Origin of the sequence: Corynebacterium bovis DSM 20582 = CIP 54.80 (assembly GCF_030408615.1) — a bacterium.
GTDB classification, from domain to species: domain Bacteria; phylum Actinomycetota; class Actinomycetes; order Mycobacteriales; family Mycobacteriaceae; genus Corynebacterium; species Corynebacterium bovis.
In genome coordinates, this window is the sequence record NZ_CP047187.1 from 748934 (window position 1) to 1671679 (window position 922746).

743 protein-coding genes, 18 tRNA genes, 3 rRNA genes, 9 pseudogenes and 1 riboswitch (2 of these 774 only partly in view) are annotated in these 922746 nt (G+C 72.9%); of the genes and pseudogenes, 446 read left to right on the top strand and 327 right to left on the bottom strand.

Annotated elements, in window-relative coordinates; genetic code table 11:
* Nucleotides 1-280: the final stretch of a M48 metallopeptidase family protein gene (locus CBOVI_RS02915; RefSeq protein ID WP_050798252.1), read on the top strand. Its footprint begins 284 nt before the window's first position; the window shows 280 of its 564 coding nt (coding positions 285-564); its start codon lies off the left edge, out of view; it ends in the stop codon at nt 278-280.
* Between the two features lie 230 nt (nt 281-510).
* Nucleotides 511-1815, top strand: a complete 1305-nt coding sequence (locus CBOVI_RS02920) for a YkvI family membrane protein (RefSeq protein WP_232625832.1) — start codon at nt 511-513, stop codon at nt 1813-1815.
* A 52-nt stretch (nt 1816-1867) separates the two neighbouring features.
* On the opposite strand, the gene CBOVI_RS02925 is transcribed toward CBOVI_RS02920, so the two are convergent.
* The 3 genes from CBOVI_RS02925 to CBOVI_RS02935 form a co-directional block, all read right to left on the bottom strand.
* Nucleotides 1868-2554 carry a trypsin-like serine protease gene (locus CBOVI_RS02925; RefSeq protein ID WP_010271663.1) on the bottom strand — a complete coding sequence of 229 codons (687 nt, stop codon included), beginning with the start codon at nt 2552-2554 and terminating at the stop codon, nt 1868-1870.
* Between the two features lie 105 nt (nt 2555-2659).
* Complete coding sequence (locus CBOVI_RS02930; protein ID WP_183273650.1) at nt 2660-3355, bottom strand: trypsin-like serine protease; 696 nt, start codon at nt 3353-3355, stop codon at nt 2660-2662.
* A gap of 335 nt (nt 3356-3690) precedes the next feature.
* Nucleotides 3691-5250, bottom strand: a complete 1560-nt coding sequence (locus tag CBOVI_RS02935; protein WP_010271668.1) for a zinc-dependent metalloprotease — start codon at nt 5248-5250, stop codon at nt 3691-3693.
* 272 nt (nt 5251-5522) lie between these two features.
* Between CBOVI_RS02935 and CBOVI_RS02940 the strand changes: the two genes are divergently transcribed.
* On the top strand, nt 5523-6602 hold the full coding sequence (locus CBOVI_RS02940; RefSeq protein WP_010267341.1) for a YlbL family protein: 1080 nt from the start codon (nt 5523-5525) through the stop codon (nt 6600-6602).
* Between the two features lie 61 nt (nt 6603-6663).
* Here CBOVI_RS02940 and CBOVI_RS02945 read toward each other — a convergent pair whose 3' ends face one another.
* Nucleotides 6664-7230, bottom strand: a complete 567-nt coding sequence (locus tag CBOVI_RS02945; RefSeq protein ID WP_010267342.1) for a PPA1309 family protein — start codon at nt 7228-7230, stop codon at nt 6664-6666.
* Between the two features lie 239 nt (nt 7231-7469).
* Here CBOVI_RS02945 and CBOVI_RS02950 point away from each other — a divergent pair, with 239 nt between their 5' ends.
* Both CBOVI_RS02950 and CBOVI_RS02955 read left to right on the top strand, forming a co-directional pair.
* Nucleotides 7470-10523 carry a UPF0182 family protein gene (locus CBOVI_RS02950; protein ID WP_010267343.1) on the top strand — a complete coding sequence of 1018 codons (3054 nt, stop codon included), beginning with the start codon at nt 7470-7472 and terminating at the stop codon, nt 10521-10523.
* A gap of 590 nt (nt 10524-11113) precedes the next feature.
* A tRNA-Met gene (locus CBOVI_RS02955) sits at nt 11114-11187 on the top strand.
* Nucleotides 11188-11894: 707 nt separating this feature from the next.
* Here CBOVI_RS02955 and CBOVI_RS02960 read toward each other — a convergent pair.
* Nucleotides 11895-12524, bottom strand: coding sequence for a CGNR zinc finger domain-containing protein (locus CBOVI_RS02960; protein WP_010267344.1), 630 nt, complete (start codon nt 12522-12524; stop codon nt 11895-11897).
* Nucleotides 12525-12653: 129 nt separating this feature from the next.
* Between CBOVI_RS02960 and CBOVI_RS02965 the strand changes: the two genes are divergently transcribed.
* Both CBOVI_RS02965 and CBOVI_RS02970 read left to right on the top strand, forming a co-directional pair.
* Nucleotides 12654-13832, top strand: a complete 1179-nt coding sequence (locus CBOVI_RS02965; RefSeq protein ID WP_125186672.1) for an MFS transporter — start codon at nt 12654-12656, stop codon at nt 13830-13832.
* Nucleotides 13833-14232: 400 nt separating this feature from the next.
* Nucleotides 14233-15501 carry an acid phosphatase gene (locus CBOVI_RS02970; RefSeq protein WP_010267346.1) on the top strand — a complete coding sequence of 423 codons (1269 nt, stop codon included), beginning with the start codon at nt 14233-14235 and terminating at the stop codon, nt 15499-15501.
* 101 nt (nt 15502-15602) lie between these two features.
* Here CBOVI_RS02970 and CBOVI_RS02975 read toward each other — a convergent pair whose 3' ends face one another.
* The 5 genes from CBOVI_RS02975 to CBOVI_RS02995 form a co-directional block, all read right to left on the bottom strand.
* Nucleotides 15603-17975 carry a PTS fructose transporter subunit IIABC gene (locus CBOVI_RS02975; RefSeq protein ID WP_232625835.1) on the bottom strand — a complete coding sequence of 791 codons (2373 nt, stop codon included), beginning with the start codon at nt 17973-17975 and terminating at the stop codon, nt 15603-15605.
* Nucleotides 17976-18073: 98 nt separating this feature from the next.
* Nucleotides 18074-19075, bottom strand: a complete 1002-nt coding sequence (locus tag CBOVI_RS02980) for a 1-phosphofructokinase family hexose kinase (RefSeq protein WP_010264525.1) — start codon at nt 19073-19075, stop codon at nt 18074-18076.
* Complete coding sequence (locus tag CBOVI_RS02985; RefSeq protein WP_010264528.1) at nt 19072-19839, bottom strand: DeoR/GlpR family DNA-binding transcription regulator; 768 nt, start codon at nt 19837-19839, stop codon at nt 19072-19074. The genes CBOVI_RS02980 and CBOVI_RS02985 overlap by 4 nt, the downstream gene beginning before the upstream one ends.
* 192 nt (nt 19840-20031) lie before the next feature.
* Nucleotides 20032-20373, bottom strand: coding sequence for a hypothetical protein (locus CBOVI_RS02990; RefSeq protein ID WP_183273651.1), 342 nt, complete (start codon nt 20371-20373; stop codon nt 20032-20034).
* Nucleotides 20370-21266, bottom strand: a complete 897-nt coding sequence (locus tag CBOVI_RS02995; RefSeq protein ID WP_125187134.1) for a hypothetical protein — start codon at nt 21264-21266, stop codon at nt 20370-20372. Before CBOVI_RS02995 ends, CBOVI_RS02990 begins: the two co-directional genes overlap by 4 nt.
* A 197-nt stretch (nt 21267-21463) precedes the next feature.
* On the opposite strand from CBOVI_RS02995, the gene CBOVI_RS03000 reads away from it, so the two are divergent.
* Nucleotides 21464-22402 (top strand): chymotrypsin family serine protease, encoded by a 939-nt coding sequence (locus CBOVI_RS03000; protein WP_183273652.1) that lies wholly within the window; start codon nt 21464-21466, stop codon nt 22400-22402.
* 43 nt (nt 22403-22445) lie between these two features.
* Here the strand turns inward: CBOVI_RS03000 and CBOVI_RS03005 are convergent, their stop codons facing one another.
* Nucleotides 22446-22733: a chorismate mutase gene (locus CBOVI_RS03005; RefSeq protein ID WP_010269239.1), complete on the bottom strand. Its 288-nt coding sequence runs from the start codon at nt 22731-22733 to the stop codon at nt 22446-22448.
* Nucleotides 22734-23009: 276 nt separating this feature from the next.
* On the opposite strand from CBOVI_RS03005, the gene CBOVI_RS03010 reads away from it, so the two are divergent.
* Nucleotides 23010-25886 (top strand): UvrD-helicase domain-containing protein, encoded by a 2877-nt coding sequence (locus tag CBOVI_RS03010; RefSeq protein ID WP_125196844.1) that lies wholly within the window; start codon nt 23010-23012, stop codon nt 25884-25886.
* Between the two features lie 105 nt (nt 25887-25991).
* On the opposite strand, the gene CBOVI_RS03015 is transcribed toward CBOVI_RS03010, so the two are convergent.
* On the bottom strand, nt 25992-26759 hold the full coding sequence (locus tag CBOVI_RS03015) for a M23 family metallopeptidase (RefSeq protein ID WP_029158095.1): 768 nt from the start codon (nt 26757-26759) through the stop codon (nt 25992-25994).
* A gap of 579 nt (nt 26760-27338) precedes the next feature.
* On the opposite strand from CBOVI_RS03015, the gene CBOVI_RS03020 reads away from it, so the two are divergent.
* The 3 genes from CBOVI_RS03020 to purH all read left to right on the top strand — a co-directional run bounded on the left by CBOVI_RS03020 (nt 27339) and on the right by purH (nt 31927).
* The gene (locus tag CBOVI_RS03020) at nt 27339-29474 is read left to right on the top strand and encodes a cell division protein PerM (protein ID WP_125187132.1); all 2136 of its coding nucleotides are present in this window, start codon (nt 27339-27341) and stop codon (nt 29472-29474) included.
* A 133-nt stretch (nt 29475-29607) separates the two neighbouring features.
* Nucleotides 29608-30243 carry a phosphoribosylglycinamide formyltransferase gene (purN, locus tag CBOVI_RS03025; RefSeq protein ID WP_010267740.1) on the top strand — a complete coding sequence of 212 codons (636 nt, stop codon included), beginning with the start codon at nt 29608-29610 and terminating at the stop codon, nt 30241-30243.
* The gene (gene purH, locus CBOVI_RS03030) at nt 30236-31927 is read left to right on the top strand and encodes a bifunctional phosphoribosylaminoimidazolecarboxamide formyltransferase/IMP cyclohydrolase (protein ID WP_010267739.1); all 1692 of its coding nucleotides are present in this window, start codon (nt 30236-30238) and stop codon (nt 31925-31927) included. The genes purN and purH overlap by 8 nt, the downstream gene beginning before the upstream one ends.
* A gap of 106 nt (nt 31928-32033) precedes the next feature.
* Here purH and CBOVI_RS03035 read toward each other — a convergent pair whose 3' ends face one another.
* A complete protein-coding gene (locus CBOVI_RS03035) occupies nt 32034-33515 on the bottom strand; it encodes a phytoene desaturase family protein (protein WP_010267738.1) in 1482 nt (493 codons plus the stop codon).
* Between the two features lie 328 nt (nt 33516-33843).
* Between CBOVI_RS03035 and CBOVI_RS03040 the strand changes: the two genes are divergently transcribed.
* Nucleotides 33844-35046, top strand: a complete 1203-nt coding sequence (locus tag CBOVI_RS03040; RefSeq protein WP_010267737.1) for an acetyl-CoA C-acetyltransferase — start codon at nt 33844-33846, stop codon at nt 35044-35046.
* A 99-nt stretch (nt 35047-35145) separates the two neighbouring features.
* Here the strand turns inward: CBOVI_RS03040 and CBOVI_RS03045 are convergent, their stop codons facing one another.
* From CBOVI_RS03045 to rpmB, 8 genes are all read right to left on the bottom strand, one after another.
* Nucleotides 35146-36573 carry an MFS transporter gene (locus CBOVI_RS03045; protein WP_010264304.1) on the bottom strand — a complete coding sequence of 476 codons (1428 nt, stop codon included), beginning with the start codon at nt 36571-36573 and terminating at the stop codon, nt 35146-35148.
* Between the two features lie 166 nt (nt 36574-36739).
* Nucleotides 36740-39853 (bottom strand): glycoside hydrolase family 2 TIM barrel-domain containing protein, encoded by a 3114-nt coding sequence (locus CBOVI_RS03050; protein WP_010264308.1) that lies wholly within the window; start codon nt 39851-39853, stop codon nt 36740-36742.
* 316 nt (nt 39854-40169) lie between these two features.
* Nucleotides 40170-41123, bottom strand: a complete 954-nt coding sequence (locus CBOVI_RS03055; RefSeq protein ID WP_010264311.1) for an AEC family transporter — start codon at nt 41121-41123, stop codon at nt 40170-40172.
* Between the two features lie 209 nt (nt 41124-41332).
* Entirely contained in the window at nt 41333-42010 is a 678-nt protein-coding gene (locus tag CBOVI_RS03060; RefSeq protein WP_010268550.1) for an RDD family protein, read from the bottom strand.
* A gap of 320 nt (nt 42011-42330) precedes the next feature.
* Nucleotides 42331-42579: a 30S ribosomal protein S18 gene (gene rpsR, locus CBOVI_RS03065; RefSeq protein ID WP_010268546.1), complete on the bottom strand. Its 249-nt coding sequence runs from the start codon at nt 42577-42579 to the stop codon at nt 42331-42333.
* Between the two features lie 12 nt (nt 42580-42591).
* Nucleotides 42592-42897: a 30S ribosomal protein S14 gene (gene rpsN / locus CBOVI_RS03070; RefSeq protein ID WP_010268541.1), complete on the bottom strand. Its 306-nt coding sequence runs from the start codon at nt 42895-42897 to the stop codon at nt 42592-42594.
* Between the two features lie 3 nt (nt 42898-42900).
* Nucleotides 42901-43065 carry a 50S ribosomal protein L33 gene (rpmG, locus tag CBOVI_RS03075; RefSeq protein WP_010268536.1) on the bottom strand — a complete coding sequence of 55 codons (165 nt, stop codon included), beginning with the start codon at nt 43063-43065 and terminating at the stop codon, nt 42901-42903.
* A complete protein-coding gene (gene rpmB, locus CBOVI_RS03080; protein ID WP_010268532.1) occupies nt 43065-43301 on the bottom strand; it encodes a 50S ribosomal protein L28 in 237 nt (78 codons plus the stop codon). Before rpmB ends, rpmG begins: the two co-directional genes overlap by 1 nt.
* 509 nt (nt 43302-43810) lie before the next feature.
* Between rpmB and CBOVI_RS03085 the strand changes: the two genes are divergently transcribed.
* The 7 genes and pseudogenes from CBOVI_RS03085 to CBOVI_RS03115 all read left to right on the top strand — a co-directional run bounded on the left by CBOVI_RS03085 (nt 43811) and on the right by CBOVI_RS03115 (nt 50078).
* Nucleotides 43811-44080 (top strand): type B 50S ribosomal protein L31, encoded by a 270-nt coding sequence (locus tag CBOVI_RS03085; RefSeq protein ID WP_010268529.1) that lies wholly within the window; start codon nt 43811-43813, stop codon nt 44078-44080.
* Nucleotides 44081-44097: 17 nt separating this feature from the next.
* Nucleotides 44098-44265 carry a 50S ribosomal protein L32 gene (gene rpmF, locus CBOVI_RS03090; protein WP_010268526.1) on the top strand — a complete coding sequence of 56 codons (168 nt, stop codon included), beginning with the start codon at nt 44098-44100 and terminating at the stop codon, nt 44263-44265.
* A gap of 293 nt (nt 44266-44558) precedes the next feature.
* Nucleotides 44559-45254, top strand: a complete 696-nt coding sequence (locus CBOVI_RS03095) for a response regulator transcription factor (protein WP_010268522.1) — start codon at nt 44559-44561, stop codon at nt 45252-45254.
* A 41-nt stretch (nt 45255-45295) separates the two neighbouring features.
* Nucleotides 45296-46960: a HAMP domain-containing sensor histidine kinase gene (locus CBOVI_RS03100; protein WP_232625837.1), complete on the top strand. Its 1665-nt coding sequence runs from the start codon at nt 45296-45298 to the stop codon at nt 46958-46960.
* 260 nt (nt 46961-47220) lie between these two features.
* The gene (locus tag CBOVI_RS03105) at nt 47221-48918 is read left to right on the top strand and encodes a S1C family serine protease (RefSeq protein WP_198485170.1); all 1698 of its coding nucleotides are present in this window, start codon (nt 47221-47223) and stop codon (nt 48916-48918) included.
* Between the two features lie 295 nt (nt 48919-49213).
* Nucleotides 49214-49803, top strand: a pseudogene (locus CBOVI_RS03110) (MogA/MoaB family molybdenum cofactor biosynthesis protein).
* Nucleotides 49800-50078, top strand: coding sequence for a hypothetical protein (locus CBOVI_RS03115; protein WP_125186248.1), 279 nt, complete (start codon nt 49800-49802; stop codon nt 50076-50078). Before CBOVI_RS03110 ends, CBOVI_RS03115 begins: the two are co-directional and overlap by 4 nt.
* A 111-nt stretch (nt 50079-50189) precedes the next feature.
* Here the strand turns inward: CBOVI_RS03115 and mscL are convergent, their stop codons facing one another.
* On the bottom strand, nt 50190-50708 hold the full coding sequence (mscL, locus tag CBOVI_RS03120) for a large conductance mechanosensitive channel protein MscL (RefSeq protein WP_010272085.1): 519 nt from the start codon (nt 50706-50708) through the stop codon (nt 50190-50192).
* Between the two features lie 45 nt (nt 50709-50753).
* Nucleotides 50754-51425 (bottom strand): 5-formyltetrahydrofolate cyclo-ligase, encoded by a 672-nt coding sequence (locus CBOVI_RS03125; RefSeq protein WP_010272088.1) that lies wholly within the window; start codon nt 51423-51425, stop codon nt 50754-50756.
* 95 nt (nt 51426-51520) lie between these two features.
* Between CBOVI_RS03125 and CBOVI_RS03130 the strand changes: the two genes are divergently transcribed.
* The 6 genes from CBOVI_RS03130 (at nt 51521) to CBOVI_RS03155 (ending at nt 57702) form a co-directional block, all read left to right on the top strand.
* Nucleotides 51521-52456: a UTP--glucose-1-phosphate uridylyltransferase gene (locus CBOVI_RS03130; protein WP_050798255.1), complete on the top strand. Its 936-nt coding sequence runs from the start codon at nt 51521-51523 to the stop codon at nt 52454-52456.
* A gap of 35 nt (nt 52457-52491) precedes the next feature.
* Nucleotides 52492-53742: a molybdotransferase-like divisome protein Glp gene (gene glp, locus CBOVI_RS03135; protein WP_010272093.1), complete on the top strand. Its 1251-nt coding sequence runs from the start codon at nt 52492-52494 to the stop codon at nt 53740-53742.
* A 10-nt stretch (nt 53743-53752) separates the two neighbouring features.
* Entirely contained in the window at nt 53753-54481 is a 729-nt protein-coding gene (locus CBOVI_RS03140) for a GNAT family N-acetyltransferase (protein WP_010272096.1), read from the top strand.
* Between the two features lie 119 nt (nt 54482-54600).
* Complete coding sequence (gene sepX, locus CBOVI_RS03145; protein WP_125186731.1) at nt 54601-56241, top strand: divisome protein SepX/GlpR; 1641 nt, start codon at nt 54601-54603, stop codon at nt 56239-56241.
* Between the two features lie 8 nt (nt 56242-56249).
* A complete protein-coding gene (locus CBOVI_RS03150; protein ID WP_029157843.1) occupies nt 56250-56660 on the top strand; it encodes a DoxX family protein in 411 nt (136 codons plus the stop codon).
* 184 nt (nt 56661-56844) lie between these two features.
* Complete coding sequence (locus CBOVI_RS03155) at nt 56845-57702, top strand: zf-HC2 domain-containing protein (protein ID WP_125173084.1); 858 nt, start codon at nt 56845-56847, stop codon at nt 57700-57702.
* Nucleotides 57703-57792: 90 nt separating this feature from the next.
* Here the strand turns inward: CBOVI_RS03155 and CBOVI_RS03160 are convergent, their stop codons facing one another.
* Complete coding sequence (locus CBOVI_RS03160; RefSeq protein ID WP_125174452.1) at nt 57793-59355, bottom strand: dolichyl-phosphate-mannose--protein mannosyltransferase; 1563 nt, start codon at nt 59353-59355, stop codon at nt 57793-57795.
* A gap of 409 nt (nt 59356-59764) precedes the next feature.
* Here CBOVI_RS03160 and rsmI point away from each other — a divergent pair, with 409 nt between their 5' ends.
* Complete coding sequence (gene rsmI, locus CBOVI_RS03165) at nt 59765-60763, top strand: 16S rRNA (cytidine(1402)-2'-O)-methyltransferase (RefSeq protein ID WP_125187127.1); 999 nt, start codon at nt 59765-59767, stop codon at nt 60761-60763.
* Between the two features lie 335 nt (nt 60764-61098).
* On the top strand, nt 61099-62961 hold the full coding sequence (locus CBOVI_RS03170) for a BCCT family transporter (RefSeq protein ID WP_010274683.1): 1863 nt from the start codon (nt 61099-61101) through the stop codon (nt 62959-62961).
* An 11-nt stretch (nt 62962-62972) separates the two neighbouring features.
* On the opposite strand, the gene CBOVI_RS03175 is transcribed toward CBOVI_RS03170, so the two are convergent.
* On the bottom strand, nt 62973-63620 hold the full coding sequence (locus CBOVI_RS03175; RefSeq protein WP_010274688.1) for an RrF2 family transcriptional regulator: 648 nt from the start codon (nt 63618-63620) through the stop codon (nt 62973-62975).
* Between the two features lie 396 nt (nt 63621-64016).
* Nucleotides 64017-65552: a chorismate-binding protein gene (locus CBOVI_RS03180; protein ID WP_221190468.1), complete on the bottom strand. Its 1536-nt coding sequence runs from the start codon at nt 65550-65552 to the stop codon at nt 64017-64019.
* A gap of 69 nt (nt 65553-65621) precedes the next feature.
* Here CBOVI_RS03180 and metG point away from each other — a divergent pair, with 69 nt between their 5' ends.
* Entirely contained in the window at nt 65622-67463 is a 1842-nt protein-coding gene (gene metG / locus CBOVI_RS03185; RefSeq protein ID WP_125173908.1) for a methionine--tRNA ligase, read from the top strand.
* A gap of 128 nt (nt 67464-67591) precedes the next feature.
* Here metG and CBOVI_RS03190 read toward each other — a convergent pair whose 3' ends face one another.
* Nucleotides 67592-68260, bottom strand: a complete 669-nt coding sequence (locus CBOVI_RS03190; protein WP_010273497.1) for an HAD family hydrolase — start codon at nt 68258-68260, stop codon at nt 67592-67594.
* Between the two features lie 257 nt (nt 68261-68517).
* Here CBOVI_RS03190 and CBOVI_RS03195 point away from each other — a divergent pair, with 257 nt between their 5' ends.
* The 3 genes from CBOVI_RS03195 to CBOVI_RS03205 all read left to right on the top strand — a co-directional run bounded on the left by CBOVI_RS03195 (nt 68518) and on the right by CBOVI_RS03205 (nt 71792).
* Entirely contained in the window at nt 68518-69390 is an 873-nt protein-coding gene (locus CBOVI_RS03195) for a TatD family hydrolase (RefSeq protein WP_010273500.1), read from the top strand.
* Nucleotides 69391-69823: 433 nt separating this feature from the next.
* Entirely contained in the window at nt 69824-71008 is a 1185-nt protein-coding gene (locus CBOVI_RS03200) for a resuscitation-promoting factor (protein WP_010273502.1), read from the top strand.
* A gap of 220 nt (nt 71009-71228) precedes the next feature.
* Nucleotides 71229-71792, top strand: a complete 564-nt coding sequence (locus CBOVI_RS03205; protein ID WP_029158046.1) for a 1-acyl-sn-glycerol-3-phosphate acyltransferase — start codon at nt 71229-71231, stop codon at nt 71790-71792.
* Between the two features lie 59 nt (nt 71793-71851).
* Here CBOVI_RS03205 and CBOVI_RS03210 read toward each other — a convergent pair whose 3' ends face one another.
* Nucleotides 71852-73687, bottom strand: coding sequence for a cytochrome c biogenesis protein CcdA (locus CBOVI_RS03210; protein ID WP_029158047.1), 1836 nt, complete (start codon nt 73685-73687; stop codon nt 71852-71854).
* Between the two features lie 346 nt (nt 73688-74033).
* Here CBOVI_RS03210 and CBOVI_RS03215 point away from each other — a divergent pair, with 346 nt between their 5' ends.
* The 12 genes from CBOVI_RS03215 to CBOVI_RS03270 all read left to right on the top strand — a co-directional run bounded on the left by CBOVI_RS03215 (nt 74034) and on the right by CBOVI_RS03270 (nt 88811).
* A complete protein-coding gene (locus CBOVI_RS03215) occupies nt 74034-74597 on the top strand; it encodes a collagen-like domain-containing protein (RefSeq protein ID WP_183273653.1) in 564 nt (187 codons plus the stop codon).
* Nucleotides 74598-74636: 39 nt separating this feature from the next.
* Nucleotides 74637-75245, top strand: a complete 609-nt coding sequence (locus CBOVI_RS03220; protein ID WP_010268922.1) for a sigma-70 family RNA polymerase sigma factor — start codon at nt 74637-74639, stop codon at nt 75243-75245.
* Entirely contained in the window at nt 75232-76101 is an 870-nt protein-coding gene (locus CBOVI_RS03225; RefSeq protein ID WP_183273654.1) for an anti-sigma factor, read from the top strand. The genes CBOVI_RS03220 and CBOVI_RS03225 overlap by 14 nt, the downstream gene beginning before the upstream one ends.
* A gap of 207 nt (nt 76102-76308) precedes the next feature.
* Nucleotides 76309-77205 carry a 16S rRNA (adenine(1518)-N(6)/adenine(1519)-N(6))-dimethyltransferase RsmA gene (gene rsmA, locus CBOVI_RS03230; RefSeq protein WP_050798284.1) on the top strand — a complete coding sequence of 299 codons (897 nt, stop codon included), beginning with the start codon at nt 76309-76311 and terminating at the stop codon, nt 77203-77205.
* On the top strand, nt 77202-78314 hold the full coding sequence (locus CBOVI_RS03235; RefSeq protein WP_010274211.1) for a 4-(cytidine 5'-diphospho)-2-C-methyl-D-erythritol kinase: 1113 nt from the start codon (nt 77202-77204) through the stop codon (nt 78312-78314). The genes rsmA and CBOVI_RS03235 overlap by 4 nt, the downstream gene beginning before the upstream one ends.
* Nucleotides 78315-78410: 96 nt before the next feature.
* Nucleotides 78411-80330 (top strand): ABC-F family ATP-binding cassette domain-containing protein, encoded by a 1920-nt coding sequence (locus CBOVI_RS03240; RefSeq protein WP_125186323.1) that lies wholly within the window; start codon nt 78411-78413, stop codon nt 80328-80330.
* Nucleotides 80323-82419 (top strand): alpha/beta hydrolase, encoded by a 2097-nt coding sequence (locus CBOVI_RS03245; protein ID WP_125187122.1) that lies wholly within the window; start codon nt 80323-80325, stop codon nt 82417-82419. Before CBOVI_RS03240 ends, CBOVI_RS03245 begins: the two co-directional genes overlap by 8 nt.
* 134 nt (nt 82420-82553) lie before the next feature.
* Nucleotides 82554-82877, top strand: a complete 324-nt coding sequence (locus tag CBOVI_RS03250) for a putative quinol monooxygenase (RefSeq protein WP_010270423.1) — start codon at nt 82554-82556, stop codon at nt 82875-82877.
* A gap of 187 nt (nt 82878-83064) precedes the next feature.
* Nucleotides 83065-84639, top strand: coding sequence for an L-serine ammonia-lyase (locus CBOVI_RS03255; protein WP_010270424.1), 1575 nt, complete (start codon nt 83065-83067; stop codon nt 84637-84639).
* A gap of 117 nt (nt 84640-84756) precedes the next feature.
* Nucleotides 84757-85839: a polyphosphate kinase 2 gene (ppk2, locus tag CBOVI_RS03260; RefSeq protein ID WP_010270427.1), complete on the top strand. Its 1083-nt coding sequence runs from the start codon at nt 84757-84759 to the stop codon at nt 85837-85839.
* A 169-nt stretch (nt 85840-86008) separates the two neighbouring features.
* Complete coding sequence (locus tag CBOVI_RS03265) at nt 86009-87136, top strand: 3-hydroxyisobutyryl-CoA hydrolase (RefSeq protein ID WP_010270678.1); 1128 nt, start codon at nt 86009-86011, stop codon at nt 87134-87136.
* Nucleotides 87137-87425: 289 nt separating this feature from the next.
* On the top strand, nt 87426-88811 hold the full coding sequence (locus tag CBOVI_RS03270; RefSeq protein WP_125185932.1) for a sodium/glutamate symporter: 1386 nt from the start codon (nt 87426-87428) through the stop codon (nt 88809-88811).
* 134 nt (nt 88812-88945) lie between these two features.
* On the opposite strand, the gene CBOVI_RS03275 is transcribed toward CBOVI_RS03270, so the two are convergent.
* The 3 genes from CBOVI_RS03275 to CBOVI_RS03285 form a co-directional block, all read right to left on the bottom strand.
* Complete coding sequence (locus CBOVI_RS03275) at nt 88946-89692, bottom strand: nicotinamide mononucleotide transporter family protein (RefSeq protein WP_010272792.1); 747 nt, start codon at nt 89690-89692, stop codon at nt 88946-88948.
* Nucleotides 89693-89919: 227 nt separating this feature from the next.
* Nucleotides 89920-90092: riboswitch (FMN riboswitch) on the bottom strand.
* An 89-nt stretch (nt 90093-90181) separates the two neighbouring features.
* The gene (locus CBOVI_RS03280) at nt 90182-90910 is read right to left on the bottom strand and encodes a TetR/AcrR family transcriptional regulator (RefSeq protein WP_010272794.1); all 729 of its coding nucleotides are present in this window, start codon (nt 90908-90910) and stop codon (nt 90182-90184) included.
* Between the two features lie 12 nt (nt 90911-90922).
* Nucleotides 90923-93385 carry an MMPL family transporter gene (locus tag CBOVI_RS03285; protein ID WP_010272796.1) on the bottom strand — a complete coding sequence of 821 codons (2463 nt, stop codon included), beginning with the start codon at nt 93383-93385 and terminating at the stop codon, nt 90923-90925.
* Nucleotides 93386-93729: 344 nt separating this feature from the next.
* On the opposite strand from CBOVI_RS03285, the gene CBOVI_RS03290 reads away from it, so the two are divergent.
* Complete coding sequence (locus CBOVI_RS03290; RefSeq protein ID WP_010272798.1) at nt 93730-94395, top strand: hypothetical protein; 666 nt, start codon at nt 93730-93732, stop codon at nt 94393-94395.
* A gap of 31 nt (nt 94396-94426) precedes the next feature.
* Here CBOVI_RS03290 and CBOVI_RS03295 read toward each other — a convergent pair whose 3' ends face one another.
* A complete protein-coding gene (locus CBOVI_RS03295; RefSeq protein WP_010272800.1) occupies nt 94427-96076 on the bottom strand; it encodes a peptide chain release factor 3 in 1650 nt (549 codons plus the stop codon).
* Nucleotides 96077-96257: 181 nt separating this feature from the next.
* On the opposite strand from CBOVI_RS03295, the gene CBOVI_RS03300 reads away from it, so the two are divergent.
* Together CBOVI_RS03300 and CBOVI_RS03305 are read left to right on the top strand one after the other, a co-directional pair.
* Nucleotides 96258-96644, top strand: coding sequence for a GntR family transcriptional regulator (locus CBOVI_RS03300; protein WP_010272802.1), 387 nt, complete (start codon nt 96258-96260; stop codon nt 96642-96644).
* Nucleotides 96645-96768: 124 nt separating this feature from the next.
* Nucleotides 96769-97938, top strand: coding sequence for a DUF5808 domain-containing protein (locus CBOVI_RS03305; protein ID WP_010272804.1), 1170 nt, complete (start codon nt 96769-96771; stop codon nt 97936-97938).
* A 9-nt stretch (nt 97939-97947) separates the two neighbouring features.
* Here CBOVI_RS03305 and CBOVI_RS03310 read toward each other — a convergent pair whose 3' ends face one another.
* Nucleotides 97948-99732 carry a dihydroxyacetone kinase family protein gene (locus CBOVI_RS03310; RefSeq protein WP_083826104.1) on the bottom strand — a complete coding sequence of 595 codons (1785 nt, stop codon included), beginning with the start codon at nt 99730-99732 and terminating at the stop codon, nt 97948-97950.
* 299 nt (nt 99733-100031) lie between these two features.
* Between CBOVI_RS03310 and CBOVI_RS03315 the strand changes: the two genes are divergently transcribed.
* On the top strand, nt 100032-101159 hold the full coding sequence (locus CBOVI_RS03315; RefSeq protein WP_010272808.1) for a glycerol dehydrogenase: 1128 nt from the start codon (nt 100032-100034) through the stop codon (nt 101157-101159).
* Between the two features lie 186 nt (nt 101160-101345).
* Here the strand turns inward: CBOVI_RS03315 and pth are convergent, their stop codons facing one another.
* The 5 genes from pth to CBOVI_RS03340 form a co-directional block, all read right to left on the bottom strand.
* Nucleotides 101346-102002 (bottom strand): aminoacyl-tRNA hydrolase, encoded by a 657-nt coding sequence (gene pth, locus CBOVI_RS03320; protein WP_010272810.1) that lies wholly within the window; start codon nt 102000-102002, stop codon nt 101346-101348.
* Between the two features lie 234 nt (nt 102003-102236).
* Nucleotides 102237-102902 (bottom strand): 50S ribosomal protein L25/general stress protein Ctc, encoded by a 666-nt coding sequence (locus CBOVI_RS03325; protein ID WP_010272812.1) that lies wholly within the window; start codon nt 102900-102902, stop codon nt 102237-102239.
* A gap of 338 nt (nt 102903-103240) precedes the next feature.
* A complete protein-coding gene (locus tag CBOVI_RS03330) occupies nt 103241-104212 on the bottom strand; it encodes a ribose-phosphate diphosphokinase (protein WP_010272816.1) in 972 nt (323 codons plus the stop codon).
* A gap of 184 nt (nt 104213-104396) precedes the next feature.
* Nucleotides 104397-106058, bottom strand: a complete 1662-nt coding sequence (gene glmU / locus CBOVI_RS03335; protein WP_276528015.1) for a bifunctional UDP-N-acetylglucosamine diphosphorylase/glucosamine-1-phosphate N-acetyltransferase GlmU — start codon at nt 106056-106058, stop codon at nt 104397-104399.
* A 267-nt stretch (nt 106059-106325) separates the two neighbouring features.
* A tRNA-Gln gene (locus CBOVI_RS03340) sits at nt 106326-106397 on the bottom strand.
* A 170-nt stretch (nt 106398-106567) separates the two neighbouring features.
* On the opposite strand from CBOVI_RS03340, the gene mfd reads away from it, so the two are divergent.
* Together mfd and CBOVI_RS03350 are read left to right on the top strand one after the other, a co-directional pair.
* Nucleotides 106568-110356: a transcription-repair coupling factor gene (mfd, locus tag CBOVI_RS03345; protein WP_010268743.1), complete on the top strand. Its 3789-nt coding sequence runs from the start codon at nt 106568-106570 to the stop codon at nt 110354-110356.
* A gap of 30 nt (nt 110357-110386) precedes the next feature.
* Nucleotides 110387-111643 carry a MazG nucleotide pyrophosphohydrolase domain-containing protein gene (locus CBOVI_RS03350; RefSeq protein WP_183273655.1) on the top strand — a complete coding sequence of 419 codons (1257 nt, stop codon included), beginning with the start codon at nt 110387-110389 and terminating at the stop codon, nt 111641-111643.
* A 12-nt stretch (nt 111644-111655) separates the two neighbouring features.
* Here CBOVI_RS03350 and CBOVI_RS03355 read toward each other — a convergent pair whose 3' ends face one another.
* Genes CBOVI_RS03355 through CBOVI_RS03365 form a run of 3 tightly spaced genes read right to left on the bottom strand, consistent with a single transcriptional unit; the run spans nt 111656 to nt 114506 of the window.
* On the bottom strand, nt 111656-112522 hold the full coding sequence (locus CBOVI_RS03355; protein ID WP_125187195.1) for a metal ABC transporter permease: 867 nt from the start codon (nt 112520-112522) through the stop codon (nt 111656-111658).
* 56 nt (nt 112523-112578) lie between these two features.
* The gene (locus CBOVI_RS03360; protein ID WP_183273664.1) at nt 112579-113430 is read right to left on the bottom strand and encodes a metal ABC transporter ATP-binding protein; all 852 of its coding nucleotides are present in this window, start codon (nt 113428-113430) and stop codon (nt 112579-112581) included.
* Between the two features lie 47 nt (nt 113431-113477).
* Entirely contained in the window at nt 113478-114506 is a 1029-nt protein-coding gene (locus CBOVI_RS03365; RefSeq protein WP_125187116.1) for a metal ABC transporter substrate-binding protein, read from the bottom strand.
* Nucleotides 114507-114641: 135 nt separating this feature from the next.
* Here CBOVI_RS03365 and CBOVI_RS03370 point away from each other — a divergent pair, with 135 nt between their 5' ends.
* The 7 genes from CBOVI_RS03370 (at nt 114642) to CBOVI_RS03400 (ending at nt 120454) form a co-directional block, all read left to right on the top strand.
* The gene (locus CBOVI_RS03370) at nt 114642-115382 is read left to right on the top strand and encodes a metal-dependent transcriptional regulator (RefSeq protein ID WP_010267291.1); all 741 of its coding nucleotides are present in this window, start codon (nt 114642-114644) and stop codon (nt 115380-115382) included.
* Nucleotides 115379-116203: a lytic transglycosylase domain-containing protein gene (locus CBOVI_RS03375; protein WP_010267293.1), complete on the top strand. Its 825-nt coding sequence runs from the start codon at nt 115379-115381 to the stop codon at nt 116201-116203. The genes CBOVI_RS03370 and CBOVI_RS03375 overlap by 4 nt, the downstream gene beginning before the upstream one ends.
* 157 nt (nt 116204-116360) lie before the next feature.
* A complete protein-coding gene (gene eno, locus CBOVI_RS03380) occupies nt 116361-117638 on the top strand; it encodes a phosphopyruvate hydratase (protein WP_010267294.1) in 1278 nt (425 codons plus the stop codon).
* 33 nt (nt 117639-117671) lie between these two features.
* Complete coding sequence (locus CBOVI_RS03385) at nt 117672-118427, top strand: FtsB family cell division protein (protein WP_010267297.1); 756 nt, start codon at nt 117672-117674, stop codon at nt 118425-118427.
* Nucleotides 118414-118962, top strand: a complete 549-nt coding sequence (locus CBOVI_RS03390) for a DUF501 domain-containing protein (protein WP_010267299.1) — start codon at nt 118414-118416, stop codon at nt 118960-118962. The genes CBOVI_RS03385 and CBOVI_RS03390 overlap by 14 nt, the downstream gene beginning before the upstream one ends.
* A 138-nt stretch (nt 118963-119100) precedes the next feature.
* Nucleotides 119101-120063 carry a Ppx/GppA phosphatase family protein gene (locus CBOVI_RS03395; protein ID WP_010267304.1) on the top strand — a complete coding sequence of 321 codons (963 nt, stop codon included), beginning with the start codon at nt 119101-119103 and terminating at the stop codon, nt 120061-120063.
* A gap of 314 nt (nt 120064-120377) precedes the next feature.
* Nucleotides 120378-120454, top strand: a tRNA-Leu gene (locus tag CBOVI_RS03400).
* 62 nt (nt 120455-120516) lie between these two features.
* On the opposite strand, the gene CBOVI_RS03405 is transcribed toward CBOVI_RS03400, so the two are convergent.
* The gene (locus CBOVI_RS03405) at nt 120517-121089 is read right to left on the bottom strand and encodes an aldehyde dehydrogenase family protein (protein ID WP_232625999.1); all 573 of its coding nucleotides are present in this window, start codon (nt 121087-121089) and stop codon (nt 120517-120519) included.
* An 18-nt stretch (nt 121090-121107) separates the two neighbouring features.
* A pseudogene (locus CBOVI_RS03410) lies at nt 121108-121660 on the bottom strand (IS110 family transposase); the annotation flags it as partial.
* 497 nt (nt 121661-122157) lie between these two features.
* Here CBOVI_RS03410 and CBOVI_RS03415 point away from each other — a divergent pair.
* The 3 genes from CBOVI_RS03415 to CBOVI_RS03425 are packed head-to-tail and all read left to right on the top strand — an operon-like array spanning nt 122158 to nt 126346.
* On the top strand, nt 122158-122841 hold the full coding sequence (locus CBOVI_RS03415) for a class I SAM-dependent methyltransferase (protein WP_010267311.1): 684 nt from the start codon (nt 122158-122160) through the stop codon (nt 122839-122841).
* Nucleotides 122838-124616, top strand: coding sequence for an ABC transporter ATP-binding protein (locus tag CBOVI_RS03420; RefSeq protein WP_010267313.1), 1779 nt, complete (start codon nt 122838-122840; stop codon nt 124614-124616). Before CBOVI_RS03415 ends, CBOVI_RS03420 begins: the two co-directional genes overlap by 4 nt.
* Nucleotides 124613-126346 (top strand): ABC transporter ATP-binding protein, encoded by a 1734-nt coding sequence (locus tag CBOVI_RS03425; protein WP_010267314.1) that lies wholly within the window; start codon nt 124613-124615, stop codon nt 126344-126346. The genes CBOVI_RS03420 and CBOVI_RS03425 overlap by 4 nt, the downstream gene beginning before the upstream one ends.
* A 226-nt stretch (nt 126347-126572) precedes the next feature.
* Here the strand turns inward: CBOVI_RS03425 and CBOVI_RS03430 are convergent, their stop codons facing one another.
* Nucleotides 126573-126776 (bottom strand): aminoacyl-tRNA hydrolase, encoded by a 204-nt coding sequence (locus CBOVI_RS03430; protein ID WP_308726326.1) that lies wholly within the window; start codon nt 126774-126776, stop codon nt 126573-126575.
* A 30-nt stretch (nt 126777-126806) separates the two neighbouring features.
* On the opposite strand from CBOVI_RS03430, the pseudogene CBOVI_RS03435 reads away from it, so the two are divergent.
* The 5 genes and pseudogenes from CBOVI_RS03435 to CBOVI_RS03455 form a co-directional block, all read left to right on the top strand.
* Nucleotides 126807-126920 (top strand): annotated as a pseudogene (locus CBOVI_RS03435) (DUF501 domain-containing protein); the annotation flags it as partial.
* A gap of 108 nt (nt 126921-127028) precedes the next feature.
* A complete protein-coding gene (locus CBOVI_RS03440) occupies nt 127029-127889 on the top strand; it encodes a Ppx/GppA phosphatase family protein (RefSeq protein WP_269780436.1) in 861 nt (286 codons plus the stop codon).
* A gap of 31 nt (nt 127890-127920) precedes the next feature.
* A tRNA-Leu gene (locus tag CBOVI_RS03445) sits at nt 127921-127994 on the top strand.
* A gap of 141 nt (nt 127995-128135) precedes the next feature.
* Nucleotides 128136-128960, top strand: a complete 825-nt coding sequence (locus CBOVI_RS03450) for an SDR family oxidoreductase (protein WP_010267320.1) — start codon at nt 128136-128138, stop codon at nt 128958-128960.
* Nucleotides 128961-129231: 271 nt separating this feature from the next.
* A complete protein-coding gene (locus CBOVI_RS03455) occupies nt 129232-129369 on the top strand; it encodes a hypothetical protein (protein WP_010267323.1) in 138 nt (45 codons plus the stop codon).
* Between the two features lie 84 nt (nt 129370-129453).
* On the opposite strand, the gene CBOVI_RS03460 is transcribed toward CBOVI_RS03455, so the two are convergent.
* Both CBOVI_RS03460 and CBOVI_RS03465 read right to left on the bottom strand, forming a co-directional pair.
* The gene (locus CBOVI_RS03460) at nt 129454-130293 is read right to left on the bottom strand and encodes a class I SAM-dependent methyltransferase (RefSeq protein ID WP_125185866.1); all 840 of its coding nucleotides are present in this window, start codon (nt 130291-130293) and stop codon (nt 129454-129456) included.
* Nucleotides 130290-131873, bottom strand: coding sequence for a succinic semialdehyde dehydrogenase (locus CBOVI_RS03465; protein WP_029157828.1), 1584 nt, complete (start codon nt 131871-131873; stop codon nt 130290-130292). Before CBOVI_RS03465 ends, CBOVI_RS03460 begins: the two co-directional genes overlap by 4 nt.
* Before the next feature lie 47 nt (nt 131874-131920).
* On the opposite strand from CBOVI_RS03465, the gene CBOVI_RS03470 reads away from it, so the two are divergent.
* Together CBOVI_RS03470 and CBOVI_RS03475 are read left to right on the top strand one after the other, a co-directional pair.
* The gene (locus CBOVI_RS03470; protein WP_010267725.1) at nt 131921-132703 is read left to right on the top strand and encodes an SDR family oxidoreductase; all 783 of its coding nucleotides are present in this window, start codon (nt 131921-131923) and stop codon (nt 132701-132703) included.
* Nucleotides 132704-133102: 399 nt separating this feature from the next.
* Nucleotides 133103-133984: a Bax inhibitor-1/YccA family protein gene (locus CBOVI_RS03475; protein WP_010267722.1), complete on the top strand. Its 882-nt coding sequence runs from the start codon at nt 133103-133105 to the stop codon at nt 133982-133984.
* A 176-nt stretch (nt 133985-134160) separates the two neighbouring features.
* Here CBOVI_RS03475 and greA read toward each other — a convergent pair whose 3' ends face one another.
* Together greA and CBOVI_RS03485 are read right to left on the bottom strand one after the other, a co-directional pair.
* Nucleotides 134161-134688, bottom strand: coding sequence for a transcription elongation factor GreA (gene greA / locus CBOVI_RS03480; protein ID WP_010267718.1), 528 nt, complete (start codon nt 134686-134688; stop codon nt 134161-134163).
* Between the two features lie 130 nt (nt 134689-134818).
* Nucleotides 134819-135262, bottom strand: coding sequence for a DUF4307 domain-containing protein (locus CBOVI_RS03485; protein ID WP_043361246.1), 444 nt, complete (start codon nt 135260-135262; stop codon nt 134819-134821).
* Between the two features lie 257 nt (nt 135263-135519).
* On the opposite strand from CBOVI_RS03485, the gene mca reads away from it, so the two are divergent.
* The 3 genes from mca (at nt 135520) to CBOVI_RS03500 (ending at nt 137874) form a co-directional block, all read left to right on the top strand.
* Nucleotides 135520-136542, top strand: a complete 1023-nt coding sequence (gene mca / locus CBOVI_RS03490; protein WP_010267712.1) for a mycothiol conjugate amidase Mca — start codon at nt 135520-135522, stop codon at nt 136540-136542.
* 18 nt (nt 136543-136560) lie between these two features.
* Nucleotides 136561-137013, top strand: a complete 453-nt coding sequence (locus CBOVI_RS03495) for a hypothetical protein (RefSeq protein WP_183273751.1) — start codon at nt 136561-136563, stop codon at nt 137011-137013.
* Nucleotides 137014-137100: 87 nt separating this feature from the next.
* Complete coding sequence (locus CBOVI_RS03500) at nt 137101-137874, top strand: isoprenyl transferase (RefSeq protein ID WP_125172634.1); 774 nt, start codon at nt 137101-137103, stop codon at nt 137872-137874.
* 71 nt (nt 137875-137945) lie between these two features.
* On the opposite strand, the gene coaA is transcribed toward CBOVI_RS03500, so the two are convergent.
* On the bottom strand, nt 137946-138875 hold the full coding sequence (coaA, locus tag CBOVI_RS03505; protein ID WP_010267703.1) for a type I pantothenate kinase: 930 nt from the start codon (nt 138873-138875) through the stop codon (nt 137946-137948).
* Nucleotides 138876-139038: 163 nt separating this feature from the next.
* Here coaA and glyA point away from each other — a divergent pair, with 163 nt between their 5' ends.
* The 3 genes from glyA to CBOVI_RS03520 are packed head-to-tail and all read left to right on the top strand — an operon-like array spanning nt 139039 to nt 141835.
* A complete protein-coding gene (gene glyA, locus CBOVI_RS03510; protein WP_010267700.1) occupies nt 139039-140331 on the top strand; it encodes a serine hydroxymethyltransferase in 1293 nt (430 codons plus the stop codon).
* Nucleotides 140331-141032, top strand: coding sequence for an isochorismatase family protein (locus CBOVI_RS03515; RefSeq protein WP_010267698.1), 702 nt, complete (start codon nt 140331-140333; stop codon nt 141030-141032). Before glyA ends, CBOVI_RS03515 begins: the two co-directional genes overlap by 1 nt.
* Before the next feature lie 11 nt (nt 141033-141043).
* The gene (locus tag CBOVI_RS03520) at nt 141044-141835 is read left to right on the top strand and encodes an enoyl-CoA hydratase/isomerase family protein (protein ID WP_029157826.1); all 792 of its coding nucleotides are present in this window, start codon (nt 141044-141046) and stop codon (nt 141833-141835) included.
* A 250-nt stretch (nt 141836-142085) separates the two neighbouring features.
* On the opposite strand, the gene CBOVI_RS03525 is transcribed toward CBOVI_RS03520, so the two are convergent.
* Together CBOVI_RS03525 and CBOVI_RS03530 are read right to left on the bottom strand one after the other, a co-directional pair.
* Nucleotides 142086-143258, bottom strand: a complete 1173-nt coding sequence (locus tag CBOVI_RS03525) for an acyl-CoA dehydrogenase family protein (RefSeq protein WP_010267693.1) — start codon at nt 143256-143258, stop codon at nt 142086-142088.
* Between the two features lie 836 nt (nt 143259-144094).
* A complete protein-coding gene (locus CBOVI_RS03530; RefSeq protein WP_010267691.1) occupies nt 144095-144535 on the bottom strand; it encodes a DUF5997 family protein in 441 nt (146 codons plus the stop codon).
* A gap of 86 nt (nt 144536-144621) precedes the next feature.
* Between CBOVI_RS03530 and CBOVI_RS03535 the strand changes: the two genes are divergently transcribed.
* The 4 genes from CBOVI_RS03535 (at nt 144622) to CBOVI_RS03550 (ending at nt 149130) form a co-directional block, all read left to right on the top strand.
* Complete coding sequence (locus tag CBOVI_RS03535) at nt 144622-145461, top strand: LysR substrate-binding domain-containing protein (protein ID WP_010267689.1); 840 nt, start codon at nt 144622-144624, stop codon at nt 145459-145461.
* A 448-nt stretch (nt 145462-145909) separates the two neighbouring features.
* Entirely contained in the window at nt 145910-146602 is a 693-nt protein-coding gene (locus CBOVI_RS03540) for an LGFP repeat-containing protein (protein WP_010267687.1), read from the top strand.
* 354 nt (nt 146603-146956) lie between these two features.
* The gene (phoH2, locus tag CBOVI_RS03545; RefSeq protein ID WP_010267685.1) at nt 146957-148423 is read left to right on the top strand and encodes an RNA 5'-3' helicase PhoH2; all 1467 of its coding nucleotides are present in this window, start codon (nt 146957-146959) and stop codon (nt 148421-148423) included.
* A gap of 92 nt (nt 148424-148515) precedes the next feature.
* Nucleotides 148516-149130 (top strand): GNAT family N-acetyltransferase, encoded by a 615-nt coding sequence (locus tag CBOVI_RS03550; RefSeq protein ID WP_083826021.1) that lies wholly within the window; start codon nt 148516-148518, stop codon nt 149128-149130.
* 39 nt (nt 149131-149169) lie between these two features.
* On the opposite strand, the gene CBOVI_RS03555 is transcribed toward CBOVI_RS03550, so the two are convergent.
* From CBOVI_RS03555 to glpX, 4 genes are all read right to left on the bottom strand, one after another.
* Nucleotides 149170-150939 (bottom strand): MDR family MFS transporter, encoded by a 1770-nt coding sequence (locus CBOVI_RS03555; protein WP_010267683.1) that lies wholly within the window; start codon nt 150937-150939, stop codon nt 149170-149172.
* A gap of 146 nt (nt 150940-151085) precedes the next feature.
* Complete coding sequence (locus CBOVI_RS03560; protein ID WP_010267682.1) at nt 151086-151808, bottom strand: TetR/AcrR family transcriptional regulator; 723 nt, start codon at nt 151806-151808, stop codon at nt 151086-151088.
* Between the two features lie 267 nt (nt 151809-152075).
* Nucleotides 152076-153476 carry a class II fumarate hydratase gene (locus CBOVI_RS03565; RefSeq protein WP_010267679.1) on the bottom strand — a complete coding sequence of 467 codons (1401 nt, stop codon included), beginning with the start codon at nt 153474-153476 and terminating at the stop codon, nt 152076-152078.
* Nucleotides 153477-153773: 297 nt separating this feature from the next.
* Nucleotides 153774-154793: a class II fructose-bisphosphatase gene (gene glpX / locus CBOVI_RS03570; RefSeq protein WP_010267676.1), complete on the bottom strand. Its 1020-nt coding sequence runs from the start codon at nt 154791-154793 to the stop codon at nt 153774-153776.
* A gap of 165 nt (nt 154794-154958) precedes the next feature.
* Between glpX and CBOVI_RS03575 the strand changes: the two genes are divergently transcribed.
* Together CBOVI_RS03575 and CBOVI_RS03580 are read left to right on the top strand one after the other, a co-directional pair.
* Nucleotides 154959-155588 (top strand): DUF4245 domain-containing protein, encoded by a 630-nt coding sequence (locus CBOVI_RS03575; protein ID WP_232625853.1) that lies wholly within the window; start codon nt 154959-154961, stop codon nt 155586-155588.
* A 326-nt stretch (nt 155589-155914) separates the two neighbouring features.
* A complete protein-coding gene (locus CBOVI_RS03580) occupies nt 155915-156631 on the top strand; it encodes a hypothetical protein (protein WP_010267671.1) in 717 nt (238 codons plus the stop codon).
* Between the two features lie 108 nt (nt 156632-156739).
* Here the strand turns inward: CBOVI_RS03580 and CBOVI_RS03585 are convergent, their stop codons facing one another.
* Both CBOVI_RS03585 and xseA read right to left on the bottom strand, forming a co-directional pair.
* Nucleotides 156740-157093 (bottom strand): exodeoxyribonuclease VII small subunit, encoded by a 354-nt coding sequence (locus CBOVI_RS03585; protein WP_125187113.1) that lies wholly within the window; start codon nt 157091-157093, stop codon nt 156740-156742.
* Between the two features lie 198 nt (nt 157094-157291).
* Entirely contained in the window at nt 157292-158665 is a 1374-nt protein-coding gene (gene xseA, locus CBOVI_RS03590) for an exodeoxyribonuclease VII large subunit (protein WP_010268675.1), read from the bottom strand.
* A gap of 48 nt (nt 158666-158713) precedes the next feature.
* On the opposite strand from xseA, the gene CBOVI_RS03595 reads away from it, so the two are divergent.
* Entirely contained in the window at nt 158714-159715 is a 1002-nt protein-coding gene (locus CBOVI_RS03595) for a 4-hydroxy-3-methylbut-2-enyl diphosphate reductase (protein WP_043361497.1), read from the top strand.
* Between the two features lie 151 nt (nt 159716-159866).
* Here the strand turns inward: CBOVI_RS03595 and CBOVI_RS03600 are convergent, their stop codons facing one another.
* The 4 genes from CBOVI_RS03600 to CBOVI_RS03615 form a co-directional block, all read right to left on the bottom strand.
* Nucleotides 159867-160562: a DUF6542 domain-containing protein gene (locus CBOVI_RS03600; protein WP_125186054.1), complete on the bottom strand. Its 696-nt coding sequence runs from the start codon at nt 160560-160562 to the stop codon at nt 159867-159869.
* A 57-nt stretch (nt 160563-160619) separates the two neighbouring features.
* Nucleotides 160620-162269: an AI-2E family transporter gene (locus CBOVI_RS03605; RefSeq protein WP_010268684.1), complete on the bottom strand. Its 1650-nt coding sequence runs from the start codon at nt 162267-162269 to the stop codon at nt 160620-160622.
* Between the two features lie 143 nt (nt 162270-162412).
* Nucleotides 162413-162568 (bottom strand): methionine/alanine import NSS transporter subunit MetS, encoded by a 156-nt coding sequence (gene metS, locus CBOVI_RS03610; RefSeq protein ID WP_010268687.1) that lies wholly within the window; start codon nt 162566-162568, stop codon nt 162413-162415.
* Nucleotides 162569-162571: 3 nt separating this feature from the next.
* Nucleotides 162572-164173 (bottom strand): sodium-dependent transporter, encoded by a 1602-nt coding sequence (locus CBOVI_RS03615; protein WP_010268690.1) that lies wholly within the window; start codon nt 164171-164173, stop codon nt 162572-162574.
* A gap of 499 nt (nt 164174-164672) precedes the next feature.
* Here CBOVI_RS03615 and ychF point away from each other — a divergent pair, with 499 nt between their 5' ends.
* Nucleotides 164673-165758, top strand: a complete 1086-nt coding sequence (gene ychF / locus CBOVI_RS03620; RefSeq protein ID WP_010268695.1) for a redox-regulated ATPase YchF — start codon at nt 164673-164675, stop codon at nt 165756-165758.
* Nucleotides 165759-165858: 100 nt separating this feature from the next.
* Here the strand turns inward: ychF and CBOVI_RS03625 are convergent, their stop codons facing one another.
* Entirely contained in the window at nt 165859-166047 is a 189-nt protein-coding gene (locus CBOVI_RS03625) for a hypothetical protein (RefSeq protein WP_125187111.1), read from the bottom strand.
* A 361-nt stretch (nt 166048-166408) separates the two neighbouring features.
* Here CBOVI_RS03625 and CBOVI_RS03630 point away from each other — a divergent pair, with 361 nt between their 5' ends.
* Together CBOVI_RS03630 and CBOVI_RS03635 are read left to right on the top strand one after the other, a co-directional pair.
* Entirely contained in the window at nt 166409-167242 is an 834-nt protein-coding gene (locus tag CBOVI_RS03630; RefSeq protein ID WP_043361502.1) for a TIGR02391 family protein, read from the top strand.
* Nucleotides 167239-168360, top strand: a complete 1122-nt coding sequence (locus CBOVI_RS03635) for a hypothetical protein (protein WP_010268706.1) — start codon at nt 167239-167241, stop codon at nt 168358-168360. Before CBOVI_RS03630 ends, CBOVI_RS03635 begins: the two co-directional genes overlap by 4 nt.
* 494 nt (nt 168361-168854) lie before the next feature.
* Here the strand turns inward: CBOVI_RS03635 and CBOVI_RS03640 are convergent, their stop codons facing one another.
* Complete coding sequence (locus CBOVI_RS03640; RefSeq protein ID WP_010268708.1) at nt 168855-169031, bottom strand: hypothetical protein; 177 nt, start codon at nt 169029-169031, stop codon at nt 168855-168857.
* 452 nt (nt 169032-169483) lie between these two features.
* Here CBOVI_RS03640 and CBOVI_RS03645 point away from each other — a divergent pair, with 452 nt between their 5' ends.
* Nucleotides 169484-171946 carry a carbon starvation CstA family protein gene (locus CBOVI_RS03645; protein ID WP_125186057.1) on the top strand — a complete coding sequence of 821 codons (2463 nt, stop codon included), beginning with the start codon at nt 169484-169486 and terminating at the stop codon, nt 171944-171946.
* Nucleotides 171943-172167 carry a CstA-like transporter-associated (seleno)protein gene (locus tag CBOVI_RS03650; RefSeq protein WP_125186051.1) on the top strand — a complete coding sequence of 75 codons (225 nt, stop codon included), beginning with the start codon at nt 171943-171945 and terminating at the stop codon, nt 172165-172167. Before CBOVI_RS03645 ends, CBOVI_RS03650 begins: the two co-directional genes overlap by 4 nt.
* A gap of 7 nt (nt 172168-172174) precedes the next feature.
* Here CBOVI_RS03650 and CBOVI_RS03655 read toward each other — a convergent pair whose 3' ends face one another.
* Both CBOVI_RS03655 and CBOVI_RS03660 read right to left on the bottom strand, forming a co-directional pair.
* Nucleotides 172175-173200: a DUF808 domain-containing protein gene (locus tag CBOVI_RS03655; RefSeq protein ID WP_125186050.1), complete on the bottom strand. Its 1026-nt coding sequence runs from the start codon at nt 173198-173200 to the stop codon at nt 172175-172177.
* A 79-nt stretch (nt 173201-173279) separates the two neighbouring features.
* On the bottom strand, nt 173280-174164 hold the full coding sequence (locus CBOVI_RS03660; protein WP_010268729.1) for a patatin-like phospholipase family protein: 885 nt from the start codon (nt 174162-174164) through the stop codon (nt 173280-173282).
* 315 nt (nt 174165-174479) lie between these two features.
* Between CBOVI_RS03660 and CBOVI_RS03665 the strand changes: the two genes are divergently transcribed.
* A complete protein-coding gene (locus tag CBOVI_RS03665; RefSeq protein ID WP_183273750.1) occupies nt 174480-176117 on the top strand; it encodes an alpha/beta hydrolase in 1638 nt (545 codons plus the stop codon).
* Nucleotides 176118-176380: 263 nt separating this feature from the next.
* Nucleotides 176381-177271: a cutinase family protein gene (locus CBOVI_RS03670; protein WP_010274561.1), complete on the top strand. Its 891-nt coding sequence runs from the start codon at nt 176381-176383 to the stop codon at nt 177269-177271.
* A 38-nt stretch (nt 177272-177309) separates the two neighbouring features.
* On the opposite strand, the gene CBOVI_RS03675 is transcribed toward CBOVI_RS03670, so the two are convergent.
* The gene (locus tag CBOVI_RS03675; protein WP_010274563.1) at nt 177310-178185 is read right to left on the bottom strand and encodes a DUF4232 domain-containing protein; all 876 of its coding nucleotides are present in this window, start codon (nt 178183-178185) and stop codon (nt 177310-177312) included.
* Between the two features lie 233 nt (nt 178186-178418).
* On the opposite strand from CBOVI_RS03675, the gene CBOVI_RS03680 reads away from it, so the two are divergent.
* From CBOVI_RS03680 to dapC, 7 genes are all read left to right on the top strand, one after another.
* On the top strand, nt 178419-179588 hold the full coding sequence (locus tag CBOVI_RS03680) for an acyl-CoA dehydrogenase family protein (protein WP_029158079.1): 1170 nt from the start codon (nt 178419-178421) through the stop codon (nt 179586-179588).
* 202 nt (nt 179589-179790) lie between these two features.
* Entirely contained in the window at nt 179791-181704 is a 1914-nt protein-coding gene (gene typA, locus CBOVI_RS03685) for a translational GTPase TypA (RefSeq protein WP_010274569.1), read from the top strand.
* Between the two features lie 30 nt (nt 181705-181734).
* The gene (locus CBOVI_RS03690) at nt 181735-183759 is read left to right on the top strand and encodes an ABC transporter family substrate-binding protein (protein ID WP_010274572.1); all 2025 of its coding nucleotides are present in this window, start codon (nt 181735-181737) and stop codon (nt 183757-183759) included.
* Nucleotides 183737-184792, top strand: coding sequence for an N-acetyl-1-D-myo-inositol-2-amino-2-deoxy-alpha-D-glucopyranoside deacetylase (gene mshB, locus CBOVI_RS03695; RefSeq protein WP_010274574.1), 1056 nt, complete (start codon nt 183737-183739; stop codon nt 184790-184792). The genes CBOVI_RS03690 and mshB overlap by 23 nt, the downstream gene beginning before the upstream one ends.
* Complete coding sequence (locus tag CBOVI_RS03700) at nt 184789-185298, top strand: hypothetical protein (RefSeq protein ID WP_010274577.1); 510 nt, start codon at nt 184789-184791, stop codon at nt 185296-185298. Before mshB ends, CBOVI_RS03700 begins: the two co-directional genes overlap by 4 nt.
* 46 nt (nt 185299-185344) lie before the next feature.
* The gene (fdxA, locus tag CBOVI_RS03705) at nt 185345-185668 is read left to right on the top strand and encodes a ferredoxin (protein WP_010274579.1); all 324 of its coding nucleotides are present in this window, start codon (nt 185345-185347) and stop codon (nt 185666-185668) included.
* Nucleotides 185669-185786: 118 nt separating this feature from the next.
* Nucleotides 185787-186959: a succinyldiaminopimelate transaminase gene (gene dapC, locus CBOVI_RS03710; protein ID WP_010274582.1), complete on the top strand. Its 1173-nt coding sequence runs from the start codon at nt 185787-185789 to the stop codon at nt 186957-186959.
* Nucleotides 186960-187031: 72 nt separating this feature from the next.
* Here dapC and dapD read toward each other — a convergent pair whose 3' ends face one another.
* Nucleotides 187032-188033 carry a 2,3,4,5-tetrahydropyridine-2,6-dicarboxylate N-succinyltransferase gene (gene dapD, locus CBOVI_RS03715; protein ID WP_029158080.1) on the bottom strand — a complete coding sequence of 334 codons (1002 nt, stop codon included), beginning with the start codon at nt 188031-188033 and terminating at the stop codon, nt 187032-187034.
* 28 nt (nt 188034-188061) lie between these two features.
* Nucleotides 188062-189381, bottom strand: a complete 1320-nt coding sequence (locus CBOVI_RS03720; protein ID WP_010274588.1) for an amino acid permease — start codon at nt 189379-189381, stop codon at nt 188062-188064.
* Between the two features lie 248 nt (nt 189382-189629).
* Between CBOVI_RS03720 and dapE the strand changes: the two genes are divergently transcribed.
* From dapE to CBOVI_RS03745, 5 genes are all read left to right on the top strand, one after another.
* Nucleotides 189630-190877: a succinyl-diaminopimelate desuccinylase gene (gene dapE / locus CBOVI_RS03725; RefSeq protein ID WP_010274590.1), complete on the top strand. Its 1248-nt coding sequence runs from the start codon at nt 189630-189632 to the stop codon at nt 190875-190877.
* The gene (locus CBOVI_RS03730) at nt 190874-191719 is read left to right on the top strand and encodes an LOG family protein (RefSeq protein WP_010274593.1); all 846 of its coding nucleotides are present in this window, start codon (nt 190874-190876) and stop codon (nt 191717-191719) included. Before dapE ends, CBOVI_RS03730 begins: the two co-directional genes overlap by 4 nt.
* Nucleotides 191720-191822: 103 nt before the next feature.
* Entirely contained in the window at nt 191823-192272 is a 450-nt protein-coding gene (locus CBOVI_RS03735) for a DivIVA domain-containing protein (protein ID WP_010274596.1), read from the top strand.
* Nucleotides 192273-192322: 50 nt separating this feature from the next.
* Entirely contained in the window at nt 192323-194113 is a 1791-nt protein-coding gene (locus tag CBOVI_RS03740) for a M17 family metallopeptidase (protein ID WP_125196837.1), read from the top strand.
* A gap of 103 nt (nt 194114-194216) precedes the next feature.
* Nucleotides 194217-195098 carry a methyltransferase domain-containing protein gene (locus CBOVI_RS03745; protein WP_010271420.1) on the top strand — a complete coding sequence of 294 codons (882 nt, stop codon included), beginning with the start codon at nt 194217-194219 and terminating at the stop codon, nt 195096-195098.
* 160 nt (nt 195099-195258) lie between these two features.
* Here the strand turns inward: CBOVI_RS03745 and CBOVI_RS03750 are convergent, their stop codons facing one another.
* Entirely contained in the window at nt 195259-196779 is a 1521-nt protein-coding gene (locus CBOVI_RS03750) for a GH32 C-terminal domain-containing protein (protein ID WP_010267076.1), read from the bottom strand.
* 194 nt (nt 196780-196973) lie between these two features.
* Complete coding sequence (locus CBOVI_RS03755) at nt 196974-197690, bottom strand: O-methyltransferase (protein WP_010267079.1); 717 nt, start codon at nt 197688-197690, stop codon at nt 196974-196976.
* A gap of 227 nt (nt 197691-197917) precedes the next feature.
* Between CBOVI_RS03755 and sigE the strand changes: the two genes are divergently transcribed.
* The 3 genes from sigE (at nt 197918) to tatB (ending at nt 199807) form a co-directional block, all read left to right on the top strand.
* On the top strand, nt 197918-198595 hold the full coding sequence (gene sigE, locus CBOVI_RS03760; RefSeq protein ID WP_010267081.1) for an RNA polymerase sigma factor SigE: 678 nt from the start codon (nt 197918-197920) through the stop codon (nt 198593-198595).
* A gap of 134 nt (nt 198596-198729) precedes the next feature.
* Nucleotides 198730-199134, top strand: a complete 405-nt coding sequence (locus CBOVI_RS03765) for an anti-sigma factor (RefSeq protein WP_010267082.1) — start codon at nt 198730-198732, stop codon at nt 199132-199134.
* 79 nt (nt 199135-199213) lie between these two features.
* Nucleotides 199214-199807 (top strand): Sec-independent protein translocase protein TatB, encoded by a 594-nt coding sequence (gene tatB, locus CBOVI_RS10820; protein WP_010267083.1) that lies wholly within the window; start codon nt 199214-199216, stop codon nt 199805-199807.
* A gap of 139 nt (nt 199808-199946) precedes the next feature.
* Here tatB and CBOVI_RS03775 read toward each other — a convergent pair whose 3' ends face one another.
* From CBOVI_RS03775 to CBOVI_RS03785, 3 genes are all read right to left on the bottom strand, one after another.
* Nucleotides 199947-201077, bottom strand: coding sequence for an Mrp/NBP35 family ATP-binding protein (locus CBOVI_RS03775; protein ID WP_029157788.1), 1131 nt, complete (start codon nt 201075-201077; stop codon nt 199947-199949).
* A gap of 152 nt (nt 201078-201229) precedes the next feature.
* The gene (locus tag CBOVI_RS03780; protein ID WP_010267087.1) at nt 201230-201796 is read right to left on the bottom strand and encodes a DUF1003 domain-containing protein; all 567 of its coding nucleotides are present in this window, start codon (nt 201794-201796) and stop codon (nt 201230-201232) included.
* Nucleotides 201797-201845: 49 nt separating this feature from the next.
* Nucleotides 201846-203111 (bottom strand): magnesium transporter MgtE N-terminal domain-containing protein, encoded by a 1266-nt coding sequence (locus CBOVI_RS03785; RefSeq protein ID WP_029157789.1) that lies wholly within the window; start codon nt 203109-203111, stop codon nt 201846-201848.
* Between the two features lie 353 nt (nt 203112-203464).
* Here CBOVI_RS03785 and CBOVI_RS03790 point away from each other — a divergent pair, with 353 nt between their 5' ends.
* Complete coding sequence (locus CBOVI_RS03790; protein WP_232625855.1) at nt 203465-203701, top strand: hypothetical protein; 237 nt, start codon at nt 203465-203467, stop codon at nt 203699-203701.
* Entirely contained in the window at nt 203701-204408 is a 708-nt protein-coding gene (locus CBOVI_RS03795; RefSeq protein ID WP_010264897.1) for a hypothetical protein, read from the top strand. Before CBOVI_RS03790 ends, CBOVI_RS03795 begins: the two co-directional genes overlap by 1 nt.
* 258 nt (nt 204409-204666) lie before the next feature.
* Here the strand turns inward: CBOVI_RS03795 and CBOVI_RS03800 are convergent, their stop codons facing one another.
* The 3 genes from CBOVI_RS03800 to CBOVI_RS03810 form a co-directional block, all read right to left on the bottom strand.
* The gene (locus CBOVI_RS03800; protein WP_010264900.1) at nt 204667-208461 is read right to left on the bottom strand and encodes a multifunctional oxoglutarate decarboxylase/oxoglutarate dehydrogenase thiamine pyrophosphate-binding subunit/dihydrolipoyllysine-residue succinyltransferase subunit; all 3795 of its coding nucleotides are present in this window, start codon (nt 208459-208461) and stop codon (nt 204667-204669) included.
* A gap of 358 nt (nt 208462-208819) precedes the next feature.
* Nucleotides 208820-212377: an ABC transporter ATP-binding protein gene (locus CBOVI_RS03805; protein ID WP_010264903.1), complete on the bottom strand. Its 3558-nt coding sequence runs from the start codon at nt 212375-212377 to the stop codon at nt 208820-208822.
* A complete protein-coding gene (locus tag CBOVI_RS03810; protein WP_010264908.1) occupies nt 212374-213156 on the bottom strand; it encodes a hypothetical protein in 783 nt (260 codons plus the stop codon). Before CBOVI_RS03810 ends, CBOVI_RS03805 begins: the two co-directional genes overlap by 4 nt.
* 339 nt (nt 213157-213495) lie before the next feature.
* Here CBOVI_RS03810 and CBOVI_RS03815 point away from each other — a divergent pair, with 339 nt between their 5' ends.
* Nucleotides 213496-214401: a hypothetical protein gene (locus CBOVI_RS03815; protein WP_010264912.1), complete on the top strand. Its 906-nt coding sequence runs from the start codon at nt 213496-213498 to the stop codon at nt 214399-214401.
* A gap of 19 nt (nt 214402-214420) precedes the next feature.
* Here CBOVI_RS03815 and CBOVI_RS03820 read toward each other — a convergent pair whose 3' ends face one another.
* Nucleotides 214421-215068 carry a hypothetical protein gene (locus CBOVI_RS03820; RefSeq protein ID WP_125186126.1) on the bottom strand — a complete coding sequence of 216 codons (648 nt, stop codon included), beginning with the start codon at nt 215066-215068 and terminating at the stop codon, nt 214421-214423.
* A 202-nt stretch (nt 215069-215270) separates the two neighbouring features.
* Here CBOVI_RS03820 and CBOVI_RS03825 point away from each other — a divergent pair, with 202 nt between their 5' ends.
* Complete coding sequence (locus tag CBOVI_RS03825) at nt 215271-216638, top strand: FAD-dependent oxidoreductase (RefSeq protein WP_029157693.1); 1368 nt, start codon at nt 215271-215273, stop codon at nt 216636-216638.
* 10 nt (nt 216639-216648) lie between these two features.
* On the opposite strand, the gene CBOVI_RS03830 is transcribed toward CBOVI_RS03825, so the two are convergent.
* Nucleotides 216649-218109 (bottom strand): amino acid permease, encoded by a 1461-nt coding sequence (locus CBOVI_RS03830; protein ID WP_010264922.1) that lies wholly within the window; start codon nt 218107-218109, stop codon nt 216649-216651.
* 205 nt (nt 218110-218314) lie between these two features.
* On the opposite strand from CBOVI_RS03830, the gene CBOVI_RS03835 reads away from it, so the two are divergent.
* Nucleotides 218315-220672 carry a DEAD/DEAH box helicase gene (locus CBOVI_RS03835; RefSeq protein WP_010264925.1) on the top strand — a complete coding sequence of 786 codons (2358 nt, stop codon included), beginning with the start codon at nt 218315-218317 and terminating at the stop codon, nt 220670-220672.
* Between the two features lie 43 nt (nt 220673-220715).
* Here the strand turns inward: CBOVI_RS03835 and CBOVI_RS03840 are convergent, their stop codons facing one another.
* Entirely contained in the window at nt 220716-221408 is a 693-nt protein-coding gene (locus CBOVI_RS03840; protein ID WP_010264928.1) for an HNH endonuclease family protein, read from the bottom strand.
* Nucleotides 221409-221534: 126 nt separating this feature from the next.
* Between CBOVI_RS03840 and CBOVI_RS03845 the strand changes: the two genes are divergently transcribed.
* The 5 genes from CBOVI_RS03845 (at nt 221535) to CBOVI_RS03865 (ending at nt 230773) form a co-directional block, all read left to right on the top strand.
* Complete coding sequence (locus CBOVI_RS03845; protein ID WP_183273716.1) at nt 221535-225050, top strand: DEAD/DEAH box helicase; 3516 nt, start codon at nt 221535-221537, stop codon at nt 225048-225050.
* 74 nt (nt 225051-225124) lie between these two features.
* On the top strand, nt 225125-226270 hold the full coding sequence (locus CBOVI_RS03850; protein ID WP_010265001.1) for an SWIM zinc finger family protein: 1146 nt from the start codon (nt 225125-225127) through the stop codon (nt 226268-226270).
* A 94-nt stretch (nt 226271-226364) separates the two neighbouring features.
* Complete coding sequence (locus CBOVI_RS03855) at nt 226365-227678, top strand: metallophosphoesterase family protein (protein WP_125185773.1); 1314 nt, start codon at nt 226365-226367, stop codon at nt 227676-227678.
* Between the two features lie 3 nt (nt 227679-227681).
* Nucleotides 227682-228584 (top strand): AAA family ATPase, encoded by a 903-nt coding sequence (locus CBOVI_RS03860; RefSeq protein WP_010270709.1) that lies wholly within the window; start codon nt 227682-227684, stop codon nt 228582-228584.
* Nucleotides 228581-230773, top strand: a complete 2193-nt coding sequence (locus CBOVI_RS03865; RefSeq protein WP_183273715.1) for an ATP-binding protein — start codon at nt 228581-228583, stop codon at nt 230771-230773. Before CBOVI_RS03860 ends, CBOVI_RS03865 begins: the two co-directional genes overlap by 4 nt.
* Before the next feature lie 181 nt (nt 230774-230954).
* Here CBOVI_RS03865 and CBOVI_RS03870 read toward each other — a convergent pair.
* Nucleotides 230955-231027 (bottom strand) — tRNA-Arg (locus CBOVI_RS03870).
* Between the two features lie 111 nt (nt 231028-231138).
* Here CBOVI_RS03870 and argS point away from each other — a divergent pair.
* The 7 genes from argS to CBOVI_RS03905 all read left to right on the top strand — a co-directional run bounded on the left by argS (nt 231139) and on the right by CBOVI_RS03905 (nt 241648).
* Nucleotides 231139-232809, top strand: coding sequence for an arginine--tRNA ligase (gene argS / locus CBOVI_RS03875; protein ID WP_029157781.1), 1671 nt, complete (start codon nt 231139-231141; stop codon nt 232807-232809).
* A gap of 1 nt (nt 232810) precedes the next feature.
* Nucleotides 232811-234235, top strand: coding sequence for a diaminopimelate decarboxylase (gene lysA / locus CBOVI_RS03880; protein ID WP_010267037.1), 1425 nt, complete (start codon nt 232811-232813; stop codon nt 234233-234235).
* A 222-nt stretch (nt 234236-234457) separates the two neighbouring features.
* On the top strand, nt 234458-235792 hold the full coding sequence (locus CBOVI_RS03885) for a homoserine dehydrogenase (protein WP_010267035.1): 1335 nt from the start codon (nt 234458-234460) through the stop codon (nt 235790-235792).
* An 8-nt stretch (nt 235793-235800) separates the two neighbouring features.
* Nucleotides 235801-236871 carry a threonine synthase gene (gene thrC / locus CBOVI_RS03890; RefSeq protein WP_010267032.1) on the top strand — a complete coding sequence of 357 codons (1071 nt, stop codon included), beginning with the start codon at nt 235801-235803 and terminating at the stop codon, nt 236869-236871.
* The gene (thrB, locus tag CBOVI_RS03895; RefSeq protein ID WP_010267029.1) at nt 236872-237801 is read left to right on the top strand and encodes a homoserine kinase; all 930 of its coding nucleotides are present in this window, start codon (nt 236872-236874) and stop codon (nt 237799-237801) included.
* Between the two features lie 1613 nt (nt 237802-239414).
* A complete protein-coding gene (gene pgsB, locus CBOVI_RS03900; protein WP_232625857.1) occupies nt 239415-240644 on the top strand; it encodes a poly-gamma-glutamate synthase PgsB in 1230 nt (409 codons plus the stop codon).
* Nucleotides 240641-241648, top strand: coding sequence for a poly-gamma-glutamate biosynthesis protein PgsC/CapC (locus CBOVI_RS03905; RefSeq protein WP_010267025.1), 1008 nt, complete (start codon nt 240641-240643; stop codon nt 241646-241648). The genes pgsB and CBOVI_RS03905 overlap by 4 nt, the downstream gene beginning before the upstream one ends.
* Here the strand turns inward: CBOVI_RS03905 and CBOVI_RS03910 are convergent.
* Nucleotides 241635-243464 carry an AMP-binding protein gene (locus CBOVI_RS03910; protein ID WP_183273714.1) on the bottom strand — a complete coding sequence of 610 codons (1830 nt, stop codon included), beginning with the start codon at nt 243462-243464 and terminating at the stop codon, nt 241635-241637. The two genes, CBOVI_RS03905 and CBOVI_RS03910, sit on opposite strands and share 14 nt — an antisense overlap.
* Nucleotides 243465-243919: 455 nt before the next feature.
* Here CBOVI_RS03910 and rho point away from each other — a divergent pair, with 455 nt between their 5' ends.
* The 28 genes from rho to CBOVI_RS04050 all read left to right on the top strand — a co-directional run bounded on the left by rho (nt 243920) and on the right by CBOVI_RS04050 (nt 272860).
* Nucleotides 243920-245869: a transcription termination factor Rho gene (gene rho, locus CBOVI_RS03915; RefSeq protein ID WP_010272895.1), complete on the top strand. Its 1950-nt coding sequence runs from the start codon at nt 243920-243922 to the stop codon at nt 245867-245869.
* Nucleotides 245870-246070: 201 nt separating this feature from the next.
* Nucleotides 246071-247129 carry a peptide chain release factor 1 gene (gene prfA / locus CBOVI_RS03920; RefSeq protein ID WP_043362918.1) on the top strand — a complete coding sequence of 353 codons (1059 nt, stop codon included), beginning with the start codon at nt 246071-246073 and terminating at the stop codon, nt 247127-247129.
* Between the two features lie 20 nt (nt 247130-247149).
* Nucleotides 247150-248247: a N5-glutamine methyltransferase family protein gene (locus CBOVI_RS03925; protein ID WP_125186564.1), complete on the top strand. Its 1098-nt coding sequence runs from the start codon at nt 247150-247152 to the stop codon at nt 248245-248247.
* 25 nt (nt 248248-248272) lie between these two features.
* Nucleotides 248273-248932, top strand: a complete 660-nt coding sequence (locus tag CBOVI_RS03930) for an L-threonylcarbamoyladenylate synthase (RefSeq protein WP_010267194.1) — start codon at nt 248273-248275, stop codon at nt 248930-248932.
* The gene (locus tag CBOVI_RS03935; RefSeq protein WP_010267192.1) at nt 248929-250179 is read left to right on the top strand and encodes an MraY family glycosyltransferase; all 1251 of its coding nucleotides are present in this window, start codon (nt 248929-248931) and stop codon (nt 250177-250179) included. The genes CBOVI_RS03930 and CBOVI_RS03935 overlap by 4 nt, the downstream gene beginning before the upstream one ends.
* A gap of 105 nt (nt 250180-250284) precedes the next feature.
* Entirely contained in the window at nt 250285-250716 is a 432-nt protein-coding gene (locus CBOVI_RS03940; protein ID WP_050798214.1) for a Cg1360 family ATP-synthase-associated protein, read from the top strand.
* 545 nt (nt 250717-251261) lie between these two features.
* Nucleotides 251262-252062 (top strand): F0F1 ATP synthase subunit A, encoded by an 801-nt coding sequence (atpB, locus tag CBOVI_RS03945; protein WP_010267185.1) that lies wholly within the window; start codon nt 251262-251264, stop codon nt 252060-252062.
* A 75-nt stretch (nt 252063-252137) separates the two neighbouring features.
* A complete protein-coding gene (locus tag CBOVI_RS03950; RefSeq protein WP_010267183.1) occupies nt 252138-252380 on the top strand; it encodes an ATP synthase F0 subunit C in 243 nt (80 codons plus the stop codon).
* 174 nt (nt 252381-252554) lie between these two features.
* Nucleotides 252555-253115 (top strand): F0F1 ATP synthase subunit B, encoded by a 561-nt coding sequence (locus CBOVI_RS03955; protein WP_029157800.1) that lies wholly within the window; start codon nt 252555-252557, stop codon nt 253113-253115.
* A gap of 5 nt (nt 253116-253120) precedes the next feature.
* The gene (locus CBOVI_RS03960) at nt 253121-253939 is read left to right on the top strand and encodes a F0F1 ATP synthase subunit delta (protein WP_010267178.1); all 819 of its coding nucleotides are present in this window, start codon (nt 253121-253123) and stop codon (nt 253937-253939) included.
* A 62-nt stretch (nt 253940-254001) separates the two neighbouring features.
* Nucleotides 254002-255645 (top strand): F0F1 ATP synthase subunit alpha, encoded by a 1644-nt coding sequence (gene atpA / locus CBOVI_RS03965; protein WP_010267177.1) that lies wholly within the window; start codon nt 254002-254004, stop codon nt 255643-255645.
* Between the two features lie 54 nt (nt 255646-255699).
* Nucleotides 255700-256680 (top strand): F0F1 ATP synthase subunit gamma, encoded by a 981-nt coding sequence (locus CBOVI_RS03970; protein WP_010267176.1) that lies wholly within the window; start codon nt 255700-255702, stop codon nt 256678-256680.
* A gap of 3 nt (nt 256681-256683) precedes the next feature.
* Nucleotides 256684-258138: a F0F1 ATP synthase subunit beta gene (gene atpD / locus CBOVI_RS03975; protein WP_010267175.1), complete on the top strand. Its 1455-nt coding sequence runs from the start codon at nt 256684-256686 to the stop codon at nt 258136-258138.
* A gap of 12 nt (nt 258139-258150) precedes the next feature.
* Entirely contained in the window at nt 258151-258522 is a 372-nt protein-coding gene (locus tag CBOVI_RS03980; protein WP_010267173.1) for a F0F1 ATP synthase subunit epsilon, read from the top strand.
* A gap of 415 nt (nt 258523-258937) precedes the next feature.
* Entirely contained in the window at nt 258938-259378 is a 441-nt protein-coding gene (locus CBOVI_RS03985; RefSeq protein WP_029157799.1) for a DUF2550 domain-containing protein, read from the top strand.
* 89 nt (nt 259379-259467) lie between these two features.
* The gene (gene nucS, locus CBOVI_RS03990) at nt 259468-260286 is read left to right on the top strand and encodes an endonuclease NucS (RefSeq protein WP_125185767.1); all 819 of its coding nucleotides are present in this window, start codon (nt 259468-259470) and stop codon (nt 260284-260286) included.
* A gap of 16 nt (nt 260287-260302) precedes the next feature.
* Nucleotides 260303-260602 carry an Rv1322 family protein gene (locus tag CBOVI_RS03995; RefSeq protein WP_010266632.1) on the top strand — a complete coding sequence of 100 codons (300 nt, stop codon included), beginning with the start codon at nt 260303-260305 and terminating at the stop codon, nt 260600-260602.
* Nucleotides 260603-260732: 130 nt separating this feature from the next.
* Complete coding sequence (locus CBOVI_RS04000; protein ID WP_010266628.1) at nt 260733-261077, top strand: thiamine-binding protein; 345 nt, start codon at nt 260733-260735, stop codon at nt 261075-261077.
* A 9-nt stretch (nt 261078-261086) separates the two neighbouring features.
* Nucleotides 261087-261977, top strand: a complete 891-nt coding sequence (locus tag CBOVI_RS04005) for a tetratricopeptide repeat protein (RefSeq protein ID WP_010266626.1) — start codon at nt 261087-261089, stop codon at nt 261975-261977.
* A 121-nt stretch (nt 261978-262098) separates the two neighbouring features.
* Nucleotides 262099-263073: an ABC transporter ATP-binding protein gene (locus CBOVI_RS04010; protein ID WP_010266622.1), complete on the top strand. Its 975-nt coding sequence runs from the start codon at nt 262099-262101 to the stop codon at nt 263071-263073.
* A 53-nt stretch (nt 263074-263126) separates the two neighbouring features.
* On the top strand, nt 263127-264161 hold the full coding sequence (locus CBOVI_RS04015) for an NUDIX hydrolase (RefSeq protein WP_010266618.1): 1035 nt from the start codon (nt 263127-263129) through the stop codon (nt 264159-264161).
* Nucleotides 264162-264226: 65 nt separating this feature from the next.
* Nucleotides 264227-265423 carry a class I SAM-dependent methyltransferase gene (locus tag CBOVI_RS04020; RefSeq protein ID WP_010266612.1) on the top strand — a complete coding sequence of 399 codons (1197 nt, stop codon included), beginning with the start codon at nt 264227-264229 and terminating at the stop codon, nt 265421-265423.
* A gap of 235 nt (nt 265424-265658) precedes the next feature.
* Nucleotides 265659-266447, top strand: coding sequence for an electron transfer flavoprotein subunit beta/FixA family protein (locus tag CBOVI_RS04025; RefSeq protein WP_010266609.1), 789 nt, complete (start codon nt 265659-265661; stop codon nt 266445-266447).
* 77 nt (nt 266448-266524) lie between these two features.
* Nucleotides 266525-267478 carry an electron transfer flavoprotein subunit alpha/FixB family protein gene (locus CBOVI_RS04030; protein ID WP_010266604.1) on the top strand — a complete coding sequence of 318 codons (954 nt, stop codon included), beginning with the start codon at nt 266525-266527 and terminating at the stop codon, nt 267476-267478.
* 145 nt (nt 267479-267623) lie between these two features.
* A complete protein-coding gene (locus tag CBOVI_RS04035) occupies nt 267624-269261 on the top strand; it encodes a cation:proton antiporter (protein WP_010266601.1) in 1638 nt (545 codons plus the stop codon).
* Between the two features lie 55 nt (nt 269262-269316).
* Nucleotides 269317-270486 (top strand): cysteine desulfurase family protein, encoded by a 1170-nt coding sequence (locus tag CBOVI_RS04040; protein ID WP_125185763.1) that lies wholly within the window; start codon nt 269317-269319, stop codon nt 270484-270486.
* Between the two features lie 110 nt (nt 270487-270596).
* A complete protein-coding gene (mnmA, locus tag CBOVI_RS04045; protein WP_029157997.1) occupies nt 270597-271796 on the top strand; it encodes a tRNA 2-thiouridine(34) synthase MnmA in 1200 nt (399 codons plus the stop codon).
* Nucleotides 271793-272860 carry a uroporphyrinogen decarboxylase/cobalamine-independent methonine synthase family protein gene (locus tag CBOVI_RS04050; RefSeq protein WP_125187096.1) on the top strand — a complete coding sequence of 356 codons (1068 nt, stop codon included), beginning with the start codon at nt 271793-271795 and terminating at the stop codon, nt 272858-272860. Before mnmA ends, CBOVI_RS04050 begins: the two co-directional genes overlap by 4 nt.
* 126 nt (nt 272861-272986) lie before the next feature.
* Here CBOVI_RS04050 and ligA read toward each other — a convergent pair whose 3' ends face one another.
* A complete protein-coding gene (ligA, locus tag CBOVI_RS04055; RefSeq protein WP_010269270.1) occupies nt 272987-275146 on the bottom strand; it encodes an NAD-dependent DNA ligase LigA in 2160 nt (719 codons plus the stop codon).
* A gap of 59 nt (nt 275147-275205) precedes the next feature.
* Here ligA and CBOVI_RS04060 point away from each other — a divergent pair, with 59 nt between their 5' ends.
* Nucleotides 275206-275883, top strand: a complete 678-nt coding sequence (locus CBOVI_RS04060; RefSeq protein WP_010269273.1) for a 3'-5' exonuclease — start codon at nt 275206-275208, stop codon at nt 275881-275883.
* 115 nt (nt 275884-275998) lie between these two features.
* On the top strand, nt 275999-277537 hold the full coding sequence (gene ilvA / locus CBOVI_RS04065; RefSeq protein ID WP_010269277.1) for a threonine ammonia-lyase, biosynthetic: 1539 nt from the start codon (nt 275999-276001) through the stop codon (nt 277535-277537).
* A 119-nt stretch (nt 277538-277656) separates the two neighbouring features.
* Here the strand turns inward: ilvA and CBOVI_RS04070 are convergent, their stop codons facing one another.
* On the bottom strand, nt 277657-278334 hold the full coding sequence (locus tag CBOVI_RS04070; RefSeq protein WP_010269279.1) for an ACT domain-containing protein: 678 nt from the start codon (nt 278332-278334) through the stop codon (nt 277657-277659).
* A 219-nt stretch (nt 278335-278553) separates the two neighbouring features.
* On the opposite strand from CBOVI_RS04070, the gene gatC reads away from it, so the two are divergent.
* From gatC to CBOVI_RS04105, 7 genes are all read left to right on the top strand, one after another.
* Nucleotides 278554-278859 carry an Asp-tRNA(Asn)/Glu-tRNA(Gln) amidotransferase subunit GatC gene (gatC, locus tag CBOVI_RS04075; protein WP_010269281.1) on the top strand — a complete coding sequence of 102 codons (306 nt, stop codon included), beginning with the start codon at nt 278554-278556 and terminating at the stop codon, nt 278857-278859.
* A gap of 22 nt (nt 278860-278881) precedes the next feature.
* A complete protein-coding gene (gatA, locus tag CBOVI_RS04080; RefSeq protein WP_010269283.1) occupies nt 278882-280384 on the top strand; it encodes an Asp-tRNA(Asn)/Glu-tRNA(Gln) amidotransferase subunit GatA in 1503 nt (500 codons plus the stop codon).
* Nucleotides 280385-280525: 141 nt separating this feature from the next.
* Nucleotides 280526-281188, top strand: coding sequence for an NUDIX domain-containing protein (locus CBOVI_RS04085; RefSeq protein WP_029157750.1), 663 nt, complete (start codon nt 280526-280528; stop codon nt 281186-281188).
* 154 nt (nt 281189-281342) lie between these two features.
* Complete coding sequence (locus CBOVI_RS04090) at nt 281343-282815, top strand: DHA2 family efflux MFS transporter permease subunit (RefSeq protein WP_010266181.1); 1473 nt, start codon at nt 281343-281345, stop codon at nt 282813-282815.
* A gap of 89 nt (nt 282816-282904) precedes the next feature.
* Complete coding sequence (locus CBOVI_RS04095) at nt 282905-283933, top strand: ATP-dependent 6-phosphofructokinase (protein ID WP_010266180.1); 1029 nt, start codon at nt 282905-282907, stop codon at nt 283931-283933.
* A 51-nt stretch (nt 283934-283984) separates the two neighbouring features.
* Nucleotides 283985-285502 (top strand): Asp-tRNA(Asn)/Glu-tRNA(Gln) amidotransferase subunit GatB, encoded by a 1518-nt coding sequence (gene gatB, locus CBOVI_RS04100; protein ID WP_010266179.1) that lies wholly within the window; start codon nt 283985-283987, stop codon nt 285500-285502.
* A gap of 446 nt (nt 285503-285948) precedes the next feature.
* Nucleotides 285949-287397: a lipase family protein gene (locus CBOVI_RS04105; protein ID WP_232625858.1), complete on the top strand. Its 1449-nt coding sequence runs from the start codon at nt 285949-285951 to the stop codon at nt 287395-287397.
* 147 nt (nt 287398-287544) lie between these two features.
* Here the strand turns inward: CBOVI_RS04105 and CBOVI_RS04110 are convergent, their stop codons facing one another.
* Entirely contained in the window at nt 287545-288612 is a 1068-nt protein-coding gene (locus CBOVI_RS04110; RefSeq protein ID WP_010266176.1) for a glutathione S-transferase family protein, read from the bottom strand.
* Nucleotides 288613-288768: 156 nt separating this feature from the next.
* Between CBOVI_RS04110 and CBOVI_RS04115 the strand changes: the two genes are divergently transcribed.
* Nucleotides 288769-290451 (top strand): DoxX family membrane protein, encoded by a 1683-nt coding sequence (locus CBOVI_RS04115; protein WP_183273713.1) that lies wholly within the window; start codon nt 288769-288771, stop codon nt 290449-290451.
* Between the two features lie 205 nt (nt 290452-290656).
* On the opposite strand, the gene CBOVI_RS04120 is transcribed toward CBOVI_RS04115, so the two are convergent.
* Complete coding sequence (locus CBOVI_RS04120; protein ID WP_183273712.1) at nt 290657-291556, bottom strand: LysE/ArgO family amino acid transporter; 900 nt, start codon at nt 291554-291556, stop codon at nt 290657-290659.
* A gap of 70 nt (nt 291557-291626) precedes the next feature.
* Here CBOVI_RS04120 and CBOVI_RS04125 point away from each other — a divergent pair, with 70 nt between their 5' ends.
* Complete coding sequence (locus CBOVI_RS04125) at nt 291627-292502, top strand: ArgP/LysG family DNA-binding transcriptional regulator (RefSeq protein WP_010271616.1); 876 nt, start codon at nt 291627-291629, stop codon at nt 292500-292502.
* Nucleotides 292503-292546: 44 nt separating this feature from the next.
* On the opposite strand, the gene CBOVI_RS04130 is transcribed toward CBOVI_RS04125, so the two are convergent.
* From CBOVI_RS04130 to CBOVI_RS04145, 4 genes are all read right to left on the bottom strand, one after another.
* Nucleotides 292547-295033 (bottom strand): excinuclease ABC subunit UvrA, encoded by a 2487-nt coding sequence (locus tag CBOVI_RS04130; protein ID WP_010271618.1) that lies wholly within the window; start codon nt 295031-295033, stop codon nt 292547-292549.
* A 144-nt stretch (nt 295034-295177) separates the two neighbouring features.
* Nucleotides 295178-297070, bottom strand: coding sequence for a dihydroxy-acid dehydratase (gene ilvD / locus CBOVI_RS04135; protein ID WP_010271619.1), 1893 nt, complete (start codon nt 297068-297070; stop codon nt 295178-295180).
* A gap of 248 nt (nt 297071-297318) precedes the next feature.
* Entirely contained in the window at nt 297319-297981 is a 663-nt protein-coding gene (locus CBOVI_RS04140; protein ID WP_183273711.1) for a PH domain-containing protein, read from the bottom strand.
* An 82-nt stretch (nt 297982-298063) separates the two neighbouring features.
* A complete protein-coding gene (locus CBOVI_RS04145; RefSeq protein ID WP_221190539.1) occupies nt 298064-300112 on the bottom strand; it encodes a mechanosensitive ion channel family protein in 2049 nt (682 codons plus the stop codon).
* 541 nt (nt 300113-300653) lie between these two features.
* Here CBOVI_RS04145 and CBOVI_RS04150 point away from each other — a divergent pair.
* The 3 genes from CBOVI_RS04150 to ilvC all read left to right on the top strand — a co-directional run bounded on the left by CBOVI_RS04150 (nt 300654) and on the right by ilvC (nt 304132).
* A complete protein-coding gene (locus tag CBOVI_RS04150; RefSeq protein ID WP_010274990.1) occupies nt 300654-302516 on the top strand; it encodes an acetolactate synthase large subunit in 1863 nt (620 codons plus the stop codon).
* Entirely contained in the window at nt 302516-303022 is a 507-nt protein-coding gene (gene ilvN / locus CBOVI_RS04155) for an acetolactate synthase small subunit (RefSeq protein WP_010274987.1), read from the top strand. Before CBOVI_RS04150 ends, ilvN begins: the two co-directional genes overlap by 1 nt.
* A gap of 96 nt (nt 303023-303118) precedes the next feature.
* On the top strand, nt 303119-304132 hold the full coding sequence (ilvC, locus tag CBOVI_RS04160) for a ketol-acid reductoisomerase (protein ID WP_010274983.1): 1014 nt from the start codon (nt 303119-303121) through the stop codon (nt 304130-304132).
* A 158-nt stretch (nt 304133-304290) separates the two neighbouring features.
* On the opposite strand, the gene CBOVI_RS04165 is transcribed toward ilvC, so the two are convergent.
* The 3 genes from CBOVI_RS04165 to CBOVI_RS04175 are packed head-to-tail and all read right to left on the bottom strand — an operon-like array spanning nt 304291 to nt 307044.
* A complete protein-coding gene (locus CBOVI_RS04165; protein WP_125174178.1) occupies nt 304291-305091 on the bottom strand; it encodes an ABC transporter ATP-binding protein in 801 nt (266 codons plus the stop codon).
* A complete protein-coding gene (locus tag CBOVI_RS04170) occupies nt 305084-305869 on the bottom strand; it encodes an ABC transporter permease (RefSeq protein ID WP_010268000.1) in 786 nt (261 codons plus the stop codon). The genes CBOVI_RS04165 and CBOVI_RS04170 overlap by 8 nt, the downstream gene beginning before the upstream one ends.
* Nucleotides 305866-307044: an ABC transporter substrate-binding protein gene (locus CBOVI_RS04175; protein ID WP_010268004.1), complete on the bottom strand. Its 1179-nt coding sequence runs from the start codon at nt 307042-307044 to the stop codon at nt 305866-305868. Before CBOVI_RS04175 ends, CBOVI_RS04170 begins: the two co-directional genes overlap by 4 nt.
* A gap of 462 nt (nt 307045-307506) precedes the next feature.
* Between CBOVI_RS04175 and CBOVI_RS04180 the strand changes: the two genes are divergently transcribed.
* From CBOVI_RS04180 to serA, 5 genes are all read left to right on the top strand, one after another.
* Nucleotides 307507-308055, top strand: coding sequence for an OsmC family protein (locus CBOVI_RS04180; RefSeq protein WP_010268006.1), 549 nt, complete (start codon nt 307507-307509; stop codon nt 308053-308055).
* Nucleotides 308056-308102: 47 nt separating this feature from the next.
* Nucleotides 308103-309215 carry an acyl-CoA dehydrogenase family protein gene (locus CBOVI_RS04185; RefSeq protein WP_010268007.1) on the top strand — a complete coding sequence of 371 codons (1113 nt, stop codon included), beginning with the start codon at nt 308103-308105 and terminating at the stop codon, nt 309213-309215.
* A gap of 235 nt (nt 309216-309450) precedes the next feature.
* Nucleotides 309451-310575, top strand: coding sequence for a cation diffusion facilitator family transporter (locus CBOVI_RS04190; RefSeq protein ID WP_010268008.1), 1125 nt, complete (start codon nt 309451-309453; stop codon nt 310573-310575).
* A gap of 47 nt (nt 310576-310622) precedes the next feature.
* Nucleotides 310623-311702, top strand: a complete 1080-nt coding sequence (locus CBOVI_RS04195; protein WP_010268009.1) for a GTP-binding protein — start codon at nt 310623-310625, stop codon at nt 311700-311702.
* A gap of 275 nt (nt 311703-311977) precedes the next feature.
* Nucleotides 311978-313573 (top strand): phosphoglycerate dehydrogenase, encoded by a 1596-nt coding sequence (serA, locus tag CBOVI_RS04200; RefSeq protein WP_010268010.1) that lies wholly within the window; start codon nt 311978-311980, stop codon nt 313571-313573.
* Between the two features lie 143 nt (nt 313574-313716).
* On the opposite strand, the gene CBOVI_RS04205 is transcribed toward serA, so the two are convergent.
* The 4 genes from CBOVI_RS04205 to efeU form a co-directional block, all read right to left on the bottom strand.
* Nucleotides 313717-314760, bottom strand: a complete 1044-nt coding sequence (locus CBOVI_RS04205; protein WP_125186656.1) for a HoxN/HupN/NixA family nickel/cobalt transporter — start codon at nt 314758-314760, stop codon at nt 313717-313719.
* Nucleotides 314761-314915: 155 nt separating this feature from the next.
* Nucleotides 314916-316334, bottom strand: a complete 1419-nt coding sequence (gene efeB / locus CBOVI_RS04210; protein WP_010267878.1) for an iron uptake transporter deferrochelatase/peroxidase subunit — start codon at nt 316332-316334, stop codon at nt 314916-314918.
* Nucleotides 316335-316517: 183 nt separating this feature from the next.
* The gene (efeO, locus tag CBOVI_RS04215) at nt 316518-317672 is read right to left on the bottom strand and encodes an iron uptake system protein EfeO (RefSeq protein ID WP_010267882.1); all 1155 of its coding nucleotides are present in this window, start codon (nt 317670-317672) and stop codon (nt 316518-316520) included.
* A 54-nt stretch (nt 317673-317726) separates the two neighbouring features.
* Nucleotides 317727-318587 (bottom strand): iron uptake transporter permease EfeU, encoded by an 861-nt coding sequence (gene efeU, locus CBOVI_RS04220; RefSeq protein ID WP_010267887.1) that lies wholly within the window; start codon nt 318585-318587, stop codon nt 317727-317729.
* A 395-nt stretch (nt 318588-318982) separates the two neighbouring features.
* Between efeU and CBOVI_RS04225 the strand changes: the two genes are divergently transcribed.
* Complete coding sequence (locus CBOVI_RS04225; RefSeq protein WP_010273769.1) at nt 318983-320035, top strand: 3-isopropylmalate dehydrogenase; 1053 nt, start codon at nt 318983-318985, stop codon at nt 320033-320035.
* A 126-nt stretch (nt 320036-320161) separates the two neighbouring features.
* On the opposite strand, the gene CBOVI_RS04230 is transcribed toward CBOVI_RS04225, so the two are convergent.
* From CBOVI_RS04230 to CBOVI_RS04240, 3 genes are all read right to left on the bottom strand, one after another.
* Complete coding sequence (locus CBOVI_RS04230; RefSeq protein ID WP_043363257.1) at nt 320162-321667, bottom strand: hypothetical protein; 1506 nt, start codon at nt 321665-321667, stop codon at nt 320162-320164.
* A 317-nt stretch (nt 321668-321984) separates the two neighbouring features.
* Entirely contained in the window at nt 321985-324129 is a 2145-nt protein-coding gene (locus tag CBOVI_RS04235; protein ID WP_125187190.1) for an oxidoreductase, read from the bottom strand.
* Nucleotides 324130-324423: 294 nt separating this feature from the next.
* Nucleotides 324424-326223: an alkaline phosphatase D family protein gene (locus CBOVI_RS04240; RefSeq protein ID WP_010273772.1), complete on the bottom strand. Its 1800-nt coding sequence runs from the start codon at nt 326221-326223 to the stop codon at nt 324424-324426.
* A gap of 231 nt (nt 326224-326454) precedes the next feature.
* On the opposite strand from CBOVI_RS04240, the gene CBOVI_RS04245 reads away from it, so the two are divergent.
* Nucleotides 326455-327261, top strand: coding sequence for a fumarylacetoacetate hydrolase family protein (locus CBOVI_RS04245; RefSeq protein ID WP_029158055.1), 807 nt, complete (start codon nt 326455-326457; stop codon nt 327259-327261).
* A 171-nt stretch (nt 327262-327432) separates the two neighbouring features.
* Here the strand turns inward: CBOVI_RS04245 and CBOVI_RS04250 are convergent, their stop codons facing one another.
* Nucleotides 327433-328575, bottom strand: coding sequence for an isochorismate synthase (locus tag CBOVI_RS04250; RefSeq protein ID WP_010273776.1), 1143 nt, complete (start codon nt 328573-328575; stop codon nt 327433-327435).
* A 248-nt stretch (nt 328576-328823) separates the two neighbouring features.
* On the opposite strand from CBOVI_RS04250, the gene gltX reads away from it, so the two are divergent.
* From gltX to CBOVI_RS04275, 5 genes are all read left to right on the top strand, one after another.
* A complete protein-coding gene (gene gltX / locus CBOVI_RS04255) occupies nt 328824-330314 on the top strand; it encodes a glutamate--tRNA ligase (protein WP_010273779.1) in 1491 nt (496 codons plus the stop codon).
* A 216-nt stretch (nt 330315-330530) separates the two neighbouring features.
* A tRNA-Gln gene (locus CBOVI_RS04260) sits at nt 330531-330602 on the top strand.
* A gap of 63 nt (nt 330603-330665) precedes the next feature.
* Nucleotides 330666-330738: transfer RNA gene (locus CBOVI_RS04265), tRNA-Glu, on the top strand.
* Between the two features lie 347 nt (nt 330739-331085).
* Entirely contained in the window at nt 331086-331787 is a 702-nt protein-coding gene (locus CBOVI_RS04270; RefSeq protein ID WP_083826125.1) for a YdhK family protein, read from the top strand.
* A 104-nt stretch (nt 331788-331891) separates the two neighbouring features.
* A tRNA-Glu gene (locus tag CBOVI_RS04275) sits at nt 331892-331964 on the top strand.
* Between the two features lie 198 nt (nt 331965-332162).
* Here CBOVI_RS04275 and CBOVI_RS04280 read toward each other — a convergent pair.
* Both CBOVI_RS04280 and CBOVI_RS04285 read right to left on the bottom strand, forming a co-directional pair.
* On the bottom strand, nt 332163-333563 hold the full coding sequence (locus CBOVI_RS04280) for a ClC family H(+)/Cl(-) exchange transporter (RefSeq protein WP_232625860.1): 1401 nt from the start codon (nt 333561-333563) through the stop codon (nt 332163-332165).
* 262 nt (nt 333564-333825) lie between these two features.
* Nucleotides 333826-334704, bottom strand: a complete 879-nt coding sequence (locus CBOVI_RS04285; RefSeq protein ID WP_010272439.1) for an IclR family transcriptional regulator — start codon at nt 334702-334704, stop codon at nt 333826-333828.
* Nucleotides 334705-335100: 396 nt separating this feature from the next.
* On the opposite strand from CBOVI_RS04285, the gene leuC reads away from it, so the two are divergent.
* Both leuC and leuD read left to right on the top strand, forming a co-directional pair.
* Nucleotides 335101-336612: a 3-isopropylmalate dehydratase large subunit gene (leuC, locus tag CBOVI_RS04290; protein WP_221190554.1), complete on the top strand. Its 1512-nt coding sequence runs from the start codon at nt 335101-335103 to the stop codon at nt 336610-336612.
* Nucleotides 336613-336621: 9 nt separating this feature from the next.
* Nucleotides 336622-337209 carry a 3-isopropylmalate dehydratase small subunit gene (gene leuD, locus CBOVI_RS04295; protein ID WP_010272444.1) on the top strand — a complete coding sequence of 196 codons (588 nt, stop codon included), beginning with the start codon at nt 336622-336624 and terminating at the stop codon, nt 337207-337209.
* Between the two features lie 112 nt (nt 337210-337321).
* On the opposite strand, the gene CBOVI_RS04300 is transcribed toward leuD, so the two are convergent.
* Nucleotides 337322-338497: an NUDIX hydrolase gene (locus CBOVI_RS04300; RefSeq protein WP_125185913.1), complete on the bottom strand. Its 1176-nt coding sequence runs from the start codon at nt 338495-338497 to the stop codon at nt 337322-337324.
* A 314-nt stretch (nt 338498-338811) separates the two neighbouring features.
* Here CBOVI_RS04300 and CBOVI_RS04305 point away from each other — a divergent pair, with 314 nt between their 5' ends.
* Both CBOVI_RS04305 and CBOVI_RS04310 read left to right on the top strand, forming a co-directional pair.
* Entirely contained in the window at nt 338812-339810 is a 999-nt protein-coding gene (locus tag CBOVI_RS04305) for an NAD(P)H-dependent glycerol-3-phosphate dehydrogenase (RefSeq protein WP_010264396.1), read from the top strand.
* Between the two features lie 91 nt (nt 339811-339901).
* Nucleotides 339902-341053, top strand: coding sequence for a D-alanine--D-alanine ligase family protein (locus CBOVI_RS04310; RefSeq protein ID WP_010264392.1), 1152 nt, complete (start codon nt 339902-339904; stop codon nt 341051-341053).
* A 99-nt stretch (nt 341054-341152) separates the two neighbouring features.
* Here the strand turns inward: CBOVI_RS04310 and CBOVI_RS04315 are convergent, their stop codons facing one another.
* Complete coding sequence (locus tag CBOVI_RS04315; RefSeq protein WP_083825960.1) at nt 341153-342121, bottom strand: DUF3515 domain-containing protein; 969 nt, start codon at nt 342119-342121, stop codon at nt 341153-341155.
* 48 nt (nt 342122-342169) lie between these two features.
* Here CBOVI_RS04315 and CBOVI_RS04320 point away from each other — a divergent pair, with 48 nt between their 5' ends.
* The 4 genes from CBOVI_RS04320 to CBOVI_RS04335 all read left to right on the top strand — a co-directional run bounded on the left by CBOVI_RS04320 (nt 342170) and on the right by CBOVI_RS04335 (nt 348267).
* The gene (locus CBOVI_RS04320) at nt 342170-343174 is read left to right on the top strand and encodes a thiamine-phosphate kinase (protein WP_010264386.1); all 1005 of its coding nucleotides are present in this window, start codon (nt 342170-342172) and stop codon (nt 343172-343174) included.
* A 179-nt stretch (nt 343175-343353) separates the two neighbouring features.
* Entirely contained in the window at nt 343354-344040 is a 687-nt protein-coding gene (locus CBOVI_RS04325) for a uracil-DNA glycosylase (RefSeq protein WP_373419188.1), read from the top strand.
* Nucleotides 344041-344067: 27 nt separating this feature from the next.
* A complete protein-coding gene (locus tag CBOVI_RS04330; RefSeq protein WP_083825959.1) occupies nt 344068-345909 on the top strand; it encodes a DAK2 domain-containing protein in 1842 nt (613 codons plus the stop codon).
* Between the two features lie 126 nt (nt 345910-346035).
* A complete protein-coding gene (locus CBOVI_RS04335) occupies nt 346036-348267 on the top strand; it encodes an ATP-dependent DNA helicase RecG (RefSeq protein ID WP_029157668.1) in 2232 nt (743 codons plus the stop codon).
* Between the two features lie 217 nt (nt 348268-348484).
* Here the strand turns inward: CBOVI_RS04335 and CBOVI_RS04340 are convergent, their stop codons facing one another.
* Nucleotides 348485-350470 carry a DUF222 domain-containing protein gene (locus CBOVI_RS04340; RefSeq protein ID WP_010264371.1) on the bottom strand — a complete coding sequence of 662 codons (1986 nt, stop codon included), beginning with the start codon at nt 350468-350470 and terminating at the stop codon, nt 348485-348487.
* Between the two features lie 492 nt (nt 350471-350962).
* Between CBOVI_RS04340 and CBOVI_RS04345 the strand changes: the two genes are divergently transcribed.
* The 12 genes from CBOVI_RS04345 (at nt 350963) to lysX (ending at nt 368606) form a co-directional block, all read left to right on the top strand.
* Nucleotides 350963-351175 carry a biotin/lipoyl-containing protein gene (locus CBOVI_RS04345; RefSeq protein WP_010264369.1) on the top strand — a complete coding sequence of 71 codons (213 nt, stop codon included), beginning with the start codon at nt 350963-350965 and terminating at the stop codon, nt 351173-351175.
* Nucleotides 351172-351753, top strand: a complete 582-nt coding sequence (rsmD, locus tag CBOVI_RS04350) for a 16S rRNA (guanine(966)-N(2))-methyltransferase RsmD (RefSeq protein WP_010264365.1) — start codon at nt 351172-351174, stop codon at nt 351751-351753. Before CBOVI_RS04345 ends, rsmD begins: the two co-directional genes overlap by 4 nt.
* A gap of 270 nt (nt 351754-352023) precedes the next feature.
* Nucleotides 352024-352590 (top strand): pantetheine-phosphate adenylyltransferase, encoded by a 567-nt coding sequence (locus CBOVI_RS04355; protein ID WP_010264361.1) that lies wholly within the window; start codon nt 352024-352026, stop codon nt 352588-352590.
* A 101-nt stretch (nt 352591-352691) separates the two neighbouring features.
* Nucleotides 352692-353486 (top strand): SPFH domain-containing protein, encoded by a 795-nt coding sequence (locus CBOVI_RS04360; protein WP_083825961.1) that lies wholly within the window; start codon nt 352692-352694, stop codon nt 353484-353486.
* A gap of 27 nt (nt 353487-353513) precedes the next feature.
* The gene (locus CBOVI_RS04365) at nt 353514-354062 is read left to right on the top strand and encodes a YceD family protein (RefSeq protein ID WP_010264357.1); all 549 of its coding nucleotides are present in this window, start codon (nt 353514-353516) and stop codon (nt 354060-354062) included.
* Between the two features lie 3 nt (nt 354063-354065).
* Entirely contained in the window at nt 354066-354806 is a 741-nt protein-coding gene (rnc, locus tag CBOVI_RS04370) for a ribonuclease III (RefSeq protein ID WP_010264355.1), read from the top strand.
* 81 nt (nt 354807-354887) lie between these two features.
* Complete coding sequence (locus CBOVI_RS04375) at nt 354888-355916, top strand: Fpg/Nei family DNA glycosylase (RefSeq protein ID WP_010264353.1); 1029 nt, start codon at nt 354888-354890, stop codon at nt 355914-355916.
* Nucleotides 355917-355985: 69 nt separating this feature from the next.
* On the top strand, nt 355986-357437 hold the full coding sequence (locus CBOVI_RS04380; RefSeq protein ID WP_029157667.1) for an alanine/glycine:cation symporter family protein: 1452 nt from the start codon (nt 355986-355988) through the stop codon (nt 357435-357437).
* A 137-nt stretch (nt 357438-357574) separates the two neighbouring features.
* Nucleotides 357575-357841, top strand: a complete 267-nt coding sequence (locus CBOVI_RS04385) for an acylphosphatase (protein WP_029157666.1) — start codon at nt 357575-357577, stop codon at nt 357839-357841.
* Nucleotides 357842-357993: 152 nt separating this feature from the next.
* Nucleotides 357994-361476: a chromosome segregation protein SMC gene (gene smc, locus CBOVI_RS04390; RefSeq protein WP_183273710.1), complete on the top strand. Its 3483-nt coding sequence runs from the start codon at nt 357994-357996 to the stop codon at nt 361474-361476.
* A 107-nt stretch (nt 361477-361583) separates the two neighbouring features.
* Nucleotides 361584-365270: a hypothetical protein gene (locus CBOVI_RS04395; RefSeq protein WP_125187083.1), complete on the top strand. Its 3687-nt coding sequence runs from the start codon at nt 361584-361586 to the stop codon at nt 365268-365270.
* 63 nt (nt 365271-365333) lie between these two features.
* Nucleotides 365334-368606: a bifunctional lysylphosphatidylglycerol synthetase/lysine--tRNA ligase LysX gene (lysX, locus tag CBOVI_RS04400; RefSeq protein ID WP_010266579.1), complete on the top strand. Its 3273-nt coding sequence runs from the start codon at nt 365334-365336 to the stop codon at nt 368604-368606.
* Between the two features lie 36 nt (nt 368607-368642).
* Here the strand turns inward: lysX and CBOVI_RS04405 are convergent, their stop codons facing one another.
* Nucleotides 368643-369929, bottom strand: a complete 1287-nt coding sequence (locus CBOVI_RS04405; protein ID WP_010266576.1) for an alpha/beta hydrolase — start codon at nt 369927-369929, stop codon at nt 368643-368645.
* 64 nt (nt 369930-369993) lie between these two features.
* On the opposite strand from CBOVI_RS04405, the gene ftsY reads away from it, so the two are divergent.
* From ftsY to betT (CBOVI_RS04445), 8 genes are all read left to right on the top strand, one after another.
* Nucleotides 369994-371790, top strand: coding sequence for a signal recognition particle-docking protein FtsY (gene ftsY / locus CBOVI_RS04410; protein ID WP_183273709.1), 1797 nt, complete (start codon nt 369994-369996; stop codon nt 371788-371790).
* A gap of 233 nt (nt 371791-372023) precedes the next feature.
* Complete coding sequence (locus CBOVI_RS04415; protein WP_010267577.1) at nt 372024-373394, top strand: ammonium transporter; 1371 nt, start codon at nt 372024-372026, stop codon at nt 373392-373394.
* Between the two features lie 63 nt (nt 373395-373457).
* Entirely contained in the window at nt 373458-375083 is a 1626-nt protein-coding gene (ffh, locus tag CBOVI_RS04420; protein ID WP_010267579.1) for a signal recognition particle protein, read from the top strand.
* 218 nt (nt 375084-375301) lie between these two features.
* A complete protein-coding gene (rpsP, locus tag CBOVI_RS04425; RefSeq protein ID WP_010267582.1) occupies nt 375302-375841 on the top strand; it encodes a 30S ribosomal protein S16 in 540 nt (179 codons plus the stop codon).
* 182 nt (nt 375842-376023) lie between these two features.
* Nucleotides 376024-377367: an NADP-specific glutamate dehydrogenase gene (gdhA, locus tag CBOVI_RS04430; protein WP_010267586.1), complete on the top strand. Its 1344-nt coding sequence runs from the start codon at nt 376024-376026 to the stop codon at nt 377365-377367.
* A gap of 199 nt (nt 377368-377566) precedes the next feature.
* Nucleotides 377567-378139 (top strand): ribosome maturation factor RimM, encoded by a 573-nt coding sequence (locus CBOVI_RS04435; RefSeq protein ID WP_029157821.1) that lies wholly within the window; start codon nt 377567-377569, stop codon nt 378137-378139.
* 1 nt (nt 378140) lies between these two features.
* Nucleotides 378141-379124: a tRNA (guanine(37)-N(1))-methyltransferase gene (trmD, locus tag CBOVI_RS04440; RefSeq protein WP_010267591.1), complete on the top strand. Its 984-nt coding sequence runs from the start codon at nt 378141-378143 to the stop codon at nt 379122-379124.
* A gap of 572 nt (nt 379125-379696) precedes the next feature.
* Nucleotides 379697-381832 (top strand): choline BCCT transporter BetT, encoded by a 2136-nt coding sequence (gene betT / locus CBOVI_RS04445; RefSeq protein WP_125187187.1) that lies wholly within the window; start codon nt 379697-379699, stop codon nt 381830-381832.
* Nucleotides 381833-381990: 158 nt separating this feature from the next.
* On the opposite strand, the gene betA is transcribed toward betT (CBOVI_RS04445), so the two are convergent.
* Nucleotides 381991-383763: a choline dehydrogenase gene (betA, locus tag CBOVI_RS04450; RefSeq protein ID WP_029158078.1), complete on the bottom strand. Its 1773-nt coding sequence runs from the start codon at nt 383761-383763 to the stop codon at nt 381991-381993.
* Between the two features lie 687 nt (nt 383764-384450).
* On the opposite strand from betA, the gene betT (CBOVI_RS04455) reads away from it, so the two are divergent.
* The 11 genes from betT (CBOVI_RS04455) (at nt 384451) to CBOVI_RS04505 (ending at nt 397920) form a co-directional block, all read left to right on the top strand.
* Entirely contained in the window at nt 384451-386610 is a 2160-nt protein-coding gene (gene betT / locus CBOVI_RS04455; protein WP_125187186.1) for a choline BCCT transporter BetT, read from the top strand.
* Nucleotides 386611-386750: 140 nt separating this feature from the next.
* Nucleotides 386751-388325, top strand: a complete 1575-nt coding sequence (locus tag CBOVI_RS04460; RefSeq protein ID WP_125174151.1) for an aldehyde dehydrogenase family protein — start codon at nt 386751-386753, stop codon at nt 388323-388325.
* A gap of 24 nt (nt 388326-388349) precedes the next feature.
* Complete coding sequence (locus CBOVI_RS04465) at nt 388350-390788, top strand: Tex family protein (RefSeq protein ID WP_183273708.1); 2439 nt, start codon at nt 388350-388352, stop codon at nt 390786-390788.
* A 238-nt stretch (nt 390789-391026) separates the two neighbouring features.
* Nucleotides 391027-391368: a 50S ribosomal protein L19 gene (gene rplS / locus CBOVI_RS04470; RefSeq protein WP_010267002.1), complete on the top strand. Its 342-nt coding sequence runs from the start codon at nt 391027-391029 to the stop codon at nt 391366-391368.
* 97 nt (nt 391369-391465) lie between these two features.
* Complete coding sequence (gene lepB, locus CBOVI_RS04475; protein ID WP_010267000.1) at nt 391466-392293, top strand: signal peptidase I; 828 nt, start codon at nt 391466-391468, stop codon at nt 392291-392293.
* A gap of 13 nt (nt 392294-392306) precedes the next feature.
* A complete protein-coding gene (locus CBOVI_RS04480; protein WP_010266998.1) occupies nt 392307-393053 on the top strand; it encodes a ribonuclease HII in 747 nt (248 codons plus the stop codon).
* Nucleotides 393050-393358, top strand: a complete 309-nt coding sequence (locus CBOVI_RS04485; RefSeq protein ID WP_010266996.1) for a DUF2469 domain-containing protein — start codon at nt 393050-393052, stop codon at nt 393356-393358. Before CBOVI_RS04480 ends, CBOVI_RS04485 begins: the two co-directional genes overlap by 4 nt.
* Before the next feature lie 171 nt (nt 393359-393529).
* A complete protein-coding gene (locus CBOVI_RS04490; RefSeq protein WP_010266993.1) occupies nt 393530-393913 on the top strand; it encodes a YraN family protein in 384 nt (127 codons plus the stop codon).
* A complete protein-coding gene (locus CBOVI_RS04495) occupies nt 393910-395523 on the top strand; it encodes a YifB family Mg chelatase-like AAA ATPase (RefSeq protein ID WP_010266991.1) in 1614 nt (537 codons plus the stop codon). Before CBOVI_RS04490 ends, CBOVI_RS04495 begins: the two co-directional genes overlap by 4 nt.
* The gene (locus CBOVI_RS04500; RefSeq protein WP_232625862.1) at nt 395504-396850 is read left to right on the top strand and encodes a DNA-processing protein DprA; all 1347 of its coding nucleotides are present in this window, start codon (nt 395504-395506) and stop codon (nt 396848-396850) included. Before CBOVI_RS04495 ends, CBOVI_RS04500 begins: the two co-directional genes overlap by 20 nt.
* A gap of 149 nt (nt 396851-396999) precedes the next feature.
* Nucleotides 397000-397920: a tyrosine recombinase XerC gene (locus CBOVI_RS04505; RefSeq protein WP_010264454.1), complete on the top strand. Its 921-nt coding sequence runs from the start codon at nt 397000-397002 to the stop codon at nt 397918-397920.
* A gap of 100 nt (nt 397921-398020) precedes the next feature.
* On the opposite strand, the gene CBOVI_RS04510 is transcribed toward CBOVI_RS04505, so the two are convergent.
* On the bottom strand, nt 398021-398578 hold the full coding sequence (locus tag CBOVI_RS04510) for a murein hydrolase activator EnvC family protein (RefSeq protein WP_244925651.1): 558 nt from the start codon (nt 398576-398578) through the stop codon (nt 398021-398023).
* A gap of 840 nt (nt 398579-399418) precedes the next feature.
* Here CBOVI_RS04510 and rpsB point away from each other — a divergent pair.
* From rpsB to CBOVI_RS04535, 5 genes are all read left to right on the top strand, one after another.
* The gene (gene rpsB, locus CBOVI_RS04515) at nt 399419-400297 is read left to right on the top strand and encodes a 30S ribosomal protein S2 (protein WP_029157952.1); all 879 of its coding nucleotides are present in this window, start codon (nt 399419-399421) and stop codon (nt 400295-400297) included.
* A 120-nt stretch (nt 400298-400417) separates the two neighbouring features.
* A complete protein-coding gene (tsf, locus tag CBOVI_RS04520) occupies nt 400418-401236 on the top strand; it encodes a translation elongation factor Ts (protein WP_010271362.1) in 819 nt (272 codons plus the stop codon).
* A 406-nt stretch (nt 401237-401642) separates the two neighbouring features.
* Nucleotides 401643-402329, top strand: coding sequence for a UMP kinase (gene pyrH, locus CBOVI_RS04525; RefSeq protein WP_050798249.1), 687 nt, complete (start codon nt 401643-401645; stop codon nt 402327-402329).
* Nucleotides 402330-402534: 205 nt separating this feature from the next.
* On the top strand, nt 402535-403092 hold the full coding sequence (frr, locus tag CBOVI_RS04530) for a ribosome recycling factor (RefSeq protein WP_010271367.1): 558 nt from the start codon (nt 402535-402537) through the stop codon (nt 403090-403092).
* 133 nt (nt 403093-403225) lie between these two features.
* Complete coding sequence (locus CBOVI_RS04535; protein ID WP_029157953.1) at nt 403226-404083, top strand: phosphatidate cytidylyltransferase; 858 nt, start codon at nt 403226-403228, stop codon at nt 404081-404083.
* Nucleotides 404084-404111: 28 nt separating this feature from the next.
* Here the strand turns inward: CBOVI_RS04535 and CBOVI_RS04540 are convergent, their stop codons facing one another.
* Nucleotides 404112-404537 carry a LapA family protein gene (locus tag CBOVI_RS04540; RefSeq protein ID WP_232625863.1) on the bottom strand — a complete coding sequence of 142 codons (426 nt, stop codon included), beginning with the start codon at nt 404535-404537 and terminating at the stop codon, nt 404112-404114.
* A gap of 257 nt (nt 404538-404794) precedes the next feature.
* On the opposite strand from CBOVI_RS04540, the gene rlmN reads away from it, so the two are divergent.
* The gene (gene rlmN / locus CBOVI_RS04545) at nt 404795-405913 is read left to right on the top strand and encodes a dual-specificity RNA methyltransferase RlmN (protein ID WP_010271882.1); all 1119 of its coding nucleotides are present in this window, start codon (nt 404795-404797) and stop codon (nt 405911-405913) included.
* A gap of 192 nt (nt 405914-406105) precedes the next feature.
* On the opposite strand, the gene CBOVI_RS04550 is transcribed toward rlmN, so the two are convergent.
* Nucleotides 406106-406564: a DUF2631 domain-containing protein gene (locus CBOVI_RS04550; protein WP_029157972.1), complete on the bottom strand. Its 459-nt coding sequence runs from the start codon at nt 406562-406564 to the stop codon at nt 406106-406108.
* Nucleotides 406565-406953: 389 nt separating this feature from the next.
* Between CBOVI_RS04550 and dxr the strand changes: the two genes are divergently transcribed.
* From dxr to map, 5 genes are all read left to right on the top strand, one after another.
* A complete protein-coding gene (gene dxr / locus CBOVI_RS04555; RefSeq protein WP_029157686.1) occupies nt 406954-408129 on the top strand; it encodes a 1-deoxy-D-xylulose-5-phosphate reductoisomerase in 1176 nt (391 codons plus the stop codon).
* Nucleotides 408114-409409: a M50 family metallopeptidase gene (locus CBOVI_RS04560; protein ID WP_010264776.1), complete on the top strand. Its 1296-nt coding sequence runs from the start codon at nt 408114-408116 to the stop codon at nt 409407-409409. Before dxr ends, CBOVI_RS04560 begins: the two co-directional genes overlap by 16 nt.
* Nucleotides 409410-409564: 155 nt before the next feature.
* The gene (ispG, locus tag CBOVI_RS04565; RefSeq protein WP_125173213.1) at nt 409565-410728 is read left to right on the top strand and encodes a flavodoxin-dependent (E)-4-hydroxy-3-methylbut-2-enyl-diphosphate synthase; all 1164 of its coding nucleotides are present in this window, start codon (nt 409565-409567) and stop codon (nt 410726-410728) included.
* Between the two features lie 191 nt (nt 410729-410919).
* Complete coding sequence (locus CBOVI_RS04570; RefSeq protein WP_029157687.1) at nt 410920-412794, top strand: penicillin-binding transpeptidase domain-containing protein; 1875 nt, start codon at nt 410920-410922, stop codon at nt 412792-412794.
* A gap of 168 nt (nt 412795-412962) precedes the next feature.
* Nucleotides 412963-413829, top strand: a complete 867-nt coding sequence (gene map, locus CBOVI_RS04575) for a type I methionyl aminopeptidase (RefSeq protein WP_029157685.1) — start codon at nt 412963-412965, stop codon at nt 413827-413829.
* A gap of 156 nt (nt 413830-413985) precedes the next feature.
* Here the strand turns inward: map and mtr are convergent, their stop codons facing one another.
* Nucleotides 413986-415371, bottom strand: coding sequence for a mycothione reductase (gene mtr / locus CBOVI_RS04580; RefSeq protein WP_010264765.1), 1386 nt, complete (start codon nt 415369-415371; stop codon nt 413986-413988).
* A 220-nt stretch (nt 415372-415591) separates the two neighbouring features.
* Nucleotides 415592-416758, bottom strand: a complete 1167-nt coding sequence (locus CBOVI_RS04585; protein ID WP_010264761.1) for an alpha/beta hydrolase — start codon at nt 416756-416758, stop codon at nt 415592-415594.
* Nucleotides 416759-416964: 206 nt separating this feature from the next.
* On the opposite strand from CBOVI_RS04585, the gene mqo reads away from it, so the two are divergent.
* Nucleotides 416965-418461, top strand: coding sequence for a malate dehydrogenase (quinone) (mqo, locus tag CBOVI_RS04590; protein WP_029157684.1), 1497 nt, complete (start codon nt 416965-416967; stop codon nt 418459-418461).
* 60 nt (nt 418462-418521) lie between these two features.
* On the opposite strand, the gene CBOVI_RS04595 is transcribed toward mqo, so the two are convergent.
* Together CBOVI_RS04595 and CBOVI_RS04600 are read right to left on the bottom strand one after the other, a co-directional pair.
* Nucleotides 418522-419301 (bottom strand): ABC transporter ATP-binding protein, encoded by a 780-nt coding sequence (locus CBOVI_RS04595; RefSeq protein ID WP_010264755.1) that lies wholly within the window; start codon nt 419299-419301, stop codon nt 418522-418524.
* Nucleotides 419302-419454: 153 nt separating this feature from the next.
* A complete protein-coding gene (locus CBOVI_RS04600) occupies nt 419455-420507 on the bottom strand; it encodes an FtsX-like permease family protein (protein ID WP_010264752.1) in 1053 nt (350 codons plus the stop codon).
* Between the two features lie 190 nt (nt 420508-420697).
* On the opposite strand from CBOVI_RS04600, the gene cobA reads away from it, so the two are divergent.
* Nucleotides 420698-421771: a uroporphyrinogen-III C-methyltransferase gene (cobA, locus tag CBOVI_RS04605; RefSeq protein WP_125187075.1), complete on the top strand. Its 1074-nt coding sequence runs from the start codon at nt 420698-420700 to the stop codon at nt 421769-421771.
* Here cobA and CBOVI_RS04610 read toward each other — a convergent pair.
* A pseudogene (locus CBOVI_RS04610) lies at nt 421752-422633 on the bottom strand (YaaA family protein). The gene cobA and the pseudogene CBOVI_RS04610 overlap by 20 nt on opposite strands.
* A 47-nt stretch (nt 422634-422680) precedes the next feature.
* Here CBOVI_RS04610 and CBOVI_RS04615 point away from each other — a divergent pair.
* The gene (locus CBOVI_RS04615; RefSeq protein WP_010266009.1) at nt 422681-424453 is read left to right on the top strand and encodes a proline--tRNA ligase; all 1773 of its coding nucleotides are present in this window, start codon (nt 422681-422683) and stop codon (nt 424451-424453) included.
* A 103-nt stretch (nt 424454-424556) separates the two neighbouring features.
* Here the strand turns inward: CBOVI_RS04615 and CBOVI_RS04620 are convergent, their stop codons facing one another.
* Nucleotides 424557-425705: a hypothetical protein gene (locus tag CBOVI_RS04620; RefSeq protein ID WP_125187074.1), complete on the bottom strand. Its 1149-nt coding sequence runs from the start codon at nt 425703-425705 to the stop codon at nt 424557-424559.
* A gap of 41 nt (nt 425706-425746) precedes the next feature.
* Here CBOVI_RS04620 and rimP point away from each other — a divergent pair, with 41 nt between their 5' ends.
* The 8 genes from rimP (at nt 425747) to CBOVI_RS04660 (ending at nt 434834) form a co-directional block, all read left to right on the top strand.
* Nucleotides 425747-426307 carry a ribosome maturation factor RimP gene (gene rimP, locus CBOVI_RS04625; protein ID WP_010269884.1) on the top strand — a complete coding sequence of 187 codons (561 nt, stop codon included), beginning with the start codon at nt 425747-425749 and terminating at the stop codon, nt 426305-426307.
* Entirely contained in the window at nt 426304-427359 is a 1056-nt protein-coding gene (gene nusA / locus CBOVI_RS04630; protein ID WP_010269888.1) for a transcription termination factor NusA, read from the top strand. The genes rimP and nusA overlap by 4 nt, the downstream gene beginning before the upstream one ends.
* 144 nt (nt 427360-427503) lie before the next feature.
* Nucleotides 427504-427797 (top strand): YlxR family protein, encoded by a 294-nt coding sequence (locus CBOVI_RS04635; RefSeq protein WP_083826050.1) that lies wholly within the window; start codon nt 427504-427506, stop codon nt 427795-427797.
* Between the two features lie 105 nt (nt 427798-427902).
* A complete protein-coding gene (infB, locus tag CBOVI_RS04640; protein WP_125187073.1) occupies nt 427903-430851 on the top strand; it encodes a translation initiation factor IF-2 in 2949 nt (982 codons plus the stop codon).
* Between the two features lie 306 nt (nt 430852-431157).
* Nucleotides 431158-431655, top strand: a complete 498-nt coding sequence (gene rbfA / locus CBOVI_RS04645) for a 30S ribosome-binding factor RbfA (RefSeq protein ID WP_010265439.1) — start codon at nt 431158-431160, stop codon at nt 431653-431655.
* Nucleotides 431655-433106 carry an MATE family efflux transporter gene (locus tag CBOVI_RS04650; protein WP_010265440.1) on the top strand — a complete coding sequence of 484 codons (1452 nt, stop codon included), beginning with the start codon at nt 431655-431657 and terminating at the stop codon, nt 433104-433106. Before rbfA ends, CBOVI_RS04650 begins: the two co-directional genes overlap by 1 nt.
* Nucleotides 433103-433951, top strand: coding sequence for a metallophosphoesterase family protein (locus CBOVI_RS04655; RefSeq protein WP_010265441.1), 849 nt, complete (start codon nt 433103-433105; stop codon nt 433949-433951). Before CBOVI_RS04650 ends, CBOVI_RS04655 begins: the two co-directional genes overlap by 4 nt.
* A gap of 136 nt (nt 433952-434087) precedes the next feature.
* Nucleotides 434088-434834: a 4'-phosphopantetheinyl transferase family protein gene (locus CBOVI_RS04660; RefSeq protein ID WP_010265443.1), complete on the top strand. Its 747-nt coding sequence runs from the start codon at nt 434088-434090 to the stop codon at nt 434832-434834.
* Here CBOVI_RS04660 and CBOVI_RS04665 read toward each other — a convergent pair.
* Nucleotides 434828-435604 carry an L-threonylcarbamoyladenylate synthase gene (locus CBOVI_RS04665; RefSeq protein ID WP_010265444.1) on the bottom strand — a complete coding sequence of 259 codons (777 nt, stop codon included), beginning with the start codon at nt 435602-435604 and terminating at the stop codon, nt 434828-434830. The genes CBOVI_RS04660 and CBOVI_RS04665 overlap by 7 nt on opposite strands.
* Before the next feature lie 185 nt (nt 435605-435789).
* The gene (gene truB, locus CBOVI_RS04670; protein WP_232626003.1) at nt 435790-436728 is read right to left on the bottom strand and encodes a tRNA pseudouridine(55) synthase TruB; all 939 of its coding nucleotides are present in this window, start codon (nt 436726-436728) and stop codon (nt 435790-435792) included.
* 175 nt (nt 436729-436903) lie between these two features.
* On the opposite strand from truB, the gene CBOVI_RS04675 reads away from it, so the two are divergent.
* The 14 genes and pseudogenes from CBOVI_RS04675 (at nt 436904) to CBOVI_RS04740 (ending at nt 454517) form a co-directional block, all read left to right on the top strand.
* On the top strand, nt 436904-438007 hold the full coding sequence (locus tag CBOVI_RS04675) for a bifunctional riboflavin kinase/FAD synthetase (RefSeq protein WP_010265446.1): 1104 nt from the start codon (nt 436904-436906) through the stop codon (nt 438005-438007).
* A 235-nt stretch (nt 438008-438242) separates the two neighbouring features.
* Nucleotides 438243-438512 (top strand): 30S ribosomal protein S15, encoded by a 270-nt coding sequence (rpsO, locus tag CBOVI_RS04680; protein WP_029157712.1) that lies wholly within the window; start codon nt 438243-438245, stop codon nt 438510-438512.
* A gap of 322 nt (nt 438513-438834) precedes the next feature.
* Nucleotides 438835-441093, top strand: a complete 2259-nt coding sequence (locus CBOVI_RS04685; RefSeq protein WP_010265448.1) for a polyribonucleotide nucleotidyltransferase — start codon at nt 438835-438837, stop codon at nt 441091-441093.
* Between the two features lie 122 nt (nt 441094-441215).
* Complete coding sequence (dapB, locus tag CBOVI_RS04690) at nt 441216-441965, top strand: 4-hydroxy-tetrahydrodipicolinate reductase (protein WP_029157713.1); 750 nt, start codon at nt 441216-441218, stop codon at nt 441963-441965.
* Between the two features lie 8 nt (nt 441966-441973).
* Nucleotides 441974-442750 (top strand): FAD-dependent thymidylate synthase, encoded by a 777-nt coding sequence (thyX, locus tag CBOVI_RS04695; RefSeq protein ID WP_010265450.1) that lies wholly within the window; start codon nt 441974-441976, stop codon nt 442748-442750.
* Nucleotides 442751-442825: 75 nt separating this feature from the next.
* Nucleotides 442826-443728, top strand: a complete 903-nt coding sequence (gene dapA / locus CBOVI_RS04700) for a 4-hydroxy-tetrahydrodipicolinate synthase (protein WP_010265452.1) — start codon at nt 442826-442828, stop codon at nt 443726-443728.
* 7 nt (nt 443729-443735) lie between these two features.
* Nucleotides 443736-446021 (top strand): ribonuclease J, encoded by a 2286-nt coding sequence (locus CBOVI_RS04705; protein ID WP_232625866.1) that lies wholly within the window; start codon nt 443736-443738, stop codon nt 446019-446021.
* Between the two features lie 185 nt (nt 446022-446206).
* On the top strand, nt 446207-446866 hold the full coding sequence (locus CBOVI_RS04710) for a TIGR03085 family metal-binding protein (protein WP_125187069.1): 660 nt from the start codon (nt 446207-446209) through the stop codon (nt 446864-446866).
* A gap of 2052 nt (nt 446867-448918) precedes the next feature.
* Nucleotides 448919-450556 (top strand): annotated as a pseudogene (locus CBOVI_RS10865) (DNA translocase FtsK); the annotation flags it as partial.
* A gap of 215 nt (nt 450557-450771) precedes the next feature.
* Nucleotides 450772-451794 carry a TerC family protein gene (locus CBOVI_RS04720; protein ID WP_010265517.1) on the top strand — a complete coding sequence of 341 codons (1023 nt, stop codon included), beginning with the start codon at nt 450772-450774 and terminating at the stop codon, nt 451792-451794.
* A 5-nt stretch (nt 451795-451799) separates the two neighbouring features.
* Entirely contained in the window at nt 451800-452426 is a 627-nt protein-coding gene (pgsA, locus tag CBOVI_RS04725; RefSeq protein WP_010265522.1) for a CDP-diacylglycerol--glycerol-3-phosphate 3-phosphatidyltransferase, read from the top strand.
* Nucleotides 452423-453109: a nicotinamide-nucleotide amidohydrolase family protein gene (locus tag CBOVI_RS04730; RefSeq protein WP_010265523.1), complete on the top strand. Its 687-nt coding sequence runs from the start codon at nt 452423-452425 to the stop codon at nt 453107-453109. Before pgsA (CBOVI_RS04725) ends, CBOVI_RS04730 begins: the two co-directional genes overlap by 4 nt.
* Complete coding sequence (locus CBOVI_RS04735) at nt 453102-453470, top strand: helix-turn-helix domain-containing protein (protein ID WP_010265525.1); 369 nt, start codon at nt 453102-453104, stop codon at nt 453468-453470. The genes CBOVI_RS04730 and CBOVI_RS04735 overlap by 8 nt, the downstream gene beginning before the upstream one ends.
* 198 nt (nt 453471-453668) lie before the next feature.
* Nucleotides 453669-454517, top strand: a complete 849-nt coding sequence (locus tag CBOVI_RS04740; protein WP_010265527.1) for a PspA/IM30 family protein — start codon at nt 453669-453671, stop codon at nt 454515-454517.
* 177 nt (nt 454518-454694) lie between these two features.
* Here CBOVI_RS04740 and CBOVI_RS04745 read toward each other — a convergent pair whose 3' ends face one another.
* The 3 genes from CBOVI_RS04745 to CBOVI_RS04755 are packed head-to-tail and all read right to left on the bottom strand — an operon-like array spanning nt 454695 to nt 456697.
* Nucleotides 454695-455330, bottom strand: coding sequence for a CbiQ family ECF transporter T component (locus CBOVI_RS04745; RefSeq protein WP_010264118.1), 636 nt, complete (start codon nt 455328-455330; stop codon nt 454695-454697).
* 16 nt (nt 455331-455346) lie between these two features.
* Entirely contained in the window at nt 455347-456036 is a 690-nt protein-coding gene (locus tag CBOVI_RS04750; RefSeq protein ID WP_010264122.1) for an energy-coupling factor ABC transporter ATP-binding protein, read from the bottom strand.
* Nucleotides 456023-456697: a biotin transporter BioY gene (locus tag CBOVI_RS04755; protein ID WP_010264125.1), complete on the bottom strand. Its 675-nt coding sequence runs from the start codon at nt 456695-456697 to the stop codon at nt 456023-456025. Before CBOVI_RS04755 ends, CBOVI_RS04750 begins: the two co-directional genes overlap by 14 nt.
* 144 nt (nt 456698-456841) lie before the next feature.
* Between CBOVI_RS04755 and CBOVI_RS04760 the strand changes: the two genes are divergently transcribed.
* The 3 genes from CBOVI_RS04760 to CBOVI_RS04770 all read left to right on the top strand — a co-directional run bounded on the left by CBOVI_RS04760 (nt 456842) and on the right by CBOVI_RS04770 (nt 459086).
* The gene (locus CBOVI_RS04760) at nt 456842-457048 is read left to right on the top strand and encodes a DUF3046 domain-containing protein (protein WP_010264129.1); all 207 of its coding nucleotides are present in this window, start codon (nt 456842-456844) and stop codon (nt 457046-457048) included.
* A 251-nt stretch (nt 457049-457299) separates the two neighbouring features.
* Nucleotides 457300-458454 (top strand): recombinase RecA, encoded by a 1155-nt coding sequence (recA, locus tag CBOVI_RS04765; RefSeq protein WP_010264132.1) that lies wholly within the window; start codon nt 457300-457302, stop codon nt 458452-458454.
* 5 nt (nt 458455-458459) lie between these two features.
* Nucleotides 458460-459086: a regulatory protein RecX gene (locus tag CBOVI_RS04770; RefSeq protein ID WP_010264137.1), complete on the top strand. Its 627-nt coding sequence runs from the start codon at nt 458460-458462 to the stop codon at nt 459084-459086.
* Between the two features lie 149 nt (nt 459087-459235).
* Here CBOVI_RS04770 and CBOVI_RS04775 read toward each other — a convergent pair whose 3' ends face one another.
* The 4 genes from CBOVI_RS04775 to CBOVI_RS04790 all read right to left on the bottom strand — a co-directional run bounded on the left by CBOVI_RS04775 (nt 459236) and on the right by CBOVI_RS04790 (nt 462664).
* Entirely contained in the window at nt 459236-460177 is a 942-nt protein-coding gene (locus tag CBOVI_RS04775) for an amino acid ABC transporter permease (protein ID WP_029157662.1), read from the bottom strand.
* Nucleotides 460177-460863, bottom strand: coding sequence for an amino acid ABC transporter permease (locus tag CBOVI_RS04780; protein ID WP_010264145.1), 687 nt, complete (start codon nt 460861-460863; stop codon nt 460177-460179). Before CBOVI_RS04780 ends, CBOVI_RS04775 begins: the two co-directional genes overlap by 1 nt.
* Nucleotides 460864-460953: 90 nt before the next feature.
* The gene (locus CBOVI_RS04785) at nt 460954-461817 is read right to left on the bottom strand and encodes a glutamate ABC transporter substrate-binding protein (protein ID WP_010264149.1); all 864 of its coding nucleotides are present in this window, start codon (nt 461815-461817) and stop codon (nt 460954-460956) included.
* Between the two features lie 118 nt (nt 461818-461935).
* A complete protein-coding gene (locus CBOVI_RS04790) occupies nt 461936-462664 on the bottom strand; it encodes an amino acid ABC transporter ATP-binding protein (RefSeq protein ID WP_010264154.1) in 729 nt (242 codons plus the stop codon).
* Between the two features lie 311 nt (nt 462665-462975).
* Here CBOVI_RS04790 and miaB point away from each other — a divergent pair, with 311 nt between their 5' ends.
* Together miaB and CBOVI_RS04800 are read left to right on the top strand one after the other, a co-directional pair.
* On the top strand, nt 462976-464559 hold the full coding sequence (miaB, locus tag CBOVI_RS04795; RefSeq protein WP_010264157.1) for a tRNA (N6-isopentenyl adenosine(37)-C2)-methylthiotransferase MiaB: 1584 nt from the start codon (nt 462976-462978) through the stop codon (nt 464557-464559).
* Nucleotides 464552-465295, top strand: coding sequence for an Rv2732c family membrane protein (locus tag CBOVI_RS04800; RefSeq protein ID WP_010264161.1), 744 nt, complete (start codon nt 464552-464554; stop codon nt 465293-465295). The genes miaB and CBOVI_RS04800 overlap by 8 nt, the downstream gene beginning before the upstream one ends.
* Before the next feature lie 7 nt (nt 465296-465302).
* On the opposite strand, the gene CBOVI_RS04805 is transcribed toward CBOVI_RS04800, so the two are convergent.
* Nucleotides 465303-466610, bottom strand: a complete 1308-nt coding sequence (locus tag CBOVI_RS04805) for a DUF349 domain-containing protein (RefSeq protein ID WP_029157663.1) — start codon at nt 466608-466610, stop codon at nt 465303-465305.
* Nucleotides 466611-467207: 597 nt separating this feature from the next.
* Here CBOVI_RS04805 and miaA point away from each other — a divergent pair.
* Together miaA and dapF are read left to right on the top strand one after the other, a co-directional pair.
* Nucleotides 467208-468254, top strand: a complete 1047-nt coding sequence (gene miaA, locus CBOVI_RS04810) for a tRNA (adenosine(37)-N6)-dimethylallyltransferase MiaA (RefSeq protein ID WP_083826122.1) — start codon at nt 467208-467210, stop codon at nt 468252-468254.
* A gap of 10 nt (nt 468255-468264) precedes the next feature.
* On the top strand, nt 468265-469245 hold the full coding sequence (gene dapF / locus CBOVI_RS04815) for a diaminopimelate epimerase (protein ID WP_010273731.1): 981 nt from the start codon (nt 468265-468267) through the stop codon (nt 469243-469245).
* A 68-nt stretch (nt 469246-469313) separates the two neighbouring features.
* Here dapF and CBOVI_RS04820 read toward each other — a convergent pair whose 3' ends face one another.
* Nucleotides 469314-469871, bottom strand: a complete 558-nt coding sequence (locus tag CBOVI_RS04820) for a hypothetical protein (protein WP_010273734.1) — start codon at nt 469869-469871, stop codon at nt 469314-469316.
* On the bottom strand, nt 469864-470640 hold the full coding sequence (locus tag CBOVI_RS04825; RefSeq protein WP_010273737.1) for a hypothetical protein: 777 nt from the start codon (nt 470638-470640) through the stop codon (nt 469864-469866). The genes CBOVI_RS04820 and CBOVI_RS04825 overlap by 8 nt, the downstream gene beginning before the upstream one ends.
* Before the next feature lie 250 nt (nt 470641-470890).
* Between CBOVI_RS04825 and hflX the strand changes: the two genes are divergently transcribed.
* Nucleotides 470891-472339 (top strand): GTPase HflX, encoded by a 1449-nt coding sequence (gene hflX / locus CBOVI_RS04830; protein ID WP_050798281.1) that lies wholly within the window; start codon nt 470891-470893, stop codon nt 472337-472339.
* 75 nt (nt 472340-472414) lie between these two features.
* Here the strand turns inward: hflX and CBOVI_RS04835 are convergent, their stop codons facing one another.
* Nucleotides 472415-472684: an HPr family phosphocarrier protein gene (locus tag CBOVI_RS04835; protein ID WP_010273744.1), complete on the bottom strand. Its 270-nt coding sequence runs from the start codon at nt 472682-472684 to the stop codon at nt 472415-472417.
* A gap of 94 nt (nt 472685-472778) precedes the next feature.
* Nucleotides 472779-473555 (bottom strand): DeoR/GlpR family DNA-binding transcription regulator, encoded by a 777-nt coding sequence (locus CBOVI_RS04840; RefSeq protein ID WP_010273747.1) that lies wholly within the window; start codon nt 473553-473555, stop codon nt 472779-472781.
* A gap of 725 nt (nt 473556-474280) precedes the next feature.
* On the opposite strand from CBOVI_RS04840, the gene CBOVI_RS04845 reads away from it, so the two are divergent.
* Entirely contained in the window at nt 474281-475981 is a 1701-nt protein-coding gene (locus CBOVI_RS04845) for a phosphoenolpyruvate--protein phosphotransferase (protein ID WP_010273750.1), read from the top strand.
* A gap of 141 nt (nt 475982-476122) precedes the next feature.
* Here the strand turns inward: CBOVI_RS04845 and lexA are convergent, their stop codons facing one another.
* Nucleotides 476123-476872, bottom strand: a complete 750-nt coding sequence (gene lexA / locus CBOVI_RS04850) for a transcriptional repressor LexA (RefSeq protein WP_010273752.1) — start codon at nt 476870-476872, stop codon at nt 476123-476125.
* A gap of 391 nt (nt 476873-477263) precedes the next feature.
* Here lexA and CBOVI_RS04855 point away from each other — a divergent pair, with 391 nt between their 5' ends.
* On the top strand, nt 477264-477851 hold the full coding sequence (locus CBOVI_RS04855; RefSeq protein ID WP_125187065.1) for a LysM peptidoglycan-binding domain-containing protein: 588 nt from the start codon (nt 477264-477266) through the stop codon (nt 477849-477851).
* Nucleotides 477852-478219: 368 nt separating this feature from the next.
* A complete protein-coding gene (nrdR, locus tag CBOVI_RS04860) occupies nt 478220-478729 on the top strand; it encodes a transcriptional regulator NrdR (protein ID WP_050798280.1) in 510 nt (169 codons plus the stop codon).
* Nucleotides 478730-478945: 216 nt separating this feature from the next.
* Here nrdR and hrpA read toward each other — a convergent pair whose 3' ends face one another.
* On the bottom strand, nt 478946-483190 hold the full coding sequence (gene hrpA / locus CBOVI_RS04865) for an ATP-dependent RNA helicase HrpA (RefSeq protein WP_260159994.1): 4245 nt from the start codon (nt 483188-483190) through the stop codon (nt 478946-478948).
* Nucleotides 483191-483283: 93 nt separating this feature from the next.
* On the opposite strand from hrpA, the gene CBOVI_RS04870 reads away from it, so the two are divergent.
* A complete protein-coding gene (locus CBOVI_RS04870) occupies nt 483284-485458 on the top strand; it encodes a neutral/alkaline non-lysosomal ceramidase N-terminal domain-containing protein (RefSeq protein ID WP_232625874.1) in 2175 nt (724 codons plus the stop codon).
* Between the two features lie 220 nt (nt 485459-485678).
* Here the strand turns inward: CBOVI_RS04870 and ahpD are convergent, their stop codons facing one another.
* Nucleotides 485679-486203, bottom strand: a complete 525-nt coding sequence (gene ahpD, locus CBOVI_RS04875) for an alkylhydroperoxidase, AhpD family (RefSeq protein ID WP_010267838.1) — start codon at nt 486201-486203, stop codon at nt 485679-485681.
* A 3-nt stretch (nt 486204-486206) separates the two neighbouring features.
* Nucleotides 486207-486803, bottom strand: a complete 597-nt coding sequence (locus tag CBOVI_RS04880; protein ID WP_010267837.1) for a peroxiredoxin — start codon at nt 486801-486803, stop codon at nt 486207-486209.
* Between the two features lie 121 nt (nt 486804-486924).
* Between CBOVI_RS04880 and CBOVI_RS04885 the strand changes: the two genes are divergently transcribed.
* Nucleotides 486925-487899, top strand: a complete 975-nt coding sequence (locus tag CBOVI_RS04885; protein WP_010267836.1) for a hydrogen peroxide-inducible genes activator — start codon at nt 486925-486927, stop codon at nt 487897-487899.
* Between the two features lie 13 nt (nt 487900-487912).
* Here CBOVI_RS04885 and CBOVI_RS04890 read toward each other — a convergent pair whose 3' ends face one another.
* Entirely contained in the window at nt 487913-490450 is a 2538-nt protein-coding gene (locus CBOVI_RS04890) for a DEAD/DEAH box helicase (protein WP_010267835.1), read from the bottom strand.
* Between the two features lie 132 nt (nt 490451-490582).
* On the bottom strand, nt 490583-491689 hold the full coding sequence (locus tag CBOVI_RS04895) for a PAC2 family protein (protein WP_010267834.1): 1107 nt from the start codon (nt 491687-491689) through the stop codon (nt 490583-490585).
* A gap of 202 nt (nt 491690-491891) precedes the next feature.
* Between CBOVI_RS04895 and CBOVI_RS04900 the strand changes: the two genes are divergently transcribed.
* Nucleotides 491892-493334, top strand: a complete 1443-nt coding sequence (locus CBOVI_RS04900) for a DUF4192 family protein (protein ID WP_157998194.1) — start codon at nt 491892-491894, stop codon at nt 493332-493334.
* Here CBOVI_RS04900 and galE read toward each other — a convergent pair.
* The 6 genes from galE to CBOVI_RS04930 all read right to left on the bottom strand — a co-directional run bounded on the left by galE (nt 493291) and on the right by CBOVI_RS04930 (nt 499450).
* Complete coding sequence (galE, locus tag CBOVI_RS04905) at nt 493291-494289, bottom strand: UDP-glucose 4-epimerase GalE (RefSeq protein WP_010267832.1); 999 nt, start codon at nt 494287-494289, stop codon at nt 493291-493293. The two genes, CBOVI_RS04900 and galE, sit on opposite strands and share 44 nt — an antisense overlap.
* A 5-nt stretch (nt 494290-494294) precedes the next feature.
* A complete protein-coding gene (locus tag CBOVI_RS04910) occupies nt 494295-494984 on the bottom strand; it encodes an iron-dependent transcriptional repressor DtxR (RefSeq protein ID WP_029157834.1) in 690 nt (229 codons plus the stop codon).
* Nucleotides 494985-495228: 244 nt separating this feature from the next.
* Nucleotides 495229-496227 (bottom strand): sigma-70 family RNA polymerase sigma factor, encoded by a 999-nt coding sequence (locus CBOVI_RS04915; RefSeq protein WP_010267828.1) that lies wholly within the window; start codon nt 496225-496227, stop codon nt 495229-495231.
* A 339-nt stretch (nt 496228-496566) separates the two neighbouring features.
* A complete protein-coding gene (dtd, locus tag CBOVI_RS04920; protein WP_010267827.1) occupies nt 496567-497028 on the bottom strand; it encodes a D-aminoacyl-tRNA deacylase in 462 nt (153 codons plus the stop codon).
* Nucleotides 497025-498869 carry a DUF7782 domain-containing protein gene (locus CBOVI_RS04925; protein ID WP_083826027.1) on the bottom strand — a complete coding sequence of 615 codons (1845 nt, stop codon included), beginning with the start codon at nt 498867-498869 and terminating at the stop codon, nt 497025-497027. Before CBOVI_RS04925 ends, dtd begins: the two co-directional genes overlap by 4 nt.
* An 89-nt stretch (nt 498870-498958) precedes the next feature.
* Nucleotides 498959-499450, bottom strand: a complete 492-nt coding sequence (locus tag CBOVI_RS04930; protein WP_083826026.1) for a DUF3099 domain-containing protein — start codon at nt 499448-499450, stop codon at nt 498959-498961.
* Between the two features lie 124 nt (nt 499451-499574).
* On the opposite strand from CBOVI_RS04930, the gene CBOVI_RS04935 reads away from it, so the two are divergent.
* The 3 genes from CBOVI_RS04935 to CBOVI_RS04945 all read left to right on the top strand — a co-directional run bounded on the left by CBOVI_RS04935 (nt 499575) and on the right by CBOVI_RS04945 (nt 502089).
* Nucleotides 499575-499817 (top strand): DUF3039 domain-containing protein, encoded by a 243-nt coding sequence (locus CBOVI_RS04935; RefSeq protein ID WP_010267823.1) that lies wholly within the window; start codon nt 499575-499577, stop codon nt 499815-499817.
* Nucleotides 499814-501526 carry a DEAD/DEAH box helicase gene (locus tag CBOVI_RS04940; protein WP_183273721.1) on the top strand — a complete coding sequence of 571 codons (1713 nt, stop codon included), beginning with the start codon at nt 499814-499816 and terminating at the stop codon, nt 501524-501526. The genes CBOVI_RS04935 and CBOVI_RS04940 overlap by 4 nt, the downstream gene beginning before the upstream one ends.
* Before the next feature lie 116 nt (nt 501527-501642).
* Nucleotides 501643-502089: a hypothetical protein gene (locus CBOVI_RS04945; RefSeq protein WP_010272517.1), complete on the top strand. Its 447-nt coding sequence runs from the start codon at nt 501643-501645 to the stop codon at nt 502087-502089.
* 190 nt (nt 502090-502279) lie between these two features.
* On the opposite strand, the gene CBOVI_RS04950 is transcribed toward CBOVI_RS04945, so the two are convergent.
* Nucleotides 502280-504091, bottom strand: a complete 1812-nt coding sequence (locus tag CBOVI_RS04950) for an RNA polymerase sigma factor (protein ID WP_232625876.1) — start codon at nt 504089-504091, stop codon at nt 502280-502282.
* Nucleotides 504092-504293: 202 nt separating this feature from the next.
* Nucleotides 504294-505073, bottom strand: coding sequence for a polyphosphate--glucose phosphotransferase (ppgK, locus tag CBOVI_RS04955; RefSeq protein WP_010272521.1), 780 nt, complete (start codon nt 505071-505073; stop codon nt 504294-504296).
* Nucleotides 505074-505365: 292 nt separating this feature from the next.
* On the opposite strand from ppgK, the gene CBOVI_RS04960 reads away from it, so the two are divergent.
* Entirely contained in the window at nt 505366-505665 is a 300-nt protein-coding gene (locus tag CBOVI_RS04960) for a DUF4193 domain-containing protein (RefSeq protein WP_010272523.1), read from the top strand.
* An 85-nt stretch (nt 505666-505750) separates the two neighbouring features.
* Here the strand turns inward: CBOVI_RS04960 and CBOVI_RS04965 are convergent, their stop codons facing one another.
* Nucleotides 505751-506290, bottom strand: coding sequence for a DUF3093 domain-containing protein (locus tag CBOVI_RS04965; protein ID WP_010272525.1), 540 nt, complete (start codon nt 506288-506290; stop codon nt 505751-505753).
* 137 nt (nt 506291-506427) lie between these two features.
* Between CBOVI_RS04965 and dut the strand changes: the two genes are divergently transcribed.
* The 5 genes from dut to dxs all read left to right on the top strand — a co-directional run bounded on the left by dut (nt 506428) and on the right by dxs (nt 512285).
* Entirely contained in the window at nt 506428-506976 is a 549-nt protein-coding gene (dut, locus tag CBOVI_RS04970) for a dUTP diphosphatase (RefSeq protein ID WP_010272527.1), read from the top strand.
* Between the two features lie 130 nt (nt 506977-507106).
* The gene (locus tag CBOVI_RS04975) at nt 507107-508066 is read left to right on the top strand and encodes a DUF3710 domain-containing protein (protein WP_125187063.1); all 960 of its coding nucleotides are present in this window, start codon (nt 507107-507109) and stop codon (nt 508064-508066) included.
* Complete coding sequence (locus tag CBOVI_RS04980) at nt 508063-508785, top strand: DUF3159 domain-containing protein (RefSeq protein ID WP_083826057.1); 723 nt, start codon at nt 508063-508065, stop codon at nt 508783-508785. The genes CBOVI_RS04975 and CBOVI_RS04980 overlap by 4 nt, the downstream gene beginning before the upstream one ends.
* The gene (locus tag CBOVI_RS04985) at nt 508782-510122 is read left to right on the top strand and encodes a class I SAM-dependent RNA methyltransferase (RefSeq protein WP_125186695.1); all 1341 of its coding nucleotides are present in this window, start codon (nt 508782-508784) and stop codon (nt 510120-510122) included. The genes CBOVI_RS04980 and CBOVI_RS04985 overlap by 4 nt, the downstream gene beginning before the upstream one ends.
* Nucleotides 510123-510368: 246 nt before the next feature.
* Nucleotides 510369-512285: a 1-deoxy-D-xylulose-5-phosphate synthase gene (gene dxs / locus CBOVI_RS04990; RefSeq protein ID WP_010274710.1), complete on the top strand. Its 1917-nt coding sequence runs from the start codon at nt 510369-510371 to the stop codon at nt 512283-512285.
* Nucleotides 512286-512348: 63 nt separating this feature from the next.
* Here the strand turns inward: dxs and CBOVI_RS04995 are convergent, their stop codons facing one another.
* Complete coding sequence (locus CBOVI_RS04995) at nt 512349-513677, bottom strand: ribonuclease D (protein WP_010274707.1); 1329 nt, start codon at nt 513675-513677, stop codon at nt 512349-512351.
* 15 nt (nt 513678-513692) lie between these two features.
* Entirely contained in the window at nt 513693-514343 is a 651-nt protein-coding gene (locus tag CBOVI_RS05000) for a DUF3000 domain-containing protein (protein ID WP_010274704.1), read from the bottom strand.
* A 94-nt stretch (nt 514344-514437) separates the two neighbouring features.
* Here CBOVI_RS05000 and hemE point away from each other — a divergent pair, with 94 nt between their 5' ends.
* The 3 genes from hemE (at nt 514438) to hemQ (ending at nt 518207) form a co-directional block, all read left to right on the top strand.
* Nucleotides 514438-515649: a uroporphyrinogen decarboxylase gene (hemE, locus tag CBOVI_RS05005; protein WP_183273720.1), complete on the top strand. Its 1212-nt coding sequence runs from the start codon at nt 514438-514440 to the stop codon at nt 515647-515649.
* A gap of 138 nt (nt 515650-515787) precedes the next feature.
* Nucleotides 515788-517239, top strand: a complete 1452-nt coding sequence (gene hemG / locus CBOVI_RS05010) for a protoporphyrinogen oxidase (RefSeq protein WP_237698735.1) — start codon at nt 515788-515790, stop codon at nt 517237-517239.
* A 266-nt stretch (nt 517240-517505) separates the two neighbouring features.
* A complete protein-coding gene (gene hemQ, locus CBOVI_RS05015) occupies nt 517506-518207 on the top strand; it encodes a hydrogen peroxide-dependent heme synthase (RefSeq protein WP_010272623.1) in 702 nt (233 codons plus the stop codon).
* Between the two features lie 99 nt (nt 518208-518306).
* Here hemQ and msrB read toward each other — a convergent pair whose 3' ends face one another.
* The 8 genes from msrB to CBOVI_RS05055 form a co-directional block, all read right to left on the bottom strand.
* Nucleotides 518307-518786, bottom strand: a complete 480-nt coding sequence (gene msrB, locus CBOVI_RS05020) for a peptide-methionine (R)-S-oxide reductase MsrB (protein ID WP_083826099.1) — start codon at nt 518784-518786, stop codon at nt 518307-518309.
* A complete protein-coding gene (locus CBOVI_RS05025; protein ID WP_244925647.1) occupies nt 518783-520057 on the bottom strand; it encodes a glycosyltransferase family 87 protein in 1275 nt (424 codons plus the stop codon). Before CBOVI_RS05025 ends, msrB begins: the two co-directional genes overlap by 4 nt.
* Before the next feature lie 117 nt (nt 520058-520174).
* Nucleotides 520175-520250 (bottom strand) — tRNA-Gly (locus CBOVI_RS05030).
* 34 nt (nt 520251-520284) lie between these two features.
* Nucleotides 520285-520356 (bottom strand) — tRNA-Val (locus tag CBOVI_RS05035).
* A gap of 23 nt (nt 520357-520379) precedes the next feature.
* A tRNA-Gly gene (locus tag CBOVI_RS05040) sits at nt 520380-520455 on the bottom strand.
* A 29-nt stretch (nt 520456-520484) separates the two neighbouring features.
* Nucleotides 520485-520556 (bottom strand) — tRNA-Val (locus CBOVI_RS05045).
* Between the two features lie 8 nt (nt 520557-520564).
* A tRNA-Cys gene (locus CBOVI_RS05050) sits at nt 520565-520636 on the bottom strand.
* 70 nt (nt 520637-520706) lie between these two features.
* A tRNA-Gly gene (locus tag CBOVI_RS05055) sits at nt 520707-520779 on the bottom strand.
* Nucleotides 520780-521109: 330 nt separating this feature from the next.
* Between CBOVI_RS05055 and CBOVI_RS05060 the strand changes: the two genes are divergently transcribed.
* The 15 genes from CBOVI_RS05060 to CBOVI_RS05130 all read left to right on the top strand — a co-directional run bounded on the left by CBOVI_RS05060 (nt 521110) and on the right by CBOVI_RS05130 (nt 535742).
* Nucleotides 521110-521181: transfer RNA gene (locus CBOVI_RS05060), tRNA-Val, on the top strand.
* A gap of 987 nt (nt 521182-522168) precedes the next feature.
* Entirely contained in the window at nt 522169-522513 is a 345-nt protein-coding gene (locus CBOVI_RS05065) for a transglycosylase family protein (protein ID WP_043362757.1), read from the top strand.
* A 573-nt stretch (nt 522514-523086) separates the two neighbouring features.
* The gene (locus CBOVI_RS05070) at nt 523087-523827 is read left to right on the top strand and encodes a copper resistance CopC family protein (protein ID WP_010272615.1); all 741 of its coding nucleotides are present in this window, start codon (nt 523087-523089) and stop codon (nt 523825-523827) included.
* Nucleotides 523828-523989: 162 nt separating this feature from the next.
* Nucleotides 523990-524658: a copper chaperone PCu(A)C gene (locus CBOVI_RS05075; protein ID WP_010272613.1), complete on the top strand. Its 669-nt coding sequence runs from the start codon at nt 523990-523992 to the stop codon at nt 524656-524658.
* A gap of 23 nt (nt 524659-524681) precedes the next feature.
* Nucleotides 524682-526004, top strand: coding sequence for a Dyp-type peroxidase (locus tag CBOVI_RS05080; protein ID WP_232625878.1), 1323 nt, complete (start codon nt 524682-524684; stop codon nt 526002-526004).
* 202 nt (nt 526005-526206) lie between these two features.
* The gene (thrS, locus tag CBOVI_RS05085) at nt 526207-528195 is read left to right on the top strand and encodes a threonine--tRNA ligase (RefSeq protein ID WP_083826101.1); all 1989 of its coding nucleotides are present in this window, start codon (nt 526207-526209) and stop codon (nt 528193-528195) included.
* The gene (locus CBOVI_RS05090; protein WP_010272607.1) at nt 528179-528766 is read left to right on the top strand and encodes an HIT family protein; all 588 of its coding nucleotides are present in this window, start codon (nt 528179-528181) and stop codon (nt 528764-528766) included. The genes thrS and CBOVI_RS05090 overlap by 17 nt, the downstream gene beginning before the upstream one ends.
* Nucleotides 528767-529519 carry a phosphatidylinositol phosphate synthase gene (gene pgsA, locus CBOVI_RS05095; protein WP_010272605.1) on the top strand — a complete coding sequence of 251 codons (753 nt, stop codon included), beginning with the start codon at nt 528767-528769 and terminating at the stop codon, nt 529517-529519.
* Entirely contained in the window at nt 529516-530478 is a 963-nt protein-coding gene (locus CBOVI_RS05100) for a phosphatidylinositol mannoside acyltransferase (RefSeq protein ID WP_010272603.1), read from the top strand. The genes pgsA (CBOVI_RS05095) and CBOVI_RS05100 overlap by 4 nt, the downstream gene beginning before the upstream one ends.
* Nucleotides 530475-531644: a glycosyltransferase family 4 protein gene (locus CBOVI_RS05105; RefSeq protein ID WP_010272600.1), complete on the top strand. Its 1170-nt coding sequence runs from the start codon at nt 530475-530477 to the stop codon at nt 531642-531644. Before CBOVI_RS05100 ends, CBOVI_RS05105 begins: the two co-directional genes overlap by 4 nt.
* Nucleotides 531641-532123, top strand: coding sequence for a hypothetical protein (locus CBOVI_RS05110; protein WP_010272599.1), 483 nt, complete (start codon nt 531641-531643; stop codon nt 532121-532123). Before CBOVI_RS05105 ends, CBOVI_RS05110 begins: the two co-directional genes overlap by 4 nt.
* Before the next feature lie 159 nt (nt 532124-532282).
* On the top strand, nt 532283-533182 hold the full coding sequence (gene pdxS, locus CBOVI_RS05115; protein ID WP_010272597.1) for a pyridoxal 5'-phosphate synthase lyase subunit PdxS: 900 nt from the start codon (nt 532283-532285) through the stop codon (nt 533180-533182).
* A 91-nt stretch (nt 533183-533273) separates the two neighbouring features.
* Complete coding sequence (locus CBOVI_RS05120) at nt 533274-534185, top strand: acyl-CoA thioesterase (protein ID WP_010272596.1); 912 nt, start codon at nt 533274-533276, stop codon at nt 534183-534185.
* Entirely contained in the window at nt 534182-534784 is a 603-nt protein-coding gene (pdxT, locus tag CBOVI_RS05125; protein WP_010272594.1) for a pyridoxal 5'-phosphate synthase glutaminase subunit PdxT, read from the top strand. The genes CBOVI_RS05120 and pdxT overlap by 4 nt, the downstream gene beginning before the upstream one ends.
* A gap of 208 nt (nt 534785-534992) precedes the next feature.
* Nucleotides 534993-535742 (top strand): YebC/PmpR family DNA-binding transcriptional regulator, encoded by a 750-nt coding sequence (locus tag CBOVI_RS05130; protein ID WP_010272592.1) that lies wholly within the window; start codon nt 534993-534995, stop codon nt 535740-535742.
* Between the two features lie 67 nt (nt 535743-535809).
* On the opposite strand, the gene CBOVI_RS05135 is transcribed toward CBOVI_RS05130, so the two are convergent.
* Nucleotides 535810-536367, bottom strand: a complete 558-nt coding sequence (locus tag CBOVI_RS05135; protein WP_010272590.1) for a methylated-DNA--[protein]-cysteine S-methyltransferase — start codon at nt 536365-536367, stop codon at nt 535810-535812.
* A gap of 164 nt (nt 536368-536531) precedes the next feature.
* Nucleotides 536532-537071: a DUF3817 domain-containing protein gene (locus CBOVI_RS05140; RefSeq protein ID WP_010272588.1), complete on the bottom strand. Its 540-nt coding sequence runs from the start codon at nt 537069-537071 to the stop codon at nt 536532-536534.
* Nucleotides 537072-537441: 370 nt separating this feature from the next.
* Between CBOVI_RS05140 and ruvC the strand changes: the two genes are divergently transcribed.
* The 9 genes from ruvC to CBOVI_RS05185 all read left to right on the top strand — a co-directional run bounded on the left by ruvC (nt 537442) and on the right by CBOVI_RS05185 (nt 548638).
* Complete coding sequence (gene ruvC, locus CBOVI_RS05145) at nt 537442-537933, top strand: crossover junction endodeoxyribonuclease RuvC (protein ID WP_043362763.1); 492 nt, start codon at nt 537442-537444, stop codon at nt 537931-537933.
* The gene (gene ruvA, locus CBOVI_RS05150) at nt 537930-538553 is read left to right on the top strand and encodes a Holliday junction branch migration protein RuvA (RefSeq protein WP_029158008.1); all 624 of its coding nucleotides are present in this window, start codon (nt 537930-537932) and stop codon (nt 538551-538553) included. Before ruvC ends, ruvA begins: the two co-directional genes overlap by 4 nt.
* Nucleotides 538550-539659: a Holliday junction branch migration DNA helicase RuvB gene (gene ruvB, locus CBOVI_RS05155; protein WP_010272583.1), complete on the top strand. Its 1110-nt coding sequence runs from the start codon at nt 538550-538552 to the stop codon at nt 539657-539659. The genes ruvA and ruvB overlap by 4 nt, the downstream gene beginning before the upstream one ends.
* Before the next feature lie 65 nt (nt 539660-539724).
* A complete protein-coding gene (gene yajC, locus CBOVI_RS05160; protein ID WP_010272581.1) occupies nt 539725-540231 on the top strand; it encodes a preprotein translocase subunit YajC in 507 nt (168 codons plus the stop codon).
* Between the two features lie 248 nt (nt 540232-540479).
* The gene (secD, locus tag CBOVI_RS05165) at nt 540480-542471 is read left to right on the top strand and encodes a protein translocase subunit SecD (RefSeq protein ID WP_125187061.1); all 1992 of its coding nucleotides are present in this window, start codon (nt 540480-540482) and stop codon (nt 542469-542471) included.
* A 161-nt stretch (nt 542472-542632) separates the two neighbouring features.
* On the top strand, nt 542633-543931 hold the full coding sequence (secF, locus tag CBOVI_RS05170; protein ID WP_221190578.1) for a protein translocase subunit SecF: 1299 nt from the start codon (nt 542633-542635) through the stop codon (nt 543929-543931).
* A 5-nt stretch (nt 543932-543936) separates the two neighbouring features.
* Entirely contained in the window at nt 543937-545691 is a 1755-nt protein-coding gene (locus tag CBOVI_RS05175; RefSeq protein WP_010264008.1) for an ABC transporter substrate-binding protein, read from the top strand.
* A 62-nt stretch (nt 545692-545753) separates the two neighbouring features.
* Nucleotides 545754-546377 carry an adenine phosphoribosyltransferase gene (locus tag CBOVI_RS05180; RefSeq protein ID WP_010264012.1) on the top strand — a complete coding sequence of 208 codons (624 nt, stop codon included), beginning with the start codon at nt 545754-545756 and terminating at the stop codon, nt 546375-546377.
* Between the two features lie 23 nt (nt 546378-546400).
* Entirely contained in the window at nt 546401-548638 is a 2238-nt protein-coding gene (locus CBOVI_RS05185; protein WP_221190577.1) for a RelA/SpoT family protein, read from the top strand.
* Between the two features lie 73 nt (nt 548639-548711).
* Here CBOVI_RS05185 and CBOVI_RS05190 read toward each other — a convergent pair whose 3' ends face one another.
* Complete coding sequence (locus CBOVI_RS05190) at nt 548712-549602, bottom strand: peptidylprolyl isomerase (protein WP_010264021.1); 891 nt, start codon at nt 549600-549602, stop codon at nt 548712-548714.
* A gap of 174 nt (nt 549603-549776) precedes the next feature.
* On the opposite strand from CBOVI_RS05190, the gene CBOVI_RS05195 reads away from it, so the two are divergent.
* From CBOVI_RS05195 to CBOVI_RS05205, 3 genes are all read left to right on the top strand, one after another.
* A complete protein-coding gene (locus CBOVI_RS05195) occupies nt 549777-550466 on the top strand; it encodes an MBL fold metallo-hydrolase (RefSeq protein WP_010264026.1) in 690 nt (229 codons plus the stop codon).
* A gap of 111 nt (nt 550467-550577) precedes the next feature.
* Nucleotides 550578-551819, top strand: coding sequence for a histidine--tRNA ligase (hisS, locus tag CBOVI_RS05200; protein WP_050798170.1), 1242 nt, complete (start codon nt 550578-550580; stop codon nt 551817-551819).
* A 226-nt stretch (nt 551820-552045) separates the two neighbouring features.
* Nucleotides 552046-554763: an ExeM/NucH family extracellular endonuclease gene (locus tag CBOVI_RS05205; RefSeq protein ID WP_010264337.1), complete on the top strand. Its 2718-nt coding sequence runs from the start codon at nt 552046-552048 to the stop codon at nt 554761-554763.
* A 64-nt stretch (nt 554764-554827) separates the two neighbouring features.
* On the opposite strand, the gene CBOVI_RS05210 is transcribed toward CBOVI_RS05205, so the two are convergent.
* The 7 genes from CBOVI_RS05210 to ypfJ all read right to left on the bottom strand — a co-directional run bounded on the left by CBOVI_RS05210 (nt 554828) and on the right by ypfJ (nt 563759).
* Nucleotides 554828-555667 carry an ABC transporter ATP-binding protein gene (locus CBOVI_RS05210; protein WP_010264334.1) on the bottom strand — a complete coding sequence of 280 codons (840 nt, stop codon included), beginning with the start codon at nt 555665-555667 and terminating at the stop codon, nt 554828-554830.
* 22 nt (nt 555668-555689) lie between these two features.
* A complete protein-coding gene (locus tag CBOVI_RS05215; protein WP_010264331.1) occupies nt 555690-556697 on the bottom strand; it encodes a FecCD family ABC transporter permease in 1008 nt (335 codons plus the stop codon).
* A 62-nt stretch (nt 556698-556759) separates the two neighbouring features.
* Nucleotides 556760-557764 (bottom strand): FecCD family ABC transporter permease, encoded by a 1005-nt coding sequence (locus tag CBOVI_RS05220; protein ID WP_010264327.1) that lies wholly within the window; start codon nt 557762-557764, stop codon nt 556760-556762.
* Nucleotides 557761-558948 (bottom strand): hypothetical protein, encoded by a 1188-nt coding sequence (locus tag CBOVI_RS05225; RefSeq protein ID WP_183273719.1) that lies wholly within the window; start codon nt 558946-558948, stop codon nt 557761-557763. The genes CBOVI_RS05220 and CBOVI_RS05225 overlap by 4 nt, the downstream gene beginning before the upstream one ends.
* A 49-nt stretch (nt 558949-558997) precedes the next feature.
* Nucleotides 558998-561397 (bottom strand): hypothetical protein, encoded by a 2400-nt coding sequence (locus CBOVI_RS05230; RefSeq protein WP_183273718.1) that lies wholly within the window; start codon nt 561395-561397, stop codon nt 558998-559000.
* Nucleotides 561398-561464: 67 nt separating this feature from the next.
* Nucleotides 561465-562538: an ABC transporter substrate-binding protein gene (locus CBOVI_RS05235; protein ID WP_010274496.1), complete on the bottom strand. Its 1074-nt coding sequence runs from the start codon at nt 562536-562538 to the stop codon at nt 561465-561467.
* Between the two features lie 294 nt (nt 562539-562832).
* Nucleotides 562833-563759: a KPN_02809 family neutral zinc metallopeptidase gene (gene ypfJ, locus CBOVI_RS05240; RefSeq protein WP_029158077.1), complete on the bottom strand. Its 927-nt coding sequence runs from the start codon at nt 563757-563759 to the stop codon at nt 562833-562835.
* Nucleotides 563760-563954: 195 nt separating this feature from the next.
* Between ypfJ and aspS the strand changes: the two genes are divergently transcribed.
* The 45 genes and pseudogenes from aspS to secG all read left to right on the top strand — a co-directional run bounded on the left by aspS (nt 563955) and on the right by secG (nt 617201).
* Complete coding sequence (aspS, locus tag CBOVI_RS05245; protein WP_010274492.1) at nt 563955-565784, top strand: aspartate--tRNA ligase; 1830 nt, start codon at nt 563955-563957, stop codon at nt 565782-565784.
* A 106-nt stretch (nt 565785-565890) separates the two neighbouring features.
* The gene (locus CBOVI_RS05250; RefSeq protein ID WP_010274490.1) at nt 565891-567081 is read left to right on the top strand and encodes a phosphotransferase family protein; all 1191 of its coding nucleotides are present in this window, start codon (nt 565891-565893) and stop codon (nt 567079-567081) included.
* Between the two features lie 14 nt (nt 567082-567095).
* Entirely contained in the window at nt 567096-568550 is a 1455-nt protein-coding gene (locus CBOVI_RS05255) for a replication-associated recombination protein A (RefSeq protein ID WP_083826133.1), read from the top strand.
* A gap of 172 nt (nt 568551-568722) precedes the next feature.
* Entirely contained in the window at nt 568723-571389 is a 2667-nt protein-coding gene (gene alaS / locus CBOVI_RS05260) for an alanine--tRNA ligase (RefSeq protein ID WP_010274486.1), read from the top strand.
* Entirely contained in the window at nt 571386-571886 is a 501-nt protein-coding gene (gene ruvX, locus CBOVI_RS05265; RefSeq protein WP_010274484.1) for a Holliday junction resolvase RuvX, read from the top strand. The genes alaS and ruvX overlap by 4 nt, the downstream gene beginning before the upstream one ends.
* A gap of 149 nt (nt 571887-572035) precedes the next feature.
* Nucleotides 572036-573220 carry an endolytic transglycosylase MltG gene (mltG, locus tag CBOVI_RS05270; RefSeq protein ID WP_029158076.1) on the top strand — a complete coding sequence of 395 codons (1185 nt, stop codon included), beginning with the start codon at nt 572036-572038 and terminating at the stop codon, nt 573218-573220.
* On the top strand, nt 573217-574140 hold the full coding sequence (locus CBOVI_RS05275; RefSeq protein ID WP_010274477.1) for a shikimate dehydrogenase: 924 nt from the start codon (nt 573217-573219) through the stop codon (nt 574138-574140). Before mltG ends, CBOVI_RS05275 begins: the two co-directional genes overlap by 4 nt.
* 132 nt (nt 574141-574272) lie before the next feature.
* Nucleotides 574273-574752: a prepilin peptidase gene (locus tag CBOVI_RS05280; protein WP_010274474.1), complete on the top strand. Its 480-nt coding sequence runs from the start codon at nt 574273-574275 to the stop codon at nt 574750-574752.
* A 54-nt stretch (nt 574753-574806) separates the two neighbouring features.
* Nucleotides 574807-576021, top strand: coding sequence for a chorismate synthase (aroC, locus tag CBOVI_RS05285; protein WP_010274471.1), 1215 nt, complete (start codon nt 574807-574809; stop codon nt 576019-576021).
* Complete coding sequence (locus CBOVI_RS05290) at nt 576018-576557, top strand: shikimate kinase (protein WP_010274468.1); 540 nt, start codon at nt 576018-576020, stop codon at nt 576555-576557. Before aroC ends, CBOVI_RS05290 begins: the two co-directional genes overlap by 4 nt.
* A complete protein-coding gene (gene aroB / locus CBOVI_RS05295; protein ID WP_125187397.1) occupies nt 576554-577741 on the top strand; it encodes a 3-dehydroquinate synthase in 1188 nt (395 codons plus the stop codon). Before CBOVI_RS05290 ends, aroB begins: the two co-directional genes overlap by 4 nt.
* Nucleotides 577741-578220 (top strand): type II 3-dehydroquinate dehydratase, encoded by a 480-nt coding sequence (gene aroQ / locus CBOVI_RS05300; RefSeq protein WP_010266086.1) that lies wholly within the window; start codon nt 577741-577743, stop codon nt 578218-578220. The genes aroB and aroQ overlap by 1 nt, the downstream gene beginning before the upstream one ends.
* A gap of 67 nt (nt 578221-578287) precedes the next feature.
* On the top strand, nt 578288-579382 hold the full coding sequence (locus CBOVI_RS05305; RefSeq protein ID WP_010266090.1) for a M24 family metallopeptidase: 1095 nt from the start codon (nt 578288-578290) through the stop codon (nt 579380-579382).
* A 60-nt stretch (nt 579383-579442) separates the two neighbouring features.
* Nucleotides 579443-580006, top strand: a complete 564-nt coding sequence (gene efp, locus CBOVI_RS05310) for an elongation factor P (protein ID WP_010266093.1) — start codon at nt 579443-579445, stop codon at nt 580004-580006.
* Nucleotides 580007-580020: 14 nt separating this feature from the next.
* Nucleotides 580021-580527: pseudogene (nusB, locus tag CBOVI_RS05315) on the top strand (transcription antitermination factor NusB); the annotation flags it as partial.
* A 324-nt stretch (nt 580528-580851) separates the two neighbouring features.
* On the top strand, nt 580852-581481 hold the full coding sequence (gene pyrR / locus CBOVI_RS05320) for a bifunctional pyr operon transcriptional regulator/uracil phosphoribosyltransferase PyrR (protein ID WP_010266099.1): 630 nt from the start codon (nt 580852-580854) through the stop codon (nt 581479-581481).
* Nucleotides 581478-582431 carry an aspartate carbamoyltransferase catalytic subunit gene (locus CBOVI_RS05325; protein WP_010266102.1) on the top strand — a complete coding sequence of 318 codons (954 nt, stop codon included), beginning with the start codon at nt 581478-581480 and terminating at the stop codon, nt 582429-582431. Before pyrR ends, CBOVI_RS05325 begins: the two co-directional genes overlap by 4 nt.
* Before the next feature lie 179 nt (nt 582432-582610).
* A complete protein-coding gene (locus CBOVI_RS05330) occupies nt 582611-584008 on the top strand; it encodes a dihydroorotase (protein WP_010266106.1) in 1398 nt (465 codons plus the stop codon).
* An 82-nt stretch (nt 584009-584090) separates the two neighbouring features.
* Complete coding sequence (carA, locus tag CBOVI_RS05335) at nt 584091-585299, top strand: glutamine-hydrolyzing carbamoyl-phosphate synthase small subunit (protein WP_010266110.1); 1209 nt, start codon at nt 584091-584093, stop codon at nt 585297-585299.
* On the top strand, nt 585300-588662 hold the full coding sequence (gene carB, locus CBOVI_RS05340) for a carbamoyl-phosphate synthase large subunit (RefSeq protein WP_010266113.1): 3363 nt from the start codon (nt 585300-585302) through the stop codon (nt 588660-588662).
* Nucleotides 588663-588739: 77 nt separating this feature from the next.
* A complete protein-coding gene (gene pyrF / locus CBOVI_RS05345; RefSeq protein ID WP_029157747.1) occupies nt 588740-589561 on the top strand; it encodes an orotidine-5'-phosphate decarboxylase in 822 nt (273 codons plus the stop codon).
* A 302-nt stretch (nt 589562-589863) separates the two neighbouring features.
* The gene (gene mihF, locus CBOVI_RS05350) at nt 589864-590184 is read left to right on the top strand and encodes an integration host factor, actinobacterial type (protein WP_029157748.1); all 321 of its coding nucleotides are present in this window, start codon (nt 589864-589866) and stop codon (nt 590182-590184) included.
* A 2-nt stretch (nt 590185-590186) separates the two neighbouring features.
* Nucleotides 590187-590759, top strand: a complete 573-nt coding sequence (gene gmk, locus CBOVI_RS05355) for a guanylate kinase (protein ID WP_029157749.1) — start codon at nt 590187-590189, stop codon at nt 590757-590759.
* A gap of 121 nt (nt 590760-590880) precedes the next feature.
* A complete protein-coding gene (gene rpoZ, locus CBOVI_RS05360; protein WP_010266123.1) occupies nt 590881-591162 on the top strand; it encodes a DNA-directed RNA polymerase subunit omega in 282 nt (93 codons plus the stop codon).
* A 257-nt stretch (nt 591163-591419) separates the two neighbouring features.
* Nucleotides 591420-592757 carry a bifunctional phosphopantothenoylcysteine decarboxylase/phosphopantothenate--cysteine ligase CoaBC gene (gene coaBC, locus CBOVI_RS05365; RefSeq protein ID WP_050798211.1) on the top strand — a complete coding sequence of 446 codons (1338 nt, stop codon included), beginning with the start codon at nt 591420-591422 and terminating at the stop codon, nt 592755-592757.
* A gap of 130 nt (nt 592758-592887) precedes the next feature.
* Complete coding sequence (metK, locus tag CBOVI_RS05370; RefSeq protein ID WP_010267108.1) at nt 592888-594111, top strand: methionine adenosyltransferase; 1224 nt, start codon at nt 592888-592890, stop codon at nt 594109-594111.
* A gap of 124 nt (nt 594112-594235) precedes the next feature.
* Nucleotides 594236-596311 (top strand): primosomal protein N', encoded by a 2076-nt coding sequence (locus CBOVI_RS05375; RefSeq protein WP_010267106.1) that lies wholly within the window; start codon nt 594236-594238, stop codon nt 596309-596311.
* Between the two features lie 76 nt (nt 596312-596387).
* Nucleotides 596388-596924, top strand: a complete 537-nt coding sequence (gene def / locus CBOVI_RS05380; RefSeq protein WP_029157790.1) for a peptide deformylase — start codon at nt 596388-596390, stop codon at nt 596922-596924.
* Entirely contained in the window at nt 596921-597907 is a 987-nt protein-coding gene (gene fmt, locus CBOVI_RS05385) for a methionyl-tRNA formyltransferase (protein ID WP_125185924.1), read from the top strand. The genes def and fmt overlap by 4 nt, the downstream gene beginning before the upstream one ends.
* A 3-nt stretch (nt 597908-597910) precedes the next feature.
* Entirely contained in the window at nt 597911-599578 is a 1668-nt protein-coding gene (locus CBOVI_RS05390) for an RsmB/NOP family class I SAM-dependent RNA methyltransferase (protein WP_125187401.1), read from the top strand.
* A gap of 10 nt (nt 599579-599588) precedes the next feature.
* Nucleotides 599589-600410, top strand: coding sequence for a ribulose-phosphate 3-epimerase (rpe, locus tag CBOVI_RS05395; RefSeq protein WP_125185922.1), 822 nt, complete (start codon nt 599589-599591; stop codon nt 600408-600410).
* Nucleotides 600411-600547: 137 nt separating this feature from the next.
* Nucleotides 600548-601639, top strand: coding sequence for a bifunctional diaminohydroxyphosphoribosylaminopyrimidine deaminase/5-amino-6-(5-phosphoribosylamino)uracil reductase RibD (ribD, locus tag CBOVI_RS05400; protein ID WP_221623003.1), 1092 nt, complete (start codon nt 600548-600550; stop codon nt 601637-601639).
* Nucleotides 601640-601703: 64 nt separating this feature from the next.
* Complete coding sequence (locus tag CBOVI_RS05405) at nt 601704-602336, top strand: riboflavin synthase (RefSeq protein ID WP_010265115.1); 633 nt, start codon at nt 601704-601706, stop codon at nt 602334-602336.
* 139 nt (nt 602337-602475) lie between these two features.
* Nucleotides 602476-603777: a bifunctional 3,4-dihydroxy-2-butanone-4-phosphate synthase/GTP cyclohydrolase II gene (locus CBOVI_RS05410; RefSeq protein WP_010265111.1), complete on the top strand. Its 1302-nt coding sequence runs from the start codon at nt 602476-602478 to the stop codon at nt 603775-603777.
* A gap of 100 nt (nt 603778-603877) precedes the next feature.
* The gene (gene ribH / locus CBOVI_RS05415; RefSeq protein ID WP_029157701.1) at nt 603878-604363 is read left to right on the top strand and encodes a 6,7-dimethyl-8-ribityllumazine synthase; all 486 of its coding nucleotides are present in this window, start codon (nt 603878-603880) and stop codon (nt 604361-604363) included.
* A gap of 173 nt (nt 604364-604536) precedes the next feature.
* A complete protein-coding gene (locus tag CBOVI_RS05420; protein WP_050798178.1) occupies nt 604537-605031 on the top strand; it encodes a PH domain-containing protein in 495 nt (164 codons plus the stop codon).
* A 3-nt stretch (nt 605032-605034) separates the two neighbouring features.
* Nucleotides 605035-607200, top strand: a complete 2166-nt coding sequence (gene uvrC, locus CBOVI_RS05425) for an excinuclease ABC subunit UvrC (protein ID WP_010265100.1) — start codon at nt 605035-605037, stop codon at nt 607198-607200.
* 74 nt (nt 607201-607274) lie between these two features.
* Nucleotides 607275-608225 (top strand): RNase adapter RapZ, encoded by a 951-nt coding sequence (gene rapZ, locus CBOVI_RS05430; protein ID WP_010265096.1) that lies wholly within the window; start codon nt 607275-607277, stop codon nt 608223-608225.
* A complete protein-coding gene (locus CBOVI_RS05435) occupies nt 608222-609289 on the top strand; it encodes a gluconeogenesis factor YvcK family protein (protein WP_010265093.1) in 1068 nt (355 codons plus the stop codon). The genes rapZ and CBOVI_RS05435 overlap by 4 nt, the downstream gene beginning before the upstream one ends.
* Before the next feature lie 122 nt (nt 609290-609411).
* Complete coding sequence (whiA, locus tag CBOVI_RS05440; protein WP_010265090.1) at nt 609412-610407, top strand: DNA-binding protein WhiA; 996 nt, start codon at nt 609412-609414, stop codon at nt 610405-610407.
* Between the two features lie 221 nt (nt 610408-610628).
* Complete coding sequence (gap, locus tag CBOVI_RS05445) at nt 610629-611636, top strand: type I glyceraldehyde-3-phosphate dehydrogenase (RefSeq protein WP_010265085.1); 1008 nt, start codon at nt 610629-610631, stop codon at nt 611634-611636.
* Nucleotides 611637-611828: 192 nt separating this feature from the next.
* On the top strand, nt 611829-613049 hold the full coding sequence (locus tag CBOVI_RS05450; protein ID WP_010265081.1) for a phosphoglycerate kinase: 1221 nt from the start codon (nt 611829-611831) through the stop codon (nt 613047-613049).
* A gap of 59 nt (nt 613050-613108) precedes the next feature.
* Nucleotides 613109-613894: a triose-phosphate isomerase gene (gene tpiA, locus CBOVI_RS05455; protein WP_010265078.1), complete on the top strand. Its 786-nt coding sequence runs from the start codon at nt 613109-613111 to the stop codon at nt 613892-613894.
* Between the two features lie 178 nt (nt 613895-614072).
* A complete protein-coding gene (gene ppc, locus CBOVI_RS05460; RefSeq protein ID WP_029157700.1) occupies nt 614073-616829 on the top strand; it encodes a phosphoenolpyruvate carboxylase in 2757 nt (918 codons plus the stop codon).
* Nucleotides 616830-616964: 135 nt separating this feature from the next.
* Nucleotides 616965-617201, top strand: coding sequence for a preprotein translocase subunit SecG (gene secG / locus CBOVI_RS05465; RefSeq protein WP_010265071.1), 237 nt, complete (start codon nt 616965-616967; stop codon nt 617199-617201).
* 330 nt (nt 617202-617531) lie between these two features.
* Here secG and pgl read toward each other — a convergent pair whose 3' ends face one another.
* The 5 genes from pgl to tkt all read right to left on the bottom strand — a co-directional run bounded on the left by pgl (nt 617532) and on the right by tkt (nt 624521).
* Nucleotides 617532-618347 carry a 6-phosphogluconolactonase gene (gene pgl, locus CBOVI_RS05470; RefSeq protein ID WP_010265067.1) on the bottom strand — a complete coding sequence of 272 codons (816 nt, stop codon included), beginning with the start codon at nt 618345-618347 and terminating at the stop codon, nt 617532-617534.
* Entirely contained in the window at nt 618344-619480 is a 1137-nt protein-coding gene (locus CBOVI_RS05475; protein ID WP_010265064.1) for a glucose-6-phosphate dehydrogenase assembly protein OpcA, read from the bottom strand. The genes pgl and CBOVI_RS05475 overlap by 4 nt, the downstream gene beginning before the upstream one ends.
* A gap of 39 nt (nt 619481-619519) precedes the next feature.
* Complete coding sequence (zwf, locus tag CBOVI_RS05480; RefSeq protein ID WP_125187417.1) at nt 619520-620998, bottom strand: glucose-6-phosphate dehydrogenase; 1479 nt, start codon at nt 620996-620998, stop codon at nt 619520-619522.
* Between the two features lie 161 nt (nt 620999-621159).
* Nucleotides 621160-622293, bottom strand: a complete 1134-nt coding sequence (gene tal / locus CBOVI_RS05485) for a transaldolase (RefSeq protein WP_010265057.1) — start codon at nt 622291-622293, stop codon at nt 621160-621162.
* Nucleotides 622294-622430: 137 nt separating this feature from the next.
* Nucleotides 622431-624521, bottom strand: a complete 2091-nt coding sequence (gene tkt, locus CBOVI_RS05490) for a transketolase (protein ID WP_010265053.1) — start codon at nt 624519-624521, stop codon at nt 622431-622433.
* Between the two features lie 492 nt (nt 624522-625013).
* Between tkt and CBOVI_RS05495 the strand changes: the two genes are divergently transcribed.
* Complete coding sequence (locus CBOVI_RS05495; RefSeq protein ID WP_260159948.1) at nt 625014-626012, top strand: heme o synthase; 999 nt, start codon at nt 625014-625016, stop codon at nt 626010-626012.
* Between the two features lie 435 nt (nt 626013-626447).
* On the opposite strand, the gene CBOVI_RS05500 is transcribed toward CBOVI_RS05495, so the two are convergent.
* The 4 genes from CBOVI_RS05500 to mptB form a co-directional block, all read right to left on the bottom strand.
* On the bottom strand, nt 626448-627512 hold the full coding sequence (locus tag CBOVI_RS05500) for a COX15/CtaA family protein (RefSeq protein WP_029157698.1): 1065 nt from the start codon (nt 627510-627512) through the stop codon (nt 626448-626450).
* A 73-nt stretch (nt 627513-627585) separates the two neighbouring features.
* Nucleotides 627586-628419 (bottom strand): ABC transporter permease, encoded by an 834-nt coding sequence (locus tag CBOVI_RS05505; protein ID WP_010265042.1) that lies wholly within the window; start codon nt 628417-628419, stop codon nt 627586-627588.
* The gene (locus CBOVI_RS05510) at nt 628416-629348 is read right to left on the bottom strand and encodes an ABC transporter ATP-binding protein (RefSeq protein WP_029157696.1); all 933 of its coding nucleotides are present in this window, start codon (nt 629346-629348) and stop codon (nt 628416-628418) included. Before CBOVI_RS05510 ends, CBOVI_RS05505 begins: the two co-directional genes overlap by 4 nt.
* 11 nt (nt 629349-629359) lie before the next feature.
* The gene (gene mptB, locus CBOVI_RS05515; protein ID WP_010265036.1) at nt 629360-631084 is read right to left on the bottom strand and encodes a polyprenol phosphomannose-dependent alpha 1,6 mannosyltransferase MptB; all 1725 of its coding nucleotides are present in this window, start codon (nt 631082-631084) and stop codon (nt 629360-629362) included.
* Nucleotides 631085-631581: 497 nt separating this feature from the next.
* Between mptB and CBOVI_RS05520 the strand changes: the two genes are divergently transcribed.
* From CBOVI_RS05520 to CBOVI_RS05550, 7 genes are all read left to right on the top strand, one after another.
* The gene (locus tag CBOVI_RS05520) at nt 631582-632274 is read left to right on the top strand and encodes a helix-turn-helix transcriptional regulator (protein WP_010265033.1); all 693 of its coding nucleotides are present in this window, start codon (nt 631582-631584) and stop codon (nt 632272-632274) included.
* A complete protein-coding gene (gene sufB, locus CBOVI_RS05525; protein ID WP_010265030.1) occupies nt 632271-633722 on the top strand; it encodes a Fe-S cluster assembly protein SufB in 1452 nt (483 codons plus the stop codon). Before CBOVI_RS05520 ends, sufB begins: the two co-directional genes overlap by 4 nt.
* Before the next feature lie 5 nt (nt 633723-633727).
* Entirely contained in the window at nt 633728-634987 is a 1260-nt protein-coding gene (gene sufD / locus CBOVI_RS05530) for a Fe-S cluster assembly protein SufD (RefSeq protein ID WP_010265027.1), read from the top strand.
* A gap of 141 nt (nt 634988-635128) precedes the next feature.
* Nucleotides 635129-635887, top strand: a complete 759-nt coding sequence (sufC, locus tag CBOVI_RS05535) for a Fe-S cluster assembly ATPase SufC (protein ID WP_010265024.1) — start codon at nt 635129-635131, stop codon at nt 635885-635887.
* A 57-nt stretch (nt 635888-635944) separates the two neighbouring features.
* Nucleotides 635945-637189 carry a cysteine desulfurase gene (locus CBOVI_RS05540; protein WP_010265021.1) on the top strand — a complete coding sequence of 415 codons (1245 nt, stop codon included), beginning with the start codon at nt 635945-635947 and terminating at the stop codon, nt 637187-637189.
* A gap of 27 nt (nt 637190-637216) precedes the next feature.
* Nucleotides 637217-637771: a Fe-S cluster assembly sulfur transfer protein SufU gene (gene sufU / locus CBOVI_RS05545; RefSeq protein WP_010265019.1), complete on the top strand. Its 555-nt coding sequence runs from the start codon at nt 637217-637219 to the stop codon at nt 637769-637771.
* Between the two features lie 164 nt (nt 637772-637935).
* The gene (locus CBOVI_RS05550; RefSeq protein ID WP_043360529.1) at nt 637936-638316 is read left to right on the top strand and encodes a metal-sulfur cluster assembly factor; all 381 of its coding nucleotides are present in this window, start codon (nt 637936-637938) and stop codon (nt 638314-638316) included.
* A gap of 57 nt (nt 638317-638373) precedes the next feature.
* Here CBOVI_RS05550 and CBOVI_RS05555 read toward each other — a convergent pair whose 3' ends face one another.
* On the bottom strand, nt 638374-639777 hold the full coding sequence (locus CBOVI_RS05555) for a lycopene cyclase family protein (RefSeq protein WP_183273624.1): 1404 nt from the start codon (nt 639775-639777) through the stop codon (nt 638374-638376).
* A gap of 590 nt (nt 639778-640367) precedes the next feature.
* Here CBOVI_RS05555 and CBOVI_RS05560 point away from each other — a divergent pair.
* Nucleotides 640368-641996: an ABC-F family ATP-binding cassette domain-containing protein gene (locus CBOVI_RS05560; RefSeq protein WP_010271064.1), complete on the top strand. Its 1629-nt coding sequence runs from the start codon at nt 640368-640370 to the stop codon at nt 641994-641996.
* Here the strand turns inward: CBOVI_RS05560 and CBOVI_RS05565 are convergent.
* The 5 genes from CBOVI_RS05565 to CBOVI_RS05585 all read right to left on the bottom strand — a co-directional run bounded on the left by CBOVI_RS05565 (nt 641969) and on the right by CBOVI_RS05585 (nt 648328).
* Nucleotides 641969-642745, bottom strand: a complete 777-nt coding sequence (locus tag CBOVI_RS05565) for a glutamine amidotransferase (protein WP_010271061.1) — start codon at nt 642743-642745, stop codon at nt 641969-641971. The two genes, CBOVI_RS05560 and CBOVI_RS05565, sit on opposite strands and share 28 nt — an antisense overlap.
* Nucleotides 642746-643033: 288 nt before the next feature.
* Entirely contained in the window at nt 643034-644419 is a 1386-nt protein-coding gene (locus tag CBOVI_RS05570) for a PFL family protein (RefSeq protein ID WP_010271058.1), read from the bottom strand.
* Between the two features lie 5 nt (nt 644420-644424).
* Nucleotides 644425-644703 (bottom strand): ACT domain-containing protein, encoded by a 279-nt coding sequence (locus CBOVI_RS05575; RefSeq protein WP_010271056.1) that lies wholly within the window; start codon nt 644701-644703, stop codon nt 644425-644427.
* 108 nt (nt 644704-644811) lie between these two features.
* The gene (locus CBOVI_RS05580; RefSeq protein ID WP_010271053.1) at nt 644812-645390 is read right to left on the bottom strand and encodes a TetR/AcrR family transcriptional regulator; all 579 of its coding nucleotides are present in this window, start codon (nt 645388-645390) and stop codon (nt 644812-644814) included.
* 115 nt (nt 645391-645505) lie between these two features.
* On the bottom strand, nt 645506-648328 hold the full coding sequence (locus CBOVI_RS05585; protein ID WP_010271049.1) for an aconitate hydratase: 2823 nt from the start codon (nt 648326-648328) through the stop codon (nt 645506-645508).
* Between the two features lie 307 nt (nt 648329-648635).
* On the opposite strand from CBOVI_RS05585, the gene CBOVI_RS05590 reads away from it, so the two are divergent.
* On the top strand, nt 648636-649193 hold the full coding sequence (locus CBOVI_RS05590) for an Rv1476 family membrane protein (RefSeq protein ID WP_010271046.1): 558 nt from the start codon (nt 648636-648638) through the stop codon (nt 649191-649193).
* Between the two features lie 830 nt (nt 649194-650023).
* The gene (locus CBOVI_RS05595) at nt 650024-652162 is read left to right on the top strand and encodes a DIP1281 family NlpC/P60 protein (RefSeq protein WP_010271044.1); all 2139 of its coding nucleotides are present in this window, start codon (nt 650024-650026) and stop codon (nt 652160-652162) included.
* A 90-nt stretch (nt 652163-652252) separates the two neighbouring features.
* Here CBOVI_RS05595 and CBOVI_RS05600 read toward each other — a convergent pair whose 3' ends face one another.
* Entirely contained in the window at nt 652253-653113 is an 861-nt protein-coding gene (locus CBOVI_RS05600) for an Rv1486c family protein (protein WP_029157939.1), read from the bottom strand.
* A 25-nt stretch (nt 653114-653138) separates the two neighbouring features.
* Here CBOVI_RS05600 and CBOVI_RS05605 point away from each other — a divergent pair, with 25 nt between their 5' ends.
* From CBOVI_RS05605 to CBOVI_RS05615, 3 genes are all read left to right on the top strand, one after another.
* Nucleotides 653139-653981, top strand: a complete 843-nt coding sequence (locus tag CBOVI_RS05605; protein WP_010271039.1) for a DUF3097 domain-containing protein — start codon at nt 653139-653141, stop codon at nt 653979-653981.
* 175 nt (nt 653982-654156) lie between these two features.
* Nucleotides 654157-654597 carry an NfeD family protein gene (locus CBOVI_RS05610; RefSeq protein ID WP_010271036.1) on the top strand — a complete coding sequence of 147 codons (441 nt, stop codon included), beginning with the start codon at nt 654157-654159 and terminating at the stop codon, nt 654595-654597.
* A 3-nt stretch (nt 654598-654600) separates the two neighbouring features.
* The gene (locus CBOVI_RS05615; protein ID WP_010271034.1) at nt 654601-655863 is read left to right on the top strand and encodes an SPFH domain-containing protein; all 1263 of its coding nucleotides are present in this window, start codon (nt 654601-654603) and stop codon (nt 655861-655863) included.
* Between the two features lie 46 nt (nt 655864-655909).
* Here CBOVI_RS05615 and CBOVI_RS05620 read toward each other — a convergent pair whose 3' ends face one another.
* The 3 genes from CBOVI_RS05620 to CBOVI_RS05630 form a co-directional block, all read right to left on the bottom strand.
* A complete protein-coding gene (locus tag CBOVI_RS05620) occupies nt 655910-656524 on the bottom strand; it encodes a hypothetical protein (RefSeq protein ID WP_010271032.1) in 615 nt (204 codons plus the stop codon).
* 98 nt (nt 656525-656622) lie between these two features.
* Nucleotides 656623-657420, bottom strand: coding sequence for a TVP38/TMEM64 family protein (locus tag CBOVI_RS05625; protein ID WP_010271029.1), 798 nt, complete (start codon nt 657418-657420; stop codon nt 656623-656625).
* Nucleotides 657421-657636: 216 nt separating this feature from the next.
* A tRNA-Leu gene (locus CBOVI_RS05630) sits at nt 657637-657722 on the bottom strand.
* A gap of 234 nt (nt 657723-657956) precedes the next feature.
* Between CBOVI_RS05630 and CBOVI_RS05635 the strand changes: the two genes are divergently transcribed.
* Nucleotides 657957-658523 carry a YbhB/YbcL family Raf kinase inhibitor-like protein gene (locus CBOVI_RS05635; RefSeq protein WP_010271027.1) on the top strand — a complete coding sequence of 189 codons (567 nt, stop codon included), beginning with the start codon at nt 657957-657959 and terminating at the stop codon, nt 658521-658523.
* Between the two features lie 138 nt (nt 658524-658661).
* Here CBOVI_RS05635 and CBOVI_RS05640 read toward each other — a convergent pair whose 3' ends face one another.
* Both CBOVI_RS05640 and CBOVI_RS05645 read right to left on the bottom strand, forming a co-directional pair.
* Nucleotides 658662-659954 carry a quinone-dependent dihydroorotate dehydrogenase gene (locus CBOVI_RS05640; protein WP_010271014.1) on the bottom strand — a complete coding sequence of 431 codons (1293 nt, stop codon included), beginning with the start codon at nt 659952-659954 and terminating at the stop codon, nt 658662-658664.
* A 162-nt stretch (nt 659955-660116) separates the two neighbouring features.
* The gene (locus tag CBOVI_RS05645) at nt 660117-661259 is read right to left on the bottom strand and encodes a hypothetical protein (RefSeq protein ID WP_125187408.1); all 1143 of its coding nucleotides are present in this window, start codon (nt 661257-661259) and stop codon (nt 660117-660119) included.
* A 168-nt stretch (nt 661260-661427) separates the two neighbouring features.
* Between CBOVI_RS05645 and CBOVI_RS05650 the strand changes: the two genes are divergently transcribed.
* The 8 genes from CBOVI_RS05650 to CBOVI_RS05685 all read left to right on the top strand — a co-directional run bounded on the left by CBOVI_RS05650 (nt 661428) and on the right by CBOVI_RS05685 (nt 670639).
* A complete protein-coding gene (locus CBOVI_RS05650) occupies nt 661428-662288 on the top strand; it encodes an undecaprenyl-diphosphate phosphatase (protein ID WP_010271008.1) in 861 nt (286 codons plus the stop codon).
* Nucleotides 662289-662432: 144 nt separating this feature from the next.
* A complete protein-coding gene (mshC, locus tag CBOVI_RS05655) occupies nt 662433-663749 on the top strand; it encodes a cysteine--1-D-myo-inosityl 2-amino-2-deoxy-alpha-D-glucopyranoside ligase (protein ID WP_043362136.1) in 1317 nt (438 codons plus the stop codon).
* On the top strand, nt 663746-664249 hold the full coding sequence (locus CBOVI_RS05660) for a hypothetical protein (RefSeq protein ID WP_010271004.1): 504 nt from the start codon (nt 663746-663748) through the stop codon (nt 664247-664249). Before mshC ends, CBOVI_RS05660 begins: the two co-directional genes overlap by 4 nt.
* A 171-nt stretch (nt 664250-664420) precedes the next feature.
* Complete coding sequence (locus tag CBOVI_RS05665) at nt 664421-665389, top strand: phosphoribosyl-ATP diphosphatase (protein ID WP_029157938.1); 969 nt, start codon at nt 664421-664423, stop codon at nt 665387-665389.
* 113 nt (nt 665390-665502) lie between these two features.
* Nucleotides 665503-666348 carry an ATP phosphoribosyltransferase gene (hisG, locus tag CBOVI_RS05670; RefSeq protein WP_010270999.1) on the top strand — a complete coding sequence of 282 codons (846 nt, stop codon included), beginning with the start codon at nt 665503-665505 and terminating at the stop codon, nt 666346-666348.
* Between the two features lie 41 nt (nt 666349-666389).
* Entirely contained in the window at nt 666390-668222 is a 1833-nt protein-coding gene (gene aspA / locus CBOVI_RS05675; RefSeq protein ID WP_010270995.1) for an aspartate ammonia-lyase, read from the top strand.
* 186 nt (nt 668223-668408) lie between these two features.
* Nucleotides 668409-669713, top strand: coding sequence for an anaerobic C4-dicarboxylate transporter (locus tag CBOVI_RS05680; protein WP_029157937.1), 1305 nt, complete (start codon nt 668409-668411; stop codon nt 669711-669713).
* Nucleotides 669710-670639 carry a Sir2 family NAD-dependent protein deacetylase gene (locus CBOVI_RS05685; protein WP_010270986.1) on the top strand — a complete coding sequence of 310 codons (930 nt, stop codon included), beginning with the start codon at nt 669710-669712 and terminating at the stop codon, nt 670637-670639. The genes CBOVI_RS05680 and CBOVI_RS05685 overlap by 4 nt, the downstream gene beginning before the upstream one ends.
* 86 nt (nt 670640-670725) lie before the next feature.
* Here CBOVI_RS05685 and CBOVI_RS05690 read toward each other — a convergent pair whose 3' ends face one another.
* Both CBOVI_RS05690 and CBOVI_RS05695 read right to left on the bottom strand, forming a co-directional pair.
* A complete protein-coding gene (locus CBOVI_RS05690) occupies nt 670726-671658 on the bottom strand; it encodes a RecB family exonuclease (protein WP_010270983.1) in 933 nt (310 codons plus the stop codon).
* Nucleotides 671659-671780: 122 nt separating this feature from the next.
* Nucleotides 671781-673238, bottom strand: a complete 1458-nt coding sequence (locus CBOVI_RS05695; protein WP_010270979.1) for an FAD-binding oxidoreductase — start codon at nt 673236-673238, stop codon at nt 671781-671783.
* Nucleotides 673239-673555: 317 nt separating this feature from the next.
* Here CBOVI_RS05695 and CBOVI_RS05700 point away from each other — a divergent pair, with 317 nt between their 5' ends.
* From CBOVI_RS05700 to CBOVI_RS05780, 17 genes and pseudogenes are all read left to right on the top strand, one after another.
* Nucleotides 673556-676195, top strand: coding sequence for an ABC transporter ATP-binding protein/permease (locus CBOVI_RS05700; RefSeq protein WP_125187409.1), 2640 nt, complete (start codon nt 673556-673558; stop codon nt 676193-676195).
* Nucleotides 676195-677904, top strand: a complete 1710-nt coding sequence (locus CBOVI_RS05705) for an ABC transporter ATP-binding protein (RefSeq protein ID WP_010265571.1) — start codon at nt 676195-676197, stop codon at nt 677902-677904. Before CBOVI_RS05700 ends, CBOVI_RS05705 begins: the two co-directional genes overlap by 1 nt.
* 142 nt (nt 677905-678046) lie before the next feature.
* Nucleotides 678047-678880 (top strand): tRNA (adenine-N1)-methyltransferase, encoded by an 834-nt coding sequence (locus CBOVI_RS05710; protein ID WP_010265570.1) that lies wholly within the window; start codon nt 678047-678049, stop codon nt 678878-678880.
* 62 nt (nt 678881-678942) lie between these two features.
* Entirely contained in the window at nt 678943-680592 is a 1650-nt protein-coding gene (gene arc / locus CBOVI_RS05715; protein ID WP_083825982.1) for a proteasome ATPase, read from the top strand.
* A 59-nt stretch (nt 680593-680651) separates the two neighbouring features.
* Complete coding sequence (gene dop / locus CBOVI_RS05720) at nt 680652-682217, top strand: depupylase/deamidase Dop (protein ID WP_010265568.1); 1566 nt, start codon at nt 680652-680654, stop codon at nt 682215-682217.
* Nucleotides 682218-682334: 117 nt separating this feature from the next.
* On the top strand, nt 682335-682523 hold the full coding sequence (locus CBOVI_RS05725) for a ubiquitin-like protein Pup (protein WP_010265566.1): 189 nt from the start codon (nt 682335-682337) through the stop codon (nt 682521-682523).
* The gene (pafA, locus tag CBOVI_RS05730) at nt 682520-683947 is read left to right on the top strand and encodes a Pup--protein ligase (protein ID WP_010265564.1); all 1428 of its coding nucleotides are present in this window, start codon (nt 682520-682522) and stop codon (nt 683945-683947) included. Before CBOVI_RS05725 ends, pafA begins: the two co-directional genes overlap by 4 nt.
* A complete protein-coding gene (locus CBOVI_RS05735) occupies nt 683947-685014 on the top strand; it encodes a helix-turn-helix transcriptional regulator (RefSeq protein ID WP_183273623.1) in 1068 nt (355 codons plus the stop codon). The genes pafA and CBOVI_RS05735 overlap by 1 nt, the downstream gene beginning before the upstream one ends.
* Nucleotides 685011-686189, top strand: a complete 1179-nt coding sequence (locus tag CBOVI_RS05740) for a WYL domain-containing transcriptional regulator (protein WP_125196930.1) — start codon at nt 685011-685013, stop codon at nt 686187-686189. The genes CBOVI_RS05735 and CBOVI_RS05740 overlap by 4 nt, the downstream gene beginning before the upstream one ends.
* 50 nt (nt 686190-686239) lie before the next feature.
* A pseudogene (gene tatA, locus CBOVI_RS10870) lies at nt 686240-686461 on the top strand (Sec-independent protein translocase subunit TatA); the annotation flags it as partial.
* Between the two features lie 227 nt (nt 686462-686688).
* Entirely contained in the window at nt 686689-687714 is a 1026-nt protein-coding gene (gene tatC, locus CBOVI_RS05750) for a twin-arginine translocase subunit TatC (RefSeq protein WP_373419190.1), read from the top strand.
* Nucleotides 687704-690478 (top strand): DEAD/DEAH box helicase, encoded by a 2775-nt coding sequence (locus CBOVI_RS05755; RefSeq protein ID WP_010267414.1) that lies wholly within the window; start codon nt 687704-687706, stop codon nt 690476-690478. The genes tatC and CBOVI_RS05755 overlap by 11 nt, the downstream gene beginning before the upstream one ends.
* A 26-nt stretch (nt 690479-690504) precedes the next feature.
* The gene (locus CBOVI_RS05760; RefSeq protein WP_010267411.1) at nt 690505-691638 is read left to right on the top strand and encodes a M24 family metallopeptidase; all 1134 of its coding nucleotides are present in this window, start codon (nt 690505-690507) and stop codon (nt 691636-691638) included.
* Entirely contained in the window at nt 691635-692393 is a 759-nt protein-coding gene (locus CBOVI_RS05765) for an SDR family NAD(P)-dependent oxidoreductase (RefSeq protein WP_010267409.1), read from the top strand. Before CBOVI_RS05760 ends, CBOVI_RS05765 begins: the two co-directional genes overlap by 4 nt.
* Before the next feature lie 162 nt (nt 692394-692555).
* Nucleotides 692556-693110 (top strand): FxsA family protein, encoded by a 555-nt coding sequence (locus tag CBOVI_RS05770; protein ID WP_125187411.1) that lies wholly within the window; start codon nt 692556-692558, stop codon nt 693108-693110.
* Nucleotides 693107-694780 (top strand): apolipoprotein N-acyltransferase, encoded by a 1674-nt coding sequence (gene lnt, locus CBOVI_RS05775; RefSeq protein WP_010265463.1) that lies wholly within the window; start codon nt 693107-693109, stop codon nt 694778-694780. The genes CBOVI_RS05770 and lnt overlap by 4 nt, the downstream gene beginning before the upstream one ends.
* Nucleotides 694781-694792: 12 nt before the next feature.
* Entirely contained in the window at nt 694793-695599 is an 807-nt protein-coding gene (locus CBOVI_RS05780) for a polyprenol monophosphomannose synthase (protein WP_010265461.1), read from the top strand.
* 97 nt (nt 695600-695696) lie between these two features.
* Here CBOVI_RS05780 and CBOVI_RS05785 read toward each other — a convergent pair whose 3' ends face one another.
* Together CBOVI_RS05785 and CBOVI_RS05790 are read right to left on the bottom strand one after the other, a co-directional pair.
* Nucleotides 695697-697037, bottom strand: coding sequence for an MFS transporter (locus tag CBOVI_RS05785; RefSeq protein ID WP_125186358.1), 1341 nt, complete (start codon nt 697035-697037; stop codon nt 695697-695699).
* Entirely contained in the window at nt 697034-698041 is a 1008-nt protein-coding gene (locus CBOVI_RS05790) for an MBL fold metallo-hydrolase (RefSeq protein WP_010270474.1), read from the bottom strand. Before CBOVI_RS05790 ends, CBOVI_RS05785 begins: the two co-directional genes overlap by 4 nt.
* A gap of 128 nt (nt 698042-698169) precedes the next feature.
* Here CBOVI_RS05790 and CBOVI_RS05795 point away from each other — a divergent pair, with 128 nt between their 5' ends.
* On the top strand, nt 698170-699084 hold the full coding sequence (locus tag CBOVI_RS05795) for a LysR family transcriptional regulator (protein ID WP_010270478.1): 915 nt from the start codon (nt 698170-698172) through the stop codon (nt 699082-699084).
* 105 nt (nt 699085-699189) lie between these two features.
* Here CBOVI_RS05795 and CBOVI_RS05800 read toward each other — a convergent pair whose 3' ends face one another.
* The 3 genes from CBOVI_RS05800 to CBOVI_RS05810 form a co-directional block, all read right to left on the bottom strand.
* Nucleotides 699190-699594, bottom strand: coding sequence for a DUF202 domain-containing protein (locus tag CBOVI_RS05800; protein WP_010270480.1), 405 nt, complete (start codon nt 699592-699594; stop codon nt 699190-699192).
* Between the two features lie 9 nt (nt 699595-699603).
* Nucleotides 699604-700011, bottom strand: a complete 408-nt coding sequence (locus tag CBOVI_RS05805; RefSeq protein ID WP_010270483.1) for a YidH family protein — start codon at nt 700009-700011, stop codon at nt 699604-699606.
* Between the two features lie 108 nt (nt 700012-700119).
* Nucleotides 700120-700500, bottom strand: coding sequence for an RNA polymerase-binding protein RbpA (locus CBOVI_RS05810; RefSeq protein ID WP_083826058.1), 381 nt, complete (start codon nt 700498-700500; stop codon nt 700120-700122).
* 177 nt (nt 700501-700677) lie between these two features.
* Between CBOVI_RS05810 and CBOVI_RS05815 the strand changes: the two genes are divergently transcribed.
* The 4 genes from CBOVI_RS05815 (at nt 700678) to mgtE (ending at nt 703679) form a co-directional block, all read left to right on the top strand.
* On the top strand, nt 700678-701112 hold the full coding sequence (locus CBOVI_RS05815) for a hypothetical protein (protein ID WP_308726327.1): 435 nt from the start codon (nt 700678-700680) through the stop codon (nt 701110-701112).
* Between the two features lie 29 nt (nt 701113-701141).
* A complete protein-coding gene (locus CBOVI_RS05820) occupies nt 701142-701849 on the top strand; it encodes a YceI family protein (protein WP_010270494.1) in 708 nt (235 codons plus the stop codon).
* Between the two features lie 83 nt (nt 701850-701932).
* A complete protein-coding gene (locus tag CBOVI_RS05825; RefSeq protein WP_157998199.1) occupies nt 701933-702109 on the top strand; it encodes a hypothetical protein in 177 nt (58 codons plus the stop codon).
* A gap of 184 nt (nt 702110-702293) precedes the next feature.
* Nucleotides 702294-703679, top strand: a complete 1386-nt coding sequence (gene mgtE, locus CBOVI_RS05830) for a magnesium transporter (RefSeq protein ID WP_010270500.1) — start codon at nt 702294-702296, stop codon at nt 703677-703679.
* A gap of 74 nt (nt 703680-703753) precedes the next feature.
* Here mgtE and arsB read toward each other — a convergent pair whose 3' ends face one another.
* On the bottom strand, nt 703754-704800 hold the full coding sequence (gene arsB / locus CBOVI_RS05835; protein WP_029157917.1) for an ACR3 family arsenite efflux transporter: 1047 nt from the start codon (nt 704798-704800) through the stop codon (nt 703754-703756).
* Between the two features lie 421 nt (nt 704801-705221).
* Between arsB and CBOVI_RS05840 the strand changes: the two genes are divergently transcribed.
* On the top strand, nt 705222-705593 hold the full coding sequence (locus CBOVI_RS05840) for an ArsR/SmtB family transcription factor (protein WP_010270506.1): 372 nt from the start codon (nt 705222-705224) through the stop codon (nt 705591-705593).
* Nucleotides 705594-707150: 1557 nt separating this feature from the next.
* Here the strand turns inward: CBOVI_RS05840 and CBOVI_RS05845 are convergent.
* Nucleotides 707151-707306: a hypothetical protein gene (locus CBOVI_RS05845; protein WP_010270511.1), complete on the bottom strand. Its 156-nt coding sequence runs from the start codon at nt 707304-707306 to the stop codon at nt 707151-707153.
* Between the two features lie 820 nt (nt 707307-708126).
* On the opposite strand from CBOVI_RS05845, the gene CBOVI_RS05850 reads away from it, so the two are divergent.
* Entirely contained in the window at nt 708127-708324 is a 198-nt protein-coding gene (locus CBOVI_RS05850; RefSeq protein ID WP_125185893.1) for a hypothetical protein, read from the top strand.
* Between the two features lie 33 nt (nt 708325-708357).
* Here the strand turns inward: CBOVI_RS05850 and CBOVI_RS05855 are convergent, their stop codons facing one another.
* On the bottom strand, nt 708358-708540 hold the full coding sequence (locus tag CBOVI_RS05855) for a hypothetical protein (RefSeq protein ID WP_029157918.1): 183 nt from the start codon (nt 708538-708540) through the stop codon (nt 708358-708360).
* 800 nt (nt 708541-709340) lie between these two features.
* Nucleotides 709341-709568, bottom strand: a complete 228-nt coding sequence (locus CBOVI_RS05860; RefSeq protein WP_010270520.1) for a hypothetical protein — start codon at nt 709566-709568, stop codon at nt 709341-709343.
* 359 nt (nt 709569-709927) lie between these two features.
* Here CBOVI_RS05860 and CBOVI_RS05865 point away from each other — a divergent pair, with 359 nt between their 5' ends.
* The gene (locus CBOVI_RS05865; protein WP_029157920.1) at nt 709928-710266 is read left to right on the top strand and encodes a hypothetical protein; all 339 of its coding nucleotides are present in this window, start codon (nt 709928-709930) and stop codon (nt 710264-710266) included.
* Nucleotides 710267-711631: 1365 nt separating this feature from the next.
* On the opposite strand, the gene CBOVI_RS05870 is transcribed toward CBOVI_RS05865, so the two are convergent.
* Nucleotides 711632-712282, bottom strand: a complete 651-nt coding sequence (locus CBOVI_RS05870) for a response regulator transcription factor (protein ID WP_010270533.1) — start codon at nt 712280-712282, stop codon at nt 711632-711634.
* A gap of 1 nt (nt 712283) precedes the next feature.
* Nucleotides 712284-713777 (bottom strand): sensor histidine kinase, encoded by a 1494-nt coding sequence (locus tag CBOVI_RS05875; RefSeq protein ID WP_125185891.1) that lies wholly within the window; start codon nt 713775-713777, stop codon nt 712284-712286.
* Between the two features lie 109 nt (nt 713778-713886).
* On the opposite strand from CBOVI_RS05875, the gene CBOVI_RS05880 reads away from it, so the two are divergent.
* The 4 genes from CBOVI_RS05880 to CBOVI_RS05895 all read left to right on the top strand — a co-directional run bounded on the left by CBOVI_RS05880 (nt 713887) and on the right by CBOVI_RS05895 (nt 717811).
* Nucleotides 713887-714657 carry an ABC transporter ATP-binding protein gene (locus CBOVI_RS05880; RefSeq protein WP_010270539.1) on the top strand — a complete coding sequence of 257 codons (771 nt, stop codon included), beginning with the start codon at nt 713887-713889 and terminating at the stop codon, nt 714655-714657.
* Nucleotides 714654-715952, top strand: coding sequence for an ABC transporter permease family protein (locus CBOVI_RS05885; protein WP_010270545.1), 1299 nt, complete (start codon nt 714654-714656; stop codon nt 715950-715952). Before CBOVI_RS05880 ends, CBOVI_RS05885 begins: the two co-directional genes overlap by 4 nt.
* Before the next feature lie 189 nt (nt 715953-716141).
* The gene (locus tag CBOVI_RS05890; RefSeq protein ID WP_010270549.1) at nt 716142-717044 is read left to right on the top strand and encodes a class I SAM-dependent methyltransferase; all 903 of its coding nucleotides are present in this window, start codon (nt 716142-716144) and stop codon (nt 717042-717044) included.
* Nucleotides 717041-717811 (top strand): class I SAM-dependent methyltransferase, encoded by a 771-nt coding sequence (locus CBOVI_RS05895; RefSeq protein WP_010270553.1) that lies wholly within the window; start codon nt 717041-717043, stop codon nt 717809-717811. Before CBOVI_RS05890 ends, CBOVI_RS05895 begins: the two co-directional genes overlap by 4 nt.
* A 42-nt stretch (nt 717812-717853) precedes the next feature.
* Here CBOVI_RS05895 and CBOVI_RS05900 read toward each other — a convergent pair whose 3' ends face one another.
* Nucleotides 717854-718531 (bottom strand): YoaK family protein, encoded by a 678-nt coding sequence (locus CBOVI_RS05900; protein WP_010270557.1) that lies wholly within the window; start codon nt 718529-718531, stop codon nt 717854-717856.
* A gap of 411 nt (nt 718532-718942) precedes the next feature.
* Here CBOVI_RS05900 and CBOVI_RS05905 point away from each other — a divergent pair, with 411 nt between their 5' ends.
* Complete coding sequence (locus CBOVI_RS05905; protein WP_010270560.1) at nt 718943-719575, top strand: NAD(P)-dependent oxidoreductase; 633 nt, start codon at nt 718943-718945, stop codon at nt 719573-719575.
* A 48-nt stretch (nt 719576-719623) separates the two neighbouring features.
* The gene (locus tag CBOVI_RS05910; protein ID WP_010270563.1) at nt 719624-720097 is read left to right on the top strand and encodes a phosphoribosyltransferase; all 474 of its coding nucleotides are present in this window, start codon (nt 719624-719626) and stop codon (nt 720095-720097) included.
* Between the two features lie 79 nt (nt 720098-720176).
* On the opposite strand, the gene CBOVI_RS05915 is transcribed toward CBOVI_RS05910, so the two are convergent.
* Nucleotides 720177-721970 (bottom strand): FAD-binding dehydrogenase, encoded by a 1794-nt coding sequence (locus tag CBOVI_RS05915; RefSeq protein WP_010270566.1) that lies wholly within the window; start codon nt 721968-721970, stop codon nt 720177-720179.
* A gap of 252 nt (nt 721971-722222) precedes the next feature.
* Here CBOVI_RS05915 and CBOVI_RS05920 point away from each other — a divergent pair, with 252 nt between their 5' ends.
* Together CBOVI_RS05920 and CBOVI_RS05925 are read left to right on the top strand one after the other, a co-directional pair.
* Nucleotides 722223-723638: an MFS transporter gene (locus CBOVI_RS05920; protein WP_010270569.1), complete on the top strand. Its 1416-nt coding sequence runs from the start codon at nt 722223-722225 to the stop codon at nt 723636-723638.
* Nucleotides 723639-723802: 164 nt separating this feature from the next.
* On the top strand, nt 723803-724429 hold the full coding sequence (locus CBOVI_RS05925) for a DedA family protein (protein ID WP_010270572.1): 627 nt from the start codon (nt 723803-723805) through the stop codon (nt 724427-724429).
* A 138-nt stretch (nt 724430-724567) separates the two neighbouring features.
* On the opposite strand, the gene CBOVI_RS05930 is transcribed toward CBOVI_RS05925, so the two are convergent.
* A complete protein-coding gene (locus CBOVI_RS05930; RefSeq protein WP_010270575.1) occupies nt 724568-725836 on the bottom strand; it encodes a class I SAM-dependent methyltransferase in 1269 nt (422 codons plus the stop codon).
* A gap of 382 nt (nt 725837-726218) precedes the next feature.
* On the opposite strand from CBOVI_RS05930, the gene CBOVI_RS05935 reads away from it, so the two are divergent.
* Nucleotides 726219-727646, top strand: coding sequence for an NAD(P)/FAD-dependent oxidoreductase (locus tag CBOVI_RS05935; protein WP_010270577.1), 1428 nt, complete (start codon nt 726219-726221; stop codon nt 727644-727646).
* A gap of 341 nt (nt 727647-727987) precedes the next feature.
* On the opposite strand, the gene CBOVI_RS05940 is transcribed toward CBOVI_RS05935, so the two are convergent.
* Nucleotides 727988-728578, bottom strand: a complete 591-nt coding sequence (locus CBOVI_RS05940; RefSeq protein WP_010270579.1) for a PaaI family thioesterase — start codon at nt 728576-728578, stop codon at nt 727988-727990.
* Between the two features lie 298 nt (nt 728579-728876).
* Between CBOVI_RS05940 and gnd the strand changes: the two genes are divergently transcribed.
* The 6 genes from gnd to CBOVI_RS05970 all read left to right on the top strand — a co-directional run bounded on the left by gnd (nt 728877) and on the right by CBOVI_RS05970 (nt 737583).
* Nucleotides 728877-730349 (top strand): NADP-dependent phosphogluconate dehydrogenase, encoded by a 1473-nt coding sequence (gene gnd, locus CBOVI_RS05945; RefSeq protein WP_010270583.1) that lies wholly within the window; start codon nt 728877-728879, stop codon nt 730347-730349.
* Between the two features lie 528 nt (nt 730350-730877).
* Nucleotides 730878-732008, top strand: a complete 1131-nt coding sequence (locus CBOVI_RS05950; RefSeq protein WP_050798202.1) for a DEAD/DEAH box helicase — start codon at nt 730878-730880, stop codon at nt 732006-732008.
* A gap of 165 nt (nt 732009-732173) precedes the next feature.
* A complete protein-coding gene (locus CBOVI_RS05955; RefSeq protein ID WP_010266313.1) occupies nt 732174-733592 on the top strand; it encodes a hemolysin family protein in 1419 nt (472 codons plus the stop codon).
* Nucleotides 733585-734643: a hemolysin family protein gene (locus tag CBOVI_RS05960; protein ID WP_010266311.1), complete on the top strand. Its 1059-nt coding sequence runs from the start codon at nt 733585-733587 to the stop codon at nt 734641-734643. The genes CBOVI_RS05955 and CBOVI_RS05960 overlap by 8 nt, the downstream gene beginning before the upstream one ends.
* Nucleotides 734644-734713: 70 nt before the next feature.
* Nucleotides 734714-735781 (top strand): hypothetical protein, encoded by a 1068-nt coding sequence (locus CBOVI_RS05965; protein ID WP_010266309.1) that lies wholly within the window; start codon nt 734714-734716, stop codon nt 735779-735781.
* A 215-nt stretch (nt 735782-735996) separates the two neighbouring features.
* Nucleotides 735997-737583 carry a VWA domain-containing protein gene (locus CBOVI_RS05970; RefSeq protein WP_183273622.1) on the top strand — a complete coding sequence of 529 codons (1587 nt, stop codon included), beginning with the start codon at nt 735997-735999 and terminating at the stop codon, nt 737581-737583.
* Nucleotides 737584-737670: 87 nt separating this feature from the next.
* On the opposite strand, the gene CBOVI_RS05975 is transcribed toward CBOVI_RS05970, so the two are convergent.
* The 5 genes from CBOVI_RS05975 to secA2 all read right to left on the bottom strand — a co-directional run bounded on the left by CBOVI_RS05975 (nt 737671) and on the right by secA2 (nt 743183).
* Nucleotides 737671-738258 carry a MerR family transcriptional regulator gene (locus CBOVI_RS05975; RefSeq protein ID WP_010269863.1) on the bottom strand — a complete coding sequence of 196 codons (588 nt, stop codon included), beginning with the start codon at nt 738256-738258 and terminating at the stop codon, nt 737671-737673.
* Between the two features lie 260 nt (nt 738259-738518).
* Nucleotides 738519-739115 (bottom strand): bifunctional nuclease family protein, encoded by a 597-nt coding sequence (locus CBOVI_RS05980; RefSeq protein ID WP_010269858.1) that lies wholly within the window; start codon nt 739113-739115, stop codon nt 738519-738521.
* Between the two features lie 13 nt (nt 739116-739128).
* Entirely contained in the window at nt 739129-739872 is a 744-nt protein-coding gene (gene ftsR, locus CBOVI_RS05985) for a transcriptional regulator FtsR (RefSeq protein WP_029157902.1), read from the bottom strand.
* A 177-nt stretch (nt 739873-740049) separates the two neighbouring features.
* Nucleotides 740050-740484, bottom strand: coding sequence for an oxoglutarate dehydrogenase inhibitor Odhl (odhI, locus tag CBOVI_RS05990; RefSeq protein ID WP_010269849.1), 435 nt, complete (start codon nt 740482-740484; stop codon nt 740050-740052).
* A 236-nt stretch (nt 740485-740720) separates the two neighbouring features.
* Nucleotides 740721-743183 (bottom strand): accessory Sec system translocase SecA2, encoded by a 2463-nt coding sequence (gene secA2, locus CBOVI_RS05995; protein WP_010269846.1) that lies wholly within the window; start codon nt 743181-743183, stop codon nt 740721-740723.
* Nucleotides 743184-743434: 251 nt separating this feature from the next.
* On the opposite strand from secA2, the gene CBOVI_RS06000 reads away from it, so the two are divergent.
* The 4 genes from CBOVI_RS06000 to trhA all read left to right on the top strand — a co-directional run bounded on the left by CBOVI_RS06000 (nt 743435) and on the right by trhA (nt 745783).
* Nucleotides 743435-744220, top strand: coding sequence for an alpha/beta hydrolase family protein (locus tag CBOVI_RS06000; RefSeq protein ID WP_010269842.1), 786 nt, complete (start codon nt 743435-743437; stop codon nt 744218-744220).
* Nucleotides 744221-744241: 21 nt separating this feature from the next.
* Nucleotides 744242-744787, top strand: a complete 546-nt coding sequence (gene rraA, locus CBOVI_RS06005) for a ribonuclease E activity regulator RraA (protein ID WP_010269839.1) — start codon at nt 744242-744244, stop codon at nt 744785-744787.
* 119 nt (nt 744788-744906) lie between these two features.
* A tRNA-Pro gene (locus CBOVI_RS06010) sits at nt 744907-744983 on the top strand.
* A gap of 77 nt (nt 744984-745060) precedes the next feature.
* Nucleotides 745061-745783 carry a PAQR family membrane homeostasis protein TrhA gene (gene trhA / locus CBOVI_RS06015; RefSeq protein WP_010269836.1) on the top strand — a complete coding sequence of 241 codons (723 nt, stop codon included), beginning with the start codon at nt 745061-745063 and terminating at the stop codon, nt 745781-745783.
* A gap of 165 nt (nt 745784-745948) precedes the next feature.
* Here the strand turns inward: trhA and CBOVI_RS06020 are convergent, their stop codons facing one another.
* From CBOVI_RS06020 to uvrA, 44 genes are all read right to left on the bottom strand, one after another.
* Nucleotides 745949-747628 (bottom strand): AMP-binding protein, encoded by a 1680-nt coding sequence (locus CBOVI_RS06020; protein ID WP_010267955.1) that lies wholly within the window; start codon nt 747626-747628, stop codon nt 745949-745951.
* A 277-nt stretch (nt 747629-747905) separates the two neighbouring features.
* Nucleotides 747906-749627, bottom strand: a complete 1722-nt coding sequence (gene der, locus CBOVI_RS06025; RefSeq protein ID WP_232625884.1) for a ribosome biogenesis GTPase Der — start codon at nt 749625-749627, stop codon at nt 747906-747908.
* Nucleotides 749624-750451 carry a (d)CMP kinase gene (gene cmk / locus CBOVI_RS06030; protein WP_083826029.1) on the bottom strand — a complete coding sequence of 276 codons (828 nt, stop codon included), beginning with the start codon at nt 750449-750451 and terminating at the stop codon, nt 749624-749626. The genes der and cmk overlap by 4 nt, the downstream gene beginning before the upstream one ends.
* A gap of 62 nt (nt 750452-750513) precedes the next feature.
* Entirely contained in the window at nt 750514-751509 is a 996-nt protein-coding gene (locus CBOVI_RS06035; protein WP_010267960.1) for a pseudouridine synthase, read from the bottom strand.
* A 135-nt stretch (nt 751510-751644) separates the two neighbouring features.
* Nucleotides 751645-752208, bottom strand: coding sequence for an SMC-Scp complex subunit ScpB (gene scpB, locus CBOVI_RS06040; RefSeq protein WP_029157839.1), 564 nt, complete (start codon nt 752206-752208; stop codon nt 751645-751647).
* A gap of 167 nt (nt 752209-752375) precedes the next feature.
* Entirely contained in the window at nt 752376-753218 is an 843-nt protein-coding gene (locus CBOVI_RS06045; RefSeq protein ID WP_010267967.1) for a segregation and condensation protein A, read from the bottom strand.
* Nucleotides 753215-754132: a ParA family protein gene (locus CBOVI_RS06050; RefSeq protein WP_010267972.1), complete on the bottom strand. Its 918-nt coding sequence runs from the start codon at nt 754130-754132 to the stop codon at nt 753215-753217. Before CBOVI_RS06050 ends, CBOVI_RS06045 begins: the two co-directional genes overlap by 4 nt.
* Nucleotides 754133-754235: 103 nt before the next feature.
* Nucleotides 754236-755174, bottom strand: coding sequence for a site-specific tyrosine recombinase XerD (locus tag CBOVI_RS06055; RefSeq protein WP_010267975.1), 939 nt, complete (start codon nt 755172-755174; stop codon nt 754236-754238).
* A complete protein-coding gene (locus CBOVI_RS06060) occupies nt 755164-755865 on the bottom strand; it encodes an NUDIX domain-containing protein (RefSeq protein WP_010267977.1) in 702 nt (233 codons plus the stop codon). The genes CBOVI_RS06055 and CBOVI_RS06060 overlap by 11 nt, the downstream gene beginning before the upstream one ends.
* A 124-nt stretch (nt 755866-755989) precedes the next feature.
* Nucleotides 755990-757675: a CTP synthase gene (gene pyrG / locus CBOVI_RS06065; RefSeq protein ID WP_029157766.1), complete on the bottom strand. Its 1686-nt coding sequence runs from the start codon at nt 757673-757675 to the stop codon at nt 755990-755992.
* Between the two features lie 197 nt (nt 757676-757872).
* Nucleotides 757873-758802: a copper transporter gene (locus CBOVI_RS06070; protein ID WP_010266811.1), complete on the bottom strand. Its 930-nt coding sequence runs from the start codon at nt 758800-758802 to the stop codon at nt 757873-757875.
* Nucleotides 758803-758822: 20 nt separating this feature from the next.
* Nucleotides 758823-760004, bottom strand: coding sequence for a putative cytokinetic ring protein SteA (gene steA / locus CBOVI_RS06075; RefSeq protein WP_029157765.1), 1182 nt, complete (start codon nt 760002-760004; stop codon nt 758823-758825).
* 149 nt (nt 760005-760153) lie between these two features.
* Nucleotides 760154-761914, bottom strand: a complete 1761-nt coding sequence (gene recN, locus CBOVI_RS06080; RefSeq protein ID WP_010266805.1) for a DNA repair protein RecN — start codon at nt 761912-761914, stop codon at nt 760154-760156.
* 93 nt (nt 761915-762007) lie between these two features.
* Nucleotides 762008-763036, bottom strand: a complete 1029-nt coding sequence (locus CBOVI_RS06085; RefSeq protein WP_010266803.1) for an NAD kinase — start codon at nt 763034-763036, stop codon at nt 762008-762010.
* Complete coding sequence (locus tag CBOVI_RS06090) at nt 763033-763872, bottom strand: TlyA family RNA methyltransferase (RefSeq protein WP_010266798.1); 840 nt, start codon at nt 763870-763872, stop codon at nt 763033-763035. The genes CBOVI_RS06085 and CBOVI_RS06090 overlap by 4 nt, the downstream gene beginning before the upstream one ends.
* Nucleotides 763872-764198 (bottom strand): hypothetical protein, encoded by a 327-nt coding sequence (locus CBOVI_RS06095; protein WP_125186025.1) that lies wholly within the window; start codon nt 764196-764198, stop codon nt 763872-763874. Before CBOVI_RS06095 ends, CBOVI_RS06090 begins: the two co-directional genes overlap by 1 nt.
* Nucleotides 764195-765391, bottom strand: coding sequence for an HAD-IIA family hydrolase (locus CBOVI_RS06100; protein ID WP_260428900.1), 1197 nt, complete (start codon nt 765389-765391; stop codon nt 764195-764197). The genes CBOVI_RS06095 and CBOVI_RS06100 overlap by 4 nt, the downstream gene beginning before the upstream one ends.
* Entirely contained in the window at nt 765388-766062 is a 675-nt protein-coding gene (locus CBOVI_RS06105; RefSeq protein ID WP_010264986.1) for a hypothetical protein, read from the bottom strand. The genes CBOVI_RS06100 and CBOVI_RS06105 overlap by 4 nt, the downstream gene beginning before the upstream one ends.
* A 1185-nt stretch (nt 766063-767247) precedes the next feature.
* Nucleotides 767248-767364, bottom strand: a 5S ribosomal RNA gene (rrf, locus tag CBOVI_RS06110).
* 179 nt (nt 767365-767543) lie between these two features.
* Nucleotides 767544-770617 (bottom strand): 23S ribosomal RNA (locus tag CBOVI_RS06115).
* A 339-nt stretch (nt 770618-770956) separates the two neighbouring features.
* Nucleotides 770957-772475 (bottom strand): 16S ribosomal RNA (locus CBOVI_RS06120).
* The 16S, 23S and 5S rRNA genes sit together here, the layout of an rRNA operon.
* 853 nt (nt 772476-773328) lie before the next feature.
* Complete coding sequence (galK, locus tag CBOVI_RS06125) at nt 773329-774615, bottom strand: galactokinase (protein WP_029158064.1); 1287 nt, start codon at nt 774613-774615, stop codon at nt 773329-773331.
* Complete coding sequence (galT, locus tag CBOVI_RS06130; protein WP_029158065.1) at nt 774609-775712, bottom strand: galactose-1-phosphate uridylyltransferase; 1104 nt, start codon at nt 775710-775712, stop codon at nt 774609-774611. Before galT ends, galK begins: the two co-directional genes overlap by 7 nt.
* A 50-nt stretch (nt 775713-775762) precedes the next feature.
* Nucleotides 775763-776095: a hypothetical protein gene (locus tag CBOVI_RS06135; protein ID WP_050798286.1), complete on the bottom strand. Its 333-nt coding sequence runs from the start codon at nt 776093-776095 to the stop codon at nt 775763-775765.
* A 135-nt stretch (nt 776096-776230) separates the two neighbouring features.
* Complete coding sequence (locus tag CBOVI_RS06140; RefSeq protein ID WP_010274372.1) at nt 776231-777883, bottom strand: sodium:solute symporter family protein; 1653 nt, start codon at nt 777881-777883, stop codon at nt 776231-776233.
* Between the two features lie 136 nt (nt 777884-778019).
* Nucleotides 778020-778973, bottom strand: a complete 954-nt coding sequence (locus CBOVI_RS06145; RefSeq protein WP_010274374.1) for an aldose epimerase family protein — start codon at nt 778971-778973, stop codon at nt 778020-778022.
* A 206-nt stretch (nt 778974-779179) separates the two neighbouring features.
* Nucleotides 779180-780499, bottom strand: a complete 1320-nt coding sequence (gene tyrS / locus CBOVI_RS06150; protein WP_010274376.1) for a tyrosine--tRNA ligase — start codon at nt 780497-780499, stop codon at nt 779180-779182.
* 44 nt (nt 780500-780543) lie between these two features.
* Entirely contained in the window at nt 780544-780711 is a 168-nt protein-coding gene (locus CBOVI_RS06155; RefSeq protein ID WP_010274379.1) for a Trm112 family protein, read from the bottom strand.
* A gap of 36 nt (nt 780712-780747) precedes the next feature.
* Nucleotides 780748-782232, bottom strand: a complete 1485-nt coding sequence (argH, locus tag CBOVI_RS06160) for an argininosuccinate lyase (protein WP_010274381.1) — start codon at nt 782230-782232, stop codon at nt 780748-780750.
* Between the two features lie 110 nt (nt 782233-782342).
* Nucleotides 782343-783545: an argininosuccinate synthase gene (locus tag CBOVI_RS06165; RefSeq protein WP_010274384.1), complete on the bottom strand. Its 1203-nt coding sequence runs from the start codon at nt 783543-783545 to the stop codon at nt 782343-782345.
* A gap of 111 nt (nt 783546-783656) precedes the next feature.
* On the bottom strand, nt 783657-784121 hold the full coding sequence (locus CBOVI_RS06170; RefSeq protein ID WP_029158068.1) for an arginine repressor: 465 nt from the start codon (nt 784119-784121) through the stop codon (nt 783657-783659).
* Nucleotides 784106-784996 (bottom strand): ornithine carbamoyltransferase, encoded by an 891-nt coding sequence (gene argF, locus CBOVI_RS06175; protein WP_010274390.1) that lies wholly within the window; start codon nt 784994-784996, stop codon nt 784106-784108. Before argF ends, CBOVI_RS06170 begins: the two co-directional genes overlap by 16 nt.
* Nucleotides 784993-786159 carry an acetylornithine transaminase gene (locus CBOVI_RS06180; protein ID WP_010274393.1) on the bottom strand — a complete coding sequence of 389 codons (1167 nt, stop codon included), beginning with the start codon at nt 786157-786159 and terminating at the stop codon, nt 784993-784995. The genes argF and CBOVI_RS06180 overlap by 4 nt, the downstream gene beginning before the upstream one ends.
* A complete protein-coding gene (gene argB, locus CBOVI_RS06185) occupies nt 786149-787192 on the bottom strand; it encodes an acetylglutamate kinase (protein ID WP_010274396.1) in 1044 nt (347 codons plus the stop codon). Before argB ends, CBOVI_RS06180 begins: the two co-directional genes overlap by 11 nt.
* A gap of 78 nt (nt 787193-787270) precedes the next feature.
* The gene (gene argJ, locus CBOVI_RS06190) at nt 787271-788521 is read right to left on the bottom strand and encodes a bifunctional glutamate N-acetyltransferase/amino-acid acetyltransferase ArgJ (protein ID WP_010274399.1); all 1251 of its coding nucleotides are present in this window, start codon (nt 788519-788521) and stop codon (nt 787271-787273) included.
* 4 nt (nt 788522-788525) lie between these two features.
* Nucleotides 788526-789545 carry an N-acetyl-gamma-glutamyl-phosphate reductase gene (gene argC, locus CBOVI_RS06195; protein ID WP_010274401.1) on the bottom strand — a complete coding sequence of 340 codons (1020 nt, stop codon included), beginning with the start codon at nt 789543-789545 and terminating at the stop codon, nt 788526-788528.
* Between the two features lie 77 nt (nt 789546-789622).
* Entirely contained in the window at nt 789623-790660 is a 1038-nt protein-coding gene (locus CBOVI_RS06200) for a hypothetical protein (protein ID WP_010274402.1), read from the bottom strand.
* Between the two features lie 281 nt (nt 790661-790941).
* Entirely contained in the window at nt 790942-793506 is a 2565-nt protein-coding gene (pheT, locus tag CBOVI_RS06205; RefSeq protein WP_010274405.1) for a phenylalanine--tRNA ligase subunit beta, read from the bottom strand.
* Between the two features lie 106 nt (nt 793507-793612).
* Nucleotides 793613-794635 (bottom strand): phenylalanine--tRNA ligase subunit alpha, encoded by a 1023-nt coding sequence (gene pheS / locus CBOVI_RS06210; protein WP_029158070.1) that lies wholly within the window; start codon nt 794633-794635, stop codon nt 793613-793615.
* A 147-nt stretch (nt 794636-794782) separates the two neighbouring features.
* The gene (locus CBOVI_RS06215) at nt 794783-795775 is read right to left on the bottom strand and encodes a TrmH family RNA methyltransferase (RefSeq protein ID WP_010274411.1); all 993 of its coding nucleotides are present in this window, start codon (nt 795773-795775) and stop codon (nt 794783-794785) included.
* Nucleotides 795776-795909: 134 nt separating this feature from the next.
* Complete coding sequence (gene rplT / locus CBOVI_RS06220) at nt 795910-796290, bottom strand: 50S ribosomal protein L20 (protein ID WP_010274415.1); 381 nt, start codon at nt 796288-796290, stop codon at nt 795910-795912.
* A gap of 55 nt (nt 796291-796345) precedes the next feature.
* Nucleotides 796346-796540 carry a 50S ribosomal protein L35 gene (gene rpmI, locus CBOVI_RS06225; protein ID WP_010274418.1) on the bottom strand — a complete coding sequence of 65 codons (195 nt, stop codon included), beginning with the start codon at nt 796538-796540 and terminating at the stop codon, nt 796346-796348.
* 38 nt (nt 796541-796578) lie between these two features.
* Nucleotides 796579-797100, bottom strand: coding sequence for a translation initiation factor IF-3 (infC, locus tag CBOVI_RS06230; protein ID WP_083826132.1), 522 nt, complete (start codon nt 797098-797100; stop codon nt 796579-796581).
* A gap of 345 nt (nt 797101-797445) precedes the next feature.
* Nucleotides 797446-800298, bottom strand: coding sequence for an excinuclease ABC subunit UvrA (gene uvrA / locus CBOVI_RS06235; RefSeq protein ID WP_010274424.1), 2853 nt, complete (start codon nt 800296-800298; stop codon nt 797446-797448).
* A gap of 283 nt (nt 800299-800581) precedes the next feature.
* Here uvrA and CBOVI_RS06240 point away from each other — a divergent pair, with 283 nt between their 5' ends.
* From CBOVI_RS06240 to CBOVI_RS06250, 3 genes are all read left to right on the top strand, one after another.
* Nucleotides 800582-801436 (top strand): MBL fold metallo-hydrolase, encoded by an 855-nt coding sequence (locus CBOVI_RS06240; protein ID WP_125185947.1) that lies wholly within the window; start codon nt 800582-800584, stop codon nt 801434-801436.
* A 226-nt stretch (nt 801437-801662) separates the two neighbouring features.
* A complete protein-coding gene (locus CBOVI_RS06245; RefSeq protein WP_029157913.1) occupies nt 801663-802433 on the top strand; it encodes a DoxX family protein in 771 nt (256 codons plus the stop codon).
* Nucleotides 802433-804916, top strand: coding sequence for a HelD family protein (locus CBOVI_RS06250; protein ID WP_125187465.1), 2484 nt, complete (start codon nt 802433-802435; stop codon nt 804914-804916). The genes CBOVI_RS06245 and CBOVI_RS06250 overlap by 1 nt, the downstream gene beginning before the upstream one ends.
* Before the next feature lie 3 nt (nt 804917-804919).
* On the opposite strand, the gene CBOVI_RS06255 is transcribed toward CBOVI_RS06250, so the two are convergent.
* The 4 genes from CBOVI_RS06255 to CBOVI_RS06270 all read right to left on the bottom strand — a co-directional run bounded on the left by CBOVI_RS06255 (nt 804920) and on the right by CBOVI_RS06270 (nt 809777).
* Entirely contained in the window at nt 804920-805363 is a 444-nt protein-coding gene (locus CBOVI_RS06255) for a universal stress protein (RefSeq protein ID WP_029157811.1), read from the bottom strand.
* A 141-nt stretch (nt 805364-805504) separates the two neighbouring features.
* A complete protein-coding gene (gene uvrB / locus CBOVI_RS06260; RefSeq protein ID WP_010267383.1) occupies nt 805505-807643 on the bottom strand; it encodes an excinuclease ABC subunit UvrB in 2139 nt (712 codons plus the stop codon).
* Between the two features lie 73 nt (nt 807644-807716).
* Complete coding sequence (gene coaE, locus CBOVI_RS06265; protein WP_010267385.1) at nt 807717-808307, bottom strand: dephospho-CoA kinase; 591 nt, start codon at nt 808305-808307, stop codon at nt 807717-807719.
* 153 nt (nt 808308-808460) lie between these two features.
* Nucleotides 808461-809777, bottom strand: coding sequence for an acetyl-CoA C-acetyltransferase (locus CBOVI_RS06270; protein WP_010267387.1), 1317 nt, complete (start codon nt 809775-809777; stop codon nt 808461-808463).
* Between the two features lie 334 nt (nt 809778-810111).
* On the opposite strand from CBOVI_RS06270, the gene CBOVI_RS06275 reads away from it, so the two are divergent.
* Together CBOVI_RS06275 and CBOVI_RS06280 are read left to right on the top strand one after the other, a co-directional pair.
* Nucleotides 810112-811443 carry a 3-oxoacyl-ACP reductase gene (locus tag CBOVI_RS06275; protein WP_010267390.1) on the top strand — a complete coding sequence of 444 codons (1332 nt, stop codon included), beginning with the start codon at nt 810112-810114 and terminating at the stop codon, nt 811441-811443.
* Nucleotides 811444-811453: 10 nt separating this feature from the next.
* Nucleotides 811454-812404: a MaoC/PaaZ C-terminal domain-containing protein gene (locus CBOVI_RS06280; protein ID WP_050798220.1), complete on the top strand. Its 951-nt coding sequence runs from the start codon at nt 811454-811456 to the stop codon at nt 812402-812404.
* 311 nt (nt 812405-812715) lie between these two features.
* On the opposite strand, the gene rpsA is transcribed toward CBOVI_RS06280, so the two are convergent.
* Nucleotides 812716-814182 carry a 30S ribosomal protein S1 gene (gene rpsA, locus CBOVI_RS06285; protein ID WP_010267394.1) on the bottom strand — a complete coding sequence of 489 codons (1467 nt, stop codon included), beginning with the start codon at nt 814180-814182 and terminating at the stop codon, nt 812716-812718.
* A 270-nt stretch (nt 814183-814452) separates the two neighbouring features.
* Between rpsA and CBOVI_RS06290 the strand changes: the two genes are divergently transcribed.
* Nucleotides 814453-815457, top strand: a complete 1005-nt coding sequence (locus tag CBOVI_RS06290) for a DUF368 domain-containing protein (RefSeq protein ID WP_010267397.1) — start codon at nt 814453-814455, stop codon at nt 815455-815457.
* 15 nt (nt 815458-815472) lie between these two features.
* Here the strand turns inward: CBOVI_RS06290 and polA are convergent, their stop codons facing one another.
* Nucleotides 815473-818208, bottom strand: coding sequence for a DNA polymerase I (polA, locus tag CBOVI_RS06295; RefSeq protein ID WP_183273621.1), 2736 nt, complete (start codon nt 818206-818208; stop codon nt 815473-815475).
* Between the two features lie 166 nt (nt 818209-818374).
* Here polA and CBOVI_RS06300 point away from each other — a divergent pair, with 166 nt between their 5' ends.
* The 3 genes from CBOVI_RS06300 to CBOVI_RS06310 all read left to right on the top strand — a co-directional run bounded on the left by CBOVI_RS06300 (nt 818375) and on the right by CBOVI_RS06310 (nt 820991).
* Nucleotides 818375-819031, top strand: coding sequence for a TetR/AcrR family transcriptional regulator (locus CBOVI_RS06300; RefSeq protein WP_010271809.1), 657 nt, complete (start codon nt 818375-818377; stop codon nt 819029-819031).
* Between the two features lie 132 nt (nt 819032-819163).
* Nucleotides 819164-819237, top strand: a tRNA-Leu gene (locus tag CBOVI_RS06305).
* Between the two features lie 515 nt (nt 819238-819752).
* The gene (locus CBOVI_RS06310; RefSeq protein WP_010264879.1) at nt 819753-820991 is read left to right on the top strand and encodes an alpha/beta fold hydrolase; all 1239 of its coding nucleotides are present in this window, start codon (nt 819753-819755) and stop codon (nt 820989-820991) included.
* Between the two features lie 34 nt (nt 820992-821025).
* Here CBOVI_RS06310 and CBOVI_RS06315 read toward each other — a convergent pair whose 3' ends face one another.
* A complete protein-coding gene (locus CBOVI_RS06315; RefSeq protein ID WP_010264876.1) occupies nt 821026-822273 on the bottom strand; it encodes a glutaminase in 1248 nt (415 codons plus the stop codon).
* 183 nt (nt 822274-822456) lie between these two features.
* Between CBOVI_RS06315 and CBOVI_RS06320 the strand changes: the two genes are divergently transcribed.
* From CBOVI_RS06320 to CBOVI_RS06330, 3 genes are read left to right on the top strand one after another with little or no spacing between them, the layout of a single operon-like run.
* Nucleotides 822457-823425 carry an ABC transporter substrate-binding protein gene (locus CBOVI_RS06320; RefSeq protein ID WP_083825968.1) on the top strand — a complete coding sequence of 323 codons (969 nt, stop codon included), beginning with the start codon at nt 822457-822459 and terminating at the stop codon, nt 823423-823425.
* Nucleotides 823425-824405, top strand: coding sequence for an amino acid ABC transporter permease (locus CBOVI_RS06325; protein ID WP_010264868.1), 981 nt, complete (start codon nt 823425-823427; stop codon nt 824403-824405). The genes CBOVI_RS06320 and CBOVI_RS06325 overlap by 1 nt, the downstream gene beginning before the upstream one ends.
* Nucleotides 824402-825172, top strand: a complete 771-nt coding sequence (locus CBOVI_RS06330; RefSeq protein WP_010264864.1) for an amino acid ABC transporter ATP-binding protein — start codon at nt 824402-824404, stop codon at nt 825170-825172. The genes CBOVI_RS06325 and CBOVI_RS06330 overlap by 4 nt, the downstream gene beginning before the upstream one ends.
* Before the next feature lie 12 nt (nt 825173-825184).
* Here the strand turns inward: CBOVI_RS06330 and CBOVI_RS06335 are convergent, their stop codons facing one another.
* Nucleotides 825185-825565 carry a hypothetical protein gene (locus CBOVI_RS06335; protein WP_029157691.1) on the bottom strand — a complete coding sequence of 127 codons (381 nt, stop codon included), beginning with the start codon at nt 825563-825565 and terminating at the stop codon, nt 825185-825187.
* A 41-nt stretch (nt 825566-825606) separates the two neighbouring features.
* Between CBOVI_RS06335 and CBOVI_RS06340 the strand changes: the two genes are divergently transcribed.
* Both CBOVI_RS06340 and CBOVI_RS06345 read left to right on the top strand, forming a co-directional pair.
* Nucleotides 825607-826971 (top strand): DUF4921 family protein, encoded by a 1365-nt coding sequence (locus CBOVI_RS06340; RefSeq protein ID WP_043360480.1) that lies wholly within the window; start codon nt 825607-825609, stop codon nt 826969-826971.
* A gap of 54 nt (nt 826972-827025) precedes the next feature.
* Nucleotides 827026-828273 carry an amidohydrolase gene (locus CBOVI_RS06345; RefSeq protein ID WP_083825967.1) on the top strand — a complete coding sequence of 416 codons (1248 nt, stop codon included), beginning with the start codon at nt 827026-827028 and terminating at the stop codon, nt 828271-828273.
* Nucleotides 828274-828331: 58 nt separating this feature from the next.
* Here the strand turns inward: CBOVI_RS06345 and pyk are convergent, their stop codons facing one another.
* From pyk to hisD, 16 genes are read right to left on the bottom strand one after another with little or no spacing between them, the layout of a single operon-like run.
* A complete protein-coding gene (gene pyk / locus CBOVI_RS06350; protein WP_029157690.1) occupies nt 828332-829765 on the bottom strand; it encodes a pyruvate kinase in 1434 nt (477 codons plus the stop codon).
* Between the two features lie 15 nt (nt 829766-829780).
* Nucleotides 829781-830668, bottom strand: coding sequence for a prolipoprotein diacylglyceryl transferase (gene lgt, locus CBOVI_RS06355; RefSeq protein ID WP_010264847.1), 888 nt, complete (start codon nt 830666-830668; stop codon nt 829781-829783).
* Nucleotides 830669-830670: 2 nt separating this feature from the next.
* A complete protein-coding gene (gene trpA / locus CBOVI_RS06360) occupies nt 830671-831480 on the bottom strand; it encodes a tryptophan synthase subunit alpha (protein ID WP_010264843.1) in 810 nt (269 codons plus the stop codon).
* Complete coding sequence (gene trpB / locus CBOVI_RS06365; RefSeq protein WP_010264839.1) at nt 831480-832757, bottom strand: tryptophan synthase subunit beta; 1278 nt, start codon at nt 832755-832757, stop codon at nt 831480-831482. Before trpB ends, trpA begins: the two co-directional genes overlap by 1 nt.
* A gap of 11 nt (nt 832758-832768) precedes the next feature.
* On the bottom strand, nt 832769-833587 hold the full coding sequence (trpC, locus tag CBOVI_RS06370) for an indole-3-glycerol phosphate synthase TrpC (protein WP_010264835.1): 819 nt from the start codon (nt 833585-833587) through the stop codon (nt 832769-832771).
* 57 nt (nt 833588-833644) lie between these two features.
* Nucleotides 833645-834391, bottom strand: coding sequence for a TIGR02234 family membrane protein (locus CBOVI_RS06375; RefSeq protein WP_010264831.1), 747 nt, complete (start codon nt 834389-834391; stop codon nt 833645-833647).
* Nucleotides 834388-836001 (bottom strand): anthranilate synthase component I, encoded by a 1614-nt coding sequence (locus CBOVI_RS06380; RefSeq protein ID WP_010264827.1) that lies wholly within the window; start codon nt 835999-836001, stop codon nt 834388-834390. Before CBOVI_RS06380 ends, CBOVI_RS06375 begins: the two co-directional genes overlap by 4 nt.
* 37 nt (nt 836002-836038) lie before the next feature.
* Nucleotides 836039-836401 carry a phosphoribosyl-AMP cyclohydrolase gene (gene hisI / locus CBOVI_RS06385; RefSeq protein WP_010264822.1) on the bottom strand — a complete coding sequence of 121 codons (363 nt, stop codon included), beginning with the start codon at nt 836399-836401 and terminating at the stop codon, nt 836039-836041.
* On the bottom strand, nt 836398-837174 hold the full coding sequence (gene hisF, locus CBOVI_RS06390; protein ID WP_010264819.1) for an imidazole glycerol phosphate synthase subunit HisF: 777 nt from the start codon (nt 837172-837174) through the stop codon (nt 836398-836400). Before hisF ends, hisI begins: the two co-directional genes overlap by 4 nt.
* A complete protein-coding gene (locus CBOVI_RS06395) occupies nt 837171-838112 on the bottom strand; it encodes an inositol monophosphatase family protein (RefSeq protein WP_010264816.1) in 942 nt (313 codons plus the stop codon). Before CBOVI_RS06395 ends, hisF begins: the two co-directional genes overlap by 4 nt.
* Nucleotides 838109-838861: a bifunctional 1-(5-phosphoribosyl)-5-((5-phosphoribosylamino)methylideneamino)imidazole-4-carboxamide isomerase/phosphoribosylanthranilate isomerase PriA gene (gene priA, locus CBOVI_RS06400; RefSeq protein WP_010264812.1), complete on the bottom strand. Its 753-nt coding sequence runs from the start codon at nt 838859-838861 to the stop codon at nt 838109-838111. The genes CBOVI_RS06395 and priA overlap by 4 nt, the downstream gene beginning before the upstream one ends.
* A 36-nt stretch (nt 838862-838897) precedes the next feature.
* Entirely contained in the window at nt 838898-839569 is a 672-nt protein-coding gene (gene hisH / locus CBOVI_RS06405) for an imidazole glycerol phosphate synthase subunit HisH (RefSeq protein ID WP_010264809.1), read from the bottom strand.
* A 10-nt stretch (nt 839570-839579) separates the two neighbouring features.
* Nucleotides 839580-840851, bottom strand: coding sequence for an MFS transporter (locus CBOVI_RS06410; RefSeq protein WP_232625895.1), 1272 nt, complete (start codon nt 840849-840851; stop codon nt 839580-839582).
* Nucleotides 840852-840886: 35 nt separating this feature from the next.
* Nucleotides 840887-841507 carry an imidazoleglycerol-phosphate dehydratase HisB gene (hisB, locus tag CBOVI_RS06415; protein ID WP_010264804.1) on the bottom strand — a complete coding sequence of 207 codons (621 nt, stop codon included), beginning with the start codon at nt 841505-841507 and terminating at the stop codon, nt 840887-840889.
* The gene (locus tag CBOVI_RS06420; protein ID WP_010264800.1) at nt 841504-842652 is read right to left on the bottom strand and encodes a histidinol-phosphate transaminase; all 1149 of its coding nucleotides are present in this window, start codon (nt 842650-842652) and stop codon (nt 841504-841506) included. Before CBOVI_RS06420 ends, hisB begins: the two co-directional genes overlap by 4 nt.
* The gene (gene hisD, locus CBOVI_RS06425; RefSeq protein WP_029157688.1) at nt 842649-843989 is read right to left on the bottom strand and encodes a histidinol dehydrogenase; all 1341 of its coding nucleotides are present in this window, start codon (nt 843987-843989) and stop codon (nt 842649-842651) included. The genes CBOVI_RS06420 and hisD overlap by 4 nt, the downstream gene beginning before the upstream one ends.
* Before the next feature lie 232 nt (nt 843990-844221).
* On the opposite strand from hisD, the gene CBOVI_RS06430 reads away from it, so the two are divergent.
* Nucleotides 844222-845790 carry a hypothetical protein gene (locus tag CBOVI_RS06430; protein ID WP_183273620.1) on the top strand — a complete coding sequence of 523 codons (1569 nt, stop codon included), beginning with the start codon at nt 844222-844224 and terminating at the stop codon, nt 845788-845790.
* Here CBOVI_RS06430 and nadC read toward each other — a convergent pair.
* The 4 genes from nadC to CBOVI_RS06450 are packed head-to-tail and all read right to left on the bottom strand — an operon-like array spanning nt 845782 to nt 849077.
* Nucleotides 845782-846705, bottom strand: a complete 924-nt coding sequence (nadC, locus tag CBOVI_RS06435; RefSeq protein ID WP_010270337.1) for a carboxylating nicotinate-nucleotide diphosphorylase — start codon at nt 846703-846705, stop codon at nt 845782-845784. The genes CBOVI_RS06430 and nadC overlap by 9 nt on opposite strands.
* The gene (nadA, locus tag CBOVI_RS06440; protein ID WP_010270339.1) at nt 846705-847769 is read right to left on the bottom strand and encodes a quinolinate synthase NadA; all 1065 of its coding nucleotides are present in this window, start codon (nt 847767-847769) and stop codon (nt 846705-846707) included. The genes nadC and nadA overlap by 1 nt, the downstream gene beginning before the upstream one ends.
* On the bottom strand, nt 847766-848377 hold the full coding sequence (locus tag CBOVI_RS06445; protein ID WP_125174499.1) for a hypothetical protein: 612 nt from the start codon (nt 848375-848377) through the stop codon (nt 847766-847768). The genes nadA and CBOVI_RS06445 overlap by 4 nt, the downstream gene beginning before the upstream one ends.
* Nucleotides 848378-848414: 37 nt before the next feature.
* Nucleotides 848415-849077 carry an Rv0361 family membrane protein gene (locus CBOVI_RS06450; protein WP_232625896.1) on the bottom strand — a complete coding sequence of 221 codons (663 nt, stop codon included), beginning with the start codon at nt 849075-849077 and terminating at the stop codon, nt 848415-848417.
* 178 nt (nt 849078-849255) lie between these two features.
* Between CBOVI_RS06450 and CBOVI_RS06455 the strand changes: the two genes are divergently transcribed.
* The 4 genes from CBOVI_RS06455 to CBOVI_RS06470 are packed head-to-tail and all read left to right on the top strand — an operon-like array spanning nt 849256 to nt 852335.
* Nucleotides 849256-849870 carry a TetR family transcriptional regulator gene (locus CBOVI_RS06455; RefSeq protein WP_276330660.1) on the top strand — a complete coding sequence of 205 codons (615 nt, stop codon included), beginning with the start codon at nt 849256-849258 and terminating at the stop codon, nt 849868-849870.
* A 49-nt stretch (nt 849871-849919) separates the two neighbouring features.
* Nucleotides 849920-850732 carry a BRCT domain-containing protein gene (locus CBOVI_RS06460; RefSeq protein ID WP_185741573.1) on the top strand — a complete coding sequence of 271 codons (813 nt, stop codon included), beginning with the start codon at nt 849920-849922 and terminating at the stop codon, nt 850730-850732.
* Nucleotides 850733-850747: 15 nt separating this feature from the next.
* The gene (locus CBOVI_RS06465) at nt 850748-851314 is read left to right on the top strand and encodes a hypothetical protein (protein WP_125187456.1); all 567 of its coding nucleotides are present in this window, start codon (nt 850748-850750) and stop codon (nt 851312-851314) included.
* Nucleotides 851315-851324: 10 nt separating this feature from the next.
* Nucleotides 851325-852335: a GTP pyrophosphokinase gene (locus CBOVI_RS06470; RefSeq protein ID WP_010272131.1), complete on the top strand. Its 1011-nt coding sequence runs from the start codon at nt 851325-851327 to the stop codon at nt 852333-852335.
* Here CBOVI_RS06470 and CBOVI_RS06475 read toward each other — a convergent pair.
* Both CBOVI_RS06475 and CBOVI_RS06480 read right to left on the bottom strand, forming a co-directional pair.
* Nucleotides 852320-852706: an RNA-binding S4 domain-containing protein gene (locus tag CBOVI_RS06475; RefSeq protein WP_043362568.1), complete on the bottom strand. Its 387-nt coding sequence runs from the start codon at nt 852704-852706 to the stop codon at nt 852320-852322. The genes CBOVI_RS06470 and CBOVI_RS06475 overlap by 16 nt on opposite strands.
* On the bottom strand, nt 852688-853341 hold the full coding sequence (locus CBOVI_RS06480; RefSeq protein WP_010272136.1) for an IMPACT family protein: 654 nt from the start codon (nt 853339-853341) through the stop codon (nt 852688-852690). Before CBOVI_RS06480 ends, CBOVI_RS06475 begins: the two co-directional genes overlap by 19 nt.
* A gap of 42 nt (nt 853342-853383) precedes the next feature.
* Here CBOVI_RS06480 and CBOVI_RS06485 point away from each other — a divergent pair, with 42 nt between their 5' ends.
* Nucleotides 853384-853605: a hypothetical protein gene (locus CBOVI_RS06485; protein WP_010272139.1), complete on the top strand. Its 222-nt coding sequence runs from the start codon at nt 853384-853386 to the stop codon at nt 853603-853605.
* Between the two features lie 458 nt (nt 853606-854063).
* Nucleotides 854064-855245, top strand: a complete 1182-nt coding sequence (locus CBOVI_RS06490) for an HNH endonuclease signature motif containing protein (RefSeq protein ID WP_010272141.1) — start codon at nt 854064-854066, stop codon at nt 855243-855245.
* A 12-nt stretch (nt 855246-855257) separates the two neighbouring features.
* Here CBOVI_RS06490 and CBOVI_RS06495 read toward each other — a convergent pair whose 3' ends face one another.
* Complete coding sequence (locus CBOVI_RS06495) at nt 855258-856673, bottom strand: MFS transporter (RefSeq protein ID WP_029157981.1); 1416 nt, start codon at nt 856671-856673, stop codon at nt 855258-855260.
* A gap of 1 nt (nt 856674) precedes the next feature.
* Nucleotides 856675-860244 carry a DNA polymerase III subunit alpha gene (gene dnaE, locus CBOVI_RS06500; RefSeq protein WP_010272146.1) on the bottom strand — a complete coding sequence of 1190 codons (3570 nt, stop codon included), beginning with the start codon at nt 860242-860244 and terminating at the stop codon, nt 856675-856677.
* Nucleotides 860245-860318: 74 nt separating this feature from the next.
* On the opposite strand from dnaE, the gene CBOVI_RS06505 reads away from it, so the two are divergent.
* Entirely contained in the window at nt 860319-861515 is a 1197-nt protein-coding gene (locus tag CBOVI_RS06505) for an alanine racemase (protein ID WP_010272149.1), read from the top strand.
* The gene (locus CBOVI_RS06510; RefSeq protein ID WP_010272152.1) at nt 861512-862843 is read left to right on the top strand and encodes a D-arabinono-1,4-lactone oxidase; all 1332 of its coding nucleotides are present in this window, start codon (nt 861512-861514) and stop codon (nt 862841-862843) included. The genes CBOVI_RS06505 and CBOVI_RS06510 overlap by 4 nt, the downstream gene beginning before the upstream one ends.
* Here the strand turns inward: CBOVI_RS06510 and CBOVI_RS06515 are convergent.
* Genes CBOVI_RS06515 through lspA form a run of 3 tightly spaced genes read right to left on the bottom strand, consistent with a single transcriptional unit; the run spans nt 862840 to nt 864973 of the window.
* Entirely contained in the window at nt 862840-863499 is a 660-nt protein-coding gene (locus CBOVI_RS06515; RefSeq protein WP_010272153.1) for a hypothetical protein, read from the bottom strand. The genes CBOVI_RS06510 and CBOVI_RS06515 overlap by 4 nt on opposite strands.
* Entirely contained in the window at nt 863499-864410 is a 912-nt protein-coding gene (locus tag CBOVI_RS06520) for an RluA family pseudouridine synthase (protein WP_043362574.1), read from the bottom strand. Before CBOVI_RS06520 ends, CBOVI_RS06515 begins: the two co-directional genes overlap by 1 nt.
* Before the next feature lie 17 nt (nt 864411-864427).
* A complete protein-coding gene (gene lspA / locus CBOVI_RS06525) occupies nt 864428-864973 on the bottom strand; it encodes a signal peptidase II (RefSeq protein ID WP_010272159.1) in 546 nt (181 codons plus the stop codon).
* Between the two features lie 49 nt (nt 864974-865022).
* Here lspA and CBOVI_RS06530 point away from each other — a divergent pair, with 49 nt between their 5' ends.
* On the top strand, nt 865023-865964 hold the full coding sequence (locus CBOVI_RS06530; RefSeq protein ID WP_232625900.1) for a hypothetical protein: 942 nt from the start codon (nt 865023-865025) through the stop codon (nt 865962-865964).
* Nucleotides 865965-865972: 8 nt separating this feature from the next.
* On the opposite strand, the gene CBOVI_RS06535 is transcribed toward CBOVI_RS06530, so the two are convergent.
* Nucleotides 865973-866611, bottom strand: a complete 639-nt coding sequence (locus CBOVI_RS06535) for a WKL family lipoprotein (protein ID WP_010272164.1) — start codon at nt 866609-866611, stop codon at nt 865973-865975.
* A gap of 143 nt (nt 866612-866754) precedes the next feature.
* Here CBOVI_RS06535 and CBOVI_RS06540 point away from each other — a divergent pair, with 143 nt between their 5' ends.
* The gene (locus CBOVI_RS06540; RefSeq protein WP_125187454.1) at nt 866755-867678 is read left to right on the top strand and encodes an asparaginase domain-containing protein; all 924 of its coding nucleotides are present in this window, start codon (nt 866755-866757) and stop codon (nt 867676-867678) included.
* Here CBOVI_RS06540 and CBOVI_RS06545 read toward each other — a convergent pair.
* The 23 genes and pseudogenes from CBOVI_RS06545 to CBOVI_RS06655 all read right to left on the bottom strand — a co-directional run bounded on the left by CBOVI_RS06545 (nt 867675) and on the right by CBOVI_RS06655 (nt 895119).
* Nucleotides 867675-868971: pseudogene (locus tag CBOVI_RS06545) on the bottom strand (DNA polymerase IV). The gene CBOVI_RS06540 and the pseudogene CBOVI_RS06545 sit on opposite strands and share 4 nt — an antisense overlap.
* A 42-nt stretch (nt 868972-869013) precedes the next feature.
* A complete protein-coding gene (gene ileS, locus CBOVI_RS06550; RefSeq protein WP_010265505.1) occupies nt 869014-872175 on the bottom strand; it encodes an isoleucine--tRNA ligase in 3162 nt (1053 codons plus the stop codon).
* 277 nt (nt 872176-872452) lie between these two features.
* Nucleotides 872453-872623: a hypothetical protein gene (locus CBOVI_RS06555; RefSeq protein ID WP_010265504.1), complete on the bottom strand. Its 171-nt coding sequence runs from the start codon at nt 872621-872623 to the stop codon at nt 872453-872455.
* A 96-nt stretch (nt 872624-872719) separates the two neighbouring features.
* Nucleotides 872720-873757: a DivIVA domain-containing protein gene (locus CBOVI_RS06560; RefSeq protein ID WP_029157716.1), complete on the bottom strand. Its 1038-nt coding sequence runs from the start codon at nt 873755-873757 to the stop codon at nt 872720-872722.
* A 388-nt stretch (nt 873758-874145) separates the two neighbouring features.
* The gene (locus tag CBOVI_RS06565) at nt 874146-874433 is read right to left on the bottom strand and encodes a YggT family protein (protein ID WP_010265502.1); all 288 of its coding nucleotides are present in this window, start codon (nt 874431-874433) and stop codon (nt 874146-874148) included.
* Between the two features lie 18 nt (nt 874434-874451).
* Nucleotides 874452-875036 carry a cell division protein SepF gene (locus CBOVI_RS06570; RefSeq protein WP_010265501.1) on the bottom strand — a complete coding sequence of 195 codons (585 nt, stop codon included), beginning with the start codon at nt 875034-875036 and terminating at the stop codon, nt 874452-874454.
* 28 nt (nt 875037-875064) lie between these two features.
* Nucleotides 875065-875787, bottom strand: coding sequence for an alanine racemase (locus CBOVI_RS06575; protein ID WP_183273618.1), 723 nt, complete (start codon nt 875785-875787; stop codon nt 875065-875067).
* Nucleotides 875784-876551: a peptidoglycan editing factor PgeF gene (gene pgeF / locus CBOVI_RS06580; protein ID WP_050798219.1), complete on the bottom strand. Its 768-nt coding sequence runs from the start codon at nt 876549-876551 to the stop codon at nt 875784-875786. The genes CBOVI_RS06575 and pgeF overlap by 4 nt, the downstream gene beginning before the upstream one ends.
* Nucleotides 876523-877743 carry a cell division protein FtsZ gene (gene ftsZ / locus CBOVI_RS06585; protein WP_029157810.1) on the bottom strand — a complete coding sequence of 407 codons (1221 nt, stop codon included), beginning with the start codon at nt 877741-877743 and terminating at the stop codon, nt 876523-876525. Before ftsZ ends, pgeF begins: the two co-directional genes overlap by 29 nt.
* A gap of 130 nt (nt 877744-877873) precedes the next feature.
* Nucleotides 877874-878581 (bottom strand): cell division protein FtsQ/DivIB, encoded by a 708-nt coding sequence (locus CBOVI_RS06590; protein WP_010267359.1) that lies wholly within the window; start codon nt 878579-878581, stop codon nt 877874-877876.
* Nucleotides 878568-880082: a UDP-N-acetylmuramate--L-alanine ligase gene (gene murC, locus CBOVI_RS06595; protein ID WP_010267357.1), complete on the bottom strand. Its 1515-nt coding sequence runs from the start codon at nt 880080-880082 to the stop codon at nt 878568-878570. Before murC ends, CBOVI_RS06590 begins: the two co-directional genes overlap by 14 nt.
* Before the next feature lies 1 nt (nt 880083).
* The gene (murG, locus tag CBOVI_RS06600; protein WP_125186115.1) at nt 880084-881262 is read right to left on the bottom strand and encodes an undecaprenyldiphospho-muramoylpentapeptide beta-N-acetylglucosaminyltransferase; all 1179 of its coding nucleotides are present in this window, start codon (nt 881260-881262) and stop codon (nt 880084-880086) included.
* 3 nt (nt 881263-881265) lie between these two features.
* Nucleotides 881266-882735, bottom strand: coding sequence for an FtsW/RodA/SpoVE family cell cycle protein (locus CBOVI_RS06605; protein WP_125186918.1), 1470 nt, complete (start codon nt 882733-882735; stop codon nt 881266-881268).
* Nucleotides 882732-884252: pseudogene (gene murD / locus CBOVI_RS06610) on the bottom strand (UDP-N-acetylmuramoyl-L-alanine--D-glutamate ligase); the annotation flags it as partial. The gene CBOVI_RS06605 and the pseudogene murD, both read right to left, overlap by 4 nt.
* Nucleotides 884253-884313: 61 nt before the next feature.
* A complete protein-coding gene (mraY, locus tag CBOVI_RS06615) occupies nt 884314-885411 on the bottom strand; it encodes a phospho-N-acetylmuramoyl-pentapeptide-transferase (RefSeq protein ID WP_010268063.1) in 1098 nt (365 codons plus the stop codon).
* Nucleotides 885412-885456: 45 nt separating this feature from the next.
* On the bottom strand, nt 885457-886998 hold the full coding sequence (locus CBOVI_RS06620; RefSeq protein WP_010268067.1) for a UDP-N-acetylmuramoyl-tripeptide--D-alanyl-D-alanine ligase: 1542 nt from the start codon (nt 886996-886998) through the stop codon (nt 885457-885459).
* Nucleotides 886995-888641 carry a UDP-N-acetylmuramoyl-L-alanyl-D-glutamate--2,6-diaminopimelate ligase gene (locus tag CBOVI_RS06625; RefSeq protein ID WP_010268071.1) on the bottom strand — a complete coding sequence of 549 codons (1647 nt, stop codon included), beginning with the start codon at nt 888639-888641 and terminating at the stop codon, nt 886995-886997. Before CBOVI_RS06625 ends, CBOVI_RS06620 begins: the two co-directional genes overlap by 4 nt.
* Nucleotides 888642-888644: 3 nt before the next feature.
* On the bottom strand, nt 888645-890480 hold the full coding sequence (locus CBOVI_RS06630) for a peptidoglycan D,D-transpeptidase FtsI family protein (protein ID WP_010268075.1): 1836 nt from the start codon (nt 890478-890480) through the stop codon (nt 888645-888647).
* A gap of 275 nt (nt 890481-890755) precedes the next feature.
* Nucleotides 890756-891628: a cell division protein FtsL gene (ftsL, locus tag CBOVI_RS06635; RefSeq protein ID WP_125187451.1), complete on the bottom strand. Its 873-nt coding sequence runs from the start codon at nt 891626-891628 to the stop codon at nt 890756-890758.
* Nucleotides 891629-891732: 104 nt separating this feature from the next.
* Complete coding sequence (rsmH, locus tag CBOVI_RS06640) at nt 891733-892803, bottom strand: 16S rRNA (cytosine(1402)-N(4))-methyltransferase RsmH (protein ID WP_010267062.1); 1071 nt, start codon at nt 892801-892803, stop codon at nt 891733-891735.
* 200 nt (nt 892804-893003) lie between these two features.
* Nucleotides 893004-893435 carry a division/cell wall cluster transcriptional repressor MraZ gene (gene mraZ, locus CBOVI_RS06645; protein WP_010267061.1) on the bottom strand — a complete coding sequence of 144 codons (432 nt, stop codon included), beginning with the start codon at nt 893433-893435 and terminating at the stop codon, nt 893004-893006.
* Nucleotides 893436-894111: 676 nt separating this feature from the next.
* Complete coding sequence (locus CBOVI_RS06650; protein WP_029157785.1) at nt 894112-894519, bottom strand: DUF3040 domain-containing protein; 408 nt, start codon at nt 894517-894519, stop codon at nt 894112-894114.
* 189 nt (nt 894520-894708) lie between these two features.
* On the bottom strand, nt 894709-895119 hold the full coding sequence (locus CBOVI_RS06655) for an SAV_6107 family HEPN domain-containing protein (protein WP_029157784.1): 411 nt from the start codon (nt 895117-895119) through the stop codon (nt 894709-894711).
* A 223-nt stretch (nt 895120-895342) separates the two neighbouring features.
* On the opposite strand from CBOVI_RS06655, the gene CBOVI_RS06660 reads away from it, so the two are divergent.
* Nucleotides 895343-895996 (top strand): GNAT family N-acetyltransferase, encoded by a 654-nt coding sequence (locus CBOVI_RS06660; protein ID WP_050798210.1) that lies wholly within the window; start codon nt 895343-895345, stop codon nt 895994-895996.
* A 56-nt stretch (nt 895997-896052) separates the two neighbouring features.
* On the opposite strand, the gene metF is transcribed toward CBOVI_RS06660, so the two are convergent.
* The gene (gene metF, locus CBOVI_RS06665) at nt 896053-897048 is read right to left on the bottom strand and encodes a methylenetetrahydrofolate reductase [NAD(P)H] (protein ID WP_043360953.1); all 996 of its coding nucleotides are present in this window, start codon (nt 897046-897048) and stop codon (nt 896053-896055) included.
* A 202-nt stretch (nt 897049-897250) separates the two neighbouring features.
* On the opposite strand from metF, the gene CBOVI_RS06670 reads away from it, so the two are divergent.
* Entirely contained in the window at nt 897251-898393 is a 1143-nt protein-coding gene (locus CBOVI_RS06670; protein WP_010267054.1) for a polyprenyl synthetase family protein, read from the top strand.
* A 3-nt stretch (nt 898394-898396) separates the two neighbouring features.
* A complete protein-coding gene (locus CBOVI_RS06675) occupies nt 898397-900163 on the top strand; it encodes an alpha-(1->6)-mannopyranosyltransferase A (RefSeq protein ID WP_232625904.1) in 1767 nt (588 codons plus the stop codon).
* Here CBOVI_RS06675 and CBOVI_RS06680 read toward each other — a convergent pair.
* Nucleotides 900077-900529 (bottom strand): Rv2175c family DNA-binding protein, encoded by a 453-nt coding sequence (locus CBOVI_RS06680; protein WP_010266847.1) that lies wholly within the window; start codon nt 900527-900529, stop codon nt 900077-900079. The two genes, CBOVI_RS06675 and CBOVI_RS06680, sit on opposite strands and share 87 nt — an antisense overlap.
* Nucleotides 900530-900660: 131 nt before the next feature.
* Between CBOVI_RS06680 and CBOVI_RS06685 the strand changes: the two genes are divergently transcribed.
* Nucleotides 900661-902970 carry a PASTA domain-containing protein gene (locus CBOVI_RS06685; protein ID WP_183273617.1) on the top strand — a complete coding sequence of 770 codons (2310 nt, stop codon included), beginning with the start codon at nt 900661-900663 and terminating at the stop codon, nt 902968-902970.
* 141 nt (nt 902971-903111) lie between these two features.
* Here CBOVI_RS06685 and CBOVI_RS06690 read toward each other — a convergent pair whose 3' ends face one another.
* From CBOVI_RS06690 to CBOVI_RS06700, 3 genes are read right to left on the bottom strand one after another with little or no spacing between them, the layout of a single operon-like run.
* Nucleotides 903112-904500 carry a class II 3-deoxy-7-phosphoheptulonate synthase gene (locus CBOVI_RS06690; RefSeq protein WP_010265655.1) on the bottom strand — a complete coding sequence of 463 codons (1389 nt, stop codon included), beginning with the start codon at nt 904498-904500 and terminating at the stop codon, nt 903112-903114.
* Between the two features lie 45 nt (nt 904501-904545).
* On the bottom strand, nt 904546-905058 hold the full coding sequence (locus CBOVI_RS06695) for a polyadenylate-specific 3'-exoribonuclease AS (RefSeq protein ID WP_010265642.1): 513 nt from the start codon (nt 905056-905058) through the stop codon (nt 904546-904548).
* Nucleotides 905059-905068: 10 nt separating this feature from the next.
* A complete protein-coding gene (locus CBOVI_RS06700; protein WP_157998189.1) occupies nt 905069-906256 on the bottom strand; it encodes an acyltransferase family protein in 1188 nt (395 codons plus the stop codon).
* Nucleotides 906257-906352: 96 nt separating this feature from the next.
* Between CBOVI_RS06700 and CBOVI_RS06705 the strand changes: the two genes are divergently transcribed.
* A complete protein-coding gene (locus tag CBOVI_RS06705; RefSeq protein WP_010265636.1) occupies nt 906353-907747 on the top strand; it encodes a glycosyltransferase 87 family protein in 1395 nt (464 codons plus the stop codon).
* On the opposite strand, the gene CBOVI_RS06710 is transcribed toward CBOVI_RS06705, so the two are convergent.
* From CBOVI_RS06710 to CBOVI_RS06730, 5 genes are all read right to left on the bottom strand, one after another.
* Complete coding sequence (locus tag CBOVI_RS06710; protein WP_050798189.1) at nt 907685-908470, bottom strand: lysophospholipid acyltransferase family protein; 786 nt, start codon at nt 908468-908470, stop codon at nt 907685-907687. The two genes, CBOVI_RS06705 and CBOVI_RS06710, sit on opposite strands and share 63 nt — an antisense overlap.
* A gap of 28 nt (nt 908471-908498) precedes the next feature.
* On the bottom strand, nt 908499-909491 hold the full coding sequence (locus tag CBOVI_RS06715) for an ROK family protein (protein ID WP_029157724.1): 993 nt from the start codon (nt 909489-909491) through the stop codon (nt 908499-908501).
* A gap of 78 nt (nt 909492-909569) precedes the next feature.
* Nucleotides 909570-910781: a glycosyltransferase family 4 protein gene (locus CBOVI_RS06720; protein WP_010265627.1), complete on the bottom strand. Its 1212-nt coding sequence runs from the start codon at nt 910779-910781 to the stop codon at nt 909570-909572.
* Nucleotides 910781-911977, bottom strand: coding sequence for an NlpC/P60 family protein (locus CBOVI_RS06725; protein WP_232625906.1), 1197 nt, complete (start codon nt 911975-911977; stop codon nt 910781-910783). Before CBOVI_RS06725 ends, CBOVI_RS06720 begins: the two co-directional genes overlap by 1 nt.
* Before the next feature lie 88 nt (nt 911978-912065).
* Nucleotides 912066-912683, bottom strand: coding sequence for a C40 family peptidase (locus tag CBOVI_RS06730; RefSeq protein WP_010265623.1), 618 nt, complete (start codon nt 912681-912683; stop codon nt 912066-912068).
* Nucleotides 912684-913241: 558 nt separating this feature from the next.
* On the opposite strand from CBOVI_RS06730, the gene CBOVI_RS06735 reads away from it, so the two are divergent.
* On the top strand, nt 913242-914108 hold the full coding sequence (locus CBOVI_RS06735; RefSeq protein ID WP_010265621.1) for a 3'-5' exonuclease: 867 nt from the start codon (nt 913242-913244) through the stop codon (nt 914106-914108).
* A gap of 169 nt (nt 914109-914277) precedes the next feature.
* On the opposite strand, the gene qcrB is transcribed toward CBOVI_RS06735, so the two are convergent.
* The 4 genes from qcrB to ctaE all read right to left on the bottom strand — a co-directional run bounded on the left by qcrB (nt 914278) and on the right by ctaE (nt 918714).
* Entirely contained in the window at nt 914278-915927 is a 1650-nt protein-coding gene (gene qcrB, locus CBOVI_RS06740) for a cytochrome bc1 complex cytochrome b subunit (RefSeq protein WP_029157723.1), read from the bottom strand.
* Entirely contained in the window at nt 915924-917129 is a 1206-nt protein-coding gene (gene qcrA, locus CBOVI_RS06745) for a cytochrome bc1 complex Rieske iron-sulfur subunit (RefSeq protein ID WP_010265613.1), read from the bottom strand. The genes qcrB and qcrA overlap by 4 nt, the downstream gene beginning before the upstream one ends.
* Nucleotides 917126-918031, bottom strand: coding sequence for a cytochrome bc1 complex diheme cytochrome c subunit (gene qcrC, locus CBOVI_RS06750; RefSeq protein WP_029157722.1), 906 nt, complete (start codon nt 918029-918031; stop codon nt 917126-917128). The genes qcrA and qcrC overlap by 4 nt, the downstream gene beginning before the upstream one ends.
* Before the next feature lie 71 nt (nt 918032-918102).
* On the bottom strand, nt 918103-918714 hold the full coding sequence (gene ctaE, locus CBOVI_RS06755) for an aa3-type cytochrome oxidase subunit III (protein WP_010265606.1): 612 nt from the start codon (nt 918712-918714) through the stop codon (nt 918103-918105).
* 522 nt (nt 918715-919236) lie between these two features.
* Here ctaE and trpD point away from each other — a divergent pair.
* Nucleotides 919237-920406 (top strand): anthranilate phosphoribosyltransferase, encoded by a 1170-nt coding sequence (gene trpD, locus CBOVI_RS06760; RefSeq protein ID WP_010265603.1) that lies wholly within the window; start codon nt 919237-919239, stop codon nt 920404-920406.
* A 217-nt stretch (nt 920407-920623) separates the two neighbouring features.
* Here trpD and ctaF read toward each other — a convergent pair whose 3' ends face one another.
* Together ctaF and ctaC are read right to left on the bottom strand one after the other, a co-directional pair.
* Complete coding sequence (ctaF, locus tag CBOVI_RS06765) at nt 920624-921055, bottom strand: aa3-type cytochrome oxidase subunit IV (protein WP_010265600.1); 432 nt, start codon at nt 921053-921055, stop codon at nt 920624-920626.
* Between the two features lie 29 nt (nt 921056-921084).
* Nucleotides 921085-922179, bottom strand: coding sequence for an aa3-type cytochrome oxidase subunit II (gene ctaC, locus CBOVI_RS06770; RefSeq protein ID WP_043360647.1), 1095 nt, complete (start codon nt 922177-922179; stop codon nt 921085-921087).
* A 410-nt stretch (nt 922180-922589) separates the two neighbouring features.
* On the opposite strand from ctaC, the gene asnB reads away from it, so the two are divergent.
* Nucleotides 922590-922746, top strand: partial view of an asparagine synthase (glutamine-hydrolyzing) gene (asnB, locus tag CBOVI_RS06775; protein WP_010265581.1) — the start only. 1781 nt of this gene lie beyond the right edge of the window; the window shows 157 of its 1938 coding nt (coding positions 1-157); its start codon is at nt 922590-922592; the stop codon falls past the right edge of the window.

Below are 922746 nucleotides of genomic sequence, written 5' to 3' on the forward strand. Positions count from 1 at the left end.
GATGACCACCCGGTGGGGCAGCTGCTCCACGAGGGACAACAGCATCAGGCTGTCCGACCGGTTGCGGGCGGCCCCGCAGTACGTCGTCGACCAGGTGCTCATCCATGAGCTGGTCCACACGTGGATCCCGGACCACGGGGCGGAGTTCCGGCGGTGGGCGTCCCGCGCCCCGCGGTACGAGCGGGCGCAGGGGTACCTCGAGGCGTTGAGTCACGGCCACGGCGGTGCTCCGGGGAGCACGCCGGTGGGCGCGGACGGGACCGCCGGAGGGGAGGGGTGAGGCCGGCCGGGGAGCGCGCCGGGGAGCGCCGCGGCGGACCTGCCGTCAGTGGCACGGAAGTGATAGAAAGCGTCGTCACCATTGATAATAATGCCCTGTGAACAGGGGGAATGCTGTAAACGGCCGGGGCGTCGGATACACTGGCCCGGCGATCCGGCCGCGCGGCGGGGACGTCGTGGGGCGGGGCGTGGTCCACATTCCCGAGACGTGCAGAGGGTGTTCACACAGTGGTGAAACGGTCACTGGCCATCGCGATGGCCTTCGTCGGACTCGTCGTCGGAGCGGGCTTCGCCTCCGGCCAGGAGATCATGCAGTACTTCGGGGCGTTCGGCCTGTGGGGGATCGTCGGCGCCGCCGCGGCGTCCGTCCTCATGGTCGTCAGCGGCATCGCCGTCCTCCAGATGGGAAGCTTCCTCCAGGCCAGGGAGCACACGGCCGTGTTCACCTGGATGACCAACCGGGTGCTCGCGACGATCCTCGACTGGTCGGTCATCGTCACGCTCTTCGCCACCGGCTTCGTCATGTTCGCCGGCGGTGGCTCGAACCTCAACCAGCAGTTCGGCCTGCCGATCTGGATCGGCGCGGTCATCATGCTCGTCCTCGTCCTCGGGGCCGGGATGCTCGACGTCGACAAGGTCAGCGACATCATCAGCCTCATCACCCCGTTCGCGATCGTGCTGCTCGCCGTGGGGAGCATCTACGCGCTCGTCACGATGCCCGCCGACCTGACCCCCCTCACCGAGGCGGCCCGCAGCGTCGAGACCCCCATGCCGAACTGGCCGGTCGGCGCGCTGAACTACGTCGGCCTGTGCCTCATGGTCGGGGTGTCCATTGCGCTCGTCATCGGCGGGGACAACCTCAACCCGCGCGAGGCCGGCATCGGCGGCGCGATCGGCGGGGTCATCTACTGCATCATGCTCACGCTCTGCGCCGCGGGGCTGTTCATGAAGGTGGACGTCGTCGGTAACGACGACATGCCGATGCTCACCCTCATGAGCGACCTCCACCCGTGGTTCGGCGTGGCCATGGCCGTCGCGGCGTACGGCATGATCTTCAACACGGCCATCGGCATGTTCTACGCCCTGGCCCGGCGCCTGACGAAGGGGCACCCGGAGAAGTTCCGCGTCGTCTTCGTCGTCAGCGTCCTCGTCGGGTTCGCGATCAGCTTCCTCGGGTTCAAGCTGCTGGTCTCGACGGTGTACCCGGTGCTGGGGTACCTCGGCATCCTCCTCATCGCCACCGTGTCCGTCGCCTGGTTCCGGCACCGCCGGCAGATCGCGAAGGAGTCCACCCGGCGTGAGGACGCCCGCGAGCTCCAGATCCGCAAGATGGACCCGGAGCAGGACTTCTCCACGACCGACGAGGACCGGCTGCAGCGGCTGACCCGGAAGTCGAACGTCGACGACGACCAGCTGCGGGCGGCGCTGGAGTCCGAGGCGGTCGACGAGATCGACGGGCTCGACGAGAGCGACCTGCCCGACCACGGTGAGGACGCCGACGCCGCGACGGACGCCGGCACCGCCGGGGGACGCTAGGCACGCCAGCGGCGCCGGGGGCGGGGGGCCGCGCCGGCACCGCCGGGCGACGCTAGGGGCGGAGGGCGTCGAGAGCCTCGCGGAGCGGGGTCACGGTCGTGGTCTCCGTGCCGTGACCGCCCTTGAGGATGCCGACGACCTTGCCGTTGTGGCTGACCGGCGACCCGGAGTCGCCCCGCGCGCTGAGCAGGTTCGCCTCCCAGGTGGACACGGGGAACGTCTCGCCGTCGAGGGCGGCGTGGACGCTCTCGCTGGCCTCGTTGGGGGACAGCTCGGCGGTCTTCACGGTGCCCTCGGTGTGGCCGGAGACGGAGCCGTCCTTCGACACCGGGTCGCCGACGGTGGGCCGGTAGGCGAGGTCGGCGGCGGTGGGGGACGTCCGGACGAGCGGCTTCAGCGTGAACTCCAGGATGTCGTAGCCCTGGCGCAGGCCGCTGCGGGTCGCGGTGGCGATGGTGTCGCCGTGGAACTCGGCCGTCGCACCGACGGAACCGCAGTGGCCGGCGGTGTAGAACCGCTTCCGGTCGATGACGGTCGCGGTGCACCGGCCGACGTACCCGCCGTCCTTGACGACCCAGAACTGGGAGCCGTTGTGCAGCGGCTGCGCGGCGGAGGCGGGGGCGGCGGTGCCGACGCCGACGCCGAGCACGGTCAGGGTCAGGGCGGACACGGCGGCGGCGATGCGGGCCGTGGGCCGGCGCCCGGCGGTGGCCGGGCGGGGGGTGACGGTGGTGGTCACTGATTCTCCTCTGTAGGGGGCGGGCCCCGGTCGGGGTCCGGTGGGGTCACGCGACGAAGCCCGGGCCGCGCGGGTGCGGCCCGGGCCGGGGTAGGGGGGTGGGCCCTAGGGCTTGAGCGCGGCGACGGCCTCGCCCAGCGGGGTGACCGTCGTGTCGTCGTCGTCGGCCCCGCCCTTGACGATCCCGACGACCTTGCCGTCGTGGATGACCGGCGAGCCGGAGTCGCCGCGGACGCTGTGCAGGTCGGCGTCCCACGTCGAGACCGGGAACTTCTCGCCGTCGAAGGGGTAGTGGACGCTCTCGTGCGTCGAACCGGGGCGGAGCTCGGGGTCGCGGACGGTGCCCTCGGAGTGGCCGGAGATCGACCCGTCCTTGGAGACCGCGTCGCCGACCTTCGGCTTGTAGTCGAGGTCGGCGGGGGTCGGGGTGCTCGGGGTGACGAGGCGGAGCTTGATCTCCAGCAGGTCGTAGCCCTGGCGCAGGCTGCTGCGGGTCGCGGTGCCGATCGGCTTGCCGCCGATCTCGGCGGTGGCCCCGACGCTGCCGCAGTGCCCGGCGGTGTACATCGTGCGCTTGTCGACGACGGTCGCGGTGCAGCGGCCGATGTGGATGCCGTCCTTGACCATGGTGATCTGGGTGCCGCCGGCGACGGGCGTCGCGGCGGTCGCCGTGGCGGCGCCGCCGGTGGCGACGCTGGCCAGCGCGACGGCGGTCGCGGCGGTGATGATGCGCGACATGCGGTGGCGGGGGGGGGTGGTGCGGGCGGTGGGCCCGGATGTACGGCGGGTGATGACTGTCACTCGTTCTCCTCTGACTCTCGGTGTGTCGTCCCCGGCGTCCTGTCTGCGCCGGGGCGGGTGTGGGTGGTCGGCGCGCGGACGGGCGCCGTCACACGGACCACGTCCCCGTCGTGGAAACCGACGGGGACGGAGAGTGAAAGGAATTCACGCTGAACTCCTGCGGGTACGTGCCGTGCTATCGTGACAGACCCTCACGACCCATGCAATAGCGGAAGTAATAATCCCGCATTTCGTATCAATCGGGTCGCCGGGAATCGCGACCGCCGGTCATCCGGCGGACTGCGCACGTGCCTTATGAGCAGCGGAAAGAGTGGACCGCCGGGGGGCGGATCCGCTCAGGGGTTGTCGTCGCGGTCGTCGCCCCCGGATGTGTCACCCGAGTCGTCGCGACGCGAATCGTCGGCTTCGCCCTTGCCGTCATTCGCGCTCTCGCCCTTGCCGTCGCCGTCGCCCTCGCCGCGGCCGGTGCGCTCCCGCTCCAACTTCTCGATCTCGCTGATGGGGTCGAACCGCTCGACGTCGTCGTTCTCCGCGAGGACCGAGTCGATGAACTCGGCCGGATTGTCCAGGTCGCCGTCGACCGGCAGGAAGTCGGGGTGGTCCCACACCGCGTCCCGGCGGGACGCGCCGACGGCCACGGTGAGACGCCGCCACAGTTCCGCGGCCTCGCTCGCCTTCGGCGCGGTGAGGCTGATACCCACGGCCTTCGCCAGCGACTCCATGGCGGGCTGCCCGGTGTCGCGGTACGCCGACCACGCCGCGGCGATGGACGCGGTCTCCGGCAGGCGCTCCCCGAGGGCGTCGCCGACGACGACGTCGACCCACCCCTCGACGAGCGACAGGCTCGTCTCCATGCGGACCCGCGCCTGCTGGTTGCTCGACACGACCGCCGGCGCGAGGTCCTCGCCCTGGAGCCGGCCCATCATCTCCTGGAGGGCCTCGGGGTCGTTCATCATCTCCGGGTTGAACTCGCGGGTCGCCTCCTCCATCGCGGAGTAGTCGAGGCTGAGCCCGGCGGCGAACTCCTCGACGTCGAGGACGAGCCGCTCGACGAGCCACGGCACATGCTGGAACAGGCGGTGGTGCGCGGCCTCGCGCGCCGCGAGGTAGATGAGGGTCTCCCGACGCTCCGCGCCGAGCTTGCGTGCCAGGTCGGCGAGCCGCCCGGTCGCCACCGCGGCGACGGGCCGCTCCGCCAGCGGCATCCCCCACTGGGTGGAGGTGCTGACGTCCTTGGCGATCTCGCCGAGCGTCCGGCCGAGCTGCATGCCGAAGTTCATGCCGTTGACCTGGTTCATGATGCCCATCATCGGGCCGGCCTGCTGGCGGGCCTCCTCGGGCAGCCCGTTGAGGGCGGCGTCGCCGAGCTTCTCGGCGAGGGGGTTGACCAGCCGCTTCCAGCGGGGCAGCGTCTCCTCGAGCCACTGGACCGGCCCGAAGGAGACGGAGCCGGTGGCCCCGGCGGGCAGGTCCGTCGACTCGTCGAGCCACAGCTCCACGAGCCGCACCGACTCGGCGACGGCCTCGGAGTCCCGCTGGGACGGGCTCGACGTGCCGCTGAGCTGCTGGCGGGCGATCCGCTCCGCGAGCGCGTAGTTCATGGGCCCGGCGGCGTCCGGCGAGTTCATGTCCTGGCCGAAGCCGCTGAGCATCGCCCCGAACTGGTTGAGGATGTCCCCGAGGTTCCCGGCCTGGCCGGACGCGCCGGCGCCGGGCGTCCCGCCGAAGAGGAAGGAGAACGGGTTGCCGTCGCCGAAGGGCTGGCCGCCCTGGCCGCCCGACCCGTCGCCGGACCCGCCGCCGGGGCGGCCGGAGCCGTTCCCGCGGTTCCCGTCGCCGTCGCGGTCGTCGTCGTTGTCACCCGGGTTGGGGAAGCCGAATCCGAAGTTGCTCATGCGGTCGAGCGTACCTGCGGCCGCGGACGGCACTCCACCGCCGGCTGTGCGCTGACAGCGAACACCCCGCACGCGGCCGCGCCGACCCCCGCCCGACCGCGCGACCCCCGCGGCCCCGCACCCGCACCGGCGGGGGCGTCGACCCCCGGGCCCCGCACACGCACCGGCACGGGGGGCGTCGGACCCCGCCCGATCGCGGGACCCCCGGACCCCGCACACGCACCGGCACGGGGGGCGTCGGACCCCGGACCCCGACGCGTAAGATGTGCCGGGTGAATGTCTGGAACCGCCGTACAGCAACCGTCGTCGCCGGCGCGCTCCCCGTCGTGGTGCTCGTCTCCCTCGTGGGGCTGCCCACGGTCCCGGGCACGGACATCGACCTCACCGTGCCGTACGCGGCGGAGGGGGAGGGGCCCACGTTCAACACGCTCGGCGACGTCGACGGCACGCCCGTCGTCGACGTCACCGGCGCGCAGACGGACGAGACCAGCGGGAACCTCAACATGACGACCGTCTCGGTCCGCACCCGCCTGAGCCTCAGCCAGGCCCTCGGCCGCTGGATCACGAGCGACGACACGATCGTCCCGCTCGAGCAGGTCATCCCGTCGAACACCTCCCCGGAGGACGTGCAGCGGCAGAACGCGGCGGCCTTCGCGGCGTCGGAGTCGAACGCCACGGTCGCGGCGATGAACCACCTGGGCAAGCCCCTGGAGACGATGGTCGCCGGGGTCAACGACGACTCGCCGGCGTCGGGGGCGGTCAAGGAGAACGACATCATCACCGCCGTCGACGGCCAGCAGGTCCGCGTGCCGGGCGACGTCGCCGACAAGATCGCCGACCGGTCCCCGGGCGACCGGGTGACCCTGTCCGTCCGGCGCCAGGGGCACGACGAGAAGGTCGAGGTCACCCTCGGCGAGGTGCCGGAGTCCCTGCGGTCGGACAGCGGGGCCTCGGCGTTCCTCGGCGTGACGATGGTCGCGCAGCCCGCCGGCGACCTGCGCGTCGAGTACAACCTCAAGGACATCGGCGGCCCGTCGGCCGGCCTCATGTTCTCCCTCGCGGTCGTGGACAAGCTCTCCCCGGGGGAGCTCAGCGGCGGCCGCTTCATCGCGGGCACCGGCACCATCGACGCCGACGGGAGCGTCGGGCCGATCGGGGGCATCACGCACAAGATCGCCGCCGCCGCGCACGCCGGGGCCGAGGCCTTCCTCGTGCCCGAGGGCAACTGCGCGGAGGCGACGTCGAGGGGGTACGACGGCGACCTCACACTCATCAAGGTCTCCAGCCTCGACCAGGCCGTCGACGAACTCGACACCTTCACCTCGGGAGGGTCCCCGACGACCTGCGGCTGACCGCCGGGTCGGGGGGTGGGGTCAGGGGACGACGGCCACCGCCCGGGCGACGGCCGGCCGGTCAGTCCCCGAACGTCGCGCGGAGCGCGGCGATGACCCCGGGGGCGAGGTCCTCCCCGCCGAGCAGCTGCACCCGGTCCTGGGCGAACGGGTCCGCCTCGAGCTCCTCCGGGGTGGGGCGGAGCTGGACGAGGGTGTTGTCCGCGCCCCCGTCGAGGACCCCGGAGAAGAGGCGGGCCTGCCGGGGCGTGGCGTCGTCCCCCTCGGCCGCGTTCCGGAAGACGATCTCCTGGGCGAGGACGGCGCCGACCACCGGCTCCGGCCACCGCACGGTCGCGATGAACTCGCCGAGCTCCTCAGACCCGGGGCGGACGTGCTCGGGCACGCCGTCCTGGACGACGAGGGCGAGCGGCCGGTCGTCGTCGATGCCCCCGGCGAGGGCGTCCGCGACGAGCGCCGACGGCACGAGCGCGAAGAGCGTCGCCGGACGGTCCCAGCCCTCGGCGTGGACGAAGTCGACGGCCTCGCGCAGGGCGGCGTTGAGCGGCCGGACGTCGGAGGGGTCGAACCGGGTGGGGGCGGTGCCGTCGGCGTCGGGGTGGCGGTCGTTGTCCGGTGTCGGTGTCATGGTCTCGGTCTGCTCCGTCCGCGGTGGGCGCGGCGCCCGTGCACACGTGCCGTGCACCGGGCCGCGCGGGGGTGTCCACAGGTGCCCGCGCAGGTATTTCACCCGCGCACGCACAGTACGTAGTCTGGTGTCACGCACAGTCTGGTGTAGCGCACACTATCACCGCGTCACAGCGCGGATCCCGCGCGTGTCCCGCTCACCGTCCCACCAACCCGCCAGGAGCGTCGCCCGCGTTGTCCATGTCAGACACCATCCCCGCACCCGGCCGCACGTCGAAGATCGTCGGCCTCGTCGCCGCGGTCGTGGCGGTCCTCTTCTTCGTCGTCCCGGTCGTCGTGTCGAACTACACCGACTTCCTCTGGTTCGGTTCCGTCGACCTCCGGGGGGTGTTCACCACCGTCCTGGTCTCCCGGGTCCTGCTGTTCCTGCTGTTCGGCGTCGTCGCCGGCGCCCTCGTGTGGGGTGCGGCGTACGCGGCCTTCCGGGTCCGCCCGGACGAGTACTCGACGCTGGGCTCCGCGTCCCCGCTCGCGGAGTACCGCCCGGTGATCCGGCGGGCCCTCCGCCCGTTCCTCGTCATCGTCCCCGTCGTCGTCGGCGTCGTCGCCGGGCTGGTGGGGCAGGGGTCCTGGCGGACGGCGCTCATGGCGGTCAACGCCCGGGAGTTCGGGCGGCAGGACCCGCAGTTCCACCACGACCTCGGCTTCTACGCCTTCATCCTGCCGGCCCTCCAGCTGGTCCTCACGACGCTGGTGACGGTGGTCGTGGTGGGCTTCGTCGTGAACCTCGCGGCGCACTACCTGCTCGGGTCGATCACGACGGGTAATCCGCGGGTCGGCGAGAAGGCGTCGGTGTCCGTCGCGGCCCGCCGGCAGCTCGCGGTCATCGCCGGTGTGTTCATGCTGCTCAAGGCGGTGGACTACTGGTTCCAGCGCTACTCCCTGCTCAACAACGAGCACGGGACGTTCACCGGCGGGTCGTACACGGACATCAACGCGGTCCTGCCCGCCCGGATCCTGCTGCTCATCGTGTCCGTGTTCGTCGCGGCGATGTTCTTCGCCTCCATCGTGCTGCGGGACCTGCGCATCCCGGGGCTCGCGGTGGTGCTCATGATCGTCGCCGGCGTGGTGCTCGGCATCGGCTGGCCCGCGATCATGGAGCAGTTCTCCGTCGGCCCGAACCGTGCGGTGAAGGAGCGGGAGTACATCGCCCGGAACATGGAGGCGACCCGCGAGGCGTACGGCATCGGCCCGGACAAGGTCACGTACGAGGAGAACTGGGGCGGCGGGAACCCGGGTGACAGTGCCGAGCGGCGCTCCATCGGGGACGACAAGGCCACCCTGTCGAACATCCGCCTGCTCGACCCGGAGGTCGTCGCCCCGACGTTCACCCAGCAGCAGCAGCTGCGGAACTTCTACGGGTTCTCCGACGACCTCGCCGTCGACCGCTACCAGGTCGACGGGCAGATGCGGGAGTTCGTCGTCGCCGCCCGCGAGATCAACCCGAACAACCTCTCCGGCAACCAGACGGACTGGATCAACCGCCACACCGTGTACACCCACGGCAACGGCTTCATCGCCGCGCCGGCGAACAAGGTCGACGAGGTCGCGCGGGACGTCGGCTCCGCCCGTGGCGGGTTCCCCGTCTACACCGTCGCCGACCTGCAGAACATGGACGGCAACCAGGGCGGCGAGCTCAAGGTGGACATGAAGCAGCCGCGGATCTACTACGGGCCGCTCATCGGGTCCTCGCGGGACGCGCGGGAGGACTACGCGATCGTCGGCGACAACGGCGAGGGCCGGGACCGGGAGTACGACACGGACAGCCGGAACACGACCTACGACGGCCGGGGCGGCGTCAACGTCTCCAACCCGGTCAACCGGCTGGCCTTCGCCGCGAAGTACGAGTCGATGAACATCCTGCTGTCCGACGTCATCGGCGACAACTCGAAGATCCTCCAGGACCGTGACCCGCGGGAGCGCGTGCACAAGGTCGCGCCGTGGCTGACGACGGACTCGAAGACGTACCCGGTCGTCATCGACGGGCGCATCAAGTGGATCGTCGACGGCTACACGACGCTCACCGACCTGCCCTACTCCGAGCGCACGAGCCTGAACAGCTCCACCCAGGACGCGCAGACCGCCGACCCGTCGGCGCAGCAGCGCGTGGTGGACAACGACGTCAGCTACATCCGCAACTCCGTCAAGGGCGTCGTGGACGCCTACGACGGGTCGGTGGACCTCTACGCCTTCGACGAGTCCGACCCCGTGCTGCAGACGTGGCAGGGGGCGTTCCCCGGCGTCGTCAAGCCGAAGAGCGAGATCTCGAAGGACCTCATGGACCACCTCCGCTACCCGGAGGACATCTTCAAGGTCCAGCGTGAGCTCATGGCCAGGTACCACGTCCAGGATCCCGGGGTGTTCTTCACCAACGACGCCTTCTGGTCCGTGCCCTCCGACCCGACGCTGCCCGACGGGGCACGCGAGCTGGCCCAGCCGCCGTACCAGGTCGTCGCCGCGGACCCCGAGACCGGGAAGCCGAGCTTCCAGCTCATCACCCCGTTCCGTGGTCTGCGCCGCGAGTTCCTCGCCGCCCACATGTCGGTGAGCTCGGACCCGAAGACCTACGGCCGGATCTACGTCCGTGAGCTGCCGACGGACACGCAGACCCAGGGTCCCCGGCAGGCCCAGGACACGATGATGTCCTCCGACGAGACGGCCCGGGAGCGCACCCTGCTCGAGGGCTCGAACAAGCTCACCAACGGCAACCTGCTCACCCTGCCGGTCGGCGACGGGCAGATCCTCTACGTGGAGCCGGTGTACTCGCAGCGGAAGGACCAGGACTCCGCGTTCCCGAAGCTCCTGCGCGTGCTCGTGAGCTACAACGGGCAGGTCGGGTACGCCCCGACGATCACGGAGGCGCTGTCCCAGGTCGGGATCTCGACGGACGTCTCCACGGCCGCCGACGACAAGCCGTCCGCCGGCGGGGCCGCGACGAACGGTGCGAACGGCGCGAACGGCGGGGCCGGGAAGTCCGGCAACGACGGGGCCGGCGGTGCCAACGGCACGAACGGCGCGAACGACGCGAAGTCCGGGAACGACGGGAAGGACGGGAAGGACGCCGCCAGGAGTGGGGCCGCGGGTGCCGCGACGTCGGACGCCGACCTCAAGGCGATCCGCGACGCGATGGACAAGGTCAACCGTGCGCGGACGAACGGCAGCTTCGAGGAGTTCGGGCGGGCGCTCGACGAGCTCGACGACGCCGTGAAGAAGGCGCAGGGCGGGCAGCGCTGACCTGCCGCGATGCGCGCTGCGCTGAGCTGACCAGCCGCGATGCGCGCTGCGCTGACCTGCCGCGATGGGCGCTGTGCTGGGCGCTGGGCTGGGCTGACCTGCGCTGCGCCGGCCGCGCTGGGCGCTGACCTGCACTGCGCCGGCCGGCGGCATTCACGTCCGGTGTCCACCGTCCGTGACGGCGGGGTCATGCGCGCTACTGGCAGTGCGGGGTCAGAATTCGGCCGTTTTCTGACCTGACGCTGCCAGTTGCTGACATCAGGGGATGCGCGCTGACCCGGCGCTGCCAGTTGCTGACATCAGGGGATGCGCGCTGACCCGGCGCTGCCAGTCGCTGACGCGATGGGGGGGAGTGGGTCCCCAAGGGGGGGCGTTGGTGACGCGTGGGGAGCGGCGCAGAGAGCGAGGGGCGCGTACGCGATGTGCGCTGCAGGCGCGGGGCCGAGGTGTCATGCACGCGACCGGTGGTCCGTGGACCAAAAAGGGGCGCTCACCTGCCGATTTCACATCAGGATGGGTCTGCGTTACGCTGTAGAGGTCGCTGACGGCGAGGGGCTGGAATTCCGGCCCCAATGCTGATCGGCACGCGGCGCGGGGTGGAGCAGCTCGGTAGCTCGCTGGGCTCATAACCCAGAGGTCGTAGGTTCGAATCCTGCCCCCGCTACTATTAACCCCCTCCCAACTGTGTAGATGCAGTCGGGAGGGGGTTCTCTCTTGTTTGATCTCGAGAATGTCGCTTGAGTATGGGGAATCTGTCAGGCTCGCCCGCGAGCCAGGAGCCGCGCCGGGGAAAGGTGCGGGCTCCCGGGGCGGTCCACGTGCCCGACGCCAGGAGTTTCTCCGATCCGAACCCCAGTCGCCGCATAGACCATCCCGGGCATGTGAGAATGCCGCCAGTCGGCGCGTCCCAGCCAACCGCCGGGTACCACGTCTGTTCCCCCGCGTGCGCGTCCACAGCTCACCCATGGCTTCCCGGATTCCCACCATCCCGAACGCGCCGTCGAACGCCGAGCCGGGACTACCATCGCTCCCGACGCAACCACGGTGGTGACAAGCGCCCGCGCTGCCAGACGCACTGCACCAGCTGTGCGATGATCGATCCCTCTACCAGCGCCTGGTGGCGGTCCAGGGAGTCATCTACCCAATCGAGGCGCCTGTCCGACCAAGGTCGTGCGGTGAGACGTGGACTCCCCACCCGCGTGCCGGGCGGGACATGTCACGGCAATGCCAGGGCTATGCCTGGAGCCGAGATCGGGATTCAAGGGGAGGAGGGTGGGGCAGGGCACCGCGAACCGCACACGATGCCAATACCGCCGGTAGCAGAATCGACGTCTGGGCGGATTTTTTGGACAGGCTCCCGGACGGCACACGTCACCGCTTGGAGAATCTCTCAGCCTTTGAAACGTTACCGCACTTGCGCATCGAGCACCACTGTCGCTTGAGCCCGTTGGAGCGATCTTCGAATAACACTCCACACCGATCGTGGGCACATTCCTTCACTCGAATAAGGTCACGTCCACCGAGGAGACCAATGGCGTCATTTGCGATTCTTCCTAAGAGCTCAGTCTCTGTGAGCGTGTTATCTATTTCAAGACGACCTGCAGCGGACGCTGTCAACGTGTAACGAACAGTCACATCGGCGTACGCGTTGACGATCGCGATGTTGGACAGCATCCGCTCCTCTTTGGATGCGTCATCGCGAGGACTTCCTGTCGCCGGGTGCAGGGCGGCCAACTCGTCGGTGAAGAGTTCGTAAATTGCCTCGCGTAGCTCCTGCGGACCGTGATGGGGAGGCGGACCAGCCGTGGCGGGCCGGCCGTTCCAGTGGGGGAGTCCGGTCGCCCATGAGGTGTGCCTTCGTGCTGCGGCCAGCCATTCGTGCATGCCGTGTTCCTGCAGGGCATCGACGCTCTCCGTGAACGGATCCTTCCGCTTGCGGAGGGTGTTGACGAAGTCGAGACAGGGGCGCCCTCCGTCGAAGATGAAGCTGGAAGCTGACATGGCCGCCATCTTACGCTGCCTGAACTTTCCTCCCTGAAGGGCTGTCGAGGTGATCTCTCCGATCTCACGAGGCGGGCGCGGTGTTTCGTGGTGTTGACCTAACCCCCTCAGGGGGTTAGCATGACGCACATGCTCTCCTCGAAGCGGCTTCCGCTGGCCGCCTACGCTCTACCACTGGTCGCAGCGTTCATGCTTCCGAACCTCGTCACCCCGTTGATGGAATTGTGGCGCAGTAAGATCGGCTTTTCCTCGGGCGTCCTGACCTTGATCTTCGTCGCCTACATCACCGGACTCGCGCCAGCGTTTCTGCTCGCCCCGGCTTTGGCCAAAAAGTTCGGTCGTCGACGGGTGATGGTCGTAGCCTTGCTGTTGGGGATCGGCTCGTGCGTGTTTTACGTGACTGCGGGAAGTGTGGTCGTTCTTCTTGTCGCTCGACTGTTGACGGGACTGTGCTCAGGGATCATGCTTGTCCTGGGCACCGTTGCGGTGAAGGAGGAGGCCAAGGAAAGCGAGCTCAGGTATGCGACTCTGCTCGCGACGACCGGAGTTGCAATCGGTTTGGCGGGAGGTCCGCTCGTTGCAGGAGCTGCTGCATGGGGACTGCCGGCCCCCACTCAGACGGTATTCGTGCTCGAAGCGGTGCTACTGGCGTTGTGTGTACTCATCGTTCTCACTCAGCAGGAGACCGCAGTAGGGCGACCCGAGTCGTGGCTTCCGTTTCGTGCGATCAATTTCACGACGAAGAAGACTGTTCTTGCCGGTTTGGGGGCTTTCGGACCGGGCATGACGGCCGCAGCGATCGTGTTGGCCTTGGCACCGACGATTCTCCACGGGATGGGTGGCGTTCAGGGGCCGTTGGCGGCCGGCGTCCTGGCAGGAGGAATGTACGCTGTTAGTCCCATCGCTCAAGCGCTCTTGCGAGGTAAACCGAGCCCGACGCTGATACGTCTGTCAATCTTGGGCATAGCCATATCGATGATTGTCATGTCCGTCGCGTTGGTGTTCAACAACATCATCGTCCTGGCGTTGGCGGCGGCATTGATCGGGGCTGGGCAGGGCGTAAGCAATCTCGGGAGCTTTGGTCTCATCCATGAACGGGTCGACAATTCTGAGGTGGCGGCGGCTACATCGCTCTTGAGTCTCGGGACCTACGCGAGCGCGACAGTCGTTCCCATACTGGGAGGGGTGCTGCTCGATGTTTCAGGCCTGGAGGTTGCAGGGCTGGTCATGGCCGCTGGAGTGCTCGTCATGTGTGGTGTGGGCATTGCCGTTGGTTCCGGACCGGATAGTGCCGAAACGGAAGGGTAACAGAGGTGAGTATAGCGGTCATCGGCCCCGGTGTATTGCGGCCTACTGTGGAAACTCCACTATCAAGCAATGGGAATATAGTGAAACTATGTGATAGTGCACAGGAGTTGGAACCGGTTGGGGCTGGGTTGTCCCTCCAGTCAGAGGGGCTTCGCTAATCAAGGAGCTCGGTCCACCTTCGCAGAGTAATTGAGATACCTCTTTAGGGGATTGATGCTGCACGATGTGCAGGGCAGTGCGGCGGCCACCCGCGCGACCACACCCGACCACACCCCGCCACACCCGGCAGCACAAGTGGTCACGTCCGGTTCACGCACCGTTCACCACCCCGGGTTATCCTTCTCAGGATCCGTCCGGGGTGCCGCATGCCCGGACACTGACCGTGACCAGAGGTGTAGCTGTGTTCCTGACCCGATCAACGTCCTCGCCCGCCCGCCGGCGCGTCTCCACCGTGGCTCTCGCCGCCGCGCTCACCGCCGGTGTCGCAGCGACCGGCAGCCTCACGGCCGCTCCGGCGGAGGCGGCGGGCAGCGTCGACCTCCCGGCCCTGCGACCCGCCGTCCAGCACCCGGGCGCGCCCGTGCCCGTCCCCTTCGGACCGGATAGGTACGTGGGGTACATCTCGGACATCAGCTCCCACGGCTTCGGCATCTACTACGACGTCGTCGCGGGGTTCAACGACATCACCCGCCTGCACCGGGACATCCTCGACCAGAACCTGGACACCGTCGTGCGCGTGAACACCTCCGCCACCCCGGAGCAGGTCGCCCGGGCCCAGGTCGACGCCGCCGCGGACGACGGCGGGCTGCTCAGTGCCCTGTCGGACGCGTTCGGCGCGGACCTCGGCCAGGCCCTGCGCGACGGGCTCGCGGAGGGGCGGCTGCCGAAGACCCAGGCGCTCCTCGACAGCGGGTGGCTGTCCCGCGCCGGCGGGCTCGCGAGCTCGACCTTCGCGGAGAAGGCGATCTTCAACTACGACCGGCCGTTCGTCGTCGCCCCGGACCGCATCGTCCGCCACGAGGACGGCGTGCACCGCTTCTACCAGCCGGAGTCCAAGGCCTTCCCCTCCGGCCACACGAACCAGGCGACGTGGGTGACGACGCTGCTCGCCGTCATGCTCCCCGAGCTCGGCCCGCAGATCCTCGCCCGTGGATCCGAGTCCGGGTACAACCGCATGGTCATGGGCGTGCACTACCCGCTCGACGTCATCGGGGGCCGGATGACCGGCACCGCGGCCGCCGCCGACCGGTGGAACGACCCGAGGATGCGGGACGCCCTCACGCAGGCGTCGCAGGAGCTCCGCGCGGAACTGGAGTGGCGGACCGGGCGGCCGCTCGCGGAGACCGTCGCGCAGCAGGCGCCGTACCGTGACACCGCCACCGCCGTGCGCGAGTACACCGACCGGATGCACTACGACTTCCCGCAGATCGGGGCGACGCAGCAGCCGATGATCGTGCCGCAGGCCGCCCCCGACCTGCTCATCACCCGCTTCCCCGAGCTCAGCTACGAGCAGCGCGCCGAGGTGCTGCGGCGGACGGCGATCCCGTCCGGGTACCCGCTGGACGACCAGTCGCCGGCCGGGTCCTGGCAGCGGCTCGACCTCGCCGCGGCGATGGCGGCGGACGTGCAGGTCGCGCCCGACGGGGGCATGACGGTCAACGGGGCCTAGGGGCCTGGGGCCGGGGCGGAGCCCCGGGGGAGGGGGACGGGGCCCGGGACCAGGCCCGACGTACCCCGCCACACCCCGCAGCCCCGCCCCCCCCTGCGCGGTCACGCGCCGGCGGGCACCGCCACGCCGTTCCCCCCGGCGGCGTCCGCCGCCTGCTCGGCCGCCTGCTCGGCCTCCTCGGCGGCGGCCCGCCGCCCGGTGAACTCCTTGACCAGGATCACGCACACGGCGGACACGACCGTCCCGGCGAGGACGGCCAGCACGAACCCCCAGCCGTGGTGGATGATGAGCGCCACCCAGATGCCCCCGTGCGGCGCGGGCGACGCCGCTCCCAGCGCCATGGACAGCGCACCGGTCACGGCGCCGCCGACCATCATGGAGGGGATGACGCGCAGCGGGTCGGACGCCGCGAACGGGATCGCCCCCTCGGAGATGAAGGACGCGCCGAGGAGCCAGGAGGACTTGCCGTTCTCCCGCTCGGCCGGGGTGAACAGGCGCGAGCGCACGGTCGTCGCGAGCGCGAGGGCGAGCGGCGGGACCATGCCCGCGGCCATGACGGCCGCCATGATCTTCATGGAGGACTCGTCCCCGGTGGACAGCCCGGCGGTGGCGAAGAGGTACGCGGCCTTGTTCACGGGTCCGCCGAGGTCGAAGCACATCATGAGCCCGAGGATGATGCCGAGCAGCACGGCGGAAGACCCGGACATCGTGGTGAGCCAGTTCTGCAGCCCGGTCATCGCGGCCTCCAGGGGCCGCCCGAGCACGAGGTACATCGCGGCGGCGGTGACGAACGTCGCGAGGAGCGGGATGACGACCACGGGCATCATGCCCGCGAGCCACCGGGGTGCGCGGAAGGAGCCGATCGCCAGGGCGACGAGCCCGGCGACGATGCCGGTGACGAGCCCGCCGAGGAAGCCGGCGCCGATGCCCACGGAGATCGCCCCGCCGACGAACCCGGGGGCGATGCCGGGTCGCCCGGCGAGGGCGTAGGCGATGTACCCGGACAGGGCGGGCACGAGGAAGCTCATGGCGAGGTGCCCGCCGCCGAACATCACGGCGCCGAGGTAGAGCAGCAGCCCGTCCCGGTCGGTGAGGGTCGCGCCGTCGGGTCCGGTGTAGCCGACGTGCCCGGGGAGGTTCCACAGGGAGCTGTCCTTGACGACCTGCTCCCACACGTTCGCGACGTCGTACCCGCCGACGACGAAGGCGATGGCGGTGAGCAGGCCGCCGGCGGCGACGAAGGGGATCATGTAGGACACGCCGGTCATGACGGCCTGCTGGATGCGGCGGCCCCAGCCGGGCGCGCCGTCGCCGTCGCCTGCACCCGCCCCGGCGCCGGCACCGCCCCCGGCCCCGTCGCCGCCCTCGACGCGGCGCGGGTTGTCGCTGGTCGCGGCGGTCTTCGCGGCGTCGAGGAGCCCGTCGGGGTCGGAGATGCCGCGCTTGACGGGCACCTCGACGACGGGCTTCCCGGCGAACCGGCCGCGGTCGCGCACGCCGACGTCGGTGGCGAAGATCACGGCGTCGGCGGCGTCGATCTGGTCCTGGGTGAGGGTGGTGCCGCCGGAGGAGCCCTGCGGTTCGATGACGATGTCGACGTCGTCACGCGCGTCGGCGGCCTGGGTGAGGCTGTCGGCGGCCATGTAGGTGTGGGCGATGCCGGTCGGGCACGCGGTCACGCCGACGACGTGCACGACCGCCGGTGCCGTGGTCGCCGCCGCGTCACCGGTGCCGCTGCCGGTGGTCGCCGCGTCACCCGCGTCACCGGTGCCGCCGGTGGTCGTGCCGCTGCCGCTGGTCGCCGTCGTGCCGTCGCGGTCGCCGTCGCCGCCGGGTGCGCCCGTCGAGGGGGACGACGCCGCGCCCCCGCCCACCGGCGTGCCCGCGGAGGGGGCCGTCGACCCCCCGGAGTCCCCCTGGCCTCCGGCCCCGGCCCCGGCCCGGCGTGCCTTCTTCTTCTCCAGCACCTCCGTGATGAGCGCCACGGCCTCCTCGGCCGAGCCTGCGTCGCGGAGGGACTGCACGAAGTCCTTCCGCACGAGGGACCGCGCGAGGGTGCTGAGCACCTTCATGTGCGTGTTCCCGCCGCCCTCGGGCGCGAGGATCATGAACACGAGGTCCGTGCCCGTGTCCTCCGCGCCGAAGTCCGCGGGGACGGCGAGGCGGGCGAAGCCGAGGGACGGTTCGCTCACGGCCGACGTGCGGCAGTGGGGGATGGCGATGCCGCCCGGCAGGCCGGTCGCGGCCTTGGCCTCGCGCGCGTGGATGTCCGCGAGGAGCTGCGCGGTGTCGTCGGTGCGGCCCGCGGCCTGCTGGAGCCGGGCGAGTTCCTCGAGGACGGCGTCCTTGGTCGGCGGGGTGGTCGCGTCGGGGCCGAGGGGGGCGTCGAGGGAGACGAGGTCCGTGGTGATGAGGGGGGTCGACGCCCCCTCCGCGCCGGGGGACCCGGTGGGTGGGGTGGGGGTGCTGGTCATGGTGTGCTCCGATCGTGCACGGGGGAGGGGCGGTGTGGCCGCCCCGCGGACGGGACAGGGTGCGGGGTCGGTCCCGCGGACGGGACAGGGTGCGGGGGTCAGTCCCCGGGGGTGTCGTCGACGGCACGCACCGCCGGGGTGTCGGCCGGCAGGTCCCCGGGTGTGGGCAGCGTCGTCCCCGGGAGGGTGACCGCGGCGGACCCGTGGGCGACGGCGGTGCCGAGCCGTTCGGGTGAGCTCCCGCCCCGGACGGCGGCGAGGACGTACCCGGCGAGGGAGGAGTCGCCGGCACCGACGGTGGACACGGCCCGGACGCGGGGGCTCGGGCAGTACCAGGCGCCGTCGGTGTCGACGAGCACGGCCCCGGCCGCGCCGAGGCTGACCATCGCCGCGCCGAAGCCGGTGTCGACGAGCGAGCGGGCGGCGTCGACGACGGGCCGGAGGTTGCCGTCGGCCGCGTCGTCCTCGAGGACAGCGCCGTCGCCGCCGGTGATCTCCGCGAGTTCGTGGGCGTTCGGCTTGATGACGTCGGGCGCGGACGCCGGGTTGTGGTGGGCGGAGTCGACGAGCGCCCGGAGGGCCGGGCCGGAGGTGTCGACGGCGACGCGGTAGCCGAGCTCGTGCGCCGTCGCGGTCGTCCGGGCGTACCAGTCCTCGGGGTAGCCCGGGGGGAGGGACCCGGCGAGCACGACCCACGGGGCGGGGCCGCCGGCGTCCGGCGACTCGTGGCCGCGGAGCAGGGTGACGAGGGCGCCGGTGAGGTCCGTGCCGTCGGTCCCGGTCGGGCCGGGGGAGTTGATCTTCGTCGTGACGCCGTCGCCGTCGGTGAGGGTGATGTTCGTGCGCACCGGGGCGTCGCCGACGAACTGCGCCGGGACCCCGGAGGAGCGGACGAGCGCGGCGAAGTCCGAGCTGTCCGCGGCGGGGACGACGGCCACGACGTCCTCACCCGCGGTGTGGCACACCGTGGCGACGTTGACGCCCTTGCCGCCGGCCTGGACGTCGTCCGTGACGGTCCGGTTGACCTCGCCGGGGACGAGCGGGCCGTCGAGGGACTGGGTGCGGTCGATGCTGGGGTTCGGGGTGACGGTGATGATCACGGGTGCACCACCTCCAGGCCCTGGGCGCGGAGTTCCTGGACGACGGGGTGCCCGGCCTTCGCGTCGGTGATGAGCAGGTCCACGTCCTCCGGGGAGGCGAAGCGGCAGAGGAGGTCCTCGCCGAGCTTCGTGGAGTCCGCGAGGACGATCCGGGACCGGGCGGCGCGGACCATCGCCTCCTTCGTCCGGGCCTCGGACGGGTCGAGGGTGGAGAAGCCGAAGTCGGCGGTGACGCCGTTCGCCCCGAGGAAGGCGATGTCCGCGCGGAGTCCCCGCAGGTCCTCGACCGCCTGGGTGCCGACGATCGCCTGGGTCACGCCGCGGACGCGGCCGCCGATGACGCGGAGGTCGTGGTGTCCGTGGCGGGAGAGGCGGTGGGCGAAGAGGAGGGAGTTCGTGACGACGCTGACGTTGTCCGTCTGGGCGACCCGCTCGGCGAGCAGGGCGGTGGTCGTCCCGGAGTCGACGATGACGGAGCCCCGGGCCGTGGGGAGGTACGCGGCGGCGAGCTCGGCGATGACGGTCTTCGCGTCCGCCTCCTGCGACTGGCGGTCGTCGATGGGGTCCTCGTTCGTGGCGCGGTCGCGGTAGGCGACGGCACCGCCGTGGACCCGGGTGACCCGGTTGTCCTTCTCGAGGACGGCGAGGTCGCGGCGGATCGTCTCCGTGGAGACCCCGAAGCGTTCCGCGAGGTCGGTGACGGACATGCCGCCGTTCTCCCGGATGTCCTCGGCGATGGTGTCCTGCCGTTGGGGAGCGTACATGCGTGACTTCCTGAGGTCGGTGGCGTGGTCCCCGGTCGGGGTACGACCCTCAGTATGTGTGGGATTGTGTGGGAATGTCAACGGTGGGGATGTGGAGGTGTGTGGATTTTCCGACGGCCCCCTCCGCCGGCCGGCCACGGGGCGAGGGATCGCGCGGTCGGCCGCGGAACGGGGGCGGGCGGCGCGGCAGCGTCAGAGGGGCACGGTGACGTGGTCGGTGCGCGCCGCCCGGGACAGCGCGTCCGGCGCGTGGACGGGGGCCGCGCCCACGGCCGGTGCCCCGGGTGCGACCGGCTGCGCGTCCCACCGCGTCGGCCCGCCGGCGGCGGCGGGGAGGGCCGGCGGCCGCCCGTCGGAGCGGGCCGTCGTCACCCCTCCGGCGACACCCCCGGACCCGCCGCGACCGGCGTCGGGGTGGTCGTCCGGGGCGGCGTCGGCGACCCCGTGACCGCCGAGCGCGAGGGTCGTGACCAGCGCGAGTGCCGTCGCGCACCGGTTGACCGCGCGGAGCCCGGGGGCCGGCCGGGGGGTCACGCGACCCACCCCGCGCGGACCGCCGCGGCCCCACGCGCCGCGCCCACCGTGCCGGGGGTCTCACCGGCACCCGCGGCGGGCGCCGGGTCCGTCGGCGCCGGCTCCGGCCAGCCGCCGAGGCGGGCGACGCGCGACCCCCAGTCGAACCGGCAGACCAGCCCCGCCTCCACCGCCGTGCGCTCCGGGTCGCTGCCCGACCCCTGCACGGACATCGCCGCGAGCGCCTGCGCGGACCGCGTCGCGGCGAGGCACGTCGACGACGCCACCGTGACGAACGGGCGCGTGGCCCCCACCCGGCCGCGGCCACCCGCCGGCGACGGGCGGCGCCGCACCGGCCGGGCCGCCGCCCGGTCCCGCCGCGACCGCGCCGGCGGGGGAGTGACGGGCCCGGGGTGCGTCGTCGCCATGGCCGCCGGGGACGGGCCGAGGGCGACGACCTCGCCGCCGACGTCGACGGTCCAGCCGCCCGCCGGCGCCGGTCCCCGGGCGGCGAGGAACGGTCCGGCGGCGACGAGCACACCCGCGCCCAGGGTGTGGAACACGGTGTCCGCGGCGGCGTCGACGGCCGCCGCGATATCGACGACGGGCGGGGGCCCGGCGGGGTCGATCCGCCCGTCCACCCGGCCGGCGACCCGCCCGGCGACCGGGGACGCACCGTCGGCCGCGCCGGTGTGCGCGTCGATGACCGCCCGCGCGAGCTCCGCCGCCTCCCGGGCGACGGCGGGGGCGTGCACGGTCGCCGAGACGACCGTCCCCCACCGCGGCCAGCGGACCGCCACGGCCGCGCTGTGCCCCGGGACGCCGGTGAGCTCGGTGACGGTGAGCTCGGCGGCGGACCCCGGGCCCGTCGCCGGACCGGACACTGGTGCGTTCGTGCTGCTGGTGCTGTCCATGTCCGACGACGCTAGGCCCCTCCACTGGAGCGACGGTCGGGACATCCTGGCAGGACTGTGGGAGTACCCGTGACATTCCGTGGGTGATACGGTCGACCGGTGCTGATCCGGTGATGCTCCGGGTTGCCGTCCACACCGCCGGACCCGCCCGGGACACCCCCGGGCCCGGTCCGCCCGTCCCCCGGGGAGCACCGCCCATGGTCCGTCCGTCCACCCGTCCCACCCGCGTGACCGCCGCCGTCGCGGCCGTGGCCCTCGCCGTCGTCGCCGGGGCCGCGGGCGCCGCCTCCGCGCCGCGCGCCGCCGCTGCCGCCGCGCCCGCCGTGCCTGACGCGCCTGCCGCGTCCACCACGCCCGACGCGCCCGCCGCGTCCACGGACCTCCCGGTCGGCCCGGTGCCGGTCCCGGGGCTCGACGACGTCCTCGGCGGGCCACTCGGGGACGCCGTCGACCGGGTCCTCACCGCCACGGGCGCGCCCGGGCCGCACCGCGTGCCCGGGCACTATTACACGTCGCCCGGTGTGCCGCGGGAGGTCGCCGAGTCGCCCACCCCGGTCGTCGGCCCGTCCACGCCGCTCGTCGTCGGGCGGGAGCTGTGCACGGCCACGGTCGCCGGGTTCGACGCCGCGGGCCGCCGGGTCGCCGTCACCGCCGGGCACTGCGGCACCCCCGGTGACCCCGTGACCAGTGCGGATGCGCCGGAGCGCGGGCAGGTGGGCGTCGTGGCCCGGGTCGGTGACCTCGACCAGGCCGTGATCCTCCTCGACCCCACCGTGACCGTCACCGCGACCTACGGCGACGTGACGGTCACCGGGCTCGGCGGGCCGACCCCGGCCCCCATGACACAGGTGTGCAAGACGGGGATCACGACGGGACGGACGTGCGGGCCGGTCCTCGAGGCCACCCCGGACTACATCACGGCGCACTACTGCGGGTCCGAGGGGGACTCCGGCGCGCCCGTGCTCGACGGCGGCCGGCTGGTGGGGATGGTCAACGGGTCGTCGACGCTGCTGCCGTCCTGCGTCACCCCGTTGCAGGGGGACATGCACTCGCCGACGGTCGGGGCGACGTGGACCGCGGTCGCCGAGGACCTCGACGCCACCGGGGGCGTCGGCGCCGGGTTCCGGCTGCCCTGAGCGGGCCGCGCGTCAGCCGGGCCGCGCCCGGGGGAACCGCGCGTCAGCCGAGCCGGCCGCGGCCGAGCTGGAGCAGCGCGTTGGCGATCGCCACGCCCTCGTAGCCCAGCTCCTCGCGGAACATGTTGAGGATCGCGGTCTCGCGCCCGTAGACCAGCTTCGTCCCCCCGGAGCCCATGCGGGTCCGCCCGATGGCGCGGGAGATCTCGCTGCGGCGCTTCGCGTCGGCGATGATGCGCCGGTCGATCTCGTCGATCTCGGTGCGGTACCGCTGGATCTCGGCGTCGGAGAGGGGGTCGTCTGTGCCGGTGACGTGGCGGCTGTCGCTCATGGGGGCGATTCTAGCGGGAGGCCCGGACACCCGCGTCGACGTGGACGCGCGTACCCGTGCCGACGGGGCCACGCACACCCGTGCGGACGGGCCACGCGCGCCGGCCGGGACCGTCCGTCCGACGCCCCGGCGGAGGCTGTCCGGGGGCGCATGTAGGGTGAGGGAGACCGTTCGACACGCCGACCGGGACGGCCGGCGACGGCCACGGTGACGTCGTCGCCGCCGGGCGGTCGGCGTCGGGAAACATCATGCCGAGAGGGGACCGGGTACAGAAGAATGGGCACGTCAGACCCCTTCCAGAGTGAGCGCGACGGGAGCCGGGCGCGCCGGTCCGCCGGTGGCCGCGGTGCAGCCGGTGCCGGGGGTGCCGACGCCGGCGCCCTGCCGCCCGAGCCGCAGGAGTGGGACGCCCCGCCTCCGCCGGAGGACGAGCGTCCCCCCGAGGGGGTCGACGGTCTGTTCGATGACCTCATCGCCACGGGTGCCGGGGCCCCCGACCCCGCGACCCCCGACCCCGGGACCCCCGACGTCGGTGTGCGTCACGCCCCGACCGGCGGACGGACCGCGGGCCCCCGCCCGACGGGCCCGACCCCCGAGCGCGCCGCCGCGATCCTCGACGGGCTCAACCCGCAGCAGCGGGAGGCCGTCACGCACACCGGCGGGCCGCTGCTCATCGTCGCCGGGGCCGGCTCGGGCAAGACCAGCGTCCTCACCCGGCGCATCGCGTGGCTGCTCGCCGCGGGCGCCGCGCCGTGGCAGATCCTCGCGATCACCTTCACCAACAAGGCGGCGGCGGAGATGCGGGAGCGGGTGTCCGCGATCGTCGGACCTCAGGCCGAGCACATGTGGGTCTCGACGTTCCACTCCATGTGCGTGCGCATCCTCCGGGCGAACGCCGGGCTCGTCGACGGGCTCAACACGAACTTCACGATCTACGACTCCGACGACTCGAAGCGGCTCATGACCATGATCCTCAAGGACCGGTCGCTCGACCTCAAGGAGTTCGCGCCGCGGGCGGTCCTGTCGGTGATCTCGAACTGGAAGAACGAGCTGCTCGACCCGGCCGGCGCCGCCGCCGACGCGCGCGGGAACACCCACCGGGAGACGATCGCCGAGGTCTACCGGGACTACCAGGGGCGGCTGCGCCAGGCCAACGCCGTCGACTTCGACGACCTCATCGGGCTCGTCGTCGGGATCCTCCGCGACAACCCCGCCGTCGCCGAGCACTACCGGTCGCGGTTCCGGCACGTGCTCGTCGACGAGTACCAGGACACGAACCACGCCCAGTACGTGCTGGTGTCCCTGCTGGCGGAGCGGGCGGAGCTGTGCGTCGTCGGTGACGCGGACCAGTCCATCTACGCCTTCCGTGGGGCGACGATCCGCAACATCGAGGAGTTCGAGCGGGACTACCCGCAGGCCCGCACGATCCTCCTGGAGCAGAACTACCGGTCCACGCAGAACATCCTCACCGCGGCGAACGCCGTCATCGCCCGCAACGAGGGGCGGCGGGCGAAGAACCTGTGGACGGACACCGGCTCCGGGGAGCTCATCGGCGGGTACGTCGCCGACAACGAGCACGACGAGGCCCGCTTCATCGCCGAGCAGATCGACGACCTCGTCGACCGGGGGGAGGCCGACTACGGGGACATCGCCGTGATGTACCGCACGAACAACGCCTCCCGCGTCATCGAGGACGTCCTCGTGCGCAGCGGGCTGCCGTACCGGGTCGTCGGCGGGACCCGGTTCTACGAGCGCCGCGAGGTGCGCGACATCGTGGCGTACCTCAAGGTGCTGGACAACCCCGATGACACGGTCGCCCTGCGGCGGATCATCAACACCCCGCGGCGGGGGATCGGTGACCGGGCGCTCGCCCAGGTCACCGTCCACGCGGAGAACCACGGCCGGACGTTCGCCGAGGGGCTGCGCGACGCCGCCGCCGGGGAGGTCGCCGGTCTCAGCGGCCGGGGGCGCAACGGGATCCACGGGTTCCTCGAGCTCATGGACGGCCTCCGGGACGAGGTCCGGGACGCGGTGATGGAGACGTCCGACGGCGCGAGCCTGGGCATCCCGGACATCGGCAGGATCGTGTCCGCGGTGCTGGACCGGACGGGCTACCGCGAGGAACTGGAGAAGTCCAACGACCCGCAGGACGGGGCGCGCCTGGACAACCTCAACGAGCTGGTGTCCGTCGGCCACGAGTTCTCGCAGGAGGCGGCGAACGTCGCCGCGTACGAGGCGATGCCGTCCGGGCCGGGGCGCGCGGACGCCGGTGACACGGACGGAGCCGGCCCGGGAGACGCGGACGCTGCCGGCACGGACGACGCGCCGACCGCGGGCGGGATGAGCACGGACGAGGCCGCCGCCGGGGAGGCGCAGCTGCGGGAGGGCGAGCCGGAACCGGGTAGCCTCCAGGCGTTCCTCGAGCGGGTGAGCCTCGTCGCGGACGCCGACCAGATCCCGGGTGAGGAGCAGGAACTCATCACCCTCATGACGCTGCACACGGCGAAGGGCCTGGAGTTCCCGGTCGTCTTCCTCCCGGGGTGGGAGGACGGGCAGTTCCCGCACATGCGGGCGCTCGGTGACCCGACGGAACTCGCGGAGGAGCGCCGCCTGGCGTACGTGGGCATCACCCGCGCGCGGAAGCGGCTCTTCGTCTCCCGGGCGATGACCCGGTCGGCGTGGGGGACCCCGCAGACGAACCCGCCGTCGCGGTTCATCGGCGAGGTCCCGGACGAGTTGTGGGAGTGGATCCGCGAGGAGCCGACCCCCGCCGGGTCCTGGGGCGCCGGGGACTGGGCCGACGGCACCAGTGTCGGCGGCGGCTGGTCCGGCGGGTACGGGTCCAGCGGTGGGCCGGGGGCGACCGGTGGTGGCCGCGGCCACGGGGCCGGCGCGTCCGGGGGCGGGTCCGGCCGGGGCCGTGGCCCGGGGCGTGGGTCCCGGCCGTCGCCGCGCACCTCCGGTGCGGCGGCGTCCCGCGCCGCGGACCTCCAGCTCGAGGTCGGTGACAGGGTGAACCACGACAAGTACGGCCTCGGTACCGTCAAGAGCGTCGACGGCACCGGGACCCGGGCGACGGTCATGATCGACTTCGGCGCCAGCGGGACCGTGCGCCTCATGCTCATCGGCGGTGTGCCGATGGAGAAGCTCTGACGGTCCCCCGGGCCGTCAGAGCGTGTCCCCCCCGTCCCGTCGGAGCGGGGCCCCGTCCCCCGGACGGAGCAGTCGGACCGCGCCGGTGCCGGCGCGGGAGCGGTGTCAGAGCGAGATGCCGCGCGCCGCGAGCCACGGCAGCGGGTCGATCGCGTCGCCGCCGTTCGGGTGGACCTCGAAGTGGAGGTGCGTGCCGGTGGAGAACCCGCGGGAGCCCATGCCGGCGATCTTCTGCCCGGCGGTGACGTGCTGGCCCACGCTCACGTCGATGGTCTCCATGTGGCCGTACACGGTGACGGTGCCGTCGTCGTGCCGGATGCGCACCCACTGACCGAAACCGGAGGCGGGGCCGGCGTCGATGACCTCGCCGTCCTCGACCGCGAGGATCGGGGTGCCGGTGGAGTTCGCGATGTCGACGCCCTTGTGCATCGTCCCCCAGCGGATCTCGAAGCCGGAGGTGAACGCGCCCTCGGCGGGCTTGATGATGAGCGGCGCGCGGGACGCGAGGTCCGCGGCGGCGCGGGCGGCGTTGAACTGGAGCGCGCTGGAGAGCTGGTCGGACAGGCCGGTGACGGGCTTCGCCTGCGGGACCTCGAGGATCTGCGGGGCGGAGTCCGAGCTGCCGAGGCTGCCGGTGACGTCGCCGGCCGGCGACCCGGTGTCGTCCCCCTGGGCGAGCACGGTGTTGTCGGAGGCCAGGGCGATGCCGCCGGAGCGGTTGTCCTGACCCTGGGAGTTCCCCGCGGTGGCACCGGCGGCGCCGGCCGTGGTCACGGCACTGGCGGCGACGGCGAACAACGCGACGCGACGCTTGGCGGTGGTGTCCTGCTTGCGGTGCGTGCCGACGTACCGCACTCCGGTGGAACTCTGCACTCTCGTTACCCTATCGTCATCTTCGTTGTGGATCGGCCGCGCTTCGTGACCGGATCGTTATCATCGCGGGTAACACTATCGGCCATGTCGACAGGTGGCAAGCGGTTCGCGGCAAAGATCACGGTTTGATATCCCCCAGCGAGGGGGAGCCCGCCCGGGACCGCTCCGGACACCCCCGAAAACCACCCCGTGACCTGCGTCGATGAGCTCCCGTCACAGGAGTCACACCGGGGGTGTCGGGACCCCGTCGCGGAGCCCGGGACGCGGTCCGAGGGGGTCGGAGGAGGGGTCCGACGCGCACCTCAGCGGGTCTGCAGCCCCCGTCGGCGGGCCCGTGGCGGCGTCACGGCCGCAGCCGGACGCGTCATGTTCCCGTCACCTTTCTGTGACTCAACCGTGACACTGGGGCTGTCGTCGCGTCCGCCGCGCCCCGGCGTGCCTGTGTCCGTCCGCCGCCGTCCGCCGTGCACAATGGGACGGGTGAGCAGAGAATCCTCGTCCCAGCGACCCGGCAACCGGAACCGGCAGGTCCGCCGCGGTGAATCCGCTCGCCCACGTCCGCGTCCGCCGCGTCGTGCCGTGGAGCGCACCGACCGCCGCGCGGACCCCGCCCGGCCCGACGACGCCGCCACCGGCACCGGCACCGCCCGCCCGGCCGGCACGCCCCGGCCCGACGACACCGGCACCGGCGCCACCCGCCCGGCGGACGACCGGGACCCCCGCCCGCGCCGCGGGCGTCGGTCCCGCACCCCGGAGCCCCGCGACGCGGAACCCCGCGCGACCCGCCGGTCCCGCGCCTCCCGCGGACCGGCCTCGCCGGGCACACGCCCCGCCGGCGGCCCCCCGCCGCGCAGCTCGGAGCGCTTCGTCGAACCCCCGGGAGGCACGGACCCCCGCGCGCGGCCCGGCGACGCCGCCCCCGCACCGACCCGCACCGGCCGCTTCGCCGGGTGGTGGGACGTGTGGGGGCCGCACATCCGCCGGTTCGCGCCGACGGTCCTCGTCAACCACGCGGTGACGGTGGCGCTCATCGTCGTCGTCGCGGTGGTCATCGGCATCGGGGTGTCCTTCTCCGTCGTCCCGGCGGCGATCGGCGCGATGTGGATGCTGTCCACGCTCGCGCCGGTCGGGTTCTCCGGGCAGACGCTGGGGGTCGCACCCTTCCTTCCCGCGGCGCTCATCGCCCTGGGCCACGCGCACCGGGTGCGGGCGGCGTGCGGGTCGACGGTCACGGTGCGCAACCTCCGGGTCTTCGGGGCGTTGTCGGTGCTCGTGCCGGTGGTGTTGACGCTCGTCGCGTGGTTCATGCTGTGGGACGCCTCGTCGGTGTACCCGGTGGAGCCGCCGAACCTCGCGGTGGCGGAGCTGCGCACGGTGGTCCTGCACGGCCTGGTGTTCGTCGCGGGGCTGGGCCCGCGGATCTGGCGGGCGTTGCTCATCCGCCGGGGGCTGCCGGCGTGGCCGGTGGAGTCGGTGCGCCTGGCGGGGTCGTTCCTGTCGTGGATGGCGGTCGCCGGCCTGGTGGTCGTCGTCGTGCGCCTGGTGGCGAACCTGTCGTCGGCGGGGGCGGCGTACGGGGTGGCGGCGGGTGCCGTCGGGGCGACGGGGCTGACGGTCCTGTCCCTTCTCTATCTGCCGACGCTCGTCATCGGTGCCGTGGCGGTGCTCATGGGCGGGGAGTTCCACATCGGCCAGGGGGTGACCACGCTGTTCGGCGTGACGAACGTGAACCTGCCGCCGTTGCCGGTGCTCGCGGCGGTGCCGAACGAGGATGTGCCGCTGGGCCCGGCGTGGCTGGCGGTGACGGCGGCCGTCGCGATCGCGGTGGTGTACCGCTTCATCCGGGGCCGGGAGTTCCTCGAGGCCCCGGTGGCGACGGCGGTGGGCGCCGGGGTGGTGTCGGGTGTCGTCGCGCTGGTCGTGAGCTGGCTCGCGGGCGGGCAGCTCGGGGTGTACGGCCACACCGGTGCGCTGGTGTGGATGGTCGGCGCCGAGGCGGCCGGGTGGCTGCTGGTGCCGGCGGTGGTGCTCATGCTGTTCATGGTCCGCCAGGGCACGCGGGTGACGGAGGAGATCGCCGACGCCCCCGCCGCCGGGGTCGCCCCTGCTCCGGGGGAGGGGGACGACGCCGACCTCCCCGCCGCCCCCGCCTCCGCCGGGGATGACGCGGATGCCGGTGCCGACGGTGCGGGCGCGGACGGTGACGTGGACGCGGAGGCGGATGCGGAGGCGGACGCCGACGCCGACGCTCGCGGCGACAGTGCTGCGGACGTCGATGCGGATGCAGATGCCGACGCGGACACCGACGCCGGCAGTGACGTGGACGCAGATGTGAATGGAGACGCGGACACCGACGCTGATGCGGACACCGACGCCGGCAGTGACGTGGACGCCGAGGCTGGGAGCGACGCGGACGCAGATGTGAATGGAGACGTGGACGCGGACGCCGAGGCCGACAGTGACGCGGACGCGGATGTGAATGGAGACGCGGACGCCGACGGTGGCATTCACGCCGTCGCCGGGGCGGACGTCGACGGCGACGCCGCCACGGGTGGCGGGCCGGAGGATGAGGCGCAGGGCGGCGTCGGGACCCCTCCCGGCACCGCCGTGCCCCTGAGTGCGGTGAGCGACCCGGACGCCGTCGCCCCCGGGGACACCGGGGACACCGGGGACACCGAGGCCGACCCCGACAGCGACCCCGACCCCCGGGCCTGAGCCGCCACCGCCGCCCCGGACCCGCCCCCGGCAGCCGCCCCGGACCGGCCCCCGGCGCCACCCCGGCCCGGCCCCCGCAGCCCGGCCCGGGCCCGTCACGGAGGCTGTCCGGCCGGCCCGTACAGTGGACCCCGTGACCGAGATTTCCACGCCTTCCGCACCACTCCGCGTCGTCGTCCTCGCCTCGGGGACGGGGTCGCTGCTCCAGTCCATGCTCGACAGCCTGGACGGGACCGTCGAGATCGTCGCCGTGGGGGCGGACCGCCCGTGCCGCGCGCTGACCCGGGCGGAGGACGCCGGCCTGACGACGTTCCTCGAGGAGTACGCGCCCGCCGGCACCCCGGGGCACGACCGGGCCGCATGGAACCACCGCCTCGCCGAGCGGATCGCGGGCCACCGCCCGGACCTCGTCGTCAGCGCGGGGTTCATGCGCATCCTCGGCGAGGAGGTCGTCGACCGGTTCCGCGGCCGCATCATCAACACCCACCCGGCGCTGCTCCCGGCGTTCCCCGGGGCGCACGCGGTGGCGGACGCGCTGAATTACGGCGTCGCGGTGACCGGGTCTACAGTGCATGTCGTGGACACCGGCGTGGACACCGGCCCGATCCTCGCCCAACGGGCCGTCGACGTGCGCCACGACGACACCGTGGACACCCTCCACGAACGGATCAAGACGGTGGAGCGGCAGCTCATCGTCGACGTGCTCCACGCGATCTCGCGAACGGGCTACAGCATCGACGGACGAAAGGCCTGGATCAACCATGACTGACACCCCGACCGGCACACCCACCGGCTCCGCCGCAGACGCCGACCACCGCCCGGACCACCTCTCCGACGGCGACCGCCGGCCGATCCGCCGCGCACTCATCAGCGTCTACGACAAGTCCGGGCTGGAGGACCTCGCCACCGGGCTGCACGCCGCCGGGGTGGAGATCGTCTCGACCGGCTCCACGGCCACCCGCATCGCCGACGCCGGGGTGCCCGTCACCCGCGTCGAGGAGCTCACGGGCTTCCCCGAGTGCCTCGAGGGCCGCGTGAAGACCCTCCACCCGCGCGTCCACGCGGGCATCCTCGCGGACACGCGCAAGCAGGACCACCTCGACCAGCTCGCCGAGCTGGAGGTCGAGCCGTTCCAGCTCGTCGTCGTGAACCTCTACCCGTTCACGGACACGGTCGCGTCCGGGGCGGACTTCGACGCCTGCGTCGAGCAGATCGACATCGGCGGCCCGTCGATGGTCCGGGCGGCGGCGAAGAACCACCCGTCCGTCGCGGTCGTCACGGACCCGGCCCGGTACGCCGACGTCGTCACCGCCGCGCAGGGGGGCGGGTTCTCCCGCGGGGAGCGCACGCGCCTCGCGCTGGACGCCTTCCGGCACACCGCCGCGTACGACGTCGCCGTCGCCACGTGGCTGGGGGAGCAGGTCACGGCCGGTGCGGGGTCCGGGGAGGGGGACGACGCCGCCACCTCCGCGGCCGACGCGCTGTTCCCGGAGTGGATCGGCTCCGCCCTCGAGCGTTCCCGCACGCTGCGGTACGGCGAGAACCCGCACCAGGCGGCGGCGGTGTACGTCGCGCCGGGGCAGTCCGGCGGGCTGGCGCAGGCGGAGCAGTTCCACGGCAAGGAGATGAGCTACAACAACTACACGGACGCCGACGCCGCGTGGCGCGCCGCGTGGGACCACGACCGGCCGTGCGTGGCGGTCATCAAGCACGCGAACCCGTGCGGCATCGCCGTCGCGGACGACGTCGCCGCCGCGCACCGCGCGGCGCACGCGTGTGACCCGGTGTCCGCGTACGGCGGGGTCATCGCCGTGAACCGGCCCGTGTCCGTCGCGATGGCGGAGCAGGTCGCGGGCATCTTCACGGAGGTCATCGTCGCCCCGGCGTACGAGGACGGCGCCGTGGACGTGCTGAGCCGGAAGAAGAACATCCGCATCCTCCGCGCGGACGAGCCGCGGCGCTCCGGCGTCGTCGAGCACCGGGAGATCACCGGCGGGCTGCTCGCCCAGCAGCGCGACCTCATCGACGCCGCCGGCGACGACCCGGCGAACTGGACCCTCGCCGCCGGCGAGGCGGCGGACGCGGAGACCCTCGCGGAGCTGGAGTTCGCGTGGCGGACCGTGCGCGCGGTGAAGTCCAACGCGATCCTGCTCACCCGCGACGGCGCGACGGTCGGTGTGGGCATGGGCCAGGTCAACCGCGTGGACGCCGCGAAGCTCGCGGTGCAGCGCGCGAACGCGCTGGCGGAGGACGGTGCCGAGCGGGCCCGCGGTGCCGTCGCGGCGTCCGACGCCTTCTTCCCCTTCGCCGACGGGTTCGAGGTGCTCGCCGAGGCGGGCGTCCGCGCCGTCGTCCAGCCCGGCGGGTCGGTGCGTGACCAGGAGGTCATCGACGCCGCCACCGCCGCCGGGGTGACGATGTACCTCACCGGCGAGCGCCACTTCGCCCACTGACGGCCGGCGGCCGGGGCACCTGACCGTCGACAGGGTGGGGCCGAGGGGGCGGGGACGGAGCGGGGAGGCGCCGGGCCGCCCGGCCGGTGGCGTCGTCCCCCCCCGGTCAGAGCTCCCGTAGGGCCCGGTGCGCGGCGAACCACCCGCACAACCCGTGGACGCCGCCGCCCGGGGGCGTCGACGCCGAACACAGGAACACCCCGGGCACGCCCGTGCTGTACGGGTCCCGCACCGTCGGCCGCCGCAGCAGCTGCACCGCGTCCGACGCCCCACCGGCGATGTCGCCGCCGGTGAGGTTCGGGTTCTCCCGCTCCAGGTCACGCGGGGTGCGCACCCGGAGGTCGACGACGACGTCCCGGAACCCCGGGGCGAACTCCTCGATCCGGCGGATCACCGGCCCGGCCACGGCCAGCGGGTCCGCGCCCGCCGGCGGCTCCCACCCGTGCGGCACGTGCGCGTACGCCCACAGCGGGTGCAGGTCACCCGCACTCCGGCCCGGGTCCGCGAGATGCTGCTGGCCGACCAGCACGAACGGGGCGTCCGGCATCCGCCCGCGCACACAGTCCCGCTCCGCGGCGGCGATCTCCCGCGCCGTGCCGCCGAGGTGGACGGTCCCCGCGCGGCGGCAGGCGGCGTCGGACCACGGGACCCCACCCCGGACCACACAATCGACCTTCAGCACCCCCGGGCCGTGCCGGAACCGCCGGTACGCGCGGTCCCGGCCGGCGGGCACCGGCGTCCCCGACCGGCTGAGCAGCGCGGACGCCGCCGCGGGGGAGGTGTCGAGCAGGACGAGGTCGGCGTCGAGCCCCCGGAGATCCCGCACCGGCGACCCGGTGACGACCCGGCCCCCGAGCGACTCCAGGCGACGCACCATCGCCGCCGTCACCGCCCCCGACCCACCGACCGCCACCGGCCACCCGGCCGCGTGCCCCGCGCCCGTGAGCAGCACCCCCGGCGCGGCCGACAACGGCCGGTCGAGCCGCGTGAACGCGTGCGCCGCGATGCCCGCGACCAGCGCCCGGGCCTGCGGGGACCGCCACAGGTGCGTCAGGGACGCCGCCGGGAGGGACGCGCGGAGACCGAACCGGAGGGTCGACGCCCACGCCGCCGGGGCCAGGGGACCCGACGGGGGACACCCGGTCGGCGACACCCCCGGGGAGCCCGGCGGGGCGAGGACATCCGACACGATGCGGTCCATCCGGTCCGCCACCGGGCCGAACGCGGCACGCCACCGGCGGCCGTCACCGGGGTGGAGGTCGTCGAGCCGGTCCGCCGTCGCGGCGATGTCGCGGAGCAGCACGCCCGCCGGCCCGCCGTGCACCGGGTGGGCGAGGTCGACCTCCGGCCACGCGAACCGCAGGCCGAACCGGTCCAGCCCCGCGAGCGCGGGGGACAGGACAGCCAGCGGGTGCACCGCCGAGCCGAGGTCGTGGACCACCCCCGGGACCATGAGCTCCGCGCTGCGGGCCGCGCCGCCCGGCGTCGGGGCGGCCTCGTGGACCGTGACGTCCACCCCCGCCGCGGCGAGCACGGTGGCGGCGGCGAGGCCGTTCGGTCCACTGCCGACGACGGCTGCTGTGGTCATGGGGCCAGGATAGGGGGTTCCGGCGGGGGGCGGGACGCGGGGTGGGAGGTGACACGGCGCACGGCTGCACCGTTCGCCGTCGCGCCGGGACTTGCACCGCACCCTCCCGCGGTGTGAATTCCGCCGGCTGTCCGGGATAATGGTGGTCTGCGTCATAGATCGCCCGGCGCGCGGCTCCGCCGACGCCACCCGGCCCCGGTCAGCCCGGGCGTGACTCTCCACAACCGACACAGCTGGCGCAGCTGGCGCGCCGGGGCAGTCGCCCCGGGACCGGCTGATACACCAGAGACATCAGACCCAACTGACACATTCGACCGGAAGGTGCACCATGACCTCGAACACGCCGACCGCCTCGCCCGACGACGTCGTCATCGTCGGAGCCGCCCGCACCGCCCAGGGCCGGCTGCTGGGCAGCCTCGCCTCGAAGACCGCCCCGGAGCTCGGCGCGGCCGCGGTCTCCGCCGCCCTCGACCGGTCGGGGATCGCGCCCGCCGACGTGGAGTACGTCCTCATGGGCCAGGTCGTCCAGGCCGGTGCGGGGCAGAACCCGGCGAAGCAGACGGCCGTCGCCGCGGGCCTGCCGATGACCGTGCCCGCCATGACGGTGAACAAGGTCTGCCTGTCCGGCCTGGACGCGGTGATCTCCGGTGGACGGATGCTCCGCGCGGGGGACGTGGACGTCGTCGTCGCCGGCGGCCAGGAGTCCATGTCCTCCGCCCCGCACCTCGCGGCGGGGGTGCGCGCGGGGAAGGGCTACGGCAGCCTGGCCCTGCAGGACTCCCTCGAGCGGGACGGCCTGTCGGACGCCGTCCACGGCACCGTCATGGGGGCGGAGACGGAGGAGGGCAACACCGACCGGGGCATCACCCGCGAGGAGCAGGACCATGTCGCCGCGCTGAGCCAGCAGCGGGCGGAGAAGGCCCGTGACGAGGGGATCTTTGCCGACGAGATCGTCCCCGTGGAGGTCCGTCGGCGCAAGGAGACCGTGACGGTGGACTCCGACGAGGGGATCCGCCCGGGGACGACGGAGGAGGGGCTCGCGGGCCTCCGCCCGGCGTTCGCGAAGGACGGGACGATCACGGCGGCGTCCGCGTCGCAGATCTCGGACGGCGCGGCGGCGGTCGTGCTCGTCCGGCGGTCGTACGCGGAGGAGCACGGTCTCACCGTGCTCGCGACGCTCGGCGACTACGGCCAGACCGCCGGCCCGGACACGAAGCTGCACTCGCAGCCGTCCCAGGCGCTGCTCGCCGCGTTGGCGAAGGCCGGGCGGGACGTGTCCGACCTGGACTTCCTGGAGATCAACGAGGCGTTCGCCGCGGTGGTCGTCCAGTCCCTCCGGGACCTGGACTACCCGCTGGAGAAGACGAACATCCACGGTGGCGGCATCTCCCTGGGGCACCCGATCGGCTGCTCCGGCGCGCGTCTCGTCGTGCACGCGGCGTACGAGCTGCAGCGGCGCGACGGTGGCCTGGCCGGCGTCTCGCTGTGCGGCGGGGGAGGCCAGGGCGACGCGCTGCTGCTCTGGCGCTGACCTGCGCCGCGCCCGGGTGCTGCTCTGGCGCTGACCTGCGCCGCGCCCGGGTGCTGACCTGGCGCTGACCCGCGCCGCCCCCCCCGGGCGGCCGCGGCGTCACGTCGCGGGGACGCCCTCCGTCGGGGGCTGCTTCGCCTCCAGCGCCTCGCGGAGCGCGGCGTTCGCCCGCTCGACGCGCAACGCCCGGACGATGCCGAGGAGCACGACGGTCAGCGCGGCGGGGATCCACAGGTACATGGCGTGGAGCATCGTCACCGCGGAGTCGGGCTGCTGCTGCGCGTTGGCCACGTACCCGCTGGCGGACAGCATCCACCCGGCGAGGGCGGTCGCGACACCGCCACCGATCTTGATGCCCAGTGACGTGCAGGAGAACATCGCGCCGTCGATCCGGCGGCCGTCGCGGAGGAACGTGTACTCCGAGGCCTCGGCGATGAGCGCGTTGAGCGCCCCCTGCATCGGGCTGACCCCGAACTGCGCCACGGCGGTGAACACGAGCATGAGGGGCACGCTCCCCATCCCCGCGGCGACGATGACGAGCACGCGCGCGACGAGGGTGATCGTGTACCCGGCGAGGTTCAGCCGGTACATGCCGATCTCCGTCTTCGCGAGGTACGCCGTGAGGACGAGCCCGACGATCATCGGGATGTTGCCCGCCCACGCGAACGGGGTGACGAGGGTCTTGTCCCCGAGGATGTACGTGAAGTAGTAGATCGCCATCCCCATCATCGTGGACAGCACCTGGTTGACCACGAGGAAGCCGAGGATGAGCAGGTAGTACCGGTTCCGCACGAGCAGCACGGCGGTCTCCGCGAAGCCGGGCGCGTGCTCCGCCGTGCCGGTGCCGTCACCGGTGGGGGAGGCGCCGGTCGCGGGGGCGTCGGCGTCGAGCTCCTCCTCCGGCAGCTCCTTCACCGAGAACACGGACAGGGAGTTCACCGCGAGCCCGATGACCGCGTAGATGATCGCGATCATCCGCCACCCCTCCGCGCCGCCGCCGAGGGCGTCCACGCTCTGCACGGTGACGGACTGGATCGCGAGGCTCGTGGCGAAGGCGAAGATGAACCGGGCGGACCCCATCTGCACCCGCTCGCCCGCGTTGCGCGTCACCAGCGCGGTGAGGGCGGAGTAGGCGATGTTGTTCGCCGTGTAGAACACGGCGTTGAGCAGCGTGTAGGCGATGAAGAACCAGGCGTACTTCGCCGTGTCCCCCATGCTCTCCGGGATGGCGAAGCACCCGACCAGGGTCAACGCCACCCCGAAGTACCCCCAGAACATCCACGGTCGTGCCTTGCCCATCCGCGAGTGCGTGCGGTCGATGAGCACGCCGAAGAACAGGTCGGACAGCCCGTCGAAGAGCTTCGACAGGAGGATGAGGGTACCGATGATCCCCGGGTTCATCCCGGCGGTGTCGGTGAGGTAGATCATGATGAAGGCGGTGAGGAACGCGTAGACCACGTTCCCTGCGACGTCGCCGGAACCGTAGCCGGCGATGTTCCACCACTTCAGGTACTTCTGCTCGGTCATGGGGTACTTCTTCTCTCGGGGACCGGTCGGAGGCGGGGCCTCGGTCGGTGGACCGGTCCGGGGTGGGTGGTGAGGGTGCGGTGACGACGGCCACCGGGACGCCGCGCCGACGCCCGGGGTGGTGGGGTGACACCCGGGGCGGTGCGACGTCCCGGCGGCCGCCGGGTCAGCGCCGCCCGTGGGGCACGAGCGTGACGGTGAACGTGAACTCCTCCGGGTCGAGGCGGTACCGGGTCAGCAGCTCCGGCCCGCAGCTCGCCGACCCGATCCCGGCCTGGGCGGCGTCGAGGCACAGCACCGTCGACCCGCACGGGGTGAGGTCCGCGGCGTGGGCCGTGCGGGTGAGATCCTCCTGCGTGTACGGGGAGACGTTGACGGAGAACGGGGTGTGCGAGCACGCGGTGAGGCCCACCCCGCCGCCGGTGAGGGTGACGAGGGAGCAGTCGTCGTGGCTGCCGTTCTCCTGCGGGCGCAGGTAGTCCTCGTGCTGGGCCGCGACCGTGGACGTGAACCGGCTGTGGTGGCTCGCCCGGTGCTTGTCGACGTAACTCTCCAGCGGGCCACGCCCGTACCAGGTCACGGCGTCGAGCGACCGGTCGAGGAAGAGCCGCAGCCCGAACCGGGGCAGCGGCGGGAACTCCGGGTCCTTCCGCACGACCGTCGTCGCCGTGAGCCGGCCCTGCGGGTCGATCCGCCAGGTCGCGTCGACGTCGAGGACACGCTGCACGGACACCCCCGCGACGGACATCACCGCGTGGACGAGGACGTCCCCGCCGTCCCGGTCGACGTCGACGCTGTACGCGCGGGACGTCGCGTCGTCGTAGTGGGCCTCGGCACAGTCGAGGCGGATCTTGCGGTCGTTGTCCGTCGGCGCCCGCCACACGTTGAGGTCCACGGGCCGGTCGGTGAGGCACGTCCCGCCGACGCGGATCCCCGCGACGAGCCCCCGGACGGTGTCGACCGTGTACGTCACGTCGCCGGCGGTGACCGTGGTCCACCGGCCGTCGGCCGTGACCGTCGGGGCGGGCCGGCGGACGGTCCCCGGGGAGAGGAGCCGGACGACCTCGCCGTGCCGGTCGTCGCCGGTCCGCAGGGCGACCTCGTCCGTCCCGACCGCGTGGCCGGCGGGCAGGGTGCGCAGGGCGGCGGTGAGGACGGTCGTCACCCGCAGGTGGCTCCGGCCCCGCTCGGGGACGGTGAGGGGGACGCGCACCGTGACGACCTCACCCGGAGGGAACGGTCCCGGGACCTCGACGGTCCCGGAGCCGACGACGTCCCCGTCGACGTCGCATTCCCAGCGCAGTTCGATCCGCCCGCCGAGGTCGGTGTGGTCCAGGTGGTTGCGCACGCTGAGGGCGCCGGTGGCCTGGTCGAACCGGGTGACGCGCACGGGCCGGTGGACGGCGCGGAGCTCCGCGAGGCCGGTGTGCGGCCGGCGGTCGGGGTAGACGAGGCCGTCGACGCAGAAGTTGCCGTCGTGCAGGGTCTCCCCGTGGTCGCCGCCGTAGAGGTAGCGCACCCGGCCGTCGGGCAGCGGCTCGGCGACGGCGTGGTCGCACCACTCCCACACGAAGCCGCCGCAGAGGGAGGGGTAGGCGTCGATGACGGCCTGGTAGTCCTCCAGGTCACCGGGGCTGTTGCCCATCGCGTGGCTGTACTCCACGAGGAGCAGCGGTCGCGTCGGCGCACCGGTGGTGTACCGCTGGACCTCGTCGAGCGTCGGGTACATGCGGCTGTCGATGTCGATGTGCGAGTGGTCGTAGTCCCGCCGGCCGTCCTCGTACACCGCCCCCTCGTAGTGGGTGAGGCGCGTCGGGTCGTAGACCTTCGTCCAGCGCAGGGCCTCCTCGATGGTGCAGCCGAACCCGCACTCGTTGCCCATCGACCAGGCGACGATGCTCGGGCGGTTGCGTTCCCGCCGGACGCACCGCTCGACCCGGTCGAGGGTCGCGGGGATGACGTCGGGGTTGTCGGCGATGAGCTCGCTCCAGTGCCGCACCCGGTTCTCCCACGACCCGTCGCGCAGGTAGCGGGCCTGCGTGCCGTGGCTCTCGTTGTCCGCCTCCGACATGACCATGAGGCCGTACTCGTCGCAGAGCTGGTAGAACACCGGGGCGTTCGGGTAGTGGCTGCTGCGCACCGCGTTGATGTTGTGCCCGACCATGAGGTCGAGGTCGCGGATCATGTGGTCGAGGTCGACGACGGGCCCCGTCACCGGGTCGGAGTCGTGCCGGTTCACGCCCCGGAACGTCACCGGGGACCCGTTGAGCAGGACCTGCGGCGAGCCGGCGTCCCCGGCGGACACCGCCACGTCGCGGATCCCCACCCGGTCGACGACGACCTCCTCCGCCTGCGTGAACGTCAGCGTGTACAGCTGCGGGTCCTCCGGCGTCCACAGCCGGGCGTTGCGGACGATGAGGGCGGTCGTCCACGGGAGGGTGTCGTCGTACCCCCGGTCCCGGACCTCCCCGGACCGTTCGAGGCTGCCCTCGGCGACGACTGTCCCGTCCGGGTCCCGCAACGTCACCCGGGTCGGGGCGAGGGGCTCGTCCAGCGACGTCGCGGAGACCGTGACCAGGCCGGCGCCGCCCGCGGCGGGCCCGGCGGTCACCGTGTAGTCGTACAGCGCGTCCGCGGGGCGGTCGGTGAGGTAGACGTCCCGGATGATGCCGCTGGTGCGGAACTTGTCCTGGTCCTCGAGGTAGCTGCCGTCGCACCAGGTGATGACGAGCACGCACAGCGTGTTCACGCCGTCGACGAGGTGGTCCGTGACGTCGAACTCGCTGCTGCAGTGCGTGACCTGGCTGTACCCGACGTACGCGCCGTTGACCCACACGTGGAGGCAGGAGTCCACGCCCTCGAACGTCAGGTGCGTGCGCGGCGCGGCCGGGTTCCGGTGGTGCTCGAAGGTCCGGGCGTAGCACCCGCACGGGTTCTCCTGCGGGACGTACGGCGGGTCGAGGGGGAACGGGTAGCGGACGTTGGTGTACTGGTGCGACCCGTGGCCGTGGAACTGCCAGGCGGCGGGGACCGGGATCGTCGTGCCGTCGGCGAAGAGCGGGGAGTCCGGGCCGTCCTCCCAGAACGGGACCGTGAGGTCGTGCACGGAGTCCACGTGGGCGAAGGACCACGTGCCGTTGAGGAGGGTCAGCCGGTCCGACGCCTCCCGGTCCCGGACGAGCGGGCCCATGTCGCGGGAGGCCGGGACGTGGTAGGCGCGGGGCGGGAGGGTGTTGACGTGGAGGACGGCCGGGTCCTCGTGGTGCGCTGGGACGATCATCCGGCGGGGCGTCCTTCCTGGGGGTCGGCGGCACGGGGCCGCGTGGGGGGCCGGGGATGTCCAGGGAGGTCTGCTGCACCGGGTGTCCGGACCGGGGATCCGGGTGGGGGTCCGGGCGGGGCCGCGTCCCTGGCGCCCCCGGAGATGAGAAGAGGATAAGAGAACAATAAGCGCCGGGGATGTGGATTTGAATGGGCACCTGGGTGCGGGGGGTGGGGGGACGCGGGAGATCGAGGTCAGCGCCGGCCGCGATACCCCCGGTCACGCGCGCGGGGGCGCCGGGGTGCGGCGGTGCGGGGAGGGGCGCGCCGCCCGGTCAGCCGAGAAGGGCCGCGACGACGGCGATCGAGACGAGGGACAGCCCCGTGCTCACGACACCGGTGTCCCGGGCGAGGACCGTGCCCACCCGGAACCGGTGCGCGTAGGTGAACACGTTCTGCGCCGTCGGCAGCGCCCCGACGACCGTGACCGTGAGCAGCGCCGGGCCGGACAGCCCGAAGACGAACGCCCCGAGGGCCGCGGCGACGACCGGATGGACGACGGACTTCAGCACCGCCGCGGCGAGGACGCTCCGGCGCGGGCTCGTCGCGCGGTCGAGGACGGTGACGTCCGCCATCGACATGCCGAACGCGAGCAGCGCCACGGGCACCGCCGCGCCGGCGAGGAGGCTGACCGGCTCCGCGACGACCTGGGGGAGGGTGAACCCCGTCCGGTCGTGGAGCAGGGCGACGGCCACGCCGACGACCGCCGCGATGATGAGCGGGTTGCGCACGATCCCGCTCAGCAGCTCCCGGACCAGCGAGGACGTGCGGTCCGGGGAGGTGCGCCGGGTCGCGAGGTCCAGCGCGAGGACGACCAGCGGCCCGTACACGGCGACCTGGAAGATGATGACGGGGAGCACGGCCGCCGGGTTCCCGAGGACGTGCGCGGCGATGGGGACGCCCAGGTTGGAGCCGTTGCAGTACGACGCCGCCAGCATGGTGACGAGGCTGTCCGGCACCGGTCGGCGCGCGAGGAGGCGCTGGCCCGCGAACGCGAGCGCCCCGACGAGGAGGGAACCGGCGACCGCGACCGCCAGGTTCACGCCGAAGACCTGGCCGAGGTCGGCGTGGGCGAGGACGTCGACGAGCAGCGCCGGGGTCGCGACGGAGAAGACGAAGAGGGTCAGCGTGTGCACCGCACCGGGGCCGAGGACCCGCATCCGCCCGACGGTGAACCCCACCACGATGAGCACGACGACCACGAGGAAACCGGTGAGGACGTCAAGCATGACGTCCAGTGAATCATGCCGCGGACACGGCGACACCCCCGGCCCGTGGGGGTCCGGGGGTGTGCGACGGCGGCCGTGCTGGCCGCCGGGGACGCCGTGGCCAGCCGGCGCTGCGGGGCACCCGGGCGGTGCGTGGCCTGCCGGCGCCGGGGTGGCCAGCCACCGCTGCGTGGCCTGCCGGCGCTGCGGGGCGCCCGGGGCCGGCGGGGCTACTTCTTGACGACCTGCGCCTTGGCCCACTTGTCCGAGAAGGACTGCTTGAGCGGGCTGCGGGCGATGGTCACACCGACCACGATGGGCACGAGGAGCGAAACGTACAACCCGACGAACGGGATGAGGGTCACGATGCCGTTGATGAGGTACCAGCTGTTCCGGATCAGGGAGGCCCCGAAGGAGACCTTCCCGCCCTCGAGGGTGACGACCCGCTGGCCCGTGATGAACCGGCCGAGCGAACCACCGACGCCGGCCTCCATGCCCGCCCGGTAGAGGAACCAGACGACGTACATGACGACCCCGGCGCCGTAGAGGATGCTCGCGGGGATCCCGGGCGCGGGGGTTCCGGCGTCGGTGGCCTCGCGGAGCTGGTCGGTCCACTCGGAGTACTGGGACCCGAAGAGGAAGTAGTCGATGATCAGGCTGATGGCGCTGACGATGATGGTGTCGATGAAGTAGGCGAGGAAGCGCATCCAGGCGCCGGGTCGCTCGGGGGCCCCGGCGGTCGGGTCATCATCGACGCCACCGGGGAACTGCTGGTAACCGCCGGGGTACGGCTGCTGGGCGCCGGCCTCGGGGGTGGACTGGGACTGCTGCGGGTAGGAGGAGAAGCCGGGCTCGTCGCCGGCTCCTGAGGCTCCGCCTGAGGGGGTCTGGCCGTACGGGTTCGACATGACACACTTTCTGTATCGGATACAGGATCATGGGGAATGGTACTGGCTGGGTGTCCCGGGAGACAGGGCAAGGAGGATCTCAGGGGCCGTTCAGGGGTGGGGGACGGGGGGAGGGGAGGCACGCCCGGGTCGTCGGCGGGGGTGGACCGAGGGGGTACGACGACGACCGCTCCGCGGACACCACGCCGCGAACGACGACCACCGCCCCGCGGACACCACGCCGCGAACGACGACGACCCCGCACCGTGAGGGTGCGGGGTCGTCGGTCTGTCTGAGAAACGTCGGGAGAGTGCTGTCGTCCCCGAGTGTCCCGGAGCCGGTCAGCGGCTGTGGAACGGGAGCAGCGCCATCTCGCGCGCGTTCTTGATCGCGGTGGCGACCTGGCGCTGCTGCTGCGGCGTCAGGCCGGTGACGCGGCGGCTGCGGATCTTCCCGCGGTCGGAGATGAACTTCCGCAGGAGAGCGTGGTTCTTGTAGTCGACCGTCTCAATGCCTTCAGCCTTGAGCGGGTTCTTCTTCGGGCGGCGGGACTGCTCCAGCCGGGCCTTCTTGATGTTGGTGCGCTTCATGAGAGCTCCCCCTTACCAGCTGGACTTACGGACGCCCGGGAGCTCACCACGGTGGGCCATCTCACGGACGCGGACACGGGACAGGCCGAACTTGCGGAGGTAGCCGCGGGGACGGCCGTCAGCGGCGTCGCGGTTACGGACCCGCACCGGGGAGGCGTCGCGCGGCTGACGGTTGAGCTCGTACTGCGCGTCGAGACGCTCCTCGTCGGAGGAGTTCGGGTTCTTGATGATCTTCTTGAGCTCGGCGCGACGCTCGGCGTAGCGGGCGACGATTTCCTTGCGCTGCTCATTCTTGGCGATCATGGACTTCTTGGCCATAGATTATCGCTCCTCGCGGAATTCGACGTGCTTGCGGGCGATCGGGTCGAACTTCTTCAGGGTCATCCGGTCCGGGTTGTTCCGCTTGTTCTTGCGCGTCACGTACGTGTAACCGGTGCCTGCCGTCGACTTCAGCTTGATGATCGGGCGGATGTCGTTACGTGCCATCAGATCTTCTCCCCACGTGCGCGGAGCTTGGCGACGACGGACTCGATGCCGTCACGGTCGATGGTCTTCAGCCCCTTGGTGGACACGTTCAGCGTGATGGAACGGCCCTCGGAGGGGAGGTAGAACGACCGGCGCTGGATGTTCGGGTTCCACCGGCGGTTCGTGCGGCGGTGCGAGTGCGAGACGGACTTGCCGAAACCCGGCTTCCGACCCGTGACCTGGCAATGTGCCGACATGGGTATCTTTCTCCTTCCGCCCTCACGGACCGTCTGCGCCACACCGGCTCGCCCGTGACTAGACGGGAAACGGGCATGTCGGGGCGCACAAGTGGCGGTGATCGCGGGGCGATGACGTTTACTTAGACAACAGCGTTCGCCGACATTACCGGAGCAGGGGCGCGATCTCCTAATCACGGCCGTCGCCGGTGGGGAGGGGCCCCGGGCCGGTGTGCCTCGGGGCGGGATTTCCGTCCGGGGGTGTGGAGCATATAGGGTGATCGGTTGTGTCTGCGTCGCCGCGGGGTTGTCCCGTGGGAGCGCAGCCGGACCTTGAACCCGACCCGGGCACGACCCGTCGTCGAGCGTCACCGACCGGGTCCCGTGCGTGTGCCGCGCGGGCCCGCGACCGGTCCCCGTCGTCCCGCGACGCCCTCGCCGGGTGGGCCTGCGCCCACCGGCCGGGCCGGGACGGGGCCGCGGTGGCGACCGGCGGGACCGACCCGCGGCACCAACCTGAGGGATTGAGTATGAAGAACGACATCCACCCCGACTACCACGAGGTAGTCTTCAAGGACGCGAGCACGGGACACCAGTTCCTGACCCGGTCCACCGCGACCTCCTCCCGCACCGTCGAGTGGGAGGACGGCAACGAGTACCCGCTGATCGTCGTCGACGTCACCAGCGAGTCCCACCCGTTCTGGACCGGTGCCCAGCGTGTCATGGACACCGCCGGCCGCGTCGAGAAGTTCCAGCGCCGGTACGGTAACCGCATCCGCCGCCAGAAGAAGACCCAGTAGAAGGAGGGTAGAAGACCATGGCAGTTCCGAAGCGCCGCATGTCCCGTGCGAACACGCACGCCCGTCGTTCGCAGTGGAAGGCAGACAATGTCGCCCTCCAGCACGTCAAGATCCAGGGCCAGGACGTCCAGATCCCGCGCCGGCTCGTGAAGGCCGCTCAGCTCGGTCTCATCGAGTTCGACTGACCGGCCCACGCCGCCGAGACCGCCGGGACCCGTCCCGGGCGGTCGTCTGATGAGCCGCCTGCTCCCCGCGCAGGCGGCTTCTTCTGTTCGTGGGGTCGGCCCGGGAGGGCCGGGAGATCCGTGGGCCGTCCTGTGAGGGGTGCGCCCCGACGCGGGGCCGGTGTCCGCCGCCCGCGCACCCGGGCCCAGCCGAGCCACCGACGGGGACCGTCCCCGAAGTGGCACCATCGTATTATCTGAGCAGGAGGTAGGTGTGTGGACCCCGGGACCGGGGTTCGTGCACAATAGTCCACATGAAAATACTTGTTGTCGACGACGATCAGGCGGTACGCGAGTCCCTCCGGCGGTCACTGACCTTCAACGGTTATACAGTTGTACTAGCTGTCGACGGGGAGGACGGACTGGAGAAGATCCGTTCCGAGCGTCCCGATCTCGCCGTCCTCGACGTCATGATGCCGCGCCTCGACGGCCTCGAGGTGTGCCGCGAGCTGCGCAGCCACGGGGACGACGTCCCGATTCTTCTCCTCACCGCCCGTGACAGCGTCTCGGAGCGGGTCGCCGGCCTCGACGCCGGCGCGGACGACTACCTCCCGAAGCCCTTCGCGCTCGAGGAGCTGCTCGCGCGTGTCCGGTCGCTGTTCCGCCGCGCCGCCCGCCCGGCCGTCGTCGAGGGGGAGCGCACCGAGCCGCTGACCTTCGAGGACCTCACCCTCAACCCGGAGACCCGGGACGTCACCCGCGGCGAGCGGGCGATCAGCCTCACCCGCACGGAGTTCTCGCTGCTCGAGCTCCTCATGCGCAACCAGCGCAAGGTCCTGTCGCGCAACGCGATCCTCGAGGAGGTGTGGGGCTACGACTTCCCGACGTCGGGCAACGCGCTCGAGGTCTACATCGGCTACCTCCGCCGCAAGACCGAGGCCGACGGTGAGAGCCGCCTCATCCACACCGTCCGTGGCGTCGGGTACGTCCTGCGCGAGACGGCGCCGTGAAGCGACGTCGCCCGCCCACCGGCGCAGGGAGGGCGACGGGCGTGACGGAGGGGTCGGCCGGGACGCCGCCGCCCGGCGACGGGGACCGGGGGACGGCCCGCCGCGCCGGTGACGTCGGTGGCGGCGAGGGGGCCGCCGGGGTGGCCGGGACCGCCGGCCGCGTCGACGAGACGCGGGACAACGGGGGCCGGCCGCTCACGCTGCCGGGGGTGGAGACCCCGCGGTCGAACCCGGCCCGGGCGCGGCTGTCCCTCCGGGGGAGGTTGACCGCCCTGACGGCGGCCGTCGTCATCGTCGCCATCGCCGTCGTCAGCCTGTCGGCGTACGCGACCGTGCGGTACGTCTCCGACCAGGAGATCAGCCGGAACCTCCAGTGGCAGGCGCAGGCGATCTTCGACTCGCCGACGCCGCCCGGCCTCTCCGGCGCCGGCGCACCGTCCGGGCCGGACTGGGACAGCGGCACGCACCCCGGCCACCGCCCGGACGAGGGGCAGAGCGCGGGTCCGGCCGACCCGGCGCCGCACTTCGTGCAGGTCACGCCGTCCGTGCGGGCGCTCGTCGTCACCCGTCGGTGGTCGGGGCACCAGGCCGGTGTCACGTGGACGGCCGACGGCCTCGGGGACGCGGAGTACGCGGTGCTCCGCGGGGACGAGACCTACTCCTACCGGACCGCGAACCGGCAGCGGATCCTCGCGACGATGGACGGCACGGGCCGCGCGGTGGTGCTGACCCAGGACATCTCCTCGACGCGGCAGATGCTCGGCGCACTCGTCTTCGTGCTCGTGCTCGTCGGGATCGCGGGGTCGCTCACCGCCGTCATCGCCGGCATGGCCGTGGCGACGGCGGGGCTCGGCCCGGTCGCCCGGCTGCGGCGGGCCGTGGACCGGGTGTCGAAGACCGACGAGCTGTGGCCCGTGCCGGTGCAGGGGGTCGACGAGTTCGCCTACCTCACGGAGAGCTTCAACGAGATGCTCCGCGCGCTCCAGGCGTCGCGGGACAAGCAGGCCGAGCTCGTCGCCGACGCGTCGCACGAGCTGAAGACCCCGCTGACCTCGCTGCGGACGAACATCGAGCTGCTCATGCTCGCGTCGCGCCCGGACACCCCGGACGTGTCGGACGCGGACCGGCGGGAGATCGAGCGGGACGTCGTCGCCCAGATCGACGAGATGGCCTCCCTCGTCGGCGACCTCGTCGACCTCGCCCGGGCGGACGCGATGGACCCGGTGTACGAGGACGTCGACGTCGTCGGCACCCTCCGGGAGGCCCTGGACCGGGTGAGCCGCCGCCGGCCCGACGTCACCTTCGAGTCCCACCTCACGACGTGGCACCTCTGCGGCGACTCCTTCGGGCTGGGCCGGGCGTTCCTCAACCTCCTCGACAACGCGGCGAAGTGGTCGCCCGCGGGCGGGGTCGTGCGGGTGTACATGGACAGGATCGACGACCGGAGCGTGGAGATCCGCGTCGCCGACTCGGGCCCGGGCATCCCCGCGGAGGACCGCACGAAGGTCTTCGACCGGTTCTACCGCTCGATCAGCTCCCGGTCGATGCCCGGCTCCGGACTGGGGCTGGCCATCGTCAAGCAGGTCGTGGAGACGCACGGCGGCGTCGTCATGGCCGACGAGTCCGACGACGGTGGTGCCCTCATCCGCCTCGTCCTGCCGGGGGCGACGACGGCGCACGGGAGCTGCCCCGCCACCGGCGGGTGAGTCAGCGGGGGGCCGGCCGGGCGCATCGCGCGGGGCGGGGGACCGCCCGGGGCCGGGTGTCGGGGGTGGGGCCGGCCGGGCGTCGGCGGGGGTGGGGCCGGCCGGGGCGCAGCGCGCGGACGGCGTATCCTGGCGGCGGACCCTGCACGTTCCCTGGCAGTCTGCTGAGCGCGGTCACGCCGCGGTCGCGGGGCTATTCGGTGGGACCTGCCAGGTTCCCGGAAGGCCTCACGCAGTGCCACGATGCACAATCGGAGACCATGAACGAGAACCCGAACATCAGCCCCGACGGTCACGACGGCTATGACGGTCCGGGCGCCCGGGACCCCCGCGAGGGGCACGGACGCTGGGACGCGGCGTCGGAGTCGACCCCTCCCACCTCCGGGACCGGCCCCGGATCCGAGCAGTCCCGTGACGCGGGCGCGTGGGGGAGCACCTCCCGGCCCGGCGCCGGGGAGAGTGGCGCAGGCCAGGCCGGCGACGGTGCCGGTCAGCCCGCGTACGGCGCAGGCCAGGCCGGCGGCGGCGCAGGTCAGCCCGTGTACGGTGCCGGCCAGCCCGCGTACGGTGCCGGTCAGCCCGCGTACGGTGCGGGCGACCCCCTCAACCCCTACGGTGCGGCGCAGGCCGGCTACGGAGCCGGTCAGCCCGGCTACGGCGCGGCCCAGCCCACGTACGGCGCGGCCCAGCCCGGCGCGTCCGACACCGGCGACGCCGGCGACACCGCCGCCCACCGCTACCCGTACGCCTCCGCCGGCCCCGCGCCGGCCGGGCTGGCGGGCGACGGCGACGCGACGGCGCCGGGGCAGCCGGTCGTCGGTGGGCCGGTCCCGGTGGCCGCGGGCCGCGGGCAGCGCCGGTTCTCGACGCCGGTCGTCGGCGGGCTCCTCGTCGCCGTGGCGGTGGCGGCGAGTGCGCTGACGGCGGTCGTCGTCGACAACTCCGACTCCGGTGACAGCGGCGTCATCAGCTCCTTCCGGGACACGACGGCGAACACGAAGCAGACCTCGACCCGCACCTCCGAGCCCGGGTCCACCGAGGACGTCGCGAGCCGCGTGCTCCCGAGCGTCGTGTCGATCCAGGTCCAGACCCCCACCGGCGGCGGCGAGGGCTCCGGCTCCGTCTTCACCAGCGACGGCCTCATCGTGACGAACAACCACGTCGTCGCCGGGGCGGAGAAGGGGCAGGCGAAGATCCAGGTCACCCTCAACGACGGCCGGGTGCTGCAGGCCAACGTCGTCGCGACGGACCCGCAGACGGACATCGCCGTCGTCAAGGCCGAGGGGGCGAAGGACCTCCAGCCGATCTCGGTCGGCAACTCCGACGACCTCAAGGTCGGCCAGGACGTCGTCGCCGTCGGGTCGCCCCTCGGGCTGTCCTCGACGGTGACCAGCGGCATCGTCTCGGCGATGAACCGTCCCGTCCAGGCCACCGGCGAGGGCGGCGGCGAGGCGTCGCTCATCGACGCCATCCAGACCGACGCCGCGATCAACCCCGGCAACTCCGGCGGCGCGCTCGTCAACATGAACGGCGAGCTCGTCGGCATCCCGTCCGTCATCGCCTCCCTCGGGGCCGAGTCCGGGCAGCAGTCCGGCTCCATCGGCCTGGGCTTCGCCATCCCCGCGAACCAGGCGGTGCGCATCGCCCGGCAGCTCATCGACGACGGCCACGCCCAGCACGCCATCATCGGCGCGCAGGTCAACACCCGGTCGCAGGTCAACGGCGCCGAGATCGTCAGCGTCCAGCCGGGCAGCCCGGCGGACTCCGCCGGCCTCAAGGCCGGGGACGTCGTCCACAAGGTCGTCGACCGGCTCGTCGACAACGGCGTCGGGCTCATCGCGGCGATCCGGTCCCACACCGTCGGCGACAAGGTCACCCTCACGGTCACCGACGGCCAGGGCGGGAACGAGCACCAGGTGTCGATGACGCTCACGGCCGAGGGCGAGACCGCGAGCTGACCCGGGCCGGGGGAGGGGCGCCCGCCCCGGGCCACCCGGTCCGGGGCCGACGGGCGCCGGACGTGCCCGGTCGGGCGTCCGGGCTGCACCCGGGTGTCCCTCGCATGGGTTGGTGTCCTGCGGACGACCCCCCGGGAGGGTTACGGTGGTACGGCGTTCACCGTCGCCCCCGGGCGGGCAGCCGCCGCGCCGGGGCCGACCCCACCGATGCACCAGGATCCCGGCCGGGCGACCGACCACACCACCCACGAAAGGCTTGCCGGTGACACACTCAGCCGATACCGCGCCAGAGCACCTGCTCCCCACCCTCGACGACGTCGACCAGGCGTCGATCGCCCGGCTCGACGAGCAGGTCACCGAACCGGGCGACGAGGTGTTCCGGTCCCTCGACGCGCGCGTCGAGCCGGAGGCGGAGACGGGGACGTCGATCATGCACGCGCTCGTCGTCATCGTCACCGACGGCGAGGGCAACGCCGGGACGGGTGAACTCGTCGCGGAACTCCTCGCCGAGGAGAACTTCCTCGTCGACGCGGTCCTCGAGGTCGAGCCGCGGAAGACCGCCGTGCGGACCGCCCTGGAGACGGCCGTGGTCGGCGGGGCGGACCTCGTCATCACCGTCGGCGGCACCGGCGCCGGCCCCGCGACCGCACGCCCGAGGCGACGAAGACGGTGCTGGACAAGCGGCTCCCCGGGCTCTCCCAGGCGCTGCGCGCCTCCGCGCTCGCGTGCAACGCGCTCGACGGCGGGCTGTCGCGCGGCGTGGCCGGCGTGTCCGGCTCGACGGTCGTCGTGAACCTCGCGTCGTCCCGGGCGGCGATCCGCGACGGCATGGCGACCCTGTGCCCCCTCGCCCGCTGGGTCATCAACGACATGACCCGCGGATGACCGATGACCCGCGGATGACCGACGACGCGCGCGACGATCCGCGCGCCCGCCGTGGCGCACGCCGCCCGCGCCGGGTGACCGGTCGGGTCGGCCGCGCCGCGGACGGTGGGGGCCCGCCGGTGGGGCGGTGGGAGCGTGGCGTCGTCACCGGGACCGGTCGGGGACGGTCCGCGCGGGGGACGTCGGCGGCCGGGGACCTCGGGGCCGGGACCCCGGGTGACAGGGGGTTCGACGAGAACTACTGGCGTGACCAGCGCCCCCCGCACTGGTCCTGACCTGCCCCCTCAGGGTGCGGGGTGCCCCCTCAGCGAGCGGGATGCCGCTCAGCCGGCGGTGCGACCCGCTCAGGTGCCCGAGCAACCCGCTCAGGTGGCCGTGCGACCCGCTCAGTTGGCGGAGTGCCGCCCGGTGCCGGTCGACGGGTCCGCCACGTCGGCGGCGTCGGAGGTCTGCTGGACGTCCCCGACGTCGCGGGCGACGCGGGACTCCACGCCGACCTCGGCGCGGTTCTGCTCGATGAGCAGGTCGCGGATCTGCTCCAGCAGCTCCGTCTCGGTCGCCGCGGCCTCGGTCGGGTCGATGCCCTTGCGGCGGTTCTGGATCTCCTTGAGCTTGTTCATCGGGGCGATGAGGATGAAGTAGACGACGGCCGCGATGATGAGGAAGTTGATCGCGGCGGTGATGACGCTGCCGAAGTCGACGATCGCGTCCGCCCGGTCGTGGCCGCGCAGCGGGACCGTGAGGCCGCTCGCGTCGACGTTGCCGTTGATGGCGTTGATCAGCGGGTTGATGATGCCCTTCGTGAAGGCGGTGACGATGGCGGTGAACGCCGAGCCGATGACGACGGCGACGGCGAGTTCGATGACGTTGCCGCGAAGAATGAAATCCTTGAATCCCTTGAGCATCAGGTCTCCTGTGGTGTGTCGGTGCACGGAACATGCACGGAAGAATCAGTGATGGTGTGGTGCCCGCCCGCGGTGCCGGCGGCCCGCGAACGTCGTGACTCCCCGGTCCGTGACGACGCCGTCCACCCGCAGGTCGAGGGGGGTCGCCGGGACGTCGGTGAGGAACTCCTCGTGGTCCACAACGGCCCATACTGTGCCACGGCCGTCGCGGTCCGCAAGAGTCCTGTCATAGTACCCGCCGCCCTGACCGAGCCGTGCACCGTCCGCGCCGACCGCGAGGGCGGGCACGAGAACGACGTCCACCTCGGACGACACGTCGACGCGGGTGGTCGCCAGGGGCTCCCGGATCCCGAAGGCCCCCCGGGTCAGCCCCTCGGGTCCGGTGTAGGTGTACCACTCCAGCGGGGTGCCGGCGGCGCGGACGCGGGGCAGCACCACCCGCGCCCCGAGGCCGTGGAGCACCTCCGGGAGGTCGTGCCCCCCGGGTTCGCCGGGCAGGGGGCAGAAGGCGGCGACGGTCGGCGGGGTCCGGCGGGAGGGGAGGGGCCCGGCCCCGGGGACGACGCCGCGCGCCAGCCGGTCGGCGAGGTGGTGGTGGATGAGGCGGTCGCGGCGGAGGCGTTCGTCGTCCCCCCTGGTGCGGCGACCGGCGCGGACCTCCCGCCGGAGGTCGGCCTTGCGCCCGTCGACGGCGGTGCGGTCGTTCACGGCGTTCACGGGCGCGAGCCTACCCGGCGCCCCGCCCGCCCGGGGGCACACCTGGGAGCCCGAGTTCCAGCGCCGTGTGCCACCGGACCTGTACGATCTTCTGCATGGCTTCTACACAACCAGCACCCCGACCTGGTACGGACGGCAGCGGATCTGACACCCTGCGGACCGTCGTCGTCCCGGCCGCCGGCCTGGGGACGCGCTTCCTGCCGGCCACGAAGACCGTGCCGAAGGAACTGCTGCCGGTCGTGGACACCCCGGGTATCGAGCTCATCGCCCGGGAGGCCGCGGAGACCGGTGCGCGTCGCCTCGCCGTCATCACCGCCCCGAAGAAGCAGGGGGTGATGGCGCACTTCCGCACCGACGAGGAGCTGGAGCGGACCCTCGAGGAGCGCGGCAAGGACGACCAGCTCCGCAAGGTGCGGGCGATCGACGGGCTCATCCACCCGGTGGCCGTCGAACAGGAGAAGCCCCTGGGCCTGGGCCACGCCATCGGCCTCGCCGAGAGCGTCCTCGACGACGACGAGGACTGCTTCGGCGTCATGCTGCCCGACGACCTCGTCCTCCCCTCCGGCGTCATGGACGCCATGCTGGAGGTCCGCCGGACCTACGGCGGCACGGTCCTGTGCGGCCTCGACGTGCCCCGCGAGGACGTGTCGAAGTACGGCGTGTTCGAGATCGAGGACGCCGGGCTCGAGGACGTGCAGAAGGTCACCGGCATGGTCGAGAAGCCGGACGTCGACGAGGCCCCGTCGACCATCGTCGCCACCGGCCGGTACCTCCTCGACCGCGCCGTGTTCGACGCCCTGCGCCGCATCAAGCCGGGCAAGGGCGGGGAAATCCAGATCACCGACGCCATTGAGCTTATGATCACTGAGGGCCACCCGGTGCACGTGGTGATCCACCGCGGTCCGCGGCACGACCTCGGCAACCCCGGCGGGTACATCCGCGCCTGCGTGGATTTCGCGCTGCGTGACGAGACCTACGGGCCGTCGCTGGAGCGCTGGCTCCGCGAGCGGGTGGGCACGCAGGACGCCTGACAGCTCCGCCCACACGACGAAAGGAAGCCGACGACGTGCGAACGGTCGAGGAACAGCTGGCGATCGTCTCCGCTGCCGCCGTGACCCCGGAACCGGTGCGCACCGCCGTCTCCGAGGCGCTGGGGTTGCGCTGCGCGGAGCAGGTCGAGGCCGAGCGGTCGGTCCCCGGCTTCGACCAGGCGGCGATCGACGGCTTCGCCGTCCGCTCCGTCGACATCCGGCACGCCGGGAGCGCCGACCCGGACGTGCCCTCGGCCCGCCTCCCCGTCGTCGGTGAGATCACCGCCGGCTCCCACCGCCCGGTGCGGCTCCAGCCGCGCCAGGCCGTGCGCGTCGAGACCGGGGCACCGATCCCCACCCTCGCCGACGCCGTCGTCCCCCTCGACTGGACCGAGACCCGCGGCCGCCGCATGGAGGCCCTGCGCCCCGTGCCCTCGGGCGGGTTCGTCCACCGGGCCGGGTCGGACGTCCAGCCCGGTGACGTCGTCGTCGACCAGGGCGCGGTCATCGGGGCGGCGCAGGTGGGGCTCCTCGCCGCCGTCGGGCGGTCCAAGGTCCTCGTCTACCCGCGGCCGCGGATGTCCGTCATCAGCTTCGGCCCGGAACTCGTCGACATCGACCGCGACCCGGGACTCGGGCAGGTCTACGACGTGAACTCCTACGCCCTCGCCGCCGCCGGGCGGGAGGCGGGGGCCGACGTCCACCGCATCGGCATCGTCTCCGGCGAACCGCGCCGGATCCGCGACGCCGTCGAGGGCCAGCTCATCCGCTCCGAGATCGTCGTCATCGCCGGCGCCGTGGGCGGCGCGGCGAGCGACCGGCTGCGGTCCGTCCTCGCCACCCTCGGCGACATCGACACGACCCGCGTCGCCATGCACCCCGGGTCGGTCCAGGGCTTCGGCACCCTCGGGGCGGACCGGGTGCCGACGTTCCTCCTCCCGGCGAACCCGAGTGCGGCGCTCGTCGCCTTCGAGGTCATGGTCCGCCCGCTCGTGCAGGTCATCCGGGGACGACGCCAGGCTGCGCGGAGGGTCGTCCAGGCGCGGACCGTCGCGGGGCTGGAGTCCGCCCCGGGCCGGCGCGGGTTCATCCGCGGCCAGCTCATGCGGGACCGGGAGACGCGCGAGTTCCTCGTCGACCCGCTGGGGGCCGGGGGCGGCGGCGAGCCGACGCACCTGCTCGGCAGCCACGGGCAGTCGAACTGCCTCATCGTCGTGCCCGCGGAGGAGACGCACATCGCCCCCGGGCAGGTTGTCGACGTCATGTTCATGACGAACCGGTCCTGACGGGCGCCGGGTGTACCTCCGCGACCGCCTGTTCCGGCGTCCCGTCGCCCTCGCCGGCCCCCACCCGGGCTGGCCGCTGTGGACCCCGGCCGTCGACGTCCCCGCCGGGCGGGTGCGGCTCCGCCCGCTGACCCCGGCCGACGGGCCGCTGTGGTCCGCCTACCGGGTCGCCGACGAGCACGTCCTCCGGCCGGTGGAGCCGACCGTCGACGGGTCGTGGGCGGAGGCGCACAGCCACCGGGCATGGCGGGCGACCGTCGGCAGCCTCCGCCGGATGGCGCTCGCCGGGGTCGCGCTCTCGGCGGCGATCGACCTCGACGGCCGGTTCATCGGCCAGCTCACCCTCGGCAACGTCCAGCACGGGGCGGTGGGCTCCTGCTGGATCGGCTACTGGGTCCACTCCGCCGCGTGGAACGGCGGGGTCGCGACGGCCGCCGTGGCCCTCGGCGTCGACCACGCGGTCCGGGACGTCGGCCTGCACCGGGTGGAGGCCACGGTCATGGAGTCGAACGCGGCCTCCCGGCGGGTCCTCGCGACGTGCGGGTTCCGGGAGGAGGGGCGGCTGGAGCGCAACCTCCACATCGACGGGCGGTGGACCGACCACCTGCTCGTCGGGGTGACGGCCGAGGAGCTGCCGGAGGGGGCGGTCGGCCGCCTGCACCGGGCGGGGCGGGTCCGCGCCACCGGGGAGGCCGGCGACGCGGCGTGGCACCGCCGTCGCCCGGGCGGGGAAACGTAGGCTGGGGTCCTGACCAACCCCGCCCGGGGGGTGGCCGTGCCCGCCACGCACCACGTGGCCCGGGCCGCCACCGCGCCCGTCGACCTCCCGTCCCGTCCCCGTGAGGAGGACCACCGCCCGTGTTCGGTTCGCTGATCCTGATCGCCCTGGTGTGTTTGCTGTTCCTGTCCATCCTCCTGTTCCGCAGCCAGTCCCCGGTGCGCCGGACCTCCCAGGCGCTGAAGGAGACCCGGGTCCTCCACGAGGGGGGCACCGAGCCGCCGCAGCGTCGGCGTCGGCTGCGCCCGGCCCCGGCCGCCGCGCCGGTCGACGGGGTCAGCGGCGACGCCGTGACCGCCGACGGTGGTGACGGTGCGCGGTCGGCGGGGTCCGCCGGGCGGGTGTCGACGGGACGCCCGTGGGGTCCGGGCCGGGGGATCGACGACGACATCGAGTTCGTCGAGGCGGAGCCGGTGCAGGTCGTCATCGACGACACTCGGCGCCCCGGGCACGTCCCGGGGATCATCGACGGCGAGGTCGTGCCCTACCGTTCCCAGGACGAGGAGGACACCGGCGAGTTCGAGCCGGTGCGGCCGGACACGCCCGTGGCGACGGGGCGTGCGGTGCGGGTGACCGACGCCATGCCGGTCGTCGGGAGCGACGAGGACATTGACGCTGACGCCGCCGCCGCTGACGCCGGCCGTGACTCCGCCGACGCCGACGTCGACAGTGACGCCACCGACACCGCCGACGCCGCGGGCAGCGGGCGCGACGCCGCCCGCCGCGGGGGTCCGGTCGGGACGGGAACGGCCGTGCCGCTGTCCCGGTTCCCCGCCGACGAGCTCCCCGGCGCCGACCGTGACGCTGATCCCACCGCGGATCTCGACGACGGTGACATGGTCGGTGCCGCAGCGGGGGCGGGCGTCGACCCGGAGACCACCGGGGGAGCGGCGACGCTGCCCGCGGCGTACGTGCGCGGGGCGGACGTCGTCGTCGACCTCGAGGACCTCGACGACCCGGACCACACCGACGACCTCGGCGACACCGACGGCACCCGGGACCTCGACGACAGTGAGGACCTCGCCGGGGCCGACGCCGCCGGGGTCGACGACACGGACCGGGACGCCGCCGGGGTCGACGACGCGGACTTCGCCGCCGACCACGCCGACGCGGACTTCGCCGCCGACCACGCCGACGACGCCGACGCGCGGCCGGTGCCGGACATCCTCGACGACTCCGACGAGCTGTCGGAGGACGACATCGCCTACGTCGCCGCGCACCGCGGCCGGGGCTTCTACGACCCGGTCGCCTCGCAGGCCGTCGCGCAGCGCCGCCTGCGCCGCCGCAAGCAGACCCTGATGTTCCTCGTCGCCCTGTGCCTCATCGCGCTGGCCAGCGGGGTCGTCATGCAGGGGCTCGCCTGGCTCGGCCTCGCGGTGGCCGTCGTCGTCACCGTCCTCTACCTCTTCTTCCTGCGGCGGCAGGCGATCGAGGAACAGGACCTCCGCCGTCGCCGGCTCGCCCGGATGCGGCGGGCGCGGCTCGGGGTGCGCAACACCGCCGACGACGAGCTCGGCGTGCCCGACCGGCTCCTCCGGCCCGGGGCGGTCGTCCTCGAGGTCGACGACGCCGACCCCGCGTTCGACCACCTGCCCGACGCGGACGTCACGGTCCTGCTGCCGCGGGCGGCCGAGGACCCGTACCGCCCGTCCGGCACCGTCGCGCACGGTGACGCGGGCCGGCGCTCCGCCTACGGGACGGGCACCCGGGCGGTCTCGTGAACTCGCTGATGGACCGTCCCGGCGTCCGGGACGCGGGACTGCTGCTGCTCCGGGTCGTCACCGGGGTCATCATGGTCGCCCACGGGTGGAAGAAGCTCGTCGTCGACGGCATCGACGCCACGACCCGCGCCTTCGAGGCCGCCGGGGTGCCGCAGCCGGGGATGAGCGCGTGGGGGGTGTCGATCGTCGAGATGCTCGGCGGCGCGCTCGTCGTCGTCGGGCTGCTCACCCCCGCCGCGGCCGGGGTCCTCGCCCTGGACATGCTCGCCGCGCTGTACCTCGTGCACCTGCACAACGGGCTGTTCGTCGCCGACGGCGGGATGGAGCTGGTGCTCCTGCTCGCGACGGCGTTCGTCGTGCTCGTCGTGTTCGGGGCGGGGCGGGCGAGCCTCGACCGGGCACTGTCCCGCTTCGGCTGAGCCGGGGCGGTGCCGGGGGCGGGGTCGCTCCGGGCCCGTCCCGGTGACCGTGTCCCGGTGACGGAGGCCGCACCCGGCGCTCACCCGGGGTGTGTCCGCGCGGGGGCGCGGCCGTGCGATAATCGGGTGCGACACTCCCGGCCGACGACCGGGCCCCGACCCACCGGAAGTAGGCGACTGCGCCGTGGAATGCCACGAGGTCCGGGCCGTGCTCTCCGCCCGCCTGGACGGGGAGCCGGTCCCTGCGGACACGGACGACGACGTCGTCGACGCCCACCTCGACTCCTGCCCCGACTGCCGGGAGTGGTACGGGCGCGCCGGCGACATCGGCCGGGTGCTCCGCCTCGCCCCCGTCCCCGACACCCCCCGCCCGCTGGTCCTCCCGGGCCTCACGGGGGACGACGGGCCGACCGGCGACGCGGCGTCCGCGCCGCCGCCGGCGTCCGACCTCGCCGGGCAGCTCCTCGCCGCGGGTGGCGTGGCGGGCGTCGGGCGGGGCCGGGCCCTGTCCGTCGCGCTGTCCCGCGTCCTCCTCGGCGTCCTCGCCCTCGTGTACCTCGCGTGGGGGGTCGTGCTGCTCGCCGGGCCGATCAGCGGGGCCGGCGCGGTGCCGGGGGAGGGGGCGGCCCCGGTCGGCGGGGCGGTGGCGAACGCCGCGGACCCGGGGGTGGCGCGGATGGCCGTCGACGCCGCGACCGTGCGCTTCGCCTTCGGGGCGGGTCTCGTGTGGGCGGCGCTGCGGCCGCGCGGGGCGGCCGGGCTGCTGCCCGTCTTCCTCGCGATGTGGGCGTTCGGGGCGGGGTTCGCGACGCGCGACATCGTCCTCGGCTACATCGACGCGGTGACCGTCGCCGGGCTGCTCGTCCACCTCGCGGCGGTCGGGGCGATCGTGTGGAACTGGCTCGCCCGGCACCACGCCGTCGCCCCGTTGCGCCAGTCCTGGCGGGTCATCACCGCCCGGCCCGTGAGCTACAGCGTCGGCGACGTCAGCCGGAACTCGTCCTACCGTCCCGGCGACCCCGGGCCCGGCCCCGACCTGTGACGACGCGGTGCGGGCCGGCCGGGCCTGTGCCGGCGGTGCCGTGGTGCGCCGGTGCCGGGCCGGCCGGGCGGCCCCGGCCGCGCCCCGGCGCTACCGCCAGCTCGGCAGCCACATGCGGGACTCCCACTCGCCCGTCGTGAGCGGCAACGCGGTGTACAGCGGCAGGAAGTACAGGAAGTTCCACACGACGACCGCCGTGTAGACGCACGCGAGCACCGCGCCGGTGCGGGTCAGCCACATCATGCGCAGCCACGCCACGAGCCGGCCGCCCGTCCCCGGGCGCACCTCCGCGCCGGACGCCGGGGCGCCCGCCGCCGTCGCCGTCGCCGGCCCGTCGGAGGCGGCGTCGTCCCCCGCGGGGCGCAGTGACCACCGGGACAGCTGGCCGAGCGCGAGGGCGAGGGCGATGACGAGGAACGGCGCGAGGTTCACCGCGTAGAACAGGTACATCTGGCGGTCGATGTCCGCGAGCCACGGGAGGAACCCCGCGGCGAACCCGACGACCGGCACGGCCCACCGTAGGTCCCGGCGCACGACGAGGCACCACAGCCCCCACAGCATGACCGGCACGGTGAGCCACCAGACCGCGGGCGTGCCGACGAGCAGCTCGGTGCGCCGCGCGCCGTCGTCCGTGGTGCTGCTGTAGTAGAGCAGGGAGCGGGTCGTCGCCAACCAGCTCCACGGCTTCGACTCCCACGCGTGGTAGTGGCCGTTGGAGTTCGTGAGGGAGGCGTGGAAGTCCAGCACCGACACGTGGTACCAGAGGAACCCGACGACGCTGTCCGGCAGCCACCCCAGGTGCCAGTCGGTGACGCGCTGCTCCACCCCGGACGAGGCGATGTGCCGGTACACGCCCGTCTCCGAGGCGAACCACGCCCGCCAGCTGAACAGGTACACCATGACGGGGACGAGGACGATCGACGCGGCGGCCGGCACGGCGTCGCGCATGAGCGCCCCGGCCCACGGCCGGGCGACGCCCCACCGGCGGCGGCGCCACACGTCGAGCCCGACGACCGCGAGCCCGAAGAACGCCATGTAGTACAGGCCGGACCACTTCACCGCGAGGGCGCAGCCGAGGCACACCCCGGCGGCGAACCGCCACCACCGGTAGCCCATCCGGGGCCCGAGCGGGCTGTCCGCCATCCGCTGCTCCGCCCACACCCGGGCGAAGCGGGCGTTCATCTGCCCGTGGTCCCGGACGAGCAGGTACACCGCCGCGGTGACGAAGACGGTCTGGATGTGGTCGAGCATCGCCGACCGGCCGGTGACGAAGAGGATCCCGTCGCACACGGCGATGAGCCCGGCGAGGAGTCCGACGAGGTCGGAGCGGGAGATCCGGCGGGCGATGCCCATGATGAGGAGGATGACCGCGACGGCCGCGACGGCGCTGGCGATCCGCCACCCCCAGGGGGTGTAGCCGAACAGCGCCATGCCGACGGCCTCCAGCTGCTTGGCCAGCGGCGGGTGCACGACGAGCCCGTAGCCGGGGTTGTCCTCGATCCCGCCGACGAGGGGGTTCGCCGCCGAGCGGAGGATCTGCCACGACTGCGGCACGTAGTGCTTCTCGTCGAACACGGGGGTGCCGCCGTCGGTGGGGGTGCCGAGGTTCGCGAGGCGGGAGGCGACGGCGATGACCGCGACGCTGACGAGCATGACCGGCCAGCGGAGGTCACGGGTGCGGCCGTGCGCGGGGCGGCCGGTGGTGGGCTGCGTCGAGGGGGCCGCCGGGCCGGGGCGGCCACGACGCCGGGCGTGGGCCCGGGTCCGCGCGGTGCGGGGGCCGCCGGTGGTCCCGGGGTCGCCGGTGCCGTCCCGGCCGTCGTCCGTCCTGGGGCGCTTCGTCGTCGGAGGTGTCACAGGCAGTCATCCTATGGCACCGCGGTCGGCAAGGGGAGCGGGACGGGTGGGGCTGTGTGCGGCCGGTGCGCGGCCCGGTGGGAGCCCGGTGCGCGGCCCGGTGGGAGCCCGGTGCGCGGCCCGGTGCGCGGCCCGCGTGCGTCCGGCACGCGACCCGCGCGCGGCCGGTGGGACGGCCGGCGGGGGACTCTGACATCCTGGGTCCATGAGTCACGAGGACCCCACCGCCGCCGGCACGCCGGACCCGACCGCGACCCCGGACCCCGCCGGGACCCCGGACCCCGCCGGCACGACCGACCCGACCGCGACCCCGGCCGTCGCCACCGGGCCGCTCCTCGAACGCGCCGCGGCCGACCGCCCCTGCCCCGCGGGCGGCGTCATCCTCGCCGCGACGCCGCTCGGCGACCCGCTCGACGCCTCGGTGCGCCTCCTCGACGCCCTCGCCACGGCGGATGTCGTCGCGGCGGAGGACACCCGCCGCACCCGGGCGCTCGCGGACGCGCTCGGGGTCACCCTGCGCGGCCGCGTCGTCTCCAACTTCGACCACAACGAGCAGGACCGGGCCGCCGGCCTCGTGCGGGAGGCCGCGCACGGGGCGCGCGTGCTCGTCGTCACGGACGCGGGGATGCCCTCGGTGTCCGACCCCGGCTTCCCGCTCGTCCAGGCCGCGCACGAGGCGGGGGTGCCGGTGACGTGCCTGCCGGGACCGTCGGCGGTGCCGACCGCCCTGGCCCTGTCCGGGGTGGGGGTGGGGACCTTCGCCTTCGACGGTTTCGCGCCGCGCAAGGACGGGGCCCGCCGCACGTGGCTGGAGGAGGTGCGGACGTCGCGCCGGGCGGTGTGCTTCTTCGAGTCGCCGCACCGGCTCGCCGCGACGCTCGCGCTGGCGGCGGAGGTCGTCGGACCGGACCGCCGGGCGGCGGTGTGCCGGGAACTGACGAAGACCTACGAGGAGGTCCGGCGCGGGGGCCTCGGGGAGCTCGCCGCGTGGGCCGCGGACGGGGTGCGGGGGGAGGTCACCGTCGTCATCGAGGGGAGCGACGGATCGCCCCGGGCCGCACCCGAGGACCTCGTCGGGGACGTCGAGGCGAAGGTGGCCGGGGGGCGGCGGCTGAAGGACGCGTGCGGTGACGTCGCCGCGGCGACCGGGGTGTCGAAGCGGGAGCTGTACGAGGCGGTGCTCGCCGCCCGGCAGCGGGACTGAGCCGGGCGTCGGGCGCGGTCGCGGGGTACCTCCCGTGGCACCCGGTCCCCGTCCGCGGGGTACCTCTGGTGGAGTCCGGTCCGCGTTCTGAAATACTTCGCGACCCCCTCGGTGCCGGCCGGTCGGAACGGCTGGGAGTTTCGGCACCGTACGGGTTGTTTATGACTATCACAGTCGGCTGCGAATAACTGCTCAACTGTGGCACTGTGGTGGGCATGACTGTTTCAGACAAGCCATCGAAGGGGACCCCGGAGTCCGACTCCGGGCATCTCCCGGGCGGTGGTCCGGAACCGGAACTTACCGCGCGGAAAAACTCCCCTGTCGCATTCGAGGACATGCCGCCGCCCCCGGCGGACGACGCCGACGCCCCGGTCGACTGGATCATCACCGGGGTCGTCGCCGTCGTGACGCTGGCGATCGTCGTGTGGGGGCTGCTGGCACCGGACAACTTCGCCTCCTTCGCCACGAACGCGCTCGACTTCGTCGTGACGGACTTCGGCTGGCTCTTCGTCGTCGCCGGCACCGTGTTCGTGTTCTTCGCCCTCGCCGTGGCGTTCAGCCGGTTCGGGCGGATCAAGCTCGGGCAGAACAACGAACAGCCGGAGTTCCACACGCTGAGCTGGATCGCCATGATGTTCGCCGCGGGCATGGGCATCGGCCTCATGTTCTACGGCGTCGCGGAACCGTTGAACTTCTTCCGCGGGGGCGTCCCCGGCCACGGTGACCACGAGGTGGAGTCCGCCTTCGCCTCGACGCTGTTCCACTGGACGCTCCACCCGTGGTCGATCTACGCCATCGTCGGTCTGAGCATCGCCTACGGCACCTTCCGGCTCGGCCGGAAGCAGCTGCTGAGCTCCGCGTTCATCCCCCTCATCGGCGTGAAGGGCGCGGAGGGGCCCGTCGGGAAGATCGTCGACATCCTCGCGATCATCGCGACCGTCTTCGGCACCGCCGCGTCGCTCGGGCTCGGCGCGCTCCAGATCGGGTCCGGCCTGGACTCGACGGGCATCGTCCACAACCCGGGGACCCCGGTGCTCCTCGGCGTCATCGTCGTCCTCGGCGTGGCGTACCTCGCCTCCGCCGCCTCCGGCGTGGGCAAGGGCATCCAGTGGCTGTCGAACTTCAACATGGTCCTCGCCGGGCTGCTGGCGCTGTTCGTGCTCGTCGTCGGCCCGACCGTCGTGAGCCTCAACACGATCCCCACGGCCGTCGGCAGCTACTTCGACCAGTTCTTCGAGATGGCCGGCCGGACCGCGGACTCGGACGGGACGCCGACGAAGACCGCGGCCGAGTGGCTGTCCGGCAACACGATCTTCTACTGGGCCTGGTGGATCTCCTGGTCGCCGTTCGTCGGCATGTTCGTCGCCCGGATCTCCCGGGGCCGGACGATCCGCGAGTTCATCCTCGTCGTGCTCCTCGTGCCGAGCGCGGTGACCGTCGTGTGGTTCTCCGTCTTCGGCGGCAGCGCGGTCGAGGCGGAGAAGGCCGGGCACTCGGTCTTCGGTGACGGCAACGCGGAGAAGCAGCTGTTCTCGCTGCTCGACTCCTTCCCGGCGGGCACCGTGACCTCGGTCATCGCGATGATCCTCCTGGCGACGTTCTTCATCACCTCCGCGGACTCCGCGTCGACGGTGATGGGGACGATGAGCCAGAACGGGCGGCTCATCGCCGACCGGCGCGTGACCGTGCTGTGGGGCGCGCTCACCGGCCTCATCGCGGCCGTGCTGCTCATCAGCGGCAAGGACGAGGCGCTGACGAACCTGCAGAACGTGACGATCATCGCGGCGAGCCCGTTCGTCGTCATCATCATCGCGCTCATGGTGTCGCTGGTGAAGGGCCTGTCGAACGACCCGATGTACCTCGACGAGAAGGAGCAGCGCCGGTTCGGGCTCCGGCTCGCGCGGGAGCGTCGCCTCCAGGCGGAGGACGACGCCCGCGAGCAGCGGCGTCGCCAGCGTGACGAGCGGCGGCGACACGCGGCCGGTGGGTCGGGTGACGTCGACATGGTCGTCAGCCCGCTCCCGGTCGGCGCGTCCGGTGGGGAGGCCGGGCACCCCGCGGTCGAGGAGGCCGTCGAGGCCGCCGCGGCGAGTGCGGAGGCCGCCGCGACCTCGGCCGAGGAGGCCCGGACCTCCGCGGAGCAGGCCCAGCAGTGGGCGGAGCGTCCCGCGCGGCGCGGGTTCCTCCGCCGCCGCTGAGCAGGGGGGATTCAGTGCCCGGCGTCGAGGGGGACCGTCGGGCCCGGTCCGCGGACGGGGGAGGGGGTCGACGCCGACGTCCCCGGCGGCCGGACGCCGGCGATGTCGCGGACGCGGATCGTGTCGAGCGCCGCGAAGAACGCGGACTGCGCCTCGACGAGGGCGGTGCTCAGTTTGTCGCAGTGCTCGCGCCACGCCGCCGGGGGCTCCCCGCCGGCGTCCGCGGGGGTGCCGTCGGGACCGGTGACCACGGTGTGGACGGGCGGTTCGGCGTCGGGGGTGCGGGCCGGCGTGGTGGTGGGCGCGCCGGTCCCGTCCGCCGTGGCGGGGGCCGCGGCGTCGTCGTGGTCGGGGGTGCGGAAGCTGTCGAGCAGGCGGCTGTCGCCCTCGAGCTGCCGGATCAGGGTGCCGATGCGGAAGTCCAGGCCCCCCTCGGCGAGGCGGACACCGCCGGTGCGGCCCCGGGTCGAGCGGATGACGCCGATCTCGGCGAGGCGGGAGACGACCTTCGCGACGTGTGTAGCCGAGGCGTCGATGGCCTTCGCGACGCTGGAGGAGGTGTGCCGGCGGCGGGGCCGGGTGCCGTCGTCGGTGAGCTGGTCGGCGGCGAGATAGATGATGACGCGCAACCCAAGGTCCGTGAATCTCGTCAGCTGCATGGTGGGTGATGTCCTGTGGGAGACGTTCGTGGTGTTCTTAAAAACTGAATATCTCTGCCGTTTTATATTAGTTCCGGCCAAGATGAAGATGAGAATAACATGACGGAAAGATTTTTGGCGGATTGTCGAGACGCAATTCCGTCACCGGGGTCGGTGGGCCCGTCCGTACCATGTCCGACCACCCCCGACCGTGCCGGACCGTGACCGGGAACACGGGTGGAGGGCGGCGGGGCAGTGGTCGTGAAGCACAACTGGGGGTGGCCGTTTTCTCAGGGTGCTGTCCCGGTCCGGCGTCCGTCGTCCCCCGTCCCGGCCCCGGCCCCGGCGGGCGACCCGCACCCGGCCTGTCCGCACCTGACCCGCCCCCCGGCCCCGTCGCACCCGCCCCGCCCGGGCTCAGCGGTGCCGGACCGCCCCGCCGGTGATCGTGGAGCTCTTCGCGGTGACCTCGTCCCACTCCGCCGCCGGCGTGGAGTCCGCCGTGATCCCGCCGCCGACCCCGAGGCGGACCCGGCCGCCGCCGGTCCACTCGCACGTCCGGATCGCCACGGCGAGTTCGAGGACCCCGCCGGCGGAGAACCCCGCGCAGCCGCAGAACACCCCCCGGCTCTCCGGCTCCCACTCCCGGAGGAACCGCCGGGCGGCGAGCTTCGGGGTGCCCGTCACCGACGCCGGGGGGAAGGTGGTCTCGACGAGCCGCGCGTGCGTGACCTCCCGCGGGAGCGTCGCCCGGACCGTGGAGACGAGGTGCCACACGCCCGGGGCGGGGACGACGGTGAGGAGGTCGGGCACCGTCACCCCGCCGGTGACCGCGACCGTGCCGAGGTCGTGGCGGACGAGGTCGACGATCATGATGTTCTCCGCGACGTCCTTGACGCTCGCCAGGAGGTCGGCCGGGTCCCGGTCGCGGGGGAGCGTGCCCTTGATCGGCATCTCCACGACCTCGTCGCCGTGGCGGGACAGGTAGACCTCGGGGCTGAACGACGTCACGGCGACCGCGCACCCGGTCGTCCCGTGCCCGGCGAGGAAGACCGCGCGGGCGGGGCGGTGGTGGGCGACGGTGTCCGCGAACACCGCCGCGGCGGCGGCGTGGTCGTCCGCGCCGTCGTCGACCCGGCCGTGGAAGAACCCGGCGACGCACGCCTGGTAGACCTCGCCGGCGGCGATGGCCTCGAGGCAGTCCGTCACGCCCCGGGTGTGGCGGTCCCGGTCGGGGCCGCGCCAGCGGACCGTCGGGACGGGCGGGAAGCCGGGGGTCGGGGCCGTGGCGTCGGCGGGGGAGCCCCCGGGGTCGGTGGGGGAGCTGCCACCGGTCGCGCCCCCGGCGTCGGCGGTGCCGGCGACGGCGGCGTCCAGGGCCGCGTCGAAGGCTGCGTCGGGGGCAGCGTCCAGGGCCGCGTCGACGGTGGAGGGGTCGTCGTCGACCCCGGGGGTGTCCGTCGTCCGCAGCCACCACACCCCGTCTCCGTCGAGCCACAGGCTCGCCCGGGCGGCCCCGCCCCAGTGTGCGGCGAGGGGCGCCCCCGCCGCGTCACGGACCCCGCCGTCGTCCGCCGCGGCGTCCGGGTAGCGTCGCACCCCGAACCAGAGCGGCGCCGACCCGGCACCCGACCCGGCACCCGACCCGGCACCGTCACCGCCCCCCGGGAACGCCCCGTCCGGCCCGGCGGCCGCGGCGTCCCGGGCGTCGAGCGCCGGGACGAGGACCGCCGCGTGCCCGGCCCACGCCCCGACGGCGAGGGCCGGCAGCGGCGCACCGACGCGGAGCGCCCGGGCGGTGAGCACCCGGAACACCCGCAGCGCCTCGTCCACCGGGTCGGGTCGCCCCGCCGCCGCGGCGTCGGGACCGGTCGGTCGCCCGGTCAGACGACGGAAGGACCCGCCCGCGAGACGGCGGACGGGGGCGGGACCGGGTGAGAGCTCCGACGGCATGGTGGAGACAGTACCGCGCACCCCACGGCCGTTTAGCACTCGATGTGGACGTGCAATAGGCTGGACCGCATGTCGCAACACGTGCTCACGTCCGTGGCCTGGCCCTACGCCAACGGCCCCCGCCACATCGGTCACGTCGCGGGATTCGGCGTCCCCTCCGACGTCTTCGCCCGCTACCAGCGGATGATCGGCAACAACGTGCTCATGGTGTCGGGGACGGACGAGCACGGCACCCCGCTGCTCGTCCAGGCGGAGAAGGAGGGCATCCCGGTCCAGGAGCTCTGCGACCGGTACAACCGGATCATCGTCGAGGACCTCGTCGGCCTCGGCCTGTCCTACGACCTGTTCACCCGGACGACGACGCGCAACCACTACGCCGTCGTCCAGGAGCTCTTCCGCGGGCTCAACGACAACGGCTACATGATCCGTCAGACCACCACCGGCGCGATCAGCCCGACGACCGGCCGCACCCTGCCGGACCGGTACATCGAGGGCACGTGCCCCATCTGCGGTGCGACGGACGCGCGTGGCGACCAGTGCGACACGTGCGGCAACCAGCTGGATCCGTCGGACCTCATCGACCCCCGGTCGAAGATCAACGGCGAGACCCCCGAGTTCGTCGAGACCGAGCACTTCATGCTCGACCTCCCGGCCCTCGCGGACGCCCTCGGCGAGTGGCTCCACGGCCGCGAGGACTGGCGGCCGAACGTCCTCAAGTTCTCCCTCAACCTGCTCAAGGACCTGCGCCCCCGCGCGATGAGCCGGGACATCGACTGGGGGGTGCCGATCCCGATCGAGGGCTGGCAGGACAACAACGCGAAGAAGCTCTACGTGTGGTTCGACGCGGTCGTCGGCTACCTCTCCGCCTCCATCGAGTGGGCGTGGCGCTCCGGCGACCCCGAGGCGTGGCGCGCGTGGTGGACGGACCCCGACGCCGTGTCCTACTACTTCATGGGCAAGGACAACATCACGTTCCACTCCCAGATCTGGCCCGGTGAGCTGCTCGGCTACCGCGGGCTCGGCGCGCACGGCGGCGAGGCCGGCGAGTTCGGCGAGCTCGACCTGCCGACCGAGGTCGTCTCCTCCGAGTTCCTCACGATGTCCGGGTCGAAGTTCTCCTCCTCCAAGGGCGTCGTCATCTACGTGCGGGACTTCCTCGAGGAGTTCGGCCCGGACGCGCTGCGCTACTTCATCTCCGTCGCCGGCCCCGAGACGACGGACACGGACTTCACGTGGGACGAGTTCGTCCGCCGCGTCAACCAGGAGCTCGCCAACGAGTGGGGCAACCTCGTCAACCGCACCGTGTCGATGGCCCACAAGAACTTCGGGGAGATCCCGCAGCCGGGGGCGTTCACGGACGGGGACCGGGAGCTTCTCGACGCCGCCCTCGCCGCGTACGACACGGTCGGCACGTGCCTCGGGGAGTGCAGGTTCAAGGCCGGCATGACCGAGGCGATGCGGCTCGTCGCGCGCGCGAACCAGTACATCGCCGCCGAGGAGCCGTGGAAGCTGGCGAAGGACCCGGACCGGCGCGAGCGGCTGGCGACCGTGCTCTACGTCGCCCTCCAGGTCGTCGCCGACGCGAACACCATGCTCACCCCGTACCTGCCGTTCAGTGCGCAGACGGTCTTCGAGACCCTCGGCGGGACCGGCGAGTGGGCCGCCCAGCCGACCGTCCGGGAGGTCACCGACGACTCGCCGCGGACGCCGGTGGGCGTCGGCGTCCCCGAGGCCGGGCGGAGCTACCCGATCATCACCGGGGACTACACGCGCCAGCAGGCCCGGTGGGGGCGCACGGAGCTCGTGCCCGGCACCGCGCTGACGAAGCCGTCGCCGCTGTTCCGCAAGCTCGACCCGGAGCTCGCCGAGACCGGGCCGTCCTGGGCGCCCGTCACGCCCGCCGGGGAGTGACCGGGCGGCGGTGACGCGGGGGGCACGGGGGCGCACGCGGCGGCTGCCGCGACGGCGGGGGACGTGACCCGGCGGGGGCCGGGGCCCGGCGGGGGCCGGGGCCGGGGAGGGTCAGGGGCCGGGGAGGGTCAGGGGACCTGCCGGAGTCCCGCCGGCGGGGTGAGGACGCGGTGGGCGGCGTCGACCCCCTCCCACCGGTGGGCGTCCCAGCCGCGCCGGGCGGCGACGGTGAGCGCGGCCTCGTCCGACCCGAAGTACACGACCGCCGCCGGGTCGAAGCCGGCGAGGGCGACCTGCCGGTCGAACCGGCGGAACGCGCCCTGGTGCGGCGTGGTGAAGCGCAGCTCCACGGAGAACGACGTCACGGCCGCCGCCCGGCCCCAGTCCGCCGCCCGGACCCGGTCGACGACCGGCTGCGGGGCGTCGGCGAGGACCGCGTACGGGCGGCCCGTCGCGCGGAGGTGCATGAGCAGGCGCAGCGTCGCGGGGTCCGGGGTGGAGCACCGGGCGGTGTCGTCGGCGATGAGGTCCTCGACGAGCGCCGGGTCCGGCTCGACGCCGGCGGAGCGCAGGACCGCCGTCGCGAAGTCCCGCGGCCCCATCGACAGGCAGTAGCTCTCCCGGTAGCGGGCGTACGACGCGGCGAGGGCGGCGGCCGTCGCGGCGTCCGGCCCGGGCCGGTGGCGGGCGACGACCGTGGCCAGCGTCACCGCCGGGTCCGGGGCCGGGACGAGGACCCCCGGCAGGTCGAAGACGATGAGGGGGGTGGCGGACGGGCTGACGGGTGACGGTCCCATGGGTTCTCCTCGACCGGGTCGGCCGGTGTGCGGGGTGGTGCGGTGCAGGTGTGCAGGTGTGCGCGGCGTGCGCGGCGTGCGCGGCGTGCGCCGGGCGGCGCCGGTGCCGGGGTGTGCGGGGGTCGACGGATGCGGTCGGGGCCAGTGTGGTGCACCCGGGTGGCGGGGGCGTGACCGGGGCGGTGCGGCGTCGTGACGGCTCGGTGACGGGACGGTGAACGCGGGGGAGTGTCCGGTGCCCCGGTTAGGGTGGGGGCATGTCACGGAAGAAACCGCGCCCGACCCCCGTCCCGCCCGAGCCGCTCGGCAGCCTCTTCGACGCGCACACGCACCTCGCCGCGACGGGGGCGACGGACCCCGCGTCGGTGACGGCGGTCATGGACCGCGCGGCCGCCGTCGGGGTGCGGGGCGTGTGCACCGTCGGGGACGGGATGGAGGAGACGGAGGCCGCCGTCCGGGCGGCGCACAGTGACGACCGGGTGTGGGCGGCGTGCGCGGTCCACCCGACGCGCGTCGGGGAGCTCGACGCCGCCGCGCGGGCGCGCCTGACGGAGCTCGCCGCGGACCCGCGGTGCGTGGCGGTGGGGGAGACGGGCCTCGACCGGTACTGGCTGGAGCACGACCCGGGGTGTCCGTCGCTGGAGGTGCAGGAGGAGGCGTTGCGGTGGCACGTCGACCTCGCGGTGCAGGTGGGCAAGCCGCTCATGATCCACAACCGGGAGGCGGACGCGGACCTGCTCCGGATTCTCGACGACGCGCCCCGGCCGCCGGTCGTCATCCTCCACTGCTTCTCCTCCCCGTTCGCGGTCGCCGAGCAGGCGCTCGAGCGGGGGTGGGTGCTGTCCTTCGCCGGCAACGTCACGTTCCGGCGGAACGAGGAGATGCGGCGGGCGGCGGCGGTGGCGCCCGCCGGCCAGATCCTCGTCGAGACCGACGCCCCCTACATGACCCCGGAGCCGTTCCGCGGGGCGCGGAACGAGCCGGCCTTCGTCGGGTACACCGCGCGGTGCATCGCCGGGGTGCGGGACGAGGACCCGGAGGAGTTCGGCGCGACGGTGACAGAGAATGCCCGTCGGTGTTATGGAATCGAGACTCTTCCGGCTGCCGGGAATGCCGGCGTGACGGAGTAACGGTTATTTACCTCATGTATTCATCGTGACGAAAGTGATCGCGTGTGACGCAACGGGACTCCTGATCTTCCAGTGACGTGCAGGTCGCGGGCCTGGTCGGGCTGCGGCGCCCGAAAATGTGGGCTGCGTGACATTTCTGCGCGGACAGCTGGACGTCACGGCATCGTTATCGTATTGTGATGGAACATCCAGCGCCCGCCCCTCCACGGCGTCCGCATTCCCCGTCCCCGACGGTCCTGTCGCGGGGTGACCGGTTCCCGGCCGCCCCGCACGCCACACCACGTCCACCCCGGGCGTGTGCACCAGCCGGTTCCACCGGAGGTGCCGCGCCCACCCGGGAGGGACACGGTACGGCCGGTCCGCGACCGGCCACCGGGCCGTCACCCCCACAGGGGACGGGGGACCACGTCACCGAGAACGAGAAGAGTACTGCGTGTCCCCGAAGAAGAAGTCGCATCTCCACCGCATCAACACGACCACGTCCGTCCCGCTGCGCGTCGCCACCGGCGGCATGCTCGCCACGCTCGTCGTCGGCGGTGTCGTCGTCGCGAACAACCAGAAGGACGTCACGCTCGACGTCAACGGCCGGGTGACCCGGGCGAGCACGATGTCCGGCGACGTCCGGAAGGTCCTCGAGGACGCCGGTGTCCAGGTCGGTGACCGGGACGTCGTCACGCCCGGGCTCGGCGAGTCCGTCGGTGACAACGGCACCATCACGGTCCGCTCCACCCGCCAGGTCAGCCTCACGGTCGACGGCCAGTCCACGCAGGTCGACACCACCGCCATGACGGTCGACGACCTGCTGCGGCAGCTCGGCTACGAGGGCAGCGGCCGGATCATGTCCTCCAGCGGCTCCGCGGCCATCCCGGTCGACGGCATGAACCTCGACATCTCCTCCCTCAAGCACTTCACGCTGTCCGACGGCGGCAAGGACGCCGTCCTCTCCATGGCCGCGCGCACCGTCGGCGACGTCCTGCGGATGCGGGGCGCCGACCTCGGCCCGGACGACGTCGTCACCCCGTCCGCCGACACCCCCGTGACGGACGACATGCACATCGACGTCCAGCGGGTCACCACCGAGCAGGTCCAGGAGGACCGCGAGGTCGCCCCGTCCGAGCGCGTCGTCGAGGACCCCGAGCTCGCCTCCGGTGAGGAGCAGGTCGTCGAGGCCGGCACCCCGGGCAAGGAGCAGGTCACCTACGAGGTGAAGAAGGAGAACGGCCGCGAGGTCGGTCGCCGCGAGGTCGGCGTCCGCCCGGTCGACGCCCCGGCCGACCGCGTCGTCAAGCGCGGCACGAAGGCCGCCGCCGTCACCGCGACGACCACGACCGGCGGCGGCAACACCGGCGCGGCCGCCCCGGCCGTCGCCGACGGGGGCGTGTGGGACTCCATCGCCCAGTGCGAGTCCGGCGGCAACTGGGCCATCAACACCGGCAACGGCTTCAACGGCGGCCTGCAGTTCACCCCGTCCACGTGGGCCGCATTCGGCGGCACCGCCTACGCGCCGCAGGCGTACATGGCCACCCGCGAGCAGCAGATCGCCGTCGCGGAGAAGGTCCAGGCCGCCCAGGGCTGGGGTGCCTGGCCCGCCTGCACGTCGAAGCTCGGCATCCGCTGACCCGACCTCCCCGGGGTGACCGCCCCGGGGAGGGCTCCGCACCGGGGGGACATCGCATCGGGGGTGCGCCGGGGACATCACGCCGGAAGCCACTGCATCGGGGGCACACCGCGCCGGGGGCGACGGTGCCGGGGGCGTGACGTCGCTGAGAGGCGCGTCGAACCCCCACCCCCGCCGGGTCCGTGTGCCCCGCGCAGCCCGGGTGCTCTACGGTGAGACCATGATCCGTCGCCTCGTGGCCCGTGTCTTCGGGCGCTGCAGCCGGTGGACCCTCAGCACCCGCCCCGCCCCCGACGGCGCGTGCGTGCTGGTGGGGGCACCGCACACGTCGAACTGGGACTTCATCCTCATGCTCGCCATCGCCTGGCGGCTGGACATCCACGTCCACTGGATGGGCAAGGACAGCCTGTTCCGGGGCTGGATGCGGCCCCTCATGCTCGCCCTCGGCGGCATCCCCGTCGACCGCGACAACCCCGGTGGTCTCATCGACGACGTCCTCGGGCGCATCCGCACCGACGACCACTTCGCCCTCGTCATCACCCCCGACGGCACCCGGTCCGGCCACAGCCGCTGGAAGTCCGGCTTCTACCGGATCGCCCGCGAGGCCGACCTGCCGGTCATCCTCGGGTACGTCGACCGCACGACGATGACCACCGGCCTCGGCCCGACCCTCCGCCTCACCGGGGACGTCGCCGCCGACATGGACCGCATCCGCGACTTCTACTCCGACAAGGCCGGGTTCACCCCCGCCCACCGGGTCGAGCCGCGCCTCCGGGAGGAGTGACGCGCCTCCGGGAGGAGTGACGCGCGGGGCGCCGGGGGAGGGGGACCGCCCGGCGCCGCTCAGCCGAAGGTGAACGAGTACAGTGTCACGCCCTCGGGGACGTCGAGGCGCAGCGTCCCCTCCGTCACCGTCGGCCCGGAGACGAGGTCCACGCTCCCGGGCGTCGACGGGACCGGGATGTTCCGCGTGGAGCCGTCGGGCAGCGTCGTCCGCAGGGTCCCGGACCCGGACGCGACGACCTGCACGATCCGACCCCGGACCCCGAGCAGCAGCCCGGCGGGGCCGGTGGGCGTCACCGACTGCCCGTCGATCCTCCAGTCCCCGGTGAGGGTGTACCGGGGTCGACGCGGTTCGGGCACGTCGGTGGGGAAGCTGTGCGTGCCTGCGGTGTGCCCGTGGTCGGTGTGGAACCGGGACCGCTCCGCGCCGAGGTAGGTCTCCGGGTTGCGGCCCCCGGTCAGGCGGTCCGCGCCGCCGGTGCCGGCCGTGCCGGATGTGCCGGCCCCGGCCTCGGATGTGCCGGTCGCCCCGCCGCGGGCGGCGTCGTCACCGTCGGCACCCCCGGGTTCGACGGGCGCGGGCAGCCGCGCCCCCGGGTCCGCCTCCCGGATCAGCGCCCGGACCAGGCGTTCCGTCTCCGCGTACGCGCCCTCGCCCTCGTGGACCTGGCGGACCGTGCCGGCGTGGTCGACGAGGTAGTGGGCCGGCCAGTACCGGTTGCCGTACGCCCGCCACGTCGCGAAGCTGTTGTCCTGGGCGACCGGGTAGGTGATCCCGGCGTCCCGGGCGGCCGCGCGGACGTTCCCCGCCTCCTGCTCGAAGGGGTACTCCGGGGCGTGGACGCCGACGACCGTCAGCCCGTGGGCCCGGTACCGGTCGCTGAGGGCGGTGAGGTGGGTGTTCGCCCGCTGGCAGTTGATGCACGCGTACGCCCAGAAGTCGACGAGGGTCACGTGCGCCGGCCCCGTGCCGGGGGTGCCGCCGCCCGGGGAGCGCGGGTCGACGGGGGCGTCGGTGTTGAACCAGCCCTCGAGGCCGCGGAACGCGGGCGCGGGGCCGCAGTCACGCAGTTCATCGGGGGAGGCGCTGCGGCAGGCGTCGAGCGATCCCCCCTCCGCTCCACCCTGCCCGGGGTCCCCGTCCGCACCGTGACCGCCGGTGACCCGGCCGAGCGCGCGACGGACGCCGGCGTCGTCGGTGAAGGCCCGCTGCACCCCGGCGGTCCAGTCCGGGAGTGCCCGCTGGAGCCGGGCGGGGGCGTCCGCGGCGAGCGCGACGGCGAGGAGCAGGACGACCGCCCCGGCGACCCGCGTCACCGCGGTCCGGTGCCGGCGCACGACCGCCGCCCGCTGGCCGATGCGGTTGCCGGCCAGGGCGAAGAACAGCAGCGGGGAGCAGGCGCCGACGGCGAAGGCCACGGTGAGTGCCACCGTCCCCCACCCGATGTCGCCGGTCGCCCCGGCGACGGTCACGGCGGCGAGGACGGGCCCGGCGCACGGCACGTACACCGCGCCGAGGGCGAGGCCGACGCCGAAGCCGCCCGCGCCGCCGCCGGTGCGGGTGCGGCGGTCGATCCACCCGGGCATCCGCAGCCGGCTGAACGGCCGTTCGAGCAGCTCACCGACGGCCGGGACGATCATGCCCACGCCGACGGCGACGAGCAGGGCGATGCCCACCCACCGCAGGACCCCGCCGGGCAGGCCGAGCGCGGAGAGGACGACGGTGCCGAGGAGGGTGATCGCCGCGAAACTCACCGCGATGCCGAGGGCCACGGCGAAGGGGCGGCGTCGGTCACCGCCGGAGACGACGAGCACCACCGGGAGGACCGGGAGGATGCAGGGGGAGACGCCGGTGACGGCGCCGCCGATGAGGCCGATGAGCACAAGTTCCCACATGGGGGTCCTTTCGTCGGGGGGGGGGCAGGTGGCGGGGCCCGGTGCGTCCGGGCTCATGAGGTCCTCCGGGGCGGGGGCGCACCCGGATTGGCCGCCGCGGACCGGGGGCGGGGGACGGGGGAGGGGCACGGGGCCCGGGTGGAGGGCCCGGGGAGGGCCAGGACGGAGGGCCCGGGACAGGGGACGACGCCGCCTCCCCGCCGCGCGACGCCCCCGCACTCCGCCGGCGTGTCCGCCCCCGTCCGGGGGTGGCTCCGTGATCCCCGGCAATCCGCCCGCCCCGTGGGTCCGGAGGACAGGGTGAGGCGCGCCGACGGGGCGTCGCCCACGAACGAAGGAGTAGCCCATGCGTGTTCCCCAGATCCGTCGCGGTGCGTCCACCCCCGGAACCCGGCCCGCCGGCGGAGGTGACGCCGGGGCGGGCGCGTCCCGCACCGGCCGGTCGTCGGTGCGGCGGAGCGCGGCGGTCGCCGGCGTCGTCCTCCTCGGGTCCGCGGTGCTCGCGGCGTGCGGGGACGACGGGACCAGCCCGGCGTCCGTCACGGAGCCGGTGACGTCGACGTCGACCCCGGCCCCGGCCCCGGCGAAGTCGTCGGCGTCGACCCCGGCCCCGGCGGGCATGACCGGCATGGACCACATGGACGGGAAGGACCACATGGACGGCATGACCGGGATGGACGGCAAGGACCACATGGATCACATGGACGGCATGACCGGCATGGACGGCAAGGACCACATGGACGGCATGACGGGCAAGGACGGCAAGGACCACATGGACGGCATGACGGGCAAGGACGGCAAGAACGGCATGGATCACATGGACGGCATGGACCACGGCGACCACATGAGCGGCACGGACCACATGAACGGCATGCCCGCGGGGGATCCGGCCGCGGCCGATTCGCACTAGGGTTCCCCTGTGCGCCGCGGTGCCATAGGATCGGCCGGTGTGCTGACTCCCGAGCGTCCTGCCGTCGACGCGCTGCTCACGCGGGTCGCCTCGGGCGACCGGGCGGCCTTCGCGGACCTCTACGACGCCCTGGCCCCCCAGGCGAACGGCGTCGCCTGCACCGTCCTGCGTGACCGCACCCTCGCGGAGGAGGTCGTGCAGGAGGTCTTCATCGAGGTGTGGCGCACCGCCCCGCGGTACGACGCCGGCCGGGGCGGCGCCCGCGGCTGGGTCCTCCGCCTGACCCGGCTCCGGGCGATCGACCGCCTCCGGTCCCACCTCGCGACGCTCGACCGCGACGACCGGGAGGCCGCCCTCCAGCGGGTCGCGTCACCCCTGTCCGTCGAGGACGAGGTCGTCCGCGACATCGACGGCGCGCACGTCCGTGACGCGCTCGACGCGCTCGGCGAACCGCACCGGACCGCCGTCCGCCTCGCGTTCTTCGCCGGCCTCACCCACAGCGAACTGGCCGCGGCGACCGGCGTCCCCCTCGGCACCGCGAAGACCCGGGTCCGGGACGGTCTCCGTAAACTGAGGGCCGTCATCGGCACCGGTGAGCCGGCATCCCGCCCGACCCCCGGAAAGGAGGGCACCCGTGGCACGCTCTGACAGCACCCGCCCCGACGAGGGCGCGTACGACGCCGCCGTCGACGCCGACCCCGCGCTCGCGGACGTCGAGATCCCCCTGCTCACCACCGTCACCCCCGTCCCGGTGCGCCCCGGGGCGCGGGAGGAGCTGCTCGCGGCCGTCGCCGACGTCGACCGGGACGCGCCGGTCGCGGGGTCCGGGGAGGGGGACGACGGCACCCTCCCCCCGGCCGTGACGCCGGGGGAGACGACGGCCGGGGACCCGGTCGCACGTCCCGGGGAGGCGACGGTCCACCCTCTCGTCCGCCCGCGGCGCGGGTCCGGTCGCGCGGGCCGGCCCCGGTGGGGCGCGCTCGCGGCGGCGGTCGTGCTGCTCGCCGCCGTCGGTGGGGCGGGTGCGCTCGTCGTCGGCGGCGGTGACCGGGCGCCGGGGGAGGGGGACGTCGTCGCCCGCCCGTCGGGCACCCCGTCGCCGGCCACCGCGGTCGACGCCGCACCCGGTGCCGGGGAGCACGCCGGTCACCCCGCCGGCGGGCAGGGCCCGGAGGAGATGCACGCCATCATGGGTGCGACGGACGCGCGCAGCGCGGAGCTCGACGCCTCGGGCGCGGAGCTCGACGTCGTCGTGTCCGGGGCGATGGGCAAGGGCGGGGCGATGGTCGACGGCCGGCCCGCCCTCGACGACGGCATGGGCGCCCAGGTGTGGTCGGTGGGGTCCGACGGACGGGCCCGCTCCGCCGGCGTCATCGACCAGGCGCCGCACGACGGGGTGTGGATGCCCCTGCCCGGGGACACCGTGCAGGTCGTCCTCACCGTCGAGCCGGCCGCCGGTAGTCCCGCGCCGACGGGGCCGGTCCTCGCCCGCGCGACACTCTGACCCCGTCGGTGGGGCGGGCCGGGCCACCGTGACCCCGGCGGCGGGGCGGGCCGGCGTCCCGCGCGGGGTTAGGGGGCTGTCCGGCGCACCCTGTATCCTCGACACGTGACAGATTCCGCGACCGCCGACCAGGGGCACCCGGACCACCCGGAGGGACGTGACGGCCGCCACGGACGCCGCCCGGTCCGTCTCCTCGGACCCGCGGAGATCCGGGCCCTCGCCACCGAGCTCGACGTGACACCGACGAAGAAGCTGGGGCAGAACTTCGTCGTCGACCCGAACACCGTCCGCCGCATCGTCGCCGCGGCCGGCGTCGGCCCGGACGACCACGTGATGGAGGTCGGCCCGGGCCTCGGCTCCCTCACCCTCGCCGTGCTCGACGTCGGCGCGGACGTGACGGCCGTCGAGATCGACGAGCGCCTCGCCGGCCGCCTGCCCGCGACCGTCGCCGACCGCGCCCCCGACCACGTCGGGAACCTCCGTACGGTCGTGGCGGACGCCCTCCGCGTCACCCGCGCGGACCTCGCGGCCGCCGGGGCCCCCGCCCCGACGGCCCTCGTCGCGAACCTCCCGTACAACGTGTCCGTGCCCGTGCTGCTCCACATCCTCGAGGAGTTCCCGACGGTCACCCGCGTGCTCGTCATGGTCCAGCTCGAGGTCGCCGACCGGCTCGCCGCCGCGCCGGGCTCGAAGATCTACGGGGTGCCGAGCGTCAAGGCCGGGTTCCACGGCGCCGTGTCCAAGGCCGGGACCGTGGGGACGAACGTGTTCTGGCCGGCGCCGAAGGTCGACTCCGGGCTCGTGCGTATCGACCGGTACACCGACGACGACCGCCCGTGGCCGGACGACGCCCGGCTGCGGCGGACGGTCTTCGACCTCACCGACGCCGCCTTCCTCCAGCGCCGGAAGACCCTCCGCGCGGCGTTGAGCCGGTACTTCGGGTCCGGCCCCGCCGCGGAGGCCGCGCTGACCGCCGCGGGCATCGCCCCCGGTGAACGCGGGGAGCGGCTGTCCACGCGCGACTTCGTGCGCCTCGCCACCGCCGTCAACGACACCGTGGCGGCCGGCGGGACGCTCCCCCCGGGGTCGGAGGGGACCCGGTGAGCGGCGGCGGGAGCGGGCACGCGGCCCGGGGGACCGGGGCGACCGGCGGCCCGGCGTCCGGTGTGAGCGCCCTCGCCCAGGGCAAGGTCAACCTCCACCTCGGCGTCGGGGACGTCCGCCCGGACGGGTACCACGACCTCGTCACCGTCTTCCAGGCCGTCGACCTCACCGAACGGGTCACCGTCACCCCGGTCGCCCCCGCGCCGGCGGGTGGGGCGTCGGCCGCCCCGGACGCGTCCGTCGTCGAGGAGGTCACCGTGTCCGGGCCGGACGCGCACCTCGTCCCGCGCGACGCGTCGAACCTCGCCGTCCGCGCCGTCGACCTGCTGGTCCGGCACTGGCTCACCCACGGCGGGGTCGCCGACGTCCCGCGGGTCGCCGTCCACATCGACAAGGGCGTGCCCGTCGCCGGCGGCATGGCCGGCGGATCCGCCGACGCGGCGGCGGCGCTCGTCGCCACCCGTGAACTCCTCCGCCTCGTGACGCCGCCGGCGGACCGGGACCGGGCCCCCGACCTCGACGGGGAGATGCTGCGCACCCTCGGCGCGGAGCTCGGCGCGGACGTGCCGTTCTGCCTGCTCGGGGGGACGGCGCTCGGCACCGGCCGGGGCGAGCAGCTCATCCCGCTGATGTCCCGGGGCACCGCGCACTGGGCCCTCGCCTTCGACTCGACGGGCCTGTCCACGGCCGAGGTCTTCGCCCGGCTCGACCGGTTGCGGGCCGACGCCGCCACCGGGGTGCGCCCCGACGTCCGCGCCGGGGACCCGCACGACCTCGAACGGGCGCTGCTCACGGGTGACCCGGCGGCGCTCGCCCCGACACTCGTCAACGACCTGCAGCCCGCGGCGGTGAGCATGATGCCGGGGCTGCGGCGCACCCTCCTCGCCGCCGACGAGGCCGGGGCCCTCGCCGCGCTCGTCTCCGGGTCCGGGCCGACGGTCGCGATGCTGTGCCGCGACCACGCCCACGCCGTCGAGGTCGCGACGGCCACCGCCGCGGCCGGGCACGTCGGGTCGACGACGGTCACCGCGTCGTCCCCCCACGGTGCCCGGCTCGACCGCGGCGGTGGGTGGACGGCGCCGGGCCGCGTCGTCCCCCCGCAGCCCTGACCCCGCCCCGACCCCGGCCGGACCCCCGACCCTGACCCCGGGCCCGACCCTGATCCCGACCCCCGCCCCCTGACGACCGAGAGGACCCCCTCCACGATGGTGAACCTGCTGAACCTCGAGAACGTGTCGAAGAGCCACGGGCTGAAGACCCTCCTCGACGGGGTGAGCCTCGGCGTCGGCAGCGGCGACCGGATCGGCGTCGTCGGCCTCAACGGCGGCGGCAAGTCGACGCTGCTCAGCATCCTCTCCGGCGCGGACACCCCGGACTCCGGGCGGGTGTCCCACAACAACGAGCTGCGCATGGCGACCGTCGCCCAGGACAGCGAGATGACCGGGTCGACCGTCGGCGGGGTCATCCTCACCCCGCTCGGGCTGGAGACGTACGAGTGGGCGTCGAACCCCCGCACCCGCAGCGTCCTCCACGGCCTCGGGATCGACGACCTCGGCCTGGAGACCCCCGTCACCGACCTGTCCGGCGGGGAACGACGCCGCGTGGGCCTCGCCACCGCCCTCGTCCGCGACGTCGACCTGCTCATCCTCGACGAGCCGACGAACCACCTCGACGTCGAGGGCGTGCAGTGGCTCGCCGACCACCTCCTCGCCCGGCGCTGCGCCCTCGTCGTCGTCACCCACGACCGGTGGTTCCTCGACACCGTCGCGACGACGACGTGGGAGGTCCACGACGGCGCCGTCGACGTCTACGACGGCGGCTACAACGACTGGACCTTCGCCCGGGCCGAACGCTCCCGCCAGGCCGACGCGGTCGAACAGCGCCGCCGCAACCTCGCCCGGAAGGAACTGGCCTGGCTGCGCCGCGGCGCCCCGGCGCGCACCTCCAAGCCCCGGTACCGCATCGAGGCCGCCGAGGCGGTCATCTCCGACGTCCCGCCCGTGCGCGACAGCGTGGAGCTCATGCGGTTCTCCGCCCGCCGCCAGGGCAAGAAGGTCGTCGACCTCGAGGACGCGACGATCTCCGCCCCGGACGGGCGCGAACTCGTCCACGACCTCACGTGGCGGCTCGGCCCCGGGGAGCGCATCGGCCTCGTCGGCGTCAACGGGTCCGGCAAGACCACCCTGCTGCGCACCCTCGCCGGGGAGCACCCGCTCGACGCCGGCCGGCGGATCGAGGGCCGGACCGTGCGGCTCGGCTGGTTGCGCCAGGAGCTCGACGACCTCGACCCGGAACGGCGGCTCATCGACGCCGTCGAGGACGTCGCCGGCCGGGTGACCCTCGGCGACCGGGACCTCACCGCCTCCCAGCTCGCCGAACGCCTCGGGTTCTCCCCGAAGCGCCAGCGCACCCGCGTCGGCGACCTCTCCGGCGGGGAACGCCGGCGCCTCCAGCTCACGCGCGTGCTCATGGCCGAGCCGAACCTGCTGCTCCTCGACGAGCCGACGAACGACCTCGACATCGACACCCTCCAGGAGCTCGAGGACCTCCTCGACGGCTGGCCGGGCACGCTCGTCGTCATCTCCCACGACCGCTACCTCATCGAACGGGTCTGCGACTCCACGTGGGCGCTGTTCGGCGACGGCCGCGTGACGAACCTGCCCGGCGGCATCACCCAGTACCTCGACCGGCGGCGCGCCGTCGCCGAGGCGGAGGGCCGGGGCGGCACCGGGGGCGGCAACACGATGGCCATCGGGAACGACGACCCCACCGGGGCGGAACGCCCGGCCGCCGGTGGTGCGGGGGCCGGGTCGGGTGCCGGGGCCGCCGGCGACGGTGGCGGTGCCGGCTCCGGGTCGGGGTCCGGGTCCGGGGGCCTGAGCGCCCGGGAGGACCGGGAGCTGCAGAAGGAGCTCAACGCCGTCGAACGGCGCATGACGAAGACCGCGGCGGCCGTCGACACCGTCACCGCGGAGATGGCCGAGGTCGCCCAGGCGGCGGAGGGCGTGGACACCGCGCGCCTCGCTGAGCTCGACGCCCGGCTGAAGGACCTCCGCTCCGAACACGACGAGCTGGAGACCCGCTGGCTGGAGATCGCGGAGCGGAAGGAGAGCGCCCGTGGATGACAGGACGCCCGTCGGGGCCGGCCGGGGTGCCGGGGCCGCCGGGACCGCAGGGGCCGCCGCGCCGGCGGCCGGGCGGGGGGCGGCCCGGGGCACGACCCGTGGGTCCGCCCGGGGCACCGCCCGCCCCGTCCGTGGCCGGCGCGGCGTCGTCGACCGGCTGGAGTCCACGTGGGAGCGGTTCCGCCTCGACCCGTGGGGCCTCATCCTCGGCGGCCTCGGGTTCGCCCTGGCCCTCACGCCGTCGCTGCTGCCCCGCGACTGGCTGTTCCAGGGCGTGGCCTGCGGTCTCACCGCGGCGACGTGGTACGGCGTCGGCGTGCTCGTGCACGTGCAGTGGGACCTGTGGCTCGGCCGGATCGTCCTCGGGGCGGTGAGCCCGTGGCTGGCCGACACCCGCGGGGCGGCGGACCGGTGGATCGGCTCGTTCCTCACGACCCCGGTGTCCGGCAGCGGCCGCGTCGGCGCCGCCGCGGCGACGGGTGGCTCCGGGGGGAGCGCCGGTGAGCGTGCCGGTGGGAGCCCCGGTGACGCCGCCGGTGGACGCTCCGGCCGGCGCCGACCGGGCCTGCCGCGTCGACCGCACCTGTCCCGCCGCTGGCGGATGTGGGCGGAGGGCGCGCTCGGCGGGGTCATCGTCGTCGCGCTGCTCGTGTGGGTGCTCTACGCGGTGCGTTGGCAGCGGGAGCTCGCCGGGATCATGGGCGCGCGGGCGTACACCCCGGCGCAGTTCCTCCTCGTGCTGCCCGTCGGGCTCGTCATCTGGGCGGTGCTCGTCGTCGTCGGCCGGCTGTTCATCTGGCTCGGGTCGAAGGCGGCCGACGCTGTCCCCGGCACGGCGAAGCACACGTCGACGCGCCTCCTCGTGTCGTGGGGCACGGCGGCCGTCCTCGCGGTGCTCGTCGTGGACCAGGTCATCCCCGGCACGGTGGTGCGGGTCTCGGAGCGGGTGTTCTCGGTGAGGAACGACGAGGTCCGCCCCGATCTCGTCCGCCCCCACGTCACGGAACGCTCCGGCGGCCCGGGCTCCCCGAACGAGTGGACGGGGCTCGGCGCGTACGGCACCCGGTTCACGGCCCTCGGGTTGTACCGGGACGAGCTCGAGGAGCTCACGGGCCGGCCCGCGAAGGAGCCGATCCGGGTCTACGCGGGGCTCGACGACGGGGACGACGACACCGAACGGGCGGACTCCGTCGTCCGTGAACTCGTGCGGACCCACGCGGCCGACCGGAAGGCCCTCATGGTCGTGCCGACGACCGGCACCGGCTGGGTCAACCCGACCGCCGCGCAGGCCTTCGAGCTCATGCACGACGGCGACACGGCCATCGCCGCGGCCCAGTACTCGTACCTGCCGTCGGCGGTGCAGTTCCTCTCCGACAAGGAGGAGATCCGCGAGGCCGGCCGCGCGCTCGTCACCGCCGTCGTCGACTGGTGGCACACCCTCCCCGCCGACCACCGGCCCCGGATCTACGTCTACGGCGAGTCACTGGGGACCACGGCCGGGGAGGGGGCGTTCTCCGGGCTGCGGGACATCGCCTCCTCGGTCGACGGGGTGCTGTGGATGGGCCCGCCGAACTTCAACCAGCTGCACAGCGAGCTCGTCGAACGCCGCGACCCCGGGTCGCCGGAGGTGCAGCCGGAGTACTCCGGCGGGCTGACCGTGCGGTTCGCCCAGAACCGGGACGTCATCGACCGGTGGTTGCGGCGCCGGAGCGACCCGTCGATCCTGCCGTGGAGCGGGGCGCGGGTGCTGTACGTCCAGCACCCGTCCGACCCCGTGGTGTGGTGGTCGCCGTCGCTGCTCGTCGAACGGCCGGACTGGCTGCGCGAACCGGCGGGCTTCGACCGCTCCCCGTCGATGCGGTGGATGCCCTTCGTCACGTTCTGGCAGGTCAGCCTCGACCTGCCGATGGCGGCGAACGTGCCGAACGGCCACGGCCACAACTACGGGTCGACGGTCATCGACGGCCTGGCGGCGATCGACCGGGACGACGCCGTGTCCGTCGACGACCTCGACCGGCTGCGCGACGAACTGGACCGGGCGATGGCGACGCAGGGCCCGGAGAAGGAGCTCGGCGTCGACAACGGGTGACCCGCCCGGCCCGTTCGGCGTCCCCGGGCCCGGCGGCCTGTCCGCCCGGCCCGCCCGCCCCGGCTTGCCCCGGCCCTGAAGGTGCCCGTGAGCTGCGCTGATCGAGCAGCGGGTCCGCGAGTACACTGGCCCCCATGATTCTCATCAACGTGAAGTTCAAGCCGCTGCCGGAGTACGTCGAGACCTTCCGTGAGAAGGTCGCGGAGTTCACCGACGCCACGCGCTCCGAGCCCGGCTGCCTCTGGTTCGAGTGGTTCCGCAACACCGACAACCCCGCGGAGTACTTCCTCGTCGAGGCCTTCGAGGAGGACGCCGCCGAGGCGCACGTCAACGGCGAGCACTTCAAGAAGGCCTGCGAGATGTTCCCCACGCTCCTCACGGAGACCCCGGAGATCATCAACACCACCATCGAGGGCAAGACCGGCTGGGACCGCATGTCGGAGTTCTCCGTCGAGTGACCTGCCCGGCCGGCACCGCCGGCACCACCGGGTGACCGGTGGAGGGGGGCTGTCCCGGCCACGTCGCCCGACCAGGGCACCGGGTGGCCGGCAGGGGGGACCTGTCCCGGCCGCGTCGCCCGACCCGGGCGGCGGGGGCCGCATCCAGTCGTGAAACCGTACCGACGTCCGTCACAGGGAGTTCAGCATGACCGTCAGTGTCTTCGACATGTTCAAGATCGGGGTGGGGCCGTCGAGCTCGCACACCGTCGGTCCGATGCTCGCGGGCCTCACCTTCGCCCGTGAGTACCGGGAGGTCCTGCGGTCGGGTGCGACGCCGAACCGCGGGGACGGCGCGGACGGCACGGACGGCATGGAAGGCACGGACGGCACGGCCGGTGACACCTCCGGTGGCGGCGACGGCACCGGCACCGGCGGGAACGGCGACAGCACCAGCACGCCCACCGGCACCGGCGAGGGGGAGGTGACGCCGGGGACGGGCCGCGTCGCCGGCGTCGTCACCCGCGGCCCCGGGGTGAGCGTCATCCTGTACGGTTCGCTCGCCGCGACGGGCGCCGGTCACGGCACCCTCGGGGCGTGCCTGCTGGGGCTCGACGGGGCCGATCCGCAGACCGTCGACCCCGACATCATGGACGACCGCCTCCGGGAGATCCGCTCCAGCCGCGAGATCCGCCTCGCCGGCGACGCGGACACGCCCGTGACCTGCGGTTTCGAGGACATCATCCTGCGTCCGGCCGTCGTGCGGACCATTCACACCAACGCGGTGACGTTCGTCGGCGCCACCCGCGACGGCGGCGAGTTCAAGCGGACCTACTACTCCATCGGCGGCGGGTTCATCCGCACCGAGGACGAGGTGCCCGCGCTCGACGAGCTCCACGGGGAGTGGCTGTTCTCCTCCGGGGAGGAGCTCATCACCCGTGCCGAGGAGAACGACGCCGCGATCTCCGCGGTGCAGCGCGCCTGCGAACGGTCCGTCCGGGACGACGCGGCGATCGACCACGCGCTCGACGAGATCGCCCAGGCGATGGACGACTGCACGAAGCGCGGGGTGAGCAGCGACGGCGTCCTCCCCGGCGGCCTGCTCGTCCGGCGCCGGGCGAAGCGCTGGTACGACCAGCTCATGGAGGAGGACCCGCACCGCACCGCGGAGTTCTCGGAGGACTGGGTGAACCTCGTCGCCCTCGCCGTGAACGAGGAGAACGCCGCCGGCGGGCGCGTGGTCACCGCGCCGACGAACGGGGCGGCCGGGATCATCCCCGCCGTGATGTTCTACGCCCGGGAGTTCACCCCCGCCGGCCGCGCCGACCCCCGCGAGGTGACCCGCCGGTTCCTCCTCGCCGCGGGCGCGGTGGGCTCGCTGTACAAGGAGCGGGCGAGCATCTCCGGCGCGGAGGTCGGCTGCCAGGGGGAGGTCGGGTCGGCGGCGTCGATGGCGGCCGCCGGGCTCGCCGAGGTGCTCGGCGGGACGCCCCGGCAGGTGTGCAACGCCGCGGAGATCGCGATGGAGCACTCGCTCGGCCTGACGTGCGATCCGATCAGCGGCCTGGTCCAGGTGCCGTGCATCGAGCGCAACGCGATCTCCGCCGGGAAGGCGATCAACGCCGCGAAGATGGCGTTGCGGGGTGACGGCACGCACCGGGTGTCCCTCGACGAGGTCATCGAGACGATGCGGCAGACCGGGGCGGACATGTCCGACCGGTACAAGGAGACCGCGGGCGGCGGCCTGGCGAAGAACGTCGCCGTCAACGTCCCGGAGTGCTGACCCGCCCCGACCGGGCGTGACGCCGCCGGTCCCACCGGCCCCCGACCGGGCGTGACGTGCAGCACAGCTGCGTGTCCGGGTGCCGGCCCGCGGCGGGCCGCCGCCTACGATGAGGGGATGTCCCCACAGCACACGTCGCCCACGCCCCCCGCCCCGGACGCGGACGGGGCCTCCACGCCGGACAAGCGCACCGCCGCAGGTCCGGGCCCGTCGACCGCCCCGTCGCCCACGGCGGGGACCCGCCCGCCGAAGCTGCGGAAGGCCGCCTACGAGAAGGAGCTCCGCCGCCTCCAGGCGGAGCTCGTCGAGATGCAGCAGTGGGTCCGGGAGACCGGCGCGCGGGTCGTCGTCATCATGGAGGGCCGTGACGCCGCCGGCAAGGGCTCGGCGATCAAGCGGATCACCCAGTACCTCAACCCCCGGTACTGCCGGGTCGAGGCGCTGCCGGCACCGAACTCGCGGGAGCAGGGGCAGTGGTACTTCCAGCGGTACATCGAGAAGCTGCCGACCGCCGGCGAGATCGTCATCTTCGACCGCTCCTGGTACAACCGCGCGGGTGTCGAACGGGTGATGGGGTTCTGCACGTCCCAGGAGTACCGCCGTTTCCTCCACCAGGCGCCGATCGTGGAGCGGCTGCTCGTCGAGGACGGCATCCTCCTGCGCAAGTACTGGTTCTCCGTGTCCGACGAGGAGCAGATCCGCCGGTTCACCTCGCGCCGGGACGACCCGCTGCGGCAGTGGAAGCTCTCGCCGATGGACCTCCAGTCGATCACCCGGTGGGAGGACTACTCCCGGGCGAAGGACGAGATGTTCGTCCACACCGACACCCCGTCCGCGCCGTGGTTCACGGTGGAGAGCGAGGACAAGAAGCGCTCCCGGATCAACGTCATCACGCACCTGCTCGCGTCGATCCCGTGGGAACGGGTGGAGCACACCCCGCCGGAGATCCCCGAGCGGCCGGAGGAGACGTCCACGTACCAGCGCCCGCCGCGGACGGATTTCAGGTACGTGCCGGACGTCGCCGCCGCGCTGGAGAAGCACCCGTCCGGCGGCGGCAGGGCCGGGAAGACGAGCGCCGAGGCCGGGAAGAGTGCCAAGGCGGGCGGGAACGGCAAGAACGCCAAGGCCGGCAAGAACGGCAAGAACGGCAAGGCCGGGAAGAACGGCAAGAGCGGGAAGAACGGGAAGAACGGGAAGTAGGCCCCGCCCGCCCGCGCCACCCCGCCCGCCCGCGCCACCCCGCCCGCCCGCGCCACCCCGTCCGCCCGCGCCACCCCGCCCGCCCGCCGACCGTGCCCCCACACCCGCCCCCCGGCGCCCGGCCCGGTTCCGTGGCGGGCGGCGTCGTTCCGGTGACAGACTGGACGGCATGACCCACCGCACCGACATCACCACACCGACCGACGACCTCACCGTGTACACCGAGGGGGTCGCCGGCGTCATCGACCTCGACCGGCCCCGGGCCCTCAACTCCCTGACGCACCCGATGGTCACCGGCATCGCCGACGCGCTCGCCGCGTGGCGGGACGACCCGGCCGTGACGACGGTCCTCATCCGGTCGACGTCCCCGAAGGCCTTCTGCGCCGGGGGCGACGTCCGCTGGGCCGCCGGCCGCGACGCCGACGACGACCACGCCACCCCGGACTCCTTCTTCCGCGAGGAGTACGACCTCAACGCCACCCTCGCGGAGTACCCGAAGCCGGTCGTCGCCCTCATCGACGGCCTCGTCATGGGCGGTGGCCTGGGCATCGCCGCCCACGGCTCGCACCGCGTCGTCACCCCGTCGGCGTGGGCGTCCATGCCGGAGATGGCCATCGGCTTCGTCACCGACGTCGGCATGACCCACGTCCTGTCCCACCTGCGGCACGCGGGCGGGGACGGCGTCGCGCCGGGGCCGTCGCCGGCGCTGGCGCTGTTCCTGGCGGTCACGGGGTACCGGCAGTCGGCGGAGGAGATGCTGTGGTCCGGCCTGGCGACGCACCTCGTCCCCGAGGGCACGGCGGAGCAGGTCGCCGACCGGGTCATCGCCGAGGGGGTCGACGCCGCCCTCGCCGACGCGCGCACGGTCGCCGGTGCCGGGGCGGGGTCCGGGAGCGGGTCCGGGTCGGGGTCCGGACCGGGTGTCGGTACAGGGGACGTTCCGCTCGCCGCGCACCTGGGGTGGATCGGGGAGACCTTCGGGTCCGGGGAGTGGGCCGAGGTCGCCGCGCGGATCGACGCCGCCACCGGGCCGTTCGCCGACGAGGTCCGGTCGCTCCTCGCCCCGGCGAACCCGACGTCCCTCGTCGCGACGACCGAGCTCGTCCGCCGGTCCGCCCGGTCGACGCTGCGCGGGGCGCTCGACGCCGAGTACGCGGTGGGCTGCGCGCTGCGCCGGCAGCCGAACTTCGTCGAGGGGGTGCGGGCGGTGCTCGTGGACAAGGACCACGAGCCGTCGTTCCGGCCGGCGGACGTCGCGGACGTTGACCCGGCCGTGTGGCGGGACCTCCTCGCCTGACCGGGGGACGGGGGACAGCGGGCGCGGGCGCGGGGCGGCGTCGACCTCCCCCGACCCCGACGGGGGACCGGGCGGGACCTCCTCGCCTGAGCGGGGGACGGGCGCGGGGACGGGGGGCCGGGGGTGCCCGGCCGGGAGTGGCGCGCATGAGTCACGCGGCTGACATGGGGTGACAGCCGCCACATGTCGTCGCGGGACGAGGGATGAGGCACACCCGTATCAAAACGGTTACCATCATCCGGTCGAGTTCCCGGACCCGGGAACGGAGAAGAAAAGAGGTTGTGGTCAGGTGGGAGACACATTCACCCCGTACAGCATTCTCGTCGACGTCGGCTGGATCTCCGCGTTGCTCGTCGTCGGGAACCTCCTGCGCCGGTTCATTCCGCTGTTCCAGACGCTCATGATCCCGGCCCCGATCACCGCCGGGCTCCTCGGCCTGGCCCTCGGCCCCGAGGGGCTCGGACTGATCCACTTCAGTGACCAGCTGGGGACCTACTCGTCGATCCTCATCGCCGTCGTCTTCGGGGCCATGCCCTACTCCATGGAGTTCAACCCCCGCGTCCGGCGGGGCGCGCGGACGATGTGGTCGTACTCGGTCGGCATGTACGTCGGCCAGTGGGGCATCTTCACGCTCTTCGGCATCATCGTCCTCGGGTCGGTGTGGGGCACGCCCGACTGGTTCGGCATGATGCTGCCCGTCGGCTTCGTCGGCGGGTTCGGCACGGCCGCCGCGGTCGGCGGCTCCCTCCAGCAGGCCGGCGGCGACGCCGCGATGACCCTCGGCTTCACCTCCGCGACGGTGGGCACGCTCGCCGCGATCGTCGGCGGGATCATCTTCGCGAAGTGGGGGTCGGCGACGGGGCGCACGGCCCAGCTGCCGGAGTTCTCCCGGCTGCCCCGGGACCTGCGCACCGGCCTGATCTCCCTGCCGGGGCAGCGGCCGAGCGTCGGGAAGGCGACGACGAACCCGTCGTCGATCGAACCGGTCGCCCTCCACGTCTCGGTCATCGCGGTGACCGTCTTCGTGGCCTACCTCGTGTGCCAGGGGATCAACTCCCTGTTCCCGTCGGTCTCGATCCCGCTGTTCGCGATGGCCTTCGTCATCGGGCTCATCGGCCTCGGTGTCCTCCACCTCGTGAAGAACCCCGGCTACATCGACCGGGACCTCATGGGGTCGCTGTCGGGCGGGTCGACGGACTACCTCGTCGCGTTCGGCGTGGCCTCGATCGTCCCGACGGTCGTCGCCGCCTACGCGGTGCCGCTGCTCATCCTCTTCATCGTCGGCGTCGTCTACTGCCTGCTGCTGTTCTTCCTCGTCGCCCCGAAGATGTTCGGGCACCAGTGGATCGAGCGGGCGATCTTCGGCTGGGGCTGGGCGACCGCGTCGGTCGCGACGGCCATCGCGATCCTCAAGATCGTCGACCCGCGCATGAAGTCCGGCACCCTCGAGGAGTTCGGCGTGGCCTACGTCGGCTACGCCCCCTTCGAGATCGGGCTGACGATCCTCGCCCCGATCGCCGTCATCGCCGGGGTGACGACGGGCTTCGGCATCGCCGCGACCATCGTCGCGGTCGTCGTCCTCGCGCTGGCCTTCGTGCTGAAGTGGCCGCAGCTCGCCGAGGTGGACGCGGTCGGGGAGCCCGCCGCGGGGGACGCGGCGTCCGGCGGGAGCTGAGCCGGCCGGCCCGGGGGAGCAGGGGGAGCGGCGCCGGCCGCGGGGACGGGGACCGGTGCCACCGGGGGAGGCCGACCGGCGGGGGAGCGGCGCCGGCCCGGGGGTGCGGCGCCGGCCGCGGGGACGGGGGCCGCTCAGGCGGGCGTCGTCGTCCCCTCCCCGGCACCCTCCCCGGCCCTGGCCCCGGCGGACCGCTGGATCCGCAGCCACGTCGCGAACCCCCAGAGCACGAACGCCGCGTAGACGACGTACAGCACCGCACTCGGGTAGTACCCCGCGCGGAGCAGCAGCGGCACCCCGACGAGGTCGACGGCGATCCACAGCAGCCAGAACTCCGTCCACCCCTTCGCCATGCCGAACGTCGCCAGCAGCGAGCCGGTGAAGATCCAGGCGTCCGCCCACGGCCCCCACGAGCCCAGCGCGGAGAACACGGCGGCGAACCCGACCGTGCCCACGACGGCCGTCACGGCCATCCCCACCCGCGCGCGCGTGCCCGCCCAGTGCGGTTGCACGGCGGCGCTGCTGGCGGCCGGTTCGGAGATGATCGAGCGGCTCGGGTCCGTCTCGGTGGGTTCGCGCAGCCCGGCGGTGCGGGCCGCCCGCCACGTCCACCAGCCGTACACGCTGACGACGAGGAACATGACCTGGCGTCCCGCCTGGCCGTAGAGGTCGAGGTTCTGCGGCGTGTGGAACACCCCGCCGAGGAACACGGTGAACAGCAGCACGTTGCCGACGATCCCCACGGGCCACGCCCACACGACCCGTCTCATGCCCCCGACGGCCGAGGCGAGGCCGAAGGCGTTGCCGATGATCTCCCGCCACAGCACGGCGGAGTCGCCGATGGTGAGCTGGGCGTCGAGGAGTCTGGTGAGGATCGTCATGAGCTGCTCCGAGGGTGTGTCCGTGGGGCCGGGGCCGGGGGCCGCCGGTGCTGTCGGTCACCGGGTGTGCTCAGGGCGAGATCGTGCCACGGGGGCGTGCCCACGGGGGCGTGGGTCGGGGGAGGGGTCCCCGGGGAGGGGGACGACGTACCCCGCCGCACCGCCGGCGGGCGCCCGTGGGGAGGGGGTGGGGCGCCGGCGTGGCGCGGCCGCCCTCCACGCGGGAGGTGTGTTCTCTTCCGTCCGGACTGTGACCGTCGGCTCCGGGTTCGCACCGGAATCTGCTGGACCCACCGGCACGTCGGTGCCGGTGGCGCTCGCGGGCTCGCGCGGTCGGCCTGGTGGGGGCCGGTCCGCGTCCACCGCCGGTGGGGACTTCCACCCCGCCCTGAGAACGCGACTTCCGACTATACGCCGCGGGGCGGCGCGGGCTCCACGGCGGCGGACGCCGCGGGCTCCACGCCGCCGGGCGGCGGGGGTTGCACGCGGCTAGACGCCGCGGGCGACGATGTCGAGGGCCTCGTCGAGGAGGTCCGTGAACGACCTCGGGCCGGCCGGGCCGGAGGCGTCGGCCGCACCGCCGGCCGCCCCGTCAGCCGCACCGTCGGCGTGCTCGAGGACGAACGTCTCGAGCGTCGCCCCGGCGGCGGCGAGGCACATCGCGAGGAGGACCCGCGCCCGGAACGGCGAGAGTGCGCCGTCCGACCGCCGGTGGATGAGGTCGGCGAGCGTGCGGAAGAGGTCCTTCGCCCGCTCCTTGTCCTCCGGGCCGAGGGCGACGGCGATGTGGTCGCCGAGGCCCATGAGCTGGTACGGCGGGATGCCGTCGCTCGGGCCGGGGCCGTCGCCGAAGGGCTGTGCCCCGGAACCCGGGCCACCGACGTCCGCGCTGAGCGCCGCCTGCCCCTCCACGGTGTGGAGGAACACCCGGCGGAACGTGCACACGGGCGGCTCGTCCCGGGGTGCGGCGAGGAACTCAGCCTGCCACTCGTCGAGGATCGTCTCGATGAAGTGGAAGAACGCCTCCTCGCGGCGGGCGAAGTAGTTGTGGAACGTGCGGGGGGAGACGCCGGCGCGCTCGGCGATGGCGGCGACGGTCGTGCGGTCGTCACCCTCCGTGGTCAGGAGGGAGACGGCGGCCAGCGAGAGCTGACGCCGGGTCTCCTCCTTCTTCTGTTCGCGCAGGGTCTTCCGCCCGTCGGGGATCTTCGTCGTCACGGGGGCACTGGCCTATTCCCCGCCCGCGGGGCGGGCGGTTCCGGAGGGGGCGTCGGGAGTGTGCCCGTCGGTGTCCCCGGAGGTCGCGGACGTCGCGGCGTGCGCCGTGGCGGTGTCGTCGGCGCCGGCGGCGGACCCGGTCGTCGCGGCGTCACCGGTGGCGAGCTTCTCGCCCTCGATGTCGACGGACGGCAGGATCCGGTCCAGCCACCGGGGCAGCGCCCACGCACGGTCGCCGAGGAGGAACATCACCGCCGGGATCACGGTCATGCGGATGATGAACGCGTCGAACAGCACGGCCGTGGCGAGGGCGAAGCCCATGACCTTGATGAACGGCTGGTCCATGAACATGAACGCCGCGAAGACGCTCATCATGATGAGCGCGGCCGAGGTCACGACGCGCGCGCCGTGCTTGAACCCGTTGGCGACCGCGTTGCCCGCGGTCTTGCCGTGGACGTAGCCCTCCCGCATGCGGGTCACGAGGAAGACCTGGTAGTCCATCGCCAGGCCGAAGACGAGACCGATGAGCATGATCGGCAGGAAGGAGATGATCGGCTGCGGGTCGGAGATGATCCCGGCCCAGCCCTGCTGCCACAGCGCCACGGTCACACCGAACGTCGCGGCGACGGACAGGGCGAAACCGAGGGCGGCGACGAGCGGCACCCAGATCGAGCGGAACACGACCATGAGCAGCAGGAACGCGAGCACGAGGACGATGGCGACGTACGGCAGCAGCGCGCTCGACAGCCGGTGGGAGATGTCCTCGAAGATCGGCGTCGCCCCGGTGACGGAGTACGTGCCGCCGGTCTCGTCGTGGAACCCGTCCTGGCCGTCACGGATCCGGCCGAGGATCTCCGACGCCTGCTCGTCGGTCGCGCCGACGGTCGGCGTGACGAGGACCATCGCGGCGGAGCCGTCCTCGGACAGCTTCGTGATCTGGGCGTTCTCCACGCCCTCGGTGGACTGGAGGTCCCGGACGGCGGCGGCGTAGGTCGCCTGGGACTGCTTCTGATCCGCGCCGTCGGAGGGTTCGACGAGCGCGATCATCGGTGCGTTGCGCCCGGGGCCGAAGGCCTCGGAGGTGATGTCGTACGCGACGCGGTTCGGGCTGCCCGGGCTCATGCTGCCGTCGGTCGGCATCGCGAGCCGCAGGTTGAGGGCGGGCAGGGCGAGGAGGATGAGTACGATGACGCTCGCGGCGGCGAAGAGCACCGGCCGGCCGCGGACGAGGCGGATCCACCGCAGGCCCGTCGTCGGCTTCTCGTCCTCCGGGTCCGGCGCGCGGACGACCGGGGCGCGCAGGGCGAAGACCTTCGTCCCGGCGAGCCCGAGGATCGCGGGGAGGAGGGTGATCGCGATGAGCACCGCGATGGCGACCGTCGCGGCGGCTGCGAGGGCCATCGCCGTGAGGAAGGGCACGTTGATGATCGACAGCGCCGCGAGGGCGATGAGGACGGTCAGGCCGGCGAAGACGACGGCGGAGCCGGCCTTGCCGACGGCGAGTCCGGCGAGGTGGGCCCGCCGGGACCGGTCCATGCCGCGGATCCGCCCGGAGAGCTCCTTCGGGCTGATGTTGTTGCCCCCGATGTCCGCCACGATCTCGTTGCGGAACCGGGAGGTGATGAACAGCGCGTAGTCGATGCCGACGGCGAGGCCGATCATCGACGCGAGCGTCGGGGTCATGTCGTTGATCGTGTCGGTCAGCGAGGTCGCGGCGGTGATGCCCATGATCCCGATCGCGATGCCGATGACGCCGGTGAGCAGCGGCAGGCCGGCGGCGACGAACGAGCCGAAGGTGATGATGAGGACGACGGCGGCGACGATGATGCCGATGATCTCGGCGGTGCCGCCCGGCTCGGCGGCCTGGAAGGCGTTGCCGGAGTAGGCGACGGTGAGACCGTCACCGTTGTACTTCTCCACGGCGTCCTTGAACGCGGTGAGCTGGTCCTTCGGGATGTCCGCGCTGGTCTTCGCGTCGAAGGTGACGCTGATCGAGCCGGTGCGGTGGTCCGCGCTGAGCGGCGTCAGCGCCGCGAGATCGGCGGCGATCTGCTCGGGCGGGAGGCCCTGCTGCTGCTTGGCGGCCGTGACCTGCTTCTCCATCCCCGCGGCGGCGGTCACCGGGTCGACGACGGACTGCGGGTCCGTCACGGCCTCCTGGTGCCGGATCTCGGAGACGAGGCCGTCGACCTTCTCCTTGACCTGCGGGTCGGTGAGCGTCGAGCCCTCCGGGGCCTGGACGATGACGGTGCCGGTCGGGGCCTCCGTCTGGTTGCCCTCCTCGGGGAACTTCTCCTTGAGCTCGTCCTGGGTGGTGACGGACTCGAGCCCGGGGATGGTGAAACTCTGCGTGGTGGGCTTGCTGAGGGTCGCGGCGCCGATGCCGACCGCGATGATGATGAGCAGCCAGGCGGCGATGAACCGCCAACGGTGCGTGTAGGCGGTTCTACCGATGCGGTAGAGGAGAGTCGCCATGGTGTGTTCTCCTTGAGTAGGGTGCCCGTCCTGCGACCCGGTCGGGGACCGGGGGATCGGGCGTCTGCGAGTGACGGGGCCAGTATTGCACAGCACGTGCAAACTTGCACAGACTCTGCAACAGCGGGGGTCGACGGGGGCGGCCGACGCCGTCACGGGACCCCGTCGCCCCCGGGGGAGCTCCCCGCGGGCGCCCGGCGCCGGTGTATCATCGCAGGTCTGCGACCCGGGGCGACCGCTGTCCCGGCCTCACCCGCCCTGCACCCGGCGGCTCCCGTCGGCCGTCCGTCCGGCCGCCGTCGCGGCCGTCGTCACCTGTCCCGCCCACCGCCCGGAGGTCCACGTTGTTCCACGCCCTCGCCCTGGCGTTCCTGGATTCGGTGAACATCCTGCTCATCGGGGTCATCGCCGCGCTGGGCATCGGGCTGCCCCGCGGGGCGCGCTACGGCCGGGTCGTCGGGCTGCTCGTGGCCGGGGACTGGCTCGGCGTGCTCCTGCTCGCCCTCGTGTGCCTGCTCATCTTCGACGGGCTCGGCGACGTCATGACCGCGTTCGTCACCTCCCCGGCCTTCGGTGTCGTCCTCGTGGCCACGGCCGTCCTCGTCGCGGTGCTCACCTGGCGCGGCGGCGACGGCGGAGGGTCGGGGGCGGTCCTCGGCCGCGTCGGGGGTGCCCTGCGCTCCCCGTCGGTGGCGACGCTGCTCACCGGCTCCGTCCTGGGTGTCGTCCAGTCCGCCACGTCGGTGCCGTTCTACACCGGTCTCATCGTCATGAGCGCCGGCGGCTTCAGCCCGGTCGTGCGCGGCCTGGGGCTCCTCGGGTACGCGACGGTCGCGCTGAGCCTGCCGTTCCTCAGCGCGGTCGTCATGGGCGTCGTCCGGGCGTACCCGGACAGCTGGTGCGGCCGGGTCGTCGACGCCCTCCGGCGCCGGCCGGTGGCCGCGGCGAAGACCTGCGGGTACGTCGTCGCGGTGCTCCTCCTCGCGCTCGGGGTCACCCACCTGGTGTGACGGGGGAGCGCGGCGTCGGCACCCTCCCGGGTCAGTCCGCGACGAGCGGCTCCATCGTGAGCTCCGGATGCTCCTTCTGCACGAACGCGAGCTTCCACTTGTCACCGAACAACGCGATGAGCTCGCCGTCCGTGCGGGTGAAGATCTCCACCCCGCGCTGCCGGCCGAGCTCCGCCGCCGACGCCGCGTCCGTCCGGCGCGCGACCTGGTAGGGCACGTTCTCCGTGACCGTCTCGACGTTGTACTCGTTGAGCATCCGGGCCTGCATGACCTCGAACTGCATCGGGCCGACGGCCGCCATGACCGGGGCGGCGTCGCCACGCAGGTCGTTGCGCAGCACCTGGACCACACCCTCCGAATCCAGCTGGTCGAGGGCCTTGCGGAACTGCTTGTACGAGCCCAGCGACTTCGCCCGCAGGGTTCGGAAGTGCTCCGGGGCGAACTGCGGCATCGGCGTGAACTGGACCTTCCGGCCGGAGTAGATCGTGTCACCCGGGGCCAGGGCACCCGCGTTGACGAGGCCGACGATGTCGCCCGGGTACGCCGCCTCGACCGTGCTGCGCGTGCGGCCGAAGACCGTCAGCGCGTACTTCGTGGAGAATGACCGGCCGGACTGCGCGTGCGTGACCTGCATACCGCGCGTGAACTCGCCCGAGACGACGCGCATGAACGCCAACTTGTCGCGGTGGTTGCGGTCCATGCCGGCCTGGACCTTGAACACGACGCCGGAGAAGTCGTCCGCCGGCTCCCGGACCTCGTCGACGGCACCCGACGCGCCCGACGCCGCCTCGAGGACCGCCGGGTCCGACCGCCGGGGGCCGGGGGACGGGGCGAGCGCGCACAACGTGTCGAGGATCTGGTGCACGCCGAAGTTCAGCATCGCCGAGGCGAAGATCAGCGGCGACGTCGTGCACTCCAGGAACAGGTCCTCGTCGTGCACCGCGCCGTCGGCGGCGAGCAGCTCGGCCTCCTCGACCGCCGTCTCCCAGACGTCACCCTCCTTGTCCGCGGCGGCGTCGGGGTCGTAGTGCTCCTCGGGGGCGATCGTCGAGCCGCCGGCGGTGCGGAGGAAGTGGATGTACTCCGCGACCTCACCGTCGTCGACGAGCCGCGCGAGGCCCCGGAAGTCTCCGGCCTCGCCGACGGGCCAGTACAGCGGCGTCGGCTGGAGGCCGATCTCCCGGACGATCTCGTCCACCAGCTCGAGCGGGGTGCGGCCCGGGCGGTCCCATTTGTTCACCACCGTGATGATCGGCAGGCCGCGGGCCTTGCACACGCGGAACAGCTTGAGGGTCTGCGGCTCCAGGCCTTTCGCGCCGTCGATGAGCATCACCGCGGCGTCGACCGCCGTGAGCACCCGGTACGTGTCCTCGGAGAAGTCCGCGTGGCCGGGCGTGTCCACGAGGTTGATCATGTACGGCTCGCCCTCGTGGCCCTCCGGGGCGTACTCGAACTGCAGGGCCGAGGAGGCGACCGAGATCCCGCGGTCCTTCTCCATCTCCATCCAGTCCGAGACCGTCGCCTTCCGCCCGGCCTTGCCGTGCACCGCCCCGGCCTCCGCGATGACGTGCGCGTGGAGCGCGAGGGCCTCCGTGAGCGTGGACTTTCCCGCGTCCGGGTGCGCGATGACCGCGAACGTGCGGCGACGCTGCGCCTCGGTGGTCGTGGCGGTCTCGCTCATGGTGTCCCTTCTGCGTCGTGGGGTGGGGTGCGGTCGGCCGTGTCACGACAGGCTCAACCACGCAAGAGTAACGCACCGGCGTGCGCCGCCCGTCCCCGTGGGCGTCCGTGCGGGGGCACCTCTGTATGTGCTGTGTTACTGTAAGTGATACAAGGCGTACATCTGACAGGAAGGCTCCCCGATGACGGTCGTCATTGACCCGCATTCCCCGGTCCCGATCTTCCGGCAGCTCCACGACCGCATCGTGGAGGCCATCGCGCGCGGCGACATCCCCGACGGCACCCGTCTCGACCCGGTGCGCAGCGTCGCCACCGAGTTCGCCGTGAACCCCGCGACGGTGAAGAAGGCCTACGACCTGCTCCAGTCCGACGGTGTCGTGCGGACCAGCCGACGGGAGGGGAGCGTGGTCACCCTGCGCGACCGGCCGACGGACGACGCCCGCGCGCGCATCACCGCGGAGCTCACGACGATGCTCGCCCGCGCCCGGTGCCAGGGGATGAGCGCCGACGACCTCGCCGGGATCACGCGGGAGGTCATCGCCGGGTTCACGGCGTCGCCGGCGGTGTGACCGGCGCCACGGTCCGGCCCCGGAGTCCGGCCCCGGGTGCCGCGGGCCTGCGCGGTGCCCCCGCGCCGTCGCGAATCACCCGGTACGCACCCCGCCCACGAACGACACACGAAGGAGAACTCTCATGAACGTCCTGTCCGCGATGACCGCTGTCGCCGGCGTCCTCCCGATCGGGGTGGTGATGTGGCTGCTCCCCACCCTCTCTCAGCCGACCGTGCCACTCGGGGTGTCCGTCCCCGCCGCGCGCGCCGACGACCCCGCGGTGCGGTCCGCGACCGGGCGGTACCGGCAGCGGGTCCTCACCGCCACGGCGGTGGCGGTGGTCTGCGTGTTCCTGCTGGCCGTCCCCGACGGCGAGGTGTGGTCGTGGCTCACCCCGCTCGTCCCGACCCTCGGGTTGATCGCCGTGGGGACCGCGGCCTGGCTCGCCGGACGCGCGCAGCTCCGGCGGGTGCGGGACCGCGATGACTGGTACGGCGATGTCAGAACCGGGGTGGTCGGCTCCGTCGTCGGTGGCGCGGGCAGCTCGGTGACCCGCATCGTCACCCCCGGGGTCCCGTGGATCTGGTACGTCGCGTCGTTGGCGGTGACCGTGGCGGCGACGGTCACGCTGGCCGGGCGGTGGGGCTCGATCCCGGAGACGGTCGTCACGCACCTCGACAGGTTCGGGCGGCCCGACGGGTGGGGGTCCCGGTCGATCGGTGACGTCTTCCTCGCCCAGTGGTTCGCGCTGGGTGTCACGGTCGTGATGATCGGGGTCGCTGTCGCGCTGTCGCGGATCGACGTCCGGGCCCGGTCCGCCGTGAGCGCGCCCGCCCGCGCCCGCACGGCTGTGTCACTCTCGGTGGTGCAGGAGGGGCTCGCGGTCCTCACGCTCCTCCTGTCGCTCGGGTTCGCCGCCGTCGGGCTGACCACGGCCCTCCCCGAACTGCAGGCGTGGACGACCGCGGCGGTCGCCCTGATGACGGTGGGGTCGGTGGTCGCGGTGCTGGGAATGCTGGTGGCGGTCGTCGTCCGGGTGCGGACGGTGGACGACGCCGCCCGCCGCGGCGCCGTCGCGGACGCCGGGGTGCGCACGCCGGGTGGTGACGTCGTCGAACCCCTCGACCACGGGGCGTACTACAAGGCCGGGATGATCTACCACAACCCCGACGACCCGGCGGTGTTCGTGGACAGGCGGCACGGGGTCGGTGTGACGGTGAACACCGCGACGTGGCAGGGCAAGGCCCTCCTCGCGGCGCTGGTGGCGCTGGTCGTGGTCGTGGTCGCGGTGGTGCTCGCGGCCGCGGTGTGACCGGGGCCGCTACGACGTGAAGTCGCTGACCTTCCCGGACCCGCCGAAGATCCACGCCACGACGATCGCGCCCGGGTCGACGACGCCCTTCGACGCATCGCCCAGGTAGGACGCGCGGCCCTTCTTGGCGACCATCTCGCGGGTCGACAGCGCGCCCTTCTCCGCGGCGGAGTACCCGGCGGCGAGCGCACCCTCCATGTCGTCGGGCGCGTTCTTCGCGGCACCGTTGACGGCCTCGGCGGCGGGGATGAGCGCGTCGACGAGCGTGTTGTCGCCCTGCTTCGCCCCGCCGAGCTCGGTGATCGCCTCGTGCGCGCGGGTGAGGCCGGTGGCCAGGCGCTGCGCGGGCGTGGCGTCGGCGTCGGCGGTGTCGCCGCGCATGGCGGCGGCGAGCTCGCGGAAGAGGGTGCCGAGCACGGCGCCGGACGTGCCGCCGGCGCGGATGAACAGCCGGTGGGAGAGGGCCTGGAGGACCTCGGCGTCGTCACCCTTGACCGGCACGGACACCTCGCCGAAGGCGGCGTCCATGTTCGTGCCGAAGTCGCCGTCGCCGGCGAGGCGGTCGAGCTCGGTGAGGTCGTCGGTCGCCCCCTTGACGCGCTCGACGACGCCGCTCAGCCACTCGTTCGTGCCCCCGGAGGTGGGCATGTCGTCGTCGAAGCTCATCGACGCCGGCGCGTACTCCGCCTCGGTGCCGAGGACGCGCGGCCACGCGGGGGCGTCCGTCGTCGCGTCGAGAAGGTCGACGACCTCGTCGGTGGCCCGGGTGAGGGTGAGGGACACCCCGGCCATGTTCACGGACGTCACGAGGGTGCCGACGATGCCCCGGCGCACGGTGATCCCGTGGTCGGCGAGCCACCGCAGCGCGGACCCGTAGACGAGGCTGAGCTCGAGCGGCGTCGTGCCGCCGAGGCCGTTGACGAGGCAGATGACCTCGTCGCGGCTGCCGGTGCCGGCCGCGCCCTCGGCGGTGCCGATCGCGAGGGCCTCCGTGACGGCGCTGAGGAGCCGGTCGACGATCGTGTCGGCCCGGGCGACGCCCTCACGGGAGACGCCGCGTTCGCCGTGGATGCCCACGCCGACCTCCATGGCGCCCTCGTTGAGGTCGAAGGTGTCGCGGCCGCTGGTGGGCAGGTGGCCGGGGGCGAGGGCGACGGCCATGCTGCGGGAGTTGTCGGCGACCCACTGGCCGATCCGGGCGACGTCGTCGAGGGAGTCGCCGCGGTGGGCGGCGGCCCCGGCGACCTTCTCGACGATGATCGTCGCGCCGGTGCCGCGGCGGCCGGGCCCCTCGCTGTCCCCGTCGTCGCCGGTCGCGTCGTCGGCGTGGACGGCCGGGTCGGTGGCGACGTCGTCGTCGACGAGGACGACGCGGGTGTCGACGTCCTCGACCGCCTGGCGGGCGACGGTGAAGTTCATGACGTCACCGGTGTAGTTCTTCACGACGTGGAGCACGCCGGCGCCCTGGTCGGCCCACCGGGTGGCCTCGGTGATCTGCACCGCGTTCGGGGAGGTGAACATGAGGCCCGGGCACACGGCCGAGAGCATGCCCGCCCCGAGGAAGCCGGCGTGCATCGGCTCGTGGCCGGAGCCTCCGCCGGAGATGACGGACACGGCCGGGTCGCCTGCGAGCGTGACGACGGGGGACCGGCGGGCGATGAACCCGCTGTCGTGCCACTCCGCGTCGGGGTGCGAGGCGACGAACCCGCCGAGGGCCTCGGGGAGGAAGTCCGCCGGGTCGTTGCGGAACGATCGGATGGGCTGTCGGGTGCTGTGCGCGTCTTCGGTCGGCATGTCGCCGAGGGTAGTGCACCGGAGGAGTGTGCGGAACTCCGGCACGCACGTAATAGTTTGCGGGGGACGACGCTGCCTCCCCGACTCGGGGGGAGCGGGCGCGTGGACGTGAACGACGCCACACCGCGCAGGAGCAGCGTACGTGACGTAGGTATTTGCGTTATCACATCCGTGCCATGTACAGCGGGACTGCTGCCGTCGTCGTCGCCTAGGCTGGACCCCGTGGCGGCCGGACCCGACCCGGGCCCACCGCCGCCGCCAGTCCCGCAGACACCAATGGACCAATGGAAGGACCCCCGATGTCCAACACCATCCCCACCGTCGACAAGATGTACACGAGCCCGGCACGGTACGTGCAGGGCGTCGACCTCATCGACCGCGCCGCCTCCTACCTCAAGCCGCTCGGGTCGACCCCGCTCATCATCGCCGACGAGGTCGTGTGGGGCATCGCCGGTGAGAAGCTCCAGGAGTCCCTGAAGAAGGACGGCATGGAGGCGAGCCACGAGATCTTCGCCGGCGAGGCCTCGATGAACGAGATCGACCGCATCACCGGCATCGCCAAGGAGTCCGGCTCCGACGTCATCATCGGCCTCGGCGGTGGCAAGACGATCGACACCGCCCGCGCGGTCGCCGACCACTCCGGCCACCCGGTCGCCATCTTCCCGACGGCCGTCTCCGCCGACGCCCCGACCGCCCGCGTGTCCGTCATCTACACCGACGACGGCGTCTTCGACTCCTACCTCTTCTACAACCGCAACCCGGAGCTCGTCGCCATCGACACCCGTGTCATCGCGAACGCCCCGGTGCGCACCCTCCGGTCCGGCATCGGCGACGCCCTCGCGACGTCCGTCGAGGCCCGCGCCGTCAACCGCGCGAACTCCCGCCGCATGGACGACACGGCCCGCCCGACGCTCGCCGGCCTCGCCCTCGCCGAGAAGTGCGAGGAGACCCTCTTCGCGTACGCCCACCAGGCGCTCCGCGACAACGAGGAGCACATCGTCAGCCACGCGCTGGAGAACATCTGCGAGGCGAATACCCTCCTGTCCGGCCTGGGCTTCGAGAACGGCGGCCTCGCCGCCGTCCACGCGATCCACAACGGCTTCACCGCCCTCGACGGGGACATCCACCACATGACCCACGGCGAGAAGGTCGCCTTCGGCATCGGCGTGCAGCTCATGCTCGAGGGCGCCCCGGAGGAGGAGGCGGACCGCTACATCGGCTTCCTCCAGTCCGTGGGCCTGCCGACGACCCTCGAGGAGATCCACCTCAAGGACGCCTCCGACGAGGACCTCATGAAGATCGCGGAGCTCGCCTGCTCCGAGGGTGAGACCCTCAAGCAGATGCCGGGGCAGTACACCCCGGGCGACGTCGTCGAGGCCATCAAGGCCGCCGACGCCTACGCCCGCGCCCTGCACGCGCGCTCCTAGGTCGCTGCCGGGTCGCTCCGGGACCGCTCCCGGCAGGATCCGGGACCGCTCCCGGGTGACCGCCGCGGGGCGACGGCCGGGAGAGCCGGGGGGGGGAGCCTCCGGCCCTGGTCAGGGGGCTGTCCAGGGCGCTGCCGAGGGGGACGTTCAGGGGCTGCCCAGGGGGGACACGTTCAGGGGAGGAACTCAGTGCCGCGCGTGGATCTCGTTCTGCGCGGCCTCCACGCCGCGGGTGACGACGAGCCGCACGGCGTCCGCGGCGTCGGCCACCGTGACCGGGAGGTCGTCGAGCTCCGCCCGGGTGAAGGGCTTGAGCACGTACGCCGCCGGGTCCATGCGCCCCGGGGGCCGGCCGATGCCGACGCGCACCCGCACGTAGTCGCGGGTGCCCAGGGCCTGGGTCGTCGACTTCAGGCCGTTGTGCCCGTTCTCCCCGCCGCCGAGTTTCACCCGCACGACGCCGGGGTCGAGGTCGAGCTCGTCGTGGACGACGACGACCTGCGCCGGTGGCACCCGGAAGAACGACGCCAACGCCCCCACGGCCCCGCCCGAGAGGTTCATGTAGCCCCGGCTGCGGGCGAGGACCACGGGGACCCCGTCCCCGGCGGACGCGGCGGACCCGGCGGCCCGCCCGGACGCGGACGCGGTCACCCGCGTCTCACAGATGAGACTGTTGGTCCGCTTGTGCTGCTTGAGGGAGCCGGGCACGGGCAGGATGTCGCCGAGGATCTCGTCGACGACCATGTACCCGACGTTGTGCCGCGTCGCCGCGTACTTCTCACCCGGGTTCCCCAGCCCGACGATGAGCCACGGGCGGTCCCCGCCGGGGGCTGACTGTGCCACTGTGTGTTCCCTTTCCCTCGTCTCGCCTCGTCGTCCCGCGTCGTCCCCGGCCAGGGGCCCCGCGGCCACGGTCCGCGGACCGGCCGGGTCACCGGGGCGTCCCGTCGAGCACCGGAACCCATCCTGCCACAGGCCCCGGACACCGCCCCCGCAGACGGGGACACCCCGGCCCCGACCGTCGGCTGACGGTGGGACCGGGGTGCGCCCGGGTGGGGGAGTGACCCCGACGGTGTCCTAGGACTCGTCGGACTCGGGGGCCTCGGTGGCCTCCGGCTCCTCCGGGTCGGCCGGGGCGGACTCGACCTCGCCGTCCTCGCCGAGGGCCTCCTCGGTGTCCTCCGGGAGCTCCTCCTCCTGCGGCTCGACGATGTTGACGATGAGCGTCTCCGGGTCGGAGACGAGGGTGCAGTTGCCCGGCATCTGCAGGTCGGAGGCGACGATCTGGTCGCCGATCTCCTTGCCCTCGATGGAGACGACGATCTCCTCGGGGATGTTGAGGACGTCGGCCTCGACGGTGACGACGTCGGCGTCCTGGGTGACGAGCGCGCCCGGGGCGGCCTCACCGGTGGTGACGACCGGCACGTCGACCTCGACCTTCTCGCCGCGCTTCACGGAGAGGAGGTCGGCGTGGTCGACGTCCATCGTGAGGACGTTCTGGTCGACGGCCTTGATCATCGCGAGGTGCTTCTCGCCCTCGACCTCGACCTCGACGACGGCGTTCGCGCCCTGGTGGCGGAGAATGCTGTGGAACTCGAGGATGTTGAGGCTGACGTGGATCGGCTCGTGGAACGATCCGTAGATGACGGCCGGGATGCGGAAGTCACGGCGCAGGCGACGTGCGGCGCCCTTGCCGAACTCGGTGCGAGGCTGTGCCTGGAGCACGGTGATGTCGTGAGCCACGGTGCAACTCCTTCAGTGTTGTCGGGATGAGCGGGGTACGGCCATAAAAAAGGCCGCGGTTCTCGCGGCGGTGGGCGTCCCACGTCGTCCCTGCCCCTCATGACGGACATGAAGGAGACCAGGCCGATGGAACTGATGCGCGCCGATAACGGTCAGCAGGTGCCGACCCTCGCCGAGACAGGGGGCACGTTACCAGGGTGGGGGAGCCGCCCGGAAATCCGGTGCCCCCCGGCGCGGGCCTGGTGCGGGCGCGGCCCCCGGATGCGACCTCCCGGCGCGGCGGGTGGCGCGGGCCCCGACCTGTCACGGGGACGGGGACGGGGACGGGGCCGGCCGTGCTACTCGAACAGCGTCGTGACGGAGCCGTTCTCGAAGATCTCGTGGATCGTCTTCGCCAGCAGCGGGGCGATGGACAGCACCGTGAGGTTGTCCCAGCCCTCGGTGGACTGCGGGAGCGTGTCCGTCGTGATGACCTCCCGGGCACCGCAGGCCGTCAGGCGCTCGCGGGCCGGGTCGGAGAACACGCCGTGCGTGGTGGCGATGATGACGTCGCCCGCACCGGCCTCCCGGAGCACCCGGACGGCGCCGGCGATCGTGCCGCCGGTGTCGATCATGTCGTCGAGGAGCACGCACGTGCGGCCGTTGACGTCACCGACGACCCGGTTGGCCTTGACCTGGTTGGCGACGTCGATGTCGCGGGTCTTGTGGATGAACGCCAGCGGGGCGCCGCCGAGGACGTACGCCCACTTCTCGGCGACCTTCACCCGGCCGGCGTCGGGGGAGACGACGCAGATGTTGTCGAGGTCGTACTTGTCCTTGACGTAGTCCGTGAGGATCGGCATGGCGTGCATGTGGTCGACCGGGCCGTCGAAGAAGCCCTGGATCTGGTCGGTGTGGAGGTCCACCGAGACGATGCGGTCCGCGCCGGCGGCCTTGAGCAGGTCGGCGATGAGGCGGGCGGAGATCGGCTCACGCCCGCGGTGCTTCTTGTCCTGCCGGGCGTAGGGGTAGAACGGCAGGACGGCGGTGATGCGCTTGGCGGACCCGCGCTTGAGCGCGTCGATCATGATGAGCTGTTCCATGACCCACTTGTTCAGCGGCTGCGGGTGGGACTGCAGCACGAAGGCGTCGGAGCCGCGGACGGATTCCTCGAAGCGGACGAAGATCTCGCCGTTGGCGAAGTCACGCGCGGTCGTCGGTGTCACCTCGATCCCCAGTTCCTTGGCCACGGCGTCACCCAGGGCGGGGTGAGCGCGACCGGAGAACAGCATGAGGTTCTTCTGGTTGTCGATCCAATGCGTGGTGGACACGTGTAGGGCCCTTCCGGCTATGCGTGCAGTTGCGGTCTTCGGTGGGGTCGCGCCGCCACGTCGCCGCCGTGGACCGGGGTGCAGCCCGGCGTCGGCGGGTGGCGACCGGGGACCATGTTATGCGCCGCAGCGGTTCCCCGACAAAGAGCAGGGGACCCCGCGCACGGCGGGCGGCGCCGGCCGGTCAGCGGTCGCCGGCCGCCGTGTCGTCGTCGCCGGGCGTGCCGGCGGCCGGGTCGTCGTCGCCGGTACCGGCTCCGGCACCGTCCCCCCGGGCGGCGAGCGCGGCCGCGGCGGCCTCGGCCGGGGGCGTGCCCGGGCGGCGGCGCTGCACCCACCCCTCGATGGTGCGCTGCCGGCCCCCGGACACGGCGAGCGCCCCCGGCGGGACGTCGTCCTTGATGACCGTCCCGGCCCCGGAGTACGCGCCGTCGCCGACGGTGACGGGGGCGATGAACATCGTGTCCGACCCGGTGCGGACGTGGTTGCCGACGGTCGTGTGGTGCTTGGTCACGCCGTCGTAGTTGACGAAGACGCTCGACGCCCCGATGTTCGAGTACTCGCCGATCGTCGCGTCGCCGACGTAGGTGAGGTGCGGGACCTTCGACCCGCGCCCGATCTCGGCGTTCTTCGTCTCGACGAACCCGCCGAGCTTGCCCTCGTCGTGGAGGACCGTGCCGGGCCGCAGGTACGTGTAGGGGCCGACCTGCGCGCGCTCGCCGATCCGGGCGCCGTGCGCGTGGACCCGCACGACACTGGAGTCCGCGCCGACGGTGACGTCGAGCAGCGTCGTGTCCGGGCCGATCTCGCACCGGTCACCGACGGTCGTCGACCCCCGCAACTGGGTGCCGGGGTGGACGGTGACGTCCTGCCCGACGGTGACGTCGACGTCGATCCACGTCGTCGCGGGGTCGACGACGGTCGCCCCGCCCCGCATGACGGCCTCGACCGTGCGCCGGTTGAGCTCCGCCCCGGCCGAGGCGAGCTGCACCCGGTCGTTGACCCCGGCGAGTTCCCGGTGGTCGTCCGCCCGGTGCGCGCGGACGGGGTGGCCGTCGCCGCGGGCGATCGCGAGCACGTCGGTGAGGTACAGCTCGCCCTGCGCGTTGTCCGTGCGCAGCCGGCCCAGCGCGGCGCGGAGGAGCGTCGCGTCGAAGGCGAAGACGCCGGAGTTGACCTCGTCGACCTCGCGCTGCTCCGGCGTGGCGTCCTTCTCCTCGACGATGGCGGTGACCTCGCCCTCGACGTTGCGGATGATGCGGCCGTAGCCCGTCGGGTCCGGGATGCGGGTGGTGAGGACGGTCACCGCGGTGGGGATCGCGGTGTGCGCCCGGTGGAGGTCGGCGAGGGTCTCCGACGTGAGCAGCGGCACGTCGGCGTTCGTGACGATGACGGTGCCCTCGAAGCCCTCGAGGGCGGTCATGCCGCACTGCACCGCGTGGCCCGTGCCGTTCTGCTCCTCCTGGACGGCGACGGCGACCGGGCAGGCGAGGGTGCCGGCGACGGCGTGCACGGCGGGTTCAACCTGGTCACGGCCGTGGCCGACGACCGCGACGACGGTCTCCGGGTGCAGGCCCGCCGCGGCGTGGAGGCTGTGGGACAGCAGGCTCCGCCCGCCGATCTCGTGGAGCGTCTTCTGGGTGGCGGACCTCATGCGGGTGCCGGCACCGGCGGCGAGGACGACGACCGCGACCGGGCCGGGCGGGGTGTCCGTCGGGTCCGTCGGGTCCGGGGCCCCCGGGGTCGCCGGGGAGGTCGGGGTGGTCGCTGCGGTGCCTGCGGTGGTGCCGGGACCGTCCGTCCGGGTGGTCTCGGGGTCGCCGGTGCTGTCGGTGCTGCTGGTCACGGGTTACTGCTCTTTTCTTCTCGACGCTGTCGTGGACGCGGTGGCCCGGGACACGGCTCCGGGGTCCGGCCCGGACGCCGCGCCCTGCCGGGCGGGCCGCCGCCGGTCCGGCCGTTCCCGACCACTCTAATCCCCGTCGCGGATTCCCCGGCGGTGGTGACCCGCCCCGCGCGTCCCGGCCGCCGCGCCCGGCCGGCGGCCTGTCACGGTCCCCGCGCCGGCCCCCGCCGCGACCCCGCCGCAACCTCGCGTGCCCCCGTGCGTGAGCTCCCCCACCAGGACTCGAACCTGGAATGACGGTACCAAAAACCGGAGTGTTGCCAATTACACCATGGGGGACCGCGGAGCCCGGGGCGTCGAGCCCCGTCCCGGCGGCGCCGGACGGGTCCGGGCGCGGCGGGCGGTTCCGCGCGGGACACATTACCTCACCCCGTGACCCCGGCCGACCCCCGTCGCCCGGCGGTCACCCCGCCGGGTCACCGTCCGGCCCGTCGTTAGACTGTGCACCCATGAGCTCCGCCAGCCCCTCACGCACCCCGGGACCGCAGACCCCGGACCCGCAGACCCCGTCCGCCCCGGCCGACCCCGGTCCGGCCGCGCCCCCGCTGTCCGGGGTCCTCGCCGCGGCGGCGAAGGACACGAAGCTCCGCGGCCTCGTCACGCACGTCGGGGAGAGCCGGCTGGCGCTCCGCGGCCCGGACGGCGTCGGACCCTTCGCCCTGGGGGTGCTGGCGCAGCACGCCCCGGTGCTCGTCGTCACGGCGACCGGGCGGCAGGCGGAGGACCTCACCGCCGAGCTGCGGTCGATGCTCGGGGACACGGTGGACATGTTCCCCTCGTGGGAGACCCTGCCGCACGAGAAGCTGTCGCCCGGCGTGGAGACCGTGTCCCGGCGGATGCGGGTCCTGCGGCGGCTCGCCGGCGCGCGGTCCGGCGCGGCGGCGGGGCCGCGGGTCGTCGTCGCCCCCACGCGGTCGGTCGTGCAGCCGGTCATGGAGGGCCTCGGCGACGTCGAACCGGTGCACCTCGCCGAGGGGGCGGAGGTCGACTTCGCGGGGCTGCGGGAGCGCCTCGTCGAGATCGGGTACACGCACGTCGACGTCGTCGGGAAGCGGGGCGAGTTCGCCACCCGCGGCGGGATCATCGACGTCTTCCCCGGCACCGCGGAGATGCCGGTGCGCGTCGACTTCTGGGGCGACGAGGTCAGCGAGATCCGCGTGTTCTCCGTCGGGGACCAGCGGACGGTGCCGGACGTCACGCCGGGGACCGTCGACATCTACCCGTGCCGGGAACTGCTGCTCGGCGAGGACGTCGCCCGCCGCGCCGGGGAGCTCGCGCGGGAGCACGCGGGCAACCCGGAGCTCGCGGACATGCTCCACGCGATCAGCCAGCGGCAGGCGGTCCAGGGCATGGAGTCCCTCATCCCGGTGCTGTTCCGGGGGCGGATGGTGACGCTGCCGGAACTCATGCCGGAGGGCACGCACACCGTCGTCGTCGCGCCGGCGGCCGTGGCGCGCCGGGCGGAGGACCTGCGGGCGACCGGGGCGGAGTTCCTCCGCGCCGGGTGGGAGGTCGCCGCGATGGGAGGGTCGGCGCCGGTCGACGTCGCCGCCCTCGACGCGGACGGGGAGAACGTCGACACGTCGGCGTACCGCACGGTCGACGCGCTCCGGGCGACCCAGGACCGGCTCGGCCGCCCGTGGTGGACCCTGTCGCCGACCGGCGTGTCCGACGCGGAGGAGGGCTTCGACGCCGAGGCCCTCGAACTGGACTACGCTCCGGCGCCCCGGCCGCACGGCGACCTCGAGGCCATCGGGGCGATGATGGGGACGGTCCGGGAGCGGGTCGCCGCCGGCGGGCGCGTCGCCTACGTCGCGCCGACGCCGACGGTGGTGGCGCGCATGTACCGCCGGTTCGCCGAGGCGGGGATCCCGGTCGAGGTTGTCGACGTCGACCTCAGCGGGCTGCGCGGGGAGGGCCGTCACCGCCACGCGCGGGGCACCGCCGCGGACGCCCCGGCGGCGGGGACGGTGAGCCTGTACCGGGCGGTCGTCCACGCGGGCCTGGACTTCCCCCGCCGCGGCGAGGACGGTGACCTGCTCGTCATCACGGAGACGGACGTCACGGGCAACCGGGTGGACGCGCAGGCCACGGGGCGGAAGCGTCCCGCGCGCAAGCGGAACCGCGTCGACCCCCTCGACCTCAGCCCGGGCGACCTCGTCGTCCACGACTCGCACGGCATCGGCCGGTTCGTCCGGATGACCGAGCGGACGGTCGGCAAGGGGCCGGACGCCTCCCGCCGGGAGTACCTCGTCCTCGAGTACGCGCCGTCGAAGCGGGGCGGGCCGGGCGACCAGCTCTACGTGCCGATGGACCAGCTCGACATGCTGTCGCGGTACGTCGGCGGGGAGAAGCCCGCGCTGTCGAAGATGGGTGGGGCGGACTGGAAGAACGCCAAGCGCAAGGCCCGGGGCGCGGTGCGGGAGATCGCCGGCGAACTCGTCCAGCTCTACGCGGCGCGGCAGGCGGCCCCCGGGTACGCCTTCGCCCCGGACAGCCCGTGGCAGCGGCAGATGGAGGAGGCCTTCCCGTTCACCGAGACGGAGGACCAGTACAACGCCATCGAGGCGGTGAAGGCCGACATGGAGAAGCCGGTGCCGATGGACCGGGTCATCGTCGGTGACGTCGGCTACGGCAAGACCGAGGTCGCGGTGCGGGCGGCGTTCAAGGCCGTGCAGTCGGGGAAGCAGGTCGCCGTCCTTGCGCCGACGACGCTGCTGGCCCAGCAGCACTTCCGCACGTTCACCGAGCGGATGCAGGACTTCCCGACGACGATCCGGGAGCTGTCCCGGTTCACGACCCCGGCGGAGTCGAAGGAGGTCATCCGCGGGCTCGCGGACGGCACGGTCGACATCGTCATCGGCACCCACCGGCTGCTCCAGACGGGGGTGAGCTGGAAGAACCTGGGGCTCGTCGTCGTCGACGAGGAGCAGCGCTTCGGCGTCGAGCACAAGGAGCACATCACGTCGCTGCGGACGCACGTCGACGTCCTCACGATGTCCGCGACGCCCATCCCGCGCACCCTGGAGATGTCGATGGCCGGCATCCGGGAGATGTCGACGATCCTCACCCCGCCGGAGGACCGCCACCCGGTGCTCACCTACGTCGGGCCGAAGGACGACCGGCACGTCGCCGCGGCGATCCGGCGCGAGCTGCTCCGCGACGGCCAGGTCTTCTACGTGCACAACAAGGTGCGCACGATCGAGGACACCGCCGCGTCCCTGCGGGAACTCGTCCCGGAGGCCCGGGTGGTCGTCGCCCACGGCCAGATGAGTGAGGAGCAGCTCGAGACGACGGTCCAGGGGTTCTGGGACCGGGAGTTCGACGTCCTCGTGTGCACGACGATCGTCGAGACCGGTCTGGACATCGCCAACGCGAACACCCTCATCGTCGAGAACGCTCACCACATGGGCCTGTCCCAGCTGCACCAGCTGCGGGGTCGGGTGGGGCGGTCCCGTGAGCGCGGGTACGCCTACTTCCTCTACCCGAAGGGGGAGACGCTGACGGAGACGTCCTACGACCGGTTGACGACCATCGCGGAGAACAACGACCTCGGCGCGGGCATGGCCGTGGCGATGAAGGACCTCGAGATGCGCGGTGCCGGCAACGTCCTCGGCGCGGAGCAGTCGGGGCACATCGCCGGCGTCGGCTTCGACCTGTACGTCCGCCTCGTCGGCGAGGCGGTGGAGGCGTTCCGGGCCCTCGCCGACGGCGAGCCCGTCGACGGGACGGAGGACGAGAAGAAGGAGATCCGCATCGACCTGCCCGTCGACGCGCACATCCCGGTGGAGTACGTCGCGAGTGAACGGCTCCGCCTGGAGGCGTACCGGAAGCTCGCCGAGGCGGAGGACGACGACGCCGTGGAGCAGGTCATGGCCGAGCTGCGGGACCGGTACGGCGAGCCGCCGGAGCAGGTGCACCGGCTGACGGTCATCGCCCGGTTGCGGATGCTGTGCCGGGACCTCGGGGTCCACGAGCTCGTCGCGACGGGGTCGAAGATCAGCGTGAGCCCGGTGGACCTGCAGGATTCGGGGCAGGTGCGGCTCAAGCGGCTGTTCCCCGCCGGGGTGTACCGGGCGACGACGAAGGTCGTGCTCGTCCCGGCGCCGCGGAAGGGGCAGGGGATGCGGGTGGTGCCGTTGCGGGACGACGAGCTGGTCCAGTGGTGCGCGGACATGCTCACGGACCTCGCGGGGCTGCCGCGACGGCAGGTCGCGGGGGCTCCCGCCGACCGGTGACGCGGGGGGCCACCGGGTAGACTGCCTCCCATGTCTGTCGTTCTGCTCGATCCCCGGTTCCCCGCGATGATCCCCGTCGACGCCGTGCAGCTCCTCGGCGGCGACGTCTCCTACACGGAGGAGGTCCCGGTCCGGGTGCGGTGGATCATCGCCGATCTCGGCGGCCACACGGTCGAGGAGTCCGACGTCCTCGTGACGACGGATCTCGAGCACGAACTCGTCGAGGAGCGCCTGGAGCGGGGCGACGACCTCGTCACGGCCCCGTCGCTGCTCGTCCACCTGGAGCCGGACTGGGAGCTCGAGGCCCCGGCGGGGTCGTCCGACCCGGTGACGGTGTCCGGGGGCGGGGTCGTCGACGGCCAGATCGTCGGCACGGACGAGCACACGGTCGCCGTCGCCGGGCTGCGGCGGACGACGCGCACGGACGTCCCGGCGTCCGTCATGGACGAGATCGAGGACGCGGTGGCGCTCATGGCCCGGGCGCTCCGGCAGGGGGAGTGGGAGCAGTCGATGTCCCACGGTGACCTCGTCCGTCACCTCCGGGAGGAGACGGAGGAGTTCGCCGAGGTCGTCGCCCTGTGGGAGGCTGCGGCGGGGGACGACGCCGCCCCGCGCGGTGAGCACGGCGGGCAGGTGCGCGTCGACCGGTGGCTCGAGCAGGAGCTCTGCACGGAACTGGCGGACGTCCTGCTCCAGGTGCTGTTCCACGCGGAGATCGCGAACCGGCGCGGCGCCTTCGACATCGGCCATGTCGCGGGGGCGTTCGTCGCGAAGCTGCGGTCGCGGGCACCGTACCTGTTCGAGGACGTCGAGCGCCCCGTCACCGCGGCGGAGCAGAACGACCTGTGGGCGCGGGGGAAGGAGCGGGAGGCGCGCGAGCGGGCGTCCCGCGCCGGTGGCCTCGGGGTCGACGGCGACGACGGGGAGCCGGGGGCCGCCGCGGCCGCCCGCGACGCCCTGCGGGAGCAGGTCGGGGTCGACGGCGACCGGGAGGAGTCGGCGCTCGCGGCCGCGGAGCAGGTCATCCGCGAGGCGCGCGGCCTCGGGCTCAGTGACGGGGACATCCCCGGGGAGATCCGCTTCCCGGCGGTGGGCTTCGAGCGGGACCGCGTCGGTGACGCGGACCGGCGGCTCGTCGCGGCGGTCGAGGAGTTCCGCACGGTGCTCCGGGACCGGGCGGGGAGCGCGGCGGACACGGCCGGCACCACCGGCGCACACGGCACCACCGGCACCGAGGGCACACCCGGCCCGGCCGGTACAGCGGGCACCGCCGGCGCGGGGAGCTGAGCGGCCGCCCGCTCAGGCCGGGTCGGGGACCCCGCCGGAGGCGGCCGGGACCGCCGCCCCCGGCCGGCGCGCGGCCCGTCGCCGGCGCCGCACGGCGGTGGGGACCAGCCCCTCGCGCGGGCCGAGGGTCCACACGACGGTGAACACCGCCGCCTGGACGAGGACGATCGTCCCGCCCGTCGAGACGTCGAGCCGGAAACTCAGCCATATCCCGGCGACGGAACTCACCCACGCCACGAGCGGCGCGATGACGAGCATCCGCCCGATCCGCTGCGTGAGCAGGTAGGCCGTCGCGCCGGGGGTGATGAGCATGGCGACGACGAGGATGACGCCCACTGCCTGCATCGACGCGACGACGACGAGCGCGAGGGCGAGGAGCACCGTCCACCGGACGGCCCCCGTGCGGACGCCGACGGACCGCGCATGGGCGGCGTCGAACGCCCAGAGGGTGATGTCCCGCCGCCGCAGGAGCATGACGACGAGCGCGACACCCCCGAACACCGCGACCTGCACGACGGCCGCGCGGGAGCTGCCGAGCAGGTTGCCGAAGAGGATCTCCTGGAGGTTCGTCCCGGAGGGGGTGACGGACACGAGGACGAGGCCGAGGGCGAACAGCGCGGTGAAGACGATGCCGATCGACGTGTCGCCGCGCAGCGTCGTCCGCTCCCGCACCGTCCCGACGAGCCCGACGGCGACGACCGCGGCGACGAGCGCGCCCACGGCGAAGGGCACGCCGACGATGTAGGCGACGACGACCCCCGGCAGCACCGCGTGCGACACCGCGTCGCCGAGCAGCGCCCAGCCGATGAGGATCAGCCAGCACGACAGGACCCCGGCGACGACGGCGGTGACGGACGCGACGAGCAGGGCCCGCTGCATGAAGCCGAAGGTGAACGGTTCCGTGAGCCAGGTCAGGGCTCCGGTGAGGGTGTCGGTCACGGGGTCTCCTCCGGGGTCGGCGGAACGGTGGGGGTCGCGGTGCGGGGGTGCGGTGCCGGGGTCGGGTCGGCGGGTCCGGCGGGCTCGTCAGGGTCGGCGGGCACGTCAGGCACCGTGGGGTCCATGCCGAAGGTGCGCACGAGGGTCTCCGGGGTGAGGACCTCGGCGGGCGCCCCGTGGGCGACGACGCTGCGGTGCAGCATCGTGACGGTGTCGCAGAGGGCGGGCACGGAGGGCAGGTCGTGCGTGGCGATGAGGATGCAGCGGCCCTCGTCGGCCAGTTCGCGCAGCAGCGCGCTGACGTCGCGCTGGCTCGCGGCGTCGACCCCGGCGAAGGGTTCGTCGAGAAGGATGACCTCCGCCTCCTGCGCGATCCCGCGGGCGACGAACGCGCGCCGCCGCTGCCCGCCGGACAGCCGGCCGATCTGGCGGCCGGCGAGGTCGGTGAGGCCGGTGCGGGCGAGGGCGGCGTCGACGGCGGCGCGGTCGCGGGCCCGCGGTCGGCCGAGGATCCCGGTGTGCCCGCGGCGGCCCATGGTGACGACGTCGCGGACGCTCACGGGGAAGGTCCAGTCGACGTGCTCGGACTGGGGGACGTACGCGGGCCGGTCGACGTCGACGGTGCCGGTGACGGTCGCGTGGTCGAGGTCCGCGGCGTTCGTGAGGGCCTTGAACAGCGTCGACTTGCCGGAGCCGTTCATGCCGACGAGGCCGTGGACGCGCCCCGGGGCGAGCCGGAGCGAGACGTCGACGAGGGCGCGGACGTCGCCGTAGCTCACGGAGAGGTCGGTGACGGTCACGGCCGCGGGCGGGGTCGGGGTGGTCGCCGGTCCCGGTTCCGGGGGGATCGACGCCGCGCGTCCGCGTCCGGCCGTCCCCGCGGAGGGGTGCGCGGTCACCGCCGGGCCTCCGCCGGCCGGCCGGTGAGCCCGTCGACGATCGTCGTCGTGTCGTGGTGCACGAGGTCGAGGTACGTCGGGGCCGCGCCGTCGGCCTCGGTGAGGGAGTCGACGTACAGGGTGCCGCCGTCCCGCGCACCGGTCTCGCGCATGAGCTGCTGCTTCGGGCCCTGGTCGACGGTGGACTCGCAGAACACCGCCGGGACGTGGTTGTCCCGCACGATGTCGGCGGCGCGGCGGATCTGGTCGGGGGTGATCTCGCCGTCGGCGTTGACGGGCCAGATGTAGCCCTCGCGGAGGCCGGCGTCGCGGGCGAGGTAGGAGAACGCCCCCTCGCAGCTCACGAGCACCCGTTCGGTGCGGGGGAGCGCGGACAGCCCCGTCTCCATGTCGGCCTGGAGGGTGTCGAGCCGCCGGGCGTACGCCTCGCCGCGCTGCCGGAAGCCGTCGGCGCCGGAGGGGATGTGCTCGGACAGGCCGCGGACGATGTTGTCGACGTAGGTCCGCGCGGTGCGCGGGCTCATCCATGCGTGGGGGTTGGGGTCGTCGGACCCCTCGATGGGGATCGGGGTGACGCCGTCGCTCGCGGTGACGCGGGGCGCGTCGGAGTCCGCGGTGAGGGTGTCGAGCCAGTGTTCGAGGCCGAGGCCGTTGGCGACGATGACGTCGGCGTCGTGGGCGGCGGCGATGTCGTGCGGGCTCGGGTCGTAGCCGTGGACCTCGGCCCCGGGTCGGGTGAGCGAGGTGACCTCGACGTCGTCGCCGGCGATCTCGCGGGTCATGTCGGCGAGGATCGTGAAGGTCGCGAGGACCGTGGGCCGGTCGCCGGCCCTGGGCGTCGACCCGTCGCCGGTGCCGCAGGCGACGAGGGTGCCGGCGGCGAGGGCGGCGGCGAGGGTGCCGGCGAGGACCCGGGTGCCCGCCCGGCGGCCGCGGCGGCCGCCGGCGGTGCGGGGGCCGTCGGTGGCGGGGGAGCGGGAGCCGTGGACCCCGAGCGGGGACCGGGCGTGGGTGTGGTCGGCCATGATGTACCTCCGGTATGAAACGTCAGTTTCGGACGATTGAAAATCATGTCCAGTCATATCAGAACATTCCCGGTGGCAGGCAACGGCCCAGCTGGTGCATAGGCTTCGGGCCGTCGATTCCGTACAATGTCCCGCATGCACGTCTCCGACCTCCCTGATCGCTCGCAGGACTACCTCAAGAAGATCTACGACCTTCAGGAGTGGGGGAGCGCCGGTGCCTCACTCACCGACCTCGCGCGGGAGCTGGGTCAGCGACCGTCCACCGCCTCCGAAGCCGTCAAGCGCCTCGTGTCACTCGGCCTCGTCGTCCACGCCCCGTACGGGGACATCACCCTCAGTGACGACGGGCGTCGGCTCGCGCTCATGATGGTCCGTCGCCACCGGCTCCTCGAGACCTACCTGCTGCGCGAGCTCGGCTACGCGGTCGACGAGGTCCACGACGAGGCCGAGGTCCTCGAACACGCCGTGTCCGACCTGTTCATCGAGCGGATCGACGCCGCGATGGGCCGCCCGGCCCGCGACCCGCACGGCGACCCGATCCCCGACGCCGACGGCGTCGTCACCGCCCCGTCCGTCGTCCCCCTCACCGACGCCGCGACGGGGGACCGGCTCGTCGTCGACCGGGTGTCCGACCGGGACCCCGCGCTCCTGCGCTACCTCCAGCAGCAGGGGATCCTCCCCGGGGCGGTCATCGAGGTGCTCGAGCGGCCGTACCCGGACATGGCCCAGCTGCGGATCATCGGGGCCGGGGAGGGTGACGCCGCCGGTGACGGTGGGGAGGTCGCCGGGGGGTCCGACGCCACCCGTCCGCTGACCGTGCAGCTCAGCGTCGCCTCCCTCGACGCGGTCCTCTGCCGGGAGAACGGGCCCGCGTGACGGACCGGAGACCCGCGCGGCGCGGGGCACGGGACCGCCCGGGCGGGCTGTCGGCGGCCGTCGGCACCGTCTCCGTCGTCCTCGTCCTGCTCGCGGTCATCGTCCTCGTCGGCGCGCTCGTCGTCGGCACGGGCGTGAAGCGGGAGTCGACGCCGCGCATCCTCGTCCCCCGGGACGTCCCCCCGGCGCCGGGGGCCGTCGCCCCGGCCATCGACGTCCACGCCCCGGGGCGTACCGCCCTCCAGCTGCGCGACTGGGCGGAGGGGCAGTCGGAGCTCACGGGCATCCCCGTCGAGGCCCTCATGGCCTACGGCAACGCCGACGTCATCGCCCGCGGCTCCCGCCCGCAGTGCCACCTGCAGTGGAACACGCTCGCCGGCCTCGGCTACGTCGAGACCCGCCACGGCACCTACGACGGCGTGACCTTCGGGGCGGCCGAGCTCGGGGACGACGGCGTCGTCCGCCCCCCGATCGTGGGCCCCGCCCTCGACGGCTCCGCCGGCTTCGCGGAGATCCGGGACACCGACGGCGGCCGCCTCGACGGTGACCCGGAGTACGACCGCGCCGTCGGGCCGCTGCAGTTCATCCCCGAATCGTGGGCCCGGTACGGGATCGACGCCTCGGGGGACGACGTCGCGGACCCGCAGAACATCGAGGACGCGGCGGCGTCCGCCGTCCGGCTGCTGTGCGCCGACGGCCGGGACCTCGCGACGCCCGAGGGCTGGACCGACGCCGTGGCCTCGTACAACCGGTCGGGCGTGTACATCGGCGACGTCCGCGACGCCGCGGCGCACTACGCCGTCGGCCAGCCGCCGTCCTGACCCCGGGGGCACCGGGACCCCCGCGGGGGTCGCGTGCCCGGGTGTGCCCCCGGAGAGGCGGGGTGGCGACGTGCCGCTGCGGATCATGCCAGAATGGGCACCGACAATGGGCAGGGACAGCCCGCCCGACACCGTCGTTAGCCGAGGAGGCCCCAGCATGGCTGAAATCATGCAGATCATCGCCCGTGAGATCCTGGATTCGCGGGGAAACCCGACCGTCGAGGTCGAGGTCGCCCTGGACGACGGCAGCATCGGCCGCGCGGCCGTCCCCTCCGGTGCGTCGACCGGTGTCCACGAGGCCCACGAGCTGCGTGACGGCGGCGACCGCTACCTGGGCAAGGGCGTGCTCACCGCGGTGCGGAACGTCATCGAGGACATCGACGACGAACTGGTCGGCCTCGAGGCGGACGACCAGCGCATCATCGACAACGCGATGATCGCGCTCGACGGCACGGACAACAAGTCGAAGCTCGGCGCGAACGCCGTCCTCGGTGTCTCGATGGCCGTCGCCAAGGCCGCCGCCGAGTCGGCCGGGCTCCAGCTCTTCCGCTACATCGGCGGCCCGAACGCCCACGTGCTCCCGGTGCCGATGATGAACATCCTCAACGGCGGCGCGCACGCGGACTCCGGGGTCGACGTCCAGGAGTTCATGATCGCCCCGATCGGCGCGGAGAGCTTCAGCGAGGCGCTGCGCACCGGCGCGGAGGTCTACCACACGCTGAAGAAGGTCATCAAGGGCAAGGGGCTGTCGACCGGCCTCGGCGACGAGGGCGGGTTCGCCCCCTCCGTCGAGTCCACGACGGCGGCCCTCGACCTCATCAACGAGGCGATCACCGAGGCGGGCTACACCCTGGGCAAGGACGTCGCCCTCGCCCTCGACGTCGCGGCGAGCGAGTTCTACAAGGACGGCGTGTACCACTTCGAGGGCGGGACGCACTCCGCCGAGGAGATGGCCGCGGTCTACCGCGACCTCGTCGACCGTTACGCCCTCGTCTCCATCGAGGACCCGCTGCACGAGGACGACTGGGAGGGCTGGGCGAAGCTCACCGCCGAGATCGGCGACAAGGTGCAGCTCGTCGGCGACGACCTCTTCGTCACGAACCCGGAGCGGCTGCGCGAGGGCATCGACAAGGGCGTCGCCAACGCCCTGCTCGTGAAGGTCAACCAGATCGGCACCCTCACCGAGACGTTCGACGCCGTCTCCCTCGCCCACAACAACGGCTACCGGACGATGATGTCCCACCGCTCCGGCGAGACCGAGGACACGACGATCGCCGACCTCGCCGTCGCGCTGAACTGCGGCCAGATCAAGACGGGTGCCCCCGCCCGGTCGGAGCGCGTCGCCAAGTACAACCAGCTGCTCCGCATCGAGCAGTACCTCGAGGGGGCGGCGACGTACGCCGGGGCGTCCGCCTTCCCGCGTTTCGAGGTCTAGGATTCCGGGCCGACAGGTCTAGAATCACCCTCTATGGCTGACAACGACCGCGCACGGACAGACCGGCGGGCCCGCCGGACCCGTGACACGGGCTCACGGGGGCTGCCCCGCCCGCGGTCGACGGAACGCCGCGCGCGCCTGGGCGACCGGGCGAAGGCGGCCCCGGGCCGCGCGGCGCGCCAGTTCATCGCGCTGCCCCGCCGGGTCAACCCGCTCGCCGCGGTCGTCGTCTTCCTCGTCGTCGCCTTCCTCGCGCTGTCCGTCGCGACGCCGCTGCGGAACTACTTCCAGCAGCGGGCCGAGCTCCAGCACATCAACGAGCAGATCACCGACCAGCTGCAGCGTCGTGACGAGCTGCGCAGCGAGCTCGACCGGTACCGCAACGAGGACTACGTCCGCGAGCAGGCCCGGACCCGCCTCGGGCTCATCGAGCCGGGGGAGTCCTCCTTCCGGCTGCTCGACCCCCGGATCTCGTCCGGGGGGACCGACGCCGACGGCCAGGCGCCGGGGGAGGCCGAGCTGCCCTCGGAGAAGAACAAGCCCTGGTACACCCGCCTCTGGGACTCCGTCGCCGTGCCCGCCGAGGCCGGCGGGGACGCCCCTCCCGGTGACGGCAGCCACGGGCCCGGCCACGTCCTGCCGGTCCCCACCGTCCCGCAACCCGGTGAGGACGACGGCACGGCCGCCGAGTCGGACCCCGGGGGACAGGACACCCCGGCCCGCGACACCCCGCGCCGGGGAGCCGACACGCAGACCGCCGACAGGAGACCCGACGATGCCCGTCAGTGACGCCGACCTCGAGACCATGCGCTCCCAGCTGGGCCGCCCGCCGCGGGGGGCCCTGGAGGTGTCCTACCGCACCCCCGACGGCCAGCCCGCCGTCGTGAAGACCGCCCCGACGCTGCCGGACGGCACCCCGTTCCCCACGCTGTACTACCTCACCGACCAGCGGCTCACCGCCGAGGCGTCGCGGCTGGAGGTCGCCGGCGTGATGCGGACGATGCAGGCCCGGCTCGGTGAGGACGCGGAGCTCGCCGCCGACTACCGGGCGGCCCACGAGCACTACCTCGCCGAGCGCAACGCCATCGACGACCTCGGCACGGACTTCTCCGGCGGGGGGATGCCCGACCGGGTGAAGTGCCTCCACGTGCTCATCGCCTACGCCCTCGCCGAGGGGCCGGACCGCGTGCGGCTCGGCACCGAGGCGGTGGCCCTCGCGGTCGAGAACAACCCGGGCCTGTCGGGGACGGCGATCCCCGCGGACTGGCCGACGTCCGCCTCCCTCGGCACGTCCGTGGCGGCGGCGTCGTCCCCCCGGGAGTGACCCCGCACCCGCCGCGACACCGGCAGTGACATCCGGGCGTCGTCCCCCCCCGGGAGTGACCCCGCACCCGCCGCGACACCGGCAGTGACATCCCGGCCGCCTGACGCGACCGGACCCACCAGTGAGAGGAAGTGTCCCGTGACCGCACCCCGCGTCCTCGCCGCCATCGACTGCGGCACCAACTCCATCCGCCTCCTCGTCAGCGAGGTCCGGGCCGACGGCACCCTCCGCGAACTCACCCGCGAGAACACGATCGTCCGCCTCGGCCAGGGTGTCGACGCGACCGGCCGGTTCGCCCCCGAGGCCCTCGAACGCGTCGACGCCGCCCTCGGCACGTACACCGACCGCATGGTCGACCTCGGCGTGAGCGACGTCATGATGGGGGCGACGTCCGCCACCCGGGACGCGGCGAACCGGGAGGACTTCTTCGCCCTCACCCGCCGTCACCTCGGCCGGATCCGCGAGGGCGCGGTCGCCGAGGTCGTGTCCGGGACGGAGGAGGCGCAGTTCTCCTTCGCCGGGGCCGTCGCCGACCTCGGGGACCTCACGGACGAGACGGTGTGCGTCATCGACCTCGGCGGGGGGTCGACGGAGTTCGTCGTCGACGGCGACCGGTCCTGGTCGGCGGACATGGGCTGCGTGCGGCTCACCGAGCGTTTCCTCCGCACGGTGCCGCCGACGGACGCCGAGGTCGACGCGGCGCGGGCGTACGTCGACGGGCTGCTCGCGACGGTCAACCGGGAGGTCGACCTCCGGTCGGTCACCCGGGTCGTCGGGGTCGCCGGGACGATGACGACGCTGGCCGCCATCGAGCTCGGGCTCGACCACTACGACGCCGCGGCGATCCACCGCAGCCGGCTGCCACTCGGCCACCTGCGGGAGACGGCGCGGACGCTGCTCCACCAGACGGTCGAGGAGCGGCGCGCCCACCCGGTCATGCACCCCGGGCGCGCGGACGTCATCGGCGGCGGGGCGGTCGTCGTCGACGCCGTCGCCTCCCAGTTCCTCGCCCAGGGGATCGACGAGATCACGGTCAGTGAGAAGGACATTCTCGACGGAATGCTCTCCGCGGTCGTGACGCGCACGGCCACGGCCGGCTGATTCCCGGGTGGACCGGCCGCACCCGTCCGCGGACCGGTCGGGGAGGCCGTGATCCACCGCGGTCCTTTTTTGCGTCGGGGGCCGTTTCCGTGCATTCTGTGATCCAGGAAGTCCATTCCCGGTAGTGCACCCGTGACCGCGTGACCCGCGGTTCCCCGGGTCGCCGGGCATGATCCGTGAGTGCCCACCCACGCACGTCACGGGTGGTGCCACGTCCATCCCCGCCACCCGGCGCCCGTGTGCCGGGCGCCGTTCCGCGACCACTGTCACCGCGTGCGGGGACGTCGTGTGTCACTCGGAGTGGTCGCAGGCAGGCCCCTATAGCCCAATTGGCAGAGGCAGCGGACTTAAAATCCGTTCAGTGTGGGTTCGAGTCCCACTGGGGGCACCAAAAGGCCAGGTCAGAGAGTTTTCTGACCTGGCCTTTTGCTATCTGTACGCGCTACGCACGTATTACGGCAGGACGTTGAACTTCTTGCCGAGAACAAGTGCCATGTTGAACACCTTCGAGTACAGCTCACGCGGCATCTGCGGCATCGACACCGGGGAAAGGCGCTGCACAGTCACTGTCTGCTCATCGGTGTACTTCAGCAGGCCGCCCGCTGCTTGACGACGGCCCACACCCGAATCCTTGAAACCACCCATCGGGGCATCGACAGACGCGAAGGCCGCAGCAAAACCATCGTTGACATTGACGGTACCGGCCTCAAGCTGTGGAGCCAGCTCCTTTGCGCGACGCGGGGAGGTCCACAGTGAAGCGTTGAGGCCATAACGGGAATCGTTGGACTTGGCGATAGCCTCGTGGACATCCGAGACGCGCTGGAGGACTACCACCGGGCCGAATACCTCTTTTGTCAGCAGGGCGACGCCCTCCGGGACGTCGGTAAGCACGGTCGGCTCGTAGAACAGCGGCCCCAGATCCGGGCGAGGACGACCACCGGTCAGCACGGTGGCGCCGGACTCGATGGCCTCGTCGACCATGGACTTGACGATGTCGAACTGGCCCTGCGACTGCAGGCAGCCCATTTCGGTTTCGTAGTGGATGAGCGAGTCCAGCACCAGCGTGCGCGAGAGAATCTCGCCTGCAACGACGCGCTCGAGTGCGGGGTGAATCTGTGTGAGCACGCTGCGAAGGCGGTTTTTCGTTCGCGTGGCGTCTTTGGCGATGTCGTCATGGAATCCGGCGAGCATCTTCAGCGCTGCTAGTGTCTCGTCGTCGCGGTCGACTGCCCGCAGTGTGTGCGGCATGGTGCGGGCGGTGTCGGCGATGATGAATGCATCCCGGCCGTCGGTTTTTGATCGTCCAGGGTAGAGATCGGCTGCTTTTCGCATGGCTAGGTCGGGGAGGTCTCCGACCGTGCAACCGCAGTCGCGGGCCACGGCGATGGGCAGGGCGCCGATCGTGTTGGGTTGATCGACGACCATGAGAACGCTGCCGTGGGCCTGCATGGACGCGAAGATTTCGCGCCGTGCGGCTTCGTCTTGGGGGCAGTGATTTGTCGTAAATTCTCTCGCCGGTGTTGGTCGGCGCGCAGGCATGGTGGCCGGTTTTGCCGACGTCGAGGCCGATGACTTCGGGTGTTGTGGACGGTTCCATGGTGGTGTCCTTCTGTTGCGGCTGGTCGCCGGTGTCTTGGACATCCGTTGCAGGCACCCACGTTACGACGAGACCTCTGTTTGGTCCGTGTCCCTATTAGCTGTCAGCGGTTGTCCCCGGTGTCCGGTGGCAACACCCCCGGATTATGGAAATGTTCACGCAGATAAGCCATGCCGGGCCCGGTGACCGCGCCCCGTGAGGGGGGGCACCATCACGGTAACGGGGGGGCGGGGGTAAGGTTAGTAAACTGAGCCTGGCCTAAGTCGATAAGCATTGCTTAACCTGATGTTGTTTCAGGTGGTGTTCCCGATCGGGAATCGGCAACGGAAGCGAGGCGGCGACGATGAACGGAAAACGTGGGTCGACCGGAGAACCCCTCTCCGGAGGGGGAGCCGGGGACCCACGGGGGCGGCGCCGCCGACGACGGCCCGCGAACCCGAGCACCTAACCCGAAACCGCCGCGTGGACGCGGCCCACACACCAGGAGACAGAACCAGATGAAGTCGATTGCCCAGATCGTCCAGAACAACCGCAGACTCCTCGCGGCCTACGAGGACAAGGTCCAGCCGAGGTTCCTCAGCCGCTATGCGCGTGAACCGATGGACGCCGCCGCCGTGTATCGGAAGCTCCGTGCGCTGGATCCCGGGCCGGATGCGCCGGCCCGGGTTCTCGACCTCGGTTGCGGAACCGGGTGGCTCGCCCGCATGCTCGCCGCCGAGCCTCGCTATCGCAGGGCGAACATCGTCGGCTACGACCTGTCGCCCAATGCGATCCGCATCGCCCGCGAACGCGCCGCCGTCGAAGGGCTTGGGGCCCGGACAAAATTCCACGTCGCCGACGTCCTCGCGCCGCTCGCGGGAGAGCCCGGCGGGACCGATGAAATCGGGGTGTGCGGCGCGCTCCACCAAATGAAGGATGCGGGTGCCGCGCTCGGCAGGGTCGCCGGGCTGCTCGCCGACGGCGGCATCGCTTACGTGCAGACGTTCGCCGAGGATCCCGACGTGAACGAGCGGGTCGACATGGCCGTCATGGCGAAGATGGGCCACCGGGTGTTCCGGGGCAGCGAGCTCGAGGACCTCGCCGAAGCCAACGGGCTGAAGCTGGGCGGAGCCTCACACGCCGGCATGGTGTACTTCTGCACTCTCACGAAGAAAAGCGCAATCGGGGAGGCGGGCAAGTGAGCGCCGTGGACGGGACCGTAGGCCCGTGGTCGCTGCTCGCCCCGATCCGGACCCGGATGCGTGCGGTGGTCGCGTTATCCGTCCTGTCGTCGGTGGCTACCGTCGCTTCGCTGGTCGGCATCATCGACATCGCGATGACGTACCCGGAGGCCCCGGAGCATCGGACGTGGTTGGCCGTGGCTGTCATCGTCGTCGCCGCAACGGTGCGCATGGCCGCGGACGGCGCCGCCGGCATGCTCTCGCACCGGGCGGATAACGACCTGCAGCTCCACCTCCGGCGCCGGCTGGTCGCCCAAATCCGGAAGTTGCCGCTGGGCTGGCTGGACGCCCGGCGCTCGTCGGGAATCATCGGGTCGGTTGAGAAGGACGTCGCGGCTGTCCACCAGCTCATGGGCCACACCGTCGGTGAGACCGTGGTGGCGGTGCTGGTTCCCCTGCTTTCCCTCATCGCGCTCGTCGCGGTGGATTGGCGGATCGCGGCGGTGGCGGTCGTCCCGGTGCTGGTCACCTTCGCCCTGATGGGCGTGATGATTTCGCGCGGAGCCGGTCTTCAGCGCGAGTACGAGCGAGCCTCCGAAGGAGTGACGGCCGCGGTCATCGAGTTGGTGCGCGGTATCCCGGTGATGAAGTCCTTCGGACGCGCCAACCAGGGCGCGGGTCGCTACGATGCCGCGGCGTTGTCGTTCGTCCGCGCGTGGTCTGCCTGGTCCCGGCAGTCGAACATCTATCTCGGGCTCATCGACGTGGTGACGTCCCCGATCACAGTCCTCGCAGTGGTGTGCGGGGCCGGCCTCGCTCTGAGGGACGCCGCGGGCGGCATACCGGAGGGTCTCGTCGCCGGGCTGGTTCTCAGCCTTGGACTCTCCGCGGCGATCGTGCGGGTGGCCATGAACTCCGAACCCATCATCGCGGGGATCGCCGCCCTGAAGTCCATCGCGGAGGTGCTGGGCACGCCGCCGATCGTCGAGCCCGCCGATCCGGTGCCCGCGCGCGGAGGCGCGCTCGAGGTCCGGAACCTAGTCTTCTCCTACGGCGATGGGCCGCGGGTCCTCGACGGGATGTCCGCGACGTTCGAACCGGGGACCCTCACTGCGCTGGTGGGGTCCTCCGGTTCCGGAAAGTCCACCGTCGCCCGGCTGTTGGCGCGTTTCCACGACCCCGTTGAAGGCTCGGTGCTGCTGGGCGGCGCCGATCTTCGCGACATCGCCGTGCGCGACGTGCACCGCTCGGTGTCGGTGGTGTTCCAAGATCCGCAGTTGCTCACGCTGCCGTTGCGGGAGAACATCCGGCTGGCCAGGAGAGACGCCACCGACGGCGAAATCATGGCGGCCGCAAAGCTCGCGAACCTCGATGCGGTCATCGCGGCGCTGCCGAAGGGCCTGGATTCGGTGGTCAACGTCGACGTGACCTTTTCCGGTGGTGAGGCGCAGCGCGTGGTCATTGCGAGGTCGATCGTCACGGACGCGCCGGTGCTCATCTTCGACGAGGCAACCGCTTACGCGGATCCGGCTTCCGAGGCCCTCATCCAGTCCGCAATCGAGCGTTTGGCCCGTTCGCGGACGGTGATTGTGATCGCGCACAGGTTGAGCACGATCCGCAACGCCGACCGCATCCTCGTTCTCGATGGGGGAGCGGTCGCGGAGGCGGGTACCCACGACGAGTTGCTTGCGCGCGGTGGCCGCTACCGGGATTTGTGGCGCGCGTTCGCGCTCGACGACGAACCATCCGCCCCGCGGGGCACTGAATCAGACGATGAAAAGGCGGGGAACCGATGATTCGGGACTTGTGGTCGATGACGGATCGGCGCTCGAGAATGACGCTGGCGTGGCTCATTGCGTTGGCCGCGCTTGCCGCGCTGGCCCAGGGAGCGGCGTTCGTCGCGCTGCTGCCGCTGCTGTCGGCTCTGGCCGAGGGAGATGATGCGACGGCGTGGCGTTTCACCGGCGTCATCGCCGGCCTCGCGGCCGCCCATGCGGTGCTGTCCCTCGCCGCGGGGACGGTCGGCAGGGCGAATTCCGCAGCGGTGCTGTCGTCCCTGCTGCGTTCCCTGGGCGAACGCGTGCTGACGTTGCCACTCGGGTACGTCACCAAGTCCACGGCCGGCCGCTTTTCGGAGATGGCGTCGTCGGGTATCGCGTTCGCGGCGTCCGTGCCGCACGTGATCCTGCGGCCCGTCATCGCCGCGGTGGTTGCGCCGACCGTCATCGCCTTCGGAATTCTGGCGGTGGATTGGCGCGTCGGTTTGGTTCTCGTCGCGTCGGCGCCGGTGCTCTTCTTCGCCTACCGGGCCATTGGCCGGGTCGGCGGGGAGTCGGACGAAGCGCATGCTGACGCCGTCGCTGCCGTCTCCGGCAGGCTGATCGAGTTCACCCGCTGCCAGCAGGCGATTCGCGCCGCGAGCGACGGTTCGGCGGCGGACGCGATGGTGGATGAGGCGATTCGGGCCCAACACGATGCGTTCGCGAAGGCGACGTCGACGCAGGGGGCGGCCATCGGACGGTTGGGTTCGTTCGTCCATGCGGTGTTCACGGCGGCGGTGATCGTCGCCGTGGCAGTCGCCGCGACGGGCGGGATGGCGCCGGTGCATTTGGCGCCGATGCTCATCGTGGTCGTCCAGTTCACCGGACCGATCACCACGGCGGGAGCGTTGTCCGGCGGTTTCGGTGCGGGCCGCAACACGTTGGCTGCGTTGCGTGACCTGCGGGCAATCCCCGCCCTTCCCGAACCTGCCGCACCGGAGCTGCCCGACGGGCATGACGTGGAGTTCCGCGGCGTGAGCTTCGGGTACGGGGATAAGAAGGTGCTCGACGGCGTCAGCTTCCGTGCACCTCAGGGAGCGCTGGTTGCCGTAGTGGGACCGTCGGGGGCGGGCAAGACGACGGTCATGCGGCTGCTGTCGCGTTTTCATGATCCGGACTCGGGGGAGATCCTCATAGGCGGGGTGCCCTTGCCTCGGATCGGCACCGACGGCGTGAACTCGCTGGTGACCCCGGTGTTCCAGGAGACGTTCCTTTTCGACGCGTCCGTGCGGGACAACGTGGTCTTCGCCGACCCTGGATTCGGTTCCGGGCCCGGTGACGGGGACCGCTTGCGAGAGGCCGCCCGGCGTTCCGGGGTGGACCGCATCGTGGAGCTGCTGCCTTCCGGGTGGGATACCCCGGTGGGGGAGGAGGGGACGCTGCTGTCGGGAGGCGAGCGGCAGCGCCTCGCCATCGCCCGGGCGCTTCTGAAGGATTCCCCGGTGGTGCTTCTCGACGAGCCGACGTCCTCGCTGGATGCGGTCACTGAGCGGGCGATCGTCGGCACGATGGAGGCGTTGCGCGGCGATCGCACCGTGATCGTCGTCGCCCATCGCCTGCACACCGTCCGCGATGCCGACCTCATCGTCGTGCTTTCGGAGGACGGGACGGTCGCAGAACGGGGCACGCACGATGAATTGCTGGCGAAGGGCGGCCGCTACGCCGAGTCGTGGGAGTGCCGGACGGGGAGCTCCCCGGGCGCCTGATCCTCATCACCTGGTCGATGCCCTCACGGGCGCCCTGCCGCAGCTTCCCGAATCCCACCGCCAGGCGCTCGGTGGACAGAGCGAAACCGCCGACGAAAACGCCGAGCAGCACGAACACCGACGAGCTGTAAAGACTGAAGCTCCCGGGAACGTGAAAATAGCCCCCTTCCTCATCCCGATGAAAAGCTGAGGGGAAGGGGGCTATTTGCTGCCTTTGCCGCTACAGCTACCGCCCGTGAATCTGGTTCTGCGCAATCTCCAGCCCGTGGCTGGCGATAAGCTCCACTGCCTCCGCCGCAGTGGGCAGAGTGAAAGCGAGCTCCTCGCGTTCCTTGGCATTGAAGTTACGCAGCACGTAATCCGCCGGATCTTGGCGGCCCGGAGGGCGGCCAATGCCAACGCGCACCCGCATGTAGTCCTTCGTGCCCAACGACTTCGTGGTCGAGCGCAGGCCATTGTTACTGAGTCGGTGGCGCTGGCGGCGGAGAACGAGAAGCTGCGCGGCACCGCGATTCCCGCAGATTGGCCCACGATTGCCGAGCTCGGTATTGCGTATCCGGGGGTGGAGGGATAAATGACGACCCTCGCTGCCGTCGACTGCGGCACTAATTCGCTTCGCCTGCTTATCAGCCGGGTCGAGGTCGTCGATGGAGTTCTCGAAATCACAGAACTGCACCGACTGATGGAAATCGTTCGCCTTGGCCAGGGCGTGGATGCCACTGGCATGCTGGCCCCGGAGGCACTGGAGCGCGTGCGGGAGGCTCTGACGAAGTATGCGGAGCTTATGCAGGTCGAGAAAGTGCAAGCAGTCCGAATGGTGGCGACATCGGCGACGCGCGACGCAAGCAACCGTGACGATTTCTTCGCCATGACCCGCGAGATTCTCGCTCCGTGGGGTGCAGAGGCCGAGGTTATTTCCGGCGACGAGGAAGCCGCGCTGTCCTTCCGCGGTGCAGTCGATGACTTGGAGCCCGAGCTCGGTCCGTATTGCGTCATTGACGTCGGCGGCGGCTCCACCGAGGTTATTGTCGGTGACCACGATGGTACGGTAGCCGGCTCTGATTCCGTGGCCATGGGCAGTGTGCGCTTGACCGAACGGTTCCTGCAGGCCTCGCCACCGACAGCGGAACAGGTCCAGGAGGCGCGTTCGTATGTTGCGGAACTGACAGACGAGATTGTTGCGAAGGTGCCTGTCGACAAGGCTCGCACCATCGTCGGCTGCGCCGGGACCTTCACCACCCTGTCGGCGCTGGCACAGGGCCTTGAAACCTACGACCCAGAGTCAATCCACCTGTCGCAGCTGCGCTTTGCGGCGTTGCGTGCGCTGACAGCATCCGTCGTTGAGACCGATGCGGAATCCCTTGCTGCGAATCCGGTCATGCACCCGAAGCGCGCGGATGTCTTTGCCGGCGGTTCCATCATTGTGGACGGTCTGATGGACATGTTTGAGGCGCTGCCGCTTTCCGAGGCAGCGAAGGAAGAGCAGCGCTTTTTCAAATCAGCGAGAAGGATATCCTCGACGGAATTCTGGCGAGTTTGGTAGACACCCATATCGCCCATTAATCTTTCTTAGGGCCCCTATAGCCCAATTGGCAGAGGCAGCGGACTTAAAATCCTTTCAGTGTGGGTTCGAGTCCCACTGGGGGCACGATTGTCGCCGTGGCCGTGGTGCGTGCAGTGATGCGTGCAGTGGTGCACGAATTGACTCCGGGTTGCGTCTGCGGAGCGGCATGGTCGTGGCCGGTCGCCGCAGGACCGCAGCGTCACTCCGCGGGGGAGGACGGTTACGGTGGGGGACATGGCTGACACACACCCCACCTCCCCGGACCACCGACCGGCCCCGTCCCCCGCCGCGGGGGACCGGCCCGACGACGGCGGCACCCGCGACACCCGGCCCGTCGGCCTCGTCACAGGCGGCAGCCGGGGGATCGGCCGGGCGGTCGCCGCCGACCTGCTCCGCGACCACCGCGTCATCGTCGGCGCCTCGTCGCGGGGGTCGGCGACGGCCGCGGCCCTCGAGCTCGCCGACGCGGCGGGCGTGGCGGGGGAGGAGGTGCCGGAGGTGTTCGCCGCGGACCTCACCGACCCGGACGCGATCCGGGCGGAGGTCGACCGGCTCGTCGACGGGGGACTGGACCGGCTCGACGTCCTCGTCCACTCGGCCGGCGTCGCCCCGATGGAGACCGTCGGGGACGCGACGTGGGCGCAGTGGCAGCACGTGTTCACCGTCAACGTCGTCGCCGTCGCCGAGCTCACCCGGCTGCTGCTCCCGGCGCTGCGGGCGGCGGGAGGGACCGTCGTCGCCGTGAACTCGGGCAGCGGCTACACCTCGGGCGTGGCGCAGGGCCTGTACTCCGGCTCGAAGTTCGCGTTGCGGGCGCTGACGGACGCGCTGCGGGAGGAGGAGCGCGGGCGCGTGCGCGTGAGCTCCGTCCACCCGGGCAAGGTGGACACGGACATGCAGGTCGACCTGCAGCGACGCAAGGGCAACCGGGACTACGACGGCTCCGTCTACGTCCGCCCGGAGTCCGTCGCCCGGGCCGTCCGTCTCGCCGTGGAGACGACGGACGAGGCCATGATCGACGAGGTCCACGTGCGTCCCGTCGTCCGCTGACGGCGGTCGGCGGGGACGGTGGTCCGGGTGCTGACCGCGGTCGGCCGGCGGGCGGTCCGGGTGCTGACGGCGGCCGGGGAGCGCGGCGGCGGGTAACGGCCGGCGTCCCCGGGCCGTTGGGAGGGGTGGTGCCGCCCGCGCTGTCCGCACTGTCCGCACCGTCCGCACTGCGTGTCATCCGCACTGTGCGTCGCCCGCACCGCGTGTCACCGGCACCGCGCACCACCCGCACCCCACACGTGCGGTCCGTCCGTGAGAAAGGCTGTTCCCCGTGACCCCTGACGTCTCCGCTGTCGCCTCTGTCCTCGTCACCGCCGTGACGTCGCTGTCGAGCTTTGTGCTCGTCCCGCTCATGATCGTCGCCGACGTCCTCACCGGCGTGTTCGGCCCGGTCGCCCGGATGTTCTGACCGGCCCCGGCCCACCCGGCCCGGCCCTCACAGCCCGGCCCCACGTGCCTCCCGCCGACCGGCCCGGCCCCGCCCCCGCGCGACCTAGCCCTGCGCGACCCACACGGCCGTGCCGGGGAACACCGCCCCGCGGAGGGGCGACCACTGGCCCCACTCGGGGGTGCCTTCGGGCCACCGCGGTTCGACGACGTCGAGGAGCGTGAGCCCGGCCGCGGCGAAGCCCCGCACCCAGTCGCCGACGGTGTGGTGGTACTCGACGTACTCCAGGGTGCCGTCCTCCGCGCGTTCCTCGTACGCCCGCTGGTGGTACGGGACGCAGGCCAGGAGACCCAGCTCGCCGGGGTCGTCGGGGAACACCCACGCCATGGGGTGGTTCGCCGCGACGACGACGCGCCCGCCGGGTCGCAGGACACGCCGGACCTCGCGGAGGGCGTCGTCGAGCCCCCCGATGAAGGGGAACGCGCCGAAGGAGGAGAACACGATGTCCGCGCAGGCGTCCCGCAGCGGCAGCCGGGCGGCGTCGGCCTGGACGGGGGCGAGGCCGTCGACGGCCGGGGCGTGCGCGAGCATCTCCCGGGAGATGTCGATCCCGACGACGAACGCGCCGTGCCGCGCCACCCACGCCCCGCACGGGGCGGAGCCGCAGCCGATCTCGACGACCGTCCGCCCGCGGAGGTCCGCCGGGTCGCCGAGGAGCCGGGCCTCGTCCTCCGTGAGCCGCTCGGGGCACCAGTGGAAGGTCTCCAGGTAGTCGCCGTGCTCGGTGAGGTAGCGCGCCGCGTCCCGGTCCCAGTGCCGACGCTGCGCCCGCGCGTCGGCGGCGGCGCCGGCGGGACCCGGGGCCGCGTCGGGGTGGTCGGACGCACCCGCGTCGGCGGCGTCGGCGGGATCCGGGGCGGCGTCGGGGTGGTCGGCCGGGGTCAGCGCAGGATCCCGGTCGTCTTGCCGGCCTGCAGCGCGACCGACACGATCGTCGCGTAGGCCTTGCGACCCAGGGCGGACGGGCCCTGGATGGGCATGATCCGCTGCTCGGAGATGTTCTGGGTCTCGGTGTACTTCAGCAGGCCCTCCCGGCCGTGCCGGCGCGACATCCCGGACTCCTTGACCCCGCCGAGCGGGATGTCCACGGAGCCCCACGACGCCGTGTAGCCGTCGTTGATGTTCACGGACCCGGCCTCGATCCGGGGCGCGACCTCCCAGGCGGTGCGGGGGTCGCCGAAGATGCACGCGTTGAGGCCGTACGTCGTGTCGTTGGCGAGGCGGAGGGCCTCCTCGACGTCGCGGACCTTCTGGACGTAGATCACCGGGCCGAAGACCTCCTCGCGGCGGAGGCGGGCGTCGTCCGGCACGTCCGTGAGGACGGTCGGCTCGTAGAAGTACGGTCCGAGGTCGGGCCGGGCGCGGCCACCGGTGACGACGGTCGCCCCCTTCGCGCGGGCGTCCTCGACGAACTCGGTGACCGTGTCGAGCTGCTGGCGGCTGGCGAGCGATCCCATGTCGACGGACCAGTCGAGGCCCGGGCCGATGGACATCGCCGAGACCGCGGCGGTGAGCTCGCGGAGGTAGTCGTCGTAGATCCCCTCCTCGACGTAGATGCGCTCGACCGAGACGCACAGCTGGCCCGAGTTGGAGAAGCAGCCGTGGACCGAGCCCTCGACGGCGCGCCGCAGGTCGGCGTCCGCCTGGACGATCATGGGGTTCTTGCCGCCGAGCTCGGCGGAGAAGCCGACGAGCCGGCGTCCGACCTGCTCACCGAGGGTCTTGCCCGTCGCGGTCGAGCCGGTGAACATGAGGTAGTCGCAGCGGTCGGCGATGGCGTTGCCGACGACCCGGCCGGGGCCGGTGACGACCTGCATGACGTTCTCCGGCAGGCCGGCCTCGAGCAGCAGCTTGAGGGCGAGCAGGGTGCAGAAGGGGGTCGAGGAGTCCGGCTTCGCGACGACGGTGTTGCCCGCCGCGAGGGCCGCGAGCGCGTCGGAGATCCCGAGGGTGAGGGGGTAGTTCCACGGGCTGATCTGGCCGACGACGCCCTTCGGGTAGTGGTACTCCCGCGACCGGGTGAGCACCGGCAGGGCGCCGGGGTGGCGGGAGGGCCGGAGGAACGACGCGAGGTGGTTGCCGTAGTAGCGGGCGTTGATCGCCACGTCCATGACCTCGTCGAAGGCGGAGGCGCGGTTCTTGCCCATCTCGAGCTGGATCATGTCGAGCAGGAGCTCGCGGTTCTTCAGCACGAGGTCGTGGAACCGGAGGAGGATGCGCTTGCGGTCGGCGAACGTCGAGGCCCGCCACGACGTCTGGACCCGGCGGGCGACGGTGAAGGCGTCTTCGACGTCCTCCTCCGTCCCCTTACCCACCCATCCGAAGGCCGTCCCGTCGAAGGGGGCCTCGATGTCGAGCGTGTCACCGGACCGCAGGTTCCCGGTGCGGGCGTTGACGGACAGACCCCGGAGGGTTTCCGCGAGATCCTCCGGGAGAGGACCGAGGGACAATCTCTTGTGATTCATGGTGCGAGTGTATGACATTGACTCTGATGGCGCGGTAGGTTGGCTCCATGACAAACACTCACGGCAAGAGCATCTTCATTTCCGGCGGTGCCGCAGGCATCGGTCGTCAGGTTGCACTCAGGTTCCTCTCGGCCGGCTGGACCGTCGGCGCGTACGACATCGACGACGCCGCGCTGGCGTCCCTGAAGGAGGAGTACCCCGAGATCATCACGGGTCGGCTCGACGTCACCGACGCCGACCAGTGGGAGGAGGCCCTGGCCGACTTCACCTCGCACACCGGCGGCACGCTCGACGTCCTCGACAACAACGCCGGCATCATCGGTGACGGTGACATCGTCAACCAGTCCACGGGAATCATCGCGAAGCAGATCGAGGTCAACTGCACCGGTGTCGTCCTCGGTGCCCGGGCGGCCCACAAATATCTCAAGCGGACCAAGAACGCCCACATGGTCACGATGGGGTCGGCGTCCGGAATTTACGGTCAGCCGCACATCGCCCCCTACTCCGCCTCGAAGTTCTTCGTCCTCGGGTTCACCCAGGCGATGGACCTGGAGTGGCGGAAGGACGACATCCGGGTCGTGAGCCTCATGCCGCTGTGGGCGAAGACGAAGCTCGCCGCCGTCGAGGCCAAGTCGACGAAGCGCCTCGGCGTGAACATCCGCCCGGAGGATGTCGCGGCGGCGGTGTGGAAGGCCGTCCACCCGGCGAACTTCCTCGAGCGTCAGCGGCACATGTACTCCGTGTCCACGGCCGACCTCATCCTGCGCTACCTCGGGCGGCTCGGGCCGGCCCCGATCTCCCGCTTCGTCAACGGCGTCATCGCGGGCTGACCGCTCCGTCGCGGGACCCCGGGGCCCGGCCCCGGGCCCGCGGTCCCGGGGAGGGGACGGGGAGGGTGCGCGGCGGTGACCTGACGGGATCCTGACGCGGACCTGAAGGGGCGCCGGCGGGGGCCCGTGCCGGGGGGACCGGGGAGGCGGTGGGGGTGCAACGCATTCACCGGCCGTCCGGGCGCGGGAACAATTCCCCGTCCCGGTCCGTTACCCTCGTGGGACGCTCCGGCGTCACCGCGGTTGTCGCGTCCTGACGCGGACCGTGACCGTCGACCCCGTCGGGGTCGATCACCCGGCGTCAATCTCCCCGGCGGGCGGGCCCGCGCAGTGCAGACCCGCACGGCGCGTCCGTCCGAGGGGTCACACGACACACTCAGAAAGGAACGGTGGAGACTCGTGCAGAGTTCGAACCCGTACATGGGGTCGCTCACCAGGGCGGCCAAGGGGAACGCCCCCCACCGGACCGGCGGTCCGGACCAGGACCAGTCCGGTTACCAGGACTACGCCCGCATGTCCCAGGGCGTGCAGACCGCTGCGACGACCCAGGCGATGCCCGACGCCGCGAACTACGGCCGGGCGGGCTCCTCCGACCGCCCGATGACGGTCGACGACGTCGTGGCGAAGACCGGCATCACCCTCGCCGTCCTCGTCGTCTTCGCGGCGGTCAACTTCGCCCTGGGGACGTCGAACCCCGGCCTGTCGTCGGTCCTCACCCTCGTCGGTGCGATCGGCGGCCTCATCGCCGTCCTCGTGTCCAGCTTCGGCAACAAGTACGGCTCCGCCACCGTCACGCTCGTCTACGCGGCCTTCGAGGGCCTGTTCGTCGGCGGCATCAGCCTCATGCTGTCCGGCTGGATGGTCGGTGACGCCGACGCCGGTGCCCTCATCGGCCAGGCGGTGCTCGGGACGATCGGCGTGTTCGTCGGCATGCTCGTCGTCTACCGCACCGGGGCGATCCGGGTCACCCCGAAGTTCACCCGGATGCTCGTCGGCGGGATGATCGGCGTGCTCGTCCTCGTGCTGGGCAACCTCGTGTACGGGCTCGTCACCGGCGGTGCCGGTCCGCTGCGCGACGGCGGTGTCATCGCGATCCTCTTCTCGCTCGTGTGCATCGCCCTCGGTGCGATGAGCTTCCTCGTCGACTTCGACCAGGCGGACAGCCTCGTCCGCGCGGGCGCGCCGTCGAAGATGGCCTGGGGTGTCGCCCTCGGCCTCGCGGTCACGCTGGTCTGGCTCTACACGGAGATCCTGCGCCTGCTGTCCTACTTCAGGGACTGACCCCGCGGGGCCCGGGGAGCCCGCCCACCGGCGGCACCGGGCCCGCGCGGGGCGCACGGCGCAGGCCCGTGGGGCGCGCAGCACGCGCCCCACGTCACCCGCACAGCACGCGGCCCCCGGTCACGGTGATCACACCGTGGCCGGGGGCCGTCGTCGTGCTGTGGGCCGGGGCGGGCTCAGTTCTTCTGCTCGGAGCGCGGCCGGTCGAGGTCGGGGTCGTACGGCTCCGCCTGCGTGACGGTGACCGTGACCGTGTCCCCGTTCGGGGTGGAGTACTCGCGGGTCTCGCCGACCTTCGCGCCGACGATCGCCGCGCCGAGCGGGGCGTCCGTCGAGTACGTCTCGAGGTCGGGGTTCGACGACTCGAGGCCGCGGGTGCCGATGAGGAAGGTCTCCTTGTCGTCCTCGTCGCCGTCGTAGTAGACGTGCACGACCGAGCCGACCAGGGCGACACCCGACTCCTGCGGGGCCTCGCCGATCGTGGCGGAGTCCAGCAGCTCCTCCAGGTAGGCGATGCGGGCCTCCTCCTGCCCCTGCTGCTCGCGGGCGGCGTGGTAGCCGCCGTTCTCCTTGAGGTCACCCTCCTCGCGGCGCTCGTTGATCTCCGCCGCGAGGGCGGGGCGGTTGGCCTTGAGGGCGGTCAGCTCGTCGTTGAGCCGGTCGAAGGACTCCTGGGTGAGCCAAGTGGTCTGGTTGTCAGCCATGTGTAGCCGCAGCCTCCTGCATGAAGAGAGGGGGGAAAAGGTCCGGGCCAGTCTATCACCGGCGACGATCCGCCGGACCGGCGTGCGCGGAGCCGTCCGGGCCGGGGTCGGCCCGCCGGCCCCCGGGGGGTCAGGCCACCGACTCCGTCGTGCGGTCCGGCAGGTAGGAGGGCAGCACCGAGGAGCATCCGTAGACCTGCCCGGCGACCGGCTCCCCGTGGGTCGGGATGTCGATGATGAGGCGCGTCGTCGAGTCCCCACCGGAGGCGACGACCGCCTCTCGGCGACCGACCTCGTTCTTGCCGTAGTCGAGGGCGGTGACGACGCAGTACCCGGGCTGGGAGGGGTCGTCACGGGTGATGTCGAGCGTCAGCCGGAGGCTGTCGCCCCCGTCGGGCCGGGTCCAGCCGGCGGCCGTGCCGTTGACGTCGGCCGCGGTGGAGTTGCGGTACTGCGCGGCGACGTACACGCCGACGGCGATGACGAGGACGACGACCCCGATGACGACGAACTTGCCGCTCACCCCGCGGCTGCGGCGGGACCCGTAGCGCGCCTGAGGCGCCGAAGTGCTCATGTCGGTCATGGTAGGCGCGCCCGGGGGAAGTTGGAACTCGGGGGCGGCAGACGGTTGAATGGACGGGTATGCCGTGGCCGGGGCACGCACCGGCACGCACCGGCACAGTCCGGCACAGTCCGGCAGGAACCGGCCGAACCCGGCGGACTCCGGCGGAGACCGGCAGGACCCGGCCGGACCCGGCAGACTCCGGCGGAGCCTGCGGCGACCCGGCCGGACCCGCTCCGCGCGACGGGGCACCGACGCCGACACACGTGATGAAGGTGAGGGACGACAAGGTGCAGACACCGAAGACAGGATTCCGGCTGCTCGCGATCCACGCCCACCCCGACGACGAGGCGAGCAAGGGGGCGGCGACGATGGCCCGCTACGCCGCCGAGGGGGCGGAGGTCACCGTCGTCACCTGCACGGGCGGCGAGCGGGGCAGCATCCTCAACCCGGCGATGGACCGGCCCGGCGTCGTCGACCGCATGGCCGACGTCCGGCGTGAGGAGATGGCGGCCGCCGCCGCGGCCCTCGGCGTCCGCCACCGGTGGCTGGGGTACGTCGACTCGGGCCTGCCCGAGGGGGACCCGACCCCGCCGCTGCCGGACGGCTGCTTCGCGCTCCAGGACGTCGACGAGGTCGCGGCGCGCGTCGTCGCCCTCATCCGTGAGCTGCGCCCCCACGTCCTCGTGACCTACGACGAGAACGGGGGCTACCCGCACCCGGACCACGTCATGGTCCACGAGGTGTCGGTGCGGGCCTGGGACCGGGCCGCCGACCCGGGGTACCGCCCGGAGCTCGGGGAGCCGTGGGCGGTGTCGAAGATGTACTACAGCCACGGTTTCGTCCGCCGCCGGTTCGAGGCCCTCACCCGCGCGATGGAGGAGCGGGGCCTCGGCGGCGACGCGCCGCTGTTCAGCCGGTGGCGGTCCATGCCGGACATCTACGAGCGGGTGACGACCCGGGTGGAGTGCGGGGACTGGTTCCCCGCGCGGGACGACGCGCTGCGCGCCCACGCCACCCAGATCGACCCGGCGGGCGCGTTCTTCGCGGTCCCGACCGAGCTCCAGCAGGAGGTGTGGCCGACGGAGGAGTTCGAGCTCGCGGCCTCCCGGGTGGGGCCGACGCTGCCCGCCGACGGCATGGAGACGGACCTGTTCGAGGGGGTCTCCGCCGACGGACAGCCGGACCGTGCGACGATGGAGGGTGACGACCTGGTCCGCGCCGCGGACGGGCGGTCCCAGGGGGACCGGAGCCAGCACGAGCAGAGCACGGACCACGGGTCCGGGGAGTAGGCGGATCACATGATGCCCATGTCCACCCTGTCGGCGACGGTCGCCGGGACGGTCCACGACGTGACTGTCCCGCTCGTCCTCGCCCAGGCGGAGCGCCCGAAGCCCCAGGGCCCGGAGTTCGGCAAGGCCTCGCCCGTCGGTCTGTTCGTCATCATCGCCCTGCTCATCGTCGTCCTGACGATCGGGGTGCTCATGAACCGGCGCATCCGTCGCCTCGAGCGGCGCCGGGCGTTCGCCGAGCGGCACGGGGTGGACCTGTTCGACACCGAGACCCTCGACCGCCTCATGAAGGAGGAGGGGTTCGACGAGCGCGTCAAGGGCTCGGACGCCCTTCCCGCCCGCACCGAGGTTCCCGACGGGGCCACCAGCCGGTTCACCTTCTCCGACGACGCCGCGGACACCGCCCCCGGTGCCACGCCGTCGGGGGAGGGGCGGCCCGCCGCCGGTCCGGGGGACCGCCCCGGCGCGTGACCCTGCGGTCCGCCACCGCCGCGCCGCACGGGCGCGGCACGGACCGGACCCGTCAGCTCCCCGCCACCGTCAACTAGGATCGCACCCGTGACCTTCCGCGGCCCCCGCATCATCTACCCGCTCTACGAAGCCCGGCTCGCCCGGCGTCTCCGTGGCCTGCCCGTGCCCAAGCACGTGGCGATCATGTGCGACGGCAACCGGAGGTGGGCCCGGGAGAGCGGGTTCACCGACGTCTCCCACGGGCACCGCGTCGGCGCGCAGAAGCTCGTCGAGGTCGTCAACTGGTGTGACGAGCTCGGGGTGGACACCGTCACCGTGTGGCTGCTGAGCACGGAGAACCTCAAGCGGTCGAAGGACGAGATCGACCTGCTCTGCGACATCATCGGTGACGTCACCGACGAGCTCGCGCGGGCGCGCGGGCGGTTCCGCCTCCACGTCGTCGGGCACCTCGACCTGCTGCCGGAGGCGCTGCGCGGCCGGCTCGCCGAGGCCGAGGCGCGGACGGCCGGGCACACGGGGGTCCGCGTCAACGTCGCGGTGGGCTACGGGGGGCACCAGGAGATCGTCGACGGCGTGCAGAACCTCGTCCGCGAGCTCGCGGAGGAGGGCGTGCCGGCCGGGGAGCTCGCGGGGAGGATCACCGCGGAGGCCATCGGCGACCACCTCTACACGTCGGGCCAGCCGGACCCGGACCTCGTCATCCGCACCTCGGGGGAGCAGCGCCTCTCCGGGTTCCTGCTGTGGCAGTCCGCGTACTCGGAGATCTGGTTCACGGACACGTACTGGCCCGCCTTCCGCCGGATCGACCTGCTGCGCGCGTTGAGGGACTACTCGAAGCGCCACCGCCGCTTCGGGCGGTGAACCCCGCCCCGCGGTGAACCCCGGCCCGCGGTGAGCCCCGCCCCGCCCGCGGTGAACCCCGCCCTGCGGGCTCAGATCTTCCGCAGCCGCACGGTCTCCACGAGGTGGTCGGAACCCTTGCGGAGGACGAGCGACGCGCGGACCCGCGTCGGGAGGATGTTCTCCATGAGGTTCGGCAGGTTGACGGTCTGCCAGATCTCCCGGGCGATCATCGTCGCGTCCTCGTCGGAGATCGAGGCGTAGTGGTGGAAGTAGGCGTCCGGGTCCTGGAACGCCGTGTTCTTGAGCTTGAGGAAGCGGTTGATGTACCAGTCCTCGATGTCCTCGCGTCCGGCGTCGACGTACACCGAGAAGTCGAACAGGTCGGACACCATGAGGGTGGGCCCGGTCTGGAGGACGTTGAGGCCCTCGACGATGAGGATGTCCGGGCGGTCGACGATGATCTGCTCGCCGGTGCGGTCGTAGGCCTCGTGGGAGTACACGGGGGCGGCGACCTCGGCGGCCCCGGACTTCACCGCGGTGACGAACCGCAGGAGGGCGCGCTGGTCGTAGCTCTCGGGGAAGCCCTTGCGGCCCATGATGCGGCGGCGGCGGAGTTCCTCGGCGGGGTAGAGGAAGCCGTCCGTCGTCACGAGGTCGACGCGGGGTTTGGACTCCCACCGCTGGAGCAGGACCTGGAGGAGACGTGCCGTCGTCGACTTCCCGACGGCGACCGACCCGCACACCCCGATGATGAACGGGACCCGGGGCATGGGCTCGCCGAGGAACGTGGCGGTGGCCTCGTTGAGGCGGCGGTGGGCCTGGACGCGCAGGTCGATGAGGCGTGACAGCGGGAGGTAGACCTCGCTGACCTCGTCGAGGTCGATCTCCTCGCCGATGCCCCGGAGTTCGTCGAGCTCGCGTTCGCTGAGCACCTGCGGCATGGACTGCCGGAGGGCCTGCCACTGGTTGCGGTTGAGTTCGACGTACGGACTCGGGTCGGTCGGCGACATGCGCCCCATTGTGCTCCCGGTCACCGCAGAACCGAAATTCCCGGGTCACCGTGCGCGGGGATAGGATGTCAGGGGACTGCCGTCCCCGTCCGACGCGGCGTGCCCGCCGACCGTCGGGCTCCGACAGCCGGGCGACGGCCCGACCGCCGACACCAACCGTGAGAGAGGCCCCATGACTTCACAGGACCAGCACAACCAGCCCCTGGGGGAGTTCGACCCGGAGGTGGCCCAGGCCATCGCCGGCGAGCTGTCCCGGCAGCGCGACACCCTGGAGATGATCGCCAGCGAGAACTTCGTCCCTCGTGCCGTGCTCCAGGCGCAGGGCTCGGTCCTGACGAACAAGTACGCCGAAGGCTACCCCGGCCGCCGCTACTACGGCGGCTGCGAGCACGTCGACGTCATCGAGGACCTCGCCCGTGACCGGGCGAAGGCCGTCTTCGGCGCGGAGTTCGCGAACGTCCAGCCGCACTCCGGCGCGCAGGCGAACGCGGCCGTGCTCATGGCGCTGGCGAACCCGGGGGACAAGATCATGGGTCTGTCCCTCGCCCACGGCGGGCACCTCACCCACGGGATGCACCTGAACTTCTCCGGCAAGCTCTACGAGGTCGCCGCCTACGAGGTCGACCCGGAGACGATGCGCCTCGACATGGACAAGGTCCGTGAGCAGGCCCTCGCGGAGCGGCCGCAGGTGCTCATCGGCGGCTGGTCCGCCTACCCGCGCCACCAGGACTTCGAGGCCTTCCGCTCCATCGCCGACGAGGTCGGCGCGAAGCTGTGGGTGGACATGGCCCACTTCGCGGGTCTCGTCGCCGCCGGCCTGCACCCGAGCCCGGTGCCGTTCGCCGACGTGACGTCGACGACGGTCCACAAGACCCTCGGCGGGCCGCGGTCCGGTCTCATCCTCGCCCGCCAGGAGTGGGCGAAGAAGATCAACTCCGCCGTCTTCCCCGGCCAGCAGGGCGGGCCGCTCATGCACGTCGTCGCGGCGAAGGCGGTGGCGATGAAGGTCGCCCAGACCGACGAGTTCCGGGACCGCCAGGCCCGGACGATCGAGGGCGCGCAGATCCTCGCCGAGCGGCTCGGCGGCACGGACACGGCCGAGGCCGGGGTCCGGGTGCTCACGGGCGGCACGGACGTCCACCTCGTCCTCGTCGACCTGCGGAACTCGGAGATGAACGGCCAGGAGGCGGAGGACCTGCTCCACGAGGTCGGCATCACCGTCAACCGCAACGCGGTGCCCTTCGACCCGCGTCCGCCGATGGTCACGTCGGGCCTGCGCATCGGCACGTCCGCCCTCGCGTCCCGGGGTCTCGACGCCGCGGCGTTCACCGAGGTCGCTGACGTCATCGCGACGGCGCTGGCGCAGGGGACGAACGCCGACACGGCCGCGCTGCGCAGCCGCGTCGACGCCGTCGCCGCCCGGTTCCCGCTGTACCCGGGCCTCGAGGACTGGAAGCTGGCCTGATGGACGCCCCCCGTGGCCGGTCCGGGCGCCGGGCCCTGCTTGTCGTCGACGTGCAGAACGACTTCTGCGCGGGAGGGTCCCTCGGGACCGCACGTGGCGCGGACGTCGCCGCGGACATCAGCCGGTACCTCGCCGATCACGGGGACGAGTACGACGTCATCGCCGGCACCCTCGACTGGCACATCCGCCCGGAGGGGCACTTCGCCCCGCCGGGGGAGGAGCCGGACTTCCAGGTGACGTGGCCGCCGCACTGTGTCGTCGGCACGTGGGGGGCCCGGACGCACCCGGCGCTCGACACCTCCCGGATCACCGCCTGGTTCCGGAAGGGGGAGTTCACGGCCTCCTACTCCGGGTTCGAGGGGCATCTCGCCCCCGGCGACGGGGGTGAGGCCGTGGGGGTCGACGCCGCCGACGGGGCGGGGGTCACCGCCGCCGGTGCGGCCGGGGCCGCCGCCGGGGGTGAGGTCGTGGGGGACGACGCCGCCCCCGTGGCGCTGGCCGACTGGCTGCGGCGGGCGGGGGTCACGGACGTGACCGTCGTCGGGATCGCCACGGACTTCTGCGTCCGGGCCACGGCCGTCGACGCCCGTGACGAGGGGTTCTCCACGACGGTCATCGGCCGGCTCTGTGCGCCCGTGACGGAGGACGGCGGCCGGGGGGCCCTCGCTGAACTGGAGCGGGCCGGGGTCACCGTCAGGTAACGTTGGGGGCCATGAGCCTTGTGACGACCGACACGACCGAGGGCGTCCGCACCATCACGATCACACGTGCGGACGCCCACAACTCCCTCAACTCCGAGCTCCGCCGGGAGCTCCGCGCGGCCTTCGAGTCCGCGGCGGCGGACTGCTCGACGGACGTCCCGGTCGCCGACCGCGTCCGCGCCGTCGTCCTCACCGCCGACGGCGCGGCGTTCTGCACGGGGCAGGACCTCCGCGAACAGCTCGCCGACATGAAGGCGGGCACGGGCCAGGACAAGGTCACCGGCGAGTACAACCCGATGGTCAAGGCCCTGCTGAGCATCCCCGTCCCGGTCATCGCCGCCGTCAACGGCCCCGCCGCGGGTGCCGGCTGGGCGATCGCGATGGCGTGCGACTTCCGCATCGTCGCGGACACCGCCTCGTTCAAGGGGGCGTTCACCGGCGTCGGCCTCGCCTCGGACTGCGGCCTGTCGCGCTCCCTCGCGGACACCGTCGGCGCCACCCGGGCGCTGGAGATGCTGCTCACCGACGAGAAGATCCCCGCCGCGGAGGCCACGGACTTCGTGACCGAGGTCGTCCCGGCCGGTGAGCTCGCCGAGCGGGTGGGCGGGCTGGCCCGCCGCCTCGCCGCCGGGCCGACGGCGTCCTACCGGGAGATCAAGGCCCTCGTGAAGGACCCGGAGGCGGTCCTCGCCGCCGCGGACCGGGAGGCGGCCGCCCAGGAGCGGCTCTCCCGCACCGCCGACCACCGCGAGGCGATCGAGGCCTTCCTCGCCAAGCGCGCGCCGCAGTTCACCGGGGAGTGACCGGCCCCGCCCGACCGCCGGCGACCGGGGTGACCGTGCCCTGACGCCGGCCCCGCGCCGCCGGCGCACGCCGTGACCGCACGGCGACCGGGGTGACCGTGCCCTGACGCCGGCCCCGCGCCGCCGGCGCACGCCGTGACCGCACGGCGACGGCCCCCTCCCGGACGTGTGTCCGTGGAGGGGGCCGTCGTCGTCTCCGGGGGTCACCCCCCGCGACCGGGCCGCGGGGGACCCGGCCGGGGGACGGAGCCTACTTCCCGCCCTTGGCGAGGCGGCGGGAGATGATCTCCAGCATGATCTCGTTCGGGCCGCCGTAGATCGGCTGGACCCGGGTGTCGAGGTAGTGGGTGGCGATCGGGTACTCGAGCATGAAGCCGTAGCCGCCGTGCAGCTGGACCGCACGGTTGACGACCTCCACCTGGAGCTCGGTCGTGTGGTACTTGGCCATCGCGCCGGCGACCTCGTCGAGGGTGCCCTCGACCTTCGCGGCGATCGCGGCGTCGACGAAGCACTGCGCCGACTGGATGGACGCGGCCATCTTCGCCAGCTCCCAGCCGTAGCCCTGGTGGTCGATGAGCCGCTCACCGAAGGTCTTGCGGTCCTGGGAGTGCTGGTAGACGAGGTCGAAGGCCCGCCGGGACGTCGCGAGGGAGCCGACGGCGATGGACAGCCGCTCCTGCGCGAGGTTCGTGCGCAGGTAGCCGAAGCCGGCGCCGCGCTCGCCGAGGAGGTTCTCCGGCGGGACGGTGACGTTCTCGAAGGAGAGCTCGGCGGTGTCCTGGGACTTCAGGCCGACCTTCTTCAGCGGGCCGGTCTTGGTGTAGCCCTCCATGCCGTCCTCGACGATGAGGAGGGACACACCCGCGCGGCCCTTCTCCGGGTCGGTGATGGCGACGACGATGGTGAAGTCCGCCTGGACACCGTTGGAGATGAAGGTCTTCGCGCCGTTGAGGATGAAGTTGCCGTCCGCGTCCTCCTTGGCGACGGAGCGGATCCCCGCGAGGTCGGCGCCCGCACCGGGCTCCGTCATCGCGATGGCCGCGATCTTCTCGCCGGCGCACAGCGGGCGGAGGAACCGCTCCTTCTGCTCGTCGTTCGCGAAGCGCTCGAGGTAGGGTACGACGAGGTCGTTGATCGTCTGGATGCCGACGATGATCGACCCGGAGTCCGCCTGGGCGAGCTCCTCGGTGAGAACCGCGTTGAAGCGGTAGTCCGGCATCCCGCCGCCACCGAACTCCTCCGGTGCGGTGATGCCGAGGAGTCCGAGCTGGCCGGCCTTCTGGAACATCTCCCGGTCGCAGTATCCCTGCTCGTGCCAGCGGTCGACGTTCGGCTTGATCTCCGACTCGACGAAACCGCGGCACGTGTCGCGGAACATCTCGTGCTCGTCCTCGAAGATGGTGCGGGGCAGGTAGTTCTTCATGGCGTCCTTCCGGTGTGTCGGCCGGGACCGTGATCCGACGGTCGCGGCTACGGTGCCTCGACGAGACCGCGTGCGGTGCGGAACCGCGCAGGTAGTGCGGTGCGGAACCGTGCGTTATGAGGAATGCCCTCCATGACGGGGGACTGTGACCCACGTCTCGCCAATTGCTATGAACATATTAGCTTGAAGGGTGCGGGGGTGCGACGTCGGGGGACCGTCCGCGGGCCGGTGGCCGCCGGTCGCCCCGGGGTGCTCCCGTGGGGTCGGGGGTCGACGGAACGCTATGGGGTAGCGGACGGGGGTGGCTTCGGAATGGCTGCACGGCGGGTATCCGTGCAGGTCGGAGCGGTCGGAGGGAATTTAGGCAACATGAGTGTGCGCTAATTGTTGACACCCCGGTTGAGGCTTGGCTAACCTCTGTGGTGTGTCGAAGGCTAGTCACCTCGATGCACTGCAGTTGTGGATCAGCCGCGTTGCGGCTGGTGCCCAGGGTTTGCAGGTTCAGCAGACGTCACTCGGCTTCCTCTTCTCACCGGGTGACCCGCGCCGTACCTGTGGCACACCTCCAACGCGCTCCCTGGGCGCACCAGCCGGCCGCGATGTGGCACCGGGGATCCTCTGCCCGGCGGACTCGTCACCCGCCGGGACACGGTCCCACCGATCCGGACCACCGGGCTCGTCACCCGGCCCGGATCAGGCGCGAGGCCCCGCCACCGTCCCCCGGGACAGTGGCGGGGCCTCCGTCGTGTGTCCGCCCGTGGGGCGGCCGTCGCCGCCGTGCGGGACCCGGGGGTGCGCTCCCGTGGGCGGGTCCGTGCAGGTCCCGGGCGGTGGACTCAGCGTCCGGCCGCGGCGCCGGGCCCGTCGTCCGGGTTCGTGTCGCCGGTGCCGGCGTCGTCCGCGGCGGCCGCGCCCTTCTGCTCCGCGAACTGCCGGCGCTCCGCGGTGAGCCACTCCGGCGGCGCGGCGAGCAGCCGGCTGATCTCCTCGCTCGTCAACGGCCGGTCGAGGTCGTTGCGCTTGAGCGCGGCGATCGTCACGCCGAGCCGCCGCGCGACCTCCGGCCGCGGGTGCGGGCCCTCGCGCCACAACGTGCGCAGCCACTCCGGCGGATCCTTCTGCAGCGCGACGAAGGCGTCGTGGCTGAGCGGGGTCTCCCGGAACTCCGCGGGGGCGGCGGGGAGGTAGATGGCGAGCTTCTTCGCCGCGGTGAGCGGCTTCATCGGCGGCCCACCGTGGGCGGACCCGGTGTCTGAGCTGGTCGGCGTCTCGGTCATGCGCCCCACTCTACGGTGTGGGGTCCGCCGCTCCCGTGGCGCGGTCGCCGGCCGGGCCGGCCGTGCGCCGGACGTAGGATGGCCGCATGTCGAACCGCACGCCCGGCCGCCCCGGTCGGACCCCCGCCCGTGGCCGGTCAGCAACCCCGTCCCGGCGCACCACAGAGCAGCGCCGCCGCGACACCCCCGGCCGGCCCGCCGCCGGGGCCGCGCCCCGCCGCGACACGTCCTCCGGGGAGGAGGCGGCGTCGCGGGGGAGGGGGACGTCGTACCTCAAGGTCGTCTTCAGTCCGGGCGTGGTGCCCGGCAAGTGGTTCGCCCGCTTCGACGGCAGGACCCCCGGCTGGACCGTCGCGGCGGCGGAGGTCGACCGCCCGCTGGAGGCCGTCGACGCCGGGCTGGCCGACGTGGCGATCATGCGGCTGCCGCACGCGGACGTGGACACCGACGTCCACCACCGGGTCCTGCTCTACACCGAGACCCCGGGGGTCGCCGCGCCGGCCGACCACCCCGTGGCCGTGCTCGACACGGTCGACGTCGCCGACCTCGCCGATGAGACCGTGCTCTACGAGACCCCGCCGGACGGGGACGTCGACTGCGCCGCGGTCCGGGGGCACCTGGACGTCGTCGCGGCGAACGTCGGGGTGGTCGTCGCCCCGCGGCCGCTGCTGCGCGCGGTCAACCGCCGGGGCGTGGTGCACCGGGACCTCGACGGCGTGCCCGGCACGCGGGTCGCCGTCGTGTGGCGGGTCGAGGACGACTCCGCGGTCATCCAGGATTTCGTCGGCGTGTGCCGCGGTCGGGGGGAGGGCAGCACCCGGCAGACGCTCGCGCGGGGCGCGCGGGGCGGTGACGGTGCCCGGGGCGGCGACGGTTCCCGGGGCGGGCGGGCGTCGCGCGGAGGGGCGGGGCGACGGTCGCGCTGAGGGGGCGGTGACGGGGTCGGTGGAGGCTCTGGCGGGGGTTTCGGTGGGGGTTTCGGCGACGGTTTCGGCGACAGCCGCGGCGACGGGGGCCCGGTGACGACGCTGTGCTCGACCGCAATCTGTAATCATTCCGTGATGGAATTGTGACGTTCACGCGACGGTATTTCGACTGGAGTACGACCGGTCACGCTGTGAATCGGCCGCGAAATGGCCGCATGAACTGGAACGATGGAAAATGATCTGACGAACTGTGAAGGAAATGCGATCATGGTGGGTGGGATTCGCGGGTGGGGTGTTCACGGCGCACGGACGTAATTCTGTGGTACATGTGGATGGCGAATCCTACGAAATGGATTATCAACTGACGTGAGCGTCCGGACTCCGGTCCGCGGAGGAGACCCACCGCGGTACCCGTCGGAGACGGCGCACAGACGAAAGGATGTCGACCATGAAGAAGACTCTGATCAAGGGCACTGTCACCGTTGTCGCCGGAGCCAGCCTGCTGCTCGGCGCCGCCGCCTGTGACGACGCCAAGGACACCGCCGACAACGCCGCGAACAGCGCGGGCGACGCCAAGGACAAGGCCGGCGACGCCGCGAACGACGCGAAGGACCAGGCCGGCAACGCCGCCGACGACGCCAAGAACAAGGCGGGCGACGCGAAGGACAAGGCCGGCGCCGCCGCCACCGACGCGAAGGAGAAGGCCGGCGACATGGCCGGTGGCACCGTCGACGCGAAGACCGCCGACGGCAAGGACGTCAAGCTCCCCAAGGACGTCCAGACCGCGTGGGACAACGCCGGCGGCGAGTCCGGCGAGTGGGGCAAGCTCGTGAGCGTCGACGAGGGTGAGGACGGCAAGGTCCTCGCGACCTTCGAGAACGACAACTGGGTCGCCTACTCCAAGGACCACTCCTCCGTCCCGCTCAACGGCATGATCGGCCGCACCTGGGTCGAGCAGGGTGGCCTGGAGAACCCGATCGGCCTGCCGACCGCCCCGGAGAAGGGCTCCGCGCAGGAGGGCTGGACCCAGTCCTTCGAGAACGGCAACCTCGCCTGGACCAAGGACGAGGCCGGCAACTGGACCGCCTCGACCCAGCCGCGTGAGGGTGGCGACGACGCCGCCGCCGACGCGACGAACTGAGGTCGACGCCGCGCAGGGCTCACGCCCTGACGGCCGCTGACGGTCACTGACGGGGAGGTCCATGACGGGCCTCCCCGTCGGCGTGTGTCCGGGGGATGCGGGGGATGCGGCGGCTGCGCGGGGGGATGCGGGGCCGGGGCCCGGGGGATGTCCGCGGCGGGAATCCGGCGGCTGCGCGGCACCGCCGCGGGGTGCACGGACGATTCACCCGATGTTCATCTGACAACAATGTCATTTCCATGCATCCTGCCTACGCTCGGGTCCACACGGCCGGACCCCACCCCGGGACCGTGTTCTCCCCCGGGGATGGCCGCCCACCGGTCCGGCCTCCGACCCGATCGAGGAGCTTCCCTCATGTCGACCACCACGCCGCTCACCTCCACCGCCACCGGGGCGGACCCCCGCACCACCGACGTCGCCGGGCCCGCCGCGCCCGGCGCTGCCGCCACCCCGCACGACACCCCGGACGTCTCCGGGCGCACCGCGGACTCCGCCCCCGGGGACCAGGCCAGTGACCTGCGCACCTACGTCATCGACACGTCCGTGCTGCTGTCCGACCCCTGGGCGTTGCTGAAGTTCGCCGAGCACAGGGTCATCCTCCCGGTTGTCGTCGTCACGGAGCTCGAGGGCAAGCGCTTCCACCCGGAGCTCGGGTGGTTCGCGCGCCAGGCGCTCGGCCTGCTCGAGGATTTCCGACGGTCCACGGGGCGGCTCGACCTGCCCTCGGTCGTCAACGACGAGGGCGGCACGGTCCAGGTGGAGCTCAACCACGTCGACCAGTCCGTGCTGCCCACGGGCCTGCGGACCGACGAGAACGACCACCGCATCCTCGCCTGCGCCCTCAACCTCCGCGCGGAGGGGGCCGCGGTCACGCTCGTGACGAAGGACGTGCCGTTGCGCGTCAAGGCCGGCGCCGTCGGGCTCGACGCGGACGAGTACCACGCCCAGGACGTCGTCCTCACCGGCTACAACGGCATGGCCCGGGCCGAGGTCATGTCCTCGGTCATCGACACCCTGTACGAGACCGGGGAGGTCGACGCGACGGGGATGCTCACCGTCGACGGCCGGGAGCTCGACGAGCTGCCCGTGCACTGCGGGGTGCAGCTGACGTCGGGCACGCAGTCGGCGCTCGCCCGGGTCGTCGGCGACGGGATGCTGCGGCAGGTCCCGGTGGGGCAGGAGGCCTTCGGCCTGCGGGGCCGGAGCGCCCAGCAGCGGGTGGCGCTCGACCTGCTGCTCGACAACGAGGTCGGCATCGTCTCCCTCGGCGGCAGCGCGGGCACGGGGAAGTCCGCGCTCGCCCTGTGCGCGGGCCTGGAGTCCGTGCTCGAGCGGGGCATCCACCGGCGCATCGTCGTCTTCCGCCCCGTCTACGCCGTCGGCGGCCAGGACCTCGGCTACCTGCCCGGCAGCGAGTCGGAGAAGATGAACCCGTGGGCCCAGGCGGTGTACGACACGCTGGAGGGGGTCGTCAGCGAGAACGCCCTCGCCGAGATCGACGACCGGGGGTTGCTCGAGGTGCTCCCGCTCACGCACGTCCGGGGGCGGAGCCTCAACGACAGTTTCGTCATCGTCGACGAGGCCCAGTCCCTCGAGCGCAACGTCCTCCTCACCGTCCTGTCCCGGCTGGGGCGGAACTCCCGGGTCGTGCTCACCCATGACGTGGCGCAGCGGGACAACCTCCGGGTGGGCCGTCACGACGGCATCCAGGCGGTCATCGAGAAGCTCAAGGGCGACCCGCTCTTCGCCCACGTGACGCTCACCCGCTCGGAGCGGTCCGCCATCGCGGAACTGGTCACCGGCCTGCTGGAGAAGGGCTGAGAGGGGAGGGGGACGACGCGGGCAGCGCGGTGATGTCCGTTCACGGCTGCGTGGGTGGCGCCGGGCCGACCGCGTCAGGCAGAATCGCCCCCATGACAGCGACCGGGACAGGGACGGCAGATTCCACCGACACCGCCACGGCAGACCGTCGGCGGGGGTTCAGCGTCCGCAGGATGACGGAGGCGGACCACCCCCGCGTGCGGGAGATCCACCAGGAGGGCATCGACACCGGCCACGCGACGTACGAGCGTGAGGCCCCCGACTGGGAGAACTTCATGGCGAACCGGTGGATGCACCTCGCCTTCGTCGCCGAGGACGACCGGTCCGGCCGGGTCATCGGCTGGACCGCGGCGTCCCGGGCCTCGCACCGTGAGGTGTTCAGCGGGGTCGTCGAGGACTCCATCTACGTCGCCGGTGACGCCGCGGGCCGCGGGGTCGCCGGGGCGTTGCTCGACACGCTCCTCGCCGCGGCGGCGGAGAAGGGCTGCTGGGTGATGCACTCGTCGATCTTCCCCGAGAACGAGGGCTCGCTGCGTCTCCACCGGTCGCGGGGGTTCCGGGAGATCGGGGTGGCGCACGTGATGTCCCACATGGAGTACGGGCCGATGGCCGGCCGGTGGCGGGACATCGTGCTCATGGAGAAGGTCCTGGAGGACGGCCCCGCCTTCGCCGAGTACGCCGAGAGGGTCGGCACCGCGACGTCCTGACGCGGGGCCGACCCTCTCGGGACGGTGGGGGGGGAGGAGCTACTCGACGGTCTCGGCGAGCTCGTCCTGCCGGTTGAAGGCCAGGACGATCGCCGCGACGAGCACGACGGGGGCCAGCGCGATGAACACCGGGGTGAGCGCGCTGTTGTACGCCTGCAGGATCATCTCGTGCACCGCCGACGGCAGCGTGGAGAGGGTGCTGGGCGTGAGGTTGTGCGCGCCGCCGTTCTCGAACATCTGGGCCAGGGCGCCGGCCTTCTCCGGGCCGACCTCGGCGGCCGCCGCCCGGAAGGCGTCGGGGGCGTTGTCCGCGATCGAGGCGGACAGCCGGTGGGTGAAGACCGACCCGACGACGGCCGAGCCGAGCGCACCGCCGATCTGGCGGAAGAAGTTGTTCGACGCGGTCGCCGTGCCGACCATGGACACCGGGAAGGCGTTCTGGACGATGAGGACGATGATCTGCATCGTGCAGCCGAGGCCGAAGCCGTAGACGAACAGGATGACACCGAGGTGCGTCAGCGAGTCGTGCGCCTCGAGGCGGCCCATGAAGACCATCGCGACGGCGGTGACGACCATGCCGAGCACCGGGAACCACTTGTAGCGGCCGGTCCGGGACACGAACTGCCCGACGGTGATGGACGTGAGCATGAGGCCCACCATCATCGGCAGGATCATGAGACCCGCCCGGGTCGGCGACATGCTGTGGACCATCTGGATGTACGTCGGCATGTAGCTCAGCGTGCCGAACATGATGATGCCGACGATGAAGCCCGCGATGGTGGACAGCACGAAGTTGCGCACGCCGAACAGGTGCATCGGGATGAGCGGGGAGCGGGTCCGCCGCTCGATGAGGACGAACGCGACGATGCACACGACCGTCAGGACGCTGAGGCCGATGATCTGGGCCGACGCCCAGTCGTACTGGCGACCGCCCCACGTCGCGACGAGGATGAGGCTGGCGGTGCCGACCGCGAGGGTCGCGGTGCCCCAGACGTCGATGTCGAGGCCGGTCGCGCGCTTCGGCAGGTGGAGGAACAGGGCCGCCATGACGATGGCGATGATGGCGAGCGGGATGTTGAACCACAGGGTCCAGCGCCAGCCGGGGCCGTCGGTGAAGAACCCGCCGAGCAGCGGGCCGAGGACGGACGACAGGCCGAACACGGCGCCCATGACACCCATGAACTTGCCGCGCTGCCGGGCGGGGACGACGTCGGCGATGATGGCCTGCGAGAGCACCATGAGGCCACCGCCGCCGATGCCCTGGACGCCACGGGCCACGATCATCATGTTCATGTTCTGGGCGAAGCCGCCGATGACCGAGCCGAGGAGGAACATCGACAGGGCGAAGATGTAGAGCGGCTTGCGGCCGATCTGGTCGCCGAGCTTGCCGTAGATCGGCAGGCCGATCGTCATGGTCATGAGGAAGATCGTGATGATCCAGCTCATCTGCTCGACGCCGCCGAGGTCACCGACGATGGTCGGCAGGGCGGTGGAGAAGATCATCTGCCCCAGCGACGACATGAGCATGCCGATCATGAGGCAGGCGAAGACCACGGGGACGTTGTTGCGTTCCTTCGCGGGGGCGTCGAGGGCGGCGCCGACGGCGGTCGCCGGGGCGTCACCGTCGGCCGTGGCCACGGTGGAGGGCGCGGCCGCGGTGTCGGCCGGTGCCGTGGCGGGGTCGTCGGGGAGCTGGTGGCGGCCCGCGCCGGTCGTCGCCTCACCTCCGGTGGAGGTCTCCGGCGTCGCGGTGGCGCCGTCGTCGTCAGCCCCCGGCAGGCTGTGCCGGGGTTCGTACGGACTGCTCATGTGTACCTTCTCTCTCTTCGCGGCGGTGCCGCTGACGGGGCTTGTCGTCGTGCACTGTCGTTGTCCCGGGCGTCTGTCACGCCCGGTATGGTCTGGTCGGCCGCGGGTCCGGCCCGGTGGGGCCGGTCGCGGGGGCGGGGCCTCGCCTAGGGCTCCGGGGGCCACCCGTCGGTGAAGGTGGCGGCGAACGCCGTCATGAGGCGTCCGGTCTCCATGAGTGAGCTGGTCCTCGTGGTGTGGTCGTCCCGGCGCGGGATCCCGGCCATCGAGGTCAGCCACAGGCACTCGCGGACGAGGGAGACGACGAGCACGGCCTCGGAGTGGACCGGGATGCCGGTGCTCGCCCGTCGGTGGGGGAACGCGGTGAGGTGGGACTCCACGGCCGCCGTCAGGTCCCGGGCGATGGCGTTGAAGCGCCGTTGTGCCGCGACGGCCAGGGACGGGTTGTCCCGGAAGATGTCGCTGCGGCGTCGCCGGATCGCGAGTGTCGTCTCCCGGTCCGGGGAGAGGTCGAGTGACGTCTCCGGGGAGTGGTCGACGGCGTCGCCGATGGCGCGGAGGACGTCGCGCAGGATGTTCGGGGTGTCGGTCTCCGCGATGCTGCGGAGGACGGTCCCGCTGAGCGGGGGGACACCGGTTCCGGCGGCGACCTGGTCCTTGGAGTCGAAGTAGTTGAAGAACGTCCGGCGGCTTACGTCCGCCTCGGCGCAGATCTCCTCGAGTGTGACCTGATCCAGCCCGCGTTCCAGGATCAGGCGGGTCGCGCAGTCCTCGATACGCAGTCGGGTCTCACGGCGCTTCCGTTCCCGGAGTCCCGGTTGTCTGGATCCGCCGTCGCCTGATCCACATGCTGTCTGATTCGCGGTCACCGCACATTTCTACACTCTGTGCAATTATGCATGCAATGCAACATTAGTGAGCGTGCTTCAGGTACCCCTTATCGGGGGTGGGTGGGGTGGTGGCCGCCGACACCCCGCCCGCAGGTGCCGCCGGCGGGACGCGGGCCCCGGTCACCGGTCCGGGCCGGTCACGGGGGTCGGGGAGGAACGACGACGCCGACCGCCCCGGGTGGGGACGGTCGGCGTGGGGGACCCGGTCGTGGGTCGGGGCCGCGGGCGCGTGCCCGGGCGGTCCGGTCAGCGGTTGCGGTCCGAGTTCGTCATCGCGAGGACGTCGAGGCGCGCGTCGAGCTCCTCCTCGGACAGGGTGTCCGGGACGAAACCGAGGTCGATGACGGTCTGGCGGATCGTCTTGCCCTCCTTGAGGGCGGTCTTCGCGACCTTCGCGGCGTTCTCGTAGCCGATCGCCGAGTTCAGCGGCGTGACGATCGACGGGGAGGACTCCGCCTGGGTCCGCATGTGCTCCACGTTCGCGACGAGCCCGTCGACGAGACGCTCGGCGAAGACCCGGGACGTGTTCGCCAGCAGCGTGATGGACTCCAGCACGTTGCGGGCCATCATCGGGATGAACACGTTGAGCTCGAAGTGGCCCTGCGCGCCGCCGAACGCGATCGCGGCGTCGTTGCCCACGACCTGCGCGGCGACCTGGGTGGCCGTCTCACAGAGGACCGGGTTGACCTTGCCCGGCATGATCGACGACCCCGGCTGGAGGTCCGGCAGGTGCAGCTCGCCGAGGCCGGTCAGCGGGCCGGACCCCATGAGCCGGATGTCGTTGGCGATCTTGGTGAAGGACACCGCCAGGGTCCGCAGGGCGCCGGACATCTCGACGAGGCCGTCGCGCGCGGCCTGCGCCTCGAAGTGGTTCCGGGCCTCGGTGAGGGAGTCCAGGCCCGTGAGCTTCCGCAGCTCCTCCGTGACCTTCGCGCCGAAGTCCGCCGGGGTGTTCAGCCCCGTGCCGACCGCCGTGCCGCCGATCGGGAGCTCGCCGACGCGGGGCAGCGTCGCCTCCACCCGCTCGATCCCGGCGGCGATCTGGTGGGCGTACCCGGAGAACTCCTGGCCGAGGGTCACCGGCACCGCGTCCATGAGGTGGGTGCGGCCGGACTTCACGACCTCGGCGAACTCGGTGGACTTCGCCTCGAGGGACTGCTGGAGCTGGCGGAGCGCCGGGATGAGGGTCTTCACCGCGGCCTCGGTCGTCGCGACGTGGGTCGCGGTGGGGAAGGTGTCGTTCGACGACTGGCCCATGTTGACGTCGTCGTTCGGGTGGACGTCGACACCCTTCTGCTTCGCCAGCGACGCGATGACCTCGTTGGTGTTCATGTTCGACGAGGTCCCGGAGCCCGTCTGGAAGACGTCGATGGGGAACTCGTCGTCGTACGTGCCCTCGGCGATGGCCTTCGCGGCCTCGATGATGGCCGTGGCCTTCGTCTCGTCGAGCAGCCCGCGGTCCAGGTTGACCTGGGCGCAGGCGGCCTTGAGCAGGCCCATCGCGCGGATCTGCGCGGACTCCAGCGGGCGGCCGGAGATGGGGAAGTTCTCCACCGCGCGCTGGGTCTGGGCCCGCCACAGCGCCTTGGCGGGGACCTTGACCTCACCCATCGTGTCGTGTTCGATGCGGTACTCGTTGTCGCTCATCATTCACCTTCGTCATGTCCGTGGCCCTGCCGGGCCGGGGTGTGTGTCCGACCCTCCCGGGCCGGGGTGTCTGTACGGCTGCCGCAGGCCGGGCGCGCCGGACCTGACGCGCACCTGACCTGCTGTCCGCAGCCCACGATACCGCGCACCCGACGCCGCACAGCGGGTCCCGGAGGGACGCTGCGGGCCGGGCCCGGGGTGCGGTCACCGCGGAGGCCGGGCTGGCGGCGGGGTGGCGCAGGGTGGCGCAGGGTGGCGGCGTGGCGTGCCGGGGGAGGGGCTGCGCCGGGGGCCGGGTCAGGCGTTGTAGTCCTGCACGTTGTAGTCCTGCAGCTTCTGGAGCTGGTGGATGGCCTCGATGTAGCGCACGGTGCCGGACCGGGAGCGCATGACGAGCGACCGCGTCGTCGCCCCGTTCGCCCGGTAGCTCACGCCCCGGACCATGTCGCCGTTCGTCACGCCCGTCGCGACGAAGTAGCAGTTGTCCGAGCTCACGAGGTCGTGCGTGCCGAGGACCGTGTCGAGGTCGAGCCCGGCGTCGACGGCCTTCTGCCGCTCGGCGTCGTCCTTCGGCGCGAGGATGCCCTGGATCTCGCCGCCCATGCACTTCATCGCGCACGCCGTGATGATGCCCTCGGGGGTTCCGCCGGTGCCCATCATGATGTCGACCGCGTTGCTGTTCTGTGCGGCGGCCACGGCACCGGCGACGTCACCGTCACCGATGAGCCGGACCTTGGCCCCGGCCTCGCGGATGTCGCGGATGAGGTCGTCGTGCCGGGGGCGGTCGAGGACGACGACGGTCACGTCCGAGGCGCTGACGCCCTTGGCCTTCGCCACGACCTCGATGTTGTGGCGCACCGGGGCGGTGATGTCGATCTTCCCGGCGGCCTCCGGGCCGACCGCGATCTTGCGCATGTAGAACACCGCCGAGGGGTCGTACATGCTGCCCCGCTCGGCGGCGGCGAGGACGGAGATCGCGTTCGGGCGGCCCTCGGCCATGAGCGTCGTGCCGTCGACCGGGTCGACGGCGATGTCGACGGCCGGGCCGTCACCGGTGCCGACGGCCTCGCCGTTGAACAGCATCGGGGCCTCGTCCTTCTCGCCCTCGCCGATGACGACGACGCCGTTCATCTGGACCGTGTTGATCATGCGGCGCATCGCGTTGACCGCGGCGCCGTCCCCCTCGTTCTTCTGGCCGCGGCCGACCCACTTGCCGCTGGCCAGCGCGGCCGCCTCGGTGACCCGGACGAGCTCCATCGCCAGGTTGCGGTCGGGGGTCTTCATCGTCGCGGTCGGGTCGGAATTGTCTGTCGTCATGTCAATCAGCTCTCTCCGGTGACGTCGTTCGGGTGGCGTGCGGAACACACTCCCCCCATTGTTCCATGCGCGGAGGGCCGGACTGTCGTGTGTCACACCTGGGAAGGGGGAGCCGGCGGGGAGGCCGGGCGACCGTCGGCGAGGCCGGTCTGCGATAATGGCCGGGTGCGTATCGAGAAACCCCGGATGTTCCAGGGGACCCGGGACATCGTCATCTCCCTGGCCGTCCTGCTCGTCGTCATGGCCTTTTCCGTGGGGTTCACCGGCATGTGCAGCTTCAACCCCGGCACGCCGGAGGGGGGACCCGTCCAGGAGGTCGACCAGCACACCGTGCTGCAGATGGACGCCCGGGGCCTCGCGTTCCCCGTGCGGGACCCCGCCATGCCGGACGGGTGGCAGCCGAACTCCGCGCGCCGCGTCCAGCTCGCCGGGCGGACCTCCACCCTCGTCGGGTGGGTCGTCGGGGGCCGGAACTACATCTCCGTCACGCAGACGGATGCGCCGCTCGAGGCGGCGGTGAAGGACGTCGACGACGAGGCGCGTCAGGAGACCGACGCCGAGACCGTCGACGGGACCCGGTGGCGGCGGTTCGAGGGCGACGACGTCCGCCCGGTGTGGGCCGCCGACCTCGGGGAGTCCCGCGTGCTCCTCGAGGGGACGGTGTCCGACGACGACTTCCGCGCCGCGGCCACGGCGGTGACCACCGCGCGTCCCCTCGACACCGACGGGGCCGGGGAGCGCTCCGGTGGGACGGCGTCGACCCCGGCGACGGCCGCACCGACGGCCGCGTCGTAGCGACCGGCAGCAGGGGGCGGCCCGGGGGAGATCGACGGGGACCGCGTCGTAGCGACCGGCCGCAGGGACCGGCCCGGGGGAGATCGACGGGGGCCGCGTCGTAGCGACCGGCAGCAGGGGGCGGCCCGGGGGAGACCGACGGGGCCGCATCGTAGGGACCGGCTGTGGGGGAGTGGTCCGGGGGAGGGTGACGACGGCAGCGTGCGGGTGAGGGCACCCGTTCCGCGACGGACTGCACGACTGCTACCGTGCACAGCGGATGTGACGCCCCCGCGGCGTCACGCGCGAGAGTTCGTCGTGGGCGTTGCCCCCAGAGAGGACCCCTGATGTCAGAACCATTCACCGGGACCCCCGCTGACCGCCACGGCTCCGGCCGGCACAGCCTCCCCGGGTCGGAGCCGTCCGGTCGCGGCCGTCACCACGCTGATCCGCCGGCCGGGTCGTACGCCGCATCCGGCGCCGCCGATGCCGCAGCCGACGCCCCCGCCGCGCAGCCGTACGCCGGGTCGTACGCCGCAGCTGACGCCGGGGCCGCCCGGCCCGCGCCAGCGGCGGAGGCGCGGACCTCGAGGTTCCGGGGTGCCGGGCTCGTCCCGGGTGTCCTGTTCATCGTCGTCGCGGCCGCGTGCTACTACCTCAATCTCGCGTCCTTCACCCCGGCGACCGACAGCATGGACGTCCGCGCGGGGAAGGACTACTACCTCGCCCAGGTGGAGAACCTGTCGGGAGCCCCGGTCAGCTCGTGCACGCCCGTCGACGCCTCCGGGGCCGACGTCTCGGACGCCGTCGGGGAGACTGAGGACCTCGACGGCGCGAAGGTCACGCCGAGCCTCGCCGAGCGCCGGTACGTCGTCGAGAAGCTCCGGTTCACCCGGGACGTCCAGGGCTTCCACATGGACTGTGACGTGAAGGGCGTGTACATCACCGAGCGGGCGCCGGGGACGCTGCGGATCATGGCGAGGGTCGCCGTCCCGGCGATGTTCCTCGGCGTCGTCAGCGTGGTCGGCGCGCTCGCGGCCCTGGCCAAGCGCCGGTCCGCCTGAGCCCCCACCGGCCGGCCCCGGTCGCTGCACCCGGCCGGCCGGTTGCGACCGCCGGCGCGGCGTCGGGCTGACCTGGCCGGCCGGTTCCGACCGCCCGCGCGGCGTCGGTCAGTTCGCGTCGCGCGGGGCGGTGCCCTCGCCGTCGTCCGCCCCGTCGTCCCGGGCCGCGCCACCGTCCCCCGCGTCGGTGTCGCCGCTGCCCGCGGTGTCACCGTCGCCGCCCCGGCCGTCGCGCCGGGCGAGGGCCTGCTCGATCCGGGACGACGCCCCGTCGAGGTACGTCTCGCAGTACGCCGCGAGCGTCTCGCCCCGCTCCCAGTAGTTCAGTGACTCGTCGAGGCTCATCTGCCCGAGCTCGAGGATCTTCACGACCTCGACGAGTTCATCGCGGGCCTGCTCGTAGTTGAGCTCCTCGACGGGGCGGAAGGTCTGGCGGTTCTCCTGGCCGGTGCTGCCGGTCATGTGGTCTCCTCACGGACGGTGGTGCGACGGCCCCGTGCGGGCCGTCGACGACTGGTCGTCGCTGTCTCTGGTGCTGTCTGTGTCGCTGGTGCTGTCTGTGGTCGTGTCTGCTGTGGCGGTGGCGGTGGCGGTGGTGCCCGCCCGCCGGGGGTGTCCCCGGACGGCCGGCCCGCCGCCGCGGTGGCCGGGGTCGGGGCGTCAGGTGCCGAGGTGTCCGTCGTCCCCCTCCGGTGGTTCGACGCCGCCCTCCGCACCCGCTCCGGTCGTGGGGGCCGTCACGGTCCCCGGGGCCCGGGTGACCGCCATGGCCGCGGCCGTCACCGACCCGTCGGCGACGCGGATGCGCAGCTGCGACCCGGGGGACACCTGCCCGACACCCGTGACGACCTCGGCGGGACTGTGGTCCCGGGGGACGACCTGGACGACCGCGTAACCGCGGGCCAGGGTCTGCGCCGGGCCAAGGGCGTTGACCTGCGCCTTCAGGGAGTGGATGCGGGAGCGCATGTCCCGGACCGTCGTCCCCAGCGCCCGGTCCGCCCGCACGCGGGCCTCCTCGACGAGCGCCCGCTGCGTCTCCACCGTCAGCCGCGGGTTCGCCATGACCGGACGCGACCGGAAGCTGTCCAGCCCGCGCCGCTCATGGGCCACCCACGACCGCAACGCCCCGGCGGCCCGCTCCCGGAGCTCCGCGATGCGCTGGTGCTCCGCCGCGACGTCCGGGACGACGCGCTTCGCCGCATCCGTGGGCGTCGCCGCCCGCAGGTCGGCGACGTTGTCCAGCAGCGGCGTGTCCGGCTCGTGCCCGATCGCGCTGACCACCGGGGTCCGCATCCGCGAGACCTGCCGGATGAGCGCCTCCTCCGAGAACGGCAGGAGATCCTCCACCGACCCGCCGCCCCGGGCGACGATCACGACGTCCACCGAGGGGTCCTCCTCCAGCTCACGGAGGGCGGCGACGACCTGCGGCACTGCCCCCGCCCCCTGGACCGCGGTGTTGAGGACGCGGATGTCGACGGCGGGCCACCGGTCCCGCGCGACGGAGAGCACGTCACGCTCCGCCGCGGAGCCCCGCCCGGTGACGAGGCCGATGCGCCGGGGGAGGAACGGCAGCCGCGACTTGAGGCGTTCGTCGAACAACCCCTCCGCCGCGAGCGCCCGCTTCAGCTGCTCGAGCCGGGCGAGCAGCTCACCGATCCCCACGTGACGCACCTGGGTCACCCACAGGGAGAACGACCCGCGCCCGGCGTAGAACGCCGGCTTGCCGTAGACGACCACCCGGTCGCCGTCACGCAACGGCGAGGGCATCGAGCGCAGCAGGGACGTCGGGCACGTGACCTGCACCGACTTCTCCTCGTCGACGTCGCGGAGCGTGATGTAGGACAGCTTCCACGACGGCTTCATGTTCACCTGGGTGATCTGCCCCTCCACCCACAGGTGACCGAGGCGTTCGATCCAGCCCTTGACCTTCTCGTTCACCGTGCGGACGGGCCACGGCGCGTCCGGGGACGACGGGGCCCCGCCCGGGGAGCGTCCCGGGGCGGGGCCGGAGGTCGGTTTGTGCGTGGAAGCCATGGGGACAGTGTAGAGGGGAGGCCGGACAATGCCCGGGTGTCGGTTACGATGGGGCGCATGACTCAAGCGACGACCCACGACGCGACCGCTCCCGCCCGGACCCGGCGGGTCATCCTCGCGGCCCCCCGGGGCTACTGCGCCGGTGTGGACCGTGCCGTCGAGACCGTCGAGAAGGCCCTGGAGAAGCACGGCGCGCCCCTCTACGTGCGCAAGGAGATCGTGCACAACAAGCACGTCGTGAAGACCTTCGAGAAGCAGGGGGTGATCTTCGTCGACGAGACGACGGAGATCCCGGAGGGCTCGAACGTCGTCTTCTCCGCCCACGGGGTGTCCCCGGCCGTGCACGACGAGGCCCGGAAACTCCAGCTCAAGACCTTCGACGCCACCTGCCCGCTCGTGACGAAGGTCCACGGCGAGGTCAAGCGCTTCGCCAAGCAGGGCTACCAGATCATCCTCATCGGCCACCACGGCCACGAGGAGGTCGAGGGCACCGCCGGCGAGGCCCCCGACGTCGTCCACCTCGTCGACGGCCGGGAGGACGTCGACGCCCTCGAGTTCGCCCCCGGCACGCCCCTGATCTGGTTGTCCCAGACGACGCTGTCCGTCGACGAGACGATGTCGACCGTCGCGATGCTCCGCGAGAAGTTCCCGGACATCCAGGACCCGCCGAGCCACGACATCTGCTACGCCACCCAGAACCGCCAGGTCGCGGTCAAGGCGATCGCCCCGAAGGTCGAGCTCATGATCGTCGTCGGCAGCCAGAACTCCTCCAACTCCCGGCGGCTCGTCGAGGTCGCCCTCCAGCACGGGACGCGGGACTCCCACCTCGTCGACTACGCCGACCAGATCGACCCGGCGTGGTTCGAGGGCGTGACGAACGTCGGCGTGACCTCCGGCGCATCGGTGCCCGAGCTGCTCGTCCGCGGGGTGCTGGACCTCCTCGCCGACCACGGCTTCCGGGATGTCGAGGAGGTCACGACGGCGACGGAGGACCTCGTGTTCTCCCTGCCGCGTGAACTGCGGCCGCCGCGCACGTCGCGCGCCAGCTGACGGGGGTCGGCGACAGGGGGCGACGGGGTCAGGCGGGGGGGGCTGACGCAGGGCCGGCCGGGGGCCGGTGCCGGGGGACGTGACGCAGGCCGACAGGGCCCGGGGTGGGGCCGGATCAGGCCCGGGCGGGGGAGAGTGCCCGGAGTGGGGGTCAGTCCTCGTCGAGGTAGTGGCGGCCGCGCCGCCGGACCGGGCTGGCGGTCCCGGTGGGCGCCTCGTCCCGCCGGTGGCGGGCGCGCCGCTCCTCCTCCTCGCGGCGCCGGGTCGCGTCAGCACGGCGTCGTTCCGCCGCCCGACGCAGGTCCCCGGTCGGGTCGGGCGAGTCCAGCCCCCGGGCGCGCCGCACCGTCGCGATGTTCCGGGCGTCGACGGACGCGCTGCGCCGGCGCGACGTCGCGAGCCGGCGGCGCTCCTTCTCCAGGGCCTTCCGGTCGAGCAGCCAGCGGAGGAGGGCGATGATGATGCTCAGGGCCACCGCCCCGAGGAGCCACGGGTACTTCTCGACGATGGGGTAGGCGGCCGTGAGGACGGCGGTCTTCCTCCCCGCCGTCGTCGCGGACTGCCCGAGCGACGAGATACCGATGACGAAGGACCCGACGAACCACCACAACGGCTGCGCCGCGACGGTGACGAACAGGCCCCGGATGTCGACGATCGCGGTGGTCACGACGGCGACGACGGTGAAGACGACGGCGTAGAGCCCGGTGATCGCCCCGTTCTGACGGGCGAGGACGAGGCCGAGGAGAACGACCACGATCATGGCCAGCGGCGGGAACCAGACGGGGATCAACCCGGTGCGGTTCACGGGCACCGACCGGCGGGGGGTGGACATCGCGTCTTCAGTCACGGCTGTTCATGCTATCCGATGACCCGCGCGGTGTGGACCACCCCGTGCCCGGGACGGTCAGTCGTCCGTGTGCCGGGCGGGGCTGGCGTGACCGCGCTGTTCGTGCTGCCCGCCGCTGGAGCGCGAGGTCAGCAGGCGGCCGAGGGGGGCGCTGTCGCCGGTGGTCGCGTTGACGACCCCGCGGCGCCACTCCCGCCACCGCTCGGCGGCGCGTTCGCTCTGCGCCCCGCTGAGGGTGCCCGCGGTGGTCTGGAACGAGATCTCGTCCGCGCGCTTCTCCCCGGTGGCGAGGTCCGTGAGGTCCCCCATGTAGCGGAAGATCACGGCGATCACCGCCGCCGCCGGGACGGCGAGGAAGCCGCCGACGATGCCGAAGAGCGTGCCGCCGACCGTGACGGACAGCAGCACGATGACCGGGTGGAGGTCCATCGCGCGGGACTGGAGGACGGGGGAGAGGACGTTGCCCTCGAGCTGCTGCACGGCGATGACGAGGAGCAGGACGAGGATGGCCGTCGTCACACTGTTCGCGACGAGCGCGATGAGCACCGACAGGGCGCCGGCGACGAAGGCACCGATGAGCGGGATGAACCCGCCCATGAACGTGATGACCGCGAGCGGGCCGGCGAGCGGCACGCCGAGGATGATGAGGCCGCCGCCGATGAAGAAGGCGTCGATGAAGCTGACGATCGCCTGCGTGCGGATGAAGCCGCCGAGGGTCGTCCAGCAGCGGGTGAGGACCTCGGTGAGGTGCCAGCCGACCCGACGGCCCGTGATGCGCCGCAGCGTCGGGAGGAACTTCTCCCCGTCCTTGAGGAAGAAGAACGTGAGCACGAACATCACCACGAGGGTGATGACGGCGGAGGAGAAGGCGGTGGCCCCGGAGATCGCCGTGGAGGCGATGTCGCCGGAACGCTCCTGCATCCACGCGGTGGCCTTGTCGACCATCGCCTCGAGCTGGTCGCTCTTGATGTTCAGCGGCGGGCCGGAGAGCCAGGTCTGGATCTTCTCGATGCCCTCGGTTCCGCGGTCGATGAGGTCCTTCGACTGGGACACGACGCTGGGGGCGATCGCCGCGAAGATGCCGCCGATGACGGCGAAGAAGCCGATGAGCGTCATGAACACGGCGAGCGCGTTGGGGATGTGGGCCTTCGTGCGCAGCACGCGGACGACGGGCCAGAGCACGGTGCAGACGATGATGCTGAGCAGCACCGGCAGGATGCCGGTCCACAGCTTGCCGAACGCGACGGCGGCGACGAAGGCGGCGACGGCGATGACGAGGAAGCGCAGGCACCAGCCGGAGAACCAGCGCACGCCCGTGCCGATGACCTCGGACCGGTCGCGGATCTCCTCGCCGATGCCGCTGTTCGGGTTCTTGCGGAGGCTGTCGTCCTCCACGTCGTGATCCTGGGCCTCGAGGGCCTCCTCGACGATCTTCTCGGTCCGCGCGGTGGGGACCGTGCGCTGGTCGGCGCGGTCCCCGCCGGCGTCCGTCTCCAGGTTCGAGGGGATCGCGGGGGCGGTGTGGGTGGCCGGGTCATCCGCCGGGGCGTCCTCGGTCCGGTCACCGGGGACGGGGAGCATGGTCTCCTGGTCCATCCGGTCCGATCCCATGAGGAAGTCGGCGAAGTCCCGACCGGTGTCCGGGCCGGTGCGGGCGGACCCTCCGTGGTCTGTCGAATCTCTCTTGTCGTTCGTCACCTTGACCATTGTGCCGAATTCCCGTTCGCAAAGACAGCGGGCGAATGAATGGGATTGACCACGAACTATCGACGACCGTCGGCGGCGGGGTTGTCCGGGTGGCCCGGAGGACCGGCCCGGAGTCCGGCCCGGGGGCTGCGCGGGTGGTCCGGTCAGGTCCCCAGGGTGGCGTCGTCGGTGCCGGGGGCCGTGCCGAGTTCGCCGGAGGTGTCGTCGGAGGTCCGGGACAGGGCGATCGACGAGACGACGAGCCCTCCCCAGATCACGGCGATGAAGAGGACGAGCATGATGATCGCTGTGGTGGACACGGGTCAGCTCCTCGGGGTCGTGTCGGTGGCGTCCGCGGGGCGCCCGGACCCGGCCGCAGCCGGGGACGCGATGGCGGAGGCGGTGGCGAGCGGGTTCGGGGTGCCCTTCGGGCGACCGCGCGGCGGGACGCCGAAGTCGGAGCCGGGCAGCCCGTCGAGGGTCGTCGACCCCCGGAACGACACCGCCGTGAGGACGACCGCGGCGATGACGATGACGGCGAGCACCGCCCAGCCGTACGTCACGAGCTGGGACTGCGCGTAGCCCTCGTACGGCTCGCGGATGAGCGTGATGAGCTCGTTGACCAGCATGTACGCCAGGGCGATCGGGGTGATGACCATGACGCAGATCTTCCACGTCAGGCCGACCCGCACCGAGGACACGGCGTTGAGGTGCTGCTCGATCTCCGTCATGCGGCGGGTGACGTAGCCCACGACGACGATCGCCGCGACGGCCGCGGCGACGATGCCGATGTTGTTCGTGAACTTGTCCATGATGTCCAGGGTCACGAGGCCGGAGGTCGTGGAGAACAGGGCGACGGACAGGACCGTCATGAGGGTGCCGACGCAGATCGCGGTGCGGCGACGGGGCAGGTTGAACTTGTCCTTCACCGCGGACACCACGACCTCCAGCAGGGAGATCAGCGACGTCAACCCGGCGAGGAACAGGCTGGCGAAGAACAGCACGCCGAACAACGCCCCCGCCGGCATCTGGTTGATGATCGTGGGGAAGGCGACGAACGCCAGGCCGATGCCGGACGACGCGACCTCGTCGACCGCGACGCCGGACCGCGTGGCCATGAACCCGAGCGCGGCGAACACGCCGATCCCCGCGAGCACCTCGAACGAGGAGTTCGCGAACGCCGTCACCATGCCCGTGCCCGTGAGGTTCGTCCTCGGCTTGAGGTAGGAGGCGTACGTCGTCATGATCCCGAACCCGATCGACAGGGAGAAGAAGATCTGGCCGTACGCCGCGATCCACACCGAACTGTCACCGAGCTTGTCCCACTTCGGGCTGAACAGGGCGTCCAGGCCCGCCGACGCGCCGTCGAGGAACAGCGAGCGGACGACGAGCACGGCGAAGAGCACGACGAGCACGGGCACGAAGACCGTCGTCATCCGGCCGATGCCCGACGAGACGTCGAACACCAGCGTGAGGACCGTGACGACCCACACGAGCACGAGCACCGCCGCGATCGGCCAGACGACGTCGAGGGAGAACGTCCGGGTCGAGTCCATCCGCAGGAACTCCTTGAAGAAGAAGCCCTCCGGGTCGTCACCCCACGCCTTCGTCACCGACCGGACGGTGTAGATCCCGGACCACGCGACGATGACCGCGTAGTAGATCGTGATGAAGAACGCCACGCCCACCTGGAACCACCCGAGCGGTTCACCGGCGCGGTGGATCCGCCGGTACACCAGCGGCGCCGACCCCCGGTACCGGTGACCGAGGCCGAAGAACAGCCACAGCAGCGGGATCCCCGCCGTGAGCAGCGCGACGAGGTAGGGCACGAGGAACGCCCCGCCGCCCGAGTCGTAGGCGACGTAGGGGAAACGCCAGATGTTGCCCAGGCCGACGGCCGAGCCGATCGCGGCGAAGAGGAACATCGACCGCGAACTGAACGTCTCGCGGCCGCGGCTGGGGGCCGTGGTGCCCGACGCGGCACGCGCCGTGCCGGGGCCGGACGGGCCGGGGGTCTGTGAACTGGGGGAGGGCGTCGCGCCGGGGCGGGACGGGGATTCTGATGCCAAGGCAGGGTCCTGGAGGGGAGGTCCGACGCTGCGCGCCGGACGGGCGGTGGTGGGCGGCTGGCTGCTGTGGCGCCTGCGGTGACCCGGGCCGCGGCCGCAGGTGGTGGGTGCGACGGCGTGGACCGGCCGGCCGGCCCCCGTGATAGCGGGCTGACCGTTCTCTGGGTGACCCCTGAGAGATGGCGATCATCATAGACGTGGGTCCCGACCGCGGGTGGAGCATCGGGGGTGAAGCGTGGCGACGGGCGGTGGTCGCGTCGAACCCCCACCGGTCGGGGACGGGACCGGGCCGCGGCACACCGGGCGGGCCCGGGCCGTTGGCGGCGCCGGATGACGAGCGGATAGGATGACGCCCGTGACTCTTACACTCGGAATCGTCGGCCTGCCCAACGTGGGGAAGTCCACCCTCTTCAACGCGCTCACCCGCAACGACGTGCTCGCGGCGAACTACCCGTTCGCCACCATCGAGCCGAACGTCGGGCTCGTCGAGCTGCCGGACCCGCGGCTCACCCGGCTCGCGGAGATCTTCGGTTCCGAGCGCATCCTCCCGGCGACCGTGTCCTTCGTCGACATCGCCGGCATCGTCAAGGGCGCCTCCGAGGGCGAGGGCATGGGTAACGCGTTCCTCGCGAACATCCGGGAGGCCGACGCGATCTGCCAGGTCGTCCGCGCCTTCGCCGACGACGACGTCATCCACGTCGACGGGCGCGTCGACCCCGCCCACGACATTGACGTCATCAACACCGAGCTCATCCTCGCCGACCTCCAGACCGTGGAGAAGGCCCTCCCGCGCCTGGAGAAGGAGGCCCGGAAGGACAAGGAGAAGGCCGCGCAGGTCGAGGCGACGAAGACCGCCCAGGCGGTCCTCGAGGACGGCCGGACGCTCTACGCGGCGTCGAAGTCCGGGGACATCGACCTCGCCGGCGTGCGCGAGCTGCACCTCATGACCGCCAAGCCGTTCCTCTACGTCTTCAACTCCGACGAGTCCGTGCTCACCGACGACGCCCGGAAGGCCGAACTCGCCGAGCTCGTCGCCCCGGCGGACTGCGTGTTCCTCGACGCCGCCACCGAGGCGGAACTCCTGGAGCTCGACGACGACGAGGCCGCCGAACTGCTCGCGTCCGTCGGCCAGGACGAGCCGGGGCTGACGACGCTGGCCCGCGCCGGGTTCGAGACGCTGGGCCTGCAGACCTACCTCACCGCGGGGCCGAAGGAGTCCCGCGCGTGGACCATCCGGAAGGGCTCGACCGCCCCGCAGGCCGCCGGCGTCATCCACACCGACTTCGAGCGCGGGTTCATCAAGGCCGAGATCGTCGGCTTCGCCGACCTCGACGCGCTCGGCTCGATGGCCGAGGCCCGCGCGCAGGGCAAGGTCCGCCAGGAGGGCAAGGACTACGTCATGCACGACGGTGACGTGGTGGAGTTCAAGTTCAACGTCTGAGTGCCGTCGTGGGTGTGGGTCGTTCCGGGGGGGCGTCGGCAGGGTTCGGTCGACGCCCCATGACCGGTTCCGCCTACTTCGGTAGGTCCAGGGTCCGTCGTCATTGTTCCCGGGCGGTGCCCACGGGTGGGGATGCCACGATGTACGCGACGTAGTCGACGAGTACCGGGTCGGTGGGGTTTCCGACGAGCTGCGGGATGGGCGGGGGAGGTTCGGGGGCTGAGGCCGGGATGTTGAGCCAGTCGGCGTTGTTCGTCGCAGCGCCGTGGTGGTTGCCCGCGTGGACCATGTGCAGGGCATCGGTCGCCCGGAGACCACGGGGGCGCTCACACCGATGCCGAGCGTGGGGTCATCACGCTTGAGACCGCTGGCTTGGATTTCCGTAGCTTCAGGACTCATGTCCGTGCGCAGGGTAAGGTGGGCCAAGAGCGCAAGGTCGACAGTAAGCTCTCGTTCGCCTTCGTGATTAGGACGGAGGATGTCGGGGAGTGATCCGGCTTACGCGAGGGGTGAGCAGCTCCTCACGAAGGCGGAGGTGGAGATCGTCGGGTCTTGGGATTCGGAGCCCTTCGAGGTCAAGTGCAAGTCCTCGGCGAAGCGGCCGTGGTGATCGAGCATCTCATGGTTGAGTGAAAGAGAAAGGCCCGGGAATGAGTTTGTCCAAGCCAACAGATTCGAAATTTTCACCTTCAGTCCTGCGGTCGGTTGCGGGGGTGCTCGCCGATACTGATGATGGACTGACAGGGCGCGAGATCGGAGACCTGCTGAAGGACCTTGACATGCCGGATTCGGGTTCTGGCGAGACTAAGCGGGTTCGCCTCGCCAAGGCCTTCGATAACGCCCAGACGCGAGCCGGGAATGCGAAGCCAATTATGGACTTCATCTCCTCGGCGATGCAATCGGTACGGTACGTCGATGACCGCGGGCTCTTCTACAGACGCCAGGGGAAACTCAATAAGCTCCTCGCGTACGTCGGTCTGCGGGTTGACGACCAGGGCGAGGTTGTGAGTGGTGAGTTAGCCCGGAACTTGGATGAGGCGGATAAGATCGCAAACTCTATCCACGATGAACTCGACCGCCGCAAGTGTCATCCTGAGGTGCTGCGGTACTGCTCCGTGGAGGTACTGAAGGAAGCGTACTTCCATGCCTGCCTCGAAGCGACCAAGAGTATCTTCGATCGTCTGCGGAGCATGACCGGCGCGTCGGGCGACGGAGCGGCCCTTGTCGACACCGTTCTGGCGCTCGGAAAGTCCGGCCCGATGCTCGCGATCAACTCGCTGCGGACGCAGACCGAGAAGGACGAGCAGACTGGGCTCGCGAATCTCGTGAAGGGGTTGAATGGCCTCTACCGGAATCCGACGGCGCACGATCCGAGGTTGAGTCGAAAGATCAGCGACGACGAGCTGCTCGAAGTGCTGACGATGGTCTCCGTTGTCCATCGGAGACTTGACGGCGCCTCATCGTCCAACGGGGTTTTGCCGTGAACGAGGACGTCGACTACAAGGTCGAGCCCGACGACGAGCGCCCTTCCCGGGCTGAGGGGGAAGCTCAGGAGCCGGAAGGGCCGAACGATGGCGACCGCAAGGAGCGAACCGGGTTCCCTACTCCGGTGGGTTTCTCCCAGTCGTTGCAGCTGAACGTGGACGATGCCGTAGCCAGTGTCTCCGCGCCCCTTCAGGAAAAGATCCGCTCGGCAATGTTTGAGTTCAGCGCCATCGTCCGCCAGGCCCTCCTGCCGGGGAGTGAGCGGTTCCAAGAGCAAGTGAAGTCGATCATGCCCATCGTCCCCGCCTTCTCGGTGCCATCGCTAGATCTAGCCGAGCAGCAGTTTCGAGAACTCCACGACCCCGTGGACCAGGAATTGCTCAAGCGGTTTTTCGAGGAGCAGGCCCAGGTTTTTGAAAGCCTGCGAAAGTCCCTCGGCTTGCTCTTCGACCACACTCTGAGTCCTGCGCTCAAACGAGGCCTTTGGCCGCCCAACCTCAGGGATCATGGCGATGAGATCACGGAGAGCCAGATCCGCAGATTCGTTGAGCAGGAAGCTATACCGCTCTACCTCGTGCCGAGGTGGGCCACGGTATCCCGGCTGCTGGAGGCGAAGGACCGCAATGAGCGGCTGCGAGTGCTAGACGACTGCTATGAAACAATCATGGACGACTGTAAGGCGGTGCTAGAGCGAACGGACCATGCCTCGGTCAGCGACCAGCGCGACTTTGCGTTGGAGGGAATTCGCGCGATGCGCGCCGGCCATACATCTCCGGCTCAGGCTTTGTTCACGGTAACGCTCGACACGTTGATCGTCAAATTCTTTCCCGACCGGAGTGCCCGCAGGATTATCACGAACCGCAAGAGAGGAGCGGACGTCCCTAATGAGATCGGTGAGAAAGCCGTCCCTGAAGTGTTCGTCTGGCTGCCGATCTGGAACGCGCACGAGCAGTTCTGGAATGACAAGGGTGACAACGTGCCGGAATCCTACTCTCGTCATGCGAGCGTCCACGGCGTCTCCTCGCGCCAGTTCAACAGGACCAACTGTGTACAGGCGCTGATGCTCGTCACGAGCCTCATCGGCTTAGCTAACAGGAAAACATGTCAGATCAGATAGCGTTATTCAGTTTCCTGCCCTTTGCGACAGTCGACATCGTGGACCCCTTGGGTGCCGCAGTCTCATACTCGGTAGGCTGATCGCCTGCGGTGTTAGCTTCGATTTGTCTTATAGCGAAGGAATCCTTCCATTGCTCGGGCGATGCTTTAACCGGAATCTCGTAGGACTGTCGAGCGTCTGTGCGCGAGGCCAGGGCTTATCCGAAGCTGAAGGTTTCAGGCTATTCGATGGCGTGTTGCCGTCCACCCGACGTCGGCTGTTGAATATCGTAAGCGCCGTCGATACTGGTGGATTAGGGCTCATTGAACGACGGTGAATGATAGTGGCATCTAGAAATTCTTGCTGGCTATCGCACAAGGCACGCTGCCAGCCAGGCGTTCGTTCCGAAACTTGGTGGATATCACGTTCACCGGCTGTGCGCCGTCGTGGGGGCAGCGGGGCCGCCTACGCGCGCAGCCCGGAACTGGTCGGGGACGGGGCCCGGGGTCGCGCGGTCAGTCCGGGCGGCCGGGCCCCGACGTCAGCCGGTTGACCAGGCCCGTCGCGGCCGCGGTGATGACGAACATGACGAGGAACCCGATGACGGAGTCGTGCCTGAGCCCGATATAGAGCGACAGGATGAACCCGACGAGGGCGACGAGGAGGGCGTTCATCGAGACCGTCTTCTTCATGGGGGCTCCTTGTCGTGGGGCGGGGCTGACCTCGCGGGCGTCACGGGCGCGGGACCGGGGCGTCGGTGCGGCGGATCTCGCGTCTCGCGGGGCGTCGCGGGCGCGGCTGACCTCGCGTCCGGCGCGGGTGGGACCGGCAATTGCTGCCAGGTGCCACCGTAGGGGTTCTCCCCGCCGGGGGAGGGAATGTGACCAGCGTTACGGCCGGGTGCGTACGGCGCACGGTGACCCCGACCCGCCCGCTGTTCACCCCGGTGTCCACCCGTCCCTCACCCCACCGTCCACCCACCCCTCCACCCGTCCGGGCGAAGCTCCGCCGGGGCCGCGGCGGTCTGCCATGATGATGTGATCCTGACCACCCTGTGATCACCGGAGGACGCACCGTGAGCACCGCCCCTGACCCCGCCGGATCCGGCGCCGACCCCGCCGCCGCCCACGCAGGCCACGCGCCCGTGAGCACCGCCCCGGCCACCGCCGCCCCGTCACCCACCGCGACAACCCCGCGGCGCCCGGCGAACCACGTCGACCCCGAGGTCCTCGACCGCGAGCACGGCCGGTGGACCCCGGGCCGCATCGCCCTGTGGGTGGCGATCGCGCTGCTCGGCGGCCTCGGCTGGGTCATGCTCGCGCTGGTCCGCGGGGAGACGGTCAACGGCATCTGGTTCGTCTTCGCCGCGGTGTGCACGTACGTCATCGGCTACCGCTTCTACTCCCGGTACATCGAGAACCGCCTGGTCCGCCCGGACGACCGCCGCGCGACACCCGCGGAGTACAAGGCGGACGGCACGGACTACATGCCGACCGACCGCCGGGTGCTCTACGGCCACCACTTCGCGGCGATCGCCGGCGCGGGTCCGCTCGTGGGGCCGGTCCTCGCCGCGCAGATGGGCTACCTGCCGGGCACGATCTGGATCATCGTCGGCGTGATCTTCGCGGGGGCGGTGCAGGACTACCTCGTGCTGTTCTTCTCGATGCGGCGGGGCGGGCGGTCGCTCGGCCAGATGGCCCGGGAGGAGCTCGGCGTCGTCGGCGGGTACGCGGCGATCGTCGCGACCCTGGCGATCATGGTCATCATCACGGCGATCCTCGCGCTGGTCGTCGTGAACTCCCTCGCGGAGTCCCCGTGGGGTGTGTTCTCCGTCGGCATGACGATCCCCATCGCGCTGGTGATGGGCGTGTACCTGCGGTTCGTGCGCCCGGGGAAGGTCCTGGAGGTGTCGGTGCTGGGCTTCGTGCTGCTGCTCGCCGCGATCGTCGCCGGCGGGTACGTCGGTGGCACGGCGTGGGGCGTGGAGTACCTCACGCTGAGCAAGACGACGATCGCGTGGGGGATCATCGTCTACGGGTTCATCGCGGCGGTGCTGCCGGTGTGGCTGCTCCTCGCGCCGCGGGACTACCTGTCGACGTTCATGAAGGTCGGCACGATCGTGCTGCTGGCGGTGGGGATCGTCGTCGTCCGGCCGGAGATCTCCGTCCCGGCGGTCAGCGAGTTTGCCTCCCGCAGCGACGGCCCGGTGTTCTCCGGTTCCCTGTTCCCCTTCCTCTTCGTCACGATCGCCTGCGGGGCCCTGTCCGGGTTCCACGCGCTCATCGCCTCCGGGACGACGCCGAAGATGGTGGAGAAGGAGCGCCAGACCCGGCTCATCGGCTACGGCGGGATGTGCCTGGAGTCGTTCGTCGCGATCATGGCGCTCGTCGCCGCGGTGACGGTGGACCGCGGCATCTACTTCGCCATGAACGCCGGGGCGGGGGCGACGGGCGGCACGGTCGAGGGGGCGGCGGCGTTCGTGAACTCGCTCGGCCTCACGGGCGTGTCCGTCACCCCGGACCAGCTCACGGCCACGGCCGGTGCGGTGGGGGAGCACAGCGTCGTCTCCCGGACCGGTGGGGCACCCACCCTGGCGGTGGGCATGGCGGGGATCATGCACAACCTCATGCCGGGTCTGAACCTCATGAGTTTCTGGTACCACTTCGCGATCATGTTCGAGGCCCTGTTCATCCTCACGGCCGTGGACGCCGGCACGCGCGTGGCCCGGTTCATGCTCCAGGATGCGCTGGGCAATGCGGTGCCCCGGTTCCGGGACTCCTCGTGGCGGGTCGGGGTGTGGCTGACGACGCTGGTCATGGTCGCCGCGTGGGGGTCGATCCTGCTGCTCGGCGTGACGGACCCGCTCGGCGGCATCAACACGTTCTACCCGCTGTTCGGTATCGCGAACCAGCTGCTCGCGGCGGTCGCGCTGGCGGTGTGCCTGACCGTCGCGGCGACGCGGTCGCGGGCCCGGTACCTGTGGATCATCATCGTGCCGCTGGCGTTCGACGTCGTCGTGACGACCGTCGGGTCGTGGCAGAAGATCTTCTCGTCGACCCCGGCGATCGGCTACTGGGCGAACCACGTGCGGGCCCGGGACGCCCTCGCGTCCGGGGCGACGACCTTCGGCACGGCGAAGACCCCGGACGAGATCGCCGCGGTGGCGCGGAACACGCTGGTCCAGACGTCGCTGTCGGTGCTGTTCGTGGTGCTCACGCTGACCGTCGTGGCGGTGGCGGTGGTGCGCACGGTGCGGACGGTTCTGGCCCGGCGCGCGGCGGAGGTCGCGGCGGGGGCCGGGGTCTCCGGGGAGGTCCCGGTGGGTGGGGCCTCCGGCGTCGGGGGGTCGACGCCGCCCTCCGGCGGCGCGGGCGGGTCCGCACCGGTGCCCGTGGCCGTGGGGCACGAGGACCCGTACGTCGAGTCCCGGCTGTACGCGCCGGCGGGGCTCATCCCGACGCCGTCGGAGCGTGCCCTCGAACGGGAGTGGGCCGCGTACCTCGCGGCGGTGGGTGTGCCGGCGGGGACGGCTGCGGGTGCGGGTGCGGCGGCAGGGGAGTCGGCGGGCGCGTCGGCGGGCGCGGCTGCCGGGGAGGGGCGGCGGTGACGCCCCGGACGGCGCGCACCGTGCGCACGGCGGGCGCGGCGCGCGCGGCGGTCACCGCCGTGGCGGACTACGCCCGCGGCGTGCTCGGGGCGGACCGGTACCGGCGGTACCTCGACCACCACGCCCGGCAGGGGTGCGGTCACCCGCCGCTGTCGGAGAAGGAGTACTGGCGGTCCTACTACGCCCACCAGGAGGACAACCCGGGCGCCCGGTGCTGCTGAGCGGGCGTCAGCGTCGCCGCACCCGCCGGACGAGCATGACGACCGCGGTGACGACCGACCCGACGGCGAAGCCCACGACCGCCGAACACCCGGTCTCGACGAGCCACACGACAGCCCCGCCCGCCCCCTCGACGGCCTCCTCGAGGTGGTGCACCAGCGCGAACGGCGCATGCCAGCCCAGTTCATCCGACCCGACGAGCAGGATGTGCCCGCCGACCCACAGCATCGCCACGGTGCCGACGACCGACAGGACGGACATGACCTTCGGCATCGCCGCGACGAGCGCGCGGCCGACCCGGCGGGCCGCGCCCTCGTGCCCCCGGGCGATGTGCAGGCCGAGGTCGTCCATCTTCACCAGGCCGGCGACCGCGCCGTAGACGAGCGCGGTGATGAGCAGCCCCACGACGATGAGCACGACGGCCTTCTCGAGCACCGGCTCGGCGGCGACCTCGTTGAGCGAGATGACCATGATCTCCGCGCTGAGGATGAGGTCCGTGCGCACCGCCGCGCGGACGAGGCGGTCCTCCTCCGCCCGGGCGGGGTCGGCGGGGGAGGCGCCCCCGGCGCCCGCGGTCGCGGGGGCGTCCGGCCGCGGGAGGGCGGCGTCGTCCCCCTCACCCCGACCCCCACCGGCGCCGGGCCCCTCACCGGTGCCGTGACCGTCGCCGTGGCCGTGCCCGGTGAGGAACTCCCAGATCTTCTCCGCCCCCTCGAAGGCGAGGTAGAACCCGCCGAGCATGAGGATCGGCGTGAGCGCCCACGGGGCGAGCCAGCTGAGCAGCAGCGCCACCGGCAGGATGATGAGCAGCTTGTTCACCAGGGACCCCTTGGCGATCCGCCAGATGAGCGGCAGTTCGCGCGCCGGGGCGAGGCCCTGGACGAAGCGGGGCGTCACGGCGGTGTCGTCGACGACGACGGCCGCGGCCTTCGTGCTCGTGCGGCCGGCGGCCGACGCGATGTCGTCCGTCGCGGCGGCGGCCTTGCGGGCGATGAGGGCGACGTCGTCGAGCAGTGCGGCGAGTCCTCCGGCCATGGGTCACCTCGGCGGGTCGGGGGAGGGGGACAGGACACCTGACACTACCGGAATCCCGGGCCCGGGACCCGCGCGCCGCTCAGGCCCGGAGGAACCGCTCCCAGGCCTCCCACTCCCGGTCCGTCTGCTCCTCCCCGTCGGCGTAGGACGCCCGCAGCCGGTCGAGCCGCCGGTCGGTGTTGCTCACCGGCATGTGGTCGGGGAAGAACAGCTGCGCCCGGCCCTGCCGCTCAAGCTCGAGCAGCCGCTCCTTCGACGCGTTGTACCGCTCGTGCCGGGTCACCGCCGCCTCCGCGACCTTCGGGTACCGGCTGAGGATGCGGCGCGCCGTGCCCGGGTAGCGGATCGGGGGCTTGCGGTACTCCCGCGGGCGGGTCGAGAGCACGAGGAAGCGTTCGAAGCCGTCGGCCTCGGCGACGTCGACGGGGATGCCCCCCGACGTGCCGAGGGCCCCGTCGACGTACGGCTCGCCGTCGACCGTCGGCGTGGGCATGATGATCGGGAGGGTCGACGACGCCCGCACCCGCCGCGTGAGCGCCGCGGGACCGTCGACGTCCTCGCGGCCCCACGCCGTGGTCTCCCCGGTGGCGGCGTTGAACGCGATGATGCGGTAGGCCGTCGGGTCCGCGGCGATGGCGTCGAAGTCCAGGGGCAGCTCCTCGCCCGGGAGACTCGACGTCTCGTAGATGTACTCCGAGTTGAAGTAGCCGTTGCCCCGGATGAAACTGCTGATCCCGCCGGCCGCCTGCGACGTGGCGAACTCCTGGAAACTCACGCGCGCCCGCTCGGCGTCGTGGGACAGGAAGTTCACCGCGTGACTCGACCCGGCGGACACGCCCCCGACCCAGCCGAAGCGGACCTTCTCCGTGATGAGGCGGACGACGCACGCCGCCGTGTAGCTGTTGCGCATGCCGCCCCCCTCGAGAATGAGGGCGACATCCGGGGCGTCGATGCGTGGGTCCATGAGGGCCAGGGTAGCGCCGGACCACCCCACTGTGACGGCCGTGACGGTGCCGGACCGGGTCCGCGGACGTCCCGGTGGGACGGCGGGAACGGGGCTGACGTGGGGCGGGGCCGGGGAAGGGGTAGCGGCCGGGTGGTTTCTTTCAGTGAATAACGGACCGGGCGGGCGGGGGCCTGTTAGCGTCAGAGCTGTTCTCGTGGCCCCGCCACGGCTCCGGCAGGGGACCCGGCCGTCCAGGCGCATCCCCGGAGTGTGACGACCGCCGGGCTGGTCGGGGGACGACCATGCACGGCCGACCTGACGGAACGGGTGGAGATGAGCGAGGAGACTGTGAACACAGCGAACACGGCGAACACGGCCGGTGCGACCGGCGCTGCCGGCACGGACGCGGGTGTGACCGGCGCGGACGCGGGTGCGGCGGCGACCGCCGGCGCGCCGGGTGCCGGGGCCGCGGCCGGCGACACCGGAGCCGCCGACACCGGAGCCGGCGGCACGGCCGCCCCGGCCCGGCGGCGACGCCGGCGCGACCACCCCGTCGCCCGGGTCATCCGGACGGTCGTGGGGATCATCGCCCTGATCCTGTCCGCCCTGCTCATGTGGCTCGGGCTGTCACCGTTCATCGCCTCGTTCCCCTACCTGGGCATCGGGTCGCTCATCACCCCGCAGAACGTCGGGCCGCTGCTCATCGTCGGGGCCGTCGTGCTCGTCGTGTCCGTCGGGCTCGTCGTGCTCGGCAGCCGGCGGCTCAGCCTGCTCGCCGCGGCGTTCAGCGTCATCGCGGTCGGGGCGTTCGGCGGCATCCTCGACCAGCAGCTGGACAGCGCCCGGAAGGCGGGGGCGGACGTCGACACCTCGGCCGCGTTCATCCCCGGCGGCCTGAAGGAGGGGGCCTCGCCCGACGAGACGGTGCAGTACGCCTCCGACGACGACGGCCTGCTCGACATGGACATCTACCGCCCGTCCACCGGCGGCGGATCCGCCCCGGTGCTCATGTACGTCCACGGCGGCGGGTGGGACACGATGGACCGCACGTCGCAGGCGCGGAACCTGCGCTGGCTCGCCGACCAGGGGTTCCTCGTGGTCTCCCCGGACTACACGCTGGCGACGGACGACCGGGCGACGTGGGACACCGCCGGCGACCAGGTCGCGTGCGCGATGGCCTGGGTCACCGCCAACGCCCGCGACCGGGGCGGGGACCCGGAGAACTTCTTCACCTACGGCGAGTCCGCCGGCGGCGCCCTCGTCATGACCGCGTCCTACGACGCCGCGGCCGGCAAGCTCCACCCGCGCTGCGGCGGGGCCCCGGCCGTGCCCCGCGCGGTGTACGCCGACTCCCCGGCGGTCGACCCGCGCGTCATCGCTGAATCGAACGACCCGGTCACCGGCGACGGGGCCCGCCGCACGGTCGAGAAGTACCTCGGGGGGAGTCCCGACGAGCACCCCGACCGGGCGGACGCCGTGACCGTCGCCAACCACGTCACCGACTTCTCCCAGCCGACGTACCTGTCCTACGGCGGGGACGACCGCCTCGTGCCGACGCGCAGCTACGACGCCTACCGGCGACGCATGGAGCTGGCGAACCGCCGCGTCATCGAGATCGTCCGGCCCCACGCCGACCACGCCTCCGCGCTGACGTACCACGGGGTGTGGAACCAGACGCTCCTCCAGACGATGCGCACCTTCTTCGCCGGCGAGGGAGCCTTCGGCTTCCCGGGCGGGCGGCCCCCGGTGGGCGGCAGCGTGCCCGTCCCCGACCCCGCGCGGGACACGCGCGGCCCGGTCGGCGGGGTCCAGCCGGAGAACCCCAAGACACTGCCCGGGCCGCTCGGCGGCACCCCGCCGGAGAACCCGAAGACGCTGCCGGGGCCGCTCGGCGGCACCCCGCCGGAGAACCCCCGGACGGTGCCCGGCCCGCTCGGCGGCAACGTGCCGGCGTCGACCGTCACGTCCTGAGCCGTCGGCTCCTGAGCCGTCGCGCGGCGCGCCGCCGCGGCCGCCGGGGCGGGGCCGCGGACAGGATGCGGCGCGGCCGACGGCAGGGGGCGGGGAGGGGGTGAGGCGTGCCTCACCCCGGCGTCGCGCCGGGACGTGGATGCTGTGTTAGGATCCGGGCGTCACTGCCCCGGTTCCGGCCTGCGACCTGCACGGTCCTCGTCGACGACGGGCATCCCGCACCACCCGTGCCGGTGGTGCCCGGCCCCACAGGAGAACCCAGAGTGAAGCGCACGCTCGTCGCCGCGATCGGGGCGGCCGCCGCCCTCGCCGCCACCGTCCTCGCCCCCGTCGCCTCCGCGGCCCCCGGCGTCGCCGTCGGGTCCGTCGGCTCACCCGCCACCGGTGGCGCACAGTGCGCGCCGAACTTCGTGTACGTCGTCCCCGGCGGGGCGAACACCGAGGTCGGGGTCCCCGAGGCTCTGCCGTTCGGGGCGTACACCGCCGGCATCGGCGTCGGCGTCCGCAACGCCGCACCCGGCCGGGTCATCGACCGGTACGTCGCCTACCAGTCCGTCCCCGGCGGCTTCTCCCCGTACACCGAGACCCGGGACGCGGGCCTCGAGGTGCTCACGACCATGGTCGCGCGGGACGCCGCCGCGTGCCCGGGTGCGCGCATCAGCGTCGTCGGCTACTCCGAGGGCGCGGACATCGCCGCCCACTTCCTCAACTCCGTCGGTCACGGCAACGGGCCGGTCGACGAGGACCGCGTGACCTCCGCGTTCCTCCTCGCGAACCCGAACCGGGGCGTGCCCGGGGTGCCGCAGGGCGGCTCGGCCGGGGCCACGACCGGCGCGTTCGGCGCGATGCCCGGCGGCTACGGCACGCTCAACGACCGGGTGCTCGAGTTCTGCAACGCCGGTGACGTCGTCTGCGACTCCACGATGCCGCTGACGATGACCGCGCAGGACCTCGCGTCCGCCGCGCTGCTGCGGGGGAACATCCCGGTGGGCAAGATCATCGACACGATCCGCGCGCTGCGCCCGGCGGAGCTCACGCAGTTCCTCGCGGAGCTGGGCCCGGCGCTGACGACCGGCGTCATCCGGCACACGGACTACTACTCGTCCAACGCGACCGCCGCCGCCGTCGACCACGTCGTCTCGCACCTGGCGTAGCCGGTCCGGCCGCGCCGGCGGGCCTCGCCGGCGGGCGGTCAGTGCACGGGCATGACCGGCTGGACGGACAGCAGCTCGGTCGCGCTGTCCGCGCAGGCGACGAGCCCCGGCATGTCGACGTACGCCGCCGTCGTCTCGTCCGGCGGGTACACCCGCAGCCCGTCGGCGGGGGTCGGCCGGCACTCGTCCGCCGGCCGCGTCCCGGCCCGACCGGCGCGGACGGAGGCCGTCGCCGATGCACCCGAGGCCAGGGTGACCACCGGCAGGGACCCGGACACCGCCTCCCGTGACGCCCCGGCCCCGAGCTGGGTGCCGTTGGAGTTGCCCACGAAACTCACGCCCGGGTAGCCGCGGAGACTGCACGAGGACCGGCCGTTGTTCGTGAACATCAGCGAGAACTCCTCGCTGCCCGCCGCGCCCTCCGGGCGGGTCGCCGTGACCGAGAGGTCCCGGGTGCGGCACTGGTCCTTCAGCGGGGGGAGGGCCTCGGCGGTGCGGGTGCCCTTGTCGTCGGACGGGTGCGCGGCCCCGTGCGCGGCGGAGCCGCCGGCCCCGTCCCGGCCGGCCGACGGTGCCGTCGACGTCGACGTCGACCTCGACGCGCCACCGGTCGCGGTCGCGGAGGAGGCGCCGGTGAGCCCGGCCCCGGGGGAGGGGGACTCCGGCGCGGGGGTGTCGCCGGGGGAGCAGGCCGCGAGGGTCACGGCCGTGGCCGCGGTGACGAGGCCCAGCGCGACGCCCGTGCGGGTGCGGCGCGCACGGGGGACGACGCCGGGGCGTCCGTCGGTTCCGGTGACGCTGCAGGTCGCGGTGTGTGTGCCGGTGTGGGTGCCGGTGACGTCGCGGGTCCGGGGGAGGTCGACGCCGCGGTCGGGGCGGGGCCGGGGCGGGGTGCTGCCGGTCGGTGTGGACATGGGTCAACGGTAACGGCTCGCTGCCCGTCCGGGAAGGCAGGTGGTGAGGGGGCCGCTGCACCCCACGGTCCGCCGCCCCCGGCGGGGTGTGGCGTCCCCTCCCTGCCACCCCCGGTACGATGGATTCATGATCTGTCCGGCCCCGGTCTCCCTCCGCGGCCGGGGGATTCACACCGACGATCCCGCAATGACCCCGCGCTCACGCGCCGACGTGCACCAGGAGTGACCCACCCATGGCATTGAACCCCGATTTCGACCTCTTCCAGCTCCCGGAGGAGTACCAGGCCCTGCGGGAGTCCATCCGCGCCCTCGCCGAGCAGGACATCGCGCCGCACGCCAAGGACGTCGACGCGAACTCCCGCTTCCCCGAGGAGGCCCTCGAGTCGCTCAACGCCAACGGCTTCAACGCGATCCACGTGCCGGAGGAGTACGGCGGGCAGGGCGGTGACTCCGTGGCCGCGGCCATCGTCATCGAGGAGGTCGCCCGGGTGTGCGGCTCGTCGTCCCTCATCCCGGCCGTGAACAAGCTCGGCACGATGGGCCTCATCCTCTCCGGCTCCGAGGAGCTCAAGCAGAAGGTCCTCCCGGACATCGCGGGCGGCAAGATGGCCTCCTACGCCCTCACCGAGCGGGAGGCCGGCTCCGACGCCGGCGGGATGAAGACCCGGGCCCGGCAGGACGGGGACGACTGGATCATCGACGGGTCGAAGTGCTTCATCACCAACGGCGGGAAGTCCACCTGGTACACCGTCATGGCCGTGACCGACCCGGAGGCCGGCTCCCACGGCATCTCCGCGTTCATGGTCCACAAGGACGACGAGGGCTTCCGCGTCGGTGGCCTCGAGCACAAGCTCGGCATCAAGGGCTCGCCGACGGCGGAGCTGTACTTCGAGAACTGCCGCGTGCCCGGCGACCGGATGGTCGGCGAGCCCGGCACCGGCTTCAAGACCGCCCTCGCGACCCTCGACCACACCCGCCCGACCATCGGCGCGCAGGCCCTCGGCCTCGCCCAGGGTGCGTTCGACGCCGCCGTCGCCTACGTCAAGGAACGCGAGCAGTTCGGCCGGAAGATCGCCGACTTCCAGAACACCCAGTTCATGCTCGCCGACATGAAGATGAAGATCGACGCCGCGCGCCTCATGGTCTACACCGCCGCCGCGAACGCGGAGCGCGGTCACGCCGAGGGCGGGGAGCGGCTGGGTCTGCTCGCCGCCGGGTCGAAGACCTTCGCCTCCGACACGGCCATGTCGGTCACGACGGATGCCGTCCAGCTGTTCGGCGGCTACGGCTTCACCCAGGACTTCCCGGTCGAGCGCATGATGCGTGACGCGAAAATTACCCAGATCTACGAGGGGACGAACCAGATCTGCCGGATGGTCATGGGACGGCAGATCCTGGCGTAGGCGCCCACCCCCGGTCACCGCGGCGGTGGCCGTCGTCCCTCCTCCGATGAGCGGATGTGCCGCCGGGACGGGTAGCCTGGGACCGTTGACCGTCGTGGCCGTGGTGCTGCGGGCGGCGTCGGCGGCCGCGCAGTGCGGTCGGCCTCGTCGCCGGGTCCCCGTTTCGACCGTGTTGCCCATTGTGTAAGGAAGAACTGGATCTGTGTCCCTGACTGAATTCCGTAACGTCGCCATCGTCGCCCACGTCGACCACGGCAAGACCACCCTCGTCGACGCGATGCTCCACCAGTCCGGTGCGTTCGCGGCCCACGGCGAGGTCGAAGAGCGAGTGATGGACTCCGGTGACCTGGAGAAGGAGAAGGGCATCACGATCCTCGCCAAGAACACCGCCATCCGGCGGGCCGGGAAGGGCAAGGACGGCGGCGACCTCGTCATCAACGTCATCGACACCCCCGGCCACGCCGACTTCGGCGGCGAGGTCGAGCGCGCCCTGTCCATGGTCGACGGCGTCGTCCTGCTCGTCGACGCCTCCGAGGGTCCGCTGCCGCAGACCCGGTTCGTGCTCGGCAAGGCGCTCGCCGCGAAGATGCCGGTCATCATCTGCGTGAACAAGACCGACCGTCCCGACGCCCGCATCGACGAGGTCGTCGAGGAGTCCCAGGACCTCCTCCTCGAGCTCGCCTCGACCCTCGAGGACCCGTCGGCCGCCGAGGCCGCGGAGTCCCTCCTCGACCTGCCGGTGCTCTACACCTCCGGCCGCGAGGGCAAGGCGTCGACCGAGAACCCGGGCAACGGCCACGCCCCCGACGCCGAGGACCTCCAGGCCCTCTTCGACGTCCTCTACGACGTCCTCCCGGAGCCGTCCGCGGACCTCGACGCGCCGCTCCAGGCGCACGTGACGAACCTCGACTCGAGCTCGTTCCTCGGCCGTATCGGCCTCGTGCGCATCTTCCGCGGCGCCCTCCGCAAGGGCCAGCAGGTGAGCTGGATCCACTACGACGAGGACGGCGTCCAGCACACGACGAACGCGAAGATCGGTGAGCTGCTGCGCACCGTCGGCGTGAGCCGCGTGCCGGCCGACGAGGTCATCGCCGGCGACATCGCCGCGGTCTCCGGCATCGAGAACATCATGATCGGCGACACCCTCGCCGACCCGGAGCACCCCGAGGCCCTGCCGCGGATCACCGTCGACGAGCCGGCGATCTCCATGACCGTCGGTGTGAACACCAGCCCGCTCGCCGGGCGCGGGGGCGGCGACAAGCTCACCGCGCGCGTCGTCAAGGCCCGTCTCGACCAGGAGCTCATCGGCAACGTCTCGCTCCGGGTCCTGCCCACCGAGCGCCCCGACGCCTGGGAGGTCCAGGGCCGTGGCGAGATGGCGCTGTCCGTGCTCGTCGAGACGATGCGCCGCGAGGGCTTCGAGCTCACCGTCGGTAAGCCCCAGGTCGTCACGCGGACCATCGACGGCACCCTCCACGAGCCGTTCGAGCACATGGTCATCGACGTGCCGGAGGAGCACCTCGGTGCGGTGACCCAGCTCATGGCCGCCCGCAAGGGCCGGATGGACAGCATGGACAACACGGGCACCGGCTGGATCCGCATGAACTTCACCGTGCCCGCCCGTGGCCTCATCGGGTTCCGCACGGTCTTCATGACCGAGACCCGTGGCACGGGTATCGCCAACCACTACTCGGCGGGCTACGAGCCGTGGGCCGGGGAGATCAAGGACCGGGCGTCGGGTTCGCTCGTCGCCGACCGCACGGGTCAGATCACGGCCTACGCGCTCCAGCAGCTCTCGGACCGGGGCAGCTTCTTCGTGGAGCCGGGCGCCCAGGCGTACGAGGGCATGGTCGTCGGCGCGAACAACCGGGAGGAGGACATGGACGTCAACATCACCAAGGAGAAGAAGCTGACGAACATGCGCTCCGCCACGGCCGACGCGACGGTCACGCTGGCGAAGGCGAAGAAGCTCACCCTCGAGGAGGCGATGGAGTTCTGCGGCGGCGACGAGTGCGTCGAGGTCACTCCCGAGATCGTCCGGGTGCGCAAGGTACTGTTGAACGCCAGCGAGCGCGCGCGTGCCCGCTCCCGGGACAAGGCGCGCAACAAGAACTGACCCGGTCACCGCAGGAAGGAGTCGCCGCCGGTGCGCACGAGGAGGAACCGACGGCGGCTGTGTGCCGCGGTCGTCGCCGCAGGGGTCGTCGTGTCGGGGTGCCAGGCGCACCCGGGCGACGCCCCGACGGTCGACGACCGGCAGCTGGGGGAGCGGGACGGCGGGGAGAACCCGTCGCCCCACGACGCGGCGACGGCTGAGGCCGCGCGCACGGTGACGGTGGGCGTCGACAGCTTCGCCGGGAACCTCAACCCGCACCTCATCGGCGGGGTCTCCCCGGTCACCGCGGAGGTCGCCTCCCTCACCCTCCCGAGCGCGTTCATCCCCCGGCAGGCGACGGGTGCCGGCGGCCCGCAGCCCGTCACCGCCGCGGGGGAGGAGGCGGGGGACGTCGACCGTGTGCTCAACCGCGACCTCCTCACCTCGGCGACGGTCACCGCCGGCGACGCCGCGGCCCCGACGGCCGTGCGCTACGAGATCACCCCGCAGGCGCAGTGGTCCGACGGCACGCCCATCACGGGGTCGGACTTCCAGTACCTCCGCGACATGATGGTGTCGAGCCCGGGGGTGGCGGACCCGTCCGGGTACGAGCGCATCGACAGCGTCGAGGTCAGCGGCGGCGGCCGGACGGTGGACGTCACGTTCCGGGGGCCGTACGCCGGGTGGCACTCGCTGTTCCGGGACCTGCTGCCGAGCCACATCTACCGGTCCGAGGCGAAGGACTTCCAGACGATGATGGACGGGGCCGTCGCCGCCTCGGGTGGCCCGTTCCAGGTGCACTCCGTCGACGCCGGTCGGGGAGTCATCGAGCTCACCCGCAACGACCGGTACTGGGGTTCGACGCCCGCCGCGACGGACAAGCTGGCCCTCACCACGGTCCCCTCCGCGGCGACGGGGGCGCAGATGCTGCGCACCGGCCAGATCCAGATGTACCTCACCCGCCCGGGGCAGACGACCGGGCGGACGCTGGCGCAGGTCCCCGGCGTGCGGACCGGTGAGGTCGACCGGCGGGTCATGCTGGGACTGTTCTTCAACCAGGGCTCGCCGCTCGTCGCCGACCGGGACCGCCGGGCGGCCCTCGCGTCCGTGCTGGACCCCGCCCTCATCGCGCAGATCACGACGGGCCGGGAGGACGTCACCGTGCCGTCCCGGCCGGAGGTGCCGTCCGGGGACCCCGCGGCGGTGACCGCGGAGCCGGGGGCGCAGGGTGCCCCGGCCCGCCCGCTGCGCATCGCGGCGGCGACGGACGACACCTCCGCGGTCATCGCCGCGCGCACGGTCGTCGACGAGTTCACCACCGCGGGGGTCGACGCGACCGTCGTGACGGTCGACCCGGCGGACCTCTACGGCTCGTACCTCCCCGAGGGGGAGGTCGACGCGGTCGTCGCCTGGCAGACGACGGACGACACCGCCCGGGACTACGCCGACCACTACACGTGCGGCCGGTCGGCGCGCGCGGTCACGACGCCGAGCCGGCCCGTCCCGGGGCTGACCGCGGAGACCCCGACGGCGACCTCGACCACGGCGCCGGCGGCACCGGGCGCGACGTCCGGGACCGCCGCGACCACGACCACCGGCCAGGGTGCGGCCCCGTCGTCCGGCACCGCCCGGACCACGACCACGACCACCGGCACGGCCCCGGCCCCGGCGTCCGCCTCGACCACGACCACCGGCGCGCGGGACCCCCGCCGTTCGCCGGCGTCCGCGGTGTCCGCCCGCGCGGCGAACCTCACCGGGATGTGCGACCCGGGGATCGACGCCGCCGTCGACCGGGTGCGGTCCGGGGCGGCCCCGCTGGACTCCGTGCGGGAGGAGCTCGACGCGCGGGTGAGCGCACAGGCCTCCGTCGTCCCCTTCCTGCGGGACCACCAGGTCCTCGCCGTGAGCCGGCAGCTCGAGGGGGCACCCGGGCCGGTCGACGAGTGGCCGACCGACCCCGTCGCCGGGCCGTTCGTCGCGGCGGGGCAGTGGCGGCGCGGCCCGGTCCCGGCCCGCCCGACAGACGAGGACGACCAGCCTGAGGAGGCCCTTCGTGACGGCTTCGACCAGCACTGACGGCGGTGATCTCGCGGGCCTGCGGGTGCTCGCGGTGCACGCCCACCCGGACGACGAGTCCCTGTGGACCGGCACGGCGCTCGCGCAGTGCGCGCGCCGCGGCGCGGAGGTGACCGTCGTGACCTGCACCCTCGGCGAGGAGGGCGAGGTCATCGGCGACCGCTACCGGATGCTCGAGTCCGGGGGGACCGGGATGCTCGGCGGCTACCGGATCGCCGAGCTCCGGGAGGCCCTGCGGGAGCTCGGGGTGAACCGGGACGACTCCGGGCTGCACCGGCCGTTGTTCCTCGGCGGCGCGGGGCGGTGGCGGGACTCCGGCATGGCCGGGACGCCGGCCGCGGACCACCCCCGGGCGTTCGTGCGGTCGGGGGAGGGGGCCGTCGCCGCGCTCGGGGAGATCATCGAGGTCCGACGCCCCCACGTGGTCGTGACGTACGGCCCCGACGGGGGGTACGGCCACCCCGACCACATCCGCGCGCACGAGGTCACGCACGCGGCGGTGGATGCGGCGGTCGCGCGGCGGGACGCTGCGGGGGAGGACGCTGCGGGGGACGACGGCCCGGACCGGCCGTGGGTGCCCGCGCTCATCCTGTGGGCGGTGACGGACCGCACGGACCTGGAGGAGGGCCTCGCCCGGCTCGACGGTCCCCCCGCGGGCTGGCGGATGCCCGACCCCGGCGAGCTCGCGAGCGTGCCGTCCACGGACGTCGACCTGCACATCACGGGCACGGACGCGGACGTCTCCGCGAAGCGCAGGGCCATGGCCGCCCACGCGACGCAGCTGTGGATCGCCGACGGGACCCCGACGGACGTCATCGGCGAGGTCCGCCGGACGTCGCCACCGGGGGAGACGGCGTTCTGCCTGTCCAACCTCGTCGTCCAGCCGCTGCTCCGGACCGAGGCGTACACGGTCGGCGGCCGGGACCCCGGGGATCCGCGCCGCGCTGACGTGCTCGTTGACATGCTACGATTCGGCGCGACGGACGAAAATAGACTATTCTGTCTATCTGTGGAAGGGAGGCGGCGGACATGAGCGACCGGAACGGACCCGCGCACACCCCGGTGACGCCGGACGGTGCCGCGTCGACCGACCCCGGCGACCGGCCGGTGGGACCCCCGGATGAACCCCACTGGGGCGACCCCGACCGCAGCCAGGTCCGCCGCGACACCAGCCGTGGCGAACGGATCGCCGGCATCGGCTGGTTGACCGTCGGCGCGCTGGCCTCCCTCGCCATCGAGGTCGCGTACCTCGGGACGCGGGTCACCGTGGGTGACACCCCGGTGCCGCTGCCGTGGACGATCCTGCTCGCGGCGGTGGCGAACTACGTCCTCGTGACGACGGCCCTGCTGTGGACGCCGCGCAAGGCGGCGGCCGGTGTGCCGCTGACCGTGTGGCTGATCGGGTTCCTCGCGCTGGTCTTCTGGCCGGCGTTGCCGGGGACGGGCGGCGACACGCTCCTCGGAGGGAGCGTGTGGACCCTCGTTCTCATGGTCGCGGGCCTGCTCGGCGGCGGTTTTCCATTGATGCGGATCAAGTGACAAGATACAGATTCGACGACTGCACTACTTCAGAAGGTGATTGGGTATGACATACGTGATCGCACAGCCGTGCGTTGACGTGATGGATCGGGCGTGCGTGGAGGAATGCCCGGTCGACTGCATCTACGAGGGGAAGCGATCCCTCTACATCCACCCGGACGAGTGCGTGGACTGCGGTGCCTGCGAGCCGGTCTGCCCCGTCGAGGCGATCTTCTACGAGGACGACCTGCCCGACGAGTGGGAGGACTACATCGACTTCAACGAGGCGTTCTTCGACGACCTCGGATCCCCCGGCGGCGCGGCGAAGACCGGCCCGCAGGACTTCGACGTCGACGGCATCTCCTCGCTGCCTCCCCAGAACCAGGACTAGAGACCCAGGCCGGGGTCGGGACCGTGCGCGGACCGGGTGACTCCCGGGGACGACGCCGTCCCACCCCGTCCCACCGGCGTGACAGCCCCCGGTGACCCACGATCGAAACGAGAGGCCCATGCCGAACACGTCCCGCCCCGCCCGGCGTCCCGCAGGCTCCCTGCTCCCGGACTTCCCCTGGGACGCGCTCGAGCCGGCCCGGCGCACCGCCCGGTCCCACCCCGGCGGGATGATCGACCTGTCCGTGGGCACGCCGGTCGACCCGGTCGCGCCGGCGATCCAGCTCGCGCTCGCGGAGGCCGGGTCGGCGCCCGGGTACCCGCAGACGAAGGGCACGCCGGAGCTGCGCGCGGCGATCGTCGGGGCGATGGAACGCCGCTTCGGGGTGACGGGCCTGGACCCGGAGACGGGCGTGCTGCCCGTCATCGGGACGAAGGAGGCCATCGCGTGGCTGCCGACCCTGCTCGGGACCGGTGAGGGGCACGACGTCGTGATCCCGGAGCTGGCGTACCCCACCTACGAGGTGGCGGCCCGGCTGGCGGGGGCGGGGGTCGTCCGGTCCGACGCGCCGTGGGACCTCGACCGGGTCCCGTCGCTGGTGTTCATCAACTCCCCGGCGAACCCGCACGGCGCGGTGCTGGGGGTCGGGGAGCTGCGCCGGATCGTCGGGTGGGCGCGGGAGCACGACGTCATCGTCGTCTCCGACGAGTGCTACCTCGGCCTCGGCTGGGAGGAGGCCGTCGACGGGTCGACGGCGACCACCGCGCCCGTCTCGGTCCTCGACCCGCGGGTGTGCGACGGTGACCACCGGCAGCTCCTCGCGGTCCACTCCCTGTCGAAGACGTCGAACCTGGCGTCGTACCGGGCGGGGTTCCTCGCCGGGGACACCGGGCTCATCGCCGAGCTGCTCTCCGTGCGGCGGCACGCCGGTCTCATGGTCCCGGGGCCGATCCAGGCGGCGATGACGACCGCGTTGTCGACGGACGACCAGGAGATCCTGCAGAAGGAGCTGTACCGGTCGCGGCGGCGGGTGCTCGCCGACGCCCTCCACGCGGCGGGGTTCACCGTCGACCGGTCGGAGGCCGGTCTCTACCTGTGGGTGACGGAGGGGGCGCCGTGCCGGGAGACCGTGGACCGCTTCGCCGCGTGGGGGATCCTCGTCGCCCCGGGGGAGTTCTACGGGCCGGCGGGGGCCCGGCACGTGCGGATCGGTCTCACGGGGACGAACGAGGCCGTGCACCTCGCCGCCGAGCGGCTCGCGGCCGTGGCCCGCGCGGCCGACGGGAACTGACCCGGGCCGACGCGGCCTGAGCCGGAGGCACCGGGGGAGCCGGAGGGATCCGGGCCGCCCGGCCGGCCGGGCTCAGTTCGCGTGGAGGGCGTCGTTGAGCTCGACGGACCCGGTCTCCCGGGCGACGGCCTCGACGGCACCGGTCACGGAGTGGCGGCGGTAGAGGATGTTCGACGCCCCGGAGAGGTCGGAGGCCTTGACCGCGGCCCCGTCCTCGACCCCGGCGGCCGCGGCGACCGCGCCCCGGACCGTGACCTTCGTGCCGAAGGTGACGTAGAGCCCCGCCTCGACGACGCAGTCGTCGCCGAGGGAGATGCCGATGCCCGCGTTCGCGCCGAGGAGGCACCGCTCGCCGACGGAGATGACGGCCTTGCCGCCGCCGGACAGCGTGCCCATGATCGACGCGCCGCCCCCGACGTCGGAGCCGTCACCGACGACGACGCCGCCGGAGATCCGCCCCTCGACCATCGACGCACCGAGGGTGCCGGCGTTGAAGTTCACGAAGCCCTCGTGCATGACGGTCGTGCCCTCGGCGAGGTGCGCGCCGAGCCGCACCCGGTCCGCGTCGCCGATGCGCACCCCCGTCGGGAGCACGTAGTCGACCATGCGCGGGAACTTGTCGACGCTGTACACCGTCACCGGCCCCCGGGCCCGCAGCCGGGCGCGCGTCGCGGCGAAACCCTCCACGGCGCACGGCCCGTGGTTCGTCCACACGACGTTCGTCAGCAGGCCGAACTGCCCGTCGAGCGAGCAGCCGTGGGGCCGGATGAGGCGGGAGGAGATGAGGTGCAGCCGGAGGTAGACGTCGTGCGCGTCGACCGGTGCGGCGTCGAGGTCGGCGATGACGGTGCGCACCGCGACGCACGTCACGCCGCGGGCCTCGTCCTCCCCGAGCAGTGCGGTGAGGGACGGGTCGAGGTCCGCGGCGGGGTCGGTCTCCGCGGCGGAGGACCCGAGTCGCGTGGTCCCGGTGTCGCCCGGGGCCTCGGCGAGGGTGGGGGACGGGTACCACGTGTCCAGCACGGTCCCGTCGGTGGTGATCGTCGCGATTCCGGTTCCGGTAGCTCCAGTCATGGTGACAGAGTCTACCCAGGTCCCGTCGTCACTCGCCCCGGGTGGCGGCCGTCCGGTCGCGACGACGGCCGATGAGGTGCCCCACCGCCGCGAGGACGGCGAACACCACGACGACGGTGACGACCTGGTCCCGGGCGGTGGCGTCGAACAGCATGAGGACGGCGAGGGCGACGAGCGCGGCGACCGTGACCCACGGCAGCACCGGGTAACCCCACATCCGCACCGTGAGGCTGCCCTCGGCCTCGAGCCGCGGCCGGAGCCGGATCTCGCTGAGGGCGATCATGAGCCAGATGGCCAGCAGCGACCCGCCGACGGCGTTGAAGAGGATGACGATGAGGTTCTCCGGCCCCCAGACCTGCAGCGCGACCGAGAGGAAGGCGAAGACGAGGGAGCAGACGACCGCGATGTACGGCACGCCCGCCCGGGACACCCGGCGGAATGCGCGGGGGGCGTCCCCGGACCCGGCGAAGGAGAAGACCAGCCGGGAGGTCGCGTAGATCTGGGCGTTGCACGCCGACAGGAGGGCGACGACGATGACCACCTCCATGATCGTCGTCACCCCGGGGATGCCCGCCATGGCGAGGACCCGCGTGAACGGCGAGTCCCCGGCGCCCTGCGCCTCCCCGAGGGAGGACAGGGGCAGCAAGGCGGTGATGATGAACACCGCGCCGAGGTAGAACACGAGGATGCGCCAGATCACCGCGGAGACGGCGCGGGCGATCGACGAGCCCGGGTCCTCGGACTCCGCGGCGGCGATGGTGATGATCTCGATGCCGCCGAACGCGAACGCCACCGCGAGCAGACCGGCGGCGACACCGGACATCCCGCTCGGGGCGAACGGGGAGAAGTTCGACAGGCCCACCGCGCTGTGGCCCGGCAGCCAGCCGAGGATGAGCAGGACGCCGATGACGAGGAAGACGACGATGACCGCGACCTTGATGAACGCGAACCAGTACTCGAACTCGCCGAAGCCGCGGACCGCCGCGAGGTTGACCACGGAGAAGAACACGACGCACACGAGGCCCGGGATCCACCCCGGGACGTCGAACCACCGGCCCATGAACGCGCCCGCACCCGTGATCTCCGCCCCCATGACCATGACGAGCATGAACCAGTACAACCAGCCGAGGGCGAACCCGGCCCAGTGCCCGAACGCCTGGCGCCCGTAGGCGGCGAACGTCCCGGAGTCCGGGCGGGCCGCGGCCAGCTCACCGAGCATCTGCATGACGAAGACGACGATGACGCCGGCGACGATGTAGGACACGAGGACGGCGGGACCCGCCGCCCGGATGCCGACCCCGGTGCCGAGGAACAGTCCGGCGCCGATGGCGGACCCGAGGCCCATCATCGTGAGGTGGCGGCTCTTCAGGCCTTTTCCGAGGGCGCCGTCGGCACCGGCGGTCGGGCCCGGGGTGCCCCCGGGGGATGTGGTCGGGTGGGCGGTGCCGGCCGGGCCCGGTGGCTGCAGGCGGGGCGCGGAATCATCGGTGGGCGAACTCATGGTTGGATTCAAGCACAGGTGCGGCCCCGGACGGGACCCGTTCACCACTCCACCCACCCCGCAGCGAGGGGGACCCGACGTTAGGATGGGCCGGGATGGACAACGCCAGCCGACCCCCGACCCAGCCGCCCGCCCCGACCACGACCGGGGCCAGCCCCGGGACCCGCCCCGGGACCCCCACGGCGGCCCCCGCCCTCGACCTCACCGCCTCCCCGGTCGCGCTCACGCGGGCGCTCGTCGACATCCCCAGCGAGTCCCACCACGAGGCGGCGATCGCCGACGCCGTCGAGACCGCGCTCCGCGGCGTCGCCGACCGGCAGGCCGCCGACCACCCGGACCTGCCCGCCGTGACCGTCGACCGGCACGGCAACACGGTCGTGGCCCGCACCCACCGCGGTCTCGGCCGGCGGGTGATCCTCGCCGGGCACATCGACACCGTGCCGGCGGCGGACAACCTGCCGTCCCGGTCGGCCCCCGGCGCGGACGGCACCGAGGCCGTCCACGGTCTCGGGTCAGTGGACATGAAGTCCGGAGACGCCGTGTTCCTCCACGCCTTCGCCACGCTCGCCGCGTCGCCCGACCTCACCGCCGACCTCACCCTCATCCAGTACGAGGGGGAGGAGGTCGCCACCCGGTTCAACGGCCTCCAGCACCTCGCGGACGACCGCCCCGACCTGCTGGAGGGGGACGTCGCGATCCTCGGCGAGCCCTCCGGCGCCGTCATCGAGGCCGGCTGCCAGGGCACCGTCCGGGTGAAGGTCACCGCCCACGGCCGGCGGGCCCACTCGGCCCGGGCCTGGCTCGGGGAGAACGCGGTCCACGCCCTGGGCCCGGTCATCTCGCGGGTCGCCGCGGACGAGCCCCGGCAGGTCGACATCGACGGCTGCGGGTACCGGGAGGGGCTCAACGTCGTCGTCGCCCACGCCGGGGTGGCGACGAACACGATCCCCGACGAGGCGTGGATGTTCGTCAACTTCCGCTTCGCCCCGGACCGGTCCGTCGAGCAGGCCCTCGACCACGTGTGGGAGGTGCTCGGGGTGGGCACGCCGGAGGCCCCCGCCGACGGCTTCTCCCTCGAGGTCGACGACGCCGCGCCGGGCGCACTGCCCGGGCTCGACCGCCCGGCGGCCCGGGCGCTCGTCGAGGCCACGGGCGGGCGGGTCCGGGCGAAGTTCGGCTGGACGGACGTGGCCCGGTTCGCCGGGCTGGGGATGCCGGCCGTGAACTTCGGGCCCGGCGACCCCGGGCTGTGTCACACCCCGGAGGAGCACTGCCCCGTCCACATGATCGAGACCGTCAGCGACCAGATCCTGCGCTACCTCACCACACCGGAGGCCTCATGACCACGTCCGACCCGCACCGTTCCATCAGCTTCCGCGGACCCGTCGTCCTCCGCGGACCCGACCGTCGGGAATCCACCACCGACCAGCGGTTGCTGGACGACCAGGTGAACTCCGACTGGCTCCACACCGACCCGTGGCGGGTGCTGCGGATCCAGTCCGAGTTCGTCGACGGGTTCGGGGCGCTCGCGGAGCTGCCGAAGGCGGTGACCGTCTTCGGGTCCGCCCGCGTCCCGGAGGACCACCCCTACTACCGCCAGGGGGTGGAACTGGGACGACGGATCCACGAGGCGGGCTACGCCGTCATCACCGGCGGCGGGCCGGGGCTGATGGAGGCCCCGAACCGCGGGTGCCAGGAGGCCGGGGGACTGTCCGTGGGCCTCGGCATCGAGCTGCCACACGAGCAGCGGCTCAACGACTGGGTCGGCCTCGGCCTGAACTTCCGGTACTTCTTCGTCCGCAAGACGATGTTCCTCAAGTACTCGCAGGCGTTCATCTGCCTGCCCGGGGGCTTCGGGACGCTCGACGAGCTGTTCGAGGCGTTGGTCATGGTCCAGACGGGGAAGATCTCCCGGTTCCCCATCGTGCTCATCGGCACGGAGTTCTGGGGCGGGCTCGTCGACTGGATCCGCACCCGGCTCATCGAGGACGGGATGATCTCGGCGGAGGACCCGGACCTGCTCGTCGTCACCGACTCCGTCGAGGAGGCGGTGGAGCACTGCGCCCGCGCCCACGCCGGGCGGGTGGAGGAGCTGGAGCGCCGCCGTCTCGCCCTCGCCGCGGAGCTCGAGGACGTCGAGGGGCGGCTGAAGGCGGCGTCGGACGGGGACGACGCCGAGGGGTGACGTCGGGGGACGACCGCAGCCGGGACGGGTCGCCGCCGAGGGGTGACGTCGGGGGATGACCGCAGCCGGGACGGGTCGCCGCCGGCCGGGTAGGGTGACCCACATGTACTGGCTGATGTCGTTGTTCGGAGCGCTCGCCGTGGGGTGCGTGCTCGTCTACCTCGTGGGCACCGTGACCGGCCGTCAGGAGACGCTGCCGGACCTCACCACCGGCCCTGACGCCGAGGAGCACTGGCGGGAGCTCACCCGCACCCCCGTCACCGCGGAGTCGGTCCGGGGCGCCCGGTTCTCGCTCGCCTTCCGCGGGTACCGCGCCGCGGAGGTCGACGCCCTGCTCGAGCGCGTCGCGGCCACACTCGCCGAGCGCGAGCCCGCCGCGACCGGCGCAGAGACCGGCGCAGCGACCGGTGCAGCGACCGGCGCAGCGACCGGCGGCGCGGGCGGTGCAGCAGCCGACGGAACGGATGACTCCACGGACGGGCCCGCCCGGTCCGCCGCGGTGCCCGCCTCCGGCGTCGACGACCCCGCCCCGTCCCCGGGCGTGAGACCGTGAGCCCCCGCCGTCGTCCCCGCGACACCGGGGCACCCACCGTCGACGTTCCGGTGCCCCGCCCCGTCCCCACGGTCACCGCCGGTGCCCCGCGGTCGGGGCCCGAGGTCGTCGCGGCGCGCATCGTCACCACCCCACCCGGGCCCACGGCCGCCGTCGGCGTCGTCCGGGCCCCGGGGGAGGGAACCGGTGCCGGGGACGACGGCGCATCCGGCGGCGCGACGACGGCACCGGGGCGGGCCACCGGCCGCGTGACGCTCGCCGCCGACGGTGTGTGGGAGGTCTCCGTCCACCCCGACGCCACCGCCACGGACACCGCCGTAGGCACCGCCACGGACACCGCCGCAGGCACCGCCGTGGACACCGCGTGGCGGACCGCGGGCGCGGACCTCGTGCGTCGGCTGTCCGACCTCGTGTCCCACCACCCCGTCCGGGCGAAACGGCACCTCGTCCAGGTCGAGGTGCCCGCCGACGCGCCCCTCGGGGGGATCCGCCGGTTCGTCGTCGGTCTCACCGTCGGCGGTCACGGCGCGGCCGTCGGGACGCGGGCGACGGCCCCGGCCGTGCGGGACGTCCACCTGGACACCTCGCGGACCCGGCTCGCGGACGCGGACGTCGCCGCCGCTGTCGCGGACGGTCAGGTCACGGGCTCGGCGACGGCGCTGGCCCGGGACATCGTCAACGCGCCGACGGCGACGGCCTCCCCGGCGTGGGTCGCCGGCGTCGCCCGCGACCGGGCGGCCGGCATCCCGGGGGTGAAGGTCAAGGTCCGGGACGCCGACTGGATGTGCCGGAAGGGACTCACCGGGGTTCTCGCCGCCGCCGCGGGGACCTCACGGCCGCCGGTCCTCCTCGAGATGGTGTGGGACCCGGAGAAGGCCGCCGCGTCGGCGGCGTCCTCCGGTGACGACGGTGACCCCGCGTCCCCGGGCGACGGGGCGGGCACGATCGGCTCGCTGGGCCGCGACCGGGCGACCGTCGTGCTCGTCGGTGAGGGGGTCACCGCCGGTGGGGCGGGGTCCGTGCCCGCCGGTGCGGCGCCGTGGGCGGGGGAGGAGGCCCGACGCTGCGCCGTCGCCGGTGCCGCCGCGGTCATCGCCGCGGTCGACGCCCTCGCCCGCCTCGGTGCGCGCCGGAAGGTCGTCGCCCTCGTCCCGCTGGTCGACCTCACCGCCGTCCCGGCGGGCGCGGTGCCCGGTGCCGCCGACATGCCCGTCGTCACCGGGTCGGACACCGGTGGGGCGACCGCCGGGGCGTCCGCCGGCGGGGGCGTGGCAGCCCCGCCCGGTTCGACCGGCGTGACGGTGTGCGGGGGTGCCGTCGGCCCCGTCGACGGGGACCCGGTGCGCGTGTACGGCGGGACCGTCGTCGACACCGCCGGGTGCGCCGCCGCCGGCGCGGCGGGACGTGCGCGGCTGCTCCTCGCCGACGCCGTCGGCTACGGCGTGCACAAGTACCGCCCGAGCCGCGTCGTGACCGTCGGGTGCCTCAGCCCGGACACGGTCGTGGCGCTCGGTGACCGCACCGGCGCGGTCGTCACCCGGTCGCGGGGGCAGGCGCAGCGCGTGACCCGCCGGGCCGCCCGGGCCGGGGAACGGTGGTGGCCGCTGCCGGTGCCGACGTACCTCGACGCCGCGACCGCGTCCCCGACAGCGGACGTGAGCCTGTGCCCGGAGGGCCCGGGGGTCCTCGTCGCGGCCGCCGTCCTGCGCCGGTTCGCCGGGGACACCCCGGCCGTGCACCTCGATCTCGGGGGTGCGGCGGCGTCCCGGGAGTGCCGGGAGGACACCGACCCCCTCGGCACGGGGTTCGGCGCGCGCTCTCTTGTAGAGTGGCTACGGTAATAAAATGTCCGTCCGTCCCGGCAGGTGCGGCCCACGGGTCCGTGGGCCGCGGGTGGGGGACCACCAGCCGCCGGCCACCCCTGAAGTGTGAGGTTCCTTCACCGTGCTCTCCGACGTCATTGACCTCCTGGCCGACCCGGTCGACGGAACGCCGCTGCATGCCGGAGACGACGGCTGGCGCACGGTGGTCTCCGGGAGCGGCCACAGCTACGACGTCGCCCGGCAGGGGTACGTCACCCTCGCCGGCGGGTCCGGGCTGCGGTACTCCGGGGACGACGCCTCGATGATCGAGGCGCGCGAGACGTTCCTGTCCGGCGGGCACTTCGCCCCCTTCGTCGAGGCGGTCAGCCACAACGTCGCGGACGTCCTCGACGACGCCGGGGTCGGTGACGACGCCGCGCCGGCGATCGTCGAGATCGGCGCCGGGACCGGCTACTACCTCTCCCACACCCTGGACACGGTCCGTGGTGCGCGGGGGGTGGGGATCGACGTCTCCGTCCCCGCGGCGAAGCGCCTCGCCTCATGCCACCCGCGGGTCGGTGCGGTCGTCGCCGACGCGTGGTCGCGGCTGCCGCTCCGCGACTCCTGCGTCGACGCCGTGACGGTCATCTTCGCGCCGCGCAACGCCGCGGAGTTCGCCCGCATCCTCACGGAGAAGGGGCAGGTCGTCGTCCTCACCGCGGACGCCGGGCACCTCGCGGAGCTGCGGGAGCCGCTGGGGATCATCGACGTGGAGAAGGGCAAGGTCGAGCGCATGGTCGCGCAGGCGTCCGGGCACCTCGTCCCGGTGGGGGAGCCGGAGAACGTGGAGTTCACGATGATGCTCGACCAGGCGTCGATCGCCGCGCAGATCGGCATGAGCCCGTCCGCGCGGCACATCCACCCGCAGGTCCTGTCGGAGCGCATCGCGGACCTGCCCGAGCAGATGGAGGTCACGGCCCGCGCGGTCGTCACGCGGCTCGGCCGCGACCCGCGGCTGGGCTGACAGGTCCGCCCCCGGGGGGGGGGGGGAGGGGAGGGGCCGTTGCTGAACCGGCCGTCCGCGCCCGCACCCGGGGGTGCGGCTGGGCCGACACGTCGCCCCGGGGGGCCGCGGCGGAACCGGCCGTCCGCACCTGCGCCCGGGGGCGCGGCGCGACGGGGGACTAGTCGGAGTCGGTGCCGGCCGCGACGGCGTCCGCGTCGTCCCGGTCCGACATCGCCTCGAGGTCGCCGTACGCGAGGGCGGACTCGCGGATGAGGCGTTCCTGCTCCTCCGGGGAGTCCAGCCCCGCGGTCTGCCGCTGGAGCTTCTGCCCGAGCGAGACGAGGGAGGAGGTCACCGTCGCGTCCCCGGTCACCGTGACGTCGAAGTGGTCGAACGGGGACCCGGTCTGCAGCGCGGAGGTGAGCGTCGCGGCCCCTCCGTCGGCGAAGACCTCGAGGACCGGGCCGTCGACGAACACGGTGAGCGTGTCGGAGTCGCTGTCGATGAGGGTGACCGTGCGCTCGTCACCGCCGCGGCTGACGGTGACGTGGTCGCCGTCGTGCCGCACCTCCGCGTACACCGACCCCTCGGCGTCGACGAGGGAGACGGTGACCACACCGGGGCCGGCCTCCAGCTGACCGGTCCACACGGCCGCCCGGTCGGAGAAGGACGTCACGGCCTTCGGGACACCGGCGATGTCCTGGAAGATGTGCCCGTTGACGAGGCTGAGGTACCGGGGCGAGGACAGGCAGTTCGCCCACACGCTCCCGGTCGCCGGGTGGGCCCCGACGAGGCCGATGATCATCGGCTCCGGGCCCTGGACGAGACGGGGGCGGGTGAAGTCGTGGCCGTGGTCGATGACGGTGTACGGCGTCGTCACCTCGAACCCGGTCCCCCGGAGGTGCCCGACGAGGTACCCGGCGACCTCCTCCGACTCCCCCTCGACGCCGGGGTACGTGATGAGCAGGACGTCGTGGCGCACGCCCGTCGCGGCGTCGTCGAGCTTGACGATCCGCGGCGCGTACGGGCGACCGGGGCGCACCCCGGCCTCCTCCGGGAGCTCCAGCGGGCCGAGGACCGTCCAGTGCTGCCGGTCGGACGAGCCGAGGATGACCGCCTCGGCGTCGGTGTCCCCGCGGAGGCTGAGGGCGACCATGCGCCAGCCGTCCTCGTGGTGGATGACCGACGGGGTGACCAGGGCCTCCACCGGGTAGGCGGAGTCGTCGACGTCGATCGGGCCGAGCCGGCGGACGTGCTCGTCGACCTGGGTGGCGTCGTCCGAGACGTTCTCGCACAGGGAGCTCAGGCTCTCCACCCGGGCCCGCTGGAGGGTGAACGTGCGGCGACCCCGGTGGCTGTGCGGGACGCGGTTCCCGGCGACGTCCGCGGCGGTGGCCCCGTCGGCCGGCGCGGTGGTGACGAAGAAGAACTCCGCGGCGTCCTCGCCCGGCTCGGGGACGACCGTCGACCCGGCGAGGACGTCGACCTCCCCGTCCTCCGGGGCGATGACGTCGTCACAGATGTCCCAGTCGAAGGGGATGCGGGACGCCACCTGGTGGGCCCACCGGGCTCCCTGGGTGGGCTTGGGGCGGAACTGGTGGAAGACGTGGACCAGCCCGTCGAGGGCGAGCGCCCCGGCGGGTGCCTCGAGGACTCCGAGCTCAGCGGTGACGTGCAGTTCAGGTCGGTATCTGTTCATTCCTGGTTCATCCGGGTGGGGGTCGGGGGTGCACGGGCCGGGGCTCCCGGGGCGACGGCACGTGGGCCGGGGCCGGGGCGGACGACGGTCCGCTGGTACGCCCACCCCTGTATACCAGCGTCGCCGGCGGGGGCGGCGGGGTCCCGGAGAGGGTGAGGGTGGGTCCCCGGGGGTGGCCGGGGGACGCGGTGGCGTCAGGCCTTCGTCACGAGGGTCGTCCCCGCGCCGAGGGGCAGGCGGCTGACGGTGATCCGGGGGGAGCGGTCCCACGACGTGAGCAGGTCGTCGGCCTCCCGGGCCGCGGCGACGTGCCGGTCCCGGGGGGCGTCGTCCCCGACGAGCCCGTCGGCGAGGGAGTCGAGCAGCACGAGCGTGCCGCCGGGGCGCAGGGCCGGGAGCGTGGCCTCCACCGTCGCCGAGAGGTGCTCCTCGGCGGACTCCGAGACGATGATGTCGTAGGCGTCGGACGCGAGGCGGGACACGACGTCCAGCGGGGCCGACGGCAGGAAGCGGAAGGACGTCGGCCGCAGGCCCGCCGCGCCGAAGGCCTCCCGGGCGAGACGCTGGTGGTCGACCTCGGGGTCGATGCACGTCACGTGGCCGCGCGGGCCGAGGCCGGCGAAGAGGTGGAGACCGATGACACCGCAGGCCGGGGACATGACGACGGCCGACGGCTGCGGGGCGTCGTCCGCGCGGCCGCGGCCACCCGCGACCTGCCCGGCGACCTGGGCGGCGAGGAAGGTCAGGAACTCACCGGTCATCCCGTCCGGGGTGACCAGGCCGTACTCGGCGGCCGCGTCCCGCGCGCCGTCCATCGCGTCGCCGGTCGCGGTCGACGCCGCGGCGGTGGCGGCCGTGGAGTTGACGTAGGAACGGACGGCGTCCAGGGCGGAGACTGACTGGGTTTTCACGAGGTGAACCATAGGGACCGGAGCGGTGGTCGCGGTGGAGGGGGACCGGCATGTCCGCGAACTCCTCCCGAAACAGAAAGGGGAGTGGTCAGAGTGGACTGACGGGACTCGTGGGGTCACGGTCCGCGGGGGTCGGGGCGGCACCGCACCCGACGGGGGGGAGGCTCACAGTGAACTGTCAGCCGCGGACGAGGCGATCCGAACCCGGACAGGGAATGATGGGGACCATGAGTGTGGTCGATGGCGTCAACGAGCCCGGCGTGGCCGGGGCACCCGCGGCAGCCGGCGGGACCGGCCCGACCGCGGTGACCGGGGCCTCCCGGGGCACCGGCGGGGCCGGTGGGGTCGGTGGGACCGACGCCTTCGACCGCGGTGACGGGGAGATGCCGTCCTGGGGGGAGCTCGTCGCCGAACACGCCGAGAGCGTCTACCGCCTCGCCTACCGGCTGAGCGGCAACCGGCACGACGCCGAGGACCTCACGCAGGAGACGTTCATGCGGGTCTTCCGTTCGCTGAAGACCTACCGGCCCGGCACGTTCTCCGGCTGGCTCCACCGCATCACCACGAACCTCTTCCTCGACATGGTCCGGCACCGGGCGACGGTCCGCATGGAGGCGCTGCCGGAGGACTACGACCGGGTCGAGGGCACCGAGCCGACCCCGGAGCGGATGTTCGAGCTGTCGACCCTCGACCCGGCGCTGAGCCGGGCCCTCGACGCGCTGAGCCCCGACTTCCGCGTCGCCGTCATCCTCTGCGACGGGCTCGACATGAGCTACGACGACATCGCCGACACCCTCGGCCTCAAGCTGGGCACCGTCCGCTCGCGCATCCACCGGGCGCGTGCCCAGCTCCGCCAGAGTCTCGAGCGGACGAGCGGCGACCTCACGTACGTCGGAACCGAATGACCCCGCCGCCCGTTGACAGGGCGGAAGGACACCGCGCCCCCACCCCCGAACCCGGGCGTGGGGGTGACGGGCGTCGGCACGGCGACCGTGCCGCAGGGCGACGACGGGACCGACGGTCCCGGGAAGGAGTGGGCATGACGGGACCGGACGGGTTCTCCTCCGTCGAGCACCTCAGCGCGGCCGCGGTCACGGCGCTCGTCGACAACGAGCTGTCGGCCCGCGCCGAGCACCGGGCGAAGGTGCACCTCGTCCACTGCGACGAGTGCTGGGATGAGGTGCGGCGGCAGCGTCAGGCCGCCGAGGCGCTCCGCCACGCGGACCCGGACGTCGACGTCCCCGGCCCGCTCCTCGAGCGCCTGTCGCGGATCCCGGTGGACTGCTGCTCGGGGGAGGACGACGCCACCGGCCCGCGGCCCGGCGTGCGCACGGACCCGGTCCGGGTCGACGGGTGCCGTCGCCCCGCGACCATCGCCGCCCGGGTGGATATGATGATCAGGAGACTGCAACGGCGGACACCGCCCCGGGGAACCGCCGGGTGACCGTCGCCGCGACCGACCGCCGTGGTGTCCTCCGTGACGTCGACGACGGACTCACGACAGCACCAGGGAAGGAAGCGGGATGTTCAGCAACGTCGGAGGGCTCGAGATCGCGGTCATCGTCGTCGTCGCCCTCGTCGTCATCGGCCCGGAGCGGCTCCCGAAACTGATCCGTGAGGTCCGCGCGGTCGTCCTCGCGGCCCGCAACGCGATCAACGACGCGAAGGAGCAGCTCGGCGGCGACTTCGGGGAGGACTTCGAGGAGCTGCGCAAGCCGCTCGCGGACCTGAACTCCATCCGTCGCATGGGGGCCCGGGGGATCATCACGAAGACCCTGCTCGACGGCGACGACACCCTCCTCACCTCGTTCGACGACTCGGTGAAGGGCATCCGTTCCGACGTCGACGGCGTCGTCGGGACCGTCCGGGGCGGGACACCGAAGCCCGGGATCGGTGGGGGACCGGTCCAGGTCGGGGGGACGACGCCGGGCTCCGCCGGAGCATCGGTCGCCCGCCCGGTGACCGGCGGGACGGGTGGTGACGGTGCGGCCCCGGACGTGACCGGGACCGCCGCGACCGGGCGGACCGGGGCGGCGCCGACCGGGCAGGTCGAGGTCCCCCAGCAGGCCGAGGCCGGGGCCTCCCGGACGTGGACGGACTTCGACGACGCCACGTAGTCCCCGTCGCTGCCCCCCCGCACCGGGTGCGCGCCGCCCCACGTTGCACCCTCTACCCGGTGCAATCCGCACCCGGTGAACCCTCTACCCGGTGCACCCCGCCCCGCGCTGCGGATCCCGCCCCCGCGGCGGTGCGGGGCTACTTCCGCGTGACGCCGAGCGACAGCGACCGGCCGGCGAGGGAGGTCCGCCGCATCTGGATCGTGTCCGCGAGCCCGCCGAACGCGATCCCGGCCTCGGAGTCCGGCTCCGAGATCGCGATGGGGTTGCCCAGGTCCCCGCCGATGCGCAGGTTCGGGTCGAGCGGGATCTGGCCCATGAGCGGGACCTTCGCCCCGGAGATCGCGCTGAGCCGGTCGGCGACGACCTGGCCGCCGCCGGAACCGAAGACCTCCATGCGCGTCCCGTCCGGCATCGTCATCCAGCTCATGTTCTCGATGACACCGCCGATCCGCTGGCGGGTCTGCTGCGCGATCGACCCCGCGCGCTCCGCGACCTCCGCCGCCGCCGACTGCGGCGTCGTCACGATGAGCAGCTCGGCGTTCGGGACGAGCTGCGCCACCGAGATCGCCACGTCACCCGTGCCCGGCGGCAGGTCGAGCAGGAGGATGTCCAGGTCCCCCCAGAACACGTCGGACAGGAACTGCTGGATCGCCCGGTGGAGCATCGGGCCACGCCACACGACCGGCGAGTTGCCGTCGAGGAAGTGCCCGATGGAGATGATCTTCACACCGTGGGCCTGCGGCGGGATGATCATCTCGTCGACCTGGTGGGGGCGGTCCGTCGACCCCATCATGTGGGGGACGGAGTGACCGTAGATGTCGGCGTCGACGACGCCGACGCTCAGCCCCCGCCGCGCGAGGGCCGTCGCGAGGTTGACCGTCACCGAGGACTTCCCGACGCCGCCCTTGCCCGAGGCGACGGCGTACACGCGGGTCGTCGAGTCCGGCTGGGCGAACGGGATGACCGGGTCCGCCGCGTTGCCGCGGACCTTCATCCGCACCTCACGGCGCTGCTCGTCGTTCATGACGTCGGTCGTGACGGTCACCTCGCCGACCCCGTCGACACTCTCGGCCGCGGCCTTCGTCCGCCCGGTGAGGGTGCTCTTCATCGGGCAGCCCGCGATCGTGAGGTAGATCTCGACGTGGACGTCCGACCCGTCGATGTCGATGGATTTGACCATCCCGAGTTCGGTGATGGGCTTGTTCAGCTCAGGATCCTCTACGCGGGAGAGCGCGCTGCGGACAGCGGATTCAGTGACTGTAGACATCGCCTGTCATGCTACGCCGGGACCGTGACGCCGCCAAAGGCCCCCGGACAGCGGCAGGGGAGGCCGGGCCGGCGGCCGGCACGGGGACGGCGGTCCGGACCGGGGGCGTCCCGCGGCGCCGCGGGTGGGGGAGGGTCGGCGGGCGCCGCGCGTCAGACGCCGGAGGGGTGCGTCGACCCCGGTGACGGGGGATCGTCGCGCTCGTCCTGGCGGCCACCGTCGTGCCGCTGGTCCTCGAGCTTGTCCTCGATGCGGCGCAGCAGGTCACCGAGCTCGTCGAGCTCCCGGCGCAGGTAGTCGCGGGTGACCGTCTCACCGACGGCGATGCGCACCCCGGCGAGCTCCCGGGCGAGGAACTCCGTGTCGGCCTTCGTCTGCGCGGCCCGACGCCGGTCCTCGTTGAGGGCCACCCGGTCGCGGTCGTCCTGACGGTTCTGCGCGAGGAGGATGAGCGGGGCGGCGTACGCGGCCTGCGTCGAGAAGGCGAGGTTGAGGAGGATGAACGGGTAGGGGTCCCAGTTCCACGCCATCCCGCCGACGTTGAGGGCCACCCACACGATGACGATGACCGTCTGCCACATGAGGTACTGGCCCGTCCCGAGGAACCGGGCGATCTTCTCCGCCCAGACGCCGATGACGTCGGCGTCCGCGGAGAACAGGCGACGCCGGCGTGCCAGGGACGGGGTGTCCAGTTCGGTCCGGTTGTACTTGTCCGGCATGGTTCCTCCTCAGTGAGCCGCGGGTTCAGGTGTCGGTCGTCGGGTCGGCCTAGCCGACCTCGCGTCTCCAGTCGTGGTCCCTCCAGCCGTCGGGGAGGATGTGGTCGAGCAGGTCGTCCACCGCCACCGCCCCGAGGAGGTGCGAACCCTCGTCGAGCACCGGGCCGACGACGAGGTTGTACGTCGCGAAGTACCGGGCCGCCGTCTCGTGGCTGTCCTCGACGGACAGGGCGGGCAGCTCGAGGTCGAGGATCCCGCCGATGAGGCTCGACGGCGGCTCCCGCAGCAGCTTCTGGAGGTGCACGCAGCCCAGGTAGGTGCCGGTCGGGGTGGCCTGGGGCGGCCGGACGACGAAGATCATCGAGCTCAACGACATCGGGACCTCCGGGTTCCGGCAGTGGGCCAGCGCCTCGGCGACGGTCGTCTGCGGGGTGAGGATGATCGGCTCCGGGGTCATGAGCGCACCGACCGTGTCCGGGCTGAAGCTCATGAGGCGGCGCACCGGCTCGGACTCCTCCGGGTCCATGAGCTCCAGCAGGACGTCCGCCTTGTCCTCGGACAGTTCGCCGAGGAGGTCGGCGGCGTCGTCCGGGTCCATCTCCTCGAGGACCGTCGCGGCACGTTCGATGTTCAGCGCGCTGAGGACCGCACCCTGCTGGTCCTCCGGCATCTCGGCGAGGACGTCGGCGAGGCGTTCGTCGTCGAGCTCCGCGGCGATGGAGTGGCGGCGCTCCGGGGGCAGCTCGAGCAGCTTCTGGGCGACGTCGGCGTTGCGCATCTCGCTGAACTCCGCGATGAGCTCGGCGTCCGGGTTCGCCGGGCCGGCCCCCGACGCCGACAGGCCCTGGACCGTCGACAGCGGCAGGACCGTGATGTCCCCCCGACGGCCCAGCCGGCCGCGCACCGTCACCGCCACCCGGCTGACGACCCAGTCGCGGGACCGGGACCGCTCGAGCTCGACGTCGACGATCTCCACCGCCCGGCCCTGCAGGGCCTCGTGCTCCGGGTCGTCCGTGTGCACCTTCGCCCCGACGAGATCGTCCATCACCGACACCTCGCCCGCGCGGGACTGGAAGGGACGCAGGTTCACCGAACTGGAGACCATCGTCACCTCCGACGGCTCGATCGTCGCGATCCGCAGCATCGGCAGGAAGATCTTGCGCTTGTTCACGAGCTCCACCACGAGCCCCAGCGCCTGGGACCGGGTGGAGCGGATGCTGACGACGACATCGCGGACACGGCCGACGGACTCCCCGTCCGGACCAAGGAGGACCATGCCGGCGAGACGACCCGCGAACACACGTGTGGCACTCATGGCCGACACACTACGTGACGCCGTGGCCAGGCACACAGCCGGCGGTGCAGCCCGGGGGAGGGGCCGGGGAGCGGGTGCGGGACCGGCCCGGGGAGGTGGCGGGGAGCGGGTGCGGGCGGGGCCGGGGAGGTGGCGGGGAGCGGGTGCGGGCGGGGCCGGGGAGGTGGCGGGAAGACGGTGGGGCGGGGCCGGGTGCGGCCCGGGTGCGGCCCGGGACCGGCCGGGGTCGGGGGACGACGGGGACCGCCCCGCGCTGGTGACGGCGCGTGTCCCGGGCCCTCCGGTGGGTTGCGGGCACGGGAGGTAGTCTGGTTGGCGATCGGGGGCCGTCACGTTCGTGACACACGGGCCCCATGACAACCGAGAGACGGGAGCGGGCAGACCACATGAGCCGACTCATCGCCGGCGGCCTCGTCGGCCTCGCCGTCGCCCTCGCCGCCGTGGGCAGCGGCCTGTGGTTCGTTCACGCCGTCGGGGCCGTCATCGCCGTGGCCGGGGTGCTGCTGGCGCGCCGCCCCGGCGGGCATCCGGCGTGGGCCCTCGTCCCGTGGATCACGTTCGTCATCGTCTTCATGGTGGCGTGGTACTGATGGCGGCGGGGACGGCAGCGGCCGCCGGGTCGGCGGGGACGGTGGGACCGGCGGGACCGGTCGGGACGGGACGCCCGGGACAGGGCGGACCGCTGCGGCGGATCGGACGGGCCCTCCGCGTCGCCACCGTCGCGGTGGTGTGCGTCGGCACCGTCGGCGTCGCCGCGTGCGGGGCCTACACCCCGGGCCCGGGCCCCCGCCCCACCGACCGGCCCGAGGTCGTCACCATCGGCGTCGACGGGTCCACGGTGCAGAAACGCCTCGCGGAGACCTACACCCGGGAGCTCGCGGTCAACGACCGGGAGGCCACGACCGTCGCCGTGCCGTCGTCCATGCGCGTCGACGCCGTCCGGGACGGCAAGGTCGACCTCGTCATCGGGTGCGTGGGGGAGCTGCTCGACGTGCTCAACCCGGACAAGGGCCGGCAACTGCGCGTGATGTACCGGGAGGACGGCGGCGAGGACACCGACGAGTGGCGCGACATCACCCACAGCACCATGCTCTCGGCGCTGCCGTCGGACCTCGACGCCTCCGACCCGGGCATCGCCGTCGGGTGCGACGACCCGACCCTGCCGCAGAACATCGTCGCCGTCTACCGGCGCGGCGTCATCGACCGGGACGACCGGCAGGCCCTCAACTGGGCCGCCGGGGGGACGACGTCGGAGGACCTCGGCGTCACGGAGACACCGACCGCGCCGCGGCGCTGACGCACCTGGCGCACCCGGCGCACCTGACGTCCCGGTCCGCGCGGCCCGGGCCCGGTGACGGACCTGACTCCTCTGCCCACGGGGCTGCCCCGCGCCCTCCCGGGCGGCCCCGGGCCCGGTGACGACCTGACTCCTCTGTCCACGGGGCCCTGACCAGGGTCCGGGCCCCGATACGACGGTGACCCGCCCTCCCGACGGTGCGGGGGACGGGTCACGCGGTCAGGCGCGGCGGGATGACCGCCGGGTGGGGCGTTCGGGTCAGGCGAACGCGTCCTCGATCAGCTGCTTCTCCTCGAGCTGGTGGACCTTCGCCACACCCGTGGCGGTGGAGGTCTGCGCCCGGCGGGAGATGCGCTTCATCGTGAAGCCCGGGATGAGCTCCGGCAGGTTGAGCGCCAGGAACGGCCACGGGCCCTGGTTCGCCGGCTCGTCCTGCACCCAGCGGAACTCCGCCTCCGGGTACCGCTCGGTGATGTCCTTGATCCGGTTGTGCGGGATCGGGTAGAGCATCTCGATGCGCACGATGGCGACGTCGTCACGACCGTCCGCCTGCCGCTTCTTCTCGAGGTCCCAGTAGATCTTGCCCGAGCACAGCAGGACCGTGGAGATGTCCTTCCGCGGGGAGTCGCCGGCGGAGTCGAAGCGCGGGTCGTCGAGAACAGACCGGAACTTCTTGACGTCGGTGAACTCCTCGATGGAGGACGTGGCGGCCTTGTTGCGCAGCATCGACTTCGGCGTGAAGACGACGAGCGGGCGCTTGAGGCTGCCGAGCACGTGCCGGCGCAGCAGGTGGAAGTAGTTCGCCGGCGTGGACGGCTGCGCCACCGTCATCGAGCCCTCCGCGCAGAGCTGGAGGAACCGCTCGATCCGGGCGGAGGAGTGGTCCGGGCCCTGGCCCTCGTAGCCGTGGGGCACCAGGAGGACGACGCTGGAGATCTGGCCCCACTTCGCCTCACCCGAGCTCACGTACTCGTCGATGATCGTCTGCGCGCCGTTGGCGAAGTCACCGAACTGGGCCTCCCACGCGACGAGCGCATCCGGGTTACCGACCGAGTAGCCGTACTCGAAGCCCATGCCCGCGTACTCCGTGAGCGCCGAGTTGTAGGCCCGGAAGCTGCCGCCCCGGCCCGAGTCCTCGGCGAGCGCCTGGAGCGGGTTGTAGTGGTTGCTCATCTCGCTGTCGTAGAGCACCGCGTGGCGCTGCGTGAACGTGCCGCGCAGGCTGTCCTCGCCGGAGAGACGGACGAGGGTGCCGCCGTCGACGAGGGAACCGAAGGCGAGCAGCTCGCCGAAGCCCCAGTCGATGTTCCCCGACCGGCTCATCTCGAGACGACGCTTGATGACCGGCTTCACACGCTGGTGGGCGTTGAAGCCCTCCGGCAGGTTCGAGAAGTAGTCGCCGATGCGGGCGATCTCCTCCTTCGTGACGGACGTGTCGAGACCGTGGGAGAGCTCCTGGGAGCCGGCGATACCGGTCTGCTTCGCCGGGGTCGCCCCCTTCTCCGCCTGGCGGACCTCGTTGAAGACCGTCTCAAGCTGGTCGTGGAAGTCGCGGGCGACGCGCTCGGCGTCCTCCTCCGACAGGTCACCACGGCCGATGAGGGTGTCCGTGTACAGTGCGCGGACCGTCGGGCGGTCGTGGATGATGTCGTACATCTGCGGCTGGGTCATCGACGGGTCGTCGGCCTCGTTGTGGCCGCGGCGGCGGTAGCACACGAGGTCGATGAAGACGTCCTTGCCGAAGCGGCGGCGGTAGTCCACCGCGAGCTTCGCGACCCACACCACGGCCTCCGGGTCGTCGCCGTTGACGTGGAACACCGGGCAGTCGAAGCCCTTGGCCAGGTCGGTGGCGTAGAAGGTGGAGCGGCCCGCGTCCGGGGTGGTCGTGAAGCCGATCTGGTTGTTCACGACGATGTGGACGGTGCCGCCGACACCGTAGCCGCGCAGCTTGAAGAGGTTGATCGTCTCCTGGACGATGCCGAGGCCGGCGAACGCGGCGTCACCGTGGAGGAGCAGCGGCATGACCGGGTGGTCGCCCTCGGCCGGGGCGAGGAGATCCTCGTGCGCCCGGGCGAGGCCCTCCATGACCGGGTTGACGGCCTCGAGGTGCGACGGGTTCGCGGTGAGGGTGACGTCGATCTCGTTGTCACCGAACATCTGCATGTAGTGGCCCTTGGAGCCGAGGTGGTACTTCACGTCACCCGAGCCGCCGGCGGCGGGCTCCATGTTGCCCTCGAACTCCGTGAAGATCTGGGCGTAGGGCTTGCCGACGATGTTCGCGAGGACGTTGAGGCGCCCACGGTGCGGCATGCCGATGACGACCTCGTCGTGGCCGAGGGTCGCGGCCTCGTCGATCGCGGCGTCCATCATCGGGATGAGCGACTCCGCACCCTCGAGGGAGAACCGCTTCTGGCCGACGTACTTGGTCTGGAGGAAGTTCTCGAACGCCTCGGCGGAGTTCAGCTTCTGCAGCAGGTACTTCTGCTCCGGGCCGCTGAGACGCGGCTGACCGGCCTCGATGCGGTCCTGGAGCCACAGGCGCTCCTCCTTGTCGAGGATGTGCGTGTACTCGCTGCCGACCTTGAGCGTGTAGGCCCGGCGCAGGGTCGCGAGGACCTCACGGAGGGTCATGGTCTCCCGGCCGGCGAACCCGCCGACGTGGAAGTGCCGGTCGAAGTCCCACAGGGTCAGCCCGTGGCTCTCGATGTTGAGGTCGGAGTGGTCTGGGATGGGCAGGCCCGGCTGCGTCCACTGCAGCGGGTCGGTGTCCGCGACGAGGTGCCCGCGGGAGCGGTAGGCCTCGATGAGCTGCATGACGCGGGTGGACTTCTCCACGCCGATGTTCGGCAGGTCCTGGCTCCACCGGACGGGGGCGTAGGGGATCTTCATGGTGATGAAGATCTCGTCCCAGAAGGCGTCGTTGATGAGCAGCCGGCTCATGGTCCGCAGGAACTCGCCGGACTCCGCGCCCTGGATGATGCGGTGGTCGTAGGTGGAGGTGATGGTGACGAGCTTGCCGATGCCCATCTCGCCGAGCCGGTCCTCCGACGCGCCGGCGAACTCCGCCGGGTAGTCCATCGACCCGACGCCGATGATCGTGCCCTGGCCCTCGGTGAGCCGCGGCACGGAGTGCCGGGTGCCGATGCCGCCCGGGTTCGTGAGGGAGATCGTGACCCCGGAGAAGTCCTCCATGGTCAGCTTGCCCTCGCGGGCGCGGTGCACGATGTCCTCGTAGTGGTCGACGAACTCGTCGAACGTGAGGGACTCGCACTCCCGGATCGCCGCGACGACGAGGCTCCGCGAGCCGTTCTTCGCCGTCATGTCGATCGCGAGGCCGAGGTTCACGTGCTCGGGGGTGACGAGCGTGGGCTTGCCGTCGACGACCGCGTAGCTGTTGTTCATGTCCGGGTGGGCCAGCACGGCCTTGACCAGCGCCCACCCGATGATGTGGGTGAAGCTGATCTTCCCGCCGCCACGGGAGGTGAGCTGCTCGTTGATCATCGAGCGGTTCTCGAACATGAGCTTGGCGGGCATGTCCCGGACCGACGTGGCCGTCGGGATGGACAGGGACTGGTCCATGTTCTTCACGACAGCGCGGGCGGCACCCTTGATGGTCTTCTCGCCGGGCTCGGGGCGCTCGACGGGGTGCTTCGGCTCAGGCGGGGCGACCCGCTGGGGGATGGGCTGCGCGGACCGGCCGTGGTTCGACGGCTCCTGCGCGGCGGCGCGGCCGCCGGGCCCGGGGGTCACGGCGGGCTTGCCGGGACGGGTGGAGTCGGCGGCCGCGGCGGCGTTCATGCCGCGGGTCTCGATCCCGTGCCCCTCGGAGCCACGCCGGGGCGTGGTCCCCCCGGTCGCGGCGGTCGTCGTGGATCCCGTGGCGTCGTCTGTGCCGGCACCGGAGGTGCCTCCGGCGGCGCTGGTCGCGGTCTGCGGCTCGTCCTTCTCGAAGAGGGTCCGCCACTCCGGGTCAACGGAGCTCGGATCCTCCTTGTACTGCTGGTACATCTGGTCAACCAGCCACTCGTTCTGGCCGAAATTCGCGCTGCTCACAGCAGGTCCTCGCCTCTTTTCATACTGTCGTTCTTCTCGGGTCACCACCCTACTACAAACCGGCCGTCCGGCGGCCGGTCGGGGTGCGGGCGGCGACGCCCTAAACCGCCCGGTAAAAGCGTGTTTTCGTGACGAGTGAAGCCCTGGACCGGCGGTGTTCCCGAACGTGTCCGCGGTTCACCCGCGACGGTCCCCGGCCCGCCCGCCGGCCCGGGTGGGCTGTGGGCCGGGTCACTGTCCGGGGCGGGCCCGGGCCGGAAAGGTGTGGCCCGGGTCACCGCCCGGCGCACGTGGGCCCGGCTCCGGTCAGGGGTCGGACTGCCCCGCGTCGGTCAGGGGTCGGGCTGCCCCGCGTCGGTCAGGGGTCGGGCTGCCCCGCGTCGCGCCACAGCCGGGCGTACACACCGTCCGCCGCGAGGAGCCCGTCGTGCGTGCCGTCCTCGACGACCCGGCCGTCGGCCATGACGACGACGCGGTCCGCCCGCGCGGCCGTCGTCAACCGGTGGGCGACGATGACGGCGGTGCGCCCCCGGGTCGTCGCCGAGATCGCGTCGACGACCTGTTCCTCGACGTCCTCGGCGAGGGTCGCCGTCGCCTCGTCGAGCAGCATGACCCGCGGGTCGGTGAGTTCCGCCCGGGCCAGCGCGATGATCTGGCGTTGCCCGGCCGACAGTCCCTCGCCCCGTTCGCGGACCGGCTCGTTGAATCCGCGCGGGATGGACGCGAGGATCCCCGTGCCGCCGATGCGTCGCACGGCGTCCTCGATCTCCGCGTCCGTCGCGTCCGGGACGCCGTAGGCGATGTTGGACGCGACGGTGCCGGAGAACAGGTGCGTCTCCTGGGGGACGACGCCGACCTGCCGCCTCCACGCACGCAGGTCCGCCTCCCGGAGGTCCGTCCCCCCGACCGTCACGGCCCCGGTCGTCGGGTCGTAGTAGCGGGAGAGGAGCTTGACCACGGTGGACTTCCCCGCCCCTGTCGCGCCGACGAGGGCGGTCGTCCCGCGGAAGGTGAGGTCGACGTCGAGGACCGTGCGGACGGGCTCGTCGTCCGGCGTCGCGTACCCGAAGGTGACGTCCATCGCCGGGGTGCCGCTGACCTCGCGGTCGCCGTCGCGGAGCGTCGGCTGCTCCCGCAACAGGTCCCCGATCCGGTCGAGGCTGACCTTCGCCTGCTGGAACTGGTCGAAGACCTGGGAGAGCTGCTGGATCGGGCTGAAGAACTGGGTGAGGTAGAGGGAGAACGCGACGAGCACGCCCTGGGAGATCCGGCCGTCGGCGACCATCGTCGTGCCGACGGCGAGGACCGCGGCCTGGGCGATCTCCGACAGGGCGTTGATACCGGGGAAGAAGACGCTCACCGCCGTCTGCGCCCGGGTGCGCAGGTCGCGGTACCGCGCCGACTCCCCGGCGAACCGCCGGAGGATGTCGTCCTCGAAGTGGTAGGCGTGGCTCGTCCGCAGACCGGTGACGGCCTCCTGGAAGGTGGCGTTGACGCCGCTGACCGTCGAGCGGGCCTCGGAGTAGAGGCGGGCGACGAGCCCCCGGAACCACCACACGGCGAGGCCGATCACCGGGAGGAACACCGCGGCGATGCCGGTGAGCTCGAGGTCCGTCGTCGCCAGCATGACGAGCATCCCCACGAGCGTGGCGACGGCGACGACCGTCTGCGACACCCCGGTCTGGAGGAACTGGGACAGCGAGTCGATGTCGGTCGTCATGCGGGTCATGATCCGGCCGGACGCGGTGCGCTCGAAGAAGTCCATGCCGAGGGTGTTGATGTGCGCGTAGCTGCGGACCCGCAGGGCGTAGAGCACGCGCTCACCGGCCCGCGCGGTGAGCACCTGGTTGACGGCGAGCGCCACCCAGCTCACGACGACGATGACGAGCGCGACGACGGCGGCGCCGGTGACGACGTCCATCGCGGAGTGCGCGACCCCGTCGTCGAGGGCGTGGCGGATGACGGTCGGCAGGGTGACGTCGGCGGCGACGGACAGCAGGAGGGTGACGATGACGGCGACGAGCAGTCCCCGGACCATGCCGAAGAGGCTGCGCAGCGAGAACGGTGCCGTGTACGGCGGGACCGACGGCTGTTCCGTCGCCGGGGGCAGGCGGTCGACCCGTTCGCGGAGGTCGGGCATGGACGCGGCCGCGGCGTCGGCGACGCCACCCCGGCCACCGCCGAGCCCGGCGCCGAGGCCGTCTCCGCCCGGGCCGGCGAGGTCCGTCGCGGCGTCCGCGTCGTCGTCGGCGGGGTCCGGCCAGAGGTCGCGGACCGGGGGAGCGGGGAGTTCCACCGTCGTCTCCGCGAGGCGCAGCGTCGACGACCGGTGGCCGGTGACGACGAGCGTCAGCGGGACGTCCGGGGTGGATTGCTCGTGCAGCTCCCGGAGGTTGTGCAGGATGCGGGCCTCGGTGGAGGCGTCGATCGCGGAGGTGGCGTCGTCGAGGATGAGCAGCCGCGGCCGGCGCAGGATCGCCCGGGCGAGGGCGATGCGTTGCCGCTGGCCGCCGGAGAGCGTGAGGCCGCGCTCGCCGACGACGGCGTCGTACCCGCCGATGCCGAGGATGAACTCGTGGGCCTCCGCCGCCCGCGCTGCGGCGACGACCTCCTCGTCCGTCGCCTCGACGCCGAGCCGGATGTTCTCCCCGACGGTGAGGGAGTAGAGTAAGGGCTCGTCGAAGACGAGCGTGGGCCGGTCCTCGTCGGCGAGGTCCGTGAGCGGGACCGGAGGTGCGGTCGGGGAGGTGACGACGAGGTCGACGCCGTCGTCCTCCAGCCCCGCGAGGGCGCGCGACAGGACGGTCTTCCCGGAGCCCGCGGGCCCGGTCACCGCGACGGTCGACCCGGGCCGGATGTCGACGGTGACGTCGACGGGGCCACGGGTCACGCGGCCGCGGATCCCGAGGGGGCCCGGGACGTGGACGGTGCCGCGACGGCGGCGCGGCATGTGCAGCAGCTCCATGACCCGGTCGACGCCGGCCCGGGCGAGCTGGATCGTGATGAGCATGGACGACGTCATGCGCGTCGTCCGGGCGATGAGGGTGACGTACGTGCTCGTCGCGAGGAATTCGCCGACGGTCACCGCACCCGTGACGGCCATCCACCCGCCGACGACGATCGTCGCGACCATGGCGACGTTGGGGATGTTCGCGAGCGCCGGCTGGAACCGGGCGGTGAGTTTCGCCTCGCGCATCCGCAGGGAGAACAGGCGGGACGACATCCGGTCCATCGTCCCGACCTCGCGGTCCTCCTGGGCGAAGCCCTTGACGATGCGCACGCCGGTGACCGTCTCCTCGACCTGGGTCGCGATGTCCGCGGCCTGCTGCTGGCCGGTCCACGTCGCGGCGAAGAGGGTGCGGCGGCTGCCGACGGCGATCCACACGAGGACGGGGATCTGCGTGAGCACGACGAGCGCGACCGGCAGGGACATCCACAGCATGACGGCGGCGACGGCGACGACCTCGACGAGCCCGCCGACGAACATGGGGTACATCGCGAGCATGCTCTGGATGAGCGTGAGGTCGGAGATCGACCGGGAGACGACCTGCCCGGTGCTCAGCCGGGAGCGGGCGTCGCCGTCGAGGTGGTGGAGGGCGTCGAGCACGGCGACGCGCAGGTCGTGCTGGACGGAGACGGACAGGCGACCGGCGGAGTACCGGCGGAGGAACTGCAGGACGAACCGGATGAGGGCCGCGACGACGAGGGACCCGACCGCGGCGGTGCTGCCGTCGACGGCCCGCCCCGCGAAGAACGGGAGCATGACCTGGAACAGCGGGACGGTGACCGCCGCGCCGAAGGCGACGGCGAGGACCACCCGGTGCCGCAGGCAGACGCGGAGGAGCGACGTGGTGGGGGTGGTGGGCGGCGGCGTGTCCTCCGGGCGCGGGGCCCGGGTGGCCCGGGCGACGGTCACTCGGGCTGCTGGTCACCGAACACGCGGTGAACCTGGTCGATCATGGCGGTCGCGATCCTGCGGTTCGCGCGGGCACCGAGGAACGCCCCGACCCCGAGGGGGAGCAGCTTCTGGAACGCCGCGCCGGTGAGCCGGCGGCGGAGCTGCCGGAACGCGAGGGTTCCGAGCCGGGAGTTCATCGACAGCATCTGGCGGCCGGTGAGTGCCCGGAGCCCGCTGAGCCCCTGCTGGCCCGCCATCGCGGCGACGACGTCCGAGCCGGAGGAGCCGGCGATGGTGAAGAGGATGAGGGCACGGCGGACCTCGGTGTCCTCGACGTCGAGGCCGTGGAGCCGGGCGCTGGCCAGGGTGTAGAGCGCGAAGATCTCGACGACGGCGAGGGCCTCGCCGCCGGCGGCCCCGATGCTGAGCAGGGTCCCGACGCCGGGGATGAAGGCCAGGCCGCCCGTGCCCGCGCCGGAGCCGGTCGCGAGGGCGAGGAAGTGCCGGTCGACGATGCGCTGCTGCTCGGCGAGCGGCTTGTCGCCGTGGTGGTCGAGGATGTGCGTGACGTACTTGCTGATCGCCGGCCCCTGGAGGGAGGCGGCCTTGTCGACGGCCGCGAAGAAGCGGCGGGCGAGCACGCCCTCCGGGGCGTCGAGGCCCCGGAGCTCGTCGAGGGCGGTGCGGGAGGCGTCCGAGAGCTCGGTGGTCCCGGCGTCCTCTCCGGTGCCGCCGTCGGCGGAGGTCGGGGCGGGGTCGTTCGAGCGGCGGCGGGAGAACGGGTTCGGCAGTTTCACGGGGTGCTCCTCGTGTCGGGGCTCGGATGATCGGGCGGTTCACGCGACGCGGGGCCGTCGCCTCCGCGGGGTCGCGGGTGCCGGGCCCGGCGTGGGTGCGCGGCGGTGGACCGGTCGGGCCCGGGGGTGGGTGTCCCGGTGGTCCCGGTGTCGGGTCCGGGGCTCGTGTCCGCACACAGTGTAACGACGGTACCCCGGTTCACCGGGGGCGGTGACGTCGGAGCCCGGGGTGGGTGGGAGCCGTGACAGGGGGTGACCGGCTAGGATGGGCGCCACACCGTCCGGACGACGGCGGTGACCGTCAGAACCGTGGGGGATCGCCCCGAGAAGGGACTTGTCATGGGTTTCTATGAGGACATCGCTGAGGCACTGGACAGGGACGGTATCGAGGCACGGGTCAACGACTCGACGCTGTTCGTTCCGATCACGTCGGAACTCGAGATGCAGTTCGTGGCGATCGACGCACCGATCCCGGCGGCGAACGTGTACGTGGCCGTCGCTGACGTCACCGAGGACGATGAGGAGTTCGAGGCCGCACTCGTCGGCGCGGTGTTCTCCGTCGAGGACGCGGTGGAGCAGGTCGCGAAGCACGTCGTCACCGACCAGATCGTGACCGTGCTGCGGGACATCCTCGAGGGGACGGACGACCGCATCAGTGACCTCGAGTTCACGCAGGACCACGCGGAGCCGTTGCGCGTCCGGGCGGAGATCGGGGACACCTCCGAGCTCGTCGTGACGCTGACGACCGAGGACAACGTCCCGGCCGCGTCGGTCGAGTTCGTCACGTTCGGTGACGACTTCGAGGACCTGCTCGACCAGGTCATCGCCGAGGTCTGGGGTGAGGAGGCGGACGACGAGGGGGAGCCGCTGGACCCGGACCGTCAGCAGGCGTTCAACGCCCTCGTCCAGGAGGTCGCCCAGGCGACGCAGGAGGTCCTCGAGCTCGGAACCTTCACCGACTTCGACACCCTCTTCGACGTCCTGGCGGTCGCGCAGAGCCAGGCCCGCGACTGGGAGGAGCAGCTCGTCCCGCTCGACGACGGCTGGGAGGAGATGTGGGACGAGGACTGGGACGACGATGAGGACGAGGACGACGACGAGCTCGCCGACGTCGTCATCGAGGTCGTCCCCGCGGACGACGACGATGACGAGGACGACGGGGACGACGACCTCGACGGGGACGACCGCGACGACGACGGGGACGACGACGCCGCTGCCACGCGGGGTTCCACCGCGGGCCGCTGACCCGGGGGTCCCGCCGCCGTCACGCGGCATGACGCGGCCGTCCGGCCGTGCCGCCGCACGCAGGCCCTGACGGCACCTCCGCCGGCGCGCCCACCGGGGCGGCGGGGCCACCGAGGTCGCGCTCGCGGACGAGCGCGGTGTATGTCCACCGGTGCACGGTGCCCCGGGCGCCCCGGCGGTGGTCGGTCAGCAGTTCCGTCCGCGGGGACCCGCTGGTGAGCCGGCGGAACAGGGACGTGATGAACGGGCCGGCGGTCCGCACGGCGGAGCTGCGCCCGGTCGGTCGGCGGGCCCGACCGGTCCCCGCCGCGGGCACGGTGACCTCGCCGGTGAGGGTGACGACGAACAGGGCCTCGTCGGCCGGGGCGGTACTGCCCGTCAGTGACTCCCACATCGCGGACGAGACCTGACGGCGGGCCACGGTGACGGTGACGGGGAGGCCCTCGTGGGACAGCCGGACGGCCGGCGGGCGCCAGTCCGGGGTGAGACGGGCCCGGCTCCGGGGGTGGCGGAGCACCGCCGCGCACCGCTCACGGGTTCGGGAGGCCGGGTCGCCGGTCGGGCCGCCCGGCGGGTGGGAGGGCCCGGCCGGGCGCGTCGGGGTGGTGCGACGGGTGGTGTGCCGGGTGGTCTGCCGTGTGGTCTGCGGGGGATGGTGTCGTGTCATGCCGCGCACGCTACGACACGGCCCGGACACCGTCCGCCGACCCCGCCCCGAAAATCGAACACGTGTTCGGTCCGGACGGACGGTCGCCGACGGCGGTCCCCGCGCGGGGAGGCGGGGCGTGGCGTCGGATAGCATGGCGGGGAAGACCGCGGCCGTGACACCGGCGCGCGGTGAATGACGACAGGAGAGCGTGGCCCCCGCAGTGACAGAGCAGCAGACCGCACATCCCGTGACCGACGTGGCGGTGATCGGGGCGGGGGCCGCCGGGCTCGCCGCCGCCCGGACACTCCGTGCCGCGGGGGTGGGGTGCACGGTGCTCGAGGCCTCGGGTCGGGTCGGGGGGCGCATCGGCTCCGAACGCGTCGGGGACGTCACCGTCGACCGGGGCTTCCAGACGGTGAACTCGTGGTACCCGGCGGTCAAGGAGGTCCTCAAGCCCGGCGAGTACTCCTCCCTCGGGATCCGGTCCTTCCTGCCGGCCGTGCAGTGCGTGACCCCCGACGGCCTCGCGATGTTCGGCGACCCGGTCCGCGCACCGCAGCTCGTCCCGACGCTCCTGCGCTCCCGGATCAGGGCCGCGCTCTCCGCCCGGGACGCCTTCCACCTGCAGCGGTGGCTCGGCCGGGAGGTCCGGCACCGCTCCTCGCTGGAGGTGCGCCCGGTCACGGACCGCACGGTGGACCGGGACCGCGCGGTCGGTGACTCCCTCGACGCGCGGCGGATCACGGGGGACACCCGCCGGTACGTCATCAACCCCGTCCTCGAGGCCCTCCTCATGGACCCGGCGTTCGAGACCTCCGAGCGGCTCGCCCGGTGGGAGATCGTCGCGGTGCTCCGCGGGGCGCTCGGCCTGCCGGACAACGGGATGTCCGAGCTCGCCGTCGCCCTCGGCCGCATCCCCGGGGTGGGGATCGACCTCCACTCGCCGGTGGCCGGGCTCGAGCAGGACGACGACGGCGTCACGCTCCGCGTCGCCGACGCCGACGGCACGGCGGACCGCACCCTCCGCTGCCGCTACGCCGTCGTCGCGACGGAACAGGCCCACACCGCCCGGCTGCTCGGGCTGCCGGTCCAGCCGGCGCGGGGCATGACCACCTGGTGGTTCCTCGCCGACGGTGCGGCCGGGGACGGCGCGTCGACCACCGGCCGGACGACGGACGGGGGACGGCTGCCGGTCATCACCGTCGACGGCTCCGACCGGACGCAGCTCACGTCCGTGGCGGAGGTCACCGCCGTGGTGCCGTCGTACGCCCCCGGTCGGTCGCTCGTGCAGGCGTCCGTCGTCCACCGCGAGGGGGTGGCGTGCCCCGACGACCGCACCGTGCGCGACCAGGCGGCGTCGCTGCTCGGGGGGACGGCGGCGTCCTGGGAGCTCGTCACGCGGCACGACTGCCCGCGGGCGGTGCCGGTCGTGCCGCCGGGCCGCAGGTTCCACTGCGGTGACGCGGACGTCACCCACGGGCGTCGGGTGGTCCTCGCCGGGGACCACACCGCGTCACCCTCGATCGACGGGGCGTTGCGGAGCGGTCAGCGTGCCGCGCGGATCGTGACCGGGCTGCTCGGCGCCTGACCCGTCCGGGTCACCCGCGGGGGTCGGTCCCGGTGGGGTCCCCGGTGGGGGCCGCGGGGTCGACGGGCGCCGCGGCGCGCAGGCGCGGGACGACCCGGGCCACGTAGAGCACGGACATGCCGAGGGTGAACACGACCCCGGCGACGAGCGCCGACCGGAACTCCGGCAGCCACACCATCGTGCCGAAGGTGACGAGGATGACGGCGACGGCGGCGTACTGGCCGTACGGCCAGAACGGCACGGGGAAGGTCGGGGCGGTCCGGCGGCCCGCCTCACCGGCCGCCCCCGCCCGGCCGCGCCGCCGGGAGGCGATGTGCGCCAGCAGGATCATGAGCCACACGAAGACCGTGGCGAACGTCGCGAGCGCCGCGATGGACGCGAACAGCCGCTCCGCCGAGGGCACGAGGAGCTGCAGCGAGACCCCGACGACGAGCACGACGAGGATCGCGCCGACCGTCGTCCCGGGCACCCCGGCGCTGTTCACCCGGGCGAACGCCCGGGGCGCGAGACGCTCCGTGGCCATCCCGAAGATCACGCGCCCGGCGCCGAAGAGGTCCGAGTTGATCGCCGACAGCGCGGCGCTGATGACGACGACGTTGAGCAGCGCGGCGGCCCAGCCGACGCCGAGCCCGCTGAAGATCTGCACGAACGGCGACTGTTCCCCGGTGATCTCCCGCCACGGGATGACGGAGACGATGACCGTGATCGCGAGGACGTAGAACAGGAGGATCCGGGCGGGGACGGTGTTGATCGCCCGCGGGATGACCCGCTCCGGGTCGTCGGCCTCCCCTGCGGTGACGCCGATGATCTCGGTGCCGCCGAAGGCGAAGAGCACGAGGATGAGGGCGGCGAACACCCCGGGGACCCCGTGCGGGAACAGGCCGCCGTCGTTCCAGAGGTTGTCGACGCCGACCCGCGTGCCGGTCTCGACGTTGAACACGAGGATCGCCGCCCCGCCGACGATCATGGCGATGACGGCGGTCACCTTGACGACGGTGAACCAGAACTCCAGCTCGCCGAACCACCGGGCGCTCGCGAGGTTCGCGGCGCCGACGACGGTGAGCGCGACGGCGACCCAGACCCAGCTCGCCGTGTCGGGGAACCAGAACTTCATGTACAGCGCGATGGCCGTGAGGTCGGCGAGGCAGACGATGACCATCTCGAAGGCGTACATCCACCCGGTGATGTAGCCCGCCCAGTCGCCGAGGTGCCGGCGGCAGTACTCGGCGAAGGAGCCGGGGACCGGGTGGTCCACCGCCATCTCGCCGAGGGCCCGGAGCATGAAGTACACGACCGCGCCCCCGAGGAGGTAGACGAGGATGACGCCCGGGCCGGCGGCGGCGATCGCCCCGGACGACCCGTAGAACAGGCCCGTGCCGATCGCGGACCCGAGGGCGATGAAGTGGATGTGGCGGTGACGAAGGCTCCGGCGCAGGGTTCCGGCGGCGGCCGGGCGGGCGGTGTCAGGCATGTGCCACATTCTCTCACGGTAAGCCGGTCCGTCCCTCACGGTGTGCCGGAGGCGGGGTGCGGGGAGGGGTCCGGGGCGGGGTGCGGGTGGCACGGTCGGAGGGGGGTCGGGGGGCTCGACGCCGCCCGTCCGCGGGCGGGCGCCGGGCCGGTGGGCCGGGCGTCGAATCGCTTTTGACGCGGGCAGCCAGTACCGTTGGGCCATAATGAGTGATATTGACAACGTCACCGGCGACGTGAACACGCCGGACACCAGTGGCACGCCGGAGACCCCGGACACGCAGCAGGGACAGGCCGGCCAGACCGGCCCCGGGGCGGAGGCGCAGCCGCTGGAGGTCGCGGACGTCCTGGACGGTGACAGTGCGGTGGAGGACACCGCCGACGCCGGCACCGACACCGCTGACACCGCTGAGACAGACGACGCCCCCGAGACCACCGACACCGCCGCCGACGACACCACGGGCGCGGAGACCACCGACGCCGCCACCGAGAGTGCCGGCAGTGCCGACACCGACAGCGCCGGGAGCGCAGACGCCGGGAACGACACCGGCAGCACCGACGGCGCCGACAGCGCCGCCGCCGCGGAGCCGGCCGCCGCGCCGGAGCCGGGCACGACCTTCGCCGACCTCGGCCTGCCCGAGCGCGTGCTGCGCGCCGTGACCTCCGTGGGGTACACGGAGCCCTCGCCGATCCAGGCCGAGACGATCCCGCTGCTCATGGAGGGTCACGACGTCGTCGGCCTCGCCCAGACCGGCACCGGCAAGACCGCCGCCTTCGCCCTGCCCGTCCTCGCGGGCATCGACCCCACGCAGCGCTCCACCCAGGCGCTCGTCCTCGCGCCGACCCGTGAGCTCGCCCTCCAGGTCGCCGAGTCCTTCCAGTCCTTCGCCAACTCCCTCGGAGGCGTGAACATCCTCCCGGTGTACGGCGGTCAGGCGTACGGCGTGCAGCTCAGTGGGCTGCGTCGTGGCGCACACGTCGTCGTCGGCACCCCCGGTCGTGTCATCGACCACCTGGCCAAGGGCAGCCTCGACCTGTCCGACCTGCGCTTCATGGTTCTCGACGAGGCCGACGAGATGCTCAACATGGGCTTCCAGGAGGACGTCGAGCGGATCCTCGGGGACACCCCCGACGGCAAGCAGGTCGCGCTCTTCTCCGCGACGATGCCCTCCGGCATCCGCCGCCTGTCGAAGCAGTACCTGAACAACCCGCGTGAGATCACGGTGAAGTCCAACCAGCGGACGGCCGAGAACATCACGCAGGACTTCCTCATGGTCTCGCACCGCAACAAGCTCGACGCGCTCACGCGCATCCTCGAGGTCACGGACTTCGAGGCGATGATCATGTTCGTGCGGACGAAGAACGAGACCGAGGAGCTCGCCGAGCGGCTCTGCGACCGCGGGTTCAACGCCGCCGCGATCAACGGCGACATCGCGCAGGCCCAGCGCGAGCGCACCGTCGACCAGCTCAAGGACGGTCGCCTCGACATCCTCGTCGCGACCGACGTCGCCGCCCGTGGCCTGGACGTCGACCGCATCACGCACGTCTTCAACTACGACATCCCGCACGACACCGAGTCGTACGTCCACCGCATCGGCCGGACGGGCCGTGCCGGGCGCTCGGGCCGGGCGATCCTCTTCGTCACGCCGCGTGAGCGTCGTCTCCTCAAGGCGATCGAGCGGGCGACGAAGTCGACCCTCAACGAGATCGACCTGCCGGACGTCGACGCGGTGAACGACGTCCGCAAGCGGAAGTTCGCGCAGTCCCTCACGGAGTCCCTCTCCGACCCGCAGGTCGGGATCTTCCGCGAGCTCGTCACGGCCTACGCCGCCGAGCACGGGACCGACATGGCGGACATCGCCGCGGCCCTCGCCGCCCAGGCGCAGGGTGGGGCGGAGTTCCTCGTCAAGGACCGTCCGCCGGAGCCCCGGCCCGAGCGCCGGGGGAGGGACGACGACCGCCGCGGCGGCGGTGGGGCGTTCCGGCCCTTCGCCGAACGTTTCAACCGGACGCCCCCGACGGTCACGGACCGGCAGGGCAAGGAGCTCGCCGTCTACCGCATCGCGGTGGGCAAGCGGCACCGGGTCCGCCCGGGCGCGATCGTCGGTGCCCTGGCCAACGAGGGCGGGCTGAACTCGCGCGACTTCGGCCGGATCAACATCTTCACCGAGCACTCGCTGGTGGAGCTGCCGACCGACCTGCCGAAGGAGATCTTCGAGAAGCTCGACAGCACCCGGATCTCCGGGCAGCTCATCAACATCGAGCCGGACCCGGGCGCGCCGAAGGGCCGTCCCGCCCGTCACCGTGACCGTGACGACCGCGATTCCCGCGGTCGGGGCGGCCGGGACGACCGTGGTGGTGACCGTGGTGGCCGCGGTGGTTTCCGCGGGCGTGACGACCGTGGTGACCGTGGTGGTGACCGTGGTGGCCGGGGTGGTTTCCGCGGGCGTGACGACCGTGGTGACCGTGGCGGTGACCGTGGTGGCCGCGGTGGCTTCCGCGGCCGGGACGACCGTGGTGGCCGTGACGGCGACCGCGGCGGGTTCCGCGACCGCACGCGCTGAGCCGCCGACCCCGGGGGGGGAGAGGGGGACGACGGCGCGGCCGTCAGGGGGAGCAGGCGCGACGTGCGGCGTCGGCGTCGGCCGTCGTCACCGCGAGACCGTACTCCCCGGCGACCGTGAGGTACCGGGCGGCGTACGGGCACCGGGCGTCGGCCGCGGGCGGGAGCCATTCACCGAGGGTGCCGTCGCTCTTCGCCCGGTTCACCGCGCTCGCCGTCACGACGAGATTCCGCGCCGTGTCGTTGCCGAAGCGCCGGCGGGTGGGGCCGTCCCACGCGTCCGCGCCGAGGTCCCACGCCGCCGACAACGGGAAGACGTGGTCGATGTCCACCTCGTCGGGGGTGACCTCCGCGTGGGTGTAGGCGTCGGTCGTCGTCCCGGTGGCGCGGGGGCACCCGGAGCGGCGGGACGTCGGTGACCGGGGGAAGACCCGGAGCACGACCGCGTTCCGCGTCGTGCAGCCGACCCCCGTCGCCGGCGACGGCCCCCACACCCCGAACAGTTCCCGGTCGTAACCGAGCACCCGCGTGCGGCGGGGCAGGATGCGGAGGGTGGACAACGCCGCGGCGACGACCCGGCGGTCGTCGGCCCGGGGCGGGACCGCGGACCAGGGGGCGCGGGGGTGCGCCGGGTCGCCGGGGCCGGTCGGTCCGCCGGGGCCGGTCGGGGAGGTGACGACGAGCGCGACGGACGTCACGGCGGCGAGGACGGGGACGACGTGGCGGATGATGTGCATGACCTGTTGGTCTCCGCGGGGCGGGCGGAGGTTCCCCGGGTGGGGTGTGGCGGGTGCACCGCCGGATATCGAACATGTGTTCAGGGTGGGTGAGGTTTCGTCCGGGGTGCATGGTAGACCGGTGGCATGACGCGCCACCTCCTGCACACGCTCTGGTTTCCCGACCGGGGCCTCCACCTGTGGGTGGAGAAGGTCGAGGGGCACGCGGTGGTCACCGATGTCGCTGACCTGGAGGACAGCGACCTCGACCCGGACATCCTCCGGATCCTGGGGCGGCGGCCGCTCCGGGGCGGCCGGTCGGTGACGGTCGCCACCCCGAAGGGGAGGCTCCGGACGTTGCCGGTCCCGACGCAGGGGCACACCCCCGAACAGGCGCTCGGTGTGCTGTCGACGTTGTCCGCGATTCGCCGCCGGCGGGGCAACGGCGGGCTCAGCCCGGAGACGGTGTGGCTCACCGTCCTCTACGACCTCGTCCGGGAGACCGTCGCCGCCGGCCGGGTCATGGTGCGGGTCCAGCGGGTCGACGGCCGCTCGTACCCGCTGTGGACGATCTCCCCCGGTGGTCGGCACCAGCGGCCGCTCGGGGAGTTCGTCGCCCACGCCCCGGTGGTCCTCACCCGGAACGGAGGGGCGGACGTCATCCGCCGCTGCGCGGACGACCTCGCCCACTGGATGTGCGTCGGCCTGCTCCGCGCGGGGCTGGAGGACGGTGAGGTCGGCAACCCGTTCGTCCGGGCGCTGGCGACCGGGGACGAGACGCGGACCGTGCCGGCGGCGGTGACGCGCGCGCTCAACCAGTGGCGCCGCCGGAGGCTCGACGACGCCTCCTCGCTCGTGCTCGTCCTCGACGAGCCCGGCGACGGCACCGGCACGGGGGAGCCGGACGCGCCGGACAGGCCGTTCCTCGTCGACGTGAACGCCGTGGCGGACGGGGGCACCGGGGGCGACGCCGAGCCGGCGGCGGGGCGCGGCGCGGAGGGCCCGCGGTGGCGGGCTGAACTCGGCCTGTCGGTCAACGACGGTCCGCATGAGCCGGTGGTCGCCGCGGAGGCGACCGAGGGGGAGCGGGCCCGGGTCGCCGACGCCCTGCGCCGCGCGGTGTCGGCCTGGCCCCGTCTCGCGGAGCGGTCGGACGCGGTCGACGCCTGGCTCCGGTCCGGGGTGTGGTTCCCCGCGCCGGAGTCGCTCACCGGGGACCCGGTGAAGGACCGGCGGGTGCACCTCAGCCTCGGGGCGGATGACGTGGAGGACCTCCTGTCGACCGGGGTGCCGGCGTTGCGCGGCGTCGGGGTGGAGGTGCTCGTCCCCCGCGGGTGGCGGGTCGTCTCCCCGCAGATCAGGGCGACGGCCACCCCGGTCGGGCAGGGGCCGGGGGCGGGACGTCTCGGGACCGAACAGGTGCTCTCCTTCGACTGGGACGTCTCGGTCGGTGACGTGCAGCTGACCGAGGTGCAGAAGCGGGAGCTGCTGAGCTCGGCGGCGACGATGGTGCAGATCAACGGCAGGTACGTCCGGCTCGACGCCGCGACGCTCGCGCCGGCCAGGCGGTACTTCCGGGCACTCGCCGACGCCGCCGGGGCGACCGCCGGCACGGGCCGCGACGGGGACGGCGGCGGGGGCGGGACGGACACCGCCGCCGGACCCGCCGGGGCGGGCGGACCGGGGACGGTCACGGTGCGGGACGTCATCGAGGCGAACCTCGCCGCCGCGCGGGACGCGGCGGCCGCCGACCCGTTCGGCGGTGTGACGGTCGAGGCGCCGGGGTGGATCGGGCGGATCCTCGGTACCGGGGCGTCGGGCACCGGGACGACCGGGGCGGAGGACGCCGAGGGGACCGGTGCCGGGCGGGGGATGGAACCGCCCGACCGGGTCGAGGTGCCGGCGACCGTCGTCACCCCGTTGCGGGACCATCAGGAGCGGGGGGTGAGCTGGCTCGCCTGGATGTCCCGCCACGGTGTCGGCGCGATTCTCGCCGACGACATGGGGCTCGGGAAGACGCTGCAGGTCCTCGCGCTGCTCGCGTGGGAACGCGAGGCCGGGGAGTGCACCGGGCCGACCCTCGTCATCGCCCCGACCGGTGTGCTCGACGCGTGGGAGCGGGAGGTCCGCCGGCACGTGCCGTCGCTGCGGGTCCTCGTCGACCACGGATCGAGGAAGGTGGACGACGGGAGGTTCGCCGGTGTGGTGGCGGAGCACGACGTCGTCCTCACCTCCTACGGGACCGTCGCGCGGAACCCGGAGCGGTACGGCTCGGTGCACTGGGGGCGCGTCGTGGCGGACGAGGCGCAGAACATCAAGAACCCGGACACGCGGCAGAGCCGGGCGGCGCGGTCGGTGCCCGCCGACCACCGGATCGCGCTGACGGGCACACCGGTGGAGAACCGGCTCGCCGACCTCCACTCGATCATGGACTTCTGCAACCCCGGGGTGCTCGGCAGCCCGGGTGCGTTCCAGGACAGGTTGGCGATCCCCGTGGAACGGTACGGGGACGAGAACGCGCTCGACCAGCTGAGACGTCTCGTCGACCCCTTCATCCTGCGCCGGCTGAAGACCGATCCCGCGGTGGGGCTGAACCTGCCGGAGAAGCGGGAGTTCATCGAGACGATCCCGCTGACCCGCGAACAGGCCGCGCTGTACGAGGCGTACACCCGGGCGTGCGAGCAGATGCTGCGGCAACGCGACGCCGGCCGCAAGGGCCTCATCCTCGCGGCGCTCATGCGGATCAAGCAGATCTGCAACCACCCGGCGCACTTCACCGGCGACGGCTCCGGGCTGCTCGCGAACGGGGAACACCGGTCGCTCAAGGTCGCGCGGCTGTTCGAGATCCTCGGCGAGGCACTGCAGGACGGCAGGAAATGCCTGGTCTTCACCCAGTTCCCGTCGTTCGGCCGGATGCTCGTGCCGGAGCTGGAACGCCGGTTCGGCTCGACGGTCCCGATGATCCACGGTGGGATGTCGCGGCGTGACCGGGCGCGGACGGTCGAGGCCTTCCAGTCCGACGACGGGCCGTCCATCCTCATCCTGTCGGTGCGCGCCGGGGGCACCGGGATCACCCTCACCCGGGCGTCGGTGGTCGTCCACGTCGACCGCTGGTGGAACCCGGCGGTCGAGGACCAGGCGACCGACCGGGCGTACCGGATCGGGCAGGACCAGGACGTCACCGTCCACAAGCTCGTGACGAAGGGCACGCTCGACGAGCGCATCAATGACATCATCTCCTCGAAGCGGGACCTCGCCGGCACCGTCGTCGGTGCGGGGGAGGGGTGGCTGTCGACGCTGGACGACGACATCGCCGAACTGTGGCGGTTGAACAGGGCGACCGTCGACACCGGGGAGTACGCCGACCCGCGGGCCGGGCGGCCGCGACGGACCGGCCGGACGCCCGTCGGGGGCACCACCGACAGCCACTGGGAACGGGAACTCGCCGACGCGACGGACATCGTGCTGTCCGTCATCCGCGAACGGAACGCGGCGAAGACGTCGTGGGTCGACCTCCTGGAGTCCGGTGACGGGGACGACGCCGCCGGGGGCGGGGATGACGGCAGCGGCGACGGTGGCGGCCCCGCGTTGAGGGTCGTGCCCGGTGACGACGGGGGTGGGGGCGCCGACGCCGCCCCACCGGGCGATGAGGGTGCCCCGTGACCGGGGCCGCGGCACATCGACGATGATGGACGGACACCAGACAGACACCCGACGACGCGAGAGGAGGCGGTGTGATGGCCGGCGACGGACCCACGGGGCACGGTGACGACACCGGCCGCGGGCGGGCCGCAGGGCGGCGACGCTCCGGGACCCCGCAACCGCAGTGGGGGGACAACGTCGTCGTCGGCGACTTCTCGCGACGGCGGCGGGCACCGGCCCGGACCACCGGGACCGGGGACGGCGACGGACCGCCCCCGCGCGACGGTGCCGACCGGGGGCAGATCCTCCGCAGCGGGGACGGCAGCTGGGCCGGGGACCAGGTCATCGCCGCCGTCGCCGCCCGGGCGGACGCCGGCCGCATGACCCGGGGCCGGAACTACTACCGGGACGGCAACGTGGTGTCCCTCGGGATGGACCTCAACTGCGTCGCGGCGGAGGTCACCGGCTCGCAGCGCGAACCCTTCTCGGTGGACATGCGGTGGCAGCCGCTGGCCGACCGGCACCGGGCGTTCCTCGAGGCGGAGTTCTCCGGCGACCCGTCACACCTCCGGCTGCTCCTCGCCGGACGGGAACCCGGCCCCGAGGTCGCGGCGCTGCTGCTCCGACCGGACCAGCTCGTCGACTCGTGGTGCACGTGCCCGGACCACGGCCCGATGTGCAAGCACCGGGTGGCCGTGGCGTACGCGCTGGCCGACCACCTCACGACGGACCCGACGGCCGTGCTCACGTGGCGGGGGTTCGACACGCCGGCGGTCCTGGCGGCGATGCGGGCCCGCGCGGCGGTGCACGGCACCACGGCCCCGGGCGGTGACGACGCGACGGCCGGACGCTCCGGGACCGCCGTCGGGTGGGGCCACGGTGACGGTGGGACGGCCGGGGTGGCCGGTACCACCGGGCCGGACGGCACCGGGGACGGCACCACCGGCGGGCCGGCGGGGCCGGAACCGGTGTACTCGTCCGGGGAGTTCTGGGGTGACCTCTCGGTCCTCCCGAACTGGGAGCACTGGGGGCCCGAGCCCGGGGTCGACCACGGTGACACCGGCGCGCTCTCGGAGGCGATGCGGGGCGTGAGCTGGAACAACGTGGACGCCCTCCGGTCCACCCATGAACTGGGGCGGTGCTACGAGGTCATGATGGAGGCCGGGGCCGACGGGACACCGGACCCGTGGGCCGAACCCCTGACCGCCCGCCCGGACGACGACCCCACCGACGCGCCATGACAGACACCCCCGACCACGACAGCATCGCCGACAGCATCGACCACAGCACCGACGACAGCACCACTCACGACACCACCCACGACAGGGCACACCGATGACACAGACCTTCCGCTACCTCCACACCTCGGACTGGCAGCTCGGCATGACCCGCTGGTTCCTCGGCGGCGAGGCCGCCGCGCGCTACGCCGCCGCCCGGCTCGACGCCGTCGAGACGATGTTCCGCATCGCCGAGTCGGAGCGGTGCGAGGCCGTCGTCGTCGCCGGGGACGTCTTCGACGACAACCTGGTGGACAGCCTGACCTGGCAACGCACCGTCGACGTCCTGCGCACCGCCCCGGTGCCCGTCTACCTGCTGCCGGGGAACCACGACCCCTACGACGCCGCGAGCATCTACCGGGACGAGGTGTGGCGCGACCTCGAACCCACCGTGACCGTCCTCACCGACAACGCCCCACGCACGGTCCGCGACGGGGTGGAGATCATCGGCGCGCCGCTCACCGCCAAGCAGATGACCGAGGACCCCGTCGCCGCCGCGCTGCGCGGGCTCGAGGCCCGCGGTGCCGGCCGGGCGCGGGGGATCCGGGTCGTCGTCGGGCACGGGGCGACCCAGTCGCGGGGGAGTGTGCCCGACCCGGGGACCATCGACGTCGGGCGTGCCGCCGCGGCGTGCCGGGACCGGTGGATCGACGCCGTCGCCCTCGGCGACACCCACTCCACGACCGACCTCCACCCCGACGGGACGGTCTGGTACTCGGGAAGCCCCGAACCGACGGACTTCCGCGAGGAGGACGGTGGCGGGGAGTCCGGCTCCGGTCAGGCCCTCGTCGTCGAGGTCAGCGTCGCGGACGACAGCCCGGAGGCCCGGGAGCGGCCGGCGACGGTGACGGTCTCCCCGGTCGACGTCGGGACCTGGAGCTTCCTCGCGCTCTCCGCGGAGATCAACGGACCGGAGGACGTCCGGGACTGGATCGCGCGGCTGGAGGAGCTGCCGTCGAAACGGACGACCGTCGTGAAGTACGCGCTGACCGGCAGCGTCGACCTGACGACGAGCACGCTGCTCGACCGGGAGACCGACCGCCTCGCCCCCGGCTTCGCGGCCCTCTACCCGCGCGAGCGGCTCATGGACCTGCACATCACCCCGTCCGACGAGGAACTCGCCGACGCCGCATGGCCCGGGCCGGTCGGGGCCGCGGCCCGGCGTCTCATCGAGATGGCCGGCACGCCGGGAACCCCGGGCGCGCCGGGGGCGTCGGGCACGCAGGACTCCCCGGGTGCGGCGTCGGGCACCCCGGGCACGCCGGCCGTCGCCGGCGGGGCGGACGCGGCGACGGCGCGGGACGCCCTCAAGCTGCTCCACCGGTTGTCCACGTCCACGGGACAGACCGGTCACACCGGACGGAGAGGATAGGCCGTGCTGCGCATCCATTCACTGAGCCTCGACCACGTCGCCGGCGTCCGCCACGCGGAGCTGACGGTCCCGGACCACGGCGTGACCGTCGTCCACGGCCCCAACGAGCGGGGCAAGTCCACGCTGCTCAAGGCCTTCCAGCTCCTGCTCAGCGACTACAAGAGCACCTCGAGCGCCGCGAAGGTCCGGGTGCTGAAGAGCACCTTCGCCGACGAGCCGACGACCGTCGCGGCGTCGCTCACGGTCGGGCCCCACAGGCTCGAGATCACGAAGTCGTTCAACAAGGGGGCGGGGACCTGCATCCTCACGGTGCACACGCCACGGCCCGAGCGGGTGACGGGTGCCGAGGCCGTCGGCCGGTTCAGCGAGATCCTGCGGTCCGAGCTCGACGCCGACCTGCTGGCGGCGCTGACCGTCGAACAGGGGGACACGCCCGGTGTCCTGGCCGTCGCGGGCATCGGGGCGCTGGACAGGGCCCTCGCCGGTGCCGGTGCCGGTGACAGTGCCGGTGACGGGGCGGCGAAGGTGACGGCGCGGAAGGCGACGACGGCACCGGCGCGGAGCCGGGCGGTGCCGCGGACCGGCTCATCGCGGCCATCGACGCCGAGTACGGGCGCTACTACACCGCGAAGACAGGGAAGCCGACCGGGGAGCTCCGCGCGGCGGTCGAGGCACTCGACGCGGCGACGGAGCGCCTCGACCGGTGCCGCCGCGAGTACGAGGACGCGCAGGCGCTCATCGCCGAGGTCGACCGGCTCACCGAGGCCCGGAGCGCCGTCCACCGGCGCATCCCGGACGCGGAGGCGGAGGCCGACCAGGCACGGCGTGACCATGAGGAGGCCCGCCGCGCCCGGGATCTCGTCGACCGGGCGCGCGACGCGCTCGGCCGGGCCCGGGCCGACGTGACCCTCGCCGAGACGCAGCGGGACCGCCGGGCGGCGGACGTCGCGGCACTCGACCGGGAGCGGGAGGCCCTCGCCGCCGCGGAGGCCGAGGTCACCGGGCTGGCGACCGCGGCGCAGGAGGAACGCCGTCGGCTCGGGACCATCGACGCGACCCGCGAGCTCGTGCGTCGTCGACGCCGGCTCGTCCGGACCGCGACCGGGGCGGTGGAGGCAGCGGTGGAGGCGCGGTCGGCGGCCGCCACCCTCGACGAGCGGCGGCGGCAGCTCGCGGAGAGCACCGCCGCCGAGGACCGCACCCGGGCGGCGGAGCAGGTCGTCGCGGAGAACCCGGCGACCGCCGAGGGGCTGGCCGCGATCCGGCAGGCGGACCAGGACCTCGTCCTCGCCGGGAAACTCCGGGACGCCGCGGCGACGGCCGTCACCGTCACCGGTCCGGCCGGCGCGGAGGCCGTCGTCGACGGGGAGACCCGGCCCCTCGACGGCGGGGTCGACCTGAGGGCGGTGCGGGAGACGACGATCGGGCTGGGGGAGTACGAGGTGGTCGTCACCCCGGCCCGCGACGTCCGCGACGCCCAGGCGGAGGTCGACGACGCCCGGCAGGCCCGTGACCGGCTCCTCGCCGCGTGGGGTGTCGGGGACGTGGCGGAGGCGGAGCAGCTCGCCCGCCGCCGGGTCACCGCCGGGGAGGCCGTGACCGAGGCGAGGATCGCCTTCAGCCGGGTGACGGGAGGTCGGTCGCTCGGCGAGCTCCGGGAGGAGGTCGACGCCCTCACGCGTCGGGCGGAGGAGGCGTACCGGAGGTGGCGGACGTCCGCCCTGGCCCTCGCGGAGGACGTCGGGGACTCCCCGGCGGGCGACGGTGGGCCTGCCGGGGCGCCGGAGTCCGGGGCCGTGGCAGGGGACCCGGTGGACGCGGCCGGTGGGGAGGCGCCCGACGCCGGGGTGGACGTCCCGGATCCCGCGGGCTGCGCGCGGCGGCTCGTCACCGACTGGGGCCTGACACCCGCCGGGGACGACGCACCCGCCGGGGACACCCGCGCGGACCAGGCCACAGCCGACCAGGACAGCGCCTCCGGGGACGCCCAGGCCGACCAGGCCGGCACCGCCGGAGAGCCCCGCGCCGACCAGGACAGCGCCTCCGGGGACGCCCAGGCCGACCGGGCCGGCACCGACGCCGCGGTGCCGGACGCCGGCGGCCCCGACGACCTGGAGACGCTGGGGACGGTCGACGCCGCCCTGGAGTCCCTCGCTGAGACGTTGCACGACGAGCGGGACCGCGTCGCCCGGGGTGCCGTCGCGGTGCGCTGGGAGACCCGCCGCGCCGAGTGCGAACGCCAGTCCGGTCGCATCGCGCGGATGGAGGAGGAGCTCCGCCAGGCCCGGGAGTCCCGGTCCGACGCCGCTCTCGACGAGGCCGTCGACGCGGCCCGCCGCGCCGTCGAGGACAGGACCGCGGTCCTCGACGAGCACCGTCGGGACCTCGGCGACCGGGACGTCGACGTGCTCGCCCGCCTCGCCGCGGGGGCCGCCGACCGGGTCACCCACGTCCGCCAGGAGGACGTGCGGCTCCGGGAGCAGCTCAGCCACGCCACCGGTGCACTCGGGCGCAGCGGGGGCGCCGCGGAACGTTTCCGCGCCGCCGAGGCGGACCACGCGCGGGCGGCCCGGAGCGCGGAGGCGGTGAGGGCGCGCGCCGCGGCGGCGGAGCTGCTCCACCGGGAGACCCACGCCGCGCGACGCGAGGCGCGGGAACGCCACGCGGCCCCGTTCACCCGGGCGTTCGACCAGCTCGCGTCGGTCGTCTTCGGCAGGGGCGTGCACTTCGAGTTCTCCGCCGACCTGGCCGTCGTCCGGCGGGTGGCCGGCGGGGAGGTGCTGGAGACCGGGCAATTGTCCGGGGGCGCGCAGGAACAGGTGGCGCTGCTGTCGCGCCTGGCGGTCGCGACGCTCGTCGGCTCCGGCGGCTCGGTGCCGATCATCATCGACGACGCGTTGGGCAACACCGACCCGGAGCGGCTGAAACTCATGAACGCCGTGCTCGGGATGCTCGGTGACGATCACCAGGTCATCGTGCTGACCTGTGACCCGGGGCGGTTCGACCGGATCGGCGGCGGGGCGACGCTCGTCGCGATGGACGAGCTGCTCGCGGCCCCGGCGGACAGGGACGCCCCCGGGGCACAGGACGCCTGACCCGCGCCCGCGCCCGGCCCCGCCAGCCGCGTTCAGCCGTCCGCGCCGGCAACACCGCGCCCCACCACCCGCGCCCGCCCCGGCCCGTCCGGGGGTGCCCGCGCCGGGACCGCCCCCACACCCACCCCGGAACGCAGAACCGGGGTACGCTGTGTGGCGTACCCCGGGGAAACCGCTGTCGTGCCCTCGAGACGATTCGAACGTCCGACCGCTGGTACCGGAAACCAGTGCTCTATCCCCTGAGCTACGAGGGCGTGTACTGCCTGTCGGCGGTACGGGTTGTGACTATAGCACCACGCCCCCGCCAGACCGGAAATGCCCCGGCAGGACGGGGGGAAACGGGCCGTTTGTTACTCTCATGCACTGTGACTCCAGCAGAATTGTCGACCGTCATCACGACCACCGCCCGTGCCGTCCTCGCGGACCACGGACTGGACCAGTCCGTCGTCCCCGAGCGCGTGACGGTGGAACGCCCCCGCAACCCCGAGCACGGCGACTACGCCACGAACATCGCCATGCAGGTCGCGAAGAAGGCGGGCACGAACCCGCGCGAGCTCGGGACGTGGATCGCCGCCGCCCTCGCGGAGCGTGACGACGTCGACGAGGCGACCGTCGCCGGCCCCGGGTTCGTGAACATCCGCCTCGCCGCCGCGGCGCAGGGGGAGCTCGTCGCCACGATCCTCGCCGCCGGTGACCGCTACGGGTCGTCGGACGTGCTCGCGGGTGAGCGGATCAACCTCGAGTTCGTCTCGGCGAACCCGACGGGCCCGATCCACCTCGGCGGCACCCGCTGGGCCGCGGTCGGTGACTCGCTGGGCCGGATCCTCGCCTTCCGGGGGGCCGACGTCACCCGGGAGTACTACTTCAACGACCACGGCACGCAGATCGACCGTTTCGCCCGCTCGCTGCACGCGGCCGCCCGGGGCGAGGCGGTCCCGGAGGACGGCTACGACGGCCGGTACATCCACGACATCGCCGCGACCGTGACGGAGGAGAACCCCGGCTGGACCGACCTTCCGGAGGCGGACGCGCTGGAGTTGTTCCGGTCCCGGGGCGTGGACCTCATGTTCGCGCACATCAAGCGCACCCTCGCGGAGTTCGGCACGGAGTTCGACGTCTACTTCCACGAGAACTCGCTGTTCGAGGCGGGGGCCGTCGACCGGGCCATCGCCCGGCTCAAGGACAGCGGCAACCTCTACGAGGCCGACGGCGCGTGGTGGCTGCGCAGCACGGACTTCGGGGACGACAAGGACCGCGTCGTCATCAAGTCCGACGGCAACGCCGCGTACATCGCCGGCGACATCGCCTACATCGAGGACAAGTTCGAGCGGGGCCACACGCTGTGCATCTACATGCTCGGCGCGGACCACCACGGCTACATCGCGCGGCTGCGCGCCGCGGCCGCCGCGCTCGGCCACGACCCGGAGCAGGTCGAGGTGCTCATCGGGCAGATGGTCAACCTCGTCCGCGACGGGAAGACGGTGCGGATGTCGAAGCGGGCGGGCACCGTCGTGACCCTCGACGACCTCGTCGAGGCCATCGGGGTCGACGCCTCCCGGTACGCGCTCATCCGGTCGTCGGTGGACTCGTCGCTGGACATCGACATGGGCGTGTGGACGAGCCGGTCGAACGACAACCCGGTGTTCTACGTCCAGTACAGCCACGCGCGGCTCAGCGCGCTGGTGCGCAAGGCGGGGGAGCGCGGCGTCGCGATCCCGACGTCGGGCGAGGGGCTCGACCTGTCCCTGCTCACCCACGAGCGGGAGGGCGAGCTGCTGCGGACCCTCGGCGAGTTCCCCTCGGTCGTGTCCTCGGCCGGTGAGCTGCGGGAACCGCACCGGATCGCCCGGTACGCCGAGCAGCTCGCGGGAACCTTCCACCGCTTCTACGACACGTGCCAGATCCTGCCGAAGGCGGACTCCGGGGAGGAGCCGCAGCCGGTGCACCTCGCCCGGCTGGCGCTGGCGGAGGCGACGCGCCGGACGGTCGCGACGGCGCTGCGCCTGCTCGGCGTCTCGGCGCCCGAGAGGATGTGACATGGACCCCCAGGTCAGCCTGCCGGTGACGCCGTTGCGTCGGAGGGTGTCGACGCTCGACGAGTTCACGGCCCTGCCGGAGCACGTCTTCCCGCTGACGACGACGGTCGACTCCGCCGGCCGCGCCGCCCTGGGGGGCGTGCTGTTCACCGACATCGCCGAGCGGGTGGGGACCCCGGTGTTCGTCATGGACGAGGAGGACTTCCGCGCGCGGTGCCGGCGGCTGGCCGCGGCGTTCCGCGGGGGGCACCACGTCCACTACGCGTCGAAGGCGTTCCTGTCCCGCACGGTGTGCCGGTGGGTGGAGGAGGAGGGCCTGGCCCTCGATGTGGCGAGTGAGGGGGAGCTCGCGGTCGCGCTGTCGGCGGCGTTCCCCGCCGGGCGGATCACCGTCCACGGCAACAACAAGTCGGAGCGGTTCCTGCGGATGGCGGTGGAGGCCGGGGCGGGTCTCATCGTCCTCGACTCCTCGCAGGAGATCGGGCGGCTGGCGGAGGTCGCCGCCGCCGCGGGCCGCGTCCAGGACGTGCTGGTGCGGGTGAAGCCGGGGGTGCACGTCGACACCCACGAGTTCATCGCGACGTCGCACGAGGACCAGAAGTTCGGGTTCTCCCTGGCCTCCGGGTCGGCGGAGCGGGCCGCCCTCGCGGTGGCGGGGACCGGCAGTCTCCGGTTGCGGGGGCTGCACTGCCACGTCGGGTCGCAGGTGTTCGACGCCGACGGTTTCGCGCTGGCCGCCGAGCGCCTGCTGGGGCTGTGGTCGCGGCTGCTCGGGTCGTTCGGTGCCGACGGGTCCGGTGCGGGGGGTGACGCCGGGGCCTTCGACATCCTCGACCTCGGCGGCGGGTACGGCATCGCCTACACCCCGGACCAGTCGCCGTTGGATGTCGAGGCGGTGGCGGGGGACCTGCTCGCCCAGGTCGAACGGCACGCGACGGAGATCGGGGTCCCGGTGCCGTCGGTGTCCGTCGAGCCGGGTCGGGCGGTCGTGGGGCCGACGACGGTGACGCTGTACCGCGTCGGCACGGTCAAGGACGTGCACACCTCGGACGACGCCGTGCGCCGCTACCTCTCGGTCGACGGGGGGATGAGCGACAACATCCGGCCGGCGCTCTACCGGGCGGAGTACGACTGCCGGCTCGTCAACCGGGTGGCGGAGGGGCGGATGGTGCCGACGCGGGTCGTCGGCAGCCACTGCGAGTCCGGGGACATCATCATCAACGACGCCCTCATGCCGGACGACATCGCCCCGGGGGACCTTCTCGCCGTCCCGGCGACGGGGGCGTACTGCTACTCCATGTCGTCCCGGTACAACATGATGACCCGGCCGCCGGTCGTGGTCGTCCGGGACGGGGAGCTGCGGACGATGCTCCGCCGGGAGACGCTCGACGACGTGCTGTCGCTCGAGGTCGACGGGACCGTCTGAGCGGCGCGGCCGTGCGGCGGGTGGTGGCCGGCGGACGGTGTCGGGGCATCATCTATGATTGCGGGACAGTGACCACCCGCGACCGTCGGGGACCGGCCTCATCCGGCCGGGCCGCGGACGTCCCGTCGGGGACCGCCCGGGCCGGGGCCGTCGGAGCGACGGCGTCGGACCCGCCGGTCGCGGGGTCCGTCGATCGACCGTGACCCCACCGTTTGGAGCGCCATGACGCAGACCACCCAGCCAACCTACAACCCGGGCAAGGGCGCCGGTGAGACCGTCGGCGTCGCCCTCCTCGGCCTCGGCACCGTGGGCAGTGAGGTCCTCCGCATCCTCACCGACACCGGCGGCGAGTTCGCCTCCCGCGTCGGGGGGACGCTCGAGGTGCGGGGCGTCGCCGTCTCCGACCTGTCGAAGCCCCGGCCGGGGGTGGACCGGGACCTGCTCACCGACGACGCCGTCGGGCTCGTCCGGCGGGACGACATCGACCTCGTCGTCGAGGTCATCGGCGGGATCGACTACCCGCGGCGCGTGGTCCTCGCCGCGTTGCAGGCGGGGAAGTCCGTCGTCACGGCGAACAAGGCGCTGCTCGCGGCGCACTCGCCGGAGCTGTTCGAGGCCGCGGAGGCCTCGGGGGTGGACCTGTTCTTCGAGGCGGCGGTCGCGGCCGCGATCCCGGTCGTCGGCCCGCTGCGGCGGTCCCTCGCCGGTGACAAGGTCAACGCGGTGATGGGCATCGTCAACGGGACGACGAACTACATCCTCGACGCGATGTACAGCCGGGGGGCGGAGTACGACGAGATGCTCCGCGAGGCCACCGACCTCGGGTACGCGGAGGCCGACCCGTCGGCGGACGTCGACGGGTACGACGCCGCGTCGAAGGCGGCGATCCTCGCCTCCCTCGCGTTCCACACGCGCGTGTCCAGCGACGACGTCCACTGCGAGGGCATCCGGTCGGTGACGGCCGCGGACATCGCGGCGGCGAAGGCCGCCGGGTGCACGATCAAGCTCCTCGCGATCTGCGAGCGGCTCGTCGACGACGACGGCGCGGAGTCCGTGTCCGCCCGGGTGTACCCGGCGCTCGTCCCGGTCGACCACCCGCTGTCGAGCGTGACGGAGTCCTACAACGCCGTGTTCGTCGAGGCGGAGGCGGCCGGCCGGCTCATGTTCTACGGCAACGGGGCGGGCGGGGCGCCGACGGCGTCGGCCGTGCTCGGCGACATCGTCGGGGCGGCCCGGAACATCGTCCTCGGCGGCCGGGCCCCGGGGGAGTCGACGTACGCGGCGCTGCCGATCGCGGACTTCGGCCGGGTCAACACCCGGTACCACGTCGACATGCAGGTCGAGGACCGCGTGGGCGTCCTCGCCGAGGTGGCCCGGCTGTTCGCCGACAAGGGCATCTCCCTGAAGACGGTGCGGCAGGAGGGCGTCACGGACGGCGCCCGGCTCGTCGTCATCACCCACCTCGCCTCGGAGGCCTCCCTGGAGGAGACCGTCGGGGCCCTGAAGTCGCTCGACGCCGTGAAGTCGGTCAACAGCGTGATCCGAATGGAAGGCTGATCCCACCCATGTCCACCCCTGTTCTCCACCACTGGACCGGTCTCATCAACGAGTACCGCGAGCGCATGCCCTTCGCCGCGGACTGGGAGCCGGTGACGCTCAACGAAGGCGGGACCCCGCTGGTCCGCGCGAACCACCTGTCCGACCTCACGGGCTGCGACGTGTGGCTCAAGGTCGAGGGGGCGAACCCCACCGGGTCGTTCAAGGACCGCGGGATGACCGTCGCCGTGACGGACGCGGTCCACCAGGGCAAGAAGGTGCTCATGTGCGCGTCGACGGGGAACACGTCGGCGTCCGCCGCGGCGTACGCCGCCCGCGCGGGGATCGCCTCGGCGGTGCTCATCCCGGAGGGGAAGATCGCCCAGGGCAAGCTGTCCCAGGCGGTCATGCACGGGGCGCAGATCATCCAGGTCCGGGGGAACTTCGACGACTGCCTCGAGCTCGTGCGGAAGACGACGACGGACTACCCCGAGATCGCGCTGGTGAACTCCGTCAACCCGATGCGCATCGAGGGCCAGAAGACGGCCGCGTTCGAGATCGTGGACTGCCTCGGTGACGCCCCGGACATCCACGCGCTGCCGGTCGGCAACGCCGGCAACATCACCGCCTACTGGAAGGGCTACTCCGAGTACGCCGAGGACGGGGTGGCGACGCACCGCCCGGTCATGCTCGGCGTCCAGGCGGCCGGGGCCGCGCCGCTCGTCACGGGCGAGCCGGTCCTCGAGCCGGAGACGGTCGCGACGGCGATCCGCATCGGCAACCCGGCGTCCTGGCACCAGGCCGTCGCCGCGAAGGAGGAGTCCGGCGGGGAGTTCCGCGCCGCGACCGACGACGAGATCCTCGAGGCCTACAGGCTCATCGCGAGCCGCGAGGGCGTGTTCGTCGAGCCGGCGTCGGCGTCGTCCGTGGCGGGCGTCCTCGCCCGGCACCGGGAGGGGACCCTGGAGTCCGGGCTGCGGATCGTGTGCACGGTCACCGGCCACGGGCTGAAGGACCCGACGACGGCGCTGAGCGTCATGCCCGACCCCACCCTCATCGACGTGGACACCGATGCGGTGGCCCGCGCCCTGGAGCTGTAGATGGGTACGGAGATCCCCGTCGGACGGACCGCGACCGTCACCGTCCCCGCGTCCTCGGCGAACCTCGGACCCGGCTTCGACACCCTCGGGCTCGCCCTCGGCCTGCACGACATCGTCACGGTGGAGGTCACGGACTCGGGTCTCGTCGTCGAGGTCATGGGTGAGGGCGAGGGGGAGGTGCCGCTCGACGAGCGCCACCTCGTCGTCCGCGCCCTCCGCGAGGGGCTGCGCGCGGCCGACGTCACCGTCCGCGGGCTGCGGGTGACGTGCCAGAACGCGGTGCCGCACGCCCGGGGCCTCGGGTCCTCGGCGTCGGCGGCGGTGGCCGGGGTCGCGGCGGCGAACGGTCTCGCGGGGGGCGTGCTCTCCGACGCGGACATGATCCAGGTGGCGTCGTCGTTCGAGGGGCACCCGGACAACGCGGCGGCGTCGGTGCTCGGCGGCGCGGTCGTGTCGTGGACCCACCGGCCCGTCGACGGGCGGAGCACGCCCGAGTACCAGGCGGTCCACCTCGACGTGCACCCGGACATCCGGGCGACGGCGCTCGTCCCGGACTTCCACGCCTCGACGGACGCGGTGCGCCGGGTGCTGCCGTCCGACGTCAGCCACGAGGACGCGAGGTTCAACGTGTCCCGCACCGCCGTCATGACGGTGGCGTTGCAGTCCCACCCGGAGCTGCTGCTCGAGGGCACGCGTGACCGGTTGCACCAGACGTACCGCGCGGAGGTCCTGCCGGTGACCGCGGAGTGGGTCAACCGGCTGCGCAACCGCGGGTACGCCGCGTTCCTCTCCGGGGCGGGGCCGACGGTCCTCGTGCTGTCGACGGGCCCGGTCGACCCGGCGATCCTCGCCGACGCCGAGGAGCAGGGGCTGCGGGTCCTGCCGCTCGACGTCGCCGGTCCCGTCTCCGTGACGGTGACGGACGCCTGACGCGTCCCGTCCGCCCGGGGCGAGCGGGCGGGCACGGGGGGCCCGCGTGCGGCCACGGGGGAGGACCGGCAGCGCCCACGGGGGAGGCCCGGGTGTGGCGACAGGGGAGGCCCGGGCGGGGACCGGGAGCCTCCACGGGCGAAGCCCGGATGCGGCCACAGGGGAGGACCGGGCGCCTCCACGGGGGCGGCCACGGGGGCGGTGGAATGCGGGGGAGTCAGCGGTGCTGATGCCGCAGGTGTGCCGGTGGGGGTGCATTTCGGGGGAGGTGAGGGGCGGAAGTCCGGGTTCGGCGGCTCTGCAGTGACACGAACGTGCGCCGCGTTACCGTGAAGTGCATCACAGGCGGGGGTGAGGGCGAGCTAACGACAAAGGAGGATCACCGGTCCCGTGACCGTCGTCCACGGCGCGGGGGCCCCGCCGTGGGCCGCCTGGCCGCGGTCCGCCGGCACCCTGTGGGCGGACGGGCCGGCTGTGTGTCCGATGAACGGCCCGCCTGTACCGTCGCCGCAGGTCACGGTGTCGCCCGCGGTGACCGGTGTGGTCATGCTGAGGATGACCTTTGAGGGCCTTCAGTGTTTCTGCGCCTCCCGGCGGCGATGTCACGGGATCGTCAAATCACGACCACGGCCGGAACGGGCCCCCACGGTGACTTTCGTCTCCCTCCACGCCCGGCCCGGGAGACGAAAGGAGCCGGACGGGCGGACGGCGGTACCGCCCCGGACGGCCCGTGACCGGGGGTGATCCCCGGAGGTCGGGGGCCATCTCCCCAGGACGGCGCCCGGAGACGCTGTTATAAATATCGTCGTTAGGAATCAACTGATGACGGGTCGGAGATCCGTGATCGGTCCGTTCACCCACGTCGGTGTCCTGCCGGTGTGGCCTGTCGTGCTGTCGCTGTCCCGGTCCCCGGGAGGCGGGGGTCCACGCCAGGCACGTCCCCGGCGCATCAACGCCGGACCCGGCGTCCGCGTTACCCCGGCGGTTCCCGGGGTGGGTGACGGACCGGGGCGGGGCACGGCCGTCACGACAGCCGGGACAGCATCAACGGCCTGCACGGGCCGGGGCTGTCGGGGTGTCCACGGCCCTCACGCCGCGGACGGTGCACACGGTGCCACACCGCACACGGTGCACACCCCCACCCGGCGCGCGGGCCCGGCCCGCCGCCCACGGCGACGACAGTGCAGACCACGCAGCAGCCACAGGGTCCACACCCCGGACCCGCCAACCGCCCCCGGGAGGTGACGATGACCGTCCACGGACAGACACAGGTGCCGCACCCCACGCCGGTGCCCGCGTCCCGCGCCGGCGTCGCCGCGCGGAGGCGTACGTCGTCCCCCCGACCCCGGTACCCGGGACCACCCCGCACCCGTCCACCGACCGGTGCCTGACACCCCTCACCACACCCCCGTACTCCCGTGACACCCGGCGGCGGCGTGACCTCCGTCGTGGGGACCGGCCCCGGCCCGCACACGTCCCCACCACCCCCTCACACCGTCGCCCACCCCCGACAGACCCCGCCCGTGACGGACTCCCCGGCCCCCGCAGTGGCCGGGTGGGCCCCGGGCGCGGTGCACACCCCTCACATTGGAGACCTCAACATGCTCGCATTCATGGCCTTGGCAGGAACCTCGGCCGCCGTCGGCATGGCCGCCTTCCACCGGAAGGAGCGCGCCCACCGGTGCAGGATGGCCGGACTCGACATCAACATCCACGTCAACGGAATCCGTGGGAAGTCGACGATCACCCGGATGATCGGCGGCGTCCTCCGCGAGGCGGACATCACGACCATCGCGAAGACGACCGGCACGTACGCCTGCGTCATCGACCGGACCGGCGAGGAACACCCCATCACCCGCACCGGGCCGGCGAACATCAACGAGCAGTACCGCTTCCTCGCGGAGTGGATCGACGACGACGTCCGCGCGCTCGTCGTCGAGTGCATGGCCGTGAAGCCGAAGTACCAGGCCCTGTGCCAGGACGTCATCCTGCGGTCCCCGATCACGGTCATCACGAACGTCCGGCTCGACCACCAGGAGGACCTCGGCGACACCCTGCCGGAGATCGCGGCGTCGTTGTGCGCGACCGTCCCCGACCACGGCGTCGTCTGCGGCGAGCGGGACCCGGAGCTCGTCGCCATCATCCGCGAGCACTGCGAGACCCGCGGGTCGCGGCTCGTCGTCGCCGAGCCCTCGGACCTCTCGCGGCGGCTCGTCGACGACTTCAGCTACCAGCAGTTCGAGGAGAACGTCGCGGTCGTCCTCGCCGTCGCCGAGGCGCTCGGGATCGACCGGAAGGTCGCCTGCCGCGGGATGCTCCGCGCGGAGCCGGACCCGGGCACGACCCGCATCACCCGCGTCACGGTGGAGGGCAACAGCTCCTTCTACTGGGTGCCGATGTTCGCGGTCAACGACTGGGAGTCGACGACGAAGGTCTTCCGCGAGGTCCGCGAGCGCACCCTGCCGCAGGACTGCCGGACCGTCATCGCCCTCAACAACCGGGCGGACCGGACGGACCGGGCGTCGATGTTCGTCGACGTCGTGACGGAGGACCTCGACGGCGAGTTCGACCGGGTCGTGCTCTACGGCGAGATCCAGGACGTCGTCCGCCAGAAGCTCATCAACGCGGGCCTGCCGGAGGACCGGATCGTCATGACGACGGACCTCGACGACGCCGACGGCAAGGACCTCGTCCAGCGCGCCCGCGAGGGCTTCGCCGAGGACGAGGACGTCGCGATCTTCGGCATGGTCAACATCCACACCCGCCACGTCGAGTCGATGGAGCGTTACGTCCACCACCTTGTCGAGGGCAGCCTGCACCGGACGGAGGTGACGGTGCCGTGACCTACCAGCACATGGGGACCTACGGGTTCCTCACGGACTACATCCACCTGTACTTCCTCGTCGGCATCCTGCTCGGGTACCTGTACTTCCGGCGCCGCCAGATCTCCGTCGGCGGGTCGTTGGCGGTCGGCTACCTGGCCTCGGCGCTGTACATGGTGACGAACGTCGCGGTGACCGTCGCGGTGTCCCTCATCGGCTACGTCATCATCCGGTTCGTCGTCCTCAAGCTGTTCCTCCCGCGGCCGCGGCAGATCTTCGCCATCGGCCTGGCCGTGGGCGTGATCTGCGGTGGGCTGTGGCTCATCGCCGCGCACATGATCTTCCCCGACGCGATGGAGACGCACGGGCTCGCGCTCATCGGCGTCATCGTGCCCGGGATGCTGTGCAACTCCTTCATCAAGCAGGGGCTCGGGCGGACGCTCGTCCCGCTGGCCGTGATGATCCCGCTGTCGGCGGCGCTTGGCCTGGCCCTGACGCTGCTCACGTCGACGGTCCTGCCGTGGTCCCTCGCGACGACGATCTTCACCCCGGAGGCGGAGCCGCTGCCGCTGCTGTTCGGCATGAGTGCGGCCTCGGTGCTCTTCGCGGTGCTCATCCAGGAGGGGACCGTCACCGGACTCAAGCTGCGGACGTGCGGGTACGTGACGGCCGGCATGGTCGTCGTGGGGGCGACGAACGCGGCGACGCTCGTGGTCCTCGCCCTCGCGGCGGTGCTGCTGGCGGCGGTGTACGTGCCCTACTCCCGGGTCGTGCCGTTGTTCGGCAAGGACCGGTTCGTGGTGCTGAGCCTCGTGTCGTTCGTGGTGGTGACGCTGCTCGAGCTCGTCGCGGCCTCGGTGTTCGGGGTGCGGCTCGGTGGGCCGCAGAACGTCGTGTTCTGCGTGCTCCCGGCGATCATCGTCAACGACGTCGTGCAGTACGGGCTGCGCCGGACCGCGACCGGGTTCGGGCTGTCCGCCGCCGGGTGTGCCGCGATCGCGACCCCGGTGCTCATGTTGACCTGACGGGGTCGTCCGTCCCGGGGGCCGTGCCGCCGGTCGCGGCCCCGGTGTCGTCGAGGGTGACGACGTCGTACTCCCCCCGGGCGAGTCTGGCCCGCACCTCGGCCTTGTCCGCCTTCTCGACCGAGGTCCGTGCGATCCGGTCGACGAAGGCCCACCGTTCGGGGACCATCCACGGCGGGACCTGCGCGGCCACCCGGTCGCGGAGGGCGCGGGCGGCCCGGTCGCGGGGGACGGGCCGGCCCGGGGGTGTGGGGTGCGTGGGGTCCGCGGGGTCCTGCCCCGCATCCGGCCCCGCTTCCGTCGTCGCGCCCGCGTCCGCCCCGGCGCCCGTTTCCCCCGCATCCGGCCCCGTCCCCGGCTCCGCGGGCGCCGGCACGACGACGGCGAGCGGCCGCTGCCCCCACTTCTCGTCGGGCACCCCGACGACGACGGCCTCGAGCACGTCGGGGGAGTCGGCGATGATGTTCTCCAGCGTCGTCGAGTAGATCCACTCCCCGCCGGACCGGATGACGTCGGCGGCGCGGTCGTGCACGGTGAGGTACCCGTTCCGGGTGACGGAGCCGATGTCCCCGGTCCGCAGCCAGCCGTCGGGGGTCGCGGCGGCGCCCTGCGCGCTCACCGTGTTGCCCCGGACCTGGATCTCCCCGACGTTGCGGTCGTGGGCGGCCATGACGGTCCCGGTGTCGTCGACGACGCGGTGCTCCAGCTCCACGGGGAACCGGCCCTGGCTGTGGCGGTACATCCGCCGGGCCTCCCCGCTGACCCCGGTCGGGGGCCGGGCGACGGTGCCGACCGGGCCGGTCTCCGTCATCCCCCAGGCGTGGACGAGGTCCACGCCGTACCGGGTCTCCCACGCGTCGATGAGCGAGCCGGGCACCGCCGCGCCGCCGGAGAACACCTCCCGGAGGCTCATCCGCGTCGGCGGCCGGTGCAGGTAGTGGACGTAGAGGTCGAGCCACACGGACGGGGGTCCGTGGGCGGCGCGGGGCATGGCCTCCCCGATGACCCGGGCGACGTGGGCGGGGTCGGTCCGCCGGCCGGTGAGGACGAGCGGGGTGCCGGACATGAACGCGGCGAGCGGGACACCCCAGCTCAGGACGTGGAAGACGGGGACGAGGCAGAGGAAGGTGCACCCGGTGCGCACGGCGAAGCTGTCGGCGGTGCGCAGGCCGAGGGAGTGGAGCCACAGGGAGCGGTGGGACATGACGACCGCCGTCGGGGTGCCGCCGCTCGCGGTCGAGTGGCACAGGGCCGCGGGCGCGGTCTCCGGGAGGGTGGGCCACGTGGCGCGGGTGGGTCGGCCGTCGAGGACGGTCTCGTAGTCGTGGACGGTCACCGGGCCGTCGGCGCCGGGGAGGGTCGACGGGCCGGGGCCGTCGGTGTCCCGTCCGACGACGATGAGGGTCCGTACCGCCGGGCACCGGGGGAGGAGGGGGACGACGCTGTCCAGCAGGGTGGCGTCGCACACGACGACGCGGTCGCGGGCGTCGGTGAGGACGTCGACGACGTGTCCGGCGGAGAGGTTGTGGTTGACCGGGTGGAACACGGCCCCCATCGCCGCCGCGGCGAACATGACCTCGAGGTGCTCGGCGGAGTTCGCCATGACGGTGGCGACGGGGTCCCCGGGGCCGACGCCCGCGAGGTCGCGCAGGGCGTGGGACAGGCCGGCGGCGCGGGCGCCGATGTCGGCGAACGTCGTCGTCTCCGGCGCGCCGTCGGTGGCGTAGGTCGAGACCGTGGTCGTTCCGTGGACGGTGGAGCCGTGGTCCAGGATCCGGCCGACGGAGAAGGGGATCTCCTGCATGGTGGACTCCATGCGCCAAGGATAGGGCCCGGGCGGACGGACGGGGGCGGGGATGGTACAGTGACCGGGAATCCAGCCCCCACCCGCTGCTGCCTCGACGGCAGCCGCACCGGGTGGAGAGGACGTGGACATCACGGGGTCTGGTCGACCGCTCCGGGTCCGCCGGGGGCCGGGGACCACCGGTGCACACACCGGTCGTCACCGGCCGCGGTGGTCCCGTCGGCGACGGCCCCGGTCACGGAGAACCGGAAGCGGCTGTGCCGTTGGGGGAGGCGTCCCACACCGACGTCCGCCCCCTCCCGCACACCGTGAATCTTCGCGTGACGACTATCGACGAGAGTCACCCTGCGCACAGTCCGGCGCCGCCCGCGCGGGCCCCTGAGGGGAGCCCACCGTGCGACGACCGGCGGCGTGTCCCCGGACCACCGGGTCCGGGCGCCGCACAGGGGAACACTGAAAGGACACCCGTGAGCTTGCCTGACAGCTTGCCTGACATCGTGTCCCGGGCCCAGAGCGGCGGTCTCGCCTCCCTGAAGCTGACGGAACTCCGCCAGATCGCCTCCGCCCGGGGACTGAAGCGCATCTCCGCGCTGCGCAAGGGGGAACTCATCACCGCGATCTCCGAGGCGGGCGGGCCCGGAGGGGCCCCGGCACGCGGGGCGGCCGGCGGTACGCCGGACCGGGCGGAGGAGCCCGCACCGGAGCGGGTGCGGACGCACCCGGAGCGCACCGCGGCAGCGGTGGAGCAGGACCCGAACCAGGACCCGAACCAGGACGTGAGGCAGAACGTGAACGACGGCGCGAACGAGACCCCGGCCAGCGGACCCTCCCACGGGGGCGGAGACGGTCGGGACGACGACCGGTCCGCGGACCAGCGGGAGGAGCGGCGTGGCCGGTCCGGCCGCAACCAGGACCGGGAGCAGGGCGACCGGAACCAGGGTGGCCGCGGACAGCGTGACGACCGTCGGGACGACCGGCAGGACGGCTCCCGCGACGGCCAGGGCGGGGGCGGTCGCCGCAACCGCCGCAACCGCCGGGACCGGCGCCGGAACCGCGGCGGCGACAACCAGGGCGGCCAGTCGTCGCAGAACGGCAACGGCAACGGCAACAACGGCGGTGACAACGGCGGGTCGCGTCGGGGCCGGGGCCGCAACAACGGCGGCAACAACAACGGCAACGGCGGCAACAACAACGGAGGCAACGCCAACGGCTCCGGCGATTCCGGCGGCGACTCCCAGCAGACCACCCCGGTCGCGGGCATCCTCGACTTCGCCGACGCGAACACCGCCTTCATCCGGACGACCGGCTACCACCCGGGGCCGACGGACGTCTACGTGCCGATCCAGATGGTCCGCCGGTACGGGATGCGCCACGGCGACGCCGTGACCGGCGCGATCCGGCCGAAGGCCACCGCCGCCCCCCAGAGCGGCGGCCAGGGTGGCCGCGGGCGGAACCGGCAGAAGTACACCCCGCTCCACTCGGTGAACACCGTCAACGGGCTCACCCCGGACGAGGCGGCGCAGCGCCCGCACTTCAGCCGGTTGACCCCGCTCTACCCGAACCAGCGGATGCGCCTGGAGACGGACCCGAAGATCATCACGACGCGCGTGATCGACCTCATCATGCCGATCGGCAAGGGGCAGCGTGCGCTCATCGTCTCCCCGCCGAAGGCGGGTAAGACCACGATCCTCCAGGACATCGCGAACGCCATCGCGATCAACAACCCGGAGTGCTACCTCATGGTCGTCCTCGTCGACGAGCGGCCCGAGGAGGTCACGGACATGCAGCGCAGCGTCCACGGCGAGGTCATCGCCTCGACGTTCGACCGGCCGCCGGGGGAGCACACCGCGATCGCGGAGCTCGCGATCGAGCGCGCGAAGCGGCTCGTCGAGCAGGGCAAGGACGTCGTCGTCCTCCTGGACTCGATCACCCGCCTGGGCCGCGCGTACAACAACTCGTCGCCGGCGTCGGGGCGCATCCTGTCCGGCGGCGTCGACTCGAACGCGCTGTACCCGCCGAAGAAGTTCCTCGGCGCGGCCCGGAACATCGAGAACGGCGGCAGCCTCACGATCATCGCCACCGCGATGGTCGAGACCGGCTCGGCCGGCGACACCGTCATCTTCGAGGAGTTCAAGGGCACCGGTAACGCGGAGCTCAAGCTCGACCGGAAGATCTCCGAGCGGCGGGTCTTCCCGGCCGTGGACGTCAACCCGTCCGGGACGCGCAAGGACGACCTGCTGCTCGGACCGGAGGAGGCGCGGCTCATGCACAGGCTGCGTCGTATCCTGTCCGCACTGGACAACCAGGCGGCGATCGACCTCCTCATCAAGCAGCTGCGCAAGCACAAGACCAACCGGGAGTTCATGCTCCAGGTGGCGACGTCGGCGCCGATGGCGACCGACGAGGACGAGGACTAGCCCCGACCGGCGGGCCGCGGGGCCCGGGGGCACGGTCGTCACCGTCGCCGCCGGGACCCGCCCCGCGCGGCACCCCGCCCGCGACGCCGTGTCCCGGGCGGGGACGACGCACGAACCATGGACGTTCCGGAGACCGGGGTCACCCGGGCCCCGGCGACCGGACAGAGGAGAAGGACAGTGGCACACGCCGATTCGCCGTCGATGGTCGACGACATCCTCGCGGAGTACCAGGGCCTGGAGGCGCAGCTCTCCGACCCGGACCTGCACAACGACCCCGCCGCCGCGCGGCGCGTCGGCAAGCGTTTCTCCGAGCTGCAGCCGGTGATCCAGACGTGGAACCGCCTCGCGGAGGCGAAGGACGACCACGAGGCGGCCCGGGAGATGGCCCGGGAGGACGCGGAGTTCGCCGAGGAGGCGGACCGGCTCGGGACGGAGATCGCCGAGCTCGAGGAGAAGCTCGCCGACCTCCTCACCCCGCGGGACCCGCACGACGGTGACGACATCGTCATGGAGGTGAAGTCCGGCGCCGGCGGCGAGGAGGCCGCGCTCTTCGCCGGCGAGCTGGCCCGGATGTACCAGCGGTACGCCGAGCGGCACGGGTTCACGGTGGAGGTCCTCGACCTCGCGGAGTCCGACCTCGGCGGCGTCAAGGACATGACCTTGTCCATCCGTGCGAAGCAGCCGTCGCGCGACGGCGCGTGGAGCGTGTTCAAGTTCGAGGGCGGGGTCCACCGCGTGCAGCGGGTCCCCGTGACGGAGTCGCAGGGGCGCATCCAGACCTCCGCCGCGGGCGTGCTCGTCTACCCGGAGCCGGACGAGATCGAGGACGTCGAGATCGACGACAAGGACATCCGCGTCGACGTCTACCGCTCCTCGGGCAAGGGCGGCCAGGGCGTCAACACGACGGACTCGGCGGTGCGGATCACCCACCTGCCGACGGGCATCGTCGTCACGTGCCAGAAGGAACGCTCCCAGATCCAGAACAAGGCCCGGGCGATGCAGGTCCTCGCCGCCCGGCTCCAGCAGATGCGGGAGGAGGCCGCCGAGCAGGAGGCCGCCGAGGGGCGCGCGGCGCAGATCCGCACGATGGACCGCTCCGAGCGCATCCGCACCTACAACTTCCCGGAGTCCCGGGTCTCCGACCACCGCATCGGCTACAAGGCGAACAACCTCGACGCCGTCCTCGGCGGCGATCTCGACGCCCTCTTCACCGCCCTGCGGGAGGCGGAGCGGGCGAGCCGGCTGGAGACGGAGTCCTGACCGGCCCCGTCGCGGCCGCGGTGCGCGCCGCCGCGCGGGCGTTCGCGGCGGCGGGGATCGACTCCGCCGCCGTCGAGGCCCGGCTGCTCATGTCCTACGCCCTCGCGGCCGCCGCGGGTCCGGGGGAACCGGCCGCCGCGGGTCCGGGGGAGGGGACCGTGCCGGTCGGGAGGGGGGCGCCGGCCGCGCCGCTCGTCCCGGTGGGGATGTCCGACGTCGTCCTGCGCGGTGACGACCCCGTCCCGGGGTGCTGGGGTGACTGGGTGGCCCGCCGGGTCGGCCGGGAACCGCTCCAGCACATCGTGGGCTCGGCGCCGTTCTGCGGCGTCGACCTCGCGGTGGGGCCGGGCGTGTTCGTCCCGCGCCCCGAGACCGAGCTCCTCGTGGCGTGGGCGGTCGAGCGCGTCGCCGCGCTGCTGCGCGACGGGCGCCGCCCGGTGCGGGTCCTCGACCTGTGCTCGGGGCCGGGCACGATCGCCCTCGGGCTCGCGCACCTGCTCGGTGACGTGGTGAGCGCTACCGGCGGCGGTGTCGGCGGTGTCGGCCGTGACGTGGTGGACGCTGCCGGCGCTGACCGCGGTGCCGGCGCTGACCGGGGTGCCGGCCGCGACGGGGCGACGACCGCCCCGGCCGTCGAGATCACGGGCCTCGAGCTCTCCGCGACGGCGGTGCGCCTCGCCGAGGCGTCCCACGCCGCGCTGCGCGAGCGGGCGCTCGTCCCCGCCGGCGTGACCGTCTCCTTCACCCGCGCCGACCTGCGGGAGCGCGGCGTCGTCCCCGGTCTGGGCCTCGCGGGGACCGCGGACGTCGTGCTCTCGAACCCGCCGTACGTCCCGTCCGGCACCCCCGTCTCACCCGAGGTGCGGGCCGACCCGCCCGAGGCGGTCTTCGCGGGTGCGGACGGGATGGCCTTCCTGCCGACGCTCCTCGACGCCGCCCTCACCGCCGCCGCCCCGGGCGCGTGGATCGCCGTCGAACACGACGACGCCACCGGCCCCCGCACCGCCGCGGCGCTCGCGGAGGCGGGCGTCGAGGGTGTCCGCGGTCACACCGACCTCGCGGGCCGGGACCGCTTCGTCACCGGTCGGGTGGGGACGGGCGCCCGGGGGCTAGAGTGAACCGAGACAGAAGGGAGACCTCTCCATGACCCGGATCCACGACTGCTCCACGGCGGACGGACGCAGCGCCGGCCTGGCCGCCGCGACGGAGGCGGTGAGGACCGGTCGGCTCGTCGTCCTGCCCACGGACACCGTGTACGGCCTCGGCTGCGACGCCTTCGACACGGACGCCGTCAACGCGCTCCTGCGGGCGAAGAACCGGGGGCCGGACATGCCGGTCCCGGTGCTCGTCGGCTCCTGGACGACCATCGAGGGGCTCGTGCGCGAGTACACCTACACGATGCGGACGCTCGTCGAGGCCTTCTGGCCCGGCGGGGTGTCCCTCGTCGTCCACGAGGCCCCGAGCCTGCCGTGGAACCTCGGGGACACCCGGGGGACCGTGATGCTCCGGATGCCCGCCCACCCCGTCGCCGTCGACCTGCTCCGCGAGACCGGACCGATGGCCGTGAGCTCCGCGAACGTCTCCGGGCACCCGCCGGCGACGACGGCGCAGGAGGCGGTCGACCAGCTCGGCGAGGACGTCGCGGTGTACCTCGACGGCGGCGACGGCACCGTCGGGACCGCGTCGACGATCATCGACGTGTCCCGGGACCGGCCGCGGGTGCTCCGCGAGGGGGCCGTGCCGGCCGGGCGCGTCGCCGAGGTGCTCGGGATGACGCCTGAGGAGCTGCGGGGGGACGTGTGATCCTCGCCGTCGCTGACTCACTCGGCGCGGGGGTGCCGGTCCGGGAGCTCGCGCTCGTCCTCCTCGTCGCGTGCGTCGTGACGTACCTGACGACGGGACCGGTGCGCACGTTCGTCGTCCGGTACGGGCCGCTCGCCGCGCCGCGGGAACGCGACGTCCACCGGGTCCCGACGCCCCGGCTGGGCGGGGTGGCGATGCTCCTCGGGTGCATGGCCGCGGTCCTCACCGCGTCCCAGCTCCCCGCGCTCAACCGCGGCTTCCCCCCGGTCACCCCGGACATGCTCGCCGTCGTCGTCGCCGCCCTCGTCATCGCCGCCGTGGGGGTGCTCGACGACCTCTACGACATCTCGTGGGTGCTGAAGCTCGGCGGCCAGGTCGTCGGGGCGGTGGTCATGAGCCTCATGGGCGTGTCCTGGTACCTGCTCTACCTGCCGGTCGGGGACGGGACGACGCTCGTCCTCGACGAGCTGCAGTCCACCGTCATCACGGCGGTCATCACGGTCGCGGTCATCAACGCGATGAACTTCGTCGACGGGCTCGACGGCCTCGCCGCGGGGCTCGGGGCGATCGCCGGGGGGACGATCCTCGTGTACTCGCTGACGATCCTCCACGACCAGGGCGGGACGGTGAGCGCCTACCCGCCGGCGATGATCTCGGCGGTGCTCGTCGGGGTGTGCGTCGGGTTCCTGCCGCACAACTTCGCGCCGGCCCGGATCTTCATGGGCGACAGCGGGTCCATGCTCATCGGGCTGCTGCTCTCGGCGGCGTGCGTGTCGACGTCGGGGCGGATCAACATGTCCCTGTTCGGCCCCGCCGACGCCTTCGCGCTGCTCTCGCCGCTGTTCGTCGTCGCCGCCGCGCTGTTCATCCCGATGCTCGACCTGCTTCTCGCGGTCGTCCGGCGCGTGAGCGCGGGCAAGAGCCCGTTCGCCCCGGACAAGCAGCACCTGCACCACCGCCTGCTGCGGATCGGGCACGGCCAGCGCCAGGTGGTGCTCATCCTGTACATGTGGGTCGCCGTCGTCGCGTTCGGCGCGGTCGGGTCGACGGTCCTCCCGCCCGACCTCACCGCCGTGGCCTTCGGCGTGGCGATCCTCCTCGCCGTCGTCGTCACGGGGGTGCCGCTGCACCGGGCGCGGGTCGCGCGGGCGCGGACGGACCGGGGCGGCCGGGGCACCGGTGAGGGAAGCCCGGCGGGGGCGGGGACACGCCGACCGGGTGGGGGAGACGACGCCACCGCCGGCTAGGCTGGCGGCGTGACTTCGACGAACGCGAACGACAATCCCGGGTCCGACGCCGAGGGGGCCGTCGACCCGGCGACCGTGGCCTCCCCACGCACCGCGGCGGCCGACCTGCCCCCGGTCAACGAGGGGACGGCGGACCTGTCCGACCACCGGCGGCCGCTCGTCCGGGCCGCCCGGTTCGGTGCACTCGCGCTGGCGGTCATCACGGTGGTGTCCCTCATCGGGTGGGGGGTGGCCCGGGGGATGCCGGGGGTCTGGGGCGTGGTCGTCGGCGCCGTCATCGGCGGTGGTTTCGTCCTCGTGACCGTGGGGGTGACCCTGGCGACCTCGCGGACGGACGCGACGACGACGATGACCGTGATGATGGGGTCCTGGCTCGTGAAGATCGTCGTGCTCCTCATCGTCCTCGGCGTGCTGCGGTCGATGGACTTCTACGACAAGGCCGCGTTCGTGACGACGCTGCTGCTGGCGATGGTCGCGACCCTCGGCACGGAGACGGCCGGGGTCGTGACGACCCGGACGACGTCCGTCGGCCGGTGACCGACCCTCGCCCCGGTCGGTGACCGACCCGCACCCCGGGTGTCCCGGCCGCCCGGATGCGGTCCCCCCGGCGGAGCGGGACCCGCCGAAAGCCCCCCATGAGGGGGCATTTTTCATTCATGCTGTCCCTCCCGATGCAGTTCATGGGGGTGAGTGCCTGAACGAGGGTCACGGGTGGCGGAACCCCCCGTGTTCCGCTTCGCTCCCCAGGCCCGCGACCTGCTAATGTCTACCGCGGGTAATCATGCCTCCCCTGTGTGGCCCTCATCCGGGGGTCCCGGTTGCCGGGACCTGACGGGTGCGACCTGCGCGACATGCGTGTGCTGCGCACCACGTGCACCATGTCTCACGCGCCCGACCTGTCGGGTGCGGCCGGTGCGTCCGGGTCAGCGGGGGAGTGTGGTTAGTCTCCCCCCGCCGTGTGGATGTGCGACGGAGTCCACGGTGGCGGGATACCTCTCAATGACGACCTCCATCGCACCGCGTGACGCCTAGATCATGCGGCCCAATCACGGGAGAGAACGCTGAGCGTTACAACCTTGGCCATGAAGGGCGAGTTCCACGCGCCCGAATTGGGACCTGAATTTTTCCCGGGGCAAACGAATCCCAGCCATCTGTGGTTCAGCGACTTCGCCGGCGGCGCATTCGCTCTGGACCGGCTGATGCTGGTGCGGCTTCTTCTCGTTGTCGTCGTGATGGCGTTCTTCGTCGTCGCGATGCGGAGTCCGAAGCTCGTGCCGAGAGGTGCACAGAACGTGGCAGAGATCGCGATCGACTTCGTTCGCGTCCAGATCGCGGAGGAGATCCTGGGGAAGAAGGAGGGTCGCAGGTTTCTCCCGATCCTGGCCGCCATTTTCTTCGTGGTCTTCGCCGGGAACCTGCCGTCGGTCATCCCCGGCCTGAACATCGGCCCGAACGCGAGGATCGGCATGCCGATCGTCCTGGCGGTCGTGGCCTACCTGGCCTTCATCTACGCGGGCGTGAAGCGTTACGGCTTCGGGAAGTACGTCAAGTCTTCCCTCGTGATCCCGAACATCCCGGGACTGCTTCACATCCTCGTGGTGCCGATCGAGTTCTTCTCCACCTTCATCCTCCGGCCCGTCACGCTGGCTATTCGTCTCATGGCGAACATGCTGGCGGGCCACATCATCCTCGTCCTGCTGTTCAGCGCCACGAACTTCTTCTTCTGGCAGATGAACGGCTGGACGCTGGCGGCTGGCGGGACCTTGCTCTTCGCCGTGGCGTTCACACTGTTCGAGCTCCTGGTCATCTTCCTGCAGGCGTACATCTTCGCCCTGCTGACCGCCGTGTACATCGAACTGTCGCTGCACGCCGACGAACACTAACTGCACAACTCATCATGCAACCGGGGGCGGCCCCGCCGCGGGGCGCCCGGTTCCACGAAAGGGAACGGAAAACCAATGAACGAGCTGCTTCTTCTCGCCCAGGACTCCGAGAGCACCCTCAAGGGCCTCGGCACCATCGGCTACGGTCTCGCGGCCATCGGCCCGGGCATCGGCGTCGGCATCGTCGCGGGTAAGACCGCCGAGGCCATGGCCCGGCAGCCCGAGATGGCCGGCCAGCTGCGCACCACGATGTTCCTGGGTATCGCCTTCACCGAGGCCCTCGCCCTCATCGGCCTGGTCGCCGGCTTCCTGTTCTAGGGGTGTGTGGGTGACCGGGTGGCTGGCGCGGCGAAGGCCGTGGCCCCGCACGGGCCCCGGCGGCCACGCCGCCCCGTCAGCTGCGACGGTGCGGACCGCGCCCCGCGGTCCCGGACGGTCCCGACGGTCACCGACGTTCCGAGAAACCACGCACACTAGCGAAAGCTGGAGACTATGACGAACTACCTTGTATTGGCAGCTGAGGAGCTGCCCCTGGAGGATCAGCCGAGTCCGCTGATCCCCGAGCTGTACGATCTCGTCTGGTCCCTCGTCCCGTTCATCATCGTCCTGCTGATCTTCTGGAAGTTCGTTCTTCCGAAGTTCCAGGAGGTGCTGACTCAGCGTGAGGATCAGATCGAGGGTGGCATCCAGCGCGCTGAGGCCGCCCAGGCCGAGGCCAAGGCCGCCCTCGAGAAGTACAACGCCCAGCTCGCCGAGGCCCGCACCGAGGCGGCACAGATCCGTGACGAGGCCCGCTCCCAGGGCCAGCGGATCGTCGCCGACATGAAGGCCCAGGCGTCCGACGAGTCCGCCCGCATCGTCGAGGCCGGTCACAAGCAGCTCGAGGCGCAGCGCGCCTCGGTCGTCGCGGAGCTCCGCAAGGACATGGGCTCGCAGTCCGTCGCCCTCGCGGAGCGCATCCTCGGCGCCCAGCTGTCGGACGACGTCACGCGGTCGGGCACCATCGACAGCTTCCTCGCTGACCTCGACAGCGTCGGCACCGGGAAGAAGTGAGGCGTATGCACGCAGCGAGCCGAGACGCACTGGACCAGCTCACCCGGGCCCTCGACAGCGGCCTGGAGGGCAGCGGCGACACCGTCGCCACCGGACTCACGACGGGATCCGAACTCTTCGAGTTCACCGAGGTCCTCGACCGCGAGCGCAGCCTCCGCAGCGCCCTCGTCGACGCCTCCTTCACACCTGAGCAGCGGAGCGGGATCGTCACCACACTCGTGGGCGGCTCCGTCGCCCCGGCGACGGCGGAGACGCTGAAGTCGGCCGTCTCCCTGACGTGGTCGACCTCCCGTGACCTGCGCACCGGGCTCGTGACGCTGGGCCGTCGCGCCCTGCTGCGTGCCGCTCAGGCCCAGGGGCAGCTCGACCGGGTGCAGGACGAACTGTTCCGCCTGGCCCGTATCATCGACGGTGAGCCGCAGCTCGAGCTGCTGCTGGCCGACCGGTCGGCGTCCCCGGACGCCCGCCGGGACCTGCTTGCGAAGGTCGTGTACGGAAAGATCACGGCCGTCACCGAGGCGCTCGCGCTGCAGGTGATCGGTCGCCCGCAGCACCGGCCGGTGGAGGACCTCGACGCGCTCTGCGACGAGGCCGCCGCCCTGACCGGGAACGACGTCGCCCGCGTGCGGTCCGCAGCGGAACTGAACGAACAGCAGCGATCGTCCCTGGCGGCGAAGCTGGAGACGATCTACGGTCACCCGATCACCGTCCACACCGAGGTTGACTCCAGCCTCCTCGGTGGCGCGGTGATCCGCGTCGGCGACGAGGTGATCGACGGCAGCACGGCAGGACGGCTGGACCGGCTCCGTCGGTCCCTCGCCTGAGCCGGTCACCGACCGAACCCATTCATGTAATGCTGGAAGACGATACCGAGAGCAGGAACAACATGGCGGAGCTCACGATCTCCTCCGACGAGATCCGTAGCGCGATTGCGAACTACACCTCGAGCTACTCACCGGAGGCCTCCCGCGAGGAGGTCGGCGTGGTGACGATGGCCGCGGACGGCATTGCCCAGGTCAGCGGCATGCCCTCCGTGATGACCAACGAGCTGCTCGAGTTCCCCGGCGGCGTCATCGGCGTCGCACAGAACCTCGACACCGACACGATCGGCGTCGTGGTCCTGGGCAACTACGAGACCCTCAGCGAGGGCGACGAGGTCAAGCGGACCGGCGAGGTTCTTTCCATTCCGGTCGGGGACGACTTCCTCGGCCGGGTCATCAACCCCCTGGGCCAGCCCATCGACGGCCTGGGCGACATCCAGTCCGAGCAGGAGCGTGTCCTCGAGCTGCAGGCCCCGTCCGTGCTGATGCGTCAGCCGGTCGAGGAGCCGCTCCAGACGGGCATCAAGGCCATCGACGCCATGACCCCCATCGGTCGTGGTCAGCGCCAGCTCATCATCGGCGACCGCAAGACGGGTAAGACGTCCGTCTGCATCGACACCATCCTCAACCAGCGTGCGAACTGGGAGTCCGGCGACCCGACGAAGCAGGTCCGCTGCATCTACGTCGCCATCGGTCAGAAGGGTTCGACGATCGCGTCGGTCCGGAAGACCCTCGAGGACAACGGCGCCCTGGACTACACGACCATCGTCGCCGCCCCGGCGTCCGACTCCGCGGGCTTCAAGTGGCTCGCCCCCTTCGCGGGCGCGGCCCTCGGCCAGCACTGGATGTACCAGGGCAAGCACGTCCTCATCATCTTCGACGACCTCACGAAGCAGGCCGAGGCCTACCGTGCGATCTCCCTGCTGCTGCGTCGTCCGCCGGGACGCGAGGCCTACCCCGGTGACGTCTTCTACCTGCACTCCCGTCTCCTCGAGCGTGCGGCGAAGCTCAACGACGAGCTGGGCGGCGGCTCGATGACGGCCCTGCCGATCATCGAGACCAAGGCGAACGACGTGTCGGCGTTCATCCCGACCAACGTCATCTCCATCACCGACGGCCAGGTGTTCCTCGAGTCGGACCTCTTCAACCAGGGTGTCCGGCCCGCCATCAACGTCGGTATCTCCGTCTCCCGTGTCGGTGGTGCCGCGCAGACCAAGGGCATGAAGAAGGTCGCCGGTAACCTGCGTCTCGACCTCGCGGCGTACCGCGACCTCGAGGGCTTCGCCGCGATGGCCTCCGACCTCGACGACGCCTCCAAGGCCCAGCTCGAGCGCGGCCAGCGCCTCGTCGAGCTGCTCAAGCAGACCGAGACGCACCCGCAGTCCGTCGAGGACCAGATGGTCTCCATCTGGCTCGCCGGCGAGGGCGAATTCGACTCCGTTCCCGTCGAGGACGTCCGTCGCTTCGAGGCCGAGCTCCTCGAGGACCTGCACGCCAACCAGGCCGGTGTCTACGAGCAGATCCAGGGCGGCCAGCCGTTCAGCGACGAGTCGAAGGCGACCCTGAAGTCCGCCGTCGACTCCTTCAAGCGCGCCTTCCGGACGACCGACGGAACCCCGGTCATCAACGAGCCCACCCCCGGTGACCTCGACGAGGACCAGGTCCGGCAGTCCCAGATCACGGTCTCCCGCACGACGAGCAGCAAGTAGTTGCGGGGACGGTGCAACGTGACCACTAACGGACAGGAAGGGAGGCGGTAGCGCATGGCCAGTCTTCGCGAACTGCGGACACGCATCAAGTCGGTCCAGTCGACCAAGAAGATCACCAAGGCCCAGGAGCTCATCGCCACCTCGAGGATCACCAGGGCGCAGGAACGTGTCCAGGCGTCTCAGCCGTACGCGACCGAGATCACCAAGGTGATCCAGCGGCTGGCGTCGGCGAGCAGCATGGACCACCCGATGCTCGCCGAGCAGCGCTCGGGGCAGCGGGCGGCGATCCTGGTCATCTCGAGTGACCGTGGCATGTGCGGCGGGTACAACAACAACGTCTTCAAGCGCACGGCCGAACTCCGGCACGCGCTGGAGGCCGAGGGCAAGGACGTCGTGCTCTACGCCTGCGGGCGTAAGGCGCAGTCCTACTTCGCGTTCCGCGGCGACGAGATCGCCGGGGCGTGGAGCGGGTTCTCCGAGCAGCCGGAGTACGCCCTCACGAATGACATGCGGCGCCACCTCGTCGAGGCCTTCGAGGCCGGCGACGAGGGCACGGTCGCATGGCGCGACGGTCTGACGGCGCCCGAGGGCACCGCGGTCCGGGGCTTCAGCGAACTGCACGTGGTCTACACGGAGTTCGTCTCGATGCTCAGCCAGGTCGCCCTCGCGCACCAGATGCTGCCGATCGAGCCGGTCGTCGAGGAGGAGCACATCACCCTCGGCGAAGACATGCTCTCCAACGGGCCGGACGCGATCCGGGCCGAGGTCGAGTTCGAGCCGGACGCGGACACCCTGCTGGCGGCCCTGCTGCCGCAGTACGTGTCGCGCGGAATCTACGCGGCGCTGCTCGAGGCGGCGGCCTCGGAGTCGGCGGCCCGCCGGAACGCGATGAGCGCGGCGACGGACAACGCCTCGGACATGGTCAAGGAGCTGTCGCGGGTGGCCAACCAGGCCCGCCAGGCGCAGATCACCCAGGAAATCACAGAGATCGTCGGCGGCGCGAGCGCGCTCGGCGACACCGGAGAGAGTGACTAATCTATGACTACTGCAACGAAGGTGCAGCGCGACGGCGCCGCATCGACCGCTGCCGGCCGTGTGGTCCGCATCATCGGCCCGGTCGTCGACGTGGAGTTCCCGCGCGGCGAGATGCCGGCACTGTACAACGCGCTCACGGTGGAGGTGACCCTGGAGGCCGTCGCGAAGACGATCACCCTCGAGGTCGCGCAGCACCTGGGCGACAACATCGTCCGCGCCGTCTCGATGGCCCCGACCGACGGACTCGTCCGTGGCGCCGAGGTCACCGACACCGGCCGTCCGATCTCCGTCCCGGTCGGCGACGTCGTCAAGGGCCACGTCTTCAACGCCCTCGGTGACTGCATCGACGACGAGTCCCTCAACGGCAACGACGAGATCGAGCGGTGGGGCATCCACCGCGACCCGCCGCCGTTCGACCAGCTCGAGGGCAAGACCGAGATCCTCGAGACGGGCATCAAGGTCATCGACCTGCTCACCCCGTACGTCAAGGGCGGCAAGATCGGCCTGTTCGGTGGCGCCGGCGTCGGCAAGACCGTTCTCATCCAGGAGATGATCACCCGTATCGCCCGCGAGTTCTCCGGCACGTCCGTCTTCGCGGGCGTCGGTGAGCGCACCCGTGAGGGTACGGACCTCTTCCTCGAGATGGAGGAGATGGGCGTTCTCCAGGACACGGCCCTCGTCTTCGGCCAGATGGACGAGCCGCCGGGAGTCCGTATGCGCGTGGCGCTGTCCGGTCTGACGATGGCGGAGTACTTCCGCGACGTCCAGAACCAGGACGTGCTGCTGTTCATCGACAACATCTTCCGCTTCTCGCAGGCGGGTTCCGAGGTCTCGACGCTGCTCGGGCGCATGCCCTCCGCGGTGGGCTACCAGCCGACCCTCGCCGACGAGATGGGTGTGCTCCAGGAGCGCATCACCTCGACCAAGGGCCGGTCCATCACGTCGCTGCAGGCCGTCTACGTGCCCGCCGACGACTACACGGACCCGGCCCCGGCGACGACGTTCGCCCACCTCGACGCCACGACGGAGCTCAACCGTTCCATCGCGTCGAAGGGCATCTACCCGGCCGTGGACCCGCTGACCTCGACGTCGCGGATCCTCGAGCCCGGCATCGTCGGTGACCACCACTACGCGGTCGCGCAGCGCGTGATCAACATCCTCCAGAAGAACAAGGAGCTCCAGGACATCATCGCGATCCTGGGTATGGACGAGCTCTCCGAGGAGGACAAGATCACCGTCCAGCGCGCCCGCCGCCTGGAGCGCTTCCTGGGCCAGAACTTCTTCGTCGCGGAGAAGTTCACGGGTCTGCCCGGCTCGTACGTCCCGCTGAAGGACACGATCGACGCCTTCGAGCGGATCTGCAACGGCGAGTACGACAGCTACCCGGAGCAGTGCTTCAACGGTCTCGGCGGTCTCGACGACGTCGAGGCGGCCTACAAGAAGCTCAACGAGAAGTAAGGGGCCGGACACATGGCTGAGATTGCCGCTGAACTGGTCGCGGTGGAGCGCGAACTGTGGTCCGGTCGGGCCACGTCCGTGACCGCCGAGACGACCGAGGGCGAGATCGGCGTGCTCCCCGGTCACGAGCCGCTGCTGGGCCAGCTGGTGCCCAACGGTGTCGTCGTCATCCGGACCGTCGAGGGCGAGCGGCTCGTCGCCGCCGTCCAGGGCGGGTTCCTGTCCGTCGCGGCGGACAAGATCACGGTCCTCGCGGACTCCGCCGTCTGGGCCCACGAGGTCGACTCGGCCGACGCGGAGGCCCGCGCCCGGGAGACCGGGACCGCGGACGGTGACCGCGCGATGTCCGAGCTCCGCGCCGTCCGGCGCCTCAACGACCGGTAGCCCCGTTCGTCCCGCCCGACGTCCGTCGGGCACGCGGGCCAGGCCCCGACCCTCGTGGTCGGGGCCTTCCTGTGTCTGCGGGGGGTGCAGGGGCGGGGCTGGTCCCGGGGAGGAGGTGCGCGGGGCAATGCGAGGGGAGGTGGGAGCGGTCCGCTGGGCAGCTGCGGGTGTGGCGCGGGGCCGGTCCCGGGGAGGTGCACGGGGCCGGCGCGAGGGGAGGCGCGGGGCAATGCGAGGGGAGGCGGGAGCGGTCCCCTGGGAAGGTGCGGGGGCGGCGCACGGGGGCACCGGGGGTCCGGCCCGGTCGGAGGTGCGGAATGTTTGGTTCGACGCGGACGCGGCCGGTAGTGTCTGAGAGAAGCCTCACGTGCCGGTGTGACGGACCGGCACGGGCCCTCGGAGAAGGGACGCCTGGATGCAGTATCTCGTGATCGTCCCCGCCGCGATTGTCATGGCGGCGGCGGTACTCGCGGTGTGGCGCTTCGCCACGGTCCGGAGCAGGGGCATCCCTGTGGTCATCCGCTCACTCCCCAACCCCGCGGCGCGTCACTGGCGCCACGGGGTCCTCATGTATTCGGGGACCTGTGCGAAGGTCTTTAAGTTGCGCTCGCTCCGCCCCGAGTCGGACATCATCCTCACCCGGCTGGGCACGGTCATCACCTCCCGGCGCCCCGTCTCGGCCGAGGAGCGCCACTTCCTCGAGGCGGACCTGCACGTCGTCCGCATCGCCCACCGGGGCCGGGAGTTCGAGGTCGCCCTCGACGACCGGGGGGACACCGCGCTGGTGTCCTGGCTGGAGTCCGGCCCGTCGGTCCGCCAGGAACGCCGCGGTGTCGCGGCCGGCCGCCGGCGCTGAGCCGCGCCCGGACGACAGCCCCGCCCCGCCGGGCCGCCGGCGCTGAGCCGCCGCCGGGGGCCGCGGGGACCGGTGATACCCTGTGGCGCATGCGTCTGGTGATCGCCCGCTGCAGCGTGGACTACGTCGGCCGACTGGAGGCCCACCTCCCGGAGGCGGACCGCCTCATCATGGTCAAGGCCGACGGCTCGGTGAGCGTCCACGCCGACGACCGCGCGTACAAGCCCCTGAACTGGATGACGCCGCCGTGCACGTTCACGGAGGAGTCCGTCGAGCCCGTCGACCCGGCCGGCCCCGGGGAGGAGGCCGGCTCCGCAGAGGGTGCGCCCGCCGCCGACCGGTCCGGCACCGCCGGCGGCCCCGGTGACGCCGGTGCCGGCGCCGGCCCGGACCCCGCGTCGGACCCGGAGGCGGTGGCCCGCCCGGAGATGCTCTGGACGGTCCGCAACCCCAAGGGGGAGGAGCTGCGCATCAGCGTGTACGAGGTGCACTCGGACACGAGTTTCGACCTCGGTGTCGACCCGGGGCTGGTGAAGGACGGCGTCGAGGCGCACCTCCAGGAGCTCCTCGCGGAGCAGATCGAGCTGCTCGGGGAGGGGTACACCCTCGTGCGTCGCGAGTTCCCGACGGCCATCGGGCCCGTCGACATCCTCTCGCGTGACGCCGCGGGACGCACCGTCGCCGTGGAGATCAAGCGGCGCGCGGGCATCGACGGCGTGGAGCAGCTCACGCGCTACGTCGAACTCCTCAACCGGGACGAGCTCCTGGCCCCCGTCGAGGGGGTGCTGGCGGCCCAGGAGATCCGGCCCCAGGCCCGGACGCTCGCCGAGGACCGCGGGCTGCGGTGCCTCACCCTCGACTACGCGGCCATGCGGGGCACCGAGTCCCCGGAACTGCGACTGTTCTGAGCGGCGGACCGGTCCGATGCCCCGCCGTCACCTTCGTCAGCCGCCCCGCACCCGGTCCGGGACGCCCCCGCGGGACCTGCCCCGGGACGGGGCGGTGTTCTTCGGGACGCAGCGCGTCCGGGGGCCCGGGTGGGCGGCGGGCGAGGAGTACCTCATGCGCCGCATGGGGGCGTCCTCGGCGCAGAAGTTCTACGTCTGTCCCGGGTGCCACCAGAACATCCCGCCCGGGGTCGCGCACGTCGTCGCCTGGCCGGACACGAGCCGTGGGGCGGAGGACCGGCGGCACTGGCACACCGGGTGCTGGGAACGACGGTGACGTCCGCGCCGGTCACGGTCGCCGGGTGCCGGAACCGGTCGGCGGGTACCGGGAACGACGGTGACGTCCGCGCCGGTCGCGGTCGCCGGGTGCCGGGGACGCCCGCGCGCTGCCGCGGTACTGTGGCGGCATGATCGTCGCGTTCTCCGTCGCCCCCACCGAAACCCCCGACGCCCGCGCCGAGATGGCCGAGGCCGTCTCGGAGGCCGTGCGGGTCGTCCGCGCCTCCGGCCTCCCGCACGAGACGAACGCCATGTTCACCCTCGTCGAGGGGGAGTGGGACGAGGTCATGGACGTCGTCCGCCGGGCGACCGAGGCCGTCGTCGCGGTGTCCCCGCGGGTGAGCCTCGTGCTCAAGGCGGACATCCGCCCGGGGGTCACCGGCCAGCTGCGGGGGAAGGTCGAGGCGGTCGACCGGATCCTCGGACCGGACACCGGCGCGACCGGCGGGCGGCCGGGTGACGGCGACCACTAGGATGGCCGCATGACGTCACCCCAGCAGAATCCCCGGTCCGCCCAGCAGCCCAGTGCACCCCCGCGCTTCGTCGCCGGGGCCGTCGACCTCGGCGACGTGAAGCGGCGCGCCGAGGCCCGGGAGTCCGCCGCCGCGCCCGGCGGTGTCGCGCGGTCCGCGGCCGTCACGGTGGAGTCCTTCGAGCAGGATCTCGTCGTCCGCTCCACGCAGGTGCCCGTCGTCCTCCTCATCGGGTCCGGGCGGTCGCCGGAGTCGGAGGAGATGCGCGCGGAGTTCAGCCGGCTCGTCGAGCAGCCGGAGCACCCGACGTGGTTGTTCCGCCACGTCGACGTCGACACGAGCCCCGAGATCGCCCAGGCGCTGCGGGTGCAGGCCGTGCCGACGGTCCTCGCGCTCGCCGCGGGGCGGCCGATGACGAGCTTCGAGGGCGGGCAGCCCGCGGAGCAGCTCGCGCAGTGGGTGGAGGCCGTCGTCCAGGCCACCGAGGGCAAGCTCGAGGGGCTGCCGGAGGGGGCCGGAGGGGACGACGCCGCCACCGGGGGATCCGACGACCCCCGTGTCACCGCGGCCGAGGACCTCATGGAGACCGGGGACTACGCCGGGGCCGTCGCCGCGTACGACCGGATCCTCGCGGAGGAGCCGGACAACACCGAGGCCCGGGCCGCGCGGGCGACGGCGGAGCTCATGCGCCGCACGGAGGCCGGGGACGCGGACGAGGTCGACCAGCTCATCCTCGCCGGCCGGAAGGCCGAGGGGTTCGACGTGCTCGTCGGCCGGATCCGCTCCGGGGAGGACCGCGACGGGGCGAAGGCACGGTTGCTGGAGCTCTTCGGCCTGTTCGACCCCGCGGACCCGGACGTCATCGAGGCGCGGACGAAGATGGCCAGCGCGCTGTTCTGAGCGCCCACCGGCGCGTCCGCCGCGCCCGGCCGTGGACCCGTCCGGGCCCGGCCGCCACGGGAGCCGCGTCGGACCCGCGTCGGAGCCGTGTTCCGGGACGTCCGTGCGGCACGATGGAGGGGTGAGCGAGACACCGAGCACGCACAGTAGAGACCGTTCCACCGGGGCCCACGGGGGAGACCGCACGTCGACCCCCGGCACGACCCCGTCGGGGACCCCCGGCACCCCCGGGACGACAGGGGCCCCCGCGACGACCGCGGCGGCGGGGGCCGTCGTCCCCGCTGTCGCCGAGGACCTCGTCCTCGACATGAGGGAGGTGTCCCTCGTCCGGGGCGGGCGGACGCTCGTCGCTCCGCTGACCTGGCAGGTCGAACTCGACGAGCGGTGGGTCGTCATCGGCCCGAACGGGGCGGGGAAGACGAGCCTCATGCGGATGGCGGGGGCGCAGGAGTTCCCGACGACGGGCAGCGTCACCATCGTCGGCGAGCGGATGGGGAGGGTCGACCTGCGGGAGATCCGCACGGCCGTGGGGATGGCGTCGTCGGCCCTCGCCCACCGGGTCCCGGACGCCGAGCGGGTGGCGGACATCGTCATCTCCGCCGGTCACGACGTCCTCGGCCGGTGGCGGGAGCCGTACGACGACGTCGACCGCGAGCGGGCCGTGACCATCCTCGAGCAGGTCGGGGCCTACCACCTCGCCGACCGGGACTGGGGGACGCTCAGCGAGGGGGAGCGCAAGCGCGTGCTCATCGCCCGCGCCCTCATGACCGACCCGGAGCTGCTGCTCCTCGACGAACCGGGGGCGGGCCTCGACCTCGGCGGACGGGAGGACCTCGTCGTCCTCCTCAGCGAGCTCGCGGAGGACCCGGACGCCCCGGCGATCGTCATGGTGACCCACCACGTGGAGGAGATCCCGCCCGGGTTCACCCACGCGCTGCTCCTCGACGAGGGGGAGTGCGTCGCCCAGGGGCTGATCGACGACGTCATGACGGCGGAGAACCTCACGCGCACCTACCACCAGCCGATCTCGCTCACCCGGCAGGACGGCCGGTACTTCGCCCGGCGGGCCCGACGCGGGGGGACGCACCGCGGCTGACGGGACTGGGTAGTCTGGACCGTGACATCCGCGGAGGAAAGGGGTCGGTCACGATGGACGACGGTCGCGGGACGCCCGGCGGTGACGACGCCGGCGTGGACGGTGCGGACACGACGGGTGCCGTGGACACTCCGGGTGCCGCGGACAGGACGGACACGGCAGGCGCCGGGGACGGTGCGGGTGGCGCGGTCGGCCGCCGCCCCGGGGGGCTGCTCGGCCCCGTGGCCCCGCGCCACGCCTCGACGGTCATCCTGCTCCGGGACACCCTGAGCGGACCGGAGGTCTACGTCCAGGAACGCGCGAGCACGATGCGCTTCTGCGCGGACATGACCGTGTTCCCCGGCGGCGGGGTGGACTCCCGTGACCTGCCCGGTGACGTCGACGGCGACGGCCGGGACTCCCCGGACATCCGGTGGCGGGGCCCGGACGTCGACTGGTGGGCCGAACGCCTGGGGACGACGCCGGACATGTCCCGCGCCCTGGTGTGCGCCGCCGTCCGGGAGACCTTCGAGGAGACGGGCACGCTGCTCGCCGGTCACGCCGGTGGCGGCGTCGTCGCCGAGACCGCCCCGTACCGCGAGGAGCGGGCCCTCCTGGAGAACCACCGCCTGGCCTTCACCGACTTCATGGACCGGCACGACCTCGTGCTCCGCACGGACCTGCTGCGTCCGTGGGCGAACTGGGTCACCCCGGAGGAGCAGCCGATCCGGTACGACACGGCCTTCTTCGTCGCCCGCCTCCCGGAGGGGCAGGACACCTCGGGTGACACCCGGGAGGCGACGTCGACCGGCTGGTTCCGTCCGTCGACCCTCCTCGACGGCTGGCGGAGCCGGAAGATCTACCTCATGCCGCCGACGTGGGCGCAGCTCAAGCTCCTCGACACGTTCCGGACGGTGCCGGAGATCATGGACTTCGCCGCGGGGCTGCGGGTCGACCCGGTGCGTGAGGAGCCGGTCGACGAGCCCTACATGGCGGAGTACTACCTGCTGGAGACCCGGATGTACGGCTACCCGAACCGGGTGTTCGCGCCGGGGATGAAGTTCGCCGTCGACCCGGCACACCTTCCCCCCGACCCCTTCGCCGAGTGACCCCGCGCCGGATGCCCGACGACAGAACCGACGACACGACCGACGAGGAGCACTGACCCCGCCGCATGAGCTACACCCACGAGGACCTCGACTGGCTGATCGGCCACCCGGAGGCGGTCGCGGCGGCGGAGGAGCTGCCGCTCACCCGGCGGACGTCGGTGGCGGACGTCGCGTCCCTGCGCGCCCGGTTCGGCGACCACGCCCGGGCGCTCGCGGAGCTCGTCACCGCCCGGCGGGGCGCGGTGTCGAAGGTCCCCGCCGGGTGGCTGGTCTGCTCGGAGTCCGCGCAGCAGGCCACGCCCGCGGCGGTCGCGGCGGTGCGGGCCCGGTACCTCGCCGACCAGGGGGTGGACGCGGTCGTCGACGTCACGTGCTCCGTCGGCACCGAGCTCGCGGCGCTCCGGGGGCGGGTCGCCGACGTCGTCGGGGCGGACCTCGACGGCGTGCGGCTGCGCATGGCCGCGCGGAACGTGCCCGGGGTGCCGCTCGTCCGGGCGGACGCGCTCGACGCGGTCGTCACCGCGGGGGTCGTCGTCGCCGACCCGGCGCGCCGGGGTGCCCGGGGGAGGATCACCGACCCGGCGGCGCTCATGCCCCCGTTGCCCGACCTCCTCGCCGCGTACGCGGGGCGGGAGATGGCGGTGAAGTGCGCCCCGGGGATCGACTACACGGACTGGGAGGGGCAGGTCGACATCGTCAGCGTCGACGGCGAGGTCAAGGAGGCGTGCCTGTACACCCCGGGGCTCGGGGTCCCGGGGCGACGGCGCGCGGTCGTCGTCCGCCGGGGCGGCGGTGGCGGGCCCGGGGCGGGGGACGGGTCCGGTCCGGGGGATGCGGGGGTCGCCGACGGGGTGACGACGCTGCACTCCGGGATGCCGGAGACGGACGGGGAGGCGTCGCCCGTCGGGGAGGTCATCGTCGACCCCGACGGTGCGGTGGTGCGCGCCGGGCTGGTCCGGCACTACGCGGCCCGGCACGGCCTGCGGCAGCTCGACCCGAGGATCGCGTACCTCACGGGGGAGACCGTCCCGCCGGGGGTGCGCGGGTTCCGCGTGCTCGAGCAGGTCCCGCTGAAGAAGCTCCGGCCGGCGTTGGCGGCGGCGGGGTGCGGGTCGGTGGAGATCCTCGTGCGCGGGGTGGACGTCGACCCCGACGTGCTGCGCCGGAAGCTGCGGCTGACCGGCGACCGGGCGTTGAGTGTCGTCGTCACCCGGATCGACCGCAGCCCGGTGGCGTTCGTCTGTGAGGCGGTCCGGGGCTGACGGCCGCGGCGACGGGCGCCGGGGTGCACCACGGTCGGGGGTGGTGATATTTCAATATTTTTTTCGCTGACACCGTCGCGGGGTGGGAACCGAATGTGCAGGTGAGCCGGGTGTGGGCGGACCGTGGTCGTGAAAACGCCGCCGGACGAGGTCAACTGTGCCTTACATCACGCGGGCCGGACGCTAGGATGGACGGGAGCAACCTAACGTCTACCCAAGTCAGGAAGGCCAACGAATGTCGAACATCGTGGTTCTGGTCAAGCAGGTGCCGGACACCTACTCCGAGCGCAAGCTGAAGGACGATGACTTCACCCTCGACCGCGAGAACGCCGACGCGGTCCTCGACGAGATCAACGAGAACGCCGTCGAGGCTGCGCTGCAGCTCAAGGAGGCCGACGACTCCCGCAACGTGGTCGTCCTCTCCGTCGGCCCGCAGCGCGCGACCGAGGCCCTCCGCAAGGCCCTCTCCCTCGGGTGCGACGAGGCGATCCTCGTCACCGACGACGCCCTCGCCGGCTCCGACGCCCTCGGCACCGCCTGGGCGCTGTCCAACGCGATCAACCTCGTCGACGACATCGAGCTCATCATCTGCGGCAACTCCTCCACCGACGGTGGCGCCGGCGCCGTGCCCGGGCTGCTGTCCGAGTACCGCCAGATCCCGGCCCTGACCCACCTCCGCTCCCTGACGGTCGAGGGCGGCACGGTCTCCGGTGAGCGCGTCACCGAGGACGGCGTGTACTCCGTCGAGGCCCCGACCCCGGCCATCGTCTCCGTCACGGAGAAGGCGAACACCCCGCGCTTCGCCGTCTTCAAGGGCATCATGGCCGCGAAGAAGAAGACGATCCGCGAGGTCGACCTCGCCGAGATCGGCGTCGACCCGTCGAACGTCGGCCTCGCGAACGCCGCGACGTCCGTCTCCTCCTCCACCCCGAAGCCCCCGAAGAGCGCCGGCGAGATCATCACCGACGAGGGCGACGGCGGCACGAAGCTCGTCGAGTACCTGGTCGCCCAGAAGCTCGTCTGACACCCCCGGACCGACCCACCGGCAGCACCGCTGCCACCGCACCACACCCGAGAAACAGATAGAAGAGGTTGAATCCCATGACGAATGTCCTGGTCCTGGTCGAGCACACCCAGGGTGAGCTGAAGAACACCACCCTCGAGCTGATCACGGCCGCCCGCGTCTTCGGTGACGTCGGCGCCGTCGTCGTCGGCGCCCCCGGCACGACCGAGAAGCTCCAGTCCGGTCTCGCCGAGGCCGGCGCGGAGACCATCTACGCCGCGGAGTCCGACTCCGCCGACTCCCTCGTCGTCACCCCCGCGGTCGACGCGCTGTCCGGGCTCGCCGCACAGCTGCAGGTCCCGGTCGTCATCGCGTCCACCGCGACGGGCAACGAGGTCGCCGGCCGCGTCGGCGCCCGCGTCGCGTCGGGCGTCCTCTACGACCAGATCGAGATCAAGGAGGACCGCACCGCCACCGGCTCCATCTTCGGCGGCGACTTCACGGTCACCTCCTCCGCCGGCGGCGCGTCCCCGGTCTTCACGCTGCGTGCCGGGTCCGTCGACCCGGAGCCGCAGGCCGCCGCGGGCACCGTCCAGGCCGTCGAGCTGCCCGAGCCGGGCCCGACCGCGGTGAAGATCACCAACTTCGCCCCCGCCGAGCAGGGCGACCGCCCGGAGCTCACCGAGGCGAAGATCGTCGTCTCCGGTGGCCGCGGCGTCGCCGGCCCGGAGGGCTTCCACGACGTCGTCGAGCCGCTCGCCGACGTCCTCGGTGCCGCGGTCGGCGCGTCCCGTGCCGCCGTCGACGCCGACTACTACCCGGGCAAGTTCCAGGTCGGCCAGACCGGTAAGACGGTCTCCCCGAACCTGTACATCGCCCTGGGCATCTCCGGCGCCATCCAGCACAAGGCCGGCATGCAGACGTCCAAGACGATCGTCGCCGTGAACAAGGACGAGGAGGCCGGCATCTTCGAGATCGCTGACTTCGGCGTCGTCGGCGACCTCTTCACGGTCGCCCCGCAGGCCACCGAGGAGCTCAAGAAGCGCAAGTGACACCGGTGACCGCCCCGTGAGGGGCGGCCCCGGTGGACCCGACCGTGCCCCGGGCCGGTCGGCCGGTCACGACCCCCGCCCGTCACGGTCGGGGGTCGACCCACGTCACCCCGGCTGAGCGGCGGACAGAAGCAGGAGAGACCACGTGGAAACACTCGTCATCGTCACCGCCCTCATGTTCGCCACCGTGCTCGTCGTCGCCGTGGGTGAACGCCTCCGGCTCCCGTGGCCGGTCCTGCTCACGGTGCTCGCCGCCGGGACCCTGTTCATCCCCGGCATGCCCGAGGTGACGATCGACAACGAGCTCATCCTCCCGCTCTTCCTGCCCCCGCTGCTGTGGGCGCTGGCCCGCCGCACGTCGTGGGGCATGTTCCGCGCCCAGTGGCGCACCATCATCGGGCTGTCCGTGCTCCTCGTCTTCGCGAGCGTCGCCGCCGTCACCGGCACGATGATGCTCATCGCCCCCGGCATGGGCTTCCTCGCGGCGATGGCCCTCGGGGCGGCCGTCGCCCCACCGGACCCGGTGAGCGTCGAGGCGGTCGCGGAGCCGGCGGGCATCCCGCGGCGCATCATCGGCACGCTCCAGACGGAGGGGCTGTTCAACGACGCCGCGTCCCTCGTCGCCTTCACCGTCGCGGTGAGCGCGCTCCAGATGGGCGACGAGATCCACTGGGGGGCGGCCACCCTGCAGTTCCTCTACACCGCGATCGTCGCCGTCGTCCTCGGACTCGTCGTCGGCCGGGTCTCGTCGGTCCTGCTCGGCTGGCTCGGGTCGCCGACGGCGGGCAACGCGCTGACGTGGGTGCTGCCGTTCGCGACGTACGTCCTCGCCGAGGAGCTCCACGCCTCGGGCGTCATCGCCGTCGTCGTCGCCGCCGTCGAGCTGAGTTCCCGGGCGGACGCCACGGCGTCGGACGCCCGGTTGTCGGGCCGGGCGTTCTGGGACGTCACCGAGCTGCTCATCACGGGGCTCGCGTTCGGCCTCATGGGCTTCAGTCTGCGGCAGGCCCTCAGCCACCCCGAGGTCGACATCATGCAGGCGGTCGCGTGGGGCGTCGCCGTCTCCCTCGTGCTCGGGGTCGTGCGTGCCCTGTGGATGACGGTGGTGTGGCGGATCAACATCCACCAGGGCCGGTTGCACGTCGCCCCGTCGCGGTTCGCCGACGTCGTCATCCTCACGTGGTCGGGGATGCGCGGCCTCGTCACGCTCGCGCTCGTGCTGTCCATGAGCGGGGCGCTCTTCCCGCGGCACCACGAGTTCACGGTCGTCGCGTTCGTCGTCCTGACCTGCACGATGATCATCCCCGGGCTCACCCTCCCCGGGCTCGTGACGCTGCTGGGACGTCACGTCGACCTCGAGGACAGCACCGACGCGGCGACCGAGGACGCGCTCGACGACGCCTACGACGCCGCGATGGATGTGCTGCGGGGGTACGTCGACGAGTTCCCGCCCGAGGTCGTCGCCCGGGTCGCCGACAGGCTCGCGACGATCCGCTCCACCGGCTCCTTCGACGACGGCGACGCCGACGAGCCCGACCCCGACGAGAGCGACGACGAGCGGCGCCGGCGGATCCGCGAGCAGACCCGCCTCGTCGCGGAGGTCCGCCGCGAGGCCCTCGAGGCCGCGCAGCGCACCCTCACCGCCGCCCGGTTCCGGCCCGGGGTCGACCCGTCCGCCATCAACGACAAGCTCCACGAGCTCGACGTGCGCATCGTCGCCCTCCCGCCGACAGGCCCGTCCGGGCCGGCGGTGACCGGCGGGGAGCGGGGCCGGCGTGCGTGACGTGACCGGGACCGGCGGAGCGACCGGGGCAGGCGGAGCGACCGGGGCAGGCGGCGTGACCGGGCCGGGACCGCGGCGGGTCTACGCCGACCACGCCGCGACCTCGCCGCTGCGGCCCGCCGCCGCCGAGGCGCAGCGTCGGACCGAGAACCTCCTCAACCCGGCCGGGCAGTACGCGTCCGGGCGGGAGGCGCGGCGGGTGCTGGAGGAGTCCCGGGAGGAGATCGCCGCGCTCCTCGGGGCGGACCCCGTCGAGGTCGTCTTCACCGCGTCCGGCACCGAGGCCGACGGGATCGCCCTGCAGGGGCTGGCCTTCGCATCCCGGCGGCGGCGCGGGGCGCGCACCGTCGTCGCCCCGGAGACCGAGCACCCCGCGGTGGGGGAGACCGTCGCGTGGCTCACCGGCGACGTCCTCGGCTTCGACCACGCCGTGCTCCCCGTCGACGCCGACGGCCGGCCGGCCGTCCCGGACGTCGCCGACCTCGACCCCGCCCGCGACGCCGTCGTCACCGCGATGTGGGCGAACAACGAGACCGGGGCCGTCACGGACGTCGCCGGGATCACCGCCGCCTGCGCCCGCGCCGACGTGCCCGTCCACGTGGACGCGGTGCAGGCGGTGGGCCACCTGCCCGTCGACTTCCACCGCCTCGGGGCGACGACCCTCGCGGCGAGCGCCCACAAGTTCGGCGGGCCGCGCTCCGCCGGGATCCTCCTCGTCCGCCGCGACGCGGTGCTGGACAGTCCGCTGCGCGGCGGCGGGCAGGAACGGGGGCTGCGGCCGGGGACCGTCGACGTGCGGGCGGCCGCGGGGACCGCCGCCGCCCTCGCCGCGGCGTGCCGGGACATGGAGGCCGAGGCCGCCCGGGTCGGGGCGCTGCGTGACCGGGTCCTCGCGTGCGTCCGCGGCATCGACGGCGCCCGGGTGTGGACCACGGAGCCCGCCCTGCCCGGCCACGCGCACATGAGCTTCCCCGGGGCGGAGGGGGACAGCCTCATCATGCTGCTCGACGCCGCCGGGATCGACGCCGCGACGGGGTCGGCGTGCTCCGCCGGGGTCAACCGCGCGAGTCACGTGCTCACCGCGATGGGCGTCCCGGTCGAGGTCGCGCGCGGGGCGTTGCGTCTCACCCTGGGGCACACGACGACGGAGGAGGACGTCGCGCGGATCGTCGAGGTCCTGCCCGGGGTCGTGGAGCGTGCGCGGGCCGCGGGGATGGCCTACTGAGGGGTTGCCGGGCCGGGCCTGTCCGGCCCGGGGTGTACGGTGTGACGACGAGATGAACGACGTGGCCACGGGCCCGGACGGTCGTGGCCACCGGTGCGGAAGGGGAGATCATGAGGGTCGTCGCCGCCATGAGCGGCGGGGTGGATTCGGCGGTCGCCGCCGCCCGCGCCGTCGCGGCCGGGCACGAGGTCGTCGGGGTGCACCTCGCCCTGTCCCGGAGTCCCGAGGCCGTGCGGGCCGGGTCCCGGGGGTGCTGTTCGCTGGAGGACTCCGCCGACGCGCGGCGGGTCGCCGACCTGCTCGGTATCCCGTTCTACGTGTGGGACTTCTCCGACCGCTTCGCCGCGGACGTCATCGACGACTTCGTGGAGTCCTACGGCATCGGGGAGACGCCGAACCCGTGCCTGCGGTGCAACGAGAAGATCAAGTTCGAGGCGCTGCTCGACCGCGCGGTCGCCCTGGGGTTCGACGCCGTCGCCACGGGCCACTACGCGCGGCTCGACGGCGGGGTCCTGCGCCGGGGGGTCGACGCGGCCAAGGACCAGTCCTACGTGCTGGGCGTGCTCGACGACGCCCAGCTGCGCCACTGCCTCTTCCCGGTCGGTGACACCGTCAAGCCGGACATCCGCGCGGAGGCCGGGGCGTTGGGCATGGGTGTGGCGACGAAACCCGACAGCCACGACATCTGTTTCATCCCCGACGGGGACACGCGCGCGTTCCTCGGCCGGCACATCGGGGTGCGCCCGGGGGCGGTGCAGGACACGACCGGGGAGCACCTCGGCGACCACGACGGGGTCCACGGGTTCACGATCGGCCAGCGCAAGGGCCTCGGACTGCCCGGGCCGGCCCCGGACGGCCGACCGCGCTACGTGACGGACATCGACGCGACGACGGGGACGGTGACCGTCGGGACCCGGGAGGACCTCCGGACCGGGAGCATCACCGCGGACCGCCTCAAGCGGCTCGACCCGGAGGTGCACGGCCGCCGGTTCCGCTGCGAGGTGCAGGTGCGTGCCCACGGCGGTGTCGTCCCCGCCGTCGCCCGGATCGTCGACGACACCGGCCCCGTGACCCCCGCCGGCCGGCGGAAGCGGGACGGGGAGGCGCCGTACCGACTCGAGCTCGACCTGCTGGAGCCGCTGGAGGGGGTCGCCCGGGGGCAGGCGGCCGTCGTGTACCGGCCGGACGACGACGGCGACGTGCTGCTCGGGTCCGGGACGATCAGCGCCACCGGGCCGTGGGCCGGGGAGCCCACCGGCGCCGACGCGGACGCCGGTGCCACCGGTGCCGCCGGGGCGGCGGTCCGGTGAGGCTCGGCTGGTGGGAGGACTCCCCGACGACGCACCGGTCGCTGCGGGAGGCGATGACCTCCGCGCTCACCCGGACCGTCGACGTCGACGAGGACACCGGTGTCCCGCCGGTCCTCAGCCTGCCGCGGCTCGCCGACGGTGTCGTCGAACACGGGATGACGGCGCTCGGGGCGGCGATGGGCCAGATCCCGCTGCACCCCACCCCGCGCGGGTGGGAGCTCGACGCCCACGCCTCCCTGCGGTTCCGCCGCGCGCGGGGGCACGTGCGTGAGCTGCTGGACCTCACGGGGGAGATGCTCGGCGAGGGCCGGCTCGGTGAGGGCGGCCGCGTGATGGTGCACGTCCCCGGGCCGTGGACGGTCGGGGCGCAGGTCGAGTACCGGGGGCGGCCGGTCGTCGCCGACCGGCCGGCGTTCCGGGACACCGCGCTGACGCTCGCCGCGGGCGTGGCGGACGCCCGGCGGACGGTCGCCGGGCTCGTCGGCCCGGGGTGCGGGGTGGTCGTCGCCGTCCATGAACCGGCGCTACCCGGCGTCGTCGCCGGGCTCCCGGGGCCGACGCGGTGGGACGGGGTGGACCCGGTGGACCGCGGTGTCGTCGCCGCGGTGCTGCGCCGTTTCCTCGGGACTGTCGGCAGCGGCGACGCCGGGGAGGTCACGACCGTCCTCGACCCGGGCGCCGTCGACCCGGCGGTCCTCACCACGCTCGGCGAGGCCGGGGCGGGCCGGCTCGTCGTCCCGGAGGCGACGGTCGCGACGACCGCCGGCGCGGACGCCGTCGGCGCCCTCATCGGGGACGGTCAGGGCATCGGGTGGGCGGTCGACCCCGCCGGGCGGGCGGTCGCCGACGCCGACGACGTCGCCCGGGCGCTCATCCGCCAGTGGGACCGCTGGACGTTCGCCCCCGGGGACCTGACGTCGACCGTCGACCTCGTCGTCGCCGGTCCGCGGGGGAGCGCCCGGGGCGTCGGGGACGGCCGCGCCGTCGCCGGCCGGACGCCCGCGGAGGCCGCCGAGGCCGCGGCGCTCGTGCGGACCGCCGCCGCCCTGCTCCACCGGAACTGAGCCCCCGCCCGGCCGGTCACGCTCCGGGGATCCCCGCCCGCCGGCCCCCGCCCGGCCGGTCACGCTCCCGGCCGCTCGCCCGGTCACGCTCCCGGGTGCCCCGGCCCGGTGCGACCCCGCGGCCGGTCAGTCCTCCTGCCCGGCCACGCCGGGCGCGATGCCGAGGGCGTCGGGACCGCCGTCGAGCAGCGTCGTGAACTGCTCCTCCGTGAGCACCGGGACGCCGAGCTCCTCGGCCTTCGCGAGCTTCGACCCGGCCTTCTCCCCGGCGACGACGTACGAGGTCCTCCTCGACACCGACCCCGACGCCTTGCCGCCACGGGACTCCACGGCCTCCTTCGCCGCGGTCCGGTCGTACGTGTCGAGGCTGCCGGTGACGACGACGGTGAGCCCCTCGAGCACCTGCTCGGGGCGGTCGGCCTCCGCCTCCCCGGAGAGCACGGCGTCGTCCTCCATCCGCACCCCGGCCGCGCGCCACGCCTCGACGATCTCCCGGTGCCACGGGACGGAGAACCAGTCCCGCACGGACTCGGCGATGGTCGGGCCGACGCCGTCGATCTGCGCCATCTCGTCGACGGAGGCGTCCGCGATCCGGTCCACGGACCCGATCCGCGAGGCCAGGGCCTTCGCGGCCGTCGGACCGACGTGGCGGATCGACAGGGCGACGAGGACCCGCCACAGGTCCGTCGACCGGACCTCCCGCAGCGTGGCGAGCAGCGTCCTCCCGGCGCGGTTCACCGCCCCGGTCGTCGTCGTGTAGGCGTTGGTCCGGGCGAGGTCCGCCTCGGTGAGGGAGAACAGCGCCCCCTCGTCCGGGAGCACGCCGGAGGCGATGAGGTCGTGCGCCGCCCGCTCACCGAGGGAGTCGATGTCGAACGCCCCGCGCCCGGCGAGGTAGTTCAGCCGGTTCTGCAGCTGGCCGGGGCAGTACCGGGTCTGGGGGCAGCGCCAGTCGGCGTCGCCGTCCTTCGCCGGGGCGAGCGGGGTGCCGCACTCGGGGCACAGCGACGGGTAGACGAACTGCCGCTCGTGGCCGTCCCGGTGGTCCTCCACGGGGCCGAGGACCTCGGGGATGACCTCGCCGGCCTTGCGGATCATGATGCGGTCGCCGATCATGACGCCCTTGCGGTGCGCCTCGGTGGGGTTGTGGAGGGTCGCCATCTCGACCGTCGACCCGGCGACGTACTTCGGCACCATGACCGCGTACGGCGTCGCCCGCCCCGTCCGGCCGATACCGACCCGGATCGACCGGAGCGTCGTCATCGCCTCCTCCGGCGGGTACTTGTAGGCCACGGCCCAGCGGGGCGCGCGCGACGTCGCGCCGAGCTCCCGCTGTTCCCCGAGGTCGTCGACCTTGACGACGACCCCGTCCATCTCGTGGGCGGCGTCGTGCCGGTGTTCACCCCACCACTCGACCTGCTCGACGACCTCGTCGACGGTGTGCACCTGCCGGGTGTAGGGGCTCACCGGGAGCCCCCACGCCGCGATCGCCCGGTACGCCTCGTGCTGGGAGGTGGGGGAGAAGCCCTCGCGGGCGCCGATGCCGTGGCAGATGAGCCGCAGTGGGCGCTTCGCCGTCTCCTCCGGGTTCTTCTGCCGCATGGCGCCGGCCGCGGCGTTGCGGGGGTTGGCGAACATCTTCAGGCCCAGCGCCTGCCGGTCGCTGTTCATCGTCGCGAAGTCCTCGACGGAGATGTAGACCTCGCCCCGGATCTCGACGAGCGCGGGGACCGGGAACTCGTCGGTGCCGGTGAGCTCCTCCGGGATGTCGGCGATGACCCGGGCGTTGTGCGTGATGTCCTCGCCCGTCGTGCCGTCGCCCCGGGTGAGGGCGAGGTCGAGGCGCCCGTCGATGTAGAGCAGGTTGATCGACGCGCCGTCGATCTTCAGCTCGGTGAGGTAGGTCTCCGCCGGGGTGCGGTGGAGCCACGCGACGAGCTCGTCCCGGCTGAAGACGTTGTCCAGGCTGAGCATCCGCTCCCGGTGGTCGACGTTGCGGAACAGCGTCGGGTCCGGGGCGGGGGCGACCTCCTCGGTCGGGCTCGGCCCCGTCACGGCCTCGGGGTGCCGTTCCTCCAGGTCGCGCAGCTCGCGCAGCAGCCGGTCGAACTCGGCGTCCTCGATCTCCGGGTCCCCGTAGTAGTAGAGCTGACGGTGGTGCCGGACGGCCTCCGCGAGCTCGTCCCACCGGGTGCGGGCCTCGGCGGTGGACAGGTCGCCGCCGGGGCTCCGGTCGGGCGTGGGGGCGTGGTCGTCGTTCCGGTCCTCGGTAGTCACGGGGGCCATCCTAACGGTCCCGCGGGACACCGCAGGCGGTGTCCGGCCCACCGGCTACAGTGACAGCCATGAGCACCGCACCCCGCTTCGACCCGAGCCGCATGCTGGGGTTCGACCTCGAGACGACCGGCACGGACCCCCGCACGGCCCGCATCGTCACCAGCGCCCTCGTCAGTATCGACGGCCGTCAGCGTGACGACCTCGAACTCCTCGCCGACCCCGGGGTGGAGATCCCGGAGGAGGCGACCGCCGTGCACGGCATCAGCACCGCCCACGCCCGTGAGCACGGCCGCCCCCACGACGAGGTCCTGGCCGAGACCGTGGAGCGCATCCGGCGCGGGTGGGAGGACGGGGCGACGCTCATCGTCTTCAACGCCGCCTACGACCTCACGGTGCTCCGGTCGCTCGACCCGGGGTTCACCGTCGACGGGCTCGTCGTCGACCCCTACGTCATCGACCGGGCCAAGGACCGCTACCGGAAGGGCAACCGGAAGCTCTCGACCGTCTGCGCGCACTACGGGGTGGAGCTCGACAACGCCCACGAGGCCACCGCCGACGCCGTCGCGGCCGCCCGCGTCGCCTGGAAGCTCTCCCGGGCCTTCCCGGAGATCACCCGCATGGACGCGGGGGAGCTGATGATCGCCCAGTCCACCTGGTACTACGAGGAGCAGACCGACCTCCAGCGGTACTTCACCGAGAAGGGCCGGGACATCACCGTCAACACCTCGTGGCCGGTGGAGTCCTGACCGGCGGTAGAATTCCGGCATGACACCTGCGCCTGACGCCAGCCCATCCGGCTCCGACCACCCCGGCCCCGCGCCGGCCGGCGGCCCCGGCTCCGCGCCGGGCGACCCGGGCGCGATGACCCCCGGGCGCTACCTCCGGGACATCGTCAGCGCCCCGGTCTACCGGGTCGCCCGGCACACCCCGCTCGACCCGATGCCCGCCCTGTCCGCCCGCCTCGGCCACACGGTGCTGCTCAAGCGGGAGGACCTCCAGCCGGTCCACAGCTTCAAGATCCGCGGCGCCTTCACCCGCATGGCGGCGCTGTCGGAGGAGGAGCGGCGCGCCGGGGTGGTCACGGCCTCGGCGGGCAACCACGCCCAGGGCGTCGCCCTGTCCGGCAGTGAGCTCGGCATCCGGTCGGTCATCGTCATGCCGGTGACCACCCCGTCGATCAAGGTCGACGCCGTCCGGGCGTTCGGCGGCGAGGTCGTCCTCTCCGGGGAGAGCTTCGACGAGGCGAAGGGCCACGCCGAGCACCTCCGGGACACCGAGGGGCTGACGTACGTCCCGCCGTTCGACGACGCCGCGGTCATCGCCGGGCAGGGCACCGCGGGCCTCGAGATCTTCCAGGACTGCGCGGAGGTCGACCGGGTGTTCGTCCCCGTCGGCGGGGGCGGTCTCGCGGCGGGGGTCGCCGTGCTCCTCAAGCAGCTGCGGCCGGGGATCGTCGTCGTCGGCGTCGAACCGGAGGAGTCGGCGTGCCTCACGGCCGCCCTCGAGGCCGGGCACCCCGTCCCCCTCGAGCGCGTCAGCCTCTACGCGGAGGGTGTGGCGGTCAAGCAGATCGGGACGGAGCCCTTCCGGCTGTGCCGGGAGTACCTCGACGAGGTGGTGACGGTGAGTTCCGACGAGATCAGCGCCGCGGTGAAGGACATCTTCGACGACACCCGCGCCATCGCGGAGCCGGCCGGGGCGGTGGCGACGGCCGGGCTCAAGCGGTACGTCGCCGACCACGACGTGGAGGGCGAGACCCTCGTGACGGTGCTGTCCGGGGCGAACATCAACTTCCACTCGCTGCGCTACATCTCCGAGCGCGCGGAGCTCGGTGAGGGCGGCGAGGCCTTCTACGCGGTGACGATCCCCGAGGTCCAGGGCTCGTTCCTGCGGTTCTGCGACATCCTCGGCGGCCGGTCGGTGACGGAGTTCAACTACCGCCTCGGGGACCGCACGCCCGGGTCCCCGGCCGCCGCGACCGCCCGGGTGTTCGTCGGTGTCCAGCTGAAGAACGGACGGGAGGAGCGCGACGCCATCGCCGCGTCGCTCCGGGAGGCCGGGTACGACGTCGTCGACCTGTCCGACGACGACCTCGCCAAGGAGCACGTGCGGTACATGGTCGGCGGCCGTCCCGCCGAGACGGTCAGTGAGCGGGCGTTCTCCTTCGAGTTCCCCGAGCACCCGCGGGCGCTCCTGCGGTTCCTCACGGTCCTCGGGACGCGGTGGAACATCACGGCCTTCCACTACCGCAGCCAGGGCATGGACTACGGGCGGGTCTTCGTGACCTTCGAGGGGGTCGACGGCGACGAGACGTTCAACGCCCACCTCACCGAGCTGGGCTACCACGTCACCGACGTCACGGACAGCCCGGCGTACACGCTGTTCCTGCAGCCGTGGTGACCGCCGGGGGGCGGGGCTGAGCCCGGGTCGCCGGCGCCGGTCCCGGGGAGGGGGCTGATCCCGGGGCCGACCCTGACCGCCGGGGAGGGGGCTGCCGGCCCGGTCCCCGGGGGCGGGGCTCAGGCCGGGGCGAAGAACGCGCCGAGGATCGTCCCGAGGTGCCCCAGGTGGACGACCTCGCTGAGGAGGAAGTCCGGGCCCCCGGGGCGGCCGATGACGAGGGTGAGGTCGGTGCCCCGGATGGGCGTCGCCGCGAGACTGGAGTCCATCACCGTCCACGACTCCGGGATCCAGTGTTCGGTCTCGGCGTCGAGGATGCGCGGCTCGGTCACCGGGGGCGTGTCGAGGGTCCGGCCGTCGTCCTCGGGGGCGGCGGCGGAGGCGCACAGGCGGGTCGTCCGCCTGGAGGCGGGGTCGGTCCGCAGGACCACGGCCCAGCCGGCGGTCATCGTGCGCGGCAGGCTGTCCATCATGCCCGCGAGGCTCACCGCCGGGTCGCGCCGGCGCCCCGCGACGTCGGCGAGCATCCCGACCTGCCCGCGGCGGTCCACGGTGCCGGAGAAGGGACGGAGGGAGTCGACGAGGACGCCCTCGACCTCCTGCGCGGCGGTGATGAGGGCGTCCGCGAGGCGGCCGGACGGCAGGTCGACGACGATGTCGTCGACGACGACCCCGGACTCGGAGTGGTCGACGACGTCGACGCTGCGGATGTCCCCGTCGATGGCACCGAGCCCGGCGGCGAGCCGACCGAGGGTGCCGGGGACGTCGGGGAGACGCACACGCATGAGGTAGGCCACGGGATCACACCTTTCTGACGGCGTCGGACGCCGCCCCGAGTCTAGACGTCCCCGGAGGACCGTGGCACAGACGGTCGGCCGCGGCCGCGGTGCCCCCGCCGCGCGCCCGGTGTCCGGTGTCCGGTGGCGGGGGCCGAACCGCTATGGTTGGTCCCTGTACCACAGGCACCCGCCGGACCCGGCGGACGCCGAGACCGCAACGGAAACGAGGGACGAACAGTGTCCGAGATCTCCCGTGACGACGTCGCGCACCTCGCGCGGCTGGCGCGACTCGACCTGACCGAGGATGAGCTCACCGGCTACGCCCGGCAGATCGACGTCATCGTCGACGCCGTCGCCGCCGTCCGCACCGTCGACACCGACGGCGTCGAGCCCCTGAGTCACCCGACGCAGAACGTGGACGGTGACGTCGACGTGATGCGGGAGGACGTCGTCGAACCGGGCCTGACCCCGGAGCAGGCGCTCGACCAGGCCCCGGCCCAGGACCGGCAGCGGTTCCGGGTGCCCCAGATTCTCGGTGAATGACCCCAGGCGACGAGGGAGAGACATGCAGTACACGATTGCCGGGCGCGACGACAGCGACCTGACCACCTGGACCGCCGCGGAGCTCGCGGAGAAGATCCACGCCGGGGAGGTCTCCTCGGTGGACGCGACCCGTGCCCACCTCGACCGGATCTCCGGGGTCGACGGGGACGTCCACGCGTTCCTCCACGTCGGTGAGGACGAGGCCCTCGCCGCCGCCGAGGCGGTGGACCGGGACATCGCGGCGGGCACCGTCGCCTCGCCGCTCGCCGGGGTGCCGCTCGCGCTCAAGGACGTCTTCACGACGACCGACGCGCCGACGACCTGCGCCTCGAAGATGCTCGAGGGGTACATGAGCCCCTACGACGCGACGGTCACCCGGAAGCTCCGCGAGGCGGGCATCCCGATCCTCGGCAAGACGAACATGGACGAGTTCGCCATGGGCTCGTCGACGGAGAACTCCGCGTACGGCCCGACGCACAACCCGTGGGACCTCGACCGCACCGCCGGCGGCTCCGGCGGCGGGTCGTCCGCGGCCCTCGCCGCCGGGATGGCCCCGCTGGCCATCGGCACGGACACCGGCGGGTCGATCCGGCAGCCCGCCGCCCTCACCGCGACGGTCGGGGTCAAGCCGACGTACGGCACCGTCTCCCGCTACGGCCTCGTGGCCTGCGCCTCGTCGCTCGACCAGGGCGGGCCGACCGCGCGGACGGTGCTCGACACCGCGCTGCTCCACGAGGTCATCGCCGGCCACGACCCGCACGACGCGACGAGTTCGCGCCGGCCCGTCGCCCCCGTCGTCGAGGCCGCCCGGCAGGGGGCCTCCGGGGACCTCAGCGGCGTGACCGTCGGCGTCGTCCGTCAGCTCGAGAAGGCGGAGGCGTTCCAGCCCGGGGTGCTCGACACCTACCGGGACAACCTGCACCAGCTGCAGGAGCAGGGCGCCGAGATCGTCGAGGTGGACTGCCCGAACTTCGAGCACGCCCTCAGCGCCTACTACCTCATCCTCCCGTGCGAGGTGAGCTCGAACCTCGCCCGCTTCGACGGGATGCGGTACGGCGCGCGCAAGGGCGACGACGGCTCCCGGTCGGCGGACGAGGTCATGTCCCTCACCCGCGCGGAGGGCTTCGGCCCCGAGGTGAAGCGGCGCATCATCCTCGGCACGTACGCCCTGTCCGTCGGCTACTACGACGCCTACTACCTGCAGGCCCAGCGCGTGCGGAACCTCATCGCGCAGGACTTCGCGGCGGCGTTCCGGACCTGCGACGTCCTCGTGTCCCTGACGACGCCGACGACGGCGTTCCGGCTGGGGGAGAAGGTCGACGACCCGCTGAGCATGTACATGTTCGACTTGTGCACCCTGCCGCTCAACCTCGCGGGCGTGTGCGGGATGTCCGTCCCGGGCGGCCTCGCCGGGGACACGGGGCTGCCGACGGGCCTGCAGATCATGGGGCCGGCCCACGGCGACGACCGGCTCTACCGGGTCGGCGCCGCGTTCGAGGCCGGGCGGGCCGCCGCCGGCGCCTGACCGCGGAGCGCGCGGGTGTCGCGCCCGCACCGAGCGCCCGGGTGCCGCGCCCGCACTGCTTCCGCACCCGGCCCGGACCTCGCCCGGGTGTCGCTCACGGACCGCTCCCGGACGGGCGCCCCGCGCGCGTACCCTGGTGGCATGACTGCGAGCGGAGACGGGTGGGCCATCGGCGTCGACGGGACGCGGCGGTGGGGGACCGCCGGGGCCGCGGGGCTGTTCCTCCACACCCGGGACGGTGACGGCGACCTCGTCGTCCTCATGCAGCTGAGGGCGACGTGGACGAACCAGGGCGGGACCTGGGCCATGCCCGGGGGCGCGCGGGACCTCGACGAGAGCGCCGAGGAGGCCGCCCTCCGGGAGACCCACGAGGAGACCGGCATCGACCCGGCCGACGTGACGCTCGAGGGCACCCTCGTCACCGCCCGGATGCCCCTCGACCACGTGCTCCGGCGGGAGCCGATGAGTTCGCGGGAGGCCGCGGAGGTCCGGCAGGGTCTCTCCGCCGCCGCGCTGGACACCCCGGGCCCGACCGGCGTCGTCCACCCCGGCCACGGGGGGTCCGCCGTCATGGGGCTCGACGGCAACCTGTGGTGGGAGGTCCCGCACCGCGATGTCCCGGACTGGACGTACACGACGGTCATCGCCTCGTGCGACCACCCACTCGACCTCGCACCGACGGACGAGAGCGCCGACCTCGCGTGGTGGCCGCTCGACCGCGTCGCGGAGCTCGACCTCATGCCGGCGTTCGCGGACTCCCTGCCGATGGTGGCGGAGCTGCTGCGGGGGCCGCTGGACCGGTGACCCGGCCCGGCTGACCTGACCCGCACACCCGGCCCCGCCGGCCCCGTGCTCCCGGCGACACGGTCCCCGGCGCACCCGGCGCACCCGGCCCCCGTCGGCCCCCACGCACCCGGCGGATGAACCCCGGACGGGGGGTGTGCAACAATGTCGAATTATGGTTGACACATCACCGGAGTCCCGGGGCGCCGACACGTCCGACGGGTATCCGTCCCTTCCGCTGCCTGAATCACAGGCCTGGCGTGCGCTCATCGCCCTGTGCATCGGCTTCTTCATGATCCTGCTCGACCAGACGATCGTCGCCGTGGCGACCCCGGAGTTCCAGTCGGAGCTCCACGCCTCGTACAACTCGGTCATCTGGGTGACCTCGATCTACCTCCTCACCTTCGCCGTGCCGCTGCTCATCACCGGGCGGCTCGGTGACCGCTTCGGTCCGCGGAACATCTACCTCATCGGCATGGTGATCTTCACCGTGGGCTCGCTGGCCTGCGGGCTGTCCCCGTCGATCGAGGTCCTCATCGCCGCCCGCGCCTTCCAGGGCATCGGCGCGGCGCTGCTGACGCCGCAGACCATGGCCGTCATCAACCGCATCTTCCCCCGTGAACGCCGCGGCGCGGCGATGGGCATCTGGGGGGCGACGGCCGGACTGTCGACCCTGGCCGGACCGATCCTCGGTGGCCTCATCACGGAGTACGTGGGGTGGAGCTGGATCTTCTTCATCAACGTGCCGATCGGCGTGATCTCCATCGTCATGGTCGTGCTGTGGGTGCCCCGGATGCGGCGCACCGAGCGGAAGATCGACACGCTGTCGATGGTGCTCTCCATCGTCGCGGTGTTCTGCTTCGTCTACGCCGTCCAGGAGGGCCAGACCCAGCACTGGGTGTGGTGGATCTGGGCGCTCGTCGTCGTCGCGGTGCTGCTCGGCGTGTGGTTCGTCCGGCAGCAGGGCGTCGCGGAGGCCGCCGGGCGCGACCCGCTGGTCCCGCTGCGCCTGTTCCGCATCCGCAACTTCACGACGGGCAACATCGGCATCATCGCGATGGGGTTCACCGTCGCCGGCACGCCCCTGCCGATCATGATGTTCTTCCAGCAGGTCCACGGGCTCACGCCGCTGCAGGCGGGTCTCATGATGATCCCGCAGGCGGGGTTGTCGATGGTCTTGTCACCGTTCGTCGGCCGCCTGACCGACCACCGCGGGTCCCGCGGGCCGGGGATCTTCGGCTTCGCCATGATGGCGGTCTCGACGGTCGGGATGTTCCTCGTCATGCAGGCGGATGTCCGGCTGTGGTGGATGGTCGTCCCGCTCGTCGGTCTGGGGCTCGGCAACGCGTTCGTGTGGGCGCCGAACTCGGCCTCGACGATGCGCGACCTGCCCGGGGAGCTCATGGGTGCCGGGTCCGGCGTCTACAACCAGACGCGCCAGCTCGGTGCGGTGATCGGTGCCGCGTCGATCGGTGCGGTGCTCCAGATCCGGATCGCCGTGACGGACCCGGGGACGGCCTTCGGGCAGTCGGTGCTCCTTGCGGCGGTCATGCTCGTCATCGGGTTGGTGGCGACGGCACTCTCCCGTGACGTGCGCGGGGGTCGGGCGCGGCAGGAGGCCCCGGCCGGCGCCGACGACGCGTCCTGACCCGGCCGGCGCGGTGGGGTGACCACCGCGCGGGGGAGGGCTGCACAGGCGATGTCCCGGCTGTCCGGGTGCCGCGCTAGACTGTCTCCATGCGTATCGCGACCCTGACCAGTGGTGGAGACTGTCCCGGCCTCAACGCCGTCATCCGCGGGGTGGTGAGGACGGCGTCGGGGGCCGGGGCCACCGTCGTGGGGTACCAGGACGGCTGGCAGGGGCTGCTGGAGGACCGGCGGGTGCAGCTCTACGACGACGAGAACATCGACCGGATCCTCCGCCGGGGCGGCACGATCCTCGGCACGGGCCGCCTGCACCCCGACGACTTCCGGGCGGGTATCGACCGGGTGAAGGCGAACCTCGCCGACGCGGGGATCGACGCCCTCATCGCGATCGGCGGCGAGGGCACCCTCAAGGGGGCCCAGTGGCTCCACGAGAACGGTGTGCCGGTGGTCGGGGTGCCGAAGACGATCGACAACGACGTCAACGGCACGGACGCGACCTTCGGCTTCGACACGGCCGTCGCCGTGGCGACGGACGCGATCGACCGCCTCCACACGACGGCGGAGTCGCACAACCGCGTGATGATCGTCGAGACGATGGGCCGGCACGTCGGCTGGATCGCCCTCCACGCCGGCATGGCCGGCGGCGCGCACGACATCCTCATCCCGGAGTTCCCCTTCGACATCGAGGACGTGTGCAAGAAGATGGCGCGCCGGTTCCAGATGGGGGAGAAGTACGGCATCATCGTCGTCGCCGAGGGGGCCGTGCCCCGGGAGGGCACGCTCGAGATGCCGGAACGGCAGGTCGACCGCTACGGCCACGAGAAGCTGGAGAACATGGGCCAGACGATCGCGAACGAGATCCACCGCCGGTTGGACACCGACGTGCGGGCCACGGTCCTCGGCCACATCCAGCGCGGGGGTACCCCGACGGCGTACGACAGGGTCCTCGCCACCCGGTTCGCGGTGCACGCGACGCGGTCGGCGCTGCGCGGGGAGTTCGGCGTCGTCGTCGCCCTGCACGGCGAGGAGATCCAGCGGATCAGTTTCCCCGAGGCCGTGGGGACGCTCAAGCGCGTGCCCGAGGGGCGGTACACCACCGCGCAGGCCCTGTTCGGCTGATCGGCCGCCCCCGGCACGCCGCCGGGCCCGGAACAACTAGACTGTGGGACCATGACTGCCGCCGCGTACGACTACTCCGATGACGTGATGGACTTCGACGAGGTGCTCGAGCGCTTCGACCCCGTAATGGGGATGGAGGTCCACGTCGAGCTCGCCACGAACACGAAGATGTTCTCCGCGTCCTCCGCGGAGTTCGGTGACGAGCCGAACAGCAACGTCGACCCGACGTGCCTCGGCCTGCCCGGGGCGCTGCCCGTCGTCAACCGGAAGGGCGTCGAGTGGGCGATCACCATCGGCCTCGCCCTCAACTGCTCCATCGCGGAGTCCTCGCGCTTCGCCCGGAAGAACTACTTCTACCCGGACCAGCCGAAGAACTACCAGATCTCCCAGTACGACGAGCCGATCGCCTACGACGGTCACCTCGACGTGACCCTCAGCGACGGCACCCCGTGGCGGATCGAGATCGAACGGGCCCACATGGAGGAGGACACCGGCAAGCTCACCCACCTCGGCGGCGCCGACGGCCGGATCCACGGGGCCACGCAGTCGCTCGTCGACTGCAACCGCGCGGGCGTGCCGCTCATCGAGATCGTGACCAAGCCGATCGAGGGGGCGGGGGAGCGTGCCCCCGAGGTCGCCAAGGCCTACGTCACGGCACTCCGTGACCTGGTCAAGGCTCTGGGCGTGTCCGACGCCCGGATGGACCAGGGCTCCATGCGCGTGGACTCGAACCTCTCGCTGCGGGAGAAGGGGACGACGGAGTACGGCACCCGCACCGAGACGAAGAACATCAACTCCCTGAAGTCCGTCGAACAGGCCGTGCGGTTCGAGATGCAGCGCCAGGCGGCGTGCCTCGTCAACGGCGTCGAGATCATCCAGGAGACGCGGCACTACCAGGAGGCCGACGGCTCGACCTCCCGCGGCCGCCCGAAGGAGACGATGGCGGACTACCGGTACTTCAACGACCCGGACCTGCCGCCGGTCCTCGCCCCCCGGGAGTGGGTCGAGGAGATCCGTGCGACCCTGCCCGAGATGCCGTGGATCCGTCGCGCCCGCGTCCAGAAGGAGTGGGGGCTCTCGGACGAGGAGCTGCGTGACCTCGTCAACGCCGGGGCCCTCGACCTCGTCGCCGACACGGTCGAGGCCGGGGCGAGTGCCTCCGAGGCCCGCTCCTGGTGGGTGTCCTACCTCTCCCAGAAGGCCAACGAGGCGGGCACCGAGCTCGACGGCCTGGCCATCACCCCGGCCCAGGTCGCGCGCGTCGCCGCGCTCGTCGCCGAGGGCAAGCTGACGAACAAGCTCGCCCGTCAGGCCGTCGACGGGGTCCTCGCCGGGGAGGGGGACGTCGACGAGGTCGTCGCGGCCCGCGGGCTCGAGGTCGTGCGGGGCGACGGGGCCATCGAGAAGGCCGTCGACGACGCCCTGGCGGCCAACCCCGACATCGTCGAGAAGTACCGGGCCGGGAACACCAAGGTCACCGGCGCCATCGTCGGTGCGGTCATGAAGGCGACGCGGGGCAAGGCGGACCCGGCGCAGGTCAACGCCCTCATCGCCGAGAAGCTCTCCTGAGCCGTGCCCGCGGGGCCGGGGGCCCGTGACCGGCCCCTCACGCGGGGCCGGGGGGCCGTGACCGGCCCCTCACGCGGGGCCGGGGGGCCGTGTGCGGCCCCTCACCCGGGGGTGAGTGGGGCCTGAGCTGCGAATATGCTGCGGGGCAGCATTCTTACGGTGTGTGAGGTGCTGCTCTCATCCGGGGGACGACGCCGCCGCGGACATGACGGCGAGCTGTGAGCGGGCTGACCGGGGGTGGTGTGCACACGTGTGTGTACCTGGTGTTCACCTGGGGAACGTAGCATCGGGTCTCGGACCGCCGCTGCCTCCGGCGACATCGGTCTCACCGACGCCGCTCCGGGGTCGGCGGGCGCGGGGAACTCCCCGTTCCCGTGCGCCTGGGCGGGGGAAGCGCCTGCATGTGGTCCGTGTCGCAGACCTTCGCAGAAAAGATAGGACTCCACGTGAGGAAATCCGTCATGTCCGTCGCCGCGGCCGTCAGCGTCGCCGTCGGAACCGTCGTCATCCCCGTCGCGTCGGCAGCGCCCGGGTCGTCCGTCAACGGACCCCAGGAGGGGGCGCCCCTCGGGGGCTCCTCCGTCACCCGCGACGCCGCCGGGTTCTTCGGGAACACCATCGACGTCTCGGGCCTCAACCCCGGTGACATCATCGACGTCCGCCACCTGCCCTACCACGCCTTCGGCTTCTCCCTGCCGCTCGATGTCGTCCAGATCAAGTACCGGACGACCGACGCGCAGGGCCGGGCCACCTACGGCGTGACGTCCGTCGTCAAGCCCCCGGTGCCGCAGAACGACCGCGTCGTGTCGTTCCACTCGGTGTACGACTCCCTGAACCCCGAGCACAGCCCGTCCCGCGCGATCCAGGGCGACGTCGCCTTCGGCACGCTCGTCGACTCCGGCGAGACGGCCGCGGTCGCCGGCTTCCTCGCGCAGGGCACGACCGTCGTCATCACCGACATCGAGGGCCAGAACGCGAACTTCGCCGCCGGCCCCGAGTACGGGACGACGACGCTCGACGCCCTCCGCGCGGCCACGGCCGAGCCGAGCACCGGCATCGCGCCGGACGCGAAGATCGGGCTCATGGGCTACTCGGGCGGGGCGATCGCGACGAACTGGGCGGCGCAGCTCGCGCCGTCCTACGCCCCGGAGATCAACGACCGCCTCGTCGGTGCGGCCACCGGCGGGCTGCTCGTCGACCCCCTCCACAACCTCGAGTACATCGACGGCAGCCGCAGCTGGGCCGGCGTCATGGCGATGACGATCATCGGGCTGACCCGCGCGTACGGCGTCGACCCCGAGCCGTACATGTCCGACTACGGCCGGGACCTGTTCCACCGCATGAACCGGACCTCCATCGGCGAGGTCGAGGGGATGTACGGCGGCATGACGTGGGCCTCCCTCGTCAAGCCGGAGTACCGCGACCCGCGGTCCGTGCCCGAGATCGTCGACGTGCTGAACAAGGTCAACCTCGGCCAGGCCCCGGACCCGACGGTCCCGTTCTACTTCGGGCAGGCGCTCGGCGGTGAGATCGACGGCACCCCGGACGGCGGGCCGAACATCGGCGGCGGCGACGGCGTCATGGTCGCCGGCGACAACCGGACGCTCGCGCGGAAGTACTGCGAGGCCGGTGTGCCCGTGAAGTACGACGAGTACCCGGTCCTGCCCCACACCCCGGCGTTCGCGGTGTGGTTCCCGGCGGCGACGATCTGGCTCAACGCCCGGTTCGAGGGCCGCCCGGCCCCGAGCACGTGTGACGCGATCCCGGAGGGCAACGACCTCAGCCCGGAGACGACCGTGCCGCAGGCCCCCGCCGACGGCCCGCAGGCGCAGCCGCAGGGCAGCGCCGGTTTCCGCTGGGGCCTCACGGGGTCCAGCAACGGCGCGCTCGGCTGACGCTGCGCCCCGGGGGGTGGCGGCCGGCGTGTGACGGCCTGAGCATCACGGCCGTCACCACCGGGCCGTCACCGCCGTCACCGGCGGGCCGTCACGGCCCCGGAGTCCTACGACGCCGGGCCGTCACCGCCGGTCACGGCCGGAGCGTCAGTCCCGGCCGCTCACGCGCGCGTCGAACGCGCCCTTCTCGTCGCCGTCGAGGACGTCGACGTCCGCCGGCGCACCGGGGGCGGTGCCGGTCTCCCCGAAGGGGGTGCCGCCGAGGTTCTCCCGGTCGTGCGGGGTGTAGAACTCCGCCGGGTCGGGGCCGACGGCGACGATGCCCTTGGGGTTCACGTCGGTGTGGACGATGTAGTAGTGGTCCTTGATCTGCTGGAAGTTCGTCGTGTCACCGAACCCGGGGGTCTGGAACAGGTCCCGCAGGTACCCGCTGAGCGCCGGGTACTCGGAGATCTTCCGGCGGTTGCACTTGAAGTGGCCGTGGTAGACCATGTCGAAGCGGATGAGGGTGGGGTAGAGGAAGACGTCCGCGAGGGTGATGTGGTCACCGACGAGGTAGCGCCGCTCGGTGAGGCGGTCGTCGAGCATGTCGAGGGTCTCGAACAGCTCGGTGACGGCGGACTCGTAGGCGTCCTGGCTGCCGGCGAAGCCGGCCTTGTACACGCCGTTGTTCACCGTCCGGTAGATGCGGTCCGCGAGCTCGTCGATCTCGTCGCGGAGCTCCTCGGGGTAGAGGTCCGGGGCCCCGTCGCGGTGGTGCTCGCCCCACTCGAGGACGAAGTCCTTGACGATGGAGAAGAAGTCGTTGGTGACGGCCTTGCGGCTCTCGATGTCGACGACCGTCGGCACGGTGATGCCCTTGGGGTAGTCGGGGAAGCGGTGGAGGTAGCAGTCCCGGAGACGGCCGACACCGAGGACGGGGTCGACGCTGTTCTCGTAGAGGTCGAAGGTCCACGACTTCCAGTCGTGGGTCGGGCCGGTCAGGCCGAGGGACAGCGCGTCCTCGAGCCCGAGGAGTCGCCGGGTGATGATCGTCCGGTGCGCCCAGGGGCAGGCGCGCGCACCGACGAGCCGGTAGGTGCCGGCGGCCACCGGCCACGCCTCGCCCTTGCCGGAGCGGGTGGTGGACGGGTCGAACGAGGACGGGTCGGCGACGATCCGGTCGTCGATGTAACTGGTGTCGCGGTCGTACGCTCCGTCTGCGGCGTAAGGCATGGTGTGTGTTCCTTTCCCTGGCGTCGGGGGGTCCGCGGGGAGGCGGACGTGCCGCCGACCGGGACCCGACGACGCCGTGTCTGTGGTGTGGACCGGCCGACGACATGCCGGACGATCTGCGGCGTTCTGTCCGGGGCCTAGCTTAGACTCGCGGGTGTGAGTGATGCATCGAAGCCGGAGAGAGAGACCCAGGGGCCGTCCCGATCCGAGGATGCCCGCGCCGAGACGTCGAAGGGGGGCACGCCCACCGGGTCCGGAGGGGCCGGGGTGCCCCCGGCCACGGGCGGACGCCGGGTGGACAGTGTCGATGACATCGACGAGATCGACGTCCCCGTGTACCGCCGTGTGACACGGGAGGACATCGAGCGCGCCCAGCGTGAGGCCGCGGCGGCGGAGACGCCGGAGCGGCCGGCGGCGCAGACCCCGCCGCGGACGTCCCAGGCCCCGGCGCAGCCGGAGCGGACGGCGCAGCCGCGGACGTCCGCGCCGGGGACGGGGTCGGAGCAGGAGCCCGAGACGATCGTGCAGCCGGCGCAGCGGCCGAAGCAGCCGCAGCAGTCGACCGCGGCACAGCGGCCGGAGCAGGCGCAGTCGGCCGCCGCCGCCCGACCGGCATCGACGGGCCGTGCCGTGCCCGCCTCCGGGGACCGGCCCCGGGCCGGCCAGGACGGTGACGTGCGCGACACCCGCGACGCCGGTGGTTCCCGGGACACCCGCGATTCCCGCGACGCCGGTGGTTCCCGGGACACCGGCGACGCGCGCGGTGACGCACGGGATGACGCGGCGGGGTCGTCGCTCCGCCGGAGCCGTGACCTCTACGAGATGACGGGCCGCGCGCGCCCGCGCCGCATCGAGCCGCGCCGCCCGGCACCCGCCGACGTCCCGCTGCCCTACGAGGACCCGGCGGCGACCGGGGCCCCCGCCGGTGCAGGCCGGGGACCGGACGCCGGCGCGCCGGTGCCGGGTCCGGTCGTGGGGGACGACGCCGCCTTCGAACGGACCGCCGTCCTCGACGGTTCGCAGCGTCCGGCCGCCCCGCGGGCAGCCGACGGCACCCCGGCCGACGCCCGGGGCCCGGTTGCGCCGGCGCCGGCGACCCGGCCGGGGGCGACCCCGGACCGCGGCGTGGGCGTCCCGGACGACGGCACGGCCCCGACGACGGTCATGGACGTCCCCGGTCGCCGGGGCGGCGACGCGGTGCCGGCCGACGGCCCCGTGCCCGCTGCGGGCTACGCCCCGACGCCGGTCGCGGCCGCCGACGGGACGCCCGTCGCGGAGCCGGCCCCGGAGGCTGAGGCCGACGCCGCCGAGCACGTCGACGACCGTCGCGGCACCCTCGGCTTCGGTCTGCTCCTCCTGCGCCTCGTCATCGGCGGGCTGCTCCTCGTCCGCGGCCTGCAGACCCTGTTCCGCTTCGGCGGCGACCCCGGGATCACCGCGCTGGAGGACGCCTTCCACGCGTACACGGGGGCCGACGTGCTCTCGCTCGCCCTGCCGGTCGCGGAGGTCGTGGCCGGTGGCCTCGTGATCCTCGGGCTCGTCACGCCGCTCGGTGCCGCCCTCGGCGCCGTCGCCGCCGGCTTCATGACGCTGCACAACCTGGGGACCTTCGACTCCTCACTGTGGCCGTACGCGATGAACCCCCAGATCCAGGCGTGGGGGCTGCTCGCCGCGGGTGCGGGGATCCTCGTGTTCACCGGCCCGGGCACGGTCTCGGCGGACGCCGGGCGTGGCTGGTCGCGCCGGCCGCTGGCCTCGGCGTGGATCTTCGCCGTCGTCGCCGTCGTCGCGCTGGGGGTCCTGTGGTACGCCGTCGGGGGCGGCAACCCGCTGACCTGACCGTCGTCGCCTGACCGCCGCCGTCCGGCGGTGACCGCCCGACGCCCCGGCGTCCCGGAGTTCGCCCCGGGGTGCCGGGGCGTTGTCGTGCCCCTGTCGTGCCCCTGCCGTGCCGGGGGTCCGGCGCCGGGTGTGTCCGGATCCTGCGTCCTGGGTGCCGGGGCGTTGTCGTGCCCCTGCCGTGCCGGGGCCGGGGGCCGGGCCCTCAGAGGCCCGTCGCGAGCCGGACGGCCATGGCCACCATGACCGCGGCGATGACGATGTTGATCGCCCGCCACACCCCGGGGCGGGACAGCGGCCCGGACAGCGCCGCCGCGCCGTAGCCGATGACGGGGAACCACAGCAGCGTCGCGAGCGTCGCCCCGGAGGCCACGACCCACCGGGCGTCGGCCCCCTGCTGGTTGGCGATGCCGCCGAACATGACGAACCCGTCGATGTAGGACCCCGGGTTCAGCCACGTCATCGCCAGGGCGACGACGACCGGCCGGGGGACCCGGGCCAGCGTCCGCCGCACGCGGGACACGTCCCGGCCGGTCCGGTCACCCGGCGCCACGGCAGCGTCCGCGCCGGCAGGCACCGGGGGCGTCGCGCCGTCCGCCACCGCGGGCGTCGCACCGTCGACCCCGCCGTCCGCCACCGGCCGCGCCGCGACGGTCACCCCGCCGTCCGCCCGGGTCGGCGGCAACGGTTCGAGGCGCGCCCGCCCGGGGAGGGGGCCGTCGTCCCCCTCACCGTGCCCCTGACCGGCCCCGGACCCGTCGGCGTCCCCGGCCCCCGCCCCGCTCCCGCCGTCGCCCGCCGTCATCCCCGAGGGGCGGACGGCGTCCCGCACGGCGGTGGACGCGAACCACAGGAGGAAGGCGACGCCGACCCACCGCAGCACCGTGAGGACCACCGGGGCCCGGTCGACGAGGACCCCCACCCCGGCGGTGCCGCCGAACACGAGCGCGACGTCCCCGGCCATGCACACGGCGATGACCGCGCCGACACTGCGGCGGAGCAGTCCCTGGCGGATGACCAGCGCATTCTGCGGGCCGATGGCGACGATGAGGGACATCCACACGAGGAAGCCCTGCAGTGCCAGGTGGGGTGTGTTCTCCGGCATGGCGCCCAGGGTAGGGAGAGCCCGACATGAAGGCAATCGACGTCATCTGCAGGTGGGTTAGAATCCCTTCATGATCCCACGTCACCTCGGAACACTGCTGGCCGTCATCGACGAGGGCAGCTTCGAGGCGGCGGCGGGCGTGCTCGGGGTGACCCCGTCGGCGGTGAGCCAACGGGTCAAGGCCCTCGAGGCCTCCGTCGGCCGCGTCCTCGTCCGGCGCGGCACCCCGACCGCCGCGACCGAGGCCGGGGAGGTCCTCGTCCAGACCGCCCGCCGCATGCACGTCCTCGAGGCCGAGACGGACGCGCGCCTCGGCGGGCACATCTCCGCCCTGCCCGTCCCGGTCGCCGTGAACGCCGACTCGCTGGCCACGTGGTTCCGGCCCGTGCTCGCCGCCGCGGCAGCGTGGGACGGGGCCGGGCTGCGCATCACCGTCGAGGACGAACGGCACTCCCTCGCCATGCTCCGGCGCGGCGACTGCATGGGGGCGATCACGACCGACGCCGACGCCGTCGCCGGGTGCGTCGTCGAGGCGCTCGGCACCCAGCGGTACCTGCCCGTCGCCGCGCCCGAGGTCAAGGACGGGCTCGACGCCGGCCGGTGGACGTGGCGGACCCTCCCGGCGGTCCGCTACGGGCCGAAGGACACGATGGAGACCCCGGTGCTCCGCGCCCGGCTCGGTGAGCACGCCGCGCCGGACCCGCGCCGCCGCGTCACCGAGATCCCCAGCTTCGAGGGCATCAACGACGCCGTCGTCGCGGGGCTGGGCTGGGCCGTCATCCCGGAGAGCTGCGTGGAGGGGTACGTCGCCGCGGGGACGATGGCGGTGCTCTCCGGGGACGTCGTCGAGGTGCCCCTGTTCTGGCAGCACTGGCGGCTGGAGTCCACCGTGCTGGGGAGGGTCGGCGACGCCGTCCACGCCGCAGCCGCCGCCGGCCTCGCCTGAGGTCGGGCGGGGGAGGGGGCGCGGTGGCCGTGGACCGGGCCCGCTCAGCCGGCGGTGGACCGGGCCCGCAGCACCGTGCCGGTCGGCGTGTCCGTGCGGGCCACCTCGGCGGGCGTGCCGTCGGCGATGACCCGGCCGCCCGCGTCCCCGGCCCCCGGGCCCATCTCCAGGACCCGGTCCGCGCCGGCGACGACCGTCATGTCGTGCTCGACGACCACGACCGTGTTCCCGGCGTCGACGAGCCGGTGGAGCTCCCGCGTGAGCAGCTCGACGTCCGCCGGGTGCAGGCCCGTCGTCGGCTCGTCGAGGACGTACACCGACTGCCCGCGCTGCGTCCGCTGGAGCTCCGTGGCGAGCTTGATCCGCTGCGCCTCGCCGCCGGACAGTTCCGGCGAACCCTGCCCCAGCCGCAGGTAGCCGAGGCCCACCGCGTCCAACGCCCGCAACGCCCGCGCCACCGCCGGCACCCCGGCGAAGACGTCCTCCGCGTCGACGACCGTGAGGTCCAGCACGTCCGCGACGGTCAACCCGTTCCAGCGCACCTCCAGGGTCTCGGCGGTGTACCGCGCGCCGTGGCAGTCCGGGCACACCGTCGAACTGCCCGGCAGGAAGACCAGCTCGACCTCGATCCGCCCTTCGCCGTTGCACGTCGGGCACCGGCCCTGCGCGGTGTTGAAGGAGAACCGGGAGACACCCCAGCCCCGCTCGCGGGCGTCGTCGGTGTCCGCGAACAGCCGGCGCACCCGGTCGAACAGCCCGGTGTACGTCGCCAGGCAGGACCTGCGGGTCCGCCCGATCGGGGTCTGGGTGATCCGGACGACGCGGTCCACCGCCTCCGCCCCGGACACGGACGTCGCGCTGACCGGCACCCCGTCCGCGCCACCGTCCGCCGCGCCGTCCGTGCCACCGGCGGCGCCGTCCCCGGGGACGTGCCGGCCCTCGAGCACCGCGGGCAGCACCACGGAGGCGAGCGTCGTCTTCCCCGTCCCCGACAACCCCGTGACCGCCGTGAACGTCCCCAACCCCAGGTCGAGGTCGAGGTCCCGGACGGTGCGCGCCCGCGCACCCCGCACCCGGACCAGCGACGACGGGGTCCGCGGGGTCGCACGCAGGGTCAACGGCCCTGCGGCGAGGGCCCGCGCCGTCGGCGACGCCGTCCCCGGGTCCGCGACCGCGGTCTCCCGCAGGCCGTCCACCGACCCCGACCACAGCACGCGGCCGCCGTCGGCCCCCGCCCGCGGCCCGACGTCGACGACCCAGTCCGCGCCCGCCACGAGCTCCATGTCGTGCTCGACGAGCAGCACGCTGTTCCCGCCGGCGACGAACGTCCCCACCAGCCGCCGGACCGCCCGGCGCTCGACCGGGTGCAGCCCCGCCGACGGCTCGTCGAGGACGTACGCCACGCCGAACAGGCCGGACCGGAGCTGTGACGACAACCGCAGCCGCTGGTGCTCGCCCGCGGAGAGCGTCGTCGCCGGCCGGTCGAGCGTGAGGTGGCCGAGCCCCAGCTCCACGACGGACCGGCACGTCGGGACGAACTCGTCGAGCAGCAGCCGCTCGGCCTCGTCCGCCGCCGCGGTGCCCCCGGTGATCCCGTCCCGGCGCTCCGCACACCGCGTGAGCAGGTCACTCAGCGGCAGGGCGCCCATCTCGTCGATGGGCAGGCCGAGGTACGTCACCGCGAGGGCGTCCGCGGTGAGCCGCCGGCCCCCGCACGTCGGGCACGGCGAGTGGGACATGAAGGACAGCACGCGCCGCCGCGTCGTGTCCGACGACGTCTCCGCGAGGGTCTGCCGCAGGTACACCGCGACACTGCGCCACGTCCCCTCGTACGTCCGCTGGATCTGGTGCGCGCCCCGCCGCGGGTGGACCGTCACCACCGGCTGCTCGTCGGTGAAGAGGATCCACCGCCGGTCCTCCTCCGGGATGTCCCGCCACGGCACGTCCACCGGGTAGCCGAGTTCGACGAGGATGTCGTGGAAGTTCTTGCCCAGCCACGCGCCGGGCCACGCGGCGATCGCCCCCTCGTCGACGGACAACGACGGGTCGGGGACCATCGTCTCCTCGGTCGGCTCGTGGACGACGCCCGTCCCCTGGCAGTCGGGGCACATGCCGGCCGCGGTGTTCGGGGAGAACGCGTCGGAGTCCAGCCGGCCGCCGTGGGCCGCGCGGACGCGGTCCGGGTAGGTGCCGCAGCGGGAGAACAGGACGCGGAGGGTGTTCGACAGGGTCGAGACGGTCCCCACCGTCGACCGGGGGCCGGCCGCTGTCCGGTTCTGCTCCAGGGCGACCGTCGGGGGGAGGCCCTCGACGGACGCCACCTGCGGGTTGACCGCGGAGCCGATGAGGTGCCGGGCGAAGGGTGCGACGGACTCCATGTACCGGCGCTGCGCCTCGCCGTGGAGCGTGCCGAAGGCGAGGGAGGACTTCCCCGACCCGGACACCCCCGTCACCGCCACGGTGCAGTCGCGCGGCAGCTCCACGTCGACGTGGCGCAGGTTGCGCAGGTGGGCGTCGTGGACCCGGATCATGCCGCGGTCCCGTGCGTCATGAGGTGTCGTCGCCATGCCCTCCACCCTACGGACGGGCGGGGGACGGGCTCACCCCGTCCCCGGCGTCGTCCCCGGCGCCGCGGGCCGGCCCGGTGCCGTTCCCGCCCTGCCCCCTGCCCGCGGTCAGTCGACCCGGCGCACCGCGCCCTTGTCCGCGCTCGTCGCCATCTTCGCGTACGCGCGCAGCGCCTTCGTCACGGTGCGCTGCCGGGTGACCGGGGTCCACGGCCGCTCGGAGGCCTCCATCTCCTCGCGCCGGCGGCGGATCTCCTCCTCGGGGACCTCCAGGTCCAGGCGGCGTTCGTGGACGTTGATCGTGATCGTGTCCCCGTCCCGGACGAGGCCGATGAGCCCGCCGTGGGCGGCCTCGGGGGAGATGTGGCCGACGGAGATCCCCGACGACCCGCCGGAGAACCGGCCGTCGGTGATGAGCGCGCACTTCTTGCCGAGGCCCGCGCCCTTGAGGAACGCCGTCGGGTGGAGCATCTCCTGCATGCCCGGGCCGCCGGCGGGGCCCTCGTAGCGCACGACGACGACCTCACCGGGCTGGACCTTCCGGTCGAGGATGACCTTCACGGCCTCCTCCTGGGACTCGACGACGCGCGCGGGGCCGCTGAACTCCCACAGCGACTCGTCGATACCCGCCGCCTTGATGACCGCCCCGTCCTCGGCGAGGTTGCCGCGGAGGATGACGAGGCCGCCGTCGAGGGTGATGGCGTTGGCGACGGAGCGGATGCAGCCGTCGGCGTCGTCGAGGTCGAGCTCGTCCCACCGGTTGTCGGTCGAGAACGGCTCGGTCGTGCGCATCCCGCCGGGGGCCGCGTGGTAGAGCTCCACGGCCTCCTCGGACGGGGACTCGGCGCTGACGTCCCAGGTCGACAGCCAGTCCTCGAGGGTCGGGGAGTGGACGGTGTGGACACCCGTGTTGAGCTTGCCCCCGCGCCACAGTTCGCCGAGGATGCGCGGGATCCCGCCGGCGCGGTGGACGTCCTCCATGTGGTAGTCGGAGTTCGGCGCGACCTTCGACAGGCACGGCACCGTCTTCGACAGCTCGTCGATGTCCGCGAGCGTGAAGTCGATCTCGGCCTCCTGCGCGGCGGCGAGGATGTGGAGGACCGTGTTCGTCGACCCGCCCATGGCCATGTCGAGGGCCATCGCGTTCTCGAAGGCCTCCTTCGTCGCGATGTTCCGGGGGAGGACGGACTCGTCGCCCTCGCCGTAGTAGCGGGTGCAGAGGTCGACGACGACGCGCCCCGCCTCCTCGAACAGCCGGCGGCGCGCGCTGTGCGTGGCGAGCGTCGACCCGTTGCCGGGCAGGGACAGGCCGAGCGCCTCGGTGAGGCAGTTCATGGAGTTCGCGGTGAACATGCCGGAGCACGAGCCGCACGTCGGGCACGCGGCCTGCTCGACGGTGAGCAGCCCCTGCTGCGTGACGTCGCCGGACGCCGACGCCGAGATGGACGTGATGAGGTCGGTCGGGGCGTGCGCGACGCCGTCGACGACGACCGCCTTGCCCGCCTCCATCGGACCGCCGGAGACGAACACGACCGGGATGTTGAGCCGCAGCGCGGCGTTGAGCATCCCGGGGGTGATCTTGTCGCAGTTCGAGATGCACACGAGGGCGTCGGCGGCGTGCGCGTTGACCATGTACTCCACGGAGTCGGAGATGATCTCGCGGCTGGGGAGGGAGTACAGCATGCCGGCGTGGCCCATGGCGATGCCGTCGTCGACGGCGATGGTGTTGAACTCGCGCGGCACGCCCCCGGCCTCGCGGACGGTCTCGGCGACGATGTCACCGACGTTCTTGAGGTGCACGTGGCCGGGGACGAACTGGGTGTAGGAGTTCGCGATGGCGATGATCGGCTTGTCGAAGTCGCCGTCGGTCATGCCCGTGGCGCGCCACAGGGACCGCGCGCCGGCGGCGTTGCGGCCCTGGGTCGTGACCGCCGAGCGGTACTCGTGGACCTTCGTGGGGCGGGGGGCCGTCGTGGTCTCGGGGCGTGTCCGGTCTGACATGGTGCCGGTGTCCTCTCGTGTGTGGTGCTGTGCAGGGGCCGGGCGGTCGGGCCCGGGGTGTGGATCGGGGTGGGCCGGCGGGGCCGGTCCGGGGTCGTCGGTGGTGCCGACCGGGGGGTGGTCGGTGCCGGGGCGCGGTGGCGGGGTGGTGGGGCCGGGCGCGTCCGTGGGGGAGGGGAGCCCCGGTCGGTTCCGGGGCGGGGTCGTCGGGCCGGGGTGGGGGACGACGACGGGTGTCGACGGTGACCTCAGCGCGGGGCGTCGCCGTCGGTGCCGGGGCCGTGGTCGTCGGCCCGGCGCTCCGGTCCGTCCGCACCGGCGGTGCCGGCGGGGTCGTCGGCCCGGTCGGTGCCGGCGGCGGCGCGGCGGGCGAGCTCGTCCCGGGCCGCCTGTCCGAGGCGACGGCGGGACTCGTACTCCTCGTACTCGTCCTTGTCCATGAGCACGGCGTAGCCGTCCTTGTTGACGACCTGCACCTTACCCTCGGCCTCGGCCCGACCCGGGGTCACCGGGTCGGGGATGCGGCCGTGGGTCGCCTCACTGAGGGTCACCAGCGAGTTGAAGCTCACGCCGGGGAGGCGGAACCGGGTGCCGTCGGCCCGCACGGCGTACCCCCGGCCGTTCCGGGCGAACCGGATGGACCGGAAGTCCGCCCACGTCACCGACGCGCTGCGCCGGAGCAGGTAGCGTGCACCGATGCCGTCGTCGTCGACCGTCGTCCGCTCGCGCAGGACCCAGACGGCGAAGAGGACGGGCAGCAGGGGCACCCAGAACAGGTAGGCCGGTGCGAACCCCGCGAACATCAGGCACATGAGGAACATGACGAACGCCGCCAGCAGGTGTGCCCGGCTCGGGGCGACCGACGCAGGGGAGATGTGCCCCCGGGTGTCCGCGTGATCCTGTGAGCTCATGGTCCCCCATTTAATCAGTCGGGTGACGGATCGGCCGCATCGGGCCGGGGGACCGGTGACGGCCCGGGCCGGGGGACCGGACCTAGCCCTGGCGGCCGGCGTCGGTGCCCTGACCGCCCTGACCGCCCTGACCGCCCTGACCGCTGTCGGCCCCCTGTCCGCCGTGGCCGGTCTGCGCGCCCTGGCCGGTGCCGCCCGTGCCGCCCGCGCCGTCGCCGGTCTGACCGCCCTGGCCCTGGCCTCCGCCGGTGCCGCCGGTGGACCCGGGCGTCGGGCCGCCCGTCGCGTCACCGCGGTCGGTGCCGCGGCCGGTCCCGGTGGTGTCCGTCGACCCCTGACCGGAGGACCGCGACCCGTCCCGGTCGTCGCGGGAGGCGGACGGGGACGCCGGGTCCGCGGAGCGCGGCGCGCCCCGGTCGCCGCTGGGGTCTGCGGCGTCCGACGGGACGGCGGACCCGGAGCCGGAGGGTGCCGGGGTGGCCGCGGACGACGGCGCTGCGGACGGCCGGGTCGACGGGGCGACGGACGTCGTGGCCGGGGAGTGGTGGTGGTCGCGGTACTTCGCCGGGGAGAGGATGCCGGCGTCGCCGCCGGACGGGTTGACGGAGAAGGCCCCGAGGAGACCGAGGACGATGAGCGCGATGACGAGCCCCGTCGTCGACGGGCGGACGCGTCCGCCGAAGCTCAGACAGCGGCGCAGCGGGGAGGTGTGGGAGTCGCGGCGCCAGATGCCGTGCGCGCGGACGTCGTCGACGATGTCCGTGCCGTCGGCGTCGCTGTCGGTGCCACTGCTCCCGTCACCGCTGCCGTCACTCCCGTCGGCGTGACCGTCGCCGCCGCGGGCGGTGGTGGCCGTGCCGGTCGCCGTGCCGGTCGCGGTGACGGTGGGCGGTGCGGTGGAGGCGTCGGCGTCAGCCGTCGCGGGGTCGGTGGCGGTGTCAGTGCCCGGGGTGTCACCGCCCGTGCCGCGCGCCCCGGTCCCGGGCCCGGCCGTCGGGGAGGGGGCGGTCCCCGCCGGCCCGGACTGCCCGGACTGCCCGGACTGCGCGGCCTGCGGGGACGTCCCCGCCTGCCCGGTGGGCCCGGCCTGCGCAGACGTGACCGCCGGCCCGGACTGCGGCCCGGACTCCGACCCGCCCGCCGGAGGGGTCACCGGGCGGGTCGCCGGACGTCCCGCGCCCGCGGCCACCGGGGCGCCGGCCCGCCCGGTGGCGGCGTCGTCCCCCCTCCCCGGCCCCGCGGCGGCCCGGGTCGGCGGCGCGGCGAGCACGGCGTTCGGTGCCCCCGGCACCGTCCCGGCCGCGCGGTAACGGTCCCAGAACGCGTTGACGAGGCTCGCGCGGATCGCGCGCTCGACGGCCCACTGCATCGCAGGGTTCACCTGCACGAGCACCCGGAAGCCGACCGTCCACGGCATCCCCGCCGCCGCGGGCGGGGTGAGCTCGGTGGCGGGCAGGACCTCGAGCTCACCGATGACCTCGGTCGCGGTGTCCGGCTCCGCGAGGGCCTCCTCGGCGGTCGCCCGGACGGAGTGGACGAGGTCCTCCATCGACTCGCCGCCGACCATCGGGATGTCGAGGTTGACGACGGCCCGGGACCACTCCTGCGAGTAGTTCACGCACACCGCGGCGGTGCTGTTCGGGACGGAGACGACCTCGCCGGAGGGGGTCCGGACCCGCGTCGCGCGCAGGGTGAGACTCACGACGGTCCCCTCCACGGGCGAGCTTCCCCCCTGGAAGGCGACGTAGTCCCCGACACCGAACTGCTTCTCCGTGATGATGAAGAAGCCCGCGAGGAAGTCCCCGATGATGTTCTGCGCGCCGAAGCCGATGGCGGCCGAGACCACGGTCGCGGGGACGGCGGCGCCCATCGCGGGGACCCCGATGTTCGTCAGGGCGAGGAGCACGAGGACGAAGTACGCGATCGCCTCGATGATGTACACCAGCGCGCCGACGAGGGCGAGCGTGGCCTTCGTCGTCTCCTCGCCGCGGTCGAGCCGCGACGTGATGACGCGGACGAGGAGACGGCCCGCGCGGGGGACGAGAATGCCGATGACGAGCAGTGCCGCCAGGGGGAGCCCGTGGGCGACGAGGAACTCCCAGACAGAGAACGCGAAGTACGACAGGTCCATGCCGCCCGACAGTAGCCCGCGAGGCTGGACGCGGGCTGTCAGTCCGCGGAGACCTCCGCGGACCCGTCCGGGGAGCCGCCGGCGGCCACCCCCGCGGTGGTCCCGCGCGCCGGCGCGCCCCCGCCGCTGACCCGCTGCGGACCCGTCCCGGACGGCCCCGTGCGCCCGCCTACTGAGTGAGACAGGGGTAACCAAAGGGTGGGAAAACGGTGTTCGTGGCGTTGCTCCCGGCTCGCCGTCTCATGTACGCTGACGGCCATGACGAATCAGCGACTTCTCGTACCCTGCGGGCGCTAGCCGCACTCAGGACACGAGTCGACCCCCTGGCGCCCCCGACGGCTGGCGCTGCCGAGTCCGGCAGCCTCAGGTCCGCGGGGGCGTCGTGGGTTCGGGGTCACGTCCGCCCGTCGGTGTGACCGGCGCGGCGCGACCCCGTCACCACCCGGCCCCGCCGGGTCGGGTCGCACGTGGTCACCGGTCCCCCCGGGGGCTTTCGTCCGCACCAGCCCACACCATGACACTTGAAGGAGTGCACGGACCAGTGAACGACACCTCCCGCTCACATCCCAGTCCCGCCACTGTCGCGGCCTCCGCGCGCGGTCGGCGCCCGGAGCGCGTCAACGGGGCCACCGCCATCGTCCGGTCCCTCGAGGAGCTCGGGACCGAGACGGTCTTCGGTCTTCCCGGCGGTGCCGTGCTCCCGCTGTACGAGGCCCTCTACGAGTCGGAGCGGCTCAACCACGTCCTCGTCCGTCATGAGCAGGGCGCCGGCCACGCGGCGACGGGGTACGCCCAGGCCAGCGGCCGGGTCGGGGTGTGCATCGCGACCTCGGGCCCGGGGGCGACGAACCTCGTGACCCCCATCGCCGACGCGAACATGGACTCCGTCCCGCTCGTCGCGATCACCGGGCAGGTCGGCAAGAACCTCCTCGGCTCGGACGCCTTCCAGGAGGCGGACATCCGCGGGGTCACCATGCCGATCACCAAGCACAACTTCATGGTCACCCGCCCCGAGGACATCCCCGCCGCCATCGCCGAGGCGTTCCACGTCGCCTCGACGGGCCGCCCGGGCGCTGTCCTCGTCGACATCCCCAAGGACGTCCAGCAGGCGGAGATGGACTTCGAGTGGCCGCCGGTCTACAACCTGCCGGGCTACCGCCCGGTGACGACGCCGCACTCCCGCCAGATCGAGGAGGCCGCGCGGCTGATCTCCGCGTCCCGGCGTCCGGTCGTCTACGCCGGCGGCGGCATCATCAAGGCCGAGGCCCACGCGGAGCTGCTGGCCTTCGCCGAGGCCACGGGCATCCCCGTCGTGACGACGCTCATGGCCCTCGGGGCCTTCCCGGAGTCCCACCCCCAGCACATGGGGATGCCGGGCATGCACGGGTCGGTGCCCGCCGTGGCCGCCCTGCAGCGCTCGGACCTCATCATCGCGGTCGGCACCCGGTTCGACGACCGTGTCACCGGTCACGTCGGCTCCTTCGCCCCGGACGCCCAGGTCATCCACGCGGACATCGACCCCGCGGAGATCGGGAAGATCCGCGAGGCCCAGGTGCCGATCGTCGGTGACGCCCGCGAGGTCCTCTCCGCCCTCACCGCGACGCTGCGGGACCTCGACCTCCCCGCCCCGGAGCTCGCCGAGTGGACCGCGTACCTCGACCGGCTGCGCACCGACTTCCCGCTGGGCTACGAGGAGCCGGCGGACGGCTCCCTCGCCCCGCAGTTCGTCATCCAGACGCTGTCGGAGATCGTCGGCCCGGACGCGGTGTACTGCGCGGGCGTCGGGCAGCACCAGATGTGGGCGGCCCAGTTCGTGCGGTACGATAAGCCGCGGACGTGGCTGAACTCCGGCGGGCTCGGGACGATGGGCTACGCCGTGCCCGCGGCGATGGGGGCGAAGGCCGCCGACCCGTCCCGCGAGGTCTGGGCGATCGACGGCGACGGCTGCTTCCAGATGACCAACCAGGAACTCGTCACCTGCGCCGTCGAGAAGCTGCCGATCAAGGTCGCGCTCATCAACAACGGCAACCTCGGCATGGTCCGGCAGTGGCAGACGCTCTTCTACGACGGCCACTACTCGCACACGAACCTCAAGCCGGGGGAGCGGTACCTCCCCGACTTCCTCGCGCTCGCCGAGGCGATGGGCTGCGCGGCGTTCCGGGTCACCGAGAAGTCGCAGGTCGCCGAGACCATCAGGAAGGCCCGGGAGATCACCGACCGGCCCGTCGTCATCGACTTCATCGTCGGCGAGAACGCGCAGGTGTGGCCGATGGTCGCGGCGGGCGCATCCAACAACGAGGTCCAGTACGCCCGCGACCTGCGGCCGCTGTTCGACGAGGACAACTCCGCCGGGGAGTCCCCGGCGCACATCCACGAGGTCACCAAGGAAGGCGAGAAGAACTAATGGCCGACATCCACACCCTCAGTGTTCTCTGTGAGGACGTCGACGGCGTCCTGTCCCGGATCTCGGGGATGTTCACCCGGCGCGGCTTCAGCATCATCTCCCTCGCCTCCGGGCGGACCGAGGTGCCGGGGATCAACCGCATCACGATCGTCGTCGAGGCGGAGGACCACGTCATCGAGCAGATCACGAAGCAGCTGAACAAGCTCATCCCGGTGATCAAGGTCAGCCGGCACGACCCGGACTCGCTCGTCCAGCGGGGCCTGCTGCTCGTCAAGGTCAGCGCGGACAACTCGAACCGGACGCAGGTCGTCGAGGCGGCGAAGCTCTTCCGGGCGCACGTTGTCGACGTCGGACCGGAGTCGCTCGTCATCGAGTCGACGGGCACGCCGACGAAGCTCCAGGCCCTCCTCGACGTGCTGGAGCCCTTCGGGATCCGCGAGCTCGTCGAGTCGAGCGTCACGGCGCTGAGCCGCGGACCGAAGTCGATGTACCCGTCGAAGCTCTGACCCGGACCCACCCCCCGGCTGACCCACGATGTGGGACATGCCTTCCCATGATCTGATATAAACGTTCTGACCCCCACGAAGAAAGGTACGTCTCTCATGGCTATCGAGGTTTTCTACGACGACGACGCTGATCTGTCGATCATCCAGGGCCGCAAGGTGGCCGTCATCGGCTACGGCTCCCAGGGCCACGCCCACGCCCAGAACCTGCGCGACTCCGGCGTCGAGGTCTGCATCGGCCTCCGCGAGGGCTCGAAGTCCCGGCCCAAGGCCGAGGAGGCGGGCTTCACGGTGAAGACCGCCGCCGACGCCGCCGCGTGGGCCGACGTCGTCATGCTCCTCGCCCCGGACACCTCCCAGGCCGAGATCTTCGAGAAGGACCTCGCCCCGAACCTCGGTGACGGCGACGCCCTCTTCTTCGGCCACGGTCTCAACATCCACTTCGGCCTCATCACGCCGGCGGACAACATCACCATCGGCATGGTCGCCCCGAAGGGGCCGGGCCACCTCGTCCGCCGCCAGTTCGTCGACGGCAAGGGCGTGCCTTGCCTCATCGCCGTCGAGCAGGACCCGAAGGGGGAGGGGCGCGACCTCGCCCTGTCCTACGCCGCGGCGATCGGCGGCGCCCGCGCCGGCGTCATCCCGACGACCTTCCGTGAGGAGACCGAGACCGACCTCTTCGGCGAGCAGGCCGTGCTCTGCGGCGGCACCGAGGAGCTCGTGAAGACGGGCTTCGAGGTCCTCACCGAGGCCGGCTACGCGCCGGAGATGGCCTACTTCGAGGTGCTCCACGAGCTCAAGCTCATCGTGGACCTCATGTTCGAGGGCGGCATCGCGAACATGAACTACTCCGTCTCGGACACCGCGGAGTTCGGCGGCTACCTCTCCGGCCCGCGGATCATCGACGCCGGCACGAAGGAGCGCATGAAGGAGGTCCTCGAGGACATCCAGAACGGCACCTTCGTCAAGCGCCTCGTCGCGAACATCGAGGGCGGCAACAAGGAGCTCGAGGACCTGCGCGCCCGCAGCGCCCAGCACCCCATCGAGACCACCGGTGCGAAGCTGCGTGACCTCATGAGCTGGGTGAAGAACCCGCTCGACGCCACCGCGTAACACCCGCGCGTCCGCGAGGCCCGGCACGTCTGTGCCGGGCCTTCGTCGTGAGCCGGGCCCCGGGCCTTCGTCGTGCGCCGGGCGCCGTGCCCCGGGCGCCGTTCGCGGTCCGTGGTCGGTCGTGCGTGGCCTGTCGTACGCCGCGCCGACCGCCGCCGTCAGTGCTGCGACTGCAGCAGCCCGAGCAGCTCCCGCCGCAGCCCGGCGGTGTAGCGTTCCCGCCGGTCCGTGTCCCCGCCCCCGTCCCCGCCCGCGCCGGCGACGGTGTGCCGCGGCCGGGGCAGGTCCACCGGCACGTCCGCGATGACGGTCGACTCCGGCCCCGCGGACATGACGAGCACCCGGTCGGACAGGAGGATCGCCTCGTCGACGTCGTGGGTGACCATGATGACCGTCCGCTGCGACTCCTCCCAGACCTCGAGCAGCTGGAGCTGGAGCTCGCGGCGGGTGAGGGCGTCGAGCGCGCCGAACGGTTCGTCGAGGAGGAGGATCTCGGGGTCGACGGCGAACGCCCGCGCGAGCCCGACGCGCTGCTGCATCCCGCCGGACAGCCGCGCCGGCCGCCGGTCCGCCGCCCGGGCCAGGCCCACGCGCGCGAGGTGCCGGTCCGCGACCTCCCGGCGCTGCGCCCGGGTGAGCTCCGGCCGGGCGGACGCGAGCCCGAACTCGACGTTGCCGCGCGCGGTCTTCCACGGCAGGAGGGCGTGGTCCTGGAAGACCATCCCGCGGTCGGGCCCGGGCCCGCGGACCGGGCGGCCCCCGGCGAGGACCCGGCCGGTGCTGGGCGCGGCGAGCCCCGCGACCATCGACAGGATGGTGGACTTCCCGCACCCGGAGGGGCCGAGGACGGAGACGAACTCGCCGTCGCCCACGGTCACCGAGGTCGGGGCGATGACGGTGGTCGTCCCGTAGGACCGGGTGACGGCGTCGAGGACGACGGAGGAGTCCCTGTCAGTCATGGCGCACCACTTTCTGGACGGCGGAGACGAGGTGGTCGAGGACGAGCCCGATGACCCCGATGAGGACGATGGCGACGACGATCGCGTCGATGTCGAGCCGGTTCCACATCGTCCACACGAAGAAGCCGATGCCCTGCCCGCCGACGAGCATCTCGGCGGCGATGATGACCAGCCACGACGTCGACAGGGACAGCCGGAGCCCGGTGACGATGCCGGGCAGGGACGCCGGCAGCCACACGTTCCACAGCCGCGACCACCACGGGGTCCCGAGGGTGGCGGCGAGGTTGACGTACGTCGGGTTGACCGACCGGACCGCGTCGACGGTGCTGATGAGCGTCGGCCAGACCGCCGAGAGCACGATGACGAACACCGCCGTGTGCTCGGCGTCCCGGAGCAGCGCGAGCCCGATCGGCAGCCACGCCAGCGGCGACACCGGGCGCAGCACCTGGACGGCGGGGTCGACCGCGCGGCGCAGCGTCGTACTCCTCCCGAGGGCGAACCCGAGCGGCACCGCGACGAGGGCGGCGACGGCGAACCCGAGCAGCACCCGGCGCAGGCTCGCCAGCAGGTGCCAGGCGATCCCGACGTCCGCCGGCCCGTCCCGGTGGAGGGGGTCGGAGAGGATGTCGACGGCCCGGCGCGCGGTCCCCGTCGGGGTCGGGGCGAGGGGGCTCAGCCATCCGAGGGACGACGCCGCCTGCCACAGCGCGAGGGCGGCCGCGAGGAGGGCCACGCCGAGGATCGTGGGGGCGGCGACGCGCCGTACGGTGCCGGTCATCGGGTGTCCTCCCGGATGCTGTCGGTGGGGTGGTCGGGGTCGAAGACACGGCCGTTGACCGTGAGGGTGCGGCCGGGGGTGTCCGGCAGGACGGTGGACCGGTCCCGGGGCAGCACGGCCCGGACGGCGGCCCGGATCGCGTCGTCCCCGGTGAACGCCCCGCCGCCGACCCCCCACCGGCCGAGCTGGGCGGTCATCCACGTCACGGCCGCCGGGTCCGTGGGGTCGCCGAAGCGGATCCGGTCGGGGTCCGTGACCGGGGTGCCGTGCCAGTCCGTGTACGTGCCCGCGAGCACGGGGGTGAGCAGGGCGGGCTTCTGGTTGAGGTAGCGGTCGGCGGCGAGGGACGACGCGACCTCCGCACGGTCCCCGGGGCTGTTCGCGAGGGTCGCGGCGTCCCGGAGTCCGGCGACGAGTCCGGCGGTGACGTCCGGGTGGGCGTCGTCCCAGTCCGCGGCGACGGCGACGCAGCAGCACGGGTGCCGGTCCCACAACGCCCGGGTGAGGGTGAATATCCGGCCCGCCCCGGAGGCCAGCGCCCGCTGGTTGAACGGTTCGGGACCGATGAAGCCGTCGATCCCGCCGACCTCCAGCTGGGCGACCATGTCGGCCGGGCGGAGCAGGCGGAGCTCGACGTCGCGCGTCGGGTCGACACCCGCGGCGGCCAGGTGGTCGCGGAGGAGCAGGGCGTGGACGGAGTACTCGAAGGGGATCGCCAGGACCGTCCCGCGGAGGTCCGCCGCCGATGTGACGTGTCCGACGTGCCGGGCGGCGAGGGTGAGGGCCTGCCCGTTGGTGTTCTGCGTGGCGATGATCCGGGTGGGGCGGCGGCCGGTGACGGCGCCGGAGGAGATGACGACGGGCATCGGGGTGAGCATGTGCGCGACGTCGATGTCCCCGGTGGCGTAGGCGCTCCACAGGTCGGCCCACCCGGCGAAGCGGCGGAGGGTGACGGACACCCCGTGCCGGGCGAAGAGGCCGCGGGCGTCGGCGAGGACGAGCGGGGCGGCGCAGGCGATGGGCACGTAGCCGACGGTGACGGGGTCGCCCGGGGTGCCGCCGCCCGGGCCCGGTCCCGCGCACGCCGTGAGGGCCGACACGGCGGGGAGGGCCACGGCCCCGGCGGCGGTGAGGGCCGACCACCGGAGGACGTCGCGGCGGGAGATCGGGTCCACGGGGGCCTTCCTGTCGTGGGGGCGGGCGGAGGGCGGTCCGGCGACAACTAGACCGGTCTGTCTCTGATGCTGGGGAACTCTAGGTGACCCGGTGGGGGTTGTCCAGGGGGTGCCGGCGACCTGCGGTGACGGGCAGGTCCGGGTGGGGGTGCAGGCGCTTTCCCGGGGCCGTGTAGACCAGTCTGTACGGACTTCCCCGGGCTGTGTTAGTCTCCGGTCACATGCCCGGGTGGCCGCCGGCGACGACCGTCGTCGACCGTCGTCGACCACCCTCGTCCCCGCGGGTGACCGGCACGGTCGGCCCGCGGGGGTCACGGGACGTCCACGCCGGTCACGGGTGGCCAGACGCACCCAGCGACGCCGCGTGACGTGGGACCCGGGGGAGGCGGACCACATCCGTCGCCCGGCGTCGTCCCACGGCCCACGGCCCGCCACTGACGGCACACCACTGAAGGAGCGCTCATGTCCGATCTCACCCCGAACCACACCGCCGGCGAGCCGCTGGAGCCGATCAGCGCCGAGGACCTCGCCGCCCTCGCCGCGAAGAACGTCGAGAACCCGGAGGGTGGCCGCAAGGTCATGCGCACCCACACCGAGGCCGACGGCCGCTTCCGCAACTACACGCGCATCCGCGACCTCGAGCCGGTCCTCGTCTCCGAGCCGCCGCAGCTCCTCGGCGACAACTCCGCGCCGAACCCGACCGAGGTCGCCCAGGCCGCCCTCGGCGCCTGCATCTCCGTCGGCATCCAGGCGATCGCCACCCACCGCGGCGTGACGCTCACGGACATCCAGATCGACATCGAGGGCAGGATCGACGTCTCCCCGACGTGGGGTGTCGGCGACACCGGCGCGGACAAGCGCCCCGGTGTGTCCGACGTGCACGTGAAGATCCACCTCGAGGGTGACGCCGACCGCGAGACGCTGGACCAGATCCAGAAGGACGCCATCGAGTGGTCCCCTGTGGTCAACACCTACACCCGGCCGGCGACGCTCACCTCCGAGCTCGTCTGACCCGACCCCTGCCGCCCCTCCCGCCCCGACCCCCCGAGGACACCGCCATGCCCGAGACCCCCGCCTCCGTCGACCTCACCCCTCTCACGCTGCCGTCCGAGCTCGCCTCGACCGTCGCGGAGAACGCGAAGGCGGTGGACACCGGGGACACGGACGCGCGCTACGCCCTGCCGCTGCTGGGCGAGGCCGGCCTCCTCGACGCCGGCGCCCCGGAGGACCGGGACGGCCGGCTCATCGACATGGTCCGGACGGTCCGTGAGCTGTCCCGGTACGACCTCTCCGTCGGCTTCACCGTGTGGGCGACGCGGATGACCCTCGAGTACCTCCGCGCGTCGGAGAGCCTCCGGGCCGCGGAGCTCGCCCCGGCCCTCGCCGCCGGCGAGCGGCCCGGGGTGACCGGCATGGCCTCGGCGTTCAAGGACTTCGCCGGGTGCGGCGAGGTCGACCTCACCGCGGAGCGGGTCGACGGCGGTTACCGCGTCAGCGGGAAGCTGAACTGGGCGTCCAACCTCTACGACGACGCCGTCGTCGTGTCCGCCGCGACGACCGGGACGCCCGGGGACGGGGACGCGACGGCGACGAAGATCCTCTTCGTCGTCGAGGCCGGCGCCGAGGGGATGACCTTCGGCCGGCCCTTCGGGCTGCTCGGGCTCAACGCGACGGCGTCGGCGTGGGTGAGTCTCGACGGCGTGTTCGTCGCCGACGACGCCGTCCTCACGACGGACCTGCACCCCTTCCTCGCCCGGGTGCGGCCGACCTTCGCGCTGCTCCAGATCTCCGAGTGCATCGGCGTCGCCGAGGCGGCCGTCGCGGCCGCAGCGCCGCGGCTCACCGGGCTCAACGCCACGTTCCGTGAGGACTGGGACCGGGTGCGGGGGACCGTCGCGGACCTCGTCGAGCGTCAGGAGGAGATCGTCGGCCGGGTCGCCGCGGGCACCGTCGACGCGGTCGCCCTGCTTGAGCTGCGGCTCGACGCCGCGGAGGCCGCCGTGGCCGCCGCGGGCGTGGAGGTGCGCGTGGCCGGGGGAGCCGGGTACGCCCGGACCTCGCCCGCGTCGCGCCGGTTCCGGGAGGCCGCGTTCATCCCCGTGCAGTCGCCGTCCGAGTCGCAGCTGCGGTGGGAGCTCGCCCGGGCGCGGGCCGGCGCCCTCTCCGCCTGACGCGCGGGGCACGGTGCCTGTCGCCCGGCGGCCCCGCTTGCCGGGGGGGGGCAGCGTCGTTGAGGCGGGGGACGGCGTCGCCGGGGTGGGGCCCGGCGTCGTGGGGGCGGGGGCACGGCGTCGTTAATGAAAACGGTGACAGCCGGGGTGAATCACATGTCCGGAGGTCATGACACCCGGAGCGCGGTGGCGTACAGTGAGACCGTTCGTTAATGAAAATGACGGAGGTCCTCCCTTGTCTCCTGCTCCTCACGACCACTCCGCCACCGCGCACGACGCCGGCCACGACGGTCACAGTCACGACCCCGGCCACACCCACGACGCCGGCGCGGGCCACGCGCACGCCGGCCACAACCACGACCACGCCCACGACGCCGGCGCGGGCCACGCGCACGCCGGCCACAACCACGACCACAGCCACAGCCACAGCCACGGCCACAGCCACGCGCCGCGCGGGGGCCGGGCGCTCGCCGTCGTCCTCGTCATGACGACGGTCATCCTCGTCGCCGAGGTCGTCGGGGGCATCGCCTCCGGCTCGCTCGCCCTCCTCGCCGACGCCGGCCACATGTTCTCCGACTCCGCCGGGCTCCTCCTCGCCGGCGTCGCCCTCGTCGTCGGGCGGCGGCCCGCGAACGCGGCGGCCACGTACGGCTTCCGCCGGGCGGAGGTGCTCGCCGCCGCCGTCAACGCCGTGGCGATCGCGGCGATCTCCGTGTGGATCCTCGTTGCGGCGTTCCAGCGGCTGGGGAAGGGGGTGGAGGTCGAGACCGGCCTCATGATGGTCGTCGCGCTCATCGGTCTCGCCGCGAACGTCGTCTCCGCGGTGATCCTCAACCGGTCGGCGGGGGAGTCGCTGAACATCCGGGGCGCGTACCTGCATGTCCTCGCCGACCTGCTGGGGTCGGTCGCGGTCATCGTGGCGGGTCTCGTCATCACCTTCACGGGGTGGACGCCGGCGGACACGGTGGCGTCGGTCCTCATCGTGCTCATCATCCTGCCGCGCACGTGGTCGCTGTTCCGGCAGGCGTGGCGGGTGCTCATGGAGCAGGTCCCGGCCGGGGTGGACGTCGAGGGGATCCGGCGGCGGGTCGAGGCGGTGCCCGGGGTGTCGCGGGCGCACGACCTCCACGTGTGGTCCGTCGACGGGGAGGGGCTCGTCGCGACGGTCCACGTGGTCCGCGACGGGGAGGCCGCCGCGGGGTGCGGGATGCTCGACGCGGTCCACGCGGTGCTCCGTGCCGACGGGATCGGTCACGCGACGGTGCAGGTCGAGGACCCCGGTCACGCCGAGCACGAGGAGGCGCGGTGTGACGCCCCGGAGGGTGTCGACGAGGCCGGCCGCCCCGCCGCCCACCCCTGACGGCCACTATTGGAAACAATCCCCAATAGACGGGTAGAGTGCCGGGAATGACCGCACAGACCCCCGTCACCATCCTCTCCGGGTTCCTCGGATCCGGGAAGACGACGCTGCTCAACGACATCCTCGGCAACCGCGACGGACGTCGCATCGCCGTCATCGTCAACGACTTCTCCGAGGTCAACATCGACGCCGCCCTCGTCGCCGGCGAAGGCCACCTCACGCGCGGCGAGGACCGGTTCGTCGAGCTCACCAACGGGTGCATCTGCTGCACCCTCCGCGAGGACCTCATCGAGTCGACCGGCATCTCCGAGCCCATGCCCGTCGCCGCGACGTTCGACTGGCGGTGGGAGGACGGCACCCGCCTCGCCGACACCGCGCCCATCGACACCATGGTCACCCTCGTCGACGCCGTCCAGTTCCTCCGCCTCATCGGGAAACGCCGGACGCTCGCCGACGAGAACGTCGCCGTCGGCCCCGACGACGACCGCACCGTCGCCGACCTGCTCGTCGACCAGGTGGAGTTCGCCGACCGCATCTTCGTCACGAAGGCCGACCGGGTGAGCCGGGCGCAACTGGAGCGCACGGTCGCGCTCGTCCGCCGGATGAACCCGCGTGCGCGCGTCGACACCCTCGTCCACGGCCGGGTCACCGACATCGACAGCGACCCAACCGGGAGCCGGGGCGGCACGACCGCCGTGGACCTCATCCTCGGCGCGCACCTCTACAACGAGGCGACCGCGCGCACGTGGCAGGGGTTCACCGACGAGATCGAGAACCCGCACGACCCGGAGACCGAGGAGTACGGCATCAGCTCCGTCGTCTTCCGGGGCGACCGGCCCTTCGACCGCGGACGCCTCCTCGAGGCGCTGCGCGCCACCCCCGGACTCGTCCGGTCGAAGGGGTACTGCTGGATCTCCGACCGGCTGGACGCGGTGCAGGTGTGGCACCAGGCGGGGCCGGACCTCACGATCCAGCCCGCGGGGCAGTGGGCCGCGGCGGGCCTGACGCCCGGCAACGAGGTCGTGCTCATCGGCGTGGGCTTCGACCGCGCCGCCGCGGTGACGCGGTTCACCGACGCGATGCTCACCGACGCCGAGGCGGCGGCGCTCGTCGGCGAGCCGGCCTGAGCGCGCGGACCGACCGCGCCGGTCACCGGCCCGCGCGCCGGGGCGGCGCGTCGTCTGTCCGTCGTCCACGATATGCTGTGTGCGTCGCACGCCACACCGCGGTGACGGTGTAGCCCGTGTCGCACCACGGCACAGAAACACCGGCGGAGTCGTCGCACCGGACATCCCGGTGCACCGCCGCTCCAGCCCGCACCACGGTCGCCAGGCGTGGGCCCCTCCGCGCCGACGCGGTCGTGCCGGTGCGGGGAGAACACCGAATCATCCCAGGAGATCCTGTGAGCCAGAATTCCCGTCCCGTCGTCCTCATCGCCGACAAGCTCGCCCAGTCCACCGTCGACGCCCTCGGTGACTCCGTCGAGGTCCGCTGGGTCGACGGCCCGAACCGCCCCGAGCTCCTCGAGGCTGTCAAGGACGCCGACGCCCTCCTCGTCCGCTCCGCCACCACGGTGGACGCCGAGGTCCTCTCCGCGGCACCGAAGCTCCAGATCGTCGGCCGTGCCGGTGTCGGCCTCGACAACGTCGACATCGAGACCGCCACCGCGCGCGGCGTCATGGTCGCCAACGCCCCGACGTCGAACATCCACTCCGCCTGCGAGCACGCCATCGCCCTGCTCCTCGCGACCGCGCGCCAGATCCCGGCGGCGGACGCCACCCTCCGCGAGGGGGAGTGGAAGCGCTCCTCCTTCAAGGGGGTCGAGATCTTCGGCAAGACCGTCGGCATCGTCGGCCTGGGCCACATCGGGCAGCTCTTCGCCCAGCGTCTCGCCGCGTTCGAGACCGAGATCATCGCCTACGACCCGTACGTCTCCCCGGCGCGCGCCGCCCAGCTCGGCATCGAGCTCGTCGGCCTCGAGGAGCTCGTCTCCCGCGCGGACTTCGTCACCATCCACCTCCCGAAGACCAAGGAGACGGCGGGGATGTTCGACGCCGCGCTGCTCTCCAAGGCGAAGGAGGGCCAGATCATCATCAACGCGGCCCGTGGCGGTCTCGTCGACGAGGCCGCCCTCGCCGCCGCGATCACGGACGGCCCGATCCGGGGTGCCGGGTTCGACGTCTACTCGACCGAGCCGTGCACGGACTCCCCGCTGTTCAGCCTCCCGCAGGTCGTCGTCACCCCGCACCTCGGGGCGTCGACCGTCGAGGCCCAGGACCGGGCCGGCACCGACGTCGCGGCCTCCGTCCTCCGGGCCCTCGACGGTGACTTCGTCCCCGACGCGGTCAACGTCTCCGGCGGCAAGGTCTCCGAGGAGGTCGCGCTGTGGCTCGGCCTGGCGACGAAGCTCGGGCGGGTCGCCGGCGCGCTCCTCGACGGTGCCGCGACCTCGGTCGAGGTCGAGGCCCGTGGTGAGCTGTCGGCCGAGTCCGTCGACGCGCTCGGCCTCGCCGCGCTGCGCGGGCTGTTCTCCGGCGTCGTCGCCGAGCAGGTGACGTTCGTCAACGCCCCCCAGATCGCGGAGGAGCGCGGGGTGCACCTGTCGGTGTCCACCGCCGACGAGTCCGTCACCCACCGGTCGGTCCTCGAGGTCCGCGCCGTGACCGGGGACGGCACCGTCGTCTCCGTGATCGGGGCCCTCACCGGCCTCGACCGGGTGGAGAAGATCGTCCGCATCAACGGCCGCGGCCTCGACCTCCGCGCCGAGGGACGCAACCTGTTCCTCAGCTACGGCGACAAGCCCGGGGCGCTCGGCACCGTCGGGACGATCCTCGGCGGCGAGGGCATCAACATCAACGCCGCCGCGCTGTCCCAGAACACCGACGACTCCTCGGCGACGCTGGTGCTCCGCGTCGACAAGGAGATCCCGAAGGAGCTCGTGGAGCGCATCCGCACCGAGCTCGGCACGGACCGCGCCGTGCAGCTCGACCTCCACTGAGGTCCCTGCCGCGGGCCCACCCCCGGTGACGGGCCCGCCTCCGACGGGGGCGGGGGCCGGGCCCTCCGGTGCCGGTGCCGGAGTGGCGGTGCTGCGGTGCCGGACGCGCCCGTCGGGCCGGGCCCCCGCCCGGCCGGGCCGGGTCAGCGGTGGTGCGCCCGCCGCCGCCACAGCAGGACCGCGGCGGCGAAGATGAGCACGAACAGCCCGAGGACGATGAACCCCGCGTTGTCCATCGGCACCTCCCCGGCCCACGCCAGGGCGTCGACCCCGAGGTCGCCGGCCAGGGCCAGCAGCTCCAGGACGCCGACGATGACGGCGAAGAGCACCGACACCGACGTCATCGTGATGTTGTAGCGCAGCGTGTTCGCGGGGTCGGTCAACGCCCAGCGGTACGCCCGGGACATGAAGACACCGTCGGCGGAGTCCATGAGGGACATGCCGGCGGTGAACGCCAGCGGCAGGAGCATCGTCACCCACCACGGGGTGCCGGACGCGGCCCCGCCCGCGGCGAGGATGAGCAGCGACACCTCCGTGGCGGTGTCGAACCCCAGGCCGAACAGCAGCCCCACCGGGTACATGTGCCACGGCCGCGTCACGCGGCGGAGGGCGGGGCCCAGCAGGCGCGTGAGCGCCCCGGTCGGCCGGCCCGGCTCGTCCCCCGTCCCGCCCGCACCGCCGGCGGCGTCCGCGCCGGCCACCCCGTCCGGGCGGCGTCGGACCCGGAGCACCAGCGAGCGCAGCGTGACGAGGTTGATCACCGCGAGCACCAGCAGCATCACCCCCGAGAACGCCGCACCCCACACCCCCAGGGCCTGCCGCACCGGCGAGTCCTCCGTGAGCCCGGCCCACTCCACGGACACCGCGACGAGCGCCGCCGCGGCGACGACGACCGTCGAGTGACCGAGGGCGAAGAACATCCCCACCGTCTGCGGGGTGCGCCGGCTGTCCTGGAGTGCCCGCGTGGTGTTGTCGATCGCGGCGATGTGGTCCGGGTCGAAGGCGTGGCGCAGCCCCAGCGTGTACGCGGTGAGCAGCAGTCCCACGGTGACCGCGGCGCCGAGGCTGCCGGCCGCCCAGGCCGCCGCCGCGCCGGCGACGAGGAGCACGTGGAGGATGACGTTGACCGTGACGACGGTCGGGGAGAGTCCGCGGAGCGTGCCGCGGGAGTCAGGTGAGTCTGTCATGGGCGAAGTATAAGACGCTCTCAGACTCCGGTTTGCGTCGTGCCCCGGGCGGGTACGCTGGTGAGGTTCTGCCCCGGGGTGCGGGCGGCGGGGGCGCGGCGCGGTCAGCACGGCTGCGGCGCGGTCAGCGCGGCTGCGCCCCCCGGGGCCCGGGGTCACTCCCCGAACAGGGCCGTGCCCCAGTCCTCCCCGTCGCGCAGGCCGGGCGGGCACGCGAAGAGCGCCGCGGACTCGTAGCGCACGTACTCGTTCATCTTGTCCTTCCGGGACAGCTCCAGCTGGATCGGGATGAACGTCTCGGAGGGCTTCGCGACGAACGCGATGAAGAACAACCCGCCGTTGATGTGCCCGACCGAGTCGGAGCCGTCGACGAAGTTGTACGCCCGCCGCAGGATCCGGGCCCCGCCGTGCTGGTCGGGGTGGGCGAGGTAGACGTGCGAGTCCGTCGGGACCGCGGGTTCGGTGCCGAGGGTGAGGTCGAACGGGACGTCCGCGAACTCGTCGTCGGTGCCGAGCGGTGCCCCCGAGCCCTTGTACCGGGCGAACGTGTGCTGCTGCTCGTCGAGGATCTGGCGGTCCCACAGTTCGAGGAGCATCCGGATGCGCCGGGCGCACAGGTACGTGCCACCCGTCATCCAGCCGTCGTCGGTCGCCCAGACGAAGCGCTCGATGTCCGCGCCGTCCTCGGACTTGAGGTTCCGGGTGCCGTCCTTGAACCCGAAGAGGTTGCGGGGGGTCGTCTGGTCCGTACTTGTCGACGACGCCCGGCCGTACCCCAGCTGCGACCAGCGGACCTGCACCACGCCGCTGCCGGCCCGCGCGAGGTTCCGCACCGCGTGCACGGCGACCTGCGGGTCGTCGGCGCACGCCTGGACGACGATGTCGCCGTAGGACAGGTCGTCGCGGAGCTGGTCGCCGGGGAACGTGGGGAACTTCGTGAGTTCCCGGGGGCGGCGGTCGGCCAGGCCGAAACGGTCGTCGAAGAGCGACGGGCCGAAGCCGACGGTGAGGGTGAGGTTCGCCGTGGGGAGGTCGGTGGCCTCACCGGTGTCCTGGGGGACCTTCGTCCGGTCGGTGGCGTGCTGGTTCGTGGCGTCGTCCCCCATGAGCGACCCGCCGTCGACGGTGGTCTCACCCCGGGTCATGCGCTCGGCCATCGACGTCCACCGGCGGAGCATGTCGCGGAGGGCGGCGCGGTCGCGCGAGGTGACGTCAAAGGCGACGATGTGCAGGTGCTCCTGCTGCGCCGTCGTCACCCCGGCCTGGTGGGCGCCCCGGAAGGGGACGGTGCCGTCGGGGTCGGGGGTCGTGGCACGCCCCGCCGCGGCGGCGACGACGTCCTCCGTGCGGCCGGTCGCGGCGAGGATCCCGCCCCCGACGGCGGCGGTGCCGAGGACGCCGACGCCCATGCCGGCGAGGAAACGCCGACGGGGGACACCGGGTGCCCGGGTGGGGGCCGTGCCGGTGCCGGTGGCGGCGGTGGCGGTGGCCGGGGAGGCCGCGGTGGCGGCGGTGGTGCGGCCGTCCTCCGGCGGCCGCTGCTGTGAGGTGGTGGCGTCCATGTCGTCGGTCATGCGCCGTGACCCCTTTCGTCTCAGGTGTGTGCAGGTGTGTGCGGGTGTGTGCGGGTGTGTGCGGGTGTGTGCGGGTGGGGCGGGCACCGGGTTCCCGGGGCACCCCGGTCCCCGGTCCCGGGTCCCGCGGGTGCGCCCCGGTCCCGGGTCCCGCGGGTGCCCCGGGTGCGGGCGCGCCGGGCTTTACTGGGCCACGACGTCCTGGACCTTCGTCACCCGCTCACTCAGTGCGTCGAGGGCCGTGCTGAGCTCCTTGCGCTGCGGCTCGGTGACCGTGTCGTAGCTGACGAAGCCGTCGCCCGAGCGGTAGCCGTCGAGCATCTTCTGCACGTCCGCGAAACGGCTGTTGATGTCCTTGAGCAGCTGCGGGTCGCGGGCGTCGAGAACCTCCTCGAGGCTGGCGATCGCGGCCTTCGAGCCGTCGATGTTCGCCTGGAAGTCCCACAGGTCGGTGTGGGAGAACGTGTCCTCCTCGCCGGTGATCTTGCTCGTGGCGATCTCGTCGAGGAGCCCCTGCGCGCCGGAGGCGATGAGGGCGGGGGAGACCGTGAAGTCGGACGCGGAGACGCCGTCGACGAGCTCCTTGACGTCCTTCTGCAGCTGGGCGGCGTCCGCCTTCGTGCGGTCGGTGATCGCGCCGTCGACCCAGAGCTGCTTCTCGATCGTGTGGAAGCCGGTCCACGTCTGGCCGTCCTCGAGGTCGGCCTCGCGCGCGTCGATGCGGGGGTCGAGGTCGTCGGGGAAGGCCTCGGCGATCGGCTCGATGCGCTCGTAGGCGGTACGCGTCGGACCGTAGAGGGACTTCGCCTTCGCGACGTCGCCGGCGTCGATCGCCGCGACGAAGTCGCCGACCTGGGCGTCGAGCGTCGACGTCTGCGTGCGGACGTAGGTGAGGTAGTTCTTCACGGCGGCGGCCTTCGTGTCGTCGGAGTCGGCCGCGCTGACCCGGTCGCCGGTGACGGTGAAGTCGCTGCCGATGCCGTCGCCGATCATGCCGGGCTTGCACACGGTGCGGTACGTCGCGGCCTCGGGCAGCTCGACGACGAGCTTGCGGGTCGCGCCCGGGCCGATGTTCTCGACCTCGCCCATGACGCGTCCGCCCTGCGTGTAGACGTAGAACTCGGTGACCTTCGACCCGGAGTTCGTGACCTCGAAGGTGTTGTTGCCCGTCGTGCCCGACGAGCCGCTGACCGTGCAGGCGTCGTCCGACGCCGCGACGGTGAAGGACCCGCTGCCGCCGGCGGGTTCCTTGTCGGCGCACGCGACGAGGGCGAGCGGGACGGCCGCGAGGACGGGCAGGGCGAGGAGGGCACGGGAACGGTGGACGGTGGATGTCATGGGGGTCTCCGGTGTGTGAGTGGACGGGAAGGGGATGGGGTGGGTCACGGGCTGTCAGGCCTGCGCGGTCACGGTGCCGGCCGCGGCGGGCCGGTCGGGGGAGGGGGTCGACGACGACCCCGTCCGCGCCGGACGCAGGAACAGCGGCAACGCGACGACGAGGTAGGCGAGCCAGGCGATGAACGCGAGGACCGTCGGCTGCGGGATGATGTTGAACATCCCCTCGAGGATCGTCGCGTACCACGTGCCCGGCCGGATGACCGCGGAGAGGTCGAAGGCGTGGCTCTGCAGCCCGGGAAGGATGTTCGCCTCCTGCAGGTCCGTCACGCCGTAGCGGAGGATGCCGGCGGCGACGACGATGAGCAGGAGGCCGGTCACGCGGAAGAACAGTCCGAGGTTGACCCGGATCGCCCCGGCGTACATGAGCACGCCGATGATGACCGAGATGACCACACCCGTGGCGAGCCCCGCGAAGGGGACGCCGAAGGAGCTGGTGAACGAGTCGAAGACCAGCAGGGCGGTCTCGATGCCCTCGCGGGCGACGGCGATGAACGCGACGAGGGCGACGGCCAGCGGGCCGACGGCGACCGCGTCGCCGAGCCGGCCCTCGAGCTCCCGGGCGATCGACGCCCCGGTGCCCTTCATCCACAGCAGCATCCACGAGACGAGGGCGACGGTGACGAGTGACGCCACCCCGCCGATGATCTCCTGGCCGGTCGTGGTGAGCGTCTTCGTCCCGTAGTGGATGAGGAGGAACACCGCGACGGTGACGGCGAGGGCGGCGATGATGCCGGACCACAGCCACGGCAGTGACCGGCGTTGCCGGGTCTTGGTGAGGTAGGCGGCGAGGATGATGACGACCATGGTCGCCTCCAAGCCCTCCCGCACGCCGATGAGGGCGTTCGCGTAGAACACGGGGTATCCGAACCTTCCGGGGTCGGTGAGGAGGGGCGGCACCCTGGTGTGTGCCGGGCCCGGCGTCTGCGGGGATGCCCGACGGATGCCGCCCCACGGGGCCTGGGAAGGTGGGGCTGGATCATCGTAGGCTTCCCTCACTAAGGACAGCAAGGATGGAGTCCGACGGGTGAGCGGGCCGGGGGTGTGGAGCCCGGTGCAGGGGGCGGCCCCGTCCCCCCCCCGGGGGCGGCGCGGGGTCGTGCCGCCGGAGCTGTGCCCCGCCGGCTGTCGCCGCGTCCTGCCGCCGGCCCCGTCCCGCCCCCGGCCGGCGGCGGGGCGGGGCCCGGAGGCCCTGCTAGACTCTGACACTGTTCTGGCACTGTCCAACAGAGTGAGACGAAGGAGTCCATTCCATGAAACTCGCCGTGATTCCGGGGGACGGCATCGGGACCGAGGTCACCGCCGAGGCGCTCAAGGTGCTCGAGGCGGTCACCGCGACCGGGGAGGGGGCCGGCGAGACGGTCTCGACGACGGAGTTCGACCTCGGCGCGCGGCGCTACCTGCGCACCGGGGAGCTGCTCACCGACGACGACCTCGCCTCCCTGCGGGAGCACGACGCGATCCTCCTCGGCGCCGTCGGCGACCCCCGCCAGGTGCCGGCCGGCGTGCTCGAACGGGGCCTCCTCCTGCCCCTGCGGTTCCGGCTCGACCACGCGGTGAACCTCCGTCCCGCCCGTCTCCTGCCGGGGTCGACCGGCCCGCTCCGGGAGGACGTCACCGCCGGCGGCGTGGACTTCGTCGTCGTCCGGGAGGGGACCGAGGGGCTCTACTGCGGCAACGGGGGGACCCTCCGCGAGGGGACCGTGCACGAGGTCGCCAGTGAGGTCAGCCAGAACACGTGGTTCGGCGTCGAACGGGTCGTCCGCGACGCCTTCGCGCGCGCCGCCGCCCGGCGGGGCGTCCTCACCCTCGTACACAAGACGAACGTGCTGGTCAACGCCGGTGGCCTGTGGCAGCGGGTCGTCGACGCCGTGGCCCCGGAGTTCCCGTCCGTCACCGTCGACTACCTCCACATCGACGCCGCGACGATCCACATGGTCACCGACCCGGGCCGGTTCGACGTCATCGTCACGGACAACCTCTTCGGTGACATCATCACCGACCTCGCCGGGGCCGTGACCGGGGGGATCGGTCTCGCGGCGTCGGGCAACATCGATCCGTCGGGGGCGAACCCGTCGATGTTCGAGCCCGTCCACGGGTCCGCCCCGGACATCGCCGGGACGGGGACGGCCGACCCGTGCGCCGCGATCCTGTCCGTCGCGCTGCTGCTGCGTCACCTCGGCCGCGGGGACGACGCCGCGCGGGTGGAGAAGGCCGTGCTCGCCGAGGCGGCCGGGAGGGGCGACGCGCCGGTCCGGACGGCGGAGGTCGGCGACCGGGTCGCGGCCGCGGTCAGCGCGGGCTGAGCCGCACCGGGCCGGGCCGGGTCACACCGGACTGCGTGGCAGCGGGTCGAGCCGCACCGGGTCACACACCGGGCCGAGCCGCACCAGGCCGGGTCACACCGGCTCAGCGCGGACCGCGCGCCCGGCTCACTGGTAGCTGACGAAGTCCGGGGCGGGGCGCACCTGCATGGTCTGCTCCGGGGTGAGCATCGGCTGGTCCTCGTCGTAGAAGTTCTTCCACCCCAGCCCGATCCGCGGGTCGAGGCCCTTGCGCACGACGTTCCACGTCTCCATCTTGATGTCCGTGCCGCCGTGGCCGTCGCAGTGGACGGCGACGCACACGTTGTCCGTGCCGACGGACATCCGCTCGCGGTCCCGGATCATCTGGAGCTGGAACTGGTGGATCATCAGCAGCTTCTGCTGGAGCTTCTCCTCGGCGACGAGGTGGTCGAGCCAGTCGACGACCTCGTTGATCTCCTCGGCCGGGACGTGGCCGACCTGGGAGAGCGGCTGCTCACCCGGCCCGAGCCGCCACTCGGGGTCGAGGGCGACGCCCACGCCGGGGCGGCGGATGAGGTCCTCGTAGTGCCGCACCTGGGTGAGCAGCTTCTCCCGGCCGGGCTGGACGTCGATGATCGCGTACCCGCCGCCGCGGACGATGGCGTCGATCCACGGCTCGATCTCCCCGGGGTCGGTGTAGTTGCTGAACGTGCCGGACGGCCCGGCCTCGCTCGCGGCGACGGTCGCGATGATCTCGAACGTCGGGACGACCGGGACGTCGCTGAGCGGGGCGTACAGGTCGGCCGCCTCCTTCGCCCGGGTGACGGCGGCGTCCCGGTCCTGTTCGCCGAGGCAGCCGAGGGCCGGGCCGCTCGGGTGTCCGTACAGGGCGACCATGCGCCGCCCCGGGAAGACGACCCCGCCGCCGCCCGGGATGCGCTCCGAGACCTCGCCGGCGAGGCGGACCCGGCGGGCGACCGTGTCCGTGTCCCCGAACCGGTCACCGAGGGCGACGACGGGTGAGCCGTCGGCGTCGGCCCCGGTCACGGCGTCGATGGACTCGTCCGTCGACCGGGGGTCGGCCGCCGGGGTGCGCACGAGCCGGAGACCGGAGGCCGCCGCGGTGGCGGCGCTGGCCGGGGTCGTGAACGTCGACGCCAGCGCGACACCCGAGCGGGACGCGGTCGAGCCGGTGGGGACCTTCTCCGGCCACGTCGTCCCGTCGACGGGGTGCGTCGTCCGGTCGTCGTCGCCGGGCACGGCGTTCTCGTCCCCGAGGACGAGGACGTGGTCCGGGGAGAGCCGGTCGAGCTCGGCGCCGACGGTCTCCCGGTCGGCGGGGGAGGGCACGACGAGGAGCGGGATGCCGTGGTCCCGGGAGAGCGACGCCCCGTCGCCGAGGCGGGTGTCGTCGGTGACGACGACCGCGACCTGCGTCGAGGCGAAGAGGGCCGCGCTCGTCAGGGCCCCGGTCGGGTCGTGGGCGACGACGGTCGTCCGGTCGAGCGAGGCCGCACCCGCCAGCGGGGAGGGGCGCTCGACGTCCGCGCCGTCGTCGTCCGACGAGCAGGCGACGAGCGCGCCGGCGGCGACGGTGGCCCCGACGAGACCGGTGCTGACGAGAAATCCTCGGCGGGAGATGTTCCGGGCCATGTTCACGGTCGTGTTCCTGCTCCCTGGGCGTCGGACGGCCCGTGGTCGGTGGTGGTGGACTCTGGTCGGTGGTGACGGCGTGCCGGGCCGGGTCCGTGGACCCACCGCGCCGGGCATCCGTGACGGTGCCTCACGAAGGCCACCACCGTCAGCCACCACTGTAACGACTGTGTGACTCGGGGTCCGCCGCACCCCGACCGGGCGGGCGTCTGTGGCCGAATCGTGATGTGGAGCAGGTGCGGCCGGGGCCGGGGTCCGGGGGCCGGCGCCGGCGGAGCGTGGACGCCGCGCCGGGCCCAGTGGACGCCGCGCCCGGCTCAGTGGACGGCGAGAGCCGCCTGCGTGCCCTGGAGGATCGCCCGCTTCGCGTCGAGCTCCGCCGCGACGTCCGCCCCGCCGATGACCGTCACGGGCACGCCGGCCTCCGTGAGCGGGGTGACGAGGTCCCGCACCGGTTCCTGGCCGGTGCACAGGACGATCGACTCGACGTCGAGGACCCGCCGGTCGCGGACGGTGCCGTCGTCGTCCCGGAACGACAGGTGCAGCCCGGCGTCGTCGATCCGGTCGTACGTCGCGCCGACGATCTGCTCCACCCCCTTCTTCCGCACCGCCGCCTTGTGCACCCAGCCGGTGGTCTTGTTCAGCGTCCGGCCCTGCCGGCCCGGACTGCGCTGGATCATGACGACGTCACGCGGGGACGGGGACACCGCCGGCCGGGTGACCGCGCCGGGTGCGGCGGGGTCGTCGGTCACGCCCCACTCGCGCTCCCACTCCGCGAGGTCCAGGGTCGGGGACCGGTCCGTCGTGAGGAACTCCGCGACGTCGAAGCCGATGCCCCCGGCCCCGAGCACCGCGACCGAGCGGCCGGGTTCGCGGACGCCCGCGACGCAGTCCGCGTACGTCATGACGCGGGGGTGGTCGACCCCCGGGATGGAGGGGACCCGGGGCGTGACCCCGGTGGCGACGATGACGTGGTCGACCGTCGCGGGGAGTGCGTCGTCCCGGTCGGCCGGGGTCGCCGTGCCCGTCGCGCCGGTGCCCGCCGTGCCGGCCCCGGCCTCTGTGCCCGCCGCGCCTGCCGTGCCGACCGCGCCCGTCGCCTCACCCCACCGCGCGACGTCGTCCCCGGTCAGCCGCCGGCCGAGCGTGACCGTCACCCCGAGCACGTCGAGCCGCCGGCGGAAGTACCGCAGCGTCTCGGCGAACTCCTCCTTGCCGGGGATCCGGGCGGCGAGCGAGAACTGGCCCCCGATGTCCTCCCCGGCCTCCACGAGGTGCACCCGGTGCCCGCACTCCGCCGCCGTCACCGCCGCGGCGAGCCCGGCGGGCCCGGCACCGACGACGACCACCGTGCGCGGCCGCCGGGCCGGGGTGAGGGTGAGCGTCGTCTCCCGCCCGGCCCGCGGGTTGACGAGGCACGACACCTTCTTCCCGACGAACGCGTGGTCGAGGCACGCCTGGTTGCACGCGATACACGTGTTGATCTCGTCGGCCCGCCCCTCCCGGGCCTTGTCGACGAACGCCGGGTCCGCGAGCAGCGGGCGGGCCATCGACACGGCGTCGACGAGCCCGCGGGCGAGGATCTCCTCGGCCACCTCCGGGGTGTTGATCCGGTTGGAGGCGATGAGCGGGATGTCCACCTCGTCGCGCAGCCGCTCGGTGAACCGGACGAACGCCGCCCGCGGGACGGACGTGACGATCGTCGGGACGGTCGCCTCGTGCCAGCCGATGTCCGTGTTGATCGCGTCGACGCCGTGCGCCTCGGCCCGGCGGGCCATGAGGGCGACCTCGTCCCACGTCTGCCCGCCCTCGACGAGGTCGGCGACGGACTGCCGCAGCAGCACCGGGAAGTCCGCGGGCACGCACCGGCGGATCTCGTCGATGACCTCGACGAGGAACCGCTGGCGGTTGCGCGTCGACCCGCCCCAGCCGTCGGTCCGGTCGTTCGTCCGCGGGCAGAGGAACTGGTTGACGAGGTACCCCTCGCCGCCCATGATCTCCACGGCGTCGTAGCCGGCCTCCCGGGCGAGCGCCGCCGCCCGCCCGTAGCTGCGGATGACGTGCCGGATCATCCCGTCGGTCATCCGCAGGTGCCGGAACGGGTGGATGGGAGACGGCTCACTGCCGGGGGCGACCTTGAGCGGGGTGGCCCCGTAGCGCCCGGCGTGGAGGATCTGCATGCACACGCGCCCCCCGGCGGCGTGCACCGCGGAGGTGACCCGACGGTGGTGCCGGACGTCGACGCCGTTGGTCATCTTCGCCGCGAAGGGGAGGAGCTGCCCGGTGCGGCTCGGGGCGATGCCGCCGGTGACGATGAGGCCGACGCCCCCGCGCGCCCGCTCCGCCATGAACGCGCCGAGCGCGTCGGCGTCCCACAGGCGGTCCTCGAGGCCCGTGTGCATCGAGCCCATGACGGTCCGGTTGGGCAGGCGCATCCCGTTGATGTCCAGGGGGCGGAACATGTGGGGGTACGGGACGGACCCCGCGCCGGGGGCGGTGGACCCGCCGGGGTCGGCGGGGTCACCGGCTGCGCCGGACCGGTCGGACACGTCGGTCATGACGGCTCCTGCTCTTCTCTCGGGAGGGCCGGTCAGGGCCCGGGTCGTCGCCGCGGAGGACCGGTCAGGAGGGGGCGACGACGGACGTCGCCGCGGCGCCCGCGACCGCGCGATCCCCGCGCAGTGTGGTCTGACTCACGTTATTGCCCGTCAGAATGGCACCGCAAGACGCCCGACCGACCCCGCGGCGGCCGACGTTCACCGGGGTCGCAGCGTCGTCCCCCACAGTTCCGTGCCCCGGGTCGTGAACAGGCGCACGGTGAGCTCCCGGCTGTCGCCGTCGACCTCGATCTCGCCGAAGTGCTGGAAGTCGTCCAACGGCGACGAGTTCGCGTGGTCCTTCCCCGGCGCGTGGACGTACACCACCTCCGGGCCGAACGTCGGGTCCATGTCGTTCGGCCCGAACCCGCCGGCGTTGAGCGGCCCGGAGACGAACTCCCAGAACGGGGAGAAGTCCTGGAAGGCCGCCCGGTCCGGCGAGTAGTGGTGCGCCGCGGTGTAGTGCACGTCCGCCGTCAGCCACACCACGTTCGGCACGTCCCGGATGCCCGACAGCACCCGGCCGATCTCCGCCTCCCGGCCGACGGGCGCGCCGGGCCCGCCGTTCGCCACACCCTCGCGGTCGGACTCGCCGTCGGGGACGACGATGCCCAGCGGGAGGTCGTTGGCGATGAGCTTCCACGTCGCCGTCGAGGCGTTGACCTCGCGGATGAGCCACTCCGTCTGCGCGTCGCCGAGGATGTGCCCGGGCGCGGTGGCCGTCGGGCTCGTCAACGGGTTGGCGTCCTTGTAGCTGCGCATGTCGAGGACGAAGACGTCGACCAGCGGGCCGTACGCGATCCGCCGGTACACCCGGCCGTCGACCGCGCGCCGCCGGTCGAGCGGCTGCCACTCGTGGAACGCCTGGAACCCCCGCGCCGCGAGGGTGTCGACGTCGCGCACCGTGTACGCCGGGTTGTCCAGCACCTCACCCGGGTACCAGTTGTTCACCGTCTCGTGGTCGTCCCACTGCACGACCTGGGCGACGCGGGAGTTGAACCGCCGGTAGTTGTCGTCGAGGAGGTTGTACGCGTGCTGGCCGCGGAACTGGTCGAGGGTCTGGGCGACGGCCGACTTCGCCTCGGTCGTGACGTTGCGCCACACCCGGCCGTCCGGCAGCGTCGTGGAGTCCCCGATCGGGCCGTCCGCGTACACCGTGTCGCCCGAGTGGATGAACAGGTCCGGGGAGCGGTCGGCCATCGTCGACCAGCAGAACATCCCGCCGACGTCCGGGTTGATGCCGAAGCCCTGGCCGGCGACGTCACCGGACCAGTGGATGCGGACGGTGGACGGGGTCGTCGGCGCGGTGCGGAACACGCCCGTCACCGGGTCCGACCGCAGCCCGGTCTCCGCGTCCTCGAGGATGACGCGGTAGTGGACGTCCCGGTCCCGTCCCGGGCGCAGCCCGGCGACCCGCAGCCGCCCCGTGCCGTCCGAGCCCGGGCCGAGGACGTCCCGGCCGCGGAAGACCCGGGTGCGCGAGAACGACGGGTCCGCCGAGGTCTCGACGATCATCCGCGCCGGGCGGTCGGCGCGGGCCCAGATGAGCGCCCCGTCGGCGGAGACGTCGCCGCTGGCCACGCCGTGCGTGACCGACGGGCGGTCCGGGAGCAGCCCGGCGGCCGGGCCCCGGGAGGAGCCGACGGACGACCCGGCGAGGGAGCCGAGGGGCAGCCCGAGCGCCTGGGCGGTCCCCGCGGCGGCGACGAGTCCGGCCCCGGCGCCGAGGCCGGTGAGGAGGGCGCGGCGGGTCAGGGGCCGGACGGGGGACGGTGCAGTCGTCGGAGGTGTGGACGCGGGCCCTGTGGCGGACGGTGCGGATGTGGCGGTGGTGGGGACGGTCGTGTCGGTGGTGTCGGTCGTCTCGGTCGGTCCGGTCACGGTGGCCGAGGTGGTCGTGGCGGCGGGTGCGCTGCCGGTGGTCGGTGCGGTCGCGGAGGAGGGCGTCTGGTCGGTCATGATGGCGTGTCCTCGGGGAGGGGGCGGTGTCCGGGAACGGTGTCCGGGAGCAGTGTGGAGTCGGTGTGGGGACGTCCGCGCGCGGGGGCGGCCGTCGTCCCCGGACGGTAGCCCCGCGGCGTGAACGCACAGTGAATCCGGGGTGTCCGGCAGACAGGACGGGCCGCCGACCCTTCCGCTCCGGGGGCGCGGTGACGCACGGACGCGGCATCGCCGGTAATGTCACGGACCATGCGTATCGCCCGTATTGCCCATCCCGAAGGTATGTGTTTCGCCGTGCTCGAGGGCGGACTGCCCGACGGGGACGGCGCCACCTGCCGTGAGATCAGCGGCCACCCCTTCGGTGACCCGGACTTCACCGGCCGGAGCTGGCCCGTCTCCGACGTCCGGCTGCTGTCGCCGATCCTGCCCTCGAAGGTCGTCGCCGTCGGCCGGAACTACGCCGACCACGTCGAGGAGGTCTTCAAGAAGGGCGCCGAGCACCTCCCGCCGACGATCTTCCTCAAGCCCCCGACAGCCGTCATCGGCCCGGAGGCGCCCATCCGCATCCCGGAGTGGGCGACGCGGGTGGAGTTCGAGGGTGAGCTGGCCATCGTCATCGGCAAGCCCTGCAAGGACGTCAAGCGGCAGAACTGGAAGGACGTCGTCCTCGGCTTCACCATCGTCAACGACGTCTCGTCCCGTGACCTCCAGTTCGCCGACGGGCAGTGGGCGCGGGCGAAGGGCCTGGACAGCTTCTGCCCCCTCGGCCCGTGGATCGAGACGGCCGTCGACTCCCTCGACATCGACAACCTGCCGATCAAGGCGCACCTCACGCACGACGGCGACACCGAGACCAAGCAGGACTCGAACTCGGACCAGATGATCAAGGACATCCCGGAGATCGTCGAGTGGGTCAGCTCGGCGTTCACCCTCCTGCCCGGCGACGTCATCTGCACCGGGTCACCGGCCGGGACCGCGGAGATGGTGCCCGGCGACCGGATCGCGATCGAGATCCCGGGGCTCGGGACGCTCGCGAACCCCGTCACCGGGTACTGACCGACGGCGGCCCGGTGACCCCGGCCGCCCGTCCCACCCCGTGAACTGCGCTGGCGCCCCGTCGGCCCAGCTCACGCCTCCGTGGGCCCGGTCGCACCGAGCGCATCCCGCCCACACCCCGCCCACACCGGGCGAGCCCCGTCGGCCCCGCTCACACCCCGCGCGCCCCGCTCACACCGAGCGCATGGCCGCGGGCACGTTGAGCGCGCGGAGGGCGGTCTGGAACTTCGCCGTCGTCTCCGCCGCCTCGGCCCCGGGCGAGGACCAGGCGACGATGCCGCCGCCCGCCCACGCCCGGGCGACCTGCCCGCCGATCTCGCAGCCGCGGAGGGACACCATGTACTCCCCGTCGCCGGAGCTGTCGCACCAGCCGACGAACCCCGCGTAGAACCGGCGCGGGTGCTCGATCTGGTTGATGATCCCGAGCGCGTCGTCGGTCGGGGTGCCGCCGACGGCGGGGGTCGGGTGCAGCATGAGCGCGAGGTCGAGCGCGGAGAAGCCGTCGTCCCGCAACGTGCCCCGCACCGGCGTGCCCAGGTGCCACATCTCGTTCGTCTCCGTCAGCCCGGGCCGGTCGGGGATGGAGAGGCTGCTGCACACCCCGCCGAGGATGCGGCGGTAGTGGTCGACGACGTACCGGTGCTCGCGGAGGTCCTTCGTCGACCCCCGGAGGGCCTCGCCGATCCGACGGTTCTCGACGGGGTCGGGCACGGTGGGTGCCGACCCGGCCAGCGGCAGGGCGGTCACCGTGCGCCCCTGGCGGCGGATGAGCATCTCGGGGGACGACCCCATGAACATCGTGCCGGCGTCGTCGGAGTGGCCCGTCGCACCGAGGTCCATCGCGTAACCGTCGCAGGCGGCGGAGAGGTCGATCATCCGCGCGGCGACGAGGAGCGGGTCGAACTCCCGCGCGTAGGTGACGTCGACGGCGCGGGCGAGGACGACCTTCTCCAGTGTCGTCCGGCCGATGGTGCGGAGCGCGGCGGCGACGTTCGCCTGGTGTTCCTGGGGGGTCGTCAACGGCGTGACGTCGGCGACCTCGAGTTGTTCGGCGACCTCGCGGCCGCGGAAGAACGCCGGGGGCTCCAGCGGCCCCTCGGAGGTGATGACACGTTCAGGTTCGACGAGGGCCGCGCGCAGCGACGTGTCGAAGGGGACCGCGCCGACGACGAGGTCGACGTCACCGTTGCGGAGGGCGGTGGCGGCCTCGAAGGCGTCGGGGAACGTGGTGCGGGTCCCCTGCGTGCGTATGCTGCCGGTCGCACGTGACAGGAGAAAGTCAGGTGCGGTGGCGGGACGCCGGGGAATGCTCACGGGGATCCACCGTACCCAGAGGGGGCTGCGACACCGAATCCTCTGGTCATCTCCGCCGTGCGTCCGTGGGGTGTCGACGCTGCGCCCCCACCGCGTGCGCCGCCCACGCGCCCGGGTCACGCCCCCGGCCCACCTCCCGCCGGCCCACCTCCCGCCGGCCCACGTCCCGCGGCCCATGTCCTCCGGCCCACCTCCCGCCGGCCCGGCTGACCGGGGCCCGCGGCGGCGCGGACGATAGCATGAGGGGCATGACTCACGTTCGCGTCCGATTCTGCCCGTCCCCGACCGGTACCCCGCACGTCGGCCTGGTCCGCACCGCCCTGTTCAACTGGGCGTACGCCCGGCACACCGGGGGAAGCCTCGTGTTCCGCATCGAAGACACCGACGCCGCCCGGGACAGTGAGGAGTCCTACGAGGCGATCGTCGAGTCCCTCCGGTGGCTCGGCCTGGACTGGGACGAGGGGGTCCGCGAGGTCGGCGGCGACCACGGCCCGTACCGGCAGTCGCAGCGTGGCGCGATCTACCAGGATGTCCTGTCCCGGCTGAAGGAGGCGGGGGAGATCTACCCGTCGTACTCGACGGCCGAGGAGGTCGAGGAGCGGCACCGGGCGGCGGGCCGGGACCCGAAGCTCGGCTACGACAACGCGGACCGGGACCTCACCGCCGAGCAGATCGCGGCCTTCGAGGCCGAGGGCCGCTCGCCGGTGTGGCGGCTGCGGATGCCGGAGAAGACCTGGCGGTGGCACGACCTCGTGCGGCGGGACATGGAGGTCGACGGCGCGACCCAGCCGGACTTCGTCGTCGCCCGGTCGAACGGTCAGCCGCTGTACACGCTCGTCAACCCCGTCGACGACGCCCTCATGCGCATCACCCACGTGCTGCGCGGCGAGGACCTGCTGCCGTCGACCCCCCGGCAGATCGCCCTGTACGAGGCGCTGCAGCGGATCGGTGTCGCGGAGTCGGTCCCGGTCTTCGGTCACCTCCCGTTCGTCATGGGGGAGGGGAACCGGAAGCTGTCCAAGCGGGACCCGGAGTCCGACCTGTTCAACCACCGTGAGGCGGGGATCATCCCCGAGGGCATGATCAACTACCTCTCCCTGCTGGGATGGTCGCTGTCCGCGGACCGGGACATCTTCGGGGTCGACGAACTCATCCGCGAGTTCGACGTCGCCGACGTCAAGCCGAACCCCGCGCGCTTCGACCAGAAGAAGCTCGAGGCGATCAACGCCGACCACATCAGGATGCTCGAGCTGCCCGACTTCACCGGTCGGCTGCGGTCCTACCTCGAGGAGTACCGGGACTTCCCGGCGGACTACCCGGCGGAGAAGTTCTCCTTCGCGGCGGAGCTCGTCCAGACGCGCATCAAGACGCTCGGTGACGCCGACGGGCTGCTGCGGTTCCTCGTCACCCCGGACAACGAGCTCGACCTCGACCCGAAGGCGGCGCGGAAGAACCTCAAGGAGGATGCCGCCGAGGTCCTCACCGCCGCCGTCGAGGAGCTGGAGGCCCTGCCGGAGGACGAGTTCCTCACGGACGCGATCCAGTCGGCGCTGACGACGCGGCTCATCGACGGGATGGAGCTGAAGCCGCGGAAGGCCTTCGGCGCGCTGCGCGTCGCCGTGAGCGGGGCGGCCGTGTCGCCGCCCCTGTTCGAGTCGATGGAGCTGCTCGGCAAGGCGTCGACCCTCGCCCGGCTCCACGCGGCGCTGGCCGTGACCCCGTACACCGACGGGGAGTGACGGCCCCTCCGGCGGCGGAGCCCCGCCTCCGGGGCCACGCCGCCGGGTCACCCCACCGGGTCACGCGTCCGGGGCCGCGTCTCCGGGCCGCGCCGGCCCTGGTGCCGGGGACGGTGTGACAGGCGCGAACACCTGGGTGACCTTGGGATTTGCCAGTGATTCGGCGGTCTGGTTATAGTATGCCTCGTTGAACGGCCGCACGGCCGGTACAACGAATGGCCTATGGTGTAATTGGCAACACAACGGTTTCTGGTACCGTCATTCTAGGTTCGAGTCCTGGTAGGCCAGCGGATATCACCGGACGGGGAGTGCTTCGTTCCCCGTTATGGTGGCGATCCATCACGAAATCCTGCCCCGTTCGTCTAGCGGCCTAGGACGCCGGCCTCTCACGCCGGTAACACGGGTTCAAATCCCGTACGGGGTACATCTGGCAACGCCCTCACCGACACTGTCGGTGGGGGCTTTGTCGTGCGTGCCGGGTCACCGGGGCTGGCCGCCCCCGCCGGGGCTCCCCGGGTGCAGCCCCGGAGACGCCCGGGATACCCCTAGGGGGTACCATGGTCGAGGTGTGCGCCGGCGCCCGGACCGACACGGTCCGGGGGACCGGGGTGGGTGACCCGCCCCGCCGGGCGCGCACGGCACCGCGCGGATGGTGCGCGCCCGGGCCCCGAGCGGCCGCTGCGCACGGTAGCCGCGTGTGCTGCGACCGAGCATCAACAACGCGGGGCCGCCGACCACGAGGCGTGCGGCACCGGAAAGGACCGAGGAAACATGGCACACAGCCGGTCAGGTCAGGGCACGGCCACGACGACGGACGGGAGGACGGCAGGGGCGTCGTCCGGGTGGCGTCGGGTGACGGCGGGGGCTGTCGCGGTGGGGGCGGTCGTCACGCTCGCCGCCTGTTCCGGGGGTGACGACGCCACCTCCTCCGCGGCCGGGACGTCCGCGGCGGCGACCTCCGCCGCTGCGGGGACGACGGGCGACGCGCAGGGCGCGGACGGCATGAGCGGGATGGACGGCATGGACGGCATGGGGGAGATGGACCACCGGATGGACGGCGGTCCGGCTCCCGCCGGCATCCGGCCGGCCGCGTCGCCCCGCTACCCGGTGGGCTCGAAGGTCACGCTCACCGCCGAGCACATGGAGGGGATGGCGGAATCGGAGGCGACGGTCGTCGGGGCCTTCGACACGACGACGTACGCCGTCAACTACACGCCCGTGGGCGGAGGGGACCCCGTCGTCGACCACAAGTGGGTCGTCCAGGAGGAGCTGGAGAACCCCTCGGCGAACCCGGTCCCGGACGGAGGGGAGATCACCATCCTCGCCGACCACATGGACGGGATGAAGGGGGCGCACGGCACGGTCGCGTCGTCGACGAAGCAGACCGTCTACATGGTCGACTACACGGTCGCGGGGATGACCGTGCGCAACCACAAGTGGGTCGTGGAGGACGAGATGGAGCCCCGGTCCTGACCGGGAGAATCTGCCTCTGACCTGGGGATTAGGACGGCGCGCCCGGGGTGCGCTAGAGTTCTCCCCGTTGCCGGGGACGCCCAGAACGTCCCCGGTTGTTCTCTGCCCCGTTCGTCTAGCGGCCTAGGACGCCGGCCTCTCACGCCGGTAACACGGGTTCAAATCCCGTACGGGGTACTCGATCACGCGAGCGTTCACGGTCGCGGCACCTCACCCCCCACCGCATCCCGGTGGGGGGTGTCGTGCGTTCGGGGGTGCGGCGTCGGTACCCGCGGGTGCGGCGCCGGGGCCCGGGGCGTGCGGCGCCGGCACCCGGGGCGCCCGGCGTCGGCACCCGGGGCGTGCGGCGCCGGGGCTCGGGTGGCCGCGGCGTCGTCACCGCGCGCGACGTCGTGCCCGGGTCCCGGCCCCGGCACCCGGCGGGGCCCCGGGGTGACCGTCGGCGTCCGGGGGTTCGACGGGCCCCTCCACCGGCCCACCCGTCGTCAACGCCGACCGCCGGGCGAGCCGCTCGTAGATCGGCACGGACCGCAACGCCGTCGCGACGAGCAGCGAGATGGCGCACGCACCGAGCATGGGCGGCAGCATCGTCGTCTGGTCGGTCATCTCCGTGGCGAGGACCAGGCCGGTCACCGGGGCCTGGACCGTGGAGGCGAAGAACGCCGCCATCCCCGTGAGCGCCATCGCCGCAGGGGACGGGCCCGTCGCGCCGACGACGGCCTCGGCGACGAGCCCGACGAGCAGCCCGACGTGGGTGCCGAGGACGAGCATCGGGGCGAACAGCCCACCGGGGACGTTCGTCGCGTAGCTGACCGGCCCGAGGACGTAGCGCAACGCGAGCACCCCGATGACGACGGGGATCGTCCCGGTCCCGGCGAGCGCGGACTCGGTGAGGTTGTCACCGCCGCCGACGAGCTGCGGGGCGAACCAGCCGATGGCGGCGACGAGCACGCCGACGGCCGCGGCCTTCGCCCACCGGGGGAGGGTGATGCGGTCGGACAGGTCCATGCAGCGCACGACGAGCCAGTTGTACAGCACGCCGAGGAGCCCGCAGACCACGCCGACGACGCCGATCCACAGCGCGTTCACCGGGCGCGGCTCCGGGATGGGCGGCATGTGCAGCACCGGTTCGGAGCCGACGATGAGGCGTGCGCTGATGAAGCCGACACCCGACGACGTCAACGCCGCGATGCTGGTGCGGACGTCGAACCTCTTCAGGAGCTCCTCGAGGACGAACACGCCGCCGGCGATGGGGGCGGAGAAGGCCGTCGCGAGGCCCGCCGCGGCCCCGGACCCGATGAGGACACGGAGATCCTCGCGGTCGAGCCGGGCGACCTTGTTCACGGCGACGGCGAGCGACCCGCCCATCTGCACGAGCGGGCCCTCGCGCCCGAGAGCGAGGCCGGAGCCGATGGCCAGCAGGCCGCCGACGTACTTCACGGGGAGGATCCGCAGCCGGTCGGCCGGTGCGATGCCGGACACCGTGGCCTCGATCCGGGGGATGCCGCTGCCCGCCGCCGCCGGTTCGATGCGCGCGACGAGGGCCGCGGCGACGGCGGCGCACGTGGCGCAGACCAGGGCGGACAGGGCGAACAGGCCCACGGCGGTGAGCGGGGACCCGGTGGCGAGCTCGTGCATGCGGGCGATGAGGCCCGTGCGGGAGCTGCCGAGCCACTCGAGGCAGCGTTGGAACGTCGCCGCGACGAGGCCGGTGAGGGCACCGACGACGGCGGCGAGGGCGGTGAGGGCCGTCAGGCTCCGGGCGTGCGGACTCACACTCAGCGAGGGAACACCGAGGCGGTACCGGGCGTCCGGGGCACCTGCGGAACGTCGGGCACGGCGGCGACGGGAGGGATCGCAGGTGTTCATGGTTCTGTAGATTCTGCCACGCCGCCGGCCGCGGGCCGAGTCCGGCGGGTGCGGCGGGTGCGGCGGAGGGTGTCGTGGCTCCGGGTCGGCGGGTACAGGCGGCGGGTGCGGCGGGTGCCGCGGGTGCCGGGGAGGGTGCGGCAGGTGCACGCGGCGGGGGCCGCGGGGCTCAGCCCAGGTAGGTGCGCAGGACGTCGGCCGCCTCGTGGAGGGCGACGCGGTACCGCGCCCCCGGCGACGGCCCCATGCGTTCGACCGGGCCGGAGATGGACAGGGCGGCGACGACGGCCCCGGTGGAGTCCGTCACCGGCACCGACGCGCTGGCCAGGCCGGCCTCGCGCTCGCTCGACGACTCCGCCAGCCGCACCCGGCGCACGGTGGCGAGGTCGTTGCGCGTGTAGACCGCACCGTCGATGACGTCGTCGACGAGCGCCGGCGGCCCGAAGGCGACGAGCACCTTCGCCGCGGAGCCCGCGGTGAGCGTCATCCGGGCCCCGACGGGCACCGTGTCCCGCAGCCCCGCCGCCGGCTCCGACGCGGCGATGCACACGCGGTCGATGCCGGACAGCTTGTAGAGCTGCACCGACTCGCCGGTCTTCTGCATGAGCGAGGGCAGCACGCGTTCGGCGGCGTCCTCGAGGAGGTTGCGGGAGGTGGGGGCGAGTTCGAGCAGGGCGGGCCCGGAGGTCCACTGGCCGTCGTCGAGCCGGGTGACGAGGCGGTGCTTCTCCAGGGCGACGGCGATGCGGTGTGCCGTCGCGCGGGGGAGGGAGGTGGCCTCGCACAGCTCGGAGAGGGTGCACGGGCGGTGGGCGACGACGGTGAGGATGTGGAGGGCCCGGTCGAGGACCTGGATGCCGCTGCTCGTCTTCGAGGAGGACTGCGACGCGGACTGCGTGGACGCCGCGGGGGCCGTGGACGCGGCGGGCGTCGGCGATGCCGCGGGGGACGGGGACGACGCGGTGGTGTCGCCGGTCCCGGTGGGTCCGGTGGCGGCTGCTCCGTCGGGGTGGTCGGCGGTCGGCGCGTCCCGGGAGCCGGAGTGCACGGGTGTTGCGGCCGACGTGGCCGTATCCGGTGTGTGTCCCATGATTTGGTACTATACATTCCATACAGTGGAATGGCCAGGGTCCGGTGGCGGCCCCGTGCCGGCACCGCGTCGGCACCGGCGTCGGCCTCCGGCGTCGGCCTCCGGCAGACCCCCGGCAGCCGTCCGGGACTCGCCCCGGCAGGCGCCCGGCAGGCGCCCGGCGGCGGTCGGGGCAGCGGTCGGGGACGACCACCGGTGGCAGCCCGGCACCGGCCCTGACGGGGGACGACGACCCCCGGCACCACGACGAGAAGAGGAGACGACGTGAGCAGCGACACCCCCACGCCCGCCCCGACCGGCACGCCCGCCCCGACAGGCGCAGCCGACCCGACGGCAACGCCCCGCCCCCTCACCCTGGCCGAGAAGGTCTGGAACGCCCACGTCGTGAAGAAGGGCGTGGACGGGGCGCCCGACCTCATCTACATCGACCTGCACCTCGTCCACGAGGTCACCTCCCCGCAGGCCTTCGACGGACTGCGCCAGGCCGGCCGCCCCGTGCGCCGCCCGGACCTCACCCTCGCCACGGAGGACCACAACGTCCCCACCGTCGGCGTGCGGACCGGGAACCTGCTCGAGATCGGGGACACCGTGTCCCGCCGCCAGGTCGAGGCCCTGCGGACGAACTGCCGTGACTTCGGGGTGCGGCTCCACCCGATGGGCGACATCGACCAGGGCATCGTCCACACCGTCGGGCCCCAGCTCGGCCTCAGCCAGCCGGGGATGACCATCGTCTGCGGCGACTCGCACACCTCCACCCACGGTGCCTTCGGCTCCATCGGCATGGGGATCGGCACGTCCGAGGTGGAGCACGTCCTCGCCACGCAGACCCTGCCGCTGCGGCCGTTCCGCACCATGGCCGTCGAGGTCACCGGCGAGCTGCGGCCCGGTGTCACCGCGAAGGACCTCATCCTCGCCGTCATCGCGAAGATCGGCACCGGCGGCGGCCAGGGCCACATCATCGAGTACCGGGGCGAGGCCGTCGAGAAACTCTCCATGGAGGGGCGGCTCACCATGTGCAACATGTCCATCGAGGCCGGGGCACGGGCCGGGATGATCGCCCCGGACGAGACGACGTTCGCCTACCTCCGCGGCCGCCCGCACGCCCCGACCGGCGACGAGTGGGACGCGGCCGTCCGGTACTGGAGGACCCTCCGCACCGACGAGGGGGCGGAGTTCGACACCGTCGTCACCATCGACGGGTCCGCCCTCACACCGTTCGTCACCTGGGGGACGAACCCGGGCCAGGGGGCGCCCCTCGACTCCACGGTGCCGTACCTCGACGACATCACCGACGAGACGGAGCGCGAGGCCGCCGCCTCCGCGCTGACGTACATGGGGCTCGACGAAGGGACGCCCCTGCGGGACATCGCCGTGGACACCGTGTTCCTCGGGTCGTGCACGAACAGCCGGATCGAGGACCTGCGGGCCGCCGCGGAGATCCTCCGCGGCCGGAGCGTGGCCGACGGGGTGCGGATGATGGTCGTGCCCTCGTCCGCGCGGGTGAAGGCGCAGGCGGAGGAGGAGGGACTCGACAGGATCTTCCTCGACGCCGGAGCGGAGTGGCGTTCCGCCGGGTGTTCGATGTGCCTCGGGATGAACCCCGACCAGCTGTCGCCGGGGGAGAGGTCGGCGTCGACCTCGAACCGGAACTTCGAGGGGAGGCAGGGTAAGGGGGGCCGGACCCACCTCGTCTCGCCGGCGGTCGCCGCCGCCACGGCGGTCACCGGGCACCTCGCGGCCCCCACGGACCTCGACGGCCTCGGGACCGGGCGGACCACCGACCACGGGACCGGGCGGACCACCGACCACGGGACCGGGCGGACCGCCGACAGCGGGACCACCGACCGCGCAACCGACCGGAGCTAGGAGACCACCATGGAGAAGTTCACCGTCCACACCGGTGTCGGGCTGCCGCTGCGCCGGTCGAACGTCGACACCGACCAGATCGTCCCCGCGCAGTACCTCAAACTCGTCACCCGCACCGGCTTCGCCGAAGGGCTGTTCACCGCCTGGCGGCGCGACCCGGGGTTCATCCTCAACCAGGAGCCGTACCGGGAGTCCTCGGTCCTCGTCGCGGGGCCGGACTTCGGCACCGGGTCCTCCCGCGAACACGCGGTGTGGGCGCTGCTCGACTACGGCTTCCGCGCGGTGTTCTCGCCGCGGTTCGGCGACATCTTCCGGGGCAACGCCGGGAAGAACGGGCTGCTCGCGGCGACACTCCCCGCCGAGGACATCGAGCTCATGTGGAAGCTGCTCGAGGAGCGCCCGGGGGCGTCCGTCGAGGTCGACCTCGTGTCCCGCACGGCGACTCTCGGCACCCACGTGTTCCCGTTCGAGGTCGACGACGACACCCGGCACCGGCTGCTCGAGGGGCTCGACGACATCGCCATCACGCTCCACGACGAGGACGCCATCGCGGCGTTCGAGGCGGCCCGGCCGAGCTTCGCACCCCGCACCCTGTGACCGGCACCGGGCGCGTCACCCGGGCTGCCGGGGGCGTCGCGGGTGCCGGGCGCGGGGATGCCGTCCGGGGTGCCGGGCGCGGGGATGGGACCCGGGGCTCCGGGCCCGCGGGTCACTTCACAGGGAGCGGGCTGGCGAGGTAGTCCGCGCCGAGCAGACCGCCGTCCCGGTCGAAGTGGAGCACCCAGGTGCTCGACTTCTTCACGCGCATGTCGTCCGTCTCGACACCCGTGCCCGCCGCGAAACGGCTGATGAGCTCCGGGATGACCGCTCCCTGACTCACGACGACGCTCACCGGGGCGGTCGTCGCCCGCGCGAACGCCGCGGCGGCAGCGTCACCGCCGGTCGCGCCGGTCGCGTCCCCGGCGCCGGCTGCGCCCGACGCGGCGTCGGACCCGTCGGAGCCGTCGGCCCCCGCTCCGCCCGTCGCGTGCGTCCGCCCGGCGGCCGTGGCGTCCCCGGGCGCAGCATCCCCGAGCACCGCGTCCCCGAGCACCGCGTCGCCGAGGGCGCGGTCCGTCCGCAGCGTGACGCCCAGGTCCTGGGCGAGCGGGGTGGCCGTGTGCACGCACCGGTCGGGCTGCGCGGTGGAGACCGTCGTCGGACGGTACCCCTCCAGCTCGGAGACGAGCATCTCCGCCTGCCGCCGCCCCTTCTTCGTCAGCGGGCGCAGGTCGTCGTTGCCGCCCCAGCCCTGCCGGTCGTGGGCCTTCGCGTGCCGGACGTAGAGCACCCGGCGGGCGCACCCGAGGGACAGGACCCGCTCCGCCGCGTCGATGACGGTGCGGTCCGCCTCGTACGTCGCCAGCTCGCGGGCCTCGGCGGGGGTCACCCACCGCAGCTCGTCGACCTCGTCGTTGGGCACGAAGCTGCCGTCGGGAACCTCCGCGGTCCAGTAGTAGACCACCTTCGTCCGGGACCCGACCGGGTAGTGCACGTACCCGAGCAGCCAGCCGAGCGACGGGGTGAGCCCCGTCTCCTCGACGATCTCCCGCACGGCGGTGGCCGGGAGGTTCTCACCCGGGTCGACCTTGCCCTTGGGCAGGGACCAGTCGTCGTACCGGGGCCGGTGGACCATCGCGACGAGGACGTCCGCGCTCTCCGGCACCGCGTCCCCCGCCGTCACCCCGGCACCGGACGGCCGCCGCCACAGCACCGCCCCGGCCGCGAACGTCGGGCGGGCGAACTCCTGCGCCGGCCGGCTGCCGATCCGTGCGACGTGCCCCCGGTCGTGGACGGACAGGGACAGCGACGTCGAGAGGTCACCGGTGCCGGTGTGCGTGATCATGAGGGCCTTTCTGGGCGTCCCGGCCCGGCCGGTCGGGCGCGCGGGCGGGTTCGGCGCGGAGCGTGGATTCCGAGGGGTGGTCAGTGTTCGTGGTGGGGTTCTGGTTCAATGGGACCGGTCACCGGGACGACGGCCCCGGGCACGCGGTCCACGGTCTCCGCACATCGTACTGTCCACGCCGGGTCGCGGCACGGCGGGCCCGGACCGACGGGGCCGGGCCGGTGCGGCGGTCCGGCGGCACGTCCCGTCGGCACAGGTGACACCGGCAGGGTCGTCAGGCCCGGCACGGTCGCGCAACGGAAAGGAGAACCGGCATGGTGACGGTCGCGGTCATGGGGGCGGGGTCCTGGGGGACCACCGTGGCGAAGGTCTTCGGCGACGCCGGCAACCGGGTGACGTTGTGGGCACGACGCCCCGAGGTCGTCGAGGGCATCCGCCGCACCCGGCGGAACGAGGGCTACCTCCCCGACACCGTGCTGCCCCCGTCGGTCGAGGTCACCGACGACGCGGAGGCGGCCATGGGGGATGCGTCGATCGTCGTCCTCGGCGTGCCCTCGCAGTCGCTCCGCGACAACCTCGCCCGGTGGCGGGACCACATCCCGGCCACCGCGTCGCTCGTCAGCCTCGCCAAGGGCATCGAACACTCGACCCGGATGCGGATGAGCGAGGTCATCTCCGACGTCACCGGCGCCGCGGCGGACCGGGTGGCCGTCCTGTCCGGGCCGAACCTCGCCCGGGAGGTCGCGGCGGGCCAGCCCACGGCGACGGTCGTCGCGTGCACCGACCGGGACCGGGCCCAGCACATCCAGGCGGCCCTCGCCGCCCCGTACCTGCGGCCCTACACGAACACCGACGTCGTCGGCTGCGAGATCGGCGGGACCTGCAAGAACGTCATCGCGTTGGCGGCCGGCGTCATCGCCGGGCAGGGGCTCGGCACGAACACGCTGGCGACACTCATCACCCGCGGACTCGCCGAGACCACGCGCCTGGGCGTCGAGCTCGGGGCGGAACCCCGGACCTTCTCCGGGCTCGCGGGGCTGGGCGACCTCGTCGCCACGTGCAACTCGCCGTTGTCGCGGAACCGGACGTTCGGGGAGCGGCTCGGCCGCGGGGAGAGTCTCGACGAGGCCCGGGCCGCCACGCGGGGCCAGGTCGCCGAGGGGGTGGTCTCCTGCCTGTCGGTGCGGGACATCGCCGCGTTCCGCGGGGTGGACATGCCGATCACCCGCGCGGTCGTCGGCGTGTGCCACGACGGCACCCCCGTCGACGAGACCGTGCGGACACTGATGGGGCGCAGGCGGAAGGCCGAGTGACGCCGGCCCGTCCCGGCCCGCACGGGGGTGCCGGCACACGCAGGGGGGCGCCGGGGGTGGCCGGGACACAGGGCTAGACTGTGGTGCCGTGATGACGAATGAGAGCACCGAGCCCACAGGTGACCACCCCGACGCCGCCCGCCCGGACGGCCCCGGCACCACCGGCACCGAGCACAACGCCACCACCGACGGACGGATCACCGTCGCCGTCGTCTACGGGGGTCGCAGCCCCGAGCACAGCGTGTCGTGCATCTCCGCGGCCGCCGTCATGTCCACCCTCGACCCCGCCAGGTACGAGATCGTGCCCGTCGGCATCACCCGTGACGGCGTGTGGGTGACCGGGACGACCGACACGGACGCGCTGTCCGCGCACGGCCGCGACCTGCCCGAGGTCGCGCCCGGGGAGCCCCTCCACCTCCTGCCGGGCCGGGGAGGGGAGCTCCGCACGACCGACGGCGGGCTCCACGCCCGCGTCGACGTCGTCTTCCCCGTGCTCCACGGGGTCAACGGCGAGGACGGCACCGTCCAGGGCCTGCTCGACCTCGCTGGGGTGCCCTACGTCGGCAACGGCGTCCTCGCCTCGGCGAACTGCATGGACAAGCAGTACACCAAGGTCATCGCGCGGGCCGCGGGCATCCCCGTCGGCCGGGAGACGATCCTCCGCGAGCGCCGCGACCTCACCGCGGAGGAGCGGGAGAGCCTCGGCCTGCCCGTGTTCGTCAAGCCCGCGCGCGGGGGGTCGTCCATCGGGATCTCCAAGGTCGACAGCTGGGACGACCTGCCCGACGCGCTCGACCTCGCGTTCCGGCACGACACCAAGGTCGTCGTCGAGGCGATGCTCCACGGCCGGGAGGTCGAGTGCGGCGTCCTCCAGCACGCCGACGGCACCGTCCGCGCCTCCGTCCCCGCGCTCCTCGAGGGCACCGGCGACGGCCCCGAGGGCTTCTACGGCTTCGAGACCAAGTACCTCGACGACATCATCACCGCGCAGATCCCCGCCCCGCTCACCGAGGAGCAGACCGAGGAGGTCCGGCGGCTCGCCGTGGAGACGTTCCGCGCGCTGAACTGCGAGGGCCTCGCCCGCGTCGACTTCTTCGTCACGGAGGACGGCCCCGTGCTCAACGAGCCGAACACGCTGCCCGGCTTCACGCCCATCAGCATGTTCCCGAGGATGTTCATCGAGTCCGGCGTCGCGTACCCCGACCTGCTCGACATCCTCGTCGCCCGCGCGCTCGCCCGCTGAGTCAGCGCGCCGGTCCCGCTGAGCCCGCGCGCGTTCACCGGCTGAGCCGTCGCGCCGGGACCGCGCCGGGGCTGCTGTGCTCCGGCGCCGGCCCGCCCGTCAGTTCCTCGTGCGGTGCAACGCGCCGGCGACGGCCCGGCTGATCTGCGTGATCGCGTCGTTCCCCGCATCAGCAGGCATCGACAGGGCGACCAGCGGCGAGTACCCCACCGCGAAGTACCTGGCCTCCGTCGACCCCTGGTCGAGGGAGGACTCGGCGAACCACGGGACGTCGTCGACCTGCTGCAGCTGCACACCGGGGTGGTACGACGACGGGGCGGCGACACCGCACCGGACGACCACCGGCTCCAGCCCCGGCGCGGTGTAGGCGACCGTCCCGGCGGGCAGCCCGGGCCGGTCCGTCACCCGGGAGGCGTCCCCGATCCGCCCCGGCAGCGCCGCGGTGAACGCGTCACACGCCGCGGCGTCGGCACCCGGCGCGGCGCGCAGGTCCGTCAGCGGCGCCGGACGCGGCTCCGGCGCGGACGTCGTGTCCCCGTGCGAGGAGATGAGCCCGCCGAGGTCGTCGAGATCCGCGCCGTCGAGATCCCCCGACGCCGTGACCGCGACGACCGGCGACTGGCCGACCGCGTACCACGTCGACAGGTCCGAGCCCTTCGTCGTGTCCCGGACCCGCAGCCACGTCGTGCCGCCGCGCTCCTCCGTGTCGCTGAGGGCCGTGTACTGCGACGGCGTGGACACGCCGCAGCGCACCGTGAGCTCATCCCGGTCATGGTTGCGGTACGCGCCCGTGCCCTGGGGGGCCGGGGCGGCGACGTCGACCTTCCGGTAGTCACCCACCTTCCCGGGCAGGTCGCCGACGATGCTGTCGCACTGCGGCGACGACGAACCGGGGGCGTCGACCGTCCCCATCGCGACGGGGGCGTAGATGTGCCGGTCGACGAGGACCTTCGCCCCGATGAGGACCGCGGCGACGAACACGACCGCCAGTCCGAGGGTCACCCAGGCGACGGTGAGACCGCCGCGGGCGCTGTTATTGTTGGGGCGAGCTTCTGTGGTGCGAGCCATGACCACCCATCCTAACGCCCGCCGCCCCCACCCTGGAAAGGACACCGCATGGCCGTTCCCCCGCAGGCCCGAACCGTCTCCGACGTCGGCGAGGCCGGCACCATCGCCGCGATCAGGGCCGCGGCGCCGAGCGCGCTCAACGGTGACGACGCCGCCGTGCTCGCCGCGGCCGCGCCGAACGCGCGCCAGGTGTGCACGACGGACATCCTCGTCGAGGGCCAGCACTTCTCCCTCGACTGGTCGACGCCCGGGGAGGTCGGCACGAAGGCGGTCACCCAGAACTTCGCCGACATCCAGGCGATGGGCGCGCGTCCGACGGCCGTGCTCATGTCCCTCGCGGTGCCCGGGGAGACGCCCGTCGACGTCGTCCGCGGCATCGCCCGCGGCATCGGCACGGCGGCGTCCCCGTGGGCGGCGGAACTCGTCGGCGGGGACGTCGTCCGGTCGACGCAGCTCATCATCTCCCTCACCGCGCTCGGCGTGCTCGCCGGGCCGGACCCCGCGCTCACCATCGACGGGGCGGCACCGGGGCACACCGTCATCGCTTCCGGGCCGCTCGGGCACTCCGCCGCCGGGCTGGCGCTCCTGCGGCACTTCGGCCGGCGGGACCGGGTGCCGGACGACGAGATCCTCCAGCGGCTCGTGCAGTGGCACTGCGCCCCGACGCTCACCGTCGGCCGGGGCTCCGTCGCCCGGGCGACGGGGGCCAGCTCCATGACCGACAACTCGGACGGGCTCATCCGGGACGTCACGACGCTCGCCGAACGCTCCGGGGTCATCATCGACCTCGACAGCGCCGCCATCGAACCCGACGCCGACCTGCGGCACGCCGCCGAGGTTCTCGAACTCGACCCGTGGACGTGGGTGCTCGGCGGCGGGGAGGACCACACCCTCATCGGCACGACGGCCTTCCAGCCCTCGGCCGGGTACCGGACGATCGGCCGCGCGCTGCGCGTCCCGGACACCGACCCGAACGTCGACGACGGCGTCGAGCAGCACGTGCTCGTCGACGGCGCGGTGCCGGCCGTGACGACGGGGTGGTCGTCGCTGTGACGGGGCAGGACGCAGTGGGCGGTGGCGTGGGCCGTGGAGTGGGCGGCGGCGTGGGCGAGGCAGCGAACGGTGCCGCCGAGGGTGCAGCGAACGGTGCGGCCGAGGGGGCAGCGAACGGTGCGACGGGGGACACCACGGGCCGTGACGGAGCGGGTGCCGCGGCGAAGCTGGCCGGGACCATCCTCGCGACGATCCACCCGTCGTGGCGCGCGGAACTCGACGGCGTGCCGGTCGAGGAGGCGGCCGAGGCGACCGCGCGTCGCATCCTCGGCGGCGAACACGTCCTCCCCGCGCCGGAGAACATCTTCCGGGCCCTGTCCATCCCGGCGCCGGCGACGCGGGTGCTCATCGTCGGACAGGACCCGTACCCGACCCCGGGCCACGCCGTCGGGCTGAGTTTCTCCGCGACGCCGGACACCCGGCCGATCCCGAAGTCCCTCGTGAACATCCACCGGGAGTACGCCGACGACCTCGGGCTGCCACGCCCCGACACCGCCGACCTCACACCGTGGCACCGGCAGGGGGTCATGCTGCTCAACCGGGTGCTCACCGTCACCGCCGGGGCGCCGAACAGTCACCGGGGCACCGGGTGGGAGGCCGTCACCGAGGCGGTCGTCCGCCACCTCGCGGAGCGGCCGATGGCCGCGATCCTCTGGGGACGGCCCGCGCAGACCCTCGCCCCGCTCATCGGCCCGGACCGGTGCGTGATGTCGCCCCACCCGTCGCCGCTCGCCGCCCACCGTGGCTTCTTCGGGTCGCGGCCGTTCAGCCGCGCGAACGAGATTCTCCGCGGGCAGGGTGTCGACCCGGTCGACTGGGCACTCACGCCCGGGGTCGACGGCACCTCTCCGCGGCAGCAACGGTGACGCGGTGGGATCGCTAAGGTGACAGGCATGGAATCAGAGCGTCCGACCGGTGGGTACGACGATGCGGCGGACCCCCGTGCGGGCGCGGGTGCTGTGAGCGGTGCGGGGGCGGGCGCCGGCGATGTCGTCGTCCGGTGGGCCCGGCGGGCGGCACGGGACCTCGAGCACCGGAAGGACGAGATCAACCGGCTGAACGTGTTCCCCATCCCCGACTCTGACACCGGGGCGAACCTCTCCGCGACGATGGCTGCGGCGGTCGACGCGCTCGCCGGGACTGGTGCGGGTACCGGGGAGGGTGGTGGCGCCGGGGCTCGTGCCGGGGCCGACGCCGATGCCGGTCCGGGCTCTGGGGCGGGTGTTCGTGCCGGGTCCGGGGCGGGCACCGGGGAAGGCGCCGGAGCCGGGGAGACCGTTGATGCCGGGGGCGGTACGGGCACCGGGGGCGGTACGGGGCAGGGCCCTGATGTCGCGGTGGTGACCGCGGCGCTCGCCGGCGGGGCGGTCCGCGGTGCACGAGGAAACTCCGGGACCGTGCTCGGCCAGGTGCTGCGCGCACTCGCGGACGTGGCGTCGACGGGCGAACTCGGCGCCGGGTCGCTGGCGCGGATCATGACCACAGCGGTGCGCTACGTCACCGAGGCGCTGTCCACGCCGGTCGAGGGCACGGCCCTGACGGTCCTGCGGGCGGCGGCCGACGCCGCCACCGACGCCCGCGGTCCCGCTGTCGACGTCGCCCGTGCCGCGGCCGACGCGGCCCGCGCCGCACTCGCGCGGACACCCGACCTCCTGCCCGTCCTGCGGGAGGCGGGGGTGGTCGACGCCGGCGGCCGGGGATTCGTCGTGCTGCTCGACGCGCTCGTCGAGACCCTCGGCGGTGACGGTGACGGTCGTGGCGGTGCCGGTGGTGAGGGCGGTGACCGGGGTGCCGGTGCCGGCGGTGCCGGCCTCGGAGGTGCCGGCGGGGCGGCGTCGGACGGGGACACACCCGGTGGAGCTGCCGGTGCCGGATCAGCGGGCGCTCCCGTCGGCGGCCCGACCCGTGACGACGCCCACGCGGACGCCCACGCCCACGCCGACGCTCCCGCCGGCGCCGAGCTCGAGGTGATGTTCCACTTCCGCGGGGAGACCGCCGCCGCCCTCGACGACCTCCGCCGGATGATGGACGGGCGCGGACACAGCGTCGTCCTCGGACGGGACACCGCGACCTCCGCGACCGTGCACGTCCACACCGGCGACGCCGGCCCCCTCATCGAGGACGCGTTCGCCCTCGGCACCGTCAGTGACCTGCGGATCGAGGCCCTGCCGTCCACGTCACCGACCTCCCGGCGCCACCCCGGCCCCGGTGCCGGACTGCTCGCCCTCGTGCCGGCGGGCCCGCTGCGCGACGTCTTCGCCGAGGCCGGGGCCGAGACCGACGCGGACGCCGAACTCGGGGAGCGGTGCGTCGTCCTCACCAACGGCCGGGACGCGACACCGGTGATCGACCACCTCGAAGCGGACCGTCGGCAGTTCTCCGTCATCGACACCGAGTGCTACGTCGGCGGACTCGCCGCACTCGCCGTCCACGACGCCACCAACGACTGGCAGGACGACGTCGAGGACATGGCCGACGCCGTCGCCAGCCAGCGGTGGACCAGCATCTCCTGCGACGGTGACGGGGCCGGGGTCGACGCCGGCACGCTCGTTCGGCGGATCCGGGACCTCCTGGAATCCGGCGGCGAGCTGGTCACCCTCCTGTACACGTCCGCGGTCCCCGCCGAGACCCTCGCCGACGTGCACCGCGCCCTGGCCGAGGACGCGCCGGGGGTGGAGATCCACGCGTACCGGGCCGACGGGATGGAGTGCGCCGTGCAGATCGGCGTGGAGTGACCGTGAGCGGCAGGGTGGCGAGCGGTGGGACGGTGAGCGGCAGGGCGGCGGGCGCGGTGCCGGCGGACGGCAGGGCAGTGAGAGACAGCGTGAACGTGAGAGACAGGACGCGACGACAGGATGTCAATGCTTGGATGGGATGACCCACGGCCCCTATCGCTGGTGACCACGCCCGACCGCGCACGGTCACTCGCCGGACGCCCCGGGCTGAAGACCATGGGCGACGCGCTGCTCAACTTCCCCCGGCGCTACGTCCACGCCGGATCCGCCGGCGCGATGGAGACGATGGTCGTCGGCGACCGCTACACCTGCATCGGGGACGTCCTCGCCGTCAGGGAACGGGACAACACGAGCATGCGCGGGCCCCGCACCCTCTTCACGTTCACGATCACCGACGGGTCCGTGCGCATCGAGGCGACGCTCTTCGGCAACCCCCGGATGCACCGCGCCGTCATCACCCCGGGCGCGCGGCTCATGGTCTCCGGGACACTCGGGGTGTTCCGCGACCGGTGGCAGCTGAAGAACCCGAGCTACCTCACCGTCGACCCCGGTACCGGTGAATTCGGGGCGTTCGGGCCGCTGAAGACGCTCGTCGACATCGCCGGGAGCCGGGAGGAGGCCGCGCGGATCCTCGGCACCCCCTGGCTGCCGACCTACCCCCGCCGGACAGGGACGACGTCCGTGGAGGTGCTCGGCGTCATGGACGGCGTGCTCGCCCAGATGGGCCGGCCCTCCGACATGCTGCCGGCCCACCGGGACGCGCCCGCCTGGCCGGAGGTCGGGGGCACGCCGCTCATCGGCTTCGCCGACGCCCTCCACGACATCCACCGGCCACCCGAGGCCGGGCCCGCCGCCGCGACGACCCGGCTGAAGTTCAACGAGGCACTCGGCCTCCAGCTCGTCATGGCGCTCCGCCGTGCCGACGCGGAGTCCCGGACCGCCCGGCGGATCCCCGCGCCGGGGACGGCGGCGGAGAACGCGCCGGGGGAGTCGGCCGACGGTGCCCGCCCCGGCGGCAGGCCCGACGACGCCCGGCACCACGACACGGTCCGGGCGGCCCTCCCGTTCACGCTCAGCCCCGGGCAGGTCGACGTGCTCGAACGCATCGAGTCGGCGATGGACTCCGACCAGCCGATGAGCATGCTGCTCCAGGGTGACGTCGGGTCAGGTAAGACGGTCGTGGCCCTGCTCGCCATGCTCCGCGCCGTCGACGCCGGCTTCCAGTGCGCCTTCCTCGCCCCGACCGAGGTGCTCGCCGCCCAGCACGCCAGGACCCTCACCCGCTTCCTCGACGACGCCGGCGAGACAGGCGTCGGGGTGACCCTCCTCACCGGTTCCCAGTCGACGGCGGCCCGGAAGGCAGCGCTGCTCGACATCGTGTCGGGACAGACGTCGATCGTCGTCGGCACCCACGCGATCATCCAGGACGCCGTCGAGTTCTACGACCTGGGGCTCGTCGTCGTCGACGAACAACACCGCTTCGGCGTCCGTCAGCGCGACCGGCTGCGCGAGTCCGCGCCCGTCGACCGCACCCCGCACGTGCTCGTCATGACCGCGACACCGATCCCGCGCACCGTGGCGATGACCATGTTCGGTGACCTGACATCCTGCACCCTCGAAGGGCGCCCGCACGGCACCGGCAGGACGTCCACGTCCGTGGTCCCCGCCTGGAAGCCCACGTGGGTCGCGCGGGCGTTCGAACGGATCAGGGAGGAGGTCGGCGCAGGCCACCGCGCCTTCGTCGTCGCCCCGAGGATCGAGGCGGAGGGCGGGGTCGAGGACGTCGCGGCGACCCTCTCCGCCGGCCCCCTGCGCGGGCTGCGGACGGCGGTGCTGCACGGTCGGATGCGGCCCGAGGAGAAGGACGAGGCGATGGCCGCGATGGTCTCCGGTGACATCGACGTGCTCGTGGCGACGACGGTCGTCGAGGTCGGGGTCGACATCCCGGAGGCCACGGTCATGCTCGTCCTCGACGCCGAGAACTTCGGGGTCAGCCAGCTCCACCAGCTCCGGGGACGCGTGGGTCGGGGCAGTGCCGACGCCGTGTGCCTCCTCCACACCGAACAACCGGAGGATTCCCCGGCGTTCCGACGCCTCCTCGCCGTGGCCGGCACCACCGACGGCTTCGAACTGGCGGAACTCGACCTCCAGGCGCGCACGGAGGGTGACGTCCTCGGCGAGGAACAGTCCGGTGCCGCCGCTCGGCGCGTCCGGCTGCTCGACCTCACCACCGACGAGGACATCATCCGCGAAGCGCGGCGCTACGCCAACGACCTCGTCGCCTACGACGAACCCCTCGCGCGGGCACTGGTGGCCGACATCGAGACGGAGGACCAGGAGTTCATCGAGCGGTCGTGACGGGGTGGTGCGGTCGTGACGGGGTGGTGCGGTCGTGGTGGGTGGTGTGGCTGTGGGGCTGGTGTGGCCGCGGGAGTGGCCGGTGTGACGGCGAGGCGCAGGGCGTGGGCGGTTCAGTCGCGGTGATCGAAGTCCCGGGTGTCGCACTCCCCGGCGTCGCACTGTCCGGCGTCTCCGGCGACCTGGTGCCTGGTCCTGGTGCCCGGTGCCCGCCGGTTCAGTCGCGGGTGTCGCAGGTCCCGGCGTCGCACTCTCCGGCGTCGCGTCTGCGGGGCGGGGCGGCGGGGGTTTCGGCCGTGCCACCGCGGTGCAGCGACCCGGTCCGGCGCAGTCGCGACGCGGGGTGATCCCACATGTCAGGGTGGTGGTTGACCCGGGGGCGGCGACGTGGATCGACGGTCCGGGGCGGAACCCAGGTCACCTTCTCCTCCCGTGTGCCTGGACAGGCGCAGGCGTCATTCTGTCGCGTCGACGGGCAGGCGTCCTCCTGTCGTGGACAGGCGCAGGCGTCCTGGTGCCCCGGGTACGGCCAGGTGCCTCCCTCCGGTGGGGTCGGGGGATCGGTCGGCGGGGGACCAGCCGGGATGTCGCCCGGGGCCCCGGACCGTGGATGCGCGGGGCGAGGGGCGGTCTGGTCCCCGGCACTGTCCGGGCGCAGGGTGAACCAGCGGTTCGGGTTCGTGCGGGTGTCGTCGACCCGGGCGTGGGTCGAGGTATCGGTGAACGTGAGGTTGTCGATGTCGGTGTCGCCACCGTGGTTCCAGCCGTCGATGTGGTGCATCGCGCATCTCGCCGCACACGCCGACGACCCCGGGGCGGTGGACATCCCCTCCTCGCCGAGCAGTGCGAGGTACTGGTCGAGGGAGCCGAGTCGTCGCGACCGGCCGAGCCAGAGACTTCTCCCCTGGAAGTCGAGGACCTGCAGATACAGGTCCGTCGCGAGTGTCGACTCGATGAGACTGCCGACCGTCAGCCGGTCACCCGTGTCCGTGATCCCGGTGCCGGTGCGTGCGAGGAGTTCCTCGAGCGTCGTGACCGCGACGATGGTCGTGGTTCCCCGGCGGGGCCGCACCGGCGTGCCGGGGAACACCGGCAGGCACTCGGCGTCAGGGCGGGGGTTGCACGAGGGGCAGACCCCGCAGCGGCCGTCGGGGCAGGGGTCCTGCGGTGCGGCGGTGGCCGAGCCCTGCGGTGCGGCGGTGCCCGGCCCCTGCGGTGCTGCCGAGCCCTGCGGTGCGGCGGTGGCCGGGTCCTGCGGTGCGGCGGTGGCCGGGTTCTGCGTTGCGGCGGTGCCCGGCCCCTGCGGTGCGTCCGGGTTCTGCGGTGCGGCGGCGGCCGGGCGCTGCCGGTCGACCGTGTCCTGCCCAGCGGGCACCGGGCGGCTGTAGGACGACGCCAGCGCGGCGGAGAGGGCGTCGTGGTACCGCTGCCCGGGCGTACGCCGGTCGACGGCGGTGTCGGGCAACAGGTCACCACTGTTACCGAGGTCGCACAGCACCCGCCGGAGCATCGCGGCGAGCTCGGGCGTCACGAGGCCGCTGAGGCGGGACATGCCGTCGAACCCCTGCTTCCCGAGGGAGAGCGTGCGCCTCCGCGCGCGGTCCTCGTCGGTGTACGGGTCGTCGATGCCGCACAGGGCGCGGAGCCGCGGACCGAGCCCGTGGAACGCCGCAGGCCCGTGGGACCGGGCGAGGTCGGCCAGCGGCGCGTCGCAGGCCTCGGTGAGCCGTGCGTGGAGGGTCCGGGGGAGGCGGTCGATGGCCCGGTGGACGGCGGCCACGCTGTCGGTGCTCACGGCCCCGTCCCGGCAGGCGTCGCGGAGGGCGGGCATGTGGCGTCGGTCGGGACGGCCGTCCCGACGCACGGGGGCGTCGTGAACCCTGTTGGCGGCGTCGACCCTCGCCTTCGCCTCCGGAACAGTGAGGTGGAAGGCCCTGGCGAGGTAGTTCGCCCGGCGGCCGACGCTCACCGGCAGGTCGTCCTCGTGCGCCCGGAGGAAGTCCGCGTCCATGAGGATCATCGAGTTCCGTGCGCGCTGACACCGCCCGTAGAGGTCCTCCCGCTCCTCGGCGGAGAGCAGCCCCCACACGTCGCTGCCGGCCCCGGTGAGCGCCGCGGTGGCCTCCACCAGCGCGGACACGGCGGAGCGGAGGTCGTCCGCGGACATCCGCGGAGCGTGCCCCTCCGTGGTCCCGAGCGTCATGGTCGCCCCCCTTCATGCCCCTACATGGTCGTCGTCCCCGCGGACAGCCGGTGCGACGCCGGCCCCGCGGACAGCCGGTGCGATGCGGTACCGCGCCCGTCACCCCGCGCCGGGCCGCCCCCGGACGTGGAACGTCCGTTCGACCTGGCCGCCGGTGACGTGGGCGATCCCCCCGATATCCTGCGTTGACCTCGACTCTACAGGTGCAGCACCCATCGCGCAAGACCCGTATTCGATCATGTGGACAGGGGCCCCGGTGCTCATCCGGTGGGGGTCGACGCCGCCGGGTGCGTGCGGCGCGGTCGGCAGGTCGGGAGGGTTCGACGGCGCGGGGCGGGCCCGTTTCAGCCCCGTGAGGTGCCGCGCGGTCGGCAGGTCGGGAGGGTTCGACGGCGCGAGGTGGGCCCGTTCCGGCCCCGTCGGGCGCGGCGCGGTGGGTGGTCCCGTACCCGCCCGACGGTCGGTGTCCGGGGTGCCCGGTACACTGCCCGCATGGACATCTGTGCTCCTTTCGCCGGGATCGCCCGGTTCCGCGTCGCGGACGGTCAGGACGTCGCGCCGGGGGACGTGCTCGTCATCGTCGAGGCCGTGAAGCTGGAGGCTCCGGTCCTGGCGCCGGGGCCCGGGACGGTCCGGCGCACGGTCACGGGGGACTTCGTCGACGTCGAGGGTGGCGACGTCCTCCTTCAGGTGGTGCCGCGATGACCCGCATCATCTCCGGCACCGCACGCGGCCGCTCGATCCGCGTCCCCGCGAGCGGGACCCGCCCCACCGCCGACCGCGCGCGGGAGGGGTTGTTCTCCTCGCTCCAGGTCAGGTTCGGTTTTCACGACGCTGTGGTCCTCGATCTCTTCGCCGGCTCGGGGGCGCTCGGCCTCGAGGCGGCGTCACGGGGGGCCGCGGAGGTCACGCTCGTCGACAGTTCGCGCCGGGCCGTCGAGGTCATCCGGTCGAACGCCGGTGTCGTGGGGCACCCGGCGGTGCGGGTGGTCGAGACGAAGGCGTCGACCTTCGTGGCCTCCGCGCCGCGGGGGCACTTCTCCATGGTGCTCGCGGACCCGCCGTACGACCTCGACGACGAGGCGGTCAACGACATGGTGACGGCGCTGGTGTCACTGTTGGTGGAGGGCGCGGTGGTCGTCGTCGAACGTCACTCGTCCTCGCCGGAGGTCGCCTGGCCGGAGGGGTTCCGGCGCACGACCCAGAAGCTGAAGAAGCGCACCTACGGCATCGCCCGGTTCGACATGGCCGTGTGGGACCCGGACGGGGTCGGGGAGGCCTGAGCGTCGGGGCGGGGGCCGTCGGTACGGGGGCCTGAGCGCGGGGGCAGGGGCCGTCGGTACGGAGGCCTGAGCGTGGGGGCGGGGGCCGTCGGTACGGGGGCCTGTGCTCGGGGGTGGGGGCCTGTCCGACGGCTGTGCGGCCGCAGCGCGGGACCCGGCGCAGTGGGCGCGGTCCGGTGGCCGCGGCGCGTAGACTCGGGCACCGTCCGTGTGCGCCGGCCGCCGCCGGACCCGATGGAATCCACAGGAATCGTGAGTAGGAGCCGCCCCATGCGCGTCGTCTGTCCCGGGTCCTTCGACCCCGTCACCAACGGTCACCTCGACATCATCACCCGCGCCGCGGCGACATGGGACGAGGTCACCGTGCTCGTCACGTACAACCCGAACAAGAACGGACTGTTCACCGCGGAGGAGCGCGCCGACCTCATCCGGCGGTCGTTGGCCGACCACGTGGGCTCCGGCGGCGTGACCGTGGACGGTGCTGCCGGGAACAGCACAGCCGGGGACGGCGCCGGCGCGACGCCCGCCGCTCCACGGGGCAGGATCACGGTCGACACGTGGGACCGGCTGCTCGTCGACTACCTCACCGAACACGGCGTGACGGCGATGGTCAAGGGGCTCCGGAGCTCCCTCGACTACGAGTACGAGCTCCCCATGGCCCAGATGAACCGGCGTCTCTCCGGGGCGGACACCTACTTCCTCTTCACCAACCCCCGCTACGGCTACGTGTCGTCCACGCTGTGCAAGGAGGTCGCCCGCTACGGCGGCGACGTCACCGGGTTGCTCCCGGAGCCGGTCGTCGAGGCGGTCACGCGGAAGTTCGCCGCCGGCAGCTGACGTTCCCCCGGTCGCCGGCCCCCGCCGGCGGCTGACAGTGACAGCCGCCGCGAGCGTGTCTTTTCGGCACGTCACGCCCGTGTCGTGTCATGCTGGGGGCCATGTACAAGACATTCCAGGGTATTGACGATCTCCAGCAGATGGTCGAGCAGGCCTACGGCGTGCCCATGACCAGCAACTGCATGGTCCCGCGGCGCGAGGTCCAGGATATCCTGGATGAGATCCGCAACGCGATCCCGATCGAGATGGACGACGCGCAGGACGTGCTCGACCACCGCGACACGGTCATCGCCGACGCGCAGGACCGCGCCGACCAGCTCGTCGCGGACGCCGAGGCGGAGCGGGACTCCATCCTCGAGGAGGCCCGCGCCCGGGCCGAGAGCATGGTCCGCGACGCAGAGGAGCGGGCGAACACCACGGTCGCCCGCGCCGAGGACGAGGCCGACCGCCTCGTCGCCGACGCACGCCACGAGTACGACGAGACCACCGCCCGGGCCGCCGCCGAGGCCGACCGCCTCGTCGCCGCGGGCAACGACTCCTACCAGCGCGCGGTCGACGAGGGCCGGGCGGAGCAGGAGCGGCTGGTCAGCCAGTCGGAGGTCGTGCGCAGTGCGGACGCCGAGGCACGGAGGATCGTCGAGTCCGCCCACGCCGACTCCGACCGCCTCCGCAAGGAGTGCGACGTCTACGTCGACTCCACCCTCGCCCAGTTCGAGGACTCCCTCACGGCGACGCTCCGCACCGTCGGCCGGGACCGGGCGGCGCTGCGGAAGGGGGCCGGGGCGAGCGGGTACCGTCCGACCCGCCCGGAGCGGGACCGCGACGGGGGCGTCGCGGCGGACCGTGACCCGCACGAGCTGCGGGACCCGCGCGACTACCGTGATTCGCGGTCGTAGCCGTCGCGCGGGTAGAAACGTGGTGTGATGAACAATCCCTTCGTGATCGACGTGCGTGAGGTTCTCCGCCACCCCGGGGCACCTGAGGACACCTCGACCCGCGGGCCTGCACCGGTCCGGGTCGGCGGCGAGATGCTCGGCATCGAGGAGGGCCGTGAGATCGAGGTCCGTGCCACCCTCGTCAACCTCGGTGACGCGGTGATGGTGGACGCCACCGTCCACGGCGGGGCGACCGGGCGGTGCTCCCGGTGCCTCAACGAGCTGGAGGACGAGCTGTCCATCGCGGTCCACGAGGTCTTCGGCATCACCGAGGGGTTCATCGGGGGGGACGAGGCCGAGGACGGTGAGGAGCCGCCGATGGTCGAGGACGACCGGGTGGACATCACCCAGGGCGTCGTCGACGAGGTCGGGCTCACCGTGCCGTTCAGCCCAGTTTGCCCGGACTTCGGGCGGGAGTGCAGCGACGACACCCCGGCCCCCGACGGCATCTCGGAGGAGCAGGAGGAGGCCCCCGACCCGCGCTGGGCGGCGCTCGCCGAGAAGTTCGGCGACGGTGAGCCGGACGGGGAGGACTGACCGATGGGCCGTAAGCGCAGGCTGACCGGGGAGAAGGCGCTCGACGCCGCGTACTCCCGGACCGACCACGCCCCGCTGCTCGAGTCCTGGGGGGTGACGCTGTCCGACGACATCCTCCGGCTCGCGCTCACCCACCGGTCGTTCGCCAACGAGAACGGGAACCTCCCGAACAACGAGCGCCTCGAGTTCCTCGGGGACGCCGTGCTCGGCGTGTGCGTCGCCGAGCAGCTGTACACCCAGTTCCCGGACCGGTCGGAGTCGGACATCTCGAAGATGCGGTCGGGGGTCGTCAACATGTACGCCCTCGCCGACGTGGCCCGCGAGCTGGACATGGGCCGGTACATCCTCCTCGGGCGCGGGGAGATGCTCACGGGCGGCGAGGACAAGCACTCGATCCTCGCGGACACGGTCGAGGCGATGCTCGGGGCGATCTACCTGGAGCTCGGGTTCCCGGTCGCCCGGGGGACGGTGCTGCGGATCTTCTCGGAGCGGATCACCCGCGCGCCGTCGGTCGGCCTGACGATGGACTGGAAGACGGTGCTGCTGGAGAACCTGTCGGGCCGTCACCTGGGGGAGCCGGTCTACGAGACCGCCGTCGAGGGGCCGGCGCACGACCAGACCTTCAGCGCCACCGTCACGGTCGGCGACCGGGTCATGGGCTCCGGGACCGGCCACACGAAGAAGGAGGCCGAGCACCACGCCGCCCGCGAGGCCGTCGCGTCGATCGAGGCGACGGGTGCATGACCGCCCGCGGGGACGCCGGGGCTGACCGGTCCGGGGGTCAGGCCGTGAGTGTCCGGGCCGGGGGTCAGGCCGGGGGCCGCGGTGCCTGAGCTGCCCGAGGTCGAGGTGGTCCGGCGGGGGCTCGAGCGGCACCTCACCGGCGGGGTCGTCACCGCGGTCGAGCTGCTCCACCCCCGCGCGGTCCGCGGGCAGGAGGGGGGTGGCGCCGCGCTCGTCGACGCACTCGAGGGCGCCCGGATCGCGTCCGTCTCCCGCCGCGGGAAGTTCCTGTGGCTCACCCTCGCCGACGGGTCGCGGCCGGTCACGGCCCCGGTCACGGGGGACGACGCCGCCCTCGCGCCGGCGGTCGACGCGGCGCCGGGGCCGTCGGACGCCACCCGGCACCTCGTCGTCCACCTCGGCATGAGCGGGCAGATGCTCGTCGGGCCGCCGGGGCGGGTCCGGTCGCCGCACGCGAGGATCCGGACACGTCTCGTCGTCCCCGCCCCCGCCCCCGCCCCCGGCCCGGACGCGGCCCCCGGCCTGAACGCACCGGTCGTCCCCGCCCCCGGCCCGGCCGCACCGGTCGTCCCCGGTCCAGGCCCGGACGCGACCGCCGGGCACGAGACGGAGCTGACCTTCGTCGACCAGCGCACCTTCGGCCGGTGGGAGGTCGTCACCGGCGACCCGGTGCCCCACATCGCCCGCGACCCGCTCGACCCGGAGCTCGACGTCGCGGCCCTCGCGCGCCGCATCCGCACGCGCCGGTCGGAGATCAAGCGCGTGCTGCTCGACCAGACGGTCGTGTCCGGCATCGGCAACATCTACGCCGACGAGGCCCTGTGGGCCGCGCGCGTCATGCCCTTCCGCCGGGCGTCGTCGATGCGTCAGCGCGACGTCGTCACCCTCCTGGGCGAGGCGAAGGCCGTCATGGAGCGCGCCCTCGCGGCCGGCGGGACGAGTTTCGACGCCCTCTACGTCGACGTCGAGGGGGCGAGCGGGTACTTCGCGCGGTCCCTCGCCGTGTACGGGCGTGAGGGGCTGCCGTGTCCACGGTGCGGGACGCCGGTCACACGGATCCCGTGGGCCGGCCGATCGACACATCTGTGCAGGACGTGCCAGGTTCTCTGACGTCCACATGGTGACACACACCGCTCCGGGAGTTCATGGAGGGCCAGATCACCGGCTAAGATGCCGCGCATGGATACAGTGGCGTCTTTTCTCGCGGACCCGGTCAACTACTGGTACTGGTGGGTTGTCGCGGCTCTGCTCCTCATCGCGGGCATCGCGTTCGGGGTGATGACCGGGGCGGTGCAGATCCGGCTCATCCCGGAGATGTTCCGCACCGTCAAGGAGACGCCGGGGGAGGACGCGGACAGCAACCAGATCTCGGCGTTCAAGGCCTTCACGATCTCCGCCGCGTCCCGCGTCGGCACGGGCAACGTCGCGGGCGTCGCCGTCGCCATCACGACCGGCGGCCCGGGCGCGGTGTTCTGGATGTGGCTCATCGCCCTCGTCGGCGGGGCGACGTCGTTCGTCGAGTCCACCCTCGCCCAGCTGTGGAAGGAACGCGACACGGAGAACCGCGCCTACCGCGGCGGGCCCGCCTACTACATGACGAAGGGGCTCAACGCCCGCTGGCTGGCCGTCCTCTTCGGCATCGCCATCACCCTCACCTACGGGTTCGTCTACAACGCCGTGCAGACGAACTCCATCGTCGAGGCGTTCAGCGTCTCCTTCGGCAGTGACGCGATGTCGACCCGCCTCATCATCGGCGCGGTCATCGCCGCGGTGACCGCCGTCGTCATCTTCGGCGGCATCCAGCGGATCGCCAACGTCACCCAGGTCATCGTGCCGTTCATGGCCGGGGCGTACATCATCATCGGCGCCGTCGTCGTCGCCATGAACATCTCCGCCGTGCCGGACATGATCAGCCTCATCGTCGGCCACGCCCTCGGCTTCCGGGAGGTCACCGGGGCGACGCTCGGTGTCGCGATCCAGCAGGGCATCCGGCGCGGCCTGTTCTCCAACGAGGCCGGGCAGGGCTCCGCCCCGAACGCCGCCGCCACCGCGTCGGTGTCCCACCCCGTGAAGCAGGGCCTGGTGCAGACCCTCGGCGTGTACTTCGACACGCTCGTCGTCTGCTCGATCACGGCCTTCATCATCCTGCTGTCCCACCCGAGCTTCGGGGAGGGTGTGGAGTCCTCCGCGCTGACCCAGCGGGCCCTCGCCAGCGAGGTCGGGGCGTGGGGGACGCACGCGATCACGTTCATCCTGTTCTTCCTGGCGTTCAGCTCCGTGATCGGCAACTACTACCTCGCCCAGTCCAACATCGAGTACTTCACCCGGAACCGGGGTGTCCTCGCCGGGTTCCGCGTGCTCGTCGTCCTGTGCGTCTTCGCCGGGGCCGTGGGGACCGTGCCGCTGGTGTGGAACCTCGCGGACACCTTCGCCGCGACGATGGTCGTGCTCAACCTCATCGCCATCATCCCGCTGAGCCGGGTGGCCGTGCGCCTGCTGCGCAACTACATGGAGCAGCGGCGCGAGGGCAAGGACCCGGTGTTCCACCGCAGCATGATGCCGGACATCCCGAACGTCGAGTGCTGGGGGCCCGCCGACCCGGAGATCCGGGAGGGGGTCCGGCCCTCGTGAGGGACGATCTCGCGGGGGACGACCGCGTGGGGGATGCTCTCGCGGGGGACGACCTCGTGGGGGACGACGACGCCCACCGCGCCGGCGACGGCACCGGCGACGGCACCGCCGGCGCGGCCGGGGCGGGGGAGGACGCCGTGCGGCTGACCGCGTGGGTCCACGGCGACGTCCAGGGCGTCGGCTTCCGGTGGGCGACCCGCGTCCGGGCGCTCGAGCTCGGCCTCGTGGGGTACGCGCGGAACTACGCCGACGGGCGCGTCCTCGTCACCGCGGAGGGCCCGGGCGAGGCGGTCGAGGCCCTCCGGGCGTGGCTGCGGTCCGCGGGGACGCCGGGCACGGTGACGACCGTCGTCGACTCCCTCAGCGCGGCACGCGGCGGGTACAGTGGCTTCGACCGGCGCTGACCGGCGCTGACCGGTACAGACCGGTACAGACCCCCGCGCTGACCGGTCCAGACCGGCACAGACCGGTACAGACCCCCGCGCTGACCGGCCCCGACGAGCCCGGACCGGCACCGGAGACGACCCCCGAGACCACACGGAGAAAGCCCAGCACCATGCACCTGAAGTCGCTGACACTCAAGGGCTTCAAGTCCTTCGCGTCGGCGACGACGCTCGCGCTGGAACCCGGCATCTGCGCCGTCGTCGGCCCGAACGGGTCGGGGAAGTCCAACGTCGTCGACGCCCTCGCGTGGGTCATGGGCGAACAGGGCGCCAAGACCCTGCGCGGCGGCAAGATGGAGGACGTCATCTTCGCCGGGGCGGGCGACCGCAAGCCGCTCGGGCGGGCCGAGGTCACGCTGACGATCGACAACTCCGACGGGGCGCTGCCGATCGAGTACTCCGAGGTCTCGGTCACCCGGCGGATGTACCGCGACGGGGCGAGCGAGTACGAGATCAACGGGGCGAAGGCCCGCCTCATGGACATCCAGGAGCTCCTCAGCGACTCCGGCATCGGGCGGGAGATGCACGTCATCGTCGGGCAGGGGCGGCTCGCGCAGATCCTCGAGTCCCGGCCCGAGGAACGCCGCGCGTTCATCGAGGAGGCCGCCGGCGTGCTCAAACACCGGCGTCGCCGCGAGAAGGCCCAGCGCAAGCTCACCTCGATGCAGGGCAACCTCGACCGGCTCCACGACCTCACCGACGAACTCCGCACGCAGCTCAAGCCCCTCGCCCGGCAGGCGGAGGCCGCCCAGCGTGCCGCGACGGTGCAGGCCCGTATCCGGGAGGCGCGGCTCACCCTCGCGGCGGACACCGTCTGCGAACTCTCGGAGGAGCTGTCCTCGACGGAGTCCCGGGCGGCGGCGCTGGCCGAACGGCTGTCCGGGCTCACGGCCACCGTCGAGGAGCAGACCGAGGAGCTCACGGTCATGGAGGAGGAGCTCCGGCAGGCCCTCGAGGCCGCCGAGGCCGCCCGGTCGCTCTGGTACCGGCTGTCCTCCGTCGCGGAGCGCAACGCCGCGACGATCCGCATCGCCGCCGACCGCGCGGACGACCACGGTGCGGAGGCGGCGTGGAGCGGGCCCGACCCGGCGGAGCTGCTCGCCCGGGCGGAGCGCCTCGACGAGGAGCAGCTGCGGCTCGACGAGGAGGTCGAGATCGCCTCCGAGCGGCTCGACGCGGTGCGGGAGGACGTCGCCGAACGGGACGAGGCCGCCCGTGCCGCGGAGAAGGAGCACCTCGCCCGGGTGCGGGCGGTCGCCGACCGGCGGGAGGGGCTCGTCCGGCTCCTCGCGAGCCAGGAGTCGGCCGAGGCCCGGCGGACGTCCCTCGAGGCCGAGGTCGGGCGGCTCACCCAGACCGTGGAGGAGCAGCAGGCCGCCGCCGCCCGGGCGCAGGCCGAGGCGGAGGAGGCCCGGGGGGAGGCCGACGCCGTCGACGGCGAGGGCGACGGGCTCGCCACGGCCGGGGAACGCGCCGAGGAGGAGAGCCGCGCCGCCGACGCGCGCGTCGCCGAACTCCGGGCGGAGGAGCGGGACATCGAACGCACCGTCGCGTCCCTCACCGCCCGCATCGACACGTGGGAGGACCAGCTCCGGCCCCGCGACGGCGGGGACGTCGCCGCCCGGGCCGCCACGGCCCTCGACCTCGGGGAGCTCAGCCCGCTCGCCGGGGCGGTCACCGCCCACGCCGGGTGGGAGCGTGCCCTGTCCGCCGTGCTCGCCGCCGGTGCCGACGGGCTCGCCGGGTCCGTCGACCCGCGCGTCCTCGCGGCCCTCGAGGAGGCCGACGCCGGGCGCGCGCTGCTGCTCGACCGGCGGGAGGCGGCCGGGTGGCGGCTCGACGCCGAGGTCCCGGACGGTGCCCGCTGGCTCCTCGACCTCGTCGACGCCCCCGACGACCTGCGGTTCGCCGTCGCCTCGCTGCTCGTCGACGTCGTCGCGGTCGACGGTGTGGAGGCGGCGCGGGACGTCGTCGAGAATGACCCCCGCCTCCGGGCCGTGACCCGCACGGGGACCGTCGTCGGCGCGGGGTGGGCGGCCGCCGGGTCCGGGGGCACGACGCCGGTGGAGCTCGCCGGGAAGGTCGCCGCCGCGCGGGGGGAGAGGGACGACGCCGTGAACCGCCTCAGCGACCTCCAGGCCGGCATCGGGGCGGCCGAGGAGACGGCGGCGGAACGCCGGACCGCGGCCGCCGCCGCCCGGGCCGCCGCCCGCGAGCACCGCGGCCGCGTCGAGGCGGCCACCCGGCGCGCGACCGCGACCGCGCGGACCGCCGAGGAGACCGCGCGGCAGCTCCGACGGGCGCGGGACCAGCGGGACGACGCGGAACGCCGGCTCGCCGAGGTCGTGCAGGAGTGCGACGACGTCGCGGACCGCCTCGCCCGCGTCGACGACGACGGGCACGAGGAGGAGCCGTCGACGGACGAGCGCGACCGCGCCGCCGCCGCGCTCACCGAGGCCCGGGCGATGGAGATGGAGGCCCGGCTGGCGCTGCGCACCGCCGAGGAGCGGGCCGGGGCCGGGCGCGGCCGGGCCGACGGGCTGCGCCGGCAGGCCCGGCAGGAGCAGGCGGCGCGGGAACAGTTCGAACGCTCCGTCGCCCGGCGGCGGGCGGCCCGGGAGGTCGCGGCGGCGGTCCACGCGGAGGCGCAGCGCGTCGACGCCCGGATCCGTGACGCCCTCGACCGGGCGGAGCGGCAGCGCACGATCACCGGCGAGTCCCACACCCGGTGGCAGAGTTCCCTGTCCCGGAAGAAGGACGAGGTCAACGCGCTGACGACCCAGCTGGGGCGGCTCAACGACACCGTCCACGAGGTGGAGCTCGCGCGCAGCCAGGCGCAGCTCAAGCTCGAGCAGGCCCTGGAACAGGCGATGGAGCAGCTCGGCATGAACGCCACCGAACTCGCCGCGGCGGCGCCCGAGGGGCCGGTCGACCGGACCGCGACGCGCAAGGAGCTCGCCGCGGCGGAGAAGGACCTCCGGTCCCTCGGCAAGGTCAACCCGCTGGCGCTCGAGGAGTACGCGGCGCTCGAGGAACGCTACCGGTTCCTCGCCGAGCAGCTCGACGACGTCGAACGGGCCCGGGCCGACCTCGAGGGCGTGATCCGGGACGTCGACGACACGATCCTCCAGCTCTTCACCGACGCGTGGCGGGACGTCGAGGCGGAGTTCCCCACGGTGTTCGCCACGTTGTTTCCCGGCGGTGCCGGGCGCCTCGTGCTCACCGACCCGGACGACATGCTCACGACCGGCATCGAGGTCGAGGCCCGCCCGCCGGGGAAGAAGGTCAAGCGGCTCACGCTGCTCTCCGGCGGGGAGAAGTCCCTCACCGCGCTGGCGATGCTCGTCGCGATCTTCCGGGCCCGGCCCAGCCCGTTCTACGTCATGGACGAGGTCGAGGCGGCCCTCGACGACGTCAACCTCCGCCGGCTCATCGCCCTGTTCGAGGAACTGCGCAAGGACAGCCAGCTCATCGTCATCACCCACCAGAAGCCGACGATGGACGTGGCGAACGTCCTCTACGGCGTGACGATGCGCGGCGACGGCGTCACCCGGGTCATCTCGCAGCGCATGAACCCGGCGGGGGCGGTGTCCTGACCTCCATCTAGGATGGTGGCGCACCTCTGACGGTCCGGCCCCGGACCGGGGGGACCCCACCAGCGGGCACCGGGTGCCACCGGACCCACCTCTGACCGAGAAGGACTATGACCGCACAGAGCCCCATCGCTGACCTGAACGACACGCTGCTGGCCTGGGCCTCCAGTACCGAGGCCCGGCTCGCGGGCCTGCTCCGCGAGGTCGAGGTCTTCGTCGACCTCGACATCTCGGGTGACGACGTCGAACGACTCACCACCTTCTACGGGACGTTCCTCTCGCGCCAGATCGCGGCCGGGGGGTCGGAGGAGGCGCTCATCGAGGCGTGCCCGGCGCTCACCGCGACGACGCTCATCGCCCGCGCCGCCCGGCTGAACCAGGTCGGGGAGCTCGGGCGGGAGTACTGGGCCGGGCTCGGGCTCGAGCCGGACGCGCGCCGCACCGGGCTGCTCGACTACCGGGCCACCCTCGTCGCCGCCGGGCTCGACCCGATGGACGCGGTCGCCGACGGCCCGGACGGGGAGATCGGCAGGCTCTTCGCCCACGTGGGCATCGCGTCGGACTGGCAGCCGGAACTCATCGAGCTCATCGACTCCCGCCGGGGGACCGACGACGAACTCCCCGACCCGGCCGACGAGGCCCGGGCGGTCGTCGCGGCCCTGTCCGGCGGGGACCGCCAGGCCGGGCCCCTCGCCACCGTGCTGCCCGACCTGGCCGTCCGGCTCATCACCCCGCTCGTCGAGATCGTCCGCTTCGCCGCGGCCCACCCGGTGACCTGGCGGGCGACGCTGCCGGACACGGGGCTGCCCCGGCTCATCGTCGAGGACGTCGTGGAGGAGCTGCGGGAACGGCCCGTCGGCACGGTCGAGCGCCGGCACACCGTCGGCGTGGCGAACCGTGAGGAGAACCCGCGCCTCGCCGTGGACCTCCGCCGGCAACGCGTCGTCCTGCGCCTGCCCGAGCAGCCCCTGTCGGACGAGCCCGGGGCCGAGGTCCGGTGGCGCGTCGACCTCGACGGCGAACCGCACGCCTTCCGGACCGGGCGCGGCGAGGGGCACGCCGAGACGGTGACGGAGGTCCTGGACATCCCCGTCCGGCGCCCGCTGCGGGAGATCGCCGTCGCGGACACGACCCACGGCCAGTCGTGGACGATTCCGGTGGTCGACGACGAGGACCCGGTGCTCGTGTTCACCCGGCGGGGGGCGGACCTCACCGGGCGCTCCACCCTCCACCACTCGGACGTGGAGGTCGTGTGCCCGGCGGACGCGACGGTGACGGACCCCGTCCGGGACCGTGACGTGCCCGTCATCGCCGAGCGCCCGCTGAAGAACTGGGACGGGTGGGTCATCCGCCACGTCGACCTCCGCGACGCGTTGTCGCTGCACGTGGGGCGTCCGGGCGACAACCGCCCGCCGATGTCGGGGGTGCGGGCGGTCGACCCGCGCCAGCGGGTGCGGTTCGACGAGCCGGGTGAGCCGGTCCCGTTCCTGGAGTCGGCCGGCGGGCTGCCGATCCACGCGGCGAGCCTCCAGGCCGTGTTCCCCCCGACGGTGTCCGGTGACGCGGAGATCTGGTTCCTGTCCGTCAGCGCCTTCGCCGGCCCCGGCCGGGTCGGGGAGGACGTGTCGGAGGAGGAGCCGCTGGAGGTCCCGGCCGGGGGCGGGGTGTTCGACGTCCTCGACCCGGAGGCCTACGACAGCCCGTGGGTCGGCGAGTACCTCGTCCGCCTCCGCGGGCCGCGGAACGAGTCCTTCCGGCACGAGTACGCCGTCGTCGAGGGGCTGACCCTCGAGACGGAGGTCGAGGGGCCGGGCAGCGGCACCCGGATCCCGGTCGTCGGCGGGCTGAGCCCGGTGACGGTGCGGCTGCGGCCGGGGGAGAAGCCCTTCGAGCCGGTGCCCCCGGTCGTCCTCGACCGGGGGACGCAGTTCACGACGGTGGTCGTCGAGACCGAGGCGGGTGACGCCCTGCCGGTCGTCGTCGACCCGGCCCGGCTGCGCTACCAGCTCACCCTCCTCGGGGAGGACCCGATGTGGCGCACCGAGCACCTGGAGACCAGCGCGGCGTTCATCAACTGCGGCACCCGCTTCCGGGTGCGGCCGGGGTGCCCGATCGGCGACCCCCGGTTCGTCGTCCGTGACCGGCACGGTGCCCCCGTGCGGACCCTGCGGCTGACGACGGTCGACGACGTCACGTGGTGGGTGGATCTCGCCCCCGTCGCGGCGTCCCTCCCGCAGCTCACCCAGGGCAGCTGCGAGCTGGAGTACATCGACGGCGACCGCCGGGTGAGTGTCCGCCTCGTCACCCTGCGCCCGCGGACCACGTGGGACGTCGAGCTCGACGGGGACCGGGTGCGGGTCACCCCGGCGATGCCGGGGGTCGACGCGTGGGTGTGGCCGGTGACGGCGCCGTGGCAGTCGGCGACGACCGTGCCCCTCACCGTCGACGGGGCGGGCGCGGTCGGCCGGCTCCCCGCGACGCTCGTCGACGCGGGCGACCTCCGCGTGCAGGTGTTCCACCGGGACCGGTTCAACGACCTCCGGGCCCCCGTCTCGCCGGGGCCGCAGGCGCGGACCGTGACCGCCCCGGGGTACGTCGACGTCGACGACGGTGGGCCGTGGGCGCAGTTGTCCGCGTTCCTCGCCGGGGAGCGCACGGAGGTCCCGAGCCACCCGGACGTCCTGCCCACGTTGTGGGACGTCCAGGCCGGGTGGCTGACGGATAGCGCCGCCGGCCTGGGTGCGGGGCCGGAGGCCGGTGCCGCGCAGGGTGCGGCGGCCGGGAGCGGTGCCGCGCAGGGTGCGGCGCAGGGTGCGGCGACGGGGACCGGTGAGGGCACCGCGGGCAGCCGCACGACGGGCGAGGCGACGCGGGCGGCCCTCACCGCCGCCCCGCGCGCGTCGGTGCACGCGATGGCGAAGTCGCTCGTCCCCGCCGAGGACCGGCCGGCGCAGTTCATCCTGTCCGGCCTCGTCCACTCCTCGTTCCGTCCGCGCCCGGGTGAGCCGACGCAGACCGACGTCGCCCCGGCACCGTGGATCGCGGCCCTCGAGATCCTCGGCCAGCTCGCCGCGACGGACGACGACGACCGCGCGGGGATGCGCGAGCGGCTCCGCGACCTCACCGCCGTCGCGGGGGCGCGGCTCGCCGAGACCGTGGAGTCCGGCCGGGACGCGACGCTGGAGAGCGCGTGCATCGACAGCACGACCGTGCAGATCGCGCGGATGGACCCGGCCCAGCAGGAGGCCGTCCTCGAGACGTTCTTCGCCGGCTCCGGCGTCGTCCCCGGCGCCCTGTCGGAGGACAACTCCCGCCTCATCGCCGTGTTCGGGACGTTCCGGGAACGAGAGCGGCTCGGGGAGGTCCTCGGGGACCCGACGCTCATGAAGATCGCGGTGTCCCTCCTGCGGCGGGTCAAGGGGGCGAACCGGCAGCTCTACGCCAGCGCCCGGGTGCGCTTCGACCGGCTCGACGGCGTCGACACGGACGACCCGGCCAACCGGTGGGCCCTCGCCCCGATGGTGAGCATGATCTTCGCGCTCGCCACCCGGCTGTACGCCCACGGGCGGCTGTCCTCCCTCGGGTCGGTCACGGCGGCGTACCCGGGGTGGGCGGAGATGGCCCGCCTCGTCCCCGACCTCGTGACGGGTGACCTGGTGTCCGCCGACGCGATGGTCACGGGCATCTTCGGGCCCGACGAGCCGGCCCCGGAGCCGGCCCCGGAGCCGGAGCCGGGGGAGGGGGACGACGACACCTCCCCGGCGGGCCCCGCGGAGGCGGGGACCGTCACCGGGTGACCGGGTCCCACCCGGGCTCCCCGGTTGTTGCGCGGCGGCGGGTCGTCGACAAGTATTCGGGGAATGACAGACCAGGTCCCCGCTGAAGCACCGTCGCGCGTCGTCCCCCGGATCCTCGGGGTCGTCGTCTGCTGCTACGCGCTGTTCGGCCTCGTCCTCAGCGTCGCCGGCGGTGCGCGCCGACCCCTCGGCGTGCTGCCGCGGCTCGCCGACGCGATCTTCCTGCCCCTGCCGGCGGCGTCGGTGGCGTGGGCGGTCGCCCTGTTCCTGCTCGGCGGCGCGCTGCTCGCCGGGAAACGGGCCGGGTGGATCATCGCGACCGTCGGCATGGTCGTGCTCAACCTCGTCAACGTCCTCACGTGGCTGCTCTGGGACCATCTCGACCTCAGTCCGCGGCTGCACCACATCCTCGTCGTCGCGACGGTCGTCCAGGGGCTCATGCTCGTCGTGCTCCTCGCCGCCCGGCGGAGCTTCCCGGCGAAGACCCGCCCGGGGGCGGTCCGCCGGGCGATCCTCACGTGGGCCGTCGGGTCGTTCGTCGTGTTCCTCCTCGGCTCCGCCCTCGTCACCGTCGCCCCGGGCACGCTCACCGGCGCGGAACGGTTCGGGTGGGTGCTCAACCACGCGGTGACGATGTCCCTCGTCGAGCCGGGGCAGTTCGTGGGCCGGGCGCCGCGGTGGGAGACGTTCCTCATCTCCGCGGCCTCGGCGTTCGTCATCGTCTACGCGGTGTGGACGATGCTGCGGTCGAAGCAGCAGGAGGCGTCGCTCAGCGCGACGGACGACACGGTCGTCCGGGCCATGATCGCCCGCTTCAACCGGGACGACTCGCTGGCCTACTTCGCCACGCGGCGCGACAAGTCGGTCATCTACTCCCCGGACGGCCGGGCCGCCGTCACGTACCGCGTCGTCGCGGGGGTGAGCCTCGCCTCGGCCGACCCGATCGGCGACCCGGCGGCGTGGGGTGCCGCGGTGGCGGCGTGGATCGGCCGGTCCCGCGAGTACGGATGGACCCCCGCGGTCATGGGGGCGTCCGAGGCCGGGGCCAGGGTGTACACCGCCCACGGCCTGAGCGCGATGCGCCTCGGCGACGAGGCGGTCCTCCACCCGGAGAGCTTCCACCTCGGCGCGCCGGAGTTCCGCGCGGTCCGGCAGGCGGTGTCGCGGGCCCGCCGGGCGGGGGTCACGATCCGGGTGCGCCGGCACGAGGAGCTCACGCCCGCGGAGCTGCGGGCCGTCCAGCGGCGGGCGGACATGTGGCGGGACACGACGGACGAGCGCGGGTTCTCCATGGCGCTGTCCCGGCTCGGTGACCCGTCGGACGGGGAGTGCGTCCTCGTCGAGGCCCTCATCGAGGGCGAGGTCGTCGCCGAGCTGTCGTTCGTCCCGTGGGGGCGCGACGGGCTGTCCCTCGACCTCATGCGCCGCAGCCCCGGCTCGCCGAACGGCACGATCGAGGCGATGGTCGCGGAGCTGTGCACGAACACCTCCCTCGGGGTCCGGCGGATCTCCCTGAACTTCAGCGTCTTCCGGCAGATCTTCGCCACCGAGTCGGTCATCGGCACGGGTCCGGCGACGGTCCTGCTGCGGCGGATCCTCGTGTTCTTCTCCCGGTGGTGGCAGATGGAGGCCCTGTACCGGTCGAACGAGAAGTACTCGCCCGAGTGGGTGCCCCGGTTCATGTGCTTCGGCGAGCGGGTGTCCCTGCTCCGCACCGCCTTCGCGGCGGGCATCGCCGAGGGCTTCGTGCCCGCGATCATCCCCGCCGACACGGTCGGCACGTCGTCGGTCGAGGACCACAGCCCGGGGGCGGAGGCCGCCCTCGCCCGGGTTCCCGCGTGGCAGGAGGAGGCGACGACGGGCGTCGCGCGGCGTCGGCCGGTCAGCGAACAGGTCGGCGTCCGGATCGCCGCGGCGGAGTCCCTCCGCGGGCAGGGGGTCGACCCGTGGCCGGTCGCCGTGCGGCCGGACACCCCGTGCGCGCGGGTGGCGGACCTGCCGGAGGGCACGCGGGTGCGGGTGTCCGGGCGGGTCGTGGGGCGCCGCCGGTTCGGTGGGGTCAGCTTCCTCGTGCTGCGGGACTTCGACGGCGAGTGCCAGGCGCTCATCGAGCAGCGGCACCTCCCGGACGCGGCCGACCGGGTCCGGGCCGTCGACCTCGCCGACCTCGTGCAGGTCACGGGCACGGTCGGCCGGTCACGGTCCGGTCACCCGTCGGTCATCGTCGACGGCCTGCGCCTCGAGGCGAAGGCGCTGCACCCGCTGCCGGACAAGCGTCACGGGTTGACGGATCCGGAGCTGCGGCTGCGCCACCGGCACCTCGACATGGTCGTCAACCCGCAGCCCGGCCGGGCGTTGCGGACACGGTCCGAGGTGCTGCACGCGGTCCGGTCCGTGCTCCACGACCGCGGGTACCTCGAGGTGGAGACGCCGATCCTCCAGCAGGTCCACGGCGGGGCGAACGCGCGGCCGTTCCGGACGCACATCAACGCCCACGACCTCGACCTCTACCTGCGCATCGCCCCGGAGCTGTTCCTCAAGCGGCTCATGTGCGGCGGGGCGGAGCGGATCTTCGAACTCGGGCGGGACTTCCGCAACGAGGGGGTGGACTCGCGTCACAACCCGGAGTTCACGGTCCTCGAGGCCTATGAGGCGCACGGGGACTACCGGTCGATGATGGAGCTCACCCGGGAGCTCATCCAGGCGGCGGCGACGGCCGTGCACGGGCGGCCGGTCGTCACCGGCCCGGACGGCGACCTCGTCGACATCTCGGGGGAGTGGCCCGTGCGGACGGTCCACGGGGCGGTGTCGGAGGCGCTCACCGCCGCTCTCGGGCGGGCGGTGGAGGTGTCCGTCGAGACCCCCGAGGACGATCTCCGGGCGTACTGCGACGCCGTGGGGACGGCCCACCGACCGGGGTGGGACGCGGGGAAGCTCACCGAGGAGCTGTACAGCGACCTCGTCGAGGCGGTGACGACGACGCCGACGTTCTACGTCGACTTCCCGGAGAGTGTCTCGCCGCTGACCCGGCCGCACCGGTCGACCCCGGGGCTCACCGAGCGGTGGGACCTCGTGGCCTACGGCATGGAGCTCGGCACGGCGTACTCCGAGCTCACCGACCCGCTCGAGCAGCGGCGGCGGCTCGAGGCCCAGTCGCTGCTCGCGGCGGGCGGTGACCCGGAGGCGATGGAGGTCGACGAGGACTTCCTGCGCGCCCTCGAGTTCGGCATGCCGCCGACCGGAGGGTTGGGCATCGGCATCGACCGGGTCATCATGCTCATCGGCGGCGGGTCGATCCGCGACGTCCTCGCGTTCCCGCTGGTCAAGGGGGTGTGACCGGGCCGGGCGGGGGCTGGCGGAGTGCGGCCGGGCTCAGCCGATCCCGCCACGTTGGGCGACGAACGGCAGGCTCTGGGCGACCGCGGTGCGCCACGTCTCGAAGTCGTGGCCGCCGGGCACCTCGGTGTAGCTGACGTCCATGCCCGCGCCGACGGCGAGTCCGTCGAGGAGCCGCAGGTCGTTGACGGCGTCGTGGTCGTCGGCACCGGCGACGAACCTCCCGGCGACGGAGCGGAACCGTTCCGGCCGGCTCCGGAGCAGGTCCTCCGGGTTCTGCCGCCGGAACGCGTCCTCGCTGCCGTCGAAGAAGTCCCGCACGGTCGACTCGTGGTCCACCCCGTTGTTGGGCGTCCGTTCGCCGGAGAAGTCGAGGAACGACCCGTAGGCGTCGGGTGCGTTGAGGATCGTCTGCAGTGAGCACGTCCCGCCGTAGGACAGCCCGCCGATGGTCCACCTCGACCGGTCGGGGGTGACGCCGAACCGGTCGACGAGCCACCCCGGCACGTCCCGGGTGAGGTACGTGCGGACCTTCGCCCGGGGCGAGTCGGTGCACAGCGGGTCGGTCCACTCGCCGCCGCTGCCGTCGACGGTGATGATGACCGGCGCGAGCCCGTGGTGCGACAGCTGCCAGGCGTCGGCCGCCTGCGTCGCCGCGCCCTGGCTGAACCACTGGTCGGGGGAGCCGGGGATGCCGGGCATGAGGACGAGGACGGGCAGCTGCGGGCGGGGGTCGGAGTACCAGGCCGGGGGCAGGTACACGCTCGCCGGCCGGGCCTGGAAGCCGGAGGCGGTGTTCGCCGGGTCCAGTGTCGTCACCGTCCCGTACCGGGGCAGCCCGCGGCGCGGGTGCCAGTCGGCGACGGGGACGGTCCGGCCGGCGGGCGGGAGGTCCCCGGCGGCGACCTCGGTGTACGTCGTCGCCGGGTCGAGCGACTCCGTGTCCGGGTAGAAGACGAACGCCTGGTTGACGAGCAGCAGGGCCGTGACGAGGGACACACACATGGGGACCAGCGCCCACGCCCGCCGCCACCCGGACAGCACCGCCGCACCGCCGAGCAGCACGCCGACGAGGGTGAGGAACGCGGCGACGACGACGGACGGCGAGATCTGCGACGCCGGCACGTGGAAGCCCCAGAGGAACACGGCGAGGCCCGTCGCGGTGAGGGCGGCGGACACGGCGACGGTCCCGACCGCGGTGCGGATGCGCCGCGGCCGCGGCTGGGCGAGGACGAGGATCACGACGGCGGCGAGGGCGACGGCCCACAGCACCCGTGTCACGGTGTGCCCTGCGAGGGGGACGTCGGGAAACGCGATGGTCATGGACGGACATCGTAGTCCCGGGAGCCGGTGGGCGGCGACGGCCGGGATCTGATTCACTGGTGGCATGGACTTCACACCCTTAACCTGGATCATCATCGCGGCGGTCGTCATCGTGGTGATCGTGGCCCTGCTCATTCTCCTCGGGCTGCGGCGCCGGAAGAGCAGGGAGATCTCCTTCACGAAGAAGGAGGAGATCGAACAGCAGAAGCCGAGCTCCGGTCATTACGAGGCCAAGGGGGGCTTCTCCTTCACCTCCGGCGGGGGCATGCCGGGGGGTGCGCCTGACGCGCGGGTGAAGGAGCCGGTGACGCGGCCGGGGGCGGGTCCGGTCCCGGGTGCCGACGCCGCCCCGGCGTCGTCCGCGGACACGGGCACGCCGGCCGGTGCGGCGGGGGGCCGGACGGAGCAGCCGTCGACGCAGGCCCCGGCCGCGGGCGGCGCGGGAGCCGCCGGGAAGGCCGGGTCGGCCGGGAAGCCTGAGCAGACCACGAAGGCTGAGCCGGCGGAGAAGGCCGGGAAGCCTGAGCCGGCCACGAAGACTGAACCGGCGGAGAAGACCGGCAAGGCTGAGCCGGCGGAGAAGACTGAACCGGCGGAGAAGGCCGGCAAGGCTGAGCCGGCCAAGAAGACTGAACAGACCACGAAGACTGAACCGGCGGAGAAGGCCGGCAAGGCTGAGCCGGCCGGGAAGGCTGAGACGGCCGAGCCGAGCGAGAAGGCTGAGAAGCCCCAGAAGGCCGAGCCGACCCCGAAGGCCGAGGCGACCCAGAAGGCTGAGCCGGCCGAGAAGGCTGAGCAGCCCGAGCAGCCCGGGACCACGGGCACGGCCCCTGCCGCACCGGCCGCACCGTCGGCTCCCGCAGCGCCCGCGGCCCCCGCCGAGCTGGCAGCCCCGGCCGAGCCCGAGCCCGCCCCCGCCGTCGACCGGACCGAGGACATCGCCCCCGTCGACGGCCGGCTCGGCCGGCTGCGCGGCCGCATGGCCAAGTCGCAGAACGTCATCGGCAAGGGCGTGCTCGGCATCCTCGGCGCGGGTGACCTCGACGAGGACGCCTGGGAGGAGATCGAGGACACGCTCATCATGGCGGACCTCGGCACGAAGACCACCCTCGCCGTCGTCGAGGACCTGCGCGAGCGCATCGCGGCGACGAGCATCTCCACCGAGGAGGAGGCCCGCGCGCTGCTGCGCCAGGCGCTCATCACGGCCTGCCGGCCGGAGCTCGACCGGTCGATCAAGGCGATGCCCTACGACGGCAAGCCGGCCGTCATCATGGTCGTCGGCGTCAACGGCACTGGGAAGACGACGACAACCGGCAAGCTCTCCCGCGTGCTCGTGGGCATGGGCCACTCGGTCGTCCTCGGCGCGGCCGACACCTTCCGCGCCGCCGCCGCGGACCAGCTCGAGACGTGGGGGCGTCGCGTCGGTGCGGAGACCGTGCGCGGCAATGAGGGGGCGGACCCGGCGTCCGTCGCGTTCGACGCGGTCGCCCGCGGTGTCGACGACGGCGTCGACGTCGTGGTCGTCGACACCGCCGGGCGCCTCCACACCGCGGTCGGTCTCATGGACCAGCTCGGCAAGGTCAAGCGCGTCGTCGAGAAGAAGGCGAAGGTCGACGAGGTGCTGCTCGTCCTCGACGCGACCGTCGGGCAGAACGGCCTCATCCAGGCCCGGACCTTCCGGGACGTCGTCGACATCTCCGGCGTGGTGCTGACGAAGCTCGACGGCACCGCGAAGGGCGGCATCGTCTTCCAGGTGCAGGAGGAGCTCGGGGTGCCGGTGAAGCTCGTCGGCCTCGGTGAGGGCGCCGACGATCTCGCGCCGTTCGAGGTGGAGAGCTTCGTCGACGCGCTCCTCGGGTGACCCGAGGTGGGGTGACCGGGCCGGACGGCGGGGGGCCGTTCCGGGGACCGGTGCCGGAGGGGGACCGGTCCCGCCGGGGAGGGGCGGCGTCGTCCCGTGCCCCGTAACATCCCGGAAACCTTGTGTCCCGTAACCGTCACAGACGGGACACCGACGGGTAACAGCGGTCGCCTGGAATGAGGGCACACGGGACGGGACTGCCCGACCCTCCGCCCCATCCGAAGGAGACCCACATGACCCCGGATCAGATCGCCGCGTCCGCCGGAGACTCGGCCTGGATGCTGGTCAGCGCCGCGTTGGTGCTGCTCATGACCCCCGCCCTGTCACTGTTCTACGGCGGGATGTCGCGGCAGAAGTCCGCGCTGAACATGATGATGATGATGTCGTTCGGGACGATGGGCGTCGTCGGGGTCGTCTACGTCCTGTGGGGGTGGTCGATGTCCTACGGGGACCACTCGTTCGCCGGGATCGTCGCCGACCCGCTGCAGTTCCTCGGGCTCGACGGCGCCCTCACCACCCCCGACGGGCTCATGATCGCCGGGCAGCACGGCTACCCGCAGGTCATCGACGTCGCCTTCCAGCTGACGTTCGCCGTCATCACCGTCGCGATCATCTCCGGGTCGCTGGCCAACCGGGTGAAGTTCTTCACGTGGCTCGTGTTCGCCGCCGTGTGGGCCACGCTGTCCTACTTCCCGCTCGCGCACATGGTGTGGGGCGGGGGCCTGCTGAGCCCGGCGGCGGACGGCCTGGCCGCGCGGATGTTCGGCACGGTCGGGGAGGGGGCGGACGCCGTCGCCCGGATCGCGCCCATCGACTTCGCCGGCGGGACGGTCGTGCACATCAACGCCGGTGTCGCCGGCCTGGTGCTGGCGCTCATCATCGGCCGGTCCCACACCTTCATGAAGGAGGAGGCCCGGCCGCACAGTCTCCCGCTCGTCATGCTCGGCGCGGCGCTGCTGTGGTTCGGCTGGTTCGGTTTCAACGCCGGGTCCGCGTTCGGCGCGAACGGGATGGCGGGGCTGGCGTGGATCAACACGACGGCCGCGACGTGCGCCGCGATGCTCGGCTGGATCACGGTGGAGAAGCTGCGGGACGGGTACGTGACGTCCCTCGGCGCGGCGTCCGGTGTCGTCGCCGGGCTCGTCACGGTGACCCCGGCGGCCGGGGACGTCACGCCGGTCACGGCCCTGCTGCTCGGGGTGGTCGGCGGTGGTCTCGCGGCGGTCGGCGTGGGCCTGAAGTACCGGTTCAGGTTCGACGACTCCCTCGACGTCGTCGGCGTGCACCTGGTCGCGGGCGTGTGGGGCACGGTCGGCGTCGCGCTCGTCGCGACCGGGTGCGGTGTCTTCACCGGTGGCGGGGTCGACGGGCTGCGCCTGCTCGCGGTGCAGGTCGTCGAGGCCGGCGCGGCGGCGGTGTTCTGCGCGGTCGTCACGGTCGTCGTGGGCCTGGTGCTCCGGTCGACGCTGGGGTGGCGCATCTCCCCGGACGACGAGCAGGCGGGCATCGACCTCGCCGTCCACGCCGAGTCGGCGTACCACGTCGAGGAGGGGCCGGCCGGGAGTGCCGCGTCCGGTGGTCAGGGGGAGGGGACGACGGCCTGACCCGCCCGACGGGTAAGGTGTGGGGGTCAGTCACCCGCCCACGACGAAGGGGTTGCTACACCAGTGTTCGAGTCGTTGTCAGACCGCCTCTCCGGTGCGCTGAAGGGCCTCCGGGGCAAGGGGCGTCTCACCGAGGCCGACATCGCCGCGACGGCGCGTGAGATCCGTATCGCCCTCCTCGAGGCGGACGTCTCCCTCCCCGTCGTCCGGGCCTTCATCGGCCGGGTGAAGGAGCGGGCGAACGGCGTCGTCGTGTCCGAGGCCCTCAACCCCGCCCAGCAGGTCATCAAGATCGTCGACGAGGAGCTCCAGGGCATCCTCGGCGGGGAGACGCGGCGGCTGCGGCTGGCGAAGCGGCCGCCGACGGTCATCATGCTCGCCGGCCTGCAGGGTGCCGGTAAGACCACGCTGGCCGGCAAGCTCGCCCACCACCTCGAGAAGCAGGGGCACACCCCGCTGCTCGTGGCCTGTGACCTCCAGCGTCCGGGCGCGGTGCAGCAGCTGCAGATCGTCGGCGAGCGGGCGGGCGTGCCCACGTTCGCGCCGGACCCCGGGACGAGCCTGGACAGCTACGGCCACGAGATGGGCACGAGCCACGGTGACCCGGTGTCCGTCGCGGAGGCCGGTGTCGAGGAGGCCAAGCGGACGCAGCGCGACGTCGTCATCGTCGACACCGCCGGTCGCCTCGGCATCGACGAGGAACTGATGACGCAGGCCCGGAACATCCGCGACGCGGTGAACCCGGACGAGGTGCTCTTCGTCATCGACGCGATGATCGGCCAGGACGCCGTCGTCACCGCCGAGGCCTTCCGGGACGGCGTCGACTTCACCGGTGTGGTGCTCACGAAGCTCGACGGCGACGCCCGCGGTGGTGCCGCCCTGTCGATCCGCGAGGTCACCGGCAAGCCGATCATGTTCGCCTCGACCGGCGAGAAGCTCACCGACTTCGACGTCTTCCACCCGGACCGCATGTCCGGGCGCATCCTCGGCATGGGCGACGTGCTCAGTCTCATCGAGCAGGCCGAGCAGGTCATGGACCAGAAGAAGGCCGAGGACTCCGCGGCGCGGATGGCCTCCGGTGAGCTCACGCTCGAGGACTTCCTCGACCAGATGCTCATGATCCGGCGGATGGGGCCGCTGGGCAACATCCTCAAGATGCTGCCCGGTGGGTCCCAGATGTCGCAGATGGCCGACATGGTCGACGAGAAGCAGCTCGACCGGATCCAGGCGATCATCCGGGGCATGACCCCGGCGGAGCGCGCCGACCCGAAGATCCTCAACGCCTCCCGCCGCAAGCGCATCGCGAACGGTTCCGGCGTGACCGTCGCGGACGTCAACCAGCTCGTCAACCGCTTCTTCGAGGCGAAGAAGATGATGGGCAAGATGGCCGGCCAGATGGGCATGGGCGGGATGAACCGCAGCGCGACGAAGAAGAAGCCCAAGGGCCGCAAGGGCAAGAACGGCAAGCGGAAGCCCCCGAAGAAGGGGCCGCAGCAGCAGATGCCCCAGGGGATGCCCGGCATGCCGGGGCTGCCCGGGATGCCCGGTGGGGGCGGCGGGATGCCGTCCATGAAGGACCTGCGCGCCATGCAGAAGCAGATGGGGTCCGGGGCGATGCCGCCGGGGATGGAGAACATCGACCTCGACAACCTGGACTTCGGTCAGGGTGGCGGGAAGCCCGGGCGCTGACCGGGGGAGTGGCCGGGGAACGCTGTTCGGACGGAATGCGCCGCATTTTGTCCGGCCGGGTCGATCGACTAAGATTTCCCAGGTTCGCTGCGTCAACACCGTCGCCGTCCACGGTCGGCCGGTGGTCACGCGCAGGGTAAATCCAAGGGCTGAACCGGCCCGCCGGAACCGTCCGGCGGGTGTCTGCACTGCCCGGTGACCAGAGAATAGGAGCCGTCATGGCTGTCAAGATCAAGCTTCAGCGTCTCGGTAAGATCCGGACCCCGCACTACCGCGTCGTCATCGCCGACGCCCGCACCCGCCGCTCCGGCAAGGTGATCGAGAACATCGGCATCTACGAGCCGAAGAACGACCCGTCGGTGATCCGCATCAACTCCGAGCGGGCGCAGCACTGGCTCTCCGTCGGCGCCCAGCCGACCGAGCCGGTCCTCGCGCTGCTCAAGGTCACCGGTGACTGGCAGAAGTTCAAGGGCCTGCCGGGTGCCGAGGGCACGCTGAAGCCGCAGCCGGAGAAGCGCTCCAAGCTGGACATCTTCAACGAGGCGCTCGCCGAGGCGGCCGACGCCCCGACCGCCGAGGCCATCACGGAGAAGAAGCGCAAGGCGAAGGAGGAGGCGGAGGCCAAGGCCGCCGCCGAGGCCGAGGCCGCCGCGAAGAAGGAGGCCGAGGAGGCTGAGGCTGCGAAGGCCGCCGAGTCCGCCGAGGCCGAGGCCGGCTCCGCCGAGGAGTCCGCGTCGGAGGAGACCTCCGCCGAGTAGGTGACCCCGGGTCACCGGATCCGCCCCGATGAGGGGCAACAGCACAAGGGCGGCCGCACTCGCAAGGGTGCGGCCGCCCTTGTGCGATATTTCACACTTGTCGTTCCGAACCAGGTGAACTCATATACTGGGACCGAATGTCCCAACGGGCGGGCATGCCAGACAGAACGGAAGGGAGTGCCGTGGACGTCGACAAGACAGTCAAGGGCTACTACGACCAGATTCTCACCCGGAACGCCGGCGAGCCGGAGTTCCACCAGGCCGTCGCAGAGGTCCTCGACAGCCTGAAGTACGTGCTCCGCAAGGACGAGCACTACGCGGATGACGGACTGATCCAGCGCCTCACCGAGCCCGAGCGGCAGATCATCTTCCGCGTGCCGTGGATCGACGACAACGGCCAGGTCCAGGTCAACCGCGGTTTCCGCGTGCAGTTCAACTCCGTCCTCGGGCCGTACAAGGGCGGGCTGCGGTTCCACCCGTCGGTGAACCTCGGCATCATCAAGTTCCTCGGCTTCGAGCAGATCTTCAAGAACTCCCTCACCGGCCTGCCGATCGGCGGCGGCAAGGGTGGGTCGGACTTCGACCCGAAGGGCCGGTCCGACCGGGAGGTCATGCGCTTCTGCCAGTCGTTCATGACGGAGCTCCACCGCCACATCGGCGACAAGATCGACGTCCCCGCCGGGGACATCGGCGTCGGCGGCCGGGAGATCGGCTACCTCTTCGGCCAGTACCGGCGCATGACCGGTCGCCACGAGTCCGGCACGCTGACGGGCAAGGGCCTCAACTGGGGCGGCTCGCTCGTGCGGACCGAGGCCACGGGCTACGGCACCGTGTACTTCACGCAGGAGATGATGGCGGCGCACAACGAGCGGATGCACGGGGCCCGCATCATCGTCTCGGGGTCCGGCAACGTGGCGATCTACGCCATCCAGAAGGCCCAGGAGCTCGGCGCGACCGTCGTCGCCTTCTCCGACTCCTCCGGGTTCGTCTCGACCCCGGACGGGGTGGACGTCGAACTGCTCAAGGACGTCAAGGAGCGCCGGCGTGAGCGGGTGTCCGTCTACGCCACCGAGGCGACGGGCGCGACGTTCCACGAGAAGGGCAACATCTGGGACATCGACGCCGACGTCGCGCTCCCGTGCGCGACCCAGAACGAGCTCGACGGCGAGTCCGCGAAGATGCTCGCCGACCACGGCGTCCGCTACGTCGCCGAGGGTGCGAACATGCCCTGCACCCCCGAGGCCATCGAGGTCTTCCGGAAGCGGAAGATCGCCTTCGCCCCGGGCAAGGCGGCGAACGCCGGCGGTGTCGCGACGTCCGCGCTCGAGATGCAGCAGAACGCGTCGCGTGACTCGTGGAGCTTCGACTACACGGACAAGCGGCTGCGGGACATCATGCGGAACATCTTCCGCTCCTGCGACGAGACCGCGAAGGAGTTCTCCGTCGAGGGCGACTACGTCGCCGGCGCGAACATCGCGGGCTTCCGCAAGGTCGCCGACGCGATGCTCGCCCAGGGCGTCATCTGACGCACCCCGTGTGACGCACCGCGTCTGACGCGCCCCGGGCCGCGGCGGGGAGCGGCCGCGGGGTAATGTCTCCCGGGTGAGTGCCAAGGACACGAGAGACACCGCAGCCACCCCCGCCACCGCCCCGGCGGGAGGGGACCGGGGACCCGGGGGTCCGCGGACGCCGGGCGTCGGCCCCGGACCGGCCGGTCCGGACGCCGTGCAGATCGGCCGGGTCATCAAGCCCCACGGGGTGCGGGGGGAGCTCGTCGTCGACGCGACGACGGACGACCCGGAGGGGCGCTTCGCCGTCGGGGAGATCCTCACGGGTGTGCAGGCGGGGCGGACGTCGACCCTCACGGTCACGGCCGTCCGGCCGCACCAGGGCCGCCTCCTCGTCACCGTCGCGGAGGTCGCCGACCGCACGGCCGCCGACACGCTCCGCGGGATGCGGTTCATGGCCCCGCCGCGCGAGACCGCCGACGACGGGTTCTACGACCACGAGCTCGAGGGCCTGCGGGTCCTCGACTGCGGCCAGGTCGACGCGGACACCGCCGCCGCCCGGGCCTACGAGGGGCAGCTGCCGGAACCCGTCGACATCGGGGAGGTCACGGGGGTCGTGCACGGTCCCGCGGGGACGCTGCTCGAGGTCACCGTCGACGACGACGCCGACCTCCCCACCGCCGGGACGACGGTGCTCGTGCCGTTCCGTCACGCGGTCGTGCCCATCGTCGACGTGGACAACGGCGCGGTCGTCATCACCCCGCCCGCTGGGTTGCTGGAGCTGATCTGAGGTGCGGATCGACGTCGTCACGATCTTCCCCGGCTACCTCGACCCGCTCCGCCACGCGCTGCTCGGCAAGGCGATCGAGCGCGGCATCATGACGGTCGCGGTCCACGACCTCCGCTCGTGGAGTCACGACGTCCACCGCACGGTCGACGACTCCCCGTTCGGGGGCGGGCCGGGGATGGTGATGGTGCCGACGGTCTGGGGGCCGGCGCTCGACGACGTCGCCGCGCTCACGGGCCCGGCGGCCGAGAGCGCCCCGTTGGAGACCGCGCTCGCACACAAGCTCGCACACGAGGGGGCCGGGTCGGTCACCGACGGTGACGGCACCACCGGGTCCGGCGGCGACGGGTCCGGAGGCGAGGGGGGCACCGGCGAGGGGGACGGGTCCGGTACCACCGGGTCCGGGTCCGGGTCCGGGTCCGGGTCCGGGTCCGGGACCGGGGACGACGGAACCACCGGCCGTGACGACCGCCCCCTGCTCATCGTCCCGACCCCCGCGGGGGCGCCGTTCACCCAGGAGACGGCGGCCCGCTGGTCCACCGAGGACCGCCTCGTCTTCGCCTGCGGGCGGTACGAGGGCATCGACCAGCGCGTCGTCGACGACGCCGCGGAGCGCTACCGGGTCGAGGAGGTCTCGATCGGCGACTACGTGCTCATCGGCGGCGAGGTCGCCGTGCTCGTCATGGCCGAGGCCGTCGTCCGGCTCATCCCCGGGGTCCTCGGCAACCGGGCGAGCCACGAGGAGGACTCCTTCCAGGACGGCCTGCTCGAGGGCCCGTGCTACACGCGGCCCCGGTTGTGGCGGGGACGCGAGGTGCCGGACGTCCTGCTGTCCGGCGACCACGCGAAGGTCGACCGGTGGCGGCGGGACGAGTCCCTCCGCCGGACGGTGGCGCGTCGACCCGAACTCCTCGACGCCGTCGAGCTCGACCGCCGGGACCGGGAGGTACTCGGCGCGGAGGGCTGGGGGACGCCGGACGAGGCGTAACCCGCGCGGCCCGACCTCCCCGGCCGGCCCTGGTCGGTCCCGGTCTCGTGCCGGTCCGCTCCCCGCGCGCACGGCCCGCCCGCCGCGCCGCCCCGTTCCCGCACGGCCCGCCCGCCGCGCCGTCCCGTTCCTGCACCGCCCGGTTCCCGCACGCCGGCCGGCACCTCCGCTGCGGAGACCGTGAACCCCCGTATAGAGTGGTACAGCTGCACTAGTGCGTGAGGGGTACGGCACCGCATCCGCCGTCGGCCGCCGCGCACCGGGTGCGCACTCCCGGACACGGACGTCCGGCCGGGGGCGGTGGCGGCCACGACTGCCGCACACCGCCGCCCGGGACGAGACCCAGCGACGGAAGGGGATGCTCAGACGTGCGGCTCACACGACGACCAGGGGGGACCGGACCCGCCGGCGACCCGGCGGCACACCACGGCCCGGACGATCCCGACGGACCGGACGACAGACGGGGCGGCGGCACGCCCGCGGGGGCGTCGCCGGCCACGCGCCCGCCCGGCGACGACCCCCACCCGCGGTCGGGGACGCCGGACGGCGGAGGGGAGCGTCGTCCCCGGGCGATCCTCGGCACCTACGCCGCCGGGCGGCCGACCTCCCCCCACCCCACGACCCCCGCCCCGAACTGGCCGGTCATCACCGTGACCCTCGCCGTCACCCTCGGCCTGGCGCTGTGGGCGACCCTCGCCCCCGACAGCGCCGGCGCCGGCCTCGCCGCCGTGACGGGGTGGATCACCGGCAGCCTGGGGTGGTTCTACATCCTCACCGTGGCGCTCGTGCTGCTGTTCATGATCTGGGTCGCGTGCTCCCGATCGGGGCGCGTCCGACTCGGCCCGGACCACTCCCGGCCGCAGTTCAGCCTCTTCTCCTGGTCGGCGATGCTCTTCGCCGCGGGGATCGGCATCGCCATCCTCTTCTACTCCGTCGCCGAACCGGTGACCCAGTTCATGCACCCGCCGGTCGGGCCCGGACAGGACGCCGACGCCGCCCGCGACGCCGTCGTGTTCACCCTGTTCCACTACGGCATGTCGGGCTGGGCGCTCTATGCGCTGCTCGGCCTCGCGTTCGGCTACTTCGCCTACCGGCGGAACATGCCCCTGGCCATCCGCAGCGCGCTGTACCCGGTGCTCGGGCGCCGCATCCACGGCCCCGTCGGGGACGCCGTGGACGTCGCCGCGATGCTGGGCACGGTCTTCGGCGTCGCCGCCTCCCTCGGCATCGGCGTGGTCCAGCTGAACTACGGGCTGTCCGAGCTGCTCGGGATCGGCGAGGGCGTGACGTGGCAGATCGCGCTCGTCGTCCTCGCCGTCGCCGTGGCGACGGTCTCCGCGGTGTCCGGCGTGGACAAGGGCATCAAGCGGCTCAGTGAGATCAACGTCTACCTGGCGCTGCTGCTCCTCGCGTTCGTCCTCGTCACCGGGCGGACCGGGTTCCTCCTCGACTCCCTCGTGACGAACATCGGCGACTACCTCGTGTCCCTGCCGCGGTGGACCGTCGAGACGTACTCCTACGCCGGGTCCTTCGACGGCCTCGGGTCGTCCGACCCGGCGGCGACGCGGGAGTGGATGAGCCAGTGGACGCTGTTCTTCTGGGCGTGGTGGGTGGCGTGGGCCCCGTTCGTGGGCCTGTTCCTCGCCCGGATCTCCCGCGGGCGGACGTTGCGCCAGTTCATCGTCGGCACGCTCGTCGTGCCCTTCTTCTTCGTCGCGGTGTGGGCGGCCGTGTTCGGCAACACCGCCCTCGACCGGGTGGTGCGCGGCGACAGCGACTTCACGGCGACGACCGTCGCCCACCCGGAGCGCGGCTTCTACATGCTGCTCGAGGGGATGCCCTGGCCGACCGTGACGATCGTCCTCGCGACGGCCATCGGTCTGCTGTTCTTCGTCACGTCGGCGGACTCCGGGGCGCTCGTCATGGCGAACTTCTCCTCGCAGGTCACCGACCCCCGCCAGGACGGCGCGGTGTGGATGCGGGTGCTGTGGTCCGTCGTCGTGGCCGTGCTCACGGTCACCATGCTCCAGGTCGGGGGGATCCCGACGCTCCAGTCCGCGACCATCGTCATGGGCCTGCCCTTCGCCGTGGTCATCTACCTCATCATGTACGGGCTGTGGTCGTCGCTCCGGCGCGAGGCCGTGCGCGAGGACTCGCGGGCGCTCGCCGCGCACGCGGTGATCTCCGGCCGGACGGGGACGGCCCCCGGGGCGGGGGAGGCGTGGCGGGACCGGCTCCGCCGCGCGGACACGTGGCCGGACGCCGACGACGTCGCGCGGTACGTCCGTGACGTCGCCGGGCCGGCGCTGCGCAGCGTCGCCGCGGCGCTGGAGGAGCGGGGTCACGCGGTGACGTTGACGTCGACCCCGGTCGAGGGCACGCCGGTGCCGCAGCTCGACCTCTTCATCCCCTTCGGCGACGGGGTGGAGTTCCGCTACGGGCTCTACCCGGTCGAGCACGATCTCCCCGCGTTCCTGCACCGCACCGGGCGGTACACCCGCCTCGAGGTGACGGGCGTCAACGGGTCGTTGGGGTACGACGTCGCCGGGTACAGCCGGGAGCAGCTCATCGGCAACGTGCTCGACCTCTACGACCGGCACCGGGAGTTCCTCCACCTCGACCGGGACGCGCCCGGGGGTGCCGTCGGGGTGGCCGACGGCGGCGAGGTGCCGGACTGGTCGGCCGACTTCGCGCCCGACGGGGACTGAGGGGGCCCAGGTCCGTCGGGGGCGGGGGCCGGGCCGCCGGGGGGGGGCGGGGAGCTCACACCGGCCGGGCCCGGGGGAGGCCCGCACCGGCCGGGCCGGGGACTCACGCCGGCCGGGCCCGGGGGAGGCCCGCACCGGCCGGGGTCAGGCCCGTGGTGTCAGACCGCGCCCGGGATCGCGTGCCGGTGGTCGCGCGGCGACTCGCCCTCGGCGTAGAGCGGCATGTCCGCCTTCGCCCGGTAGAAGGGGATGTTCAGCGGCGGCAGCGGGGTGCGGCCGCTGATGAGGTCCGCCGCCTTCTCCGCGAGCATGATGACCGGGGCGTAGATGTTGCCGTTGGTCACGTTCGGCATCGCCGACGCGTCGACCACGTACAGCCCCTCGGTGCCGTGGACCTGCATCGTCTCGGGGTCGACGACCGCCATCTCGTCGTCGGCCGCCCCCATCCGGCACGTGCACGACGGGTGGAGGGCGGTCTCGCCGTCGTTGCGGACCCACTCGAGGATCTCCTCGTCCGTCTGCACCGACGGGCCGGGGGAGATCTCGCCGTCCGTGTACTCCTTCATCGCGTCGGTGTCGAGGAGCCGCCGGGACACCTTGATCGCCTCGACCCACTCCCGCCGGTCCTGCTCGGTCGTGAGGTAGTTGAAGAGGATCGACGGCTTGGCGTGCGGATCCCTGCTGGTGATCCGCACGTGCCCGCGGGCGTCGGAGTACATCGGGCCGACGTGGAACTGGAAGCCGTGGTCGCCCTCCGGCTGGGTGCCGTCGTACCGGATCGCCATCGGGAGGAAGTGGAACATGAGGTTCGGGTAGTCCTCGTTCTCGTTCGACCGGGCGAACCCGCCGGCCTCGAAGTGGCTGGAGGCCACCGGGCCCTTCTTGAACAGCAGCCACTGCAGGCCGAGGAACGGGCGCTTCCAGAACTTCAGCGCCGGCTGCATGGACACCGGCTGCGTGCAGTTGTACTGGACGTAGACCTCGAGGTGGTCCTGGAGGTTCTCGCCGACCCCGGGGAGGTGGCGGACGACGTCGATCCCGTTGCTCTCCAGCAGCTCCCGGTCACCGACACCGGAGAGCTGGAGCAGCTGCGGGGTGTTGAACGCCCCGCCGCAGAGGATGACGCGGTCGGCGTGGACGGTGTGCGTGCCGCCCTTCCACTCGTACTCGACGCCGGTGGCCCGGGTGCCGTCGAAGAGGACCCGCGTCGTGAAGGCGCGGGTGCGGACCTCGAGGTTGTCCCGGTCCATGACGGGGTGGAGGTACGCGCGGGCCGCCGACCAGCGCTTGCCCTTGCGGATGTTGCGGTCGAAGGGCGCGAAGCCCTCCTGCCGGTAGCCGTTGACGTCGTTGGTCAGCTCGTAGCCGGCCTCCTTCACCGAACGGAAGAACGCCTGGAACAGCGGGGACGTCGCCGGGCCCCGGGACAGGTACAGCGGGCCGTCGTGGCCGCGGCGGGGGTCGTCGGCGTCGGCGCCGAGGCAGGTCTCCATGCGGTTGAAGTAGGGCAGGCAGTGGGCGTAGTCCCACGTGGACATGCCCGGCAGCGCGCCCCACTTCTCGTAGTCCATGGGGTTGCCGCGCTGGAAGATCATGCCGTTGATGGAGCTCGACCCGCCGAGGACCTTGCCGCGGGCGTGGTAGACGCGGCGGCCGTTCATCTCCGGCTCGGGGTCGGACTCGTAGGCCCAGTCGTAGTGCTTGTTGCCGATCGGGAAGGAGAAGGCGGCGGGCATGTGGATGAACAGGTCCCACAGGGAGTCCGGGCGGCCGGCCTCGAGGACGAGGACGTCGGTGTCCCCGTCCGCGCTGAGACGGTTCGCGAGGACGGACCCGGCGGAGCCTCCACCGACGATGACGACGTCCCTCTTCTCACCGGTGGTGTCCGGGGTCCTGCGTGTCGTCGTGGGGAGGATCTTCTTCAGGTTGATCATGCGTGTCCTTTCGCTCTCGGGTCTCGTCGTCCTGCGGTACGTGTGGGTCTCTGCGCTGTGCTCCGTGTGCCGCCCGTCGTCGCTGCACACTCGTCGCCGCCGGCCCCCTCACGGCCGCGCGGGGTCGGGCGGCTCCCGGGTCTATTAGTACCAGGGGGCACGACGGCGCCCGGTGGGCGGCGGGTCCCGGCCCCGGGGCGCGAGCGGGGGTACGGGGGTGGCGGCCGGGTGGGGGTGGAAGGGTGACGGTGGTTGTGTATCGTCGTTCAGTGGCTCCGCGAACGGACACCCCCGGTCAGCGGCGTCGCCGGTGCACGAGGCCGGCGTGACGGTCCGGGGGTGGCCGGGCCGGGACAGGCCGGTCCGCGGGGACCACCCGACCGGCGGGGAGGCCCGGGGGCGGGTGGCGCGCGGACGCCGGACGGACACGACGAGTGTGAGACGCGGGACGAGAGAGGCGGGCGCGTCGGCGGGACCGGGTGCGGTCCCGGGCGACGACCCGCCGCGAGGAGAGACCGACGCGGGCGACCCCGGTGGCCCGCCGTCGGCGACGGCAGCGAAAGGGATGATGTGAGTCCGAACGGGAACGCGCACGACGACGCAGCTGAACGACAGGAACGACAGGGGGGCACGACGGACCCGACGGTCCCCCACGCGATCGTCGGCAGTTACGTGGCCGGGTCGATGCGGGGCCGGGGCACGGTCGACGCCCCGGCGACGAACTGGCCGGTGTTCATCATCTCCGGTCTCGGCGTCCTCGCCGTCGCCGCCTACGCCTTCTTCGGCCGGGCCTCCGCCGAACGGACGCTCGGGGACATCACCGGGTGGATCTCGACGAACCTCGGCTGGTTCTACATCTTCACCGCGACCGTGGCGGTCGTGTTCATGATCGGTGTCGCCGTCGCGAAGACCGGCCGGGTACGCCTCGGCCCGGACCACGCCCGCCCGCAGTTCGGGCTGTTCTCCTGGTCCGCGATGCTCTTCGCCGCCGGGATCGGCGTGGACCTGCTGTTCTTCTCCGTCGCCGAGCCGGTGACCCAGTACTTCGGGCCGCCGGTCGGGGACGGCGAGACGCGGGAGGCCGCGGAGAACGCGGTCGTCTTCGCCCTGTTCCACTACGGCGTGACGGGGTGGGCGCTCTACGCGCTCATGGGCATGGCCTTCGGCTACTTCGCCTACCGGCTCAATATGCCCCTGGCGATCCGCAGCGCGCTGTACCCGCTCATCGGCCGCCGGATCCACGGCCCGGTGGGCGACGCGGTCGACATCGCCGCGATGCTCGGCACGGTCTTCGGTATCGCCGCGTCGCTCGGCATCGGTGTCGTCCAGCTCAACTACGGGCTGAAGATCCTCCTCGGCGTGCCGGAGGGGGCGACCGCCCAGACCGCCCTCATCGTCGTCGCCGTCGGGGTGGCGACGGTCTCCGCGGTGTCGGGCGTGGACAAGGGCATCAAGCGGCTCAGCGAGATCAACGTGCTCCTCGCCGTCGCGCTCATGGTCTACGTCGTCGTCACCGGCCGGACCGCCTTCCTGTTCGACGGGCTCGTCATGAACATCGGGGACTACGTGTCGTCGTTCCCCGGCATGACCCTCGACACCTACGCCTTCAGCGACGACCCCGAGCACACCAAGGCGTGGCTCGGCGCGTGGACCCTGTTCTTCTGGGCCTGGTGGGTGGCGTGGGCGCCGTTCGTCGGCCTCTTCCTCGCCCGCATCTCCCGGGGCCGGACGCTGCGGCAGTTCGTCGTCGGCACCCTGACGATCCCCTTCGTCTTCGTCCTGCTGTGGATGAGCTTCTTCGGCAACTCGGCGATCGAACGGGTCCGGGGCGGGGACGCCGCCTTCGGGGCGGCCGCCGTCGACGAACCCCAGCGCGGCTTCTACGACCTGCTCTCGCAGTACCCGGGGGCGGGGTTCCTCATCGGCCTCGCGACGCTCATCGGGCTGCTGCTCTACATCACCTCGGCGGACTCCGGGGCGCTCGTCATGTCGAACTTCACCTCCCGCATCACGGACAACCGGCAGGACGGCCCCGTGTGGTCGCGGATCTTCTGGGCGGTGCTCGTCGGCGTGCTCACGATCACGATGCTCCAGGTCGACGGCATCACCACCGTGCAGTCGGCGACGATCGTCATGGGCCTGCCGTTCACCGTGGTGATCTACCTCATCATGTACAGCCTGTTCACGTCCCTCCGGCTCGAGGCGTACCAGACCGACGCCCGCGCGGTGGCCCTCCACGGGGCGATGTCGGGGCGGACCGACGAGAACTGGGAGGACCGCCTGGACCGGGCCGTCGCCCTGCCGTCCGACGCGGACATCCGGCGGTACCTCGCGGAGACGGCGCGTCCGGCGCTGGAGGAGGTCGCGCACGCCCTCGAACGCCGCGGCCAGACCGTGCAGCTGCTCACCTCCGCCGTCCCGGACGGGGCGACGGACCAGCTCGACCTCGAGGTGACGATGGCGGGGGAGCGGGACTTCCGCTACCAGCTCTACCCGGTCGAGCACCGGATCCCGGGCTTCACCGGCGCCGGCACGGCCGCGGCCGCCGGTGGGGCGGCGGGGACCGGGACCGCGACCGCGACCGGGGACGGCGACCCGGCGTCGGACGGGCCGTCGGTGCGCGCCGGGGACCGGAGCTACTACCGTCTCGAGGTGTACGACCTCACCGGGTCGTTGGGGTACGACGTCTACGGCTACTCCCGGCGGCAGCTCATCAACAACGTCCTCGACCTCTACGAGCGGCACCTCGAGTTCCTGCACATGCAGCGCGACCTCCCGGGCAGCTCGGACCTGTCCGACGGGGCGGAACCGGTGCGCACGTGGGAGACCTGGGACGAGGACTGACCCGACGGGCCCCGGCCACCCGGACCCGCACCCGACCGGCACGCAGGACCCCGGACCCGCGACCGGCGCACCCCGACCGACACACCCGACCGACCTGACCCATCTCACCCATCCGACCCTCAGACCCTGAAGGAGACCTCATGGCGGAGACCCCGCTGTTCGACCCGACCACCTGCGACCTGCTCTCCGGCGTCCACGCCGGTGACGGCCCGGCCTCGCTCTACATCGACGGCCGGTGGGAGGCCGCGGCGGCCGGCGGGACCCGCACGATCACGTGCCCCGCCGACGGCACCACCGTCGGCACCGTCTCCGAGGCGGACGACGCCGACACCCTGCGGGCCGTCGCCGCCGCGCGCCGCGCCTTCGACGACGGCGCGTGGGCGGCGACCCCCGCCACCGAGCGCGGGTCGCTGCTGCTCCGCGTCGCCGCCACGATCCGCGACCGCCGCGAGCTCTTCGCCGCCGCGGAGGCGGCCGACACGGGCAAGCGCCTCGTCGAGGCCCGGATCGACATGGACGACATCGCCGCCAGCTTCGAGTACTTCGGCACCCTCGCGGGCCACGCGGCCGGCCGGGTCGTCGACGCCGGCGACCCGGGCGTGCGGGCGCGCGTCGACACCGAGCCGGTCGGCGTGTGCGGCCTCATCACCCCGTGGAACTACCCGCTGCTCCAGGTCGCGTGGAAGGTCGCGCCGTGTCTCGCCGCGGGCAACACCTTCGTCCTCAAGCAGGCGGAGCTCACGCCCCACACCGCGATGCTGCTCATGGCGGTCCTCGAGGAGGCCGGCCTGCCGGCGGGCGTCGGCAACCTCGTCACCGGGGCGGGCGCGGCGTGCGGCAACCCGCTGTCCCAGAGCCCGGACGTGGACATGGTGTCCTTCACCGGCGGGCTCGCGACCGGCAAGGTCATCGCCCGGAACGCCGCGGAGACGGTCAAGCGCGTCGCCCTCGAACTCGGCGGGAAGAACCCGAACGTCATCTTCGCCGACGCCGACCTCGACGCCGCCGTGGACAACGCGCTCAACGGCGCGTTCGTGCACTCGGGCCAGGTGTGCTCCGCCGGGTCCCGGATCATCGTCGAGGAGTCGATCCACGACGAGTTCGTCCGCCGGCTCACCGACCGGGCCGCGCAGATCCGCATCGGCGGCCCCCGGGACGAGGAGGCGGAGACCGGCCCGCTCATTTCCGAGCAGCACCGGGACAAGGTCGCCGCGTACGTCGACCGCGCCCGGGAGCAGGGGGCGACGGTCCGCTGCGGCGGCCGGGCGGCGACGGCGGAGGACAACGACGGCCCGCACGGCACGGGGGCCACCGACCTCTCCGCCGGCGTCTACTACCTGCCCACCGTCATCGACGACTGCACGCAGGACATGGACTGCGTCCACGACGAGGCCTTCGGCCCGACCGTCACCGTCGAGACCTTCACCGACGAGGCCGGGGCCGTCGCCCTCGCCAACGACACGAACTACGGCCTCGCCGGGGCGGTGTGGACCTCGGACGACGGCACCGCCGAGCGGGTCGCCCGCGCGCTCCGGCACGGCACCGTGTGGATCAACGACTTCCACCCCTACCTCCCGCAGGCGGAGTGGGGCGGCATGAAGCAGTCCGGTAACGGCCGGGAGCTCGGCCCGACCGGTCTGGCGGAGTACCAGGAGCACAAGCACGTGTACCGGAACATCGCCCCGGCGGTCACCGGGTGGTTCGCGGTGCGCTGACCCCGGGCCGCTACGATGAGCGGAATGATCACCGCGACACTCGCCAGTGAACTGGGGGTCGGGGAGGGGCAGGTCGCCGCGACCGTGCGCCTTCTCGACGACGGCAACACGGTCCCGTTCATCGCCCGCTACCGCAAGGAGGCGACGGGGGGTCTCGACGACGCCCAGCTGCGCACCCTCGAGACCCGGTTGACGTACCTCCGGGAGCTCGAGGAGCGGCGGGAGACCGTCCTCCGGTCCGTCGAGGAGCAGGGCAAACTCACCGACGACCTGCGCGCGCTCATCGAGGGGTGCACGACGAAGGCCCGCCTGGAGGACCTCTACCTCCCGTTCCGGTCGACGCGGCGGACGAAGGCGACGATCGCCCGCGAGGCCGGCCTCGAACCGCTGGCCGACCTCCTCACCGCGGACTGCACCACGGACCCGCGCGAGCTCGCCGAGGGCTACGTCACCGACGGGTTCGCCGACGCGACGGCGGTCCTCGCCGGGGCCCGGGCAATCGTCATCGACCGGGTCGCCACGGACGCCGACCTCGTCGGGGCCGTGCGTGAGCGGATGTACACGACGGGCTCCCTCGCGAGCACCGTCATCGAGGGCCGGGAGCAGGAGGGGGCGAAGTACCGCGACTACTTCTCCTTCGCCGAGCCCTTCACGGACCTGCCCGGGCACCGGGTCCTCGCCCTGTTCCGGGGTGAGAAGGAGGGGGTGTTGAGCCTCACCCTCGACCCCGGGGACGACGAGGTCTACCAGGGCATGGTCGCCGAGGCGGCGGGTCTCGGCCCCCGGGACGACGCCGCGGACCGCTTCCGCGCCGAGTGTGTGCGCTTCGCCTGGCGGACGAAGCTCGCCGTGTCCTCCGGGGTGGACGTGAGGATGCGGTTGCGCGAGCGCGCGGAGGCGGAGGCCGTCGAGGTCTTCGCCCGCAACCTCCGGGACCTGCTCCTGTCCGCCCCGGCGGGCCAGCGCACGACCCTCGGCCTCGACCCCGGGTACCGCAACGGTGTGAAGGTCGCCGTCGTCGACCCCACGGGCAAGGTCCTCGACACGGCTGTCGTCCACCCCCACCAGCCGCAGAACCGCCGGTCGGAGGCCGTGACGGTCCTGTCCGGGCTGTGCCGGCGGCACGGCGTGGAGCTCATGGCGGTCGGCAACGGCACGGCGAGCCGGGAGACCGACGAGCTCGCGCGGGAGATCGCGGCGGACGTCGGTGGCGTCACCCCGGTCATCGTCTCGGAGGCGGGGGCGTCGGTCTACTCGGCGAGCGAGGCGGCGAGCGAGGAGTTCCCGGACATGGACGTCGCCCTGCGTGGCGCGGTGTCGATCGCGCGGCGGCTGCAGGACCCGCTGGCGGAGCTCGTGAAGATCGACCCGAAGTCCATCGGCGTGGGCCAGTACCAGCACGACGTCAACCAGGCGATGCTCGCGGCGAGCCTCGACCGGGTCGTCGAGGACGCGGTGAACTCCGTCGGCGTCGACCTCAACACCGCGAGCGCGGCCCTGCTGCGCCGGGTGGCGGGGATCTCCGCGACGCTCGCGGAGAACATCGTCCGGCACCGGGAGGACCACGGGGCGTTCCCGACGCGGCGGGCGCTCATGGACGTCCCGCGGCTCGGCCCGAAGGCGTTCGAGCAGGCCGCCGGGTTCCTGCGGATCCGGGGCGGGGAGGACCCGCTCGACGCCTCCGCCGTGCACCCCGAGGCGTACCCGCTCGTCCGGCGGATCGCCGCGGCCGGTGGGGTGGACGTCGCCGCGCTCGTCGGCGACACGCGGACGGTGTCCCGGGTGCGGGCGGCGGACTTCGTCGACGAGCGGTACGGGCTGCCGACGGTCACCGACGTGCTCGCCGAGCTGGACAAGCCGGGCCGGGACCCGCGACCGGAGTTCCGCACGGCCGCATTGCGGGCGGGGGTGGAGAAGATCGGGGACCTCACCCCGGGGATGGTGCTCGAGGGGACGGTGACGAACGTCGCCGCCTTCGGGGCGTTCGTCGACGTCGGGGTGCACCAGGACGGCCTCGTCCACGTCTCGGCGATGGCCCGGAGGTTCGTCCGCGACCCGCACGAGGTGGTGCGGTCCGGCGAGATCGTCACGGTCAAGGTGCTGGACGTCGACGTCGAACGGTCCCGGATCAGTCTGTCCCTGAGACTTGACGACGAGCCGACGCCCGGCGGTGGTTCCGGTGGTGCCGGTGGATCCGGTCGGTCCGGTGGCGGTGGCGGTGGTGCCGGGGCGGGGGCCGGCGGCGGCCGGTCCGGGTCCGGTGGGTCGGGCGCATCCGGCGGCCGGCGTGGTCGGGGAGGGGCGGCCGACGGCCGGGACGGGGGCACTCCCCGCCGTGGGGGCCGGTCCGGTGGCCGGTCCGGTGATGCGGGCGGGGCGAAGGGCGCCCCGGCGGCCGGACGGCAGGGCGGGGGAGACGGGGCGCTGGCCGAGGCGCTGCGTCGCGCGGGCTTCGGGCGGTGACGGGGCCGGCGACCGGCCGGTGCGGTGACCGGCCGTCGCCGTGACCGCGGCGCGGGCCGACCGGCGGACTTGTCCGCTGACCGGCACGGATGACATACTGTTCCGGTTGACGTCCGGCCCAGGCCGGTCGCCGCACAATTCCATGTTTCGGGCATGAACCCGTGGCCGTCGGCCGCCCCCGTGGCGGCGGCGACGCACGAGGGTCCTCTGTCCAGACGATCAGCAAGGACATTCAGCCATGCACATTCTCGACAAGGTCGACGCCGCCCAGCTGCGCGACGACATCCCCGACTTCCGTCCGGGCGACACCCTCGACGTCCACGTCAACGTCATCGAGGGCGCGAAGTCCCGTGTCCAGGTGTTCCGCGGCGTCGTGATCCGCCGCCAGAACTCCGGCATCCGCGAGACCTTCACGGTCCGGAAGATCTCGTTCGGCATCGGCGTGGAGCGTACCTTCCCGGTGCACTCCCCGAACATCGACCACATCGACGTCCTCACCCGCGGCAAGGTCCGCCGGGCGAAGCTGTACTACCTGCGCAACCTGCGCGGCAAGGCGGCGAAGATCAAGGAGAAGCGCTGACGCTCCCCGCGCCACGCCCCGGTCACCGACACGCTCGGTGGCCGGGGCGTTCCGCATTGTCCGGTCCCGTCCGGCCGGGCTGGTAACGTCTCCGTTCGTGACTGACACGAACGGGACCGCCGGACGGCAGATGAGTGAGCGTGACAAGGTCGCTGCGCGACGCGCGGCCGAGAAGGACGGCGGGTCGGGTGCCGGGGGCAAGAAGACCTACCCGTGGTGGGTCGAGTTCCCCATCATCATCGTCACCGCGTTGATCATCCTCGCGCTGTTCCAGGGCTTCGTGGGACGGCTGTACCAGATTCCGTCGGAGTCGATGGAGCCGACGCTCCACGGGTGCTCGGGGTGCACGGGGGACCGGATCTTCGTGAGCAAGCTCGCGTACGAGTTCGGCGGCAGCCCGTCGCCCGGCGACGTCGTCGTGTTCGCCGGCCCGGAGTCGTGGGGCGGCGAGTACGTCTCGAAGCGCTCGTCGAACGGCCTCATCTCCGGCGTCGAGAACCTGCTGTCGTACGTCGGCATCCTCGCCCCGGACGAGAATGCGCTGGTCAAGCGGGTCATCGCCACGGGTGGTCAGACGGTGCAGTGCCAGGCCGGCGACCCGGGGATCATGGTCGACGGGCGGAAGGTCGACGACTCGTTCATCCAGCGGCCCGCGTCGCTGCCGATCGACCGGGTCCGGGGCTCCGAGGAGTGCCAGGGCAACTACTTCGGCCCCGTGACCGTGCCCGACGGCAACCTGTGGGTCATGGGCGACAACCGCACGAACTCCCTCGACTCGCGGGCGCACATGGGCGATGAGCTCCAGGGCACCGTGCCCGTCGACAACGTCGTGGGCAAGGTGGAGTTCCGGGTGTGGCCGCTGTCCCGGATCGGCGGGGTCGACTCGCCGGACGTCCAGCAGGACGCGGCGCCCGCCGGGTCGTGACGTGGCGGGACGGATGTCCGGTGCCGGTCACCCCGCGGCGCCGCTCCGGGCGCCCGTGCGGGCGGCACTGCGGCGGACGGGGCGCGACGGGGTGACCGGGGGACGGGCGCTCGACCACGCGGTCGTCCGGGCCGGACTGGGGCTTGTCGCGGGGGTCGACGAGGCGGGCCGGGGAGCGTGCTGCGGTCCGTTGACCGCGGCGGCGTGCATCCTCCCGGACCGTCCGCTGCCCGAGCTCGACGGGCTGACGGACTCCAAGCAGCTGTCGCCGGCGGCGCGGGAGCGGCTCGAACCGGTCATCGCGGAGGTCGCGGTGGCGTGGGCCGTCGTGCACGTCAGTGCCGCGGAGATCGACGAGCGGGGGATCCAGCCGGCGAACACGTCGGCGATGCGGCGGGCCGTCGCGGCCCTCGACGTCCGGCCCGGGTACGTCCTCACCGACGCGCTGCGCGTGCCCGGCCTCACCCTCCCGCACCTGCCGGTGCTCAAGGGGGACCGGGTCAGCCGGAGCATCAGCGCCGCGAGCGTCCTGGCGAAGGTCGCCCGTGACCGCGTGATGGTGGAGCTCGACGCCCGGTACCCGGGCTACGGCCTCGCCGGCCACAAGGGGTACGGCACGAAGGCGCACATGGCGTCGGTGAGCCTCCACGGCGGGTGTCCTGAACACCGCTACACTTACGCGAACGTGGCGGCTGCCCGGGCTCAATGGGCGGCTGCCGGTGGACGCGAAACCGAGGAAGAGGTGACCACGCAGTCGTGAGCGCTGAGGAACTGGAAGACTACGAGGCCAACGTTGAGCTCTCCATGTACCGGGAGTACCGGGACGTGGTCAGCCAGTTCTCCTACGTCGTCGAGACCGAACGCCGGTTCTACCTGGCCAATGCCGTGGAGCTCATCCCCCGGAACGCCGACGGGGAGATCTACTACGAGGTCCGGATGTCGGACGCCTGGGTCTGGGACATGTACCGTCCCGCGCGCTTCGTGCGCTACGTCCGGGTGATCACGTACAAGGACGTGAACATCGAGGAGCTCGACAAGCCGGAGCTGCGTCTGCCGGAGAGCTGAGCGGCCCCGTCGTCGGGGCGTTGTCCACAGGCCGGGCCCTGTCCACAGGGACCCGGCCTTCTGTCGTCCCCGCCCTCCCGACGGTCCGCGTCCCGTGGCATGCTCGCCGCACCGGCGACGACCGTCGTGGCCGGGTGACGGGGGAGGGCCCCGGGGAGGGACGGCACGACCGTGGACACGTGTGAGATCGGCAGGTTCGGCGAGGACATCGCCGCGGCCTACCTGGAGGCGAGGGGGTACGAGGTCGTCGACCGCAACGTGCGGGCCTGCGGCGGGGAGGTCGACCTCGTCGCCACCGTCGGGGCCGGCGGCGCGGCGGGCGGCCCGACGGGGGACGGCCCCCGGGACGTGGTGTTCGTCGAGGTCAAGTACCGCTCGTCCGACGCGATGGGGGTGGGTGCGGAGGCGGTGACCGCCACGAAGCTGAGGACGGTCTCCCGCGTCGGGGGCGCGTGGCTCGCCGCGCACCCGGAGATCCGGCCGCGGGCGGTGCGCATCGACGTCATCGACATCACCGGCGGAGAGGTGACGCACTACCGGGACGTGACCCGGTGAGCGTCGGGCAGGCCCTGGGGGTGGCCCTCGACGGGATCGACGGCGTGCTCGTCACCGTGGAGTGCGACATCGGGCGTGGCCTCCCCGGCATGAGCGTCGTGGGGCTCGGGGACACGGCGGTCGTCCAGGCCCGGGACCGCGTCCGGTCAGCGACGGTGAACAGCGGGCTCGAGTGGCCGCGCAGCCGGGTCGTCATGAGCCTGTCCCCGGCGTCCGTGCCGAAGGCGGGGTCGGGGTTCGACGTCGCGATGGTGTGCTCCGTCATCGCCGCGCAGGTGGCGCACTCCGCGGCGTCGACCCGGGCGTCGCGGGCGCTGCGGGAGGAGGCGGAGACCGTCCGCCGCCGCCTCGGGGAGACGGTCCTCGTCGGGGAGCTCGGGCTGGACGGGCAGGTGCGTCCCGTCGACGGGGTGCTGCCGATGCTCCTCCACGCCGCCGAACGGGGTGTCCCCCGCGCGGTGGTCCCGGCGGGCAATGCGGCGGAGGCGGCCCACGCCGACGGCGTCGACGTCCTCGTGACCCGCAGTCTCGTCGAGGTGGTGCGGTGGCTGCGGGGCGTCGGGGACCTCGAGGCGGTGACGCCGCCGGTGGCCGGCGCGGGTGGGGCGGGTGCCCGGGGCGGGGACACCCCGGATCTCGCCGACGTCATCGCGCAGCCGGAGGCCCGGCGTGCCGTGGAGCTCGCGGCCGCGGGCGGGCACCACCTCATGCTCACCGGGCCCCCGGGGGCCGGCAAGTCGATGCTCGCCGAGCGGCTGCCGGGGATCCTCCCGCCGATGGACCGCCGGGAGCAGCTGGAGGCTGCGGCGGTCCACTCGGTGGCGGGGGCCTCCGGGGACCTCGACCGCCTGTGGGCGGGGGTCCGGCCGTTCATCGCCCCGCACCACACGGTGAGCCCGGCGGCGCTGCTCGGAGGGGGGTCGGGGCGGGCCCGGCCGGGGGCGGTGAGCCTCGCCCACCGCGGGGTGCTGTTTCTCGACGAGGTCGCCGAGGCCTCCGGTCGCACCCTCGACTGCCTGCGCACACCGATGGAACGTGGCGTCGTCGACCTCGTCCGGAGCCGGCGGACCGTCCACTTCCCGGCGCGGTTCCAGCTCATCATGGCGGCGAACCGGTGCCCGTGCGGCGCGGAGTCACCGGCCGACTGCACGTGCACGGCCGTCGCCCGGCGCCGGTACTCGACGGTCGTGTCCGGACCGCTGCGTGACCGGGTGGACATCTTCGTCACCACGCGCGGGGCGGCTGCCGCGACCCTCACCCCGGCGGAGGCGGACTCCGGGGAGTCGACGCAGGTCGTGAGGGAGCGGGTGATCGAGGCCCGGGCGCGCGCCCGGCACCGGTGGTCCGCTGCGGGGGACTGGCTGGACAACGCCTCCGTGCCCGGGGCGGTCCTGCGCCGGGACTTCCCCGCCGACGAGGCCGGCATGCTCGTCCTGCGGGACATGCTGCACCGGGGGGAGCTCAGTCAACGCGGCGTGGACCGTGCGCTGCGGGTGGCGTGGACGATCGCGGACGTCGACGGGGAGGACCGGCCGGACGTCGGCCGGGTGCTCGACGCCGTGGAACTGTTCGGCGACGGGGAGGACGGACATGACCACGGGGGGCGGTGACATGAGCGCCGGGGGACGGCGTCTCCTCGCGTGGGTGACGTTGCGCAGGGTTGTCGAGGCGTCCCACGCCGATGTCGTCGCGGCGCTGTGGCCCGACGGTGACCGCGGGGCCCCGGCGCGGGTCGAGGAGCTGGTGGAGGCGATGCGGCGTGGTGACGCGCGGCTCCCACCGTCACTGCGTACCCGGATGCGGGGGCCGGGGACGGTCGACCCGGTCGCGGACCTCCGGGCGGCGGAGGCCGAGGGGTACCGGTTGGTCACACCGGACGACCCGGCGTGGCCCGCGTGCTTCCGCGGCGGGTTCCCGGATCTGCGCCGACCCCGGACCCGGGCCGGGGACGCGGGGGACGCGGGGGACGCGGGGGACGCGGGGGACACCGGGGACGTGTCCGACAGCGGGGGCGCGGCGTCGCACCCGGGCCCGGCTCCGGCGGGCGCACCGGACCCGGCCACCGGGTCGGACGGCGCGGGCGTGCGCGGGCAGGTGGCGGACCCCTTCGCCCTGTGGACCGCCGGGGACGGCGACCTCGCCGGCGCCACCCGACGGACGGTGACCCTCGTCGGCACCCGCGCACCGTCGCGCTACGGGACGGAGGCCGCGGAGATGCTGGGGTCGACGCTCGCCGCCGCCGGGTACACCGTCGTCTCCGGCGGGGCGCTGGGGATCGACCGTGCCGCCCACGCCGCGGCCCTCCGCGCCGGGGGGACGACCGTTGCGGTGGCCGCGTGCGGGCCCGGGGTGACGTACCCCTCCGCCAACAGGCCGTTGTTCCGCGACATCCGGCGCGCCGGGCTCGTCATGACGGAGTACCCGCCGGGCACACGTCCGGCCCGGCACCGGTTCCTCACCCGCAACCGGCTCGTCGCCGCGCTCGGGCAGGGGACCGTCGTCGTCGAGGCCCCGTACCGGTCGGGGGCGCTCAACACGTGCAACTGGGCCGAGCTGCTCGTCCGGCCGGTCATGGCGGTGCCGGGGCCGGTGACGTCCAGCGGGTTCACCGGGTGCCACGAGCGCATCCGCTCCGGGCGGGCGGCGCTGGTCACGCGGGCCGAGGACGTGCGGGAGCTCATCGAGCCGCTGGGCAGCGTCGACAGCTCCCGGCAGCTCGAGCTCGACTTCCACGCCACCGGGTCCCAGACCCTCACACTCGACGAGTTGAAGGTCTTCGACGCCGCCGGGGTGCCGGGCGACGTGTCGGGCAGGATGGACGACCTGGTCGGGGGCAGCGGCCTGCCGCTGGCGGTCGTCGTCCGGGTGATCCGTGACCTGGAGGCGCGGGGGCTCGTCGTCCGCGACGGTGACCGGTGGGTCAAGGCCACGAGGTGACACGGGCCCGCGGGACCCGACGCGGGCGGGGCTCCCGGTGAGGCCGGGCGGGGTCGACCTGACGCGGGCGGGGCTCCCGGTGACGCGGTGACGCGACCGGCCGCGCCCCGTGGTGGCCCACCCCGGTGACGGGCGGACCCGGACCTAGGATGGGGCACATGGCCTCACCACCGGACCTCGACCAGGCCGTCGACATGTACATGGACCACCTCCGCCTCGTCCTGGGCAGGTCGGAGAACACCGTGCGGGCGTACAGCGCGGACCTCCGGGCGGCGTGCGAGGGACTGGACGGCGTGGAGGGGTTCACGCTCGACCACTGCCGCGACGTCCTCGACTGGGCCGTCGAGGCGGGACACAGCGCGACCTCGGTCGCCCGCATGGTGTCCAGCCTGCGCGGCTTCGGCGGGTACCTCGCCCGGCAGGGATGGGTCGGGACGAACCCGGCGGCGCCGCTGCGGGCCCCGAAGACCGACCGCCACCTGCCCCGGGTGCTCAAGGCCGACGGTGCCCGGGAGATGCTCGACGCCGCCGCACAGGCGGCCGGGGAGACCGACGACCCCGTCCCCACCCGGGACTGGGCCATGCTCGAACTGCTCTACGCGACGGGCGTGCGCGTCTCGGAACTGGTCGGCGTCGACCTGGATGACGTCGACACCGGCGAACGCACCGTCCGGGTCACGGGTAAGGGCGGTAAGACCCGTGTCGTCCCGTTCGGCCCGTCGACCGCGACCGCCCTGCGGGCCTGGATCGACGCGCGCCCCCGGCTCAGCGGCCCGTCGTCGGGTCCCGCCCTCTTCCTCGGCGTCCGGGGCGGCCGCATCGACCCGCGGCAGGTGCGGACCGTCGTCCGGACCGCCACCGCCGCCGCGGGCGGCCCGACGCTCTCCCCCCACGGGATCCGCCACTCCACGGCGACTGCGGTGCTGGAAGGGGGAGCGGACCTGCGGATCGTGCAGGAGCTCCTCGGCCACTCCTCCATGGCGACGACGCAGATCTACACGCACGTCGGCACCGAGCGGCTCAAGGCGGTCTACCGGCAGGCGCACCCGCGCTCCGGCGCGACCGACTGAGCGGCCGGCCACCGAGCGGGAAACTGACGGAGCGGGTGTCCCCCTGAGCAGGTGACCGACCGGGCGACCGACTCAGTGGGTGACCGACCGGGCGGCCGTGTCACGCCCACAGCCGGACCGTCGGCCGCCCGAGGAGACTCATCGGGTCGATGTACCGTCCGTCCGGCGACGCGGGGTCCCTGATCCGCGCCCCCCACGACAGCCCCGGCCCACGGCGGGCCGTCGACGGCAGCGCCGCGGCGTCGGCCAGCCGGCCGATCACCGCACCCCGGGTGACGACGTCCCCGCGCCGCACATCGGCGACGACCGGTTCATAGGTCGTCCGCAGGCCTCCGCCGTGGTCGACCGACACCACCGGCGTCCCCGCGACACTCCCCGCGAAGACGACCGTCCCCGCGGCACTCGCCCGGACGGGGTCACCCGGGGCGGCCGCGAGGTCGACCCCGCGGTGGCCCTGCTCCCACGGCCGGTCCGGGATGTCCACGGCCCGGACGACCGCACCCGGGACCGGGCGGCGGTGCCCACGGCGGCCGGGGTGCCCACGGACGTCCGCCGGCACGCCGCGGGCCGGGCCCGCCGAGGCGGCACCGGGTGAGGGGTGGGGCGTGGCCCGGGCCGCCGCCGGGGGAGCGGGCAGGACGGTGATCCCCGTCAGCACCGCGACCACGCAGAGAAGGACGGCGCACGCCCGCCCGGCGGCGCGGTGTCGCGGCGGTGTTCCGCGCCGCGGTGCTCCGCGCGGCGGGGCCGGGCGTGGCGGTGCCGGGTGCCAGGCCGGTGGCGTCGACGGGTGGTGGCGTCGGGACCCCGGGGCGTCGACGGGTCCGGGTCGGGGAACGGTGGTGGGTCTGGTCTGCACGCGGACAGTGTGCCCGGCCGCGCGGCCGGGCGGGAGCCCGGCGGCGGGCGCCTGTGGATGCCGGACCGTGCGCCCGCCGGCAGCACGGGGGACGGTGGGGCGCCGTCCACAGGTGCCGCCGGGGAGCGGGCGGGAAGTTGAGGTGGGGGAGCCGGACGGGTAGCATTCTGCAGTGCAGTATGTCCGGGAGTTGTCCCGGGGACCGCGAACCGAGTCCGTCCCGCCGGCAGGTCGTCACGACAGTGACGGTGACCACGCGGCGGGCGGCACACCGCACATCGACGTCTCCACGATCGTCGGCGACCACCACCGCTTCCGGGTCACACGCCCGGACGGCACGGGGCGACGCCGCAGGTCGTGTCGCCGGGTGCCGGAGACTCCGGGACGCGCCCCCGCCAGCGGACCGGGCACACTGACATCGCGTAGGCACCGTGTGGTTCCGCAGCGTCCCGCCCGAACGGTCCCCGGCTCAGCCCGGGGTGGGGTGGAGACCGTGAACGCCTGCCAGGACGGCGCATGAGCGATGTCCCGGGAGACCGGGGAACCGTGAGTACGTCGAGTCAACCGTCAACCGATTTCGAAAGCGAGGAAGGGGAGGCGGGGCCCGCGAGGGTCCCACGGTGCCGCCCCTGTCACACTATGGCTGTAGTCACCATGCGTGAGCTCCTGGACGCCGGAGTTCACTTCGGTCACCAGACCCGTCGTTGGAACCCGAAGATGAAGCGCTTCATCTTCACGGACCGCAACGGCATCTACATCATCGATCTCCAGCAGACGCTGACCTACATCGACGAGGCCTACGAGTTCGTCAAGGAGACCGTCGCCCACGGCGGCAACATCCTGTACGTCGGCACGAAGAAGCAGGCGCAGGAGGCCGTCGCCACCGAGGCCGAGCGCGTCGGGATGCCCTACGTCAACCACCGCTGGCTCGGCGGCATGCTGACGAACTTCCAGACCGTCCACAAGCGCCTCGCCCGGCTCAAGGAGCTCCAGGCGATGGACGCGGCGGAGGACGGCTACCAGGGCCGCACCAAGAAGGAGGTGCTCATGCTCACGCGTGAGCGCACCAAGCTGGAGCGCGTCCTCGGCGGCATCGCCGACATGGCGAAGGTCCCGTCCGCCCTGTGGATCGTCGACACGAACAAGGAGCACATCGCCGTCGCCGAGGCGAAGAAGCTCAACCTCCCGGTCGTCGCGATCCTCGACACCAACTGTGACCCGGACGAGGTCGACTACCCGATCCCGGGCAACGACGACGCCATCCGGTCGACCCGGCTGCTGACGTCGATCATCTCCTCCGCCGTCGAGGCCGGTCGTGCGGCCCGCGCCGAGCGCCAGGAGGCCGCGGCCAAGGAGGCTGCGGGCGAGGCCGCCGGTGAGGCGGAGGCCGGCGTCGTCGCCGAGGGTGCGGCGGAGAGCACCCCGGCCGCCGAGGGCGCAGCGGACACCACCCCGGCCGCCGGTGCCACGGAGGCGCCCGCCGAGGGTGAGGCCACCGAGGCCACCCCGGCGGAGTAACACCCGCCTGACGCCCACCCCGGTCCGCCGGGCGTGGGCGTCGTCCGTCACATAGGCTGGATCCGTCACCTGAGCCGACCGGCCACTTCACTTCCATCATGAAGGAGGATCGCCCCCAAAATGGCGAACTACACCGCTGCTGACGTCAAGAAGCTCCGTGAGACCACGGGCTCCGGGATGCTGGCCTGCAAGAAGGCTCTCGAGGAGTCCGACGGCAACTTCGACAAGGCCGTCGAGATCCTGCGCATCAAGGGCGCCAAGGACGTGGGCAAGCGTGCCGAGCGCACCGCCGCCGAGGGCCTCATCGCCGTCTCCGGCAGCACCATGATCGAGATCAACTCCGAGACCGACTTCGTCGCGAAGAACTCCGAGTTCATCGAGTTCGCCGACTCCGTCGCCGCCGCGGCCTCCGCCGCCGGCGCGAACTCCCCGGAGGAGCTCGCCGCTGTCGACGTCAACGGCTCCACCGCCGACGAGGCGCTCCAGGCCCTCTCCGCGAAGATCGGCGAGAAGCTGCAGCTGCGGCGCGCCGTCACCCTCGAGGGTGACAAGGTCGCCGTGTACCTCCACCACCGCTCCGCCGACCTGCCGCCGAGCGTCGGCGTCCTCGTCGCCTACACCGGTGACGACGAGCAGGCCGCCAAGGCCGTCGCCATGCAGGTCGCCGCCCTCAAGGCGAAGTACCTGACCCGCGAGGACGTCCCGGAGGAGGTCGTCGCCAAGGAGCGCGAGATCGCCGAGGCGACCGCCAAGGAGGAGGGCAAGCCGGAGAAGGCCCTGCCGAAGATCGTCGAGGGCCGGGTCAACGGCTTCTTCAAGGACGTCGTCCTCCTCGACCAGCCGTCCGTGACCGAGTCGAAGAAGACCCTCAAGCAGGTCGCCGACGAGGCCGGCATCACCCTCACCGGCTTCGTCCGCTACGAGGTCGGCCAGGACTGACGTCCGGTCCACCGACCCCGCCAGGCGGTGACGGTCGCGGCCACGGCCGTGTCCGGCACCGGTGGGGTCGGGGATGATGAACGGGGCCCTCGCCCCTGTCGCTGCGGCGGCGGGGCGGGGGCCCGTCGTCGTGTGCGGGGGAGGTCCGGCCCGGGTGGGACGGGGGTGGCCCCGGGTGCGACGCGCCCCACCGCCCCCGGTCCCGACGATGCCGGGGTGCGTCGACGCCCCCTGTAGGATGTTGGGCGGTCAGCACGAACGACGATGGTGACCTGCGGCGTTCGACGAGCGTCCGGCAGGACCACGGTGCAGGCCCGGCACGACCAAGCCCAGCAGGATCAGCAGAGCAGAGCAGGAGAGCCTGACAGTGACGACGACGGACGACCGGCACGGATACACCCGCGTGATGCTGAAGTTGGGGGGTGAGATGTTCGGCGGCGGAGCCGTCGGGATCGACCCGGACGTCGTCCAGAACGTCGCCCGGCAGATCGCCGAGGTCGCCCGGTCCGGCACCGAGGTCGCGGTCGTCATCGGCGGGGGCAACTTCTTCCGCGGCGCCCAGCTCCAGCAGCGCGGCCTGGACCGCAGCCGCAGCGACTACATGGGGATGCTCGGCACCGTCATGAACTGCCTCGCGCTCCAGGACTTCCTCGAGCAGGAGGGCGTCGACTGCCGGGTGCAGACCGCGGTGAACATGGCCCAGGTCGCCGAGCCGTACCTGCCGCTGCGGGCGAAGCGTCACCTGGAGAAGGGGCGGGTCGTGATCTTCGGTGCGGGGATGGGCATGCCCTACTTCTCGACGGACACCACCGCGGCGCAGCGTGCCCTCGAGATCGGGTGCGAGGTGCTGCTCATGGCCAAGGGCGTCGACGGCGTGTACTCGGACGACCCGCGGACGAACCCGGACGCCGAGCTGTTCCACTCCATCACCCCCCGCGAGGTCATCGAGAAGGGCCTCAAGGTCGCCGACGCGACGGCGTTCAGCCTCTGCATGGACAACGACATGCCGATCCTCGTGTTCAACCTGCTCACCGACGGGAACATCGCCCGTGCCGTGGCGGGCGAGCAGATCGGCACGCTCGTCGCGCAGTGACGCCGGGCGGTCCGCACTGCCGGACCCGTCCGGGGCACTGGTAGATTCGGGGGATGTGTGGTCGCCGCGGCCGTGGCCACACGCCGCGCACCGGAGACGGTCCGCGTCGTCCCCCTCCCCGGGGCGACCGACCGGGACGTCACCGGTGCCCGAGACCTCAACCGATCCCCACCCGGCCGCACCTGAACCCCAGACGAGGACCCCCATGATTGACGAGACCCTGCTCGAGTCCGAGGACCACATGGGCCGCTCCGTGGAGCACGCCCGTGAGGAACTCATGACGATCCGTACCGGACGCGCCAACCCGGCGATGTTCAACGGTGTCATCGCGGAGTACTACGGCGTGCCGACGCCCATCACCCAGATGGCGACGATCAGCGTCCCCGAGCCGCGGATGCTCATCATCAAGCCCTACGAGCAGTCGGCGATGGGGGAGATCGAGAACGCGATCCGCAACTCCGACCTCGGGGTCAACCCGACGAACGACGGCCAGGTCCTCCGCGTCACCGTCCCGCAGCTCACCGAGGAGCGTCGCCGCGACCTCGTGAAGGTCGCGAAGTCGAAGGGTGAGGACGCGAAGATCGCGATCCGCAACATCCGGCGCAAGGGGATGGACACCCTCGGCAAGATCCAGAAGGACGGCGACGCCGGTGAGGACGAGGTGAAGGCCGCCGAGAAGGAACTCGACAAGATCACCCAGACCTACGTCGGCCAGGTCGACCGCCTGGTCGAGGCCAAGGAGAAGGAGCTGCTGGAGGTCTAGCACCCCAGCAGTCCCCACCACGACGACAGGCAGTCACCAGTCACTGCCGGGAGCAGGTGCTGTGTCTGAAGCGAGCGGAGCGTCGGACGGCGACGGGACCCCGGGACCGGCCGACACCGGGCGGCATCCGAGGATCCCCGCGCCCCGCAACGGCGCCGGACGGAACCTCAAGCAGGCCATCGGCGTCGGGGTCGTCCTCGGGGCCCTCGTCCTCACCGCCCTGGTGACCCCCCACGCCTGGTACCCCCTCGTGGCCGTCGCCGTGGCGTTGGCCACGTACGAGGTCTGGCGGCGGCTCACGGAGGGCGGCTACGTCCTGAGCCTCGCGACGCTCGTCGTCGGCGGCCAGGTGATGATGTGGCTGTCCTGGCCCTTCGGCACCACCGGGCTCGTCGCCGGGTTCGTCATCTCCGTGCTGCTGCTCATGGTGTCACGGCTGTTCCACCACGGTCGGCACTCGCCGCCGCACAACTACGTGCGGGACACCGCCGTGGGCGTGTTCGTCCTCACGTGGATCCCGCTCTTCGGCAGTTTCGCCGCGATGCTGTCGACCCTCTCCCGCGAGGACGTCAGCGGGTCGCGGTTCATCTTCACGTTCATGCTCTGCGTCGTCGCGTCCGACGTCGGCGGGTACTGCGCCGGCGTGTTCTTCGGGCGGCACCCCATGGCCCCCGCCGTGAGCCCGAAGAAGTCCTGGGAGGGGTTCGTCGGGTCACTGGTGTTCTCGATGGTGTGCGGCGCCGCGTCCGTGGTGCTCATCCTCCGCGTCGACGGGGCGACGGGGGTCGTGCTCGGCGTCGCGCTCGGGTTGGGGCTCGCGGTGTGCGCGACCCTCGGGGACCTCGTGGAGTCCCAGTTCAAGCGGGACCTCGGCATCAAGGACATGTCCCACATGCTGCCCGGGCACGGCGGGCTCATGGACCGGCTGGACGGGATGCTCCCCGCCGCGATGGTCACGTGGGTCGTGCTCAACATGCTCAACGGGGCCTGAGCGTCCGGCGCGGCACCCGGGGGCGGGGTCACGCCCGGTGGGTCTCCGCCACCTGACGCCGCAGCTGGAGCATCCGCACGACACCGACGCACGCCATGATGAGTGCGCCCGCCACCGCCGCGATGAGCATCCCCACGCCCACGGGGAACGTCCACGTCCACGCGAGGAAGTGCACGGCGACGCTGTCCTGGTTCTGCAGGATGAACACGAGGAGCAGGATGAGCAGCAGCGCGCCGATGATGAGCCCCACCCACGTCGCGCCGGCGACCGACCCGCGGACGCGCGGCGTCGTCGAGTCCGGGGCACCGTCGCCGCCGGCGGGGCGGGTCCGTCGCCGGGGGTCTGCGGCCGGGGCCGGGGTGGGGGTCGACGCCGCCGCCGCGTCGGGTGCGACCGGTGCGTCCGGTCCGGTCGCCGGGGTCGGGGAGTCGGGGGAGGAGGGTGTGTTCGTCATGACCCCCATTCAACGGGGTTCCGGCGGTCCGTGGCAACGGACGTGAGCGCGGCCGGTGCCCCCGGTGCCGGGACAGGGGCCGTCGCCGCCGGTGGTGCGCGCCGGCGGGCGGCGACAGCGGACGTGACCGCGGCCGCCGGCCCGGCCCGGTCGTCGCCACCGGTCGCGCCCGGTCACCGGTGCGGGCGGACAGTGGCCGCCGCGGACACGGCGTCGATGTGGTTCAGGGGCGTCTACGTGCAATAATGGCCCGCATCATGGCTACTCCTGTGCAACTGCAATTCTCCGCTCCGAAGAAGGGGATGCCGCCGACGCACCTCGCGGACATGACCGACGACCAGGTCCGCGAGGCCGTCACGGGACTGGGACTCCCCGGCTTCCGTGCGAACCAGATCGCCCGTCAGTACTACGGGCGGCTCGCGGCGGACCCCCGTTCGATGACCGACCTCCCCGAGGCGACCCGCGACAGCGTCCGCGAGGCGCTGTTCCCGCAGCTCATGACCCCGGTCAACGAGATTTCCTGCGACGGCGGCGAGACGCGGAAGACGCTGTGGCGTCTCCACGACGGCACGCTGCTCGAGTCCGTGCTCATGCGGTACCCGGACCGGGCGACGTTGTGCATCTCCTCCCAGGCGGGCTGCGGCATGGCCTGCCCGTTCTGCGCGACCGGCCAGGGCGGCCTGGACCGGAACCTGTCCGTCGGCGAGATCGTCGAACAGGTCCGCACCGCCGCCGCGGACATGCGTGACGGCCGGGTCGAGGGCGGGGAGGGCCGCCTCACGAACATCGTCTTCATGGGCATGGGGGAGCCCCTGGCGAACTACAAGCGCGTCCTTACAGCGATCCGGCGCATCACCGCGCCCGCCCCGGAGGGCTTCGGCATCTCCCAGCGCAACGTGACGGTGTCGACGGTGGGCCTCGCCCCGGCGATCCGCAAGCTCGCCGACGAGGAGATGTCCGTCCGACTCGCGGTGAGCCTGCACTGCCCGGACGACGAACTGCGCGACGAACTCGTCCCGGTGAACAACCGGTGGTCCGTCACGGAGGTCCTCGACGCCGCGGCCTACTACGCGGAGAAGTCCGGCCGCCGGGTGTCGATCGAGTACGCCCTCATCCGCGACATGAACGACCAGCCGTGGCGGGCGGACCTGCTGGGCAAGCGCCTCAAGCGCGCCCTCGGGTCCAAGGTCCACGTCAACGTCATCCCGCTCAACCCGACGCCCGGGTCCAAGTGGGACGCGGCGCCGAAGCCCGTCCAGGACGAGTTCGTCCGTCGGGTCAACGCCCAGGGGGTGCCGTGCACCGTCCGTGACACCCGTGGCCAGGAGATCGCCGCGGCGTGCGGGCAGCTCGCCGCCGAGGAACGCGGCGCATAGCGCGGACGGTGTAGCCGGGGGGCGGGGACGCAGCCGGCGCAGTGGGGGCGGCGTGCGGCCGGCGCAGTGGGGGTCGGCGTGTGACCGGCACAGCGGGGTCGGCGTGCGACCGGAACAGCGGGGGGTCGGCACACACGAACGCCGCCCGGGACGCGTGGTCGCGTCCGCGGGCGGCGTTCGTGGGGGACAGGCTCAGTGGTGCGAGAAGCTGCGCTCCGCGAGCTGCCGGGCCTCGGCCTCCGTCAGCGCCGGCCGGCCGACCGAGGTCGGGTCGATGTTCATCGCGACGAGCTCCTCGGCGGTGAGGTCGGCGTAGACGCCGGTGAGGTTCTTCTGGTCGGCGGCCCAGTCCGGCTCGATGTGGCCGACCGGCTTGTTGTGCGCCTGGACGGTCGTCCGCTGGGTGAGCTTCGGACGGACGACGAAGAGGAACGTCCCGAGGAAGACGAGGACGGCGAGGGCGACGAGCCAGATGTCCTCGACGTGGCCCTTGTGGTTGCCGATGAGCATCCCGAGGAGGAAGAGCCCGGAGATCACACCGGCGGTGGCGATGCCACGCCGGCCGAGTCCGTGCCAGCCCCACGCCGCCGACGGCTCGTCGGCGGTGGAGACTCCGTTGAACACTTCTGCCTTCGGCTCGTGAGAAGCCATTGGTGATCCTCCTCGATCGGGGCCGCCGCGACGTCACACCGGACCGTCGTCACCGGTCCCCGGGATGCGCAGCTGTGCCACAGACGCATGTTGCCTCTCCATCATTGCACACGATCCTGCCCCGCGACGCATCACACGCTGCGCGTCCACGGCCCGCACCCCCCGTGGTGGGGCAGTGGGCGGCCCGGGGGGTGCCGCCCCCTGCGGTTCCCGCCGCGCGCCGACCCCGCCCGGGGTGCCGTCCCGGGTGCCGCCCCCGGCAGGTCCCGTCCGACCCCGCCCCGACGCCGCCCCCGGCCCAGCCTCCGCCCCGGGGACGGCCCGCAGCCCCACCCGGCGTCCCCCGCTGTCGTCCCCCGCACCCGTCCCCGCCACGGGTGCGTGGAAGAATGGCCCGCGTGAAGACTCGCGTTGCAGTACTCGGCAGCACCGGATCCATCGGGACACAGGCGTTGGAGATCATCGCGGAGAACCCCGACGCGTTCGAGCTCGTCGGCATCTCCGTCCACGGCTCGAAGCCGGACCTCCTCCTCGAGCAGGTCCGGCGGTTCGGCCTGGCCGCGGAGAACGTCGCCGTCGCCAGTGAACGGACGGCGGAGGAGATCGACCGGCAGCTCGGCGGCCGGACGATCCGCGGCACGGACTCCGCCCGGGACCTCGTGGAGTCCGTGGAGGCGGACGTCGTCCTCAACGCCCTCGTCGGGTCCCTGGGGCTCGACGCGACGCTGGCGACGCTCGGCACCGGCGCCCGCCTCGCCCTGGCGAACAAGGAGTCCCTCGTCGCCGGCGGCCGCCTCGTGACCGACGCCGCGGCGGAGGGGCAGCTCGTCCCCGTCGACTCGGAGCACTCCGCCATCGCGCAGTGCCTCCGCTCCGGCGCCCACGACGAGGTCGCGTCGCTCATCCTCACGGCGAGCGGCGGCCCGTTCCGCGGCTGGACCCGCGAACAGCTCGAACCGGTGACGCCGCTCCAGGCGGCGCACCACCCGACGTGGTCGATGGGCCAGATGAACACCCTCAACTCCGCGACGATGGTGAACAAGGGGCTCGAGCTCATCGAGGCGGCGATCCTCTTCGACGTCCCGGCCGACCGGATCGAGGTCACGGTCCACCCGCAGTCGATCGTGCACTCCATGGTCACGTTCACCGACGGGGCGACGATCGCCCAGGCGTCCCCGCCGTCGATGCGGCTGCCGATCAGCCTCGCGCTCGCCTGGCCGCACCGCGTGCCCGGGGCGCAGACCCCGCTCGACGTCACCACGGCGTCGACCTGGGAGTTCGAGCCGCTCGACGACGAGGTCTTCCCGGCGGTCCGGCTCGCCCGCGCGGCCGTCGCCGCCGGGGGGTCGATGCCGGCGGTCTACAACGCGGCGAACGAGGAGGCGGCCGTCGAGTTCCTCGCCGGGGCCCTCCCGTTCCCCCGGATCGTCGACACCGTCGAGGCCGTCCTCGAGGCGTGCCCGCACCTGGACGCGGCGCCGCGGGACATGGCGGACGTCGTCGAGGCCGAGCGGGAGGCCCGCGCGGTCGCCCACGAGAGGATGGCCCCGTGGCTTTCGCACTAGGTGTCGTCCTCTTCGTCATCGGCATCGCGGTGACGATCGGTCTCCACGAGGCCGGTCACATGCAGGTCGCCCGCTGGTGCGGGATGCGGGTCCGCCGGTTCTTCATCGGCTTCGGGCCGACCGTGTGGTCCTTCCGCCGGGGCGGGACGGAGTACGGGCTCAAGGCGGTCCCGGTCGGCGGGTTCTGCGACATCGCCGGGATGACCACGCTCGACCCCGTCACGGCCGACGAACTCCCGGACGCGATGTACGGCCGCCCGTGGTGGCAGCGGGTCTGTGTCCTCGTCGCCGGGGTCGTCGTCAACGTGCTCCTCGGTCTCGTCATCGTCTACGCCGTCGCGGTGGTCTGGGGTCTGCCGAACCCGTCGCCGGACATCCGGCCGGTGGTGGGGAGGACGACATGCGTCCCCGTGACCCTCGCCGACGCGACGGCGGCGTCGTCCGCGGCCGCGTCCGGGGGGACGGCCGGGTGCACGGGGGCCGGCCCCGCGGCGGAGTCCGGCGTCCGCGCCGGCGACCGGTTCGTGCGCATCGACGGGCGGGACACCCCGCAGTTCGGTGACGTGTCGGCGGCCGTCGCCGCGGCCGCGGAGGGGCACACGGACGTCGGGTCGACGGTGCGCGTGCCCGCGACCGTGGAGCGTGACGGGCGGCGGACGGACATCACCCTGTCGGTGCTCGTCGTCGAGCGCGCGGCGTCGTCGGGGGCGTCGTCGACCTCCGGAGCCCCCGGCCCGGGCGGCACGGTGACCACCGGGGCGATCGGCGTCGTCCGGGCCACCCCGGAGAACCTCACCCTCCACTACAACCCGGTGACCGCCGTCGGCGGGACCGCGTCGTTCACGGGCACGATGGTCTCGCAGACGGTCTCCGGGATCATCAGCCTGCCCGCGCGGTTCCCGGGGGTCGTGGAGTCGATCTTCGGCGGCCAGCGCGCGACGGACAGCCCGATGAGCGTGGTCGGGGCGTCGCGGGCCGGCGGCGAGCTCGTCCAGCACGACCAGTGGCAGGCCTTCGCCCTCACCCTCGCGAGCCTGAACTTCTTCCTCGCCGGGCTCAACCTCGTGCCGTTGCCGCCGCTCGACGGCGGGCACGCGGTGGTCGTCCTGTGGGAGCGGCTCCGGGACGCCGTCCGGCGCCGGCGGGGGCTGCCCCCGGGCGGGCCGGCCGACTACCGGCGGCTCATGCCCGTGACGTACGTCGCGGCGGGGCTGCTCCTCGTCTTCGGTGTGACGGTCATCGTCGCCGACGTCGTCAACCCGGTGCGGCTCTTCCCGTAGCGCGCCCCGTCCGGCCCGTCGACCGGGGCAGGTTCGCCGGGGGTCGCCGCCACGGGTACGCTCGTCGTGGTACATGCCTGTGCGCGTGCGTCGCCGTGACGCGGCGGCCCGCGCGCAGGTGGCGGAAGACAGTGAGAAGAGGATGGACGACACCCATGTCTGGTATCTCGCTCGGTATGCCCGACGCGCCCCTGCCGACCCTGGCACCGCGGCGGAAGACCAGGAACTTCATGGTCGGCGACGTCGGGGTGGGCAGTGACCACCCCATCTCGGTGCAGTCGATGACGACGACGAAGACCCACGACGTCAACGCCACGCTCCAGCAGATCGCGCAGCTCACGGCCTCCGGATGCGACATCGTCCGCGTGGCCTGCCCGAAGACCGTCGACGCCGAGGCCCTGCCGATCATCGCGTCGAAGAGCCCGATCCCGGTCATCGCGGACATCCACTTCCAGCCGAAGTACATCTTCGCCGCGATCGAGGCGGGCTGCGCGGCGGTCCGTGTGAACCCGGGCAACATCAAGGAGTTCGACGGCCGGGTCAAGGAGGTCGCGAAGGCCGCCGGGGACGCGGGGATCCCGATCCGCATCGGCGTCAACGCGGGCTCGCTCGACCGGCGGATCATGGAGAAGTACGGCCGTGCCACGCCGGAGGCCCTCGTGGAGTCGGCGCTGTGGGAGGCCAGCCTCTTCGAGGAGCACGGTTTCGGCGACATCAAGATCTCCGTCAAGCACAACGACCCCGTCGTCATGGTCGAGGCCTACCGGCAGCTCGCCGCCCGGTGCGACTACCCGCTGCACCTCGGTGTCACGGAGGCCGGCCCGGCGTTCCAGGGCACGGTGAAGTCCGCGGTGGCCTTCGGCGCCCTGCTGTCGGAGGGCATCGGCGACACGATCCGCGTGTCCCTGTCCGCGGACCCCAAGGAGGAGGTCAAGGTCGGGGACCAGATCCTCCAGAGCCTCAACCTGCGGCCGCGGAAGCTCGAGATCGTGTCCTGCCCGTCGTGCGGTCGCGCCCAGGTGGACGTGTACACGCTCGCCGAGGAGGTCACCGCCGGCCTCGAGGGCATGGAGGTGCCGCTGCGCGTCGCCGTCATGGGGTGCGTCGTCAACGGCCCCGGTGAGGCCCGGGACGCCGATCTCGGCGTGGCCTCCGGCAACGGCAAGGGGCAGATCTTCGTCAAGGGTGAGGTCATCAAGACCGTGCCGGAGGACCAGATCGTCGAGACCCTCATCGAGGAGGCCATGCGCCTCGCGGAGGACATGGATCTCGACGACGACGCCCCCGCGGGGGCACCGCAGGTGAAGGTCACGTCGTAGGGGGCGACCGGACCGGGGAGGGGGCCCGGGGCCGGCCGCGACCCGCCCGCCGCGGGGTGCCGGGCGGCCGGGCACACCGGCCCGCACCGGGGCGGAGGTCCGCGGAGACCGGGGCTGACCTGGGGCTGGCCCGGGGCACCGTGCACGTGTCGTTCACGGGGGACCGCACACGCACTGCTAAGTTCGACCGCATGTCATCCGAGCACGATCGACGCCGTCGCGGGGTGGCGGCCGCGGTCCTCGCCGCCGTGCTGTTCGCCCTGGCCGCCTGCACCCCCAGACCCGACGTGGCCGACGACGCCGCGCGGGCGTTCCTCGACGCCCTCGCCTCCCACAACGACGAGGAGGCCGGGCGGAAGACCGACGCCGCCGCCGCGGCGACGAAGGCCCTGTCGCGGACGTGGGAGAAGCTCCAGGCGGAGAGCGTGGCCGTCGACCTGCGGTCCGTGCGGATGGACGGGTCCCGGGACACGGTCGCGACGGCGACGTACCACCTCGACTGGTCGCTGCCGGGCGACCGGCACCTGGCGTACGACTCGTCGATGACCCTGACGAAGTCCGGCACGGCGTGGACCGTGCGCTGGCAGCCGACGGTCCTCCACCCCGCCCTCGGCGCGGACCAGCACCTCGAGCTCCGCAGCGTCCCCGCGCGGACCGCGGACGTCGTCGGCTCGGACGGTGCGGTGCTGCTCACCCCGGGGACCGCCGACCGCGTCCTCGTCGACACCCGTCGGTCCCGGGACCTCCGGGCGACCCTCACGGCCGTCGCCGACGCCCTCGCCACCGCCCACGGCGACGACCCGGCGGTGCCGACGGCCGACCCGGGGAAGGCCTACGACGACGCGCGGTCGGTCACGGGGACGTACTCGGTCGCGATGGTGCCCGCCGGGCAGGCGGACCGCGTCGCCGAGGCCCTCCGCGACGACCCCTCGGTGACGCTCAACGAGGAACCGGTCATGGTGCGCCCCGACCCGGGGTTCGCCCCGGACATCATGAGCCGGGTGAACTCCATCGTCTCCGACGAGCTCGTCGGGCGGAACGGGTGGGAGATCGACGCCGTCAACGCCAACGGGGCCCCGGTGACCCGCATCGAGACCCACCAGCCCGAACCCGCCCCCGCCGTCGGCGTGAGCCTGAGCAAGCGCGTCCAGGACGCGGCCCAGCAGGCCGTCGACACGCGCAGTGACGCGAAGGCGATGATGGTCGTCATGCGCCCGAGCACCGGGGAGATCCTCGCGGTCGCACAGACCCCGAAGGCCGACGAGGACGGCGACGTCGCGCTGTCCGGCCAGTACCCGCCCGGGTCGACGTTCAAGATCATCACCGCGTCGGCCGGGGTGCAGCACCAGGGCCTCGAGGCCGGTTCGTCCGTCCAGTGCCCGGGGACGCAGGACATCGGCGGGCGCATCGTGACGAACTACAACACCTTCTCCCTCGGCACGACGACGCTGGAGAACGCCTTCGCGAAGTCGTGCAACACGACCTTCGCGTCGATCTCCTCCCAGTTGGAGCCCGGTCAGCTCAAGGACACCGCGCGGCAGTTCGGTCTCGGGCGGGACTACGACATCCCGGGGCTCACCACGGTCACCGGGGACGTGCCGGTCGGGGACACACTGCTCGACCGCACGGAGGCGGGCTACGGGCAGGGCCTCGACCTCGTCAGCCCGTTCGGCATGGCGCTCGTCGCGTCGTCGGTCGCCGCGGGTCGGGTGCCGACGCCCACGCTCATCGACGACGGCCACCACGGCACCGAGGCGAAGGGGGCCGACGCCCCGCCGCTCGACCCGGGCACGCTCGACAACCTCCGGCAGATGATGCGGGCGGTCGTGACGAACGGGTCGGGCTCGGCGATCGCCGGGGCGGGCGAGGTCTACGGCAAGACCGGTGAGGCGGAGATCAACGGCGGGTCCCACGCGTGGTTCGCCGGGTACCGGGGTGACCTCGCGTTCGCGACCCTCATCGTGCTCGGCGGGGGATCGGAGCACTCCGTGGCGGTGACGAAGGACTTCTTCGCCCGGCTCGACGAGGCCGGTGGTCCGGAGGGCAGCCCCGGCAGCCCCGGCTAGGGTCGACCGGCAGCCCCGGCTAGGGTCGACCGGCGGCCACGGCCGGGGCCCGCGACGGCGCCGGCCACACCGACCGGTCGCCCCGCCCGGGACCCAGCGGCTGAGCCGCGGCGGAGGACTGCCGGCTCCGGACGGGCGGCCCGGGGGCCCGGGGTAGGGTGGAGGACCATGACCAGAGCACCCTTGACCCCCGGGAGGCCGACCCCGGTCCGCCACGTCCCGGACGACATCGAACGCCCCGAGTACGCCTGGAAGGACAGCGTCCGGGAGAACGTGGGGGAGCCGTGGGTCCAGACCCCGGAGACGATCGAGGCGATGCGCGGGACCTCCCGCATCGCCGCCGACGCCCTCGCCGCGGCGGGGGCCGCGGTCCGCCCGGGTGTGACCACCGACGAGATCGACCGGGTGGCCCACGAGTACATGTGCGACCACGGGGCGTACCCGTCGACGCTCGGCTACCGGCACTTCCCCAAGTCCTGCTGCGTGAGCCTCAACGAGATCATCTGCCACGGCATCCCGGACTCCACCGTCATCGAGGACGGTGACATCGTCAACATCGACGTCACCGCGTACCGCGACGGCGTCCACGGCGACACGAACGCCACGTTCCTCGCCGGCGACGTGTCCGAGGAGCACCGGCTGCTCGTCGAACGGACCCACGAGGCGACGTGGCGCGCGATCCGCGCGGTGAAGCCCGGGCGGGAGATCAACGTCATCGGCCGGGTCATCGAGTCCTACGCCCGGCGCTTCGGCTACTCCGTCGTCCGGGACTTCACCGGCCACGGGGTGGGCCCGACGTTCCACAACGGGCTCGTCGTACTCCACCACGACGAGCCGTCGGCGCGGACCGTGCTCGAGCCGGGCATGACGCTGACGATCGAGCCGATGATCAACATCGGGTCCCTCGACTACGAGATCTGGGACGACAACTGGACGGTGCAGACCACCGACCGGAAGTGGACCGCGCAGTTCGAGCACACGCTCGTCGTCACCGACGACGGCTGCGACGTGCTCACGCGCCGCGAGGGGGAGTAGCCCGGCGGCGGTCACGCGACCCGGGTGGGGGTCGGGTCCGTCCGGGGACCCCGGTGTCGGGGTGGGCCGCCCCGGGGACCCCGACGCGGGGGTCTTCCGCCCCGGGGACCCCGACGCGGGGGTCTTCCGCCCCGGGGTTCCGGTGCGGGGGCGGGGTCAGTCCGTGAACTCGAGGCCGAGCAGGGCGTTCTCCAGCAGCTCGGTGAGGGCGGGGTGCGGCCAGTACTGACCGCGGGCGAGCTCGGTGAGGTCGAGGTCGAACACGATCGCGGTGACCATGAGCTGGATGAGCGTCGCCGCCTGCGGCCCCATGATGTGCGCGCCGAGGAGACGACGCGTCGAGCTGTCGGCGATGAGCTTGCAGAAGCCCGTCGTGTCCTCCATGGCCCAGCCGTAGGCGACGTCGCTGTACTCCTGGACCTTGAGCGTCACCGGACGACCGGAGGCGCGGGCCTCCTCCTCGGTCATCCCGACGTACGCGATCTGCGGGTGGGTGAAGATCCCGCCCGGCACGGCGTCGTGGTTGAAGGGGCGGAGGTCGTCCGGGTGGAGGAGGTTGTGGGCGACGGCCCGGGCCTCGGCGTTGGCGACGTGCTTGAGCTCGTACGGGGACGAGGCGTCGCCGAGGGACCACACGCCCTCGGCGGTCGTCCGGCCGTACCCGTCGACGACGATCCGGTTGTCGTCGCGGAGCTCCACCCCGCCGCGGGCGGCGTCGAGCGTGTCGCCGTTCGGGACCCGACCCATCGCCACGAGCAGTTCCTCCGAGGCGACCTCGGTGCCGTCGTCGAGGGTGACGACGACGAGGTCGCGGCCGTCGCGGGTCTCCTCCCGGGCCGCGGAGACCGTGCGGCCGAGGTGGTTCGTCCACTGTTCGGCGGCGCACGCGGTGAAGCGCTCACTGACCGTGGCGTCCCGACCGCGGAGGAGGACCGGGGAGCGGTTGACGAGCGTGACGTCGACCCCGAAGGCGCTGAAGACGGCGGCGAACTCGACGGCGATGATCCCGCCGCCGAGGATCGTCATCGTGCGCGGCAGCCGGTCCATGCGCATGACGTCGACGTTGGTGCGGTAGCGCACCCCGGAGTCGGCGATGACGTCGGGGATGCGGCTGCGCCCGCCCGTGGCGAGGACGATCTGGTCGGCGGTGACCGTCTCCCCGTTGACCTCGAGGGTCCGCTCACCGGTGAACCGGGCCTCCCCGTCGTAGAAGGTGATGTTCGGGGTCTCGTCGCCGGCGCGGTACGCGCGGCCCGCCTCGGAGATCGGGTCGATGCGGCGCCCGAAGACCCGCTCCTTGAGCGCGTCCCAGTCGACCTCGCCGCCGCTGGCGGAGATCCCGTAGCGGCCGGCCTCGTGGATCTCCCGGGCGACGTCGGCGGTGTAGACGTACATCTTCGTGGGGATGCACCCGACGTTGATGCACGTCCCGCCGAACACACCCTTCTCGATGATCGCGACGGACTTGTCGTCGAACTCCGGGCCGGGGATCGAGTTCCCCGATCCGGTGCCGACGATGACGAGGTCGTAATGGGTGGCCACAGGTGTCTCCTTGGGTCGAGTACTGGATCGGGGCAGGCCGGTCACCGTGCCCCGGCTGCCGGGGGCTGCCGGACCGTCGGGTGCAACCCGGGCCCGCGGGCGGTCATTCCCGTGGACCGGGGTCCGGCCCCCACCGGGGGTGGGTCCGGTCCCGGTCACCACGCCCGACCGGGCGGCGACGGGGGGACGCCGGTCCCCGGCCCGGAGGCCGTCCCCGATCCTAGCCACGCCCGGGAGGGTCCGCGGGGTGGTCGGTGGTGGAGCCGGGGTGGTCGGCGGCGGGGTCCCCGGGGCGGTCGGCGGCCGCGTGGCCGGCCGGGGCCTCGCGGTCGAGGAAGTCGTCGAGGATCCGGAGGGCGTCCCGGCGGACCGGCGCCCGGGACAGGAAGACGTCGTGCATCGCGCCGTCGATCGTCGCGACCTCGGTGTCCGGGTCCACGAGGTGCGCCGCGGCGCGCATCTGCGACGGGCGGAGGATGAGGTCGGCGGAGAAGGAGCGTTCGTCGAGGCGCGGGGAGAAGTGGTGCGTCCGGGAGCACAGGAGCAGCGTCGGCAGCCCCGTCCCGCCGCCGCCGGCCTGGAGGGTCGCGATGTCCCGGGCGACGCCGGTGAGCCAGCTGACCTTCTTCGGGCGCGCGACGAGCGGCTTCAGGCGCAGGTCGTAGTCCCACTCGCCGGCCTCGGAGACGTGGAGGGTGCGGCCGTAGACGGGGTTCACCCCGCCCGGGATCGTCGCGTCCGGTGCGACGGCGGCGACGAGCGGGAGGACGTGCCGGATGACGGCGTTCGTCGGCGCGCCGAACTGGAGGTCGAGCCACGGGCTGTTCAGGACGACCGCCCGGATGAGCCCGTGGAGCCGACGCCGCGGGGCGTCCCCCGCGTGCAGGCGGGAGACGAACATCGTGACGTCGAGCCCGCCGGTGGAGTGCCCCACGAGGACGACCGGACCGTGCGTCGCGGACACCGTCGCGACCGCGATGGAGAGGTCCTCGTCGTACATCCCCTGCGCGGAGACGTGGTGCCAGGTCTGGCCCCGCCGCCAGCTGCGGCCGCACTTCCGGAGGTCCACCGCGTACACGGCCCGGCCCCGCGCGTGGAGGTGTTCGGCGACGTGGCGCTGGAAGAAGTAGTCGGTCATGCCGTGGACGAAAATCACCGCCGGTCGGGCCGCCCACTCCGCGTCGGTGACGCCCTCGGGGCGGTAGCGGACGAGGGTGGACACGACGGGGGTCTCGCCGTCGGGGTCCGGGCCGAGGTCGACGGTGGTGCAGGTGAATCCGTCGCCGAGGATGTCCGGGACGAAGGGGAGGGTCTCGACGCTGCGGCCGTGCGGGTCAGCGAGCACGTCGGCCAGGGTCAGGCGCGTGGTCGGGTCCGGTGTACTCACACCCGGGATGATAGCCGTGACGGGCGGGGTGCGGGCGGGGGACCGGCCGGGCGTAGGATGGCTGTGTTGTGGGTGAGCGGCAGTGGGTTCCTGGCCCGGGTGAGTCGCACGTCACACAGAGCCACAGCACACGAAGAAGGCACAGAAACCAGCCCACCACGAGCTAGGTCTGCACAGCACGACAACGACGAAGGATTGAAACACACGTGTCCACATCAGGTTCAGCCCCGAAGGCCACAGACCACGTCGACGTGGCTCTGATCGGTGCCGGCGTCATCTCCACCACACTGTCCGTCATGCTGAAGGAGCTCCAGCCGGAGTGGAGTCAGCTCATCATCGAGGCCCTCGACACCCCGGGTGCGGAGTCCTCCTCCCCGTGGAACAACGCGGGCACCGGCCACTCCGCCCTCTGCGAGCTCAACTACACGCCCGAGGTCAACGGCAAGATCGACATCTCCAAGGCCGTCGGCGTCAACGAGAAGTTCCAGGTCTCCCGCCAGTTCTGGAGCTACCTCGTCGAGAACGGCCGCCTCGGCGACCCCTCCGAGTTCATCAACCCGATCCCCCACGTGTCCTTCGGGCGCGGCATGGAGCAGGTCGACTACCTCCGGGCCCGCTACGAGGCACTGAGCGCCCACCCGCTGTTCCCCGGCATGGAGTTCAGCGACAGCGAGGAGACGTTCTCCGAGCACCTCCCGCTCATGGCCGAGGGCCGGGACTTCACGACCCCCGTGGCGATCAGCTGGACGAAGGAGGGCACCGACATCAACTACGGCGCCCTCACCCGCCAGTACATCGACGCCGTCACCGCCGAGGGCGTCGAGGTCCGCTACGGGACGCGCGTCACCGACATCACCCGTGACGGCTCCGGGTGGAAGCTCACCTCGAAGAACCTCCACACCGGGGACCACAGCGTCGTCCGCGCCAACTTCGTCTTCGTCGGCGCCGGCGGCATGGCCCTGCCCCTGCTCCAGAAGTCCGGCATCCCGGAGATCAAGGGCTACGGTGGGTTCCCCGTCTCCGGCCAGTGGCTCCGCTGCACCAACGAGGAGCTCATCGCCCGGCACGACGCGAAGGTCTACGGCAAGGCCTCCGTCGGCGCCCCGCCGATGTCCGTCCCCCACCTCGACACCCGCGTCATCGACGGCAAGCGCGGCCTGCTGTTCGGCCCGTACGCCGGCTGGTCCCCGAAGTTCCTCAAGACCGGCAGCTACCTGGACCTCTTCAAGTCCCTGCGACCGGGGAACCTCGCGTCCTTCGTCGGCGTCGGCATCCAGGAGCTCGGCCTCACGAAGTACCTCGTCGAGGAGGTCCTCAAGGACCAGGCCGCGCGCGTCGAGTCCCTGCGCGAGTACGTGCCGGAGGCCCGGTCGGAGGACTGGGAGCTCATCGTCGCCGGCCAGCGCGTGCAGGTCATCAAGCCGATCGGTGCCCCGAAGTTCGGGTCGCTGGAGTTCGGCACGGCGCTCATCAACTCCAACGACGGCTCCATCGCCGGCCTCATGGGCGCGTCCCCGGGGGCGTCCATCGCGCCGTCGGCGATGATCGAGGTCCTCGAGCGGTGCTTCGGGTCGCGGATGGGCGAGTGGGCCCCGAAGCTCCGGGAGATGGTGCCGTCCTACGGGCGTCGGCTCGCCAAGGACACGGACCTCTTCCGCGAGCAGTGGGACCGGTCCCAGAAGTCGCTCAAGCTCGAGCGCTGAGCACCCTCCGGGCGGGCGGCGGCGACCCCCGCCCGGCAGCGGTGACCCCGCGGCCCGCCGTCAGGCGACGAGTGCGGGCCGCCCGGTGGTGTCGAGGACGCCGTCGACCATCGTGACCTCACGGTCCGCCCGGTCGGCGGCGTCCCTGTCGTGGGTGACCAGGAGCGTGGCGACGTGCTCCTCCCGCACGACGTCGCAGATGAGGTCCATGACCGTCGCCGTCGCCGCGCTGTCCAGGGCCGACGTCGGCTCGTCGACGAGCAGCAGGGCCGGGGCCGTCATGAGCGCGCGGGCGAGGTTCACCCGCTGCCGCTGACCGCCGGACAGCGCACCGACCCGGCGGTCGCGGGCGGAGGCCAGGCCCATGCGGTCGAGGAGGTGCTCCGCCCGCTCGCGGGTCGCGCGGCGGCGCCGACGCCCCGCGGGGGTGAGGGACTCGAGGGGGTGGGCGAGGTGGTCCATGGCCGTGAGCTGCTCGACGGCGGTGAGGGAGGACACGAGGTTGGGCTGCTGGAAGACGATGCCGATGTCCTCCCGGCGGACCCGGCCGAGCTCCCGGTCGCTGAGGGCGGTGAGGTCCCGGTCGCGGAGCCGGACGTGCCCGCTGTCCGGGCGGATGAGCGTCGCCGCGACGGCGAGGAGGGAGGACTTGCCCGACCCGGACGGGCCGGTGAGGGCGACCAGTTCACCGTCGGTGAGGGTGAGCGACACGTGGTCGCAGGCGGTGACGCGGTCCGTGCCGTCGGGGAAGGTGAGCGTGACGTCGTCGAGGACGAGCGTCGGGGTCGCCCCGGCCGGGGTGGTGGGGCGGGTCGTGGCGGTGGAGGTGGTCGTGGTCATGGGGGGTCCTTCCGGTGGTGGGGGTGTCAGGTGCGGGTTCGGGATGGGTCTGGGGCGGGTCCGGGGCGGTCCGGGGAGGGGTCAGGTGGGCGACGAGGTGTGCGGTGGGCGGGGGCGGCGGCGCCGGGGTCACGACGGCACCACCCCGCGGTCTCAGCGCTGTCCGCCCATCGCGGCCAGCGGGGAGGTCCGGCCGACGTACCCCAGCGCGCCGGTGACCCCGAGGACACCGAGCACGGTGAGGGCGAGCGCCGGCAGGACGGTCGTCCCGGCGGTGGCGACGAAGGGCACGCCGTCGCCGATGAACGCCGCCGCGGTGAGGGTGAGGGCGAGGCCCACGCCGACGCCGACGACGAGCACGATGAGCGCCTGGCCGAGCGCGTCGCGCATGAGCGACCACGTCGACGCACCGAGGGCCTTCAGCGTGGCGATGTCCGGCAGCCGCTGGATCGTCCACACGGTGAAGAAGGCGCCGGTGACGAGCGCGGCGATGACCATGAGCATGACGTTGACGATCAGGAGCGTCGTGTGCTCCGCCGAGTAGGAGGCCATCGTGTCCGGCAGGTCGGCGGTCGTCGTCGCGGTGAGGGCCGGGCCCGCGGGGGAGGCGGTGGTGCCGTCGGCGGCGGCGGAGGCGTCCCTCACGGTGGCGTCGGCGTCGAGCCCCGAGACGACCGTCGCCGTGCCGTCGGTGTCCGCCCAGTTCACCCACACCACCTGCTGGTGGCTGTACCAGTCGTCGGGGGTGGTCCCGCTCACCGTCGCCTCGCGCCCGGCGACGGTGACGGTGTCGCCGACCCGGGCGGTCCCGTCGGGCACCACGACGTGCCCCGGGGCCGGGCGCGGTGCCTGCCGTCCGCCGACCTCCCCGGCGGCCCCGCCGGTGACGGCGGCGGTGATGACGCCGGTGTCCCCGAAGGAGCCGCGCCCGAGGTGCAGGGCGGTCGGGGCGTCGTCGCCGGCCCGGGTCGGGTCCGTGCCGAGGATCCGGTCGACCTCCGGGGCCGGGATGACCGACCGGTCGATGCTGTCACCGGCGATGACCGCCTGCCCGGTGAACCGGTCGAGGACGGCGGTGTTGCGGTGGGCCAGCCCCCCGGTCAACCCGGAGAGGAAGCTCACGAGGAGCGCGGTCATCGCCACGGTGACGGTGATGAGGATGAACCGCCCCCTGGCTGAGCGGATGTCCCTGAGTCCGACGAACATCGGTGGTGTCCCTTCCCGTGGGGTGCCCCGTCCCCGGGGTCCCACGCTGTGTCTGTGTCACTGCCTGTCTGGTGACCATTCAACGTCACCGCAGGTCACAGCCACATCGTCCGGGAGGGTGGACCTCATGACCACCTTTCGGTTGAGGCCGGCACCACCGCCCGGAGGGCACGTCCTAGACTCGGTGGGCATGACCCTCAGACTGACCGGCGTCCGTGTCCTCGTCCCCGACGGCCCCGGGGCGGCGGTCGCCGCGGAGCTCATGCGGGAGGCCGGGGCCGAGCCCGTCGTCGTCGGGTTCGACGCCGTCCCCCCGGCCGGGCACCCCGGACCGCCCCCGGGGCCGGACGTCGCCGTGGGCCTCGTGCACGTGCCGGCCGGGACCGCGGACGGGTCGGCGGAGGCGGCGTGCGCGTGGGCCGCGGCGCGCGGCTGCCCGGTGGACGACCGCCGGGGCCGGGCGCGGGCGGACCGTGGTGATGGCGGGGGCGGGGTCGGCCGCGTGACGCTGGTCGGGGGAGGACCGGGCGATCCGGGGCTCATGACCGTCGCGGGGGCACGCGCGGTCGCGGAGGCGGACGTCGTCCTCACCGACCACCTCGGGCCCGTCGACCTCGCCGCGGAGGCCGCCGCTCGCGGGGCGGAGGTCGTCGACGTCGCGAAGATCCCCTACGGCCGCCAGGTCGCCCAGGAGCGGATCAACGAGCTCATGGTCGAGCGGGCACGCGCGGGACTCCGCGTGGTCCGGCTCAAGGGCGGGGACCCGTTCGTCTTCGGGCGCGGGTTCGAGGAGGTCCGGGCGTGCGAGGCCGCCGGGGTGCCCGTCACCGTCGTGCCCGGGGTGACCTCGGCGACGGCCGCGCCGGCCCTCGCCGGACTGTCGCTCACGCACCGCGGGCTGAACCACGACCTCACCGTCGTGTCGGGCCACGTCCCGCCGGGGCACCCCCGGTCACTCGTGGACTGGGGCGCGGTCGCGGCGATGCGGGGGACGACCGTGCTCATCATGGCCGTGCGCAACGCGCGGGCCATCGCCGCCGAGCTCGTCGACCGTGGGATGGACGCCGCGACGCCGGCGGTCGTCGTCGAGAACGCGTCGACGGAGGGGGAGCGCGTGACGGAGTCGACGCTCGCCCGGCTCGGGGACGACATGGACGCCGCCGGGGTCCGGTCGCCGGCGGTCATCGTCGTCGGCGCCGCCGCCGGGGAGCGGGCCGTCCCCGCGGACGCGCGGTCCGGGGGACTCAGCCGGCCGGGACGGTGAGCGTCACCGACGCCGGGCCGCTGACCTCGGCGTCGAACCCGGCGTCCCGGAACCGCGGGGTCCCGCGCAGGACGTCCGCGAGGGCCTCCGCCGTCGCCGTCCCCTCCGGGTCGTCCGGGAGCTCCTCCTCCCGCAGCGCGAGTTCGCGGGCGACGAGCCCCTTGTAGTGCTTGTTGAAGTGGCTGACGACCTTCCGGGACCCGTCCGGGTACCGGGACTCCACCCGCAGGGTCACCGCCCCGGGCACGGGGCCGAGCGCGTGGTAGGCCCCCGACCGGAGGTCGACGACCGCACCGTTGTCCCCGCGGGCGCGCCGTTCGTCCCGCCACCCGGTGAGGGCGTCGGTGAGCTCGCGGCCTCACACGGAGCGCACGGTCACCGTCCCCGCGTCGCCGGCGGCTCCCGTCCGGGCGCGGCCGGTGCCGGTCGACGCGTCGCCGGCGGCCTCCGCCGGGACCCGGGCCCCGCCGCTGAGCCGGTAGGCGGGCACGGGGTCGTCCGCCCCGACGACGCCCCACAGCGCCGACCCGACGGCGAGCCGGCGGCGGGCGCCGGGCGGGAGGGTCGCCGCGTCGAGCGCGTCGAAGGCGACCCCCGTGTACCGGTCGAGGGCGGGGGTCGTCGGTGACGACGTCAGCGCCGCGTTGAGGTCCAGGGCGGCGGCCATCGTCGGCCGCAGGCCGAGGGCGGCGAGGGCGTCCGCCCGCCCCGCCTCCGACGTCGCCGAACACAGGGTGCGGAGCGACTCGACGAGGCGCCGGCGGACCGGCGTGAGGGACGGCAGCATCAGGCTGTCGAGGGCGAGCGGCGGCCCCTCGCCGCCGGTGCGTTTGGTCTCCGACGGGGGCAGGATGACGAGCATGGGGACCACGATATCCGGCCCTCCCGGGATGACGTAAGCTACCTGCCATGATCACCCGGATGTCCACGCTCTTCCTCCGCACGCTGCGTGAGGATCCAGCTGACGCTGAAGTCCCCAGCCACCGTCTCCTCGTCCGTGCGGGCTACGTCCGTCGTGCCGCCCCCGGCATCTACAGCTGGCTCCCGCTGGGGCTCAGGGTGCTCCGGCGCGTCGAGGCCGTCGTCCGCGAGGAGATGACCGCCATCGGGGCCCAGGAGATCCAGTTCCCGGCCCTCCTGCCGCGGGAACCCTACGAGGTGTCGAACCGGTGGACCGAGTACGGGGACTCCCTGTTCCGGCTCACCGACCGTAAGCACGGCGACTACCTCCTCGGCCCGACGCACGAGGAGATGTTCACCTCGCTGGTGAAGAGCGAGTACTCCTCGTACAAGGACTTCCCGGTCATCCTCTACCAGGTGCAGACGAAGTACCGCGACGAGGAACGCCCCCGGGCCGGCATCCTCCGGGGCCGGGAGTTCATCATGAAGGACTCCTACAGCTTCAACATGGACGACGCCGGGCTCGAGGAGTCCTACCGGCTCCACCGGCGGGCGTACCGGCGGATCTTCGACCGGCTCGGCGTCGAGTACGTCATCTGCGCGGCGACCTCGGGTGCGATGGGCGGCAGCGCCTCGGAGGAGTTCCTCGCCGTCGCGGAGAACGGCGAGGACACCTTCGTCCGGGCGACCGGCGGCGACTACGCGGCGAACGTCGAGGCCGTGGTCACCCCCCGGCCCGAGGCCCGGCCCGTCGACGACCGCCCGGCCGCGCTGGAGCACGACACCCCGGACGCCGCGACGATCGACGGGCTCGTCGCCTGGGCCCGCGGGGCCGGGATCACCGTCGACGGGCGCGAGGTCGAGGCCGCGGACACGCTGAAGTGCGTCGTCATCGGGGTCACCCGCCCCGGGGAGGAGCGGCAGCTCACCTGCGTCGTCCTCCCGGGCGACCGTGGGGTGGACATGAAGCGCGTCGAGGCGGCGCTCGCCCCGGCCGAGGTCGAGCTCGCCACGGAGGAGGACTTCCGGGACAACGCCTTCCTCGTCAAGGGGTACATCGGCCCGCGGGGCCTCGCCGCCCACGGGGTGCCGGTGCTCGCGGACCCGCGGGTCGTGGAGGGGACGACCTGGATCGCGGGCGCCGACGCGCGCGAGCGTCACGTCGTCAACCTCGTCGTCGGCCGGGACTTCACCCCGGACGGGGTCATCGAGGCCGCCGAGGTCCGGGAGGGCGACCCCGCGCCGGACGGGCAGGGCGAGCTCACCCTGGCCCGCGGCATCGAGATCGGGCACATCTTCCAGCTCGGGAGGAAGTACACGGAGGCCTTCGGGGTGTCGATCCTCGACGAGTCCGGGAAGCGGTCGGTGCCGACGATGGGCTCGTACGGCATCGGGGTCTCCCGTCTCGTCGCGGTCCTCGCGGAGCAGTGGCACGACGAGCGTGGCCTGCGGTGGCCCGCGGCGGTCGCGCCGTTCGACGCCCACGTCGTCATCGCGAACAAGGACGCGGAGGCGAACGAGGCCGCGGTGCGGCTCGCCGAGGACCTGTCCAACCAGGGTCTCGAGGTGCTGCTCGACGACCGGCCGAAGATCGGGCCGGGCGTGAAGTTCAAGGACTCCGAGCTGCTGGGGATGCCCGTGGTCGTCGTCGTCGGCCGGGGCTGGGCCGACGGGCTCGTCGAGGTCCGCAACCGGCTCACGGGGGAGACCGTCGAGGTGCGCTACACGGAGGCCGTCGAGACGGTCGTCGCGCTGGCGTCCGCGCCGGCCACCGAGGCCTGACGGCCGGTCCGGGGGGACCGGGCGACCGGGGCCGGGGAGCCGGCGAGAAGGGGGTACTGCGGACCGGGGGCGGGGGCACCGGGGCCCGGGAGTGGACCCGGCGTCACTCCCCGCGGACGGCGGGCGGGGGCGTCCCCGGGGACTCGAGGGCGGCCTCGTTGCGGGCGCTCACGGCGCACCAGCGGGCGACCCGGCCCCGGTCCGCCGGTTCGAGCGTGGGCACCGCGCGGCGCAGTTCGACCGTCACGGCGTGGACGGCCCGGCGCATGAGGTCCGTCGCGTCCCCGGGCCCCGTCGGGTCGGTGGCCCCCTCCGGCAGCCGGTACCCGGCGGGTGGGGTCGCGGACCGGTCGGCGTCCCCCGCCCCGGCGGCACCGACGGCCGGGGAGCCGGGGGCGGGGGTGCGCCACACGGCGTCGCGCAGGGCCCGCATCGCCGTCGCCGCGCCGGTGACGGCCGCCCGGCCTGCCCCGGCGACCGGCAACGCGAGCCCCGAGGCGTAGACGGCGGCGAGGCAGCGGTCGAGGACCTCCCCGAGCTCGTCCCGGGCCGCGTCGCTCAGCCGGCCCGGCGCGTCGGAGGAGCCGTCGCGCATCGCGGCGACCGTCGGGCGTCCCGAGACCGGTGCGAGCGCGGCGACCAGTCCGGTGAGCAGGCGGGCCTGCTCGGCGGTGACGGTGTCCGCCGTCGACCCGCGGCGGGTGACCCCGGCGTCACCGGGCGTGGAGGCGACGAGGGCGAGCATGCGCTCCTGGAACGCGGCGGCGGCCTCGGCGGACGAGCCCGGGGCGGGGGTGCCCGTGTCACCGGCGCCGCCCGCGCCGCCGCCGTCGCCGGTGCACGAGTCCGGGGTGGCCCCGGACCGGTCGGTCCCGCACTGGCGTGACACCTCGCCGCGGACGGCCGCGGCCTGGGCGGCGAGGAGGTCGCCGAGTGTGACGTCGCCCGCGGCGCGGCGGTCGCGGGCGGTGGCGGCGAGGTCGTCGGCGAGACGGCGCAGCCGGTCGTTCGGGGTCGGGGCGGGGGAGTCGCAGGCCGCGGCGCCGAGGCCGACGACCGCGAGACCGGCGACCCCGGCCCCGGCGAGCAGCACGCTGCGGCGGGGGACGACGGGGGTGGTCGCGGCGTCCCGGTTCCCGTCGTCCCGGTCGGCGGCCCCGGGGCCGGGGCGGTCGGGTCCGCTGCCGGCGGCGGCGGGGGTGGTGGGACCGGCGGGACCGGTCGGGTCGGTGGTGTCGGCGTCGTCCTGCACGCGTCCATAGTGCCAAATCGCCCGGTGTTACTGTTCACGGCATGGCATTCCCCACTGAACAGGATCTCCGGAGTTACCTCGAACCCCTGGCCGCGGAGGCCGGGGCGGACGTCGAGTACGTCACCGTGACCAGGGCGGGGGCGAAGTCCGCCGTGCGGGTGGCCGTCGACGGCGACCCCCGTCCCGACCTCGACCGGCTGGAGGAGCTCAGCCACCGGGTGTCCGAGGCGTTCGACGCCGCGGAGGAGCGCGGGGACCTGTCCTTCGGTCCGGGGTACACGCTCGAGGTGACGACGCCCGGGGTCGACATGCCGCTGACACAGCTGCGCCACTGGCGGCGGAACGTCGGTCGGCTCGTGGCCCTCCCGCAGGGCGGGGGCACGGTGCGGGTCGCCGGGGTCGCCGAGGGGGAGGACGGCCCGGTCCACCTCATCCTCCCGGGCGGGAAGGGGACGCCGCCGCGCGTCGTCGCGCGGGGATTGGCGGACGTCGCCGGCGCGGTGGTAGAAGTTGAGTTCTCCGGGGCACCGGCGGCGGAGCGCGAGCTCATCGGCCGCGGCCCCGACGACGTTGACGCAGCGCAGCCGGAGGACAACAAGTGAAGATCGACATGAGCGCGCTCACCGCGCTCCGGGACCAGGAGTCGGTCCCGGTGGAGGGGATGGTCCGTGCCATCACCGGCGGCCTGTTGCAGGCGTACCGGGACCAGACGGGCTACGAGGGGCGCGCCGAGGTCGAGATCGACAGGCTCGACGGCACCGTCCGCGTGTTCCGCATCGAGACCGACGGGGACGGGGAGGTCACCGGGCGCATCGAGGACACCCCGGAGGACTTCGGCCGGTCCGCCGCGCTCGTCGTCCGGGACGCCGTCCGCGGGCAGATCCGCTCCGCCCGGACGGACCGCACCTACGGGGAGTACGCCCACCTCGAGAACACCGTCGTCTCCGGCGTCGTGAGCCGGGACGTCCGCGCCAACGAGCGCGGCATGACCGTCGTCCACCTCGGCACCGAGGCCGACGGGCACGACGGCATGATCCTCACCGCCGAGCAGATCCCGGGGGAGACCCTCGAGCACGGCCAGCGGGTCAAGTCCTACGTCACCGGGGTGACGAAGACGCCGCGCAGCGTCCAGATCAACCTCTCCCGGACCCACCCGGAGCTCGTCCGCGGCCTGTTCGCGCTCGAGGTCCCCGAGGTCGCCGACGGGTCGGTCGACATCGTGTCCGTCGCCCGTGAGGCGGGGCACCGGACGAAGATCGCCGTGCGGTCGACCGTCCGGGGGCTCAACGCGAAGGGTGCCTGCATCGGCCCGCGCGGGCAGCGGGTGTCGAACATCATGGAGGAGCTCGGCGGGGAGAAGATCGACATCATCGACTACGCCGACGCCCCGGAGCGGTACGTCGGCAACGCCCTCGCCCCGGCGAAGGTCGTCACCGTCGTCGTCACCGACCCCGACCTCCAGGTCGCCCGCGCCGTCGTGCCGGACCACCAGCTCTCCCTCGCGATCGGCAAGGAGGGGCAGAACGCGCGCCTCGCCGCCCGGCTCACGGGCTGGCGGATCGACATCCGCCCGGAGAGCGACCCCGAGGCCGTCGAGATCACCGCCGGGCGACCGGTGCAGCCCGCCCCCGGGCAGGATCCGCTCGACGCCTGAGCGGCGCGGGGGCCGGGGCGGCGGGGGTGGGTGACGGAGCCGGAACCGGTTACCGGTTCGGGCTGCGGACGGGTTAGACTGTTCGGTGGTCTGTTGCTCAGTTGGGAGGTGTGGCGCGTGACGTCATCCTCCCGCGACGCCCGAATGCGGACCTGCATCGCAACGAGGCAGGTCCTGCCGGAGAAGGTCCTTCTCCGGTGCGTGGCGTCGCACCGCCCCGACGGCACCGTCGTGATCCTCCCGGATCCGCGGCGACGGTCGCCCGGACGTGGAGCCTGGATCAGTCCGACCGTGGACGCCTGGGAGACAGCCGTCTCCCGCCGCGCGTTCAGCCGGGCGCTGAGGGTTCCCGCGGACGCAGACCCGGGGCCGGTACGTGACTACATCGGCCACATCGGCCGTGACCATCCGCGACAAGCAGAAAGAACCGAACACTGATGAGCGCACGATGAAGCAGCATCAGCAATGAGTGTCACAACGACATGGAGTCGCACGTAGCCGAGGACTTCCCGGCCTGCGGCTCCGCATCAACGAAGGAGAGTAGTGCCCGGAAAGCTACGTGTACACGAGCTCGCGAAGGAACTCGGCGTCACCAGTAAGGAACTTCTCGCCACGCTCAAGGAGCAGGGCGAGTTCGTCAAGACGGCATCCTCGACCGTGGAACCCCCGGTCGTGAAGAAGATGAAGCGTTTCTACGGCGTCGGGGACTCCGGCCAGCAGGGCGGTCAGGCACAGCCGACCCCCGGCGGCCAGCCGAAGCCGCACCCGGCGAGCGGCGGGACCGGCGGGCCGAAGCCCGGCCCGGCCGGCGGTCGTCGACCCACCCCCGGACCCGCCGCAGCGGCGGGCCGGGGCGGGTCCCCGGCATCCCAGACCGCACGCCCCGGTGGGCGTCCCGCCGGCGCGAAGGCCGCCGGTGGCCCGAACCCGGCCGACCTCGCCCAGCGGGGGACGCAGGGCCAGCCGACCCAGCAGTCCACCCCGGCGGCACAGCCGCAGCAGGGTGGAGCCCGTCCGGGTCCGGCCCGGCAGGGCGGCACCCCCGGTGCCCGTCCCGGCGCCGAGCAGGCCCCGCGTCCCGGTGCGACCCCGGGTGCCCGGCCGGGCCCGAAGCCCGGTCAGGCCCAGCCGGCCGCCGAGCGTCCCGCGTCCCCGCGTGACGCCGCGCCGAAGCCGGGTCCGAAGCCCGGCCCGAAGCCGGGGCAGCGCGCCCCGCGCGTCGCGAACAACCCGTTCTCCTCGAACACCGAGCGTCCCCCGCGGCCGCGTGGCGGCCAGGCCGGGTCCTCGGACATGCCCCGCCCGGGCGGCGGTCCCCGTCCGGGGCCGCGCCCCGGCGGCACCGGTGGCGCGAAGCCGGGTGCCCGTGGCGGCGAGCGTCAGGGCGGCGGCAAGCGGCCGAGCCCGGCGATGATGCCGAACCACCCGAGCCCGGGGGCCATGCCCTCGAAGTCGGCGAACAGCTTTGGCGGCGGCCGTGGGCGCGGTGGCGGACCCGGTGGCCCGGGTGGCCCCGGCGGTCCGGGCGGCCCCCGTGGCGGTCGTGGCGGACGTCGCGGCGGTACCGCGGGTGCCTTCGGGCGCCCGGGTGGCGCCCCGCGGCGTGGCCGGAAGTCGAAGCGGCAGAAGCGGCACGAGTACGAGGCGATGCAGGCACCGAGCGTCGTCGGCGGCGTCAAGCTGCCGAACGGCCGCGGTGCGAGCATCCGTCTCGCCCGTGGTGCCTCCCTGTCCGACTTCGCGGACAAGATCGACGCCGATGCGGCCGCTCTCGTCCAGGCGCTGTTCAACCTCGGTGAGATGGTCACCGCGACCCAGTCCGTGTCCGACGAGACGCTCAAGCTCCTCGGCGAGGAGATGGACTACAAGGTCGAGGTCGTCTCCCCGGAGGACGAGGACCGCGAGCTGCTCGAGTCCTTCGACCTGCAGTTCGGCGAGAACGAGGGCACCGAGGACGATCTCGCGAAGCGTCCCCCGGTGGTCACCGTCATGGGCCACGTCGACCACGGCAAGACCCGCCTGCTGGACTCCATCCGCAAGGCGAACGTCGGTGGCGACGAGGCCGGTGGCATCACGCAGCACATCGGTGCCTACCAGGTCCCGGTCGAGTTCGACGGCCGTGAGCGGCTCGTGACGTTCCTCGACACCCCGGGCCACGAGGCGTTCACCGCCATGCGTGCCCGTGGTGCGAAGTCGACGGACATCGCGATCCTCGTGGTCGCGGCCGACGACGGCGTCATGCCGCAGACGGTCGAGGCGATCAACCACGCCAAGGCCGCCGACGTGCCGATCGTCGTCGCGGTGAACAAGATCGACAAGGAGGGCGCGTCCCCGGAGAAGATCCGCGGCCAGCTCACCGAGTACGGTCTCGTGCCCGAGGAGTACGGCGGCGACACGATGTTCGTCGACATCTCCGCGAAGCAGGGGACCAACATCGACGAGCTGCTCGAGGCCGTGCTCCTCACGGCCGACGCCGCCCTCGACCTCCGCGCGAACCCGGACATGGACGCCCAGGGTGTCGCCATCGAGGCGCACCTCGACCGCGGCCGCGGCCCGGTCGCGACGGTCATCGTCCAGCGCGGTACCCTCCGCGTCGGTGACTCGGTCGTCGCCGGTGACGCCCACGGCCGTGTCCGTCGCATGATCGACGAGCACGGGCAGGACGTCACCGAGGCGGGCCCGTCCCGCCCGGTGCAGGTGCTCGGTCTCACGAGTGTCTGCGGCGCCGGCGACAACCTCCTCGTCGTCGACGACGACCGCACGGCCCGGCAGATCGCGGACCAGCGCAACGCACGGCGTCGCAACGCCCTGCTCACGCGCTCCCGCAAGCGGATCAGCCTCGAGGACCTGGACGACGTGCTCAAGGAGACGAGCACGCTCAACCTCATCCTCAAGGGTGACAACGCCGGTACCGTGGAGGCCCTCGAGGACGCCCTGCTCCAGATCGAGGTGGACGACGAGGTCTCGCTCAACATCATCGACCGTGGTGTCGGTGCCGTGACCGAGACGAACGTCAACCTCGCCGCCGCGTCGGACGCCGTCATCATCGGCTTCAACGTCCGCGCCGAGGGCAAGGCCACCGAGGTCGCCAACGCCGAGGGCGTCGACATCCGGTACTACTCGGTCATCTACCGCGCGATCGAGGAGATCGAGCAGGCCCTCAAGGGCATGCTCAAGCCGGTCTTCGAGGAGCGCGAGGTCGGTACCGCCGAGATCCGCCAGCTGTTCAAGGCGTCCTCCGTCGGCCTCATCGCCGGCTGCATGGTCGAGACCGGCAAGGTCCGCCGGAACGCCACGATCCGGCTCGTGCGGGACGGCAACGTCATCGTCGAGAAGGCGAAGATCGAGTCCCTGCGGCGTGAGAAGGACGACGTCACAGAGGTCTCGGCCGGCTACGAGTGCGGTATGGTCCTGTCCTACCCGGACATCAACGTCGGTGACGTCATCCACGTCTACGAGGAGGTCGAGGTCCCCGCGACTGACCACCCGTGACCGACGGTCACCGTCAGACACCACCCCGCCGCCCCGACCCCAGAGGTCGGTGGTCCGGCGGGGTGGCCGTCGTTCCGGGCCCGGGGACCGGACAGTAGGATGGTGACGCGCACCGGGCCCCGCCCGGGTCACCGCGGTTCCGCCGCACGTCCCGGTCGTCCTCCGGCGCATGACGGCCGCCCGGACCGGTCCCGGCAGGGGCCGTCCACGCTGCCGCCCCACCCGGGGCGCGCCGCACCGGGCCCGTCAGTTCCCCCGTCCCACCCCAGGCCCCCGACGGGGCCGTGTCCACGGAAGAGGTCTGCCATGGTTGACCACGCTCGGGCCGCCCGCATGGCCAAGCGCATCATGACCATCGTCGCCACCGCGATCGAGCACGAGATCAAGGACCGGCGCATGGAGTTCGTCACCGTCACGGACTGCCGGGTCACCGGCGACCTCCACGACGCCACCGTGTTCTACACCGTCCGCGGTGCCACCATCGACGAGGAGCCGGACACGGCCCTCGCCGCCGACGCCCTGGCCAGCGCCCGGGGCCAGCTGCGCAAGATCGTCGGCGACCAGCTCAGCGTCCGGTTCACCCCGACGCTGAGCTTCGAGCTCGACACCGTCCCCGCCGCGTCGGCCCACATGGAGGAGCTGCTCGCGAAGGCCCGGGCGATGGACGAGGAGCTCCGGCAGCGTTCGGCCGGGGCCACCCCGGCGGGCGACCCGGACCCGTACCGGACGCCCGACGACGACTCCGACGGCACGGACGGCACCGCCGCCGACGGCACGGACCGGAACGGCGGGGCCCGCGGCTGATGCCGGAGGTCCGCGCCGGAACCCGTGAGATCCTCGGGCTCGCGTGGCCCGCGCTCATCGTCCTCGCCGCGACGCCGCTGTACCTGCTGTGGGACACCGCGGTCGTCGGGCGGCTCGGGGCCGTCGACCTCGCCGCACTCGCGGCGGGTGCGACGGTGCTCGCCCAGGTGACGACGCAGCTGACGTTCCTGTCCTACGGGACGACCGCCCGGTCGGCACGCCGGTTCGGCGCGGGTGACCGCACCGGCGCGGTGTACGAGGGCGTCCAGGCGACGTGGGTCGCCCTCGGTGTCGGCGTCGTCCTCGCCGTCGTCGTCGGGGTCGCCGCCCCGTGGATCTGCCGGGTGCTCACGGGGGATGCGGCGGTCGCGGCCGACGCCACGCGGTGGCTGCGCGTCGTCTCCGTGGCCGTCGTCCCCGCCCTCGTGACGATGGCGGGCAACGGCTGGCTCCGGGGGACCGCGGACACCCGCCGGCCGTTGTACTTCACCCTCGTGGGCGTCGTGCCGATGGCGGTCATCGTCCCGGTCGCCGTCGCCCGGGTCGGGCTCGTCGGGTCCGCGTACGCGACCGTCACCGGCGAGACGCTGACGGCCCTGTGCTTCCTCGGCGCGCTCGTCGTCAACTGGCGGCGGCACGGGGACGGCCGCCCGGTCCGGCCGCAGTGGTCGGTCATCGGGCCGCAGCTCGTGCTCGGCCGCGACCTCATCGTCCGGTCGCTGTCCTTCCAGGTCGCGTTCGTGTCGGCGGCGGCGGTGGCGGGGCGGATCGGCCCGGCGGCGCTCGCGGCCCACCAGGTGATGCTCCAGCTGTGGAACTTCCTCAGCCTCGTGCTCGACTCGGTCGCGGTGGCCGCCCAGGCGCTCGTCGGTGCGGCGCTGGGCTCGGGTTCGGCCCGGGCGGCGCGGTCGGTGGGGGCGACGGTGCTGCGCTTCTCGACGGTGGCGGGCGTGGTGCTCGCGGCGCTCCTCGCCGCGGGGCACACGGTCGTCCCCGCGCTGTTCACGACGGACGCGGACGTGCTCGCGACGATGGCCGTCCCGTGGTGGCTGCTCGTCGTCCTCGCCCTCGTCGGCGGGGTCGTCTTCGCCCTCGACGGGGTCCTCCTCGGGGCGTCGGACGTCGCGTTCCTCCGCAACGCCACGGTGGTGTCCGTGGTCGTCGGGTTCATCCCGCTGGTGTGGTTGTCCCTGGCCTTCGACTGGGGGCTCACCGGCGTGTGGTGCGGTCTGCTGGCGTTCCTGTGCCTCCGCCTCGCCGCGGTGCTCGCCCGCTACCGGTCCGGACGCTGGGCCCGCGTCGGCACCGGGACGGGGCACCCCGGGCCCGACCATGCCCCCGACCCGGCCCCCGACGCCGGGACAGACCCGGCCACCGACCCCGCCACCCACCCGGCCACCGACGCCGCCTCCGACCCGGGACCCGCACCCGACGGACGGGGTCGGCCGTGACCGCGGGCCGCACCCTGTGGGCGGTGTCGGACCTGCACGTCGCCGCGCGGGGCAACCGGGAGCTCGTCGACCGGTACGTCCGCCCCACGGCGCCGGGGGACTGGCTCATCGTCGCCGGCGACGTCGCCGAGCGCCCCGGGGACGTCGCCGCGGCGCTGGAGGAGCTCCGCCGCCGGTTCGCGACCGTCATCTGGGTGCCCGGGAACCACGAGCTGTTCGCCCGGGCGGACGACCCGACGCGGGGACGCCGCCGGTACGACCACCTCGTCGACCTCTGCCGCGGCCTCGGGGTGCTCACCCCCGAGGACCCGTACCCGTCCTTCGCCGGCCACACGGTCGCGCCGCTGTTCACGCTCTACGACCACTCGTGGCGGCCGGCCGGGAGCCCGCCGGGGGCGACCGCGGCGGAGGCGGTCGCCGCGGCGGTGGACCGGGGGGTCATGTTCACCGACGAGGTCGCGATCGCCCCGTACGTGGACGTCCCGGCGTGGTGCGCGGACCGGGTCCGCACGACCGTCGGGCGTCTCGCCGCGGTGGCGGGCCCGTCGTCCCCGCCGACGGTGCTGGTCAACCACTGGCCCCTGGTCCGGGAGACGACGCGGCGGCTCGCCGTCCCGGAGGTCGCGTTGTGGTCGGGGACGGAGCACACGCAGGAGTGGGCGCGGCGGTTCCGCGCCGCGGTCGTCGTGCACGGCCACCTCCACATCCCCGTGGAGACGGTCGTCGACGGTGTCCCGCACGTCGAGGTGTCGCTGGGCTACCCCCGGGAGCAGGCGCGGTCGCTCGCCCCGCGGATCGCGGCGGGGCTGTGGCCGTATCCTGTGCTCCGGGAGACGGGACGGTGAGGACATGAGCGGGACGGACGCGGGTCGGGGGCCGTCGGCGCCCGGGGACCGGGCGGTGCCGGGGACCGCGGGAGGTCCGACGGTGCCCGGGGGCCGGCAGGTGCCAGGGGGTCGGGAGATTCCCGGTGATCGGGCCGTGGTCGCGTACGACGGGGACGGTCGCGCGGTCCCGCCCCTGCTCACCGGCCTGCTGCCCGCGGGGGTCGCGGCGACGGAGCTCCACGTCGGCCGGGGGGTGCACGATCTGCGCCGGTTCGGGCTGCTCGACGAGGCCGACCGGGCGGTCGTCGCCCGGGCCGTGGCCTCCCGGCGTGCCGAGTACGGCGACGTCCGGTGGTGTGCGCGGGACGCGCTCGCCAGACTGCTCCCCGGTGCGGCCGGCCCGGTGCGGCGCGGGGATCAGGGGATGCCGGTCTTCCCGGAGGGGTCCGTCGGCACCCTCTCCCACACCGACGGGGTCCGCGTGGCGGTGGTCGGGGACGCCCGACGGTGGAGGAGCCTGGGGTGCGACGTCGAGGTCGCGGACCCGCTGCCGGAGGAGGTGACGGCGATGGTGACCTCGGAGGGGGAACGACGGATGCTCGCCGCGGTCCGGCGGGGGCCGTCCGGGGAGCTCGCCCCGGGGGTCGCGGCGACGGTCCTGTTCAGCGCGAAGGAGTCCGTCTACAAGGCGTGGTTCCCGCTCGCCCGCCGGTTCCTCGACTTCGACGGGGCCGATCTGCGGCTCGACGCGGACGGGCGGTGGGAGGCGCGGATCCTCGACGCCCCGACGCCGGTGCCGGTCGTCGCCGGCCGGTGGGACGTGCGGGCCACCGGCGGGGGAGACGTCTACGTCGTCACGACGGCCGCCGTCGGGCGGGGGCCGTCGGCCGACGGTCAGTAGTACTGGCCGTGGCGGTAGTCCCAGGAGTTGAACTGCTCGGACAGGATGGCGACGATCTCGTCGACGTAGATCCCGCGGCGGATGAGCACCGGGCACGGGGACACCGACCGCTCGCCGTGCTGCTCGGGGACGAGGGCGCCGTCGGCGTCGACGAAGGAGACCATGACACCCTGCTCGTAGCGGGTCTCGACGGTTTTGTCCGGCTGGATGCCGGCGACGTACTCGTCGGACTCGATGACGAGGTCGGCCTCGCCGGCGATGGCCTCGCCGATGCCCGCGACGACGCCCCGGTTACCCTGGCCCGACGGGTTCGCCGAGCTGGCGAAGACGAGCCGGCGGTCCTTCTCGAAGAGCTCGCGGGCGATGTTCTCGCCCGGGACGCCGAACCGGATGACGAAGCAGCTCGTGCCCCGCGCGTCGGTGGCGAGCTCGTCGGCGCCGTCCGGCAGGAGGGCCTTGGCCTCCTCCCGCCACGGCAGGATGCAGCCCATGAGGATGTCCCGGTCCCAGCAGGTCTGGTAGAAGCGCTCGATCTCCGGCGTCATCTCGGCGAGCTCGCGGAGCTGCTCCATCGACCCGCAGAGGACGACCCCGGGCTTGTTCCGCTTCCGGTTCTTCACCGCGAACTTCCGCTCGAGGCCCTCGCGGTCGCTCGTGACGATGATGTAGCCGACCTTGGTCGGGCTGACGACGATGTGACCGGGCTCGCGGAGCAGGTCCACGGCCTCCTGCTGGAGACCGCCGTTCCACGGGATCTGGTTGCTGGACATCTTGTACCTCTCTGGTTCGGGGTCGGTGCCGCACGGCGTCGCACCGCGTCGCGCGGTGCTGCGCCGCGTCCCACACTATCTCACAGGTATCCCACTTTGCGGGAACGGCTGTCTCATTCAGTGGTTAACACAGTATGCCACGGGCGTGCGGCCCCGGCGCGGCCGGTGGACCACCCGGGGGGAGGTCAGGACAGGCCGTGCGGGCGGGCGACGAACACGCTCGCCGCGCGGTCGCCCCGCTCCCGGACCAGCGCGACGGCCCGGCCGGACGGGGTGACGGCCGCGTACACCCCGCGCATCCCGACCGGGTGCAGCCACTTGCCGAGGGCGAGGTCCGCCCCCTCCGCGTCGGAGATCTCACGGACGGGGAAGGACCGGACCACCGCCTCGTCCAGGGTCAGCGACAGGGCGGGCACCGGGGCCGCGCCCCCGGCCGGGGCGGCGTCGTCCGCGGGGCCGGACCCGTCGGCGGCGCTGTCCTCCCCGGCGCGGACCTCCGCCTCGAGCGCGTCGAGGGTGCGGGCCCCGTCGATCCCGAACGGGCCGACGGCCGTGCGGCGCAGCGCGGTCACGTGCCCGCCGACCCCGAGCTCCTCGCCGACGTCGCGGGCGATCGCGCGGATGAATGTCCCCGAGGAGCAGTGGACCGCCACCGACGCCGTCGGCACCGGCGCGGCGGCCCCGTCGGCGACCGCGGTGACGTCGAGGGCGTGGACGGTCACCGGCCGGGCGGGGAGCGTGACCTCCCGGCCCTCGCGGACGAGCTCGTGGGCGCGGCGGCCGTCGACCTTCACCGAGGACACGCTGCTGGGCCGCTGCATGATCTCGCCGACCTGGTGGGAGAACGCGGTGCGGATGCGGTCCTCCGTCACCGCGGCGAGCGCCTCCGGGGTCGCCCGGGTGAGGACCTCACCCGCGGCGTCGTCGGTGACCGTGGTCGTGCCGAACGCGATGTCGGCGGTGTAGCGCTTGTCGTCGCTGACGAGGTGGGCGAGGAACTTCGTGCCCCGTTCGACGCCGACGACGAGCACGCCCGTGGCGTCCGGGTCGAGGGTGCCGGCGTGGCCCACCCGCTTCGTCCGGAAGAGTCGTCGCAGGCGGGAGACGACGTCGTGACTCGTCATCCCCGCCGGTTTGTCGACGATGACGAGGCCGGAGCGCTCGAGGACGGACCCCGCCGGGCGGGCCGCGTCGGGTCGGGCCGGTCCGGCGTCCGGGCGGGGGGCGGAGGAGGGGCCTGAGGGGCGGTCGGTCATGCGGACAGTCTAGGGGGAGGGGTGATGTCGTAGTCTGGTCGGCGTGGATATCTGGCACGGACTCGACAGCGTCCCCTCCGACCTCACGGGCTCGGTCGTCACCATCGGGGTGTTCGACGGCGTGCACCGTGGGCACCGTGAGCTGATCTCCCGCGCGGTCACGGCGGCGCGGTCGCTCGGGGTCCCGGCGGTGATGTGCACGTTCGACCCCCACCCGACCGAGATCTTCAGCCCGGACCGGGTGCCGCCGCTGCTCGGCACGGTCGCCCAGCGGGCGGCCCTGGCGGGGGAGGCGGGCATCGACGCCGCCGTCGTCATCTCCTTCGACGACGAGATCTCCTCGTGGTCGCCGGCCGAGTACGTCGACCGCGTGCTCGTCGACACGTTGCACGCCCGGGCGGTCGTCGTCGGGGCGAACTTCACCTTCGGCCACCGCGCGTCCGGCACCCCGGAGACGCTCGTCGAGCTCGGTCGGGAGCGTGGCATCGACGTCACGGTCGTCGACCTCCTCACGGACCCCGGGGCACCGGCCGGGGGTGACGACGCCGCGACCGCCGCGGGGGCCGCCGCCGGTGCCGCCGGTGACGGCGGGGACGGGGCGGAGGCCGACGGCTCCGGGTCGGGGAACCGGCACGTCGTCTGCTCGACGTGGATCCGGGGCCGGCTCGCGGCCGGGGACGTCGAGGGGGCGGCCGAGGCCCTCGGCCGGGACTTCGACGTCGTCGGGGAGGTCGTGCACGGTGCCGGTCGGGGCGGGGCGGAGCTGGGGTTCCCGACGGCGAACCTGTACCTCGACGAGCGCTACGCCCTGCCCGCGGACGGGGTCTACGCCGGCTACCTGCGGATCCTGCCTGACCCGGAGGCGGGGGTGGACGCCGGGGCGGTCGTCGGCACGATGCCCGTGGACGTCGACCTGCCCGCGGCGGTGTCCGTCGGCTCGAACCCGACCTTCGGCGACGCCCGCCGGAGCGTGGAGGCCTTCGTCCTCGACCACCACGCGGACCTCTACGGCCGCCGGGTGCGGGTGCGCTTCACCGGGCGGGTCCGGGGCATGGTCGCGTTCAGCGGCGTCGACGAGCTCATGGACGCCATCGCCCGGGACGTGGCGCAGGTGCGGGGGATGACGGTCGCGCCGACCTCGGCCTGAGGTGGGGCGGCGTCCGGGTCCGCGGGCGGCCGGCTGCGGCCGGGCGGGGCCGGGTCGGCGGGACCCGGGTTTGGGTCGGGCGGGACGGCACGCTAGGCTTGACCGGTCCGTGACTGTGGTCCGCGGTAGTCACGGCACCCGGCAGCCCCTGCGCCGGACGGCACCCACGGCGTCGTTCCCCCCCAGGAACCGGGTCCGATCGCGCGGACTGGAACAACGATCCGAGGAGACACACATGGCTTTGACCACCGAGCAGAAGAGCGCGACCCTCAAGGAGTTCGGCCTCCACGAGACGGACACCGGGTCCCCGGAGGCGCAGGTCGCGCTTCTCACGGTCCGCATCCGCCAGCTCACCGAGCACCTGAAGATGCACAAGCACGACCACCACTCCCGCCGCGGCCTCCTGCTCCTCGTCGGCCGCCGCAAGGGCCTCCTGAAGTACCTCCAGGAGAACAACGTCGAGCGCTACCGTACGCTCATCGAGCGCCTCGGCCTGCGCCGCTGAGTCCCGGCCGGCGTCCCCGGGGGTCCGTCCCCCGCGGCCGACGCCGGCGGCCCGTGCCCGGTGGGACACCGGGCACATCCACGGCTGACCCCGTCGCCCCCACCGGGCGGCGGGGTTCCGTCGTGTCCGGGGTGGTAGGGTCTGGGGGGAATTGTCACGAATCACACCGAGACCATCGAGGACAATCGCGACGCCCGCCAGGGGCGCCGCCGACCCGGAGGCAACGGCCCCGGGCCCGACCCCGTCCCACCGTGACAGCCGGCACCGACGATCGGCCGTCACCGGGCGGGGAACGACAGAGAGAAAGGCGCAAACTCAGTACATGAGCGCTCACAAGGCAGAACTCATCGACGCCGACGCCGGTGTCTGGGAGTCCGTGGCCACCATCGACAACGGTGACTTCGGGACCCGCACGGTCCGCTTCGAGACCGGGCTCCTCGCCCGCCAGGCGGACGGGGCCGTGACGGCCTACCTGGACGAGGACACGATGCTCCTCTCCACGACGACCGCGTCGACCCACCCCCGGGAGGGGCTGGACTTCTTCCCCCTCACCGTCGACGTCGAGGAGCGGATGTACGCCGCGGGGCGGATCCCCGGCAGCTTCTTCCGCCGTGAGGGGCGCCCGAGCACGGAGGCGATCCTCGCCGCGCGGCAGATCGACCGCCCGCTCCGGCCGACGTTCGTCAAGGGCCTGCGCAACGAGGTGCAGGTCGTCGTGACCGTCATGTCGGTCGACCCGCAGGAGCTCTACGACGTCCTCGCCATCAACGGCGCGTCCGCCTCCACCCAGCTGTCCGGCCTGCCGGTGTCCGGCGCGGTCGGCGGTGTCCGCATGGCGCTCGTCGTCGACGACGACCACGCCGACGGGCAGTGGGTCGCGTTCCCGACCCGTGATCAGGTCGCGTCCTCGGTCTTCGAGCTCGTCGTCGCGGGCCGTGTCGTCGAGCAGCCGAAGGGCGGCCGCCGCCGGAAGTCCGGTGGCGACGGCGCCGATCAGGTCGCGATCATGATGGTCGAGGCCGGGGCCACCGCCGACGTCGTGGAGAAGGTCGCCGCCGGCGCCCCGGCCCCGACCGAGGCCGTCGTCGCCGAGGGCATCGAGGCGGCGAAGCCGTTCATCGCGGAGCTGTGCGGGGCCCAGGCCGCGCTCGCCGCCGCCGTCGACCCGACGACCCGCGAGTTCGAGCTCTTCCCGCCCTTCGGCGAGGACGTGCTCAGCGCCGTCGAGGCCGAGGCCGCCGACGCGCTCGCGGACATCATGTCCGTCGCCGACAAGCAGGAGCGCGACGAGGCCCTCGCCGCGAACCTCGACGAGGTCGTCGAGACCCTGGCCGGGCAGTTCCCCGACCGGGAGCGCGAGATCCGGGCCGCCCACAACGACGTCACGAAGACCATCGTCCGGGACCGGATCCTCACCGAGGGCTTCCGCATCGACGGCCGGGACCACACGACGATCCGTGACCTCGGCATCGTCGTCCAGTTCCTCCCGCGCGCCCACGGCTCGGCGGTGTTCGAGCGGGGCGAGACCCAGATCCTCGGGGTCACGACGCTCGACATGCTGAAGATGGAGCAGCAGATCGACGGCCTCGGCTCCAACGAGTCGAAGCGGTACATCCACCACTACAACTTCCCGCCGTACTCCACGGGTGAGACCGGACGCGTCGGCAGCCCGAAGCGCCGTGAGATCGGCCACGGGGCCCTCGCCGAGCGCGCGCTCGTCCCCGTCATCCCGTCCCGGGAGGACTTCCCGTACACGATCCGCCAGGTCTCCGAGGCGCTGGGCTCCAACGGCTCGACGTCGATGGGCTCCGTGTGCGCCTCGACCCTGTCGCTGTACAACGCCGGTGTGCCGCTGAAGGCCCCGGTCGCGGGCATCGCGATGGGCCTCGTCAGCGGCACGGTCAAGGGCAAGGAGCGGTTCGTCACGCTCACCGACATCCTCGGGGCCGAGGACGCGTTCGGTGACATGGACTTCAAGGTCGCCGGCACCGAGGACTTCGTCACGGCCCTCCAGCTGGACACGAAGCTCGACGGTGTGCCGTCGTCCGTCCTCGGCGACGCCCTGACGCAGGCCCGGACCGCCCGGCTCGAGATCCTCTCGACGATGGCCGAGGCGATCGACTCCCCGGACGAGATGAGCGACAACGCCCCCCGGATCACGACGCTCCAGGTCCCGCCGAGCAAGATCGGCGAGCTCATCGGCCCGAAGGGCAAGACGATCAACCAGATCACCGAGGAGACCGGCGCCCAGATCACGATCGAGGACGACGGCACCGTCTTCGTCTCCGCGACCGACGGTGCCGCCGCCGAGGCGGCCGTCGACCGCGTCAACGCGATCGCGAACCCGCAGCTGCCGAAGGTCGGGGACCGCTTCCTCGGGACCGTCGTGAAGACGACGGCCTTCGGCGCGTTCGTCTCGATCCTCCCGGGGCGCGACGGCCTCGTCCACATCTCGAACCTCGGCGGCGACCGCCGCGTGGAGAAGGTCGAGGACGAGGTCTCCGTCGGCGAGAAGATCCAGGTCGAGATCGCCGACATCGACAACCGGGGCAAGATCTCCCTCGTCCCCGTCGGGGAATGACGCGCCCCGTCACCGTCGGGGTGTGACCCCGCCGTCCACCCGGGGACCTGACCGGCGGCCACCGACCGGCCCGCCCGTCAGGTCCCCGTCCTTGAGTCCACTTCCCACCGAAGGAGTTGAAGATGACGAGAGTCGGAGTTCTTGGTGCCCACGGACGTGTGGGGACAGCGGTCGTCGCCGCCGTGGAGGCCAGGGAGGACCTGGAGCTCTCGGCCGCGCTGGACAGCGGTGACGACCTGCAGCAGCTGGTGGACAGCGGCACGGAGGTCGTCGTCGACTTCACCGTGCCGGACGCGGTGATGGACAACGTCGGGTTCTGCGTCCGCCACGGCATCCACGCCGTCGTCGGGACGACGGGGTGGACGGCCGAGCGGTACGAGACCGTCCGCGGCTGGCTGGCGGACGCCCCCGGGGTCGGCGTGCTCGTCGCCCCGAACTTCGCGATCTCGGCGGTGCTCACCATGCACCTGGCGCGGATCGCCGCCCCCTACTTCGAGTCGGCGGAGGTCATCGAGCTCCACCACCCGAACAAGAAGGACGCCCCGTCGGGCACGGCGGTGCACACCGCCGAGGGCATCGCCGCCGCGCGGGCGGAGGCCGGCCTCGGCGCGCAGCCGGACGCGACGGAGCAGTCCCTGGACGGCGCCCGCGGGGCCGACGTCGACGGCGTCCCCGTGCACGCGGTGCGCATGACGGGCATGGTCGCCCACGAGCAGGTCATCTTCGGGACGACGGGGCAGTCGTTGACGATCCGCCAGGACTCCTACGACCGGGAGTCGTTCGTCCCGGGCGTGCTCCTCGGTGTCGACCGGATCGCGTCCACCCCCGGGCTCACCGTGGGGCTGGAGCACGTCCTCGGCCTCGACAGCTGAGGCCCGGCGTGGCATCAGCAGCGGACCTGGACGTCCGCCTCATCGCGCGGACGGACTTCACGCCGCCGTCGGACGTGGACTGGTCGACCGACGCGGACGGCCCCGCCGCCCTCGTCGAGTTCGCCGGGCGCGCGTGCTACGAGACGTGGGACAAGCCGAACCCGCACACCGCGACGAACGCGGCGTACCTGCGCCACATCCTCGACGTGGGCCACTTCGCGGTCCTCGAGCACGCGACCGCGACGGTGTACGTGCGGGGGGTCTCGCGCTCCTGCGCCCAGGAGATCATGCGGCACCGGCACTTCTCCTTCAGCCAGCTGTCCCAGCGGTACGTCCACGCGGACGGCACGCGCGTCGTCGTGCCCGCCGCGGTCGCCGCGGACGAGCGGCTCACCGAGCTGTTCCTCCGGGCCGTCGACGTCGCGGGGGAGGCGTACGCGGAGCTCCTCGAGGGGCTCGACGACGCCCCCTCCGCGGACGGGGCCGCCGGCTCGCGGACGGGCGGGAACTCTGTCCTGCGGGACAAGCAGGCGCGGCAGGCGGCCCGGGCGGTGCTCCCGAACGCGACGGAGACCCGGTTCGTCATGACCGGGAACCTCCGTTCGTGGCGGCACTTCATCGCGATGCGTGCCGTCGAGCACGCCGACCCCGAGATCAGGGAGGTCGCGGTGCGGTGCCTGCGGTTGCTCACGGAGATGAGCCCGGAGGTCTTCGGGGATTTCTCGGTGACGACGCTGCGGGACGGCTCGGCGATGGCCTCGAGTCCGTACGTCAACGACATCTGATCCGCTGCGCCGGCCGCGGCACGCCGGGGCACCGGGTGTGTGTCTTCACCCTGTCGGCAGGTACCCTTGACATTCATGAGCACAGGCATGGCAGCGACCAGAGGAGCCGAGACCTTCGGCACGGTCTCAGTGGCGATGGTGACCCCGTTCGCCGAGGACGGGTCACTGGACCTGGAGGCGGGGGTGGTCCTCGCGGGCCGTCTCGTCGACCAGGGCTGCGATTCCCTCGTCCTCGGCGGCACGACGGGTGAGTCACCCACCGTGTCCGTGGAGGAGAAGCTCCGCCTGCTCACAGCGGTACGGTCCGAACTCGGCGACACCGTCTCACTCGTCGCCGGTGCAGGAACGTACGACACCGCCGAGTCCGTGCGCATCGCGAAGGCGTCCCAGGACGCCGGTGCGGACGGGCTGCTCGTCGTCACCCCGTACTACTCCCGGCCCAGCCAGGAGGGCATCTACCGGCACTTCACGGCCGTCGCCGACGCCGTCGACACGCCGGTGTGCATCTACGACATCCCCTCGCGGTCGGTCGTCCCGGTCGCCCCGGAGACGATCCGTCGGCTGGCGGGACACCCGTCGGTCGTGGCCGTCAAGGACGCCAAGGGCGACCTCTTCGCGGCGACCGAGCTCATGGAGACGACGGACCTCGCGTGGTACTCGGGTGACGATCCACTCAATCTTTCCTGGCTCGCCGCCGGTGCGACGGGGTTCATCTCCGTCATCGGCCACGTGGCGGCCACGGAACTCAAGGCCTTGCGGGACGCCTTCGACGCAGGTGATCTCGCCACGGCCCGCACGATCGCCGTGCGCCTCGCCCCGCTTCAGCGGGCGATGGGGCGTCTCGGTGGCGTGGCATTCGCGAAGGCGGCACTCCGCCTCCGTGGCGTCGAGGTCGGCGCGCCGCGCCTGCCCATCATCGAACCGACCCCGGCTGAGCTCGATCAGCTGGAGCAAGACCTGCAGGACGCAGGGGTGTAAGGAAGATATGACTGAAAACCGATCGCGGGGCCGCAAGGTCACCCGCAAGGCCGCGCCGCCGAGCGCGGACACCGCAGCCGCAGCAGAAGCGGGCAACACGACCGCCGACGAGCAGGACACGGGCCGCGACACCGCGGTGACCACGTTCGACGACGGCGGTCGCGCCGCCGCCCCGGAGTCCGGGGACAACGACTCCACGGGGGACCGTCAGAACTCCGACGGCGACCGGGACACCGGTGACGCCGGCAACGGCGGTAACGGGAACAACGACGGCAACGGCGGCCGGAACCGTTCGCGTCGCGCCCGCGGCCGCGGCAACAACGGCGGCGGCAACAACTCCGGCAACAACAACGGCGGCGGCAACAACGGCGGCGGCAACGACAACTCCGGCAACAACAACGGCGGCGGCTCCAAGGGCGGCCGCGGCGGCCGGGGCCAGGGCTCCGGCAACGGCGGCCAGTCCGGCCGCGGGGGCCAGCGCGGCGGCCGTGGTCGCCAGGACCGCGGCGACAACCGCGGCGACAACCGCAAGGGCACGCTGAAGTCGATGCAGGGCGCGGACCTCACGCAGCGGCTCCCGAAGCCGCCGAAGGCGCCGAAGGACGGTCTGCGGATCGTGGCGCTCGGCGGGATCTCGGAGATCGGCCGTAACATGACGGTCTTCGAGTACCACAACCGTCTGCTCATCATCGACTGCGGCGTCCTCTTCCCGAGCTCGGGCGAGCCCGGCGTCGACCTCATCCTCCCGGACTTCTCCTACCTGGACGACAAGTGGGACCGCGTCGAGGCCCTCGTCATCACCCACGGTCACGAGGACCACATCGGCGCCATCCCGTGGCTGCTCAAGCAGCGCGCGGACATCCCGATCATCGGGTCCCGCTTCACGAACGCGCTCATCCAGGCGAAGTGCCAGGAGCACCGGCAGCGCCCGAAGCTCATCGAGGTCGACGAGAACTCGCACGAGAGCCGCGGCCCGTTCGACATCCGCTTCTTCGCGGTCAACCACTCCATCCCGGAGTGCCTCGGCATCGCGCTGAAGACCGGCGCCGGCCTGCTCGTCCACACCGGTGACATCAAGCTGGACCAGACCCCGCTCGACGGTCGTCCGACGGACCTGCCGGCCCTCTCCCGCTTCGGCGACGAGGGTGTCGACCTGTTCCTCTGCGACTCGACGAACGCGACGACGCCGGGCATCTCCGGCTCCGAGGCGGCGATCGCGCCGACGCTGCGCCGGCTCGTCGGCGAGGCGAAGCAGCGCGTCATCATCGCGTCGTTCGCGTCGAACGTCTCCCGTGTCCAGTCCGCGGTCGACGCCGCGGTCTCGGCCGGGCGCAAGGTGGCCTTCAACGGCCGCTCGATGATCCGGAACATGGAGATCGCCGAGCGCCTCGGCCTGCTCACGGCACCGCGCGGCACGATCGTGTCGATGGACGAGGCCGCGAAGATGGCCCCGCACAAGGTCGTGCTCGTCACGACCGGCACGCAGGGCGAGCCGATGGCGGCCCTGTCCCGCATGGCCCGCCGCGAGCACCGTCAGATCACCGTCCGCCACGGTGACCTCATCATCCTGTCCTCGTCGCTCGTCCCGGGTAACGAGGAGGCGGTGTACGGCGTCATCAACATGCTGTCCCAGATCGGCGCGACGGTCATCACCGGCCGGGACGCCCAGGTCCACACCTCCGGTCACGGCTACTCCGGGGAGCTGCTGTTCCTCTACAACGCCGCCCGGCCGCGCAACGCGATGCCGGTCCACGGTGAGTGGCGCCACCTCCGGGCCAACCGGGATCTCGCGATCTCGACCGGCGTCAACCCGGACAACGTCCCGCTCGCCCAGAACGGTGTCGTCGTCGACCTCGTCGACGGGCGCGCGAGCGTCGTCGGCCAGATCCCCGTGGGCAACCTCTACGTCGACGGCACCACGATGGGTGACGTCGGGGAGGAGGTCCTCGAGGACCGCACGACGATGGCGGAGGGCGGCCTCATCTCCGTCACCGTCGTCATCGACAACCGGAGCAGCCGCCCGCTGGAGGACCCGCAGGTCCAGGCGAAGGGCTTCTCCGACGCCTCCCGCGACATGATGTCCGAGGTCCGCGAGCTCGTCGACAACGTCATGCTCGACCTCGCCGGCCAGGGGGAGAACGACCCCTACCGGATGGCGCAGGCGATCCGGCGGAAGGTCGCGAAGTTCGTCAAGGACAAGTGGAAGCGTGAGCCGCTCGTCGTGCCGACCGTCGTCCCGATGACGAGCGAGATCATCGAGGAGATCGACCCGGCCGACGCCGTCGTCGACTGACGCCGTCACCCTGTCACCGGTTCCGCCCGGTGGTGCCGCCAGCCGGTGCCGCCGGGCGGTTCCGTGTCCGGGGCCGTGTCCGGGGCCGGCTCGGGGGGGGGCGGGGCCGGGTCGGGGCCGGTCCGGGCTCACGTGCGGGGCCCGGGCCGGGGCCGGGGACGCGGGGGCGTGCGTAGGGTGGGGGCATGAGTATCGCCTCCCGTGAACGACGCGCCCTCGCCGACCTCCTCCTCGAGCGGGGCCCGGACGCCCCGACGCTGTGCGAGGGGTGGACGACGAAGGACCTCGCCGTCCACCTCGTCGTCCGCGAGTACCGGCCCGACGCCGCGGCGGGCATGGTCGTCCCCCGCCTCGCGGGGCACCTCGACGAGGTGAGCAGGCAGGTCGCGGCCCGCGGTTACGCCGACGCCGTGCGGCTCTTCCGGGCCGGCCCGCCCCGGTGGAGCCCGATGGCCCTGCTGGACCCGGTGGTGAACCTCGCGGAGAACATCATCCACCACGAGGACGTCCGTCGGGCCGGTGCCGCGGGGTCCGGGGGAGAGGGGTCGGGGGTCGACGCCGTCCCTCCGCGGGATCTCCCGCAGCGCACCCGCGACGCGGTGTGGCGGGTCGTCCGGCTCGCCGCGCCGGTGTTCCTCTCGACGGCCGACGCGCGCGTGACCCTGCGCCGGGCCGACCCCGGGCGCGGCCCGGCGACCCGCACGGCCGGGCGTAGCGGCGCCGCGGACACCGTGACGGTCAGCGGTGACGCGGTGGAACTGCTGCTGTGGCTGTACGGCCGGGACGGTGCCGCGCAGGTCGTCGTCGACGGCCCGGTGGAGCGGGCGACGCGGACCGCGATCTGACGCCCCCGCCCGCCCGGCGTCCGGCCTGCGGTGCGGCCCCGGCTCCGCCACGGACCGGCCCGGGCGTCCGGCCCCGGACGCCGCCGGCGCGCCGGCACGAACGGGACGCGTGTTGCAACTGTTACGGATGGGGTCTGACAACGTAGACTGGCGGGCATGTCAACGACCAGTCGTACCCACTCGCAGACCCGACCGCGGGGTGCTGGCCCGCGCGACGCCGCGCGCCGGCCCACGCGCGCGCGGGCACCCTACGATACGACTGACTTTGAACGGACCTCCGGCGCGTTCGGCGCGGTCGGGTCCTCCCTCGGTTCCGTCTTCGGCGGGGCCGCGCGGGGGATCGGCGGCCTCACGCGCCGCCTCGCGACGGCGCCGGCCACCCGGGCGTCCCGGGCCGACGACGACGCCGTCGAGGGTCGCGGTCAAGCCGGAGGGCTGGACGACGACCTCATGGCGGAGGAGGCGACGACCGTCATGACGGCGTCCCCTCGTCGCGGCCGGGGCCGTGGCCGGCGCCGGGCCGCCGCCGACGCCGGCACGACCGGCGCGACCGGCACGGAGACCACCGGCCCCGATGCCCCGACGACCGTCGTCGCCGGGGCCGGCCGCCGGGGGGCCGGTGACGACGGCGACCGGTCCGACGCCGACACCGCCGCGGACGACGCCGCGACCACCGGCGCCGGGGACCGGCCCGGCACCGTCCCCGACACGACCCGGCTCGGGGGCGGCATCGACGGCCCGGCCATCGGCGTCGTCGCCCTCGCCCTCGTCCTCGCGGGGACGCTGTGGTTCGGCGTCGGCGGGGCCGTCGGCACCGGCGTCGCGTTCGCGCTGACGTGGGTCGTCGGTGCGGCCGCCCTCGTCGTCCCGGTGCTGCTGGCGGGCGTGGCGTGGATCCTCATGGTCGGCGTGGACGTCACCCAGCGCTCCCGCGTCCGGCTCGGCGTCGGCACGGGGCTCATCGTCCTCGCGATGCTGGGGATGGTCCACATCTTCGCCGGTCAGCCCGGGGACACGGTCGGCCGGGCGCATGCCGGCGGCATCGTCGGCACGCTCGTCGGCACCCCGATGGCCGTCGGGTTCAGCCCGTTCCTCGCGGTGCCGCTGCTCGCCCTCGTCGTGCTCTACGGTGGCCTCCAGCTCACCGGGCTCACGGTCCGTGACCTCGCGCGCACGGTCGGGGACTGGCTGGGCTTCGGCCACGCCGACGACGACTGGGACGGGGAGTGGGACGACGCCGACACCTCCGCGGTCGACGCCGGTGACGGGGACGACGCCTACGGCTACGTCACCGGTGAGCTCGAGGCGGCCGCCGCCGGCGACCGGGCCCCGCGCGCGTCCGCGCTGCGGCAGGGGGCACGGCGCCGGGTCGGCTCCAGCCCGATGGAGAACTACCCCGTGACCCCCCGGGACGGGCGGGGCGCGGGCCGCGGCGCGTCGGCCGGTGCCGGGGCGGCGGGCGCGGCCGGCGCCGCGGTGAACGCCGGCAGGGCCGACACGGCTGACGTGGCCGACGCAGCCGACGACGAGGGCCGCACCCTCGAACTCAGCCGGGCGGCGCGCGGCCGGGGCCGGACGCCGGGCCGCGGCCCGGCGACGCGTCACGGCGCAGGCCCGCGCTCACTCGACGACAACCTGCTGGACGACGACCTGCTCGACGACGGCACCGCCGACGCCGCCGCCACCGCCGCCGCGTCCCCGGCGGACACCCCGGCCGCCGCCGGCGCGGACGGGGCCACGTCCCGCGCGGACGTCCGCGCGGCGGGGAGGTCCGCGTCGACCCCCGCCCCCGCACCCCGCGAGGACCGGGACACCGCCGCACCCGCCGCCCGCCGCACCCGCCCCGCGCCGACGGCCGGAACCGGCGCGACCGACGGTGCCGGCGACAACCGCCCCGCCGACGCCCCGGACACCGGCGACCGGGACCCCGTGCGCGAGGCCGCCCGCCGGGCCATCGCCGCGCGCTCCGGCGTCGACGCCGCCGAGGTCACCCGCGCGGCCGCGGCGTCGACCCCGGACGCGGCCCCGACCCCGGACGCCGGGCCGTCGCACTACGACCTGCCCTCGACCGACCTGCTCGTCCCCGGCGACGCCCCGAAGGAACGCAGCGCCGTCAACGACGCGATGATCGACGCGATCACCGACGTCTTCGAGGAGTTCAAGGTCGACGCGCACGTCACCGGCTTCTCCCGCGGCCCGACGGTCACGCGCTACGAGGTGGAGCTCGGCCCCGGCGTCAAGGTCTCGAAGATCACGAACCTCCAGTCCAACCTCGCGTACGCGGCGGCGACGGACAACGTCCGGCTGCTGACCCCGATCCCGGGCAAGTCGGCGGTGGGCATCGAGGTGCCGAACGCGGACCGCGAGATCGTCCGCCTCGGCGACGTGCTCAGCGCCCCGGAGGTCGTCGCGGACCGGGACCCGATGGTCATCGGCCTCGGCAAGGACATCGAGGGCGACTTCGTCACGCACAGCATCCAGAAGATGCCGCACCTCCTCGTCGCCGGGTCCACCGGCTCGGGTAAGTCGGCGTTCGTCAACTCGATGCTCGTGTCCCTGCTCACCCGGGCGACCCCGGAGGAGGTGCGGCTCATCCTCGTCGACCCGAAGATGGTCGAGCTCACCCCCTACGAGGGGATCCCGCACCTCATCACCCCGATCATCACCCAGCCGAAGAAGGCTGCGGCGGCGCTGACGTGGCTGGTGGAGGAGATGGAGCAGCGGTACATGGACATGAAGTCCACCCGCGTGCGCCACATCAAGGACTTCAACCGGAAGGTGCTGTCCGGGGAGATCCAGACCCCGCTCGGGTCGGAGCGCGAGTACCGGCCGTACCCGTACATCGTCTGTGTCGTCGACGAGCTCGCCGACCTCATGATGACCGCGCCCCGGGAGATCGAGGACTCCATCGTCCGCATCACCCAGAAGGCGCGCGCGGCGGGCATCCACCTCGTCCTCGCGACGCAGCGGCCGTCCGTCGACGTCGTCACGGGCCTCATCAAGACGAACGTGCCGTCCCGGCTGGCCTTCGCGACGTCGTCGCTGACGGACTCCCGGGTCATCCTCGACCAGCCGGGGGCGGAGAAGCTCATCGGCATGGGCGACGGCCTGTTCATCCCGCAGGGTGCCGGCCGGCCCCAGCGCATCCAGGGGTCGTTCGTCACCGACGAGGAGGTCCAGGCCGTCGTCGACGCCGCGAAGGCGCAGGCGGAGCCGGACTACACCGAGGGTGTGACGGAGGACAAGGCCGCCGAGGCGACGAAGGACATCGACCCGGACATCGGCGGTGACCTCGACGACCTTATCCAGGCGGTGGAGCTCGTCGTGACCTCCCAGTTCGGGTCGACGTCGATGCTCCAGCGCAAGCTCCGCGTGGGGTTCGCGAAGGCCGGGCGTCTCATGGACCTCATGGAGACCCGGGGCGTCGTCGGCCCGTCGGAGGGCTCGAAGGCCCGCGAGGTGCTCGTCAAGCCCGAGGAACTCGACACGATCCTGTGGATGATCAAGGGCGCGGACCCGGCGGACGCGCCGAAGGAGGCCGACGGCGGCCACGGTCCGACCGGGGAGGGGGACGACGGCTCCCACGGCGCGGGCACGGCGTCGACCCCCGACGGCGACGCCCCGGCGACGGACGGGGCGGAGGCCTCCGTGGTGCGGGCGACGGCGAACCCGTCCCGCACGGCGTTCTGACCGGCCCGGCCGGGGCGCTCCCCGCCGGGGGCGTGTGTGCGGGCCTCCGGGCACGTCGGTAAACTCGGCTCAGTCATGGAGGGGAGTACCCCACCCACGGCACTGACCGTCAACACGGACGGCCCTCGGGCTCCCGGTCGTGCCGGTCGGCCACCCTCTGGTGGTCGACGGGGGAGACCTCCGGTCCACCCTCACACCGACCGGAGGTTCAGCACATGGATGTCAACGCCCTGACGTGGGTGGTGACGATCGTCGTCATCGCCGCGTTCTTCGTCTTCGACTTCTACTCCCACGTCCGCACCCCGCACGAGCCGACCCTCCGGGAGTCGGCCCTGTGGAGCCTGTTCTACGTCGCCCTCGCGTGCCTGTTCGGCGGCTTCCTCTGGATGACCTGGGGGGAACCGGGCAACCCGCACCAGCACGGCGTCGAGTTCTTCACCGGTTACGTCACGGAGAAGGCGTTGTCCGTCGACAACCTCTTCATCTTCGCGCTCATCATGGCGTCGTTCCGCATCCCCCGGAAGTACCAGCAGAAGGTGCTGCTCATCGGCATCGCGCTGGCGCTGGTGTTCCGCGGGATCTTCATCGCCCTCGGGGCGGCGGTCATCGACGCGTGGTCGGACGTGTTCTACCTCTTCGGGATCTTCCTGCTGTGGACGGCGGCGAAGCTCGTGTGGGACGAGCTGCGGGACGCCCCGGACACCGACCCCGACGACATGGCGGTCATCCGCTTCGTGCGGCGGGTCATCCCCGTGTCGAACACCCTCGAGGGTGACCACCTCATGCTCCACCGCGCGGGCCGGTTCACGCTGACGCCGCTGTTCATCGCCCTCGTCGCCATCGGCATGACGGACCTCATGTTCGCCCTCGACTCGATCCCGGCGATCTACGGCATCACGTCCGAGCCCTACATCGTGTTCACGACGAACGCGTTCGCGCTCCTCGGTCTCCGCCAGATGTTCTTCCTCCTCGACGGCCTGCTCGACCGGCTCGTGTACCTGTCGTACGGGCTCGGGGTCATCCTCGCCTTCATCGGTGTCAAGCTCGTGCTCCACGCCCTCCACGAGAACAAGCTGCCGTTCCTCAACGGCGGGGAGCCGGTGACGGCGGTGCCGGAGGTGCCCACGGTCCTGTCGCTCGTCGTCATCGTCGGGGTGCTCGTCGTGACCACTCTGCTCAGCCTGTGGAAGGTGCGGCACGACGCCGCGCGTGACCGTCCGGCCCGCGTTGTAGAGTGAGTGGCGTGGAGTCCCCAGAGCGTCATCAGCCGCGTCCCGGCGCCGCGTGCGCGCCCTCGCAGTTCGGGCGGGCGGTCCGCCGGTTCAACGTCCCGAACGTCCTGACGACGCTGCGGATCCTCGGCATCCCGGTGTTCCTCTGGCTCATCATCGCCGCCGGCGGGCTCGGTGACCCCGACCTGCACCGGGGGCAGCGGTGGGCGGCGTTCGCCGTCTTCTTCGTGCTCATGGTGACCGACCAGCTGGACGGGTTCCTCGCCCGGCGGTACGAGGTCATCACGGACTTCGGCAAGCTCGCCGACCCGGTGGCCGACAAGGCCCTCATGATCACCGCGTTGATCAGCCTCAACATCGTCGGTGACCTGTGGTGGTGGGTCACCGCGGTCATCGTCGTCCGGGAGCTCGGCATCACCGTGTGGCGGTTCGTCCTCGCCCGCGGCGGCCGGGTCGTCCCGGCGTCGCGGGGAGGGAAGATCAAGACGGTGCTCCAGGCGTTCGCGGTGGGCGTGCTCCTCGCCCCGCTGACGCCGTGGACGACGTGGGTGGGGTACCCACTCATGGCGCTCGCGGTCGTCGTCACCGTCGTCACCGGCGTGCAGTACCTCGTCGACGCCCGGAAGGAGGCGCCGTGACCGTGGAGCAGACCCCGACGCGGGTCGAGACGCTCGCGACGTTGCCGCCGGCGGACCTCGGGGCGCGGGTCGTCGCGGCGCTCCGGGCGGCCGGGCTGACGCTCGCCGCGGGGGAGTCGCTGACGGCGGGCCTGCTGTGCGCCACCGTGGCGGACACCCCGGGGGCCTCGGCGGTGCTCCGCGGGGGCCTCGTCGTGTACGCCACCGACCTCAAGTCCGGGCTTGCCGGGGTGGACGGTGACCTCCTCCGGTCCCGGGGCCCGGTCGACCCGGACGTCGCCGCGGCCCTCGCCGACGGGGCGGCCGCGCGGTGCGGCGCGGACGTCGGGGTGGGGCTCACCGGTGTGGCCGGGCCGGACGAACAGGACGGGCACCCCGTCGGGGAGGTCTACATCGGCCTGCACGTGGCCGGGCGGGAGACTGTCGCGTACCGGCTGTCGCCGACGTGGCGGGACCGGATGCCCTGCGCCGGGGCGGACCTCCGGCGGGGCGTGCGGGAGGCGACCGTCCGGGAGGCCCTGGCGCACGTCCTCGACGCGCTGGGCTCGCCCGGGCCGGGGTCCGGGGTCGCCGGGAGGGGAGACGACGGAGCCACCGAGCGGGCGAACGCCGAGGTCACCGGCGCCGGGGACGGCCTCGGGAACAAAACCACGGGCCCGGCCGTTGGAGACAACGATGGGTAAGCAGACGACGGTCCTAGAGAAACAGCGGGAGTTCATCCCGGAGGCGCAGTTCGCGGTGACCACCGCGCCGGCGTCCGAGCCACTCCTGCGGGAGGCGCTCGGGGCGACGCTGCGGGAGTGCCGGCGGACGGCCACGATGACCCTCCGCGACCTCGCGGAGCGGGCGAACGTGAGTCCGGGGTACCTCTCGGAACTTGAACGCGGCCGGAAGGAAGTGTCCTCCGAGCTGCTCGCGGCCGTGTGCCACGCACTCGGGGTGAGCGTGTCCGCGGTCATCATGGAGGCCGCGGGCATGATGGCCCTCGACGCCGCGGCCGCCGAGCTCGCCGCGTCGATGGCCGGCGCGCACGGCGAGGCCTGACCCCCGGGGACGGCCGCGGACGCGGGGCGGCCCGCCGGCGGCGTTCCGACCCGGGGTCTCGGATATACTTCCGGGGCGTGGGACACGGCCGCGGCGATCCCGTCCGTGACCCGGGGCCACCGACCTTTCGACGCCCCGGACACAGCACCACCGGTACGGTCGGGCCGGTACGACACCGTTCACAAGGAGACACCACCGATGGCTAATCCGTTCACGAAGGCCTGGAAGTACCTCATGGCGTCCTTCGACTCGAAGATCGAGGAGAACGCGGACCCGAAGATTCAGATCGAACAGGCCATCCGGGAGGCGGAGGACCAGCACCGCGCGCTGTCGCAGCAGGCCGCCGCCGTCATCGGCAACCAGCGCCAGCTCGAGATGAAGCTCAACCGGCAGCTGGCCGACGTCGAGAAGCTCCAGGCGAACACCCGCCAGGCCCTCACCCTCGCCGACAAGGCCCGTGCCGAGGGGGACGCGTCGAAGGCGACGGAGTACGAGAACACGGCGGAGGCCTTCGCCGCGCAGCTCGTCACCGCCGAGCAGGGGGTCGAGGACCTCAAGGCGCTCCACGACCAGTCGCTCCAGCAGGCCCAGCAGGCGAAACAGGCCGTCGAGCGGAACTCGATGCAGCTCCAGCAGAAGGTCGCCGAGCGGACGAAGCTGCTCAGCCAGCTCGAGCAGGCGAAGATGCAGGAGAAGGTCGCCGAGTCCCTCCAGGGGATGGACGCGGTGAGCAGCGGGTCCACCCCGAACCTCGACCAGGTCCGCGACAAGATCGAGGAGCGCTACGCCAACGCCCTCGGGCAGGCGGAGCTCGCGGAGAGCTCGGTCCAGGGCCGCATGGCGGAGGTCGAGCACGCGAGCACCCAGCTCGCCGGGCACTCGCGGCTCGAGCAGCTCCGGGCGGAGATGAACCAGGGCGGGGGCGCGTCCGCCGGCGCGATCGAGGGCGCCCGGACCCCCGAGGTCGAGGCCCCGTCGACCGGCGCGGCGGACGACGCCGTGGCCGAGCGGATGCGGCAGCTGCGCGAGGGCGGCACCGACCGCTGACCGCGCACCGCGGGTGACCCGCCGTCGACCGCTGACCGCGCACCGCGGGTGACCCGCCGTCGACCGGTGCCCGCGCACCGCGGGTGACCCGCCGTCGACCGGTGCCCGCGCACCGCGGGTGACCCGCCGCCGACCGGTGCGCGTCGACCCCGGCGTGCACCCGACGGCCGGGGACCGTCAGTCCCCGACGCCGCGTGCGGCGAGGGCGTCGGCGACCCTGCGGGCGGTCGTCACCGTCTGCACGACGACGGGCACGGCCAGGGCCCGGACCGAGCGCTCCGCGCCCCGGGCCTTCCGGGCGTCGAGGACCTCCGAGACCGTGACAACCTGGCGGGGGATGAGCCGGAGGGTGAGGGAGAGCGCGAGACTCACCGTCTCGACCGGGACCCCGAGCCGGGCCAGCGGGGGCCGGGACAGGGGGGCCAGCGCGGCGTCGAGGGAGTCCATCATCTCCTCGACGCGCGTGGTCAGGGTGAGCAGCGACGCCGCGGCGGCCGAGGCCCACAGCGTGAGCACGGTCGTCACGGCCTCGGCGGCGTCGCCCCGCCACCACGACAGCACCCCGACGGTCACGAGGACCGGCCACCAGGCGACGAGCTGCCGCACGACGACGCGGACGGGCAGGCGGGCGACGGCGAACCCCACGACGACGGCCCCGAGGGCGACGAGCCCACGCGGCCACGTGGTCACGGCGAGGGACGTCAGCACGACGAAGCCCACGAGCACCACGAGCTTCACCGTCGGGGGGAGGGCGTGTACCGGGGACCGCCGCGGGACGTACACCCCCAGGGGGATCGACGACGGCCGGATCATCCGCCGGTCACCCCGCTCACGCCGTTCCCTCCATCCGGCGGACGTACCCGGCGACGACGTCGGTGGGCGGACCGTCGTCCACGACGGCACCGGAGTCGACGCAGAGCGCCCGGTCGTACCCCTCCACGAGCCCCAGGTCATGGGTGACGACGATGACCTGCTGGGGGAGGGTCGCCAGCACGTCCCGGATGCGGTTGCGGTGGATGAGGTCGAGGGCGGTCGTCGGCTCGTCCGCGAGGAGCACCGCGGGCTCCATGACGGTCACGGCCGCGAGGGCGAGCATCTGCTTCTCCCCTCCGGACAGGGTGTGGGGGGAGCGGTCGGCCTTGTCCGCGAGGTCGAACCGTTCGAGCGTGGCGTCGACCCTCCGGCGGGTCTCGGCGCGGGAGAGACCGGAGCGGCGGAGGGAGAAGGCGACGTCCTCGCGGACCGTGGGCATGATGATCTGGGCGTCGGCGTCGGCGAAGAGGAACCCGACCCGGCGCCGGACCTCCCGACCGTGGCGGTGGACGTCGAGCCCGTCGACGAGGACCTGTCCGGAGCTCGGGGCGACGAGTCCGTTGACGAGGCGGACGAGCGTCGACTTCCCGCTGCCGTTCGCGCCGATGACCGCGGTGCGGCGTTCGGTGAGGGTGAGCGTCGTCGGCCGGAGGATCGTCGTCGGGCCGTCGGTGACGCCGGCGGCGCGGAACTCAACGGTCGTCACGGCGGGCCCCGGTCGGGGAGGACGGCGGCGCGGGGGAGCGGCGGCGGGGGAGCGACGGGGGGAGGAGGTCGGGGACGGCCCGGACGACGCCGACGGCGATGACGGTGGCGACGACGATCTTCACCGCGTCGCCGGGAATGAACGGTGTGTTCGACAGAAGTGCCGCCCCGGGGAAGAGCGACGTGCGGGCCACGAGCCCCGCGGCGCCGCACACGTACTGGACGACGACGCCGAGGACGCCGGCGAGGAGCACGACGCCCGCGCGGGGCACGGTGGCCGAGCGGGAGCGCCCGGCGCGGGCCAGCCCCCGGAGGGCGGGGCCGGCGAGGAACCCGACGAGCGGGGCGCAGAGGATGTAGCCGACGATGTAGCCGACCGTGGGGCCGGACAGGGCCGCGAGGGTCGGGTGCCCGCCGGCGAGGTTCGGGACGCCGAGCAGGCCGACACCCACGAAGAGCAGCACGGACAGCGTGCCGCGGCGTGCGCCGAGCAGCATCGCGGTGAGGATGACGGCGGTGTTCTGGAGGACCACCGGGACCCCGGCGCCGCCGACGGGGACGGCGACGATGCCGAGGACGGCGGTGAGCGCGGCGAACGCGGCGATGAGCGCGAGGTCGAGTGTGGTCGACCGGCGGCGGGGAGGGCCGGCCTGGGCGGGCACGGCGGACGACGGCGTGGGGGCGGCGGGACCTGCTGATTCTGGGTACACGCGCTGATCGTAGCCGGCCGACTGACCACTGTTCAATGACGGGTGACCGGCGGCGGGTCGGCGCCGGGGCGGGGCCGGTCTGTTAGCGTGAACGACATGCGCAGATCCGAGTTCGACAGTGCCGTCCGCTGGGAGTTCGGCGACGCCTCGGGGTCGTGGATCGTGTCCTCGCACGTCCTCTCGGCGTACGGGGCCACGGCCCGGGAGCTCCTCGACGCGGGGCGTGAACCGCGGGACGTCTGGGAGGGCCTGTGCGACGACTTCGAGGTGCCCGCACACCGGCGGCTCGGCGAGGACCGGTGAGGGGTGCGTGTCGTCACGCGGATGTTCCCGTGTCGAACAGAAGTTCGTGTAGGATCACCGGTGTCCGGCGGGTGCGGTAGACATGAGCTCAGCGGCGTCGGAGACCGCACGGACCGCCCGTGAGCATTCCGTGAGCCGTTCGTGAACCACCCGGGGTCGCTCAGCGACCAATGGAGACGTGAACTGCTGTCGGGTACCCCGTCGAGACCGAGGACGGGGTCCCACCTGAGTAACCGAGGAAGAGAGGGCACATGCCTCCCAAGAAGAAGACGACCGCCGCCAAGGGGGACGACCGCCAGAAGGCCCTCGATCTGGCGATGGCCCAGATCGAGAAGGACTTCGGCAAGGGCGCCGTCATGCGGCTCGGGGACGACAACCGCCCGCCGGTGAGCGCGATCTCGTCCGGCAACATCGCGATCAACGTCGCGCTCGGCGTCGGCGGGTTCCCCCGCGGGCGCATCGTCGAGATCTACGGCCCGGAGTCCTCCGGTAAGACGACGGTCGCGCTGCACGCGATCGCCGAGGCCCAGAAGGCAGGGGGCATCGCCGCGTTCATCGACGCGGAGCACGCCCTCGACCCGGACTACGCGAAGAAGCTCGGCGTGGACACGGACGCCCTCCTCGTCTCGCAGCCGGACACCGGTGAGCAGGCGCTGGAGATCGCGGACATGCTCGTCCGGTCCGGGGCGATCGACATCGTGGTCGTCGACTCGGTGGCGGCGCTGACGCCGAAGGCGGAGATCGACGGCGACATGGGTGACAGCCACGTCGGCCTCCAGGCGCGGCTCATGAGCCAGGCGCTGCGGAAGATGACCGGTGCGCTCTACCAGACCGGGACCACCGCGGTGTTCATCAACCAGCTGCGCGAGAAGATCGGCGTGATGTTCGGCTCCCCGGAGACGACGACGGGTGGTAAGGCGCTGAAGTTCTACGCCTCCGTCCGCTGTGACGTCCGCCGGATCCAGACGCTCAAGGACGGTCAGGACGCGGTGGGCAGCCGGACGAAGATGAAGATCGTCAAGAACAAGGTCTCCCCGCCGTTCAAGCTGGCGGAGTTCGACATCCTCTACGGCGAGGGCATCTCCCGGGAGGGGTCCGTCATCGACCTCGGCGTCGAGGCCGGGATCATCAAGAAGTCCGGCGCCTGGTACACGTACAACGGCGACCAGCTCGGACAGGGCAAGGAGAAGGCCCGCGAGTACCTGAAGACCAACCCGGACCTCACCGCGGAACTCGAGGACTCGATCATGCAGGTCCTGCACGTCGGCCCGTACGCCGTGAAGGCCGGTGCCGCGCCGGTCGAGGGTGACGCCGCTGCCGCCGGTGCCGGGGACGCGGCTGCCGTCGACCCGGCCGACCAGCCGATCGACGTCGTGCCGACCTTCGACGATGAGGACGCCGGGTAGTCGTCGTGGCGGAGGACTCCGCGCAGAGCGAGACGATCGCCCGTCTCAAGGCCGCGGTGGAGGCCTACGGGACCGGTGAGGGGCCGGTCGCGCCGCTCATCGACGAGCGGGAGGAGGAGATCCTCGCCCCGGTCAAGGCGCGGGCGCGGCGGCTGGTGGACCACCGGGACCGGTCGGCCCACGAGTTGCGCACCCGGTTGATCGACGCCGGGTTCGACGACCGGGCCGTCTCGGCTGTCGTCGACGCCTGTGTGGCCAACGGCATGGTCGACGACGCCCGGTTCGCGAGGGAGTGGGTCCGGCAGCGGCACCGGAACCAGCACCGGTCCGCGGCGGTGCTCCGGCGGGAGCTGCGCGACAAGGGGGTCGACGACGGTGTCATCGAGGACGCGCTCGCGCAGGTCACGGCCGATGACGAGCGGGAGGCCGTCCGGCTGCTCGTGGGGAGGAGGGCCGCGTCGGTGAAGCGTGTGCCGCGGGACCGGACGGCGTACGACCGGGAGCTGCGGCGCGTCGTGGGGGTCGCGGCGCGGCGGGGATTCCCCGAGGGGCTGAGCCTCGCCATGGCGCGGGAGGCCCTGGACGCCCGCATTGCGGAGCTGGGCGGGGAGGGGCGCGGCGGCACGGTGTGAGCCAGGCGCCCCAGAGGAGGGGTTGTCGGGCACCGGCTGTCACGGTCGGGTGCCGGCTGCCGCCGTCGCGCACCGGCTGCCGCCGTGGGGCGCCGGCTGTCACCGTCGGGTATCGGCTGTGACCGGCGAGTACCGGCTGCCGCCGTCGGTCACTCGTACGTCGGCCGCAGGTCCCGGTGGGCCGGGTCGTGCCAGTCGACGGTGGCCTCGTCCTTCGTGGTGACCCCGCGGTCGGGCTGGTGGGGGACCCGGGCGATGATGTTGCGCCGCGCCCGCCCGGCGCGGAGCTGCTGCTCGATCCGCTCCGCGAGCCGGGTGAGGCCGTAGTTGATGACGATCATGAGGGCGGCCGTGACGATGAGCGACGGCAGCACGGCGTGGTAGTACTCGCCCAGCTGGCGTCCCGAACGCACCGTCTCGACGAAGCCGATCTGGTAGCCCAGCGCGGAGTCCTTCAATGCGATGACCATCTGGGCGATGATCGCCGGCAGCATCGACGCGACAGCCTGCGGCAGGAGGATGCGCAGCATCGTCTGCCGTCGTGACAGCCCGAGGGCGTAGGCCGCCTCGGACTGCCCGCGGGGCAGGGCCTCGATGCCCGAGCGGAGCACCTCGGCGATGACGGACCCGTTGTAGAGCGTCAGGCCGACGACCACCGCGGTGAGCCCCAGCTGACGCGACGGGACGACCGCGAGAAAGGCGAACGCCCCGTAGCAGAAGATGATGAGGATGAGCACCGGCAGGCCGCGGAAGAACTCCACGACGACACCGCACACCCACCGGACCGCCCGGTGCGCCGAGAGCCGCCCGAGGCCCAGGGCCGTGCCGGCGACGAGCGCGAGGATGATCGACAGGACCGCGGCCATGACCGTGTTCAGCAGGCCGGGGAGGAGGTACGTCGTCCACGACGTCCCCCGGGTGACGAAGAAGCTCCACTTCGCGGCGTCGAGCTGCCCCCGCGCGTGGAGTGCGGCGAGGACCCCGACGAGCACGGCGACGGCGACCACGACCGTCACGGCCGTGAGGATGCGGTTGACGCGGACACCCCGCGGCCCGGGGGCGTCGTAGAGGACGGTGGCACGTGCGGACATCAGCGCCTCACCGCCCACCGTCGGCCGGCCCACCCGAAGAACAGGCCGGTGGGGAGCGTCAGGACGAGGAACCCGGCGGCCGTGATCCCGAAGATCACGAGGAAGTCGCTCGCGTAGTCCTCCTGCATCTCCTTCATGAGCAGCGACGCCTCGCCGACGCCGATGACGGAGGCGATCGTCGTGTTCTTCGTCAACGCGATGAGCGTGTTGCCCAACGGGACGACGGCACCCCGGAACGCCTGCGGCAGGATGACCGTCCGGAGGCTCTGGCTGAAGGACAGTCCGAGCGACCGGGCGGCCTCCGCCTGCCCGAAGGGCACCGTGTTGATGCCCGACCGCAGCGACTCCGCGACGAAGCACGACGTGTAGAGCACGAACGCCAGGACCGCCAGGCGGAAGTTCTGCCGGACGATGAACGAGTCGTCCTCCGGGGCGAGGAGCAGCCCCAGGTTGTAGTGCAGCCCGAGGGACGCGATGAGGACGATGAGGGTCAACGGGGTGTTGCGGACGACGTTGACGTACCACGTCGCGAGCGCGCGGAGCACACCGACGGGGGAGACACGCGTCGCCGTGAGGACCGTCCCGAGGACCAGCGACCCCACCGCCGACGCGACGGTGAGTTTCACGGTCCCCAGGAAGGCGGGGATGAGCTGCGGAAGCATGTCCGCGAGGAGGTCGGACGCCATGGCCCCCTCACCTCACTTTCTGTGTTCGTTGGTGTCCCGGTCCTCCGGTGTCCCGGCGCCGGGCCTGCTTCGGCTGTCCCGCTGCCGGGACTACTTCGGCGCCGCGAACGACAGGTCGCCGATCGCGGGTTTGCCGCCGAGGTCGACGGCCGTGCCGAGGTTGCGCCGGACCATCCCGGCGAAGGCACCGCTGTCGTGCATGTCCTCGAGGGCCTCGTTGACCGCCGTCCGCACGCGGTCGTCGCCCTTCGGCAGACCGATCCCGTAGCGTTCGTTCGTCCAGAACGTGCCGTCGTCCTTCGTCAGCTGCACGACGGAGAACTCGTCGCCGTAGCCGGCCGCGAACCCGGCGAGGATCGTCGCGTCGGTCGTCAGCGCGTCGACGACACCCTGGTGGACCCCCTCCGCGCACGCCGCGTACGTGTCGAACTCCTGCAGCTGGACCTGGGGGAGGGCGTCCTTCACCTTCTGCGCGGGCGTCGACCCCGAGACCGAGCACAGACGCATCCCCGGCCGGATGTCCGCGAGCCCCCGGATGCCGGAGTCCCGTCGCACGAGGAGCGCCTGGTGCGTCACCAGGTACGGTCCCGCGAAGTCCACGGCCTTGAGGCGGCCGGCGTTGATCGAGTACGTCGCGGCGATCATGTCCACCTCACCGTTCTTGATGAGCGTCTCCCGCTGCGCCGAGGGGGTCTCCCGCCAGGTGAGCTCCGGGCGGGCCCAGCCGTTCCGGTCGGCGATGAAGTCGACGACGTACCGGGACACCTCCGTGTCCAGCCCGGTGAAGGTCTTGTCCGGGGTGCGCTGACCGAGTCCGGGCTGGTCGAACTTCGTGCCGAGGACGACGTGCCCGTCCCGGATGTCGTCGAGCAGCGAACGCGGCCCCGCCGTGGCGCACGCGGTGAGGCCCCCGGCGCCGGCCAGGACGAGCAGGCCGAGGACGGCGGCGGTCACGGCGCGCCGACCCCGGCCGGCACCCCGGTGGAGACCCGGGCGGCGGCGCAGGCGGGTGGCGGACGGAGCGGACGCGGACCGGGGGGAGTGGTGTCGTGCAGTGTTCACGGTCGTCCCCCTAGCGCCCGAGGATCGTGCCGAGGAAGTCCCGCGCGCGGGCGGTCTGCGGCGTGGTGAAGAACGTCTCCGGGTCCGCGTCCTCGAGGATCGCGCCGTCGGCCATGAAGACCACCCGGTCGGCGACCTCGCGGGCGAAACCCATCTCGTGGGTGACGCAGAGCATCGTCATGCCCTGTCGGGCGAGCTCCTCCATGACGGTGAGCACCTCGCTGACCATCTCGGGGTCGAGGGCGGACGTCGGCTCGTCGAACAGCATGACCTTCGGGTCCATCGCCAGGGCCCGCGCGATGGCGACGCGCTGCTGCTGGCCGCCGGACAGCTGGGCCGGGTACTTCTCCGCCTGGTCGGCGACCCCCACCCGTTCGAGCAGCTCCATGGCCCGGTCGCGGGCGGCCTCCTTCGACCGGCCGCGGACCCGGACGGGGGCGAGCGTGACGTTGTCGATGACGCGCATGTGGCTGAACAGGTTGAACTGCTGGAAGACCATCCCGACGTCGGCACGGAGCCGGGTGAGGTCCCGTCCCTCCTCGGGCAGGAGCCGGCCGGCGACGCGGATCTCGCCCGAGTCGACCGTCTCCAGCCGGTTGACTGTCCGGCACAGCGTCGACTTCCCCGCCCCCGACGGTCCGAGGACGACGACGACCTCTCCGGTACGGACGTCCAGGGACACGTCGTCGAGGGCCCGGTGGTCGCCGAAGCTCTTGGTGACCCGGCGCAGGGACACCATGACCGACGGGTCAGGCGTCGCGGCCCCGGGTGATGCACTGTCTGTCATGGCTGGCACGGTAATCCAGCCCGGTCGGACGGCGGGTCCAAACGTGAAAAAAAGCTGAAGATATACCGTCACGCGACTGGTCGCCCGATGTGGACCGTCGGCCCGGCCGTGGAGGGGGCCGTCGAACCCCCTCCGTCCGCGGGAGCCGGCCGACCCCGGACGTGACAGTTTCACCGTCCCCGAGCACGCACGATACGATTCCCGGCGTGGCTGATTCACAGACGGCCGGGACGACGACGGCCGGGAGGACGGAGACGGGGACGATGGCCGAGACGACTTTGACCGGTACGACGGCGACCGCGGCGGAGGCTCCGGCGGAGGCTCGCCCGGAGCGGTCGCGGACGTACGAGGTGCGCACCTTCGGGTGCCAGATGAACGTGCACGACTCCGAACGCCTGTCCGGGCTGCTGGAGGACTCCGGGTACGTCCCCGCCGCCGCGGCGGAGACGCCGGACGTCGTCGTGTTCAACACGTGCGCCGTGCGGGAGAACGCGGACAACCGCCTGTACGGGACACTCGGGCAGCTCAAGGCCGTGAAGGACCGGCACCCGGGGATGCAGATCGCCGTCGGCGGCTGCATGGCGCAGAAGGACCGGCAGACCGTCGTCGACCGGGCGCCGTGGGTGGACGTCGTCTTCGGGACCCACAACATCGGGTCCCTGCCGACCCTCCTCGCCCGGTCCGCGCACAACAGCCGCGCCGAGGTGGAGATCGTCGACTCCCTCGAGCAGTTCCCCTCGGTGCTGCCGGCGAAGCGCGAGTCCGCGTACGCCGGGTGGGTCAGCGTCTCCGTCGGGTGCAACAACACCTGCACCTTCTGCATCGTCCCCTCGCTGCGGGGCCGGGAGCAGGACCGGCGGCCCGGCGACATCCTCGCCGAGGTCCGGGCGCTCGTCGAGCAGGGGGTCACCGAGGTCACCCTCCTCGGGCAGAACGTCAACGCCTACGGCGTGCACTTCTCCGACCCCGACCTCGAACGGGACCGCGGCGCGTTCGCGCGCCTGCTCCGGGCGTGCGGGGAGATCGACGGGCTCGAACGGCTCCGGTTCACCAGCCCGCACCCGGCCGAGTTCACCGACGACGTCATCGACGCCATGGCGGAGACCCCCGTCGTCTGCCCGCAGCTGCACATGCCGCTCCAGTCCGGCTCGGACCGGGTGCTCAAGGCCATGCGCCGGTCCTACCGGTCGCGGAAGTTCCTCGGCATCCTCGAGAAGGTCCGTGACCGGCTCCCGCACGCGGCGATCACGACGGACATCATCGTCGGCTTCCCGGGGGAGACCGAGGAGGACTTCCAGGCCACCCTCGACGTCGTCCGGCAGGCCGGGTTCAGCAGCGCCTTCACCTTCCAGTACTCGCCCCGGCCCGGGACCCCCGCCGCCGTGATGGACGACCAGGTGCCGAAGGCGGTCGTACAGGAGCGCTACGAGCGGCTCCTCGCCCTCCAGGAGCAGGTCAGCGCGGAGGAGAACGCCGCGCTCGTCGGCACCCGGGCGGAACTCCTCGTGCAGGCCGGCGGCGGCCGGAAGGACGGCCGCACGCACCGCATGACCGGCCGCGCCCGCGACGGGCGGCTCGTGCACTTCGCCCCGACCGGGCCCGGCGTCGACACCGCGGTGCGGCCCGGCGACGTCGTGGAGGTCGACGTCACGGGATCCGCCGCGCACTACCTCACCGCCGACGGCGGGGTGCTCACGCACCGCCGCACCCGGGCCGGCGACATGTCCGAGGCAGGGTCCGTGCCGACCACCGCACCCGTCGGCGTAGGGTTGGGCCTGCCGTCGGTCGGTCGCCCCGCAGCGGGTGCGGCAGCGGGGCCGGGGCAGAAGGGATGCGGGTGTGACTGACAGCAGCAGCGGCCGGACGGCCGGTGACTCTCCGGGCGGGCTCACGACACGTCAGCGGGAACTGCTCGAGCCGTACGCGGCCGACCCCCGGGCGGCCGAACGGGCCGCCGCCGGCGAGGTCGACCCCAGGGCTCAGTTCCCCGTGCTCGCCGTAGCCGTCGTCGTGCTGCTCGTGACCTTCTTCCTGCCCCACTCGGGCGAGGTCAAGGGGATCGACGTCCTCTTCAACACCCGGACGGCCCAGGACTTCCTCACCACCGTCCCGGAGCGCGTGTACGCGTGGCTGGCGTTCGGCGCCGGCTGCCTGCTCACCGTCGGGACGCTGGTCTCCCGGTCGGCGGTCGTCGCGTGGGTGAACTGGGCGCTCGCCGGGGTCGGCTGGTGGTACGGGATCTTCGCGATCTGGATGCGGCAGTCCCGGCCGCCGACAGAGCCCGGGGTCGGACCGTCCTACGGGCTCATCATCGGTGTCATCGCCCTGTTCGTCATCTTCGCGACGATGTTCACGGTCATCCTCCAGCGGACGTCCTTCCAGCGTGCCCTCGCCGCGCTCCGGCGGGAGGACGCGGACAAGGACGGCGAGTCCCAGGCCCGGCAGCAGGTGCTCCGCGCCGGCCTGCCGGAACGCGACATGTCCGCGATCCCCGACGACCGCCGGCGCCGGGCGAAGGAGCGGCGGGCACGCCGCCGGGCCGCCGGGACCGGTGGCCCCGCCGAGGGCGGCGCGGACTCCTAATCCGCCGTCAGTTCGCCCCGGTCGCCCCGTCGACCCAGGACCGCCACTGTTCGGCCTGGGCCCGCAGGTCGGCGGCCCGGTCCGCCTGTCCGCGACGCTCGGCGTCCGCGGCGGCGTTCAGGAGCTGGTCGACCTTCGTCCGCAGCTGCGCGGCCCGGGCCTCCGTCTCCGGGTCGGTCTCCCGCCAGCGGCGGTCGACCTCCTCGCTGACGCGGGCCTCGAGTGCGCTGAGCTTGTCGTCGAACTCCCGGACCCGGTCGCGGGGGACGAAGCCGATCTCGTCCCACCGGTCCTGGAGCTCGTGGAGCAGGGCGCGGGCGCGGTCGAGGTCCGCCGCCGGGTCGATGCGCCCGTCGTACTCGTCGAGGAGGGCCTGTTTGGCGTCCGCGTTGCGCGCGAACTCCTCGTCGCGCCGCCGGTTGTCCTCCTTGCGTGCGGCGAAGAACACGTCCTGGGCGGCGGTGAACTTCGCCCACAACGCGTCGTCGACCCCGCGGGGCGCCCGGCCCGCCGCCTTCCACCGGGTCATGAGGTCGTGGTAGGCGCGGGAGGTCTCCGCCCAGTCGGTCGAGGTCTGGAGGGCCTCGGCCTCGGCGACGAGCTTCTCCTTGGCGACGCGGGAGCGTTCGCGCGACCGGTCGAGGTCCGCGAAGTGCTCGCGGCGGCGGTGGTTGAACGCGTCACGGCCGGCCCGGAAACGCTCCCACAGAGCGTCGTCGGTCTTCCGGTCCACCCCGGTGAGGGTGCGCCACTCCTCCATGATCGCCTTCAACCGGTCGCCGGCCGGCTTCCAGTCCGTCGAGTCCTTCCCGATCCGCTCCGCCTCCGCGGCGAGCTCCTCCTTGCGGCGCGTCGACGCGGTGCGGTGCTCCGCCCGCTCCCGGGCCTTCTCCTCCTCGGTCGCCGTGGCGCGGTCGGCGAGGCCGGCGAGCCACGTGTCCAGTGCCCCGAGGTCGCCGATCACCGACGCCGTCGGCAGGGACTCCCGGAGGGAGGTGGCGTCCCGGCGGATCCGGGCGGCCTCGCCGGGGTGGGAGGCGAGCCGGGTGTCGAGCAGCGCCGCCTCGGTGACGAGGTCGTCGAAACGCTGGGCGAAGTGGGCGAGGCCCTCCTCCGGGGTGCCCGCGCGCCACTGGCCGATGCGCCGGTCACCGTCGGTTCCACGGAGCCACACGGTGCCGTCGTCGTCGACCCGCCCGAACCGGGACGGGTCGCCGCCGGTGAGGGACGGCACCGTCACCGGTCGGGGTGCCGCCGTGCGGTCGCTCCGGGCCGCGGCCGGGGCGGGGGTCCCCCGACGGGCCCCGGGCATCATGCCGGGGGTCGGGCCCGGGCGGGGTGCCGGGGACGACGCCGGCGTCTGCTGCGGGACCGGCGTGTCCTGGGCGGTCGCGGTCTGCTGCGGTGCCTGGGCGGCCGGGGCGTCCTGGGCGGCCGGCGTCTCCTGCGGGGCCTGGGCGGCCGGGGCGTCCTGCGCGGCCGGGGTCTCCTGCGGGGCCTGGGCGGCCGGGGTCTGCTGCGTGCCCGACGCGTCCTGCGGGGCCGCGTCCGTGCTCACGTCCGGGGCGTCCTGCGGGCTCGCGTCCGTCGCGTCCGTGCTCGGGTCCGGGGAGGAGGTGGTCATGGTGCTTCGGTGTCCTTCGTCGTCGACGGCGCCGGCGGAACGCGGGTGCCGGGCGGCCCCCGGGACGGGGCCGGTCTCTCACAGGTGGAGCGGGGACGACGCCGGGGCCCGGCCGGGGACCGGTGATCCGGGACGGCGCGTCCGGGTGCTCCACACCAGACACTGATTATGGCAGACGGGCGTGCGCGGGGGAGGGTGCCGGTGACCGGGGCCGCCCCGCACCCGGTGCGGCACGGACCGGCGGGACCTCACCGTGTCCCGGGCGCGGGCGGTTCGTACACTGGCCGCATGGCAGAACACCCCGGTCCGGACACCCCGCCGCCCCCGCACCACGGGCCCGGGCGGCCGCGCGGGCCCCGCCCCGTCGCGGTCGTCGGCCCCACCGGCGCGGGGAAGTCGGCGGTGGCCCTCGCCGTCGCCCACGCCGTCGACGGCGAGATCGTCAACGTCGACTCGATGCAGCTCTACCGGGGCATGGACATCGGGACCGCGAAGCTGCCCCCGGAGCAGCGGGAGGGGGTGCCCCACCACCTCCTCGACGTCCTCGACGTCACCGCCACGGCGTCCGTCGGCACCTACCGGCCCCTGGCGTGCGCGGCGGTCGAGGAGATCATGGCCCGCGGCCGGACCCCGGTCATCGTCGGCGGGTCGATGATGTACTACCAGGCCCTCGTCGACGACTGGGACCTCCCGCCGACGGACCCCACCGTCCGGGCCCGCTGGGAGGACGAGCTCCGGCGCCTCGGCGCACCGGGGCTGCACGACGTCCTGGCCCGTCGGGACCCAGCCGCGGCGGCGGTCATCGAGCGCCACGACCCCCGGCGGACGGTCCGGGCCCTCGAGGTCATCGAGCTCACCGGGCGCCCGTTCGCCGCCTCGCAACCGCCGAAGGACCGGCCGCCCCGGTGGGGCACCACCGTCGTCGGCCTCGAGGCCGGTGCGGACTGGCTCTCCCCGCGGCTGCACGACAGGGTGATGACGATGATGGACTCCGGCCTCGTCGGGGAGGTCGTCCGGCTCCGGGGGCAGGGGCTCACGCGGACGTCGACGGCCGGGCAGGCGATCGGCTACGCCCAGGTCCTCGACCACCTCGACGGCCGGCTCACCCTCGACGAGGCCGTGGAGGCGACCGTCACCGGGACCCGCCGCTACGCCCGCCGCCAACGGTCGTGGTTCCGGCGGGACCCCCGGATCCACTGGGTGCCCGCCGACGCGCCGGACGTCGTGACCCGCGTGCTCGACGTGCTCGCGCGCGCGGACCGGGTCGACCCGGCGGACCCGGGCGGGACCGGGGGCCACGAGGACGCCGGCGATGGTCCCCGGGCGGGTGGCTAGGATCGTCCCCATGACTGACGCGCACACCTCCACCGCCCCGACGCCGGACCCCCGCCGGGGGTCCCCCGCGGGGTCCGCCGACCGCACCGACACCGCGTTGACCGTCGTCAAGGCGCACGGCACCGGGAACGACTTCGTCGTCGTCCCCGACCCCGACGTCCTGGTCGACGTGACCCCGGAGCTGGTCCGTGGGTTGTGCGACCGGCACCGTGGCGTCGGGGGCGACGGGCTCATCCGCGTCGCGACGTGCGGGGCCCTCGTCCGGGCCGGGGTGCTCGACGCCGTGCCCGACGGGCTCGACGACAACTCCTGGTTCATGGACTACCGGAACGCGGACGGCAGCACGGCCGAGATGTGCGGCAACGGTGTGCGCGTCTTCGGCCACGTCCTCCACGCCCGCGGCCTCCTCGGCGACGCCGGTCCCGGGGGCACGGAGGTGACCGTCGGCACGCGCGCGGGGGCGCGGACCCTGCGGGTGCACTCCGCGGACGACGTGTCCGCCGACGTCTCGGTCGACATGGGGGTGCCCGCGGTGACCGGCGTCTCGACGTGCACCGTGGGGGACCGTGACATCGCGGGCCTGGCCGTCGACATGGGTAACCCCCACCTCGCAGCGGTGGTCCCGGGCCTCACCGCGGGGGACCTCGCGGACCTGCCCCTCGACCGTGGTGTGACCCACGACGAGGCGTTCTTCCCCGACGGGGTGAATGTGGAGGTCGTCACCGCCCTCGCCGACGGGGCCGTGCGGATGCGCGTCCATGAACGGGGGGTCGGGGAGACGCTCTCGTGCGGGACGGGGACGGTCGCGGCGGCGGTCGCCGCACTCGCCGACGCCGGGGATGGGACGGGGACGGTCGACGTCCACGTGCCCGGCGGCGTCGTCTCGGTCACGGTCGAGGGGAACGACGAGGGGATCACCGGGTCGACGCTGCGGGGACCGTCGCGCATCGTCTTCGCCACGACCGTCGACCCCGCGGTCCTGGCCGGGTGAGCCGCCGGGCACCGCGGTGTCGGCGTCGCTGACCGTCCGGGCGGACGGCGGGGGCGTCGGCGCCGCCGTCAGGCGGGGCGGGAGGCGTCGCGCCGCGCCCGGTGCCACAGGGCGTCGATGTCCGCGGCGTGGCGGTCGGTCTCGGCGAGGAGGTCCCGCAGCCGGTTGACCGTCCGCGCGTGGCGGGTCTCCGCCGGCAGCCGGTCGAGGAAGTCCTGCGCGCGGCCGACGGCCTCGTGGAACTCGACGACGCTGGCGACGCGGCTGTCCGGGTTCAGCAGCTCCGGACGGTGGTGGGTGCGGTCCACCCGGCACTCCGTGCGGTCGGACGTGCAGAAGTCCCGCCACTCGGCGAGTGTCGTCGCGATGTCGTGGGAGGACAGGGTGATCGACCGCCGGATCGGGTCCATCTCGCGGTCGGTGTCACGCTGACTGACGACGACCATCCACATGACGACCGCGGCGACGGCGATGACGGCACCGTAGACCCGGAACAGGGAGATGAGCACGACCGACAGCGCGACCATCGCCACGAGCCAGGCGGCCCGGCTGCCGAGGTCGAGGCTGCGGCGGCGCGCCGCCGGTCGTGGGGGCCCCGGGATCGCCGGCGGGTGCATCTCAGCCACACCCGCACCCCCCGGATCCGCAGCCGCCGCACCCTCCGCCGCACCCGGCACCGTCCACCGTCGTGGCGGTGAACTGCACCTCACCGGTGAGGACGGTCCCCGGTGCGGGGGCGGTCGCCGAGGGGGAGTCGTCGGCGGGCACCACGACCGTGAACGGGAAGGGGGCCGTGACGGTGCAGTGCCAGAAGTCCTGGCCGGTGAGGGTCGTCGTGCGCCGCGCGGCGTCGGCGACCTCGACGGTCACCGTCGCGCCGGCGTGCGGGGCGACCGCCCCGGAGTTCAGGGCGGCGGCACCGGAGGACTCGACGGTCCCGACCGTCAGGCCCTCGGCCTCGGCGGCGGCGACGTCCGGGAGGACGCGGAGGGAGGAGGCGAGGGCCGTGAGGGCGAGCGGCTGGTACTGGAGGGGGTCCTCGTCCGCGAGCACCGGGCCCTGGGCCACGGTCGCCGTGACGGTGGCGGTGACGGGGGCGTCGGCGGCGGCGACCTGAAGGGAGGGGGAGTCGTCGACGAGTTCGACGAGACCGACGATGTCGGTGAGCATCGTCACGTGGGCGGTGACGGGGGAGCCGTCGACGTAGCTGGCGAACGTGCCGTACGGGGGCACGGCGAGGATCACCATGCGCGCACCGCCGGGGTCGTCGTACTGGAGGACCTGTCCGCCGCGCACCTCGCCCGAGACCGTCAACATGCCCGATCCGTACGCGGCCTCCAGGGCGTCCTGCCAGCGCGGGTAGTCCAGACCGACGCTTCGAAGCTCGGGAATCATGTCCAATACTCTAACCCGTCGACGTCCCCGACTCGAACCCTGCCGGACCGGTCGCGGTGACGACCCGGCGCGCGCCCCGCGCCCCGACGGTCCCCGCCCGGGCACCACCCACGCCCCACGCCGGGCAGCGCCCGGGCCCACCCCGGGCACCACCCACACCCCGACGGCCGGCCCCGTCCCGGGGTCCGCGGCGTCACCTGCCCTGGTGACCGTGTAGAAATGACAGGTAATGACCCACAGCAACGACACCATGCCCACGTCCCTCCCGTCGTCGTCCCGCCCGGGAGCGGACCACACCCCCACGGTGGGTGAACTCGACCTCGAGGCCCGGTCGAGCCTCCGGCGCCTGTCCCGGAGCAGCAACGTCCACACGACCGAACAGTCCGACGGCTACGACGTCGAGTACCGCAAGCTCCGCCTGGAGAAGGTCGTCCTCGTCGCCGTGTGGACCGAGGGGTCGACGGCCCAGATCGAGGCCAGTCTCGCCGAACTGCGGGCGCTCGCCGAGACGGCGGGCTCCGAGGTCGCGGACATGCTCTACCAGCGCCGGGACAAGCCGGACAGCGCGACGTTCATCGGGTCCGGGAAGGTCGACGAGCTGCGTGACGTCGTCGTCGAGACCGGGGCCGACACCGTCGTCGTCGACGGCGAGCTCAGCCCCGGGCAGATGATCGCCCTCGAGAAGGCCCTCGACGTCAAGGTCATCGACCGCACGATGCTCATCCTCGACATCTTCGCCCAGCACGCTAAATCCCGCGAGGGTAAGGCGCAGGTCGCCCTCGCGCAGATGGAGTACCTCATCACCCGCGTGCGCGGGTGGGGCGGGGCGCTGTCGCGGCAGGCCGGCGGCCGGGCCGGGTCGAACGGCGGCGTCGGCCTCCGTGGTCCCGGTGAGACGAAGATCGAGGCGGACCGGCGCCGCCTCCGCCAGGACATGGCGCGGCTGCGGCGGGAGATCGCCGGGATGAAGACCGCGCGTGACACGAAGCGGCGGCGTCGCGACGAGTCCACGGTCCCGCAGGTCGCGATCGCCGGCTACACGAACGCGGGGAAGTCCTCCCTCATCAATGCGTTGACCGGGGCCGGGGTGCTCGTGGAGGACGCCCTGTTCGCCACCCTGGACCCGACGACGCGGCGGGCCGAGCTCGCGGACGGTCGGCACGTCGTGTTCTCCGACACGGTCGGGTTCGTGCGGCACCTGCCGACGCAGCTCGTCGAGGCCTTCCGCTCGACCCTGGAGGAGGTGCTCGCCGCCGACGTCGTGCTGCACGTCGTCGACGGCTCGGACCCCTTCCCGCTCGCGCAGATCGCCGCCGTGAACTCGGTCATCGGCGACCTCGTCGCGGAGACCGGGGAGGAGGCGCCGCCGGAGATCATCGTCGTCAACAAGATCGACGTCGCGGACCCGCTCGTGCTCGCGGAGCTGCGCAGCGCCCTCGCGGACAGGGCCGAGGTCGTGTTCGTCTCGGCGGCGACGGGCGAGGGGGTCGACGAGCTCGAGACGCGGCTGGAGATGCACCTCAACGCGCTCGACACGACGGTCGAGCTGCTCGTGCCGTACGACCGGGGCGACGTCGTGTCCCGGCTCCACACCCGGGGCACGGTGGTGCGGGAGGAGTACACCGACGACGGCACCGTCGTCGAGGTGCGGCTCCCGGCCGTCATCGCGGCCGAGGTCGACGAGTTCCGCCGGGGGTGAGGGCCGCCCCGGCCACCGGCCGGGGGGGGTGCGGGCCCGGGGGGTCGGGCCCGGGGGGTCGGGCCCGGGGGCGGTCTACTCGTCGTCGAGGTTCTTCTCGATGAGCGCGGCGACCGCGTCGACGGCGTCGGCGTCCTCGGACGTCACCGTGACACTGTCGCCGTGCTCGGCGCCGAGCGCCATGATCATGAGGGAGGACCCGGCGTCGGCCGGCTCGGCGTCGTCGTCACCGACGAGGGTGAGCAGGATCTCGTCGTCGAACTTCGCGGCGGCCTCGGAGATCAGGGTGGCGGGACGGGCGTGGAGGCCCACGGTGGAGCCGACGGTCACGGTCTTGGTGGCCATGATGAGTCCTTTCTGTCGAATGAGCCGGCACCCGCGACAGGGCGGGACCGGCTCAGGGGGATGCGTCAAGGGTAACCCACGGCCCGGGGACCGGTCACTCCGCGACGACGACCTCGACTCCGGCGGCGGTCAAGGCGTCGACGTACTGCTGCGGGGCACCGCTGTCGGTGACGAGGACGTCGATGTCGCCCACCCCGGCGAAACTCACCAGGTAGTCACGGCCGAACTTCGTCGAGTCGCACATGGCGACGACGCTGCGGGCGTTCGTGATCATCGCCCGCTTGAGGGCCGCCTCCTTCGCGTCCGCGGTCGAGAGCCCGTGGTCCATGGTGAGCGCGTTCGTCCCGACGAAGGCGACGTCCGCGCGCATGACCCCGATGCTGCGCAGCGCGGTGTCCCCGACGACGGCCTGGGTGATCGGCCGGACCTCGCCGCCGAGCAGCTGGACGTCGGCGATCCCGGCGGCGGTGAGGCGGACGGCGGTCGGCAGGCTGTTGGTGACGATCGACCGGTGGACCGGGGCCGCCTCGGACATCGAGTGGGCGAGCATCGCGGTCGTCGTGCCGGCGTCGAGGAACACCGAGCCCCCGTCGCCGGGCAGGAACGCCGCGGCGGCCCGGCCGATCGTGACCTTGGCCTCGGTGGCGGCGTGCCGCCGCGCCTCGATGGACAGCTCCGTCGTCTGGAAGCTGTTCGTGGGCACCGCGCCACCGTGGACGCGGTGGAGGGCCCCGTCGTCGTCGAGGATCGTGAGGTCCCGGCGGATCGTCTCCGGTGTCACCCCGAACCGTTCGGCGAGCTCGACAACGGTCACCCGTCCGTGGACGGCGGTGAGGGAGGCGATCTGGCGGCGGCGTTCGTCTGAGTGCACGGGAGGTCCTGTCGTCGGGTGGGCTGGGCGCACCGCCGGTGTCCGGATGCGCGGGGAGGGACGACCCCCGAGCAGGGGACATGCCGTCATCAGGGTGTCATCGGGGGTGTCTGGGGGTCCTTGAGGGAGGACGACCACCGCACGATCCTAAGGGTGGCGGGGTCCCGACGCAGATCCGTTGACCGGGATCACGCCCGTTCGGGTGTGGTCGGGGGGCACGGACCCGGGGGTGGGGCGGTCCGTGGGTGTGGTGAGGAGGGGCGGACGACGGGGGCCGCCGAACGGGGGAGCGTGACTGCGGTGGACGGGCCTGACGGGCGGTGCCGGCGCGCAGGCCGACGGCCACCGTGACCGGGGCGTGTCGGCGGCCGGCCCCGGGGGCGGGCGGTGTGACCTGCCGTGACACCGGACCGGGTAGGGGGTGGTGAGCGGGTGGTGCGGGGGTGCCCCGGCCCCGCGTATCGTGTCGGGGAGGACCGTCGCCCCCCCCCCGGAGGCGGCGGCGATGCGTCGGGTGACCGCGCCGGACGCCGGGCGTGGACGATGTCCGGAAACCGGACATCCGGACATCCGGGCCCCCGGGCGGCCGCACGGACCGGGTCGGTGTCCCCGGACATGGCGCCGTCGTCCCCGGTCCCCACCCGGCACCCGCCCGGCACCCCCGGCACCCCGGCACCCGGGTCCACGACAGGACCCCGGGCTCACGAAAGGAAGAGGCCTCACCCATGACCGACCGACCGACCACGGAGACCGTGTACACCGGAAAGCCCGTCGTCCCCGGGGTGGCCTTCGGGCCGGCTGCGTGGGTCACCGAGCGCCCGCCGCTGCCGGAGCCGGGGGAGATGGTCCCGGAGGACCGCCGCGAGGCGGAGTTCGAGGCGTTCACCCGCGCGGTGGACGTCGTGTGTTCCCGCCTGGAGGAGCGGGCGGCGGCGGCACAGGGGCACGCGGCCGAGGTCCTCACGGCGACGGTCACGATCGCCCGGGACCGGGCGTGGGCGCGGAAGGTCCGCACGTCGGTCCGCGGGGGTCAGACGAACCTCTACGCCGTGCGCCAGGCGACCGACGACTTCGTGGAGCTGTTCCTCAAGGCCGGCGGCGTCATGGCGGAGCGGGTGACGGACCTGTGTGACGTGCGGGACCGGGTGCTGGCGGAGCTGCGGGGGGAGCCGGAACCGGGCATCCCGGACGTCGACGTGCCGAGCGTCCTGTTCGCCGACGACCTCGCACCGGCGGACACCGCGACGTTGGACACCGCGCTCATCCACGCCGTCGTCACGCGCAAGGGGGGCGCGACGAGCCACACCGCGATCATCGCGCGGCAGCTCGACCTGCCGTGCATCGTGGCGGCGGGTCATGCCGTCGACGCCGTGGCCCCGGGGGTCCCGGTGCTCGTCGACGGCGGCGACGGGGCCGTGACGACCGGGGTCGACCCGGAGGTCGCGGTGCAGAAGGTGGAGGAGTCGCGGCGGCGCGCGGCGGCTGTCGCGGCGTGGACCGGCCCGGCGGCGACGTCGGACGGTCACCGGGTGCAGCTGCTCGCGAACGTCCAGGACGGGCACGCGGCCCGGGAGGCGGCGGCGTCGGTCGCCGAGGGCATCGGGTTGTTCCGCACGGAGCTCGGGTTCCTCAGTGCGACGACGGAACCCACGGTCGACGAGCAGGCCGACCGGTACGCGGAGGTGTTGTCGGCGTTCCCCGACGGGAAGGTCGTGATCCGGACGCTGGACGCCGGGTCGGACAAGCCGGTGCCGTTCGTCAACGCCGAGGAGGAGGAGAACCCGGCGCTCGGTGTGCGGGGGTTGCGGATCGCGCGGAACAACCGGGCCCTGCTGGAGCGTCAGTTGGACGGCGTGGCGGAGGCTCTCGTGCGGGCGGACCGGTCGGCGGACGCCCAGACGTGGGTCATGGCGCCGATGGTGGCCACGGTGGCGGAGGCCCGCTGGTTCGCGGAGCTCTGCCGGGAGCGGGGGCTCACCCCGGGCGCGATGGTCGAGGTTCCCGCGGCGGCGCTCATGGCGGAGCGGATGATGCCGTACCTCGACTTCGTCTCGATCGGGACGAACGACCTCACCCAGTACACGATGGCGGCGGACCGGTTGTCCCCGTCCCTGGCGCACCTGACTGATCCGTGGCAGCCTGCGGTGCTGCGTCTGATCCACGAGACGTGCCGGGCCGGTGCGTCGACGGGCACGGCTGTCGGGGTGTGCGGCGAGGCGGCGGCGGATCCCGCCCTGGGCTGCGTGCTCACGGGCCTCGGTGTGACGTCGCTCTCCGCGGCCGCCCCGGCGTTGGGGGCGGTGGGCGTGGCCCTCGGTGAGGTCGACTTCGCCACGTGCCGTGCCGCGGCTGCGGCGGCGGTCAACGCCGACGGGGCGGACGAGGCCCGGCAGGCCGCCGCCGCGATCCTGGCGGCGCAGGCCTGAGGGTCTCCCGGGGCGGGACCCGCGACCCGGTGCGACCCGACGCCGCGGGTGGCGCGCTCACCGCGCCGCCGGGGGCGGTGTGCTCACGGGCGGGCCGGACCCCAGAGGTCGGCATGACCCCCCTGTCAGACCTTGCGCAGGTCAGACCTTGCGCAGGATCGCGACGACGCGGCCGATGATCTGCGCATCCTCGGCGGGAATCGGCTCGAACAGGTCGTTGTGGGGGATCAGCCACAGCCCCTCGCTGTCCTTCTGGAACTCCTTGACGGTCGCCTCGCCGTCGATCATCGCCGCAACGAACTCGCCGAACTCGGCGACGTTCTGCGAACGGACGGCGACCCAGTCACCGTTGAGGATGCCTGCGTCCCGCATCGACTCCCCGACCACCTGGAGCAGGAAGATCTCGCCCTGACCGACGATCTCCTCCGGCAGCGGGAAGTGCGCCTCGACATTCTGCTCCGCGAGGATCGGCGACCCGGCCGCGATGCGGCCCACGACCGGCACGAACGCCGGGGTGGGCATCGACTCGTCGACCGGCGCAGGGGACTGCCGCTGGGCCGGCCTGCGCCCGGGCTTGGTGTGGTTCGAGATCTCGTGGCTGCTGCCCTCGAACGAGCGGACGTCGACCGCCCGGGGCTTCTTGCCCTCGCGGCGGAGGAAGCCCTTCCGCTCCAGCTCGCGGAGGTGGTAGGAGACCGACGACGTCGAGTGGAGGCCGACCGTCTCGGCGATCTCCCGGATGCTCGGCGGGTAGCCGCGGAAGATCGTCGAGTCCCGGATGACCTCGAGGATGCGACGCTGCCGTTCCGAGAGTGTCGCCGAGTCCGTCGACCCGGACGCGTCCTTGCGGGGACGTCCGCGCCGCGGCGCGGGTGAGTGCTGTTCTGCCATGAGGTGTCCTTATCCGGTTGCGCTGGTCCGTCTGGGAGGGAGGGACGTCATGTGTCGGTGGTGCGGCGCCCGTCGATCCGCGTGCGCGGACCGGCGGTGGTGCCATCCCCCGTTCTGCTCCACCGGGGTTCCCTTCCCGTCGGGGTTGCGACCAGCCTACTACATCCCCCGTCACGTCATCATCCACGTGTTCGAAAAATATCGCCGACGGGGTGGACACGGGGTGTGCGTCGTGCTAACTTCCCGTTCGAACGCCGGAATGCGAACAGACGATCGAATGGTGGTGCTGCCGCGCTCCCGGTGTCCGGCCCGGGTGATCTACTCGGTGTCGACCGCGGCACAGGCCGTGGGGACGTGAACCGTTCCGACCATGACGACGGAGGAGTGACGAATGACCATCACAACCATGCAGACCAGGACCGCATCCGGACGACGGGCAGGGGTGGGGTCGCCTCTTGCCGTGTCCGCGGCGGCGGTGCGGGGTGGCGTGCTGCCGCGGCCCGTCGGGGTCCCGTCGCGCCCGCCGGTGGTCCATCCGGGCCGGGACGCGGACGGTCGACCGCGTTCGAACACCTACGGGGAGGGGCGGGGGTATGTCCCGGGGCTCGTCGACAAGCGCCGTCACCGGCTCGTCGGTCGCCGGCAGGATCTCACGTTCGGACTGCAGACGAGAAGCGGGAGGCTGCGGGCGCGGGCGCTCGCCGTGGCACAGTCCCCCGGTGCGCTGCTCGTCGGGCTGGCCGGGATCGTCCTCGCCGTCGGGATCTCGCCCGCGGTCGGCGACGCCCCGCAGGCCGACGGTCCGGTCGCGACGTCCTCGGTGACCGTCGCCCCCGGGGAGACCCTCGCGGACATTGCGCGGGACGTCGCGCCCGGTCAGCCGGAGGGGGACGTCATGGCGCGCATCGCCTCGATGAACGGTCTGGGGTCGTCCGCGCCCGGGGAGGGGGCCGTGCTCTCCGTCCCCGTGTACCGGTGAGGTGACGGGGACAGGGTCACGCGCACCGGCGAGGTGACGGGGCTCAGGTTCGCCTGGAGCGGTGTGGTGCGGCGGCGGGGACGGGCTCGCGGGCGACGGTGTCCGCGGGCCCGGCCGGCCCCGGACGGGCGCGGTCTCGGCCGGGCGGGGGAAGGCCGTCGAGCTGCTATGATGCTCGAAGATTGTGGCCGGTGCGTCGTGACCGGTGACCGGCGTGACGCGCCCGGTGGTGTCCGTTCGCTGACCGGGGGCGCGTGGCAGCGGGAGACCGTGCCCACCCGTGGCCGTGGCCCTGTCCGGCGCGTTGAAGCGCGCGGCCGGACGCCGTCGGTGAGAGACCCCGGACGTGTCCGGAGAAAGGGAAAGCCATGCTCTGCCCGTCCTGCCGATCGGAGCATTCCCGGGTGGTGGACAGCCGGACGGTCGACGACGGCGTCGCCATCCGTCGCCGCCGCGAGTGCACAACCTGCCGGACGCGCTTCACCACCGTCGAACGCTCGGTCCTCCTCGTCACCAAACGCAACGGGGTGACCGAGGAGTTCAGCCGTGACAAGGTGATCCGTGGTGTCCAGCGGGCCTGTCAGGGGCGCGACGTCCCGGACGACGCGCTGAAGCGGCTCGCCCACGAGGTCGAACAGTCCATCCGCGCGGCCCACGGCTCCCAGGTCGAGGCGCACGAGATCGGCCTGGCGATCCTCGACCCCCTCCGCCAGCTCGACGAGGTCGCCTACCTCCGGTTCGCCTCGGTCTACAAGTCCTTCCACACCGCCGAGGACTTCGAACAGGAGATCCTCTCGCTCCGGGCGCACCGCGCCGTCGCCCACCAGGACGACGGCCACGTTGTACCCGACGACGCGGACGCCGGCGCCGGGCAGTAGGGCCGCGCCCCGCCGGGGGAGGGAGGACGCGACAGTGCGGGCAGCGGGGGAGGACGCGACAGTGCGGGCAGCGGGGGAGGACGCGACAGTGCGGGCAGCGGGGGAGGACGCGACAGCGCGGACAGCGGGGGAGGACGCGACGGCGCGCCCCGCCCGGGGGGGGGAGGACGCGACAGCGCGGCAGGGGGGAGCACCCGGCCGGACCCGGCCCGGACGTCACCCGAGCTTCGCCAGCGCCTTCCTCACGCGGGTGAGACTGGCGGTCGTCGCCGTCCCGAGATGCTGGGCGAACAACGCCACCCGGAGCTCCTCGATGAGCCACCGGACGTCCTTGACCTGGGGAGACGCGGCCCGGGCGGACGGGAGCCGGGAGATCGTCTGCTCGTACTCCCGCATCGCCTCCCGGACCTCCGCGTCGAGGTCCTCCTCCTTCTCCGGGTCGGAGTCCATCATCGCCAGTCGGGCCTTCATCGCCTCGACGTACCGCGGGACATGACGCAGCCGCGCCACCCCGTGCCGCGCCAGAGCGTGGTCGCCCATGTAGAAGCGCAGCTGCGCCCGCATGTCCTCGATCGGCTCACCGGTCCACTCGGCGAGCTCGTCGGTCATGTCCGCCACCGCCAACACCGCCGGTGCCACGGCGACGACCGTCTGCCGGACCAGACCCGGCCCCTGACGCCGCGCCGCGTCGACCGCCTCGGCACACCGGTCAGGATCCCGGATGACCGGGCCGAACCGGTCGAGCAGGTCCCGGCACGCCACCACCCGCGCGTCGCTGATGAGCGCCTCCGGCCCCCCGGACGGGTAGTTCTCCACCGCCACGCGTTGCCGGAGCGGCAGGCCCTTCACCATCTGGTTCGTCGACACCGTGCACGCCGCCACCATCATGTCCAGCACCGTCTTGAACTGCTGGGCCGCCGCCGCCTGCGGGGTCGGGAACGCCGTCAACGCCACCCCGTCCCCGGTCGCCACGACCGCCGGGCAGGCCTGCACGGACTGCCCGTCGACGACGGTGTCGACGCTGTCCGGCACGGTCCCGAGACCGTCCGCCGTCCACGCCGCGGCCCGGGCCAACGTGGCCCCGGTCCCGGCCCCGCCGCTCCCGGCGGCCCCGCCGGACCGCGAGTCCGCCTGACCACCGGACGCCCGGCCGCCACGGCGACGACCGCGTCGGGACCCTCCCCGGCCCTCCCCGGAGCGGTCCCGGCCGTGGAGCGCCGCATCCTCCGGCGACGGCCCCGACCCCCGCGCACCACCGGAGGACCGGGCCGCGACCTGGGCGATCGCCTGCGTCACCTCACCGGCCAACCGGTCCTTCAGCGCCGCGAGGTCCTTGTCCGCGTCGACGACCTTCCCCCGCCGGTCGACGGCGGCGACCGTCATCCGCAGGTGGCCCGGCACCCGGTCCCAGTCGAAGTCCCCCGCGGAGATCCCCCGCCCACCGAGGGACCGCAGGGCGTCCGCCAGCGCGACGTCGAGCGGCCCGTCGAACGGCACCATCGTCCGCAGCGCGGCCGTCGCGAAATTCGTCGCCGGGACCACGCTCGTGCGCAGTGCCTTCGGCAGCGACCGGATGAGCGCGACGACGAGCTCGTGCCGCATCCCGGTCACGAGCCACTGGATCGCCGTCCCGTCCACGGTCGCGAGCAGCGGCAACGGCACGCGCATGGTGATGCCGTCGTCCGGGTCGCCGGGGCTGAACACGTAACTGAGCTCGAACTCCAGCGAGCCCTGCCGCCACACGTCCGGGTACTCCTGCGCGTGCGCGGCACCGCTGTCGGAGTCGATGAGGGACTCCGGGTCGATGTCGAGGGAGTGCGGGTCCCGCCGCGACGCCTTCTTCCACCACGAGTCGAAGTGCCGGGCGGAGACGACGTCCGCGGGGATGCGGGCGTCGTAGAAGTCGAACACCACCTGGTCGTCGACGACGATGTCCCGCCGACGGGCCTTGTCCTCGAGTTCCCCGACCTCCGCGAGGACCTCCCGGTTGCGGTGGAAGAACGCGTGGCGCGTCGTCCAGTCGCCCTCGACGAGGGCGTGCCGGATGAACTGCGTCCGTGCCTCCGCCGGGTCGGTCCGGGACAGGGGCACCCGCCGGTCCGCGACGATCGGCAGCCCGAGCATGAGCACCTTCTCGTGGACCATCGCCGCGCCCCGCGACGACGACCAGTGCGGCTCGGAGTGCACGTACCGGACCATGTGGGGGGCGACCTGCTCGACCCACTCGGGGGCGATCGGCCCGACCGTGCGCGCGAACAGGCGCGACGTCTCGACGAGCTCGGCCGCCATGATCCACTGCGGGGGGTTCTTCGCCAGGTTCGACGACGGGTGCACCGTGAAGGTCGTGGACCGCGTACCGGTGAACTGGCGCCCGGTGCCGTTCTTCATGCCGACGTTGGTCAGCACGCCGGTGAGGATCGACCGGTGGACGGCCTCGTCGTGGACGGCGAGGTCGTCGAAGGTGAGGTCACGGACGTGCCGGATGTTCGGCACCTTCCACCGCAGGTCCTGGATCGTCGACAGGAGCTGGCGGACGAGGTCCATCCACTCGCGCACCCGCATGTAGTGGATGAACTCCGCGCCGCACAGCCGCCGGAAGGCGTTGCCGGACAGCTCCCGGCGCTTCTCCTGGAGGTAGTTCCACAGGGCGAGCACCGAGGTGAAGTCGGAGTCCCCGGCGAACCGGGCGTGGAGCTGGTCGGCCTTCTGCTGGTGCTCGAGCGGACGTTCGCGGACGTCCTGGATGCTCAGGGCGGCGACGATGACCGCGAGCTGCTCGAGGACGTTGTTCTCGTGGGCGGCGACGAGCATCCGGGCGAGCCGCGGGTCGGTCGGGATCCGGGCGAGGTCGCGGCCGACCGTGGTGAGGGTCGGCCCGCCGGTGGTCGCCGGTCGCCCGCCGTCACGGCCGCCGCGGGTGTCCCCACCACCGCCGTCACGGCCGCCGCGGGTGTCCCCACCACCGCCGTCACGGCCGCCGCGGGTGTCCCCACCACCGCCGTCGCGGCCGTCACGGGTGTCCCCACCACCGCCGTCACGGCCGCCGCGGGTGTCCCCACCACCGCCGTCGCGGCCGTCACGGGTGTCCCCACCACCGCCGTCGGCACCGCCGGCACGGTCGGCGTCGTCCCCGGAGGCCCGCGGGTCGGTGATCGCCCCGAGCTCCCGGAGCAGGCGGAGCCCGTCCTTCACCGCCCGGCTGTCCGGGGGCTGGAGGAACGGGAACTTCTCGATGTCCCCGAGGTCGAGCGCCGCCATGGAGAGGATGACGCTGGCCAGGTGCGTGCGGAGGATCTCCGGGTCCGTGAACTCCGGCCGGGCCTCGAAGTTCTCCTCGGAGTACAGCCGGACGGCGATGCCGTCCGACGTGCGCCCGCACCGTCCGGACCGCTGCCGCGCGCTGGCCTGGCTGATCTCCTCGACGGGCAGGCGCTGGACCTTCGTCCGGTGCGAGTACCGCGAGATCCGCGCGTACCCCGTGTCGACGACGTACTTGATGCCCGGGACGGTGAGCGAGGTCTCGGCGATGTTCGTGGCGAGGACGATCCGCCGGTGCGGACCCGTGGAGAACACCCGGTGCTGCTCGGCGTTGGACAGCCGGCCGAACAGGGGGAGGACGTCGACGTTCCGCCAGTGCTGGGCGGTGAGGGCGTCGGCGGCGTCCCGGATCTCGCGTTCGCCGCTGAAGAAGCACAGGATGTCGCCGGGGCCCTCGCCCATGAGCTCCCGGCACGCGGCGACGAGGCCGTCGAGGGGGTCGGTCTGCTCCTCGCGGACCTCGCCGGAGTCGCCGACGGGCACGGTGCGGGTGAGGGGCCGGTACCGGATCTCGACGGGGTACGTCCGGCCGGAGACCTCGATGACCGGGGCGGGGGTGCCGTCGGCGTCGGCGAAGTGCCGGGCGAAGGAGTCGGGGTCGATCGTCGCCGACGTGATGATGACCTTGAGGTCGGGTCGGCGGGGGAGGATCTCCCGGAGGTAGCCGAGCAGGAAGTCGATGTTGAGGCTGCGCTCGTGGGCCTCGTCGACGATGATCGTGTCGTAGGCGCGGAGCAGGCGGTCACGCTGGATCTCCGCGAGGAGGATGCCGTCGGTCATGAGCTTGACCGAGGTCGACTTCCTCACCGTGTCGTCGAACCGGATCTTGTAGCCGACGCGGCCACCCGGCTGCCCGCACGTCTCCCCGAGCTCGTCGGCGATGCGGTCGGCGACGCTCCGCGCGGCGATGCGCCGTGGCTGCGTGTGGCCGATGAGTTTCCGGCGGCCACGGCCGAGGGCGAGGCACATCTTCGGCAGCTGGGTCGTCTTGCCGGACCCCGTCTCCCCGGCGACGATGACGACCTGGTGGTCACGGATCGCCGCCATGATGTCATCCCGGCGGGCGGACACCGGCAGGGATTCCGGAAAGGTCAGTCGGCGTTCCTTCTGTGCACTACCCTGGGGACTCACCCGGGTCACCATACCACCGGCACCGACGACGCCATCCTGACCGTCGGCACCGACCCCGGCACCGACCACGGGCGCAGCCACCGGCGCTCCGACCGAGGAGGCCCTGTGACGTCCGTCGACCTGACCACACCCGAACCCGCCCAGTCGGGCGACGGCCCCGCCGCGGGCCTGAGCCGCCGGGCGTTCCTCACCGGGGCGGCGCTCACCGTCGGGGCCGTGCTCTGGTCCTCCGGGACACCGGCCCGGGCCGGCACGTCGCCGGCGGGCGCCGGCGGTGGAGGTGCCGCGCCCGGGGCACGCTTCCTCGTCGGCCGGGGGCTGGCCGACTGCACGGGGGAGCCGTTCGGGGCGGGGATGAACGGGTACGCGGTGCCGCGCCAGACGAGCGTCGGCCTCCAGCGCCGGCAGTTCGCCCGGGCGTTCGTCGTCGCCTCCGGTGCGGCGGGGGCGGCCGACCCTTCCGGCGCGGTGTCGCCGGCGGCCCCCGCGGCCCCGGACCGTCTGGTCCACGTGACCGTCGACACGGGGCTGATGTTCCAGTCGATCCAGGTCGAGGTCCTGCGCCGTCTGCGCGCCGAGTTCGGCGACCTCTACGGCGAGCACAACGTCATCCTACAGGCGACGCACACCCACGTCGCCCCGGGAGGGACCTCGGGCCACGCGATGGTCGACCTCACCACGGCCGGCTTCCGTCCGCTGACGTTCGAGGCCACCGTCTCCGGGATCGTCACCGCCGTCCGCCGGGCGCACGCCGACCTCGCCCCGTCCGAGCTGACGCTGACCAGGACCGTCGTGGAGGCCGCGGGGGTCAACCGGTCCCCGCAGGCGTTCGCGCGGAACCCGGAGGCCGACCGCGCCGCCAACCCTGACGGCGTCGACCGCACGGCGGTGACCCTGCACGTCACGCGGTCGGGTCGCCCGGTCGGCCTGCTCAACTGGTACGCCCTCCACGCGACGACGTTCGGCCCGGAGTACCGCCACATCTCCGGGGACAACAAGGGCTACGCCGCGTGGGCGACGGAGCACGGGCACGGCGTCGACCACCGTCACCCCGGGGACGCGCCCTTCGTCGCGGCCTTCGCCCAGTCGGCGCCCGGGGACGTCACCCCGAACGCCGGTCACGTCCCCGGGTCCGGCCCGGGGGCGGACGAGGCGGCGTCGGCCCGGATCCTCGGTGACCGCATCCGGGCGGGGGCGACGGCGGAGGCGGCCGCCCGCGACATCGCCACCGGTGGGGTCGACGGCCGCCACCGCTGGGTGGACATGACGTCCGTCACCGTCGACGGGCGGTGGACCCCGGACGGCCGCCCGGGGCGGACCGGGCCCGCGATCCTCGGGGCGGCCTTCGCCGCGAGCTCGCAGGAGGACGGTGGCGGGGAGCCGGCGCTGGGGTTCGCGGAGGGGGAGCGCGGGGGCACCCCCTGGGTCCGGGCACTCGACGGGATCCTCGTGCCGCCGGACGTCGCGGCGGTCCACGCGCCGAAGGAGATGCTCCTGCCGGTCGGGTACATCCCCGGCATGGTCCAGCAGACGCACTGGTTCGCGGTCCACCGGGTCGGGGCCCTCGTCCTCGTGTCGGTCCCCTTCGAACCGACGACGACGGCGGGTCTGCGTCTCCGGAGGACCGTCGCGGCCGCGGCGGGGGTCGACCCCGCGCTCGTGGTCGTTCAGGGCTACGTCAACGGCTACGGCCACTACCTCACGACCCCGGAGGAGTACGACAACCAGGACTACGAGGGCGGGGCGACGGTCTTCGGCCGGCTGCAGCTCCCGGCCGTCCAGCAGATCGTCGACGGTCTGGCCCGTGACCTCGCCGCCGGCCGGCCCGTCGACCCCGGGCGACCGGAGGACGACCTCACGGGGCGGATCCCCGCGAGCCCGGTCGGTGTCCCGTGGTGGGACGTGCCCCCGCCGGGTCGACGGTTCGGTGACGTCCTCTCCGGCGGCGGGGAGGTCCGGGCGGGGGAGACCGCGCGGGTCGTCTTCGTCGGCGCCAACCCGAACAACGGTCTCCGGCACGAGGACGGGTACCTGCTCGTCGAGGAGGACACCCGGCAGGGCGGGGGCCCGGGGGACGGGTGGCGGGTCGTCGCCGACGACTCGTCGGAGTCGACGCTGCTCACCTTCGAGGCGACGGGTCCCCTGACGCGGACGACCGTGGAGTGGTCCACGGTCGGGGTCCGGCCGGGTCACTACCGGGTCCGGTTGCGCGGTGACGCCCGGGGGCTCGACGGGACCGTCACCCCGTTCAACGGGGTGGCGGAGGTCGACGTCGTCTGACCGGCGTCGCGCGGCCGGGCGGGGTGGGCCCCGGGCGCCGCGCGCCGCCGCCCGCGCGGCCGGGCGGGAACGGACCGCGAACGGCCCGGCAACGGCCCGGGAACGCACGGAGGGCCGGGGCACGGGGTCCGTCCCGGACGGGACGTCCCGTGCACCCGGCCCTGCGGCTCAGGCGTCCCCGGCCGGACCGTCACCGGTCGGCGGGGTCGTCACGGACGGTTCAGCGCGCGTCCTCGATCTGGAGCGCCTGGGCGACGCCCTGGACGGTCGCGGCGATCTTGACGGCCTCGAAGACCTGCTCCTTGGTGAGGCCCTCCTCGCGCACTGTCTTCTCGTGGGCGATGGTGCAGTGCTCGCAGCCGTTGATGGTGGACACGGCGAGGGAGAACAGCTCGAAGTCGACCTTCTCGATGCCCGGCTTGGCGATGACGTTCATCCGCAGACCCATCTTGACCTGGGAGTAGTCCTCACCGAGCCAGCCGCGCGCACGGTAGGCGACGTTGTTCATCGCCATGATCGAGGCCGAGGCGAGCGCCGCCTGGTAGGCCTCGTCGGAGAGGTGCTCGCGCGCCTCGTCGGAGATCTCCGAGATGACGGCGTCGTTGCGGGTGGCGGCCGCCGTGGCGACGAACGTACCCCAGAGCTGCTGCTCGGAGAGTTCGGTGCCGCGGGCGAGGGTGCCGAGATTGAGCTTGAGATCCTTGGCGTACTCGGGGAGCGCGCTCTTCAGGTTGTCGATTGACATGTGTTACTTCAGCCCTTCCTTGAGCTCGGACATCTTGTTGATGTTCTTGGTCGGGTCGTTCGCCTCCCAGTTGCAGGCGCAGACCTCCTCGGACTGGAGGGCGTCGAGGACGCGGAGGACCTCGTCGACGTTGCGGCCGACGGCGTCCGGCGTGACGGAGACGAACTGGATGACGTTGTCCGGGTCGACGATGAAGGTCGCCCGGTCAGCGACACCGTCGGCGTTCTCGACGCCGAGGGCGCGGATGAGGTCGTGCCGGATGTCGGAGATCATCGGGAAGGGGACCTCCTTCAGCTCCGGGTGCGTCGCGCGCCAGTTGAAGTGCGCGAACTCGTTGTCGATGGAGCCGCCGATGATCTGGGTGTCGCGGTCCTGGAACTCCTCGTCCAACTTGCCGAAGGCGGCGATCTCCGTCGGGCACACGAAGGTGAAGTCCTTCGGGTAGAAGAAGATGACGCGCCACTTGCCCGCGAAGGACTGGTTGGTGACGGTCTCGAAGTAGTCCTCGGGCTGGCTGGCGTTGACCTCGCGGAGGTCGCCGCCGCGCAGGGCCGTGAGGGTGAAGTCGGGGAACTGGTCACCGATGGTGAGGATGGACAAGTTGTTGCCTCCTGTACTAGAACGTGCCGGGTTCGGTCAGTTGAACTCGGTCCCCATCATGCCAGCGTGGCCGCGCGCCGTCAAAAAGACATTCCTTTGGGTGTGGTGTAGAGTGATAGGCATGAACAATCGTGAGTATCGGCCGACGATCGCGCAGCTGCGCACCTTCGCCACGATCGCGGAGCACCGCCACTTCGGGACGGCGGCGAACCGCCTCGGCATCTCGCAACCCTCACTGTCGCAGGCGCTCGCCGCGCTCGAGAACGGGCTCGGGGTGCAGCTCATCGAGCGGTCGACGCGCAAGGTCATCGTCACCGCGGTCGGGGAGGAGCTGCTGCCGTACGCCCAGGCGACGCTGGACTGCCTCGACGCCTTCGTCACCCACGCGCGTGGTGCGCACGGTGGTCTCGTCGGCCCCATGAACATCGGGATGATCCCGACGGTCGCCCCCTTCATCCTCCCGGAACTGCTCCGCACGATGCCCGCGCGGACGCCCGACCTGTCCCCGCGCATCATCGAGGAGAAGACCACCCACCTCACCGAGTCGCTGCGGCAGGGCACCATCGACGTCGCCGTCGTCGCCGCCCCCGCGGACAGCCCGGGGTTCCGGACCATTGAACTCTACCGGGAGGAGTTCGTCCTCGTGCTTCCGGACGGACACCCCATGGCGGGCCGGCGTGACGTCACGGTCGACGAACTCGGCTCGCTCGAGCTGCTGCTGCTCGACGACGGCCACTGCCTGCGCGACCAGGTCCTCGACCTGTGCCGGACGGTGCCGATGACGAACGACCCGCGCCGCTCGGCGACCCGGGCGGCCAGTCTGTCCACCGTCGTCCAGTGCGTCGCGGGCGGTCTCGGGGCGACGCTCGTCCCCGTCAGCGCGGTGGCCTCCGAATGCCAGCGGCCGGGCATCGCCCTGGCGACCTTCGACCACACCGGTGACCCGGTCGGCCGCACCATCGCGTTGTGCTACCGGACGAGCTCGAGCCGGGCGGAGGAGTTCGCGACGGTCGGCGAGATCATCACCGACGCCTTCACCGTCTCGGTCGACCAGTCGCGCGTCGTCCTCGAGCGGTTCCTCACCGCGGCCGCGTGACCGCGCGGGACCGTCAGCCGCGGATGACGCGCAGGTCCCGCAGCCGCACCTCACCGGCCTCGTCGGTCGCGGCGAGGTCGACGGTGCCCTCGAACGCCCACCCGTGGTCACCCTCCGGGTCGTCGAGGATCTGGCGGACGTGCCACCCGTCGTCGGACTCCGTGATGAGGATCATGTCCGCCGACCGGGCCGACGCGTCGACACCGATGTCCGCGTACTCGGCGAAGTAGTCGTCGAGCGCCTCCGGCCAGTCCGGGGCGTCGTCGAGGTAGGCGTCCATCCCGGCGAGGTCGTCCTCCCGTTCGAAGGCGAAGAGCTCGACGTGCCGGAAGAAGTGATTGCGCACCATCCGGCGCAGGGCCCGCGGGTTCGAGCTGAGCAGTGACGGGTCGCCGACGCCGAACGCCCGCTCCCGCACCTGCTCCTCGGTCACCGGCGTGTCCGGGTCCGCCATGGCGGTCCACTCGTCGACGAGGGACGAGTCCACCTGCCGGATGAGCTCCCCGAGCCAGACGATGATGTCGTCGAGCTCCTCGGTCCGCCGGTCCCGGGGCACCGAGTGGGACAACGCCCGCCACGCGTCGGTGAGGTAGCGCAGCACCACCCCCTCGCTGCGGGCCAGGCCGTACGTCGCCACGAGGTCGGAGAACGTCATCGCCCGCTCGATCATGTCGCGGAGCACGGACTTCGGGCTGAGCTCGAAGTCGCGGGCCCACGGGTTGCCCTCGCAGAAGATCTCGAAGGCGTTGTGCAGCTCCTCGTCCAGCGGCTTCGGCCACGTGACGTCCTCGACGAGCGCCATGCGCTCGGTGTAGTCCACCCCCTCCGCCTTGAGCGCCGCGATCTCCTCGCCCCGGCGCTGCCGTTGCTGGGCGAGGAGGATGTGCCGGGGGTCGGTGAGGACGGACTCCATCGTGCTGATGACGTCGAGCGTGTAGGTGTCGCTCTCCGGGTCGAACAGGTCGAGGGCGGCGAGCGCGAACGGGGAGAGGGGCTGGTTGAGGGCGAAGTCGCGGTCCAGCTCGGCGGTCACCCGGGCGTCCCGGCCGCTGGGGGTGTCGGCGTCGAACTCCTCGACGACCTCGGCGCTGAGTAGGCCACGGTACAGGCCGATCGTCGTGAGGATGTGGGCGTTCTGCTTCGGGCGCGGGTCGTGGTTCGTCCGGAGCAGGTGGTGGAGTGCCCCGTACGTCCAGCTGTCGCGGGCGACGACGTTGAGGACCATCGACGTCGACACGCGGAACTGGCTGACGAGGTTCTCCGGCTCCGCGGCGGTCAGCCGGTCGAAGGTGCTCTCCGACCACGTGACCTGCCCCTTCGGTGCGGACTTCTTCCGCAGCTTCCGCTGCTTCGCGGGGTCGGATCCCGCCCGTCGCCGCAACCGCACGTTCTCGATCTCGTGCTCGGGGGCCTGCACGACGACGGTCCCGGCGGTGTCGTAGCCGGCGCGACCTGCCCGCCCGGCGATCTGGTGGAACTCCCGGGACCGGAGGAGGCGGGTCCGGGTGCCGTCGAACTTCGCGAGGCCCGTGAGGAGGACCGTCCGGATCGGGACGTTGATGCCGACGCCGAGGGTGTCGGTGCCGCTGATGACCTTCAGCAGGCCCTGCTGGGACAGCTTCTCGACGAGCCGCCGGTACTTCGGCAGCATTCCGGCGTGGTGGATGCCGATGCCCTTCCGCAGCAGCCGCGACAGGGTCCTGCCGAAGGTGGTGGTGAACCGGAAGTCGCCGATAGCCTCGACGATGCGCGCCTTGTCCTCGTCGGTGATGAGGGCGTTGCTCGTCAACGCCTGGGCGCGCTCGACGGCGTCGCGCTGCGTGAAGTGCACGATGTAGACGGGGGCCCCACCCTCGGAGAGGAGGTCCGCCACCGTCTCGTGGACCGGGGTGTAGACGTAGTGGAAGTCGAGGGGGACGGGCCGGACGGTGCCCGAGACCACCGTCGTCTCCCGGCCGGTCCGGGAGGTGAGGTCCCGGCACAGCCAGTCGGTGTCGCCGAGGGTCGCGCTCATGAGGAGGAACTGCGTGCGGGGCAGTTCGAGCAACGGCACCTGCCAGGCCCAGCCGCGGTCGGGTTCCGAGTAGTAGTGGAACTCGTCCATGACGACGACGTCGACGTCCGCGTCCGCGCCCTCCCGCAGGGCGATGTTCGCGACGATCTCGGCCGTGGCGCAGATGACCGGCGCGGAGCCGTTGACCGTCGCGTCGCCGGTCATCATGCCGACGTTGGCGGGGCCGAAGATCTCGCACAGGGCGAAGAACTTCTCGCTGACCAGGGCCTTGATCGGGGCGGTGTAGAAGCTGCGCTGGCCCCGGGCGAGGGCCGTGAAGTGGGCCGCCGTCGCGACGAGGGACTTGCCGGAGCCCGTCGGCGTCGACAGGATGACGTTGTCCCCGGCGACGAGGGCCGTCGCGGCCTCCTCCTGCGCCGGGTACGGGGTGATGCCGCGGTCCGACGCCCAGCGGAGGAACGAGGCGAGGATGGCGTCGTCGAGATCCGGCAGGAGCTCGGAGAGGGTCGTCGGGATCGGGGGGAACTCGTCAGTCACCGGGGCGTCTCTCTCACTGGGTGGGCTCTCGTGGGCTGGATCGGGGACCGTGACCGCCGGCCACCGGCGGGATCCTGTGGGCCGGTCGGGGGCCCGGCCGTCGGGGCCGGGCGGAGGAGGGGTCGGGGACAGTCACTCCGTCCCGTCGGGCCCGGTCTCGCCGGGGTCGTCGTCCGACGCGTCCCGGCGGTCCCCCGGGCGGCCGCCGTCGGAGGGGGTGTCGTCGTCGCGGTCGGCGTCGGACGGTCCCGCGCCCGGCCCGTCGGCGTCGGCCACCCCGCCGGTCGACGGGTCCGCGCCGTCGTCGTCCCCGGTCCCGCGGTCGGCGACGTCGGCGAGGAAGCGCTCGAACTCCGCCCCCAGCTCGTCACCGGACGGGATGTGCTCCCCCGGGCCGAGGAGCGTGTTCTCACGGCGCCGGCGGATCCTCGCGGCCTCGTCGTCGTACTGCTTCTCGAGGGCGGAGACGACGGCGGCGATCTCGTGCGAATCCTCCACCTGCTCCGTCAGCTGCTCGCGGATGCGCTCCATGTCCGCCTCGAGCGCGCGCAGCGGAAGGTGCAGGCCGGACACCGTCTCCGTGGCCCGGAGCAGGCCGTACGTGGCCTCCGGGTAGTCCGAGGCCGAGATGTAGTGGGGGACATGGGCCGTGAGCCCGACGGCGTCGATGTCCCGGCGGGACACGGCGAGCTCGATCTCGAGCGCCGCCGAACCGGGCACGATGAGCCGCGACTCCCACGTCTGGAGCCCCGTCACGAGCTCGGGGTTCGACGAGTGCGCGGACACGACGAGCGGCCGCGTGTGCGGCACCGTCATCGGCGCGGAGTACAGGGACACGACCTTCGTCACGTTCGTCCGGGCCGCGAGATCGGCGACCGCCGCGGCGAAGGCGTTCCACCGCAGGTCCGGCTCCGGGCCGGTGAGCAGCAGGAACGGGGCGTCCTCCGTGTCACGCAGGGCGTGGAGGCTCAGCGACAGCTCCTCGTGGTGGGCGAGCCGGTCGTGGTCGATGGTCACACCGGGGCGCCGGGAGCGGTAGTCGATGAGCTCGTCGACGTCGAACGTCGCGACCGGACTGTGCTCCAGGGCCTGAAGGAGGTGGACACCGGACTGCTGGACGGCCTGACCCGCGTCCGCGTAGCCCTGGAGGGCCACGATGAGCGTGACGCCGTCACCGTTGGCCTGGCGGCCGATGGGTGCGGGGTATTCGAGCTCGTACATGCGGTTGTTCTCAGACATCTCCGGGGCACTCCCTTCCATCCAGGATGTTCGTACAGCCTACCAGCAGGGCGGTCGCGGTCCGGCCGGACCGGACGGGGCCCGGGACCGCTCCGCGGTCGGCGCGGACCGTTGTCCCCAGCCGGGTGGTTGTCCACAGGCTGCTGGGGCGATGCCCCCGACGGGGCCCGGGGAGGACGGCGGCGTGGCGATGATGACGGCCATGAGTTCACGAGACACCACCGCCCCGCTGCACGGCCCCGGGCGATCCACTGACCCGTCCAACGCCGTCCCCGGCCCGGGTATTCCCCGGTCCGGCGACCCCGCCGCCTCGACGATCATGCTCGGGTCCAGTCCCGGCGACCTCGTGGCGGCGGTGCCCGCGCTGCTGGGGTTCACGCCGGCGGAGTCGGTCGTCCTCATCGGCCTGTCGGTCCCGCCGCCGGAGGTGCTCCCGGCCACCGACCGCACCGACGGGACGGTCACCCGCTTCTGCATCGGCCCCGTCGTCCGCGCCGACCTCGGCACGGGCGCCGGTGCGGCCGCGGCCGCGGCGATGGGGCGGGGCGTGTCCGACCTCCCGGGCGCCGAGGTCGTGTGCGTCGTCGTGACCGGGGACGCGGACGACGTGCACCTGCCCGGTCCGGACGACGACCCCGGCGCCACCCCGGCCGGCGGGGGCCGTGCGGACGTCGTGTCGGCGGACGTCGCCGCGGTGACCGCGACGCTGGCGACGTTCGCCGTCGACGTCACCGCCGTCTACGCCGTGCCCGGTGTGTGGGCCGGTGCACCGTGGCGGGAGGTCACGGAGGCCGGGGAGGTCGGGGACAGCGGGACCGTGCCCGACCCCGCGCAGAACGCGTACGGCCGGTTCCGGGCGTCGACCGGCCGCCGGGTGATGGACAGCCGGGAGGAGGTCGACCGCGCCCTCGACGCCCGCCGCCCCGGGGACGGGCCGTGGACGTGGCGGCCCCGGCGGGGCGGTGGGGCGGCCACCGGTGACGGGGACGCCGGGGCGGGGCCGCTCGGCCGGTTGCGGAGCCTCGGCGTGGTGCTCGACGCCGCGGCCGCGGTCACGCAGGGCGACGACCCCGCCGGGACCCTCTCGGCGGTGCGGGTCCGCCAGGCGCTGGCGGACGCGGTCATGCGCCTCGACATGCTCCCGCTGACGGTCCTCCTCGCCTACAGCGCGCACTCCCCGGCGGCGGGGGAGCTCCTCGCCGAGGCGGTGCGGGCCAGCTCCGGGGCGCTGCGCCGCCGGTTCCTCACCGTCCTGGCGTTCCACCGGTGTGCGACGGCCGACGGACCCGCGGGTCTGCGCGCCGCGGCCCGGGCGGTGCGTGAGGTCGTCGACGGTCCGGGGGGACCGGACGACCGGGTGACCGTGGCCCTGGCCCGTGCGCTCGCGGACTCCTACGCGGGGGGACGCCTCCACGAGATCGTCGACATCCTCGCGGAGTCGGCGGTGGAGGTCCTCGAGGGGATGCGGCTGGACCTCTGGGCCGACCACGGGGTCGGCGCCGGGTCGTGCGCCGGGGCCGACGGTGAGGACGACGTGGAGGCGGCCGCTGCGGCGGGCGACGTCCTCGACCGCCTCACCGACGACATCGACTGGGCGGCGGTCACCGCCGCGCGGCGTGGAGGCGGTCGCCGAGGGCCGAGGTGAACTCCCAGGCGTCCCGGACGATCGTCGTGAGGTCGGACCGCGTCGGCGTCCAGCCGAGTTCCTCCGTCGCCTTCGCGGAGGAGGCCACGAGGGTCGCGGGATCACCCGCGCGACGGGGGGCGTCGACGGCGGGGATCTCCCGGCCGGTGACCTCGCGGCACGTCGTGATGACCTCGCGGACGGAGTAGCCGGACCCCGACCCGAGGTTGAAGATCCGGTGCTCACCGGGGACGTTGCTGTCCGCGGCGAGGAGGTGCGCGTCGGCGAGGTCCCGGATGTGGATGTAGTCGCGCACGGCGGTGCCGTCGGGGGTCGGCCAGTCGTCGCCGAAGACGCTGACGGACTCCCGGTGGCCGAGGGCCACCTGGAGCACGATGGGGATGAGGTGGGTCTCGACCACCCGGTTCTCACCGGACCCGTCGTAGGCGCCGGCCACGTTGAAGTACCGCAGACTCGTCGCCCCCAGGCCGTAGGCCCGGGCGTAGGAGGTGATGATGTTGTCGATGGCGAGCTTCGACGCCCCGTAGGGGTTCGTCGGCGCCGTGGGCATCGTCTCGGTGATGGGAACCTGATCCGGCTCGCCGTAACAGGCGGCGGTCGAGGAGAAGACAAGGTTGTCGACACCGGCGGAGCGCATCTCGTCGAGAAGGCGGAGCGAGGTGACGACGTTGCCGTGCCAGTAGGCGGCCGGGTGCTCGACGGACTCGCCGACGAGCGACCGCGCGGCGAAGTGGAACACCGCCGCGCAGTCGTCGGCGAGGACGGCGGGGGCGGCGTCGGCGACGTCACCCTCGACGAAGGCGGCCCCGTCCGGGACCGCCTCCCGGTTGCCCGTCGAGAGGTCGTCGACGACCGTCACCCGGTGACCGCGCTCGAGCAGGACCCGCGCGCACACGCTGCCGACGTACCCTGCGCCACCGGTGACGAGGACGTGGGAACCCTGGGGGAGAGCCATGCGGGTCAGGCCTCCCGGATGCGGATGCGGATCGCGTGGCCGAGCTCCGGCGGGACCGTCAGTTCGCCCTTCGCGCTGGTGATGACGAGCCCGTCGTCGTTCGTCACGAGGGTGACGTCGGCGTCCGGGCCGATGCCGTAGGTGCCGAACTTCGCCATGATCTTGTGCTCGACCTGGACGATCTCGTTGATGCTCACGATCGTCGCGGCGGTCGGGGAGGAGAGGTTGACGTCGGACGCCCGGACCGTGCCGGAGAGGTCCTGGCTGACGTCCTCGCCGAGCAGGACGTCGAGCCCCGGGATCGGGTTGCCGAAGGGGGACGTCGTGTACTCGTCGAGGACCGCGACGAGACGGCGCTCGACCTCCTCGCCCATGACGTGCTCCCACCGGCACGCCTCGTCGTGCACGCTCTCCCACGGCAGGCCGAGCACGTCGGTCAGGAGACGCTCGGCGAGACGGTGCTTGCGCATGATCGCCGTCGCCCGCTCACGGCCCTCCGGGGTGAGCTTGAGGGAGCGGTCCGGGGCGATGTGCAGGAGGCCGTCGCGCTCCATGCGGGCGACCGTCTGGCTCACCGTCGGGCCGGACTGCTCCAGCCGCTCGGCGATCCGGGCCCGGAGCGGCGGGATGCCCTCCTCCTCGAGTTCGTAGATCGTCCGGAGGTACATTTCGGTTGTGTCGACGAGATCCTTCACTCGATCGCCTTTCTCCTGTGTGCTCTGTGCGGGAGAGGGGACAGGTGGTGTCCCGTCCCCGCATCGTCGGGACCGCGACCGGCCCCGACGGCACCCCGCCTCCGCCGGGAGGCTGTCTGCGGTGCCGGTCCATCATAAAGCTACATGACGCTGCACGTCCCCGAGGCTGCTGCCGGGGGCGGAGCCCGGCCCGACGACCCAGGTCAGCCCGGGGACCGGCAGGATCCGGCGACCCGGGGGCCGGTCAGCCGGCGTATTCGCGCAGCCGGTCCGCGCGGTCGCCGTCGCGGAGCTTGGCCATGACCTCACGCTCGATCTGGCGGACCCGCTCGCGGGACAGGCCGAACCGGCGGCCGATCTGGTCGAGGGTGCGGGGGACGCCGTCGTCGAGCCCGTAGCGGAGCTTGATGACGTCCTGCTCCCGGTCCTCGAGCGTGTCGAGCACCGCCCGGACGTCCGAGTGCCGGAGGGAGGCGACGACGGCCGCCTCCGCGTCCGTGGCCTCGGAGTCCTCGATGAAGTCGCCGAGCGGGGCCTCCTCGTCCGACCCCACCGGCATGTCGAGGCTCACCGGGTCACGGGACTGCTTGAGCAGCATCTCGATCTTCGGCTCGTCGATGCCGGACTCCTCGGCGAGCTCCTCGTTCGTCGCCTCCCGGCCGAGCTGCTGGTACATCTCGCGCTTGATCCGCGAGAGCTTGTTGACCTGCTCGACGAGGTGGACGGGCAGCCGGATCGTGCGTGACTGATCCGCCATGCCGCGCGTGATGGCCTGCCGGATCCACCACGTGGCGTACGTCGAGAACTTGAAGCCCTTGTCGTAGTCGAACTTCTCCATCGCCCGGATGAGCCCGAGGTTGCCCTCCTGGATGAGGTCGAGCAGCGGCATCCCCCGGCCGGTGTACCGCTTCGCCAGGGAGACGACGAGCCGGAGGTTCGCCTCGAGCAGGTGGGTGCGCGCCGCCCGCCCCTCGCGGGCGAGGACCTTGAGGTCGCGCTTCCGGGCACGGGTGAGCGTCTCCCCGCTGTCGAGGATGTGCTGGGCGTAGAGACCGACCTCGATGCGCTTGGAGAGCTCCACCTCGTCCTCGGCGGTGAGCAGTGCTGTCTTGCCGATCCCGTTGAGGTAGACGCGGACGAGGTCGGCGGAGGGGTTGTCGTTCGTGCTCCGGCGGCGGCCCTTGTCCTCCGGCTTGTCCGCGGACTCCTGCGGCTCGTCCATGTCGAACGTGGAGTTACTCATGCGTGGTGGCCCTCCTGAGGCGGCGGAAGCTCATTGATCTACAGGGACAACGGCGAACGGCGCGACATTGTTCCGTCGGTCGGTGCCGTCGGAGGTCATGTCGGCGCCGGGCTCCCGAAATGACTGCATCGTGCCTGCTCGCAATGTGTATGCCCCTTCACCGTAACACGTGGCCGGGGGTAGCGAAAGGGGGTGTCTGCGCGGGCGGGGGTACCTGTCGGGAGGGGGCCGACGGACCCCGCGGCGGTGGGTGCGGGGCCCGGCGGCAGGTGCCGGACCCGGCGGCGGGGGCGGGTACGGGCGAAGGACCCGGCGGGTGCGGGTGTGGGCGCCGGGCGGTCACGCCTCCACGATGACGGTGAACGGCCCGGCGTTGACGGACTCCACGTCCATGGCCGCGCCGAACCGGCCGGTCTCGACGTGCAACCCCCGGGCCCGCAGATCCTCGGCGACGGCGGCGACGACCGGTTCGGCGTCCGGCCCCGGTGCCGCCGCGGCCCACGAGGGCCGACGCCCCTTCGCGGTCGCCCCCATGAGGGTGAACTGGCTGACGAGGAGGACCTCCGCGCCGACGTCGACGGCGCCGGCGGTCCGCGGCCCCTCGGCCCCGGCGTCGTCGGCCGCGGGCAGGATGCGGAGTTCGGCGATCTTCCGGGAGACCGTGCGCCACGCGTCCTCCGCGTCGTCACGGCCGACCCCGAGCAGGACGAGCAGCGCGAGGGGCCGTCCCGTCACACTCCCGACGACCTCCCCGTCGACGGTGACCCGGGCCTCCCGGACGGTGCTGACGACGGCTCTCACAGCGTCCCCCTCCCGGTCGGTGCGGTTCCGGACGTCCCGACGCCGGGCCCGGTCGTGGTCGTGGTGCCGGTACCCGTGCCGCCGGCGGCGTCGCCGGACGTCGTGGTCCCGGCGTCCCCGCCCAGGTCTGTCGGGACGAGGATCCCGTGCCGGACGAGGTCGACGACGACGCCGGGCAACGCGTCGCGCACGGCCTCCTCGTCGTGTCCGTGGAAGCCGCAGTAGAGCTCGGCGACGAGGCCCACCGGCACGGTGTCGGCGGCGTCCGCGCCGAGCGCGTCGAGGATCCCCGAGAGGACCTCGTCGATCTCGTGCGAGAAGCGGGCGCCGGTCGTCCGGGTCACCCGTGTCAGCGGAGCGGACGGCGACACCGTGAGGCCGGACCCCGAACCCGCACCGGCCCCGCCGACCCCGTCGCCGACCCCGTCCGGGGACCCCGTACCGGCGCGGTCGCCACCGGGGACGTCGACGCGGTCGCGGACGACGTCGGCGGCGACGTGGTACGTCGCCCGGAGGACGCTCTCCGGCGTCTGCCCCCGCAGCCACGCCGCGCGGCGGAAGTACCCGTCGACCTCCTCACCCATCGCGGTGACGTCGGGGCGCGTGACCTGCTCGACGACGACATCCGACGGGCCGTCGACCGCGCGGAGGTGGACCACCCCCATGCCGATGCGGTCCACCCCGGCGTCGGCGAGGGCGTCGAGCCACCGACGGGTCCGTTCGCGCCCCTCGGCGGTCCGGGGGTCGACGGAGGCGTCGCGCACCCAGGTGTCCACGTACGTCACCGGGGTCACGGACTCCCGCTCGACGACCCACGCGGAGACGCCGTCGTCGGGGACCCACCCGGCGACCCGGGCGGCCGGGGACTGCGACGGGCCGGTGGCCCACGCGGCGAGGACGTGGGCCGTCCCGCCCGGGCGCAGGTGCTCCGCCGCGTGGCGGACGACGAGCTCACTGGCGCCGTCGAGGGCGAGCCCGGAGTCGCGGTAGATCAGCCGGTCCACCGCCCCGGAGGCCGTGCCACCGGCGTCACCGTCGGCCCCGCCGGCGGCCGGCGGCCCGATGACGAACGGGGGGTTGCACACGATCCGGTCGAAGCGCTCGCCGGCGACCGGGTCGAACCACGACCCCTCCCGCCACTCGACGACCGCGTCCGGACGGCTGCGGTGCGACGCCCGCCCGAAGGCGAGGGCCCGGGCGTGGATGTCGGTGCACACGGTCCGGTCGGCGTCCAGCGCGAGACCGAGGACACCGGAGCCGCAGCCGAGGTCGAGCTGGTCGCGGACCCGTCGCGGCGGCACGTGGGACAGCAGCGTCAGCGGGGCCCGGCCGACCCCGGGAACGTGGGACGGCCCGGGGACACCGGGGGAGAGCGAGGCGTCCGCGTCGGAGACGACGAGCAGGTCCCCGTCGACGCCGTGCCCCGGGACGGAGACGGGGCGGACGTCGATGACCGGGGTGACGGTGCCGGCGTCCGGTCCGTCGGCCCCCGGCCCGTCGACGACGAGCGCCCCGCACGCGACGAGGGCGTCGGTGAGCGGCCCGCCGAGCACTGCGGCGAGGGCCGTCCGGGCCACCGGTCGTCGCAGGTGGAAGGTCCGGACGAGGAGACGGTCACCGGCGTCGCGGGGGGAGTCCCCGTCGGCCGCCCGCGCCCGCCGGTCGAGGCACCACTCGGCGGCGCCGGGGTTCCCGGCCGCCGTCGCGCGGAGGCCGTCGGGCCCCAGGACCCGGGAGACGGTCGCCGCCGAGTACCCGCGGTCGCGCAGGGCGGTGACGAGGTCGGCGAGGGCCGGGGCGGTGGGGTCCGGCACCGGTCCGGTGGGCGCGTGGTCTGGCACGGTGACTCCTCTGCGGGGACGGGGACCGCGGGTCCGGGTCTGGGTGGTCACCGGTCAGGGTAGCCGGTGACCGTACCGTCCCGGCCGGGTCACCGCGGTGAGGGGGTGTCGACGCCGTCCCCGCCGTCGTGGTCGTCGCCGGCGTTCCCGCCGTCGGTCCCGTCGCCGCTCCCGCCGTCGTCGCCGTCGGTCCCGTCGCCGCCCTCACCCTCGACGGCGGCGCGGCGGGCCGCGGCGAGCTGTTCGGCGGCGATCCGGGCACGGTTCTCCCGGACGAGCCCCGGCTTGTACACGCGCCGCTCCCGGGGGTCGCCGCCCTCGCCCTTCTCGTTCGCGAGCAGCACCGCGATCCACGGCAACGGCAGGGACACCGCCCCGATCGCCGCCGTCGCAGCGACGTTGTGGGTCAACCACAGGACCACCCCGGCCACGGCGAAGATCGGCAGGCGGGCGAGCTGGAGGGCGGCGTACACCCGGCGGCGGTGGTGCCAGTTCTCCAGCGGCGACCGGCGGGCGTCGGTGATGAGGGAGACCTGTCCCGTGCCTCGTCCCCGCCTGCCGGGTCTGCGCCGTCGTGACATGTGCACCACCGTAGTCCCCGGGGCCGGCGGCCCGGCAGGTCGGACGGGCCCCGCGCGGGCGCGGCCGTCCCCGCTGCGGTGCGCGGGTGGAAAAGCCCGGCCCTGAAGAGCATGATGGGTCCCTGTGAGTACCCCGAGCACGACAACGATCGAGCGGCCCGACGTCCGCGAGGACAAGGCCACCGACAGCGACAGCCCGAAGTTCTTCCACTACGTGAAGAAGGACAGCATCGTGGAGTCGGCCGTGATGGGGAAGATGGTCGTCGCCCTGTGCGGTGAGACCTTCCCGGTCACGAAGCAGGCGAAGCCCGGCTCGCCGGTGTGCCCGGACTGTGAACGGATCTACAAGGGGCTGCGGAAGCGGTGAGCCTCCGCGTCTGGCAGCGTGAGGCCCTGGAGAAATACGTCGAGGAGGCGCCGCGGGACTATCTCGCCGTCGCGACCCCGGGGGCCGGGAAGACGACGTTCGCCCTGACGGTCGCGCGGATGCTGCTCGACACGAACGTCGTCCAGCGGGTCGTCATCGTCGTCCCCACCGAACACCTCAAGGTGCAGTGGGCGCAGTCGGCGGCGCGGCAGGGCCTCGCCATCGACGCGAAGTTCACGAACTCGTCGCCGGTCAACCCCTCCTACCACGGGGTCGCCGTGACGTACGCCCAGGTCGGGATGAAGCCGACGAAGCACTACCAGGTCGCCACCGCGAAGCGGACCCTCGTCATCCTCGACGAGATCCACCACGCGGGTGACGCGAAGAGCTGGGGCGACGGCGTCCGTCTCGCCTACGAGCACGCGGAGCGCCGCCTCGCCCTCACGGGGACACCGTTCCGGTCCGACGACAGCGCCATCCCGTTCGTCCGGTACCTCGACAGCGACGTCGGACCCGTGTCGGACGCCGACTACACGTACGGCTACTCCCAGGCGCTCAAGGACGGCGTGGTCCGTCCCGTCGTGTTCCTCGCGTACTCGGGGCAGGCCCGGTGGCGGTCGAGCGCGGGGGAGGAGTTCGAGGCCCGCCTCGGCGAGCCGCTCAACGCGGAGCAGACGGCCCGGGCGTGGCGCACCGCACTCGACCCCCGGGGGGAGTGGATCCCGGCGGTCCTCCAGGGTGCGCACACGCGGCTGCTGCAGCTCCGGCGGTCCATCCCCGACGCGGGCGGGCTCGTCATCGCCTCCGACACGACGACGGCCCGCGCCTACGCGAAGATCCTCGAGGGCATCAGCTCCACACCCGTGACCGTCGTCCTCTCCGACGAGGCCGGGGCGAGCGACCGCATCGACGAGTTCTCCGCCTCCACCGACGAGTGGATGGTCGCCGTGCGCATGGTGTCCGAGGGGGTCGACGTCCCGCGGCTCGCCGTCGGCGTGTACGCGACCTCCGCCTCGACCCCCCTGTTCTTCGCCCAGGCCATCGGGCGTTTCGTGCGTGCCCGCCGCCCCGGCGAGTCCGCGAGCGTCTTCCTCCCCTCCGTGCCGGTCCTGCTGGACCTCGCCTCGAAGCTCGAACGGCAGCGCAACCACGTCCTCGGCAAGCCGGACCGGCCCAAGGAGGGCTGGGACGACGAACTCCTCGCCCAGGCCAACCGCGAGGAGAACGAGAAGGACGAGCTGACGTCGTACGAGACGATCGAGGCCTCCGCCGAGCTCGACAGCCTCATCTACGACGGGTCGACGTACGGCACCGCGACGATGGCCGGCTCCAGCGAGGAGGAGGAGGAGTACCTCGGCCTGCCGGGGCTGCTCGACGCCGAGCAGATGCGGACGCTGCTCCGGCAGCGGCAGGCCGCCCAGCTCGACGCCCGGGCCCGGGCGGAGGCCGCCGAGCGCGAGGCCCGCGCCGCGGCCGCGGCACAGCCGGAGTCCGCCGGCGCGCGCCAGCACCAGGGCCGGGTGGCGAGTGAGGAACTGCCGGCGCTGCGCAAGGAGCTCAACGCGCTCGTCTCGATGACCTCGGCCCGGACCGGCCGGCCGCACGGGGCGATCCACAACGAGGCCCGGCGGAACTGCGGGGGACCGGCGACGGCCCTGTGCACGGCGGAGCAGCTCCGCGACCGCATCGCGTACCTGCGCACCTGGTGAGGGCGTCGGGTCGGATAGGGTGGGGAACCGACCGGCGCCGCGCGCACCGGACCCCCGCTCCGCCTGCGTCCGGGCAGGCCACCGAGCACAGCCCCCGAGACGTGGAGGACACACCCATGGCACAGGACCGACCCGACTACTCCGACCTCGACCGCGGCCGGGTGCGTGACCGCGGTGCGGGTGACCGGCCGCGAGGGGGATCGGCCCGCGCCGGTCGCGCCACCGGCGGGGGGACCGCCGGGCGGGCCGTGACGCCGGTGCGGAGTTCGGGGTTGTCGCTCGCGGCGCTCATCATCGCGATCCTCGCCCTGCCGGCCGCGATGCTGCCGCTCATCGGCCTCGTCACCGGGGTCGTCGCGGTCGCGGTCGCCCTCGTCGCGCTCATCGTCGCGATGCGGCGGGGCACGCCGCGGGGCTACGCCGTCGCCGCGCTCGTCATGGCCGCTCTCGCCGTGGCGGTGGCGGCCGTCGTGACGAACGCGGCGGGGGATGTCGCGCAACGGTGCGCGGGGATGTCGGGCGACGCCCTCACCCGGTGCCGGGAGGCCGGCGGGCAGCCCTGACCCCGCGCGCGGGAAGCCGCGCGGGAGACCGCGGCACCCCGGGGACGGGGCAGGGGGAAGGGGCAGGCCGGGCGTGGCAGGTCGTGCGTGGTAGGTCGTGCCGGGCCGGGGTCGAGGCCACGCACCCCAGGGGGTGAGGCCGGGCCGGGACCGGGACCACGACACACCCGGGGGCGGGTCGTGACCGGCGTCAGTCCAGGTAGTCCCGGAGCACCTGGGACCGGGAGGGGTGGCGCAGCTTCGACATCGTCTTCGACTCGATCTGCCGGATACGCTCCCGCGTCACCCCGTAGACCTGGCCGATCTCGTCGAGCGTGCGGGGCATCCCGTCGGTGAGGCCGAACCGCAGCTTGACGACACCGGCCTCACGGTCGGACAGCGTGTGGAGGACATCCTGCAGCTGGTCCTGGAGGAGGGTGAAGGACACCGCGTCCACCGCGATGACCGCCTCCGAGTCCTCGATGAAGTCGCCGAGCTGGCTGTCGCCCTCGTCGCCGATCGTCTGGTCGAGGGAGATCGGCTCGCGGGCGTACTGCTGGATCTCCAGGACCTTGTCCACGGAGATGTCCATCTCGCGGGCCAGCTCCTCCGGGGCCGGTTCGCGGCCGAGGTCCTGGAGCAGCTCCCGCTGGATCCGGCCGAGCTTGTTGATGACCTCGACCATGTGGACCGGGATGCGGATCGTGCGCGCCTGGTCCGCCATCGCGCGGGTGATCGCCTGGCGGATCCACCATGTGGCGTACGTCGAGAACTTGTATCCCTTGGTGTAGTCGAACTTCTCCACGGCCCGGATGAGGCCGAGGTTGCCCTCCTGGATGAGGTCGAGGAAGGCCATGCCGCGCCCGGTGTACCGCTTCGCGAGGGAGACGACGAGGCGGAGGTTCGCCTCGAGGAGGTGGTTCTTCGCCCGTCGCCCGTCGCGCTCGATCTCGCGCAGGTCTCGCCGGTTCATGGGGGAGATCTTCTCGCCCGCGGCCTTGATCTCGGAGAGCCGGTGGTGGGCGTAGAGGCCGGCCTCGATGCGCTTGGCGAGGGAGACCTCCTGCTCGGCGTTGAGCAGGGCGACCTTGCCGATCTGCTTGAGGTAGGCGCGGACCGAGTCGGCGGAGGCGGTGAGCTCGGCGTCCTTGCGGGCCTGGCGCAGCGCCGCGGACTCGTCCTCGTCCCAGACGAAGCGGCCTTCGTCGTCGTCCTCGTCCTCGTCGCCGGTGTCCGCGGCGTCGTCCGTGTCGTCGGCCTCGACACCGTCGACGGTGTCCACCGTGTCGGTGTCGGTGTCGTCGGCGAGGTCGTCGACGACGGTGACGTCGTCGACGTCGTCCTCGTCGGGGACGTCGGTGGCGGTGTCGACGTCGTCCACCGGGTCGATCCCGTCGACCTCGGTGGCGTCCGCCACGAGGTCGTCGGACACGTCGAGGGGGCCGTCCGGGCCGGCGGGGGACGTGGAGGACTGTGCGGCGGTCTTCTTCGCGGCGGCGTTCTTCTTCGCCGCCGTCTTCTTCGCAGCGGTCTTCTTCGGCGCAGCCTTCTTCGCGGCCGTCTTCTTGGCCGTGGCCTTCTTCGCGGCGGCCTTCTTCGTGGTCGTCGTGGCGGCCGGGGCCTCGTCGGCGGCGGCCTCCGCCTCACCGGCGCGTGCGGTGTCGGCCGGGGCCTCCGAGGCGGTCGCCGCACGGGGCGTCTTCCGCGCGGTGGCCTTCTTGGCCGCGGTCTTCTTCGCGGCGGTCCGCTTGGCCGCCGTCTTCTTCGCCGGGGTGGAGGTCGTCGCCTCCGCCGTCGCCGTGCCGGCGTCGGCGGGGGCAGCGGTCGACCCCGTGGCCACCGTGGGGGCAGCTGCCTCCGCGTCGGTGACCCCGGGGGCCGCCGTCGTCGGGGCGGGTGACTCCGTGACCGTCCGCGCGGCCGGCGACGCCGCCTTGCGTGCCACCTTCTTGGCGGCGGTCTTCTTCGCTACTTTCCGGCCGGCCGGGGTCGTGCCGTGGGTGGACGGATCGTTCGCTGCCACAGAAGCCCTTTCCAGTACAGATACGTGTTGTGACGCACCGTGGTGCGTGTGCTTCCTACGGAGTGCGGCAGGACGGTCGTGGGTCGGAGTCACCGACCTCTGAGAGCGTCAATTCCTTGCTGCGCACAACAGACCTCACATTATAACCCAGTGCCGGCCGGTCCTGCCCGTTCGGGCCGGTCACCGGGACGAGGACGGACGGTCAGGGCCGCAGCCCGTCGCGCACCGCGAGGGCGGCGCCGACGATGCCGGCACGGTTCCGCAGCTCCGCCGGGACGACCTCGGCGTCGACGGTCAGGTGCGGGATCCACTTCTCGGCCTTGCGGGAGATCCCGCCCCCGACGATGAACGTCCCGGGGGAAAAGAGGCGCCGGAACTCGTGGAGGACGCCGTCGACCCGCTTCGCCCACTCCTTGTACGAGAGCTCCTCGCGGTCACGGACCGCGGACGACGCCCAGGTCTCCGTCTCGCCGTTCGCGTAGGGGAAGTGCCCGAGCTCCGTGTTCGGGAACAGGTGCCCGTCCATGAGGAGGGCTGAGCCGATGCCGGTGCCGAAGGTCAGCATGATGACCGAGCCGGACCGTGCCCGCGGGTCCCCGTAGGTGACCTCGGCGATGCCAGCGGCGTCGGCGTCGTTGAGGACGGTGATCGTGCGGTCCCGGCCGAGGTGCCGGTGGAACAGCTCGTCGACGTCCGTGCCGATCCACGTCGGGTCGATGTTGGCCGCCGACTCGGCGGTCTGGTTCCGGACGACCGCCGGGACGGTGAGCCCGACGGGGCCCTCCCACCCGGCCTCGTCGAGGAGCCGGGCGACGGTCTCCGCGACGGCGTCGGGGGTCGCCGGTCGCGGGGTCTCGATCTTGATGCGGTCGGTCGTGAACTCGCCCGTCGAGTAGTCGACGGCGGCCCCCTTGATGCCGCTCCCGCCGATGTCGACACCGAAGCCGATCTCCGGTGACTGCGTTCCCGAACCCTCTGCCACGCCGTGCCCTTCCGTGTGTGCCGCTGCTGCCGCTGATGCCATGGAGCCTGATCGTACAGTCAGAGCGGGCCCGCGCGTAGCCCGCGTCGAGGGGCGGGTCGCCGGCGCGGGAGGAACCCCCGCGGGGGTCGCCGACGGGGGTGATGTGACAACCGTTCCCGAGTGATTTAGTATCCGCGAACGACGCACCGCCGATTCCGTGCCCGACACGGGGCTCACCGTCGTCGGCCGGCCGGAATCGGGCCGTGCCCTCCGCACTCACACGACACCACGATCCACCGAGGAGATGACGATGGCCACGGACTACGACGCACCGCGGACGCGGACCGACGAGCAGATCGAGACGGATTCGCTCGAAGGTCTCAAGGCCGCGGAGAAGGCGGAACCCGCCGTCGACGACACCGACGACGGCGACATCGTCGAACCCTTCGACATCCCGATGGCGGAGCTGTCGGGTGAGGAGCTCTCCGGCTCCGTCATCCCCCGGCAGAGCGACGAGTTCACGTGCAGCGTGTGCTTCCTCGTCCAGCACCGCAGCCGCATCGCCGAGGACGAGGGCGACGGCACGTACATCTGCGTCGACTGCGCCTGAGTCGAGCGGGGGAGCGCACGACCGCACGGCGGTCAGGAGGGTGCCGCAGCAGGCCCGGCGGAGGGGGTGGCGTCGTGACCCGGGGTCAGACGACGGGCCGGTCGAGGGCCGCGAGCAGGCGGTCGGGGGCGGTCGAGGACACGAGCCAGTAGGGGGTCGGGTCGTCCGGGTCGTCGAGCACGAGCAGCGCCATCGTCGGGACCCACGCCTTGTGGACGACGAAGGCCGCGGGGTCGAGCTGCCGGCCCATCGCCGCACTCTTCGCGGTGTGGGGGACGACCATCGTCCGCGAGACGACGGAGGCCGGGAGCGACGCGTCACCGACGTCGAGCCACCGCTCGCCGTCGTCGTCGGTGACGACGCGGATGCGCGTGCGGGACATCCACCACAGGGCCCACCCGGCCAGGCCCATGACGACGATGAACGCCACCACCCCGACCCATGTGGGGCGGGACATCTGGCTCTGCCACCCGATGAGGGCGGAGACACCGAGCGCGAGAAGCCACCAGGATAAGGGGACGCGCTGGGTCTCCTCGTAGAGGACGCGCGAGCGCGACGGCCCGTTGTGGCCGTCTGCGGCGTCGGAACCGGACGTCGGGTCACTGGTGGAAGTCACGGTGAGCAAGTCTAGCCCCCGGGGGTGCCCCGGCCGGTCAACGCTCCCCGTCGGGCGACCCCGGCCGTCCGCGGCCGGCCCCCCGGCACCGCCCCGGACCCCGGCGCCGGATGGCGGCGCGGCGGACCTGCCGTAGACTACGGCCCATGAATGACCCCAGCCCGAGCGACACCGTGACCGCATCCGCGACGACCGCGACATCCTCCGCCCCGACGACCGGCGGCGGGCGGGGGACCGGGCTGGGCGGCGGTGACGAACCGCTCCGCGTCCACCGGCTCGACCGGGACCTGCCGCTGCCCCGCCGGGCACACCCGGGGGACGCCGGGATCGACCTCCACTCCACGGAGGACCTCACCCTGCAGCCCGGACAGCGGGAGCTCGTCGGCACGGGCATCGCCGTCGCCCTGCCGCCCGGCACCGTCGGCCTCGTCCACCCGCGGTCGGGTCGGGCGTGGCGGGACGGGCTGTCGATCGTCAACGCGCCCGGCACGGTGGACGCCGGCTACCGGGGCGAGATCAAGGTCTGCCTCATCAACCTCGACCGGGTGACCCCCGTGACGATCGCCCGCGGCGACCGGATCGCCCAGTTCCTCGTGCAGGACGTCCGGCTCTGCGAGGTCGAGGAGGTCGCGGATGCGGCGGACCTGGGGGAGAGTGAACGTGGGGACGGCGGCCACGGGTCGAGCGGGACGTGACCCCTCACCCGGGAGGGGGCCGACGGGACCCCACCGGCACCGACCGCAGCAGCACGTGGTGACACCCTGAGCGGTGTCCGCCACGACCAGGCGTGGACCAGGCAGCAACGTTGAAGGAGGCGGAGGCGACATGTGGCCTTTCGGATCGAACAAGAAGGACAGCACCGGGGACGACCCGGCGGACGGCCGGACCGTCGCCCCGGGCGAGACCCGCGGTGACGACGTGACCGGGACGGCCGACGCCCCCGGGCGGACGGGGGACGCGACCCGGGACCCCCGCGGCGGCTCCGTGTCGGCCGGGGCGACGGCGGCCACGGCCGGTGGCCCGGCGGACGACTACGACCCGGTCAACGGGGAGTACGGCCCGTTCGACGGTGACTCCGTGAGCTACACCGACTTCGACTTCTCGGACTTCGCGAAGGGCGGCCTGGACCTCGGCTCGATCATGGTCCCCGTTCCCCACACCGCCGAGGTGCAGGTCGAGATGGGGCCGGAGGGCCCGCAGATGATCCACGTCATCTGCGAACACGGCCGGTTGACGCCGGTCGCCTTCGCCGCGCCGCGGGCCGGTGGCCTGTGGCAGGAGGCGATCCCCGACATCGTCGAGGGGATGCGCGCCGACGGCATGACCGTCGAGGTGGGCCGGGGACCGTGGGGCGACGAGGTCCTCGCCGAGGCCGGCGACGGCGCCATGCGGATCATCGGCGTCGACGGCCCGCGGTGGATGCTCCGCCTCACCCTCGCCGGCCCCGCGTCGTCCCGGGACGCGCTCGCCGAGCTCGCCCGGGAGGTGCTCGCCCGGACGTTCGTCGTCCGCGGGACCGAGCCGATCCCCGCGGGGACGCCTCTTCCGGTGACGATCCCCGCGGCGATGGCGGAGGAGCTGCAGCGCGCCCTCGCCGAGCAGCAGGCCCAGGCCGCGGCCCAGGTCCAGGGTGGTACGCCGGGGGCCGACGGCGGCGGTGCGGCCCCGACACCCCGGGGCCCGGAGCGCACCGGCGGGGCGACACCCCGCCAGCAGGTCGACGGCGGTGAGCCGGGGCCGGGGTCCGACGCCGGCACCGGGCGTCCCGCGGGCGGGGCGTCATGACCGGCGACCTCGACCGTGACCCGACGGACGTGGACGGGCCGGGTGACGGGCGGCCGGCGCCGGAGCGGCCCGGGGTCGGCGCGGCCCGCGGGGACCTCGCGGACATCACGGACGAACCCGTGGAGAAGGGCGCCGGGACGGTGCTCGAGCAGATGGGCGGCCTCAGCGGCATGGTCGCGTCGGTGCTGCCGGTCCTCGTGCTCGTCCCCGTCAACGCCCGCTGGGGGCTGACCCCGGCGATCGTGTCCGCCGTCGTCGTCGCGCTCGCGGTGTTCGCGTGGCGGCTCGTCCGGCGGGAGACGGTGCAGCCGGCGGTGTCGGGGCTCCTCGGCGTCGCGGTGTGTGCGCTCATCGCCTGGTGGGTCGGGGACGCGAAGGGCTACTTCGCGTACGGCATCTGGTACTCGCTCGTCGCCGGCATCGCGTTCGTCGTGTCGTGCGTCGTGCGGTGGCCGCTGGTCGGGGCGCTGTGGCACGCGGTCAACGGCCGTGGGCACCGGTGGCGCTCGAACCGCGTCGCCGTGCGGGCGTACACGTGGGCGACGCTCGCGTGGGCAGTGGTCTTCTTCGCCCGCTTCGCCGTCCAGCAGTGGTTCTACGCCCAGGACTCGACGGGCGCCCTCGGCGTCGCGCGCATCGTCATGGGTGTGCCCTTGACCGTCGTCGTCGTCCTCATCTCCGTCTGGGCCGTGCGGCGTGCCGACGGGGCCGAGCGGTGACCCCGGCGGGCCGGGGCGACCGTGACCGGTCGACCGCCGGTGACGGTGCCGGCGCAGGTGCCGGTACGCCGCGGGAGACCGTCGTCCTCGACGTCGGTGGACCCGCCCACGGCGGGGCGGTCATCGGCCGGCTCGACGGGCAGGTGGTCTTCGTCGACGGGGCGCTCCCGGACGAGCGGGGGGTGACGGTCGAGCTCGACCCCGCCAGCAGCTCCCGGAGCCGGCGCCGCTTCCGCACGGGCCACGCGGTCGCCGTCGCGGACCCGTCGCCCGACCGCGTCGACCCCGTGTGCCCGGCCGCCCGGGCGGGCGCCGGCTGCTGCGACCTGGACACGGTGACGCCGGCGGGGGCGCTCGCGCTCAAGCGGCGCGTCGTCGTCGACCAGATGCGTCGGATCGGGCACGTGGACCTCACGCCGGACGCCGCCACCGGGGGCCTCGTCACGTCCGCCCAGCCGGAGCCGGTCACCGGGTACCGGACCCGGGTGCGGCTCGGTGTCGACGCCGACGGGCGGCTCGGCGCGCGCCGGCGTGGGGGACACGACCTCGTGCCGGTCGCCGGCGCCCCGTGCGCGCAGTGGAGCCCGGCCCTCGTCGAGGCCGTCACGGCCTGCGACGCCGCCGGTGCGGACCCGGGGACGGACGTGTGCGTCGCCGTCGGGTCGGACGGGGGCTGGGCCGCCGTCGAGATCGGCGGACCCCGGTCGCGGACGCGGCGGCGGGTCCTGACCGGGGCCGGCCCCGACGGTGCCGGTGACCCCCGCGGTCTCGTCCGCCACGTCGTCGACGGCCGCGCGTGGGAGACCCCCGCCGAGGCCTTCTGGCAGGCGCACCGCGCGGCACCGGAGCTGTACACGCGGTGGATCAGGGACCACGTCCCGGCCGGACCCGGGTGCGGGTGGGACCTCTACGGCGGCGCGGGCGTGTTCGCCGCGACGCTCGCCGGGCTGGTCGACGGCGGGGTCGACTGCGTCGACGTCGCGACGGGGGCCACGGCCGCCGGACGGGCGACCCTCGGGGACCTCGACGTGCGGTTCGTCGACGGGGCGGTGGACCGACGGATCGACGGTCTGCGCTCCCGGGGCGGACTGCACGTCGTCTGCCTCGACCCGCCCCGCACCGGTGCCGGCGCGGAGACGGTGCGCCGCGTCGCCGCCGCCCGGCCCCGGCACGTCGTCCACGTCGCCTGCGACCCGGCGACCGGTGCGCGCGACCTCGCCGCGTGGCGTGAGGAGGGGTACGGGCTGCAGGCCCTGACCGTCGTGGACGCCTTCGGGCTCACCCATCACGTGGAGGTCCTCATGCACCTGACGCCCACGTCCGACGCGGGCGAGTGACACGGCGTGCGGTTCGGGCCGCTCCCGGGGCCCCGGCTGCAGACCTGACCGACGTCCCGTCCGGGGTGAGCGAATACCGTTGGGGTCCCCACGGGCCGTAAGATGGCGGGAATGACGGGCCCGGCCCCGGTCACGGCCCCCACGCGGCGAGCCGGACCGCGGCAGGGCCGGTGGCGCCCGGGTCGCAGTCGCGGGCTCCACCGCCGACGACGACAGACGACACGGGACGGAGACGTAAGAGCGCGAATGTCCATCCTCGAGACGATTTCCACACCGGCGGACCTGCGGGCGCTCCCGCAGGAGGACCTGGAGACCCTGGCGGGGGAGATCAGGTCCTTCCTCATCGAGAAGGTCTCCGCGACCGGCGGCCACCTGGGCCCGAATCTCGGTGTCGTCGAACTCACCATCGCGCTCCACCGGGTGTTCGACAGCCCCCGGGACCCGGTGATCTTCGACACCGGTCACCAGGCGTACGTCCACAAGATCCTCACCGGCCGCCGCGACCTCTTCGACACCCTCCGTCAGAAGGACGGCCTCAGCGGCTACCCCTGCCGCGCGGAGAGCCCGCACGACTGGACGGAGTCCTCCCACGCCTCGGCGTCGCTCTCCTACGCGGACGGCCTGGCGAAGGCCTTCGAACTCACGGGCCAGTCGGACCGGCACGTCGCGGCCGTCGTCGGGGACGGCGCCCTCACCGGCGGCATGACGTGGGAGGCGCTGAACAACATCGCGATGGGCAAGCGTCGCCCGATCACCGTCGTCGTCAACGACAACGGCCGGTCGTACTCGCCGACGATCGGCGGCTTCGCGGAGACCCTCGCGTCGCTCCGGCTCCAGCCGGCGTACGACAAGGTCATGGAGTCCGGGAAGAACTCCCTCGGCCGCATGGGGTGGGTCGGTGACCGCGCCTTCCAGGTCATCCACGGCCTCAAGGAGGGCGTGAAGCACGCCGTCATCCCGCACGAGATGTTCTCCAACCTGGGCCTGAAGTACATCGGCCCCGTCGACGGCCACGACCTGCGCTCGGTCGAGAACGCCCTGCGGTACGCGAAGGACTACAACGGCCCGGTCATCGTCCACACCGTGACGAAGAAGGGCCACGGGTTCGCCCCGGCGGAGAACGACGAGGCCGACCAGATGCACTCGACGGGTGTCATCGACCCGGTGACCGGCGAGCCGAAGAAGGCCTCCGGCCCGGGGTGGACCGGGGTGTTCTCCCGGGAGCTCATCGCCGCGGCCGATGAGCGGGAGGACATCGTCGCCATCACGGCGGCGATGGCCGGGCCGACGGGCCTCGCGGAGTTCGCCCGCCACCACCCGGAGCGGACCTTCGACGTGGGCATCGCCGAGCAGCACGCGGTGACCTCCGCCGCCGGTCTCGCCCTCGGGGGCATGCACCCGGTCGTCGCCGTGTACTCGACGTTCCTCAACCGTGCCTTCGACCAGCTGCTCATGGACGTCGGCCTGCTGCACCTGCCGGTGACGCTCGTGCTCGACCGGGCCGGTGTCACCGGTAGCGACGGCGCGTCGCACAACGGGGTGTGGGACCTGTCGGTGTGCGGCATCGTCCCGGGGATCCACGTCGCCGCGCCGCGTGACGGTCGGCGGCTGCGGGAGGCCCTCGGCCGGTGCCTCGCCATCTCCGACGGCCCCAGCGTCGTGCGGTTCCCGAAGGGCTCGGTGCCGGGCGACGTCGAGGCGGTGCGCTCGCTCGAGGGTGCGGACGTGCTGTTCGAGACGACGGACACCCCGGCGGCCGGCGCGTCCGGGCACCGGGTGCTCATCGTCAGTGTCGGGGCGCTCTCCGGGTCCGCGCTCGCGGCCGCGCGGGCGCTCGAGGCGGAGGGGCACGTCGTCACCGTCGTCGACCCGACGTGGGTCCTGCCCGTGCCGGAGACCGTCGTCGACCTCGCCCGGGAGGCGGACCTCGTCGTCACCCTCGAGGACAACGGGGTCCACGGCGGGGCGGGGTCCGCGGTCCAGCAGGCGCTCAACGAGGCCGAGGTCGACACGCCGGTGCGTCACGTGGCGGTCCCGCAGGAGTACCTCGACCACGGCAGCCGCACCGAGGTGCTCGTCGAGCTCGGGATGGACGGCGACGGCGTGGAGAAGCGGGTCCTGGACTGGACCCGGAACCTGTGGGGGACCCCGGAGGCGGACTGACGTCGTCGACGGCCCCGGGGGACGGCCGTCAGACCCGCGGCGGCGACGGTGCCCGGTCGGGGCTCAGTCGAGCCCGGCCCCCGGGTCGCCGCCGACCGCGTCCGCGACCGTCGCGACGAAGCCCGGGGCCAACAGCCCGCACTGCCAGGGCCGGAGCCCCCGCTGGTCGAGGACCGAGGTGACGAAGTCCTCCAGCACCCCGACCGGGTCGGGGTCGACGTCCGGGTCCCGAAGCCGGGCGTCCCGGAGGAGGACCTCCCGCGCGCCCGTGGCGCACGTCCACGCCGCCGACCGGAGCGTCTTCATGACGATGAGGGTGTCCACCCCGATGCCCAGGTCACCGGCGACGTCCTCCGCGCACGCGCGGAAGCCGTCGCTGATCTCGGCGGCGAGCGGGTACTCCTCCCGCCACGTGCGGTGGTCGGGGACCGCGGTGCCGCGGCTCCGGAACGGGACGGGAAGGAACGCGGGGTCCTCGCCGAGCGCGTCGTCGACGGCGCGGTGCAGCGCCTCCTCGAGGGACGTGCCGAACACCGTGAGCTTCCGGTCCGGCCGGCCGCGGCCACGTCCGGGCCTGGCGAGGACCGCGGCCAGGGTCTCGCGCGCCCTCGCCGGGTGGGAGGCGACGGCGATGATGTCCGATGTCGCCAGGACCGTGGCCGGCGGGCGGTCCGCGCCGACGGCGGCGACGGTGCGGACGTACCACAGCCGTTGCACGAGGGCGAGGCTCCGGGGGGAGGTCAACGCCCCGACGCCCTTGAGCTCACGCCAGCCGGGGACCGCGACGGGGTGGGCGGCCGTGGCGAGGACGGCGGAGCACTCCTGCCGGTACCACGCGGCGCGACCGGCCTCGTCGAGCCTCCGCCGGGCCTCGTCGTGGAGGTCGAGGAGGAGTTCGACGTCGAGGACCGCGTAGGTGAGGAGGTCGGTGCCGAGGGGTCGCCGTGACCAGTCGTCCCGGCCGTGGTCCTTGGCGACGGTGACGCCGAGCATCTCCTCGAGCATGCCCGCGAGACCGACCTGGCCGAGTCCGAGCAGCTTCCCGGCGATCTGGGTGTCGTGGAGTTCCGCCGGGCGCCAGCCGAGGGAGACCAGGCAGGGCAGGTCGGTGTGCGCGGCGTGGAGGACCCACGGCAGCCCGTTCATCACCGTCGCGAGTCCGCGGGTCTCCCGGGGGACGGTCTCCGGGTCGATGAGCACGGTGCCGGAGCCGGCGCGCCGGAGCTGGATGAGGAACGCCCTGTCGTCGAGCCGGTAGCTCGACGCCCGTTCCGTGTCGACGGCCACCGGGCCGTGGCCCCGGGCGAGGATCCCGGCGACCTCGGCGACGGACGCGGGCGTGTCCCGGAGGGGCGGCAGCCCGTCCGCGGGGGCGGTGATGCGCGTGACCACGGGCGGTGCGACGTTTCAGTTCCGGCCGAGGACGGCCACGCCCTCGGGCGGGAGTCCGGCGACGTTGGCCAGCACCTCGGAGAAGGCGCGGACGTGGGCGCTGAGGTCCGGCTGGCCGGCGGTCCACGAGGCCCGCATCTCCAGCTGGTGGGCGCGGGGCGGGCCGCCGATGGAGCCGTACCGGACCGACGCGGTCGAGGTGACGGTGCCGCCGAGGTCCGTGACGTCGGCGTCGCCGGCGGCGAGGCCCTCGGTGAGCCAGTCCCACGCGACGTCGGGGAGCAGGGGGTCGGAGGCCACCGCGTCGTCCATGTCGGCCTGCACGTACGCGACGAGGCGCATCGCGCCGCCGCTGTGCTCCTCGGTCCGCGGGTCGTGGAGGAGGATGAGCCGGCCGAAGGCGTCGCCGTCGGTGGGGGCCGGGACGGCGCGGCCCGGCGTGACGGCGGTCGGCCGGGCGGCCTGCTCGGCGGCGGCGAGGAGCTCGTCCTCGGAGAGCCCGCGGTCGACCTCGAGGCCGACGGCGTGGCTGAGCGGGGCCAGTTTCCGCGGGGGACGGATCTCCGTGACGGTGATTCCGCTGCGGACCGGCGCCTCGTGCATGGAGCGCACAGCCAGGCGGAAGTTCTCGGGGATCGTCTCGGGGATCTCGGTCTCTGCTCTCACGGGGGTCAATGTAACGGGGGTGCCGCCGGCCCCCGGGGAGGCGCGCCGAGTCGGCGTTTCGGCGTCCACCGGTGGCGCTGGCATAATCGGCCCCATGACCGACACGCCTGCCGACCCGTCGACGCCCACGTCAGATGCCCTCCACCAGCGGCCCGGGGCCGCCGGGACGGGGCCGGTACCGGGCTCGGCCCCCGCGTCGGACGCCGCGGCGCCGCAGCCGTCGCCGCGTCGGCGGGCGGCGCACGACGCGCCCTTCCTCGCCGCCGCCCGCGGCGACCGCCCGTCCCGTCGTCCGGTGTGGATGATGCGCCAGGCCGGCCGGTCGTTGCCGGAGTACCGGGAGATCCGGCGGGGGACGGGGATGCTGGAGGCCTGTTTCACCCCGGAGATCCTCGCGGAGGTCACGATGCAGCCGGTGCGGCGGCACGACGCCGACGCCGCGATCCTGTTCTCGGACATCGTCGTCCCGCTCAAGGCGGCGGGGGTCGACGTCGACATCGTGGCGGGCCGCGGTCCCGTCGTCGAGCACCCGGTGCTCACGGCCGCGGATGTGGCCGCCCTGCCGACGGTGACGGAGGACCAGCTGGCACCGGTCGTCGAGGGGATCGGCGGGGTCCTCGGGGAGCTCCGTCCGGACCAGGTGCTCATCGGCTTCGCCGGCGCCCCGTTCACCCTCGCGTCGTACCTCATCGAGGGAGGGCCGTCGCGGAACCACGAGCGGACGAAGGCGCTGGCCTACAGCGACCCGGACCTGTGGCACGCGCTCATGGCCGCGCTGACCCCGACCGTCATCCGTTTCCTCACCGTCCAGGCGGAGGCGGGGGTGGACGCTGTGCAGCTGTTCGACTCGTGGGTCGGGCACCTCAGCGTCCGGGACTACGACCGGCTCGTCGCCCCGTACACCCGCCGGATCTTCGAGGCCGTGCGGCCGTACGGCATCCCCACGATCCACTTCGGCGTCGGCACCGGCGAGCTGCTGGGGACGATGGCGGCGACCGGGCCGGACGTCATGGGCGTGGACTGGCGGGTGCCGCTCGACACCGCCGCCGGGCGTGTGGCGGAGGCGGTCCGGTCCGGCGACCCCTCCCGGCAGGTGCCGGCTCTCCAGGGCAATCTTGATCCGGCGGTGCTCTTCGCGGGGGACGACGCCGTCCGCCGCCATGTCGACCGGATCTGCGCGGAGGCGGACCACGCGGTGGAGCGCGGGGACGCCCGGGGCCACATCTTCAACCTCGGCCACGGGGTCCTGCCGGACACCGACCCGGACGTCATCACCCGCGTCTTCGAGCGCGTGCACGCGCGCTGACCGGCCGGACCCGGCCCGGCGGCCGGGAGTGGCCGCCGGGCGTCCCCCGCACGGCGCCGGGCCGGCCGTGAGAGACTGGTGCGGGAGACCTGAACAAGACCGGCCCCGTGGGGCAAGGACATGAAAGGACCCGGTGACGTGGGCGCATCGAGGGCAGAGGACATGAGCGGCGTCGGCGGCGGGGCCGTCGGGGGGCGGGGAGGCCGTCGACCGGTCGTCGCCGTCATCGGCGGCGGGGTGTCCGGTCTCGCCGCGGCGTGGGAGCTGCGGCGCCGGACGGGCTCCGGGACGCGGATCCTCCTGCTCGAGGCGTACGGCCGCCTCGGCGGGAAGCTGAAGACCGTCGACTTCGACGGGGGCCCGGTGGACATGGGGGCGGAGGCGTTCCTCGCGCGACGGGAGGACTTCACCCGTCTCATCGACGACCTCGGGCTGTCCGGTGACCTCGTGTCCCCGTCGGGTGCCCGCAGCGCGTTCTTCGTCGACGGTGAGCTCACCGACATCCCCTCGGCGACGGTCATGGGTGTCCCCGCCGAGGGGGCCGCGGTCGCCGGGGTCGTGTCCGCGGAGGCGTGCCGTGCGGTCGACGCCGAGCGGGACGCGGAGCCCCTGCCGTGGGTGCCCGGTGACGACGTCAACGTGGGTCAGCTCGTCGGGGCCCGCTTCGGGCGGGAGGTCGTCGACCGGCTGGTCTCGCCGTTGCTCGGCGGCGTGTACTCCTGTGACGCGGACGACCTGGGGTTGCGGGCGACCGTGCCGCAGCTGGCGGAGGCGCTCGACGGGCTCGCGACGGCGGGGCGTCCCGTCTCGCTGGGCGCGGCGGTCCGCGAGGTGCTCGACGCCCGTCCGGCGCCCGCGGCCGGGGAGACCCGGCCCCCGGCGTTCGGTGCGTTGCGGGGCGGCTACCGGTCCCTGGTCCGCGCCCTCGCCGCGGGGGCGGACGCGGAGATCAAGCTCAACACCGCGGTCGAGTCGATCGGCCGCTACCGGGGCGGGTTCTACCTCGAGCCGGTCGGTGAGGTCGACGCGGTCGTCGTCGCGACCCCGGCCCCGACGGCCGCGGTCCTGCTCGCGGACACGGTGCCCGACGCCGCGGAGATCCTCTCGGCGGTGGACCTGGCGAGTTCCGCCGTCGTCGGGATGAGGTTCGACGACGCGTTCCTGCCGGACCGTTCCGGGGTGCTCATCGGGACGTCGGGGCCGACCGCGGCGAAGGCGTTCACCTTCTCCTCCCGGAAGTGGCCGCACCTCGGGGAGCGGGGCGGGGACCTCGTCCGCGCGAGCTTCGGCAGCTTCGGGGACGACAGCCTCGTCGAGGCCCCGGACGACGACCTGCTGGGCTACGCCCTCCGTGACCTGCGGACGGTCCTGGGACCGTGTCCCGACCCGGCCGAGATCTTCGTCCAGCGGTGGTGGGGTGGGCTTCCCCGCTACGGGGTCGGCCACGCCGAGCTGACGGGCATCGCCCGCGCCGCCGTCGACGCGGTGCCGGGGATCGCGCTCGCGGGCTCGTTCCTCGACGGGGTCGGGGTCCCGGCGTGCGCCGTCTCGGGCCGGGAGGCCGCGCGGAGCATCGCCGCGGAGTTGTGACGGTCCCCACCACGCCCTGGTGGATCATCCGACGTGACCCCGCCGCGCGGGGGCGGGGGTGCGGACCTGTGACGCACCCCACGTCACCCCGCTGACCCTGCGCCCGCGGACCGACGTAAGTTTGAGGGGAAGACGGTCCGCCGCGGAAGTGGCGGCGTCGGCACCCGAGACCCGGCACCCGGGCGGGGCCGAGGGCCGCGCGCACGACCGTCCCCGCACCCACCCCATCCCGCCGGACACCCGGCGTACCCGAAGGAGACCCCGCGATGGCGAAGCTGGACTTTACGAGCCTCAACGAGAAACTGCAGTACACGATGTGGTCCGTGTTCTCGGTGCGTCACGGTGAGCTCCCGGAGGACCGGGCGGCCGTCGCCGCGGACCTCGAGGCGTTCATCCGCTCCTACGACGACGAGGAACTCACCATCCGCGGCGTCTACGACATCACCGGCCAGCGCGCCGAGGCCGACCTCATGATCTGGTGGCACGCCGAGAAGTTCGAGGACCTCCAGTCCGCCTACAAGCGCTTCCTCCGGGAGACGACGATCGGCCAGCTCTGCGACCCGGTGTGGTCCAACGCCGCGCTCCACCGGCCGGCCGAGTTCAACAAGTCCCACCTGCCGTCGTTCATCATGGGTGAGGACCCGGGCGACTGGATCTCCGTCTACCCGTTCGTCCGCTCCTACGACTGGTACCTGCTCCCGGACGACGAGCGCCGGAAGATCCTCGCCGAGCACGGCATGGCCGCCCGGGGCTACGACGAGGTGCGGGCGAACACCGTCCCCGCCTTCGCCCTCGGTGACTACGAGTGGATCCTCGCCTTCGAGTCGCCGACGCTCGACCGCATCGTGGACCTCATGTACACCATGCGGTACACCGAGGCCCGCCGGCACGTCCGCGAGGAGATCCCGTTCTTCACCGGGCGCCGGGTCAACGACGACATCGCGGGGTTCGTCGCCTCCCTGCCGTGACGCGGTCGTGAGCGGCGCCGGGGGGGGCTGCGGCGCCGGTCCGCGGGGGGGCTGCGGTGCCGGGGGTGGGGGCATGCGGCGCTGCTCCGCGGGGGCGGGTCAGTCGGCCGCCGGCTCCATCCGCAGCGCGATGCTGTTGATGCAGTAGCGCTGGTCGGTCGGGGTGTTGTACCCCTCGCCCTCGAAGACGTGGCCGAGGTGGCTGCCGCACCGGGCGCAGAGCACCTCGGTGCGTCGCATGCCGAGGGAGTCGTCGGCCCGGGTGATGACGGCGTCGCTGTCGGCGGGGTCGAAGAACGCCGGCCAGCCGCAGTGGGACTCGAACTTCTCCGTCGAGCGGAACAGTTCGGCGCCGCACGCCCGGCACAGGTAGACGCCCGGTGCGGTGGTGTCCGTGTACTCGCCGCGGAACGGCGCCTCCGTCCCCGCGCGGCGGAGGACGTGGAACTCCTCGGGGGAGAGACGCTCACGCCACTGGTCGTCGGTGAGGGCGGAGAAGTCCTCGATGGCTCCCACGCGGTGCGTGGGCTCCGGTGTCCCGGACGAGCGGGGCTCGGGCGTCTCTGACGGCTGTGTCATGGTCGGTGACCCTCCAGGGGGTTCGGTGCGGTCGGTGCGGGTGCAGGGGTGGCGGGGGAGTCGGCCGTGGGCCGGTGGGGACCGGCCGGCCGACCCCGCTCACGGACGGTCCAGACTACTACCGTGGCGGCGACCGCGATGACGATCAGGCCCCAGCCGACGGTGCCGCGGGTGTACTCCGCGATGCGGCCCCACCAGACCCACCTGTCGGAACTCCACACGTCGGGGGAGAGGCACAGGTACAGACCGAACCAGGCCACCGGGTTGTGCATGACGGAGCGGCGGAGGACCACGGTGAAGACCATCGGGAAGATCAACATCGAGTAGTACATTTGGCCGAGCGAGCTCGCGAGAAAGACACCGGTGAGAATAACGCCGGACGAGGTGGTCACCCACAGCAGTTCATCGGACTTTCTCCACTGCAGGAGTAGGACGACAGACAGGCCGACGAGAACGATCGTGAGTACGCGCAGAATAAGGGTGAGTGCGGGCGGCAGACCGTAGTAGACCCCCACCCCGGACAGGGAGGAGTTGGCGTAGTCCCGCACCACCCCGAGGTACGGCATGACGGTGTGCACGTAGTCGCCGGGGCGGACCGTCAGCGGCCACGCGGCGGCGGTGAACACGACCGGGACGGCGATCCCCGAGACGACGGTCGCCCACCGGCCGCGTAGGAGCGGGAGGACGAGCAGCGGGGCGAAGATCGGCTTCACCGTGATCGCGAGGCCGAGGGCCACCCCGGACAGGACGGTGCGTCCCCGGAGGAGCCACAGCATGAACAGGACCTCGAGCAGGAGCAGGACCCCGTTGATGTTGGAGAACAGCAGGGTGTTCGTCACGGACTCGGTCATGAAGGCGAGTGCGACGGCCACCGGCCACGTCCCGCCGCGCAGGGGGCGTCCGCACATCCGGGTGAGGAGGGCGAGGGCGACGACGACGGCCACCGCGTTGGCGACGATGAACACCAGCCGGCCGAGGTCGTGGCCGGGCAGCCACGCCAGCGGGCTGAGGAGCAGCGTGCCGCCGGGGGAGTAGAGGTAGTGCGGGTCGACGAAGCTGTAGTTCTCGTCGTAGACCGGAACGCCGTCCCGGAACCGGGTGAGTGCGGAGAACACCGTCGTGAAGTCGTCCGTCGGGTGGGCGTTCTGTGGCACGAGAAAGACGCGGTGGAGGAACGTCATGATCGCGACGGGCCACGCCACGCACGCGAGAACCGTGGATGTTCTCTGACTCGGCGCGGGAGTGGCTGAATGGTACGTCGTGCTAGTCACGAGTGGGAGTGTAGCCGGGGACTGTCCGGGGATCGGGTTGCGCCACCCTGGCGGAGGTGGGCCGGGGGAGCCCCGGACGTGCGGCAGGCCGGCACCGTGGGGTGCCGGCCTGGACTGTGGAGCGGATGACGGGACTCGAACCCGCGACCCTCACCTTGGCAAGGTGATGCGCTACCAACTGCGCTACATCCGCAAACCGGCCGGACCCGAGGGGCCCGGCCGGACTGTGCGCGATACTGGGATCGAACCAGTGACCTCTTCCGTGTCAGGGAAGCGCTCTCCCGCTGAGCTAAACGCGCGGGCGTTCCCCCGGAGGGGAACGTGGAGCGGATGACGGGACTCGAACCCGCGACCCTCACCTTGGCAAGGTGATGCGCTACCAACTGCGCTACATCCGCGTACCGGACGGTCATCGACCGCCGGTTCGTGCGCGATACTGGGATCGAACCAGTGACCTCTTCCGTGTCAGGGAAGCGCTCTCCCGCTGAGCTAAACGCGCGTGATACGAGGTGGAAACGGGAATCGAACCCGTGTACACGGTTTTGCAGACCGTTGCCTAAGCCACTCAGCCATTCCACCGTGGCGTTACCGCCTCGTGAGTCTCCGCCCGCCGCGCCGCGTGGGATGCGGCGGGCGAACGTGAACCCTGAGCGGATGACGGGACTCGAACCCGCGACCCTCACCTTGGCAAGGTGATGCGCTACCAACTGCGCTACATCCGCGTGCGCCACCAATTGGCGGTGCGCCACAGAACTCTAGCCTGACCCCTACGCCGGTGACAAATCCCCAGCGTGTGATCCTTCCGGGGTGGTCGCGGCCCATCCTCACGAGGCCCCCCGGGCCCGTTGTGGCTCGACCGTACGGCGGGTCCGGTGGCCGCCCCGAGGCTGCCCGGGGCGGCCACCGGCGCGCGGCCGTCTGCCCGACGCCCGGTACCCCGCCGCCGGTGCCGACGAGCACCTCCGAGGGGTGGAGGACCGCTGAAAAACGGCCGACGACGTGGACAGTTATGGCGTTGCGCAGGGGTGGTGCTAGATTACGTCCTGGCTCACGGTCCTATGGCTCAGTGGAAGAGCGTTCCGTTCACACCGGAAAGGTCGCTGGTTCGATCCCAGCTAGGACCACAACACAACGCACGCGGTCCCCCAGTGGGGCCGCGTGCGTTTGTCGTTTCCGGGACAACGCAGGACCGGGGACAACGCAGGACCGGGGACAACGCAGGGTAGGGGACAACGCAGGGTAGGGGACAACAAAGTACCGGGGAGAACGAGGGTCGGGGAGCGAGGAAAGGCCGGGGAGCGACGAAGCACCTGCGACAACGACGGACCGGTGGCACGGAGAGAGTACCCGCGGGGGTCGTGTGCGTGACCGCCGGACCGCCCTGAATCAGGGGCACCATCGTTCCTTCTCTGTCAGTGAGTCCCCCGCCAGTGGTTCACGGGTGGAGACGCCCGCCCGGTGGACGAGCGCGCTCGACCCCCGGGTGGGGCCGATGCGGCAGTCGAGAACGTCTCGACCACCGGTGGGGGCGATGGGGCAGTCGAGAACGTGACGCCTGTTCCGGGCGTCTGGTGCATGCGTCTGTTCCACGTCTCAACTGTCTGACGGCCGTGGCTCCGGCCCTGAAACACCGGGCCCGGTCCCGTGGGGGCGGACACGGAGGGCGCCGTATCGGCGTCGGTGCGCGGTGAGGAAGGGCTCGCCGAGATCCCGGGGACCGGCGCGTCGGGGCCGGGGTCCCGGAATCTTTTCCGACGGCCACGTCTGCACCGCCGCCGCGAGGGTCCGTCAGACGTGGCCGCTGCCGACCCGTCCCACGCCGGTGTCGCCCCAGCGCACGGCACGCGCGGAGGCGGTCGTCCGCCGAGGGGGACGTCGTCCCCGGGTGTGTGACAACAGTCACACGAAAAGACGAGTGCCGGCAATTTCACAAAGCACTCGCTTGAAATGGCCCGGCACGACCGGCAGGGTGGCTCGACATGCCCCGGGGCCGTCGCTGACGGTTCCGAGAGGTGGGCCCGGTGACGGGCCCGGCACCGCGCCGAGGTCCGGACCCGGACCCGCGGTGGGAACAACGCCAGTTGCACGCGACTCCAAGGAGAGACTCACTTATGTCACGACTCATCGCACGATCCACCGCTGCACTCGCCCTCGGGGCGGCAGCGGTCACGGGCGGAGTCATGCTCTCGGCCCCCGCCGCCACGGCCGCCGCGCCGGAGGCGTGGGACCAGGTCGCCGCCTGTGAGGCCGGTGGAGACTGGGCGGCGAACACCGGCAACGGCTTCCAGGGTGGGCTGCAGTTCACCCCCGAGACGTGGGCCGCCAACGGTGGCACGGAGTTCGCCCCGACCGCCGACCAGGCCTCCCGTGAGCAGCAGATCCAGGTCGCCGAGAGCGTCCTCGCCTCCCAGGGCGCCGGTGCCTGGCCGAACTGCGGCGGTCCCGTCGCCGGCTGAGGCCGCTGACGATCCGCACCGCCGGGCCGTCCACCCCGTCACCGAACCGGTGACACGGGTGGGCGGCCCGTCGTGCGTTCCGGGGGAGGACGGCCCGGTCGTGCGCTCCGGGGGGGCGGGCGTGCATTCCGGGGAGGGGCTGTCGGCCGTCCCGCGCCCGGTCCCTGCGGCGCCGCGCCGACCACCCCCGGCCCGGGGCCGGCCGGCACGGAGGAAAATACGCATCCACCTGGTCGGAAACCCCGGCGGGCAGGGCCGCGGCGGGGGAGGGGACGCGCCGACGACGGGTGCCCCGGGAACTATCCGGTGCCCGGCGGCGACAGCTCAGACATGACGCCGCCCGGCCGACGCGGTCCAGCCGCCCGCCGGTCGCCGTCCACCCGATGCCGTCCCGCCGACGCCGTCCACCGGGTCCCCGCACCCCCGGACCGGGCGGGTCGCGCGACACCCCGGGCCGGGGGCAGCCTACGGTCAGGGGGACACGGCGACCGGGACGGCACCCGGACCCCGGTCCGGTCCGTCGTCACCGACGCCGGACGGCAGCCCCGATCTGATCCAGGAGGGTCACGAGACATGACACGTACACGCACCACAGCACCCCGCCGGCGCATCGCCGCCGTCGCCGCGGCCGGCGCACTCTGCCTCGGCGCGGGACCGGCCGTCGTGGGGGGCGGGGTCCTCGGCGGGCTCGTCCCCGTCGCCGCGGCGCACGACGTCGTCGTGTCCTCCAGCCCCGCCAACGGCGAGACCGTGACCACCCCGCCCCGGACGATCAGCCTGGAGTTCTCCGGGCAGCCGAAGGGCGACTTCGACTCCGTCGCGGTCTCCCGGAAGGACGAGAAGAAGGTCCTCTTCACCGCCGAGCCGTCCATCAACGGCCGCACCCTCACCGTCGACGTCCCCGAGGGCACGGACTTCACCCCCGGCGGGTACACCGTCGGCTACCAGATCACCTCGTCCGACGGCCACGCGACCCGCGGGAGCATCGGGTTCACGGTCGCCGGCGACGGCGGGGCCACCACGGCCGCCGGGTCGGCGGGATCCACCGGGGAGCAGGGCGGTTCCGGCTCCGCCGACGCGGAGGGGTCGACGGACGGGAACACCGGCGACCAGGCGCGGTCGACCGGGCTCCCGGGCTGGCTCATCCCCGTCGGCTCGATCATCGTCATCCTCGGTGCCCTCGCCGTCGCGATCAGCCAGTACCGCCGCATCGGGCGGTCACGGGACGCGGACGGCGCCGACACCGCGGGCCCGACGGACACCACCGGCCCCGACGGCGGGACCGGGCCGGTCGACGACCCGTCCGGCCGCTGACCGCGGCGTCCGCGTTTCCGGCGCACGTGGCCACGGCCTAAAATCGTCCCCGGGACCCGTCCCCGCCCGCCCGTCCGGCGGAGGGGCGGCCCCGGCGGCATGAGAGACCAGCGGGATCCCCCGCGATCCCGTCACCCAGACACAGAAACGGTAGTGAGAAGAATGTCCCCGAAGATCACCCCCACGCGTACCCGTCGCAGCATCGTCGTGGCCGCGGTCGCCTCGACCCTCGTGCTCGGCGCGTGCTCGAACAGCCAGACGGACTCCGACCAGCGCGTCGACACCGCCACGACCGGCGGCACGACGCCCGCGGCCGCTGTCTCGCCGAGCTCCTCCGCCGGGGCCGCGGCGTCGACCACCGCCCAGGCCGCCGGTGAGGAGGCGGTGACCCTCGAGGAGGGGTACGTCGGGGCGAAGAGCCCTGACACCGAGATGACCGCGGTCTTCGGCGAGCTCCGCAACGGCTCCGACGAGGACGTCACGATCACGCAGGTCGCCGGCAGCATCCCGGGCCGGTTCGAGATCCACGAGGTCGTCGACGGTGCGATGCGTCCGCGCTCGGGCGGCCTCACCGTCCCGGCCCACGGGACGGTCACCCTCCGGCCCGGCGGCGACCACATCATGGTCATGGACAACCGGGACGACATCGCCGCCGGCGACGCCGTCTCCCTCACGCTCACCGACTCCCGGGGCGGCACGCACGAGCTGCGCGACATCCCCGTCCGCGTCCAGCAGTCCGGCCACGAGGACTACGCCGAGGGCGGCTCCACGCCGGGCTCCATGTCCCCGATGCCGTCCATGGCCGCGACGTCCGCGCCCGTCGCCCCCTGATCGTCCCGGGGAGAGGTCACGTCGTGTCAGAACCCGCCGTGCCGGCCGGTCCGTCGGTGACGAGGAGGGGTTTTCTCGCCGGGGTGGGGGTCGCCTCGGCGGGGGTCTCGGTCGCGGCCGTCGCGTCGGCCTGCTCCGTCACCGACGGCACCGGACGCGACCGGTCGCAGGCGGGGAACGACGGTGCCGACGCCGTGCCCGCGCAGTCCGTCCCCTTCGACGGCGAACACCAGGCGGGGATCGGCACCCCGGCGCAACGCCACAACGTCACCGTCGCCTTCGACCTCCGACGCGGGGCCGGGCGGCGGGAGGTCCAGCGCCTGCTGCGGATCTGGACCGGCGACGCCCGGCGGATGTGCGGGGGCCGGCCGGCGCTCGCCGACCTCGAGCCGGAACTGTCCGCGGAGCCGGCGAACCTCACCGTGACCTGCGGGTTCGGTGAAGGTCTGTTCCGTGCGGCCGGCCGGGAGGACGTCCGGCCGGCGTGGCTGGCCCCGCTGCCGGCGTTCCGCGGCGACCGGCTCGACCCCCGGTGGGGCGGCGGGGACATCGTCCTCCAGGTGTGCGGCGACGACCGCACCACGCTCAGTCACGCGCTCCGCGTGCTCGTCCGCGGGGGCGCGGACTACGCCCGTCCCCGCTGGACGCAACGCGGGTTCCTCGACATGACGCGACGCGACGGCGACGGCGACCGGGGCGGGGACGCCGGGGCGGCGTCGGGACTCTCGCCCGACCAGGCGGGACGCGCGGGGACACCGCGGAACCTCTTCGGCTTCAAGGACGGGACGGTCAACCCCCGTACCGCCGCGGAGCTCGACGACCAGGTCTGGATCCCCGGACCGGGGCCGACCGCCGGCGGGACCGCGATGATCGTCCGGCGCATCGCCTTCGACATGCCCGCCTGGGAGGAGGTCGACCGGGACAGCCGGGAGGTCGCCTTCGGGCGGACCGTGACGACGGGTGCGCCGCTGACCGGCGGGGAAGAGTTCACCCCGGCGGACTTCGACCGGCTCGGCGACGACGGTCTGCCCGTCATCGACCGGCACAGCCACATGGCGTTGGCGACGCACGAGGGGCGCGACCCCCGGCAGCGGATGCTCCGGCGGGCCTACAACTACGACGAGCCCGTCTCGGCCGGTGACCCGACGCTCAGCGACAGCGGGCTCATCTTCACCTGCTTCCAGCGTGACCCGCGGGAGTCCTTCATCCCGGTCCAACGCCGGCTCGCCGAGGGCGACCGGCTGAACCAGTGGATCACCCACGTCGGGTCCGCGGTGTTCCTGTGCCCGCCCGGGACGACCGGCGGCGACACCGACTACTGGGGCCGCGGTCTCATCGAGGGGTGACGGACCGCGTCCCGCCGGGTGGACGCGGGCCTGTCCGGGCGGCCGGGTAAACTCATCCCCGTTCGTGGCCGTCACCGGGTATGTGACCGCCAGACACCGAGACGCAAGGAGCATCCTGACCGTGAGTGAACCAGCAACCGGCGTGGCCGGTTCCGCCGACGTCCGTTTCGCCGTCCCCGCCGGTGAGACGGCCGGCGCGGCGATGCGTGAGCTCGATCTGCCGACGAAGGGCCCGGAGGCGGTGGTCTGCGTCCGCGAGGACGACGGCACCCTCCGGGACCTGTCCTTCACCCCGGACCAGGACACGACGGTCACCGCCGTGCGCGCCGCGTCGCCGGAGGGCCGCGGTGTCATCCGCCACTCCTGCGCGCACGTCCTCGCCCAGGCCGTCCAGCGGGAGTTCCCGGGCACGAAGCTCGGCATCGGGCCGGCCATCGAGAACGGCTTCTACTACGACTTCGACGTCGCCGAGCCGTTCACCCCGGAGGACCTCCGGCGGCTCGAGAAGACGATGAAGAAGATCATCAAGTCCGGTCAGCGGTTCGAGCGGGTCACCTACGGGTCCGTCGAGGAGGCCCGCGCCGAGTACCTCGACGAGCCGTACAAGCTGGAGCTCGTCGACGACAAGTCCCGCGGCGACCTTCCCGAGGACGACGCGGCCGCGGAGGTCGGGGCGGGGGAGCTCACGGCCTACCGCAACGTCAACCCGCGCACCGGGGAGGTCGAGTGGTACGATCTCTGCCGTGGACCGCACGTGCCCACCACGCGGTACATCCCGGCTTTCGCGCTCACCCGGTCCTCGGCGGCCTACTGGCGCGGCGACCAGTCCAAGGCCGGCCTCCAGCGGATCTACGGCACCGCCTGGGAGTCGAAGGAGGCGCTCGACGAGTACCAGACGATGCTCGAGGAGGCGGAGAAGCGCGACCACCGCCGCCTGGGCAACGAACTGGACCTCTTCAGCTTCCCGGACGAGATCGGCTCCGGGTTCCCCGTGTTCCACCCGGACGGGGCGATCGTCCGCAACGAGATGGAGCAGCACTCGCTCCGCCGCCACCTGGCCGACGGCTACTCGCTCGTCAACACCCCGCACGTGACCAAGGGCGACCTCTTCCGGAAGTCCCAGCACCTCAACTGGTACTCCGAGGGCATGTTCCCGCCCATGCTGCTCGACGCGGAGCACGACGCCGACGGCAACGAGACGAAGCCCGGGCAGGACTACTACGTCAAGCCCATGAACTGCCCGATGCACAACCTCATCTTCGCCTCGCGGGGACGGTCGTACCGGGAACTGCCGCTGCGGCTGTTCGAGTTCGGCACGGTGTACCGGTACGAGAAGTCCGGTGTCGTCCACGGCCTTACCCGGGCGCGTGGCTTCACCCAGGACGACGCCCACATCTACTGCACCGAGGAGCAGATGGAGGAGGAGATCCGCACGGTTCTCCAGTTCATCATCTCCCTGCTCAAGGACTACGGGCTCAACGACTTCTACCTCGAGCTGTCCACCAAGGACCCGAACAAGTACGTCGGTGAGGACGACGTCTGGGAGCGGGCGACGGAGACCCTGCGCAAGGTCGGCGAGGACTCCGGCTTCGAGCTCGTCCCGGACCCCGCCGGCGCCGCCTTCTACGGTCCGAAGATCTCCGTCCAGGCCCGCGACGCCATCGGCCGGACCTGGCAGATGTCGACCGTGCAGCTGGACTTCAACCTGCCGGAACTGTTCGACCTCACGTACACGGCGGCCGACGGCTCCCGTCGCCGTCCGGTCATGATCCACCGGGCCCTGTTCGGGTCGATCGAGCGGTTCTTCGGCGTGCTGCTCGAGCACTACGCCGGGGCCTTCCCGGTGTGGCTCGCCCCGCACCAGGTCGTCGGCATCCCGGTTGCCGACGAGTTCGTGCCGCAGCTCGAGACCGTGGCCGCCGCCCTGCGGGCCGAGGGTGTCCGCGCGGAGGTGGACACGTCCGACGAGCGGATGCAGAAGAAGATCCGTACGCACACCACCGGCCGGGTGCCGTTCATGCTCCTCGCCGGGGCCCGCGACGTCGAGGCCGACGCCGTGAGCTTCCGCTTCCTCGACGGCACCCAGGTCAACGGGGTGCCGCGGGAGACCGCGGTCCGGATCATCACGGACTGGGTGCGCGCCCGCCGTAACGACCAGCCGAGTGAGGCCACCGTTGCAGAACTCCTCTGACCCCACGGACCCCGGCGACGGGGCCGACCACGACCCGCGGACGAACGGCCGGGTGGTCCGCGACCACGGCGTCGGGGACGACGACCGCCTCGTCAGGCTGTGGGCACCCTACCGGTCCGCCTACGTCACGACGACCGGCCGCTCCGACGACCCCTTCGTCGACCTCCCGGAGAAGTCCGACGAGGAGGCGCTCATCGTCGCGCGCGGTGAGGAGGTGTACTGCGTCCTCAACCTGTACCCGTACAACCCCGGCCACATGATGATCGTCCCGTACCGTCAGGTCGCCTCGTACGAGGACCTCACGGACGCGGAGACGGTCGAACTCACCGCGTTCACGAAGAAGGCGGTGCGCGTGCTGCGGCGCGTGTCCCGGCCGGACGCGCTGAACATCGGCATGAACCTGGGCCGCCCGTCGGGCGGTTCCGTGCCGAACCACCTCCACCAGCACGTCGTGCCCCGGTGGACCGGAGATGCTAGTTTCATGACAGTCATCAGCGGGACCACGGTGCTTCCCCAGGTCCTCGGGGAGACACGGCGCCTGCTGGCGGAGGCGTGGGAGGAACTGGACTAAATGCTGAGTGTGCGGGGGCGCGGCCCCATGGCGGTGGTCATTGAGCCGGTCGCGCGCCGTCTGGTGACCTGGGGTGTGACGCCCAACGCCGTGACCGTGTGCAGCACGGTGCTCGCCGTGGCCTTCGCGGTGACCCTCGTCCCGACGGGGCACCACTTCCTCGCCGGGCTGCTCATCGGCCTCACCGTCCTCACCGACATGGTCGACGGGACGATGGCCCGGATGCGCGGCGGCGGGACGAAGTTCGGCGCGACGCTCGACGCCACGTGCGACCGGATCGCCGACGGGGCGCTGTTCGGCGCCGTCGCGTGGTGGCTCGCCCGGGTCCACGACACGTCCTCACCCTGGCTGCTCATCGCGGCGCTCGTCATCATCGTCGCGAGCCAGGTGACCTCCTACGTCAAGGCCCGCGCCGAGGCGTCGGGGATCAAGGTCGACGGCGGCCTCATCGAACGGCCCGAGCGGCTGATCATCGGGCTCGTCACGCTCGGCCTCGGGGCCGGGGGGCTCGGCATCCCCTACCTGCTCGGGGCCGGCCTCACCCTCCTCGCCGTCGGGTCGGTGTACACCGTCCTCGAACGGCTCGTCATCGTCGCCCGCGCCGAGGGGGGTCAGGAACGGATCGCCGCCCCGACCGGGGCTCGCGAGTTCCCCGCGGAGGCACCGGGCCGTCCCGGGGACGACGACGGTCACGCCACCGCCCGTGACGACGACGGCCGCCGCGGGCCGACGGCGGGGGAGGGCCGGTCATGACGTCCGTCCTGTCCCGCGACGACCTCGTCGCCCTGGCCTACCGGACGGGGTGGGCCGTCACCGCCCGCGTCCCCGACGGGCTGGCCTCCGCAGCCTTCGCCGCCGGGGCGGACCGGGCCTCGCACGGCGGGACCGGCCCGGCCCAGCTCCGGGCGAACCTCGCCCGGGTCGTCGGCCCCGCCGCCGTCACCCGCGAGCTCGTCCGCGACAGCATGCGCTCCTACATGCGCTACTGGAAGGAGGCGTTCCAGCTTCCCCGGATCCAGGGCCCGGAGCTGCTGCGCCGCCTCGACCGGGGTTTCGACCCCGCGGAGCTCGAGGTCCTGCGGGAGTCCCGTGAGGACGGCCGGGGCACGGTGCTCGTCCTCCCGCACTCGGGCAACTGGGACATGGCCGGCCTGTGGCTGGCGAACAACTACGGCACGTTCACGACGGTCGCCGAGCGGCTGCGGCCGGAGAGCCTGTTCGACGCCTTCGTCGCCTACCGCGAGTCCCTCGGCTTCCGGATCATCGCCCTCACCGGCTCCGAGCAGCCGCCGTTCGAGGCGATGGTCGAGGTCCTGGAGAACGACGGCATCGTGTGCCTGCTCGGGGACCGGGACCTCAGCGGTCACGGCGTGCCGGTGTCCTTCTTCGGCGAGCGCACGAGCATCCCGGCCGGTCCGGCCCTCCTCGCGCAGCGCACCGGGGCGAACCTCCACGTCGTCCACAGCTACTTCGACGGCCCCGGCTGGGGGTTCCGCGTCAACCGGCCGACGGACACCGCCCGGCCGCTCGCCGAGGTCGTCCAGGACACCGCCGACCAGATGGCGGCGAACATCGCCCTGAACCCCGCGGACTGGCACATGCTCCAGCCGTTGTGGTTCGACGACCTCAGTGACCGCCGCCGGCTCCGCGCCGAGGGCGGCACCCCCGACGCGACGTCGGGGAGCACGGGGGACGGGGTGTCCGACCGGTGAAGATCGGCATGGTCTGCCCGTACTCCTTCGACGAGCCCGGCGGGGTCCAGGCGCACGCGATCCAGCTCTGCACCGAGCTGCAGCGCCGCGGCCACGAGGTCAGCCTCATCGGCCCCGGCACGGCGGCCGCGGAGGTCCCGGACTTCGCCGACCTCGGGGGCGGCTCGATCCCCATCCCCTACAACGGGTCCGTCGCCCGCCTGTCCTTCGGGCCCCCGACGTGGCGGCACCTCCGGCGCTGGATCTCCGGCCACGACTTCGACGTCGTGCACCTCCACGAGCCGAACTCACCGAGCTACTCCATGATCACGCTCGCCGTCGCCGACGGACCGCTCGTCGCGACGTACCACGCCTCCGCGTCGGAGTCGCTCATCCTGCGGATCTTCCTGCCGGTGCTGCGCCCGTTCCTCGAGAAGATCCACGCCGGCATCGCCGTCTCGGAGGAGGCGCGGCGGTGGCAGGTCGAGATGCTCGCCGGGGACCCGGTGCTCATCCCGAACGGGGTCGACACGCGGATCTACCGGGAGGCGTCCCCGCTGCCCGGGCTCGACCCCGACCGGCCGCGGGTCATGTTCCTCGGCCGCTTCGAGGAACCGCGCAAGGGGTTCCACGTCCTGCTCGCGGCCCTGCCGGCGATCGTCCGGGCCGTGCCGGACGTGGAGGTCCTCGTCGCCGGCAGCGGTGACGTCGAGGTCCTCCACCGACGTCTCCGGGAGGCCGGCGTGAGCTGGGTCGACGGCCTCGACCGGCCCGACCGGCCGGGGGACCGCGCGACCGTGCGGGTGCTGGGACGCGTGTCGGACGCGGACAAGGCCCGGGCCCTCGCCGCCTCGGACGTGTACGTCGCGCCGAACACGGGAGGGGAGAGCTTCGGCATCGTGCTCGTGGAGGCGATGGCCGCGGGGGCGGCCGTCGTCGCCAGTGACCTGCCGGCCTTCCTCGCCGTCACCGACCACGGGGACGCGGGGCACCTCTTCGGCAACGGGTCCGGGCGGGAGCTCGCCCGCCGCGTCATCGACCTGCTCGAGGACGACGCCGGGCGGGCCGCACTGGTCGAGCGCAGCGTCGCGCGCGCCGCGACGTACGACTGGGACTCCGTCACGACCGCCGTCGAACGGGTCTACGAGACCGTCGTGCAGCCGGGCAGGAAGGTGAGGCGGGCGTGACCGGCCTCATCCCCGCGTGGGTCCTCGTCGTCGGGCTCGTCGTGCTCGTCCTCGCGCTCCTCGGCATGTGGCTGTCCGGGCTCGCGACCCGGCTCAACCGGCTGCACATCCGGACCGACTCCGCCCGGTTGAGCCTCGAGGGTGCGCTCATGTCCCGCTCGGGTGTCATCGCGGTCCTCCAGCCGGAACTGGCGGCGAGCCTCGGCCGGGCGTCGAGCGTCGCCCTGCGGCCGACGGACATGGACGCGCGGTCGGACGCGGAGAACGCGGTGCTGCGCCACCTCGACCCGGCGGTGCTCACGCACCCCGCGTTCGTCGAGGCGTCGACGAAGGTGGACCTCGCCGCCCGGTTCTACAACGACGCCGTCGCCGACACCCGGCTCGTGCGCCAACGGGCCGTCGTCCGGGGCTTCCGGCTGTCCGGGTCCGCGCCGCTGCCCGAGTACTACGAGGGACTCGCCGCCGGCGGCCAGGACTGACGCGCGGCGCGGCGGGGCCGTTCCGGGGCCGTGACGTGGTGGCCGGTGGAACCGTTGACGCCCCGCGCGGTTAGAATCGACGCGACGGTGGGGCCGGACCGGTGACCGGGTGCCCGACCGGCCCACCACAACAGTCATGACGAGGAAACGAGGCTACAGATGAGTGCAGCAAGCGACAGCTCCCGCGGGACCGCGCGGGTCAAGCGCGGCCTGGCGGACATGCTGAAGGGCGGCGTCATCATGGACGTCGTCACCCCCGAGCAGGCGAAGATCGCCGAGGACGCCGGGGCCACGGCGGTCATGGCCCTCGAGCGCGTCCCGGCGGACATCCGTGCCGAGGGCGGGGTCTCGCGGATGTCCGACCCGGACATGATCGAGGGCATCATCGACGCCGTGTCGATCCCGGTCATGGCGAAGGCCCGCATCGGACACTTCGTCGAGGCCCAGGTCCTCGAGAGCCTCGGCGTGGACTTCATCGACGAGTCCGAGGTCCTCACCCCGGCCGACTACGCCAACCACATCGAAAAGTTCTCCTTCACCGTGCCGTTCGTGTGCGGGGCGACGAACCTCGGCGAGGCCCTCCGCCGAATCAACGAGGGCGCGGCGATGATCCGCTCCAAGGGCGAGGCCGGGACCGGCGACGTGTCGAACGCCGTCACCCACATGCGGACGATCCGCGCGGAGATCAACCGCCTGTCGTCCATGGCCCCCGACGAGCTGTACGTCGCCGCGAAGGAGCTCCAGGCCCCGTACGAGCTCGTCCGCGAGGTCGCGGAGAAGGGCTCCCTGCCCGTCGTGCTGTTCACCGCCGGCGGCATCGCCACCCCCGCCGACGCGGCGATGATGATGCAGCTCGGCGCCGAGGGCGTGTTCGTCGGCTCCGGCATCTTCAAGTCCGGCGACCCGGCGAGCCGGGCCCGGGCGATCGTCCGCGCGACGCAGAACTTCGACGACCCCGCGACGATCGCCGAGGTGTCCCGCGGTCTCGGTGAGGCGATGGTCGGCATCAACGTCGACGACATCCCGCAGCCGCACCGCCTCGCCGAGCGCGGGTGGTGACGACCGCCACCCCGTCCGTCGTGTCCGCCCCCGGTGCGGGCACGCCCCCACCGCCCGACCTCACCCGCGCACACGACAGAGGAGCCCGACAGTGAACGACGTCCGGTCCCGGATCAACGACGTCCTCGACCTCGAGAGGATCGACGACGACATCTACCGCGGCAGGGTCATCCCCTCGACCTTGACGCGGACCTTCGGTGGCCAGGTCGCCTCCCAGAGTCTCGTCGCGGCGACGCAGACCGTCGCCGAGGGGTTCCGGGTCCACTCCCTCCACGGCTACTTCGTCGCCCCGGGCAACTCGGACGAGCCGACGACGTACCTCGTCGACCGGGTGCGGGACGGACGGTCGTTCGTCATGCGGTCCGTCAAGGCCATCCAGAACGGGCACGCGATCTTCATCATGCAGGCGAGCTTCCACCACGGCCGTGACGCCGGACCGGAGCACGCCGACCGGATGCGGGACGTCCCGGCCCCGGAGGACGTCGTCGTCGACCCCTCGGACAACCCCCCGGTGCGCCGGGCCCTCTTCCAAAAGTGGTCCGACTGGGACATCCGGGTCGTCCCCCCGGAGAACTACCGGCACGACCCGGACCGGGCCTCCCAGCAGGTCGTCTGGTTCCGCACGCGGGAGTCCCTCCCCGACGACGACACCGTCCACGTGTGCACGCTCGCCTACATGTCCGACATGACGCTGCTGAGCAGCGCGCTCGTCCCGCACCAGGGGCAGACGTTCCAGGAGGCGTCGCTCGACCACGCGATGTGGTTCCTCCGGCCGTTCCGGGCGGACGAGTGGCTGCTCTACGACCAGACCTCCCCGTCGGCGCACGCCGGCCGGGCGCTGACCCACGGCCGGATCTTCAACCGGCAGGGTGAGCTCGTCGCCGTCGTCACCCAGGAGGGCCTCACCCGGGCGCTCGAGCCGTCGAAGGGCGGGGCCATCCCGTTCCGGGACGGCGTCGCGGAGAGCGCCGACGGCCGGACGGCGACGGGGGAGACCCGGTGAGCGCCCCGGTCATCGGCGTCCTCGCCGTCCAGGGTGGCGTGCGGGAGCACGTCCGTGCCCTCGAACGCCTCGGGGCGACCGCCGTCGAGGTGCGCCGCACCGCCCACCTCGAGGGGCTCGACGGGATCGTGCTCCCGGGAGGGGAGTCGACGACGATGTCGACGCTGCTCACCGTCGGCGGCATGTTCGAGCCGCTGCGCGACGCGCTCGCCGCGGGCCTGCCCGCCTTCGGCACGTGCGCCGGGCTCATCATGCTCTCCCGGGAGGTCCTCGACACCCGGCCCGACGCGCGCAGCCTCGGGGCGCTCGACATCGCCGTCCGGCGCAACGCCTTCGGCCGCCAGGTCGCGTCCTTCGAGACCGACCTCGACGTCAGCGGGGTCGACGACCCCGTCCACGCCGTGTTCATCCGGGCCCCGTGGGTCGAGCGGGTCGGCGACGACGTCGAGGTCCTCGCCCGCGTCACCGACGGGCCCGCCGACGGGGCGGTCGTCGCGGTCCGCCAGGGCGTGGTCCTGGGCATCTCCTTCCACCCGGAACTCACCGAGGACGACCGGATGCACCGGTACTTCCTCGACATCGTCGCCGGGACCCGGTGACCCCGCCCGGGCCGCGGACGCGCCGCGCCCGTGGTGGCGTCGGACGCCCCGGGGCCGTGCACTAGAGTGGGTGCGTCGGCATCCGGTCCCAGCGGGTGCCTCCCGGGGACGCGGTCCGGGACGCGGACGGCGCAGGACAGCGTCGTCCCCCTCACCGACCGCGGACCCCCGTCCGAGCCAGACAACCCGAGTGACGGAGAGTTAGCAGATGAGTGGCCACTCCAAATGGGCAACCACGAAGCACAAGAAGGCCGCGAACGACGCCAAGCGTGGCAAGGAGTTCGCGAAGCTGATCAAGAACATCGAGGTCGCCGCCCGCACCGGCGGTGGTGACCCGGCGGCGAACCCGACGCTCGACGACATGATCAAGAAGGCCAAGAAGGCCTCCGTCCCCAACGACAACATCGAGCGTGCCCGGAAGCGTGGCTCGGGCGAGGAATCTGGCGGCGCCGACTGGGAGACGATCATGTACGAGGGCTACGGGCCCAACGGCGTGGCCGTGCTCATCGAGTGCCTCACCGACAACCGGAACCGGGCGGCGACCGACGTGCGCACCGCCATGACGAAGAACGGCGGCAGCATGGCCGACGCCGGATCCGTGTCCTACCTCTTCAGCCGCAAGGGTGTCGCCGTGCTCGACAAGGGTGACCACACCGAGGACGACATCCTCCTCGCCGTGCTCGACGCCGGTGCCGAGGAGGTCAACGACCTCGGCGAGAAGTTCGAGATCGTCTGCGACGCCTCCGACATCCCCGCCGTCCGTGGGGCGCTCCAGGACTCCGGGATCGACTACGACTCGATCGACCCGGACTTCCGGGCCTCGGTCGAGGTGCCGCTCGACGTCGACGGGGCGCGGAAGATCATGCGCCTCATCGACGCGCTCGAGGACTCCGACGACGTGCAGAACGTCTTCACCAACATGGACCTGAGCGAGGAGGTCGTCGCCGCGCTCGACTGAGCGGCGACGGGGGTACAGGCGCGCCCGGGAGGGGGGCGTGGGTGACCGGGGACCGGCGGACCCGTGGTCAGCGGGCGCCGGCCTCCCGGTCGAGGAGCGACTGCTTGACCGGGGTGCCGTACCGGAACCCGCCCACGGTCCCGTCCGACCGGAGCACCCGGTGGCACGGGACGAACAGGGCCGCGGCGTTCGACGCGCACGCCCCGGCGGCCGCGCGGACGGCCCGCGAGGACCCGAGCATCCGGGCGAACCCGGCGTAGGTCACGGGCTCGCCCGGCGGGACGTCCCGGAGGACCCGCCACGCCCGCTCCCGGAATCCGCCCGAGCGCTGCGTGACCGGGATCGACGCGGGGGCGAGGAGGTCCCCGCCGTAGTAGGCCCGGACCGCGTCGGCGGCGTCGCGGAGGACGGGGTCCTCCACCCCGCGCTGCAGGGACGTCGGGCGCAGGTCCGGGTGGATGAGCGGGAGCAGCGGTTCAGGTGTGTCGACCCATCCGGCGGCGAGGACGGCCGGGGAGAGGGTGGAGGCCCCCTGGTGTCCGACGATGACGGTGAAGGCGCCGTCGGGGGTGGACACGGTCACCGTCAGCCCCTGCGCCGGGGAACGGTACGAGGGGGAGGTCATCCGACCCACAGTACGTGAGGTGCGGGGAGGGCGTGCCGCGCGGGGTCGGTGGGGGCCGGCCCCCGATGCGTCGGCCCCCGGACGCGTCAGGGCCGGGCAGTGGGTGGGCCGTCGGCCCCGAACAGTGGGGGGCGGCCGCCGGTCCCCGAACGGTGGGGCGGCCGTCAGCCCCCGAACGGCGGGCCGACGACGAGCAGGGCGACGAAGACGACGACGATGACGACGACGACCACCGCGGCGGCCTGCGCCGGGGACCGGACGATCCACGCCATGAGGTGCTGGCCGGCCGAGCGGGGCTGCTCGTCGTCGTCCCGGAAGCGCCAGCCGCCGGACAGGCCGCCGCGGGCGGCGACGGACCGTTCGAAGGGGACCGTGGCGAACGGGACGACCGCCGAGACGACACCGAGGACGATCCGGCCCGCACCCCACCGGCCGTTCGCGGCGACGAGCGCGGTCGCGGCGAGGAAGCAGAGGAACACGAAGCCGTGGACGGGGCCGGCGGCGCGCACGCCGGCCTCCGTGACGCCGGTGTACTTCAGCACCATGCCGATGATGAGGAGTGCCCAGGTCACCGCCTCGACCACGGCGACGACGCGGTAGAGGGAGCGGGGGGAGACGCGGGAGGACGGGGTGGGCTGACCACCGGCCGGGCGGTCGGCGGCGGGGCGGGGCCCCCGGGGGACGGCGGAGCTCGTGGAGGACATGGGGGACACAGTACCGCGACCGCGGGCGGGGGCCGGGGGCGGCGTCCCGGCGGGGGTCCGGGCGGTGCGGGAGGGGGACCTGCAGTCGATCGTGTGTGCTAACGTGGGTCCGGTTGCGGGGTGTGCCGGAGCCGGTCGGAACCGGCCGGTCGCCCCGCCCGCGGCCGTCGGTCGGTGACGGGACGACGACCGCGGGGTACGAGAATGCGTCACAATGGGTCCCCGTGACATCCGGGGGACCGGTGCGACGACGGACGGGAGGAAGCCGATGGTGCGGTCGGTGACGGGCGGGCCGCCGCCGCCGGGCGGGGCGGGCCGGCGGGGGGTGCCGGGTGCGACCCGGGGGGCCGGCCTCGACGGACTCCGGGTGATGGGGATCGACCCCGGTCTCACTCGGTGCGGGTTGTCCGTCGTCCAGGCCGCGCGGGGACGGGCCGTGCTGCCCGTCGCCGTCGGTGTCGTGCGCACCCCGGCCGACCTCGAACTCGCCCAGCGGCTGCGGCGGCTCTCGGACGCCGTCGAGGAGTGGATGGACGACTACGCGCCGGACGTCGTCGCCGTCGAGCGCGTCTTCGAACGGGGTAACGTGTCCACCGTCATGAACACCGCCCACGCCTCGGGCGTCCTCATGCTGAGCGCCGCCCGCCGGGACATCCCCGTGCACCTCTACACCCCCAGCGAGGTGAAGAAGGCGGTGTCCGGCAACGGTCGGGCGGACAAGCAGCAGATGACGGCGATGATCACGCGGATCCTCGGCCTGACGGAACCACCGAGACCGGCGGACGCGGCGGACGCCCTCGCCCTCGCCGTCTGCCACTGCTGGAGGGCACCCATGAATGCACGACTGAAAGGCACACTGTGATCGCGTCACTCCGAGGAACCGTGGTGGACAAGGGGCTCGACCACGTCGTCATCGAGTGCGGCGGCGTCGGCTACCTCTGCCAGGCCACGCCCCGCACGCTCGCGGACCTCCCGCGCGGGGGCGAGGCCCACGTCCTCACGACGATGGTCGTGCGGGAGGACTCGCAGACGCTGTACGCGTTCCCCGACGCCGCGACGCGGGAGGTCTTCGGCGTCGTGCAGAGTGTCTCCGGGGTCGGGGCCCGCCTCGCGATGGGCATCATGTCCGTGCTCAGCCCCGGGGAGCTCGCCGACGCCGTCGCGGCGGGCGACGTCAAGGCCCTCCAGAAGGCCCCCGGGGTGGGCAAGCGCCTCGCCGAGCGCATGGCCGTCGACCTCCGGGGGAAGCTCGACGCCTTCGCCGGGACCGCGCCCGCCACGGCGGCCGGCACCGGGTCCGGCGCGCCGGACGTCGCCGCCGACGCGGTCGGCGCGCAGGTCGTCGAGGCGCTCACCGGCCTCGGGTTCAGCCGGGACGCGGCCGAGGCCGTGGTCGGTGAGGTCGCCGCGGCCGAGCCCGGGGCGGACACCGGGACGCTGCTCCGCCTGAGCCTCGCCCGGATCGGCGGAGGTGCGCGGTGAGCGACATCGAACGGACCGAGTTCGACCTCTCCGGTGCCACCGGCCCCACGGTCCCGGCCGCCGGACCGCGCGCGACGGGCGCCGACGCCGCGGGGGTCAACGACGACCTCCGTCCCGCGCAGCTGCCCGCCGAGGCGGAGGCCGAACTGTCCCTGCGGCCCCGGTCGCTGCGGGAGTTCATCGGCCAGCCGAAGGTCAGGCACCAGCTCGACCTCGTGCTGCGGGGGGCGCGGTCGCGCGGGGTCGCCCCGGACCACGTGCTGCTCGCCGGCCCGCCCGGGCTGGGTAAGACGACGATGGCGATGATCATCGCGCAGGAGCTCGGGACGTCGCTGCGGATGACGTCCGGCCCCGCCCTCGAACGCGCCGGCGACCTCGCCGCGATGCTGTCCAACCTCATGGAGGGGGACGTGCTCTTCATCGACGAGATCCACCGGATCGCCCGCCCGGCCGAGGAGATGCTCTACATGGCCATGGAGGACTTCCGCATCGACGTCATCGTCGGCAAGGGCCCCGGGGCGACGTCCATCCCCATCGACATCGCCCCCTTCACCCTCGTCGGGGCGACGACCCGCGCAGGCATGCTCACCGGGCCGCTGCGCGACAGGTTCGGCTTCACCGCGCAGATGGAGTTCTACGACACCGACGACCTCACCGAGGTCGTGGTCCGGGCCGCGGGGATCCTCGGCGTCGACATCACCCGCGAGGCGGCGGCCGAGGTCGCCTCCCGGTCCCGTGGCACCCCCCGCATTGCCAACCGGCTGCTCCGGCGGGTGCGGGACTACGCGGACGTCCACGCCGACGGCCGCGTCACCCTCGACGTCGCCCGCGCGGCGCTCATCGTCTTCGACGTCGACGGCAGCGGCCTCGACCGGCTCGACCGGGCGGTGCTCACCGCGCTCGTCACCGGGCACGGCGGAGGGCCCGTGGGCGTCGGGACGCTCGCGCTCGCCGTCGGTGAAGAGGTTACGACCGTCGAGGAGGTCTGCGAGCCGTACCTCGTGCGCGCCGGCCTCATCGCCCGCACCCCGCGGGGTCGGGTGGCGACGGGGGCGGCGTGGCGGCACCTCGGCATGGAGCCCCCCGCGGAGGCCCCGGGGCTCTGACCGCGGCCGGCCCGGTGCCGGCCGAACGGCCGTCGGGCGCGCCCCCGTGTGGCACACTGGGAGGCATGGAATTCATTCTGATCGTGCTCATCATCCTGGTCTTCCTCGGGATCCCGCTCATGCAGGTCCGGAAGCAGTCCCGGCAGCTCAAGACGATCCGGGAGTTCCAGTCGCAGCTGCGTGAGGGGATGATCGTCCAGACGACCTCCGGTCTGCGCGGCGTCGTGACCTACGTCGGAGAGCACACCGTCGACCTGGAGATCGCCCCGTCCGTCGTGACGACATGGGACCGCGCCGCCGTCCTCAAGCTCATCGACGACGCCGGCGCGACCGGGATCGACGCCGGGGCCCCCGTCGCCCCCGCGGAGACTCCGGGGGAGAACCCGGGGGAGACCCCGGACACGGACGTCGCCCGCGGGACCGCGGGGACCGGTGACGCGGACACCGCCGACGGCACCGCCGAGCCCGTCGTCATCGACGAGCGGCCGCGGGACGTCGACCCGACCACGCGGGACGCCGGGTCCACGCGTCCGGACGACCTGCCCGGGACAGGTGGGCAGCACCGGCCGTGAGGCGCCGGTGACGCATCCGTGACGGTGCAGTCGCGCCGAGGGCCGGCGGGGGGCGGGCCCGGGTGGGGCAGGGCGACGCTGCGGGACGCTGCGGTCGCGCCGAGAGGCCGGCGGGGGCCGCGCCCGGGTGGGGCAGGGCGACGCGGCGGGACACGGTCGACGGCACGGTGAGTCGCGAGGTGGGGGTGAGGGGGCGGAGGATATAGACTCTCGGGGGTTAGGCAACGGACAACCCTCAGGAGAACAGCGTGAACTCAGCGCGGAAGACCGCCGCCAGGGCCAGACGGTGGCCGGTGCAGGCGCTTCTCGGCTTCATCGTCCTCGTCCTGGTCGTCTTCGGACTGGTGTTCTTCACCGGCCCGAAGACCCCCGTACCGAAGCTGGGCATCGACCTCCAGGGCGGGACGCGCGTGACGCTCGTCCCGCAGGGGGAGCGGCCCACCGGTGACCAGCTCGACCAGGCGCGACGGATCCTCGAGGACCGCGTCAACGGCATGGGTGTCTCCGGCGCGGACGTCGTCACCGACGGCGACACCCTCGTCATCACCGTCCCCGGCGAGGACTCCTCCCAGGCCAAGGCCCTGGGCCGGACCTCGCAGCTCCTCTTCCGCCCGGTCGTCTCGCAGGGCGGCCCGCAGCCCACGAAGAACTTCGGTTCGACGCTCGTCTCCACCGCCGACCGGTGGGTCTCCGCGGGCATCATCACCCCGGACGACGCGAACAAGAAGCTCGGCGACATGGCCGGACAGATGGAGCAGATGGGGCTGCCCAAGCCCGAGGGGCCGCTCACGGTCCACGCCACGGCCCCGAAGGAGCCGGGCAACTCCATCGAGGAGCAGGAGCAGCGGGACAAGCAGGCCGACGTCATGAAGACCGACCGCCAGAGCGACGACCCCGACACGCTCTTCGCCTCCGCCGCGCTCCTCACCTGCGGCCCGTCCGACCCGCTCGCCGGTGCCGACGACCCCCGCAAGCCCCTCGTGGCGTGCGGTGACCAGGGGCCGCAGCTGCTCGCCCCGGTCCCGCTGCTCAAGGGGGAGACCGACGAGCAGAACGGCCGTCGGCTCACCGGTGACCTCGTCGAGAACGACAGCGTCCAGGGCGGGCTCAACCCGCAGACCGGGCAGGTCGAGATCACGTTCAAGTTCAAGACCGGCGGCGACAACCCCGGCGGCGAGACGTGGGCCGACATCGGGCAGAAGAACCTCGGCAACGCGATCGCCATCACGCTCGACAGCCACATCATCTCCGCCCCGCAGATCCGCGAGGCCACCCCGGCCGGGTCGACGACCCAGATCACCGGCGACTTCTCGGAGAAGGAGGCGCAGGACCTGGCGAACAACCTGCGCTACGGTGCGCTGCCGCTGAGCTTCACCGGTGAGAACGGGGAGCAGGGCGGAACCGCCCAGACCATCTCGCCGACCATGGGCCTCGCCTCGCTCCGCGCCGGCCTCATCGCCGGCATCGTCGGCCTCGTGCTCGTCGCCCTGTACGCCCTGGCGTACTACCGCGGGCTCGGCGTCGTCGCCCTGCTGTCCCTCGTCGCCTCGGGCGTGCTCATCTACGGCACCCTCGTGCTGCTCGGACGCTGGATCGGGTACAGCCTCGACCTCGCCGGCATCGCCGGCCTCATCATCGGCGTCGGGACGACGGCGGACTCGTTCGTCGTCTACTTCGAGCGGATCAAGGACGAGATCCACCAGGGGTCGACCTTCCGGTCCGCGGTCCCGCGCGCATGGAAGCGGGCGAGCTCGACGGTCGTCACCGGCAACATGGTCTCCCTCGTCGCCGCCGTGGTCCTGTACTTCCTCGCCATCGGCGAGGTCAAGGGCTTCGCCTTCACCCTGGGCCTGACGACCTTCTTCGACATCGTCGTCGCGTTCCTCGTCACGGCCCCGCTCGTGATCCTCCTGTCCCGCCGGGAGGCCTTCGCCCGACCGGCCCTCAACGGGCTCGGCTCCGCCTTCCGCTCGTCCCGCCGGAACCGCCGGGAGGCCGAGCGCCGCGCCGCCGCGGCACCGCGGCCCGCCGCCCGGCCGGCGGCCGACGCCGGGTCCGGGGCCGACGCCTCCGACGCCACGCCGGCGACCGGCGACGTGACCGGCACGGCCACCCCGGCGTCCGGCACCGCCGGCACAGACACCCCGGGCACGGCCACGCCGGCGCAGGACAGCGTCGGCACGGACACCCCCGGCACGGACGCCCCCGAGACGGCGACCGGAAAGGACGACCGATCATGAGCACCCCGAACGATCCGCACGATCCGAACGGAGCTGTCCCCGTGACCGACCCGACATCCTCCGGGACGACCACCGCCCCCGGCCCCGACGCGACCGCCCCGTCGGCGGACACCGCCCGGGCCGACGCCGCCGCCGACCGGCCCGCCGGCTTCCTCGAGCGCATGTACAACGGCGAGGGCGGGTTCGCCTTCGTCGGCCACCGCCGCCGGTGGTTCACGATCTTCGGGATCGTCGTCGTCGCGTGCCTCGTGACGATCCTCGTCCGCGGGTTCTCCCTCGGCATCGACTTCGAGGGCGGCACCCGCATGACCGTGCCCCCGGACAACGGCGCCGACGAGACCTCGGTCAGCCGCACGTTCCACGACGCCACCGGCGTCGAGGCGCAGTCCACCCAGGTCGTCGGCTCCGGGGCGAGCCAGACCATCGAGATCACCTCCGAGCGCCTGAGCAACGAGCAGGTCGACAAGGCCCGGGTGGCCCTCTTCAACGCCTTCCACCCGAAGGACAACAACGGGCAGGTCACCCCCGACTCCATCGGCGACTCCACGGTCTCCGAGTCCTGGGGCGGGTCGATCACGAAGCGCATGGTCATCGCCCTCGGCGTGTTCCTGCTGCTGATCTTCGCCTACATCGCGATCCGCTTCGAACGGGACATGGCGATCTCGGCGATCGTCGCGCTCCTCGTCGACCTCATCGTCGTGTCCGGCATCTACTCCCTCGTGGGCTTCGAGGTCTCGCCGGCGACCGTCATCGGCCTGCTGACGATCCTCGCGTACTCCCTCTACGACACCGTCGTCGTCTTCGACAAGGTGCGGGAGAACACGGCGGACGTGTTCGGGTCGACCCGGTCGACGTACGGGGAGCAGGTGAACCTCGCGGTCAACCAGACCGTCATGCGGTCCATCAACACGTCCCTGTTCTCCATCGTGCCCATCGCGTCGCTCCTCGTCGTCGCCGTGTGGCTCATGGGTGTCGGCACGCTGAAGGACCTCGCGCTGGTCCAGCTCATCGGCGTCATCGCCGGCACGTTCAGCTCGATCTTCCTCGCCTCGCCGCTGCTCGTGACCCTGAAGTCCGTGCAGAAGGCGTACCGGGAGCACGACGCGAAGGTCGCCCGGGCCCGCGAGCTCGCGGCCTCGGGTGCCGGCCCGCTCGGCCGGGCCGACGTGTCCGGCGACCGGCCCGCCGACGGCGCAGCCACGGCGACGGCGGGGGAGCCGGGAACGGGTGCCGCCACCGCCGTCGACCCCGCGGCCACCGCCGCCGCCGACCGGGGCGCGGTCGTGGCGCGGTCGTCGTCGGTCCTCACCTCCGGGACCGACGGGGACGCCCCCGCCGGCGACCCCACCGTCACCGACGACACGACCCCCGGCGACGGCGCCGGCACCGCCCGCCGGACCGTGCGCCCGCCCTCGACCCCGACGACGGACAGCGGCCGCTCCTGGCGACCGGGGATGTAGGGCCGATGCCTCCCCGGTTCCCCCACCTCCGTCGGGCCCGGGTCGTCCCGGCCGTCGTCACCGCCCTGGTCACCGCCGGGGCCGGCCTCGCCGCGTGCGGCACCCGTGACGACCCGGGCCCGGACGCCCCGCAGCCGGCCTTCGGCTACGCGCTGCCGGTCCCGCTCGTCACGACGAACGCGGGCAGCGCGGTCGGCGTCGCCACCGACGCGGCGAAGATCTCTGCCCGGCTCTACCCGGGCGCGTTCCTCAACGGGCCGAACGGGCAGCTCCTGCCGAACGCCGACCTCGTCACCGCCGCGCCCGTCCCGCCGGGACCCGACGCCCCCGCCGACGCGGTCGACTACACGGTCGCCGACGCCGCGACGTTCTCCGACTCCGTCCCCGTCACCTGCGACGACTTCTACCTCGCGTGGGCCGCCGGGGTGAACCCCGCCGCCTTCGGCTCGGACATGCCGGTGTACCGGTCGGTGACCTCCGTCGACTGCACCCCTGGGTCGCGGACCTTCCGCGTCACCTTCACCCCGGGGCACGCCGGCCGCTACCGGGAGCTGTTCGGCATCGGTCAGGTGCTTCCGGCCCACACCGTCGTCGCCCACGCGGGCTTCGGCGACGCCGCGCCCGACGGGGCCGGGGCCGGGGCCGACTCCCCGGCCGACGCCTCCGGCGACGCCGGGACGACGGGTGCGGACGCGGCCGGGGAGACCGCCGGCACCGGACAGCCGGACGTCGTGTCCCTGCTCTCCTCCGGCGACCCCGACACCCTCGACCGGCTCGGCGCCGCGTGGCGCGACACCTTCACCCTCGCCACTACCGACCCCGCGACGGTGCCGACCGCCGGGCCGTACCGGATCACCGGCCGGCGCGCCGACGGGTCACTCACCCTCGAGCCGAACCCCGCCTGGCGCGGCGACGCCCCGGGTCAGGGCTCGGTCGTCATGTGGCCCGCCGGGGTGGACTACCGCCGGATCATCGCCGACCGCCAGCTCGTCATCGCCGACCTCCCGCCGACGGTCCGCGACGCCGACGGGGGAGACACCGGGTTCTCAGGTGCCGGGCTCCGGTTCTCGACGGCCGCCGGGACGCGGGTCGACGGCCTCCGCCTGTCCGACCAGGGGGTGTTCGCCCCGGCGGAGAACCGGTCCGCGTTCGCGCGGTGCATCGACCGCGCCGCGGTCGTCCACGCGGTCCAGCAGACCACCGGCGTCGACGTCACGCCGACGGGGCTGCGCGTCATCGCCCCGTCGCACCCCCTCGCCCCGCGGCTCGCGGACATCAACGGCCGCGCCACGGCGGTGGACCGGGACGCGGCGAAGGCCGCGCTCGACGGGGCGACGGTGCGCATCGGGTTCCTCGGCGACATCAGCCGGTACGCGCCGATGGTCACGGCCCTCGCCGGGTCCTGCGCCGAGGCCGGCGTCACCGTCGTCCCCGTGCCCCGCACCGCCGACGACCTCGGGCAGCTCGGCGTGGACTACGACGCCGTGCTCGACGCGCGGTCGTCCTTCGCCCAGAACCCGGACTCGCCCGTGTCGGTCTTCTCCCCGCTCGGCGACATCCGCCGGGCCGAGGAGGAGCTCGACACGCAGACGGCGACGATCCCGCTGACGACGGAGCCCCGCGCGATCGCCGTCAACGACCACGTCGCCAACGTCGTCGACAATCCCGGTGAAGCCGGGCTGAGCTGGAACATGGACCGGTGGGTGGAGCACGACGCCCCCGTGTCCTCCGCGGAGCCGTCCGCTTCGCCGCAGGCGTGACGTCGGCTACGCTGACTATCCTGAGCAGTCCGCCCGTGCGGAGCGACGCAGTGGAGGTAGCGATGACGGAGACCCGGTTCAGCACCGCGACGGAGGCGCTGACGGCGCTGACCCGCGTCGTCCCCGACTTCCCCTCGCCGGGGGTGACCTTCGGCGACCTCACCCCGGTCCTCGCCGACCCGGACGGCTTCCGGGTCGTCGTCGACGACCTCGCCGCCGCGGTCGGGGAATGCGCGCCGGACCTCGTCGCCGGACTCGACGCGCGGGGCTTCCTCGTCGGCTCGGCCGTCGCGCGGGCCCTCGGCACCGGGATCCTCGCCGTGCGGAAGGCGGGGAAGCTGCCGCCGCCGGTGCACCACGAGGACTACGCCCTGGAGTACGGCACCGCGGCCCTCGAGATCCCCGCCTCCGGGGTGCCCCTCGAGGGTCGGAGGGTCGTCCTCGTCGACGACGTCCTCGCCACGGGCGGCACGATGGCGGCGTCGCGGGCCCTGCTCGAGCGCGCGGGGGCGGTCGTCTGCGGACTCGCCGTCGTCCTCGAGGTGCCGGGCCTCGGCGGACGGGACCGGTTCCCCGACCTGCCCCTGTACGTCGCCGGCGACCGGGACGACGACCGCCCCGGCGCCGTCGGCGCCACCGCGGTGCGGGACACCACCCTGACCCGCAGCGAGGAGACCCACCTGTGACCACCGACCGCAACTCCCTGTGGATGGGCGCCCGCATCGCCCGCAGCCTCACCGGCCGCAGCCGGGTCAACCCGGTGCTCGGGCCGCTCATCGCCGTGCACCGGACCTTCCACCCCCGGGCCGACCTCGACCTGCTGGACCGGGCGTACTCGACGGCGGAGCACCTCCACCGGGGCGTGCTGCGGAAGTCCGGCGAGCCGTACATCACCCACCCGCTCGCCGTCGCCACGATCGCCGCCGAGATCGGGATGGACACGACGACGATCGTCGCCGCGCTGCTCCACGACACCGTCGAGGACACGGAGTACTCCCTCGCCGACCTCGAACGGGACTTCGGGGCCGAGGTCGCCCGCCTCGTCGACGGGGTGACGAAGCTCGACAAGGTCGCGCTGGGCTCCGCGGCGGAGGCGGAGACGATCCGTAAGATGATCGTCGCGATGGCCCACGACCCGCGCGTGCTCGTCATCAAGGTCTCCGACCGGCTCCACAACATGCGCACGATGCGGTTCCTCCCGCCGGAGAAGCAGGCGAAGAAGGCACGGGAGACCCTGGAGGTCATCGCCCCGCTCGCGCACCGGCTGGGGATGGCGTCGGTGAAGTGGGAGCTCGAGGACCTCGCGTTCGCCATCCTCTACCCGAAGAAGTACGACGAGATCGTCCGGCTCGTCGCCGACCGGGCCCCGAAGCGTGACCAGTACCTCGCCGGGGTCATCGACGAGGTGCAGGCGGCGATGCGGTCGTCGTCGATCACCGCCGAGGTCGTGGGCCGGCCGAAGCACTACTGGTCGATCTACCAGAAGATGATCGTCCGGGGCCGGGAGTTCGACGAGATCTTCGACCTCGTGGGCATCCGCATCCTCGTCGAGGACGTGCGGGACTGCTACGCCGCCGTCGGCGCCGTGCACTCCCTCTACCAGCCCATGCCCGGGCGGTTCAAGGACTACATCAGCTCACCGCGCTTCGGCGTCTACCGGTCCCTCCACACGACCGTCATCGGACCGGACGCCAAGCCCCTCGAGGTGCAGATCCGCACCTACGAGATGCACCACAACGCCGAGTTCGGCATCGCCGCCCACTGGCGGTACAAGGAGACGCGCGGCTCGCACCGGGGGGACAACGCCGAGGTCGACCAGATGGCGTGGATGCGGCAGCTCCTCGACTGGCAGAAGGAGGCCGCCGACCCCAACGAGTTCCTCGACAGCCTCCGCTACGACCTGTCCACCAACGAGATCTTCGTCTTCACCCCGAAGGGGGACGCCGTCACGCTGCCGACCGGCGCGACGCCGGTGGACTTCGCCTACACCGTCCACACCGAGGTCGGTCACCGGTGCATCGGGGCGAAGGTCAACGGCAAGCTCGTCGCCCTCGAGTCCCCGCTGAAGACCGGGGACAAGGTGGAGATCTTCACCTCGAAGGACAGCGGGGCCGGCCCGAGCAAGGACTGGGAGAGCTTCGTCGTCTCCCCCCGGGCCAAGAACAAGATCCGCGCGTGGTTCGCCAAGGAGCGGCGGGAGGAGGCCCTGGAGAAGGGGCGCGACGCGCTCGCCGCCGAGGTACAGCGGGGCGGGCTGCCCGTCCACCGCCTCTTCACCGCGAGTGCGCTCAAGGCCGTCGCCGCCGACCTCCACCACGACAGCGTGAGTTCGCTGTACACCGCCATCGGTCAGGGGCACGTCACCGCCGGGCACGTGACGAACCGGCTCATCGAGATGTTCGGGGACGACGACCAGGTCGACGGGCTCTCCCAGATCCCGACGACGACGCGGTCGCGGCTCGACCACACCGTGCAGAAGGGGCGCGGCGACGGCAGCGGCATCCTCGTCCAGGGGGAGGCGGACTTCTCCGCGAAGCTCGCGAAGTGCTGCACCCCGGTGCCGGGGGACGCCATCTTCGGCTTCGTCACGAAGGGCGGGGGAGTGTCCGTCCACCGGACGGACTGCACGAACTCGGAGAAGCTCCACCGGGAACCCGGGAGGATCGTCGAGGTGTCGTGGGCGGCGTCGTTCGCCAACGCCGTGTTCGTCGTCACCGTGCAGATCGAGGGACTCGACCGGACGGGACTGCTCTCCGAGGTCACCCGGGTCGTCAGCGAGCAGAAGGTGCCGATCATCGCGACGAGCACCCACGTCGCCGAGGACCGGGTGGCGGTGTGCCGGTTCACCTTCGAGGTGTCCGACACCAAGCAGCTGGGGTACCTCATGAACCAGCTGCGCAACGTCGAGGGCGTCTTCGACGTCTACCGTGTGACGACCGGGGGCTGACCGGCGGCCGCCCTCGCGGGCGGCTCACCGCCGGGGCCCCGGTCGGGCGGCCGTCCGCCGCCCGTCCGCCGGCTCAGGCGTCGGCGGTCGCCTTGGTGATGCGGACCTCCTGGGTGGGCTTGCCGCCCTGGCCCTTCGCCGCCGCGTTGTCCTTGTTCTGGTCGTTGATCGTGTCCAGGGTCTGCAGGCCCTTGTCGGCGATCGTGCCGAAGACGTTGTACTTCGGCGGGAGCGTCGAGTCCCCGCTGACCATGAACAGCTGGGAGCCGTTCGTGTCCTTGCCGGAGTTCGCCATGGCGAGCGTGCCGCGCGCGTAGGTGACGGGCTTCTCCGCGTCCTCGGGCTTCACACCGTTCGTCGGGAACTCGTCGGCGAAGGAGAAGCCGGGGCCGCCGGAGCCCTTCGCCGTCGGGTCGCCGCACTGGAGGATTTTGAGGGCGTCGGACTCGACGATGCGGTGGCACACGGTGTCGTTGTAGTAGCCGGCCTTGACGAGGTGCTCGATCGCGTTGACCGTGCACGGCGACGTCGAGCGGTCGAGGGTCATCGGGATCTGGCCCTGCGACGTGTCGAAGGTGACCTTGACCGTGCCGGAGGTGGGGACGTCCTTCCCGTTCGGCAGGCTGACCTGCTTCGCCGCGTCACCGGTGTTGGTGTAGTCGCAGGTCACGGTCTTGCCGTAGGGGGTCAGCGGGGCCTTGGGCATCGCGGCGGCCTTCGTGTCCTCGGCCGGGTCCGTCGTCGACGTCGCCGCGGCGTCGGAGGCCTCGGTCGCGGAGTCCCCGCCGTCGCGTGTCGTCAGGTAGATCACGCCGCCGACGAGAACGACGATCACCACGAGGGTGGCGACGACGACCCCGAGGGGGCGGGCCTTCTCCCGGCGCTCCCGCGCCTTGAGCTCCTTCTGGAGCGCAGAGAGTGCCTGGTCACGGCGACGTGAGTTGTCGGACGGGGTTTCAGCCAACGGTCCGGGTCCTTTCATCGGTGTCCGGGCGACGGCCGCCGGCCGGACGGGGCCCGCCCGTGGTCGTCCACCGGCGGGGGCGTGCTGGAAGTGCCCGTACATTATGCACGTCGGGCGCAGGTCGATCCAGGTGACCCGCGGGCGTGACCCCACCCGCCGGTACAGTGGGTCCGCATGGAGCTCATCACCGTCACCGTCGGCCCGTTCGGGACGAACTGCCACATCCTCCACCGGGACGGGACCGCCACCGTCGTCGACCCCGGCCACGGGGCGGCCGCGGAGGTCCGCCGGGTCGTCGCCGCGCACGGTCTCACCGTCGACCGGGTGCTCCTCACCCACGGTCACATCGACCACATGCGCGACGCGGGGGAGGTCGCGCGGGAGCACGACGTCCCCGTGCTGCTCCACCGGGAGGACCACGCCTGGCTGACCGGCCCCGGCCGGCCGGTCCCGCTCATGTGCGAGGGGCCGCTGGGGGAGATGTTCGGCGTCGCGGACATGGTGCCGCTCACGGTCGACGACGTCACCCCGTACGGGGAGACCGTCGACATCGCGGGGGAGACGTACACGGTCCACCACACACCCGGTCACTCGCCGGGGTCGGTCATGCTCCACCGGCCCGGTGCCACCGGCGAGGGGGAGTCGGGTGCGGGGACGGTCATCGGCGGGGACGTCCTCTTCCGGGGCGGGGTGGGGCGGACGGACCTCCCGCTGAGCTCGCCGGAGGCGATGGCCCGGACACTGCGGCGGCTGCCGGGGCTGTTCGGGGAGCACGACGTCGTCCTCCCCGGGCACGGCCCCTCCACGACCGTGGGCCACGAGACCCGCACCAACCCGTTCCTCCGGCAGGCCGGGGGACTATGATGGGCCACCGTGACTGACAGCCCGAGCACCCCGACGACCGAGCCGGAGCAGACCCCGGCGACCTCCCAGGCCCCCGCCGCGGCGGGCCAGCCGTTCTCCGCCCCGAAGGGGGTGCCGGACTACGTCCCCCCGGCGTCCGCCGAGTTCCACGCGGTCCGCGACGCCTTCGTCGCCCGCGCCCACGAGGCCGGGTACCAGCACATCGAGCTGCCCGTCTTCGAGGAGACGGGGCTGTACGCCCGGGGCGTCGGCGAGTCGACGGACGTCGTGTCCAAGGAGATGTACACCTTCGAGGACCGGGGCGGCCGCAGCGTCACCCTCCGCCCGGAGGGGACCGCCGGCGTCATCCGCGCCGTCATCGAGCACAACCTCGACCGCGGCCAGCTGCCGGCGAAGCTCGCCTACAGCGGCCCGTTCTTCCGCTACGAGCGGCCCCAGGCGGGGCGCTACCGCCAGCTCCAGCAGGTCGGGGTCGAGGCCGTCGGCGTCGACGACCCCGCGCTCGACGCCGAGGTCATCGCGCTGGCCGACCGGTGCTTCCGCACCGTCGGGCTCACCGGCTACCGGCTGGAACTGACCTCCCTCGGCGACGCGACGTGCCGGCCCCGCTACCGGGAGACGCTCCAGCGGTTCCTCGACGGGCTGCCCCTCGACGAGGCCACCCGCACCCGCGCCCGGCTCAACCCGCTGCGTGTGCTCGACGACAAGCGCCCCGAGATGCGCGAGATGCTCGCCGACGCCCCGCTCATGCTCGACCACCTCTCCGACGGGCCCCGCGAGCACTTCGAGACCGTCACCGGGCTGCTCGACGACATGGGCGTGGCCTACACCGTGAACCCGCGGATGGTCCGTGGGCTGGACTACTACACGAAGACCTGCTTCGAGTTCGTCCACGACGGGCTCGGCGCGCAGTCCGGCATCGGCGGCGGGGGCCGGTACGACGGGCTCATGGCTCAGCTCGGGGGACAGGACCTCTCGGGCATCGGCTTCGGCCTCGGTGTCGACCGCACGCTGCTCGCCCTCGAGGCGGAGGGCCGGAGCGTCGGCACGGGCCGGAGGGTCGACGTCTACGGCGTCGCCCTCGGTGCCGCGGCGAAGCGGCGCATGGCCCTGCTCGTCGACGAGCTCCGCGCCGCCGGGGTGTCCGCGGACATGGCGTACGGCGACCGGGGGCTCAAAGGCGCGATGAAGGGGGCTGACCGGGCCGGCGCCCTCTACGCGCTCGTCCTCGGCGACCGGGAGCTCGAGGACGGCACGGTCGCCCTCCGCGACCTCGGCAGCCACGACCAGGAGCAGCAGGAGCTCGGTGACGTCGTGCGCGTCGTCGGCGAGCGCGTCGCGCAGCGGCGCTGAGACCCGGGTCCGGCCCGCGGCCCGCCGGGGGGGCGGCCGGGCCGCGGCGGCCCCGGTGAACGGGTGATGAACTCTCGGCGGGAAGCCCGTGACGCGGCGGGGCGTCGCCGGGCGCGCCGGCCACGACGGTGCTTCACTGTCGGTGTCCCGACCCCCTGACGCAGGAGCCACCGTGCAGCAGCCCGCCCGACCACCCCGCCACGTCCCACCCGCTCCCCGCCACCGCGTGACCGCCACCCTCACCGCCGTCGCTCTCGGGGCCGCCGTCACCACCGTGACCGTGACCGTCCCGGCCACGGCGACCCCCGCGGGGGACGGCGTCGTCATCTCCGAGTACTACGGCGGGGGCGGCAACTCCGGCGCGACCCTCACCCGCGACTTCGTCGAGCTGTTCAACCCGACCGACCACCCGGTGAGTCTCGACGGCTGGACCCTCCAGTACCTCCCGGCGACGGCGTCCGCCGCGACCGCGGACCGGCGGACCGCGCTCCACGGCACCGTCGCGCCCCACGGGTACTACCTCGTCGCCGGGGCCGCGGGGGCCGGCGGGACCGTCGACCTCACCGCCGACGTGACCGACCCGCGCCTCGCGATGGGGGGACGTGCGGGGACGGTCGTGCTCATGTCCTCGGACGCCCTGTTCGGGACGGGGGCGGACCCCGTCGACGTCGTCGGCGTCGGCCGGCCGCGGGTCCACGAGGGCCGGCCCGGGCCCGCGGTGTCGAACACGACGTCCGCCTCCCGCGACGCGGCGGGGACCGACACCGACGACAACGCCGCCGACCTCACCGTCGGTGCGCCGACGCCGCGGTACTCGGGTGGCGACGCGACGGTCGGCGGGGGCGACGGGACGCCGGGGGATCCGGGCACCCCGCCCGCCGGCACCCCCGGCGCGCCCGGCGACCCGGACGACCCGGCCGTGCCCACCGTCGCCGTGACCGACATCCAGGGCACCGGCGACACCTCCCCGCTCGTCGGCCGGCGGGTCCGCACCGCCGGGATCGTCACGGCGACGTACCCGGACGGCGGCCTCGACGGGCTCGTCATCCAGACCGGCGGCCCCGGGCGGCTCCGCCACGCCGGCGAGGCCTCGCCGGGGGTGTTCGTCTACACCGGACCGGGCCGCGCCCCGGGCGCGGAGGCGGTCGGCCGCTGTGCGGTCGTCGTCGGCGAGGTCGCGGAGTTCCACGAGCAGACGCAGGTGTCGGGGACGGCGACCGTCGTCGACCCCTCCACCGAACCGGGGTGCGCGGAGCCGGTGACCCCCGTGACCGACCCCGTGCCGGAGGACCCCGCCGACCGGGAGGCCAACGAGTCCACGCTCGTCCAGCCCGCCGCGCCGTACACCGTGACGGACAACTACTCCCTCGACCGGTACGGCTCCGTCTCCCTCGTCGACGGTGACCGGCCGCTGCCGCAGGCGACGTCGGTCGCCGCCCCGGGCGCGGAGGCCGCGGCCGTCGAGGAGGCGAACCGGCGCCGGGTGCTCACCCTCGACGACGGGGCGACGCGCGACTTCCGCAGCGCCGCCGCCGCGGCCGTCCCGCTGCCCTACCTCGCGAGCGCCGACGGCATCCGGTCGCTGCGCACCGGTGACCACGTCCGGTTCACCCGGCCGGCCGTGTTCGGGTTCACGTTCGGGTCGTGGTCGCTCCAGCCGACGACCCCGGTGACGGGGCTCACCCCCCGGGCGGAGCTGCCCGTCTCCTGGGACGACGGCCGCGCCGCGGAGGTCGGCGGTCCCGCGCCCGTCGGCGGGTCGGACCGGCTGGCCAGCGTCAACGTCCTCAACTACTTCACCGACCTCGGCGCGGACGAGCCCGGCTGCCGCGCCCGCACCGACCGCACCGGCACCCCCGTCACCGCCGACCGGTGCACGGTCCGCGGCGCGTACACGCCGGAGGCCCGGGCGGACCAGCAGGCGAAGATCGTCGCGGCGGTCAACGGGCTCGGCGCGTCCGTCGTCGGGCTCGAGGAGGTGGAGAACAGCGCGGCGTTCGGCCGCGACCGGGACGAGGCGCTGACCACCCTCGTCGACGCGCTCAACGCCGCGGGCGGGACGTGGCGGGCCGTGCCCTCGCCGGCCCCCGGGAACCGGCCGGCCCCGGAGGACGAGGACGTCATCCGCACCGCCCTGATCTACAACCCGGAGCGCGTCACCCCGGTCGGGGAGTCCCGCATCCTCGACTCAGAGGCGTTCACCGGCATCGCCCGGCAGCCGCTGGCCCAGGAGTTCGCCCCGGCGGGCGGGGGCGAGCCGTTCGTCGTCTCGGTGAACCACTTCAAGTCGAAGGGCTCCGTCGCCCGGGGCGACCGGGACACCGGTGACGGGCAGGGCGCGAACGCCCGGCTGCGCGTCGCCCAGGCGGAGGCGCTGCGGGACTGGCTCGCGGCGCAGGAGGACTGGCGGGACACCGCCCAGTTCATCATCGGCGACCTCAACTCGTACGCGCGGGAGGACTCGGTGACGACGCTGCTCGACGCCGGATTCACCGACATCGGGGAGCGGTACGGCGCCGGGGAGTCCTACCTCTTCGGCGGCCGGGTCGGCTCCCTCGACCACGTCCTCGCCAACCCGCGTGGCCTCGCGTTGACGACCGGGGCGGACGTGTGGGACATCAACGCCGACGAGTCCCCGGCGTTCGAGTACTCCCGGCGGCGGGCGAACGCCGTGGACTTCTACGCGCCGGACATGTTCCGGGCGTCGGACCACGACCCGGTGGTCGTCGGTCTGGCTCTGGACGGGGACCGGCGGCCGCCGGCGGAGCCCGGTGCACCGGCGGGGAGTGCACCGGGCAGCGTCCCGGGCAGTGCACCGGTGACGACACCGCCCGGGTCCGGGGCGGGGTCCGGTGCCGGGTCGACCGTGGGCTCGGTGGCGGGCTCGCTGGCGGGCTCGGTCGCCGGGTGGTTCGCGGGCCGGTTCGGCGGTCAGCGCCGCTGACCGGCACCGTCGGGACCGTTCGTGCCGGCGGGCCCGTCGGGGTCCCCGGTGCCCGGCAGGAGGCTCACGGCCCGTCGGGGTCGTCCGGGTCGAGGGGGACGACGATCGGACGCCCGCTGACCGGGTCCGGGAGGATCCGGCACGGCAGGTCGTAGACCTCCCTGATGAGGTCCTCGGTCACGACCTCGGTGACCGGCCCCTGGGCCACGACGCGGCCCTCCTTCATGACGATGAGGTGCGTCGCGTAGCGGAAGGCGAGCGCGAGCTCGTGGAGGACCATGACGACCGTCGTGCCCTCGCGGTGGAGTGAGCGGGCGAGGGTCAGCACCTCGATCTGGTGGGCGATGTCGAGGAACGTCGTCGGCTCGTCGAGGAGCAGGATCGGGGTGTCCTGGGCCAGCGCCGTGGCGATCCACACCTTCTGCCGTTGCCCTCCGGACAGGTCCGAGACCGGGCGGTCGGCGAGCCCGTCCGTCCCCGTCGCCCGGAGCGCGGCGTCGACGGCCCGGCGGTCGTCGGCACTCCACTGCCGGAACAACCCCTGGTGGGGGTAGCGGCCGCGGGAGACGAGGTCACCGACCGTGATGCCCTCGGGGGCCGTCGGCGACTGCGGGAGCACCGCCAGTCGGCGGGCGACCTCCTTCGTCCGGTAGTCGGTGATCGGCCGGCCGTCGAGGACGACCTGCCCCTCCCGGACGGGGAGCATCCGGGCGAGGCTCCGCAGCAGGGTCGACTTCCCGCACGCGTTCGGCCCGACGATGACGGTGAACCCGCCGTCGGGCACGGTGACGTCCACGGAGTGGAGCACCGGCCGGCGGGCGTAGCCGCCCGACAGCGAGCGGGTGCTGAGCCGGGGCGGGGTGTCCTCGACCGGGTCCGACGGGGACAGGTGGGCGCTGGTCACGGGGGTGGGCTCCTGACGGTCTCTAGGTGTGGCGCTGACGGGTGAGGAGGTAGAGCAGGTAGACGCCGCCGAGCACGCCGGTGACGACGCCGACGGGGAGCTGGACGGGGGCGAAGATGCGCTGGGCGACGATGTCCGAGCCGACGACGAGGACGGCCCCGAGGACCATCGACGTCACGACCCCCGCGCCGCCGGTGCGGGTGAGCAGCCGGGCACTGTGCGGGGCGGCGAGGGCGACGAACGCGACAGGTCCGGCGACCGCGACGAGCGCCACCCCGAGCGCCACGAGGCCCAGGCGGCGACGCTCGACGCGGACGCCGAGGCCCGTCGCCAGCTCGTCGCCGAGGGCGAGGGCGTTGAGGGTGCGCTCCTGGGTCCACGCGACGGCGAGGAGGACGCCGACGGCGACGAGCGCACCGGCCGCCGTCGCCCACGTCACCGCGGCCAACGACCCGGCCAGCCACAGGGCGGCCGTCTGCGCGGCCGTGAGCGAGGCCCGGACGAGGAGCAGGGAGTTCAGCGCGTGGAGGACCGCGGACACCCCGATCCCGACGAGCACGAGGCGGGGCCCGGTGACGCCGCTGCGCCAGCCGAGGGCGGTGATGAGCACGGCGGCCGCGGCCCCACCGACGACCGCACCGGCGGCCGTGCCGGTGGGCGTCGTCCCCAGGACGGTGATCGCCAGCAGGGCACCGGTCGCGGACCCTACGGTGAAACCGATGATGTCCGGGCTGCCCAGGGGGTTGCGGGAGAGGGACTGGATGATCGCCCCGGACGCGCCGAGGGCCGCGCCGACGACCGCCCCGGCGACGACGCGGGGGGCGCGCTGCTGCTGGACGAAGAACACCGCGAGGCGGTCGTCGCCGAGGCCGACCAGCGCGGCGACGGCCCGGGGCGGGGTCAGCGGGTAGTCGCCGAGAAGCAGTCCGGTCACCGCGAGGACGACCAGTGCGGCGAGGAGGCAGGCGGTGACGACGCGGGTGCGGCGGGTCCGGCGGGGCGGGTGGGCAGTGACGGCCGTGGGGGACATGCCGGACCCGGGGGACGTGCGGGTCGGTCGCGGGCCGGGCGTGGGACGGGACGGTCGCGTGGTCACAGCGCCTCGATCCGGCGGCGGCGCACCACCGCGATGAAGACAGGTCCGCCGAGCAGGGCGGTCATGATCCCGAGCTGCACCTCCTGCGGCGCGACGACGGTCCGCGCCGCGACGTCCGCGACGAGGGCGACGACCGGGGCGGCGAGGATGCACGTCGGCGTGATCCACCGCTGGTCCGGGCCGCAGATCGCGCGGGCGACGAACGGCACGACGAGGCCGAGGAACATCAGCGGGCCGACGGCCGCCGTCGCCGCGCCGGCGAGCAGCGTGATCGCGACGACGACGAGCACCCGCGTGCGGGCGACGTGCACGCCGAGCGACCGGCCCGACTCGTCGCCGAGGGCGAGGGCGTTGAGAGCCGGGGCGACGAGGGCCGCGAGGATCAGCCCCGCGACGATGAACCCGAGCACCGCGAGGGTCACCGGGTACCCGCGGCCCTCCGCGGACCCGGCGACCCAGAACCGGAACTCGTTGAACGCGTTGGTGTTGCTCAGCACGACCCCCTGGACGACCGCGGACACCGCCATGCTCACGGCGACCCCGGCGAGGGCCAGCTGGGCGGGGTCGGGGGCACGACGGCCACCGCCCCCGAGGAGGTACACCGCGACGGCGGCGGCCGCGGCCCCGGCGAACGCGAACCACAGGTAGAACCAGACCGACGTGATCCCGGTGACCGCCACGGCGAGGACGACGGCGAGGGACGCCCCCGCGTTGACGCCGAGGATGCCGGGGTCGGCCAACGGGTTCCGGGTCAGGGACTGCATGAGGGCCCCGGCGACCCCGAGCGCGGCGCCCACGACGACGACGAGCACCGTCCGGGGGATGCGCTGGTCCCGGACGATGATCGCCTCGAAGGACCCGTCGGGGGAGGTGAGCATCCGCCACACGGTGTCGAGGGGCAGCGGGTTGGAACCGACGGCCACCGAGAGGGCCAGCAGCAGGACGAGGGCGACGCCGAGGCCGGCGAGCCCGACGGTGCGACGGACCGCGGGCCGGGTCACCGGGCCGCGCCCGGCACGACGGCCCCGTCGGCGTCGACGGTGTCGCCGGTGTCGCCGGCGTCCGGGTCGTCCACCGCGTCCGGGTGACCGGCCGCGGCGAGGGCCCCGGCCCGGAAGGCGCGGTCCCGCACGGCCCCGCTGACGGTCCACACGATGATCGCGGTGAACCCGACGAGGAGGATCGCCCCGCCGATGAGCACCCCGGTCGCGGGCAGGCCCCAGAGTGTGGGACGGGCCTGCGCCTGGACGGTCGCGGCCTGGTCGTAGGACACGGGGACGGGGTTGCCGTAGGAGTCGACGAGCCCGCCGCCGATCCCGGTCGCGGCCCCGGCGGCCGCGGCCGTCCCGGCGGCGCCGGCCGCCGCACCGGCGGGGGCCCCACCGGCGGCGGGTCCGCGGGCGGCCGTCGTCGCCGCTGCCGCGCCGGCCCCGGCGGGGGCACCGGGTGCACCGGGGGCGCCGGCCGCCGCGACCTGCGGGGCCGCGCCCGGGCGCGCGGCGGCCGGCGGACGGGCGGCGGGTGCGGCCGCGGCCGGGCGGGCACCGGCGGGGCGGTTCGCCGCACCCGGCTGCGCCGCGTTCGGGGCGACGGGCACGGGGACGGGGGCCGGGGCCGGGGCCGCACCACCGCCGGTGCCGGTGCCACCGGCCCCGCCCGCACCGCCACCCGTGCCGCCCCCGCCGGGGGTGGTCCCGGAGTCGGCGACGACGGTGAAGTCCCCGCCGCCGCGGAGCGTGAACCCCTTGACCCCGGTCCCACCGTTGCCGACGGGCTGTGAGGCGAGGAACCGGAGCCAGTGCGCGCCCGGCGGGATGTCGCAGGGGAGCTGGAGGGACCCGGAGACGGTGCCGTCACTGTCGATGCGTTGCTGGGCGACGACGCCGGTGCCCTGGACGGAGGTGTCGCTGTAGCCGATGCCGTCGTCGATCTTGATGTTGAGCACCTCGCCGGCCGGGAAGCCGCGGACGGTGTAGCTGAGGGACTCGCACGGGCGGACGGTCCGGGGGCTCACGGACGATGACGTGCCCGGGGTGTCCGGGCTGGGGCCGCCCGGGGGGACGGCGACGGCCCACGGCGCCGTGGAGGCGAGGACCCCGGCGGCGGCGACCGTGGCGAGGGTGCACCGGACCCGGTGGCGGCGCGGGGACGTGCGGAGGGGGCGGTGGAGGGGGAGGTGGTTCACGGGATGCTCCTGGGTGTCGACGGTGGGCGTGGTGACGGGGGCCGGTGCGTCACCGGCGGAACCGGCGGCGCGTGAGGCCGGCGGCGGCCGCCGCGAGGGCGGTGACGGCGGCGCTGACGGCGATGACGAGGCCGTCCCGGGCGGTGAGGCCGTCGTCGGGCCAGGTCGTGGGGATGCCCGCCGCGGCGATGGCCGGGGTGGCGACCGGGGCGTCGGGCACGGAGGTGAGGACGACGGGGACCCAGCCCGCGAGGGACCCGTCCGCGCGGACGAGGGCGATGCGGTGGTCGCCGTCGGGGATCGAGGAGACGTCGAGTGCGAGGGACCGCGACCCGTCGAGGGGGATCCAGTCCACCGCCACGGGGTCCGGGTCGTAGACGTAGGGGAAGACCCAGTCGCCCGGCTGCCCGTCGGCGAGCGTGAGCGTCACGGTGTTGCCGTCGAGCGTCGCGGTGACCTGCCCGGCGGGGAGGCCGGTGAGGGCGGCGAGGTCGGGGGCCGGCGGGGCCGGCGGCGTCGCCGGACGGTCGGCCGGGGCCTGGGCCGTCGTGCCGGTCGTGGCCGCGCCGGCGGTGGTGGTCGTGGCGGTCGGCGCGGGCACGGTCGACCACGCGGGCACGGTGGGCAGGGTCGCCGGCGCCGCCCACGTGACGATGCCCGGGTCGGTGTCCCCGGCTGTCGCGTCCCAGGCGACCGCGTCGGCGGCGGCTGCGCCGGTGGTGCCGGCGGTGGCGGGGGCCGTCGCCGGGGTCGTCGGCGCCGCGGTGCGGGCCGTCGTCGTGGCCGGGTCAGGTCCGGCCTCCTTGACGAGGGACTCGACGCCGTCGAGCATCGCCTGGATCGCGGCGATGATGCCGGTGGCCTCGAGGTACCAGTCCGGGTCCGTGGGCGTCGCCGTCGACGTCCGGACGGGGACCCACCCCAGGAGGGTGCCGGTCTGCCCCCGGTTCCCGGACTGGAGGACGAGGGACACCGTGCCGTCCGGCAGGGTCGTGCCCGCGGCCGGGAGGGTGACGGTGCCGTCGGCGGCGGCCCGGAACCACCGGCCGGGCCACGGGTGGCGGGGCGAGCCGTCGGCGATGTAGGCGGTGGCGTAGATCCAGTCGCCCTCGACGGCCCCGGGGACGGTGACGACGAGGTCACCGTTCGCGCGGCGCGTCGCCGTGACCCCGTGCCGGGTCGCGTCGGTGAGGTCGCTGCGCGGGTTCACCGGGTCGGGCGGGGAGCCGGGCTTGTACTCGCCGACGACGAAGCTCGTCAGCCCCTCCTTCTTCTGCGCCGGGCTGGGGATCGTCCGGATGGGGTCGTCCTGCTGGAGCGACCCGCTGAGGATGCGGATCCAGTGTTCGCCGGGGGGGAGGGCGGGGTTCGAGCCGCGGGGCCCGGCGGTCGTGCCGTCGGGCAGGTCGATGTCGACGCTCCAGTTCCCGGACAGGTCGGCCTTGACGATCTGCCACACCGTGAGGTTGTCGTGGACCTTGGTCTCGGGCAGGCGGCTGAAGGCGCCGTCGTCGATCTTGAGGGCGATCGTCGCGCCGCCGTGGGTGGGGTTGCACCAGCCGGTGCCGCTGACGCGGAGGCGGCCCTCGGCGTCGGGGACGTGGGCGACCTCGACGAGCGTCTCGGGGGTGGAGGGGGTGCAGGAGACCGTGGGGCGTTCCGGCTCCACCCACGGGACACCCCCGACGGTGACCGGCGCGGAGATCAGTGAGCGCGTCGCGCGGGCGGCGTCGGCCCCCGGACCGGTGAGGCCGGCCGCGGCGTTGACGGTGAGCTTCTGGCCGGGGACGACGGGCACCCCGCCGTCGGTCGGGAGGTCGACGGTGGCCTCGAACGTGCCGTCGGGGCGGACGGTCACGAGCTGCCAGATGGTGGGCTCGGGCCGGCCGGTGACGGGGTGGTCGAGGACGCCGGTGCTCCGGCTGTACTGCCCGCTGCGGCCGTCGGGGGCGGGAAGGGTGTAGTTGAGCTTGAGGGTGACGACGGGGGCCGGGGTCACCCCCGCGCCCCACCCGGCGCCGCGGACGGTGATGCTCCCGCCGGGGTCGACCTCGGACTGCACCTCGAGGGTCGCGCCGTCGGTCGGCGAGGTCACGACCACCAGCGGCGGCCGGCCGGGCTCCGGGGCGGCCGTGGTCGCCGTCGGCTGCGCGGTGTCCCGGGCGGCGGCGGCCGGTGCGGACGGGGTCGGGGAGGGGGAGGTCGACGCCCCGACCGCCGCGGGGGTCGCCGGGGTCGTGGGTGCCGCTGAGGTCACGGGGGCGGCGGGGGCCGACGTCCGGGCCGGGGCGGCGGAGGTGTCCGTCGCGGCGGTGGCGGTCCCGGCGCCGGTCACCGGGGCGGCGACGAGGCCCGCGGTGACGAGCACGGCGAGGGCCCGGTGCGGCGCGGACGCCGCGGGCGGCGGGGACAGGGTGGAGAAGGTGGTCGGGCGGGGGGCGGTGGTCATCGGGTCAGCCTCATCAGGGTGGTGGTGGGCGGGGCGGTGGGGTGAAGGGCCGGAACAGGGGGCCGCGTCAGAGGAGGTCCTCGCGGATGTCGCGCAGGATCGACGTCATGAGCAGCGGGCCGCCGGTGGAGGTCCACGAGGACCCGTCGACCGGGATGACGTGGTCCTCCGTCACGGCCCGCAGGGCGGCGAAGGCCGGGCGCGACCGGGCGTCCTCGAGGGCGCGGCGGGCCCCCTCGACGTCCGCGGCCCCGCCGGCGTCGGGGTTGGCCACGCTCGACCCGCCGAGCGTGCCGAAGAACATGTAGTCGGCGTCGATGTCGCGGAGGTTCTCCTCCGAGACCGGTTCGGAGTGCCCGCGGCCGTCCCGGTCCTGGGCCGGCGGTCGCCGGAGGCCGACGTCCTTCAGCGCCCGCCCGGGCGGGAGGTCGTTGAGGATGAGCGACGCGGAGTTGCCCTGCCAGCGGACGATGGAGAACGTCTTGTCCGCGTACCGGCCGAGCTCGCCGGCGAGGGTCCGGGCCTCGTCGTCGTACCGGCCGAGGACGCCGTCGGCCCGGTCGCCGAGGTTGACGGCGTCGGCGACCCGGCGGAAGTTCTCCCGCCAGTCGCCGCCGGCGTAGCCGGTGTAGACGACGGGGGCGATCTGGCGGAGCTGGGCGATGATCGGCGGGTTGTTGTTGACGCTCGTGCCGTCGATGAGGATGAGGTCGGGGCGGACGGTGCCGATCGCCTCGAAGTTCGGCTGGCCGACGCGGCCGACGAGGGGGAGTGTCCGCGCCGACTCGGGGAGGTACGGTGACACCGCCCGCTGGCCGCGGCCGGCGACGACGCCGACCGGCGTCACGTCGAGGGAGAGCAGTCCGTCGAGGACCGGCTCGGAGAGGGCGACGACCCGCTGCGGGGCGGCGGGGACCGTGACGGTCGTGCCCTCGACGTCGGTGACGGTCCGCGTCTCACCCGCCACCGTGGCGCCGGTGCCGCCGCACGCGGTGAGCGTCACCGCCGCGACGAGGGCCGAGAGCACGGCGGCGAGGACGGCGACCGCCGGGTGGCGGGAGGGGCGTCGCGCCGCCCGGGGCGGCGGGGTGGAGGCGTACCGGAGGTGGGGCATGGGTCGGGTCTCCTCGGAGTGCTGCATGACTGCTTCACAATAAGTGCAGCCTTAGCTCCAGACAAGAGCCGACCGGGGAGGGCGACCGGTGGGGGCGACGGTGCGGTCCCGGAGTGTCCGGGGTGTGCCAGTGCCGGTGGGGGAGGACGACCGGTTCGACGCGGTCACGGCCGCCGGGACTGACACGGACGTGTCGCTGACGGCCCCGGCCGGGGACACCCGACCCGCCGACCCCCGGGGATCAAGAAAGACCCCCTGAACAGGGGGTCATGCGGGCGAACCGCGGGTCTCACGGGCGGGGCGGGCGGCGGGAGCCGGACGTCACCGGTTGAAGTCCGCGCGGCAGGACGCCATCGTCCCGCCCTGGTACCCGCGGAGGAAGCTGTCCCGCCGCTGCTCCGACGAGCCGTGCGTCCACTCGCCGGGGTCGACGCCCTGGCCGGAGGAGGACTGGATGGCGTCGTCGCCGATCGCCTTCGCGGACGTCACCGCCTGCTCGACCTGGTCCTGGGTGATGGGCTCGAGCACGGCGTCGTCCCCCTGGTCGGCGTGGCTCGCCCACAGGCCCGCGTAACAGTCGGCCTGGAGCTCCATCTTCACGGCGTTCGAGTCCGGGCCCGGGTCGTTGTAGTCCGACAGCCCGATGGTGCCCTGGAGCTTCTGGATGTGGTGCCCGAACTCGTGGGCCAGGACGTACATCTGGGAGAACGGGCCGTCGGACCCGCCCATCCGGGCCAGCTGGTCGAAGAAGCCCGTGCCGATATAGACGGTCGTGTCGGAGGGGCAGTAGAAGGGTCCCGACGCCGTGGCGTCCGCCGCCCCGCAGCCGGTGCGGGTTTGTCCGCTGACGCGCAGGACGTCCGGCTGCGTGTACCGGATGCCCGCCTCGGCCGGGAGGACCTGCCCCCACACGCGGTCGAGCGAGGTGGCGGTGCCGTCGATCCGGCAGTCCACCTTCGTGTTGAAGTCGTCGACCGTCCGGCACTCGGCCGCGGTGTCCGTGCCCTTCCCGGTGTCCCCGGAGAACATCGACGCGCCGCCGTTCATGAAGAACAGCACCGCGGCGACGACGATGAGCCCGACGACCCCGCCCCGTCCGCCGCGGCTGAGCAGCAGTCCGATGAGCAGTCCGCCCATGCCCCCGCCGCCCCCGCCGAAGCCTCCGCCGCCGAGGCCTCCTCCGGCGCCGCCGCCCCCGCCGGAGGAGCTGCGGCCGCCGGAGCCCTGGATGTTCCCGTTGAAAGTCACGTCGTCGAGTATGCCGGGGCCGTGGAAGCCACGGCAACCTGCGGTGACCGGCGGTGACCGGCGGTGGACGCCGGCCGGGTATGCTGACAGGCTGAACGTCCGGACGCGCGGACGCGGCCGGAGACCCGGCGGCGGACGGCGTCGGGACCGGGAACCCCCGACAACCACCGAACACCCTGGAAGGAACACCTCGACGTGCTGCGGACCCATCTCGCCGGCGAACTGCGCTCCGACAATGTAGGAGAGACCGTCACCCTTACGGGGTGGGTCTCCCGCCGCCGCGACCACGGCGGGGTGATCTTCATCGACCTCCGCGACCGCTCCGGCGTCGCCCAGGTCGTCTTCCGGGAGAGTGAGGTCGCCGACCGCGCCCACGCCCTGCGCAGCGAGTACTGCGTGCGCGTGACCGGCGTCGTCGAGGCCCGCCCGGAGGGGTCGTCGAACCCCAACCTCGCCTCCGGCGACATCGAGGTCAACGTCTCCGACCTCGAGATCCTCAACGAGTCGACGGCGCTGCCCTTCCAGATCGACGACCCGGCGTCGGGCGGCGAGGTCGGCGAGGAGACCCGCCTGCGGTACCGCTACCTCGACCTCCGCCGGGCGACGCAGGGCGACGCGCTGCGGCTGCGCTCCCGCGTCAACGCCGCCGCCCGCGGCGTCCTCGCCGCGCACGACTTCACGGAGATCGAGACCCCGACCCTCACCCGGTCCACCCCCGAGGGCGCGCGGGACTTCCTCGTCCCCGCCCGGCTGCGCCCGGGGACCTTCTACGCGCTGCCCCAGTCGCCCCAGCTGTTCAAGCAGCTGCTCATGGTCGCGGGCATGGAGCGCTACTACCAGATCGCCCGGTGCTACCGGGACGAGGACTTCCGGGCCGACCGGCAGCCGGAGTTCACGCAGCTCGACGTCGAGATGAGCTTCGTCGACCAGGAGGACGTCATCTCCCTCGCCGAGGAGATCCTCGTCGCCCTGTGGCGGGAGATCGGGTACGAGATCCCGACGCCGATCCCGCGCATGACCTACGCCGACGCCATGCGGCTCTACGGGTCCGACAAGCCCGACCTGCGCTTCGACATCACGATCACCGAGTGCGCGGAGTTCTTCCGGGACACGACCTTCCGCGTGTTCCAGAACGAGTACGTCGGCGCCGTCGTCATGGCCGGCGGGGCCGACCAGCCCCGCCGCCAGCTCGACGCCTGGCAGGAGTGGGCGAAGCAGCGCGGGGCCAAGGGCCTGGCGTACATCCTCGTCGGCGAGGACGGGGAGCTGTCCGGCCCGGTCGCGAAGAACATCACCGAGGCCGAGCGGGCGGGCATCGCCGCCCACGTCGGCGCGGAGCCGGGCGACTGCATCTTCTTCGCCGCCGGGGACACGAAGTCCTCCCGGGCGCTGCTCGGCGCGGCCCGCGACGAGATCGCCCGGAAGCTCGGCCTCATCCGCGACGGCGACTGGGCCTTCACGTGGATCGTCGACGCCCCGCTGTTCGAGCCGGCCGCCGACGCGACGGCGTCGGGCGACGTCGCCCTCGGCCACTCCTCGTGGACCGCCGTGCACCACGCGTTCACGTCGCCCAAGCCGGAGTGGATCGACTCCTTCGACGAGAACCCGGGGGAGGCGACGGCGTACGCCTACGACATCGTCTGCAACGGCAACGAGATCGGCGGCGGCTCGATCCGTATCCACCGCCGCGACGTCCAGGAGCGGGTGTTCGCCGTCATGGGCATCGGTGAGGAGGAGGCCCGGGAGAAGTTCGGGTTCCTCCTCGACGCCTTCGCCTTCGGCGCCCCGCCGCACGGCGGCATCGCGTTCGGCTGGGACCGGATCGTCAGCCTCCTCGGCGGGTTCGACTCGATCCGCGACGTCATCGCGTTCCCGAAGTCCGGCGGCGGCGTCGACCCCCTCACCGACGCCCCGTCGGAGATCACCGCCGCGCAGCGGAAGGACGCCGGCATCGACGCGAAGCCGCGGCGCCGGGACGCAGCACAGCCGGAGGGCACCGCGCCCGCCGGGGACGGCCGGAAGTGACCGGGACCCGGTCGCGCCCGCCCGCGCGGGGCGGCCGGGCACCCGGCACCCCCGGCGGTCCGACGGGGACCCGGCGACGACCACGGACATCGAGGACGGAGCAGTCATGAGCATCGAAACGACCGTCGCGGCGGCCAGCCACCTGCTGGCGAACCGCTTCGGCGGAGCGCAGGAGCTCTCCCAGCCGGAGGATCTCGGCGGGGACGGCCCGGCCCTCGTGCTGCGCGTCCGCGTCGCCCCGAACCCCTTCCTCCAGGAGCGGACCGTCGTCGTCAAGCAGCTTCCCCCGCTCAGCGACGACGCCGGCGACTCCGGCGCGGCGATGATCCGCGAGGTCGTCGCCTACCAGTACACGAACACCCTCGCCGAGCACCTGCGGCCCGGCCCGCTGCTCCTCGCGCACGACCTCGACCAGCGGCTCATGATCCTCTCCGACGCCGGCGACGGCGTGAGCTTCACCGACGTCCTCACCCTCGGCGACGCGGAGGCCCGCCGTTCGGGCCTGCGCAAGCTCGGCCGCGCCCTGGGGACGATGCACGCGGCGACGTCGTCCGGGGAGGCGAGCTTCGAGACGCTCCACCGGCGGCAGTGCATGAAGCACGGCGTCGACCCGGACGGGGAGCTCAGCCGCGACGTCGACGTCGCGGGGCTCGCCTCGACGGGTATCCGGCTGCTCGAGGACGACGGGGTCCCGGTGAACCCGACCGTCCGCGCGTTCGCGGAGGACTCGTCGTCGCGGCACGGCCACCAGCACCTCCGGGCGTTCACCCCCTTCGACCTCACGCCCGACAACATCATGCTCACCGAGCGCGTGGTCTTCCTCGACTACGAGTGGGCGGGCTTCCGCGACGTCGCCTTCGACGTCGCCAGCGTCATCGCGGGCTTCCCGCAGGACACGACGACCCCGCTGCCCGACGAGGGCGACGTCACGGAGTTCATCGCGGCGTGGCGCTCCGAGGTCGAGGCCGCGTGGCCCGCGGTGCGGGACGACGCCGTCCTCGCCGGCTCGGTCATGACGGCGCTCATCGGCTGGGCGCTCATGGGCCTGTCCCTGCTGCACTACGGCACGCTCGACGTCCGCCGCGCCGGCCAGGCGGGCCCCGGGGTCACCCGGGGCGACGGCAGCCACATCAGCACGATGCCGCAGGAGCACCTCCGGGACCTCGCGACGACGGCGGAGGCCATCCGGCGCTTCGCCGGCGCGATGGACGACCCGCGGTTCCCGGCGGTGGGGGAGTTCGCCGGCGCGCTGCTCGAGCGGCTCGCCCGCCTCGGGGCGACGCCGCAGGTCCGGTGACGGACGGGGTGGACATGACCGGTGACGACGCCCTCTTCGGCGTGTCCGGCGACGGCGCCGACGGCGGGTCCGGGGACACCTCCGGCCGCGGCGCCGGCGCGGGCGGCACGACCGGTGACCGCGCCGCCCGGGACTACTTCCACCCCGGCACCCACGCGCCGCTCGCGGTGCGGATGCGGCCGCGGACCCTCGACGAGGTCGTCGGTCAGCGGCACGTGCTCGGCCCCGGGTCGCCGCTGCGCCGGCTCATCGACGGCGACGGCGACACCTCGGTCATCCTGTACGGACCCCCGGGCACGGGGAAGACGACCGTCGCGTCCCTCATCTCCTCGGCGTCGGACCGGCACTTCGAGGCCCTGTCGGCGCTGAACTCCGGGGTGAAGGAGGTCCGGGCCGTCATCGAGGCCGCCCGCCGCCGGCTCGTCCACGGCCGCCCGACCGTGCTGTTCATCGACGAGGTCCACCGGTTCTCGAAGACCCAGCAGGACGCCCTGCTCTCGGCGGTGGAGAACCGGACTGTGCTCCTCGTCGCCGCGACGACGGAGAACCCCAGCTTCAGCGTGGTCTCCCCGTTGCTGTCCCGGTCGCTGCTCGTGCAGCTGCGGCCGTTGGGGGACGACGACGTCGCCACCGTGCTCCGGCGGGCCGTCGACGACCCCCGGGGGCTCGCGGGCCGGGTCACCGTCGACGGTGAGGCGTTGGCCCAGCTCGTGGCCCTGTCGGCGGGCGACGCGCGGCGTGGCCTGACGTACCTCGACGCCGCCGCGGAGTCCTGCGCGGACGGGGCGACGCTCACCGTCGACGACGTGCGCCGCAGCATCGACCGGGCCGTCGTCCGCTACGACCGCGACGGCGACCAGCACTACGACGTCACCAGCGCGTTCATCAAGTCGGTCCGCGGGTCCGACGTCGACGCGGCGGTGCACTACCTCGCGCGCATGATCGAGGCGGGGGAGGACGCGCGGTTCATCGCCCGGCGGCTCGTCATCCTCGCCTCGGAGGACATCGGCGTCGCCGACCCGACGGCGATCCAGGTGGCGGTCGCGGCCCACCAGGCCGTGCAGGCCATCGGCATGCCCGAGGGCCGGCTGCCGCTCGCGCAGGCCACCATCCACCTCGCCACCGCGCCGAAGTCCAACGCGGTCATCGCGGCCGTGGACGCGGCGCTCGCCGACGTGCGGGCGGGGAAGGGAACCGTCGTCCCCGCGCACCTTCGTGACGGGCACTACGCCGGGGCCCGGGACCTCGGCAACGCCATCGGGTACGCCTACCCCCACGACGACCCGCGGGGGGTGCTCACCCAGCGGTACGCGCCGGAGGACCTCGTGGGGGTGCGGTACTACCGGCCGACCGACCACGGGCACGAGCGGGTCCTCGGGCCACGGACGGAGGCGCTCCGCGGGATCGTCGACGGCGCGGCGCCGCAGCCGGGAGGATCCCGCGACGGCCCCCGGGACACCGGTGGGTAGAATGCTCACACGATGACCGGACACCCGGCCGGGCACGGGCCGGGGTCCGCACCGGACCGGTGCCCGGCCACGACCCCGACGACCCGGACCCCCGGGTGGACCGGGGGGCCGGACCACCGGCCCGACCGCGTGCCAGACAACCAGCCAGGACCACGAGCGAGGTAGCCCCACCGTGAAGACCCATGAGATCCGTCAGCGATTCACCGACCACTTCGTGGCCGCCGGTCACACCGCGGTGCCGAGCGCGTCGCTGATCCTCGACGATCCGAACCTCCTCTTCGTCAACGCCGGCATGGTCCCGTTCAAGCCCTACTTCCTGGGCCAGCAGACCCCGCCGTTCGACACGGCGACCTCGATCCAGAAGTGCGTCCGCACCCTCGACATCGAGGAGGTCGGTGTCACCACCCGCCACAACACGTTCTTCCAGATGGCGGGCAACTTCTCCTTCGGGCGGTACTTCAAGGAGGGCGCGATCACGCACGCGTGGTCGCTGCTCACCGGGTCGCTCGACGAGGGCGGGTTCGGGCTCGACCCGGAGCGGCTGTGGGTCACCGTCTACACCGACGACGACGAGGCCGCGGGGATCTGGGAGCACACCGTGGGTCTGCCCGCGGAGCGGATCCAGCGCCTCGGCATGGCCGACAACTACTGGTCGATGGGCGTGCCCGGGCCGTGCGGGCCGAGCTCCGAGATCTACTACGACCGTGGGCCGGAGCACGGCCGCGAGGGCGGCCCGGTCGTCGACGACACCCGGTACATCGAGATCTGGAACCTCGTGTTCATGGAGAACGAGCGCGGGGAGGGCCGGGGCAAGGACGACTTCGAGATCGTCGGTGCGCTGCCGAAGAAGAACATCGACACGGGCATGGGCGTCGAGCGCCTGGCGTGCATCCTCCAGGACGTCGACAACGTCTACGAGACGGATCTGCTGCGCCCCGTCATCGACGTCGCGGAGACGCTCACCGGCTCCGCCTACGGCGCGAACCACGCCGACGACGTCCGGTTCCGGGTCATCGCGGACCACTGCCGCACCGGCCTCATGCTCATCCTCGACGGCGTCACCCCGGGCAACGAGGGGCGCGAGTACATCCTCCGCCGTCTGCTGCGCCGGATCATCCGCTCCGCCCGGCTCCTCGGCGCGACCGGGGACACGATGGAGCGCCTCATGGACACCGTCCGCGAGACGATGACGCCGTCGTACCCCGAGATCGCCGACAACTGGGACCGGATCCGGTCCGTCGCCGTCGGCGAGGAGAAGGCCTTCCTCAAGACCCTGGAGTCCGGGACCCGCCTGTTCCGGTCGGCGGCGGAGAAGGTCCGCGCCGAGGGCGGCACGACGCTGGGCGGGGAGGAGGCGTTCGCCCTCCACGACACCCACGGCTTCCCCATCGACCTGACGATGGAGATGGCCGCGGAGGCGGGGCTGTCCGTCGACGAGGGCCGGTTCCGCGCGCTCATGGACGAGCAGCGCGCCCGGGCGAAGGCGGACAACGACGCGAAGAAGCACGGCCACGCCGACGTCAGCGTCTACCGGCCGTTCGTCGACAACCACCCGACGGTCTTCCTCGGGTACACGGACCGGCAGGCCGAGGCGGAGATCCTCGGCATCATCCGGGACGGCGCGCTCGTCGACCGGGCGCGCGAGGGTGAGCGCGTCCAGGTTATCCTCGACCGCACGCCGTTCTACGCGGAGTCCGGCGGCCAGCTCGCCGACCGGGGCACGCTGCGCGCCCCCGGCGGGGCCGGCGACGTCGAGGACGTGCAGAAGACCGGCAAGCGGGTGTGGGTCCACTCCGTCGCGGTGACGGGCGGGGAGTTCGCCGTCGGTGAGCGGGTCACCGCCGTCGTCGACGACGCGTGGCGGCACGCCGCCCGGCAGGCGCACTCCGGCACGCACCTCATCCACGCGGCGCTGCGGCAGGTCCTCGGCCCGACGGCGGTGCAGGCCGGGTCGATGAACCGCCCCGGCTTCCTCCGGTTCGACTTCTCCTACGGCGAGCAGCTCACCGAGGACCAGCTCCGCGAGATCGGGGACGTGACGAACTCCGCCGTCGACGCCGACTGGGCGGTCAACACCGTCGAGACGAGCCTCGACGAGGCGAAGGCGATGGGGGCGATGGCCCTCTTCGGCGAGAACTACGGTGACCGGGTGCGCGTCGTCGAGATCGGCGGGCCGTTCTCCATGGAGCTCTGCGGCGGCACGCACGTCGACCACTCCTCGCAGATCGGCCCGGTGTCCGTCCTCGGCGAGTCCTCGGTCGGCTCCGGCGTGCGCCGCATCGAGGCGTACACGGGCCTGGACTCCATGCGGCACCTGTCGACGGAGGCGGCGCTCGTCACGAGCCTCGCCACCGACCTGCGCACCCCGTCCGCGGACCTGCCCGAGCGCATCGCGTCGCTGTCGGCGCGGCTGCGCGAGGCGGAGAAGCGGATCAACCAGCTCCGGGCGGCGGAGGTGACGTCGAAGGTCGGGGAGTACCTCGCCCAGGGCACCCCCGAGGGGGAGGTCACGGTCGTCGCGGTGCGGCTGCCCGACGGCGTCGGCGCGGGTGACGTGCGCACCGCCGTCGCCGAGGCCCGTGGCCGGGCCGGCGCGGAGCCCGTCGTCGTCCTCCTCACCTCCGTCACCGACGGCAAGGTCCCCTTCGCCGTCGCGTGCACCCCCGCGGCGGTGGACCTGGGGGTGCGGGCCGGGGACGTCGTCGCCGCGTTCGGCGCGGAGGTCGGCGGCCGTGGCGGCGGGAAGCCGGAGATGGCCCAGGGCTCGGGTTCCTCGCCGGAGGGGATCGACGCCGGCCTCACCGCGGCGCGCCGTGCCGTCCGGGACCTGCAGCAGTGAGCGGGGACGCCGCGGGGTCCCCGGACCGGCCGGGTGACGACGACCCGGGCCGCGGCCGGCGACTCGGGCTCGACGTCGGGACCGTGCGCATCGGCGTCGCGGTGAGCGACCCGGACGGGATCCTCGCCACGCCGGTGGAGACGGTGCGGGCCGAACCGGGCACCGGGGACCACCCGGGTCACGAGCTCGGCCGGATCCTCGACATCGCCGAGGACAACGCCGTCGTCGAGGTCGTCGTCGGTCTGCCTGTGACACTCCGGGGCCGGGACACGGCGAGCACCCGCCGGGCGCGGGTGTACGCGGAGACGCTGCGGGAGGAGCTCGGGCCGTCGGTGCCGGTGCGGCTCGCCGACGAACGCCTGTCCACGATGGCGGCGACGCAGGCCATGCAGGCGTCGGGTGTGTCGGCGAGGAAGGGCCGTGGCCGCATCGACCAGGCGGCCGCGGTGCACATTCTCCAGGGCTGGTTGGACGCGCGGAGGCGCACCATTTCGTGACTTTTGCCCGATCCGTGACAGAATAACGGAAGTGTAAAGATCCGGATGCGACTACGGCACATGCGTGGGTACGGTGGCGAGGCTGCCGTGAGGCGGGTGCCGGACCGTCCGGCGATCCCCTGACCCGAGATGAAAGGCACAGGTCGTCCATGCCGACTACGCGGAGCGCCGAACCGAAGTACCGCCGCCGCCGACAGATGGCCGGAGCGCTGTCGATCGCACTGGTGGTGCTCCTCGTCGCCATCGGCGGCTACGTGTACTACGTCCGTGAGGTCGCCGCGACCCGTGACTACGACGGCACCGGCAACGGCACCGTCGTCATGGTGCGCGTCGACCAGGGTGACTCGGTCGCCTCCCTCACCCAGGAGCTGCTCGACCGGAAGATCATCGGCAGCCGGGGTGCGATGCTCCAGGCCGCCGAGGAGTCGGAGCACTCCGGGTCCGGGGGGCTCCACGCCGGGTACTACCCGCTGCAGGAGAAGATGTCGGCGAAGGCGGTCATGGACACGCTCACCGACGAGTCGAAGCGCCGCGGTGTCGTCGACATCCCCAACGGCCTGCCCCTCGACGACGTCCGCGTCGTCGGCGGCGACACGCGCGAGGGCGTGCTCACGCTCATCTCCCGGCAGACGTGCGAGGGGACCGGGGACCGGGCGACGGACGCGACGTGCGTCACCCCCGAGGAGCTGAGCGACACGATCGCGCAGACCTCCCCGGAGGAGCTCGGTGTCCCGGCGTGGGCGGTCAAGCCCGTCTCGGCGCGCGGGGACGACCCGCGGCGCATCGAGGGCCTCATCGCCCCCGGCGTCCACCTCTTCGACCCGACGAGCGAGCCGAAGCAGATCATCCACGACATCGTCGCCTCCTCGGCCGAGACGTACGAGGGCACGGGGCTCGAGCGCTCCGCGCAGTCGCTGGGGCTCACGCCGTACCAGGTCATCACCGCCGCCTCGCTCATCGAGCGGGAGGCCCCGGAGGGGGACTTCGACAAGGTCGCCCGCGTGATCCTCAACCGCCTCCACGAGAACAAGAAGCTCGAGTTCGACTCGACGGTGAACTACAGCGTCGACGAGCAGGAGGTCGCGACGACCGACGAGGACCGTGCCCGCCGCACCCCGTGGAACACCTACGCCAAGGAGGGGCTGCCGGACACCCCGATCGCGTCGCCGGGGCTCCAGGCCCTCCACGCGATGGAGAACCCGGCCGACGGTGACTGGCTCTACTTCGTCACGGTCGACAAGGACGGCACGACGGTGTTCAACCGGGACTTCTCGGAGCACGAGAAGGCCATCGAGCAGTCCCGCCAGGGCGGCGTCCTCGACAGCGGGCGGTGACCGACGTGACGGACGGTGACGCCCACGGCGGCCCCGCGACGCCGGGGGTCCTCGACGTCGACGGGTTCCTCACCCTCGCCGCGCACCGCACGCAGGTGTGCGCCGTCCTCGGCCGGCCGGTGGACCACTCCCGGTCGCCGGAGCTGCACCAGGCCGGCTACCGGGCGCTCGGTCTCGTCGACGCGACGTACGAGCGGGTGGAGGCCGGCGAGGCCCAGGAGATCCGCCGGCTCCTCACGGACGCCCCGGCGTCGGTCCGCGGGTTCTCCGTGACGATGCCGGGCAAGGCCGCGGCCCACGACCTCGCCGACGAGATCACGGACCGCGCCGCGCTCATCGGCTCGGCGAACACCCTGGTCCCCCTCGACGGACCCGACGGGCGCCGCTGGCTGGCGGACAACACCGACGTCGACGGCCTCGTCGCGTGTCTCGACCATGTCGCCCCGGGGGAGGCGCTGCGGGGGCGCACGGCCGTCATCGTCGGCAACGGGGGGACGGCGCGGCCGGCGGTCGCGGCGGTCGCGGCCGCGGGGGCACGGGCGGTGACCGTCGCGGCGCGCTCGGAGCGGGCGTTGAACCTGCAGACCCTCGTGGAGTCCTACGGCATGGACTTCGACTGGGTGCGGCTCGACGACCCGGCGGTCGACGCGCACTGCGCCGGTGCCGCGGTCGTCGTCTCGACGGTGCCGGAGGCGGGCGCGGCCCCGCACGCCGATGCGTTCGTCCGGGCCGGCGCGGTCGTCGACGTCATCTACGACCCGTACCCCACGACGCTCCAGGCGACCGCGCTGCGTCGCGGGGTCCCGGTCGCGGACGGCCTGCGAATGCTCGCGGGCCAGGCGGAGGAGCAGCTCCGGCTGTTCACGGGGCACCGGGCCCCGGAGGGTGAGATGCTGAGGGCGGTGCTCGCCGGACGGTGAGCCCGTGCGGGGGGCGGCCGGTCGGGGACCGGCGGGGTGCGGAGGCCGCGGGACCGGTGGGACAGGCCCGGGGCGGAAGTGCCGGGCCCGGGGGCGGGGGAGAACCGACGGTGGGGACGAACGGGGGACGGGATGTCGTGGGTCATGGCCGGCTGGGCCGGTGCGCTGGTGTGGAGTGTCGCGCTCGTCGTCGTGGACGTGCGCTCACTCCGGCTTCCCGACGCCCTCACGCTGCCGGCGGTCCCGGTCGCGGTGGTGCTCGCCGTCGTCACGGGGCACCCCTGGGCGGTGGCCGGGGGCCTCGGGTGGGCGGCCGCGGGGCTCGTCCCGGGGGCGCTGAGCCCGCGGGCGCGGGTCGGGGGCGGTGACGTCAAGCTCGGACTGTCCCTCGGCACCGTCGCCGTCGTGGCCGCCGGACCCGCGGGGTGGGTGGGGGCGGTCGGCGGGGCGTCGGTCGTGACCCTCGCGCTCGCCCTCGGCGGGGGCGGGGGGCGGCGTCGACCCCCGGGACCGGGACCGGGACGGCCCGTGACGGTCGTGCCCCACGGCCCCGGGATGGTCCTCGCGACATGGGCGGTGGTGCTCGCGGCCGGGTACGTGCCGGCGTGGTGACCACCGGGGGAGCCGACTGTTCCGCGGCGACACGGTTCGTGAGACAATGCGACCATGCTTCGATGGACGACAGCGGGAGAGTCCCACGGCCAGGCCCTCATCGCCCTGGTCGAGAACATGGTCGCGGGCGTGCCGGTGACCCGCGACGAGGTGTCGCGGCAGCTGGCCCGCCGCCGCCTCGGGTACGGACGGGGGGCACGGATGTCCTTCGAGGCGGACGAGGTGACCCTCGTCGGCGGCGTCCGCCACGGCCTGACCCTCGGCAGCCCCGTGGCGGTCATGATCGGCAACACCGAATGGCCGAAGTGGACGACCGTCATGTCGGCCGACCCCCTCGACATGTCCGACCCGGAGGTCGCCAGGGAGATGGAGGGGGCGCGCGCCGCCCGCCTCACCCGCCCGCGTCCGGGCCACGCCGACTTCGCCGGGATGCTGAAGTACGGGCACACGGAGGCCCGCCCGGTCCTCGAACGGTCGTCGGCGCGGGAGACCGCCGCCCGCGTGGCCGCCGGCACCGTCGCCCGGTCCCTCCTCCGGGAGGTCACGGGGGCGGAGGTCGTCAGCCACGTCATCTCGATCGGCCGGAGCACCCCGGCGGCGGGCCGGACGCCGACGCCCGCCGACGTCGACGCCGTCGACGCCTCGCCCGTGCGGACCCTCGACCCGGAGGCGGAGCGGTCGATGATCGCGGAGATCGACGCCGCGAAGAAGTCGGGGGACACCCTCGGCGGGATCGTCGAGGTCGTCGTCGACGGCCTGCCCGTCGGCCTCGGCAGCCACGTCAGCGCCGACCGGCGGCTCGACGGCCGCCTCGCCGGCGCGCTCATGAGCATCCAGGCGTTCAAGGGCGTCGAGATCGGCGACGGGATCGAGGAGGCCCGCCGCCGCGGGTCCGAGGCCCACGACGAGATCGACGCCGCGCCCGACGGGGGCGTGACCCGGCGGTCGAACCGGGCCGGCGGCCTGGAAGGGGGCATGACGAACGGGGAGCAGCTGCGGGTGCGCGCTGCGATGAAGCCGATCTCGACCGTGCCCCGGGCCCTGGCGACGGTGGACATGGACACCGGCGCCGCCGCGTCGGGGATCCACCAGCGCTCCGACGTCTGCGCCGTCCCGGCGGCGGCGGTCGTCGCGGAGTCGGTCGTCGCCCTCGAACTGGCGCGGGCGCTGCTCGAGTCCTTCGGCGGGGACAGCCTCGAGCAGACCCGGCGGAACTACCGGGCGTACCTCGACGAGGTCGCCGGCCGACTCGACTGGAGCGACCGGTGAGCCCCCGGGCGGTGCTCGTCGGCCTCCCCGGCGCGGGGAAGTCGACCATCGGCCGCCGGCTGTCGCACGCGCTGAACGTCCCCGTCGTCGACACCGACGACCTCATCGAGGCCGCCGAGGGCATGACCTGCGGCGAGATCTTCGCCCGACGGGGGGAGCCGTACTTCCGGGACCGCGAGGAGTCCGCGGTCCGTGACGCCCTCGCCACCGACGGCATCGTCTCCCTCGGCGGGGGGTCGGTGCTCTCCGCGGCGACGCGGGCGGCGCTCGCCGACCACCTCGTCGTCCACCTCCACATCACCCCGGAGGAGGGCATCCGCCGGACGGTCGCCGCCGGTGGCCGCCCCCTGCTCGAGGCCCCCGACCCCGAGGCCCGGTACCGGGAGCTCGCCGACGAACGGCAGCACCTCTACGAGGAGGTGGCGACGGTGACCGTCCACGGCGACGGCAAGGAGCCGCAGCGCGTCGTCACGGACATCCTCCGCTTCATCGACGAGATCACGTGCGACGCCGCGTCCGGGGAGGCCGCCCGATGACCGGCGCGGACCGGACCGGGGCGGCGCCGGGCCCGGGCGGGGTCCGGACCGTCACGGTCGCGACCGCGAACCCGTACCCCGTGCACATCGGCCGGGGGGCGACGCAGCTGCTCGCCCCGGCGGTCGCGGACCTGGGGGCCGCCCGGGCCGTCGTCGTGCACCAGCCGGCGCTCGCCGGGACGGCGCGGCGGGTGTGCGCGGAGCTCGAGCGGCAGGGCCTGGCGGCCACGACCCACGAGCTGCCGGACGCGGAGGACGGCAAGACCGTCGCGGCCGCGTCCGCGTGCTGGGACACGTGCGCCCGCCACGGCCTGACCCGGCGGGACGTCGTCGTCGGCGTCGGCGGCGGGGCGGCGACGGACGTCGCGGGGTTCGTCGCGGCGACGTGGATGCGCGGCGTGCCGGTCGTCCAGTACCCGACGACGCTGCTCGCGATGGTCGACGCCGCCGTCGGGGGGAAGACCGGCATCAACACCGCGGCGGGGAAGAACCTCGTGGGGGCCTTCCACGAGCCGTCCGCCGTCATCGCGGACATCGACGTGCTCGACACGCTGCCCCGGCGGGAGCTCGTCGCGGGGAGCGCGGAGATCATCAAGGCGGGGTTCATCGCCGACCCGGCCATCCTCGCGCTCTACGAGGCCGACCCCGCGGCCGCCCTCGACCCCGACGGCACCCTGCCCGAACTCGTCGAGCGCGCGGTGCAGGTCAAGGCGTCCGTCGTCGCCTCCGACCTCCACGAGGCGGGGCTCCGGGAGATCCTCAACTACGGCCACACCTACGGTCACGCGGTGGAGCACCACGAGCAGTACCGGTGGCGGCACGGCGACGCGGTGGCGGTCGGGATGGTCTTCGAGGCCGAGCTCGCCCGGGCCGCGGGCCTGCTGTCCGCCGGGGCCGTCGACCGGCACCGCCGCATCCTGCGCTCGGTGGGGCTGCCGGTGTCCTACGACGGGGCGGACCTCGCGACGCTGACGACGGCGATGGGCCGGGACAAGAAGAACCGCGGCGCCGCCATCCGGTTCGTCGTCCTCCGGGACGTCCCGGGAGGGGGGACCGAACCGACCCGGCTCGACGGGCCGGACCCCGACCTGCTCGCCGCGGCGTACGCTGCGACAGCGGGAGCCGCCCCGGTACCGGGCGGTGACGCACCGACGTCCCGGGAGGGACACGGAGAGGACGAGTGATGGACGCACAGACGGGCACGGCCGGACCGCGACGCACGGTGACGGTCGTCAACGGGCCGAACCTCGACCGGCTCGGCACCCGGCAGCCGGACGTGTACGGCGCGACGACGCTCGCCGACGTCGAGGACGCGCTCCGCCGGCTCGGGGAGGAGCTCGGGGTCGCCGTCGAGTGCCACCAGTCGAACCACGAGGGCGACCTCGTCGACGTCATCCACGCCGCCGCGGACGCGGGCAACCCGGTCATCGTCAACGCCGGGGGCCTGACCCACACCTCGGTCGTCCTCCGGGACGCCCTCGCCGAGGTCGCCGCCGGCGCGGGGTTCATCGAGGTCCACATCTCGAACGTCCACGCCCGGGAGGAGTTCCGGCACCGCAGCCTCCTGTCCCCGCTCGCCGCCGGGGTGATCGTCGGGTTGGGGACCGACGGTTACGCCCTCGCGCTGCGGTACTGGGCCGCCCACGCCGGCGACGACCGGTGAGGCGCCCGCGACGACGCCCCCGGCCGTGACAGACAGACCCCTTGACCGACCGTTCCAGGAGGAACACATGACCGAGAACCAGGCACCGTCCCCGTCGACCGCCCCCGCCCCGGACCACGCGGCCCGCCGCCGGGCCGTCGGACGGCGGATCGCCGCCGCCGGCGCGCACCAGCTGCTCGTGACGGACCTCATGAACGTCCGCTACCTCACGGGCTTCACCGGCTCGAACGCCGCGCTGCTCCTCGCGACCGACGGCGAGGGCGTCATCGCGACGGACGGCCGGTACGACACCCAGGTCCGCCAGCAGACGTCCGGCCTCGACATCCGCATCACCCGGGACCTGTTCCGGGAGCTCACGGCCGCCGCCGGCGACGAGGCCGTCCACATCGAGCCGCAGCTCGCCGTCGGCCGGGCGCGGGACCTCGGGGACCCGGAGATCCTCGGCGGGACGGTCGAGGCCGAGCGCCTCGTCAAGGACGACGCGGAGCTCGCCGCGCTCACCGCCGCGGGCGAACTCGCCGACGCGGTGTTCGTCGAGTTCATCGAGGCCGGGGGCATCCGGGAGGGGATCACGGAGATCGAGGCCGCCGCCGACCTCGAGCACCGGCTGCGCCGGGCCGGGGCGGACGGGCTGAGCTTCGACACGATCCTCGCCTCCGGCACGAACGCGGCGAAGCCCCACGCGGGGGTGTCCCGGGAGCGGATCGTCCCCGGACTCGTCACCGTCGATTTCGGGGTGTACCTCGACGGCTACGCCTCCGACGAGACCCGCACCGTGTGCGTCGGGGAGCCAGACGCCCGCAGCCGGGAGCTGTTCGACCTCGTCCACACGGCGTTCACCGCCGGGGTGCAGACCCTCGCCCCGGGTGTCGCCGGGCGTGACGTCGACGCCGCCGCCCGGCGGGTCATCGCCGACGCGGGCTACGGGGAGTACTTCGTGCACTCCACGGGGCACGGCGTCGGGCTCGACGTCCACGAGGCGCCGTCGGCGTCGACCCGCGCGGCGGACCGGGACGTGCTCCGCGAGGGCATGACCCTCACCGTCGAACCGGGCGTGTACCTCCCCGGTGAGACGGGCCTGCGCATCGAGAACACCTACATCATCACCGCCGACGGCGCGCGGACCTGCAACCCGTCGCCGACGGAGCTCAGGGTCGTCTGACGCGGCTGCTAGACTGTACCGCTGTCTCACCGTCCAACATCCACCCAGAGGGAGTGTCACGTGGCAACCACCGCGGATTTCAAGAACGGCATCGTGCTGAAGCTGGACAACAAGCTGCAGCAGATCATCGAGTTCCAGCACGTCAAGCCGGGCAAGGGGCCCGCGTTCGTCCGCACGAAGCTCAAGGACGTCGTCTCCGGGAAGACCGTGGACAAGACGTTCAACGCCGGCGTCAAGGTCGAGATCGCGACCGTCGACCGGCGTGACATGACCTTCCTCTACAACGACGGCACGAACTACGTCCTCATGGACGACAAGAACTACGACCAGGTCGAGCTGCCGCCGCACCTCATGGGTGACGGCGCGCGCTTCCTCCTCGACAACTCCCCGGTCCAGGTCTCCTTCCACGACGGCGAGCCGCTCTTCGCCGAGCTGCCCGTCTCCGTCGAGCTCACGGTCCAGCACACCGACCCGGGCCTGCAGGGCGACCGCTCCACGGGCGGCACGAAGCCGGCGACCCTCGAGACCGGCGCCGAGGTCCAGGTGCCGCTGTTCATCGAGACGGGCAACGTCGTGAAGATCGACACCCGCGACGGTTCCTACCTGTCCCGCGTGAACTCCTGATTCGGCGGGACACGGTGACTGACCAGCCGAACACGTACAAGCGGAAGGGCTCCCGCCACAAGGCCCGGCAGCGCGCGGTCGACCTCCTCTTCGAGGCGGAGTTCCGGGACGTCGACCCGGTGGAGATCGCCCACGAGCGCATCGAACTCTCGCGTGACCAGGCCAACCAGGTCCGTCCGGTGTCCGACTACACCCTCCGGGTCGTCGAGGGGGTCGCGACGGGTCTCGACGAGATCGACGCCGCGATCGCCGGGCACCTGTCCAGCGAGTGGAGTCTCGACCGGCTCCCGGCCGTCGACCGGGCGGTCCTGCGCGTCAGCGTCTGGGAGCTGACGGAGAACCCGGAGGTGCCCGACCGCGTGGCGATGTCCGAGGGGATCGCCCTCGCCGAGGAGTACTGCCACGACAAGGCCCCCGGCTACGTCAACGCCGTCCTCGACGGCATCGCCCGCGAGGTGCGTGACCGGCGCGACGCGGCGGCCGCGGACCGTCAGGCGGCGGAGGATCTCGCCCTCGCGGACGCGGCCGCGGCCCGCCGGGAGGTGGAGGCGGCGGTCGACGCGCTCGTCGACACGTCGGACGAGACCGGCGGGAGCGGGGACGCCGACGCCGGCACCGGGGCCGGGGCGGACGCGACCGGCACGGACGCGACCGGCACAGCCGCGACAGACGGCACCACCGGGACCGGCCCGGAGGGGGAGACCGGGGGACCGCAGGCCTGAGACGGCACCGGGGGAGGGGGACCCCCGTGCCGGGCGGGGTGGTAGACTCCTGGCCTGAAGACTGACGACCGTCAGTGGACATCCTTTAACGGACCGCACTGTGAGGCGGGGAAGGAGGTCACGATGAGTCAGACAGGTCATACCGGGGACACCGGTGCGGAGACGCGCGTCCTTCTGGACGGGGACGACGTCTCCCGTACTGTCGCACGCATCGCGCACCAGATCATCGAGAAGACCGCCCTGGCGCCGGGGGGACCGGAGGCGCGTCCGGGCGCGGGGGACGGGCCGGCCGTCGGTGCGCCGGTCATCCTGCTCGGCATCCCGTCGCGGGGGGTTCCGCTCGCCCGCCGGCTCGCGGAGAAGGTCTCGGAGTTCAGCGGGGTCGACGTCCCGCACGGGGCCCTCGACGTCACGCTGTACCGGGACGACCTCGGGTCGCGCCCGCACCGGGCGCTCGCGTCGACGGACATCCCGGCGGACGTCGAGGGGGCGACCGTCGTCCTCGTCGACGACGTCCTGTACTCGGGCCGGACGATCCGCGCGGCGCTCGACGCGCTGCGGGACGTCGGCCGGGCGGGGGTCGTCCAGCTCGCCGTCCTCATCGACCGCGGGCACCGGGAGCTCCCGATCCGCGCGGACTACGTGGGCAAGAACATCCCGACGTCGCGCTCGGAGGACGTGTCCGTCGAGCTCAGCGACGTCGACGGGGTCGACCGGGTCACCCTGCGCCGGTCGACGGAAGGAGACCTGTGAAGCACCTGCTCAGCGCCGACGACCTCACGCTCGGCGAGATCACCGCGATCATGGACGAGGCCGACCGGTTCGGGGAGGTGCTCCGCGGCCGGGAGGTCAAGAAGCTGCCGACGCTCCGCGGCCGGACGGTGTTCACCCTCTTCTACGAGAACTCCACGCGCACCCGGTCGAGCTTCGAGACCGCCGGGAAGTGGATGAGCGCCGACGTCATCAACATCTCCGCGTCGAGTTCGTCGGTGTCGAAGGGCGAGTCCCTCCGGGACACGGCGCAGACCCTCCGGGCGGTCGGCGCGGACGCGATCATCATGCGTCACCCCAGTTCCGGGGCGGCCCGCCAGGTCGCCGGCTGGGTCGGCTCCGGCCCGGACGGCATCAGCGTGGTCAACGCCGGGGACGGGGCCTCCCAGCACCCGACGCAGGCGCTCCTCGACGCGGTGAGCCTCCGCCGGCACTTCGGTGACGTCGCGGGCCTGCGCATCGCGGTCGTCGGGGACATCCTCCACTCCCGGGTCGCGCGGTCGAACGTCGCGGTGCTCCGGCGGCTCGGGGCGTCCGTCACGCTCGTCGCCCCGCCGTCGCTGCTCCCGACGGGGGTGGAGACCTGGGGGGTCGACGTCACCTACGGGCTCGACGACGTCCTCGGCGACGTCGACGCGGTGATGATGCTGCGCGTCCAGGCCGAGCGGATGAACGGCGGGTTCTTCCCGTCCCACCGGGAGTACGCGCGCCGCTACGGCCTCACCCGCGCCCGCCTCGACGCGCTCGGCCCGGACGGCGTCGTCCTCCACCCGGGGCCGATGCTCCGCGGGATGGAGATCAGCGACGACGTCGCCGACGACCCCCGCACCCTCGTGCTCGACCAGGTGACCGCCGGGGTGCACGTCCGCATGGCGGTGCTGTTCACCCTGCTCGTCGGCACCGACGGGGCGACGGGGGAGGAGGACCGGTGACGGGCACGCCGAACGACCGCCGGACCGGGACCCCGGCCTCCACGCCGGAGCCGACGCCGCAGTCCACGCCGCAGCCCGCGTCACCGACCACGCCCCGGGACACGCACCCGGGCGCGCCGCAGACCAGCCACCCCGACCGGCCGGGACGCCGGTCACCCGACCCCCGAGGAGACGCCCCCATGACCGGAACCGACGGCACCGGCACCCCCGCCGCGACGGACCAGTACCCGCCGACCGGGCGGCTCGCCCCGGCCGCGTCGGGCGAGGTCCTGCTCTCCGGTGTCCTCGTCTACGGCGAGGGTGAGCCGACGGACGTCCTCGTCCGCGACGGTGTCATCGCGTCGATGACCCCCACCGCCGACGGCCGGCCGGAGGGGCTCTCCGCCGACGCGGACGTCCTCGAACTCGACGGGCAGGTCCTCCTGCCGGGCCTCGTCGACATGCACGTCCACCTGCGTGAACCCGGGCGTGAGGACACGGAGACGATCGCCACCGGGTCCGCCGCCGCCGCCCGCGGCGGGTTCACCGCCGTGTTCACCATGGCCAACACCTCGCCGGTGACGGACAACCCCTCGATCGCCGAGGCGGTCTGGCACAAGGGGCAGGCGACGAACCTCTGCGACGTCCACCCCGTCGGCTCCATCAGCCGGGACCTCGCCGGCGGTGAGCTCACGGAGTTCGGGATGATGGCGGAGTCCGACGCGAAGGTCCGCATGTTCTCCGACGACGGCAAGTGCGTCCACGACCCGCTGCTCATGCGCCGCGCGATCGAGTACGCCCGCGGCCTCGACGTCCTCCTCGCCCAGCACTGCGAGGAGCCCCGGCTCACCGAGGGCGCCGTCGCCCACGAGGGCCCGACGGCCGCCCGGCTCGGCCTGCGGGGCTGGCCCCGGGTCGCCGAGGAGTCCATCGTCGTCCGCGACGCGATCATGGCGCGCGACTACGGCGGGCGCCTCCACATCTGCCACGCCTCGACCGAGGGCACGGTGGAGCTGCTCCGCTGGGCCCGCGCGCAGGGGATCCCGGTGACGGCGGAGGTCACGCCCCACCACCTGATCCTCACCGACGAGCGGCTGGAGACGTACGACGGCGTCAACCGCGTCAACCCGCCGCTGCGGGAGGACCGGGACGTCGCCGCCCTCCGGCAGGCGCTCGTCGACGGGGTCGTCGACTGCGTGGCGACCGACCACGCCCCGCACGGCTCGGAGGAGAAGTGCTGCGAGTTCGACCGCGCCCGGCCCGGGATGCTGGGCCTGGAGACGTCGCTCGCGCTCATCGCGCGGATCTTCGTCCTCGACGGCGACCGGGACTGGCGCTTCGTCGCCCGGGTCATGTCGGAGCTGCCGGCGGAGATCACCCGGCTGCCCGGCCACGGCCGCCCGCTCGCCGTCGGTGAGCCGGCGAACCTCTGCGTCGTCGACACCGGCCGCACGTGGACGGCCCGCGGCGCGGAGCTCGCGTCGAAGGCCCGCAACACCCCGTACGAGGGTATGGACATGCCCGTCAAGGTCAGCACGACGCTGCTGCGCGGCCGCGTGACGTGCCGCGACGGCGAGGTCGACGGGGTGACCGCATGACCGCGCAGCCCGGCCCGACCCGTCGCGGTCGCGTCCCGGCACCGACAGCCCCCACACCATCATCGACAGGAAGAGCACCCCAGTGAGCAGCACCCACACCCCCGCCGCCCTCGTCCTCGCGGACGGCCGCGTCTTCCGGGGCCGCGGGTTCGGCGCCCAGGGCACGACCCTCGGCGAGGCGGTCTTCACCACCGGCATGACCGGCTACCAGGAGACCATGACCGACCCGTCGTACCACCGGCAGATCGTCGTCGCGACGGCCCCGCACATCGGCAACACCGGCTGGAACGACGAGGACGGCGAGTCCCGCGGCGACCGGATCTGGGTCGCCGGCCTCGCCGTGCGCGACCTCTCCCACACCGTGTCGAACTGGCGGGCCGACCGCAGCCTCGAGGAGGAGATGACGGCCCAGGGCGTCATCGGCATCCGCGGCATCGACACCCGCGCGGTCGTCCGCCACCTGCGGGACCGGGGGGCCGTCGCCGCCGGGATCGTCAGCGGGGACGACGCGTTGCTGCCCGAGGACGAGCTCGTCGCCCGCGTGGCCGCGCAGCCCGGCATGGAGGGGGCGGACCTCGCCTCGGAGGTCACGACCCCGGAGGTGTACGTCGTCGAACCGGAGGGTGAGACCCGCTACACGGTCATCGCCTACGACATGGGCATCAAGACCAACACCCCGCGCAACCTCGCCCGCCGCGGCGTGCGCACCGTCGTCGTCCCGGCCGGGACCGACCTCGACTCGCTGGCGGAGTGGGACTACGACGGCGTCTTCGTCTCGAACGGCCCCGGTGACCCGGCGACCGCCGACGCGACGGTCGCCCAGGTCCGCACCGTGCTCGAGCGGAAGATCCCGTTCTTCGGCATCTGCTTCGGCAACCAGATCCTCGGCCGCGCCCTGGAGATGGAGACGTACAAGCTGAAGTTCGGCCACCGGGGGATCAACGTCCCGGTGCTCAACCACGTCACCGGGAAGATCGACATCACCGCGCAGAACCACGGCTTCGCGCTCCGCGGGACGCCGGGGGAGACGTTCGACACCCCGTTCGGCCCGGCGGTCGTCACGCACACCTGCCTCAACGACGACGTCGTCGAGGGTGTGGCCCTCGCCGACGGCAGCGCGTACTCCGTCCAGTACCACCCCGAGGCCGCGGCGGGCCCCCGTGACGCCAACCCCCTGTTCGACCAGTTCATCGAGCTCATGGAGCGCCGCCGCGCCGGCGGCGACCCGCAGCCGACCACGACCGCACCGACCGCACCGTCCGCACAGCACGACACGAAGGGCACCGAGTAAATGCCGAAGCGTCCAGACATCAACCACGTCCTCGTCATCGGGTCCGGCCCCATCGTCATCGGCCAGGCCTGCGAGTTCGACTACTCCGGGACGCAGGCCTGCCGGGTCCTCAAGGAGGAGGGCCTGCGGGTCACCCTCATCAACTCGAACCCGGCGACGATCATGACGGACCCGGAGTTCGCCGACCACACGTACATCGAGCCGATCCAGCCCGAGTACATCGAGAAGATCTTCGAGGCCGAGCGGGCCGCCGGGCACCCGGTCGACGCCGTGCTCGCGACGCTCGGCGGCCAGACGGCCCTCAACGCCGCGATCCAGCTCGACCGGCGGGGTGCACTCGAGCGCCACGGCGTCGAGCTCATCGGTGCGGACATCGAGGCCATCGAGCGCGGTGAGGACCGGCAGAAGTTCAAGGACATCGTCGCCCGCGTCGGCGGCGCCTCCGCCCGCAGCCGGGTGTGCCACACGATGGACGAGGTCCACGAGACGGTCGCCGAGCTCGGCCTGCCGGTCGTCGTCCGGCCGTCGTTCACGATGGGCGGGCTCGGCTCCGGCCTCGCGTACACGGACGAGGACCTCGACCGCATCGCCGGCGGCGGCCTCGCCGCGTCGCCCGAGGCGAACGTGCTCATCGAGGAGTCGATCCTCGGCTGGAAGGAGTACGAGCTCGAGCTCATGCGGGACGGCAAGGACAACGTCGTCGTCGTGTGTTCCATCGAGAACGTCGACGCCCTCGGCGTCCACACCGGTGACTCCGTCACCGTCGCCCCGGCGATGACCCTCACCGACCGGGAGTTCCAGGCGATGCGCGACCAGGGCATCGCCATCCTCCGCGAGGTCGGCGTCGACACCGGCGGCTGCAACATCCAGTTCGCCGTCAACCCGGACGACGGCCGGCTCATCACCATCGAGATGAACCCGCGCGTGTCCCGGTCCTCCGCGCTCGCGTCGAAGGCCACCGGCTTCCCCATCGCGAAGATCGCGGCGAAGCTCGCCATCGGCTACACCCTCGACGAGATCCGCAACGACATCACCGAGGTCACCCCCGCGGCGTTCGAGCCGACCCTCGACTACGTCATCGTCAAGGCCCCGCGGTTCGCCTTCGAGAAGTTCCCGGGCGCCGACGACACCCTGACGACGACGATGAAGTCCGTCGGCGAGGCGATGGCCGTCGGCCGCAACTACGCCACAGCGCTCAACAAGGTCATGCGGTCGCTCGAGACGAAGGAGGCCGGGTTCTGGACCCGGGACGACGCCGTCATCGCCGGGGACCGGGCGACCGACGTCGCCGCGGTGCTCGAGGACCTCCGCCGCCCGACCGAGGGGCGGATGTACGACATCGAGCTGGCCCTGCGCCTCGGCGCCTCCGTCGACGAGGTCCACGAGGCCTCCGGCGTGGACCCGTGGTTCCTCCACGAGGTCCGGGCGCTCGTCGAGTTCCGGGGGACGCTCGCCGCGGCCCCGGTGCTCGACGAGCCGCTGCTCCGCGAGGCGAAGTTCCTCGGCCTGTCCGACCGGCAGATCGCGGCGCTGCGCCCCGAGCTCGCCGGGGAGGACGGGGTGCGCCGGCTGCGCTGGTCGCTCGGCGTCCGCCCGGTGTTCAAGACCGTCGACACGTGTGCGGCGGAGTTCGAGGCGAAGACCCCCTACCACTACTCGTCCTACGAGCTCGACCCGCAGGCGGAGTCCGAGGTCGCCCCGCAGACCGAGCGGGAGAAGGTCATCATCCTCGGTTCCGGGCCGAACCGCATCGGCCAGGGCATCGAGTTCGACTACTCGTGCGTCCACGCCGCGCTGGAGCTGTCCCGCGTCGGCTACGAGACCGTCATGGTCAACTGCAACCCGGAGACGGTGTCCACCGACTACGACACCGCCGACCGCCTGTACTTCGAGCCGCTGACCTTCGAGGACGTCATGGAGGTCTACCACGCCGAGTCGGAGTCCGGCACGGTCGCCGGGGTCATCGTCCAGCTCGGCGGCCAGACCCCGCTCGGGCTCGCCGACCGGCTCGCGGCCGCCGGCGTGCCCGTCGTCGGCACGAGCCCGGAGGCCATCAACCTCGCCGAGGACCGCGGCGAGTTCGGTGCCGTGCTCGAGCGCGCGGGCCTGCCGGCCCCGGCCTACGGCACCGCGACCTCCTTCGACGAGGCCCGCGCCGTCGCCGACCGCATCGGCTACCCCGTGCTCGTCCGGCCGTCGTACGTCCTCGGCGGCCGGGGGATGGAGATCGTCTACGACGAGGCCTCGCTCAGCGACTACATCGACCGGGCCACGGAGATCACGACCGACCACCCGGTGCTCGTCGACCGCTTCCTCGACAACGCGATCGAGATCGACGTCGACGCGCTGTGCGACGGCGAGGAGGTCTACCTCGCCGGGGTCATGGAGCACATCGAGGAGGCGGGGATCCACTCCGGCGACTCGTCGTGCGCACTGCCCCCGATGACCCTCGGGGAGGGTGACATCGACACCGTCCGCCGGTCGACGGCCGCCCTGGCCCACGGCATCGGCGTCCGCGGTCTCATGAACGTCCAGTTCGCCCTCAAGGACGACATCCTCTACGTCATCGAGGCCAACCCGCGGGCGTCCCGCACGGTCCCGTTCGTGTCCAAGGCGACGGGGGTGCAGCTCGCGAAGGCGGCGGCGCGGATCATGCTCGGCGCGACCGTCCGGGAGCTCGTCGACGAGGGCATGCTGCCGGGCGACCGCGACGGCGGCTCGCTGCCGATGGGCCACCCCATCGCGGTGAAGGAGGCGGTCATGCCCTTCAACCGCTTCCGGAGCCCGGACGGGAAGGTCCTCGACTCCCTGCTCAGCCCGGAGATGAAGTCGACGGGCGAGGTCATGGGGCTCGACGCCGACTTCGGCACCGCCTTCGCGAAGTCGCAGGAGGGCGCGTTCGGGCCGGTGCCGACGTCCGGCACGATCTTCGTGTCCGTGGCGAACCGGGACAAGCGCACGCTCATCCTCCCGATCCAGCGGCTCCACTCCATGGGCTTCGAGATGCTCGCGACGCACGGCACGGCCGGGATGCTCCGCCGCAACGGTGTCGACTGCACCGTCGTGGCGAAGCAGTCGGACGCCGAGGCGACCGGCGGGCGGTCGATCGTCGACGACATCCGGGAGGGGCGCGTCGACCTCGTGCTCAACACCCCCGCCGGGTCCGCCGGCGCCCGGCACGACGGTTACGACATCCGCGCCGCCGCGGTCAACGTCGGCGTGCCGTGCATCACGACGGTCCAGGGCGCCGTGGCGGTCGTCCAGGCCATCGAGGCGCTCATGGACACCGAGACGGTCGTCCGGGCGATCCAGGACATCGACCATGACGGCGGTGACCGGGACGACGCGGGGGAGACCCGGTGACCGGCCCCGGTGGGTCCGTGTCCGGTGCGGGGGACGACGCCGCCCGGCCCGTCCCCGGACCGGAGCCGTCGTCCCCGGTGCCGACCTTCGGCGACCGCTTCCTCGCCCGGGCGCGGGAGCACGGGCGGCTCTGCGTGGGCATCGACCCCCACCCGGGGCTGCTCCGGGACTGGGGCCTGCCCGTCGACGTCTCCGGCCTGCTGGAGTTCTCGCGGCGCTGCGTGGAGGCGTTCGCCGACGAGGCGTGCCTGGTCAAGCCCCAGGTCGCGTTCTACGAGGCCTTCGGGTCCGCCGGGTTCGCGGTGCTGGAGGAGACCCTCGCCGCGCTGCGGGGGACGGGGGCGCTCGTCGTCGCCGACGCCAAGCGCGGTGACATCGGGTCGACGATGGCCGGGTACGCGCGGGCGTGGACGGACCCCGCGTCGCCGCTGCGGGCCGACGCCGTGACGGTCTCGCCCTACCTCGGGGTCGGGTCGCTCGCCCCGGTCGTCGAGGCGGGGGAGCGGACGGGGACCGGGGTCATCATCCTCGCCGCGACGTCGAACCCCGAGGGGCCGCAGGTCCAGGGGGCCGACGCGGGCGGCCGGTCGGTCGCGCAGGACGTCGTCGACCGGGTCTCCGCGCTCAACGCCGCCGCCGTCGCGCGGGGCGGTGCGGGCACCGTCGGCGTCGTCGTCGGGGCCACGGTGACCGACCCGCCGCGGCTCGACGAGGTCGGTGGCGTCGTGCTCATGCCGGGGGTGGGCGCCCAGGGCGGCACCGCCGCGGACGTGCGGCGGATCGCCGGCGCCGCGGAACGGCTGGTGAGCCCGAACATCTCCCGCGGGGTGCTCGCGGCGGGGCCCGACGTCGACGCGCTGCGCGCGGCGGCCCGCGACGCCTCGGCGCTTTTCAGGTGAAACATTTAGTTGCCGCAGGTCGTAGTGCTACACTGTGACTCGTTGTTTCCGCCGGGGCCGGCCGAGACCGGCTCAGCACCGGGCGTACCGTCCCTCGTGACGAGACCGGGACGAGACCCCCTCCGGCTGTCACCGACGGCCCGGGAACGGGGGCGCTGGTTGCCAGCGTCCGCCCGCCCCCCTAGGATTCGTCGGGACACCCGGGCGGACAGCTGCACCCGTGCAGCGCTCATCACCGCCCGCGGTCAGGAACACCGTTCACAACCCGTAATGACAGACACCGAGACAGACGGAGGAACCCCGTGGCCCTTCCCCAGTTGACCCCTGAGCAGCGCGCAGAGGCGCTCAAGAAGGCGGCCGAGGCCCGCAAGGCGCGCGCCGAGCTCAAGGAGAAGCTCAAGCGAGGCGGCACCGACCTCAAGAAGGTCCTGAAGGACGCCGACAGCGACCCGATCCTGGGCAAGATGAAGGTGTCGGCCCTCCTCGAGGCCCTCCCCAAGGTGGGCAAGGTGAAGGCACAGGAGATCATGACCGAGCTGGAGATCGCCCCGACGCGCCGCCTGCGCGGTCTCGGCGACCGCCAGCGCCGGGCCCTGCTGGAGCGCTTCGGCTTCGAGGCCTAGTTTTGAGCGGAGACCTGCCGAAGGGTCGTCTCGTCGTCCTCGCCGGTCCGTCGGCGGTGGGGAAGTCCACCGTGGTCAACCGCCTGCGTGAGGACGTCCCCGGACTGTACTTCAGCGTGTCGATGACCACCCGGTCACCGCGCCCGGGGGAGGTCGACGGCCGCGACTACTTCTACGTCAGCCGCGAGGAGTTCGAGAGGAACGTCGCCGACGGTCTCATGCTGGAGTGGGCCGAGATCCACGGCGGACTCCAGCTGTCCGGCACCCCGCGACGTCCGGTCGAGGAGGCACGGGCCGCAGGCCGTCCCGTCCTCGTCGAGGTGGACCTCGAGGGGGCGCGGAACGTCAAGCGCATGATCCCGGAGGCTGTGACGGTCTTCCTCGCGCCGCCGTCGTGGGACGCGCTCGTCGAGCGCCTGACCGGGAGAGGCACGGAGTCCGACGACGTCATCGCCCGTCGGCTCGACACCGCCCGCCGGGAGCTCGCCTCCCAGGACGAGTTCGACCGGGTCGTCGTCAACGACGACGTCGACACGGCGGTCGCGGCGATCAGCGCCGTTCTCACCGGGGACTGACCCGCCCCGTCCGGGCCGGCCGGCGCCGCGGCGCCGGCACCCGACCCGGTGTCCGAGAACACGAGAACACACACCGACCCCCGGTCGCCGGGGGCCCAGCGATCACAAGAGAAGGTTCCAAGTGGCAGTCCAGGACGTGAACGAGAACGACACCGTGTTCGACCCGCCGGTCGGCATCACGAACCCGCCGATCGACGAGCTGCTGAAGAAGGTGTCCTCGAAGTACGCCCTCGTGATCTTCGCGGCCAAGCGCGCGCGGCAGATCAACGACTACTTCCAGACGGTCGACGACGGCGTCTTCGAGTTCGTCGGTCCGCTCGTGACCCCGGACATGCAGGAGAAGCCGCTGTCCATCGCGCTGCGGGAGATCAACCGCGACCTGCTGGAGCACACGGAGGGCTGAGCCCGCCGTCACCCGACCCCCGGACCTGCCCGTCAGGTGCCGGGGGTTCCGCGTGCCCGGGGACGCCCGCGGGCGGGCTGCTAGGCTCGGCACCCGTGACGAACTCCACGACGAGCACCACCCCCGCCGGCGCCGGCACCACCCCGGGCCACGCCGGTACCGCCCCTGCCGCCGCAGGCACCGCCCCTGCCGCCGCAGGCACCGACGCCGCCGGCCCGACCGCGACATCCCCGGACGGGGGTCCGGGCGGCCGGCGGCTGCGCGTCGTCGTCGGCGTCGGCGGCGGCATCGCCGCGTACAAGGCCTGCCAGGTGGTCCGCACGTTCACCGAGGCCGGCCACGACGTGCGGGTCATCCCCACGGAGGCCGCCCTGCGGTTCGTCGGGGCGGCGACGTTCGAGGCCCTGTCCGGCAACCCGGTGAGTACGACGGTGTTCGACAACGTCGACGAGGTCGAGCACGTGCGGCTCGGCCACGAGGCCGACCTCGTCGTCGTCGCCCCGGCGACGGCCGACCTCATGGCCCGGCTCGCGCACGGTCGGGCGGACGACCTGCTCACGGCGAGCTGTCTCGTCGCGACGTGTCCCGTCGTCCTCGCCCCGGCGATGCACACCGAGATGTGGCGGCACCCGGCGACGCGGGACAACGTCGCCCTGCTGCGCTCCCGGGGGACGGTGGTCCTCGAGCCGGCGCACGGCCGCCTCACCGGCGCGGACAGCGGCCCCGGCCGGCTGCCGGACCCGGAGCACATCGCGCACCTCGGCCTCGCGGCGGTCGAGCGGCCGGGGATCTTCCGCCGCACCCTCGAGGGGTGCACCGTCGTCGTGTCCGCCGGCGGCACGCGCGAACCGCTCGACCCCGTGCGTTTCCTCGGCAACAGTTCGTCGGGCCGGCAGGGGTTCGCCGTCGCCGACGTCGCCGCCCAGCGGGGGGCGGAGGTCCGGATCGTCGCGGGCGCCGTCGACGAGCTGCCGCTGCCGTCCGGCGCGACGGTCGAGCAGGTGGAGACCGCGCGGGAGATGGAGGCGGCCGTCGTCCGGGCGGTGACGGGCGAGGGGTGGGCCCGCCCCGCGGCCGGCACGGACCCCGACGGCACCGCCCCCGACACCGACGCCGCCGACCCCGCGTCCCCGGCCGACGTCCTCGTCATGGCCGCCGCGGTGGCGGACTACCGGCCCGCGGTGACGGCCGACGCGAAGCTGAAGAAGGGCGGGGACACCCCGCTCGACCGCCTCGAGCTCACGGAGAACCCGGACATCCTCCGCGGCGTCGTCGACCGCCGGGCGGCGGGCACGGTGCCGGCCGCCCTCCGGATCGTCGGTTTCGCGGCCGAGACGGGAGACCCGGAGCACACCCCCCTCGAGCACGCCCGGGCGAAGCTCGCCCGCAAGGGGTGCGACATCCTCATGTGCAACCCGGTCGGGTCCGGCCGGGTGTTCGGCCGGGACGACAGCAGCGGCTGGCTGCTCCGCTCGGGGGTGGAGGGCGAGACCGTCGTCCCGCCGGGATCGAAACTGCTGGTCGCAGCCGCGATCCTCGACGAGGTGGATGCGGCGCGGGAGGCCGCGGAGCGGCCCTCGGGGCCGGTGGGGTGACGGGGCCCCGGACCTCTTCCCGGACACAGACCACTCAGTCCACTATGATCTCTGGGGAATGTGAACCATGAAGAGGCCGGCCACCGCCTGAGGAGACCGACCAGCACCAGCGTACAGAGAGTGAATCACCGTGCCCCTCCGCCTTTTCACCAGTGAGTCCGTCACCGAAGGTCACCCGGACAAGATCTGCGACGCGATCTCAGACTCCATCCTCGACGCCATGCTCGCCGAGGACCCGCAGAGCCGCGTCGCCGTCGAGACCGTCGTCACCACCGGCCTCGTCCACGTCGTCGGCGAGGTGAGGACGAAGGGGTACGTCGAGATCCCCCAGATCGTCCGCGGCACCCTCACCCGCATCGGTTTCACCTCCTCGGACATGGGCTTCGACGGCACGACGTGCGGCGTGTCCGTCTCGATCGGCGCCCAGTCGCCGGAGATCGGTGAGGGCGTCGACAACTCGCAGGAGACGCGCGGGGTCGAGGGGGAGGTCGACGACGACGACCGCCTCGGCGCCGGCGACCAGGGCCTGATGTTCGGCTACGCCACGAACGAGACCCCCGAGTACATGCCCCTGCCGATCTCGCTGGCCCACCGGCTCGCCCGGCGACTCACCGAGGTCCGCAAGGAGGGCATCGTCCCCGGGCTGCGGCCGGACGGCAAGACGCAGGTCACGCTGGCCTACGACGACAACGACAAGCCGGTCGCCATCGACACCGTCGTCATCTCCACCCAGCACGACGAGCGCTGGCGCGGGCCGGACCAGCAGGCCTCCCTCGCGGCGACGCTGCGCCAGCACGTCCTCGACCACTGCATCGCCGAGGCGGGCCTGACGCACCTCGTCACCCCGGACATGACGCTCCTCGTCAACCCGTCCGGGTCGTTCATCCTCGGCGGCCCCGCCGGTGACGCCGGGCTGACCGGGAGGAAGATCATCGTCGACACGTACGGCGGCATGGCCCGTCACGGCGGCGGGGCGTTCTCCGGCAAGGACCCGTCGAAGGTGGACCGGTCCGCCGCGTACGCCATGCGGTGGGTGGCGAAGAACATCGTCGCCGCCGGGCTGGCGGACAAGGCGGAGGTCCAGGTGGCGTACGCGATCGGCCGGGCGCGGCCCGTGGGGGTGTACGTCGAGACCTTCGGGACCGGCACCCTGTCCGACGGCGAGATCCAGGAGGCCGTGCTCAAGGTCTTCGACCTCCGCCCGACGGCGATCCTCCGCGACCTCGACCTGCTCCGCCCGATCTACGCGCAGACCGCGGCGTACGGCCACTTCGGCCGGACGGACATCGACCTGCCGTGGGAGCGGACCGACCGCGTGGACGACCTGCGCGCCGCCGCGGGGCTCAGCGTCTGACGGACGGCTCCCCGGGCGGGGGACGCCACGGGGCCCGGCCGGCGGTCGTCCCCGCGGCGTGGCCGGGCGGGGGGCTGTGGACGCCCGGGGTCGCCGGGGACGACCGCAGGGTAGAATCCGCGCCATGAGTCCGGAGCCCGCACCCGCCCCGGTCGCGGTGCCGAGCGGCCGCCCCGTGGCGCACGTCCTGCCCCTCATCGGGGTGCCGCACCTCGACCGGGGGTTCGACTACGCGGTCCCGCCGGAGATGGACGGCGACGCCCGCCCCGGGGTGCGGGTCCGGATCCGTTTCGCCGGCCGGCTCGTCGACGGCATCGTCCTCGACCGGCGGCGCACCACCAGCCACGTCGGGGACCTCGCCCCGCTCCGGCGGGTCCTCAGCCCGGCGGTCGTCGTCCCGGAACGCCTCCGCGTCCTCGTCGACACGCTCGCCGAGCGGTACGCGGGCGTGCGCTCGGACATCATCCGGGCGGCGGTCCCGCCCCGGCACGCGGCGGCGGAGAAGGCCGGCCTCTACGGGGGCGGCGCGGGGTGGGAGGACCTCTACGGGTCACTCGTGCCGGTGGACGAGCTCACGGACACGGCGGTGTCGGCCGCGCGGGAGGGGTGGGGCCGGTACGTCCACGGCGGGGCGTTCGTCGACGCCGCCCTCGCCGGCCGGGCCGCCCGCGCCGCGTGGCTGCCGTCACCCCGCGAGGACTGGGCGCTGCGCGTCGCCGAGCTCACCGCCGCCGTCGCGTGGTCGGGGGGCGGGGTGCTCGTCGTCGTCCCGACCGTCCGCGACGTCACCCGGGTGCGGGACGCCCTGCGGACGTTCCTCTCCGCCGCGCAGATCACGACGATGACCGCGGGGGAGGGCCCGGCGGCCCGGTACCGGAGTCACCTCGCCGTGCTCGCCGGGCAGGGCCGGGTCGTCGTCGGGACGCGGTCCGCGGCCCTCGCCCCGGTCGTCGACCTGCGGCTCATCGTGCTCACGGGGGAGGCCGAGGACGCGCTCGTCGACCCCCGGGCACCGTACATCCACGCCCGCGAGGTGCTCCGGCTCCGGTCCGCGCAGGAGGGGACCGCCCTCGTCGTCGGCGACCTCACCCGGTCGGCGGAGGTGCAGCGCCTCGTCGAGGACGGCGAGCTCGCCACGCTCCGCGCCCCCCGGGAGACCGTCACGGCGGAACTGCCGTGGACGCAGGGCGTCGAGGACTCCGCGACCGCCCGGGAGCGGGACCCGCACGCCGCCCACTCGCGGGTGCCCTCCGTCGCCTTCGCCGCGTTGCGCGCCGCGCTCGACGCCGGCCGCCCCGGGCTCGTCTCGGTGCCCCGCCGGGGGTACGCGCCGTCGGTGGCGTGCGCGACGTGCCGCACCCCGGCCCGGTGCCGCCGGTGCAACGGTCCCCTGGAACTCCCGGCGACCCGGCCGGACGAGCCGGTCACCCCGCGGTGCCGGTGGTGCGGGCGGGCCGAACCGCGGTTCACGTGCACGACGTGCGGCGGTCACGGGTTGCGGATGACGGTCGTCGGGCAGGACCGCACGGTCGAGGAGCTCGGCCGGGCGTTCCCGGGGGTCGAGATCCTCGCGTCGAGCGGCGCGCGGCCGCGGGAGCGCGTCGGCGACGGGGGGAGGCTCGTCGTCGCCACGCCCGGCGTCGAACCCCTCTGCCCGGGGTACGGCGCCGCCGTCATCCTCGACCCGTGGCTCACGACGGGCCGGGCGGACCTCCGGGCGCGGGAGACGGCGCTGCGGCAGTGGTCCCGCGTGGCGTCGCTGGTCGTCCCCCGCTCCGACGGCGGCCGGGTGGTGGTGGCCGGCGACGCGACCGACCCCACGGTCCAGCAGCTCATCCGGTGGGACCCCGAGGGCGCGGCGGCCCGGGAACTGCGGCTCCGGGAGGAGGCCGGGTTCCCCCCGGCCGTGGTCATGGCCGCGGTCGACGGGACGGCGGAGACGCTCGCCCAGCTCGAGGAGTACTGGCAGCCGCCGGAGGGGACCGAGGTGCTCGGCCCCGTGACCCTCCCGCCGGGCGTGCGCCCGCCGGCCGGCCTCGCCCCGGGGGAGGAGGACCTCGCCCGCCGCATGATCGTCCGGACACCCACCGCCGGGGCGGCCGAACTCGGCGCGCGGCTGCGCACGGCCCAGGCCCAGCGGAGCACGCACCGGCGGACCGGCCCGCTGCGGGTGGTCATCGACCCGGTGCGGATCGGATAGGGTGAACCGTCGGACGACCGGACGTACCCGCCGCCGGCGACAGCGAGAACGCGAGAACGAGGGAGAGACCGCGAGGATGACCGTGCTACCCGTGAGACTGTTTGGGGATCCGGTGCTCCGGACGCCCGCCGACCCCGTCGGCCCGCCCGAGGGGTCCGGGGACGGCACCCCCGCCGAGGGCACGGAGCGGGCGTCGCTGCGCACCCTCGTGAACGACATGCTCGAGACGATGGACGACGCCGGGGGCGTGGGCCTCGCCGCGAACCAGGTCGGGATGACTGTCCGGGTGTTCGTGCACGACTGCGAGGGTGACCGCGGGCACGTCGTCGACCCGGTGTGGGAGCCGGTCGGGGAGGACACGGTGACGGGGGTCGAGGGCTGCCTGTCTGTCCCGGGGGTGCGGGGGCCCGTGCCCCGGTTCGCGACGGTGCGTCTCACCGGGCGGACCGTCGACGGCGCGGTCGTCGACCGCGTCGTCACCGGCCTCATGGCACGGTGCGTGCAGCACGAGACCGACCACCTGGACGGGGTGATGTTCATGTCGCGGATGGCGCCGGAGGACCGGCGGCGGGCGATGGGGGAGATCCGGTCGAGCGGGTGGTTCGCCCGATGAGGATCATCTTCGCCGGAACCCCGGAGCCCGCCGCCGTCGTGCTGCGCCGTCTCGTCGAGGGCGGGGAGCACGAGGTCGTCGCCGTGCTCACCCAGCCGGACGCGCCGCGGGGGCGTGGCCGGACGGTCCACCCGTCCGCCGTCGCCGCCGTCGCCGCGGAGTACGACCTGCCGGTCCACAAGTTCCCGGGGCTGCGGGACGACGCCCCCCGGGAGGTGCTCCGGGCACTCGCCGCGGACGGTGCCGAGGCCGTCGCGGTCGTCGCCTACGGCACCCTCATCCCCGCCGACCTGCTCGACGTCGTGCCGCACGGCTGGATCAACCTCCACTTCTCCCTCCTGCCCCGGTGGCGGGGGGCGGCCCCGGTGCAGGCGGCGATCGCCGCCGGGGACGAGGTCACGGGGGCGACGACGTTCCGCATCGAGGAAGGACTGGACACCGGCCCGGTCCTCGGCACGGTCACCGCGCCCGTCACCCGGGAGGACACGGCGGACGACCTGCTCACCCGCCTGACCTACGCGGGGCGGGACCTCATGGTGGAGACGCTCACCGGCCTCGCGGAGGGCACCGTCGTCCCCCGACCGCAACCGGACGAGGGGGTGACGCACGCGGGGAAGATCCGCACCGCCGACGCCCGGATCGACTGGTCCCGGCCGGCGGAGGTCATCCAGCGCACGGTCCGGGCGCACACCCCCGCCCCGGGGGCGTGGACGATGCTCGACGGGCAGCGTCACAAGATCGGCGGCGTCGCGGTCGCCGACCCGGACGCGGCCGGCGGTACCGCGGACGCCCCGGCGCCGGCCCCCGGCGAGGTCCGGGTCGTCGACGGCCGGGTCCTCGTCGGCACCGGCGAGGGGGTGCTCGAGGTGCTGACGATCCAGGCCCCGGGCAAGCGGATGACCGACGCGGCGGCGTGGGCGCGCGGCGCGCGGGCCCTGTCGGGGACCTCCGGGTCGCCGGCACGATTCGAGACGGAGGACTGACACATGGGTGGATTCCGGTCGAGGTCCCGCTCCGGCGGGAACGGTGACGCGGCAGGGGCCGGTGCCAACGGTGCGCACGGGAGAAACGCTGCGCACGGCCCCGACCGTGCGGGCACGGGGTCGGGCGCGGCGGGACGCTCCGGCGGCCGTCGCCCGGCCCCGGCGTCCGGGCGGCGGGGGAGCGGCCGGGACGACCGGGACAACCGGGACCGGGGCCGGGCGCCCCGCGGTCGACGCACCGGGGACGACCGCGCGCGCGACGTCCCGGCGGCCGACCCCGTCCGCGAGGTGGCCCTCGACGTGCTGCGGCAGGTCAGCGCGGAGGACGCGTACGCCAACCTCGTGCTCCCGGGGGCGCTGCGCCGCCGCGGGCTCGACGGCCGGGACGCGGCCTTCGCCACCGAGCTCACCTACGGCACGCTGCGCGCCCTCGGACTGCTCGACGCCGTCATCGCCGAGGCCGCCGGCCGGCCCGTGAGCGGCATCGACGCGCCCGTCCTCGACGTGCTGCGCCTCGGCGCCTACCAGATCCTCCGCACGCGGGTCAGCGGGTACGCCGCCGTCGACACCTCGGTGACCCTCGCGCGGTCCCTGGGACTCGACCGGGCCACCGGGTTCGTCAACGGGGTCCTGCGCACGCTCACCCGCCGGGACCCGGAGGAGTGGGTGGCGACCGTCGCGGGCGGGTCGGACCTCGCCGCGCTCGCCCTGCGGACGTCCCACCCGGTGTGGATCGCCGAGGTCTTCGCCCGCGCGCTCGGCCTCGCCCCGGAGTCGGCGGCGGGGTCGGACGAGCTCCGGCGGGCGCTCGAGGCCGACGACACCCGTCCCGTCGTGCACCTCGCGGCCCGGCCGGGGCAGATCACCGCCGAGGAGCTTGCGCTCGTCACCGGCGGCGAGGTCGGCCGGTGGTCCCCGTACGCCGTGTACCTCGACGAGGGTGACCCGGGGGACCTCGACGCGCTCCGGGAGGGCCTGGCCGGGGTCCAGGACGAGGGCAGTCAGCTCATCGCCCTGGCGACGGTGCGGGCACCGCTCGACCGGGAGGACACCGGCCGGTGGCTCGACCTCTGCGCCGGACCGGGCGGGAAGTCCGCCTTCCTCGGGGCGTGGGCCCAGACCGAGGGGGCGGTCCTCGACGCCGTGGAGGTCGTCCCGCACCGCGCGGAGCTCGTGGAGAAGGCCACCCGCGGACTGCCGGTCACCGTCCACGTCGGCGACGGCCGGCACCCGGGCCGGATCCCGGGGCTCGCCGCCGCGGTGGACGCCGGCGGCCACGACCGGGTGCTCGTCGACGCCCCGTGCACGGGTCTCGGCGCGCTGCGCCGCCGGCCCGAGGCGCGGTGGCGGAAGTCACCGTCGGACGTGCCCGACCTCGTCCGGCTCCAGCGGGACCTCCTCCGCGCGGGGCTGCGGGCGACGGCCCCCGGCGGCGTGACCGTGTACTCGACGTGTTCCCCGCACCCGGGGGAGACCGTCGACGTCGTCCGCGAGGTCGCGGAGCGGGAGGGGGCGACGGTGCTCGACGCCCGGCGGATCCTGCCGGAGGTCACGGATCTCGACGACGCCCCGTGGGTGCAGTTGTGGCCCCACCGGCACGGGACGGACGCGATGTTCATCGCCGTGCTGCGACCGGGGAGCGGGGGCTGCGACGTCGCGGACGCCCGGTAGGATGACGGCCATGTGCCCGACCGGAGATCCCTCAGCGTCATCGTCCCGGCCCGCGTCCACGCCGGTGCCCCGCCCGACGGGCGCGCCCGTCGTCGCCCCCTCGATCCTCTCGGCCGACTTCGCCCACCTCGCCCGGGACATCGACCGGGTCGGTGACGCGGAGTGGCTCCACATCGACGTCATGGACGCCCACTTCGTACCGAACCTCAGCTTCGGGCTCCCCGTCGCCGAGGCGGTGCGCCGGTCGACGGACCGGTTCCTCGACGTGCACCTCATGATCGAGGACCCGGCCCGGTGGGCGCCGGACTACGCCGCCTTCGACAGCGTGACCTTCCACCTCGAGGCCGTCGCCGACGTCGCGGCGGCCGTCGACCTGGCCCGGACCCTCCGCGCGGCGGGGACGCGCGCGAGTGTCAGCGTGAAGCCGGGCACGCCGGTCGAGCCGCTCCTCGACCGGCTCGCGGAGTTCGACATGGTCCTCGTCATGAGCGTGGAGCCCGGTTTCGGCGGGCAATCGTTCATGCCGGAGGTGCTGGACAAGGTCCGCGCGCTGCGCCGCCGCATCGACGCCGACGGCACGGGCACGCTCGTCGAGATCGACGGCGGGATCGGCCCCGCGACCGCCGGGGAGGCCGTCGCCGCCGGCGTGGACGTCCTCGTCGCCGGGTCCAGTGTCTTCGGTGCCGACGACCCCGCCGCGCAGGTCACCGCCCTGCGCGAGGCCGGGCGCGCCGTGTGGGCCGACCGCCCCGGGCCGGCGCCGGCCGCCGGGGGAGACCGTGACGTCCCGGACGCGGGGCACCGGGGGGAGACCGGGACGGACGCCGGGTGACCCCCGGTTCACCGACCGGCGGCCCACCGACCCGCGCCGCCTCGGCCTACGCCGACGCGGTCCGCCGGGCCGTCGCCGCAGGCGACGGCGACCCGCTCCACGCGGACCCCGGCACCGCGCTCCGGCTCGGCCGGGCGGTGGAGGAGGCGGTCGCGGTCGGCGAGGACGCGCGGGGCACCGCCAGCCCCAACCCCGCCGTCGGCGCGGTCGTCCTCGACCGGGCGGGGGAGGTCGTGGGGCGGGGGAGCACGGCCGCCCCCGGCGGCCCCCACGCCGAGGTCACGGCCCTCGCCGCGGCCGGTCCCCGGGCCGCCGGGGGAACCGCCGTCGTCACCCTCGAACCGTGCGACCACACGGGCCGGACCGGACCGTGCTCGCAGGCCCTGCTCCGCGCGGGGGTGCGCGGGGTCGTCTACCTGCACGCCGACCCCTCGGGAGCGGCCGCGGGCGGGGCGGCGACGCTGCGCCGGCACGGGGTGGCCGTCACCGGTCCGCTCGCCGCCCACGCCGACCCGACCTGGCTGCCCGTCGCCGCCGTCGAACGCTGGCTCACCGCCGTGCGCCTCGGCCGCCCCCACGTCACCGTGAAGACGGCCGGCACGCTCGACGGGCTCGCGGCGGCGACGGACGGCACCTCGCAGTGGATCACCGGGCCGGCGGCCCGCGGGGAGGTGCACCGGGACCGGGCGCGCCGCGACGCCGTCGTCGTCGGGACGGGGACGGTCCTCGCCGACGACCCGCGCCTCACCGCCCGGCTGCCCGACGGCACGCTCCACGACCGCCAGCCGCTGCGGGTCGTCGTCGGCACCCGGGACATCCCCCCCGGGGCGGCCCTCGCCACCCGCGGCGAGGGGGAGTCCCCGGTCGTCGTGGCCGGGACCCGGGACCTCCCGGCGGTGCTCGCGGACCTGCACGGGCGCGGCGTCGTCGACGTCCTCGTCGAGGGCGGGCCCCGGCTCACCGCCGCCGTGCTCGCCGCCGGTCTCGTCGACGAGGTCGACGCGTGGATCGCCCCCGCCCTCCTCGGCGCCGGGCTGCGGACCGTCGCACCCCCGCCGGGGACCGCGACGACGATCGGGGACATCCTCCGCCTGCGACCTCGCTCTCTCACCACCCACGGGGGTGACCTGCGCCTCACCTCGACGGTGGGCTGCACGGACGACGTCGCGGGCCCGTTTGTAGAATTCAGTCCGTCGACACACGGACACTCCCAGGGATTCCCCCGGTGACCGGTCCCGGCGGCCGGCAGCCCCACGTCCACCAGCAGCACGCCACATCCGAGGAGGCGCAACGATGTTCACCGGGATCGTCGAGGAGAAGGGCAGGGTCGCCGCCGTCGAACGGCAGGGCGACGCCGCCCGCGTGAGGATCGCCTGTTCGACCGTGCTCTCAGACGTCGCGCACGGCGACTCGATCGCCGTGTCGGGGGTGTGCCTCACCGTGACCGACCACGACGACGAGGGCTTCTGGGCGGACTGCATGAAGGTCACCCTCGACTACACGACGCTCGGGGACGTCACGGTCGGCCGGGTCGTGAACCTCGAGCGGGCGGTGCGAGCCGACGGCCGGCTCGGCGGGCACATCGTCCAGGGCCACGTCGACGGCACCGCGACCGTCGTCTCGCGCACCCCGGGCGAGGAGTGGGAGGTCGTCCGGCTCCGGCTCGACGACCCGACGCTCACCCGGCACCTCGCGAAGAAGGGGTCGGTCACCCTCGACGGCACGTCGCTGACGGTCTCCGAGCTCGGCGGCCGCGCGGGCGACGGCGACGGCGGGTGGTTCGAGGTCTCGCTCATCCCGACGACGCTGGAGCTCACGAGCCTCGGCGGGCTGCAGCCCGGCGACCGGGTGAACGTCGAGTGCGACGTGCTGTCGAAGTACGTCGAGCGACTCCTCGAGGCCGGGCCCGCGACGGGCGCGCCCTGAGAACCCGCACCCGGGCCACCCGGGCCGGACGCCACGTCCGGGCACGCCGGACAGCACCCGGGCCGGTCCGCCGACCGGCACAGGAGCCGGCACACGAGCACGCACACCAGACAGCACACCAGACAAGGAGCCTCACCCGGTGACACCAGACCGTACCCATGACACCTCCGGCCGCGACCGGCTGCTCGACGACGTCGAGACCGCCATCGCCGACATCGCCGCGGGAAAGGCGGTCGTCGTCGTCGACGACGAGGACCGGGAGAACGAGGGCGACCTGATCTTCGCCGCCGAGCTCTCCACGCCCGACCTCGTCGCGTTCATGGTCCGCCACTCGTCCGGGTACATCTGCACCGCGCTCCCCGGCGCCGAGTGCGACCGGCTCGGGCTGCCGCCCATGGTCGCCCGCAACGAGGACGTCCGCGGGACCGCCTACGCGGTCACCGTCGACGCGGCCGCGGGCATCACGACCGGCATCTCCGCCCACGACCGGGCGCACACCATCCGGTGCCTGGCCTCCCCGGACTCCGACCGCTCGACGTTCCACCGGCCGGGGCACGTCGTCCCGCTGCGCGCCCGGGAGGGCGGGGTGCTCGCCCGCGGCGGGCACACGGAGGCGTCCGTCGACCTCGCCCGGGCCGCCGGGCTGCGGCCCGCCGGGGTGCTCTGCGAGATCGTCTCGGAGGACGACCCGACGGAGATGGCCCGGCTGCCCGAACTCCGCCGGTTCGCCGACGCGCACGGCCTCAGCCTCATCTCCATCGAGCAGCTCGCGGAGTGGCGGCGCGTCCACACCCCGGTCGTCGAGCGGTCCGTCGAGACGAGGCTGCCGACCGTCCACGGTGACTTCCGGGCCGTCGGTTACACCGGCGTCATCGACGGTGTCGAGCACGTCGCCCTCGTCGCCGGGGACGTCACGTCCGACGGCGGGGAGGACGTGCTCGTCCGGGTCCACTCCGAGTGCCTCACCGGGGACGTCCTGGGGTCCCGACGCTGCGACTGCGGGGAGCAGCTGGACACGGCGCTGAACACCATCGCGGAGGAGGGGCGCGGGATCCTCGTGTACCTCCGGGGCCAGGAGGGCCGGGGGATCGGCCTCGTCCCGAAGCTCCGCGCCTACGCGCTCCAGGACCAGGGGATGGACACGGTCGACGCGAACACCGCCCAGGGGCTGCCCGCGGACGCGCGCGAGTACAGCGTCGCCGCGCAGATCCTGCGGGACCTCGGGGTGCGCTCCGTCGCCCTGCTGTCCAACAACCCGGCGAAGAAGTTCGACCTGGAGTCGCACGGGCTCGGTGTCAACCGCCGCGTGCCGGTGGAGCCGCCGGCGAACGCGGAGAACATCCGGTACCTGCGGACGAAGCGGGACCGCATGGGGCACCAGCTCGACTCCCTCGGTGACGCCGACACCGACGGCGACGCCGGCGCCGGCCGGACCCGCTGACCGGCCCGACCCACGCACCCGACCACCCGCCCGACCCACGCACCCGACCACGAACCCGACCACCCGCCCGGACCCGGTCCGGGAACCGAAGGAGAACAGCATGTCAGGAACCGGAGTCAGCGAGATCACCGTCCGCCCGGGGGCCGCTGAGGGCCTCACCGTCGCCGTCGTGTCGTCGACGTGGAACGCGGAGATCACCGACCAACTCCACACCCGCGCGGTCGAGACCCTCCGCGAGGCGGGCGCCCGCGTCACCGAGTACCGGGTCGCCGGGGCCCTGGAGCTGCCCGTCATCGTCGCGGCCCTCCTCGAGGTCTCCGACGCCGTCGTCGCGACGGGCTGCGTCATCCGCGGCGCGACCGTCCACTTCGACCACGTCTGCAACTCGGTGACCTACGGGCTCACGCGCTGCGGGCTCGACGCGGGCCGTCCCGTCGGCAACGGTGTCCTCACGGTCGACGACGTCGCCCAGGCCCGGGACCGCGCCGGCCTGCCCGGGGCCGCCGAGGACAAGGGGCACGACGCCGCCGTCGCCGCCCTCCACTCGGCCCTCGTCCTGCGGGAGATCCGGGGCTCGGGGCGCTGACCCCCACCCCGGTCGGGACCGGCCCCGGCCCGGTCACGACGCCGCCACGCTGCCGCCACGCTGCGGTCACGCCCCGGTCCGGCGGCGGGCGGTCGGCGCCCGCCGGGCGGTTTGTCCCGGCCGCCGGGTCGGGGGGTAGGCTCGTCTCCGTGAGCAGCACCGAGACCACCCCCATGCCCGACGACGCCGTCGCGCCCCGCGCGGGAACGGACGGCACAGCCTCCGGCGACGGGTGGCTCGTGACGGTGACCTCGCGTTCGCTCCGGATCTGGGCGTGGAGCGCCGTCGTCGTCATCATGGTCGTCCACGTCGTGATGGGGCTCGTCAGCGGGGTGGGGGACACCGGGGCCACGGTGACCGTCGTCGACCAGTGGTCCTTCGTCGGCATCGGCCTGCTGCTGTCCGGGGTGTGCCTGCTCCTGCTGCGGCCCCGCGTCCGGGTCAACGCGTCGGGCGTGGAGGTGCGCAACCTCGTCAGCGCGCAGTTCTACCCGTGGGACCTCGTGCACGGCATGTCCTTCCCCAAGGGTGCGCGGTGGGCGCGCCTGGAGCTCCCGGACTTCGAGTTCGTCCCGATGATGGCGTTCCAGGTCGCGGACAAGCGCACGATCTTCCGGGACGTCGAGGCCTTCCGCCGGCTCGAGGACCGGTACATGCCCGACGAGTGACCCATGGCGGATCCCCTCGACTACCGCCCGGCCCCCGGCACGGTCCCCACCCAGCCCGGGGTCTACACCTTCCGTGACGCCGACGACCGCGTCATCTACGTCGGCAAGGCGAAGAACCTCCGCGCCCGGCTGGCGAACTACTTCCAGGACGTCCGGAACCTCCACCCCCGGACCCGCACGATGGTGCTCAGCGCCGACCACGTCCAGTGGACGGTCGTCGGCAGCGAGTTCGAGGCGCTCAACCTCGAGTACACGTGGATCAAGCGCTTCAGTCCCCGCTTCAACGTCATGTACCGGGACGACAAGACGTACCCGATGCTCGCGGTGTCCGTGAAGGAGGAGTTCCCCCGGGCCTTCCTCTACCGGGGGCCCCGGAAGCGTGGCGTGCGGTACTTCGGCCCGTACCCCAAGGCGTGGGCGATCCGGGAGACCCTCGAGTCCCTCACCCGGGTCTTCCCCGTCCGGACGTGCACGAAGGGGGTCTTCCGCCGCCACGAGCAGCTCGGCCGTCCGTGTCTGCTCGGCTACATCGACCGGTGCAGCGCCCCGTGCGTCGGGAGGATCGACGCCGCGGCCCACCGGGAGCTCGTCGACGGGTTCTGCTCCTTCCTCGCCGGGGGGACGACGGACGCCGTCCTGCGGGACGTCCGCGGCGAGATGCAGCAGGCCGCGGAGAACCTCGACTTCGAACGCGCGGCGACGCTGCGCGACCAGCTCGGCGCCATGGAGAAGGCGATGGAGAAGCAGGCCGTCGTGTTCTCCGACGACACGGACGCCGACGTCGTCGCGCTGGCCAGCGACGACCTCGAGGCGGCGGTCCAGGTCTTCCACGTCCGCGGGGGCCGGATCCGCGGTCAGCGGGGATGGGTCGTCGAGAAACCGGACGTGCCCGACGCCGACGGTGCCGCCGCCGGGGAGGAGGGGGACACCGCGACCGACCCGGCGTGGCCGGCCCTGCTCGAGGACTTCCTCACCCAGTTCTACGGCGACCAGGCGGCGCTCACGTCCGCGACGGAGTCGGCCGTCGGCGGGGCCTCGCGCGCCGACGCGGCGGGGGAGCCGTCCCCGGACTCCGCCCTCGCCGCGGCGATCTCGCCCGGGTCCTCCCACATCCCCGGTGGCGTGGGCCCCGGCTCGGCGGAGACCGCGATGACCGTCTCGCCCGTGCCCCGGGAGGTGCTGGTCCCAGTGCCGCTGCCGGAGGGGTCCGACGTCCCGACGTGGCTGACGGGGCTCCGTGGCAGCCGGGTCACGGTCCGTGTCCCCCGTCGCGGGGACAAGCGTTCCCTCATGGACACGGCGACGACGAACGCCTCCCAGGCCCTCCACCAGCACAAGCTCCGCCGCACCGGCGACCTCACCGCGCGGTCGGCGGCGCTGCAGGAGCTCCAGGAGGCGCTGTGGATGGACACGAGCCCGCTGCGCATCGAGTGCACGGACATCTCCCACATCCAGGGCACGGACGTCGTGGCCAGCCTCGTCGTCTTCGAGGACGGGCTGCCGCGCACGTCGGACTACCGCCGGTACAAGATCCGGGAGGCCGCCGGCGACGGGCACTCGGACGACGTCGCCTCCATCGCCGAGGTCGTGCGGCGACGGTTCCGCCGCCACCGGGAGGACCGGCTGGCCGTCCCCGCCGGCGACGACGGCGGCGACCTGCTCGAGGGGGAGGAGCAGGTCGCTCCCGCGGAGACGCCGCGCACCCGGTTCGCCTACCCGCCCCAGCTCTTCATCGTCGACGGCGGGAAGCCGCAGGTCGACGCCGCCGCCGCGGTGCTCGACGAGCTCGGTGTCACGGACGTCACCCTGTGCGGCGTGGCGAAGCGGCTGGAGGAGCTGTGGGTGCCCGGGGACGACCACCCGGTGATCCTCCCGCGGAACTCGCAGGCGTTGTACCTGGTCCAGAACCTCCGCGACGAGGCGCACCGGTTCGCCATCACCTTCCACCGCCAGCAGCGCAGCGCCCGGATGCGGCGGTCGGTGCTCGACGACGTCCCCGGCCTCGGACCGAAGCGACGGCAGCAGCTGGTCCGCGCGTTCGGCAGCGTCGCCAAGGTCCGGGAGGCCGGGCCGGAGCGGATCGCGGAACTCCCCGGCTTCGGCCCGCGCCTCGCCGAGGCGGTCGCCGCCGCCCTCGCGGAGGGGGACGGCGCCGCCCCGGAGGCGTGACCGGCACCGGGACCCCGGGTGCGAGTTCTGTCACACCCCGCCGCGGCCGCGGCGGCGCGGTTAGGATGGGCCCCATGGAGAAACCCGAGACCCCGGTCCCCGAGACTGCGGACCGGACCCCCGCGCGGGGACCGGCCGCCGACGGTGGATCCCCGACCCCGCCGGAGACGTCGCTGGTGCTCATCACCGGGATGTCCGGCGCGGGCCGCAAGGCCGCGGCGACGGCCCTCGAGGAGATGGGGTGGTACGTCGCCGACAATCTCCCGCCCGAGCTCATCATGCGCATGGTCGAACTCAGCTTCGAGACGGACTCGCCCGTCGAACGGCTGGCCATCGTCACGGACGTGCGGTCCCGGGACTTCGCCGGCTCGCTCGAGGACGTGCTCACCTCGCTGCACGACACGGGTCGCAGCCCGGTGGTGCTGTTCATGGAGGCCGACGACGCCACGCTCATCCGGCGGTTCGACACGGTCCGGCGCACGCACCCGCTGCAGGACGGGGAGACACTCCAGACCGGCATCGACCGGGAGCGGGCGATGCTCGCCGGGATCCGGGCCCGCGCCGACGTCGTCATCGACACGTCCGGCAAGAGCATCCACGACCTGCGGCGCAGCATCGAGGACTACTTCCGGACGCGCAGCGGGGCGCGGCAGCACCTGACCATCGAGTCCTTCGGCTTCAAGCACGGCGCGCCCCGTGACGTGGACATGCTCCTCGACGTCCGGTTCCTGCCGAACCCGTACTGGAACCCGGACCTTCGCCCGTACCGGGGCGTCGACGAGCCGGTGAGCACCTTCGTGCTGTCCCGGCCGGGGGCCCGCGAGTTCATCGGCTCGGTCCACGACATGGTGCACACGATGCTCCCGGGGTACCGCCGGGAGGGCAAGAACTTCATCGCCCTGGCCGTCGGGTGCACGGGCGGCCACCACCGCAGCGTCGCGGTCGTCGAGGAGCTCGCGGAGCTGTTCCGGAAGGACAACCTCGACGTGCGCGTCGTCCACCGCGACCTGGAGAGGAACCAGTGACCCCCACGACCGACCCGGGTGACCGGGACGCCCCGACCCTCGACCGTGTCGCCGCGCTCGGGGGCGGTCACGGACTGTTCTCGACGCTGCGCGCCGCGCGCCGCGCGGCCGCCTCCGTCACGGCGGTCGTCACGGTCGCGGACGACGGCGGGTCGTCCGGACGGATGCGCCGCGAACTCGGTTCGTTGCCGCCGGGGGACCTCCGCATGGCCCTCGCCGCGTTGACGGAGGACACCCCGCGGGGCCGGCTGTGGGAGCGGACGCTCCAGCACCGGTTCGCCGGCCACGGGGCGCTGGCGGGGCACGCCGTCGGCAACCTCGTCCTCACGGGCCTGTCCGAGGTCATGGGCGACCACGTCGCGGCGTTGGACGAGCTCGCGGTGCTGCTCGGCATCCGCGGGCGGGTCCTGCCGATGTCGCCGGTGCCGCTCGACCTCGAGGCCGAGGTGTCGGGGCTGGGGGAGGACCCGCGCGAGGTCACGGCGGTCCGCGGGCAGGTGGCGGTCGCCTCGACCCCGGGGCAGGTCCGGCGGGTCCGGCTCATCCCCGGGGACGCGCCGGCCACGGAGCCGGCGGTCGAGGCCGTGCTCGACGCCGACGTCGTCACCCTCGGCCCGGGGTCGTGGTTCTCGTCGGTGATCCCGCACCTCCTCGTCCCGGGGATCGACGCCGCGCTCGACCGGACCGACGCGGTCAAGGTGCTGATCCTCAACCTGGTGTCGGAACCGGGGGAGACGAGCGGGTTCTCGATGGAACGCCACATCCACATGCTGCGGCAGCACTGTCCGTCGCTGCGGATGGACGTGACGGTCGTCGACCGGTCGACGGTGTCCGACGCCCGCGAGCGCCGGGCGCTCGAACGGGCCGCGGGGCAGCTCGGCGCGCGGGTCATCTACCGCGACGTCCGGGCGGACGACGACCGGGGTCGCTGGTCGGACCGGCACTCCCCGGAGAAGCTGGCGCGGGTGCTCCGGGAGTTCGCCGGCCCGGTCGACGCGCTGCCCGCGGAGCTGCCGGACGGGGCGGCGGACACCGCGTCGGGCGGGGAGCCCGCCGGGCGGTGACCCGGCCCGCACCGGAGTGGCTTATGCTCGGAGGCCGGTGCACGGAGCGTCCGGGCCCCGGGCCGGGACGGTCCGGGCCCCCGGGCGCAGTTCCCGGAGTCGCGACGAGAAAGGTGACAGCAGTGGCCCTGACCCCTGAAGTGAAGGACGAGCTCGCCCGCGTGACGGTCACGGGGTCCGACGTCATGACCGCGGAGGTCGCGGGCCTGCTGAGGTTCAGCGCCGCCCTGCACCTCGTCAGCGGCCGGGTGGTCGTCGAGGCGGAGGTCGACAGCGGCCAGACGGCCCGCCGGCTCAGCGCCGCGGTGGAGAAGCTGTTCGACATCAGCGGCGACCTCCAGATCATCGGGGCGGGGAACCTCCGCCGCAGCGCGCGGTACGTCCTGCGGTGGTCGGAGGGCGGGACCGAGCTCGCGCGGCGCACGGGGCTCATCGACCGGGCCGGCCGCCCGGTCCGGGGGCTGCCCCCGTTCATCATCGGCGGGACCGTCGACCAGTGCGTCGCGGCGTGGCGCGGGGCGTTCCTCGCCCGGGGGTCGCTGACGGAGCCGGGGCGCGCGTCCGCGCTCGAGGTCGCGGCGCCGAGCAACGAGTCGGCCCTCGCCCTCGTGGGGGCGGCGCGGCGCGTCGGCCTCACCGCGAAGACGAAGGAGACCCGGGGGATCCAGCGGGTCGTCATCCGCGACGGCGAGGCGATCGGCGACCTCCTCACGCGGATGGGGGCGCAGAAGGCGCGGCTGGCGTGGGAGGAGCAGCGGATGCGGCGGGAGGTGCGCGCGACGGCCAACCGGCTCGCGAACTTCGACGACGCGAACCTGCGCCGGTCCGCGCGGGCCGCCGTGGCCGCGGCGGCGCGCGTCGAACGGGCCCTCGAACTGCTCGGGGAGGACGTGCCGGACCACCTCGCCCAGGCGGGGGCGCTGCGGGTGGGGCACCGCCAGGCGTCGCTCGAGGAACTGGGCCAGCTCGCCCAGCCGCCGATGACGAAGGACGCGGTCGCGGGCCGCATCCGGCGGCTGCTGTCCATGGCCGACCGGAGGGCCGCTGAGCTGGGGGTGCCGGACACCCACGCGGCCGTGACGGAGGAGCTCTTCTCCGAGGTCGACCCGGGGGAGTGACCCCCCGCGCGGGGGGTCGGGGAGGCTCCCCCGACGACCACCCCGGTGGCCGCCCCCGCAGGGGTCTCCGGCCGCCCCGGGGAGGGGTGCCCCTCAGTGCACCCGTCGCCATCCGAAGGTAGCCTTGACGGTGTCACCGCACCGGTCCGACCGGTCCCCGCGGCACCCCGCGGCGGACCCGGACCGGGCGTACACCGTGAAACCGAATAGGAGACATCATCGTGACGGTTCGTGTTGGTATCAACGGCTTCGGCCGCATTGGCCGCAACTTCTTCCGGGCGCTCCGCAAGAACGGCGCTGATCTCGAGGTCGTCGCGTTCAACGACCTCACCGACAACAAGACACTCGCCAACCTCCTGAAGTATGACTCGATCATGGGTCGGCTCGACGCCGAGGTGACCTACGACGACGAGTCGATCACGGTCGACGGCCAGCGCATCGTCGTGACGTCGGAGCGGGACCCGAAGAACCTGAAGTGGGCCGAGCTCGGCGTCGACATCGTCGTCGAGTCCACGGGCTTCTTCACCAACGCCGAGGACGCGAAGGCGCACATCGACGCCGGCGCGAAGAAGGTCATCATCTCGGCCCCGGCGAAGAACGAGGACGGCACCTTCGTCATGGGTGTCAACGAGAAGGACTACGACCCCGAGAAGCACACCATCATCTCGAACGCGTCCTGCACGACGAACTGCCTCGCCCCGCTGGCGAAGGTGCTCGACGAGGCCTTCGGCATCGAGCGCGGCCTCATGACGACGGTCCACGCCTACACCGGTGACCAGCGCCTGCACGACGCCCCGCACAAGGACCTCCGCCGTGCCCGCGCCGCCGCGCTGAACATCGTCCCGACGTCCACGGGTGCCGCCAAGGCCGTCTCCCTCGTGCTCCCGCAGCTCAAGGGTGTCCTCGACGGCTACGCCCTCCGCGTCCCGGTGCCGACCGGCTCCGTGACCGACCTCACCTTCGACGCGAAGTCCGAGGTCAGCGTCGAGTCCGTCAACGCGGCGCTGAAGAAGGCCGCCGAGGGCGAGCTCAAGGGCATCCTCTCGTACTCGGACGACGAGCCGCTCGTCTCGACCGACATCGTCGGCGACCCGCACTCCTCGATCTTCGACTCGGGCCTGACGAAGGTCATCGGCAACCAGGTCAAGGTCGTCTCCTGGTACGACAACGAGTGGGGCTACTCCAACCGCCTCGTGGACCTCACCGCCTACGTCGCCGAGCGCCTCTGACACCTCACCCGACGCGTCGGTCGGCGGTGACCCGGGGACCCGGGCCTCCGCCGTCGGGACGCTGACGGTCGCCGGACGGGCCGGACCGGTGCCTTCCCCGGGCACGGCCCGGCCCGTCCTTGCTGTACCCGCCCCCACCCGGGGCCGTCCACGCCCCCACCCGGAGCCGATCCCACCCTCTGAGGAGAACTCATGTCCACCTCCACCATCAAGACCGTCGACGACCTCATCGCCGAGGGGGTCACGGGCCGCCACGTGCTCGTGCGCGCCGACCTCAACGTCCCCCTCGACGGGGACACGATCACCGACCCGGGGCGTGTCGACGCCTCGGTCCCGACGCTCAAGGCCCTGCTCGACGCCGGTGCCCGCGTCATCGTGGCCGCCCACCTGGGCCGGCCCAAGGGTGAGTTCGCCCCCGAGTTCTCCCTGTCCCCGGTCGCCGAGGCGCTGTCGGAGCGCCTCGACCAGTGGGTGCCGCTGGCCTCCGACGTCACCGGGGAGGACGCCCACGAGCGTGCCAACGGCCTCAACGACGGGGACATCCTCCTGCTCGAGAACGTCCGCTTCGACCCCCGGGAGACCTCCAAGGACGACGCCGAGCGGGACGCGTTCGCCTCCGAGCTCGCCGCCCTCACCGGGGACAACGGGGCGTTCGTCTCCGACGGCTTCGGCGTGGTCCACCGCCGGCAGGCCTCCGTGTACGACGTTGCGACGAAGCTCCCGCACTACAGCGGCGGCCTGGTCCAGACCGAGCTCGAGGTCCTCGAGAAGGTCTCGGGCGACCCGGAGACGCCGTACGTCGTCGTCCTCGGCGGGTCGAAGGTCTCGGACAAGCTCGGGGTCATCGAGGCCCTCGCGCCGAAGGTCACCCACCTCATCATCGGCGGCGGCATGTGCTACACGTTCCTCCGCGCCCGCGGGCTCGACGTCGGGGCCTCGCTCCTCCAGGAGGACATGGTCGACACCTGCCGCGACCTCCTCGACCGGTTCGGGGACGTCATCGTCCTCCCGACGGACGTCGTCGCCGCCGAGGCCTTCGACCGGGACGCGGACCACCGCACCGTCGGCGTCGACGCGATCCCCTCCGGCTGGATGGGCCTCGACGTCGGGCCGGAGTCCGTCGCCGCGTTCCGCGACGTGCTCTCCTCCGCCCGGACGATCTTCTGGAACGGCCCGATGGGCGTGTTCGAGTTCCCGGCCTTCGCCGAGGGGACCCGGGGCGTGGCCGAGGCCATCGTCGACGCGACGGCCGCGGGCGCGTTCAGCGTCGTCGGCGGCGGCGACTCCGCGGCCGCGGTCCGGTCCCTCGGCATCTCCGAGGACGGCTTCAGCCACATCTCGACCGGTGGCGGTGCTTCCCTGGAGTTCCTCGAGGGCAAGGAGCTGCCGGGCGTCACCGTCCTCGAGAACTGACCCCCACCCGCCCCACCCGCGGGCGGACCCCACCCCTGAAGGACCCTGAAGGAGAAGCCATGACCCGCACCCCGCTCATCGCCGGCAACTGGAAGATGAACCTCAACCACCTGGAGGCGATCTCCGTGGTGCAGAAGTTCGACTTCGCGCTGCCGAAGGACTACTACGACCACGTCGACGTCGCCGTCATCCCGCCGTTCACCGACATCCGCTCCGTGCAGACGGTCGTCGACGGCGACAAGCTGCCCCTGACCTACGGTGCCCAGGACGTCTCCGAGCACGAGTCCGGGGCGTACACCGGCGAGGTCTCCGCCCCGATGCTCGCGAAGCTCGGCTGCACGTGGGTCGTCGTCGGCCACTCGGAGCGACGGCAGTACCACGGTGAGGACGACGCCCTCGTCGCGCGCAAGGCCGGCGCGGCGCTCGCCGCCGGGCTGTGCCCGATCGTCTGCGTCGGTGAGCCCCTCGAGGTCCGGGAGGAGGGCACGCACGTCGACTACGTCGTCAAGCAGGCCCGGGCCTCCCTCGCCGGGCTCGGTGCCGCGGAGCTGCGGAAGACCGTCATCGCCTACGAGCCGGTGTGGGCCATCGGCACGGGCCGGTCGGCCACCGCCGACGACGCCCAGGAGGTCTGCGCCGCGCTGCGCGGGCTCATCCGTGACCTCGCCGACGACGCCACGGCCGACGGCCTCCGGATCCTCTACGGCGGGTCGGTGAAGACCGACACGGTCGGCGACATCGTCTCCCGTCCCGACGTCGACGGCGGCCTCGTCGGCGGCGCGAGCCTCGACGGCGAGGACTTCGCCCGCCTGTGCGCCGCCGCGGCCAAGGCCGTCTCCGCCTGAGCCCGACCCCGGACCCGTCGCGCCCGCCCCGACAGGGAGCGGGCGCGTCACCGACGCTGACCATGCCCCACAACCCCCGAGAGGTGACTTCACGTCCATGAGTGAACCCCAGAACGTCCCCGGGACCGCCATCCCGATCGTCCCCGAGACGTCCGGTGGCGCGGACCAGACCCCGGACATCACCCCCGACGTCCGGGACGACATCCGCTACCTGGGAGCCATCCTGGGTGACATCGTCCGCGAGCAGGAGGGGGAGGAGATCTTCCGGCTCGTCGAGGACGCCCGGCGCTCCGCGTTCGCCATCCGCTACGGCGACGAGAGCGTCACCGACCTCACCGAGCGGTTCCGCGACATCCCCGTCGACCGGGCCCTCCCGGTGATCCGGGCCTTCTCCCACTTCGGCCTGCTCGCGAACCTCTGCGAGGACCTCTACGAGGACCGCCTGCGGGAGCACGCGGCCGACGCCGGCGAGCCCGCCCCGGACTCGACCCTCGAGGCGACGTGGCGCAAGTTCGACGACGGCGACGTCTCCGCCTCCGCCGTCAGCGAGGTCATGGGGCGCGCCCACGTCGCCCCCGTGCTCACCGCGCACCCGACCGAGACGCGGCGCCGGACGGTCTTCGACGTGCAGAAGGACATCACCCGCCTCATGCGGCGGCGCGGGGAGATCCTCACCGCCCCGCACACCGCCCGGACCGACGAACGCCTCGCCGCCCTCGACCGGGACATCCGCCGCCGCGTGACCGTCCTGTGGCAGACCGAGCTCATCCGCTCGGTCCGACCCCGCATCGAGGACGAGATCAACGTCGGCCTGCGCTACTACGGCATCAGCCTCCTCCGGGAGATCCCGGCGATCAACCGCCGCGTCATCGACCACCTCGTCGACACCTACGGTGACGACGTCCCCCGGACGCCGGTCGTCCGCCCCGGCTCGTGGATCGGCGGCGACCACGACGGCAACCCCTACGTCACCGCGGACACGGTCCGGTTCGCGACGGACCGCGCCGCCCAGACGGTCATGGCCCACTACCTGGAGGAACTCGGCACGCTCGAGCACGAGCTGAGCCTGTCGTCGAACCTCACCGACGTGACCCCGGAGCTGCTCGAGCTCGCCGACCGCGGGCACAACGACGTGCCCTCCCGCGTGGACGAGCCGTTCCGGCGGGCCGTCCACGGGATCCGGGGGCGCGTCGCGGCGACGGCGGTCGCCACCCTCGGCGACGACATCGTCCCGGCGGGCCTCGACGACGCCCACGAGCCGTACGGCAGCGCCGCGGAGATGGTCCGCGACCTCGACACGGTCGACCGCGCCCTGCGGCAGTCCTTCGACGGCCTCATCGCCGACCACCGGCTGTCGGACATCCGGGCGGCCGTGCAGACGTTCGGCTTCCACCTCAGCGCCCTCGATCTGCGCCAGAACTCCGAGACGTTCGAGGAGGTCCTCACGGAGATCCTCGCCCGGGCCGGTGTGACGGAGGACTACTCGGCGCTCGAGGAGAGCGAGCGGATCGAGCTGCTCATCGGCGAGCTCCACACGCCGCGTCCCCTGTGCGACCCGGACGCGGAGTGGTCCGAGGTCACCGAGCGTGAGCTGGGGATCTTCCGCGCGGCCGCGGCCGCGGTCCGGAAGTTCGGCCCGGAGGTCGTGCCGCACTGCATCATCTCGATGGCCTCGTCCGTCTCCGACATCATCGAGCCGATGCTCCTGCTCAAGGAGGTCGGCCTGTTCCGGGCGGACGGGGACACCCCGACGGGCGGCGTGGACGTCATCCCGCTGTTCGAGACGATCGACGATCTCGCGGCCGGGGCCGGGATCATGCGCGAGCTGTGGGCCCACGAGTTCTACCGGGCGTACGTGGAGCAGCGCGGCGGGGTCCAGGAGATCATGCTGGGCTACTCCGACTCGAACAAGGACGGCGGCTACCTCGCCGCGAACTGGGCCCTCTACGACGCCGAGCTGCAGCTCGTCGCCGCCGGTGAGGAGGCCGGGATCGGCCTGCGGCTGTTCCACGGCCGCGGCGGGACCGTCGGCCGCGGCGGCGGGCCGAGCTACGAGGCGATCCTCGCGCAGCCCCGCGGCGCGGTCCAGGGCAGCGTCCGCATCACCGAGCAGGGTGAGATCATCTCCGCGAAGTACGGCGTCCCGACGTCGGCGCGGCGGAACCTCGAGGCCCTCGTCTCGGCGACGCTCGAGGCGAGCCTCCTGCCCGTCGACCACGTCGAGGACCCGGAGCGCGCCTACGAGACGATGCGCGAGCTCGCCGAGTCCTCCCGCCGGACGTACGCCCGGCTCATGCACGAGGACGCCGGCTTCATCGGCTACTTCACCAGCTCGACCCCGCTCGCGGAGATCGGCAGCCTCAACATCGGCTCCCGGCCGAGCTCCCGCAAGCAGACGGACTCCATCGAGGACCTGCGGGCGATCCCGTGGGTGCTGTCCTGGACCCAGTCCCGGACGATGCTGCCCGGCTGGTTCGGGGTCGGTTCCGCGCTGCGGGACTGGATCGGGGAGGGGGACGACGCCGCCTCCCGCCTCGACTACCTCCGGGGCCTCAGCCGTCGGTGGCCGTTCTTCGCGTCGGTGCTGTCCAACATGGCCCAGGTCATGGCGAAGGCGGACCTGTCGCTGGCGAAGCAGTACTCCACCCTGGTCCCGGACCGTGACGACGCGGAGCGGATCTTCGGCGTCATCGCCGACGAGTTCCAGTTGACGCTGGAGATGTTCCTCAAGGTCACCGGCGCCGGGTCGCTGCTCGAGGACAACCCGATGCTCGTGGGGTCCGTGCGCAACCGTTTCCCGTACCTCGTGCCGCTCAACGTGCTCCAGCTGGAGCTGCTGCGCCGGTACCGGGCGGGTGACCAGAGCGACGACGTCCGGGCGGGGATCCGGCTGACGATGAACGGCCTGGCGACCGCGCTGCGGAACTCGGGCTAGCGGTCGGTGCGGGGTCGTCCGGGGCCGGGGCTGCGTGTCGCGTCGTGCATGTCGCGGATGCGGTCCCCGGTCCTGTAGGATGAGTCCGTTGTCCGGAAGACGTCCGGCTGTCGAAACGTGCGTGAAGGTGGTTCGATGACTCTCGCTCTCCAGATCATCCTGGTGATCACGAGCCTGCTGATGGGCCTGTCAGTGCTCCTACACAAGGGCAAGGGCGGTGGCCTGTCCAGCCTCTTCGGTGGCGGTATGCAGTCGAACCTCTCGGGCTCGACCGTCGTCGAGAAGAACCTCGACCGGTTGACCGTCATCACCGCGATCATCTGGATCGCGGCGATCATCGGCCTGAACCTGGTCATGCACTACGGGCTCTGAGCCCTGGGGCTGCCGGGCCCGAGCACCGCTGAGCCGGTGCACCACTGAGCTCGAGCACCGCCGGCCTTCCGGCCGGGACCGGGGGATTCGCCTCTCGGGCCACGGCCGGACCTGAGAAACCGGGACGGGCCCTCCCTGAACGCCGCACACGCGGCGGGGGAGGGCCCCGTTTGTCGTGGAGTGTCCCGCCGCCACGGGCCCGCGACCGGCGGGCGCTGATCGACATCGCCCAGCCGGCGGGCGCTCAGCCGGATTCCCGGCAGGCCTCCCGGCAGACCTCTCAGCGGGCTCACAGCCTGGGGCGGCTCAGCCGGATTCCCGGCAGACCTCTCAGCGGGTCGGGTCGGCCGCGGCGTCGACGTAGAGGACCGTCGACCGCCGGCCCCGTGCCCCGGCCACCGGCCACGCCGTCGCGTCGTCGCCGGACAGGGCGTGCCCGGCGGCCTCCCGCTTGGCCTCGCCGGCGACGAGCAGCCACACGGCGTCGGCCCGCCCGACGGCGTCGAGGGTGAGTGACACCCGCTCCGGCGGGGGCTTCGGGCAGTCCCGGACCGGCACGACGGTCTCCGTCGAGACCAGTTCCGCGCGGTCCGGGAAGAGCGAGTTGACGTGCCCTTCGGGCCCCATCCCCAGCAGGTGCAGGTCGAAGCCGTCGGGCGCGTGGGTCTCCACGACGGTGGCGTACGCGGCCGCCGCCTCGTCCAGTCCGTCGCCGGCGGGGTCGTCACCGGGGGCGGGCGCGGCGTAGCGGTGGATGTTCTCCGGGGGGACGGCGACATGGTCGAACAGTGCGCGGTCGGCCTGGCCGTCGTTCCGCTCCGGGTCGTCGGCGGGCACGTAGCGCTCGTCGCCGAAGAAGACGTCGACGCGGGACCAGTCCACCGCGGTCACCGGGAAGCTGTCGGCCTGCGCTGTCGCGGCATGGTCGAGGACGGCGAGCTCCCGGAGGACGGCGACGCCCGCCCCACCGCCGGTGAGGACGATGCGGGCCCGCCCGTCACCGCCGACCCCGCCGCCGGTCTGGGCCTGCGCGATGAGGTGCACGGCGTCGCGGGCGGCACGGCGGGCGAGGTCGTCGACGTCCCGGGCCCGGACGACGTCGACCGTCCCGGAGCCCTCGCTGTGGTCGGTGTGGGATCCGGTCACCGCTGCGACACCTCCCTGTCGTCCACGGCCCCGTCGGCGGCACCCGCGGTGGGCGCCCCGGGGGGCACGGTCCCGCCGGTCGCCGACCGGTGTCCGCCGCGGTGGTCCGGGCGAACGACGCGCACCAGGCCGTGAAGCGCGTGGCCGAAGGTGTGGTCCGGGTCGAGGTGACGCAGCTCCTCGGCGAGGAGGTCGCCGGTGGACCGGTGGTGGAGGGCGACGACGTTCTCGCGACCCGTCCCCGACGCGACGCGCAGCGTCGTCGGGGCCTCGACGGTCACGGTCACCGGCGCGGTCGGCCGGGCGAGGTGGACCTCGCGGATCCCGACGGCGGGCGGTTCATCGGGCGCGTCCGCACCGTCCGCCGCCTCCGGGGCGGTGTCCCGGACGGCGCCGCCGGTCGCGGACCACGCCCGGGCGGCGTCGGTCCGGGCCGTGGGCGTCTCACCGGACACGTGCCGCGTGACGGGCACCCCGAGGCGGTCGGCGAGCCAGCCGCCGGCGATGTCCACCGACGGGTCGTCGGCGGGACCGGACAGGGTGACCGACGTGACGTTCTCGTACGGCTCCTGGTCGAGGGCGGAGGCGACGAGCCCCCGCCACGCCGTGATGCGGCTCCACGCGAGGTCGGAGTCGCCGTCCGTGTACGTCGTCCGCCGCCGGAACAGCTCCTCCGGGTCGTCGGAGGCCCCGCTGTCGGTGATGCGCCGCTGCGCGAGCCGTCCGACGGGGTCGCCCGCCGGGTTCCGCGGGGCCGCGGACGGCCACCACGCGACGACCGGGGTGTCGGGGAGGAGGAAGGGGGTGACGACGCTGGCCACGTGGGAGGCGAGCTCACCGTGGAGGTGCATGACGATGATCTCGGATGCGCCGGCGTCACCGGCGAGCCTGATCTGCCCGTCGAGCGTGGGGTCGCCGCCGTCGGGGTGGGTAACGACGACGACAACCCGGGCGGGGTGCTCCCGGGACGCGTCGTTGGCCGCGGTGAGGATCCGCTCGAGGTCGTCACCGCCCGTCGCGACGATGATGAGGGTGAGGACGCGCCCGGAGGCCACCTCACCGCGTTCCTCACGGAGGTGACGCAGCCGCCTGCCGATGGTCTGGGTGTCGGTCGTGGGGAGGTCGATGATCATCCGGTGAATTCCTTTCTCGGCACGGAGCCGGGCCCCGGGCTAGGGACGACGCCACGCACGGCCGTCGCGGGCGAGCATGGCGTCGGCGCTGTCGGGGCCCCACGTCCCGGCCGGGTAGTCGTCCGGCCGTCCCGTGGAGGCCCAGTGGTCGAGGATCGGGTCGAGGATCCGCCAGGACTCCTCCACCTCCTCGTTGGTGGGGAAGAGGCTGGCCTCGTCGAGCAGGGCGTCGAGGATGAGCCGCTCGTAGGCCTCGGGCGACTCCTCGGTGAAGGCCTCGGAGTAGGAGAAGTCCATGTTGACGTCCCGGACCTCCATCGCCGACCCCGGGACCTTCGACCCGAACCGCATGAGGACCCCCTCGTCCGGCTGGACGCGGATGACGAGCACGTTGTTGCCCTGGGCCGCCGTCTGGCCGGGACCGAAGGGCAGGTGCGGCGCCTCCTTGAACACGAGGGCGATCTCCGTGACCCGGCGGCCGAGCCGCTTGCCGGTGCGCAGGTAGAACGGCACCCCGGCCCAGCGCCGGGAGTTGATGCCGAACGTCGCGGCGGCGTACGTCTCCGTCCGGGACTCCGGGTCGAAGCCGTCCTCCTCGCGGAGGCCGCGGACCTGCTCGCTGCCCTGCCACCCGGCGGTGTACTGGCCGCGGGCGGTGGTCCGGGCGAACGGGCCGACGGCACTCGTCGCCCGGAGGACCTTCAGCTTCTCGCTCTGCAGCTCCGAGGGGTTGAACGTCACCGGTTCCTCCATCGCGATGAGGGCGAGCAGCTGGAGGAGGTGGTTCTGCATGACGTCCCGGGCCGCGCCGATCCCGTCGTAGTAGCCCGCGCGGCCGCCGAGGCCGATGTCCTCGGCCATCGTGATCTGCACGTGGTCGATGTAGTGGGAGTTGAACAGGGGGTCGAACAGCTGGTTGGCGAAGCGCAACGCCATGATGTTCTGGACGGTCTCCTTGCCCAGGTAGTGGTCGATCCTGAAGACCGCCGACTCGGGGAAGACGGCGTTGACGATCTCGTTGAGCTCCCGCGCGGAGGCCTCGTCGTGACCGAAGGGCTTCTCGATGACGACGCGGCGCCACCCGTCCGCGCCCGCCGCGAGACCCGACCGTTCGAGCTGGTGGCACACGTCGGGGAAGTAGTCCGGGGGAACGGAGAGGTAGTAGGCCCAGTTGCCGCCGGTGCCGCGGGTCTCGTCGAGCTCACGGGTCAGGTCGGCGAGCCGGTCGAAGGCGTCGTCGTCCTTGAAGTCGCCGCGGACGAAGAAGATCCCCTCGGCGAGCCGGTCCCAGACCTGCTGCCGCCACGGCGTGCGGGCCCGTCCCTTGACGGCCTCGAGGACCTGCTCCTCGAAGTCCGCCTTCGACCAGTCGCGGCGACCGTAGCCGATGAGGCTGAACCCGGCGGGGAGGAGCCCCCGGTTGGCCAGGTCGTACACGGCCGGCAGGAGCTTCTTCCGCGCGAGGTCACCGGTCACGCCGAAGATGACGAGGCCGGAGGGGCCGGCGATGCGGGGCATCCGCCGGTCGTCGGGGTCCCGCAGCGGGTTGGTCCAGGCGGCCCGGGCCGCGGTGCGGCGGTCGGAGGTCCGCCGGTCCGCGGTGCGGCGCTCGTCGGCCGGGGTGGCGGGCCGGTCGTCGGGCCCGTCCGTCCTTCCCTGGGTGGTGGGCTCGGTCCGGCTCACAGGCGCTCCCCGATGGCCTCGAGGAGCTCGGTCCAGGCGTCGACGAACTTCTGCACGCCCTCGTCCTCGAGCACGCGGAAGACGTCGTCGAGCTCGATGCCCGCCTCCTCGAGCTGCTCGAACACGGCCCAGGACTCGTCCCGGCGGCCGGTGAGCCGGTCGCCGGTGACCTCACCGTGGTCGGCGGTCGCCGTGAGCGTGTCGAGCGGCATCGTGTTGACGGTCTGCGGCCCGGCGAGCTCGACGACGTACATGGTGTCCGGGTACGCCGGGTTCTTCACCGACGTCGAGGCCCACAGCGGGCGCTGGACGTGCGCCCCGGCCTCCGCGAGCTCCTGCCACGTCGCGTTCTCGAGCAGCCCGGTGCGGAAGGCGTCGTAGGCGAGCCGGGCGTTCGCGATGCCGGCCTTTCCCTTCAGCGCGGCCGCCTCCGGGGTGCCCGCCGCATCGAGCCGGGCGTCGATCTCCGTGTCCACCCGGGACACGAAGAAGCTGGCCACGGAGTGGATGCGGGAGATGTCGTGGCCGTTCTCCCGCGCGGCGGCGATGCCCTCGATGAACGCCTTCATGACCTGCTGGTACCGCGCGACGCTGAAGATGAGCGTGACGTTGACGCTGATGCCCGCCGCGAGGACGTCGGTGACGGCGGGGAGGCACTCCTCCGTCGCGGGGATCTTGATCATGAGCGCGTCGGGGCGGTCGACGGCGGCGGCGAGGTGCAGCGCCTGGGACACCGTCGCCTCGCGGTCACGGGCGAGACGCGGGTCGACCTCGAGGGACACCCGCCCGTCGACCCCGTCGGTCGCGCGGTTGACGTCGGCGAAGAGGTCGCAGGCGTCCCGCACGTCGTCGACGGCCATGGCGAAGACCGCCTCGGCGGCCGAGGAGTCCCCGTCGCGCAGGCTCCCGAGCTGGGCGTCGTAGGCCGTGCCGGTCGACATGGCCTTGGCGAAGATCGCCGGGTTCGTCGTCACGCCGACGACGCCACGGTCGGTGATGAGGTCGCGCAGCGAGTTGTCCGTGAGGGTGACCCGGGAGAGGTCGTCGAGCCACACGGACGTTCCGGCGGCGGCGAGGGCACCGAGGGGACCGCTGGTCCGGTCGGTCGGGTCGGGGGAGACGGTGGTCATGGTGGCTGGGACCTTTCGTGGTCTGGGATGGGTCAGCGGTGGCCGACGGGGACGTGTCGTCGTCCCGGCCGCCCGCCGGGGTCGGGGGGGGGGAGACGACGGCCTCCCCGGTGGGTGGGGAGGCCGTCGCCCGGTGCTCAGCGTCCGAGCGTCTCGTGCGCCGCGGAGACGACGGCCTCGGCGGTGATGCCGAACTCCCGGTAGAGGGTCTTCCAGTCGGCGGAGGCACCGAAGGTCTCGACGGAGACCGAGCGGCCCTCGAGCCCGACGAGCCGCGTCCACGACATCGCGATGCCGGCCTCGACGGAGACGCGGGCGGTGACGGACGGGGGGAGGATCTCGTCACGGTAGGAGCTGTCCTGGTCGAGGAACCACTCCATGCACGGCACGGAGACGACGCGGGTGGGGACGCCCTCCTTCTCCAGGGTCCCGGCGGCGGCGACGGCGAGCTGCACCTCAGAGCCGGAGCCGAGGAGGATGACCTCGGGCGACCCGCCGGAGGCCTCGCGGAGCACGTAGGCGCCGCGGGCGACGCCGTCGGCGGCCTTCTCCCGCGTGCCCGCGAGCACCGGGACGTTCTGCCGGGTGAGGACGAGCGCCTTCGGGCCCTCCGGGGCCCGCAGCGCCGCGACCCAGGCCTGGGCCGTCTCGTTGGCGTCGGCCGGACGGATGACGGACAGGCCCGGGATGGCTCGCAGGGCCGTGAGGTGCTCGACGGGCTGGTGCGTCGGGCCGTCCTCACCGAGGCCGATCGAGTCGTGGGTCCAGACGAGGTAGATGTCCGTCCCCATGAGCGCGCCGAGCCGCACCGCGGCGCGCATGTAGTCGGAGAACTGGAGGAACGTCGCACCGTAGGGGCGCGTCCCGCCGTGGAGGGCGATGCCGTTGAGGATGGACCCCATCGCGTGCTCGCGGATGCCGAAGTGGAGGTTGCGGCCGTACGGCTCGGCGGTGAACGACGGCGTGGAGGTCGAGGCCGGGCCGAAGGAGGGGGAGTCCTTGATGATCGTGTTCGTCGACCCGGCGAGGTCGGCGGACCCGCCCCACAGCTCGGGCAGCGTGGCGCCGAGAGCCTGGAGGACCGCCTCGGAGGCCTTGCGGGTGGCGAGGTCGTCGTCGCCCTCGTCCCAGACCGGCAGGTCGGCGTCGAAGTCCGCGGGGAGCTCGCGGGCGGTGAGCCGGTCGAGGAGCCGGCGACGCTCCGGGTTGCTCTCCGACCAGGCGTCGAAGCGTTCCTGCCACCGGCGGTGCTCCTCCGCGCCGCGGTCGACGAGCGCCCGGGTGTGGGCGAGCACCTCGTCCTCGACGATGAAGCTCCGGTCGGTCGGGAAGCCGAGGATCTCCTTGACCCCCGCGACCTCCTCGGCACCGAGCGCCGACCCGTGGGACGCGCCCGTGCCCATCTTCGTCGGGGCCGGGTACGCGATGACGGACCGGAGGCGGATGAAGGTCGGTCGCTCCGTCTCGGCCTTGGCCTTCTCGACGGCGTCGAGGATGCCGACGACGTCCTCGCCCGTGACCTCGAGGGTCTGCCACCCGTAGGCCTCGTACCGCGCGACGACGTCCTCGGTGAAGGCGATGTCCGTCTCGTTCTCGATCGAGATGCCGTTGTCGTCCCAGAAGACGATGAGGTTGCCCAGCTGCTGGGTCCCCGCGATCGAGGAGGCCTCCGAGGTCACGCCCTCCTCCATGTCACCGTCGGAGGCGATGACGTAGATGAAGTGGTCGAAGGGGGACTCCCCGGCCGGGGCCTCGGGGTCGTAGAGCCCACGCTCACGACGGGAGGCCATCGCCATGCCGACGGCGGAGGCGAGCCCCTGGCCGAGCGGGCCCGTGGTGATCTCCACGCCGCGGGTGTGGTGGACCTCGGGGTGCCCCGGGGTCAGCGACCCCCACGTGCGCAGCGCCCGGAGGTCGTCGAGCTCGAGCCCGAAACCGCCGAGGAAGAGCTGGATGTACTGCGTCAGGGAGCTGTGCCCGGCGGAGAGGACGAAGCGGTCCCGTCCGACCCAGTCCGTGTCCGAGGGATCGTGGCGCATGACCCGCTGGTAGAGCGTGTAGGCCAGGGGGGCGAGGCTCATCGCCGTGCCCGGGTGCCCGGAGCCGCAGTTCTCGACGGCGTCGGCGGCGAGGACGCGGACGGTGTCCACGGCCCGGGTGTCCGTCTCCGTCCAGTCGTCGGGGTAGTTCCGGACTGTCAGCGCTTCGAGTTCGGGGGACAAGGTCACGGTAACTGCCTTTCTGGCGACGGCCGGGGCGTCCGGGAGTCCTCCGCGAGGTGCTGCCGTCGCCCGCCGTGCGGGGTCGTGGTTGTGTCGGCCGGTCCCGCGGTGACCCGCAGTGGACCGTGTGTGATGGACGGTCAACCGCCGGCCACGGGCCGCCGGGCGGCCGTCGGTCACGCGGGTGAACCGGCGTCGGTGGTCGTCGCGTACCCGGGCGGGCAGGGCGACCACCGTTCACGCCGGGCGGTGTCCACGGACCAGTGTAATGACCACGCGGACAGGGCCCGCCGGACGGCGTACGCGCGAGTGTAGAGGAATGTCGCCCGGTCCCGACAGACCCCTCCGCCACCCCCGCGCACGGGCCGGTTCGGGCGGTCCGGGAACTCGACGTCCCCGTCGTCCGACTACTGACCCGGGACACGCGCGTCCGCCCGACCGGTCGTGACGGCCCTTTACCGGGCCCTTGTACCGGGGACATCGGGCGCTCGGGTACCGTTGGACCCCGGCGAGCACACGGCCGGCACCGCACGGGCCCAGACGTCGTTGGAGGATGAGACACTGGTGGAAAAGCTCAAGGCGTACATCGCGTTGACCAAACCTCGGGTCATCGAGCTCTTGCTGGTCGCCACGATCCCCGCGATGCTCCAGGCCGACCGGGGGGCCGTCCACGTGGGGCTGATCCTGCTGACCCTCGTCGGCGGGTGGATGGGCGCCGCCTCGGCGAACGCCTTCAACATGGTCGCGGACCACGACATCGACCAGCTCATGCGCCGCACCCGGCGCCGCCCCATCGCCCGGGAGACCGTGACGGTCGGGCAGGCCCGCGTCTTCGCGTGGATCCTGCTCGTGGTGAGCGTCCTCTGGCTGACGTTCCTCTGCCACTCACCGCTCGGGGCGGCCTTCATCGTTCTCACGGTCTGGTTCTACATCTTCGTCTACACCAAGTGGCTCAAGCGCCGGACCTGGCAGAACGTCATCTGGGGCGGGGCCGCCGGCTGCATGCCGGTGATCGTCGGCTGGGCCGTCGTCACCGACGCCACGACGGGTGCCCTCCACGCCGGCTGGTGGTCCTGGGCGCAGGCGGTGATCCTCTTCATGGTCATCTTCTTCTGGACGCCGCCGCACACCTGGGCGCTCGGGATGCGGTACAAGGAGGACTACGAGGCCGCCGGCGTGCCGATGATGCCGGTCGTCAAGCCGCCGCTCGAGGTCTCCCGGCAGATCCTCTGGTACACCTGGGCCACCGTGATCACGTCCCTGCTCCTCGTGCCCGCGACGGGCTGGCTCTACGCACTCGTGGCCCTGCTCAGCGGAGGCTACTTCATCGTCATGGCCCAGCGGCTGCACAGCGGCGTGAAGAGGGGGGAGAAGGTCCGTCCGATGAACCTGTTCTTCCTCTCGAACAACTACCTCTCCGTGCTCTTCGTCGGGTTGTCGGTCGACGCCGTGCTGGGGCTCCGCCCGGTGTGGTCGCTCCTCGGCCTCGGCGGCTGACCGACCGCCGCGTCCCGCCGCGACGGGTCACGCACCGGGGGGTGCGTGCCGGTGACTCCGGGAGGCCCGCGCAGCCCCGTCCGGGACTCCACGGTCGGGGGCCGCGGGCGGTACCGGGGAGCCGCACTCCGCAGGCCCCGTGGACGGGGGGTGGGGGGAGGTCTCACGCCCGGTCCGGCCGTCGGGGTCCACGGTCCGGGGTCACGACGCCGCCCGCGTCCCCGCCCCTCCGGGCCGCCCCGTCACAGGCGCCCACCGACCCCCCTCCGGGCCGCCCCGTCACAGGCGCCCACCGACCCCGTTGCCCGCACCCCACGGGTCCACCCGCGGCGTCGACGTCGGTCACCCACCCCGGTGGCCTGCGCTGTGCCCCCGTCCGCCGGTCGCCGCGCCCGCACCCCACGCGTCCGGCCGGCCCCCCGGTCCCGCCCCCGCTCAGCCGTCGTAGGAGGAGGCGAGCGTCGAGTCCCCCTCGAGGGACCCGGAGTGGTGCGCGACCCCCTCGACGTACCGGTACCGCCGCGCCCACACGAACCCCGTCCCGGCGGTGACGATCCCCGCGCCGACGACGTGCAGCGGGACGGTCCACCGCGGGACCCCCAGCCAGTACTGGACGATCCCGACGGCGGCCTGCACGACGATGCCGGCGATGAGCAGCAGCGTCGCCCGGCGGAGGGGGACGTCGACCTTGACGGCGATGAGCCCGGCCAGGAGGCCGATGGTCACGCCGAGATAGATGTACATGCCGTGGGCGTGGAGGTTGGCGATCTCGATGAGCGGGATCTGGAGCCGGTCCTCCGGCCGGACCGCGGCGTCACCGGCGTGCGGGCCGGCGCCCGTCGTCATCGTGCCCGTGACGAGGGTGACCCCGAGCAGCACCGCCGACCCCGTCGCGAGGTACCGCAGGGGGCGGGGCATGAAGGGACGCTTCCGGCCGTCGTCGGGCTCACCGATCTTCGTGACGAGAACCGCCGCCATGAACACCAGCGCCATCGACGGCAGGAAGTGCATCGCGACGCTCCACCACGCGAGGCCGAGGTGGACGGAGATGCCGCCGAGCACCGCCTGGACGATGATGCCGATGCCCTGCACGAACGCGAGGTCGATGATGCTGTTCCGGCGTCCGGCCCGGACGACCGCGAGGAAACAGGCGATCGCCGCGACGGCGACGACGAAGGTGAGCAGCCGGTTGCCGAACTCGATGGCCTGGTGGACCCACGGCGTGGTGCCCCCGACCGGGATCAGCGACCCGGGCTGACACTCCGGCCAGGTCGGGCAGCCCAGGCCGGACCCCGTGACCCGGACGATGGCCCCGGTGAAGGTGATGCCGACCTGCGCGCAGAGGAGCACGATGCCGTACACCCGCTGCCGGGCGAGCGGGGCGACCGCGGGGGTGCCCCATCTCCGGTGCGCGCCCGCGAGGATCCGGTGAACGAAGGCGTAGAACGCCAGCAGGCCCCGCCGCAGCGGGTTGGTGGCGTCGTCTGTCCTGGTACGCATGGTCTCCAACACGGACCAAGTCTATCCAACGGGCGGGCGCCCGGGTAATCCCGGCCACCCCTGAAACGGGAGGTCAGTCGCGGTCCATGGTGAAGGAGAAGTGCTTCATCGCGGCGAGGACGCCGAGCACCGCCCACGCCGCGAGCACGGCGACGGCCTGACCGGGGAAGTACCCGGCGGCGGCGCCGATGAGCCCCTGCGTCAGGGCCACGGAGGGGATGACGGTGAGCACCTGCATGAGCCCGTCGGGGATGCCCGGTTCGAGGGTCACCGCGACCGCGGCGCCCATGAGCGCGAACCAGATGGTGTTCCCGAGCGCGAGGACGAGCTCCGAGCTCAACGTGCCGCCGAGGAGCAGCCCGAGCCCGGTGAACGCGGCGACGCCCACGATGATGAAGATGAGGGCGAGGGGGATCCCCGCCGCGACGGGCCGCCAGCCGAGGATGAGGGCGACGACGGTGAGCACCACGATCTGGACGACCACCGCCGCGGCGACGGCCATGATCTTGCCCGCGATGAGCGCCCAGGTCGGCACGCCCGACGCGCCGATGCGTTTCAGCGCCCCGTAGCGCCGGTCGAAGGCGACGGCGATCGCCTGGCCGGTGAAGCCCGCGCTCATGACGGCGACGCCGAGGGCCATGGGGAAGACGCGCCGCACCGAGTCGTCGAGGTCGACGATCGGCAGGAGCGTCATGCCGATGAGGAGGCAGACCGGGATGACGAGGGAGAGGAGCTGCTGCTCACCGTGGCGGAGGAACAGCAGCGTCTCGATCCGGGCCTGGGAGAGGAGCAGCCGGCCGGGCGGGGCGGGCGTGGGGTTCGGCGTGAACAGCCCGGGGCGGAACCGTCCCCCGGCCGGGGCCGTCGGCGTGGCCCGCGGGTCCTCGTGAGCGGTCGGTCCGGTCATGCGCGCATCTCCCGTCCTGTGATGTCGAGGAAGACGTCCTCGAGCGAGCGGTGGTCCACGCTCATCGTCGAGACGAGCACCCCCTGGTCGGCGGCCGCGGCGGTCACGGCGGCGACGGCCTCCGGTGTCACCGCGCCGTCGACGCAGTACTGCCGGGGCCGCTGGCGGCGCACGGTCGTCGACTGCCCGTGCCGGTCGAGCCACGCCTGGGTCGCGGCGACGTCGAGGTCCCGGTCGGTCGACAGGGAGAGCGTGGGTTCCTGTCCGGTGGTGAGCTCGGCGGTCGTCCCGCGGGCGACGACGGTGCCGTGGTCCATGATGACGACCCGGTCGGCGAGGGCCTCGGCCTCGTCCATGAGGTGGGTGGTGAGGACGACGGCGACGCCGTCGCGGCGCAGCGCGCTGACGAGGTCCCACACGAGCAGGCGGGACTGCGCGTCGAGCCCGGCGGTCGGCTCGTCGAGGAAGACCAGTTCGGGGCGGCCGACGAGGGCCATCGCAAGGGACAGCCGCTGCTGTTCGCCACCGGAGAGGCGCCGGTAGGCCGTCGACTCGTGCCCGGTGAGCCCGACGGTGTCGAGCAACCACCGGGGGTCGAGGGGGTCGGAACTGTACGACGCCGCGAGACGCAGCATCTCACCGACCCGGATGCCGGGGTACGCCCCGCCGCCCTGGAGCATGACGCCGATCCGCCCCCGGATCTCGTCGGCCTGCTCGGCGGGGTCCATCCCGAGGACGCGGACGACACCGTCGTCGGGGACGAGGAAGCCCTCGCACATCTCGACGGTCGTGGTCTTCCCGGCACCGTTGGGGCCGAGGAGGGCGAGCACCTCGGCCCGGCGGAGCTCGAGGTCGAGCCCGTCCACCGCCGTCGCCGCGCCGTACCGCTTCACGACGCCACGGAGTTCGAGTACCTCTGCCTCATACACGGGGCACCAGTCTAGCGCCCCTGCGCAGCGCCGGGCCCGCGAGGTGGCCGGAAGGTCAGGCGCAGCCCGCGTCGTCGGGCGGCCCACCACACCGCGCCGAGCACGACGGCGACACCGACGGCGGACATGACGTAGATCGTGAGGACCGTCCCGGGCGGGAGGCTGAGCCCGCGGGGGAGGATGAAGAAGCTGAACGCCACCGAGTAGAGGATCACGGCGAGCCGGAACCCGCGGTGGTTCGCCCAGGCCGCCAGGGGGAGGATCGCCCACAGCAGGTACCAGGGGTGCACGACCGGGAAGAACGCGACGAGGAAGAAGGTCGCCACGCCCAGTCCGCCGACCGGGTGGATGCGGCCCCGGAACGACGCCCACAGCATCCGCGCCACCCAGAACAGGCCGACGACGACGCCCGCCCCGCGGGCCAGGGTGAGCGCGGCCTCGGTGTGGTCCCCGAGCCCGAGGAGCATCCCGGAGGTGGCGGTGAGCAGGCCGATGTCCGTCGTCACCGACATCCAGCTCACGATGGAGGCGGCGCCGCCCTGGGCGTCGATCCACCCGAGCCCGATCCCGGACAGCAGCGAGACCCCGCCCGTGACGACGACGAGCCCGAGGCCGGACCACAGGGCCGCGACGACGAGGTCGCGCAAACGCCCGCCCCGCCGCCGGGCGAGCGCCGCGGTGGTGAACCCCAGCGCCATGAAGGCCGTGACCTTGACCATCCCGGCGCAGCAGACGAGCGCGGTCCCGGCGACCATGAGGACGATCCGGCTGGTCCGCGGCCGGTCGGCGCGGTCGACCGCCCGGAGGCAGAACTCCACGCCGGCGAGGAGCAGCCCCATCATGAGGGCCTCGTTGTGGATCCCGCCGACGAGGTGGAGCAGCGTCAGCGGGTTGAGGACGCCGAGCCAGAACGCGGCCTGCGGGCGGACGCCGCAGCGTGCCGCGAGCCGGACGATCGCCCACCCGGCGAGTGCGACGCCGGCCACGGCGACGAGGCGGTGGAGGACGACGGCGACGACGACGGTGTCCCCGGTCACGGCCGAGATCAGCGACCCGGTGAGCAGGGCGACGGGGCCGTAGGGGGAGGGGGAGTGCGCCCAGAGGTAGGGCACGGAGCGGGCGAGGGGGTCGTTGATGCCGAGCAGGTCCACCGGGCCGGCGGAGTAGGCGTCGAGCCCCCGGTGCGCGATGGCCCCCTGCGCGAGGTAGGAGTAGATGTCCTGGGTGAACAGCGGCGCGGTGAGGGTGAGCGGGATCAGCCACAGGGCGAGGATCCGGCGAAGGGTGCGCAGGGGGACGAGCCGGGCCGTCCGCGGGGGGCGGACGGGGACGGCGTGGAGCCCGAGGATCAGCCAGGCGGCGACGAGCGCGCCGATGCCGACGAAGACGGTGACGGTGGTGGCCTGGAGCATCCGGGCGAGGACGTTGATCCAGCCCACGGTCCACAGGGGGTTGTCGACGACGGGCATCGCCCCTGCACCGAGCCCCCCGACGGCGACGAGCGCGGAGCCGAACGTCCCGAGCACCGTGGCGAGGCGGACGCGCGCGACGTCCGCCTGGCTGAGCCGGGCGAGGGTGTCCGGGCAGTCCGGCCCCTCGTGGAGGTGCGCGGACCGTGACCCGGCGAGGCCGAGCGACGGGGCGATGTCGCGCAGGGGGAGGACGGCGGCCCGTCGTCGGGGTCGCCGACCGGCGGGCCGGGGCCCGGGCGGGGTGTCGGTCGTCGTCTCCCTCATCACGACACAGGAGTCTACGTTCCCGTCGGGCACGGGCCGGGCGACACTCCTGGCGGACCCCTCGCCGGGGCAGGGCGGGGTGCGGGGGACGGGGGCCCCCGGAGAGTCGGACAGCCGCGCTGCCGGACGACCGGGGAGCCGCGGAGCCGGGTCGTCGGGCAGCCGGCAGGTCGCGGAGCCACGCGACCGACCGGGCGGAACAGGGTGCATGTCCGGGTGGACAACCGATCAGTCCGGTGACCGTCGATAACCGCCGTCTAACAGAGCAGGTCAGGCTATCCTTAGTGGACAGCGGGAAGGAATTAGACCACACTCGTGTTGTCTAATCATGCGGCTGATCCACACGCCTGTGACAGGGCACCTGCGACCGCGCACCGGATCCCGCCCCTCCACCGGAGGGCACCCCGGAACCGGTGCACACACCACGCAGGGACAGCACGGACGACACGGACACCACGAAGAACGGGACTCGGACAGCACCGGGAGGAGGCACGGCCATGGCGGCACCGGACACGAACGACACGCGACACCAGATCCTCCTGCACGTCCTGACCCACGGCCCGGTACGCGCGTCCGAGATCGGTGACGCCGTCGGCCTCAGCGCCGCGGGGGTCCGTCGACACCTCGACTGCATCGTCGCCGACGGCCTGGCGGAGACCGTCGACGCCCCCGACCGTCACACGCGTTCGCGGGGACGGCCGGCGCGGCGGTACCGCCTCACCGACGCCGGTCGGGCGACGTTCGGCCATGATTACGACACCCTGGCACGGCTCGCCCTCCACGCCCTCCGCGAGGCGGGCGGGGAGGAGGCCGTCGAGGAGTTCGCGTCGCGACGGGTGCGCTCGATGCTCGCCGCGGCCGGGGACCCCGGGGACGGGCGGTCCGGTGGGGACACCGGCACCGTCGTCGCCACCGCGTCCCGCATCGCCGACGTGCTCAGCGGGCACGGATACGCGGCGACCGTCGACCACACCGCAGGTGGTGTCCAGATCTGCCGGCACCACTGCCCGATCCAGGAGGTCGCCCACGAGTTCCCCGAACTCTGCGCCGCCGAACACCGCGTGGTCGCGGAACTGCTCGGACAGCACACCCAGCCCCTGGCGACCATCGCCGACGGCAACGGCATCTGCACGACCCACATCCCGCTGACCACCATCCACCCTTCACCGGAGAAGGAGAGCGAGCAATGACTCAAGCCGCAACACCCCAGACCACGGACACGCAGAAGCCACGCTCCGACGAGGAGATCATCGACTCCATCGGCGCCTACGGCTACGGCTGGCACGACAACGACACCGCCGGGGCCACCGCCCGACGGGGCCTCAACGAGGACGTCGTCCGCGACATCTCCTCGAAGAAGGGCGAGCCGGAGTGGATGCTCCGGCGCCGCCTCAAGGCCCTCGAGATCTTCGACCGCAAGCCCCTGCCGACCTGGGGTGCGGACCTCAGCGGGATCGACTTCGACAACATCAAGTACTTCGTCCGCTCCACCGAGAAGCAGGCGACGACCTGGGACGAGCTGCCGGACGACATCAAGCGCACGTACGACAAGCTCGGCATCCCCGAGGCGGAGAAGCAGCGGCTCGTCGCCGGTGTCGCCGCCCAGTACGAGTCCGAGGTCGTCTACCACCAGATCCGCGAGGACCTCGAGCGCCAGGGCGTCATCTTCGTCGACACCGACTCGGGCCTCCGGGACTACCCGGAGCTGTTCGAGGAGTACTTCGGCACCGTCATCCCGGCCGGCGACAACAAGTTCTCCGCGCTCAACACCGCGGTGTGGTCCGGCGGCTCGTTCATCTACGTCCCGAAGGGCGTGCACGTCGACATCCCGCTCCAGGCGTACTTCCGCATCAACACGGAGAACATGGGCCAGTTCGAGCGGACGCTCATCATCGTCGACGAGGACGCCTACGTCCACTACGTCGAGGGCTGCACGGCCCCGATCTACAAGACGGACTCCCTGCACTCCGCCGTCGTCGAGATCGTCGTGAAGAAGGGCGGCCGCTGCCGCTACACGACCATCCAGAACTGGTCGAACAACGTCTACAACCTCGTGACGAAGCGCACCAAGGTCGACGAGGGCGGCACGATGGAGTGGGTCGACGGCAACATCGGCTCGAAGGTCACGATGAAGTACCCCGCGGTCTGGATGACCGGGCCGTACGCCAAGGGTGAGGTGCTCTCCGTCGCCTTCGCCGGTGAGGGCCAGTTCCAGGACACCGGGGCGAAGATGATCCACATGGCCCCGCACACGAGCTCGAACATCGTCTCGAAGTCCGTCGCCCGCGGCGGGGGACGGGCCGCCTACCGCGGCCTCGTCCAGATCAACAAGGACGCCCACCACTCGACGTCGAACGTGGAGTGCGACGCGCTGCTCGTCGACTCGGTGTCCCGGTCGGACACGTACCCGTACAACGACATCCGCAACGACCACGTCTCGCTCGGCCACGAGGCCACGGTCTCGCAGGTCTCCGAGGACCAGCTGTTCTACCTCATGAGCCGCGGGCTCGAGGAGGAGGAGGCGATGGCGATGATCGTGCGCGGGTTCGTCGAACCCATCGCCAAGGAGCTCCCGATGGAATACGCCCTCGAGCTCAACCGACTTATTGAACTCCAGATGGAAGGATCGGTGGGCTAACCACGATGACCACTTCGAGCACTGATTCCGCACCGGTCGCCGGCACGCCCGGCGGGTCGACCTCGGCCGCCCCCGTCGAGGAGCGCGAGGTCACCGTCAGCCGCCCGGGTACCGCCCAGGACCACCCCACGAAGGGCGACCGTTTCTCGTCCTTCGACGTGGCCGACTTCGCGGTCCCGCACGGCCGTGACGAGGACTGGCGCTTCACACCGCTGCGCCGGCTGCGTGGCCTGCACGACGGCACGGCCGCCCCGGCGGACCGCACCCGGGTCTCCGTCTCGGTCCCCGAGGGCCAGTCCGGTGTGACCGTCTCCGAGCTCCCGATGGACGACGACCGCGTCGGCCGGGCGGGCGCCCCCGTCGACCGGGTCGCGGCGCAGGCCTGGGTCTCCAGCCCGGTCGCCGACGTCGTCACCGTCGCCCCGGACACGCAGGTCTCCGGTCCGGTCGTCGTCGACGTCACCGGTGCCGGCGAGGACGTCACGACGTACGGCGCCGTGCTCGTCGAGGCGGGCGCCCACTCCGAGGCCGTCGTCGTCCTCCGGTACCGCGGGTCCGGCACACACGCCGACAACATCGAGTACGTCCTCGGTGACGGGGCCTCCCTGACGGTCGTCGTCGTCGAGGACTGGGACCGTGACGCGGTGCACCTGTCGAACTCGCACGCCCTCCTCGGGCGGGACTCGACCCTGCGGCACACGTACGCCTGCTTCGGCGGCGACGTCGTCCGCTCGGTGCCCCACGTGCGCTTCGACGGTCCCGGCGGTGACGCCGAGATGCTCGGCGTGTACTTCGCCGGTGACGGCCAGTACTTCGAGCAGCGGCTCCTCGTCGACCACTCGGTGCCGAACTGCCGCTCGAACGTGCTCTACAAGGGCGCGCTCCAGGGCGACCCGGACTCCGACCGTCCCGAGGCCCGCACGGCCTGGATCGGCGACGTCCTCATCCGCCCGGACGCGACGGGCACGGACACGTACGAGAAGAACAACAACCTCGTGCTCACCCGGGGCGCGCGCGCCGACGCCGTGCCGAACCTCGAGATCCAGACCGGTGAGATCGTCGGTGCCGGGCACGCGGCGACGGTGGGACGCTTCGACGACGAGCACATGTTCTACCTCCGCTCGCGCGGCATCCCCGCCGACACCGCCCGCCAGCTCATCGTCCGCGGGTTCTTCACCGACGTCATCCGGCGGATCCCCGTCGGCGACATCCGTGACCACCTCGAGGACCTCGTCGAGCGGGAGCTCGAGAGCACGGTCCTCTGACCGGGTCCCGTCCCGGACCCCGGCCGGGCCGAACGGCCGCCCGGGGCCCCACCGGTCCGCCGGCCCGACGGACCGCCCCACACCGTTGACCACCCCGTAGTCCACCAGCAGCCGAGCCGCTGCGGAAGCCAGGAAGCGCACATGAGCACCCTCGAGATCAAGAACGTCCACGCCCAGGTCGTCCCCGCCGACGAGAACGACGACCCGAAGCCGATCCTCCACGGTGTGAACCTCACCGTGAACTCCGGTGAGACCCACGCCATCATGGGGCCGAACGGCTCCGGCAAGTCCACCCTGTCCTACGCCATCGCCGGCCACCCCCGGTACGAGATCACGGAGGGGGAGGTCCTGCTCGACGGCGAGAACCTCCTCGACATGGACGTCGACGAGCGCGCCCGGGCCGGTCTCTTCCTCGCCATGCAGTACCCGGTCGAGGTCCCGGGCGTGTCCATGGCGAACTTCCTCCGCTCCGCGGCGACCGCGGTGCGGGGCGAGGCCCCGAAGATCCGCGACTGGGTCAAGGAGGCCCGGGCCGCGATGCAGGAGCTGGACATCGACCCGTCCTTCTCCGAGCGCTCCGTGAACGAGGGCTTCTCCGGCGGTGAGAAGAAGCGCCACGAGATCCTCCAGCTCGGGCTGCTCAAGCCGAAGTTCGCCGTCCTCGACGAGACGGACTCCGGCCTCGACGTCGATGCGCTGCGCATCGTCTCCGAGGGCATCAACCGCTACCGCGAGCGGGAGAACGGCGGGGTCATCATGATCACGCACTACCAGCGGATCCTCAACTACGTGAAGCCGGACTTCGTCCACGTCTTCGCCGGCGGACGGGTCGTCCAGTCCGGCGGCCCCGAGCTCGCCGCCGAGCTCGAGGCGCACGGGTACGAGAAGTTCACGAAGTAGCGGGTACGAGGTGGCCGGTGTCACGGGGGCCACAGAGACGAAGGAAGCGACTGCATCATGACTGAACTGGACACGCAGGCGATCCGGGAGGACTTCCCGATCCTCGGGCGCACCGTCCGTGACGGGACACCCCTGGTGTACCTGGACTCCGGTGCGACGTCGCAGCGCCCGCTGCGGGTCCTCGACGCCGAACGCGACTTCCTCACGCGCCACAACGCCCCCGTGCACCGGGGCGCGTACGCGCTCGCCGAGGAGGCCACCGACGCCTACGAGGAGGCCCGCGCGGACATCGCGGGCTTCGTCGGCGCGTCCGTCGACGAGATCGCCTTCACGAAGAACGCGACCGAGGCGCTCAACGAGATCGCCTTCATCCTCGGTGACCCCCGCAGCGGCGACCTGACCGTCGGCGAGGGGGACGAGATCGTCGTCTCCGAGCTCGAGCACCACGCGAACCTCGTCCCGTGGCAGGAGCTCGCGGCCCGCACGGGCGCGACCCTGCGCTGGTACTCCCTGACCCCCGACGGCCGCATCGACCTCAACAGCCTCGAGCTCAGCGACCGGACGAAGGTCGTCGCCCTCAGCCACCAGTCGAACGTGACCGGGGCGGTGCTCGACGTGCCCGAGGCGGTCCGCCGTGCCCGGGCCGTCGGTGCCCTGTTCGTCCTCGACGCGTGCCAGTCCGTCCCGCACATGCCGGTGGACTTCCGGGCCCTCGACGTCGACGTCGCGGCGTTCTCCGGGCACAAGATGCTCGGCCCGAACGGCGTCGGCGTGTTGTACGGGAAGAAGGACCTGCTCCGCCGGCTCCCCCCGTTCCTCACCGGTGGCTCGATGATCGAGAAGGTCACGATGGAGCGGACGACGTTCACCACCCCGCCGCAGCGCTTCGAGGCGGGGACGCAGATGACCTCGCAGGTCGTCGGGCTGGGGGCGGCGGTCCGTTACCTCCGCGACCTCGGCATGGACGCCGTCCGCGCGCACGAGGACGACCTCACCGCCTACGCCCTCGAGCAGCTGGCGACGGTCGACGGGCTGCGCATCGTGGGGCCGACCGAGCCGGTCGACCGGGGGGCGGCGGTGTCCTTCGTCGTCGACGGGATCCACCCCCACGACCTCGGTCAGGTTCTCGACGAGCGCGGCGTGTCGATCCGCGTCGGCCACCACTGCGCGTGGCCGTTGCACACGTGCATGGGCGTCCAGGCGACCGCCCGCGCCAGCTTCTACATCTACAACGACCGCTCGGAGGTCGACGCGCTCGTCGCGGCCATCCGTGAGGCCCAGCGGTTCTTCGGGACCGTGTGACAGGGGAGTCGGAGAGGAGACACGAGCATGAAGCTTGAACAGATGTACCAGGAGGTGATCCTGGACCACTACAAGCACCCGCAGCACGCCGGGCTCCGGGAGCCCTTCGAGGCGGAGGTGCACCACGTCAACACCTCGTGCGGCGACGAGCTCACCCTCCGCGTGCACCTCAGCGAGGACGGGCGGACCGTCGAGGACGTCTCCTACGACGCCGTCGGGTGCTCGATCAGCCAGGCCTCGACGTCCGTCATGGCCGAGGAGCTCGTCGGGGCGACCGTCGACGACGCGTTCGGCAAGCTCCACGAGTTCGAACGGATGGTGACCTCACGCGGGTCCGTCGAGGGTGACGCCGACGTCATCGGCGACGGCGTCGCCTTCGCCGGGGTGTCCAAGTACCCGGCCCGGGTGAAGTGCGCCCTGCTCGGATGGAAGGCCTTCGAGGCCGCCGCCTACGATGCGGGGGCCCGGCCCGCCGCGACCACCGACACGACCCCGTCGGGGGACCTGTCGTCCGACTCCGATTCCGACGCCGACACCGCCGGCGGGGCCTCCGGGCCCCGCGGCACCACGACCGAAGGGTGAGTGACCACACCATGACCGACACCACGTCCGGGACGACCCCCGGAACCACGACAGCGTCCGACGCCGCCACCGCGGCTGAGACGGCTGCGGACGACGCCCCCGTGACCGCCGACGCCGCCACCACGGCCGACCCGTCCGCCCCGGCGAACCCCTCCGCGCCGCAGATGGACCCGAACCCGCTGTCCGACGTGCCGCGCCCGCCGCGCGAGCCCACGGAGGAGGAGCTGCTCCTCATCGGCAGGATCGAGGAGTGCCTCGGCGAGGTCATCGACCCGGAGCTCGGCATCAACGTCGTCGACCTCGGCCTCGTCTACGACATCTGGGTGGAGGACGAGACCGTGGCCGTCGTCAACATGACGCTGACCTCCCCGGCCTGCCCCCTCACCGAGATGCTCGAGGACCAGGTGGACTACGAGATCAGCTCCGTCCTCGAGAACGAGATCACCGAGGTCCGGCTGAACTGGGTCTGGAGCCCCGCGTGGGGCCCGCACATGATCAACGAGGCCGGTCGCGAACAGCTCCGCTTCCTCGGCTTCTCCGTGTGACCCCGGTGGCCTGACACCGTCACCGTCCGCCGGACCGGGCCCCTCCGTCCGACCCCGTCACCGTCCGCCGGACACGGCGTCCCGACCCCGGCGTCCCCGCCCGCTCCCGGCGGGGGCGCCGGGGTCCACGCCGTCACGCAGCAGGGAGCCGACGACGCTCCAGGGCCGACGCCACACCGGGCGGAGGAACGGGTGGCCGAGGCCAGTCGCCCGACGCAGCGCCCACATCGCCCCCGCGACAGCCACGCCGTCGTGCCCCGTGAGGTAGGCCCACTGCCGGCGGGCGGACAGCCGGAAGAACGCCGCGAAGAAGTCGGCCGTGACGTCGCCGTCGGCGCGCGTGAGCAGCTCGCCGCCGAGCCGGCGCAGCCACCACGCGAGCGCCGCCGACAGGCGGAGACGGCGGGGGAGTCGACCGCGTGGCACGGCGTCGAGAACCGTGTCCGCCGCGGCGAACCCCGCCGCGAGCGAGTACCCGGTCGCCGGGTGGACCATCCCTCCCGCGGCCCCGAGGGCCCAGACCCCGTCCCGGGTCCGGTACCAGGGACGACGCCGTGTCCCCATGGGGATGTCGACGACCTCCCAGCGTCGGGCCGCGGGCTCCGGGCCGGTGGACGCCAGGTCGAGGCGGGCGCGGAGCCGGCGGCGCAGGACCGGGACGAGCTCCCGCGCCGACGCCCGGGTGGCGAGCACCGTCTCCTCGAACAGCACGGTCCGGCCCCCGTCGAGCGGTTGGACGTAGAGGAAGCTCGGAACGTCCCCACCGGTCACGCCCGGCGCCGGGGTCCAGTCCATGAAGACCGGGCCGTCGTGGCCCAGCTCCCGGGCCTCGGCCGCGCTGACGTGCACGCCGACCGCCACCTGCCGGACACCGCCGGTGACGTCCGGGGCGCCGGTGCAGTCGATGACGGCGTCGACCCCCAGGGCCGCCGGCGTGGCCGCGGTCCCCGTCGGGGCGTCGCGGTGGAGGACGGCCCCCGGGCCCGGGGCGAGGCGGGCCCGCAGGCTGGCTGCGTCGACCATGGCGTACCGGTGCGGAAGGCGGATCGACCCGTCCGGCGTGCGGACGCGCGGGTGGGCCGGGGCGGTCGCGGTGGGAGGTGCGGCCTCCTGCCCGCGGCCGGGCCGGGCGGGCCGTTCGTCGAGGCGGGTGGGGCGCTCGTCGAGGCGGGTGGGGCGCTCATCGGGCCACACGGGGTCCCCGTCGAGCCAGGCCGGGCATTCGTCAACGAGGACGCCGTAGGTCGCGGGCCAGCGGGGGAGCGTGCCGCCCGGGGACTCCGCGGACACCGGGGACTCCGCGGACACCGGGGGCTGCGGGGACTGCGGGGAGGCGTCCACCTGCCGCGGGAGCCGCGGGTCGTGGAGGTGGACCGTCCACCCGCGCTCGCGGGCCCGGCGGGCGACCGCGGCCCCCGCCGGGCCGGCACCGAGGACCGCGACCGAGAACGGTCGGGACACCGTCGACGGGGCCTCGACAGTGCCCGCAGACGTCCTCAACCTCCCCCGTCCGGTACCCCTCCATGCACGCTGCAGCGTGCAAAAACAAACTCTGCAGCCCCGGCTCCAAAAATTTTTTGTCACCACTGTCCACCTCTTCTCGCCGTGCTCGCACCGTCAAACCCGGCGGAACCGCCCGACCGCTGTCCTGGGACGACCGCGGGGACCGCCGAACACGTGTACGCTCTTCTCCCTCACACCCGGCTGCTCCGGAGGCAGTCAGACCCACTTCCGTTTGCGATTCCGGTGCTAACTTTCGCGGGCCAACACGATAGACTACGTGCAGCCCCGTAGCGACGACCGCTTCTCACACAGCGGTACGACGGGGCACGCCGGTGTCACGCCGGCTCCGCCGGGGCGACAAGGGGGTCGTCCGGGGAGGAAGGGGGTGGCACTGGCGTCCGAGGTGGACACGGGGCATCCCGCGTCCACTGGCCGGGGATCTCCCTGTGTGAGGGGGATGGGGAGGTCCCCGGCCCGGTGTCGCCGAGACTACCGCCCGGCAGTGCCGGCCGTCCGCTCCACGAGCACCACTGTTAGGCTGGACCGTTGTGATTGTCACCCAGGATCTTGAAGTGCGCGTCGGCGCCCGTACCCTGCTCGACGCCCCTGGCCAGCTGCTCCGGGTCCAGCCGGGCGACCGCATCGGTCTCGTCGGCCGCAACGGCGCGGGCAAGACGACGACGATGCGGATCCTCGCCGGGGAGGGGGAGCCCTACGGCGGGTCTGTGACCCGCTCCGGCGAGATCGGCTACCTCCCGCAGGACTCCAAGGAGGGGGACATCGACCAGACGGCCCGGGACCGGGTGCTCTCGGCCCGGGGGCTGGACCAGCTCCGCCAGAGCATGGAGCGCCAGCAGGAGATCATGGAGACCGGCACCGACACCGAGCGGGACGCGGCGATCGGCAAGTACAGCCGGCTCGAGGAGCGCTACGCGGCCCTCGGCGGCTACGAGGCGGACGCCGAGGCCGCCCGCATCTGCGACGGCCTCGGGCTCCCGCAGCGGATCCTCGACCAGCAGCTCAAGACCCTCTCCGGCGGTCAGCGCCGCCGCGTGGAGCTCGCGCAGATCCTCTTCGCCGCGACGAGCGGGTCGGGCAGGTCGGCGACGACCCTGCTCCTCGACGAGCCGACGAACCACCTCGACGCGGACTCGATCACGTGGCTGCGGGACTTCCTCCGCCGTCACGAGGGCGGTCTCATCATGATCTCCCACGACGTCGAACTCCTCGAGGCCGTCGTCAACAAGGTCTGGTTCCTCGACGCCGTCCGCGGCGAGGCGGACGTCTACAACATGGGCTGGAAGAAGTACCTCGACGCCCGCGCGACCGACGAGGCCCGGCGTCGTCGCGAACGCGCGAACGCGGAGAAGAAGGCCGGTGCGCTACGGCAGCAGGCGGCGAAGATCGGCGCGAAGGCCACGAAGGCCGCCGCCGCGAAGCAGATGGTCGCCCGCGCCGAGCGGATGATCGGCTCGCTCGACGAGGTCCGCCAGGACGACCGCGTCGCGTCGATCACGTTCCCGGAACCCGCCCCGTGCGGGAAGACACCGATGAACGCCCGCGGCCTGACGAAGATGTACGGCTCGCTCGAGGTCTTCGCGGGCGTCGACCTCGCCGTGGACAAGGGCAGCCGCGTCGTCGTCCTCGGCTTCAACGGCGCCGGGAAGACGACGCTGCTCAAGCTCCTCGCCGGGGTCGAGCGCACCGACGGTGAGGGCGGCGTCGTCAGCGGCCACGGGCTGAAGATCGGGTACTTCGCCCAGGAGCACGACACGATCGACCCGGACAAGAGCGTGTGGACCAACGCCGTCGAGGCGTGCCCGGACGCCGGGGAGCAGGATCTCCGGGGTCTCCTCGGCGCGTTCATGTTCTCGGGGGAGCAGGTCGACCAGCCCGCGGGCACGCTCTCCGGCGGTGAGAAGACCCGCCTCGCCCTCGCGACACTCGTCTCGAGCCGCGCGAACGTGCTTTTGCTCGACGAGCCGACGAACAACCTCGACCCGCAGTCCCGCGAGCAGGTGCTCGACGCCCTGCGGACGTACACCGGGGCCGTCGTGCTCGTCACCCACGACCCGGGCGCGGTGAAGGCGCTGGAGCCGGAGCGGGTCATTGTCCTGCCGGACGGGACCGAGGACCTGTGGTCGGACGCCTACATGGAGATCGTCGAGCTGGCCTGAGCCACGTGACCGCCCCGGGCACCGCGCCCCGCGGCGAGCTCCCGGCAGTGGGTGACGAAGTTCCGCAGCAGCTGCCCGGCCTCGGCGGCGACGACGGGCCGGAGCGCGGCGGCGATCTCGTCCCCGGCGCCGGCGTCGAAGTACCCGTGGTCGGGGTAGAAGGCCATGCGCCGGACCATCCCCGCGCCGTCCATCTCGGGGTGGAACTGGCTGGTCCACACGCGGTCACCCCAGCGGTACAGCTGGATCGGGCACGTCGGGCCGGTGGCGAGGACGACCGCGCCGTCGGGGACCCGGCCGACGTTCTCCGTGTGACCGGTGAGAGCACCGAACGTCGACGGCAGGCCGGCGCACACCGGGTCCTCCCGCGCGGCGTCGGTGAGGTGGACGGTGGAGAGGCCGGCCTGTTCGGGGTGGGTGCGCACGACGTCGCCCCCGAGGGAGTCGGCGAGCAACGAGGCACCGTAACAGGCGAGGAAGACCGGGACCGGCGCCGTCGTGACGAGGTCGACGAGCCGCCGGCTGACGAGCGGCTGCCAGGTGTCGTCGAGCGGCGCGGTGACCGTGAAGGGGGAGCCGCCGACGATGACGCCGTCGGCCCCGTCGAGGGGGCCGGGAGTGCTGTCCGGGCTGTCCAGGACCCGCTGCTCGAGTTCGTCGGGCTGCAGGCCGGTGGCGCGGAGCACGTCGAGGTACTCGGCACCGGCGACCTCGGCGCCGGAGCGGGGGGAGAGCAGGATGAAGCTCACGGTGGACCGGCCTCCTGGGGACCATCGGGGGTGCGGAGGGCTGGCCCTCCGCGTGGACCGCGCGCGTCCCGGCACGCGGATCCCTGGGTGGGTCCGTGGCGGTCCGGTCCGGAAGGGAGGGGACGACGCCGTGCTGCGCCGGGGCACCGGCACCGCCACGGGTTCCGCCCATCGTAGCAGACAGCTCTGTCTGTGACGGCGACCTCCCCGGCACGCCCATCCGGTGCCCCCACCCCTCCGGCGGCTCCCCGCCCGGCGGCGACCCCTGCCCGCCGGCGGGCGACCCGGTCAGTTCCGGAAGCCGTGGACCGGTGCCGGGATGACACCGCCCCGCGCGATGAAGACGTCGTTCGGGACCGTGTTCACCGGGATGACCGGTGCGTACCCCAGCAACCCGCCGAAGTTCACCTCGTCACCGGGGAAGGCCCCGGGGACCGGGATGACCCGCACGGCGGTCGTCTTGTGGTTCATGACACCGATCGCGGCCTCGTCCGCGATCATCCCCGCGACGGCCGAGGCGGTGGTGTCGCCGGGCACGGCGACCATGTCGAGCCCCACGGAGCAGATCGCGGTCATGGCCTCGAGCTTGTCCAGCGTGATCGAACCGCTGCGCACGGCGTCGATCATCCCCTTGTCCTCGGACACCGGGATGAACGAGCCGGACAGGCCGCCCACCCGCGAGCACGCCATCATCCCGCCCTTCTTCACCGCGTCGTTGAGCAGCGCGAGCGCGGCCGTCGTCCCGTGCGTGCCGACCTGGCCGAGCCCCATGTGCTCCAGGATGTGCGCGACCGAGTCTCCGAGCTCCGCCGTCGGCGCGAGGGAGAGGTCGACGATCCCGAACGGCACCCCGAGCCGCCGCGCGGCCAACGTCCCGACGAGCTGCCCGGTCCGGGTGATCTTGAACGCGGCGCGCTTGATCTCCTCCGCGACCTCCGTGAGGCTCGCCCCCGCGAGGGACCCGATGGCGTGGTCGACGACACCCGGCCCGGACACGCCGACGCTGACGACGCAGTCCGGCTCCTCGACGCCGTGGAACGCCCCGGCCATGAACGGGTTGTCACCGACCGCGTTGGCGAAGACGACGAGCTTCGCGCACGCGATGGCGGCGCGGTCCGCCGTCGCCTCCGCGCACGCGAGGACGGTGCGCCCCATCTCCGCGACGGCGTCCATGTTGATCCCCGCCCGCGACGAACCGATGTTCACCGAGGAGCACACGACGTCCGTCGTCGACAGGGCCTCGGGGATCGAGGCGATGAGGCGGGCGTCGGCGTCGGACACCCCCTTCTCGACGAGGGCCGAGTACCCCCCGATGAAGTTCACCCCGACGTCCTTCGCCGCCCGGTCGAGCGCCCGCGCGAGGACCACCGGGTCCCCGCCGGACGCCCCGACGAGCAGCGACACGGGTGTCACCGAGATGCGCTTGTTGACGATGGGGACGCCGAGCTCACGCTCGATGCCCTCGCACACCTCGACGAGCCGCGCGGCCCGGCGGGTGACGGTGTCGTGGACGGCACGGGCCGTGTCCGCGACGTCGGCGCGGATGCACGGCAGGAGGTTGATCCCCATCGTCACCGTGCGGATGTCGAGCCGGTACTTCTCGATCATGTCGATCGTCTCGAGGATGTCGTTCGCGGCGGTCGTGCCGACGGGCCGGGACTGCGTCACGGTCATCCCCCCTACACCGAGTGCATGGCGTCGAACAGCGCCTGGGACTGGATGCGGATGACGAGCTTCTGCTCGGCCTCCACCTCGGTCATCCGGTCCTGGATGACCGTGAGGCGTTCACCCCCGGGACCGTCGTCGTCGAACTCGACGTGGAGGATCATGGTGAACCAGTCGTCCATGATGGTCTGGCTGACGTTGCGGATGTTGACCCCGAGGTCCGCGAGGGCGGTGGCCACGGCGGCGATGATCCCGGTGTGGTCGCGCCCCGTGACGGTCATGATGGCAATCATGGTGCCCATGCTACAAGTGCGTCACCGCCGCCCCGGCGACGACGTCCCCACGCGGGGGACGGTCACCGGGACGGCGGTGCGGAGCGGGGCCGGGGCCCCCGTCGCCGGTCACGACGCGGCGGACCCACCTCGGCGGACACTGTCCTCGACAAGGTCGAGGACCTGACGGAGACCCTCCGTCGAGCCGCCGGCCGCGAGGCGCGAGACGAAGCCCTCCATGACGAGCTCGAGGTAGGAGTGCAGCACGGGCACCGGGACGTCGTCCCGGAGCAGCCCCGCGTCCGCGTTGGACTGGAGCCGCTCCTCGACGGCCTCGTCGAGAACCGCCTGGTGCTCCCGCCACCGGGAGGCGAACCCCGGGTCGGTGCGCAACAGCCGCGAGATCTCCAGCCGGGTCGCGAACCAGCCGTAGGCCTCCGGTGAGACGAGCATGTCCCGCATCACCTCGACGAGACCGTCCGCGGCGACCGTCTCGGCCATCCGGGAGGCGTCCTCCCGGGCGAGCGCGAGGAACAGGTTCTCCTTGTCACCGAAGTGGTGGAAGATCGCACCCCGCGACTTGCCCGTGGACTCCTCGAGCCGCGCGACGGTCGCGCCGTCGTACCCGTACGTGATGAAGCACGCCCTGGCTCCCTGAAGAATGTCGTCCCGCTTCGCCGCCAGGTCGCTGTCGCTGACCTTGGGCATGTGGCGTCCCTTCTGTCGGAGCCGTGCCGGACACGGAGGCGGCAGGCCCCGCCGCGGGGGAGACCCACCGGCGGGGGCACTGCCGCCCCGTGTCCTGCCCGACTGTGCGGGAGTGCTACTTCATCATGTTGCGCAGCACGTACTGGAGGATGCCGCCGTTGCGGTAGTACTCCGCCTCACCGGGGGTGTCGATCCGGGTCACGGCGTCGAACTCGATCTTCTCGCCGTTCTCCTTCGTCGCGGTGACGTGGACGGTCGACGGGGTGGAGCCGGAGTTCAGCTCCTCGATCCCGGCGATGTCGAACGTCTCCGTGCCCTCGATACCGAGGGAGCCCCAGGACTCGCCCTCCGGGAACTGCAGCGGGATGACGCCCATGCCGATGAGGTTCGAGCGGTGGATGCGCTCGAAGGACTCGGCGATGACCGCCTTCACACCGAGCAGGAGCGTGCCCTTGGCCGCCCAGTCACGGGACGAGCCGGTGCCGTACTCCTTGCCGCCGAGGACGACGAGCGGGGTGTTCTGCTCCGCGTAGTTCATCGCGGCGTCGTAGATGAACGCCTGCGGGCCACCCTCCTGGGTGAAGTCGCGGGTGTAGCCGCCGGAGACGCCGTCGAGCAGCTGGTTCTGCAGCCGGATGTTCGCGAACGTCCCGCGGACCATGACCTCGTGGTTACCGCGACGGGCACCGAGCGAGTTGTAGTCCTTGCGGGACACACCGTTGGCGTCGAGGTACTGCGCGGCGGGCGTGCCGGGCTTGATCGTCGACGCGGGGGAGATGTGGTCCGTCGTGACCGAGTCGCCGAGGAGCGCGAGGACGCGCGCGCCGGAGACGTCGGAGACCGGGTCCGGCTCCGCCTTCATGCCGTCGAAGTACGGGGCCTTGCGGATGTAGGTCGACTTCGGGTCCCAGTCGAAGGTCTTGCCGGTCGGGACCTCGAGGTTGCGCCAGCGCTCGTCACCCTTGAAGACGTTGGAGTAGTCGTCGGTGTAGAGCTCCTTGGTGATCGAGGAGGCGATGACCTCCTCGATCTCCTGGGTGGACGGCCAGATGTCCCGGAGGAAGACGTCGTTGCCGTCCTGGTCCTGGCCCAGCGGCTGCGTCTCGAAGTCGAAGTCCATCGTGCCGGCGATGGCGTAGGCGATGACGAGGATCGGGGACGCGAGGTAGTTCATCTTCACGTCCGGGTTGATCCGGCCCTCGAAGTTGCGGTTTCCGGAGAGGACGGCCGTGGCGGCGAGGTCGGCCTCGTTGATGCCCTCGGAGACCTCCTGGGGCAGCGGGCCGGAGTTGCCGATGCACGTCGTGCAGCCGTAGCCCACGAGGTAGAACCCCATGGCCTCGAGGTCCTTCCACAGGTCGGCCTTCTCGAAGTAGCCGGTGACGACCTGCGAGCCGGGGGCCATGGAGGTCTTGACCCACGGCTTGGACCGCAGGCCCTTCTCGGCGGCCTTGCGCGCGAGCAGGCCGGCGCCGACCATGACGGACGGGTTCGACGTGTTCGTGCACGAGGTGATGGAGGCGATGGCGACCATGCCGTGATCGAGGACCATCTCCTCGCCGTCGTAGGTGACGGTCGTCGGGTTCGACGGACGCCCCTCGGCACCCGCGGCCGCGGAGGGGATGCGGCCCTTGGCGTCGGCGGCGGAGGACGGGGTGCCCTCGGCGCCGTCGGCCTCCTGCGAGGAGGTGACGTCGGTGGACGGGCCCTCGGAGTCGAAGGTCGGCTCCGGGGTGGAGTTGTCGTCGCCGATGTAGTTGTACAGGTCCTTGCGGAACTGGGCCTTCGCGTCGACGAGCTCGATGCGGTCCTGCGGACGCTTCGGACCGGCGATGGAGGGCACGACCGTGGAGAGGTCGAGCTCGAGGTACTCGGAGTACTCGGCCTCGGTCTCGTCGTCGGGGTCGAGCCACATGCCCTGTTCCTTGGCGTAGGCCTCGACCCGGTCGAGCGTCTCCTGGTCGCGGCCGGTGAGCTCGAGGTACTTGATCGTCTCGCGGTCGATCGGGAAGATCGCGGCGGTGGAGCCGAACTCCGGGGACATGTTGCCGATGGTCGCGCGGTTGGCGAGCGGCAGCTCGCTGACGCCGCGGCCGTAGAACTCGACGAACTTGCCGACGACGCCGTGCTGGCGCAGCATGTCGGTCACCGTGAGGACGACGTCCGTCGCGGTGACGCCCGGCCGGATCTCACCGTGCAGCTTGAAGCCGACGACACGGGGGATGAGCATGGAGATCGGCTGGCCGAGCATCGCGGCCTCGGCCTCGATGCCGCCGACGCCCCAGCCGAGGATGCCGAGGCCGTTCTCCATCGTCGTGTGGGAGTCGGTGCCGACGCAGGTGTCCGGGTAGGCGAGGCCGTCCTTGTCGAAGACGGACCGGGCCAGGTACTCGATGTTCACCTGGTGGACGATGCCGGTTCCCGGGGGGACGACGCGGAAGTTCGAGAACGCGCCGGTGCCCCAGCGGAGGAACTTGTAGCGCTCCTCGTTGCGCTCGTACTCGATCTCGACGTTCTTCTCGAGGGCCTCGGAGTCACCGAAGGCCTCGATGATGACGGAGTGGTCGATGACCATCTCCGCCGGGTTGAGCGGGTTGACCTGGTCGGCGTCGCCGCCGAGGGAGACCACCGCGTCACGGATGGTCGCCAGGTCGACGACACAGGCGACGCCCGTGAAGTCCTGCATGATCACGCGGGCCGGCGTGAACTGGATCTCGATGCTCGGGTCCGCCTTCGGGTCCCAGTTGGCGACGGCCTCGATGTGCTCCGGGGAGACGTTCAGCCCGTCCTCGTTACGGAGCAGGTTCTCGCCGAGGACCTTCAGGGAGTACGGCAGCTTCTCCATGCCGGGGACGGCACTGAGCCGGAAGATGTCGTACGTCCTGTCGCCGACCTCAAGTGTTCCCTTGGCGCCGAAGGAGTTCTTGCTTTCAGTCACAGTAAGCTCCTGAATCTCTTCTCGTAGTCGTTGTTGTCGCCACCGTCCGACCGTGGATCTGGTCGCGGACGTCGGTAGGACCAGAGCGGGCGGGGCCACACTGCACATTGTGTCAGGTCCCGGACCTCTCCGTCGGACACCACTTTAACAGTACGTCCGTATTGCTATGCAAAACGGCGGGCGGCGGGGTGTCGCCGCCGGCCGGGCCCCGGGGCGGTGCTAGACATGACCGCGAGAGACGGGCGACCCCGCGCCCGTCGGACGACCCCGACCCGGGCGGCCGCGCCCGGGGGAGAAAGGTGGACCGGTGATCCCCGCCGACATCGACATGGGACGCATCCTCAGCGACCTCGCCGACAGTGACGTCTCCGACGGGCTGCCGGGGGACCGGTCCGACAGTCACCCGGCCCACGGCACCGAGGGCACGGACCGGGGGGACGCGGGCGTCGACACGGCGACCTGGCACGACGCGGTCACCGCCGCCGACAGGTCCGGCGTCGGCCCGCTGAAGGTCGTCGTTCTCGACGACACTTCCGCGTCCGGTCCGGACCTCCGGGACGTCGCCCAGACGGTCAAGGACGACACGGGGGCCACGACGGTCGTCGTGCAGACCCCCGGCAACGCCGCCGCGGTGAGCTCCGCACTGACGCGGTCCCAGATCGAGAAGAACGAGCACCTGCTCGCGGGGACGACGTCCCCCTCCGCCGCCACCGACTTCCTCGTCGCCGCCGACCACAGCGCGACGCCGACCGGGACGGTCACCGCCCTGACCGTCGTCGGTGCCCTCGTGGCCGCAGCGGTCGCGGCCGCGGCGACCGCATTCACGGGCCGGGCGACCGCACGGGTCCGTCCCGCCACCGCGTGACGACCGGCCGGATACCACCCCGGTCAAGTCTCCCATCCTGACTTACAGCCTGACGTCCGGGTGACGACCCGGTCGCCGACACCTCCCCGCGCACAGCCGCGCACAGCAGGGACGGCCACGTCAGTGTGTCCCGGCCGTCGCGTCCGGTCTGACGTCCGGGTTCCGGTGCCTTCCCGCACACAGCAGGCACGGGCAGCTCGTGCGCCCCGGCCGCCACGTCCGCCGTGTCCGCCGCAGACACCCCCTCCGCCCCGGCGCCACCACCCACCCCGTGCGCCTCGGTCGCCACGTCCGTCACGCCGACCGCACGCACCCCGCCCGTCCCGCACGCCACCGCAGTCAAGGTTCGAGACCTGTCCATACTCAAGTCAAGGTTCAGACTTTGAGTACGACCACGGTCGACGTCGCAAGCTCACACTCCGGGCGGTCACTAAATGTGACCAAGATCACACGTAACGCCGATCTCGGGAACGCAGCTGGTCAAGTCACATTCCGTGACCACCGGGCCGGATGTGGAACATGTTTCGCGTGTGGTTGCAGTTTCGGAAGGTGCAGGGAGTGCTTTACGGTGCACCTATCGAGCGTTGATAACAGCTTGATTACAGCGTGGTTCCAGTGGACCACGGTCTGTACCCGATATTCGGCGATCCGCCCCAGGGCGACCGTCGGGCCCGGGGCCGGTCCGCATGGGGAAGTGCGGACGGCCGGGCCGCGGTGCACGCGGTGGATCGCCGTTGCCGGATCACGGACCGTCCGCTGGGCCGACAGGCACCACCAAGGACACAACGAGGCCACCGCGCGAGACCGGGTGGCATCCGAGGAGAAACACAGTGGCACTTCGCACGAACGCCCGGGGCAGCGCCCGGGGCTCCATCGCCCGCTCCACGCGAGCGTTGCTGGCCTTCGCGGTCACCGCGGGCGTCTCCGTTCACGCGGGCACCGCCGTGGCTGACCCGTCGGGCGACGACGCGGTCTCCGTCGAGAAGTACCTGGCCGATCTCGTGTCCCAGGTGTCCTCGGCCGAGAAGGACGTGGCCGGGGCGGAGGGTGAGCTCGGTGGCCTCCGCGAGTCGGCGAACAAGGCCCGCGTCGACTTCGACCGCAGCCAGGCCGAGGCCCAGGAGGCCCAGGACAAGGTCCTCAGCGCCCGGGGCCACCTCGACTCGTCGCAGACCGACCTCGAGAAGGCCCAGGCGAAGCTCAACGACATCGCCCGGTCGGCCTACGTCAACGGCGGCGACGCCAAGCCGGTCACGCTCGCGTCCGGCGGCGACGCCGTCGCGGACACCCTCGACCGGTCCTCCTACATCCGCCTCGCCACCGAGAAGCAGAAGAGCGAGGTCGACCGGCTCGACCTGGCCCGGACGCAGGCGGCGAACGAGGAGTCCGCGCTGCGCGGCAGCCGTGACGAGGCGGACTCCCGCCTCCGGGACGCCCGCCAGGCCCGCGAGGCCGCGGAGCAGACCCTGCGGGACTCGGCGCAGGCCGTCGCGCAGAAGATGCAGGACTACCAGCGCCTGCGGGCGCAGCAGGACGAGGCGAAGGCGAAGCTCGAGGCCGCGCGCCGCGCCGTCGACAGCCAGAGCGCCGCGGCGAGTTCCTTCGACAAGCGCCGGGCCGCAGAGGCCGCGGCGGACGCTGCCGACAAGGCGGCGGAGGAGAAGGCGGCCGCCGACAAGGCAGCGGCGGACAAGGCCGCGGCCGACAAGGCGGCGACGGACAAGGCTGCGGCCGACAAGGCGGCGACGGACAAGGCTGCGGCCGAGAACGCTGAGCCGCAGCAGGGCGCCGACGGGACGACCGCGACGCCGGACGTCCACATCGACGAGAAGCTCGGACCGGTGGGCGCGGGGGAGAAGGCCGCCGTGTCCGCCGCGACGGGGTCCACGGAGGCGGCGGCGTCGAGCACGACGCCGTCCGCGACGACCACCCCGGCGACGACCGCGGCCACCACCGCGGCGGCGACGACCTCCGCCAGCACCTCGACGACGGAGATCCCGGACAGCTTCCCCGACACCCCCGAGGGCGACGCCCTCCGTCAGGCCGCGATCGACGGCCTGCGCGCGACGGCCGACGCGGCGACCACCGCCGCCCAGGGGGCCCCCGGCACCCACGCCGTCGACGCCGCCCTCAAGGCCGGCCGGCAGACGGCCAGCCAGCACTACCGCGCCATCACCGCCGCCGACGAGACCGGCGGCGCCGCCACCGGCACCGCGACGGACAGCGACAGCGACAGCGACACGACCTCGGACGGCACGACGTCGGGCACGACCTCCGGGACCGACAGCACCGGCACGACCTCCGGGACCGACAGCACCGGGGGCACCGGCACCTCCGACGACTCGGGGGCCGGGACCTCGGGGACGGGCACGCCGGGGACCTCCGGCACGTCCGGCACGTCCGGTGACGACGAGGACGACTCCGACGACTCGACCTCGTCCACCGGCTCGGGCACGTCCTCCGGCACCTCCTCGGGGTCGGGGTCCACGGGGTCGGGGTCGACTGGCAAGCACTCGTCGTCCACGGGCGACACCTCGGGCACCCGCTCGGAGCGCATCGAGCGCGTCATCGCCCGCGGCAAGTCCCAGCTGGGCGTCCGCTACTCCTGGGGCGGCGGCAACTACGACGGCCCGACGATCGGCATCCGCGACGGCGGCGTCGCCGACCAGTACGGCGACTACCAGAACGTCGGCTTCGACTGCTCCGGGCTCATGATGTACGCCTTCGCCGCGGCCGGCGTGAAGCTCGACCACTACTCCGGTTACCAGTACACCGCCGGCGAGCAGATCCCGGTGGCCCAGGCCGAGCGCGGGGACATGCTCTTCTGGGGCGCGGGCGGGTCCGAGCACGTCGCCCTCTACCTCGGCGACGGCAAGATGCTCGAGGCCCCGCAGTCCGGCTCCCAGGTCCGGATCTCCGACGTCCGGTGGGGCGGCATCCAGCCCTACGCCGTCCGCGTCATCGACTGAACCGACTGACCGGACCGACGGGCACGGCCTCCCGGGCACGGCCCGAGACCCGGCCGACCCCCGCTGACCCCCACCGGCCCCCGGTGGGGGTCAGTCGCGCAGGAGCTCGCGGACGGCGTAGTCCACCGCGGTCATGCGCGCGGTCCGCACCGCCCGGCTCAGGGGCAGCAGCTGCGGATCGCGGGCGGCGCCCAGCTCCGACGCCCGGGCGACCTCGACGATGGCGGCGACCCGGTCGGCACGAGCCATGAGCTGCGCGGCCCGGTGCGGGACACCCACCGGAAGTCCCGGCAGGGAGAAGAAGTCGGTGAGGGTACCGACCTTCAGGCGCACGTCCCCTCCCGCCACCGACCCCGCTGCACCGGGGACACCGGCTGGCCCACCGGCCTCCACGAGGTGGGCTGCCCGGACGGTCGCCTCGCGGAGCAGTTCGTCGGCCTCCCCGGGGCTGAACACCGTCAACGGCGGGACCCGACCCTCGCACCGGTACCACGTCCACTGCACCAGCGACCCGTCGACGAGCGTGGGCACGACGACGTGCACGACGTCCGGGTCGGCGTCGGCGACCGTGATCCCCGCCCCGGCCCGGGTGACCGCCGCCGCCCCACGGGTCCCCGCCGGGAGGGGCGGGACGTCACCGGGACCGGCGAGCGCGAGCCCGATGAGCGGGCGTTCCTCGTGCCCGACGGGCGCCTCGTCCGTGACCAGGCGGATCCCCCGGAGCAGCTCCGCGATGCCGGACGGCCCAGTCCCGACGGCGCCGTCGAAGGGGTCGCCCGACGGACCGTCGACGACCACCGAGTGGGCCGGCCCCTGCACCTCGTGGAAGGCGTCGATGAGCTCGTCCGCGGACAACGCGCCGTGCACCCACCAGCCGAGCCACACGGCGGTGTTCTGGACGGGTGACCACAGCTGTTCGCGCAGCGAGAGCACCGGTTCGTGGGAGGTCATTCGCCCTAGCCTAGAGTGGTGCCCCATGAGGTTCAACGACATGTACGGTCCCGACGTCCTCGCCGGCCGGGGCCGCCGCGGACACGGCCGGCCCGCCGAACCTGAACCGCCGACGGTTCCCGCGACCCCGGGGCTCGTGGTCGAGGAACGGGCCGGGGGTTGGGTCGGCGCGGTGACCGGGTTCGAGCGCACGTACGACGGCGACTTCGTCCGGCTCGAGGACCGGCACGGCCGGGAGCGACTGTTCAAGCTGCGGCCCGGGGCGTTCATGATCGACGGGGAGCGGGTCACCCTCGTCCGGCACGTCGAGAAGCGCGCCCCGGAGCGGTCGAACTCCGGGTCCCGCCGGGTGGCCAACCTCGAGGCGAAGGTCGCCGCCCCGTCACGGATCTGGGTGGAGGGGATTCACGACGCCGCGATCGTCGAACAGGTGTGGGGCCACGACCTGCGCGTCGAGGGGGTCGTGGTGGAGTACCTCGAGGGCCTCGACAACCTGCCGGCGATGCTCGAGGAGTTCCGGCCCGGCCCGGACCGGCGCGTGGGGGTGCTCGCCGACCACCTCGTCGAGGGGACGAAGGAGTCGCGGCTCGCCGCGGGCCTCGGGCCGCACGTCATGGTCACCGGGCACCCGTACGTCGACATCTGGGCGGCGGTGAAGCCCGCGAGCGTGGGGATCCGCGCCTGGCCGGACGTCCCCCGGGGTGAGGACTGGAAGACCGGGGTGTGCGCGCGGCTCGGGTGGGGGGACCCGAAGGAGGGCTGGCACCGGGTGCGGTCCGCCGTCACGACCTTCCGGGACCTCGACTCGACGCTCATCGGCGCGGTCGAGAGGCTCGTGGACTTCGTCACCGTCCCGCCGGAGGACTGAGCCCCGGGCCCGGGGCGGGGTTCAGGTCCGGGGAGGGCGGGGCCCGGGCGCAGGCGCGGGACCTGGGGGCGGGGGCGGGGATGGACCGGGGGGAGCGGGGGTGACGTCGGGGGTGCGGGTGCTCCGTGGGGGTGACTCCGGTTCCCCTGTCCGCGCCGTCACTTATGGTGTGTCCATGGGCCCACTCATCTGGTTGATCGCCGCGGTCGTCCTCGCGATCGCGGAACTCGCCGTCATGGACCTCTCACTGCTCATGCTGGCTGGCGCCGCGCTCGTGACGTCGGGGGTCGCCCTCGCGGGGGTCCCCGTGGGCGTCGAGGTCGCCGTCTTCGCCGTCGCCGCGCTCCTCCTGTTCACCCTCGTGCGCCCGGTGGCGCGCCGGCACCTGGCCGTCGCCGCCGAGGACCGCCGGTTCACCAGCCGGGAGCTCGAGGGGCGGCCGGCCGAGGTCGTCGCCCCCGTCGACGGCGACGGGCACGACGGGCGCATCACCGTCGACGGCGAGCTCTGGTCCGCCCGCTCAGTCGAGACCGGCGTCACGTACGCCCCGGGCGACCGCGTCGTGGTCGTCGCCATCGAAGGCACCACCGCCGTGGTGTGGAAAGGAGTCTCCTGACTCATGCCGGGACTCATCGCTCTCGCCGTCATCGTCGTCCTGGTCGTCACGTTCCTCGTGAAGGCCGTCGCGCTCATCCCCCAGGGTGAGGCCGCCGTCATCGAACGCCTCGGCCGGTACACCCGCACCGTCTCCGGCGGGCTGACGTTCCTCATCCCGTTCATCGACCGGGTGCGCGACAAGATCGACACCCGTGAACAGGTCGTGTCGTTCCCCCCGCAGGCCGTCATCACGCAGGACAACCTCACCGTCGCGATCGACATCGTCGTGACCTTCCAGATCAACGAGCCGGAGCGCGCGATCTACGGTGTCAACAACTACATCGTGGGCGTCGAGCAGATCTCCGTGGCGACGCTGCGTGACGTCGTCGGCGGCATGACCCTCGAGGAGACACTGACGTCCCGTGAGGTCATCAACCGCCGGCTCCGGGGCGAGCTCGACGCCGCGACGACGAAGTGGGGCCTGCGCATCAGCCGCGTCGAGCTCAAGGCGATCGACCCGCCGGCGTCCATCCAGCAGTCGATGGAGAAGCAGATGAAGGCCGACCGTGAGAAGCGGGCGATGATCCTCACCGCCGAGGGCCAGCGCGAGGCGGACATCAAGACCGCCGAGGGTGAGAAGCAGGCCGCGATCCTCGCCGCCGAGGGCGAGAAGCACGCCCAGATCCTCCGCGCGGAGGCCGACCGGCAGGCCCGGATCCTGCGCTCCGAGGGTGAGCGCGCCGCCGCGTACCTCGAGGCGCAGGGCCAGGCGAAGGCGATCCAGAAGGTCAACGCCGCGATCAAGGCCGCCCAGGTCACCCCCGAGGTGCTGGCCTACCAGTACCTGGAGAAGCTCCCCGAGATGGCGCAGGGCAGTGCGAACAAGGTGTGGATGCTGCCGATGCAGTTCGGCGACTCCCTCGAGCAGTTCGCCCGGGCGATGGCGAACAAGGACGACGACGGCGTCTTCCGCTACGAGCCGGAGCCCGTCAGCGACGAGGTCCGCGAGGCCGCGAACGAGACGACGTCCGAGGACTGGTTCAGTTCGGAGTCCGCCCCGGAGATCGCCGAGGCCGTCGCCGCGGCGAACGCGGTGGCGAACCGTCCCGTCGACGCCGACGACGCCGTCGGCCTGCACCGGCCGGGGGCGACGGCGTCCGCCGCACCGGCGTCCCCGGTGACCGGGACCGGCGCCGCGACGGCCGGAACCGACGGTGCCGACGGTGCCGACACGACGGGGGAGCCGGGGGAGTCCACCGACGACGGGGCGGCGTCCGACCGCTGACGTCCCGGAAGGACCGGAGCCGCCACCGCCGACGCCCGGCGACCCGTCAGCTCGCCGGCAGCTCGCCGACCCGCGCGAGCATGTGGACGGCGAGCTCCCACCCGGCCTGCTCGGCCTGCCACCCGGCGGCGGAGAGGCGCTGCGACATCGCCTGCTTCGAGATGCCGACCTCCTGTGCCGCCTCACTCTGGAGGTAACCGCGACGCATGAGCGACGTCGCCTCCCTCCCCTCCGCGGTCCGGCGGGAGAGAACGTGGGCGATGAGCGTGAAGGCCGCCGCGATGTCGGCCGCGACGGTGACCGCCGCCCCGGCGGCCTGGACGCCGCCCGGACCGGGCGACTCGATACGGACCGCCACCGACCCCGCCCGGCCCGACCGACCGAGCGCGCGCCCGGCCGCGCTGACGAGCTGACTCTCGTCGACGTCCGCGGGGTCCCCGGTCACCGCCCCGACGCCGATGGCGAAATCCCCCGCCTGGAGGAGGTTGAGGATGACCGTCGTGGCCCCCTCCGCCTCAGGGCTGAGGACGACGAAATCCACCGGCCCCCGGTCGACCCGCTCCGACACGGCGGCCGTCGCCGCCAACGCGTCCGCGACGTCACGGACGTAGTCCGCCCGGCGACGGGCGCGGCCGCGGTAGGAGGCGTGGATGGAGAACATGGGAGCCACTGTACGCCGTCCACGGTGGTGACTTGACCGGGACCGGTATCTGTGGCCACCCGGTGCCGCGCCGGAATCACACCGGCGTCACACCGGCGTCACGCCCCGTCGCCCGGCCGGGTCCGCTGCCGCGCCCGCGCCCGGATGACCCGGGACTCACGGACGGTGAGGACGACCCCGACGACAGCGAGGAGGGCGCTCACCCCGAGGATGCGGGGGTCGCCGTCCGTCGCGAGGGCGTCCGTCGCCAGCACGGTCACGACGGTCCCCGGTGCCGACCCGGCGACGGTCGCCGCGAGGTAGGGAAGGGCGGGCACGGTGCTCACCCCGCAGGCGTAGTTGAGGAGGCTGAACGGTACGGCCGGGACCATGCGCAGCCCGAGGACGGCGACCCAGCCGCGTTCCTCGAGGATGTCGGCGAGCACGGCGAGACGACCGGGTGCGCGACCACGTCCGGTCCGGCGCACCACCGACCGGGCGGCGGACCGCACGATGACCAGCGAGACCGTCGCCGAGGCCAGGAGGCCCGACAGCGCCGCCGCGCACCCGAGCACGGGCCCGAAGAGGACCCCCGCGCTGACGGTCCACACCGTCCGGGGAAACGGCACCTGGGTGAACAGCACCATCGCGACGAGGTAGACCGCCGGGGCCCAGGCGCCGGTGCGCCGGACGGTGTCCCGGATGTCCCCGACCGCCGGGACGGGGACGAGGACGACGACGACCACGAGCACGATCACGGCCACGAGGCCGAGGATCCGCATCCGCGTCGGCACCCGGCCCCACGTCGTCGCGGCCCACCGGAGCCGACGCGTCCACCCGGTGCGCCGGCGGGGAACCGGGTCACGGGGGTCGGGGGAGCCGCCGGTGCCGGCGGTGCCGTCGTCACGATCAGTCACGCGGGACAGTCTAGGGGCCGGGGCCCGGGGAGCCGGCACGGCGGGCCGGGCGGGCCGGGACGAGGGGCATGCGGCCCCGGGGGCGAGAACCGTCGGCCAGGGAGGAGGGGCATGCGGCCCCGGGGGCGAGAACCGTCCGCCGGGGACGAGGGACGTGCGGCCCCGGACGCGAAAAGACCCGCCGGGAAACATCCCGGCGGGTCATGTCCGCTTCTGTGTCCGGAGGGGGACTTGAACCCCCACGTCCGTTAATAGGACACTAGCACCTCAAGCTAGCGCGTCTGCCATTCCGCCACCCGGACAGGGTGTGCACGCGGTCACCGTCCGTGGCCGTGTGCGCTGGGGCATACTGTATCGTGACCCCGCCGACGTGACAAACCGGCAGGTCACAGCGCAATTTCCGAATCCGTCCGGGGAATAGGACGATGCGCGCCGGGGAACGGGCGGAGGAGCAGGCCACCAACCGCCCACACGACGGCCCACGGGGAGGACCGACCGGCTGCAGCGCCTCACGCGACGAGGCATACTGGGGAACCATGACCGGACACAGTGGCACCGACCGACACCACAACCCCACCTACATCGACGACAGGTTCCCCGGCGCCGACCCGTACGCGCCGCTGACGGACCTGCCGCCCCTCACCGTCACCAGCTCCTCGTTCTCCGACGGGGACCGCCTCCCCGCGGAGCAGTGCGGCCCGGACGGGGTCTCCCCGCAGCTCAGCTGGGAAGCCGGCCCGGAGGGCACGGAGTCGTACGCGGTGACGTGCTACGACCCGGACGCCCCGACCGGGTCGGGCTACTGGCACTGGGCCGTGTTCAACATCCCGGCGGACGTCACCGAGCTCCCCGTCGGCGCGGGGGACAACGACCTCGTCGGCCTGCCCGAGGGGGCCGTCGCCCTCAAGGGCGACAACGGCAGCCGGGGCTACTACGGCGCGAACCCGCCGGAGGGCCACGGGCCGCACCGGTACATCTACACCGTCCACGCCGTCCCGGAGCGGCTCGACGTGAGCGACCGCGCCCGGCCCGCGATCCTCGGCTTCACGCTGAACTTCACCGCGACCGCCCGCGGCATGATCTGGGGCTGGACGGAGAACTGACGGACGCGGGCGCCCGGGGGGCGGTCGGTCGCCGGTCCAGCGACGTTCTTCTCCGACGGACCCGTCAGTCGGTCCCGGGGAGTGCCGGCCGACCGCCCGCTCGTCGTCGGCCCCGGGGAGTCCCGGCCGACGGACCCGTCAGTCGTCGATCCAGGGGAGTTCCCGGCCGACGGCCTCGCTGACGGAGGTGAGGCCGTGCCGGCGCACCTGGTCGGCGATGCCCAGGTGGATGTCCCGGATCCAGTCCGGACCCCCGTAGATCAGCCCGGTGTACCCCTGGAGCAGCGTCGCCCCCGCCCCGATGCGCTCCCACGCCTGCCGGGGCGTCTCGATGCCCCCGACGCCGACGAGCACGAGGGACGACCCCGCCCGCCGGTGGATCCTGCGCAGGACCTCCAGGGCACGCGCCGCGACCGGCCGACCGGAGATCCCGCCGGCGCCGAGCGCCGCGATCTCCCCGGGGGACGCGGACAGTCCCTCGCGGCTGACCGTCGTGTTCGTCGCGACGATGCCGGTGACCCCGAGCTCCACGGCGAGGTCGGTCACCGCGTCGACGTCCTCGTCGCTGAGGTCGGGCGCGATCTTCACGAACAGGGGGCGCGGACTGACCTCGCGCACCGCGTCGATGATCCCGCGCAGGCTCTCGACGGCCTGGAGGTCACGCAGCCCCGGGGTGTTCGGGGAGGACACGTTGATGACGAGGTAGTCGGCGAACTCGCCGAGGATCCGGGCCGAGTGGTGGTAGTCGGCCGCGGCGACGGCCGGATCGGTGAGCTTGCTCTTGCCGATGTTCACGCCCACCGGCACCGCCGTCCGGCGGAGCAGCAGCCGGTCGACGGCGGACCGGGCCCCGTCGTTGTTGAAGCCCATGCGGTTGAGCAGCGCCCCGTCCTCCGGGAGCCGGAACAGCCGGGGGACCGGGTTCCCCGGCTGCGGCAGCGAGGTGATCGTCCCGATCTCGGCGTAGCCGAAGCCGAACGCGCCCCAGACGTCGACGCACCGCGCGTCCTTGTCGAACCCGGCGGCGAGCCCGAGCGGCCGCGGGAACCGGACCCCGGCGACCGTCTGGACGAGCGCCGGGTCGTCCACGGCGAACACCGACCGGAGCGCGGCGAGGGCCTGGGGCGACGCCGACAGCCGCTCGAGCGCGCCCGTCATGAGGTGGTGGATGCGCTCCGGGCGGAGCCTGAACATGGCGCGGAGCGCCGCCCGGTAGGCGACGCCACGGACGCGACGGACCGTGCTCCGCGACGCCGGGGAGTCCGTCCGCGGGTCGATCCCGGCGTCGGTCCCGGTCTCGGTGGTGGAGTCGGCGCCGGTCCCGGTGTCGGTTCCGGCGTCGGTGCCGTTCTGCGTCGTGGTGTCGGGCGGTGTGTCCGCCCCGGATGGTGTGCCTGCCGCCGGGGCGGAGGTGGTGTCGCGCTGTCCCATGGTCTCGGTCTGTGCCCTTCCGTGTGCTGTGCAACGAGTTCGTGGTCTGTGAACGAGTACGTGGTCTGTGTCGGTGCCGCGTCCGGTGCGCTCCCGCGGGGTGGCCGGCGCCGGTCCCACGGGGCACCGACGGCGCCACCGTCACCGGCGCGGGCCGCGGGGTCAGGACCGCACGCCGGCCGTCACCTGGTCCGCGGGGATCATCTGGAGCGTACCGTCGTCCCCGGTCAGCAGCAGCGAACCGTCCCGTCCGTCGACGACCCGGCGGACGTCCCGGACGGTGCCGAACGACCCGACCTCGACGGGGGTGCCGGAGTCCACCCGGTAGGCGGTGAGCCGGTTGTCACCGGTGGTCGAGACCCACATGAGCGCACGCGGGGAGTCCCACGTCACCGCGTACGGCGACGGACCGGTCGGGACGGACTGGTGGAGCATGACGACCTCGTCGAGGGTGTAGAGCAGCGCCTGGTCCTGGCGGGTGTCGGACGCGACGGCCACGCCGTCGGTCCCCGACCCGGCGGCCAGTGTCCCGACGCCCTGGCCGATCCGCAGGGCGGCGAGGTACTTCCGGTCGCTCAGCCGCATCTCGGTCACGCTCGACTGCGCGTGGTCGACGGCCGCGAGCCGCTCGCCACCGTTGCGGTCGTGGAGGAGCACCGTGGCGTCGACGGAGTCCGAGGAGGGGTCGTCGTCGAGGAACGCCCCGTCGGCCCCGTAGAACTGCATCCGGTCCCGTCCCTCGACGGCGACCGCGACCGTGCCGTCGGCGATGACGGCCGCGGCGGTGGCCGTGCCGTCGACCTGCACCGTCCGCACGGTCCGGCCGTCACCGTCGACGACGATGACCGAGCCCCCGCACGCGGCGGTGACCCCGCGCGAGGTCGTGGAGAGGGTCGTGCACTCCCGCGGGACGTCGACCGTACGGCCACGCCCGGTGACGAGGTCGGAGGGGGCACCGATCTCGAGGGACCCCTCGCGGAGGAGGGCGACGTCGCCCGGCGCCCCGGAGTCGTCACCGAGCCGGGCGAGGTCACGCACCGGTGCGCCCCGGCCCGTGCGGCCCGCCGGGTCACCCGCGGCGGGGGAGGCTGCGGGGGTGGCGGCGACGCCGACGACGGGGCCGTTGCCGCTGTCACCGGTCGACTGTTTCACGACGTCACCGGTGCACGCCGACGCCCCGAGGAGCACGGCGGCGGAGACACCGACGGCGAGCACCCCCCGGGGGCCGGCCCACCGACGGGCCCGGGGTCCCGGAACGTCCCGGTCGGAGGGTGCTGAGCTGGGGGAGTGCGACGAGCGGATCACGGTCATCACGCTACTACACGGTCCGTGACGCCCCCGGGCGGGACCGCGCCGGTACCCGCTCCCGTGGGAGGCCCCCGCGCCGCGGCGTCGGGACGGCCCCACCCTGCGGTAGCCTGACGAGCCATGACCACAGCCGCCGCAGCCGCCTCCGTCACAGACGTCTCAGACATGAGCTGGCTCCAGACGATCGTCCTGTCGATCGTCCAGGGCCTCACCGAGTTCCTCCCGGTGTCCTCCTCCGGACATCTCCGGATCATCTCCACGCTGTTCTGGGGACAGGACGCCGGCGCGTCGTTCACCGCCGTCGTCCAACTCGGCACCGAGGCCGCCGTCCTGCTGTTCTTCGCCCGGGACATCTGGCGCATCGCCACCGGGTGGTTCGCCGGCGTCGGGGAGTGGGTCACGGACCTGCGGACCCGGCACGGACGACGCACCCGGCGTGACAGCCTCGACTACCGCATGGGGTGGATGGTCATCGCGGCGACGATCCCCGTCGGCCTCGTCGGCTACCTCGCGAAGGACCTCATCCGCGACAACCTCCGGAACCTCTGGATCACCGCGGCCGTGCTCATCCTCTTCTCGTTCGTCTTCATCCTCGCCGAGCGGGCGGGCACGCACCGGCGGTCGTACGACGGCCTGCGGATGCGGGACGCGGTCATCATGGGCCTGGCCCAGTGCCTCGCCCTCATCCCGGGCGTCTCCCGGTCGGGGGCGACGGTCTCCGCCGGCCTGTTCCTCAACCTCGACCGGGAGGTCGCGACGCGGTTCTCCTTCCTCCTCGCGATCCCGGCCGTCCTCGCGTCCGGCCTGTTCTCCCTGCCCGACGCGTTCCACCCGACCGACGGCCAGGCGGCGTCGGGTCTCCAGCTGGTGGTCGGCACGGTCGTCGCCTTCGGCATCGGCTACGCGTCCATCGCGTGGCTGCTGAAGTTCGTCGCGCACCACTCCTTCTCTTGGTTCGCGGCGTGGCGCATCCCGGTCGGGATCATCGTCATGGTGCTGCTGGCGACCGGCGTGCTCACCGCCTGACCGGACCGGGTGCGCACCACCCGACCTGACCCGGCGACCACCGCCCGACCACAGCTGGTGTGCGCCGCCCGACCGGACCGGGCACCCACCGCCGGACACCGGCCGGTGTGCCCGCGGCCGGGGCCGTCCCTACAATGGGTCCCCATGCGATCCTGGCCAGCACCCGACGTCCCGACCCTCCCGGGCGGGGGAGTACCCCTGCGCCTGTACGACACGGCGGACGACCGGGTGAAGCCCGTCGCCGCCGGGGACACCGGTGAGGTCGGCGTGTACGTCTGCGGGATCACCCCCTACGACTCGACGCACCTCGGCCACGCCGCGACGTACGTGACCTTCGACGTCGTCAACCGGGTGCTCATGGACAACGGCCGTGAGGTCCACTACGTCCAGAACATCACCGACGTCGACGACCCGCTGTTCGAACGCGCCGAGCGCGACGGCGTCGACTGGCGCGACCTCGGCGACGACCAGATCGACCTCTTCCGTTCGGACATGGCCGCGCTCGCGGTCGTCCCGCCGCGGGAGTACGTCGGGGCGATGGAGAGCATCGACGAGGTCGTCACCATGGTCGGGCGGCTCGTCGAGACCGGGGCCGCCTACCAGCTCGACGACGAGTACCCGGACGTCTACGTCGACCACACCTTCACCCCGCAGTTCGGGTACGAGTCCCGGTACTCCGCCGAGGAGATGGACCGGTACTTCGCCGAGCGGGGCGGGGACCCGGACCGGCCCGGCAAGCGGCACCCGCTCGACGCCCTCGTGTGGCGGGCCCACCGTGACGGGGAACCGGCGTGGGACTCGCCCTTCGGACCGGGCCGTCCGGGCTGGCACATCGAGTGCTCCGCCATCGCGACGAACCGGCTCGGCGCCCACTTCGCCGTCCAGGGCGGCGGCCACGACCTGCGTTTCCCGCACCACGAGTTCTCCGCCGCGCACGCCGAGGCCGCCCTCGGGTGCACCCGCATGGCCGGGCACTACGTCCACACCGGCATGATCGGCCTCGACGGGACGAAGATGAGCAAGTCGCTCGGCAACCTCGTCTTCGTGTCCGTCCTCGTCCGCGAGGGCCACGACCCCTCGGCGATCCGGCTGGGCCTCTACGAGTCCCACTACCGGGAGGACCGGGACTGGTCCGACGACGTCCTCGAGCGGGCCGAGCGCCGGCTCGCCCGGTGGCGTGACGCCGCCCGGGCCGCGGCCTCCGCCCCGGCCGCCACGGTCGAGCTGCTCGTCTCCGACGTCCGCGCGGCCCTCGCCGACGACCTCGACACCCCGACGGTGCTCCACCTCATCGACACGTGGTGCCGGAACTTCGCCGCCGGCTCAGGTGCGGACGGTGCCGAAAGCACGGAGGGGTCGGACGGCGCGGCCCCCGACGCCGACGACGCCACGTCGCCGTCCGCGGGGGAGATCCTCACGACGCTCTGCGACGCCCTGCTGGGGGTGAACCTCGCCCGATGACCGACACCCCGGAGACCCCCGACACCCCGGACCCCGACCGGACACCGCGACCCCCGTCGACGTCCGCGTCGTCACCCTCGGCCCCCGCACCCGACCCCCGGACGGCCGCCGAGGTCACCGACGCCGCCTGCGACACCTTCCGGGACAACCTCGAGGCCATGGCGACGGGCAGCTACCTGCGCCCCGACGACCTCGAGCTGTGGGAGCCGCCGTACCCGCCCTCGGTCGTCGCCGACGCCGACGCCGCCGTCCGGGACCTCGTCTCGGCCGGTCGCACCGCCGTCGAGCAGGGGACGGGGACGATCACCCTCGACCTGTGCGACGCGGTCGCCACGGCGGTCGCCCGCCTCCGCGGGATCAGCGACGCCCACGGCGGGGCGGTCCTCGAGGAGGAGGAGATCGCCGACGTCACGGCCGTCCTCGCCGCGCTCAGCGACGAGACGGGGGCCGACGGCGAGGTCGTGCTCACCCACGCGGAGACCCTCCTCGACGAGGAGTGACGCCGCACCGGCGCCCCTGCCGCAGGTCTCCCGGCCCGCCCCGGCCGGTCGGCCTCGGATATGCTCGACGACGGTACTGACCGACCCCGGTACGCGACGCCCGACCGGCACCACGCCGGTGGCGCCCGACCCCCGCCGGGGCAGCGACGACGAAGGGTGACAGCGGCAACCATGAAGGCGATCCTGTGGGACATGGACGGCACGCTCGTCGACTCGGAGCCGTTGTGGGGCATCGCGACGGCGGAGATGTCCCGGGAGATGGGCCGCACCCTCACCCCGGAGGTCCGGGCGTTGACGATCGGGGGGACGACCGCGGAGACCGTGCGCACCGTCGCCCGGCACGCGGGCATCGACCTCGACGACCGGTGCGTCGCGTCGTGGACGACGTGGATGCTCGACCGGGTGACGGACCTCATCCGGGACAGCCTCGGGTGGCGGCCCGGGGCGCAGCGGATTCTCGACGCCTGCGCCTCCGCGGGTGTGCCGTGTGCGCTGGTGACGAACACGGCCCGCCGCCTCACCGACGTCACCCTCGAGACGATCGGGCCGGAGCGCTTCGTCCTCACGCTGTGCGGTGACGAGGTCACGCACGGGAAGCCGGCCCCCGACCTCTACCTCGAGGCGGCCCGCCGGCTCGGGGTCGACCCGGGGGACTGCCTCGTCGTCGAGGACTCCGCGAACGGGATGCGGGCGGCGCGCGACGCCGGCTGCCGTCTCCTCGGCGTCCCCGAGGAGGGCACCGTCGTCCCCGGGGGCGTGACCACCCTCGGCGAGCTCCTCCCCGGGCACCGCGACCTCACCGACGTCACCCTCGACGATCTCCGCGCCGTGTGGGCGCGGCTCGGGGCGGGGAGCGGTCATGAGACAATGGCCCCCGTGAAGAATTTCGAATCCCTGTTTGAGGAACTGTCGCAGCGGGCGAAGGACCGCCCCGAGGGGTCGGGGACCGTCGCCGCCCTCGACGCCGGGGTGCACTTCCAGGGCAAGAAGATCGTCGAGGAGGCCGGCGAGGTGTGGCTCGCCGCCGAGTACCAGTCCGACGACGAACTGTCCGAGGAGATCTCCCAGCTCATCTACTGGCTCCAGGTCGTCATGGTCGGCCGCGGCCTCACGCCGGAGGACATCTACCGGCACCTGTAGGGCGGGGACCCTGTCGGGCGGGACCACCCGCCCCGCCCCACCGTCCCCGCCCCGACCCGACCCCCACAGTCCCGACCCACCCCGACCCGCCCCGACCACCGAGGAGCACAGAGATGCTGCGCGTCGCCGTCCCGAACAAGGGATCCCTGTCCCAGACCGCCACCGAGATCCTGGCCGAGGCCGGGTACCGCACCCGCGGCGACGCGAAGTCGCTCACCGTCACCGACGACGACAACGGCGTCGAGTTCTACTTCCTCCGCCCCAAGGACATCGCGATCTACATCGCCTCCGGCCACCTCGACATGGGGATCACCGGCCGCGACCTCGCCGCCGACACCCGGGAGGAGGTCGACGAGCTGCTCGCCCTCGGCTTCGGCGCCTCGACCTTCCGCTACGCCGCCCCGGCCGGGGAGGGGTGGACCGTCGCGGACCTCGCCGGCCGCCGGATCGCGACGTCGTACCCCAACCTCGTCCGGAGGGACCTCCGGCAGCGGGGGATCGAGGCCGAGGTCATCCGCCTCGACGGGGCCGTCGAGATCTCCATCCGGCTCGGGGTCGCCGACGCGATCGCCGACGTCGTCTCCACCGGGCGCACCCTGCGGCAGCAGGGGCTGGAACCCTTCGGGGAGCCGCTGTGCACGTCCGAGGCCGTCATCGTCGGCCGCAAGGACGCCCCGGTCACCGACGAGCAGCAGGTCTTCATCAAGCGCTTCGAGGGCATCCTCCACGCCCGGAACTATGTGATGCTCGACTACAACTGCCCGCGCACCCTCCTCGACGAGGTAGCCTCGGTGACACCGGGTCTCTCGGCCCCCACCGTGCTCTCGCTGACCGACGAGAACTGGGTCGCGGTCCGGGCGATGGTGCTCCGCAAGGACGCCAACGCGCTCATGGACACGCTCTCCGCGATGGGGGCGGAGGCCATCCTGGCGACCGACATCCGCATCGCCAGGATCTGAACCGACAGGACCACCGATCCGAAAAGGGGCCGACACACCAGATGGCGAAGAGCAGCGACAGCAGGGACCGCAGCGGGGACGAGACCACCGGGGACAACACCCTCCCGGGCACCCCGGAGGCCACGGGGACCACCGGGAACGCGGACGGCAGCGGCACCACGACCGCGGCGGACGGCGCGGACACCGGGTCCGGTGACACCGGGGAACACGACGCCCGGGACAGCCGCCGCAACGGCGCCGGCGCGACCGTCACCCGCCCGACCGAGCACCCGGCCCCGGCCACCGGCGGACGCCACGCGAGCGACGACACCACCGGACCGGGGGAGCGGCACCCCGACGGCCACGACGACGACCGGTCCGCGCACCCGCGGGCCGCCGCGTCCGACCAGGTGACCTCCTCCACCGACATCATCACCGCCGCCGAGACCGTCTCCCGGTCCGCGCGGACAGCCGGCACCTACCGGACCGAGGAGGACCTCCTCGGCACGATGGAGGTCCCGGCCGACGCCTACTACGGCATCCACACCCTCCGGGCCGTCGAGAACTTCCAGGTCTCCCGCACCACCCTCAACCAGCTCCCGGAGTTCATCCGCGGCATGGTCATGGTGAAGAAGGCCGCCGCGCTCGCGAACGTGCGGCTGCACGCGCTGCCGCGCGACAAGGCCGACGCCATCGTGTGGGCGTGCGACCAGATGCTCATGCACCACCGCTGCATGGACCAGTTCCCCATCGACGTCTTCCAGGGCGGGGCCGGGACGTCGACGAACATGAACGTCAACGAGGTCATCGCCAACCTCGCCCTCGAACGTCTCGGGTACGAGAAGGGGCGCTACGACGTCATCAACCCCAACGACGACGTCAACATGTCCCAGTCGACGAACGACGCCTACCCCACGGGCTTCCGGCTCGGCATCCACGCCGCGTTCGAGGAGCTCACCAAGCACCTCGACGCCCTCCAGCGGGCCTTCGCCGCGAAGGGCGACGAGTTCCGCGACATCGTCACGATGGGGCGCACGCAGCTGCAGGACGCCGTCCCCATGAGCCTCGGCAGCGAGTTCGCGGCCTTCGCCCACAACCTCGCCGAGGAGCAGGCCCAGCTCCGCCAGGCCGCCGAGTTCATGACCGAGGTCAACCTCGGCGGCACCGCCATCGGCACCGGGGTGAACACCCCCGCCGGGTACCGCCACCAGGTCACCGCCGCCCTCGAGGAGGTCACCGGGATCACCATGTCCTCGGCCCGCGACCTCATCGAGGCGACGAGCGACACCGGCGCGTACGTCAACGCGCACTCGGCGGTCAAGCGCGTCGCGATGAAGCTGTCGAAGATCTGCAACGACCTGCGGCTGCTGTCCTCCGGCCCGCGGGCCGGGCTCAACGAGATCAACCTGCCTCCCCGCCAGGCGGGCTCGTCGATCATGCCGGCGAAGGTCAACCCGGTCATCCCCGAGGTCGTCAACCAGATCTGCTTCAAGGTCTTCGGCAACGACGTCACCGTCGCCATGGCCGCCGAGGCCGGCCAGCTCCAGCTCAACGTCATGGAGCCGGTCATCGCGCAGTCGCTGTTCGAGTCCATCCGGTTCCTCGCCCGCGCCTGCACGATCCTGCGCACGCGGTGCGTCGTCGGCATCACCGCGAACGCCGACGTCTGCGACGCCTACGTCAAGAACTCCATCGGCATCGTCACCTACCTCAACCCGCTCATCGGCCACCACAACGGTGACCTCATCGGCAAGGAGGCGGCGAAGACCGGGAAGTCGGTGCGGGACCTCGTGCTGGAGAAGGGGCTCCTCGACGAGGAGACGCTGAACCAGGTCCTCTCCCGGGAGAACCTGCTCCACCCGGTCTGGCGCGGAGAGCTCTACCTCAACCGCTGACCCACCGCCGCAGCCGGGCCCACCCCGGGTCCCGCCCGGGCCGGGCCGTCGTCCCCGCCCCGCCGGACCCGGTCCCACCCGGGACCACACCGGGGCGCGCCCCCGTGCCCACCCCACCCTCATCCGTCACCACCACGCCCACGTCCCCCCTCACTCAGAATCGAATCCGCAGTCATGACCACCGTCATGGTGTTTGTCCATCTCGCAATCCTCATCGGCGCCATCGTGCTCGGCGCGCGTCACGGGTCCGTCGGCATCGGCGCGGCCGGCGGCCTGGGCGTGCTCCTCCTCGGCCTCACCGGCGTCCACGTGGACCGGTCGGCGATCCCCTGGGACGTCATCGGCATCATCATGTCCGTCATCGCCGCGATCGCCGCGATGCAGCGCGCCGGCGGCATGGACTACCTCGTCAGCGTCGCCGAACGGATCCTCCGCCGGAACCCGCGCCGGATCACGTACTACGCCCCGCTCGTCACGTACGTGATGACCCTCCTCGCGGGGACGGGGCACACCTCCTTCTCCACGCTGCCGGTCATCGCCGAGGTCGCGAAGGAGGGCGGGGTCCGCCCGTCGCGGCCCCTGTCCGCCGCGGTCGTCACGTCCCAGCTGGCCATCACCGCCTCGCCCATCTCGGCGGCCGTCGTCCTCATGGCCTCGTTCGTCGAACCCCTCGGGGTGAGCTACCTGCAGCTGCTCGCCGTCGTCATCCCCTCGACGCTCCTCGCCATCATCCCGACCGCCGTCGTCGCCGACCACATCGGCCGCCCCCTCGACGAGGACCCCGTGTACCGGGACCGCCTCGCGCACGGGCTCGTCGCACCCCCCGGGCGCCCCCGGGACGACGGAGGCCCCGCGGCGCGACGGTCCGTCGTCATCGTCCTCGTCGCGGTCGTCGCGGTCATGGTCTACGCCACCCTCATCTCCGACCAGCTCGGACTCGTCCACGACCCGGCGCTCGGCCGGAACGAGGCGATCATCACCGTCATGCTCACCGCGGCGACCGCGATCCTCGTCGCCTGCCGGGTCCCGGCGGCGGACGTGCCGGACACCCCGGTGTTCCGCTCCGGGATGTCGGCCTGCGTGTGCGTCCTCGGCGTCGCGTGGCTCGGCACGACCTTCATCAACCACTACCTCGACGGCATCACCGCCGCGTCCGGCTCCGTCCTCCACAGCGCGCCGTGGCTGCTCGCCGTCGTCCTCTTCGTCGCCGCGTCCCTGCTGTACTCCCAGGCGGCGACGACGCAGGCGCTCATCCCGGCGGCCCTGTCCATCGGGGTCTCACCGCTCGCCGCCGTCGCCGCGTTCGCCGCGACCTCGGCGCTGTTCGTCCTCCCGACGTACCCGACGCTCCTCGCCGCCGTCGAGATGGACGACACGGGGTCGACGCGGATCGGCTCGTGGGTGGTCAACCACCCGTTCATCGTCCCGGGGACCGTCGCCGTCGTGACGGCCGTCGTCCTCGGCTTCGCGATCGGGTCCGTCGTCCTGTGACCCGCCCGGACCCCGTCGCCCTCGCGCACCGCTCGGCGCTGCGGTCGATCGCGCGGGTCGTCGTCGAGACCCGGACCCCGACCCCGCCGGCGGTCGCCGCCCGCCGCGTGGCCTCCCTGCTCCTCGACGGCGACGTGCTCGTCCTCACCGGGGCCGGGGTGTCGACCGACTCGGGGATCCCGGACTACCGGGGGCCGTCGGGGTCCCTCACCCGCCACCGGCCCATGACCTACCAGGAGTTCCGGCACGACCCGGCGGCCTCGCACCGGTACTGGGCGCGGTCGTTCGTCGGGTGGCGGCACATGGACACCGCGGTGCCGAACGACACGCACCACGCCCTCGCCGAGCTCGAGTCGGTGGGGGCGGTGTCCGGGATCGTCACCCAGAACGTCGACGGCCTCCACGCGGCGGCCGGGAGCCGGAACCTCCTCGCCCTCCACGGGGACCTCGCGACGGTCGTGTGCCTCCGGTGCGGTGCCCGGGAGGACCGCCGGTCACTCGACGGGCGGCTGCGCGCCGCGAACCCGGGGTACCTCGAGTCCGTCCGCCTCGACCCGGCGCAGGTCAACCCGGACGGTGACGTGTCGCTCAGCGCGGACGTCGTCGCCCGGTTCCGGATGCCCGGGTGCGCGGAGTGCGGGTCCGGGCTGCTCAAGCCGGACGTCGTGTACTTCGGGGAGCCCGTGCCGGGGGAGCGGCGGGAGCGGGTCGCGCACATGCTGGGCGAGGCCCGGTCGGTCCTCGTCGCGGGGTCGTCGCTGGCGGTCATGAGCGGGTTCCGCATCGTCCTCGACGCGCTGAAGGCCGGGCTGCCGGTGGCCGTCGTCAACGGGGGGCCGGGCCGGGCGGACGACCGCGTGAACGTCGTGTGGCGGACCCCCGTGCGGCCGGCGTTCCACCGGCTCATCGACGCCGTGTGCCCCTGAGCGGCGGGTGCCCCGGGGCGGGACCGGGGCACGACCGGGGAGGAAGTGGTCCGGGGCGCGACCGGGGCGCGACCGGGCCGCCGCGGTCAGGACGCGCGCGGGAGCTCCGGCGCCCCGGGGTACTCCGGGGGCGTGCCGCCGAAGGCCGGGCAGATCGCCTGGAAGGAGCACCACCCGCAGAGCTTCGAGGTCCTCGGGGCGAACGACCCGTCGGCGGCGTCGTCGGCGATGCTGTTCCACAGGTCCGCGAGGTCCCGCTCGAAGTACCGCAGCTCCGTCTCCGAGGGGGCGAGGATCATGTCGTCGGCGACCTTGAGGTACATGAGCCGGAGCTGGGCCGGGACCTGGTCGAACAGCCGCCACCACACGAGGGCGTAGAACTTCATCTGGAAGGTCGCCTGGGCGGAGAACCGGGGGATGGGCTTCTTCCCGGTCTTGTAGTCGACGACGCGCACCTCCCCGGTGGGGGCGACGTCCACCCGGTCGATGAACCCGCGCACGGGCACGCCGTTGGGCAGCGTCGTGTCGACGTACATCTCGCACTCACGGGCGTCGAACCCCGCCGGGTTCTCCATGCGGAAGTAGCCCTTCACCAGCTCGCGCGCGGCGACGAGGAAGTCCGTCCGGTCCCCGTCGGGCACGAGCTCCGTGAGCTCGGCGTCCCCGGCGGTCATCGCGTCCCACGTCGGGACGATCATCTTCACCGCCGCCGGGTACGTGCGGTCCTCCCGGGGCAGCGCGTGGAGCTTCTCGAGGACCGCGTGGACCAACGTGCCCTTGACCTGGGCGACGGTCTTCGGCTCGGGGAGCCGGTCGATCGCCCGGAAGCGGTAGAGCAGCGGGCACTGCCGGTAGTCACCGGCGCGGGAGGGGGAGAGGGCCAGCGGGCGACGCGGTCGGCCGGCGGGGCCGGTGTCCGCGGGGGCCGTCGGGTCCGCGGGGGTCGGGGTGTCGGGGGTGGTCGGGGTGGTGTCCGCGGGGGTCGTCGGGTCCGCGGGGCGTGTGCTGTCGGTCGTCATGGGTCCTTCGGTCGTCGGTGTCGTCGGTGCGGATGCGGTCGGTGCAGTCGTGGGCTGTGCGGTCGGTGCAGCGGTGGGGTGTGCGGTCGTGGGGCCCGCCGTCGTGGGCGGTGCCCGGCCGGTCAGAGGGCGTCGAGCATCTTCCCCGGGTTGAGGATCCCGGCCGGGTCCACGGCGGCCTTGATCTCCCGGTGCAGGCGGCGCGCCCCGTCGTCGAGCTCCCGGGCGAGCCACCCGCGCTTGAGGTAGCCGACGCCGTGCTCGCCGGTGATCGTGCCCCCGAGGTCGAGCCCGAGCTGCATGACGTCGTCGAACGCCGTCTGCGCGGCCCGCGCCGACGCCGGGTCCGCCGGGTCGTAGAAGATCGACGGGTGGGTGTTGCCGTCCCCGGCGTGGGCGACGAGGGAGATGACGACGCCGGTGCGCCCCCGGATCTCGTCGAGACCGTCGACGAAGTCGGTGAACCGCGACAGGGGCACGCACACGTCCTCGAGCAGGCGGCCACCGCCGTGGGCGCGGGCGAAGTGCTCGAAGCTCGGCTGGACGTTCCGGCGCGCGGCGATGAGGGCGTCGTTGTCCGCCGCGTTGTCGGAGAAGGCGACGTCCACCGCGCCGTTGTCCCCGGCGATCCGCGCGAACGCCTCGGTGTCCGCGACGCTCGTCGGGGAGTCCGACTGCATGATGACGATCGCGCCGACGGACCCGTCGAACCCGAAGTCGCCCAGCTCGTTGAGCATCCCGATCGTCGTGCGGTCCATGAGCTCCATGAGGGAGGGCCGGGGCTCGGACGCCATGTACGCGGCGACGGCCGCGGCCGCGTCGCGCTCCCGGGGGAAGGTCGCGACGGCCGTCAGCGGGTCCGGCCCGAGGGGGACGACGCGGAGCACCGCCTCGACGATGACGCCGAGGGTGCCCTCCGACCCGACGAACAGACCGCACAGGTCCAGTCCGGCGACCCCCTTCGCCGTGCGCCGGCCGAGGCGGGTGACCGTGCCGTCGGCGAGCACGACCGTCAGCTCCAGGACGTAGTCCCGGGTGACGCCGTACTTCACGCAGCACAGGCCGCCGGCGTTCGTCGCGATGTTGCCGCCGACCGAGGAGATCGCGACGGACCCCGGGTCCGGCGGGTAGGCGAGTCCGTGGGGGCGCAGCGCGTCCTTGAGGTCCTGGTTGATCACCCCGGGTTGCACGGTGACGGTGTGGTTCGCGGCGTCGATCCCGACGACGGCGTCCATGCCGCGGACGTCGAGCAGGATCGCCCCGGGGACGGCGTTCGCCGCGCCGGAGAGCCCGGTCCGGGCGCCCTGGGGGACGACGGGCACGCCGTGGGCGTGGGCGTGACGGAGGGTCTCGACGACGTCCGCCGTGCTCCGCGCCCTGACGAGGGCGACGGCACCCTCGGCGGGGACGCCGACGGCCTCGTCCGTCGAGTGCGACGCGAGGATGTCCGGGTCGGTGACGAGCCGCCCCTCCAGCCGTCCGGCGAGGTCGGCCAGGTCCACCGCCGGGCCGGTCCCGCCGGCACCGGCCGTCCCCGGCGCGCCGTCCGCACCGGTCCCGTGTGTCTGCTGCGCTGTCATGTGCGCGTCTCCTCTCGTCCCGCTCGGCCGCCGGGGCCGGCCGGACCGTGGCCGACCCGGACCGCCCGTCACCCCGCGCCCTCTGCCCGTCATCCTATCGGCCGCGCAGCCACCCCCGGTGACCGGTGTCCGCGGCCCCACGGACCCCGGTCCACCGGGCGTCCCGTGCCGGCCCCGCGACCCCGTCGGGGGGTGGCCGGTGACGCCACACACCGAACTAGTAAGGTGAGGCTTGGTTTTTGTTGTGGTTCGCGGCCGTTCCCCCGACGGCCCACCTGACCCCGACCGGGCGTCGTCGCCCACCGAAAGGACCCCGCATGGGAAAGGGATTCCAGGGCGCTGTACTACGGACCCTCGGCGCCAGGGAGCACCTGCTCACGGTGACCGGGACAACCCGCGTCGCCGAGCACTTCCACCGCGTCACCTTCCACTCGGACACGATGCTCGACCCGGAGGGGGAGACCCCGGCGACGTGGGTGCGCCTGTGGTTCCCGGACCCGGAGGGCGGCCCGAAGATGTTCCAGCGCGGCTACACCCTCCTCGACGCCGACCCGGCGACCGGCACCTTCTCCGTGGAGTTCGTCATCCACCACCCGTCGGGACCGGCCGCGCACTGGGCCGAGAACGCCGAGGTCGGCGACACCCTCGTCGGGATGCGGTTCGGGGCCCGGCCCTTCGAGCTGCTCGACCCGCCGCCGGAGGGCTACCTCCTCCTCGGCGACCTCGCGGCGTACCCGGCGATCGCGTCGATCGCGCGGGCGGTGCCCTCGGACATCCCGGTCGTCGTGTACCTCGAGAGCCACAGCCCGCACGACCGTGACATTCCGCTGGTCTCCGGGCCGAACATCACCGTGGAGTGGGTCGAGGACCTGCCGGACGGCCAGGGCCTGGCACAGGCGGTGCGCGGCGGGGAGTGGACGGGCTGGTACGCCTGGGTCACGGCGGAGTCGTTGACGACGCGGCGCGCGAAGACCGTCCTCCAGCGCGAGTTCGAGTTCACCCGGGCGACCCTCCACTCCCAGGCGTACTGGGTCAGCGGACGCTCCATGGGCACGAGCCGGTCCCTCGACGAGGCCGGGGACACCCCGGGGACGCCGGCCGCCGCCACCGCCGACGGGGCGTCCGCCACCCCGGCGCCGGCCGCCGCGGACCCGGCGCGGACGGCGTCGACACCCCGACCCGGCACCGGCGGCCCCGGCACGCCCGACACCGGCACGGGCCCCGCGACCCGCCGGAAGGAACCCGGCGTCCTACGCCCGGCGCGCGGGGCGCTCATCGCCGGCGGGATCGCCCAGGGCCTGCTGTCCCTGCTCCAGATCGTGCCGTTCATCCTCTTCGCGGAGCTCGCCCGGCTCTTCCTCGACGGGGCCGACCGGGAACGCTTCGTCTCCACCGCGGTCGCCGCCCTCGTCGTCATGGGCCTGTCGGCGTTCGGCACCGCCGCGCTCGTGTTCGCCATGCACCTCTACGACGCCCGCTTCGCCGCGACCGTGCGGCGACGGCTCATGCGGAAGCTGACGACCCTGCCTCTGGGCTGGTTCGGGGAACGGCAGCCCGGCGACGTGAAGAAACTCGTCGCCGACGACGTCCAGGCGCTGCACTACCTCGTCACCCACGCGGTGCTCGACCTCGTCGGGGCCGTCGTGACCCCCCTGGCGACCCTGATCTACCTCTTCGCCGTCCAGTGGCGGCTCGGCCTCGTCCTGCTCCTGCCGATCATCGCGTTCTTCGGGGTCATGGTGTCGATCTCCCGGCGCGACGCGGACAAGGTCGTGCAGTCCCAGCGTCTCGTCGCCCGCGCGTCCGGCGAGGCCCAGACCTTCATCTCCACCCGCGACCAGGCCCGGGTCTTCGGCCCGTCCTCGGTCGTCGACCTCCCGGGCACGCTGCGGCGCACCGGCGACTTCGTCGAGGAGTGGCAGCTGGACACCGGCCCGGCGAAGATCCTCGCCGTCATGATCAACCGTCCGACGACCGTCCTCGGCATCCTCGTCGTCGCCGCCTGGCTGCTCATGACACCCGGGTGGCTCACCGCCGCGGACCTCGTGCCGTTCCTCGTCCTCGGCACATCCTTCGGCGGCCAGCTCCTCGCCGTGACGACGAACACCGGGGCCCTCGTCACCGGCCTGGAGTCCCGGGACGGTCTCGAGCTCATGCTCGGCACCCCGGGCCTCGCCGGCCCCGCCGACCGCCCGGCCCCGGACGGGCACATCCGGTTCTCGGGGGTCCGCTTCGGCTACGGGCCCGGCCACACCGTGCTGCCGGACCTCGACCTCCGGCTCGAGGCCGGCACCGTCACCGCGCTCGTCGGACCGTCGGGGGCCGGCAAGTCGACCGTCGCCGCGCTCCTCGCCCGGCTGTGGGACCCCCAGGCCGGGCAGATCAGCATCGACGGCCGCGACCTGCGCGACATGACCCAGGACGAGCTGTACTCGACGGTGACGATCCTGCTCCAGGACGTCCAGCTCATCCGGGCGACCGTCCGGGAGAACATCGCCCTCACCCGCCCGGACGCGACCGCCGCCGAGGTCGAGGCCGCCGCCCGCGCCGCGCACGTCCACGACACCGTCGCGGCCCTGCCGCAGGGCTACGACACCGTCGTCGACACCGACCGGCTCTCCGGCGGCGAGCGCCAGCGCATCGGCATCGCCCGGGCGCTGCTCGCGGACACGCCCGTCGTCGTCCTCGACGAGGCGACGGCGGCGGCGGACCCCGACTCGGAGTGGGCGATCCGCCAGGGACTCAGCCGCCTGCTCGAGGGCCGGACGGTCCTCATGATCGCGCACCGGCTGCACACCGTGCGGGACGCCGACCGCATCGTCGTCCTCGACCGTGGCCGGGTCGTCGAGTCCGGCACCCATGACGAGCTCCTCGCCGCCGACGGCCTCTACGCCGGGCTGTGGCGGGCCACGACCCCGGCCGTCCCGACCGCCCACCCCACCGAGGAGACCCGCTGATGCTGACCCACCTGCACGCCCTCACCGGCGGCGGCCCCCGCTACCGGGGGTTCCTCGTCCTCACCGTCGTCTCCGCGATCCTCCAGGCCGGGGCGGTGCTCGCCCTGTTCCCGACCTTCGACCGGCTGTTCGGGGACCACCCGTCCGGCGCGTGGCCGTGGGTGCTCGTCGTCGTCGCCCTCATTGCGGCGGCGTGGGGCATCGACGTCGTCGCCGCCCGGCTCGGGCTCGCCCTCGGCATCCAGGTCATGCGCGTCATCCACGAGCGGACCCCGGAGGCCGTCCTCGCCTGGCCGTCGTCGGTCCTCACCGCGGAGAAGACGGCGTCGCTGCGCCGGCTCGTGTCCTCCGGGGCGACGGAGGCGACCAGCTCGGTGGTCCTCATGGTCTCGCCGGTCGTCACCGCCGTGGTGTTCACCCCGGCCCTCGGGCTCGGCCTGCTCACCGTCTCCGTGCCCGTCGCGCTCGTCACCGTCGCCGGCGGTGTGCTCGTCCTCGCGGCGCTGTGGCTGAGCACCCGCCTGCAGGCCCGCTCCGAGACCGCGTTCTCCCGGGCGACCGAGGAGCTGGACTCGCGCCTGTTCGAGTTCGCCTGGGCCCAGCCGTCGCTGCGGACCGCCCGCCACGTCTCGGCGGGGGAGGCCCTCGTCGACGACGCCATCGAGTCGACCCGCCGCCGGTCGCTGCGCCTGCTGCTGTGGCAGATCCCCGGCGAGTTCGTCTTCAGCGCCGTCCTCCAGGTCGTCCTCCTCGGCTTCGGGCTCGCCGCGTGGACCGCCTACGACTCGGGCACGCTGTCCGCCGTCGGCGCCGCCACACTCGTCATCGTCCTGCTCCGGGTCGTCGAGCAGGTCACCACCGTCTCCGGGTCGGTGACCGGGGTGCTCGCCGTGACCCGCACGCTCGCGGAGGTCCGGGAGGTCACCGACGTCGCCCCCGTCACCCCGTCCCGGCCGGCGCCGACGGCCCCCCACGTCGTCGCCGACGGCCTGGAGGTCACCTACGGCGACGGCACGGCCGGGCTCCGCGACGCCTCGCTCGACCTCGCCCCGGGGACCGTCACCGTCGTCGTGGGCCGGTCGGGGTCGGGGAAGACGACGCTGCTCCGCGCGCTCGCCGGACTCGAACCGGCGTCCGGGGGCGGCGTCTCCCTCGCCGGGCCGGGCGGCCCCCGGGCCTCACTCGGCGACCTGCGCGGCAACGCCACCGTCGTCTTCCAGCAGACGGCCCTCAACGCCGGGACGGTGCGGGAGAACCTGCTCTCCGTCAACCCGGCCCTCAGTCAGGAGGAGCTCGACGGGATCGCCCGCACGGCCCAGCTCACCCGGACCCTGCAGCGGCTGCCCGGCGGCTGGGACACGCCCGCCGGCGAGCTCGGCTCCCAGCTGTCCGGCGGTGAGCGGCAGCGGGTGGGCATCGCCCGGGCCCTCGCGAAGCCCGCCCGGTTCCTCCTCGTCGACGAGGCCACCTCCGCCCTCGACGCCCGCAACGAACGCGCCGTCGTCGACGCCATCTCCGGTATCCGCGGCGACTACACCACCGTCATCGTCACCCACAGCCCGGCGACCCTCGCCGTCGCCGACGAGGTCGTCGTCATGGACGGCGGCCGGATCACCGAGCAGGGCCCGCCCGCCGAGCTCGAGGCCGCCGGCGGGGAGTTCACGAGGATCCTCGACGAATGGCGCCGCTCCGCGGCCTGGCACGTCTGAGCCCTCCCGGGGCGGCCGCCGGACCGGCCTCCCCGGCCGCCCCACCCGGCGGGGGAGGTTCGCGCGCCGGAGCACGGCGTCGTTACACTTGGACGGTTCCCACCTGACCCGCACCCCCGACGACGAATGACGAGGACCCCCCGTGGCCTACTCCGGGCGCTTCCGCGCCGGCGACCGTGTCCAGCTGACCGACGCCAAGCGCAGGCACTTCACCATCACGCTGACCCCGGGGGAGAGCTTCTTCACCCACAAGGGCGGCATCAGCCACGACGACATCATCGGGCAGCACGAGGGGACCGTCGTCCAGTCCCACCTCGGCGGTGAGTACCTGTGCTTCCGCCACCTCCTCGTCGACCACGTGCTCTCCATGCCCCGCGGCGCGGCCGTGATCTACCCGAAGGACGCCGCCCAGATCATCGTCGAGGGCGACATCTTCCCCGGCGCCCGCGTGCTCGAGGCCGGCGCGGGCTCCGGGGCGATGTCGATGTGGCTGCTCCGCGCCGTCGGGGAGACCGGGCGCCTCATCTCCTACGAGGTCCGGGAGGACCACATCGGCTACGCGCGGGACAACGTCGTCGAACAGACCGGGGGACAGCCCGCGAACTGGGACCTCCGGCTCGGCGACCTGCGCGACGTCACCCCGGAGGACGTCGGGGAGATCGACCGGGTCGTCCTCGACATGCTCGAACCGTGGGAGTGCCTCGGCACCGTCCGGGACGTCCTCATCCCCGGCGGGGTGTTCATGACCTACGTGGCGACCGTGCCGCAGCTCATGAAGGTCATGGAGGGCATCCGCGAGCTCGGGTGCTTCACCGAGCCCCGGGCGTGGGAGTCCCTCGTCCGCGAGTGGAAGGTCGAGGGCCTGGCCACCCGCCCCGAACACCGCATGAACGCCCACACCGCGTTCCTCGTGTGGGCCCGACGCCTCGCCGACGGCACCGTCGCACCGAAACCGCAGCGCCGCGCACGGAAATGAGGGCCCCCGCGAACCCGGGGCGTTAGATAGGCTAACTTGCCCTGCCTGTAGGATGGCTCGGTATGACGCAGCACACAGAGACCCCGGGAACCACGCACGGCCCCGAAGGTCACGGCGGGCCCACCTCCCCGGTGGATTCCGGTCCGGCGTCCTACCGCGACCTCCAGCTGGCGAACCGCCGCCTGGGCTCCCGCAACGAGCAACTGCTCGCCGCCCTCCAGGCGAGCCGGGCGAAGCTCAGCGACATGAACGAGCGCCTCGCCGCGCTCTCCGAACCGCCGAGCACCTACGGCGTCCTCATCGAACCGGGCCCCGCGGGCACCGGCACGGCGGAGATCTTCACCGCCAACCGCCGGATGCGCGTCCAGGTCGCGCCCACGGTCGACACCGACTCCCTCGTCCCCGGCGCCACCGTCCGGCTCGCCGACGGCCTCCAGGTCGTCGAGGTCACCGGCTACGCCGACTCCGGTGACGTCGCCACCGTCGTCGAGGTCGTCGACAGCCGCATCGTCGTCGCCGACAAGATGGGGGAGGAGACCCTCGTCACGTGCGCCGGCCCGCTGCGCCGGGAGGCCGCCGCCGGGCGGGTCGGCGCCGGCGACAGCGTCATCGTCGACCGGCGCGCCGGCTACGCCTTCGAGGTCATCGCCCGCGCCGAGGTCGAGGACCTCGTCCTCGAGGAGGTGCCCGACGTCACCTACGGCGACATCGGCGGACTCTCCGCCCAGATCGAGCAGATCCACGACGCCGTCGAACTGCCCTTCCTCCACCCGGACCTCTACCGGGAGTACGGCCTCCTGCCCCCGAAGGGCGTCCTTCTCTACGGACCCCCCGGCTGCGGCAAGACACTCATCGCCAAGGCCGTCGCGAACTCCCTCGCCTCGAAGATGTCCGCCTCCGGCGACACCCGGTCGTACTTCCTCAACGTCAAGGGCCCCGAGCTGCTCAACAAGTTCGTCGGCGAGACCGAACGCCAGATCCGCCTCATCTTCGAGCGCGCCCGGGCCATCGCCTCAGAGGGCCGCCCCGTCATCATCTTCTTCGACGAGATGGAGGCGATCTTCCGCACCCGCGGCACCGGCAAGTCCTCCGACATGGAGGCCACCGTCGTCCCGCAGCTCCTCGCCGAGATCGACGGCGTGGAGAACCTGCGCAACGTCATCGTCATCGGCGCGTCCAACCGCGAGGAGCTCATCGACCCGGCGATCCTGCGCCCCGGCCGGCTCGACGTGAAGATCCGCGTCGAACGGCCGGACCGGGACGGGGCGCTGGAGATCCTCGCCAAGCGGCTGACCGTCGACCTCCCGCTCGCGCCGGGCCTCGTCGAGGAGTGCGGCGGCCGCGAGGGCGCGGCGGCGCACCTGCGGGAGCGCATCGTCGACACCCTCTACTCCCCGGACCGGTCCTTCGTCATGCTGCACTTCGCCGACGGCACCTCGACGACGCTGACCTACGGCGACGTCGCGTCCGGGGCCATGCTGACGAACATCGTCGACCGGGCGAAGACCGCCGCGATCAAGGAGGCGCTCCACGCCGCCGACGGCTCCGACCCCCGGGTACCCTCGGGGCTGGACCGGCAGCACGTCGACCGGGCCGTCGCCGAGGAGATCCGGGACAACGAGGACCTCCCCGACACGACGAACCCGGCCGAGTGGGCCCGGATCGCCGGACACTCGTCCCGGCGGGTCGTCGACCTCACGGTCGTCGGCTGACGGGCCGGGGGCGCCCGGCACGACCCGCAGGACGCACACGGACAGAGAGGACCGACGCGATGACGACGGCACACGACGCCACCGGGCGGCGGCCCCGCGCCCGGACGATCGGCACGGAGACGGAGTTCGGCATCGTCGCGGTCGACGACCCGGACGCGAGCCCCGTCCACACCTCGACCCAGGCGGTCGTCGCCTACGCGCGGACGAGCGGCCAGGGGGTCAACCGGCGCACCCGCTGGGACTACACCGACGAGTCGCCGCTGCGGGACGTCCGGGGCTACGACCTGCGGCGGTACCGCACCGCCCCGGTGCTCGACCCGAACGCCCCCGGCGTCGCCAACGTCGTGACGACGTCCGGGGCCCGGTTCTACGTCGACCACGCCCACCCGGAGTACTCGTCCCCGGAGGTCACCGACGCGCGGCAGGCCGTCGTGTGGGACAAGGCCGGTGAACTGCTCATGCACGAGGCCGCCCGGGCCAGCGGCGGGGTCGACGGCCAGCCCCACCTGAAGATCTACAAGAACAACGTCGACGGCAAGGGCGCGTCCTACGGGGCCCACGAGAACTACCTCCACCCCCGGGACTACAGCCCCGACGACCTCCAGGCCGCCCTCGTGCCGCACTTCGTCACCCGGCAGGTCTACACCGGCGCCGGGCGCGTCGGCCTGGGGGAGACCGGCCGTGACCCCGGCTTCCAGATCAGCCAGCGCGCCGACTACATCGAGACGACCGTGTCGCTGGAGACGACGCTCAACCGGGGCATCGTCAACACCCGCGACGAGCCGCACGCCGACGAGCGCTGGCGCCGCCTGCACGTCATCATCGGCGACGCGAACCTCTCCGAGACCGCGACGTACCTCAAGGTCGGGACGACGGCGCTCCTCCTCGACGCGGTCGGCGCCGGGGTGGACCTGTCCGATCTCGCGCTGTACGACCCGGTCGCGGACGTCCGCCGCGTCTCCCGTGACCTCACGTGCCGGGAGGAGCTGCGGCTCTACGGCAACGGGCGGATGTCGGCCGTGGAGATCCAGCGGGAGATCCGCCGGCGCATCGCCGACGCCGTCGACCGGGGCGACATCGCCGCCGACGACACCGACCGCGACGTCCTCCGGGTGTGGGGGGAGGTCCTCGACGACCTCGCCGCCGACCCGGCCCGGACGGCGGACCGGCTCGACTGGACGGCGAAGCTTAGCCTCCTCGAGGGGTACCGGCGGCGCGGACTCGACTGGGACCACCCGACGCTCGCGCTGGTCGACATCCAGTACCACGACATCGACCCGGCGAAGGGGCTGTACAACGCCCTCGTCGCGAAGGGGCGGATGCGCACCCTCGTCGACCCCGGGGAGGTCCGGGCCGCGGTGACGCAGCCGCCGTCGACGACGCGGGCGTGGCTGAGGGGGACCGTCGTCGACCGTTTCGCCCCCGACCTCCTCGCGGCGAGCTGGGACGCCCTCATCCTCGACACCCCATTCGGGTCCCACCCGGCGACGCACGTCGCCATGCCGGAGCCCTGCGGGTCCACCGCGGCCGAGCTCGCGGCGCTGTGCGCGGACGGGCCGGACGTCGCGACGTTCGTCCGCCGCCTCGCCGAGGCCGCCCCCGACCGCGTGAGCGGGATCGGGTGACCGGGCCCGACCCGGCATGACCTGACCGGACCAGACCAGACCAGACCAGAGACGACAAGACCAGACACGACCGGACCGGACACGACCGGCCCCACCGACAACGAAGGAGACACGACCATGGCGGGACAGACCCAGATTCACGGCGGCGGCGGTGACCACCGGGACGACGAGCCGCAGGACGTGACCGCGGGCCAGCAGCAGGTCTCGGTCACCGGGACCGACGACCTGCTCGACGAGATCGACGGCCTGCTCGAGTCCAACGCGGAGGACTTCGTCCGCTCCTACGTGCAGAAGGGCGGACAGTGACCGTCTTCACCCGCCGGATCACCGGCGTCGAGACCGAGTTCGGCATCACGAGCGTCCTCGACGGGCACCGCCGCCTCGGACCGGACGAGGTGGCCCGCCACCTCTTCGCCCCCGTCGTCGAGGAGCACCGCAGCAGCAACATCTACACGGACAACGCCGCGCGGCTCTACCTCGACGTCGGCGCGCACCCCGAGTACGCGACGGCGGAGTGCGACTCGCTCCACCAGCTCGTCGCCCACGACCGGGCGGGGGAGGTCATCCTCAACGACCTCGCCGTGCAGTGCGAGCGGCGGATGGCCGAGCGGGGGATCGGCGGCGCGGTGTACCTGCTGAAGAACAACACCGACACGGTCGGCAACTCCTACGGCTCGCACGAGAACTACCTCGTCGGGCGGGACGTGGCGGTGAAGCGGCTCGGCGCGCAGCTGGTCCCGTTCCTCGTGACCCGGCAGCTCATCTGCGGGGCCGGGCACGTCAACGTCCCGTACCCCGGTGCCCCGAACGAGAACTTCGGCCCCGGGTACTGCCTGTCGCAGCGCGCCGACCACGTGTGGGAGGGGGTGTCCTCCGCGACGACCCGGTCCCGGCCGATCATCAACACCCGGGACGAGCCCCACGCGGACTCCTCCCGGTTCCGACGGCTCCACGTCATCGTGGGCGACTCGAACATGTCCGATGTCACGACCGCGCTGAAGATCGGGTCGACGCTGCTCGTCCTCGAGCTCATCGAGGCCGGCGTGCCCCTGCCCCACGTGGAGATCGCCAACGAGATCCGGTCCATCCGCGCGATCTCGCGCGACCTCGGCGGCCGGACGCCGCTGACGCTCCGCGGGGGCGGGGAGTCGACGCCGCTCGCGATCCAGCGGGTCTTCCACGACGCCGCCGCCCGGTGGCTCGACGACCGCCCCGACGTCGTCCACGGCCCGCACGGCTGGGAGGGCACGCCGACGGAGCACCTCCGCCCGGTCGTGGACCTGTGGGGCCGGGTGCTCGACTGCGTGGAGGACGGGGACATGACCCCCGTCGCCCGGGACATCGACTGGGTCATCAAGAAGTCGCTGGTCGACCGCGTGGCGGCCCGGGGGGACCTCGACATCACCGATCCGCGGCTGTCGCAGGTCAGTCTCACCTACCACGACATCAACCCGGACCGCGGGCTGTTCCACCTCCTCCGCCGCCGCGGGGACGTCTCGACCCTCGTCGACGACGACGCGGTGCGCGCGGCGGTGGCAGCCCCGCCGGCGACGACCCGCGCGGCGCTGCGCGGGCGCTTCCTCCGGCGCGCCCGGGAGACCGGCACCGACGTCACCGTCGACTGGTCCCGGCTCAAGGTCAACGGCGAACACGGGGGTGAGCTCCTGCTCGGCGACCCGTTCGCCGCGACCGACCCCCGGCTCGACGACCTCCTCGAGGTGATGGGCTGATGGCCGGGGGCGCGGACCGGCCGGCCGAGGTCCACTGGCAGCCGCGGGCCAGCCGGTTGTTCAACCTCGTCCTCGCCCTGCTCAACGAGCCGCCGCGCTCGGCGACGTGGCTGACGACGAACGTCCGCGGGTACGAGGGGACCCCGGAGTCGCGCCGGCGGCACTTCGCCCGCGACCGGGACGCGCTCGCCGGCGCCGGCGTCGTCGTGCGCGCCGTCCCCGCCCCGCCGGGGGTGCGCTGGGGCGCCGACCCCGCCGCGTCCGGGGGCCGTGAGGGCGCTCCGGAGGAGCTGTACACCCTCGACCGGGACGACGTCTTCCTCCCGGACCTCCACGTCACCGAGGGGGAGGCCGACGCGATCGCGGCCGCGTCCCGGTGGGCGATGTCCGGCCCGTTGGCCGGTGCCGCGTCACGGGCGTACCTCAAGCTCGCCGCGGCGGGGGTGCGGCGCGACTCCGGGCGGGTCGTCGCGGACGTCCCGGACCAGATGGACTTCGACGAGGCGAGCACCGACGCCGTCTTCCGCGCCCTCGACAACGGGCTGCGCATCTCCTTCCTCTACTGGCCGACGCTGCTCGACGAGCCGGTCGAGCGGACGATGGACCCGTGGGCGATCGGCGCGGTCGACGGCCGGCTGTACGTCACCGGCCACGACATCGACCGCGACGCCCAGCGCACCTTCCGGCTGAGCCGGATCGCCGAGGTCCGGGCCCTGCCGACGTTCAGCACGCACCCGGCGCCGCCGGGCACGGGGCGCGACCTCATCGAGCAGGGGCTGCGGTCGTCGCGGGTGACGGTGGAGGCCGTCCTCGCGTTCCGTGGCGGGGGCGCCGTCGAACTGCGGGACGTGACCCGCGACCCGGACCCGTCGGACCCGACCCCGGACGGCGCGTCGCCGGGTGACGAGATCCGGGTCACGGCCCCGGTCGACCGGACGTGGCTCGTGCGCACCGCGGCCGCCTACGCCCCGGACGTCGTCGTGCTCAGCCCCCCTGACCTCCGCGCGGAGGTCGTCGACCTGCTCCGACGCGCCGCGTCGGCCCCCGAGGACAGGACCGCACCGTGACCCTCACCGCCCAGGAACAGTTCATCCGCACCGCCTCGTTGCTCGCGTGGTTCCGCGACCGTCCGCGGGCGTCGCTCATGGAGGCGTCGCGCCGGTTCGGCGTCCCGGTGGCGCAGATCCGCCACGAGCTCAAGCAGGTCAGCGACTGCGGCATCCCCGGCTACTACCCGGGGTCGCTCGTCGAGGTGAGCCTCGACCGGATGACCGCGACGGTCGACTTCGCCGCCGGCCTCGACGGGCCCCTGCAGCTGACGACGATGGAGGCCGGGGTCCTCCTGTTCTGTCTCGAGGCGCTGGGCAGCACGCTGCCGGAGGAGGAGCGGTCGGACGTCGACGGGGCGGCCCGGGCGGTCCGCCGGCTCCTGCGCAGCCGTCGCGGGGCCGGGGCGCGCGGCGGGGTGGTCACCGGGGGAGACGGCGCCGCCGGGGACGGTGCAGGTGGGGACGGTCCCGGGGGTGCGGGGTCCGGGGGAGAGGGGGACGACGACGCCCGCAGCGCCGGCGCCGGCTCCACGTCCGACGACGCGGGGGCCGGGGCGGACGTCGGGGGCGGTCCCCGGGACGGCGCGGACACCGCCGCCGTCCTCACCCGGGCGGTCGCGGACCGGCGGGTGCTCGCCGTCGACTACCTGTCCCTGTCGTCGGACGTCCGGTCGACCCGCCTGCTCGTCCCGGACCACGTCGGCATCGTCGAGGGCCGGACCTACCTGTGGGCGCGGGAGTGGACCCCGGCGGACGCGGACCCCGGGGCCGTGCCCGGTACGCTCCCGGGCACCACGCCCGACGCCGTGCCCGACGCGGTGCCGGCCTCCGCGGTCGGCCCGCAGCGGACGTGGGCCGTCGCCCGGATCCGTGGGGTCCGGGCCCTCGACGTGGAGGCCCCGCCGGCCGTGCTCCCGGACGTCGACCCGGAGGACCCCTTCGGCTTCGCCGGCCACGACGCGTGGGCGACGCTCACCCTCGCGCCGTCGGGGGCGTGGATGTACGAGTACTTCCCGGTGTGGCACGTCGACGGGGAGGACGACGGCGTCGTGACCATCGCGGACACGGGGGAGTGGCTCGACCGGTTCCTCGTGGCGTACTCCCCCGAAATCGTGGACGTCGCCCCGCCGGACGTGGCGGAACGGGTACGTGAACGCGCCCGGCGGGCGCTCGGCGTGTACGGTGCTGACTGACGCCCGGTTGACGAGACAACCGCGCACGACGTTCGACGAAAGGCATCTCCATGGGTTCCCTCGGCTGGCCCGAAATCCTCATCATCGCCGCGGTGCTGCTCCTCCTGTTCGGCGCGACACGGTTGCCGAACATGGCCCGCTCCCTCGGCCGGTCGATGCGCATCTTCAAGTCCGAGATGGACGAGATGCGTAACGACCGCCCCGCCCGTGGCGCGACGTCCGACCCCGCCGCGCTGCCGCAGTCCACGGTCGCCGACCCGGTCGTCGAGACCCCGGAGCAGGCCGAGGCCCGCCGGCAGGCGCAGGCCCAGGCCCAGCCCCAGGTGACGCAGGTCCCCGTGCAGCAGCCGGCCCCGCAGGAGCAGGCCCGGCCCCGGGACGACCGGCAGGGCCTCTGACCCCGGCGGCCCCTCCGGCCCCCGGCACCACCCCGGCACACCCCGCCGCCACCGACGACACCGACGCCACCGACGACACCGATGAGGCCTGATAGCCAACGATGAGCACTGCACCCGGCCAGAGGAGGGTCCGCCTGCCGCGGCGGCGGAAGCGGTCCCCGGATGGGACGATGTCCCTCGTCGAGCACGTCAAGGAGTTCCGGCGACGGCTGCTCATCTCCCTCGCCGCGCTCGCGGTCGGGACCATCCTCGGCTACATCTGGTACTCGACGCGCGTCGGCCCGGTGCCGAGCCTCGCCGAGATCCTCACCGCCCCGTACTGCAGCGTCCCGGCCGAGCAGCGGTTCGGCAGCTCGTCGGGTGACTGCCGCCTGCTGGCGACGAGCCCGTTCGAGATGTTCATCCTCCGGCTCAAGGTCGGCGCGCTCGCCGGCGCGGTGTTCTCCTCCCCGGTGTGGCTCACCCAGATCTGGGGGTTCATCACCCCCGGGCTGAAGAAGAACGAGCGCCGGTGGACGCTCTCCTTCGTCGTCCTCGCGACCCTCCTGTTCACCGCCGGTGCGGTCCTCGCGTACTTCATCCTCGCGTACGGCCTGGAGTTCCTCCTCACCATCGGCGACAAGGCGCAGATCGCGGCGCTGACGGGTGAGAAGTACTTCAGCTTCGCCCTCCACCTGCTGCTCATCTTCGGGGTAAGCTTCGAGGTCCCGCTCATCACGGCGATGCTCAACCTCGCCGGCATCCTGTCGTACGAGCAGCTCCGCAGCAAGCGGCGCTACATCATCACGGTGATGTTCATCTTCGCGGCGTTCGCGACCCCGGGGCAGGACCCGTTCTCCATGATCGTGCTGGCCCTCGCGCTGTGCCTCATGATGGAGACGGCGACCCAGTTCGCGCACGTCAACGACCGCCGCCGCAAGCGGAAGGTCCAGGGCTGGCTCGACCTCGACGACACCGAGGCCTCCCCGGTCGAGGCCGCCGCCCCGGTCGCCCCGTCACCGGCGCCGGCCCCGGCACCCCGCCCCACCGCCACCGGCCCCGCGACGACCGGCCCCGCCGGCCCCACGGGCACCGGCACCACCGGACCCCACACCCCCGACGACGGGTACTTCGACGATGTCCTCTGAGACCCCGCACGCCTCCGGACCCCCGGACCCCGACCCGGACGCCCCGACCACCCCGCCGACGTCCCCGTCCCCGGACGCCGCGGCGACCGCTCCCACGGTGGCCGCGTTCCGTGAGCACTACGGTTTCCCCCTCGACGCGTTCCAGGTCGAGGCCGTCGAGGCGGTCGACGCGGGCCGGAGCGTCCTCGTGTGCGCGCCGACGGGCGCGGGGAAGACCGTGGTGGGGGAGTTCGCGGTGTTCACCGCGCTGCGCCACGGCGGCACGTGCTTCTACACCACCCCGATCAAGGCGCTGAGCAACCAGAAGTACCACGACCTCGTCGCCCGCTACGGGGAGGCGGACGTCGGGCTCCTCACCGGTGACGTGTCGGTCAACGGTGACGCCCCCGTCGTCGTCATGACGACCGAGGTCCTCCGCAACATGATCTACTCCGGCTCCCCGCGGCTGGACTCCCTGACCCACGTCGTCATGGACGAGGTCCACTTCCTCGCCGACCGTTCCCGCGGACCGGTGTGGGAGGAGGCGATCCTCACCCTCGACCCCCGGGTCCTCCTCGTGTCCCTCTCGGCGACGGTGAGCAACGCCGAGGAGTTCGGCGGCTGGCTCCGCACGGTCCGCGGGGACACGGACATCGTCGTCACCACCCACCGGCCGGTGCCGCTGCACCAGCACCTCATGGTCGGCACGCGGGTCCTGCCGCTGTTCACGGGGGACACCGACGATCTCGGCGCGGTCAACCGCGCGGCCGTCGCGGCGGCGGCCACGGCGGAGAAGCAGGGCCGCCGGCGGGGGACGAAGCGGTCCGACGCCGTCATGCGCCTCCGCGGCGACGGCATGCTCCCGGCGATCTACTTCATCTTCTCGCGGGCGGGCTGCGACGGCGCGGTCCGGCAGCTGCTCGTCGACCGCATCGACCTCGTCACCCCGGAGCAGCGGGAGGAGATCCTGCGTACCGTCGACGCCGGCGTGGACGGCATCGGCCGGGAGGACCTCGGGATCCTCGGGTTCCGGCAGTGGCGGCGGGCCCTGTCCCACGGGTTCGCCGCCCACCACGCGGGGATGCTCCCGGCCTTCCGGCACATCGTCGAGGACCTGTTCTCCCGGGGCCTCGTGAAGGTGTGCTTCGCGACGGAGACCCTCGCGCTGGGCATCAACATGCCGGCGCGCAGCGTCGTCCTCGAGAAGCTGGTGAAGTACAACGGCGAGGCGCACGTCGACCTCACCCCGGCCCAGTACACCCAGCTCACCGGGCGGGCGGGGCGACGGGGGACCGACACCGTCGGCCACGCCGTCGTCCTGTGGTCGCCGGGGATGGACCCCTACGCGGTCGCGGACCTCGCCTCGACCCGGTCGTACCCCCTGGACTCGACGTTCCGCCCCGGCTACAACATGGCCGTCAACCTCATCGCGACGAAGGGGTACGACGACGCCCACCGGATCCTCGAACGCTCCTTCGCCCAGTACCAGATCGACGGCACGGTCGTGGAGCGCGCGGAGCAGGTCGAGCGCCGGCGGCGGGACCTAGACGAGGCGCGGCGGGCCCTCGAGGCGGCCGTCGGCCGCGTCGCCCCGCCGGCGGTGGACGGCACCGACGCCGTCGAGGAGCTGCTCGACTACGCCGAGCTCCGCCGGCTGCTCAGCCACGAGGAACGGCGGGCGAAGCGCACGGCCGGGGACGAGCGCCGCGCGGAGACCACGGCGATGCTCGCCGACCGGGGGTTCGGGGACATCATCGTCCTGCCCACGGGCCGCGACCCGGACGTCGCCGTCGTCGTCCGGCCCGACGGCAACCGCCGCGACCCCCGGCCGTGGATCGTCACCGAGGACGGCTGGTGCGGTCCGGTCAGTGCCGACGTCTTCCGGAACGTCCCCCTCGCGGTCGGCCACATGGCCCTGCCGCGGGGCGCGCAGAAGTCGCCGCGCCGGCTCGCCCGGTCAGTCGCCGCGACCCTGCGCCGGCAGCACGTCGACAAGCCGCGGTCGCTCAAGGTCACGGCCCGCGGCTCGACCCGGGCGGCGTCCGACCTCCGCGACCGGGTCCACACCCACCCGGTGCACGCCTGGCCCGACCGGGAGCAGCTCGTGGCCCCGGCGACGCAGCTGCTCAAGGCCCGCCGCCGGCTCGACCACGAACTCGGCGAGGCCGGGCCGGACGCCGACACCCTCGGCCGGACCTTCGACCGCATCCTCGACCTCCTCCGCGAACTCGACTACGTCGACGGCCGCGGGCCGGACACCGCGGTCACCGTCGAGGGGCAGCGGCTCGCCCGCGTGCACCACGAGTCGGACCTCCTCGTCGCCCAGTGCCTCCGGCGCGGCGTGTGGGACCACCTCGACCCGGCGGAACTCGCCGCCGCGGTGAGCACGTGCGTGTTCGAGATCCGCCGCGAGGTCCCCGTCGCCGGGGCCGGGCCCGGCCTGCCCACCGAGCCGCTCACCGCGGCCGTGGAGGACGTCATCCGGATCCACCGCGAGCTCACGAGCGACGAGGAACGCCACCGCCTCCCGGTCACCCGGCCCCCGGAGCCGGCGTTCGCCGCGGCACTGCACCAGTGGACCGCCGGGGCGCCGCTGGACTACTGCCTCCGGGCGGCGGAGGCGGCGGGCGCCCCGATGACGCCCGGCGACTTCGTCCGGTGGTGCCGGCGGGTCACCGACCTGCTCAGCCAGATCACCCAGACCGGGTACTCGGACGAGGTCCGCGCCGGTGCGCGCGCCGCGGCGCGGGCGCTCAACCGGGGGGTCGTCGCCGTCGGGGCGTGACACCCCGCCGGGTAGCATCGGGGGCCATGAGCGAACGCAGCAGCATCTTCCCCCCGGAGACCTTCCGGTCCCGTCTCGACCGCGTCGCCGACCTCGTGGAGAGCCGCGGTCTCGACGGCGCCCTCATCACGCCCGGCCCGGACCTCGAGTACCTGCTCGACTCCCGGATCGCGACGCACGAGCGCTTCGCCGGGCTCGTCGTCACCCCCGGACGCCGCGTCATGGTCGTCCCGGCGGTCGACGCCGCGGACATGCGGTCGTCGGTCGCCGGCGCGATCGGCGTCGACGTCGTCGGCTGGTCGGACGGGGAGGACCCGTACGCGCTCGTCCCGGCGGGCGACGTCGCCGTCAGCGCGTCGACGACGGCCGACCACCTCACGCTCCTCATGGACCGGGGCCTGCGGCCGGTCAACGCGACGACGGTCCTGCGCGACGTGTTCATGCGCAAGGAGGAGGCGGAGATCGGGGAGCTCCGCCGGGCGGCTCACGCCATCGACGAGGTCCACCGCCAGGTCCCCGCGATCCTGCGGGCCGGCGTCACGGAGAACGAGGTCGCCGCCGAACTCGAGGCCCTCATCCTCGCGGAGCACCGCAGCGTCGACTTCATCATCGTCGGCTCCGGGCCACACGGTGCCGACCCGCACCACGACCACTCCGACCGGGTCATCCGTGACGGCGACGTCGTCGTCGTCGACATCGGCGGGACCCTCGACACCGGCTACCACTCCGACTGCACCCGGACCTACGTCGTCGGGGAGCCGGACGACCGGCAGCGGGAGATGTACGCGGTCCTCCAGGCCGCCCAGCAGCGGGGGCTCGACGTCGCCCGCCCCGGGGTCACGGCCCAGGAGGTGGACCGGGCGGTGCGGCAGGTCATCGACGAGGCCGGGTACGGGGAGTACGTCATCCACCGCACCGGGCACGGCATCGGCCTGTCCGGTCACGAGGAGCCGTTCATCATCGAGGGCAACGACCTCGTGCTCGAGGAGTCCATGGCCTTCTCCGTCGAGCCGGGGCTCTACGTCCCGGGGTCGTGGGGCGCGCGGATCGAGGACATCATCGTCCTCACCGCCGACGGCCACGAGCAGCTCAACGTCACCACGCACGACCTCGTGCACGTGCCCGCGGAGGGCGGCGCGGCGACGGGGGCCGGCCGGTGAGCCGCATCGCGCTGTTCGGGGCGACGAGCGAGATCGGCGGCGAGATCGCCGTGCGCCTCGCCACGGACGACGACGGCCGCGGCAACAGCGTGGTCCTCGCCGCCCGCCGCCCCGAGGCCCTCGCCGACCTGCGCGCCCGGCTCCTCGCGGCGGGCGCGGCCGAGGTGGAGACGGTGTTCTTCGACGCGGCGGACTGCCCGGCGCAGGAGGAGGTCGTCGACCGGATCGAGGCCGGGGGAGCGGTCGACACCGCCGTGGCCGCCTTCGGCGTCCTCGGTGACCAGGAGGCCGCCGAGAGCGACCCGGCGGAGGTGGAGCGGATCCTCCACACGGACTTCACGGCGCAGGCGGTCCTGCTCACGCTGCTCGCCGCCCGGATGCGCCGCCGGGGCCGCGGGACGCTCGTCGCGTTCTCGTCCGTCGCCGGGGCGCGGGTGCGCCGCCCGAACTACGTCTACGGCTCGGCGAAGGCGGGGCTCGACGGCTTCTGCCAGGGGATGCAGGACGCCCTGGCGGGCACCGGGGTGCGGCTGCTCCTCGTCCGGCCGGGGTTCGTCGTCGGCCGGATGACCGCGGGGATGACGCCCGCCCCGATGTCGTCGACGCCCGCGCAGGTCGCCGACGCCACCGTCCGGGCGCTGGGCCGCCCCGGCGGGGTGCGCGCCGACGCGGTGTGGATCCCCGCCCGCCTCGGCGTGCTCGCCGCGGTGACGCACGTCGTCCCCCGGTGGCTCTGGCGGCGGGCCCCCCGCTGACCCCCGCTGACCCCCGTGCCCGGGGGCGACCCCGGCACCCCCGCCCCGGCCCCGCGGCGACGGCGGCGGAACACACACCCACCGGCGGCCGTTGACAGGGTGTGCCCGGGTGACCGGCACCCCGCCGGCCCCAGCCCCCCAACGTCAGGAGCGCCCCACACCATGCCCCTCGTCCCCCTGCTCGTCTACGTCGTCGTCGAGATTCTCGCGTTCGTGCTGCTCACGTCGTGGATCGGCGTCGGCTGGACGGTGCTTCTCCTCGTCGGCCTCTTCGTCCTCGGCGTCGTGCTCGCGGCCCGGCAGTTCCGCGCCGTCGCCCGCCGGGCGCTGCGGGACACGCGCCACCCGGGGGCCATCACGGCGGATGCGGCGTTGCTGCTCGTCGGCTCGGTCGGGGTCGCGCTGCCGGGGGTGGTGACGACGGTCCTCGGGCTCGTGCTCATCGTCCCGTGGACGCGCGCCGGTGTCCGCCGGCTGCTCGGCTCCGCGGTGCGGCGTCGCCTCGAACGGTTCGGCGGGTCGTCGTTCGCCACCGTCACCGGGTTCGGGATGCGCGGCGCCGCCGACGGCACCGGGGGACGCGGCGCGGACACCGCCGCCGGCCCGTCCGCCCGACGGGGCGGCTCCGCGACGGCCCCCGGGCGGGGTGCCCGCGGCGGACGCCCGCCGGGGTGGGGCGAGATCATCGACCACCGCGACGACGAGTTCGACCGGTGACGGCCCTGCGCCGCGTCCTCGCCCACACCCTCCTCGCCGCGGGCGCGGGCCTGGCGGTGTTCGCGACCTACCAGCCGACGGGGATGTGGTGGGCCGGGGTGCCGGGTGTCGCGCTGCTCATGTGGGTGGTGCTGCGCAGCCGGAGTGTCCGCGGGGTCGTGTGGCTGACGTGGGTGCAGGGGCTCGTGACGTACCTGCTGCTCCTGCCGTGGATCGGCGAGTTCGTCGGCGCGTCGGCGTGGATCGCCCTCGCGGTCGTCGAGTCGCTGTACAGCGCGGTGCTGGGTCTCGGCCTCGCCGCGCTCGTGCCGTGGTGGCGGTCCGGGCGCCGGCGCGGGCCGGTCGTCGTCGTCACCGCGGCGTGGTTCGTCGCCGTCGAGTGGTTCCGGTCGACGTGGCCGTTCGGCGGGTTCCCGTGGGGGAGGATGGCCTGGGGGCAGGTCGGGGGCCCGATCACCCCGTGGGTCTCCGTCGCCGGCCCCGCGCTCGTCACGTTCATGCTGGTCGTGGCGGGTCTGGGGGTGCTCACCCTCGTCGAGCGGCGGTGGGTGGCCGGGGGCGTGCCGGTCGTCGTCGCCCTCGGCGGGGGTCTGCTGCTCGGGGCGGTGGCGGTGCCCGGGGTCAACAGCACGGGCACGGGGGACTCCGGGGGTGACGACGGAGCGCCCCGGACGGTGAACGTCGCCGCGATCCAGGGCAACGTCCCCCAGCTCGGCCTGGACTTCGCCCAGCAGCGGCGGGCGGTGCTCGACAACCACGTACGGCGGACCCGGGAGCTCGCCGACCGGGTGCGCGCCGGGGAGGCCCCGCAGCCGGACATCGTCATCTGGCCGGAGAACTCGTCGGACGTCAGCCCGTTCTCCGACCCGACGGCCGCCGCGCTCATCGACGGGGCCGCCGCGGACGTCGGCGCCCCGATCCTCGTCGGCACCCTGTCGCGGGACGACGTCGGGCCGAAGAACACGATGGTGGTGTGGAACCCGGACGGGACCGGCCCGGCGGACACGCACTCGAAGCGGTACCTCCAGCCGTTCGGGGAGTACATGCCGTTCCGGGACCTGCTGCGGAAGGTGAGTCCCTACGTGGACCGGGCGGGGAACTTCACGCCGGGGGACGACGACGGCGTGGTCGGCATGGCGGGCGTCGACGTCGGTGTCGCGACGTGTTACGAGGTGGCGTTCGACGGTGCGTTCCGCGACGCGGTCACCGCCGGGGCCCAGCTCCTCGCCGTGCCGACGAACAACGCGACGTTCGGGTTCACGGACATGACCTACCAGCAGCTCGCGATGAGCCGGATGCGGGCGGTCGAGTACGACCGGGCCGTCGTCGTCGCGGCGACGTCGGGTGTCTCGGCGATCGTCGAGCCGGACGGCACGGTCGCCCAGCGGTCGGAGATCTTCCGCGGGGCGGTGCTCCAGGCGGACCTCCCGCTTCCGGACCCGGGCGCCCCCGGTGGTACTGTCACCCTGTCTGCGCGGGTCGGGCCGGGGGTCGAGTATGCCCTCGCCGCCCTCGGACTCGGAGCGGTCGTCGTGGCCGGAGCCGCCGGGGTGTCCTCGCGGCGCGCCTCGGCGCGCACGGGGCGACCGCGGCGGACGGCACGCCCGGCACGGACGGGTTCACGACCGGCGAGAGCGCGCCGCACCGCGGGCGCGAGGAACAACGACTGAAGGTGACTGAAGGTGGAAGCTAATACCCGGCCCAGCGATCACACGCTGGTCATCATCCCGACGTTCAACGAGAAGGAGAACCTCCCCCTGATCGTCGACCGCGTCCGGACCTCGGAGCCCGAGCGGGTCGACATCCTCGTCGTCGACGACAACAGCCCCGACGGCACCGGTGACGTCGCCGACGCGCTGTCCGCGGCGGACGACCACGTCCACGTCATGCACCGCGAGGGCAAGGGCGGGCTCGGCGGCGCGTACATCGCCGGCTTCCACTGGGCCCTCGACCGGGGGTACGACGTCGTCTGCGAGATGGACGCGGACGGCTCCCACGCCCCGGAGCAGCTGCACCTCCTTCTCGACGAGATCGACGCCGGGGCGGACCTCGTCATGGGGTCCCGGTACGTCAAGGGCGGCCGGACCGTCAACTGGCCGGTGAGCCGGCAGTTCCTCTCGAAGGGCGGCAACGCGTACATCGCGATCGCCCTCGGCGCGGGGATCCACGACATCACGGGCGGCTACCGTGCGTACCGCCGCGAGGTCCTCGAGGGGATCGACCTCGACGCGGTGGACTCCGCCGGGTACGTCTTCCAGGTCGACCTCGCGTGGCGGGCCGTGGAGGAGGCGTTCGACGTCCGCGAGGTGCCGATCACGTTCACCGAGCGTGAGATCGGCGAGTCGAAGATGAGCGGCAACATCGTCTCCGAGGCGATGACGAAGGTCACGGTGTGGGGCGTCCGGCACCGGGCCCGCCAGATCCGTGACATCACCGGGGCGTTCTGGGACCTCGGCGTGAAGACGGTCCGGCACCACTTCGCCTCCTGACCCGTGCCCCCCCGGGCACGGGGCAGGCCCCCGGCCCGGGGCAGCCCCCGCCGACCGGGCCGCGCCCGGCACGGTGCCCCCGCCGACCGGGCCGCGCTCAGCGGTCCTCGTCGGCGGGCCCTCCCCGGTAGAGGACGACGGCCGCGGTGCTCACCGCGCAGACCGCGGCCCAGAACACCCCGACCCACCACAGTCCACCGGGCTGGACGAGCATGAGTGACGCCGCGATCATCGGGGTCAACCCGCCGCCGACGGAGGCCGCCGTCTGGTACGAGACGGACGAGCCGGTGTAGCGCACCGCCGGCGGGAACATCTCGCCGATGTAGGAGGCGAGGGTGCCGAAGAGCATGCCCTGGATGACGCCGGTGCCGACGAGCACGGCGACGGCGAAGCCGGTGACGGACCCCTGGCCGAGCAGCATCGTCAGCGGCAGGGCGAGGACGACGCCGCTGACGCCGGCGACGCCGAGCATCTTCCGGCGCCCGATGCGGTCGGAGATGCGGGCCGCGAGCAGCGTCGTGACGAGGGTGAGGGCGGCACCGGCGGCCTTCCAGTTGAGGATCGTGCCCCGGGGTTCGCCGGCCTCGACGGCCATCGACACCCCCCACACCGTGACGAGGGCCTGCGTCACGTAGGGGCTCAGCGACGCGGCGAACGTGACGAGGACGCGGGGCATGTGGTTGCGGAGCAGGTCGGTGAGGGGGAACTTCCGCTTCTCGGTCTTCTCGGCGAGGGACTCGAACACGGGCGACTCGGCGACCTTCGCCCGGATGACGAGGCAGGCGACGACGAGCACGAAGGACAGCAGGAACGGCACCCGCCAGCCCCAGGAGAGGAACCCGTCGCCGGCGATCCACGTCATGAGGGAGAGCATGAGGGTCGCGGAGATCGCGCCGGCCGGGCCCCCGGCCTCGGCGAACGCCGCCGCGAAGCCCCGCTTGCCCCGCGGCGCGTGTTCGAGGGTCATGAGCATCGCCCCGCCCCACTCGCCGCCGACGGCGAAGCCCTGGACCATGCGCATGAGGATGAGGAGGAGGGGCGCCCACAGGCCGATCTGGGCCTGGGTGGGCAGGAACCCGATGGCGAGGGTGACGGTCCCCATCGCCATGAGCGTGATGACGAGCATCTTCTTGCGGCCGAGCCGGTCGCCGAAGTGGCCGAAGAAGACGCCGCCGACCGGCCGGAGGAAGTACCCGACGGCGAGGGAGGCGAAGGAGGCGAACAGCGCCATGCCGGGGGAGAGGTTGGTGAAGAAGATCTTGTTGAAGACGATCGAGGCGCACGTCGCGTAGAGGACGAAGTCGTAGTACTCGATCATGGTCCCGATGAAGCTCGACGCCAGGATGCGGCGGTGCTGTCCCCGCGTGAGCGTCGGGGTCGCGGGGCCGGCGGGCCCGGTGGGGACAGGGGGGACTGCGGGTGCTGCTGCGGTGGTCATGACCGTGCTCCGAAGGTGATCGTGTCGAGGTCCCGGGGGACGGAGAAGGCGCCGGGGAAGAGGTCGGCACCCCGCGACCAGGGGTCGTGGTCGACGGCCCCGGGGACGAGGTGGTGGAGGGCGAGGTGCCGGGCCCCGGCCTCCCGGGCGACGCGGCAGGCGCCCTCGACGGAGGTGTGGGACTTGTAGTGGTGGAGGCGGGAGGCCTCGGCGAGGGGGCCGGTGCGCCCGGCGTAGAGCTCCTCGACCCATTCGAAGTCGATGGCCTCGTGGAGGAGGAGGTCGGTGTCCCGGGCGAGCCGGACGGTGTTGGCGGTCTCGCAGGTGTCGCCGGAGATCGTCACGGACCCCTCGTCGGTGTCGAAGCGGAACGCGAAGGCGGGGGCGATGGGCGGGTGTTCGACGAGGATCGTCGTGACCCGCACCCGGTCGTCCTCGAAGACGGTCCAGGGTTCCATCGCCGGGGAGGGGGTGTGGTTCGGGTCGTAGCCGACGTCGCCGGGGACGGTGATCTCCTGCGGGCTGAACAGGTCGAGGGGGTTCGGCCGGAGGGAGTCGAGGATGCGGTCGTTGAGGTCGGTGGCGAAGGCCTCGACGGTCCTCTCCATGAGCCCGACGACGCCCGGGGTCGGACGGTCCGGGGCGGCGGGGCGCGGTGGGGTGTCCGCGTGGGGCGACACCTCGGGGAGCACGCCGCGGTCGCCGGGCCCGATGACGGGCACGGGCCGGTCGATGCGGTCCGCGAGGTGGTACGGGCTGAAGAGCATGAGGGCGGGGAGGTCCGCGACGTGGTCGGAGTGCAGGTGGGTGATGAACAGGCCGCCCCACCGGGCGGGGTCGAGGCCGGCGGCGGCCATCTGCTGGCCGGTGCCGTAGCCGGCGTCGACGACGTAGTGGCGGTCCCCGACGACGACGGCGGTGGAGATGCCGGTGCGTCCGGGGCAGTCGGTCCACACCTTGGGCCCGCCTGCCGTGCCGAGGGTGATGACGTGTGGCTGGATCATCAGCGACCCCTTCCGGTCCGGTGAACGTGACTGATGTTCCGGCCAGTATTCCCCCGCGGCCCGCAGTATGATCCAGATTACACTTCACAGGTGCAGCAATTAGTTGATGTCGACGATCAAGGAATGTGATGTCGGACTGGACGCTGCGACAGGCCAGGTACTTCCTGGCGGTGGTCGACCACGGCTCGGTGTCGGCCGCGGCCCGGGAGGAGCACCTCTCCCAGGGGGCGTTGTCGATGGCCGTCGCCCAGCTCGAGTCGGCCCTCGGGGTGCAGCTCCTCGTGCGGGGCCGGGCGCGGCCGGCGACGCCCACGGCCGCCGGTCTCCGGTTCGCCGACCGCCTGCGCCCCATCCTCGACCTCGCGGACGAGGCGGGGGCCGCCGCGCGGGGCCCGGACGGCGACCCCACCGCGGACCTCACCGGCGAGCTCGTCGTCGGCGCGTCGATGACCCTGTCGCCCCGGGTGTTCCCGCCGCTGCTCGAGGCGCTCCGCGACCGGCACCCGCGGCTGCGGACGCGCATCGCGGAACTCACCCCGGGTGAGCTGGAGGACCGCGTCCTCACGGGCGAGGTGGACGTCGGGTTCTGCTACCACCGTCAGCTGACCCGTGACCTCGCGGTGCACCGCATCGGCGAGGTCTCGCTCCACGCCGTCCTCCCGGCGGACCACCCGCTCGCCGGCCGCCGCGGGGTGACGGTGACCGAGCTCGCCGGCCTGCCCGTCATCCTCCCCGCGCTGTCGCCGACGACCCGCCTGCTCACGACGCTGCTGGAGCAGCACGGGCCCGCGCCGGACGTGCGGTGGACGTCGGTGAACCAGGAGACGGTCCGGGCGATGGTCGGCCGGGGCCTCGGCTTCACCCTCGTCAGCACGGTGCCGGGCACGGCGGAGACCTTCGACGGGCGGCGGGTCGCCTACGTCCCGCTCGTCGGTGCGGAGCACCGGAACGCGCTGGTGGCGGTCACGGACCCGCGGCGTCGTCCCACCCGCGCGGTGACGGAGACGGTCGCCGTCGTGCGCGGGCTCCCGTCGTCCCCGTGATGACGGGACCCGGGTCAGGAGGGGAGGGAGGGGGAGGGAAGGGAGAGGCGGGGAGGGGGAGGGGGACGACGCCCACCACCGGGGTCCGCGACGTGGTGGCCGGGGTCAGGACCCGAGCACCGCGACGATGCCCAGGGCGCCGAGGACGATCACCGCGGCGGCGGTGCAGGTCACGGACACGGCGTCGGCGTGTCCGGCCTCGGCCCGGATGATGCGCGCCATGCGCCGGTAGCGGCGGCGCTGCGTCGTGTGGATCGCCGCGGCGACGAGCACGGCCGCCCCGGCCGGCACGACGACGACCGGCCCGAACTGGGGCAGCCAGCGGAGGAGCATCGACGCGACGACGAACATCGCGAGCAGCGTCCGCCCCCACGACATCGCGGTGCGTTCAGGCTGCAGGCCCGGGTCCGCGTGGGGGCGGGACGGGACGGCGCGCGGCGGACGGGCGGCGTCGTCCCCGGTGACGGCGGCGGCCCCGGTGGTGGTCCCGGTGCGGTCGGCGGAGGTCACGGTGCGGCCCTACCCGGTGACGAGGAAGACGATGACGGCGACACTCGCGGCGACGCCGATGACGCTGAGCAGCGGGATGATGAGCGGGACCGTGAGCGGCCGGCCGTGGCGCATGTTGAGCTCGGTGCGCCGCCAGCGGGCGACCGCGCCGAGGCTGATGAGCATGCCGACGGCGACGACGGACACGGCGAGCCCCCGGCGGACCGCGTCGTCGAAGAGGTGCCCGGCGAACGCCTCCAGGCCGATCCCCCCGGCGAGGAAGGCGAGGGAGGTGCGGATCCAGGCGAGGAACGTCCGCTCGTTGGCGAGGGTGAACCGGGGGTCGGGCTCGGTCCCGCCGGGGAGCACGGTCCGGGCGACCCAGTCCCGCTCCGGCTCGTCGGGCCGTTCCGGCGTCGTCCGGTCGGTGTCGCTCATCGTCCCCGCTCCTCCTGGTTGTTCACGGTCCACCCGGGGATCGTAACGCCACCGGGGCCGCCGCACCCGGGCTTCGGCCACCGCGGGGGAGCCGGCCGGCGGTCGGGGTCAGGCCCCGGCGTTCTCCTGCTCCTGCTGCTTGAGCAGCTTCACGGCGTGGCGGCGGCGCTTGCGGAGCAGCTCGATGCGCTCGTCGAGAAGCTCGTCGAGCTCCTCCAGGGACCGCCGCTCGAGGAGCATGTCCCAGTGGGTGCGCGGCGGCTTGACGGGCTTGGCCTCCTGCCCGTCGCCCTCGACGAGGGTGCCGGTCTGGCCGTTCTTGCACAGCCACTCGTTGGGGATCTCGGCGTCGTCGGCGAAGGGGACGTCGAAGACCTCCCCGGACTCCGTCCTGTACTTCACCATGCGCCGGGGGGCGAGGTCGTGGTCACGGTCGGTCTCGTAGGAGACCGCCCCCATGCGGCTGCCGCGCAGTACGCGATCTGCCATCAGTCATCAGTCCTTTCCCGGATCCTGGTCACACCCGTGCCAGTCCACACCTGGCCGTCCCGTCTCCGTGGTCACCCACCGGAATCAGTCCGCAGACACCGCTCGGGCGGGTCACGGGCAACTCTTTCAGTGTACTCGCCCGGCTCCGGCGTCGCACGCACCCGGTATGCTGACCACATGCCGGTGCCAGAGTCAGACCAGTCACGTCCCCCGGAACGCGGCGGACAGCACGACTATTCCGCCTCCGCCGACGGCCCGGCCCGCCGTCGTCGCCGCGGCGACCGGCCCGTGCACTGCCTGTGGTGTGGCCGACCCATCACGGACAACCCGACGGGCCGCCCCCGCCGGTACTGCCGGCGCTCGTGCCGCCAGCGGGCGTACGAGCAGCGCAAGGCCGTCGACGGCACCGCCGTCCCGTCCGACGCGCTCATCCTCCCGCGGAGCGCCGTCACCGCCCTGGACGACCACCTCTTCGAGCTCCGTTGCGCGGCCGAGGACGTCCGCACGGCCGTGACAGAGGGGGAGGAGGCCGACGGTCTGCTGGAGCTGTGCGACGAGCTGCTCGGCATCCTCGGGCTCGTCGAGGAGGCCCGGGGCCGCCGGTGGGAGTGAGCTCACCCCCACCCGCTAGCATGAGGTCCATGCGCAAGGGAATCATCACACTGACCGTCGTCGCGATCATCGTGATCCTTCTCGCAGGTCTCGGTCCCGTCGTCTACCGGTACGCCACGGACGAGGGGGTCCGGACGGCGAACCTCGGTGACGGCTCCGGCGAGCCGGCGTCGGTGGGTGTCGACGGGCACTGGTCCGTCGTCGAGGGGATCGGTGCGAACCACTCCCAGGCCGGGTACACGTTCGACGAGGTGCTCCCCGGTCAGCGGAAGTCGACGTCCGGGCGGGGCACCGGGGTCGAGGGCTCCTTCGTCGTCCGGGACGGCCGGCTGACGGAGGGGGAGGTGACCGTGCAGGTCGACTCGATCAGTTCGGACATCGAGAAGCGCGACATCAACGTCCGCAACCACATCCTGCAGAGTGACAGGTTCCCGACCGCCCGGTTCACGGTCCGCTCGCCGGTCGACGTCAGCGCCCTGCCGGCCGACGGCACGGCCGGGTCGGTGACGGTGCCGGGGACGCTCACGCTCCACGGGCGCACGCACGACGTCTCGCCGACGATGAAGGTCCTGCGCTCGGGGGACCACGTCGTCATGGAGTCCCACATCCCGGTCACCCGGGACGACTACGGTCTCCAGAGTCCGCAGTTCGTCGCCTCGGACATCTCCCAGGAGGGCACGATCGACGTCCTGCTCGTGCTCTCCAGCCAGGACGCCCGCCCCCTCGACGGACGGTGACCGGCACCGGCCCGACCGGCCGCACCACCGCCCGCCCGACCGACAGCCCGACTGACCGACCGACCTCAGCGGAGGATTCCCACATGGACAAGCAGACCATGGTCATCACCCGGTGGCTGCGGCTCACCGCACTCGTCGTCTTCGCGGCGCTGATGCTGTTCCAGAACAGTCTCATCGGCTGGATCTTCGCCGCGGTCGCGGCGGTGTTCGCCGTCCTCACGGTGGTCCAGCTCGTCCGGCTACGCTCGATGGACGACTGACCCCGGCGACCGACGACCGCCGGCCGTCGGCACCCTGACCGGTGCCGCGACCGGCATCCCGACCGGCACCGCGCTCCACGCCGCTCCACCCGGTGCGCCCCGTGCACCACCCCGGTTCCACCCTCGCTCCACCCGTTGCTCCACCCCGCCCGGCCCCTGCACCGACGACCCAGGAGACACCCCCATGACCGAGGACCACTCCCTGCGGCGGGACACCGCCGTCCCGGCCATCGACCTCGAGGACGCAATCGACTCCGGCGACCTCGAATCCGTCCGCGCGTGGTTCGCCGCGCAGAACACCGTCACGATCTCCGAGGAGCTGGGACGGCTCGACCACGGTGAACGCGCCGTGGCGTTCCGCCTGCTCGAGAAGGACCGGGCGCTCGCCGTCTTCGAGTACATGGACATCTCGCACCAGCGGGAGCTCCTGGAGGCGCTGCGCAGCGACCGGGCCAGCGAGCTGCTCCGCGGGCTCCAGGACGACGACCGTGCGCGGCTCATCGGCGAGGCCCCGGCGACGGTGGCGTCGAAGATCCTCGCGGATCTGCCCGCGGACAAGCGGGAGGCCACCTCCCGGCTGCTCGGCTACCCGCCGGAGTCCGCCGGCCGGCTCATGACCCCGGCGCAGGCGGTGCTCGACCCGGACATGACCCGGGAGGACGCCCTCGACAAGCTGCGGGGGCGTCGCCTCCGTAACCGGGACATCGCGGTGCTCGCGGTGACGGACGAGACGCGGCGTCTCCTCGGCGTCGTGAACCTCTCCGACCTCGTCACGGCCGCCGACGGGGCGCGCGTCGGCGACCTCATGTCGAAGGAGACGCACAGTGTCCGCGCGACGGCCGACCAGGAGGTCGCGGCCCGGCTCGTCCAGGAGGCGGACCTGCTGGCCCTGCCGGTGGTGGACGAGGAGTCCCGGATCGTCGGCATGATCACCGTCGACGACGCGATGGAGGCCCTCGAGATCGAGGTGACGGAGGACGCCTACCGTGGCGGCGGTTCGGAGCCGCTGGGGGAGCCGTACCTCTCCGCGACGGTGTTCACGCTGGCCCGGAAGCGTGGGGTCTGGCTCGTCGTCCTCATCCTCGCGGCGGTGCTGACCATCAACGTCATGTCCACCTTCGAGGGCACGCTGAACAAGATCGTGGTGTTGGCGACGTTCGTGCCGATGATCATCGGCACCGGCGGTAACGCCGGCTCACAGGCGGCGTCGTCCGTCGTCCGTGCCCTCGCCGTCGACGAGGTCCGGCCCCGCGACCTCGTCCGCGTGGTGTGGCGTGAGGTGCGGGTCGGTCTCATGCTCGGCGCGTTCCTCGCGGTCCTGACGTTCCCGTTCATCGCGGTGATCTACGAGCCGCGGATCGCGGCGACGATCAGTCTGACGATCGTGGGGATCTGCGCGTGGGCGTGCATCGTCGGCGGGGTGCTCCCGCTGGTGGCGAAGAAGATCGGTGTGGACCCGGCGGTGTTCTCGACTCCGGTGGTCTCGACGCTCGTCGACGCGACCGGGCTCATCATCTACTTCACGATCGCCCAGGTGATCTTGGCCCCGCAGCTCGCCGCGGCGGGCTGACGCCGGGGTCGCGGCACGGCGGTCGGGGAGCCGACGGGGGCGGCCGGGGAGCCCGGACGAGGGGAGCGCCGCCGTCACCGCCCGGTCGGGACGCCGGGGTCGCGCGGGAACAGGCGGGGGCCCGCCCACAGCATGACGTAGACGAGGGCGACGAGCACGGGCACCTCGACGAGGGGGCCGACCGTCCCGGCGAGGGCCTGGTCGGAGACCGCGCCCCACGTGCCGACGGCCACGGCGATGGCGAGTTCGAAGTTATTGCCGGCCGCGGTGAACGCGACCGTCGTCGACCGGGCGTACCCGAGGCCGACGGCGCGGGAGACGAGCAACGCGACCGTGAACATGACCGCGAAGTAGACGACGAGCGGCACGGCGACCCGGACCACGGACAACGGTTCGGCGACGATCCGGTCACCCTGGAGGCAGAACAGCAGCACGATCGTGAACAGCAGGCCCACGAGGGCGAGCGGGCCGACGCGGGGGAGGTAACGCTGTTCGTACCACCGCCGGCCACGCCACCGTTCCCCGAGAACCCGGGACAGCGCGCCGGCGACGAGCGGGATCCCGAGGAAGATGAGCACGGACCGCACGACGTCACCGACGGGGAACCCCGCCGACGTCACGGGGAGGCCGAGCCACCCGGGCAGCACGGTGAGGTAGAACCAGCCGAGGACGCCGAGCATGACCACCTGGAACACCGCGTTGACCGTGACGAGCACGGCGGCGGCGTCCCGGTCGCCGCAGGCGAGGTCGTTCCACACGAGGACCATGGCGATGCACCGTGCGAGCCCGACGAGGATGAGCCCGGTGCGCAGGTCGGGCTGGTCGGGGAGGAACAGCCAGCCGAGGGCGACCATCACCGCGGGGCCGATGATCCAGTTGAGGACGACGGACGTCACCATGAGTCGCGTGTCCGCGGCGACGGCCGCGGTGCGGTCGTAGCGCACACCCGCGAGCGGCGGGTACATCATGACGAGCATCCCGACGAGCAGCGGGAGCGACACCCCGCCGACGTCGACGACGCCGAGGGCGTCGCGGAGCCCGGGGACGAGCCGGCCGAGCAGGACGCCGCCCGCCATCGCGGCGAGGATCCAGACCGGCAGGCCGCGGTTGAGGACGGACAGCCGGCGGACAGGATCGGGGGTCGTCGAGGACGCCGGTGGCGGGGACGACGGGGACGGGGACGACGGCGGTTGAGCTGGTGGCACGGTGGGATCACCCTCCTCGGACCGGGTGTGGTTCGGGATTTCATATCGACGTCCGTCGATACTAACAACCCGGACCCGCCCGCCGCCGGGAGGGCGGCGCGGACCGGGGGCACCGCGGCGCCACGAGCCCACCCACCACACACCGCAGGCACCGGCGGATACCCCGGGACCGCGGCGGTCGGGGCGTCGGGACACCCCGGGACGCTCCGGGACCACGGCGGTCGGGGCGTCGGGACACCCCGGGACGCACACCGCGAGCACCCGGATTCGGGGAAAACTCCGGGCCAGGGCGCTCTCGACACGCCTGCCGGGGGCGCCGGCGGTTACGATGACACGCATGACGAGGCCGACCATCCCGGCAACCGCACCGCGGGCCGCCGTGTCCACACCGCAGTCCGGACCGTGCTGCAGCCTCTCCACGCGGCCGTACACTCCGCCGGAGGCGAGCGACCTCGCGGAGCGGTTCCGCATCCTGTCCGACCCGACCCGGCTGCGGATGCTGTCGCTCATCGCCTCCCGCGGGTGCGGCCCGGTGTGCGTGGGCGATCTCGTCGACCCGCTGGGCGTCAGCCAGCCGACGGTGAGCCATCACCTGCGGATCCTCACCGACGCCGGGCTCCTCACGAGACGACGTCAGGGCCGGTCCGTGCTCTACACGGTCGTGGCCGAGGCGTTCGCACCGTTGCGCGCGGCGCTCGCGATCGGCTGACGGCGAGGGCGGACACCGGACGGCGTCGGGCCGGTGACGGCGCACCCGGCGGACGTCCCGGAGTGACGGTTCCGTTTAGTCACGTGATGTAACGAACCGCGGGTATCCGGTTACCCGGGCAGGGGCGTCCAGATCGCGAACAGGACCCGGAGGACGTCACGCAGACAGCCGCGCGACGGACAGACGGGAGCGCGCCACCGGGCCGCGGCGACGACAGGGACAACCGCGCGGCGTACCGCGCCTGCACGCCAGAGACTGAGGCGCCGGCGGCCGCCTGACAGGCTGATGCGCCAACCTGATGGACCAACGGCAAGACTGGGCGAGGCGCTGACAGCACGGGCGCCGGCGACGCCACAGGTCGAGGCGCAGACACCGCGAACGCAGGGGCCGGAGGGCGCCCCGCCGATCTCAGCAGGTCAGCCGAAGTACCGATAATATACATTATGACACTATAGCGACGTCCGGCCCCGCTTCCCGACCGCAGTGACGTCGGAAGGACATGGCCCGCACCGTCACACGAGCCTGGGCAGAGACCGGAGCGACCGGAGGACTCGAGGCTGGAACGCAGGCAACCGTTGCCGCACCGACCGATTCCAACCCTGCCGCACTAGCAGCAACGTTTGCCCTTTACGCTGGCACCTGCGCACTATGGGGCCACGGCGACTACACATCACCACCAGCCGGTCGGATACCACAACTGGACCCCCGTAGGAGGCCCCCACCGTGTTTGGATACGTGCCCCAGTTCGGCGATCTCAATCCCCGCCACATAGACCACACGCCTGTCCCGAGGACGAAGTCCCGAGCATACCAGATGGCCTGTTGGAGCGTCTGGCTCGGCGGGCACGATTTTTTCCTCGGAAGAACGTTCGCGGGCGCTATTCATTACGCGTTCACAATCGCTATGGCGTTGTCGTGGCTTTATTCCTGGCAACTGTTTTTAGCCATGGTCGCCATTAACGCATCTTGGTGCGTTCTTTCAATACGGAAGATCGCGCTGTCTAGGGCCGATGACCCAATCTACTCCGGGTGCACGCCGTCGTGGTTCTTCCCTTCAATGAGAATAGTGCTCATAAACATCCTCTGGGGGCTGAACTTCTGGAAAAACAGTTCCCCTGCAGACGGAACACAGTATAGAGGCTAAACGAGCAGAGGAGATTATCGGCGATCGTCGAGAACTCTACCCCGGCGACGATATCCAGCCCAATCCGGCGAAAAGCGGGCCAGCGACGGGACGCAACGTTCTCAGCTTCCAGCCCAGAAGGTGGCTGAAGTGCATCAGATAACCCGGTCTCTCCGCCGTCCGTGATAGCTCCCCCTCGAGGAAGAACCTCCTTCGAGATATCCGGGGGGGAGCTCCTGGACGCCTTGTGGATGATGAGAGCCCCTATGCGGCGTCTTGCGCGCAGTCTGCCTCTCCCCTGCCGGGATTTCGGGTGGCGGTGTTGTGTGTGGGCAGCGTGGTGATGGTGGCCGTGTTGTGTGTGGGCAGCGTGGTGATGGTGGTGGTGAGGTCTGTGATCAGGCCGGGGACGGCAACGCCGAAGACTCCCTGGCCTCAAGCGAGGAGGTCGGTGATTTCGTCGCTGCTGTGACAGTGGTAGATGGTGATGCCGTCGCTGAACAGTGTGGTGGCGGCCAGGTCGTCGACTCCGAGGTCTGTCAGTGTGTTCAGCGCGGTGCGTACTGCCTTCAGCAACAGTCCGGCATCCAACAGGGACGCGATGATTTTGGTGATGACGATGTCCAGGACGCTGTAGAGCCTGCTGGTCCCGGACCCGGCGGCGGGGGGTGATACTGGCGGTGACCAGGCCGGTTCGTGTCCCGAAGTCGAGCTGTCGGTAGGTGATACCGGCGATCTGAGCCACCGTCGGAGCGACGTACCCCACTACCGGGGTTTCGTCACTAATGACCGAAAGATCGAACAATCTGCCCTGCACTCCTGCTCCGGTGCGAATTTACGGCACACCGACTCGTGACGTGCCATTTTCGTCACCAGCGTCACGTCAACCCCGGGCCCGACACCCTTGGAGACCCCCAACCCTCACGTGTCGGCCACATCCACACGACAATATACTCTCGTATGTTAACCGTATACTTTTGTCTATTTACCGATACTACGCTTCCGTATATTCTGGATTCGGATGGACCTGACACGCTTGACTTCCCTCTTCCCCACCACCACGCACCCGCCCCAGAAGAATTCCCCATGAAGAGGCAGATCGTCCTCAACGACGAAACATCTGAGGCCACCACCGATGTGTCTGGCCGCCACCATATCGACATAGCAGATTCCCCGCGGGCCTGCACCACCATGACGCCCTAACACATCGACCTGGAGGTACACAGTGGGAAGCTTCGGGATTATTGAAGTACTGATATTCGCCGTAACGGCCCTGGTGGTCGCGCCATTCGTATGGGCGATCATGACGATCATCCGAGCGCTCAGGCGTAAGTGATCGATACGGGGCGCGACTTTCTATGTCGCGAGGCGAAGCATCTGGACGCGATTGACGTCAGCGAAGGAGCCGTGCATGGACGGCAAGAAAAGATTGATCCTCAAGGCGTCGCAGTGGTGGGCCACGATGGCACTAGGGCTCCTGGTTTATTTTGCCGCGATCAGGCCGCACCTTCTCGGTCGTCCGTTTTCTTGGCAGTCATGGGGAGAAGCGGTGCTCCTCGGCACACTTGCCGGCGTCTTGTTCATCATCTACAGCAGACCCCGAAAATAGCACCAATGGTGCACCGGACCACCGGTAGGGCGCTCACTCGTTGTCCGTTCCCCCACCCAACGAGAACAGAAGCATGATGACAAGCCCGATGCCCAGGCTGATGAGAGCCACAAAAACCGACTTGGGAAAATCGCCTCCCATCAGGTAGAGAGACACAGCGCCAACCACAGCCAGCGCAACAGAAATCGTAATTCCAAGCGTATTCTGACCCTTCATTATTATATCCCTCCATCAAGTCAGGCGTGGCGCCAGGTAGACTTCTAGGCGCTGTTCAACATATCGTTTTACATCGGAATCGAGGTTTTGATGATGTGCCTGCCGCCAGGTGTCCGCACCGCGGCCGCTGACAACGCCCAGGCCTCGTCGTTCCTAGCCTGCATCTGGCCGTTTATGACCGACTGTCCACGGAAAGGACGTTCGGCTACGCCCGGAGTATACACAATAACCGTAGCTCCGACCATAGCACGAGCGATCCAGGCCGTGATGAGGCCGCGGCCCATACGGGTCATGCATCCACTCCCCTCCACCCCACCGCCAGAGAGCACACGGGACGGGAATATACGTTGAGCACAAGACCATCCGGGCGCGACCGGTGAATTGTTGCCACCGTGCAGTTCAGATCAATGTCTGTTGCGTCCGTTCGAGTGAAGGCACGACCGGACACAAACGAGTATTGGCAGGCTCCACAGAGACCGCATCCACCTCGCTCGCTTCGTCCCAGTAAGGCTGCGAACAAGCCTCCAGGAATAGCGACGGACCTGTGCGGGGAGTGTGTCCTTAGTTTCACGGTGCCTCACAGCGCAGCCCGACGGCCCCGTTGCCCTACGTTTCGGGCAGATATACCGGAAACTCCCAAGACCACGCTCTCGACCGAATCGATCCGACAAACCGTACCCATGTTCATGCTCATGCTCGCGTGCCGAGCACTTCCGCGAGCACTGAGCCTCCCCCGGCTGACTGACGGCAGTCCGGAGGGCTTCCGGTGTCACAGACCGTTGTTGCGTCGTCTCGGACGGTCACCAGGCTTCATTGCGGTCTTCGAGGTAGCACACGATTCCGATCAAGCTCCGCACCAGCGTGTCGACGCCGAGCGGTTCACCGGCGGCCTCCGCAGCCCGGTAATTCGCCTCGAGGCCTGTCAACCACGCTGCGGTCCCGGGATGGGTGTCGGTGGGAAACTCCTCGAGAATCTCCTGCAAGAACTCCGACATCGGCCGTGGGGCACGCCTGTCCCTGCCGCTCATCCGATTTCGCCTTTAAGGTTGATTCGATGTGATTCGGTCATGACACCAGCATTCCACACCCCGGGGATAAGCCCGTCCCTGCCGGGTCACATCCACCCGGAACAGGCAGGACAACACCATCGCCTCCGCATCCGCGACCGTCGACACCTCCGGGTCCGGAGCATCCGGAGCGTCACCTACCAGGCAGCCACGGTGGTAGCGGCCCCTGTCCTCCATCATAATGACAGGTAGACTGCACCGGACACGTAGACAGCCGGTGGCACTTACCCCACCATTGTCCCGAACGGAGGGCACCTCATCTCATGAGAAATTCTAACGTTCCGGTATTACGCCCGGCGCCTGAACTGGCCTGGGCCGGCATGATGGTCTTCCTCTCACCGATGATCGACGAGAGCACCACGTCATTGACCGACCTCGATCCCGTGTACCGGGCAGGGTACGCAGTGATCTTCATCATCTGCGTCACGCTGTCTGTGAGGATCGCACTCCGAGCCTCAGCACGTTACGGCCAGCTCACCCGCATGGTGTTGTTCTACTGCGGAATCACGATCCTCGGTATCACCTGGACCAGCACCATCGGAAGGGTGGTCATCCTGCTTCTCGGCCTCGTCTACTTCGCCGTTCCCATCCGTGCGGGATCACGGGGCGGAACGGGCATCACTGACGGCGGGAGTGCCGGGGCACCCACTCCGTCATAAGGCACACGTCGTGCGGCGGTTATCTGAGAATCGACCCGTCGGTCCGGCGCGGCGCCGGGATCTCGGCGACCACGAGTCCCGACGGCACTGAGACCGCACCCCGGATGGCCGCTCCCCCCACCACCCTGATCCGCAGGACGGGAATCGAGCCTGTCTCCTCGTCGTCGCGGCTGGAGCGGGCCTCTCGCGCGCTCCGTGTCAACGCTAGTGTCTCCTCGTCGTCGAGGCTGGGGCGGGCCTCTCGCGCGCTCCGTGGCGACGCTACTTTCGGCTGTTTCTTCTCCCGAAGAAGTACCCCAGGGCGATGAACGCGGCGGGCCCGAGGAGCATGAGCCCTATCGACACACACGCTATCAGCAGCTCGATGATTCCCATGTCTACCCTTTCGTCTCCCTCCAGGCGTTGCAGTGAGAGGTCGTGGACATCCCGTCCCACCGTGTCCGGTCAACGCCCGACCCTACTCGACCTTCACGGTTTCTGACGCGCCGTCACTGATACAGCCCCCCGGTCAGGTCCACCGGGACCGCGGGGACCGCGAGCGTCGCCACCACACCGGCCGGCCGACCACGCTGTCGTCGTTCCCCCTCCCCCAACGGGCGTGCCCCCGCCGGGAACAGCCGTCCCGGACGTGACACATCCGGTCGGCAGGAACGAACGCGTGACGTCGGCAGGGCCTGGCTCATGCCGTCGACCGCACCGGACACTTGACGTCCACGGACAATTTTCACGGTCATTGTCAGGGAACCGTAGACAGGGGCAGTACCTGCGCTGTATAACTCCGTACACCCGTTTCCTCAGGGAAGGAGTCCCACCGATGTCCACCGACCTCCGGCGTCCCGCCGCTCACCCGTCATGATCCGGTACCTGAAGAAATACTCCGGCTACGCGGCACTGCTGGCGGGCATCTTCGGCACGGCCAGCGTACGGCCCGGCTGGACGCTGTACACCATACTCGGCAGGAAAGGGTTCCCGGTGGGTATTATCCCCGGCTACGCGGCCGTCTACGTCGTCTGCCTAGGGCTGTTCGCCACCGAAAACTGGCGGAAGGCCCACGACGGTACCCGGGCCGCTGACGTCCTGGATCTCGCGTGTGTCGTGCTGCCCATGGGGACGATGATCCTGTGCACGGCCTTCATCCCTCGGTCCGCGTTCCGCTCCTCCCCCGGAGGTGAGCCCCGTTTGTCACGGCCGTCGGCATGTGGGTCCTGTACGAGGTTGTGACGAAGCACCGTCCGATTCCGACGAGGCGCCGGATGACGAAGCACCGGATGACCAGGTGCCGTCCGACGAGGCACCTGACGACCAGGAACCGTCGGCTCTGCCGTCCGGTTCCGACGACCACCACGCGCCCGGGACGCCGGCCTCTCACAAAGGACGGTGACGCAGCCACTCCAGCACCGCGCGGACCCGCCGGTTGCCGTCCTCCGGGGTGAACCCGAGCTTCATGAAGATGTTCGCGACGTGCTTGCTCACCGCCCCGGCACTGAGGCGCAGGTGCCGCTCGATCTCCGGGTTGCCCAACCCACGCGCCATGAGTTCCAGGACCTCCCGCTCGCGACCCGTCAGCGCGCCGACTCCGGTCGTCCGGCTGCGCAGCAGGACGCGCACCACCTCCGGGTCGACGACGGTCCCACCGTCGGCGACGTCGCGCACGGCCCGGAGAAACTCCGTGACGTCACCCACCCGCTCCTTGAGCAGGTAGCCGAACCCGCCGTGCTCCATGAGCACGTCGAGGTACGCGGCGGCGACGTACTGGGACAGGACGACGACGGGAAGTGGCGCGCGACCTGCCCGCGCCCGCGCCTCCCGGAGGCGGTGCACCGCGACGAGCCCGTCCTCCCCCATCCCGGGCGGCATCCGCACGTCCGTGACGACGAGGTCCGGGTCGACCGTGTCACACTCCCTCTCCAGCGCCTCCGCGTCGGCGACGTCGTGGACGTCGTGCCCGGCGGCGCGCAGCAGTTCCGCGAGCCCGGCGCGCAGGAGCGCCGAGTCCTCGGCCAGCAGGATCCTCATGTCAGCTCCGTCCGTGTCCGTCGAGGGGGGTGTGCCGGGGGAGCGTCATCTCCAGCGACGCACCGGGGTACCGCCGGGAGGGGCCGACGCGGACTGTCCCGCCGAGCACGGCCGCCCGTTCCCGCAGCCCGGCGATGCCGGTGCCCGGTGGTCCGGCCGCGCTGCGGGTTCCGTCGTCCCCGGTGGGCGTGACCCCGGCTCCGCGCCCGGCACGCCCGGCTCCCTCGTCACCACCGCCGCAGTCACCACCGCCAGGGGCCGTGGGCACGCGCCCGGTCCCCGCGGGGGCGAGCCCGGAGCCGTCGTCGTCGAGCGTGAGCGTCACGGCGTCCCGGCCGTACCGGACGCGCAGCCCGACCCGCCGGGCGTGGCCGTGGCGCACGGCGTTCGTCACGCCCTCCGCCGCGCAGTGGTACAGCAGGAGGGCCGGGGTGGCGGCGAGGGAGCCGTCCGCACCCGGGGCGGCGGTCTCCTCGACCCCGCCGTCCAGCCCGGAGTGCGCGACGAGTTCCCGCAGCGCGTCGCCGAGCCCCCGGTCGCGGAGCACCTGCGGGTAGAGGCCGCGGACGGTGGCGCGCAGGGCCTCCGACGCCCGGCGGGCGTTGAGCTGTGCCTGCGCGAGCGGGCCGAGCAGCGGGGACTCCTCCCCCGCCTCGCCCGCCTGTCCCGCCGTCCCGGTCGCCGGGCCCGTCCCACCCGGGGCCCCCGGGTCCCTCGCCGTCCCGGTCGCCGCGGCATCCCGGCGGAGCGCCAGCTCCAGCGTGCCGAGGGACAGCTGCAGCGCGGTGAGGTACTGCTGCACCCCGTCGTGCAGCTCACGTTCGATCCGGCGACGCTCCGCGTCGACGGCGTCGGCGAGCACCGCCCGGGAGCGTTCGAGCTGCTCGATGTCCCGGCCGGTCGGCGCGTTCGCGGCGGTCGTGGCCCACACGGACAGCCCGCTGAGGAGCCACGACAGGTAGACGAGGACGACCAGGGCGAGCACCGCCACGACCAGTGCCACGCCGACGATCCCGGGGGTCCAGGTGACCTCCCCCGATCCGAGGGTCATCCGCGCGTCCCCCGGGTGCAGCACCGCGACGACCGCGCCGACGATCCCCCCGCCGACGAGACCGCCCGCACCCCCGACCACGCCGAGGGCGACGACGCCGAGGACGTCGAGAACCCCCAGCAGGACTATCCGCTGCCAGCCCTGCCAGCCGCCCCGACCCCTCGGCGTCACCGGCGCCCCCGTCCACCGGGCACCCGCCCGGCCCAGGGCGTCGGCGACCCGCGCGACGACCGGGAGCAGGGGCAGGAGGAGGACCGACGCCACGCAGAGCGGAACCGCCACCAGGGCGAGGACGACCGTCCAGCCGACGGCACGCCAGGCCGCCCCGGACAGGACGAAGCGCAGGGGGCCGCGCCGGAAACCGGGTGGCCAGCCACGGTCGGCCACCCCGGCGGGGGTGTCCGGTCCGGGCGCCCCGTGAGGTGTGGTCGTCGGCAGACTCATGGCTTTCGACAATAGCCGGGCCACCGGCCGGGGACAGTGGAGCTGGCTCCACCCCGGGACGGGACCTCCCGCCCTTCCCGCCACGCCCCGCGACGGGTGGACTGGTGCCATGACCAGCCACGCACCGACCCCACCGCCGGCCGCCCGGCCCGGCCACCGCACCCCCCGCCGGTCCCCGGCGCCCCGCCACGCGACCGTCCGGCCCGTCGTCGCCCGGGGGGTGACCCGCCGGTTCGGCCGCCGGACCGTCATCCCCCCGACCGACGTCACGGTCCACCCCGGCGAGATCCTCGGCCTCACCGGGCCGTCCGGCGCGGGTAAGACGACGATGCTGGCGCTCCTCTCCGGGCTCGACTCCCCGAGTTCCGGCACGGTCACCGCCCCGTCGAGGAGGGAGCGGGCCTTCGTCTTCCAGGACTACAACCTCCTGGAGTCCCTCACCGCCCGCGACAACGCCCTGCTCACGGCCCGTCTCCTGGGGCGTCGGACGACGCGCCGGGACGTCCGGGACGTCTTCGCGTCGCTGGGGCTCGACGGTCTGGAGCGTCGTCTCCCCCACCAGCTCTCCGGGGGCCAGCAGCAGCGGGTCGCCGTCGCCCGGGTCCTGCTCGCCCGCGTGCCCTACATCTTCGCCGACGAGCCGACCGGTGCCCTGGACCCGGCGTCGGCGGCCGTCGTCCTCGACCACCTCCGCGGCTGCGCGGACCGGGGGGCGGCGGTCGTCCTCGTCACCCACACCCGGGAGGCGATGCGGATCGTCGACCGGGTGCTCCCCCTCGGCGGTGGCGGTGGCGGTGTCGGTCCGGGGCCCGGTGCGGGTCCGGGTCCGCGTCCGGGTGTCGGTCCCGGTCCCGGCGGCGCGGCGGAGGTCCCCCGGTGACCCCGACGGCCCCCGCGGCCCTGGTGTCCGTCGCGGCCCGGGACCTGTGGGACGACCGGCTGTCCTGGCTCGGCCTGCTCCTCACGCTCGTCACCGCCGGGGCCGGCACGACGTGCGCCGTGGCGTACCTCCTGACCGGCTCGGACGCCGGCACCGGGTTCGGTGGGACGGTCCTGGGCATGATGGTGCTCAGCGTGGTCGCGGCGTCGTCGACCCTGTCCGGGCTCATGCTCGACGAACGCCGGGCGACGTACGCCCGCTGGCGGCTCGCCGGGGTGTCCGGCGCGGGGGTGGCCGCGGTGGTGCTCGCCCGGACGACGCTCGTCGCCGCGGTCGGCGCGGTCCTCGGCACGCTCACGGCACCGGCCCTGCTACCGGGGGCGTCCCACCTGCTCGCCCTGAACGGCTCACCACTGCCCGAACCGCCGGTCACGGTGACGGTCGCCGCCGTGGCCGTGGGGGTGTGCGTCGGCTCGACGCTGCTCGGCGTGCTCCGGCCGACGGTCGCGGTCGCGTGGGCGCCGCCGCTGGTCGCGGTGCGGTCGGCGGTCGTGCCCCGGTCGCGGCCGCGGGTGGCCCCGACGCTGCTCGGGCTGCTGTTCGGCGCGTCGTTCGTGGCGCTGCTCCTCGACGACGCGTTCCGGCGGGACCCGTCGAACGGCGTCGCGACGGTGCTGCTCGTGACGATGACGCTCGTGCCGCTGGCGGGCTGGTACATCGGCCCGCTGCTCCAGTGGACGCGCCTGCTGCACGTGGCCGGGCCCGCCGCCCGGGTCGCCGCGGGCTCCGTGCGCGCCCGGTCGGCCTTCACGTCGGCGCTGGTGGTCCCGTGGTTCCTCGTCGCGTCGATGACCGTCGGGCTCGGGTCGTCACTGTCCGTCCTCGTCACCGCGCAGGGTGGCGACGCCGCCGCCCTGTGGTCCGGCCTCGCCCTGCTCTCCCCTGTCGCCGGGCCTCCGCTCGTCGCGGGACTGGGGTCGGTGTGCGTCATGCGCCGCCGCCGCGTCGTGGACGACCGGACGCTCCGCCGCGCCGGGGCCTCGCGCCGGCACCGTGCGGCGGTGGTCGGGTGGGAGGCGGTGTGCGTCGTCGTCACCGTCGCCGTGCTCACCCTCGCGGTGACGGTCGCCGGGGTCGCCACGACGGAGACCGCCCTGGTGGGACGGCCGTTCCCGGCGGGATGGGCCGACGCCGTGCTCTGGTTCCCGCTCGGGGTCGTCCTCGGGGTGATGCTCGTGCTCGTGACGCTCCTCGGTCTGCTCGTCCGGCGCGACGGCCGGCGCCCCGGCCGGTGAGCGCGGTCCGGAGGCACGGGAGGGGCACCGCGGGGGCACAGGAGGGGCACCGCGGGGACGCCGGAGGGGCACCGCGGGGGCACAAGAGGGGCACGACGGCAACACGACGGAGACACGCGTGAGCGCAGTCGTGTCACAACCGGGTGACCGTGCGTGACAGGCCACCCGCGGGCTCCTACGCTGGTCGGAATGACGGACCCCCACGACCACGCCCACGCCCACCACCACGGCCACGCCCACGGACACTCCCACGGCCAGGCCCACCACGGCCCCGCGGACCTGCTCCCCGCGCTCCTCGACCTCGACGCCGTCGTGCACGCGCCGATGATCAGCGAGGCCACCGGCATCGTCGCCGCGACGGCCGGCCGCCCAGGACCGGTGCGGTCGGTCGTCGACCTCGGGGCCGGCACCGGCACCGGGACCGTCGCCCTCGCCCGCCGGTTCCCCGACGCCGTCGTCACGGCGGTCGACCTGTCCACGGAGATGCTCGACGCCGTCCGGCGGCGCGCGGACGAGGCCGGCCTCTCGGAGCGGGTCCGGACCGTCCGGGCGGACATCGGGTCGGACGGCCTGCCCGTCGACGCCGTCGACGTCGTGTGGGCGTCGGCGATGCTCCACGAGGTCCCGGACCCGCGGGCGGCCCTCGCCACGCTCCGCTCCGCCCTCGCCCCGGGTGGTGTGCTCGCCGTCGTCGAGATGGACGCCCCGCCCCGGGTCCTCCCCGACGACCTCGAGGCACTCGAGTCCCGCCTCCGTGACGTCACCGACGCAGCCAGTCCCGCGTACCACCCGGACTGGACCCCCACCCTCGTCGACAGCGGCTTCACCTCGGTCACCGCGCACCCGCTGACCGTCGACGCGACGTACGACCCGGACAGCCCCGGCGGCGCCTACGCCGCGCTCGAGCTCACGAGGCTCGTCCGCGAGGGCCGCGAGGCACTGTCCGACGAGGACCGGCGGGCCTTCGACACCATCCTGTCGGACCGCGGGAGCGCGGCGTCGTCCCTCCCCCGCCGGCTCCACGGCGTCGACACCGTGCACGTGCGCAGCCACCGCACCCTGTGGACGGGCCTCGCCCCGGAGCAGCCGTGAGCGACCGGCGGCAGCCGGGGCCCGGGACCGCGGCGGACCTGCAGGGACGGCTCGACCGGTACTGGTCGGGGCGGGCGACGGCGTACACGGAGCGGCAGCGCCGTGACGCCCGGGCGGCGTCGGACCTGCGGGTCTGGACCGGCCGGTGGAGCCGGGTCCTCCCCGGACCGCCCGGCCGCGTCCTCGACGTCGGCACCGGGTCGGGCTACCTGGCGTTCCTGCTCGCCGACCTGGGGTACGACGTCACCGGCATCGACCTGTCCCAGGGGATGCTCGCCGTCGCGCGGGACCGGGTCCGGGAGGCCGCCGACGGGGACACGCGGGCGCCCCGTTTCGTCGAGGACGACGCCGTCGCCCCGGCGCGCGTCCGCGGGCCGTTCGACGCCGTCGTCGGCCGGTACGTGCTGTGGACCCTCCGCGACCCGGTGGCGGCCGTCCGCCGCTGGATGACGCTGCTGGCACCGGGTGGGACCGTGGCCTGCGCCGACGCCGCCTGGTACCCCGGGGGGATCGACCCGGGGACGACGGTCGAGTCCACGGACGGCCCGGACGCGTTCGTGCGGACGTACTCCACGGCCACCCTCGACGCCCTCCCCCTCGCCCGCGCCCGGGACGCCGACGACTTCGCGGCCGTCCTGACCGACGCCGGGCTCGCCGACGTCGAGGTCGTCCCCGTGCCCGAACTGGCGGAGCTCGACCGGAGGTTCGGCATGTCGCCGGGGCACGAGTCCCGGCCGCAGTTCATCGTCACCGGGCGCCGGCCGTGACGTGACCGGGGCGCCGACCGTGACGGGCCCGGGGCGGGACGGTCAGAGGGCCAGCCCGGCCGCGCGCCGTCGGGACCGGACGACCTGGTTGACGACGGTGACGACGACGAGCGCCGCCGCGAGCGGGTAGATGGCGCCGAGGCCGAGGCCGGTGAACGCCAGGGCCCCCAGCAGCGCCCCGACGGCGAGGCAGACCCACAGGGTGAACGGGTAGATCCACGCGCGGTGGTCGCCGCCGAAGAAGGAGTCGACGATGCGCTGCGCGGTCTTCACGAGGGTCCCCGTGACGTAGGTCAGGGGGATGCTGACCTCACCCTTGCGCTCGAACACGGAGTTCACCGCGCCGACGCCGAGCGAGACGAAGAGCATCGCCGGGAGGGACCAGCCCACCGCGTGGGCCGCCGCGCCGAGCACGAAGGCCGTCGAGACCGTCACGAGCACCGCCTCGCGGGCGCGGTAGACCCCCCACCTGCGGGTCGCCAGCCGGTGCACGACCGCGCCGAGCATGACCCCGACGAGGAAGAGCGCGATGCACCGGGCCGTGAGCCAGAACAGGTCGGGGTGTTCCTCGACGCCGGTCACGGCCATGCGCGTCGTGTTGCCGGACATGAAGGAGAGGAAGACTCCCCCGAAGAACATGAATCCGAGGGAGTCCGCGTATCCGGACACGGCGGCGAGGGTCAGGGCGAGAACGCGCTCGCCGGGTCGGTAGTCGATCATTCGTGTGCACCGTCCAGGTCGTTGGTGGTCGTCGTGGGAGTCGTGAGGCGGCAGGTCGTTCGTCGTCTGACGTCGTCGCGGCTGTGTGGGCCACCGGGGCCGTCACGGCACGGGCGGTGTGTGGCGTTGTCCGTATCCCGGGGTGTCCGTGTCCCCCGGGGGTGACGGCGACGTTACAAAACCCCGGCCGTGGAACCCGCGTCACCGGGAGCCGATGTGACACTAATCACATCCCGCTCCCGGTCCCGGCAGACCTGCTGCACACGGGCGTCCGCGACCCTCCCGCCGCCGCGGCCCCGGTACTGGACACATCAACCATCGCACGCCAACCCCCACCTGAGGCACACCGGCCCCCCGCCGCAGGGCTACAGTCTGATGATGTCAGCTCCACCTCACCACGAAAGGAACACCGTGAGCGCCATCACCGTCTACGGCTCGACCGGCATGGTCGGCCGCCCCATCACCGAGGAGGCCGTCCGCCGCGGCCACACCGTCACCGCCGTCTCCCGCCACGAGTCCCCCGAGAACCCCGTGGCCGGCGCGACCTACGTCACCGGTGACTTCTGGGACACCGCCGACGTCGTGGAGAAGGCGAAGGACGCCGACGTCCTCGTCGTCTCCGTCCCCGCACCCCGCGACGGTTCCCCCCTCCACCCGATCATCGACGCCCACCGTGCGGCCGTCGACGCCCTCCGCGGCCTCCCCACGCGGGTCTTCGTCATCGGCGGCGCGGGCGGGCTCTTCACCGCCGACGGCGAGCGGCTCGTCGACACCGACCTCGTCAAGGACATCTACAAGCCGGAGGCCCGGGCCTTCCTCGAGGTGCTCACCACCTACGAGAACGCCCCCGAGGACCTCGACTGGGTCATGCTCGCCCCGTCGCCCGTCATCGCCCCCGGTCCGGCCACGCCGGAGCACGTCCTCGGCACCGACACCCCCGTCGGCGACCACGTCAGCACCGGGACGTTCGCGGAGGCCGTCGTCGACGAGATCGAGGAGCCGGCCCACCGGCGCGTCCGCTTCACCGTCGCCGACGGCGAGTGACCGTCCGCGGGGCACCGCCCCGCCGACGCTGTCCTAAGATGATCCCCCATGAGTGAAGAGCGGGAGATCCTGACCTACGAGATGTTCGGCACGGCGATGCGGGAGCTCGCCCAGACCGTCATCGACGACTACCGCCCGGACGTGGTGCTCTCCATCGCCCGGGGCGGCCTCCTCATCGGAGGGGCGCTGGGCTACGCCCTCGGCATCAAGAACGTCTCCGTCATCAACGTGGAGTTCTACACCGACGTCGACCAGCGGCTCGAACAGCCGGTCATGCTCCCGCCGACGCCCGAGGCCGTCGACCTCACGGGGATGAAGGTGCTCATCGCCGACGACGTCGCGGACACCGGGGGCACCCTGCGGCTCGTCCAGGAGTACTGCGCCGCGCACGTCGCGGAGTCCCGGACCGCGGTCATCTACGAGAAGCCGCACTCCGTCATCACCCCGGACTACTCGTGGCGGACGACCGACCGCTGGATCGACTTCCCCTGGTCGAACCAGCCCCCGGTCACGCCGCGCTGACCCCTGCGCGCCACCGGACGCGCCCGCCGGCCCGACCGGCACGGCCCACGGCCCACGACCCCGGCCGTGACCGCTGCCGCTACCGTGACCGTCCGCCGAGCTCCCGGCCGAGCGCCTCGCCGACGCGCCGGCCGCTGTGCACGCACCCGCCGAGGAACGTCCCCTCGAGCGCGTTGACCCCGTGCATCCCCCCGCCGCCGAACCCGGCGGCCTCCCCCGCGGCGTAGAGCCCCGGGAACACCGACCCGTCGGGGCGCAGGCACCGCCCGGACAGGTCCGTCTCGATGCCCCCGAGCGTCTTCCGGGTGAGCATCCGCAGCCGGACGGCGATGAGCGGCCCGTGCTTCCCGTCGAGGAACCGGTGCGGGGGCGCGCACCGCACGATCCGGTCGCCGAGGAACGACCTCGCCGTGCGGATGTAATTGACCTGGATGTCCTTGGAGAACCGGTTGTCCAGCTGGCTGTCCCGGTCCTCGATCTGGCGGCGGAGGCGGGCGGGGTCGACCTGCGGCCGGTCCGGGCCGACGAGACCGTTCATCCCCTCGACGAGCTCCTCGAGGGTGTCGGCGATGACCCAGTCCTCGCCGTGGTCCATGAAGTTGCGCACGGCCACGTGGGTGCCGGGCAGGATCTTCGACAGGAGCTTGCGGACCTCCTTGTCCGTGAGGTCCGGGTTCTGCTCGGACCCGGAGAAGATGAACTCCTTGTCCGCGATCTCCTTCGTGAGGACGAACCAGCTGTAGCCGTGGCCGGTGCGCCCCAGGTGGGAGACCGCGGCGAGGTTGTCGGACCCGGGGAACACGGACGTCGGCAGCCGGGTGCCCTCGGCGTCGAACCACATCGCCGAGGGGCCCGGGATGATCCGGATGCCGTGCCCGGGCCAGATCGGGTCCCAGTTCGCCATGCCCTCCGGGTAGTGCCACATGCGGTCGGTGTTCACGACGTTCGCCCCCGCGGCCTGCGTGATCCCGATCATGCGGCCGTCGACGTGGGCCGGCACGCCGACGACCATCTCCTCCGGGCACTCCCCCCAACGGTCCGTCGGCCAGGACCGGCGCACGAGGTCGTGGTTGCCGCCGATGCCGCCCGAGGCGACGACCGTCGCGTCCGCCCGGAGGGTGAAGGTCCCGACGACCTCCCGTGGGGAGGCGACACCGCGGGGCAGGTCGTCGCACGGGTCGAGCAGCGCCCCGGACACCCCGGTGACCCGGCCGTCGACGGTGGTCAGTCCGTCGACCCGGTGCCGGAACCGGAACTCGACGCGGCCCGCCTTCTCCGCCTCGAGCAGCGGTTCGAGGAACACCCGGACGATCTCGGGGCCCGTGCCCCACGTGAGGTGGAACCGGGGCACCGAGTTGCCGTGGCCGGAGGCGTCGCCGGAGCCGCGCTCGGCCCAGCCGACCGTGGGCAGCACGCGCAGGCCGAGGCTGCGCAGGTAGCGCCGTTTCTCGTGCGTGGCGAAGCGGACGTACTCGCGGCCCCACCGACGCGGCCAGGTGTCGTTGGGGGTGTCGTCGTACCGCGCGGAGTTCTCCCAGTCGCGCCAGGCGAGCTCCTCGCTGTCGTGGACGCCCATGATGCGTTGCTCCGGGCTGTCGACGTAGAAGAGGCCGCCGAGGGACCAGAACGCCTGGCCGCCGAGGTTCGCCCGGTTCTCCTGGTCGAGGACGAGGACACGCAGCCCCGCCCGCTGCGCCTCGTAGGCGGCGACGAGGCCGGCCAGCCCCGCGCCGACGACGATGACGTCGGCGTCCGTGGGACCGGTCGTCCCCGTGCCCGAGCTTCCCGTGGCCGTGGCTCCCGTGGCCGAGTTTCCCGTGCCCGTGATGTTCCCGCCCGTGGTGTCCGTGCCCGAGGTGTCCGTCGCAGCCATGGGCGGGAGTCTATTCCGCCGCCGCCGGCCCCGCAGGCGTTTTGCGGCACCGCGCGCAGGTCACGCCGTCGGTGTCATCCGTGCAGCCCACCGTGGCGTCTTGACTTCACTCCCCTCGACACCTTAGTGTCCCATCCATTGATCTCAGTGTTCCACTCATTGAGACTCCGCCGGGTCCGCCCGGCCCGGCGCCGCGGTCCACCCCGGCACCGTCACCGACCGCGACGACACACGGGAAGGCACCGACACACGATGAGCACCTCCTCCACCTCCGCCCACCCGGTGGGCCACAGCGGCCGCCCGGCCGGGGACGCCGTCCGCCCGCCGGTCACGGACCGCGCGACGAAGCGCCGCATCATCATCGCCTCGACCGTCGGCACGACCATCGAGTTCTACGACTTCTACGTCTACGCGACGGCCGCCGTCGCCGTCTTCCCCTTCCTCTTCTTCCCGAAGCAGGAGAGCGAGACGGTCAACCTCCTCGCCTCCTTCGCGACATTCGGGCTCGCCTTCATCGCCCGTCCGCTCGGGTCGGTCATCTTCGGCCACTTCGGCGACCGCATCGGCCGGAAGGCGACCCTCGTCGCGTCCCTGCTCACCATGGGGATCGCGACGTTCCTCATCGGCCTGCTCCCGACGTACGGCCAGGTCGGGATCATCGCGCCCGCGCTCCTCGCCGTCATGCGGTTCTGCCAGGGGCTCGGCCTCGGCGGTGAATGGTCCGGCGCGGCCCTGCTCGCGACGGAGACCGCCGAGCACGGACGCCGTGCCCGCGCGGCGATGTGGCCGCAGCTCGGCGCACCCTTCGGCTTCTTCCTCGCCAACGGCCTGTTCCTCATCATCGTCAGCGTCCTCCACCCGGTGAAGGGTGACCTGTCCGGCGCGTTCATGACGTGGGGCTGGCGCATCCCGTTCCTGCTGTCCGCGGTCATGGTCCTCATCGGGCTCTACGTGCGGTTCCGGCTGGAGGAGACCCCGGTTTTCCGCGAGGCCGTCGACGCCGGGCAGAAGGTGTCCACCCCGGCCACGGCGGTCGTGCGCACCGCGTGGCGGCCGCTCATCCTCGGCACCGCCGTCATGATGTCGACGTACACGCTGTTCTACCTCGTGACCACGTGGATCCTCTCGTACGGGATCGGCAACCGGGCGACCGGCGCGGGCCTCGGCATCGCCTACAACGACTTCCTCCGCATCCAGCTCGTCTCCGTCGTGTTCTTCGCCGTGGGCGTCCCGGTCTCGGGGGCGCTCGCCGACCGGTTCGGCCGCAGGCGGTTCCTCATCGCGGCGTCGGTGCTCCTGCTCGTGGTGGCCCTGGCCTTCGGCCCTGTGCTCGACCCCTCCCGGGCGAGTGTCCCGGTGATCACGGTCTTCCTCTCGGTGGGGATGCTCGCCATGGGGCTCATCTTCGGCCCGATGTCCTCGGTGCTGCCGGAGATGTTCCCGACGAACGTCCGCTACACGGGCTCGGGCATCGCCTACAACGTGGCGTCGATCCTCGGCGCCGCCATCGCACCGTTCATCGCCACCGCCCTCGCCGCGGAGTACGGCGCCGGGGCCGTCGGGGCCTACCTCGCGGTCGTGACGGTCATCAGTCTCATCGCGATCCTCGTCATGCGCGAGACCAGCCACGTCGACCTCACGACCGTGGGGGGACCGGACCGGGGGTGACGACCCGGCGGTGCCGGGAGCACCCGTGGCGGCCGGCCGGGGCCGGAGGTCCGGTCGCGTGACGGCCCCGCGGACCACTCCGTTATGCTGGTGCCGTTGCCGGGTCACCTGACCCGGGCCGTCCCCGCACCACCGTCAGCACCGCTAGTGAGGAGCACGATCGCGTGTTCGAAGTCGAAAGCCTCATCAGTTCCTTCGGCTACATCGGCATCCTCACCGTCATCTTCATGGAGACCGGCGTCCTCATCGGCTTCATCTTCCCCGGGGACACGCTCCTGTTCACGGCGGGGATCATGGCCGCGACGGACGACCCGTTCGCCCCGTTGTGGACCCTGCTGCTCGGCATCCCGGTGGCGGCGGCGGTCGGCGACCAGGTGGGGTACTTCATCGGCCGCCGTTTCGGACCGCCGATCCTGCGGTCGCGCCCGATGCAGTGGATCGGGCCGACGGCGCTGGACAAGACGAACTGGTTCTTCGACCGCTACGGGCCGGTGACGGTGATGCTCGCCCGCTTCATCGGCGTCGTGCGCACCCTGACCCCCGTCGTCGCCGGGGTCGCCCACATGAACCACCGTGCGTTCACGTTCTGGTCGGTGCTCGGCTGCGCGATCTGGGGGGCCGGGATCACCGCGCTCGGGTACTTCCTCGGCGGCATCCCCTTCGTCCAGGAGTACATGGAGATCTTCATCGTCCTCGGCGTCGCCTCGGTCGTCGTCCCGGTCGCCGTCAAGGTCGGGCAGATCCTGTGGAACCGGTGGCGGTCGGGTCGACGGACCGACGAGCCGCGCTGACCTCACCGCGCACGCGACCACCGTCCGCGTCCCGACCGTGACCACCGCGGCCGTGGGCGCCGCCCGCACCCACCCGCCGACGCCTCCGTCGACCCCCGACCGTGGGCGCCGTCAGCACCGTCGCAGCCGTCCCAGCCGTCAGCGCCGTCGCAACGTGAACTGGACGCAGTCCACCGCCCCGGCGGAGATGAGCGCCTCGTGGAGCGCCAGCTGGAAGTCCCACAGCCGCCGGTACGCGACGTCGAACCCCGCGGCCGCGGCCTGGCGTTCGCGGGACAGGAAGACCGACCTCCACAGCCGGACCGTCGCGGCGAGGTGCGACCCGATGTGGTTCTCCGCGACGACCCGCAACGACGACGTCTCCGCCGCCTCGCGCACGTGCTCGACCGTCGGGTACGACAGCGCGGGCCACATGTAGGCCCGCACCGGGTCGAGGCTCTCCCCGGCCACCGCCCGCAGCCCCCGGGGCAGGTCGGACGGCGTCGTCAGGGACTGGATGACGGCCGTGCCCCCGGGGGCGAGCATCCGCTCGACGGCCCCGAGGACGTGCACGGTCCCCGCGTCGCCGAGGGTCTCCATGCGTTCGACGCTGACGACGGCGTCGTACTCCCCCGACCACTGCCGCGGCGACGGCACCGGCCCCCGGATCGTCTCGACGCGCACCGCCCCGGCGACGTCGGCCTCCCGGACCAGGGACCGCACCCGTGCGGCGTGGTCCTCGTCCGCGGTGAGGACGTCGACGGACGCCCCGCGCCGGGCGGCGAGGACGGCGAGCTGCCCACCGCTCGACTGCAGTTCGAGGACGCGGGACCCCGGCCCGACCCCGGCGGTGTCGAGCATCCCGGTGATGCGGTTGACCTGGGCGGGGTCGAGGTCACGACGGTCGATGTCCTCGGGCGCGTCGCAGTAGGAGACCTCCACCGGGTACCGCCCCTCGCGGCCCTCGACGACGACCGTCTCGGACGTCCGCGTGCCCGAGTGGAACACCGCCGAGCCCGTCGCGGCAGTCCGCCCGGCGTAGAGGTCGACGAGGTCCCCCGGCAGCTCCCCCGCCCGCACCTCCCCGGTGGACGGGCGGGACCGGCGGGAGAGCGCCCGGCCGAGCCCCTTCTCGAACGGCTGGGTGAGCAACACCCGCAGGACCTCGGGCAACGGGTCCGCGGTCCACTCCCCCGCCATGTACCCCTCCGCGAGCCCGACCCAGCCGCCGGCGACGATGCGGTCGAGCACGAGCCCGTCCCGGACGAGGAAGTTCGGGGTCCCGGCGCTGCTCAACGCCACCCCCGATGAGGCGAGCAGCTCCTCCAGGCGGTTCCGGACGGCTTCGGCACGCGCCCCCAGGAACGGGGCCTCGGGGGCCCTCGCGACCCCGGGCCACCGTTCCGGGTCGATGTATCCCTCGACCACCCTCGACGCTCCTCTCCGTGATGATGGGCCGGGGCTGGACAGCCCTCTCAGTGACGTCCGGGGCCGGACGGGCCCCGCCGGTGACCGCCGGGGCTGGACCGCCCCGACAGTGAACCCTGTATCCCCCCGAAGTTACCTGGAAAACAACATTGGGTGGGGCAGGCGCAGCCGAGACCGGAGGCACGGGCGACGCAGGCCACGCCCCGGGGACTAGGATGGGCTACGTCACGGTGCCCGCACCCGAGCGGCCCGGACGTCGGACGATGAGCCGCCTGGCGCGTCGCGCGACGACCCCCGGCCCCACCTCCGGGCGGAGCAGCCAGGGCACCGGTGGAACCGCAACAGCAGATCTCCGTAGACCAACATAGAGGAGCAGACCCGTATGACACCCCAGCCCACGCGCCCGGCGGCCGGACGCCACCATGTCGTTATCGTCGGCGCCGGATTCGGCGGCCTGTTCGCCGCCAAGCGGCTCGCAGACGCTGACGTCGACGTCACCATCATCGACCGAACGAACCACCACCTCTTCCAGCCGCTGCTCTACCAGGTCGCCACGGGCATCCTCTCCGAGGGCGAGATCGCGCCCTCGATCCGCCAGATCCTCGCGAACCAGGACAACGTGCGGGTCGTCAAGGCCGAGGTGCGGGGCATCGACATCACGGAGAAGGTCGTCACCGCCGACCTCGGCGGCAAGGACGCCGCCTTCTCCTACGACTCGCTCATCCTCGCCGCCGGCGCGGGCCAGTCCTACTTCGGCAACGACCACTTCGCCGAGTTCGCCCCCGGTATGAAGTCGATCGACGACGCCCTCGAGATCCGCGCCCGCCTCACCGGCGCGTTCGAGCGCGCCGAGATCACGACGGACCCGGAGGAGCGCCGCCGGCTCATGACCTTCGTCGTCGTCGGCGCCGGCCCGACCGGTGTCGAGCTCGCCGGCCAGCTCGCCGAGATGGCCCACCGCACCCTGCGCGGCGAGTTCCAGAACATCAACACCGAGGACGCGCGCATCCTCCTCATCGACGGCAGCCCCCAGGTCCTGCCCCCGATGGGCAAGAAGCTCGGGCGCAAGGCCGCCCGCCAGCTCCAGAAGCTCGGCGTCGACATCATCCTCAACAGCATGGTCACGGACGTCAACCAGCGCGGGGTGACGTACAAGGACATGAAGACGGAGCAGGAGACGTTCGTCCCCGCGTACAGCAAGATCTGGTCCGCCGGTGTCGCGGCGAACCCGCTCGGCCGCCACGTCGCCGAGCAGGCGGGTGTCGAGGCCGACCGCGCCGGGCGCGTGCCGGTGAACCCGGACCTCACCGTCGGCGACCACCGCGAGCTGTTCGTCATCGGCGACATGATGAGCCTCGACCGGATCCCGGGCATGGCGCAGCCCGCCCTCCAGGGCGGCGAGTACGCGGCCCGGGCGATCATCGCCGACGTCGAGAAGGGCTCCCCCGCCGAGCGCGAGCCGTTCTCCTACTTCGACAAGGGCTCGATGGCCATCGTGTCCCGTTTCTCCGCGGTCGTGAAGATCGGCAACGCCGAGCTCTCGGGCTTCATCGGCTGGGTCCTGTGGCTCGGCGTGCACCTCATGACGCTCGTCGGCTTCCGGAACCGCTTCGTCGCGGCGATGAGCTGGGGCCTCAACGTCCTGTCGCGGAACCGCTGGCAGCTCGTCGCCACCCGGCAGCAGCTGCACGCCCGCAACGCGATCCGCAAGCTGCGGGAGTACGAGGACAAGGACGGCGTCCGGTCCATCGAGGTCCGCGACAACCTCAAGTTCGGTGAGGGCCGGGACACCCGCGCCGACGCCGACTAGTCGCACCGCCGCGCGCGAGGTACCCGCACCGCCGCGCGCGGCGCACTCACACCGTCGCGAGCGGCGTCACCACACCGCCGCGCGCACCGGGTCCCCGCGGGGCCGGTGCAGGGGGAACGACGCCGGGGACCGCACGGTTCCCGGCGTCGTCCGTGTGCGGTCACCGACCGCGGGAGGGGGGAGGAACGACGCCGGGGTCCGCACGGTCCCCGGCGCCGGGGGTGGTGGCGCCGGGTCGTCAGGGGTGTCGGGTCGTCAGGGGTGCCGGGTTGTGACGTGCCGGGCGTCCGGGGCACCCGGCCGTCATGGGTACCGGCGCGTGCGGGGCCGCGGGGCCCGGATCACCGCCGGCCGCGCGCCCCGTCGACGAGGACGGTCGTGCGCAGCTGCGTCACCGCGCACATCTTGCCGGTCGCCTCATTGACGTGCTCGACCCGCCAGAGGTGGCTCGTCCGCCCGAGGTGGACGGGGACGGCCGTGGAGACGATGACGTCGCCGGCCACCGACGGGCGCAGGAACTGCGTCTCGTTGACGATCCCCATGACGGGGGCCTCCGCCCCGGCGGCGATGAAGCTCGCGATGGACGCCGTCGACTCGCCGAGGGAGCAGTACACCCCGCCGTTGGTGACCCCCCAGGGCTGCAGGTGCCGGTCCGTCACCTCGAGCCGGACGACCACGCGCCCGGGGCCCACCTCGACGTACCTCGTGCCCAGCGTGGCGTCGAGACCCCCACCGGTCGAGGTCAACCGGTCGACCTCGTCGCGTTCGGCGGCGTCGAGCACCCGCTCCGCGGCCAGGGCCATGAGCTCGCCGTAGCGCCGCATCCCGTCGCCGCGCCCCCCGCCGGTGCCGGTGCCGCGACCGTCACTGCGTCCGTCGCCGTGCCCGTCACTGCGGCCGTCGCCGGTTCCGCCGCTGCGTCCGTCGCTCATTCGTCGTCTCCTCGGGTCGGGTGGTGTGCACCACGCGCGGTCGCGTGGCGGTGGTCCCGCCGGCGTCACGGCCCGGGGCGGGCCCGGACGGCGGCGACGGGACACCGTGCCCATTATGCCCCGCCCCCGCGGAGCGCCGCGGACCGCTGTGGGCCGCACCGGCCCGCCGTGGACGACGACGGGTGGGGAGCGCGGGCACGGTGCGCTCCCCCGTCGCCGCACCGCGACCCGGCCGCGGGTCCCCCCGGGCACGGGCACCGGACCCGGGTGGGGCGGGGGCCGGCTACTATGGGCGACCATGACTGACAATCCATCCACCTCCGCCCCTGCGGACGGCTCGGCGCAGATCGGCGTCGTCGGCCTCGCCGTCATGGGGTCGAACATCGCCCGCAACTTCGCCAGGAACGGTCACACGGTCGCGGTGTACAACCGCACCACGTCGAAGACGGACGCCTTCATGTCCGAGTTCGGTTCGACGGGTTCCTTCGTGCCGTCGACGAGCGCGGAGGATTTCGTCGCCTCCCTCGAACGTCCCCGCCGCGCCCTCATCATGGTCCAGGCGGGCCCGGCGACGGACGCCGTCATCGGCCAGCTCGCGGACGCGATGGACGAGGGTGACATCATCATCGACGGCGGCAACGCCCTGTACACGGACACGATCCGGCGCGAGCGTGAGCTCCGCGGGCGCGGCCTGCACTTCGTCGGCGCCGGCATCTCCGGTGGTGAGGAGGGCGCGCTCAACGGCCCCTCGATCATGCCCGGCGGGTCCGCCGAGTCCTACGAGTCCCTCGGCCCGCTGCTGGAGTCCATCTCCGCGCACGTCGACGGGACGCCGTGCTGCACGCACATCGGACCCGACGGCGCCGGCCACTTCGTGAAGATGGTCCACAACGGCATCGAGTACGCGGACATGCAGGTCATCGGCGAGGCCTACCACCTGCTGCGGCACGCGGCCGGCATGGAGCCCGCCGAGATCGCCGCGGTCTTCCGGGAGTGGAACTCCGGGGACCTGGACTCCTACCTCGTCGAGATCACGGCCGAGGTCCTCTCGCAGGTCGACGCCGCGACGGGCCGGCCGCTCGTCGACGTCATCGTCGACGCCGCCGGGCAGAAGGGCACCGGGCGGTGGACGGTCAAGGCCGCCCTCGACCTCGGGATCCCCGTCACCGGCATCGGCGAGGCCGTCTTCGCCCGCGCGCTGTCCGGTGCGACCGCGCAGCGCACCGCCGCCCAGGGCAACCTCCCGGCCGGCGAGCTCGCCGAGCCGGTGTCCGCCGCGGACCGCGACGCCTTCGTCGAGGACGTCCGCCGCGCGCTCTACGCGTCGAAGCTCGTCGCGTACGCCCAGGGGTTCGACGAGATCACCGCCGGCTCCCGCGAGAACGACTGGAACGTCGACCCCCGCGACATGGCCACGATCTGGCGCGGCGGCTGCATCATCCGCGCGAAGTTCCTCGACCGGATCCGGGAGGCCTACGACGCCGACCCGGAGCTGCCGTCGCTGCTGCTCGCCCCGTACTTCAACACCGAACTCGGCGATCTCGTCGACGCGTGGCGGCGGGTGGTCTGCCGTGCCACGCTCCTCGGCCTGCCGGTGCCGGTCTTCGCCTCCAGCCTGTCCTACTACGACAGCCTGCGTGCGGAGCGCCTGCCCGCCGCGCTCATCCAGGGCCAGCGGGACTTCTTCGGCGCCCACACCTACCGTCGCGTCGACCGCGACGGTTCATTCCACACCCTGTGGTCCGGCGACCGCAGCGAGATCGAGGCGTAGGTGGCACAGAACGGACGACAGGGCAGCGCCACCGGGCGAACGAACTCGACAGGTGACCGGGCGGGAGCCGGGTCAGCAGGCAGGGGCGGCTCCGGCGCGTCCTCCGGGAGGGGGTCGTCCCGCCGCCGGCGGGTCGTCATCGGCTCCCGGGCCGTCGGCGACGAGCCGACGCGCGACGGCGGGTCCCGCGGCGGGTCCCGTCGCGGCGGCAGCGGGACCGGTCGCACGCGCGACGCCGGGACCGGCGGCGGGAGCGGTCACGGCCGCTCCGGCTCCGGCGGCGGCCGCGCGGGCGGCGACCGGACCGGCGGCTCCCGGGCCGCCGGGTCCGGGTCCGGCTCCGGCGGCGGGCGGAACCCCCGCCGCGGCCGGAACGACCGCACGCCGGACCGCACGCCGGACCGGCGCCCCGAGCGGACGCAGGACCGCCCGGCGGCCCCTGCGGCCGACACGACCGCGGGCGCACCGGCCGCACCGACGAGCGTCGACACCTCGGTGACCTTCGGCGACCTCGGCATCCCGCTCGAGATGTGCCGCAGCCTCGCCTCCGAGGGCATCGAACACCCCTTCCCCATCCAGGCGGCGGCGATCCCGGACGCGGTCGCCGGCCGGGACGTCCTCGGCCGCGGGCCGACGGGCTCCGGCAAGACCCTCACGTTCGGCCTCCCGATGCTCACCGGGCTCCGCGGCGCGGCCTCGAAGCCCGGCCGGCCGCGGGGGCTCATCCTCGTGCCGACCCGGGAGCTCGCCCACCAGGTCGCCGAGCGGCTCGAGCCGCTCGCGGCCGCGCTGGGGCAGCGGGTCCTGCCGGTCGTCGGCGGTGTGAACATCAAGCGCAACCTCACCGCCCTCGCCCGCCCGGTCGACCTGCTCGTCGCCACGCCCGGCCGCGCCCAGGACCTCGTCAACCAGAAGGCGCTCGCCCTCGGTGACGTGAGCGTCGTCACCCTCGACGAGGCCGACCAGATGGCCGACATGGGCTTCCTGCCGCAGGTCCGCAAGCTCCTCGCGCACGTCCCGGGGAACGCCCAGCACCTGTTCTTCTCGGCGACGCTCGACGGTGACATCCGTGTCCTCGTCGACGAGATCATGGTCGACCCCGTGACGCACTCGACGACCGGCGGCGAGGCCCAGGTCGACTCCACCGAGCACCGGCTCGGCGTCGTCCCCGACCGGGAGACCCGCAACGAGGTCGTGCTCGACCGCGGACAGCGGGCGACGAAGACGATCATGTTCATGCGCACGAAGCACGGCGTGGACCGGCAGGCGAAGAAGCTCGTCCGCGCCGGGGTCCGGGCGGTCGCCCTCCACGGCGACAAGGGCCAGAACAGCCGGATGCGCAGCATCGCCGACTTCACCAGCGGTGACGCCACCGTGCTCGTGGCCACGGACATCGCGGCGCGCGGCATCGACATCAAGGGCGTCGACCTCGTCGTCCACGTCGACCCCCCGGCCGAGCACAAGGCCTACGTCCACCGGGCGGGCCGCACCGGCCGGGCCGGGGCGTCCGGTCAGGTCCTCACCCTGACCTTCGCCGCGGACAAGGCGGAGACGCTCGCGATGATGCGGAAGGCAGGCGTCGACCCGCAGGTCGTCGAGACGACCCGCACGGGGACGGACGGCGCGACCGACCTGCTGTCCCGGACCGACCTGCCGTGACCTGCGGGCACGCCGCCGGACGGACACCCCCGGACCCCGACCCCGACCCCCACCCCGGCCCGGGCCGCCCCGCGGTGACCCCGCCCCGGACGCCCTCCCCGGCACCGGCGGCGCCGGCACGCCGGACACAGCCGCTGCACGGGGACCGGTAGGCTGTCAGGCACCATGGACATCCTTCTCAGCATCCTCGGTCTGCTGTGCTTCATCGCGTTGACCGCCGGGACCGGTCTGTTCGTCGCGATGGAGTTCGCGACGACGGGGCTGGAACGCTCCACCATCGACAACGACGTCGCCACCCGTGGGGACCCGGCCTCACTGATGGTCCAGAAGGCCCATTCCCACCTCAGCTTCCTGCTCTCCGGCGCCCAGCTCGGCATCACGCTGACGACGCTGGCGACCGGGTACCTCGCCGAACCGATCCTCGCGCGGTTCTTCACCCCCGCGCTGGAACTCGTCGGGCTCAGCGCGTCCGCCGCGCGGCCCGTCTCGCTCGTGCTCAGCCTCGTCATCGCGACGGGCCTGTCCATGGTCTTCGGCGAACTCGTGCCGAAGAACCTCTCCATCGCCCACCCGCTGCGCATGGCCCGCGTGACGGTCCGCCCCGTGTGGGTGTTCAACACCGTCTTCGCGTGGTTCATCCACGGGATGAACGCCGTGGCGAACGCACTGGTCCGGCGGATGGGCATCGACCCGGCGAGCGAACTCGCGTCCGCCCGGTCGCCGGAGGAGCTCAGCGCCCTGGTGCGCAACTCCGCCGGCGCGGAGGGGCTGGACCAGGCGAAGGTCACGATCCTCGACCGGTCCCTCCGGTTCGGCGAGGCGACCGCCGAGGACATCATGACCCCGCGGTCGACCGTCGACTCCCTCTCGACGGAGGACACGGCCGTCGACCTCATCCGCCACGCCCTCGAGTCCGGGCACTCCCGGTTCCCCGTCGTCCACGGAGACCTCGACGACACCGTCGGCGTCGTCCACGTCAAGGACGCCCTCACCATCCCGGCGGCCGAGCGCGCGACGACACTCATGCGCGACCTGGCCCGGCCCGTGCCCACCGTGCCGTCGAGCCTCGGCGGGGACGCGGTGCTCAACCAGGTGCGCCGCGCCGGGTCGCAGCTCGTCCTCGTCGCCGACGAGTACGGCGGCACCGCCGGCATCGTCACGATCGAGGACGTCGTCGAGGAGATCGTCGGCGAGGTGTGGGACGAGCACGACAACCGCGACGAGGACGCCGAGGTCCGCCAGCGCGGCCGAACCGGGGAGATCGCCGGGCTCGTGCGCACGGACGAGTTGCCGGACGTGTGCGGGTACACCGCGCCCGACGGACCGTACGAGACACTGGGCGGGCTGGTCATGGCCACCCTCGGGCGGATCCCGCGCGAGGGGGACCGGGTCATCCTGCCGGTGAGTGACAGGGAGTTCATGGACAGTTTCGAGACGGGCAACACGTCACGGTGGAGCGCGACGGTGTCGCGCATGGACAACCGCCGTGTGGACCGGGTCGTCATGCGCCCCGTCGACGGCGGCGCCGCCGACGCGGGGGCGACCGGGTCCGGCTCGCCCGCCCCGGAGGTGGACCGTGGCTGACGTCGTGTGGGCGGTGCTCTTCACCGTCGTCCTCCTGGCGATGAACGCCTACTTCGTGGGCGTGGAGTTCGCCCTCATCTCCTCGCGGCGCGACCGCCTCGACGGGATGATCGCCGCCGGGAACCGGCGTGCCCGGAAGGTGCTCTACGCGACGGAGCACCTCACGATCATGCTCGCGGGGGCGCAGTTCGGCATCACGCTCGCGTCGGTCCTCCTGGGCAAGGTCGGTGAACCGGCGATCGCCCACCTCGTCGAGGGCCCGTTCTCCGCGCTCGGGCTGCCGCCGGACCTGCTGCACCCCGTGTCGTTCACGATCGCGCTGCTCCTCGTCACGGTCCTGCACATCATCCTCGGCGAGATGGTGCCGAAGAACATCGCCCTCGCCGGGCCGGAGTCCGTGGCCACGTACCTCGTCGGGCCGCACCTGCTGTTCTGCACGGTCACGCACCCGATCATGGTGTTCCTCAACTGGATCGCGCGCATCGCGCTGCGGGCCGTCGGCGTCGAGCAGAAGGACGAGCTCGACTCGACGGTCTCCTCCGCGGAGCTGGCGTCGATGATCGCCGAGTCCCGCTCCGAGGGGCTCATCAACCCGGCCGAGGCGAAGCGGCTGTCCAACGCACTGGCGTCCTCCCGGCGGACGCTCAACGAGGTGCTCATCCCGACGGCCCGGGTCCGGTCGCTGCCCTTCGGCACCCGCGGGGTGACCGTCGGCCAGGTCGAACAGGCCGTCGCGGAGACCGGGTTCTCCCGGTTCCCCGTCACGGACAGCGCCGGCGGCTACATCGGGTACGTCCACGTCAAGGACATTCTCGACGCGATCCTCGACCCCGGCACCGACCCGTCGACGCTCATCCCCCGCACCGCGATCCGGCCGCTCATCGAGGTCGAGGGCGGGCAGAACTTCGACCGCGCCATGCGGCACATGCGGGTGCGCACGTCCCACATGGCCCAGGTCGTCGAGGACGGCCGGGTGACCGGGGTGGTGACCCTCGAGGACATCATCGAGGAACTCGTCGGTACGGTGAGGGACTGGACCCACGACGAGTAGCGCCCCGGGGCGGCCGTCGGACCCCACCGGCGCAGCCGCTCCCCGACCTCCGACCCGAATGCCGAACCCCATGACCTCCTCCCCCTCACCCGCCGCGACCGGCGGGGCCGACACCACCGCCGCGACCGGTCCCGCCACCGACACCGCCCCCGCCGAGATCACCGGCCCCACCACAGCCGCCGCAACCGCCACCGGCACGGCCCCCGGCACCGGCGGCACCGGGACCCCCGCCGTGACGCGGTACCTCGACGCGGACGACTGGACCCGCCGCCGGGACGACCACCGGGCCACCGTCGCCGACCTCACGGCGGCCCACCGGGACCGCCGCTCACGGGGCCTCCGGCACCCCGTGTGGGACTTCATGTTCACCTACTATCCGACGACGCCCGGCGCCCTCTCCCACTGGCACCCGGGGGCGGGGACGGCGCTCGAGATCGTGCCCGGTGAGGACCTCCCGCACCACCGGGACTCCTACGTGACCGTCACCGGCCCGGACGGCCGCCGCTGGTGGACCGTCGACCCGGCCCGCGTGCTCGCCCGCCGGGGCCGCGCCGTCGGGTTCATCCACCGCCTGCTCTCGGCGACGGCGGACCGGCCGCCGGTGCTCGGGTGCTTCGGGCTGCACGAGTGGGCGATGGTCTACCGGGACACCCCGCGCCACCCCGAACCGCTCCGGCTGGGACGCGACGGGACGGACGCGCTCGTCGAGTCCTCCACCCTCATGTGCACCCACGTCGACGCCTACCGGTTCTTCACCGACGCCGCCGCGCCCCGCAACGCCCGGCGTCTCACCAGACGGGACCAGGTCGACACCGAGCAGCCCGGGTGCCTCCACGCGACGATGGACCTCTACAAGTGGGCGACGAAGCTCGGCCCCCTCGTGCCGGGTGACCTCTGGCTCGACACGTTCCGCCTCGCCTGCGACGTCCGGATGCTGGACATGCAGGCGAGCCCGTACGACCTCAGCGGGTGGGGGCTCGACCCGGTCCGGGTGGAGACCCCCGCGGGGCGCGCGGAGTACGTCCGCCGCCAGCGCGCCGTCGCCGACCGGGGTGGTCAGCTTCGTCACAGGTTGATCGCCCTGCTCGAGGGGACGTATCCTCAGGATCTACCAACCATGTCATCCTGTGGGCGTTGACTGAACGCCGACCGGGTGCACCGACGCCAGGAGGTCCGATGGGACGCCACGCCACGGGACAAGCCAATTACAGACTGTCCGGAGGGGTGTGGGCCGCCATCGTGGCGGTGCTCGTCATCGCCGCCGTCGCCGTCGGGTGGGGTGCTCTCGCTCAGCGGAATTCCTCAGACAAGGCTCAGGGGTTGTCCTGCGCGGAGGGGTAGGCCACTCTCACTGTGTGGGCGGACCCGGCGGCGGAGGGCCGGGCGAACGACCTCGCGTCCTCGTACAACGCCTCGTCCCCGACCGTGCGGGACCACTGCGTCACGGCGGTCGTCCGGACCGTGAACACCGCGGCCGCGTACCAGGCGTACCGCGTGGGCGGCCCCGGTGTCGCCCCGGTCTGGATCCCGGCCAGCGGGAACTTCGTCGCCGGACTGCCCGGGGCGCCGGACACACTGCCCGTCGTCCACACCGACGACCTCGGATACTCCGTGCCCGACGGGCTCCAGCCCGACGCCGCGCAGGCGGTCGCCCCGAAGGGGACGGCGTCGGCGGCGTCGGCGCTCGCCGCCGAGGCGCTCGCCGTGACCGGGGACGAGCCGGACGCGGACCGGGCCGTCGAGACCGGCGCGCAGAACGACCTCACCACCGCCCTCGACGGTGACGCCCCGGTGCTCACCGCCCGCACCCTCGCCGACGGCCACGCCGGGCGCTCGTTCGTCCCGGTGGCCGCCCCGGATCCGGCCCCGGCGCCCGACGCCGCCCCGGCACCGGACGCCGCTCCCGACCCCGCCACGGCCCCGGAGACCGCCGATCCCGCCGGGACCCCGGCACCGGCCCCGGCCGCCCCGGGCGACGCGCAGCAGGCCGCACAGGTGGTCTTCCCCCTCGTCGCGTTCGGCAGCTCCGACGGGGTCGACGAACTGTCCGCGCGCATGGCGGACGACTTCCGTCGCCACGCCACCGGGGACTCCCGGGACGGGGCGGACGCCACGCCGACCGTGCCCGCCGGAACCCCGGACGCCCGCCTGACGCGGTACGCCACGACCCTCGCCGCCGACGAGCCCGCCCCGGAACCGGTCGCCTCCCCGACCCCGGCCCCCGCCGGCGCGCCCGACGGTCAGGCCGGTGGATCGACTCCCCCGGGTGCGCCCGCGCCCGGGACCGCCGCACCGGACGCCCCTGCTCCCGGCGCCGGGGCCCCGGACGCCCCGCAGGCCGCCCCGGGCGAGCTGCCCCGGCAGCAGGTGACGTTCCTCCTCGACACGTCCGGGTCGATGGCCGTCGACGAGGAGCGGGGGTCACGGCTGTCGGCCGTCGTCGCCGACCTCTCCGAGGTCGTCACGGCCCTCGGACGCGCGGACGGCACGATCGGCCTGTGGAACTACTCCTCGCAGCTCTCCCCCTCCGCCCGCACACCGTACCGGGACAACGTCGACCTCACCGCCGGTGACCGCGGCGACGCCGTCAACGCCGCCCTCGCCCAGCTCACCGCCGGAGGTGCGACGCGGACCTACGAGTCGGTCCTCGCCGCCTACGACGCCGCCGTCCGCGCCGCCGACCCCGCGGTCCCCAACCGGCTGGTGCTGATCACGGACGGGACGGACGACGGTGCCCTCCCCCTCGACGACGCCCGCGCCCGGATCGCTGCGCTGCGCGGTACCGCGCCGGTCGACCTCTCCATCGTCGCCGTCGGTGACGACGTCGACGTCCCGGCTCTCCGGGCGCTCGCCGAGGCCGGTGGCGGTCGCGTCGAACAGACCCCGTCCTCGAACGGCACGGCGGTCCGCGACGCGCTGCTGCGGCTCCTCACCGCCTGAGGCCCCCGCTCCACTGACATCCCTGCGCCGGCGTCCCCCGCCGGCGCAGTTCTCGTTCTCCCCCCCCCGTCCCCGGCGGGCGTCCGGTCAGGAGATCCGGCGCTGCCGCCGGCGCTCCGCGAGCTCGTCGACCTGCGGGGCGTCCTCGTCGAGGCGCTCCGACGGGAACGCGGTGATCGTGCCGGACAGTTCCTTCATGAGCCCCGGCACGGCGATGCCGAACACGCCCTGCCCACCGTTGAGCAGGTCGATGACCTCCTCGGACGACCGGCACTCGTAGACCGTCGTCCCGTCGGACACGAGGGTGATCCCGGCGAGGTCGTCGACCCCGAGGTTGCCGAGCTTGTCCACCGCGCGGCGGATGTTCTGGAGGGAGATGCCGGTGTCCAGCAGCCCCTTGACGATCTTGAGGACGAGGATGTCCCGGAAGGAGTAGAGGCGCTGCGAGCCGGAGCCGCTGGCGTTGCGGATCGACGGCTGGACCAGCTTCGTGCGCGCCCAGTAGTCGAGCTGACGGTAGGTGATCCCCGCCACCTGGCACGCGATGGGGACTCGGTAGCCGACTTCGTCGTCGGGACCGTGGACGTCGAACAACGTCTCCTGGTGGGCCGTCGACGGACCGTCGTGGGCCGTGAGGCCGTCGAGCACGTCCGTGGTCGGGGCGTCGTTCTCCATGGGTTCTCCTCCGCGTCAGGCGGCTTCTCCCGCGGCCTCGGGGGCCGGCGGGTGAATCCCACGCCTGTGATGTGTCGTCAACAAGATTAGACGGGATCCCGGATGAGTCAACCGGTGTCCGCTCTCGGTTTAACCCTCAAGTTGAGGTTTAGAGCAGATAGTAACAGAGATCCCGTGAGTCACATCGGTAACAACACGCGTGTCGTTCCGCAGCTCACGTCACACGCACCACGCACATCCCGCCCCGGCGCCGGCCGCGGTCACTCCCCCACGTCACCGAGCCAGTCCGCGTCGTCCTTCGCGAAACCCAGTGCCTCCCACAGCTCCGCGAAGTCCCGGTCCGACGCGTCACGCGCGGCCCCGTCCGTCCACTCCGCCAGCTCGGCCGGCACCGCCGACCCCGGCCACCCCCGCAGCACATCGTCGTCCCCCGGGACCGCACCCCCGCCGAGGGGCCCCGGCCCGCCCCTCCCGCGGCGCACCTCCTCGCAGACCCGGGCGAACGTCGCCCGGTCCACGGGCACCGCCGCCGCACGGAGCACGTCGTCGCGGACGGTGATCCGCCGGAGGACACCCTCCCGGTCGAGGCGGGCGAGGGTCGACGGCCGACAGTCGATGTACCGGTCCCCCGCGACAAGCCCCGCGGTGAAGTGCCCGCGGGAGTAGCTGACGATCTCCCCCTCCCACACCACGTCCTCCGCGGCGAGGAACGTGGCGAGGACGTCGCCGTCGGACGGACGGGACCCGCGGTCCGGCTCAGGGCGTGCCCACACGGGCAGGATCACGGTGCCGTCGCGGTCCGCGAAGATGATGACGTCGTCGACCCTCCCCAGACAACGGAACTCCGGCGAGGTCACTGCCCCCGGTCCCCTACAGCCGGCCCTTGACCATCGCGGCGTGCAGGGAGACGACGAGCGCGCTGACCTCGCGGGCGAGTTCGAGCGACCGCTGCCGGGCGTTGTCGTCGCGGCCGTGCGCGACCGGCTCCGACACGCGGTGCACGATGTCGACGTGGCGCTGGGCCATCGTGACGAGGCTCTTCAGGTGCCGGCGGTCGATCCCGTGCTCGTCGAGGCTGTGCGCGATCCGGACGACGTCGACGTCGTCGACGGAGAAGAAGCCGGCCGAGTCCGGGCTGATCATGCCCATCCGGACGAGCGCCGCGGTGAACGAGTCCTCGACCTCGGCGCGGGCGCAGACGTCCGCCCGCGTCAGCCGGCGGACCTCGCTCTGCCGGAACTGCTCGGCGCTGACCGCACCGGCCACCGAACGCCGGGCCGTGACCGGGGTGACCTTCCCGGAGTCCATCGCCTCCAGCTGCTCGCGGATGACCTTGAGGGGCAGGTAGTTGTCCCGCTGGTGCGTGAGGATGTACCGGAGCCGCGAGATGTCCTCCGGGGCGAAGCGCCGGTACCCGGACTGGCTGCGCTTCGGCGAGATCAGCCCCTCGGCCTCGAGAAAGCGGATCTTCGAGACGGTGACGTCGGGGAAGTCGGGCTTGAGCTGCTTGAGCACGTCACCGATCGACGACGTCGGCGTGACCGACGCCACCCCCGGCCGCGCGCCGCGGGGGGTGGGGTTCTGCTGCTGAGCGGCGTTTCGCTGTGCGCTCACGATGTGCTCGTCGTCCTCTGCGTCTCGGGGGCTGTGTCTTGGCTGGCGCGAGGCTCCGGGAGGAGGCGTCCGCCGATCAGGGTCCGGGACATCCCGCGTGCCGGGGCCCACCCGGAGGCCGGTCGGGCACGTGCCGGACCGGAGGGGTGTCCCCGACCACGGGGATCACCCGGGGTCTCAGGACTCCTTGGAGCCGTTCAGGAAGACGAGCCGGAACTTGCCGATCTGGATCTCGTCACCGTTGCTGAGCACCGCGGAGTTCTTCGGCTCCCGGTTGACGTAGGTGCCGTTGAGGCTTCCGACGTCCACGACCTCATACTCCTCACCGTTGCGGCGGAACTCCGCGTGACGGCGCGACACCGTGACGTCGTCGAGGAAGATGTCGCTGTCGGGGTGCCGGCCGGCCGCGGTCGTGTCCTGGTCGAGGAGGAAGCGGGAGCCGGCGTTCGGCCCCCGCTTCACCACGAGGAGAGCGGAACCGGAGGGCAGCGCCTCCACACCGGAGGGGGTCGAGTCGGTCTGAGCGCCCGACTCCATGTCCTTGAGCAGGTCTGCCCGGAAGACCGACGTGGTCTCGACCGATGCCTCCGGGGTCCCGGCGTTGTCGCTCATGTTCTATTCCTCCTGGAACGTTGCTCTGTCACGATCATGACACCGCCCGTCGTTCACGGTCGGGTCGAGTCACCATGCGCACCGCCACGGCGCGCCATCAGTGAACACCATACTACCCCGCGGCCCGCCGACCGGCGTGGTGGCGACGGTAACGGTTCGGCAACCACACCCCCGTGCCCGCACACTGTGACGGGCCCACGACCCGCGCCCGGCGGCGGGCCGGGGCCGGTCGCCCGTCACCGGAACATCGCGACGATGGACCCGACGACCGACCCCCCACCCGACGACAGGGGGTTGTCGTTGACCATGTACGTCCACGTCGCGCTCGGCCGGTGCAGGCCGAGGCCGTCGAGGTCGACGCCGTCCCGCGTGATGCGCACGGAGCTGAACGTCTCGCGGGCCTTCGCGACGGCACGCTCGGCCAGCTCACCGAACGCCGCGATCGACAGCCGGTGGAACTCGTCGATCGGGCTCTCCCGCGCGATGGCGCGGAGGTGGATGGACTCCCGGATGTCGTCGAGGTACGCCAGGTGCTCACTCCACTCCTGGTCCAGGTGGTACAGCATGATCTCCCGCGCCGCCTGGTGCAGGACGTCCTCCGGGATCCCCTCCGCCGTGAGCGCCGCCGCCTTGTCGACGTCGTGGTAGGACAGGTCGTCCCACGCCGCCGACGTGTCCAGCAGCGTGGACCGCCGGTCGTCGACGATCGCCCGCTGATCGGCGATGAGCTTGTTGTACTTCCACGTCGTCGCGTGGATGTCGAGCATCTGCCCCTCGGTCACCCGCTGGCAGTGGTCGACGAACTGGAGGACCTTCTTCTGCGGCAGCCGGCCGTCCTCGTCCGGCTGGGCCCGCAGCTCCTCGCCGGCGCCGCCGACCGAGACCATGTCGTCCTCGAGGCTCACGAAGAACACCGCGTGCCCGGGGTCCCCCTGGCGACCCGCGCGGCCCCGGAGCTGGTTGTCCAGCCGCCGCGACCGGAACCGTCCGACACCGACGACCCGCAGCCCCCCGCTCGCGACGACCTCGTCACGCTCCCGTTCGTCCCGGCCCCCGAGCTTGATGTCCGTTCCCCGGCCCGCCATCTGCGTCGACACGGTCACCCGGCCCGGTCGGCCGGCCTCCGCGATGACCGCGGCCTCGGCCTCGTGGTTCTTCGCGTTGAGCACGGTGCACTCCACACCGGCCTCCCGCAGCCGGGCGGCGACGGCCTCCGACTCCGCCACGTCCTGGGTCCCGACGAGCTGCGGCTGGCCCGTCGCCTGCACCTCGACGATGTGGTCGATGACCGCCCGGTCGCGGTCCTCGAGACCGACGTAGACGTGGTCCTCCTCGTCGAAGCGCTGCGTCGGGACGTTGGGGTCGATGACGCTCACGCTCAACCCGTAGAACTGGCGGAGCTGGTCGGACGCGGCGACAGCCGTGCCCGTCATACCGCACTTCTGCGGGTACCGGCCGAGCAGGGCCTGGACGGTGATCTGGTCGAGGATCCGCCCGCCGTCGGTGACGCGGAGCCCCTCCTTGGCCTCGACCGCCGCCTGGAGGCCGTCGGGCCAGCGCTGGAGCTCCGCCACCCGGCCGCGCGACCCGTCGATGAGCGCGACCGCCCCGTCACGGACGATGTAGTGGACGTCGCGGACGAGGAGGTGCTGGGCGTGCAGCGCGACATTCACCTGGGACAGCAGGTCCCCGGCCGCGCCACCGTCCGGCGTCGCCCCGGGGCGGTCGTCGTCGCGCCCGGCGCCCTGCGGTGCCGGAGCCCCCGGAGCGGTCCCACCCGCGGTGGTGGCGGCGTCGTCCCCCTCGACCGGCCCCCCCGGCGCGTCACCCTCCGACGACCCGGACCGCCCGGGGTCACCGGCCCCGGCGGCGTACAGTGACTCGATCCCCAGCCGGGACTCGACGTACGCGGCCCCCGCATCGGTGAGGAAGACGCTGCGCCGGTCGTCCGAGACCGTGAAGTGCGTGCCCTCGACCATCGTCCGGACGAGGTCCGTGATCCGGCCGGCGGGGGCCGGTCCCGGCTCCGACCCGGCGAGCACGAGCGGCACGAGGGCCTCGTCGACCATGACGGAGTCCGCCTCGTCGACGACGGCGACGTCGGCCGGGGAGAGCACCGCGTCCTCGCGGCGGGTGATGAGCTGGTCGCGGAGGACGTCGAACCCCATCTCGTTGACCGCACCGAACACGATGTCCCGGCGGTAGATCTCCCGTCGCGTCGCGGCGTCCAGGTCCTCGTGGACCGCCCCGTACGTGAGGCCGAACAGGGTGAACAACGGCCCCATCCACTCGGCGTCACGCCCCGCGAGGTACGAGTTCACGGTGATGACGTGGACACGCTTGCCCTGGAGGGCGTAGCCCACCGCGGCGAGCGCGCCGGCCAGGGTCTTGCCCTCACCGGTCGCCATCTCGATGACGTCCCCGTGGAGCAGCCGGAGGGTGCCCTGGAGCTGGACGTCGAACGGGGTGAGCCCGATGCTCCGCGCCGCCCCCTCCCGGAGGACGGCGAGCAGGGCCGGCGCGTCGACGACCATGCCGTCGCGCACCGTCGCCCGCGCCCGCTCGACCAGGTCGGCGTCCGTGAGGTCCGCGAGGTCCCCCTGCCTCGACCGGGACATCGAGACCGTGGCCTTGCTCTTGCGCTGGTTGGTCGTCGCGGACGACCCCATGGCCTTCCAGAACCATCCGAAGCCCGCCATTGCACACCTTCCGTCCGACTCCGTCGTGCTGACGCCCCACAGCCTATCCGACACCCCGGACGGCGGACCGGGCTCCTCGGGGGGACTTCCACCCCGGGACCCGCCCGGTCTACCCTGGGGTCCGGCATGCACCCCCGCGACAGCCCCGCCCGGTGACCAGCACCCGCCCGTCATCCGGCCCCGCTGTCACCCGATCCGCCCGGCCGGGCCGCCACCCCTGGTCCCGGTCGGCAGAAGGAGAACCCCACCCGATGTCCCCCCGCGTCCGGTCCGTCAACGTCATGGTGCCGAGCCACAACGGCTCCACCATGACCGGAACCCTCGACACGCCGGAAGGCGAGCCCGAGGCGTACGCCCTGTTCGCCCACTGCTTCACGTGCAACCGGTTCGCCCCCGCCGCGTCCCGGATCTCGAAGCGGCTCGCCTCCCACGGCATCGCGACGCTGCGGTTCGACTTCCCCGGTCTCGGCCAGTCCGAGGGACGGTTCGAGGACACCACGTTCTCCTCCAACACGCTCGACCTCCTCAGCGCCTACCACTTCCTCGCCCAGAACTTCCGCCCGCCGCAGCTGCTCGTCGGGCACTCCCTCGGCGGGGCGGCGGCGCTGCGGGCCGGCTCCCAGATGAAGGGCGTGCGCGCGGTGGCGACCGTCGGGGCCCCGTTCGACCCCGCCCACGCGATCCTCCACTTCGCCGAGCACATCCCCGAGATCGACGCGAACGGGGCGGTGACCCTCACCCTCGCGGGGCGGGAGATCGTCATCTCGAAGGCGTTCCTCGAGGACCTCGCCGAGACCGACCCCACGACGTACCTCCACCAGCTCCGGGCGCCGCTGCTCATCATGCACTCCCCGCTCGACCAGACGGTGGGCATCGACAACGCCCAGAAGATCTTCATGGCCGCGCGCTACCCGAAGTCGCTCGTCTCCCTCACCAAGGCCGACCACCTCATGACCCGGCCCGGGTCCGCCCAGGCCGCCGCGGACATGATCTACACGTGGGCGTCGCAGTTCACCGGTCCCGAAACCGGCCGCTGACGCTCCGTTACGCTGGACACCATGACTGACTCGACTTCAGGGTCCGCGCAGCCGGACCAGCGCAACGACCTGCCCACCTTCATCCCGACCGCCGACCTCGTCGACATCATCGGCGAGGACGTCCGCAGCTGCGACACGCAGTTCGGTGACTTCGGCGGGGTCACCGACTTCTGCGGCCCGGTCACGACGGTGCGCTGCCACCAGGACAACGGCCTCGTCAAGGCGATCCTGCGGGAGCCCAACCCGGGCGGCGTCCTCGTCGTCGACGGCGGCGCCTCCGTGCACACGGCGCTCATGGGCGACATGATCGCCGAGTCGGGGGTGGCGAACGGGTGGGCCGGCGTCATCATCAACGGTGCGATCCGCGACTCCGCGGCGGTGGCGGGCATGGCCTTCGGGTGCAAGGCGCTCGGCACCAACCCGCGGAAGTCCTCCAAGGCGGGCGAGGGCGAGCGCGACGTGACGGTGACCATCGGCGGCGTCGAGTTCGTGCCCGGACACGTCGCCTACGCCGACGCCGACGGGATCGTCGTCACCGAGTCGCCGGTCACACCGCCGGAGGCGTGACGCCGGTACCCGCTTGAGCTGGGGATTCGGTGATGGCGGAGGCGGTGTTGTACTCTGTCGGAGTCGAACAGGACGATCCACCACGACGGTCACGTCGGAGCTGGCGTCCGGATCGACGGCGGACTGTGGCGCAGCTTGGTAGCGCACTTCACTGGGGGTGAAGGGGTCGCAGGTTCAAATCCTGTCAGTCCGACCACATCCCACCCTCCCGGGGGTGGGATTTTTTCGTGCCCGGGACAGCCCCCTGAGCAGCCGGTGATTAGACTGCCCCCCATGGACGAGCACGCCTCACCGACGCACGCCACCCGGACCGACACCCCATCCCTCCTCCGCCGTGGCGTCGACCGCGGCCCCCGCCCGATCCTCCGCGGCCGGCTCCACGAGAACGCCGCGTGGTACTTCGCGGGAACGGGCACGGCCCTCCTCGTGACGGCGGCCGTCCTCCACGGGATGTCCCTGCTCACCGGCGTCACCGTCCTCTACGTGCTGTGTCTCATCGGCATGCTCACCGTCTCCGCCCTCTACCACCGCGCCCCCTGGCCCACCGCCGGGGCCGTCGCCGCGTGGCGCCGCGCCGACCACTCGATGATCGCCGTGTTCATCGCCGGGACGTACGGGCCGATCGCCGTCAACGCCTTCGACTCCGTCCGGGACGGACTGTGGATCCTCCCGGTGTGCTGGATGGCCGCCGCCGTCGCCGTCGGCGTCAACATCGCCTGGATCGGCCACCCGCGGTGGCTCGACGTCGTGATCTACCTCATCATCGGCTGGCTCGCCGTGCTGAAGATCGGGGACTTCGCCACCGGCACCCCGCTCACCGCCGGCATCCTCATCGTCGTCGGCGGGCTCATCTACACCGCCGGGGCGGTGGTCTACGGGCTCAAGCGGCCGACGTTCTCCGAACGCTGGTTCGGCTTCCACGAGTTGTTCCACGCCGCGACAATCGTCGCGGCGGCCCTGCACCACGTGGCGATCTGGCTCATCATCCTCGACTGACCCGGCCCGGGCCCCGGCTCAGCGCGGGCGGGGCCTCCCCGTGCCTGCCGCGCGCACCCCCGTGCGCCGCCCCCGCACCGCCGCGCCCGGGGGCCGCGTCACGCCCCCGTGCGCCGCCCCCGCACCCCCGGTCGGCGTCCCCGCGCGGGACCCCGGACCGCGGGGTCAGGCCGTCGTCGCCCCGGGGAGCTCCCGGGCGATGACCTTGCCGGTCGCGTTGCGCGGCAGCTCGTCGACCCAGTGGACGTCCCGCGGCGCCGCGGCCTCCTGCAGGCCGGCCGTGACCCAGTCCCGCACGGCCTCCGCGGTGAGCTCGCGCCCCGCGGCACTGTCCTCCCGCACCACCCACGCGGCGATCCGCTGGAAGGCGGCGTCGTCCGCGACCCCCTTGCAGTAGACGTCGTGGACCCCGGGCATCCCGGACAGGCACTCGATGACGGACGCGGGGTAGATGTTCTCGCCGCCGACGATGATCATGTCGTTCGACCGTCCGAGGACGTGCAGCCGGCCGTTCTCGTCGATGTACCCGCGGTCGCCGAGGTCGACGAGCCCCTGCCGTTCGACGAGCTGGTCGGCGTCGCGCGGGTTCGCGTAGCCGCTGAGGGTCTGCGCGTTCCGCGCGTGGATGAGCCCGACGGTCCCCTGCGGGACCTCCACACCGTTCTCGTCGAGAACCTTCGTCGTCGTCCCCAGCGGCGGGTACCCGGCCGCGGTCGGGGCCTCCAGCAGGTCCTCACGGCTGGCGACCGCGACGGCCGTCACCTCGGTGGACCCGTAGAAGCTCGACAGCACCGGGCCGAACATCCGCTGGAGCCGCCGGACGAGGTCCTCGCTCATCGCGTTGCCCGCGTTCGAGACGAACTCGACCGACGAGACGTCGAAGTCGTCGGCGTCCGGGAGGTCGACCATGCCCTTGAGGAACACGGCCGACGACATCACCGCCGTGATCCGTTCGCGCTCGATCGTCTCCATGACGACCCGCGGGTCGAAGATCCGCTGGGTGACGATCGTGCTGCGCGTCGCCCACGACAGGTTGACCAGCGCCCAGCCCCAGATGTGGAACATCGAGGCCGTCTGCTGGATGAGCATGTGGGAGCGCCACGGCCCGGCGGAGAGGATCGAGCCGATGAGACCGAACGGGGCGAACGGCTCGTGCATGACGACGCCCTTCGGCGTCCCGGTCGTGCCGGAGGACATGAGCACGAGCGGCTGTGCCGGCGGCCGGAACGGCAGCGACGTCGCCTGCGGCGCCGAGGCGATCATGGCGGACATGACCGGCCAGTCCCGGTCCTCCAGCGGGCCGCCGTCCGGGGTCCACCCGAGGTAGACGTCGCAGGGCGGCGAGTCCGGCACGCGGTCGGCGAACTCCGCGTCGATGAACAGCGCGTCGATGTCGTGCTCGATGAGGCTCGCGGCCAGCTGCCGCCCCGAGGACCCGACGTTGAACAGGTACAGGCGGTAGCCGACGTGGCCCTTCGCGGCGAGCGGGTAGAGGATGCCACGGCCGTTGCGGGCCATGACCGCGATCCGGGACCCGGGGCCGTGGCCGCGGGAGACGAGGGACCGGGCGAGGGCCCGCACGTCGTCGCGGGCCTCGAGGAACGTCCGGGAGCCGTCGTCGTCCCGGAAGGCGTCCTGGTCCGGGCAGCAGTCCGCCGCGTACTCGAGCTGCCGGGCGGTGCTGAACCCGTACCGGATGAGCTGGGGGACGACGTCCCTCCACGGGGCGACTCCCTCGGTGACGCCGACGACGCCGTGACGGAGGCACTGCACGAGGCCGACGGTCTTCTCACGGGCGACGGCGAGGGCGGCCGCGACGGGGCGCGGAGCGTGGGAAAAGTCCATGTGGTTCGTCCTGTGGTCGTCTGGTTCTGCGGTTCGGTGAATCAGGGGTCCCGGTCTCGGACGCGTCTGGTCCTGCTCAGCGCACGATAGCTGAAGACATCGGGGCCGGGGACCCGAAAGTCCCAAAGTCCGGAATTAAGAGTTCCTGTCTTCCCGAAAGGAGGGTGCCCGCGTCCGCAGCCCGGCAGGGTGCACACGCCGCCCCCGCCCGGCCCTCCCCCGGTACTCCCCGACGCCGGCCACCCCCCCCCCCGGCGCCGGCCGCCCCACCCGTCGCTCAGCGGCGCTTGCGCTTCTCCCGCACGCGCACCGCGACCCGCACCGGCGACCCGGCGAACCCGAAGGACTCGCGCAGCCGGCGCTCGAGGAACCGCCGGTAGCCGTGCTCGAGGAAGCCCGTGGTGAACAGGACGATCACCGGGGGCTTCGTCGACGCCTGCGTGGCGAAGAGCACCCGCGGCAGCCGGCCGCCGCGCATGGGCGGCGGGGTCTCCGCGATGACCGCGCGCAGCCAGTTGTTGAGCTGGCCGGTCGAGATCCGCTGGTCCCAGCTCTCCAGGGCCTCCAGCATCGCCGGTTCCAGGCGGTTGAGCGCCCGGCCCGTGCGGGCGGAGATGTTCACCCGCCGGGCCCACGGGACGTGGGCGAGCTGGAGGTCGATCTCCCGCTCGAGGATGTCCCGGCGGTCCTCGTCGACGAGGTCCCACTTGTTGAAGGCGACGACGAGCGCCCGCCCGGAGTCGAGGATCATCCGGAGGACCCGCTGGTCCTGCTCGGCGATCGGTTCCGAGGCGTCGACGAGGAAGATGACGACCTCGGCGGCGTCGATGGCCGCGCGGGTCCGCAGCGAGGCGTAGAACTCGTGCCCGCGGGCGGTCTTCGTCTTCTTCCGGATGCCGGCGGTGTCGACGAAGCGCCACGTCTGCTCGTCGAGCTCGACGATGGAGTCCACCGGGTCGACGGTCGTCCCGGCGACGTTGTCGACGACCGACCGCTCCTCACCGGCGATCTTGTTGAGCAGCGAGGACTTGCCGACGTTCGGGCGGCCGACGAGGGCCACGCGCCGCGGCCCGGTCACGACGGACGTCTGGCGCGGCTCGTCGGGGAAGGACCGGAGGACCTGGTCGAGGACGTCCGCCGCCCCGCGTCCGTGCTGCGCCGACACCGGGTAGGGGTCGCCGAGGCCGAGACCCCAGAACTCCGCGACGTCGCCGTACTGCGAGTCCGAGTCGAACTTGTTCGCCACGAGGATGACGGGGACCTCAGAGCGCTGGAGGCGCCGGGCGATGAGCTCGTCGGTCGTCGTGATGCCGACCTTGGTGTCCACGACGAACACGATCGCGTCCGCGGTCGCCATGGCGGTCTCCGCCTGCCGGGCGATCGCGCCGTGGATGCCCCGGGCGTCGGGGTCCCACCCGCCGGTGTCCTGGACCCAGAACCTCCGCCCCGACCACTCGCCGAGGTAGGAGATCCGGTCGCGGGTCACGCCGGGGAAGTCCTCGACGACGGCCTCGCGCCGGCCGAGGAAACGGTTGACGAGGGTGGACTTGCCGACGTTCGGCCGGCCCACGACCGCGAGGGTGCACAGGGCCTCCCGCTCGGCGGTCTCGTCGCCGAGCACCGCGAACGCCTCGTCGACCTCGTCCCACGACAGCTCGTCGAGCAGGTCGGGGTCCCCGTCCGCATCCCCGTCGGTGTCGCCGGCACGGTCACCGGCGGGGTCACCGTGGGGGGCGACGCCGCGACCGCCGCGGCCGTCACCGGCACCGTCGGCGTGGCGGTCGCCGGGGGTGTCGACGCGGGGGCCGCCGTCGGGGTCACCGTCCGCACCGTCCTCCGCGTCGCCGTAGTCGGCGGCGCCGAAGTCGCTCTCGTCGAGAACCTCGCCGTCGAGCGCCCGGAAGAGGAGCTGCTCCGGGCTCGTGACGTCCTCCATCCCCTCGGGCATGCCGTCGTTGCGGCCCCGTCCGTCGCCGTGCCGTCCGTTGGTGCGGCTCATCGCGAACCCCTCTCCTGCTGTGCGGTGACGTCACCGCTGGTGAACCGCGCCGGTGTGGACGCGGAGTCGGCGGCGAGCCCGGCGATCCGGGCCACCACCTGGTCGACGGTCAGGTCGCCGGTGTCGAGGACGACGGCGTCCGCGGCGGGACGCAGGGGCGAGACCGCCCGTGACGAGTCCGCCGCGTCGCGGCGTTCCACGTCCGCCAGCACGGCCGCGTAGTCGACCTCACGCCCCGCCTGCCGGTCCTGGTCGTACCGCCGCCGCGCGCGGATCTCCGCGCTGGCGGTCATGAACACCTTGCACGTCGCCTCCGGGAGGACTGCCGTGCCGATGTCCCGCCCCTCGACGACGCACCGGCCGGCGGACAACGCCAGCGAGCGCTGCAGCGCCACGAGGTTCGCCCGCACCGCCGGGTGGGCGGCGACGGCCGAGACGTGCGCCGTGACCCCGGGGCCCCGGATCTCACCGGAGATGTCCTCCCCGTCGAGGAGCACCGCCGTCGACCGGGGGTCCTCGTTGACGACGAGCGGCAGGTCGGCGGTCGCCCGGGCCACCGCGTCACCGTCGGCGGGGTCGATCCCCTGCCGCAGCACGTGGAGCGTCGCCACCCGGTACATCGCACCAGTGTCGAGGTACCGGGCGCCGGCGGCCTCCGCGACCCGGCGGCACACCGTGGACTTCCCGGTGCCGGACGGGCCGTCGACGGCGATGACGAGGCCCCCGCCGGCGACGTTGTCGAGCGTCGCGAGGGCGGCCACCGCCCCGTCGCCGGTGCGCTGGTCGCCGCTTCCCTGGTCGCCGGGCTGTGCCGTTGCCGTCATGTCCGTTCCCTCCGGGTGCGTCGGGGTCTCCTGGTCGTTCCGTGTCGCGTCGGGCGTCCGGGTCACAGGCCCACCGCCTTGTGGAGGCTCTCCAGCTCGGAGCGGTTGAGGGCCCGCACGGTCCCGGGCTTCTGCTCGCCCAGCTGCACGGTGTGGATCTTCGTCCGCACGAGGGCCTGGACCGGGAACCCGGCCTCCTTGAGCATCCGGCGGACGATGTGCTTCCGCCCCTCGTGGAGCTCGACCTTGACGAGGGACTTGCCCTGCCAGACGTCGACGATCTGCACGTAGTCCGCCTTGGCGACCCCGTCCTCGAGCTGGACGCCCTTCTTGAGGTGGGTGATGAAGTCCCGGTCGACCTCCCCGAGCACCGTCGCGAGGTAGGTCTTCGAGATCTCGTAGCTCGGGTGCATGAGCCGGTTGGCGAGCTCACCGTCGTTCGTCAGCAGGAGCAGCCCCTCCGTCGCGGCGTCGAGGCGACCGACGTGGAAGAGCCGCTGGCCGGCGTCGACCCGCTCCCCGATGAGGTCACCGAGGCACGGCCGGCCCATGTCGTCGTGCATCGTGGAGTGCACCCCACGGGGCTTGTTGAGGACGAAGTAGACCATGTCCTCGTTGACCTGGACGCGGGTGCCGTCCACCCGGACGATGTCCCGCTCGGGGTCGATGCGCAGCCCCTGCTGGTCCACGACCGACCCGTTGACCTCGACGCGGCCGGCGTCGATGAGCCGTTCGCACATGCGGCGCGACCCGACCCCGGCGGCGGCGAGGACCTTCTGGAGCCGCACCCCGTCGCCGGGGGTCGACCCCCGGCCGGCCCCGGAGACGTGCTGCTTCTTCGCGGGTTTCGCCTTCGAGATGTAGACCTGTGACGGGGTCCGGGACTGCGCGGGGTCCGCCTGCTGGACCTCCGGCCCCGGCTCCCGGTCGGGGCGGCCCTGGCGGGGCTGCTGCGTGCCGTGCCCGTGACCGGACCGGTGGGGCGGGCGGGTGGTCCGGCCGGGGCCGTGTGTCCTCTGGGTGTCCGGTGTGCCGTCGCGGCGAGCGGGATCGTTCACTGTGGTCTCTTCCTCACGTCTGTGTGCGGGTGACCGCACATGCCCGGCCGGTGTGCCGGGCCGTTCCCCGGAAGTCTAACCCACGACGTCCGGGACCTCCCGCTCGGACGTGCCCGGCGTCGGACCCGCCCCGGCTCACCCCTCCATCTCCCCGTCGAGGGCGTCGATGGCGTCCATCCCGGGCAGCAGCGGCGCGAGGTTCGGCAGCGCCTCCAGCGACTCGATGCCCAGCTGCTCGAGGAACAGGTCGGTCGTCGCGTACAGGTGGGCACCGCCCGTCTCCCCGGTCACCCCGACCTCGGCGATGAGCCCGCGGAGGGTGAGCGTCCGCATGACGCCGTCGCAGTTCACGCCCCGCACGGCGGCGACCTGGGAGCGGGTCACCGGCTGCTTGTAGGCGACGACGGCCAGCGTCTCCAGGGCCGCGCGGGACAACCGCTGCTGGGTGCCGTCGAGGACCTTCGCCTCGACGACCGGGGAGTTGTCCCGGCGGGTGTGCAACCTCCACAGCCCGTCGCGTTCACGCAGCTCGAAGCCCATCCCCCGGTCCGAGAACTCCCGGGCGATCTCCCGCAGGACGGCCTCGACCTCGCCGGCGTCGGCGTCGAGAACCCGGGCGAGATCCCCCGGTGCGACCGGTTCATCCGAGACGAGCAGCAGTGACTCCACCCTGCTCCGCAGCACGCTCACCGGTTCCACGGCCCGACCACCGTCCCTTCCTGTCGTCCCTGTTGACCCTGTCGTCCCTGTTGACCCTGTTGGCTCCGTCGGCTCTGTCGTCCCTGTCGGCACTGTCGGCACTGTCGGCCCTGTCCCCGCACCGTGCCCGGCGGGCTTTCCCCCGGCCCCGGCTCCCGTCACCACGGTCACTCCCAGTTGCTGGCGGCGACCACGGCGGGGTCGACCTCCAGCCCGGTCCAGGCGACGGCCATCTCCCCGAGCGGCACCGGCTGGTCGATGCCGATCGCCCGGGCCTTGTACAGCTCCAGCAGCGCGAGGAACCGGCCGACGACCGTCATGGACAGCTCGCAGTCCGCGATGAGGTTGGCGAAGCTCACCCACTGGTTCGCCCCGGCGACCCGCAGCGTGGCGAGGATGTGGCCGGCCTGCTCGGGGACGGAGACCGCCGGGGTGTGCACGTGCCCGGTCTCCACCTCCGTCGGCCGCGGCCGGAACACCGCCGCCGCGAGTTCCGCGAAACTCTCGGGCGTGTGCCCGAGCCGGACCGGCGGCAGGAGGTCCGCGAACTCCGGGTCCATCGACAGCGACACCGGGTAGCTGCGGTCCGCACCCTTCTGCCACTCGGCGAAGAGGTCCGCGACGGACTTGTACGCCCGGTACTGGAGCAGCCGGGCGAAGAGCAGGTCCCGCGACTCGAGCAACGCGAGGTCCTCCTCGCTCTCGACCTCGCCCCGGGGGACGAGGCGCGCGGCCTTGAGGTCGAGGAGGGTCGACGCCACGACGAGGAACTCCGTGACCTCGTCGAGGTCGTCGACGCTGCCGGTGAGGCTGCGGGTGTAGGCGATGAACTCGTCGGTCACCGTCGCGAGGGCGACCTCGGTGACGTCCATCTTCCGGGAGTTGATGAGCTGGAGGAGCAGGTCGAAAGGGCCGTCGAAGTTCGCGAGCGCCACCCGGAACCCGGTGATCTCCGGCTGCACCACCTCCCCGGGGGCCTCGACGGGCCCGGGACCTGCCCCGTCGGTCATGACCGCTCGACGACCTCCGCCGCGAGCGCCCGGTACTGGTCCGCCCCCTGGGACGACGGCGCCCACGTCGTGATGGGCTCGCCGGCGACGGACGTCTCGGGGAAGCGGACGGTCCGGGTGATCACCGAGTCGAAGACCTTGTCCCCGAAGACCTCCACCACCCGGTCCATGACCTCCCGGGCGTGCGTCGTCCGGCGGTCGAACATCGTCACGAGGATCCCCATGACCTCGAGCCGGAAGTTCAGCCGGTCCCGCACCTTCTCCACCGTGTCCGTGAGCAGGGCGAGGCCCCGGAGCGAGAAGTACTCGCACTCCATCGGGATGATGACGCCGTCGGCGCAGCTCAGGGCGTTGACGGTGAGGAGGCCGAGGGACGGCTGACAGTCCACGATGATGTAGTCGTAGTCCTTCATCACCGGGCGGAGCGCCCGGGCGAGGGTCTGCTCCCGGCCGACCTCGTTGACGAGCTGGATCTCCGCCGCGGACAGGTCGATGTTCGCGGGGACGACGTCGAGCCCCTCGACGACCGTGCCGTGGATCGCGTCGAGCACCGACGTCGACGGGTCGATGAGGAGGTTGTAGACCGTGACGTCCAGCTCCTCGTGCGGGATGCCGAGCCCGGCGGACAGCGCCCCCTGCGGGTCGAGGTCGACGAGGAGGACGCGGCGGCCGTACTGGGCCAGCGCCGCGCCCATGTTGATGGTCGACGTCGTCTTCCCGACGCCGCCCTTCTGGTTGCACATCGCGATGATCGTGGCCGGGCCATGCTGGTCCAGGGGCTCCGGTACCGGGATGTCCCGCACCGGACGGCCCGTGAGCCCGACGGCCGGACGGTCGAACAGGCCGTCCCGGGACGTGGACCGGGCACCGTCCCCGCCCGCGCCGCGGTCAGAGGATCCGGCTTCCGACGGCATGTGCTCAGGCACGGTCAAGCCCCTTCCCTGGACAGGTCGACACACTGAATGACAGGGTTCAGATTATCACGCCACCGGCGCCCGCCGGCCCGACCAGCCGGACTCACTGCCGCGGATGCGCCTGCGCCCACACCTCGCGCAGATGGTCGGCCGTGACCCGGGTGTAGATCTGCGTCGTCGACACGCTCGCGTGGCCCAGCAGCTCCTGGACGACGCGCACGTCGGCACCGCCGTGGAGCAGGTGCGTCGCGAAACTGTGCCGGAGGCTGTGCGGCGAGACCCCCTCGAGCCCCGCCCGGCCGGCCGCGTCCGCGACCACCTTGAACCCGGACTGCCGGCCCATCCGCCGCCCCCGGCGGTTGAGGAACAGGGCCGGCGACCCGGCGGTGTTGAGCGCCTCCCGTCCGCGGTGCACGTAGGCGTCGAGCGCCTCGAGGGCCGGGCGGCCCACCGGGACGACGCGCTCCCGTCCCCCCTTGCCCCGGACGATGACCATCGCCCCGCCGTCGCGCTCGTCACGGTCGATGTCGTCGATGTCAAGCCCGAGGACTTCACTCACGCGCGCCCCGGTTGAGTACAGCATCTCCACCAGCGCCCGGTCTCGCAGCTCCAGCGGCCCGGCCGCCGGACCCGCCGGACACGCCTCGATGAGCGCGGTGACGTCGTCGACCGACAGGGCCTTCGGCAGGGACGCCGGCTGGCGGGGAACCGGCACGTCCGCGGCGACGTCGCCGTCGAGAATCCCCTCCGCGGCACCGAAGCGGTGCACCCCGCGGACCGTCGTGATGATCCGAGCCGCCGACCGCTGCGCCAACCCCTGCCCGGTCCGCAGGTCGACAACGAACCGCTCCAGGTCCCCCGTCCCGACCGCGGTGACGGACAGGTCCTGCGCCCGGAGCCACTCCCGGTAGCGTCCGAGGTCCCGCGCGTAGTTGTCGAGGGTGTTGCGGCTGAGGCTCCGCTCGACCCTCAGGTGCCGCATCCACCGGTGGATGAGGCGGTCGAGGACCGGGTCCCCCTCGCCGTCGGTCTCACCGGACATGCTTCATGTCCCGCCCGGGCACGGACCCGCGGCGCTCGGCGAGGCCGGACCGGTACTCCATCGGGTCGTCGACCGACCGGCGGGTCCCGGCGTGCAGGTGCAGCACTGCCGCGACGGCCACGGAGTTCACGATCCGCCCGTCCTGCACCATCGCCACCGCCTCCGGGACCGGGACCCACGCCAGCTCCAGGTCCGCCTCCTCGTCCTCGCCCGCCGGGACCTCGCCGTCGACGAGGTCCTCCGCGAGGTAGATCCGGCACGTCTCCTCCCCGACCCCCGGCGAGGTCACGATGTCCCCCAGCAGGTGCCACGTCCCCGCCCGGAGACCGGTCTCCTCCTGCAGTTCACGCCGGGCGGCGTCGAGCGGGGCCTCCCCGGCGACGTCGAGCAGCCCGGCGGGGACCTCCCACAGCCTCCGGTGCACGCCGTGCCGGTACTGGCGGATGAGGAGGACCTCGCCGTCCCGCACGGCGGCGACGGCGACGGCGCTGAAGTGCTCGACGATCTCGCGGTCCGCCCGGCCGGTGGGCGTCGCGATCGTGTCCCGGCGGACGGCGATGATGGGGGCGTCGAGGAGCAGCTCGGAGGCGAGGACCCGGTAGTCGTGACCCGCGCCGTCCCCCGCGTCGCGGCCGGGGCCGTCCCCCCGGTCCCGGTCGCCGGCGTCCGTGGACTGTGTCGTTGCGCTCATGCGCGCCAGTCTAGCGGCGTGCCCGCGGCCGGACGTCCGGCCGCACGCCGCGCCCGACGCCGGGCCGCACGCAACAGGTGCCCGACGCCGCCCGACCCCGGCGGTCGGCGCCGCCGGGCACCGCTCAGTCCGCGGCGGAGGTCCCGGCCTGCTCCCGCTGCCGGTCGAGGGCCGCGGAGATGAGCGCGGCGAACAGCGGGTGCGGGCGCGTCGGCCGGGACTTGTACTCGGGGTGCGCCTGCGTCGCCACGAGGAAGGGGTGGATCTCCTCGGGGTACTCGACGAACTCGACGAGCTGACCGTCCGGCGACGTGCCGGAGAACCGCAGCCCGGACCCCTCGGCGATCTGCTCCCGGTAGGAGTTGTTGACCTCGTAGCGGTGCCGGTGCCGCTCCGAGACCTCGGTCGTCCCGTAGGCGCCGGCGACGACACTGCCCTCGTCGAGCACCGCCGGGTAGGCGCCGAGGCGCATCGTGCCGCCGAGGTCGGCCTCACCGGAGACCGCCGCCTGCTGCTCCGCCATCGTCGAGATGACCGGGGCCGGCGTCTCCGGGTCGAACTCCGTCGAGCTCGCGCCCTCCACGCCGGCGGCGCGGGCCGCCTCGATGACCGTGCACTGGAGACCCAGGCACAGCCCGAGCAGCGGGATGCGGTTCTCCCGGGCGTACCGGATCGCCCCGACCTTGCCCTCGATCCCGCGGATGCCGAAACCACCCGGGACGACGACGGCGTCGACCCCCGCGAGCGCCTCAGCCGCCCCCTCGGGGGTCTCGCACCGGTCGGACTGCACCCACACCACGCGCGCCCGCGCGTTGTTGGCGAAGCCGCCGGAGCGGATCGCCTCGGTCACGGAGAGGTAGGCGTCGGGCAGGTCGACGTACTTGCCGACGAGCGCGACCGTGACGTTGTGCTCCGGGTTGTGCACCCGCTCGAGGAGGCCGCCCCACACCGTCCAGTCGACGTCACGGAACGGCAGGCCGAGCCGCCGGATGAGGAAGGAGTCGAGGTGCTCGCGGTGGAGGACCTTCGGGATGTTGTAGATCGACGACGCGTCGGCGCAGGAGATCACACCCTCCTCGTCGACGTCGGACATGAGCGCGATCTTCGCCTTGAGCGACGCCGGGACCTCCCGGTCGCACCGCAGGACCAGCGCGTCCGGCACGATGCCGATCGACCGCAGGGCGGCGACCGAGTGCTGGGTCGGCTTCGTCTTCAGCTCCCCCGACGGCGCGAGGTAGGGCACGAGCGAGACGTGGATGAAGAAGATGTTCTCCCGGCCGACGTCGTGCCGGGTCTGGCGCGCGGCCTCGAGGAACGGCTGGGACTCGATGTCCCCGACGGTCCCGCCGATCTCCGCGATGACGACGTCGGGACGCACCCCGTTCTCGTCGGGGCGGTCCATGCCGAGGATGCGGTTCTTGATCTCGTCGGTGATGTGCGGGATGACCTGCACGGTCTCACCGAGGTACTCGCCGCGGCGCTCCTTGGCGATGACGGAGGAGTACACCTGGCCGGTCGTCACGTTGGCGTTGCTCGTGAGGTTGCGGTCCAGGAAGCGCTCGTAGTGCCCCAGGTCGAGGTCGGTTTCGGCCCCGTCCTCGGTGACGAAGACCTCACCGTGCTGGAAGGGGTTCATCGTGCCCGGGTCCACGTTGAGGTACGGGTCCAGCTTCTGCATGGTCACGGTGAGCCCGCGGGCCGTGAGGAGCTGACCGAGGCTCGACGCCGTGAGCCCCTTGCCCAGGGAGGACGCCACTCCCCCGGTGACGAAAATGAACTTGGTGTGGTGCGCGTCGCGACCGTGTGACAACTGTTCTCCCGCGGTAGTTGGTGCCCGGTCTCGGCACGGCACCCGCTGCCTCGGAGGCGGGCCCGGCCGACCGGGGAAGGCGTTCACCTACGGGATTTCAGCCTAACACACGCCGGCGACGCGTCCCGCCCGACCGCTCACCCGCCCGGCACCGGCCCCACCCGCAGGTCGCCCCCGGCCGGCGTCGCCCCGGAGGGTCAGGCGCCGCCGACGGTGGCGGAGCCGGCGTTCGCGGCCGCGCCGTACGCCCCGGCGTGTCCGTCGAGCTGCTCCTTGACGGCCCGGACGGCGGTGATCCGCCCGGCGGTCGTGTCGATGTCGTCGACGGTCGAGACGGCGTCGGCCGCGGCGCGGCGACCGCGGACGATCCCGACGGCCCCGTCCTTCTCCGCGGCCCCGAGGCCCCCGGCGAGGACGACGCCGCGCGTGCGGGAGTCCATCGCCGTCGCGAGGTCGGCGACGACGGTGGTGCCGTAGTTGCCGTGCGCCGGGTCGCCCGAGGCGTCGCCCGTGACGATGACGACGGCGGCCGCCGTGCGCACGGTGCCGTCCCGGTAGTCGACGAAACCACCGTTCTTCAGGGCACCGAGCACGACCGCCCGCTCCGAGTCGCTCGCCGGCGGCTTGCCGTCCGAGCCCGTCGTGAGGGCGGAGCCGAGCAGTTCGCCGATGTGCGTCCCGGGGGCGAGGTTGTTCTCCGACAACGAGGCTCCGGCGGGGAGGGAGTTCGCCGCGATCGACTTCAGCTCGTCACCGTTGTCCGCCGAGGTGAACTTCTCCGTGAGGGTGATGTCCCCCGCGTTGACCGCACCGGACTCGTCGAGCAGGTGCCGTGTCGCGGACACGGCGCGGTCGTCGGCGTCGTCGGTGGCGAGGATGAGGACGGGCTGGTCCCGGAGCAGGTCCTTGACCGCCGGGCCGGCGAGGCTCCGGTTGACCGCGTCGGCGGCGGCGGCCTTCGCCTCGGCCTTGTCCTTCGCCTGCCGCTCACTGTCGAGACTGCGCTGCACCTGCGTGGACTCGCCCCCGGGGCCGCCCTCGACGTTCGGGGCGAGGACGAAGAACCCCAGGAGTGTGCCGAGTGCGATCCCGGCCCCGAGGCCGGCGACGGCTGATGACGTTTTCACGGTTGATTCCTCCGTCGCTTCTACGAGAACAGGGACTGCATGTGGATGGCGAAGTTGTTCCAGCTGTCGATGAGGTTGTCGGCGAACCCGCCGTCCCCGCTGAAACCGGCGATGAGGACGACGACCACGACGGCGAGGAGCACCGCGAGGACGGCCCAGATCCAGCCCCCGCCGGACCGGGAGACCCGGTAGAGCTCGGCCACCGCGTCGGCGTCGACGAGCTTCCCGCCGACCTTCAGCCGGGACAGCAGCGCCGACGGGGTGTCCCGCGACCGGTCCTCGTCGAAGAGGTGGTCGAGGTCCATGTGCTCGCCGAGCAGGACGACCATCGACGCACCGTGGTACTCGGCGAGGAGGAGCGCGAGGTCGGTCGGCTCGTTCGACGCGGCGGGGAAGGTCATCGCCCCGACGCCGAGATCCTGGATGCGCTCGAGGCCGTGGGCGTGCCCGTCGGGCTCGGCGGGGAGGATCACCGTCGCCCCGCAGCGCAGCGCCTCGGTGCCGATGACCTCCGGGTCGCCGACGATGACCTTCGGCCGGTAGCCGGCCTTCATGAGGTCGTCCGCGGCGGCACCGACGGCGATGATGACGGGGTCGTACTCGCGGATGAAGTTCCGCAGCGAGCGCAGCCGGTCGCGGAACGCCGGCGCGGGGGCGACGACGAGGACCTTGCGGTCGTCCATGTCCACGGCGACGTCCGGGATCCCGAGGCCGTCGATGAGCAGGGGTGCCTCCGTGCGGACGAACTCCGCGGTGTTGCCGGCCAGGGCCTCCATGTGGTCGCCGAGCGCCTCGCGGGCGTCGTCGAACCGTTCGACGGCCGTGTCCTCGTCGAGGACGGTCCCCCCGCCGATGGACCGCTCGCCGTACCAGACCTTGCCCTCGTACACGCGGGCCTTCTTGCCGTTCCGGACGTACTCGAGGATGCCCTCCCCGGCGTCCTCGACGAGCACGACCCCGGCGTCGAGGAGCATGTGCGGACCGAAGTTGGGCACGTTCCCGGTGGTGAACCTCGCGATGTTCACGACCGCCCCGACCCGGGCGTCGACGAGTTTCTGCGCGGTGCCACGGCTCATGTCGGGGGCCCGCACGACGGCGATGTCGCCCTCGCCGAGCTTCGAGAACCCCTTGGAGCCTGTGCAGTCCCGGAGATGGCCGTGGATACCGGGCAGGTCCGTTCGCGAGAAGATCATGGGCCCCATTGTGCGGGGTGACGGGGGTGGAGGGGTGAAGGCGCGCCGAACGCCCCCGCGGTGGAGTGCCGGACCACCCCCCGGGCCCCGCACGTCCCCCGCTCCGGGGTGACCGTCGTCGGGTACGACGGGCCCCGACCGGCCGTGGGCCCGCCCGTTCAGCTGCGGGCCGGTCGCCGCCGGGCCGCCGCCGGGGACGACGACCGGTCCCCCCGTCCCTCCCGCGACGCACGCCCGGACGCGGGTGCGAGCTCCGCCGCGGTCCGCAGGAGTTCCTCGGCGTGGGCGCGGCCCGTCTCGGACTCGATCCCGGCGAGCATCCGGGACAGCTCCTCGACGCGCTCGTCGTCGCTGAGCGTCCGGACGTCCGACGTCACCGACGACTCCGACGTCGCCTTGGACACGTGGAGGTGCGCGTCGGCGAACGCCGCGACCTGGGGCAGGTGCGTCACGACGATGACCTGGTTGTCGACCGCCAGGGCCGCGAGCCTGCGACCGATCTCGACGGCCGCCTTCCCGCCGACGCCGGCGTCGACCTCGTCGAAGACCATCGTCCGACCCGACCCGGCGAGGATGACCTCGAGCGCGAGCATGACCCGGGACAGCTCACCACCCGACGCACTCGACGACAGCGGCACCGCGTGCCCGCCCTGGACCAGCATGAACCGGACCTCGTCCATCCCGTCCGGGCCGCACGCCTTCGCCGCGGCCGCGCCCCGGACCGCCGGGGTGTCAACCTCGACGCGCACCTCCGCGGCCATGTGGAGCCCCCGGATCTCCTCCGTGACGTCGGCGGACAGCCGCCGGGCGGCGTCGGACCGCGCCGCGGTCAACGCCCGCGCCTCCTCGACCATCGCGGTCGCCGCGGCCTGCACCTCCCCCTGGAGTTTCTCGACGGCCTCCCCGGACACGTCGATCGACCCGAGCCGCTCCCGGGCCTGGTCGCGCCACGCCAGGACCCCGTCGACGTCGACGGCGTACTTCCGCAGCTCCCGGAGGTCCTGCTGCCGCTGGAGCAGCCCCTCCAACGAGTCCGGGTCCGGCACGTCGCCGACGACGCGCCCGATCTCCTGCGAGATGTCCCCGAGCACGCCCGTGACCTCGGCGACCCGCCCGGCGAGCTCCTCGAGCCGGGGGTCCCCCGCCACGCCGGTGAGCGCCGCGTGCGCGCGGCCCAGGAGGTCGGACGCGCCGGGTGTCTCGCCGTCGTCCCCGTCGATGGCGGTGATCGCGACGTGTGCGGCCTCGCGGACGTCGTCGGCGTCCTGGAGGCGGGCGATCGTGGCCTTGAGCTCCGCGTCCTCCCCCGGCTGCGGGTCGAGGGCGTCGATCTCCTCCAGCGCCCGGGTCAGCGAGTCCGCCTCGAGGGCGAGCTCCCGCCGGTCCTCGGTGCGCCGGCGGAGGTCGCGGGAGAGGTCGATCCACCGTTGCCGGCGCCCGCGGTAGGATTCCCGGGCGCCGTCGAGCCCGGCGAAGCGGTCCAACGCGCGGAGCTGCCGCACCGGGTCGAGCAGCCGCAGCTGGTCGTTCTGCCCGTGGATCGTGATGACGTGGGAGGCGAACTCCCCGAGGACCCCCGCGGCGACGGTGCGTCCCGCCAGGTGGGCGCGCGACCGGCCGGACGCGTTGACGCTCCGGGAGGCGATGACCTCGCCGTCCTCGACGAACCCGCCGATGTCCTCGACCATCGCGGCGACCGCCGGCGAGTCCGTCGTGAAGATCCCGTCGACGGTGGCCTTGTCCGCGCCGTTGCGCACCCGGGAGGCGTCGGCGCGGTGCCCGGACAGCAGGCGCAGGCCGGTGACCACCATCGTCTTGCCCGCGCCGGTCTCGCCCGTGACGACGGTCAGCCCGTCGGCGAAGACGGCGGTGGCCTCCTCGATGACACCGACGTTCCGTATCTGCAGCTCATTCAGCATAGGGTGCCCACTCTACCCACTGCCCCGGACACTCCCGCCGCACCCACCACGCCGGCCTCGCCGGACCACCGGGCCTGTCCGTCCACGCCCCGGTCACCGCCGCGGGCCCCGCCACCCGGTGACGGGCAGCCGGAACTTGTGGACGAGCCGGTCGGCGAACGGCGCCGTGTCGAGCCGAACCCACCGGACGTCCTGCGGACCGCGGCGGATCTCCACGCGCGCGCCCGGGGGCATGTGGATCTGCCGGAACCCGTCCATCACGGCCGTCGCCGGGGAGGTCTGGGGGTTCGTCTCGACGGCGACGGTCGTGTCCGGGCTGACGACGAGCGGCCGCGCGAACAGCGTGTGCGCGTTCGACGGCACGACGAGGATCGACTCCAGCTCCGGCCACAGCACCGGCCCGCCCGCGGAGAAGGCGTAGGCGGTGGACCCGGTCGGCGTGGAGACGAGGACGCCGTCGCACCCGAAGGAGGACACCGGGCGGAGGTCGATCTCGAGGATCGTGTCCAGCACACCCTGCCGGTTGAGGTTCTCGACGGAGCACTCGTTGAGCGCCCAGCCGGTGCCGAGGACCCGCCCCTGGCCGTCGCGGACGGTGACGGACAGGGTCATGCGGGTCTCGACGCGGTAGTCCCGCTCGATGACCTTGTTGATCGCCTCCCCGAGGGAGTCCTGCTCCCACTCCGCGAGGAAGCCGATGTGGCCCATGTTGATCCCGAGGACGGGGACGTCCTGGGCGTGGGCGATGTCCGCGGCCCGGAGGAAGGTGCCGTCGCCGCCGAGGACGACGACCATCTCCACGCCGGTGGCGGCCTCCGGGGTGTGGCCGTAGCGGGGGAACCGCCCGAGGATCTCGTGGCGGGCGACGGGCGCCGGGTCGTCGGTCGCCATGACGCGCACCCGGATGCCGCCGTCGTGGAGCTGCTGCGCGGCCTCCGCGGCGAGGCTGAGGTTGCCGTGCGCCCCGGTGTGGGCGACGAGGAGCACCTCCCGGGGGGCGGTCCCGCCGTCCTTGTCGGCCTGCGTGTCCTGCGCCTGCGTGTCCTGCGCGTCCCGGCCCTGCGTGTCCTGCCGGTCGTTGTCCCCGGGGCGCGCGTCACCCCGTCCTGTCGCTGCGGTCACTGCGGGCCCTCCTCGATCGCGGTGTCGACCATGCGCCGCAGCTCGTCACCGCCGGGCGCTCCGGCTCCACCGTCGTTCACCAGCCACAGGAAGTACTCCACGTTTCCGCTCGGTCCGGGCAGCGGCGAGGCGACGACGGCTCTCGTAGACAAACCATACGTCACTGCAGCCTCCGCCACCTGCCGTGTCACCTCCGCGCGCAGCGCGGGGTCACGGACGACCCCACCGTGCCCGAGCCGGTCGCGACCGACCTCGAACTGCGGCTTCACCATGGGAAGCAGGTCCCCTCCCGGCCGCACGCAGCGCGCGAGGGCCGGCAGCACGAGCTCGACCGAGATGAACGACAGGTCACCGACCATCGTGTCGGCGGCACCCCCGAGGGTGTCCGGGGTGAGCGTGCGTACGTTCGTCCGGTCGAGGACGGTCACCCGCGGGTCGTTCTGCAACCGCCACACGAGCTGGCCGTACCCCACGTCCACGGCGAGGACCTCCCGGGCACCCCGGTCGAGGCACACGTCGGTGAACCCGCCGGTGGACGCCCCCGCGTCGAGCACGCGGCGGTCGCGGAGGTCGAGGCCGTCGGCCTCGAACGCGGCGAGGGCACCGAGGAGCTTGTGGGCGCCCCGGGAGGCCCAGCGGTCGTCGTCGCTGTCGGCGACGCGGATCGAGACGTCACCGTCGACCCCGGTGGCGGGTTTCGTCGCCGCCATACCGTTGACCGTCACCCGGCCGGCGTCGATCATCGCGCGGGCCTGCTCCCGTGACCGCGCGATGCGGCGCCGGACGAGTTCGACGTCCAGCCTGTTGAGCTGCCGTCTCCCTGACTTTCCCGCCATCAGCGTCCCTCCAGTGCGTCGTTGACCAGGCGGTGCGCCTCCTCGAGCAGCTCCGCCTCCTCCTGACCGGTGCAGTCCGACGCGAGGAGGGCGTCGATCCGTTCCCTGAGCGCACCGGTGTCCACCGGGCCCGTCGTGGGGCCCGGCACAGGTCCGGTGGGGGTCCGACGCTGCCCTGCGCCGGCGACGTCGCCCGGCGTCGGGGTCGACGCCACGTGACCCGGCGTGGGGACGGTGGGGCCGTCCCCCCGGGTCCGGGCACCGGCGACGTCGCCCGGCGTCGGGGCGGGCCGGTCACCGCGCCGCGCCGCGTCGTCCCCGCTCACCGCCAGGCCTCCAACGCCGTGCCGGCCGCGTCGTCGGCCGCGGTGACCGTGACCGTGGTCCCCGCGTCGAGGAGCTCCCAGACGAGCGGGGCCGCCGCGCCGAGTGCGGCCGCGGCCATGTGCCCGACCGGACCGGTCGACCCGCCGTGCACGACCACGCCCGCCGTGGCCCCCGTCGCCCCCGGCCCGCCGACGGTGACCGTGACGCCGCCGCCGACCGCACCGGGGTCCGCGCCGAGTGCGGCGTCGTCCCGCTCGGCCCACCACCCGGGGCAGTGACCCGACAGCGAGGCCGCGACGACGGTCGGCCGGTGGGAGGTCGTGAGGATGTCACGGTGGCCGGAGACCCCCGTGAGCACGCAGAGGGTGTCCATGCCGGCGGCGATGCCTCCGGCGATGTCGGTGTCCAGACGGTCGCCGACGGCCAACGGGCGGGACGCGCCGAGCCGCCGGGCGGCGACGTGGAACATGTCCGGGCCCGGCTTGCCGGCACTGCGCGGGGTCACCCCCGTCGCGGAGGTCACGGCGGCGACCATCGACCCGTTGCCGACGAGGAACCCGCGCTCCGACGGGAGGGTGGTGTCGAGGTTCGACGCGATGTACACCGCACCGGCCCGGATCGCGAGTGCGGCCTCGGACAGCTCGCGCCAGCCGGTGGCCGGGGAGTGTCCGTGCAGCACGACGTGCGGGGCGGGGCGGGGCCCGTCGCCGGACGGGTCGGCGTCTGCGGCGGAGCCGGTACCCGCCGCGCGGTCGGGCGACGCCGCCGCCTCCGCGCGGTCGGCGGCCTCCGCGGCCGTGGTCACCGTGAAGCCGGCCTCCGCCGCGAGGTCCCGGAAGGAGTCCGCGCCGAGGACGAGAGCGTGGACCGACGAGGGGTCGAGCCCCCGGTCCCGGGCGAGGACGTCGGCGGCGAGGGTGCACGCAGCCTGTGCTGACGTGAGCACGTCCCCGGGGCCGGCGGTGATGCCCATGGACCGCAGGTGGTCCGCGACCTGCTGCGGCGAGCGCGAGGCGTTGTTCGTCACGTAGACGACGGGGCGGCCGGCGAGAGCCTCCCCCGCCCCGGGGATCGGGCGGCCGCCCTCGAAGACGGTGCCGTCGAGGTCGACGAGCAGGCCGTCGTACCGTCCGAGCAGCTCGCCGGGGTCGCAGGCGATCGTGGCCGGGGTCTGGCTCGGGGTCTGGGTCACCGGAGCTCCTTCAGCCGCTCCTCGGTGTCGAGGACGCCGGTCTCGTCGAGCTTCCCCGCCCGGGTGAACCACTCGCGGGCCTCCTCGGTCCGGCCGGCCGCCGCGAGGGCGTCGGCGTACGCGTAGGTCACGCGGAGGACGGTGTGCTCCGGGAGGTCGGTGGCGGTCGTCTCCGGCTCGAGGGCCGCGAGGGCGTCCTCGTTGCGGGTGAGGTCGTGGTAGGCACCGGCGACGACGATCGCCAGCTCCGCGCGGGACTCCGGGTCCAGGTCCGCCGCCCCGGGCTCCGCGGCGATCTCGAGCGCCTTGTCGGGGCGGCCGAGGCCGCGCTCGCAGTCCGCCATGACCGCGAGCATCCCCGGGCCGCCACCGAGACGGCGCGCGGCACGGAGCTCCGTGAGGGCTTCCTTCCACTCCCCGGCGTGGTAGGCGGTGATGCCGAGGGTCTCGCGGGTGATGGAGACCCGGCCGCCCCGGTCCTTCGCCGCCCGGGCGTGGGCGAGCGCCTTCTGCGGATCGTCGTCGAGGAGCGAGGCCGCCATGATCATGTGACGGGCGACCATGTCCGCGTTCTCCTTCGCCAGACTGCGCAGCTCCTGCCGCACCGCGGGGTCGAGCTCCTTCGGCGACACGTCGTCCGGGAGCGCCGGCTCCGCGCTCCGGCGCGACATCCGCTCCTCGCGGTAGCCGGAGCGCTGCGGGCCCGGGTGAGCGCCGCGGCCGCCCTGACCTGCACGGTTCGGGCGGAAGCCTCCCCCGTTACGGGGCCCGCCGCCGGACCGGCCGCGGCCGGCGCCGCCCGGACCGCCTGTCCGCGGGGCGTCGGCGCCCCGTGGGCCGCCGCGCCGGTTGTCCGATGATCCCCCGGAGGACCGCTGACCGCCGTCCCGCCGGCCGTCCCACCCACCGGACGAGCGCTGACCGCCGGACGACCGTGAGCCGCCCGTCGAGCGCGGCCCGCCGTCCCGACGGGGTCCCCCTGAGCCTCCTGCACCACCGCCCTGACGTCGGGAGCGGTCGTCTCGGCCGCCCCCCGAGGAGGAACGGCGAGGGGAAGACGGATGATCAGACATCAAGGACCTTTCATACGGGCTACGGACGTCGATCATTCTAGGTGGTGCCGAAGGCCACAGACCAGCTGGGGCAGGTTCCGCGGGCGGCGGCCGCCGTCCCCGGTCACCGCGTTTCACGACGACTCGGCCACCCCGGACCCGTGAGGTGTCGCGGACCCACCGTGCCGCCGTCCGACCCGCAGTGCCCGTTGCGAGCCCATCGTGCAGAATTCCGTGGAGTCCTGCCGAGGACCGGGCCATCCGCGACGACGTCCATCCGTTTCCGCCGACGTCCGGAACCCCCGCGCCAAGACGCGGAGCGCTCACCGGCCGAGAGGCACCTCGAACGTCCGCAGCAACCGCGGAGACTCTGTACAACCACGCGGAGTACTTGACGAGGCGTCCGCGCACCGGACGAACACGCCCGGGCACCCGTTCCCCACCAGCGAAACCCAAGGGACCCGGGCCTACCCTCCTGGAGCCGCCCCTCCGGGCGGACTCACGGCCCCGGACACCCGAGCGTTTTTCGACTGGCCTTCTCCGGGCGGGCCACAGGGCCCCCGGCACCCGGGCGTTTCTCGACTCTTCCCCTCCGGGCGGACGCACGGGATCCCGACACCCGCGCCCGCTCCGCACGAGGGGTGGGCGCGGAACGCCGCACGGGCCACGGGGCGGGAAAAGGGCACAAAAAAAGGTGGGGTGGTGCCACACCCCCACAACCCGGTGACCACCCAACCCCTGACAGGGACGGTGACCACACAGGCCGTGAAGGGGTGACACCACCCCACCACACACAAAGAAAAATGCCGGCGGTGACCTACTCTCCCACACCCTCCCGGGTGCAGTACCATCGGCGCAGGCAGGCTTAGCTTCCGGGTTCGGAAAGGGACCGGGCGTGACCCCGCCGCTAAAACCACCGACAAACACAACAGAACAACCACACGCACCCCACACACCCCCGGGAACAACCCCAAGGGAGTGCCGGCACGTCGTGACGCTCCAGACACTGCACAACAGACGCGAGAATCAACACCCACAACACACACCAAACAGTGCGAACCACGGGCAACACTTTTTGCACACACACCCAACCAACAAGCAGTGTGTCATTTCGGTCAATTAGTACCGGTCACCTCCACCACTTACATGGCGTCCAGATCCGGCCTATCAACCCCGTCATCTACAGGGAACCTCAAACGAAACCTCATCTTGAAACAGGCTTCCCGCTTAGATGCTTTCAGCGGTTATCCCTCCCATACGTAGCCAACCAGCCATGCCACGGGCGTGACAACTGGCCCACCAGAGGTATGTCCGTCCCGGTCCTCTCGTACTAGGGACAGCCTTTCTCAAGTTTCAACGCGCGCGGCGGATAGAGACCGAACTGTCTCACGACGTTCTAAACCCAGCTCGCGTGCCGCTTTAATGGGCGAACAGCCCAACCCTTGGGACCTACTCCAGCCCCAGGATGCGACGAGCCGACATCGAGGTGCCAAACCATCCCGTCGATATGGACTCTTGGGGAAGATCAGCCTGTTATCCCCGGGGTACCTTTTATCCGTTGAGCGACACCGCTTCCACAAGCCGGTGCCGGATCACTAGTCCCGACTTTCGTCCCTGCTCGACCTGTCAGTCTCACAGTCAAGCTCCCTTGTGCACTTACACTCAACACCTGATTGCCAACCAGGCTGAGGGAACCTTTGGGCGCCTCCGTTACACTTTGGGAGGCAACCGCCCCAGTTAAACTACCCACCAGGCACTGTCCCTAACCCGGATCACGGGCCGAGGTTCAGGTATCCAATACGATCAGAGTGGTATTTCAACAACGACTCCCCAACCACTGGCGTGGCCGCTTCACAGTCTCCCACCTATCCTACACAAACCGAACCGAACACCAATACCAAGCTATAGTGAAGGTCCCGGGGTCTTTTCGTCCTGCCGCGCGTAACGAGCATCTTTACTCGTACTGCAATTTCGCCGGGCCTGTGGTTGAGACAGCAGGGAAGTCGTTACGCCATTCGTGCAGGTCGGAACTTACCCGACAAGGAATTTCGCTACCTTAGGATGGTTATAGTTACCACCGCCGTTTACTGGGGCTTAAATTCTCCGCTTCGACCACAAGGGTCTAACAGGTCCTCTTAACCTTCCAGCACCGGGCAGGCGTCAGTCCGTATACATCGACTTACCGTCTTCGCACGGACCTGTGTTTTTAGTAAACAGTCGCTTCCCTCTATTCTCTGCGACCACCACCAGCTCAAAACCAGTCTGTCACCAGCAGTGGTCCCCCTTCTCCCGAAGTTACGGGGGCATTTTGCCGAGTTCCTTAACCACAGTTCACCCGATCGCCTTAGTATTCTCTACCTGACCACCTGTGTCGGTTATGGGTACGGGCCGAATGTGCACATCGCTAGAGGCTTTTCTCGACAGCATAGGATCACCGACATCCCCGCAAACGGGTACGCATCACGCCTCACCCTCATGCCAACCGGATTTACCAGGCTGACGGGCCACACGCTTACACCACAATCCAATAAGTGGCTCGGCTACCTTCCTGCGTCACCCCATCACTTGGCTACTACCAGCTCAGGTCCCACGCACATGCACCACCAACCGGCCAAAGACCGGAAACAGCAGCACACACGGGTGGTTAGTATCACCGATTCACCATGGTCGCACACACACGGGTACGGGAATATCAACCCGTTATCCATCGACTACGCCTGTCGGCCTCGCCTTAGGCCCCGACTCACCCTGGGAAGATTAGCTTGACCCAGGAACCCTTAGTCATCCGGCGGACGAGTTTCTCACTCGTCATTCGCTACTCATGCCTGCATTCTCACTCGCATGGCCTCCAGCACTGGGTCACCCCGCACCTTCACCGGCCACACGACGCTCCCCTACCAACCCCCACCAAAAGATGGAAGTTCCGCGGCTTCGGCGGTGTACTTGAGCCCCACTACATTGTCGGCGCAGAACCACTCGACCAGTGAGCTATTACGCACTCTTTCAAGGATGGCTGCTTCTAAGCCAACCTCCTGGCTGTCTTCGCGATCCCACATCCTTTTCCACTTAGTACACTCTTAGGGGCCTTAGCCGGCGATCCGGGCTGTTTCCCTCTCGACCACGAAGCTTATCCCCCGCAGTCTCACTGCCGCGCTCTCACTTACCGGCATTCGGAGTTTGGCTGATGTCGCTAAGATGGTAGTCCCGCTAAACCAACCAGTAGCTCTACCTCCGGCAAGAAACACACGACGCTGCACCTAAATGCATTTCGGGGAGAACCAGCTATCACGGAGTTTGATTGGCCTTTCACCCCTACCCACAGCTCATCCCCTCAGTTTTCAACCTAAGTGGGTTCGCGCCTCCACGACGTCTTACCATCGCTTCACACTGGCCATGGGTAGATCACCCCGCTTCGGGTCCAGGACACGCCACTCAACCACACTAGTTAGTATTCGCTTTCGCTACGGCTACCCCACACGGGTTAACCTCGCGACGTGCCGCTGACTCGCAGGCTCATTCTTCAAAAGGCACGCCATCACCCCACAAGGAGGCTCTGACGGATTGTAAGCGCACGGTTTCAGGTACTATTTCACTCCCCTCCCGGGGTACTTTTCACCATTCCCTCACGGTACTATCCGCTATCGGTCACAAAGAGTATTCAGGCTTACCGGGTGGTCCCGGCAGATTCACAGCAGATTCCACGAGCCCGCTGCTACTCGGGAACGAGATCCACACACACCCATCATGTTTTCACGTACCGGACTCTCACCGTCTACGGCGGGCCATCCCAGACCACTTCCGCTAACACAACACGCGCATGCGCAGGCTGGCAGACCCACACAACATCGCCCCACAACCCCGTGCACGCAACCCCTGCCAGGTATCACACGCACACGGTTTAGCCACCATCCGCTTTCGCTCGCCGCTACTGACGGAATCACTATTGTTTTCTCTTCCTACGGGTACTGAGATGTTTCACTTCCCCGCGTTCCCTCCACACCGGCTATCTATTCACCGGCGGGTGACCGCACATAACCACGGCCGGGTTTCCCCATTCGGACATCCTCGGATCAACGCTCGGTTGGCAACTCCCCGAGGCATAACGCAGCCTCCCACGTCCTTCATCGGCTCTTCTGTGCCAAGGCATCCACCGTGCGCCCTTAACAACAACACACACAATCAGTTAGGTGAACAAAAAGCACAACACACCACCACACAACATGGCAGCATGCAGAATAAAGAAGATACTCGCGTCCACTATGCAGTTCTCAAACACCACACACACCACCACCAGCGCAGAACACAGTCCCGCACCACCAGCAGCATGCCAGTCATCCAAGGGCATGACGCCCCAGACACCCAACACCGCGACAAACCAAGCACCCCAACCCCCGGCACCACCACCAGGCACAAACACCACAACCAGCGATCATCACCCCACACGGCGTGGGGCAACCATCCAGCGATCCGCGCATCCACCCGGATTCAACAATAATAAAATAAAACTCCTTAGAAAGGAGGTGATCCAGCCGCACCTTCCGGTACGGCTACCTTGTTACGACTTCGTCCCAATCGCCGATCCCACCTTCGACGGCTCCCTAACGAGTTTGGGCCACCGGCTTCGGGTGTTACCAACTTTCATGACGTGACGGGCGGTGTGTACAAGGCCCGGGAACGTATTCACCGCAGCGTTGCTGATCTGCGATTACTAGCGACTCCGACTTCATGGAGTCGAGTTGCAGACTCCAATCCGAACTGAGACCGGCTTTAAGGGATTAGCTGAGCCTCGCGGCATCGCAACCCACTGTACCGACCATTGTAGCATGTGTGAAGCCCTGGACATAAGGGGCATGATGATTTGACGTCATCCCCACCTTCCTCCGAGTTAACCCCGGCAGTCTCTCGCGAGTCCCCACCATTACGTGCTGGCAACACAAGACAAGGGTTGCGCTCGTTGCGGGACTTAACCCAACATCTCACGACACGAGCTGACGACAACCATGCACCACCTGTGAACAAGCCCAAAAGGGAAGACGTGTCTCCACGCCGGTCCTGCCCATGTCAAGCCCAGGTAAGGTTCTTCGCGTTGCATCGAATTAATCCACATGCTCCGCCGCTTGTGCGGGCCCCCGTCAATTCCTTTGAGTTTTAGCCTTGCGGCCGTACTCCCCAGGCGGGGCGCTTAATGCGTTAGCTACGGCACGGAAATCGTGGAAGATCCCCACACCTAGCGCCCACCGTTTACGGCATGGACTACCAGGGTATCTAATCCTGTTCGCTACCCATGCTTTCGCTCCTCAGCGTCAGTTACTGCCCAGAGACCTGCCTTCGCCATCGGTGTTCCTCCTGATATCTGCGCATTTCACCGCTACACCAGGAATTCCAGTCTCCCCTACAGCACTCAAGTTATGCCCGTATCGCCTGCACGCCCGGAGTTAAGCCCCGGGATTTCACAGACGACGCGACAAACCACCTACGAGCTCTTTACGCCCAGTAATTCCGGACAACGCTCGCACCCTACGTATTACCGCGGCTGCTGGCACGTAGTTAGCCGGTGCTTCTTATGCAGGTACCGTCACAAAAGCTTCGTCCCTGCCGAAAGGGGTTTACAACCCGAAGGCCGTCATCCCCCACGCGGCGTCGCTGCATCAGGCTTGCGCCCATTGTGCAATATTCCCCACTGCTGCCTCCCGTAGGAGTCTGGGCCGTGTCTCAGTCCCAATGTGGCCGTACACCCTCTCAGGCCGGCTACCCGTCGCCGCCTTGGTAGGCCATTACCCCACCAACAAGCTGATAGGCCGCGGGCTCATCCTGCACCGAAAAACTTTCCACCGCACACACTAAAGCACGGTCCTATCCGGTATTAGACCCAGTTTCCCAGGCTTATCCCAGAGTGCAGGGCAGATCACCCACGTGTTACTCACCCGTTCGCCACTCGAGTACCCCAGCAAGCTGGGGCCTTTCCGTTCGACTTGCATGTGTTAAGCACGCCGCCAGCGTTCGTCCTGAGCCAGGATCAAACTCTCCATAAAAGCCATAGGCAATATCAAAGAAAGCCCAACCACTGGCAAAACAAAACATCATCACAGCAACCACGCCCGACACACAGCCGGACGCAGCCACCACACTGACCGTCGCCACCACCCCAACGGGGGGTCAGGGCAGCGACAACAAAATAAATTACAAACAATACTCACAAACCAAAGGTCGCAAGCACCACCTGCAACACAAATCCAGTGACAGTGACACCATGACGACACAAACAATCACATATTTAACAAGCGATCAACACTTGCCGGTACGCGAACCATTCATGCCAGACACGACAACCACCGATCACAGCACCTGCGCCACACACGGCACCAGCACCAAAGATCAGAGCACTTGGTTCATCACGCTATTGAGTTCTCAAACATCATGCGTGCCGCTCCAGGACCAGGGCGTTCCCTGCCTGTCCGCGGCGACTCGCATCAATCTACACACCCCACAGATCCTTCACAAACCTGCTGGTCAGGTTAGCTTTTCGCCGTGCCGGCACGCACGGTCACCGGCGACGACCGCCTCCGCATCGTGGCGAACCGGGCCCCGGTCCCCGCCCGACCCCGTCAGCCGAGCGGTATCCCCTCGCTCGGCTGCCCAGCCGGACCGGGGTCTCCTCCCCCGTCTTCCGTGACCCCGACCGGTCGGACGCACCCGCCCCCCACCGGAGCTGGGACTTCTCCTCCCGTCCCGCGTGACTCCGCTCGGTCAGACGCACCCGCCCCACCGGAGCTGGGTCTCCTCCCCTGTCCCCCTGTCCCCCGTGACCCCGACTGGTCGGACCCGGCCGTCCCGCCGCACCGGGGTCTCCTCCCCTGTCCCCTTGTACCCCGTGACCCCGACCGGTCAGACGCGGTCGGCCCCCGCCGACGGCGTGACCCGCAGGAAGGTCGGCTCCGGGTGCCCCGCCCGTCGGGCAGCCTCGGCGACGGCCTCCGCGGTCTGCTCGACAGCGTCGTCCCTGACGAGGGCGATGATGCTGCCGCCGAACCCGCCTCCCGTCATCCGGGCGCCGAGGGCCCCCGCGGCCATCGCCGCCTCCTGGGCGCAGTCCAGCTCCGGGGTGGACACGGCGTAGAGGTCGCGCAGCGACCCGTGGCTCGCCACCATCAGCCGACCGAAGGTGTCGAGGTCCCCGTCGGCGAGCGCGTCGGCGGCGGCGATCGTCCGGTCGGTCTCCTCGAGCACGTGCCGGACCCGCAGCCAGGCGGTGTCCGCCCGCTCCGCGTCGGTGCCGTCGATGAGCTCGGCCGCCCCGGCGCCGGCGGCCCACGCGCGGGTCACGGCCTCGGCCCGGTCCATGTCACGGCCGTCCCCGGCCGCGGCACCCGGCTCCCCCAGGTCCCGCAGCGTCGGCACCCCGGCGAACGCCGTGACGGCGTCGATGACACCCCGCCGGGACGCGTACTGCCCGTCGTTGAGCGCGTGCGGGGCGTTCGTGTCCGCGACGAGGAACGCGTACCCCCGCGCCCCGACGTCGCAGGGCACGGTGTCCAGCCGGTCGTCACGGAAGTCGATGGCGAGGGCGTGGCCCTCCCGACCGTAGAGGGAACTCCGCTGGTCCAGGCCCCCGGTCGACGCGCCGACGACCTCGTTCTCCGCCCGGATGCACGCCTCGACGAGCCGCGCGGTCTCCTCCGGCCCCGGCCGGTGCCCGACGGCCAGCCAGTACGCCGCGAGCGCGACCGAGCACTCGATCGCCGCCGAGCTGGACAGCCCGGACCCCACCGGCACATCGGACACGACGGCGATGTCCAGCCCCGGACAGGCCGGCACCACCCCGTCACGCACCGCCGCCCACACGGGGCCGGCCACGTACCCGCCCCACGAGGACGGCCGACCGGGACCGACGTCGGCGAGCGGCGTCGAGAACCGGGACACCGACCCGTCGGGGCGTCCGGTGACGACCCGCAGCAGCCCGTCGTCCCGGGGGGCGACGGCCGCCGCCGTGCAGTGCGGCAACGCGAAGGGCACGGACACCCCACCGGCGTAGTCGACGTGGTCGCCGATGAGGTTGACCCGCCCCGGGGCGGCCCACACCCCGGCCGGCTCCGCACCGTAACTGTCGTGGAAGAGCTCACCCGCCGCGGCCGCCAGGTCCTCCCGGCTCCGCGCGGTCACCCACATCACCAGACCTCCCGCAGCCGGTCGGCGATCCGTTCGGGCGTCGTGTCGTTGATCCAGAAGCCCATCGCGGACTCGGAGCCGGCGAGGAACTTCATCCGGTGCGGCGACCGCATGAGGGAGAACAGCTGGAGGTGCAGCCGGACCTCGTCCCGCTCCGGACCGTCGGCGGGGGCCTGGTTCCACGCGGCGATGTACGGGGTCCGGTCGACACCGTCGAAGAACCGGTCCACCGCGGGGTACAGGCGGGAGAGGATGCGCGCGAGCTCCTCCCGCTCCTCCACCGTGAGCCCGGCGAGGTCGCGGACCGCCCGGTGCGGGAGGACCATCACCTCGAGGGGCCACTTCGCCGCCGCCGGGACCACGACCGTGAAGGCCTCACCGGCGTGGACGACACGCGTCCCGGCCCGCCGCTCGGCGGCGAGGACGTCCTCGAAGAGGTCCCCGCCGTGCTCGGCGCGGTACCGCCGCGAGCTCTCGACGATCCGGCGGATCCGCGGGGGGACCACCGGGTAGGAGTAGATCTGCCCGTGGGGGTGCTGGAGGGTCACGCCGATCTCCTCGCCCCGGTTCTCGAACGGGAACACGTGCCGGACCTCCGGCAGGGCGGACAGTGCCGCCGTCCGGTGCGCCCAGGCCTCGATGACCGTGCGGATGCGGGACAGCGGAAGGTCGGCGAAGGACCGGGAGGCGTCCGGGGTGAAGCAGATGACCTCGCACCGGGACCGCGCGGGACGCCGGGGGAAGATGTCCTCCCCGTCGACCGGGTCGGAGTCCCCCTCGGTGGCCTCCATGTGGAGGCTGAACGACGGGAAGCGGTTCTCGAAGACGACGACGTCGTAGTCCGGCGAGGGGATCTCGCTCGGGGCCTGGCCCTCCCGGGTCGGGGCCAGCGGGTTCTCGTTCGCCGGCGGCATGAAGGTGCGGTTCATGCGGTGGCTGGCGTACGCGACCCACTCCCCGGTCAGCGGGTCCCGCCGCATCTCGGAGCGGGTGTCCGCGCGGGGCAGGTCACGGGGGTCGGTGAGGACGCGCTCCACCGTGCCGTCGAGGACGGCCGGGTCGTCGTCGAAGTAGATGAGCTCGCGGCCGTCGGCCAGGGTCATCGGGGTGACCCGGACCCGGTGGTCACCGCTGTGCAGCTCGGTCGTGCCGGTCACCGGTGGTCACCGCCCTCCCGGGGAGTCTCCGCGGCGGCGACCGCCGCGTCGTCGACGACGATCGGCCGGAGGCGGGTCCACAGCACGAAGCCGGCGGCGACGACGATCATCGCCACACCGGTCCAGAGGTTGTCGGCACTGGACTTCGCCACGCCCGTCTCCGGGTTCACACCGGGGTCGAGCACGGCGCTGCACACGACGAGCACGACGCCGTAGATCGCGAGCAGCGTGGCGATGACGTTACGGATGTCGAACGCCCCCGCGCGGTGGCGGCGGCCGCCGGTCGTCGGGGCGTCCGCCGTGGAACTGGTCTGAAGTGGATGGGACACGGTGGTCACCGGCTCCTTGTCTCGGTCCCGGGGTCCCGGTGCCGCGGCCCCCTCGGGGGCTCACGGTGCCGGACCCGGGTGTCGGGTCTGTTCCGACGCGGTCCCACGCCAGGCGGAACCGGTGCGCGCGGAAGGTCAGGCGAAGATGATGTTGAGGATGATGACGATGACGAGGCAGAGCACGCCCAAGGGTACCGTCCGGCGGTACCAGGGGCTGTTCTCCTCCTCGACGTCGACGAGCTGTTCACGCGGGGTGACGGACCGGACGAACCCGACGAGCTCGGAGTCCGGCTTCGGGGTCGTGAACGCCGTCACGACCACCGACACGACGATGTCCGTGACGAAGGCGATGGACGCCGCGAGGAACGCCACGCCCTGGCCCGGGAGGCTGATGACGGGGTCCCCGCCGAGGGAGAGCGCCCAGAACACGACGGCGGACAGGGTGCCGGCGACGAGACCGCTCCAGCCCGCGGCCGGGGTCATCCGCTTCCAGAACATGCCGAGGATGAAGGTCGCGAACAGCGGGGCGTTGAAGAACCCGAACAGGGTCTGGAGGTAGTCCATGACATTGCCGAAGTTCCGCGCGATGAGCGCGGTCCCGACGGCGATGACGGCCGCCCCGACCGTCGCCCAGCGGCCGAAGCGCAGGTAGTAGGCGTCGTCCCTGTCCTTGACCACGTAGGTCTGCCAGAGGTCGTAACTGACGACCGTGTTGAAGGCGGAGATGTTCGCCGCCATGCCCGCCATGAACGCCGCGAGCAGACCCGCGATCGCGACGCCGAGCAGGCCGTTCGGCAGCAGGTCGCGCATGAGGTAGAGGATCGCCTCGTTCGGCTCGGCCGCGCCCGAGGCGATCGGGGTGACGATCGCCGCGGCGACCATGCCGGGGACGATGACGAGGAACGGGATGAACATCTTCGGGAACGCGCCGATGATCGGCGTCTTCCGCGCCGCGCCGAGCGAGTCGGAGGCCATCGCCCGCTGGACCTCGACGAAGTTCGTCGTCCAGTAGCCGAACGAGAGCACGAAGCCCAGGCCGAAGATGATGCCCACCGACGACAGCACCGGGTTGGAGAACCCGGACAGGTCCTGGCCCGGCCACGTGTGGAAGTGGGTGCTGCTGTTGATCGACTCCTTGAGCCCGTTCCAGCCCCCGACCTTGTTCAGCCCGATGACGGTCAGCGGCAGGAGCGCGGCGACGATGACGAAGAACTGCAGGACCTCGTTGTAGATCGCCGCCGACAGGCCGCCGAGGGTGATGTACGACAGCACGATGACGGCCGCGACGATGAGCGTCACCCACAGCGGCCAGCCGAGCAGCGAGTTCACGACCTTCGCGAGGAGCAGCAGGTTCACGCCGGCGATGAGCAGCTGGGCGAGGCCGAAGGAGATCGAGTTCACCAGGTGCGCGGCCGGTCCGAACCGGCGGAGCATGAACTCCGGCACCGACCGGACCTTCGACCCGTAGTAGAAGGGCATCATGACGATGCCGAGGAAGACCATCGCCGGCACGGCACCGATCCAGAAGTAGTGCATCGTCTGCATGCCGTACTGCACGCCGTTGGCGGACATGCCGATGATCTCGACGGCGCCGAGGTTCGCGGAGATGAACGCCAGACCGGTGACCCAGGCGGGCAGGCCGCGTCCGGAGAGGAAGAAGTCGATCGAGCTCGACACCTTCGCCTTCGCCGCCCAGCCGATGCCCAGCACGAACACGAAGTAGAGGGCGACCAGCGCGTAGTCGACCCAGCTCGCGTCCAACCGGAGAACCGAGTTCGCAGTCTCCATGGTGTGTGTCCTATTCTCGTCGGTCCCGGCCGGGTGCGCCGGGAGTCGTCAGGGGGTGGGGCCCCGGTCGGGGCCGGGGTCGCGGTCGTGCCGGCGCGGGGTACGCCCGGGCACGCGCGGCGGTGGGGGGGACCTGTCACGGGGGCACGGGCACTCCCCCGCGGACCGCCCGGAGCCGCCAGGCGACGGAGAACCCGCCGCCGGGCCCGAGCGTCGTCAGACCGGTGCCCGACCGCAGCGCGTCCGGCGGTGCGGTCATCGGCTCGACGGCGAGCGCGCGACCCCGCCCGGGGAACCCCGTGCCGGTCGCCGGGTCCGCCGTGAACACCTGGAACCAGCCGAGGGACGGCGAGGTCAGGGCCTCGACGCCGTCACCCCGCGCGTCGGTGAGGCGGGTGCTGCGCCACGCCCCGTCGGAGGGGGCGGCGCGGAGGCAGTCGTCGAACCGCCGACCGCGCAGCGGCGTCCCGGCGGGGTCGACGACCCCGGCGAGCGGCCCCGGCTCCCCCGTCGGGGTGAGGCGGACCGGGTCGAGCGGCAGGCGGGCGTCCACGGGCAGCTCCACCCGGCAGTCGTCGAGCGGCGCGCCGAGGGCGGAGAGGTAGGTGTGGACCCCGAGCGCGACCGGGCAGGACCACGCGGACAGGTTGCGGACCGTGAGACCGGCCCGCAGCCCGTCCCCGTCGAGGAGGTACGACGCCGTCACGCGGAGCGGCCACGGCCAGCCGGGACGGGGGTCGACGTCCACCGCGAGGGTGACGGCGTCCGGGGACGAGCGGACGACCGACCACGGCACGTCGGAGACGAGCCCGTGGATCGCCGTGCGGCGGGAGGGCTCGGTCACCGCGAGCCGGTGGCGGACGCCGGCGACGGTGAACTCACCGTCGGTCAGCCGGTTCGGCCACGGGGCGAGGATGACGTTGGCGGACAGGGGCGGGAACGACCCCGCCGGGTACCCCTCCACCAGCGGGCGTCCACGCCACCGCAGTGCCCGCAGTCCACCCCCGAAGGTGGAGACCTCGGCCACGTGGTCCCGCCGGCTGAGTGTGACGGCGGGGTGGGTGTTCACCCCGCCGGGGGTGCCGTTCATGGTGGCGGCTCCGTTCCCGGTCCGATGGCCGGCGCGGACTCCCCGGGTTGGAGACCGAACACCGCGGCTCCCGCCCGTACTCCCATGCGACAGCCAGGGGGTAGATTAAGCCACGCCCGGCCGAAAAACCACAACCGCAGCGCCGAATGTCCACGGGACCGCGCCACCCGGGGGTGGACCCACCCCCGGGGTGTCCCCGGCGGTGGTCACCGGCCGTCGTCGGCCTCGCCCGTGACCCGGGCGCCGGCGAAGCGCTTCTTGCCCTTGCGCAGGACGAGGAACCCGCCGTCGAGCAGGTCCGCGGCGGTCGGCGCCCACTCCGTGTCGGTCACGCGCTCGTTGTTGACGTACGCACCCCCGTCGCCGACGGTGCGCCGGGCCGCGCCACGGGAGGACTCCAGGCCGGAGGCCACGAGGAGGTCGACGACCGTCGCCCCGGGCTCCACGTCCGCCACGCCGGTCTCCTGCACGGCCGCGGCGAGCGTCGCGGCGTCGAGCTCCCGGAGGTCCCCCCGTCCGAACAGGGCACGGGACGCGAGCTCGACCTTCTCGACCGCGTCCTCGCCGTGGACGAGCGCGGTCATCTCCCGGGCGAGGGTCCGCTGCGCCTCCCGGGCCGCCGGGTTCTCCGTGACCTGGGTCTCCAGCCGAGCCAGCTCCTCCCGGTCGAGGAACGTGAACCACCGCAGGTAGCGGATGACGTCCGCGTCCGCCGCGTTGAGGAAGTACTGGTACCAGCTGTACGGGCTGGTCATCTCCGGGTCGAGCCACAGCTTCCCGCCGCCGGTAGACTTGCCGAACTTGTTGCCGTCGGCGTCCGTGACGAGCGGCACCGTGAGGGCGTGGACCGTCTCGCCGTCGAGCCGTCGGTTGAGGTCCACGCCGGAGACGATGTTCCCCCACTGGTCGCTGCCGCCGATCTGGAGCCGGCAGTCCATCTCCCGGCGCAGGTGCACGAAGTCGTTCGCCTGGAGCAGCATGTAGGAGAACTCGGTGTAGGAGATCCCGTCGCCCTCGAGCCGGCGCTTCACCGTGTCCCGGGACAGCATCGTGTTGACGGAGAAGTTCTTGCCGAGGTCGCGGAGGAAGTCGATGACGGACATCCCGGAGGTCCAGTCCTTGTTGTCGACGAGCACCGCCGCGTTGTCACCGTCGAAACTCACGAACCGTGCCAGCTGGTCACGGATGCGGGAGATGTTCCGGGTGATCTCCTCCTCCCCGAGCATCGTGCGCTCCCCGACCTCGCGCGGGTCACCGATCATGCCCGTCGCGCCGCCCGCGAGGGCGACCGGGCGGTGCCCAGCCCGCTGCATCCGCGCGAGCATGAGCAACGGCACGAGGTGACCGGCGTGGAGGCTCGGCCCCGTCGGGTCGAAACCGGCGTAGAGCGTCGTCGGATTCGCCAGCTGGGCGCGCAACGCCTCACGGTCGGTCGTCTGGGCGACGAGGCCGCGCCATTCGAGCTCCTCGAGGATCGTCGGGGTCGACGGGGCGGACGGGGCGGGGTCTGCGGGCTGTGCGGTCATCAGTGGTCTCCGGTCGGGACGGCGGTGGATCGGGTCGGTGGGGGTCAGTCGACGGGCCAGGAGACGGCCTCGTCGGCGAGGAGGACGGGGATCCCGTCCGTCACCGGGTAGGCCACGCCCAGGCGCGGGTTGACCAGGTGGTCACCGTGGTCCTCCAGGGGCAGGCGGTCCTGCGGGCAGACGAGGATGTCGAGCAGACGCGGTGCGATCATGGTCACCGAGTCTATCCCACGGTCCGTGCCCCGGAGTCAGGCCCGCGACCCGCGGACGGGCCGGGCCGCCCAGGCGCGGGCGTCGTCGACCCCCTCCACCACCCGGTCGAGCTGCTCGGCGACGCGGACACCGGCCGTGCCCCCGCGCGTCGACCGGGACGCGACCGCCCCGTCGACCGTGAGCACCTCCCGGACCTCCGGGGTGAGCGCCGGGTGCGCCGCCGCGAGCTCGGCGTCGGTGAGGTCGACGAGACCGACCCCCCGCGACTCGGCGGTGCGCACGCACACCCCCGCGGCCTCGTGGGCCACCCGGAACGGCACCCCCTGGCGGACCATCCACTCGGCGAGATCCGTCGCGAGGGTGAACCCGGCCGGGGCCAGCTCCCGCATCCGGTCCGGGTGGAAGGTCAGGGTGTCGACGAGCCCCGCCATCGCCGGCAGGAGCAGCCGGAGCTGGGAGACGGAGTCCACGATCGGCTCCTTGTCCTCCTGCAGGTCCCGGTTGTACGCCAGGGGCTGGGCCTTGAGGGTCGCGAGGAGACCGGTGAGGTTGCCGATGAGCCGGCCGGTCTTGCCGCGCATGAGCTCCGCGACGTCCGGGTTCTTCTTCTGCGGCATGATCGACGACCCGGTCGACCACTCGTCGGCGAGGGTGACGTAGCCGAACTCCGGCGTCGACCACGCGATGATCTCCTCGGCCAGCCGGGACAGGTCGACGGCGACCTGCGCGAGGACGAACGCCGTCTCCGACGCGAAGTCCCGCGAACTCGTCGCGTCGATGGAGTTGTCCGCCGCGGCGTCGAAGCCGAGCTCCTCCGCGATGGCCTCCGGGTCCAGCGACAGCGACGACCCGGCGAGCGCCCCCGAACCGTACGGGGACACGGCGAGCCGCCGGTCGAGGTCACGGACCCGGGCGACGTCCCGGAGCAGCGGCTGGGCGTGGGCGAGCAGCTGGTGGGCCAGCAGGACCGGCTGCGCGGCCTGGAAGTGCGTCTTGCCCGGCATGACCGCGTCCGGGTGGCGGCGGGACTGGGCGACGAGCGCGTCGACGACGTCGAGCACCCCCTGCGAGACCTCCCGGACCGCGTCCCGGACCCACATCCGGAACAACGTCGCGACCTGGTCGTTCCGGGACCGGCCCGCGCGGAGCCGGCCGCCGACCTCCGGGCCGACGCGGTCGATGAGGCCGCGCTCCATCGCCCCGTGGACGTCCTCGTCGCCCGGGTCCGGGGTGAACGCGCCGGAGGCGACGTCCTCACCGAGCCGGCGCAGGCCGTCGAGCATCGTGTCCAGGTCCGCGTCCGAGAGCAGGCCGGCGGCGTGGAGCACCCGGGCGTGGGCGGACGACGCGAGCACGTCGTAGGGGGCGAGCACCCAGTCGAAGTGCGTCGACCGGCTGAGCTCGGCCATCGCCTCCGCCGGGCCGCCGGAGAACCGGCCGCCCCAGAGCGCCCCCTCGTTCGTCCCGTGCGGGCTCGCGGGGGTGCCGGTGCTGGTCTCGCTGCTCGTGTCACTGCTCATGGTCGGTCGTTCTCCGGGGGTCGGGGGCGGGGCGGGGTCGGGTGGGGGCGGACGGCCGGGGCCGTCCGGGCCGGTCCGTCCACCCCGGGGGGTGCCGGACCGGGGGCCGGTCAGGCCTTGTTCTCGTTGTCGCGGCGGCAGGCGATCTTCGACGACAGGCCGTGGAGCTCGACGAAGCCCCGGGCGTGACTCTGGTCGAACGAGTCACCCTCGTCGTAGGTCGCCAGGTTGAAATCGTAGAGCGAGGTCTCCGACCGGCGGCCGTTGACGGTGATCGCCCCGGCGTGGAGCACGAGCCGGATGTCGCCGCTGACGTGGGTCTGCGTGGACTCGATGAACGCGTCGAGGGAGCGCTTGAGCGGGGAGAACCACAGGCCGTCGTAGACCTGGTTCGACCACTCGGCGTCCACGCCGCGCTTGTACCGGGCGAGCTCACGCTCGACCGTGACGGCCTCCAGGGCCTCGTGGGCCCGGATGAGCGTCATCGCGCCGGGGGCCTCGTAGATCTCCCGGGACTTGATACCGATGAGACGGTCCTCGACCATGTCGAGCCGGCCGACGCCCTGCGCGCCCGCCCGGCGGTTGAGCTCCTCGATCGCCTCGAGGACGGTGACCTTCCGACCGTCGATGGCGACCGGGGCGCCGCCCTCGAAGGAGATGACGACCTCGTCCGGGGCCTGGCCGAGGCCCGGGTCCTCCGTGTAGGCGTACACGTCCTTCGTCGGGGCGTTCCACAGGTCCTCGAGGAAGCCGGTCTCGACGGCGCGGCCCCACACGTTCTGGTCGATGGAGAACGGGGACTTCTTCGACTGCTCGATCGGCAGGTCGTTCTCCTCGGCGAAGGCGATGGCCTTCTCGCGGGTCCAGGCGTAGTCCCTGACCGGCGCGATGATGTCCAGGTCGGGGGCCGTGTCCGCGAAGCCGACCTCGAAGCGGACCTGGTCGTTGCCCTTGCCGGTGCAGCCGTGGGCGACGGCGGTGCCGCCGTGCTCCTTCGCCGCGTCGGTGAGGTGCTTGACGATGAGCGGCCGCGAGATCGCGGAGACCAGCGGGTACTCCTTCATGTACATGCCGTTGGCCTTGATCGTCGGCAGGCAGTACTCCTCCGCGAACTCGTCCTTCGCGTCGACGACGATCGCCTCGACGGCGCCGCAGTCGAGCGCCCGCTGGCGCACGGTCTCGAGGTCCTCCCCGCCCTGGCCGAGGTCGATGGCGACGGCGACGACCTCGGCGTCACGCTCCTTGCCGATCCAGCTGATGGCGACGGAGGTGTCGAGGCCACCCGAGTACGCGAGTACGACGCGGTCCTTCATGATCCTGGTCCTTTCTGGGGTCGGCGTGGGGCCGGCCCGGGGTTCTGTCGGTCGTGTCAGTTGTGGGGTCGGGGTGTCCGGCCCGTGGGGCGCGACGCCCCGGGGGGTCCCTCACCCGAGTGAGAGCCGGTGGAGGTGCTCCGCCAGTCCGCGGCCGTCCATCGGCTCCCGGGCGAGGACGAACACGGTGTCGTCGCCGGCCAGCGTGGCCACGACATGAACGATAGCAGTGCGGTCGATGACGCTGGCCAGGTACTGTGCCGCGCCCGGCGGGGTCCGCAGCACGGCGGTGTTGCCGGAGTGGTCGGTGCCGACGAGCAGCTCCTGGAGCACGCGCCGGAGCATCCCCGGGGCGTCGCCCGGGCTGTCCCCGGACACCGTGTAGTACGTCTTCCCCTCCGACCGGACCTTCCGCGCCCCGATGTCCACGAGGTCGCGGGACAGCGTCGCCTGCGTGACGTCGACGCCCCGGCGGTGGAGGATGCCGAGCAGCTCGCGCTGGTTCGGCACCACCTGCTGGCCGATGATCCGGGTGATGAGGTCCTGCCGCGCCGTCCGCGTCACCGCAGCAGCCATGTGAGCAGGGCCTTCTGTGCGTGGAGCCGGTTCTCCGCCTCGTCGAGGACGACCGACTGCGGGCCGTCGATGACCTCGGCGGTGACCTCGTTGCCCCGGTAGGCCGGCAGGCAGTGCATGAACACCGCGTCCGGGGCCGCCGCGGCCATCGTCCCGGCCGTGACCTGGTAGGGCCGCAGGGCGCTCCGGTCGAGGGAGGCGTCCTGCCCCATCGACACCCAGGTGTCGGTGATGACGACGTCGGCACCGCTCGTGTCCGGGTCGGTCGTGACGGTCACGGTCGCCCCCGTCTCGGCGGCGCGCCGCCGGGCCCGCTCGACGAACTCGGGGCGGGGCGCGAACTGCTCCGGGGAGGCGACGGTGATGTCCACCCCGGCGGTGGCGAAGCCCAGCATGTAGGAGTTCGCCATGTTGTTCCCGTCGCCGAGGTAGACCGCCCGCAGCCCCGCGAGCCGCCCCTTCTTCTCCCGGATGGTCAGGAGGTCGGCGAGGATCTGGCACGGGTGGAAGTCGTCGCACAGGCCGTTGACGACGGGCACGGTCGCGGTCTCCGCGATGGCCTCGAGGTTGGCGTGGGCCGAGGTCCGCCACACGATGGCGGAGACGTACCGGCTGAGCACGGCCCCGGTGTCCTGGATGGTCTCACCCTTGCCGAGCTGGGACACGGAGGTGTCGACGATGATGGCGTTCCCGCCGAGTTCGTGGATGCCCGCGTCGAAGGAGAAGCGCGTGCGCGTCGAGGTCTTGTCCATGAGGACGGCGACGGACCGCCGCGCGAGGGTGTCCCGGTACCGGTCGGCCTTGAGCTCGAGGGCGAGGTCGAGGACCTCCGCCTGCTGGGCGGGCGTGAGGTCGTCGTCGGTGAGGAAGTTCATGACAGCATCTCCCTGATGATCCGGACGCTCGTCCGGACGTCCTGGTCGGTGATGGTGAGCGGCGGGACGATCCGGAGGACGTCCGGTGCCGGCTGGTTGAGGATGAGGCCCCGGGACAGCGGGTCGAGCGACCCGGGTGCCGCCGGTTCGCGGAGCACGACGCCGAGCATGAGGCCCCGGCCGCGGACCTCCCGCACCGCGTCGTGCCCCTCGAGGCCCTCGCGGAACAGGTCACCCATGCGCCGGGCGTGGTCGAGCAGGCCCTCCCGGCGGATCGTGTCGACGACCGCGAGTCCGGCGGCGCAGGACACCGGGTTCCCGCCGAAGGTCGTGCCGTGGCCGCCCGGGGTGAACAGGTCGGCGCGGGGCATGGCCACGCACGCCCCGAGGGGCAGGCCGCCGCCGAGCCCCTTCGCCATGGTGACGACGTCGGGGACGATGCCGTCCTCCTGGTAGCCGAACCAGCGGCCGGTGCGGCCCATGCCCGCCTGGACCTCGTCGACGATCATGAGGATGCCGTGGGTGTCGCACAGTTCCCGGACCCGGGCGAGGTAGCCCGGCGGCGGCGGGACGACGCCGGTCTCCCCCTGGATCGACTCGAGGATCACCGCGGCGGTGGAGTCGTCGGCGAGGGCGCGCAGCGCGTCGATGTCGCCGTAGGGCACGAACTCCACCCCGGCGGGCAGCGGTTCGAAGGGTGCCCGCTTCGCCGGCTGGCCGGTCAGGGCGAGCGAGCCCATCGTCCGGCCGTGGAACCCGTTCTCCGCGGCGATGATCCGCGGGCGGCCGGTGAGACGGGCCAGCTTGAACGCCGCCTCGTTGGCCTCCGCCCCGGAGTTGCAGAAGAACACCCGGGCGTCGTCCTCCCCCACGATCTCCTTGATGCGTTCCGCGAGGCTGATGACCTGCGGGTGGGCGAAGACGTTCGACACCTGGCCGAGCGTCGCGACCTGGCGGGACACGGCGTCGACGACGGCCGGGTGGGCGTGCCCCAGCGCGTTGACGGCGATCCCGGCGAGGAGGTCGATGTACTCCCGGCCGTCGGAGTCGGTCACCCGGGCGCCGCGGCCCGAGACGAGCTCGACGGCGGGTGTGCCGTAGGTGTCCATGAGTGCGCCGGCCCAGCGGTCGCGCCAGGTGCCGGTCGTCGGGTCAGTGGTCATCGTGGTCCTCCCCGTGTGCGGTCGTGTCGTCGCGGTGCCCGGTGCCGGGGGTGCCGGCGCCGTCGCCGTGGTCGGCGTCGTCCCCGGTCCCGGCCCCGTTCTCGTCGTCCCAGTCCTCGGCGACCATCGTCCCGATGCCGCCCTCGGTCATGAGCTCGAGGAGCACCGAGTGCCGGATACGCCCGTCGATGACGTGCGCCGCCCGGACGCCGGTCCGGATCGCGTTGAGGCAGGCCTCCATCTTCGGGATCATGCCGGAGTCGAGCGTCGGCATGATCTCCTCGAGCTCCCGGCGGGTGATCCGGGAGACGAGCGAGCCCCGGTCCGGCCAGTCGGTGTACAGGCCCTCGACGTTGGTGAGCATGACGAGCCGCTCGGCCCCGATCGCGGAGGCGAGGGCCCCGGCCGCGGTGTCGGCGTTGATGTTGTAGATCTCCCCGGAGGCGTCGGGGGCGATGGTCGACACGACGGGGATGCGGCCGGCGTCGACGAGGTCGAGCAGGCTCCCCGCGTTGACGTGCGTGATGTCGCCGACGCGCCCGATGTCCACCCGTTCGCCGTCGACGGTGACGTAGCGCTTCGTCGCCTCGAACAGCCCGGCGTCCTCGCCGGAGGTGCCGACGGCGAACGGCCCGTGCTTGTTGATGAGTCCGACGAGCTCCCGTCCGACCTTGCCGAAGAGCACCATGCGGACGTACTCCATGACCTCCGGCGTCGTCACGCGGAACCCGCCGCGGAACTCCCCCTCGAGGCCGACGCGGCTGAGCATCTCGGAGATCTGCGGGCCGCCGCCGTGGACGACGACGGGGTGGACCCCGACGGTGCGGAGGAACGCCATGTCCGCGGCGAACGCCGCCTTGAGGCCGGCGTCCACCATGGCGTTGCCGCCGTACTTCACGACGACGATCTTCCCCCGGTAGTGCAGCAGCCACGGCAACGCCTCGGCGAGGACGTGGGCGCGCTGGGCCGGGTTGAGGTCGGTGACCGTCGCGTCGGGGACGGTCTCACCGAGTGAGCCGTGGATGGTGGCCATGCTGGTCCTCCGGGGGTCGGGGTGGGGTCGGGGGTTCGGGGTGGGGGTCGGTCCGGGTCGGCGGTGCCGTCGGGCCGGTCAGGTGCTGTAGGCGGAGTTGATCTCGACGTAGGCGTGGGAGAGGTCGGTCGTCCGCACGGTCGCGGTGCCCGGGGTCCCGCCCGGCGCCGTGCCGCCGACCCCGAGGTCGACCGTGACGGCGATGTCCGGCCCGGAGAGGTCGACGTCGCGGGCACCGGGCGCGCCGGTCGAGTCGACGCACACCGGGTGCCCGTTGAAGGACACCGACACGTGGTCGGGGTCCAGGTCGACCGGCGCCATGCCGACGGCGGCGAGGACGCGGCCCCAGTTCGGGTCGGACCCGAACATCGCGCACTTCACGAGGTTGTCGCGGGCGATGACGCGCGCGGCGGTGCGGGCCTCGTCGTCGTCCCGGGCGCCGGTGACGGTGACGGACACCCGCTTCGTCACGCCCTCCGCGTCGGCCTGCATCTGGGCGGCGAGGTCCGCGCACACCGCGCGGACGGCCTCCGCGAGGGCCTCCGGCCCGGGGCGCACGCCCGACGCCCCGCTCGCCATGACGAGGACGGTGTCGTTCGTGGAGGTGCAGCCGTCGACGTCGAGACAGTCGAAGGTCGACGCGGTCGCGGCCCGGAGCGCGGCGTCGACCTCCCCCGCCTCGACGACGGCGTCCGTCGTGACGACGACGAGCATCGTGGCGAGGCTCGGCGCCATCATGCCGACGCCCTTGCCCATGGCCCCGACCGTCCAGCCGTCGGCCCGGTGCACCGCCTCCTTGGCGACGAGGTCGGTCGTCATGATCGCGCGGGCCGCCCCGTGCGCGGCCTCCGGGGTGGTGTCGAGGGCCGCGGGCAGCGCCCGCACCCCGGTGAGGACCCGGTCCATCGGGAGCCGGTCGCCGATGAGGCCGGTGGAGCACACGGCGACGTCCTCCGTCGCGCAGCCGAGTTCCTCCGCGGTCGCCTGCGCCGTGGCGAGGGCGTCCGCGTCACCGCCCGGGCCCGTGCACGCGTTGGCGTTGCCGGCGTTGACGACGACCGCGCGGAGCGTGCCGTCCGCGTGCCGCCGGGTGAGCTTCACCGGCGCGGCGACGATGCGGTTGCGGGTGAAGACCGCCGCCGCGGTGAACTCCGGCCCGTCGTTGACGACGAGCGCCATGTCCGCCGCGCCCGAGGGCTTGATCCCGGCGGTCGTCGACGCCGCCCGGAACCCGGCGGGAGCGGTCACCCCGCCCGTGGGCGCCGCAGTGTCCCCCGCCCGGCCGCTGCCGCCGGTCGGTCCCGTACCCGGTCCGTTCATCGTGGTCATCCGGTCACACCCCTGTCTGCGGCAGGCCCGCGGTCTCGTCCCAGCCCTGGATGAGGTTGAGACACTGCACCGCCGCCCCGGCGGTGCCCTTGGTGAGGTTGTCGATCGCGCTCGTCGCGACGACCATCCCGTCGGTCACCGCGACCTGGAGGTGCACGGCGTTCGACCCGCGGACGTTCTTCGTCTCCGGCTGCATCCCCTCGGGGAGCAGGTGGAGGAACGGCTCGTCCGCGCAGAAGTCCTCGTAGGCCCGGCGGATGTCCCGGGCCGTACCCCGCGCCGGCGCGGTGACGGTCGTGAGGATGCCCCGCGGCAGGGGGGCGAGGACGGGGGTGAAGGTGACGTGGACGGTGTCCGCCCGGTCCCCGGGGACGAGTTCCCGCAGGTTCTGCCGGATCTCCGGGGTGTGCCGGTGGGTGCCGACCTTGTAGGCCCGCAGGGAGGACATCGTCTCTCCCCCGAGCAGGGGCACCGACGGGCTCCGGCCGGCCCCGGTCACCCCGGTGACGGAGACGACGGAGACCTGCGGGGCGACGAGGCCCGCGAGGACCCCCGGCATCGCCGCGAGCGTCGCGCCCGTCGGGAAGCAGCCGGGGACCGCGACCGCGCGCGACGACGCGACGGCCTCCCGGTGACCGGGCATCTCCGGGATCCCGTACGGCCAGGCCCCGGGGTGCTCGCCGCCGTAGTACGCCCGCCAGTCGGCCTCGGAGGTCAGGCGGTGGTCGGCCCCGCAGTCGAGGACGACCGCGTCCCCCAGGTCGAGGGAGGAGGACACGCCGTGCGGGAGGGCGAGGATGACGACGTCGTGCTCCGCGAGCCGCTCCTGCGTCGTCTCCTCGAGGGTCCGCCCGGCGAGCTCGGGCAGCGCCGGGACGAGGTCACCGACGCGCGTGCCGGCGTTCGATCCGCCGGTGAGGGCGCCGATCTCGAAGTCGCGCCCGTGTCCGGGGTGGTTGAGGAGGAGGCGGAGGGCCTCCCCGCCGGCGTATCCGCTGGCGCCGGCTACTGCGATGGTCAACATTCACCCATTGTGCCCCGGATCGGCCCGGATCTGCAAATTATGCGCGCAAGTGTGAATTATTCACTGGCGCGGGTGGGTCACCGCTCCCCCGGCTGACCGGGCTGACCCGGCTGGCCCGGGTCGACGGACTCACCCGGCTGAGCCGGCTCGACGGGCTGCCCCGGCTCGACGGGCGTCTCCGCGACGAGCGGGACCGTGCCCCGGTAGACGCCGACGAGCGCCAGCTGGGCGATGACGAGCGCCAGGCCGAACGTCAACGCCACGATGATCTCCAGCGCACCCGAGATCTCCGGGGCGGACACCAGCGAGATGAGCGCGACGAGCACGGCGACGGCGGCGAAGAAGAACCCGTAGGACCTCCAGTGCCACCGGGCCAGCCGCCAGCTCGTCCCCAGCGCCGCGACCGGACCGAGCCCGTGCGCGGCGAGGATCGCGCCGAGGCTCACCGCGTAGGCGGCGACCGCGTACGGGATCCCCACGATGACGACCGACAGCAGCGAGAACAGCAGCCCGTTGTCCGACTCCAGCCCGGGGACGGCCACCGCCACGAGGCCGAGGACGAGCATCGCGATCCCGCCGACCACCGCGACGAGGATGGCGGCCAGGATCCCCCCGCCGATGATGCGCCACCCGTTGCGCAGCCACGTCATCCCCCGGACCGCGAACGTGCGCTCACTCATCCGGGCCATGACGTTGGCCGACATGACGGACGACAGCACCGACGCCACGACGAGGACGACGAGCACGAGGAGGACCACGCCGACGGCGGCGGCGACCCCGTCACCGTCGATCGCCCCGTCCGCCGAGATCTCCGCGGCACCGAAGGCCGCGACGGCGGCGACCACCCCGACGACCGCCACGATGAGCGAGGGCAGCGCCGCGAGGATGAGCAGCCCGAGGACCTTCAACGGCGTCGCCCCGCCGAAGGAGTACCGCATCGACGACCACAGCGTCGACAGCGTGACGCCCGGCCGCCGCACGGCGAACGGCGCCGCGGCGGCCTCCGGCGTCCCCGGGGCCGGCTGACCGGGGTATGCGGCGTACCCGCCGGACGGTGGCCCGCCGTCGTGGGGGTGACCGGGGCCGGGCTCACCGGGGAACTGGGGGTAGGTCATGAAGGTCCTCCTGGCCCACCGTCCCCCGCGGTGCGGGCCCCGCGTCACACCGCCGCGCACGGGGCGCGGGCGGTGGGACGCGGTGCCCCCACCAGGGGTCGCGTGGGGCGTTGTCGTCGGTATGCATGTCACGCCGACGCAGGACCGGTCACGGTCGGCTGCCCCCCGCGGGACCGGACGCCCCGTGGGGACCGGTGCCCACCCGGCCCGAACGTTCGACGCCCTCATGCTACGCGACCCCCCGGGCCCCGGACCGGGCGGCGCCCCCACCCCCGGCCCGGTCAGGACCGCAGCTCGGCCCCGAGCTCCTCCCGGGCCCGCGCCACCGCGTCCTCCCGCGCCGCCGAGGCCTCGTCCTCGGTCAGCGTCCGGTCCGCCGCCCGGAACCGCAGGGAGAACGTCAGCGACCGCCGCCCCTCCCCGAGGTCGTCGGAGCGGTAGACGTCGAACAACCGGACGTCCTCCAGCAGGTCACCCGCCCCCGCGCGGAGCACCGCCTCGACGTCGGCGGCGGGGACGGTCTCGTCGAGAACGAGGGCGACGTCCTGGAGCACCGGCGGGAACGGGGACAGCAGCGGCCGGGGGAAGGTCGGCGTGAGGTCGAGGGCGTCGAGGTCGATCTCGAGGGCGACGCTGCGCGCCGGGATCCCCGACCGCTCACACACCTGCGGGTGGAGCTCCCCGGCGTGGCCGACGACCGTGTCCGTCCCGGCGAGCACGACCGCGGCGCACCGCCCCGGGTGCCACGGGAGGTGGTCCGCCGAGCGGAACGTGAACTCCACGCCCGCGGCCCGGGCCACGGTCCGCGCGGCCTCGAGGGCGTCCTCCGGGCCGAAGGTCGACCCGGGGCCCCACGTTCCCGGCAGCTCTCGTCGTCCCGCGGCGAGCACCGCGACGTGCAACGGCTGCGCGGGCAGCGAGTCGAGCAGCTCCCGGATCTCCTCCGGCGACGGCCGGCCGGTGACCGACGGCATCGGCGACCACTGCTCGGCCTGCGTCGGCTGGGTGACCTGCTCGACACCGTAGAGGGCGACGTCCCGGAGCCCGCGGGTGACGTTGCGGCGCAGCGCGTCGATCATCGACGGCAGCAGGGTCGTCCCGATGCGCGCCGTGTCACTCTCGAGCGGGTTGAGGACGGACACGGTGGTCCGCCGCGGGTCGTCGGCGTCGAGCCCCCACACGTCGAAGACGTCGTTCGGGATGAACGGCGACGGCAGCACCTCGAGGTACCCGCCCCACGCGAGGGCGTGCCCCACGGCCCGGCGCATCCGCTGCCGCGGGGTGAGGCCCCGCCCGGCCGGGGCGACCGGCACGATCCCCGGGATGGCGTCGAGCCCCTCGAGCCGCAGGACCTCCTCGACGAGGTCCGCGGGCATCGTGAGGTCCGGGCGCCACGTCGGCGGGGTGACCTCCAGGGCCTTCGCCCCGTCGGCGTCGCGCTCCCCCGTCTCGCGGACGGTGCAGCCGACCTCGGTGAGGCGCGAGACTGTCGTCCCGGACGGGTAGACCGTCCCCGCGACCTTCCCGGGGCGGGACGTGTGCATCGCGATGACCGGCATCGCCGGCACGTCGCCGACGAGCGTCCGGCCCTCGACGACGGTCCCGCCGGCGATGCGGCACAGCAGCGCCGCCGCGATGTCGAGGGCCGCCTCGACGACCGCCGGGTCCGTGCCCCGCTCGAACCGCCGCGACGCCTCCGAGGACAGCCGGTGCCGCCGGCACGTCCGGGCGACGGTGATCTGGTCCCAGTGCGCCGCCTCGAAGAGCACGGACGTCGTGTCGTCGGCGATCTCGGACGACGACCCGCCCATGACCCCGGCGAGGGACTGGATCCCCGCGTCGTCGCTGATGACGACGTCCTCGGCGGAGAGGGTCCGCTCGACGCCGTCGAGGGTCGTCAGCGTGCTCCCCTCCTCCGCCCGGTGGACGCGCAGCCCCCCGGTGATCCGGTCGCCGTCGAAGGCGTGCATCGGCTGGCCGAGCAGGAACATCACGTAGTTCGTCACGTCCGTCGCGGCGTTGACCGGGCGCTGGCCGCACAGCAGCAGTTCACGCTGCATCCAGAACGGCGACTCGGCGGTCGGGTCGACCCCCTCGACCCGCCGCAGGCCGTACCGGGAGCACCCGGTGTCGGCGTCGACGGTGACGTCGAGGAGCTGCCCGTCGGTCCCGGGCAGGCCCGCGAGCAGGTCGGTCGGGAGGTCCGCGGCGACGGGGTCGTCGGCCGGGTCCCGGAAGACGAGGTCGAAGGACGACGCGAGCTCCCGGGCGAGTCCCCGGGCGGAGAGCGCGTACCCGCGGTCCGGCGTGACGTTGACGTCGAAGACGGTGTCGTCGAGCCCGACCACCGGCCGGGCGTCGTCGCCGAGGGCGTACCCCGCCTCGTCGAGGAGGGAGTCCGGCAGCGTGATGATCCCCGCCGTCTGGGCGCGGGCGAGGCCCAGCTCCGCGGCGGAGCACATCATCCCCTCGGACACCCGCCCGTAGGTCTTCCGCGCGCTGATCTCGAACGGGCCGGGGAGCACGGCCCCGGGCAGGGCCACGACGACGACGTCGCCCTGCCGGAAGTTCCGCGCACCGCAGATGATGTGCTGCAGGTCGCCGGTGCCGTTGGCGCTGCCGACGTTGACCCCGCAGTAGCGGATGGGCTTCTTGAAGCCCTCGAGCTCCTCGACCGTGTCGACGCGGCCGAGGACGAGCGGCCCCGTCGTCTCCGGGACGGCCTCGTAGCCCTCGGTCTCGAAGCCGACCCGGACGAAGCCGGTGTCGAGCTCGGCGGCGTCCACGCCGAAGGAGGGGTTGGCGGAGCGGAGGATCCGGGTGAGCCAGGACTGGGAGATCAGCATGACGGGTCAGGGTTCCAATCGGTCGACGGGGCGGGAGAGGGGCACCGGCGCCGCCGCGGGGGTGCGGCGCGGGTGGCGGGCGACGGGTCGGCGGCGGGTCGGCGGCTCAGCCGCGGATGCCGAACGGGGCGGTGAACCGGACGTCACCCTCGACCATGTCACGCATGTCGGGCAGCCCGTTGCGGAACTGGAGGGTGCGCTCGATACCCATGCCGAAGGCGAAGCCGGAGTACTCGTCCGGGTCGACGCCGGCGGCGGTCAGGACGTTGGGGTTGACCATGCCGCAGCCGCCCCACTCGATCCAGCCGGCCCCGCCCTTCTTGTCGGGGAACCAGACGTCGACCTCCGCGCTCGGCTCGGTGAACGGGAAGTAGTTCGGGCGCATCCGCGTCACCGCGCCCTCGCCGAAGAGCGTCGTCGCGAGGTGGTCGAGGGTGCCCTTGAGGTGGGCCATCGTCAGCCCCCGGTCGACGGCGAGCCCCTCGACCTGGTGGAACACCGGGGTGTGGGTGGCGTCGAGCTCGTCGGTGCGGAACACCCGGCCCGGGCACGCGATGTACACCGGCAGGTCCCGGGACAGCAGCGTCCGCATCTGGACCGGCGAGGTGTGCGTGCGCAGCACCTGCCGGGACCCCTCCGGGGCGACGTGGAAGGTGTCCTGGAGGGTGCGGGCCGGGTGGTCCGGGATGAAGTTGAGGGCGTCGAAGTTGAAGTACTCCGCCTCGATCTCAGGGCCCTCGGCGATCTCCCAGCCCATGCCGACGAAGATGTCCGCGATCTGCTCGGAGAGGATCGTGATCGGGTGCTGGCCGCCGCGCTGCCCGCGCGTCGTCGGGAGGGTGACGTCGATCCGCTCGGACTCGAGGACCCGTGCGTTCCGCTCCTCCTCGAGCACCGCGCGGCGCTCGGCGAAGGCCTTCTCCACCCGTCCGCGGGCGGTGTTCACCCGGCGTCCGGCGTCCTTGCGCTCGTCCTTCGGCAGCGACCCGAGGGCCCGCCGGGCCGCCGGGATGGGGGCGTCGTCCCCGAGGTGCGCGCGCCGCGCGACGGCGAGGGCGTCGAGGTCACCGGCCGCGGCGAACGCCGCGAGTGCCGCGTCGGCGGCGGCGTCGAGGCCGGCGGCGGTCATGTCCGGGGCCCCACCTCCGGTCGGGGTCGTCGCGGACCCGGAACCTGCCTCGGACCCGGTCACGGAATCGTCGCCGTCTGACACTTTCGCACCTCACGTCGTCTGCGCCGGCCAGACCGGCGGATGGGGACAGTACCGACGGACAGTCTACAACGCCCCCGGCCGCGTCCCCGTGCCCGTCCCCGTGCCCGGGACGGACCCCGGCCCCGATCCCGCACCGGGCACCCGCCCGAGCGCCCGCGCGGACTCGTACAGGCACACCGACGCCGCGGTCGCGAGGTTGAGCGACTCGGCCCGGCCGTACATCGGGACACTCACGCGGACGTCGGCGAGGTCACTCCACGCGCCGAGGCCGTGCGCCTCATTGCCGAACAGCCAGGCGGTGGGTTGGGCGAGCATCGGCGGCTCCCCCTCCGCCCCGGCGTCGGCCCAGCGGAGGACCTCGTCGGCCGCGTGGTCGAGCCGGACGTCGCCGTCCATGGCGGTGGCGAGGACGAGGAACCCCGCCCCGTGGAGGGCGTCGACGACGGCGGCGACGCCCGTCTCCCGCGCGACGGGCAGGTGGAACAGGGACCCGGCGCTCGCCCGGACGGCCTTGCCGCCCTGCGGGTCGACCGTCTCCCCGGCGAAGACGACGCCGTCGCACCCGCACGCGTCGGCGACGCGGACGAGGGTGCCGGCGTTGCCGGGTTCGGAGGTCTCGACGGGCACGCACACGAGCCGCCCCCGGGCCGTCACCGCCGCCAGGTCGGTGAGCTGGGTGTCACACACCGCGAGGATCCCGGCCGGGGTCACCGACTCGCTCATCTGCCGGAGGGCCCGGGGGGTGACGACGCTGACCCGCGCCTCGAGCTGCCGCGGGACCGCCGCGTCGAGGAACGGGGACTCCCGGTCCAGCGCGTCCGCGGAGACGAACACCTCGACGACCCGGCCGTGGCGGAGCGCCGACCCGACGGCGTTGGTCCCCTCGGCGATGAACCGTCCGGCCTTCCGCCGGGCGGACGCCCGGTGGAGTTTCGCCGCGGCGACGACCCGCGGGGTGCGTTCCGTGAAGGGCTCGTCGTTGAGGTGGTGGCGCCAGTCCGCCGCGGGGACGGGGCTGACGGACGGGTCTGGGTGCTGCGGCGGGGTCTCGGGCATACCGGACAGCCTATCCCCCGCCGGAGGTCGTGATACACGACGCCCCGCCGCGGACGGTGTCCGGGGCGGGGCGGGGTGGGGCCGGGGTGTCGGGCGTCGCCGACGGGACCCGGCGGCCGGGTCGGACCGGCGGGTCAGTTCGCCGGGGCGTTGACGTCCTCCGGCAGGGCGGCGCGGGCGGCCTCGCACAGGGCGGTGAACGCCTGCGGGTCGCGGACGGCGATCTCCGCGAGGTTCTTCCGGTCCACCTCGATCTCCGCGAGGCGGAGACCCTGGATGAGGCGGTTGTAGGTCATGTTGTTCATCCGCGCGGCGGCGTTGATGCGCTGGATCCACAGCTTGCGGAACTCGCCCTTGCGTGCCCGGCGGTCCCGGAACTCGTAGGTCTTCGAGTGGAGCATCTGCTCCTTGGCCTTGCGGTACAGGCGGGAGCGCTGGCCCCGGTAGCCCTTCGCGGAGTTGAGAACTTCGCGACGCTTCTTCTTCGCGTTCACTGAGCGCTTGACACGTGCCACGGTGATACGTCCTTCTGTCTAGTCTGTGATGGTCGGGTGATCAGCGGGCGTGCGGTCAGGCCTTGCCCAGGAGACGCTTGACGCGCTTGACGTCGGCGGGGGCGACGTCCTTCGTCCCCTTGAGGCGGCGGGTGCGCGTGGAGGGCTTGCCCTCGAGCAGGTGACGGCGGTTCGCCTGCTCGCGACGGAGACGGCCGGAGCCGGTGACCTTGATGCGCTTGGCGGTGCCCTTGTGGGTCTTCTGCTTCATCGATCCATCCTTCTGCGGTTGATGTGGGGCGGGGAACTCTACTTCTTGCCCTTGCGGACCGGTCCCAGCACCATCGTCATGTTTCGTCCGTCCTGCTTGGCACGGGTCTCGACGACGCCGTACTCCGCGACGTCGTTCGCCAGACGCTCCAGGAGGCGGAAACCGAGCTCGGGACGCGACTGCTCGCGACCGCGGAACATGATGGTGACCTTGACCTTGGAACCCTTCTCGAGGAACCGGACGACGTTACCCTTCTTGGTCTCGTAGTCGTGGTCGTCGATCTTGGGACGGAACTTCTGCTCCTTCACCACGGTCTGCTGCTGGTTCTTCCGAGACTCCCGGGCCTTCTGGGCCTGCTCGTACTTGAACTTGCCGTAATCCATGATCTTGCACACGGGCGGCTTGGCGTTCGGTGCGACCTCGACCAGATCGAGGTCCGCGTCATAGGCAAGCTTCCGAGCATCGTCGATGCGGACGATGCCGACCTGTTCGCCTCCGGGACCGACGAGTCGGACCTCAGGGACTCGAATTCGGTCGTTGATGCGAGCTTCAGCGCTAATGTGAACTCCTCAGTAGCAGTGGTAGAGACTGTGTACCGCTGACTGCAGGTGAACGCCTCGGACCCGTCCCCCCGGGACCGCTCGACGGGGCCCCGGGACGATGATCGTCCTCGCGCGTGTCTCCCCCCTCACGCGCCCCACGGCTGAGCGGGCGGGCCCGTCGACCCTCACGGGTCGCACCGGTGCCGCCGGCATGTCAGCCGTCGTGACGGACCCGAGCCCTACCGGTGGCCGGCGGTCTCAGGTGGGAGGAAACTCCACTTGCAGTCTGTGCCGGTGGACCGGCAACAGACGGTAGTGACTGAACGGTACCACACGCCGGCCCGCCGACCAAAACCCCTCCGGTCACACGTCGAGCAGCTCGCGCAGGTACTCGCCGGTGTAGGAGCCCTCCGTCCGGGCGACGTCCTCCGGGGTGCCCTCGGCGACGACGGTCCCGCCCCCGGCGCCACCCTCCGGGCCCATGTCGATGACCCAGTCCGCCGCCTTGATGACGTCGAGGTTGTGCTCGATGACGAGGACGGTGTTCCCCTTGTCCACGAGCCCCTGGATGACCAGCATCAGCTTCCGGATGTCCTCGAAGTGCAGGCCCGTGGTGGGCTCGTCGAGAATGTAGATCGTCCGGCCGTTCGACCGCTTCTGGAGCTCACTGGCCAGCTTCACCCGCTGGGCCTCGCCGCCCGAGAGCGTCGTCGCCGCCTGGCCCAGGCGCACGTACCCGAGCCCGACCTCGACGAGGGTGTCGAGGTACCGGGCGATCGACGTCACCGGGGCGAAGAACTCCGCGGCCTCGCTGATGGGCATGTCGAGCACCTCGGCGATGTTCTTCCCCTTGTAGTGCACCTCGAGGGTCTCCCGGTTGTACCGGGCACCGTGGCACACCTCGCAGGGGACGTACACGTCCGGCAGGAAGTTCATCTCGATCTTCAGCGTCCCGTCCCCGCGGCAGGCCTCACACCGGCCGCCCTTGACGTTGAAGCTGAACCGGCCGGCCTTGTACCCGCGCACCTTCGCCTCGGGGGTCTCGGCGAAGAGCGACCGGATCTTGTCGAAGACGCCCGTGTACGTCGCCGGGTTCGACCGGGGGGTCCGGCCGATCGGCGACTGGTCGACCTGGACGAGCTTGTCGAGCTGGTCGAGCCCCGTCACCCGCCGGTGGTGCCCCGGCACGGTCCGTGCACCGTTGAGCTCGTTCGCCATGACCCGGGCCAGGATGCCGTTGACCAGGGAGGACTTCCCCGACCCGGAGACGCCGGTAACGCACGTGAGGACGCCCAGCGGGACGCTGACGTCGACGCCGCGGAGGTTGTTCTCCGTCGCCCCCTTGACCGTGACCACCCGGGACCGGTCCACGGGCCGGCGCTCGTCCGGGACGGCGAGCACCCGCCGGCCGGACAGGTACGCCCCGGTCAACGACTCCTCGACGGCCTCGACGCCGTCGGGGGTGCCCTGGTAGACGACGGTGCCGCCGTACTCCCCGGCCCGGGGACCGATGTCGATGAGCCAGTCCGCCCGGCGGATCGTGTCCTCGTCGTGCTCGACGACGATGAGGGTGTTGCCGAGGTCGCGGAGCCGCTCGAGCGTCGCGATGAGGCGGTGGTTGTCGCGCTGGTGCAGCCCGATGGAGGGCTCGTCGAGCACGTAGAGGACCCCGGCGAGACCGGAGCCGATCTGCGTCGCGAGCCGGATCCGCTGCGCCTCCCCGCCGGAGAGCGTCCCGGCGGCCCGGGACAGGGACAGGTAGCTCAGCCCGACGTCGTTGAGGAACGTCAGCCGGGCCTGGATCTCCTTGAGCACGCGGCCGGCGATCATCTGCTCACGTTCGCCGAGGGTCAGCGCGTCGAGGTACTCGCGCGCCCGGTCGACGCTCATCGCGGAGACGTCGGCGATCGAGGCCTCCCCCAGCGGCGAGGACACCGTCACGCTGAGGATCTCCGGGCGCAGGCGCGTCCCGCCGCACGCGGGGCACGGCACCTCGCGCATGTAGCCGAGCAGCCGGTCCTTCTGGTGGTCGGACTCCGACTGGTCGAGCTTGCGGTGGAGGTAGGGCATGACGCCCTCGAAGGGCGCGTTGTACTGCCGGGTCCGGCCGTAGCGGTTGCGGTAGCGCACGGACAGCGTCTCCGGGTGCCCGTGGAGGACCGCCTTCCGCTGGGCCGCGGTGAGCTGCTCCCACCGGGTCGTCGGCGCGATCCCGAGGGCGTCCGCGAGAGCGACGAGCAGCTTCTCGAAGTAGCCCCGGTTCGGGCTCGAGTTCCACGGGGCGACGGCGTTGACGAGCCGGGCCTCGTCGTCCGGGATGACGAGCGCCTCGTCGACCTCGAGGCGGGTGCCCAGGCCGTCGCACGACGGGCACGCCCCGTACGGGCTGTTGAAGGAGAACGACCGCGGTTCCAGCTCGTCGATGGCCAGGGCGTGCCCGTTCGGGCAGGCCATCTTCTCGGAGAACCGGCGGACCCGGTCCGGCGCGTCGTCGTCGAGCCCCACGGCGTCGACGACCACGACCCCGTCCGCGAGGGACAGCGCCGTCTCCACCGACTCCGTGATGCGCTGCCGCTGCGACGCCTTGACCTGGAGCCGGTCGACGACGACGTCGATGTCGTGCTTGACCTGCTTCTCCAGCTCGGGCGGGTCGGTGAGCCGGTGGACGGTGCCGTCGACCCGCACGCGGCTGTAGCCCTGGGCCGCGAGGTCCTCGAACAGGTCGACGAACTCCCCCTTCCGGGTCCGGACGACGGGCGCGAGCACCTGGAACTTCAGCCCCTCGTCCATCTCGAGGATCTGGTCGACGATCTGCTGCGGGGTCTGCCGGCGGATCGGCTCACCGCACTCGGGGCAGTGCGCGGTGCCGGTGCGAGCGAAGAGCAGCCGGAGGTAGTCGTAGATCTCGGTGATGGTGCCGACGGTCGACCGCGGGTTGCGGTTCGTCGACTTCTGGTCGATCGACACGGCCGGCGAGAGCCCCTCGATGAGGTCGACGTCGGGCTTGTCCATCTGGCCGAGGAACTGGCGCGCGTACGACGACAGCGACTCGACGTACCGACGCTGCCCCTCCGCGAAGATCGTGTCGAAGGCCAGCGACGACTTCCCCGAGCCCGACAACCCCGTGAACACCGTCATCGTGTCCCGGGGGACGTCGACGTCGATCCCCTTGAGGTTGTGCTCGCGTGCCCCCCGGACAATCAGCGTATCGGCCACGTCCATCTTCTCCCGTCATGCTGCGTGCGTTCCCGGACCGTCCCGGGTCGTCCCCGGGCCGCGGGGCATCCCCGACGTCACCCGGTGCGCCCCGGCCGGTCCGTGCGGTCCCTGCGTGCCGTGCACAGGCGACCATCGTACGTCACGGTCGCCCGCTCTCGCATATGTGTTCGCATGGCCCCCGCCGGCCCCCGCGCGCCGGCGCCGCGGCCGGTCGCCCGACGCCCCCGCGGGGTCCGGGGACCCCTGTTCCGCCCGGCGCCCGGCACGTAGGGTGGCGGCCATGGACAGCTCAGACACGGCACAGCGCACGGACCGGACCGACGCCCCCGCCGGCGGCGCCGGACCGGTCACCGTCGAGGACGTCCCGGAGTTCACGACGTTGTCGACCCCCCGGCAGACCCAGCGCGTGACGACCACGGTCCGCGGCTCCGGGCCCGACGGCCCGGCGGGCACCGTCACGGTGGTGAAGACCACCGTCGGTGACATGGACAACAACTGCTACCTCGTCGTCCCCGGTGACACCCGGCGGGCCGGCGACGGTGCCGGGAACGGGACCGGCGACGGGGCCGGGGACGGGACCCCGGCCGAGGCGCTGCTCGTCGACGCCGCGGACGACGCCGACCACCTCCTCGCCCTCGCCCGGACACTGGGGGTGACCGTCACCGACGTCGTGACGACGCACCGCCACACCGACCACGTCCGCGCCCTCGGCGACGTCCTCGCCGCGACGGGCGCCCGCCACCACGCCCCCCGCCGGGACGCCGCGGCCCTGCCCGCCCCGGCGGACGAGACCTACGGCACCGACGACGGCACGCCGGAGGACCTCCGCGCCGCCGGCGCCTCGCTGCGCGCGCTGGGGATGCGGGTCGTCGAACTGCGCGGCCACACCCCCGGCGGCCTCGCCCTCGTCCTGCCCTCCGACCCGACCCGGGTCTTCACCGGCGACAGCCTCTTCCCCGGCGGGGTCGGCAATACCGACGGCGGGGAGGACTTCACCACCCTCGTCGACGACGTCGAGCAGCGCATCCTCCGGGTGCTGCCGCAGAACACCCGCGTCCACCCCGGGCACGGCGACGACACGACCGTCGGCACCGAACTGCCGCAGGTCGACGCCTGGCGCGCCCGGGGCTGGTGACCACCCGGCGTCCCGTGCCCCCGCCGCCTCCCCCGCGGTTCCGGTAAAGTCGGACCGCAGACCGTGCGCCCACCGGGCCACGAGCCGTGCCGGCAGGCGTGACCGGCGGTCGCGCCCCGACGGCGCGCCCGGCAGCCGCGACCGGCCCGGAGCGGACCGGCACGCACCGGACCGCGCCGGCACGCACCGGCACGAACAGACCCGCCACGAACAGGAGCACCGCACCATGATCCGCAAGCTCGCCCGCCCGCTGCTCGCCTCCGCCTTCGCCGTCGACGGCGTCCAGATGCTGCTGGACAGCAAGCAGTACACGGACGGCGCCGCGAAGACGACGAAGGTGCTGCACGGTGTCCTCCCGTCCGCCGTCGCCGGCTTCCTGCCCCGCGACCCGGAGCAGGCCGTCCGCGTCACGGCGACGACGAAGGTCACCGCCGCCACCCTCCTCGGCCTCGGCAAGGCGCCCCGCCTCGCGGCGACGGTGCTGACCCTCATCCAGATCCCGACGGCCGTCACCCGCCACGCCTTCTGGGCGACGGACGACGCCCGCGAGAAGGACTCCCGCAAGAAGGGCCTCGTCACCGACCTCGCCCTCCTCGGCGGCCTCGCCATCACCTCCGCCGACACCGCCGGGGCCCCCGGGCTGCGGTGGCGCGCCGAGAAGGCGGGCCAGCAGGTCTCGAAGAAGGTCCAGGACGCCCTCCCGGGGCAGAGCGAGCAGGAGCAGTTCCGGCAGAACGTCCAGGAGCAGGCGCAGGACGTCCTCGGCCGCGCCCGTGACCTCGGGGAGCAGGCCGCCGAGACCGTCCAGTCCCGCGCCTCCGACCTCGCCGGCACCGTGAGCGACTACGTCGACGACCACTCCGACGAGTGGCGCGAGACCGTGGAGAAGGTCGGGCGCACGGCCCGGAAGCAGGCCGCGCAGGCCCGCAAGAAGGCGGAGAAGCAGGCGAAGAAGCAGGCCAAGAAGGCCCGTAAGGCCGGGCTGCTCCCCTCCTGATGCCGCCCACCGACCGTCACCACGACGGACACCCACCGCGCCCCGGCCAGCCCGCCGGGGCGTTTCCGTCGTCCCCGACCCCGGGCCCCGACGCCACCGCCGCCCCGGACGCCACCGACACCCCCGACCCCGCCGTCGCCCGCGAGCAGGAGCACCTGACGATGCTCCTCGCGCACGTCGACGCCGCCCGGGACCGGCTCACCCGTCGCCTCGGCGAGGTGCAGCGTCGGACCGCCGACATCGACCACCCGCAGGCCCTCCTCGAACGGGACCACGAGTACCACGAGATCTCCCGGCGGCTGGACGAGTACTCCGCCGCCGAGATCGGCCTGTTCTTCGGCCGGATCGACGTCGACGACGAGGACCCGGAGAACCCCGTCCCCGGCCACCCGGACCGGGACCGCCGCTACATCGGGCGCATCGGCCTCCACACCGACGACGACGAGATGCGCACCCTCCTCATGGACTGGCGCGCCCCGATGGCCCGGCCGTTCTACCTCGCGACGACGCTCCGCCCCGACGGCGTCCACACCCGCCGCCACATCCGGACCCGGGGCCGCACGGTCACCGGGGTGTTCGACGAACGCCTCGGCGGGGGCGACGGCTCCCCCGCCGGCCCCGCGGACCCGGCCGACGCCGCCCGTCACCGCGGCGCCGTCGCGCGCGAGGAGGCCCTCCTCGACGCCGTGACGCGCGCGCGGACCCTCCACATGACCGACATCGTCGACACCATCGCCGCCGAACAGGACCTCATCATCCGGGAGGACCACCGGGGCGTCACCGTCGTCCAGGGCGGCCCGGGCACCGGGAAGACGGCGGTGGCCCTCCACCGCACCGCCTACCTGCTCTACACGTGGCGGCGGCAGCTGGAGACGCAGGGCGTGCTCATCATCGGGCCGAGCCCGCGGTTCCTCAGCTACATCTCCCAGGTGCTGCCCTCCCTCGGCGAGACCGGGGTCGTCCTCGCGACGCCGGGGACGCTGCTGCCCGGGCTCACCACGCGACCGCTGTCGGACGAGAGCCTCACGGCCCAGGAGGTCAAGGGCTCGGGCGAGATGGTGCACATCCTCGGCCGCGCCGTCGCGGCCCGCCAGACGGTGCCCGACGCCCCGGTCGAGCTCTCGGTCGACGGCGTCGCCGTGACGCTCACCCCCGCGATGGTCCGCACCGCCCGGACCCGCGCGCGCCGCAGCCGCCGCCCGCACAACCTCGCCCGGCCCCGCTTCACGGAGACGGTGCTCGACCAGCTGGCCGAGGCCCTCGCGGAGACGCTCGGGGCGAACCCGCTCGGGGGCCCGAACCTGCTCACCCCGCACGACCGGGAGGAGCTGCGCGCCGACCTCGCCGACGACCCGGGGGTGGCCGCCGAGCTCGACGCCCTGTGGCCCGCCCTCACCCCCGAGGGGCTCCTCGCCGACCTGTACTCCGACCCGGTGCTGCTCGACGCCGCGGCGGCGGAGTACGACGACCTCACGCGGGACGCGCTGCGCCGGCCGGAGGCGCCGGACGACTGGACGGAGGCGGACGCCCCCCTCCTCGACGAACTCGCCGTGCTCCTCGGCGTCCCCGACCGCGAGGAGGAGGACGCCGGGGCGGAGGCGGCGTGGCGGGAACGCATCGCGGAGGCGCAGGAGGCCCTCGACATCCTCGCCGGGTCGGCGTCGCAGGACGTCGACGAGTCCGGCCGCGACATGGCCCACGACAGCACGGACGCCGAGATCCTCATGGCCTACGACGTCATCGACGCCGAGACCCTCGCCGCCCGCCAGCAGGTCCGGGACACCCGGACGACCGCCCAGCGGGCGGCGGCGGACCGGGACTGGGCCTACGGCCACGTCATCGTCGACGAGGCCCAGGAGCTGTCCGTCATGGCGTGGCGGATGATCTTCCGGCGCTCCCCGAACCGGTGGATGACCGTCGTCGGCGACCCGGCGCAGACCGGCAACCCGGCGGGTGTGGAGACGTGGGCGGAGACCCTGGGCCCGTTCGTCGACGACCGCTGGCGGCTCCACGAGCTCACGGTGAACTACCGGACCCCCGGCGACATCGCGGCGATCGCGGGCGACCTCCTGGCCCGGGTGTCACCCGGCCAGACCGCCCCGTCGGCGCTGCGGCGGACGGGGACCGGGGTGCGCTCCGCCCCGCGGGCGGACGCGGCGGCGGCCGTCGCCCGGGCGCGGGAGCTCGCCGGGGACGGTCTCGTGGGGGTCATCGGCACGCCCCGCACGGTCGCGGCGCTCCGGGCGGAGGGTGTCGGGGCCGGCGCGGGGCCCGCCGACGGGGCGGCGTCCGAGGTCGTCGTCACGGACGTCGCCGGGGCGAAGGGCCTGGAGTTCGACGAGGTCGTGCTCGTCGAGCCGGCGGAGATCGTCGAGGACTCCCCCCAGGGGCTCAACGACGTCTACGTGGCCGTGACGCGCGCGACGCAGGGGCTCACGGTGCTCCACGACCGCGACCTGCCGTGGAGCGTCACGACCGGCTGACGGTCACGCCGTGACGGTGTGGACGATCATGACGTCGCAGTCCGACTGGCGGGCGACGTCGGCCGGCACGGACCCGAGCAGCCGGCCGGTGAGCGAGTTGATCCCCCGGTTGCCGACGACGAGCAGGTCCGCGCCGTGCCGGGTGACGATCGCCATGAGCGCGTCGACGGGCGACCCGGCGGTGATCTCCGTGACGATGTCCGTCACGCCCTCCTCCTCGGCCACGCCCCGCGCGACGTCGAGGTTCTGCTGCGCCGGGTCGTCGCCGACGACGGTGCGGGAGTCGACGCGGGCGGCGCGCACGGCCTCCGTCGAGTCCTTGTAGTAGGCGCAGCCGATGACCAGCCGGGCCCCGAAGGCCGAGGCCATCGCCGCGGCCCTCCTGACCGCGAGCAGCGAGGACTCCGACCCGTCCGTGCCGACGACGATCGTGCTGTAAGTGGCCATGTGGTGTCTCCGTATCCCTTCCGGTCGTGTGTCACGTCCCCCGACGCGGACGCGCAGGGGCGCCCGCGGAGTGCGCCCGGACCCGAGGGTAGCACCGCGCCGACGGGTCGGCCCCGCCGTGCCACGGCCCCCGGGCCCGGCTCAGAGCCCGGCCTCGACCATCCCCCGCAGCTCCTTGCGCAGGTCGGCGATCTCGTCCCGCAGCCGGCCGGCGAGCTCGAACTTCAGCTCCCCGGCGGCCTCGCGCATCTGGGAGGTGAGGTCCTCGATGAGTTTCTCGAGCTCGGGGCGGGCCATGCCGTCCGCCGCCTCGGCGGCGCCCTCGCGGCCCCGGGCAAGCGCGGCGTCGGACCGGAGACCCGGGGTCCCGCGGCCGCCGTCGCCGTCGTCCCCGGCCTCCTCCCGGCTCTCGTACACCTGGTCGAGGATGTCGGCGATCTTCTTCCGCAGCGGCTGCGGGTCGACGCCGTGGGCCTCGTTGTACGCGATCTGCTTCTCCCGGCGGCGTTCGGTCTCCTCCATCGCGTGGGCCATCGAGTCGGTGACCCGGTCCGCGTACATGATGACCTCGCCGGAGACGTTGCGGGCCGCGCGCCCGATGGTCTGGATGAGCGACCGTTCCGACCGGAGGAAGCCCTCCTTGTCCGCGTCGAGGATCGCGACGAGGGAGACCTCGGGCAGGTCGAGGCCCTCGCGGAGGAGGTTGATGCCGACGAGGACGTCGTACTCCCCCAGGCGCAGCTGCCGGAGGAGTTCGACGCGGCGCAGCGTGTCGATGTCGGAGTGCATGTAGCGGACCCGCACCCCGTGTTCGACGAGGTAGTCGGTGAGGTCCTCGGCCATGCGCTTCGTCAGCGTCGTCACGAGCACCCGCTCGTCCTTCTCCGTGCGGCGGCGGATCTGCTCGATGAGGTCGTCGATCTGCCCCTTCGTCGGGCGGACCTCGATCCGCGGGTCGACGAGCCCGGTCGGGCGGATGACCTGCTCGACGAACTCGCCCTGGGCCGCGGCCATCTCGTAGTCGCCCGGGGTGGCCGACATGTACACGCACTGCCCCTTGCGGTCGTCGAACTCCTCCCAGGTCAGGGGGCGGTTGTCGAGGGCCGACGGGAGCCGGAAGCCGAAGTCGACGAGGTTGCGCTTGCGGGACACGTCGCCCTCGAACATTCCGCCGATCTGCGGGACCGTGACGTGGGACTCGTCGATGATCGTGAGGAAGTCCTCCGGGAAGTAGTCGATGAGCGTCGCGGGGGCCGAGCCCGGGGCGCGGCCGTCGATGTGCCGGGAGTAGTTCTCGATGCCGGAGCAGAAGCCGACCTGCTGGATCATCTCGAGGTCGTACTCGGTGCGCATCCGCAGCCGCTGCGCCTCGAGCAGCTTGCCCCGGTTCTCCAGCTCCGCGAGGCGTTCGTCGAGTTCCGCGCGGATGCCGGCCATCGCCTTCTCCATCCGCTCGGGCCCGGCGACGTAGTGGGTCGCCGGGAAGATCCGCAGCTCCTCGACCTCGCGCACGACGTCGCCGGTGAGCGGGTGGATGTAGTACAGCGAGTCGATCTCGTCGCCGAAGAACTCCACGCGCACGGCGAGCTCCTCGTAGGCGGGGATGATGTCGACGGTGTCCCCCTTCACCCGGAACGCGCCGCGCGTGAAGGCGACGTCGTTGCGGGCGTACTGGATGTCGACGAGCAGGCGGAGGAAGCGGTCCCGCTCGATCTCCTCCCCGACCCGGAGGACGACCGACCGGTCGAGGTAGGACTGCGGGGTGCCGAGGCCGTAGATGCACGACACGGAACTGACGACGACGACGTCGCGGCGGGACAGCAGGTTCGACGTCGCCGAGTGGCGCAGACGTTCGACGTCCTCGTTGATCGAGGAGTCCTTCTCGATGTAGGTGTCCGACTGCGCGATGTACGCCTCCGGTTGGTAGTAGTCGTAGTACGACACGAAGTACTCGACGGCGTTGTTCGGCAGCAGACTGCGCAGCTCGTTCGCCAGCTGTGCGGCGAGGGTCTTGTTCGGGGCCATGACGAGGGTCGGCCGCTGGACCTTCTCGATGAGCCACGCCGCGGTCGCGGACTTGCCCGTGCCCGTCGCGCCGAGGAGGACGACGTCGCGCTCCCCCCGGTTGAGCCGCTCGGTGAGCTCGGCGATGGCGGCGGGCTGGTCGCCGGCGGGCTCGTAGTCGCTGACGACCTCGAAGGCGGCGTCGCTCCGCTCGACGTCACCGACGGGCCGGAACTCCGAGTACGACAGTTCGGGTCTCTCCGCTGCGAATGCCATGACCGCGAGTCTACCCACCCCCCGGCGCCCCCGGCCGGGCCGCCGGATCCGGGCCGCCCGGGGGCCGTGGCGGTCAGTCGGCGAGGTCCGCCCAGAAGGCGTCGACCTGCCGGGAGAGGTCCTCCCGGGTCCCGGAGTTGTCGAGCACCCGGTCGGCCGCGGCGAGGCGGGTCTCCCGGTCGACCTGGGCCCGGATGCGGGCGCGGGCGTCGGCCTCGTCGAGACCCCGGCCGTCGACGAGGCGGCGGAGGCGGAGCTCGTCCGGGGCGTCGACGACGAGCACCGTGTCCACGCTCCCGGTCTCCCCGTTCTCGATGAGCAGGGGCATGTCGTAGACGAGCACCGCGACGCCGTCGTCCCGCGCGCGGTCGAACAGGGCGCGGGTCCGTTCCCGGATCCGGGGGTGCGTCACGGCGTTGAGGCGCGCCGTCGCCTCCGGCGTGGCGAAGGCCTGCCGGGCGAGCTCGGCGCGGTCGAGGCTCCCGTCCGGCCGGAGGATGCCGGTGAACTCCCGGGCGAGCTCCGCGAGGGCGGGCTCCCCCGGTTCGACGATCTCCCGGGCGACACGGTCGGCGTCGACGAGCCGCGCCCCGTGGGCGACGAGCATCTCCGCGACCGTCGACTTGCCCGACCCGATCCCTCCGGTCAGTCCGATGATGTGCATGGTGGGCAGTCTACCGCCCGGCGTCCCTCCGGCCCCGCGGCCCGGTGTCCCCGGGCCCGGACAGACGTCCGCCCCCGGCGCCGGCACCTGGGGTGCCCGCGGCGGGGGCGGGACGGGGGACCCGGGAGGCCCGGTGAGGGCCCCGGGGCGGGGTCAGCGCTCGATGATCGCGGTGACGCCCTGGCCGCCGGCGGCGCAGATGGAGACGAGCGCGCGCCCGCCGCCGTTCTGCTCGAGCAGCTTCGCGGCGGTCGCGATGATGCGGCCGCCGGTCGCGGCGAACGGGTGGCCGGCCGCGAGCGAGGAGCCCTTGACGTTGAGCTTCGCGCGGTCGATCGAGCCCAGCGGCTTGTCGAGGCCGAGGCGCTCGCGGCAGTACTCCTCGGACTCCCACGCGGCGAGCGTGGCGAGGACCTGGGAGGCGAAGGCCTCGTGGATCTCGTAGAAGTCGAAGTCGCCGAGCGTCAGGCCGTTGCGCTCGAGGAGTCGCGGCACGGCGTACGTCGGCGCCATGAGCAGCCCGTCCGGGGTGAGGTCGCCGTGGTCGTGGATGAAGTCCACGGCCGCGGTCTCGGAGTCGACGAGGTACGCGCGGACCGGCAGGTTGTGCTCGGCGGCCCACTCCTCGGAGGACAGGAGCACGGCGGACGCGCCGTCGGTGAGCGGCGTGGAGTTGCCGGCCGTCATCGTGGCCTCCGTGCCGTGGGCCTCGGCGTCACGCTTGCCGAAGACCGGGCGGAGCTTCGCGAGCTTCTCGGCGGAGGAGTCGGGGCGGAGGTTCGTGTCGCGCTGCACGCCGAGGAACGGCGTGACGAGGTCGTCGAAGAAGCCCTCCTCGTAGGCGGCGGCGAGCTTCCGGTGCGACTCGGCGGCGAGCTCGTCCTGGTCGGCGCGGGTGATGCCCATCTCACGGGCGGTGATGGCGGCGTGGTCACCCATCGACAGGCCCGTGCGGGGCTCGCCGTTCTTCGGCTGCTCCGGGGCGAACTGGCTCGGGCGGATGCTGCCGAGCAGCTTGAGCCGGTCGGCGGTCGTCTTCGCGGCGTTGACCTTGATGAGGGTCTTGCGGAGGTCGTCGCCGACGGCGAGCGGGGCGTCCGACGTCGTGTCGACACCACCGGCGACACCGGCCTCGAAGCGGCCGAGGCGGATCGCGTCCGCGACGGTCACCGCGGCCGTGAGGCCCGTACCACAGGCGTGCTGGATGTCGACGGCGGGCGTCGTCGAGGCGAGGGCGGACCCCAGGACGCACTCACGCGTGAGGTTGAAGTCACGGGCGTGCTTCAGCACCGCGCCCGCGGCGACCATGCCGAGTCGCTCGTTCTGCAGGCCGTACCGCGCCACGAGGCCGTTGATCGCGGCGGTCAGCATGTCCTGGTTCGAGGCGTCCGCGTACTCCTTGTTGGAGCGGGCGAAGGGAATGCGGTTACCGCCGAGAATGGCGACCTTGCGCGGGGAATCTGTGGTCATGGTGAAAAGTCACTCCATCGTCGTTGTCAATCGGTCCGGCGCTGCCGGTGTCGCATCCGGTACAGTCCGTCTCCCGGCTGAGTGTATCTCACCCCGGGCCCGTCACGGAGACCTCTGTCACACCCGGGGGCGGGTACGGCACCGGTCCCCGGTGCGGCGTTCGGCTGACGGGGACGGTCCGTACACGTAGGGTTACACATGAGAACATACATTGTCGGCGTCCCCCGCCGACGGGTTCTGGCATAACCTGAGTCAGAGGACTACATCGCCCGGCCAGCCCCGGACCGCACGTCCGGCGGGCCGACCGGCACCACAACTCAAGGAGATCAGCACGTTGTCTTCCAACAAGACCCTGTTCGACACGTTCATCAACTCGGGGCTCGCCGCCAAGCTCGGCGTCCCGCAGGGCGAGCCGCTCCGTCGCTACGTCAAGGGTGAGCCCGCCCTCGACGGCCCGGTCGCCTTCGGTGGCGAGGGTCGCCTCGGCGGGGTGAAGGACCTGCTCAGCGGGGACTACCAGTTCGTCGACGCCGCGACCGACACGAAGAAGGCCGCCCTCGTCTTCGACGCCACCGGCATCACCCGCCCGGAGGACCTGCACCAGCTGTTCGACTTCTTCAACCCGCAGATGCGCTCGATCCGCCCCTCCGGCCGGGTCGTCGTCATCGGCACGACGCCGGAGCTCGTCGAGGACGCCGACGAGCACATCGCCCAGCGCGCGCTCGAGGGCTTCACCCGCTCCGTCGGCAAGGAGCTGCGCCGTGGCGCGACCGCCCAGCTGGTCTACGTCGCCCCCGGTGTGTCCTCCGACCTGACGGGTGTGGAGTCGACGCTGCGCTTCCTCCTCTCCGGCAAGTCCGCGTTCGTCGACGGCCAGGTCATCCGCGTCGGCGAGGGCTCCGGCGAGACCCCGTCCGACTGGGACCGCCCGCTCGAGGGCAAGATCGCCGTCGTGACCGGTGCCGCCCGCGGCATCGGCGCGACCATCGCCGAGGTCCTCGGCCGTGACGGCGCGAAGGTCATCTGCATCGACGTCCCGCAGGCCGGCGAGGGCCTCACCGAGACCGCGAACAAGGTCGCCGGCACGGCCCTGCCGCTCGACGTCACCGACCCGGCGGCGGCGGACAAGATCAAGGAGCACGCGGAGCAGCGCCACGGCGGCCCGGTGGACATCATCGTCCACAACGCCGGCGTCACCCGCGACAAGCTGCTGGCGAACATGGACGACAAGCGCTGGAACATGGTCCAGAACATCAACCTCGTCGCCCCGGTCCGCATCACCGAGGGCCTGCTGGCCAACGGCGGGCTCAACGACAACAGCCGTGTCGTCGGCGTGTCCTCCATCGCCGGCATCGCGGGCAACCGCGGCCAGACGAACTACGGCACGACGAAGGCCGGCGTCATCGGCTTCGTCGACACCTTCTCCGAGGATCTCGCGTCCCGCGGCATCACCGTCAACGCCGTGGCCCCGGGCTTCATCGAGACGGCCATGACCGACGCGATGCCGTTCTTCCCCCGCGAGGTCGGCCGTCGCCTGAGCTCCCTCCAGCAGGGCGGCCAGACCGTCGACGTCGCGGAGACGATCGCGTACTTCGCCCAGACCGCCTCCGGCGCGGTCAGCGGCAACGTCGTCCGCGTCTGCGGCCAGGGCCTCCTCGGTGCGTGAGGCGGCGACGATGACAGACACCCAGACCTCCTCCGCACCGGAGTCCCCCGCGGGCGTCACCTACCGGCAGCTGTCCGCCGTCCCGCCGCTGATGTCGGAGTACGCGACAGCGGTCAAGGACCTCCTCCCCGTCGTCGGCCCGTCGCGGTCGGCGAAGGGCCTGCCCGACGTCGGCTACGAGGTCCGCGGCGTCACGGTGGACGTCCACCAGCTCGCGGCCTACGCGTCGGCGACGGGGCTCCGCTTCGGCTCGGAGCTGCCCCTGACGTTCCCGTACATCCTGTCCTTCCCGCTCGCGCTGAAGATCATGACGCACCCGGCGTTCCCGTTCACGGCCGTCGGCACGGTGCACCTGACGAACACGATCGAGCAGACCCGTCCGCTGACGGTCGATGACACGCTCGACATCCGCGTCCACGCGGAGAACCTGCGCCGCCACCGCAAGGGGGTGCTCGTCGACCTCGTCACCGAGATCGAGGTCGACGGCACGCTCGTGTGGCGCCAGGTCTCCGCGTTCCTCGGCAAGGGTGTGAAGCTGTCCTCCTCCGCCCCCGCGGCGGTGCGGGAGGCCGAGCCGACGAACGGCCTCAGCCTGCCGACCCCGGAGGAGCCGACGGCCGCGCCGACGGCGACGTGGCGCGTCGACCGCTCCGAGATCACGAACTACGCGAACGCCTCCGGCGACAAGAACCCGATCCACGTCTCCACCCTCGGGGCGAAGGCGTTCGGGTTCCCGACGACCATCGCCCACGGCATGTGGTCCGCGGCGGCGCTGCTCCGCGGCGTCGAGGGGACCGTGCCCACGGCGGCGCGGTACACCGTCGAGTTCGCGAAGCCGATCACCCTGCCCTCGACGGTGGCGTACTTCGCCCACCGCGACGGCGACGCGTGGTCGATCCAGCTGCGGAAGGCGTCGAAGCTCTCCGTGCTCCACGCGAACGCGCGGCTCGAGAGCCTGTGACCGCTCCCCTGCGCTGACCTGACCGCCCGGGCCCGACCCCGGGCCGGCGGCGACGGATGCCCCCTCACCCACCGCGGTGAGGGGGCGTTTCCCGTCGGTACCGGCCGGCCTCCCCCGCACGGCACGCCGCCGTGTCTCCTCCCCCCCCCGCAGCACGCGGCCTCCCCCGCGGATCACTCCGCCGTGGCTCCCTCCCCCCCCCCGCACAGCAGAACGCCGCCCCGCCCCCGGACCCGGTGGACGGGTGGGGGCGGGGCGGCGTGTGTCCCGCGGGTCGCGGTCACCGGCCGGAGCCGGTGGACGGGGACGACCTACTCGGCGTTGCCGGCGAGCTTCTCGCGCAGCGCGGCGAGCTGCTCGTCGGACGCGAGGGACCCGGCGTCGGAGGTCGCGACCTCGGACTCACCGGACGCGCTGTCGGCGGTGGCGCTGGAGTAGCCGCCCTCGCCGACCGCAGCGGCCTCGGCCGCGGCGGCGCGGTTTCGCTCGATCTGCTGGCCGTGCAGGCGGTGACGGCGCTCCGCCTCCGCGTAGCGGGCCTCCCAGGCCTGACGCTGCTCGTCGAAGCCCTCGAGCCACTCGTTCGTCTCGGGGTCGAAGCCCTCCGGGAAGATGTAGTTGCCCTGCTCGTCGTAGGAGTCGGCCATGCCGTACTTCGAGGGGTCGAACTCCTCGGTGTAGTCCTCGTCCGCCTGCTTGAGGGACAGGGAGATCCGGCGACGCTCGAGGTCGATGTCGATGACCTTGACCATCGCGTCCTGGCCGACGGTGACGACCTGGTCCGGGACGTCCACGTGCCGCTCGGCGAGCTCGGAGATGTGCACGAGGCCCTCGATGCCCTCCTCGACGCGGACGAACGCGCCGAACGGGACGAGCTTCGTGACCTTGCCCGGGACGATCTGACCGATCGCGTGCGTCCGGGCGAAGACCCGCCACGGATCCTCCTGCGTCGCCTTCAGCGACAGGGAGACGCGCTCGCGGTCCAGGTCGACGTCGAGAACCTCGACCGTGACCTCGTCACCGACGGTGACGACCTCGGACGGGTGGTCGATGTGCTTCCAGGACAGCTCGGAGACGTGCACGAGGCCGTCGACACCGCCGAGGTCGACGAAGGCGCCGAAGTTGACGATGGAGGACACGACGCCCTTGCGGACCTGGCCCTTCTGGAGCTGGTGCAGGAACTCGGAGCGGACCTCGGACTGGGTCTGCTCGAGCCACGCACGGCGGGACAGGACCACGTTGTTGCGGTGCTTGTCCAGCTCGATGATCTTGGCCTCGATCTCCTGGCCGATGTACGGCTGGAGGTCGCGGACGCGACGCATCTCGACGAGCGAGGCGGGCAGGAAGCCGCGGAGACCGATGTCGAGGATGAGACCACCCTTGACGACCTCGATGACGGTACCGGTGACCGGCTCGTCCTTCTCCTTGAGCTCCTCGATCGCACCCCACGCACGCTCGTACTGGGCGCGCTTCTTGGACAGGATCAGGCGGCCTTCCTTGTCCTCCTTCGTGAGGACCAGCGCGTCGATCTCGTCGCCAACCTCGACAACCTCGTCAGGGTCGACGTCGTGCTTGATGGACAGCTCACGGGAGGGGATGACGCCCTCGGTCTTGTAGCCGATGTCCAGCAGGACCTCGTCGTGGTCGACCTTGACGACGGTGCCCTCGACGATGTCACCGTCATTGAAGTACTTGATGGTGGAGTCGACGGCAGCGAGGAAATCCTCAGCGGAGCCGATGTCGTTGACGGCTACCTGAGGGACGTTGTTGGTGGGCATATGTTTAGGTGCTCCGAAACGGATAGAAAGTAGTGGTGGACAAGGATGTGCCGACGGCCGCCGACGGTGCGAGCCGCACGTGTCACCCGCACCTCCAACGGCACCGGTGTCCACCGAGAGCTCACGAACCCGCCGACCCGGCCGTGGCATGGTCTGTGCCCGTGACAGGCACATAACACTCCGCACGTTACACGCGGTCCGGACCACGTGCAAGGACACGCGGCCGACGCCTGACCGCGCGTCACGCCCCCGTGATTTACCCTGGTTCACGTGACTGCCGAGAACTCTCCCCCGCCCCCGTCCACCCACCCGGCGGCGCGTCCGCCGCGACCGACCGTCCCCGGCGTCGTCCTCAACGCCGTCCGCGGCGGACTCGTCGGTCTCGCCGAACTCGTGCCCGGCGTCTCCGGCGGCACGGTCGCCCTCGTCCTCGGGATCTACGAGCGCGTGCTGCTGTCCGCCAACCGGCTCGTCGACGGCCTCCGCCTCGGCGTCCCCGCCCTGCTGCGCCGGTCGGGCGACGACCCCGCGGCCACCGGTCCCGGCAGCGCCCGGGCCCGCGCCCGGGCCCGCCTCCGGTCCGTCGACTGGTGGCTCGTCGTGCCCATGGTCGTCGGCATGGCGGTCATGGTCGTCACGATGGCCGGGGTCATGGAGAGCTTCGTCTCCGACCACACCTTCGCCGCCCGGTCCCTCTTCCTCGGCATGGTCGCCGCGTCCGTCGCCGTGCCCCTGCTCATGGTCGACCGGGACGACCTGCGGTCCCGCGCCCCGGTGGCCGTCCCGCTCGCCCTCGTCGCGGCCGTCGCGACGTTCGTCGCCACGGGCTTCTCGGCCGCGGACAAGCCGGACCCGAACCCGGTGCTCGTCTTCGTCGCCGCCGCCGTCGCCGTGTGCGCCCTCGTCCTGCCCGGCGTCTCCGGCTCGTTCCTCCTCTACGCCCTCGGGCTCTACGGGACGACGCTCGGCGCGGTGCACGCCCGCGACCTCGGCTACATCGCGGTCTTCGGGCTCGGCGCCGTCACCGGCCTCGTGCTCTTCGTCCGCCTCATGGAGCGGTTGCTCACCCACGCCCGGACGCTGACGCTCGTGACGATGGCCGGGCTCATGCTCGGCTCGCTGCGGGCGCTGTGGCCCTGGCAGTCCGACGACGCCACCCTCCACGCCCCCGGCGACGGCGTCCCCACGGCCGTCGGGCTCGTCGTCCTCGGCGCGGCCGTCGTCACCGTCACGGTCGTCGCCGAGCGCCGGTACTCCCGCCGCCGAGCGGCCTGACCCGGCCCCGCCGGGTCAGTGGCCGGCGAGGTCCCAGTTCTCCCCCGCGCCCGTCGACACGTCGAGCGGGACCCGCAGGTCGGCCGCACCGTCCATCTCCTCCCGGAGCAGCGCCGTCATCGCGTCGAGCTCGTCCCCGGCGACCTCGACGACGAGTTCGTCGTGCACCTGGAGCAGCACCCGCGACCGCAGCCCCCGCTCGGTGATCGCCCGGTCGACCCGCAGCATCGCGCGCTTGATGATGTCCGCCGCGGTCCCCTGGATCGGCGCGTTGAGCGCGGCCCGCTCCGCGTTGTCCCGGGCGACGCGGTTGCCGGAGTTCAGTTCCGGCAGGTACCGCCGCCGGCCGTAGAGCGTCTCGGTGTACCCCTCCTCGCGGGCGACCTCGACGACGTGGTCGAGGTACGCCTTCACCCCGCCGAAGCGCTCGAAGTAGTTCTCCATGATCCCCTTCGCCTCACCGGCGGAGATGGACAGCTGCTGCGACAGGCCGAAGGCGGACAGCCCGTAGACGAGGCCGTAGGACAGCGCCTTGACGCGCCGCCGCAGCTCCGGGGTGACCTCGTCGACGGGCACGTCGAACACGCGGGAACCCACGTAGTTGTGCAGGTCCTCGCCGTTCTCGTAGGCCTCGATGAGCCCGGCGTCGCCGGACAGGTGCGCCATGACGCGCATCTCGATCTGCGAGTAGTCGGCGGTGAGCAGCGTCGTGTACCCCTCACCGACCCGGAACGCGCCCCGGATGCGGCGGCCCGCCCCCGTCCGGACGGGGATGTTCTGGAGGTTGGGGTCCGACGAACTGAGCCTGCCGGTCGCCGCCGCGGTCTGGTTGAAGGTCGTGTGGATGCGGCCGTCGTCCCCGCACGCCTCGACGAGACCGTCGACGGTCGACTTCATCTTCTGGTACTCGCGGTGCGCCATGAGCTGGTCGAGGAAGGGGTGCCCGGTCTGCGCCGCGAGCTTCTCCAGCTCGCCGGCCGCGGTGGAGTACCCGGTCTTCGTCTTCTTCGTCGTCGGCAGGCCGAGGTCCTCGAACAGGACCTTCTGGAGCTGCTTGGGGCTGGACAGGTTGAGGTCGGGGGCACCGGCGATGTCCCGGGCGCTCGCGACGGTGGCCTCGATGCGCTCGCCGTAGTCCTCGGACAGGGCGACGAGGGCGTCGACGTCGACGTCGACCCCCGCCGCCTCCATGCGCGCGAGCACGAGGGCGAGCGGCACCTCGAGGTCGCTGTAGAGCTCGAGGGCCCGGATCCCCGCGAGCTGGGCCACGAGGGTCGAGACGAGTTCGACGACGGCGTGCGCGCACTCGACGTCCCCGGCGGAGGCCGGCAGCTCCCGGCCGCTGTACCGCTGGAGGACGTCGTCGAGTCCGCCGCCGCGGACGTCGGGCCGCAGCAGGTAGGCGGCGAGCCGGGTGTCGTGCTCGACGCCGGCGAGCGTGAGCCCCGACCCGTTGAGCCGGTGCCACGTCGCCTTCGCGTCGTGCACCCACACCGCCGCCCCCGGGTCGGCGAGCCACGCCGCGAGGGCCTTCTCGTCCTCCGGGTCCTGGTCGTCGAGGGCGACGGCGACGGCGTGCGCGGCACCGTCGTCCCCGGCCGGGTCGACGAGCGCCAGGGTGTCGGCCCGGCCGCCGTGCGGCCGGGCGTCCCCCGTCACGTGGAGCGCGAGCGGGCGGGTGACCGCCGGGTCGCCGGCGTCCCGGCCGGGCCGCCACCCGGCGTGGGTCGCCAGCCACGCCCCGAGGCGCCCGTCGTCGACGTCGTCGACCGTGACGGGGACGGGGGCGGCGTCGTCGAACTCCACCCCGAGCACGCGGAAGGTCCGGTTCCGCAGGTTCGCCCCGAACTGGAGCTCCTCGAACACCTCGAGGGCCTCGCGCGGGTCGACGTCCCCGGGGCGCAGGTCGTCGAGGCCGCAGCCGAGGTCGAGGTCCCGGACCATCTCGGTGATGTCCCGGGCGAGGGTGACGTCCCCGACGGCGTCGCGGAGGTTCTGCCCCACCTTGCCGCCGATGTCGTCCATGTGGTCGATGACCCCGGCGAAGCTGCCGTAGGTCGTGATCCACTTCTGCGCGGTCTTCGGGCCGACGCCGGGCACGCCCGGCATGTTGTCCGAGGTGTCCCCGCGCAGCGCCGCGAGGTCCGGGTACTGCGCGGGGGTCACGCCGTACTTCTCCTCGACGGCCTCCGGGGTGAACCGGTGGAGCTCGGAGACGCCCTTGAGGGTGTAGAGGACGGTGACGTCGTCGGAGACGAGCTGGAGGCTGTCCCGGTCGCCGGTGCACACGAGGGTGCGCATGCCCGCCTCCGCGCCGCGGGTGGCGAGCGTGGCGATGATGTCGTCGGCCTCGTAGCTCTCCTTCTCCAGGACCGTCACGCCGAGGGCGCGGAGGGCCTGCTGGATGAGCTCGACCTGCCCGGCGAACTCCGGCGGGGCCGCGGGGCGCTGCGCCTTGTACTGCGGGAACCGCTCCTCGCGGAACGTCGGGCCGGACATATCGAACGCCGCGGCGACGTGGGTGGGGTGCTCCTGCTCCGCGAGCCCGAGGAACATGCCGAGGAAGCCGTAGACGGCGTTCGTGTGCTGGCCCCCGGTCGTGGAGAAGTTCGCGGCGGGCAGGGCGTAGAACGCCCGGAAGGCCAGCGAGTGGCCGTCGAGGAGGAGCAGGGTGCCGCGGTCGGGGGCGGTGCCGTCCCGGTCGTCCGCGGGGGACGTGCGCTCGGTCTCGGTCTCGCCGGACTGTGCCATGGATCGTCTCTCCTCGTTCTCGTCGTTCCCGACGGGGCCACCTGGTGTGCGACGGCCGGGCGGGGGCGGGCCGCCGGCCCGGTGCCCGCGCGACGGGGACCCGCCGGCGGGCGTGACGCCGCGGTCCCGGCCCCTCCGACCGCACTGTGGGCGCTACTGTAGTCGCATGACCGAGTCCAAGGATCCTCAGGACCCCGTGCACCACCCACCGCTCGACGACCCCGCGTCCAGCGGTGGGCGCCGGAGCGCGGGGACGACGAGACGGGCGATCCTCACCTGCGCCCGGGCGGCGTTCGAGGGCCGCCCGTACAACGAGGTCTCCCTCAAGGAGATCGCGGCGGACGCCGGGGTGAGCGCACCGCTCATCATCAAGTACTTCGGCTCGAAGGAGCAGTTGTACGAGGAACAGCTGGACTTCAGCGCGGCGGCCGCCGAGCTCGCGGACGTCCCCGTGCCGGAGCTCGGTCACGCGATCATCCGGGCGGCGATCACCTCCGCCCCGGACAGCTCGAGTTCCCTCGTGCACCTGCTCGCCGTCGCCGGCGGGAACGCCGGGATCGTCGAGGCGCTCGGCCGGACCTACCGGGAGCAGGTCGTCGACCTCATCGCGCGGAAGATCCGGGACGAGGCGCCGAACCTCGACGACCCGGCGCAGCTCGACGCCCAGGGCCGGGCGGAGTGCGCGGTCGCGATGGCCGTCGGTGCGTCGCTCATGCGCCGGCTCGTCACCCGCGACTACTTCGACTCGGAGGAGGCCGCGCGGTTCCTCACCTACTACGGCGACATGGTCCAGGCCGCCCTCGAGGGTCGCACCGGGGCGTGACGGCCCCGCCCCGGCGAGGGGCGACTTTTGAGCCGGTGCGGGCCTGCCGTATCATCTCCTCACGATCGCGCGACCGGGGCGGTGCCGCGAGGCACCCCGCCGACCGTGCGCGCCGGCCCCGGCGCCGTCACCGCCCCAGTAGCCCAATTGGCAGAGGCAACGGATTCAAAACCCGTCCAGTGTGAGTTCGAGTCTCACCTGGGGCACCGCCACCCACCCCCGTCCCCCCGGCCCGACCGCCGGTGGGCGGGGGTGTCGCGCGTCCACGGCCGGCTGCACCGGCCAAGCCCCCCGCCGCCCCGGACCGGGCGCCCGGGGGCCGGACGGGGTCCCTCCCCCGCCCCCGTCCGCTCCCCCGCCCGGCGGGTGCAGGCCACCCGTGAAGCCCGCGCCGCGCCGGCCCGTCGGGCCGCAGAACCCCGAAGCCGCGAAGGAAATGGGCAGGTCGTACCACTTCACCCCCGGTGCGCCACGCACGCGTTACGCTGGTCACAGACCCCGGTGCCGTACCGGACGTCTCGCAGTGTCACATGCGTGATTGCAGTGCAGGGCCCGCGCGGGAGTCGACCCCGTCCTCCCGCGACCGGACGCCCCACCCGGCGGCCCGCCGGCGTGACAGCGACGCCCCACGGGACCCGCTCCCACGGCGTCAGCGCGTCCACGGCACCCGGGGCCCGGCCCCACCCACGGGCACCCGGTCCGACAACAGAGGAGAACACACGTGATTCCGTCACAGACCACTCACACCCGGGCAGCCGGCGCGTCCCGCCGCCTCCCCGGCACCCGCGCCGGCCTCCGCGCCGCCGTCGCCGCCCTCGCCATCGCCGGTGTCGCCACGACCGGGACCGTCGTCGCCGGCCCGGCCTCCGCCGCGGTCGTCGACCACGGCACGGCCCAGTTCGACGGCCAGATCCGCGGCATGGTCTACCCGGGCGCCACCTACACGGAGGGTGACTTCACCTCGCGCGACCCGCACGGGACGAAGATCCACTGGTTCCGCAACACGGTGCCGAACGCGAAGGGCAGCATCGCCCTCATCCACGGCCTCGCCGAGCACTCCGGGCGTTACGACTACGTCACGTACCGCCTCAACCAGGCCGGCTACAACGTCTACCGGATCGACCACCGCGGCCACGGCAAGTCCGCCGCCCCGTTCAACGACGTCGCCCTCGGCAACGTCGACAACTTCGCCTGGCTCACCGACGACATGGACCAGCTCGTCGACAAGATCCACGCGGAGAACGACGGCAAGGTCATCATGTTCGGCCACTCCATGGGCGCGATGGCCACCCAGATGTACACGACGCAGCGGCCCGACAAGGTCGACATGACGGTCACCAACGGCGGCGGCGTCCCGATGAACATCTTCGGCCCGGACACCCTCCAGCCCGAGCGCGTCCGCGCGGAGAACCTCTCCCCGGAGAGCGCCGCCCTGGGCGACCCGCTGACGGACCCGCTGCACCTCGACAAGGTCCTCGGCCAGGACCTCCACGGTGCGGTCGACGCCGCCCGCGGCTCCACCGACCCCCGCCGGTCCCTCCTGCCCCCGACGTCGCCGGAGCCGATGCAGACGACCTTCCTGCCGAACCCGCTGTTCCTCCCGCTCCCGCCGACCGGGCTGCTCAACGACGGCGTGACCTCCGACCAGCGCATCCGGGACGACAGCGCCACCGACCCGCTGAGCGCCCGCCAGATCTCGCTGTCCACGGGCGCCCAGCTCAGCGCCGCCCTCGCCTACTCGGCGGTGAACGCGAAGGAGTACACCCGGCCGACGCTCATCATGCACGGCCGGAACGACGGCCTCGTCCCCGTCGAGTTCGACACGAACTGGTTCAACGCGGTCGGCTCGCAGGACAAGCAGTTCGTCGAGTGGGACGGCCTCAAGCACGAGACGATGAACGAGACCGTCCGCGACCAGGTCATCGACCGGGCGATCGACTGGATGGACGCCCGCCTCTGACCGCGTCCCCCCGCCCCGACGGCACCGCCCCGGGTCAGTCCTCCCGGACGATCTCCGGGTAGGTGCCGTCCCCGAGGTCCGGGTCCTCGAGCACCCCCTCGGGGTCGAGGAGCTGGACCGTCAACCCGTCCTCACGCATCCGTCGCATCCCCTCCAGGGTCATCGTGCGGGCGATCCGGTTGAACCGGTTGACCCGGTGGATGTCGATGCGCACCGTGTCCGTCCGGAACTCGTGCGTCTCGGCGGTGCGGAGGAAGACCTCGGCACCGTTGAAGTCCATGCTCCCCTGGAGGACGAACACGGTCACGTCGTCGACGACCTTGACGACGCGGACCGGCGCGCCGCCGAAGGTCTCCGCACTCATGAGGTGCATCCCGCCCTCGTGGGAGAACCGCTGGAAGACGAGCTTCCCGCGCTCGCTGTTGCCCTGGGCGTCGAGCCGCGGGGAGAACGTCGCGAGGCCCAGCTGCCCGGGGAGGGTGCCGAGCAGGCCGCCGGAGACCCCGGACTTCGCGGGGATGCCGACGGTCGCCATCCAGCGGCCCGCGGCGTCGTACATCCCGGCCGAGGACATGACGGCCTGGACGAGCTGCGCGACCCGGCGCTCGATGATCTGCTCACCGGTGACCGGCTGCACCCCGCCGTTGGCGAGCGTCGCCCCCATGACCGCGAGGTCGGACACCGTGACCATGACCGCGCACTGCCGCACGTAGCTCTCGACGGCGTCGCGGGCGGAGTCCCGGACGATCCCGTAACTGCGCAGCATGTAGGCGATGGCCATGTTGCGGTCGGAGGTCCCCAGCTCGGACTCGACGAGCCCCTCGTCGATCCGCAGCTCCCGGCCCGCGAGCCGGGAGTAGAACCGGCGCAGGGTCTCGGTCCGGTTCTCGACGGTGGCCTCCTCGCCGTCGATGACCTGGTTCACCGCGATCGCCCCCGCGTTGATCATCGGGTTCATCGGCCGCTTCGTCGCGTCGTCGAGGGACAGCTCGTTGAACGCCTCCCCCGACGGCTCCATGCCGACGATCTCCAGCAGCTTGTCCAGCCCGTGCTGCTCGAGGGCGAGCGCGTACGTGAACGCCTTCGAGATCGACTGCATGCTGAACTCGACGTCGTCGTCGCCGGCCGTGTAGAGGACACCGTTGATGGTGCACACCGCGGCCGCCAGCCGGTCGGTGGGGGCGTCGGCGAGGTCCGGGATGTAGTCCGCGACGGCTCCGGCGTCGCGGTCACGGACGTCGTCCAGCAGATCGTCGAGGTAGTCGGCGATGGGGGTCTTCACGGTGAGGGGCTCCTGTCCCGGTCCGGGCCGGGTCGTGTCGTCGGGGTCGGGGTCTGTCGGGGCGGGTCGGGCCCCGGGGTGTCCGGGGGTCCCGTTCCCGCGCCCCGGCCAGCCTAGCCGCCGCCGGCACCGACGCACACGGCGGATGCGGTGCGGGCGCACCCCCACCTCTATACTGCCCGTATGCTTTCGCCCCACCCGCTCCGCCGACGTCCCCGACGGCCGCGCCGGGCGCGCCGTGCCTGGCGGCGACCGGTCGCGGCGGTCGTCGCCCTCGCGACCGCCGTCGGTCTCGCGGCGTGCGTGACGAACCGGGAGGAGGGCAACCCCGCCGGGTGGACCGAGATCCTCCCCGCGACGGACCCGGCCCTCGCGGCCCTCGTCCCGCCGGACATCGCCGCCCGGGGCCGGATCACGGCGTCGACGAACCCGCCGTTCGCCCCGAACGAGTTCAAGGACTCCGACGGCCGGATCATCGGCTACGAGATCGACCTCATCCGGGCCGCCGCCTCCCTCCTCGGGCTCGACGTCGACATCCGGCAGCAGGACTTCAACCTCATCCTCCCGTCGATCACCGGAGGCACCGTCGACGTCGGGACGTCGGGCTTCACCGACACCCCGGAGCGGCGGACGTCCTTCGACTTCGTGGACTACTACACGTCCGGCATCGCGTGGGCGTCGCGGCCCGGCGTGACGGTCGACCCCGCCGACGCGTGCGGGGCGACCGTCGCCGTCCAGCAGGGCACGTACTCCGACACCGACGACGTCCGGGTGAAGTCCGACGCCTGCGAGGCCGCCGGCCGGCCGGCGATCCGCAAGCTCGTCTACGACACGTCGGACGGGGCGGCGATCGCCGCGCTGCTCGGCCGGGCCGACGCGGTGAGCGCCGACGCCCCGGTCGTCGACTACGCGGTCGCCCGGTCCGACGGGAAACTCGAACGGCGCGGGGACGTGTTCGACACCGCCCCCTACGGGTGGGCGGTCGCGAAGGACTCCCCGCTCGGCCCCGCGCTCGCCGCGGCGCTGCAGACACTCGTCGACTCCGGCGACTACCGGCGGATCCTCGCCCCGTGGGGCCTGACCGACGGCGCCCTCGACCGGGTCACGGTCAACGCTGAACCCTTCACCGCACCAAGGAAGGCAGGAACCTGATGTCTCCACAGGACACCAGCTCACACCAGTCGCGGGGCCGTCTCCGGCGACGTCCGGCCGACAACGAGGTCGTCCCCCTCCGCCACCCGGGCCGCTGGGTCGCCGCGGTCGTCCTGCTCGCCCTCGCGGCGTGGTTCGTCGTCGGGGCCGCGCGGAACGACGCCTACGGGTGGGACACGTACGCCCGCTACTTCCTCGACACCCGCATCGCCGTCGCCGCGCTCCACACGGTCGCGCTGACCGTGCTCGCGATGATCATCGGCGTCGTCCTCGGGGCGGTGCTCGCCGTCCTGCGCATGTCCCCGAACCCGGTCATGCGCGGGCTGTCCTGGCTCTACCTGTGGATCTTCCGGGGCACCCCGATCTACGTGCAGCTCGTCTTCTGGGGGCTGCTCGGGGCCATCTACCAGTCGATCAACCTGGGCTTCGCCGAGATCTCGCTGACGACGGTGCTGTCGAACATGTTCGCCCTCGCCGTCCTCGGCCTCGGGCTCAACGAGTCGGCGTACATGGCGGAGATCGTCCGCGCGGGCATCCAGGCGGTGCCGGAGGGGCAGTCCGAGGCGTCGAAGGCGCTGGGCATGAGCTGGTGGCAGAACATGCGCCGGACGGTCCTGCCCCAGGCGATGCGCATCATCCTGCCGCCGACGGGCAACGAGCTCATCAGCATGCTGAAGACGACGTCGCTCGTCATCGCGATGGGCTACGCCGCGGAGCTCAACGGCCGGCAGACGGACATCGCCAACAGTCTGTTCGAGCCGATCCCGCTGCTCCTCGTCGCCGCGACGTGGTACATCGCCGTGACCTCGGTCCTCATGATCGCCCAGCACTACCTCGAGGCCTACTACGCGCGGGGCTCCTCCCGCAGCCTCACCTCCCGGCAGCTCGCGACGCTCGCCGACGCGGAGGGCGTGCCCCCGCGCAACGTCACCGTCAGCGACAGCCCCGGCGGACAGTCAGACAAGGAGACCCGACGATGACCGGACCGACCCCCATGATCTCCGTCCGCGACGTGTGGAAGCGCTACGGCCGCCTCGACGTCCTCAAGGGCATCGACCTCGACGTGCCGGCGGGCAACGTGACGTGCCTCATCGGCCCGTCGGGCTCGGGGAAGTCCACGCTCCTGCGGTGCGTCAACCACCTCGAGCACGTCGACGCCGGCCGGATCGAGGTCGACGGCACACTCATCGGCTACGCCGAGCGCAACGGCCGCCTCCACGAGATCTCCGAGAAGGAGGCCGCCCGGCAGCGGGCCGGCATCGGGATGGTGTTCCAGAACTTCAACCTCTTCCCCCACCGCACGGTGCTCGGCAACATCACCGAGGCCCCCGTGCAGGTCGCCGGGGAGTCCCGGGAGGACGCCGAGGCCCACGCCCGTGAGCTCCTCGCCCGCGTCGGGCTCTCCGCGAAGGCGGACGCCTACCCGGTGCAGCTGTCCGGCGGCCAGCAGCAGCGGGTCGCCATCGCCCGCGCCCTCGCGATGCGTCCGAAGCTCATGCTGTTCGACGAGCCCACCTCCGCGCTCGACCCCGAGCTCGTCGGTGACGTGCTCGACGTCATGCGGGAACTCGCGGACGACGGCATGACCATGCTCGTCGTCACCCACGAGATCGGCTTCGCCCGCGAGGTGGCCGACACCGTCGCGTTCATGGACGGCGGCCGGGTCGTCGAGGTCGGCCCGCCGGCCCGGGTCGTCGACGACCCCACCGAGCCGCGCACGCGGGAGTTCCTCTCCAGCCTGCTCTGACGGGCCCCGGGGTCAGCCCCGGCGGACCTCGACGTGCCACGGGACCCGCGGCGCACCCGGGTCGTCCTGCACGTGGCGCAGGACCGGTTCCGCCGGCTGGTCGCCGCGGACGGTGAGCAGTTCGGCGACGTGCATCGTCAGGCCGCTCACCGAGCCGAGGTCGTACCGCCGGACCGTGAGCTCGATCCCCGTCACGGACGGCTCCCCCTCGACGTCCGCGGCGAACCGCTCCTCCCACACCGCCGTCAGTTCCGGGTCCGCGGGCAGGTCACGCCGCACCTCGACGTCGGCGTCGAGGTCGTCGCCGAGGGCGGCGACGAGCCGCCGGACGTCGTCGACAATGACCTCCTCCTGGTCGGGGGTGGCGAGGACACGGAACGCGATCACTGGCATGGGGCCAGTAAAGCACGCGACGGTGACGGCGGCTAGGCTCGATGACTGTGATTGGACGCACGCCGTACTCCCCCGCGCCCGTCCCGCCGCTGACGACGCTGCCCGACGGGACCATCAAACAGGTCAACCCGTTCTCCGGCACGGAGGTGTGGACGGTGCCCGGGCGCGCCCGCCAGCCGGTCCCGACACCCCCCGGCGACGTGCACGACGTCGACGACGCGCACCGCGACGCCGTCGACCAGTTCGGGCTCGACCGGATGCTCGAGACCCCGCCCGAGAAGGCGCGGCTCGTCATCGACTCCGACGGCCGCCCGCGCGTCCTGCGCGGCGTGCCCGTCGGGGAGCTGCGGGCGACGACCCCCCTGTTCCGCCGCGTCGCCAACCTCCACGAGATCCTCACCTACGACTACTGGCGGGTGAACTACGGCTACCGCATGAACCCCGCCGCGGCCCGGCACATGGCCGAGTACCTCGCCGACCCGGCCGGGCAGGACCACGTCGAGCAGGTGCTGCGGGCGCGGATGGCCTCGTCCGGGACCCCCGCCGGGGAGATCGACGGCCTCTTCGACGGGGAGCACCGGCACCAGACGCTCCACGACCGCGGCGCGGCGCTGTTCGCCGGCGGCCACGACGTCATCATCGCCCGCGACCACTACGTGCCCGGGGCGACCCGGAGCGACGAGCTCGCGGGCAGCGGCACCCTCTCCTGGGCCGACCACCGGCTGTTCATGAGCTTCACCGTCGACGGCATGGACCAGCTCTACCGGGCGAACCGGTACGTCCGCTACGTCGCCGCGTTCCAGAACTGGCTCGAACCCGCCGGGGCGGGCATCGAGCACCTCCACAAGCAGCTCGTCGCGATCGACGAGCACGGCCTGCAGAACGAGGTGGAGATCGCCCAGGTGCGGGCGAACCCGAACATGTACAACGAGTGGGCCGTCGACTACGCGATGCGCAACAACCTCGTCTTCGCGGAGAACGACCACGCGGTGGCGTTCGCCGGGTTCGGCCACCGCTACCCCACGCTCGAGGTGTTCTCCCGCTCGGCGACGACCGAGCCGTGGCTCATGACCGACGAGGAGCGCGACGCGGTCTCCGACCTCGTCCACGCCTGCCACATCGCCGCCGGGCCGCACATCCCGTCGAACGAGGAGTGGCTCCACCGGCCGCTCGACGTCGACGTGCCCATGCCCTGGCGCATCGTCATCAAGTGGCGCGTGTCCACCATGGCCGGCTTCGAGGGCGGGACGAAGATCTACCTCAACACCGTCTCCCCGGGGGACCTCAAGACCCGCGTCCTCGCCGAGCTCGAGGCCCGGCGGGACCGCCTCGCCCCCGGCGTGCGGCTCGGGGACGAGTGCGAGGTGCCCCGCAACAGCCTCCGCTACAACCCCGCGATCCGCTGACCGCCGGTCCGCTCCGGCCGGCCCCCGGTGCGGATCGGCAGTAGACTCGGCCGCATGACCACTTCCACATCATCTGTGTCAGACATCGCCACATTCGCCACCGACCACGGCGTCGACCTCGACTGGCTCGACGACGCGTACATCTGGCTCCACGAGCACCCCGAGCTCAGCGGGGAGGAGGAGAAGACCGCCGCCCAGCTGCTCGAGTGGCTCGACCGCTTCGACTGCGAGGTCACCAGCGGGATCGGCGGGCACGGCATCACCGCCGTGTGGCGCAACGGTGACGGTCCGACGGTCCTCATGCGCGCGGACTTCGACGCCCTGCCGGTCCAGGAGACCTCGGGCGTCGAGCACCCCTCGACGGTCGACGGGGTCATGCACGCCTGCGGCCACGACATGCACACCACCGCCCTGCTCGGCCTGTGCGCGGTCATGGACGCCCGGAAGGACGCGTGGTCCGGCACCTTCATCGCCCTGTTCCAGCCGGCGGAGGAGACGACGAGCGGCGCGTCGGCGATGGTCGAGGACGGTCTCGGGGACAAGATCCCCACCCCGGACGTCTGCCTCGGCCAGCACATCGTCCCGGGCCGCGCCGGCCAGGTCCTCAGCGGACCGGGCCCGGTCATGGCCGCGTGCGACTCGATGACGGTCACGCTCCACGGCCGGTCGGCGCACGCCTCGACGCCGCAGAACAGCATCGACCCCGGTTACCTCGCCGCGATGATCGTCGTGCGGCTCCAGGGCATCGTCGGCCGCGAGGTCGCGCCCGAGGAGTTCGCCGTCGTGTCCGTCGGCACCATCAGCGCCGGGCACTCGAACAACACCATCCCGGACACCGCGACCCTCGTCCTCAACTGCCGGTTCTACGACACCGAGGTCCGGGACCGTGTCTACCGGGCGATCGAGCGGGTCATCGAGGCCGAGTGCCGGGCGAGCGACTGCCCCAAGCCCGCGGACATCGAGTACTGGGCCCACGGCGAGCTCACCGACAACGACAACGGGGTGTACGAGCACGTCCGCCCGGTCTTCGACGAGCTCTTCGGCGACAACTCCGTCGACGCGACCCGGTGGGCGGCGTCCGAGGACTTCCCCGACATCCCCCGGCACTTCGACGTGCCCTACCTCTACTGGATGGTCACGGTGACCGACCCGGAGGTGTGGGACCGCGCGGTGGAGTCCGACTCGGTCGCCGAGGATGTCCCGACGAACCACTCCGGCAACTTCGCCCCCGCCGACGGGACCATCGACGTGACGGTCCGCGCGGCGATCGCGGGCGTGCTCAGCTACCTCTGGAAGGACTGAGCCCCCCGGGGCGGGCTGAAACGCCCGGCCCCGGCCCTCCGGCCCCGTCCCCCCGGGATCAGTTCCCGGTCGACGGGGCGGTCGTGTCCTCCCCGAGCAGGTGCACGTGGATCATGTTCGTGTTGCCCTGGATCCCGGGCGGGGTGCCGGCGACGACGACCATCATGTCGTCCCGCCGGAACCGGCCCTCGTCGAGGAGCACGCGGTCGACCTCGGAGATGATGGCGTCGGTCGTGTCGACCGTCTCGGTGAGGTACGTCTCGGCACCCCACGTGAGCGACAGCTGCGACCGGACCTCCGGGTGCGGCGTGAAGACGAGCAGCGGCAGGCGGGAGCGCAGCCGCGCGACGCGCTTGGCCGTGTCACCGGAGGACGTGAACGCGACGAGGGCGCGGGCGTTGAGCCGCTCGCCGATGTCCTTCGCCGCGTAGGAGATGACGCCGCGCTTCGTCCGCGGCATGTGCGACAGGGGCGGGACCTCGCCGTCGATCTCGGCGGCGGTGACGATCCGCGCCATCGTCTCGACGGTGGTCACCGGGTGCTTGCCGACGGACGTCTCCCCGGAGAGCATCACCGCGTCGGCACCGTCGAGGACGGCGTTGGCGACGTCGGAGGCCTCCGCGCGGGTCGGGCGGGAGTTCTCGATCATCGAGTCGAGCATCTGGGTCGCGACGATGACCGGCTTGGCGTTCTCGCGGGCGATCTGCACCGCGCGCTTCTGGACGAGCGGCACCTCCTCGAGCGGCACCTCGACGCCGAGGTCGCCGCGGGCGACCATGACGGCGTCGAAGGCGAGGATGATCGGCTCGAGCGCGTCGACGGCCTCCGGCTTCTCCAGCTTCGCGATGACCGGGACGCGGCGCCCGACCTCGTCCATGACCTCGTGGACGAGCTCGACGTCCGCGGGCGAGCGGACGAAGGACAGGGCGATGAAGTCGACCCCGAGGTTGAGGGCGAAGCGGAGGTCGTCGATGTCCTTCTCGGACAGCGCCGGCACGGAGATGTTCATCCCCGGCAGGGACACGCCCTTGTTGTTCGACACCGGGCCGCCCTCGACGACCTCGCAGACGACGTCGTCGCCGTCGACCTCCCGGCAGACGAGGCCGACCTTGCCGTCGTCGACGAGCAGCCGGTCCCCGGGGCGGGCGTCGCGGGCGAGGCCCTTGTACGTCGTCGAGACCCGGTCGTGCGTGCCCTTGACGTCCTCGACGGTGATGCGGACGGTCTCACCGGTCTCCCAGACCGTCGCACCGTCGACGAACCGGCCGAGGCGGATCTTCGGGCCCTGGAGGTCGGCGAGGATGCCCACGGCCGTCCCCGTCTCCTCGGAGGCCTCGCGGACCCAGCGGTAGTTCTGCTCGTGGTCGGCGTGGTCACCGTGGGAGAAGTTGAGCCGGGCGACGTTCATCCCGGCGTCGACGAGCCCCCGGATGTTCTCCTTGGAGGCCACCGCCGGGCCGAGCGTGCATACAATCTTGGTTCGTCTGTTCACGACTCCCGAGCGTACTCAGGGTCGCGCGGCCCCCGCCACCTCAGCCGGGCTCTCGCGCCGCCGGCCCCGGGTGAGGACGAGGAGCACGACGGCCACGACGAAGACCACGGCCGAGGTGACGTTGTTGATCCGCACCCCGCCGAGGACCGTCGTCGCCGGGTCGGACCGGATGAGCTCGATGAAGAACCGGCCGAACGTGTACCCCGCGACGTAGAGCATGAACACGCGTCCCCCGCCCATGCGGAACCGCCGGTCCGCCCACACGAGGAGGAGCACGACGGCGACGTTCCACACGATCTCGTAGAGGAACGTCGGCTGCACGGTGGCGATGACCTGCCCCGTCGAGTGGCCGTTCATCTGGTCCACCGCGCCGGTGTCGGTCACCCGGCGGTAGATCTCCAGCGCCCACGGGGACGACGACGGGCCGCCGTACAGCTCCTGGTTGAACCAGTTCCCCAACCGGCCGACGGCCTGGGCGAGGAGGATCGGCGGGGCGACGGCGTCGGCGAACGGCGCGAGGGGCAGCCGCTTCCACGCGAGCACCGCCCACACCGCGAGGCCGCCGGCGACGACGGCACCCCAGATGCCCAGACCGCCGTTCGTGATCTTCACCACGTCGACCCAGTCCCGGCCGGGACCGAAGTACTTCTCGTGGTCGGTGATGACGTGGTAGACCCGCCCGCCGACGATGCCGGCGGGGACGGCGGCGACCGCGGCGTCGATGACGGTCTCGGCCGACCCGCCGCGGGCGACGTACCGCCGCACGGTCCACGCGACGGCGACGACGATGCCGATGAGGATGCACACCGCGTACGCCCGCACCGGCAGCGGCCCGAGGGTCCACACCCCCTGCGGCGGCGACGGGATCGTGGCGTGGAGCGGCGCTGCCGCGACGGCCGTCACGGTCAGCTCCCCGGCCGGGTGCCGGAGCGCACCCCGTCGTGGAGGTCCCGCGCCAGGCTGTCGAGGCCCTCGGGCCCGTCGGCGGCCGCGCGGATGAGGGCCGAGCCGACGATGACCCCGTCGGCGTAGGCGGCGATCTCCGCCGCCTGCGCGCCGGTGCTCACCCCGATGCCGACGGCGACGGGCAGGTCGGTGACCGCGCGGACCCGCTCGACGAGCTCACGGGCACCGCCGGGGACGGAGTCCCGCGCGCCCGTGACCCCCATGTGCGAGGCCGCGTAGATGAACCCGCCGCCGGCGGCGACGATCGTCTCCAGCCGCTCGGGCGTCGTCGACGGGGCGACGAGGTACACGGGGTCGAGGTCGTTGTCCGCGCAGGCGGCGGCCCAGCGGCCCGCCTCCTCCGGCGGGAGGTCCGGGATGATCGACCCCAGGGCCCCGGCCTCCGCGATCTCCCGCGCGAGCCGCTCCGGGCCGTACTGCAGCACGGGGTTCCAGTACGTCATGATGACGCACCGGCCACCCGCCGCGGTGACCCGGCGGACGACGTCGACGGTGTCGGCGACGCGGAAGCCGTTGCCGAGCGCGGTGTCGGCGGCCTCCTGGATCGTCGGCCCGTCCATCATCGGGTCGGTGAACGGGATGCCGACCTCGATGAGGTCCGCGTGCGCCGCGAGGGTCGTCATGAGGTCGACGGACCGGTCGACCGTCGGGTACCCGGCGGGCAGGTAGCCGACGAACGCGGCCCGCCCCTCGTCGGTCGCCGCGCGGAAGATCCCGGCGAGCCGGCCGCTGCTCCTGGTCGTCGCCATCAGGCGTTGTCCTCCTTCGGGGTCATGTCGAACCACCGGGCGGCGGTGTCGACGTCCTTGTCCCCCCGGCCGGACAGGTTCACGATGATGACCGGCTTCTCCCCCGCCGCCGTCCGGGTGCCGTCGGCGAACTGCGCCGCGACCGTCCGGGCCGCGGCGACGGCGTGGGCGGACTCGATGGCCGGGATGATGCCCTCGGTGAGGCTGAGGGTGCGGAAGGCCTCCATCGCCTCGGTGTCCGTGACGGCGAGGTACTCGGCCCTCCCCTCGGCCGCGAGGGCGGAGTGCTCCGGCCCGACGCCCGGGTAGTCCAGGCCCGCCGAGATGGAGTGGGAGTCCGTGATCTGGCCGTCCTCGTCCTGCATGAGGTCGGAGTACGCGCCCTGGAACACGCCCTTGCGCCCCACGGTGATCGGCGCGGCGTGCCGTCCGGTCTCCACCCCGTCACCGGCGGCCTCCGCGCCGACGAGGGCGACGGACTCGTCCGTGATGAAGCGGTGGAACAGGCCGATGGCGTTCGACCCGCCACCGACGCACGCGACGACGGCGTCCGGGAGCCGGCCCTCCTGCTCGAGGATCTGCTGCCGGGCCTCCGCCCCGATGACCCGCTGCAGGTCACGCACCATCTGCGGGAAGGGGTGCGGGCCGGCGGCCGTCCCGAAGCAGTAGTAGGTGTCGTCCTCGTGGGCCACCCAGTAGCGCATCGCCTCGTTGATCGCGTCCTTGAGGGTGCGCGACCCGATGTCGACGACGACGACCTCCGCCCCGAGGAGACGCATCCGCGCGATGTTCAACGCCTGACGCGTGGCGTCGACCTCCCCCATGTAGATGCGGCACCCGATACCGAGCAGCGCGCAGGCCGTGGCCGTCGCGACGCCGTGCTGGCCCGCCCCCGTCTCGGCGATGACGCGGCGCTTGCCCATCCGCTGCGCGAGGAGCACCTGCCCGAGGACGTTGTTGATCTTGTGGGAGCCGGTGTGGTTGAGGTCCTCCCGCTTGAGGTAGACCGTCGCCCCGACCTCGGCGGAGAAGCGGTCGGCCCGGTACAGCGGGGACGGCCGGCCGGTGTACGTGCGGTGGAGGTCGTCCAGCCGCTCGAGGTACGCGGGGTCGGCCTTCGCCTTCGCCCAGGCGTCGGTGATGTCCTCGATGACGGCCATGAGGCCCTCGGGGATGTACCGCCCCCCGTACTCCCCCCAGTGACCGTGGTCGTCGCAGTCGTGGGCCGTCGGGACGGCCAGGGTCTCACCGGCGCTCGGGATGCTGTGGGTATTCACACCCGGCCACTCTACTGGACGTCCTCCGAGCGGGGACAGGACGGGTGCCCGCCCGCGACGACGAGCGACCGGCAGGCCTGCCCCGGACTCGACGCGGTGACGAGCCCCTCCCCGACGAGCACGGCGTCGGCCCCGGCGGCCGCGTAGGCGATGAGGTCCCGCTTGTCCCGCACCCCGGACTCCGCGACCTTGACGGTGTCCGCCGGCAGGTGCGGGGCGATCCGGGTGAAGACGTCGTTGTCGACCTCGAGGGTCTTGAGGTTGCGGGCGTTGACCCCGATGACCTTCGCCCCCGCGGCGACGGCCCGCTCGGCCTCCTCCACCGTGTGCACCTCGACGAGCGCGGTCATGCCGAGCGACTCGGTGCGGTCGAGGAGGGACTCCAGGCGGTCCTGGTCGAGGGCGGCGACGATGAGCAGGATCATGTCGGCGCCGTGCGCGCGGGCCTCGTGGATCTGGTACGGGGTGACCATGAAGTCCTTGCGGAGGACCGGGACGTCCACGGCCGCCCGGACCGCGTCGAGGTCCGCGAGGGAGCCGTGGAACCGCCGCTGCTCGGTGAGGCAGCTGATGACGGCCGCGCCGTTGGCGGCGTACGCCCGGGCGAGGACGTCGGGCTCGGGGATGTCGGCGAGGTGCCCCTTCGACGGGCTGGCCCGCTTCACCTCGGCGATGACACTGACATTGGGGCCGCTCAGTGCGGCACGGGCGTCGAGGGGGGCGGGCACGTCGAGCGACCTCGCCTTGATCTCCCGGTACGGGGTCTCGGCCTCGCGCTCGGCGGTGTCCTCCAGGACGCCGGCGATGATCTCGTCGAGAACTGTCGCCATGGGTGGCTCCTCAGGAACGGTGACGGTGACCTGTCAGACATTAATAGCCCGGCCCCGTCACCGTGCAATCGGCCCGTCCCCCTCCGGGTCCGTGCCGGTCGCCGTGCCGGTCCCGGTGCCGGTCGCGGTGCCGTCGTCGGGGTCACGGTCCGTCGGGTCGACGCCGGCGTCCAGCGCGTCCCACAGCACCCGTCCCGACCGCGGGTTGGCCTCGAGGTCCTCCTCCACCGCCTGCCGGCGCGCCTCCGGCGTCTCGTACCGGGAGTGCCCGGCGGACACGGTCCCCGGCCGCATCATGAGCAGGATCCCGCCGACGACGCCCACCGCCGCGGCGAGGATCGCCAACGCCACCGGCAGGTGGTGCACCTCGGCGGAGCTCACCTGCGCCCAGTCGGAGATCTGGTCGGGGGCCGACTGCTTCTGCGTCGCCGCCCCCGACGACAGCAGGCGGCGCGTCCGCTCGAGGTCGACGCCGCCGGTGAGCAGCATCACCGGGGGCAGCGCGGCGAGGGCCGCCAACGCCGCGGCGACGACACCGAGGACCCGGCGGACCCGCGGCCCCGTGGCCCAGCTGAGGATCATCGCGGCGAGGATCGCCAGGGCCAACGGCGTGACCGCCGGGTGGTACACCGCCCCGACGACGTCCTTGACCGTCCCGCCCGACTTGTCGTCCTCGACGACGGCGGTGACCCACGTCAGCCGCCCCGCCCCCCAGAGCACCGCCGCGCTGACGACGGCGAGGATCAGTGCCGTCGCCCGCCCGCCCGGTCGACGTCGTCCGGTCTCCGCTGGTGTCGCGCTCATTCACTGTCTCCGTCCGTGTCGGCCCTGCCGTCGTCGTCCGCCGCGCGGTGCCTGCCGGCCCCGCCGGGTGCCGCGGGCCGCATCGTCTCCGCCGCCGCGACCGCGCGGAGGACGGCCGCCGCCTTGGCCTGCGTCTCGTCGTCCTCGGCCTCCGGGTCGGAGTCGGCGACGATGCCGCCGCCCGCCTGGACGTACACCGTACCTCCCCGGTACACCCCCGTGCGGATCGCGATGGCCTGGTCGGTGTTGCCGCTGAAGTCGAAGTAGCCCACCGTGCCGCCGTAGACCCCGCGCCGGGTGTCCTCGAGGCGGTCGATGATCGCGAGCGCCGAGGGCTTCGGCGCCCCGGAGAGCGTGCCCGCCGGGAACGTCGCGGCGAACGCGTCGACCGCCGTCCGACCCTCCGACAGCCGGCCGGTGACCTCCGACACGAGGTGCATGATCGCGCTGTAGCGCTCGACGTGCCGGAAGTCGTTGACCTCGACGGTCCCCGGGTCGCACACCCGCCCGAGGTCGTTGCGCCCGAGGTCGACGAGCATGAGGTGCTCGGAGTTCTCCTTGGCGTCCCCGCGGAGCTCCTTCTCCAGCAGCTGGTCCTCCTCGTAGCTGCGGCCGCGCGGACGCGAGCCCGCGATGGGGAACGTCGTCACCCGCCGGTCCTTCACCGCGACGAGCGACTCCGGGGAGCTGCCGATGATCTGGAACGCCGTCGTCGAGAACGAGTCGTCCGGGATGTTGAGGATGTACATGTACGGGCTCGGGTTGGACACCCGCAGCATCCGGTAGATGTCCGTGCCGGGCACGTCGGTGTCCATCTCGAAGCGCTGCGACAGGACGATCTGGAAGGCGTCGCCCGCCCGGATGTGCTCCCGGCACCGCTCGATCCGCTCCATGTGGTCGGCCCGCGTGCGCTGGCGGCGCGGCTGCGGGGTCGGCCGGTCGAACGTCGTGATCTCCAGCGGCGACGGTCGGGAGAGCAGGGCGGCCATGTCGTCGAGGGCGGCGACGGCCTCGTCGTACGCCCGGTCGACACCCTCGTCCGTGTTGTTCCGGTTCACCGCCGAGGCGATGAGGTGGATCGTGCCCTCGTGGTGGTCGACGACCGCCATGCGGTCGACGAGGAGCTGGACCATGTCCGGCACGCCGAGGTCGTCCTCGCACGTGTCCGGCAGGTCCTCGAGGGACCGGACGATGTCGTGGCCCATGTAGCCGACGAGCCCGGAGGTCAGCGGCGGCATCCCCTCCACGGGGGCGGTGTGCAGCGCCGCGAGGGTCGCGCGGACCGCCTCCAGCGGCGGGAGGCCGTCCGGCACGTCGACCGGCGGCTCCCCGGTCCACCGGGTCACCGACCCCTCGGCGACGAGCGCCGCCCGGGAGCCCGCGCCGATGAAGGAGTACCGCGACCACGACTGCCCGTTCGGGGCGGACTCGAGCAGGAACGTCCCGGGCCGGTCCGCGGCGAGGGAGGTGTACGCGCTGAGGGCCGTCTCCCCGTCCGCGAGGACGGTGCGGACGACGGGGACGACGCGGTGGTGGCGCGCGAGCCTCCGGAACGTCTCCCGGTCCGTCGTCACGCCGCTGTCGGCCTCCGGGTGCTGGTCGCGGGTCATCGCGGGCTCCTTTCGTGGAGAGGTGGGACCGGCCGGCTCAGAGCAGCCGGTCGGCGTCGAAACACGTGTGGTCCCCCGTGTGGCAGGCCCCGCCGGTCTGGTCGACGCGGAGCAGCACGGTGTCCCCGTCGCAGTCCAGGCGCACCTCGCGGACGGCCTGGGTGTGACCGCTGGTCAGGCCCTTGACCCAGTACTCGCCGCGGGACCGGGACCAGTACGTCCCCCGCCGGGTGGCGAGGGTGTGGGCGAGCGCGTGCTCGTCCATCCACGCCATCATGAGCACGTCCCCCGTCGCGTACTCCTGCACGACCGCGGGGACGAGGCCGTCGGCCGTGAACCGCACGCGCGCGGCGATCTCCGGGTCGAGGTCGTAGGCGGCCGGGTCGGTCGTCCCGCTCACCGCCGCACCTCGAGACCCGCCTGCGCCATCGCGTCCTTGATCTCGCCGACGGTCGTGTCCCCGAAGTGGAGGATCGACGCCGCGAGCACCGCGTCCGCACCGGCGGCGACGGCGGGCGGCATGTGGGCGGCCTCGCCCGCCCCGCCCGACGCGATGACGGGGACGGTCACCGCCGCGCGGACCGCGCGGATGAGCTCGAGGTCGAAGCCCTGCCGCGTGCCGTCACCGTCCATCGAGTTGAGGAGGATCTCCCCGACGCCCAGCTCCTCGCCCCGGCGGGCCCACTCGACCGCGTCGAGCCCCGCCGACCGCGTCCCGCCGTGCGTCGTCACCTCGAAACCGGAGGGTTGCGGGTCGCCGCCGGCGGGCACCCGGCGGGCGTCGACGGACAGGACGACGCACTGCGCGCCGAACCGCCGGGACAGCTCCGACAGGAGCTCCGGGCGGGCGACGGCCGCGGAGTTCACCGAGACCTTGTCGGCACCGGCGCGGAGGAGGGCGTCGACGTCCTCGGCCGACCGCACACCCCCGCCGACGGTGAGGGGGATGAAGACCTGGTCGGCCGTGCGCCGGACGACGTCGAGCATCGTCCCGCGGCCCTCCGTCGACGCGGAGACGTCGAGGAAGGTCAGTTCGTCGGCCCCGTCGGCGTCGTAGCGCGCGGCGAGCTCGACCGGGTCCCCGGCGTCCCGGAGACCGGTGAAGTTCACACCCTTGACGACGCGCCCGCCGTCGACGTCGAGGCAGGGGATGACCCGGACGGCGAGACTCACGCGATGCCCCCTCTCTCCATGATCTCCTGCGCGGTCCGCGCAGCGGTCCCGATGGGGACGTTCCGGATGTGCTCGAGCAACGTCGCGTGCACCTCGGGCTCGCCCGCGACGAGGCCGGAGACCCCGGGACGCCACGGGTTGCCGGCGAAGTCCGTCGCGACGCCCCCGGCCTCCCGGACCATGAGGATGCCCGCGCAGTTGTCCCACAGGTTCGGGCTGAAGGTCACGGTCCCGCCGAAGATCCCGGCCGCCGTGAACGCCAGGTCGATGCCGACCGACCCGGTGACCCGCATCCGCGGGTACGACCGCCCGATCTCGTTGAGCATGTCCTGCCGGTAGGAGATCGGCAGGTTGCCCCGGCGCTGGGAGAGGATCGACCCGAAGCTGATCTGGGTGACCCCCGGGTCCGACGGGGGCATGGGGCGGGCAGGGTGGCCGTCGACGAACAGGCCGTGCCCCTTCCGGGCCGTGATCCGCTTGCCGAGCAGCGGCATCTCCGCCACGGCGACGAGCGCCTCGCCCCGGTGGACGAGCGAGACGAGGATGCAGCAGAACGGGTTGCCGACGGCGTAGTTCGCGGTGCCGTCGATGGGGTCGACGACCCACGTCGTCTCCGGCAGTTCGGCGTCGTTCGCGCGGCGGCGGGGGCCGTCGAGCCCGTCGGCCATGTCGTCGGTCGGGTTCCACTCCGTGGGCTCCGCGCCCGGCCGGACCGTCCCGAACTCCTCCCCGTGGACGGGCAGGCCGGTGTAGCGGGTGAGCAGGGTCCGCAGCTGCCGTTCGACGTCGAGGTCCGCCTCGGTGGCGAAGTCCCCCGGGCTCTTGATGACGTCCGGGTCGGCGCCGACGGCCGCGGAGAACGTCGTCTCCGCCTCGTCGACCGCCGCCTCGGCGATGGCGAGCAGGGCGCGGGTGTCGAGGTCAGCGGTGTCGGTCACCGGTCCTCACCGCCGTCCCCGCGCGCGGCGGCGAGCGCCTCACGCAACGTGAAGCGGCCGGCGTACAGCGCCTTGCCGACGATCGCGGAGTCCACGCCCTCGTCGACGACGGCCGCGAGCGCCCGGATGTCGTCGAGCCCCGCGATCCCGCCCGACGCGACGACCGGGGCGTCGGTCGCCGCGGCGACGTCGCGGAGCAGGTCGATGTTCGGCCCGCTGAGCATCCCGTCCCGGCTGACGTCGGTGACGACGAAGCGGGAGCAGCCCTGCGCGTCGAGCCGCTCGAGCACCTCCCACAGGTCGCCCCCGTCCGAGACCCAGCCCCGGCCGCGGAGCCGCCACTCGCCGTCGACCTCCCGGGTGTCGAGCCCGACGGCGACGCGGTCGCCGTACCGCGCGATGACCCGCTCGCACCACTCCGGGTCCTCCAGCGCCGCCGTGCCGATGTTCACCCGGCGGCAGCCGGTCGACAGCGCCCGCTCGAGGGAGGCGTCGTCCCGGATCCCGCCGGACAGCTCGACGTCGACGTCGAGGCGGCCGACGACGTCGGCGAGGAGCTCGAAGTTGCTCCCGCGGCCGAAGGCGGCGTCGAGGTCGACGAGATGGATCCACTCCGCCCCGTCGTTCTGCCACTCCAGGGCGGCGTCGAGCGGGGCACCGTAGGCGGTCTCACTGCCGGCGGCACCCTGGACGAGCCGGACCGCCCGGCCTTCGGCGACGTCAACGGCGGGGAGGAGAGTGAGTGTCATGGGACGTATCCTATCGTCTCGGGAGGTGGGGGTGGGTCAGCGACCGTGCAGCTCACGGAGCCAGTTGCGCAGGACGGCCGCGCCGACGTCGCCGGACTTCTCCGGGTGGAACTGCGTCGCCCACAACGGGCCGTTCTCCACCGCGGCGACGAACCGGCTGCGGCCGTACTCCGACCACGTGACCAGCGGCGCCTCGGTGCGCCCGTTCGTCACGAGCTCCCAGCGGCGCACCCCGAACCCGTGGACGAAGTAGACCCGGTCGTCCGGCGCGAGGCCGGCGAACATCCGTGAGCCCGCGGGGACGTCGAGGGTGTTCCAGCCCATGTGCGGCAGGACGTCGGCGTCGAGCCTCTCGACCGTTCCCGGCCACTCGCCGCACCCGGCGGCGTCCTCGCCGAACTCCACCCCGCGCTCGAAGAGGACCTGCATCCCGACGCACACGCCGAACACCGGGCGGCCGCCGGCGAGCCGCTGGCCGATGAGCCGGTCGCCGTGGACCGCCCGCAGCCCCTCCATGCACGCGGCGAACGCCCCGACGCCCGGCACGAACAACCCGTCGGCGGCGAGGACCGTGTCCGGGTCGGCCGTGACCGTGACGTCGGCACCGGCCCGTTCGAGCGCCCGGTGCGCGGACCGGACGTTGCCGGAGCCGTAGTCGAGCAGGGCGACGGTGGGCGACGGTGACGGTGGCGACTGTGGCGCGGACATGTGCGGGATTCTACTGTGACCCGTGCCGCTCCGGCAGATCGGGGGTCGGCCGTGCCCGGCGCATCCGGTGCCGGCCCAGCACCCGGTCGAGGACGAGGGCGACGCCGCCCGTCGCGACGAGCACCGCCGCCGCGAGGAACCCGCCCGGGTACCCCGCCAGGGAGACCACCGCCCCGAGGACGACGGCGCCGATCCCCGTGCCCGAGTCGAAGGACATGTTCCACACCGCCGACGCCTCCGACACCTTCGCCGCCGGGAGCCGGTGGAACATCATGAGCAGCGAGTCCGTCTGCAGCACGCCGAATCCCCCGCCGAAGAGCACGGCGGCGACGAGCACGCACGCGACGAGCACCGCCCCGTGCGGCCCCGTGGCCAGCGTGCCCGCGACGACGACGAGCCCCAGCACCCCGGCCGCCTGGCCGTACGGGGCCAGGTGCCCGGGCTCGCCGACCCGGTCGGCCCACCAGCCGCTCACGAGCCGCATGCCCAGCTGCGCCGCGCCGATGACGGAGAGGGTCACCCCCGCGACCGTCGTCGCCGCGACCGGGTCGATCCGCCCGACCGCCGGCGCGGTGAACGTCGACAACGCACCGAAACCCATCGCGATCGTGCACATGCCGAACGCGGGGACCGCGACGAGGTGCCACGTCGGCACCGCCCCGCGGTCGGCCGCCTCCGCGGCGGTCTCCCGCGGCGCCGGCCGGATGAGCGGCACCCACAGCGCGGCGACCGCGCCGACCACCGACACCGCCGCGGCGACGACCCACACGGCCCCGCCGAGCTGCACTCCGAGCGGGAACCCCACGAGCTCCGCCACGCCGATGACCGCGCCGAAGATCCCGCTCGACCGGCCGAGCAGCCGCGCGGGGACGAGCTCGGCGAGCAGCGCGGACTCCGCCACGGTGACCGACCCGAACCCCACCCCGCGCACCACGGCGACGACGAGCACCGTCACCGGGTCGAGCGACAGGAGGTGGACGAGCGCCGGCAGCCCGAGGAACAGCCCCGCCCCGCACATGACGGGGAAGTAGCCGACGCGCCGGAGGACCCGGGGCGTCACCGCCTGGGTGAGGACCGTCGACGCCATGAACGCCCCGGTCGCCAGCCCGGCGGCCCCGTCGCTCCCCCCGGCGCGGATGACCTCGAGCGGGACGACGGGCATGAGCAGCGCCCACCCGCCGAAGGCGCAGAACACCGACACGAGCGTCGCGACGAACCCCGGGGCCTGCCACACCGAGCCGATCCGGTCGAGCTCCGAGCGGTCCAGTCCCCTGCGCAGCACGCGCACCTCCCCTTCCGTCGGTCGTGTCTCCGGGCCTAGAGCGTACCCTTCGTCGACGGTACCCCGGTCACCCGGCCGTCCGGTTCGACGGCCGCCCGCAGCGCGCGGGCCGTGGCCTTGAACTCGGCCTCGGTGATGTGGTGCGGGTCGCGCCCGTAGAGGCAGCGGACGTGGAGGGCGATCCGGGCGTTGAGCGCGAGGGTCTCGAAGAAGTGCCGGTTGATGACCGTCGCGTAGTGCCCGCCGATGACCGTCGTGAGCAGCGTGTCCGGCTCGCCGGTGCTGACGTGGTACGGCCGGCCGGACACGTCGACCGCCGCGTGGGCCAGGGCCTCGTCCATGGGGACGAAGGCGTCGCCGAAGCGTCGGATCCCGGCCTTGTCCCCGAGGGCCTCCCCGAACGCCCCGCCGAGGACGATCGCGGTGTCCTCCACCGTGTGGTGGGCGTCGATGTGCGTGTCCCCGGTCGCGTGGACCGTGAGGTCGAACGCACCGTGGGCGCCGAACGCCGTGAGCATGTGGTCGAAGAACGGCACGCCGGTGTCGATGTCCGTCACCCCCGTGCCGTCGAGGTCGATGGTGACGCTGATGTCCGACTCGCGGGTCGTCCGCGTCCGGGTGACCCTGCGCCGTCCGTCCGTCGTGGCGTCCGTCATGCCTGCTCCTGTCCCTCGGGTCCTGACCCGGCGAGTCTACCGCCCGACCCGGCGGCCGCGGCGAGGAAGGCGTCGTTCTCCTCCGGCGTGCCCACCGTGACCCGCAGGTACCCCTCGACCCCGACGTCGCGGACGAGGATGCCCTGCCCGAGGAGGTCCTCCCACGCCGCCCGGGCGTCGGCGAACCGCCCGAAGAGGAGGAAGTTCGACGACGACGGCACGACGTGGAGCCCCGCCTCCCGCAGCCCGGCCGCGACCCGGTCCCGCTCCCGGCGCAGCACGTCGACGGTGGCGAGGGTCTCGTCCGCGTGGCGCAGCGCCACCCGCGCGGCGGCCTGCGACAGGGTCGACAGGTGGTACGGCAGGCGGACGAGGGCGACGGCCTCGACGAACGCCGGGTCGGCGACGAAGTAGCCCAGCCGGCCGCCCGCGTAGTCGAAGGCCTTCGACATCGTCCGGGAGACGACGAGGGACCGGGGGAACTCCGCGAGCAGCGTGCACGCGCTCGGACCGGAGGCGAACTCCGCGTAGGCCTCGTCGACGATGACGACCCCGGGCGCGGCGGCGATGATCCGCCGCAGGTCGTCGAGGGAGGTCGCCCCGCCCGTGGGGTTGTTCGGCGTCGTGACGAAGACGATGTCCGGCCGGTGCCGGGCGACGGCGGCGAGCGCCGCGTCGACGTCCACCGCGAAGTCCCGCGCCGGGTCGCGCGGGCACTCCACGAAGCGCGTCCCCGTCCCGGCGGCGAGCACCGGGTGCATCGAGTAGCTCGGCGTGAAGCCGAGGGCGGTGCGGCCCGGTCCGCCGAAGACCTGGAGGAGCTGCTGGAGGATCTCGTTCGACCCGTTGGCCGCCCACACCCCCGCGGCGTCGACGGGCACGCCCGTCTGCCGGGTGACGTACGCGGCGAGGTCGGCGCGCAGGGCGGTCGCGTCCCGGTCCGGGTAGCGGTTGAGGCCGGACCCGAGCCGGCGGACCTCCGTGACGAGGTCCTCGACGAGCGCGTCCGACGGCGGGTACGGGTTCTCGTTCGTGTTCAGCCGGTACCGCACGTCGAGCTGCGGGGCGCCGTAGGCGCTGGCCCCCCGGAACTCCTCCCGGACGGGCAGGTCGGCGACGGTGAGGCGGGTGTCGTCGGTGCTCACCGGTCCCCCTCCCCGGTTCCCGCGAAGCGGGCGCGCACGGCCTCGCCGTGGGCGGGCAGGCGCTCGGCGGCGGCCAGCGTCGTCACCGTGTCCGCGACGGCCGCGAGGGCGTCCCGGTCGTAGTCGACGACGTGGACGGACCGCAGGAACGTGTGCGTCGACAGCCCCGAGGAGTGGCGCGCCGACCCGCTCGTCGGCAGCACGTGGTTCGACCCCGCGGCGTAGTCGCCGAGCGGCACGGGCGAATAGGGTCCGACGAAGACCGCCCCCGCGTTCGTCACCCGGGCGGCGACGGCCCGCGCGTCGGCGGTCTGGACCTCCAGGTGCTCCGCCGCGTAGGCGTCGGCGACGCGCACGGCGGCGTCGGTGTCGTCGACGAGGACGATCCCCGACTGCGGGCCGGTCAGCGCCTCGCGGACGCGGTCGGCGTTGAGCGTCCGGCCGTGGCGGGCCGCGACCTCGCGGTCCACGGCGTCGGCGAGCTCCTCACTGTCGGTGATGAGCACCGACGCGGCCATGACGTCGTGCTCCGCCTGGCTGATGAGGTCGTAGGCCACGGCGACCGGGTCGGCGGTGGCGTCGGCGAGGACGGCGATCTCCGTCGGCCCCGCCTCGGCGTCGATGCCGACGGTCCCCCGGCACAGCCGCTTCGCCGCGGTGACGTAGACGTTGCCCGGGCCGGTGACCATGTCGACCGGCTCGAGCTCCTCCTCCCCCGGCGCGCCGCCGTGGGCGAGCAGCGCGACGGCCTGGGCGCCGCCGACCGCCCACACCTCGTCGACCCCGAGGATCGAGCACGCGGCGAGGACGGTCGGGTGCGGCCAGCCGTCGTTGTCCGCCTGCGGGGGCGAGGCGACGACGAGCTGCTCGACGCCGGCCTCCTGCGCGGGCACGGCGTTCATGACGACCGACGACGGGTAGACGGCCTGGCCGCCGGGGACGTACAGGCCGACGCGGCGGACCGGGATCCACCGCTCCGTGACGACCCCGCCGGGCGCGACCTCGACGCGGGTGTCGGTCGGCACCTGGGCGGAGTGGAACGCCCGCACCCGGCCGACCGCGTCGCGCAGGGCGGCGACGACCGCCGGGTCGAGCGTGTCCACCGCGGCGTCGACGACGTCCCGCGGGACCCGCACCGACGGCGCGGAGGGGGGCGTGCAGCCGTCGAACCGGGCGCCGTACTCCAGCGCCGCGGCGGCACCCCGCGCGCGCACCGCGTCGACGATCGGGGCGACCGTCGGGGTCACCGAGTCGATGTCCGTCCCGCCCCGGGGAAGGAGCCTCCGCAGCTCGGCCGTGGATGGGTGGGACCCCCTCAGGTCCAGTCGCGTCAACATGTGGCGGATCAGCTCCTCACGGGTTCGTCCCTCTCGGGGTCTGCTGGTGGGTCCGGCCGGTCACCGGTGAGGTACCCTGACGGGTTGATCCGCACCGGCGGACCGGGTCGGGCGCACGCCCGACGCCGGACCGGCCGGGAACAGGTCGATTCTAGCCACGGGGGTCCGCCCACCGTGAATGCGCACCCGGAGTGCGCACCAGGTTCTTCTCCAGTCGGTCAGGGGGTTTCGCGTGACGGCACTCGACGGGCTCCTCGCGGCCTCGGCGTCCGCGACGGCGCGCGGGGACCACGCCGCGGTGTGGCGCGCCGTCACCCGCTACGGGCTCGCGCACTGGGTCGACCCGCTGCCGGAGCCGGGGGCGGACGACCGGCGGGGCGAGGCGCTCCTGCTCCGGGCCACGGCCGCCGACCAGCTCGACCTGCGCGACGAGGCCGTCACGGCCCTGCTCGACCTCGCCGGGTGGGCCGACGCGCGGGGGTCCGCGGCGACCGCCGTCCTCGCCCGGGCGCAGCTGTGCCTCCACGCCGCGGACGGGGACGCCGGGGCGACCGTGGCCCTCCCCGACGTCCGGGAGCTGCTCGTCGACGTGCTCGACCGGCTCGGCCGCCGCCCCTCCCCCTGCGCGACCTCGTCCCTCGCCGCCGTCACGGCGTACTCGTGCGCGCGGACGGAGGCCCCGGACCTCGCGGCGTCGGTCCTCGCCGAGGCGCGCCGGCTCGCCGTGCCCGACGCGGGGGACGCCGCCCTCCTGCGCGCCCCGGAACTCCACGACGCCGGGGACGTCGACGGGGCCGTCGCGCTGGCCACCACCGTGGCCGACCGCGCGTCGGACCCGACCCGGGAGTACGAGGCGCGGGAGCTCCTCGGCGTCTTCGCCATGCTCGCCGGGGACGACGCCCGGACGGTGCGCCACTGGGGGCGGTGCGCGTGCATCGCCCTCGACCTCGGCGCGCCGCTGGTCGGCCTGCACCGGGTCGAGCTCGTCTGCCAGCTCCTCAACGCCCACGGCGAGTACGCCCGGGCGTTCGACCTCGCCTCGCGCTACGCCGCGGCGACCACGGACGCCCCGGTCAGCCCCGGGGTGCTCAATCTCCACGCCGTCCTCGCCCGCGCGGCCGTCGAGACGGGGCGCTACGCCACGGCGTGGCGGACCGCCCGGTGGGTCGCGGAGTGGTCGGAGCTCACCCCCGACGTCCTGCGGACCTCCGCGTGCTACTCGGTCGCCGCGCTCGCCGGCACGGAACTCGGCGCGGTGACCGAGGTCGCCCGGCTCCTCGAACGCCAGGCGGAGTCCCGGGAACGCGCGGGCCACCGCACCGAGGCCGCCCAGTCGCTGCGGGCGGCCGCCCGCGGCCTCGTCACCGCGCCCTCCCGCCACCGGCCGTTCGGGGACGCCGCGGCGGCGGAGGCGGCCGTCGAGCTCGCACTGTCCCTCATGGACCGGTCGCGGCGGCTGCTCACCGACGCCGGCCCGGGTGCCCCGGACGACGAGACGCGCCGGTGGCACCTCGCCGACTGGAACGACGACATGGCCGTCGTGTGGCACGCGGCCGGGGACACGGCCCTCGCCCTCAGCTGTGCGGAGGACGCGGCGACGGGGTTCGCGGCCGCCGGCGACCACGGTGGTGCGGCGACGGCGTGGACGGCCGCGGCGGACCTCCACCTCGCGTCCGGGGACCCAGCGGCGTGCGACCGGGCGCTGGCGGAGGCGGCGGCGCACCTCGACGCGCTCGGGCTCACCGCGGACGACCCGGCGCGCCGGGCGTGGCGTGAGGTGCGGGACCGCCGGTCAGCGTGACGCCGGGTCGACGGGCCGCAGGTCGAGGCCGATGTCGAGCGCCCGGACGCTGTGGGTGAGCTCGCCCACCGCGACCGAGTCGATCCCGCAGGCCGCGTAGTCGGCGGCCCGGTCGAGGGTGAGCCCGCCGGAGGACTCGAGGAGGCAGGAGGGGCACAGGCGGTCGCGTTCGGCGACGGCGCGCCGCGTGTCGGCGACGTCGAAGTTGTCGAGCAGCACCTGCCGGGGGCCGTGGGCGAGGACGTCCCGCAGCTGGTCGAGGTCGTCGACCTCCACCTCGCACCACACGTCGGGGTGGGCGTCGCGCACCCGCCGCCACGCCTCGAGCACCCCGCCGGCGGCGAGGACGTGGTTGTCCTTCACCATCGCCTGGTCGGTGAGCCCGTACCGGTGGGGCGTGCCCCCGCCGTGGAGGACCGCCCGCTTCTGCAGCAGCCGCATCCCGGGCAGGGTCTTGCGGGTGTCGCGCACCGCGACCCGCGCCCCGGGTACGGCCACGGGGGCGACCCACGCGGCGGTGCGCGTCGCGACCCCGCTGGCGTGGGACAGGATGTTCAGTGCCGTGCGTTCGGTGCGCAGGACGGTCACGGCGTCGCCGTCGATGCGGGCGACGGTCGTGCCCGGGGTCACGGGGTCGCCGTCGGCGCACAGGGGGGTGAACGTCGCCCCGGTGAGCTCGGCGACGACGGCCGCCGCGTCGAGGCCGCTGACCACCCCGGCCTCGCGCACGACGACGTCGCCGGTGACGTGCACGTCCGGCACCGCGGCGGAGGTCGGGTCGGCCGGGGCCCCGTGCGGGCCGGGGTCTCCGAGGTCCTCGGCGAGGGCCGTCGCGGCGAGCCGGCGGTGGTCCTCGCGGACGCGGGCGGGGTCGTGGAGGGCGGGGGTCGCGGGGAAGCGGGGGTCGACCGCCATCACTCCCCTGCCCCCGGGGTGCCCACGGCGATCATCCGCTCGACCGCGCGGCGGGCGGCGGCCGCGGTGCCGGGGTCGACGTCGACCTCGTCGCGGCCCTCGCGGAGGCAGCGCAGGAGGGCGGCCGGGGTGATCATCTTCATGTAGGGGCACGAGGCGCGCTCGTTCACCGCGGCGAACTCGACATCCGGTGCCGCGCCCCGGAGCTGGTGGAGCATCCCGACCTCGGTGGCGACGAGCACGGTGGAGCGCCCGTCGCGCCGGGCCTGCCGGGCGGAGCTGATCATCTCGCCCGTGGAGAGCATGTGGACCCGGGCGGGGTCGACGACGCCCTCCCCGGCGAGGTAGATCGCGGAGTTCGCGCAGCCGCACTCGGGGTGGATGAACAGCTCGGCGTCCGGGTTCTCCTCGGCGCGGCGCGCGAGGTCGCGGCCGCTGATGCCGGCGTGGACGTGGCACTCGCCCGCCCACACGTGGATGGTGTCCCGGCCGGTGACCCGCCGGACGTGGGCGCCGAGGAACTGGTCGGGGCCGAAGAGGATCTCGCGGTCCTCGGGGAGGCTCCGGACGACGTCGACCGCGTTCGAGCTCGTGCAGCAGATGTCCGTCAGCGCCTTCACGGCGGCGGTGGTGTTGACGTAGCTCACGACGAGCGCGTCCGGGTGCTCCGCCTTCCATTCGGCGAGCTGGTCGGCGGTGAGGGAGTCGGCGAGGGAGCACCCGGCGTCGGCGTCGGGGATGAGCACCGTCTTGTCCGGGGAGAGGATCTTCGCCGTCTCGGCCATGAAGTGCACGCCGCAGAAGACGATGACGTCGGCGTCGGTGGAGGCGGCGATGCGGGACAGCGCGAGGGAGTCGCCCGTGTGGTCGGCGATGTCCTGGATCTCGGGGAGTTCGTAGTTGTGGGCGAGGATGACCGCGTTGTGGCGGGCGGCGAGGTCGCGGACCTCCCGTCGCCACGCGGCGTCGGCCTCGATCCCGTCCCAGCGGCCGTCGATCCGCCGGATGCTGGGTCCCTGCGGGTCAGGGGCGGCGGTGGGTGTCGTCGTGGAGGAGAAGCTCATACCGTGATGGTAGTTTCTGTTTCCCCGCCGTCGTCCACCACCCCTCCGGTCGCCGCGCGCCGGACCGGCCGGGTGAACGCCCCGTCGGTGCTGAGCAGCGCACACAGCCAGTAGGCGACGAGCGCCCCGGCCGCGGCGACGAGGAGCCCCGGCCCGGCGTCGACGGCGTCGACGAGGGCGAGGACCTGCCCCGGCCCGGGCGACGACCCCTCCGGGTGGACGTGGCGGGCGACGGCCTCCCCGAACAGCAGGAAGCACCACGCCCCCGCGACGGAGCACAGGGTGACCCACACCATCATCGGGATGCCCCGCGTCCCCCGCCCGGCGAGGAAGGTCCACAGCCCGAGCGCGACGCCCACGACCCCGACGACGCACACGTACCAGGCGAAGGAGGCGAAGGCGGCGTCGGCGGACCCCGGGTCGAGCGAGGCGCCGTAGCTCGACGAGACGACCACCCGGGTCACCGGCCGCAGCCACCCCCACAGGCAGCCGGCGACGACGTCGCCGACGAGGGCGACGACGAGCACCTGCGCGGCCCGGCCGAGGCCGCCCCGCACCCGGGTCCGTTCAGCGTGTGTCGTCTGCCGTGAGCGTCGCGCGATTCCCATGACCGGACACCCTACCCGGTGCCGCGGTGGCCCCCGGTCACGGCGTGCAGAACGTCCACTGCCCGCCCTCGCGGGCGAAGGTCATCCGCTGGTCCTGGTCCTGCCCGTTCGTCGTGGCGCTGACCTGGGCGGTCGCGCGGTCGCCGTCGACGGAGACGTCGTTGACGGCCCGGATGCGGGGCAGGACGTCCGGCCCCACGAGGTCACCCCACTGGCCGCGTCCGACGAAGGCCTCGCTCTGCTCGCGCAGCGCGTCCGCCCCGCCGGAGGCGTCGTTGTCCTTCGAGCACGTGTGCTGCCACACGTACCGGGTGTACTCCGAGGCCGGGCGGTCGACGCCGAGCCCGTTGACGAGGTTCGCGATCGCCGTGGCGTCCTCCCCGGACGTCCCGCCGGCCGGGGTGCCCGCCGGGGCCCCGGGGACGGGGGCCACGGGCACGGTCTCGTCGATGGGCAGCTCGCCCGGTGCGGGGCTCCGCGGGCCGTCCTCGCCCGCCGGGTCGGCAGGCTGGCCCGGCTGGCCCGGCTGCCCCGGCTGTGCAGGTGCGGTCTGCTCCGGGGCGGGGCTCGACGACGGGGCCGCGCTCGAGGACGGGGCCGGGCTCGACGCCGTGCCCGCCGCCGGCGCCGACGCCGACGTCTCCTGCGCCCCGTCCCCACCGTCGTCGGACCCGCAGGCACCGACCGCGAGAAGCGTCACCAGGGCCACCGCCCCCGCGCCGAGGCGCCCCCGACCTGTCACCCGTCGACCGTTCACGTCCGCACCCGTCCTTCCGTCGTTGCCGTCGTTGCTCTCGTTGCCGTCGTCACCGTCACCACCGACGCAATCACCGTCAGTGTTACAGGTGGGTACCGGGTCACACGCTACACTGTGTCCCGTGTCCGACCCCGCCGCGCCCGCCGACCCGGGGCCCGACCGTGCCGCGCCGGCGCTGAACCGGGAGGTCATCCTCACGGCGGCGCGCGGGATCCTCGACGACTACGGCCTCGCCGATCTCACGATGCGCCGGCTCGCCCGGTCCCTCGACGTCGTCCCCGGCGCGCTGTACTGGCACATCCCCAGCAAGCAGGCGCTCCTCGGCGGCGTGGCGGACGACATCCTCGCCGACGTGACCGTCCCCGACCTCCCCGACTGGCGCGACCGGGCCCGGGACCTCTGCGCGACCCTCCACGACCGGCTCACCGCGGTCCGCGACGGGGCCGAGGTCGTCACGGCGGCCCTCGCGTCCGGCACGACCGCCCACGACCCGGCGGCGCTGCTCACGGAGTCCCTCGGCGGGGCCCTCGACGACAGCCCGGCGGCCCGGGACCTGCTCGCCACCGCCGGGTGGGCCCTGTCCCGGCTCGTCCTCGCCGCCGCGACGGACGCCGAGGCCGCGCGGAGCGCCGCCGCGGCCGCGGGCACGTCCCCCGCCCCCGGCGGCGACGGGGACCTCCGCACCGGCGTGGACCTCATCCTGTCCGGTCTCTCCGCCCGGGACCCCCGCAGGTAGCATGGGCGGGCACACCTGCCCCTGTCAGACACCCCCGGAGGGACCCCGAGTGACATCCGCATCCACGTTCCCCGCGCACGGCGCGACGGTCACGGTCACGGCCGAGGGCGTCACCGTCGAGCGGACCCCGATGGGCTCGACGGTGCTCCCCCGCACGCTGCACGTCGCCGCCGGTGACCTGCGGGGATGGCGGCACCACGCGCCGACGTCGACGTCGGCCGGCTGGGTCCAGCTCCTCACGGACCGGCCGAGCCGGCCCCCGCGCAGCGCCGTCGAGGCCGCGACCGACCCGGACACCGTCCGGCTCGACCCCGGGGACACCGACGGTTTCACCGCCGTGACGACAGCCCTCACCCGTCTCCAGGGCGGCTACCTGGCCGCCGGGGAACCCGCACCGGAGGCACCCGCCCCGGACCCGGCCGCCCCCGCCCCGGACCCGGCCGCACCCACCCCGGCCACGGACCCGGCCGCGGCGTCGTCCCGTCCGTCCGGGCGGGCCCCCTGGGCGCGCGTCGCCACCCCGGACACGGTCCCCGAGCCGAACCCGGACGCGGACATCGACAACCCGGTGCACGGCGAGAACGTGACCGTCACCGGGGACACCGCGCCCTACGAGAAGGGCGAGATCTGGGACATGATCGCCGCGGCGGGCGGGACCGTCGGCAAGAACGTGACGAAGAAGACGACGATCCTCGTCCTCGGCCGGTGGGACTCGGTGACGTCGAAGGAGAAGAAGGCCCGCGAGTACATCGACCGTGGTCAGGACATCGCGTTGTGGACCCTCGACGAGTTCCTCGACCGGGTGGGGGAGGAGCGCCGCCCCTCCATCGACGACGTGAGGGGAACCGACGCGCCCTTCTGAGCGTCTAAGGGAGGTATGGACCCCGCGACCGCCCCCCTCATGATCGTCCTCGACCGGCGCACCCCCGGCCCCGGCGACTGCTTCCGCCCGGACGCGCCGGTGACGGTGCCGTTGTGCCCGGGCCTCGCCGCCGTCGTCACCGCCGGGGGCCGGCCGGTGACCCTCCCGGCGACGGGGGCGACCTCCGCGTGGACCGTGTGGGACGACGCCGCCCGGGCCATGCTCGCCCACCTCGCGGACCTCACGGCGGCGCACGGGTCGGCGCTGCGCCGGCGCACCCTCGACGGGGCGGCGGGCGTCACCGAGGTCGCGGTCGTCGACGACGCGTACCCGGCGTCGTCCCTCCTCACCCACCCCGGGCTGCTCGCCCCGCTGCGCGCGGCCCTGGACACCGCCTTCGGCACGGAGCCGTTGCTGTGGGCCGCCCCCGACGGACGGCTGTTCGCCCACCCGTGGCCGGTGCGGCCGCCGGTCGCGGGCGCCGCCGGTCCGCTGGCCGTCGTCGACGACTTCCCGGCTCCGGTGCGGGACACCCCCTGGCCCCGACCCCGGCCCCGACCCCGCCACGGGGCCTGCCCCTAAAATCGTCCGCATGTCTGCCTCAGACCGGAACAGCCGGGATCAGAAGAGCCGGGACCACGCTGCGCTCGACGACCTCGACAGCTGGCTGGCGGGTCACCCGACCGCCGCCCGTGACCTCCAGTCGCTCGTCGCCGAGGAGCTCCGGGACGCCCGGATCGCCTTCGACCAGGTGTCCGTCCGGGTCAAGGACCGGCACAGTTACCTGGCGAAGCTGGCGAACCCCGCGTACCCGGAGTACCGGGACTTCCCCTCGGCCCACGACATCCTCGGCATCCGGGTCACGACGTTCCACTCCTCGGCCCTGCCGCAGCTCCTCGACGTCATCGGGTCGATGTTCGACGTCGTCCGGGTCGTCGACAAGGCGTCGGAGACGGCCCAGGCCGGCGAGTTCGGCTACGCCTCCCAGCACGTCATCGCGCGGGTGCGGGAGGAGACCCTGCCCGACATCGCGGGCCGGCTCGTCGAGGTCCAGCTGCGCACCGTCCTCCAGCACGCGTGGGCGGAGTTCGAGCACGACATCCGCTACAAGAACCCGCAGGCCGGGCTGAGCCCGCGGATCCACCGCGCGTTCACGCTCGCCGCGGGGCTCATCGAGCTCGCCGACCAGCAGTTCGACGACATCGCCGCGGCGCTGGAGGTCGGCACCCGCTCGCCGGACGACGCCGAGCTGACGACGCAGACGCTGCCCGGGGTGCTGACGATGCTCCTCGGCAGCGAGTACCCGACGTCACGGGCGGAGTACTACGGTTTCGCCGTCGACATGCTCGCCGCGAACGGCATCACCACCATCGGGGAGCTGGAGGCGCTGTGCACCCCGGCCCGCGTGCAGTCCCTCCGCGACACCATGCGGTACTCGTTCCACCCGGGCCAGGTGCGGTTCATCGACGACCTGCTCCTGCACACGTACGGCCGGGAGCACATCCGGCGCACGGTGCACATCGGCGAGGACCCGAGTTCGCGGCCGGGACGGCTGGGCAACCGGTGGCAGCGGATGGGGCAGCGCACCTACCGGCCGCGCTGACCGGTGCCGCGCAACGCGTCGAGCTGGCGGCGTTCCCGTTTCGTCGGGCGGCCGGCCCCCCGGTCGCGCCGGGGCACGGTGGCGAGGACCTCCTTCGGCGGGGGCGGCGGGCTGTGGTCGATGTAGCATCCGCGGGCGACGGGCGCCCCGACCCGGCGGGCGATGAGGCGGGTGACCTCGACGTCGTACTCGCGGTGGTTGACCCACACGCGGACCCGGTCGCCGACGACGACCGGCTGGGCGGGTTTCACCGACGCGCCGTTGATCTTCACGTGCCCGGCCCGGCACGCCTCGGCGGCCTGGCTGCGGGTGCGGAAGAGCCGGACGGCCCACGTCCATGCGTCGATCCGTGTCACGGCCGGTCCTCCCATCCCCGCCCGACGAACTCGGGGTCCCACCGTCCGGACGTCACCCGGGAGACGACGCCCGTCGGGTCCTCCCCGGCGGGGACCCCGAAGACGATGCGCGCCTCGCGACCGTAGCCGACGTCCTCGACGGTGACGGCCTCCCGCAGCCCGGCCTCGACCCGGCCGGCGTCGGCGTGGGGGACGGTGAGGGCCCAGCGGTCGGCGGGCACGCGGGTGACGACGTCGACCTCGTCGAGGACCGCCCGCGTGGCGTCCTGGTAGGCGCGGACGAGGCCGCCGGTGCCGAGCTTCACACCGCCGAAGTAGCGGACGACGACCACGACGACGTCGAGCAGCCCCGCGCCCCGGACGACCTCCAGCATGGGTTGTCCGGCGGTGCCGGCCGGCTCGCCGTCGTCGGAGGAGCGTTCGACGGGCCGGGCGCCGTCGACGTGGATGACGGACGCCGAGCAGTGGTGGCGGGCGTCGGGGAACGCGGAGCGGATCTCCGCGAGGATGCGGCGCATGTCGGTCTCCGTCGCGGCGCGTTCGGCGAAGGCGATGAAGCGGGAGCGACGGACCTCCGTCTCCGCGCGGACCCGACCGGGGCGGGGGCGGCGGTAGGCGGTCTCGGGGGGACTCTCGGGGCGGCTGGCCATGCCGTCCAGGGTATCGCCCGGGCCGGCGGTACCCTCGTCGACATGGATGATGCAGTCACGGACCGGCCTTCCCGACGTGAGCCCCGTCCCACCGAGCTCGACCGGGCGCAGACGACGGCGCTCCTCGCCGTCGTGGTGCTCGCCGTGGCGGCGCAGGTGGTGGCGCCGCCGTGGGTGAAGGTCGTCGCGGCGGTCGTGGTCGTGCTCGTCGCCGTGGGGCTCGGGGTGCGGGTCTGGCGGGACCGGACCGGCCGCTGGCGGTGAGCCGGGGCAGGGTCCCGACGCCGCCCCGGCGGGTCCCGCGGCCGCCGGCGTGACGGTCGGACGCCCGGTCCCGCGCGCCTGCGTCCGTCCGCATCCGCCCGGGATGTGATGTTCACCACTATCCCGGCGCTATCGAACAGACGTTCGGTTCCGATGTGGATGACCTGGCTTTTCCCGACCTGCCGCCGACGATGACGGCGGGGCGGTGTCAGGGACGCCTCCTACACTTCACGTCAGAAGCCCGGCCGCGGGAGACGGTGCCGACGGCACGACACCGCAGGCCCGGGCACACGACGCAGCCACAGCGGCACAGTCACAGAGCCGCAGGACTGCAGGGCTGCAGGGCTGCAGGGCCGCAGGGCCGCAGGACCGCAGAGCTGCAGGGCCGTACAGCAACAGGGGCACAGGGACGCAGCCACCGGCGCAGGCGTTCAGGGGACGGGAGCGAAGGGGGAACCGTGACGGGTACGACACCCGGTGACACGCGCGAGCGGCGCATCGACCGCGACCGCGTCCACCGCCACGTCCTCGCGGTCAACCGCGTCGAACTGCGGCTCGCGGAGGACATCCACCGCTCCGCCCCCGGGGTCGCCACCTGTCTCGCGGTCCGGGGCCGGGGGCGGTACGACGCCACCCGCATGGCCCACGCCGGGGAACTCTCCGACCGCATGCCGGACCTGTGGCCCCTCGCCGTCCGGGACGGCCGGCTGTCACTGGACCACATGGAGGTCCTGTGGCAGGCCGTGCACCGCCTCGTCCGGCACCTCGACCGCACCGCCGACGCCGTCGACCGCGAGGAGCTCACCGCCGCACTGGACCGCCTCCTCGAGGGGGTCGTCCTCGACCTGCTCGACCGTTTCGACCAGCCGGACCAGCCGGACCAGCCCGGACCGCTCGACGTCGCCCGGTTGCGCACCATCGTCGGCCGGGTCCTCGCGACGGCGGCCCCCGGGCCGGTCGCCGACGCCGAGGCGCAGGACCGCACCACCGGCGGCGTCCGGCGCCGGGGCCGCACACTCACCGTCACGTGCCGTGACGAGGCCACCGCCGTCAGCGCGTGGTCCTCCATCACCGCGACGGCCCGGACCATGGCGGCCGGGTCCGGCCGCACGGTCGCGGACTGCCGGCTCGACGCCGCCCTCGACCTCCTCGGCGCCGGCCCGTCCCGGACCACCGTGCACCTGCACGTCTACCGCCAGCCCGGTGGGCCGGGATTCATCCCCGGCGTCGGCTGGGTGAGTCCCTCGGCCGCCCGCGCGTGGGCGTCACGCGCCCGCCACGTGCGGGAGCACCCGGCGACTCCCCCGCCGGCCCCCGGGTACCGCATCCCCGAGGCGATGCGGGACACCGTCCGGGGCCGGGACGGGCGCTGCCGGTTCCCCGGGTGCGACGTCCCCGCGACCGCCTGCGACATCGACCACATCGAACCCTACGACCACGCGCATCCGGAGAGAGGAGGAGCGACCGCCGTCGGGAACCTCCAGTGCCTGTGCCGGCACCACCACAACCTCAAGACCGGGGGTCTGTGGCGGGCCCGCGCCCGCGCCGACACCCCCGGGGAGGACGCACCGCACACCGTCACCTGGACCGCCCCGGACGGCACCCACCACCGGACGGTCGCCGACGGGCCGCTCGCCTGAGCCGACCTCCGGTCAGCGGATCCGGTACCCGGTGAGCCGACGCCGCACGAGCACGATCATGAGTCCCGCCGCGACGAGCGCCGCCACCCCCGCCGCACCCGCACCCGAGCGGAACGCCTCCGCGGTCCCGGCGCCGCCGGACTCCCGCACGCCCTGCACCCCCGCGAGGACGGTGCCGAGCACCGCGGTGCCCACCGCTCCCCCGAGCTCGTACCCCACCTCCGACAGGGACGCGGCCGCCCCCGCCTGCTCGGCCGGCGCCGCGTCGACGACGATGACGTTCGTCACCGGGTCCACCGCCCCCGACCCACCGGCGATGAGGAGGTAGGCGACGGCGACCCACGCGACGTCGGACCCCGGCAGCAGCCCCAGCGCGCACCCGACGAACACGACGAGCCCCAGCGCCGACACGACGAGCCCCGCGGTGATGAGCAGCGCCGGGGAGAACCGGTCCATCGCCCCGCCGACCCACACCGCGACCAGCCCGGACACCACCAGCCCCGGCAGGAACAGCATCCCCGCCGCGAGCGGCGTCACCCCGAGCACCGTCTGGAGCAGCGGGGACACGACGATGAGCATCCCGACGAACAGGAACATCGTCCCGGCGTTCACGGTCACGGCCGCGGCGTAGGACGGCCGGCGCAGCATCCCGGGGTCGACGAGCGGGTGCGCGGCCCGCCCCAGGTGACGCACGAACAGCACCCCGACGACGACGGCCACGACGGCCGTCGCCACGACGCCGGCGTCGACCCCCTCGAGCACCGCCGTCTTCACCGCGTAGATCCCCGAGAACAGGGCCACCACCGACAGCACCGCCCCGGTGGCGTCGAACGGTGACGGCCGCGCGTCCCCGTCCGCCCCCACCCGCCCGGCCGGCAGCGTGACCAGCCCGGCGACGACGATGACCACCGCGACCGGCACGTTGATGAGGAAGATCGCACCCCACCGGAAGTGCTCGAGGAGGAACCCCCCGATGACCGGCCCCGCCGCCGCGCCGACGGCGTACGTCGCCACCCACACCGACACCGCGCGGGACCGTTCCCGGTCGTCGGTGAACATCGTCCGGATGAGCGACAACGTCGCCGGCATGAGCGTCGCCCCCGCCGCGCCCTGCAGCGCGCGGGCGGCGATGAGCTGCCCCGGCCCCGTCGCCGACGCCGCGAGCACCGACGCGACGGCGAAGAACGCCACGCCGACGAGCAGCAGCCGCCGCCGGCCCACCCGGTCACCGAGCGCACCCATCGTCATGAGCAGCGCGCCGATGACGAAGCCGTACACGTCGACGATCCACAGCATCTGCGTCGACGACGGGGCGAGGTCCGCCTCGATCGCCGGGACCGCCAGGTTGAGGACGGTGACGTCGACGGCGAGCATCACCAGGCCCAGGGACAGCACCGCCAGTGCCCACCACCGGCGGGGCCACCCCATGTCAGGCAAAGATCCCCTCCCACGTCGAGGCCTTGAGGTCGCCCATGAGCGAGGGCGACTTCATGACGCGCATCTCCGGGCCGAGGAGGAACTGCACCCGCTCCTCGCCGTCGACGAGGGTGAGGTAGACGTCGGAGTCCCCCTTGTTCTGGGTGAGCACCGTGCGCAACCGGTCCATGTTCTGCCGCGTGCACTGCTCCACCCGGATGGACAGCCGCAGCGGCACCCCCGAACCCGCTCCGACGGACAACTCCGCGGACTTCAGGTCCTCGCAGAACAGGCTCATCCGGTCGTCCTTGTAGCTCACCCGGGCCTTCGCGAGGATGATGTTGTCCTCCACGATCTGCGGGGCGACGAGCTCGTAGGTCTTCGCGAAGACGAGCAGCTCCACGGTCGCACCGTGCTGGTCCTCCACCGACGCGATGACCCACGGGCGGCCGTTCCGGTCGACGCGCCGCTCCACGGAGGAGATGATCCCGCCGATCTTGACCTCCCGGTTGTTCGGCAGCTCGCGGGAGAGCACCTGGGTCAGGGGGGTGTCGATCTGGGCGTCGAGGGCGTCCTCGAAGCCGTCGAGCGGGTGGCCGGAGACGTAGAGGCCGAGCATGTCCCGCTCCATCGCGAGCTCGTGCTTGCGCTCCCACTGCTGGTCCGGCACCTCGACCTTGAAGACGTCACCGGTGTCGGCGTCGTCGCCGAGGCCGGCGAAGAGGTCGAACTGCCCCTTCGCCGCGGCCTTCTTCGTCGAGGTCACCGCGTCGACCGCGTCCTCGTGGACGAGGAACAGCCCCTTGCGCGGGTGCCCCAGCGAGTCGAACGCCCCGGCCTTGATGAGGGACTCCGTCACCCGCTTCGAGCACGCCGCCGACTCGATCTTGTCGAGGTAGTCGGAGAAGTCCCGGAACGCGCCCTTCTCCTCCCGGGTGGCGACGATGGAGTCGACGACGTCCTCGCCGACGTTGCGCACCGCGCCGAGACCGAACCGGATGTCCTCCCCCACCGGCCGGAACGTGAACGCCGACTGGTTGACGTCGGGCGAGAGCACGTTGATGCCGAGGTGGCGGCAGTCGGAGAGGTAGATCGCGGACTTGTCCTTCTTGTCGGAGACCGACGTCAGCAGCGCCGCCATGTACTCGGGTGCGTAGTTCGCCTTGAGGTAGGCCGTCCAGTAGGACACGAGGCCGTAGCCGGCGGCGTGGGACTTGTTGAACGCGTAGCCGGCGAACGGGAGGATCGTGTCCCACAGGGTCTTGATCGCCTCGGCGGAGTAGCCGTTGGCCTTCATCCCGCTCTCGAAGGCGACGAACTCCTTCTCCAGCACCTCGGGCTTCTTCTTGCCCATGGCCTTGCGGAAGCCGTCGGCCTGGCCGGCCGTGTAGTTCGCCACCTTCTGGGAGATCCTCATGATCTGCTCCTGGTAGACGATGAGCCCGTAGGTCTCCTCGAGGATCTCCTGGAGCGGTTCCTCCAGCTCCGGGTGGATCGGGGTGATGGGCTTCCGGCCGTTCTTCCGGTCGGCGTAGTCCCAGTGCGCGCCGACGCCCATGGGGCCCGGGCGGTACAGGGCGAGGGCGGCGACGATGTCGTTGAAGCCGGTCGGCCGCATCCGCTTGAGCAGCTCCTGCATCCCGCCGGAGTCCAGCTGGAACACGCCCAGCGTCTCACCCCGGGCGAGGAGCTGGTACGCCGGCTCGTTGTCGACGGCCAGCCCCTCGAGGTCGAGCTCCTCGCCCCGGTTGACCTTGATGTTGTCGATGCAGTCGCCGATGACGGTGAGGTTGCGCAGGCCGAGGAAGTCCATCTTCAGCAGGCCGATGGCCTCGCACGCCGGGTACGGCCAGCCGGTGATGAGCGCCCCGTCCTGCTTGCGCTTCCACATCGGGATGCAGTCCAGCAGCGGCACGGACGCCATGATGACCGCGCACGCGTGGACGCCCGCCTGGCGGACGACGCCCTCGAGGCCGAGGGCCAGCTCGTAGATGTCGCCGACGGTCTGGTCGCTCTGGATGAGGTTCCGGATCTCCGACGCCTCGGCGTACCGCTCGTGGGTCTCGTCCATGATCCCGGACAGGGGGATGTCCTTCGCCGCGATGGGCGGCGGGAGGGTCTTCGTGATCCGGTCCGCGATCTGGAACCCGGGCTGGCCGTGCTTCGCCCGCGCGGCGTCCTTGATCGCCTGCTTCGTCTTCACCGTGCCGAAGGTGATGACCTGGGCGACCTTGTCCTCGCCCCAGTTGTCGGCGGCGTAGCGGATCATCTCGCCGCGCCGGCGGTCGTCGAAGTCGATGTCGATGTCGGGCGCGGACGGGCGCTCGGGGTTGAGGAAACGCTCGAAGAGCAGGCCGTGCTCGATCGGGTCGATGTTCGTGATGGTCAGGGCGTAGGCGACGAGCGCCCCCGCCGCCGAGCCACGGCCCGGACCGACCCGGATGCCGACGGACCGGGCGTGCTTGATGAGGTCCGCGACGACGAGGAAGTACGACGGGTACCCCTTCATGTCGATGACCTCGATCTCGTACTCCGCCCGGCGCACGTACTCCTCCGGGACGGGGCCGCCGCGGAACCGCTCCGCGAGGCCGTCCATGACCTCCTTGTGCAGCCACGTCGTCGGGGTGTACCCCTCCGGGACATCGAAGGTCGGCATGCGGTCGTGGGGGTGTTCCTCCCAGATCTCGCCGTAGTCGCCGACGCGCTCGGCGATCCACAGCGTGTTGTCGCAGGCGTCGGGGACCATGGCGTCCCACTGGGCCCGGATCTGCTCGGCCGGCTTGATGTAGTAGCCGTCACCGGAGAAGGCGAAGCGCTTGCCGCCCTGGTCGAGCGTGGGCTCGTCCATCGTCTGGCCGGTCTGGACGCAGAGCATGACCTCGTGGGCCTTCGCCTGGTCCTGGGTGACGTAGTGGCAGTCGTTCGTCACCAGCGGGGGCAGCTCGAGGCGCCGGCCGATCTCGAGCAGGTCGTCGCGGACCCGGCGCTCGATCTCGATGTCGTGGTCCATGAGCTCGAGGAAGAAGTTGTCCTTGCCGTAGATGTCCTGCCACGTCGCGGCGGCCTCGAGGGCCTTGTCGAACTGGCCGAGGCGCAGGCGGGTCTGGACGTCCCCCGACGGGCAGCCGGTCGTCGCGATGATGCCCTCCGCGTGCTCCGCGATGAGCTCCCGGTCCATGCGCGGCCACTTGCCGAGCTGCCCCTCGTACGACGCCATCGACGACAGGTAGAACAGGTTGCGCAGCCCCGTGGCGTTCTCCGCCATCATCGTCTGGTGGAGGTAGGCGCCGCCGGCGGAGACGTCGTCGGACTTCTGGTCCGGTGACCCCCAGCGGACCCGGTTCTGGTTGAAGCGGGACTCGGGCGCGAGGTACGCCTCGATGCCGATGATCGGCTTGATCCCGGCCGCGGTCATCGCCCGGTAGAAGGTGTCCGCGCCGAACATGTTCCCGTGGTCGGTCATCCCCACCGCCGGCATCCCCAACCGCTTGACCTCCTCCGCGAGGAGATCGACCTTCGCCATCCCGTCGAGCATCGAGAACTCGGTGTGATTGTGCAGGTGGACGAAGGACTTTCCGCTCATGCCGGTCAGTCTATCCGGTCGGTCAAACAGCCGTTCCGCGGTCCGGCCCCGGCGCGCGGCACTACCGTGGAACCATGACGCCACCACCGACCGACGTCCGCACCGCCGTCGCGGGCCTCGCCCCGCCGTTCGCCGTCCTCGACCTCGACGCCGCCCGCGCCAACGCCCGCGAGCTCGTCCGCCGCGCCCACGGCGTGCCGGTCCGGCTCGCCTCGAAGTCGCTCCGCATCCGCCCGCTCATCGCGGACATCCTCCGCACCGATGGGGTGCGGGGCGTGCTCGCGTACACCCTCGCCGAGGCCCTGTGGCTCGTGGAGACGGGCACCGCCGACGACGTCCTCGTCGCCTACCCCACGACGGACCGGGACGCGCTGCGCCGGCTGCTCGCCGACGACCGCCTCCGCCGGGCCGTGACCCTCACCGTCGACTCCGACGACCACCTCGACCTCGTCGACGCGGTGCGGGACACGGCCGGCGACGCGGCGGGGGCCGAGGTGCGCGTGTGCCTCGACGTCGACGCGTCGCTCGTCGTCGGCCCCGTGCGCATCGGGGCGCTGCGGTCCCCGGTGCGGACCCCGGAGGAGGCCGCCGGCCTCGCCCGACGGGTCGGCGACCGGGGCGGGTACCGGGTCGTGGGCCTGCTGCTCTACGAGGGGCAGGTCGCGGGGACCGCCGACACGTCCGCGGCGGTCCGCGCGATGAAGGCCGTCTCGACCCGGGAGATCGCCGCCCGGCGCGCCCGCGTCACCGTCGCCGTCGGTGAGGCCCTCGCCGTCGCCGGCCGGCCGCCGCTGGAGTTCGTCAACGGCGGCGGGACCGGCTCGGTGGAGACGACGGCCGCCGAGTCCGCCGTCACCGAGATCGGCGCCGGCTCCGGCGTCGTCGGGCCCGCCCTGTTCGACCACTACCGGGCGTTCGCGCCGAGGCCGGCGGAGTGGTTCGTCGTCCCCGTCGTCCGCCGGCCGGCCGCGGACGTCGTCACCGTCGCGGGCGGCGGGCGCATCGCCTCCGGCCCGCCGGGGACGGACCGGGTGCCCGTCGTCGACCACCCGGAGGGGCTGCGCCTCACCCGCCTCGAGGGTGCGGGCGAGGTCCAGACCCCGCTGCGGGGCGCGGCGGCCCGGCGGCTGCGCCTCGGCGACGGGGTGTGGTTCCGCCACGCGAAGGCCGGCGAACAGGCCGAACACACCGACCGGGTCGTCGTCGTGTCCGGCGGCGACATCATCGACCACTGGCCCACCTACCGTGGAGAGGGGATGACGTTCCTGTGAGCCGTCGACACACCACCCGGACCGCCACCTGGACCAACTGGGCGGGCTGCGAGACCGCCCACCCCACGGCCGTCCTCCGGCCGGAGACGACCGGGGCGGTGCGTGACGCCGTCCTCGACGCCGCCCGGCGGGGCCGGCGACTCAAGGTCGTCGGCGCGGGCCACTCCTTCTCCGGCCTCGCCGTGACCGACGGGGTGCTGCTCAGCCTCGACCGGCTCAGCGGCATCGTCGCCGTCGACGGCCCCACCGCCGACCGGGGCGCGGAGGTGACGTTCCTCGCCGGCACCCGGCTGCGGGACGTCCCCGGGCTCCTGCGTCCCCACGGGCTCGCCCTCGCCAACCAGGGCGACGTCGACCCGCAGTCGCTCGCCGGGGCCGTGTCGACCGGCACGCACGGCACGGGCCTGGGCTTCACCGGCTTCGCCGGGATGGTCCGCCGGTTCCGGACGGTCACCCCCGACGGCACGGTCCACGACTGCCGCCCCGGTGACCCGCTGTTCGACCTCGGCCGGGTCGGGCTCGGTGCCCTCGGCGTGATGACGGAGATCACCCTCGCCGTCGTGCCGTCCTTCGTGCTCTCCGCCGTCGAGCGCGCGGAACCGCTGGCGCCGCTCGTCGAGTCCTTCCCGGAGCGCTGCGCCGCGGTCGACCACCTCGAGTACTACTGGTTCCCCGGGACCGACGTCGCCCACGTGAAGACGAACACGCGCCTGCCCGCGGACACCCCGACCTCGCCGGTCCCCCGGTGGCGGGAGATCGTCGCCGACGAGGCCGTGAACAACGGGGTCTTCGGCGCCCTGTGCCGGGTGATGCACCACGCCCCGGGGATCACCCCGGCGGTCAACCGGCTCTCCGCGCGGGTGCTCGCGCAACGGGAGTTCTCCGACCACGCCCACGACGTCTTCGTCTCCTCCCGGCGGGTGCGCTTCGCGGAGATGGAGTACGCCGTGCCCCTCGCCGACGCGCCCGAGGTGCTGCGGGAGGTCCACCGGGTCATCGACGGGTGCGGTGAGCACGTCGGCTTCCCGGTCGAGGTGCGGTGCGCCGGGGCCGACGACGTCCCCCTGTCCACGGCCCACGACCGGGACAGCTGCTACATCGCCGTCCACCGGTACCACCGCGACGACCACCGGGCCCTCTTCCGGCACGTCGAGCCGGTTCTCGTCGCCGCCGGCGGGCGGCCGCACTGGGGCAAGATCCACACCCTCGACCACGAGGGCCTGCTCGCCGTCCACCCGGACCTCGCGGACGTCGCGGAGCTGCGCGGACGCGTCGACCCCGACGGGATGCTGCGCAACGCGACCGTCGACCGGATCTTCGGGCTCTAGGCCCCGGGCTCCCGGTCGGTCGCGACGGCGACGGAGCGGAGGGCGAACCGGCCGTACACCGCGTCCGGCGGGAGGGGTTCGACGGCCCGCACCCCGCGCCGGGCGATCTCGCGCAGGGCGTCCGGCCGGGCGTGGACGAGCACGCCCTCCGCGTCGAGCGCCGGGTCGGTCGGCTCCGTCCCCGCCTCGACGGCGAGCGTGTCCCGCGCGGCCGTGAACACGTCGATCCGGCGGGCGCCGCGCGCGGGCTCGGGCAGGGTCTCCCGGGCGTTCGGGCCGACGAGCAGCGTGCTCACCCGCACGTCCGCGAGGTCGCCGAAGAGCTGCGCGAGCCCGTCGGGCCCCTGCGCGGTGGCGGGGGTGACGAGCGCCCACCGGGGCTCGTCGCCCGTCATGGCGTCGAGCTCCCCCCGGGCCCGCCGGGTGTACTCCGCGACGGTCTCCCGGTCCGGCCCGAGGACGTCGCCGTTGACGGCGGTGGGCTTCGCCCGGCGGTCGGAGTTCGCCAGGGCGACGACGGCGACGAGGAGCAGGACGACGCACGCGACGGACAGCCACATCACCCACGCCGGGCGCCGGGTCGCCTCCCAGTCGAGGGCGCGCTCCCGCCGCCGGTCGCGGGCGACGGTCCGGGGCGTGCGCTGGCGGGGGTCCATCAGTTCGTCTCCCTGAGGCGGTCGAGAGCGGTGGCGAGGTCGGCCGGGTACGGGGACTCGACGTCCATCCACCGCCCGTCCGGGTGGGTGAAGCCGAGGTGCACCGCGTGGAGCCACTGCCGGTTCAGGCCGAGCCGGCGGCTCAGCGCCGGGTCCGACCCGTACATCGGGTCACCGCAGCACGGGTGGTGGAGGGCGGAGAAGTGCACCCGGATCTGGTGGGTGCGGCCCGTCTCGAGGTGGACGCGCAGCAGCGACGCCTCGCGGAACGCCTCGATCGTCCCGTAGTGGGTCACCGCGCGTTTGCCGTCGTCGCGCACGGCGAACCGCCAGCCGGCCCCCGGGTGGCGGCCGATGGGGGCGTCGACCGTGCCCGACGTCGGGTCGGGGTGGCCCTGGACGAGCGCGTGGTAGGTCTTCTCCACGGTGCGGTCCCGGAACGCCCGCTTGAGCACGGTGTACGCCCGCTCGCTGGCGGCGACGACCATGACGCCCGAGGTGCCGACGTCGAGCCGCTGGACGATGCCCTTGCGCTCCGGCGGACCCGAGGTGGAGATGCGGAAGCCCGCGGCGGCGAGGCCGGAGGTGACCGTCGGCCCCTCCCAGCCGATCGTCGGGTGCGCGGCGACCCCGACCGGCTTGTCGACGGCGATGACGTCGTCGTCGGCGTAGAGGATGTCGAGCCCCTCGACCTCGCGGGCGGGCTCCGCCGCGAGGTCCCGCGGCGGCTCCGGGAGGAGGACGTCGAGCCACGCGCCGTCGGTGAGCCGGTCCGACCGGCCGGCGGTGACCCCGTCCTGGGTGATGTCACCGGCGTCGGCGAGCCCGGCGACGACGGTCCGGGACAGGCCGAGCAGCCGTGCGACGCCGGCGTCGACCCGCATCCCGGCGAGCCCCGCGGGCACGGGCATGGCCCGGCTCTCCCGCCTCACCGGTCCTCCCCCTGCACCGACCGTGCCGACCCTGCCGACTGCGCCGGCCGTGCCGACCGTGCCGAGCGCGGTTCGACGATGAGCGCGTACACGAGGTAGGCGACGACCCCCAGGGTGATCGCGGAGTCCGCCAGGTTGAACACGGCGAAGTCCCCGACCGAGATGAAGTCGACGACGTGCCCGCGCAGCCCGCCCGGATCCCGGAACAGCCGGTCGACGAGGTTCCCCGCCGCCCCGCCGCCGATGAGCGCGGCCGCCGCCGCGGACCACGGGGAACGGACGCGGAAGGCGAGCACGGCGCAGAGGACGACGGCGGCGGCCTGCAGGCAGGCGAGGAACACGGTCGCGTTCTCCCCGAGGGAGAACGCCGCACCGGAGTTGCGGAGCAGGTAGAACCGCGCGACGTCCCCGATGACGGGCACGGCCGTCCGGGGCTCGAGCGTCTCCACCACGATCCACTTGGACAGCTGGTCCACCGCGGCGACCGCGACGAGCGCGGCGAGCGTCCACGGGGCCGTTCGGCCACTGTGCTTGTCCTTCACGCCCCACATCCTATCGGCCGACCCCCCGGTCGTTGGTAACCTGTCGGCTGTGCGTACCAGAACCCCGACCCTCCTCATGGCCCCGCTGCTCGTCGCCTCCCTCGGATTCGCCACCCTCACCGCGTGCTCCGACGACGGCGACGCGGCGCCGGCCGGCGTCGAGGTCCCCGTCGACCCCGTGTCGGTGACCCTCGTCGACCGGGGGCAGGAGCCCGTCGCCCCCCTCGTGTGGTTCAGCGACCCCGGCGAGCAGCAGGTGACCTTCCGGGCGACCCAGGGCCTCGGCCAGCGCGTCGAGGGTGCCCCGGGTCCCGCCCAGGCGGGGGACACGGTCCCGCAGAAGGACGTGACGATGGAGCTGCCGCTCACCGCCACGGCCTCGACCGACGGGGAGACCCGCACGACGACCGTCACCGCGGGCACCCCGACCGGGGACAACGCGGCGCGCAACGACGACATCGCGACGGCCTCCGGGTTCCGGGTGACCACGCGGACGCAGCAGAACGGGCGGACGACCTCGCGGACGCTCGCCTCCCCCGAGGGGGCGACGGACAGCGCGCGGGCCAGCGTCGAGGAGTCCCTCCGGCAGATGGCCGACGTGCCGCTCGTCTTTCCCGACGAGGGCGTCGGCCCCGGGGCCCGGTGGAAGGTCAGCAGCCACATCGGCGGTGACACGCCGATGAACCAGGACGTCAGCTACACCCTCATCTCACGCGACGGCCCCCACGTCGCGCTCGCGGTCGACGTCGACCGGCGGCCGACCCAGACGACCCTGCCGGGGTCGGCGGACCGGGTCGGCGAGGACCTCCGCGTCGTCGACGTCCAGCACACCTCCACCGGGCAGCTGGAACTGGACCTCACGAAGGCCCTCCCGGTGAGCGGGACCGTCGACGCGGGGACGACGGTGACCTACGGCACCGGCTCCTCCCCCGTCCGCGTCGTCCAGACGACGACGACCCGGTCCGAGTGGGTCACCCGCCCCCGCGGGTGACGGGCCGGTCAGGCCTCGGGGGCGGGGGCGTCCGGGGCGGGGGCGTCGGGAGCCGGGGCGTCGGGAGCCGGGGCCTCGGGAGCCGGGGCCTCGGGTGCGTCCGGGGCGGGGGCATCCGGGGCGGGACTCTCCGGGGCGGGGGCCGCGGAGCTCTCGGCGCACAGCGGCGGGACGGCGTCGGGTGAGACGTTCTCGACGAGCGTGCACGCCCACTGGCGGGAGAGCTTCCACGACCCGCCCTCGTTGAGGAACTCCACCCCGTCGATCTGCTGCGGCTCGCGGCCCGGGATCGCCATCGTCACCGGGGCGGACACCGTGTCCGGCAGGATGCCGGGCAGCACCGGGTCGAGGACGGCGAAGGACGCCCCGGACTCCTGGCGCGACGCGGTCATGATGTCGAAGATCTCCGGCGCCTTCTCCCCGTCCTCGACGGTGTCGAGCTTCCGGTCCCGCGGGAGGACCGGGTCGACCGCCCGCACGAGAACGTCGTTGAGGTCCTGGGCCGTCGGCAGCGGTGCCTCGGCCTCCGTCGTCGCGGTCGTGCCCGTCGTCGCGGCGGCACCGGTGTCACCGTCGTCGTCCGAACATCCTGCGAGCACCAGTCCGGCCGCGAGGGCCGGGACGGCGAGGACCTTGAGGGACTTCACGTGTGTTCTCTCCTTGGGGGTCGGGGCGGTCGGGGTCCGGGGCGTCCGGTGGCACCTGACCTGTTCTTATTCCTGCCCAGCCTACACCGGGCCCCTCACCCCTCCCGCCCCCCGCACCCCGGTCCCGTGCGATGATCGGCACCATGCGCCAGGCCCAGACCGACCCCAGCACCGAGACCCGCGTCGCCTTCCTCTCCACCGGCGGCACCGTCGCCTGCACCGCCGACGCCGCCGGCGACCTCCGCCCGACCCTCACCGCCCGGGACCTGCTCCGCGCCGCCGGGGCGGACACCGACGGCGCCGTCACCGGCCGGGACGTCATGACGCTGGACTCGTCCTCGCTCACCCTCGCCGACATCGACGCCCTCCTCGCCGCGGTCGTCGCCGCCCACCGGGACGGGGCGGAGGCCGTCGTCGTCACCCACGGCACGGACAGCCTCGAGGAGACCGCGATGGCCGTCGACCGCATGGTCGGCGTGCCCGTGGTCCTCACCGCCGCGCAGCGCCCCGCCGACGACCCCGACCCGGACGGCCCGGCGAACATCCGCGCCGCACTCGCCGAGGCGCGCCGCCTCCCGGCCGCCCCCCGGATCGTCGTCGGGGGCTCGTGCCCGGCCTACGGGGCGACGAAGCGGCACACGACGGACCTCGACGCCTTCCGCGTCGACCCGGCGACCCGCCGCCCCGCCCCGCTCACCGCCGACCCGGCCCCGCTCGACGGCCTGCGGGTCGACATCGTCACCGCGTACGCCGGCGCGCCCCGGGACACGGTCGACGCCGCCCTCGACGCCGGGGCCGACGGCCTCGTCGTCGCGGCGATGGGCTCCGGGAACATCGGCGACGACCTCGACGCCGGGGTGCGCCGGGCCCTCGACGCCGGCGTCCCGGTGCTCGTCGCCTCACGCGTCGCCGCGGGCGGGGTGCACCTCGTCTACGGCGGGGCCGGCGGCGGGTCGTCCCTCGCCCGGCACGGGGCCCGGTCCGCCGGGGCCCTGTCGCCGGCGCAGGCGCGGATGTCCCTGCTGTGCGAGCTCGCCGTCGCCCGCCGCGACGGGGACGGGAGCTAGGCGTCGTCCTCCGGCTCCGGGTTCTCCGCCAGCCAGTCCTCCCACGCGAGGCTCGCCAGCGGGTCGGCCTCCGCGAGGCCCGGGTCGTCGACGGGCAGGGTCCGCACCGGCCCCGGCCCGGTCGCGCGCGTCTCGAAGCGGACGGTGACGACGCCGTGGCCGGTGCCCTGCACCCACCCGTGGCCGTGGTCGACGTGCCGGACGTCCTGCGTCATCCGCCACCGCCCCGCCCCGGCGACCGGCCCGCGCGTCCTCGACGAGCAGCTCCGGGAACAGCACGTCCTGCCGGGTGTCGGAGAGCCCGGACAGGCTCACCCCGACGAGCCGCACCGCCCCCGACGTCTCCGGCCGCGGCGCGACGCTCCGGGCGACCGCCGTGATGACCTCGAGGTCGTCCGTCGGCGCGGGGAGCGTCGACGACCGGGTGTGCGACCGGAAGTCCGTCGTCCGCGTCTTCACCGTCACGGTACGGGCGGCCCGGCCGTCGCGGCGCAGCCGCCGGTGGGCGGCCGCCGCCGTCTCCGCGAGCACGGCCGCGACCTCGGCGGACGTCGTCGCGTCGACGGGCAGGGTCCGCTCGGCGGACACCTGCTTCGCCCGGGCCCGCTCGGCGACCGGCCGGTCGTCCACCCCCCGGGCCAGCAGGTGGGTCTGCGCCCCGCCGGTGCCGAGCAGGGACCGGACGTCGCGCTCGTCCATCGCCGTGAAGTCGCCGATCGTGTGCACCCCGACCTCGGCGAGGCGGGCCCGCGCCACGGGGCCGATGCCCCACAGGTCACCGACGGGCCGCGGGGCGAAGACCTCCTCCCGCCGCGACCGGGGCACCACCGCCACGCCCGCCGGTTTCGCCAGGTCACTGGCCATCTTCGCGTCGAGTTTGCCCGCGGCCATACCCACGGAGCACGGCAGCCCCGTCTCTTCGGCCACGGCGGCGCGCAACGCCTCGGCCCAGCGTCGGGCCTCATCCGGTGAGGCACCGGCGAGGTCGACGGGCTCGGCGAACCCCTCGTCGACACTCAACCGCTCGATGAGGCCCGCGAACCGGGTGACGACCCCGAAGATCCGGCGGGAGGCCGTGGAGTACACCACCCCCCGGGGCCGCACGGCGACGGCCCGCCCCCGGCACAACCGGACGGCCTGGTGCATCGGCATCGCCGAGTGCGCGCCGTACACCCGGGACTCGTAGGAGGCGCCGGCGACGACACCCCGGTCGACGGTCCCGCCGACGAGCACCGGGCGCCCGCGGAGCGTCGGCCGCGTCAGCTGCTCGACGGACGCGAAGAACGCGTCCATGTCGACGTGCGCGACCCACCGCTGCACCGGCCCGTCCCCCCCTCAGGACCTGCGCCGCACCTCGGCGGAGCAGCCGTCGGCGACGTCGTGGGCGAGGTCCTCCCCCACGACGATCTCGATGTCCGTCGCGAGGACCTCCCGGGCGATGTCCGCGGCGTGGGCCCGCGCCCACTCCTCCCGCTCCGGCGGGACGGACAGGCGCACGGTGATCCGGTCCGACACGTCGAGCCCGGAGGACTTCCGGGCGTCCTGGAGGCCGCGGATGCGGTCGTTGGCCCAGCCCTCCGCCTCGAGCTCCGGGGTGACCGTCGTGTCGAGGACGACGAGGCCGCCGGTGCCCGGGATCTCGGCGGTGTGGTCGGGGTCGACGGCGACGAGGCGGCGGGTGTACTCCCCGTCGTGGAGCTCGATGCCGTCGGCGGTGACGGTGCCGTCCTCCGCGACGGTGTAGTCGCCGGCCTTGACCGCGCGGATGACCCGCTGGACGTCCCGGCCGAGCCGCGGCCCGGCCGCCCGGGCGTTGACGACGACCTCGAACCGGCCGACGGCGCTGACGTCGTCGGTGAGCTCGACCTCCCGGACGTTGACCTCGTCGCGGATGACCGCGGTGAAGTCCCCGAGCGCCGCCGCGTCCGCGAGGGCCACGGTGAGCCGCGGCAGGGGCAGCCGGTTGCGGAGCTGGTGGGCCTTGCGCACCGACGACGCCGCCGAGCACACCGAGCGCACGGTGTCCATGGAGGCGACGAGCGCCGGGTCGGCCGGCAGGTCCGCCGCGTCCGGCCAGTCGGTGAGGTGCACCGACCGCCCGCCGGTGAGCCCGCGCCAGACGACCTCGGTCGTCATGGGCAGCAGCGGCGCGGCGACCCGGCACAGCGTCTCGAGCACGGTGTGAAGCGTGGCGAAGGCCTCGGGGTGCTCCCCGTCACCGGCCCAGAACCGCTCGCGGGACCGGCGGACGTACCAGTTCGTCAGCACGTCGCAGAACAGCCGGACCTCGTCGGTCGCCCGGGCGACGTCCGTCGCGTCGAGGGCCGCGGTGACCTCGGCCACGGTGTCGTGGAGCTTGGCGAGGATGTACCGGTCGAGCACGTCGGTCGACGTCGTGTCCCGCTCCGCCGGGCGGTGGGCGTAGAGCCGGAGGAAGGAGTACGCGTTCCACAGCGGCAGCATCGCCTGGCGCACGCCCTCGCGGATGCCCTGCTCGGTGACGATGAGGTTCCCGCCCCGGAGGATCGGCGAGCTCATGAGGAACCAGCGCATGGCGTCGGAGCCGTCGCGGTCGAAGACCTCGTTGACGTCCGGGTAGTTGCCCTTGGACTTCGACATCTTCAGGCCGTCGTCCCCGAGGACGATGCCGTGGGCGACGACGCGGCGGTACGCCGGGCGGTCGAAGAGGGCCGTGGCGAGCACGTGCATGGTGTAGAACCAGCCGCGCGTCTGCCCGGAGTACTCGACGATGAAGTCCGCCGGCGAGTGGGTGTCGAACCACTCCTTGTTCTCGAACGGGTAGTGCCGCTGCGCGAAGGGCATCGACCCGGACTCGAACCAGCAGTCGAGGACCTCGGGCACGCGGCGCATCGTCGACCGGCCCGTCGGGTCGTCCGGGTTGGGCCGGGTGAGCTCGTCGATGTCCGGCCGGTGCAGGGACGCCGGCCGGCGGCCGAAGTCCCGCTCGAGCTCGTCGAGGCTGCCGTAGACGTCGACCCGCGGGTAGGCGTCGTCGTCGGACACCCACACCGGGATCGGCGAGCCCCAGTACCGGTTCCGGGAGATGTTCCAGTCCCGGGCCCCCTCGAGCCACCGGCCGAACTGGCCGTCCCGGATGTGCCCCGGCAACCACTCGATCTCCTCGTGGTTGAGCTGCACCATCCGGTCGCGGAACTCCGTCACGCGGACGAACCACGACGGCAGGGCCATGTAGATCAGCGGCTCGCCGGACCGCCACGAGTGCGGGTAGGAGTGCTCGATCGTGCGGTGGCGCAGGACCCGGCCCGCGTCCTTGAGGTCGCGGATGATGTCCCGGTTCGCGTCGAAGACGAGCTGCCCCTCGTAGTCCGGGACGAGGGAGGTGAACTTCCCGTCCATGTCGACAGGCACGACGACGTCGATGCCGTTCGCCGCGCACGTGTCCATGTCGTCCTCACCGAAGGCCGGGGCCTGGTGGACGATGCCCGTGCCGTCCTCGGTCGTGACGTAGTCGGCGGAGAGGACGCGGAACGCGCCCGGGTGGTCGCGGAAGTAGCCGAACACCGGCTCGTAGGTGAGGCCGACGAGCTCCGTGCCCGGGTGGGTGGACACGACCGTGCGCCTCTCACCCAGCTCGGCCGCGTAGTCGCCGACGAGGTCCTCCGCGAGGAGCACGCGGGCCCCCCGGAAGCCCTCCGCGCCGTCGTCGCCGACCTCGACGAGCGCGTACGTCGTCGTCGGGTTCACGGCGAGGGCGAGGTTCGACGGCAGCGTCCACGGGGTCGTCGTCCAGGCGAGGGCGAGCGCACCGACGAGGTCGGGGTTCGCCTCCCCCGTCGCGCCGGTGACCGGGAAGGACACCGTGAGGGTCGGGTCCTGGCGCATCTTGTAGGAGTCGTCGAGGCGCGTCTCCTGGTTCGACAGCGGCGTGTGCTCCGCCCACGAGTACGGCAGCACCCGGAAGCCCTGGTAGATCAGGCCCTTGTCGTAGAGCTCCTTGAACGCCCACATGACGGACTCCATGAAGTCCGGGTCCATCGTCTTGTAGCCGTTGTCGAAGTCCACCCACCGGGCCTGGCGGGTGACGTACTCCCGCCACTCCCCCGTGTACCGGAGCACCGACGTCGCGCAGTACTCGTTGAACGCGGCGAGGCCCATGTCCTCGATGGCACCCTTGTCCGTGATGCCGAGCTGCTTCTCCGCCTCGAGCTCGGCGGGCAGACCGTGGCAGTCCCAGCCGAAGACGCGGCGCACCTGGCGGCCGCGCATGGTCTGGAACCGCGGGACGATGTCCTTGACGTAGCCCGTGAGCAGGTGCCCGTAGTGCGGCAGGCCGTTGGCGAACGGCGGGCCGTCGTAGAACACGTACTCGTCAGCGCCCTGGCGCCCCTCGACGGAGGCGGCGAAGGTGCCGTCCTCCTCCCAGTAGGCGAGGACCTTCTCCTCCATCGCGGGGAAGGCGGACTCCCCGCCCGTCATGTCGACGCGGGGGTACGCCCCGCCGGCGGGACTGTTCATCGTGGTGCTCCTTGTGCCTCGTCTGCGCGGCCGACGGCCGCACGCTGTCTGTGCACAGGGACGCGGACGTTCCGCGCGGTACCACCCCGCTTGGACCCGGCGACCGCTGCGTCACCCGGGTCCCGCTTCTCCTGACGGCTGTGACGGGCCGTGACCCCGTCCGGGTCTACCCGGTCCCCGTCGGGACCGCTCTTCCGGACACGCTCCCCGGTGATGGCCGGATCCCCGCGCTCTCCCGGGGGCAGGCGCCCCGGGTGTCACCGACGACTATAGCGCCTCACCGACGGCGCCGGCGAGCCCGGTGGCGGACCAGGTCGACGACGAAGAGGACGACGCCGACGACGGCCACCCCGACGCAGACCCACGCCCACGTCGTCGAACCTGCCGCGAGGGCGACGATGAGCGTCGCGAAGCCGACGGCCGCGAGAAGAAGAGACAACGCGAGCATGAGGTCCTCCCTGGTCGGTCACACGGGGTCGGTCACGACGACGGCCGCCACGCCCTCGCAGGGGTCCGTGGCGGCCGGGGCGTGGGTCCGCGGTCGTCAGCGACGGTTGTCGTCGAGATCGATCGTGTTGTTCGGCGCAGCGGTGCTGCGGCTGTTGAGCTCCTCCAGCTGGGACTCGAGGAACGTCTTCAGGCGGGTGCGGTACTCGCGCTCGTAGGTGCGGAGCTCGTCGATCCGCGCCTCGAGGGCGGACTGCTGCTTCTTCACCGTCGTCATGATCTCGGTGTGCTTGCGCTCGGCGTCCTGCTGGAGGGCGTCGGCCTTCTCCTGGGCCTGCCGGATCTGCGCCTGCGACTGCGCGGTCGCGTCCGCGATCATCGTCTCGGACTTCTGCTTCGCGTCGGCGAGCAGGGAGTCCGACTGCTGGCGGGCGTCGGCGAGCATCTTGTCCGACCGCTGCTTCGCGTCGGCGAGCTGGGCCTCGGACTTCTGCTTCGCGTCGGCGAGCTGCGTGCGGGACGAGGTGTTGGCGTCGTCGACCGTCTTCTTCGCCTCGGCGCGGGCGTCGGCGAGGAGGGTGCGCGACTCCTCCTTCGCGTCACCGGTGAGCCGGTCCGCCATCTCCTGGGCGAGCGAGAGGACGCGGGCGGCCTGCATGTGCGTCTCCGGCGACGCCGCGTCGGAGGAGGACGCCGGGGTGGCGTCGACCGGGCGGGCCGCGGAGGCCGCGGCGGCGGGGCGGGCCTGGCGGGCCTCCTCCGCGCGGGCCTCGGCCTGCTTGGCGCGGGACTCGGCCTGGCTGCGGTCGTCCTCGGCCTTCTTCAGGCGGGCCTCGAGGTCGCGGACGCGGGCGTCGTACTCCGACTTCACCCGGGCCTCGGCCTCGCGGCGCACCGCGGCCTCATCCACCTTCGGCTGCTGGGCCGACGCCGGGGTCGCCCCCGCGACGGCGGACGCGGCACCGTTCTGCCCGCCGAGACGGGACCTCAGATCAGCGTTCTCGTCCTGGAGTTCCGCGAGGGTGTCCTCAACGAGATCGAGGAACTGGTCAACCTCGTCCTCGTTGTAGCCACGCTTGCCGATCGGCGGCTTGCTGAAAGCCACGTTGTGAACGTCAGCTGGAGTCAGCGGCATCGGTAGGTCCCTTCACAGTCGATTGGTGGGTGGTGTGAATGTCCACGATCATATCAGTGGTCATCAGCAGTCAAGGTTTAAGGCTCAACCTGACATATAATTCACGGCCCCAGCCTAGCGCGTGAGACCCGCCGCAGCGAGCCCGGACCGGTCCCCGTCGGCCCCGCGGTCCCGTGACACCCCCCGGAGAGACGAGAAACCGCCGCGGGGCCGGACCCACATTCCGGCACCCACGACGGCTCTCATCACTACACACGACATCTCCGCGGCCTCACTCACACACCGCGAAGATGGTGGCGACTATAGTCCCCGACCGGGGAACGGACAATGCGTACGGGGTGGTCGGGGGCGCGCGACGTGCAGCTTCACCCCCGTCTCCGGGACCGGCTCACCCGGCGAGGACGGAGACGAGGATCCTCAGCACGATCTGGAGGATGAAGAAGAGCACGAGGACGGACACGTCGAGCGCCACCCCGCCGAGCCGGACCGGCGGGATGAGACGCCGCAGCAGCTTCACCGGCGGGTCGGTGACGACGAAGAGCGGCTCGGCGATGACGCTGAACGCCTTCGACGGGCGCCACTGGCGCGAGAAGGACTGGATCATCTCGATGATGACCCGGGCGAGCAGGACGAACGTGTAGACCTGCACGACGACGAGGACGGAGAGGGCTGCCATGAGGCTTGTCGGTTCCCCTCAGCTCTCGACGAGCTGGTCGAGCTGACTCTGGTCGAGGCTCACACCCGCCGGGATGAACACGAAGTTGCGGACACCCGCGAGCTTCTTGACGGTCGCACCCAGGCCCTTGGCCAGGCCCGCGCTGAAGTCGAGCACGCGCCGCGCGTCACCCTGCTCGAGGGCGGCGAGGTTGAACACGACGATGTCGCCGGTCCGGGCCTCGACGGCGAGCTCCTCGGTGTTGTGCACGCCGCTCAGGGCGATGCTCGTCACCCGCGGCTCGGCCGTCCGCGCCGGGGCCGCGGCAGGCACGGCGACGGCGTCGACCGCCGGCTCGGCCCGGTCGTACCGGTCGTAGCGGTCGTACCGGCTGTAGCGGTCCCGGCCGTACCCGCGGTCGGCGTCGTCCGCGGGGTACGCCTCACGGTCCGCGTACCGGGAGCTGCGCCGCGGGGCCGGGTCGGCCTCGGCGTAGTCGTCCCGGGCATCCCGGTGGTCGTGGCGGGGCGTCTCGCCGAACTCGTCGCCGTAGTACGGGTCCTTGTACTGGTCGACGTCGCCCAGCCCGAAGAACTCCTTGAACTTGTTCATTCCGTTCGCCATTGCTTCCCTTCCCAGCTGTCGTGGTTGTTCAGGCTACGGGTCTCGGACCCATGATGTCCGTTCCGACACGCACCAGCGTCGCCCCCTCCGCGACGGCGGCCTCGAGGTCGCCGCTCATCCCCGCGGAGTACACCGGCCCACCGTCGACCCGGTCGGCGACCGCGTCGAGGAGCCGGCGGCCCCGGGCGAAGACCGGACCGGGTTCCACGCCCCGCGGCGGGACGCACATGAGCCCCCGGAGGCTGAGGTGCCGCGTCGCGGCGACGGCGTCGGCGAGGGCGTCGAGGTCCCCGGCGACGGCCCCGCCCCGCGCGGCGTCCCCGTCGGCGCTCCACTGGAGCAGCACCGGCAGCCGGTCGTCCGCGGGCGCCCGGTCCCCCCGCTCGAGCGCGAGGGCCACGCCCCGGTCGAGGGCGGCGACGAGGCGGGCGGAGTCGACGGTGTGGACCGCGGCGGCCCACCGCGCGACGGCGTTCGCCTTCTTCGTCTGCACCTGGCCGATCATGTGGAGCGCGGGGACCCCGCCGAAGCTGTCGTGTTTCGCCCGCGCCTCCTGCTCCCGGTTCTCCCCCACGGCACGGACCCCGAGGTCCGCGAGCAGCGCGAGGTCCCCGGCCGGGTGGAACTTCGTCACCGGCAGCAGGTCCGCGCCACCGGCCGCGGCGATCCGCGCGCGGACGCGGTCGAGCGCCGCCGCGAGCTCGGCCCGCCGGGCGGCGTCCGCGGCGCCCGGGGCTGTCGGGGCGGTCATGTCAGCCACACCACCCCGGCCTGCCGGCCGGTCACGCCCTCCCGACGGTGGGAGAACAACGACGTCTCGGTGATCGTGTCCCGCGGGTCGGCGTCGATGAGCCGCACCCCGAGGGAGAGCAGCTGGCGGGTGAGCCCGGCCCGGAGGTCGAGCCCGGGCGTCCCGGCGGACGTGCGGGTCCGCGACCCGGGGAGGTGGCGCTCGACGTCGTCGGCCATGTGCCCCGGGACCTCGTAGGAGTCGCCGCCGGCGGCCGCGCCCATGAGGGCGTGGATCCGCGCGGGCACGGCGCCGAGCTCCTCCATCATGCGCACGGTGCGGGTGAGCACGCCGTTGCGCGCGCCCATGCGGCCGGCGTGCACCGCCGCGACGACCCCGGCCTCACCGTCGGAGAGCAGCACGGGCACGCAGTCGGCCGTGAGGACGACGAGCGCCGCGCGGCGGACCGTCGTCACGAGGGCGTCGGTCGCGGGGACCGGCCCGCGGCCGACCATGTCCGCGGTGACCTCGGTCACCGTCGGCGAGTGGATCTGCTCCATGAAGACGAGGCGGTCGTCGTCGAGGCCGAGGACGGAGGCCAGCCGGGACCGGTTCGCGGCGACGGCCGCGGGGTCGTCGCCGACGTGGTCACCGAGGTTGAAGCTGCCGTAGGGCTCGCGGGACACCCCGCCGGTGCGGTCGGTGAAGACCTTGCGGACGGGGCGGCCGTCCCCCTCGCCGGGCCGCACCGGCGGCTCAGAAGAAGTCGGAGACGTCGAGGCCATCGTCGTCCCCGGTGTCGGCCTGGCGGCGGGTGTCGCGCGGGGCGTCCTCGCGGCCGGTGAACAGCCCGCCGGACTGCGGCGAGGAGGCCGGGGAGGACGACGGGGCCGGGCCGGACGTGCGACGGGTGAAGCTCGTCTCCGGCGGGGTGTCCCCGTCGAAGATGTCGCGCTCACGCTGGGCGGGGCGCTCGGGCTCGGGGGCCCGGTGGGCGCCGCCCTGGGAGCCGAGCCGCTCGGCCACGGAGGGGGAGTCGTCGAACCCGGTCGCGATGACCGTGACGCGCACCTCGTCGCCGAGCTGGTCGTCGATGATCGTGCCGAAGATGATGTTCGCGTCCTCGTCGGCGAGGTCTTGGACGATCGAGGCCGCCTCGTTGACCTCGAAGAGGCCGAGCTCCGAGCCGCCGGCGAAGGACAGGAGCACGCCCTGCGCACCCTTCATCGTCGTCTCGAGCAGCGGCGAGTTGATGGCGAGCTCGGTGGCCTTGCGCGCCCGGTCGTCGCCGCGGGCGGAGCCGATGCCCATGAGGGCGGACCCGGCGTCGGCCATGACGGAGCGCACGTCGGCGAAGTCCACGTTGATGACGCCCGGCGTCGTGATGAGACGGGTGATGCCCTCGACACCGGACAGCAGGACCTCGTCCGCCTTGCGGAAGGCGTCCATCATCGACAGCGCCTCGTCGCCCATCTTCAGCAGGCTGTCGTTGGGGATGACGATGAGGGTGTCGCACACGTCGCGCAGCTCCTCGATCCCGGCGAGGGCCTGCTTCGTGCGGCGGGGGCCTTCGAAGGAGAACGGGCGGGTGACGACGCCGACGGTGAGCGCGCCCTGCTTCTTGGCGATGTTCGCGACGACGGGGGCCGCACCGGTGCCGGTGCCGCCGCCCTCACCGGCGGTGACGAAGACCATGTCGGCGCCCTCGAGGACCTCCTCGATCTGGTCCTTGTGCTCCTCGGCGGAACGGCGGCCCACGTCCGGGTTCGCGCCGGCGCCGAGGCCGCGCGTCTCCTCGCGCCCGATGTCGAGCTTCACGTCGGCGTCGGTGAGCATGAGCGCCTGGGCGTCCGTGTTGATGGCGACGAACTCGACGCCCTGGAGGTTCTCGTCGATCATCCGGTTGACGGCGTTGACACCGCCGCCACCGACACCGACCACCTTGATCATCGCGAGGTGATTGCCTGGTGTTGTCATGTTCGTTGTTCTCGCCTTCCTCGTGGTCCCGCCTGGGTTGTTCCCCACGATTGTCCCGACTGACGGGACGATTCCCGGGATTTTCCCGGGGGCGTGTCGTATCCCTCAAGCTGCAGTTGAGGGTTGCGGGTCACCGGACGGAGGGCTGCCGGGGGTCGGAGACGTTCCAGTGCGCACCCTCGCGGAGCAGGACGACGCGCGTGGCCTCGGCCTTGTCCGCCGCCCGCTCGGCCGAACCCCAGTAGACGTCCCGCCCCTCCGGGAAGACCATGCGGATGTTCTCCGCGTTGCGGACCTCGACCCGTTCGAGCTGCGACCGCACCTCCGGCGGCAGGGCCGCGACCGCGCGGGCGCCGGCGGCGAGGGCCTTCGTGTCCCGCGGGTCGACCTCCGTCATCCGGACGACGCCCTCCGGCGTCTCGCCGCGGAGGAAGGGCACCCCGTCGGCGTCGAGGACCACGGGCTCCCCGCCGTCCTCGACGAAGCCGGTCGCCGTGTGCTCGGTGACGTGGACCGTCACGGTCGACGGCCACGACCGCGCGACGGTGACCTTCTCCACCCACGGCAACGTCGCGACGGTGCGCGCCGCCGCCCCGGTGTCCACCCGGAGCATGTTCTGCCCCCGGCGCACGCCGGTGGACTGCTCCACCTGCGCGGGGTCGAGGTGGGAGACGCCGTCGACCTCGATCGTGCGGACGGCGAGCAGCGGGCTGAGGTACAGCACGGCCGCGACGACGACGGCGAGGACGACGACCACGGCGGCGACGACCCGCCGGCGCACCCGGCGCCGGGGCCGCCGCGCGGGCACGGCGGGCACGGCGGGCTCAGCGGTCCCCACGGCCGGCCTCCTCCGGGCTGTCGGCGGCGTCGGCCGCGACGGCGTGGACGATCTCGTCGGCGAGCATCGTCACCGTCCCGGCGCCGAGGGTGAGGACGATGTCCCCGGGGCGGACCCGTCCGGCGACGACCCCGGGCACGGCGGTGAACTCCGGCACGTACGTCACCGGGGTGTGCATGCGGTCGGCGATGACCCGGCTGTCGACGCCCTCGACCGGGACCTCGCGGGCCCCGAAGATGTCGAGGAGGACGACGTCGTCCGCGAGGTCGAGCGCGTGGGCGAACTCGGCCGCGAACGTCGTCGTGCGGGAGTACAGGTGCGGCTGGAACACGGCGAGCACCCGGCCGCCGCCCCGCGCCGTCACCCGGTCCCGGGCGGCGGACAGCACGGCGGTGACCTCGGTGGGGTGGTGCGCGTAGTCGTCGTACACCTCGACCCCGGCGACCGTGCCGTGGTGCTCGAACCGGCGGCGGACGCCGTCGAACGTGTCGATCCCCGAGACGAGTCCCTCGAGATCGGCCCCCATGAGGTGGCCGCCGAGCACGGCGGCGACGGCGTTGAGGACCATGTGCGCCCCCGGGATCCGGACCCGCAGGTCGAGGGTGCGGCCGTCGACCGTGACGACCGCCCCCGAGCCCCCCGCGGGGTCGGTGACGATCCGGTCGACGACGGCCCCGGCCGGGACCCCGGGGTGACGGCGCGCGCCGTCGGCCGTGCCGTACCCGCTGACGGTGACCCCGTCGGCGACCGGGACCTCCCCGGCGGCGACGGCCTCGCCGAGCGCGGCGGCGCCGTCGTCGTCGAGGCAGACCACGAGCGTGCCCCCGGGCCGGATCCGGCCCGCGAAGTCCCGGAAGACGCGGCGGTAGGCCTCCTCCGTGCCGAAGTGGTCGAGGTGGTCCGGCTCGAGGGTCGTGACGACGGCGACGTCCGGCGAGTAGGACAGGAACGAGCCGTCGGACTCGTCGGCCTCGGCGACGAAGACGTCGCCGGTGCCGCTGTGGGCGTTCGTGCCGGACCGGTTGAGCTGGCCGCCGATGGCGAACGACGGGTCCTCCCCCGCCGCCTGCAGGGCGACGACGGCCATCGACGTCGTCGACGTCTTGCCGTGCGTGCCCGCGAGCAGCAGCGCCCGGCGGTCCTCCATGAGCAGGGCGAGGACGTCGGAGCGGCGGAGGACCGGGATCCCCGCCGCGCGGGCGGCGACGAGCTCCGGGTTGTCCTGCGGGATCGCCGCGAAGGAGGTCACGACGACCGTCGGCTCCGCGCCGGCGAGGGTGAGGTTCCCGGCCCGGTGGCCCTCGGCGACGACGGCGCCGGCGGCGCGGAGGGCGAGGATGCTGCGGGACTCCTTCATGTCCGACCCGCTCACCGTGGCCCCACGGTCGAGCAGGAGGCGGGCGATGCCGGACATCCCCGCCCCGCCGATGCCCACCATGTGGACGCGGCTGAGGTCCGGGGCGTCTCCCCCGGTGGACGAGGGGCGGTCACTGTCTGTCATGTCACTTCCTCCGATCAGAGCGGGCCCGGGCGTGCCGGTCCCCCGCCTCGAGCACCAGCGACGCGATCCGCGTCGCCGCGTCCCGGTGTCCCGCCGCGCCCGCGGCCGCCGACGCCGCCTGCCGGCGGTCGGCGTCGCGCAGCAGCGGCACGACCTCGCGGGCGACGCGCTGCGGGGTGAGTTCGGCGTCCGGGACGATGACGCCGCCGCCCGCGGCGACGACGGGGCGCGCGTTGAGCTCCTGCTCCCCGTTGCCGTGCGGCAGCGGCACGTAGACGGCGGGCAGGCCGCACGCCGAGACCTCGGCGACGGTCATCGCCCCGGCCCGGCAGAGGACCATGTCGGCGGCGGCGTAGGCGAGGTCCATGCGGTCGATGTACGGCACGGGGACGTAGCGCGGCGCACCGGGGGCGTCCGCGCCGGCCGGCGGACCGGGCACCTCGACGGTGTTGTTCCGGCCGTGGGCGTGGAGCACGCTGATCCCGGCGTCCCGGAGGGTCGGCACCGCCCCGGCGACGGCGCGGTTGATGCTCGCCGCGCCCTGGCTGCCGCCGGTGACGAGGAGGACGGGGGCGTCGTCGTCGAGGTCGGTGAGCCCGAAGAACCGGCGGGCCTCCGCCCGCAGCGCGGCCCGGTCGAGGGTGAGCAGGGACTGCTTGACCGGGATGCCCACGACCTCGGCGTCGAGGCCGGAGCCCGCGACCGCGGCGAGGGCCCGGCCGCCGAGCCGCGCGCCGAGCCGGTTCGACATCCCCGCCCGGGCGTTCGCCTCGTGGACGAGAATCGGCACGCCGAGGGAGCGGGCGGCGAGGTAGGCGGGGGCGGACACGTAGCCGCCGAAGCCGATGACGACGTCCGCGTCGACGTCGGTGAGGATCCGCCGGGTCGCCCGGACCGCCCCGGCGAGGCGCCCCGGGAGGGAGGCGAGGTCGCGGGAGGGTTTCCGGGGCACGGGCACGGCGGGGATGAGCCGCAGGTCGGTGCCCCGGGCGGGGATGATCGTCGACTCCAGGCCCCGGGAGGTGCCCAGCGCGGTGACGCGGGCGTCGGGGCGGGCGGCGCGGACGGCGTCGGCGACGGCGAGGGCGGGCTCGATGTGGCCGGCGGTGCCGCCGCCGGCGACGACGACGGAGGGTCCGGACGGGGTGGCGGTCGGGTGGTCGGTGGGGTGGTCGGTCACGGGTCAGGGTCTCCCGGGTCGTCTCGTGGTCGGGCGGGGCGGGGTGCGGGGCGGGGTGCGGCGGGGCGGGGTGGCGCGACCGGCCGCGGGGGGCTGCGTGGTGCGGCGGCGGGTGACGGGCTCACCGTACTGGGCGGGCCGGGCGCGGGTCCGCTCGCGGCGTTCGCGGCCGGGTTCCGCGGGGCGCGGCTCGGGCAGGAGGAACAGCCGGTCGATGAGCGGCCGTCCCTCGTGCTGCATCGACGAGATCGTCGCCGGTTCGTGTCTGGCGCAGTTGAGGAGGATGCCCAGCGAGCTCAACGTGATGACGGCGGACGTGCCGCCGGCGGAGATGAGCGGCAGCTGGATGCCGGTCATCGGGACGAGGCCGAGGACGTAGCTCATGTTGTAGAAGGCCTGGACCGTGATGCCGACGGTGACGGTCGCCGCGAGCATCCGCAGGTAGGGGTCGGACTGGGCGAGGGCCACGCGGATGCCGAACCACGTCAGCCCGGCGAAGAGGAGGACGACGAGCAGCGCGCCGAGCCACCCGAGTTCCTCGCCGAGCACCGCGAAGATGAAGTCGTTCTTCGCCTCGGGGAGGTAGAACCACTTCGCCCGGGACTGGCCGAGGCCCTGGCCGAACATCGACCCGTCGGACAGGGAGAGGATGCCCTGCCGGCTCTGGTAGGCGGCGCCCTGCGTCGTCCCCTCGTGGAAGTTCAGGGTGAGCGTCTCCCTCCAGGTCTCGATGCGCTTGCCGCGGTAGGAGGCGAGGCCGATGACGGCCGCGCCGAGCACCGCGATCCCGCCGACGACGACGCCGAGGAGCCGGCGGTCGACGCCGCCGAAGTAGTAGATCGCGACGACGACGACGGAGATCGCCATCATCATGCCGAGGTCGCCCTGGATGACGCACAGCGCGAAGACCGCGCCGGCGGCGAGGGTGAACGGCCCGAAGGACCGCGCGTTCGGCGTCGCGCGGACCCGGCGGGTGACCTCGTTGGAGCCCCAGACGGCGAGGCCGATCTTCGCGATCTCCGAGGGCTGGATGCCGACGGGGCCGATGCGGATCCAGGCGTTGGTGCCGACCTCCTCGCCGCCGACGCCGACGCCCGGGATGAGCACGGCGACGAGCAGCACGAAGGACAGCACCATGAGCCACGGGCCGAGCCGGCGGAAGAACGACGGGCGGACGCGCATGGCCGCCCACATGCCGACGAGGCCGACGACGACGAGCCGGCCCTGCTTGATGAACTCCTGCCACACGCCGGCCCCGCCCTCGAGCGAGGTGACCATGGACGAGGACAGCACCATCGTCAGGCCGACGGCGGTGAGGACGAGGGTGATCCCGAGCAGGACCTTGTAGTCGGTCTGCGGGGTGTCGATGAGGCGGCCGAGTTTCCGGGCGAGCCCGCGCCACGGCGACGGGTCGGCGTCGGGGCGGCGGGGCTGGTCGGGGCGGCCGGGTCGGGCCGGGGTCGCGGTGGTCACTGGTCCCGCTCCTCTCGTGTGCTGCAGGCGTACCTCGCGAAGAGGTCACCGCGGTGGGACATGCCGTCGAACATGTCGAGGGAGGCGGCCGCGGGTGCCAGCACCACCGTATCCCCCGGGCGGGCGAGAGTCCTGGCGGCGCGCACGGCGTGCCCCATGACGGTCGCGGGGTCGGTCCCGTCGACGACGGTGACGGGGACCGACGGCGCGTGCCGGGCGAGCGCCCGGGCGATGACCGCGCGGTCGGCGCCGAGGAGGACGGCCCCGCGGAGCCGGGGGGCGACGTCGCGGACGAGGTCGTCGACGTCGGCCCCCTTGAGCTGGCCCCCGGCGACCCAGACCGCGCCGTCGAGCCCGGCGAGCGCGGCGTGGGCGGCGTGCGGGTTCGTCGCCTTGGAGTTGTCGATCCAGCGGATCTCCCCGACCCCGTCCGGGCCGGGCTCCCGGTGGACGACCTGGCCCCGGTGGGGGGCGACGGTGAAGGACCCGAGGGCCCGGGCGACGGCCCCGGGGGTGACCCCGACGGCCCGGGCGAGGCTCGCGGCGGCCGCGGCGTCGGCGACCCCGGCGGGCCCGGGCGGGGAGATGCCGTCGGCGGGGGCGAGGTCGACGGTCTCCCCCCGGTCCGGCCCGTCGGTCTCGACGAGGCGGCCGTCGCGGACGCCGACGACCGGGCCGGTGGTCCCGAGGGCCCGGGCCGCCGCCCGCGGGTCGCCGACGGTGAACGCCCGGCGCCGGCCGGTGACGACGGGCTCGGCGGCGACGAGCACGGCCGGGTCGTCGGCGGCGAGGACCGCGACCGCGCCGGTCAAGCAGGTGGCCTTGTCCGCGGCGTAGGCCGTCATGTCCCCGTGCCAGTCGAGGTGGTCCTCGGCGAGGTTGAGGACGCACCCGACGTCGGGGTGGAGGTCCCGGGACCAGTGCAGCTGGAAGCTGGAGGCCTCGACGACGAGGACGTCGGTGCGGACGCCCGTGCGTTCGTCGGCGAGGAGCTGCTCGGCGGGCGAGGCCCCGATGTTGCCCACCGCCGCCGCGGACCGGCCGTCGGCGCGGAGGATCGCGGCGGTCATGGCGGTCGTCGTCGTCTTCCCGTTGGTCCCGGTGAGGACGATCCACGTGCGGGAGGGGCCGACGAGACCCGCGGCGTCGGCCGACCGGGCGACGTCGAGGTCACCGACGACCGGCACCCCGGCCTCCGCGGCGGCGCGCGGCAGCGGCGAGCCGGGCCGCCACCCGGGGGACATGACGACGAGGTCGACGGCCGGCAGCGGGTCGTCCCCCGCCGGCGGGTGCCCGGTGGCGAGCAGGTCGCAGGCGTCGGTGACCCCGAGCCGCCGGCCACCGCACTCGGCCGCGAGCCGGGCGCTGCGGTCGGCGTCGTCGTCGGCGACGGTGACCCGCGCCCCGAGGTGGGCGAGCAGGCGGGCGGCCCCGCGGCCGGCGACCCCGGCTCCGGCGACGAGGACGTGACCGCCGGTCATGGCGGTGACGGTGGGGTTCACGGTGGGCCTCCCGGGGGTCGTGGGCTGGTCAGGAACTGGTCAGGGGCTGGTCAGGGGCTGGTGCGGACGGGACGGGTCAGAGCTGCACCGAGCTCAGCCACTCGCCGTAGAACAGGGCGATGCCGAGCATCGCGGCCATCGAGGCCATGAGCCAGAAGCGGATCGTGACCGTGGTCTCGGCCCAGCCGCCGTTCTCGAAGTGGTGGTGGATCGGGGCCATGCGGAAGAACCGCTTCCCCGTCGACTTGAAGACGAGGACCTGGATGACGACGCTCGCGGCCTCGACGACGAACAGCGCGCCGACGACGACCATGAGCAGTTCCGTCCGCGAGGTCACCGACAGGCCCGCGACGAGCCCGCCGAGGGCGAGGGAGCCGGTGTCCCCCATGAAGATCTTCGCGGGGGCGGCGTTCCACCACAGGAACCCGAGGCACGCGCCGAGGCCCGCCGCCGCGAGCACCGCGAGGTCGAGCGGGTCACGCACCGAGTAGCACCCGGCCGTCGCCCCGGCGGCGCAGGAGTTGCGGAACTGCCAGAAGGTCACGAGGACGTACGTGATCATGACGATGCCGGTCACGCCGGCGGCGAGCCCGTCGAGGCCGTCGGTGAGGTTGACGGCGTTCGACCACGCCGAGATCACGAGGTAGATGAAGACGAGGAAGAGGACGACGCCGATGACGGCGGGTCCGATCGAGATGTCGAAGGTGTTGATGTCCCGGAGGAAGGACAGCTTCGTCGAGGCGGGCGTGAGGCCCCGCCCGTCCGGGAACTGGAGGACGAGGATCCCGAACACGACGGCCGTGGCCAGCTGCCCGGTGAGCTTCGCCTTGGCGTTGAGCCCGAGGTTGCGGCCCTTGACGAGCTTGATGTAGTCGTCGGCGAACCCGAGGCCGCCGAGCGCGAGGGTGAGCAGGAGGACGAGCCACCCGCTCGCGCCCGGGCCGGCGCCCGTGAGCGCGCCGAACAGGCCGGCGACGAGGAAGCCGGCGACGATCCCGGCGAGGATGGCGATCCCGCCCATCGTCGGGGTCCCGCGCTTGCGCAGGTGGGACTTCGGGCCGTCCTCACGGATCTCCTGCCCGAGCCCCTCGGCCGAGAAACGCCTGATGAGGACAGGCGTGAGGAGGATCGAGACCAGGAATGCCACTCCGGCGGCGATGATGATCTGCATCATGGTGTGTGTTCGGCTCCTACTGTCCGTGCTGTCGGTGGTGGCGCGTCACTGTTCTGGGGATGTGCGTGGGTCGTCGGGGGCCCGGGACCCCTCCCCGGCGAGGAGTCCCTCGGCGACGGCCCAGAGGCCGTCGGCGTAGGACGCCTTGACGAGCACGATGTCGTGCGGGGAGAGGTCGTGGTCGAGGACGTTGACCGCCGCGTCGACGCTCTCGACCTCGTGGGAGCTCAGCCCCCGGCCGCGGGCGGCCCGGTGGAGCGCCCGTTGGTTCACCCCGGTGCCGACGACGACGAGGTGGTCGATCCCCCGGTCGACGAGCACGTCGGCGAGCCGCTCGTGCTCCGCGACCGAGTCCTCCCCGAGTTCCCCCATCTGGCCCAGGACGGCCCAGCTCGCGGCGTCGGGGCGGCCCGCCGCGGTGTACGCGAGGGCGTCGATCCCCGCGCGCATGGAGTCCGGGTTCGCATTGTACGAGTCGTTGATGACGGTCACACCGTCGGCCCGGGTCCGCACGTCCATCCGGTTCGCACTCGTCGCGGAGTGCCGGCTCAGGGCGGCGGCGACGACGTCCGGCGCGATGCCGCACTCCATGCCCACGGCCGCGGCGGCGAGCGCGTTGGACACCTGGTGGGCTCCGAAGACGGACAGGTCGACGCGGACGGGCTCGCCGTGCGGGTGGTGGAGCGTGAAGCTCGCGCGGGCGACGTCGTCGAGGGTGATGTCGGTCGCCCGGTACCCGACGCCCCGGTCGGCGGCGTCCGGCGCGGTCGAGAAGCGCACGACGGTCGCGTCGGTGCGCGACGCCATCGCGTCGACCCGGGGGTCGTCGGCGTTGAGCACGGCGGTCCCCCCGGCGTCGCCCGCCGGGAGGGCCTCGACGAGCTCGCCCTTCGCCTCGGCGATCGCGTCCCGGGACCCGAACTCGCCGAGGTGGGCGGAGCCGACGTTGAGCACGACGCCGATGCGCGGCGGGGCGATCCGGGCGAGCTGCGCGATGTGCCCGCGCCCCCGCGCCGACATCTCCGTCACGAGGTGGCGGGTCGTCCGCCCGGCCCGGAGGACCGTGTAGGGGTGGCCGATCTCGTTGTTGAACGAGCCGGGCGGGGCGACGGTCTCCCCGTCCTCGGCGAGGACCGCGGCGATGAGGTCCTTCGTCGACGTCTTGCCGGCCGAGCCGGTGACGCCGACGACGGTGAGCCCGTTCTCCCGGACGAGGACGTCCGTGTTGTGGCGGGCGAGCCGCCCGACGGCGGCGAGCACCCGGGCGCCCGTCCCGTCCGGGTCGTGCTCGAGGTAGGCGGCGTTGGCGGTGCCGGGGTCGCCCGACTCCGCGACGGACGGGCAGAGCAGGGCGGGGGTGCCGACGCCCCGGCCGACCATGACGAGGGCCGCGCCGTCGCCGAGCGCGGCGCCGGCGAAGTCGTGGCCGTCGACGCGCGCCCCGGGAAGGGCCATGAAGATGCTGCCGGGGGTCACCGCCCGGGAGTCGAATTCGACGGGGCCGGTGACGACGGTGTCCTCGTGGGCCCCGTCGATGAGGGCGCCGCCGGTGACCTCGGCGACGGTCCCTGCCGTGAGTTCGATCATGAGTTGGCCTCCTGTGCCGTCATCCGCGAGCCGATGGCCGTGCGCAGGACCTCGACGTCGTCGAAGTCGTGCACGGTCCCGGCGATGAGCTGTCCCTTCTCGTGTCCCTTGCCCGCGACGACGAGCGCGTCGCCGGGGCGCGCCCACGCGACCGCCCGGGCGATCGCCTCGGCCCGGTCGCCGACGGACAGGACGGTGACGTCGCCGTCCCCGGCGGCCCGCCGCTCGTCGGCGACCGTCCGCGCCCCCGCCTCGACGGCGGCCCGGATCGTCGCCGGGTCCTCGTCGCGCGGGTTGTCGTCGGTGACGATGACGGCGTCGGCCCGCCGGGCGGCCTCGGCGCCCATCTCGGGCCGTTTCTCGGCGTCCCGGTTGCCCCCGGCACCGATGACGACGCCGACGCGCCCGCCGTGCCCGGCCCGCTCGAGGTGTTCGGCGAGGGTGCCGACGACCGCCGCGACGGCCGCGGGCTTGTGGGCGTAGTCGACGACGGCCATGAAGTCCTGGCCGGCGTCGACCGCCTGCATCCGCCCGGGCACCTGGACGTCGGACAGGACGCCGGCGATGGTCGCGGGCTCCCCCGCGGCGACGAGGCACGCGAGTGCCAGGGTGGCGTTCGCGACGTTGAACAGGCCGGGCAGGGCGACGCCGAAGACGGCCTCCGTCCCGAGGTGGCGGACGTGGATGCGCTGGCCGCCGGAGGGGGCGACGTCGACCCCCGTGACCGTCCACGTGGCCGCCCCGTCGCGGCCGCGGTCGGTCGTGGCGACGGTGACCGGGTCGTCGAGCATCCCGGCGAGCCGTCGTCCCCAGTCGTCGTCCACGCACACGACGGCGGCGGGGAGGGCCTGTCCGTCCCCGTCGGTGCCGCCCGTGCCGTCGGAGCCGCCGGTGTCCCCGGTGAACAGGGACGCCTTGGTGAGGAAGTAGTCCTCCATCGTCGGGTGGAAGTCGAGGTGGTCCCGGCTGAGGTTCGTGAAGCCGGCGACGTCGAAGGCGATTCCGCGGACCCGGCCGAGGCTCAGGGCGTGGGAGGAGACCTCCATGACGACGTGCGACACCCCCTCGTCGCGCATCCGCGCGAGCAGCGCCTGCATGGTCGGCGCCTCCGGGGTCGTGAGGGAGGTCGGGACGGGGCGGCCGTTGATGCGCGTGCCCGTCGTGCCGATGAGCCCGACGTGGTGGGACTCCATGAGCCCGCGTTCGATGAGGTAGCTCGTCGTCGTCTTCCCGCTCGTGCCGGTGACGCCGATGACGGTCATCCCCCGGGAGGGGTGGCCGTAGATCTCCGCGGCGACCGGCCCCATCCAGCGGCGGCAGTCGTCGACGACGAGGACGGGCGGCACCTCGACGGCGCCGGCGCCGTCGCCCTCACCCGCCGCCCCGGTGATGATCTCCAGGCCGGCGGCGTCGGTGAGCACGGCCGCCCCCGCGGACTGCGCGGCGTACGACGCCCCGTGGACGCGTGTCCCGGGCACCGCGGCGAACAGGCCGCCGGGGTCGACGTCCGAGGCGGCGATCGCCGCGGACGTCACGGTGGTGTCGGCGTCGCCGACGACCCAGCCGCCGGTGAGTGCGGCGAGGTCGCGCAGCGTCGCCCCGCGGTCACCCGGGCGGGCACCGGACGTGTCCTGGTGTGTCATGGTCTACTGCGCCTCCAGCATGAGCTTGGGTCCGGGGTCACCGGACAGGGGAACGTTGTAGTGGTCGAGCAGCCACGACCCGATGTCGTGGAACAGCGGGGCGGCGGACTGCCCGCCCCCGCCGTCGGTCCCGCGCTGGGGCTTGTCGAGCATGATGCCGACGACGAAGCGCGGGTCGTCCGCCGGGGCGATGCCCGCGAACGTGATCCAGTAGTTCGAGTTCGAGTACGCCTTCGTGCGCGGGTCGATCTGCTGGGCGGTGCCGGTCTTGCCGGTGATCTGGTAGCCCTCGATCGAGGCCGGGGAACCCGAGCCCTGCTGCACGCCCGTCGGGTCCTTCTGGACGACGGAGCGGAACATGCTCCGGACCGTCCGCGCGGTCTCCGGGGACACGACGCGCGTCTCCCCGGGGGCGGCGACCGGCTCCTCGGTTCCGTCGGGACCGGTGATCCCGGAGATGATCCGCGGCTCGACCCGCACCCCGTCGTTGGCGATGGCCTGGTAGATGCTCGTCATCTGGAGCAGGCTCATCGACATGCCCTGCCCGATCGGCAGGTTGGCGAACGTGCCGCCGGACCACTGGTTCCGGTCGGGCACGTAGCCGGACGTCTCGCTCGGCAGGCCGATGCCGGTCGCCTGGCCGATGCCGAACCGGTGGAGGTAGTCGCCGAAGGAGTCCTCCCCGACCCGCTGGGCGAGCATGAGGGTGCCGACGTTCGACGACTTGCCGAACACACCGGTGGTCGTGAACGGGGCGACGCCGTGCTCCCACGCGTCGCGCACGGTGACGCCGGACATCTCGATGCTGCCGGGGACCTGGAGCACCTCGTCGGGGGTGGTCTTGCCCTCCTCGATCGCGGCGGAGGCGGTGATGACCTTGCCCACCGACCCGGGTTCGAAGGCGTCCGAGACCGTGCGGTCGCCGAAGACCTTGCCCCGGGCCAGCTGCTTCTCGAGGTCGCCCTCCGGGTTGATGGTGTCCGACGTCGCCATGGAGACGACCTGGCCCGTGTGGGCGTCGAGGACGACGGCCGACGCGGACTCGGCGAGGGACTTCTCCTTCGCCTGCTGCACCTGCTGCTGGATGTACGTCTGCGCGTCGACGTCGAGGGTGAGCCGGTACGACGCCCCGTCGACCGGCGGGTGCTCGTCGCGGGTCGAGCCGGGGATGACGTACCCGCCGCCGGCGACGTCGACGGTCCGCGACCCGTTGACGCCCTGGAGCTTGCCGTCCTGGGAGAGCTCCAGGCCGAACTGCCCCTCGTTGTCGGTGCTGATCTTGCCGATGACGTTCTCCGCGACGGCCCCGTTCGGGTACTTGCGGATGTCCTGGCGCTCGGCGGTGATCTCCGGGAAGTCGGTGACGATCGCCTCGGCGACGTCGGGGTCGACGGTGCGGGCGAGCACCTCGTAGGTGTCGTCCGCCGTGAGCTTCTTCCGCAGGTCGTCACCGTTGACCCGGACCCCGGAGGCCTCGAGCCGGCCGGGCAGCTCGCGGACGATCTGGTCGATCCGGTCGTCGGGGCCGGGGACGGTGTCCGGGTCGAGGTCGTGGCGTTCCTGCATGAACGACCGGAGGGTCTTCGGGTGGACCGAGAGCAGCCGCGCCTCCATCGTGTACGCGAGGTCGCGGCCGTTGCGGTCCGTGATCGTCCCCCGGTGGGCCGGCTCCGTGATGACGGCGGTGCGCTGGGCCTCCGCCTGGGCGGCCAGCGACGGGCCGGTGACGAGCTGCACCCACGCGAGCCGGACGACGACCGCGAGGACGATGATGACGATGAGGATGAACACGTGCCGCAGCCGGCGGGTGAGCGCCGGCGCCGAGGCGTCGACGATCATCCACGAGTTCCGGTCCGGGGTCCGGGACGGGCGGGGCCGCTGCGGACGGGCCGTGCGCCCGGTGGGCTGCCGGCGCTGCGGCTGGTGGTGCGGCCGTCGCGGCCTCTGTCCGTCCGACGTGGGGCTCACGACGTCCCTCCGTTCCTCATCCTCGGGTGTGGTTGTCCGCCACGGGGTCGGTCAGTCGGTCCGTGGCCCGTCAGCGTCCCCCTATTGTGACCTCACGGCCCGTCCGACGGAGGCATTGGACGGGGCGTGTCCGCTCTCCCCTCCCGTCACGGGGCGGGGGCCGGGGCCGGTGCGGCCGGTGCCGCGGGGGCCGGGGCCGCCGGTGCCGCCGGGGCTGCCGGTGCCGCCGGCGCTGCCGGAGCGGGGGCCTGCGCGGCCGGTGCCGCGGGTGCCGCGGGGGCGGCGGGCGCGGGGGTCTGCGCGGCGGGGGCCTGCGCGGGCGTCCCGCCCGTCGCGTACGGCACCGTCGCCGGGGCCTGGGCCGGGGCCTGCGCCGGCGTCCGGGCCGGGGTCTGCGCCTGGGCCCGGCCGTCGACGACGCGCGTCCGCTCGGTGCCGGCCGCCACCCCGGAGCGCCGGTCGTCGCCGTTGACGTCGATGACGGTGCCCTGCTTGGAGGTGTCCGCCGGCCGTGCCTCGGTCACCGTGTCACCGTCGACGGTGAGGACCCCCGGCTGCCCCGGGGTGACCATGCCGAGCTTCGAGGCCTCGGCGGCGATGTGCCGGGTCGACCGGGCGTCGGCGACGTCGCGGTTGAGGCTCTCGAGCTCGTTGCCGAGGTCCTCGCTGCGCTGCCGGGCGTCGGCGATGCTGAAGGACTGCTCCGTCGTCTTGCCGGAGAGGTACATCGCGGTCGCGACGCCGACGGCGCACAGCACGGCGACGACGACCACGAGGGTGATGATCCCCGGTCGCTTCGTCGTGGCGGCGATCCGCCGTCCGCGCACGGAGACGGTCTGGCGTGACCCGGTCCGTCCCCCGCGTGCCGGGCGGGCCGTCCGGGTGGGACGGGACGTGCGGTGCGGGCTCGACGGCGCGTCGGTCCGTGTCGGCCGGGCGGTGGTGCCGGGCGCGACGGCCTCGCGCGGGGCGCGCAGGGACGTCGGGCGGCGGCGCTCTGTGACGGTTCCGGTCGTCATGGCGGGGAGTCCTTACTTGGCCGGGGCCAGTCGGGGTGTGGTGGCTGGGGGTGGGTCGTGTCAGGAGGGTCGTGGTGGGGTCGTCCCGGGGGTCGACGGGCCCCTCAGCTGGTGTCCGTCTCCAGGGGGAAACGCCGTCCCCCGCGGGTGGACACCCGCCGGGCGGCGCGGACCCGGACCGGGGCGGACCGCGGGTTGCGTTCGACCTCCGCGGCGTCGGCCTGTTCCGCACCCCGGGTGAGCAGCTCGAAGGGGGCCTCGGAGCCCGGCAGTTCGACGGGCAGTCCGGCGGGTGTCGTGGACGTGCTGAGCGTCGTCAGCGCGCGCTTGACGATCCGGTCCTCGAGGGACTGGTAGCTCATGAACACCGCGACGCCCCCGACGTGGAGCCGGGACGTCGCCGCGGGGATCACCGCGCGCAGCGAGTCGAGCTCCGCGTTGACCTCGACGCGCAGGGCCTGGAACGTGCGCTTCGCCGGGTGCCCCCCGGTCCGCCGCGACGCGGCGGGGATGACGCGGTAGAGGAGCTCGACGAGACGCGCCGAGGTCGTGAACGGCTCGTCCTCCCGCTCCCGGAGGACGGCCGAGGCGATCTTCCCGGCGAACCGTTCGTCGCCGTAGGTCTTGAGCACCCGCGCGAGGTCACCGTGCGAGTACGTGTTGAGCACGTCCGCCGCGGTCAGCGGCGTCTCCGGGTCCATCCGCATGTCGAGCGGGGCGTCCATGCGGTAGGCGAAGCCGCGCTCCCCCTGGTCGAGCTGCATGGACGACACGCCGAGGTCGAAGAACGCCGCGGAGACCCCGGTCTCCCGGACGTCGACCGGGAGGGCGCCGTCCGCGGTGAGCCCGGCCAGCGCGGCGTCGAGACCGTCGAACCTGGTCCGGACGGGGCGGAACCTGTCACCGAACCGGGACAGGCGGGCCGACGCGTCCCGCAGGGCGGCGGGGTCACGGTCGAGGCCGACGACGGTGGCCGTGGGGAAGGCCTCGAGGAAGGCCTCGGCGTGGCCGCCGGCGCCGAGCGTGCCGTCGATGATGACGGGGTGCTCCGGGGCGTCGGGGGCCCCGACGCCGACGCCGACGAGCTCCACCATCCGGTCCCGCATGACCGGGACGTGCCCGTGCGGGCCCGCCACGGTGCCGCTCCGGTCCCGGGATGTCGCCGTGTCGTCCATGTCCGCCTCCTCTCCGTGCTCGGTGGTCGCTGTCTGTCAGGTCCGTCGGTGCTGCGCTCCGGTCCGCCGGGGCCGGTCGGGCCCCGGGGTCCGGGAGTGTGGACAGGGCCTCACCTGCGCGGGGCCGGTTTGATGTCGGGGAAGTACATCAAACCGGGTCGTCCGCGCAGGTGAGGGCCTGCACACACCCCTCACACCCCTCACAGGAAGGCGCTCAGCACGTCGTCGTCACCCTCGGAGAAGTCCTCCTCGTGCTCCGTGCGGTACCGCTCCCAGGCGTCCGCGTCCCAGATCTCGAGGAAGTCCACCGACCCCGTGACGACGCACTCCTTGCGCAGTCCCGCGTAGTCACGGTGCCCCGGGGACAGTGTGATCCGGCCCTGGCTGTCCGGCGTCTGCTCGTCCGCGCTGGCCGCGAGGTTCCGGACGAAGGCCCGCGCCCGCGGGTTCGTCCGCGACGCCGCCGCCGCGTTCCGCGCCCTGACCAGGAACTCGTCCCGCGGGTACACCGCGAGGCTGTGGTCCTGTCCCTTGACGACCATGAGGCCGTCGGAGAGCTCGTCACGGAACTTCGCGGGCAGCGTCAGCCGGCCCTTGTCGTCGAGCTTCGGGGTGAAGGTGCCGAAGAACACGCCTGCGGCTCCTTCCCCGTCGGTCCGTGTCCCGCGCCGGAGGGGGCTCCGGCCGTGGTGGTTCTTCTCTGTGGTTGTGCCCCGTGCTGGTGCCGCGGGGATGGTCTGTCAGTCCGGTTCCGGGTGCGGTGACGCTGGCGATCCGCCACCTGCACTCCAGTGCGCCCCACAATACCCCACTCTCCCCCACAAAAGCGACAGCTTTCGGCGTGCCGTCTCGTTCCCGACGCACGCAACAGCCGGTGACCAACGAACTCCCGGCGACACGGAGTGGGGTGACCGCCCTGACGACACCCCGGCCCGGGTCGCCGCACCCTCACAGCACACGCCGAGACCGGCCACGGTTCCTGCGCGGACCCGCCGCTACCGCCGCCCGAGGAGCCTCCGCGACCGGGCCGTGGGGGAAAGTGGGGGATGCGGGGACGGCGGGGAACGGCCGGCGCAGCACGGTCGACCCCCGCCGTCCCCGGACACCCCGGCCCCACCGACCGGCACCCCGCCCCGGCCGACTCTCCCCCGTCCCGGACACCCCGCCCCGGCCGACTCTCCCCCGTCCCGGGCACCCGGCCCGGCCGACTCTCCCCCGTCCCGGACACCCCGCCCCCGAACACCCCCGACACAGCGACAGGCCCCGGGGTGTGAACCCCGGGGCCTGTCGTCCCGTCGCCTCAGCGGATCACTGGAAGCGGCGGCGGAAGCTCTCCTCCATCCGGTCGGACAGCCCGCCGGTCCGGCCGGCCGGCCGGCTCCCCGACGCCGCCGCAGCACGGGCCCGGCGCGCCCGACGCCCGGTGGGCGCCGTACCCCCAACCCCCGACGTCGCACGGAAGCCCATGAGCCCGCCGCCGAACATGACGAGGAAGCCGACGGCGCTGAGGATGACGAACGCGAGGTTGTTCTGCGCGAGGATCACTCCCCCGATCAACGCGAGCAGCCCCAGCAACATGACCGCCGCCACCCGGACGGTCAGGTGAAATCCGCCGCCCCCTGTCGCACGGGCCTGCGTCCCGAACCGCGGGTCCTCGGCGATCAGCGCATTCTCGATCTCCTCGAGCATGCGACGTTCCTGCTCAGACAGTGCCACTGCCAACCTCCCCACGGTGTCGTGGATTCCGCGGGGACCCTGGTGCGTCCCCGTCCTGTAATGCATCAACGGACGGGACGGCCGAATTGTTCCGGCCGCCGTCCTCCGTCGCGCCACCGGACCGATCCTACCCCCACGTCACCGCCCCGGGACCGGGACGCCCACACCGCTGTCCCCCACCCCCTGCCGTCACGCCACCACCGGCAGGTACCCGCACTCACCCCGGGCGTCGTCGACCAGCAGACACGCGTCCCGGTAGACCTCCGCGACCGCCTCGTCCCCGAGCCCGCGCTCCAGCCCCAGCTCCACCCGGTTCGTGAACCGCGCGTGCGCCTCGAACCGCCGCGCCCACATCTCCTTCTCCGGCAGGAGGGCGCGCAGCCTGCTCCACGCGCTGCCCGCCGGCATCCGCCGGCGCCCGTCGCGGGCGGACTCGATGAGCGCCCCGGCGGCCCGGCACGCCGCACGGTAGGCGAACACCACCGCGTCGTCCCGCGACGCCGCGGTCCGCGACGCCTCCAGGAGCCGCTCCGCCTCATCGAGGAAGGCCGCCGGTCCGACCTTCCCCCGCCGCCGCATCACCCGTACCTGTGCCGTCATGTCCGTCACCCCGTCCTTCTTCCGTCTCGTCCGCCGGTCGCCGGTCCACGCCGCCCGGCCCGCCACCCGTGGTGCCGTCGCCCGTGAGCTGCCGTTCCGGGGAGCCCCCGGTACCCGGGACGTTACGACCACCACCGGACACCCCCTCCCGCCCCACCGCCCACACTCGAACATCCGTTCGAATTCAGGGGTTCCGGACCGCCGGGCCACGGCGTTTGGCACGATGGACCGCGTGACCCCGACCCCTCCCGGCACCGCCGTGTCCGTGTGCCCGCTCGACTCCGCGGGCTTCACCCGGCGCGTCGACGACCTCATCGCCGTCCACCTCGCGGCGATGGACTACCCCACGGCGTACTTCGACGAACGCCGGTCCCTGTGGCTCACGAACGCCCGGCAGCACCAGTTCACCTGCGAGGTCGCCGTCGCCCACCCGGAGTCCGCCGACCCGGACCCGGCGGACCGCACCCAGCGGATCGTCGGGGTCGCCTTCGCCTTCCGCGGCCACCGGGCGACCTGGTGGTACCGGGAGGTCCACCGGGGGCTCACCGCGGGCGGACACAGCCCGCGCGACGCCGGCGCACTGCTCCGCGACTACTCCGAGATCTCCGAGGTCCACGTGCACCCCCGGGCCCAGGGGCTGGGGATCGGACGCGTGATGCTCACCCGGCTCCTCGAGCGGCTGACCACCCCGGTGGCGCTGCTGTCGACCCCGGAGGTCCCCGACGAGGCGAACGCGGCCTGGCACCTCTACCGTCGCCTCGGGTTCACCGACGTCCTGCGGGACTTCCACTTCGCCGGCGACGACCGGGGGTTCGGCGTCCTCGGCGTCGTCACCCCCGCCGGGCGGCGCCTCCGGGACCGGACCCGCCGCCGCTGACCCCCTCCCGTGCCGGGCGCACGGTCACCGCCCGGGTCGCACGGGCCACCGCGCGGTCAGCGCACGGCGTCCTGCCCCCACTGCGGACCCCACGCCGGCGCCATGCCGAGGTTGTGGAGGACCTCCTGGGTGGCCCGCGGGTGGTTCATCGTCATGAAGTGCAGGTCGGGGACCCCTTCGGCGATGAGCCGCTCGGCCATCGTCGTCGTCAGCTCGATCCCGACCTCCCGGACGGCCGGGCGGTTGGCCTCCTCGTCCCCCGCCGCGGCCCGCAGGAGCCGCCGCTCGAGTTCGGCGGGCAGCGCCGCCCCGGCGAGCTCCATCTGCCGCCGGACGGACCGGAGCGAGGTGATGGGCATGAGCCCGGGGATCACGGGCTTCGCGCCGTGCTCGGGGTCCGCCGCGGCGAGCCGGTCGCGCAGGCGGAGGTAGTGGTCGACGTCGAAGAACATCTGGGTGATGGAGTACCGCGCCCCGGCCCGGAGTTTCGCGAGCGTGTGGCGGGTGTCCTCCTCGAGGTCCCGCGCCCGGTGGTGCCCCTCGGGGAACGACGCGACGCCGATGTCGAAGTCCTCGCACCCGGGCTCGGAGCGGACGAGGTCGATGAGTTCACTGGCGTAGTTCAACCCACCGTCCGTCGGGACCCAGTCCCCGAGCGGGTCGCCCGGCGGGTCCCCGCGCAGGGCGAGGAGGTTCGTCAGCCCCTGGTCGGCGAAGTCCCGCAGGATCGCGCGCAGCTCGTCGCGGGTGTGGTCGACGAGCGTGAGGTGGACGAGGGTCGTCAGCGGCTTCCGCGCGAGCTGCCGGGCGACCCGCAGCGTCCGGCGCCGGCTCGACCCACCGGCGCCGTAGGTGACGGACACGAAGCTGGCCCCGAGATCGTGGAACGCCTCGGCGGCGTTCCAGAGCCGGGTCTCGGCGGCGTCGTCCCGCGGCGGCATGAACTCCACGGAGAAGGGCACCCTGCCCGGGGTCGTGAAGGTCAGGGTGTCCGAGACGGCGATCTGGTGGCTCCGGCGGTGCGTCGTCGCTCCAGGTGATTCTTGACACATGCCAGCCCATCGTAGCCGGTCCGGGGGCCGTCGTCGGGAGCGTCGACCCCCCGCGGGTCCACCGTCCGTCCGTGCCCGGTCGCCCACTACTATGGCCCCGTGGGACAGGTCCGCGGCGCGCAGCTCCCGCCCACCGCCCCACCCGCCACCACGACGACACACCGGCTCCACCCGGGGCACCCCTGAAGGAGGGTCGACGACCATGTCAGACATGCCCGACGCGGGCCCCACCGGCCCGGTCCCCGACGAGGACGTCACGCTGCCGCTCGCGGCGACGGCCGGCGTCGTGAAGTCCCGGCTGACCGACGACCTCGCCGCGCGCCGCGCGACCTACGGCGGCATCGACCCGTCGGTCGACGCGACCCTCGGGATCCTCGAGGACTTCGTGCTCTCCGGCGGCAAGCGGGTGCGTCCGACGTTCGCGTGGGCCGGGGTCCGCCTCGCCCTCGACGGGGGTGGGGCCGACGACGCCCACCCGGCGGCCGGCCCGCTCCTCACCGCGTGCGCGTCCCTGGAGTACATCCAGGCCTGCGCGCTCATCCACGACGACATCATCGACCGCTCCGACTCGCGACGGGGCCGCCCGACCGTGCACCGGCGGGTCGCCGCCCTGCACCGGGAGGCCGGGTGGCACGGGTCCGCGGAGCACTACGGGGTGAGCCAGGCGATTCTCACGGGCGACCTCGCCTTCGCCTGGGCCGACGACATGCTCGCCGGGTCCGGCGTCGGGCCGGCGGCGCTCGCGCGGGCGCGGGAGCCGTGGCGGGCGATGCGCTCGGAGGTCATCATCGGGCAGATCCTCGACATCGCCGTGGAGAACCGGCGCAGCGAGGACCCCGCCGACCCGGACAAGGTCAACCTGTACAAGACCGCCGCGTACACCGTCGAGCGGCCGCTCCACCTGGGCGCCGCCCTCGTCGGCGCGCCGGAGGCCACGGTCGCGCTGCTCCGGGCGGTCGGCCGGGAGATCGGCGTCGCGTTCCAGCTCCAGGACGACATGCTCGGGGTGTTCGGCGACCCGGGGGTCACGGGCAAGCCGTCCGGGGACGACCTGCGCTCCGGGAAGCGCACGTACCTCGTCTCCCGGGCCCTGCGGGCGGCGGACGCCGCGGACCCGGCCGCCGCGGCCGTGCTGCGGGAGGGGCTCGGCGAGGTCACGGACGACGCCGGGGTCGACCGGTTGCGGCAGGTCATCGTCGACTCCGGTGCCGCGGCGGAGGTCGACGCCCGCATCCACGACCTCACCGGCTCCGCCCTCACGCGCCTCACCGGCGGCCCCTTCGGGGACGACGTCACGCGTGACGTCGTCACCCTCGCCGAGACCCTGACGACCAGGACGGCCTGACCCGTGGCCGCCGACACCCCCACCGCCTCCGCGACCGCCCCCGCGTCCCCGGCGTCCCCGGCTCCGGCCCCCCGGTTCTCCCCCACCGCGGCGATCCGGCGCATGAGCTACGACCGGGCGGTCCGCGTCGGTCTGGTCGGCGCGGTCGTCGTCGCGCTGTGCTCCCACGCCGTCGGGGCGACGCGGAACCGCGGCGGCATCATGCAGTCCCTCGGCCTGAGCAGCCTGACCTTCGGCCACCTCGCCGGGATCCTCATCGTCGTGCTGTGGATCGGCGTCGCGCTGCTCATCCTGTCCTGGACGGTCGTCGGCGGGCACATCCTCCGGCACGGCGCGACGCTGCGCCGCTCGACGGTCGTGGCGTGGACCGCCCCCTTCCTCGTCGCGGGGCCGCTCATGTCCCGGGACGTGTACTCCTACCTCATGCAGGGCTCCCTCGCCCGCCTCGGCATCGACCCGTACGACCACGGGGCCGCGGCGAACCCGGGCCCGCTGTTCTTCGAGGTGAGCTCCGACTGGCGGAACACGACGACCCCCTACGGCCCACTCCACCTCGCCATCGGCGACCTCGTGACCTCGGTGACCGGCGAGAACATCACCCTCGGCGTGCTGGTCTACAAGGTCTTCTCGCTCGCGTGCCTCGCGGTGCTCGTCGTCGGGGTCGCGGGCCTCGCCCGGCACCTCGGGGCACGCCCGTCGGTGGCGGTGTGGCTGGGCGTCGTCAACCCGTTGTCGCTCATCCACCTCGTCGGCGGGATGCACAACGAGGTGACGATGATGGCGTTCGTCGTCACCGGCCTGCTCGCCGCGCTGCGGCTGCCCCCCGTCCGGGGTGCGGTCCTCGGCGCGGTGCTCGTCGGCCTGGGCGTGTCGGTGAAGGCCACGGCGCTCATCGCCCTGCCGTTCCTCGTGTGGGTCGCCGTCGCCCGGACCGTGGGGCCGGCCCGCTCGCGGGCCGCCGGAGGATCCGGCCGGTGGCGGCGACGGGCGGGCGCGGTCGTCGGCCTCGGCGCCGTGTGCGCGGCCGCCGTCGGCGCCGTCCTCGCGCTCGTGACGCTGCTCAGCGGGCAGACGTGGGGCTGGGTCCGGGAGATCACCGGCAACACCAAGGTCATCAACCCGCTGTCCCTGCCGTCGCTCATCGCGGGCATCCTCAGCCGGCCGCTCATGGCCCTCGACGACGACGTCACGTTCAACGGCATCCTCACCGCGGTCCGGCCCTGGTCGACGGTCCTCATGGCCGTCCTGCTCGTCGCCACCTGGTGGATCTGGCGCCGGGACGCGCGCGCCGCCCTCACCGGGGCGACGGTCGCGTACGCCGTCACGTGCGTGCTCAACGCGGTGGTCCTGCCCTGGTACTACGCCGCGCCCCTCGCCCTGGTCGAGGTGTGGATGCGCGACCGGCGGGGGGTGTTCCTCGTCGGGTGGCTGTGCGCCGTGTTGTCGATGATGTTCGACGGCGGCGGCAACAACCGCCTCTACGACCTGTGGTGGATCGTCCTCGTCGGGGCGGTGACGTGGTGGATGCTCCGCGCCACGACCGGGTACTCCCCCCTCGACGCGGAGGAACGGACCGACCCCTGGGTCCTCACGCCCCCGGACGCGACCACACCGGACCCGACCACACCGGACCCGACCGCCCCCGACGCGACCGCCCCGGACCCGGCCCCCACGGCCGGGACCTCAGCTGATCGCCATAGCCTGGGCCCGTCGCATGACCTCGCGGGCGAGGTGCCCGTGGAGGGCGTCGACGGGGCGCCCGGGCAGTGACGGGTCCTCGGTGAAGAGGTAGTCGATGATCTCGGCGTCGGTGTAGCCGCCGTCGGACAGCAGGGCGATGAGCCCGGGCACGAACCGGTTGACCTCCGCACCGGTGGCCTCCGACCCCGGGTCACCGGTGAGGAAGCGCGCGGGGATGCGGCGGGTGCCGTCGACCTCCACGGCGATGAGACGGTGGCTGTTCACCATGTCCATCACCCGGGTGACGACGACCCCGAGGCGCTCGGCGGTCTCGGGGACGCTGAGCACGGGCTCGCCGGCGGGGAGTACACCGCCGGTGCCGGTCGCCGGGCCCGTCGCCGTCGTCTCCGGGTCGGTCCCGTGGGGGGTCTGCTGCTTCTCACTCGTGTCAGTCACGGGACCACTGTATCCCGCCCCGGGGTGTCGACGCCGCCGCCCCCGCGGCGACGGCACCTGCGTCACAGGCGTCACACCCGTATAATCGGGCCATTCACCGCCGTTGAGCCGGAAGGACCCACCCACACCCCATGACGGAACTTCACGAGGGCGACCTGCTGGAGAGCCGCTACCGGATCGGAGCGACGATCGCCAGGGGCGGCATGTCCACCGTCTACCACTGCGTCGACACCCGCCTCGACCGCGAGGTCGCGGCGAAGGTGATGGACCCGTCCCTCGTCGACGACCCCGCGTTCCGCACCCGGTTCGAGCGGGAGGCCCGCGCGGTCGCGAAGCTCAACCACCCGTGCCTCGTCAACGTCTTCGACCAGGGGGTCGACGGCGACCACGTGTTCCTCGTCATGGAGCTCGTCCCGGGCGGGACGCTGCGGGAGCTCCTCCGCGAGCGCGGTCCGATGCCGCCCCACGCGGCCCTGGCCGTCATGAGTCCCGTCCTCACGGCCCTCGCGCTCGCCCACGACCACGGCATGGTCCACCGGGACATCAAGCCGGACAACGTCCTCATCCGCGACGACCACCAGGTCAAGCTCGCGGACTTCGGCCTCGTCCGGGCGGTCGCCCAGGCGAACCCGACCCAGACGGGCCCCGTCATCGGCACCGCCGCGTACCTCGCCCCCGAGCAGGTCCAGGGCCACCGCACCGGCCCCCAGGTGGACGTCTACTCCGCCGGGGTCCTGCTGTTCGAGCTGCTCACCGGCACCACCCCGTTCCACGGCGAGACGCCGACGGCCACCGCGGTCATGCGCGTGGACCATGACGTCCCCGCCCCGTCCGGGGCCATCGACGGCGTCCCGCCCGAGCTCGACGACCTCGTGCTCACGGCGACGGCGCGCGACCCGCTCGACCGGTTCGCCGACGGCGGGGAGTTCCTCGCCGCGGTCCGCCGCACCGTCGCGGCCCTCGACCTGCCCGAGTTCGACGTCCCCGCGCCGGAGGACAGCGCGGTCCGCCGCGCGCTCGAGGGGTCGGACTTCGGCGACCGGCTCGCCTGGGACGACGACGCGATGGCGACCCGCACGGTCGGCGGCGTGCCGGAGGCCGACCCGGTGCACCGGCCCGGCCCGGCCCCCGCCCCGGTGTACGACGACTCGCTGCCGCCCAGCCAGGAGCGCGCCCGCCGGAACTACGGCGACCTCCCCGGGCCCGCGGAGACGCGGATCCAGCCGTCCCCCGGGTTCCACGGCCCGGCGGTCCCCCCGCCGGACGGTGCCGTCCCCGACCACGCCGCGGCGTCGCCCGTCGGGGCCGGGGCACCCGCGCCGGCCGCTCCGGCGCCGGCTCCGGCGGCCCGCGCCCGCCGGCCCCTGACGAACCGGTCCCCCGTGGGGACGGTCGTGTGGACGGTGCTGCTCGTCCTCGTGGTCGTCGCCGTGGCCGTCGGGGCCTGGTGGACGACCTCGGGGCGGTTCGGCGAGATCCCCCAGGTGGTCGGCATGGACGCCACGCAGGCCCGGGCGTCGGTCGAGGCCGCGGGGTTCACCTCGGCCGTGGAGGAACGGTACGGCAACGACGCGCCGGAACAGGCGGTGATCGGCACCGACCCCCCTTTCGGGCAACGGGTACCGCGCGGTAGTCGGGTCGCGGTGCTCGTCTCGCTCGGCCGCCCGACCGTCCCCACCCCCGGTGCCGGCGACACCCTCTCGGCCTACCAGTCCCGGCTCCGCGACCGCACCCTGCAGTGGACCGTCGCCGACGAGGTCTACAGCGACTCCGTCCCCCGCGGCGTCGTCGCGACGGTCTCCCCGTCGGCCGGCACGGTCGTCCCCACAGGGTCGACGGTGACCGTCCACGTGAGCAAGGGGCCGCGGCCGGTCACGGTCCCCGACGTCCGCGGCCGGGACGAGGCGGCGGCCCGCGCGGCACTGACCGCGGCGGGGTTGCAGGTCGGTGAGGTCCGCCGGGTCTTCGACGCCGACGTCGACGGGGGCGACGCCGTCGCGACCGTCCCCGCCGCCGGGGGCAGCGCCCCCTCGGGCTCGCGGGTGACCCTCGAGCTCTCGAACGCGGTGACGGTCCCCGACGTCACCGGTCTCGGTGGGGACGACGCCCGCCGCCGGCTCAGCGACGCCGGCCTGTCCGCGAAGGACGGGGGCACGACCGCGGAGACGACGGAGGACGCCGGCGACGTCGCCCGGCAGGACCCCGCCCCGGGCACCCGCGTCGACCCGGCCGGGGGCGCGACGGTGACCCTCACCCGGTCGTCGTCCGTGCGCGTGCCGCTGGTCATCGGGCTCACCGCGGACGCCGCCCGGTCCCGCCTCGAGGCCGCGGGGCTCCAGGTGGTCGTCGAGGGCCGCCGGAACGGGTTCGTCGTCACCCAGTCCCCCGGCCCCGTCGGCCGGGCGGCGGAGGGCGACACCGTCACCCTCCACACCCTCTGAGCGGCCCGTCCCCCCCGGGACACAGGGCGAGACCCCCGGGACACGGGCCGAGCCCCATGGAACACGGGCTCAGCCCCCATGGAACACGGACTCAGCCCCCGCTGAGCGGACCCCGTCCCGGAATCCCGCCCCCTCGCGGGATCAGTTCCGCAGCATCTCCGCGACGAGGAACGCCAGCTCCAGCGCCTGCTGGGTGTTCAGCCGCGGGTCGACGACCGTCGCGTACCGGTCCGGCAGGTCGAGGTCGGTGATGTCCTGGGCGCCGCCGACGACCTCGGTGACGTCCTCACCGGTGAGCTCGATGTGCACCCCGCCCGGGTGGGAGCCCAGGGCCCGGTGGACCTCGAAGAAGCCCTGGACCTCGTCGATGATCCGGTCGAAGTCACGGGTCTTGTACCCGTTGGACGACGTGTACGTGTTGCCGTGCATCGGGTCGCACTGCCAGATGACCTTGTGGCCGGTCGCCTCGACGGCCTCGACGATCGGGGGCAGGGCCTCCCGGATCGTGTCGTAGCCCATCCGGGAGATGAGGGTGAGCCGCCCGGGCTCGTTGTGCGGGTCGAGCCGGTGGACGTACTCGACGGCCTCCTCGGGCGTGGTCGTCGGCCCGATCTTCACGCCGACCGGGTTCGCGATGAGCGCGGCGAACGCGATGTGGAAGTCCTCGACGCCACGCGTGCGCTCCCCGATCCAGACCTGGTGCGCCGAGAGGTTGTAGAGCGCGGTCTCGCCGTGCTCGTCCTCGGCCAGGCGCAGCATCGACCGCTCGTAGTCGCGGACGAGCGCCTCGTGGGAGCAGTAGATGTCCGCCGACTGGAGCGTCGTGTCGTCGACCCCGCAGGCGCTCATGAACTCCAGGCCCCGGGAGATCTCCTGGGCGAGGGCCTCGTACCGCGCTCCCGCCGGGGAGTTCGCGACGAACTCACGGTTCCACTCGTGGAGCTTGTGGAGGTCCGCGGTCCCCGAGGACGTCAGCGCCCGGACGAGGTTCATCGCGGCGGACGAGTTCGCGTACGCGCGCACCATGCGCGACGGGTCGTGCTCCCGCGCCTCCGGGGTGGCCTCGATGCCGTTGACGAGGTCGCCCCGGTAGTTGAGCAGGCCGTTGGCGTCCCGGTCCGCCGACCGGGGCTTCGAGTACTGTCCCGCGATCCGGCCCATCTTCACGACCGGGGTCGAGGCCCCGTAGGTGAGGACGACGGCCATCTGCAGGAGCGTCTTGATGTTGCCGCGGATGTGCGGCTCGGTGTTGGCCTCGAAGGTCTCCGCGCAGTCGCCGCCCTGGAGCAGGAACGCGCGGCCGAGGGCGACCTCGGCGAGCTGGGCCTTGAGACGCCGGACCTCGGGGGCGACGACGATCGGCGGGACGGACTCGAGGATCTTGCGCACCCGGTCGGCGTGGGCGGTGTCCCAGGTCGGCTGTTGTTTCGCGTCCCGGGCGAAGGCGTCGTCGAGCTGCTCCCGGATACCATCCGGCAACGGGGGCAGGTCGGGGAGTTCATCGAGCGGGGCGTCAATTGTCCAAGACATGGTCACATCATACGGACAGCACGGACGTCACCCCCATGAGGGCGGTCAGCGGGACCGGCGGGCGGCGCACAACCGGTACCGGACGAGGTTGAACCGCGCGTCCTCGAGCGCGTCGTGGACGGCCCCGGACTGCTCCGGCAACGTCGGCCGCCCGACGTCCTCCCACAGCTGCTTGAGCTCGTGCGTGAAGCGGGGGAGCTCCCGGGGCAGCGTCGTCATGTCCCCCCACAGCTGGACGAGCGCCAGGTGGTCGTAGGCCCCGATCCACGCCCACAGCTCCGGGCGGTCGTGCTGCGCGAGCCACTCGCCCTCCCGGTGGTCGGGCAGGAGGAACCGGAACAGCTCCTCCCGGATCCGCCGGCGCGTCATCCACGCCGGGTCCGACCGGGGAGGCAGGTGCGGCAGCACGTGGCGACGCACCCACGGTCCCGCCCGCCGCGCGTCGAACTCCGTGGACACCGCGTAGAACTCCCGGCCGTCCTCGCAGACCACGCCGATGGACACGAGGTCGACGGTCCGTCCGTCCTCGATGAATTCGGTGTCGTAGAAGTACCGCACCGGGCCGAGTCTATCGTCCGGCCGCCGGCGCGCCCCGTCGGGCCGTGTCCCCCGCCGTCCCGACCGTGGGCGCCGCACCCGCGGGCCGCGACCGGCGGGGCAGCGGGGGCGGGTAGAGCACCCAGCGGAGGTACGGGACCTTCCCCACCGCCCACAGGGCCAGCCCCGCCCCGGCGCACGTCACCAGGCCCAGGACCATCGAGGGGTTGACGTCGAGAAGGACCCCCCACCGGCCCGGGTCCCGGTCGACGAGCCACGGCACGACCGTGCCCCGCACCCAGATCAGGGCCCCCAGGTGGGAGACGTACACGGGCAGGGTGTTCCGGCCCACCACCGAGAGCACCCGGGAGACCACCGGCGTCCGGCCCAGCCACACCGCGACGACCACACCGAACGGCACCGCCGCCACCGACCGCACGAGGGCGAGGAGCACGCTCACCGCCGCCCGCCGCTCCGTGAAGCCGTCGGCGATGAAGTAGAGGTCGACCGGCCGGTAGACCATCTCCCAGCCGACGAACAGGGCCAGGGTCACGACGACGACCGCCGGGCGGTGGGCGCTGTCCGCCAACCGACGCAGCGCCGGGCGGAGGTGGAGACCGAGGAAGAAGGCCGGGGCGTAGACCACGAGCTGACGGACCGCAGGGTGCATGACGGCCCCCGTCGCCGCCGCCACGAACAAGGGCAGCACGGACACGGCGACCGCGGCCCACGGCGGGAACCGGCGCAGCGCCCACGCCGCGAGGGTGTAGAGGATCAGCGCGTGGAGGAACCACAGCCCGGGCTCCCCGGTCACGACCGCCCGGACCAGCTCCCACGGCGTCACGGACTCCGCGCCGAACCCGTGGAGGACCTGGCGGGCGTGCCAGGGGGTGAAGACGACGTACGGCACGAGGAGGAACCACAGCCGCCGGTGCCACAGCTCGCCGAGCGACCGCTCCAGGACGCGGTGGCTGAAGAACCCGGAGACGAGGAAGAACAGGGGCATGCGCACCGGATCGAGGACGGAGGAGAAGAACCCCCACGTCGTGGCCATCCCGTCCGGGTAGCCCGTCACGACGTGCATGAGGCACACCCCGATGATGGACATCCCCTTCGCGACGTCCGCCCAGACGACCCGGCCCGACGCTCCCCCGGCACGCCCCCCGCCGGATACACCGCGGCCGACGGGCCGTGAGGAATTCTCCGTGGTCGTCGACATCCTGTCGAGCGTGCCGTATATCATCGGACGGGTCAAAACGGCCCGGCACCCGGCCCGACCGCCCCGTGCCCGGCCCCTGTACGGAAGGCCCGTCCCGTGCCCCTGCCCGCCCTCCCCGACCCGGCCCCGCTTCCCCGGACGCCCGGGCCCGCGCACCGTGCCGGCGTCCCCCTCAGCCGGCCGGTGAGGATCGCCGGGGCCGTCGTCCTCGCGGCGAGCACCGTCGTCTTCATCCTCACCGTGGTGGTGCGGCCGGACGGGCCGGTCTACCTCCTCGACCTCGACGTCTACCGGGGAGGGGCGCGGCTCGTCCTCGACGGCGGCGACCTCTACGGCACCCCGGTCCCCGTGCGGTTCGGCACGCTGCCCTTCACCTACCCGCCGCTCGCGGCCCTGGTGTTCATCCCGCTGGCCCTCCTGCCGCAGGCCGTGGCCTCCCTCGCCGTGACCGTCGTGACGTGCCTGGGCCTCGCCGTCACCGTCCACGCCCTCGCGCGCGAGGCCGGCACCACGCTGCCCCGGCGGGACGTCGCCGTCGTGTCCGTCCTCGCGCTGCCCGTCCTCGTGTGGTTCCACCCGGTGCTCCAGACGTTCGGCTTCGGGCAGGTCAACGTCGTCCTCATGGCCGTCGTCGCGGTCGACCTCCTGCTCCCGCGGACCCCGTGGCCGCGGGGCGCGCTCATCGGGCTCGCGGCCGCGGTGAAGCTCACCCCGGCGGTGTTCGTGCTCGTCCTCCTCCTGCGCCGGCGGTGGCGGGCGGCCGCGGTCGCGGTGGGCACGGGGCTGGGGGCCAGTGCCCTCGTGTGGCTGGTCCTCCCCGCCGACTCGACGGCGTACTGGTTCGGGGCGCTGCGCGACCCCGGGCGGATCGGGAGGCTCGAGTACGCCTCCAACCAGTCGCTGCGGGGAGTCGTCGCGCGGACGGTCAGCGGCGGGGACGACGTGCAGTCCGTCGTGTGGGTCGTGGCGTCCCTCGTCGTCGCCGTACTCGTCGTCGCGGCGATGGTGCGGCTGCTGCGCCGGGGGGCGGTCACCGCGGCGGTCGTGGCGAACGCGCTGCTGGCGCTCCTGGTCTCGCCGGTGTCCTGGTCGCACCACTGGGTGTGGGTCGTGCCGATGCTGCTCGTCACCGGCGCGGCGGCGGTGGCGGGGCGGGGTGCGGTGCCGGTGGTGCTGGGGTGTGTCGTCGCGCTCGTCGCGACGGTCGCCCCGGTGCACGTGTTCCTGCCGTCCGACGACGGCGTCGAGCGGACGTGGCCGCCCCTCCTCATGATCCTCGGGTCGGAGTACCCGCTGGTCGGGATCGCCTGGCTCGTCGCGGCCGTCGCCGCGCCCCGGGCGTTCCTCCCCGGCCCGCGACGGGCGGCCCCGGCGGGTCCGGCGTCAGGGGCCCCGGAGTCAACGGGTCCGGCGACAGGGGAACCGACGTCAGAGGAACTTCCGGCCGAGACGCCCCACGCGCGCCGCACCGTCGCCGAGACGGACACCTGACCCCGGCTCCGTCCCCTCCGGGTAGCCACGCCCCGCGTTGAGGGACTCCTTGACGTCCGCGGCGTAGACGTCCGGGAGGTACTCCTGGCCGCCGAGGCGGGCGAGCTCCTCCATGATCGCGTCCGTCAGGGCCCGGGCCTGGGCGTAGTCGTCCCCGGCGTCGCGGAAGTCGTCCGGGTGGATGGGGTCGCCGACGACGCACCCGCACCGGTACGGCCGCGGGATCCACGAGCCGATGGGGTTGACCCACTCCGTGTTGATCATCACCACGGGGTACACCGGGCAGTTCGCGGCGAGGGCGATGCGTGCCGCCCCCGTCTTGCCCCGGTAGAGCCGCCCGTCGGGCGACCGGGTGCCCTCGGGGTACATGCCCTGAAGGTCGCCCCGCCCGAGGACCCGCAGCGCGGTGTCCAGGGCCGCGTCCTGGGAGGACTTGTCCGACCGGTCGATCGGGACCTGCCCGACGCCGGAGAAGAACCACCGCTGGATCGTCCCCACGAGGCCCGGGGTGGTGAAGTACTCCTTCTTCGCGAGGAAGGTGATCTGACGGCGCGCCATGAGCGGGAGGTAGAACGAGTCCATGACCGCCAGATGGTTGGAGGCGAGCATCGCCGCCCCCTCATCCGGGATCTTGTCCAGACCGTCCGAGAAGGGCCGGTTGTAGGCCCACAGCAGCGGGCCGACGAAGACGTGCTTCAACCACCAGTACACCTTGTTCTGCATGAGACTCTTCTCTGTGTCGTTCTCGTCGTCAGGCTGGTGCCCCACCGGCACGCCCCGTGACCTCCGCGGCCCGGAGGGCTACGCCGATCATACCGGCCTCCGCCCCCAGCCCCGCGGGTGTGACACGGGCCAGCGGCCGGTGGCCCGCGCCGACGCAGGACTCGGCCATGACCTCGACCGCCCGGTCGATGAAGATGTCGCTGTCGAGGCTGAGGCCGCCGCCGAGGACGATGAGACCCGGGTCCATGACGTCCTGGACGAGGGCGAGACCCCGGCCGAGCCACGTCGAGACGTCGTCGATGACCTCCCGCGCGAGGGGGTCGTCCTCCCGCGCCAGGCGGACGACGCTGCGACCCGTGATCTCCTCCGGCTGCGAGTGGAACTGCTGGGCGAGGCGGCTGTCCGGGTGCCGGCCGGTGGCGATGAACTCCCGCGCGGTGAGCGTGATCGCGCTGCCCGAGCAGTAGCGTTCGAGGCACCCGCGACGCCCGCACGGGCACGCCCGGCCGCCGGGGACGACGGTGAGGTGGCCGAACTCGGGCGCCGTGCCGTAGGCGCCGCGGTACATCTCGCCGTCGATCATGAGCGCTCCCCCGATGCCGGTCCCCAGGGCGAACAGCACCCACGTCCCGGCGTCCTGCGCGACACCGAGGTAGCGCTCGCCCCACGCGGCGGCGTTCGCGTCGTGCTCGAGGATGACCGGCAGCCCGATCCGGGCGGACAGGCGGGCGACGACGTCGGTGTCCCGCCACGGCAGGTGCGGGGCGAACCGGACGGACCGCTGGTCGGCGGTGACGAACCCGGCGACCGCGAGCCCGACGGCGGCGACGTCGTGCCGGGCCCGGAGGATGTGCACGGCGTTGGCGATCGCGGTCTCGAGGGCGTCGACGGACGACGGGGTGGGGAGTTTCTCGACGTCGACGACGGTCCCGTCCGCGTCGACGACCGCCGCGCGGAGGTTCGTCCCCCCGATGTCGATGCCGACCGTGCGCGGGCCGTGGACCACTCCCCTGTCAGACACCACCGTCAGCCACCACTGCCCTTCCTCACCCGGTTCCGGTCGGGTACGATCCTCCGGTCAACCACACCAGGGTAACGGTCAGCCCGACGAGGTCCAACTGTGCCGCGGGGGCACCCGGCCGTCCCCGGCGAGGACGGCGCGGAACTGCCGGCCCATGACCTCCCAGTCCCACGCGGCGACCATGTGGTCCCGACCCGCCCGGCCGTACCGCCGCCGACGCGCGGCGTCGTCGAGCAGTGCCGCGACGGTCCGTGCGACGTCCCCGGTGTCCCGGCCGTCGACGACGTCCCCCGTCACCCCGTCGACGACGGTCTCCGGGGCGCCGCCGCCGTCCCCGGCGACGGTGGGCACGCCGCAGGCCTGGGCCTCGAGGAACACGATCCCGAGGCCCTCGACGGAGAAGCCGCCCGCCCGCGTGCGGACGGGCATGGCGAAGACGTCGCCGGCGCTGAACGCCCCGACGAGGTCGTCCGGGGGCACGGGCCCGGTGAACGTCACATGGTCGGCGACCCCGAGGTCGCCGGCGCGGCAGGCGAGGCGGCTGCCGTACTCCCGCGGCGACGCGTCGGGGCCGCCGCCGGGCCCGACGACGAGGAGGTGCGCGTCCGGGACGGTGCGCAGGATCCCCGGCATCGCCTCGACGAGCGTGTCCTGGCCCTTCCGGGGCACGATGCGGGACACGCAGACGACGAGGGGCCGACCGGCCGGGACGCCGTACCGGGCGCGGATCCGGCCGGCGGCGTCGGGGTCCGGGTGGAACCGGGCCGTGTCGACCCCTCCGGGCAGGGGCTCGAGGGCGACGTCCGGGCCGAAGGCGGACGCGAACCGGCGCCGGGCGTACCGGGAGACGAAGGTGAGGCAGTCGCAGTCGCGACCGATCCGGCGGAGGACCGCGCGCCCGCCCGGGACCATCGACCACCCGACCTCGTGGCCGTGGGTGGAGGCGATGACGCGGGTCGCGCCGGCCGCCCGGGCGCGGCCCGCGAGCAGGCCGAGCGGCGTCGAGGACCCGAACCACACGGTGTCGATCCCCTCCGCGCGGATGAGGTCCGCCATCGCGCGCCCCGTCGCGGGGGTGGGGAGCATGACCCGTCGCGGCCACCGCACGACGCGGTACGGCAGCCCCGCGTCGTGACGCCGCGCCGCCTCACGGTCCTGCGTCGAGGCGAAGACGGTGAGGCGGTCGGGGTCGATGAGGCCGCAGTAGTCGCGGAGATACGACTGGATCCCGCCGAGGGTCGGCGGGAAGTCGTTCGTGACAAGAAGGACGCGCGGCCCGGACGTCGCCATCAGTACCGCGCGGCCCCCGCGAACGGCATGCTGTCGACGCTGCTGACCTGGACCGGGATGCCGTAGTCCGAGGCGTGGACGATCTTGCCGTCCCCGATGTACATGCCCACGTGGGTGACCCCCGGGTAGAACCCGACGATGTCGCCGGGCTGGAGGGCGTCCCGGCTCACCGGCGTGCCACCGGAGACCTGGGCCTGGGACGTGCGCGGGATGGACTTGCCCTGCTGCTGGTAGGCCCAGTACATGAGACCGGAGCAGTCGAAGGCGTCCGGGCCGGCCGCACCCCACGAGTACGGGGCCCCGAGCTTGCCGAGGGCGGCCTGCACCGCACCGGTGACGGCCTGGGCGACGTCGCCCGCGGAGCCGAGGGGCCCGGAGCTCACGGCCTCCTGCACCTGGCCGAGGAACGTCTGGACGTCGACGTCGATCGGGCCGTGCCTGTCGACCCACCGCTGCTTCTGCTCGGGGGACATGCCGTCGACGGCGGCGGTGATCTGGTCACGGAGGGTGTCCAGCTGGCTGGTCCGCTCCGCCAGCTCCTGCTGCCGGTGGCGCAGGTCGGAGACGGAGAAGTCGGCCGTGGCCTTCGCCCGCATCGCGGCGGACTTCGCGGACGCCGCCTTCTCCAGGGACTCGCGCATCCGCGTCTGCGTCGCACGGTCGTTGGCCCGGAGGGCGTTGATGTACGCGGCGCGGTCGACGGCGGCCTGCGGGGTGCCGGCGCCGGCGATCGCGGCGACCTGCTCGGCCGTGGCCCCGCGGTACTTGGCGTTGGAGAGTTCCGTGACGTCCTTCGCCGACGCCGCGGCCTGGGCCTGGGCGGCCTCAGCCTCGCGGCTCGTGCGCTCCACGTCGGCGGCGGCCCGGTCGCGCTCCTGCTGCGCCAGGCCGATGCCGGAGGTGACCTCCTGGACACGGTCGCTGACGGCCTGGCTCTGCGCGGAGACCGCGCTCAGCCGGTCGAGGAGCGCATCCGCGTCATCCGTCGGCAGCGGGGAGGTGTCGACGGGCATGTCCGCCGGGTCGACCGGCGCCGGGGGCGCGACGGGTGCGGCGGGCTGCGGTGCCGACTGGTCGGCGGGGGCCGCCGGGTCCGCGAGGGCGGACGGCGCCGCCGCGGACGCCAGGGTGAGTGAGAGGAGACCGGTGACGGTCCGGCGGGCACGACGACGTGAAGGGAGCGAATGCGTGGGCACGTTCAAGGATTCCTGTCCAGTGGGGCTGACGCTGACAGTCTGCCACATCAGTGTGGGGGGTGTGGCTGAACTGCCGCCGGGGGGTGGATCAGAACCGGACCGCGTTGTTGACCGGCATGTAGTTGAGGTCGTTCACCTGCACCGGGGAGCCCTCGTTGAGGGCGTTGACGATCTTGTTGTCACCGATGTAGATGCCGACGTGGGACGCACCCGCGTAGTAGGAGACGATGTCGCCGGGCTGGAGGTCGTCGAGGGAGACCGGGGCCCCACCGTACGCCTGGGCGTCGGAGGTCCGCGGGATGGCCTTGCCGACCTGCTGGTAGGCCCAGGAGGTGAGCCCGGAGCAGTCGAAGGCGTTGGGGCCGGCGGCGCCCCACGCGTAGGGGCTGCCGACCTTGGACATCGCGGCGTCGGCGATCTGGCGGCCGACGGAGACGGCGGCGTCGACGGAGGCGGGGACGTCGGACGGGGCGAGCGCCGGGCCACCCTGGAGCGAACCGGCCGGGGTGCCTACCGGGGCGGCGGGAAGCGCCTGGGAGACCTGGTCGACGAGCTGGTCCGGGACGTCGACGGAGACGTCGGTGCCGGGGACCGTGAACGTCGCGGCGTTGGCGGTCGCCGGGGCGACGACGGCGGCGCTGACGCCGACAACGGCGGCGACGGCGGCGGTGCGGCCGGTGTGGTTCTTCTTGAGGTGCTTGCCCATGTGGGTGGAAGCCTTTCCGTGTGAGTCGATTCCTGAGGGGATCGAGGGCGACGGTCGGTCCGCCGGGAGGGGTTAGGTCGGTGACGCGGTGGCGGTGTCATCGGCGATGGTCCCGTCGTGGGACCGCGTCTCGCAGACCCCCTTCCTCGAAGGTCTCGAGAAGATTACGAAACGGCAACGTTTCATGTCCAGCCCATCGCCCCGACCGCACCCTGTCAGCGCTTGTTATGGATCCGTGACCAAACCGGCCAGCCGCCGGGGACCGTCGCGACATCCCGTTGTTATCGATCCGTAATAAAGACATGACCAGCGCATTTCAGGGCACCCCTTCCGCTGCCCGCGCCGCCCCGACAGGCCCCGACCCGGCCACATTCGGAGTTACTGTGAGCTTGGTCACACTCTGTCGCGTGTCTGTCCCAATCACCCCAGGATCACCGCGGGTCACACCGTCCACATCGCCCGGGGACGTCCCCGGGCGGTTCCGTACCCGTCCGCACGTGCTCGCGGTCCGCGGCGGCCTCCCGGGGGACCGTCCACCCCGCCGGCTACGCTGGACCCGTGCACAGCGACCACCCCGCCGGGCCCGGCGACAGGGCCCCCGAGACCCCGGCCTCCTCTCCCGCTCCGCGTTCCGTTCCGCCCACCTCCCCGCCCGCATCCACGTCACGCGCCACGTCCGGCACGACGACGGCTGGTTCCACCGGAGGCACGTCCGGCACGACGACGGCAGGGTCCACGGGCGCCACGTCCGGCACGACGACGGCAGGGGCCACGGGCGGCACGTCCGGCACGACGACGCCCCGGGGCACGGTCGACTGGTCGCGGTTCGACGCCGCCTGGGAGCGGTGCGTCGTCGTGGATGTGGAGACCACCGGGCTGGACCCCGCGACCGACCGCATCATCGAGTGCGCGGTGCTCGTCGTCGACCGCGGGGAGGTCCGTCGGACCCATTCCGCCCTCGTCAATCCCGGACGCCCGCTCCCAGAGGTCATCACGGGCATCACCGGGATGGTCGACGCCGACCTCGCCGACGCGCCCCGGGCCGACGCCGCCCTCCCCCGGATCCTCGACCTCATCGGGGACCTGCCGTTGCTCGGCCACAACGTCGCGTTCGACATCGCGTTCCTCGAGGCCGAGGCCCACCGCGCGGGCGTCGACCTGCCGACCGGGGGCCGACCGGGGCCGCGCATGCGTGACCGGGCGGTGTGCACGGCCGCGGCGGCCCGGGCGGTGATCCCCCGCGCCGCGGTGGGCCGGTACCGGCTGTCGACCCTCAGCGAGTACATCGACGCCCGGCACCGCCCCACCCACCGGGCTGTCGACGACGCCCTGGCGACCCTCGAGCTCTACCGGGTCCTGCGGCGTCACCGTCGCCGCCCCGACCCCCGGTGGGTGCCGACGGGCCCCTCCACGGCGACACCCTGACGCCGCCCACGACCTGTCCACCGCGCCGCGGCCACCGCCCGGATCCCCGTGCCGGGCGCCATGTGCCCGGGCACGCACATACGACCGCACCCCGCCGTCCCTCTCGGGGATGACGGGGTGCGGTGGTGACCGGGGTCAGCGCGCGGTGGCCGCGCGCCTGGCGGGTGGATCAGCTGTCGTAGCGGTCCTCGCCGGACTCCCAGGCCTCCTTGTTGCGCTCCTGGAGCTTCTCGAACATCTCCTTGCGCTCGTGGTGGTTCGCTTCCTCGATGCTCTCCGCGGTGTCCGCGACCGAGGCCGGGTCCGGGCGGAACATTCCGCCGCGACCGGGCTCGCCCGCCGCGCCGAGCTCGTTCATCGTCTTCGGGACGACGGCGCCGGCGTACGGCAGCGGGATCGGGTGGCCGTGCTCGTCCACCGGGCCGAGCGGCTGGTGGACCTCGATGAAGCCACCGCTCGGGAGCTGGCGGATGGTGCCGGTCTCGATACCGTGCTCGAGCACCTCGCGGTCGGACCGCTGGAGGCCCAGGCACAGCCGGTACGCGATGAAGTACGCGGCCGGCGGGAGCAGGATCAGACCGATGCGGCCGACCCAGGTCATCGCGTTGAGCGAGATCTGGAAGTGGAGGGCGAACAGGTCGTTACCACCGGAGATCGTCAGGAGCGCGTAGAACACGAGCGCCATGACGCCGAGGGAGGTCCGGACCGGAACGTCCCGCGGACGCTGCAGCAGGTTGTGGTGCGCGTTGTCGCCCGTGAGCTTCGCCTCGATGAACGGGTAGGCGAAGAGGAGGGCGACGAGGATGCCCAGCATGACCGCGACCCAGAACACCGCCGGGACGGTGTAGTTGCCGAGGTAGAGCTCCCACGCCGGCATGACACGGGCGGCACCGTCCGTCCACAGCATGTAGATGTCGGGCTGCGAGCCGGCGGAGACCTGCGACGGGTTGTACGGGCCCAGGTTCCAGATGGAGTTGATCTGGAACAGGCCGCCCAGCAGCGCGACGACACCGAAGGTGATGAGACCGAAGGACACGGAGTGGACGGCGAAGACCGGCATGATCCGGACGCCGACGACGTTGCGCTCCGTCCGGCCCGGGCCGGGGAACTGCGTGTGCTTCTGGAACCAGACCAGCGCGAGGTGCGCGGCGATCAGGGCGAGCAGGATGCCCGGGATGAGCAGCACGTGCGCGATGTACAGGCGCGAGATGATGATGTCGCCCGGGAAGTCACCGGCGAACATGATCCAGTGCATCCAGGTGCCGATCACCGGCAGGCCGATGATGATCGCGGACATGATGCGCAGGCCCACGCCGGAGAGCAGGTCGTCCGGGAGGGAGTAGCCCATGAAGCCCTCGGCGACGGACAGGAGGAGCAGCACGCAGCCGATCGCCCAGTTCGCCTCACGCGGCTTGCGGAACGCACCGGTGAAGAAGATGCGCATCATGTGGACCATGATCGAGATCGCGAAGAGCAGCGCCGCCCAGTGGTGGACCTGGCGGATGAAGAGGCCGCCACGCACCTCGAAGGAGAGGTTCAGCGCGGTCTCGTACGCGCGGGACATCTCGACGCCGTTCAGCGGGGCGTACGCACCGTCGTAGATGACCTTCGACATCGAGGGGTCGAAGAAGAGCGTCAGGTACACACCGGACAGGATGAGGATCACGAAGGAGTACAGCGCGATCTCACCGAGCATGAAGGACCAGTGGGTCGGGAAGACCTTGTTGATCTGCGTGCGCACCATGCCGGCGGCGGTGTACCGCTCGTCCATGTTGTTGGCCGCCGTGGCCAGGTGCGACTGTTTCGTTGTCGTTGTCATGACTTGCGCTCCCAGAATGCCGGGCCGACGGGCTCGATGAAGTTGCCCTTGGCGTAGAAGTACCCATCGCTGTCAACGGAGATCGGCAGCTCGGGAAGCGCACGGGCCGCCGGGCCGAAGACCGGCTTGCCGTAGTGCAGCGCGTCGAACTGCGACTGGTGGCACGGGCAGAGAATGCGGTTGGTCTGCTGCTCGTACAGCGACGTCGGGCACCCGATGTGCGTGCAGATCTTCGAGTAGGCGTAGTAGTCGCCGTAGTGGAAGTCCTCCTGGCCCTGACGCTGGACGGCGTTGAGCGCGTCCTTGTGCCGCAGGCGGATCAGCATGACGGCGTTCCGCGAGCCGTGGATGGACTCCATCTGCTCCTCGTAGACGTCACGCTCGGCGTCGTACTTGTCGTTGTCGTTGACCATCTCCTCGGTCATGGGGAACACCGTCTCCATGCCGCCGGCGGAGAGGTCCTCCGGGCGGAGCCGCACGAGGCGGCTGACGCCGGCCGTGGAGTAGTGGCCGTCGCGCTCCTCGGCGACGGCGCCGGTGTCGCGGCCGAGGTAGACCTTCTCGTTGTGCTCGGTGAGGGTCCAGCCGGTCGTCCACAGCGTGCCGTCGCCGGAGATCGACATCGCCTTCGGCTTCCACGGGTTCTTGATGATGCCGCCGAGCGGGAGGATCACGGACAGGCCGGCGAGGGCGGCGCCACCGCCCATGAGGCCCATGAGGACCTTGCGGCGACCCAGCGTCGACGTCTGCCAGGAGTCGTTGAGCAGCGCGACGAGCGTGCGCCGGTCAACCTCCTCCGACGGACCGTCGTGGCGGCGCTGCACGGAGATCTCGTCCGGGACGAAGTCCTTGGAGAACTGCACGGCGCCGATGCCGATGAAGAGGATCGCGAGACCCGCGCTCAGGCCCAGCAGCGGGGTGTACAGGCTGTACATCCCGACGCCGTCCTGCTCGAGGTGCTTGTACTCCCACGGCCAGAACAGGTACACGCCGATGAAGACGATGCCCATGAGGATGGCCAGGATGAACCACACGGCGACGCGGCGCGAGGCCCGCTTCTCCGCGGGGTCACCGGGGATGGGGAACCGCTCCTTGCGGTACGCGACGGTGACGTCGTCCAGTTCCGTTCCGAGGCGGGCGAGCTCGTCATTGCTCATCTCCGCGAGCTCGGCCTTGGTGTAGCTGCTTCTGGTCTCACTCATGACCGGGATCCAATCCACATGGCCGCGCCGATCAGCACGACGATACCGACGAACCACATCAACATGCCCTCGGTGACCGGGCCGATACCGCCGAGGTCGTAACCGCCCTGGCTCGGGGTCTCCTTGGCCGACTTGATGTAGGCGATGATGTCCTTCTTCTCGTCCGCCGTGAGCTGGCGGTCGGAGAACTTCGGCATGTTCTGCGGGCCGGTGAGCATGGCCTGGTAGATCTCCTGCTCGTTGGCCGGGCCGAGCGGCGGGGCGTACTTGCCGCCCGACAGGGCACCGCCCTTACCCGTGAAGTTGTGGCAGGAGGCGCAGTTCAGCCGGAAGAGATCGGAACCGCGGGCGACGTCCTTCGGGTCGATCTCGCCGTTCTTGTTGTTCTCACCGCGGAGGGACTCCATGGAGATGGACCCGTCCGCGTCACGGACGATGCCCGGTCCCCCACCGTTGGCGTTGACGTACGCCGCGAGCGCGAGCGTCTGCTGCTCGTTGTAGCGCGGGGCCTTGCGGCCGGCCTGCGCCTCGTTACGGAGCATCGGCATGCGGCCGGAGTGCACCTGGAAGTACACGGCGCCTTCGCCGACACCGACGAGGTTCGGCCCGCGGTCACGGACACCCTGGAGGTTCGCACCGTGGCAGGTGATGCAGGCGACCTGGTAGATCTCCTTGCCCTGCTGGACGAGAGCCGCCTCATCCGTGTTGGCGGTCGCGGTCTGCGGGTCGGGTGTGAGCGCGTCGGCCAGGAAGCCGGCACCGGTCAAACCGATCAGCAGCGCGAAGGCCCCGGCCAGGGTGCGGCGGAGCCGGCGACGGCTCCTTTTCGTCATGCGGCCCCGCGTGCGGCGGGACGCCTTGGCGGGAGTCGGGCCCGCGGCAGTGTTGGAGTTGGTATCCATCTTGTTCCCTTTAGCTCGTCATTGGAATGCGATGGGCTGTAGGCCGGCCAGTGGTCGACCCGAACGGCCTACTACTGGATGAGGTAGATCGTGACCCAGAGGCCGATCCACACGACGTCGACGAAGTGCCAGTAGTAGGACACGACGACGGCCGCGGTGGCCTGGGCGGGGGTGAACTTGGACTTCATCGTCCGCAGGATGATGACGACGAAGGCCAGGACACCGGCGAGGACGTGCGCGCCGTGGAAGCCGGTGGTGATGAAGAACACCGACCCGTAGACGCTGCTGTCCACGCGGGTCCCCTCCTCGTAGAGGTGGAAGTACTCGTACCCCTGACCGATGAGGAAGATCAGACCCATGACGACGGTGAGGGCGTACCACCGTCGGAGCCCGAAGACGTCACCCCTCTCCGCGGCGAACACGCCCCACTGGGCGGCGAACGACGATCCCACGAGGACCACCGTGATCACCGCCGCGTACGGGACGTTCAGTTCCGTCGGCTCCGAGGGCCAGTTCCCCTGCGAGTTGGCCTTGGACACGAAGTACATCGCGAACAGGCCCGCAAAGAACATCAATTCCTGAGACAGGAACACGATGGTGCCGACACTGACCATGTTCGGCCGGTTCAGTGTCGCGACCCGTCGTGTCGCTGCCGTACCTGGGTTTCCAACTGCGCTCGTCACGTAGATCAGTATGACGCCTCCAGCCCGCAGAGTCGATTCGCAACCCCGGGAACCTTCCAACTCTCTGCAAACCTGCAGGTCGCGGCTGTCAGATTCCCGGGAATCCACCACTAACGGGGTTAGCCGGGAACTTTTCGACCCTCCCGTCCGACGCAAGCCAAACACCCAGGTCGACACCACGGACCTCAGGCGTCACAGCACAACCGCCGCGTCCCCGTGGCCCACGCGCCCCCACCCCCGGGCCGGGCGCCTCGACCACCCTGTCACACCCCACCGCCGGCGCCCTCCCCCGGCACCCGGGGCGCCCCGGAGGAGCACCTGCTGCTCCACCCCCGCTAAGCTGGACGGACCTCACACCGGACCGCCGCGACGTACCGGGTGCGGCACCCGCCGCACGCACGCCACGCCCGCTGGCGTGCCGACCACACGGGCACGCCACGTGCCCGTGCGTCGGGCGCGGGTCCGGAGCAGAACTCCCCTGCGGAAAGGCGGAACACCGTGCCCACACCACCCTCCAGCGACATGCCCTCGCCCGACACCGCCGCCACCGGCCCGAACGCCGCCACCGGCCCCGACGTCGCCGGCGGCCGGGGCCCCGCGCGCTCGACGGCCGCGGACGTGACCTCGGCCCTCGACGAGGGACAACTCCCGTCGTCGTACTTCACGTGGCCGGGGGTCCTCGACCGCATCGGCCGCCGGGAGGAGCTCAGCGAGTCCCAGGTGACCTGGGCCGTCCGCGAGATCATGGCCGGGGAGGCCTCCCCCGCCCGCATCGCGGCGTTCGCCTTCGGCATCCGCGTCAAGGGCATCTCCGCCGCCGAGCTCGCGGCGGCCGCCGGGGCGATGCGGGAGTTCGCCACGTCCGTCGACTTCTCGGACATCCCGGGGACGGTCGACATCGTCGGTACCGGGGGCGACGGCCACCACACGGTGAACATCTCGACGATGGCCTCCTTCGTCGTCGCCGGCGCCGGGGTGCCGGTGGTCAAGCACGGCAACCGCGCCGCGTCGTCGAAGTGCGGCGGTGCGGACATGCTCGAGGCCCTCGGCCTGGACATCGACCGCGACCCGCGGACCGTGCACGACGACGCCCTGGCCACGAACTTCGCCTTCATGTTCTCGAAGACGTACCACCCGGCCATGCGGTACGCGGGCCCGATCCGCTCCGACCTCGGGGTCCCGACCATCTTCAACCTGCTCGGCCCGATGACCAACCCGGCCCAGCCGGACTACGGGCTCATCGGCTGCGCGTTCCGCGACATGATGCCGATCGTCGGCGGGGCGTTCGCCCACCAGGGCAGCCGGGTGCTCATCGTCCGTGGCCTCGACGGCATGGACGAGGTCAGCATCTGCGCGCCGACGGAGGTCGTGACGGTCGACGCGGAGGGGCGGACCGGTGAGGCGGTCATCAACCCGCGCTCGCTCGGGCTCGACGTCTACGACCCGGACAGTCTGCGTGGCGGCGACCCGGAGTACAACGCGCGGGTCGCCCGCGACCTCATGGCCGGACAGGTCCACGGCGCGGTCAAGGACGCGGTCCTGATCAACGCCGCGGCAGCCCTGGTGGCGGTCCACGGCTGGGAGGAGGAGGGGCTCATCCCCGCGTTGCGGTCGCAGCTCGTCGTCGCCCGCCGGTCGCTGGAGTCCGGGGCCGCCCTGCGGACCATGGAGCAGGTCGTCAACCGTCCCTGAGGTCACCGGGCCCTCGCCCGGGGTCATGTCACCGGGCTGTCGCCCCGGGGCGGTGTCCTCCCCCCCCATCAACGCACGAGACGACGGGGCACCCACAGGAAGGATGTGGGTGCCCCGTCGTCGTGTCGGGTCACGGGCACCGGCGGCGGTCGGGCGTCACACGCCTCCGCCCGCCGATGCCGGCCGGGGACCGGTCACCGGGTCTCCGGTCGACCGGTCAGTGCTTCTCCGGCGGAACGCCGTACTGCAGGTTGAGCTTCGTCGCGGCCCAGATGAGGATGACCGCGCCGGCGACGATCATCCACAGGTGCCAGAAGGCGATCCCGTAGCCGATGACGGCGACGCCGCACGTCATCGCGAAGGGCCAGATCGAGCTCGCGGAGAAGAAGCCGAGCACACCGGCGCCGTCCTCGATCTCCGCCTCCTCCCAGTCGTGGGGGGCGATGTCGGACTTGCTGTCCGTGAGGTGGAGGTACGCCGCGAGCATGAGGCTCAGGAGCGTCGCGAGTGCCAGCGCCGTCCCGCCGGCCCACTCGATGCCGACCCGGCTGCCCGGGTCGCTCACCAGGCCGGTGGCGACGAAGTAGAACACGGTCATGACGACGAAGAAGGCCGACAACCCGTAGAAGATCTTCGATGCGGAGTTCATGGTCTCTATCCTCTTCTCTGCCGCCGGGCCTACGCAGCCTGGTTGCGGTCGACGCTGTTGTTGCCGTCGCGGGTCATCTCACGGCCCGGGACGAACGGCTTCGTCGAGGTCGCGAAGCCCTTCTCACCGATCGACTCGAGGGCCTCGGAGTTCGGGGCCTTGGGGTGCTGCTCCCGGTACTGGATGTAGCTGGTGAACTTCTCCGGGGAGACGACGCGGACCTCGAAGTTCATCATCGCGTGGTAGGTGCCGCACATCTCGGCGCAGCGGCCGACGAAGGCGCCCTCCTGGTCGATCGAGGAGATCTGGAACCGCCGCTCCGACTGGTTGGCCTCCGGGTGCGGGAAGACGTCCCGCTTGAAGAGGAACTCCGGAACCCAGAAGGAGTGGATGACGTCCGCGGACGCGAGGTTGAACTCGATCGGCGTGTTCGACGGGAGCACGAGGACCGGAACCTCCTCGGTCGAGCCGAGCGTCTCGATCTTGTCGAAGTTCAGGTACGAGTAGTCGTCCTTCGCGCGGCCGTGGATCGGGCCGACGGACTCACCCTCCTCGCCGCGGGTGGTCGACTCGAACTGCGACCCCTCGGCCTTGTCCTGGGCCTCGCGGTCGACGCCCTGGTAGGTCGTCCCGCCGTTGAGCGAGGCGTCGACCTCGCCGTAGCCGAACTTCCAGTTCCACTGGAAGCCCGTGACGTCGACCTTGACCTTCGGGTCCTTGTCCTGGGCCGTCACCGTGCCCTGGGTCTGGACGGTGAAGAAGAACAGGACCATGACGATGAGGATCGGGATGGTCGTGAGCACGAGCTCAAGGGGCACGTTGTACCCGGTCTGCCGGGGGAACTCCCCCTTGCCCTTCTTCTCGGCACGCTTGGCGCTGAAATTCACCACGGCGAAAATCAGGAGGCCCCACATGACGATGCCGATGATCCAGGCCGCGACCCAGACCCAGACCCAGAAGTTGCCCATCTGGGTCGCCTCGGGGGTGATGCCCTTCGGCCAGCCGAAGCGGAGTGCCCGGAAAAATGCGTTGTCCGGCGGATTCACGCCACAGCCTGCCAGGAGCAGCGAGCTTGCACCCAGGACGCCGGCCAGAGCCAGCTTCCGGGTCTTTGAGAGCGCCATGCGGTGTTCCACGCGAGTATGCCTTCCTCGATCACACGTCGTGTTGCCTCGGGTCAACCTGTCACACCGCCTGCAGTACGCGGTACGACAGACCCGGTTCACCCGGAACCTTAGTCCATCACGGCGCAGGACTCTGCATCACCGTCACCGGTTGTCCCTTTTCGGGGTTGGCCGACGCCACACGGGACACCATTCCCGCTGCCCCGCACCCGGGCCCCCGGTCGCCTCCCCGGCCCGGACGGCGTCGTCCGGACCACCCCGGTGTTCCTCCGCGGGGCTGTCCGGGGCTCCGGGTACTGTTGGGACATCCACCGGGGCCGTCCCGCCCACCGGGACGGATCGGCGGCGGTCCCTGCCCGCCCTCCGTGTCCCCTCCCCTGTCCCCAACCCATGGAGTTGAACCTCTCACTATGTGCGGCCTGCTTGGATTCCTCTCGTCCGACGGCTCCGCCGGCATCGTCGTCGACGCCGTCACCGAGGCCCTGCCCTGCATGCACCACCGCGGTCCGGACGACAGCGGCACGTGGCACGACGACGACGTCGTCTTCGGCTTCAACCGCCTGTCGA

Excerpts from the sequence above, each read along its gene's own strand:
- CBOVI_RS03215 (WP_183273653.1), top strand. The coding sequence starts at position 74,034 with ATGCGTGTTCCCCAGATCCGTCGCGGTGCGTCCACCCCCGGAACCCGG.
- CBOVI_RS03115 (WP_125186248.1), top strand. The coding sequence starts at position 49,800 with ATGACCGATGACCCGCGGATGACCGACGACGCGCGCGACGATCCGCGC.
- fmt (WP_125185924.1), top strand. The coding sequence starts at position 596,921 with ATGAGGATCATCTTCGCCGGAACCCCGGAGCCCGCCGCCGTCGTGCTG.
- CBOVI_RS03265 (WP_010270678.1), top strand. The coding sequence starts at position 86,009 with ATGACCCACCGCACCGACATCACCACACCGACCGACGACCTCACCGTG.
- ilvD (WP_010271619.1), bottom strand. The coding sequence starts at position 297,070 with ATGTCAGACCGGACACGCCCCGAGACCACGACGGCCCCCCGCCCCACG.
- CBOVI_RS06570 (WP_010265501.1), bottom strand. The coding sequence starts at position 875,036 with ATGGCGAACGGAATGAACAAGTTCAAGGAGTTCTTCGGGCTGGGCGAC.
- CBOVI_RS06720 (WP_010265627.1), bottom strand. The coding sequence starts at position 910,781 with ATGGCGACGTCCGGGCCGCGCGTCCTTCTTGTCACGAACGACTTCCCG.
- frr (WP_010271367.1), top strand. The coding sequence starts at position 402,535 with ATGATTGACGAGACCCTGCTCGAGTCCGAGGACCACATGGGCCGCTCC.
- lysA (WP_010267037.1), top strand. The coding sequence starts at position 232,811 with ATGGACCCCCAGGTCAGCCTGCCGGTGACGCCGTTGCGTCGGAGGGTG.
- CBOVI_RS06655 (WP_029157784.1), bottom strand. The coding sequence starts at position 895,119 with ATGACGGCACAGGTACGGGTGATGCGGCGGCGGGGGAAGGTCGGACCG.
- CBOVI_RS03980 (WP_010267173.1), top strand. The coding sequence starts at position 258,151 with ATGGCTGAGATTGCCGCTGAACTGGTCGCGGTGGAGCGCGAACTGTGG.
- rpmG (WP_010268536.1), bottom strand. The coding sequence starts at position 43,065 with ATGGCACGTAACGACATCCGCCCGATCATCAAGCTGAAGTCGACGGCA.
- efeB (WP_010267878.1), bottom strand. The coding sequence starts at position 316,334 with ATGACCGACGACATGGACGCCACCACCTCACAGCAGCGGCCGCCGGAG.
- CBOVI_RS03095 (WP_010268522.1), top strand. The coding sequence starts at position 44,559 with ATGAAAATACTTGTTGTCGACGACGATCAGGCGGTACGCGAGTCCCTC.
- CBOVI_RS06045 (WP_010267967.1), bottom strand. The coding sequence starts at position 753,218 with ATGACCGACGGGGCAGGTCCCGGGCCCGTCGAGGCCCCCGGGGAGGTG.
- thrC (WP_010267032.1), top strand. The coding sequence starts at position 235,801 with ATGTCCACCCCTGTTCTCCACCACTGGACCGGTCTCATCAACGAGTAC.
- CBOVI_RS03765 (WP_010267082.1), top strand. The coding sequence starts at position 198,730 with ATGACGGGACCGGACGGGTTCTCCTCCGTCGAGCACCTCAGCGCGGCC.
- CBOVI_RS02995 (WP_125187134.1), bottom strand. The coding sequence starts at position 21,266 with ATGGACAGCACCAGCAGCACGAACGCACCAGTGTCCGGTCCGGCGACG.
- CBOVI_RS03605 (WP_010268684.1), bottom strand. The coding sequence starts at position 162,269 with ATGGTCAAGGTGACGAACGACAAGAGAGATTCGACAGACCACGGAGGG.
- CBOVI_RS03310 (WP_083826104.1), bottom strand. The coding sequence starts at position 99,732 with ATGCCGACCGAAGACGCGCACAGCACCCGACAGCCCATCCGATCGTTC.
- CBOVI_RS03840 (WP_010264928.1), bottom strand. The coding sequence starts at position 221,408 with ATGCACATCATCCGCCACGTCGTCCCCGTCCTCGCCGCCGTGACGTCC.
- CBOVI_RS06505 (WP_010272149.1), top strand. The coding sequence starts at position 860,319 with ATGACGCCACCACCGACCGACGTCCGCACCGCCGTCGCGGGCCTCGCC.
- CBOVI_RS06055 (WP_010267975.1), bottom strand. The coding sequence starts at position 755,174 with ATGTCCGGTGAGACCGACGGCGAGGGGGACCCGGTCCTCGACCGCCTC.
- CBOVI_RS03790 (WP_232625855.1), top strand. The coding sequence starts at position 203,465 with ATGACAACCGAGAGACGGGAGCGGGCAGACCACATGAGCCGACTCATC.
- tsf (WP_010271362.1), top strand. The coding sequence starts at position 400,418 with ATGGCGAACTACACCGCTGCTGACGTCAAGAAGCTCCGTGAGACCACG.
- aroC (WP_010274471.1), top strand. The coding sequence starts at position 574,807 with ATGCTTCGATGGACGACAGCGGGAGAGTCCCACGGCCAGGCCCTCATC.
- gnd (WP_010270583.1), top strand. The coding sequence starts at position 728,877 with ATGACTGACAATCCATCCACCTCCGCCCCTGCGGACGGCTCGGCGCAG.
- CBOVI_RS03515 (WP_010267698.1), top strand. The coding sequence starts at position 140,331 with ATGGACGCCCCCCGTGGCCGGTCCGGGCGCCGGGCCCTGCTTGTCGTC.
- CBOVI_RS03730 (WP_010274593.1), top strand. The coding sequence starts at position 190,874 with ATGACCACGTCCGACCCGCACCGTTCCATCAGCTTCCGCGGACCCGTC.
- CBOVI_RS05575 (WP_010271056.1), bottom strand. The coding sequence starts at position 644,703 with ATGATTGCCATCATGACCGTCACGGGGCGCGACCACACCGGGATCATC.
- hisH (WP_010264809.1), bottom strand. The coding sequence starts at position 839,569 with ATGTCCGCGCCACAGTCGCCACCGTCACCGTCGCCCACCGTCGCCCTG.
- trhA (WP_010269836.1), top strand. The coding sequence starts at position 745,061 with ATGGACGAGCACGCCTCACCGACGCACGCCACCCGGACCGACACCCCA.
- CBOVI_RS03180 (WP_221190468.1), bottom strand. The coding sequence starts at position 65,552 with ATGCCGTCGGAGCTCTCACCCGGTCCCGCCCCCGTCCGCCGTCTCGCG.
- CBOVI_RS03535 (WP_010267689.1), top strand. The coding sequence starts at position 144,622 with ATGTCGAACCGCACGCCCGGCCGCCCCGGTCGGACCCCCGCCCGTGGC.
- cmk (WP_083826029.1), bottom strand. The coding sequence starts at position 750,451 with ATGACGGCAACGGCACAGCCCGGCGACCAGGGAAGCGGCGACCAGCGC.
- CBOVI_RS06215 (WP_010274411.1), bottom strand. The coding sequence starts at position 795,775 with ATGCCCGAGACCCCGCCGCAGCACCCAGACCCGTCCGTCAGCCCCGTC.
- CBOVI_RS03750 (WP_010267076.1), bottom strand. The coding sequence starts at position 196,779 with ATGAACAGATACCGACCTGAACTGCACGTCACCGCTGAGCTCGGAGTC.
- CBOVI_RS04380 (WP_029157667.1), top strand. The coding sequence starts at position 355,986 with ATGGATACAGTGGCGTCTTTTCTCGCGGACCCGGTCAACTACTGGTAC.
- CBOVI_RS05550 (WP_043360529.1), top strand. The coding sequence starts at position 637,936 with ATGGACCCGAACCCGCTGTCCGACGTGCCGCGCCCGCCGCGCGAGCCC.
- rpsB (WP_029157952.1), top strand. The coding sequence starts at position 399,419 with ATGGCTGTAGTCACCATGCGTGAGCTCCTGGACGCCGGAGTTCACTTC.
- pheT (WP_010274405.1), bottom strand. The coding sequence starts at position 793,506 with ATGCTGATCTCCCAGTCCTGGCTCACCCGGATCCTCCGCTCCGCCAAC.
- CBOVI_RS04550 (WP_029157972.1), bottom strand. The coding sequence starts at position 406,564 with ATGGCTTCTCACGAGCCGAAGGCAGAAGTGTTCAACGGAGTCTCCACC.
- nadC (WP_010270337.1), bottom strand. The coding sequence starts at position 846,705 with ATGGCGGTCGACCCCCGCTTCCCCGCGACCCCCGCCCTCCACGACCCC.
- CBOVI_RS06375 (WP_010264831.1), bottom strand. The coding sequence starts at position 834,391 with ATGAGCGCGACACCAGCGGAGACCGGACGACGTCGACCGGGCGGGCGG.
- priA (WP_010264812.1), bottom strand. The coding sequence starts at position 838,861 with ATGACACTCACTCTCCTCCCCGCCGTTGACGTCGCCGAAGGCCGGGCG.
- lexA (WP_010273752.1), bottom strand. The coding sequence starts at position 476,872 with ATGGCAGAACAGCACTCACCCGCGCCGCGGCGCGGACGTCCCCGCAAG.
- CBOVI_RS04635 (WP_083826050.1), top strand. The coding sequence starts at position 427,504 with ATGCGGACCTGCATCGCAACGAGGCAGGTCCTGCCGGAGAAGGTCCTT.
- CBOVI_RS04395 (WP_125187083.1), top strand. The coding sequence starts at position 361,584 with ATGACCGCACAGAGCCCCATCGCTGACCTGAACGACACGCTGCTGGCC.
- CBOVI_RS03520 (WP_029157826.1), top strand. The coding sequence starts at position 141,044 with ATGAGCCTTGTGACGACCGACACGACCGAGGGCGTCCGCACCATCACG.
- aroQ (WP_010266086.1), top strand. The coding sequence starts at position 577,741 with ATGGACGCACAGACGGGCACGGCCGGACCGCGACGCACGGTGACGGTC.
- CBOVI_RS05855 (WP_029157918.1), bottom strand. The coding sequence starts at position 708,540 with ATGAAGGGTCAGAATACGCTTGGAATTACGATTTCTGTTGCGCTGGCT.
- CBOVI_RS05695 (WP_010270979.1), bottom strand. The coding sequence starts at position 673,238 with ATGACAGCGCAGCAGACACACGGGACCGGTGCGGACGGCGCGCCGGGG.
- CBOVI_RS04340 (WP_010264371.1), bottom strand. The coding sequence starts at position 350,470 with ATGACGCTCGGGACCACGGAGGGGCACGCTCCGCGGATGTCCGCGGAC.
- CBOVI_RS03005 (WP_010269239.1), bottom strand. The coding sequence starts at position 22,733 with ATGAGCGACAGCCGCCACGTCACCGGCACAGACGACCCCCTCTCCGAC.
- arc (WP_083825982.1), top strand. The coding sequence starts at position 678,943 with ATGACGCAGCACACAGAGACCCCGGGAACCACGCACGGCCCCGAAGGT.
- CBOVI_RS06145 (WP_010274374.1), bottom strand. The coding sequence starts at position 778,973 with ATGAACGGCACCCCCGGCGGGGTGAACACCCACCCCGCCGTCACACTC.
- CBOVI_RS04145 (WP_221190539.1), bottom strand. The coding sequence starts at position 300,112 with ATGGACCTGTCGTACTTCGCGTTCTCTGTCTGGGAGTTCCTCGTCGCC.
- CBOVI_RS06155 (WP_010274379.1), bottom strand. The coding sequence starts at position 780,711 with ATGATCGCACCGCGTCTGCTCGACATCCTCGTCTGCCCGCAGGACCGC.
- CBOVI_RS03485 (WP_043361246.1), bottom strand. The coding sequence starts at position 135,262 with ATGAGCACTTCGGCGCCTCAGGCGCGCTACGGGTCCCGCCGCAGCCGC.
- CBOVI_RS05875 (WP_125185891.1), bottom strand. The coding sequence starts at position 713,777 with ATGAGTCTGCCGACGACCACACCTCACGGGGCGCCCGGACCGGACACC.
- pyrH (WP_050798249.1), top strand. The coding sequence starts at position 401,643 with ATGCTGAAGTTGGGGGGTGAGATGTTCGGCGGCGGAGCCGTCGGGATC.
- pheS (WP_029158070.1), bottom strand. The coding sequence starts at position 794,635 with ATGACCGCCGCCGGCCTCGACGCCGCCGCCGACGCGGCACTCGCGGCG.
- CBOVI_RS06560 (WP_029157716.1), bottom strand. The coding sequence starts at position 873,757 with ATGCCGCTGACTCCAGCTGACGTTCACAACGTGGCTTTCAGCAAGCCG.
- argB (WP_010274396.1), bottom strand. The coding sequence starts at position 787,192 with ATGGCCACCATCCACGGCTCACTCGGTGAGACCGTCCCCGACGCGACG.
- argJ (WP_010274399.1), bottom strand. The coding sequence starts at position 788,521 with ATGACCACGATGAACGGACCGGGTACGGGACCGACCGGCGGCAGCGGC.
- CBOVI_RS04125 (WP_010271616.1), top strand. The coding sequence starts at position 291,627 with ATGATCCCACGTCACCTCGGAACACTGCTGGCCGTCATCGACGAGGGC.
- ligA (WP_010269270.1), bottom strand. The coding sequence starts at position 275,146 with ATGGCCCCCGTGACTACCGAGGACCGGAACGACGACCACGCCCCCACG.
- map (WP_029157685.1), top strand. The coding sequence starts at position 412,963 with ATGACCAGAGCACCCTTGACCCCCGGGAGGCCGACCCCGGTCCGCCAC.
- CBOVI_RS03815 (WP_010264912.1), top strand. The coding sequence starts at position 213,496 with ATGGGTTTCTATGAGGACATCGCTGAGGCACTGGACAGGGACGGTATC.
- CBOVI_RS06480 (WP_010272136.1), bottom strand. The coding sequence starts at position 853,341 with ATGGCCAGCCGCCCCGAGAGTCCCCCCGAGACCGCCTACCGCCGCCCC.
- CBOVI_RS03210 (WP_029158047.1), bottom strand. The coding sequence starts at position 73,687 with ATGTGGGAACTTGTGCTCATCGGCCTCATCGGCGGCGCCGTCACCGGC.
- CBOVI_RS06180 (WP_010274393.1), bottom strand. The coding sequence starts at position 786,159 with ATGACCACTGACCCGACGACCGGCACCTGGCGCGACCGCTGGGCCGGC.
- CBOVI_RS03040 (WP_010267737.1), top strand. The coding sequence starts at position 33,844 with ATGACCTCGAACACGCCGACCGCCTCGCCCGACGACGTCGTCATCGTC.
- CBOVI_RS03470 (WP_010267725.1), top strand. The coding sequence starts at position 131,921 with ATGACAAACACTCACGGCAAGAGCATCTTCATTTCCGGCGGTGCCGCA.
- CBOVI_RS04090 (WP_010266181.1), top strand. The coding sequence starts at position 281,343 with ATGGTTGACACATCACCGGAGTCCCGGGGCGCCGACACGTCCGACGGG.
- CBOVI_RS05935 (WP_010270577.1), top strand. The coding sequence starts at position 726,219 with ATGACACCCCAGCCCACGCGCCCGGCGGCCGGACGCCACCATGTCGTT.
- CBOVI_RS06730 (WP_010265623.1), bottom strand. The coding sequence starts at position 912,683 with ATGGGCAAGCACCTCAAGAAGAACCACACCGGCCGCACCGCCGCCGTC.
- CBOVI_RS03565 (WP_010267679.1), bottom strand. The coding sequence starts at position 153,476 with ATGAGCGACAACGAGTACCGCATCGAACACGACACGATGGGTGAGGTC.
- argH (WP_010274381.1), bottom strand. The coding sequence starts at position 782,232 with ATGAGCAGTGACACGAGCAGCGAGACCAGCACCGGCACCCCCGCGAGC.
- CBOVI_RS02950 (WP_010267343.1), top strand. The coding sequence starts at position 7,470 with ATGTCAGACACCATCCCCGCACCCGGCCGCACGTCGAAGATCGTCGGC.
- CBOVI_RS04775 (WP_029157662.1), bottom strand. The coding sequence starts at position 460,177 with ATGTCCGCACGTGCCACCGTCCTCTACGACGCCCCCGGGCCGCGGGGT.
- CBOVI_RS03035 (WP_010267738.1), bottom strand. The coding sequence starts at position 33,515 with ATGACCACAGCAGCCGTCGTCGGCAGTGGACCGAACGGCCTCGCCGCC.
- sufB (WP_010265030.1), top strand. The coding sequence starts at position 632,271 with ATGACTCAAGCCGCAACACCCCAGACCACGGACACGCAGAAGCCACGC.
- dnaE (WP_010272146.1), bottom strand. The coding sequence starts at position 860,244 with ATGAGCGGAAAGTCCTTCGTCCACCTGCACAATCACACCGAGTTCTCG.
- CBOVI_RS03000 (WP_183273652.1), top strand. The coding sequence starts at position 21,464 with ATGGTCCGTCCGTCCACCCGTCCCACCCGCGTGACCGCCGCCGTCGCG.
- CBOVI_RS05825 (WP_157998199.1), top strand. The coding sequence starts at position 701,933 with ATGGACAAGCAGACCATGGTCATCACCCGGTGGCTGCGGCTCACCGCA.
- nucS (WP_125185767.1), top strand. The coding sequence starts at position 259,468 with ATGCGTCTGGTGATCGCCCGCTGCAGCGTGGACTACGTCGGCCGACTG.
- CBOVI_RS06515 (WP_010272153.1), bottom strand. The coding sequence starts at position 863,499 with ATGGACCCCCGCCAGCGCACGCCCCGGACCGTCGCCCGCGACCGGCGG.
- CBOVI_RS03255 (WP_010270424.1), top strand. The coding sequence starts at position 83,065 with ATGACCGTCAGTGTCTTCGACATGTTCAAGATCGGGGTGGGGCCGTCG.
- CBOVI_RS04595 (WP_010264755.1), bottom strand. The coding sequence starts at position 419,301 with ATGACCACGACCACCTCCACCGCCACGACCCGCCCCACCACCCCGGCC.
- CBOVI_RS02945 (WP_010267342.1), bottom strand. The coding sequence starts at position 7,230 with ATGACACCGACACCGGACAACGACCGCCACCCCGACGCCGACGGCACC.
- ftsY (WP_183273709.1), top strand. The coding sequence starts at position 369,994 with ATGGACTTCACACCCTTAACCTGGATCATCATCGCGGCGGTCGTCATC.
- CBOVI_RS06620 (WP_010268067.1), bottom strand. The coding sequence starts at position 886,998 with ATGATCGAACTCACGGCAGGGACCGTCGCCGAGGTCACCGGCGGCGCC.
- CBOVI_RS05640 (WP_010271014.1), bottom strand. The coding sequence starts at position 659,954 with ATGGGACAGCGCGACACCACCTCCGCCCCGGCGGCAGGCACACCATCC.
- CBOVI_RS06575 (WP_183273618.1), bottom strand. The coding sequence starts at position 875,787 with ATGACCGCCCCGACAGCCCCGGGCGCCGCGGACGCCGCCCGGCGGGCC.
- atpA (WP_010267177.1), top strand. The coding sequence starts at position 254,002 with ATGGCGGAGCTCACGATCTCCTCCGACGAGATCCGTAGCGCGATTGCG.
- CBOVI_RS04930 (WP_083826026.1), bottom strand. The coding sequence starts at position 499,450 with ATGTCACGACGGCGCAGACCCGGCAGGCGGGGACGAGGCACGGGACAG.
- CBOVI_RS05860 (WP_010270520.1), bottom strand. The coding sequence starts at position 709,568 with ATGAGCGGCAGGGACAGGCGTGCCCCACGGCCGATGTCGGAGTTCTTG.
- leuD (WP_010272444.1), top strand. The coding sequence starts at position 336,622 with ATGGAGAAGTTCACCGTCCACACCGGTGTCGGGCTGCCGCTGCGCCGG.
- atpD (WP_010267175.1), top strand. The coding sequence starts at position 256,684 with ATGACTACTGCAACGAAGGTGCAGCGCGACGGCGCCGCATCGACCGCT.
- CBOVI_RS04570 (WP_029157687.1), top strand. The coding sequence starts at position 410,920 with ATGTCATCCGAGCACGATCGACGCCGTCGCGGGGTGGCGGCCGCGGTC.
- CBOVI_RS03540 (WP_010267687.1), top strand. The coding sequence starts at position 145,910 with ATGAAGAAGACTCTGATCAAGGGCACTGTCACCGTTGTCGCCGGAGCC.
- CBOVI_RS04900 (WP_157998194.1), top strand. The coding sequence starts at position 491,892 with ATGAGTTCACGAGACACCACCGCCCCGCTGCACGGCCCCGGGCGATCC.
- galT (WP_029158065.1), bottom strand. The coding sequence starts at position 775,712 with ATGACCCTGGCCGACGGCCGCGAGCTCATCTACTTCGACGACGACCCG.
- CBOVI_RS03105 (WP_198485170.1), top strand. The coding sequence starts at position 47,221 with ATGAACGAGAACCCGAACATCAGCCCCGACGGTCACGACGGCTATGAC.
- CBOVI_RS04705 (WP_232625866.1), top strand. The coding sequence starts at position 443,736 with ATGACTGAAAACCGATCGCGGGGCCGCAAGGTCACCCGCAAGGCCGCG.
- ahpD (WP_010267838.1), bottom strand. The coding sequence starts at position 486,203 with ATGTCAATCGACAACCTGAAGAGCGCGCTCCCCGAGTACGCCAAGGAT.
- truB (WP_232626003.1), bottom strand. The coding sequence starts at position 436,728 with ATGACGAGTCACGACGTCGTCTCCCGCCTGCGACGACTCTTCCGGACG.
- CBOVI_RS03355 (WP_125187195.1), bottom strand. The coding sequence starts at position 112,522 with ATGCAGCGGGCCCTGCTCGTCGCGTCCGTCACCGCCGTCGTCGCCGGG.
- rnc (WP_010264355.1), top strand. The coding sequence starts at position 354,066 with ATGGGCCGTAAGCGCAGGCTGACCGGGGAGAAGGCGCTCGACGCCGCG.
- CBOVI_RS04480 (WP_010266998.1), top strand. The coding sequence starts at position 392,307 with ATGTCCGGTGCCGGTCACCCCGCGGCGCCGCTCCGGGCGCCCGTGCGG.
- CBOVI_RS04320 (WP_010264386.1), top strand. The coding sequence starts at position 342,170 with ATGGCCGTTCCCCCGCAGGCCCGAACCGTCTCCGACGTCGGCGAGGCC.
- CBOVI_RS05135 (WP_010272590.1), bottom strand. The coding sequence starts at position 536,367 with ATGACCTCCCCCTCGTACCGTTCCCCGGCGCAGGGGCTGACGGTGACC.
- CBOVI_RS05375 (WP_010267106.1), top strand. The coding sequence starts at position 594,236 with ATGAGTCCGGAGCCCGCACCCGCCCCGGTCGCGGTGCCGAGCGGCCGC.
- nrdR (WP_050798280.1), top strand. The coding sequence starts at position 478,220 with ATGCTCTGCCCGTCCTGCCGATCGGAGCATTCCCGGGTGGTGGACAGC.
- trpD (WP_010265603.1), top strand. The coding sequence starts at position 919,237 with ATGCCCTCGCCCGACACCGCCGCCACCGGCCCGAACGCCGCCACCGGC.
- ilvC (WP_010274983.1), top strand. The coding sequence starts at position 303,119 with ATGGCTATCGAGGTTTTCTACGACGACGACGCTGATCTGTCGATCATC.
- secG (WP_010265071.1), top strand. The coding sequence starts at position 616,965 with ATGACTCTCGCTCTCCAGATCATCCTGGTGATCACGAGCCTGCTGATG.
- CBOVI_RS06300 (WP_010271809.1), top strand. The coding sequence starts at position 818,375 with ATGACCGAGTCCAAGGATCCTCAGGACCCCGTGCACCACCCACCGCTC.
- CBOVI_RS03885 (WP_010267035.1), top strand. The coding sequence starts at position 234,458 with ATGACGCAGACCACCCAGCCAACCTACAACCCGGGCAAGGGCGCCGGT.
- tatB (WP_010267083.1), top strand. The coding sequence starts at position 199,214 with ATGTTCAGCAACGTCGGAGGGCTCGAGATCGCGGTCATCGTCGTCGTC.
- CBOVI_RS04720 (WP_010265517.1), top strand. The coding sequence starts at position 450,772 with ATGGATGTCAACGCCCTGACGTGGGTGGTGACGATCGTCGTCATCGCC.
- CBOVI_RS02985 (WP_010264528.1), bottom strand. The coding sequence starts at position 19,839 with ATGTACGCTCCCCAACGGCAGGACACCATCGCCGAGGACATCCGGGAG.
- CBOVI_RS03055 (WP_010264311.1), bottom strand. The coding sequence starts at position 41,123 with ATGCTTGACGTCCTCACCGGTTTCCTCGTGGTCGTCGTGCTCATCGTG.
- coaE (WP_010267385.1), bottom strand. The coding sequence starts at position 808,307 with ATGCACATCATCGGACTGACCGGAGGGATCGGGTCGGGCAAGTCGACG.
- hemQ (WP_010272623.1), top strand. The coding sequence starts at position 517,506 with ATGGCGAAGCTGGACTTTACGAGCCTCAACGAGAAACTGCAGTACACG.
- CBOVI_RS06445 (WP_125174499.1), bottom strand. The coding sequence starts at position 848,377 with ATGGGAATCGCGCGACGCTCACGGCAGACGACACACGCTGAACGGACC.
- carB (WP_010266113.1), top strand. The coding sequence starts at position 585,300 with ATGCCGAAGCGTCCAGACATCAACCACGTCCTCGTCATCGGGTCCGGC.
- CBOVI_RS05735 (WP_183273623.1), top strand. The coding sequence starts at position 683,947 with ATGGCCGGGGGCGCGGACCGGCCGGCCGAGGTCCACTGGCAGCCGCGG.
- mca (WP_010267712.1), top strand. The coding sequence starts at position 135,520 with ATGAAGGTGAGGGACGACAAGGTGCAGACACCGAAGACAGGATTCCGG.
- CBOVI_RS03385 (WP_010267297.1), top strand. The coding sequence starts at position 117,672 with ATGGCTGACAACGACCGCGCACGGACAGACCGGCGGGCCCGCCGGACC.
- CBOVI_RS06250 (WP_125187465.1), top strand. The coding sequence starts at position 802,433 with ATGCCGCCCACCGACCGTCACCACGACGGACACCCACCGCGCCCCGGC.
- CBOVI_RS03495 (WP_183273751.1), top strand. The coding sequence starts at position 136,561 with ATGTCCACCCTGTCGGCGACGGTCGCCGGGACGGTCCACGACGTGACT.
- uvrC (WP_010265100.1), top strand. The coding sequence starts at position 605,035 with ATGGCGGATCCCCTCGACTACCGCCCGGCCCCCGGCACGGTCCCCACC.
- CBOVI_RS04760 (WP_010264129.1), top strand. The coding sequence starts at position 456,842 with ATGCGCAGATCCGAGTTCGACAGTGCCGTCCGCTGGGAGTTCGGCGAC.
- CBOVI_RS04180 (WP_010268006.1), top strand. The coding sequence starts at position 307,507 with ATGTCCGATCTCACCCCGAACCACACCGCCGGCGAGCCGCTGGAGCCG.
- CBOVI_RS05915 (WP_010270566.1), bottom strand. The coding sequence starts at position 721,970 with ATGGCTGCGACGGACACCTCGGGCACGGACACCACGGGCGGGAACATC.
- phoH2 (WP_010267685.1), top strand. The coding sequence starts at position 146,957 with ATGTCGACCACCACGCCGCTCACCTCCACCGCCACCGGGGCGGACCCC.
- CBOVI_RS03195 (WP_010273500.1), top strand. The coding sequence starts at position 68,518 with ATGTCACGGAAGAAACCGCGCCCGACCCCCGTCCCGCCCGAGCCGCTC.
- CBOVI_RS05660 (WP_010271004.1), top strand. The coding sequence starts at position 663,746 with ATGACCGACACCCCGGAGACCCCCGACACCCCGGACCCCGACCGGACA.
- CBOVI_RS03130 (WP_050798255.1), top strand. The coding sequence starts at position 51,521 with ATGGCTTCTACACAACCAGCACCCCGACCTGGTACGGACGGCAGCGGA.
- CBOVI_RS04195 (WP_010268009.1), top strand. The coding sequence starts at position 310,623 with ATGACCGCACAGACCCCCGTCACCATCCTCTCCGGGTTCCTCGGATCC.
- CBOVI_RS06050 (WP_010267972.1), bottom strand. The coding sequence starts at position 754,132 with ATGCCGTCGGAAGCCGGATCCTCTGACCGCGGCGCGGGCGGGGACGGT.
- rpsA (WP_010267394.1), bottom strand. The coding sequence starts at position 814,182 with ATGCCCACCAACAACGTCCCTCAGGTAGCCGTCAACGACATCGGCTCC.
- CBOVI_RS05100 (WP_010272603.1), top strand. The coding sequence starts at position 529,516 with ATGACGTCCGTCCTGTCCCGCGACGACCTCGTCGCCCTGGCCTACCGG.
- CBOVI_RS05910 (WP_010270563.1), top strand. The coding sequence starts at position 719,624 with ATGAGTGAAGAGCGGGAGATCCTGACCTACGAGATGTTCGGCACGGCG.
- CBOVI_RS05770 (WP_125187411.1), top strand. The coding sequence starts at position 692,556 with ATGCCCCTCGTCCCCCTGCTCGTCTACGTCGTCGTCGAGATTCTCGCG.
- CBOVI_RS04650 (WP_010265440.1), top strand. The coding sequence starts at position 431,655 with ATGCCGGAGGTCCGCGCCGGAACCCGTGAGATCCTCGGGCTCGCGTGG.
- CBOVI_RS04885 (WP_010267836.1), top strand. The coding sequence starts at position 486,925 with ATGAACAATCGTGAGTATCGGCCGACGATCGCGCAGCTGCGCACCTTC.
- sufD (WP_010265027.1), top strand. The coding sequence starts at position 633,728 with ATGACCACTTCGAGCACTGATTCCGCACCGGTCGCCGGCACGCCCGGC.
- CBOVI_RS06255 (WP_029157811.1), bottom strand. The coding sequence starts at position 805,363 with ATGGCCACTTACAGCACGATCGTCGTCGGCACGGACGGGTCGGAGTCC.
- CBOVI_RS03665 (WP_183273750.1), top strand. The coding sequence starts at position 174,480 with ATGAGCGAGGAGACTGTGAACACAGCGAACACGGCGAACACGGCCGGT.
- CBOVI_RS05635 (WP_010271027.1), top strand. The coding sequence starts at position 657,957 with ATGACCGGACACAGTGGCACCGACCGACACCACAACCCCACCTACATC.
- CBOVI_RS04600 (WP_010264752.1), bottom strand. The coding sequence starts at position 420,507 with ATGTTCGTCGGACTCAGGGACATCCGCTCAGCCAGGGGGCGGTTCATC.
- CBOVI_RS03830 (WP_010264922.1), bottom strand. The coding sequence starts at position 218,109 with ATGCCTGACACCGCCCGCCCGGCCGCCGCCGGAACCCTGCGCCGGAGC.
- CBOVI_RS03530 (WP_010267691.1), bottom strand. The coding sequence starts at position 144,535 with ATGACCGAGACGCCGACCAGCTCAGACACCGGGTCCGCCCACGGTGGG.
- coaA (WP_010267703.1), bottom strand. The coding sequence starts at position 138,875 with ATGGGGCGCATGTCGCCGACCGACCCGAGTCCGTACGTCGAACTCAAC.
- ctaF (WP_010265600.1), bottom strand. The coding sequence starts at position 921,055 with ATGAACTCCGCATCGAAGATCTTCTACGGGTTGTCGGCCTTCTTCGTC.
- CBOVI_RS05815 (WP_308726327.1), top strand. The coding sequence starts at position 700,678 with ATGCCGGTGCCAGAGTCAGACCAGTCACGTCCCCCGGAACGCGGCGGA.
- CBOVI_RS04020 (WP_010266612.1), top strand. The coding sequence starts at position 264,227 with ATGAGCTACACCCACGAGGACCTCGACTGGCTGATCGGCCACCCGGAG.
- rraA (WP_010269839.1), top strand. The coding sequence starts at position 744,242 with ATGACTGACTCGACTTCAGGGTCCGCGCAGCCGGACCAGCGCAACGAC.
- CBOVI_RS06465 (WP_125187456.1), top strand. The coding sequence starts at position 850,748 with ATGGACCCCGCGACCGCCCCCCTCATGATCGTCCTCGACCGGCGCACC.
- rbfA (WP_010265439.1), top strand. The coding sequence starts at position 431,158 with ATGGTTGACCACGCTCGGGCCGCCCGCATGGCCAAGCGCATCATGACC.
- CBOVI_RS05505 (WP_010265042.1), bottom strand. The coding sequence starts at position 628,419 with ATGACCGGACCGACCGCTCACGAGGACCCGCGGGCCACGCCGACGGCC.
- CBOVI_RS04300 (WP_125185913.1), bottom strand. The coding sequence starts at position 338,497 with ATGATCACGCACACCGGCACCGGTGACCTCTCGACGTCGCTGTCCCTG.
- CBOVI_RS06140 (WP_010274372.1), bottom strand. The coding sequence starts at position 777,883 with ATGGAGACTGCGAACTCGGTTCTCCGGTTGGACGCGAGCTGGGTCGAC.
- ilvN (WP_010274987.1), top strand. The coding sequence starts at position 302,516 with ATGGCCGACATCCACACCCTCAGTGTTCTCTGTGAGGACGTCGACGGC.
- CBOVI_RS03550 (WP_083826021.1), top strand. The coding sequence starts at position 148,516 with ATGACAGCGACCGGGACAGGGACGGCAGATTCCACCGACACCGCCACG.
- CBOVI_RS04745 (WP_010264118.1), bottom strand. The coding sequence starts at position 455,330 with ATGATCCGGCCGTCGTCGATCCCCCTGGGGGTGTACGTCCCGCGGCGG.
- CBOVI_RS03390 (WP_010267299.1), top strand. The coding sequence starts at position 118,414 with ATGCCCGTCAGTGACGCCGACCTCGAGACCATGCGCTCCCAGCTGGGC.
- CBOVI_RS04310 (WP_010264392.1), top strand. The coding sequence starts at position 339,902 with ATGACGAATGAGAGCACCGAGCCCACAGGTGACCACCCCGACGCCGCC.
- CBOVI_RS03300 (WP_010272802.1), top strand. The coding sequence starts at position 96,258 with ATGACGGTCGTCATTGACCCGCATTCCCCGGTCCCGATCTTCCGGCAG.
- mfd (WP_010268743.1), top strand. The coding sequence starts at position 106,568 with ATGAGCTCCGCCAGCCCCTCACGCACCCCGGGACCGCAGACCCCGGAC.
- CBOVI_RS06325 (WP_010264868.1), top strand. The coding sequence starts at position 823,425 with ATGTCTCCACAGGACACCAGCTCACACCAGTCGCGGGGCCGTCTCCGG.
- CBOVI_RS03735 (WP_010274596.1), top strand. The coding sequence starts at position 191,823 with ATGTACTGGCTGATGTCGTTGTTCGGAGCGCTCGCCGTGGGGTGCGTG.
- CBOVI_RS06495 (WP_029157981.1), bottom strand. The coding sequence starts at position 856,673 with ATGGGGTGGCCCCGCCGGTGGTGGGCACTGGCGGTGCTGTCCCTGGGC.
- murC (WP_010267357.1), bottom strand. The coding sequence starts at position 880,082 with ATGACAGACAGTGACCGCCCCTCGTCCACCGGGGGAGACGCCCCGGAC.
- CBOVI_RS06165 (WP_010274384.1), bottom strand. The coding sequence starts at position 783,545 with ATGAAGGACCGCGTCGTACTCGCGTACTCGGGTGGCCTCGACACCTCC.
- rpsN (WP_010268541.1), bottom strand. The coding sequence starts at position 42,897 with ATGGCCAAGAAGTCCATGATCGCCAAGAATGAGCAGCGCAAGGAAATC.
- CBOVI_RS04855 (WP_125187065.1), top strand. The coding sequence starts at position 477,264 with ATGACCATCACAACCATGCAGACCAGGACCGCATCCGGACGACGGGCA.
- CBOVI_RS03315 (WP_010272808.1), top strand. The coding sequence starts at position 100,032 with ATGTCCAACACCATCCCCACCGTCGACAAGATGTACACGAGCCCGGCA.
- CBOVI_RS05475 (WP_010265064.1), bottom strand. The coding sequence starts at position 619,480 with ATGATCATCGACCTCCCCACGACCGACACCCAGACCATCGGCAGGCGG.
- sufC (WP_010265024.1), top strand. The coding sequence starts at position 635,129 with ATGAGCACCCTCGAGATCAAGAACGTCCACGCCCAGGTCGTCCCCGCC.
- der (WP_232625884.1), bottom strand. The coding sequence starts at position 749,627 with ATGAGCCGCACCAACGGACGGCACGGCGACGGACGGGGCCGCAACGAC.
- CBOVI_RS04335 (WP_029157668.1), top strand. The coding sequence starts at position 346,036 with ATGCTTGGATGGGATGACCCACGGCCCCTATCGCTGGTGACCACGCCC.
- qcrB (WP_029157723.1), bottom strand. The coding sequence starts at position 915,927 with ATGACAACGACAACGAAACAGTCGCACCTGGCCACGGCGGCCAACAAC.
- CBOVI_RS03660 (WP_010268729.1), bottom strand. The coding sequence starts at position 174,164 with ATGGACCCACGCATCGACGCCCCGGATGTCGCCCTCATTCTCGAGGGG.
- CBOVI_RS05570 (WP_010271058.1), bottom strand. The coding sequence starts at position 644,419 with ATGACCGTGACGCAGTCCCGGCCCGTCGGCACGACCGCCGCGAACGAC.
- ilvA (WP_010269277.1), top strand. The coding sequence starts at position 275,999 with ATGACCCCCGGGCGCTACCTCCGGGACATCGTCAGCGCCCCGGTCTAC.
- CBOVI_RS04805 (WP_029157663.1), bottom strand. The coding sequence starts at position 466,610 with ATGATGCCCGGGGCCCGTCGGGGGACCCCCGCCCCGGCCGCGGCCCGG.
- CBOVI_RS03045 (WP_010264304.1), bottom strand. The coding sequence starts at position 36,573 with ATGACCGAGCAGAAGTACCTGAAGTGGTGGAACATCGCCGGCTACGGT.
- sufU (WP_010265019.1), top strand. The coding sequence starts at position 637,217 with ATGAAGCTTGAACAGATGTACCAGGAGGTGATCCTGGACCACTACAAG.
- rpe (WP_125185922.1), top strand. The coding sequence starts at position 599,589 with ATGTGCCCGACCGGAGATCCCTCAGCGTCATCGTCCCGGCCCGCGTCC.
- uvrB (WP_010267383.1), bottom strand. The coding sequence starts at position 807,643 with ATGGCATTCGCAGCGGAGAGACCCGAACTGTCGTACTCGGAGTTCCGG.
- pgsB (WP_232625857.1), top strand. The coding sequence starts at position 239,415 with ATGGCCTTGGCAGGAACCTCGGCCGCCGTCGGCATGGCCGCCTTCCAC.
- CBOVI_RS03350 (WP_183273655.1), top strand. The coding sequence starts at position 110,387 with ATGTCTGTCGTTCTGCTCGATCCCCGGTTCCCCGCGATGATCCCCGTC.
- CBOVI_RS05615 (WP_010271034.1), top strand. The coding sequence starts at position 654,601 with ATGCCGGGACTCATCGCTCTCGCCGTCATCGTCGTCCTGGTCGTCACG.
- CBOVI_RS05650 (WP_010271008.1), top strand. The coding sequence starts at position 661,428 with ATGAGCTGGCTCCAGACGATCGTCCTGTCGATCGTCCAGGGCCTCACC.
- CBOVI_RS05690 (WP_010270983.1), bottom strand. The coding sequence starts at position 671,658 with ATGACGACCGACAGCACACGCCCCGCGGACCCGACGACCCCCGCGGAC.
- secA2 (WP_010269846.1), bottom strand. The coding sequence starts at position 743,183 with ATGGCGGGCTTCGGATGGTTCTGGAAGGCCATGGGGTCGTCCGCGACG.
- ribH (WP_029157701.1), top strand. The coding sequence starts at position 603,878 with ATGTCAGGAACCGGAGTCAGCGAGATCACCGTCCGCCCGGGGGCCGCT.
- thrS (WP_083826101.1), top strand. The coding sequence starts at position 526,207 with ATGCGTGAGCTCGATCTGCCGACGAAGGGCCCGGAGGCGGTGGTCTGC.
- CBOVI_RS05850 (WP_125185893.1), top strand. The coding sequence starts at position 708,127 with ATGGACGGCAAGAAAAGATTGATCCTCAAGGCGTCGCAGTGGTGGGCC.
- CBOVI_RS04240 (WP_010273772.1), bottom strand. The coding sequence starts at position 326,223 with ATGACCGACCAGACGCCCTCCTCCGCGACCGCACCGACCACCGGCAGC.
- gatA (WP_010269283.1), top strand. The coding sequence starts at position 278,882 with ATGCAGTACACGATTGCCGGGCGCGACGACAGCGACCTGACCACCTGG.
- CBOVI_RS04170 (WP_010268000.1), bottom strand. The coding sequence starts at position 305,869 with ATGACCGGCACCGTACGGCGCGTCGCCGCCCCCACGATCCTCGGCGTG.
- CBOVI_RS04465 (WP_183273708.1), top strand. The coding sequence starts at position 388,350 with ATGATCACCGCGACACTCGCCAGTGAACTGGGGGTCGGGGAGGGGCAG.
- CBOVI_RS04825 (WP_010273737.1), bottom strand. The coding sequence starts at position 470,640 with ATGATTCCCGAGCTTCGAAGCGTCGGTCTGGACTACCCGCGCTGGCAG.
- CBOVI_RS04085 (WP_029157750.1), top strand. The coding sequence starts at position 280,526 with ATGACTGCGAGCGGAGACGGGTGGGCCATCGGCGTCGACGGGACGCGG.
- CBOVI_RS05955 (WP_010266313.1), top strand. The coding sequence starts at position 732,174 with ATGGACATCCTTCTCAGCATCCTCGGTCTGCTGTGCTTCATCGCGTTG.
- CBOVI_RS03525 (WP_010267693.1), bottom strand. The coding sequence starts at position 143,258 with ATGAAGAACTACCTGCCCCGCACCATCTTCGAGGACGAGCACGAGATG.
- rimP (WP_010269884.1), top strand. The coding sequence starts at position 425,747 with ATGGCATTCCCCACTGAACAGGATCTCCGGAGTTACCTCGAACCCCTG.
- CBOVI_RS04205 (WP_125186656.1), bottom strand. The coding sequence starts at position 314,760 with ATGACAGACTCACCTGACTCCCGCGGCACGCTCCGCGGACTCTCCCCG.
- CBOVI_RS04460 (WP_125174151.1), top strand. The coding sequence starts at position 386,751 with ATGGCGGAGACCCCGCTGTTCGACCCGACCACCTGCGACCTGCTCTCC.
- CBOVI_RS05795 (WP_010270478.1), top strand. The coding sequence starts at position 698,170 with ATGTCGGACTGGACGCTGCGACAGGCCAGGTACTTCCTGGCGGTGGTC.
- rpsO (WP_029157712.1), top strand. The coding sequence starts at position 438,243 with ATGGCTTTGACCACCGAGCAGAAGAGCGCGACCCTCAAGGAGTTCGGC.
- CBOVI_RS05975 (WP_010269863.1), bottom strand. The coding sequence starts at position 738,258 with ATGGAGAACGACGCCCCGACCACGGACGTGCTCGACGGCCTCACGGCC.
- qcrC (WP_029157722.1), bottom strand. The coding sequence starts at position 918,031 with ATGGATACCAACTCCAACACTGCCGCGGGCCCGACTCCCGCCAAGGCG.
- CBOVI_RS05130 (WP_010272592.1), top strand. The coding sequence starts at position 534,993 with ATGAGTGGCCACTCCAAATGGGCAACCACGAAGCACAAGAAGGCCGCG.
- CBOVI_RS03085 (WP_010268529.1), top strand. The coding sequence starts at position 43,811 with ATGAAGAACGACATCCACCCCGACTACCACGAGGTAGTCTTCAAGGAC.
- lysX (WP_010266579.1), top strand. The coding sequence starts at position 365,334 with ATGACAGACCAGGTCCCCGCTGAAGCACCGTCGCGCGTCGTCCCCCGG.
- CBOVI_RS04975 (WP_125187063.1), top strand. The coding sequence starts at position 507,107 with ATGTGGCCTTTCGGATCGAACAAGAAGGACAGCACCGGGGACGACCCG.
- CBOVI_RS03595 (WP_043361497.1), top strand. The coding sequence starts at position 158,714 with ATGGGGCGCATGACTCAAGCGACGACCCACGACGCGACCGCTCCCGCC.
- nadA (WP_010270339.1), bottom strand. The coding sequence starts at position 847,769 with ATGAGCTTCTCCTCCACGACGACACCCACCGCCGCCCCTGACCCGCAG.
- CBOVI_RS03010 (WP_125196844.1), top strand. The coding sequence starts at position 23,010 with ATGGGCACGTCAGACCCCTTCCAGAGTGAGCGCGACGGGAGCCGGGCG.
- CBOVI_RS03640 (WP_010268708.1), bottom strand. The coding sequence starts at position 169,031 with ATGAAGAAGACGGTCTCGATGAACGCCCTCCTCGTCGCCCTCGTCGGG.
- glyA (WP_010267700.1), top strand. The coding sequence starts at position 139,039 with ATGACTTCACAGGACCAGCACAACCAGCCCCTGGGGGAGTTCGACCCG.
- CBOVI_RS04030 (WP_010266604.1), top strand. The coding sequence starts at position 266,525 with ATGACGAATGTCCTGGTCCTGGTCGAGCACACCCAGGGTGAGCTGAAG.
- CBOVI_RS05520 (WP_010265033.1), top strand. The coding sequence starts at position 631,582 with ATGGCGGCACCGGACACGAACGACACGCGACACCAGATCCTCCTGCAC.
- CBOVI_RS03415 (WP_010267311.1), top strand. The coding sequence starts at position 122,158 with ATGAAGTCGATTGCCCAGATCGTCCAGAACAACCGCAGACTCCTCGCG.
- CBOVI_RS05610 (WP_010271036.1), top strand. The coding sequence starts at position 654,157 with ATGGGCCCACTCATCTGGTTGATCGCCGCGGTCGTCCTCGCGATCGCG.
- CBOVI_RS06200 (WP_010274402.1), bottom strand. The coding sequence starts at position 790,660 with ATGACCTACCCCCAGTTCCCCGGTGAGCCCGGCCCCGGTCACCCCCAC.
- CBOVI_RS03700 (WP_010274577.1), top strand. The coding sequence starts at position 184,789 with ATGAGCGACCGGAACGGACCCGCGCACACCCCGGTGACGCCGGACGGT.
- CBOVI_RS03425 (WP_010267314.1), top strand. The coding sequence starts at position 124,613 with ATGATTCGGGACTTGTGGTCGATGACGGATCGGCGCTCGAGAATGACG.
- CBOVI_RS06565 (WP_010265502.1), bottom strand. The coding sequence starts at position 874,433 with ATGGCAGCCCTCTCCGTCCTCGTCGTCGTGCAGGTCTACACGTTCGTC.
- CBOVI_RS06335 (WP_029157691.1), bottom strand. The coding sequence starts at position 825,565 with ATGCCAGTGATCGCGTTCCGTGTCCTCGCCACCCCCGACCAGGAGGAG.
- CBOVI_RS06700 (WP_157998189.1), bottom strand. The coding sequence starts at position 906,256 with ATGTCGACGACCACGGAGAATTCCTCACGGCCCGTCGGCCGCGGTGTA.
- CBOVI_RS06660 (WP_050798210.1), top strand. The coding sequence starts at position 895,343 with ATGGACCGCGTGACCCCGACCCCTCCCGGCACCGCCGTGTCCGTGTGC.
- CBOVI_RS02975 (WP_232625835.1), bottom strand. The coding sequence starts at position 17,975 with ATGACCAGCACCCCCACCCCACCCACCGGGTCCCCCGGCGCGGAGGGG.
- rpmI (WP_010274418.1), bottom strand. The coding sequence starts at position 796,540 with ATGAAGCAGAAGACCCACAAGGGCACCGCCAAGCGCATCAAGGTCACC.
- CBOVI_RS03655 (WP_125186050.1), bottom strand. The coding sequence starts at position 173,200 with ATGGCCGGAGGACTCGCCGCACTGCTCGACGACGTCGCCCTCATCGCC.
- hisB (WP_010264804.1), bottom strand. The coding sequence starts at position 841,507 with ATGACGGACGCCACGACGGACGGACGGCGCAGGGTCACCCGGACGCGG.
- yajC (WP_010272581.1), top strand. The coding sequence starts at position 539,725 with ATGGAATTCATTCTGATCGTGCTCATCATCCTGGTCTTCCTCGGGATC.
- dapA (WP_010265452.1), top strand. The coding sequence starts at position 442,826 with ATGAGCACAGGCATGGCAGCGACCAGAGGAGCCGAGACCTTCGGCACG.
- CBOVI_RS06245 (WP_029157913.1), top strand. The coding sequence starts at position 801,663 with ATGATCCGCAAGCTCGCCCGCCCGCTGCTCGCCTCCGCCTTCGCCGTC.
- CBOVI_RS03845 (WP_183273716.1), top strand. The coding sequence starts at position 221,535 with ATGACGCGCCACCTCCTGCACACGCTCTGGTTTCCCGACCGGGGCCTC.
- pgsA (WP_010272605.1), top strand. The coding sequence starts at position 528,767 with ATGCTGAGTGTGCGGGGGCGCGGCCCCATGGCGGTGGTCATTGAGCCG.
- hemE (WP_183273720.1), top strand. The coding sequence starts at position 514,438 with ATGACCGACACGCCTGCCGACCCGTCGACGCCCACGTCAGATGCCCTC.
- CBOVI_RS06345 (WP_083825967.1), top strand. The coding sequence starts at position 827,026 with ATGACCACTTCCACATCATCTGTGTCAGACATCGCCACATTCGCCACC.
- msrB (WP_083826099.1), bottom strand. The coding sequence starts at position 518,786 with ATGACACAGCCGTCAGAGACGCCCGAGCCCCGCTCGTCCGGGACACCG.
- CBOVI_RS03950 (WP_010267183.1), top strand. The coding sequence starts at position 252,138 with ATGAACGAGCTGCTTCTTCTCGCCCAGGACTCCGAGAGCACCCTCAAG.
- rsmD (WP_010264365.1), top strand. The coding sequence starts at position 351,172 with ATGACCCGCATCATCTCCGGCACCGCACGCGGCCGCTCGATCCGCGTC.
- CBOVI_RS05255 (WP_083826133.1), top strand. The coding sequence starts at position 567,096 with ATGACCGGTGACGACGCCCTCTTCGGCGTGTCCGGCGACGGCGCCGAC.
- rpmB (WP_010268532.1), bottom strand. The coding sequence starts at position 43,301 with ATGTCGGCACATTGCCAGGTCACGGGTCGGAAGCCGGGTTTCGGCAAG.
- ftsZ (WP_029157810.1), bottom strand. The coding sequence starts at position 877,743 with ATGACAACACCAGGCAATCACCTCGCGATGATCAAGGTGGTCGGTGTC.
- xseA (WP_010268675.1), bottom strand. The coding sequence starts at position 158,665 with ATGGCTTCCACGCACAAACCGACCTCCGGCCCCGCCCCGGGACGCTCC.
- greA (WP_010267718.1), bottom strand. The coding sequence starts at position 134,688 with ATGGCTGACAACCAGACCACTTGGCTCACCCAGGAGTCCTTCGACCGG.
- CBOVI_RS05870 (WP_010270533.1), bottom strand. The coding sequence starts at position 712,282 with ATGAGGATCCTGCTGGCCGAGGACTCGGCGCTCCTGCGCGCCGGGCTC.
- CBOVI_RS04540 (WP_232625863.1), bottom strand. The coding sequence starts at position 404,537 with ATGACGAACACACCCTCCTCCCCCGACTCCCCGACCCCGGCGACCGGA.
- CBOVI_RS03585 (WP_125187113.1), bottom strand. The coding sequence starts at position 157,093 with ATGACCGGCAGCACCGGCCAGGAGAACCGCCAGACCTTCCGCCCCGTC.
- CBOVI_RS03170 (WP_010274683.1), top strand. The coding sequence starts at position 61,099 with ATGCCGCCGCCCCCGGCGGACGACGCCGACGCCCCGGTCGACTGGATC.
- CBOVI_RS04710 (WP_125187069.1), top strand. The coding sequence starts at position 446,207 with ATGAGTATCGCCTCCCGTGAACGACGCGCCCTCGCCGACCTCCTCCTC.
- CBOVI_RS05940 (WP_010270579.1), bottom strand. The coding sequence starts at position 728,578 with ATGAGCGACGGACGCAGCGGCGGAACCGGCGACGGCCGCAGTGACGGG.
- CBOVI_RS04245 (WP_029158055.1), top strand. The coding sequence starts at position 326,455 with ATGCGTATCGCCCGTATTGCCCATCCCGAAGGTATGTGTTTCGCCGTG.
- CBOVI_RS05755 (WP_010267414.1), top strand. The coding sequence starts at position 687,704 with ATGTCCTCTGAGACCCCGCACGCCTCCGGACCCCCGGACCCCGACCCG.
- CBOVI_RS04665 (WP_010265444.1), bottom strand. The coding sequence starts at position 435,604 with ATGTCCAGCAACCAGATCCCGTGGAACGGCGGTCTCCAGCAGGAGGCC.
- CBOVI_RS05195 (WP_010264026.1), top strand. The coding sequence starts at position 549,777 with ATGGAGCTCATCACCGTCACCGTCGGCCCGTTCGGGACGAACTGCCAC.
- CBOVI_RS05215 (WP_010264331.1), bottom strand. The coding sequence starts at position 556,697 with ATGTCCCCCACGGCCGTCACTGCCCACCCGCCCCGCCGGACCCGCCGC.
- CBOVI_RS05420 (WP_050798178.1), top strand. The coding sequence starts at position 604,537 with ATGCCCGACGACGCCGTCGCGCCCCGCGCGGGAACGGACGGCACAGCC.
- CBOVI_RS03960 (WP_010267178.1), top strand. The coding sequence starts at position 253,121 with ATGCACGCAGCGAGCCGAGACGCACTGGACCAGCTCACCCGGGCCCTC.
- miaB (WP_010264157.1), top strand. The coding sequence starts at position 462,976 with ATGGCCGAGACGACTTTGACCGGTACGACGGCGACCGCGGCGGAGGCT.
- CBOVI_RS05880 (WP_010270539.1), top strand. The coding sequence starts at position 713,887 with ATGACCAGCCACGCACCGACCCCACCGCCGGCCGCCCGGCCCGGCCAC.
- zwf (WP_125187417.1), bottom strand. The coding sequence starts at position 620,998 with ATGCCCCGCATCGCCGGCCCCTCCGGCCTCGTCATCTTCGGCGTGACC.
- CBOVI_RS04230 (WP_043363257.1), bottom strand. The coding sequence starts at position 321,667 with ATGGCCCGGAACATCTCCCGCCGAGGATTTCTCGTCAGCACCGGTCTC.
- CBOVI_RS04365 (WP_010264357.1), top strand. The coding sequence starts at position 353,514 with ATGAACAATCCCTTCGTGATCGACGTGCGTGAGGTTCTCCGCCACCCC.
- CBOVI_RS03930 (WP_010267194.1), top strand. The coding sequence starts at position 248,273 with ATGACCCGGATCCACGACTGCTCCACGGCGGACGGACGCAGCGCCGGC.
- mshC (WP_043362136.1), top strand. The coding sequence starts at position 662,433 with ATGCGATCCTGGCCAGCACCCGACGTCCCGACCCTCCCGGGCGGGGGA.
- CBOVI_RS04060 (WP_010269273.1), top strand. The coding sequence starts at position 275,206 with ATGAGCACCGCACCCCGCTTCGACCCGAGCCGCATGCTGGGGTTCGAC.
- CBOVI_RS06105 (WP_010264986.1), bottom strand. The coding sequence starts at position 766,062 with ATGTCGCGCCGGAGCGCGGAGCCGGCGCTCCCGGACGACGTGTCGCCG.
- CBOVI_RS02965 (WP_125186672.1), top strand. The coding sequence starts at position 12,654 with ATGCTCTCCTCGAAGCGGCTTCCGCTGGCCGCCTACGCTCTACCACTG.
- CBOVI_RS06630 (WP_010268075.1), bottom strand. The coding sequence starts at position 890,480 with ATGATCGTCGACGCCTCGGCGCCGGCGCTCACCCGCCGGCTGCGGCAC.
- mnmA (WP_029157997.1), top strand. The coding sequence starts at position 270,597 with ATGAGGGTCGTCGCCGCCATGAGCGGCGGGGTGGATTCGGCGGTCGCC.
- hflX (WP_050798281.1), top strand. The coding sequence starts at position 470,891 with ATGCCCACGTCCCTCCCGTCGTCGTCCCGCCCGGGAGCGGACCACACC.
- rplS (WP_010267002.1), top strand. The coding sequence starts at position 391,027 with ATGCACATTCTCGACAAGGTCGACGCCGCCCAGCTGCGCGACGACATC.
- CBOVI_RS04270 (WP_083826125.1), top strand. The coding sequence starts at position 331,086 with ATGGCACACAGCCGGTCAGGTCAGGGCACGGCCACGACGACGGACGGG.
- CBOVI_RS04305 (WP_010264396.1), top strand. The coding sequence starts at position 338,812 with ATGGTGACGGTCGCGGTCATGGGGGCGGGGTCCTGGGGGACCACCGTG.
- CBOVI_RS04000 (WP_010266628.1), top strand. The coding sequence starts at position 260,733 with ATGATCGTCGCGTTCTCCGTCGCCCCCACCGAAACCCCCGACGCCCGC.
- CBOVI_RS06280 (WP_050798220.1), top strand. The coding sequence starts at position 811,454 with ATGACAGACACCCAGACCTCCTCCGCACCGGAGTCCCCCGCGGGCGTC.
- CBOVI_RS05820 (WP_010270494.1), top strand. The coding sequence starts at position 701,142 with ATGCGCAAGGGAATCATCACACTGACCGTCGTCGCGATCATCGTGATC.
- CBOVI_RS04110 (WP_010266176.1), bottom strand. The coding sequence starts at position 288,612 with ATGCCTTACGCCGCAGACGGAGCGTACGACCGCGACACCAGTTACATC.
- CBOVI_RS03160 (WP_125174452.1), bottom strand. The coding sequence starts at position 59,355 with ATGCTCGTCAGCGTCGCGGTCATCGCCGTCGCCTCCCGCCTCGCGAAC.
- CBOVI_RS04895 (WP_010267834.1), bottom strand. The coding sequence starts at position 491,689 with ATGTCTGAGAACAACCGCATGTACGAGCTCGAATACCCCGCACCCATC.
- dxs (WP_010274710.1), top strand. The coding sequence starts at position 510,369 with ATGTCCATCCTCGAGACGATTTCCACACCGGCGGACCTGCGGGCGCTC.
- CBOVI_RS04735 (WP_010265525.1), top strand. The coding sequence starts at position 453,102 with ATGGGTAAGCAGACGACGGTCCTAGAGAAACAGCGGGAGTTCATCCCG.
- CBOVI_RS04780 (WP_010264145.1), bottom strand. The coding sequence starts at position 460,863 with ATGGCGTCCGACCTCCTCGCGGACATGCTTCCGCAGCTCATCCCCGCC.
- qcrA (WP_010265613.1), bottom strand. The coding sequence starts at position 917,129 with ATGAGTGAGACCAGAAGCAGCTACACCAAGGCCGAGCTCGCGGAGATG.
- recN (WP_010266805.1), bottom strand. The coding sequence starts at position 761,914 with ATGCTGAATGAGCTGCAGATACGGAACGTCGGTGTCATCGAGGAGGCC.
- CBOVI_RS05950 (WP_050798202.1), top strand. The coding sequence starts at position 730,878 with ATGTGCCGCAGCCTCGCCTCCGAGGGCATCGAACACCCCTTCCCCATC.
- steA (WP_029157765.1), bottom strand. The coding sequence starts at position 760,004 with ATGGGGCCCATGATCTTCTCGCGAACGGACCTGCCCGGTATCCACGGC.
- CBOVI_RS04025 (WP_010266609.1), top strand. The coding sequence starts at position 265,659 with ATGTCGAACATCGTGGTTCTGGTCAAGCAGGTGCCGGACACCTACTCC.
- CBOVI_RS03580 (WP_010267671.1), top strand. The coding sequence starts at position 155,915 with ATGTCAGAACCATTCACCGGGACCCCCGCTGACCGCCACGGCTCCGGC.
- CBOVI_RS05965 (WP_010266309.1), top strand. The coding sequence starts at position 734,714 with ATGACCTCCTCCCCCTCACCCGCCGCGACCGGCGGGGCCGACACCACC.
- CBOVI_RS03955 (WP_029157800.1), top strand. The coding sequence starts at position 252,555 with ATGACGAACTACCTTGTATTGGCAGCTGAGGAGCTGCCCCTGGAGGAT.
- CBOVI_RS05790 (WP_010270474.1), bottom strand. The coding sequence starts at position 698,041 with ATGATCCAGCCACACGTCATCACCCTCGGCACGGCAGGCGGGCCCAAG.
- pgeF (WP_050798219.1), bottom strand. The coding sequence starts at position 876,551 with ATGGCCTCGACGTCTCCGACTTCTTCTGAGCCGCCGGTGCGGCCCGGC.
- CBOVI_RS03285 (WP_010272796.1), bottom strand. The coding sequence starts at position 93,385 with ATGGCGACTCTCCTCTACCGCATCGGTAGAACCGCCTACACGCACCGT.
- tatC (WP_373419190.1), top strand. The coding sequence starts at position 686,689 with ATGAGCACTGCACCCGGCCAGAGGAGGGTCCGCCTGCCGCGGCGGCGG.
- rlmN (WP_010271882.1), top strand. The coding sequence starts at position 404,795 with ATGGCTACTCCTGTGCAACTGCAATTCTCCGCTCCGAAGAAGGGGATG.
- CBOVI_RS05070 (WP_010272615.1), top strand. The coding sequence starts at position 523,087 with ATGACACGTACACGCACCACAGCACCCCGCCGGCGCATCGCCGCCGTC.
- mptB (WP_010265036.1), bottom strand. The coding sequence starts at position 631,084 with ATGAGGGAGACGACGACCGACACCCCGCCCGGGCCCCGGCCCGCCGGT.
- glpX (WP_010267676.1), bottom strand. The coding sequence starts at position 154,793 with ATGACGACAGACAATTCCGACCCGACCGCGACGATGAAGACCCCCGAC.
- CBOVI_RS03405 (WP_232625999.1), bottom strand. The coding sequence starts at position 121,089 with ATGGGCTGCCTGCAGTCGCAGGGCCAGTTCGACATCGTCAAGTCCATG.
- odhI (WP_010269849.1), bottom strand. The coding sequence starts at position 740,484 with ATGAGCGACAACGCCGGGACCCCGGAGGCATCGGTCGAGACCACGTCG.
- CBOVI_RS06170 (WP_029158068.1), bottom strand. The coding sequence starts at position 784,121 with ATGGCTGCTGCGGTGACGCGGACGGCGCGGCAGGACCTCATCACCCGG.
- CBOVI_RS05920 (WP_010270569.1), top strand. The coding sequence starts at position 722,223 with ATGAGCACCTCCTCCACCTCCGCCCACCCGGTGGGCCACAGCGGCCGC.
- CBOVI_RS03150 (WP_029157843.1), top strand. The coding sequence starts at position 56,250 with ATGGACCGTCCCGGCGTCCGGGACGCGGGACTGCTGCTGCTCCGGGTC.
- CBOVI_RS04685 (WP_010265448.1), top strand. The coding sequence starts at position 438,835 with ATGAGCGCTCACAAGGCAGAACTCATCGACGCCGACGCCGGTGTCTGG.
- CBOVI_RS05175 (WP_010264008.1), top strand. The coding sequence starts at position 543,937 with ATGCCTCCCCGGTTCCCCCACCTCCGTCGGGCCCGGGTCGTCCCGGCC.
- tyrS (WP_010274376.1), bottom strand. The coding sequence starts at position 780,499 with ATGACCGCACAGCCCGCAGACCCCGCCCCGTCCGCCCCGTCGACCCCG.
- efeO (WP_010267882.1), bottom strand. The coding sequence starts at position 317,672 with ATGACATCCACCGTCCACCGTTCCCGTGCCCTCCTCGCCCTGCCCGTC.
- CBOVI_RS06710 (WP_050798189.1), bottom strand. The coding sequence starts at position 908,470 with ATGCAGAACAAGGTGTACTGGTGGTTGAAGCACGTCTTCGTCGGCCCG.
- aspA (WP_010270995.1), top strand. The coding sequence starts at position 666,390 with ATGGCGAAGAGCAGCGACAGCAGGGACCGCAGCGGGGACGAGACCACC.
- hrpA (WP_260159994.1), bottom strand. The coding sequence starts at position 483,190 with ATGGTGACCCGGGTGAGTCCCCAGGGTAGTGCACAGAAGGAACGCCGA.
- CBOVI_RS05075 (WP_010272613.1), top strand. The coding sequence starts at position 523,990 with ATGTCCCCGAAGATCACCCCCACGCGTACCCGTCGCAGCATCGTCGTG.
- CBOVI_RS04315 (WP_083825960.1), bottom strand. The coding sequence starts at position 342,121 with ATGGCTCGCACCACAGAAGCTCGCCCCAACAATAACAGCGCCCGCGGC.
- ftsL (WP_125187451.1), bottom strand. The coding sequence starts at position 891,628 with ATGACGACCGGAACCGTCACAGAGCGCCGCCGCCCGACGTCCCTGCGC.
- CBOVI_RS04945 (WP_010272517.1), top strand. The coding sequence starts at position 501,643 with ATGGCACAGGACCGACCCGACTACTCCGACCTCGACCGCGGCCGGGTG.
- CBOVI_RS03295 (WP_010272800.1), bottom strand. The coding sequence starts at position 96,076 with ATGAGCGAGACCGCCACGACCACCGAGGCGCAGCGTCGCCGCACGTTC.
- CBOVI_RS04015 (WP_010266618.1), top strand. The coding sequence starts at position 263,127 with ATGGACGACGGTCGCGGGACGCCCGGCGGTGACGACGCCGGCGTGGAC.
- CBOVI_RS03680 (WP_029158079.1), top strand. The coding sequence starts at position 178,419 with ATGGCATTGAACCCCGATTTCGACCTCTTCCAGCTCCCGGAGGAGTAC.
- CBOVI_RS03970 (WP_010267176.1), top strand. The coding sequence starts at position 255,700 with ATGGCCAGTCTTCGCGAACTGCGGACACGCATCAAGTCGGTCCAGTCG.
- CBOVI_RS03615 (WP_010268690.1), bottom strand. The coding sequence starts at position 164,173 with ATGTTCCTCTTCGCCGCGATCGGCTCGGCCGTCGGCCTGGGCAACATC.
- CBOVI_RS04360 (WP_083825961.1), top strand. The coding sequence starts at position 352,692 with ATGTACAAGACATTCCAGGGTATTGACGATCTCCAGCAGATGGTCGAG.
- ispG (WP_125173213.1), top strand. The coding sequence starts at position 409,565 with ATGTCTGGTATCTCGCTCGGTATGCCCGACGCGCCCCTGCCGACCCTG.
- mltG (WP_029158076.1), top strand. The coding sequence starts at position 572,036 with ATGCCGACTACGCGGAGCGCCGAACCGAAGTACCGCCGCCGCCGACAG.
- CBOVI_RS03305 (WP_010272804.1), top strand. The coding sequence starts at position 96,769 with ATGAACGTCCTGTCCGCGATGACCGCTGTCGCCGGCGTCCTCCCGATC.
- CBOVI_RS03775 (WP_029157788.1), bottom strand. The coding sequence starts at position 201,077 with ATGTCTACAGTCACTGAATCCGCTGTCCGCAGCGCGCTCTCCCGCGTA.
- CBOVI_RS03555 (WP_010267683.1), bottom strand. The coding sequence starts at position 150,939 with ATGAGCAGTCCGTACGAACCCCGGCACAGCCTGCCGGGGGCTGACGAC.
- CBOVI_RS04915 (WP_010267828.1), bottom strand. The coding sequence starts at position 496,227 with ATGAGTAACTCCACGTTCGACATGGACGAGCCGCAGGAGTCCGCGGAC.
- CBOVI_RS04355 (WP_010264361.1), top strand. The coding sequence starts at position 352,024 with ATGCGCGTCGTCTGTCCCGGGTCCTTCGACCCCGTCACCAACGGTCAC.
- CBOVI_RS03465 (WP_029157828.1), bottom strand. The coding sequence starts at position 131,873 with ATGAATCACAAGAGATTGTCCCTCGGTCCTCTCCCGGAGGATCTCGCG.
- CBOVI_RS05700 (WP_125187409.1), top strand. The coding sequence starts at position 673,556 with ATGGGAAAGGGATTCCAGGGCGCTGTACTACGGACCCTCGGCGCCAGG.
- CBOVI_RS03675 (WP_010274563.1), bottom strand. The coding sequence starts at position 178,185 with ATGTCCACACCGACCGGCAGCACCCCGCCCCGGCCCCGCCCCGACCGC.
- dop (WP_010265568.1), top strand. The coding sequence starts at position 680,652 with ATGACGACGGCACACGACGCCACCGGGCGGCGGCCCCGCGCCCGGACG.
- CBOVI_RS05230 (WP_183273718.1), bottom strand. The coding sequence starts at position 561,397 with ATGACCACCGCCCCCCGCCCGACCACCTTCTCCACCCTGTCCCCGCCG.
- CBOVI_RS03250 (WP_010270423.1), top strand. The coding sequence starts at position 82,554 with ATGATTCTCATCAACGTGAAGTTCAAGCCGCTGCCGGAGTACGTCGAG.
- CBOVI_RS06240 (WP_125185947.1), top strand. The coding sequence starts at position 800,582 with ATGGACAGCTCAGACACGGCACAGCGCACGGACCGGACCGACGCCCCC.
- CBOVI_RS04615 (WP_010266009.1), top strand. The coding sequence starts at position 422,681 with ATGATCACCCGGATGTCCACGCTCTTCCTCCGCACGCTGCGTGAGGAT.
- CBOVI_RS05725 (WP_010265566.1), top strand. The coding sequence starts at position 682,335 with ATGGCGGGACAGACCCAGATTCACGGCGGCGGCGGTGACCACCGGGAC.
- CBOVI_RS03910 (WP_183273714.1), bottom strand. The coding sequence starts at position 243,464 with ATGGAGTCCACCATGCAGGAGATCCCCTTCTCCGTCGGCCGGATCCTG.
- CBOVI_RS03785 (WP_029157789.1), bottom strand. The coding sequence starts at position 203,111 with ATGAGTGCCACACGTGTGTTCGCGGGTCGTCTCGCCGGCATGGTCCTC.
- secF (WP_221190578.1), top strand. The coding sequence starts at position 542,633 with ATGTACAACGGCGAGGGCGGGTTCGCCTTCGTCGGCCACCGCCGCCGG.
- CBOVI_RS05250 (WP_010274490.1), top strand. The coding sequence starts at position 565,891 with ATGAGCATCGAAACGACCGTCGCGGCGGCCAGCCACCTGCTGGCGAAC.
- aroB (WP_125187397.1), top strand. The coding sequence starts at position 576,554 with ATGACCGGCGCGGACCGGACCGGGGCGGCGCCGGGCCCGGGCGGGGTC.
- rpsP (WP_010267582.1), top strand. The coding sequence starts at position 375,302 with ATGGCTGTCAAGATCAAGCTTCAGCGTCTCGGTAAGATCCGGACCCCG.
- CBOVI_RS06475 (WP_043362568.1), bottom strand. The coding sequence starts at position 852,706 with ATGGGAGGACCGGCCGTGACACGGATCGACGCATGGACGTGGGCCGTC.
- CBOVI_RS04130 (WP_010271618.1), bottom strand. The coding sequence starts at position 295,033 with ATGATCCGGGTCCACGACGCCCACCTGCGCAACCTGCGCCACGTCGAC.
- CBOVI_RS04500 (WP_232625862.1), top strand. The coding sequence starts at position 395,504 with ATGACCACGGGGGGCGGTGACATGAGCGCCGGGGGACGGCGTCTCCTC.
- CBOVI_RS06090 (WP_010266798.1), bottom strand. The coding sequence starts at position 763,872 with ATGGCGGGAAAGTCAGGGAGACGGCAGCTCAACAGGCTGGACGTCGAA.
- CBOVI_RS06000 (WP_010269842.1), top strand. The coding sequence starts at position 743,435 with ATGTCCCCCCGCGTCCGGTCCGTCAACGTCATGGTGCCGAGCCACAAC.
- rsmH (WP_010267062.1), bottom strand. The coding sequence starts at position 892,803 with ATGGACGACACGGCGACATCCCGGGACCGGAGCGGCACCGTGGCGGGC.
- trpA (WP_010264843.1), bottom strand. The coding sequence starts at position 831,480 with ATGGCGACGACCAGGAGCAGCGGCCGGCTCGCCGGGATCTTCCGCGCG.
- CBOVI_RS05405 (WP_010265115.1), top strand. The coding sequence starts at position 601,704 with ATGTTCACCGGGATCGTCGAGGAGAAGGGCAGGGTCGCCGCCGTCGAA.
- CBOVI_RS06340 (WP_043360480.1), top strand. The coding sequence starts at position 825,607 with ATGACTGTGATTGGACGCACGCCGTACTCCCCCGCGCCCGTCCCGCCG.
- argF (WP_010274390.1), bottom strand. The coding sequence starts at position 784,996 with ATGAACTTCCTCACCGACGACGACCTCACGCCCGCCCAGCAGGCGGAG.
- CBOVI_RS03370 (WP_010267291.1), top strand. The coding sequence starts at position 114,642 with ATGCACGTCTCCGACCTCCCTGATCGCTCGCAGGACTACCTCAAGAAG.
- tpiA (WP_010265078.1), top strand. The coding sequence starts at position 613,109 with ATGACCCGCACCCCGCTCATCGCCGGCAACTGGAAGATGAACCTCAAC.
- CBOVI_RS02960 (WP_010267344.1), bottom strand. The coding sequence starts at position 12,524 with ATGTCAGCTTCCAGCTTCATCTTCGACGGAGGGCGCCCCTGTCTCGAC.
- CBOVI_RS05900 (WP_010270557.1), bottom strand. The coding sequence starts at position 718,531 with ATGATCGACTACCGACCCGGCGAGCGCGTTCTCGCCCTGACCCTCGCC.
- rpmF (WP_010268526.1), top strand. The coding sequence starts at position 44,098 with ATGGCAGTTCCGAAGCGCCGCATGTCCCGTGCGAACACGCACGCCCGT.
- CBOVI_RS05785 (WP_125186358.1), bottom strand. The coding sequence starts at position 697,037 with ATGACCACCGCAGCAGCACCCGCAGTCCCCCCTGTCCCCACCGGGCCC.
- CBOVI_RS03985 (WP_029157799.1), top strand. The coding sequence starts at position 258,938 with ATGCAGTATCTCGTGATCGTCCCCGCCGCGATTGTCATGGCGGCGGCG.
- CBOVI_RS04505 (WP_010264454.1), top strand. The coding sequence starts at position 397,000 with ATGGGGCACATGGCCTCACCACCGGACCTCGACCAGGCCGTCGACATG.
- CBOVI_RS05605 (WP_010271039.1), top strand. The coding sequence starts at position 653,139 with ATGAGGTTCAACGACATGTACGGTCCCGACGTCCTCGCCGGCCGGGGC.
- CBOVI_RS05450 (WP_010265081.1), top strand. The coding sequence starts at position 611,829 with ATGTCCACCTCCACCATCAAGACCGTCGACGACCTCATCGCCGAGGGG.
- trpC (WP_010264835.1), bottom strand. The coding sequence starts at position 833,587 with ATGGCGACAGTTCTCGACGAGATCATCGCCGGCGTCCTGGAGGACACC.
- CBOVI_RS06625 (WP_010268071.1), bottom strand. The coding sequence starts at position 888,641 with ATGACACACCAGGACACGTCCGGTGCCCGCCCGGGTGACCGCGGGGCG.
- CBOVI_RS03995 (WP_010266632.1), top strand. The coding sequence starts at position 260,303 with ATGCCCCGCCGTCACCTTCGTCAGCCGCCCCGCACCCGGTCCGGGACG.
- CBOVI_RS05865 (WP_029157920.1), top strand. The coding sequence starts at position 709,928 with ATGATGGTCTTCCTCTCACCGATGATCGACGAGAGCACCACGTCATTG.
- CBOVI_RS05805 (WP_010270483.1), bottom strand. The coding sequence starts at position 700,011 with ATGAGCGACACCGACCGGACGACGCCGGAACGGCCCGACGAGCCGGAG.
- CBOVI_RS03855 (WP_125185773.1), top strand. The coding sequence starts at position 226,365 with ATGACACAGACCTTCCGCTACCTCCACACCTCGGACTGGCAGCTCGGC.
- CBOVI_RS04740 (WP_010265527.1), top strand. The coding sequence starts at position 453,669 with ATGGCTAATCCGTTCACGAAGGCCTGGAAGTACCTCATGGCGTCCTTC.
- miaA (WP_083826122.1), top strand. The coding sequence starts at position 467,208 with ATGGCAGAACACCCCGGTCCGGACACCCCGCCGCCCCCGCACCACGGG.
- CBOVI_RS06485 (WP_010272139.1), top strand. The coding sequence starts at position 853,384 with ATGGATGATGCAGTCACGGACCGGCCTTCCCGACGTGAGCCCCGTCCC.
- CBOVI_RS03720 (WP_010274588.1), bottom strand. The coding sequence starts at position 189,381 with ATGATGGGCCTCGGGTCCGCCATCGGCGCCGGACTGTTCCTCGGCACC.
- gatB (WP_010266179.1), top strand. The coding sequence starts at position 283,985 with ATGACTGCCGCCGCGTACGACTACTCCGATGACGTGATGGACTTCGAC.
- CBOVI_RS06685 (WP_183273617.1), top strand. The coding sequence starts at position 900,661 with ATGACGGAACTTCACGAGGGCGACCTGCTGGAGAGCCGCTACCGGATC.
- CBOVI_RS05665 (WP_029157938.1), top strand. The coding sequence starts at position 664,421 with ATGAAGGCGATCCTGTGGGACATGGACGGCACGCTCGTCGACTCGGAG.
- hisD (WP_029157688.1), bottom strand. The coding sequence starts at position 843,989 with ATGTTGACGCGACTGGACCTGAGGGGGTCCCACCCATCCACGGCCGAG.
- CBOVI_RS05810 (WP_083826058.1), bottom strand. The coding sequence starts at position 700,500 with ATGGCAGATCGCGTACTGCGCGGCAGCCGCATGGGGGCGGTCTCCTAC.
- CBOVI_RS04330 (WP_083825959.1), top strand. The coding sequence starts at position 344,068 with ATGGAATCAGAGCGTCCGACCGGTGGGTACGACGATGCGGCGGACCCC.
- sigE (WP_010267081.1), top strand. The coding sequence starts at position 197,918 with ATGAGTGTGGTCGATGGCGTCAACGAGCCCGGCGTGGCCGGGGCACCC.
- rpsR (WP_010268546.1), bottom strand. The coding sequence starts at position 42,579 with ATGAAGCGCACCAACATCAAGAAGGCCCGGCTGGAGCAGTCCCGCCGC.
- CBOVI_RS05305 (WP_010266090.1), top strand. The coding sequence starts at position 578,288 with ATGACCGAGAACCAGGCACCGTCCCCGTCGACCGCCCCCGCCCCGGAC.
- prfA (WP_043362918.1), top strand. The coding sequence starts at position 246,071 with ATGGTCGACGACATCCTCGCGGAGTACCAGGGCCTGGAGGCGCAGCTC.
- betT (WP_125187186.1), top strand. The coding sequence starts at position 384,451 with ATGCGGGGCCGGGGCACGGTCGACGCCCCGGCGACGAACTGGCCGGTG.
- CBOVI_RS06670 (WP_010267054.1), top strand. The coding sequence starts at position 897,251 with ATGTCAGACATGCCCGACGCGGGCCCCACCGGCCCGGTCCCCGACGAG.
- dapE (WP_010274590.1), top strand. The coding sequence starts at position 189,630 with ATGGACAACGCCAGCCGACCCCCGACCCAGCCGCCCGCCCCGACCACG.
- mscL (WP_010272085.1), bottom strand. The coding sequence starts at position 50,708 with ATGCTCAAGGGATTCAAGGATTTCATTCTTCGCGGCAACGTCATCGAA.
- CBOVI_RS05235 (WP_010274496.1), bottom strand. The coding sequence starts at position 562,538 with ATGCAGCACTCCGAGGAGACCCGACCCATGCCCCACCTCCGGTACGCC.
- dapF (WP_010273731.1), top strand. The coding sequence starts at position 468,265 with ATGACTGACGCGCACACCTCCACCGCCCCGACGCCGGACCCCCGCCGG.
- CBOVI_RS05185 (WP_221190577.1), top strand. The coding sequence starts at position 546,401 with ATGGGCGCCCGCATCGCCCGCAGCCTCACCGGCCGCAGCCGGGTCAAC.
- mraY (WP_010268063.1), bottom strand. The coding sequence starts at position 885,411 with ATGATGCAGATCATCATCGCCGCCGGAGTGGCATTCCTGGTCTCGATC.
- CBOVI_RS05330 (WP_010266106.1), top strand. The coding sequence starts at position 582,611 with ATGACCGGAACCGACGGCACCGGCACCCCCGCCGCGACGGACCAGTAC.
- dut (WP_010272527.1), top strand. The coding sequence starts at position 506,428 with ATGAATGACCCCAGCCCGAGCGACACCGTGACCGCATCCGCGACGACC.
- ruvC (WP_043362763.1), top strand. The coding sequence starts at position 537,442 with ATGGGGATCGACCCCGGTCTCACTCGGTGCGGGTTGTCCGTCGTCCAG.
- CBOVI_RS04095 (WP_010266180.1), top strand. The coding sequence starts at position 282,905 with ATGCGTATCGCGACCCTGACCAGTGGTGGAGACTGTCCCGGCCTCAAC.
- metF (WP_043360953.1), bottom strand. The coding sequence starts at position 897,048 with ATGTGTCAAGAATCACCTGGAGCGACGACGCACCGCCGGAGCCACCAG.
- CBOVI_RS05280 (WP_010274474.1), top strand. The coding sequence starts at position 574,273 with ATGTCGTGGGTCATGGCCGGCTGGGCCGGTGCGCTGGTGTGGAGTGTC.
- CBOVI_RS04165 (WP_125174178.1), bottom strand. The coding sequence starts at position 305,091 with ATGACTGACAGGGACTCCTCCGTCGTCCTCGACGCCGTCACCCGGTCC.
- CBOVI_RS04225 (WP_010273769.1), top strand. The coding sequence starts at position 318,983 with ATGAAACTCGCCGTGATTCCGGGGGACGGCATCGGGACCGAGGTCACC.
- CBOVI_RS06520 (WP_043362574.1), bottom strand. The coding sequence starts at position 864,410 with ATGCCCGTGCCCGCGGGGCTCGCCGGGATGCGGGTCGACGCCGGCGTC.
- CBOVI_RS05680 (WP_029157937.1), top strand. The coding sequence starts at position 668,409 with ATGGTGTTTGTCCATCTCGCAATCCTCATCGGCGCCATCGTGCTCGGC.
- CBOVI_RS03240 (WP_125186323.1), top strand. The coding sequence starts at position 78,411 with ATGGTGAACCTGCTGAACCTCGAGAACGTGTCGAAGAGCCACGGGCTG.
- CBOVI_RS04185 (WP_010268007.1), top strand. The coding sequence starts at position 308,103 with ATGCCCGAGACCCCCGCCTCCGTCGACCTCACCCCTCTCACGCTGCCG.
- CBOVI_RS06380 (WP_010264827.1), bottom strand. The coding sequence starts at position 836,001 with ATGACCCGCGACCAGCACCCGGAGGCCGACAGCGGCGTGACGACGGAC.
- dapB (WP_029157713.1), top strand. The coding sequence starts at position 441,216 with ATGACGAGAGTCGGAGTTCTTGGTGCCCACGGACGTGTGGGGACAGCG.
- CBOVI_RS03795 (WP_010264897.1), top strand. The coding sequence starts at position 203,701 with ATGGCGGCGGGGACGGCAGCGGCCGCCGGGTCGGCGGGGACGGTGGGA.
- CBOVI_RS05890 (WP_010270549.1), top strand. The coding sequence starts at position 716,142 with ATGACGGACCCCCACGACCACGCCCACGCCCACCACCACGGCCACGCC.
- CBOVI_RS03835 (WP_010264925.1), top strand. The coding sequence starts at position 218,315 with ATGAGTGATATTGACAACGTCACCGGCGACGTGAACACGCCGGACACC.
- eno (WP_010267294.1), top strand. The coding sequence starts at position 116,361 with ATGGCTGAAATCATGCAGATCATCGCCCGTGAGATCCTGGATTCGCGG.
- CBOVI_RS06320 (WP_083825968.1), top strand. The coding sequence starts at position 822,457 with ATGCTTTCGCCCCACCCGCTCCGCCGACGTCCCCGACGGCCGCGCCGG.
- recA (WP_010264132.1), top strand. The coding sequence starts at position 457,300 with ATGCCTCCCAAGAAGAAGACGACCGCCGCCAAGGGGGACGACCGCCAG.
- metG (WP_125173908.1), top strand. The coding sequence starts at position 65,622 with ATGTCGCAACACGTGCTCACGTCCGTGGCCTGGCCCTACGCCAACGGC.
- cobA (WP_125187075.1), top strand. The coding sequence starts at position 420,698 with ATGACCCTCAGACTGACCGGCGTCCGTGTCCTCGTCCCCGACGGCCCC.
- polA (WP_183273621.1), bottom strand. The coding sequence starts at position 818,208 with ATGGCACAGTCCGGCGAGACCGAGACCGAGCGCACGTCCCCCGCGGAC.
- CBOVI_RS03175 (WP_010274688.1), bottom strand. The coding sequence starts at position 63,620 with ATGCAGCTGACGAGATTCACGGACCTTGGGTTGCGCGTCATCATCTAT.
- ctaC (WP_043360647.1), bottom strand. The coding sequence starts at position 922,179 with ATGGCGCTCTCAAAGACCCGGAAGCTGGCTCTGGCCGGCGTCCTGGGT.
- CBOVI_RS04845 (WP_010273750.1), top strand. The coding sequence starts at position 474,281 with ATGACCGACCGACCGACCACGGAGACCGTGTACACCGGAAAGCCCGTC.
- CBOVI_RS05065 (WP_043362757.1), top strand. The coding sequence starts at position 522,169 with ATGTCACGACTCATCGCACGATCCACCGCTGCACTCGCCCTCGGGGCG.
- CBOVI_RS03275 (WP_010272792.1), bottom strand. The coding sequence starts at position 89,692 with ATGACGATCCTCACCAGACTCCTCGACGCCCAGCTCACCATCGGCGAC.
- tal (WP_010265057.1), bottom strand. The coding sequence starts at position 622,293 with ATGACCACCGTCTCCCCCGACCCGACCGACCGGACCAGCGGTCCCCTC.
- rapZ (WP_010265096.1), top strand. The coding sequence starts at position 607,275 with ATGGAGAAACCCGAGACCCCGGTCCCCGAGACTGCGGACCGGACCCCC.
- CBOVI_RS06020 (WP_010267955.1), bottom strand. The coding sequence starts at position 747,628 with ATGGACTTTTCCCACGCTCCGCGCCCCGTCGCGGCCGCCCTCGCCGTC.
- thrB (WP_010267029.1), top strand. The coding sequence starts at position 236,872 with ATGGGTACGGAGATCCCCGTCGGACGGACCGCGACCGTCACCGTCCCC.
- CBOVI_RS06270 (WP_010267387.1), bottom strand. The coding sequence starts at position 809,777 with ATGACCACAGATTCCCCGCGCAAGGTCGCCATTCTCGGCGGTAACCGC.
- galE (WP_010267832.1), bottom strand. The coding sequence starts at position 494,289 with ATGGCTCTCCCCCAGGGTTCCCACGTCCTCGTCACCGGTGGCGCAGGG.
- CBOVI_RS03820 (WP_125186126.1), bottom strand. The coding sequence starts at position 215,068 with ATGACACGACACCATCCCCCGCAGACCACACGGCAGACCACCCGGCAC.
- CBOVI_RS04345 (WP_010264369.1), top strand. The coding sequence starts at position 350,963 with ATGGACATCTGTGCTCCTTTCGCCGGGATCGCCCGGTTCCGCGTCGCG.
- CBOVI_RS05840 (WP_010270506.1), top strand. The coding sequence starts at position 705,222 with ATGACGAGGCCGACCATCCCGGCAACCGCACCGCGGGCCGCCGTGTCC.
- dxr (WP_029157686.1), top strand. The coding sequence starts at position 406,954 with ATGGCCCGCGTGAAGACTCGCGTTGCAGTACTCGGCAGCACCGGATCC.
- CBOVI_RS04140 (WP_183273711.1), bottom strand. The coding sequence starts at position 297,981 with ATGAGCTCACAGGATCACGCGGACACCCGGGGGCACATCTCCCCTGCG.
- CBOVI_RS03850 (WP_010265001.1), top strand. The coding sequence starts at position 225,125 with ATGGCCGGCGACGGACCCACGGGGCACGGTGACGACACCGGCCGCGGG.
- CBOVI_RS03050 (WP_010264308.1), bottom strand. The coding sequence starts at position 39,853 with ATGATCGTCCCAGCGCACCACGAGGACCCGGCCGTCCTCCACGTCAAC.
- CBOVI_RS05600 (WP_029157939.1), bottom strand. The coding sequence starts at position 653,113 with ATGACCTCCCACGAACCGGTGCTCTCGCTGCGCGAACAGCTGTGGTCA.
- CBOVI_RS06060 (WP_010267977.1), bottom strand. The coding sequence starts at position 755,865 with ATGAGCGCAACGACACAGTCCACGGACGCCGGCGACCGGGACCGGGGG.
- ileS (WP_010265505.1), bottom strand. The coding sequence starts at position 872,175 with ATGAACAGTCCCGCCGGCGGGGCGTACCCCCGCGTCGACATGACGGGC.
- CBOVI_RS05705 (WP_010265571.1), top strand. The coding sequence starts at position 676,195 with ATGCTGACCCACCTGCACGCCCTCACCGGCGGCGGCCCCCGCTACCGG.
- hisG (WP_010270999.1), top strand. The coding sequence starts at position 665,503 with ATGCTGCGCGTCGCCGTCCCGAACAAGGGATCCCTGTCCCAGACCGCC.
- CBOVI_RS03630 (WP_043361502.1), top strand. The coding sequence starts at position 166,409 with ATGAGTTTGTCCAAGCCAACAGATTCGAAATTTTCACCTTCAGTCCTG.
- dapD (WP_029158080.1), bottom strand. The coding sequence starts at position 188,033 with ATGACTGGAGCTACCGGAACCGGAATCGCGACGATCACCACCGACGGG.
- gltX (WP_010273779.1), top strand. The coding sequence starts at position 328,824 with ATGACTCACGTTCGCGTCCGATTCTGCCCGTCCCCGACCGGTACCCCG.
- CBOVI_RS03060 (WP_010268550.1), bottom strand. The coding sequence starts at position 42,010 with ATGTCGAACCCGTACGGCCAGACCCCCTCAGGCGGAGCCTCAGGAGCC.
- CBOVI_RS06540 (WP_125187454.1), top strand. The coding sequence starts at position 866,755 with ATGCGCCAGGCCCAGACCGACCCCAGCACCGAGACCCGCGTCGCCTTC.
- CBOVI_RS03625 (WP_125187111.1), bottom strand. The coding sequence starts at position 166,047 with ATGGTCCACGCGGGCAACCACCACGGCGCTGCGACGAACAACGCCGAC.
- CBOVI_RS04835 (WP_010273744.1), bottom strand. The coding sequence starts at position 472,684 with ATGGCCACCAAGACCGTGACCGTCGGCTCCACCGTGGGCCTCCACGCC.
- CBOVI_RS05390 (WP_125187401.1), top strand. The coding sequence starts at position 597,911 with ATGGGTGGATTCCGGTCGAGGTCCCGCTCCGGCGGGAACGGTGACGCG.
- CBOVI_RS06555 (WP_010265504.1), bottom strand. The coding sequence starts at position 872,623 with ATGCTCGCGTTGTCTCTTCTTCTCGCGGCCGTCGGCTTCGCGACGCTC.
- rsmI (WP_125187127.1), top strand. The coding sequence starts at position 59,765 with ATGAGTCACGAGGACCCCACCGCCGCCGGCACGCCGGACCCGACCGCG.
- CBOVI_RS05620 (WP_010271032.1), bottom strand. The coding sequence starts at position 656,524 with ATGTTCTCCATCCACGCCTCCTACCGCGGCCGCGCCCGTCGCCGGGCG.
- pdxS (WP_010272597.1), top strand. The coding sequence starts at position 532,283 with ATGAGTGCAGCAAGCGACAGCTCCCGCGGGACCGCGCGGGTCAAGCGC.
- fdxA (WP_010274579.1), top strand. The coding sequence starts at position 185,345 with ATGACATACGTGATCGCACAGCCGTGCGTTGACGTGATGGATCGGGCG.
- CBOVI_RS02935 (WP_010271668.1), bottom strand. The coding sequence starts at position 5,250 with ATGAGCAACTTCGGATTCGGCTTCCCCAACCCGGGTGACAACGACGAC.
- ppk2 (WP_010270427.1), top strand. The coding sequence starts at position 84,757 with ATGTCCCCACAGCACACGTCGCCCACGCCCCCCGCCCCGGACGCGGAC.
- CBOVI_RS04790 (WP_010264154.1), bottom strand. The coding sequence starts at position 462,664 with ATGGTGTCCCTGCGCCGGGTCACCAAGAGCTTCGGCGACCACCGGGCC.
- CBOVI_RS04980 (WP_083826057.1), top strand. The coding sequence starts at position 508,063 with ATGACCGGCGACCTCGACCGTGACCCGACGGACGTGGACGGGCCGGGT.
- CBOVI_RS05140 (WP_010272588.1), bottom strand. The coding sequence starts at position 537,071 with ATGTCCTCCACGAGCTCCGCCGTCCCCCGGGGGCCCCGCCCCGCCGCC.
- CBOVI_RS05760 (WP_010267411.1), top strand. The coding sequence starts at position 690,505 with ATGAGCGAACGCAGCAGCATCTTCCCCCCGGAGACCTTCCGGTCCCGT.
- CBOVI_RS03440 (WP_269780436.1), top strand. The coding sequence starts at position 127,029 with ATGGAAATCGTTCGCCTTGGCCAGGGCGTGGATGCCACTGGCATGCTG.
- CBOVI_RS03780 (WP_010267087.1), bottom strand. The coding sequence starts at position 201,796 with ATGCCGGACAAGTACAACCGGACCGAACTGGACACCCCGTCCCTGGCA.
- pyrR (WP_010266099.1), top strand. The coding sequence starts at position 580,852 with ATGAGTCAGACAGGTCATACCGGGGACACCGGTGCGGAGACGCGCGTC.
- CBOVI_RS05180 (WP_010264012.1), top strand. The coding sequence starts at position 545,754 with ATGACGGAGACCCGGTTCAGCACCGCGACGGAGGCGCTGACGGCGCTG.
- CBOVI_RS04405 (WP_010266576.1), bottom strand. The coding sequence starts at position 369,929 with ATGACCATCGCGTTTCCCGACGTCCCCCTCGCAGGGCACACCGTGACA.
- CBOVI_RS04960 (WP_010272523.1), top strand. The coding sequence starts at position 505,366 with ATGGCCACGGACTACGACGCACCGCGGACGCGGACCGACGAGCAGATC.
- CBOVI_RS05580 (WP_010271053.1), bottom strand. The coding sequence starts at position 645,390 with ATGCCCAAGGTCAGCGACAGCGACCTGGCGGCGAAGCGGGACGACATT.
- CBOVI_RS04120 (WP_183273712.1), bottom strand. The coding sequence starts at position 291,556 with ATGCCGGAGAACACACCCCACCTGGCACTGCAGGGCTTCCTCGTGTGG.
- def (WP_029157790.1), top strand. The coding sequence starts at position 596,388 with ATGACCGTGCTACCCGTGAGACTGTTTGGGGATCCGGTGCTCCGGACG.
- CBOVI_RS03365 (WP_125187116.1), bottom strand. The coding sequence starts at position 114,506 with ATGGCCGACCACACCCACGCCCGGTCCCCGCTCGGGGTCCACGGCTCC.
- CBOVI_RS03205 (WP_029158046.1), top strand. The coding sequence starts at position 71,229 with ATGATCCGTCGCCTCGTGGCCCGTGTCTTCGGGCGCTGCAGCCGGTGG.
- atpB (WP_010267185.1), top strand. The coding sequence starts at position 251,262 with ATGAAGGGCGAGTTCCACGCGCCCGAATTGGGACCTGAATTTTTCCCG.
- CBOVI_RS06690 (WP_010265655.1), bottom strand. The coding sequence starts at position 904,500 with ATGTCTTGGACAATTGACGCCCCGCTCGATGAACTCCCCGACCTGCCC.
- smc (WP_183273710.1), top strand. The coding sequence starts at position 357,994 with ATGCACCTGAAGTCGCTGACACTCAAGGGCTTCAAGTCCTTCGCGTCG.
- CBOVI_RS04235 (WP_125187190.1), bottom strand. The coding sequence starts at position 324,129 with ATGTTCCGCCCCCTGGACATCAACGGGATGCGCCTGCCCAACCGGACC.
- CBOVI_RS04415 (WP_010267577.1), top strand. The coding sequence starts at position 372,024 with ATGACCCCGGATCAGATCGCCGCGTCCGCCGGAGACTCGGCCTGGATG.
- CBOVI_RS05500 (WP_029157698.1), bottom strand. The coding sequence starts at position 627,512 with ATGCGTACCAGGACAGACGACGCCACCAACCCGCTGCGGCGGGGCCTG.
- mgtE (WP_010270500.1), top strand. The coding sequence starts at position 702,294 with ATGACCGAGGACCACTCCCTGCGGCGGGACACCGCCGTCCCGGCCATC.
- CBOVI_RS03190 (WP_010273497.1), bottom strand. The coding sequence starts at position 68,260 with ATGGGACCGTCACCCGTCAGCCCGTCCGCCACCCCCCTCATCGTCTTC.
- argC (WP_010274401.1), bottom strand. The coding sequence starts at position 789,545 with ATGTTGACCATCGCAGTAGCCGGCGCCAGCGGATACGCCGGCGGGGAG.
- CBOVI_RS04005 (WP_010266626.1), top strand. The coding sequence starts at position 261,087 with ATGACGTCACCCCAGCAGAATCCCCGGTCCGCCCAGCAGCCCAGTGCA.
- CBOVI_RS06330 (WP_010264864.1), top strand. The coding sequence starts at position 824,402 with ATGACCGGACCGACCCCCATGATCTCCGTCCGCGACGTGTGGAAGCGC.
- purH (WP_010267739.1), top strand. The coding sequence starts at position 30,236 with ATGACTGACACCCCGACCGGCACACCCACCGGCTCCGCCGCAGACGCC.
- dapC (WP_010274582.1), top strand. The coding sequence starts at position 185,787 with ATGCCGAACACGTCCCGCCCCGCCCGGCGTCCCGCAGGCTCCCTGCTC.
- CBOVI_RS06470 (WP_010272131.1), top strand. The coding sequence starts at position 851,325 with ATGTCTGCCTCAGACCGGAACAGCCGGGATCAGAAGAGCCGGGACCAC.
- CBOVI_RS05540 (WP_010265021.1), top strand. The coding sequence starts at position 635,945 with ATGACTGAACTGGACACGCAGGCGATCCGGGAGGACTTCCCGATCCTC.